Annotated in this window: 799 protein-coding genes, 1 tRNA gene, 3 pseudogenes and 4 riboswitches (2 of these 807 running past the window's edge); of the genes and pseudogenes, 415 read left to right on the top strand and 388 right to left on the bottom strand. The window is 68.5% G+C overall.

Annotation, left to right across the window (positions count from 1 at the left end; genetic code table 11):
- Positions 1–409, top strand: partial view of a PLP-dependent aminotransferase family protein gene (locus AAID08_RS19285; protein WP_395756797.1) — the 3' end only. The gene continues 1,094 nt to the left of window position 1, outside the view; the window shows 409 of its 1,503 coding nt (coding positions 1,095–1,503); its start codon lies off the left edge, out of view; its stop codon occupies positions 407–409.
- 151 nt (positions 410–560) lie between these two features.
- Here the strand turns inward: AAID08_RS19285 and AAID08_RS19280 are convergent, their stop codons facing one another.
- Genes AAID08_RS19280 through AAID08_RS19270 form a run of 3 tightly spaced genes read right to left on the bottom strand, consistent with a single transcriptional unit; the run spans position 561 to position 4,260 of the window.
- Positions 561–1,889 carry an aspartate aminotransferase family protein gene (locus AAID08_RS19280; RefSeq protein WP_395756796.1) on the bottom strand — a complete coding sequence of 443 codons (1,329 nt, stop codon included), beginning with the start codon at positions 1,887–1,889 and terminating at the stop codon, positions 561–563.
- Positions 1,886–2,965 carry a phosphotransferase gene (locus AAID08_RS19275; protein WP_064524347.1) on the bottom strand — a complete coding sequence of 360 codons (1,080 nt, stop codon included), beginning with the start codon at positions 2,963–2,965 and terminating at the stop codon, positions 1,886–1,888. The genes AAID08_RS19280 and AAID08_RS19275 overlap by 4 nt, the downstream gene beginning before the upstream one ends.
- Complete coding sequence (locus AAID08_RS19270) at positions 2,962–4,260, bottom strand: ArgE/DapE family deacylase (protein ID WP_064524349.1); 1,299 nt, start codon at positions 4,258–4,260, stop codon at positions 2,962–2,964. Before AAID08_RS19270 ends, AAID08_RS19275 begins: the two co-directional genes overlap by 4 nt.
- A 32-nt stretch (positions 4,261–4,292) precedes the next feature.
- On the opposite strand from AAID08_RS19270, the gene AAID08_RS19265 reads away from it, so the two are divergent.
- From AAID08_RS19265 to ligD, 3 genes are all read left to right on the top strand, one after another.
- Complete coding sequence (locus tag AAID08_RS19265) at positions 4,293–4,595, top strand: hypothetical protein (RefSeq protein WP_395756795.1); 303 nt, start codon at positions 4,293–4,295, stop codon at positions 4,593–4,595.
- A gap of 63 nt (positions 4,596–4,658) precedes the next feature.
- On the top strand, positions 4,659–5,612 hold the full coding sequence (locus AAID08_RS19260; protein WP_006384468.1) for a Ku protein: 954 nt from the start codon (positions 4,659–4,661) through the stop codon (positions 5,610–5,612).
- 2 nt (positions 5,613–5,614) lie between these two features.
- The gene (gene ligD, locus AAID08_RS19255; RefSeq protein WP_395756794.1) at positions 5,615–8,236 is read left to right on the top strand and encodes a DNA ligase D; all 2,622 of its coding nucleotides are present in this window, start codon (positions 5,615–5,617) and stop codon (positions 8,234–8,236) included.
- Positions 8,237–8,311: 75 nt separating this feature from the next.
- Here ligD and AAID08_RS19250 read toward each other — a convergent pair whose 3' ends face one another.
- From AAID08_RS19250 to AAID08_RS19190, 13 genes are all read right to left on the bottom strand, one after another.
- Entirely contained in the window at positions 8,312–9,667 is a 1,356-nt protein-coding gene (locus tag AAID08_RS19250; RefSeq protein ID WP_395757832.1) for an amino acid permease, read from the bottom strand.
- A 246-nt stretch (positions 9,668–9,913) separates the two neighbouring features.
- Positions 9,914–12,610 (bottom strand): malto-oligosyltrehalose synthase, encoded by a 2,697-nt coding sequence (gene treY / locus AAID08_RS19245; RefSeq protein WP_395756793.1) that lies wholly within the window; start codon positions 12,608–12,610, stop codon positions 9,914–9,916.
- Positions 12,607–14,727, bottom strand: a complete 2,121-nt coding sequence (gene malQ, locus AAID08_RS19240) for a 4-alpha-glucanotransferase (RefSeq protein WP_395756792.1) — start codon at positions 14,725–14,727, stop codon at positions 12,607–12,609. The genes treY and malQ overlap by 4 nt, the downstream gene beginning before the upstream one ends.
- Complete coding sequence (gene treZ / locus AAID08_RS19235; protein ID WP_054502978.1) at positions 14,724–16,505, bottom strand: malto-oligosyltrehalose trehalohydrolase; 1,782 nt, start codon at positions 16,503–16,505, stop codon at positions 14,724–14,726. The genes malQ and treZ overlap by 4 nt, the downstream gene beginning before the upstream one ends.
- Positions 16,502–18,613, bottom strand: a complete 2,112-nt coding sequence (glgX, locus tag AAID08_RS19230) for a glycogen debranching protein GlgX (RefSeq protein WP_395756791.1) — start codon at positions 18,611–18,613, stop codon at positions 16,502–16,504. Before glgX ends, treZ begins: the two co-directional genes overlap by 4 nt.
- Positions 18,614–18,615: 2 nt before the next feature.
- On the bottom strand, positions 18,616–20,856 hold the full coding sequence (gene glgB / locus AAID08_RS19225) for a 1,4-alpha-glucan branching protein GlgB (protein WP_395756790.1): 2,241 nt from the start codon (positions 20,854–20,856) through the stop codon (positions 18,616–18,618).
- Complete coding sequence (gene treS / locus AAID08_RS19220; protein ID WP_395756789.1) at positions 20,853–24,194, bottom strand: maltose alpha-D-glucosyltransferase; 3,342 nt, start codon at positions 24,192–24,194, stop codon at positions 20,853–20,855. The genes glgB and treS overlap by 4 nt, the downstream gene beginning before the upstream one ends.
- 22 nt (positions 24,195–24,216) lie before the next feature.
- Positions 24,217–27,396: an alpha-1,4-glucan--maltose-1-phosphate maltosyltransferase gene (locus tag AAID08_RS19215; RefSeq protein WP_395756788.1), complete on the bottom strand. Its 3,180-nt coding sequence runs from the start codon at positions 27,394–27,396 to the stop codon at positions 24,217–24,219.
- Between the two features lie 9 nt (positions 27,397–27,405).
- The gene (glgA, locus tag AAID08_RS19210) at positions 27,406–28,974 is read right to left on the bottom strand and encodes a glycogen synthase GlgA (protein WP_336235305.1); all 1,569 of its coding nucleotides are present in this window, start codon (positions 28,972–28,974) and stop codon (positions 27,406–27,408) included.
- A gap of 147 nt (positions 28,975–29,121) precedes the next feature.
- Positions 29,122–30,117, bottom strand: a complete 996-nt coding sequence (locus tag AAID08_RS19205) for a lysylphosphatidylglycerol synthase domain-containing protein (RefSeq protein WP_395756787.1) — start codon at positions 30,115–30,117, stop codon at positions 29,122–29,124.
- Positions 30,114–31,316 carry a cardiolipin synthase ClsB gene (gene clsB, locus AAID08_RS19200; protein WP_175143198.1) on the bottom strand — a complete coding sequence of 401 codons (1,203 nt, stop codon included), beginning with the start codon at positions 31,314–31,316 and terminating at the stop codon, positions 30,114–30,116. The genes AAID08_RS19205 and clsB overlap by 4 nt, the downstream gene beginning before the upstream one ends.
- Complete coding sequence (locus AAID08_RS19195) at positions 31,313–32,071, bottom strand: endonuclease/exonuclease/phosphatase family protein (protein ID WP_395756786.1); 759 nt, start codon at positions 32,069–32,071, stop codon at positions 31,313–31,315. Before AAID08_RS19195 ends, clsB begins: the two co-directional genes overlap by 4 nt.
- Positions 32,072–32,134: 63 nt before the next feature.
- Positions 32,135–33,220, bottom strand: coding sequence for a calcium:proton antiporter (locus AAID08_RS19190; protein WP_054502970.1), 1,086 nt, complete (start codon positions 33,218–33,220; stop codon positions 32,135–32,137).
- Between the two features lie 116 nt (positions 33,221–33,336).
- Here AAID08_RS19190 and AAID08_RS19185 point away from each other — a divergent pair, with 116 nt between their 5' ends.
- The 5 genes from AAID08_RS19185 to AAID08_RS19165 are packed head-to-tail and all read left to right on the top strand — an operon-like array spanning position 33,337 to position 37,007.
- A complete protein-coding gene (locus tag AAID08_RS19185) occupies positions 33,337–33,894 on the top strand; it encodes a low affinity iron permease family protein (protein ID WP_395756785.1) in 558 nt (185 codons plus the stop codon).
- Positions 33,891–34,397 (top strand): ferritin-like domain-containing protein, encoded by a 507-nt coding sequence (locus AAID08_RS19180; RefSeq protein ID WP_395756784.1) that lies wholly within the window; start codon positions 33,891–33,893, stop codon positions 34,395–34,397. Before AAID08_RS19185 ends, AAID08_RS19180 begins: the two co-directional genes overlap by 4 nt.
- Before the next feature lie 31 nt (positions 34,398–34,428).
- Complete coding sequence (locus AAID08_RS19175; RefSeq protein ID WP_336235309.1) at positions 34,429–34,686, top strand: hypothetical protein; 258 nt, start codon at positions 34,429–34,431, stop codon at positions 34,684–34,686.
- Positions 34,687–34,695: 9 nt separating this feature from the next.
- A complete protein-coding gene (locus tag AAID08_RS19170; protein WP_336235310.1) occupies positions 34,696–36,603 on the top strand; it encodes a hypothetical protein in 1,908 nt (635 codons plus the stop codon).
- Entirely contained in the window at positions 36,600–37,007 is a 408-nt protein-coding gene (locus AAID08_RS19165) for a hypothetical protein (RefSeq protein ID WP_395756783.1), read from the top strand. The genes AAID08_RS19170 and AAID08_RS19165 overlap by 4 nt, the downstream gene beginning before the upstream one ends.
- A 15-nt stretch (positions 37,008–37,022) precedes the next feature.
- Here AAID08_RS19165 and AAID08_RS19160 read toward each other — a convergent pair whose 3' ends face one another.
- The 7 genes from AAID08_RS19160 to AAID08_RS19130 all read right to left on the bottom strand — a co-directional run bounded on the left by AAID08_RS19160 (position 37,023) and on the right by AAID08_RS19130 (position 40,445).
- Complete coding sequence (locus AAID08_RS19160) at positions 37,023–38,099, bottom strand: mechanosensitive ion channel family protein (RefSeq protein ID WP_175143193.1); 1,077 nt, start codon at positions 38,097–38,099, stop codon at positions 37,023–37,025.
- 60 nt (positions 38,100–38,159) lie between these two features.
- Positions 38,160–38,426, bottom strand: a complete 267-nt coding sequence (locus tag AAID08_RS19155) for a hypothetical protein (RefSeq protein WP_155755503.1) — start codon at positions 38,424–38,426, stop codon at positions 38,160–38,162.
- A gap of 38 nt (positions 38,427–38,464) precedes the next feature.
- Positions 38,465–38,695, bottom strand: coding sequence for a hypothetical protein (locus AAID08_RS19150; RefSeq protein WP_054502948.1), 231 nt, complete (start codon positions 38,693–38,695; stop codon positions 38,465–38,467).
- A 24-nt stretch (positions 38,696–38,719) separates the two neighbouring features.
- Entirely contained in the window at positions 38,720–39,265 is a 546-nt protein-coding gene (locus AAID08_RS19145) for a DUF4142 domain-containing protein (RefSeq protein ID WP_175143192.1), read from the bottom strand.
- Positions 39,266–39,422: 157 nt separating this feature from the next.
- Positions 39,423–39,611: a CrpP-related protein gene (locus tag AAID08_RS19140; RefSeq protein ID WP_372413665.1), complete on the bottom strand. Its 189-nt coding sequence runs from the start codon at positions 39,609–39,611 to the stop codon at positions 39,423–39,425.
- A 94-nt stretch (positions 39,612–39,705) separates the two neighbouring features.
- The gene (locus tag AAID08_RS19135; protein WP_064524391.1) at positions 39,706–39,999 is read right to left on the bottom strand and encodes a hypothetical protein; all 294 of its coding nucleotides are present in this window, start codon (positions 39,997–39,999) and stop codon (positions 39,706–39,708) included.
- A 38-nt stretch (positions 40,000–40,037) separates the two neighbouring features.
- The gene (locus AAID08_RS19130; protein WP_395756782.1) at positions 40,038–40,445 is read right to left on the bottom strand and encodes a hypothetical protein; all 408 of its coding nucleotides are present in this window, start codon (positions 40,443–40,445) and stop codon (positions 40,038–40,040) included.
- A gap of 166 nt (positions 40,446–40,611) precedes the next feature.
- On the opposite strand from AAID08_RS19130, the gene AAID08_RS19125 reads away from it, so the two are divergent.
- Positions 40,612–41,661, top strand: coding sequence for an NAD(P)-dependent alcohol dehydrogenase (locus tag AAID08_RS19125; protein ID WP_064527208.1), 1,050 nt, complete (start codon positions 40,612–40,614; stop codon positions 41,659–41,661).
- A gap of 31 nt (positions 41,662–41,692) precedes the next feature.
- Here the strand turns inward: AAID08_RS19125 and AAID08_RS19120 are convergent, their stop codons facing one another.
- From AAID08_RS19120 to AAID08_RS19100, 5 genes are read right to left on the bottom strand one after another with little or no spacing between them, the layout of a single operon-like run.
- Positions 41,693–43,045, bottom strand: coding sequence for a four-carbon acid sugar kinase family protein (locus AAID08_RS19120; protein ID WP_395756781.1), 1,353 nt, complete (start codon positions 43,043–43,045; stop codon positions 41,693–41,695).
- Positions 43,042–44,319: a ribulose-bisphosphate carboxylase large subunit family protein gene (locus AAID08_RS19115; protein WP_395756780.1), complete on the bottom strand. Its 1,278-nt coding sequence runs from the start codon at positions 44,317–44,319 to the stop codon at positions 43,042–43,044. Before AAID08_RS19115 ends, AAID08_RS19120 begins: the two co-directional genes overlap by 4 nt.
- A gap of 22 nt (positions 44,320–44,341) precedes the next feature.
- Positions 44,342–44,881 (bottom strand): VOC family protein, encoded by a 540-nt coding sequence (locus AAID08_RS19110; RefSeq protein WP_372413660.1) that lies wholly within the window; start codon positions 44,879–44,881, stop codon positions 44,342–44,344.
- A gap of 57 nt (positions 44,882–44,938) precedes the next feature.
- Positions 44,939–46,831, bottom strand: coding sequence for a TRAP transporter large permease subunit (locus AAID08_RS19105; RefSeq protein WP_395756779.1), 1,893 nt, complete (start codon positions 46,829–46,831; stop codon positions 44,939–44,941).
- Positions 46,832–46,841: 10 nt separating this feature from the next.
- Complete coding sequence (locus AAID08_RS19100) at positions 46,842–47,864, bottom strand: TRAP transporter substrate-binding protein (RefSeq protein WP_054502940.1); 1,023 nt, start codon at positions 47,862–47,864, stop codon at positions 46,842–46,844.
- Between the two features lie 111 nt (positions 47,865–47,975).
- Between AAID08_RS19100 and AAID08_RS19095 the strand changes: the two genes are divergently transcribed.
- The 4 genes from AAID08_RS19095 (at position 47,976) to AAID08_RS19080 (ending at position 52,584) form a co-directional block, all read left to right on the top strand.
- Positions 47,976–49,037, top strand: coding sequence for a LacI family DNA-binding transcriptional regulator (locus tag AAID08_RS19095; RefSeq protein ID WP_116791824.1), 1,062 nt, complete (start codon positions 47,976–47,978; stop codon positions 49,035–49,037).
- 78 nt (positions 49,038–49,115) lie between these two features.
- Positions 49,116–49,337, top strand: a complete 222-nt coding sequence (locus AAID08_RS19090) for a helix-turn-helix domain-containing protein (protein WP_240317288.1) — start codon at positions 49,116–49,118, stop codon at positions 49,335–49,337.
- A gap of 136 nt (positions 49,338–49,473) precedes the next feature.
- A complete protein-coding gene (locus tag AAID08_RS19085) occupies positions 49,474–50,064 on the top strand; it encodes a hypothetical protein (protein ID WP_064527191.1) in 591 nt (196 codons plus the stop codon).
- Between the two features lie 135 nt (positions 50,065–50,199).
- On the top strand, positions 50,200–52,584 hold the full coding sequence (locus AAID08_RS19080; protein ID WP_395756778.1) for a catalase: 2,385 nt from the start codon (positions 50,200–50,202) through the stop codon (positions 52,582–52,584).
- On the opposite strand, the gene AAID08_RS19075 is transcribed toward AAID08_RS19080, so the two are convergent.
- From AAID08_RS19075 to AAID08_RS19065, 3 genes are read right to left on the bottom strand one after another with little or no spacing between them, the layout of a single operon-like run.
- Positions 52,523–53,275: a glycosyltransferase family 2 protein gene (locus AAID08_RS19075; protein WP_064527186.1), complete on the bottom strand. Its 753-nt coding sequence runs from the start codon at positions 53,273–53,275 to the stop codon at positions 52,523–52,525. The two genes, AAID08_RS19080 and AAID08_RS19075, sit on opposite strands and share 62 nt — an antisense overlap.
- Positions 53,272–53,877: a bifunctional 2-polyprenyl-6-hydroxyphenol methylase/3-demethylubiquinol 3-O-methyltransferase UbiG gene (locus AAID08_RS19070; protein ID WP_064527185.1), complete on the bottom strand. Its 606-nt coding sequence runs from the start codon at positions 53,875–53,877 to the stop codon at positions 53,272–53,274. The genes AAID08_RS19075 and AAID08_RS19070 overlap by 4 nt, the downstream gene beginning before the upstream one ends.
- Entirely contained in the window at positions 53,865–54,899 is a 1,035-nt protein-coding gene (locus tag AAID08_RS19065) for an acyl-CoA dehydrogenase (RefSeq protein WP_395756777.1), read from the bottom strand. The genes AAID08_RS19070 and AAID08_RS19065 overlap by 13 nt, the downstream gene beginning before the upstream one ends.
- A gap of 237 nt (positions 54,900–55,136) precedes the next feature.
- Here AAID08_RS19065 and AAID08_RS19060 point away from each other — a divergent pair, with 237 nt between their 5' ends.
- The 7 genes from AAID08_RS19060 (at position 55,137) to AAID08_RS19030 (ending at position 59,777) form a co-directional block, all read left to right on the top strand.
- Complete coding sequence (locus tag AAID08_RS19060; RefSeq protein ID WP_395756776.1) at positions 55,137–55,616, top strand: hypothetical protein; 480 nt, start codon at positions 55,137–55,139, stop codon at positions 55,614–55,616.
- 117 nt (positions 55,617–55,733) lie between these two features.
- A complete protein-coding gene (locus AAID08_RS19055) occupies positions 55,734–56,024 on the top strand; it encodes a hypothetical protein (RefSeq protein ID WP_054502933.1) in 291 nt (96 codons plus the stop codon).
- A gap of 275 nt (positions 56,025–56,299) precedes the next feature.
- Positions 56,300–57,262 (top strand): Bug family tripartite tricarboxylate transporter substrate binding protein, encoded by a 963-nt coding sequence (locus AAID08_RS19050; RefSeq protein ID WP_395756775.1) that lies wholly within the window; start codon positions 56,300–56,302, stop codon positions 57,260–57,262.
- 2 nt (positions 57,263–57,264) lie between these two features.
- Positions 57,265–57,900 (top strand): glutathione S-transferase family protein, encoded by a 636-nt coding sequence (locus AAID08_RS19045; RefSeq protein WP_372413646.1) that lies wholly within the window; start codon positions 57,265–57,267, stop codon positions 57,898–57,900.
- Between the two features lie 13 nt (positions 57,901–57,913).
- Positions 57,914–58,696, top strand: a complete 783-nt coding sequence (locus AAID08_RS19040; RefSeq protein WP_054502931.1) for an aldolase — start codon at positions 57,914–57,916, stop codon at positions 58,694–58,696.
- A 144-nt stretch (positions 58,697–58,840) separates the two neighbouring features.
- Positions 58,841–59,395 (top strand): helix-turn-helix domain-containing protein, encoded by a 555-nt coding sequence (locus AAID08_RS19035; RefSeq protein ID WP_064527213.1) that lies wholly within the window; start codon positions 58,841–58,843, stop codon positions 59,393–59,395.
- 16 nt (positions 59,396–59,411) lie between these two features.
- Entirely contained in the window at positions 59,412–59,777 is a 366-nt protein-coding gene (locus AAID08_RS19030) for a cupin domain-containing protein (protein ID WP_054417395.1), read from the top strand.
- 85 nt (positions 59,778–59,862) lie between these two features.
- Here AAID08_RS19030 and AAID08_RS19025 read toward each other — a convergent pair whose 3' ends face one another.
- Positions 59,863–60,258, bottom strand: a complete 396-nt coding sequence (locus AAID08_RS19025) for a hypothetical protein (RefSeq protein ID WP_395756774.1) — start codon at positions 60,256–60,258, stop codon at positions 59,863–59,865.
- 226 nt (positions 60,259–60,484) lie between these two features.
- Between AAID08_RS19025 and AAID08_RS19020 the strand changes: the two genes are divergently transcribed.
- From AAID08_RS19020 to pdxK, 15 genes are all read left to right on the top strand, one after another.
- Positions 60,485–61,180, top strand: a complete 696-nt coding sequence (locus tag AAID08_RS19020; RefSeq protein ID WP_116791818.1) for a secretin and TonB N-terminal domain-containing protein — start codon at positions 60,485–60,487, stop codon at positions 61,178–61,180.
- Between the two features lie 11 nt (positions 61,181–61,191).
- Positions 61,192–61,728 carry an RNA polymerase sigma factor gene (locus AAID08_RS19015; protein WP_231133029.1) on the top strand — a complete coding sequence of 179 codons (537 nt, stop codon included), beginning with the start codon at positions 61,192–61,194 and terminating at the stop codon, positions 61,726–61,728.
- Between the two features lie 4 nt (positions 61,729–61,732).
- A complete protein-coding gene (locus AAID08_RS19010) occupies positions 61,733–62,698 on the top strand; it encodes a FecR family protein (RefSeq protein ID WP_395756773.1) in 966 nt (321 codons plus the stop codon).
- Between the two features lie 183 nt (positions 62,699–62,881).
- Complete coding sequence (locus AAID08_RS19005) at positions 62,882–75,574, top strand: filamentous haemagglutinin family protein (RefSeq protein ID WP_395756772.1); 12,693 nt, start codon at positions 62,882–62,884, stop codon at positions 75,572–75,574.
- Between the two features lie 318 nt (positions 75,575–75,892).
- On the top strand, positions 75,893–77,509 hold the full coding sequence (locus AAID08_RS19000) for a ShlB/FhaC/HecB family hemolysin secretion/activation protein (protein WP_395756771.1): 1,617 nt from the start codon (positions 75,893–75,895) through the stop codon (positions 77,507–77,509).
- A 37-nt stretch (positions 77,510–77,546) separates the two neighbouring features.
- Positions 77,547–79,454 (top strand): DUF2341 domain-containing protein, encoded by a 1,908-nt coding sequence (locus AAID08_RS18995; RefSeq protein WP_395756770.1) that lies wholly within the window; start codon positions 77,547–77,549, stop codon positions 79,452–79,454.
- Positions 79,455–79,466: 12 nt separating this feature from the next.
- The gene (locus AAID08_RS18990) at positions 79,467–79,886 is read left to right on the top strand and encodes a biopolymer transporter ExbD (RefSeq protein ID WP_054417402.1); all 420 of its coding nucleotides are present in this window, start codon (positions 79,467–79,469) and stop codon (positions 79,884–79,886) included.
- Between the two features lie 18 nt (positions 79,887–79,904).
- Positions 79,905–80,618 carry a TonB C-terminal domain-containing protein gene (locus tag AAID08_RS18985; RefSeq protein ID WP_395756769.1) on the top strand — a complete coding sequence of 238 codons (714 nt, stop codon included), beginning with the start codon at positions 79,905–79,907 and terminating at the stop codon, positions 80,616–80,618.
- A gap of 36 nt (positions 80,619–80,654) precedes the next feature.
- Positions 80,655–82,358 (top strand): putative porin, encoded by a 1,704-nt coding sequence (locus AAID08_RS18980; RefSeq protein WP_395756768.1) that lies wholly within the window; start codon positions 80,655–80,657, stop codon positions 82,356–82,358.
- A 10-nt stretch (positions 82,359–82,368) separates the two neighbouring features.
- On the top strand, positions 82,369–83,064 hold the full coding sequence (locus AAID08_RS18975) for a DNA repair protein (protein ID WP_372413636.1): 696 nt from the start codon (positions 82,369–82,371) through the stop codon (positions 83,062–83,064).
- A 108-nt stretch (positions 83,065–83,172) separates the two neighbouring features.
- Positions 83,173–83,658 carry a YbjN domain-containing protein gene (locus AAID08_RS18970; RefSeq protein WP_175143173.1) on the top strand — a complete coding sequence of 162 codons (486 nt, stop codon included), beginning with the start codon at positions 83,173–83,175 and terminating at the stop codon, positions 83,656–83,658.
- A gap of 104 nt (positions 83,659–83,762) precedes the next feature.
- Positions 83,763–84,833, top strand: a complete 1,071-nt coding sequence (locus AAID08_RS18965) for a peptidylprolyl isomerase (RefSeq protein ID WP_395756767.1) — start codon at positions 83,763–83,765, stop codon at positions 84,831–84,833.
- Positions 84,834–84,849: 16 nt separating this feature from the next.
- On the top strand, positions 84,850–85,245 hold the full coding sequence (locus AAID08_RS18960) for an MbcA/ParS/Xre antitoxin family protein (RefSeq protein WP_231133071.1): 396 nt from the start codon (positions 84,850–84,852) through the stop codon (positions 85,243–85,245).
- Positions 85,242–85,724, top strand: a complete 483-nt coding sequence (locus AAID08_RS18955) for an RES family NAD+ phosphorylase (RefSeq protein WP_395756766.1) — start codon at positions 85,242–85,244, stop codon at positions 85,722–85,724. Before AAID08_RS18960 ends, AAID08_RS18955 begins: the two co-directional genes overlap by 4 nt.
- Before the next feature lie 103 nt (positions 85,725–85,827).
- Positions 85,828–86,691, top strand: a complete 864-nt coding sequence (pdxK, locus tag AAID08_RS18950; RefSeq protein ID WP_064528637.1) for a pyridoxine/pyridoxal/pyridoxamine kinase — start codon at positions 85,828–85,830, stop codon at positions 86,689–86,691.
- Positions 86,692–86,724: 33 nt separating this feature from the next.
- Here pdxK and cynS read toward each other — a convergent pair whose 3' ends face one another.
- From cynS to AAID08_RS18920, 6 genes are all read right to left on the bottom strand, one after another.
- Positions 86,725–87,168 (bottom strand): cyanase, encoded by a 444-nt coding sequence (gene cynS / locus AAID08_RS18945; RefSeq protein WP_045953619.1) that lies wholly within the window; start codon positions 87,166–87,168, stop codon positions 86,725–86,727.
- A 9-nt stretch (positions 87,169–87,177) separates the two neighbouring features.
- Complete coding sequence (locus AAID08_RS18940; protein WP_054485296.1) at positions 87,178–87,972, bottom strand: ABC transporter ATP-binding protein; 795 nt, start codon at positions 87,970–87,972, stop codon at positions 87,178–87,180.
- A 5-nt stretch (positions 87,973–87,977) separates the two neighbouring features.
- Complete coding sequence (gene ntrB / locus AAID08_RS18935) at positions 87,978–88,820, bottom strand: nitrate ABC transporter permease (protein ID WP_064527909.1); 843 nt, start codon at positions 88,818–88,820, stop codon at positions 87,978–87,980.
- The gene (locus AAID08_RS18930; protein WP_064527907.1) at positions 88,820–90,205 is read right to left on the bottom strand and encodes a CmpA/NrtA family ABC transporter substrate-binding protein; all 1,386 of its coding nucleotides are present in this window, start codon (positions 90,203–90,205) and stop codon (positions 88,820–88,822) included. Before AAID08_RS18930 ends, ntrB begins: the two co-directional genes overlap by 1 nt.
- 132 nt (positions 90,206–90,337) lie before the next feature.
- Positions 90,338–90,976 (bottom strand): response regulator transcription factor, encoded by a 639-nt coding sequence (locus AAID08_RS18925; protein WP_054513818.1) that lies wholly within the window; start codon positions 90,974–90,976, stop codon positions 90,338–90,340.
- Positions 90,977–90,988: 12 nt separating this feature from the next.
- Positions 90,989–92,131 carry a PAS domain-containing sensor histidine kinase gene (locus AAID08_RS18920; RefSeq protein WP_054502926.1) on the bottom strand — a complete coding sequence of 381 codons (1,143 nt, stop codon included), beginning with the start codon at positions 92,129–92,131 and terminating at the stop codon, positions 90,989–90,991.
- A 192-nt stretch (positions 92,132–92,323) separates the two neighbouring features.
- On the opposite strand from AAID08_RS18920, the gene AAID08_RS18915 reads away from it, so the two are divergent.
- Complete coding sequence (locus tag AAID08_RS18915) at positions 92,324–93,247, top strand: ABC transporter ATP-binding protein (RefSeq protein WP_026383041.1); 924 nt, start codon at positions 92,324–92,326, stop codon at positions 93,245–93,247.
- Positions 93,244–94,005, top strand: coding sequence for an ABC transporter permease (locus AAID08_RS18910; protein ID WP_054417417.1), 762 nt, complete (start codon positions 93,244–93,246; stop codon positions 94,003–94,005). The genes AAID08_RS18915 and AAID08_RS18910 overlap by 4 nt, the downstream gene beginning before the upstream one ends.
- 84 nt (positions 94,006–94,089) lie before the next feature.
- Here AAID08_RS18910 and AAID08_RS18905 read toward each other — a convergent pair whose 3' ends face one another.
- The 4 genes from AAID08_RS18905 to AAID08_RS18890 form a co-directional block, all read right to left on the bottom strand.
- Complete coding sequence (locus AAID08_RS18905; protein ID WP_326339175.1) at positions 94,090–94,788, bottom strand: glutathione S-transferase family protein; 699 nt, start codon at positions 94,786–94,788, stop codon at positions 94,090–94,092.
- A 67-nt stretch (positions 94,789–94,855) separates the two neighbouring features.
- Positions 94,856–95,248: a DUF4168 domain-containing protein gene (locus AAID08_RS18900; RefSeq protein WP_054502923.1), complete on the bottom strand. Its 393-nt coding sequence runs from the start codon at positions 95,246–95,248 to the stop codon at positions 94,856–94,858.
- Positions 95,249–95,482: 234 nt separating this feature from the next.
- A complete protein-coding gene (locus AAID08_RS18895; RefSeq protein WP_395756765.1) occupies positions 95,483–96,127 on the bottom strand; it encodes a 4'-phosphopantetheinyl transferase in 645 nt (214 codons plus the stop codon).
- A gap of 57 nt (positions 96,128–96,184) precedes the next feature.
- Positions 96,185–97,000 carry a sulfite exporter TauE/SafE family protein gene (locus tag AAID08_RS18890; RefSeq protein WP_054502921.1) on the bottom strand — a complete coding sequence of 272 codons (816 nt, stop codon included), beginning with the start codon at positions 96,998–97,000 and terminating at the stop codon, positions 96,185–96,187.
- Positions 97,001–97,100: 100 nt separating this feature from the next.
- Here AAID08_RS18890 and AAID08_RS18885 point away from each other — a divergent pair, with 100 nt between their 5' ends.
- On the top strand, positions 97,101–97,871 hold the full coding sequence (locus AAID08_RS18885) for a helix-turn-helix domain-containing protein (RefSeq protein WP_064527926.1): 771 nt from the start codon (positions 97,101–97,103) through the stop codon (positions 97,869–97,871).
- A 37-nt stretch (positions 97,872–97,908) separates the two neighbouring features.
- Here AAID08_RS18885 and AAID08_RS18880 read toward each other — a convergent pair whose 3' ends face one another.
- The gene (locus tag AAID08_RS18880) at positions 97,909–98,346 is read right to left on the bottom strand and encodes a hypothetical protein (RefSeq protein WP_054502920.1); all 438 of its coding nucleotides are present in this window, start codon (positions 98,344–98,346) and stop codon (positions 97,909–97,911) included.
- A gap of 374 nt (positions 98,347–98,720) precedes the next feature.
- Here AAID08_RS18880 and AAID08_RS18875 point away from each other — a divergent pair, with 374 nt between their 5' ends.
- Together AAID08_RS18875 and AAID08_RS18870 are read left to right on the top strand one after the other, a co-directional pair.
- Positions 98,721–98,924, top strand: a complete 204-nt coding sequence (locus AAID08_RS18875; protein WP_006385404.1) for a cold-shock protein — start codon at positions 98,721–98,723, stop codon at positions 98,922–98,924.
- A 46-nt stretch (positions 98,925–98,970) separates the two neighbouring features.
- Positions 98,971–99,246, top strand: a complete 276-nt coding sequence (locus AAID08_RS18870) for a hypothetical protein (RefSeq protein ID WP_054502919.1) — start codon at positions 98,971–98,973, stop codon at positions 99,244–99,246.
- Positions 99,247–99,280: 34 nt separating this feature from the next.
- Here the strand turns inward: AAID08_RS18870 and AAID08_RS18865 are convergent, their stop codons facing one another.
- Entirely contained in the window at positions 99,281–99,934 is a 654-nt protein-coding gene (locus AAID08_RS18865; RefSeq protein WP_064527895.1) for a hemolysin III family protein, read from the bottom strand.
- A gap of 279 nt (positions 99,935–100,213) precedes the next feature.
- Between AAID08_RS18865 and AAID08_RS18860 the strand changes: the two genes are divergently transcribed.
- The 3 genes from AAID08_RS18860 to AAID08_RS18850 all read left to right on the top strand — a co-directional run bounded on the left by AAID08_RS18860 (position 100,214) and on the right by AAID08_RS18850 (position 102,294).
- On the top strand, positions 100,214–100,396 hold the full coding sequence (locus AAID08_RS18860) for a hypothetical protein (RefSeq protein WP_006396220.1): 183 nt from the start codon (positions 100,214–100,216) through the stop codon (positions 100,394–100,396).
- Between the two features lie 125 nt (positions 100,397–100,521).
- Positions 100,522–101,592, top strand: a complete 1,071-nt coding sequence (locus tag AAID08_RS18855) for a PHB depolymerase family esterase (RefSeq protein WP_054502917.1) — start codon at positions 100,522–100,524, stop codon at positions 101,590–101,592.
- A 189-nt stretch (positions 101,593–101,781) separates the two neighbouring features.
- Positions 101,782–102,294, top strand: coding sequence for a DUF1993 family protein (locus tag AAID08_RS18850; RefSeq protein ID WP_054502916.1), 513 nt, complete (start codon positions 101,782–101,784; stop codon positions 102,292–102,294).
- Positions 102,295–102,407: 113 nt separating this feature from the next.
- Here AAID08_RS18850 and AAID08_RS18845 read toward each other — a convergent pair whose 3' ends face one another.
- Both AAID08_RS18845 and AAID08_RS18840 read right to left on the bottom strand, forming a co-directional pair.
- Entirely contained in the window at positions 102,408–102,911 is a 504-nt protein-coding gene (locus AAID08_RS18845) for a VOC family protein (RefSeq protein WP_395756764.1), read from the bottom strand.
- Positions 102,912–103,042: 131 nt separating this feature from the next.
- Positions 103,043–103,411 carry a DUF1428 domain-containing protein gene (locus AAID08_RS18840; RefSeq protein ID WP_054502914.1) on the bottom strand — a complete coding sequence of 123 codons (369 nt, stop codon included), beginning with the start codon at positions 103,409–103,411 and terminating at the stop codon, positions 103,043–103,045.
- A gap of 169 nt (positions 103,412–103,580) precedes the next feature.
- Between AAID08_RS18840 and AAID08_RS18835 the strand changes: the two genes are divergently transcribed.
- The 3 genes from AAID08_RS18835 to AAID08_RS18825 all read left to right on the top strand — a co-directional run bounded on the left by AAID08_RS18835 (position 103,581) and on the right by AAID08_RS18825 (position 107,312).
- Positions 103,581–104,555, top strand: a complete 975-nt coding sequence (locus AAID08_RS18835) for a GlxA family transcriptional regulator (protein ID WP_064527894.1) — start codon at positions 103,581–103,583, stop codon at positions 104,553–104,555.
- A 279-nt stretch (positions 104,556–104,834) separates the two neighbouring features.
- Positions 104,835–106,304: a dihydropyrimidinase gene (hydA, locus tag AAID08_RS18830; protein ID WP_144654805.1), complete on the top strand. Its 1,470-nt coding sequence runs from the start codon at positions 104,835–104,837 to the stop codon at positions 106,302–106,304.
- Between the two features lie 75 nt (positions 106,305–106,379).
- A complete protein-coding gene (locus AAID08_RS18825) occupies positions 106,380–107,312 on the top strand; it encodes an N-carbamoyl-D-amino-acid hydrolase (RefSeq protein ID WP_155755605.1) in 933 nt (310 codons plus the stop codon).
- On the opposite strand, the gene AAID08_RS18820 is transcribed toward AAID08_RS18825, so the two are convergent.
- Positions 107,309–108,271 (bottom strand): LysR family transcriptional regulator, encoded by a 963-nt coding sequence (locus tag AAID08_RS18820; RefSeq protein WP_054502910.1) that lies wholly within the window; start codon positions 108,269–108,271, stop codon positions 107,309–107,311. The genes AAID08_RS18825 and AAID08_RS18820 overlap by 4 nt on opposite strands.
- A gap of 78 nt (positions 108,272–108,349) precedes the next feature.
- On the opposite strand from AAID08_RS18820, the gene AAID08_RS18815 reads away from it, so the two are divergent.
- Positions 108,350–109,009 (top strand): aspartate/glutamate racemase family protein, encoded by a 660-nt coding sequence (locus tag AAID08_RS18815; protein ID WP_395756763.1) that lies wholly within the window; start codon positions 108,350–108,352, stop codon positions 109,007–109,009.
- Positions 109,010–109,075: 66 nt separating this feature from the next.
- Here the strand turns inward: AAID08_RS18815 and AAID08_RS18810 are convergent, their stop codons facing one another.
- The 5 genes from AAID08_RS18810 to AAID08_RS18790 all read right to left on the bottom strand — a co-directional run bounded on the left by AAID08_RS18810 (position 109,076) and on the right by AAID08_RS18790 (position 115,837).
- On the bottom strand, positions 109,076–110,836 hold the full coding sequence (locus AAID08_RS18810; RefSeq protein WP_175190137.1) for an ABC transporter ATP-binding protein: 1,761 nt from the start codon (positions 110,834–110,836) through the stop codon (positions 109,076–109,078).
- A gap of 12 nt (positions 110,837–110,848) precedes the next feature.
- Complete coding sequence (locus AAID08_RS18805; RefSeq protein ID WP_395756762.1) at positions 110,849–112,303, bottom strand: amidohydrolase family protein; 1,455 nt, start codon at positions 112,301–112,303, stop codon at positions 110,849–110,851.
- Positions 112,304–112,368: 65 nt separating this feature from the next.
- Positions 112,369–113,946: an ABC transporter substrate-binding protein gene (locus tag AAID08_RS18800; RefSeq protein ID WP_395756761.1), complete on the bottom strand. Its 1,578-nt coding sequence runs from the start codon at positions 113,944–113,946 to the stop codon at positions 112,369–112,371.
- A gap of 50 nt (positions 113,947–113,996) precedes the next feature.
- Complete coding sequence (locus AAID08_RS18795; RefSeq protein WP_231133056.1) at positions 113,997–114,902, bottom strand: ABC transporter permease; 906 nt, start codon at positions 114,900–114,902, stop codon at positions 113,997–113,999.
- Complete coding sequence (locus AAID08_RS18790; protein ID WP_054502904.1) at positions 114,899–115,837, bottom strand: ABC transporter permease; 939 nt, start codon at positions 115,835–115,837, stop codon at positions 114,899–114,901. The genes AAID08_RS18795 and AAID08_RS18790 overlap by 4 nt, the downstream gene beginning before the upstream one ends.
- Before the next feature lie 533 nt (positions 115,838–116,370).
- On the opposite strand from AAID08_RS18790, the gene AAID08_RS18785 reads away from it, so the two are divergent.
- Positions 116,371–117,345, top strand: a complete 975-nt coding sequence (locus AAID08_RS18785; RefSeq protein ID WP_395756760.1) for a Bug family tripartite tricarboxylate transporter substrate binding protein — start codon at positions 116,371–116,373, stop codon at positions 117,343–117,345.
- A 27-nt stretch (positions 117,346–117,372) separates the two neighbouring features.
- Complete coding sequence (locus AAID08_RS18780) at positions 117,373–118,107, top strand: alpha/beta fold hydrolase (RefSeq protein ID WP_054502902.1); 735 nt, start codon at positions 117,373–117,375, stop codon at positions 118,105–118,107.
- Positions 118,108–118,172: 65 nt separating this feature from the next.
- On the opposite strand, the gene AAID08_RS18775 is transcribed toward AAID08_RS18780, so the two are convergent.
- Positions 118,173–119,561, bottom strand: a complete 1,389-nt coding sequence (locus tag AAID08_RS18775) for an MFS transporter (RefSeq protein WP_231133055.1) — start codon at positions 119,559–119,561, stop codon at positions 118,173–118,175.
- Positions 119,562–119,709: 148 nt separating this feature from the next.
- Here AAID08_RS18775 and AAID08_RS18770 point away from each other — a divergent pair, with 148 nt between their 5' ends.
- Positions 119,710–120,612: a LysR family transcriptional regulator gene (locus AAID08_RS18770; RefSeq protein WP_240317284.1), complete on the top strand. Its 903-nt coding sequence runs from the start codon at positions 119,710–119,712 to the stop codon at positions 120,610–120,612.
- Between the two features lie 36 nt (positions 120,613–120,648).
- Here AAID08_RS18770 and AAID08_RS18765 read toward each other — a convergent pair whose 3' ends face one another.
- Entirely contained in the window at positions 120,649–120,939 is a 291-nt protein-coding gene (locus AAID08_RS18765; RefSeq protein ID WP_054502899.1) for a hypothetical protein, read from the bottom strand.
- A gap of 192 nt (positions 120,940–121,131) precedes the next feature.
- Between AAID08_RS18765 and AAID08_RS18760 the strand changes: the two genes are divergently transcribed.
- From AAID08_RS18760 to AAID08_RS18715, 10 genes are all read left to right on the top strand, one after another.
- Positions 121,132–121,569: a hypothetical protein gene (locus AAID08_RS18760; RefSeq protein WP_240806380.1), complete on the top strand. Its 438-nt coding sequence runs from the start codon at positions 121,132–121,134 to the stop codon at positions 121,567–121,569.
- 112 nt (positions 121,570–121,681) lie between these two features.
- Complete coding sequence (locus AAID08_RS18755; RefSeq protein ID WP_144654810.1) at positions 121,682–122,269, top strand: TetR/AcrR family transcriptional regulator; 588 nt, start codon at positions 121,682–121,684, stop codon at positions 122,267–122,269.
- Positions 122,270–122,436: 167 nt separating this feature from the next.
- Positions 122,437–122,940, top strand: coding sequence for a hypothetical protein (locus AAID08_RS18750; protein WP_054502897.1), 504 nt, complete (start codon positions 122,437–122,439; stop codon positions 122,938–122,940).
- 44 nt (positions 122,941–122,984) lie between these two features.
- The gene (locus tag AAID08_RS18745) at positions 122,985–123,644 is read left to right on the top strand and encodes a hypothetical protein (RefSeq protein WP_116791799.1); all 660 of its coding nucleotides are present in this window, start codon (positions 122,985–122,987) and stop codon (positions 123,642–123,644) included.
- A 269-nt stretch (positions 123,645–123,913) separates the two neighbouring features.
- Positions 123,914–124,699: an IclR family transcriptional regulator gene (locus AAID08_RS18740; RefSeq protein WP_054502895.1), complete on the top strand. Its 786-nt coding sequence runs from the start codon at positions 123,914–123,916 to the stop codon at positions 124,697–124,699.
- The gene (locus AAID08_RS18735) at positions 124,696–126,306 is read left to right on the top strand and encodes an OPT/YSL family transporter (RefSeq protein WP_116791798.1); all 1,611 of its coding nucleotides are present in this window, start codon (positions 124,696–124,698) and stop codon (positions 126,304–126,306) included. Before AAID08_RS18740 ends, AAID08_RS18735 begins: the two co-directional genes overlap by 4 nt.
- Before the next feature lie 40 nt (positions 126,307–126,346).
- Positions 126,347–127,288: a DUF1177 domain-containing protein gene (locus AAID08_RS18730; RefSeq protein ID WP_054502894.1), complete on the top strand. Its 942-nt coding sequence runs from the start codon at positions 126,347–126,349 to the stop codon at positions 127,286–127,288.
- Positions 127,289–127,306: 18 nt separating this feature from the next.
- On the top strand, positions 127,307–128,002 hold the full coding sequence (locus AAID08_RS18725; RefSeq protein ID WP_054502893.1) for an AroM family protein: 696 nt from the start codon (positions 127,307–127,309) through the stop codon (positions 128,000–128,002).
- Positions 128,003–128,069: 67 nt separating this feature from the next.
- Positions 128,070–128,879, top strand: a complete 810-nt coding sequence (locus AAID08_RS18720) for a DinB family protein (RefSeq protein ID WP_175143157.1) — start codon at positions 128,070–128,072, stop codon at positions 128,877–128,879.
- A gap of 69 nt (positions 128,880–128,948) precedes the next feature.
- A complete protein-coding gene (locus AAID08_RS18715; protein ID WP_395756759.1) occupies positions 128,949–129,896 on the top strand; it encodes a Dyp-type peroxidase in 948 nt (315 codons plus the stop codon).
- Positions 129,897–129,902: 6 nt separating this feature from the next.
- On the opposite strand, the gene AAID08_RS18710 is transcribed toward AAID08_RS18715, so the two are convergent.
- Positions 129,903–130,349, bottom strand: coding sequence for an SRPBCC family protein (locus AAID08_RS18710; protein WP_116791795.1), 447 nt, complete (start codon positions 130,347–130,349; stop codon positions 129,903–129,905).
- An 88-nt stretch (positions 130,350–130,437) separates the two neighbouring features.
- Positions 130,438–132,162 (bottom strand): M24 family metallopeptidase, encoded by a 1,725-nt coding sequence (locus tag AAID08_RS18705; RefSeq protein ID WP_395756758.1) that lies wholly within the window; start codon positions 132,160–132,162, stop codon positions 130,438–130,440.
- A gap of 96 nt (positions 132,163–132,258) precedes the next feature.
- Here AAID08_RS18705 and AAID08_RS18700 point away from each other — a divergent pair, with 96 nt between their 5' ends.
- The 3 genes from AAID08_RS18700 to AAID08_RS18690 all read left to right on the top strand — a co-directional run bounded on the left by AAID08_RS18700 (position 132,259) and on the right by AAID08_RS18690 (position 135,592).
- On the top strand, positions 132,259–133,779 hold the full coding sequence (locus AAID08_RS18700) for a PLP-dependent aminotransferase family protein (protein ID WP_395756757.1): 1,521 nt from the start codon (positions 132,259–132,261) through the stop codon (positions 133,777–133,779).
- A gap of 128 nt (positions 133,780–133,907) precedes the next feature.
- Positions 133,908–134,696, top strand: coding sequence for a PhzF family phenazine biosynthesis protein (locus AAID08_RS18695; RefSeq protein ID WP_054501984.1), 789 nt, complete (start codon positions 133,908–133,910; stop codon positions 134,694–134,696).
- A gap of 152 nt (positions 134,697–134,848) precedes the next feature.
- Positions 134,849–135,592 (top strand): sulfite exporter TauE/SafE family protein, encoded by a 744-nt coding sequence (locus AAID08_RS18690; protein ID WP_054501985.1) that lies wholly within the window; start codon positions 134,849–134,851, stop codon positions 135,590–135,592.
- 137 nt (positions 135,593–135,729) lie between these two features.
- Here AAID08_RS18690 and AAID08_RS18685 read toward each other — a convergent pair whose 3' ends face one another.
- Together AAID08_RS18685 and AAID08_RS18680 are read right to left on the bottom strand one after the other, a co-directional pair.
- Positions 135,730–136,011 (bottom strand): type II toxin-antitoxin system Phd/YefM family antitoxin, encoded by a 282-nt coding sequence (locus tag AAID08_RS18685; protein WP_054501986.1) that lies wholly within the window; start codon positions 136,009–136,011, stop codon positions 135,730–135,732.
- 163 nt (positions 136,012–136,174) lie between these two features.
- Positions 136,175–137,404, bottom strand: coding sequence for a D-amino acid dehydrogenase (locus AAID08_RS18680; protein ID WP_054501987.1), 1,230 nt, complete (start codon positions 137,402–137,404; stop codon positions 136,175–136,177).
- Positions 137,405–137,448: 44 nt separating this feature from the next.
- Positions 137,449–137,535: riboswitch (glycine riboswitch) on the bottom strand.
- Between the two features lies 1 nt (position 137,536).
- Positions 137,537–137,627: riboswitch (glycine riboswitch) on the bottom strand.
- A 136-nt stretch (positions 137,628–137,763) separates the two neighbouring features.
- Between AAID08_RS18680 and ampC the strand changes: the two genes are divergently transcribed.
- The 6 genes from ampC to AAID08_RS18650 all read left to right on the top strand — a co-directional run bounded on the left by ampC (position 137,764) and on the right by AAID08_RS18650 (position 143,607).
- Positions 137,764–139,044: a class C beta-lactamase gene (gene ampC / locus AAID08_RS18675; protein WP_395756756.1), complete on the top strand. Its 1,281-nt coding sequence runs from the start codon at positions 137,764–137,766 to the stop codon at positions 139,042–139,044.
- A gap of 85 nt (positions 139,045–139,129) precedes the next feature.
- A complete protein-coding gene (locus AAID08_RS18670) occupies positions 139,130–139,555 on the top strand; it encodes a CopD family protein (RefSeq protein ID WP_054501989.1) in 426 nt (141 codons plus the stop codon).
- 134 nt (positions 139,556–139,689) lie between these two features.
- Positions 139,690–140,529 (top strand): MetQ/NlpA family ABC transporter substrate-binding protein, encoded by an 840-nt coding sequence (locus AAID08_RS18665; RefSeq protein WP_054501990.1) that lies wholly within the window; start codon positions 139,690–139,692, stop codon positions 140,527–140,529.
- 91 nt (positions 140,530–140,620) lie between these two features.
- Positions 140,621–141,730 carry a methionine ABC transporter ATP-binding protein gene (locus AAID08_RS18660; protein ID WP_395756755.1) on the top strand — a complete coding sequence of 370 codons (1,110 nt, stop codon included), beginning with the start codon at positions 140,621–140,623 and terminating at the stop codon, positions 141,728–141,730.
- Positions 141,708–142,364, top strand: coding sequence for a methionine ABC transporter permease (locus AAID08_RS18655; RefSeq protein ID WP_026383015.1), 657 nt, complete (start codon positions 141,708–141,710; stop codon positions 142,362–142,364). The genes AAID08_RS18660 and AAID08_RS18655 overlap by 23 nt, the downstream gene beginning before the upstream one ends.
- 46 nt (positions 142,365–142,410) lie before the next feature.
- Entirely contained in the window at positions 142,411–143,607 is a 1,197-nt protein-coding gene (locus tag AAID08_RS18650; RefSeq protein ID WP_395756754.1) for a trans-sulfuration enzyme family protein, read from the top strand.
- 50 nt (positions 143,608–143,657) lie between these two features.
- Here the strand turns inward: AAID08_RS18650 and AAID08_RS18645 are convergent, their stop codons facing one another.
- Both AAID08_RS18645 and AAID08_RS18640 read right to left on the bottom strand, forming a co-directional pair.
- Entirely contained in the window at positions 143,658–144,728 is a 1,071-nt protein-coding gene (locus tag AAID08_RS18645) for a hypothetical protein (RefSeq protein WP_395756753.1), read from the bottom strand.
- A 52-nt stretch (positions 144,729–144,780) separates the two neighbouring features.
- Positions 144,781–145,224 (bottom strand): hypothetical protein, encoded by a 444-nt coding sequence (locus AAID08_RS18640; protein WP_064527853.1) that lies wholly within the window; start codon positions 145,222–145,224, stop codon positions 144,781–144,783.
- Positions 145,225–145,418: 194 nt separating this feature from the next.
- Between AAID08_RS18640 and ppk2 the strand changes: the two genes are divergently transcribed.
- On the top strand, positions 145,419–146,696 hold the full coding sequence (ppk2, locus tag AAID08_RS18635; RefSeq protein ID WP_395756752.1) for a polyphosphate kinase 2: 1,278 nt from the start codon (positions 145,419–145,421) through the stop codon (positions 146,694–146,696).
- 60 nt (positions 146,697–146,756) lie between these two features.
- Here the strand turns inward: ppk2 and AAID08_RS18630 are convergent, their stop codons facing one another.
- From AAID08_RS18630 to AAID08_RS18615, 4 genes are all read right to left on the bottom strand, one after another.
- A complete protein-coding gene (locus AAID08_RS18630) occupies positions 146,757–147,137 on the bottom strand; it encodes an RNA-binding S4 domain-containing protein (protein WP_054478886.1) in 381 nt (126 codons plus the stop codon).
- 52 nt (positions 147,138–147,189) lie between these two features.
- Positions 147,190–148,896 carry a bifunctional diguanylate cyclase/phosphodiesterase gene (locus AAID08_RS18625; RefSeq protein ID WP_240806383.1) on the bottom strand — a complete coding sequence of 569 codons (1,707 nt, stop codon included), beginning with the start codon at positions 148,894–148,896 and terminating at the stop codon, positions 147,190–147,192.
- Between the two features lie 139 nt (positions 148,897–149,035).
- Complete coding sequence (locus AAID08_RS18620) at positions 149,036–150,025, bottom strand: tripartite tricarboxylate transporter substrate binding protein (protein ID WP_064527850.1); 990 nt, start codon at positions 150,023–150,025, stop codon at positions 149,036–149,038.
- Positions 150,025–150,858: an amidohydrolase family protein gene (locus AAID08_RS18615; protein ID WP_395756751.1), complete on the bottom strand. Its 834-nt coding sequence runs from the start codon at positions 150,856–150,858 to the stop codon at positions 150,025–150,027. The genes AAID08_RS18620 and AAID08_RS18615 overlap by 1 nt, the downstream gene beginning before the upstream one ends.
- Positions 150,859–150,978: 120 nt before the next feature.
- Here AAID08_RS18615 and AAID08_RS18610 point away from each other — a divergent pair, with 120 nt between their 5' ends.
- The gene (locus AAID08_RS18610; RefSeq protein ID WP_064527846.1) at positions 150,979–151,866 is read left to right on the top strand and encodes a LysR family transcriptional regulator; all 888 of its coding nucleotides are present in this window, start codon (positions 150,979–150,981) and stop codon (positions 151,864–151,866) included.
- Positions 151,867–151,985: 119 nt separating this feature from the next.
- Positions 151,986–153,818, top strand: coding sequence for an ABC transporter ATP-binding protein/permease (locus AAID08_RS18605; protein ID WP_116791780.1), 1,833 nt, complete (start codon positions 151,986–151,988; stop codon positions 153,816–153,818).
- Between the two features lie 91 nt (positions 153,819–153,909).
- Here the strand turns inward: AAID08_RS18605 and AAID08_RS18600 are convergent, their stop codons facing one another.
- The 5 genes from AAID08_RS18600 to AAID08_RS18580 all read right to left on the bottom strand — a co-directional run bounded on the left by AAID08_RS18600 (position 153,910) and on the right by AAID08_RS18580 (position 160,074).
- Positions 153,910–154,713: an aspartate dehydrogenase gene (locus AAID08_RS18600; protein ID WP_054502000.1), complete on the bottom strand. Its 804-nt coding sequence runs from the start codon at positions 154,711–154,713 to the stop codon at positions 153,910–153,912.
- Between the two features lie 175 nt (positions 154,714–154,888).
- Complete coding sequence (locus AAID08_RS18595) at positions 154,889–155,800, bottom strand: BMP family ABC transporter substrate-binding protein (RefSeq protein WP_064527842.1); 912 nt, start codon at positions 155,798–155,800, stop codon at positions 154,889–154,891.
- Positions 155,797–156,774 carry a tripartite tricarboxylate transporter substrate binding protein gene (locus AAID08_RS18590; RefSeq protein WP_064527840.1) on the bottom strand — a complete coding sequence of 326 codons (978 nt, stop codon included), beginning with the start codon at positions 156,772–156,774 and terminating at the stop codon, positions 155,797–155,799. Before AAID08_RS18590 ends, AAID08_RS18595 begins: the two co-directional genes overlap by 4 nt.
- 175 nt (positions 156,775–156,949) lie before the next feature.
- Positions 156,950–158,338 (bottom strand): amidohydrolase, encoded by a 1,389-nt coding sequence (locus tag AAID08_RS18585; RefSeq protein WP_064527838.1) that lies wholly within the window; start codon positions 158,336–158,338, stop codon positions 156,950–156,952.
- A gap of 242 nt (positions 158,339–158,580) precedes the next feature.
- The gene (locus tag AAID08_RS18580) at positions 158,581–160,074 is read right to left on the bottom strand and encodes an MFS transporter (RefSeq protein ID WP_395756750.1); all 1,494 of its coding nucleotides are present in this window, start codon (positions 160,072–160,074) and stop codon (positions 158,581–158,583) included.
- A 137-nt stretch (positions 160,075–160,211) separates the two neighbouring features.
- Between AAID08_RS18580 and AAID08_RS18575 the strand changes: the two genes are divergently transcribed.
- A complete protein-coding gene (locus AAID08_RS18575; RefSeq protein ID WP_343719808.1) occupies positions 160,212–160,970 on the top strand; it encodes a TetR/AcrR family transcriptional regulator in 759 nt (252 codons plus the stop codon).
- Here the strand turns inward: AAID08_RS18575 and AAID08_RS18570 are convergent.
- From AAID08_RS18570 to AAID08_RS18555, 4 genes are all read right to left on the bottom strand, one after another.
- Positions 160,957–161,907 (bottom strand): tripartite tricarboxylate transporter substrate binding protein, encoded by a 951-nt coding sequence (locus AAID08_RS18570; RefSeq protein WP_116791776.1) that lies wholly within the window; start codon positions 161,905–161,907, stop codon positions 160,957–160,959. The two genes, AAID08_RS18575 and AAID08_RS18570, sit on opposite strands and share 14 nt — an antisense overlap.
- Before the next feature lie 55 nt (positions 161,908–161,962).
- On the bottom strand, positions 161,963–163,228 hold the full coding sequence (locus AAID08_RS18565) for a carboxylesterase/lipase family protein (protein ID WP_395756749.1): 1,266 nt from the start codon (positions 163,226–163,228) through the stop codon (positions 161,963–161,965).
- 164 nt (positions 163,229–163,392) lie between these two features.
- Positions 163,393–164,343, bottom strand: coding sequence for an adenosine deaminase (locus AAID08_RS18560; RefSeq protein WP_064527830.1), 951 nt, complete (start codon positions 164,341–164,343; stop codon positions 163,393–163,395).
- Positions 164,344–164,351: 8 nt separating this feature from the next.
- Positions 164,352–165,272, bottom strand: coding sequence for a LysR family transcriptional regulator (locus AAID08_RS18555; RefSeq protein ID WP_175143143.1), 921 nt, complete (start codon positions 165,270–165,272; stop codon positions 164,352–164,354).
- A gap of 112 nt (positions 165,273–165,384) precedes the next feature.
- Here AAID08_RS18555 and AAID08_RS18550 point away from each other — a divergent pair, with 112 nt between their 5' ends.
- The 5 genes from AAID08_RS18550 to AAID08_RS18530 all read left to right on the top strand — a co-directional run bounded on the left by AAID08_RS18550 (position 165,385) and on the right by AAID08_RS18530 (position 169,280).
- A complete protein-coding gene (locus AAID08_RS18550) occupies positions 165,385–166,110 on the top strand; it encodes a hypothetical protein (protein WP_254607633.1) in 726 nt (241 codons plus the stop codon).
- A 99-nt stretch (positions 166,111–166,209) separates the two neighbouring features.
- On the top strand, positions 166,210–167,778 hold the full coding sequence (locus tag AAID08_RS18545; protein ID WP_395756748.1) for a lytic murein transglycosylase: 1,569 nt from the start codon (positions 166,210–166,212) through the stop codon (positions 167,776–167,778).
- Positions 167,775–168,410 (top strand): bifunctional 2-polyprenyl-6-hydroxyphenol methylase/3-demethylubiquinol 3-O-methyltransferase UbiG, encoded by a 636-nt coding sequence (locus AAID08_RS18540; RefSeq protein WP_054502010.1) that lies wholly within the window; start codon positions 167,775–167,777, stop codon positions 168,408–168,410. The genes AAID08_RS18545 and AAID08_RS18540 overlap by 4 nt, the downstream gene beginning before the upstream one ends.
- A gap of 91 nt (positions 168,411–168,501) precedes the next feature.
- On the top strand, positions 168,502–169,077 hold the full coding sequence (locus AAID08_RS18535; protein WP_395756747.1) for a GNAT family N-acetyltransferase: 576 nt from the start codon (positions 168,502–168,504) through the stop codon (positions 169,075–169,077).
- Positions 169,074–169,280 (top strand): oxidoreductase-like domain-containing protein, encoded by a 207-nt coding sequence (locus AAID08_RS18530; protein WP_175143140.1) that lies wholly within the window; start codon positions 169,074–169,076, stop codon positions 169,278–169,280. Before AAID08_RS18535 ends, AAID08_RS18530 begins: the two co-directional genes overlap by 4 nt.
- A 47-nt stretch (positions 169,281–169,327) precedes the next feature.
- Here AAID08_RS18530 and AAID08_RS18525 read toward each other — a convergent pair whose 3' ends face one another.
- The 10 genes from AAID08_RS18525 to AAID08_RS18480 form a co-directional block, all read right to left on the bottom strand.
- Positions 169,328–169,630: a type II toxin-antitoxin system mRNA interferase toxin, RelE/StbE family gene (locus AAID08_RS18525; RefSeq protein WP_054502013.1), complete on the bottom strand. Its 303-nt coding sequence runs from the start codon at positions 169,628–169,630 to the stop codon at positions 169,328–169,330.
- On the bottom strand, positions 169,627–169,914 hold the full coding sequence (locus AAID08_RS18520; RefSeq protein ID WP_054502014.1) for a CopG family ribbon-helix-helix protein: 288 nt from the start codon (positions 169,912–169,914) through the stop codon (positions 169,627–169,629). The genes AAID08_RS18525 and AAID08_RS18520 overlap by 4 nt, the downstream gene beginning before the upstream one ends.
- A gap of 184 nt (positions 169,915–170,098) precedes the next feature.
- Positions 170,099–170,536, bottom strand: coding sequence for an acetyltransferase (locus tag AAID08_RS18515; protein WP_054415951.1), 438 nt, complete (start codon positions 170,534–170,536; stop codon positions 170,099–170,101).
- A gap of 14 nt (positions 170,537–170,550) precedes the next feature.
- Entirely contained in the window at positions 170,551–172,290 is a 1,740-nt protein-coding gene (locus tag AAID08_RS18510; protein WP_395756746.1) for a peptidase M14, read from the bottom strand.
- Between the two features lie 57 nt (positions 172,291–172,347).
- The gene (locus tag AAID08_RS18505; protein ID WP_049054177.1) at positions 172,348–173,214 is read right to left on the bottom strand and encodes an ABC transporter permease; all 867 of its coding nucleotides are present in this window, start codon (positions 173,212–173,214) and stop codon (positions 172,348–172,350) included.
- 5 nt (positions 173,215–173,219) lie between these two features.
- Positions 173,220–174,143, bottom strand: a complete 924-nt coding sequence (locus tag AAID08_RS18500; RefSeq protein ID WP_395756745.1) for an ABC transporter permease — start codon at positions 174,141–174,143, stop codon at positions 173,220–173,222.
- A gap of 190 nt (positions 174,144–174,333) precedes the next feature.
- Positions 174,334–175,866, bottom strand: a complete 1,533-nt coding sequence (locus AAID08_RS18495) for an ABC transporter substrate-binding protein (RefSeq protein ID WP_020928525.1) — start codon at positions 175,864–175,866, stop codon at positions 174,334–174,336.
- Positions 175,867–175,920: 54 nt separating this feature from the next.
- Positions 175,921–177,774 (bottom strand): dipeptide ABC transporter ATP-binding protein, encoded by a 1,854-nt coding sequence (locus tag AAID08_RS18490; protein WP_395756744.1) that lies wholly within the window; start codon positions 177,772–177,774, stop codon positions 175,921–175,923.
- Between the two features lie 9 nt (positions 177,775–177,783).
- Positions 177,784–178,296 (bottom strand): winged helix DNA-binding protein, encoded by a 513-nt coding sequence (locus AAID08_RS18485; RefSeq protein WP_054415947.1) that lies wholly within the window; start codon positions 178,294–178,296, stop codon positions 177,784–177,786.
- A 172-nt stretch (positions 178,297–178,468) separates the two neighbouring features.
- Positions 178,469–178,957 (bottom strand): Lrp/AsnC family transcriptional regulator, encoded by a 489-nt coding sequence (locus AAID08_RS18480; RefSeq protein ID WP_116791767.1) that lies wholly within the window; start codon positions 178,955–178,957, stop codon positions 178,469–178,471.
- Between the two features lie 122 nt (positions 178,958–179,079).
- Between AAID08_RS18480 and AAID08_RS18475 the strand changes: the two genes are divergently transcribed.
- Positions 179,080–180,555, top strand: a complete 1,476-nt coding sequence (locus AAID08_RS18475; protein ID WP_068981138.1) for an aminotransferase class V-fold PLP-dependent enzyme — start codon at positions 179,080–179,082, stop codon at positions 180,553–180,555.
- Positions 180,556–180,609: 54 nt separating this feature from the next.
- Here the strand turns inward: AAID08_RS18475 and AAID08_RS18470 are convergent, their stop codons facing one another.
- On the bottom strand, positions 180,610–180,975 hold the full coding sequence (locus tag AAID08_RS18470) for a hypothetical protein (protein ID WP_175190021.1): 366 nt from the start codon (positions 180,973–180,975) through the stop codon (positions 180,610–180,612).
- 320 nt (positions 180,976–181,295) lie between these two features.
- On the opposite strand from AAID08_RS18470, the gene fmdA reads away from it, so the two are divergent.
- Both fmdA and AAID08_RS18460 read left to right on the top strand, forming a co-directional pair.
- Positions 181,296–182,525, top strand: coding sequence for a formamidase (gene fmdA / locus AAID08_RS18465; RefSeq protein ID WP_395756743.1), 1,230 nt, complete (start codon positions 181,296–181,298; stop codon positions 182,523–182,525).
- A 24-nt stretch (positions 182,526–182,549) separates the two neighbouring features.
- Positions 182,550–182,882: a zinc ribbon domain-containing protein gene (locus AAID08_RS18460; RefSeq protein ID WP_116791763.1), complete on the top strand. Its 333-nt coding sequence runs from the start codon at positions 182,550–182,552 to the stop codon at positions 182,880–182,882.
- A gap of 46 nt (positions 182,883–182,928) precedes the next feature.
- Here AAID08_RS18460 and AAID08_RS18455 read toward each other — a convergent pair whose 3' ends face one another.
- The 11 genes from AAID08_RS18455 to AAID08_RS18405 all read right to left on the bottom strand — a co-directional run bounded on the left by AAID08_RS18455 (position 182,929) and on the right by AAID08_RS18405 (position 193,008).
- Positions 182,929–183,675 carry an ABC transporter substrate-binding protein gene (locus AAID08_RS18455; protein WP_395756742.1) on the bottom strand — a complete coding sequence of 249 codons (747 nt, stop codon included), beginning with the start codon at positions 183,673–183,675 and terminating at the stop codon, positions 182,929–182,931.
- Positions 183,676–183,828: 153 nt separating this feature from the next.
- Positions 183,829–184,248, bottom strand: a complete 420-nt coding sequence (locus tag AAID08_RS18450) for a copper resistance protein NlpE (protein WP_054415938.1) — start codon at positions 184,246–184,248, stop codon at positions 183,829–183,831.
- Positions 184,249–184,381: 133 nt separating this feature from the next.
- Positions 184,382–185,299, bottom strand: a complete 918-nt coding sequence (locus tag AAID08_RS18445) for an SMP-30/gluconolactonase/LRE family protein (protein WP_395756741.1) — start codon at positions 185,297–185,299, stop codon at positions 184,382–184,384.
- Positions 185,300–185,315: 16 nt separating this feature from the next.
- Positions 185,316–186,314: a tripartite tricarboxylate transporter substrate binding protein gene (locus tag AAID08_RS18440; protein WP_054502022.1), complete on the bottom strand. Its 999-nt coding sequence runs from the start codon at positions 186,312–186,314 to the stop codon at positions 185,316–185,318.
- A gap of 59 nt (positions 186,315–186,373) precedes the next feature.
- Positions 186,374–187,324, bottom strand: coding sequence for a tripartite tricarboxylate transporter substrate binding protein (locus tag AAID08_RS18435; protein ID WP_175166709.1), 951 nt, complete (start codon positions 187,322–187,324; stop codon positions 186,374–186,376).
- 70 nt (positions 187,325–187,394) lie between these two features.
- Positions 187,395–188,465 (bottom strand): cyclase family protein, encoded by a 1,071-nt coding sequence (locus AAID08_RS18430; protein ID WP_054502024.1) that lies wholly within the window; start codon positions 188,463–188,465, stop codon positions 187,395–187,397.
- 11 nt (positions 188,466–188,476) lie between these two features.
- Positions 188,477–189,424 (bottom strand): NAD(P)-dependent oxidoreductase, encoded by a 948-nt coding sequence (locus tag AAID08_RS18425; protein WP_395756740.1) that lies wholly within the window; start codon positions 189,422–189,424, stop codon positions 188,477–188,479.
- On the bottom strand, positions 189,421–190,104 hold the full coding sequence (locus tag AAID08_RS18420) for an RraA family protein (protein WP_020928512.1): 684 nt from the start codon (positions 190,102–190,104) through the stop codon (positions 189,421–189,423). The genes AAID08_RS18425 and AAID08_RS18420 overlap by 4 nt, the downstream gene beginning before the upstream one ends.
- A gap of 39 nt (positions 190,105–190,143) precedes the next feature.
- Positions 190,144–191,139 carry a tripartite tricarboxylate transporter substrate binding protein gene (locus tag AAID08_RS18415; RefSeq protein WP_343719379.1) on the bottom strand — a complete coding sequence of 332 codons (996 nt, stop codon included), beginning with the start codon at positions 191,137–191,139 and terminating at the stop codon, positions 190,144–190,146.
- Between the two features lie 26 nt (positions 191,140–191,165).
- The gene (locus tag AAID08_RS18410) at positions 191,166–192,032 is read right to left on the bottom strand and encodes an amidohydrolase family protein (protein ID WP_116791756.1); all 867 of its coding nucleotides are present in this window, start codon (positions 192,030–192,032) and stop codon (positions 191,166–191,168) included.
- A gap of 7 nt (positions 192,033–192,039) precedes the next feature.
- Positions 192,040–193,008, bottom strand: coding sequence for a tripartite tricarboxylate transporter substrate binding protein (locus AAID08_RS18405; RefSeq protein ID WP_020928509.1), 969 nt, complete (start codon positions 193,006–193,008; stop codon positions 192,040–192,042).
- A gap of 84 nt (positions 193,009–193,092) precedes the next feature.
- Here AAID08_RS18405 and AAID08_RS18400 point away from each other — a divergent pair, with 84 nt between their 5' ends.
- From AAID08_RS18400 to AAID08_RS18365, 8 genes are all read left to right on the top strand, one after another.
- Complete coding sequence (locus tag AAID08_RS18400; protein WP_395756739.1) at positions 193,093–193,842, top strand: IclR family transcriptional regulator; 750 nt, start codon at positions 193,093–193,095, stop codon at positions 193,840–193,842.
- Between the two features lie 156 nt (positions 193,843–193,998).
- Entirely contained in the window at positions 193,999–194,394 is a 396-nt protein-coding gene (locus AAID08_RS18395; protein ID WP_395756738.1) for a GFA family protein, read from the top strand.
- 90 nt (positions 194,395–194,484) lie between these two features.
- Entirely contained in the window at positions 194,485–194,958 is a 474-nt protein-coding gene (locus AAID08_RS18390; protein ID WP_020928506.1) for an OsmC family protein, read from the top strand.
- A 22-nt stretch (positions 194,959–194,980) separates the two neighbouring features.
- Complete coding sequence (locus tag AAID08_RS18385) at positions 194,981–195,628, top strand: glutathione S-transferase family protein (RefSeq protein WP_395757831.1); 648 nt, start codon at positions 194,981–194,983, stop codon at positions 195,626–195,628.
- 74 nt (positions 195,629–195,702) lie between these two features.
- Complete coding sequence (locus AAID08_RS18380) at positions 195,703–196,278, top strand: GNAT family N-acetyltransferase (RefSeq protein ID WP_064527790.1); 576 nt, start codon at positions 195,703–195,705, stop codon at positions 196,276–196,278.
- A gap of 61 nt (positions 196,279–196,339) precedes the next feature.
- On the top strand, positions 196,340–196,765 hold the full coding sequence (locus AAID08_RS18375; RefSeq protein WP_395756737.1) for an isochorismatase family protein: 426 nt from the start codon (positions 196,340–196,342) through the stop codon (positions 196,763–196,765).
- A gap of 6 nt (positions 196,766–196,771) precedes the next feature.
- Entirely contained in the window at positions 196,772–196,996 is a 225-nt protein-coding gene (locus AAID08_RS18370) for a DUF3820 family protein (protein WP_006385039.1), read from the top strand.
- A 146-nt stretch (positions 196,997–197,142) separates the two neighbouring features.
- Positions 197,143–197,475 (top strand): hypothetical protein, encoded by a 333-nt coding sequence (locus tag AAID08_RS18365; RefSeq protein ID WP_054502033.1) that lies wholly within the window; start codon positions 197,143–197,145, stop codon positions 197,473–197,475.
- Positions 197,476–197,557: 82 nt separating this feature from the next.
- On the opposite strand, the gene AAID08_RS18360 is transcribed toward AAID08_RS18365, so the two are convergent.
- Entirely contained in the window at positions 197,558–198,784 is a 1,227-nt protein-coding gene (locus AAID08_RS18360; RefSeq protein WP_395756736.1) for an MFS transporter, read from the bottom strand.
- 134 nt (positions 198,785–198,918) lie between these two features.
- Between AAID08_RS18360 and AAID08_RS18355 the strand changes: the two genes are divergently transcribed.
- The 10 genes from AAID08_RS18355 (at position 198,919) to AAID08_RS18310 (ending at position 210,228) form a co-directional block, all read left to right on the top strand.
- The gene (locus AAID08_RS18355; protein ID WP_175166710.1) at positions 198,919–199,884 is read left to right on the top strand and encodes a GlxA family transcriptional regulator; all 966 of its coding nucleotides are present in this window, start codon (positions 198,919–198,921) and stop codon (positions 199,882–199,884) included.
- A 66-nt stretch (positions 199,885–199,950) separates the two neighbouring features.
- Positions 199,951–200,829 (top strand): AraC family transcriptional regulator, encoded by an 879-nt coding sequence (locus tag AAID08_RS18350; protein ID WP_231133050.1) that lies wholly within the window; start codon positions 199,951–199,953, stop codon positions 200,827–200,829.
- A gap of 178 nt (positions 200,830–201,007) precedes the next feature.
- Complete coding sequence (locus tag AAID08_RS18345; RefSeq protein ID WP_395756735.1) at positions 201,008–203,155, top strand: TonB-dependent siderophore receptor; 2,148 nt, start codon at positions 201,008–201,010, stop codon at positions 203,153–203,155.
- A gap of 179 nt (positions 203,156–203,334) precedes the next feature.
- Positions 203,335–205,467 carry a TonB-dependent siderophore receptor gene (locus tag AAID08_RS18340; protein WP_395756734.1) on the top strand — a complete coding sequence of 711 codons (2,133 nt, stop codon included), beginning with the start codon at positions 203,335–203,337 and terminating at the stop codon, positions 205,465–205,467.
- Between the two features lie 72 nt (positions 205,468–205,539).
- Complete coding sequence (locus AAID08_RS18335) at positions 205,540–205,938, top strand: cupin domain-containing protein (protein ID WP_054415903.1); 399 nt, start codon at positions 205,540–205,542, stop codon at positions 205,936–205,938.
- A gap of 44 nt (positions 205,939–205,982) precedes the next feature.
- Positions 205,983–207,155, top strand: a complete 1,173-nt coding sequence (locus AAID08_RS18330) for a RhtX/FptX family siderophore transporter (RefSeq protein WP_144654912.1) — start codon at positions 205,983–205,985, stop codon at positions 207,153–207,155.
- A gap of 64 nt (positions 207,156–207,219) precedes the next feature.
- Positions 207,220–208,473, top strand: a complete 1,254-nt coding sequence (locus AAID08_RS18325) for an Hsp70 family protein (RefSeq protein WP_063587686.1) — start codon at positions 207,220–207,222, stop codon at positions 208,471–208,473.
- A 188-nt stretch (positions 208,474–208,661) separates the two neighbouring features.
- Positions 208,662–209,249, top strand: a complete 588-nt coding sequence (locus AAID08_RS18320; protein WP_054502415.1) for an NUDIX domain-containing protein — start codon at positions 208,662–208,664, stop codon at positions 209,247–209,249.
- Between the two features lie 79 nt (positions 209,250–209,328).
- Positions 209,329–209,664 carry a 2Fe-2S iron-sulfur cluster-binding protein gene (locus AAID08_RS18315; protein ID WP_054502038.1) on the top strand — a complete coding sequence of 112 codons (336 nt, stop codon included), beginning with the start codon at positions 209,329–209,331 and terminating at the stop codon, positions 209,662–209,664.
- A 222-nt stretch (positions 209,665–209,886) separates the two neighbouring features.
- Positions 209,887–210,228 (top strand): carboxymuconolactone decarboxylase family protein, encoded by a 342-nt coding sequence (locus AAID08_RS18310; RefSeq protein ID WP_054502039.1) that lies wholly within the window; start codon positions 209,887–209,889, stop codon positions 210,226–210,228.
- A 96-nt stretch (positions 210,229–210,324) separates the two neighbouring features.
- Here AAID08_RS18310 and AAID08_RS18305 read toward each other — a convergent pair whose 3' ends face one another.
- From AAID08_RS18305 to AAID08_RS18290, 4 genes are all read right to left on the bottom strand, one after another.
- A complete protein-coding gene (locus AAID08_RS18305; protein ID WP_049073052.1) occupies positions 210,325–211,626 on the bottom strand; it encodes an MFS transporter in 1,302 nt (433 codons plus the stop codon).
- Positions 211,627–211,771: 145 nt separating this feature from the next.
- A complete protein-coding gene (locus AAID08_RS18300) occupies positions 211,772–212,974 on the bottom strand; it encodes a hypothetical protein (RefSeq protein WP_372412983.1) in 1,203 nt (400 codons plus the stop codon).
- 14 nt (positions 212,975–212,988) lie between these two features.
- On the bottom strand, positions 212,989–213,717 hold the full coding sequence (locus AAID08_RS18295; RefSeq protein WP_049073054.1) for a helix-turn-helix domain-containing protein: 729 nt from the start codon (positions 213,715–213,717) through the stop codon (positions 212,989–212,991).
- 124 nt (positions 213,718–213,841) lie between these two features.
- A complete protein-coding gene (locus tag AAID08_RS18290) occupies positions 213,842–214,273 on the bottom strand; it encodes a gamma-glutamylcyclotransferase (protein ID WP_175189797.1) in 432 nt (143 codons plus the stop codon).
- Positions 214,274–214,425: 152 nt separating this feature from the next.
- Between AAID08_RS18290 and clpB the strand changes: the two genes are divergently transcribed.
- Positions 214,426–217,032 (top strand): ATP-dependent chaperone ClpB, encoded by a 2,607-nt coding sequence (gene clpB / locus AAID08_RS18285; RefSeq protein ID WP_049073056.1) that lies wholly within the window; start codon positions 214,426–214,428, stop codon positions 217,030–217,032.
- Between the two features lie 111 nt (positions 217,033–217,143).
- On the opposite strand, the gene AAID08_RS18280 is transcribed toward clpB, so the two are convergent.
- The 4 genes from AAID08_RS18280 to AAID08_RS18265 form a co-directional block, all read right to left on the bottom strand.
- Positions 217,144–217,584, bottom strand: a complete 441-nt coding sequence (locus AAID08_RS18280; protein ID WP_082401896.1) for a DUF1641 domain-containing protein — start codon at positions 217,582–217,584, stop codon at positions 217,144–217,146.
- Positions 217,581–218,771: an FAD/NAD(P)-binding oxidoreductase gene (locus AAID08_RS18275; protein ID WP_395756733.1), complete on the bottom strand. Its 1,191-nt coding sequence runs from the start codon at positions 218,769–218,771 to the stop codon at positions 217,581–217,583. Before AAID08_RS18275 ends, AAID08_RS18280 begins: the two co-directional genes overlap by 4 nt.
- Before the next feature lie 172 nt (positions 218,772–218,943).
- Complete coding sequence (locus AAID08_RS18270) at positions 218,944–220,581, bottom strand: S-layer protein (protein WP_054502044.1); 1,638 nt, start codon at positions 220,579–220,581, stop codon at positions 218,944–218,946.
- A 94-nt stretch (positions 220,582–220,675) separates the two neighbouring features.
- On the bottom strand, positions 220,676–221,323 hold the full coding sequence (locus AAID08_RS18265) for a TetR/AcrR family transcriptional regulator (RefSeq protein ID WP_395757830.1): 648 nt from the start codon (positions 221,321–221,323) through the stop codon (positions 220,676–220,678).
- 160 nt (positions 221,324–221,483) lie between these two features.
- On the opposite strand from AAID08_RS18265, the gene AAID08_RS18260 reads away from it, so the two are divergent.
- The 3 genes from AAID08_RS18260 to AAID08_RS18250 are packed head-to-tail and all read left to right on the top strand — an operon-like array spanning position 221,484 to position 224,035.
- Complete coding sequence (locus AAID08_RS18260; RefSeq protein WP_064528453.1) at positions 221,484–222,695, top strand: Tm-1-like ATP-binding domain-containing protein; 1,212 nt, start codon at positions 221,484–221,486, stop codon at positions 222,693–222,695.
- Positions 222,696–222,706: 11 nt separating this feature from the next.
- Positions 222,707–223,537 (top strand): phosphoenolpyruvate hydrolase family protein, encoded by an 831-nt coding sequence (locus tag AAID08_RS18255; protein WP_395756732.1) that lies wholly within the window; start codon positions 222,707–222,709, stop codon positions 223,535–223,537.
- Positions 223,538–223,591: 54 nt separating this feature from the next.
- Positions 223,592–224,035 carry an SRPBCC family protein gene (locus AAID08_RS18250; protein ID WP_064528455.1) on the top strand — a complete coding sequence of 148 codons (444 nt, stop codon included), beginning with the start codon at positions 223,592–223,594 and terminating at the stop codon, positions 224,033–224,035.
- Positions 224,036–224,101: 66 nt separating this feature from the next.
- Here AAID08_RS18250 and AAID08_RS18245 read toward each other — a convergent pair whose 3' ends face one another.
- The gene (locus AAID08_RS18245; protein ID WP_064528457.1) at positions 224,102–225,070 is read right to left on the bottom strand and encodes a LysR family transcriptional regulator; all 969 of its coding nucleotides are present in this window, start codon (positions 225,068–225,070) and stop codon (positions 224,102–224,104) included.
- 148 nt (positions 225,071–225,218) lie between these two features.
- Between AAID08_RS18245 and AAID08_RS18240 the strand changes: the two genes are divergently transcribed.
- From AAID08_RS18240 to AAID08_RS18225, 4 genes are all read left to right on the top strand, one after another.
- The gene (locus tag AAID08_RS18240; protein WP_395756731.1) at positions 225,219–226,685 is read left to right on the top strand and encodes an N-acyl-D-glutamate deacylase; all 1,467 of its coding nucleotides are present in this window, start codon (positions 225,219–225,221) and stop codon (positions 226,683–226,685) included.
- A 34-nt stretch (positions 226,686–226,719) separates the two neighbouring features.
- Positions 226,720–227,679, top strand: coding sequence for a tripartite tricarboxylate transporter substrate binding protein BugE (locus tag AAID08_RS18235; RefSeq protein ID WP_395756730.1), 960 nt, complete (start codon positions 226,720–226,722; stop codon positions 227,677–227,679).
- A 127-nt stretch (positions 227,680–227,806) separates the two neighbouring features.
- Positions 227,807–228,361 (top strand): HdeD family acid-resistance protein, encoded by a 555-nt coding sequence (locus AAID08_RS18230; protein ID WP_395756729.1) that lies wholly within the window; start codon positions 227,807–227,809, stop codon positions 228,359–228,361.
- A 4-nt stretch (positions 228,362–228,365) separates the two neighbouring features.
- On the top strand, positions 228,366–228,758 hold the full coding sequence (locus tag AAID08_RS18225; protein ID WP_064528463.1) for a CrcB family protein: 393 nt from the start codon (positions 228,366–228,368) through the stop codon (positions 228,756–228,758).
- 60 nt (positions 228,759–228,818) lie between these two features.
- On the opposite strand, the gene hpnE is transcribed toward AAID08_RS18225, so the two are convergent.
- The 3 genes from hpnE to hpnC are packed head-to-tail and all read right to left on the bottom strand — an operon-like array spanning position 228,819 to position 231,854.
- Positions 228,819–230,144 (bottom strand): hydroxysqualene dehydroxylase HpnE, encoded by a 1,326-nt coding sequence (gene hpnE, locus AAID08_RS18220; protein ID WP_175142879.1) that lies wholly within the window; start codon positions 230,142–230,144, stop codon positions 228,819–228,821.
- On the bottom strand, positions 230,141–231,004 hold the full coding sequence (gene hpnD, locus AAID08_RS18215) for a presqualene diphosphate synthase HpnD (protein ID WP_006384298.1): 864 nt from the start codon (positions 231,002–231,004) through the stop codon (positions 230,141–230,143). Before hpnD ends, hpnE begins: the two co-directional genes overlap by 4 nt.
- 19 nt (positions 231,005–231,023) lie before the next feature.
- Positions 231,024–231,854, bottom strand: coding sequence for a squalene synthase HpnC (gene hpnC / locus AAID08_RS18210; RefSeq protein ID WP_175142878.1), 831 nt, complete (start codon positions 231,852–231,854; stop codon positions 231,024–231,026).
- Between the two features lie 135 nt (positions 231,855–231,989).
- On the opposite strand from hpnC, the gene alr reads away from it, so the two are divergent.
- The 3 genes from alr to AAID08_RS18195 all read left to right on the top strand — a co-directional run bounded on the left by alr (position 231,990) and on the right by AAID08_RS18195 (position 235,512).
- Positions 231,990–233,117 (top strand): alanine racemase, encoded by a 1,128-nt coding sequence (alr, locus tag AAID08_RS18205; RefSeq protein ID WP_054502050.1) that lies wholly within the window; start codon positions 231,990–231,992, stop codon positions 233,115–233,117.
- Positions 233,118–233,337: 220 nt separating this feature from the next.
- Complete coding sequence (locus tag AAID08_RS18200; protein WP_020928472.1) at positions 233,338–234,057, top strand: SDR family oxidoreductase; 720 nt, start codon at positions 233,338–233,340, stop codon at positions 234,055–234,057.
- 109 nt (positions 234,058–234,166) lie between these two features.
- Positions 234,167–235,512 (top strand): IS3 family transposase gene (locus tag AAID08_RS18195; RefSeq protein WP_374700840.1). Its coding sequence is split into 2 segments (ribosomal slippage): positions 234,167–234,631 and positions 234,634–235,512, totalling 1,344 coding nucleotides; the frame shifts between segments, so codons are not numbered across the junction.
- Between the two features lie 143 nt (positions 235,513–235,655).
- Here AAID08_RS18195 and hpaI read toward each other — a convergent pair.
- From hpaI to AAID08_RS18170, 5 genes and pseudogenes are all read right to left on the bottom strand, one after another.
- On the bottom strand, positions 235,656–236,456 hold the full coding sequence (gene hpaI / locus AAID08_RS18190; protein ID WP_395756728.1) for a 4-hydroxy-2-oxoheptanedioate aldolase: 801 nt from the start codon (positions 236,454–236,456) through the stop codon (positions 235,656–235,658).
- Positions 236,457–236,470: 14 nt separating this feature from the next.
- Entirely contained in the window at positions 236,471–237,274 is an 804-nt protein-coding gene (hpaH, locus tag AAID08_RS18185) for a 2-oxo-hept-4-ene-1,7-dioate hydratase (protein WP_049073070.1), read from the bottom strand.
- A gap of 23 nt (positions 237,275–237,297) precedes the next feature.
- Complete coding sequence (locus AAID08_RS18180; RefSeq protein WP_049073071.1) at positions 237,298–238,047, bottom strand: fumarylacetoacetate hydrolase family protein; 750 nt, start codon at positions 238,045–238,047, stop codon at positions 237,298–237,300.
- Between the two features lie 21 nt (positions 238,048–238,068).
- Positions 238,069–238,728 carry a fumarylacetoacetate hydrolase family protein gene (locus AAID08_RS18175; protein ID WP_231132929.1) on the bottom strand — a complete coding sequence of 220 codons (660 nt, stop codon included), beginning with the start codon at positions 238,726–238,728 and terminating at the stop codon, positions 238,069–238,071.
- Between the two features lie 63 nt (positions 238,729–238,791).
- A pseudogene (locus AAID08_RS18170) lies at positions 238,792–239,040 on the bottom strand (4-hydroxyphenylacetate isomerase); the annotation flags it as partial.
- A 273-nt stretch (positions 239,041–239,313) separates the two neighbouring features.
- Here AAID08_RS18170 and hpaE point away from each other — a divergent pair.
- Together hpaE and hpaD are read left to right on the top strand one after the other, a co-directional pair.
- A complete protein-coding gene (hpaE, locus tag AAID08_RS18165) occupies positions 239,314–240,780 on the top strand; it encodes a 5-carboxymethyl-2-hydroxymuconate semialdehyde dehydrogenase (protein ID WP_395756727.1) in 1,467 nt (488 codons plus the stop codon).
- Between the two features lie 39 nt (positions 240,781–240,819).
- Positions 240,820–241,671 (top strand): 3,4-dihydroxyphenylacetate 2,3-dioxygenase, encoded by an 852-nt coding sequence (gene hpaD / locus AAID08_RS18160; protein WP_054502055.1) that lies wholly within the window; start codon positions 240,820–240,822, stop codon positions 241,669–241,671.
- A gap of 1 nt (position 241,672) precedes the next feature.
- Here hpaD and hpaR read toward each other — a convergent pair whose 3' ends face one another.
- Together hpaR and AAID08_RS18150 are read right to left on the bottom strand one after the other, a co-directional pair.
- Positions 241,673–242,116 (bottom strand): homoprotocatechuate degradation operon regulator HpaR, encoded by a 444-nt coding sequence (hpaR, locus tag AAID08_RS18155; RefSeq protein ID WP_175142916.1) that lies wholly within the window; start codon positions 242,114–242,116, stop codon positions 241,673–241,675.
- A gap of 114 nt (positions 242,117–242,230) precedes the next feature.
- Positions 242,231–242,878, bottom strand: a complete 648-nt coding sequence (locus AAID08_RS18150; RefSeq protein ID WP_175142874.1) for a hypothetical protein — start codon at positions 242,876–242,878, stop codon at positions 242,231–242,233.
- A gap of 432 nt (positions 242,879–243,310) precedes the next feature.
- On the opposite strand from AAID08_RS18150, the gene radA reads away from it, so the two are divergent.
- The 3 genes from radA to AAID08_RS18135 all read left to right on the top strand — a co-directional run bounded on the left by radA (position 243,311) and on the right by AAID08_RS18135 (position 245,925).
- Positions 243,311–244,675 carry a DNA repair protein RadA gene (gene radA / locus AAID08_RS18145; protein ID WP_006396055.1) on the top strand — a complete coding sequence of 455 codons (1,365 nt, stop codon included), beginning with the start codon at positions 243,311–243,313 and terminating at the stop codon, positions 244,673–244,675.
- Between the two features lie 12 nt (positions 244,676–244,687).
- Complete coding sequence (locus AAID08_RS18140; RefSeq protein WP_054502057.1) at positions 244,688–245,485, top strand: sulfite exporter TauE/SafE family protein; 798 nt, start codon at positions 244,688–244,690, stop codon at positions 245,483–245,485.
- Positions 245,486–245,688: 203 nt separating this feature from the next.
- Complete coding sequence (locus AAID08_RS18135; protein ID WP_054502058.1) at positions 245,689–245,925, top strand: hypothetical protein; 237 nt, start codon at positions 245,689–245,691, stop codon at positions 245,923–245,925.
- A gap of 177 nt (positions 245,926–246,102) precedes the next feature.
- Here AAID08_RS18135 and AAID08_RS18130 read toward each other — a convergent pair whose 3' ends face one another.
- The 3 genes from AAID08_RS18130 to AAID08_RS18120 form a co-directional block, all read right to left on the bottom strand.
- The gene (locus AAID08_RS18130; RefSeq protein ID WP_026384457.1) at positions 246,103–247,059 is read right to left on the bottom strand and encodes a 2-hydroxyacid dehydrogenase; all 957 of its coding nucleotides are present in this window, start codon (positions 247,057–247,059) and stop codon (positions 246,103–246,105) included.
- A 166-nt stretch (positions 247,060–247,225) separates the two neighbouring features.
- A complete protein-coding gene (locus AAID08_RS18125) occupies positions 247,226–248,194 on the bottom strand; it encodes a tripartite tricarboxylate transporter substrate binding protein (protein ID WP_144654860.1) in 969 nt (322 codons plus the stop codon).
- 73 nt (positions 248,195–248,267) lie between these two features.
- Positions 248,268–249,266 (bottom strand): tripartite tricarboxylate transporter substrate binding protein, encoded by a 999-nt coding sequence (locus tag AAID08_RS18120; protein WP_054502059.1) that lies wholly within the window; start codon positions 249,264–249,266, stop codon positions 248,268–248,270.
- A gap of 232 nt (positions 249,267–249,498) precedes the next feature.
- Between AAID08_RS18120 and AAID08_RS18115 the strand changes: the two genes are divergently transcribed.
- The 5 genes from AAID08_RS18115 to garL all read left to right on the top strand — a co-directional run bounded on the left by AAID08_RS18115 (position 249,499) and on the right by garL (position 254,370).
- The gene (locus AAID08_RS18115; protein WP_054502060.1) at positions 249,499–250,428 is read left to right on the top strand and encodes a dihydrodipicolinate synthase family protein; all 930 of its coding nucleotides are present in this window, start codon (positions 249,499–249,501) and stop codon (positions 250,426–250,428) included.
- Between the two features lie 120 nt (positions 250,429–250,548).
- Positions 250,549–251,262 (top strand): FadR/GntR family transcriptional regulator, encoded by a 714-nt coding sequence (locus AAID08_RS18110; RefSeq protein ID WP_049073084.1) that lies wholly within the window; start codon positions 250,549–250,551, stop codon positions 251,260–251,262.
- Positions 251,263–251,316: 54 nt separating this feature from the next.
- On the top strand, positions 251,317–252,423 hold the full coding sequence (locus AAID08_RS18105; RefSeq protein ID WP_054502061.1) for an Ldh family oxidoreductase: 1,107 nt from the start codon (positions 251,317–251,319) through the stop codon (positions 252,421–252,423).
- Between the two features lie 114 nt (positions 252,424–252,537).
- On the top strand, positions 252,538–253,533 hold the full coding sequence (locus AAID08_RS18100; protein WP_395756726.1) for a Bug family tripartite tricarboxylate transporter substrate binding protein: 996 nt from the start codon (positions 252,538–252,540) through the stop codon (positions 253,531–253,533).
- Positions 253,534–253,602: 69 nt separating this feature from the next.
- Positions 253,603–254,370, top strand: coding sequence for a 2-dehydro-3-deoxyglucarate aldolase (garL, locus tag AAID08_RS18095; protein WP_054415874.1), 768 nt, complete (start codon positions 253,603–253,605; stop codon positions 254,368–254,370).
- Between the two features lie 48 nt (positions 254,371–254,418).
- On the opposite strand, the gene lysA is transcribed toward garL, so the two are convergent.
- Positions 254,419–255,648, bottom strand: a complete 1,230-nt coding sequence (lysA, locus tag AAID08_RS18090; RefSeq protein ID WP_395756725.1) for a diaminopimelate decarboxylase — start codon at positions 255,646–255,648, stop codon at positions 254,419–254,421.
- Between the two features lie 121 nt (positions 255,649–255,769).
- On the opposite strand from lysA, the gene AAID08_RS18085 reads away from it, so the two are divergent.
- Positions 255,770–256,684 (top strand): LysR family transcriptional regulator, encoded by a 915-nt coding sequence (locus tag AAID08_RS18085; protein WP_054502064.1) that lies wholly within the window; start codon positions 255,770–255,772, stop codon positions 256,682–256,684.
- A 214-nt stretch (positions 256,685–256,898) separates the two neighbouring features.
- Here the strand turns inward: AAID08_RS18085 and rpsT are convergent, their stop codons facing one another.
- The 7 genes from rpsT to AAID08_RS18050 form a co-directional block, all read right to left on the bottom strand.
- On the bottom strand, positions 256,899–257,162 hold the full coding sequence (gene rpsT / locus AAID08_RS18080) for a 30S ribosomal protein S20 (protein WP_006396042.1): 264 nt from the start codon (positions 257,160–257,162) through the stop codon (positions 256,899–256,901).
- Between the two features lie 288 nt (positions 257,163–257,450).
- Complete coding sequence (locus AAID08_RS18075; protein WP_395756724.1) at positions 257,451–258,440, bottom strand: FecR domain-containing protein; 990 nt, start codon at positions 258,438–258,440, stop codon at positions 257,451–257,453.
- A gap of 195 nt (positions 258,441–258,635) precedes the next feature.
- Complete coding sequence (murJ, locus tag AAID08_RS18070) at positions 258,636–260,195, bottom strand: murein biosynthesis integral membrane protein MurJ (RefSeq protein WP_395756723.1); 1,560 nt, start codon at positions 260,193–260,195, stop codon at positions 258,636–258,638.
- Positions 260,196–260,307: 112 nt separating this feature from the next.
- Positions 260,308–261,066: a 3-hydroxyacyl-CoA dehydrogenase gene (locus tag AAID08_RS18065; protein WP_006384004.1), complete on the bottom strand. Its 759-nt coding sequence runs from the start codon at positions 261,064–261,066 to the stop codon at positions 260,308–260,310.
- A 131-nt stretch (positions 261,067–261,197) separates the two neighbouring features.
- Positions 261,198–261,854 carry an adenylate kinase gene (gene adk / locus AAID08_RS18060; protein WP_054502068.1) on the bottom strand — a complete coding sequence of 219 codons (657 nt, stop codon included), beginning with the start codon at positions 261,852–261,854 and terminating at the stop codon, positions 261,198–261,200.
- A gap of 92 nt (positions 261,855–261,946) precedes the next feature.
- Positions 261,947–262,711: a 3-deoxy-manno-octulosonate cytidylyltransferase gene (gene kdsB, locus AAID08_RS18055; RefSeq protein ID WP_064524683.1), complete on the bottom strand. Its 765-nt coding sequence runs from the start codon at positions 262,709–262,711 to the stop codon at positions 261,947–261,949.
- Positions 262,712–262,723: 12 nt separating this feature from the next.
- On the bottom strand, positions 262,724–262,906 hold the full coding sequence (locus AAID08_RS18050) for a Trm112 family protein (RefSeq protein WP_054502070.1): 183 nt from the start codon (positions 262,904–262,906) through the stop codon (positions 262,724–262,726).
- A 193-nt stretch (positions 262,907–263,099) separates the two neighbouring features.
- On the opposite strand from AAID08_RS18050, the gene AAID08_RS18045 reads away from it, so the two are divergent.
- The gene (locus AAID08_RS18045) at positions 263,100–265,337 is read left to right on the top strand and encodes an IgaA/UmoB family intracellular growth attenuator (protein ID WP_395756722.1); all 2,238 of its coding nucleotides are present in this window, start codon (positions 263,100–263,102) and stop codon (positions 265,335–265,337) included.
- On the opposite strand, the gene lpxK is transcribed toward AAID08_RS18045, so the two are convergent.
- Genes lpxK through AAID08_RS18030 form a run of 3 tightly spaced genes read right to left on the bottom strand, consistent with a single transcriptional unit; the run spans position 265,334 to position 267,416 of the window.
- Positions 265,334–266,386 carry a tetraacyldisaccharide 4'-kinase gene (gene lpxK / locus AAID08_RS18040; RefSeq protein WP_144654869.1) on the bottom strand — a complete coding sequence of 351 codons (1,053 nt, stop codon included), beginning with the start codon at positions 266,384–266,386 and terminating at the stop codon, positions 265,334–265,336. The two genes, AAID08_RS18045 and lpxK, sit on opposite strands and share 4 nt — an antisense overlap.
- Positions 266,383–266,796, bottom strand: coding sequence for a biopolymer transporter ExbD (locus AAID08_RS18035; RefSeq protein ID WP_054502073.1), 414 nt, complete (start codon positions 266,794–266,796; stop codon positions 266,383–266,385). Before AAID08_RS18035 ends, lpxK begins: the two co-directional genes overlap by 4 nt.
- The gene (locus AAID08_RS18030; protein ID WP_064524676.1) at positions 266,793–267,416 is read right to left on the bottom strand and encodes a MotA/TolQ/ExbB proton channel family protein; all 624 of its coding nucleotides are present in this window, start codon (positions 267,414–267,416) and stop codon (positions 266,793–266,795) included. Before AAID08_RS18030 ends, AAID08_RS18035 begins: the two co-directional genes overlap by 4 nt.
- Before the next feature lie 352 nt (positions 267,417–267,768).
- Between AAID08_RS18030 and xseA the strand changes: the two genes are divergently transcribed.
- The 6 genes from xseA to pcaF all read left to right on the top strand — a co-directional run bounded on the left by xseA (position 267,769) and on the right by pcaF (position 278,012).
- Positions 267,769–269,133, top strand: coding sequence for an exodeoxyribonuclease VII large subunit (xseA, locus tag AAID08_RS18025; protein WP_054502075.1), 1,365 nt, complete (start codon positions 267,769–267,771; stop codon positions 269,131–269,133).
- A gap of 100 nt (positions 269,134–269,233) precedes the next feature.
- Complete coding sequence (locus AAID08_RS18020; RefSeq protein WP_395756721.1) at positions 269,234–272,443, top strand: ankyrin repeat domain-containing protein; 3,210 nt, start codon at positions 269,234–269,236, stop codon at positions 272,441–272,443.
- 130 nt (positions 272,444–272,573) lie between these two features.
- Positions 272,574–273,152 (top strand): superoxide dismutase [Fe], encoded by a 579-nt coding sequence (sodB, locus tag AAID08_RS18015; protein WP_049073101.1) that lies wholly within the window; start codon positions 272,574–272,576, stop codon positions 273,150–273,152.
- Positions 273,153–273,439: 287 nt separating this feature from the next.
- Positions 273,440–275,167, top strand: coding sequence for a methyl-accepting chemotaxis protein (locus tag AAID08_RS18010; protein WP_175166724.1), 1,728 nt, complete (start codon positions 273,440–273,442; stop codon positions 275,165–275,167).
- 88 nt (positions 275,168–275,255) lie between these two features.
- A complete protein-coding gene (locus AAID08_RS18005) occupies positions 275,256–276,662 on the top strand; it encodes a chloride channel protein (protein ID WP_054502078.1) in 1,407 nt (468 codons plus the stop codon).
- Between the two features lie 144 nt (positions 276,663–276,806).
- Positions 276,807–278,012, top strand: coding sequence for a 3-oxoadipyl-CoA thiolase (pcaF, locus tag AAID08_RS18000; protein WP_054502079.1), 1,206 nt, complete (start codon positions 276,807–276,809; stop codon positions 278,010–278,012).
- 115 nt (positions 278,013–278,127) lie between these two features.
- Here the strand turns inward: pcaF and AAID08_RS17995 are convergent, their stop codons facing one another.
- Complete coding sequence (locus AAID08_RS17995; RefSeq protein WP_231132925.1) at positions 278,128–278,646, bottom strand: DUF192 domain-containing protein; 519 nt, start codon at positions 278,644–278,646, stop codon at positions 278,128–278,130.
- 101 nt (positions 278,647–278,747) lie between these two features.
- Entirely contained in the window at positions 278,748–278,993 is a 246-nt protein-coding gene (locus AAID08_RS17990) for a cold-shock protein (protein WP_006220277.1), read from the bottom strand.
- A gap of 226 nt (positions 278,994–279,219) precedes the next feature.
- Between AAID08_RS17990 and clpS the strand changes: the two genes are divergently transcribed.
- The 13 genes from clpS (at position 279,220) to AAID08_RS17925 (ending at position 302,277) form a co-directional block, all read left to right on the top strand.
- Positions 279,220–279,534 carry an ATP-dependent Clp protease adapter ClpS gene (gene clpS, locus AAID08_RS17985; protein ID WP_025135841.1) on the top strand — a complete coding sequence of 105 codons (315 nt, stop codon included), beginning with the start codon at positions 279,220–279,222 and terminating at the stop codon, positions 279,532–279,534.
- 230 nt (positions 279,535–279,764) lie between these two features.
- Positions 279,765–284,912: an alpha-2-macroglobulin family protein gene (locus AAID08_RS17980; protein WP_395757829.1), complete on the top strand. Its 5,148-nt coding sequence runs from the start codon at positions 279,765–279,767 to the stop codon at positions 284,910–284,912.
- The gene (gene pbpC / locus AAID08_RS17975) at positions 284,909–287,131 is read left to right on the top strand and encodes a penicillin-binding protein 1C (protein WP_144654872.1); all 2,223 of its coding nucleotides are present in this window, start codon (positions 284,909–284,911) and stop codon (positions 287,129–287,131) included. The genes AAID08_RS17980 and pbpC overlap by 4 nt, the downstream gene beginning before the upstream one ends.
- 55 nt (positions 287,132–287,186) lie before the next feature.
- Positions 287,187–289,496: an ATP-dependent Clp protease ATP-binding subunit ClpA gene (gene clpA, locus AAID08_RS17970; protein WP_024069529.1), complete on the top strand. Its 2,310-nt coding sequence runs from the start codon at positions 287,187–287,189 to the stop codon at positions 289,494–289,496.
- A gap of 4 nt (positions 289,497–289,500) precedes the next feature.
- Positions 289,501–290,820, top strand: a complete 1,320-nt coding sequence (locus AAID08_RS17965) for a PqiA/YebS family transporter subunit (RefSeq protein ID WP_175188713.1) — start codon at positions 289,501–289,503, stop codon at positions 290,818–290,820.
- Positions 290,821–290,886: 66 nt separating this feature from the next.
- Positions 290,887–292,551 carry an intermembrane transport protein PqiB gene (locus tag AAID08_RS17960; RefSeq protein WP_054502082.1) on the top strand — a complete coding sequence of 555 codons (1,665 nt, stop codon included), beginning with the start codon at positions 290,887–290,889 and terminating at the stop codon, positions 292,549–292,551.
- Positions 292,552–292,555: 4 nt separating this feature from the next.
- Positions 292,556–293,248 carry a membrane integrity-associated transporter subunit PqiC gene (locus AAID08_RS17955; protein WP_054502083.1) on the top strand — a complete coding sequence of 231 codons (693 nt, stop codon included), beginning with the start codon at positions 292,556–292,558 and terminating at the stop codon, positions 293,246–293,248.
- Positions 293,249–293,415: 167 nt separating this feature from the next.
- Positions 293,416–297,237 carry a trifunctional transcriptional regulator/proline dehydrogenase/L-glutamate gamma-semialdehyde dehydrogenase gene (gene putA, locus AAID08_RS17950; protein WP_054502084.1) on the top strand — a complete coding sequence of 1,274 codons (3,822 nt, stop codon included), beginning with the start codon at positions 293,416–293,418 and terminating at the stop codon, positions 297,235–297,237.
- Between the two features lie 187 nt (positions 297,238–297,424).
- Positions 297,425–298,570, top strand: a complete 1,146-nt coding sequence (locus tag AAID08_RS17945) for a branched-chain amino acid ABC transporter substrate-binding protein (RefSeq protein WP_049073109.1) — start codon at positions 297,425–297,427, stop codon at positions 298,568–298,570.
- Between the two features lie 161 nt (positions 298,571–298,731).
- Complete coding sequence (locus AAID08_RS17940) at positions 298,732–299,661, top strand: branched-chain amino acid ABC transporter permease (RefSeq protein ID WP_049073110.1); 930 nt, start codon at positions 298,732–298,734, stop codon at positions 299,659–299,661.
- A complete protein-coding gene (locus tag AAID08_RS17935) occupies positions 299,658–300,746 on the top strand; it encodes an ABC transporter ATP-binding protein (RefSeq protein WP_144654875.1) in 1,089 nt (362 codons plus the stop codon). The genes AAID08_RS17940 and AAID08_RS17935 overlap by 4 nt, the downstream gene beginning before the upstream one ends.
- Positions 300,743–301,543: an ABC transporter ATP-binding protein gene (locus AAID08_RS17930; RefSeq protein ID WP_006383977.1), complete on the top strand. Its 801-nt coding sequence runs from the start codon at positions 300,743–300,745 to the stop codon at positions 301,541–301,543. Before AAID08_RS17935 ends, AAID08_RS17930 begins: the two co-directional genes overlap by 4 nt.
- Positions 301,540–302,277, top strand: coding sequence for an ABC transporter ATP-binding protein (locus AAID08_RS17925; RefSeq protein WP_006383976.1), 738 nt, complete (start codon positions 301,540–301,542; stop codon positions 302,275–302,277). The genes AAID08_RS17930 and AAID08_RS17925 overlap by 4 nt, the downstream gene beginning before the upstream one ends.
- 62 nt (positions 302,278–302,339) lie before the next feature.
- Here the strand turns inward: AAID08_RS17925 and AAID08_RS17920 are convergent, their stop codons facing one another.
- Complete coding sequence (locus AAID08_RS17920; protein WP_395756720.1) at positions 302,340–303,137, bottom strand: alpha/beta fold hydrolase; 798 nt, start codon at positions 303,135–303,137, stop codon at positions 302,340–302,342.
- Between the two features lie 149 nt (positions 303,138–303,286).
- Positions 303,287–304,570, bottom strand: a complete 1,284-nt coding sequence (locus tag AAID08_RS17915; protein ID WP_395756719.1) for an MFS transporter — start codon at positions 304,568–304,570, stop codon at positions 303,287–303,289.
- A gap of 132 nt (positions 304,571–304,702) precedes the next feature.
- Between AAID08_RS17915 and AAID08_RS17910 the strand changes: the two genes are divergently transcribed.
- Positions 304,703–305,326 (top strand): TetR/AcrR family transcriptional regulator, encoded by a 624-nt coding sequence (locus AAID08_RS17910; protein ID WP_054502088.1) that lies wholly within the window; start codon positions 304,703–304,705, stop codon positions 305,324–305,326.
- 178 nt (positions 305,327–305,504) lie between these two features.
- On the top strand, positions 305,505–305,726 hold the full coding sequence (locus AAID08_RS17905; protein WP_054430075.1) for a hypothetical protein: 222 nt from the start codon (positions 305,505–305,507) through the stop codon (positions 305,724–305,726).
- A gap of 63 nt (positions 305,727–305,789) precedes the next feature.
- Here AAID08_RS17905 and AAID08_RS17900 read toward each other — a convergent pair whose 3' ends face one another.
- Entirely contained in the window at positions 305,790–306,674 is an 885-nt protein-coding gene (locus AAID08_RS17900; protein ID WP_336235112.1) for a LysR substrate-binding domain-containing protein, read from the bottom strand.
- A gap of 177 nt (positions 306,675–306,851) precedes the next feature.
- Here AAID08_RS17900 and AAID08_RS17895 point away from each other — a divergent pair, with 177 nt between their 5' ends.
- Entirely contained in the window at positions 306,852–307,475 is a 624-nt protein-coding gene (locus AAID08_RS17895) for a glutathione S-transferase family protein (protein ID WP_395756718.1), read from the top strand.
- A 25-nt stretch (positions 307,476–307,500) separates the two neighbouring features.
- Complete coding sequence (locus tag AAID08_RS17890; RefSeq protein ID WP_064523572.1) at positions 307,501–308,550, top strand: LLM class oxidoreductase; 1,050 nt, start codon at positions 307,501–307,503, stop codon at positions 308,548–308,550.
- 3 nt (positions 308,551–308,553) lie between these two features.
- Here the strand turns inward: AAID08_RS17890 and AAID08_RS17885 are convergent, their stop codons facing one another.
- Both AAID08_RS17885 and AAID08_RS17880 read right to left on the bottom strand, forming a co-directional pair.
- The gene (locus AAID08_RS17885) at positions 308,554–309,843 is read right to left on the bottom strand and encodes an Nramp family divalent metal transporter (RefSeq protein WP_116791347.1); all 1,290 of its coding nucleotides are present in this window, start codon (positions 309,841–309,843) and stop codon (positions 308,554–308,556) included.
- 121 nt (positions 309,844–309,964) lie between these two features.
- The gene (locus AAID08_RS17880) at positions 309,965–310,390 is read right to left on the bottom strand and encodes an OsmC family protein (protein WP_064523566.1); all 426 of its coding nucleotides are present in this window, start codon (positions 310,388–310,390) and stop codon (positions 309,965–309,967) included.
- 249 nt (positions 310,391–310,639) lie between these two features.
- On the opposite strand from AAID08_RS17880, the gene AAID08_RS17875 reads away from it, so the two are divergent.
- From AAID08_RS17875 to AAID08_RS17845, 7 genes are all read left to right on the top strand, one after another.
- Complete coding sequence (locus AAID08_RS17875) at positions 310,640–311,584, top strand: ornithine cyclodeaminase family protein (RefSeq protein ID WP_054502091.1); 945 nt, start codon at positions 310,640–310,642, stop codon at positions 311,582–311,584.
- A gap of 37 nt (positions 311,585–311,621) precedes the next feature.
- The gene (locus AAID08_RS17870; protein WP_064526383.1) at positions 311,622–312,791 is read left to right on the top strand and encodes an ABC transporter substrate-binding protein; all 1,170 of its coding nucleotides are present in this window, start codon (positions 311,622–311,624) and stop codon (positions 312,789–312,791) included.
- 177 nt (positions 312,792–312,968) lie between these two features.
- A complete protein-coding gene (gene ehuB / locus AAID08_RS17865) occupies positions 312,969–313,880 on the top strand; it encodes an ectoine/hydroxyectoine ABC transporter substrate-binding protein EhuB (RefSeq protein ID WP_064526385.1) in 912 nt (303 codons plus the stop codon).
- Positions 313,881–313,889: 9 nt separating this feature from the next.
- Positions 313,890–314,543, top strand: coding sequence for an ectoine/hydroxyectoine ABC transporter permease subunit EhuC (ehuC, locus tag AAID08_RS17860; protein WP_064526387.1), 654 nt, complete (start codon positions 313,890–313,892; stop codon positions 314,541–314,543).
- A complete protein-coding gene (gene ehuD / locus AAID08_RS17855; protein WP_006383962.1) occupies positions 314,540–315,211 on the top strand; it encodes an ectoine/hydroxyectoine ABC transporter permease subunit EhuD in 672 nt (223 codons plus the stop codon). Before ehuC ends, ehuD begins: the two co-directional genes overlap by 4 nt.
- Positions 315,208–315,978, top strand: a complete 771-nt coding sequence (gene ehuA / locus AAID08_RS17850; protein WP_049073126.1) for an ectoine/hydroxyectoine ABC transporter ATP-binding protein EhuA — start codon at positions 315,208–315,210, stop codon at positions 315,976–315,978. Before ehuD ends, ehuA begins: the two co-directional genes overlap by 4 nt.
- A gap of 136 nt (positions 315,979–316,114) precedes the next feature.
- Positions 316,115–317,227 (top strand): NADH:flavin oxidoreductase/NADH oxidase, encoded by a 1,113-nt coding sequence (locus AAID08_RS17845; RefSeq protein WP_054502095.1) that lies wholly within the window; start codon positions 316,115–316,117, stop codon positions 317,225–317,227.
- Between the two features lie 67 nt (positions 317,228–317,294).
- Here AAID08_RS17845 and AAID08_RS17840 read toward each other — a convergent pair whose 3' ends face one another.
- The 3 genes from AAID08_RS17840 to AAID08_RS17830 all read right to left on the bottom strand — a co-directional run bounded on the left by AAID08_RS17840 (position 317,295) and on the right by AAID08_RS17830 (position 319,226).
- The gene (locus AAID08_RS17840) at positions 317,295–317,921 is read right to left on the bottom strand and encodes a dUTPase (protein ID WP_175142913.1); all 627 of its coding nucleotides are present in this window, start codon (positions 317,919–317,921) and stop codon (positions 317,295–317,297) included.
- Positions 317,922–318,039: 118 nt separating this feature from the next.
- Entirely contained in the window at positions 318,040–318,576 is a 537-nt protein-coding gene (locus AAID08_RS17835) for a hypothetical protein (RefSeq protein WP_064526389.1), read from the bottom strand.
- A gap of 11 nt (positions 318,577–318,587) precedes the next feature.
- Entirely contained in the window at positions 318,588–319,226 is a 639-nt protein-coding gene (locus AAID08_RS17830) for a DedA family protein (RefSeq protein ID WP_054502098.1), read from the bottom strand.
- 104 nt (positions 319,227–319,330) lie between these two features.
- Between AAID08_RS17830 and AAID08_RS17825 the strand changes: the two genes are divergently transcribed.
- The 6 genes from AAID08_RS17825 to AAID08_RS17800 all read left to right on the top strand — a co-directional run bounded on the left by AAID08_RS17825 (position 319,331) and on the right by AAID08_RS17800 (position 324,701).
- Positions 319,331–320,371, top strand: a complete 1,041-nt coding sequence (locus AAID08_RS17825; RefSeq protein WP_064526390.1) for a metal-dependent hydrolase — start codon at positions 319,331–319,333, stop codon at positions 320,369–320,371.
- 168 nt (positions 320,372–320,539) lie between these two features.
- Positions 320,540–321,307 (top strand): IclR family transcriptional regulator, encoded by a 768-nt coding sequence (locus AAID08_RS17820; RefSeq protein ID WP_054502100.1) that lies wholly within the window; start codon positions 320,540–320,542, stop codon positions 321,305–321,307.
- A 75-nt stretch (positions 321,308–321,382) separates the two neighbouring features.
- Positions 321,383–322,087 (top strand): dipeptidase PepE, encoded by a 705-nt coding sequence (gene pepE, locus AAID08_RS17815; RefSeq protein ID WP_054502101.1) that lies wholly within the window; start codon positions 321,383–321,385, stop codon positions 322,085–322,087.
- Positions 322,084–323,013, top strand: a complete 930-nt coding sequence (locus tag AAID08_RS17810; RefSeq protein ID WP_054502102.1) for a DUF1177 domain-containing protein — start codon at positions 322,084–322,086, stop codon at positions 323,011–323,013. Before pepE ends, AAID08_RS17810 begins: the two co-directional genes overlap by 4 nt.
- Positions 323,010–323,699, top strand: coding sequence for an AroM family protein (locus AAID08_RS17805; RefSeq protein ID WP_175188707.1), 690 nt, complete (start codon positions 323,010–323,012; stop codon positions 323,697–323,699). The genes AAID08_RS17810 and AAID08_RS17805 overlap by 4 nt, the downstream gene beginning before the upstream one ends.
- Before the next feature lie 12 nt (positions 323,700–323,711).
- A complete protein-coding gene (locus AAID08_RS17800) occupies positions 323,712–324,701 on the top strand; it encodes a tripartite tricarboxylate transporter substrate binding protein (protein WP_054502104.1) in 990 nt (329 codons plus the stop codon).
- 104 nt (positions 324,702–324,805) lie between these two features.
- Here the strand turns inward: AAID08_RS17800 and coaBC are convergent, their stop codons facing one another.
- The 4 genes from coaBC to AAID08_RS17780 all read right to left on the bottom strand — a co-directional run bounded on the left by coaBC (position 324,806) and on the right by AAID08_RS17780 (position 330,502).
- A complete protein-coding gene (gene coaBC / locus AAID08_RS17795) occupies positions 324,806–326,002 on the bottom strand; it encodes a bifunctional phosphopantothenoylcysteine decarboxylase/phosphopantothenate--cysteine ligase CoaBC (RefSeq protein WP_054502105.1) in 1,197 nt (398 codons plus the stop codon).
- Positions 326,003–326,158: 156 nt separating this feature from the next.
- Entirely contained in the window at positions 326,159–326,683 is a 525-nt protein-coding gene (gene lspA, locus AAID08_RS17790; RefSeq protein WP_054502106.1) for a signal peptidase II, read from the bottom strand.
- 2 nt (positions 326,684–326,685) lie between these two features.
- Positions 326,686–329,547, bottom strand: a complete 2,862-nt coding sequence (gene ileS, locus AAID08_RS17785) for an isoleucine--tRNA ligase (protein WP_395756717.1) — start codon at positions 329,545–329,547, stop codon at positions 326,686–326,688.
- Positions 329,537–330,502: a bifunctional riboflavin kinase/FAD synthetase gene (locus AAID08_RS17780; protein WP_059271438.1), complete on the bottom strand. Its 966-nt coding sequence runs from the start codon at positions 330,500–330,502 to the stop codon at positions 329,537–329,539. The genes ileS and AAID08_RS17780 overlap by 11 nt, the downstream gene beginning before the upstream one ends.
- 63 nt (positions 330,503–330,565) lie before the next feature.
- Here AAID08_RS17780 and purN point away from each other — a divergent pair, with 63 nt between their 5' ends.
- Both purN and AAID08_RS17770 read left to right on the top strand, forming a co-directional pair.
- Positions 330,566–331,231 (top strand): phosphoribosylglycinamide formyltransferase, encoded by a 666-nt coding sequence (purN, locus tag AAID08_RS17775; RefSeq protein ID WP_054502109.1) that lies wholly within the window; start codon positions 330,566–330,568, stop codon positions 331,229–331,231.
- 757 nt (positions 331,232–331,988) lie between these two features.
- A complete protein-coding gene (locus AAID08_RS17770) occupies positions 331,989–333,371 on the top strand; it encodes an RsmB/NOP family class I SAM-dependent RNA methyltransferase (protein ID WP_054502421.1) in 1,383 nt (460 codons plus the stop codon).
- Positions 333,372–333,394: 23 nt separating this feature from the next.
- On the opposite strand, the gene AAID08_RS17765 is transcribed toward AAID08_RS17770, so the two are convergent.
- The gene (locus tag AAID08_RS17765; protein WP_231132998.1) at positions 333,395–333,682 is read right to left on the bottom strand and encodes a hypothetical protein; all 288 of its coding nucleotides are present in this window, start codon (positions 333,680–333,682) and stop codon (positions 333,395–333,397) included.
- Between the two features lie 434 nt (positions 333,683–334,116).
- Between AAID08_RS17765 and AAID08_RS17760 the strand changes: the two genes are divergently transcribed.
- From AAID08_RS17760 to AAID08_RS17750, 3 genes are read left to right on the top strand one after another with little or no spacing between them, the layout of a single operon-like run.
- On the top strand, positions 334,117–335,325 hold the full coding sequence (locus AAID08_RS17760) for a fatty acid desaturase (protein ID WP_049073143.1): 1,209 nt from the start codon (positions 334,117–334,119) through the stop codon (positions 335,323–335,325).
- Positions 335,322–337,613, top strand: coding sequence for a UvrD-helicase domain-containing protein (locus AAID08_RS17755; protein ID WP_054502111.1), 2,292 nt, complete (start codon positions 335,322–335,324; stop codon positions 337,611–337,613). Before AAID08_RS17760 ends, AAID08_RS17755 begins: the two co-directional genes overlap by 4 nt.
- Positions 337,614–337,618: 5 nt before the next feature.
- The gene (locus AAID08_RS17750; protein WP_006384334.1) at positions 337,619–337,924 is read left to right on the top strand and encodes a chorismate mutase; all 306 of its coding nucleotides are present in this window, start codon (positions 337,619–337,621) and stop codon (positions 337,922–337,924) included.
- 117 nt (positions 337,925–338,041) lie between these two features.
- Here AAID08_RS17750 and AAID08_RS17745 read toward each other — a convergent pair whose 3' ends face one another.
- The 11 genes from AAID08_RS17745 to dapC all read right to left on the bottom strand — a co-directional run bounded on the left by AAID08_RS17745 (position 338,042) and on the right by dapC (position 353,708).
- Positions 338,042–339,427: a cytochrome c peroxidase gene (locus tag AAID08_RS17745; protein WP_343719446.1), complete on the bottom strand. Its 1,386-nt coding sequence runs from the start codon at positions 339,425–339,427 to the stop codon at positions 338,042–338,044.
- 183 nt (positions 339,428–339,610) lie between these two features.
- The gene (locus AAID08_RS17740; protein ID WP_054502113.1) at positions 339,611–340,273 is read right to left on the bottom strand and encodes a hypothetical protein; all 663 of its coding nucleotides are present in this window, start codon (positions 340,271–340,273) and stop codon (positions 339,611–339,613) included.
- Positions 340,274–340,401: 128 nt separating this feature from the next.
- Positions 340,402–343,038: a TonB-dependent receptor plug domain-containing protein gene (locus tag AAID08_RS17735; RefSeq protein WP_175166737.1), complete on the bottom strand. Its 2,637-nt coding sequence runs from the start codon at positions 343,036–343,038 to the stop codon at positions 340,402–340,404.
- A 140-nt stretch (positions 343,039–343,178) separates the two neighbouring features.
- Positions 343,179–345,809, bottom strand: coding sequence for a TonB-dependent receptor plug domain-containing protein (locus tag AAID08_RS17730; protein WP_395756716.1), 2,631 nt, complete (start codon positions 345,807–345,809; stop codon positions 343,179–343,181).
- 259 nt (positions 345,810–346,068) lie between these two features.
- Positions 346,069–347,001, bottom strand: coding sequence for a FecR family protein (locus AAID08_RS17725; RefSeq protein ID WP_395756715.1), 933 nt, complete (start codon positions 346,999–347,001; stop codon positions 346,069–346,071).
- Entirely contained in the window at positions 346,998–347,486 is a 489-nt protein-coding gene (locus AAID08_RS17720) for an RNA polymerase sigma factor (RefSeq protein ID WP_064526411.1), read from the bottom strand. Before AAID08_RS17720 ends, AAID08_RS17725 begins: the two co-directional genes overlap by 4 nt.
- 123 nt (positions 347,487–347,609) lie before the next feature.
- Positions 347,610–349,544 (bottom strand): ABC-F family ATP-binding cassette domain-containing protein, encoded by a 1,935-nt coding sequence (locus tag AAID08_RS17715; protein ID WP_116791367.1) that lies wholly within the window; start codon positions 349,542–349,544, stop codon positions 347,610–347,612.
- Positions 349,541–350,437 carry a 50S ribosomal protein L3 N(5)-glutamine methyltransferase gene (prmB, locus tag AAID08_RS17710; RefSeq protein WP_064526414.1) on the bottom strand — a complete coding sequence of 299 codons (897 nt, stop codon included), beginning with the start codon at positions 350,435–350,437 and terminating at the stop codon, positions 349,541–349,543. Before prmB ends, AAID08_RS17715 begins: the two co-directional genes overlap by 4 nt.
- 10 nt (positions 350,438–350,447) lie before the next feature.
- On the bottom strand, positions 350,448–351,662 hold the full coding sequence (gene dapE, locus AAID08_RS17705) for a succinyl-diaminopimelate desuccinylase (protein ID WP_395756714.1): 1,215 nt from the start codon (positions 351,660–351,662) through the stop codon (positions 350,448–350,450).
- Complete coding sequence (dapD, locus tag AAID08_RS17700; RefSeq protein WP_006395964.1) at positions 351,662–352,483, bottom strand: 2,3,4,5-tetrahydropyridine-2,6-dicarboxylate N-succinyltransferase; 822 nt, start codon at positions 352,481–352,483, stop codon at positions 351,662–351,664. Before dapD ends, dapE begins: the two co-directional genes overlap by 1 nt.
- 28 nt (positions 352,484–352,511) lie before the next feature.
- Positions 352,512–353,708, bottom strand: coding sequence for a succinyldiaminopimelate transaminase (dapC, locus tag AAID08_RS17695; protein ID WP_395756713.1), 1,197 nt, complete (start codon positions 353,706–353,708; stop codon positions 352,512–352,514).
- A gap of 47 nt (positions 353,709–353,755) precedes the next feature.
- Between dapC and AAID08_RS17690 the strand changes: the two genes are divergently transcribed.
- From AAID08_RS17690 to AAID08_RS17680, 3 genes are all read left to right on the top strand, one after another.
- Positions 353,756–353,842: transfer RNA gene (locus AAID08_RS17690), tRNA-Leu, on the top strand.
- Positions 353,843–354,267: 425 nt separating this feature from the next.
- Positions 354,268–354,393: a hypothetical protein gene (locus tag AAID08_RS17685; protein ID WP_372412862.1), complete on the top strand. Its 126-nt coding sequence runs from the start codon at positions 354,268–354,270 to the stop codon at positions 354,391–354,393.
- Positions 354,394–354,448: 55 nt separating this feature from the next.
- Positions 354,449–355,180 carry a hypothetical protein gene (locus AAID08_RS17680; protein ID WP_064526425.1) on the top strand — a complete coding sequence of 244 codons (732 nt, stop codon included), beginning with the start codon at positions 354,449–354,451 and terminating at the stop codon, positions 355,178–355,180.
- A gap of 41 nt (positions 355,181–355,221) precedes the next feature.
- Here AAID08_RS17680 and AAID08_RS17675 read toward each other — a convergent pair whose 3' ends face one another.
- From AAID08_RS17675 to AAID08_RS17655, 5 genes are all read right to left on the bottom strand, one after another.
- On the bottom strand, positions 355,222–355,803 hold the full coding sequence (locus AAID08_RS17675) for a hypothetical protein (RefSeq protein WP_395756712.1): 582 nt from the start codon (positions 355,801–355,803) through the stop codon (positions 355,222–355,224).
- 5 nt (positions 355,804–355,808) lie between these two features.
- Positions 355,809–356,390 carry a hypothetical protein gene (locus AAID08_RS17670; RefSeq protein WP_395756711.1) on the bottom strand — a complete coding sequence of 194 codons (582 nt, stop codon included), beginning with the start codon at positions 356,388–356,390 and terminating at the stop codon, positions 355,809–355,811.
- A 44-nt stretch (positions 356,391–356,434) separates the two neighbouring features.
- Positions 356,435–356,947 carry a hypothetical protein gene (locus AAID08_RS17665; protein ID WP_175188697.1) on the bottom strand — a complete coding sequence of 171 codons (513 nt, stop codon included), beginning with the start codon at positions 356,945–356,947 and terminating at the stop codon, positions 356,435–356,437.
- Positions 356,948–356,958: 11 nt separating this feature from the next.
- Entirely contained in the window at positions 356,959–357,318 is a 360-nt protein-coding gene (locus AAID08_RS17660; RefSeq protein ID WP_054502126.1) for a hypothetical protein, read from the bottom strand.
- Between the two features lie 104 nt (positions 357,319–357,422).
- Positions 357,423–357,851 (bottom strand): lysozyme inhibitor LprI family protein, encoded by a 429-nt coding sequence (locus tag AAID08_RS17655; RefSeq protein WP_240806529.1) that lies wholly within the window; start codon positions 357,849–357,851, stop codon positions 357,423–357,425.
- Positions 357,852–358,024: 173 nt separating this feature from the next.
- On the opposite strand from AAID08_RS17655, the gene aqpZ reads away from it, so the two are divergent.
- Positions 358,025–358,735 carry an aquaporin Z gene (gene aqpZ, locus AAID08_RS17650; protein WP_064526437.1) on the top strand — a complete coding sequence of 237 codons (711 nt, stop codon included), beginning with the start codon at positions 358,025–358,027 and terminating at the stop codon, positions 358,733–358,735.
- Positions 358,736–358,758: 23 nt separating this feature from the next.
- Here the strand turns inward: aqpZ and AAID08_RS17645 are convergent, their stop codons facing one another.
- The 3 genes and pseudogenes from AAID08_RS17645 to AAID08_RS17635 all read right to left on the bottom strand — a co-directional run.
- Complete coding sequence (locus tag AAID08_RS17645; protein WP_395756710.1) at positions 358,759–359,976, bottom strand: hypothetical protein; 1,218 nt, start codon at positions 359,974–359,976, stop codon at positions 358,759–358,761.
- A gap of 26 nt (positions 359,977–360,002) precedes the next feature.
- On the bottom strand, positions 360,003–360,302 hold the full coding sequence (locus tag AAID08_RS17640; RefSeq protein ID WP_231133003.1) for a nuclear transport factor 2 family protein: 300 nt from the start codon (positions 360,300–360,302) through the stop codon (positions 360,003–360,005).
- An 87-nt stretch (positions 360,303–360,389) separates the two neighbouring features.
- Positions 360,390–360,959, bottom strand: a pseudogene (locus tag AAID08_RS17635) (HD domain-containing protein); the annotation flags it as partial.
- A gap of 207 nt (positions 360,960–361,166) precedes the next feature.
- On the opposite strand from AAID08_RS17635, the gene kdsA reads away from it, so the two are divergent.
- From kdsA to AAID08_RS17620, 3 genes are all read left to right on the top strand, one after another.
- Positions 361,167–362,024, top strand: a complete 858-nt coding sequence (kdsA, locus tag AAID08_RS17630; protein ID WP_054502130.1) for a 3-deoxy-8-phosphooctulonate synthase — start codon at positions 361,167–361,169, stop codon at positions 362,022–362,024.
- A 68-nt stretch (positions 362,025–362,092) separates the two neighbouring features.
- Positions 362,093–362,401 (top strand): hypothetical protein, encoded by a 309-nt coding sequence (locus AAID08_RS17625; RefSeq protein ID WP_054502131.1) that lies wholly within the window; start codon positions 362,093–362,095, stop codon positions 362,399–362,401.
- Positions 362,402–362,553: 152 nt separating this feature from the next.
- Positions 362,554–362,814 (top strand): hypothetical protein, encoded by a 261-nt coding sequence (locus AAID08_RS17620; RefSeq protein ID WP_231133000.1) that lies wholly within the window; start codon positions 362,554–362,556, stop codon positions 362,812–362,814.
- A gap of 24 nt (positions 362,815–362,838) precedes the next feature.
- Here AAID08_RS17620 and AAID08_RS17615 read toward each other — a convergent pair whose 3' ends face one another.
- The 3 genes from AAID08_RS17615 to AAID08_RS17605 all read right to left on the bottom strand — a co-directional run bounded on the left by AAID08_RS17615 (position 362,839) and on the right by AAID08_RS17605 (position 364,454).
- The gene (locus AAID08_RS17615) at positions 362,839–363,144 is read right to left on the bottom strand and encodes a hypothetical protein (RefSeq protein WP_054502132.1); all 306 of its coding nucleotides are present in this window, start codon (positions 363,142–363,144) and stop codon (positions 362,839–362,841) included.
- A 102-nt stretch (positions 363,145–363,246) separates the two neighbouring features.
- Positions 363,247–363,738: a hypothetical protein gene (locus AAID08_RS17610; protein ID WP_054502133.1), complete on the bottom strand. Its 492-nt coding sequence runs from the start codon at positions 363,736–363,738 to the stop codon at positions 363,247–363,249.
- 134 nt (positions 363,739–363,872) lie between these two features.
- Positions 363,873–364,454, bottom strand: coding sequence for a TetR/AcrR family transcriptional regulator (locus AAID08_RS17605; protein ID WP_372412858.1), 582 nt, complete (start codon positions 364,452–364,454; stop codon positions 363,873–363,875).
- Between the two features lie 134 nt (positions 364,455–364,588).
- On the opposite strand from AAID08_RS17605, the gene AAID08_RS17600 reads away from it, so the two are divergent.
- Positions 364,589–365,779, top strand: a complete 1,191-nt coding sequence (locus tag AAID08_RS17600) for an MFS transporter (protein WP_144657974.1) — start codon at positions 364,589–364,591, stop codon at positions 365,777–365,779.
- 83 nt (positions 365,780–365,862) lie between these two features.
- The gene (locus AAID08_RS17595; protein ID WP_054502136.1) at positions 365,863–366,261 is read left to right on the top strand and encodes a RidA family protein; all 399 of its coding nucleotides are present in this window, start codon (positions 365,863–365,865) and stop codon (positions 366,259–366,261) included.
- 17 nt (positions 366,262–366,278) lie between these two features.
- On the opposite strand, the gene AAID08_RS17590 is transcribed toward AAID08_RS17595, so the two are convergent.
- On the bottom strand, positions 366,279–367,196 hold the full coding sequence (locus tag AAID08_RS17590; RefSeq protein WP_054502137.1) for a LysR family transcriptional regulator: 918 nt from the start codon (positions 367,194–367,196) through the stop codon (positions 366,279–366,281).
- A 145-nt stretch (positions 367,197–367,341) separates the two neighbouring features.
- On the opposite strand from AAID08_RS17590, the gene AAID08_RS17585 reads away from it, so the two are divergent.
- From AAID08_RS17585 to AAID08_RS17575, 3 genes are all read left to right on the top strand, one after another.
- Complete coding sequence (locus AAID08_RS17585) at positions 367,342–368,490, top strand: DSD1 family PLP-dependent enzyme (protein ID WP_372412857.1); 1,149 nt, start codon at positions 367,342–367,344, stop codon at positions 368,488–368,490.
- Between the two features lie 26 nt (positions 368,491–368,516).
- A complete protein-coding gene (locus AAID08_RS17580) occupies positions 368,517–368,912 on the top strand; it encodes a RidA family protein (RefSeq protein ID WP_054502139.1) in 396 nt (131 codons plus the stop codon).
- A 113-nt stretch (positions 368,913–369,025) separates the two neighbouring features.
- A complete protein-coding gene (locus AAID08_RS17575; protein ID WP_175166746.1) occupies positions 369,026–369,298 on the top strand; it encodes a hypothetical protein in 273 nt (90 codons plus the stop codon).
- A 4-nt stretch (positions 369,299–369,302) separates the two neighbouring features.
- Here AAID08_RS17575 and AAID08_RS17570 read toward each other — a convergent pair whose 3' ends face one another.
- The gene (locus AAID08_RS17570; RefSeq protein ID WP_006395879.1) at positions 369,303–369,602 is read right to left on the bottom strand and encodes a DUF2513 domain-containing protein; all 300 of its coding nucleotides are present in this window, start codon (positions 369,600–369,602) and stop codon (positions 369,303–369,305) included.
- A gap of 120 nt (positions 369,603–369,722) precedes the next feature.
- Between AAID08_RS17570 and AAID08_RS17565 the strand changes: the two genes are divergently transcribed.
- The 5 genes from AAID08_RS17565 (at position 369,723) to AAID08_RS17545 (ending at position 372,290) form a co-directional block, all read left to right on the top strand.
- Complete coding sequence (locus AAID08_RS17565) at positions 369,723–370,121, top strand: hypothetical protein (RefSeq protein WP_343719068.1); 399 nt, start codon at positions 369,723–369,725, stop codon at positions 370,119–370,121.
- Positions 370,122–370,211: 90 nt separating this feature from the next.
- On the top strand, positions 370,212–370,532 hold the full coding sequence (locus AAID08_RS17560) for a hypothetical protein (RefSeq protein WP_054502142.1): 321 nt from the start codon (positions 370,212–370,214) through the stop codon (positions 370,530–370,532).
- Between the two features lie 371 nt (positions 370,533–370,903).
- A complete protein-coding gene (locus AAID08_RS17555; RefSeq protein WP_006220190.1) occupies positions 370,904–371,107 on the top strand; it encodes a cold-shock protein in 204 nt (67 codons plus the stop codon).
- 124 nt (positions 371,108–371,231) lie between these two features.
- Entirely contained in the window at positions 371,232–371,795 is a 564-nt protein-coding gene (locus tag AAID08_RS17550; protein WP_054502143.1) for a DUF924 family protein, read from the top strand.
- Between the two features lie 288 nt (positions 371,796–372,083).
- Positions 372,084–372,290 carry a cold-shock protein gene (locus AAID08_RS17545; RefSeq protein WP_006225311.1) on the top strand — a complete coding sequence of 69 codons (207 nt, stop codon included), beginning with the start codon at positions 372,084–372,086 and terminating at the stop codon, positions 372,288–372,290.
- A gap of 99 nt (positions 372,291–372,389) precedes the next feature.
- Here the strand turns inward: AAID08_RS17545 and AAID08_RS17540 are convergent, their stop codons facing one another.
- Positions 372,390–372,935, bottom strand: a complete 546-nt coding sequence (locus tag AAID08_RS17540) for a TIGR00645 family protein (RefSeq protein ID WP_054502144.1) — start codon at positions 372,933–372,935, stop codon at positions 372,390–372,392.
- 258 nt (positions 372,936–373,193) lie between these two features.
- On the opposite strand from AAID08_RS17540, the gene AAID08_RS17535 reads away from it, so the two are divergent.
- The 5 genes from AAID08_RS17535 (at position 373,194) to lon (ending at position 380,187) form a co-directional block, all read left to right on the top strand.
- The gene (locus AAID08_RS17535; protein WP_006386184.1) at positions 373,194–373,949 is read left to right on the top strand and encodes a M48 family metallopeptidase; all 756 of its coding nucleotides are present in this window, start codon (positions 373,194–373,196) and stop codon (positions 373,947–373,949) included.
- Positions 373,950–374,117: 168 nt separating this feature from the next.
- Positions 374,118–375,428 (top strand): trigger factor, encoded by a 1,311-nt coding sequence (gene tig / locus AAID08_RS17530; RefSeq protein ID WP_054502145.1) that lies wholly within the window; start codon positions 374,118–374,120, stop codon positions 375,426–375,428.
- Positions 375,429–375,432: 4 nt separating this feature from the next.
- Complete coding sequence (gene clpP, locus AAID08_RS17525) at positions 375,433–376,086, top strand: ATP-dependent Clp endopeptidase proteolytic subunit ClpP (RefSeq protein WP_054502146.1); 654 nt, start codon at positions 375,433–375,435, stop codon at positions 376,084–376,086.
- Between the two features lie 101 nt (positions 376,087–376,187).
- The gene (gene clpX / locus AAID08_RS17520) at positions 376,188–377,486 is read left to right on the top strand and encodes an ATP-dependent Clp protease ATP-binding subunit ClpX (RefSeq protein ID WP_054502147.1); all 1,299 of its coding nucleotides are present in this window, start codon (positions 376,188–376,190) and stop codon (positions 377,484–377,486) included.
- 250 nt (positions 377,487–377,736) lie between these two features.
- Entirely contained in the window at positions 377,737–380,187 is a 2,451-nt protein-coding gene (lon, locus tag AAID08_RS17515; protein WP_020928331.1) for an endopeptidase La, read from the top strand.
- Positions 380,188–380,291: 104 nt separating this feature from the next.
- Here the strand turns inward: lon and lexA are convergent, their stop codons facing one another.
- Together lexA and AAID08_RS17505 are read right to left on the bottom strand one after the other, a co-directional pair.
- Complete coding sequence (gene lexA / locus AAID08_RS17510; protein WP_064525933.1) at positions 380,292–380,942, bottom strand: transcriptional repressor LexA; 651 nt, start codon at positions 380,940–380,942, stop codon at positions 380,292–380,294.
- A gap of 156 nt (positions 380,943–381,098) precedes the next feature.
- Positions 381,099–382,298 (bottom strand): amino acid aminotransferase, encoded by a 1,200-nt coding sequence (locus tag AAID08_RS17505; RefSeq protein WP_049073186.1) that lies wholly within the window; start codon positions 382,296–382,298, stop codon positions 381,099–381,101.
- A 77-nt stretch (positions 382,299–382,375) separates the two neighbouring features.
- Between AAID08_RS17505 and uvrB the strand changes: the two genes are divergently transcribed.
- The 12 genes from uvrB (at position 382,376) to AAID08_RS17445 (ending at position 394,274) form a co-directional block, all read left to right on the top strand.
- Positions 382,376–384,502 (top strand): excinuclease ABC subunit UvrB, encoded by a 2,127-nt coding sequence (gene uvrB, locus AAID08_RS17500; protein WP_231132971.1) that lies wholly within the window; start codon positions 382,376–382,378, stop codon positions 384,500–384,502.
- A gap of 248 nt (positions 384,503–384,750) precedes the next feature.
- Positions 384,751–385,242, top strand: a complete 492-nt coding sequence (locus AAID08_RS17495) for a low molecular weight protein-tyrosine-phosphatase (protein WP_006386176.1) — start codon at positions 384,751–384,753, stop codon at positions 385,240–385,242.
- Positions 385,243–385,432: 190 nt separating this feature from the next.
- Positions 385,433–385,975, top strand: a complete 543-nt coding sequence (iscR, locus tag AAID08_RS17490; protein WP_026384517.1) for a Fe-S cluster assembly transcriptional regulator IscR — start codon at positions 385,433–385,435, stop codon at positions 385,973–385,975.
- An 18-nt stretch (positions 385,976–385,993) separates the two neighbouring features.
- On the top strand, positions 385,994–387,205 hold the full coding sequence (locus AAID08_RS17485) for an IscS subfamily cysteine desulfurase (protein WP_049073188.1): 1,212 nt from the start codon (positions 385,994–385,996) through the stop codon (positions 387,203–387,205).
- A 33-nt stretch (positions 387,206–387,238) separates the two neighbouring features.
- Positions 387,239–387,643, top strand: coding sequence for a Fe-S cluster assembly scaffold IscU (gene iscU / locus AAID08_RS17480; protein ID WP_006386173.1), 405 nt, complete (start codon positions 387,239–387,241; stop codon positions 387,641–387,643).
- Between the two features lie 2 nt (positions 387,644–387,645).
- On the top strand, positions 387,646–387,969 hold the full coding sequence (gene iscA / locus AAID08_RS17475) for an iron-sulfur cluster assembly protein IscA (protein WP_006386172.1): 324 nt from the start codon (positions 387,646–387,648) through the stop codon (positions 387,967–387,969).
- 3 nt (positions 387,970–387,972) lie between these two features.
- Complete coding sequence (gene hscB, locus AAID08_RS17470; RefSeq protein ID WP_049073189.1) at positions 387,973–388,485, top strand: Fe-S protein assembly co-chaperone HscB; 513 nt, start codon at positions 387,973–387,975, stop codon at positions 388,483–388,485.
- A 64-nt stretch (positions 388,486–388,549) separates the two neighbouring features.
- Positions 388,550–390,412 (top strand): Fe-S protein assembly chaperone HscA, encoded by a 1,863-nt coding sequence (gene hscA, locus AAID08_RS17465; protein WP_175166747.1) that lies wholly within the window; start codon positions 388,550–388,552, stop codon positions 390,410–390,412.
- A 9-nt stretch (positions 390,413–390,421) separates the two neighbouring features.
- Positions 390,422–390,763: an ISC system 2Fe-2S type ferredoxin gene (gene fdx / locus AAID08_RS17460; RefSeq protein ID WP_026384519.1), complete on the top strand. Its 342-nt coding sequence runs from the start codon at positions 390,422–390,424 to the stop codon at positions 390,761–390,763.
- On the top strand, positions 390,763–390,957 hold the full coding sequence (gene iscX, locus AAID08_RS17455; RefSeq protein ID WP_020928322.1) for a Fe-S cluster assembly protein IscX: 195 nt from the start codon (positions 390,763–390,765) through the stop codon (positions 390,955–390,957). Before fdx ends, iscX begins: the two co-directional genes overlap by 1 nt.
- 102 nt (positions 390,958–391,059) lie before the next feature.
- On the top strand, positions 391,060–391,950 hold the full coding sequence (locus tag AAID08_RS17450; protein WP_064525929.1) for a methylglyoxal synthase: 891 nt from the start codon (positions 391,060–391,062) through the stop codon (positions 391,948–391,950).
- Positions 391,951–392,171: 221 nt separating this feature from the next.
- Positions 392,172–394,274 (top strand): TonB-dependent siderophore receptor, encoded by a 2,103-nt coding sequence (locus AAID08_RS17445; protein WP_054502152.1) that lies wholly within the window; start codon positions 392,172–392,174, stop codon positions 394,272–394,274.
- Between the two features lie 21 nt (positions 394,275–394,295).
- On the opposite strand, the gene AAID08_RS17440 is transcribed toward AAID08_RS17445, so the two are convergent.
- Positions 394,296–395,099, bottom strand: coding sequence for an enoyl-CoA hydratase/isomerase family protein (locus AAID08_RS17440; RefSeq protein WP_054502153.1), 804 nt, complete (start codon positions 395,097–395,099; stop codon positions 394,296–394,298).
- Positions 395,100–395,356: 257 nt separating this feature from the next.
- On the opposite strand from AAID08_RS17440, the gene AAID08_RS17435 reads away from it, so the two are divergent.
- Genes AAID08_RS17435 through AAID08_RS17400 form a run of 8 tightly spaced genes read left to right on the top strand, consistent with a single transcriptional unit; the run spans position 395,357 to position 403,781 of the window.
- Entirely contained in the window at positions 395,357–396,154 is a 798-nt protein-coding gene (locus tag AAID08_RS17435; RefSeq protein WP_374700846.1) for an ABC transporter ATP-binding protein, read from the top strand.
- Positions 396,154–397,032: a branched-chain amino acid ABC transporter permease gene (locus AAID08_RS17430; RefSeq protein WP_054502155.1), complete on the top strand. Its 879-nt coding sequence runs from the start codon at positions 396,154–396,156 to the stop codon at positions 397,030–397,032. The genes AAID08_RS17435 and AAID08_RS17430 overlap by 1 nt, the downstream gene beginning before the upstream one ends.
- 2 nt (positions 397,033–397,034) lie before the next feature.
- Positions 397,035–398,072 carry a branched-chain amino acid ABC transporter permease gene (locus AAID08_RS17425; protein WP_054443672.1) on the top strand — a complete coding sequence of 346 codons (1,038 nt, stop codon included), beginning with the start codon at positions 397,035–397,037 and terminating at the stop codon, positions 398,070–398,072.
- A gap of 41 nt (positions 398,073–398,113) precedes the next feature.
- Positions 398,114–399,295 (top strand): ABC transporter substrate-binding protein, encoded by a 1,182-nt coding sequence (locus AAID08_RS17420; RefSeq protein ID WP_064525925.1) that lies wholly within the window; start codon positions 398,114–398,116, stop codon positions 399,293–399,295.
- Positions 399,296–399,335: 40 nt separating this feature from the next.
- On the top strand, positions 399,336–400,130 hold the full coding sequence (locus AAID08_RS17415; protein ID WP_054415813.1) for an ABC transporter ATP-binding protein: 795 nt from the start codon (positions 399,336–399,338) through the stop codon (positions 400,128–400,130).
- Positions 400,127–401,980 (top strand): long-chain fatty acid--CoA ligase, encoded by a 1,854-nt coding sequence (locus AAID08_RS17410; RefSeq protein WP_064525922.1) that lies wholly within the window; start codon positions 400,127–400,129, stop codon positions 401,978–401,980. Before AAID08_RS17415 ends, AAID08_RS17410 begins: the two co-directional genes overlap by 4 nt.
- Positions 401,977–403,131: a thiolase family protein gene (locus AAID08_RS17405; RefSeq protein WP_064525920.1), complete on the top strand. Its 1,155-nt coding sequence runs from the start codon at positions 401,977–401,979 to the stop codon at positions 403,129–403,131. Before AAID08_RS17410 ends, AAID08_RS17405 begins: the two co-directional genes overlap by 4 nt.
- On the top strand, positions 403,128–403,781 hold the full coding sequence (locus AAID08_RS17400) for a TetR/AcrR family transcriptional regulator (RefSeq protein ID WP_054502159.1): 654 nt from the start codon (positions 403,128–403,130) through the stop codon (positions 403,779–403,781). Before AAID08_RS17405 ends, AAID08_RS17400 begins: the two co-directional genes overlap by 4 nt.
- Before the next feature lie 13 nt (positions 403,782–403,794).
- Here the strand turns inward: AAID08_RS17400 and AAID08_RS17395 are convergent, their stop codons facing one another.
- Together AAID08_RS17395 and AAID08_RS17390 are read right to left on the bottom strand one after the other, a co-directional pair.
- Positions 403,795–404,622, bottom strand: coding sequence for a YggS family pyridoxal phosphate-dependent enzyme (locus AAID08_RS17395; protein WP_343720070.1), 828 nt, complete (start codon positions 404,620–404,622; stop codon positions 403,795–403,797).
- Entirely contained in the window at positions 404,619–405,866 is a 1,248-nt protein-coding gene (locus tag AAID08_RS17390) for a benzoate/H(+) symporter BenE family transporter (protein WP_395756709.1), read from the bottom strand. Before AAID08_RS17390 ends, AAID08_RS17395 begins: the two co-directional genes overlap by 4 nt.
- Positions 405,867–406,043: 177 nt before the next feature.
- Between AAID08_RS17390 and AAID08_RS17385 the strand changes: the two genes are divergently transcribed.
- Positions 406,044–407,552, top strand: coding sequence for a PLP-dependent aminotransferase family protein (locus tag AAID08_RS17385; protein ID WP_175188690.1), 1,509 nt, complete (start codon positions 406,044–406,046; stop codon positions 407,550–407,552).
- A gap of 54 nt (positions 407,553–407,606) precedes the next feature.
- On the opposite strand, the gene AAID08_RS17380 is transcribed toward AAID08_RS17385, so the two are convergent.
- The 4 genes from AAID08_RS17380 to prfB form a co-directional block, all read right to left on the bottom strand.
- Positions 407,607–407,930 (bottom strand): hypothetical protein, encoded by a 324-nt coding sequence (locus tag AAID08_RS17380; protein ID WP_049073202.1) that lies wholly within the window; start codon positions 407,928–407,930, stop codon positions 407,607–407,609.
- Between the two features lie 15 nt (positions 407,931–407,945).
- Positions 407,946–409,469, bottom strand: coding sequence for a lysine--tRNA ligase (lysS, locus tag AAID08_RS17375; RefSeq protein ID WP_054445149.1), 1,524 nt, complete (start codon positions 409,467–409,469; stop codon positions 407,946–407,948).
- Positions 409,470–409,479: 10 nt separating this feature from the next.
- The gene (locus tag AAID08_RS17370) at positions 409,480–410,235 is read right to left on the bottom strand and encodes an SDR family oxidoreductase (protein ID WP_064525916.1); all 756 of its coding nucleotides are present in this window, start codon (positions 410,233–410,235) and stop codon (positions 409,480–409,482) included.
- 42 nt (positions 410,236–410,277) lie between these two features.
- Positions 410,278–411,382 (bottom strand): peptide chain release factor 2 gene (gene prfB, locus AAID08_RS17365; protein ID WP_155755545.1). Its coding sequence is split into 2 segments (ribosomal slippage): positions 410,278–411,300 and positions 411,302–411,382, totalling 1,104 coding nucleotides; the frame shifts between segments, so codons are not numbered across the junction.
- A 296-nt stretch (positions 411,383–411,678) separates the two neighbouring features.
- On the opposite strand from prfB, the gene AAID08_RS17360 reads away from it, so the two are divergent.
- The gene (locus AAID08_RS17360; RefSeq protein WP_064525912.1) at positions 411,679–412,989 is read left to right on the top strand and encodes an MFS transporter; all 1,311 of its coding nucleotides are present in this window, start codon (positions 411,679–411,681) and stop codon (positions 412,987–412,989) included.
- Positions 412,990–413,252: 263 nt separating this feature from the next.
- A complete protein-coding gene (locus tag AAID08_RS17355; RefSeq protein ID WP_064525910.1) occupies positions 413,253–418,916 on the top strand; it encodes an autotransporter outer membrane beta-barrel domain-containing protein in 5,664 nt (1,887 codons plus the stop codon).
- 93 nt (positions 418,917–419,009) lie between these two features.
- Here the strand turns inward: AAID08_RS17355 and recJ are convergent, their stop codons facing one another.
- On the bottom strand, positions 419,010–420,710 hold the full coding sequence (gene recJ, locus AAID08_RS17350) for a single-stranded-DNA-specific exonuclease RecJ (RefSeq protein ID WP_054502166.1): 1,701 nt from the start codon (positions 420,708–420,710) through the stop codon (positions 419,010–419,012).
- On the bottom strand, positions 420,692–421,630 hold the full coding sequence (locus AAID08_RS17345; protein ID WP_054502167.1) for a hypothetical protein: 939 nt from the start codon (positions 421,628–421,630) through the stop codon (positions 420,692–420,694). The genes recJ and AAID08_RS17345 overlap by 19 nt, the downstream gene beginning before the upstream one ends.
- Positions 421,631–421,820: 190 nt before the next feature.
- On the opposite strand from AAID08_RS17345, the gene AAID08_RS17340 reads away from it, so the two are divergent.
- The 3 genes from AAID08_RS17340 (at position 421,821) to AAID08_RS17330 (ending at position 424,622) form a co-directional block, all read left to right on the top strand.
- Positions 421,821–423,053 (top strand): lipoprotein-releasing ABC transporter permease subunit, encoded by a 1,233-nt coding sequence (locus tag AAID08_RS17340; protein ID WP_231132972.1) that lies wholly within the window; start codon positions 421,821–421,823, stop codon positions 423,051–423,053.
- Complete coding sequence (locus tag AAID08_RS17335) at positions 423,046–423,735, top strand: ABC transporter ATP-binding protein (RefSeq protein ID WP_054502169.1); 690 nt, start codon at positions 423,046–423,048, stop codon at positions 423,733–423,735. Before AAID08_RS17340 ends, AAID08_RS17335 begins: the two co-directional genes overlap by 8 nt.
- A 71-nt stretch (positions 423,736–423,806) precedes the next feature.
- A complete protein-coding gene (locus tag AAID08_RS17330) occupies positions 423,807–424,622 on the top strand; it encodes a TatD family hydrolase (RefSeq protein ID WP_064525907.1) in 816 nt (271 codons plus the stop codon).
- A gap of 59 nt (positions 424,623–424,681) precedes the next feature.
- Here AAID08_RS17330 and AAID08_RS17325 read toward each other — a convergent pair whose 3' ends face one another.
- The gene (locus tag AAID08_RS17325) at positions 424,682–426,079 is read right to left on the bottom strand and encodes a HAMP domain-containing sensor histidine kinase (protein ID WP_144657955.1); all 1,398 of its coding nucleotides are present in this window, start codon (positions 426,077–426,079) and stop codon (positions 424,682–424,684) included.
- Positions 426,079–426,774, bottom strand: coding sequence for a response regulator transcription factor (locus AAID08_RS17320; protein WP_082401902.1), 696 nt, complete (start codon positions 426,772–426,774; stop codon positions 426,079–426,081). The genes AAID08_RS17325 and AAID08_RS17320 overlap by 1 nt, the downstream gene beginning before the upstream one ends.
- A gap of 224 nt (positions 426,775–426,998) precedes the next feature.
- On the opposite strand from AAID08_RS17320, the gene AAID08_RS17315 reads away from it, so the two are divergent.
- The 6 genes from AAID08_RS17315 (at position 426,999) to AAID08_RS17290 (ending at position 435,164) form a co-directional block, all read left to right on the top strand.
- Positions 426,999–429,020: a ligand-gated channel protein gene (locus AAID08_RS17315; protein ID WP_395756708.1), complete on the top strand. Its 2,022-nt coding sequence runs from the start codon at positions 426,999–427,001 to the stop codon at positions 429,018–429,020.
- 65 nt (positions 429,021–429,085) lie between these two features.
- Complete coding sequence (locus AAID08_RS17310; protein WP_395756707.1) at positions 429,086–430,048, top strand: siderophore ABC transporter substrate-binding protein; 963 nt, start codon at positions 429,086–429,088, stop codon at positions 430,046–430,048.
- 54 nt (positions 430,049–430,102) lie between these two features.
- Positions 430,103–431,074, top strand: a complete 972-nt coding sequence (locus tag AAID08_RS17305; RefSeq protein WP_395757828.1) for an ABC transporter permease — start codon at positions 430,103–430,105, stop codon at positions 431,072–431,074.
- Entirely contained in the window at positions 431,067–432,044 is a 978-nt protein-coding gene (locus AAID08_RS17300; RefSeq protein ID WP_395756706.1) for an iron chelate uptake ABC transporter family permease subunit, read from the top strand. The genes AAID08_RS17305 and AAID08_RS17300 overlap by 8 nt, the downstream gene beginning before the upstream one ends.
- Complete coding sequence (locus AAID08_RS17295; RefSeq protein WP_395756705.1) at positions 432,041–432,799, top strand: ABC transporter ATP-binding protein; 759 nt, start codon at positions 432,041–432,043, stop codon at positions 432,797–432,799. The genes AAID08_RS17300 and AAID08_RS17295 overlap by 4 nt, the downstream gene beginning before the upstream one ends.
- Positions 432,800–433,067: 268 nt before the next feature.
- Positions 433,068–435,164: a TonB-dependent receptor gene (locus tag AAID08_RS17290; RefSeq protein ID WP_395756704.1), complete on the top strand. Its 2,097-nt coding sequence runs from the start codon at positions 433,068–433,070 to the stop codon at positions 435,162–435,164.
- A 43-nt stretch (positions 435,165–435,207) separates the two neighbouring features.
- Here AAID08_RS17290 and thiM read toward each other — a convergent pair whose 3' ends face one another.
- A complete protein-coding gene (gene thiM, locus AAID08_RS17285) occupies positions 435,208–436,029 on the bottom strand; it encodes a hydroxyethylthiazole kinase (protein ID WP_054502176.1) in 822 nt (273 codons plus the stop codon).
- A 62-nt stretch (positions 436,030–436,091) separates the two neighbouring features.
- Positions 436,092–436,225, bottom strand: a riboswitch (TPP riboswitch).
- 122 nt (positions 436,226–436,347) lie between these two features.
- Here thiM and AAID08_RS17280 point away from each other — a divergent pair.
- The 7 genes from AAID08_RS17280 (at position 436,348) to AAID08_RS17250 (ending at position 443,972) form a co-directional block, all read left to right on the top strand.
- A complete protein-coding gene (locus AAID08_RS17280; RefSeq protein ID WP_064527483.1) occupies positions 436,348–436,854 on the top strand; it encodes a sigma-70 family RNA polymerase sigma factor in 507 nt (168 codons plus the stop codon).
- On the top strand, positions 436,851–437,831 hold the full coding sequence (locus tag AAID08_RS17275; protein ID WP_064527485.1) for a FecR domain-containing protein: 981 nt from the start codon (positions 436,851–436,853) through the stop codon (positions 437,829–437,831). The genes AAID08_RS17280 and AAID08_RS17275 overlap by 4 nt, the downstream gene beginning before the upstream one ends.
- Before the next feature lie 131 nt (positions 437,832–437,962).
- Positions 437,963–440,443 (top strand): TonB-dependent siderophore receptor, encoded by a 2,481-nt coding sequence (locus AAID08_RS17270; RefSeq protein ID WP_395756703.1) that lies wholly within the window; start codon positions 437,963–437,965, stop codon positions 440,441–440,443.
- Entirely contained in the window at positions 440,443–442,323 is a 1,881-nt protein-coding gene (locus AAID08_RS17265; RefSeq protein WP_395756702.1) for a PepSY-associated TM helix domain-containing protein, read from the top strand. Before AAID08_RS17270 ends, AAID08_RS17265 begins: the two co-directional genes overlap by 1 nt.
- Before the next feature lie 72 nt (positions 442,324–442,395).
- Positions 442,396–442,827, top strand: a complete 432-nt coding sequence (locus AAID08_RS17260) for a bleomycin resistance protein (RefSeq protein WP_395756701.1) — start codon at positions 442,396–442,398, stop codon at positions 442,825–442,827.
- A 2-nt stretch (positions 442,828–442,829) separates the two neighbouring features.
- Positions 442,830–443,153, top strand: coding sequence for a hypothetical protein (locus AAID08_RS17255; protein WP_175142823.1), 324 nt, complete (start codon positions 442,830–442,832; stop codon positions 443,151–443,153).
- A 204-nt stretch (positions 443,154–443,357) separates the two neighbouring features.
- Complete coding sequence (locus AAID08_RS17250) at positions 443,358–443,972, top strand: ATP-binding cassette domain-containing protein (RefSeq protein WP_054502182.1); 615 nt, start codon at positions 443,358–443,360, stop codon at positions 443,970–443,972.
- 13 nt (positions 443,973–443,985) lie between these two features.
- On the opposite strand, the gene AAID08_RS17245 is transcribed toward AAID08_RS17250, so the two are convergent.
- Complete coding sequence (locus AAID08_RS17245) at positions 443,986–444,747, bottom strand: SDR family oxidoreductase (RefSeq protein ID WP_175142821.1); 762 nt, start codon at positions 444,745–444,747, stop codon at positions 443,986–443,988.
- A 260-nt stretch (positions 444,748–445,007) separates the two neighbouring features.
- Here AAID08_RS17245 and AAID08_RS17240 point away from each other — a divergent pair, with 260 nt between their 5' ends.
- Complete coding sequence (locus tag AAID08_RS17240) at positions 445,008–445,739, top strand: SDR family NAD(P)-dependent oxidoreductase (protein WP_395756700.1); 732 nt, start codon at positions 445,008–445,010, stop codon at positions 445,737–445,739.
- 188 nt (positions 445,740–445,927) lie between these two features.
- Here AAID08_RS17240 and AAID08_RS17235 read toward each other — a convergent pair whose 3' ends face one another.
- Complete coding sequence (locus AAID08_RS17235) at positions 445,928–447,838, bottom strand: tetratricopeptide repeat protein (RefSeq protein ID WP_395756699.1); 1,911 nt, start codon at positions 447,836–447,838, stop codon at positions 445,928–445,930.
- 224 nt (positions 447,839–448,062) lie between these two features.
- Between AAID08_RS17235 and AAID08_RS17230 the strand changes: the two are divergent.
- Both AAID08_RS17230 and AAID08_RS17225 read left to right on the top strand, forming a co-directional pair.
- Positions 448,063–448,146: pseudogene (locus AAID08_RS17230) on the top strand (hypothetical protein); the annotation flags it as partial.
- Positions 448,147–448,383: 237 nt separating this feature from the next.
- The gene (locus tag AAID08_RS17225; protein ID WP_395757827.1) at positions 448,384–451,533 is read left to right on the top strand and encodes an autotransporter domain-containing protein; all 3,150 of its coding nucleotides are present in this window, start codon (positions 448,384–448,386) and stop codon (positions 451,531–451,533) included.
- Between the two features lie 95 nt (positions 451,534–451,628).
- Here AAID08_RS17225 and AAID08_RS17220 read toward each other — a convergent pair whose 3' ends face one another.
- The 5 genes from AAID08_RS17220 to AAID08_RS17200 form a co-directional block, all read right to left on the bottom strand.
- Entirely contained in the window at positions 451,629–452,015 is a 387-nt protein-coding gene (locus AAID08_RS17220; protein WP_116792185.1) for an Hsp20/alpha crystallin family protein, read from the bottom strand.
- A gap of 34 nt (positions 452,016–452,049) precedes the next feature.
- Positions 452,050–452,493, bottom strand: a complete 444-nt coding sequence (locus AAID08_RS17215) for an Hsp20/alpha crystallin family protein (RefSeq protein WP_175142817.1) — start codon at positions 452,491–452,493, stop codon at positions 452,050–452,052.
- 274 nt (positions 452,494–452,767) lie between these two features.
- Complete coding sequence (gene groL / locus AAID08_RS17210; protein WP_049073230.1) at positions 452,768–454,390, bottom strand: chaperonin GroEL; 1,623 nt, start codon at positions 454,388–454,390, stop codon at positions 452,768–452,770.
- A 31-nt stretch (positions 454,391–454,421) separates the two neighbouring features.
- On the bottom strand, positions 454,422–454,739 hold the full coding sequence (locus AAID08_RS17205; protein ID WP_049073231.1) for a co-chaperone GroES: 318 nt from the start codon (positions 454,737–454,739) through the stop codon (positions 454,422–454,424).
- Positions 454,740–454,897: 158 nt separating this feature from the next.
- Complete coding sequence (locus AAID08_RS17200) at positions 454,898–455,518, bottom strand: diguanylate cyclase (RefSeq protein WP_175142816.1); 621 nt, start codon at positions 455,516–455,518, stop codon at positions 454,898–454,900.
- A 216-nt stretch (positions 455,519–455,734) separates the two neighbouring features.
- Between AAID08_RS17200 and AAID08_RS17195 the strand changes: the two genes are divergently transcribed.
- From AAID08_RS17195 to AAID08_RS17170, 6 genes are all read left to right on the top strand, one after another.
- Positions 455,735–456,331 carry an NAD(P)H-dependent oxidoreductase gene (locus AAID08_RS17195; RefSeq protein WP_175142815.1) on the top strand — a complete coding sequence of 199 codons (597 nt, stop codon included), beginning with the start codon at positions 455,735–455,737 and terminating at the stop codon, positions 456,329–456,331.
- A 19-nt stretch (positions 456,332–456,350) separates the two neighbouring features.
- The gene (locus tag AAID08_RS17190; RefSeq protein WP_116792188.1) at positions 456,351–456,950 is read left to right on the top strand and encodes a TetR/AcrR family transcriptional regulator; all 600 of its coding nucleotides are present in this window, start codon (positions 456,351–456,353) and stop codon (positions 456,948–456,950) included.
- A 78-nt stretch (positions 456,951–457,028) separates the two neighbouring features.
- Positions 457,029–457,421, top strand: a complete 393-nt coding sequence (locus AAID08_RS17185; RefSeq protein WP_144657940.1) for a hypothetical protein — start codon at positions 457,029–457,031, stop codon at positions 457,419–457,421.
- Positions 457,422–457,499: 78 nt separating this feature from the next.
- Positions 457,500–458,756 carry a hypothetical protein gene (locus AAID08_RS17180; protein WP_343720385.1) on the top strand — a complete coding sequence of 419 codons (1,257 nt, stop codon included), beginning with the start codon at positions 457,500–457,502 and terminating at the stop codon, positions 458,754–458,756.
- 209 nt (positions 458,757–458,965) lie between these two features.
- Positions 458,966–459,112, top strand: a complete 147-nt coding sequence (locus AAID08_RS17175) for a type II toxin-antitoxin system RelE/ParE family toxin (protein WP_343720386.1) — start codon at positions 458,966–458,968, stop codon at positions 459,110–459,112.
- An 11-nt stretch (positions 459,113–459,123) separates the two neighbouring features.
- On the top strand, positions 459,124–459,414 hold the full coding sequence (locus AAID08_RS17170; RefSeq protein ID WP_200904303.1) for a HigA family addiction module antitoxin: 291 nt from the start codon (positions 459,124–459,126) through the stop codon (positions 459,412–459,414).
- A 100-nt stretch (positions 459,415–459,514) separates the two neighbouring features.
- Here AAID08_RS17170 and AAID08_RS17165 read toward each other — a convergent pair whose 3' ends face one another.
- Together AAID08_RS17165 and AAID08_RS17160 are read right to left on the bottom strand one after the other, a co-directional pair.
- Positions 459,515–459,844 (bottom strand): DUF202 domain-containing protein, encoded by a 330-nt coding sequence (locus AAID08_RS17165; protein ID WP_054502191.1) that lies wholly within the window; start codon positions 459,842–459,844, stop codon positions 459,515–459,517.
- A 36-nt stretch (positions 459,845–459,880) separates the two neighbouring features.
- Complete coding sequence (locus AAID08_RS17160) at positions 459,881–460,234, bottom strand: DUF202 domain-containing protein (protein WP_054502192.1); 354 nt, start codon at positions 460,232–460,234, stop codon at positions 459,881–459,883.
- Positions 460,235–460,426: 192 nt separating this feature from the next.
- Here AAID08_RS17160 and AAID08_RS17155 point away from each other — a divergent pair, with 192 nt between their 5' ends.
- The 8 genes from AAID08_RS17155 (at position 460,427) to dld (ending at position 471,365) form a co-directional block, all read left to right on the top strand.
- A complete protein-coding gene (locus tag AAID08_RS17155; protein ID WP_336235073.1) occupies positions 460,427–461,707 on the top strand; it encodes an MFS transporter in 1,281 nt (426 codons plus the stop codon).
- A 43-nt stretch (positions 461,708–461,750) separates the two neighbouring features.
- Positions 461,751–463,247, top strand: a complete 1,497-nt coding sequence (locus AAID08_RS17150) for an NAD-dependent succinate-semialdehyde dehydrogenase (protein ID WP_082401906.1) — start codon at positions 461,751–461,753, stop codon at positions 463,245–463,247.
- A 27-nt stretch (positions 463,248–463,274) separates the two neighbouring features.
- Positions 463,275–464,699, top strand: coding sequence for a Rieske 2Fe-2S domain-containing protein (locus AAID08_RS17145; RefSeq protein ID WP_175142814.1), 1,425 nt, complete (start codon positions 463,275–463,277; stop codon positions 464,697–464,699).
- A gap of 17 nt (positions 464,700–464,716) precedes the next feature.
- Positions 464,717–465,670 (top strand): PDR/VanB family oxidoreductase, encoded by a 954-nt coding sequence (locus AAID08_RS17140; RefSeq protein ID WP_116792195.1) that lies wholly within the window; start codon positions 464,717–464,719, stop codon positions 465,668–465,670.
- A gap of 12 nt (positions 465,671–465,682) precedes the next feature.
- Complete coding sequence (locus tag AAID08_RS17135) at positions 465,683–467,293, top strand: GMC family oxidoreductase (RefSeq protein WP_395756698.1); 1,611 nt, start codon at positions 465,683–465,685, stop codon at positions 467,291–467,293.
- A complete protein-coding gene (locus AAID08_RS17130; RefSeq protein ID WP_054502196.1) occupies positions 467,290–468,069 on the top strand; it encodes a GntR family transcriptional regulator in 780 nt (259 codons plus the stop codon). Before AAID08_RS17135 ends, AAID08_RS17130 begins: the two co-directional genes overlap by 4 nt.
- A 26-nt stretch (positions 468,070–468,095) precedes the next feature.
- Entirely contained in the window at positions 468,096–469,553 is a 1,458-nt protein-coding gene (locus tag AAID08_RS17125; protein WP_175142811.1) for a sulfatase-like hydrolase/transferase, read from the top strand.
- A gap of 120 nt (positions 469,554–469,673) precedes the next feature.
- The gene (gene dld / locus AAID08_RS17120; RefSeq protein WP_175142810.1) at positions 469,674–471,365 is read left to right on the top strand and encodes a D-lactate dehydrogenase; all 1,692 of its coding nucleotides are present in this window, start codon (positions 469,674–469,676) and stop codon (positions 471,363–471,365) included.
- A 57-nt stretch (positions 471,366–471,422) separates the two neighbouring features.
- Here dld and AAID08_RS17115 read toward each other — a convergent pair whose 3' ends face one another.
- On the bottom strand, positions 471,423–472,943 hold the full coding sequence (locus AAID08_RS17115) for a flagellin (protein WP_395756697.1): 1,521 nt from the start codon (positions 472,941–472,943) through the stop codon (positions 471,423–471,425).
- Between the two features lie 123 nt (positions 472,944–473,066).
- Positions 473,067–473,924, bottom strand: a complete 858-nt coding sequence (locus AAID08_RS17110) for a LysR substrate-binding domain-containing protein (RefSeq protein WP_054502200.1) — start codon at positions 473,922–473,924, stop codon at positions 473,067–473,069.
- A 122-nt stretch (positions 473,925–474,046) separates the two neighbouring features.
- On the opposite strand from AAID08_RS17110, the gene trpB reads away from it, so the two are divergent.
- From trpB to AAID08_RS17095, 3 genes are all read left to right on the top strand, one after another.
- Positions 474,047–475,255, top strand: a complete 1,209-nt coding sequence (trpB, locus tag AAID08_RS17105) for a tryptophan synthase subunit beta (protein WP_054502201.1) — start codon at positions 474,047–474,049, stop codon at positions 475,253–475,255.
- Positions 475,252–476,040 carry a tryptophan synthase subunit alpha gene (trpA, locus tag AAID08_RS17100; protein ID WP_144657927.1) on the top strand — a complete coding sequence of 263 codons (789 nt, stop codon included), beginning with the start codon at positions 475,252–475,254 and terminating at the stop codon, positions 476,038–476,040. The genes trpB and trpA overlap by 4 nt, the downstream gene beginning before the upstream one ends.
- 154 nt (positions 476,041–476,194) lie before the next feature.
- Complete coding sequence (locus AAID08_RS17095; protein ID WP_395756696.1) at positions 476,195–478,654, top strand: DNA internalization-related competence protein ComEC/Rec2; 2,460 nt, start codon at positions 476,195–476,197, stop codon at positions 478,652–478,654.
- A 17-nt stretch (positions 478,655–478,671) separates the two neighbouring features.
- On the opposite strand, the gene AAID08_RS17090 is transcribed toward AAID08_RS17095, so the two are convergent.
- On the bottom strand, positions 478,672–479,988 hold the full coding sequence (locus AAID08_RS17090; protein ID WP_372412812.1) for an ArgE/DapE family deacylase: 1,317 nt from the start codon (positions 479,986–479,988) through the stop codon (positions 478,672–478,674).
- Positions 479,989–480,021: 33 nt separating this feature from the next.
- Positions 480,022–481,338, bottom strand: coding sequence for an MFS transporter (locus AAID08_RS17085; RefSeq protein WP_175166780.1), 1,317 nt, complete (start codon positions 481,336–481,338; stop codon positions 480,022–480,024).
- 137 nt (positions 481,339–481,475) lie between these two features.
- Here AAID08_RS17085 and AAID08_RS17080 point away from each other — a divergent pair, with 137 nt between their 5' ends.
- Positions 481,476–482,456 (top strand): LysR family transcriptional regulator, encoded by a 981-nt coding sequence (locus tag AAID08_RS17080; protein ID WP_054502206.1) that lies wholly within the window; start codon positions 481,476–481,478, stop codon positions 482,454–482,456.
- A gap of 22 nt (positions 482,457–482,478) precedes the next feature.
- Here the strand turns inward: AAID08_RS17080 and AAID08_RS17075 are convergent, their stop codons facing one another.
- Both AAID08_RS17075 and AAID08_RS17070 read right to left on the bottom strand, forming a co-directional pair.
- The gene (locus tag AAID08_RS17075; protein WP_175142806.1) at positions 482,479–483,372 is read right to left on the bottom strand and encodes a TonB family protein; all 894 of its coding nucleotides are present in this window, start codon (positions 483,370–483,372) and stop codon (positions 482,479–482,481) included.
- Between the two features lie 16 nt (positions 483,373–483,388).
- Entirely contained in the window at positions 483,389–484,276 is an 888-nt protein-coding gene (locus tag AAID08_RS17070; RefSeq protein ID WP_054502208.1) for a LysR family transcriptional regulator, read from the bottom strand.
- Between the two features lie 149 nt (positions 484,277–484,425).
- Between AAID08_RS17070 and AAID08_RS17065 the strand changes: the two genes are divergently transcribed.
- Positions 484,426–486,069: a GMC family oxidoreductase gene (locus tag AAID08_RS17065; protein ID WP_395756695.1), complete on the top strand. Its 1,644-nt coding sequence runs from the start codon at positions 484,426–484,428 to the stop codon at positions 486,067–486,069.
- A 137-nt stretch (positions 486,070–486,206) separates the two neighbouring features.
- Here AAID08_RS17065 and cfa read toward each other — a convergent pair whose 3' ends face one another.
- Positions 486,207–487,382 carry a cyclopropane fatty acyl phospholipid synthase gene (gene cfa / locus AAID08_RS17060; RefSeq protein WP_054502210.1) on the bottom strand — a complete coding sequence of 392 codons (1,176 nt, stop codon included), beginning with the start codon at positions 487,380–487,382 and terminating at the stop codon, positions 486,207–486,209.
- Positions 487,383–487,783: 401 nt separating this feature from the next.
- On the opposite strand from cfa, the gene AAID08_RS17055 reads away from it, so the two are divergent.
- The 4 genes from AAID08_RS17055 (at position 487,784) to greB (ending at position 491,008) form a co-directional block, all read left to right on the top strand.
- Positions 487,784–488,356 (top strand): hypothetical protein, encoded by a 573-nt coding sequence (locus tag AAID08_RS17055; protein WP_395756694.1) that lies wholly within the window; start codon positions 487,784–487,786, stop codon positions 488,354–488,356.
- 139 nt (positions 488,357–488,495) lie between these two features.
- Entirely contained in the window at positions 488,496–489,431 is a 936-nt protein-coding gene (locus AAID08_RS17050; RefSeq protein WP_395756693.1) for an alpha/beta fold hydrolase, read from the top strand.
- Positions 489,432–489,521: 90 nt separating this feature from the next.
- Positions 489,522–490,367 (top strand): 3',5'-nucleoside bisphosphate phosphatase, encoded by an 846-nt coding sequence (locus AAID08_RS17045; RefSeq protein ID WP_054502213.1) that lies wholly within the window; start codon positions 489,522–489,524, stop codon positions 490,365–490,367.
- Between the two features lie 89 nt (positions 490,368–490,456).
- Positions 490,457–491,008: a transcription elongation factor GreB gene (gene greB / locus AAID08_RS17040; RefSeq protein WP_049073253.1), complete on the top strand. Its 552-nt coding sequence runs from the start codon at positions 490,457–490,459 to the stop codon at positions 491,006–491,008.
- A 186-nt stretch (positions 491,009–491,194) separates the two neighbouring features.
- Here greB and AAID08_RS17035 read toward each other — a convergent pair whose 3' ends face one another.
- The 3 genes from AAID08_RS17035 to AAID08_RS17025 all read right to left on the bottom strand — a co-directional run bounded on the left by AAID08_RS17035 (position 491,195) and on the right by AAID08_RS17025 (position 494,146).
- Positions 491,195–492,226, bottom strand: a complete 1,032-nt coding sequence (locus AAID08_RS17035; protein WP_395756692.1) for a DctP family TRAP transporter solute-binding subunit — start codon at positions 492,224–492,226, stop codon at positions 491,195–491,197.
- Positions 492,227–492,299: 73 nt separating this feature from the next.
- A complete protein-coding gene (locus AAID08_RS17030; protein ID WP_064526845.1) occupies positions 492,300–493,598 on the bottom strand; it encodes a TRAP transporter large permease in 1,299 nt (432 codons plus the stop codon).
- Positions 493,595–494,146, bottom strand: coding sequence for a TRAP transporter small permease (locus tag AAID08_RS17025; RefSeq protein WP_064526842.1), 552 nt, complete (start codon positions 494,144–494,146; stop codon positions 493,595–493,597). Before AAID08_RS17025 ends, AAID08_RS17030 begins: the two co-directional genes overlap by 4 nt.
- A gap of 367 nt (positions 494,147–494,513) precedes the next feature.
- On the opposite strand from AAID08_RS17025, the gene purL reads away from it, so the two are divergent.
- Together purL and AAID08_RS17015 are read left to right on the top strand one after the other, a co-directional pair.
- Positions 494,514–498,563, top strand: a complete 4,050-nt coding sequence (gene purL, locus AAID08_RS17020) for a phosphoribosylformylglycinamidine synthase (RefSeq protein ID WP_395756691.1) — start codon at positions 494,514–494,516, stop codon at positions 498,561–498,563.
- Positions 498,564–498,835: 272 nt separating this feature from the next.
- A complete protein-coding gene (locus AAID08_RS17015; RefSeq protein WP_395756690.1) occupies positions 498,836–500,461 on the top strand; it encodes a methyl-accepting chemotaxis protein in 1,626 nt (541 codons plus the stop codon).
- Between the two features lie 77 nt (positions 500,462–500,538).
- Here the strand turns inward: AAID08_RS17015 and AAID08_RS17010 are convergent, their stop codons facing one another.
- Together AAID08_RS17010 and AAID08_RS17005 are read right to left on the bottom strand one after the other, a co-directional pair.
- Positions 500,539–501,261, bottom strand: a complete 723-nt coding sequence (locus AAID08_RS17010; RefSeq protein WP_395756689.1) for a substrate binding domain-containing protein — start codon at positions 501,259–501,261, stop codon at positions 500,539–500,541.
- Between the two features lie 36 nt (positions 501,262–501,297).
- A complete protein-coding gene (locus AAID08_RS17005) occupies positions 501,298–502,071 on the bottom strand; it encodes a MipA/OmpV family protein (protein WP_064526836.1) in 774 nt (257 codons plus the stop codon).
- 140 nt (positions 502,072–502,211) lie between these two features.
- Here AAID08_RS17005 and AAID08_RS17000 point away from each other — a divergent pair, with 140 nt between their 5' ends.
- Entirely contained in the window at positions 502,212–502,880 is a 669-nt protein-coding gene (locus AAID08_RS17000) for a response regulator transcription factor (RefSeq protein WP_054502220.1), read from the top strand.
- Entirely contained in the window at positions 502,877–504,235 is a 1,359-nt protein-coding gene (locus AAID08_RS16995; RefSeq protein WP_175166786.1) for an ATP-binding protein, read from the top strand. The genes AAID08_RS17000 and AAID08_RS16995 overlap by 4 nt, the downstream gene beginning before the upstream one ends.
- Before the next feature lie 54 nt (positions 504,236–504,289).
- On the opposite strand, the gene AAID08_RS16990 is transcribed toward AAID08_RS16995, so the two are convergent.
- Positions 504,290–505,276: a Bug family tripartite tricarboxylate transporter substrate binding protein gene (locus tag AAID08_RS16990; RefSeq protein ID WP_395756688.1), complete on the bottom strand. Its 987-nt coding sequence runs from the start codon at positions 505,274–505,276 to the stop codon at positions 504,290–504,292.
- An 18-nt stretch (positions 505,277–505,294) separates the two neighbouring features.
- Entirely contained in the window at positions 505,295–506,248 is a 954-nt protein-coding gene (locus AAID08_RS16985) for an alpha/beta fold hydrolase (protein ID WP_395756687.1), read from the bottom strand.
- 110 nt (positions 506,249–506,358) lie between these two features.
- Between AAID08_RS16985 and AAID08_RS16980 the strand changes: the two genes are divergently transcribed.
- Complete coding sequence (locus AAID08_RS16980; protein WP_144657909.1) at positions 506,359–507,276, top strand: LysR family transcriptional regulator; 918 nt, start codon at positions 506,359–506,361, stop codon at positions 507,274–507,276.
- Between the two features lie 48 nt (positions 507,277–507,324).
- A complete protein-coding gene (locus tag AAID08_RS16975; RefSeq protein ID WP_020928243.1) occupies positions 507,325–508,797 on the top strand; it encodes a M20 family metallopeptidase in 1,473 nt (490 codons plus the stop codon).
- Between the two features lie 45 nt (positions 508,798–508,842).
- Here the strand turns inward: AAID08_RS16975 and AAID08_RS16970 are convergent, their stop codons facing one another.
- On the bottom strand, positions 508,843–509,226 hold the full coding sequence (locus tag AAID08_RS16970) for a hypothetical protein (RefSeq protein WP_064526829.1): 384 nt from the start codon (positions 509,224–509,226) through the stop codon (positions 508,843–508,845).
- A gap of 128 nt (positions 509,227–509,354) precedes the next feature.
- Positions 509,355–509,726 carry a fluoride efflux transporter CrcB gene (crcB, locus tag AAID08_RS16965; protein ID WP_395756686.1) on the bottom strand — a complete coding sequence of 124 codons (372 nt, stop codon included), beginning with the start codon at positions 509,724–509,726 and terminating at the stop codon, positions 509,355–509,357.
- 163 nt (positions 509,727–509,889) lie between these two features.
- Positions 509,890–509,953, bottom strand: a riboswitch (Fluoride riboswitch).
- 104 nt (positions 509,954–510,057) lie between these two features.
- On the opposite strand from crcB, the gene AAID08_RS16960 reads away from it, so the two are divergent.
- The 3 genes from AAID08_RS16960 (at position 510,058) to AAID08_RS16950 (ending at position 513,163) form a co-directional block, all read left to right on the top strand.
- Positions 510,058–510,615, top strand: coding sequence for a DUF1415 domain-containing protein (locus AAID08_RS16960; protein ID WP_054502228.1), 558 nt, complete (start codon positions 510,058–510,060; stop codon positions 510,613–510,615).
- Positions 510,616–510,862: 247 nt separating this feature from the next.
- Positions 510,863–511,855 carry a tripartite tricarboxylate transporter substrate binding protein gene (locus AAID08_RS16955; RefSeq protein WP_054445107.1) on the top strand — a complete coding sequence of 331 codons (993 nt, stop codon included), beginning with the start codon at positions 510,863–510,865 and terminating at the stop codon, positions 511,853–511,855.
- Between the two features lie 9 nt (positions 511,856–511,864).
- Positions 511,865–513,163 carry an alpha/beta fold hydrolase gene (locus tag AAID08_RS16950; RefSeq protein WP_395756685.1) on the top strand — a complete coding sequence of 433 codons (1,299 nt, stop codon included), beginning with the start codon at positions 511,865–511,867 and terminating at the stop codon, positions 513,161–513,163.
- An 83-nt stretch (positions 513,164–513,246) separates the two neighbouring features.
- On the opposite strand, the gene AAID08_RS16945 is transcribed toward AAID08_RS16950, so the two are convergent.
- Genes AAID08_RS16945 through AAID08_RS16935 form a run of 3 tightly spaced genes read right to left on the bottom strand, consistent with a single transcriptional unit; the run spans position 513,247 to position 530,352 of the window.
- Complete coding sequence (locus AAID08_RS16945; protein ID WP_054502231.1) at positions 513,247–514,005, bottom strand: SapC family protein; 759 nt, start codon at positions 514,003–514,005, stop codon at positions 513,247–513,249.
- A gap of 9 nt (positions 514,006–514,014) precedes the next feature.
- Positions 514,015–528,672: a filamentous hemagglutinin N-terminal domain-containing protein gene (locus AAID08_RS16940; RefSeq protein WP_395756684.1), complete on the bottom strand. Its 14,658-nt coding sequence runs from the start codon at positions 528,670–528,672 to the stop codon at positions 514,015–514,017.
- A gap of 24 nt (positions 528,673–528,696) precedes the next feature.
- The gene (locus AAID08_RS16935) at positions 528,697–530,352 is read right to left on the bottom strand and encodes a ShlB/FhaC/HecB family hemolysin secretion/activation protein (RefSeq protein WP_054502233.1); all 1,656 of its coding nucleotides are present in this window, start codon (positions 530,350–530,352) and stop codon (positions 528,697–528,699) included.
- Positions 530,353–530,838: 486 nt separating this feature from the next.
- Between AAID08_RS16935 and AAID08_RS16930 the strand changes: the two genes are divergently transcribed.
- Together AAID08_RS16930 and AAID08_RS16925 are read left to right on the top strand one after the other, a co-directional pair.
- On the top strand, positions 530,839–531,663 hold the full coding sequence (locus tag AAID08_RS16930) for a DNA-binding response regulator (protein WP_175142794.1): 825 nt from the start codon (positions 530,839–530,841) through the stop codon (positions 531,661–531,663).
- Positions 531,656–534,340 carry a hybrid sensor histidine kinase/response regulator gene (locus tag AAID08_RS16925; RefSeq protein WP_175142793.1) on the top strand — a complete coding sequence of 895 codons (2,685 nt, stop codon included), beginning with the start codon at positions 531,656–531,658 and terminating at the stop codon, positions 534,338–534,340. Before AAID08_RS16930 ends, AAID08_RS16925 begins: the two co-directional genes overlap by 8 nt.
- Before the next feature lie 14 nt (positions 534,341–534,354).
- Here the strand turns inward: AAID08_RS16925 and AAID08_RS16920 are convergent, their stop codons facing one another.
- Positions 534,355–535,023, bottom strand: a complete 669-nt coding sequence (locus AAID08_RS16920; RefSeq protein WP_175142792.1) for an O-methyltransferase — start codon at positions 535,021–535,023, stop codon at positions 534,355–534,357.
- 83 nt (positions 535,024–535,106) lie between these two features.
- On the opposite strand from AAID08_RS16920, the gene AAID08_RS16915 reads away from it, so the two are divergent.
- Positions 535,107–535,769 (top strand): TetR family transcriptional regulator, encoded by a 663-nt coding sequence (locus AAID08_RS16915; RefSeq protein ID WP_064527088.1) that lies wholly within the window; start codon positions 535,107–535,109, stop codon positions 535,767–535,769.
- A 61-nt stretch (positions 535,770–535,830) separates the two neighbouring features.
- Here the strand turns inward: AAID08_RS16915 and AAID08_RS16910 are convergent, their stop codons facing one another.
- The 5 genes from AAID08_RS16910 to AAID08_RS16890 all read right to left on the bottom strand — a co-directional run bounded on the left by AAID08_RS16910 (position 535,831) and on the right by AAID08_RS16890 (position 542,207).
- Positions 535,831–536,829: a DUF4105 domain-containing protein gene (locus AAID08_RS16910; protein WP_064527087.1), complete on the bottom strand. Its 999-nt coding sequence runs from the start codon at positions 536,827–536,829 to the stop codon at positions 535,831–535,833.
- A complete protein-coding gene (locus AAID08_RS16905) occupies positions 536,826–538,205 on the bottom strand; it encodes an HdeD family acid-resistance protein (protein WP_064527084.1) in 1,380 nt (459 codons plus the stop codon). The genes AAID08_RS16910 and AAID08_RS16905 overlap by 4 nt, the downstream gene beginning before the upstream one ends.
- 135 nt (positions 538,206–538,340) lie before the next feature.
- Positions 538,341–539,792: an NCS1 family nucleobase:cation symporter-1 gene (locus tag AAID08_RS16900; protein WP_054502434.1), complete on the bottom strand. Its 1,452-nt coding sequence runs from the start codon at positions 539,790–539,792 to the stop codon at positions 538,341–538,343.
- Between the two features lie 243 nt (positions 539,793–540,035).
- Positions 540,036–540,830, bottom strand: a complete 795-nt coding sequence (locus AAID08_RS16895) for an alpha/beta fold hydrolase (RefSeq protein WP_395756683.1) — start codon at positions 540,828–540,830, stop codon at positions 540,036–540,038.
- Positions 540,831–540,905: 75 nt separating this feature from the next.
- Complete coding sequence (locus tag AAID08_RS16890; RefSeq protein WP_395756682.1) at positions 540,906–542,207, bottom strand: UDP-N-acetylglucosamine 1-carboxyvinyltransferase; 1,302 nt, start codon at positions 542,205–542,207, stop codon at positions 540,906–540,908.
- A 238-nt stretch (positions 542,208–542,445) separates the two neighbouring features.
- On the opposite strand from AAID08_RS16890, the gene AAID08_RS16885 reads away from it, so the two are divergent.
- Positions 542,446–542,877: a DUF1801 domain-containing protein gene (locus tag AAID08_RS16885; protein WP_064527078.1), complete on the top strand. Its 432-nt coding sequence runs from the start codon at positions 542,446–542,448 to the stop codon at positions 542,875–542,877.
- A gap of 16 nt (positions 542,878–542,893) precedes the next feature.
- On the opposite strand, the gene AAID08_RS16880 is transcribed toward AAID08_RS16885, so the two are convergent.
- A complete protein-coding gene (locus AAID08_RS16880; protein ID WP_395756681.1) occupies positions 542,894–543,376 on the bottom strand; it encodes a hypothetical protein in 483 nt (160 codons plus the stop codon).
- A 61-nt stretch (positions 543,377–543,437) separates the two neighbouring features.
- On the opposite strand from AAID08_RS16880, the gene AAID08_RS16875 reads away from it, so the two are divergent.
- On the top strand, positions 543,438–544,235 hold the full coding sequence (locus AAID08_RS16875) for a hypothetical protein (RefSeq protein ID WP_054502243.1): 798 nt from the start codon (positions 543,438–543,440) through the stop codon (positions 544,233–544,235).
- 61 nt (positions 544,236–544,296) lie between these two features.
- Here AAID08_RS16875 and AAID08_RS16870 read toward each other — a convergent pair whose 3' ends face one another.
- The 4 genes from AAID08_RS16870 to AAID08_RS16855 form a co-directional block, all read right to left on the bottom strand.
- On the bottom strand, positions 544,297–544,935 hold the full coding sequence (locus tag AAID08_RS16870; RefSeq protein ID WP_336235048.1) for a hypothetical protein: 639 nt from the start codon (positions 544,933–544,935) through the stop codon (positions 544,297–544,299).
- 179 nt (positions 544,936–545,114) lie between these two features.
- Positions 545,115–545,522: an EF-hand domain-containing protein gene (locus AAID08_RS16865; protein ID WP_231133026.1), complete on the bottom strand. Its 408-nt coding sequence runs from the start codon at positions 545,520–545,522 to the stop codon at positions 545,115–545,117.
- 152 nt (positions 545,523–545,674) lie between these two features.
- On the bottom strand, positions 545,675–546,583 hold the full coding sequence (locus AAID08_RS16860) for a DNA/RNA non-specific endonuclease (protein ID WP_395756680.1): 909 nt from the start codon (positions 546,581–546,583) through the stop codon (positions 545,675–545,677).
- A gap of 163 nt (positions 546,584–546,746) precedes the next feature.
- Complete coding sequence (locus tag AAID08_RS16855; protein ID WP_395756679.1) at positions 546,747–547,574, bottom strand: hypothetical protein; 828 nt, start codon at positions 547,572–547,574, stop codon at positions 546,747–546,749.
- A gap of 260 nt (positions 547,575–547,834) precedes the next feature.
- Here AAID08_RS16855 and AAID08_RS16850 point away from each other — a divergent pair, with 260 nt between their 5' ends.
- From AAID08_RS16850 to AAID08_RS16840, 3 genes are all read left to right on the top strand, one after another.
- Complete coding sequence (locus AAID08_RS16850) at positions 547,835–550,000, top strand: TonB-dependent siderophore receptor (RefSeq protein ID WP_343720160.1); 2,166 nt, start codon at positions 547,835–547,837, stop codon at positions 549,998–550,000.
- 142 nt (positions 550,001–550,142) lie between these two features.
- Complete coding sequence (locus AAID08_RS16845; protein WP_175188651.1) at positions 550,143–551,318, top strand: diguanylate cyclase; 1,176 nt, start codon at positions 550,143–550,145, stop codon at positions 551,316–551,318.
- A 120-nt stretch (positions 551,319–551,438) separates the two neighbouring features.
- Positions 551,439–552,236 (top strand): hypothetical protein, encoded by a 798-nt coding sequence (locus AAID08_RS16840; RefSeq protein WP_372412755.1) that lies wholly within the window; start codon positions 551,439–551,441, stop codon positions 552,234–552,236.
- Positions 552,237–552,348: 112 nt separating this feature from the next.
- Here AAID08_RS16840 and AAID08_RS16835 read toward each other — a convergent pair whose 3' ends face one another.
- The gene (locus AAID08_RS16835; RefSeq protein ID WP_175142788.1) at positions 552,349–552,771 is read right to left on the bottom strand and encodes a hypothetical protein; all 423 of its coding nucleotides are present in this window, start codon (positions 552,769–552,771) and stop codon (positions 552,349–552,351) included.
- Between the two features lie 203 nt (positions 552,772–552,974).
- Between AAID08_RS16835 and AAID08_RS16830 the strand changes: the two genes are divergently transcribed.
- The 6 genes from AAID08_RS16830 (at position 552,975) to AAID08_RS16805 (ending at position 557,886) form a co-directional block, all read left to right on the top strand.
- The gene (locus AAID08_RS16830; RefSeq protein WP_395756678.1) at positions 552,975–553,955 is read left to right on the top strand and encodes a Bug family tripartite tricarboxylate transporter substrate binding protein; all 981 of its coding nucleotides are present in this window, start codon (positions 552,975–552,977) and stop codon (positions 553,953–553,955) included.
- A 59-nt stretch (positions 553,956–554,014) separates the two neighbouring features.
- Positions 554,015–554,971: a tripartite tricarboxylate transporter substrate binding protein gene (locus tag AAID08_RS16825; RefSeq protein WP_395757826.1), complete on the top strand. Its 957-nt coding sequence runs from the start codon at positions 554,015–554,017 to the stop codon at positions 554,969–554,971.
- Positions 554,972–555,056: 85 nt separating this feature from the next.
- Positions 555,057–555,701: a flavin reductase family protein gene (locus tag AAID08_RS16820; RefSeq protein WP_020928207.1), complete on the top strand. Its 645-nt coding sequence runs from the start codon at positions 555,057–555,059 to the stop codon at positions 555,699–555,701.
- Positions 555,702–555,738: 37 nt separating this feature from the next.
- The gene (locus AAID08_RS16815; protein ID WP_063581554.1) at positions 555,739–556,353 is read left to right on the top strand and encodes a glutathione S-transferase family protein; all 615 of its coding nucleotides are present in this window, start codon (positions 555,739–555,741) and stop codon (positions 556,351–556,353) included.
- Between the two features lie 13 nt (positions 556,354–556,366).
- Positions 556,367–556,981, top strand: coding sequence for a carboxymuconolactone decarboxylase family protein (locus tag AAID08_RS16810; protein WP_054471937.1), 615 nt, complete (start codon positions 556,367–556,369; stop codon positions 556,979–556,981).
- Positions 556,978–557,886, top strand: coding sequence for an amidohydrolase family protein (locus tag AAID08_RS16805; protein ID WP_326338994.1), 909 nt, complete (start codon positions 556,978–556,980; stop codon positions 557,884–557,886). The genes AAID08_RS16810 and AAID08_RS16805 overlap by 4 nt, the downstream gene beginning before the upstream one ends.
- Positions 557,887–557,899: 13 nt before the next feature.
- Here the strand turns inward: AAID08_RS16805 and AAID08_RS16800 are convergent, their stop codons facing one another.
- From AAID08_RS16800 to AAID08_RS16775, 6 genes are all read right to left on the bottom strand, one after another.
- Entirely contained in the window at positions 557,900–558,862 is a 963-nt protein-coding gene (locus tag AAID08_RS16800; protein WP_049073298.1) for a LysR family transcriptional regulator, read from the bottom strand.
- A 63-nt stretch (positions 558,863–558,925) separates the two neighbouring features.
- Positions 558,926–559,897 (bottom strand): tripartite tricarboxylate transporter substrate binding protein, encoded by a 972-nt coding sequence (locus tag AAID08_RS16795; RefSeq protein ID WP_054502253.1) that lies wholly within the window; start codon positions 559,895–559,897, stop codon positions 558,926–558,928.
- A gap of 44 nt (positions 559,898–559,941) precedes the next feature.
- On the bottom strand, positions 559,942–562,272 hold the full coding sequence (locus tag AAID08_RS16790) for an acyl-CoA dehydrogenase (RefSeq protein WP_395756677.1): 2,331 nt from the start codon (positions 562,270–562,272) through the stop codon (positions 559,942–559,944).
- The gene (locus tag AAID08_RS16785; RefSeq protein ID WP_395756676.1) at positions 562,269–563,492 is read right to left on the bottom strand and encodes a CaiB/BaiF CoA transferase family protein; all 1,224 of its coding nucleotides are present in this window, start codon (positions 563,490–563,492) and stop codon (positions 562,269–562,271) included. The genes AAID08_RS16790 and AAID08_RS16785 overlap by 4 nt, the downstream gene beginning before the upstream one ends.
- 95 nt (positions 563,493–563,587) lie before the next feature.
- Complete coding sequence (locus tag AAID08_RS16780; RefSeq protein WP_020928199.1) at positions 563,588–564,385, bottom strand: enoyl-CoA hydratase/isomerase family protein; 798 nt, start codon at positions 564,383–564,385, stop codon at positions 563,588–563,590.
- Positions 564,386–564,420: 35 nt separating this feature from the next.
- Complete coding sequence (locus AAID08_RS16775; protein ID WP_395756675.1) at positions 564,421–565,641, bottom strand: CaiB/BaiF CoA transferase family protein; 1,221 nt, start codon at positions 565,639–565,641, stop codon at positions 564,421–564,423.
- Between the two features lie 182 nt (positions 565,642–565,823).
- Between AAID08_RS16775 and AAID08_RS16770 the strand changes: the two genes are divergently transcribed.
- From AAID08_RS16770 to fhuE, 4 genes are all read left to right on the top strand, one after another.
- Positions 565,824–566,969 (top strand): alpha-hydroxy acid oxidase, encoded by a 1,146-nt coding sequence (locus AAID08_RS16770; RefSeq protein WP_063583670.1) that lies wholly within the window; start codon positions 565,824–565,826, stop codon positions 566,967–566,969.
- Between the two features lie 155 nt (positions 566,970–567,124).
- Positions 567,125–567,799, top strand: a complete 675-nt coding sequence (locus AAID08_RS16765; RefSeq protein WP_068957622.1) for a hypothetical protein — start codon at positions 567,125–567,127, stop codon at positions 567,797–567,799.
- 64 nt (positions 567,800–567,863) lie between these two features.
- Positions 567,864–568,457 carry a hypothetical protein gene (locus AAID08_RS16760; RefSeq protein WP_395756674.1) on the top strand — a complete coding sequence of 198 codons (594 nt, stop codon included), beginning with the start codon at positions 567,864–567,866 and terminating at the stop codon, positions 568,455–568,457.
- A 200-nt stretch (positions 568,458–568,657) separates the two neighbouring features.
- Entirely contained in the window at positions 568,658–570,853 is a 2,196-nt protein-coding gene (gene fhuE, locus AAID08_RS16755; protein ID WP_343719555.1) for a ferric-rhodotorulic acid/ferric-coprogen receptor FhuE, read from the top strand.
- An 83-nt stretch (positions 570,854–570,936) separates the two neighbouring features.
- On the opposite strand, the gene AAID08_RS16750 is transcribed toward fhuE, so the two are convergent.
- The 4 genes from AAID08_RS16750 to AAID08_RS16735 all read right to left on the bottom strand — a co-directional run bounded on the left by AAID08_RS16750 (position 570,937) and on the right by AAID08_RS16735 (position 573,979).
- Complete coding sequence (locus AAID08_RS16750) at positions 570,937–571,539, bottom strand: hypothetical protein (RefSeq protein ID WP_020928195.1); 603 nt, start codon at positions 571,537–571,539, stop codon at positions 570,937–570,939.
- 57 nt (positions 571,540–571,596) lie between these two features.
- Positions 571,597–572,040: a DUF695 domain-containing protein gene (locus AAID08_RS16745; protein ID WP_054497448.1), complete on the bottom strand. Its 444-nt coding sequence runs from the start codon at positions 572,038–572,040 to the stop codon at positions 571,597–571,599.
- A gap of 170 nt (positions 572,041–572,210) precedes the next feature.
- Positions 572,211–573,074, bottom strand: a complete 864-nt coding sequence (locus AAID08_RS16740; RefSeq protein ID WP_395756673.1) for a prephenate dehydratase — start codon at positions 573,072–573,074, stop codon at positions 572,211–572,213.
- Between the two features lie 23 nt (positions 573,075–573,097).
- Positions 573,098–573,979 (bottom strand): LysR family transcriptional regulator, encoded by an 882-nt coding sequence (locus AAID08_RS16735; RefSeq protein WP_020928192.1) that lies wholly within the window; start codon positions 573,977–573,979, stop codon positions 573,098–573,100.
- 85 nt (positions 573,980–574,064) lie between these two features.
- Here AAID08_RS16735 and AAID08_RS16730 point away from each other — a divergent pair, with 85 nt between their 5' ends.
- The 5 genes from AAID08_RS16730 to AAID08_RS16710 all read left to right on the top strand — a co-directional run bounded on the left by AAID08_RS16730 (position 574,065) and on the right by AAID08_RS16710 (position 578,843).
- Complete coding sequence (locus tag AAID08_RS16730; protein ID WP_395756672.1) at positions 574,065–574,919, top strand: HpcH/HpaI aldolase/citrate lyase family protein; 855 nt, start codon at positions 574,065–574,067, stop codon at positions 574,917–574,919.
- Between the two features lie 7 nt (positions 574,920–574,926).
- On the top strand, positions 574,927–576,219 hold the full coding sequence (locus AAID08_RS16725) for a CoA transferase (protein ID WP_336235038.1): 1,293 nt from the start codon (positions 574,927–574,929) through the stop codon (positions 576,217–576,219).
- Positions 576,220–576,270: 51 nt separating this feature from the next.
- The gene (locus AAID08_RS16720; RefSeq protein WP_395756671.1) at positions 576,271–577,269 is read left to right on the top strand and encodes a cyclase family protein; all 999 of its coding nucleotides are present in this window, start codon (positions 576,271–576,273) and stop codon (positions 577,267–577,269) included.
- Between the two features lie 69 nt (positions 577,270–577,338).
- Entirely contained in the window at positions 577,339–578,325 is a 987-nt protein-coding gene (locus AAID08_RS16715) for a Bug family tripartite tricarboxylate transporter substrate binding protein (RefSeq protein ID WP_395756670.1), read from the top strand.
- Between the two features lie 65 nt (positions 578,326–578,390).
- The gene (locus tag AAID08_RS16710) at positions 578,391–578,843 is read left to right on the top strand and encodes a carboxymuconolactone decarboxylase family protein (RefSeq protein WP_395756669.1); all 453 of its coding nucleotides are present in this window, start codon (positions 578,391–578,393) and stop codon (positions 578,841–578,843) included.
- 714 nt (positions 578,844–579,557) lie between these two features.
- Here AAID08_RS16710 and AAID08_RS16705 read toward each other — a convergent pair.
- The gene (locus AAID08_RS16705) at positions 579,558–579,986 is read right to left on the bottom strand and encodes a VOC family protein (protein WP_395756668.1); all 429 of its coding nucleotides are present in this window, start codon (positions 579,984–579,986) and stop codon (positions 579,558–579,560) included.
- Positions 579,987–580,133: 147 nt separating this feature from the next.
- Between AAID08_RS16705 and AAID08_RS16700 the strand changes: the two genes are divergently transcribed.
- The gene (locus tag AAID08_RS16700) at positions 580,134–582,047 is read left to right on the top strand and encodes a B12-binding domain-containing radical SAM protein (protein WP_395756667.1); all 1,914 of its coding nucleotides are present in this window, start codon (positions 580,134–580,136) and stop codon (positions 582,045–582,047) included.
- On the opposite strand, the gene AAID08_RS16695 is transcribed toward AAID08_RS16700, so the two are convergent.
- The gene (locus AAID08_RS16695; RefSeq protein ID WP_395756666.1) at positions 581,983–583,026 is read right to left on the bottom strand and encodes a helix-turn-helix transcriptional regulator; all 1,044 of its coding nucleotides are present in this window, start codon (positions 583,024–583,026) and stop codon (positions 581,983–581,985) included. The genes AAID08_RS16700 and AAID08_RS16695 overlap by 65 nt on opposite strands.
- Positions 583,027–583,253: 227 nt before the next feature.
- Here AAID08_RS16695 and AAID08_RS16690 point away from each other — a divergent pair, with 227 nt between their 5' ends.
- On the top strand, positions 583,254–585,371 hold the full coding sequence (locus AAID08_RS16690; protein ID WP_395756665.1) for a TonB-dependent siderophore receptor: 2,118 nt from the start codon (positions 583,254–583,256) through the stop codon (positions 585,369–585,371).
- A gap of 92 nt (positions 585,372–585,463) precedes the next feature.
- Here AAID08_RS16690 and AAID08_RS16685 read toward each other — a convergent pair whose 3' ends face one another.
- Both AAID08_RS16685 and AAID08_RS16680 read right to left on the bottom strand, forming a co-directional pair.
- Positions 585,464–586,336: a leucine-rich repeat domain-containing protein gene (locus AAID08_RS16685; protein ID WP_395756664.1), complete on the bottom strand. Its 873-nt coding sequence runs from the start codon at positions 586,334–586,336 to the stop codon at positions 585,464–585,466.
- 168 nt (positions 586,337–586,504) lie between these two features.
- The gene (locus AAID08_RS16680) at positions 586,505–588,598 is read right to left on the bottom strand and encodes a DUF4034 domain-containing protein (RefSeq protein WP_395756663.1); all 2,094 of its coding nucleotides are present in this window, start codon (positions 588,596–588,598) and stop codon (positions 586,505–586,507) included.
- A 214-nt stretch (positions 588,599–588,812) separates the two neighbouring features.
- Between AAID08_RS16680 and AAID08_RS16675 the strand changes: the two genes are divergently transcribed.
- Together AAID08_RS16675 and AAID08_RS16670 are read left to right on the top strand one after the other, a co-directional pair.
- Entirely contained in the window at positions 588,813–593,714 is a 4,902-nt protein-coding gene (locus tag AAID08_RS16675) for a hypothetical protein (protein ID WP_395756662.1), read from the top strand.
- Between the two features lie 328 nt (positions 593,715–594,042).
- On the top strand, positions 594,043–594,255 hold the full coding sequence (locus tag AAID08_RS16670; RefSeq protein WP_054415713.1) for a hypothetical protein: 213 nt from the start codon (positions 594,043–594,045) through the stop codon (positions 594,253–594,255).
- Between the two features lie 113 nt (positions 594,256–594,368).
- Here the strand turns inward: AAID08_RS16670 and AAID08_RS16665 are convergent, their stop codons facing one another.
- The 7 genes from AAID08_RS16665 to AAID08_RS16635 all read right to left on the bottom strand — a co-directional run bounded on the left by AAID08_RS16665 (position 594,369) and on the right by AAID08_RS16635 (position 600,848).
- Positions 594,369–594,680, bottom strand: a complete 312-nt coding sequence (locus AAID08_RS16665) for a hypothetical protein (RefSeq protein WP_395756661.1) — start codon at positions 594,678–594,680, stop codon at positions 594,369–594,371.
- A 351-nt stretch (positions 594,681–595,031) separates the two neighbouring features.
- On the bottom strand, positions 595,032–595,880 hold the full coding sequence (locus AAID08_RS16660) for a class I SAM-dependent methyltransferase (RefSeq protein ID WP_395756660.1): 849 nt from the start codon (positions 595,878–595,880) through the stop codon (positions 595,032–595,034).
- A 150-nt stretch (positions 595,881–596,030) separates the two neighbouring features.
- Positions 596,031–596,825 (bottom strand): transporter substrate-binding domain-containing protein, encoded by a 795-nt coding sequence (locus AAID08_RS16655; protein WP_395756659.1) that lies wholly within the window; start codon positions 596,823–596,825, stop codon positions 596,031–596,033.
- A 174-nt stretch (positions 596,826–596,999) separates the two neighbouring features.
- The gene (locus AAID08_RS16650) at positions 597,000–597,770 is read right to left on the bottom strand and encodes an MBL fold metallo-hydrolase (RefSeq protein WP_395756658.1); all 771 of its coding nucleotides are present in this window, start codon (positions 597,768–597,770) and stop codon (positions 597,000–597,002) included.
- A 4-nt stretch (positions 597,771–597,774) separates the two neighbouring features.
- Positions 597,775–598,746: a Bug family tripartite tricarboxylate transporter substrate binding protein gene (locus AAID08_RS16645; protein WP_395756657.1), complete on the bottom strand. Its 972-nt coding sequence runs from the start codon at positions 598,744–598,746 to the stop codon at positions 597,775–597,777.
- Positions 598,747–598,773: 27 nt separating this feature from the next.
- On the bottom strand, positions 598,774–599,820 hold the full coding sequence (locus tag AAID08_RS16640) for an Ldh family oxidoreductase (protein ID WP_395756656.1): 1,047 nt from the start codon (positions 599,818–599,820) through the stop codon (positions 598,774–598,776).
- A 35-nt stretch (positions 599,821–599,855) separates the two neighbouring features.
- Entirely contained in the window at positions 599,856–600,848 is a 993-nt protein-coding gene (locus AAID08_RS16635) for a tripartite tricarboxylate transporter substrate binding protein (RefSeq protein WP_024069315.1), read from the bottom strand.
- Between the two features lie 108 nt (positions 600,849–600,956).
- On the opposite strand from AAID08_RS16635, the gene AAID08_RS16630 reads away from it, so the two are divergent.
- Positions 600,957–601,856, top strand: a complete 900-nt coding sequence (locus tag AAID08_RS16630; protein WP_006387054.1) for a LysR family transcriptional regulator — start codon at positions 600,957–600,959, stop codon at positions 601,854–601,856.
- 140 nt (positions 601,857–601,996) lie between these two features.
- On the opposite strand, the gene AAID08_RS16625 is transcribed toward AAID08_RS16630, so the two are convergent.
- Genes AAID08_RS16625 through AAID08_RS16585 form a run of 9 tightly spaced genes read right to left on the bottom strand, consistent with a single transcriptional unit; the run spans position 601,997 to position 612,562 of the window.
- Positions 601,997–603,166, bottom strand: a complete 1,170-nt coding sequence (locus AAID08_RS16625; RefSeq protein ID WP_395756655.1) for a CMD domain protein — start codon at positions 603,164–603,166, stop codon at positions 601,997–601,999.
- Between the two features lie 24 nt (positions 603,167–603,190).
- Positions 603,191–604,549, bottom strand: coding sequence for an acyl-CoA thioester hydrolase/BAAT C-terminal domain-containing protein (locus AAID08_RS16620; protein ID WP_395756654.1), 1,359 nt, complete (start codon positions 604,547–604,549; stop codon positions 603,191–603,193).
- A gap of 10 nt (positions 604,550–604,559) precedes the next feature.
- Positions 604,560–606,131: an ABC transporter substrate-binding protein gene (locus tag AAID08_RS16615; protein WP_049054664.1), complete on the bottom strand. Its 1,572-nt coding sequence runs from the start codon at positions 606,129–606,131 to the stop codon at positions 604,560–604,562.
- A gap of 31 nt (positions 606,132–606,162) precedes the next feature.
- Positions 606,163–607,203 (bottom strand): ABC transporter ATP-binding protein, encoded by a 1,041-nt coding sequence (locus AAID08_RS16610; RefSeq protein WP_144657831.1) that lies wholly within the window; start codon positions 607,201–607,203, stop codon positions 606,163–606,165.
- A complete protein-coding gene (locus AAID08_RS16605; RefSeq protein WP_020928177.1) occupies positions 607,200–608,222 on the bottom strand; it encodes an ABC transporter ATP-binding protein in 1,023 nt (340 codons plus the stop codon). The genes AAID08_RS16610 and AAID08_RS16605 overlap by 4 nt, the downstream gene beginning before the upstream one ends.
- Positions 608,219–609,121 carry an ABC transporter permease gene (locus AAID08_RS16600; RefSeq protein WP_395756653.1) on the bottom strand — a complete coding sequence of 301 codons (903 nt, stop codon included), beginning with the start codon at positions 609,119–609,121 and terminating at the stop codon, positions 608,219–608,221. The genes AAID08_RS16605 and AAID08_RS16600 overlap by 4 nt, the downstream gene beginning before the upstream one ends.
- A 29-nt stretch (positions 609,122–609,150) precedes the next feature.
- Positions 609,151–610,125 carry an ABC transporter permease gene (locus AAID08_RS16595; protein ID WP_006387061.1) on the bottom strand — a complete coding sequence of 325 codons (975 nt, stop codon included), beginning with the start codon at positions 610,123–610,125 and terminating at the stop codon, positions 609,151–609,153.
- Positions 610,122–611,597: a SidA/IucD/PvdA family monooxygenase gene (locus AAID08_RS16590; RefSeq protein WP_395756652.1), complete on the bottom strand. Its 1,476-nt coding sequence runs from the start codon at positions 611,595–611,597 to the stop codon at positions 610,122–610,124. The genes AAID08_RS16595 and AAID08_RS16590 overlap by 4 nt, the downstream gene beginning before the upstream one ends.
- Entirely contained in the window at positions 611,594–612,562 is a 969-nt protein-coding gene (locus AAID08_RS16585) for a LysR family transcriptional regulator (RefSeq protein WP_395756651.1), read from the bottom strand. Before AAID08_RS16585 ends, AAID08_RS16590 begins: the two co-directional genes overlap by 4 nt.
- A gap of 636 nt (positions 612,563–613,198) precedes the next feature.
- Here AAID08_RS16585 and AAID08_RS16580 point away from each other — a divergent pair.
- The 3 genes from AAID08_RS16580 (at position 613,199) to AAID08_RS16570 (ending at position 614,528) form a co-directional block, all read left to right on the top strand.
- Positions 613,199–613,702 (top strand): CinA family protein, encoded by a 504-nt coding sequence (locus AAID08_RS16580; protein ID WP_175166848.1) that lies wholly within the window; start codon positions 613,199–613,201, stop codon positions 613,700–613,702.
- A gap of 14 nt (positions 613,703–613,716) precedes the next feature.
- A complete protein-coding gene (locus AAID08_RS16575) occupies positions 613,717–614,226 on the top strand; it encodes a DUF421 domain-containing protein (protein ID WP_395756650.1) in 510 nt (169 codons plus the stop codon).
- 74 nt (positions 614,227–614,300) lie between these two features.
- Positions 614,301–614,528: a hypothetical protein gene (locus AAID08_RS16570; RefSeq protein ID WP_116792470.1), complete on the top strand. Its 228-nt coding sequence runs from the start codon at positions 614,301–614,303 to the stop codon at positions 614,526–614,528.
- A 55-nt stretch (positions 614,529–614,583) separates the two neighbouring features.
- Here the strand turns inward: AAID08_RS16570 and AAID08_RS16565 are convergent, their stop codons facing one another.
- Positions 614,584–615,735 (bottom strand): DJ-1/PfpI family protein, encoded by a 1,152-nt coding sequence (locus AAID08_RS16565; RefSeq protein WP_395756649.1) that lies wholly within the window; start codon positions 615,733–615,735, stop codon positions 614,584–614,586.
- 145 nt (positions 615,736–615,880) lie between these two features.
- On the opposite strand from AAID08_RS16565, the gene AAID08_RS16560 reads away from it, so the two are divergent.
- The 4 genes from AAID08_RS16560 to AAID08_RS16545 all read left to right on the top strand — a co-directional run bounded on the left by AAID08_RS16560 (position 615,881) and on the right by AAID08_RS16545 (position 621,868).
- Positions 615,881–616,888, top strand: a complete 1,008-nt coding sequence (locus AAID08_RS16560) for a GlxA family transcriptional regulator (RefSeq protein WP_395756648.1) — start codon at positions 615,881–615,883, stop codon at positions 616,886–616,888.
- A 106-nt stretch (positions 616,889–616,994) separates the two neighbouring features.
- Entirely contained in the window at positions 616,995–618,230 is a 1,236-nt protein-coding gene (locus AAID08_RS16555) for a sensor domain-containing diguanylate cyclase (protein WP_175142761.1), read from the top strand.
- 71 nt (positions 618,231–618,301) lie between these two features.
- Positions 618,302–621,010 carry an autotransporter outer membrane beta-barrel domain-containing protein gene (locus AAID08_RS16550; protein ID WP_395756647.1) on the top strand — a complete coding sequence of 903 codons (2,709 nt, stop codon included), beginning with the start codon at positions 618,302–618,304 and terminating at the stop codon, positions 621,008–621,010.
- Between the two features lie 162 nt (positions 621,011–621,172).
- Positions 621,173–621,868, top strand: coding sequence for a hypothetical protein (locus tag AAID08_RS16545; RefSeq protein ID WP_395756646.1), 696 nt, complete (start codon positions 621,173–621,175; stop codon positions 621,866–621,868).
- 146 nt (positions 621,869–622,014) lie between these two features.
- Here AAID08_RS16545 and AAID08_RS16540 read toward each other — a convergent pair whose 3' ends face one another.
- Genes AAID08_RS16540 through AAID08_RS16530 form a run of 3 tightly spaced genes read right to left on the bottom strand, consistent with a single transcriptional unit; the run spans position 622,015 to position 625,921 of the window.
- Entirely contained in the window at positions 622,015–623,538 is a 1,524-nt protein-coding gene (locus AAID08_RS16540) for an amidase (protein ID WP_395756645.1), read from the bottom strand.
- Between the two features lie 11 nt (positions 623,539–623,549).
- On the bottom strand, positions 623,550–624,536 hold the full coding sequence (locus AAID08_RS16535; RefSeq protein WP_395756644.1) for a Bug family tripartite tricarboxylate transporter substrate binding protein: 987 nt from the start codon (positions 624,534–624,536) through the stop codon (positions 623,550–623,552).
- The gene (locus tag AAID08_RS16530; RefSeq protein ID WP_395756643.1) at positions 624,533–625,921 is read right to left on the bottom strand and encodes a D-serine ammonia-lyase; all 1,389 of its coding nucleotides are present in this window, start codon (positions 625,919–625,921) and stop codon (positions 624,533–624,535) included. The genes AAID08_RS16535 and AAID08_RS16530 overlap by 4 nt, the downstream gene beginning before the upstream one ends.
- Before the next feature lie 123 nt (positions 625,922–626,044).
- Here AAID08_RS16530 and AAID08_RS16525 point away from each other — a divergent pair, with 123 nt between their 5' ends.
- Entirely contained in the window at positions 626,045–627,004 is a 960-nt protein-coding gene (locus AAID08_RS16525) for a LysR family transcriptional regulator (protein ID WP_116792463.1), read from the top strand.
- A 58-nt stretch (positions 627,005–627,062) separates the two neighbouring features.
- Here the strand turns inward: AAID08_RS16525 and AAID08_RS16520 are convergent, their stop codons facing one another.
- The 3 genes from AAID08_RS16520 to AAID08_RS16510 all read right to left on the bottom strand — a co-directional run bounded on the left by AAID08_RS16520 (position 627,063) and on the right by AAID08_RS16510 (position 628,236).
- A complete protein-coding gene (locus tag AAID08_RS16520) occupies positions 627,063–627,380 on the bottom strand; it encodes a hypothetical protein (RefSeq protein ID WP_395756642.1) in 318 nt (105 codons plus the stop codon).
- Positions 627,381–627,540: 160 nt separating this feature from the next.
- Entirely contained in the window at positions 627,541–627,750 is a 210-nt protein-coding gene (locus tag AAID08_RS16515; RefSeq protein WP_006387073.1) for a hypothetical protein, read from the bottom strand.
- A gap of 57 nt (positions 627,751–627,807) precedes the next feature.
- Positions 627,808–628,236, bottom strand: a complete 429-nt coding sequence (locus tag AAID08_RS16510) for a GNAT family N-acetyltransferase (RefSeq protein ID WP_395756641.1) — start codon at positions 628,234–628,236, stop codon at positions 627,808–627,810.
- A gap of 61 nt (positions 628,237–628,297) precedes the next feature.
- Here AAID08_RS16510 and AAID08_RS16505 point away from each other — a divergent pair, with 61 nt between their 5' ends.
- Entirely contained in the window at positions 628,298–628,540 is a 243-nt protein-coding gene (locus tag AAID08_RS16505) for a hypothetical protein (protein WP_054415695.1), read from the top strand.
- A gap of 261 nt (positions 628,541–628,801) precedes the next feature.
- Here AAID08_RS16505 and AAID08_RS16500 read toward each other — a convergent pair whose 3' ends face one another.
- Both AAID08_RS16500 and AAID08_RS16495 read right to left on the bottom strand, forming a co-directional pair.
- The gene (locus AAID08_RS16500; protein ID WP_054502294.1) at positions 628,802–629,767 is read right to left on the bottom strand and encodes a 2-hydroxyacid dehydrogenase; all 966 of its coding nucleotides are present in this window, start codon (positions 629,765–629,767) and stop codon (positions 628,802–628,804) included.
- A gap of 183 nt (positions 629,768–629,950) precedes the next feature.
- The gene (locus AAID08_RS16495) at positions 629,951–630,946 is read right to left on the bottom strand and encodes a Bug family tripartite tricarboxylate transporter substrate binding protein (RefSeq protein WP_372412673.1); all 996 of its coding nucleotides are present in this window, start codon (positions 630,944–630,946) and stop codon (positions 629,951–629,953) included.
- A 174-nt stretch (positions 630,947–631,120) separates the two neighbouring features.
- Here AAID08_RS16495 and AAID08_RS16490 point away from each other — a divergent pair, with 174 nt between their 5' ends.
- Positions 631,121–632,011 carry a LysR family transcriptional regulator gene (locus AAID08_RS16490; protein WP_049073341.1) on the top strand — a complete coding sequence of 297 codons (891 nt, stop codon included), beginning with the start codon at positions 631,121–631,123 and terminating at the stop codon, positions 632,009–632,011.
- A gap of 124 nt (positions 632,012–632,135) precedes the next feature.
- On the opposite strand, the gene AAID08_RS16485 is transcribed toward AAID08_RS16490, so the two are convergent.
- The 4 genes from AAID08_RS16485 to AAID08_RS16470 all read right to left on the bottom strand — a co-directional run bounded on the left by AAID08_RS16485 (position 632,136) and on the right by AAID08_RS16470 (position 635,525).
- Positions 632,136–632,720, bottom strand: coding sequence for a hypothetical protein (locus tag AAID08_RS16485; protein ID WP_395756640.1), 585 nt, complete (start codon positions 632,718–632,720; stop codon positions 632,136–632,138).
- Positions 632,717–634,021 (bottom strand): YcxB family protein, encoded by a 1,305-nt coding sequence (locus tag AAID08_RS16480; RefSeq protein WP_395756639.1) that lies wholly within the window; start codon positions 634,019–634,021, stop codon positions 632,717–632,719. The genes AAID08_RS16485 and AAID08_RS16480 overlap by 4 nt, the downstream gene beginning before the upstream one ends.
- Positions 634,022–634,270: 249 nt before the next feature.
- Positions 634,271–634,660: a DCC1-like thiol-disulfide oxidoreductase family protein gene (locus tag AAID08_RS16475; RefSeq protein WP_006387081.1), complete on the bottom strand. Its 390-nt coding sequence runs from the start codon at positions 634,658–634,660 to the stop codon at positions 634,271–634,273.
- A gap of 244 nt (positions 634,661–634,904) precedes the next feature.
- Complete coding sequence (locus tag AAID08_RS16470) at positions 634,905–635,525, bottom strand: DUF2239 family protein (RefSeq protein ID WP_395756638.1); 621 nt, start codon at positions 635,523–635,525, stop codon at positions 634,905–634,907.
- 208 nt (positions 635,526–635,733) lie between these two features.
- Between AAID08_RS16470 and guaB the strand changes: the two genes are divergently transcribed.
- The 5 genes from guaB to AAID08_RS16445 all read left to right on the top strand — a co-directional run bounded on the left by guaB (position 635,734) and on the right by AAID08_RS16445 (position 641,329).
- Entirely contained in the window at positions 635,734–637,194 is a 1,461-nt protein-coding gene (gene guaB / locus AAID08_RS16465) for an IMP dehydrogenase (protein WP_049073345.1), read from the top strand.
- 120 nt (positions 637,195–637,314) lie between these two features.
- Positions 637,315–638,907, top strand: coding sequence for a glutamine-hydrolyzing GMP synthase (gene guaA, locus AAID08_RS16460; protein ID WP_395756637.1), 1,593 nt, complete (start codon positions 637,315–637,317; stop codon positions 638,905–638,907).
- Between the two features lie 301 nt (positions 638,908–639,208).
- The gene (locus tag AAID08_RS16455) at positions 639,209–640,465 is read left to right on the top strand and encodes a tyrosine-type recombinase/integrase (RefSeq protein ID WP_395757825.1); all 1,257 of its coding nucleotides are present in this window, start codon (positions 639,209–639,211) and stop codon (positions 640,463–640,465) included.
- Positions 640,466–640,524: 59 nt separating this feature from the next.
- Positions 640,525–640,800, top strand: coding sequence for a hypothetical protein (locus AAID08_RS16450; protein WP_272570007.1), 276 nt, complete (start codon positions 640,525–640,527; stop codon positions 640,798–640,800).
- A 4-nt stretch (positions 640,801–640,804) separates the two neighbouring features.
- Complete coding sequence (locus tag AAID08_RS16445; RefSeq protein WP_272570005.1) at positions 640,805–641,329, top strand: DNA-binding protein; 525 nt, start codon at positions 640,805–640,807, stop codon at positions 641,327–641,329.
- Between the two features lie 234 nt (positions 641,330–641,563).
- Here AAID08_RS16445 and AAID08_RS16440 read toward each other — a convergent pair whose 3' ends face one another.
- Entirely contained in the window at positions 641,564–641,926 is a 363-nt protein-coding gene (locus tag AAID08_RS16440; RefSeq protein ID WP_272570003.1) for an AlpA family phage regulatory protein, read from the bottom strand.
- A gap of 356 nt (positions 641,927–642,282) precedes the next feature.
- Positions 642,283–642,564, bottom strand: coding sequence for a hypothetical protein (locus AAID08_RS16435; RefSeq protein WP_272570001.1), 282 nt, complete (start codon positions 642,562–642,564; stop codon positions 642,283–642,285).
- 106 nt (positions 642,565–642,670) lie between these two features.
- Here AAID08_RS16435 and AAID08_RS16430 point away from each other — a divergent pair, with 106 nt between their 5' ends.
- Both AAID08_RS16430 and AAID08_RS16425 read left to right on the top strand, forming a co-directional pair.
- Positions 642,671–644,773, top strand: coding sequence for an ATP-binding protein (locus tag AAID08_RS16430; RefSeq protein ID WP_272569999.1), 2,103 nt, complete (start codon positions 642,671–642,673; stop codon positions 644,771–644,773).
- A complete protein-coding gene (locus AAID08_RS16425; RefSeq protein ID WP_395756636.1) occupies positions 644,770–646,209 on the top strand; it encodes a DNA cytosine methyltransferase in 1,440 nt (479 codons plus the stop codon). The genes AAID08_RS16430 and AAID08_RS16425 overlap by 4 nt, the downstream gene beginning before the upstream one ends.
- 3 nt (positions 646,210–646,212) lie before the next feature.
- Here AAID08_RS16425 and AAID08_RS16420 read toward each other — a convergent pair whose 3' ends face one another.
- The 12 genes from AAID08_RS16420 to AAID08_RS16365 form a co-directional block, all read right to left on the bottom strand.
- Positions 646,213–646,587 (bottom strand): very short patch repair endonuclease, encoded by a 375-nt coding sequence (locus tag AAID08_RS16420; protein WP_395757824.1) that lies wholly within the window; start codon positions 646,585–646,587, stop codon positions 646,213–646,215.
- Positions 646,588–646,690: 103 nt separating this feature from the next.
- Entirely contained in the window at positions 646,691–648,808 is a 2,118-nt protein-coding gene (locus AAID08_RS16415) for an ATP-binding protein (protein WP_395756635.1), read from the bottom strand.
- Between the two features lie 183 nt (positions 648,809–648,991).
- Positions 648,992–650,242 carry an IS256 family transposase gene (locus AAID08_RS16410; protein WP_395756634.1) on the bottom strand — a complete coding sequence of 417 codons (1,251 nt, stop codon included), beginning with the start codon at positions 650,240–650,242 and terminating at the stop codon, positions 648,992–648,994.
- A gap of 93 nt (positions 650,243–650,335) precedes the next feature.
- Positions 650,336–652,465 carry a TonB-dependent receptor gene (locus tag AAID08_RS16405; protein WP_395756633.1) on the bottom strand — a complete coding sequence of 710 codons (2,130 nt, stop codon included), beginning with the start codon at positions 652,463–652,465 and terminating at the stop codon, positions 650,336–650,338.
- Complete coding sequence (locus tag AAID08_RS16400) at positions 652,462–653,709, bottom strand: MFS transporter (RefSeq protein WP_395756632.1); 1,248 nt, start codon at positions 653,707–653,709, stop codon at positions 652,462–652,464. The genes AAID08_RS16405 and AAID08_RS16400 overlap by 4 nt, the downstream gene beginning before the upstream one ends.
- Positions 653,706–655,628, bottom strand: coding sequence for an IucA/IucC family protein (locus tag AAID08_RS16395; protein ID WP_395756631.1), 1,923 nt, complete (start codon positions 655,626–655,628; stop codon positions 653,706–653,708). The genes AAID08_RS16400 and AAID08_RS16395 overlap by 4 nt, the downstream gene beginning before the upstream one ends.
- Positions 655,629–655,830: 202 nt before the next feature.
- Positions 655,831–656,139, bottom strand: coding sequence for a hypothetical protein (locus tag AAID08_RS16390; protein WP_395756630.1), 309 nt, complete (start codon positions 656,137–656,139; stop codon positions 655,831–655,833).
- Positions 656,140–656,213: 74 nt separating this feature from the next.
- Positions 656,214–656,621 carry a hypothetical protein gene (locus AAID08_RS16385; protein ID WP_395756629.1) on the bottom strand — a complete coding sequence of 136 codons (408 nt, stop codon included), beginning with the start codon at positions 656,619–656,621 and terminating at the stop codon, positions 656,214–656,216.
- The gene (locus tag AAID08_RS16380; RefSeq protein WP_020928153.1) at positions 656,608–657,063 is read right to left on the bottom strand and encodes a hypothetical protein; all 456 of its coding nucleotides are present in this window, start codon (positions 657,061–657,063) and stop codon (positions 656,608–656,610) included. Before AAID08_RS16380 ends, AAID08_RS16385 begins: the two co-directional genes overlap by 14 nt.
- Positions 657,064–657,115: 52 nt before the next feature.
- The gene (locus tag AAID08_RS16375) at positions 657,116–659,419 is read right to left on the bottom strand and encodes a TonB-dependent siderophore receptor (protein WP_395756628.1); all 2,304 of its coding nucleotides are present in this window, start codon (positions 659,417–659,419) and stop codon (positions 657,116–657,118) included.
- A gap of 111 nt (positions 659,420–659,530) precedes the next feature.
- A complete protein-coding gene (locus AAID08_RS16370) occupies positions 659,531–660,370 on the bottom strand; it encodes a helix-turn-helix transcriptional regulator (protein ID WP_054515010.1) in 840 nt (279 codons plus the stop codon).
- A 326-nt stretch (positions 660,371–660,696) separates the two neighbouring features.
- Positions 660,697–661,470 carry a hypothetical protein gene (locus AAID08_RS16365; protein WP_175189500.1) on the bottom strand — a complete coding sequence of 258 codons (774 nt, stop codon included), beginning with the start codon at positions 661,468–661,470 and terminating at the stop codon, positions 660,697–660,699.
- Positions 661,471–661,703: 233 nt separating this feature from the next.
- On the opposite strand from AAID08_RS16365, the gene AAID08_RS16360 reads away from it, so the two are divergent.
- Positions 661,704–662,840, top strand: a complete 1,137-nt coding sequence (locus tag AAID08_RS16360) for a hypothetical protein (protein ID WP_395756627.1) — start codon at positions 661,704–661,706, stop codon at positions 662,838–662,840.
- 30 nt (positions 662,841–662,870) lie between these two features.
- Here AAID08_RS16360 and AAID08_RS16355 read toward each other — a convergent pair whose 3' ends face one another.
- The 6 genes from AAID08_RS16355 to AAID08_RS16330 form a co-directional block, all read right to left on the bottom strand.
- A complete protein-coding gene (locus tag AAID08_RS16355) occupies positions 662,871–663,845 on the bottom strand; it encodes a zinc-dependent alcohol dehydrogenase family protein (protein ID WP_395756626.1) in 975 nt (324 codons plus the stop codon).
- A gap of 78 nt (positions 663,846–663,923) precedes the next feature.
- Entirely contained in the window at positions 663,924–664,226 is a 303-nt protein-coding gene (locus AAID08_RS16350) for a helix-turn-helix transcriptional regulator (RefSeq protein WP_054415662.1), read from the bottom strand.
- A 31-nt stretch (positions 664,227–664,257) separates the two neighbouring features.
- Positions 664,258–665,145: an SMP-30/gluconolactonase/LRE family protein gene (locus AAID08_RS16345; protein WP_116792441.1), complete on the bottom strand. Its 888-nt coding sequence runs from the start codon at positions 665,143–665,145 to the stop codon at positions 664,258–664,260.
- A 13-nt stretch (positions 665,146–665,158) separates the two neighbouring features.
- Positions 665,159–666,127, bottom strand: a complete 969-nt coding sequence (locus AAID08_RS16340) for a zinc-binding alcohol dehydrogenase family protein (RefSeq protein WP_395756625.1) — start codon at positions 666,125–666,127, stop codon at positions 665,159–665,161.
- Between the two features lie 22 nt (positions 666,128–666,149).
- Complete coding sequence (locus AAID08_RS16335; RefSeq protein ID WP_258955733.1) at positions 666,150–666,683, bottom strand: DUF4440 domain-containing protein; 534 nt, start codon at positions 666,681–666,683, stop codon at positions 666,150–666,152.
- Between the two features lie 85 nt (positions 666,684–666,768).
- Positions 666,769–667,215 carry a MarR family winged helix-turn-helix transcriptional regulator gene (locus AAID08_RS16330; protein ID WP_054415657.1) on the bottom strand — a complete coding sequence of 149 codons (447 nt, stop codon included), beginning with the start codon at positions 667,213–667,215 and terminating at the stop codon, positions 666,769–666,771.
- 196 nt (positions 667,216–667,411) lie between these two features.
- On the opposite strand from AAID08_RS16330, the gene AAID08_RS16325 reads away from it, so the two are divergent.
- Genes AAID08_RS16325 through AAID08_RS16315 form a run of 3 tightly spaced genes read left to right on the top strand, consistent with a single transcriptional unit; the run spans position 667,412 to position 670,248 of the window.
- On the top strand, positions 667,412–667,969 hold the full coding sequence (locus tag AAID08_RS16325; RefSeq protein ID WP_231133086.1) for a hypothetical protein: 558 nt from the start codon (positions 667,412–667,414) through the stop codon (positions 667,967–667,969).
- Positions 667,970–667,971: 2 nt separating this feature from the next.
- A complete protein-coding gene (locus tag AAID08_RS16320) occupies positions 667,972–668,985 on the top strand; it encodes a hypothetical protein (RefSeq protein WP_395756624.1) in 1,014 nt (337 codons plus the stop codon).
- A 54-nt stretch (positions 668,986–669,039) separates the two neighbouring features.
- On the top strand, positions 669,040–670,248 hold the full coding sequence (locus AAID08_RS16315) for a hypothetical protein (RefSeq protein WP_064528836.1): 1,209 nt from the start codon (positions 669,040–669,042) through the stop codon (positions 670,246–670,248).
- A 5-nt stretch (positions 670,249–670,253) separates the two neighbouring features.
- On the opposite strand, the gene AAID08_RS16310 is transcribed toward AAID08_RS16315, so the two are convergent.
- Positions 670,254–671,192, bottom strand: coding sequence for an AraC family transcriptional regulator (locus AAID08_RS16310; RefSeq protein WP_054502328.1), 939 nt, complete (start codon positions 671,190–671,192; stop codon positions 670,254–670,256).
- Between the two features lie 169 nt (positions 671,193–671,361).
- On the opposite strand from AAID08_RS16310, the gene AAID08_RS16305 reads away from it, so the two are divergent.
- Positions 671,362–672,216 carry an SDR family oxidoreductase gene (locus AAID08_RS16305; protein ID WP_064528838.1) on the top strand — a complete coding sequence of 285 codons (855 nt, stop codon included), beginning with the start codon at positions 671,362–671,364 and terminating at the stop codon, positions 672,214–672,216.
- Positions 672,217–672,236: 20 nt separating this feature from the next.
- On the opposite strand, the gene AAID08_RS16300 is transcribed toward AAID08_RS16305, so the two are convergent.
- The gene (locus AAID08_RS16300) at positions 672,237–673,073 is read right to left on the bottom strand and encodes an SDR family oxidoreductase (protein ID WP_395756623.1); all 837 of its coding nucleotides are present in this window, start codon (positions 673,071–673,073) and stop codon (positions 672,237–672,239) included.
- A gap of 73 nt (positions 673,074–673,146) precedes the next feature.
- On the opposite strand from AAID08_RS16300, the gene AAID08_RS16295 reads away from it, so the two are divergent.
- Complete coding sequence (locus AAID08_RS16295; RefSeq protein WP_395756622.1) at positions 673,147–674,166, top strand: AraC family transcriptional regulator; 1,020 nt, start codon at positions 673,147–673,149, stop codon at positions 674,164–674,166.
- Here the strand turns inward: AAID08_RS16295 and AAID08_RS16290 are convergent.
- On the bottom strand, positions 674,113–674,550 hold the full coding sequence (locus tag AAID08_RS16290; protein ID WP_144657780.1) for an Rrf2 family transcriptional regulator: 438 nt from the start codon (positions 674,548–674,550) through the stop codon (positions 674,113–674,115). The two genes, AAID08_RS16295 and AAID08_RS16290, sit on opposite strands and share 54 nt — an antisense overlap.
- An 87-nt stretch (positions 674,551–674,637) precedes the next feature.
- Here AAID08_RS16290 and AAID08_RS16285 point away from each other — a divergent pair, with 87 nt between their 5' ends.
- Positions 674,638–675,612, top strand: a complete 975-nt coding sequence (locus AAID08_RS16285) for an alpha/beta fold hydrolase (RefSeq protein WP_054502332.1) — start codon at positions 674,638–674,640, stop codon at positions 675,610–675,612.
- Positions 675,613–675,654: 42 nt separating this feature from the next.
- Here AAID08_RS16285 and AAID08_RS16280 read toward each other — a convergent pair whose 3' ends face one another.
- A complete protein-coding gene (locus AAID08_RS16280) occupies positions 675,655–676,146 on the bottom strand; it encodes a substrate binding domain-containing protein (protein ID WP_395756621.1) in 492 nt (163 codons plus the stop codon).
- A gap of 481 nt (positions 676,147–676,627) precedes the next feature.
- Entirely contained in the window at positions 676,628–677,461 is an 834-nt protein-coding gene (locus AAID08_RS16275; RefSeq protein WP_054502337.1) for a helix-turn-helix domain-containing protein, read from the bottom strand.
- Between the two features lie 134 nt (positions 677,462–677,595).
- Here AAID08_RS16275 and AAID08_RS16270 point away from each other — a divergent pair, with 134 nt between their 5' ends.
- From AAID08_RS16270 to AAID08_RS16260, 3 genes are read left to right on the top strand one after another with little or no spacing between them, the layout of a single operon-like run.
- A complete protein-coding gene (locus AAID08_RS16270) occupies positions 677,596–678,300 on the top strand; it encodes an O-methyltransferase (protein ID WP_064528853.1) in 705 nt (234 codons plus the stop codon).
- Between the two features lie 17 nt (positions 678,301–678,317).
- On the top strand, positions 678,318–679,034 hold the full coding sequence (locus AAID08_RS16265) for a siderophore-interacting protein (protein ID WP_269875519.1): 717 nt from the start codon (positions 678,318–678,320) through the stop codon (positions 679,032–679,034).
- A gap of 50 nt (positions 679,035–679,084) precedes the next feature.
- Positions 679,085–679,831, top strand: coding sequence for a BPL-N domain-containing protein (locus AAID08_RS16260; protein WP_064528857.1), 747 nt, complete (start codon positions 679,085–679,087; stop codon positions 679,829–679,831).
- A gap of 12 nt (positions 679,832–679,843) precedes the next feature.
- Here AAID08_RS16260 and AAID08_RS16255 read toward each other — a convergent pair whose 3' ends face one another.
- Positions 679,844–681,382: an FAD-dependent monooxygenase gene (locus tag AAID08_RS16255; RefSeq protein ID WP_175189489.1), complete on the bottom strand. Its 1,539-nt coding sequence runs from the start codon at positions 681,380–681,382 to the stop codon at positions 679,844–679,846.
- Between the two features lie 66 nt (positions 681,383–681,448).
- Between AAID08_RS16255 and AAID08_RS16250 the strand changes: the two genes are divergently transcribed.
- The 3 genes from AAID08_RS16250 (at position 681,449) to AAID08_RS16240 (ending at position 683,738) form a co-directional block, all read left to right on the top strand.
- Complete coding sequence (locus AAID08_RS16250) at positions 681,449–682,042, top strand: TetR/AcrR family transcriptional regulator C-terminal domain-containing protein (protein ID WP_064528861.1); 594 nt, start codon at positions 681,449–681,451, stop codon at positions 682,040–682,042.
- Between the two features lie 413 nt (positions 682,043–682,455).
- Positions 682,456–683,217 carry a cobalt ABC transporter substrate-binding protein gene (locus AAID08_RS16245; RefSeq protein WP_054502343.1) on the top strand — a complete coding sequence of 254 codons (762 nt, stop codon included), beginning with the start codon at positions 682,456–682,458 and terminating at the stop codon, positions 683,215–683,217.
- A gap of 110 nt (positions 683,218–683,327) precedes the next feature.
- Positions 683,328–683,738, top strand: coding sequence for a MerR family DNA-binding protein (locus AAID08_RS16240; RefSeq protein ID WP_054502344.1), 411 nt, complete (start codon positions 683,328–683,330; stop codon positions 683,736–683,738).
- Positions 683,739–683,764: 26 nt separating this feature from the next.
- Here AAID08_RS16240 and AAID08_RS16235 read toward each other — a convergent pair whose 3' ends face one another.
- Positions 683,765–684,709, bottom strand: a complete 945-nt coding sequence (locus tag AAID08_RS16235) for a LysR family transcriptional regulator (RefSeq protein WP_064528863.1) — start codon at positions 684,707–684,709, stop codon at positions 683,765–683,767.
- A gap of 120 nt (positions 684,710–684,829) precedes the next feature.
- Between AAID08_RS16235 and AAID08_RS16230 the strand changes: the two genes are divergently transcribed.
- On the top strand, positions 684,830–686,047 hold the full coding sequence (locus AAID08_RS16230) for an MFS transporter (protein WP_254603913.1): 1,218 nt from the start codon (positions 684,830–684,832) through the stop codon (positions 686,045–686,047).
- Between the two features lie 20 nt (positions 686,048–686,067).
- Here AAID08_RS16230 and AAID08_RS16225 read toward each other — a convergent pair whose 3' ends face one another.
- A complete protein-coding gene (locus AAID08_RS16225; RefSeq protein ID WP_054502347.1) occupies positions 686,068–686,967 on the bottom strand; it encodes a LysR substrate-binding domain-containing protein in 900 nt (299 codons plus the stop codon).
- Between the two features lie 129 nt (positions 686,968–687,096).
- On the opposite strand from AAID08_RS16225, the gene argH reads away from it, so the two are divergent.
- Both argH and AAID08_RS16215 read left to right on the top strand, forming a co-directional pair.
- Positions 687,097–688,620, top strand: coding sequence for an argininosuccinate lyase (gene argH / locus AAID08_RS16220; RefSeq protein WP_395756620.1), 1,524 nt, complete (start codon positions 687,097–687,099; stop codon positions 688,618–688,620).
- A gap of 38 nt (positions 688,621–688,658) precedes the next feature.
- Positions 688,659–689,636 (top strand): tripartite tricarboxylate transporter substrate binding protein, encoded by a 978-nt coding sequence (locus AAID08_RS16215; protein WP_054502445.1) that lies wholly within the window; start codon positions 688,659–688,661, stop codon positions 689,634–689,636.
- A 59-nt stretch (positions 689,637–689,695) separates the two neighbouring features.
- Here the strand turns inward: AAID08_RS16215 and AAID08_RS16210 are convergent, their stop codons facing one another.
- Positions 689,696–690,187: a GNAT family N-acetyltransferase gene (locus AAID08_RS16210; RefSeq protein ID WP_395756619.1), complete on the bottom strand. Its 492-nt coding sequence runs from the start codon at positions 690,185–690,187 to the stop codon at positions 689,696–689,698.
- A 381-nt stretch (positions 690,188–690,568) separates the two neighbouring features.
- Here AAID08_RS16210 and AAID08_RS16205 point away from each other — a divergent pair, with 381 nt between their 5' ends.
- Positions 690,569–691,564 carry an AraC family transcriptional regulator gene (locus tag AAID08_RS16205; RefSeq protein WP_240317346.1) on the top strand — a complete coding sequence of 332 codons (996 nt, stop codon included), beginning with the start codon at positions 690,569–690,571 and terminating at the stop codon, positions 691,562–691,564.
- Here the strand turns inward: AAID08_RS16205 and AAID08_RS16200 are convergent.
- Entirely contained in the window at positions 691,548–692,453 is a 906-nt protein-coding gene (locus AAID08_RS16200; protein WP_116792425.1) for a LysR family transcriptional regulator, read from the bottom strand. The genes AAID08_RS16205 and AAID08_RS16200 overlap by 17 nt on opposite strands.
- Before the next feature lie 156 nt (positions 692,454–692,609).
- On the opposite strand from AAID08_RS16200, the gene AAID08_RS16195 reads away from it, so the two are divergent.
- Positions 692,610–694,016: an MFS transporter gene (locus tag AAID08_RS16195; protein WP_336234983.1), complete on the top strand. Its 1,407-nt coding sequence runs from the start codon at positions 692,610–692,612 to the stop codon at positions 694,014–694,016.
- 131 nt (positions 694,017–694,147) lie between these two features.
- Here the strand turns inward: AAID08_RS16195 and AAID08_RS16190 are convergent, their stop codons facing one another.
- Positions 694,148–694,723 (bottom strand): hypothetical protein, encoded by a 576-nt coding sequence (locus AAID08_RS16190; protein ID WP_175142733.1) that lies wholly within the window; start codon positions 694,721–694,723, stop codon positions 694,148–694,150.
- Between the two features lie 359 nt (positions 694,724–695,082).
- Here AAID08_RS16190 and AAID08_RS16185 point away from each other — a divergent pair, with 359 nt between their 5' ends.
- The 4 genes from AAID08_RS16185 to AAID08_RS16170 all read left to right on the top strand — a co-directional run bounded on the left by AAID08_RS16185 (position 695,083) and on the right by AAID08_RS16170 (position 699,698).
- Positions 695,083–695,796 (top strand): gluconate 2-dehydrogenase subunit 3 family protein, encoded by a 714-nt coding sequence (locus AAID08_RS16185; protein WP_049073369.1) that lies wholly within the window; start codon positions 695,083–695,085, stop codon positions 695,794–695,796.
- A gap of 3 nt (positions 695,797–695,799) precedes the next feature.
- Positions 695,800–697,575, top strand: coding sequence for a GMC family oxidoreductase (locus AAID08_RS16180; RefSeq protein ID WP_049073370.1), 1,776 nt, complete (start codon positions 695,800–695,802; stop codon positions 697,573–697,575).
- A 10-nt stretch (positions 697,576–697,585) separates the two neighbouring features.
- The gene (locus AAID08_RS16175) at positions 697,586–698,902 is read left to right on the top strand and encodes a cytochrome c (protein WP_116792421.1); all 1,317 of its coding nucleotides are present in this window, start codon (positions 697,586–697,588) and stop codon (positions 698,900–698,902) included.
- Positions 698,903–699,026: 124 nt separating this feature from the next.
- Entirely contained in the window at positions 699,027–699,698 is a 672-nt protein-coding gene (locus tag AAID08_RS16170; RefSeq protein WP_054502355.1) for a lysozyme inhibitor LprI family protein, read from the top strand.
- Positions 699,699–699,820: 122 nt separating this feature from the next.
- Here the strand turns inward: AAID08_RS16170 and AAID08_RS16165 are convergent, their stop codons facing one another.
- A complete protein-coding gene (locus tag AAID08_RS16165; protein ID WP_054502356.1) occupies positions 699,821–700,330 on the bottom strand; it encodes a GNAT family N-acetyltransferase in 510 nt (169 codons plus the stop codon).
- 293 nt (positions 700,331–700,623) lie between these two features.
- Between AAID08_RS16165 and AAID08_RS16160 the strand changes: the two genes are divergently transcribed.
- The 3 genes from AAID08_RS16160 to AAID08_RS16150 all read left to right on the top strand — a co-directional run bounded on the left by AAID08_RS16160 (position 700,624) and on the right by AAID08_RS16150 (position 704,896).
- A complete protein-coding gene (locus tag AAID08_RS16160) occupies positions 700,624–700,791 on the top strand; it encodes a hypothetical protein (protein WP_395756618.1) in 168 nt (55 codons plus the stop codon).
- A gap of 77 nt (positions 700,792–700,868) precedes the next feature.
- On the top strand, positions 700,869–702,629 hold the full coding sequence (locus AAID08_RS16155; protein WP_064528880.1) for a VRR-NUC domain-containing protein: 1,761 nt from the start codon (positions 700,869–700,871) through the stop codon (positions 702,627–702,629).
- Complete coding sequence (locus tag AAID08_RS16150) at positions 702,626–704,896, top strand: ATP-dependent DNA helicase (RefSeq protein WP_395756617.1); 2,271 nt, start codon at positions 702,626–702,628, stop codon at positions 704,894–704,896. Before AAID08_RS16155 ends, AAID08_RS16150 begins: the two co-directional genes overlap by 4 nt.
- Before the next feature lie 102 nt (positions 704,897–704,998).
- Here the strand turns inward: AAID08_RS16150 and AAID08_RS16145 are convergent, their stop codons facing one another.
- A complete protein-coding gene (locus AAID08_RS16145; RefSeq protein WP_395756616.1) occupies positions 704,999–705,418 on the bottom strand; it encodes a group III truncated hemoglobin in 420 nt (139 codons plus the stop codon).
- Between the two features lie 158 nt (positions 705,419–705,576).
- Entirely contained in the window at positions 705,577–707,103 is a 1,527-nt protein-coding gene (locus tag AAID08_RS16140; protein WP_395756615.1) for an MFS transporter, read from the bottom strand.
- Positions 707,104–707,275: 172 nt separating this feature from the next.
- Here AAID08_RS16140 and AAID08_RS16135 point away from each other — a divergent pair, with 172 nt between their 5' ends.
- The 10 genes from AAID08_RS16135 (at position 707,276) to AAID08_RS16090 (ending at position 719,249) form a co-directional block, all read left to right on the top strand.
- Entirely contained in the window at positions 707,276–708,160 is an 885-nt protein-coding gene (locus AAID08_RS16135) for a LysR family transcriptional regulator (RefSeq protein WP_395756614.1), read from the top strand.
- Between the two features lie 223 nt (positions 708,161–708,383).
- Positions 708,384–708,890 carry a PaaI family thioesterase gene (locus AAID08_RS16130; RefSeq protein ID WP_054502362.1) on the top strand — a complete coding sequence of 169 codons (507 nt, stop codon included), beginning with the start codon at positions 708,384–708,386 and terminating at the stop codon, positions 708,888–708,890.
- A gap of 176 nt (positions 708,891–709,066) precedes the next feature.
- The gene (locus tag AAID08_RS16125) at positions 709,067–710,539 is read left to right on the top strand and encodes an amidase (RefSeq protein ID WP_175142725.1); all 1,473 of its coding nucleotides are present in this window, start codon (positions 709,067–709,069) and stop codon (positions 710,537–710,539) included.
- A 197-nt stretch (positions 710,540–710,736) separates the two neighbouring features.
- A complete protein-coding gene (locus AAID08_RS16120) occupies positions 710,737–712,356 on the top strand; it encodes a methyl-accepting chemotaxis protein (RefSeq protein ID WP_054502364.1) in 1,620 nt (539 codons plus the stop codon).
- 6 nt (positions 712,357–712,362) lie between these two features.
- On the top strand, positions 712,363–712,899 hold the full coding sequence (locus tag AAID08_RS16115; RefSeq protein WP_064528890.1) for a chemotaxis protein CheW: 537 nt from the start codon (positions 712,363–712,365) through the stop codon (positions 712,897–712,899).
- Complete coding sequence (locus AAID08_RS16110) at positions 712,896–714,242, top strand: protein-glutamate O-methyltransferase CheR (RefSeq protein ID WP_064528892.1); 1,347 nt, start codon at positions 712,896–712,898, stop codon at positions 714,240–714,242. Before AAID08_RS16115 ends, AAID08_RS16110 begins: the two co-directional genes overlap by 4 nt.
- A complete protein-coding gene (locus AAID08_RS16105; RefSeq protein WP_054502367.1) occupies positions 714,235–714,900 on the top strand; it encodes a chemotaxis protein CheW in 666 nt (221 codons plus the stop codon). The genes AAID08_RS16110 and AAID08_RS16105 overlap by 8 nt, the downstream gene beginning before the upstream one ends.
- Positions 714,897–717,158, top strand: coding sequence for a hybrid sensor histidine kinase/response regulator (locus AAID08_RS16100; protein ID WP_175166881.1), 2,262 nt, complete (start codon positions 714,897–714,899; stop codon positions 717,156–717,158). The genes AAID08_RS16105 and AAID08_RS16100 overlap by 4 nt, the downstream gene beginning before the upstream one ends.
- Positions 717,155–718,171, top strand: a complete 1,017-nt coding sequence (locus AAID08_RS16095) for a chemotaxis response regulator protein-glutamate methylesterase (protein ID WP_054502369.1) — start codon at positions 717,155–717,157, stop codon at positions 718,169–718,171. Before AAID08_RS16100 ends, AAID08_RS16095 begins: the two co-directional genes overlap by 4 nt.
- Before the next feature lie 34 nt (positions 718,172–718,205).
- Positions 718,206–719,249, top strand: coding sequence for a PleD family two-component system response regulator (locus AAID08_RS16090; RefSeq protein WP_054502370.1), 1,044 nt, complete (start codon positions 718,206–718,208; stop codon positions 719,247–719,249).
- A 39-nt stretch (positions 719,250–719,288) separates the two neighbouring features.
- On the opposite strand, the gene AAID08_RS16085 is transcribed toward AAID08_RS16090, so the two are convergent.
- Positions 719,289–719,717, bottom strand: a complete 429-nt coding sequence (locus tag AAID08_RS16085) for an Lrp/AsnC family transcriptional regulator (RefSeq protein WP_054502371.1) — start codon at positions 719,715–719,717, stop codon at positions 719,289–719,291.
- A 232-nt stretch (positions 719,718–719,949) separates the two neighbouring features.
- Here AAID08_RS16085 and AAID08_RS16080 point away from each other — a divergent pair, with 232 nt between their 5' ends.
- Complete coding sequence (locus AAID08_RS16080) at positions 719,950–721,236, top strand: cystathionine gamma-synthase family protein (RefSeq protein WP_395756613.1); 1,287 nt, start codon at positions 719,950–719,952, stop codon at positions 721,234–721,236.
- A 19-nt stretch (positions 721,237–721,255) separates the two neighbouring features.
- Here the strand turns inward: AAID08_RS16080 and AAID08_RS16075 are convergent, their stop codons facing one another.
- Genes AAID08_RS16075 through AAID08_RS16050 form a run of 6 tightly spaced genes read right to left on the bottom strand, consistent with a single transcriptional unit; the run spans position 721,256 to position 727,852 of the window.
- Entirely contained in the window at positions 721,256–721,900 is a 645-nt protein-coding gene (locus AAID08_RS16075; RefSeq protein ID WP_395756612.1) for an NTP transferase domain-containing protein, read from the bottom strand.
- 7 nt (positions 721,901–721,907) lie between these two features.
- The gene (locus AAID08_RS16070; RefSeq protein WP_336236282.1) at positions 721,908–722,942 is read right to left on the bottom strand and encodes an XdhC family protein; all 1,035 of its coding nucleotides are present in this window, start codon (positions 722,940–722,942) and stop codon (positions 721,908–721,910) included.
- A complete protein-coding gene (locus tag AAID08_RS16065) occupies positions 722,939–725,239 on the bottom strand; it encodes a molybdopterin cofactor-binding domain-containing protein (protein ID WP_395756611.1) in 2,301 nt (766 codons plus the stop codon). Before AAID08_RS16065 ends, AAID08_RS16070 begins: the two co-directional genes overlap by 4 nt.
- A gap of 29 nt (positions 725,240–725,268) precedes the next feature.
- On the bottom strand, positions 725,269–725,913 hold the full coding sequence (locus AAID08_RS16060; protein WP_175166885.1) for an N-carbamoylsarcosine amidohydrolase: 645 nt from the start codon (positions 725,911–725,913) through the stop codon (positions 725,269–725,271).
- A complete protein-coding gene (locus AAID08_RS16055; protein WP_175166886.1) occupies positions 725,910–726,983 on the bottom strand; it encodes a 2,5-dihydroxypyridine 5,6-dioxygenase in 1,074 nt (357 codons plus the stop codon). The genes AAID08_RS16060 and AAID08_RS16055 overlap by 4 nt, the downstream gene beginning before the upstream one ends.
- Positions 726,984–727,018: 35 nt before the next feature.
- The gene (locus tag AAID08_RS16050; RefSeq protein ID WP_054502378.1) at positions 727,019–727,852 is read right to left on the bottom strand and encodes an alpha/beta fold hydrolase; all 834 of its coding nucleotides are present in this window, start codon (positions 727,850–727,852) and stop codon (positions 727,019–727,021) included.
- A 314-nt stretch (positions 727,853–728,166) separates the two neighbouring features.
- Here AAID08_RS16050 and AAID08_RS16045 point away from each other — a divergent pair, with 314 nt between their 5' ends.
- The 4 genes from AAID08_RS16045 to AAID08_RS16030 all read left to right on the top strand — a co-directional run bounded on the left by AAID08_RS16045 (position 728,167) and on the right by AAID08_RS16030 (position 734,370).
- A complete protein-coding gene (locus tag AAID08_RS16045) occupies positions 728,167–729,324 on the top strand; it encodes an FAD-dependent monooxygenase (RefSeq protein WP_064528902.1) in 1,158 nt (385 codons plus the stop codon).
- Between the two features lie 44 nt (positions 729,325–729,368).
- Positions 729,369–729,899, top strand: a complete 531-nt coding sequence (locus AAID08_RS16040) for a (2Fe-2S)-binding protein (protein WP_175166887.1) — start codon at positions 729,369–729,371, stop codon at positions 729,897–729,899.
- Positions 729,896–732,844: a c-type cytochrome gene (locus AAID08_RS16035; RefSeq protein ID WP_395756610.1), complete on the top strand. Its 2,949-nt coding sequence runs from the start codon at positions 729,896–729,898 to the stop codon at positions 732,842–732,844. Before AAID08_RS16040 ends, AAID08_RS16035 begins: the two co-directional genes overlap by 4 nt.
- Before the next feature lie 209 nt (positions 732,845–733,053).
- Entirely contained in the window at positions 733,054–734,370 is a 1,317-nt protein-coding gene (locus tag AAID08_RS16030; RefSeq protein WP_006385090.1) for an MFS transporter, read from the top strand.
- Between the two features lie 111 nt (positions 734,371–734,481).
- Here AAID08_RS16030 and AAID08_RS16025 read toward each other — a convergent pair whose 3' ends face one another.
- The 3 genes from AAID08_RS16025 to AAID08_RS16015 form a co-directional block, all read right to left on the bottom strand.
- Positions 734,482–734,949, bottom strand: coding sequence for a MarR family winged helix-turn-helix transcriptional regulator (locus AAID08_RS16025; protein ID WP_026384857.1), 468 nt, complete (start codon positions 734,947–734,949; stop codon positions 734,482–734,484).
- Positions 734,950–735,042: 93 nt separating this feature from the next.
- Entirely contained in the window at positions 735,043–736,233 is a 1,191-nt protein-coding gene (locus AAID08_RS16020; RefSeq protein ID WP_395756609.1) for an MFS transporter, read from the bottom strand.
- Position 736,234: 1 nt separating this feature from the next.
- Positions 736,235–738,481 (bottom strand): TonB-dependent receptor, encoded by a 2,247-nt coding sequence (locus AAID08_RS16015; protein ID WP_395756608.1) that lies wholly within the window; start codon positions 738,479–738,481, stop codon positions 736,235–736,237.
- Positions 738,482–738,607: 126 nt separating this feature from the next.
- Here AAID08_RS16015 and AAID08_RS16010 point away from each other — a divergent pair, with 126 nt between their 5' ends.
- Positions 738,608–739,228, top strand: coding sequence for a TetR/AcrR family transcriptional regulator (locus tag AAID08_RS16010; protein WP_395756607.1), 621 nt, complete (start codon positions 738,608–738,610; stop codon positions 739,226–739,228).
- A 102-nt stretch (positions 739,229–739,330) separates the two neighbouring features.
- Here the strand turns inward: AAID08_RS16010 and AAID08_RS16005 are convergent, their stop codons facing one another.
- Complete coding sequence (locus AAID08_RS16005; protein WP_395756606.1) at positions 739,331–740,875, bottom strand: MFS transporter; 1,545 nt, start codon at positions 740,873–740,875, stop codon at positions 739,331–739,333.
- Between the two features lie 155 nt (positions 740,876–741,030).
- Between AAID08_RS16005 and AAID08_RS16000 the strand changes: the two genes are divergently transcribed.
- On the top strand, positions 741,031–741,906 hold the full coding sequence (locus AAID08_RS16000) for a LysR family transcriptional regulator (RefSeq protein WP_006385087.1): 876 nt from the start codon (positions 741,031–741,033) through the stop codon (positions 741,904–741,906).
- A 77-nt stretch (positions 741,907–741,983) separates the two neighbouring features.
- Here the strand turns inward: AAID08_RS16000 and AAID08_RS15995 are convergent, their stop codons facing one another.
- From AAID08_RS15995 to AAID08_RS15980, 4 genes are all read right to left on the bottom strand, one after another.
- Positions 741,984–742,430, bottom strand: a complete 447-nt coding sequence (locus tag AAID08_RS15995) for a universal stress protein (RefSeq protein WP_054502385.1) — start codon at positions 742,428–742,430, stop codon at positions 741,984–741,986.
- 133 nt (positions 742,431–742,563) lie between these two features.
- A complete protein-coding gene (locus tag AAID08_RS15990) occupies positions 742,564–743,250 on the bottom strand; it encodes a GntR family transcriptional regulator (protein WP_054502386.1) in 687 nt (228 codons plus the stop codon).
- A gap of 108 nt (positions 743,251–743,358) precedes the next feature.
- Positions 743,359–744,762: a dipeptidase gene (locus AAID08_RS15985; protein WP_144657713.1), complete on the bottom strand. Its 1,404-nt coding sequence runs from the start codon at positions 744,760–744,762 to the stop codon at positions 743,359–743,361.
- Between the two features lie 32 nt (positions 744,763–744,794).
- A complete protein-coding gene (locus tag AAID08_RS15980) occupies positions 744,795–745,769 on the bottom strand; it encodes a tripartite tricarboxylate transporter substrate binding protein (protein WP_395756605.1) in 975 nt (324 codons plus the stop codon).
- 133 nt (positions 745,770–745,902) lie between these two features.
- Between AAID08_RS15980 and AAID08_RS15975 the strand changes: the two genes are divergently transcribed.
- Positions 745,903–746,817, top strand: coding sequence for a LysR family transcriptional regulator (locus tag AAID08_RS15975; protein WP_395756604.1), 915 nt, complete (start codon positions 745,903–745,905; stop codon positions 746,815–746,817).
- 212 nt (positions 746,818–747,029) lie between these two features.
- Positions 747,030–748,073 carry a D-cysteine desulfhydrase family protein gene (locus AAID08_RS15970; RefSeq protein ID WP_395756603.1) on the top strand — a complete coding sequence of 348 codons (1,044 nt, stop codon included), beginning with the start codon at positions 747,030–747,032 and terminating at the stop codon, positions 748,071–748,073.
- A 60-nt stretch (positions 748,074–748,133) separates the two neighbouring features.
- Here the strand turns inward: AAID08_RS15970 and AAID08_RS15965 are convergent, their stop codons facing one another.
- Genes AAID08_RS15965 through AAID08_RS15940 form a run of 6 tightly spaced genes read right to left on the bottom strand, consistent with a single transcriptional unit; the run spans position 748,134 to position 756,820 of the window.
- The gene (locus tag AAID08_RS15965; RefSeq protein ID WP_116792396.1) at positions 748,134–749,120 is read right to left on the bottom strand and encodes a tripartite tricarboxylate transporter substrate binding protein; all 987 of its coding nucleotides are present in this window, start codon (positions 749,118–749,120) and stop codon (positions 748,134–748,136) included.
- Positions 749,121–749,180: 60 nt separating this feature from the next.
- Complete coding sequence (locus AAID08_RS15960) at positions 749,181–751,124, bottom strand: acyl-CoA synthetase (protein WP_395756602.1); 1,944 nt, start codon at positions 751,122–751,124, stop codon at positions 749,181–749,183.
- Positions 751,125–751,141: 17 nt separating this feature from the next.
- Positions 751,142–752,275, bottom strand: a complete 1,134-nt coding sequence (locus tag AAID08_RS15955; protein ID WP_038503763.1) for an acyl-CoA dehydrogenase family protein — start codon at positions 752,273–752,275, stop codon at positions 751,142–751,144.
- A 9-nt stretch (positions 752,276–752,284) separates the two neighbouring features.
- On the bottom strand, positions 752,285–753,481 hold the full coding sequence (locus AAID08_RS15950) for an acyl-CoA dehydrogenase family protein (RefSeq protein ID WP_395756601.1): 1,197 nt from the start codon (positions 753,479–753,481) through the stop codon (positions 752,285–752,287).
- Positions 753,482–753,492: 11 nt separating this feature from the next.
- Positions 753,493–754,674, bottom strand: a complete 1,182-nt coding sequence (locus AAID08_RS15945; protein ID WP_054415540.1) for an acetyl-CoA C-acyltransferase — start codon at positions 754,672–754,674, stop codon at positions 753,493–753,495.
- Positions 754,675–754,699: 25 nt separating this feature from the next.
- Positions 754,700–756,820 (bottom strand): 3-hydroxyacyl-CoA dehydrogenase NAD-binding domain-containing protein, encoded by a 2,121-nt coding sequence (locus AAID08_RS15940; protein ID WP_395756600.1) that lies wholly within the window; start codon positions 756,818–756,820, stop codon positions 754,700–754,702.
- Between the two features lie 283 nt (positions 756,821–757,103).
- Between AAID08_RS15940 and AAID08_RS15935 the strand changes: the two genes are divergently transcribed.
- The 4 genes from AAID08_RS15935 to AAID08_RS15920 all read left to right on the top strand — a co-directional run bounded on the left by AAID08_RS15935 (position 757,104) and on the right by AAID08_RS15920 (position 760,984).
- Positions 757,104–758,030 (top strand): LysR family transcriptional regulator, encoded by a 927-nt coding sequence (locus tag AAID08_RS15935; protein WP_054502394.1) that lies wholly within the window; start codon positions 757,104–757,106, stop codon positions 758,028–758,030.
- 248 nt (positions 758,031–758,278) lie between these two features.
- On the top strand, positions 758,279–759,589 hold the full coding sequence (locus tag AAID08_RS15930) for a hypothetical protein (protein ID WP_116792389.1): 1,311 nt from the start codon (positions 758,279–758,281) through the stop codon (positions 759,587–759,589).
- The gene (locus AAID08_RS15925; RefSeq protein WP_395756599.1) at positions 759,571–760,158 is read left to right on the top strand and encodes a hypothetical protein; all 588 of its coding nucleotides are present in this window, start codon (positions 759,571–759,573) and stop codon (positions 760,156–760,158) included. Before AAID08_RS15930 ends, AAID08_RS15925 begins: the two co-directional genes overlap by 19 nt.
- A gap of 94 nt (positions 760,159–760,252) precedes the next feature.
- Positions 760,253–760,984 (top strand): hypothetical protein, encoded by a 732-nt coding sequence (locus AAID08_RS15920; protein WP_395756598.1) that lies wholly within the window; start codon positions 760,253–760,255, stop codon positions 760,982–760,984.
- Between the two features lie 24 nt (positions 760,985–761,008).
- On the opposite strand, the gene AAID08_RS15915 is transcribed toward AAID08_RS15920, so the two are convergent.
- Positions 761,009–761,464 (bottom strand): DUF2000 domain-containing protein, encoded by a 456-nt coding sequence (locus AAID08_RS15915; protein WP_395756597.1) that lies wholly within the window; start codon positions 761,462–761,464, stop codon positions 761,009–761,011.
- An 81-nt stretch (positions 761,465–761,545) separates the two neighbouring features.
- On the bottom strand, positions 761,546–762,826 hold the full coding sequence (gene eno / locus AAID08_RS15910) for a phosphopyruvate hydratase (protein ID WP_395756596.1): 1,281 nt from the start codon (positions 762,824–762,826) through the stop codon (positions 761,546–761,548).
- A 206-nt stretch (positions 762,827–763,032) separates the two neighbouring features.
- Between eno and AAID08_RS15905 the strand changes: the two genes are divergently transcribed.
- The 3 genes from AAID08_RS15905 (at position 763,033) to sodC (ending at position 766,038) form a co-directional block, all read left to right on the top strand.
- Positions 763,033–763,902, top strand: coding sequence for a LysR substrate-binding domain-containing protein (locus tag AAID08_RS15905; RefSeq protein WP_395756595.1), 870 nt, complete (start codon positions 763,033–763,035; stop codon positions 763,900–763,902).
- A gap of 157 nt (positions 763,903–764,059) precedes the next feature.
- Positions 764,060–765,304 (top strand): DUF445 domain-containing protein, encoded by a 1,245-nt coding sequence (locus tag AAID08_RS15900; protein WP_336236288.1) that lies wholly within the window; start codon positions 764,060–764,062, stop codon positions 765,302–765,304.
- 206 nt (positions 765,305–765,510) lie between these two features.
- Positions 765,511–766,038 carry a superoxide dismutase family protein gene (sodC, locus tag AAID08_RS15895; RefSeq protein WP_054502402.1) on the top strand — a complete coding sequence of 176 codons (528 nt, stop codon included), beginning with the start codon at positions 765,511–765,513 and terminating at the stop codon, positions 766,036–766,038.
- Between the two features lie 16 nt (positions 766,039–766,054).
- On the opposite strand, the gene AAID08_RS15890 is transcribed toward sodC, so the two are convergent.
- From AAID08_RS15890 to AAID08_RS15865, 6 genes are all read right to left on the bottom strand, one after another.
- Positions 766,055–766,696 (bottom strand): glutathione S-transferase family protein, encoded by a 642-nt coding sequence (locus AAID08_RS15890; protein WP_054502403.1) that lies wholly within the window; start codon positions 766,694–766,696, stop codon positions 766,055–766,057.
- Between the two features lie 149 nt (positions 766,697–766,845).
- The gene (locus AAID08_RS15885; RefSeq protein WP_336236265.1) at positions 766,846–768,066 is read right to left on the bottom strand and encodes an MFS transporter; all 1,221 of its coding nucleotides are present in this window, start codon (positions 768,064–768,066) and stop codon (positions 766,846–766,848) included.
- 101 nt (positions 768,067–768,167) lie between these two features.
- Positions 768,168–768,959, bottom strand: coding sequence for a type I methionyl aminopeptidase (gene map, locus AAID08_RS15880; protein ID WP_054502405.1), 792 nt, complete (start codon positions 768,957–768,959; stop codon positions 768,168–768,170).
- Positions 768,960–769,205, bottom strand: coding sequence for a ParD-like family protein (locus tag AAID08_RS15875; protein ID WP_054415514.1), 246 nt, complete (start codon positions 769,203–769,205; stop codon positions 768,960–768,962).
- Between the two features lie 89 nt (positions 769,206–769,294).
- Positions 769,295–770,455 carry a PAAR domain-containing protein gene (locus tag AAID08_RS15870; protein WP_336236264.1) on the bottom strand — a complete coding sequence of 387 codons (1,161 nt, stop codon included), beginning with the start codon at positions 770,453–770,455 and terminating at the stop codon, positions 769,295–769,297.
- Between the two features lie 36 nt (positions 770,456–770,491).
- Positions 770,492–770,773 carry a hypothetical protein gene (locus tag AAID08_RS15865; protein ID WP_231132841.1) on the bottom strand — a complete coding sequence of 94 codons (282 nt, stop codon included), beginning with the start codon at positions 770,771–770,773 and terminating at the stop codon, positions 770,492–770,494.
- Positions 770,774–770,919: 146 nt separating this feature from the next.
- On the opposite strand from AAID08_RS15865, the gene tssA reads away from it, so the two are divergent.
- Complete coding sequence (gene tssA / locus AAID08_RS15860; protein ID WP_175166905.1) at positions 770,920–772,032, top strand: type VI secretion system protein TssA; 1,113 nt, start codon at positions 770,920–770,922, stop codon at positions 772,030–772,032.
- 35 nt (positions 772,033–772,067) lie between these two features.
- On the opposite strand, the gene AAID08_RS15855 is transcribed toward tssA, so the two are convergent.
- The 5 genes from AAID08_RS15855 to AAID08_RS15835 all read right to left on the bottom strand — a co-directional run bounded on the left by AAID08_RS15855 (position 772,068) and on the right by AAID08_RS15835 (position 779,976).
- A complete protein-coding gene (locus AAID08_RS15855) occupies positions 772,068–772,862 on the bottom strand; it encodes an OmpA family protein (protein WP_064522811.1) in 795 nt (264 codons plus the stop codon).
- Positions 772,863–772,864: 2 nt separating this feature from the next.
- A complete protein-coding gene (tagF, locus tag AAID08_RS15850) occupies positions 772,865–773,848 on the bottom strand; it encodes a type VI secretion system-associated protein TagF (RefSeq protein ID WP_144657689.1) in 984 nt (327 codons plus the stop codon).
- Positions 773,845–777,549, bottom strand: coding sequence for a type VI secretion system membrane subunit TssM (tssM, locus tag AAID08_RS15845; RefSeq protein ID WP_054502409.1), 3,705 nt, complete (start codon positions 777,547–777,549; stop codon positions 773,845–773,847). The genes tagF and tssM overlap by 4 nt, the downstream gene beginning before the upstream one ends.
- 119 nt (positions 777,550–777,668) lie before the next feature.
- Entirely contained in the window at positions 777,669–779,060 is a 1,392-nt protein-coding gene (locus tag AAID08_RS15840) for a hypothetical protein (RefSeq protein ID WP_395756594.1), read from the bottom strand.
- 64 nt (positions 779,061–779,124) lie between these two features.
- On the bottom strand, positions 779,125–779,976 hold the full coding sequence (locus AAID08_RS15835) for a M15 family metallopeptidase (RefSeq protein ID WP_054504393.1): 852 nt from the start codon (positions 779,974–779,976) through the stop codon (positions 779,125–779,127).
- 190 nt (positions 779,977–780,166) lie between these two features.
- Here AAID08_RS15835 and AAID08_RS15830 point away from each other — a divergent pair, with 190 nt between their 5' ends.
- The 6 genes from AAID08_RS15830 to AAID08_RS15805 are packed head-to-tail and all read left to right on the top strand — an operon-like array spanning position 780,167 to position 788,829.
- Positions 780,167–781,099: a hypothetical protein gene (locus AAID08_RS15830; RefSeq protein ID WP_395756593.1), complete on the top strand. Its 933-nt coding sequence runs from the start codon at positions 780,167–780,169 to the stop codon at positions 781,097–781,099.
- 26 nt (positions 781,100–781,125) lie between these two features.
- A complete protein-coding gene (locus AAID08_RS15825) occupies positions 781,126–784,002 on the top strand; it encodes a type VI secretion system Vgr family protein (protein WP_175166908.1) in 2,877 nt (958 codons plus the stop codon).
- Positions 784,003–784,010: 8 nt separating this feature from the next.
- Complete coding sequence (locus AAID08_RS15820; protein WP_175166909.1) at positions 784,011–784,979, top strand: DUF4123 domain-containing protein; 969 nt, start codon at positions 784,011–784,013, stop codon at positions 784,977–784,979.
- Positions 784,972–785,751: a DUF3304 domain-containing protein gene (locus tag AAID08_RS15815; RefSeq protein WP_063580023.1), complete on the top strand. Its 780-nt coding sequence runs from the start codon at positions 784,972–784,974 to the stop codon at positions 785,749–785,751. The genes AAID08_RS15820 and AAID08_RS15815 overlap by 8 nt, the downstream gene beginning before the upstream one ends.
- Entirely contained in the window at positions 785,744–788,044 is a 2,301-nt protein-coding gene (locus tag AAID08_RS15810; protein WP_064522801.1) for a DUF2235 domain-containing protein, read from the top strand. The genes AAID08_RS15815 and AAID08_RS15810 overlap by 8 nt, the downstream gene beginning before the upstream one ends.
- Before the next feature lie 35 nt (positions 788,045–788,079).
- A complete protein-coding gene (locus AAID08_RS15805; protein WP_395756592.1) occupies positions 788,080–788,829 on the top strand; it encodes a hypothetical protein in 750 nt (249 codons plus the stop codon).
- Positions 788,830–788,865: 36 nt separating this feature from the next.
- On the opposite strand, the gene AAID08_RS15800 is transcribed toward AAID08_RS15805, so the two are convergent.
- The 6 genes from AAID08_RS15800 to tssJ form a co-directional block, all read right to left on the bottom strand.
- On the bottom strand, positions 788,866–789,255 hold the full coding sequence (locus AAID08_RS15800) for a hypothetical protein (protein ID WP_175166911.1): 390 nt from the start codon (positions 789,253–789,255) through the stop codon (positions 788,866–788,868).
- A gap of 32 nt (positions 789,256–789,287) precedes the next feature.
- The gene (locus tag AAID08_RS15795; RefSeq protein ID WP_211485659.1) at positions 789,288–789,782 is read right to left on the bottom strand and encodes a hypothetical protein; all 495 of its coding nucleotides are present in this window, start codon (positions 789,780–789,782) and stop codon (positions 789,288–789,290) included.
- Positions 789,783–789,909: 127 nt separating this feature from the next.
- Positions 789,910–795,018 (bottom strand): type VI secretion system Vgr family protein, encoded by a 5,109-nt coding sequence (locus tag AAID08_RS15790; protein WP_395756591.1) that lies wholly within the window; start codon positions 795,016–795,018, stop codon positions 789,910–789,912.
- A 25-nt stretch (positions 795,019–795,043) separates the two neighbouring features.
- Entirely contained in the window at positions 795,044–795,823 is a 780-nt protein-coding gene (gene icmH / locus AAID08_RS15785) for a type IVB secretion system protein IcmH/DotU (RefSeq protein ID WP_054504401.1), read from the bottom strand.
- Positions 795,824–795,873: 50 nt separating this feature from the next.
- Positions 795,874–797,220 carry a type VI secretion system baseplate subunit TssK gene (tssK, locus tag AAID08_RS15780; protein ID WP_054504402.1) on the bottom strand — a complete coding sequence of 449 codons (1,347 nt, stop codon included), beginning with the start codon at positions 797,218–797,220 and terminating at the stop codon, positions 795,874–795,876.
- A gap of 75 nt (positions 797,221–797,295) precedes the next feature.
- Positions 797,296–797,913: a type VI secretion system lipoprotein TssJ gene (gene tssJ / locus AAID08_RS15775; protein ID WP_231132838.1), complete on the bottom strand. Its 618-nt coding sequence runs from the start codon at positions 797,911–797,913 to the stop codon at positions 797,296–797,298.
- Positions 797,914–798,069: 156 nt separating this feature from the next.
- Between tssJ and AAID08_RS15770 the strand changes: the two genes are divergently transcribed.
- The 16 genes from AAID08_RS15770 (at position 798,070) to AAID08_RS15695 (ending at position 826,216) form a co-directional block, all read left to right on the top strand.
- Complete coding sequence (locus AAID08_RS15770; RefSeq protein ID WP_395756590.1) at positions 798,070–798,837, top strand: hypothetical protein; 768 nt, start codon at positions 798,070–798,072, stop codon at positions 798,835–798,837.
- 66 nt (positions 798,838–798,903) lie between these two features.
- Positions 798,904–799,428, top strand: a complete 525-nt coding sequence (gene tssB / locus AAID08_RS15765; RefSeq protein ID WP_054504404.1) for a type VI secretion system contractile sheath small subunit — start codon at positions 798,904–798,906, stop codon at positions 799,426–799,428.
- Positions 799,421–800,911 (top strand): type VI secretion system contractile sheath large subunit, encoded by a 1,491-nt coding sequence (tssC, locus tag AAID08_RS15760; RefSeq protein ID WP_175166913.1) that lies wholly within the window; start codon positions 799,421–799,423, stop codon positions 800,909–800,911. The genes tssB and tssC overlap by 8 nt, the downstream gene beginning before the upstream one ends.
- A 40-nt stretch (positions 800,912–800,951) precedes the next feature.
- Positions 800,952–801,455 (top strand): type VI secretion system tube protein Hcp, encoded by a 504-nt coding sequence (locus AAID08_RS15755; protein ID WP_006384074.1) that lies wholly within the window; start codon positions 800,952–800,954, stop codon positions 801,453–801,455.
- Positions 801,456–801,525: 70 nt separating this feature from the next.
- Positions 801,526–802,011: a type VI secretion system baseplate subunit TssE gene (tssE, locus tag AAID08_RS15750; RefSeq protein WP_054504406.1), complete on the top strand. Its 486-nt coding sequence runs from the start codon at positions 801,526–801,528 to the stop codon at positions 802,009–802,011.
- A gap of 53 nt (positions 802,012–802,064) precedes the next feature.
- Positions 802,065–803,903 carry a type VI secretion system baseplate subunit TssF gene (gene tssF / locus AAID08_RS15745; protein WP_395756589.1) on the top strand — a complete coding sequence of 613 codons (1,839 nt, stop codon included), beginning with the start codon at positions 802,065–802,067 and terminating at the stop codon, positions 803,901–803,903.
- Positions 803,867–804,967: a type VI secretion system baseplate subunit TssG gene (gene tssG / locus AAID08_RS15740; protein ID WP_054504452.1), complete on the top strand. Its 1,101-nt coding sequence runs from the start codon at positions 803,867–803,869 to the stop codon at positions 804,965–804,967. The genes tssF and tssG overlap by 37 nt, the downstream gene beginning before the upstream one ends.
- 19 nt (positions 804,968–804,986) lie before the next feature.
- Positions 804,987–807,671, top strand: a complete 2,685-nt coding sequence (gene tssH, locus AAID08_RS15735; RefSeq protein WP_395756588.1) for a type VI secretion system ATPase TssH — start codon at positions 804,987–804,989, stop codon at positions 807,669–807,671.
- Positions 807,672–807,687: 16 nt separating this feature from the next.
- Entirely contained in the window at positions 807,688–810,381 is a 2,694-nt protein-coding gene (locus tag AAID08_RS15730; RefSeq protein ID WP_395756587.1) for a type VI secretion system Vgr family protein, read from the top strand.
- Positions 810,374–811,360 (top strand): DUF4123 domain-containing protein, encoded by a 987-nt coding sequence (locus AAID08_RS15725; RefSeq protein ID WP_054504410.1) that lies wholly within the window; start codon positions 810,374–810,376, stop codon positions 811,358–811,360. Before AAID08_RS15730 ends, AAID08_RS15725 begins: the two co-directional genes overlap by 8 nt.
- Positions 811,344–814,517, top strand: a complete 3,174-nt coding sequence (locus AAID08_RS15720) for a toxin VasX (protein WP_395756586.1) — start codon at positions 811,344–811,346, stop codon at positions 814,515–814,517. The genes AAID08_RS15725 and AAID08_RS15720 overlap by 17 nt, the downstream gene beginning before the upstream one ends.
- On the top strand, positions 814,517–815,575 hold the full coding sequence (locus AAID08_RS15715; RefSeq protein ID WP_395756585.1) for a hypothetical protein: 1,059 nt from the start codon (positions 814,517–814,519) through the stop codon (positions 815,573–815,575). Before AAID08_RS15720 ends, AAID08_RS15715 begins: the two co-directional genes overlap by 1 nt.
- Before the next feature lie 122 nt (positions 815,576–815,697).
- The gene (locus AAID08_RS15710) at positions 815,698–816,123 is read left to right on the top strand and encodes a hypothetical protein (RefSeq protein ID WP_395756584.1); all 426 of its coding nucleotides are present in this window, start codon (positions 815,698–815,700) and stop codon (positions 816,121–816,123) included.
- Positions 816,039–816,608 carry a DUF6708 domain-containing protein gene (locus AAID08_RS15705; protein WP_395756583.1) on the top strand — a complete coding sequence of 190 codons (570 nt, stop codon included), beginning with the start codon at positions 816,039–816,041 and terminating at the stop codon, positions 816,606–816,608. Before AAID08_RS15710 ends, AAID08_RS15705 begins: the two co-directional genes overlap by 85 nt.
- A 78-nt stretch (positions 816,609–816,686) precedes the next feature.
- Positions 816,687–818,027 carry a carotenoid oxygenase family protein gene (locus tag AAID08_RS15700; RefSeq protein WP_064522843.1) on the top strand — a complete coding sequence of 447 codons (1,341 nt, stop codon included), beginning with the start codon at positions 816,687–816,689 and terminating at the stop codon, positions 818,025–818,027.
- 413 nt (positions 818,028–818,440) lie between these two features.
- Positions 818,441–826,216 carry an autotransporter-associated beta strand repeat-containing protein gene (locus tag AAID08_RS15695; RefSeq protein WP_395756582.1) on the top strand — a complete coding sequence of 2,592 codons (7,776 nt, stop codon included), beginning with the start codon at positions 818,441–818,443 and terminating at the stop codon, positions 826,214–826,216.
- 64 nt (positions 826,217–826,280) lie between these two features.
- On the opposite strand, the gene AAID08_RS15690 is transcribed toward AAID08_RS15695, so the two are convergent.
- From AAID08_RS15690 to AAID08_RS15665, 6 genes are all read right to left on the bottom strand, one after another.
- Positions 826,281–827,009: a DUF2894 domain-containing protein gene (locus AAID08_RS15690; protein WP_395756581.1), complete on the bottom strand. Its 729-nt coding sequence runs from the start codon at positions 827,007–827,009 to the stop codon at positions 826,281–826,283.
- Entirely contained in the window at positions 826,999–827,655 is a 657-nt protein-coding gene (locus AAID08_RS15685) for an OmpA family protein (RefSeq protein ID WP_054416608.1), read from the bottom strand. Before AAID08_RS15685 ends, AAID08_RS15690 begins: the two co-directional genes overlap by 11 nt.
- Positions 827,652–830,951 (bottom strand): DUF802 domain-containing protein, encoded by a 3,300-nt coding sequence (locus AAID08_RS15680; RefSeq protein ID WP_395756580.1) that lies wholly within the window; start codon positions 830,949–830,951, stop codon positions 827,652–827,654. Before AAID08_RS15680 ends, AAID08_RS15685 begins: the two co-directional genes overlap by 4 nt.
- 10 nt (positions 830,952–830,961) lie before the next feature.
- A complete protein-coding gene (locus AAID08_RS15675; RefSeq protein ID WP_395756579.1) occupies positions 830,962–831,849 on the bottom strand; it encodes a DUF3348 domain-containing protein in 888 nt (295 codons plus the stop codon).
- Positions 831,850–832,002: 153 nt separating this feature from the next.
- The gene (locus AAID08_RS15670; RefSeq protein WP_100505590.1) at positions 832,003–832,644 is read right to left on the bottom strand and encodes a PQQ-binding-like beta-propeller repeat protein; all 642 of its coding nucleotides are present in this window, start codon (positions 832,642–832,644) and stop codon (positions 832,003–832,005) included.
- Between the two features lie 36 nt (positions 832,645–832,680).
- A complete protein-coding gene (locus AAID08_RS15665; RefSeq protein WP_395756578.1) occupies positions 832,681–833,898 on the bottom strand; it encodes a helix-turn-helix domain-containing protein in 1,218 nt (405 codons plus the stop codon).
- Positions 833,899–834,081: 183 nt separating this feature from the next.
- Between AAID08_RS15665 and AAID08_RS15660 the strand changes: the two genes are divergently transcribed.
- Positions 834,082–835,311 carry an SMI1/KNR4 family protein gene (locus AAID08_RS15660; RefSeq protein ID WP_100505588.1) on the top strand — a complete coding sequence of 410 codons (1,230 nt, stop codon included), beginning with the start codon at positions 834,082–834,084 and terminating at the stop codon, positions 835,309–835,311.
- 12 nt (positions 835,312–835,323) lie between these two features.
- Here the strand turns inward: AAID08_RS15660 and AAID08_RS15655 are convergent, their stop codons facing one another.
- Complete coding sequence (locus tag AAID08_RS15655; protein WP_395756577.1) at positions 835,324–836,754, bottom strand: CoA transferase; 1,431 nt, start codon at positions 836,752–836,754, stop codon at positions 835,324–835,326.
- Between the two features lie 109 nt (positions 836,755–836,863).
- On the opposite strand from AAID08_RS15655, the gene AAID08_RS15650 reads away from it, so the two are divergent.
- On the top strand, positions 836,864–838,075 hold the full coding sequence (locus AAID08_RS15650; RefSeq protein ID WP_175166925.1) for a citrate synthase family protein: 1,212 nt from the start codon (positions 836,864–836,866) through the stop codon (positions 838,073–838,075).
- Positions 838,076–838,106: 31 nt separating this feature from the next.
- On the opposite strand, the gene AAID08_RS15645 is transcribed toward AAID08_RS15650, so the two are convergent.
- The 3 genes from AAID08_RS15645 to AAID08_RS15635 all read right to left on the bottom strand — a co-directional run bounded on the left by AAID08_RS15645 (position 838,107) and on the right by AAID08_RS15635 (position 840,039).
- Positions 838,107–838,586, bottom strand: coding sequence for a DUF6882 domain-containing protein (locus AAID08_RS15645; protein ID WP_054504422.1), 480 nt, complete (start codon positions 838,584–838,586; stop codon positions 838,107–838,109).
- A gap of 137 nt (positions 838,587–838,723) precedes the next feature.
- Positions 838,724–839,218, bottom strand: coding sequence for a GNAT family N-acetyltransferase (locus AAID08_RS15640; RefSeq protein ID WP_175166926.1), 495 nt, complete (start codon positions 839,216–839,218; stop codon positions 838,724–838,726).
- Positions 839,219–839,229: 11 nt separating this feature from the next.
- A complete protein-coding gene (locus AAID08_RS15635; protein ID WP_064522758.1) occupies positions 839,230–840,039 on the bottom strand; it encodes a nucleotidyltransferase domain-containing protein in 810 nt (269 codons plus the stop codon).
- A 135-nt stretch (positions 840,040–840,174) separates the two neighbouring features.
- Between AAID08_RS15635 and AAID08_RS15630 the strand changes: the two genes are divergently transcribed.
- Both AAID08_RS15630 and AAID08_RS15625 read left to right on the top strand, forming a co-directional pair.
- Positions 840,175–840,717 carry a MarR family winged helix-turn-helix transcriptional regulator gene (locus AAID08_RS15630; protein ID WP_082889686.1) on the top strand — a complete coding sequence of 181 codons (543 nt, stop codon included), beginning with the start codon at positions 840,175–840,177 and terminating at the stop codon, positions 840,715–840,717.
- Positions 840,714–841,475 carry a DNA alkylation repair protein gene (locus AAID08_RS15625; protein WP_175166927.1) on the top strand — a complete coding sequence of 254 codons (762 nt, stop codon included), beginning with the start codon at positions 840,714–840,716 and terminating at the stop codon, positions 841,473–841,475. The genes AAID08_RS15630 and AAID08_RS15625 overlap by 4 nt, the downstream gene beginning before the upstream one ends.
- Positions 841,476–841,536: 61 nt before the next feature.
- Here the strand turns inward: AAID08_RS15625 and gstA are convergent, their stop codons facing one another.
- Positions 841,537–842,142 carry a glutathione transferase GstA gene (gene gstA / locus AAID08_RS15620; protein ID WP_175166928.1) on the bottom strand — a complete coding sequence of 202 codons (606 nt, stop codon included), beginning with the start codon at positions 842,140–842,142 and terminating at the stop codon, positions 841,537–841,539.
- A 112-nt stretch (positions 842,143–842,254) separates the two neighbouring features.
- Here gstA and AAID08_RS15615 point away from each other — a divergent pair, with 112 nt between their 5' ends.
- The 3 genes from AAID08_RS15615 to AAID08_RS15605 all read left to right on the top strand — a co-directional run bounded on the left by AAID08_RS15615 (position 842,255) and on the right by AAID08_RS15605 (position 844,541).
- Positions 842,255–843,130, top strand: coding sequence for a LysR family transcriptional regulator (locus AAID08_RS15615; protein WP_175166929.1), 876 nt, complete (start codon positions 842,255–842,257; stop codon positions 843,128–843,130).
- A gap of 80 nt (positions 843,131–843,210) precedes the next feature.
- A complete protein-coding gene (locus tag AAID08_RS15610) occupies positions 843,211–843,639 on the top strand; it encodes a GNAT family N-acetyltransferase (RefSeq protein ID WP_054504427.1) in 429 nt (142 codons plus the stop codon).
- A 95-nt stretch (positions 843,640–843,734) separates the two neighbouring features.
- Positions 843,735–844,541 carry a DUF169 domain-containing protein gene (locus tag AAID08_RS15605; RefSeq protein WP_064522749.1) on the top strand — a complete coding sequence of 269 codons (807 nt, stop codon included), beginning with the start codon at positions 843,735–843,737 and terminating at the stop codon, positions 844,539–844,541.
- A gap of 41 nt (positions 844,542–844,582) precedes the next feature.
- On the opposite strand, the gene AAID08_RS15600 is transcribed toward AAID08_RS15605, so the two are convergent.
- Positions 844,583–845,485, bottom strand: coding sequence for a LysR family transcriptional regulator (locus tag AAID08_RS15600; protein WP_175143772.1), 903 nt, complete (start codon positions 845,483–845,485; stop codon positions 844,583–844,585).
- Positions 845,486–845,592: 107 nt separating this feature from the next.
- On the opposite strand from AAID08_RS15600, the gene AAID08_RS15595 reads away from it, so the two are divergent.
- Together AAID08_RS15595 and AAID08_RS15590 are read left to right on the top strand one after the other, a co-directional pair.
- A complete protein-coding gene (locus AAID08_RS15595; RefSeq protein WP_395756576.1) occupies positions 845,593–846,801 on the top strand; it encodes a CynX/NimT family MFS transporter in 1,209 nt (402 codons plus the stop codon).
- A gap of 84 nt (positions 846,802–846,885) precedes the next feature.
- Positions 846,886–847,554, top strand: coding sequence for an HAD family phosphatase (locus AAID08_RS15590; protein WP_175143774.1), 669 nt, complete (start codon positions 846,886–846,888; stop codon positions 847,552–847,554).
- 68 nt (positions 847,555–847,622) lie between these two features.
- On the opposite strand, the gene AAID08_RS15585 is transcribed toward AAID08_RS15590, so the two are convergent.
- The 10 genes from AAID08_RS15585 to AAID08_RS15540 form a co-directional block, all read right to left on the bottom strand.
- Positions 847,623–848,006, bottom strand: coding sequence for a c-type cytochrome (locus tag AAID08_RS15585; protein ID WP_395756575.1), 384 nt, complete (start codon positions 848,004–848,006; stop codon positions 847,623–847,625).
- A 172-nt stretch (positions 848,007–848,178) separates the two neighbouring features.
- Complete coding sequence (locus AAID08_RS15580; RefSeq protein WP_064522740.1) at positions 848,179–849,132, bottom strand: DMT family transporter; 954 nt, start codon at positions 849,130–849,132, stop codon at positions 848,179–848,181.
- Positions 849,133–849,260: 128 nt separating this feature from the next.
- A complete protein-coding gene (locus AAID08_RS15575) occupies positions 849,261–850,151 on the bottom strand; it encodes an AraC family ligand binding domain-containing protein (RefSeq protein ID WP_395756574.1) in 891 nt (296 codons plus the stop codon).
- A gap of 105 nt (positions 850,152–850,256) precedes the next feature.
- Positions 850,257–851,549, bottom strand: a complete 1,293-nt coding sequence (locus AAID08_RS15570) for an RNA polymerase sigma factor (protein ID WP_395756573.1) — start codon at positions 851,547–851,549, stop codon at positions 850,257–850,259.
- Entirely contained in the window at positions 851,546–851,953 is a 408-nt protein-coding gene (locus tag AAID08_RS15565) for a VOC family protein (RefSeq protein ID WP_054504433.1), read from the bottom strand. Before AAID08_RS15565 ends, AAID08_RS15570 begins: the two co-directional genes overlap by 4 nt.
- 42 nt (positions 851,954–851,995) lie before the next feature.
- Positions 851,996–852,409, bottom strand: coding sequence for a YciI family protein (locus tag AAID08_RS15560; RefSeq protein ID WP_054504434.1), 414 nt, complete (start codon positions 852,407–852,409; stop codon positions 851,996–851,998).
- 159 nt (positions 852,410–852,568) lie between these two features.
- Positions 852,569–852,922 (bottom strand): YciI family protein, encoded by a 354-nt coding sequence (locus tag AAID08_RS15555; RefSeq protein WP_054504435.1) that lies wholly within the window; start codon positions 852,920–852,922, stop codon positions 852,569–852,571.
- 127 nt (positions 852,923–853,049) lie between these two features.
- Positions 853,050–854,180, bottom strand: coding sequence for an OmpA family protein (locus tag AAID08_RS15550; protein WP_144657624.1), 1,131 nt, complete (start codon positions 854,178–854,180; stop codon positions 853,050–853,052).
- Positions 854,177–855,040 (bottom strand): motility protein A, encoded by an 864-nt coding sequence (locus AAID08_RS15545; RefSeq protein WP_054504437.1) that lies wholly within the window; start codon positions 855,038–855,040, stop codon positions 854,177–854,179. Before AAID08_RS15545 ends, AAID08_RS15550 begins: the two co-directional genes overlap by 4 nt.
- A gap of 277 nt (positions 855,041–855,317) precedes the next feature.
- Positions 855,318–855,914, bottom strand: a complete 597-nt coding sequence (locus tag AAID08_RS15540; protein WP_175166936.1) for a GNAT family N-acetyltransferase — start codon at positions 855,912–855,914, stop codon at positions 855,318–855,320.
- 107 nt (positions 855,915–856,021) lie between these two features.
- Between AAID08_RS15540 and AAID08_RS15535 the strand changes: the two genes are divergently transcribed.
- Complete coding sequence (locus AAID08_RS15535; protein ID WP_175166937.1) at positions 856,022–857,539, top strand: NYN domain-containing protein; 1,518 nt, start codon at positions 856,022–856,024, stop codon at positions 857,537–857,539.
- Positions 857,540–857,580: 41 nt separating this feature from the next.
- Here the strand turns inward: AAID08_RS15535 and AAID08_RS15530 are convergent, their stop codons facing one another.
- On the bottom strand, positions 857,581–858,411 hold the full coding sequence (locus AAID08_RS15530) for an AraC family transcriptional regulator (protein WP_395756572.1): 831 nt from the start codon (positions 858,409–858,411) through the stop codon (positions 857,581–857,583).
- Positions 858,412–858,517: 106 nt separating this feature from the next.
- Here AAID08_RS15530 and AAID08_RS15525 point away from each other — a divergent pair, with 106 nt between their 5' ends.
- A complete protein-coding gene (locus AAID08_RS15525) occupies positions 858,518–858,814 on the top strand; it encodes a hypothetical protein (RefSeq protein WP_175166969.1) in 297 nt (98 codons plus the stop codon).
- On the opposite strand, the gene AAID08_RS15520 is transcribed toward AAID08_RS15525, so the two are convergent.
- Positions 858,804–859,802, bottom strand: a complete 999-nt coding sequence (locus tag AAID08_RS15520; protein WP_395756571.1) for a YgfZ/GcvT domain-containing protein — start codon at positions 859,800–859,802, stop codon at positions 858,804–858,806. The genes AAID08_RS15525 and AAID08_RS15520 overlap by 11 nt on opposite strands.
- A gap of 157 nt (positions 859,803–859,959) precedes the next feature.
- Between AAID08_RS15520 and mltG the strand changes: the two genes are divergently transcribed.
- The 10 genes from mltG to hutG all read left to right on the top strand — a co-directional run bounded on the left by mltG (position 859,960) and on the right by hutG (position 868,831).
- Positions 859,960–861,090, top strand: a complete 1,131-nt coding sequence (mltG, locus tag AAID08_RS15515; RefSeq protein WP_395756570.1) for an endolytic transglycosylase MltG — start codon at positions 859,960–859,962, stop codon at positions 861,088–861,090.
- The gene (gene tmk / locus AAID08_RS15510) at positions 861,087–861,710 is read left to right on the top strand and encodes a dTMP kinase (RefSeq protein WP_395756569.1); all 624 of its coding nucleotides are present in this window, start codon (positions 861,087–861,089) and stop codon (positions 861,708–861,710) included. The genes mltG and tmk overlap by 4 nt, the downstream gene beginning before the upstream one ends.
- Positions 861,707–862,756: a DNA polymerase III subunit delta' gene (gene holB / locus AAID08_RS15505; protein ID WP_054504443.1), complete on the top strand. Its 1,050-nt coding sequence runs from the start codon at positions 861,707–861,709 to the stop codon at positions 862,754–862,756. Before tmk ends, holB begins: the two co-directional genes overlap by 4 nt.
- 76 nt (positions 862,757–862,832) lie before the next feature.
- Positions 862,833–863,603, top strand: a complete 771-nt coding sequence (locus AAID08_RS15500; protein WP_395756568.1) for a TatD family hydrolase — start codon at positions 862,833–862,835, stop codon at positions 863,601–863,603.
- A 40-nt stretch (positions 863,604–863,643) separates the two neighbouring features.
- On the top strand, positions 863,644–864,576 hold the full coding sequence (locus AAID08_RS15495; protein ID WP_395756567.1) for an ankyrin repeat domain-containing protein: 933 nt from the start codon (positions 863,644–863,646) through the stop codon (positions 864,574–864,576).
- Between the two features lie 264 nt (positions 864,577–864,840).
- A complete protein-coding gene (locus AAID08_RS15490; protein ID WP_064522863.1) occupies positions 864,841–865,578 on the top strand; it encodes an IclR family transcriptional regulator in 738 nt (245 codons plus the stop codon).
- A gap of 118 nt (positions 865,579–865,696) precedes the next feature.
- A complete protein-coding gene (locus AAID08_RS15485; RefSeq protein WP_116793408.1) occupies positions 865,697–866,440 on the top strand; it encodes a transporter substrate-binding domain-containing protein in 744 nt (247 codons plus the stop codon).
- Positions 866,437–867,105, top strand: a complete 669-nt coding sequence (locus tag AAID08_RS15480; RefSeq protein WP_049074183.1) for an amino acid ABC transporter permease — start codon at positions 866,437–866,439, stop codon at positions 867,103–867,105. Before AAID08_RS15485 ends, AAID08_RS15480 begins: the two co-directional genes overlap by 4 nt.
- A complete protein-coding gene (locus tag AAID08_RS15475) occupies positions 867,102–867,884 on the top strand; it encodes an amino acid ABC transporter ATP-binding protein (RefSeq protein WP_100502587.1) in 783 nt (260 codons plus the stop codon). Before AAID08_RS15480 ends, AAID08_RS15475 begins: the two co-directional genes overlap by 4 nt.
- Positions 867,881–868,831, top strand: a complete 951-nt coding sequence (hutG, locus tag AAID08_RS15470; protein WP_054504447.1) for a formimidoylglutamase — start codon at positions 867,881–867,883, stop codon at positions 868,829–868,831. Before AAID08_RS15475 ends, hutG begins: the two co-directional genes overlap by 4 nt.
- A gap of 67 nt (positions 868,832–868,898) precedes the next feature.
- Here the strand turns inward: hutG and AAID08_RS15465 are convergent, their stop codons facing one another.
- Positions 868,899–870,572 carry a BBE domain-containing protein gene (locus tag AAID08_RS15465; protein ID WP_054504448.1) on the bottom strand — a complete coding sequence of 558 codons (1,674 nt, stop codon included), beginning with the start codon at positions 870,570–870,572 and terminating at the stop codon, positions 868,899–868,901.
- Between the two features lie 493 nt (positions 870,573–871,065).
- Between AAID08_RS15465 and AAID08_RS15460 the strand changes: the two genes are divergently transcribed.
- The gene (locus tag AAID08_RS15460; RefSeq protein ID WP_054504449.1) at positions 871,066–872,355 is read left to right on the top strand and encodes a Glu/Leu/Phe/Val dehydrogenase; all 1,290 of its coding nucleotides are present in this window, start codon (positions 871,066–871,068) and stop codon (positions 872,353–872,355) included.
- A 165-nt stretch (positions 872,356–872,520) separates the two neighbouring features.
- On the opposite strand, the gene AAID08_RS15455 is transcribed toward AAID08_RS15460, so the two are convergent.
- The 6 genes from AAID08_RS15455 to AAID08_RS15430 all read right to left on the bottom strand — a co-directional run bounded on the left by AAID08_RS15455 (position 872,521) and on the right by AAID08_RS15430 (position 876,695).
- Entirely contained in the window at positions 872,521–873,339 is an 819-nt protein-coding gene (locus AAID08_RS15455; protein WP_054504309.1) for an RsiV family protein, read from the bottom strand.
- 66 nt (positions 873,340–873,405) lie between these two features.
- Entirely contained in the window at positions 873,406–874,182 is a 777-nt protein-coding gene (locus AAID08_RS15450) for a biotin/lipoate A/B protein ligase family protein (protein ID WP_395756566.1), read from the bottom strand.
- Entirely contained in the window at positions 874,179–874,454 is a 276-nt protein-coding gene (locus AAID08_RS15445) for a lipoate protein ligase C-terminal domain-containing protein (RefSeq protein WP_006385315.1), read from the bottom strand. The genes AAID08_RS15450 and AAID08_RS15445 overlap by 4 nt, the downstream gene beginning before the upstream one ends.
- A gap of 41 nt (positions 874,455–874,495) precedes the next feature.
- Positions 874,496–874,960 (bottom strand): GNAT family N-acetyltransferase, encoded by a 465-nt coding sequence (locus tag AAID08_RS15440; protein WP_116792671.1) that lies wholly within the window; start codon positions 874,958–874,960, stop codon positions 874,496–874,498.
- An 11-nt stretch (positions 874,961–874,971) separates the two neighbouring features.
- A complete protein-coding gene (locus AAID08_RS15435) occupies positions 874,972–875,670 on the bottom strand; it encodes a glutathione S-transferase N-terminal domain-containing protein (protein WP_054504306.1) in 699 nt (232 codons plus the stop codon).
- Between the two features lie 125 nt (positions 875,671–875,795).
- A complete protein-coding gene (locus AAID08_RS15430; protein ID WP_116792670.1) occupies positions 875,796–876,695 on the bottom strand; it encodes a DMT family transporter in 900 nt (299 codons plus the stop codon).
- 122 nt (positions 876,696–876,817) lie between these two features.
- On the opposite strand from AAID08_RS15430, the gene AAID08_RS15425 reads away from it, so the two are divergent.
- The gene (locus AAID08_RS15425; protein WP_054504305.1) at positions 876,818–877,285 is read left to right on the top strand and encodes an Lrp/AsnC family transcriptional regulator; all 468 of its coding nucleotides are present in this window, start codon (positions 876,818–876,820) and stop codon (positions 877,283–877,285) included.
- 100 nt (positions 877,286–877,385) lie between these two features.
- Here the strand turns inward: AAID08_RS15425 and AAID08_RS15420 are convergent, their stop codons facing one another.
- From AAID08_RS15420 to AAID08_RS15405, 4 genes are all read right to left on the bottom strand, one after another.
- On the bottom strand, positions 877,386–877,880 hold the full coding sequence (locus AAID08_RS15420; protein ID WP_049074158.1) for a glutathione peroxidase: 495 nt from the start codon (positions 877,878–877,880) through the stop codon (positions 877,386–877,388).
- A 15-nt stretch (positions 877,881–877,895) separates the two neighbouring features.
- On the bottom strand, positions 877,896–879,098 hold the full coding sequence (locus AAID08_RS15415) for an MFS transporter (protein ID WP_054504304.1): 1,203 nt from the start codon (positions 879,096–879,098) through the stop codon (positions 877,896–877,898).
- 126 nt (positions 879,099–879,224) lie between these two features.
- A complete protein-coding gene (locus AAID08_RS15410; protein WP_054504303.1) occupies positions 879,225–880,427 on the bottom strand; it encodes a DUF1501 domain-containing protein in 1,203 nt (400 codons plus the stop codon).
- Positions 880,428–880,449: 22 nt separating this feature from the next.
- Positions 880,450–882,078: a DUF1800 domain-containing protein gene (locus AAID08_RS15405; RefSeq protein ID WP_395757823.1), complete on the bottom strand. Its 1,629-nt coding sequence runs from the start codon at positions 882,076–882,078 to the stop codon at positions 880,450–880,452.
- 277 nt (positions 882,079–882,355) lie between these two features.
- On the opposite strand from AAID08_RS15405, the gene AAID08_RS15400 reads away from it, so the two are divergent.
- The gene (locus AAID08_RS15400; protein ID WP_081273528.1) at positions 882,356–882,691 is read left to right on the top strand and encodes a hypothetical protein; all 336 of its coding nucleotides are present in this window, start codon (positions 882,356–882,358) and stop codon (positions 882,689–882,691) included.
- 58 nt (positions 882,692–882,749) lie between these two features.
- Here AAID08_RS15400 and AAID08_RS15395 read toward each other — a convergent pair whose 3' ends face one another.
- Both AAID08_RS15395 and phrB read right to left on the bottom strand, forming a co-directional pair.
- Positions 882,750–884,441 (bottom strand): PAS domain-containing methyl-accepting chemotaxis protein, encoded by a 1,692-nt coding sequence (locus tag AAID08_RS15395; protein ID WP_175189587.1) that lies wholly within the window; start codon positions 884,439–884,441, stop codon positions 882,750–882,752.
- Positions 884,442–884,609: 168 nt separating this feature from the next.
- Positions 884,610–886,028, bottom strand: a complete 1,419-nt coding sequence (gene phrB / locus AAID08_RS15390; RefSeq protein ID WP_144657602.1) for a deoxyribodipyrimidine photo-lyase — start codon at positions 886,026–886,028, stop codon at positions 884,610–884,612.
- A gap of 301 nt (positions 886,029–886,329) precedes the next feature.
- Here phrB and AAID08_RS15385 point away from each other — a divergent pair, with 301 nt between their 5' ends.
- The gene (locus AAID08_RS15385) at positions 886,330–887,778 is read left to right on the top strand and encodes a CoA transferase (RefSeq protein WP_395757822.1); all 1,449 of its coding nucleotides are present in this window, start codon (positions 886,330–886,332) and stop codon (positions 887,776–887,778) included.
- A gap of 16 nt (positions 887,779–887,794) precedes the next feature.
- Here the strand turns inward: AAID08_RS15385 and AAID08_RS15380 are convergent, their stop codons facing one another.
- From AAID08_RS15380 to AAID08_RS15355, 6 genes are all read right to left on the bottom strand, one after another.
- Entirely contained in the window at positions 887,795–888,334 is a 540-nt protein-coding gene (locus AAID08_RS15380; protein ID WP_054504300.1) for a peroxiredoxin, read from the bottom strand.
- 123 nt (positions 888,335–888,457) lie between these two features.
- Positions 888,458–889,819 (bottom strand): adenylate cyclase, encoded by a 1,362-nt coding sequence (locus AAID08_RS15375; protein WP_343718933.1) that lies wholly within the window; start codon positions 889,817–889,819, stop codon positions 888,458–888,460.
- A gap of 31 nt (positions 889,820–889,850) precedes the next feature.
- The gene (locus AAID08_RS15370) at positions 889,851–890,009 is read right to left on the bottom strand and encodes a hypothetical protein (RefSeq protein WP_006385045.1); all 159 of its coding nucleotides are present in this window, start codon (positions 890,007–890,009) and stop codon (positions 889,851–889,853) included.
- Between the two features lie 253 nt (positions 890,010–890,262).
- On the bottom strand, positions 890,263–890,670 hold the full coding sequence (locus tag AAID08_RS15365) for a DoxX family protein (RefSeq protein ID WP_049074147.1): 408 nt from the start codon (positions 890,668–890,670) through the stop codon (positions 890,263–890,265).
- Positions 890,671–890,845: 175 nt separating this feature from the next.
- A complete protein-coding gene (dbpA, locus tag AAID08_RS15360) occupies positions 890,846–892,234 on the bottom strand; it encodes an ATP-dependent RNA helicase DbpA (RefSeq protein ID WP_054504299.1) in 1,389 nt (462 codons plus the stop codon).
- A 131-nt stretch (positions 892,235–892,365) separates the two neighbouring features.
- Positions 892,366–893,127, bottom strand: coding sequence for an IclR family transcriptional regulator (locus AAID08_RS15355; RefSeq protein ID WP_054504298.1), 762 nt, complete (start codon positions 893,125–893,127; stop codon positions 892,366–892,368).
- Positions 893,128–893,287: 160 nt separating this feature from the next.
- Between AAID08_RS15355 and xsc the strand changes: the two genes are divergently transcribed.
- The 10 genes from xsc to AAID08_RS15305 all read left to right on the top strand — a co-directional run bounded on the left by xsc (position 893,288) and on the right by AAID08_RS15305 (position 905,947).
- The gene (gene xsc, locus AAID08_RS15350; protein WP_063583568.1) at positions 893,288–895,099 is read left to right on the top strand and encodes a sulfoacetaldehyde acetyltransferase; all 1,812 of its coding nucleotides are present in this window, start codon (positions 893,288–893,290) and stop codon (positions 895,097–895,099) included.
- A 4-nt stretch (positions 895,100–895,103) separates the two neighbouring features.
- Entirely contained in the window at positions 895,104–896,033 is a 930-nt protein-coding gene (locus AAID08_RS15345; RefSeq protein ID WP_144657596.1) for a bifunctional enoyl-CoA hydratase/phosphate acetyltransferase, read from the top strand.
- Between the two features lie 182 nt (positions 896,034–896,215).
- Positions 896,216–897,751 carry an ABC transporter substrate-binding protein gene (locus AAID08_RS15340; RefSeq protein WP_395756565.1) on the top strand — a complete coding sequence of 512 codons (1,536 nt, stop codon included), beginning with the start codon at positions 896,216–896,218 and terminating at the stop codon, positions 897,749–897,751.
- 10 nt (positions 897,752–897,761) lie between these two features.
- Positions 897,762–898,730, top strand: a complete 969-nt coding sequence (locus tag AAID08_RS15335; protein WP_054504295.1) for an ABC transporter permease — start codon at positions 897,762–897,764, stop codon at positions 898,728–898,730.
- On the top strand, positions 898,727–899,629 hold the full coding sequence (locus tag AAID08_RS15330) for an ABC transporter permease (protein WP_049074140.1): 903 nt from the start codon (positions 898,727–898,729) through the stop codon (positions 899,627–899,629). The genes AAID08_RS15335 and AAID08_RS15330 overlap by 4 nt, the downstream gene beginning before the upstream one ends.
- On the top strand, positions 899,629–901,260 hold the full coding sequence (locus AAID08_RS15325; RefSeq protein WP_395756564.1) for a dipeptide ABC transporter ATP-binding protein: 1,632 nt from the start codon (positions 899,629–899,631) through the stop codon (positions 901,258–901,260). Before AAID08_RS15330 ends, AAID08_RS15325 begins: the two co-directional genes overlap by 1 nt.
- Positions 901,253–902,929, top strand: coding sequence for an amidohydrolase (locus AAID08_RS15320; protein WP_395756563.1), 1,677 nt, complete (start codon positions 901,253–901,255; stop codon positions 902,927–902,929). Before AAID08_RS15325 ends, AAID08_RS15320 begins: the two co-directional genes overlap by 8 nt.
- A 1-nt stretch (position 902,930) precedes the next feature.
- The gene (locus tag AAID08_RS15315) at positions 902,931–903,923 is read left to right on the top strand and encodes a GTP-binding protein (protein ID WP_372412463.1); all 993 of its coding nucleotides are present in this window, start codon (positions 902,931–902,933) and stop codon (positions 903,921–903,923) included.
- 149 nt (positions 903,924–904,072) lie between these two features.
- Positions 904,073–904,465 carry a nuclear transport factor 2 family protein gene (locus AAID08_RS15310; protein ID WP_064526043.1) on the top strand — a complete coding sequence of 131 codons (393 nt, stop codon included), beginning with the start codon at positions 904,073–904,075 and terminating at the stop codon, positions 904,463–904,465.
- Positions 904,466–904,555: 90 nt separating this feature from the next.
- A complete protein-coding gene (locus AAID08_RS15305; protein WP_395757821.1) occupies positions 904,556–905,947 on the top strand; it encodes an NAD(P)/FAD-dependent oxidoreductase in 1,392 nt (463 codons plus the stop codon).
- Between the two features lie 84 nt (positions 905,948–906,031).
- Here AAID08_RS15305 and AAID08_RS15300 read toward each other — a convergent pair whose 3' ends face one another.
- Positions 906,032–911,395 (bottom strand): S6 family peptidase, encoded by a 5,364-nt coding sequence (locus tag AAID08_RS15300; protein ID WP_395756562.1) that lies wholly within the window; start codon positions 911,393–911,395, stop codon positions 906,032–906,034.
- Positions 911,396–911,649: 254 nt separating this feature from the next.
- Between AAID08_RS15300 and AAID08_RS15295 the strand changes: the two genes are divergently transcribed.
- A complete protein-coding gene (locus tag AAID08_RS15295) occupies positions 911,650–912,888 on the top strand; it encodes an MFS transporter (protein WP_395756561.1) in 1,239 nt (412 codons plus the stop codon).
- A 56-nt stretch (positions 912,889–912,944) separates the two neighbouring features.
- Here the strand turns inward: AAID08_RS15295 and AAID08_RS15290 are convergent, their stop codons facing one another.
- The 4 genes from AAID08_RS15290 to AAID08_RS15275 form a co-directional block, all read right to left on the bottom strand.
- Positions 912,945–913,664, bottom strand: coding sequence for a class II aldolase/adducin family protein (locus tag AAID08_RS15290; RefSeq protein ID WP_175143798.1), 720 nt, complete (start codon positions 913,662–913,664; stop codon positions 912,945–912,947).
- 28 nt (positions 913,665–913,692) lie between these two features.
- Entirely contained in the window at positions 913,693–914,688 is a 996-nt protein-coding gene (locus AAID08_RS15285) for a tripartite tricarboxylate transporter substrate binding protein (protein ID WP_175189578.1), read from the bottom strand.
- A gap of 190 nt (positions 914,689–914,878) precedes the next feature.
- Positions 914,879–916,402 carry a PLP-dependent aminotransferase family protein gene (locus AAID08_RS15280; RefSeq protein ID WP_372412455.1) on the bottom strand — a complete coding sequence of 508 codons (1,524 nt, stop codon included), beginning with the start codon at positions 916,400–916,402 and terminating at the stop codon, positions 914,879–914,881.
- A gap of 168 nt (positions 916,403–916,570) precedes the next feature.
- Positions 916,571–916,743, bottom strand: partial view of an ABC transporter permease subunit gene (locus tag AAID08_RS15275; protein ID WP_063583226.1) — the 3' end only. The gene runs 655 nt beyond the window's last position; only the last 173 of its 828 coding nucleotides appear in the window; its start codon lies beyond the right edge, outside the window — the gene reads right to left on this strand; it ends in the stop codon at positions 916,571–916,573.

Genomic DNA, 916,743 nt, shown 5'->3' with positions numbered 1-916,743 from the left:
GTTGCATCTGCAGGCGGCGCTGGCGGATTTCATGGCGGACGGCCATTTCTCGCACAACATCAAGCGCATGCGCACCGAGTACGCGCAGCGCCAGATCGTGCTGCGCGATGCGCTGGCGGCGCGGGTCGGCGACCAGGTGCGGTTGTCGCAGGCGCGGGCCGGCCTGCATGTGTATGCGCGGCTCGACCGCAAGGTGTCGGCGCCGCGCCTGGCCGAGGCCGCCCGCGACGAGGGCATCGTGCTGGGGCAGCCGCATTACCTGCCCGATGCCGCCAGAGCTGCGTCGCCCGCGGTGGTGCTGGGGTATGGCGGCGTGCCATGCGAGCGCATCGACGACGGTGTGGCGCGCTTTGCGCGGGCGCTGGGGCGGGCCGGGGAGAACCGGCCCGCGCGCCGGGCGCGTCGTTGATCCCCGTCGTTGCGCCGCGGCGGCAGGTCGCCGCGGTGACGCCCGGTGATGCAACGCGGCGGCGAATCACGGGGATGGCCCGCCGCATCCGGCGGCGCCGTCTTGCTCGTGGGAGCCAGCGGAGAGGACGCGCGCCGCGCCGCTTTGCCGCCTACAGTTGCGCCAGGGTCTCATCCGCCGCCGCCAGCAGCAGGTCGGCGTGTTCCCGCGCGAACGGCAGTTGCGGCCGCAGCTTGAGCACGTTGCCGTGCAGGCCGGTGGCGCTGAGCAGCACGCGGCGCTGGCGCATCAGGTTGACGAAGCGGTGCGTCTCTTCCTTGGCGGGCGTCTTCGCGGCGCGGTCGCGCACCAGTTCGACGCCGATGAAGAGGCCGTCGCCGCGCACGTCGCCGATGAGCGCGTGGCGCCCGGCCAGCGCGCGGAAACCGTCGCGCAGGTACTGGCCGGTGCGGGCGGCGTTGGCCTGCAGGCCTTCGTCCTCGATCACCGAGAGCGTGGCCTGGGCCGCGGCGCAGGCCACCGGATTGCCGCCGAAGGTATTGAAGTAGCGCGCCTCGCGGCCGAAGCGTTCCAGGATGTCGGGGCGCGAGACCATGGCGGCGATGGGGTGGCCGTTGCCCATCGGCTTGCCCATGGTGACGATGTCCGGCACGAGAGCGTGGCGCTGGAAGCCCCACATGCACGAGCCGGTGCGGGCGAAGCCGGCCTGCACTTCGTCGGCGATGAACAGGCCGCCCGCGTCGCGGATGGCCTGCGCCGCCGGGGCCAGGAAGCCGGCCGGGTCGCTGTAGACGCCGTCGCTGGACAGGATCGTGTCCACCAGCAGCGCGGCCGGCTTGATGCCGTGGCGCCGCAGGTCGTCGATGGCGGCCTGCACCTGCTGGCCAAACCATTGCCCGAGGGTGGCCGGGTCGTGGCGGTAGCTGTCGGGCGCGGCCACGGCGCGGGTGTCCAAGCCCAGCGGCACGGCCTGGCCGAGCGAGGGCGACACGGCGGCCACCGCGGCGGTGACGCCGTGGTACGCCAGTTGCGTGACGATGACGCCGGTGCCGCCGGTGTGGCTGCGCGCCACGCGCAGCGCGAGGTCGTTGGCCTCGCTGCCGGTGCAGGTGAAGATGACCTGCGACAGCGGCTGCGGGAACGTCGCCAGCAGGCGCTCGGCGTAGTCCAGCACGCCGTCGTGCAGATAGCGGGTGTGGGTGTTCAGCACCGCCGCCTGCTCGGCGATGGCGCGCACCACGCGCGGATGGCTGTGGCCCACAGAGGCGACGTTGTTGTAGGCGTCCAGGTAGCGCTCGCCGTCGGCGCCGTAGAGCCACACGCCTTCGCCGCGCACGATGTGCAGCGGCTGGTCGTAGAAGAGGCGGTAGGCCGGCCCCAGCACGCGCTGGCGGCGGGCGATAAGCTCGCGTTCGGCCGGCGGCAGCGCGTCGGCCGCGGCGGGGTCGAAGGCGTTGAGCATGGCTTGGTCTCGGCTCATACAAGAGTCTCCATCGGGTTCTGGCTGGCGGCCAGCAGGATGTCGCTGGCCTGCTGCCGGGGCAGGGCGTCCAGGCGCGCCAGGCCGGTCCAGGCCAGGCCGTTGTTGCGCAGGATGTACTGGCGGTTCTCGGGGTGCTGCTGCGCGCGCCAGCCGGTGATGGCCACCGTGATCAACAGGCGCGTGGCGATCAGGTCGGGCAGCAGCGCGATCTCGGTTTCGGTCAGCGGCAGCGTCTGGTGGTAGCTGGCCAGGCACTGGCGCAGGCCGGCCGACAGCGGGTCGGGCGCGTCGTCGAGCAGATAGGCGGCGGCCACGGCCAGGTCCTGCGCCAGCGGCGCGCGCACCATGTCGCCGAAGTCGAGCAGCGCCGCGATCTGTTCGGGATCGTCGCGCGCCACCATTACGTTGTAGGGGTTGAGATCGTTGTGGATGACCTGGCGCCGCAACCCGCCCAGGCGCGGCCGCAGGTCATTGGCGAAGCGTTCGAGCTGGCGCTCGGCCAGCCGGCGGCGGTCCGCCTCGGGAATCTTCGGCAGCAGGTCGGCGATGCGGTCGGCGTGCTGCAGGTCCCACAGCAGTTCGTGGTCGGCCATGGCGTGGTCGAAGCCGGCCAGGGCCAGGTCGAACTGCGCCAGGGCCCGGCCCAGCGCGCGGTACTGCGCCGGGCTGCGCGCCACCTGGTGCAGCGGCACGCCCTGCACGAAGGTCATCAGCCGCAATGCGCGGCGCGCGCCGTCGCCGGCGTCGTGCCAGTGCACGTAGTCGCCGTGCAGGCCAGGGATCAGGCGCGGCACCGGCGGCTCGCCGCCGGCCTGCATGAGGCGCAGTTGCGCCTGGGTGTGGAAGTCGGTGACCGCCGGGTCCTCGGCCGGGTGGGTGGCCTTGAGCACGTAGGCGCCGCCGGCGGCGTCGCGCAGCAGGAAGTTCTGGTCGCGCTCGCTCGACAGCAGCGTGGCCTGGGCCAGCAGGCCGTAGTGGTGTTGCGCCAGGGCCTCGGCCTGTGCCAGGGACAGCTTGGGCGGCTCGGCCGCGAACAGCGCCTGGCCGACGCTGGGGAGGTTGCCGCCGCTCATGCCCGACGCTCTTCCAGGCCGCACCACTCGGCGATGAACAGGGCGATGGTCTGGGTGACCTTGCGCACCGATTCCAGGTTGACCGCTTCGTCGTAGCCGTGCGGCATGCGGCATTCCGGGCCGTAGACGATGGCCGGGGTGTCGGCGTACAGGCCGTAGAAGCGGGCGTCGGTGGCGGCCGACGTGGCGTATTCGCGCAGCGGTTCGCCGAACACCTGCTCGTGCGCGGCGCGCAGCGCGGCCTCGGCCTCGTCGGCGTTCCGCAGTTCGTAGCCCTCGGCCATGAAGCCGTGGTAGATCACCTTGGGCGGATGCTTGGCCAGGAACGGATCGCGCGCCGCGGCCTGGGCCACGAAGGCCTCGATCTCGGCGCGCGCGGCCTCCAGGCTCTGGCCCGGATAGACCGCCACGCGCATGTCGAAGGTGCACCAGGCCGGCACGCTGGACGGCCAGTCGCCGCCGGCGATCTTGCCGAGGTTGAAACGGATGGGGTGGGGATGGTCGCAGAAGTGGCGGTGGTCGCACTTGTTGGCGTTCCAGCGCGTTTCCAGTTCGTCCAGCGCCTGGATCAGGAAGATCGCCTTCTGGATGGCGTTGGCGCCCGCGCCGGTGAAGGCGGCCGAGGCGTGCTGGGGGTCGCCTTCGACCTGCACCTGGAACCACATCGGCCCGACCTGGGCGCGCATCAGCATGGGCAGCAGCGGTTCCGGGATGAAGGCGGCGTCGGCGCGGTAGCCGCGCGCCAGGCAGGCCAGGGCGCCGTTGCCGGTGCATTCTTCTTCCACCACCGACTGCAGGAACACGTCGCCGGCCGGCGCCAGGCCGATGGCGGCGAGCGCATCCATGGCCGACAGGCAGGCGACCAGGCCGGACTTCATGTCGCCCGCGCCGCGGCCGTGCATCCAGCCGTCGACGATGGCGGGGTCGTACGGGTCGCGGCTCCATTGCGCCAACGGGCCGACTGGCACCACGTCGATGTGACCGTTCAGGATCAGCGAGCGGCCTTTCAGGCTGCGGGCGCGGTGCGCGCCGACCACGTTGTAGGCGTTGTCATAGGACACCGCCACCGGCGAAAAGCCCGGCAGGTGGCGGATGGCGTCGACGTCGATGCGCCAGCGGTCCACGGCGTAGCCGCGCTCGGCGTAGCGCGCCGCCATGAAATCCTGCGCGGTGGCTTCCTCGCCGCGCTGCGACGGCAGGCGCACCAGTTGCGCGGTCAATTCGGTCTGGGCCGCGAAGCCCGCGTCCACGGCTTGGAGGATGCGCTGGCGCAGCGCCGGGGTCAGTTCTGGCATGGATGTGCTCGAGGTTGACAGGGAACCCGGCCATGCTAGGGAAAATTGGATCGGTGAAAAATAGCCAATCCGGGTTATTTGATATAGCCACTTTTGGCGCGCCGGGCCTGGCGACCCGGCGCGCCCTGCCGAACAGCGCGATCCTGCAGGCCAGCGGCGAATCCGGCGGGCGCCTGGGCCGCGCCGCCAAATGGCTTGGCATTTCGGCTTGGCATTTCGGCTTGGCATTTCGGCTTGGCATTTCGCGCATCGGCTACCGCGACGCCAGGCACGGCAATTGCTGGCCGGCACGATCATGCCGGCGTTGGCGCGCGCGCCAAGCGCTGCGACAATAGCGTCAGGCGGTCAATCCAACCACTGGACGGGGCGGCAGCGGCGCCCCGAAGGAGAGCGGCATCATGGCGACGCGAACCATCTGGAAAGGGGCGATTTCATTCGGGCTGGTGCATATCCCGGTGGGGCTGCACACGGCGACGACTGAATCGGGCGTGGATTTCGACTGGCTCGACAAGCGTTCGATGGACCCGGTCGGCTACAAGCGCATCAACAAGCGCACCGGCAAGGAGATCGACAAGGACAATATCGTCAAGGGCGTGGAGTATGAGGACGGCCAGTACGTCATCATTTCCCCGGACGAGATCGCCGAGGCCTACCCGCGCACCACGCAGACCATCGAGATCCAGCAGTTCGTGGATGCGGGTGAGGTGTCGTTCGTGTACCTGGAGCGGCCCTATTACGTCGCGCCGATCAACAAGGGCCAGAAGGTGTATGCCTTGCTGCGCGACACGCTGGCCAAGGCCGGCAAGATCGGCATCGCCAAGGTGGTGATCCAGACCAAGCAGCACCTGGCCGCGCTCATTCCGTCGGGCGATGCGCTGGTGCTGAACCTGATGCGCTGGGGCGACGAGGTCAAGTCCACCGAGGACCTGGACCTGCCCAAGGCGGGCGCCAAGGCCTCCGCGCCCAGCGCCAGCGAGCTGAAGATGGCGCGCATGCTGGTGGACGACATGTCGGGCCAGTGGGATCCGGAACAGTACAAGGACGAATTCAAGGCCGCGGTCATGGACCTGGTGGCCCGCAAGGTCAAGGCCGGCAAGACCGAGACGGTGATCGAGCCGCAGGAGGAAACGCCCGCCTATGCCGATAACGTTATCGACCTGACCGAACTGCTGCAACGCAGCCTGAAGGGACGCTCGTCCGGGAAGGCCGCGAACGGGGCGGGGAATGGAACGGGCAATGCGACGGCCAAGGGCAAGGCCGCGGCGAAGAAGACCGCGAAGAAGGCAGCCGCCCGGCCGGCGAAGAAGAAAGCGGCGGGCGCCAAGGCGGCCAAGACCCGCAAGGCGGCGTGACCATGGCCGATACCCTGGCGAAATACCGCGCCAAGCGCAATTTCAATGTGACGTCGGAGCCGGCCGAAGGCGGCCAGGCCAACGAGGCGGCGCGCGCCTTCGTGATCCAGAAGCACTGGGCCAGCCGCCTGCACTACGACTTCCGGCTGGAACTGGATGGCGCCATGAAGAGCTGGGCCGTGCCCAAGGGACCCAGCTATGACCCGTCGGTCAAGCGCATGGCCGTGCAGGTGGAAGACCATCCCATCGCCTACAACCGCTTCGAGGGCGAGATCCCCAAGGGCCAGTACGGCGCCGGCAAGGTGATCATATGGGATCGCGGCACCTGGTCGCCGGTGGGCGATCCGGCCGAGGGCTACAGGCGCGGCCATCTCAAGTTCGACCTGCATGGCGTCAAGATGCGTGGACGCTGGGCGCTGATCCGCATGAAGGGCCGCGAGTCGGAAAAGCAGCCGCCCTGGCTGCTGGTCAAGGACCGCGACGAACACGCCCGCGCCGAAAGCGAATTCAGCGTGGTGGACGAGCAGCCCGACAGCGTGGTGTCGCCGCCGCGGACGGGCGCGCGGGCCGTGCCCGCCGCGGCGCCCGGGGCGCGGCCGGATGCGGCCGCGTCGCCGTCGTCGCCGCCGGCGTCGGGCGCCGGGGCATCGGACCTGCCGGGCGAGGCGGCGCCCTTGCCGGAGTTGCTCAAGCCGCAATTGGCCACGCTGGTGGAAGGCGTGCCGCGCCAGGCAGGCGATGACTGGATCTACGAGATGAAGTTCGACGGTTACCGTCTGCTGGCGCGGCTGCGGGAGGGCCAGGTGCGCCTGTACACGCGCAACGGCCACGACTGGGGGCCGAAGCTGCCGCACCTGGTGCGGGCGTTGCAGCGCCTGCCGCTGCCCGACGCCTGGATCGACGGCGAGATCGTGATGCTGGCCGACAACGGCGCGCCCAGCTTCCAGGCGCTGCAGAATGCCTTCGACGGCGAACGCACCGACGGCATCCTGTTCTACGCGTTCGACCTGCCCTACGTCACCGGACGCGACCTGCGTCAGGAGCCGCTGCGCGTGCGTCGCGCGGTGCTGGCGCGGGTCATGGAGGCCGCCGGCGGCGATCCGCTGCGCTTCAGCGAAGCCTTCGACGCGGCGCCGGCGGACCTGGTGGCCTCGGCCTGCAAGATGGGGCTGGAGGGCATCATCGCCAAGCGCCTGTCCGCGCCCTACGTATCGCGCCGCAGCGATAGCTGGGTCAAGCTCAAGTGCGCCCGCCGGCAGGAATTCGTCATTGCCGGCTATACCGATCCCAAGGGCGCGCGGGTGGGGCTGGGCGCGCTGCTGCTGGCGTACCACGACGAGGACGGCGGGCTGGTCTACGCCGGCAAGGTCGGCACCGGCTTTGACGACATGGGCCTGGCGGCGCTGCAACGCCGCCTGAGCGCCCTGGAAACGGAGCGGCCCGCCGTCAAGGCGGCCGGCATTGGCCGCGGCGTCCATTGGGTGCGGCCCGAGCTGGTGGCGGAAGTGTCGTTCGGCGAATGGACCGCTGCGGGGCATGTGCGCCACCCGGTCTTCCGCGGCTTGCGCACCGACAAGCCGGCGCGGGCGATCACCAGGGAGACGGCGATGGGGGCCGATACGATGCAGTCCGACGATACGGCCGGCAAGACCGGCAAGGCCAAGACCGGCAAAGCCAAGACCGGCAAGGCCAAGGCGGGCAACGCCCAGACTGGCAAGGCCAAGGCGGGCAAGGCCCAGCCAGGCGCCGGCAAGCTGACCCACCCTGAACGCATCATCGATCCGTCCACGGGGCTGACCAAGCTGGACCTGGCGCGCTACGACGGGCTGGTGGCGCCGCTGCTGCTGCGGCATCTGAAGGACCGGCCCGTTTCCTTTCTGCGCGCCCCGTCCGGCCTGAAGGGCGAGTTCTTTTTCCAGAAGCACCTGGAGGCGCCGATGCCGGGCGTGCGGCCGCTGTCGCAGGAACTGGACCCGGATCATCCGCCCTTGATGGAGGTGCCGACGCCGCAGGCGATCATGTCGGCGGCGCAGATGAACGTAGTCGAGTTCCACACCTGGAACGCGGTGAAAAGCGCGATCGACAAGCCCGACCGCATGTTGTTCGACCTGGACCCGGGCGAAGGGGTGGCCTGGCCGTCGATGCAGCAGGCGGCGCGGCTGGTCCACGTGATGCTGAGCGAAATCGGTTTGCGAAGCTGGCTCAAGACCAGCGGCGGCAAGGGCCTGCACGTGGTGGTGCCGCTGCGTCGGCAATACGACTGGGACACGGTCAAGGCGTTCTCGCAGGCCATCGTCCAGCATCTGGCGCGCACGCTGCCGCAGGTGTTCGTGGCCAAGAGCGGTCCGAAGAACCGCGTCGGCCGGATCTTCGCCGATTACCTGCGCAACGGCTTCGGCGCCACCACGGTGGCGGCCTGGTCGGCGCGTGCGCGGCCGGGGATGGGGGTGTCGGTGCCGCTGGCGTGGGACGAGCTGGACGAGGTCCGGGCCAGCGACCAGTGGACCATCGCCAACATCCATGAGCGCCTGGATGTCGGCGACTCGCCGTGGGACGACTACACCCCGCAAGCGCTGGGCGCGGCCATGAAGGCGATGGACTTCAAGCCGGATTCGGGCGGGTAGGACGCCTCGGCGCCCCGATCCAGCCGTTGACCGGCGCCGGGGCCGGTCAACAGGCGGGGGCTTGGGGCCGGCGGCCTACTCGGCGCCCGCCGGCGCCAGTTCCGCTTCGGCCCGGGCGCGCGTGCCGATGCCGAACACCTGCGCCACGATGCCCATGGCGACGATGACGCCGGCCAGGATCGAGGTGTAGACCACTTCGTTGCGATAGGTGCCTTCGATCACCATGGTGACCAGGGCGGCGATGATGCAGACGATCACCGCATACGTCAGCCACGGGAACAGCCACATCCTGAATTCCAGCCGCACCCCGCGCGCCTGCAGGCGTTGGCGCATGCGCAATTGCGAGAAGGCGATGGCCAGGTAGACGAACAGCGCGATGGTGCCGGTGGCCTGCATCAGCACGTCATAGACGTCCATTTTCGAGGTCGCCATCATCCAGACGGCGGCGAAGGCGAACAGGCTGGAGACGATGACGCCGACGTAGGGCGTGCCGGTCTTGCGCCCGGTGATCTGCATGACGCGGTGGGCGTCGCCGCGCCGGGCGAGCGAATAGAGCATGCGCGAGGCGGTGTACAGCGCAGAATTGAAGCAACTGCACACCGAAGTGAGCACGATGAAGTTGACGATCAACTGCGCGTGCGGAATGCCGAGCGCGTCGAGCGCGACGTTGTAGGTGCCCTGGGTCGGCTGCGTCAGCCCGGGCGCGTTGTACGGCACCAGGCAGACCACGATGAAGATCGACCCCACGTAGAACAGGCAGATGCGCCACACGACCGAGCGCGTGGTCTTGATGATCTCGCGTCCCGGGTCGGCCGATTCGGCGGCGGCCACGGTGACGATCTCGGCGCCGATGAAGGCGAACATCACGCCCAGCAGCGCCACCACCACGGCCTTCGGGCCGTTGGGCATGAAGCCCTGGCTGGTCAGGTGATCCCAGCCGTTGGCGGCGCCCCACGGCCACAGGTGCGCCAGCGCCAGGCTGCCCATCACCAGGAACAGCACGATGGCCACCACCTTGATGAGCGCGAACCAGAATTCGAATTCGCCGTAGTTGCGCACGTTCAGGAAGTTGACGATCAGCAGCGACACCGTCACCAGCAGCGCATAGCCCCAGGCCGGGACCATCGGGAACCAGCCGTGCAGGATCTGCCCGGCGACGTAGGCTTCCCAGCCCATCAGGAGGGCCCAGAAGTACCAGTAGAGCCAGCCGATGGTAAAGCCCGCCCAGCGCCCGATGGCGCGGTCGGCGTAGGTCGAGAACGAGCCGGTGTCCGGCTGCGCCACGGCCATCTCGCCCAGCATGCGCATGGCCAGGATGACCAGGATGCCGCCGCCGATGTAGGCCAGGATGACGGCGGGGCCGGCCAGGGCGATCTGCTTGCCGGACCCCACGAACAGCGCGGCGCCGATGACGCCGGCGATGGACATCATCGTGAGGTGGCGGGACTTCAGGCCGCCCTTGAGCTCGGTATTGGGGGTGTTCTCCAACTTCTTCTCCTCTCCAGATGCGCGGGGGCCATGGCGTGTTCGCCATCGGAATGGAAAAGAGGCATGTCCCCTGCCGGTTTATCGCTTTTTGCTATTAAGCGTAGGAGCATACGCCCCATGCCGCGAGGGTTGGCGCGCGTGCCATGTCCTGTTGCAAGTGCCAGGTTTTGTTGCGCGCGAGCGAGATAATCAGACTGATAGCAGGCACAACGCCACCGGCGCGTCATGCAACAGGTCGGCAACGTTCAGCGCCGCGGCCGGATGCCGGCGGTCGGACAGCACGTCATGCAGCTCGCCTCCCACGCCGGCCGGCAGGATCACATGCGTGTCCGCCCAATAGGCGCGGGCGGTCGTGCCATCGCCGCGCGCATAGCCGGCAATGGCGGTGGCGCAATGTTGGGGCGCGAGGACCAGCAGAGCCTGGCCCGCATGGCGGCGCAGGAACGCCAGCAGGCGCGACGCGCGCGGTCCGCGTATCTCGAGGGGCAGCAACGCGCCGTCGCGCAGCAGTTCGGGGTGATGGGCGCGCAGCGCCAGCGACCGCTGGATCAGTGCCTGCTTGATCGCGCCGCTGCGCCACGCGGCGGCGCTGGTGTCGAGGGCGCCGTCGCCGGCCGCCTCGGCCAGCAAGGCCGCGCGGTGTGCGTAGTCCACGGGACGGCGGTTGTCGGGATCGACCAGGCTGAAGTCCCACAGTTCGGCGCCCTGGTACAGATCGGGCATGCCCGGCAGGGTATAGCGCAGCAGCGTCTGGGTCAGGCTGTTGACCAGGCCGGCGGGCGCCAGCCGTTCGGCGAAATCCGCGATCTCCCGCAGCAGGCCGCGGCCACCGGCGGTGTGCGCCAGCGCGTCCAGCGCCTGCCGGGCCGCGTCTTCGTAGGGGATGTCGGGCGCGGTCCAGCGCGTGTGCAGCTTGGCTTCGCGCAGCGCCTTCTGCTGCCATTGCGCCACGCGCTCGATAAGGGCGGCGACGGCGTCGGGGCGGTCGCCAATGTCCTCGGGCGCCAGCTCCAGCGGCCAGGCTCCGACCAGCGTCTGCAGCAGCAGGTAGCGGTCGGCGCGCGACGGCATGCCGTCGCGCGGGGCCAGGCGTTCGATCCAGTCGCTCGCGGCGGCGATCCAGGCCTGCGGGATTTCGCTCAGCGCGGCCAGTCGGCAGCGGCTGTCTTCGCCGCGCTTGTGGTCGTGGGTGGCGGTGGCCAGCATGGCGTCGGGATGGCTGCTGGCGCGCGCGGCGCAGGCGTCGAAAAACGCCTTCGGCGCCAGGGCGAACCGGGTGGGCGATGAACCCACCTCATTGCGCGAGAGCAAAGGGCCATGGCGATAGAACAGCGTGTCTTCCAGGGCCTTGGCGGCCAGGGGCGGGGTGAGTTGCTGGAAGTGGCGCAGCGCCCGCGCCCGCGCGCTGCGCAGGGCGGTGGCGGCGCTTTCCTCCTGGGGCTCTCCGGCCGAGCCGTCCAGCCATTGATCCAGCAGCGCCAGCAGGCGGCCGTCGGCGCTGTCGGCCGGGGCGGGCAGGCTGGCGCGCGCGCCGGCCAGGGCGATCCGCCAATGGTGGCGATCGGTGGCGCCGCGACCGCCATCCTCCGCATAACTGCGATACGCGGGAAACGCCGCCAGCAACGCGCTCAGCACGCGGTCGATGGCGGGCGCGGTCCAGTCGCGGGTGCGCAGGTCGAGCCGGGCGATCCGGGTGAGCGCGCGCACCAGCACCAGCCGCTCGGCGGCGAAGTGGCGCGCCAGCATCAGCTCGCGCGCCCGCAGCAGTTGCGTCGATGGCGGCCGGCGGTCGCCGGTGAGCGTTTGCCAGAAGGCCTCCAGCGGCTCCCGGGCGTCGGCCTCGTGCAGCAGCGCGCCGACCTGGTCCATGAAATCGTAGCCGGTGGTGCCATCGACGGGCCAGCGCGGGTCGAGGGGTTCGTCCTGGGCGAGGATTTTCTCCACGATCAGGTAAGGCGCGCCTGACAGGCCGGCCTGCGCGCGCGCCGGCGCGGCCCGGGACAGGGCCGCGCGCAGCCGCCGCAGGTACGCACCCGGCATGGCCAGGCCGTCGACATGGTCGATGCGCAGGCCGTCCAGCACGCCCTCCTGCACCAGCCGCAGGGGCAGGGCATGCACGGCGTCGAACACGATGTCGTCCTCGACCCGCACGCCGACCAGCTCGGTGATCTCGAAGAAGCGCCGCCAGTTGATCTGATCGGGCGCGGTGCGCCACCAGGCCAGGCGGTAATGCTGGCGCTCCAGCAACTGATGCAGCCGGCGCCGGCCCTGGGGCGTGCCGGGCGCATGCGCGGCGCAGGTCCGCGCGGGGGATTGTTCGGATTGCGGGGCCTGCTCCAGCGGGTAGCGCTGGTCGCCGATGGCGATGGCATAGCCTTGTCCGGGGGCGTATGCCAACGTAATGTCGCCGTTCTCGAGGCAGACGCCGTAGGGTTCCGGCAGCACCGGCAGCAGCACCTTGCCGCGCAGGGCGGGATCGGGCGCGCGCCAGTCGATGTCGAAGCAGCGCGAATGCGGACTGCGCTCGCCATGGCGCAATACGTCCGCCCACCAGGCGTTGGCGACGTCGGTCGCCATGTGGTTGGGCACGATGTCGGCGATCAGCCCCATGCCGCGCGCGCGCGCCTGCGCCGCCAGGCGGCGCAGCGCCGCCTCGCCGCCCAGGTCGACGCTGACCCGCCCGTGGTCGATCACGTCGTAGCCATGGGTGGACCCGGCGCGCGCCTGGGTGATGGGCGACAGGTACAGATGGCTGATGCCGAGGCCGGCGAAGTACGGCAGTTGCGCGCAGGCGTCGTCGAGGGTGAAGCCCGCGTGCAGTTGCAGGCGCAGCGTGGCCCGGGGGCGGCCGGCCCCCGCCGGAAGGACAGGTGCGTGGCTGTTCATGGTTTGCGTCCGCGCAGGGACCGCAGCGGGGCGAGGCGTTCGCGCACCGCCGGGTCCTTCAGGCAATCCGCCGCCGCCAGGGGCTGGCGCTGCCGCCAGTTGGGATGGCGGCTGTCGGCGCCCGGCAGGTTGGGTTGGTCGATCGCGCCGGTGGCATCCTCCAGGGGCACCAGGGCCAGGGGGCACGGCGTGGCCGCGACGAAGGCCAGCAAAGAGGCGCTGGGCGCTTGCGCAGGCGCGGGCGTGTCGGGCGGCAGGCGCGCATGGTCGCGCACCGCCTGCCACAGGCATTCGCGGTCCGCTTGGCGCTGCGCGCGCAGGTCGGTTTCGCGCTCGTCGGCGCCGAGCAGGCCAAGCCCGCTGCGCCAGTCGAGATCGCGGCCGCGCCACCAGCCCGCGAGCGTGGGCAGGTCATGGGTGGTCGTCATGGCGGCGGCCGGGGCCGGCCAGGCCTCGGGCGCGACGAAGTCGGCCGCGCGACGCGGGCCGGCCGCATCCCGCATGAACCACAACACGTCCATGCCCAGCAGTCCGTGGTCGCGCAGCGTGTCGTCAAAGCCCTCGGGCACGGTGCCCAGGTTTTCGCCGATCACCAGCGCCTGGTGGCGCCACGCCTCCAGCGCCGTCAGCCGCAGCAGCGTGCGCAGCGGATAGCGCAGGTAGGCGCCGTCGCTGGCCGGCGCGCCCTTCGGGATCAGCCACAGGCGCGCCATGCCCAGGATGTGGTCGATGCGCAGTCCGCCGGCGTGGGCCAGGCCTGCGCGCAGCAACGCGAGGAAGGCGGCATAGCCGGATTGGCGCAGGGCCTGCGGCGACAGCGCCGTCAGGCCCCAGGCCTGCCCCTGCGGATTGTAGATATCGGGCGGCGCACCCACGCCGGCGTGCCGCACCAGGTCGGCCTGGTGGCTCCAGGCATGGCTGCCGGCGGGGCTGGCGCCGATGGCCAGGTCGGCGATCAGGCCCACGCGCATGCCGGCGCGCCTGGCCGTCTGCTGCGCCTGAGACAGGCTGACCGCGGCCAGCCATTGCGCGAAGATGTGGAAGTCCAGTTCGGGCGCCTGCGCCTGGGCGAAATCGCGGACCTCGGCGGAACGGGGATCGCGCAGGCCGTCCGCCCACGCGGTCCAGGCGCGAGGCGCGCCGGGCATGCGGCCCAGGTGTTCGTGCAGCGCTTCGAACAGCGCATGGTCGTGCAGGGACTGTCCGCCGGCCGCGCGGAACGCCTGCAGCGCCTGGCGCTGCTGTGGCGTCGCCGTGCGCTCGAAATCGCGATGCAGTTCGCGCAGCAGCCGCTGGCGGGCGCGGGCGGTCTGCGGCCAGTCGATCAGGTCCTGCTTGTCCAGGGCATGCAGCGCCTGTTGCGCCAGCGGCCCCATCCGCGCCAGCGCCGCGCGCACCGGCCTGTCGCCGAGCACGGCGGCGGGATCGGCATAGAGCGTGTTGAGGAACAGCCGGCTCGAAGGCGAATAGGGACTGTACTGCTCGGGATCCGCGGCGAACATCGCGTGGACCGGACTGATCGCCAGCGCGTCCGCGCCCGCTGCGCCCGCGCTCGCGGCCAGCTCGCGCAGCGCGCCGAAATCGCCATGGCCCTGGGTCGCGTGAACCGGATCGTCGCTGGCGCGTCGCAGGCTGTAGACCTGTACCGCCAGGCCCCAGGCGCGCGGCCGCGGCTCGCCCAGCAATTGGGAGGGCGTGGGCGCGCTGGCCGGCGCCACCGCCAGGAGGGTGGCGCCGGCGCGCAGCGCCAGGGTGTAGTAGCCGGGAACGGTGGGGAGGGCGATCTCCGGCTGGCCGGCGGCGTCCGGGGTGGTTTCCCCGGCCAGCGGCCTGGCGTGCGCGGCGCTGATCTCGTAGCGCCCCGCGCACGAAGGCGGCACCTTCAGCATGCCGCCGGCGATGCCGACCAGCATGGCCGGCAGTTGCGCCGCGCCGCGGGCGCTGGCCAGCCGTTCGTGGCTGTCGCGGATGTCCGCGTCGCTGTCGGCGGGCAGGTCCATCGCGCGCAGCAGGGCGCGCAGCGTGTCGGGCGCGACGACGCGGGCCCGCTGGTGGGCGTCGGTCCAATGTTCCGCCAGGCCGGCGGCCTTGGCCAGCGCGGACAGCTCGGCGGTCATGGCGTGTTCTCCAGCAGGTAGGTCGCGCTGTTGCCGCACACGCTGCCGGTGCGCAGCGCGTTGAACGCGCCGGGCAGCGACTCGAACAACAGGTCGCAGTCCGCCGGGGGCGGCGACAGATCGGGCGGCAGGGATTCGGGCGCGTCGCCCAGGTTGACGTACAGCGAGAGCACCGCGCCATCGCCCAGCCGCCAGCGGGCGAGCGCGGTGGCGGCGCCCAGCGCCAGGGCGCCCAGGCTGACCGCGCCGCGCAGGCGCGGCGCGATGAGCTGCCGCCGCAGGTGCAGCAGCGCCCGGTAATAGGTGCGCCAGGCCTTGCCCTCGTCGCTGTGTTCGGCGGTCCATGGCTGGCTGCGGGCATAGGTGTCGATGGCGCCGGGGTCGGGCACCGCGGCCGCGTCGAGCGCGAGGGCCGGGAACTCGCGGCGCCTGCCCTCGCGCACCGCCCGCGCCAGCGCCGGATCGGCATGGCTGGTGAAGTAGAGGAAGGGCGCGGTGCTGCCGCATTCCTCGCCCATGAAGATCAGGGGGATCTGCGGGGCCAGCAGTTGCAGGGCGACCGCCGCGCGCAGGCGGTCCGGCGATGGCGTCAGGGTGGTCAGGCGTTCGCCCTGGGCGCGGTTGCCGGTCTGGTCGTGGTTCTGCAGGAACAGCACGAAGGCCGTGGGCGGCAGGTGGGCGCTGGGTTCGCCACGCGGGCGGCCGCCGCGATGGGCGGAGGGCTGGCCCTGGTACAGCCAGCCTTGCTCCAGGCATTGGGCCAGCGCCTGGGCCGGATAGCGCGTGTAATCGGCGTAGTAGCCATGCGATTCGCCGGTCAGCAGGTGGTGCAGCACGTGGTGCGCGTCGTCGTTCCATTGCGCGTCATAACCGGCGCCGAGCAGCGACGCGCGGTTGTCGTCGTTCTCCAGCACCAGGTGCAGGTGGCGTTGCGGCAACTGGCCGCGCAGGTGGCGCGCCAATTCCTCCAGCCAGTCCTGGTCGATGATGGCATGCACGGCGTCAAGCCGCAGGCCGTCGAAACGGTATTCGGTGAGCCAATGAAGCGCGCTTTCCTCGAAATAGCGGCGCACGGCGGCCTGGCGCAGATCGATGGCCGCGCCCCACGGCGTGGGCACGTCGTCGCGGAAGAACGGCGCGGCGTATTGCGACAGGAAATTGCCATCAGGGCCGAAATGGTTGTAGACCACGTCCAGCATCACGCCCATGCCCAGGCCGTGGGCGGTATCGATGAGGTCCTTCAGTTCCTCGGGCGTGCCGTAGGCGGTGTCGGGCGCGTACGGCAGCACGCCGTCGTAGCCCCAGTTGCGCGGCCCGGGGAAATCGGCCAGCGGCATCAGTTCGAGCATCGTGACGCCAAGGTCGGCGAGGGCGGGCAGGCGTTGCCGCAGGCCGGCATAGCCGCCTGCCAGGCCCACGTGCACTTCGTACAGCACGGTCTCCTCCCATGGCCGGCCGCGCCATCCCGGATGCCGCCATGGGTAGGTGTCGAGGCCGGTGACCACGCTGGCGTCCCGCACGTCGCCGGCCTGCAGGCGCGAGGCGGGATCGGGCACCACCAGCGCGTCGCCGATGCGGTAGCGGTAGCGCGTGCCCGGGCCGCAATCCACATCCACCTGCGCGTACCCCTGCGCGTCGCGCCGCAGCGCGATGGGATCGCGGCCCTCGATCAGCAGGGCCAGCCCGGGGGGCGCGGAAGGCGCCCACAGGCGAAAGCGCGTGCGGCCATCGGGCAGCGGCAGGGCGCCGAAGGAAAATGGTTCGGGCCATGCGGTCATTGCGCGTGCTCCGGAATGTGGGCGGCCGCCAGCAGCACCAGGCTCTGCGCCGGGACCACGAGTTCTCCCTGATTGACGGGCGCCGCGGCGGTCGGCGCGGAGGAATCCAGCTCGCGGATCCAGGCCAGCGCCGGCGCTGGCAGCGTGAAGGCGGCCGGCTCGGCGCCGGGATTGAGCAGCAGCAGCGTGATGTCGGCGCTGCCGTCGTCACGCAGCGCGGCGCGGCGCAGGGCGAGGGACTTGGCGGTGACATCTTCCCAGGAGGCCGGTTCGATGGGGCGGCCGTCGGGGTTGAACCAGGCGATGGCGGCCACGCCGGGGCAGACTTCGCGGGCGGCGTCGCCATAGCGCGCGGCCCGCAGGGAAGGATGGCCGCGCCGCAAGGCCAGCGCGCGCGCCACCGCCTGGCTCAACGCGCGGCCTTCATCGCTCTGGGCCTGGGTCCAGTCGAGCCAGGACAGGGGATTGTCCTGGCAGTAGGCGTTGTTATTGCCGTCCTGGGTGTTGCCGAATTCATCCCCGGCCAGCAGCATGGGCGTGCCATCCGACAGGCACAGCGTGGCCAGCAGCGCCCGCTGCACCCGGTCGCGCCGTTCCAGCACCGCCTCGTCCTGGCTGGGACCTTCCTCGCCCCAATTGCTGCTGTAGTTCTCGGGATGGCCGTCGTCGCCGTTCTCGCCATTGGCCTCGTTGTGGCGGCCGTCGTAGCTGACGACGTCGCGCACGGTGAAGCCATCGTGCGAGGCGACGAAGTTGACGCTGGCCCAGGGGCGCCGGTGGCGGCGGTCGAAGACGTCGCGCGAGCCGGTCAGCCGCGCCGCCATGTCGCCGCGCTGCCCCTCGTCGCCGCGCCAGTAGCGCCGCGTCGTGTCGCGGTAGCGGTCGTTCCACTCGGCGAAGCCGGGCGGGTGGTTGCCGAGCTGGTAGCCGTCCGGGCCGATGTCCCACGGTTCGGAAATGAGCTTGATCCCCGCCAGTTCCGGGTCCTGCAGCACGGCGTCGAAAAAGCCCGACCCCGGATCGAAGCCGGTGCCTTCGCGCCCCAGCGTGACCCCCAGGTCGAAGCGGAAGCCATCCACGCCATAGGACCGCACCCAGTGGCGCAGTGAATCGGTCACCATCTGCAGCACTCGCGGATGGGACAGGTTGACCGTGTTGCCGCAGCCGGTGTCGTTGATGTAGTGGCGCTCCTCGCCCGGCACCAGGCGGTAGTAGCTGGCATTGTCCAGCCCGCGCCAGGACAGCGTCGGCCCCAGTTCGTTGCCTTCGCAGGTGTGGTTGTAGACCACGTCGAGGATGACCTCCAGGCCGGCAGCGTGCAGGCGGCGAATGGCCTGGCGCAGGTCGTTGGGGCCGTGCTGCAGGTACGACGGTTCGGGCGCGAAGAACGACAGCGTGTTGTAGCCCCAGTAGTTGCGCAGCCCGCGCTCGAGCAGGAAGCGGTCCTGCAGGAAGGCGTGCACCGGCAGCAGTTCGATCGCGGTCACGCCCAGCCGTTGCAGGTGCTCGATGAAGCGCGGATCGGCCAGCGCCGCGCTGGTGCCCCGCAGCGGTTGACGCAGGTCTTCGCGCAGCATCGAGGCGCCGCGCAGGTGCATCTCGTAGATGACGCTGTCGGCCCAGGCGGTGCGCGGCGGCTTGCTGTTGCCCCAGTTGAACGGCAGATCCTCCACCACGATCGCCTTGGGCATGGCGGGGGCGCTGTCGCGCCGGTCCATCGCCAGGTCGGCGCGGGCGTGGTTGAGGCGGTATCCGAACAGCGCATCGCTCCAGTTGACCGGGCCGGTGAGCTGGCGCGCGTAGGGGTCCAGCAGCAGCTTGTGCGGGTTGAAGCGGTGGCCGTTGCGCGGGTCGTACGGGCCATGGGCGCGCAAGCCGTAGACCAGGCCCGGCTGGGCATCGGGCAGGTAGCCGTGCCAGATCTCGTCGGTGCATTCCGGCAGATCGAAACGGCGCAGTTCCTTGCGGCCGCGGGCATCGAACAGGCAGACCTCGATGCGGGTGGCGTTGGCCGAGAACACGGCGAAGTTCACGCCCAGGCCGTCGCTGACGGCCCCCAGCGGATAGGGGTGGCCGGCGGTCATGCGGGTCAACAGGGAGGGATCCATGGTCATTCGCCTTCATGCCTGAAGTAGAGGGTGGACAGGGCCGGCAGCGTCAGGGCCAGCGATTGGGCATGGCCGTGCGCCGGCTCCGGCGCGGTGCGCGCCAGCCCAAGGTTGCCGCCGCCGGCGCCGCCATAGGCGCCGGCATCGGTATTGAGGACTTCGGCCCAGCGGCCGGGCAGCGGCACGCCGACGCGGTAGCCGTCCCGGGCCACCGGCGTGAAGTTGCTGATCGCCAGCATTTGCGCCGCGCCATCGGTGCGCAGGAAGGCGACCACGCTGTTGTCGGCGTCATCCAGCACCACCCAGGCGAATCCGGCGGGGTCGGCGTCAAGCGCGTGCAGCGCGGGCTGGTCGCGGTACAGCCGGTTCAGGTCGCCGACCAGCCGCTGCACGCCCCTGCGAGGCGGATCGTCCAGCAGGTTCCAATCCAGCGGCGCATCGTGGTTCCATTCGTCGGGCTGGGCGATCTCGCCGCCCATGAACAGCAGCTTCTTGCCCGGATGGGCCCACATGTAGCCCAGGTAGGCGCGCAGGTTGGCCAGGCGCGCGGCGGCGTCTCCGGGCATCTTGTTCAGCAGCGAGCCCTTGCCGTGCACCACCTCGTCGTGCGACAGCGGCAGGACGTAGCGTTCGGCATAGGCGTAGACCATGCTGAAAGTCAGCTCGCCGTGGTGGTGCTTGCGATGCACCGGGTCTTCGCGCAGGTAGCGCAGGGTGTCATGCATCCAGCCCATGTTCCACTTGTAGTGAAAGCCCAGGCCGCCATCGGCCACCGGGGCGGTCACGCCGGGCCAGGCAGTGGACTCCTCGGCGACCATGATCGCGTCGGGCACCTCGTGGCGCACCGCCTGGTTCAGCGCGCGCAGGAAATCGACGGCCTCCAGGTTCTCGCGGCCGCCGTGGCGGTTGGGAATCCATTCGCCGGGCCGCCGGCTGTAGTCGCGGTACAGCATGGACGCCACCGCGTCCACGCGCAGGCCATCGACGTGGAAGCGTTGCAGCCAGTGCAGGGCGCTGGCGATCATGAATCCCCGCACTTCGGTGCGTCCCAGGTTGTAGACCAGCGTGTGCCAGTCGGGGTGGTAGCCCTCGCGCGGGTCGTCGTATTCGTAAAGCGCCGTGCCGTCAAAGCGCGCCAGGCCATGGGCGTCGTCGGGAAAGTGCGCGGGCACCCAGTCCAGGATGACGCCGACGCCGGCGGCGTGGCAGCGGTCGACGAAGTGCGCGAAGGCCGCCGGCGGACCGAAGCGCGCGCTGGGCGCGAACAAGCCCAGCGGCTGGTAGCCCCACGAGCCGCCGAACGGATGTTCCATGATCGGCATCAGTTCGATATGTGAAAACCCCATCGACGCGGCGTAGGCCGGCAGCTTGTCGGCCAATTGCCGCCAGGCGCAGGCATCGTCGCCGGTGGCCAGCCATGAGCCCGCGTGGACTTCATAGATCGCGATGGGCGCGTCCGCGCCATGGCGGTTCCCGCGGCCGCGCATCCAGTCGCCGTCCGTCCACGGATAGGGCGCCGCGTCGTCCACCACCGAGGCGGTTGCCGGCGGCAGTTCGGCGCGGCGCGCGTGCGGGTCGGCCTTGAAACGGATCGCGCCGGTCGCGTCGGTGACGGCGAACTTGTAGGCCGAGCCCGCCGCGACGTCGGGCACGAACAGCTCCCAGACGCCGGCCTCGTGCCGCAGCCGCATGCCGTGGCGGCGGGGATCCCAGCTATTGAAGTCGCCGACCAGCGCCACGCGGCGCGCGTTCGGCGCCCAGACGGCGCAGCGCAGCCCGGCGACGCCATCGACCGTGGCGGGCCGCGCGCCGAGCCAGTCCAGGGCGGCCCGCCAGTCGCCGGCCGCCAACCCGCGCAAGGCGTCGGCCGGCAGCAATGGGCCGAAGGCATATGGGTCGGCGGTGCGCTGCAACGCCTGCGGCCATTCGATCTCCAGCCGGTACGAGGCAGGCTCGCCGGCGCGGGCGCAGTCCGCGGGGCCGCTGAACAGGCCGTCGCCGTCATCGGCCAGCGGGTGGCGCGCCTCATCGGCGCCGATCACGGTGACCGACCGCGCGCCGGGCGCCAGCACCCGCACGTGGCCGTCATGCGGGCCCAGCACGGCGAAGGGGTCGCCATGCAGGCCGGCGACCAGGGCGGCGCGCTGCGCCGCGTCCAGAGGGGGCGTCAGGGAAGGCGCGGCAGGCGGCGGACGGCCGTTCGCGCCGGCGGCGCCGCGGGAAGAGGCGTGGCGTCGGTTCATGAGGTCGGATCCTCGGCATCGATGGCCGCGTTCTGCAGCAGGGTGTGCGCCAGGGCGCCCAGCGCGCACAGGGGAATGGACAGCCAATCGGGCCGGTGGCCGGCCTCGTAGGCGATTTCGTAGGCGGCCTTTTCGAGCTGCGCCAATTGCAGCAGGGTGCGCCATCGCGGGGCGTTGGCCACGGCGGCTTCCTCGTAGCCCTGCAGGAAGGCTTCGGTGGCGCGGGCGCGAAAGCGCGCCAGCAGCGCATCGCGCAATTGCCCCGGCGAGTTCGACGCGGCCGCATTCTCCACCGGCGCGGCATTGGCGTCGGCCGGCGCGCCGCCCAGGGGATCCTGGCGCGCCACGGCGGCCGCGGCATAGTCGAACGAGCGCAGCATGCCGGCCACATCCTTGGCGGGCGAAGCCAATTGCCGGCGCAACGCCAGCGGTTGATCGGGTTCGCCCTCGAAATCGATCAGGTAGGCGTCGGTCTGCGCCACCAGGATCTGGCCCAGGTGCAGGTCGCCGTGGACGCGGATCAGCGGGCTGCCGGCGAGCGCCTGGGCCATGCTTTCGACCCGCGCCGCCAGGCGTTCGTGGTGTTCGAACAGCCATTGGGCGCAGGCGCGCGAGGGGGGCTCCAGCGCGTCCAGGCGCGCGCGCAGCGCCTGCGCGGCGCGGTCCAGTTGCGCGTTGACCTGGGCCGCGAGCGCGTCGCCCGCCTCGCGCGACGCCACCGCGGGCGCGAAGGCCGGATCGTCGCTGGGCCGCGACAGGGCCTGGTGCAATTGCGCCACGCGCCGGCCCATGGTGTTGGCCAGGGTGGCATAGCCTTCCAGGCTGGCCTCGAATTCCTCGGGGCTGTCGCCCCCCAGCAGCGCGGTGCCGAGGGCGCGCTTGAGGAAATCGAGTGTCCAGGTCCAGGCGTCGCCTTCGTTGGGAATGTAGGCATACAGCACGGCCAGCGTGCACGGCGTGTCCTCGGCATCGATCCGCCGGACTTCGCCCAGCAGGGCGGGCATGTTGGCGTAGCCGGCGCGCGTCAGGTGGCGGCTCATTTCCACTTCGGCCGACAGGCCGGGCTGGACATTGCGCAGCAGTTTCAGGATGGCCTGCCCGCCGATCACCACCGAACTGTTGGATTGTTCGCCGCTGATCCATTGCAGCGCCGGTTCGCCGCCGAGGTCGAGCGCCGCCAGGCCGGGCTCGGGCAGGCAGCGGATGACGCCGGGGCGCTCGCCCGGCTTGCCGCCCTGGCGGCCGTCCCATTCCCGGGCGGCGCGCAGGGCCGCGACGATCCCCAGCACGAAGCCGGGCTGCAGGAACGCGTCGGCAAGGATGCCGACCTCCGGTCCGCGCCGCACCCGCGCGATCGGATACTGGATCTGCGCGGCTTCGTCCCATACCAGTGCGAAGGGCACCTGCACCCGTTGCGTGGCGGGGGCATCGGCCGGCTCGGCCTCGGCCCAGTAGTACTCCGCGCCATCGGCGCCGAACGGCGTGGCATAGGCCAACTGTGCGCGCGGCGGCGCGGCGCTGCCGGGGAACCAGCGCTGGCGCGCCAGGTATTCGGGCAGGACTTCGGTTTCGAGCGCGAGACGCGAGGCGTCGGTCAGCACCGCGTTGGCGTGGCCGCGCAGGACCAGCGTAACCAGTTCCGGCATGCGTTCCGGCGGACTGGCATGCCAGCCCGGCGGCGCCGCGTTGGCGCTCAGGTCCATCCAGTAAAAGCCGTAAGGCGGCAGCGTCAACAGGTACGGCAGTTCGCCGATCGCAGGAAACGGCGTGCCGCCCAGCATTTCGACCGGCACCCGGCCATTGAAGGCCTGCAGCGGCAGCTCGACCGGCTGGGCGGCGTTGGACAGGTTGGCCACGCACAGGATGGTGGTGTCGCGCCACTGCCGCAGGTAGGCCAGGATCTTGCGGTTGCCCGCCTGGATGAAACGCAGGGTGCCGCGCCCGAAGGCGTGGGTCTGGCGACGCTGCGCCAGCATGCGGCGGGTCCAGTTCAGCAGCGAATGCGGATCGCGCTGCTGGGCCTCGACATTCACGGCTTCATAGCCGTACAGCGGACCCATCAGCACCGGCAGCGGCAGCCGTTCGGGGTCGGCGCGCGAGAAGCCGCCGTTGCGGTCGGGCGACCACTGCATTGGCGTGCGCACGCCGTCGCGGTCGCCCAGGTGCACGTTGTCGCCCATGCCCAGTTCGTCGCCGTAGTACAGCACCGGCGTGCCGGGCATCGACAAGAGCAGGCTGTTCATCAGTTCGACCCGGCGCCGGTCGCGTTCCAGCAGCGGCGCCAGGCGGCGGCGGATGCCCAGGTTGATGCGCGCGCGCGGATCGGCCGCGTAGACGCTCCAGAGATAGTCGCGCTCGCGGCTGGTGACCATCTCCAGCGTCAGTTCGTCGTGGTTGCGCAGGAAAATGGCCCACTGGCAGGTGGCGGGGATGTCCGGCGTCTGGCGGATGATGTCGGTGATGGGAAAGCGGTCTTCCTGCGCGATGGCCATGTACATGCGCGGCATCAGCGGGAAGTGGAACGACATATGGCATTCGTCGCCATTGCCGAAGTATTCCTGCGCGTCCTCGGGCCACTGGTTGGCCTCGGCCAGCAGCAGGCGCCCGGGATATTCGCTATCGATCACGGCGCGGATGCGCTTGAGCACCTGGTGGGTCTCGGGCAGGTTCTCGTTGTTGGTGCCCTCGCGCTCGACCAGGTAGGGCACCGCGTCCAGCCGCAGGCCGTCCACGCCCATGTCCAGCCAATGGCGCATCACCGCCAGCACTTCCTTGAGCACCTGCGGGTTGTCGTAGTTCAGGTCGGGCTGGTGCGAGTAGAAGCGGTGCCAGAAGTAGGCGTTGGCCACCGGGTCCCAGGTCCAGTTGGATTTTTCGGTGTCGCAGAAGATGACGCGGGTGCCGGCATAGGCCTTGTCGTTGTCCGACCACACGTAGAAGTTGCGCGCGGCCGAACCGGGCCGCGAACTGCGGGCGCGCTGGAACCACGGATGCTGGTCGGACGTGTGGTTGACCACCAGTTCCGTGATCACCCGCAGGCCGCGCGCGTGCGCCGCCCGGATCAGCCGGCGCACGTCGGCCACGGTGCCGTAGTCCGGGTGCACGCCGCGATAGTCGGCGATGTCATAGCCGTCGTCGCGCCGCGGCGAGGGGTAGAACGGCAGCAGCCAGATCGTGTCCACGCCAAGGTTGGCGATGTAGTCCAGCTTGGAGATCAGCCCCGGCAGGTCGCCGACGCCATCGTCGTTGGAGTCGAAGAACGACTTCACGTGCAGTTGGTAGACGACCGCGTCCTTGTACCAAAGGCCGTCGTCCTGGGGCGGGGTATCGCTGTTCATGGTTGCGGGCTCCATGGCGGCGTCAACCATGACGCGACAGCCGCCAGATGCGATAGGGTTGTTCGGGAGACAGCGCCACTTCGCGGGCGCCGCCCCGCCAGGTTTCGCGCCGTTCGGCCAGTAGGTCCTCGGCCACCATCTCGGCGGCCCACGGCGGGCAGAAGAGCGCGTAGGGCGGTTCGATGCGGGCCGTCTGGGCGTGGAACGGGTCCAGGCTGATCGCCGCCAGGATCACGTTGCCCTGTCCGGGCGTGGCCTTGGCGAACGCGATGACGCGCGCATTGCCGCTGGCGGCCAGCGTCAGGCCGCGGTGGCTCTGCAGGGCGGGGTTGGCGCGGCGAAGCTGGTTCAGGCGGGCGATGTCGGCGCGGATGTTGCCGGGTTGGCGCCAGTCGCGCGGGCGCAGTTCGTACTTCTCGGAGTCCAGGTATTCCTCCTTGCCCGGCACCGGCGCGGCCTCGCACAGTTCGAAGCCGCTGTAGACGCCCCACAGCCCCGAGCCCAGCGCGGCCAGCGCCGCGCGGATCAGGAAGCCGGGACGGCCCGAGGTCTGCAGGAACAGGGGGTTGATATCGGGCGTGTTGACGAAGAAATGCGGCCGGAAGAAATCCGCCGCCGGCGGCTGCGAGATCTCGCGCAGGTAGTCTTCCAGCTCGGCCTTGTCGTTGCGCCAGGTGAAGTAGGTGTATGACTGCGTGAATCCCACCTTCGCCAGCCGGTACATCATCTTGGGGCGGGTGAAGGCTTCGGACAGGAACAGCACGTCGGGATGGCGCGCGTGGATTTCGGCGATCAGCCACTGCCAGAACGGCAGCGGCTTGGTGTGCGGGTTGTCGACGCGGAACGTGCGCACGCCCTGTTCCGCCCAGAACAGCACGATGTCGCGCAGGGCGCGCCACAGCCCGAGCTTGCGCGCGCGCTTGGGCGCGGGGCCGTAGAACGACACGTTGACGATGTCCTGGTATTTCTTGGGCGGATTCTCAGCGTAGCGCAGCGATCCGTCGGGCCGCCACGAAAACCAGTCCGGGTGCTGCGCCAGCCAGGGGTGATCGGGCGAGCACTGAATGGCGAAGTCCAGGGCCATTTCCAGGCCGTGGGCGCGCGCCGCGTGTACCAGCCGCAGGAAATCCTCCAGCGTGCCCAGTTGCGGTTCGATGGCGTCGTGGCCGCCGGCGGCCGATCCGATCGCGTAGGGGCTGCCCACGTCGTCCGGCCCGGCCTGCAAACTGTTGTTGCGGCCCTTGCGGTTGGACCGGCCGATGGGGTGGATCGGCGGCAGGTACAGCACGTCGAAGCCCATTTCGCGGATGTCGGGCAGGCGCGCGATCACGTCGTCGAACGTGCCGTGGCGGCCCGCCTCGGTCGCCTGGGAGCGCGGAAACAATTCATACCAGGCGGCGTGGACCGCGCGCGGCCGGTCGACCCAGACGGGATGGGGGGCGGACAGCGACTCGAACGGATGGCTGTCCAGGCCGCGCATGGCCTGCGCCAGCGCCGGGCTGAGCAGCAGCGCAATCTGCTCGGCGTCGGGCTCGTCGCCCTCGCGCCGCGCGGCGCAGGTCTTGATGGCGCGCTTGAGCAGGCCGGCGCCGGACGCGCCGTCCATGCTGGCGCGCTGGTCCGCCTCGCGCAGTAATTGCAGCCCTTCCTCGCGCTCGAGCCGCAGGCTGGCGCCGGCGGCGTGCTTGACCTCGAACTCGTGCTGGAAGGTGGCCCAACTGTCGTACCAGGCGACGATCTGGAAGGTGTGCGGGCCGATCCGGCTTGGGCGGAAGGCGGCCTGCCAGCGGTCGTTGCCGGCCGGAACCATCGGCACGCTGCGCCAGCCGGGTTCGTCGTCGGCGCGCCAGCGAAGTTCGGCGGCGAGCTGGTCGTGGCCGTCCATGAAGATGTCCGCCCGCACCTCGACCTGTTCGTGGACGCTGCATTTGACCGGAAAGCCGCCGCCGTCGACGGCGGGCGCGACCTGCTCGATGGCGATGCGCGCCTGGGCGCCTTCGGCGCGCGCCGGGGCCGCCATCCGTGGCGCCGCGCATATCGGCGGGGCCGGGGACAGCAGATAACGGGCATGGCCTGCGGGCGCCAGGATGCCGTCGGCTGGCGCGCCGTCCTGGGGGGATAGCTCGCCGGGCGGCAGCAGGCCGGCGGCCAGGTCCCGGTCCAGGCGCGCGGGGGCCTGGTCGTCGGGATTGAGCGCGAGCAGATCCGCGCCCTCGGCGGCCGTCTCGCGCAGCACCAGGGTGGCGCCGCCGTCGCGGCCCACGACGATCCGGGGCGGGGCGGTGGCATGGGCCTGCCGCAACCAGGCATTGACCTGGGGGGCGCCGCCGGCCTCGCCGATGTCGTCGGCGAGCCAGCCGCAGCCGCTCAGGGCCGCGGTCCAGGCGCGCCGCGGATCCGCCCGGGGCGCCGCGGCGCCCGCGGGCGGGGCGTCCAGCGCGCACGCGGGGGCGATGATCGGCGCGATGGCGCGCAGGCGATCGTACTCCTCGGCCAGCCAGGGCGCCCGGTAGTCCCACCAGGGCAGCGATGAGAACACGCCGTCAAAGCCAGCGTCGTGCAAGCCCGCCAACGCCGCGGGCGCCAACCCCGGGGTCCAGGCCAGGGCGCGCAGTTCGCCGTCGGCCTCGCGCGAGGGCGCGAACAATGCCCGCCAGGCCTGCGCGTCCAGAACCGGGGGCACGTGCACCACATAGCCGCCCACCCCGGCGCGCGTCCAGCGCCGCAGGCGCTCGGCCCAGGCGGCCACGAAGCCCGCCGGCGGGCCGTCGCGCAGTTGCCTCACGCCGTGCTCGGTGACTGGCAGGCGCGGGTCGCGCGCGGGGGCGTCGACGGGGTCGCGATACCAGGCGGCGGGGGCCGTGGAGTCGCGGGCCTCGCGCGCCACGCGCTGCAGCTCCAGGCGCAGCAGCAACGTCAGGCCGTGGTCGGCGGCGCTGCGCGCGTCGCGCGCCAGCCGCGTTGCGAGCGGCTCGACGCCACCGTCGGCGGCGGCGTGGTCGGCATCGACCGGCGCCAGCGTCCGCGCGCCCGGCGGGCAGAGCCAGGGCACGGGCGCCAGCACCGCGGTGAAACCGGCGCGGCGCACGCTCGCCAGCCACTGCTCGCGCGCCCCGTCGTCCGACGCCGGCGGCAGGCCGGCGCGCGCGTAGTGGATGCGAGGCAGGCCGGCGTTGTCAGGCAGGGCGTGCGGCTTGGCCATGGCGGATTCCTACTGCGGCAGCGGGGCCGTGAGGGAAGCGCCCTGATGCGCGCGACGCACCGGGCGCGCGGCGGCTTGCGCGGGCTGGCGCGCCGGGGCGGCCGCTTGCGCCTGGGTGCCGCTGAGCGCGTGGAACAGCGCCAGGTATTGCGCCACCGCCGGCCGCCAACTGAAGTCCGCGGTCATGGCGTTGCGCTGCATCGCGCGCCAGACGGTCGCGTGGCTCCGCAAATGGACCGCGCGGGCGATGGCGGCGGTCATCTCGGCGGGCGTGCTGCCGTCGAACAGCACCCCGGTGGCGCGGGTCATGGCGGTCAGCGGCTGTTGCGGACCGGGGTCTTCGATCGTATCGGCCATGCCGCCGACCCGCGAGCCGATCGGCAATGTGCCGTAGCGCATGGCATAGAGCGGCGCCAGGCCGAACGGCTCGAAACGGCTGCCATGCAGCAGCAAGTCGCCGGCGGCGTGCAAGCGGTGGGCGCCGGCCTCGTCATAGCCGATGCGCACCGCGCAGCGTCGGGGATAGCGCTGGCCCAGTTCGCGCAGCGCGTTTTCCAGGTGTCGTTCCCCCTGCCCCAGCACCGCCACCTGCAGTTGCGGATGCGCGTCCAGGGCCTGCGGCAGGGATTGGGCGGCGACGTCTGCCATCTTCTGGCCGGTCAAGCGGCTGCACATGATCAGCAGCACCGCCTGGGGGTCTTCCTGCAGACCGTATTCGTGCTGCGTGGCGGCCTTGCACAAGCGCTTGTTGGCCAGGTTGGCGGCGCCGTAGCGCAGCGCGCCGAGATGCGGATCGCGCGTGGGGTTCCACAGTTGGGTGTCGATGCCGTTGGGAATGGCCAGCACGTCGGCCACGCGCTCGCGCAAGAGGCCATCCAGCCCGCAGCCGAATTCGGGGGTCAGGATCTCGCGGGCGTAGCGTTGGCTGACGGTGGTGATGCGATCGGCGTGGCGGATGCCCGCCTTCATGAAATTCAGTTGGCCCCAGGCCTGCGCCCCTTGCTCGCCGCAGAAGGGCGCCGGAATTCCCAGCGCCGGCGCCGCCTCGATCGGCGCCTGGCCCTGGAAGGCCAGGTTGTGGATGGTCAGCACGCTTTTCACGTCCTGCACCCGTGCCGCCCGCAGCAGCAGCGGCGTCAGGGCCGCGTGCCAGTCATGGGCATGCACCACGTTGGGGCGCGGCAGGCCGGGCAGCCCCTGGGCGACGCGCACCGCCGCGTGGGCCAGGGCGGCGTAGCGCAAGGCATTGTCGGCGTAGGGTTGGCCGCCCTCGTCCAGGTACAGGCCGTCGCGGTCATAGAGCGCGTCGTTTTCCAGCAGCAGGAACGACAACCCGGATTGGGGACATTCGCCGGCCAGCAGCCGGGCGTCGCCGCCGGGCAAGCCGGCCAGATGGGCCACCGGGCGCGTCGATTGCAGCCGCCGCGCAACGCCGCGATAGGCGGGCAACAGCAGCGTCGGTTGGGCGTGCGCCTGAACCAGCGCGCGCGCCATGCCGGTGATGGCATCGCCCAGGCCGCCGGTCTTCGCCAGGGGGAAGGCTTCCGCCGCCACGATGAGGATTCTTGGTGTCGTCATGCTCGCTCCGGAGTCGGCGGACGGTCCCGGGAGCCGGGGCCACATCCGCAAGACTCATCGCCAAGCAAGTGCCATGCCCGCGGGCGCCGCGGCGGGCGCGCGGGTCTATGTGGACGGTCGTGCGTCGTTGTTGCCGCTGGTTTGTAATCATGGCGCGCGCGGCTGGCTGGTATCCGCCGGCGGATGGTGCCTGCGCCAACCGAGGCGCGCCTCGACCGCGGCGAACGCCAGCAGCGCCAGGCATAGCGGCGCCAGCGCATACAGCGCCCGGTAGCTCAACGCCGCGCCCAGGATTTCCGCCGCCGGCAGCCGCGATGACAGGGCCGCCACGAAGATCGCCTCGGTGGTGCCGAGTCCGCCCGGCACGCGGGTGACCACCGCCGCGAAGCTGGTGCACAGGAGCACGCCCAGCACCACCGGATAGCTGACTTTGGCCTGTAGCAGCACGTACATGATGGCCCCCATCAGCAACCACGACAGCGCCGCCGTCACGCTCTGCAGGACCGCCATGCGGCCGCCCGGCAGCGTCACGCGCTGCCCCATCCAGCGTGCCACGCGGCGGGTGGCGCGGGCGCAGATCCAGACATAGAGGGGGGCCATGGCGAGCAACCCCAATCCCATCAGGCGCAGCACGCCGCCGCCGATGTCCCAGCCGGCCGGCAACACGATCGCCCCGCTGGCGAACACCGCGCCGGCCACCCAGGCATAGCCGATCCAGTTGGACACCGCCGAGAACACCGCCACGCGGGTGGCGGTGGCCTTGCGGCAGCCCAGCCGGGCATACAGGCGCAGACGCGTGCCCAGGCCGCCCAGCAGCACCCCCAGGTTCAGGTTCAGCGCATAGCTCAGCAACGCCACGCCCAGCACCTTGGGCCAGGGCAGGCGATGGCCGGTGTAGCGGCGGCCCAGCAGGTCCAGGGCGGCGTAGGCGAGGTACGCCGGCACCACCAGGGCGGCCGCGAGGAGCAGCGTCTCGCGGGGGATGCGGCGCACGGCCTGCCACACGCCGGGCCAGTCGACCGAGCCGCCGAAATACCCCAGCAGGCCCAGCGCCAGCGCCAGCACGATCCATGGCAGCACCCGCTTGATGCGTGGCCAGCGGCGCCGGGCCGCGCGCACTAGGGGGGCGCGGCGCAGGTTCATCGCGCGTCGCTCTGGTGATGGCCCGCGCCGTTGACGGTCCGCAGGCGCGGCTTGTGCGCGGGCAGCGCGCCGGCCCAGGCCGGGAAGCGGCGCAGGAAGTGGAACACCACGACCCCGACCCAGAGCCGGCGCAGGCGCCGCCGCGAGTCCGGCCGCATCCGTACCCGTTTGCAGTCCTGGGCGATGAGGCGCTCCAGGCTGTCGCGCAAGGCGGCGTTCAGGGCGCTGTCGCGCGCCACCACATTGGCTTCCAGGTTCAGGGCGAGGCTGAGCGGGTCCAGGTTGCTCGAGCCGATGGTCGACCAGTCATCGTCGACGCAGGCGACCTTGGCGTGCAGCGGGCGCCGGCAGTATTCGAAGATCTCGACGCCGGCGTCGATCAGGTAGTCGTACAGCATGCTGGCGGCCAACTGCGCCACCAGCATGTCGGGTTCGCCTTGCAGCAGCAGCCGCACGCGCACGCCACGGCGGGCGGCGTTGGCCAGGTCGCGCAGCAGGCGATAGCCTGGAAAGAAGTAGGCGTTGGCGATCAGCACGTCATGGCGCGCCGAACGCAGGCCGGCGCGGTAATAGCGTTCGATGTCGGTGCGGTGGGCGTGGTTGTCGCGCACCACCAGCCGGCCGCCGCCGTCGCCCGCGGGCATCGCTTCCAGGGGCGCGGGCCGACGCCGGCGGGGCGGGTCCGCGCCGAGCGCGGCCCGGGCATGGTCGGCGATATCGGCGGCCAGCGGACCGTCCACGCGCACCGCATAGTCCTGCTTGGCTTCGGGGCCGTAGTCCGGCAGATGGTCGGCCGAGAAGTTGATGCCGCCCACGAAGGCGCAGGCGCCGTCCACCGCCACGACCTTGCGATGCATGCGGCGGAACAGATTGGTGCGCACGCCCAGCAGCCGCGGGCGCGGGTCGAACAGGTGCACGCGCGCGCCGGCGCCGGTCAGCGGCGCCAGGAATTCCTCTGACAGAAGGTCCGAGCCGTAGCCGTCGACCAGCACGTCGACGCTGACGCCGCGGCGCGCGGCGGCGATCAGGGTATCCCGCAGATCGCGGCCCACCGCGTCGTCGAAGAGGATGAAAGTCTCGATCAGCACTTCGCGGGTGGCGGCCTCGACGGCGGCGCGCACCGCGGGAAAGTAGGCCTCGCCGTTTTCCAGCAGCGTGTAACGGTTGCCGCTGCGCCAGCCATTCGGGGGCAGCGTCATAGCGCGACTTCCGCGGCGATCGGCACGTGGTCGGACAGCCCCGCCCACACCCGCGAGGCCAGCGGCACGGGCCGCCAGTCGCGCACATTGCGCACGTAGATGCGGTCGAGCCGCAGCAGGGGCCAGCGCGCCGGGAACGTGCGGGCGGGTCGGCCCAGCCGCGAAGTGAAGACTTCCCACACCTGGCAGTCGCGCAGCAGGCCATCGGCCTGCTGCCGCCAGTCGTTGAAATCGCCGGCGATCAACAGCGGATCGCCGGCCGGCACGTCGCGCGCCACCAGGCGGCACAGGCTGGCGATCTGGCGGGCGCGATGCCGGGCGCGCAAACCCAGGTGGACGCAGATCGCATGGACTGCGCCGGCGCGCCCCGGCAGTTCCAGCACGCAGTGCAGCAGGCCGCGGCTTTCGTGTCCGCCGACCGTCACGTCATGGTTCTCGAAGCGCGTGATCGGGTAGCGCGACAGCACCGCATTGCCGTGGTGGCCCGCCGGATAGACGGCATTGCGGCCGTAGGCGAAGTCGCGCCACAGCGTATCGGCCAGGAATTCATACTGCGACGCCGCCGGCCAGCGCGGCGCGGCGCGCGCGGCCATGGCCTGGTGTTCGCCCACCACTTCCTGCAGGAAGACCAGGTCCGGAGCGGCCATGCGCAGGGCGTCGCGCAGCTCATGCAGCATGAAGCGGCGGTTGAAACTGGTGTAGCCCTTGTGGATATTGACGGTCAGGAGCGTCATCGGGACGATCGGTGCGGGCAATGGCCTCTCCGGCGAAACGGGATCCTGGCCGGGGAGCAAGTCCCGTGCCCGGCGCGCTTCGCCCTACAGCCCCAGTCCCAGCAGCATCAGGAACGCGCCGAACAGGACAAAATGGGTCATGCCTTCGATCGCGTTGGTCTGGCCGTCGTTGAGGTTGATGGCGGCCACCAGCAGCGTCACCAGCATCATCAGGGTCTGCAGCGGCGTCATGGCGATATCGATGCGCTGGCCCGATATCAGCGCCAGCGCCTCCATCGCGGGCACGGTCAGGATGACCGTCGAGAGCGAAGCGCCCAGGGCGATGTTGACCACCGATTGCATGCGATTGGCCAGCGCCGCGCGCAGCGCCGTCAGCATTTCCGGGGCGGCCGAGATGCCGGCCACGATCAGCGCCACCAGGCCGGCGGGCACGTCGACGCCAGCCAGGCTGCGGTTCAACGAGTGCGACATCAGTTCGGCCAGCGCGCCCACCGCGATGATGCCGGCCGCCATGACGCCGATGGACTGGCGCCGGGTCGGATAGCCGGAGGCGGGCGGCGGCCGGCGGGTCTTCTTGTCGGGATAGCTGTAGCTGAAGAAATAGCTGTGCGGGCCGGTCTGCATGCGCAGGAAAACCCCGTACAGCAGCAGCATCACCACGATGGTGAAGGCGCTGTAGGCGCGCCAGCTTTCCCCGGGGACGAATTCCGGGATGATCATCGACACCGTGACGGCGGTCAGGATCATGACGCTGTAGGTGCGCGCGGAATCGTCGTTGTAGGCCTGCTCGCCGTGCTTGAAGCCGCCGATCAGGGCGGCCACGCCGAGGATGCCGTTGATGTCCAGCATGACCGCCGAGTAGATGCTGTCGCGCACCAGGGTGGGCGAGCCGGCCTTGGACGAGACGATGGCCAGCACGATGACCTCGACCAGCACCGCCGACAGCGTCAGGATCATGCTGCCGTAGGGATCGCCCAGCTTTTGCGCGATGCGTTCGGCATGGCGCGCCACGCTCAGGGAAGCCGCCAGGATCGCCGCCACCAGTATGGCCGTTTCGAGCAGGCCGGCCGCCCGTCCGTAGTCGGCCAGGCGGGCATCCGCCGCGAACCCCGCCATCGCGATGGCGCAGGCCAGCAGCAGGAATTTCTCGGACTGCAGAATGGATTTCATCGGGTTTCGGCGGACCGCAACAGTGCGAGGCTAGCACGCGTCGGGCCGCGTCGGGGCGGGCAGATGGGCACGCGGCTTGCTGGAAAGAAGCGCCGCGTCCGACAGGAAGGAGTCCCATGACCAGCAATCGCGTGCCTCGGCGCAAGCCGTCGTCGAAACGAGCGCCCCGCCCGCGCGGGGGCGAACGGGGCAATGCCGTTTCCCGCTTCTTCGATCATTTTGCCGCCCGGGTCACGAAGTGGACCGGGTCGCCCGTGGCGTTCGGGACGGCGCTGCTCGCGGTGCTGGTCTGGGGGCTTTCCGGTCCGGCGTTCGGTTATTCCGAAACCTGGCAACTGGTGATCAACACGGGCACCACGATCGTCACCTTCCTGATGGTGTTCCTGATCCAGCAGAGCCAGAACAAGGACAGCGAGGCACTGCATCTGAAGCTTGACGAGCTGTTGATCGCGCTGCACGGCGCCGACGAGGGACTGGTCGATGCCGAGCGCCTGGATGAAGACAAATTATTGGCGCTGGCCGCGGCCTGCACCGCTCGCGCCCGATCGCAACGGCGCCAGCGCACCCGCGATCCCGACGAAGCCGGCCGGCACCGGTCGGCACGGCGATTGCTGGACAGGTCCCGGCGGCCGCGATCGCGGCCCGCCCGCCAACCCGACAGGAGTCAGCAATGACGCAGAAGACCTTGCAGGATCTATTCATCCATGAACTTTCGGACATCTACAGCGCCGAGAAACAACTGACCCGGGCGCTGCCCAAAATGGCGCGCGCCGCCAGCGACGCCAAGCTCGCCGAGGCGTTCACGTCGCACCTGGAGGAGACGCGCGGACAGGTCGAACGCATCGACAAGATCGTCGAGGCCGCCGACTTCAGGCTCAAGCGCGTCAAATGCGCGGCGATGGAGGGCCTGGTGGAAGAGGGCCGCGACGTCATCGAGGACGTCGAGAAGGGCCCGGTGCTGGACGCCGCGCTGATCGCGGCCGCGCAGAAGGTGGAGCACTACGAGATCGCCAGCTACGGCACCTTGTGCACCTTCGCCAAACAACTGGGTCACGACGATGCGCTCGCCTTGCTGAAAGAGACGCTGGCCGAGGAAAAGGCCGCCGACGAAAAACTCAACACGCTGGCCCTGGAGCAGGCAAACGTCAAGGCCGCGCGCGCCGGCAAAGCCGCATAGGCCGGCCGACCCGTCCGACAAGGAGACCGCCATGGCGAACGCCACCAAGCATCCAGACACCGGCGAATCCGGACGACGCCGGCAGCCGGCGCGGCCGGACCAGTCGCCCGCGGAATCACCGGATCCGCCGGTCCGCGAACAGGACGCCGACCGCCATGGACGCTGGCCGCCGGGCGGCCTGCCCAATCCCATGCCGGACGTCGACCCGCAACAGACTCCCGGCATCGACCGGCTCGGCGATGCCGGCCCCGAGCGACGCGCTTGGCTGCGCGGCTGGCGCGCACTTTAGGAATCCACCATGGACATATATGTGCCCGTCGCGCCGTCGCGCGACAGCGCCGCGCGCCGCTTGCGGCCATCCGCGCCGGCCGCGCGCGCCGACGCCTATCCGGAGCGCGGCCCGATCGCGTTGAACGGCTATTCTCAGGTCCTGCCGGCCGCCTTGGCGGACCGGGTCGAGCGGCGCCTGGCCGTGGCGGACCGCGATGCCTGGATGCAGCGGCTGTGGGCCGCCGACGCCACGCTCTGGACCGGCGCCGATGAGGACCGCTGGCTGGGCTGGCTGCAACCGGGCGTGGCGCCGGGCCGGCTCGGCCGCTTCTGCGCCATCTGCCGGCGTCTGTGCGTGGCGGGATTCACCGACGCCGTGATGCTGGGAATGGGCGGCGCCACATTGGGCGCCGAGGCCTTGGCGCGCCTGCTTGGCGCGGCCGTCGGCGGGCTGCGCATGCATGTGCTCGATTCCACCGACACGGCCCAGATCCTGGCGCTGCAGGCGCGGCTGGACCTTGGCCGGACGCTGTTCGTGGTCGCCAGCAAATCGGGGACCACGCTGGAATCCGGCATGCTCGCCGCCTATTTCCAGCAATGCGTGGCGGCCCGGCTGGGCCGCCAGGAAGCGGCCCGTCGCTTCGTCGCCATCACCGATCCGGGCACGCCCCTGCATGCGCATGCCCTGCGCGAAGGCTACGCGGCGGTTTTCCCCGGCAATCCGGCGGTGGGCGGACGCTACTCGGTGCTTTCGTCCTTCGGGCTGGTGGCGGCGGCGCTGCTGGGACACGATCCGGCCCGCCTGCTGCGGGCCGCCCGACCCATGCGGCGCGCCTGCTCGCCGCGCGCCGCCGCGCGGCGCAATCCCGGCCTGCTGCTGGGCTGCGCACTGGGTGAAGCGGCGCTGGCGGGCCATGACAAGGTCACGCTGCTGGCCGACCCCGGCCTGGACGCGCTGGCCGGGTGGCTGGAACAGTTGCTGGCCGAGTCGACCGGCAAGGACGGCAAGGGGTTGATCCCGGTGGCGCAGGAGTGCCTGGCCGGGCCGGGGGAGTATGGGCGCGACCGCCTGTTCGTGCACCTTGCCGACGCGCGGTCGCCCGACGCGCGCATGGCCGCGTTGGCGCGCGACCTGGCCGCCGCCGGCCACCCGGTGCTGACCTGCCGTAATGGGTCCGCCCTGGCGGTGGGTCAGGAGTTCTTCCGCTGGGAATTCGCCACCGCGGTGGCCGCCGCCGTGCTGGGCGTCCATCCCTTCAACCAGCCCGATGTGGAGGCCAGCAAGGCGCGCACCCGCAGTCTGTCCGCCAACCCGGGCGGGGCCGCGCCGGGCGGCGCCGAGCTGCTGCGGGTGGAGGGGCCGCTGGCCTTCCATGGCAAAGCGGCGTCGGCCGATTCGGCGCTGGCGCTGCTGGCGTCGCACATGACGCAGGGAGCCCCCGACGGCTACGTGGCCCTGCTGGCGTATCTGCCGCAAGGCGCGGCCTGCGAAGCCTGGCTGGCGGGCGCGCGCGACTGCGTGCGGCGCGGCACCGGCGCGGCCACGGTGGGCGGCTTCGGGCCGCGCTACCTGCATTCCAGCGGGCAATTGCACAAAGGCGGCACGCCGGGCGGGCGGTTCCTGTTCATCACCGCGGACGCGCCGCGGGTGCTCGAGGCGCCGGGCTACGCGGCCAGCTTCGGCGCGACCCAGGCGGCGCAGGCCCTGGGCGACATGGAGGAACTGATGGCCCGCGGCCGGCCTTGCCTGCGAGTGCATGTCTCGGGGGACCTCGCGGCCGGCCTCGCGCAGCTCGAGCGGCTGCTGCGGCAGGCGCTGACGCCCGCCGCGGCGCGCGCGGGGCTGTCCGCGGTCGGCGCGGCCACCGATTGCATCAACCCTCTCCCCGCCACGCCCGACGCGCGGCGGTCCCCCCTTTCTGGAGTCCTGTCATGAAACAAACCTCGATCCTCGCTGCCGCGTTCGCCCTCAATATGTTGGCCGGCGCGGCCTGCTGGGCCCAGGCACAGCCGCCCGCCGGCGCCACCAATCCGCCCGCCACGCCCGCGCCCGACGCCCGGCCCATGCCCAAGGCGCAGCCGGGGCAGCACCCATCGCGCCCTCAACCCAAGGCGCAGCCGAATCAGGGCGCGCCCCACGCCGTGCCGAAATCGGAGCCGCCCCAGGGCGAGCCGCGTCCCGCCAAGGAAGACCGCCCCGCCAAGCGCCTGGACAGCGAGGGCGGCACCGACAGTCGGGGTGCGTCCGGCGGGCGAGGCGGCACCGGCTCGACCGGCCAGGGCGGCATGCCCGGCTCGGGCGCGTCGGCCGGCTCCGGCGGCACGACCGAGACCCGTTGAGGGCGCAGGCGCGGCTCAGGCCGCGCCGCTGCTGCGCGCGGGTTGCCGGGCCACGTGCAGGATGCGCTCCGGCAGCGCCAGGGCGATTCCGGCGGCCTGCAAGTCGCGCATCACGCCCAGGTAAATCGCCTGTTGCAGGTCCATGTAGCGGTTGTAGTCCGCGCTCATCACGTAGTAGACCGCCTCGAATTCCAGCGAACTCTCGGCCAGGCGCGCCAGGTGCGCGCGGTCGAAGCGGGTGTCGGGTTGCAGCTCGATCTGGGCGCGGATGATCCCGGGAACGGCGGCCACCTGCTCGACCGGGGTCTGGTAGGTGACCCGGATCGAGAACACGATGCGCCGTTGTTGCATGCGCTTGTAGTTCTGGATCGTCTGCTTGAGCAGTTCCGTGTTCGAGCAGACGATCTGCTCGCCGCCCAGGCTGCGGATGCGGGTAGTCTTGAGGCCGACATGCTCGATGCTGCCGGCCACCGCTCCGAAGACGATGAAGTCGCCGGCCTCGAATGGCTTGTCCAGGCCAATGGAAATCGAGGCGAACAGGTCGCTCAGGATGGTCTGCACCGCCAGGGCCACGGCCACGCCGCCGATGCCGAGGCTGGCCACCAGCGCGGTGATGTTGACGCCAACGTTGTCGAGCATCGCCAGCAGCACGATCACCCATACCAGCGCCCGCAACAGAAACGATAGCAGCGTGGCGGTAATGGAGCCGGCGCGTCCCCGCGCCGCGACGGCATGCGTCAGGCCGACCTCGATGCCGCGATCGAGCCACAGCGCCAATTGCAGGGCGATCAGCACGAACCACAGGTGGCCGGGGCCGGCGCGCCCGGGCAGCGGCGCGCCCACCAGGTCGGCCGCCAGCAGCAGCGACGCCAGTGCCAGGATCATCCAACTGGTGCGCAACAGTACGCGCGACGCGGCGCCGGCGGCGCCCTGGCCGGCCGGTCGCGCGAGGCGGTCGAGCCGTGAACGGGCCAGGCGCAGGGCCAGCATCAACAGGAAGCAGAGGGCCGCGCCGACCGCCAGCGCCGCCAGCCACAGCGCGACGGGATGGCCGGCGAGAGCGGCGGGGTCGGAAAACCAGTGGGTGAGCATGTCGTCTCCGATGAGGGCAATGCCGGCGTGCAGCAACCCTTGTGCCGGGTCGCCGTGCCCTCAGGACGTCAGGCGCGCGGCCAGGTTGAGCGTCACCAGCAGCATCGAGCCCATGGCCCACAACAGCAGGGCCAGCCACAGGCCGACCGACAGCCGGGGTCGGCGCCGCGGCGCGGCAAGCGCGTCGCCAGGCGCGGCCGGCGCGGGCCGCGCGAGATCCGCGTTGGCCGCTGCCGAAGGGCAACAGCAAGGAGATTGCGGCGGCGTCAGCGACACCGCCGCGTTGCCGATCATTGTCGAGGACTCCGCCGGTTTGGGAGTGATCATCGCAGCAGCTCCTGTCGTTCGCAACGCGGACCATTCGATCAGGGCGGGGCGCTCCAGACCGATGCCTGGCGGTACTGCTCGGCCCGCGCCAGCGTCCGGTAGAAATCGGCGCCGGCGCGGACCAGCGCCTCCATTTCACGCGGCGACAGCTTGTCGTTCAGCGCGGCCAGGCATCCCGCATAGTCGGAAAGCACTTCGGGCCAATCGCTGAGCGGCCGGTCGGAAACGGAGGCGGCCAGCATGCGCGCCAACAACTCATCGCGGTCCATACGTTAGCCATGGGTCCGTCACGCTCATTGCTTCTCGGTTGCCTGCTTCAGGGTCTTGGCCATCTGCAGATGCTGTTGCAGCGTCGGCAGCGTCTGGATGGCGAACTGCTTCACATCCGGATCCTTGACCTCGTTGGAGGCCTTTTCGAACAGCTTGACGGCATCCTCGTGCGCGTCCACGCCGATTTCCTCGGCATAGGCCTTGTCGAAGCCTTCGTCGCGCAGGCCCAGCGCCTTCAGCCGCGCCTTCTGCACCAGGGACGGCTCGGTGGGCACCTCATAGCCCTTGCCCTTGGCCAGGGTCGCCAACTGCTGCCCGGCCTTGCCGTGGTCGTCGATCATCTTCTGCGCGAACGTCTTCACGTCGGCGCTGTGGCCTTTTTCCAGCGCCATCTTGCTGCCCTCGACCTCCAGGTGGCCGGACTGCGCCGCGCTTTCCAGGAAATCGCGGTCGCCGCTGTCCAGCTTGGTGGTTGCCGGGGCGGCGGGCGCGGCTTGCGCCATGCTGGCGTGCGGGCCGCCCAGCGCGAGAAGCAGCAGGGAAAGGGTGGTGAGATGGCGGATGGTCATGGCGTACTCCCGTTGGGTTGGCGTGCGCGGCGCATCGGATAAGGCCGTGCCGCCATACAGCAATCCATGTTCCCGGGCCGGGAAGGGCCATGCCGTGCACGATCGACCGGCAGGGGTGCGGGAGGAACGGTACTTTTTACCGACCTCCGCCGGACCGCTACAGGCGCGGCCGCGAGCGTTGTCGGTCCTGCCAGCCGCCTTCCCAGGCCCGCACTTTTTCCAGCCACTGGCCGATCGGCTCGCGGGTACGCGAAGGCAGTGACTCCAGTTTGAGATAGGGGCAATCCAGCTTCCAGGCGCCCTGCATCGCGGCGACGGCCCCTAGCCTTCGGATGTCTTCATACATTGAATCTCTCCAAAAGGATGGGTGGGAAGGTCCAGCTTGCGCGCGATGAGGACAGGCGTCGATGGTTATTACCGAACGACACACTGTTACAGCGTTACGGGCCGCGGCGGCCGCTCGACGGCTCCGGCGTGTCGGCCTCGCCGCCATTGCGCACCGCGTCGGGAGGGGAATGCGACACGCCCGCCTCGGCTTCATCGACGACGTCATCGGGGCGGATGTCGGCGCCGGGGTCTTCATCGGGGATGCGCGGATTGGCAGCGGGGCGTGCGCCGGTGCCCTGCGCATCGCTGTCGCGGCCGCGCGAGGACGATGGCAGGTCGCTGGGCGAATCCGAGGAGTCGCTGGGGCCGGCGGGGGGCGAGGTGACGGGGTCGGGATTCGATGACATGGCGTAACTCCTGAAATTGAGGGGAGGGAGGGCCGGCGTCAGCCCAGTCGCCGGACCAGGCGCGCGACGCGGGCGATGCCGCCCGTGCCGCTGGCGGCGCGGCCGACCAGGGTGGTGCCGGCCAGCGTCCACAGCGCGCGGCGCAGCGGCGTCGCGCCGCGCATGCCGCGCAGCATCATCCATGCGCCCAGGCCCAGCACCACCAGGTGCTCGCCTGGCAGATCGGGACGGGCGGCGTCGAGTTCGCGCAGGCGCCGCGGCGGGCGGGCGGCGGTGACGGGGCCGTCATCCGGACGCGGATCGTCGGCGGTCGAATCCGCCGGTTCGATGTCCTCGTCCGGAATCTGGTCGTTGCCCTCCTTGCGCGCGTCGTGGCGGGCGTCGTCGGGTACGGCCGGGTGTTGCGGGCGCGGCGGCGGGGGCGAAGGCGTTGACGGGCTGGACATGGCGGCTCCTTGGGCGAGGGGGAATTTCCCGTCGCCAGCAAGCGCCGCTCCCGGCCGAGCCACCGCGGCCGTGCAGGATTGGGCAGGAATCTCGGCGGATTGCGCTACCGGCGGCGCAAACGATTCCGGACAATGTCCCTTTTGGACAAGCACCAGGGAGTCTTCAATGCTTGTGAAAGCCTATGGCGCCTACGCCGCCGACAAACCGCTCGAATCGCTCGAGATCCGCCGCCGGGCCACCGGCGCCCATGACGTCCAGATCGACATCGCCTACTGCGGCATCTGCCACTCCGACCTGCACCAGGTGCGGTCCGAATGGGAAGGCACGCAATATCCCTGTGTGCCGGGCCATGAGATCGTCGGGCGCGTCGCCGCCGTCGGCGACCACGTGCGGGGATTCAAGCCGGGCGACCTGGTCGGCGTCGGCTGCATCGTCGACAGTTGCAAGCACTGCGCCGAGTGCGCGGACGGCTTCGAGAACTACTGTGATGGCATGGTCGGGACCTACAACGGGGCGACCGCCGACGAGCCGGGCTGGACGCTGGGCGGCTACACCCAGAAGATCGTGGTGCACGAACGCTACGTGCTGCGCGTCAGCCATCCGGCCGAGCAGTTGGCCGCGGTGGCGCCGCTGCTGTGCGCCGGCATCACCACCTATTCGCCGCTGCGCCACTGGAACGCCGGGCCTGGCAAGAAGGTCGGCGTGGTGGGCATCGGCGGGCTCGGCCACATGGGCATCAAGCTGGCCCATGCGATGGGCGCGCACGTGGTGGCCTTCACCACCTCGGAATCCAAGCGCGACGCGGCCCGCGAGCTGGGCGCCGACGACGTGGTGGTGTCGCGCAACCCGGATGAGATGGCCGCGCATCTGCAAAGCTTCGACTTCATTCTCGACACCGTGGCGGCGCCGCATGACCTGGACGCCTTCCTGGCGCTGCTCAAGCGCGACGGGGCCATGACCCTGGTGGGCGCCCCGGCCACGCCGCATCCGTCGCCGAACGTCTTCAACTTCATCATGAAGCGCCGCTCGCTGGCAGGCTCGATGATCGGCGGCATTCCCGAAACGCAGGAGATGCTGGACTTCTGCGCGCGGCACGGCATCGTTGCCGACATCGAGATGGTGCGCGCCGACGAGATCAACGCCGCCTACGAGCGCATGCTCAAGGGCGACGTCAAGTACCGCTTCGTGATCGACAACGCCACGCTGGCGGGCTGACGCGGATGCCGGCGCCGGGCGGCGGATCGCCTCAGGCCCGCCCGGCGCCGAGCACCAGGTCGTCGAACAGCGTCGTTCCGCCCATCTGCCCGCCCTTGAGCATCAGTTCCAGCCCGTCGGTCAGCGGATCGTCGCTGCGCGCCACGCTGACGGTGACGCCGGGTGCGAGCGTGCCGTGAAATCCCAGGCCCCATAACCCCAGCGCCAGCGCGGCGTGGCTGGAGGTGTCGCCGCCGGCGATGCCCAGGCGCGTGAGCCGGCGGCCGGCGGCGGCGCTGGCGCGCACGATGCCGGCCGCCAACTGCCCGGTGGCGCGCGCGGTGGCGGCGGTCCGGTCCGCCGTCAGGGTCTGGTCGGGCGCATCGGTATGCAGCAGCACGTTGTGCCCCGAGGCCAGCGCGCGGGCCGCCTCCTCGATGCGCGCCCGGGCATAGGCCGGGTCGCCCAGCAGGCGTTCGACCCGCAAGGGGTGCCGCGCATAATGCTGGCAGGCGGCGATCTGGCGGGCCGTTACCGGCGACAGGCTGCCGGCCACCACCAGCACCGGCCCCTCGGCGGGCGCCAGCGTGGGCGGGGCGGACGCGGGGGCGAGTCCGGCGGCGCGCGTCAGCGCCTGCTGCACGCTGCTGGGACCCACCGCCAGCAACGGCAGCGCCGCGGCCGCGCGCCACAGCAGCCGGCCGATCAGCGCCAGTTGTTCGTCGTCCACCAGATCCAGCAGCAGCGGGCCGTCGACCGTGTGCACGATGTCGTCGATCCAGTCGTCGGCCGCGCGCAGGTCGGCGGGGCCGCGCAGCGGAGGGTAGGCGGTATGGGGCAGGGATCCGATGCCGGTCAGCCCCTGCCGCGCCAGATGGCGGCGCAGGTCGGCCTCGTGCATGGGCGTGACGGGATGCGCGCGCATCACCGGGTGCCGGTCGATGCGGTGGACCTCGGGGTCGGCGCCGGCGCGCGCGAACAGGGTGGCGAAGCTGCAGTAGCGCCCGATGCCGGGCTGGCCGCCGACGATGGGCACGAGCGGATTGAGCATGTGGCGCCGCAGTTCGGCCACGGCCGCGCCGATGCTTCCCACGTGCGGGGCGCTGTCGAAGGTGGAGCAGCACTTGTAGTGCAGGATGCGGGTGCCGGTGGCGGCCAGGAAGCGCCCGGCCATGCGCAGCTCCGCCGTCATCGCGTCGGGCGCCATGCCGCGCGCCGCGCCGGCGATGCCCAGGGCGTCCAGCGGGCCGGCGCGTTCCAGTTGTCGCGGCGTCGGCACGCCCAGGAACAGCAGGCTGCGCCAGCCGGCCAGCGCCACGTGCGCCAGCGTGTCGGTGGCGCCGGTGAAGTCGTCGCCGTACCAGGCGACGCGCGGCGCGGCGGCGCGGGCGGGACCGTCCGTCATGCGCGCGACCCGAAGTGTGCCAGCGCGCGCCGCAACTCGGGGGCGTCAGCGGCGAAGCTGGCCAGGTCCTGGCCGGCGCGCGCCGCCTGCCAGGCCTGGCGGATGCTCCGCACGCCGGCCGCCGGGCCGTCCGGATGCGCCAGGATGCCGCCGCCGGACATGAACAACAGGTCGTCGGTGCGCACCGCGGCCCAGGTGGCGGGCACCGTGCCGGCCCACTGGCCGGACGAGAACGCCGGCATCACCGCGTCGTCGATGCCGGGCGTGAGCGAGGCCAGGCAGTCGCGCGCGCCCTCGACCACTTCCGCGTCCGGTTGCGAGAACTTGCCCTGCAGGCCGTGCACGTGCATGTGGTCGACGCCGGCCAGCCGCCACAGCGTCTGGTAGGCCTGGAAGCCGATGCCGAGCAAGGGGTGGCGCGACAGCGCGCCGTAGCCGTTGCGATGGCCGTGCAGCGCCAGCGGTGTGTGGCGGCGCAGGGTCTGGATGGCGGAATAGCCGCACCAGTTCAGGCTGGCCATCACGCAGCTGCCTTGCTCGCGCTCGATCAGGTCGGCGTGGCGCCGCATGGCGTCGGTTTCGTCGGTGATGTTGAAGGCCACCATGACCTGGCGCCCCGTGCGTTCGCGGTGCGCCCGCACCACCGCCATGACGGCGGCCACGCGCTGCGCCAGCGGCGCATGGGCGGGGTTGGCGCAGACTTCGTCGTCTTTGATGAAGTCCACGCCCGCCGCGCACAGCCGCGCCACCAGGTGCGCGGTCTGCTCGGGCGAGAGCCCGACGTTGGGCTTGATGATGGTGCCCACCAGCGCGCCGCGGTCCACGCCGGTCAGCTGGCGGGTGCCGGCGACGCCGACGCGGGGCATGTCGAACTGGGCACGGTAGTCGGCGGGCAGTTCCAGCTGTTCCAGCCGCAGGCCGGTCACTTCGCCCAGGTCGTACAGGTTGCCGCCGACCGTGGCGGCCAGGGTCGGCAGGTTGGGGCCGATGTTGGCGACCGGAAAGGCGATGCGCACGCGGGCGCGGCGCAGCGTGGCCGGCAGGCCGCCCGGCTGGCGCGCCAGCCAGGCGTTGGGCAGGCTGGCGTGGCCGGTGGATTCGAGTTCCTGCACCGATTCGACCTGGGCGCGGGCGCGCGCCCGCAGCTCGTCGGTCTCGCCCTCGACGCGGGTGAAGGTGCCGCAGGACTGCTCGCCCGCCATCACCTCGGCGACGCGCGCCGGGTCCAGCGGGGTTTCGATCAGGTAGGTGGCGCGGATGACTTGGGTGTTCATGGATGGGTTCCGGGGCCCGGTTTCAAAGCCGCGTCAGGTCGGGAAAGGGGCGCACCGGATCGCGGCCGTCCCAGTCGCGCGCGCTGTCGCGGATCAGGTCGAACAGGCGGCCCTTGGGGCCGGCCACCTCGGACAGCTCGATGACGGTGCCGGGGTGGTATTCGGTGTCGAAGTAGACGAAGCGGCCGTTCTCGCCGACCTCGCCCTGCATCTTCGGCACGAAGCCTTGCGCCAGCAGGCGCGCCAGGTCGGCGTCGTAGTCCTGGGTCCAGTAGGCCACGTGCTGCAGCCCGCTGCGGCCGGCCCGCAGGAAGTCGCGGTACATCGACGGCACGTCGTTGCGGGTCTGGATCAGTTCGACCTGCACGAAGCCCGAATTGGCCAGCGCCACCGAGTTGTGCGGCTCGTAGGGCGCGCCGTCATAGCGGTAGTTCACGATGGGCACCTTGGGGTTGTAGAACCAGGGGCCCACGCCCAGCGTGCGGCTCCAGTAGTCCATGGCGGCCTCGATGTCGGGCACCACATAACCGAGTTGGCGGATCTCGCCCAGGAAACGACTCATGATGGATTCTTGTGTAGGAAGTGGCGGGGGCGCGGCCCGCGATGGGCCGCGCGGCATTCAGGACGCGGATTTGAGAAAACCGATGGAAATCCAGGGGAAGGCGGCAACGATGACCAGCCCGACCAGCAGCGCGGCGATGTAGCCCCAGATCGGGCGGATGCCCTCGTCGGGATCGACCCGGCTGATGGCGCAGGCGCCGTAGTAGCCGACGCCGAAGGGCGGCGCGAACAGGCCGATGCCCATGGCGAAGATGACCACCATGGCGTAATGCACCTCGTGCACGCCCGCCTGCGCCGCCACCGGGAACAGCAGCGGCCCGAACAGCACGATGGCGGGAATCCCTTCCAGCACGCTGCCCAGGATGATGAAGGCCACGATCGACACGGCCAGGAAACCATGGCTGCCGCCCGGCATGCCGGCCATCAGCCGCGCCAGGTCGCCGGAGAAGCCCGATTGCGTCAGGGCCCAGGCCATGGCGGTGGCGCAGCCGACGATCAGCATGATGGCGCCGGACAGCGAGGCGGTCTCGATCAGCATGGGCTTGAGCCGCGCCAGGTCGAAGCGCCGGTAGATCAGCGCGCCCACCACCGCCGCATAGACGATGCCGATGGTCGAGACCTCGGTGGCGGTGGCCACGCCCTCGACCACCGCGGCGCGGATCACGAAGGGCAGCGCCACGGCCGGCAGGGCGATGACGAAGAAGCGGCCGATCTCGCGCGGCGCGAAGCGCTGCGCCAGGCTCAGGTCTTCCTTGCGGTAGCGCCACCACACCACCGAGCACAGCGCCAGCCCCAGCACCACGGCCGGCAGCAGGCCGCCGGTGAAGAGGGCGGCGATGGACACGCCGGTGACCGAGCCGATGGTGATCAGCACGATCGACGGCGGGATGGTCTCGGTCTGCGCGCCGGTGGCCGACAGCAGCGCCACCAGGTCGCCGGGCCTGGCGCCGCGCTTGCGCATCTCGGGAAACAGCACTGGCGCGATCGCCGCCATGTCGGCGATCTTCGAGCCGGAGATGCCCGACACCAGGTACATCGCCCCGATCAGCACGTACGACAGGCCGCCGCGCACGTGGCCCAGCAGGCTGGCCAGGAACTGGATCATGGCGCGCGCCATGCCGGTCATCTCGATCAGCGAACCCAGGAAAATGAACAGCGGCACCGCCAGCAGCATCAGGTGCGACATCCCTTCGTCCAGGCGGCCCACCATCACCAGCATCGGCGTGTTGGTGGTCAGCGCCAGGTAGGAGAACGTCGCCAGCGCGAACGAGAACGCGATCGGCACGCCCGCGAACACGGTGGCCGCGACGATGCCGACGAAGAAGATCACCAGGTTGAGCTTGCCCAGCCCCGCGAACAGCGGCTGCGCCAGCCAGAACGCCGCGACCATCGCCGCCGCACCGGCCAGCGCCAGCAGCAGGTGCGGCACGGTCTGGGTGCGCAGCAGCCGCAGCAGCGCCACCACCGCCATCAGGCCCATGCCGACCGGAATGGCGGCGGCGCGCCAGGCGTTGCTCAGCTCCAGCGCGGGCGTGATGATGAAGTGTTCTTCGTGCGCGTATTCGATGGCCGGCGCCAGGATCAGGAACAGGAAGGCGAGCGAGGCGGCCAGCGCGCCGGCCTCCAGCCGCGCGCGGCGCGCCGGACCGATATGGTTGACCAGCGCCGTCATGCGCATGTGCTCGCCGCGGCGCAGCGCCACCACGGCGCCCAGCATCGACAGCCACAGGAACAGAATGGACGCCAGCTCATCGGACCACACCAGCGGGCTGTGGAACACGTAGCGCGCCACCACGCCGGCGAACAGCACCAGGATCTCGACCAGCACGATGGCGGCGGCCGCCAGTTCGACCAGGCCGCCCAGCGCCGCGTCCAGCGCATCGCCCGCGCGCCGCAGCGGATGGGCCGGCAGCGCGGGCGCGGCGGCGTGGGAAGAGGAGAGCGAGGACATGGGCGCGGCCTCAGGCGAGCTTGCCGACGGCCTGCTCCAGCAGGCCCCAGGCCTCCTGGCCGAAGCGCTGCCGCCATTCGCTGTAGAAACCGGCCTTGCGCAACTGGTCGCGGAAGCTGTCGGCGGCGGGCTGGTTGAACGTCAGGCCCTTGGCTTCCAGGTCGGCCTGCACCGAGGCGTTGAGTTTCTTGATGTCCTCGCGCTGCGCCAGCCCGGCCTCGTTGATGCCGCGCGCCACCACCGTCTTCAGGTCCTGCGGCAGGCCCTCCCACATGCGGCCGTTGGCGATGAACCAGTAGCCGTCCCAGATGTGGTTGGTCAGCGAGCAGTACTTCTGCACCTCGTACAGCTTGGCCACCTGGATGATGGGCAGCGGGTTTTCCTGCGCGTCCACCACCTTGGTCTGCAGCGAGGAATAGACCTCGCTGAACTGCAGGCTGGCCGGCGCCGCGCCCAGGCCCTTGAACATCGAGATGGGCAGCGGGCTGACCGGCACGCGGATCTTCAGGCCGTCCATGTCGGCGGCGCGGGTCACCGGCGCCTTGCTGCTGGTGGTCTGGCGAAAGCCGTTGTCCCACATCTTCTCGAAGGCATACAGGCGGCGCTGCGCGATGGCGGCGCGTACGTGGGCGCCGAGCGCGCCATCCATGGCGCCCCAGACCTGGCCATAGTCCTTGAAGGCGAAGCCGACGGCGTTGATGGCGGCCACCGGCACCAGCGTGGCGATCACCAGCGCGGAGGGCGTGAAGAAGTCGATGCCGCCCGACCGCACCTGGGCCAGCATGTCGGTGTCGCCGCCCAGCTGGTTGTTGGGGAAGATCTTGATGTCGACGCGGCCGTTGCTTTCCTTGAGGATGCGGTCGGCGGCTTCCTGGGCGCGGATGTTCAGCGGGTGCGAGACGGGCAGGTTGTTGCCGTACTTGAGGGAATAGTCGGCGGCCCGGGCGATCAACGGGAACCCCCCGCCCAGGGCGGCCGCGGCGGGAAGGGCGCACAGGCGGCGCAAGGCACTGCGGCGGGTGAGCAGCTTCATGGTTGTCTCCAGAATCTTGGTTATGATGTTTTTTGAGGTGCCGCAGAAGTCCATCGCGCTGAGGCATGACGGACAATAGTGAACCGGCGCCCGCATCGTCAAACCCCAACAATGATGGTTTTTGATGTGAACAAGCCCACTCGCGAACGCAAGCTGGCGACCCTGGCCGAGGTCGCGGCGCTGGCCGGCGTGTCCACCGCCACGGCCGACCGCGTGCTGAACCGGCGCCCCGGCGTGCGCAACAGCACCGCGCAGCGCGTGCTCAAGGCCGCCGCCGAGCTCGACTACCTGCCCGAGGCGGACCTGTTCGCCGCGATGGCGCCCGAGCCCATGCGGCTGGTGATCCTGCTGCCGCGCGGCAGCAACCGCTTCCTGCGCATGCTGGGCGACAGCGTGAGCTACGCGCACGAGCACTTCGCGCCGCTCAACGCGCGCTGCCAGGTGGATTACGTCGAGAGTTTCAACCCCGAGGCCCTGGCGCAGGCGCTGCTGCATCACGGCCGGCGCGCCGACGGCATCGCCTTCATGGCGCTGGAGCATCCGGTGGTGCGCGAGGCCGTCAACGCGCTGGCCGAACAGGGCGTGCCCACGGTGACGCTGATCTCCGATCTGGCCAACAGCGCGCGCGTGGCCTATGTGGGCCTGGACAATCGCGCCGCCGGCCGCACCGCCGGCTACCTGCTCGCGCGCTTCATCGGCCCGCGCGCCGCGCACGTGGCGCTGATCGCCGGCTCGCGCCACTACCGCGCCCACGAGGAGCGCGAGGGCGGCTTCCTGCAGCTCTACGCCGAGCAGTTCCAGGCCATGCAGGTGGTGGACCTGCGCGAAGGCTACGACGACGCCCAGCGCAACTACGAGCAGACGCGCCAGTTGCTGGAGCAATACCCGCAGCTTGCCGGCATCTACAACATCGGCGGCGCTTCCGACGGCGTGGCGCGGGCGCTCAAGGAGGCCGGGCTGCAGCACCGGGTGGTGTTCATCGGCCACGGCCTGACGCCGGACACGCGCGCGCTGCTGATCGACGGCACCATGGACGCCGTCATCACGCAGAGCCCGGTGGAGGCGCTGATGAGCTGTGTGCGCATCTTCTGCAACGTGCGTGACAAGCGCAGCCCCATGAGCGGGGTGGAGATGAACCGCAGCCAGGTGATTCTGCGCGAGAACCTGCCTTGACGGGCAAGGGCCCGGGCGAGGGCCGGCGCTGCCAGCGGCGCGCGGTCGGCGCGGGTCATGCTTCGGGCCGAGACCGGCATGAGCTTCGGTCGCTTCGGTCGCTGGCGCCAGCGTATCCAGGTCGCATTGTCGATCCTGCGCCTGGCGCAAGGCGCTAGCGTCCAGGCCGTCGCCCTCGAACTGGGCTACGAAAGCGCGGGCAGCTTCGTGACGATGTTCAGGAAGGTCATCGGCACCTCGCCGGCGCGCTTCATGGCCGAGCGACTGGTGCGTGACATCGACGGCGGTTGCTTCTTGTGAGGCCTGTTGCCCTTTGTCATGGGGCATTCTGTTGACTGCCATCGCGCGATTGGTCAACACTGCCCTGGCTTCGCGGCGGCCTGGTACCGGCGCGCCGAAGACCTGTTCGCCCGCTTCCCCAGGAGGTTCTCCCGCCATGCACGCACACCCGATCCGTCACGCCGTCGCCGCGGCCTTGCTGTTGCTGGCGATGCACGCGCAGGCCCAGGAGGGGCTTCCCGCGCCCGTCAACGGCATCACCTTCGAGGAATGGGCCGCGGGCAATGCCCGCCTGGCCAACAATCAGCCCCTGGACGGCGTGCTGAAGATACTGAAGGTGAACGAAGGCCAGTGGAAACAGGCCGACGCCGCCTTCATCGAGGAACTGAAGCGGCGCGATCCGGGCTCGCCCACGTTCATGCGTTACGGCGAAGTGTTTGCCAACCCGGCCGTGGGACGTTTCGCCAACGCCGGCGAACAACCCAGGGTGGAGGGCAAGCTGGCCACCTATGACGATTACGCGCGCCTGCAGGCGGACATGAGCGCGGGCGTGCAGGCGGGCAAGGATCCGCAGGCCATCCTGAAGGAATACGGCTTGAACACCTATCAATACTCACAGGAAAGCGGCAAGTGGGTACGGATGATGGCCACGGTCAATGATCCCGCCGAACTGGAGCGCCTGGCCGCGATCCGGGAAAAGTACCAGCGTGAAGCGCGGGCCAGGTATGGATTGCCCGCGGCCGAATGAGATAGCGCGCCGCAGTGGGACAGGGCGGGGCCGAGAGGCTTGCGGCACCCGGAGCAGGCATGGCGCTTGCTGAATCTCCCGATCGGATCATCGTCGGCCCACACCGATGCCATCGACACGTACAGGGAGATATCCATGCCAGCCAGGAAACCAAGCAAGGCCAGGAAGCCGGGAGCCGTCGACACGGCTTTCAACAATACGGACAGCGGCCCCGCCGAAGCGCCCGCCGAGGGCGTCGGCTCCGCGGCGATGCAGCGGGCGGCCGCGGTGGCGGCGACTGCCCGGGCGCTGCCCCATCATCCCGACAAAGAGAAAGAATACGGGGACGCGGGCGCCCGCTGCCCGTACCGCGGCGTCGCCGTGGCGACGGCCGATGCGTCGGCGAGCGCCAGCTCGTTGTCCGAGAACCAGTACACCGACAAGACGGGCGAGCCGCCCGAGGCTGGCGCCAACGCGGTCGACGGCGGTCTTGCGCGGGTGCGCGTGGATGCGCAGGGGCAGGCACTGACGACGAACCAGGGCGTCGCCGTGAGCGACAACCAGCATTCGCTGAAAGCGGGCCTGCGCGGCCCCGCGCTGCTCAAGGATTTCATCCTGCGTGAAAAAATTACCCACTTCGATCATGAACGCATTCCGGAACGCATCGTGCATGCGCGGGGATCCGCAGCGCACGGCTACTTCGAATGCTACGAATCGCTGGCCGGCCTGACGCGGGCCTCGCTGTTCGCGACGAAGGGCAAGCGCACGCCCGTGTTCGTGCGCTTTTCCACCGTGGCCGGCGAGCGCGGATCGAAGGACACGGCGCGCGACGTGCGCGGCTTCGCGGTCAAGTTCTACACCGACGAAGGCAACTGGGATCTGGTTGGCAACAACATGCCCGTCTTCTTCATCCAGGATGCCATGAAGTTCCCGGACCTGGTGCACGCGGTCAAGCCCGAGCCGCATCACGGCATGCCGCAGGCGGCATCGGCGCACGATACGTTCTGGGACTTCGTGTCGCTGATGCCGGAGTCGACCCATATGCTGATGTGGCTGATGTCGGACCGGGCGATTCCGCGCAGCTATCGCATGATGCAGGGGTTTGGCGTGCACACTTTCCGCTTCGTCAACGACCAGGGCGACGCCAAGCTGGTGAAATTCCATTGGAATCCGGTGGCGGGCACGCATTCGCAGGTCTGGGACGAAGCCGTGAAAGTGTCGGGCGCGGACCCCGATTTCCACCGCCGCGACCTGTGGGAGGCCATCGACGCCGGCCACGGCCCCGCGTGGGAGCTGGGCGTGCAGGTCTTCACCGAGGAAGAGGCCGAGCGCTTCAGCTTCGATGTGCTGGATGCCACCAAGATCGTGCCCGAGGAGCTGGTGCCCGTGCGCCCCATCGGCCGCATGGTGCTGGACCGCAATCCGGACAACTTCTTCGCCGAGACCGAGCAGGTGGCGTTCTGCGCGGCGCACGTGGTGCCGGGCATCGATTTCACCAACGATCCGTTGCTGGCCGGACGCATCCACTCCTATGTGGATACGCAGATCTCGCGGCTGGGCGGACCCAACTTCCACGAGATCCCGATCAATGCGCCGCTGGCGCCGGTCTACAACAACCAGCGCGACGGCATGCATCGGCAGGCGGTGCATCGCGGCCGGGTAGCCTACGAACCCAATTCGCTGGGCGGCGGCTGTCCGTTCCAGGCCGGCATGGAGGGCTACGTGTCCTTCCCCGAGCCGGTGGCGGGCGACGAGTTGCGCGGCCACCCCGAGCGCTTCGCGGAACACTACAACCAGGCGACCCTGTTCTACGACAGCCAGGCGGACTGGGAGCGGCGCCATCTGGCCGATGCCTTCGCCTTCGAGCTGAGCAAGGTCACGGTTGCCGCCATCCGCCAACGCATGGTCGCCTCGCTGCGCAACGTCTCGGATGAACTGGCGCGGATCGTGGCCGACAAGCTGGGCATGGCGCTGCCCGACCCCATGCCCCGCGCCCTGCGCCAGGCCCCGCCCCCGGAAGTGGCGCAGTCACCCTCCCTGTCGCTGACGGCGCGTCCGGGCCAGGCCGGCGTTGTCACGCGCAAGGTCGCCATCCTGGTGGCGCAAGGGGTGGACGGCGCCGCCGTGTCGGCGGTGGCGCAGGCCCTGATACAGGCCGGCGTGGTGGTGCGCCTGGTGGGGCAGCGTATCGGTCCCGTGGAGACGGCCGATGGCGCCCGGCTGGACGCGGATGCCTCGCTGGACAACCAGCCGTCAGTCCTGTTCGACGGCGCCGTGGTGCCGACGGGTGGGGATGCGCTGGCGCGTTGGCGCCAGGACGGGCGGGCGCTGGAATTCATCCGCGACAGCTACCGCCACGGCAAGACGCTGCTGGCGCTGGGCGAGGGCGGCGGCTTGCTGGAGACGGCGGGCCTGGACCTGGCGGCCGGGGACGAAGGCCTCGTCATCGGCGACGCGCCGGAGTCCGCCGTCGCGGCATTCATCGAATCCCTGGCGCGGCACCGCCATCCGGAGCGCGAGACCAGTCCTCCGCGCATTTGACCGGGGCGGCCGGAGGCGGGGCCGCCCCGGCCCCCCTGGCCCCCGCGCGCAAGGCCGTGGCAAAGCCGCCTTCCACGCGCGAGTAGGGGCGGGCGCTGGTGGTGACGCGCGGCAGCGCGGTCCACGCGATGGAGCAGCCCGCCTGCGCCATCCTGTCCACCAGCGTCTGGTCCTCGCTGCAGGCCAGCGGCGCAAAGCCGCCGATGCGGCGATAGGCCTGCGCCGCGATGCCCAGGTTGGCGCCATGTACGTGGCGATGCCCATCGCGGTCCTGGTAATGGGCGGCAAAGTCGCTTCTGGCGGCATCGGCGTGCACGCCGTGCGCCGCCCAGCCGGCCACGCCTACCGTGCCGCACACCACCTCGGCGCCCAGGGACAGTTGGTCCACCAGCCAGCGGGGCGACACGACGGTGTCGGCATCGGTGTGCGACAACCAGCGCGCGCCCGCGTCCAGCAGTAGTTGCGAGCCGGCCGCGCGGGCGGCGCCGACATTGCGGGCCTGGATCGCGAGGCAGTGGACCGGCCAGGCGGCGGCGAGCCGCGCCGTGGCGTCGCGGCAATGGTCCAGCACCACCACGATCCGGACCGGCTCGGCCAGCAGCAGAGGGTGGCGCGCCGCCCGCGTGACCGCACGCAGGCACGCCGCGATGTGGTGTTCCTCGTCATGGGCGGGGATGCAGACGCCGATCATCGGCCGTCTTCCTTGCGGGCGATATCCATGCTCCAGGCATCGAGCTGGAACTCGGGTTCCTGGTGCGTGAACAGCGGCCTGGCGCCGGGCAGCGCGCCCAGGCTGGCATGCAGGGCGTCCGTCTGCTGCCGCCGGTCGTCGAACCCGCCGCGCCAGTGGCAGGCAATCAGTTCCGCGCCCGGCCGCAGGCTGGCCCGGGTGCGGGCCAGAAAGCGAGCCAGCGCGGCGTCCTCCAGGTAGTAGGCCATCTCCGAGATCACCATCAGATCGAAGCCGCCGGGCGGGATGCGCGGCCACGCCCCGGGCAGGCGCAGGGCGACCACCTGCACGCCGTCGGCATGATTCGCCAGCATATGCTCGCGGCAGCGGCGTACGGCGGTCTTGGCCACGTCGACGGCCGTGACCCGCCGGCAGCGCCCGGCCAGCGCCAGTGTCATGTCGCCGTTGCCGCAGCCGACTTCCAAGGCATGCTCGTAGCGGGGCCGTCCCAGGCTGGCCAGCAGCAGTGCGCGCTTGCGGCGCTCGTACCAGGCGACGCGCACGTTCCAGGGGTCGTCGAAGGAGCGATACAGCGTTTCGAAATGGCGGGCTAGAGCGTCCACGTCGACTCCTGCGCGGCAAGCACCTGGGCGCCGTGCGAGGCCTGGTCGCGTTCCGCGTGGCTCTGGCGAATGTAGAGCGGCAGATCGGCCATCACCTGCGCCAGCGCCGGATCCTTGCATAGCGGGCTGGCGCCGAGCGCGCGGGCTGCGCGGCCCACGATATCCTCGGCCGCCGTCTCGACCGCAAGCCGGGCGCGCGCCGTGGCCAGCGCGCAGCCGTCGCGCGGATTCGCGTCGATGGCGGCGGCCGCCGCATGCAGGGCCCCGCGCGCCTGGGACAGCGCCACATCGGCGGCGCCGAGATGCGCCAGGCGGAAGGGATCCGCACGGCCGTCCGAGGCGCCGGCTCGCAGGCGCTGGAAGATGCGGGTCAGGCCCCCGTACCAGCAGGCGGCGACGCCCGCGCCGCCATGCAGGAAACCCGGCCGGTTCACGTACGCGCCCGGCGCGCCGAGCGCGGTTCCCAGCGCGTCCCGGAAGGAAACATCGAGCGTCGCGCTATCGCGCATCGCCGGCGCAAGCCAGGTGTCAGGCAGGCAGGTCACGCCGGGCTGCGCCAAGGCGACCGTCGCCAGCCACGGCGCGCCGGCGGGAGTCCACCCACTGACCACGGCGTGGCTCGCGCCGGCCGCGCCGGAACACCAGGTCTTGATGCCATTGAGCACCACCCGCCCGGCGGCGTCCGGGGTCAATACCAGCCGCTGCCGCGCGGATTCCGCGCACCACACGCCCCAGATGCTCCCTGGCGGCGCAGGCGCGGGGGCGGCGAGCTCCGCCAGGATCGCCAGCGCATCGGTGTGGCCCTCGAAGCGCTTGGCCAGGGACAGGTCCACCGCGGCCACGGCGGCCAGCGCCCGCCAGCGCGTCAGCGTCTCCCCGCTGCCGGGCAAGGGCAGGCCGTCACAGCCCGCATCCACCAACCTGCGCATGATGGCTTCGGAGCCGTGCGCGGCGTTGGATTCGGCCAGCACGGCGTGCAGGCGATCGAGGCTGAACGAGGGCAAGGGTGCACTGCGGGACATGGGGCGGTTCGCGAGGACGGGATTGCTTGTTCAGCAAATGGCATGCCCGGGGCGCCGGCGCGGCGCGCCGCACCGCACGCGAGGTGACTGGGGGCCTGGCGCGTCTTTCATCGCCGTGGCCAAACTTTATCTCCTTGCCCAGGGATTGCGTGGCAGCAATAATGTTCGCCATAACTGACCGATGGCGTGACACGGGGCCAGCAGACGCGCTTTGGATAACCGATCGAGGAAACCGACATGACATCGCTGCCACAACGCTTCCTGGATCATCTTGCCGCTCGCGGCTGGACGGTGCGGCGGACGACGCCCGGCCCGACGCCCGCGGCCGCGCCGGGCGACGCGCACGGTTATGGCGCATTCCTGGCGACCTTCATCGAATTGCACAACGCGACCCAGACACGCTGGTTCCTGAGCGCGGCCGACCATGACTGCACGGCGGACAGCGCTTTTCCTTGGCACGCCCTGCGCGATATCAGCCTGGAGGCGGCGCTGGACGATGGCGGCCGGCAGGCGGTCCTGGACTTCTGGAGCCAGCACACGCCGATCTACATGAGCGTTGCCGGCGACTACGAATTCCTGGCGATAGAACGCGACTCGGGCCGCATCGTGCACGGCATCGAGCCGGAATTCGAGGACACGCGCGACGTCGCCCCGAGCATCGCGGCCCTGTTCGAAGACATGATCGCGGGGCGCGCCATGGCGGCGCTACTGGCGTAACGGCGTACGCGGCGATCCCGCCGCGGCGTTCCTTGAACCGCTGTTTCGGGAGGCATCGTGGCCGCTAACGCGGAGCAACGTAAAATGTCAGGTCTCTAGCCTCAATATGCCTGCCTTATGAACCTTGACCGACTGCGCCGCGAATTTCCCGACTTCGACATTACAACCTTGCCGCCGCTGCCCGAAGGGTACGTCGATGCGTCGAGCTACATCGATGCCGCGCCGTCATTCGAGAACCGGGAACGCGGCCTGAAAGTGTATGTCGACTACGCCAACTACGCCGACCGCGAATCCGGCCGGAGCCAGCGCTTCTGTGTTTCGCGCTACGACGAGGAAGAGGGCGACTTCGACGACGTCGCCCTGTCGACCAATGATTGGGCCGAAGTCGTGCGCTTCCTGACCGCCTGAATGCCCACGCTGGCTGAATCGCCCGGCGTGTGATGGCCGCGCGTCTTGTCCGCCCCGAGGACAAGGAAGAGATGACCATGGTGCGCCTATCCAATGAACCCGCCGCTTTGCTGGCGGGTTTCGTTTTTTGCGGGCTTGAGCGAAGGATCAGGCCGCGAACGTTACTGCCGCCCCTCAGGGATTCCCCCAATCACATTCCCCTTGCGGAAAATCAATGCTCTATAGGACACTTTGTGTCATAGCCGCAATCAAGCGGCGGACACAAGGGGAATTCTATGAAGCGCATCATCATGGCCGCCGCCCTGGCGCTGGCCGCGGGGGCGGGTAGCGGCGCGCAGGCCGCGTTTCCGGATCATCCGATCCGGCTGGTGGTGCCGTTCGGCGCCGGCGGCATCACCGATATCGTGGCGCGCCAGGTCGGCAAGGGCATGGGCGATGCGCTCGGCCAGAGCGTGGTGGTGGAGAACCGTCCCGGCGCGGGCGGCGTGATCGCGGCTCAGGTGGCGGCCACGGCGCCGGCCGACGGTTACACGATCTTCATGGGCACGGTGGGCACGCAGGTGGTGAACCCGCTGATCTACGCCAAGCTCAGTTATGACCCCGACAAGTTCGCGCCGGTCGGGCTGGTGTCCGGCTCGCCCTATCTGCTGGCGGTGCGCGGCGACCTGCCGGCGGCGAACTTTGCCGACTTCGTGACGTACGCCAAGGCGCATCCGGCCAAGCTGAATTTCGGCTCGGCGGGCACGGCCAGTTCGCCGCACCTGGGGCTGGAGCTGCTGAAGCTGACGGCGGGCGTGGACATCGTGCACGTGCCGTTCAAGAGCGGCAGCGAAGCGGTCAACGCGGCCATCGGCGGACAGGTGGACGTGGTGATGGATGCCAGTCCGGTGATCATGCCGCATGTGGCCTCGGGCAAGCTGCGCGCGCTGGCGGTGGCGGCGGACCAGCGCCTGCCGTCGGCGCCGCAGGTGCCGGCCGCGGCCGAGGCCGGCGACGCCGGGCTGCAGATCAGTTCGTGGAATGCGTTCTTCGCGCCGGCCGGCACGCCGCCGGCGGTGCTGGAAAAACTCAACGCGGCGCTGCGCCAGACGCTGGCCTCGCCCGAACTTAAGACGCGGCTGGCGGCGCAGGGCACGCAGCTCCATACCGGCGCGCCGGACGAATACCAGCGCTTCATCGCGGCCGAAAAGAAGAAGTGGGCCGAAATCGTCAAGCGCGCCGACATCAGGATGGATTGAGCATGACGACGCATCCCCTGGCGGGACAGCCGCTGGAACTGGCCGACACGCTGCGTTCGGGCAATGCCTGGAAGATCCGGCTGGCCTGCGGCTACATGGGGCTGGCACTGACGCGCCGCACCTTCGACATCGTGCAGGGCGACCTGGAGACCGAGGCCTTCGGCCGCATCAATCCGTGGCGCCAGGTGCCGGCGCTGCGCACGCCCGAAGGCGTGTGGCTGGCGGAGTCTCAGGCGATCCTGTGGTATCTGGGCCGGGGCACGCCGTGGCTGCCCGAGGGGCGGCTGGCGCAGGCGCAGGTGGCCAGTTGGCTGAGCTTCGAGCAGACCCAGCACATGCACGCCTTCGCGCAGCCGCGCCTGCTGATCCACCTGCGCGGCACGGCGCGGGTGGATGACCCGGCGATGGTCGAGTGGCGCCGCGTCGGCATGCGCGCGGCGGCCTGGATGGAGGCGCATCTGGCGGGCCGCGCCTTCCTGGTGGGCGAGGCGCCGACCATTGCCGACATCGCGCTCTATCCCTACACCAGCATGGCGGAGCAGGGCGGCTACGACCTGTCCGCCCTTACCCACATCAACGCCTGGCTGGCGCGCATGCGCGCCCTGCCCGGCTTTACGCCGTTATTAGAAGCGGCATAGCGAGGAGTCAAAGATGGCCGATACGATGCACTTGGGCAAGGATGAACTGATCGCGCGCGCCAAGGCCGAGATGCAGCGCCAGTTCGACACGCCCGACTGGACGCTGCGCGAGCGCCTGGCGCTGACCTGCCGCATCCTGTTCGACGGCGGGCACGATTCGGGCCTGGCCGGCCAGATCACGGCGCGGGCGCCGGAACCCAACCGCTACTACACGCAGCGGCTGGGGCTGGGGTTCGACGAGATCACGGCCGGCAATCTGCTGCTGGTGGACGAGGACCTGCGGGTGCAGGAGGGCGGCGGCATGCCCAATCCGGCCAACCGTTTCCATTCCTGGATCTACCGGGCGCGGCCGGACGTCAACTGCATCATCCATACGCACCCGCTGCACGCGGCTTCGCTGTCGATGCTGGAGGTGCCGCTGGAGGTCTCGCACATGGACAACTGTCCGCTGTATGGCGACGTGGCTTTCCTGAAGGACTGGCCGGGCGTGCCGGTGGGCAACGAGGAAGGCGAGATCATCTCGGCGGCGCTGGGCGACAAGCGCGCCATCCTGCTGTCGCACCACGGCATGCTGGTGGCCGCGGGCACGGTGGAAGAGGCCTGCGTGCTGGCGCTGCAGTTTGAGCGCGCCGCCCGCATGCAGTTGCTGGCGATGGCGGCCGGCACGATCCAGCCGATTCCGCCGGCGCTGGGACGCGAGGCGCACGACTGGATCCTGACGCCCAAGCGCTCGCAGGTGGGCTTTTCGTATTACGCGCGGCGGGCGCTGCGCCAGCACCCGGACGTGCTGGGCTAGCGTCTGCCGGGGCCGCCGAGGGCGGCCGGGCTTGCTGCGCGGGCCCGCCGCATGGGCGCGGCCAAGGGCGTGTCGGGCGGGCCGGCTCGACGCAACGGCGGCTTTCGGGCATTCTTATCGGTCGTGTCCGCCATTTTCCCGCCCATGATCGACCTGCCTCACCGCCTGCGCGCGCTGCGCCGCCAGCAATCCCTGTCCCTGGAACAACTGGGCGAGCGCACGGGCCTGACCAAAAGCTATCTGTCCAAGCTGGAACGCGGCCTGAGCGAGCCGTCGATCTCCACCGTGCTGCGGCTGGCCGAGGCCTATGGCGTGGGCGTGTCGCAACTGGTGGGCGGCGACGGCGCGGCGCAGGACGAGGTCGTCAGCCTGGTGCGTGTGGCCGATCGCGAGGCGCTGCAACGGCGCGACCTGGGCAGCGAATACCACTACGAGTCGCTGGCCGGGCGCCGCAAGGTCAAGGCCATGGAACCCTTCATCGTGCACCCGCCGCGTGAATTTCCCGACGCCGCCGCGGTCTTTCCGCACCCCGGCGAGGAATTCCTGCTGGTGCTCAAGGGCGCCATCGAGGTCCAGGTGGGCGAACGCGCGTTCCGCCTGGACGCCGGCGATTCCCTCTATTTCGATTCCGAACTGCCGCATCGCATGCGCACGGTCAGCCGCGGCGCGGCCGAGGTGCTGGTGGTGGCGGCGCATTGATTCCAAGGAAAATGCAGTGAAGCATGATCAATCGCGGCTGGTCCGCATCGATGCCGGCCCCATGAAGAACCCGGTGCCGGGCAAGCCCAAGCGTCCCATTTCAGGCGACGCGGCGTTCCGCACCGTGACCGCCTTCGAAGGCAATGGCGGCCGCGCCGAGGCCGGCGTCTGGGAAAGCACCGCCGGCAGTTTCCAGTCCAACACCACCGGCTACATCGAGTTCGGCTACATCGTCGAAGGCGCGGCGCGCCTGGTCGATCCGGACGGCACCGTGCATGAACTGACCGTGGGGGAGGCCTTCGTGATGCCGGAGGGCTATACCGGCCGCTGGGAAGTGGACCAGTTCGTCAAGAAGATCTATTTCATCAGCCGCACCGCCTGAGACCGGCGCGACGCTCGCCCGCCACGGTTCGAACAGGGCCGGGGCATGAACGATTGACGGCAGCCCGCGCGACGGCGCGCGTCCGCTACGGCGTCGGCCGCTGCGGGTAGGCCGAGGTGCCGAAGGTGTTGCCCATGCGGTTGCCGATGGTGGCGGGCGTGGGCAGGCCCATCTGGTTGGGCGGCCGTTGCGTGATGGCTTCCGAGCCGAGCGCGGGCGGCGGCTTGGGCGCGGCGTCGGGCGCCATCTTCTGGTTCAGGCAGTCATACGACAGGGCGCGGTAGCCGTTGACCTCGGTGTCGATGCAGGCGCCGGCCGGGGCGGACCTGCCGGTGGACGATGGCGGCGCGACGGGCGTGGCCCGGGGCGTAGGCGGTGTCTGGGCCGTAGGCGGAGTCTGGGCGCCCGCGGGCAGGGGCGCCATTGCCAGCGCCGCCAGCAGCAGGCTGGCGCGGCGCGAAACGAGGCAGGGGATGCGCATGCGGGTTCCTTGGCATAAAGGCCGGGCGGCGCGCGGCCGCCACCGATGAATCCAGTATAGGGACGCGCCGCTCCGCGTGGGTGACGGGTTTGTTGCGCTGGCGGGCGCGCGGCGGGGCGCGTGTCACGTCTGTTTCACACGGCGCCGCTACCATGCCGCTTCCGCCCTGCGTCCGGCCCGTCGCCGGCACGCAGTCGCCACGCCATCTAAGAGACATCGGGGTGTTATGACAGTCACGCAGGCGCCTGGGGCCGCTTGGGCGTTCGCCTGCTGGTTCGCCTTTGGCCTGTCGGTGCTGCCGCCGGCAGCGCTGGCGCAGCAGCGAGTGGCGGATGGCGCGCCGATCGCGTTCGACATTGCCGCGCAGCCGCTGGATGCCGCCCTGGCCGCCTATACCCAGGCGACCGGCATGGCGGTGCTGGTGACCAGCCGCCTGACGGCCGGCCGCCAAGGCAACGCGGTGCGCGGCCGGCTGGCGCCGCGCGAGGCGCTGGGCCTGTTGCTGGCGGGCACCGGACTGCAGGCCCGCTATAGTAGCGCGTCGGCGTTTACGCTGGTGGAGGCGCCCGCGAGCGCGCCCGCGCCGCGCGCGTCGGCCACGACGCCGTCGGCCGCGCTGACGCGCTATGCCGGCATATTGCAGAACACCGTGACGCGCGCACTGTGCCAGTGGACCGGCGCGCGGTTCGGTCGCTATCGGGCGTCGCTGCAACTGTGGATCGGCCGCAATGGCGTGGTGCGCCAGGCGCGGGTGCTGTCGGGCACCGGCGACGCGCGCCGCGACGCGGCGCTGGCCGGCGTGTTGTCGGGATTGATCATGGACACGCCGCCGCCGGCCGACCTGCCGCAGCCCGTGACCATCGTGCTGGCGCCACGCCCGGATCCGGATGCCGATTGCCGCCTGGCCGGCGCGGCGGGCTGACGCGCATGTCCATGACCGGCGACGCCCTGCGCAACCTGTTCCTGTCCAAGTACCAGGAATTCCGCAAGCGCCTGCGCATCCGGCTGGGGTCGGAAGACCTGGCCAACGACGCCATGCAGGAAGCCTGGCTGCGGGTCGACAGCCTGGCCGAGAGCGCGCCGGTGGAGTATCCGGCCGCCTATCTGTTCAAGATCGCCGCGAACGTCGCCGAGGACCAGCGCCGCGCCAATGCCCGCATCCTGTCGATGGCCGAGATCGAGGAACTGTACGACATGGCCGACGAGGCGGCGGGCCCGGCACAGGTGGCGGAGGGGCGCCAGCAGATCGAGGCGCTGGAGGCGGCGCTGGCCGAGTTGCCACGGCGGCGCCAGGCGATCGTGATCGCGGCGCGGGTCGATGAGGTGCCGCACCGCGAGATCGCCGAGCGTTTCGGCATTTCGGTGCGGACCGTGGAAAAGGAATTGCGCGCGGGGCTGGAGCACTGTTGCGGGAAATTGGAAAAAAAGTATGTCCAGCGCTACGGTCCCCAGGCCCGCGAAACGTCTTAGCTATATGACGATCCTGTTCAGACGCTCCCGCCTTGGTGGCGACCCCGCGGCCGCGCTCAAGCGCGAGGCCCAGGCGTGGGTCGTGCGGCTGGACTCGGGCCAGGCCAGCGTGGCCGATGGCGAAGCCTTTCGCCGCTGGTGCGGGCAGAGCGCCGAGCACGCGCGCATCTTCAAGGAAACGCGTAGCGCCTGGCAGCAATTGGCGCCGGCGGCGCGCCAGGCCCAGGCCGCGCTGGTACGCCGCGCCCGCAGCGCGCGGCCGGCGCGTCGCGCCTTCCTGGGCGGCGCGGTGGCGGCCTGCGGCGCCTGGCTGGCATTCAAGCCGCCATTGGGCCTGTGGCCCGCCGTTGACGAGCTGACCGCCGATGTGCGCAGCGGCACCGGCGAGCAGCGCCGCGTGGCGCTGGCCGGCGACGCCAGCGTGCAGTTGAATACGCAGACCCGCATCAACCTGTCGCGCAGCGGCCTGGCGCCGCAGATCGACCTGCTGGCCGGCGAGGTCGAGCTGGCGACGGCCGGCCAGCCCGTCAGCCTGACGGCGGGCGCCGGTCGGATCGACGCCTCGTCGGGATGCGTCAACGTGCGCTATACCGACGGCCAGGTGCGGGTGACCTGCCTGGAGGGCAGCGCCCGCGTCACGTCGCGGCAGGAGTCATTGGAACTGGCCGCCGCGCAGCAGGTGGTGTTGGGCCCGGGCGGCGCCAGCAGACCGCGGCGGGTGGACCTGGACGCGGTCACGGCGTGGCGCCGGGGCGTGCTGGAATTCAACAATGTGCCCCTGGCGCAGGTGGTCGACGAGATCAACCGCTATCGCCCCGGCCGCATCGTGCTGGTGGGCGACCGGCTGGCGGGCAGCCTGGTGCAGGCGCGCTTCTCGCTGGACCAGTTGGCCGACGCCGCGCTGCTGATTCGCGACGTGTATGGCGCCCAGGTTACGTCGCTGCCCGGCGGCATCGTGCTGCTGAGCTGAGCGCCGTGGCGCGCGTTGTCCCAAACGTGAAATATGAATTTTTTATGAAAAGGCGCAGTCGATGACGCTTTAAGCGGTCTAGGCACCCATGCGCAGAATCGCCCGGCCCGCGTCGCCTTCTTCCAGGCGCACCGGTCCCGGCGCTGCAGATGCCAGATCCGATTCCACGAAGGAAAAGCCGTCATGCCCAGCCGTCGTCACACCCTTGTCCCCTGCCGATCCCCGCGGCGTTCGCGCCGTCCCGCCTGGCGCCTGACGCCGGTGACGCAGGCACTGGCGGTGCTGCTGGTGGCGGGCGGTTGGGGCGGGGCGGCGCAGGCCCAGCCGCGCGCCTTCAGTCCGGGTTGGTTCGCCGACAAGGGCGCGGTGCAATCGACCGCGCAGCGCACCGGCCGCATGCCCGACGGCAGTCTGGCTGGCATCGGCAACAGCGCCCGCCAGCAGGCGCAATCGCGCCAGCAGTTGCAGCGCTCGCTGGACAACCTGAATCGCACGGCGGCGGCGGTGGCCGCGCAGCAGGCGGCGCAGGCGGCGGCGCGCGCTGCCGCGGCGGCCAATGGCTCGGCCGTGCCGGACGGGCTCGCGCCGGGCGGCCTGTGGATCGCCGAGGGCGCGCAGGCCAAATGGGAGGGCGCCAACAAGCCGACCACCGGCACCGACGGCGGCCGAAAGTTGGTGACGATCGAGCAGACGCAATCGCGCGCCATCCTGAACTGGGACACCTTCAACGTGGGCCGCAACACCACGCTGCGGTTCCAGCAGAAGGCCGACGACGCGGTGCTGAACCGGGTGGTGGGCGCATCGGCGCGGCCGAGCCAGATCCAGGGTGCGATCCAGGCCGACGGCACGGTGTTGGTGGTGAACCAGAACGGCGTGATCTTCAGTGGCGCCAGCCAGGTCAACGCGCGCAACCTGGTGGTGGCCGCCGCCACCATGAGCGACGCGCAGTTCCGCGAGCGCGGCATCTACGCCGACGCCGACGGCACCATTCCCACTTTCAAGGACGCGCTCGGCAAGATCGAGGTGCAGGCCGGCGCGCGCCTGGCCACGGCCACGCCCGGCAGCGCCACGCGCGGCGGCGGCTACGTGCTGCTGGCCGGCAAGGAAGTCCGCAACGCCGGCGAGATCAGCACGCCGCAGGGCCAGGCGCTGCTGGCGGCCGGCGACAGCTTCATCATCCGCCGCGGGCAGGGCTCGGACAGCAACATCGCCTCCACCACGCGCGGCAACGAGGCGCAGGCGGCCGGCGCCGGCCTGGTGCGCAACACCGGGCTGATCCAGGCGCCGCAGGGCGATGTGACCCTGACCGCGCAGCGCGTGGAGCAGGCCGGCGTGCTGGTGTCGAGCACCTCGGTGGATGCGCGCGGCACCATTCATCTGGACGCGCGCGGCAACGGCGCGGCGGTGACGCTGGCCGATGGCGCGGTCAGCGCCATCCTGGTGGACGCCAGCCTGACGACCGCGCTGGACGGCCAGCGCGCGAGCCTGCTGCAGCCGGCCGTGGGCGGCAACACCGCGCTGATCCCCGGCGACGAATTCCGCCGCGACCTGTCGCTGCTGCGCATCAGCAGCCAGGGCACGGTGGACTTCCAGGGCGGTTCGCTGTCGCTGGCCACCGGCGGGCAGGTGGCGGTCAAGGCCGATGGCCGCGCGCTGGTGCGCGACGGCGCGCGCATCGACGTGGGCGGCGCGGTCGGCGTGATCGTGTCGATGGAGTCCAACAACCTCAAGATCAACCTGCAGGGCAACGAACAGCGCGACGCCCCGATCAACCGCGACAGCAAGCTGCTGAACAACAGCGAGGTGTGGCTCGATCGCCGCGACCTGGTGCGCCTGGCGGCGGGCAGCGGCGGCAACGATGCCGACCGCTGGTACACGGCCGGCGGGCTGCTGGAAGTGGGCGGTTACCTGGGCACGCTGGGCGTGCCGGTGAGCCACTGGTTGGCGCAGGGCGGCGTGGTGCGCTTCGATGGCGCCGAGGTGGTGACGCAGGCCGGCTCGGCCATCAACCTGTCGGGCGGCACGCTCGACGTGCAGAGCGGCGAGATCCGCCAGAGCTGGCTGCGCGGCGAGGACGGCCGCCTGTACCTGGCCGACCGCGCGCCGGGCGATCTGCTCTACAGCGGCCTGTACCGGGGCTACGAGGCGGTGTCGCGGCGCTGGGGCGAGAACGCCACGCGGCGCTTCTACAACCCGCTGATCGCGCCGCCGACGCGCTACGAATCGGGCTACACCGTGGGCCGCGACGCCGGCGCGCTGGTGGTCTCGACCCGCAACGCGGTGCTCGATGGCGACGTCATCAGCGACACTTACCAGGGCGACCGCCAGACGCGCGCGCCGGTGGCCGGCCAGGACGGCTACAGCCAGTCGCACCGCAACGCGGCGCGCGCGGCGCAGTTCGTGGTGGGCACCTACAAGCCTTATTACGACAACGCCGGCAACTTCCTGCGCTACCAGCTCGGCGCCGGCGGCGCGGCCGCCGAGGTGGTGGTGGGCCGGGATCTGGCGGGCCGCTCCGCCGGCCTCGAACTGGCCGATGCGCTGCCCGCCGAGATGAAGGGCAAGGTGTTCCTGGACGCCGACCGCCTGAACGGGTTCAGCCTGGGCGCCATCCGTCTGGCGGCCACCCGGGCCGTGCGCGTGGATGCCGGCTTGCGCAGCGCCGACGGCGGCGAGATCACGCTCTATGCGCCCACTGTCGACATCAATGCGGATCTGGTCAGCCGCGGCGGCCTGATCCAGGCGGGCAACACGCTGCGCCAGCCGGGCACGGCCGGCCGGCTCGAAGATGTTTCGCTGTTGCCGACCAATAATGCCAAGGCCGCGCTGCGCGTGGCCGGCGGCGTCGTGCTGGATGCGCGCGGCGTGTGGAGCAACCTGAAGGAGGATCCGGCCGCGCAGCGCGGCCTGGCCGTCATCGACGGCGGCCGCGTGTCGCTGCGCGGCACGGGCGACGTGGCGCTGGCGGCGGGCAGCCTGATCGATGTGTCGTCGGGCGCGGCGCTGCTGACCAGTGGCGCGTTGCAGGGCGGGCGCGGCGGCAGCGTGACGCTGGAAGCCAACGCCGTCAGCACGCAGCCGGCCTCCGGCGGCAAGGTGGCGCTGGCCGGCGCGGTGCGCGGTTACGGCGTGAGCGGCGGCGGCGCGTTCAGCCTGGCCAGCGGCGGCGCCCTCGTGCTGGGCGGCCCCGCCGATGGCCAGGCGGCCGATGCGGTGCGGCTGGATCCGTCCTTGTTCCAGGCCGGCTTTGCCAGCTATGACCTCAACGGCCATGGCGGCCTGCGGGTCGCCGATGGCGCGGATATCGCCGTCGCCATGCCGGTATGGCGCATGCGTCGGGAAGGCGGCGCGCTGCCGCTCACGGGCACCGACCCGGCCGAGGCCCTGTCGCTGTGGACCCCGCCGCTGTACACGGAAGATCCCAAGCGCGGCAGGCTGACCCAGCGTGGCGGCGCCAGCCTGGCCCTGCGCTCGGACCGCGACGCCCTTGGCGGCGTGCTGGAGATCGGCGCGGGCGCGCGGGTGGCGGTGGATCCAGGCCAGTCGATCCGCCTTGCCGGCGGCGACCAGATCACGGTGCTGGGCCGCCTGGTGGCGCCCGGCGGCCTGATCTCTATCCTGGACACTCGGGTGGACTCGCAGCAGAACTACACGCCCAAGGCCAACGGCCGCTCGGTGTGGATCGGCGAGAAAGGCGTGCTGGACGTGGCGGGCGACAGCCACGTCGCGCTGGCCACCGACGGCCGCCGCTATGGCGTGGCGCGCGCGGGCGGCAGCATCGAGATCGGCGGCGCGCTGGACTGGGAGGCCGATGCCTACGCCCCGCGCCGGCCGATGGACCGGCACCTGATCCTGCGCCCCGGCTCGCTGCTGGACGCGTCGGGCGCGCAGGCGCTCGTGGACCTGCCCGGGCGCGGCGCCACGCTGCTGGCCTACAACGGCGGCAGCATCGTGCTGGCGTCGGCCAACAGCCTGTACCTGGACGGCGACCTGCGCGCCATGGCGGGCGGGCCGGGCGCGGTGGGCGGAACGCTGGGCGTGGCGCTGGCGCCGGCCTTCTACCAGAGGAACCTGGCCGAGGCCGCGGTGTTGACGCCGCGCGTCCTGACGCTGTCGCGGCAGAAGGGGGCCTCGCTGCTGCCCGCCGGCCTGCGTCCGGGCGAGTCTGGCGCCGACCTGCGCTATGGCGCCGGCGGCCTGGGCGTGGACCAGGTCCAGGCCGGCGGCTTCGGCAGCCTGGCGTTGTTCGCGTCGGTAAGGGCCGACAGCGGCCTGACGCTGGCCATGCCCCAGAGCCTGCGCCTGTCGGGTCCGCTGATGTTGAGCCAGAGCGCGCCCGAGGGCAGCGTGGTGGCCCTGTCGGCCCCGTACCTGTTCCTGAATCACGCGGCCTATGCGCCGCCGCTGGGATCCGACAGCGTGGTGCAGGTCGGCATGGTGGCGCCGGACTGGCTCAAGCGCGGGCATCGCCTGGTGCTGGACGCCGGCATGATGGATCTGCGCGGCATGCGCGACTTGCGCAGCTTCGATGACGTCCAGGTCAACCTGGCCGGCGACCTGCGCCTGACGGGCGTGTCCGTGGGCCAGGACTTCAATGGCAACACGCTGCTGGCCGCGCCCAACCGCCTGACGATCACCGCGGCCCAGATCTATCCCGCCACCGGCGGCGGCGGCGGGATTGCGGCGGGCGAATACTACGGGCAAGGGGGCGGCAATGCGCTGAAGAATCCGGATGCGGTGCTGACCATCCGGCGCGCCACGGATGCAATGCCCGAGGTGCCGTATTCCGCCTTCGGTTCGGTGACGTTGTCGGGGCCCAATATCGTCCAGGGCGGCGTGGTGCGCGCGCCGCTCGGCTCGATTGTCTTCATGGGGCCCGAGGGCGCGCCGTCCAGCGTGCGTTTCCTGGCCGGCAGCGTAACCTCGATCAGCGGCCAGGGGCTGGTAATGCCCTATGGCGGCACCACCGACGGTATCAAGTACCTGTACGGCGGACAGGAGATCCGGGTCGCGGGCGTGGGCGGCAATGACCTGAACGGCGCGCCGTCCCGCATGATCCAGATCAACATGAAGTCCATCGCGGCCGAGGCCGGCTCGCTGCTGGACCTGTCCGGCGGCGGCGAACTGACCGGCGCCGCGTTCGTGCGCGGACGCGGCGGTTCGGTGGACGTGCTCAAGTACGCCATGGCCGACGCCAATCCCGGCTTCGGTTTCAGCAAGTCCGGCAGCGCCGTCTATGCCATCGTGCCCGGCTTCGGCGGCGACTATGCGCCGGCCACCAAGGACGCCGCCATGCCCGCGTACGGCCAGCGCGTCACCATCGGCGCCGGCGTGCCGGGGTTGCCGCCCGGCACCTACACGCTGTTGCCCGCCAATTTCGCCATGCTGCCGGGCGCGTTCCGCGTCGAGGCCGGCGCGCCGGGTGTGTTCGACGCGGCGCGGGCCGCGCCGACCCGTGGCGGTTCCTGGGTGACCACGGGCCGCATGACGGCGCCGGGCGTCGATCCGGGCGCGGTGCCCGCCAGCCAACTGCTGGTGACGCCGGGCGCCGTGGTGCGCCGCCATGCGCAATACAACGAGACCTCGTACAACGCTTTCCTGGTGGCGAACGCGGCCCGCACCGGCACGCCGTTGCCGATGCTGCCGGCTGACGCGGGCATGCTGCGCCTGAAGCTGACGCCGGGGGCGGGCCGCGAGGGCACGCCGGCCCTGGCGTTCGGCGGCGAGGCGCGCTTCGCCGCGGCGCCGGACAGCAGCGGCGCGGGCGGCACGCTGGCCGTGGACGTGCGCGGCGGCGGCCTGGAAATCCTGGGCCCGGGGCAGGCGCCGGCCCTGGCCGGCCCTGGCGTGGCGGTCTCGGCCGACGCGCTCAATGCCTTGCGTCCGGCCCGCATGGTGCTGGGCGGCGTGATAGGCGCCTCCACCCAAGCCGATTCGCTCGGCGCGATCAGCCTGGGCGGCGACTCCCAGCGCGTGCTGGTGCGGGGCGGCGCCCGCCTGTACGCGCCGGAGCTCGTGCTGCTGGCGCCCTCCAACGGCAATATCACCGTTGAGCAGGGGGCCGTCCTGTCCACCGTCGGGCTGGGAGCGGCGCCGCAGGACGCGCGTGGCGGCTATTACTACTCGCTCCAGTCCAACGGCGCGCTGGTCCTGTCCAATGGGCTGGTCAACCTGCGGCCCCCGGCGCAGGATGGCCGCGTGGCCATCGACATCGGCGCCTGCGCCGGCGTTTGCACGGGAACCACGCGCCTGGTATCGGAAGGCACGATTGGCGCGGCCACCAACGGCGCCTTCACCTTGCGCGACAACGTCGAGTACGGCACGCGCAACCTGATGCTGAGCGTGTCCGGCCTGAACCTGGGTTCGCCACAGGCGCTGGCCCAGGCTGCGGCGGCAGGACAACTGCCGCCCGGCCTGGCGCTGGACCAGGAGGCCCTGGCGCGGCTGCTGCGCGGCAATACGGCGCTGGGCGCGCCCGCGCTGGAAAGCCTGATCCTCAATGCGGGAGAGTCCATCAACGTCTATGGCGCGGTGACGCTGGACACGCGCGCCGCGGCCGGACCCTCCGCCTTGCGGCGGCTGGTGCTGGGCGCGCCGGCCGTGTATGGCTACGGCGCGGCCGGCGACACGGCGCGCATCAGCGCGCCGGAAGTCGTCTGGGCGGGTTCCGTCCAGGCCACGCCGGCCGGCAATGTGCCGCTGGGCTACGACACGCCCGCCGCGCCGGGCGGCGCGGTGCTGGACCGCCTGGGCGACGGCAGCCTGACCATCGCGGCCGACGTCATCCGCTTCGACTATTCGCCCTACACCCTGCCGGCCTCGCTGGTGCCGGCCAACCGCCTGGCGCTGGGCTTTGCCGCGGTCAACCTGGAGGCGGCCCGGATGATCACGGGCGGGTCGACCGGCAACCTGCAGGTCTACCACAAGCAGAACGGCTACGTGGCGGGCGAAGGCTGGCGCTACCAGGGCGGCGATCTGACGCTGCGCACGCCGCTGTTGACAGGCGAGGCGGGCGCGACGCTGGCGTTGCGCGCCGGCGGCACGCTGGCGCTGACGGGCACCGGCGCCGTGGCGCCGGCCCGCGATGTGCTGGGCGCCACGCTCGACCTGAAGGCGCGGCGCGTGACGCTCGATTCGACCGTGGCGCTGCCGTCGGGCAAGCTGAGCGTCAAGGCCGACGAGGACATCACGCTGGCGGGCGGCGCGCGCATCGACCTGTCGGGCCGCGCTTTCACGGCCTACGACGCGGTGCGCTATAGCTGGGGCGGCGACCTCGAACTGAACAGCGTGGCCGGCAACATCGTCCAGGCCGCCGGCTCGGTCATCGACCTGTCGGCGCGCAACCAGCGCGGCGGCCGCATGCAGGCCGTGGCGCTGGGCGCGGCGGGCGGCCGCGTGGCGCTGGACGGCGCCGTGCTGGGCGGGGCCAGCGGCGAGCGCGATGCCGGCGGCACGCGCGTACCCTATGACGGCGCCGAGATCACCCTGCGCGCGCAGACGCTGGCGGATTTCGCTGGCCTGAATCAACGTCTGAATCAGGGCGGCGTCACCGGCGCCCGCCGCTTCCAGGTCAAGCAGGGCGATCTGGTGGTGGGCGACGAGGTGCGCGCGCGCATGGTCGAAATCAGCGTCGACGGCGGCAGCCTGACGGTCAATGGACGCATCGACGCCAGCGGGCGGCAGGTCGGCAGCATCCGCCTGGCGGCGCGCGACGACCTGCGCATCAACGGCCTGCTGGACACGCATGGCGAACGCCTGCGCCTGGACAGCTATGGCAAGGTCATCGACGCCGCCAACCGCGCCATCATCGAACTGACCTCGCGCGACGGCACGCTGGCGCTGGACGCCGGCGCGCGCTTCGACCTGCGCGCCGGCACCGACGACCCGAGCCGCCTGGGCGGCCGCCAACTCGGCACGCTCGACCTGAATGCGCGCCGCCTGGGCGGCGGCGCGGAACGCGGCGCGATTGCCGGATCGGGCGATGGCGCCAATGACGTGGCCATCCGCATCACGGGCACGCCGCAGATCCTGGGCGCCAAGACCGTCGCCGTGAACGCCTTCCGCCGCTACGATGACGCGCCGCTGGCGCCCAGGCCCGACGTCAGCGGCAAGACGCCGCAACTGATCACGCAGGCCTACCTGGACGGCATCGATGGCGAGAGCGTGGCCTACATGAACGCCGCGCTCGGCAATGGCGCGCTGACCGCCCGGCTGGCGGCGCTGGGCCCGTATCACCTGCGGCCCGGCGTCGAGATCGTCAGCGCCACGCCCGATGGCAATCTGACGGTATCGGGCGACATCGACCTGTCGAACTACCGCTACGGCCCCAACGCCAACCGCGCGGTGGCCGCGCTGCGCGGCTATGGCGAACCCGGCAAGCTGGTGCTGCGCGCCGGCGGCGACCTGGCCATCCACGGCAGCATCAACGACGGCTTCGCGCCGCCGCCCGAGACCATCGACGACAGCGGCTGGAAGCTGGTCGAAGGGCGTTTCCTGGACAATGGCCAGACGCCGTTCGGTGAAGACCTGGTGGTGCCCACCGATGGCGTCCAACTGGAAACGGGCACCATCTTCCCGGCCGGCCGGGCGCTGAACTACGACCTGCCGGCGCAGGCCGCCACGCTGCCGGCCGGCACCGTGCTGCCGATGGCGGCGACGCTGAACGGCCCGCTGGCGCTGCCCGCCGGCCTGGTGCTGACCGGCGACCTGACGCTGGCCGACGGCCGCGTGCTGCGCGCCGGCACGGTGCTGCAGGAGGCGCTGGCGCTGGGCGCGGGCGCCCGCCTGGGCGCGGGCTTCACGCTGCGCAACGAGGCGGCGCTGCAGGCCTTCACCTGGCCCAAGGGCGTGCCGCTGCCGGCGGCGCTCAAGGCCAGCGCGCGCCTGGACCTGGCGCGCGGCTCGCTGATCCCGTCGCAGACTTTCATCGAACTGCCGGGCCATCAACCCATCAACCTGCGGCCGGTCGGGCCGGATGGCCGCCAGGGCCGCAACTGGGCGCTGGCGCCGATGCTGGGCGAAGGCGCCAGCGCCTGGAGCCTGATGGCGGTGGCGGGCGCGGACCTGACGGCGGCCGACATGGCGGCGCGCCGGGCGGACGGGCAGGGCGACATCATCCTGGCCGACACGCATTACGGCCGGCTGGGCTTTGGCACCAAGACCATCACCAGCGTATTCATCGGCGACCGCGGGCTGACGCAGACCGCCATCGACGAGTTGGGATTGGACCAGTCCCTGCTGGGAACCTCGCCAAAGCCCATTGCCGAAAGCTTCTTCATGAGTGAGGACGACTTCTGCAACGGCACGGGCTACTGCGAGGCGGCTTCGCGCACGCTGACGCTGGAGGGGGCGCTGCTGTACTTCGGCGACCCGGCCTACGTCGGCTATTCGGTCAGGAAGCTGGCGCAGGAATGGTTCATGGATGAGAACGAGGTGTGCTTCGACGTCAGCTATTGCGCAGGCGGCGGCCGCACCGAGACCACGGTGAAGCGCGACTACCGCTACGGCGACCGCGCGCCGCTGTTCAGCGTGCTGCGCACCGGCACCGGCGACCTGTCGCTGCTGGCCGGGCGCGATGTCGGCATGGCGTCGGTCTACGGCGTGTACACGGCCGGCGCGCCCTCGTCGCTGGGGGCGCCGCTGGACGCGCGCTTCAACCTGCCGCGGGGCACCACCGACGATGACGCCGTGCTGGGCACCATCCAGCACGACGGCAAGTACGACGCGGCGCTGGCCGCCTATCGCGCCTGGTACCCGGACCAGGGCGGCAACCTGACCGTGGCGGCGGGGCGTGACATCTACGGCGATGCATGGAGCGCGAATTCCATGAACGCCCAGCGCTATGGCGCTCAGGATGTCGAATACACCAAATACCCCAGCGCCGCGCTCAGCAACTGGCTGTGGCGCCAGGGCAGCGTGGGCATGCCGGGCGTGAACGACATCGCGTCGAGCTGGTGGATCAATTTCGGCACGTACGCGGCCAATGCCTCGACCAACAGCCAGCAGCCGCGGGTCGTGGGTTTCACCGGCTTCGGCACCCTGGGCGGCGGCAATCTCAGCATCAGCGCCGGACGCGATGCCGGCGTGCGCGATGCGCGCGGCGACGCGCTGCTCAACAACAATCTGGCATCCGGCCGTTCGCAGGCCCTGGTGGCTGTGGTGGCCGGCACCGGCCGGGTGGTCGACGGCGACCTGGTGTTGACCGGCGGCGGCGACATGGATCTGCGCATCGGCGGCGCGTACAACCCCAATCTGCGCGCGATGCAGCAGACCGACGGCAGCGCTGGCACCGGCACCGGCCATGCCGGCAACTTCGAGGATGTCGATCTGAACGGGCTGCTGGTCAATCTGCGCGGGCAACTGGCGCTGACGGCGGGCCGCGTCGGCGGCATCTCGCTGTTCTATGGCGACGGCGCTCAGCTACGCGCGCCCGATATGTCCGCGGTGGGCGGCGGCAAGCCCATGGGCGGGCCGCGCCTGCTGCTGGGCGATGCGGTGGCCTCGCTGGATACGCGCGGCGACCTGGTGCTGGCCGATGCGCCGGATCCCGGCCGCGTGCGCCAGATCAACACCAGCCCCTACACCCAGGGCAGCCTGTCCAAGGGCGGCGGCGCCGAAAGCTGGTTCACGTTGTGGACGCCGGCCACGGCCATCGACCTGTTCTCGGCGGGCGGCAACCTGACGCCGCTGACCACCAACAATACCTTCAAGCCGGGCACCGACCTGCTGACCGATGACACGACCCGCGTCGGCGCGCAGCGGCAGGTGAACTACCTCTATCCGTCCAAGCTGGGCGTGACGGCGGCCGGCGGCAATATCATCCTGGCCGCCACCACGCGCGAGGCGGAAAACGTCAATCACGTGCTATTGCTGGCGCCGTCGTCCAGCGGTGAATTGTCGATGCTGGCCGGCGGCTCGATCTTCGCCGCGGGCGCGCATGCGGTGTCGATGTCGGGCACGGATACGCCACTGCCGACACCGTGGCGTCCCGGCTTCATGGCCATCAATGCGGGCGAGAACAACGACCAGACCATCTTCAATGTCTCGGTCGAGGGCAACAAGGTCTGGCAGAACTCGCCCAAGCCGCTTTTCACGTTCGGTCCCAATACGCCATTGGATGCGTCGCCGCGCGAAGGCGGAACGGCAGTGGCGCGTTTCCATGCCGTGGATGGCGATATCGTCGGCCTGCGCGCCGGCGCCGAGACGCGGATCATGACGGATACCTTGCAGGGGCGGCCGCGCACCGTGCTGACCTGGTACGAGGCCGCGCTGCCGGTCTCGGTGCGGGCGGGACGCGACATCCTCGGGATGAGCGCGCTGGGCCTGCACAGCAATGCCAACGACCTGTCGCAGGTGAGCGCCGGGCGCGACATCGTGCGGGCCGACCTGAAGGTGGCCGGTCCTGGCGCGATGCTGGTGCAGGCCGGCCGCAACATCCGCCAGGACGATGTGGCCAGCGTGGTCAGCCTGGGCACGGTCGTGCGCGGCGATGCGCGTCCCGGCGCCGATATCGCGGTGCTGGCGGGCGTCGGGCCGCAGGGCCCGGACTACGCCGGCCTGCTGGCGCGCTACCTGGATCCGGCACGCGCGCTGGCCGCGGGCCAGACCCTGGGGGCCTATCCCGATCGCGTGGCGCAGTCCTATGCCGGCGAGCTGTCGCTGGCCGGCTGGCTGCGCCAGGCGTACGGCTACCAGGGCGACGAGTCGGGCGCGGCGGCCGAACTGGCGCGCCGCCAGGGCATGCTGGATGCCGAGGCGGCGGCCGATCCGGCGCGCAAGCGCCGCGACCTGATGCAGGACTATCGCCAGGAAAGCGAGCTGCACCTGGTCAACTGGCTGCGCCTGCATCATGGCTACGCCGGCGGCGAGGACGGCGCGCGCGCCGCGCTGGATGCGCTGGCGCCCGCGCAGCAGGGCCTCTACGCGCGCCAGTTGTACTTCGCCGAATTGCGCAAGGGCGGCCGCGAGTACAACGAGCAGGGCGGCCCGCGCACCGGCAGCTACCTGCGCGGCCGCCGCGCCATCGCGGCGCTGTTCCCGCAGACCGACGCCGAAGGCGCGCAGCGCCTGTACCAGGGCGACTTCACCATGTATGGCGGCGCCGGCCTGCGCACTCTGTTCGGCGGTAACATCCAGGTGCTGACGCCGGGCGGCCAGCAGGTGCTGGGCATCGAAGGCGCGGCGCCGCCGGCGACGGCGGGCGTGGTGACGCAGGGCCAGGGCGACATCCAGCTCTATGCGCTGGGCAGCGTGCTGCTGGGCCAGAGCCGCATCATGACCACCTTCGGCGGCCACATCCAGGCCTGGTCGGCCGAGGGCGACATCAACGCCGGCCGCGGCGCCAAGACCACCGTGCTCTACACGCCGCCCAAGCGCGTCTACGACGCCCTGGGCAACGTCACCCTGGCGCCCACGGCGCCGTCGACCGGCGCCGGCATCGCCACGCTGGCGCCGATCGCCGAGGTGCCGGCGGGCGACGTCGACCTGATCGCGCCGCTGGGCACCATCGACGCGGGCGAGGCCGGCATCCGCGTGTCGGGCAACGTCAACGTCGCGGCGCTGCATGTGGTCAACGCGGCCAACATCCAGGTGCAGGGCGACAGCAAGGGCATTCCGGTGACGGCGGTGGTCAACACCGGCGCGCTGGCCTCGGCCAGCGCGGCGTCCTCGGCCGCGTCCGGCGCGGCCGAGGATTCGGCGCAGCGCGCCCGCCAGCAGGCGCGGCAGAACCAGCCGTCCGTCATCAGCGTGCAGATCCTGGGCTATGGCGAGGAACCGCTGGCCGGCGCCGGCGCCGCGCCGCAACCGCGCGCGGCCACGCCGTCCTACCGTCCCGACGGCGTGGTGCAGGTGCAGGGCGTGGACAGCGGCGGTTGACGCCGGGGGGCGGGCGGTCGGCAAAAAGCCGGCTGCCAGTCACGCCATCGTCATGAAGATGGCGCGTGAAAAACGGCTCAGGGCCCGGCGAAAACCGGGCCCTGATGCTTTTCCGCGTAGCTTCTCCCCGGGCCCGCGCTGTTTCATGAAATTTTTCTTACAACGCGCAGTCCGCGCCGCCCGAGAACGTCTAGTAACAAGCAGAAGCTGTAGACGCGGGTATGCGGGCAGAAAACCGTAACGGGATTGTCGCAAACGCGCTGCACGGTAGCGGCCGGTGCCAGACCGGCTATCACACAAGGAACTGAGTGCATCGCTATGCATGATTTCGAGAGCAGGGGCGGCGCGCTGCGCGCCATGATGCGCGGCGCGCCGGTGGCGGCGGCGCTGGCGCTGGCCGCGAGCGTGGCCGGGGCGCAGCCGGCGCCGGCCGCGCAGGAGGCGCGCCGCGTCAACGTCAACGAATACATCGTGCGCGGCAACACCGTGCTGGATGCCCGCGACATCGAGAAGGCCGTCTATCCCTACCTGGGACCGGACCGCACGCTGGCCGACATCGAAGCCGCGCGCGAAGCCTTGCAGGCCGTCTACCAGGAACGCGGCTACCAGTCCGTGTACGTTGACCTGCCCGAGCAGCAGGTGACCGACGGCATCGTGTTCCTGCAGGTCGCCGAGACCAAGGTCGGCCGCGTGCGCGTGGTGGGCGCGAAACACTATTCGCCGCTGGCCATCCGCGACGAGGTGCCGGCGCTGAAGGAGGGCGAGGTGCCCAACTTCAACCAGGCGCAGGCCGAGCTGACCAGCCTGAACAAGGGCGCCAGCCGCCAGGTGGTGCCGCTGGTCAAGGAAGGCCGCATCCCCGGCACCATGGACGTGGACCTCAAGGTCGAGGACAAGAACCCGTGGCATGCCAGCCTGGGCCTGAACAACGACTACAGCGCCGACACCACGCGCCTGCGCAGCACGGCGTCGCTGGGCTACGACAACCTGTGGCAACTGGGCCATTCGGTCAGCCTGACGTTCTTCACCGCGCCGCAGGAAACCGACAACGCCAAGGTCTGGTCCGGCTCCTACTCGATGCCGCTGGACAAGCAATGGAGCCTGCAGTTCACCGGCTACAAGAGCGACAGCAACGTGGCCACCATCGGCGGCACCAATGTGCTGGGCAAGGGCTACTCGTTCGGCATGAGCGCCATCTACACCCTGGCGCCGCAGGGCGATTGGTACAACTCGCTGTCGGTCGGCCTGGACTACAAGAAGTTCGACGAGACCACGCGCTTTGGCGGCAACGAAGACCTGATCCCGCTCAAGTACGTGCCGTTCACCTTCTCGTACAACGGCTACCGCTATTCCGAGTCGTCGCAGAGCAGCGTCGGCCTGTCGCTCGTGGGCGCCAGCCGTTCCTTCTTCGGCCTGGGCAGCGACTGGAAGGAATTCGACGACAAGCGCTACCGCGCCAGCCCCAGCTTCGCGCTGCTGCGCGGCGACGGCACCCACACGCAGAACCTGTTCGGCGACTGGCAACTGGGCCTGCGCGCCGGCTTCCAACTGGCCTCGGGCGCGCTGGTCTCGAACGAGCAATTCTCCGCCGGCGGCAGCACCAGCGTGCGCGGCTACCTGGCCGCCGAGCGCACCGGCGACGATGGCTTCCTGGGTTCGGTCGAGTGGCGCACGCCGTCGCTGGCGCGCTGGCTCGGCAGCAATGTCAACGAGTGGCGCTTCTATGCCTTCGCCGATGCGGCCACGCTGCGCCTGCGCGACCCGCTACCCGAACAGGACGCCAGCTACTCGCTGGCCAGCGTCGGCCTGGGCACGCGCCTGCAGGTGCTGGACTGGCTGTCCGGCTCGCTGGACTGGGGCTATCCGCTCAAGGACGGCCCCAACACCAAGAAACACGATCCCCGACTGAACTTCAGCGTCCGCGCCAGTTTCTGAGCGCGCGCGAAACCGTATTTATCCCGGAGTCCTGACCATGCAACGCTTATTGATGCTCCTACTGACCGTGCTGGCCGGCGTGCTGCCGTCCGCCGCCAACGCCTGGTGGCAGTCCGACTGGCAGTACCGCAAGCAGATCACCGTCGACAGCACGCCGCAGGGCGCGCCGCTGGGCGCCGCCGCCGGCCGCGCGCCGTTGCTGGTGCGGCTGCACACCGGCAACTTCACCTTCGACGGCATCAACGAGAAGGGCGCGGACATCCGCTTCGTGGCCGGCGATGACCAGACCGTGCTGAACCACCAGTTGGAAGCGTTCGATCCGCTGCTGGGCATGGCGCTGATCTGGGTGGACCTGCCGGCGCTGGCCGACGGCCAGCGCCAGGACATCTGGATGTACTACGGCAACCAGAAGGCGCCGGCTTCCGCCAACGGCCAGTTGACCTTCGACCCGAACTACACGCTGGTCTACCACTTCGACGGCGCGGCCGGCGCGCCGCCGCGCGACACCACCGGCAACAGCAACAACGCCCAGACGCCCATGGCCGCCGCGGTCGACGGCGTGATCGGCCGCGCCGCCCAATTCGCTGGCGGCGCGCCGCTGATGCTGCCCGCCAGCCCCTCGCTGGCCGTGCCCGCCGCGGGCGCCTTCACCTTCAGCGCCTGGGTGCGCGCCGACCAGCCGGCCGGCGAGCAACTGGTGTACGCGCGCCGCGACGGCGGCAACGCGCTGCTGATCGGCATCAACCAGGGCGTGCCCTTCGTCGAAGTGAACGGCCAGCGCAGCCAGCCCGGCCAGTCGCTCACGCCCGCGACCTGGCAGCACCTGGCCGTGACCGCCGATGGCAGCCAGGTCACGCTGTACGTGAACGGCCGCGCCACCTCATCGCTGGCCGTCAGCCTGCCGCCGCTGAACACGCCCGCCGCCCTGGGCGGTGACGTGCCCGCGCCGGCGGCGGCCACCGCGCCCGCCAATGCCGACGCCGCGCCGGCCGAGGCCGCCGCCGCTCCGGCGCCGCGCGTGTACGCGCCGTTCGTCGGCGCCATCGACGAAGTGCGCCTGTCGCGCGTTGCCCGTCCCGCCGCGCTGATCCTGGCCGACGCGATCTCGCAGGGCGCCGAATCGCGCCTGGTGGCCTACGGCAACGACGAGGAACAGTCGGGCTTCGGCTTCGGCGGCCTGGGCTTTTTGCTCAAGGCGGTGCCGATCGACGCCTGGGTCATCATCGCCATCCTGGCGCTGATGATGGTGCAGTCGTGGATCATCATGATCAAGAAGAGCCGCAACGTCGCCCGCGTGGCGCGCGCCAACGAGGTCTTCCGCGAGTCCTTCGCCAAGGTCGGCCAGCGCCTGGAACTGCTGGCCGACGACAAGGCCCTGGCCCAGCGCCTGGAGCACGCCTCGCTGTGGCGCCTGTACCGCGTGGCGGTCAATGAAATCCGCACCCGCCGCGAGCAGGGCGCCGACACCAGTTCTATCTCGGCCGCCACCATCGAAGCCATCCGCGCCTCGATGGACGCCGTCCGCACCAAGGAAAACCAGTTGCTGGGCGCCAGGCTCGGCTCGCTCTCGAACGCCATTGCCGGCGGCCCGTACATCGGCCTGCTGGGCACGGTGCTGGGGATCATGGTGGTGTTCCTGGGCACCGCCATGGCCGGCGACGTGAACATCAACGCCATCGCCCCGGGCATGGCCGCCGCGCTGCTGGCCACCGCCATGGGCCTGTTCGTCGCCATCCCGGCGCTGTTTGGCTACAACCGCCTGGTCTCGCGCAACAAGGAAGTCGGCGCCGACATGCGCGTGTTCGTCGACGAGTTCGTGACGCGCCTGGCCGAAGTGCATGGCGAAGGCCAGGCCCAGGAAGCCGCCCACCACGGCGGCGCGCGCGCGCCCGTCGCCAGCCGTCCGGCCGTGCGCGATGCGCAGCCGGCCGCCGCCGAAGCATAAGGAGACGACCCCATGGCTTCCGTATCCGCTTCCCAGGACGATGACGACGACGCGCCCGTGGACGGCATCAACATCACGCCGCTGGTCGACGTGCTGATGGTCGTGCTGGTCATGTTCATCCTGACCGCCACGGCGCAGATCGCCGGCATCAAGGTCAACCTGCCCAAGGCCAGCTCGTCCATCGCCCTGTCGCAGCCCAAGACGAAGGCGATTTCCGTCAACGACGCGGGCCAGGTGTTTCTGGACGCCTACCCGGTGACCCTGCCTGAGCTGGAAGACCGGCTGCGCACGGAGAAGGCGCTGAATCCCGACTTTCCGGTGATCGTGCGCGGCGACGCCGCCGTGCAGTACCAGAAGGTGGTGGAAGTGCTGGACCTGCTGCGCCGGCTGGAACTGGCCCAGGTCGGGCTGGTCACCGGCAAGCCGAAATAAGGGGCCGAGGCAACCGTCATGCCGCACCACGCATCCGATTCCCCGCGCACCCCCCATCCCGCGCGCCGCTGGCTCAAGCTGGCGGCGGTGGCGGTGGTGTCGATCGCGGTCGCCTGCGCGCTCTGGCGCTGGGCCAACGACATGGCCGGGGTGCGCCGCGACGCGCCCAAGGTCACCGCGATCATCCCGCTGCCGCCGCCTCCGCCGCCGCCGCCCGAGCCGGAAAAGCCGCCGGAGCCCGAGCCGCCCAAGGAAGAGCCGGTGGCCACGCCCGAACCCGAGCCGCAGCCCACGCCCGAACCGCCCAAGCCGCAGGACGAGGCGCCGCCGCGTCCGGCCGACGACCTGGCCAACCCGATGCAGATCGACGGCGATGCCCAGGCGGGCAGCGACGCCTTCAACATCGGCGCCGGCCAGGGCAAGGGCATGGCCGGCGGCGGCGGCGGCCGCGCCGGCAACGCCACCTACAGCCAGTACCTCGCCTACGCGCTGCAGAAGATCCTGCGCGAAGACGAGCGCACGCGCAATCTGACCTTCCGCCTGCAAGCCAACATCTGGCTCACGGCCAGCGGCCAGATCACGCGTGTCGAACTGACCCGTTCCAGCGGCGATGCCGACGTCGACGCCCGCGTGGTGGCGGCGTTGCGCGCGGTGCCGGGCCTGGATGAACGTCCGCCGGCCTCGGCCAGCATGCCGATCCGGGCATCGCTGACCGGCCGCCGCCCCTCCTGAAGTGCTGAATTGAACCGATCCTGGAGTGCCAAGAGAATGAAGTTCCAATTGAACCGGTTGGCGGCATCGCTGGCCCTGGCCGCGGCGGGCGCCGCCGTGGCGTTGCCGGCCACGGGCAACGCCGCGCCCGCCCCGTCCGAGAACGCCACCATCAACCTGATCCGCCTGCTGGTGCAGCAGGGCGTGCTCAAGCCGGAGCAGGCCGAGGCCCTGGTGGCCCAGGCCGAAGCCGAGGCCAAGGCCGCCCGCGCCGCGCCGCAGGACCGCGGCGCCGCCGTGGCCCAGGCGGGGGACGTGCGCGTGCCCTATATCCCGCAGACCGTGCGCGACCAGATCCGCGACGAGGTCAAGGCGGAAGTGATGGTGCAGGCCAAGGCGGAAAACTGGGCCCAGCCGAATACCTTCCCCGATTGGGTGTCGCGCATCACCATCGACGGCGACGTGCGCGTGCGCGACGAGTCGCGCCTGTACTCGGGCAACAACAGCAACGAAATCGTCGACTTCGCCAAGCTCAATGCCAAGGGCCCGTACGACCTGAACCGCAACACCAACGGCAACTACCCGCCGATGCTGAACACGCGCGAGGACCGCCGCAACCAATTGCGCATCCGCGCCCGGCTGGGCGTGCGCGCCGACATCTCGGAATCCTGGACCGCGGGCATCCGCCTGGCCACCGGCAGCGACGACAGCCCGGTGTCGACCTCGCAGACGCTGGGCGGCGGCATGGGCAAGAAGGACATCTGGCTGGACCAGGCCTACCTGACCTACCGCCCCGCCAAGTGGGCCACGGTCACGGGCGGCCGCATCGCCAACCCGTTCGAGTCGACCGACATGTTGTTCTCGAACGACCTGAACTTCGACGGCATTGCCGCGATCTTCAAGCAGCCGCTGGAAGGCCGCGACGTGACGCTGTTCGGCACCCTGGGCGCCTTCTCGACCGAGTACGGCTCGAACGGCTGGAACTCGTCGTCGTTCTCCGAGGGCAAGAGCGAGGACAAGTGGCTGCTGGCCGCCCAGGCCGGCGCCGACTGGAAGATCGACAGCCGCAACAGCCTGCGCGGCGCGCTGGCCTACTACCATTTCGACAACATCGCCGGCAAGCGCTCCAGCGCCTGCTCGCCCTGGGCCGGCCAGGAGAACTGCGACACCGACTGGTCGCGTCCGGCCTTCATGCAGAAGGGCAACACCCTGTTCCTGCTGCGCAACATCACGTCCAACCCGCTCGACCCCGCCAACACGCCGCAGCCGCAATACGTCGGCCTGGCGTCCAAGTTCGACCTGCTTGACCTGAACCTGCGCTGGGACACGCGCGTGTTCGACGGCCTGGGCCTGCGCCTGAACGCCAATTACCTGCGCAACCTGGCCTATAGCAAGAGCAAGATGGCGAGCCGTTCGCAAGGCCAGCTCGTCAATAACGTCGGCGAGAACGGCGACATCGAAAGCGGCCCCAACGCCTGGATGCTGCAGGCCACGCTGGGCCGTTCGTACGACCTGAAGGAGAAGGGCGACTGGCTGGCCTTCGTCGGCTACAAGTACATCCAGCCGGACGCGCTGCCCGATGCCTTCAACGATTCGTCGTTCCACCAGGGCGGCACCAACGCGCGCGGCTACTACATCGGCGGCGGCTATGCCTTCGACAAGAACGTGTACGGCGTCCTGCGCTGGATGAGCACGCGCGAGATCTACGGCGCGCCGCTGTCCATCGACACCATGCAGTTCGAGATCAACGCCAGGTTCTGAGGCCATGGACATGCATAGCTTATGGGATGAATCGAGCCCGCCCCGGGCATTGGGGCGCGGCCGGCGGCTGGCCGCCGCCGCGGCCCTGTGCGCCGCGGGCCTGAGCGTGGCGCTGCCGGCGCACGCCGAAACCATGGAAGAGCGCCTGCGCGCCCAATTGCGCGGCACCACCCAGCAACTGCAGCAACTACAGAGCGAGCAGGCCCAGGTCAACGCCGCCAAGGCCGCCGCCGAGGCCCAGCGCGACGCCGCCCAGAAAGAGCTGGAGGCGCTGCGCGGCCAATTGGCCAAGGCCAAGGGCCAGGCCGAGAAGCTGGCCGAGCAGCAGGGCGCGGTCATGGAAAGCGCCCAGGCGCAGGTGGCCGCCAGCCACGCGCAGTTGGGCAAATTCAAGGGCGCCTATGACGAACTGCTGACGCTGTCGCGCGCCAAGGAGGCCGAACGCCAGACCCTGGCGCGCGCCCTGGCGCAGCGCGACACCGAGGCCAAGGCCTGCATCGCCAAGAACCGCGAGATGTACGAAGCGGGCAAGGAGATCCTCAATGCCTACGAGCGCATCGGCGCCGGCGGCATCCTGGCCATGAAGCAGCCCTTCGCCGGCAGCGCGCGCGTCAAGTTCGAGGAGCAGGCGCAGGCATATGGCGACAGGCTGTACGACGCGCAGGTCGGCGCCGCCGCGCCGCCGGCGCCGCCGGCCCAACCTTGAGCGCCAGGGGCGCTGTCTTATCTCTTTCATGCAGGGAGACTGTAATGAACGGCTTTGCCTGCGGACCGATCTCTCTGAATTGATCTCTTTTACCTAGGAATGACTGCAATGAACGACTCCAGCCTGATTCTCGACGTGAATGTCGAACGCCTGCAGGAACTGCTGCAATCCGCCGGCTATCGCGTCACCGTGTCCGAGCAGAACGGCATGGTGCAATTGCTGAGCGCCAGCCAGGGCGTGGGCTTCGCCGCGCGCATGGGCAACCCCGCCGTCGAATCCGGCCGCTACCTGGACTACACGCTGAGCTGCGCGTTGCGCGTGCAGGGCGAACTGCCGCCCGGACTGGCCGAGCGCTGGAACGTTGAAAAACGCTTCGCCCGCCTGACGCTGCAGGGGGTGTTCCTGGTGCTGGAACTGGACGTGATCCTGGCCGGCGGCGTGTCCGAGAACTACCTGCGCGCCACCGTCGAGCTGTGGGACCGCCTGTTGCAGGAGTTCCTGCTGTTCCTGCGCGCCAACGCCTCCGCCGAAGCCGGCGCCGATGCCGACGCCGTTGAACCGCGGCAGGACGCCGCCACCGAGGCGCTGAACTGATCCATCCGCCCGGCCCGGCGCCTGGCGTTCGGGACGGCAACGTCCCCAACCCCCCAGGCCGCCGTGGCGGCGAATGGCGCATCCAGGCAAGTGAGGTTCCGACCATGAACATTCTCCCCAATCAGCCCGCGCGGCTGCGCGTGACCGCCGCGGTGCTGCTGATCGCGGTGCTGGCCGGCGCGGTGGCGCTGATGCGCGGCAGCCCGGCGCAGAGCAGCGAATCCAGTCCCGTGCCCGCCAAGGCGGCGGCCGCGCCGGAAAAGGGCGCGGCGCCGGCCGCTGCCGCCGCCGCCCAGCCGGCCCCGGCAAAGGCGCCAGCCGTGGCCACCCTGGGCGCGGTGCAGGTGGACCGCGACGAACTGGCGCGCCAGCTCGAATCGCTGCCGCCCGAGGCCCGGGCCCAGCTCAAGGGCAATCGCGCCGGACTGGACCAGTGGCTGCGCGCGCGCCTGGCCGAAAAGGCGCTGGTCGAACAGGCCCGCGCCCAGGGCTGGCCGGAGCGACCCGAACTCAAGCGCGCCTTCCAGGCGGCGCAGGAGCGCATCGTGCTGCAGACCTACCTGGATTCGGTCAGCCGCGCGCCTGACGACTATCCGGCCGAGGCCGACCTGCGCGCCGCCTACGAGCGCGCCAGGCCGCAACTGGCGCAGCCGGCGCTGTACCGCGTCAGCCAGATCTTCCTGCCGGCGGCGCTGGGCGACGGCGAGGCCGTGGCCGCCGCGCGCAGGCAGGCGCAGGACCTGGCCAGGCGCGCCCAGGCGCCCAAGGCGGATTTCGCGGCGCTGGCCAAGAGCCATTCGCAGGACGCTTCGACCCGCGCCCAGGGCGGCGACATCGGCTACGTGCCGTTGGCGCAGTTGACGCCCGAAATGCGGCCTGTGGTCGAGCCGCTCAAGCCCGGCGAGGTGGCGGCGCCGGTGCAGTCGGCGGCGGGCTTCCATATCCTGAAGCTGGTGGACCTGCGCCCGGCCAGCGTGACGCCCTACGAGCAGGTCAAGGACGAGTTGCGTGCCGCGTTGCGGACCCAACGCCAGGAACTGGCGGCGAGGGCTTACCTGGAGGGGCTGCTGAATGCAGGAACCGTCAGCATTGATGGCGCGGCACTCAATGCCGCGTTCGACCAGAGCGCGGCCGCCGCGTCCGCCCAACCCGCCGTCGCCGCTCGCGCGCCCTGAATCCGGCGGCATCGCCGTGGCGCTGGAGGCTCGGCTCGGCCAGGCCCTGGGGCGGGCCGGGCCGCCCGCCAGCCTGCAGTGCGCGGCCGCGTTGCTGCAAGCGGTGCGTGCCGCCTTTGCCGGCGACCTGCATTGGCTGGCGCTGGTGCCGCAGGTCGAGCCGGGCCGGTCGCGCGACGCGCTGCGCGATCCCGGCCTGGATTTGGCCGACCTGCGCGTGCTGTACCGGGCGTTGCGGGTGGCGTGGCTGGCCGAGCTGGTGTTCGGCGGCGCGGACGGCGCGCGACGCTGGCTCCGCAGCCCCAAGCGGCGCCTGCATGGCCGGGTGCCATTGCTGCTGTGCCAGCACGGCCGCTACGCCGCGCTGATCGAGCAGTGGCTGATAAATATCGACGAAGGAAACGGGCCATGACCGCGCTCTGGCGCTTGAGCAACTGCCAGGACCTCATGCCGCGCGCCCGCCCCGCGGGCCGCTGGCATGCCGCCGGCGCGGCGGTTGTGGTGCTGGACGCCACCCCCGCTGCCGCCGTCTTCGCGCGCCTGGCCCAGGCCGAGGTGGAGCATCCGCGCGCCCTGCCGCGCAGCTATTTCCTGCTGGAGCTGCGGGTGCCCGCGGCGGCCGTGGCCGAACCGCGCCCGCCGGCCGGCTGGCAGAGCGATCTGCAGGCCTCGCGCGCCTTCGGCAACGCCTGGCTGGCGCGGGGCGATACCTTGCTGTTGAAGGTGCCCTCGGCGGCCGGCGGCTGCCAATACCTGCTGAATGCCGACCACCCCCTGCTGGCGCAATGCCAGATCGTGTCGTCGCTCGCCTATCCGTTCGCGCCTCATCTGGCGGGCATCGAGGGCGCCGTGCTGGATGGAGCGGGCTGGCTGGCCTGTGCGCACGACTGACGCGGAGGGCGGCGGCCCTGCCGGCGGCGGGGCCTGCCGCCCGGGACGGCCCCGGCTGGGCATAGAATATGCCGCATCCGTCCCTATTCGCAGGAGCCCGCGTATGACCGCCATTCCCGCTGCCGCCACGTCCGGCGCAGCGCTGCCCGCCGTGACCGCGCGGGTCGACGTCGTTTCCATCCAATCGCAGGTGGTCTATGGCTGCGTCGGCAACAATGCCGCCATGCCCGTGTTCCGCCAGGCCGGGCTGCGCGCCATCGCGCTGCCCACCGTCATCCTGAGCAATACCCCGCACTATCCGACGCTGCACGGCGGCGCGGTGCCGCTGGACTGGTTCGAGGGCCTGCTGCGCGGATTGGACGAGCGCGGCGTGACCGCGGTGGCGCGCGCCGTGGTCTGCGGCTACCTGGGCCAGCCTGGCCAGGCCGACCTGCTGGCGGACTGGCTGCGCGGGCTGCGGGCGGCGCGGCCCGAGGTGCGGGTGCATATCGACCCGGTCATGGGCGACCGCAACGACGGCCTGTACGTGGATGCCGGGCTGGTGGCGCAATACCGCCGCAGGCTGGTGCCGCATGCCCACGGCATGACGCCCAACCATTTCGAGCTGGAGCAGATGGTGGGCCGGCCGCTGGCCTCGATCGACGAAGTGGCGGCGGCCGCGCGCGAACTGATCGCCGAGGGGCCGGAATGGATCGTGGTCACCAGCGCCGCGCCGCAGACGGCGGCGCCCGGCACCCTGCGGCTGGCGGTGGTGACGGCCGCCGACTGCGTGGTGCTGGGCCACCCCGAGATCGCCATCCCGCCCTCGGTGCATGGCACCGGCGACGTGTTCATGGCGGCCATCACCGCGCGGCTGCTGGCCGGTGATTCCCTGGAAAACGCGGCGCGCGACGCGGCCGCCGCCGTGACCGGAGCGCTGGCGCGCACCCGCGATCTCGGCTGGGAAGAACTGGCGGTGGAAGGTTGACGCGGGCGGGCCGCCGCGCCCGCCGTGTCTTGCTCAATACGTCTTGTAGGGCAGGAACTTGCCGCTCATCACGATCTGCACGCGGTCGCCCTTGGGATCGGCCTCGCGCGTCAGGTCCATCTTGAAGTCGATGGCGCTCATGATGCCGTCGCCGAACTCTTCGTTGATGAGCGCCTTGAACGTGGTGCCGTAGACGTTGATCAGCTCATAGAAGCGGTAGATCAGCGGGTCGGTGGGCACCGTGGTGGGCAGCGAGCCCTTGTAGGGCACCACCTGTAGCTGCACCACCGCGTCGGCGGGCAGGTCCAGCAGGCGGGCGGCGGCCTGGGCCTGTTGCTCGGTCAGGGTCATCTGGCCCAGCAGCGCCGCGGTGGTCCATTCCTTGCTCTGGCCGACGGCCTCGGCGATGGCGGCCCAGGACAGCTTCTTTTCCAGGCGGCGGGTGACGATCAGTTCGGTGACTTCGGCGCGGGACATCATGGGGGTTCACTCCTTGTGGGAAGCCTTGTCGACCAGGAAGTCGACGAGATGGTTGCGGATTTCGTAATAGCGCGGCTCGTGGTGCAGGCTGGCGCGGGTGCGGCCGCGCGGCAGGTCCACCTCGACCGACTCGGCGATGCGGGCATGGGGGCCCGCGCTCATCAGCAGGATGCGGTCCGACAGCAGGATGGCCTCGTCCACGTCGTGCGTGATCATGAAGACGGTCTGGCGGGTTTCCTGCACGATGGCGCGCAGTTCGTCCTGGATGGTGCCGCGCGTCAGCGCGTCGAGCGCGCCGAAGGGCTCGTCCAGCAGCAGCATGCGCGGCTGGATGGCGAAGGCGCGGGCGATGCCGACGCGCTGCTTCATGCCGCCCGACAGCTCGCACGGCTTCTTGTCGGCGGCGCGGGCCAGGCCGACCATGTCCAGGTAGCGCAGGCTGTGCTCGCGCACCTGGGCGCGGGAATAGGCCGGCCAGCGCGAGCGCACGCCGAATTCGACGTTCTGCAGCGCGCTCAGCCAGGGCAGCAGGGCGTGCGCCTGGAACACCACGCCGCGCGCCAGCGACGGGCCGGCGATCTCGCGGCCGTCCATGATGACGACGCCTTCGCTGGCCTCGTCGATGCCGGCCAGGATGTTCAGGATGGTGGTCTTGCCGCAGCCCGAATGGCCGATCACGCAGACGAACTGGCCTTGTTCGATGCCGAAGTCGATGTTCTCGAACACCGGCGCCGCCGGCCGGCCGTCGCGGCCCGGGTAGCGCTTGGCCAGCGCCTGCACTTGCAGAAAGGGTGGGCTCATGGCGTTCACTCCCGGTAGCTGACCAGCCGCGCGGCGCGCGCCAGCACGGTGTCCAGCAGCATGCCGATCAACCCGATGAAGAAGATGGCGCAGATGATGTTGGCGATGGACAGGTTGTTCCATTCGTTCCAGACGAAGTAGCCGATGCCGGTGCCGCCGATCAGCATTTCGGCCGCCACGATCACCAGCCAGGCAATGCCGACCGAGATGCGCATGCCGGTCATGATGGTGGGCGCGGCCGCCGGCAGGATCACCAGCAGGGCGGTGCGCAGCCGCGACACTTCCAGCGTGCGCGCCACGTTCAGCCAGTCCTGCCGCACGGCGCCCACGCCGAACGCCGTGTTCACCAGCATCGGCCAGAGCGAGCAGATGAAGATCACGAAGATGGCTGAGGTGTCGGCATCCTTGATGGTGTACAGCGCCAGCGGCATCCAGGCCAGCGGCGAGATCGGCTTGAGCACCTGGATGAACGGGTCGAAGGCGCGGTAGACGGTCCTGGACATGCCGATCAGGAAGCCCAGCGGAATCGCCACCAGCGCCGCCAGCAGGAAGCCGGTCAGCACCCGCGCCACCGAATACGCCAGTTGGATGCCGATGCCCTTGTCGTTGGGGCCGCGGTCGTAGAACGGATCGCGCAGGTGCTGCCACAGCCGGGCGCCGACCTCGGCCGGGCCGGGGAAGGGCGTCTGCGAACCGCTGGCGGCGGCGTTGCCAACCAGCGCCGCATAGGCCGGATCGACCGTCGCCCCGCCGGCGGCGGGGCGGGTGGCGACGTGCCACAGCAGCAGGAACAGCAGGAACAGGATGACGGACAGGAAGGTCGCCCGCCAGGGTTGCACGGCCCGCATCAGCTCCTCCGGATCTTGAAGCTGGCCAGGTAGGCTTCGGGCTGGGCGGGGTCGAAGGGCTTGCCCATCACGCTGAAGGTCTTGGCGGCGTCGGCGGGCGGGGTCAGGCCGGCCTCGCGCATCAGGCGCAGCGCGTCGGTCGCCAGGAACACCTCATTGGCGACTTTCTGATAGTCGACATCGCCTTTTATCTGGCCCCAACGCTTCATCTGCGTCAGGATCCACACCGCGAACGAACCCCACGGCATGGGATCGAAGTCGATGCGCTGCGGGTCCTTGAGCACGTTGCCCAGGCCGTCGGCGTAGGTGCCGGTCAGCACCTGTTCCACCACCGTGACCGGCTGGTTCAGGTAGTTGGGCGCGGCGATGGCTGCGGCAATCTCCTTGCGGTGGGCCGGGTCGCGGGCGTAGGCGGTGGCCTCGATGATGGCCTTGAGCAGGGCCTGGTAGGTATTGGGCTGGGCGGTCACGAATTCGCGGCTGGCCGAGAACGCGCAGCACGGATGGCCGTCCCAGATGGCCTTGGACAGGGTGTGGATGAAGCCCACGCCGTCATAGACCGCGCGCTGGTTGACCGGGTCCGGCGCCAGGAAGCCGTCGATGTTGTCGGCGCGCAGGTTGGCCACCATTTCGGGCGGCGGCACCGAGCGGATCTGCACATCGGTATCCGGATCCAGGCCATGTTCGGCCAGGTAGTAGCGCAACAGGTAGTTGTGCATGGAATAGTCGAACGGCACGGCGAACTTGAAGCCCTTCCAGTCCTTCGGATCGCGCCGGTCCTTGTGCTTCATGGACAGGGTGATGGCCTGGCCATTGATGTTCTCCACGGCGGGCATGGTCCACGGCACCGCGCGGCTGGCGCCCACGCCCAGCGAGATGGCCAGCGGCATGGGCGACAGCATGTGCGCGGCGTCGTACTCGCCGGACATGGCCTTGTCGCGGATCAGCGCCCAGCCGGCGGTCTTGACCACTTCCACGTCCAGTCCCTGCTTGCCATAGAACCCCATCGGGTGCGCCATGATGATGGGCGTGGCGCAGGTGATGGGGATGAAGCCGACCTTCAGCTTCTGCTTCTCCAGCGGGCCGGCGGATTGGGCAAAGGCCTCCTTGGCGGCCGCCAGCGGGAACAGCGCGGCGACGGCGGCCATGGCCGTGCCCCCGCCGACCGCGCGCAGGAAGCGGCGGCGCAGGGCGTCCTGCGGGAACAGGGCGCGCATGACGGCGCCTTCCACCGCGCGGTCAAAGGCGGCGTCGCCGGACGCCGCGCCAGCGCGGGCGTCCTGGCCGTCCGCCGCCGCGCGCGCGTGCTCGGCCTGGGAGGCATGGCGGCCGCAGGCGCAGGCCAGGCGGCTGGCGGGATCGAACGGATTGCTGAACAGGGACATGGAGGCCTCCAGGGTTCGGAATGCCTCCATCTTGGGGCGCGCCGCCGGCGCCCGGTATCGCCGGTTCGACGATATCCATGTAGGGGGCGCACTACACGGTGCGCGGCCGCGCCGGGCCGGTGCGCGCCGCGCTCAGCGCGCACCCAGGTGGTGCGCGCGGGCATAGTCCACCAGCTCGACCAGCGTGCGCACGCCCAGCTTCTCGAAGATGCGGGCGCGGTAGGTGGAAATGGTGTTCACCGACAGCGCCAGTTGCTCGCCGATGGCCGACACCGATTTGCCGGCCGCCAGCAACTGCAGCACCTGGAATTCGCGGTTGGACAGCAGCTCGTGCGGCGGCCGGGTGCTGTCCTGGCGCACGGTGTGCGCCAGCAGTTCGGCAACGGTCGGCGTGACGTACATCCGGCCGGCGGCGGCGTTGACCAGCGCCGCCAGCAGCTCGTCTGGATCGCAGCCTTTGTTCAGATAGGCATGGGCGCCGGCGCGCAGGGCCCGCACCGCGAACTGCGATTCCGGATAGACCGACAGCATCACCACGCCCAGCGCCGGATGGTCGGCGCGCACCGTCTTGAGCACGTCCAGGCCGTCGCGCTCGCCCAGCGCCACGTCCAGCACCATCGCGTCGAAGGGCTCCTGGCGCAGCGCGCGCAGGGCGGCGGGGGCGTCGGCGGCCTCCCGCACCAGGCCCACGCGCGGGTCTTCCTGCAGGATGCGGGCCAGGCCGCGGCGGATGATGAGGTGGTCGTCGACGATCAGCAGGTTCAGAGGCATGGCGTCGTCTCCTCAGGCCGCTTGCGGGTTCAGGCGCAGGCGGGCGCACAGGCCGGCGCCGGGCGCGCTGTCCAGCTCCAGGTCGCCGCCGATGGCGCGGGCCCGTTCGCGCATGCCCAGGATGCCGAAGGTCTGGCGCGTCTCGGGCAACCGCATGCCCACGCCGTCGTCTTCCACTTCCAGCAGCAGGCCATCCTCGCCCCAGACCGCGCTGACGCTGACGCTGCGGGCCCGCGCGTGGCGCTGCACATTGGTCAGCAGTTCCTGCACGATGCGGTAGACGGCGATTTCCGCCTCGGGCGCCAGGCGGCGGCTTTCGGTGTCGGGCGGGCACAGGTAGCGGCAGCGCAGCCCGCTGCGCGCCTGCAGGTCCTGCAGCAGCGTTTCCAGCGCCGCCCACAGGCCCAGGTGGTCCAGCACCACCGGCCGCAGGTCGTTGAGGATGCGGCGGGTGGCGTCCATGGCCGTCTGCGTCACCTCCAGCATGCGGTCCAGGTGGGCCTGCAGGGGCGGCTCGCCCGCCAGTTGCCGGCGCAGCCAGTTCAGGTCCAGTTGCAGCGCGGTGAACGAGGCGCCCAGGTCGTCGTGGATATTGCGGGCGATGTGGGCGCGTTCCTGCTCGCGCAGCGTGCTCAGGTGCGAGGCCAGCCGCCGCAGCGATTCATGGGCGGCGCTGAGTTCGGCGGTGCGCACCTGCACCCGCGCTTCCAGTTGCGCCCGGGTGCCTTGCAGCTCGCGCTCGATGCGCTTGCGCGCGCTGATGTCCGAAAACGTCACCACCGCGCCCACGACTTCCTGGTCGTTGCGGATCGGGTACGAGGCATACTGCGCGTCGAAGCAGGAGCCGTCGCGGCGCCACAGCACCTCGTCGTCGACCCGTTCGCCGCGGCCGTCGCGAAAGGCCTTGAAGATGCGGCAGTCGTGCACCGGCATCAGGCTGCGGTCGGCGTGGGAATGATGGATCAGGTAATGCATGTTGCGGCCCACCACCTCGTCGGGGGTGTAGCCCAGCATGGCGGCGCCGGCGCCGTTGATGAAGATGCAGCGGCCGCGCAGGTCGATGCCGTAGATGCCCTCGCCGGCCGATTCCAGCAGCATTTCCAGCTGGCGGCGCCAGGCCGCGTGGTGTGACAGGTGTTTCAGATCCGCGAACATAGCCTTTCGACGGGCCTGGACGGCCCGATTCCCCTGGTTCGGGCGATTTCCGCCCTGTTTTTCCTTTCCGGGCAGTGTACGGCAGGCCGGCGCGGTTATCGCATTTATCAAACACACCGTTCCACCAGGCCGAACAAGTCGCCCGCGGCAGGCGGGTAAAATCAGGGGTTGTCCACCACGCTGGGAGCCAGAGTGCAGCCGGTCATTTCAGTTCAAGGCCTATCCAAGCGATACGCCTCGGGATTCCAGGCGCTCAAGAGCGTCGACCTGGAGATCCAACGCGGCGAGATCTTCGCCTTGCTCGGCCCCAACGGCGCGGGCAAGACCACGCTCATCAGCATCATCTGCGGCATCGTCAACCCGACCGAAGGCCGGGTGCTGGCCGACGGCCACGACATCCTCACCGACTACCGCGCCGCCCGCAGCGCCATCGGCCTGGTGCCGCAGGAGATCTCCACCGACGCCTTCGAAAGCGTGTGGAACACGGTCACCTTCAGCCGCGGCCTGTTCGGCAAGCCGGCCAATCCCGAATACATCGAGAAGGTGCTGCGCGACCTGTCGTTGTGGGACAAGAAGGACAGCCGCATCATGGCCCTGTCCGGCGGCATGAAGCGGCGCGTGATGATCGCCAAGGCGCTGTCGCACGAACCCAAGATCCTGTTCCTGGATGAACCCACCGCCGGCGTCGACGTCGAATTGCGGCGCGGCATGTGGGACATGGTGCGGCGCCTGCGCGAGAACGGCGTCACCATCATCCTGACCACCCACTACATCGAGGAAGCCCAGGAAATGGCCGACCGCGTCGGCGTGATCCGCAAGGGCGAGATCATCCTGGTCGAGGAAAAGAACGCGCTCATGACCAAGCTGGGCAAGCGCCGCCTGACGTTGACGCTGAAGGCGCCGCTGCCGGGCATCCCGACCGCGCTGGAGCCGTTCCACCTGGAAATGTCGGCCGACGGCCGCCAGCTGGTCTACACCTACGACAACCAGGGCGGCGGCCAGATCTCCGGCCTGCTGCGGCGCCTGACCGAACTGGACATCGAATTCACCGACCTCAACTCCTCGGAAAGCTCGCTCGAAGAGATTTTCGTCAGCCTGGTGCACGGACAATCATGAATTTCTACGCAATCCGCGCCATCTATCGCTTCGAAATGGCCCGCGCCTGGCGCACGCTGATGCAGAGCGTGCTGTCGCCGGTCATCTCCACCTCGCTGTACTTCGTGGTGTTCGGCTCGGCCATCGGTTCGCACATGGTGCAGATCGACGGCGTCAGCTACGGCGCCTTCATCGTGCCGGGCCTGATCATGCTGTCGCTCTTGACCCAGAGCGTGGCCAATGCTTCGTTCGGCATCTACATGCCGCGCTTCTCGGGCACCATCTACGAGATCCACTCGGCGCCCATCTCGTACCTGGAGATCGTCGCCGGCTACGTCGGGGCGGCGGCCAGCAAGTCCATCATCCTGGGGCTGATCATGCTGGCCACGGCGCGCCTGTTCGTGCCGTTCGAGATCGCGCATCCATTCTGGATGCTGGGTTTCCTGCTGCTCACGGCCATCACCTTCAGCCTGTTCGGCTTCATCATCGGCGTGTGGGCCGACGGCTTCGAGAAGCTGCAGATCATCCCGCTGATGATCATCACGCCGCTGACCTTCCTGGGCGGCACCTTCTATTCCATCAAGATGCTGCCGCCGTTCTGGCAGGGCGTGACGCTGTTCAACCCGGTGGTGTACCTGGTCAGCGGCTTTCGCTGGGCGTTCTATGGCGTGGCCGACGTCAACGTCGGCATCAGCGTCGCCATGACGCTGGTATTCCTGGCCGTCTGCCTGGTGGTGGTGCGCTGGATCTTCAAGACCGGCTATCGCCTGAAGACCTGAGCCTGTCCGTCGGCCGCCCGCTGGAGCAGGGGGGCGGCCCGCGCCAGGCGCCCGCGTGTGCGCCTGGCGCCAGCGCCGGACCGGCTACGCCGCCGCCACGGGCGCCTGGCGCGCCAGCCCGCCATGGGCATCGAGCAGCCGCTCGCGCCACGCGGCCACCGGATCGTCGGCCGCCAGCAGTTCCAGCGCGCTGGTGCAGCGCGCCCACATGAAGAAACCGAACACCGCGTAATCAGCGTAGGCTGGCTGCTGACCCGCCAGGTACGGCTGCCGCGCCAGCATCTGGCGCAATGGCAGCAGGGAGGCGCGCAGGGCCGCCAGTTGTTCTTCCCGCAGCGCGGGCAGGTCTTCGAGCGGGCCGAAGCGTTTTTCGCGGGTGTGGCGGAAGTAGTCCTTGTCCTTGGCGTCGATCAGGGCGTGGATCTCCGGCAGCAGCAACCGCGCCAGCGTCGGCACCAGGGTGGTGTCGGCCCAGCTGTTGGCGAACAGGCTGAGCGCCCGGCCGGTATCGCCGCCGAACAGCGAGGGGTGTTCGGGGAACGTGTCTTCCAGGTAGCAGGCGATCTGCCACGAATCGCTGATCACGTGGTCGCCGTGCACCAGCACCGGCACCAGCTTCTGGCCCGAGAATTCGATCGCTTCCTTGTCGGTGAAGCGCCACGGCACGGTGTTGGCGGTCAGGCCCTTGTGGGCCAGCGCCATGTGCGTTTTCCAGCAATGCGGGCTGAAGCGCAGCGTCGGATCGGCGCCGGCCAGGTCGTACAGGGTGAGATCGGGGGTCAAGATGCCGCGCTCCTTGAAGGGTTCCCCGGCAGGATACCCCCAAGGCGCGCTGAGCGGGGAGGGGGGCCTACTGTACGGTCGCGCCGGCCTTGCCCATGTTCATGAGGCGCTGCTTGAGCTGCGGATCCTGCTGCACGGCGCGGCCGATGCCGTTGAATTCCTCGACGGACAGGCCGTCCGCCTGCACCAGCTTGACCATCTTGGCGTCCGCTTCCTGGATCACCTTCTGCTTGGCCGCGTCGGTCTTGGCGGCGTCGACCTTGGGCCGATATTCGTCCACCACGCCCGACACCTTCTGCGAGGCCGAGGCAAAGCGCTGCAACTGCTGGTCGGTGGGTTGCGCGGCGGCGGGCGCCGTCGGCGTCTGGCTGGCGGGCGCGTTCTGCGCCAGGACGGGAGCACCGGACAAGACGGCCGCGGCTAGCACGGCCGACAGGATTGCGGTTTTGGAACGCTGCATGGAAACCTCCTAATTCCGGGTGAATGTCCGACCATGATGACAACCGGCCCCGGGGCGGTTCAAGTTTCGCAATGTGTTTTCCTGTGTCGGCGGACCACGATGGCGCCGGGCCTGCGCGGGAGTGGCGCCCCGGGCGGGCGGCGGAAATGTTTTGCCCGCAACTTCGTGACATTGCGCAAGCGGATCGCAGGCCGGGTGTCGGCGGCGGGGGGCGTCGCTGCCGCGCCGGAGCCGTCAGGGCGCCAACTGCACCGCCGTGTACACGTGTCCCTGGCCCTGCTGGTAACCGCAATGGAACGACTGGCCGCGCCGGAAATCCGGGCCGGCATCGCGCTGCAGCCGCAGCACCAGCCGCTGCGCCGTCACGTCCGCATGCACCACGGCCAGGTCGCTGAATTCCAGCGGGCAGCGCGTCAGCGGGAACTGGCACTTGTAAAGCGCTTCCTTGGCCGAGAACACCAGCGTGGCCCAGACGGCGCGGGGCAGGGCGCCGGCCACCAGGCCGTGCTCATCGGGCAGCATGCAGACGGCTTCGATCGCTTCCAGCGCATCGGCGCCGGCGATCGCTTCCAGGTCGATGCCCAGGCCGCGCGTGTCGGCGAGGCGGCCCACGGCCACGCCCAGCAAGCGCCGGCTGTGGCTGATGGAGCCGACGAAGCCCTCGGGCCAGCGCGGCGCGCGGTCCGCGTCCGCGCCGACCTGCACGGTGCGCGCGCCCAGCCCCGCCAGCAGCGTTGCGGCCAGTTCGCGTCCCGCCTGGTATTCGGCCTGGCGGCGCGCGGCGGGGTCCGGCGCGTCATCGGCCGGCAGGGGTTGCACGCGTTGGGCAATGCGGCCGGTCAGGACAAAAGGCGCGTAGGGGGCGGGCAGCGGAGTCAAGGCAGGGCGCCATCGGGTGGGATGCTCCGATCATAGGCCATCGCCGCGCCGCTGCGCTCAGGCCAGCGCCATGCTCAGCAGCACCAGCGCCAGCAGCGCGACGTAGACGCGGGCGTGCCATTGGTCCGGAATGCGCGGGATCAGCGGCGCCGCCAGCCGGATGCCGGCCAGCGACCCCAGCGCCAGCGCTGCGAAGGCCAGCAGGTCGACATAGCCGATGATCCAAGGCGCCAGCGGCGCCGGCAGCGCCCGCGCCGCCGCCATGTAGGCCAGCGTGCCGACAATCGCCACCGGCAGCGTCAGCGGATTGGCCATGGCCGCGGCCTTGGCCATCGGCAAACCGCGGCGGCGCAGCAGCGGCACCGTCATCACGCTGCCGCCGACGCCCAGAAACGTGGCGATGACGCCGATCGCCACGCCGCCTCCGACCGTCACGCCCTGGCCCAGGGGCCGCGCCGCGCGCGTCTCCCGCTGCGCCATGAAGCCCTGGCGCAGCACGCAGTCGAGAATGGTCACGGCCAGATAGGCGATGAAGGCATGGCGCACCAGGTCGCCGCTGGCGCGGGTGGCGGCCCAGGCGCCCAGCAGCGCGCCCGCCCCGATGAAGGCGGCCAGCGGCCAGACGTAGCTGCGCACGATGTTGCCGGCGCGCTGGTGCCTGCGGGTCGCGGCCACCGAGTTGACGATCATCACGCAGGTCGAGGTCGCCACCGCGATGTGCATGGCCGCCTGGCCGATGGCGTCCTGCGCGCCATGGGTGGCGGTCAGCACGCCATACAGCACCGGCACCACCACGAAGCCGCCGCCAAAACCGAACAACACCGTGGTCACGCCGCTCAACGCGCCGAACAGCGCCAATGTCACGTACAGCATTTCATGCGTCCTTTCCGTGAAACCGCCACGATAGGGCGGCTGGCGCTGGCTTGCTTTCGAGGATTGGACAATAATGTTTGCGTTCCGGCCACGTCCCGTCATGCGAAACAGCCACATCGATCAGCACGATCGCCTCGACCGCGCGGTGGTTGCCATCGGCAACGACTACCCGCCCGGCCACCTGCTGCCGGCGCACACGCACCGCCGCGCGCAACTGCTGTACGGGGCCACCGGCGTCATGCACGTCGTCACCCGCGACGGCAACTGGGTGGTGCCGCCGCAGCGCGCCGTGTGGATCCCCGCGGGCGTGGCGCACCAGGTGCGCATGCAGGACGTCAGTACGCGCAGCGCCTATATCGAGCCGGGCGCGGCCCGCGCCGGCAGCGCCGCCTGCGAGGTGGTCGAGGTGTCGCCGCTGCTGCGTCAGTTGCTGCTGGCGGCGGTCGACATGCCTGCCGACTACGATCCGGCCGGCCGCGACGGGGCGCTGGCGGCGCTGCTGCTGCACGAGGTGACGCGCGCGCCGGTGCTGCCCCTGCACATCCCGCTGCCGCGCGACAAGCGCCTGGCGCCGCTGTGCCGCGCCTTCGTCGCCGCGCCCGACGTGCGCCAGTCGCCCGAGGCCTGGGCCGAGCGCCTGCACATGAGCCCGCGCACCTTCAGCCGCCACTTCCGCCAGCAGACCGGCATGGCGTTCTCGGCCTGGCGCCAGCGCGCCTGCGTGGTGCTGGCGCTGGCGCGGCTGGCCGCCGGCGCGCCGGTGACGGCGATCGCGCTGGACTTCGGCTACCAGAGCCCGGCGGCGTTCTCGACCATGTTCCGGCGCGTGCTGGGCCGTCCGCCCACGAGTTATCTGCACCCGGCCGACTAGGGACGGCTGCGGGCGTGCGGGCACGGCCCTGGGGGATTCAGCGCCGCAGTTTCATCGACACATCGGTATGCGTGCCGCGATCCAGGTCCGCGCCCAGCGGTTGCGTCCACAGCGGCAGCTTGAGCAATTCGTTGCCGACCTCGCCCGATTCGATGCGCTGCGCGATGTCATCGAGCAGCAGCGTGCGGGTCGCGAATCCGCGCCCCTGCAAACCGCGTGCGAACAGGCGGTAGGTCAGGTTGGGTTCGGCGCCCTTCATGACGCCCAGGTCGAGAATGCGGCCATGCTCGTCGCGCAGCAGCAGGTGGCCGGGGCGGGCGTAGATGCGGTAGATGCGCCACGGCGAGGACACCGCGGCGTGTTCGCGCGGGCGCTCGGATCGAGCCGGCGCGTCGGCCGCCGCGGGTGTGGCGGGCGGCAGCAGTTTCACGCAGGCGTTGGCGAATCTGGCAATGGACCTTCCGATGCGACTCACGGTCGTCTTCCTCCGGGATGGCGATACGGCGAGGAGACGCGCGTTCAAGCACCACCGTTGCAGCATACGCGCTTTATCGACCGTAGCGGGCATTTGCGCAGAGAGTTACGTAATTGGCCCGAATGCCGCCTCCCTCGGGTCCGATATATCACAAAAGTGATCAATGGAATCACGTATCGGCCTGTATCGGCCTGGATGTTAATTGGAAACAGCCGTTGACTTTCGCCTGTCGGGCACCCATAGTGGACTTGCAGCTATTCGAGCATCGTGATCAACGTCCGGTATCGCGCCCCTTCTGGCGCCTCATTGTTCGCCATCCCTTTCCTTGATTGGCTCCCTTCCCGGGCGCTGCCCGCCATGCAAGGAGTGAAATGATGGAAACCGGAATTGTGAAGTGGTTCAACGACGCCAAGGGCTTTGGCTTCATCATGCCCGAGAACGGCGGCAAGGACCTGTTCGCGCATTTCTCCGAGATCGTCGGTGACGGCCACAAGGCGCTGGTCGAGAACCAGCGCGTCAGCTACGTCACGGCGCAAGGCGCCAAAGGCCCGCACGCGACGCAGATTCGCGCAATGTGAACGACGGCCCCGCCGTGCGGGGCCATCGGTTCAGACAGGAGGACACATGTTCCATAACAACATGGTCTACAAGGGCTACCGGCTGATCGCCAGCGTATCCCGCATTTCCGTGGCGGGCAGCCCCCGTCCCGCCTTCACCGCGACCGTGGGGGTCGAGCTGGCCGCCGATTGGCACCGCCTGCACGACCCGCACCTGGTGCCGTTGTTCGCGGCCGGCGGCTTCGTGTCGTCGCCAGTCATGGCGGTGGATGCCGCCATCCATCACGGCCGCCAGTTGGTCGACGGCTACGTGCGGCCAGCCGCGCAGGTGCCCGCGCGCTAGCGCGGCGCGTCGACAGGGCGTGGCCTGAACGCGTTCAGGCAGCGCCCGCGCCGTACCACAGCACGGCGAAGAAATGACAGACGGTGCCGGCCAGCACGAACAGGTGCCAGACGAAGTGGCCATAGCGCCAGCGGTTGTCGAACACGAAGAACACCACGCCGCCGGTGTAGGCCAGCCCGCCGGCCAGCAGCCACCACAGGCCGCCGCTGGGCACCAGCTCGAGCATCGGCTTGACGGCGATGACCACCAGCCAGCCCATCGCCAGGTACAGCCCGGTGGACAGGGCGGGGCGGTCGAGCCGCTTGCTCGCCTTCAGCCCCACGCCCAGCAGCGCCATGCCCCACACCAGGCCGAACAGCGTCCAGCCCCAGGGACCGCGCAGCGCGCCCAGCGCGAACGGAGTATAGGTGCCCGCGATCAGCAGGTAGATGGCCGAGTGGTCGAGCACATTGAACAGGCGCTTGGCGCGGTTGTCCGGCAGCGCGTGGTAAATGGCCGACGCCAGGTAAAGCAGGCACATGCTGGCGGCAAAGATCGCCGCGCCGACGATAAACGCGGCATCGCCCTGGCGCGTGGCCGCGACGATCAGGATCGGGGCGGCGGCCAGCGCGCCAGCCGCGCCCAGACCGTGGCTGACGGTGTTGGCGATTTCCTCTCCGAGGGTCTGGCGGCGGTCATTCGGGAACATGGTGTGCGGGGCGAGCGAGAATTGTAGTCAGGGTTTTCACCATAAGGGTTTTGCGTCGCCGCCTCAAGTCGGCCGGAGGCGCAGGGCGGCCCGCCTTGATTTTCTGCAAACCCGGCCGCTGCGGGGGCGCTCGAAAAGCTGCGAGGGCAAGTTACTGTGTGATACATTTCTCTCGCTAAATCAGCCGCCCGCAGAGGCAGCGCTTTGGCTGCGTACCGCGTTATCGAGGGGCTGCGCATCCGGCGGGCCCGCACAGACTCTTCAAGGGGAGGCTCTTCTATGATTCCGGCAATCGGCCTGATGGTTGGGGCATACATCGTCACGCGCATGACCGCGACGCTGACCCGGCCAGGCACCAGCAAGGTCGTCAAGGTGCTTTCCATCATCACGATCGCGGTGGCGCTGGTCTCCTGTCTGGAATTGCTGACGAGCGGCGCGGCAATCCAGTCCGGTCGGTTCTGAGCCGGGCCGGTCCCGGAGCATGAGCGTCCGCCCGCGGCGGATGCGGCAGTCGGCGGGCCGCGCGTTGCGGCCAGGCGGTTTTCAAACGTCGTCGTGGAGTCACACAGCGTTCACAGGCCCGATCAATGGCGCGCAGTCTCACCCATCTGTTTTTCACCGCCGCGAAGAAGCTGAGCCGCATGCAGCGCGCGGCCATGCGCATCGCGGCGCCCAAGCGGGCGCGCAAGCGCGCCGCGCCGGCGCGTCCGGCCGCCGCCCGGCCGGCCGCGCACAGCGCCACCGGCGCCGCGGCCCCCAGCCTGGGCAGCGGTCGCTGGGAAGCCTCGCGACAATTCACCGACGCGCACGGCCGCAGCCTGTCTTTCGCCCGCTACACGCCGCCGGCCGTGCCGCGCCAGGGTATGCCGCTGGTGGTGATGCTGCATGGCTGTCGCCAGACCGCGCTGGCGTTCGCGCGCGGGTCGCGCATGAACCAGTGGGCCGACGCCGGCGGATTCATGGTGCTGTACCCGCAGCAATCGATGACGCGGCAGGTGCAGCGCTGCTGGCGCTGGTTCCAGCCCGACGCGCAGCACGGCGGCGCCGAGGCCGACCTGATCGCCGCCTTGATCCAGGCCGAGGTGGCGCGCCACGGGCTGGACCCTGAACGCGTCTACATCGCCGGCCTGTCGGCCGGCGCCGGCATGGCCGGGCTGGTGGCGCTGCGCCATCCCGCGCTGATCGCCGCGCTGGCGATGCATTCCGGGCCGGTGCTGGGCGACGCGCACAGTGCCGCGGCCGGCCTGAACACGATGCGCCGCGGCTCGGTCAAGCCGTTGCTGCCGCTATTGCAGGGCGTGGCGGATCCCGCCGCGTTCGCGCTCGGCATGCCGGCCATGATCCTGCAGGGGCAGATGGATCCGGCGGTGGCGCCGCGCAATGCCAGGCAATTGTTCGAGCAGTTCCGCGCCCTGAACGGGCTGGCGGCGGACGAGCCGCCGGTCGAGCGGGTGCTGGGCCTTGGCACCGAGAAGGCCTATCGCCGCGTCGATCTGTTGCGGGGCCGCAAGATCGTGCTGCGGTTGTGCGAAATCACCCGCGTCGAGCACGGCTGGAGCGGCGGCGATGCCTCGGTGCGCTATCACGCGCGCAGCGGCCCGGATGCCTCGGCGCTGATCTGGCGGTTCTTCCAGGGGCAGCGGCGCGTGGTCGCGTAGCGCGCCTGCGGGCAAGGGCGGCGGGGTGGCCTGACGGCGGCCAGCGCGTTATTGTTCGGGAAACGGAAACAGACATGTCGTCCCCGGCGCCGGCCGGCCGTCGCGGCGCGGCGCTAACATCGCGCCACGCCCGCGGACCCGGCGCCGTTCCCGCGCCCGGCCGGGCAAGCCTATTCGGAACTCATCATCATGTCCCTGTCCATCTACCAGGCCTCGGTGCCTGTCTTCATCCGCGGTTTGAGCGTGCTGGCCGCGCTGCTGGAAAAGGGCGCCGCCCACGCGGCCGCCAACGGCATCGATCCGGCCGAGCTGGTCAATGCCCGCCTGGCCCCCGACATGTACCCGCTGTCGGGGCAGGTGCAACGCGCCAGCGACGCCTCCAAGTTCGCCACGCAGCGCCTGTCGCAGGTCGAATCGCCCAGGTTTCCCGATGAGGAAACCACATTCGAGCAATTGCAGAAGCGCATCGCCGACACCATCGCCTACCTGCGCTCGGTGCCGGCCGAGGCGCTCGAGGGCGCCGAGGGCCGTAAGATCACGCTCAGCTTCGGCGAGTTCAAGCCCGAATTCCAGGGCGATGCCTACCTGCTGACGTTCGCGCTGCCGAACTTCTATTTCCACGTCACCACCGCCTACGACATCCTGCGCCACGCCGGCGTGCCGATCGGCAAGCTGGACTTCCTGGGGCCGTACACGGCCTGACGCCGCGTCGGGGCGTCCCGCACGCCCTCGCCGGTACGCCCTCGCCGGTACGCCCTCGCCGGTACGCCCGCGCCCTTGCGGACGCGGGCCGGGCGGGCGCTTGAAGCGGCGGGTCAGTCCGGCTGCTTCGAGCGATCGCCGCAGCCTTCCATCTCGCCCATCCGGGCCATGTTGCGCTGGATTTCCTCCGGCGTCAGGTCTTCCTTGTGGGTGGCGATCGACCAGCGGTGGCCGAACGGATCCACCACCTGGCCGTAGCGGTCGCCCCAGAACATGTCGGCCGCCGGCATGGTGACCTGCGCGCCCGCCGCCACCGCCTGCTTGATCGCGGCATCCACATCCTGCACGTACAGGTGCAACGTTACCGGCGAACCCTTGAGCGCCTTTGGGCCCAGGCTGCCCCATTCGGGGAAGTCATCCATCAGCATCACCACCGAATCGCCGATGCGGATCGCGGCATGCATCACCTTGCCGCCGGGGGCCGGCAGGCGCGTCAGTTCCTTGGCATCGAACGCCTTGCGGTAGAAGGCAATGGCATCCGAGGCGCCTTCGCACACGATGTGCGGGGTCAGGGTGTGCATGCCGTCGGGAATCGCTTGCTTTGCGGGGGTGGCCATGATGTGTCTCCGATAACCGTGAAAAAGAGGGGTACTTGGGGGACGGGCGCCGGCGACTGCGCAGTCCGGCCCGTCCTGTTCCCACGACGAATGGGCGGCGCCGGGATCGACATGCCGCCGCGATTTTTTTTTCAACCGCGGGCCGACTTGCCCACCAGGGTGGTGAAGCCGCCCCAGCACATGCGCTTGAAATCGAACACGCCCTCGCAGGACATGCCCGTCAGGCGCGGGTCGGCCATGACCTTGGCGTTGATGCGGTCGCGTTCGGCCTTGCTGGCGAACGCGATCCAGGAGAACACCACCGTCTCGCCCTCGCGCGCGCCGGCGGCGGCGCTGAACGAGCCGAAGCCCTCGCCGTCGATGTCGTCGGCCACGCACTCGCGGAATTCCAGCGCGCCGCATTCCAGCCAGATCGAGCCGGCCAGCTCGGCCATCTTGCGATAAGTCTCGATGTTGGCCTTGGGCACGCTCAGCAGGTAACCATCTATGTACTGTTCCATCCGATGCTCCTTGATTCCGTGTCGTTGTACGCGCCCCCGCAGGCCCGCATCGCCGCGGCGGCCGCGCCGGCAGCCATGCCGGTAGTTGTCACTGTATCGGGATCGGCAGCGCTTTCAGATAGGCGATTGCGACATTCTTGAGGGTGGATTGCGACAGGTCTGTCGGCGTATGCTGGTGGGCATGAAAAACATCGCCTTCCTGCTGCCGGCCGGCGCCAATATCGCGTCGCTGGAAACAGCCCGGCACGGCTTCCTGGTGGCCAATGAGTACCTGGCCGCGCAGGGGCGCGCGCCGCAATTCCAGGTGCGCACGCTGGCCGCCACGCGCCAGGTCAGCCTGGACGACGGCCGCATCACGGTGCAGGCCGACCTGGTGCTGGACGAGGCCCGCGATATCGACATCTGCATCGCGCCGCCGCTGCTGGGCGCGGTGTCGGACGTGGTGCTGTCCAACCGCGAGCTGGTCGATTGGATCGCCCGGCACTATCGCGGCGGCGGCGAGGTCGCCAGCCTGTGCCTGGGGGCGGCGCTGCTGGCCGCCGGCGGCCTGCTCGACGGCCAGCAGGCGGTGGTGCACTGGGCCGCGCGCAACCTGTACGCCAGCCTGTTTCCGGCGGTGGATTGGAGCATCGACCGCGTGGTCCATTCCGGCAACGGCATCTACACCAGCGGCGGCGCATTCTCGGCCGCGCACCTGGTGCTGCACCTGATCGAGAAATACACCGACCGCGACACCGCCATCTGGTGCGCCAAGTACTTCCAGCTCGACTGGAGCCGGCAGAGCCAATTGCCGTTCTCGGTGTTCATGGGGCAGAAGGCGCACGCCGACCAGGTGGTGCGCGCGGTGCAGGACTTCATCGAAAGCCGCTACACCGAAAAGATCACCGTCGAGGACCTGGCCGATCGCCACGCGCTCGGCCGCCGCACGCTCGAACGGCGTTTTCGCCAAGCCACCGGCAACAGCATCGTCGAGTACGTGCAGCGCGTGCGCGTCGAAGCCGCCAAGCGGCGCCTGGAAAGCTCGCGCAAGAGCGTGTCGGAAGTGATGTACGAGGTCGGCTACAACGACACCAAGGCCTTTCGCGACATCTTCAATAAATACTGCGGCATGTCGCCGGTGGGCTACCGCGAACGCTACCAGTAGTCGGCCCGCGTCAGCCCGCGCGCCGGCGCGCCACGGGGAAACCCGATATAAAACTTTGCACAGCCTCCATGATCCAGCGTTATGCGTGGCGGCCGGCTGTTTGCCCCGTCGTGGGGAAATAGTCCATGGAATCAGGGCGTTAGCGTCTCGGTCTGGCGCCCGTCCGTGGCCCGGCGCGGCGGCTTCGCGCCGTTTCCCAATTGCCCGCGGCCATGCATGATGGTGCCTCCTGCCAGGCGCCGCCACGGCGCGCCGGGCCATGCGTTGGGACTTTTCTTGATGACAGACTTCGATCTGACCTTGCACAACGGCCGCATCGTCACGGCCGATGCCGACTTCGTCGGCGACATCGGCATTGTGGACGGCGCCATTGCCGCGATCGCGACCTCGCTGCCGGCGGGCCGCCGCGCCATCGACGCGGCAGGCCGGCTGGTCATGCCGGGCGGCATCGACAGCCACTGCCACGTGGAACAGCTTTCCAGCATGGGCGTGCTGTGCGCCGACGACTGGCACACCGCCTCGATCTCGGCGGCCCACGGGGGCAACACCACCATCGTGCCGTTCGCGGCGCAGCATCGCGGCCAGTCGCTGCGCCAGGTCGCCGAGGCCTACGCCGCCTCGGCCGCCGAGAAATCGGTGATCGACTACAGCTACCACCTGATCATCTCGGACCCCACGCCCGATACCTTGAACCGCGACCTGCCCGAGCTGATCCGCGCCGGCATCACCTCGTTCAAGGTCTTCATGACCTACGACAAGCTCAAGCTGGACGACCGCCAGTTGCTGGACGTGTTCGCCATCGCCGCGCGCGAGGGCGCGCTGCCGATGGTGCACGCCGAGAACAACGACGTCATCAGTTGGATCGCGCGCCACCTGCTGGCGGCGGGCCACACCGCGCCCAAGTACCACGCCGTCAGCCACGATCCGATCGCGGAGAACGAGGCCACGCAGCGCGCCATCAGCCTGGCCGCGGTGCTGGAAGTGCCGGTGCTGATCGTGCACGTCTCGACCCAGGGCGGCGCGCAGGCGATCCACGCCGCGCAGACGCTGGGCGCGCCGGTGTACGGCGAGACCTGCCCGCACTACCTGCTGCTGACCGCCGAGGATATCGACATCCCCGGCGTCGAGGGCGCCAAGTTCTGCTGCAGCCCGCCGCCGCGCGACCCGCTGTCGCAGCAGGCGCTGTGGCAGAGCCTGGACAGCGGCACGCTGGCGCTGCTGTCGTCCGATCACGCGCCGTACCGCTATGACGAATCCGGCAAGCTGCCGGCCGGCGACGCGACCACGTTCAAGCAGATCGCCAACGGCCTGCCGGGCCTGGAAGTGCGCATGCCGCTGCTGTTTTCCGAAGGCGTGCGCAGCGGCCGCCTGACGCTGCAGCAGTTCGTGGCGCTGACCTCGACCAATCACGCCCGCATGTACGGCCTGTACCCGAAGAAGGGCACGCTGGCGGTGGGCGCGGACGCCGACATCGCGATCTGGGATCCGGAGAAGACCGTGACCCTGCGCGCCGCCGACCTGCACGACGCGGTCGGCTACACGCCCTATGAAGGCCGCCAGGTCACCGGCTGGCCCACCACGGTGATCAGCCGCGGCGACGTGATCGTGGACGACGGCGTGCTGCGCGCCGAGCGCGGCCGCGGCCAGTTCATCGCCCGCGGCCTGCCCGCCCCGCTGCAGAAGGCGCGCGAGATCAGCCCGCGCGCCGCCTTGCTGCGCAAGATTTTCCCGGCCGTGATCGCATCCTGAGCGACACGGCCCTCAACGCATAGCGATAGAACCCCGGAGACTGACATCGTGAGCAACGCAACCCATGCGCGCAAAATGGACCTCGCGGTCGCCCAGATGGGCGCCGTCAACCTGGCCGACACCCGCGCGGTGGTGGTCCGCCGCCTCGTCGAGATGATGCGCGAAGCCGCGGCCCGCAAGGCCGAGTTCGTGGTCTTTCCCGAACTGGCGCTGACCACCTTCTTCCCGCGCTACTGGATGGAAGACGCCGAGGCGGTCGATCGCTTCTTTGAAAAGAGCATGCCCAACGCCGACGTGCAGCCGCTGTTCGACACCGCGCGCGAGCTCGGCATCGGCTTCTACCTGGGCTACGCCGAACTGACCCCGGAAGGGCGCCAGTTCAACACCGCCATCCTGGTCGATCGCCAGGCCAAAATCATCGGCAAGTACCGCAAGATCCACCTGCCGGGCCATTCCGACCACAAGCCGGAGGCGCCGTTCCAGCACCTGGAGAAGAAGTTCTTCGAGGTCGGCGACCTGGGCTTCGGCGTCTGGGAGACCAACGACGTCAAGATCGGCATGTGCCTGTGCAATGACCGCCGCTGGCCCGAGACCTACCGCGTGATGTCGCTGCAGAGCGCCGAGCTGATCGTGCTGGGCTACAACACGCCGTCGCTGAACATCCACTGGAACGAGCCGGCGCACCTGCGCACCACCACGCACGAGATCGTGCTGCAGGCCAGCGCCTACCAGAACGCGGTGTGGGTCGCCGCCGCCGCCAAGTGCGGCCACGAGGACGGCCACCACATGATCGGCAGCTCCATGATCGTGGCGCCGTCGGGCGAGATCGTGGCCCGCTCGAGCGGCGAGGAAGACGAAGTCATCACCGCCCGCATCGACCTGGGCATGGGCCAGACCTTCCGCGACCACGTCTTCAACTTCGCCAAGCACCGCAGCCCGCAGCACTACAAGCTGATCGTCGAGCGCACCGGCGCCGGCGAGCCGCTGCCGGTGGCGCAAATCGATTAGGTCCGCTTGAGGATTGCCTGCGTCATCGCGGGCAACTCCTTTTTGACGATCTGGGAAAACTGCGTCAGGAAGGCCTTGGCGATGGACGGGGGCGGCTCGATCCGGGAATGAGACACGTACACGAACAGCGGGATCGCCGGCTCGACGCGGCGCACCGCCAGCCCGTGCATCAGGGCGTCGGTCAGGCCATACGAGTCCACCAGCGCCACGCCGACGCCCTGGCGCACGAACGAGCACGCGGTCTGCGACGAGCGCACTTCGATCGCCGGGGCCAGGATGTCGCGGCCCTGCGGATCGAGATGCGCGTACAGCGTCTCGCCCAGCGGCGTGTCGCGGCTGTAGCCCACCAGCATCTCGCCGGCCAGCATGTCCGGCAGGATCACGCGCTCGCGCGCCAGGCGGTGGCCCGCCGGCAGCACGCAGACGATTTCGCCCTGCGCCAGCTCGGTGGTGATCAGGTTGGGATGCTCCGGCTTGAAGATGGAGATGGCGATGTCGGCGTAGCCCAGCAGCAGTTGCGGCAGCAGCGCGTCCATGCCCAGTGGCCGGTAGCGGATGCGCACGCCGGGGTTGCGGGCGCAGAACTTCGCGGTCGCGGCCGGGATCAGCCACTCGCCGAAGCTGGGGCTGGACACCACGCTGACCAGGCCGCCGCCGTGGCCGGCCAGGCCCGCGGCCATGTCGTTCAGGCGGTTGACGCCGGCCTGGATCGATTCCACTTCCTGGAACAGCTTGCGCGCTTCCTTGGTGGGATGCAGGCGGCCCTTGAAACGCTCGAACAGCGCATAGCCGAGGCGCAGTTCGATCGATGCCAGCACCCGGCTGATGGCCGGCTGGGTCACGTGCAGCAGCCGCCCGGCCGCGCTCAACGAGCCCGTGATCATGATGGCGTGGAATACCTCGATCTGGCGCAGATTCAACGGCGCGGAAGACCGGACCTTTCCGGGTAACTCAGACATGCTGCGTGCTTTCCTCTTGACCCGGGCGGTGCGCCGGCGCTTGCCGGCCCGCCTCTATTGCAAGGATTCTACTCAATCGTGCCCAACGCCCGCATCCTCCTCGTAAACCCGAATTCCCTGGACAAGGTGACCGAGGCCATCGGCCGCGCGGTCGAGCCGTTCCGCCACCTGCCGCTGGATTTCCGCTGCCTGACGTCCGCCGGCGGGCCGGCCGGCATCCAGAACCAGGCCGAGGCCGACGCCAGCATCGCGCCCATGACCGAGCTGGTGCGGCGCGAGGCGGCCGGCGCCGACGCCGTGATCGTGGCCTGCTTCAGCGATCCGGGGCTGCATGGCCTGCGCGACCTGGCGCCGGTGCCCGTGCTGGGCATCGGCGAATGCTCGGTGCTGACGGCAATGAGCATCGGCGCCCGCGTCGGCGTCATCGCCATCGCCGGGGCCGCCATCCCGCGCCACCTGCGCTACTTCCGCGCCATGGGCGTGGCCGACCGCATCTGCGGCGAACTGGCGCTGGACCTGCGCGTGAGCGACCTGGCCGACGCCGAACTGGCGTTCCAGCGCATGGCGACAGTGGGCAGGACCCTGCGCGACGCCCACGGCGCCGACGTGCTCATCATGGGGTGCGCGGGCATGGTGGACCTGCGCGCGCGGCTGCAGGAGGCCTGCGGCCTGCCGGTGGTGGAGCCGACCCAGGCCGCCGTGGCCATGGCGGTCGGGCGGATCTTCGGCGGCGCTTGAACGGCCGCGGGGGCGGCAGCGCATCGGCCATGCCGGCGCCGTGGCGCGCGCATGGCCGATGCGGCGTTACGCCGCCTGCTGCACGTAGTGGCCGGCGGCCACCTGCACCAGTTGGGCCACGACCGGGTTGTCGCCCACCTTGCGGATCGGGCTCGGAATCTCGCGGGCCGCGCGCGCGCTGCGCTGGTGGCGCCGCGCCGGATCCGGCACCGGCACCGCCGACAGCAGCCGCTGCGTATAGGGATGGCGCGGCCGGTGCAGCACCTCCTGGGTCGGGCCGATCTCGACGATCTGGCCCATGTACATGACCGCCACGCGGTGGCTGACCTTCTCCACCACCGCGATGTCGTGCGAGATGAACAGGTACGACAGGCCCATCTCGCCCTGAAGCTCCTTCATCAGCTCGATCACGCGCGCCTGCACCGACACGTCCAGCGCCGACACCGGCTCGTCGGCCACGATGATCCTGGGATTCACGCTCAGCGCGCGGGCGATGCACAGGCGCTGGCGCTGGCCGCCCGAGAACTGATGAGCGTAACGGTCCAGGAAGTCGCGCGGCAGGCTGACCCGTTCCAGCAACTGGGCGGCGCGCTCGCGGCGCTGCTCGCGGCTGTGGCCGCCATGCACCTTGAGCGGTTCGCTGACCAGGTCCCAGGCGTGCAGGCGCGGATTGAGCGACGCATACGGGTCCTGGAAGATCATCTGGATGTGGCGCCGCATCGCGCGCATCTGCTCGGGCGTCATGTGGGTGACGTCCTGGCCGGCCAGGCGGATCGAGCCGGCGCTCGGCTGCACCAGCTTCATCAGCAGGCGCCCGGTGGTCGACTTGCCCGAGCCGGACTCGCCCACCAGCGCCAGCGTCTCGCCGGCGCGCAAGTCGAACGACACGCCCTCGACGGCGTGCACGTTGGCCACCACCTTGCCGAAGGCGCCGGCCTTGACCGGAAAGCGCTTGGCCAGGCCCGACACCTCCAGCACCGCCGGGCGCTCCCGCACCATGGCTTCGTCGGGCGAACCGTCGCCCAGCCGCGGCACCGCGGCCAGCAGGTCGCGCGTGTAGGGCTGCGTGGGCGCCTCGAACAGCGTCGCGGTGGCGCTTTCCTCGATCCTGTCGCCGTGCCGCATCACCACCACGCGATCGGCGATCTCGGCCACCACGCCCATGTCGTGCGTGATGAACAGCACCGCCATGCCGACCTCGCGCTGCAGGTCGCGGATCAGGTCGATGATCTCGGCCTGCACCGTGACGTCGAGCGCGGTGGTCGGTTCGTCGGCGATCAGGAGCTGCGGCCGGCAGGCCAGCGCCATCGCGATCATCACGCGCTGGCGCATGCCGCCGGACAGGTCGCCGGGATACTGCGTCATGCGGCGTTCGGGTTCGGACATCTTCACCGCCACCAGCATCTCCTGGGCGCGCCGCCAGGCCTCCTGGCGCGAGATGTCCTGGTGCAGCAGATAGACTTCGGCCAGTTGGTCGCCCACCGTCATCACCGGGTTGAGCGAGGTCATCGGCTCCTGGAAGATCATCGAGATCTCGTTGCCGCGGATGCGCCGCAATGCCGGTTCCTCCAGCCCGAACAGGTCCACCTCGCGGCCGTCGCGCGGCACGAAGCGGGCGCTGCCGGCGGCGATGCGGCCGCCGGCGCGCTCGATCAGGCGCAGGATCGACAGCGCCGTCACCGATTTGCCGGAGCCGGACTCGCCCACCAGCGCCACCGTTTCGCCGCGGCCGATGGTGAAGTCCAGCGACTTCACCGCCCGATACGGTCGGGCGCGGGCGCCGAACTCGACGCTCAGGCCCCGCACCGCCAGTAAGGTCTCGCTCATGGGGATGCTCCGTCAGGCGCGGCTGGGAAAGACGCGCGGCGACATGGCGTCGATGTCGCGGCCGGCGTAGTCGCGCTGCGCCACGGTGGCGATGGTCCGCGCCTGGGCGCGCTCCACTTCCTGCATGGCGCGTTCGATGTCGATGGTCAGCAGCTTGCCGTCCCTGACCACCTGCTCGCCGTCCACGTATACGTCGCGGATGGCGCGGTCGCCGGCCGAATAGATCAGGCTGCGCAGCGGCTCGCGGCCAGGCCGCATGTACGGATGCGACAGGTCGACCAGCGAGAAGTCGGCCTTGCCGCCGACCGCGATGCGGCCGATGTCGTCGCGGCCCAGCATGCGCGCGCCGTTGATCGTGGCGGCGTTGAACACTTCCTCGGTGGACGCGGCGCGGAAATGGCCGGCCTGCAGCCGGGCCACGTAGCAGGCCAGCCGCATTTCATCGAGCATGTTGTGCGGGAAGGTATCGGTGCCGATGCCGACGTTGATGCCGGCGCGCAGGTAGCGGCCCAGAAAGCTCAGCGCGATGCCGCGCCGCGCGAACACCGTCGGACAGTGCGCGACGTGCGCGCCGGAGCGTTGCAGCAGGCCGAAGTCATCGGCGTGCGGCCAATACAGCGCGCGGTGGTCGTTCAGGAAGATGCCGTGGCCGATGATGAGGCCGCCATCGAGCAGGCCCTGGTCATCGAGCCATTCGATCGGCGTGCGGCCGTGGCGGCGCGTCATCTCCGAGAATTCGACCACGCTCTGCGCGGCGTGGATCTGCATCGGGACGCCCAGGCGGCGCGCGGCGTCCCGTGCCGCCTTGAGCAGTTCGGGCGAACAGGTGTCGACCTGCGAGGGGCACAGCATGGCGCCGAGGCGGCCGCTGGGGTGGTTGATGGCGCTGTCGGCCACCGCCAGGGCGGCCTCGAACGACTTGAGCGCCGCCGCTTCATCCCAGGTGTATTCGACCGAATGGCCGTCGTTGGTGCGCCAGGCGGCCGAGCGGAACATCGGGCCCAGCACCCCACGGATGCCGGCCGCCGCCACCACGTCGGCCCAGCCGGGGCGCGGCAGCGACATGTCCACGAAGGTGGTCACGCCGCTCAGCAGCATCTCGGCCATCGCCACCTGGTTGGAGTACTGCGCCGTCTCGATGCCGGTGCGGAACACCGGCATGTATTCGTACAGCGAGCTCTGGCCCAGCTTGTCGCTGCCCAGTTCTTCCAGCAGCCCGCGGTTGCCCGGCTCGGAAGAGGGATGGCTGTGGACGTTCACCAGGCCTGGCATCGCCATCAGGCCGTTGCCGGCCACGACCCGGTCGGCCGGACCGGCATAGTCCTTGCCGGCATGGATGACGGTGTTGCCGCGCATGACCAGGTCGGCGTTTTCGATATAGACGTGCGAGCCCAGCGCCTCGTCCCAGGCCACCAGGGTGGCAAGCTGCTTGAAATGGGTGATGCGGGTTGGATTGGTGTCGCTCACGGGAGACTCTCTGTGCGGCGGAATCAGGAGAAGGGCGGCGCGGGGGGGACGCCGCCCGGTGCGGTTTACTTCAACTCGATGTCCAGGCCCTTGTAGGCGGCGGCGCCGAAGATGCCGTGCGCACGCATCGGCTTCAAGCGCGGCCCGCCCACCAGGTACAGCGAGTCGTGGTACAGCGGAATCCACGCCACGCCGTCGGAGATCTTGGTCAGCGCCTTGGACAGGATCGCATCGCCGCTCTTGGCGTCCAGCGCCTCGCTGCCCTCGGCCAGCCAGCGGTCGGTGTCGGCGTCCTTCCAGTTCATGCGGTTCGGGGTCGGGATGCTGCTGGACAGGAAGTAGCTGTTGAGCGCCTCGCCCGTGCTCATGTAGCCGAAGCTCATGCTGAATTCATCGAACTCCTGCGTGGCCAGCTTGCCCCAGGCCGAGGTCGAGTCGAACAGTTGCACGCGCAGGTCGGCGCCGACCTTCTTCATGTCGCCCTGCACGGCTTCCATGATGTCTTTCCAGTAGCCGGTGATGCCGTAGTGCAGCAGCGACAGCTTCTGGCCGTCCTTGTAGCGGTAGCCGTCCTTGCCCATCTTCCAGCCGGCTTCGTCCAGCAGCTTGTTGGCGGCGGCCGGGTCGTAGCGGTAGGCGTCGTTGGAGCCGGCGGGGGTGTTGGTGGCCAGCATGCTGGTGGCGGGCACCGCCTCGCCGAAGGTGATGGCCTCGGTCAGCGCCTTGCGGTTGATCGCCAGGTTGAGGGCGCGGCGCACGTTCACGTCCGTCAGCATCGGCTTGTCGATCTTGAAGCCGAGGAAGAAGGTCCAGTAGAACGGGTCGGCCTTGCTGACGAACAGGCGCTTGTCGGCCTTCAGGTCCTTGATGGCCCACTGCGGCAGGTAGCGCGACAGGTCGGCCTGGCCGCTTTGCAGCGCGGTCAGGCGGGTGCTTTCCTCGGGCACGATCTTCCAAACGATCTTGTCGACCTTGGGCGTCGGGTCCTTGTAGATCGCCGGGCCCCACTTGTAGCCGGCATGGCGGGTCAGCACCACTTCATTGCGCGGCGACCAGCTCTGGAAGCAGTACGGACCGGTGCCGTCGAAGGCCTTGACGCCGTAGTCCTGGCCCAGCGCCTTGACCTGGTCGATGTTGATGACCGAGTGCATGTAGTGCGCCATCTGCTGCAGCAGCTCGTTGTAGGGCTTCTTCAGCTTGTAGACCACGGTGACGTCGTCGGGCGCGGTGATGCTGTCGACCGGACCGGCGCGCCAGCGCTCCAGGCCCTTGGTTTCCGGGTCCAGCCAGCGGGTGTAGCTGGCGACCACGTCCTTGGCCGTCATCTTGCGGCCGCTGCAGAACGTCACGTCGTCGCGCAGGCTGAAGGTGTAGGTCAGGCCGTCCGGCGAGATGGTCCAGCTCTTGGCCAGCGCCGGCACCGGCGTCTTCATGTCGTAGTCCAGTCCCACCATGGTGTCGGCGGCCATGAACAGCACTTCGGCCGCGCCGCGCGCGGTGGTGCGGTGCGGGTCGTACTTGTCGGTGTCCAGCTCGCGCAGGATCAGGACGGTCTTTTCGGCCTGCGCCAGCGCCGGCGCGGGCGCGGCCAGCAGGCAGGTCAAGGCCAGCGGCGCGAGGGCCAGTCCCTGGATGGTCTTCATGTTGCGGTTCCCCTGTGTGGTTTGTGGTGTGTGGCCGGGCCTGCCGCGGTTCAGAACCGCAGCTTGGGATCGAGCGCGTCGCGCAGGCTGTCGCCCAGCAGGTTGAAGGCAAGCACGATGAAGAAGATGGTCATCGTGGGAATGGTCGAGATGTGCGGGAAGATCTGCAGGAACTTGCGGCCGTCGGCGGCCATGCTGCCCAGTTCCGCGAACGGCGGCTGCGGTCCCAGCCCCAGGAACGACAGCACGGAGCCCAGCAGGATGGTGTGGCCCAGTTGCAGCGTGGCGTAGATCATCAGCATCGACGAGCAGTTCGGCAGCAGATAACGCGTGATCAGGTAAAAGTTGCCGAAGCCCATCGCGTGGCCGGCCTCCATGTATTCCTGCTTCATCACCACCATCGCCGAGCCGCGCGCGATGCGCGCCATGCCGGGAATCGCCGAGATCCCCAGCGCCAGCACCATGCTGGTGGTGCCGGGGCCCATCAGCGCCGACAGGCTAAGGCCGAACAGGATCGCCGGGAACGACAGCAGCACGTCGACCACGCGCATGATGACGCCTTCCAAAGGTCGGTAGTAGGCGGCCAGGATGCCGAGCAGGGCGCCCAGGCCGGAGCCACCGATCACCGCCAGCACGCTCAGCATCAGCGTGGCGCGGATGCCGTAGATCACGCGCGACAGGATGTCGCGGCCCTGCACGTCGGTGCCCAGCAGATAGTGGACGCCATCGGCCGAGGTCCAGCCCGGCGCCTTGCGGGCGATGGCCATGTTGGTCGAATACGGATCGTGCGGCGCCAGCCAGGGGGCGAACAGCGCCACCAGCACGATCGCGATCACCGCCAGCAGCGACAGCAGCAGGATGGGATCGCGGCGCAGGCGCGACGCGATGCGCGTCAGCGGCGTGGCGATGGCCTGGGGCGGCAGTCCGCCCATCGAGGAAGTGGTGCCTGCGCTCATGATTTGTTGCCCCGTGGATCCAGGTAGCCGTAGAGCAGATCCACGATCAGGTTGATGAGGATGAAGCCCAGCGCGGTCACCAGGATCGCGCCCTGGGCCAGCGGGAAATCGCCGGCGAAGATGGCGCCGACCGCCATGCGGCCCACGCCCGGCCAGGAATAGATCTGTTCGGTGACCACGGCGCCGCCCAGCAGGTTGCCCACCTGCAGGCCCACCAGTGTCACGATCGGCAGCAGCGCGTTGCGCAGCGCGTGGCGCAGCAGGACGCGGCGTTCGCCGGCGCCCTTGGCGCGCGCGGTGCGTACGTAGTCGCCGCTGAGCGTCTCGATCACGGCGGTGCGGGTGATGCGCGCCACCGGTCCGATCAGCACCGACCCCAGCGTGAGCGCGGGCAGCGCCAGCGATTGCAGGCCGGCCAGGGTCCAGATCGGGCCGTTGCGGCCGATGTACGGCAGGATGCCGGCGCCGCCGACGTGCTGCACCAGCAGCAGGCCGACCCAGAACACCGGCAGCGACACGCCCACCACCGACAGCGTCATGACGAAGCGGTCGGTCAGCTTGCCGCGGCGGTAGGCGGCCAGCGTGCCCAGCAGGATCGCCAGCGGGATGGACCAGACCACGCTGGCCAGCATCAGCTCGGCCGTCGCGCCGATCGTGGCGCCGATCTCGTCGATGACCGGCACGTTGGAGATCATCGAGCGGCCCAGGTCCAGATGCAGCAGGCGCCACACGTACAGGGACAACTGCTGAACGATCGATTTGTCCAGGCCGAGCTCCTGGCGCACCTGCGCCAGTTCCTCGGCGGTCGCGGTGGGGCCGGCAATCACGGCGGCGGGGTCCGCCGGCGCGACCTGCAGGAGCACGAAGCACACCACCACCACGCCCAGCAGGACGGGCAGCGAGATCGTGAAGCGATTGAGGATCTGGCGGATCATGCGAGGCCCGCGCAAGTCATACGGGCTGGCTCGGGGACTGGCCCGGTGCGCGGCGCGCCCGCGGCGGGCCGTGGGGGGGAAAGGTGAACTGGTCTCGGCATGACACGACCTCGTCTCTGTGGGCGTCCAGGTGCTGCGGTGGCCAAAGAATGCCAGCGCGTCCTGGCGCCGGGGACCCAGGGAAATCCACTATGGGAAGACCGCGGCGAGATTTCGTATTCCCTGCTCAACCAGTTGAAATGAAAGGATTTTTTTCGGGTTTTCGGCGAATGGCGCGACGCCTGCGATAACGCGGTGTTATGAAGCCTGCCTAAAGATTGATAGACACCGGAGCGATAGGCGGCAGGATCGGGACGCCCGGGCGGCGGATGGGCGGCGACGCCCGCATATCCATAGTTGGAATCCTTCGTTGGCGCCGGCTGGCGCGCCTCTTAGCCTGTTTGCTGTGTAAAGCGGGCGTTCGACACCGAAGGGGTGACCGAAGCCGGCGCCGCGCGGCGCCGGACGCCCGCGGGCTTTGTGGAGCGTGCGGTTTGAAGTTCTCTCGTTTCTGGACCCGGGTGCAAGGCCTGGCGGTGGTGTTCCTGTTGGGCGCGATGGCGCCGGCCGGCGCCGCCTATCCCGATAAACCCGTGCGGCTGGTGCTGCCGCTGGCCCCGGGCGGCGCCATGGACGTGCTCGGGCGCGGCCTGGCCGAGCGGCTCGGGGCGCTATGGAAGGTGCCTGTCATCGTCGAGAACCGCGCCGGCGCCGGTGGCAACATTGCCGCCGATCAGGTGGCGCGCGCGGCTCCCGACGGCTATACGCTGCTGCTGACCGGCGACATGCTGGTGGCCAACCAGACCCTGTTCAAGGGCGCCATCAACTACGACCCTGTCAAGAGCTTCGCGCCCATCAGCATCGTGGCGGCGACGCCGCCGGTGATCGTGGTGCGCGCGGATTCGCCCGTCCGCGATATCGTCGGCCTGCGCGACGCGGCCAGCCGGCACGTCCTGAACGTCGGCACCCCGGGCTACGGCAACAGCAACCACCGCGCGCTCACCCGCCTGCAGCAGCAAGTGCAGGGCACCGTCCAGCACGTGCCGTACAAGGGGGCGGGGCCGGCGGTGGTGGCGCTGCTGGGCGGCGAGATCGACGCCGCCATCGTGGCGTTGCCCGCCGTCTCCACCCTGATCGCCAACGGCCAGGTGCGCGCGCTCGCCGTGCTGCAGGACAACCGCAGCGCCACCGTGCCGCAGGTGCCGACGGCGGCGCAGGTCGGGCTGGCGATGGATGGCGACACCGGCTGGTTCGGCCTGCTGGCGCCGGCCGGCACCCCGCCGCAGGTGGTCGACGACGTCTGGCGCGCGGTGCGCCAGGCCGTCACCGAGCCGGATTTCCGCGCGCGCCTGCTGGCCATCGGCTTCGAGCCGATCGCCGACCAGCCGCGCGCGTTCGCCGACCGCATCGTCAGCGACGCCCTCAAATTCCCGGCGCTGCTGCGTGACAGCGGCGTGGCGCTGCAATAACGCTTCACCGACGCGCAAGAGGCCGCCATGCCCATCCTGACCATCGGCAACGCCGAGCTGCATTTCGACATCCAGGGCCAGGGCGACGCCGTGCTGGCGCTGGCCCCCGGCGGCATGCTGTCGCACCGCGAACTGTGGCGCGTGACGCGCGACGGCCGGCCGCGCGAGTATCCGGATCCGGTCGCCGCGCTCGCCAGCCGCTACCGCGTGATCGCCCCGGACCAGCGCAACGCCGGCCGCTCGCGCGCGCCGGTGCTGGCCAGCGACGGCTGGACCACCTATGCGCGGGATCACCTGGGCCTGCTGGACGCGCTGGGCGTGCAGCGCTTCCACGTGATCGGCTCCTGCATCGGTTCGTCGTTCGCGCTCAAGCTGTGCGAGCTGGCGCCCGAACGCGTGGCGTCGGCGATCCTGCAGCAACCCATCGGCATCGCCGGGCAGGAGGGCAAGCGCGGCGAGTCTTTCGACCAATGGGCCGATACCGTGCGCCAGCGCGATCCCGCCATCGACGAACGGGCCCTGGAGGGCCTGCGGCACAACCTGTTCGGCGGCGATTTCGTCTTCAGCGTCAGCCGCGACTTCGTGCGGCGCAACCCGATTCCGCTGCTGATCCTGGGCGGCAACGACCCGTTGCATCCGCGCGCCGTCTCGCTGGAGCTGGCGCAACTGGCGCCCGCGGCCACCCTGGTGGAAGCGTGGAAGACGCAGCCGCGGCGCTATCTCGACGCCATCCAGGACTTCCTGGCGCGGCACCCGGCCTGAGCGCCGCGGGACTGTCAGCGGCGCTGGACGGTACGCGACGCCGGGCGGTGAGCGTCGCCGGGCCTCTACGAGGCCGCCAGCGGCTGCCGCGAGCGCCGCGCAAGGTGTTCGAGCAGGGCGCTGGCCAGGCTTCCCGCCAGCGCGAACCCGACCGCCACCCACAAGGCCCAGGTGGCGCCGGCGCGGGCGTTGAACACAAAGCACGCCGCCACGAAGGCCGCGCCCATCGTCTGGCCCAGCAGCCGCGCCAGGCCGGACAGGCCGCTGGCCACGCTGGCGCGGTGCGCCGGCACGCTGAACATGATGAAGCGCTGGTTGGGCGACAGGAACAACCCGAACCCCGTGCCGCACAACGCCATTGGCAGCATCACCGCCCACATCGGCGCGCCGGCCGGCAGCGCGCTCACCGCTAGCAGGCCGGCGGCCAGCAGGGCCAGGCCGACCATGCCCAGCAGGCTGGCGGACATCCGGTCCGACCACTTGCCCGAGAACGGCGCCAGGCAGGCCCCCATCACCGGCCAGGGCGCGATCAGCATCCCGACCTCGGCGATGTCGCGCCCCAGCGTCTGGTTCAGCAGGAACGGCAGCGCCACCATGGCCGCGCCCTGCGCCGCGAAAGCCAGCACGCACACCAGCACCGCCAGCGAGAAGGGCGCCAGGCGCAGCAGGTCCAGCGGCACGATGGCGTGCGCGCTCAGGCGTTCGCGGCGCCACAGCAACGCCCAGCTCAGCGCCGCGAGCACCCAGATCAGGGCGGTGTTCCCGTCGGGCTGCGCCACGCGCTCCAGGCCCAGCACCGCGAGCCCGAACGCCAGCGCACACAACACGGCCGCGCCGGCATCGAGCGCCTTGCCGTCGCCAGGCAACCTGGGCAGGTGCCGCCCGGCCAGCGCCAGCGCCACCAGGCAGAAGGGCACGTTCACATAGAACAGCCAGTGCCAGCTCAGCACCGTCAGCATCGCCGACGCCAGCACCGGCCCGCCCGCCAGTGAGGCGGCCGCGATCATGGCGTTCAGGCCCATGCCCCGGCCCAGTTCCTCCTTGCGGTAGATGGCGCTCACCAGCGCCATGTTGCAGCCCATCAGCGCCGCGGCGGCCAGGCCCTGCGCGGCTCGGGCCGCCTCCAGCGACCACAGCGACTGCGCCGCGCCGCACCAGACGGAGGCGGCCAGGAACAGCCACAGCGCCGGCAGGAACACCCGCCGGTGGCCGAGCTTTCCGGCCAGGGCGGCCAGCGGCAGCATCGTCGCCACCATGACGAGCTGATAGATCGTGACCACGCCGATCACGTCGGCGGCGCCAACGCCGAGCTGCGCGGCCATCGACGGCAGCGCCGTGTTCGTCATGGAGGTATCGAGCGTCGCCATCGAGATCGACAGGGACACGGCCAGCATCGCGTAGCGGCGCGCGGCGGGTGTCAGGGGAGCGGGGAGAGAAGCAGCGGGCGTGGACATTGCGGTATACGGGGGGCAGAGAAACGGCTCCCAGTATGAAAGCCGCGATCCTTGCGGTGAATAGCGAAATCCGTAAACCAGCCTTGCAGATATGAAATACTGGAGCCGCATGGCATCCCGGCGGCAAGGGCCGCGAAGCGAGGGCAGGGTGAACCGATCGGAAGGCATGGCGTTGCTGGTGGCGGCCGTGGACCAGGGCAGTCTCAGCGGCGCGTCGCGCGTCAGCGGGGTGTCGTTGGCCTCGGTCAGCCGCCACATCAGCGCGTTGGAGGAGCGCATTGGCACCCGGCTGCTGGTGCGTTCGACCCGGGCGCTGCGTTTGACCGAGGCTGGTCAGCGCTATTACGCCGAGGCCAAGCGCCTGCTGGCGGACATGGACGAACTGGAGAGCAGTATGCGGATCGATGCCGCCGAGCCCTCCGGCCGGCTACGCGTCACGGCGCCGACGCTCTACGGCCGCGTGCATCTGCAGCCGCTGCTGGCCAAGTTCCTGGTGCTGCATCCCAAGGTCACGCTCGACCTGCACCTGCTGGACCGCCCCGTCAACCTGCTGGAAGAGGGCATCGACCTCGCGGTGCTGGTGGGCGAGCAGCCCAGCTCCAGCCTCGTCGCGCGGCGCCTGGGATCCATCCGCTGGGTGCTGAGCGCCTCGCCCGATTACCTGGCGCGGCGCGGCACGCCCCGCAGCCTGCAGGACCTGACCCAACACGACGGCCTGGTGTACAGCCACCTGGCGACCGAGGACATGTGGACGCTGATGGACAAGGGCAAGCCCACCGTCGTGCGGGTGCCGACCCGCATGCGCTCGAACACCGTGGATGGCGTGGTCACCGCCGCCGCGGCCGGCGCCGGCATCGTCTACGCGCCCGCCTGGGCCATCGCCGACCACGTCGCGGCGGGCCGCCTGCGTCCCTTGATGGTGGCTTCGGAAACGCCGCCCCGGCCGGTGTTCGCCCTGATGACGCACCAGCGGCTGATGGCCGGCAAGGTCCGCTCGCTGGTGGAGTTCCTGGTGGAAAAACTGCGGGAGAAATCGCTCAACGAGCTATGACCCGCCAGGGCGTGGCGCGTGCCGGCGGGCCGACGTTCAGAGGCCGTCCAGCAGCGCCTTGCCGGTCTCGTTCGCCGACTTGCCCTGGTTGACGGCATCGGTCAGCGTCGTCACGAACCACGGCAGCACCAGCTTGGTGTCGGGGTCGGACAGGCCGACGCGCAGGCGTTCCTGGGGGGCGGCGGGGGCGGCGTCGGCGCTGGCGGAGAGAGCGCTTTGCGCCGGGGCCGACGTGGCGCTGGCGGGCGCGGCCGGCGGTTGGGCCAGGGCGGCGGCGCTGGTCAGCAGCGTGGCGGCAAGCAGGGGAAGGCGGCGAAGGCAGGGCATGGGGAACAGGCTCCAAAAGGCGGGGCGGTTCGATCATCAGCGCCCCGCGGACATCGGCGGGCGCCTGGGAAACCGTTGCCGCTATTGTGTGACGGCGCCGGGCGCCTGGATACCAGGGAGTTGTGATGGTGTGTGAATTTCTGTCCGCGCGCGGCAATCCGGCACAATCCCTGATTCGTGACGGAGAATCCGATGGCTGAAACCGACCCCGGCGGTCCCGCGCAGGCGGACCTGCTGCCCTATACCCACGACGGCATCCCCGCCCAGGAGACCGGGCTGGCCAATCCCGCGGCGCAGGACGGCCGCCTGCGGGTGGTGCTGCTGGCGCCCGACCCGGCATCCGCCGCCCCGTTGCGCGATCGGGCCCGCGAGATCGCCAGCGACCTGGCCGCCCGATCGGACGCCGGCTTGCGTTTCCTCTGGGACGCCGGCCGCACGCCCGACGATCCCGAGCATCCGCCGGCAGCCTTCCTGCAAGGCTTCACGCCCTCCGACCTGGTGGTCGCCGCGGACGGCAGCTATGTCGTGCACTTCGCGCCGCACGATGCCGCCTGGTTCATGGCGGGGTATTGGCCGGCGCTGCGCTACTCGGCCGGACATCTGCCGGTGGGCTGGACGTGTGAATCCTGACGCGGCGGGGCGCGGATGGAACCCGGCGGCCGGGCCGATCCGTCCGCATCCTGCGCCACTGCCCCGGGTCGATCTCTTGACAGTAAACCAACCAACTAGTAGATTGGTTGCCATGAACCTGGAACTTTCCCCCCGCGCCCTCGAAATCGTCGACCAGACCCGGCAGTTGCTGGCGAGCGGCGGCTATCACGGCTTCAGCTATGCCGACATCTCCGAGCGGGTGCGCATCGGCAAGGCCAGCATCCACCACCATTTCCCGACCAAGGCGGACCTGGTGCTGACCGTGGTCACGCGGCATCGCGAGCAGGCCCGCTCGGGGCTGGCGGCGCTGGACCAGCATGTGACGGATCCGCAGGCGCGCTTGATGGCGTATGCGGACTACTGGGCCAAGTGCATCCGCGATGGTTCGATGCCCATGTGCATCTGCGCCATGCTGGCAGCCGAATTGCCGATGATCCCGCAGGCGGTGGCGGACGAGGTGCGCGCCTATTTCGGCGAGCTGACCGCGTGGATCGGGTCGGTGCTGGGCGCGGGTGTCGCCACGGGGCAGTTCCAGTTGCGCAACGGTGTTCTGGTCGAGGCGCAGGCCTTCATGTCCACGATCCACGGCGCGATGCTGACGGCCCGGGCGCTGGGCGCGCCCGAGGCATTCACGGCGATCTCGCACGCGGCCATCAGGCAGTTGTCGACGCCGGCGTGATGGCCGGCCCGCGCGCGCCTTCGGGTGCGCGTTTTTTTTGAATGACTTAACCAACCAACTAGTTGGTTGTTTTATGAATTTACCGGGCGTCATTGCCCATGTCTGTCCACGTTGTCGGCGCTGTCGCCAATCCCTGGCCGCGCCTGCGCTTTCAAGGAGCCCTGCCCATGCCGCATCCCATTTCGCCTCTCGGGGCCGCACACACCCTCATCAGCCTGGTCCCCGCCTTCGCGGGCCTGTACAGCTTCGTCCGCTACCGCGGCATCGACAGCGCGACGCCGGTCGGCAAGATCTATCTGGGCGGCCTGGTGGTGGCGGTGCTGACGTCGTTCGGCCTGTCCAGCACGGGTGGATTCAACCCCGGGCATGCGCTGGGCATCCTGGCGTTGCTGTCGGTCGCGGGGGCGCTGCTGCTGTCGCGCCTGCCGCCCCAATCGGCGGCGCGGGCTCATCTGTCGCAACTGGGGTTCGCGTTCAGCTTCTTCCTGATGTGGGTGCCGGGGATCGCGGAGACGCTGACCCGGTTGCCGGTGTCGCATCCGTTGGCCGACGGGCCGCAGTCGCCGCTGGTGCGCGGCGCGCTGGCGACGTGGTTCGCGGTCTTCGTGCTGGGCGCCATCACGCAGCAATGGTGGATCCGTTCGCAGCGTCGCCGCGCGCCGTCCCGCTAGCCAGGTGATGCCGCGCGCGCCGGCGCGCGGCCAGGGGACTTGCCATGAGCGCCAACGCCATTGACCCGATCGATCCACCGCGCATCGACGCGGTGCGCGACCCGTACCGTCTCGAACGCCTGCACGCGCAACTGCGGACCGACCGCGCGATGCGCGCGCGGGCCGCGGCGTTCTCGCGCATCCACGCCGCGCAGACGCAGGCGGTGTCGGCAACGGCGGCGGTAGCGGCGTCTCAACCAACGCCGCCGGCCGCGCCTGCCGCGACAGCGTCATCCGCGCCGCGCGCCGCGGCCCCGAAAATGGACGCGCCCGGCATCGCGCTCGAACCCTTGCGCGACCAATACACGGCGCATTGCCTGAAGCTCGCGATCCAGGCGTTCCGTGATGAACAGGCTCGGCTGCAGGCGCGCACCGTCGCGACCAACCGGGCCGAACGCGATGCCCAGGCGGCGTTGCAGGCGCGCGCCGAGGCCGCCAATGACCTGGGCACGATTCAGGGCCTGCTGCCGCAACTGCCATATCGCTTCGTGGCGGGGCTGCCGGCGATCCTGCCGTCGCAGACCGTGGCCGCGCCCGGCCCCGCGCCCATCACGGTGGGGCCGGTGGCGCAGGCCGCGGCCTTGCGCAATGCCATCGACGATGCGCTGGCCGGCGATCCCGCCCAGCGCGCTCGCAACCGCCGCCCGCGCCCGAGCGAGGAATGATGCGCGGCCGGCGCAACGCCGGCGGTACGCGCCGAGCGCAGCCGTAACGGGCGCGGCCACCGCGGTCCGCGTCGCTGGCACATCGCGGACACGCACAGGCGCGGCCGCCAGGGCATGCCGGCCAGCGCGCGCCCCGGCTTCGCATTCAGCGTTCCGTAAATCACCTTTCAAACTCCCTCCAAACCTAGGGTTAGTTCGCGTATCCGGCCGTTTTCGGAAGGACTACATTGACTCATTCATTGGAACCAAGTCTCATTTTTTGGAACTTTATGGCCTCACTCGAAAACGCAGCCATCATTCTTCGCCTGATCAACAAGCTCAATCGCAAGGTCACGGTGACGGACCTGGTCGAGCACCTGGGGATGCCGAAAAGCTCGGCGTCGCGCCTGTTGGCGCAGATGAAGGAACTGGGGCTGCTGGACCGTGAGGAGAGCACCCGCGCCTATGGCCCGGGGGTGATGATCCTGGAGCTGTCGCGGATGGTGCGCGAGACCACCTCGCTGTCCGCGCAGATGCAGGACGCGCTCAAGCGCCTGAGCGCCCAGAGCGGCCACACCGGCTACATCTCGGTGCTCGAGGGCCGCGACGTGATGGTGCTGCACGTGCAGCAGGGCTCGCATCCACTGCGCGTCACGACCTATCCCGGACACCGTTCGCCCAGTTGGGCCACCTCGACCGGCCGCGTGCTGCTGGCGCGCGACAGCGACGACAAGGTGGCCAAGCGGCTGGGCAAGCAACTGCCGTTCATTTCCGACGAAGCGCCGCGCACCGTGCCTGACGTGCTGGCCCGTCTGCGCGATGTGCGCGAGTCCGGCTTCGCCGTGGCGATCAACGAGGCCATCCCGGGGGTGGCCTCGGTCAGTTGCGCCGTGAGCGACCCGGTGTCCATGGAGCGCTTCGCCATGTGCCTTTCCTTTCCGGCGGCCCAGGCCGATGCCGCCAGCGTGCAAGCGCTGGCCGCGGACCTGCTGACGGAAGCCAGAAGCCTCGGCCGCATCGTGTGCGATCCGGCCTGGGGATCCCCCGTTCATGCCCTCCACGAGTCAGCACCATGATTGATTCCACCCCCCGCCACGCCGCCCAAGGCGGCGCCACCGCGCAGGAAGACCCGCATCCAAGAGCGCTCTCGCTGTCCAACCTGGTCCTGTTGGCCGCACTGAGCGTGTTTGGCGCGGTGATCGGCATCCAGTTGATCGTGACCCTGGGCGTGACGCCCAACACCTCCATCATCGGCGCGCTGGTGGCGATGATCCTGGCCCGCGTGCCGATGCGCCTGCTGCGCTCCTACCGCTCGGTCCACACGCAGAACCTGGCGCAGACCGCCATCTCCTCGGCCACCTTCGGCGCGGCCAACAGTCTGCTGCTGCCGCTGGCCATTCCCTATCTGCTGGGCCGCCCCGACATGGTGCTGCCGATGTTCCTGGGCGTGGGGCTGGCGATGCTGCTGGACGCCTACATGCTGTACCGCCTGTTCGGCAGTTCGGTGTTCCCGGCCACCGGCGCCTGGCCGCCCGGGGTGGCCGCGGCCGAAGCCATCAAGGCCGGCGACCAGGGCGGCACGCAGGCCAAGCTGCTGGGCCTGGGCATCGTGGTGGGCGCGGTGGGCTCGTGGTTCAAGATTCCGATGTCGGCGTTCGGCGTGGCCTTCATCGGCAACATCTGGGCGCTCGGCATGTTCGGCCTGGGCCTGCTGCTGCGCGGCTATTCCGAGCCGCTGTTCGGCATGGACATCAACAAGCAGTACATCCCGCACGGGGTGATGATCGGCGCCGGGCTGGTGGCGCTGATCCAGGTGGCGATGGTCATGCGCGGCAAGGCCGGCCCCAAGGCCAGCGGCCCGGCCGGTCCCAGCGTCGGCAGCAGCCTGCGCCTGGGCGGGGTGGGGTACATCCTGCTGTCCGCCGGCATTTCGCTGCTGGCCGGGCTGTATGCCGACATGCCGCTGCCGATGCTGCTGGGCTTCATCCTCTATGCCGCCTTCGCCGCGCTGGTGCACGAGCTCATCGTCGGCATCGCCGCCATGCACTCGGGCTGGTTCCCGGCGTTCGCGGTGGCGCTCATCACCTTGCTGCTGGGCCTGTTGATCGGCTTTCCGCCGCATGCGCTGGCGATCCTGTGCGGTTTCTCGGTGGCGACCGGCCCGGCCTTCGCGGACATGGGCTACGACCTCAAGGCCGGCTTCATGCTGCGCGGCAACGGCGCCGACATGGCTCTCGAACTGGAAGGCCGCAAGCAGCAGTTGATTGCCGCCATGCTGGCCTTCCTGATCGCGATCCCGGTGGTGTACTTCAGCTATGGCGCGCTGTTCGCGGGCGGCCAACTGCCGCCGGTGGCCAAGGTCTACGTGGCCACCATCAACGCCGGCGCCACGCCGGGCATCGCGCAGATGCTGCTGGTATGGGCCATTCCCGGCGCCATCATCCAGTTGATCGGCGGCCCCAAGCGCCAGCTCGGCGTGTTGCTGGCCACCGGCCTGCTGATCGCCAACCCGCTGGCGGGCTGGGCCGTGGCGGCGGGTATCGCGCTGCGCCTGTTGATCGAGAAGGTCGGCGGCGAAAAGCACCGCAACCACATGGAAGTGTTTGCCGGCGGGATCATCGCGGGCGACGCCATCTTCAGCTTCTTCAGCGCCGCCATCACCTCTCATTTTGGCAAGAAGTGATTCCCCCTTCTTGCCGTCTTTGCCCGAAAGGAAATCCATCATGAGTCTTTCCCAGACATTGCAGGCCTTCGAAGCGCTGGACAGCGCGCACGCGTCGGGCCACACCGTGGCCACGCTGCTCGAAGGCCATCCCGGCGTCAGCGTCACCGTCACCAAGATCACCGGCGCCAACGGTTCCACCGATTTCGTGCGCATCGTCATTCCCGGCGCCCAGGGCAAGCGCGCCGGCGGGCCGGCGCCCACGCTCGGCATTGTCGGTCGCCTGGGCGGCATCGGCGCGCGGCCGGGCCGCATTGGCCTGGTGTCCGACGGCGACGGCGCGGTCGCGGCCGTGGCCGCCGCGCTCAAGCTGGCGCACATGCAGGCGCAGGGCGACGTGCTGGCCGGCGACGTGATCATCGGCACGCACATCTGCCCCGATGCGCCGACCCGTCCGCACGAACCGGTGGATTTCATGGATTCGCCGGTCGACATGAAGGCCATGAACGAGCAGGAACTCAGCGCCGAGATGGACGCGGTGCTGTCGATCGACACCACCAAGGGCAACCGCATCATCAACCACAAGGGCTTCGCGCTGTCGCCGACGGTCAAGCAGGGCTACATCCTGCGCATGTCGGAAGACCTGCTGCGCATCATGGAGACGACCACCGGCCGTCCCGCCGCCACCTTCCCGATCTCGCTGCAGGACATCACGCCCTACGACAACGGCGTGTACCACGTGAACAGCATCATGCAGCCGTCGGTCGCCACCGCGGCGCCGGTGGTCGGCGTGGCCATCACCACCGAGAGCGTGGTGCCGGGCTGCGGCACGGGCGCCAGCCACGAGGTCGACATCGCGTCCGCCGCCAAGTTCGCGGTCGAAGTGGCCAAGGAATTCACCCAGGGCAAGTGCCAGTTCTTCGACCGCGACGAGTACGCGCTGCTGCTCAAGCTCTACGGTTCGCTGGCCCATCTGCAGGGCGAGCAGGTCGCCAAACACTGAACGCACGGGAGCGCCATCATGTCCGCCACGGCCAAGCTCGGCACCATCACCATCGGCCAGGCCCCCCGGCCCGACATCACGCCGATTCTCGAACGGCACCTGCCGCCCGGCACCCCCTGCCTGCACGCGGGCCTGCTCGACGGCCTGGCGCGCGATGAGATCGAACGGCGCTACGCGCCGCGGGCCGGCCAGGCCACGCTCATCACGCGGCTGCTGGACGGCTCGTCGGTGGTGGTGGACAAGGCCGCCATGCTGGCGCTGCTCACGCAGAAGATCGCGGCGCTGGAGGCCCAGGGCTGCGCCTTCGTGCTGGTGCTGTGTACCGGCGCGTTCGACGACCTGCGCGCCGCCAGCGCGTGGCTCATCGAGCCGGACCTGATCGTCTCGCCCACCGTCGCCGCCCTGGCGGGCGCGCGGCAGGTGGGCGTGATCGTGCCGCTGGCGTCGCAGGTGGCGTCCGAGGCGCACAAGTGGCGCGCGCTGCAACACGCGCCGCTGTGCGCCGTGGCCTCGCCCTATGCCGATGACAGTGAGTCCCTGGCCGAGGCGGCCCGAGAACTCAAGCGGCAGGGCGCCGACCTGCTGGTGCTCGACTGCATGGGGTTCGTCGAACGCCATCGGACGGCGGCCGCGGCGGCGTCCGGCCTGCCGGTGATGCTGTCGAACGCGGTGATTGCGCGGCTGACGGCGGAGCTGCTGACACAGGCAGACTGATACGCGCGTGTTGACGGCGGCCGGCTAGTAACGTATCGTTTTGCGCAGTTACTATCCGAGCGTCGCCATGCACTCCCGTTTCGACCGATTTCGCGCCACCCCGCTCGGGCAGCAGCTCGAGGCCCTGATCGATGAGCCCGGCCGCTACCTCGAGTACGCGGCGCTGTCGCGGGTGGGCGTGGCCGCCGTCGCCGCCATCAGCGATGACATCGAGAGGTTGTTTCCCGAAGTCGCGGCGGACACCACCGCGCGGCAGTTCTGCGGCGCGCTGGTGGCCGACCTGATGCGGCGCCACGGGCACGACGTGGTGCAGGCGCGCGGCCGGGTGGCGGGCCCGGTCTTCAGCTATGGCGCGGTGTTCAGCCCGCGGCCCGTGGCGCTGCCGTTCGCCGGCGTCATCGACGAGCTGGCGCGCATGCCGGACGCGCTGGCCGGCCTGATGGGGCGGGTGCCCGCGGCGTGGCGCACCCGCCGGCCCGAAGGCACCGGCTTTTCGGCCACCGAACACGTCTGCCACCTGCGCGACCTGGACGCCGTGTTCACCCAGCGCATCGCGGCCATCCTGGCCGCGCCGCTGCCGCGCATCGATTCCGTCGACGGCACGGCCATGGCGGCCGAGCGCGACTACCAGGAACAGGACCCGGACGCCGCGCTGGCGTCGTTCCGCCGCGGCCGGGCGCAGTTGTGCGCCTCGCTGCGCAAGCTGGACGTGGCGGCGCTGGCGCGCTGCGGGCTGCGCGACGGCCTGCACCGCATGACGCTGGAGCAGATCGCGCGCGAGCTGCTCGACCACGACCGCACCCACTGCCAGGAACTGGAGGAACTGCTCGCCGAGCTGGCGCCGCCGGCCGCCCGCGGCAAAGGCGGCGCCGCATGAGCGGGCGCATCGGCTATATTTCCAGCGCCTCCTGTCTCTCGCGGGCCGTTGCCGGCCCCACTGAATCCCATGTCCGAAAAACCCGTCGAACCGCAAGCCGTCCTCAGCCCCAACGCCCGCTACGCGATCTTCATCGTCGCCACGCTGAACCCCGGCGCCGACAACGCCGCCGCCGTGCGCGCCTGGTGCGAAGACGTCGGCAACCTGGTGCGCACCGTCGGCACGCGCGCGGTGGCGGCCGACCTGTCCTGTGTCTGTGGTTTCGGCTCGGCGGCCTGGGACACGCTGTTCGGCGCGCCGCGGCCCGCCGGCCTGCATCCGTTCCGCGAGATCGGCGCGGGCGAGCGCGTCGCCGTCTCGACGCCCGGCGACATCCTGCTGCACATTCGCGCCGAAGCCATGGACGCCTGTTTCGAGCTGGCCACCTTGCTGGTGGCCGCGCTGGGCTCGGCGGCCACCGTGGTCGATGAAGTGCATGGCTTCCGCTACTTCGACCGGCGCGCCATCATCGGCTTCGTCGACGGCACCGAGAACCCGCAGGGCTTCGAGCTGCCCGGCTACACCCTGATCGGCGACGAGGACGAAGCCTTCGCCGGCGGCAGCTACGTGCTGGTGCAGAAGTACCTGCACGACATGGCCGCCTGGGAAAAGCTGTCGACCGAACAGCAGGAGCTCATCATCGGCCGCCGCAAGCTCACCAACGTCGAGCTGGCCGACGACGTCAAGCCGTCGTACTCGCACAGCGCCCTGACCACCCTGGAAGAGGACGGCCAGGAGATCAAGATCCTGCGCGACAACATGCCGTTCGGCCGCGCCGGCGCCGGCGAATTCGGCACCTACTTCATCGGCTACGCGCGTTCGCCCAAGCCGATCGAACAGATGCTCGAGAACATGTTCGTCGGCCGTCCGGCCGGCAACTACGACCGCCTGCTGGACTACAGCCGCGCCGTCACCGGCAGCCTGTTCTTCGTGCCGTCGGCCGAGCTGCTGGACGAGCTGGCCGGACGCGAAGGCTGATCGGTATCAGTCGGGAATCTGCGGCTCCACCAGCCGCATCAACTGCGCCAGCGATTCCTGCCAGCCCAGGTAGCACATCTCCGGCGGAATCACCGCGGGGATGTTCTCCTGCACCACGGTCATCTCCGTGCCGCAGGAGACCTTGCGCAGGGTGATGGTGGTCTGCATCTGTCCCGGCAGGTTCGGATCGTCGAACTGGTCCGTGTAGCGGATCTTCTCGCCCGGCACCAGTTCCAGGTACTCGCCGCCGAAATCGTGGGCGTGGCCGGTGCCGAAATTGCGGAACGACATGCGGTGCCGCCCGCCCACCCGCGCGTCCAGTTCATGGACCTCGCAGGTGAAGCCGTAGGGCGGCAGCCAGCGCACGACCGCGTCGGGTTCGAGGAAGGCGCGGTAGACGCGTTCGGGAGTGGTGCGCAGGACGCGATGCAGGGTCACGGTGCCAGTCGTCATGATGAATCCGCCTTTGAAGGGAAGTTGAGCGTACTGGTTCGACGTTCGAGCATCCCGCGGATCGACATGACTGGCATGGGGACAAACCCTAGGTCGTCGCCCTGTCGGCTTGCGCCGTCGTTTCCCGCAGCAGCACATCCTCATAGAAGGCGCCAATCGGCAGCGCGCGGTCGCGCACCTGGATCTCCAGCACCCAGATGCCGTCGGCGGGCACGAAATCCGCCTGCGCCAGTTGGTGCTTGCCGTAGAGCGCGTGCGGAAAATCCGCCACGCGGTGGCCCGGGATCTCGCGCACCAGTTCGCAGCCGTGCTGGCGGGCGTGCGCCTCGGCGCGGTCGTACAGGGCGGCGCCGGTCAGGCCCTGGAGCCAGTCCTCGCGGGTGCGCTCGAACACCTGGCGCGCGGCCTCGGCGCAGCGCTCATGGTCGGCGTCGGCGCCCAGCACGAAGGTGTCGCCGTAGTCGCCCTCGTAGCCGTCCCAGACCGGACCGATGTCGACCACGAACACGTCCTCTTCCCGCAGGCGGCGCTGGAAGTCGGTGGGCTGCACCGCGGGCGACTGCGAGTCGGGGCCGAAGCGGATGTAGGTGGGGTGCCAGTTGTGCGAGGAGCCCATCTGGCGCAGGTGCGCGTCGGCCGCGTTGACCGCCTCGCGCGTGGTCATCCCGGGCCGCATCAGCGCGGCGATCTCGCGCACCGCGTCGCGCGAGCGGCGGCGCGCCTCGAGGATGCCGGCCAGGGTGAAGTGGCTGCCGACCCGTTCCCAGGGATGGGCGGGGGCGGCCGGCGCGCCGGCGGCGGCCGCGTCCTGCGAGGGCAGGAACGCTTCCGCGTGGAAGCGGTCGCGCGCCAGCCCGGCGGCGCCCAGCCGCTCGCGGGCCGCCCGCACCATCGCCGGGTTGCCGCAGGCGTAGACCACGGCGCGGGCCCAGTCATGGCCGGCGGCGAGGGCGGCGTCCTGTACGTGCCAGGGGGCGGCCTGCGCGGCGGGGGGCTCCGACAGCACGGCGTGCCAGGCGAAGCCGGCGCCCTTGCCCTGCAGCGCATTGAGCAGCGGCCCCGCGTAGCAATCGTCCTCCGTCCGGCCGCCCCAGTAGAGCGTGACGCGCTTGAAGCGCGGGTCCCGCAGCGCTTCCATCAGGATCGGATGGATGCCGGCGTAGCCGGTGCCGGTGGCCAGCAGCACCAGGTGCTCGATGTCCGCGGGCCAGCCGTCGGCCGGCCAGACGCAGGCGCCCTGCGGGCCTTCCAGGGACAGCGTATCGCCGGGCATCAGGCGCGGCAGGATGCGTTCGGTGAAGCCGCCGCCGGGCATGCGGCGGATGTGGAATTCGAGTTGCGCGGGGCCGGCGGCGGCGGGCACGTTGGCGATCGAGAAGGGGCGCTGGCTGCCGTCTTCCAGCAGGAAACGCACGTGCTGGCCGGCCTGCCAGGTGAAGGCGGCTTCGCCGCGCACCGCGATGACCAGCCGGGTGACGTCGGCCGTCAGCGGCGCGCGCGACAGCACGGTGGCCTCGCGCCGCTGCAGCGGCCGGGGCGGGGCCTGCCAATGCGGAAACCGCAGCGTCAGGTCGCTGGCGGCGCGGCACTGGCACATCAGCAGTTCGTCGTCGGCGGTGACGTAGGAACGTTCATTGGGCGGCGTGATGCGTTCGTGGCGGCCGGCGGTGACCACCGCCCGGCAGGCGCCGCATTCGCCGCGCTGACAGGAGAAGGGCACGGCCGCGCCCTGGGCCAGCGCGGCGTCCAGGATCGAGGTGGCGCCATCGCAGGTGAATTGGCCGCTGGCGAGCGTGATGGTGTAGGTGGACATGGCACGGTTCCGAAAGACGGGGCGATGGGCGTAATGTAGGGATAGAATGGCTGGGTGAAATAGGGCCATTTCCACGAATATGAGCAAGCCACTTACATGAGCAAGCCAATGGTGCGCGATGCCCGGCTGGAATCCAGCCTCGACCTGCCGGTCGACCCGCCGCGCGCGGGAGAATCCAAGCAGGCCTGGGTCTACCGGCAGATCCGCGAACGGATCCTGCGCGGCGTGCTGCCCTCGGGCGGGCGGCTGCCGTCCACCCGCGACCTGGCGGCGCGCTGGCACGTGGCCCGCTCCACGGTCGAGGCCGCCTACGACCAGTTGGGCGGCGAGGGCTATACCGCAGGCGCGGTCGGTTCCGGCACCTACGTGGCGGCGGTCATCCCGGACAATTTCTTCCGGCGCGGCCTGCCTGGCGATGACGGCGCGGCCAGCGGACCGGGCGCGGCCGCGGCGCCTGACCGCGCGCGCGCCGCGGCGGGCGGGCAGGCCGCCGGGGCCGCCGATCCGTCGGCCCCGGCCCCGCGCCGTGACGCGTCCTCCTTCATGGCGCGCAGCGCCGACGCCTCGCTGTTCCCCATGGAAACCTGGCGCAAGGGCCTGATGGCCAGCGCCCAGCGCGTCACGCCGGCGCAACTGGCGCACGAGGATCCGCTGGGTTGGTATCCGCTGCGCGAGCAGATCGCCCGCTACCTGGGCGCCGCGCGCGGCATCGCCTGCGACGCCGGCCAGGTGGTGGTGCTGTCCGGCATCCGCGACGGCCTGGACCTGAGCGCGCGCCTGCTGCTGACGCCGCGGGACAAGGTGCTGGTAGAAGACCCCGGCTACCTCAACGCCGAGCCGCTGTTCAGCCAGTACACGCGGCGCATCGTGCCCATCGCCATCGACGAGCACGGCTTCTCGGTCGCGCGCGCCCGGCGCCAGCGCGGCGCCCGGCTGGCGCACGTGACGCCGGCGCATCAATCGCCCACCGGCGTCACCATGCCCGTTTCGCGTCGCCTGGAACTGCTGGATTGGGCCGCGCAGACCGGCTGCTGGATCCTCGACGACGACTACGACAGCGAGTTCAGCTACGACGGCGCGCCGCTGGCGGCGCTGAAAAGCCTGGACAGCGCCGACCGCGTGATCCACTTCGGCAGCTTCAACAAGACGCTCTTCAATGCCTTGCGCATCGGCTACGCGGTGGTGCCGCGGTCGCTGGCGCCGGCCTTCGCCCGCGCGCTCTATGTCACCGGACGTTCGTGCAGCGTGATCGAGCAGATGACGCTGGCCACGTTCCTGGAGGACGGCGGCTTCGCGCGCCACGTGCGCAAGGCGCGCTCGGTCTACGCCGGCCGCCGCGACCGCGTCATGGCCATGCTGCGCGAGACGGCAGGCGCGGCGCCGCTGCGCGTCAGCGGCGAGCAGACCGGCTTTCACCTAGTGTGGTGGCCGCCGTCCGGCTTCGACGTCGCGGCCCTGCTGACCCGCGCCCGTGAATGGGGCGTGGGCATCCAGCCGGTCGCGGACTTCTGCCGGCGGGTGTCCTGGCCGCAAGGCGTGGTCATCGGCTACAGCGCGCGGCAGGACGCCGACCTGGACCGGCTGGAAGCGCTGCTGCGCGCGGCCATGCCTCGCTAGCGCCCTTCAATTCGGGGCTGGCCTGCGCGGGCGGGCGCCTGGCGGCCAGGCGCTCGCCGTTTTCGTAGCAAAATGCCGCATGGCGTGCCTGCGCGCGCCGCCGACTTCATCGCATCCGAGGATCTTCCATGCCGCAACTCGATCTCTACCAGGTAGACGCCTTCTCCGCCGCGCCCTTCGGCGGCAATCCCGCCGCGGTGGTGCCGCTGGACGCCTGGCTCCCGGACGCCACGCTGCAACGCATCGCCGAGGAAAACAACCTGTCCGAAACCGCCTATGTCGTGCGGCGCGGCGACCTGTATGACCTGCGCTGGTTCACGCCCGCGGTCGAGGTCGACCTGTGCGGCCATGCCACGCTGGCGACAGCCTGGGTGCTGTTCGAGCAACTCGGGGCCAGGGACGAGGTGCTGCGGTTCGCCACCCGCAGCGGCGAACTGCAGGTGCGTCGCGCCGGCGACGGCCTGGCGATGGACTTCCCGGCCAAGCAGCCGGTGGCCGAGGCCGTGCCGCCCGGCCTGTTGCAGGCCCTGGGGCTGGCCGAGGCGCGGGCGCTGTACCGCACCGACGACTACCTCGTCGTGATCGACGACGAAGCGCTGATCGACGGCCTCAAGCCGGACTTCGCCGCGCTGGCGGCCTTCGACGTGCGCGGCGTGGCGGTGACCGCGCCGTCCGCGCGCCACGATTTCGTGTCGCGCTGGTTCGGCCCGCGGGTGGGCGTGAACGAAGACCCGGTGACCGGTTCCGCGCATACCTCGCTGGCGCCATACTGGGCGCAGCGCCTGGGCAAGACGGTCCTGAGCGCCGAGCAGGGCGGGGCGCGCAAGGGGCAACTGCGCTGCGAGGTGCGCGACAACGGCCGCGTCATCATCAGCGGTCAGGCGGCGCTGTACCTGCGCGGCGCGATCTTCCTCTGATTGCGCGGGGCCGCGGGCGCCATTACCGAAAACCTATCGCCTCATCAGCACTTCAAATACGCGCCGCGCCGGGGCGCGCCTAGAATCTGCCGTCACAAGACACGGACCGGCCGACACGCGTCGCCGTTCACGACAACGAGGAGAGGCAGGGCATGGATGCGGTGTGGATAGTGGCGATCGGCGCGGCCGCGGCAGGCTTCGTGCAGGGGCTATCGGGCTTTGCCTTCGGCATGGTGGCCATGTCGTTCTGGGCCTGGGTGCTGGACCCGCGGCTGGCGGCGGCGCTGGCGGTGTTCGGCGCGCTGACCGGACAACTGCTGGCGGTGTTCTCGGTGCGCCGAGGCTTCAATTGGCCGCTGCTGTGGCCGTTCCTGCTGGGCGGGCTGGCTGGCATCCCGCTGGGCGTGCTGGTCCTGCCGCACCTGGACATGGACTGGTTCAAGGCGGTGCTGGGCGCGTTGCTGGCGCTATGGTGCCCGGTGATGCTGGTGGCGCAGCGCCTGCCCCGCATTGGCGGCAACCGCTGGGGCGACGGCGCGGTCGGCCTGGCGGGAGGCGTGCTGGGCGGCATCGGCGGTTTCGCCGGTAGCGTGCCGACGCTGTGGTGCACGCTGCGCGGCTTCAACAAGGACACGCAGCGCGCCGTGATCCAGAACTTCAATCTGTCGATGCTGTCGGTGACCATGGCGATCTACCTGGCCACCGGCATCGTTACGCGCGACATGGCGCCGATGTTCGCGGTGGTGGCGCCGGCGATGCTGATCCCCACGCTGCTGGGCACGCGTTTGTATATCGGCATTTCCGACGTGACGTTCCGTCGCGTGGTGCTGGGGCTGCTGACGTGCTCGGGCCTGACGCTGCTGGCGTCGTCGGTGCCGCAACTGCTGGCGCGCTAGCGATGCCGATGACCGGCGTGTGGCGGCATTGCGGGCATGGCTGCGGGAAGAGGCGGGGCATCTTGCCGTCGTCCGACCCGCAGGGCGCTCAAGCTGCAGGTCTTCTTCGGCGCCATCAAGCAAAAGAACTTGATGGTTCACTCTTCGTCTTCGTCATCCAACGCATCTATGCGGGCGAACACGTCTGCGGCAGGCGAGACTCGGCCTTCCTCGATTTCCCGCCGTCCGTGGGCAAGCAGTTGTAGCAGGGCCATCGCTTGCTCCTGCTCCTCGAAACTCTTGACGTCCATGACGACGAGCTTGGCTTCGCCGTTCTGCGTGATGAGCAGGGGTTCGCGTGTTTCGGTCAACGTCGTGACGATCTCGGCGGCGTGGCTCTTGAGGTAGGAGATGGGTTTGACTTGGGTCGAATACTTCATGGCGCGGACTCCCTGTGGTTAGGGTCTGGACTGACTGTAGTCTTTATTTAGTCCGACCATGAATTGGGGTGGGTCTTATTGTCCCGGGAGAACAATGGTCTTTTTTTGGTGCGTTTGTCCATCGCGGTCATGATCTCCCGGCGTGCCATCTCCTGGCATGGGCTTAAGGCAACGCCACCGCCTGCCTGACGCTCGCCGCCAGCATCTGCGCCGTCGCCGCCGACAGCGTCCATCCCAGATGCCCGTGCCCGGTGTTGTAGAACACGCCCGGCCGCTTACCAGGGCCGACGCGCGGCATCATGTCGGGCATCATCGGCCGCAGGCCGCACCACGGCACCACGCGCGCGGTGCGCACGCCGGGGAAATGGCGGCGGGTCCAGTCCACCAGGGGTTGGATGCGTTCGGCGCGGATGTCCAGGTTGAAGCCGTTGAACTCGGCGGTGCCGGCCACGCGGAAGCGGTCGCCCAGGCGGCTGGTGACGATCTTGGCGGCCTCGTCCAGCAGGCTCACGGTGGGCGCGGCGGCCTGGCTCGCGGCGTCGTCCAGATGCACGCTGATCGAGTAGCCCTTGACCGGGTAGATGTTCAGGCGGTCGCCCAGTTGCCGCGCGAACTGGCGGCTGGCGGCGCCGGCGCAGACCACGATGGCGTCGGCTTCGTGCTGTTCGCGCCGCGCGCCCTCTGCACGCGCGATATCCAGCACGTAGGGCAGGCCGTCGCGGCTGATGGCGCGGATGTCGGCATCCTGTTCGAAACGCACCCCGCGCCGCAGGCACGCCTGCGCCAGGCCGCTGGTGAACTTGTGGATGTCGCCGGTGGCGTCGGACGGCGTGTAGAAGCCGCCGTGGCAGGGCGTTTGCAGCGTCGGCTCGATGCCGCGGATTTCCTCGGGCGTGACGGCGTGCCGCTCCAGCCCGCCTTCGCGCAGCAGCGCGTTGGCGCGGCGCGCGGTCTCGAAGCTGGCGGCGTCATGGTAGATGTGCAGGATGCCGCGGCGCTGCAGGTCGAAGTCGATGCCTTCGTCCACCGCCATGGCGTACAGGTGCTCGCGCGCTTCGATCGCCATGCGGGTGGTGGCGATGGTGTTCTGGCGGTAGTTGCGGATCTGCCCCATGAACTGGGCCAGCCACGAATACTTGTGCCAGCTCGGGCGCGGATTGAGCAGCAGCGGCGCGTCGTGGCGGCCCAGCCAGCGCAGGCCCTTCATGATGGTGGCGGCGCTGTTCCACACTTCGGCATTGCTGGCGGACAGTTGGCCGCCGTTGGCAAAGGACGTCTCCATGGCGGGATAGCGCTGGCGGTCGTAGACGGTGACGTCGTAGCCCAGTTTGCTCAAGGCGTAGGCGGACGTGACGCCGGTGATACCGGCGCCGATGATGGCGATGCGGGGCATGATGGCTCCAGAAGGCGTGGCCACGACCCAACGGCCGTGGCACCCCATCTGTCTCTGTACCTGAGAGCTTCACCCGGGCGCGGCGGCGCGGGTTCCCCTTCGGTGGGCGCCAGGCGCCTCTCTCCAGATTGTCTAGACCGCGCAGTCCTGTTGCCTGAGAGTTTCCGGGGCGGTTGCTCCGTCGGCGCCCGCCACGAGGGCGGGACTCTTCTGCGGGGTTTTGAATCGACGCACCGAGAATAGCCAAAATTCGGCGCGGGCGGGACTCAGGGTTAATACCAGGGGGGCGCCGGATTGGCTCTACACTGGGCGCCGAACCGCCGGCACGCGCCGGCCGGAAAACGAAAGGACGATCCCGCATGCGCGCTCCGGCAATGTTCCGTATTTCCCTGCTGTCCATGACGTTGACGCTGGCCCTGGCCGGCGCCGCCTCGGCCGGCCCGGCCGTCGCGCAAGCGCCCGCCGCCAAGGCAACCACGGCATCGACCTCCGTATCCACGCCCGCATCCTCGCCGGCATCCACCGCCAAGGCATCCGCGACGCCGGCACCCGCGTCCGCCGAGGCCGATCGCGCCACCGCCGCCGTCGACGCCGCCGTGGCCGAGGTCATGCGCGAGTACGGCATCGCCGGCATGGCCATCGGCGTCAGCCGCGACGGCGAGCAGCGCTTCTTCAACTACGGCGACGCCTCGCGCGCGCCGCGCCGCGCGGTCTCCAGCGACACCCTGTTCGAACTGGGGTCGATCAGCAAGACCTTCACCGTCACGCTGGCCGCCTACGCCCAGGCCACGGGCCGCCTGTCGCTCACCGACAGCCCGGCCAAGTGGGTGCCCGAGCTGCAAGGCAGCGAATTCGCCAGGCTGACGCTGGTGAACCTGGCCACGCACACCGCCGGCGGCTTCCCCTTGCAGGTGCCGGACGCGGTGCAGAGCATGGCGCAACTGATGGACTACCTGAAGGCCTGGACCCCGCGGTACGCGCCTGGCACGCGCCGCACCTACGCCAACCCCAGCATCGGTATGCTGGGCGTGGTGGCGGCGCGCGCGCTGGGCGAGCCCTACGTGGTGGCGATGGAGCAGCGGCTGTTTCCCAAGCTGGGCCTGCGCGATACCTACCTGGAAGTGCCGCCGGGCAAGATGCCCGACTACGCCCAGGGCTACGACAAGCAGGATGCGCCGGTGCGCGTGAACCCGGGCGTGCTGGCGGACGAGGCCTATGGCGTGAAGTCCAGCGCCCGCGACATGCTGCGCTTCGTCGAGATCAACCTGGGCACCACGCCGGTCGATGCCACGCTGCAGCGCGCCATCGCCGAGACCCATACCGGCTATTACCAGTTGGGCGCGATGACGCAGGACCTGATCTGGGAACAGTACCGTTACCCGGTGTCGGTGGAAGACCTGGTGCACGGCAATTCCGCCCAGGTCGCGTTCGAGACCCTGCCGGTCAAGGCCCTGCAACCGCCGCTGGCGCCGCAGCAGGCAGTGTGGATCAACAAGACCGGCGCCACCAATGGCTTCGGCGCCTACGTGGCGTTCGTGCCGTCGCGCAAGCTCGGCATCGTGATCCTGGCCAACCGCAACTATCCGAATGAGGCGCGGGTGCGGCTGGCGTTGCGGGTGCTCAAGGCGCTGGCGCCGTGAACGCCGGCGTCGGTCTTTGCCGTAGCGCAAACCCGTCGGACCCGATTCCGCCCTGGCGCGCGCCGCTGCGGCGATAATCGCGCGCATGACCTACCAATTACTCAAAATGCTGCATGTCGCCGCCGTGGTCGCATGGCTGGGCGGCTCCCTGTTCGTGTCGCTGTTCCTGCTGTCGTCGCAGCCGCCCGACAGCGACGAGGCGCCCAAGGAACGCAGGATGCTGGGCGCGCTGCGCCGCTGGACGCTGTTCGTGACCACGCCGGCGATGGTGCTGGCCTGGCTGGTCGGCCTGCACCTGGCCGTGACCTTCGGCTGGTTCGCCATGACCTGGATCTGGATCAAGATCGCGCTGGCGCTGGTCCTGTCGGGCCTGCTGGGCGTGCAGAGCGCGGCCTTGCGCCGCCAGTCGCAGGGCAGCGTGAAACGCGCGCCGCTGGTCGACCTGTACGCGCCGCTCACGGTGGTCGCCGCGGCGGTCATCGTGACGCTGGTGGTGGTCAAGCCGTTCTGAGGCGCCACTTATGCGCCGGCGCCATATCCAAACGCCCCTGTAATAACGACTCAACCAACTATTCGTTCGCGCGCGCAGGGGCCATCCCTAGAATCGTCTCCTCATAACCGTATCGACTGAGAGGCGATTTCCATATGACTCCCCGCACTTACACCGCCCGCGCGGGCACGCTGGCCAAGGCCCTGCTGGGCGCCGTGCTGGCCGCGGCCGCCATGTTCCACGGGCCGGCCTTCTCGGCCGATCCCAAGCCGCTCAAGGTCGGCGTGCGCGGCGGCGTCGACGAACAGATCTGGGAAGTGGTGGCGCAGGTCGCCAAGAAGAACGGCCTGGCCGTCGAGCCGGTGGTCATCACCGGCACCGCCAGCCCCAACGAGGCGCTCAACAACGGCGACCTGGACGCCAACGCGTTCCAGCACATCCCGTTCCTGAACGACCAGATCAAGCAGCGCGGCTACAAACTCGTGTCGGTGGCCAATACGCTGATCTCGCCCATCGCCTTCTATTCGAAGAAATACAAGTCGCTGCAGGCCCTGCCCGAAGGCGCCAAGGTCGGCATCCCCAACGATCCCAGCAACCAGACCCGTGCGCTGGTGATCCTGCGCGACCAGGGCCTGATCACGCTCAAGGACGGCTTCGATCCGGCCACGGGCACCGCGACGCTGGCCGACGTGACCTCCAACCCGCGCAAGCTCGACTTCGTCGAAAGCGCCTCGGTGGTGCTGGCGCGTTCGCTGCCCGACGTCGACACCGCCGCCATCGTCAACAGCTTCGCCTACCAGGCTGGGCTGATCGCCACGCGTGACGGCATCGCGGTGGAGAAGAAAGAGAACAACCCCTACGTCAACATCATCGCCGTGCGCGAGAAAGACAGGAACGCGCCCTGGGTGCCCGAGCTGGTCAAGGCCTATCACTCCGAGGAAGTGCGCCAGTTCATCCTGAGCAAGTACGAAGGCTCGGTGATCCCGGTCTTCTGAGCCGGAACGCGCGGCGGCGCCAGCCGGCGCCGCCGCCATCCTCGCTCGCGGAGCGGCACGCGCCGCCGCGCGGGCGGCTCGGGAACACAGCATGATGCAACACGACATCCCCCTGGCGGATCCGGCCCTGCGGCCCGCCGCCGACGCGGCGCAAGACGCCCACATCGTTTTCGACGGCCTGCAGAAACGCTACCAGGGCCCGCGGGGCACGGTAACGGCGCTGGCCGATATCTCCTTTTCCATCGGGCGCGGCGAGGTGTTCGGCATCATCGGCCGCAGCGGCGCCGGCAAGTCGACGCTGCTGCGCTCGATCAACATGCTGGAGCGGCCCAGCGCCGGCCAGGTGCGGGTCGACGGCGTGGACGTCGGCGGCCTGGACGAAAATGCGCTGGTCGGCCTGCGGCGCCGCATCGGCATGATCTTCCAGCACTTCAACCTGCTGTCGGCCAAGACCGTGGCGCAGAACGTGGCCTTGCCGCTGCGTGTCGCGGGCGTCAAGCCGGCCGAGGCGCGCGCCAAGGTCGACGCGCTGCTGGACCTGGTCGGGTTGCGCGACAAGGCCGACACCTATCCTTCCAAGCTGTCCGGCGGCCAGAAGCAGCGCGTGGGCATCGCCCGCGCCCTGGTGCATGACCCGGAGATCCTGCTGTGCGACGAGGCCACCTCGGCGCTCGACCCCGAAACCACTCAGTCGATCCTGGCGCTGCTGCGCGACATCAACCGCAAGCTGGGCCTGACGGTGGTGCTGATCACGCACGATATGGCGGTGATCCGCGAGGTCTGCCACAAGGTGCTGGTGCTGGACGGCGGCCGCAAGGTCGAGCACGGCGAGGTCTGGCGCGTGTTCGGCAATCCCCAGGCCGATGCCACCCGTGCGTTGCTGCGGCCGTTGCAGCATGACCTGCCGGCCGACCTGGCCGCGCGGCTGGTGCCGGACCTGCAAGGCGGCGCGGGCCTGGCAGTGCTGCGGCTGCGCTTCACCGGGCAGGGCCGTCCCGAGGGCGTCTCGCTGCAGGCGTTGGCGGCGCTGGGGCCGGGCGCGACGCTGTTGCATGGCGGGCTGGACCGCCTGCGCGGCCACGCCCAGGGCAGCCTGCTGGTGTCGGTGCCGGCCGCCGTTCTACAGGAAGAGGCCGCGCGCGCCGCGCTGGTGGCCGATCAGATCGAGGTACTGGGCTATGTCGCTGCCGATGCTGGATAAATACCTGCAGGCCTTCCTGCAGACGCTGACCATGGTGGGCGTGTCCGCGCTCATCGCGATCGCCGCCGGCCTGACGCTGGCGGTGGTGCTGACCGTCACCGCGCCGGGCAACCTGTATCCGCGGCCGCGCCTGAACAAAGCGCTGTCGATCACCGTGAACACGTTCCGCGCCATCCCCTTCATCATCCTGCTGGTGGCGATGCTGCCGTTCACGCGCATGCTGGTCGGCACCACGCTCGGCACCTGGGCCGCGATCGTGCCGCTGTCGGCCAATCTGGTGCCGTTCTTCGCGCGCATCGCCCAGGTCAGCCTGAACGATGTCGACCACGGCCTGGTGGAGGCCGCGCGCGCCATGGGCTGCCGCCGCTGGCACATCGTGCGCCACGTGCTGCTGCCCGAGGCGTTGCCCGGCATCATCGGCGGCATGACCGTCAGCGTCATCGCCATGATCAACGCCTCGGCCATGGCCGGCGCGGTGGGCGCCGGCGGCCTGGGCGACCTGGCCATCCGCTATGGCTACGAACGCTACGAGACCCGCGTGATGTTCGAAGTGATCGTGATCCTGATCGCGCTGGTCTCGATCGTGCAATTCACCGGCGAATGGCTGTCGCGCCGCGCCGACCACAAGCGCTGACGGCGCCGCGCCGTCCGCATCCCCGAGCTGATTCCCGGAGGTATCCATGTCCGACTCGCAACACCACGGCTTCGCCACCCGCGCCATCCACCTGGGCTACGACCCGCTGGACGAGCAGGGCGCGCTGTCGCCGCCGCTCTACCTGACCTCCACCTACACCCAGGACAGCATCGAGGCCTTCGACCGCATTCGCCTCGGCGAACAATCGGGCTACGTCTACGGCCGCACCCGCAACCCGACCCAGGCCCTGCTGGAAGAGCGGCTGGCCTCGCTCGAAGGCGCCGAGGCCGGCGTGGTCACCGCGTCGGGCATGGCGGCGATCTCGGCCACGCTGCTGTCGCTGCTGCAAAGCGGCGACGAGATCGTGGTCGACCAGATCGTCTACGGCACCGCCTTCACGCTGTTCGCGCAGGGGCTGCCGCGCCTGGGCATCAACGCCGTGTTCGCCGATTTCACGCGCCCGGAAGCCGTGGCCGCCGCCATCGGCCCCAAGACCCGCGCGGTCTATTTCGAGACGCCGGCCAACCCCAACCTGCGGCTGGTCGACATCGCCGCCATCTCGGCCATCGCGCGCGGCAAAGGGCTCTTGACCATCGTCGACAACACCTTCGCCACGCCCGTGCTGCAACGGCCGCTGCAACACGGCGCCGACATCGTGCTGCACTCGGCCACCAAGTACCTGGGCGGCCACGGCGACCTGCTCGCCGGCGCGGTGGTCGGCCGCAAGCAGCACATCGACGCGATCCGCCTGCAGGGCCTGCGTTACTTCACCGGCGCGACGCTGTCGCCGTTCACCGCCTTCCTGGTGCTGCGCGGCCTGAAGACGCTGGAATTGCGGGTCGAGCGTCACAGCGAATCGGCATTGAAGGTGGCGAAGTTCCTGCGCGAACACGCGGCGGTGGCCGACGTGTTCTATCCGGGCCTGGCGGGCACGGCCGGCGCCGAGATCGCGCAGCGCCAGCAGGCGGCCGGCGGCGGGCTGGTGGCGTTCGAGTTGAAGGGGGGGCTGGCCGCGGGCCGGCGCCTGCTGAACAGCCTGAAGCTGGCGCGCATCGCTGTCAGCCTGGGCGATCCGGAAACGCTGATCCAGCATCCGGCCACCATGACGCACGCCAGCTATACGGCCGAAGACCGCGAAAAGTATGGCCTGTCGGAAGGCCTGCTGCGCTTGTCGGTCGGGCTGGAAACCGCCGCCGACATCCTGGCCGATCTGAAGCAGGGGCTGGATCAGGCGGGGAGCTGACGCTCGATCGCGCCCGGCCCGCCTTCGCGCCCGGGCGCCGACGACCCGCGTCAGCGCAGCACCGAGGTCAGGCTGTCGAACTGCTGCGATTCCAGCCGCGCGCGTTCCTCGGTCAGTTGGCGCACCGCCAGTTGATGGGCGCGGAACCGGTTCAACAGGCTGTCGCGGTCGAACACGATCTCGTTGTGCTCCACGCGCCACGCGCGGCGGTTGTCGTCGAGCAGATTGATCATCTTCTCGAACTCGTCCAGCGTCTGGCGCTCCAGCTCCCAGTTGCGCGCCAGCGTTGCCTTCTGCTGCGGCCGCGCCTTGATCGCGCCTTCGACCATGCGGTCCTTCTGCTGCTCGCTCAGGTCGAGCGAGCGGATGGTGACGGGCACGTCGGCCAGCAGCCGCCGGTTCTGCTGGCTGTATTTCCGCACCACGCGCTGCGATTGTTCCAGGATCAGCCGGCTTTCCACCATGCCGCGGTCGCGCGCCAGACGGTTGGGGATGAAGAGGTCCGACAGCCGCACCTCGTCCAGTTCCTTCATGTAGGCGCGGTACTGCGCCACCCGCTGTCCCAGGATGATCTTGACGCCGCGCTCGATCTCGCCATACACGCCATGCGCCTTGGGGGTGGCGTCGATGTCCGGCACGTCTCCGGGCGGATGGTCGGGCGCGTTGAGCGCGGCGCGCATCCATTCGCCGGTGCGGCGGATCTCGGCCAGCGCGGTGGCCTTCTGCGTTTCGCGATAGGCCGCGAGGCCGGCCAGGACGGCGGCCGCGGCCGCCAGCAGCAGGCCGGTGGCGAAGGCCGCGCGCATGCGGTGCAACGGCGTGCGAAAGCGCTTGAACAGCGACAGGGCCAGGATCACCAGGGCGGCGGGCAGCACCAGCGCGATGGCGCTGCCGACCGCGCTGCCGACGCGGTAGCCCAGCGACTCGGCGGGGTCCGCGACGCCGTCCGCGCCGTCGGACTTGAAGATCAACAGGAGCAGCCACAACCCGATGTACAGGCCCCAGGTCCATGTCCGCAGGGCGCGGCTGGGTCGTGGGGAACCGCGCGCCGCCGATGTCGCGGACGGCAGCGGCGTGTTGGCGCCTTCCGGGCTCAGGGTGGGTTCTCTACGTGTTTCCACGGCGGGCGGCAGCCACGAAATATTTAGCCGCAGATGTTACCGTGAGGGCTTTTCAGGTGCAATGCGGATCGCGCCGCCAGCCGACCCAGTTGCCTTCGCCCTCGAAGTGATGGATACCGCGTTTGGCCACGGCCAATCCCTCGCGCAGCGCCTGCACGTCCAGTCCCGGCATGTGCCGCAGCAGCGCCGGCGGCAGGGCGGCCAGGTCGAGGTGTTCCTGGCCGAATTCGACCGCCATCGGCGAGCCGTCGTCGCGCACCCGGACGTACCATAGGCCTTCCATGTAAGCGCCGGCCCACGGATCGGGAAACAGCGCCTCGGTGAAGCGGAAACCGAATTCGTCGACGGCCTCCCACGGCCAGAACTGGCGCCGACCGCCCGTCGCTTCGGTGCCCATGGCGCGGGTGAAGCCGCTGTCGTCGAAGCGGATGGTTTCGGCGTAGGGGTCGGGCGGCGCGGGCGGGCCGGCGAACAGCCGTTTGAGCAGGGACCACATGGCGGCAGGGGGCAGTCGAAAGAGGGCAGCGGGCAGTGTAGCGGCGCGGATTGCTGCCGCAATGTTACAAGCATTGATCCACGTCAACGCCCCGCCTCGGCACGCCGGTTAGGGTAGATGTTTTTTCCTGACGGGTCGCCGGCGACTGGCCGGCCGCCGCGGCTCTGACCTCACGCGCAGCAAGGATTGCAACGATGACTGACAAGACCCCGCAAGCTTCCGGATCGCCCGCCGAGAACGACGACGGCGCCACGGCCCCGCGCGCCGCCAAGCGCACCGCCCCGCCGCGCAAGGCCACCCGCTCCGCCGCGGCCGGCAAGCGCACGCCGGCCCCGGCGCGGTCCGCCCGCGGCGCCGAGACGCCCAAGTCCACGCGCGCCGTCCGCGCCGACAAGCCGTCCAAGGTCGTCCAGCCGCCGGCGTCCGCGCCGGCAGCCCCGGCCGGGCTGCCCGCCATCGAACCGGCGATCCAGGCGCGCAAGCGCGTCAATGCGCGGGAAGTCGCCGCGCGCCAGGAGACCTCGTCGGTGTTGGCCGACATCGCCCGCCGCTACCAGATCGGCGAATCGGGCGAAGCCCACGCGGCGCTGCGCTCGGTGATCGAGGAACTGTCGCCGGACGACGCGGTGGCGGTGCACCGCGCGCTGCTCGAAGCCAACGCGCAGGCGCCGGCCGCGCGCCGCAATCCCGACGAGGAGCTGGCGACCGACTGGCGCGAGGGCATCTATCCGTACCGCCACCGCATGCTGCGGCGCAATTACGAAAAGCAGAAATACGCGCTGCAGGTCGAGCTGCTCAAGCTGCAGGCCTGGGTCAAGGCCACCGGACAGCGCGTGGTGATCCTGTTCGAGGGCCGCGACGCGGCGGGCAAGGGCGGCACCATCAAGCGCATGATGGAGCACCTGAATCCGCGCGGCGCGCGCGTGGTGGCGCTGGAGAAGCCGTCCGACACCGAACGCGGCCAGTGGTATTTCCAGCGCTATGTGCAGCATCTGCCCACCGCCGGCGAAATCGTGATGTTCGACCGCTCCTGGTACAACCGCGCCGGCGTCGAGCGCGTGATGGGCTTCTGCTCGCAGGAGGAATACCTGCAGTTCCTGCGCCAGGTGCCCGACTTCGAGCGCCACCTGGTCACCAGCGGCATCCACCTGGTCAAGTTCTGGTTCTCGGTCAGCCAGGAAGAGCAGCGCCGCCGCTTCCTGCAGCGCAAGGTGCATCCGCTCAAGCAATGGAAGCTGAGCCCCGTGGACCTGGCCTCGCTCGACAAGTGGGACGACTACACCCGCGCCAAGGAAGCGATGTTCGCGCACACCGACACGGCCGACGCGCCGTGGATCGTGGTGAAGTCGGATTGCAAGAAGCGCGCGCGCCTGAACGCCATGCGCTATGTGCTCAGCCGCCTGCCGTACGAAGGCAAGAGCGGCGCGCCGGAACTGGCGCTGGATCCGTTGATCGTGGGACGGGCGCTGTAGCGCTGTCGCTTTTTCGTGGCCGGTCCGCCGGGCCGGTCCGGGCCCTGTCGCGGTCGCGTCTCACTTGCCCCGCATCTGGTCGATCAGGCGCCGGTCGCGCTTGGTCGGTCGGCCGGCGGCGATGTCCAGCGCCGGCTCGGGCGCCAGCCGCCGCATCTCGGCCGCGCGTTCGCGCGCGGCGGCGCTTTCCGGGGTTTCCTCATATAGCTGGCGCGCCACCGGCGCCGGGCCGCGCGCGCCGCTGACGGCGACCACGCGCACCTGGATGGGCGGGTCTTCCTTGCGGATGCTGATCACGTCGCCGGGGCCGACCTCGCGCGCCGGTTTGGCGGGCTGGCCGTTGACCTGCACCCGGCCCTTGCCGATTTCGTCCACCGCCAGGCTGCGCGTCTTGTAGAAGCGCGCCGCCCAGAGCCATTTGTCGAGCCGTATCCTGTCCATCGTCATTGCCGTCATCAATCGGGTCGTCAGGCGGACATGATAGCGGTTCGCCTCAGCGCGGCACTTCGCGCAGCAGCGCGGCGAAGGCGCTGGCCGGCAGCGCGCGGCTGAACAGGAAGCCCTGCATCGCGTCGCAGCCTTCCTCGATCAGCATCTGGCGCTGCGCCTCGGTCTCGACGCCCTCGGCCAGCGTGCGCATGCCCAGCGAATGCGCCAGCCGCACCACGCCGCGGATCACGGCGGTGGCGGTCGGCACCTTGCCCAGCGCCCAGACGAACGACTGGTCGATCTTGAGCGTGTCGATCGGCAGCCGCGCCAGGTACGCCAGGCTCGAATAACCCGAGCCGAAGTCATCCAGCGACGCCGATATGCCGGCCTCGCGCAGCGCCGCGAGAATGCCGGAGGCCTTCTCGACGTCGCTCATCAGCGAATTCTCGGTGACTTCCACGTCGAGCAGTGTCGGCGGCACGCCATGCACCTGCGCCAGGCGCACGATGGTGTTGGCCAGGTCGGGCGCCACCAACTGGCGCGCCGACAGGTTGAACGAGATGCGCGGCACCGGCAGGCCCTCGCCCAGCCATTCGCTGATGTGCAGGCAGGTGGCGTTGGCCACCCATTCGGTCAGCGCCGACTCCATCGGCGAATCCAGGATCACGTCCAGGAACGCCGCCGGCGCCAGCAGGCCGCGGGTGGGATGGCGCCAGCGCAGCAACGCCTCGGCGCCGCACAGCGAGCCGTCGTGCATGCTGATCTGCGGCTGGAAGTGCAGCTCGAACTGGTTGTTGGCCAGCGCGCCCTGGATGTCGCCGCGCAGCGACAGGCGCGCGCCCAGCCCCTGCATCAGTTCGCGGTGATACACCCGCACCTGGAAACGGCCGGCCGACTTGGCCGCGTACATCGCCGCGTCGGCATAGTTCAGCAGCATCTCGGCCGATTCGCCGGGCGAGTTCATCAGCGCGATGCCGATGCTGGCGCCCAGCGAGACCGAGCGGCCATGGATGTCGCTCGGGATCGACAGCGCGTTCAGGATCGAATTGGCCAGGGCCTCGGCCGCACGCTCGTTGGTGCCGCGCAGCACCAGCAGGAACTCGTCGCCGCCGACCCGGGCGCAGAAAATCGCGGGCGTGAGGAACTTGCGCAGCCGCTCGGCCACATCGCACAGCAGCAGGTCGCCCTCGGCGTGGCCGAAGGCGTCGTTGACTTCCTTGAAGCGGTCCAGGTCCAGGAACAGCACCGCCAGGGTCGGGCCCTGCGCGGCCAGCGTCCGCTCGGCCTCGGCGATGGCGGCGGACAGCGTGTCCATGCATTGGCGCCGGTTCGGCAGGCCGGTCAGGTAGTCATGGGTGGCCTGGTATCTGAGCTGGGCGGTTTCCTCGCGTTCGCGCGAGACGTCGCGCAACAGGACCGCCAGGCCGTCCTCATGCGCAAAGGCGCGCACCTCGAACCAGCTCGCCAGCGGCGCGTAGTAGCCGATGTGTTGGGCCGGGCGGCCGGTCTGCATGGCGCCGCGGCAGGCATCGTAGTAGCCGGTGCCGACCAGGTCCGGACAACTGTCCCACAGGCCGCGCCCCACCAGGTCCAGCCTGTTGCGCCGCAACAGGCGTTCGGCGGCCGGGTTCAGGTAGCGCACGCGCCATTCGCGATCGAGCGACAGGAAGCCGTCGGCCAGACTGTCGAGCGTGGCGCCGTCGGCGCCGGCCGCGAGGCGGGCGTCGGCGGGCGGGGGAAAGGATGAGGGCTCGTGGCTGTCGTGGTTCATCTCGTCGCGGATTTCCCTGAGCGCGCTTGAAGTGCTGTTGTATCGCATCGGGGAGCCGCCGTAAAACCAAAAAAAGACGCCCCGAGGGGCGTCCAAGACCGGCATTCCGGTTGTCGGGCGGCAGGTCGCCCGGCGGTACTCAATCCAGTTTCAGGTCGGCTTCCTTGACCACGCGCTGCCACTTGGCGATCTCGGCGCGGCGGAACGTGTCCAGTTCGGCGGGGGTGGAGCCGATGGGCTCGGCGCCGATGCCTTCGAGCTGTTCGGCGATCTGCGGGTCCTTCAGCACCTTGGCCAGGGCCTGCGACACCTGGTTGACGATTTCCGGCGGCGTGCCGGCCGGGGCGAACACGGCGTTCCACTCATACGTCTCGTAGCCGGGCACGCCGGATTCGGCGATGGTGGGCAGGTCCGGCGCCGCTTTGGAACGCTCCGAGCCGCCCACGGCGACCGCGCGCAGCTTGCCGTTCTTCACGTGCTGCCAGGCCGAGCCCATGCTGGCGAACATCACCGGCACTTGGCCCGACATGACGTCGATCATGGCCGGGCCGCCGCCCTTGTAGGCGACGTGCTGCAGTTGGGTCTTGGCCAGCAGGTTGAACAGTTCGCCGGCCAGATGCTGGGCCGAGCCGGGGCCGGCCGAGGCGAAATAGACGTGTTCCTTGCTGTCGGGCTGGCCCAGGCGGATCAGGTCGGCCACGGTCTTGACCTCGTACGACGGGGTCACCACCAGCACGTTGGGCACGCGCAACAGCAGCGACACCGGCGCGAACGCGGTCAGGGTGTCGAACTGCATCTTGGAATGCAGCGCGGGGTTCTGCGCGTGGTTGGAGGCGTCCAGCATCAGCGTGTAGCCGTCGGGCTGGGCCTTGGCGACCACGGCGCCGCCGATCATGCCGCCGGCGCCGCCGCGGTTTTCGATGACCACCGGCTGGCCCAGTTCAGCCGCCAGCTTGGGGCCGATCAGGCGGGCCACCACGTCGACCGTGCCGCCGGGCGGGTAGGTCACCACCAGCGTAACGGCGCGCTCGGGGTAGGCGGCGGTTGCCGTGCCGGCGGCGCCGGCCAGCAGGCCGGCGGCAGCCAGCAGGCTGGCGCGGCGCGCGAGGCGTTGGATCAGAGGGGTCATCAGAATTCTCCTTGGAATTGGAACAGCCGCAACGGTGTCTCGGCGAGTACGGCGCGCCGTTGCGTGGGGTCGTCGATCCAGTCGGCCAGCCACCGCATGGACGCGGGGTAGGACGCCAGGTGGCGATGCTCGGTGTGGGGCCAGTCGCTGCCCCACATGAGGCGGGCGGGCGTGTAGGCGTCCAGCAGTTGGCGCGCGGCCTCGCGGCCAGCGCTGGCACAGGCCTCGCCGGTCCAGTTGCGGTAAGGGGCGGACAGCTTGACCCATACCCGGCCGCTGTCGGCCTGCCGCAGCAGGTAGCCGAAGCCGGGGTCGGCCACGCCGAGCGCCGGGTCGGGACGGCCGAAGTGGTCCACCACCACGCGGCAGCCGGCCTGCAGCAGCGCCGGCATGATATCGGCCAGGCGCGCGGCCTGCAGGTGGATCTCGACGTGCCAGCCGAGCGCGTTGACGCGAGCCAGCAATGACTGCCACGGTTGCGTGCGCAGGTCGGGCACGGCCAGGCCGATCAGGTTGAGCCGGATGCCGACCACGCCGGCCGCGGCCAGCGCCCGCAGCGCGGCCTCGTCGATGGCCGTGTCCACCACCGCCACGCCGCGCAGCCGCGCCGGCGCGGCGCGCAGCGCCTCCAGCAGGTGGCTGTTGTCAGTGCCCAGGAAACTGGGCTGCACCAGCACGCCATGCGACAGCCCGTGCGCGTCCAGCAGGCCCAGGTATTGGGCCAGCGGGGCGTCGTAGTCCGGGGTGTGGCGGCGGGTGTCCGCCAACGCCAGGCCCTGCAGGAAGACGTGGGCGTGGCTGTCGACGGCGAGGCCGGTGACGGAGGGGGGCAAGGCAGTCTCCTGGGCGGGGTCCATGCCCCGCGCGTTCTGTAAGGTTCTGTAAGCGGCATTCTAGGGAGGCAGGGTATAGTTTTCCATTCTGGAAAATTGCTTTATTTATATTGGATTGATATGGAAACCCGGCATCTGCGCTACTTCCTGGCGGTGGTGGACCACGGCAGCGTCAGCCGCGCCTCCGAATGGCTGGGCATCGCCCAGCCGGCGTTGAGCCAGGCCCTGGGACGCATGGAAAAGGACCTGGGCGTGCGCCTGTTCGAACGCTCGCGCCAGGGCACCACGCCCACGCCCGCGGCCCAGGCCATCCTGGAGGACGTGCGCGCCAGCGTCGCGCGCATCGACGCCGCCGCGCGCCGCGCCCGCGAGATCGGCCGCGGCAGCGCCGGCCAGTTGACGGTGGGGCTGGTGTCGTCGGCGCTGTTCGATACGCTGCCGCGCGCCTTGCGCGAGATGCGTCGGCAGGCGCCCGGCGTGCGCGTGATCCTGCGCGAGATGAGCAATGCCGAGCAGGCCGACGCCCTGCAGACCGGCGAGATCGACATCGGCCTGATGCATACGCCGGTGGCGGTGGGCGGGCGCATGCGCGAGCGGCAACTGCTGCGCGACCGGCTGGTGGCGGCGGTGCCGGACGAGTTCGACGTCGCCGCCGATGGCCGGGTCTCGATGGCGCAGATCGCGCAGGCCGGCCTGGTGATGTACCCGCAGTCACAACTGCCGGCGTTCTACGCCGACATTCTCGATGCCATGCGCAAGGGCGGCCATGACGCCCACGTGGCGCAGGAGGCCAACCGCACCCTGACCGTGCTGGCGTGCGTGGCCGGCGGTTGCGGCGTGGCGCTCTTGCCCAGTTGGATCCGCTCGATGGATTTCCGCGGCGTGCGCTTTTGCGAAGTGCGCGACGGCGAGCGCCTGCCCAGCTTCGACCTGAGCGCGATCTGGCCGGCCCGCTCGGTGCCGACCCTGGCTGATTTGTTCGCCAACCTGGACCTGGGCGGGCATTGACCTTTCACTGCGCATTCAGTTGCGCCGGCGAACGCTTAAGCCACGCTTAAGAAGCCGTTTCCCCCGGAACCGCGACGCCCCGGCCGCTCTAAACAGAAACGACGTTAGAGGGGCTCTTCATGGACCTGAACTGGCAGCAGCAGTTGTGGGAAAGCGCGCTCTGGCTGGCGCGCGCGTTTGGCATCAGCGTGGTCGCGCTGGCAGTGGCGACGCTGGCGCTGGCGCGCTGGACCGACTGGGGGCGCAAGTTCTGGCGCCTGGCCTGGCCCTACCTGACGCCGCGGCGCAGTTGGCGCCCGCTGCTGACGCTGGCCGCGCTGTTGTTCCTGGCGATGTTCGCGGTCCGCATGACCGTGCTGTTTTCGTTCTGGTACAACGGCTTCTACAGCGCGCTGCAGGCGCTCGATCCGAACGCATTCTGGCGCTTGCTGGGCATCTTCGCGGTGCTGGCCACGGTGCACGTGATTCGTACCCTGGTCGACAGCTACGCCGGCCAGGCCTTCGACATCCACTGGCGGGTCTGGCTCAACGACCGCCTGACGCGCGACTGGCTTGGCGCGCGCGCCTACTACCGCGGCCACTTCGTGGGCGAACCGGTGGACAACCCCGACCAGCGCATCGAGCAGGACATCGCCCTGTTCGTGAGCGGCTCGCGCTCGCTGGCGATCGGCGCCTTGAGCGCGGTGGTGTCGCTGGTGGCGTTCACCGGCATCCTGTGGAACCTGTCCGGCGCGCTCGAGGTGGCTGGCGTGGAGATCCCGCGCGCCATGGTATTCATGGTGTACGTGTACGTGCTCATCGCCACCTTGTTCGCGTTCCGCATCGGCCGGCCCCTGATCCTGCTGAACTTCCTGTCCGAACGGCTCACCGCCAACTTCCGCTACGCCTTGCTGCGGCTGCGCGAGAATGCCGAGAACGTGGCCTTCTACCAGGGCGAGGAGGTCGAACGGGCGACGCTGTGGGCGCGCTTTTCGGCCTATATCGCCAACCTGTGGGAGCGGGTATACCGGGGCCTGAAATTCGACGGCTTCAACCTGGTGGTGAGCCAGGTGGCCGTGGTGTTCCCGTTCCTGTTGCAGGCGCAGCGCTTCTTCAGCGGCGCGATCAAGCTGGGCGACGTCATGCAGACCTCTCAGGCCTTCGGCCAGGTGCAGGACTCGCTGTCGTTCTTCCGCACCTCATACGATGCCTTCGCGCAGTACCGCGCCACGCTCAACCGCCTGGCCGGCTTCCTCGACGCCAACGCGGCGGCGCGCGATCTGCCGGCGATCGCGGCGCTGCCCTTGCCGCACGCCATGGAAATCAGCGGACTGGACGTGTCGCGTCCCGATGGCCGCGCGCTGCTGCGGCGGTTGGACCTGGCGCTGCATCCGGGCCAGGCCCTGCTGATCAAGGGGCCTTCGGGCAGCGGCAAGACCACCCTGTTGCGCGCCCTGGCGGGCCTGTGGCCCTACGCGCAGGGCACGGTGCGGCGGCCGCAGGGCGCGGCCGCGCTGTTCCTGTCGCAGCGCCCCTATCTGCCGCTGGGCAAGCTGCGCGATGCCGTGGCTTATCCCGGGCATGCGCAGGCCGGCGATGACGCGCGCCTGGCGTCCGCGCTGCGGGCGGTGAATCTGGGGCACCTGGCCGCGCGGCTGGACCACGAGGCCGATTGGTCGCGCATCCTGTCGATCGGCGAGCAGCAGCGCGTGGCGTTCGCCCGCGTGCTGTTCAACCGGCCGGCGATCGTGTTCCTGGACGAGGCCACATCGGCCACCGACGAAGGGCTGGAACACATGCTCTACGGCCTGCTGCGCGAACAGTTGCCAGACGCCATGCTGGTCAGCGTCGGCCACCGCAGCACGCTGGACGCGTTCCACACCCATCGGCTGGACCTGGACGGAGAGGGGGGCTGGCGCGCCGGACCGCTGGCCGCGGCGCCGGGGCCGGTGCTGACGCGGGCGGCGGCCTGAGGCCGGCGCGAGGCGTTCTGCCGTGCGGCCGGCTCCCAGCGGCCGGCCGCTGGCACGAGCACGGGCGGCGCCCGGCGTGCCCGGGCGCCGGTCAGGTGCCGACCCGCAGCGGGCCGGTCAGCTTGCGCAGCGCCGCGATCACGCTTTGCGCGGTGATGCGGCCGGTCTTGGGATTGGCCGACGGGATGTTCTGGATTTCCATCGAGAAAGAGGCGGAATCCGACACCACCTCGACGCGATGCACATTGCGTTCCAGCGACGGGTCGGCCCAGATCTCCAGCGTGGTGCGGTCCGGACCGATGCCGGCCAGCGAGACGCTCACCGCCACGTTCAGGTTGGCCGGGAAGCCCACCGCCGCCTCGCGCGGCGAACCGCGGAAGATCAGGCGCGGCTCGGTGATGCCGTCGATATCGATGTTGTTGTCGGTCAGGTAGGGCGCGCCCAGCAGGCCGCGCACCGGTTTGCGCGTGATCATCGTGACCGAATGGATCTCGCCCTCGGCGGCGGCGGTGATCGCATCCAGGCCCAGGATGGCGCCGGACGGCACCAGGATCTGGCCGTGGTGGCGGCGCGCCAGCTCGATCAGGTCGTCGTGGCGCAGCAGCGCGCCGGAACTCAGCACCACCAGCTTCTTGCCGGCCGTGAGCACCGGCTCGGCCAGTTCGCGGAACACGGCGGCCGGGGCGCATTCGACCACCACGTCGCAATGTTCGGCCAGCGCGCCGATGGTGGTGAATACCGGCCTGGCGTTCTGCCACGCCACCGCGGGCGCGGCCTGGGGATCGCGCACGGCCACGGCGGCCAGCGTCAGGCCGGGCAGGCCGGCATCCAGGGATTGCGCCACGGCCTGGCCGATGGCGCCGAAGCCGGCGATGCCGACGCGGTAGCTGTTCATGGAAGATTCCGGGGAAGGGGCGCAGGGCGCCGTCAGATTCGCGGGCCGGCCGGCGGCAGCATCGCCGGCCAGGGTCGGCGGTCACTGTAGCGAGGGGGCGGGCGTGCGTCAATCATCGCGGACACCATGCGCTGTCCGTTCCGTTCGTTCATCGCCAGGCGGCAGGGGCATGCGGCTATCGGGCCGGCGGGGCGAATTCCCGTCCCGTGTAGTCGGACGCGACCGCGATCTCGCCGCGAGCCAGCCGCGCAGACCAGTCGTCCAGCACGCGGCGTTCCTCCGCGCCGACGTCCGCGCCCAGCGCCAGCCGCAGCGATGCGCCCGCTTCCAGGCCGAAGTGCGTGACCGCGCCGACCCGCAGCGCGCCGGCGGCGTGATCGGCCGCGGCGCGTTCCACGCACAAGCCAGAATCGGCCAGCGCCGACGCCAGATACACGGCGGGATCGCGCGCCACCCAGTCCAGCACATTGCCGATCTGCCACAGGCCGCGGCGGCGGCAGGCGCGGGTGATGCCGTCGCGGCCGCCATCCATCATCGCGAACACCACGCGCGCGCCGTCGGCGGCCAGCGCGTCGGTCCAGGCCTCGGCCAGCGCCGGGTCGTGCTGGTTGCCGCAGAAGCCGGTCAGCGGATCCTGGCCGACTACGCGGCGCACACCGTCGGCATAGGCGGCGCGACCCTTCAGCCCGGGCCGCACGCGTTCCCCCGACAGATGCGCGGCGCCGCCGCGCAGGCCCGCCAGCACGCCGGCCAGGAAGGCCGTGTGCTCCTGCAGGATTTCATAGGACGCGACATTGGCCGCATGGTGGCTGCCCTGGGTGATGGCGAACTGCGTGCGCGCAAAGCGCGGCGCCACCCGCGCCACCGGCACATCGCCCTGGCCGCCATGCACGATGACGAGGTCGGGGGCGTCCGCGCACAGCGCCGCCAGGCGCTCGGCGCGCGCATCGGGGTCGTTGTTCGCGATCCATTCCACCTGCAGGGCGTGGCCCGCGCGCGCGGCGCGCGCCGCGCCCTGCACGGCGGCTTCGTTGAACCCGCCCCGGCCGGCCTGGCCGAACAGCACCAGCAACCGGCGCACGCTCACAGGCTGGCTCCGGTCGCCCGCACCACCGGGCCCCAGGTATCGGCCTGGCGGCGCACGAAGTCGGCGAATTCGGCGGGCGACTTCTGCGCCAGCACGAAGCCCTGCCCTTCCAGTTTGGCGCGGATATCGGGGGTGCGCAGCACCTGCGTCAAGGCGTCGTACAGGCGTTCGCTGACGGCGTCGGGCAGGCCCGCCGGGCCTGACAGGCCGACGAAATTCTCGGCCACCAGGCCGGGATAGCCCAGCTCGGCCACCGCCGGAATCTCCGGCGCCTGCGGCACGCGCTGCGCGGTGGTCACGGCCAGCAGGCGCAATTGGCCGGTGCGCAGGAACGGCAGGTTCTGCGGCAGCGCGTCGACCGCGAAGCGGATCTGTCCGCCCAGCAGGTCGTTGCGCATCGCGCCCGAGCCCTTGTACGGAATGTGTTCGAGCCGCGCGCCGGTCTGGCGCGCGTACAGTTCGCCGACGATCTGGCCGACCGACGCCAGGCCGCCGCTGCCGTACTGCACCGGCGCCGGCTGCGCCTTGATCCACTCGGTCAGTTGCGCGAAGGTCTCGACCGGCACCGACGGATGCACCACGAACGCGGTCGGCACCGCGCCCAGGTAGGCCACGTGGCGGAAGCTGGCCAGCGGATCGTAGTGGTGCTGGGGCATCAGCGCCGGCGAGATCGACAGCGGCGCCGAGTTCGACATCAGCAGGGTGTAGCCGTCGGCCGGGGCCTGCGCCACCTGCGTCGCGCCGATGGTGGAGCCGGCGCCGGGACGGTTGTCGATCACGATGGACTGGCCGAGCAGTTCGCCCAGCGCCGGCGCGATGACGCGCGCGGCAATGTCGCTGGCGCCGCCCGGCGGGAACGTCACCACCAGGCGGATGGGGCGCTCGGGCCAGGCGGCGGCGCGCGCCCGGCGGGGATGCGCAAGCGGCAGGGCCAGCGTGCTGGCGAGCAGGAATCGGCGGCGGGAGATCGGCATGGCGAGTCGGCGCTTTGGCGGCCAAGGGCCGTACTGTAGGAAACCATGCCTTCCGCCACAAAGACTTTATGGCGGTTTGCTTATGCCCGCCGCCTATCGCGGCGGACGGGGCGCGCGCCTTGCGCTTGCGCCGCCCGTCGCGCCGCCGGCAGAGCGCGGGCGGGGGGGCCCGTTGTCAGCCGCCTTGCCTGGCCTTGGCCATGTAGTCGACCGTCAGGTTGGACAATGCGCGCACGCCGTTGATCAGGCCCGACTCGTCCACATAGAAGCGCGGCGAATGGTTGGGCGCGGCGGTGTCGGGATTGACGTCCTTGGGCGTGACGCCAAGATAGAAGAACATGCCCGGCACCTTCTCCTGGTAGAACGAGAAGTCCTCGGACGCCGTCGACTTGGGCTGCAGGCCGTAGTTGCCTTCACCCGCCACGCGCCGCAGCGTGCCGCCCATCTGCTCGGTCAGGCCGGGATTGTTGACGGTGGCGTTGTACAGTTCCACCACCCGCACGTCGGCCTTGGCGCCGGCGCTCTGCGCGATCTGCGTGGCCGTGCGCTCGATGCGCTGGTGGATGTCCTTCTTCATGCCCTCGTCATACGTGCGGATGGTGCCCGTCATGGCGACGCTGTCCGGCACGATGTTCATGCGGTTGCCGCCGTGGATCGCGCCCACGGTGATGACGGCCGGCTCCAGCATGCTGTTGATCTGGCGGCTGGGAATGGTCTGCAGGCCCAGGATGATCTGCGAGCTGACCACGATCGGGTCGATGCCCGACCACGGCCGCGCGCCGTGCGTCTGCTTGCCGGTGACGTCGATCCAGAACTGGTCGGCCGCGGCCATCGCCGGGCCGCTGCGCCACGACAGCTTGCCCACCGGATAGCTGCTGGAGACATGCAGGCCGAAGATCGCGTCAACCTTGGGATTGTCCAGCACGCCTTCCTGCACCATCATCTTGGCGCCCCAGATCTTCTTGCCGTCCGGCTCGAAGTCGGCGGGACTCTCCTCGGCCGGCTGGAAGATGAACTTGACGCTGCCGGGCAACTGGTCCTTCATGCCGGCCAGCACTTCGGCGGTGGCCATCAGGATGGCGGTGTGGGCATCGTGGCCGCAGGCGTGCATCACGTCCACTTCCTTGCCCAGGTAGGTGCCCTTGGCCTGGGAGGCGAACGGCACGTCCACCTGCTCCTTGACCGGCAGCGCGTCCATGTCGGCGCGCAGCGCCACCACCGGGCCGGGCTTGCCGCCCTTGAGCAGCGCCACCACGCCGGTGCCGGCCACGCCGGTCTTCACTTCCATGCCGAGCGCGCGCAGATGGTCGGCCACCAGCTTGGACGTGCGCGTTTCCTGGTTGCCCAGTTCGGGATGCTGGTGGATGTCACGGCGCCAGGCGATGAGTTTGTCTTCGATGGCCTTGGCGCGCTGGTCGATCTGCGCGGCCAGTTCCGGCATGGGCGCCGGCGCCAGCGGCCCCTGCGTGCCGGGCGCGCTTTGCGCGGCGGCGGCGCCGCTCAGCGCCAGGTGCGCGGCCAGCGCCAGCGGGGCCAGGCGAAACAGGATCTTGCGGTGTTGCATGGCATGTCTCCTCTTGGTTGTTAACCTGTTATTGGGCGGAGATATTACCGGAGCGCATGCGCGGCGGCGCGCTTGTTACGCCTGCTTAAAAACGCCGCTGTTTGATTCCGGGCGCTGGAATTCCGCGCCTTGGAATTGCGCGCCCCGCCTGGGTTTCGGCGACTCGCCGCGAGGCCCGCGCAGCGTCGTCGGACCCACGCGGTGGCGTCCGGCGTCGCCGCGACGATGCGCGCGCCTGTCGCCTACGCGGCCCGCAGCACCGGCCGCGCGCCGCGCGTGACCCGCAGCAGCACCAGCGCCGCCAGCAGCGAGGCCACGCCGGCGCCGGCCATGGCGGCATGGAAACCGCTGGCCAATGCGTCGGCGAACAACGCCGCCACGCCATCGGGTTGCGCCGGCAGCGCGTGCTGGGTGACCGCCACGCGCGCCACCGCCTGCGCATCCGGTTGGCCCAGCCGCGCCAGCGCCGCGGCCAGGTGCTCGACCGCGCGGCTGCTCATCAGCGCGCCGAGCAGCGCGATGCCGATGGTCATGCCGGTCTGGCGCAGCGCATTCATGGTGGCCGAGGCCATGCCCGAGCGCTCGCGCGGCACGGTCGCCATCACCGCCATGCTGGTGGCCGGCACCGACAGTCCCATGCCTAGGCCCAGCAGCACCATCAGCGAACCCGACAGCGCATAAGGCGTGTGGGCGTCGAAGCGCATCATGCCCAGCATGGCCGCGCCGACCATGGCATAGCCCGCGATCATCAGCCCGGGCAGGCCGAAGCGCTGGTTCAACCGGCCGAACACCGTCGACACGATGCCGGTGGCCACGAACTGCGGCGCCAGTTGCCAGCCCGTCTCAAGCGGCGTCAGGCCGCGCACGTGCTGCAGGTAGAGCGAGAAGAAGAACAGGCTGCTGTAGGCGCCGAATCCCATCACGAACGAGGCGAAGTTGGTGCTGGCGAAGCCGGCGTCGCGGAACAGGCCCAGCGGCAGGATGGGGCGCGCCACGGTGTGCTCGACCCAGAGGAAGGCGATCAGTCCGAGTGCGGCAACGGCCAGTGCGGCGAGGGTGGCCGGCGCCTGCCAGCCGTGTTCGCCGGCAGTGATCAGGCCATAGGTCAGCGCGCCCAGCCAGACCACGCTCAGGGCCTGCCCGAGCGGATCGAAGGCGGCATGCTCGGGATGCGCGCTTTCCTGGATGCCCCAGGCGCCCAGCGCGATCGCCAGCGCGCCCACCGGCAGGTTGATCAGGAAGATGCTCTGCCAACTGAAGTGCGCCACCAGCAGGCCGCCCAGCATGGGCCCCACGATCAGCGAGATGGCATTGCACGAGGCCCACAGGCCGATGGCGCGGGCGCGCTCGGCGGGGTCGGGAAAGGCCTGGGTCAGCAGCGACATCGCGCCCGGGATCAGCAGCGCGCCCGCCACGCCTTGCACCGCGCGGCCCGCCAGCAGCAGCGGCAGGTTGTCGGCCAGCCCGCACAAGGCCGAACCCAGCGTGAACAGCGCCACGCCCGCCAGCCACGAGCGCTTGCGGCCATAGCGGTCGCCCAGCGGCCCGGCCGACAGCATGAAGGCAGACAGGAACAGCGCGTAGGCGTCCACCACCCATTGCAGGCCGGCCATGTCGATGCGCAGCGCCGCCTGCATGGTGGGCAGGGCGACATTGACGATGCTGATGTCCAGGATGGTGATGAAACTGCCCAGGTTGACGGCGAACACCAGGGCGCGGCGGCGGGAGGCAAGCATGCGGAAGGGCCGTGAAGGGGAGGGAAAGCCGTATTCTAGTAATCGACTGACCGTCGGTCAATAAATAAAAAGACGCATTCCCGGACGTTTTGCGGGCGGCAGGCGGGGCGCGTCCTCTACACTGCGGATCGTTGAAAATGAAAGGATTCCCGCTCGCGATGGTCCGTTCCGCCAAGTCCCCCGGCAAGCCCGACGCCAAGCCCGACGCCGAGCCTGGCGCCAGGCCGGATACCCGGCCCGCCCGCAAGCCGGACTCCAGGCCCGCCGGCAAGCCGGACACCCGGCGCGGCGCCAATGCCAGCGCCGCCACGCCGCGCACCAAGCCCGCGTCGGTGCGCCTGGACGAACTGATGGCGGCCGCCGAAGATCTGTTCGTGCGCCAGGGCGTCGAGGCCACCACCATCGACCAGATCGTGGCGCAGGCCGGCGTGGCCAAGGGCACCTTCTATCATTACTTTTCATCCAAGGCGGACGTGCTGGCGGCGCTGCGCGTGAAGTTCTCGCAAGGCTTCCTGGACCGCATCGACGCGGCCATGGCGGCCTGCGCGCCGGACGATGGCGTGGCGCGCCTGCAGGCCTGGACGCGCGCCGGCGTGCACGCCTATTTCGACGGCTACGCGCTGCACGACGTCGTGTTCCACGACGTCAACCACCCGCATCGCGGCGCCGCTGAACGCGCGGCGGTGCTGGAGCAGGTCGAGGGCATGCTGCGCGCCGGCCAGGCCGCCGGCTGCTGGCAACTGGCGCAGCCCGGGCTGACCGCGATCCTGCTGTATCACGGCATGCATGGCGCGGTGGACGACAGCATCGCGCGCGGCGCGGCCGACGCCGAGGCGCTGGCCGCCAGCCTGATTCCCTCGTTCCTGCGGCTGGTGGGCGCGGCTACTGCAGCTTGATGCCCAGTTCCTTGATCAGCGGGGCCATCTGCGCGCGATCGGCGGCGATGGTGTCGGCCAGTTCCTGCGCGCTGCCGCCGATGGGTATCATGCCCAGCGCCTCCATCTGCGCCTTCATCGCCGGTTCCTTGAGGATGTCCGCGACCGATTGCTGGATCCGCGCCACGCGGTCGGCCGGCACCCCGGCCGGCGCCATCAGCCCGATCCACGGCTGCGGCGCGTAGTCGCCCATGCCCGATTCGCGCAGCGTGGGCGTGTCCGGCAGGCCGGGAAAACGTTCGGGGCTGGTGATGGCCAGCGCCCGCAGGCGGCCGCTGTCGATCAAGCCCTTCGAACTGGAAGGGGCGTCCAGGCCGACGTCGAGCTGGCCGCCGATCAGATCGTTCTGCGTCTTGCCCGACGAGGACGAGGGGATGTACAGCGCCTTGATGCCGGCGCGTCGCGCCGTCTGTTCCCACACCAGGTGGAAGGCGGTGCCGATCGAGAACGAACCCACCGTCAGGCTGCGGGCCCTGCTCTCGCGCACGAAGTCCTGCCAGGTCCTGATGGGGCTGTCGCTGGGCACGATGAAAAGGAACGGCGTGCGCGCCACCAGCGCCACCGGTTGCAGGTCCTTCTGCGGATCGAACGGCAGGTGGTCGACCGCGAACGGCACGATGGTCACGGACGACGCCACCACCATGCCCAGCGTGTAGCCGTCCGGCGCCGACTTGACCAGCGCCCCGGTGCTGATGATGCCGGACGCGCCGGGCTTGTTTTCGACCACCACCGCCTGGCCCCAGGCGGTGGACAGCTTGCTGGCGAGCACGCGCAGCATCACGTCGACCGGACCGCCCGGCGGATTGGAGACGATGATCTTGACCGGTTTGTCCGGATAGGCCGCGCCGGCGGCGGCGGGCAGCAGCAGCGCGAGCGCGATGGCAAATTGCTTGAGCATTGGTATTCCCCTTGTCGATGTTGGACGCGCCGGGTCATGCGCCCGGCGCGGGACTTCAGGCCAGCCGTTCCAGGTGCGGCGCGGCCGGCCACGCGGGCGTCTCGCCGCGGATGAAGGCAATCCAGGCGCGTTGCGTGGTCCGCGCCAGGGAGGCGGCCTGCGTCGGCGCCAGGCCCCGCAGCATCGGCGCGTCGGCAAAGGCCGCGAGCGTGTCGAAGACGAACGGCAGTTCGATGCAATGGCAGGCCTGAAAGCGCGCCGTGGGCGCCACGTCGAAGCGCGCCAGCCACGCCTGCCGACCCTGGGCCGTGGCGTCGGCGGCCCACTGCCGCGAAGGCGCGCCGAACACGGCCTCGCTGGTCGGCGCGCAGTCGGGGCCGTCGCCGCCGGGAAATGCCGCCATTTCGTCACGCGTGTAGCTGACCAGCACATCGGCGCGGCCAGCCGCCCGCCGTAAGGCAGGCTCGATGTCGACGGGCAGCACCTGGCCATCGAGCACCGGACCGAACAGGCTGCGGCGGCTGCCTTCGGCCTGCAGGGCCGTCGCCACTTCGGGCGCCTGTTGCGCCGCCAGCAGCCGCTCGACGGGCAGGGCGCGGGCCTGTTCCAGCGTATCGGCGCCGGCGGCGGCGAGGAATGTCTGGCCCAGCGCCGCGGCCTGCGCGCTGCTGCGAAAGCCGCGGCCGAGCGCCGCGCTTTGCAGGATGGCGCGGCCAAAGCGCGGCCGCCGCGCCAGCATGGCGCAGATCGACGAGGCGCCAGCCGATTGGCCCATCAGCGTGACGCGGGCCGGGTCGCCGCCCAGGTCCTGGATGTTGTCGAGCACCCAGTCGATGGCGCATTCCTGGTCCAGCAGGCCGACGTTGGCGGTCTCGCCCGGCAGGTGCAGCCAGCCCAGCGCGGCCAGCCGGTAGTTCACCGCCACCACCACCAGGTCGCCGCGCGCCGCCAGGGACGCGCCGTCATACCAGTCGAGCGCGCCGCCGCCGCTTTGCCAGGCGCCGCCGTGCAGCCACACCACCACCGGCCGGCGGCGCGCGTCGGCGGCGGGCGTCCACACCGTCAGGTGCAGGCAGTCTTCCGCCTGCGGCGCCACGAAGTCGCCCATGGCGCCGCGCAGGCGCGAGGGCAGTTGCGGCGCCACGCTGCCGGGGCGGGAGGCATCGCGCGGGCCGCGCCAGCGGGCCGGCTGGGGCGGCGCGAAGCGCAGCGCACCCAAGGGCGGTTCGGCATATGGAATGGCGCTGAAGCGGCAGGCGCCGCCCTCGCGCACACCGGTCAACCTGCCGGCGCGCAGGTTGGCCTGAACGGTGTCAGTCATGGTCTGGTCCCTTGTCGTCCTGGTTTTCGGCGGACGGCGTGCAGGGCCGCCATCCGCTCGGGACTATGGTAGGGACGAATGGGGGCGGGCAGGCATGCCGGTTTCGAACCGGGTCATGCGCAACCCGCATACCTGCGCCGTGGGCGCGGCCGGGCCTGCCGCGCCTACTTCAGGATGCGCGCATCCATGCTGTTGTCGGCCAGCGCCTGGGCCTGCGCCTGGCTCATGCCCAGGTGCTCGTAGAGCGCGTGGAAGTTCTCGGTGACGTAGCCGCCGAAGTAGGCCGGGTCGTCGGAGTTGACCGTGACCTTCACGCCGGCGTCCAGCAGCGACAGGATGTTGTGCTGCGACATGTGGTCGAATACTCGCAGGCGGGTATTCGACAGCGGACACACGGTCAGCGGGATCTGCTCGTCGATCAGACGCGCCATCAGGCGCGGGTCCTCGGCGGCGCGCACGCCGTGGTCGATGCGCAGCACCTTCAGCAGATCCAGCGCCTCCCAGATGTATTCGGGCGGGCCTTCCTCGCCGGCGTGGGCCACGGCCGGCAGGCCCTCGGCGCGGGCGCGGTCGAAGACGCGCTGGAACAGGCGCGGTGGAAAGCCCTTTTCGCTGCTGTCCAGGCCCACGGCGATGAAAGCGTCGCGGTAGGGCAGCGCTTCTTCCAGCGTGCGCATGGCCTGTTCTTCGGGCAGGTGGCGCAGGAAGCTGAGGATCAGGCCGCTGCTGATGCCGAGCTTCTTGCGGCCGTCTTCCAGCGCCTGGCTGATGCCGTCCAGCACCACCTTGAACGGCACGCCGCGGTCGGTGTGGGTCTGCGGATCGAAGAAGGGCTCGGTGTGCACCACGTTCTGCTCGTGGCATTTGACCAGGTAGTCCCAGGTCAGGTCGTAGAAGTCCTGCTCGGTGCGCAGCACGTCGGCGCCGCGGTAGTACAGGTCGAGGAATTCCTGCAGGTTGCCGTAGTTGTAGGCCGCGCGCAGGGCATCCATGTCGGGCCACGGCAACGCCACGCCGTTGCGCCGGGCCAGCCGGAACAGCAGCTCGGGTTCGAGCGTGCCTTCCAGGTGCAGGTGCAGCTCTGCTTTGGGCAGTGCATTGAGCCAGTCGTACATGGGCGCTCCTAAGAAGAGGATTGGATGGCTTCGGCCAGCGTGTCGGCGAAGGCGCGAGCCTGGCGGGTGCTGGGCCGGTCGCGGCGCCAGATGGCCGCCAGCGGCGAGCGCCGCAGGGCGGGGCGAGGCGCCAGCACCGCCACCTCGCCGCGCGCGGCGCGCACCGCCGCGACGCTGCCGGGCAGCATCCACAGATAGGGTCCGACCGTCAGCAGTTCTCGGCCGAATTCCAGGGATAGGGCGCCGATCATATCCGGAATCGGCAGACCTTCCCGTAACAGCAGCATTTCCAGCTCGCCGCGGATGCGGCTGCCGGGCAGCGCCGTGATCCACGGGTAGGCGACGCAATCGGCCAGCGTGACCTCGGGCCGTTCGGCCAGCGGATGGGCGGGCGCGCAGGCCAGCACCACGGCGTCTTCCAGCAGGGTGACCGACCGGTAGATGCGCGGATCCACCGTGGACGAGAAGCGGCTGATCAGCACGTCCAGCGCGCCGGCGTCCAGGTCCTCGATCAGCCGCTCGTGGGTGCCGATCTCCAGCGTCAGGGTGATGCGTGGATGCCGCTCGCGAAAGCGCGAGGCGGCCTGCGCCACCGGCCAGCCGGCGAACATCGAAAAGCAGCCCACCGTCAGGCTGCCCTCGTCGCCGCGCAACAGCGCCGCCAGGTCGATCTCGGCCTTGCGAAAGCCGGTCAGCAACTGGCGCGCGTGGCGGCACATGGCCTCGCCCAGCGGCGTGCAACTGGTGCCGCGCGCGGTGCGCTCGAACAGCCGCGCGCCCACCAGTTCCTCGATCTCGACGATGGCGCGCGACAGGCCGGACTGCGTGCTGTGCAACTGCGCCGCCGCCTTGGACAGATTGCCCAGCTCGGCGACCGTCAGCACGATTTCCAGGTGCCGGGTGCGGAGTTTTCCTTTGAAGGGCGTCATGGCGGGCGGGGCAGTGGCGATGCGCCGATTATTGACCCGCGCCGGGCCCTTGGCAACGCGGCCCTGGCGTTTCGGTATAGTTCGTCGCCAGGGAGGCGGACGCGCGATGCGCATGACGGCAAGGTGGAAATCCGGGCGGCCCCAGGCCGCGCCACGATGGCTGGTGGCGGGGCTGGCGCTGGCCATGCTGGCCGGCTGCGGCGTGTCGACCGTGGACGCCGTGCGCGTGACCTGGCCGCCGTTCAAGGAAGGCACGGCGCTGACGCTGCCGTCCGATCCGGCGCAGTGTCCCGACCTGTCCGGCACCTACCGGGTGGCGGGTGAACCGCGGGGTGAACCGGGCTCGGGCGAGGGCGCCGCCGGCATGGCCGACCTGCGCCACTTCCTGGCCTACACCCTGGACCTGGCGGGCCTGCCGGATACCTCGGAACATGCCTGGCGCCCCACAGCGGCCGCCAGCGTCACCTTCGTGGCGGCGCCGGAAGGCTGGCGGATCCTGGCCGATGACGGCCAGGGCGGCCGCTTCAACGGCCTGCTGCCGCTGCGCGACGGCACGGCGGGCTCCCCCGGTCCGGCGGATGGCCCGCCGCTGGCCCGGACCGACATCCAGCACTTCGGCGGCTGCACCCATGGCCGCTACTGGATCAGCGCCCGGCGCGACTGGCGCCAGTATGAATCCATGGGCGTGTTCCGCACCGTGGCGCTGCTGCGGCCACAGGCGGGCGGATTGCTGGTGAGCGTGCAGCGCGAGTCGCACAGCATCGGCCTGCTGCCGTGGTATTCGTCGGATGAGGTGCGGTCGCAGTATTGGTTCGGGCCGTCGGCCGCGGGCCGGTAGCCCCTCGGGTAACCGCCCGTATCCACGCGCGCTTTCCGGTTCGATTTCGGCGCCCGCTCGCGGTACGATCCGGGCTGACTTCGATTTTTCAGGATAACCATGCGACAGAATGCGCTTCGCACCCGAATCGATCCCCTGGCGCGCGCCGTCCTGGCCGCCACGCTGAGCGTCGCCGCCTTGGGCGCCGCCCAGGCCCAGTCGCCTTCTTCGGCCACCGGTACGCGCAGTCCCGGGGCCCAGCCTTCCTCGTCCGGACCGGTGCTGACGCCCAAGCGCAGCTTCGACGATCCGGCCACGCCGGCCGCGGCCCCTGCCGCCGCGCCCGCGGCCACGCCGGACGATTCGCCGGCCGCTCCGCCGACAAACATGCGTACGCCAGCCGCCGCGCCGGCCGCCACGCCCGCGGCGGCGCCGGCCCATGCGCCTGCCGCCACCGCCGCGCCCGCCGCGCCCGCCACCCCCGCCGCGACCGCCACCCCCGCCGCGCCCACGGTCATCATCCCGACCGAGCTCGACACCAAGGCGTGTATCGCCAAGCTGCGCAAGGGCGCCACCGCCAACGGCCTGACCCTGGCCGACTGGGATAAGTACACCGCCAAGGCCAAGCTGCTGCCCACCACCGTGGCGTCCGCCCAGGGCCAGCCCGAGGGCCGCGAAAGCTGGTGGGACTACATCGCCAAGACGGTTGACGACGAGCGCGTGGCCGATGGCCGCGCGGTGCTCGCCAAGTACGGCAAGCAACTGGGCGACATCAGCCAGCAGTACCAGGTGGATCCGGCCACGCTGGTCGCCATTTTCGGCATCGAGACCAACTACGGCCGCCAGGTCGGCAAGACCGACGTGCTCAACGCGTGGCTGACGCGCGCCTGCACCGAGAACAAGACGCTGTGGGAAAAGAACGCCTACGCCTCCGTGCGCCTGCTGCGCGACGGCGTGGTGCCGGCCGACAACTTCGTCGGCTCCTGGAGCGGCGCCTTCGGCATGACGCAGTTCATCCCCACCTCGTTCTACGAGCTGGCGGCGGACGGCGACGGCGACGGCAAGATCGATCTGTACAACTCGCTGCCCGACGCCCTGGCCTCGACCGCCAACCACCTGCGCAAGCGCCGCGCCAAGTGGACCCACGGCCTGCCGGCGGTGGTGGAGGTGCGCGTGCCGGCCGACGTGGCCGCCGCCATTCCGCCCGCGCCCGACGCCGAATACGTCGGCTCGCAGGACCGCCGCAGCATCGCGCAGTGGGCCCAGGCGGGCCTCAAGCAGGGCGACGGTTCCGCGCTCAAGCTGGCCAGCGGCAACGACCAGCAGGCCTACCTGTTCGCGCCCACCGGCGCCAAGGGCCCGGTGTTCCTGGCCACCGTCAATTTCGATGCGATCCTGCACTACAACCAGTCGCGCCGTTACGGGCTGGCGGTGGCGTTGCTGCTGAACCGCCTGCAGGGCGGCCCGGCGCTGGCCACGGCCTGGCCGACGGACGACCCCGGCCTGTCGCGCGCGCAGATCAAGGAAGTGCAGGAGATGCTCAACGCCCGCGGCTATGACGTCGGCACCGCCGATGGCATCCCCGGCGCCAAGACCCGCGACGCGGTGCGCGCCGAACAGGAAAAGCGCAACCTGCCGCAGGACGGCCGCGTCGGCAAGCGCATCTACGACGCGCTCAAGGCCAAATGAGCGCCGCCGATCCCGCGCAAACCGTCGACGGCAGCGGGGCCGTGGTCTCGGGCACCCAGGGTTACGGCGAAAACGCCGCGGCCCTGGCCGAGCAGTACGAGAGCATCGCTTTCGCGGATGTGCATCGCGACGTGGCGCACCTGATCCCGGCAACGCCGTCTCGCATCGCCGACATCGGCGCCGGTTCGGGCCGCGACGCCGCCGCGCTGGCCCGCATGGGCCATCAGGTGGTGGCGGCCGAGCCCACGCCCGAGCTGCGGCGCGAGGGCCAGCGGCGCCACGCGCTGCCCAACCTGGAATGGGTCGATGACGCCTTGCCCGAACTTGCAGGCCTGCAAGGGCGCGAATTCGACGTCATCATGCTGACCGCCGTCTGGATGCACCTGGACGCGGACGAGCGCGCCCGTGGCATGGCGGCGCTGGCGGCATTGCTGGCGCCCGGCGGCCAGATCCTGATGTCGCTGCGCCACGGCCCGGTGCCGCCCGGCCGCCGTATGTTCGACGTATCGGCCGAGGAGACCATCGCGCTGGCGGCCGGGCATGGCCTGTCGGCGCATCACCTCGTCAGGCGCGAAGACATGCTGGACCGCGCCGACGTGCACTGGAGCTTCCTGGGCCTGCGGCGCGGCTAGCAGGGTGTGTCCACGGTGCGAAAGTGCGATGGCATGCAGGGGCGGGCATGGATATGATGCAAGGCACCGTGTGTGTCCATGCTTCGAGATCATGCCGTCCGCCCTGCTGCCCGAATCCTTCGTCACCCAGCGCTTGCGCGCCGAGCGCATGTCGTCGACCCATCTGCCCTTCATCGCGGCCATGCACGCCGACGCCGCCCTGATGGCAACCATGGGCGGCACCCGAGACGCCACGGCCAGCCGGCGCTACGTCGAGCACAACATGCTGCATTGGGCCGAACATGGCTACGGCATGTACGTGGTGAGCGAGCGCGACAGCGGCGCGCTGGCCGGCCGAGCTGGCCTCAAGCTGGCGCTGTCGGGCAAGATCGAGCGGGTCGAGATCGCCTACGCGTTCATGCCCACCTGTTGGGGCCGGGGCCACGCCTCGGAAATCACCCGCGCCTTGCTGGCGCTGGGATTCGAACGCCTGCCGGTGGACGCGCTGAGCGCCGTGGCGATACAGGCCAACGCCGCGTCGCTGCGCGTGATGGAAAAATGCGGGATGCGCTGGATCGAGACCACCGGCGAAGGCGAGGCGCGCAAGCTGCGCTACGAGATCCGGCGCCAGCAATGGCGGGCGCTAGCGGACGAAGCGGCGCCGATCGGCGCTAACATGCGGCCATGAGTCCCGCGAATACCCCCGATACCCCGAATACCACTCCGCCCGCCGACGACGATCCGCCGCCCGTGCCGCCTGAGGCCCCCGCGCCCGAGGAATGCTGCAACAGCGGCTGTATCCCCTGCGTCTACGACACCTACAACGAAGCCATGGACGAATACCGCGCCGCGCTCAAGGCGTGGCGGGCTCGGCATGGCGTGGTGGGGTAGGGGGCGGGCAACCGCCGTTTGGGCGCGGCTTTGCCGTACCGCGAGATTCAACGATTGCCCGGCGATGAATCCGGCGTTGGCCACTGCCGAGCCGCATGCAGCACACGCAGCATGCGCACCAGATCGTTCGTCACGTCGTAGATCAATAGATAGTTCGGGTGCGCCACCAGCTCCCGGGTGCCAGCGACACGGCCCGGGCGACCCAGGCCGGGATGATCGATCAGGCGTCCCGCCTGCTCTTCAAGCTGTTCATCAAGCGTCAGCGCCGCAACGGGGTTGTCCGCCTCGATGAAATCGTAGATCGCTTCCCGGTCCCGGATCGCTTCGGGCGTCCAGCGCAATGCCCTCACTTGGATGTTGCTATCCGGCGACGGGTCGCGGCGCGACGGGCCGCGAATTTGGTTTCGACCTCGGCGGCCGGCACCAGGCGGCCGGCGTTGGCGGAATCCAGTCCCGCTTGCACCTGGCGGCGGAACCAGGCGTCATGCTGGGCGGCTTCCTGTTGTTGCTGCACGTACTCCCGCATGAAGTCACGCAGAAGCTGTGCGCCGGTGCGGTCTCGGGCCTTGGCGGCCATGGCGAACTCGTTTTTCAAGGCTTCATCCACCCGAAAGGTAAAGGTAGCGTCGCTCATGGTGCGGTTCTCATGTGTTACACGATAAGTGCAGCGTAACACGCCCGTCCCGTGGCGCTTGCTGCGATCATTCGCCACCCCGGCGGGGAAAGCAACAGGGGACGCCATCAATTGGGTGATATATCGAGCACGCATATCGAACAGGCGCCCGTGCAGGCAGCGTAACTGCCTCCTCCCGTCCGCCTCAGCCCGCCAGCTTCATATGAATGATCGGCCGCGGCCGCCCCGCGGCGTCGGTTTCCGAACGGCCTACGTCCTCGAAGCCATAGTGCTTGTAGAAACCGTGCGCCTGCGGATTCTGTTCATTGACGTCGACCCGCAGGCTGCCGTGCAGCGACAGCGCGAAATTCAGCAGGCGCCGCCCGGCGCCCTTGCCGCGCTTGTTGGCGTCGACGAACAGCATCTCGACCTTGTTGCCGTTCAGGCCCATGAAACCGGCGACCTCGCCGGCATCGTCCTCGCAGACCCAGACGCGCACCGACGGCAGGTAGGTGTTGAGCACCTGCGGGTACATGGCCTGGATTTCCTTTTCGGACAGGAACGTATGGGTGGCGCGCACCGAACGAAGCCAGATGTCCACCAGGGCGAGGTCGTCGCCGTGGTTGCGTTCTCGGATGTTCATGTCAGGAAGGGGCGTCAGTGTCCGGCGCGGTGGATGTCGATCGCCGCCAGGACGGTTTCCATTTGCACAGTATGCGCGAAAACGAAGCGGTCCCCGTACACGGTTTCATCCGGAAACTCGGAGATCAGCGCCATCGGCAGCGCTTCCCGGTCGGTCTCCGTGACCTGCACGGGAATGCCGTTCAGCACATCGAATCCGGTTTCGAGCGCGTGCGCGTGGAATAGTTCAAGCTGGCGCGCGTTGAATTCCACCAGGCCGGGCACGTTGCGGGCCAGCCGCGCCGTCACGCCCTCGATCAGGCGGCGGGCGCGCTCGCGCCAGCCGGGGTGGTGGCGCAGCACCAGGAAGAAGCCCTTGGGAATGGTCCACAGCTCGAAATTGCGCGGCAGGTAGCCCGACAGGGGGCGGGTCCACTCATGGGCCGGGTAGCCGTGCAGGTTGATGTGCAACTGCGCGCCGCTGATGGCGTGGGCCTGGTGGCGGCCCTCGCGTTCGAAGAACGGCGCGTGTTCGCGGTAGGCGATGTCGTCGCCCAGCGCACTGTAGCGCGAGGCGTGCAGCATGTGGCGCGGATGCTGTTCGCGCAGGCGGTTAAAGAGCGCGTAGCCGTCTGGATTCTCGGCGGCGATCAGCGCGAAGTGGGCGTCGCCGCGCGCCTTCAGCGCTTGCGCCGCGCGCAGCGCGCCGACCACGCCGGAGGTCTCGTTGGCATGCTGCGCGCCCGAGATGAAGACCGCCGGGCCCGGGCCGCGCAGATAGGTGCCCAGCACCGGGCGGCCCTGGCGCGACACGGCCTGGAAGGCGTCGCCGCCCAGCGCGGCCATGCAGCCGGCGATCTGCCCGGCCGCCAGCGGCTGGCGCAGCTCGGCCAGCGGCGCGTCCAGCGCCACGGGCGCCACCGGCGCCGGCGGCGCGAAGGGTTCCAGCGTCACCAGCACGCGCGCCGCGCCGTCGTGGCGGCGGATGTCGGGAATGATCTGGCCGGGCTGCAGGCCGCGGTCGCCGGAGGGGCGGCCGGAGTGGTGCTGGAAGTGTTCCAGCAGCGTGAAGTACAGGTCTTCGTGCAGCGCCTCGAAGGTGCTGACGATTTCCTCGTCGACCGGCAGTGCGAAGTCCATGCCGGGCAGGTCGACGCGGATCTCCAGCCGGTCGAAGTACGGCTCGTGCGCGCCCCAGGGATGGTTGCGCACCGTGTCGACGATGCTGCGGAAGGCCTGCTGGTATTCGGTGGCCTGGGCCGCGTCGGTCTGCACGGCGCCCTCGGCGTCGCGCACGCGCAGCCAGCCGGTGGGCGACAGTTCGGGCGTGCCGTCCTGCGCCTGGCCGAGCTGGTTGGGCGCGAACACGCGCTCTTCACGGCGTCGGCCGTCGGCATAGACGAGGGTGACGTCGTAGTGCAGGTCGGACGCGCCGGGCTTCATCGTCACGCGCACGCCTTGCAGCAGCGCCACCAGCGGATAGGCTTCGAGCGTGAAGCGCTTGGGCAGCGCGTGCTCATGCCGCGGGTAGCGCAGGTCGACCGCCACCAGGCCGTCGCGTTCGACTTCTTCCAGGAAGTAGTGCAGCAGCGGCTTGTAGGCGCTGCGAAAGCGCGCCGTCACGCCGGCCTGCGCCAGCCGCGCCTCGGCCTCGCGACGCGCGTCGACGCCTTCGAACAGCCAGCCTTCCACCGCCGCGCCACGCCACGCCGGGGCCTTGTAGGCATGGATCCAGGCGTCCAGCGTGCGGTCGAATGTCTTTTCCAGCAATGCCATCGTCAGTAGTCCTCAATTGCCTGCCGGAGCAGGCCGCCCCAGGGCGGGGGCATACATTTACACCTTGCCGGTGGGGTCCAGGCGATCGCGCAGCCAGTCGCCCAGCAGGTTCAGGCCCAGCACGGTCAGCATGATCGCCAGGCCGGGGAACACGCTCACCCACCACGCCGTCTGCATGTAGGTGCGGCCATCGGCCAGCATACCGCCCCAGCTCGGGATCATGGGATCCACGCCCAGGCCCAGGAAGGTCAGGCTGCTTTCCAGCAGGATGTTGTTGGCGACGTTCAGCGTCATCAGGATCACCAGCGGGCCCAGCAGGTTGGGCACGATGTGATGGCGGATCATGGCCAGGTCGCGCACGCCGAAGGCACGCGCCGCCAGCACGAACTCGCGCTCGCGCAGCGCCAGCACCTGGGCCCGCACCAGGCGCGCGTACTGAACCCACTGCGAGATGATCATGAAGAAGATCACGTTGAACAGGCCGCCGCCGAGGATGGCGATGAAGGTGATGGCCACCAGGATGAACGGCAGCGCCAGTTGCACGTCGGCGAAGCGCATCACGATCATGTCCCAGAAGCCGCGGTAGTAGCCGGCGATCAGGCCCATGATGATGCCGAGCAGGGCGCCGCCCAGCACCGACGCGAAGCCCACCAGCAGCGAGATCTTGCCGCCGACGATGACGCGCGCCAGCACGTCGCGGCCCAGCGGGTCGGTGCCGAACAGGTGGGCGGCGCTGGTGAAGGGCGCCATCAGGCGGGCGGTCAGGTCCATGGACTCGCCGCCATCGGGAAACAGCCAGCCCGAGGCCAGCACCAGCACGATCATGACGCCGGTCAGCACGGCGCCCAGCACGAATTCCAGCGAGCGGTAGCGGCTGCGCGGCTTGACGGCCTTGGGAGCGGCGGGGGAAGTAGTCGTCTGCATGGGGCTCACCGCGTGCGGATACGGGGATCGACGATGCCGTAGGCGATGTCGACAATCAGGTTGACCAGGACGATGACGGCGGCCAGCACGGTGACCGTGCCTTGCAGCACCGGGTAGTCGCGGCCGGAGATGGCGTCGAACGCCAGCGTGCCCAGGCCGGGCCAGTTGAACACCATCTCGATGACGACGATGCCGCCGATCAGGCCGCCGAACTGCAGCCCCAGGTAGGTGATGAGGGGAATGGCGCAGTTGCGCAGCGCGTGCTTGTACAGCACGATGCGCTCTTTCAGGCCCTTGCTGCGCGCCACCATGATGTACTGGGCCGACAGCGTCTCCAGCATGGTGGTGCGCACCAGGCGGATGTTGGTGGCCGACAGGATGATGGCCATGGTCAGCGACGGCAGCACCAGGCTGGCCGGACCGCTCCAGCCCGACGGCGGCAGCAGCGGGAAGGTGATCGACAGCAGCAGCACCAGCATCAGCGCCAGCCAGAAGTTGGGGAACGACAGTCCCACCAGCGACAGGATGCGGATCGCCTGGTCGGTGGGCTTGCCGCGCTTGATGGCGGCCTGGATGCCCAGCGGCAGCGAAATCAGGATCGAGGCGATCAGCGACGTGAACGCCAGCATCAGCGTGGCCGGCAGCGCGCCGCCGATCAGCTTGGCGACCGAGGTGCCGCCCATGAAGCTGCGGCCGAAGTCGCCGTGCAGCAGCCCCTGCATGTAGCTCAGGTATTGCTCGTGGAACGGCCGGTTCAGGCCCAGCGCCTGGCGGATGTTGGCCAGGTCCTGCTCGGTGACGCTGCCCGAGCCCTGGCTGAGCATCAGCGCGGGGTCGCCGGTCAGGCGCACGGCATAGGAGACGAGCAGCGTCACGGCCACGATCACGAAGACCGCCTGCAACACGCGTTTAATCAGAAATCCGGTCATGAGGCTCCGCCAGGGCTTTCGCCCCGGCGAATCAGTAGGGTTAATGCGTCAAATACTTCAAGTGCCACACAGACATCACGACGCCCAATCAGGCATCGCCCCCCCCTAGCGGGATGCCGGGGAGCCGGCTTTGCCGGTCCCCTGGCATGCCCCCTCGAGGGGGAAGCGCGCAGCGCTTCGGGGGTGGGCTCTATTCGACGGTCGTGTCGACGAACCGGAAGCGGATGTCGCCCGGCACTTCCAGGTTCTTCACGCGCTTGTTCACGCCGACGATGGTGTTCAGGCTGTACAGCGGCAGTTCCAGCGCTTGGTCGGCCACGTAGCCGGCGATCTCCTGCAGCATGGCTTCGCGCTTCTTCACGTCATAGACGGTGCGCTGCGCTTCCAGCATGGCGTTCAGCTTGGGATCGTTGTCGTACGGATTCCACTTCTGGCCCGAGTGGTACATCAGGTAGGCCGTGTTGTCGTAGTCGTAGGTCCAGCCGCCCCACTGGTTCTGCCACATCTCGCCGGTCTTGCCGCCGGGGATGATGTCGTTGAGCAGCACGCCGGTCTCATACGGCTTGATGGTGGCGCGCACGCCCACCGCCTGCAGATAGCCCGACACCGCCTGGGCCACTTCGCGGAAGTTCGAATCGCTGCCGCGCACGTCGATCTGCACCGTCGCGCCCGGCTTGATGCCGGCGCCGGCCAGCAGCTTCTTGGCTTCGGCGGGGTTGAAGGGCAGGGGCTTCTGCTCGGGGTTGTAGCCGAACGACTGCGGACCCTGGAAGCTGGCGATGGTCTTGGCCTGGCCCAGCAGCAACTGCTTGACGATGGTGTCGCGGTCCACCGCCATGATCAGCGCGCGGCGCACGTCGCGGTTCTGGGTGATGCCGTTCTTGGTGTTGTAGCGCAGCGCGAAGGCCACCGGGCCGCCGGTCGAGATGACGTCGGCGTTGCCGGACTTCTTGACCGTCTCGATCAGGCCCAGCGGGATCAGCGTGGCGATGTCCACGCGCCCGGCCTGCAGTTCGGCGACCTGGGTGCCGGGTTCGCTGATGAAGCGGTAGACCACCTTGTCCAGCTTGGGCTTGCCGCCCCAGTAGTCGTCATTGCGCGCCAGGGTCACGTTGACCTTGGGCTGGTAGCTTTCGAACTTGAACGGGCCGGTGCCGACCGGGTGGGTGTTGAAGTTCTCCTCGCCCTTTTCCTGGATGTACTTGGGCGGCACGATCATGGCGCCGTAGCCGGCCAGCTTGGTCAGCAGCACGGGGTCGGGCTGCTTGAGGATGAAGTCGACGGTGTACTCGTCCACCACCTTGACCTCGCCGATCGAGTCGTAGTTCGACTTCTGCGGGCCCTTGGCGCCTTCCGCGCCCAGCAGGCGCTCGAACGTGAACTTGACGGCCTCGGCGTTGAACGGCTCGCCGTTGTGGAACTTGACGCCCTGGCGCAGCGTGAAGCGCAGGCGCTTGTTGTCGTCCAGGTATTCCCACTTGGTGGCCAGGCCCGGCTGCAGCTTCAGGTCGGCGCCGCGCATGGTCAGCCCGTCGTACAGGTTGCTGCCGACCGAACCCCAAAAGGTCACGAAGGTGTCGATCGGATCCCAACTGCCCGGATCCTGGTTGATGGCGACGTTGAGCGTGCCGGCGGCCTGGGCGGTCGACAGGACCGCGGGCAGCGCGCCGCCCAGCGCCAGGGCCAGGGCGGTGGCGGTGAAGGTTTTGCGTAGGGAGAGCATGTTCAACTCCAGGGACGGGAAATCGGCCGGGCCGACGTGTAGAAAACGGAAGGTTCAGGCGGCGCGGGCCACGCGGTGGCCGGGCGCGAATTCAACCAGGGGAATGATCGCCGGCTCGTCGCCCACGCGCCGCACCGGGCTGGGAATCTCGCCCTCGATCAGCGAGGTGTCGATGTGCCGGCCGGGCTCGGCCACCGGCACGGCGGCCAGCAGCTTGCGGGTGTAGGCGTGCTGCGGCGATTCGAAGATCTGGCGGCGCGTGCCCAGCTCGACGATCTGGCCCAGGTACAGCACCGCCACGCGGTGGCTGACCTTCTCCACCACCGCCATGTCGTGGGTGATGAACAGGTACGACAGGCCGCGGTCTTTCTGCAGATCCATCAGCAGGTTCAGGATCTGCGCCTGGATCGACACGTCCAGCGCCGACACCGATTCGTCGGCGATGATCAGCTTGGGGTCGCTGGCCAGGGCGCGCGCGATGCAGACGCGCTGGCGCTGGCCGCCCGAGAACTCGTGCGGATAGCGGCGCGCGTGCTCGGGTTTCAGGCCCACCTGTTCCAGCAGCTCGCCGACGCGGCGCGCGATGGCGGCCTCGTCGGTCAGCAGGCGGTGGGTGCGGATCGGCTCGGCGATGCTGAAGGCCACGGTCTTGCGCGGGTCCAGCGAGGCATACGGATCCTGGAAGATGTACTGGATCTCCTGGCGCAGGCGCTGGCGGCCGGCGGCGTCCATCGAGAAGATGTCCTGGCCGTTGTAGCGCACCGCGCCCGAGGTCGGCGCCACCAATTGCTGCAGGGTCTTGCCGATGGTCGACTTGCCGCTGCCCGATTCGCCCACCAGCGCCAGCGTCTCGCCGGGGTAGACGTCGAAACTCACTTCCTCGACCGCGTGCACGCGGTGGGTGACGCGGCCGAACAGATTGTGGCCGACGTCAAAGCGCGTGGTCAGTTTTTCGACGCGCAGCACCGGCTCGTCGTAGCGGGCCGTGTCCTGCTCGCGGGTCTCGCCCACTTCGCGCAGCGTGTCGCCTTCCAGCACCGTCTGCGGCGTGCGCAGCGGCAGGTCGCGGCCGGTCAGGCTGCCCAGGCGCGGCACGGCGGCCAGCAGGGCGCGGGTATAGGGATGCTTGGGGGCGCGGAAGATTTCTTCCACCGGGCCCTGCTCGACCTTCCTGCCGCGCAGCATCACCACCACGTCGTCGGCCATCTCGGCCACCACGCCCATGTCGTGCGTGATGAAGATCACGGCGGTGCCCAGGTCGCGCTGCAGTTCGCGGATGGTGTTCAGGATCTGCGCCTGGATGGTCACGTCCAGCGCGGTGGTCGGTTCGTCGGCGATCAGCAGGCGCGGCTGGCACGACAGCGCCATCGCGATCATCACGCGCTGGCGCATGCCGCCCGACAACTGGTGCGGGTAGCGGTCCAGCAGTTGTTCGGCGTCCGGCAGGCGCACCTTTTCCAGCAGCGCGCGCGCCGCCTTGCGGGCGGCCGAGCGCGACAACTGCTGATGCAGCATGATGGCCTCGATGATCTGGTCGCCGATGGTGAACACCGGGTTCAGCGAGGTCATCGGCTCCTGAAAGATCATGGCAATGTCGTTGCCGCGGATCGCGCGCATCTGCTCGTCGGACGCGGCGGTCAGGTCGACCTCGCGGTCGGCGCCGTCGCGGAACAGGATCTTGCCGGTGGCGATGCGGCCGTTGTTGTAGTCCGTCAGCCGCATGATGGCCATGGACGTCACCGACTTGCCCGAGCCGGACTCGCCGACGATGGCCAGCGTCTTGCCCGGCCGCACGTCGAAGTCCAGGTTCTCGACGGCGCGGAACACGCCGTTTTCGGTATTGAAATCCACCGAGACGCCGCGCACGGAGAGCAGCGGCTGGGCGGAGGAGGCGGGAAGGCTAGACAACGTGGATTCTCACAGCGAGGTGGCGGCGCGGGCGGCCTGGTCGTACAGGCCCGACAGGGCGCGCAGGGTATTGGCCAACTGGTGGCTGGCATCGTCCGCGGCGGGGGAGTCGATGAAGGGTTTCACCAGGCATTGCTCGCGCACTTCGGCGTAGCGCTGGATCGCGGCGGCGCCGGCATCGGTGGTGGTGTAGATCACTTCCTTGCCGGTCTTGGCGCTTTGCACCACGCCCAGCCGCTCCAGCTTCTTGAGCGAATAGTTCACCAGGTGGGTGTCTTCGACATTGAGCGTGAAGCAGATGTCCGCCAGTTTCTTGCCGCGGCCGCGATGGAACACGTGGTTCAGCACCAGGATGTCCAGCGAGGTCAGCTCGGGCAGCCCGGCACAGGCCATGCAGCGGACCATCCAGCGATTGAAGGCGTGCGAGGCGATGATCAGGCCGAACTCCACCTCGGACAGCTCCGGGGCGGACGAGGCGAGATGGGAGGAGGAAACAATGGCGTCCCGGACGGAAACAGGCATGGGAGGCAGATGGGGACGGATCGACAACAAAACGTTGGCGAATTATTGACGATTTGTGGATATGCAGGCATCCGGGATAACCCGTGGATATAAGCGGTCCCCGGGGTTCATGACCGCAAGTTATTCCCGCGGCGGCGTCGTGGCCGCCGTCGCGATCTGACGCGAAGCCTCGCTATGCCGCGCCCGCCGATTCCTGCAACAGCCCCAGGTCGGGCGGGCGGTTCTCGATGATGGCTTCCATGCTGAAAAAGCCCGTCACGGTGGACAGTTCGAAGTCGGTGATGAGCTTCTGGTAGAAGCGGTCGTACCCGGCGATGCCGCGGCAGACCACCTGGATCAGGTAGTCCCAGTCGCCGCCGATGCGGTAGAAACCGGTCACTTCGGGCAGGCGTTCCACGTGCTTGCGAAAGCCGTCGGCCCATTCCTTGGCGTGATGGCTGGTGCGGATCATGACGAACACCGTCAGGTCCAGCCCGAGTTCGGCCAGGTTCACCTCGGCGCGGGTGCCGCGGATGATGCCGCAGGCGTTCAGCCGCTGCAGTCGGCGCCAGCAGGCGTTCTGCGACAGGCCGACCCGGTCGGCCAGCTCGCGCTGCGACAGCGAGCCCTCGCGTTGCAGGCAGGAAATAATATTCAGATCAAACTTGTCAATTTTTTCCATGAATTCGATCAAATGATCTGTTTTCAGCGATTTTAAGGAAAATTTAGGTGAGGTTTCAAAATTCCTTCCATCGTATGATATTTCGATAATTTTCCTGCCAGCCGTTTCATCGAATCCGCACCATGTCTACCCAAGCGACCCCGGCCGCCACAGGGCCGTTGCGCCAGTTCCAGCAATCCCTGCAATCCCCCGACATCATCGCCAGCCTGGCCGACGGCCTGATCGGCAAGGACGCCGTCATCGAAGGCCCCTTTGGCCTCAAGCCGCTGGTCTACGCCGACTACGTCGCCTCGGGCCGCGCGCTCATGCAGGTCGAGCGCTTCGTCCTGGAACACGTGCTGCCGTACTACGCCAACTCGCATACCGAGGCCTCCTTCTGCGGCGGCTTCATCACGCGCCTGCGGCGCGAGGCGCGCGCCGTGGTCGGCCGCTGCTGCGGCGCGGGCGACGAGCACGCCGTGATCTTCTCCGGCTCGGGCGCCACCATGGGCATCAACCGCCTGGTGCACCTGTTCGGCGTGCCGGCCGCCCTGGCGGCGGGCCGCAAGGTGCGGGTCGTCATCGGCCCCTACGAGCATCATTCCAACATCCTGCCGTGGCGTGAATGCGGCGCCGACATCGTCGTGCTGGCGGAAAGCCCGCAGGGCGGCCCGGACCTGGGCGAACTCGACGCCGCGCTGCGGGCGCCGGACGGCACGCTGGTCATCTGCGCGCTGTCGGCCGCCTCCAACGTCACCGGCATCGTCGCCGACGTCGAGGCAATCACCCGCCGCGTGAAGCGCGCCGGCGCCCGGATGATCTGGGACTACGCCGGCGGCGCGCCGTACCTGGACATCCGCATGACGCCCGCGGCCGATGCGCCGATCGACGCCATCGTGTTCTCGCCGCACAAGTTCATCGGCGGGCCCGGCGCGTCCGGCATCCTGATCGTGCGTCGCGACGCGGTCGTGCCGACCACGCCCACCTTCCCGGGCGGGGGCACCGTCAAGTTCGTCTCGCCCAGCCACCACGACTACAGCGCCAGCCTGGAAGCGCGCGAAGAGGCGGGCACCCCCAACGTGGTCGGCGACATCCGCGCCGCGCTGGTGCTGCTGGTCAAGGAAGCGCTGGGCGCCGATCTGATGGCGCGGCGCAACGCCGCCTTCGTGCGGCGCGCGCTGGCCCGCTGGCAGGGCGATCCCCGCCTGGAACTGCTGGGCTCGTTGACCGCCCCGCGTCTGCCGATCTTCTCCTTCCGCGTGCGCGACGGCCAGGGCGGCTACGTGCACCAGCAACTGGTCACGCGCATGCTGAGCGACCGCTTCGGCATCCAGGCCCGCGGCGGCTGCGCCTGCGCCGGGCCTTACGTGCACAACCTGCTGGAGATCGACGAGGCCGAATCGGCGCGCATGCGCCAGGCCATCCTCGATGGCCGCGAAATCGAAAAGCCGGGCTTTGTCCGCCTGAATTTCAGCGTGCTGCTGTCCGAGGCCAAGGCCGACTTCATCCTCGATTCGGTGCTGGCGCTGGCCGCCGATGCGACCGAGTTCGAAGACCGCTACGACTTCGATCCCGCTCGCGCCATCTTCTTCCCGCGGCCCGCCTCGGCGGTGGCCTGACGCGGCTGGCGGCCACGCATCGCGGGGGCCCGGCCCCGCTGCGCGGCCGTCCCTTCATTCCTTCATGTAGGGGCCGCAGGTATTGATCCACGCGGTCTTGAGCGCGGCCAGGTCGTCGGGCCGGTCCTTCATTGCGCGCACGGTCTTGTCGGGAAATTCCCCGCCGTCGCGCACGCATTGCTCATAGTCATCGACCAGCTCGAACTCCATGTCCAGCAGGTCCAGCCGACCCTGGCACAGCGGCGCGTTCAGCTCCTGCCAGTTGGCGGTCTCGCGTCCCTTCTGCACGTTCACCGCTTCCTGGTAGCGGGCGGCGCTGGCGTCGAACCGCGCCACGCATTCCTTGGCCGCGTGAGCGGCGCCCGGCGGCAGGACACAGGCGAGCAGGAGCAGGATGGGCAGGGGGCGGATCGGGATCATGGATGGGGGCTTCCGGCGCGGCGGGGCCGCGAAATGCAATGGGCGGATCATAACTGCCGGACGAGTCGTCACTCGCGCCGTATTCTTTTTTCCTGTTTCCCGCTAGTGGGAAACGCGCGTGTCAGCGAGTTCGCCAGCGGCGGGCGCGCACCCTGCGCGGCCGCATGCTGCATGGAAAACCAGTATGGCAATCAATGCAAACGCGTCTACCATCGTTCACACGTCAAGGAATCGAAGATCCAATCCCCACATGCGAAATTGGACGCGCCTTCCAGCTTAAGTTCTGTTTTATCAACACGTTGCGTTGGAGATGAAAGAGAATGACCGATACCCTCATTCAGGTCGACCTGACCCAGTCCCCCTACGAGAACAAGCAGATCCACAACCGCTGGCATCCGGATATCCCGATGGCCGTCTGGGTCAAGCCCGGCGATGATTTCATCCTGGAGACCTACGACTGGACCGGCGGCGCCATCAAGAACGACGACAGCGCCGACGACGTGCGCGACGTCGACCTGTCCACCGTGCATTTCCTGTCCGGCCCCGTCGGCGTCGAAGGCGCCGAGCCCGGCGACCTGCTGGTGGTGGACCTGCTGGACATCGGCGCCAAGCCCGACAGCCTGTGGGGCTTCAATGGCTTTTTCAGCAAGAACAACGGCGGCGGCTTTCTCACCGACCATTTCCCCCATGCGCAGAAATCCATCTGGGATTTCCACGGCATGTTCACCTCGTCGCGCCACATCCCGGGCGTCAGCTTCGCCGGCCTGATCCATCCCGGCCTGATCGGCTGCCTGCCCGACAAGAAGCTGCTGGACACCTGGAACCAGCGCGAGCAGGCGCTGATCGACACCAACCCGAACCGCGTGCCGCCGCTGGCCAATCCGCCCGCGCCCAAGACGGCGCACATGGGCGCGCTGCAAGGGGCCGAGCGCGAGCGCGCGGCGGCCGAGGGCGCGCGCACCGTGCCCCCGCGCGAGCATGGCGGCAATTGCGACATCAAGGACCTGTCGCGCGGCGCGCGGGTGTTCTTCCCGGTCTACGTCAAGGGCGGCGGCCTGTCGGTGGGCGACCTGCATTTCTCGCAGGGCGACGGCGAGATCACCTTCTGCGGCGCCATCGAGATGGCCGGCCGGGTGCACATGCGCGTCACGCTGATCAAGGGCGGCATGGACAAGTACGCCATCCGCAACCCGATCTTCAAGCCCAGCCCGATCACGCCGGCCTACAAGGACTTCCTTATCTTCGAGGGCATCTCGGTGGACGAGGGCGGCAAGCAGCACTACCTGGACGTGAACGTGGCCTACCGCCAGGCCTGCCTGAACGCCATCGAATACCTGAAGAAGTTCGGCTATTCGGGCGCGCAGGCGTACTCGATCCTGGGCACGGCGCCGGTGCAGGGGCACATCAGCGGGGTGGTGGACATTCCCAACTCCTGCGCCACGCTGTGGCTGCCGACCGAGATCTTCGATTTCGACATCCAGCCCTCGGCCTCCGGTCCGGTCAAGCACATCAAGGGCGGCGTCGACATGCCCTTGTCGCGCGACCGCTGAAGCGCCCGCGCCAAGGAGACCGACATGCCCATGTATGACTACGCTTGTGCCGACTGCGGCGAGTTCGCGGCGCTGCGGCCGCTGGCGCAATGGCGCGATCCAGCCGATTGTCCGCGCTGCGGCGCGGCGTCGAACCGCATCGTTGGCGGCGCGCCCGCGATCTCGGCGCTGTCGTCGGCCGTCAACCGCGCCCATGCCGCCAACGAACGCAGCGCCAACGAGCCGCGCAGCTCGCGTTCGGGACACGGCATGAATTGCGGTTGTTGCGCGGGCGGACGCAAGTCCGGCAGGACCCGCGCCACGGCCGACGGCGCCAAGTCCTTCGCCGGCGCGCGGCCCTGGATGATCAGCCACTGACGCCGGCTGCGCGCAATCAAGCGAGGCGGCCGCCTCGCTTTTTTTCTTACTGCGGCGCGGCTTCCAGCGGCGCCACGGCGGCACCCTGGATATTGTGGCGCGCCAGCGCCTCGGCCACGAAACCGCTTTTCTTCATGGCTTCGACAAAGGCGGCCAGGTAGGCGCTGGCCTTGGCGCCACGGCTCTTGGGCACGCCCATGGCCTGGCGGATCAGCATGAAGTGGCCGTCCAGCAGGCGCAGGCCGCCCAGGCGCTGCGCATCGGCTTGCAGTTGCTGTTTGACGCCGGCGGCCACTTCCATGTTTTCCTTGACGAAGGTGTCGACCACCGCGGGCGAGGTGGGCGCGCGGAACAGCTCGGCGTGCTTGATTTCACGCGTCAGGTACAGATCATAGGCGCTGCCCTTGCCGACCACCACGCGCTGGCCGGCGCGGTCCACCTCTTCCATGCGGGTGATGTGCGAATCGTCGCGCACCAGGTAAGCGCCCTCGATCACCACATAGGGCGCGGTGAAGGCGATCTGCTCGCCGCGCAGCGGATCGATCGCGAAAAAGCCCACGTCGGCCTGCTCGGCGGCGACCGCGTTGACCGATTCGCCGGCGGACTTGAACACCACCAGTTCCAGCTTCACATCCAGCCGGTGCGCCAGCTCGGTGGCCAGGTCGACCGACACGCCGCCGGGCGCGCCGGTGTCGGGATGGCTGTTGGCCAGGATCGGGTTGCCCAGGTTGATGGAGGCGCGCAGCGTGCCCGTCGGGGCAAACGCGTCGAGCAGTTCGTGATCGGTCTTCATGGATCTTCCTTCCTCTAGGGACGCCGCCGGTGTCGCGGCGGCGCGGCATGTGCAGCCCAGAGAATAGCCGCAAGCGAGGCGCTTGCGTGCCGCTGGCGGCGCCGACGGCAGGGCGCGGGGCCCGCCGCCGGCGCGCGGCCGATGACGCCGCGCTTATTGCGCGCGGCGCAGCACGTAGTGCGGCGCCAGCGGACCGGTGGGGCGGGTGCCGTCGCGGTACAGCATGATCACCTGGTTCTCGGCGACGAAGTAGCGCTGGCTGTCGCCGGAGGCGTCCAGCCGGATGGTGCTGCCGTCGGATTCCCAACTGAAGGTGCCGGCCACCGCTTCAGGCTGCGGCTGGCGATCCAGGTATTGCGTGGTGCGCTCGTAGCGGCCGTCCTTCATCAGCGTCAGGCGGGTGCGGATGCCGGGGCAGTCGGCGCAGGGCAGGGTGCCCTCGTAGCTGCCGGGCCAGTCCAGCGAGTCGCGCGCCGTGTGGTTGTCCACGGGCACGGCGGCCGTGTGTCGGGAAGGGGCGCAGCCGGCAAGCAGGGCGACTGTCAGGGTGCAGGTCAAGGTGGTTTTCATCATGGCGAGCTCCTGTGTTGCGGTGCGCCCACGATACGGACGCACGCCCATCCTTGCTGAAACGGGATGTAAAGGCAAGCGCGGCGGGCCCGCCGCGCAGGCCCGGGATCCCGCCGGGCCCGGGACCCGGAGCGCGTCAGCGCGGGGCCACGGCCAGCAGGCCCGGATGGGGCGCGCGCGCGGTCAGGATGGTGCCCGTCACCGACTCGGTGCAGAACAGCGTGCGGCCATCCTCGCCGCCAAAGGCCAGGTTGGTGGTCGACATGCCCTTGGGGCTGCGCCAGACGATCAGCGGTTCGGCGCGAGGGTTGAGCAGCCACACGTAGCCCAGCCCCGGATTGCAGACCAGCAGGTTGCCTTCGCGATCCACCGCCAGGCCGTCCGGGCCGCTGGGGCCGTACGAGGTGAAGAACTGGCTCACCTTGCTGACGCTGCCGTCCGCCATCAGCGGCACGCGCCAGACGCAGTTGCCGCGCGTCACCGCCAGGTACAGTACCTTGCCATCCGGCGACAGCGCCACGCCATTGGGGCTGGGGATGTTGTCGAGCAGGCAGTCGAGCTGGCCGCCGGGACGCAAGCGGTACAGTCGGCCGCTGGGATCGTGCAGGCCGCTCTGGCCCTGGTCGGTGAAGTAGATATTGCCCTGCGCATCGAAGGTCAGGTCGTTCACGCCCTTGAAGCGCTCGCTGTTGCGCCGGGCCAGGTAGGGCGTGACCTGGCCGCTGGCCACGTCCAGGACCATCAGGCCATTCTTGTAGTCCGTGATCAGCAGCCGGTCGTCGTCCAGGAACTTCATGCCGTTCGGTTCGCCGTCGTATTCGGTCACCAGGGTCCACTGGCGGTCGGACCCGATGCGGAACACCCGGCCCCAGGGGATGTCGGTGACGTACAGATTGCCGTGGCGGTCGAACACCGGGCCTTCCAGGAACGAATCGACCGGCGCCCCGGCGCGGTTGGCGTCGGCCCAGTCGCTGCGCTGGAGGCGGCGGAAAGCGTCGGGCATGGCGCTCCATGCTTCGAAGGGCGCCACCTCGGGCGGTTGCAGGAAAAACATGGCGTCTCCTCGGTGTCTATTTGGCGTCGTAGCCGATGCTGCGCGCGACGTTGCCCCACATCACGTTGCTGTCGGCCAGGATGCGGCCGAATTCCGCCGCGTCGGCGGCGCGCGGCTCGGCGCCCATCTTGGTGGCGAAGGTCTGCATTTCCTCCGACGCCATGGCCTTGGCGACCTCGCGTTGCAGGCGTTCGGTGACTTCCGGCGGCGTGCCTTTGGGCGCCCACAGGCCGGTCCAGTTGACCACGCCGAAATCCTTCACGCCAGCCTGCGCGAATGTCGGCACGTCGGGAAGCACCGCCAGCCGCTTGGCGCCGCTCACGGCCAGCAGGCGCAACTGCCCGCCCTGCGCCGGCCCCATCAGGCCGGTGGTCGAGGCGAACTGGAAGTCGATCACCTTGCCCAGCACCGCCTGCGTGGCTTCGGCGGCGCCCTTGAACGGCACGTGCATGAATTTCACGCCCGTCGCCCGCGCCAGCCCTTCGGCGGCGAAGTGCGGCGTGGTGCCGGCGCCGCCCGAGCCGTACGTCACCGAGTCGGGCTTGGCGCGCGCCCGCGCCACCAGGTCGTCGAGCGTGCGATACGGGCTGTCGGCCGCCACCGCCAGCGCCATGGGCGCGAAGATGAAGGCCGTGACCGGCTGCAGGTCCGCCGCCGGATCGAAGGGCAGTTTCTTGAAGATGTGCGGCAGCAGCGAATAGGTGGTGTCGTTGGCCACCAGCGTGTAGCCATCGGCCGGCGCGCGGGCCACCTGGCTGACGCCGATGGTGCCGGTCGCGCCGGGCTTGTTCTCCACCACGAAACTCTGGCCGGTCTGCGTCGACAGCATCTGCGCGACCTTGCGCGTGGCCACGTCGACCGCGCCGCCCGGGCCGTAGGGCACCACGATCCGCACCGGGCGGCTGGGCCAGGCGTCCGCGGCATGGGCAACGCCGCCCGCCAGGAGTGTCGCGGCGGCCGCGACGAGCAGCGCGGTGCGCTGGGGGGAGAAGCGGGTGCGATTACGGTGATTCATTTGTCGTCCTCTGTTTTTATGCGGGAATGTCATTCGGCCTTGAGTCCTCGCAGGCCGCGTCACTCCTTGTGGATGCCGGCATCGGCCAGGATACGGGCCGAACGTTCCATCTGGTCGTCGATGAAGGCGCGGAATTCGGTGGCGGTCGAGCCCACCGGCTGCGCGCCGAGTTCCTGCAGGCTGTGGCGCAGCGCCGGGTCCTGCAGCGTGGCGCGCAGCGCCTGCTCGATGCGCGCGGCCACCTCGGGCGGCACGCCGGCCGGCGCCAGCACGCCGTTCCACTCGTACACCGAATACTGCGGCACGCCGCTCTCCGCGACGGTGGGCAGGTCGGGCAGCGCCGCGATGCGCTCGGGCGATGTGACCGCCAGCGCGCGCAGCTTGCCGCTCTTGACCAGCGGGTAGGACGCCGCCATGTTGCTGAACATCATATCGATCTGGCCGCCCATCAGGTCGGTCAGCGCCGGCGCGCCGCCCTTGTAGGGGACGTGGGTGAGTTCCAGCTTGTTGCCCTGCGCGTACCAGGCGGCGGCGATGTGTTGCGCGGTGCCCTGGCCGGGCGTGCCGAACGTCAGGTGGCCCTTGCGCGCGGCGGCCGTGAGGTCCTCGATGCGCTGGTAGGGCGACTGCGCCGGCACCACCAGGAGGTTGGGCGTCAGGCTGATCAGCGAGATCGGCAGGAAATCCCGCCGGCTGTCGTAGCTGAGTTTCTTGTAGAGCGAGGGATTGATGGCGAACGCCGTGGCGTCGTAGAGCAGCGTGTAGCCGTCGGCGGCGGCGTGCGCCACGCTGGCCGCGCCGATGGTGCCGCTGGCGCCGGGCTTGTTCTCGACCACCACGGTCTGGCCCAGGCGCGCGCCCAGCTTCTGGGCAACCAGGCGGGCCTGGGCATCGGCGGCGCCGCCGGCGGAATAGGGCACTACCAGCTTGAGCGCGCGGTCGGGGTAGTCGGCGGCGGCCACGCTGGCGCAGAACGCAAGCGCCAGGGGCAAAAGGCGGAACAGTTTCACGAGATTGTCTCCTTGTGGAAAGCGCGCCGCCTGTGCCGGCGGCTGCGCCTGGTTGGTTTTTTTCAGCGTTTCAGACCGTGGCGATGGGCGTGGCCGGTGAGCCGGCCGCGCCCGGCAGGCGCAGCGGGGGCGCGGTCAGCAGGAAGCGGTGGCGCCCGTTGGCGCGCAGCCAGCGCGCCAGCGGCGTCAGCCACCACAGTTCACCCAGGTGGATGCCGTTCTTGAACAGGCAGTGCTCGTGCAGCGGCAGGCGCGGGCGTCGCAGCGGCGTGGCCGCGCCCCCCAGGGCCACCGGCCGCACCAGCTCGACGGCGGGGTTGTCGGCGATCAGGCAGGCCAGGCGCGCGTCGACGATCCAGCGCAGCAGGCGCGCATCGTCGCCGTCCAGGCCGCTGCCGGTGGCGTGCAGGTGCGCGACATCGGGCTGGCGGTTCATCGACATCAGCGTGTCGCCGAAGCCGGTGTGCAGGCACACCATGTCGCCCGGCTCGATGGCCACGCCGTCGGCCTCCAGGATGCGCATCAGCGCGTCGTAGCCCACGGCGGCGCGCGTGCGGCCGACATGGGCCTCCAGGTCGATCAGCACGGCGCGGCCCTGCACGCCATGTTCGGCCAGTTGCTCGATGCCGAGCGCCCCGGCGCGGGGGCCGGGAAAGCGGGCCCAGTCGGCCACGGCCTGCGGATCCTCCGCGGCCGCGACGATTTCGGCGCCGGCCCGAAAGCCGTTGTAGAACACCGCCTCGGCCTGCCCGTCGCCATCGGCATCGAACCGGCTGCCCATGTGCGCCAGGCTGTCCCACTGCGTGGAATACTGCGTATTCATCAGCAGCACGTCGTCGCACACCACATCGGTGAGCAGCGGATCCTCCGACGCATAGGACCAGCAAAAGCCCTGGGCGCCCGCGCTCTTGCCATCGCGCAGCGTGGCGTAGCGTTGCGGCGGCAGGCGCCGCGGGTTCAGCGCCATGCCGCCCGGCACGTCCAGCGGCAGCGACAGGCAGAACGTCAGGCCCTCACGGACTTCCGCGATGCCCTGCAGCACCTTGGCGCGGTCCACCAGGTTCATGCGGCCGCGCTGGTCGTCGGGGCCGAATTCGCCCCAGTTGCTGTCCGGCGGCGCGTGCTTCCATCGTTGCGGCATGGCGCGGCTCCTCAGGCGGGGGCGGCCGCGCGGGCCAGCACGTCCAGGGCATTGCGCGCGGCGGCCACGCCCATGTTGACGTAGGCGGCGCTGGTCACCCCGCCGACGTGCGGGCTGAGGAGAATGCGCGGCTCCTGCTGGAAGGGGTGGCCGGCCGTCATGGGCTCGACGGCGAAGCTGTCCAGGCCGGCGGCGCGGACCTGGCCCGAGCGCACCGCCTGCAGCAACGCGTCTTCATCGACCAGGCCGCCGCGCGCGGTGTTGACCAGGACCACGCCGGGCTTGCACTGCGCCAGCGTCGCCGCGTTGACCATGCCGCGGTTTTCGTCGGTCAGGGGGCAATGCAGCGATACCACGTCGGCCTCGCGCCAGATCGCGTCCAGCGGCACGCTGGCGATGTACTCGGGCAGATCGCGCGCGTAGGGATCGAAGCCGATCACGCGCATGTTCATGCCGTGCGCCATGGCGGCCATGCGCCGGCCGATGGCGCCCAGGCCCACCAGGCCGATGGTCTTGCCGTCCAGCTCCAGGCTCTTGTGCGTCGACTTGTCCCAGTGTCCGGCGCGCATGCGCCCATCCAGGCCCACGACCGATTTGGCGCAGGCCAGCAGCAGCGCCAGGGCATGCTCGGCCACGGCGGCGGCGTTCACGCCCACGGCGGCCACGACCTGGATGCCGCGCTGGGCGGCGGCGGCCTTGTCGATGGTGTCGGTGCCGCTGCCGTGCTTGGAAATCACGCGCAACGCGGGCGCGGCGTCCATGGCGGCGGCGCCCACCTTGCTGTAGCGCACGATGATGGCGACCGGGTTGTGCTCGCGGCACAAGGCCACGATTTCCTCTTCGGCGGGTGTCTTGCCGGCAAACACCAGATTGAAATCCTGCAGCAGCGCGATGGCTTCCGGGGCCAGGTCGGCCGCGGTCACGACGATGGCGGCCTTGCCTGTGGTGGTCTTGTTCACAGCGATTCCCCTTCCTTGAGCACGCCGGCGGCGCGCAGCGCCGCCGACAGCCACTTGGCCTCGGTGTCGCCGGCCTGGATCGCGGCGATGCGCGCGGCCTCGTCGCGCACCTTCTTTTCGGCGGCCGGCAGCAGGCCTTCGATTTTCTCGCGTTCGACCACCACCACGCCGTCGGCGTCGCCGATGACGAAGTCGCCCGGGTACACGGTCACGCCGCCGACCGACACGGGATGGCCGATGCGGCCGGGCACGTTCTTGGTGGGGCCGTTCGGGTTGGTGCCGGCGGCGAACACCGGATAGTCCATTTCGATGATCTCGACGCTGTCGCGCGCCGCGCCATCCATCACCACGCCGGCGATGCCGAGCTTGCGGCAGGCGTTCATCATGATGGTGCCCATCAGCGCCGAGCTGAGGTCGCCCTTGCCGTCGATCACCAGCACGTCGCCCGGCTTGGCCAGGGAAATCGCGGCGTGGATCATGAGGTTGTCACCGGGGCGCACCTCCACCGTCAGCGCCGTGCCGGCCAGCTTCATGCCCGGATGCAGCGGGCGGATGCGGCCGCTGAGCGCGCCGCGGCGGCCGGCCACGTCGGCCAGGATGGCCGGTTGCAGTGCCGCCGCGCGGCGCACGATGTCGGCGCCGACGCGCGGGAAGTCCTTGATGATGTCCTGGTTTGCCATGAGTGTTCCTGTGAAGAAGGAGAAAGTCGGGAGGGCGGGTCAGGCCGGCTTGATGCCGGCATCGCGGATGACCTTGCCCCATTTGTCGAAGTCCGCCCTGCGGATGGTGTCCAGGGCCTGCGGCGTGCCGCCGGCCAGCGTGATGCCGAGCTGCTCGGCCAGCGTCGTGAGCGCCGGGCTCTGCAAGGCGCGTCCGATCCCGGCGTTGAGTCGGGCGATGACGGGCGCGGGCGTGGCGGCGGGGGCGAACACGGCCTGCCATTGCTCCACCACGAAATCGCTGAAGCCGGCCTCGGCCATGGTTGGCACCTGCGGCAAGGCCGGCAGACGCTGCGCCGACGTGGCGGCGAGCGCGCGCAGCGCGCCGGTCTGCACGTGCGGCAACGCGGCCGCCGCGGGAATGAAGGCGAATTGCACCTGCCCGGCCAGCGTGTCCTGCAGCGCGGGCGTGTCGCCCTTGTAGGGCACGTGCAGGAACCGCGCGCCGCTCTTTTGCTGCAGCAGTTCGCCCTGCATGTGCAGGATCGTGCCCGTGCCGCCCGAGGCATACGCCAGGCTTTGCGGCGCCTTTTTCGCGGCCGTGATCAGGTCGGCGACCGTGTGGAATGGCTGGTCCTTGCCCACCACCAGGAGATGGGGAATGGTGCCGATCATGATGACGGGGGCAAAGTCCTCCACCGGGTCATAGGTCAGCTTGCCGAGCACGTGCGGCGCGATCGCCTGGGGCCCGATCGAGGTGCCCAGCAGCGTCAGGCCGTCCGGCTCGGCGCGCGCCACGCGGGCCGCGCCAATGGTGCCGGTGGCGCCGGGACGGTTGTCGACGATCACGCGCGTGGCCAGCAGCGCATCCAGTTGCTGCGCGATGGCGCGGCCCAGCACGTCGGTGCTGCCGCCGGCCGGATAGGGCACCACCCAGGTGATGGTCTTGCCGGCGGGCCAATCCTGCGCGGCGCGCGCGCTGAAGGCCGCGCCCGCCGCCACGGCCGCGCCAAGCGCGAGGAAGCGCCGGCGCGAGAGCGAATAAGAGGTCTGCATGGGTTGTCTCCGTGTTGTTCTGGTATTCATGCCGCAAAGCCGTACAGGGCCGCCGGGTTGTGCACCAGGACCTGGCGCAGCCGGGCGCTGCCGGCCCAGTCGGCCAGCCGGTCGAGCTGGCGCGCGTCGTCGGGCATGGGCTGCATGCCGGCCGACGCCGAGGCGTGGGGCCAGTCGCTGCCCCAGACGATGCGTTCGGGATTGGCGTCGAGATAGCCGCGGGCCAGCGCATCCAGCGCGGGATCCTCGACGCTGTGGCGCGGGCTGACGAGGTAGCCGCCCGACAGCTTGAGCCAGGCGCGGCCCTGGCCGAGCAGGCGCAGCACCAGGGCATGGGCCGGATGCGCGCCGGCCTGCGCCGGGCTGATGCGGGCCATGTGATCGAACACGACCGGCGCGGGCAGGGCCGACAGCAGATCCTCCAGTTGCGCCAGCCGCTCGGGCGGCATCAGCAACTGCACGTGCCACCCGAGCGGGGCGACCCGCGCCGTCAGCGGCAGCACCTGGTCGATGGTGCTCGTCACCCCCAGCGAAAGGTTGAGCCGGATGCCGCGCACGCCGGCGTCATGCAAGGCTTGCAGTTGCGCATCGCTTTCGCTGCCATCGATCACGGCCACGCCGCGCGCCTGCCCGCCCAGTTGGGCCAACGCATCGAGCATGGCGCGGTTGTCGGCGCCATAGGTGGATGGCGTGACCAGCACCGCGCGCTGGGTGCCAAGGCGGGCCTGGATCGCGCGGTACTGTGCCATGGACGCGTCCGGCGGCAGCAGCCTTGCGCCCTTCACCGCCGGGTAGCGGGCGTCATACGCGTGGATGTGGCAGTCGCACGCCCCGGGCGGGGCGGCGGTGGCCGGCCTGGCGTCGCCGCTGGAGTAGGCGTAAAGGGCAGCCACGGCCGGATCACTCCACCTTCGCGCCCGAGTCCTTGACGATCTTGCCCCAGCGGATGCGGTCGTCGTGGATCAGCTTGGCGAACGCCTCCGGGGTGTCGGTAAGCACGCGCGCGCCCTGTTCCTGGTACTTGACGCGCAGCTCCGGCGTCTGGAGCGCCTTGTTGAACTCGGCATTCAGGCGCTGCACGATGTCCTTGGGCGTGCCGGCCGGCGCGGCCAGGCCGAACCAGGTCACGGCCTCGAAGCCGGGGAAACCGCGCTCGGCGATGGTGGGCACGTCGGGCATGTCGGGCACGCGCTGCGCCGAGGTCACCGCCAGCGCCCGCATCTTGCCGTTGCGCACGTGGCCGATGAGCGTCGGCACGGAAGACAAGTACATGTCGATCTGTCCGCCGATGAGATCGTTGGACGCCTGCGCCGCGCCCTTGTAGGGGATGTGCGTGAGCTGGATGCCCGCCGCGTTCTGCAATTGCACCGCCGCCAGGTGGGCCACCGTGCCGTTGCCGGAGCTGGCGAAGTTCAAGGCCCCCGGCTTGGCCTTGGCCGCCGCGATCATGTCCTCGAAGGTCTTGAGCGGCGAGTTGGCCGGCACCACGATCACCAGCGGCGCGTCGGCCACCAGGCCGATGGCGGTGAGGTCCTTCTCGGGGTCGTAGGGCAGCTTGGCGTACAGCGTCGGGTTGATCGCCAGGTTGCTGGTCTGGCCCAGCACCAGGGAATACCCGTCCGGCGCCGACTTGGCGACGGCGTCCACGCCGATGTTGCCGCCCGAGCCGGGGCGGTTTTCGGTGACGATGTTCCAGCCGGTGTTGCCAGCCACCTTGATCGCCGCTTCGCGGGCCAGCACGTCGGTGCCGCCCCCGGGCGGGAACGGCACGATCAGCCGGATGGGTTTGTCAGGGTAGCCCTGGGCGGCGCCCAGGCTGGTCATGCACATCAGGGCCAGGCCCGACAGCAAGCGTGCGAACGGCTTCATGTTTTGTCTCCGATATTTGTTTTTGATGGAAGGAATTGTCGGAGGATGTTCCGTCCAATACAATACGAGTTCATACAGCGGAACATGTTTCATATGACGAACGATGACCTGCCTTCGGAATCCCCCCACGCGCCGAGCGAAGAGGGCGTCGTGGCCGTGCGCCGCGCGATGCGCATCCTTGAAGCCTTTGGCGTGGAGGATCCGCATCTGTCGCTGGCGGAACTGAGCCGGCGCACCGGCTGCCATCGCTCCACCGTGCTGCGGCTGGCGCGCACCCTGGCCATGGACGACTACCTGGCGCAGCGGCCCGACGGCACCTGGCGCCTGGCGCGCGCCACCGGCTGGCTGGGCGCGTGTTACCAGGCCACCTTCAACATCGTCGAGGTGGTCCAGCCGATCCTGCGCGAGCTGTCGGCGGCGACCGGCGAAAGCGCGACGTTCTACGTGCGCGAAGGCAAGCAGCGCATCTGCATGGCGCGGGTCGAAGGCCCCAGGTCGATCCGGCACCACGTGCGCGTGGGCGCGGCCCTGCCGCTGGAGCTGGGCAGCCCCGGCCGCGTGCTGCTCGCCTTCTCCGGCGAACCGGGCGAACCCTATGAGTCGGTGCGCCGCGCCGGCTACATGGTGTCGCTGGGCGAACGCGATCCCGAGGTCTCCAGCATCTCCGCGCCGGTCTATGGCATCAATTGGGCGCTGCAGGGGGCGGTGTGCATCTCGGGGCCGATTTCGCGCCTGGGCGAAAGCGTGCTGCATGAACTGAAGGAGCCGATCCTCGCCGCGGCCAGTCGCCTGTCGCGCTCGCTGATGGGCGCGCGGCAAGGGCAGGGCGCCTGACGCGGCTGCGGCGGCCGGCCAGGCCTTGCGCCGTGGCCGCGCATGTCCGCCGCCGCCCGCCATCCTGGCCGTATCGGCGCGGCGCGCCATTCAGGCCCGCGTTACGCTCATCGGCAGGCCCGCGGCATCGTGCCGCGGGCGCGAAGGAGCCTCATCATGCAAGGAAGCTGTCTGTGCGGCGCCGTGGCCTACGAGGCGGACCGCCTGGCCGGGCCCATCGTCCATTGCCATTGCGTCACCTGCCGCAAGGCGCATGCGGCCGCGTTCGCCTCGACCGCGCGGGTGGCGCGCGAGGATTTCCGCTGGACCCGCGGCGCGGAAGCGCTGGGCGCTTATGAATCGTCGCCCGGCAAGATCCGCCATTTCTGCACCCGCTGCGGCGCGCACCTGATGGCGCACTGGGTGGCGCAGCCGCAGGTGATCCTGCGCGTGGCGACGCTGGACGACGATCCCGGCGCGCGGCCGCTCGCGCACATCCACACCGCCCACGACGTGCCGTGGCTCGATCATGGGCCGGGCGTTCCGGCCTATCCGGAAACCGTGCCGGGATAGCGCGCGTCGCCGTCCCGTTTCCGACGCGTGGCGCATGCGCTACGCTAGCGATCTTTGCGCGCCGGCGTGGCGCGCCGCAAGGAAGCCGCAATGAAAGGCGAACACCATTACGACGTCGGCGTGACCTGGACCGGCAATACCGGCAAGGGCACCGCCAGTTACACCGCATATGCCCGCGACCACGTGATCCAGTCGCCGGGCAAGCCCGATATCGCCGGTTCGGCCGATCCCGCGTTCCGCGGCGACCCGGCGCGCTGGAATCCCGAGGACCTGTTGGTGGCCTCGCTGTCGGCCTGCCACAAGCTCTGGTATCTGCACCTGTGCGCGGTCGAGAACATCATCGTCACGGCTTACCGCGACGACGCCCACGGCGTCATGCGCGAAGACCCCGAGCGCGGCGGCGCCTTCGCCTCGGTCACGCTGCGGCCCGAGGTCACCATCGCCGCGGGCGGCGATGCCGGACTGGCCGAAGCGCTGCACGCCCGCGCCCATCATTTCTGCTATATCGCCAATTCGGTGAACTTCCCGGTGCTGTGCGAGCCGCGCATCGTCGTGGCCGGCTGACACGGGAGGACAGGCCATGACCCTGCCGACGATCTGGGGCCGGCGCAGTTCGTTCAACGTGCAGAAAGTGCTTTGGCTGGCGGGCGAACTGGGCCTGGCCTACGAACACATTCCCGCCGGCGGACAATTCGGCCTGCTCGATACGCCGGATTTCCTGCGCATGAACCCGCATGGCCGGGTGCCGCTGCTGCGCGATGGCGACACGGTGGTGTGGGAGTCGCACGCGATCCTGCGTTACCTGGCCGCGCGCCATGGCGCCGAGGCCTTCTGGCCGGCCGATCCGGCGCGCCGCGCGCGCGCCGACGGCTGGATGGACTGGGCCCAGACGGCGTTGCAGCCGGCATTCCTGTCGGGCGTGTTCTGGGGCTACTACCGCACCCCCGAGGCGCAGCGCGACCTGCCCGCCATCGCGAGCAGCCTGGCCGCTACCCATGCCTGCCTGCGCCAGCTCGACGCGGTGCTGGCCACGCAACCCTATCTGGGCGGGCAGGCCCTGACGCTGGCCGACATTCCCGCCGCCACCGCGCTCTACCGCTACTACGAGCTGGACATCGCCCGCGAGCCCCTGGCGCACGTGCGGGCCTGGTACGACCGTCTGCGCGAGCGTCCCGCCTATCGCGAGCACATCATGGTGCCTTTCAGCGAATTGAAGGGGCGGCTGGATTTCTGACGGGCGCGGGCCTGTTAATCTGTTCCTGGCCGGCGCGAGCGCACCGGCCCATCCTTTGCCACGTAGCCCTCTTCATGTTCCTGCCTCTTTCCGACTGGCCGCGGCGCGCGCCCGAACTGGGTATCGCCGGTCTGCGCCTGCGCCCGCTGCGCGACACCGACGCGGCCGATTGGCATGCCTACCTGCGCGACGACAACGTAACCCGCCACACCAGTTGGCAACTGGACGGCCCGGATGCGCTGGCGTCGCTGATCCAGGGCTATGCCGACCCCGCCGCCAGCCATTGCGTGCGGCTGGCCATCGTCGAGGCCGACGACCGCCTGATCGGCACCATCGGTTTGAACGAGATCGCGCCGGGCGCGCGCCGCGCCGAAATCGCCTATGACCTGGCGCCTTCGCACTGGCGCCGCGGCATCGCCACGCAGGCCTGCGAAGTCGTATCCACGTGGGCCTTGCAGACGCTGGGCCTGGCGCGGGTGCAGGCCACCGTGCTGGATACCAATACGGCGTCGGCCGGCGTGCTGGAGCGCTGCCGCTTCCACCGCGAAGGGCTGCTGCACCATTACCGGCAGGTGCGCGGCGAGCCTCGCCATTTCTGGATGTACGCGCGCATCTGGCCGCCCCCGCTGGTGGGCGCCGAATGCGGCTAGGCTTGCTTTCCCACGCCGCGCGCCCGGTGGGGCCGGGCCGCCATTTCCTTTCGCGAGAACCATGACTTCCGCTTTGATTGTGATCGACGTGCAACGCGCGCTGTTCGAAACCACGCCCGAGCCGGCCGATGCCGGCGCCGTGCTGGCGCGCATCAATGACCTGGCCGGGCGCGCCCGCGCCGCCGGCGCGCCGGTGATCTACGTGCAGCATGAAGCGCCCGGCGGCAAGCTGGCGCATGGCGAGCCCGGCTGGCAGCTCGACACGCGCCTGCATCCCGCCGATGGCGATGTGCGGGTGCGCAAGACCACGCCCGATTCCTTCCTGCGCACCGGCCTGGACGATGCCTTGTCGCGGGCGGGCGCCACGCATCTGGTGGTGTGCGGCTACGCCAGCGAGTTCTGCGTCGATACCACCGTGCGCCGCGCCGCGGCGCTGGGCTATCCGGTGACGCTGGCGGCCGACATTGGCTTTGGCCAAGCGAGGTAGCGGCCCATGGATCCCGAACTGCTGCAGTTGCTGGTGACGCGCACCATGCCTTTCGGCAAGTACCAGGGGCGCCTCATCGCCGACCTGCCGGGGCCTTACCTGGCCTGGTTCGCGCGCAAGGGTTTTCCGCCGGGCGAACTGGGGCGCCTGCTGGCGCTCATGCACGAGCTGGACCACAACGGCCTGTCGTCCTTGCTGGCGCCCTTGCGCCAGCCGCCGGCGGCGCGCTGAACGGCGCCGGGGAAACCGCAAGAAACAAATCTCGCGGTTGGCGTAGCGTCTTGGCACGCCCTGCGGGCGCGCGTGGGGCTACGATAGACCGGCGCGTCACCGGGCGGGGTATCTGGCCCGGGCGCGACCAACAAAGAGAGGTCGTCATGAAGAAACTCCCGTTCACCGCCGTCCTGCTGGCCCTGGCCTGCCTGGGCGGCGCGGCCCAGGCGCAGAACGCGGCGCCGGTCACGCAGGAATTCCAGTATCCCAGCCAGCGCTCCAAGGACGGCAGCCTGTCGCCGCCGTCCACCTTGCGCATGACCGTCACGCCCGACCCGAATGCGGCGCCGGCCGTGATCCGCGACACGCCCGAGAGCCAGGCGCAATACGTGCGCTGCCGCGAGGTCTCGGACCGCGCCGCCGTCTCCAACGCCCAGATGCAGGCCGGCGTCGCCCAGTGCCTGCGCGAACTGGAGCAGCGTCGCCAGCAGCAGTAGGCGCCGCGCCCGCCGGGCTTGATCTGGCAGGGCAGCGTCAGGTCGGGCTCGGTCAGGCCAACCCGCTTCAGGCAGGGCCTGGTCAGGCCGGGCCGGCTGCCGTGGCGGCCCTGGCCGAGCCGCGCGCCCAGTGCCAGGTCATCAGGCCGGCGGCCAGCACCACCGGCAGCATGGCGGCATTCAGCGCCTCCCAGCCAAACGCGTCCAGCGCCGGACCGGCCGCCAGCGTCGCCACCGCGGTGGCCGCGTAGCGCAGCATTTCGGCCGCGCCCTGGGCGCGGGCCCGCTCGGAGGGACGGTACGACTGCGCCAGCAGCGTGGTGCCGCCGACGAACATGAAATTCCATCCCACGCCCAGGCAGAACAGCGCCGCGTAGAACGCCGGCAGCGATGGCGAGGCCATCGCGATCAGCGCGCAGGCCACGTTCAGCAGCATGCCCGCGCCCAGCACCCTGGGCAGGCCGAAGCGCTGGATCAGCGCGCCGGCGAAGAAGGCGGGCGCATACATGCCGACCAGATGCCACTGCATGATGTTGGCGCCGTCGCCGATGCTGTGGCTGCACGCCACCGCCGCCAGCGGCGCGGCCGTCATGATGAACATCATCGACACCGATCCCACCACGTTGTTGGCCAGCGCGGCGATGAACACCGGCTGGCGCGCCACCGCGCGCAGCGGGCGCGCCGGCAGTCCGCCCTGGACTTCGCCCGGGGCCACGGGCGCCTCGGTATCGCGGTAGAAGCCGAACAACAGGGCGGCGGACAACAGCGCCAGCAGCGCCACCATCAGGTAGGCGCCGGCAAACGTCACCGGCGCGAACAGGTCGCGGCTCCAGGCCGCCAGCGCCGGCCCGGCGATCGCGGCGATGACGCCGCCGGTCATCACCACCGAGATCGCGCGGCTCTTGGCGGCCGGCTCCACCGCGTCCGCCGCCGCCAGCCGGTAGTACTGCGCGAACGCCTGGAACACGCCGACCAGCGCGGTGCCCGCGCAGAACGCCCAGAAATCGGCATGGAACACCGCCCACACCGAGATGCCGCCGCCCGCCGCGCCCGCCAGGGCGCCCAGCGCGAAACCGTTGCGGCGGCCGATGCGCTGCATCAGCAGCGAAGCGAACCAGGTGACCACGGCGCCGGCGACGGTGATCAGCGCGAACGGCAGCGTGGACAGCGCCTTGTCCGGCGCCAGCATGTGGCCGGTCAGCGCGGTCAGGGTCAGGTCGATGGAGATGGCCGCGATGAACAGGCCCTGGCACACGGCCAGGATGCGGGCGTTGCGGCGGCCCGTGGCGGGCGAGGGCGAGGAAGGCATGGGAAGAAAAAGAGAGCGGGGGTTTGACAGACCCCACTGTATCGACGCAGACTTTGGCGTGAATGACATAATTACCTCAAAAAACGCCAAACCCTAACACCAACCCCAGCCCCCACCCTGAACCCCAAGCCGTCATGACCCACCACGTCGCCTTCCTGCTGGTGCCCGATTTTCAGTTGCTGGACATGTCCGGCCCGGCCGCGGTGTTCCAGACCGCCGGCCGTTTCGCGCAGACCGCCGCCGGCCCCGCGTATGCGGTGCACGTCGTCTCCGAACACGGCGGCCCGGTGCGCAGCTCCTGTGGCATCGGCGTACAGACGGTGTCCTGGCACGGCACGCCCGCCGATACCCTGGTGGTGCCTGGCGGGGAGGGCGCGCGCGCCGCCGCCGTCACGCCCGCCCTGCGCGCCCGCCTGCTGGCGCAGCGGCAGGCGGGCCGGCGCCTGGCCAGTGTCTGCACCGGCGCCCTGGTGCTGGCGGGCGCGGGCCTGCTCGACGGCCGCCGCGCCACCACCCATTGGCGCCATGCCGCAATGCTGGCGCGCGAGCATCCGGGCGTGCGGGTCGAGCCCGACCGCATCCATATCCGCGATGGCGATACCTGGACCTCGGCCGGCATCACCGCCGGCATCGACCTGGCGCTGGCGATGGTGGAGGCCGACCTGGGCGCCGAACTGGCGGCCACCACCGCGCGCGAAATGGTGGTGTATCACCGCCGCTCGGGCGGCCAATCGCAGTTCTCGGCCCTGCAGGACCTGGCGCCCGACAGCGAGCGCATGCGCGGGGTGCTCGAACATATCCGCGCCAACCTGGGCGCGGCCCTGACGGTGGAGCATCTGGCCGAGGTGGCCTGCGTCAGTCCGCGCCAGTTCCTGCGCAGCTTCAAGGCCGATACCGGCGAAACCCCCGCCAAGGCGGTCGAGCGCATCCGCGCCGAGGCGGCGCGGGCCTGCATCGAGGCTGGCGACGACAGTATCGACAGCGTGGCGCGGCGCGTCGGTTTCATGGACAGCGAACGGATGCGGCGCGCCTTCCTGCGGGTCTACGGCCAGCCGCCCCAGGCGCTGCGCCGCGCCGCGCGCAACGCCGCGTTGGCATGAGCGAGGCGAAAACGGTAATAATAGTCACTCTCAATAAAGTATCGGGCCCCGGGCGGGCCCGCGACCGTGACCGCTTCTCACCCCGAACTCGATTGGGCCGTTCCGGCCGCCACGCCCGCCATGTCGCTGGCCGGCGGCACGTTGCGCTTCGAGCGCGGCGAACGGGTGCTGGAAGACCTGGCGCCGGGCCTGAAGCTGGTGCTGGTGCTGGACGGCGAGCTGCGCTACCGCGTGCCGGGCGCGCCGGCCGCCCAGGTCAGCGGGCCGTTGCTGCACCTGAGCCTGTGCCGCGATCCGCTGCGCATGGAACACGAATTCGGCGCGCGCCGGTCGCTGCGCTTCGTGTCGCTGCGCACCTCGCTGGAACACCTGCGCGAGTCCTTATCCCTGGAGCCGGCCGACATCGCGGGCCTGTTGCGCGCGCCGCGCGACGGCGCACCCTATGCCGACGCCAATTTGCGGCTGGCCGCGCCGCTGCAGGCCTTGGGCCGGCAGATGCTGGCCTGCCCCATGCAGGGCGCGCTCAAGCGCATGTACCTGTCCGCCAAGGCGCTGGAGCTGACCGCGCTGGCGCTGGGCGCGCTCCAACCGGCGCCGGCCGCATCGACCCCGGGCGGACCGTCGCGCGCCGACGTTGAACGCCTGCACCACGCGCGCGATCTGCTGCTGGCCGATCTTCAGCATCCCCCCACGTTGCCCGAGCTGGCGCGCCGTGTCGGCGTCAACGTCAACAAGCTCACCACGGGCTTTCGCCAGTTGTTCGGATGCAGCGTCTATGCCTGCGTGCGCGAGCAGCGCATGGCGCAGGCGCACGCGCTGCTCGCCGCCGGCGAGATGAGCGTATCGGAGGCCGCCTATGCCTGCGGTTATACGGATTCGCATTTCAGCAAGGCCTTCCAGAGGCGTTACGGCGTGCTGCCGCGCGCGCTGATCCGCGGCCGCTGACCGCGCCGCCGGTTGTCGGCGTTCTGGCCCCACCCGTCGCGCGGGATCGCGCGCATGCCGATGCGCGTTCGCGCCCGCGCGGTTTCCATGGCAAGAGTCTTACAAACGCCTGCGCGTTGCGGTTTCTCCTCGAAATTGTATGAGAATAATTCTCAGTATTAACGAAGGAGAAGTACCCATGCGCTCTAGGTTCGGGAACAACGCGCGGCGCGCGCGGTTGGCGCGTCAATGGCCGCTCTGGCTGGCGGTGGCGACGGGGCCGGCGCTGGCCGAAGGCACCCAGGAGCCCACGGGCGCCGCCACCTTGCCCGCGGTCACCGTCAGCGGCGAGCGCGAGGCCGGCGCCGCGCAACAGCCGACGCTGGGCAAGCTGCCCTTGAGCGTGCGCGAGACGCCCCAATCGATCTCCGTGATCGGCCAGGAACAGATCCGCCAGCAGAACCTGCACACCCTGGACGACGTCATGCGGCACGCCACCGGCATCACGGTGCAGCCGCACCATCACCTCACCACCGGCTACTACGCGCGCGGCTTCCAGATCGAATCCTTCGAGCAGGACGGCGTGCCGGCCATGATGGGCAACCGCGCCGCCGCGCCGGAAGACATGGCCATCTACGAGCGCGTCGAGATCCTGCGCGGCGCCAACGGCCTGTTGCACGGCGCCGGCAATCCCTCTGCCACCGTCAACCTGGTGCGCAAGCGGGGGCAGCGGCAATTCGCCTTCGGCGGAGAACTCAGCGCCGGCAGTTGGGACAACTATCGCGCCGAAGTCGACCTGGGCGGACCGCTGAACGACAGCGGCCGCGTGCGCGGCCGCGTCGTCGGGGTCATGGCCGACCGCGGCTTCTTCTATGAAAGCGCGAACGAGAAGACCGGCCTGTTCTACGGCACTGCCGAGGTCGACCTGGGCCCGGACACCGTGCTGTCGGCGGGCCTGCTGCACAGCCGCGTGCGCTCGCATCCGCCGCCCAGCATGGGCGGACTGCCGCGCTACAAGGACGGCGCGCCGATCGGGCTGCGGCGCTCGGTCAACCTGGAGTCCGCCGGCAGCCGTTCCGACTGGGACACGACGCGCGTGTTCGCGGACCTGGACCACCGCTTCAGCCAGGGCTGGCGTGCGCGGCTCAGCGTCGATCATCTTCGCTCCGATTCCGAGATGAAGTACCTCACCGTCAACGGCGGGATCGACCGCGCGACGGGCCTGGGCGCTAAGCTGTCGGGAGGAGGCATCAAGTACGACAACAGCCAGACCAGCATCGACGCCTACGTCAGCGGCCCGGTCGAACTGTTCGGGCGGCGCCACGAGCTGCTGTTCGGCGCCAATTCACTGCGGACTTCGTACGAGAACCTGAATGCCGATGTCACCAGCCCTCAGTTGAACATGCCGATGGACGTGTTCCACTGGCATCCGCGCGATGTGCCCGACTACGACATCGGCCCCTACAAGTCCGCGAGCATCAATCGCGACCGGGAGCAGGGCGTGTACGGCATGGGCCGCTTCTCGCTGGCCGATCCGCTGACGCTGGTGCTCGGCGCGCGCATGGACTGGAGCCGGCTGGAAACGCCCAAAGCGAGCCAGCGCACCAACGCCAGATTCACGCCCTATGGCGGCCTGATCGTCGACCTGGACCGGCAGTGGTCGCTGTATGGCAGTTACGCGCAGGTATTCATGCCGCAAATCGACCAGCTCGATCGCGACGGCCAGCCGCTCGATCCGGTCACGGGCACCAACACCGAGGCCGGCGTCAAGGGTGAACTGATGGACGGCGCGCTCAACGTGTCGCTGGCGCTGTTCCAGATCCAGCAAAAGAACCGCGCCCAGGCCGACCCGTCGGTGGTGTGCGCGGGCCGACGCTGCCCCTCGGTCGCCGGGGGCGAGGTCCGCAGCCGCGGCTTCGAGGCCGAGGCCGCCGGCGCCATCACGCCTTACTGGACGGTGGCGGCGGGCTACACCTTCAACACCACCAAGTACATGGTGGACACGCGCGCCAGCGGCCAACCCTATGCCAGCTTCACGCCCAGGCACATCTTCCGCCTGTGGACCGAGTACGCCCTGCCGGCGCTGGAGCGGCGCCTGAGCATCGGCGGGGGCGTACAGGTGCAATCGGGCTTTTACAACGTGGCCAAGACCATCACGCTGCGCCAGGGCGGCTACGCGCTGGCCGACATGCGCGTGGCCTATCGCGTCGACAAGCACGTCACGGTGGCGCTCAACGCCAACAACCTGTTCGACCGCGTCTACTACCAGCGCCTGAACGATGCCAACTGGACCAACTACTACGGCGAGCCGCGCAATTTCATGCTGACGGTGCGCGCCGAGTATTGACCGTCGTCATCGCATGAGACGGCCGCGCGCGTCGCATGGCGCGCGCCGGCCGCCTCGGCCCGCCCGGTAAAAAACTTCCGCAATCGCCAGCGAGACTTCCGCAATCGCCAGTGGCGCGCCACGTCGCTCTCTAGAATGGTTTGAGAATAATTCTCAGTAACCAGGAAAGAGGAACGGCGGTGCGATCAAGGTTCAGGAACAGGGCGGCACGGCCGCGCAAGGGCGCGGCGCGCCATTGGCCGGTGTGGCTGGCATTGACGGCGGCGGGGCCGGTGGCGGCGCAAGCGTCCGACGATGCCGCGACCTTGCCGGCGGTCACCGTCAGCGGCGAACGCGACGCGACCGCGCCGGCGCCCACGATGGGCAAGCTGCCCTTGACGGTGCGCGAGACGCCGCAGTCGATCACCGTGATCGGCCAGGAACAGATGCGGCAGCAGAACCTGCAGAGCCTGGATGACGTCATGCTGCACGCCACCGGCATCACGGTGCAGCCGTACCAGTTGCTGACCACGGCCTACTATTCCCGCGGCTTCAAGGTCGATTCGTACGAGCAGGATGGGGTGCCGGTGCTGATGGGCAACATGGCCGCGTCGCCGCAGGACATGGCGGTGTACGAGCGCGTCGAGATCCTGCGCGGCGCCAACGGCCTGCTGCATGGCGCCGGCAATCCCGCCGCCACCGTCAACCTGGTGCGCAAGCGTCCGCAGCGCGAGTTCGCCTTCAGCGGCGCGGTCAGCGCTGGCAACTGGGACCGCTACCGCGCCGAGGCCGACCTGGGCGGCCCGCTCAACGCCAGCGGCAGCGTGCGCGGCCGTCTCGTCACGGCCTTTGAAGACCGCGGCTATTTCTACGACGTGGCGGACCAGAAGTCGGCGCTGTTCTACGGCATCGGCGAGGTCGACCTGGGCCCGGACACGGTACTGTCGGCCGGGCTGCAATACCAGCGCATCCGCTCCACCACCAACATGGCGGGCGTGCCACGCTACAAGGATGGCGGCGACATCGGCCTGAAGCGCTCGACCTACCTGGACGCGGCCTGGGACCGCTTCAACTGGAACACGGCGCGCGTGTTCGCCGACCTGGAACACCGCTTCGGCCAGGGCTGGAGCGCCAAGCTCAGCGCCAACTACCTCACCGCCGACAGCAACCTGAAGTACGCCGGCGCCTATGGCGCGATCGACCGCCAGACTGGCCTGGGCTCGGCGCTGATGGGCGGCGCCTACAAATTCGACAACACCCAGGCCAGCGTCGATGCCTACGTCAGCGGCCCCGTGGAGCTGTTCGGCCGGCGCCACGAGCTGCTGGTCGGCGGCAATGCGCAGCGCACCACGACCGAGCAGTACACCGGCCAGTTGACGCCGGCGCTGCGCGTGCCGGTGAACGTGTTCGACTGGGATCCGCACAGCGTGCCGGAGCCGGGCGTCGGCCCCTATACCTCGCCGGGCGAGACGCGCGCGCGCCAGCAGGGCGTCTACGGCATGGGCCGCTTCTCCCTGGCCGATCCACTGACGCTGGTGCTGGGCGGCCGCATGAGCTGGTGGAACCAGGACGCGCCCGGTTCGCGACAGCGCATCGACCCCGAATTCACGCCCTACGGCGGGCTGATCGTCGATCTGGACCGCCAGTGGTCGCTGTACGGCAGCTATGCCGAGGTGTTCCAGCCGCAGACCCAGCTCACGCGCGACGGCCAGGGGCTGGACCCGGTCACCGGCACCAACTACGAGGCCGGCATCAAGGGCGAACTGATGGACGGCGCGCTGAACGTATCGCTGGCCGCGTTCCAGATCCGCCAGAAGAACCGCGCGCAGCAGGATCCGGCCTGGCCCTGCGTCGGCCAGAACTGCTACTACGTGGCGGGCGGCGAGGTGCGCAGCCGCGGCTTCGAGGCCGAGGCCAGCGGCAGCATCACGCCGAACTGGACGGTGGCGGCCGGCTACACCTTCAACACCAGCAAGTACCTGACCGACACGCAGGCCGGCGGCCAGCCCTTCGCCAGCTTCACGCCCAGGCACATCTTCCGTCTGTGGACGAACTATGCGCTGCCGACGATGCAGCGGCGCCTGAGCGTGGGCGGCGGCCTGCAGGTGCAGTCCAGCTACTCGACCGTGTCGGGCCCGGTCACGCTGCGCCAGGGCGGCTATGCGCTAGTCGACCTGCGTCTGGCCTATCGCGTCGATAAGCACCTGACCGCGGCGCTGAACGTCAACAACGTGTTCGACCGCGGCTACTACCAGAGCCTGTCGGGCACGGCCTGGAACAACCGCTACGGCGAGCCGCGCAACGTCATGCTGACCCTGCGCGCCGAGTACTGAGCGGTGTGCGATCGATGGACGGCGCAGGCGCGCCGTCCATCCGTTTTTTCAAGGAGAGACAACGTGGCTGCAATGACGCCCGTGCCAGTGTTCGACTGGCTCGATCATTTCATGGCGCTGGCTGGCGATGGCGGCATGCGCGACATCGGCAGGCTGCGGCGCCTGGCGCCGCACGAAGGCTGGCTGGTCGGCATCAAGGCCGCGGCCAGCGACGCCGACGTGCACGGCGATGTCTGGGAACGCCATCCCGCCGGCGAGGAAATGCTCTGTGTGCTGGAAGGCAGCGTGGTGCTCACGCTGATGGACGAGGCCGGCGCCGAGACCGATGTGCTGTTGGACGCCCGGCGCGGCGCCGTGGTGCCGCGCGGCATCTGGCACCGCCTGCGCGTGGCCTGTCCGGCCCGCATCCTGTTCGTCACGCCCGGGCAGGGCAGTGAACACCGCCGCGTGGGCGCGGCAACGCAAGCTTGAAGGAAATCGACGTGAAGCAAACCGCGAATGCGCGCCTGTTCGTCATGATCGGCGCGCTGTATTTCTCCCAGGGCATTCCGCTGGGCGTGGCCATGGAGGCATTGCCCACGCTGCTGCGGCGCGACGGCGCGCCCCTGCACGCGCTGGCCTGGCTGCCGCTGGTGGGGCTGCCCTGGGTGCTGAAGTTCCTGTGGGCGCCGCAGGTCGACAACCGCTGGCGCGCCGCGCTCGGCCGGCGCCGTAGCTGGATTCTTCCGATGCAGGCCGTGGTGCTGGCCTGCCTGGCGGCGGTGGCCATGACCGGCATCGCCGCCGCCAGCGCGCCCTGGGTGGTGGGCCTGATGGCCCTGGCCTCGCTGGCCAGCGCCACCCAGGACATCGCCACCGACGGCCTGACCGCCGAGCGCTTCGATGGCCAGGCGCTGGCGCGCGCCAACGCCGTGCAGGTCGGCGGCACCATGGTCGGCTTTTTCGCCGGCGGGCCGGGCTGCCTGGTGCTGGCGGGGTGGCTGGGGCAGGGCGTTGCGCTGACGCTGCTGGCGGCGGTGGTGGCCTTCAGCCTGCTGATGGCGCTGGGGTGGCGTGAAGCCGCCTTGCCCGCGCCCGCCGCCGCGCCGCGGCGCGCCACCCTGGCGCGCTTCGCGCGCCGGCCCGGCGCCTGGGCGCTGGTGCTGGCGGCGTTCCTGGCGGCCATGACGGCGGTGGCGGGCTATGGGCTGTCCAAGCTGTTCCTGGTGGACGCGGGCTGGCCGGTGGAGGCGGTGGGGCGACTTGGCATGGCGGGGGGCGCGGTGACCGTCTTGCTCGGCTGCGGCGGCGGCGCCTGGCTGGTGGGCCGCATGGGCGCACGCGGCGCGCTGGCCCTGGGGCTGGCGGCGTCGGGCGCGGCCGCCGCGGCCTGGCTGGCGCAGGCGCAGGGTTGGGCGGCGCAGCCCACGCCGACGGCCTATCTGGCCCAGGCGCTGGGTTCGTTCGGCGCGGGCGCGGCCTCGGTTGCGCTGATGACGCTGGCGATGCGCTTCGCCGCGCGCGGCACGCAGGCCGGCACCGACATGACGGCGGTGCAGAGCGCGCGCGACCTGGGCGAGATCCTGACCTCGTCGCTGATCACGGCGCTGGCGGCGCGGTTGGGCTATGCCGCCGGTTTCGGCGGCGGGCTGCTGGCGGCCGTTGCCACCCTGGCATTCGTGGCGTTGGCGCTGCGCCGCCGAGGGTGACATGGCGTTTCGGGCGGTTGCGGCTACACTTGTGCGCCGTTTTGCTTTCAAGCCCCGAATTTCCATGATTTCCACCGCATGCGGCGTCGACTTCGGCACCTCCAACTCCACCGTCGGCTGGAGCCGCCCCGACCAGCGCGCGCTCCTGGCCCTCGAAGACGGCAAGACCACCTTGCCCTCGGCCATCTTCTTCCACGATGAAGACGCCGAGGTCAGTTACGGCCGCGCGGCCATCTCCGACTACCTGGCGGGCTACGACGGGCGCCTGATGCGCTCGATGAAAAGCCTGCTGGGCAGTTCGCTGATCGACGGCTCCACCGAGGTGCAGGGCCGCTCGATCCCGTTCCGCGTGCTGCTGACGCGCTTCATCGCCGAACTCAAGCGCCGCGCCGAGACCGCCGCCGGCCGCGACTTCACCCGCGCCGTGCTGGGCCGGCCGGTGTTCTTCGTCGACGACAACCCCGCCGCCGACCAGACCGCCCAGGACACGCTGGGCGAGATCGCGCGCAGCGTCGGCTTCACCGACATCGAATTCCAGTTCGAGCCGCTGGCGGCGGCCTTCGACTACGAGTCGCAGATCGACCGCGAGGAACTGGTGCTGGTCATCGACATCGGCGGGGGCACATCCGACTTCTCGCTGATCCGCCTGGGGCCGGGCCGCGCCGCCAAGCCGGACCGGCGCGACGACATCCTGGCCTACGGCGGCGTGCACATCGGCGGGGTGGACTTCGACAAGCAGCTCAGCCTGGCGCACGTCATGCCGCTGCTGGGGCTGGGCAGCCAGTTGCGCAGCGGCAAGGATGTGCCGTCCACGCAATACGGCAACCTGGCCTGCTGGCACACCATCAACCAGGCCTACACCCGCAAGGCGGCCGAACACTTCGCCTACATCCGCGCCGAAGCCGGCGACCGCGACAAGATCGATCTGTTGCTGAACCTGGTCAAGCAGCGCGCCGGCCACTGGGTGGCGGTGCAGGTGGAAGAGGCCAAGATCGCGCTGTCGGAAGGCCCGGCCGCGCGCATCGACCTGTCGCGCATCGCGCCCGAGCTGGGCGTGGACGTGACGCGGCCGTCGTTTGACGCCAGCGTGGCGCGGCTGATCGAGAAGATCGAACAGACCGTCGGCGTCCTGCTGCGCGACGCGGGCGTTGCCCCCGCCGACGTGGACACGGTGTTCTTCACCGGCGGTTCCAGCCGCGTGCCGCGCCTGCGCGATTGCGTCTCGGCGCTGGTGCCGCAGGCGCGCAGCGTCGAAGGCGACCTGTTCGGCAGCATCGGCGCCGGCCTGGCGCTGGACGCCCGTCGCAAGTTCGACTGATACACGGGGCGGCGAGCCTGCCGCCCCGAGATCCTCGGCGCTTGGTCCTGCGCGGGGGGCATGATGCCCGTCATTCCCATCACGCCCGTCAGCTCCATGACGCGGCCATGGCGGGCGCGATGGTAAGCTGCAAGCTCTTCGCGCCGGCCGCCTTGCGTGGCGGCGCTCGCACCTTCCCACGCCGCGCCATGACCGACAAGTCCGATTCCCATCTGTTCGAAGAACGCGTCTCCACCGAGGCCGCCTACGATGGCCGCTTCCTCAAGATCCGCAACGACACCGTGCGGCTGCCCAACGGCAACACCTCCACGCGCGAATACGTCGTGCACCCGGGCGCGGTGGTGGTGATCCCGTTGCTCGACGACGGCCGCGTGCTGCTCGAGCGCCAGTTCCGCTATCCGATCGGCCGCGTCATGACCGAATTCCCCGCCGGCAAGCTCGATCCGGGTGAAGACCCGCTGGCCTGCGGCAAGCGCGAACTGCTCGAGGAAACCGGCTACACCGCCAGCCAGTGGGCCCGCGCCGGCGCGCTGCACCTGGCCATCGCCTATTCCACCGAGATCATCCACATCTACTTCGCGCGCGGCCTGCGCGCCGGCCCCCGGCAACTGGACCAGGACGAATTCCTCGACGTCTTCAGCGCCCTGCCCGAAGACCTGTACGCGGCCTGCGCCAAGGGCGAAGTCACCGACGCCAAGACCCTGACCTGCACGCTGTGGCTGCAGAACGTGCTGTCCGGCGCCTGGCAACTGGACTGGCAGGACCAGCCCGCCTGAGCGGACAGCGACCTTCCCGGGCCCGCCCTGAAGGCCGGCCCGCGCCGTCGCCCTCACTAGACGAACGATCCCGCCGACCATGCCCGCCTTTCCTGTCCTGGTGCACCCGTCCGGACTGCGTTTCGAGGCCGACGCCGATTCGACCCTGCTGGCGGCCGCGCAGGCCGCCGGCATCAAGCTGCCCAGTTCCTGCCGCAACGGCACCTGCCGCGCCTGCATGTGCCTGATGCTGGAAGGCGAGATCGCCTACCGCATCGAATGGCCGGGCCTGTCGCGCGACGAGAAGGAAGAAGGCTGGATCCTGCCCTGCGTGGCCCAGGCCCGGTCACCGCTGGAAATCCAGTCGTTGCAGGCCGCGCCTCTCGAACCGGCGCCGCCGGCGCCACCGCGGCCGCTGACGGGCGCGCGGCGCTAGGCCGCGGTCCAACAACCTCCGCCCGCTTCCCGTTTCCCGCGGCTCGCTGCCCGCCGCCGGCTGCCAGCCGCCAGCCGCCCGGCACGGCAACCCTCGGATGCGCGGTTGATACGAATCAGCATATAAGCGCGATTTTTCGGCTAAATAATCGCTGCCCGGTCGCGCATACTGCCTCCATGGCGTCAGGCATTCAGCCACGCCGCTTTTTTCAAGGAGCACGACATGCTGGATTGGGTGAACTACCAAAAGGAACTGATGGGCCGCATCGGCGAACTGGGCGCGCTCACGCCCGACACGCTCAAGGGCTACCAGGCGCTGTCGGCCGCCGGCGCCAGGACCGCGCACCTGGATGCCAAGACGCGCGAATTGATCGCGCTGGCGGTGGCGGTCACGACCCGCTGCGACGGCTGCATCACGGTGCATTCGGCGCAGGCGCTCAAGCACGGCGCCACCCGCGAGGAAATCGGCGAGGCGCTGGGCGTGGCGGTGGCCTTGAACGCTGGCGCCGCGATGGTGTATTCGGCCCGTGTGCTGGACGCCGTCAGCGCGCATCAGCCGGGCTGACGGCCCGTGCGACTTTGCACGGTCGCACATCGCCGGCGCGCGCGGCCGGTCGTCGCACGGGCGGCCGCGCGCGCCGGCCATTCCCCGCGTGCGGCGTCAGTCGTGCCGGTGCATGGCCGACTGATGCTTGGTGTCGCGCATGGTCGCGTACACCAGCAGCGAGATGAAGATCACGCCCGCCAGGTAGTAGTAGAACCACTGCTCGTGGCCCTGCTGCTTGAACCAGAGCGCGATGGCGGGCGCCGTGCCGCCGAAGATCGACACGGTGATGGCGTAGGGCACCGCCACGCCGGTGGCGCGGATATTGGTGGGGAACAGCTCGGCCTTCACCACGGCGTTGATCGAGGTGTAGCCGGCCGTGAAGATCCAGGCCGCGCAGATCAGCAGGAAGGCGATGAACGGCGAGCGGGTCTGCGACAGCGTCATCAGCAGCGGCACGGTAAGCAGCGCGCCGGCGATGCCGAAGAACACCAGCAGCGGCTTGCGCCCGATCCTGTCGGACAGCGCGCCATACAGCGGCTGCAGGATCAGCGCGAAGATCAGCGAGGCTGCGATCACGTAGGTGGTGACGATGTCGGAGAACCCGGCGGTCTGCCGCACGAAGGTCTGCATGTAGGTGGTGAAGGTGTAGAACGCCGCCGTGCCGCCGGCCGTCAGGCCCACCACGATGGCGACCTCGCGCGGATAGCGCAGCAGGCCGCGCAGAGAACTGGTCTTGGGCTTGGTCTGGCTGGCCTGCCGGTAGGAGTCGGTTTCCGGCATGTCGCGCCGCATGACGGCGGTGATGATGGCCAGCATGGCGCCGATCACGAAGGGAATGCGCCAGCCCCATTCCACCAGTTGCTCGTGCGTCAGGAATACGTTCTGCAGCAACAGCAGCACCAGGATCGCGCAGAGCTGGCCGCCGATCAGCGTGACGTACTGGAAGCTGGAATAGAAGCCGCGATGATCGGGATCGGCGATCTCGGTGAGGTAGGTGGCGCTGGCGCCGTATTCGCCGCCCAGGCTCAGGCCCTCGATGACCCGCGCCAGTGCCAGCAGCGCCGGCGCCGCCAGGCCGATGGAGGCATAAGTGGGCGTGACCGCGATGATCAGCGACCCCACGCACATCATGCCCACCGAGACCATCAGCGACAATCGGCGCCCGTGCCGGTCGGCCAGGTGGCCGAACAGCCAGCCCCCCAGCGGCCGCACGATGAAGCCGGCGGCGAACAGCGTGGCGGCGTTCAACTGCTGCACGACGGGATCGTGCGAGGGGAAGAAGGCGGGGGCGAAGTACAGGGCGAAGGCGGTATAGGCGTAGAAGTCATACCATTCGACCAGGTTGCCCATGGAGCCGACGAAGATCGCCTTGATGCGGCGTTTGGCGTCGGGCATGTCGAGATACGCTTGGCTCATATCTGTCTTCCACGGAGACGGTTCCCGCCTATGGTGCGCCTGCTGGCGCCAAAATGCACCCCTGCGCCCGTCCGGGTTATTCGTTCAGCTTGGTGTCAATAATCGCCGGCGGGATACTCCGCGCCGCGTTGCGGTCCGGGCGCGTCTACTTGCGCGGCGGTTCGATCACCGTGCAGGCCGCCGCGCCGGCGGGCGCCTGGGCATCGTCGCCGAGCAAGGCGCGCGCGCCGCAGACCGACCCGAACATGCCCTTGTTGTCGTGGCCGATGCCCGTTACTTCGAAGCCGGCGCGATGCAGTGTCACCGGCCGGCTGCCGCGCGCGGCGACGATGCGCTCGTACTGCAGGTAGGCGGTGCCGCGCGCCAGCCGCGTCGCCCCCTGGGCCTCGGCGCCGCAGGTCTTGTCCAGCAGGCGGTGCTCGGGGTTGTTGTCGGCGCCGCCCAGCAGGTAGGTCACGTCGCGCGCCGCGTAGCGGATGAACAGGCGCGTGTCGTCGGTTTCCTGCGCGTACGCGGGCAGCTTGTCGGTGCCGTACTTGTACTGGTTGTAGGTCGGGCAGATGCCGCGCTCGTAGGGCGCGTAGCCCTTGCCGTCGGGGCGCGGGCGTTCGCGGGTCAGATACAGGTACGACGAGGGGTTGGCGATCACGTAGCGCAGCGCGACGCCGTCGCGGCGCAACGGGCCGTCGATCTGGTTCAGCACGGCGTAGCGCTGCACCAGTTGGCCACCGCCGGAATGCCCGGCCAGCACGATGCCGGCCAGGATCGGCAGGCGCTTGCGATCGTCCAGGCTGCGCAGCAGGTCGTCAATCACCTGGAACGAGCTGACCGGCGCGGGCCGGCCGTTGGCCTGCACACTGTCCTCGCCGTCTTCCCAGCCGGCCTTGCGCCACGCGGCCATGCCGGCGAAGCCCGAGTCGATCGAACCGACAAAGCGCGGCGCCAGGATCAGCGTGTCGTTGGCCCGCGCCGGATTGGCGGCCAGCACCGTGGCGACCGTTTCGTAATAGGCGTCCGCGTTGCGCTTGACCCCATGGAACACGATCACGATCTGCTTGATATCGCGCAGGTCGCCGCGCGCCAGGTTCCGGTTAGCATAAACCGGTATCTTGTAGCGATGGCCGGGCTTGCCCAGTTCCAGCGTCTGCCAGCGCGGCACCACCACCCGCTTGGGAGCGGGCGCGGGTTCGTCGTAATCGTAGGGGTCGGGCAGCGGCGTCTGCGCGCGCGCCGCCAGGGGCAGCAGGGCCGCCAGGATCAGCGCCGCCACGCCCCGCGCCCGGCGCGAGCGCGGCACGCGCGTAGCCGGATGGGGCTGCGCGGCGCCGGGTGCGGCTGTGCGGCGCATGGCGCGGGCGGGCGTCAGCAGCCCTCGTGGCCCAGCAGTTGCTTGAGCGCGGGCTGGTCCAGGATGCGGACTTCGCGCTGGTTGATGCGGATCAGGCCGTCGCGCGCGAAGCGCGAGAACAGCCGGCTGACCGTCTCCAGGGTCAGGCCCAGGAAGTTGCCGATTTCCTCGCGGCTCATGCGCAGCACGAACTCGGTCGAGGAGTAGCCCAGCGACGCATAGCGCTGCGACAGGTTCAGCAGGAACGCGGCCAGGCGCTGTTCGGAACGCATCGATCCCAGCGACGCCAGCATCTGGTGCGAGCGCGTGATTTCGCGGCTCATCAGGCGGCGGAACTGCTGCTGCAGCGACGGCAGATGGGTGGCCACGCGGTCGACTTCGTTCAGGCGGATCACGCAGACTTCGGAGTCTTCCAGGGCCACGGCGGCCGAGACGTGCTTGCCATCGAGCATGCCGTCCATGCCGACGATCTCGCCGGGCAGGTGGAAACCGGTGATCTGGATCTGGCCGGTGGCGTCTTCGAGCTGCGTTTTCAGGCTGCCGAAGCGCACGCCGTAGACGGCGTCCAGGGGATGATCCAGCGAATACAGCGTCTTGCCCTTTTCGAGGCGCACGCGTTCTTTCACCAGTTCGTCCAGCTTTTCCACTTCGGCGGCTGCCATCCCGACCGGGACACACACGTGGCCCAACATACACGTGGAACAGTGGGCGGCATCAGGGGCAACGGGAACCCGTTTTTGCATACGATGACCTTTATAGTGCCTAGACCTGGCCGGTAGCCTGGACGGGCTTAAAAGCGTGAAGACAGGTACCCATTGTAGTCCGTTGTTACTACGGGTGTCTTACGCGGCATTTTGTAGCGCATTCCTACGGCTGCGATCGGGCCGGGCGGGCCCGCCGATAGGCGATCCAGTCGTCCCCGTCGATGTCCGCCGCGGCCCCGCGCCAGGCCGGGTCGATGGGGTAGTAGTCGCAGGCCACCGGCGCGGCGCCAGGCGCCAGCGGCCGGGCCAGCACCGGCCGGCGCACGAAGCAGCCGGGGCGGCCGGGGACGTATTCCTCGATCTCATCCATCAGGGCGAGCAGGGCCGGGTCGACCTCGTAGATATCGCCCAGCACCCGCCGGCCATCGGTCACCGGGAGCAATCCGGGCCAGTCGCCGAAATCCACCAGCATGCCGGGCACCGTGGCCGGGCCGACGTGGCGCGCCGGCGGCAGGCCGCGGCGCGCGGCGGCTTGCGCCAGGTCATTGATCTCGCCCGCGCGTAGCGTGCCGTAGACAAAAACGTTTATGCTCATGGGACAGATTGTTGCTGTACGCGGATGCGTTAACCGACCAAATCCATGCGGCCGACGAGGTATTGAAATTCTCGCATCCGGCCGCATATTCAGGTCATCGAGCCCGCCGGCGCGTATCGGTCAGGCTCACCAACAAGCCACCAACGACCATTATGCGATTCGACAAACTGACCACCAAGTTCCAGCAAGCCCTGGCCGACGCTCAGAGTCTGGCCGCCCGCAACGATCACCCCTACATCGAGCCCGTCCACGTGCTGGCGGCGCTGCTGTCCGACCCGGACAGCGGCGCCGGCAGCCTGCTGGCGCGCGCCGGCGTGGCCGTCAACCGGCTGCAGCCGGCCCTGGACGCCGCGCTCAAGGCGCTGCCCCAGGTGCAGGGCGATGACAACGTCCAGGTCGGCCGCGACCTGCAGGGCGTGCTGACCCGCACCGACAAGGAAGCCGCGCGCCGCGGCGACACCTACATCGCCAGCGAACTGTTCCTGCTGGCCCTGGCCGACGACAAGGGCGAGGCCGGCCGCATCCTGCGCGACGCGGGCCTGCAGAAAAAGGCCCTGGAGGCCGCCATCGACGCCGTGCGCGGCGGCGAGAACGTCTCCGGCGCCGAAGGCGAATCCAACCGCGAGGCGCTGTCCAAGTACACCCTCGACCTGACCGAGCGCGCCCGCCAGGGCAAGCTCGACCCGGTAATCGGCCGCGACGACGAAATCCGCCGCACCATCCAGATTCTGCAGCGCCGCACCAAGAACAACCCCGTCTTGATCGGCGAGCCCGGCGTGGGCAAGACCGCCATCGTCGAAGGCCTGGCGCAGCGCATCGTCAACGACGAAGTGCCCGAGACCCTGCGCGGCAAGCGCGTGCTGTCGCTCGACCTGGCCGCGCTGCTGGCCGGCGCCAAGTTCCGCGGCGAATTCGAAGAGCGCCTGAAGGCCGTGCTCAAGGAACTGTCGCAGGACGACGGCAGCAACATCGTCTTCATCGACGAGCTGCACACCATGGTCGGCGCCGGCAAGGCCGAGGGCGCGATGGACGCCGGCAACATGCTCAAACCCGCGCTGGCGCGCGGCGAGCTGCACTGCATCGGCGCCACCACGCTGGACGAATACCGCAAGTATATCGAAAAGGACGCCGCGCTCGAGCGCCGCTTCCAGAAGGTGCTGGTCGACGAACCCGATGTCGAGTCCACCATCGCCATCCTGCGCGGGTTGCAGGAGCGCTATGAGATCCACCACGGCGTCGAGATCACCGACCCGGCCATCGTGGCCGCGGCCGAGCTCTCGCACCGCTACATCACCGACCGCTTCCTGCCCGACAAGGCGATCGACCTGATCGACGAGGCCGGCGCCCGCATCCGCATGGAAATCGACTCCAAGCCGGAAGTGATGGACAAGCTCGACCGCCGCATCATCCAGCTCAAGATCGAGCGCGAGGCCGTCAAGAAGGAAACCGACGACGCCTCCAAACGCCGCCTGGGCGTGATCGAGGACGAGCTCGAGAAGCTGCAACGCGAGTACAACGACTTCGAGGAAATCTGGAAGGCCGAGAAGGCCGCGGTGCAGGGCACCCAGGCCATCAAGGAAGAGATCGACAGCGTGCGCGCCGAAATGGCGGAGCTGCAACGCAAGGGCCAGTTCGACAAGCTGGCCGAGCTGCAGTACGGCAAGCTGCCCGACCTGGAAGCGCGCCTGAAGGCCGCCGAGGTGGGCGCCGCCGAGGCAGCCGAGGAGGCCGAGGGTGGCGAAGGCCGTCCACGCCTCTTGCGCACCCGTGTCGGCGCCGAGGAAATCGCCGAGGTCGTGTCGCGCGCCACCGGCATCCCGGTGTCCAAGATGATGCAGGGCGAACGCGAAAAGCTGCTGCACATGGAGGAATACCTGCACAAGCGCGTGGTCGGCCAGGACGAGGCCGTGCGCCTGGTGTCCGATGCCATCCGCCGTTCGCGCGCGGGCCTGGCGGATCCCTCGCGCCCGTACGGTTCGTTCCTGTTCCTGGGCCCCACAGGCGTGGGCAAGACCGAGCTGACGCGCGCGCTGGCCGAGTTCCTGTTCGACTCCGAAGAGCACATGATCCGCATCGACATGAGCGAATTCATGGAGAAGCACTCGGTGGCGCGGCTGATCGGCGCGCCGCCCGGATACGTGGGCTACGAAGAGGGCGGCTACCTGACCGAGGCCGTGCGCCGCAAGCCGTACAGCGTGGTGCTGCTCGATGAAGTCGAGAAGGCGCACCCGGACGTCTTCAACGTGCTGCTGCAGGTGCTGGACGACGGCCGCCTGACCGATGGCCAGGGCCGCACGGTGGACTTCCGCAACACCGTCATCGTGATGACGTCGAACCTCGGTTCGCAGCATATCCAGACGCTGGCCGGCCAGCCGTACGACGTGGTCAAGGAAGTGGTCTGGGGCGAGCTCAAGCAGACGCTGCGGCCCGAGTTCCTGAACCGCATCGACGAAGTGGTGGTGTTCCACGCACTGGAAGCGCAGCACATCGAGTCCATCGCCCGCATCCAGTTGCGCCGCCTGGCCGAGCGCCTGGAAAAGCAGGAGATGCGGCTGGAAGTGACCGAGCCCGCGCTGGCCGAGCTGGCCCGCGACGGTTTCGATCCGGTGTTCGGGGCGCGTCCGCTCAAGCGCACCATCCAGCAGCAGATCGAGAACCCGGTCGCCCGGCTGATCCTGGAAGGCCAGTTCGGTCCGCGCGACGTAGTGCCGGTGGATTGGCGCGACGGCAAGTTCGTGTTCACGCGTACGTTGCAGTAAGCCCGGTCGCCTCGCCCATCCCGGGCGCGCACCCCAAAAGCCCCGCAGGCAAGCGCTTGCGGGGCTTTGTTTTGGACAACGGGGGCCGCGCGGGCGGCCCCGCCAACGGCATCAGGAAGGGGCGTAGTCCCGCCGTTGATCGCCCACCTGACGGCCCAGGCCTTGCAGCGTCCGCAGCACCAGCGCCAGCCCGCGCCGCGTGTCCTCGTCGCGCGAGAGCTGGAACAGTCCGCCCAGGCCCGGCGGGCGCGCCTCTTGCAACCCTTGCGCGTGGGCCGCGCGCCAGGCGTTGGACAGGGTCCAGGCCGCGCCCGTGGCCTGCTCCGACAGCGCGCCCAGCTTTTCCACCATGGGGGCATCGAGCAGGTCGACCAGGTCGGACGCCAGCGCCAGCAGGTCGACCAGATTGTCCAGCCGGCCGCTGTCGGCCAGCGGTTGCAGCTTGCCGGCGAGCTGCGCCAGCGCATCGTTGCCGGCCGCCGCGGGTGGCGCAGCGAGCAGGGTGTCGCATTGGCCGGCGTTGGACAGGCTGTTGTCGTGCGGTGCGTTCATAGCATTCCCCTGGCGACGGACCAGTACAGGCCCCGGTTGAAACCATGCCGCAGCAGTCCGCCCAGCTTGGTCGGCGGCGTCGGCCGCACGTCGTGGGTGTAGTCGTACCAGAGCGGCATGCCCGCGTTCAGGCCCATCTGCGCCACGGCCTGGACGCGGCCGTCGTAGGCGCTGCAGGGATGGCCCAGCCGGATCTCGCCGGCGATGTTGTTGGCGATGACGGGCGCCTGGTTGTGGCACGAGCCGCCTGCCTTGCTCACCGGCAGGTCCACGGTGTTGCCGATCACGTACACATTGCGCAGGCCATAGACCTGCATGGTTTCGTGATCGGTGGGCAGCCAGCCCTCGTTGTCGGGCGCCTGCGAAGCGCCCGATTCCAGCACCGCGTCGACCGCGCGGATCGGCGGCGTGGCCATGAGGATGTCGAACGGCTGCTCGACGCCTTCCTCCGAGTAGGCAATGCGGCGATCGGGGTCCACCTTCGCCAGCGTGAAGCCGCGCTGGAACCGGATGCCGCGTTGCTCGAAGATGGCCGGCAGCACCTCGCAGGTGGGCTTTTGCAGGAACAGGCAGTTGCGCAGCAGTTGCGAGGTGGTGGGGTAGGTGTAGATGATCTCCACACGGTCGCGCACGCCGCGTCGGCGCAGGTAGTCGTCCAGCATCAGCGTGGTCTCGATCGGCGCGATGCCGCACTGGTGCGGCACGTTCGGTGTCTTGGGAAAGGTGACGCTGACGAACACGCGGCCGCGTTCGATCGTGGAGAGGCGGCTGGCCAGTTGCCGCGCCGGCTCGTACTGGTAGAAATGGTCGCCCGCTTCGCGCAGCCCTTCGATGCGCTCCGGCGCGGGCACGCAGCCGGTGGCGATCACGAGATAGTCGTAGCCGTGGCGCTTGCCGCCGCGGGTGTGCAGTTGCTGGGCATCGAAATCGAAGCGCGTCACCTTGTCGACGCGGAAATCGATCTCGGGCCGCAGCAGGGAACGTTCGGGACGCTTGAGTTCTTCCTGGAAAAACAGGTTGAACGCCACGTACATGAAGGCCGGCTTGTAGTAATGATCCGGCGAATCGGACAGCAACATGATGCTGACCTTGCCGGCCGCCACTTCGGGGTACAGCTTGTGGACCAGTTGGTTGGCCAGCATGGTGCCGCCGACCCCGCCTCCCACGACAACAATTCGCTTGCTCATAAAAATCCTCCGATGAGAATAATCAGGAACCAAGTGCAGTTGCGCCCTCATATGTAGCAATTGAGGGGTTGTCGGTCAACAAAATAACTGTGACTTATAAAAGGGCATCCTTGCCGGTCGCGTCTCGGATCGGGCCGGCGCGGCTCGAAATGCCGCGCCGGCGCAGGCCGTCTTACTGTTTGACGGTGACGAACACCGGGTTCGAGTAGAACCACAGGTCGTTGTAATTGCGCGCGTTGATGGCGTTGAAGCGGGCCGCGTTGTCGGCCAGATCGACCTTGGCGTCTGGCAACGGTTCGCCGTTGGCGGTCTCGCCCGCCACGTCCGGCGCCAGGTTGGTGCCGCGCAGGCGCAGATACTGGCTCTTGTCGGCGGTCAGCTTGACCTTGATGACGTTGTAGCCGTCCTTGTCCACGGTCCAGTCCTTGCTGGTATATCGGCCCAGCACGCGGGTGCTGGGATTGGTCGCGTTGTCGTATGCCGGCGTGCCGGCGGCGGCGCGGGCGCCGATATCGCCCACGATCAGGTCGACGTGGTGCACGGTCGGCTTGACGTAGGTGGGGTTGCCGCTTTCGATCGGATACTCGTAGTGGTTGCTGGCGGGGCTGCGAAAGCGGATGGTGACCTCCACCTGCTCGCCCTTGGCCGCCGTCAGTTCGCCGCCCATCTGTGCCGCGCCCGAGGCGCCCTGCGCCTGGAATTCGAGCGCGTCGATCAGGTCGCCGAAGACGCCGAACATGCGGCCGCTCTTCAGGCCCGCGACCACCGCCGCCATGTCCTTGCCATCCTTCCAGACGTAGGTCTTGGCGTATTCGCCCGGCGCGTAGCCGCTGCTGTACTGGCCGGTGGCGTTGATGCGGAAATGGAAGTCCGAATCGGCCACGGTCCAGATGTGGCGGCCCTCGCCCAGCAGCGCGTCCCAGGTGCCCCCGAGCTTGGCCACCAGGTAGTCGACGCCGCCGTAGGTGCGGTTGGGCAGCTTGTCGGCCGTGTAGGCCTCGGCATAGCCGCCGCGGTCCGGCTCCATCTGGTTGCCGACCATGCCTTCGATGGCGAAGAAGATCGACGGCGCCAGGTCGTGCATCTCGCGCAACTGGCCGATGGTGTACTTGCCGGCGTAGCGCGACGGGTGGTTCAACAGCATGTAGCTGTCGGGGTGCTTGTCGCGCAGCCACTTCAGGGCCGTCAGCGAGTCGGCGTGCGTGGTGTACGCGCGCGTCTGGCCGGCCAGGTCGGCGACCAGTTGCGCGTCGAACAGGTTGGCGGCCTTGTTGGTGTACAGGTATTCGAATTCGGCCACGGCGCGCAGCGACCTGTCGGACAGCGGGTCGTGGGTGCCGATGCCGATGTTGACGTGGTCGTGCGTGGGCATGTCCCACTCGAACGACGAGAAGATGATCTTGCCGGCGTAGCGGCCCGCCGCCTGCGCCTGCTTGATGAACGGCACTTCATAGCGCGCCATGCCCGCCGAGAACGGGATCGAGCCGCCGGGAATGTTGGCACCGGTGTTGTCGCGCGCGGACATGCGCAGGTGGTTCGAAAGCGCGGCCCAGTCCAGTTGGTAGCGGTCGAAGGCCTGGTCCAGCACGCTTTCCAGCGTGGTCTGGGCGTCGTCGGACTGGATCGTGTGCACGTGCAGGTCGCCCGCGCTCCAGGCGCCGGTCTTCACCGGCGGCGTGGGTTCGGTCACGACCGGCGGCGCGCTCGCGTCGTCATCGTCATCGCTGCCGCCGCAGGCGCTCAGCAAGGTTACGCAAGCCAGCGACAACGGCATCAGGGCCCGCCGCAGGCGGGTTACTTCGAACTGCATTCCATACTCCAGCGTCATGCGGCCCGCACCGGCGCGGCGCCGCGAAGGCCCGCACTATGCGGGCCGCGAGTGACGTGGGAATGACAGCTTGCTGTTAGCGAGCGGCTTGCGCCGCGTCGGTCAGCGCCTGGCGGATGATGGCCTGCGCGGTCCAGCGGGCGACCTCGGTGACGGCCGGCAATTCCAGGCCCCATATGTCCTTGAGCACCAGGAACACCTCGGTGCCGTAGACCAGCGACAGCGCCTGCGCCACGCGTTCCTGTTGCGCCGGCGGCAGCAGGTCCGCCAGCGGCGCGATGGCGCGCTTGAGGATGTCGACCCGGTGGCCGCGCACCAGCCGCGGTTCATTGCCGGCGCGGCCGGCGCTGGCTTCGGCGTGCTGCTGCAGCGACACCTGGATGGCCGCGCGCAGCGGCGCCTCGTGGGCGGCCAGGCGCGGGTAGGCGAAGCGCAGCAGTTCGTCGACGCGGGTGGCGGCGTCGGGCGCGGTCGAGTCCCAGGCCAGGATCGGCCCGAGGCTCTCGTCGACCACGGCGGCGATCAGCGCGCTCTGGCTCGGGAAGTAGCGGTAGGCGGTGGCGCGCGACACCTGCGCGTGCTCGGCCAGCTCGGCCACCGACGGGGTGATGCCTTGCGCCATCAGGCGCTGCGCGGCGTCCAGCAGGATCTTGCGCATGCGCGCGCGCGGTCCGTGCGGCGGTTCGCCGCTGGCGGCCGCCTGGCGGCTGGCGGGCGCGATCAGGCGCGCCGGGGCGGCGGCCGGCTTGCGCGCCGTGGTCGCGGTTTGACGTGAGACAGGTGTCTCAGTATGATTCTTTCGTCTCATTTCTTGATTCTACAGGGCCACTAGCCCCGGACATATATCGAGGCGCGCACCGAGTGTAGCCGCCCGCGGAGGAGTCATGACGCATTCGAATCGGCGGGTTTTCGTGGCCGCCACCTACGACACCAAGGGTCACGAGGCCGAGTACGTGGTCGAGCTGCTCAAGCGCGACGGCCTGGACGTGGTCTCGGTGGACGTGTCCACCACCGGCGCGGCCAGCGCGGCGCAAGTGCAGGCGCGGGAAGTGGCGCGCAGCCACCCGCAGGGCGAGCAGGCCGTGTTCACGGGCGACCGGGGCACCGCCATCGCTGCCATGGCGTTGGCATTCGAACACTATGCCGCCGCCAACCCCGACATCGGCGCCTTGCTGGGCCTGGGCGGCTCCGGCGGCACCGCATTGATCACCCCGGCCATGCGCGCGCTGCCCATCGGCGTGCCCAAGCTGATGGTCTCGACCATGGCGTCGGGCAACGTCGCGCCCTATGTCGGGCCGTCGGACATCGCCATGATGTATTCCGTGACCGACGTGGCGGGCCTGAACCGCATCTCGCGCCGCGTGCTGGCCAATGCCGCCGGCGCCATCGGCGGCGCCTTCCGCCAGGCCGCCAGCGCCACCGGCGATGACAGCCGGCCCGCCGTCGGCATCACCATGTTCGGCGTCACCACCGCCTGCGTGCAGCAGGTCACGCCGCTGCTCGAATCGCGCTATGACTGCCTGGTGTTCCACGCCACCGGCACCGGCGGCCAGTCGATGGAAAAGCTGCTCGACAGCCATCTGCTGTCCGGCGTGCTGGACCTGACCACCACCGAGGTCTGCGACTTCCTGTTCGGCGGCGTGCTGGCCTGCACCGAGGACCGCTTTGGCGCCGTGGCCCGCACGCGCGCGCCCTACGTGGGCTCCTGCGGCGCCCTCGACATGGTCAATTTCGGCGCCATGGATTCGGTGCCCGAGCGCTACCGCGGCCGCACCTTCTACCCCCACAACCCGCAGGTGACGCTGATGCGCACCACGGCGGAAGAGAACCGCCGCCAGGGCGAATGGATCGCTGACCGGCTGAACCGCTGCGACGGCCCCGTGCGCTTCCTGATCCCGGAAGGCGGCGTCTCGGCGCTGGACGCGCCGGGCCAGGCGTTCTGGGATCCGCAGGCCGACGCCGCGCTGTTCGAGGCGCTGGAGTCGCGCCTGGTGCAGACCGCAGACCGGCGCCTGGTGCGCGTGCCGTGCCACATCAACGACCCCCTGTTCGCCCGCACCGCGGTCGAGCAGTTCCTAGCTATCGCCAAACATTGAGGATTGCCGCCATGCCGCGCTTTGACCGTAACCAACTGCTGGACAAGTTCCGCGCCATGGTGCGCGACCGCACCCCCATCGTGGGCGGCGGCGCCGGGACCGGACTGTCCGCCAAGTGCGAGGAAGCGGGCGGCATCGACCTGATCGTGATCTACAACTCGGGCCGCTATCGCATGGCCGGGCGCGGCTCGCTGGCCGGCCTGCTGGCCTACGGCAACGCCAACGAGATCGTGGTCGACATGGGCCGCGAAGTGCTGCCCGTGGTCAAGCGCACGCCGGTGCTGGCCGGCGTCAACGGCACCGATCCGTTCTGCGACTTCGACGTGTTCCTGGACGACCTCAAGCGCCAGGGCTTCGCTGGCGTGCAGAACTTCCCCACCGTGGGCCTGATCGACGGCACCTTCCGCGCCAACCTGGAAGAGACCGGCATGGGCTACGCGCTGGAGGTGGACATGATCCGCCTGGCGCACGAAAAGGGCATGCTGACCACGCCGTACGTCTTCAACGAGGACGACGCCGTGGCCATGACGCAGGCCGGCGCCGACATCATCGTGGCGCATATGGGCCTGACCACCGGCGGTTCGATCGGCGCCGAGACCGCGCTGACGCTGGATGACTGCGTCGCCGCCATCGACCGCATCGCGGGGGCCGCCCTGGCCGTGCGTCCCGACGTGATCGTGCTGTGCCACGGCGGCCCCATCGCCACGCCCGAGGACGCCGCCCACATCCTGCGCCATTGCCAGCATTGCCACGGTTTCTACGGCGCCAGCTCGATGGAGCGCCTGCCCACCGAGCAGGCGCTGACCGCCGCCACCCGCGAGTTCAAGCAACTGACGTTCTGAAATTTCCCCTTCCTCCGTTTCCGCCGGGGCGCCGCGCGCCCGTCAGGAGTCCGTATGCCGCATACCGTCTACACCAGCGCCATCGTCCAGGCGCCGCTGGCCAAGGTCTGGCCGCTGTTTCGTGATTTCAACGGCCTGGCGGAGTGGCATCCCGGCATTGCGCACAGCCGCCTGGAAGAGGGCGGCCGCCACGACGCCATCGGCTCGGTGCGCTACCTGTCGCTCAAGCCTTCGGGCTTCGTGCGCGAGCAGTTGCTGATGCTGGACGACCCGGGCACCGCGCTGCGCTATTCCATCATCGAGACCGATCTGCCGATGCGTGACTACGTCGCCGGCATCAACCTGCGCGCCATCACCGAGAGCGGCACGACGCTGGTGGAATGGTGGGCCGATTTCCGGGTCGAGGCGGACGCCGACCTGCAGGCGGTGGCGACCGCCGTGGGCCAGGGCGTGTTCGCCGCGGGACTGGCAGCCCTGGACGCGAAGCTGCGCGCCTGAGCGGCGCGTATCGTCGCGGCGGGGCGGGCGCGTGCCCCGCTGGCGTTGCCGTGGCGATGCGATGCGTCAGGCGCGCCGGCGCGTCGCGCCCGCCGACAGCTTGCAGCCGGCCGGCAGCGCCGCGCTGCGCAGGTAGTCGCGGATGGCGCGGATCAGCGCCTCGGCCGCCGGGCTCAGCGCATGTTCCTTGTGGCGGATGATGCACAGCGTGCGCACCACCGTCGGCCGCGCCAGCAGCGCGAACGCCAATCCCGGTTCCAGCACCCGCTGCGCCGCCAGCGCGGGCAGCAGCGCCACGCCCATGCCGGCCTTCACCAACGCTGCCTGGGAAGTGGTGCTGGAGGCCTCGTAGAAGGGCGCGGCGGCCTCGATCGGCAGGTCCGCGCGGGCCCGCAGCAGGGCCATGATGCCGGTCTCGTCCACCACCCCCACCAGCTTGCGGCCCGCCAGGTCGGACCAGCGCATGGCGCCGTCGCGGCCCGGGCGCAGGCTGGCGTCGTCGCGCCGGTACAGCACGCCGAAGCGGTCTTCCAATAGCGCGTCGAATTGCAGGCCGGGCGCATCGGCCCAACGGCTGGTCAGGCCGAAATCGACTTCGCGCGCGGCCACCTTGCGCTGGATGCGGCCGGAGTTGTCGTCGCTCAGATAGAGGCGGATGGCGGGATATTGCGCCGCGAACAGCGCCGCCGCCGGCGCGATCAGCTCGGTGATGGCCGAGGGCGCGGCCGCCACGCCGACGCGGCCGCGTTCCAGCGCGCCGAAGCGCACCACGTCCTCGATCGCGCCATCGAAATCGGCCAGCAGGCGCATCACGCGCGGCAGGAACTCCTCGCCCGCCGGCGTGAGCAGCACGCGCCGGCTGGTGCGCGCGAACAGGCGCGTGGCCAGCGCCTCTTCCAACTGGCGCACCAGGCTGGTCACCGACGACTGGGTCTGGAACAGGCGCTTGCCGGCATGCGTGAAGCTGGATTCCTGCGCCACCGCGACGAACGCGGTCAGATGCTTGAGGGTGACGTGCTTGGGCAGGCGATTCATTTCAAATCACGATGGATGGATCAATAAAAACAATTTTTCCAGATTGATCGGGCGGACGATACTAGGGGCTTCATCAAGCATCGGAGCCGTCGGTGGACGGCCCGCAAGCGGCCGGCCTCGATGCCGGCCCTATCGAGACGGAAGTGGCATGCAGGAAGAACTGGATCTGGTTATCGAAGGCGGCTGGGTGATCGACGGGACGGGCGCCGCGCGCCGCCGCGCCGACGTCGGCATCCGTGGCGAGCGCATCGCCGCCATTGGCGATCTGTCGGCCACCCCGGCCGCGCGACGCCTCGATGTCGCCGGCAGGATCGTCGCGCCCGGATTCATCGACACCCACGGTCACGACGACCTGATGTTCGTGGAAAGGCCGGGCCTGGAATGGAAGACCAGCCAGGGCATCACCTCGGTGGTGGTTGGCAACTGCGGCATCAGCGGCGCCCCCGCGCCGCTGCCGGGCAACACCGCCGCTGCGCTGGCGCTGCTGGGCGATTCGCCCCTGTTCACGGACATGGCCGCGTATTTCGGCGCGCTGCAGGCGCAGCGGCCGATGATCAACGTGGCCGCCCTGGTGGGCCACGCCAACCTGCGCCTGGCCGCGATGCTTGATCCGGCGGCACAGCCCAGCGCCGAGGAGCAGCGGGCGATGGAGCGCATGCTGGCCGACGCGTTGGAGGCTGGCGCGGTGGGGTTCAGCACGGGCCTGGCCTACCAGCCCGGCGGCGTCGCCGAGGAAGCCGAACTCGACGGCCTGGCGCGCGTCGCGGCCTCGCACGGCGCGCTGCACACCAGCCACATCCGCAACGAGGGCGACGCGGTCGAGGCCGCCGTCGACGAGGTGCTGGGCATCGGTCGCCGCACCGGCTGCGCCACGGTGCTGTCGCACCACAAATGCATGATGCCGGCCAACTGGGGCAAGAGCGCCGCCACGCTGGCCAACATCGACCGTGCCCGCGCCGCCGGCGTCGACGTGGCGCTGGACATCTATCCGTATCCTGGCAGCTCCACCATCCTGATTCCGGAGCGCGCCGACCAGATCGACGACATCCGCATCACCTGGTCGACGCCGCATCCCGAATGCGGCGGCCAGTCGCTGGCCGAGATCGCCGCGCGCTGGGGCTGCGATCCGGTCACGGCGGCGCGCCGCCTGTGCCCGGCGGGCGCGATCTACTTCGCCATGGACGAAAACGAAGTGCGCCGCATCTTCCAGCACGAATGCTGCATGGTGGGCTCCGACGGCCTGCCCAACGACGCCCATCCGCACCCCCGCCTGTGGGGCAGTTTCACGCGCGTGCTGGGACGCTACGTGCGCGAGGCCGAGCTGCTGACGCTGGAGGCCGCCGTGGCCAAGATGACCGCGCTGCCGGCCCGCGTGTTCGGCCTGGCCGATCGCGGCCGGCTGACCGTGGGCGCCTGGGCCGACGTGGTGGTGTTCGACGCCGATACGGTGTGCGACCGCGCCACCTGGGACGCGCCGACGCTGGCCTCGGCCGGCATCGAGCACGTGCTGGTCAACGGCTGCGCCGTGTTCCCGGCGGCGCCCGGCACGCATCGTCCCGGCAGGATATTGCGCCGCGACGCCAGCATCGCCGCCGCGCCCGTTCTTTCCCGATAACAAGCAGAACCGATCCCCACAGGAGACAATCCCGATGATCCGCAAGACTTGCGTCGCCCTGGCGCTGGCCGCCCTGTTGCCGGCCGCCCACGCCGAATTCCCCGACCGCCCCATCACCCTGATCGTGCCGTTCCCGGCCGGCGGCCCCACCGACATCGTCGGCCGGCTGGCCGCGGCCAAGGCGGGCGAGATCCTGGGGCAGCAGGTCGTGGTGGAGAACCGCACCGGCGCCTCCGGCACCATCGGCATGGCCGCCACCGCGCGCGCCAAGCCCGATGGCTACACGGTGGGGCTGGCGACCGTCAGCACCCACGGCACCGCGCCGCACCTGTTCCCCAAGCTGGCCTATGACCCGGTCAAGGACTTCACGCCCATCAGCAACCTGGTGACCAGCCCCAACATCCCCAGCGTCAACCCGCAGTATCCGGCCAGGACGCTGGCGGAATTCGTGTCGCACGTGCGCGCCAATCCCGGCAAGGACGGCTACGCCAACGCAGGCGCCGGCGGCGTCAACGACCTGGGCATGATCTGGTTCCTGCAGATCACCGGCGGCAAGATGAACAGCATCTCGTACCGCGGCTCGGCGCCGGCCCTGACCGACACGGTGGGCGGCGTGGTGCCCGTGATCTTCGACAACTTCCCGTCGTCGCTGCCCTACATCAAGAGCAACCACCTGCGCGCGCTGGCCATCACCGGGACCGCGCGCAATCCGCGCCTGCCGGACGTGCCGACCTTCGCGGAGCAGGGCTACAAGGACTACGACGTCACGGCCTGGTACGGCGTGGTGGGGCCGGCGGGCATGCCGGCCGACGTGCGCGACAAGCTGGCGCAGGCCTTCGCGAAGGCGGTGCGCGACCCCACCACCGCCGCCAAGATGGAAGAGACGGGCGCCTTCCCGCTGGGCAATTCACCGGCCGAGTTCGGTGAGCAGATCCGCGCCGAGCGCGACCGGTGGAAATCGGTGATCGAGCGCGCGCAGATCAAGCTGCAGTAAGGCGGGGAGCCGCCCGTCTCCGGCTGGCTCGGTCTTTCCGGCCAGCCGGGTCACGGCGGCCAGGCGGTCCACGGGCGGGGAAATTCAAATAAGATAGGTCACCCGTTACGTGTTACCGGAGGTCGTCATGCTTGAATCGCAAGTCGTGGATCAGATCGGTCGTCATTGGGGTTGGGTGGCGTTGCGCGGCGTCGTCGCCATTCTGTTCGGCCTGATGGCCGTGTTCATGCCGGCGATCACCTTGTCGGCGCTGGTGCTGGTGTGGGGCGCGTTCGCGCTGGCCGATGGCGTGCTGGCGCTGATCGCCGGCATCCGCATCCGCGACCACGGCAAGCCGCTGTGGGCATTGATCATCGTCGGCCTGCTGGGCGTGGCGGCCGGCATCGTCACTTTCCTGTGGCCGGGGCTGACGGCGCTGATCCTGCTCTACATCATCGCCATCTGGGCGCTGGTGGCCGGCGTGTTCCAGATCATTGCCGCGATCCGTTTCCGCAAGGAAATCCGCAACGAATGGTTCCTGGGGCTGTCCGGATTGGTGTCGGTCCTGTTCGGCGCGACGCTGGTGATGCAGCCGGGGGCCGGCGCGCTGGCGCTGGTGTGGGTCATCGGTATCTATGCCGTGTTCTTTGGCATACTGCTGCTGGTCTTTTCCTTGCGCCTCAAGCAGCACCGCGCGCCCTGAGTCCATGTCCGCCTACCAGACCCTGATTCCCCTGAACTTCCTGGCCGTGGGCCTGGGCGCCATGTTCGGCGCCTGGGCCCGCTGGCTCGTCAGCCTGTGGCTCAACACCGAGTCGTGGCCCTGGGGCACGCTCGCGGTCAACCTGGCCGGGGGCTACCTGGTGGGGCTGGTGCTGGCGCTGGTGGCGGGCCATCCCGAATGGCCGGCCTGGGTGCGGCTGGGGGCCATCACCGGCTTCATGGGCGGTCTGACCACCTTCTCGACATTCTCGGCCGAAACCGTGGCGATGCTCGAGCGCGGCGCGTACGGCGGCGCGCTCGGCTACGCCGGCTTCAGTTTGCTCGGATCCCTGCTGCTGACGGGGTTGGGCCTGGCAACGGCCAGCCTGTTGCGCTGAGGCGCCCGCGTTGCGGCGGCGCGGGGTCGCCATGCGGTGGCGTGGCGCCTTGGCGACGCTTCAGTCGCCGGCCCGCGGATTCAGCACCCGCGCCGCTTCCAGGCCGCTGCGCACCGCGCCTTCCAGCACGCCGGGATAGCCGGTATCGGTCCAGTCGCCGGCCAGCGCCAGCGTCGGCCACGGCGTGCTGTTCAAGGGCCGCGTCAGGCCCGGCACCGCCGCGAAGGTGGCGCGCTTTTCGATGAACAATTCCGCCGCCGCGACTTCCGGCATCGGCGGCAGCCGTTGCGGATGGGCGGCGGCCTGTTCGGCCACCTGGTCGATCAGGGCCTCGATGGCCTGCTGGCGGTTGCGGTCGGCCAGGCTGGTGGCGGCGCTCGCCACCACCGCTAGTTCGCCGGCCAGGGCATCGCCGGCCAGTTGCGCGCGGTCGAACAGCCATTGGCCGACGTGGCCACGGGCCGGCTCTTCGCGCAGCATCATCATGGGCTCGGGCAGGCGCCAGGGGCCGGCCAGCCGCAGGTTGAGCGTGGCGATCGGCAGATAGTCGAAGGCGCGCAGCGCGTCCAGCAGCCCGGTGGCGCCGGCCGCCCGCAGCGGCGCGTCCAGCAGGCGCGCGGCGAACGCCGGCGGCACCGCCAGCACGGCGGCGTCGAAGCGTTCCTGGTTGATGTCGATGCCGTCCTCCGCCGGCCGCAACTGGCGCACCGTGCTGCCGTAGCGCATGGTGACCTGGCGCGCGGCGGCGTCCGGCCACAGCGCCGACAGGTCGGTGCAGGGCAGCAGCAGGTCGCTGTCTTCGCGGCGGCCGGCCAGGCTGTCGCGCAGCACGCGGGCGAACAACCCGGCGCTGGCGCCGGCCACGGGGGTATTCAGCGCGGCCAGGCACAGCGGTTCCCAGACCTGGCGGATCAGGGCGTCGGACTGCGCGTGATAGTGCAGGAGCTGCAGCACGGTCCAGTCGCGCGGCGGCGTCCAGGACATGGCTCGCAGGCCGCGCATCAGGCGCAGCGTGGCAAAGCGGTCGGCCCACGACAGGCCGCGCGCGCCCAGGATCGCCACCGCCATGTGCAGCGGCGCGGGCAGGCGCGGCGCCGACAGCCGGAAGCGGCCGTCCAGGCTCGCCAGCCGCAGCGATCGGCGCATCAACAGGGCATCGGGGTTGCGGCCCACCCGGCGCATCAGCGCCAGCGTGTGCGTGTAGGCGCCTGACAGCAGGTGCTGGCCGTTGTCCAGCGGCGATTCGAAGCCATCGTGGAACACGCGCCGGGCGCGGCCGCCGGGCGTGTGGCCGGCTTCGAACACGGTGACCTTGGCGCCGGCTTCGCGCAGGGCGACGCTGGCCGCCAGGCCCGCCCAGCCGGCGCCGATGACCGCCGCCTTCACCGTGCCAACCGGCGGACCAGTCCGCGCCCGCCGCCTACCCAGGTCTTCCACGCCAGCCACAGCTTGCGCAGCGGCGTCAGCGAGATGCGCTGATGCAGCACCTGCCAGTTGTCGCGCTCGATCTCGTCGAGCAGCGCGTGATAGATCGCCGCCATCATCAGGCCGGGACGCTGCGCGCGCCGATCGGCTTCGGGCAGGCTGCGCATCGCCTCGCGGTACAACTCGCGCGCGCGCTCGGCCTGGAACTTCATCAGGGCCGAGAAGCGTTCGGAATACTCGCCATTCAGGATGTCCGAGGCCTTGACCTCGAACTGCTGCATGTCGTTGACCGGGATGTAGATGCGGCCGCGGCGGGCGTCGTCGCCCACGTCGCGGATGATGTTGGTCATCTGGAACGCCAAGCCGAGTTTCTCGGCGTACACCAGCGTGGCCGGATCGGTGTAGCCGAAGACGCCGGCCGACAATTCGCCGACCACGCCGGCGGCATGCCAGCAATACTTGCGCAGGCCGGGCCAGTCCAGGTAGCGGGTCTGGTCCAGGTCCATTTCCATGCCGTCGACCACGGCCAGCAGGCGCTCGCGGGTGATCGAACAGCTCTGCAGGTGCGGCTGCAGCGCGCGGGTCACGGGATGGTCGGGCTTGCCGTCGAACATCTGGTCGACCTGCGTGCGCCACCAGGCCAGCTTGATGCGCGCCAGCGACGGGTCGGTGCATTCGTCGACCACGTCGTCGACTTCGCGGCAATAGGCGTACAGCGCCGTGATGGCGCGCCGCCGCTCGGGCGGCAGGAACAGGAAGGAATAGTAGAAGCTGGAACCGCTTTTGGCGGCTTTCTCCTGGCAGTACTCGTCAGGGGTCATAGTTGGCAGGGCCGTTTGCTTACTTGATGGAGCGCCAGAGCATGATGGCCCAGTCCTTGGCGCCCAATTCGGGTCGGTTCATGAATACATCGTAGCCGCTCGCCTCGATCCGCTCCAGCACGCGCAGCCCGCCTTGCACCACCAGGCGCAGTTCCAGGCCGATTCGGCCCGGCAGGCGGCGCGCCAGCGGAGCGCCGAAGTGTAGCAGCGCGCGGGTGCGTTCCACCTGGAATGCCATCAGCGCGCGCCAGCTCGGCGTCAGGCGGCAGGCCGCCAGGTCCTCTTCCGAGACGCCGAAGCGGTCCAGGTCTTCCTGCGGCAGGTAGACGCGGTGCTTGTGCCAGTCGACCCGCACGTCCTGCCAGAAGTTCACCAGTTGCAGCCCGGTGCAGATGGCGTCCGACTGCTCCACGTTGTGGGGTTCGGCGGCATCGAACAGATGCAGCATCAGCCGCCCGACCGGATTGGCCGAGCGGGTGCAGTAATCGGCCAGCGTGGCGTAGTCCTCGTAGCGCTTGACGCTGATGTCCTGTTCGAAGGCCGACAGCAGGTCGTAGAACGGCGTGATGGGCAACTGGTGGCGGGCGATGGTGGCCGCCAGCGGCACGAAAATGCCGGCCAGTTGAGGCGCGCCGGGCGCGGGCACGGCGCCCGGTTCGGCGCCGATGCGGTGCAGTTCGGCGCGGAAGGCCGCCAGTTGGGCCAGCCGCTCGTCGTCGCTGGCGCTGCCTTCGTCGGCGATATCGTCCGCCGCCCGGGCAAACCGGTACAGATCGGTCACGGCGCCGCGCAGCCTGCGCGGCAGCAGCAGCGAGGCGACGGGAAAATTCTCGTAGTGATCGATGGGCATGGTCTGGTCCTGCTTTCTGACTGCGGTCTGGCCGCGCGGGCCGGATCCCGGTCATTTTAGAGTACGTGCGGCGCCGCGGCCCCGCGCCGCCGACACGCCGATCAGTTAGACTTAAGCGCCACAGGATCTCATACCATGCCCCGCCCAATTTCAGCCACCGTTTCCGTTTCCGCCCTGGCCCACAACCTGGCCGCCGTGCGCAGCCACCTCGACCAGACCGCCGCCGCGGCCGGCGGCGTGCCGCCGTCGATCTGGGCAGTGATCAAGGCCAACGCCTACGGCCATGGCATCGAACAGGCCGTCGCCGGTTTTTCCAAGGCGCAAGGGCTGGCCATGCTGGACCTGGACGAGGCCGTGCGCTGCCGCGAGGCCGGCTGGGGCGGTCCGATCCTGCTGCTCGAAGGCTTCTTCAATCCGTCCGATCTCGAGATCGTCGACCGCTACCACCTGAGCATCACCGTGCATCAGCGCGAACAGCTCGACATGCTGGCGCGCGCCCGACTGTCGCGCCGCGTGGACGTCATGCTCAAGCTCAACAGCGGCATGAACCGGCTGGGCTTTTCGCCCGCGGCCTATCCCGCCGCCCACGAGCGCGCGCTGCTGCTGCAACAGCAGGGCGTGATCGGCTCGATCGGCAAGATGACCCATTTCGCCTGCGCCGACGGCCCCCAGGGCATCACCGAGCAACTGGCCGTGTTCAATTCGGTGACGCATAAGATGACCGGGCCTGTCAGCGTCTGCAATTCGGCGGCCACCCTGCGCTTCGCCGAGGTCGCCGTCGGTTCCGAGAGCCAGGCGCACTGGGTCCGTCCCGGCATCTGCCTGTATGGCGCCTCGCCCTTCGCCGACGCCGAGGCCGCCGCCTTCGGGCTCAAGCCAGCCATGTCGTTGCGCTCCGAGATCATCGCGGTGCAGGAATTGAAGGCCGGCGACTCGGTCGGCTACGGCGCGCTGTTCCGCGCCGACCGCCCCATGCGCGTCGGCATCGTGGCCTGCGGCTACGCCGACGGCTATCCGCGCCATGCCGCCACCGGCACCCCGGTGGTCGTGGCCGGCGTCCGTACCCGGCTGGTCGGGCGGGTGTCGATGGACATGCTGATCGTCGACCTGGACCCGATTCCGGCCGCCGGCGTCGGCGCCCCGGTGTCGCTGTGGGGCGAGGAGGGGCCGTCGGTGGACGAAGTCGCGCTCGCGGCCGGCACCATCGGCTACGAGCTCCTTTGCGCCTTGGCGCCGCGCGTGCCGGTCACCCGGGACGCCTGATTCCTTTTTGACCAACCCCGGGCACTTTTCCGACTCTTGCCTGTCGCAAGCCTGACGGCGTCCTTTTTCACCGGGTACTTCCGCCCATGGCGGCAGGTGTCCGGCATGCAAGAATTGCTACGCAATTTACAAGACAGGCAACGCCGGATGGTGTCTACTTGAAAACCGGGCGCCCAAGCGCCCGTTTTCGCCCCAGTAACGAACGACGAGGTTTCGATCCATGAAGGACAAATGCGTGCTCATCACGGGCGCCACCAAAGGCATAGGCTGGGCCCTTACTCAGCGGCTGTCCGACATGGGTTGTCATGTGGTCGGTATCGCGCGCAATACCGGCGATGTGGACTTTCCCGGCTACCTCTATGCCTGTGACCTGGCCGACGCCGGCCGCACCGAGGAAGTGCTGCGCGAGATCCGCGAGAAATTCCCGGTCGATGCCGTGGTCAACAACGTCGGCATCGCCTCGCCCCAGCCGCTGGGCGAGATCGATCTGGCCACCCTCTACAACGTGCTGGACCTGAATGTGCGCGTCGCCGTGCAGGTGACGCAGGCCTTCATCGAATCGATGAAAGCGCGCCGCGCCGGCCGTATCGTCAACGTCTGCAGCCGCGCCATCCACGGCGGCCTGGAACGCACCGCCTATTCGGCCGCCAAGAGCGCGCTGGTCGGCTGCACCCGCACGTGGGCGCTGGAACTGGCCGAATACGGCGTGACCGCCAACGCGGTGGCGCCAGGCCCCATTGAAACCGAAATGTTCCGCGCCACCCGTCCGGCGGGCAGCGAAGGCGAAAAGCGCGCGCTGGCCTCGGTGCCGATGAAGCGCCTGGGCACGCCGGCCGAAGTGGCCGCCGCCATCGCCTTCCTGCTGTCGGACGACGCCGGCTTCATCACCGGCCAGGTGCTGGGCGTGGACGGCGGCGGCAGCCTGGGCGGCCGCTCCTGATCGCCCGCCCCACGGCCGGCACGCCGCCCGTGGCACGGGATAAAGAAGGCGCCCCACGTGAACTGACCCCCGAAAGTTGGATATTGATCCGACCTTCGGGGGTTTTTACATGGCGAAGTATGAAGAGCAATTCAAGATCAAAGTGGTGCAGGCGTACCTGCAAGGCACGGACGGCTTCAAATCGGTGGCGCGCCGATACGAAGTGCCGCACTCAATGGTGCGGCGCTGGGTCGGGAGTTTTCGAGCGCATGGCGTTAACGGGTTGCGCAGGCAATCTGGCTCGTACAGCGCGGCCTTCAAACAATCGGTGCTGATCAAGATCCGGCGCGAAGGTCTGTCGGACACGCAGGCAGCGGTGTTGCTGGGGATTCGTCATACAGGGCACATTACGAAATGGCGCGCCCAGTATGATGCTGGGGGTATAGAGGCGCTGGCGCGCAAGCGCCGAGGAGCAAGCATGCCGCATAAGTACCCCCCAGAGCCGGTGTCCAAGGACATGACCAAGGAAGAACTCGAGCAAGAGCTGGCCTATCTGCGCGCGGAGAACGATTACCTAAAAAAAATGAAGGCCTTGATCGAAGCGGAGAAGACCCGGGCGCTGGTTGGAAAGCGCAAGTGGTCCAAGGATTAAGGCCCAAGCATCCGCTGGCACTACTGCTACGCGTCGCCAAGCTGTCGCGCAGCACGTTTTATTACCACCTGAAGTCGTTCGGAGCCGTGGACCCGTACGCCGAGCTCAAGCAGCGCATCAGCGCGGTCTACGCCCGTCACAAGGGCCGCTACGGCTACCGCCGGATTACGGCGGTCTTGCGCCAGGCCGGTGAGCTAGTGAACCACAAGACCGTGCAGAAGCTGATGCAGGCGCTAGGCTTGAAGTCGCTGGTGCGCGCCAAGAAGTACCGGTCCTACCGAGGCCAATCACACCACGTGGCGGCCAACGTGTTGGCGCGCGACTTCGAGGCGGCGCGTCCGAACCAAAAGTGGGTCACCGATGTGACCGAGTTCAACGTACGAGGCGAGAAGCTGTACCTGTCGCCGGTGATGGACCTATACAACGGCGAGATCGTGGCCTACGAGACCAGCCGCCGGCCGGTGTTCAAGCTCGTGGGCAGCATGCTGAAGAAGGCGCTGGCGCGGCTGCTGCCGACGGAGCGTCCAGTGCTGCACTCCGATCAGGGCTGGCAGTACCAGCAGCAGAACTACAGGCGGATGCTGGCAGATAGATCGGTGACGCAAAGCATGTCACGCAAGGGAAACTGCCTGGACAATGCCGCTATGGAAAGCTTCTTCGGCACGCTCAAGGCTGAGTTCTTCCACTTGAATCGCTTCGAAAGCATCGAGCAGTTGCAAGCCGGCATTCGACAGTACATCCGTTACTACAATCACGATCGCATCAAGCTCAAGCTAAAAGGCCTGAGCCCGGTGCAATACCGAGCTCAGGCCTTCGGGCTTTAGCTGACTGTCCAACTTCTGGGGGTCAGTTCAACGGGCGCCTTTTTTTTGCCGCCGGGCCGCCCTCAAAGGCAAAAGCGCGCCCCCGCAGGGGCGGCGACCCGCGTAGCGGCGGAGCGTGGGGTTTTTTCCGTTTGCGGTCCGGCTCAGTACGGTCCGCCGGCCTTGGCGGCCGGCTTGACGTCCTTGAACTCGCCGGCCAGCTTCTCGGCAGCGCGCGCCAGCAGCACCGCGTCCACGCCCACCGCCACGAAGGTCGCGCCCAGCGACAGGTAGTGCCTGGCCTGCGCCACGCCGCTGTGCAGGATGCCGGCGGCCTTGCCCGACTTGACGATGCGGCCGATGGCCGCGTCGATGGTGCGGGTGACTTCGGGATGCTCGGGCTGGCCCAGGTAGCCCATGCTGGCCGACAGGTCGGCCGGGCCGATGAAGGCGCCGTCCACGCCGTCCACCGCCAGGATGGCCTCCAGCGCCTCCACCCCGCGCGGCGTCTCGATCTGCACCAGCACGCACATCTCGTCGTTGGCGCGCTCCAGGTAGTCGGGGATGCGGTTCCAGCGCGACGAACGCGCCAGCGCGCTGCCCACGCCACGGATGCCGGCGGGCGGATAGCGCACCGCGGCCACGGCGGCGGCGGCCTCTTCGGCCGACTGCACCATCGGCACCAGCAGCGTCTGCGCGCCGGTGTCGAGGATCTGCTTGATCTGCACGGGATCGTTCCAGGCCGGGCGTACCACCGGCGCCACCGGATAGGCGGCCACCGATTGCAGTTGCGCCAGCGTGGTTTGCAGCGTGTTGGGGGCGTGCTCGCCGTCGATCAGCAGCCAGTCGAAGCCGGCGCCGGCGATGATCTCGGAGGTGTAGGCGTTGGCCAGGCCGGCCCACAGGCCGATCTGGGGCGTGCCGGCGCGCAGCGCGCGTTTGAACTGATTGGTCAGGATATCCATGGGCCGCGTTGAGGTCAGATGAAGTGGCAGTTGACGGAGCCGAGCACGCCGTAGTCGACGTTGAAGGTGTCGCCGGGGCGCGCGGCCACCGGCCGGGTGAAGGAACCCGACAGGATGATCTCGCCCGCTTCCAGCGCCACCTCGTGCGCGGCCAGCTTGTTCGCCAGCCATACTACGCCATTGGCCGGATGGTTCAAGACGCCGGCGGCCACGCCGGTTTCCTCGATCACCGCGTTGCGCGACAGGATCGCGCCGATCCAGCGCAGGTCCAGCTCGCCGATCTTCACCGGCCTCCCGCCCATCACCACGCCGGCGTTGGCCGCGTTGTCGGCGATGGTGTCGAACACCTTGCGCGGACGCTTGCTGTCGGGGTCGATGCCGTGCGAGCGGGCATCGATGATCTCCAGCGCCGGGATCACGTAGTCGACCGCGTCGTATACCTGGAACAGGGTCACGTTCGGCCCTTGCAGGCGCTTGCCCAGCACGAAGGCCAGCTCCACTTCCAGCCGCGGCAGGATGAAGCGGCCGGCGGGAATGTCGCCGCCGTCCTCGAAGAACATGTCATCGAGCAACATGCCGAAATCGGGTTCGTCGATCTGCGACGACAACTGCATGGCGCGCGAGGTCAGGCCGATCTTGTGGCCACGCTTGACGCGGCCCTCGGCCAGCTTGATGTCCATCCAGGCGCGCTGGATGGCGTAGGCGTCGGCGATGGTGATGTCGGGGTGTTCCAGCGAGATCTGGCGGATCTGCTGGCGGGTGCGTTCGGCGTCGTGCAGGCGCGCGGCCAGCGCGCGCACGGTGGTGGAATCGAGCATGCGGGGTATCCAGGTAGGGGGAATCAGGCGGGGCAGGGCACCAGCGTGTTGACGAGCCGGCCGATGCCGTCGATCTCGGTCACGACCTCGTCGCCCGGCTGAACGTTGACGATGCCGTCCGGGGTGCCGGTCAGGATCAGGTCGCCGGGCGACAGCGTCATGAAGCCGCTGAAGTACGCGATCAGGGCGGGGATGTCGAACACCATGTCGCGGGTGTTGCCGCGCTGGGTCTCGACGCCGTTGACGGTGGTGCGCAGGTCCAGGTTCATCGGGTCGGCCACGTCGTCGCGGTCCACCAGCCATGGCCCCAGCGGGGTGCAGGTGTCGCGGCTCTTGACGCGCAGGTTGGGGCGATACCAGTTCTCCAGGTAGTCGCGCAGCGCGTAGTCGTTGGCCACGGTGTAGCCGGCCACGTAGTCATAGGCCTGCTCGCGCGTGACGTTGCGCGCGGTCTTGCCGATCACCACGGCCAGCTCGCATTCGTAGTGCATGAAGCCCACGTCCGCCGGCCGCAGCGTCTGCGCGCGATGGCCGACAAAGGTATTGGCTGCCTTCAGGAAGCCGAGCGGTTCGGGCGGCGCCTTGAACGCCAGTTCCTTGGCATGGTCGGCATAGTTGATGGCCAGCGTGAAAGTGGTGCGCGGCTCGATCGGCGGCAGCCAGGTCACCGCGTCCTCGGCCAGCAGGCGGCCGTCGGCCAGGCGGATCTGGCCGTGGCCGGCGTCGGTGGCGGCGTGGATGGCGCCTTCGTGGGCGATGCGTGCGTGTTTCATGGCGGGTTCCGTGGGGACGCCTCAGGCGCCGGCGATGAGCGTGTTGCCGAGCGTGCCGACCTGGTCGATGCGGATCTCGTAGCGTTGGCCCGCATGCGCCAGCGGCGCGTCGGCGCGGGCCCCGGCCAGCAGGATGTCGCCCGGTTCGAAGCTCATGAACGCGGTGACGTCGGCGATCAGGCGGGCCACCGGCCGCACCAGGTCGGCGGTGCTGGCGCGCTGCGCCAGTGCGCCGTCGATCCAGACCTCGATGGCGAGCGCGTCCGGATCCGCCACGGACGACACCGGCGCCAGCGCGCGGCCGATCGGGCAGAAGCCGTCGCGGCATTGCTGCTTGAGCGCTGGACGGAAATAGCTGTCGTGCGGCGCCGACAGATCGGCCACCACGCGATAGCCGGCCACGTGGGACAGCGCCTCGGCTTCGCTGACGCGGCTGGCGCGCCGGCCGAACACGATGCCCAGGGTGGCGCCGATGCGCACCTGGGGCACGTCGGCGGGCAGCGTGATCGCGTCGCCGTCGGCGGCATAGGTATTGGCCGGCTTGATGTACAGCACCGGCGCGCGCGGCGCGGCCTGGTAGGGCGGCGCGTTCACCGCCTCGCCCAGCGCGGCCAGCGCCTGGCGCGTATTGAGCGCGGCGCCCGCCACCGTGCGCGGCAGCGCGGCGGCGCGGGCCGCCAGGTATTCGCGATAGTTGCTGTGCTTGTAGTTGAGCACCGCGTCGGCTTCTTCCACCTGCAGCGACAGGCCCAGCGGCCGGCGCGCCATTTCCGGCGCCAGCGCGTCGCACAGGGCCTGGAACGTGCGTTCGCCCAATGCCGCCTGCTGCGCGGCGCTGCGGCCGTGGCCGATGCGCAGGAGCACGTGCACGAAGGCGTTGTCGGGATGGCCGTCCGCGATCAGGTAGTCATCGATCCGCACGGCGCGGGTACGGGCGCCGGCCAGCGGATAGAGGCTGCCGTCGCCGACGGCGGCGTCCTGCACCACGCGCATCAGGGCGCGGGTGTCCAGGTCCAGGTTGGCGGAGTACTCGATCCAGATATGTGGCATGACAGGCGCGGGACCAGCCCCCTCCGGCATATTGTTAGCATGTTAATTATCATAGCGAAAAAAGGGCGTCGGCGGCAATCGTCCGCGCAGCCGCGCGACAGGGGTTTTCCGTCGTTGACAGCGCCATCGCCGACGCATAAAGTTAACGAGTTAACTAAAATGTCGAGCCGCCCGCCGCATTGGCGCCGGCCGTCCGCCCAAGGCGAGGAGACGCACGTGAGCATCAAGCACTGGATCAATGGCAGGCAGGTCGACAGCGCCGACCGCTTCACCACCTTCAACCCGGCCACGGGCGAGGCCATCGACGACGTGGCCGCCGGCGGCCAGGCCGAGATCGACGCCGCCGTGGCCGCCGCGGCCGAGGCCTTTCCCAAGTGGGCCGGCACGCCCGCCAAGGAACGCGCGCGGCTGATGCGCCGCCTGGGCGAACTGATCGACCGCAACGTGCCGCAGTTGGCCGAGCTGGAAACCCGCGATACCGGCCTGCCCATCTCGCAGACGCGCAAACAACTGATCCCGCGCGCCTCCGAGAACTTCACCTTCTTCGCCGAAGTCTGCACCCGCATGAACGGCCACACTTATCCCGTGGACGACCAGATGCTGAACTACACGCTGTACCAGCCGGTCGGGGTGTGCGCGCTGGTGTCGCCGTGGAACGTGCCCTTCATGACCGCGACCTGGAAGACCGCGCCCTGCCTGGCGCTGGGCAATACCGCCGTGCTGAAGATGTCGGAGCTGTCGCCGCTGACCGCCGATCAGCTCGGCCTGCTGGCGCTGGAAGCCGGCATCCCGCCCGGCGTGCTCAACGTGGTGCAGGGGTATGGCGCCAGTGCCGGCGACGCGCTGGTGCGCCATCCCGGGGTGCGCGCGATCTCGTTCACCGGCGGCACCGTCACCGGCAAGAAGATCATGGCGAACGCGGGCGGCATCAAGAAGTTCTCGATGGAGCTGGGCGGCAAGTCGCCAGTGCTGGTGTTCGACGACGCCGACGTCGAGAGGGCGCTGGACGCGGCGCTGTTCACCATCTTCTCGCTCAATGGCGAGCGCTGCACCGCGGGTTCGCGTATCTTCGTGCAGGAATCGATTTACGATGACTTCGTGCGTCGCTTCGCCGAGCGCGCCAATCGCCTGGTGGTGGGCGACCCGACGGATGACAAGACCAATGTGGGCGCGATGATCACCCGCCAGCACTGGGAAAAGGTCACCGGCTACATCCGCCTGGCCAAGGAAGAGGGTGCGCGCATCCTGGCGGGCGGCGCCGACGCGCCGCAGGGCCTGCCGGCGCACCTGGCCGGCGGCAATTTCGTGCGGCCCACGGTGCTGGCCGACGTCGACAACCGCATGCGCTGCGCCCAGGAAGAGATCTTCGGGCCCGTCGCCTGCCTGATTCCGTTCAAGGACGAGGCCCACGGCCTGGCGCTGGCCAACGACGTCAAGTATGGCCTGGCCTCCTACATCTGGACCCGCGATATCGGCCGCGCCCACCGGCTGGCGCGCGGCATCGAGGCCGGCATGGTGTTCATCAACAGCCAGAACGTGCGCGACCTGCGCCAGCCGTTCGGCGGCACCAAGGAATCCGGCACCGGCCGCGAGGGCGGGGAATACAGCTACGAAGTGTTCGCCGAGATCAAGAACGTCTGCGTCTCGATGGGCGACCACCCCATTCCGAAGTGGGGCATCTGACAGGCGCCCGGATACCGAAAACAACAGGAGACACGCATCATGGGCAAGCTCGCGCTGGCGGCCAAGGTAACGCACGTGCCGTCGATGTACTTATCTGAAATGCCCGGCCGCCATCACGGCTGCCGCGAAGCCGCGATCCAGGGCCATCGGATCATCGGCCAGCGCTGCCGCGACCTGGACGTGGATACGCTGGTGGTGCTGGACGTGCATTGGCTGGTGAACGCCGGCTACCACATCAACTGCAATGAACGCTTCGCCGGCCGCTACACCAGCAACGAGCTGCCGCACTTCATCCAGGACATGGATTACGCCTATCGCGGCGACCCGGCGCTGGGCCGGCGCATCGCCGAATGCGCCGGCGCCGCCGGCGTGCCCACCCGCGCGCACGAGATCGCCAGCCTGGAACTGGAATACGGCACGCTGGTGCCGATGCGCTACATGAATGGCGACGACCGCTTCAAGGTGGTGTCGGTGGCGGCCTGGTGCGCCTGGCATTCGCTGGACGACAGCCGTCGTTTCGGCGCGGCCCTGCGCCAGGCCATCGCGCAGAGCGACAGCCGCGTCGCGGTGCTGGCCAGCGGTTCGCTGTCGCACCGCTTCAACGACAACGGCAGCCCCGAGGCCGCCATGCATAACATCAGCCGCGAGTTTTACCGCCAGGTCGACCTGCGGGTGGTGGACCTGTGGCGCCAGGGCGACTGGAAGACGTTCTGCGCCATGCTGCCGGAATACGCCGAGCTGTGCGTGGGCGAGGGCGGCATGCACGACACCGCCATGTTGCTGGGGCTGCTGGGCTGGGATGCCTACGACCGGCCGGCCGAGATCGTCACGGACTACTTCACCAGTTCGGGCACGGGCCAGATCAACGCGATCCTGCCCGTGCCGGACTGATTCATTCGGTCGGGTCGCGCTTGATCAGGTCGACCATCGCGTCGACGTCGGCGTACAGGCGGTCGAGCAATTCCTTGCCGATCCGGCCCTCGATTTCCTGGTACTTGGCATCCACCTGCGGCCGCATGCGGTCGATCAGTTTATTGCTCTTGGGCGTCAGCGAAATCTCCTGGCGCCGTTGATCCGCGTTCGAGCGAACCCGCTTGATGAGGCCCTGTTCTTCCATGCCCGCCAGCATGCGGGTCAGGCTGGGGCTGAGGATCTGGCAACTGCGGGCGATCTGGTTGGGTTCCATCGCGCCGACTTCGCTCAGCGTGCGCAACACCCGCCATTGCTGTTCGGTGACGCCGGCCGCGTGCAGGATCGGGCGGAAATGCGCCATCAGGGTTTCACGCGCGTAAAGCAGCAGGTGGGGAAGGTTGCGGTGGTGGAAGCTCGGACTCATGTTGGCCATGTTAGCAAGAAGCCGATCAGTTTCTGACCGGATCTCGGGGGTATCAACGTCCAGGCCCGCAACGATGGCGGGCCTGGACGGGTAAAACGGAACGCGGAAACGGGGTCAGGACGCGGGGTTCTGCTGCGCCAGTTCCTGCAGGTCGTCGGGCAGGGTCAGGTCGGGGGCGCCCTGCTGCAATTCGCGCAGCGCCGTCACGGCCTCTTCCTGCTGGTCGTCCTGCATCAAGGCGCGGATGTGCGCCACGCGAGTCTCGATGTCCTGTTCGCTGAAGGCGACCGGCTCGCTGCTGGCCGCCTCGGCCGGCTGTTCGGCCGCGGCCGTGGCGGCAGCCGGCGTGGCGTCGACGCTGGCCTGCTGGGCGGGGACGGCGGCGGGGGTGTCGGCGGGCGTCTGCACCGCGGCGCGCTGCACCGGCGCGGACGCCGGCTGCGGCGCGGGCGCTTCGGCGATCTCCGGCCGCGGCGCCGGGCCGCGTTCGATGTTGATGGCCGGTTCGTGCGACACGGCCAGTTGCGGCGTCATGTCGGCCATTTCCGCGTTTTCACGCATGTCGGTCCAGGCGAACAGGCCGGCGACCAGCGCCGCGCAGGCGGCTGCGGCCCAGCCCGGGTGCCAACTGCGGCCGGGATGCCAGGCGCGGCGCACCGCCGCATCCAGTTCGGGGCTGCCGCCGGCCCTGGGCTTGCGATACAGGGCGCGCAAATCCAGTTCGTCGTCTTCGTCGAAGGGGGGGCGATAGGTAATGCTCATGCGCGTACTCCTCGCGCATACGCCTGGTGGCAAGGCGTATCCGCGTCTGACCTTGGCCTGTGCCGCGCCGGTGGTCCGGCGGTCTCGTCCAGGGGCGGGTCTTGTTCCGGTTTAGGTGGCCGCGTTTGCGGCCCAAGCGTCTTGCGATGCGCCGCGATTCCCGTCGTGCCGTCCTGGCGGGCGGCGGCGCCGGGTATGCCGCCAAATAACCGACGGTTCAACATTGCGCATCACCCGGTGATTATGCGCGATTTGCAGAAATCTGCCAGCGAATTTCTTCTGTTTGCATGGTGTAACTATGACGCGTCCCTGTTTGTGCAAGCCAATTGAAAGCTGGCTGCACCAGGGCGGGGCAAAACCTGCCGTGGATGCGCGCCGTGGCGACGCGGCGGCGGCCCCCCGGCACTGTCCAGTGCCGGTAAACTTGCGCCCATGGCCAAAACCCGAACCGTCTATGTGTGCGCCGAATGCGGCGGCACCACTCCGAAATGGCAAGGCAAGTGTCCGCACTGCAATGCCTGGAACACCCTCGAAGAAACCGTGGAGTCGGCCGCGCCGGCCGCCGCGGCCTCGCACCGCTATGCGCCGCTGGCCTCCAGCAGCCCGGTGCGCAGCCTGTCCGAGATCGAGGCGCGTGAAACCCCGCGCACCCCCACCGGGCTGGAGGAATTCGACCGCGTGCTGGGCGGCGGCCTGGTGGCCGGCGCCGTGGTGCTGATCGGCGGCGACCCCGGCATCGGCAAGTCGACCCTGCTGCTGCAGGCGCTGGCCTCGCTGTCCGAAAGCACCAACGTGCTCTACGTCACCGGCGAGGAATCGGCCGAGCAGGTGGCGCTGCGCGCGCGCCGGCTGGGCCTGCAGACCGGCAACGTCAACCTGTTGGCGGAAATCCGCCTGGAGGCGATCCAGGCCGCAGTGTCCGAGCAGAAGCCCAGCGTGGCCGTGATCGACTCGATCCAGACGCTCTACAGCGGCGAGCTGACCGCGGCGCCCGGCTCGGTGTCGCAGGTGCGCGAGTGCGCCGCCCAATTGACGCGCCTGGCCAAGCAGACCGGCATCGCCATCGTCATGATTGGCCACGTCACCAAGGACGGCGCGCTGGCGGGACCACGCGTGCTCGAACACATCGTCGACACGGTGCTGTACTTCGAGGGCGACACGCACTCGTCTTTCCGGCTGGTGCGCGCCTTCAAGAACCGCTTCGGCGCGGTCAACGAGCTGGGCGTGTTCGCCATGACCGACCGCGGCCTGCGCGGCGTGGCCAACCCGTCGGCGCTGTTCCTGTCGCAGCACGAGCAGCAGGTGGCCGGCTCCTGCGTGATGGCCACGCAGGAGGGCACCCGCCCGCTGCTGGTCGAGATCCAGGCGCTGGTGGACAGCTCCCACGCGCCCAATCCGCGCCGCCTGACGGTCGGCCTGGAGGGCAACCGCCTGGCGATGCTGCTGGCCGTGCTGCACCGCCATGCCGGCGTGTCGACCTTCGACCAGGACGTGTTCGTCAACGCCGTCGGCGGGGTGCGCATCACCGAGCCCGCGGCCGACCTGCCGGTGCTGCTGGCCATCATGTCGTCGCTGCGCGACCGGCCCCTGCCGCGCGGCCTGATCGCCTTCGGCGAAGTCGGGCTGGCGGGCGAGATCCGGCCCGCGCCGCGCGGCCAGGAACGCCTGCGCGAAGCCGCCAAGCTGGGCTTCTCGATCGCGCTCATCCCCAAGGCCAACGCCCCGCGCCAGCCCATCGAGGGGCTGGAGATCTGGGCGGTGGACCGGCTCGACGCCGCGCTCGACAAGTTGCGCTGACGGGAGCCCCGAGTGAGTCTTTTGCTGATCGCCCTGTGCCTGGGCGCGGGATGCCTCATTGGCTTCATGGGCGGCGTGCTGGGCATCGGCGGCGGCCTGATCGCGATTCCGGCGCTGGTGCTGCTGCTGGACATGCCGCAGCAACTGGCGCAGGGCACCGCGCTTATCATGGTGTTGCCCACCATCATGATGGCGGTGCGCAAGTACAACCAGCAGACCCGCATCGACCGCCGCGTGGCGCTGGCCGGCGCGGGTGGGGCGGTGGTGTTCACCTGGGTCGGCGCGCGGCTGGCGCTGGGCATCGAGCCGGGCGTGCTGCGCCTGAGCTTCGCCGTGTTCCTGTTCTTCATCGCGCTGTTCTATGCATGGCAGACCTGGCGCGCCGGAAGCGTCCCGCCCGCTGCCCGGCCGGCCACCAGGAAAGGCGGCCTGCCCGCCGGGGAAGCGCCGGCGTTCACGCCGCGTCGCGCGACCGCGCTGGGCGTGCTGTGCGGCACGCTGGGCGGCTTCTTCGGTGTCGGCGGTGCGGTGCTCGCCGTGCCCATCATCACGTCGGTCTTTCGCCTGTCGCAGACCACGGCGCAGGCGCTGGCCCTGTGCATGGTGATTCCCGGCTCGGCCGTGGCGCTGGTGACGTATTCCTGGGCGGGCAAGGCCGACTGGTGGGTGGGCTTGCCCCTGGCGGCGGGCAGCCTGTTGTTCGTGCCGGTGGGCGTGCGCCTGGCTTACCGTCTGCCTGAACGCAAGCTGAGAGCCTGCTTCGCGGCGATGCTGTTTGCCACCGTGGCGCTGCTGGTATTTGAAAGCTGAGCGGCGCGGCGGGGCCGCTCGATTGTCACGATCCCATGACCAAGCGTTAACGTCGGAAAGGGCGCGAAAATTCCGCGCGTCCCGCTGAACCTTCGTGGCGGTGCGGGCTCCAACGGAGTACGGGTTTTGCGGCGATGTTGCCGCCCCGTGTTGGCAAGGCCGGAGGGGCAGCCCTCGGGTCTTCACCATTAGGAGTACATGTAATGACGACTCACTCCCGTATCGCTGCGTTCCTGTCCACGTCGGCCTTGTGCCTCGGTCTCGCTGCCGCGCCTTCGGCGTTCGCGGCGGGCGCCGACGCCACGACCAAGGCAGGCGACACCAAGACCCACGCGCAGCACAAGCATCACAAGTCCGACAAGACGTCCGCCAAGCAGGGCACCGAGAAATCGGGCGCCGCCAAGGTGGATCAATCGGGGGCCACGGCTCCCGCCAAGTAAGTCGGCCGCGCAGTACCGGATCGCGAGATCCGCGCAGTTCCTTTGCACGGCGGACGGGCTTCGGGCCCGGAAGTCGAAAGCCTCTCGGTATGGGCGCCGAGAGGCTTTTTTCATGTGTTCCGCCCGCGGCGTGCGGCCTGCCCCGTGGCGCGGGCGGCGCCACGGGGCAGGCCCGTGTCAATCCACTGGCGTGATCACGCGGCCGGTATCGAAATACGCCGCCAGGTTCTCCAGCATCAGGTCTTCCATGGCCTGGCGCGTTTCCAGCGTGGCGCTGCCGATGTGCGGCAGCAGCACCGCCTGGTCGCTCTTGATCAGGGCCTCGGGCACCTTGGGCTCGTGCTCGAACACGTCGAGCGCGGCGCAGCCGAGCTTGCCGGCCTCCAGCGCGGCCACCAGCGCGGCCTCGTCGATGACCGGGCCGCGCGCGATGTTGACGATGATGCCGCGCGGGCCGAGCGCTTCCAGCACCTCGCGATTGACCAGGTGGCGCGTGGCCGGGCCGCCCACGGTGGCCACGACCAGGAAGTCGGCCCAGGCCGCCAGGTCGGTCAGCGAGGCCTCGTAGCCGTAGTCGACGTCGTCGCGCTTCCTGCGGTTGTGATAACGCACCTGCATATCGAAGCCGATGCCGCGGCGGGCGATGGCCTCGCCGATGCGGCCCAGGCCCACGATGCCTAGCTTCTTGCCGCTGACGCGCTGGCCCAGCGGAATGCTGCCGTGCACCTGGCCCCACTGGCCGGCGCGCACGAAGCGTTCGCCCTGGCCCATGCGGCGGGCGCCTGCGATCATCAGGCCCCAGGCCAGGTCCGCCACACAGTCGGTCAGCACGTCGGGCGTGTTGCTGACCTGCACGCCGCGCGCATGCGCCGCCTGCACGTCGATGGTCTCGTAGCCCACGCCCCAACTGCAGATGGCCTTCAGGTCGGGCAGGGCGTTGATGAGTTCGGCGTTGGCGCCGAAGTTGGCCGAGGTGACGACGGCCGTGACGCCCTTGCCGAGTTCGGCCAGCGCGGCCTTGCGGTCCGGCTGCTTCCAGAGCTCGATGACGTCGTAGCGCTCGGCGAGGCGCTGGTTGGCGGAGGGCGAGCCGGCCAGCGAGCCGACCTGGATGATGCGATGCTTGGTGGTCATGTTGTCGTACAGGTGGGTGGCGAAACCTTCATGCTACTTGATCCGGCCTTGAATCCGGCTGACAGGGCGCGGGCCGCGGGAACCCTCCCGGGCCGCGCCCTTGAGCGGCGGGCTCGAATCAGGCTGCCCAAGGCTGCCTGCCCCAAGCAGCCCATTTCAAGCAGCCTTACTCCAGCTGGATATCGGCCTTCTGGATCACGTCCTTCCAGCGCTTGACCTCGGCCTGCTGGAACGCGCTGAACTGCTGCGGCGTGTTCGCCACCACCTCGAAGCCCAGGCCCTGCAGCGTCTTCTCGGTCTGCGGATCGCGCAGGGCGGTCTGCAGAGCCTTGGTCAACTGCTGCACCACGGCCGGCGGGGTGCCCTTGGGCACCGCGAAGCCCTGCCACGAATACACCACCATGTCCTTGATGCCGGCCTCGGCCAGCGTCGGCACGTCCGGCAGGTCCGCCGCGCGCGCGTCGCCGGTGATGGCCAGCGCCTTGAGCTTGCCGGCCTTGATGTGCGTCTGCACCGCGCCCAGGTTCTGGAACGACACGTTGACCTGGCCGCCGATCAGGTCGGCGATGGCGGCGCCGCCGCCGCGATACGGCACGTCCACGCCCGAGGTCTGGGTGCGCTGGCGGAACATCACCGCCGACAGGTGGTCGGACGAGCCCGTGCCGGACGAAGCGTATGAAACCTTGCCCGGATTCTTGTTCGCATAGTCCACCAGCTCGGCCACCGTGCTGGCCGGGAACGACGGCGAGGCCACCAGCACGTTGGGGTTGCGCACCGCCTGCGTGAGGTACTCGAAGTCCTTGCTCGGGTTGTACGAGAGGTTCTTGTACAGCGCCTCGTTGATGGCGAAGGTGCCGATCGAGCCGACCATCATGGTGTAGCCGTCGGGCGTGGCGCGGGCCAGCGCCTGCGCGCCGATGGCGCTGTTGGCGCCCGGCTTGTTCTCGACCACGAAGGTCTGGCCCAGCGCTTTCGTCAGCCCCGGCGTGACGCTGCGCGCCGTGATGTCGGACGAGCCGCCCGGCACGAACGGCACGATCATCGTGACGGGCTTGGTGGGATAGCCGGCGGCGTGGACCGCCGGCCCGGCAAGCAGGGCGGCGGACAGCGCGACCGCGCCGATCGATCTGTTCATGATGTCTCCTGGTTCGCGTGATGATGAAGAACCCGGCGCCCACGCGTGGCGGCCGGGCCCGGATCGGCGCGGGTCAGTCGACCTTGGCGCCCGATTGCTTCACGACCGCGGCCCATTTGACGGTTTCCCGCGCCATGAACTGGGTGAATTGCGCCGGCGTGTTGCCCGAGGGCGTCGCGCCCTGGGCCTGCAATTGTTCGCGCACCGCCGCCTGCTGCAGCGCCGCGGCGACATCGCGCTGGACCTTGTCGACGATCTGTTGTGGCGTGCCCGCCGGGGCCAGCAGGCCGAACCAACTGGACGCCTCGTAGCCTTGCACGCCGGCCTCGGCCAGCGTCGGCACGTCGGGCAGCGCCGGCGAGCGCGTGGCGGTGGTGACCGCCAGCGGCCGCAGCTTGCCGCCCTTGATGAAGCCCATCGACGATGGCAGGTTGTCGAAGATCAGGTCGGCCGACCCCGCCATCACATCCGTCAGGGCCGGGCTGCTGCCCTTGTAGGGCACGTGCGTCATGCGGGTGCCTGTCATGGTCTGGAATAGTTCCCCCGACAGGTGGGTCGAGGTGCCGTTGCCGGTCGAGGCCATATTGACGCTGCCGGGATTGGCCTTCAGGTATTTGATCAGGTCCGCCACGCTGCGGATGCCGTGCTTGTCGGCAAAGGCCGGATTCAGTTCCAGCACGTTGGGCACCGGGATCACCAGCGTGACCGGCGTGAAGTCCTTGACCGGGTCGTAGGGCAGCTTGGCGTAAACGGACTGGTTGATCGCATGAGTGCTGACGGTGCCCATCAGCAGCGTGTAGCCATCGGGCGTGGCGCGGGCGGCTTCGGCGGTGCCGACGTTGCCGCCCGCGCCCGCCTTGTTGTCCACCACCACCGCCTTGCCCCAGGCCTTGCCCAGTTCGGCCGCGACCACGCGCGCGGCGATGTCGGCGGTGCCGCCGGCGGGGAAGGGCACGATGATCCTGACGTCGCGCGCCGGATAGTCGGCGGCGCGCGCGGCGGCGGGTAACAGGGCTGCCGCCGCCAGACAGGCGGCAAGGGCCAGGCGGCCGCGCAAGGGGGCTGCAAGCATGGAAGTCGTCTCCTCGTGTGCGCGTGGCCGCGCATCGTTTGTGGGGTGTTCCTGCCAGGCCGGGGCCTGGGTCTGAATGCTGCCGGCGTCTGTCGCGCCTTGCCGTCGTGAATGCCGATGACTTGTAAAACGAATATAGGTATTGAGGGTCTACTTGTCAACCAAGTATACTTTTTCCAAGCTACTCATCTAACAACTGGATTCCCCCTCGGAATCCGCGAGGAGACCCGCCATGAAAACCTCCCCGGTCACCGTGCAGGACCTGCAGCGTTCCGTCATCGCGGTCCCGCCGCTGGCGCGCCATGCCGACCTGTCGCTGAACGAAGCCGCCAACCAGGCCCTGCTGCGACATCTGGAGGCGGGCGGGGTGCGCAACGTGATGTACGGCGGCAATGCCAACTTCTACAACGTCGGCGTGGGCGAATACGCGCGCATCGTCGATATGCTGGCCGCGCTGGCCGGGCCGGACACCTGGATCCTGCCGTCGGTCGGCCCCGATTTCGGCAAGATGATGGACCAGGCGGCGATCCTGCGCGGCCGCGCCTTCCCCACGGCCATGCTGCTGCCGATGTCGTTTCCCTACACCGACGCCGGCCTGGCCGACGGCGTGCGCCGCTTCACCGATGCGCTGGGCAAGCCGGCGGTTGTCTACATCAAGTCGGCCGACTACCTGGCCCCGGCCACTGCGGCGCGGCTGGTCGAGGAAGGCCGCATCGTGGCGTTCAAGTATGCGGTGGTGCGCGAGGACCCGGCGCGCGACGCCTACCTGTCGGCGCTGCTGCAAAGCGTGGACGCCAATCGCGTGGTCAGCGGCATCGGCGAGCGCCCGGCCATCGTCCACTATCGCGACTTCGGCCTGAAGAGCTTCACCTCCGGCTCGGTCTGCGTGGCGCCGCGCGGCTCGATGCGCCTGCTGCGCCTGCTCAAGGAAGGCCGCTACGACGAGGCCGAGTCGGTGCGCGCCCAATACCTGGGCCTGGAGGACTGCCGCGACGCGATCAGCCCGATCCGTGTGCTGCACGACGCCGTGACCCTGTCGGGCGTGGCCGACATGGGCCCGATGCTGCCGCTGCTGACCGGCATTTCCAGCGCCGAGCGCGAGCGGGTCGCGCCAGTGGCGCGCGCGCTGGCCGAGTGGGACCGCGAAGCCGTCGCGGCCTGATGGCCGCGCGCGCGGCAACGGCGGTACGATGAGCGCTGCCGATACGCACCAGGAGATTTCGTGGCCCGACCCAAAGCATCGCCTCCCTCCGCGCCGCCCGCGTCCGCCGAGCCGGACGCCATGGGCGCGCTGGTGCTGGAACGCGGCCATCGCGTCCGGCTGGCCGACCAACTTTACGGCCAGATCTTCGAGCAGATCGTCGCCGGCAATCTCAACGTCGGCGACAAGCTGCCTTCCGAGAACGAGATTTCCGAACGCTTCGGCGTGTCGCGGCCGGTGGTGCGCGAAGCGCTGCTGCGCCTGCGCGCCGACGGCCTCATCACCGCGCACCAGGGCCTGGGCACCTTCGTCAGCCACCAGCCGGCGCCGCGCCTGACGGCCTTCAGCGACGTTGGCAACGTCGGCGCCTATCTGCGCGCACAGGAGTTGCGCGTGGCGCTCGAGGGCGATGCCGCGAGGCTGGCGGCGCTGCGCCGCACCGACGAGCAGTTGCACAAGATCGAGGCCGCGCATGCCGCCTTCGCCGACAGCCTGGCGCGCGGCCAGATGTCGGCCGAGGCCGACCTGGCGTTCCACGCCAGCATCACCGAGGCCACCGGCAACGACTTCTATCTCGGGGTGCTGGAAAGCATCCACGAGTCCATCAATGGCTTCATGCGCCTGACGCTCAACCTGACCCGCACCGGGTCGCGCCAGCGCGCCCAGCGCGTCCTCGACGAGCACGCCACCATCCTCGACGCGATCCGCGCCCAGGACGGCGAGCGCGCCCGGGTCGCCATGCAATTCCACCTGGGCCAGGCCCGCCACCGGCTGGTCGACCGCGAACGCGATTGACCGGCCGCTCGCGCCGTCCGGGAGCTTCACACTGACAACAGCAGGAGACATCGCGTGCAAGGCAATGGTTCGGCAGGAACAGCGGCATCGGCGGGGCAGGTGCGTGAACAGATTCTGATCGTGTTGCAGGCCTGGGGCATGGCGCCCGACCTGGCCGCCATCACCGCCGGCCTGATGGCCGAGACGGATCTGCTGGGCATCGATTCGCACGGCATCTCGATGCTGCCGTCATACGAGGAAAAGCTGCGCGCGGGCACGCTCAAGCTCGACGCGCGCCCGCGCGTGGTGCGCGACGGCGGCGCCAGCGCGCTGCTGGACGGCATGGGCGGACTGGGCTATCCGGTATCGGCGCAGGCCATGAACCTGGCCGTCGACAAGGCGCTGGAGCATGGCGTGGGCGCGGTGTCAGTGTGCAATTCGCATCACTTCGGCGCGGCTGGCGTCTATGCGCGCATCGCGGTCGAGCGCGGCGTGGTCGGGCTGGTCACCAGCAGCGCCAACGGCGTCATCATGGTGCCCACGCGCGGCGCCATGCCCATGCTGGGCACCAACCCCATCGCCTTCGGCGCGCCGGCCGCGCATAACGAGCCGTTCGTGCTCGACATGGCCACCACCACCGTTGCGGCCAACAAGGTCAAGGTCTATGACTTCCTTGGCAAGCCGCTGCCGCCGGGCTGGGCGGTGGACGGGCAGGGCGAGCCGGTCACCGCGGCCGACAGCGCCATGCAGTTCATCTTCAAGCATCCCGAGGGCGGGCTGACGCCGCTGGGCGGCACGCCGGCCATGAGCAGCCACAAGGGCTATGGCCTGGCGATGATGGCGCAGATCCTGGGCGGCACGCTCAGCGGCAGCGCGCTGGCGGCGCGCCGCAACGTCACGCGCCGTCCCGGCGAACCCGACGACGTCGGCCACTTCTTCCTGGCGCTCAATCCCGACGCCTTCCGCGCCAGCGGCTCGTTCGAGTCGGACATGGACGACCTGATCGACACGCTGCACGACACCCCGCCGGCGCGGCCCGACGAACCGGTGCTGGTGGCCGGCGAACCCGAGGCCGCCGAGCGCGCGCGCCGCCGCGAGCAGGGCATCCCGATCCCGCCCGCCCTCGCCAAGCGCCTGCGCGAGATCTGCCAGCGGGCCGCGGTGCCGTATCTGCTGGACTGAGCCCTCCGCCCGGTCGCATGAGGTTTTCCCCGCCGCGCGGGCCTGCCCGCGCGTTGATTCACCGACCCGGTCACCGGGCGGCAAGCATTAGAAAAACACGACAAGGAGACAACCATGCAACACAAGACACCGCCGGCGCGCCGCCGGCTGGGACTGGCCGCGCTGGCATTGGGCGCGGCCGCGGCGATCGCACCGGGGCTGCTGCTGGCGCAGGACTGGCCGACACGGCCGGTCAAGCTGATCGTGCCGTTCCCCGCGGGCGGCAGCACCGACGCGGTCGGACGCCTGCTGGCCGCCGAGCTGTCCAAGGAACTGGGACAGAGCGTCGTGGTCGAGAACAAGGGCGGCGCCAACGGCAACATCGGTTCCGATGTGGTCGCCAAGGCCGAGCCCGACGGCTACACGCTGCTGCTGTCGGGGGTGGGCTCGAACGCCATCAGCTATTCGCTCTACCAGAGCATGCCGTACCGCGACAGCGACTTCGCCCACATCTCGCTGCTGGCCACCGGGCCCAACGTGCTGGTGGCCAACATGGATTTCCCGGCCACCAACTTCGCCGACTTCATCAAGCTGGTGCGCGCCAACCCGGGCAAGTACACCCACGCCAGCTCGGGCAATGGATCGTCGGGCCACCTGGCCATGGAGATGCTCAAGCAGGCCGCCAAGATCGACCTGGTGCACGTGCCCTACAAGGGCGGCGCCGCCGCCATCACCGACATGATCGGCGGCCGCGTGTCGGTGATGTTCCTGAACCAGGACACGCTGCTGCCGCAGGTCAAGTCCGGCAAGCTGCGCGCGCTGGCGGTGGCCAGCGCCAAGCGCAATCCCGCCTATCCGGATACGCCCACGGTCGCGGAGTCCGGCTACCCGGGCTTCGCCGCCGAATCATGGTTCGGCCTGTCGGCGCCGGCCAAGACGCCGCCGGCCGTCATTCAGCGGCTGAACCAGGCCACCGTCAAAGCCCTGGCTTCACCGGATATCCGGCAGAAGCTGGAAAGCGTAGGCTTCGTGGTGGTGGGCGACGACCCCAAGGCGTTCTCGGCCTTCGTCCAATCCGAAATCACCAAATGGGGCGCGGCGGCCAAGGCCTCCGGCGCCCGCATGGACTAGCGTTCTGTATCAACACTCCCCGCGCGCCGGGCGGCGCCCGGGGTTCAATACGATGGGAAACACGCAGCGATGACTTCACCCTTGCCCAACCGCTTTCGCCAACGCATCCTGGCGCGCGAGCGCCTGATCGGCTTCTGGATGTGCATGTCCAGCCACATCACCGCGGAAGTCGCGGGCCTGGCCGACTTCGACTGGCTGCTGCTGGACGGCGAGCATTCGCCCAACACCGTGCCGATGTTCCTGCAGCAGTTGCAGGCCCTGCAGGGCAGTGCCAGCGCCGCCATCGGCCGGCCGACCTGGAACGATCCGGTCGAGATCAAGCGCCTGCTGGACATCGGCTTCTACAACCTGCTGATCCCCTTCATCGAATCCGAGGATGACGCGCGCCGCGCCGTGGCCGCCACGCGCTATCCGCCGCAGGGCATCCGCGGCGTGGCCGGCATGCAGCGCAGCAACCGCTACGGCACCGTGCCGGATTACTTGAAGACCATCAACGACAACATCTGCGTGCTGCTGCAGATCGAGAGCCGGCCGGGCATCGAGGCGGTCGACGCGATCGCCGCGGTCGAGGGCGTGGACGGCGTCTTCATCGGCCCGTCGGACCTGGCCGCGGCCCTGGGCCACCTGGGCAATCCGGGCCACCCGGAAGTGCAGGAAGCGATTCGCCACCTGTACCAGCGCGTCACCGCGCAGGGCAAGGCGGTAGGCATCCTGGCGCCGGTGCAGGCCGATGCGCGCCGCTACCTGGACATGGGCATGCACTTCGTCGCGGTCGGCACCGACCTGGGCGTGTTCAAGCAAGCCACCTTCGCGTTGCGCGAAGCCTTCCCCACCTGATCCTGCCTGATCGCGCGGCCGTCGCGTTCGCCACGGCCGCGCCTTGCCTTACTGCTCCAGCGCCAGCAGGTCGGCGACCGTCTGGCGGCGGCGGATCAGGCGCGCCTCGTTGCGCTCCAGCAGCACTTCGGCCGCCAGCGGCCGGGTGTTGTAGTTCGAGGACATCGACGCGCCGTAGGCGCCGGCATTGTGGAACACCAGGAAGTCGCCGATGCGCGGCCGCGGCAGCGACTGGTCCGAGACCACGCCGCCGGCGTCCTGCGTGAACACGTCGCCCGATTCGCACAGCGGGCCGGCCACGGCGATGCGGGTCTCGGCCGTCGGCGGCGTGGCGCCGTCCGGCGCGTGCACCGAGATGCGGTGGTAGCTGCCGTACATGGCCGGGCGCATCAGGTCGTTGAAGCCGGCGTCCACCAGCGCGAAATCGCGCTCGGGGCGGCGGTTGATCGCGTGCACTTCGGCCACCAGCGCGCCGGCCTCGGCCACCAGGAAGCGGCCCGGTTCGATCTCCAGGCGCACCGCGTGGCCCAGGCGCTGCTCGATGCGCTTGCGGGCCGCGTCCCATTGCGCGAAGTAGTGGTCGCAGTCGATGCGCGGCTCGCCCTCGCGATACGGAATCGACAGGCCGCCGCCGGCCGAGATGGCCTCGATGTCGTAGTCCAGCGAGGCGACCACGTCGACCATCGCGTCGCACACGCTGGACAGGTGGCCGTAGTCCACGCCCGAGCCGATGTGCATGTGGATGCCGACCAGCTTCAGGCCGTAGCGGCGCACGATGCCGATGGCGGCCGCGACGTCGTCGATCCAGATGCCGTGCTTGCTTTGCGGGCCGCCGGTGTTGGTCTTGTTGCTGTGGCCGTGGCCGAAGCCCGGGTTGATGCGCAGCCACACGCGGTGGCCCGGCGCGTGCTGGCCGACGCGTTCGAGCATGTCGAGCGAGCCGGCATTGACGGTGATGCCGTGCTTGATGACGGTGGCCAGGGTGGCGTGGTCGATCAGATCGGCCGTGAACACCACGCCGGCCGGCTCGCCCGCGGGCTCGAAGCCGGCGGCCAGGCTGCGCTCGATCTCGCCCAGGGACACCGCGTCCACCATCACGCCCTCGGCGCGCATCAGGCGCAGGATGTGCAGGTTGGAGCAGGCCTTCTGCGCGTAGCGGATGACGTCGAAGCGGCGCAGTTGGGCGATGCGTTCGCGGATGACGGCGGCATCGTAGACCCACAGCGGGGTGCCGTGCTCGGCGGCGAGTCGGGTGAGTTGGCGCGGATCGAAAGCCATTGCGGGGTGAACCTTGTTACGGTGATGGGGTAGGGAATCAGGGCAGCATCATGCCTGCGCCAGGTCATCCAGTAAAATGCTTAGATTTTCCACATCGATTCATTCCTGATATGGGTCAGTCATGCTGACGCACCGACATATCGAAGTCTTCCGCGCCCTCATGATCGCCGGCAGCGTGACCAAGGCTGCCGACCTGCTGTTCACCTCGCAGCCCACCGTCAGCCGCGAGCTGGCGCGCATGGAGCAGACCATCGGCTTCGCCCTGTTCGAGCGGGTGCGCGGCCGCCTGCGGCCCACCATGCCCGCGCTGGCGCTGTACGACGAGGTGCGGCAGTCATACGCCGGGCTGGAGCGGGTGGCGTCCACCGCGGCGCGCCTGCGCGCCTTCCAGGACGGGCAACTGGCGGTAATCGCGTTGCCGGCGTTTTCGCATTCGCTGCTGCCGGGGGCCTTCCGGCGCTTCAGCCAGGACTACCCGGGCGTGAGCCTGGCGCTGGAGGCGCAGGAATCGCCGTTCCTGGAGGAATGGCTCACGGCCCAGCGCTACGACCTGGGCCTGACCGAGCACGAGCTGGAGCCGGCCGGCACCCGGCTGGCGTTATTGCTGGAGGTGGACGAGGTCTGCGTGCTGCCCGATGGTCATCGCCTGTTGGCCCGGCCGGCGCTGGAACTGGCCGATTTCGCTGGCGAACCGTTCGTCAGCCTGTCGTCCAGTGACCCCTACCGCATCCAGATCGACGAGGCCTTCGCGGCCGAAGGCGTGCTGCGGCGCGCGATCATCGAGACGCCGACGGCGGTCTCGGTATGCGCCTTCGTGCGCCAGGGGCTGGGGCTGGCCATCGTCAATCCATTGACGGCGCTGGATTTCATCGGCCGCGGCCTGCATATCCGGCCATTGCGGCGATCGTTCCCGTTCCGGGTCAACTTGGTGTTTCCGGAGCACCGGCCCAAGAACCCGCTGGTGGACGCCTTCACCGCCACCCTGCGCGACGAGGCCGAGCAGATCCGCGCCCGCCTCGCGGCCCGGCAGGACTGACGGGCGCTGCCGCCATCGGGCCATGCGGCTGGGGTCCGTAGACGGCAGTCGGCAATAGGTGGGAACGGGCAGGTGGCAGCAGCCGGCAATAGCGCAACGAGCAACTGGCAACAGGAACAGGCAACAGGAACAAGCAACAAAAAAGGATGCCCGTGGGCATCCTTCTTCATTTGCCGTATTCATGACGCCCTGCAAGGCAGGGCGGCATAATGGCTTAGGCCAGCGCCTTGATGGCGGCAGCCAGGCGGCTCTTGTGGCGAGCGGCCTTGTTCTTGTGGATGATGTTCTTGTCAGCCACGCGATCGATCACGCTCGACGCCTTCTGGAACACTTCGCCAGCCGCAGCCTTATCGCCAGCGGCGATGGATTGGCGAACGCGCTTGATGGCGGTGCGCAGCATCGAGCGCAGGCTGGAATTGTGCTTGTTGCGCTCAACGGATTGGCGAGCGCGCTTGCGGGCTTGGGCGGTATTGGCCATGTTGCTATGTAAGTTGAATTCGGCAAAGTCGAACATTTTAGCAAGTCCCAGAGGGATTGCAAGCTTTAAATGCCGTGTCTGCCGATGGAGCGCCCGTCAACCGGGCGGGGGGCGCTGCGAGGAAAGCCTCGGACTGCAGGACCCGGGTAGCTTGACCTGGGCTTCAGACCGCGCGGGCATCGAAGGAATCAACGCCTGGTGGCCCTGCTGCGCCTACTGGATAAAAACACCGTGCCGAGTATACAACGGAAGCGGCCTTTCGTTACAGCCCCGTTTCAGCGGACGTGGTCAGGCCGCGACGTTGATCGACACGAACCAGGGTGTGTAACGCCGCACGTGGATCGGCATCATGTCTTCGAGCGCGGCCAGCGCCGCGTCCGTGTCGTCGAGCGGGAAATGGCCGGAAACGGGCAGGCCGCCAGCGGCCATGGAGACGCGCAGGGAGCCGCTGCGGTAGGGGCGCAGGGCGGCGATGACCTCGGCCAGCGGGCGACCGCGGGCGTCGATCCAGCCAGCCTCCCAGGCGGCTTCCGCCATCAGTTCGGCACGGGGGGTGTCGATGCGCGAGACATCGAAGCGGGCTCCGGTGCCGGCCCGCACGATGCCGTGGGCGCCCGCCATGGTTTCCACCACCACCTCGTGCTCATGCACCACGACCACCGTGCGCTGGGCTTGCTGGCGCACCATGTAGCGGGTGCCCAGGGCGCGCACGGTGCCCTCGGCGGTCTGCACCAGGAAGGGCCGCCGCGCGTCGGGCGCCACCGACACGGTGACGGCGCCGTCCAGCAGCCGCACCTGGCGGTAGGCGGGGGTGAAGTCCAGGTTGACGCGGCTGCGCGCGTCCAGCAGCAGTTGGCTGCCGTCGGAAAGCAGGTAGCGGCGGCGTTCGCCGGTGGCCGTGGCGGCGTCGGCCGCGACGTTGCTCAACGGGTAGAAGGCGTTGCCCACGTACGCGGCGCAGGCGCCCGCGCTGGCGAGGGCGAGCGAACCCGCCAGGAAGCGCCGGCGCGGCGGCACGACGACGGGCGGCGTGACGGCAGGCGCGGGCGCCGCCTGCGGCGAGGGCGGCGAGGGCGGCGAGGCGGTCGTGGCGTAACCGGCAGGATAGGCGTCGCCCAGCCGGCCAAAGCCCGATCCCGCCAGAGTGCCCGTCAATTGTTGCCAGGCATTCTCATGCAGAGGGTCGGCCGCGCGCCACGCCAGGAAATCGTTGTAGTCCTGCGCCGTCGCTTTACCGGAGCGTAGCAGCAGCAACCAATTGATGACTTGGTCCGCCATGGGTTGTCCTTGGGCGTACTTCACTTCAAGCTGCCGCCTGGGGGCCAGGCGGGAATCCTTTTGATGGCAATTTGTAAATAATAAAGGTTTTTTACCAAAGATTACCGGCCGCTTGTCAATTCTTGACGAATCAAATGCAAAAAAAGCCGGCGGGTAGCCGGCTTTTTGCTGAGATTGAGGCGCGAACCCTGGAAATTAACGGGGGGATCGGCGTCCGAAGTCTCGGGGACGGAACCCAAACAGTAACAACATGCCGAAGTAGGCCGCCGCGCTGGCCGCCAATACGCCGGTCAGCCACAGCGCGCGATGGCCGGCATGGGCCTGCAGGCCGATCCAGTCAATACGACCATCGGCGTATAGCAGCAGCGCGGCCAGGGCCGCCAAGGCCGGCACCAGGCGCAGGCAGAAGCGGCCCCAGCCGTCGCCGGGCCGGTAGACGCCCCGGCGGCGCAGGCCGATCAGCAGCGCCAGCGCATTCAGGCAGGCGCCCAGGCCGATGGCGAGCGCCAGGCCGGCGTGGGCCAGCAGCGGCACCAGCGCCAGGTTCATCAGTTGGGTCAGGATCAGTACGCCGATGGCGATTTTCACGGGCGTGCGGATGTCCTGCTTGGCATAGAAGCCGGGCGCCAGGATCTTCACCGCCAGCAGGCCGATCAGGCCGGCCGAATAGGAAATCACGGCCAGCCGGGTCTGCAGCACGTCTTGCGCCGAGAACGCGCCATAGTGGAAGAGCGTCGCCACCAGGCCGTCCGACAGCAGCGCCATGCCCACCGCCGCCGGCAGTCCCAGCAGCAGCACCAGTCGCAGGCCCCAGTCGAGCAGCGCGCTGTAGCCTCCATGGTCGTCGCGGGCGTGGGCGGCCGACAGGCTCGGCAGCAGCACCGTGCCCAGCGCCACGCCCAGCAGGGCGGTCGGGAATTCCATCAGGCGGTCGGCGAACGACAGCCAGGTGACGCTGCCGGGCGCGAGCCAGGTGGCGATGTTGGTGTTGATCAGCAGCGAAATCTGCGCCACCGACACGCCCAGCGTGGCCGGCGCCATCTGCTTGAGGATGCGCTGCACCGTGGGGTCGGCCCAGGCTTCGCGAAAGCGCAGCGAGAAGCGCGGCGTCAGGCCCAGCCGCGCCAGCGCCACCCATTGCACCGCCAGTTGCGCCACGCCGCCGATCATCACGCCGATGGCCAGGGCATAGACCGGCACGTCCATGCGCGGGGCCAGCCAGAGGCAGGCGGCGATCATGGACAGGTTCAGCAGCACTGGCGTGAAGGCCGGCACGGCAAAGCGCCGCCAGGTGTTGAGCACGCCGGAGGCGAACGCAATCAGCGACATGCAGAAGATATAGGGAAACATCACCCGCGTCATCCAGACGGCGGCGCCAAATTCGGTGTCGCGCGCGGCGCCGCGCAGGCCGCTGGCCATGGCCGACACCACCCAGGGCGCGGCGATGATGCCGGTCAGCGTGATCGCCATCAGGGCCGCGGTCAGCAGCAGCGCCACCCGGTCCAGCAGGGTGCGGACCTCGGCTTCGGAGCGGTTGTTGCGGGCATGGCCCAGGATCGGCACGAAGGCCTGGGCGAAGGCGCCCTCGGCGAACAGCCGGCGCAACAGGTTGGGAATGCGGAAGGCGACCCAGAAGGCGTCGGTGATGGGGCCGGCGCCGAAGGCGCGCGCCACCAGGATGTCGCGCACCAGCCCGGAAATACGGGACAGCAGGGTGAAGCTGCTGACGGTGGCCGCGGAACGGAACAGGCTCATGGGGGTGACTGCGATAGAAAGCGGGCGGGCCTGCCCGGGGTATTGCAAGGAAGCGGCGCCGGCTCGCCGGCGCCCAAAGCATCGCCCCCTCCGGGGAGGGGGCGTCGGGCGATTACTTGGGGGGCATCCGGATGGCGCCATCCAGGCGGATCGTCTCGCCGTTCAGCATGTCGTTGGTGATGATGGCGTGCACCAGCTTGGCGTAGTCCTCCGGACGGCCCAGGCGGGCGGGGAAGGGGATGCTGGCGGCCAGCGAGTCCTGCACTTCCTGCGGCATGCCGAAGATCATCGGCGTGCCGAAGATGCCGGGAGCGATCGTCATGCAGCGGATGCCGGTCTTGGCCAGGTCGCGGGCGATCGGCAGGGTCATGCCAGCCACGCCGGCCTTGGAGGCGGCGTAGGCCGCCTGGCCGATCTGGCCGTCGAACGCGGCGACCGACGCGGTGTTGATCATCACGCCGCGCTCGCCGGTGGGCTCGGGCGTGTTGCCGCTCATGGCCTCGGCGGCCAGCCGCATCATGTTGAAGCTGCCGATCAGGTTGATCGACACGACCTTCTGGAACAGATCCAGCGGGTGCGCGCCGTTCTTGCCGACGATCTTGGCGGCCGGCGCCACGCCGGCGCAGTTGACCAGGCCGAACAGGGTGCCCAGTTCCTTGGCCGCGGCAACGGCGCGCTGGCCGTCGGCCTCTTGCGTCACGTCGCAGTGGACGTAGCGCTGGCCCAGTTCCTTGGCCAGTTCCTCGCCGGGGCCGTCCTGCAGGTCGGCGATGACCACCTTGGCGCCGTTGGCCACCAGCATGCGCACGGTGCCGGCGCCCAGGCCGGATGCGCCGCCGGTAACGATGAATACCTTGTTCGCGATTTCCATGTCTCTACCACCAGATCAATTCAAGGGATGAAAACGGCGCGCCGGGCGCCGGATGCGAAAAGGCCTTCGGGCCGGGGGCGGAACGCGTCGCGTCCGGCCGGCGCCGAAGGCCTGGGCCTGCGAAGCGCCTATCAGCTCTTGACGGCGTCGAACAGGCGCGACTTGATTTCCTCGACCGCGCCGACGCCGGAGATCTTGCGGTACTTCGGCGCCTCGGCCGGGTTCTGCTGGGCCCACGACGAGTAGTAGTCGACCAGCGGACGGGTCTGCTGGCGGTACACGTTCAGGCGATTGCGGACCGTTTCCTCGCGGTCGTCGTCGCGCTGGATCAGGTCTTCGCCGGTGACGTCGTCCTTGCCTTCGACCTTGGGCGGGTTGAAGCGCACGTGGTAGCTGCGGCCGCTGGGCTGGTGCACGCGGCGACCGCTCATGCGTTCGATGATGTCTTCTTCGGGGACTTCGATTTCCACCACGTAGTCCAGCTTGACGCCGGCGCTCTTGAGCGCGTCGGCCTGCGGAATGGTGCGCGGGAAACCGTCGAACAGGTAGCCGTTGGCGCAGTCGGGCTGCTTCAGGCGGTCCTGGACCAGGCCGATGATGATCTCATCCGAGACCAGGCCGCCGGCATCCATGACCTTCTTCGCTTCGATGCCCAGGGGCGTGCCGGCCTTGACCGCGGCGCGCAGCATGTCGCCCGTGGAAATCTGGGGAATGCCGAAATGCTGGGTGAGAAACGCGGCCTGGGTGCCTTTGCCGGCGCCGGGAGGTCCGAGCAAGATGAGACGCATGAGTGCTCCTGAATGGGGTTTAATTTTTGTGATCCGAGCGATTATGCCGCAACGCAGCAGCCTCTGCGGGGCCGCGCCATGCGAAATAACCCTTATATCCGTTTGCTATAGATCAAGCGAACGCGTTCCAGGTCGGCCGGCGTATCTACGCCGGCGGCCGGAGGGTGCGACGCCCGATGGACGACGATGACGTGGCCGTGCTCCATCGCGCGCAACTGTTCCAGCGACTCGAACCGTTCCAGCGCGCCTTGCGGCAGGGTCGGGTAGCGGCGCAGGAACGACACGCGGTAGGCGTACAGGCCGATGTGATGCCAGGCGGGCAGGCCGTCGGCCAGCACGCGCTCGCCGCCGGCCAGAGCGTCGCGCGCCCAGGGGATCGGCGCGCGCGAGAAATACAGCGCGCGGCCGTCGACGGCGCAGACCAGCTTGACCACATTGGGGTTGAACAGCGCCTGGGCGTCCGCCAGCGGACAGGCGCAGGTGGCGATGTCCGCCTGCGGGCTGTCGGCCAGGCGGGCCGCCACGGCGTCGATGAGTTCGGGTTCGATCAGCGGTTCGTCGCCCTGCACGTTGACGACGATGGCGTCGTCGGGCAGGCCCAGTTGTTCCACGGCCTCGGCCAGGCGGTCGGTGCCGGTGGGATGGTCGCCGCGGGTCATCAGGGCGCGCAGGCCGTGGGCCTGGGCGGCGTCCTGGACGCGCGCGTCATCCGTGGCGATGTAGACCTGCGACGCGCCTGATTGCGCCGCGCGTTCGGCCGTGCGCACCACCATCGGCTTGCCGCCGATGTCGGCGAGCGGTTTGTCGGGCAGGCGGGTCGAGGCGGTCCGCGCCGGGATCAGGGCGATGAAGCTCACGATACGAGCGGGTCAGGAGGAAACGGGGGCGTCGTCCAGCGAGCGCGCTTCCGATTCGAGCATGACGGGAATGCCGTCGCGCAGCGGGAATGCCAGGCGGTCGGCGCGGCAGACCAGTTCGGCCCGGGTGCGGTCGTGTTCGAGGCGGCCCTTGCACAGGGGGCAGACGAGGATGTCGAGAAGGCGGGATTCCATGACCGGGATTCTAAAGCAGTTTGGGCGGGCGCAGCCCGCGCCGGGCCGCCTTGCGCGCCGGAAATGAGGGTCGCGGGAGGGTCGAATTACTTGTTTTGTTAATTGTTGTCATGTTTTGACGCTCCGCGCCAGAAATTTCGGGACGGATGATGGCTATGATCCGCCGCGACGTGAGGAAAGAGGAAACACGACAATGGATTCCAACACCATCCGCATCGGACTGATGCTCATCATCCTGGCCTGGACGGTCATCAGCGCCATCACCTACATGGCGCGCCGCAGCGGCAACAAGGACGCACTGCGCCAGCTCAAGCGGGAAGGCCAGCCGTTGCGCCGCCTTGGCGCCGAGGAGCAGGCGCTGGTGCAGCCATTCCTGGTGCGGCCCGCCAAGCCCACGCAAAGCGTCGCGCTGCTCAATGACGGCGTGTTCCCGCTGCGCGGCGCCTTCGTGCGTCACGGGCTGGAATCGAGCCACGGCGCCGCCACGCTGCACGACACGCTGGGCGGCGTCGACGTGGTGCTGCCCTACGACGCGCGCGACTATCTGCGCGAGGACAACCAGGCCGAAGTGGTGCTGACGGAGAAATTCGCCATCGTGGTGGCGCTGAACGGCGGGTTCGACCTGGCCGGCGGCCGCGAGCGCGAGGCGCGCCGGCAGAAGCAGAACCAGCAATGGTCCAGCGGCAAGCTGGGGGCGATGCAGGACGTGGTCGATGCCGACGCGCCCGCCGCGCAGGACGCTGGCAACGCGCCCGACGCCCAGGCCGAACGCGAGTTCGCCGACGCCATGCGGGTCGAGATCCTGAGCCAGCGCGAGGAAACGCCCGCCGAGATCGCCTGGCGCCGTCCGGCCGGCGTCGCCTTCTGGCCCGCCGTGTGGTGGCTGGCGGCGTTCGTCTGCCTGGGCGTGGCCGCGGCGGGCGGCGGCCTGGCGTGGCTGGCCTCGGCCGCCGCGCCGGCGCTGCTGGCCGTCTGGCTGACCTGGCGCCGGCGACCGTTGGGCGCGGCGCAGAAGGTGAACCGGGTGCGAGGCGAACTGAACGCGATCGTGCTGACCAATCCGGCCAACGCGCAGGCGGTGTCGACCCAATTGTTCCTGGGCGACAAGCTGCCGGTGACGCTGCCCGATCATTGGCGCGCCAACCTGGAGCTGCCGGATGACGGCCGCGTCGACGTGGACCTGCGGGTGGAGGACTACACCGTGCTGCGCCTGGGCAACCGGTTTTCCGTGGATGAAGAGCAGCGCCTGTTTCCCCAGGTGGCCTGGGGGCGCCACGTGACACTGGCGCTTGCGGGGCTGATCGCGGGCGCGGCGTTCGGCCTGATCGGTGACGGCGATCTGCGCGGCGACGTCGCGCTGGCGTCGGCGTGGGCGCGTGGCGCCCAGCCGCGGGTCTACGACTCGGCCACGGCGTTGGCCCAGGACCCGCCCGCGCCCGGCGACGTGGTGGCCCTGAAGGGCGCGGGCCGCTGCCAGTTCCAGCCGGACGCTTACCGTCAGGGCGAGGTGCGCTTCGATTGCGAGCGCATCCGTTGGCAGGGCGATGCGATCCAGGCTGGCGAACTGCGGGTCACGCCGGCCGCGCTGGCGTTGTATTCGGGCGGTTTCCTGAAGACCCGGCCCAATCCGATGATGGACATGCTGGTCCGCAACCAGGTGTATGGCAGCGTGGCCGGCAATCCGCTGGCCGCTTACAACGCCCGCAATGTCTCCGCGGTGACCGTGAATCGCGTGACCGATCTGGTGCTGACGATCGAACTGGCCTGCGAGGCCGCCACGGGCCAGGCCATCGCCGAGTGCGACCGCCTCAAGGCCGAGACGGTCGATGGCCTGATGCTGGCGCGCGACGAGCCGGACAGTTGGCTGGCACTGTTGCGGCTGGCGCAGGGCGGGGCCTTCAGGCAGCTGGGCAATGCCGACGAGGGCGTCATCATCGCGCACGTCGCCAACCGGCTGCGCGGTCTGGCCAGGAGCAGCATGGAGCCGCAGTTGCGCGAGGCGTTGGCGCGCGCCGGCAACGACCTGATGGCGCGCCAGCGCGGCGGTGTCGTCCTGCAGGTGTGGCCCGGCCGCTACGCCGATCTGCCGCAATTGCCGCCGCGCGACGAAATGCCCGATCTGCTGCAGTCGTGGAGCCACCAGACCGCGATGCTGGCGGCCGATGGAGCCCGGCCATTCCAGGCTGGCGGCGTGGTCACCGCGGTCGGGCGCGAGGCGTCCGGCACAACGGTCGTCGACGTCGATGCGCGGCTTTCGCTGGACGATCCATGGCCGTCGCTTGCGCGGGTCATCTGGCTGGCGCTGGCGTTGCTGCTGCTGGCGGTGCATGTGCCGCTGGCGGTGCTGCGGTTGCGCGCGGCGGCTGCCCGCAAGCGTGGACTGGCGGAATACGCGCGGCGACCGGTCGCTGCGCGTTCGGCCTTTTTCTAGGAAGGCTGTCCCACAGCGCGCTGGCGCAGCGTCTGCGCCAGCCAGTCGAACAATCGCGGATCGGAAAAGCCGGCCCGCACCGGCACCTCCCACAGGCGCGCGTCATGCAGGGCGGCGCATTTGATGGCGTCCTTGGACGTGACCAGGATGGTCCGAGCGGCCAGCGCCTGGAAGGGCGAGGTGGCGTAGTCGTGGTGGTCAGGCAGGGGCAGCGTGGCCGCCAGCGTGATCCCCTGGGTTCGCAGCGTGGCGAAGAAACGCTCCGGGTTGCCGATGCCGGCGGCCGCCGCCACGTCCGGCTGGCCGGCGAAGGCGGCCAGCGGGCGGCGCGCGCCGCCTTCGATCTGGCGGGCGTCATCGGGTTCCAGCCACATGGCGACCTGGCGCGGCCCCGGGCCGGAGGGCGCCGCCGCGTGTCCGCCGGGCACGCCGATATTGGTGATCACCGCGTCCACCTCGCGCAGCCGGCTGGCCGGTTCGCGCAAGGGGCCTGCCGGCAGCAGGCGGCCATTGCCGACGCCGCGCTGGTCCTGCACGACGATTTCCAGGTCGCGCGCCAATGCCAGGTGTTGCAGGCCGTCGTCGGAAACGATCACGTCCACCTGGGGATGGGCGCGCAGCAGTGCCTGGGCGGCCAGCGCGCGGCGCGGATGCACCGCCACGGGCGCGCCGGTGGCGCGCGCGATCAAAGCGGGCTCGTCGCCGAATTGCGCGGCTTCCAGTTCGCCCTGGCCGACGCGTGCCTGCGGTCCGAGTTTCACGCCGTAGCCGCGGCTGACCACGCCGGGCGTATAGCCGCGGGCGCGCAGCGCGTCGACGGTGGCGATGACCATGGGCGTCTTGCCGGTGCCGCCCACGTAGATGTTGCCGATCACCACCACGGGCACCGGCGCCCGGTAGGCCGTCGCGCGGCCGTCGCGGTAGCGCGCGCGCTTGCGCGCCACCACGCTTGCGGTCAGCGCGGACAGCGGGCGCAGCAGGGTGGAGAGCCAGCCGCCGCGCTGCCATTGGCGCGCAATCAGCGAGGCTTTGGGGCGGGACGAAGTCACCGGGCGGTCTGGGCGGCGAAGTTGACGCGGCCGATGCCGGCCAGGCGCGCCGCTTCCATGACGTTGATCACGGACTGGTGGGTGGCCTGCGCATCGGCGTTGATGACCACCAGCGGTTCGGTCTTGCCGGCGGCGGCCTGGCGCAGCACGTCGGCGATCTCGGGCGGCGTGGAGACGTCGATCAGCGTGCCATTGAGCGCATAGCGCCCATCCTGGCTGATCGCCACTTCCAGCGCCGGCGGGGTTTCCTGCTCGGCCGAGGCCTGCGGCAGCGTGACCTTCAGTTGCGTGAAGCGGGCGAACGAGGTGGTCGCCGCCAGGAAGATGAGGATGACCAGCAGGACGTCGATGAGCGGAATCAGGTTGATGTCCAGCTCGTCGCGGTCGCCCCGGGAGCCCCGGAAATTCATGGACGGTCCTCGCGCGCGGCGGAGGCGGGCGACACCGCGCGCGCCAGCCGCGCGGCCGACAGTTCCATGGCGTTCAGGTAGCCGTCGACCCGGCCGCGCAGATAGCGGTGCGCGATCATGGCGGGGATGGCGATGAGAATGCCGAAGCCGGTGTTGTAAAGCGCGATCGAGATGCCCCGCGCCAACTGGGCGGGGTCGCCGCCGCCAGGCGTGTACGAACCGAAGATTTCGATCATGCCGACCACGGTGCCGAACAGTCCCATCAGCGGCGCGACCACGGCGATGGTGCCGATGGCGGGGATGTAGCGGCTCAGGTCATGGGCCACGGCGCGGCCGGTGTCCTCGACCACGCTGCGCAATTCCTCGCGCGGCAGATGGCGGTGGCGCATGACCTCGGCCAACACGCGGCCGAGCGGCGAATTGCGTTCCAGGCGGCTCAGGGATTCGGGAGAATCCTGGCGGTTGCGCAGCATCTCGGCCACTTGTTCGTTCAGGCCGCGCGGCATGACCTGGCTGCGGCGCAGCGACAGGAAGCGCTCGAAGATCAGCGCAAGACCCAGCACGGAAGTCGCCAGCAGGGGCCAGATCGGCCAGCCGGCCTCGCGCAAGATGGAAAGCAAAGCGGTCAACTCCAGGTGCGCCGGGGGACGGGGAGGGCCACGCGCCGGCATCTGCTCAAGCCGGAACTGTAACGGCGCGGCCGGGATGTGGCAAGGCCGGCCGGACGGCCAAACTATCCACAGAATTTGTGGATAATTCTGTGCAAAACTTCGCCGGAACGCTTGCGGGCACAGGGCTTGCGCTTGGTTGCTTCAAATACGAGCAACCGTGCATGGTCAGAAATTCCATAAAAATCATGTTCTTAGGTCGAATTTGCTAGCTTTCGGGCCTGTCGCGGCAAAAATGCCCGGACGCGGTATCATGGCGGCCCGCTACGTATGCCCTGTGGACAGGTACGCATCGGAAAGCCTTATGACAATTGAACTTGCAGTCACAAACAACGTATTTGCGCGGGATATCCTGACAGTTGCCCAGCTGAACCAAGCGGTGGGGCAGTTGTTGGAGCGCAGCGTCCCGGCACTGTGGGTTCGCGGCGAGATTTCCAACTTCACGCAGGCGGCTTCCGGGCATTGGTACTTCACGCTCAAGGACAGCCGCGCCGCCGTGCGCGCCGTCATGTTCCGGGGCCGCGCCAGCGCGGTCGGCTTCGTGCCGCGCGCCGGCGACCAGGTGGAAATCAGGGCCAGAGTGTCGCTTTACGAACCCCGTGGCGACTATCAACTGCAGGTCGACGCCATGCGCCGCGCCGGCCTGGGCAATCTGTACGAAGCTTTCCTGCGCCTGAAGGAACAGTTGAACGCGGAAGGCCTGTTCGATCCGGCGCGCAAGCGCGAACCCGTGCCGTTGCCGCGCGCCATCGGCGTGATCACCTCGTTGCATGCCGCCGCGCTGCGTGATGTGCTGTCGGCGCTGGCGCGGCGCGCGCCGCAGGTGCCGGTCATCATCTACCCGGCGCCGGTGCAAGGCGCCGACGCGGCCGGCCGGCTGGCGGCGCAGGTCCGCCAGGCGAACGCCCGCGGTGAGGTCGATACGCTGCTGCTGGTGCGCGGCGGCGGCAGCATCGAGGACCTCTGGAGCTTCAACGACGAAGCCCTGGCGCGCGAGATCGATGCAAGCGCCATCACCACCATCAGCGGCGTTGGCCACGAAACCGACTTCACGATCGCCGACTTCGTCGCCGACGTGCGCGCGCCGACGCCGACCGCGGCCGCCGAATTGGCCTGCGTGCCGCGCTCCGAACTGCTGGGCCGCGTCATGTACGCGGCCGAAACCTTGGTGCGCGGCCAGCAGCGCCGCCTGGAACGCGCGGCGCAGCGTCTCGACCGCGCCGCCGCGCAACTGGTGTCGCCGGCCCAGCGGCTGGAACACCAGCGCGAGCGCCTGAACAGCCTGAGCTACCGGCTGGCATCGGCCTGGGCCGGTCCGCAGGCCCGGCGCGGCGCCCGCGTCAACCTGCTGGCGCAGCGTCTGGCGCATCGCGCGCCCGACACGCGCCGCGGCGCGGAACGCCTGGCCGCCGTGACGCGCCAGCTTGGCCAGACACACGCGCGCCTGCTGGCGCGGCGCCGCGACCAGTTGGCCGCGGCCGGCGCGCAACTGCGCGCGCTCGATCCCGGCAACACGCTGGCGCGCGGGTATGCTATCGCGCGGGACGCCGACGGCCGCATCGTGCGCGATGCCGCCACCCTGGCGGCGGGGCAGGGCCTGGACCTGAGCTTCGCGCAGGGCGGCGCCCGGGTCGAGGTCACGCAGGTGCGCGAGACGCGCGACCTCTGAAGCGCCGCGAACAGGCGGTAGTGGGACAACGCGGCCCTCGGGGCCGGCCGTCAGGGATGGAACGATGCGGTTGAACGAACCACGCAAGCCTGAGCGCCGCATGCGCCAGGCCGCTATGCTGGCGGCGCTGTTGGCCGCCATGACGCTGGCCGCGACGACGCCGGCGCGGGCCGGATTTCAGAACGACCCGCCGCCGCCCGCCGCGCCGCTGTCGGTGGCGCCGCCGCCTCCGGCCGCGCCGTCGCCCCGGGCCGAGCCCAAGCCGCCGTCCGATTGCGACTGCGCGTCGCCCTACCGCGAATATCGGGCGGCCGAGACCGCCGAGACCCGCGCCTTGTTCAACGCCGTTGCCGCCGGCGACGAGGCGGCCTTCGCCGCCGCGCTGGCCAAGGTGAAGCAGCCGGGCGACTACGCGCTTGAAGGCGTGCCGCTGCTGCACGCGCTGCTGATGCCGGCGGGCAAGCGCGGCAAGCACGTGTATTGGGACATGCCGACGGACGAGGCGGCGCGCCTGCGCCAGGCCTGCCACGCGGCGCTGCCGGCCCGCACCCGCATGCTGGCGGCCCTGCTGGCCACCAGGCCGGCGCTGGACGACATCACCTACGAATCGCGCCGTCCGTCGCTGCAACTGGCGCTGCTGTATGGCACGCCCGAGATCCTGGACATGCTGCTGGCGGCCGGCGCCCGCCCCGACCAGCGCGGCGACGAGAACAAGACTCCGCTCGAATTCCTGCTCAGCCGCGATTTCGAATTCGCGGTGCGCATGACCTACCTGCCGCGACTGGTTGACCGCCAGCAGACCACGCGCATGGTGCTGGCCCTGCTCAAGGCCGGCGCCGCGCGTCCCTTCGCCTATATCGACGAACACGCCGATGACGCCATGCGCCAGGCCTTCACGGACGCGCAGGGGCAACCGCGCCGGGCCGCGGACTACCTGGCCTGGGGGCCGCTGGTCGAATTGACCGAAGGCGCCGAAGTCGTGCGCGCGCTGGCCGCCACCGGCACCCGGCCCGCGTACGGCGAGGGCGCCAGTCCGCTGGCGCTGGCGGCCTACACCGGCAACGCGGGCGCGGTGACGGCGCTCGCGGAGCTGGGGCCGCGCACCGCGCCCGACACCGGCTACGGCGCCAGCGGCGACCGCGACCTATGGCTGGACGCGGCCCAGGCCGCCGTGGCGGCCGGACACGGCGACATCGCCGTGCCGCTGTTGCGCGCCGACATGCCGTTCAATCAGCGCGGACCGCAGACCGGCACCGACGCGGCGGTCTTCGTGCGCATGGAAGCGGACGAGCGTCCCATCATGAATCTGGCGGCCGGCAAGGGCGACGTCGTCACCTTGCAGCGCTTGCTGGCGCTGGGCGCGACGGTCGAGGGCGACGATACCGAACCGCATGGCGACACGCCCCTGGCGGACGCGGTGCGGGCCCGCCAGGCCGCGGCCGTGCGCGTGCTGCTGGCGGCCGGCGCCAATCCGACCACCACGCGGGAGGGCTACGACCGCAAGTCCGCCCTGCAGCGCGCCATCGAGGCTGATGACGCGCCATTGCTGCACGACCTGCTGGCGGCCACGCCGCCGGCCGCGCTGCAGGCGCTGCTGGCCGACCCCGCGCGCTCGCCATTGGCGCAGGCGCTGCGCCAGCCGGGCAAGCAGGGCGCCGCGATGCTGCGGCACCTGGCCGATGCCGGCCTCGACCTGAGGACGCTCGATGCCAGCGCCATTCGCCAGGCGCTGGAGAACCGCGACGGCGAGATGGCCAGGTATCTGATCGACGCGGGCGTCCCGGTCAATCCGCAGGCCGCCGCGGCGGCGTCGGACGATCCCTATGACAACAAGGGCGTGCCGCCCTTGCTGGTGGCGGTGACTTCGGGCCAGGCGGCCATGGTCGATGCGTTGCTGGCCAAGGGCGCCGATCCGCTCGGCCTGGCCCCGGACGGCCGCAGCGCCCTGTATTGGGCCATCGGCGGCGGCGACGCGGCCATGTTCGAACGCTTGCTGGCCGCCGGCGCGCGGCTCGACGATCCGCGCTTGCCGCGCGCGCCGGCCGCTCATGCCTTGTTGAACGCCGCGCTTGCCTCCGGCGACCTGGCGCTGGTCAAACGTGTGGAGCAGGGCGCCAAGCAGCCGCTGGCCGACGCCTGCCTGCCGTCGGGGGGCGAATACGCGCTGCTCGACCGGCCCGGGTACTTCGCGCAATTGCAGGCGGCGGGCTACACCGGCGCGCGCGCCGAGTGCGTCGGCAAGGACGGCGCCTTGCCGCAGCGCCTGCTGTCGGCGCTGTTGCGCGACCGCCAGTTGGCGATCGCGCGCCGCGACACGGTGATCGATGTGCTCACGCGCTTGAAGGCCGTGGGCGCCGATCTGGACGCGCGCCAGACCGAGAGCGGCGATACGCCGCTGGTCGCCGCCATCCTGCTGGGCCGCGCCGATCTGGCCGATGCCCTGCTGGCGGCCGGCGCGAGCCCGGACGCCGCCGATGCGCAGGGTCGCAGTCCGGCCTGGGTGGCGCTGGCGAGCGGGCAGCCGGACATGCTGGCGCTGCTGGCGCGGCACCACGCGCGCTTTGATGGCGCGGCGGCGCCCTCGGGCCAGTCGTTCAGCCAGACGCTGGCATGCCAGGCCGCGCCCGGCTTTGCCGCCGCGCTGCAGGCGGCCGGCGCGCCGCTCAAGCAGGCCTGCCCCGCCAAGCCGGGCGCCGCCAAGGCCCTGGGCAAAGCGGCCGCGCGCGTCGCCGGCCATTACTACCTGCGCGGCATGCGCGAAGTCGGCAGCGAGCTGCTGCTGTCGCCCGATGGCCGTTTCGATTACCTGATGAGCTACGGCGCCGTGGACATCCAGGCCAGCGGCACCTGGCGCCTGGAGGGTAGGCAGGTGCGCCTGGACACGCCGCCGATCCAGCCGTTCTCGGCGATCGCGAAGGTCGGCGCGGACTCGCGGCCCGCCGAGGGCGACGAGCTCACGGTGCGCGTGTATTACGAAGGCCGGCCGGTCAAGGTCGATGTGGCGATGTCGTCGGCCAGCGCCGATTACGCCGGCACGCCGAAGCAGTCCGAAGGCGCCGATGGCGTCAGCGCGCCGATCGCGCCGGGTGAGCTCAAGGCCCTGGCGGTGTTCGTGCCGCTGCCTTCCGGCGCGCGCTGGCACAGCGTGGATGTGAGCAAGTCCGATATCGCATCGCGGGCGCTGCGCATCGACCTGGAACTGCCGGAATCGGCTAGTCGCACACCGTTGCACATGACATTGGCGTTGCGCGAAGACGGCGCGCTGGTGGCCGCGCAAGGCGGGCGCGAACTGCGCTATGAGAAAGAGTAGCGTTTACGCGCGCAAGGCATAAACACATGCCCGTTAACCCCGCGCCGCCGCGGGGTTAACGCGGTATCCTCGCAGAGTTGCCGATACAATTGAACGGCTTGATCGTGCACTCAACAGAAGGAACCGACACATGGCACATACTCTTCCCCCCCTGCCTTACGAACTGGACGCGCTGGCTCCGCACATCTCGAAAGAGACGCTGGAGTACCACTACGGCAAGCACCACCAGACCTACGTCACGAACCTGAACAACCTGATCCCGGGCACCGAGTTCGAGAACCTGTCGCTGGAAGACATCGTCAAGAAGTCCTCGGGTGGCATCTTCAACAACGCCGCGCAGATCTGGAACCACACCTTCTACTGGAACAGCCTGGCTCCCAAGGCCGGCGGCGCGCCGAGCGGCAAGCTGGCCGACGCCATCAATGCCAAGTGGGGCAGCTTCGACGCCTTCAAGGAAGCCTTCAACAAGTCGGCCGCCGGCAACTTCGGTTCGGGCTGGACCTGGCTGGTCAAGAAGGCCGACGGTTCCGTCGACATCGTCAACACCAGCAACGCCGCCACCCCGCTGACCACGGCCGACAAGCCGCTGCTGACCTGTGATGTCTGGGAACACGCGTACTACATCGACTACCGCAATGCCCGTCCCAAGTACCTGGAAAACTTCTGGGCCCTGGTGAACTGGGACTTCGCCGCCAAGAATTTCGCCTGATTCCGCTGCGCGCCCGGCGCGCACCGCAGGGCCAAGGCCCCTCGCATCGCGAGGGGCCTTTTTGTTTTCGGCGCGCCCCGGGAGCCGACCGAAATTCTAGATTACGGGGTCAAATTTTGTATTTTGTCGAATTCATTTTGTAGAAAATGAGAATAAATCTCCCTCTCTTTACGAATAAAGCGAGGCGAAGGTCCCGCTATCGTTGAAAGCAGTCTGCGGCCGAGCCATGGGGCCAACGATCGCGGCATGCCCGCCACAACACCGTGGCGTTTGACGGGAAGGGAAGCATGTTGCGGTTTTTTTCGGGGTTGCATATCGGCGCGCGCATCGGCGTGCGACTGTCGGGCGCGTTCCTGCTGGTAGCGTTGCTGGGGGGCTGCATCGGCGCGTTCGGGGTGTGGGGGCTCTCCCGCATCAACGACATGAACGACCAGATCGCCGAGGTCGAATTCCGGGGGCTGTCCGACATCAAGGAAGCCAACATCAGCCTGATCGCCGCCGGCCGTGCGCGCAAGAGCTTCCTGGGCGCCACCACCGAGGAAGAAAGGCAGGCGCTGCGCGCCGAGTTCGACCGCGATGTCGCAAACCTGGAGCGCCTGCGCGCCAAGGCGGCGCAGAGCTTCGTCCGCGAGGACGGCAAGCGCCTGCTGGCGCAATTCGTCGAAGCCGAAGAGCTCTGGAAGCGCGAGGCCATCGAGTTCTTCGAGGCCGCCGAAGGGCTGCCGCTGGCCCAGACCGATGCCGCCATCGTCAACATCACCAAACGCGCCGCCGCCTCGTCCGGCAAGGCCGAGGCGCTGATCACCGAATTGGTCCAGGCCAAGGAGCAGGCGGCCGACCGCGCGGTGCGCGAAGTCACCGACCTGTACTCCGGCACCCGCCTCATCATGATCGGCCTGTCGCTGGCCGGCGTGGCCCTGGGCCTGCTGCTGGGCTGGCTGGTGACGCGCGGCATCACCCGGCCGCTGGGGCGGGCGGTGGAGGCCGCGCGCCGGGTCGCCAATGGCGACCTGAGCGGGGACATCCAGGTCACCTCGCGCGACGAGACGGGCGACCTGATGGCCGCGCTCAAGGCCATGAACGAAAACCTGTCGCGCATCGTGCGCGATGTGCGAGACGGCTGCGAAAGCATCGCCTCCGCTTCCTCGCAGATCGCGCAGGGCAATGCCGACCTGTCGCAGCGCACCGAGGAACAGGCGGCATCGCTGGAGCAGACCGCGGCCTCGATGGAACAGCTCACCAGCACCGTGCAGCAGAACGCCAGCAACGCCGGCGAGGCCGAAAAGCTGGTCACCCAGGCCTCGACCGTGGCGGCGCGCGGCGGCGAGGTGGTCGACGTCGTGGTGCAGACCATGAGCGCGATCTCCGAAAGCTCGCGGCGCATCTCCGATATCACCAGCGTGATCGACGGCATCGCGTTCCAGACCAACATCCTGGCGCTGAACGCCGCGGTCGAGGCCGCGCGCGCCGGCGAGCAGGGCCGTGGCTTCGCGGTGGTGGCCGGCGAGGTCCGCACCCTGGCGCAACGCTCCGCGGTCGCGGCCAAGGAGATCAAGGCGCTGATCGACGAATCCGTCCATCGCGTCGAAGGCGGCACGCGTCAGGCCGACGAGGCCGGTAACACCATGCGCGAGGTGGTCGACAGCGTGCGCCAGGCCGCGATCCTGGTCCACGAGATCGCCAGCGCCTCCGCCGAGCAATCCACCGGCATCGGCCAGGTCAACCAGGCCGTGGCGCAGATGGACACCGTGACCCAGCAGAACGCCGCGTTGGTGGAACAGGCCGCGGCCGCGGCCGGCAGCATGCAGGATCAGGCTGGCCGCCTGGCGCAGCAGGTGCGACGCTTCAAGATCGATGCCGGTCCCGTGTCGATGAATGCCGAACCCCGGGCCCGGCTGATCCAGGCCGGCCGGGCCACGCCGCATCAGGCGGCGGACGCGCGCCAGCAACCGGTCGTGGCGCGCCCGGCCCTCATCAAGCACGACGCGGACGAGGACGACTGGTCGTCGTTCTGAATGGCACGCCTGTGGGCTGGCAGTCAGGCGGCAATGGTATGGTTTAGCCACTTCTGGTTTTGCCACTCCTTGCCGCCCGGCCCCGCCCATGTTCCTGCCCACCCCGCTGCGCCGTATCGCCACCGGTTCCCGCCACCTGCTGCGCCGCAAGTTGCGACAGACCAACCGCCTGTCGCGCAAGAGCCTGCAGATGGCCCTGTTGCTGGGAGGCGCGGCGCTGGTTGCCCTGGTGTCGCTGGGGTTTGCCTACCTGGCCGACCTCGCGCTGGAATGGAACCGCGAATGGGTCGGGCATGCCGGCTGGCTGGCGCTGCTGGTGTTGCCGTGCGCACTGGCCATCCTGCGTTGGGCCACGCTGCGGTTCGCGCCCAATGCCGCGGGCAGCGGCATTCCCCAGGTGATCGGCGCGCTGTCGCTGCCGCCCGGCCCGGGACAGCGCAGCCTCGTGTCGCTGGCGCAGGCGCTGTGGAAGATTCCGCTGGCGTTCTTCGGCATGCTGGCCGGCGCCTCGATCGGCCGCGAAGGGCCGTCGGTGCAGGTCGGCGCCGCGGTGATGCTGGCATGGGGCGATTTCTGGAAGCGTCGCGGGCTGCAACTGCGCGGCTTCCATGCCAACGAGCTGATCGCCGCGGGCGCGGCCGGCGGCCTGGCCGCGGCCTTCAACGCTCCCTTGGCGGGCGTCATCTTCGCCATCGAGGAACTGGGTCGCGGCACCGTGCTGCGCTGGCAGCGGCTGGTGCTCATCGGCGTATTGGCGGCCGGTTTTCTGGTGGTGGCGGTGCAGGGCAACAATCCCTATTTCGGCACCTTTGGCGGCGCGGTCCTTACGCATGGCATGCTGTGGTGGGTACTGATCTGCGCCGCGCTCAACGGTGCGCTGGGCGGTCTCTTCGCGCGCCTGCTGGGCAAGGGGGCGGCCGGCATGGCGCCCGCGGCCTGGCGGGCCTGGATCCGCGTCCATCCCATCTGGACCGCCTTCGCCATGGGCGTGGTGCTCGCGCTGATCGGCCTGGCCACGGCCGGCAGCGTCTACGGCACCGGCTACGGCGCGGCCGCCGACCTGCTGTCGGGCGAGACGCAGAACGCCTTGCCCGCCGGTTTCGGCCTGGCCAAGCTGGCCGCCACCGTGGCTTCGTACTGGGCCGGCATTCCCGGCGGCATCTTCACGCCCGCCCTGACCACCGGCGCCGGCATCGGCCATCACATCTGGCAATTGGCGGGCGAGGGCGTGGACCAGCGCGTGCTGGTCCTGGTGTCGATGGCCGCGTTCCTGGCCGCGGCCACCCAGGCGCCGTTGACGGCCAGCGTGGTGGTCATGGAAATGACGGGCAGCCAGCCCATGCTGTTCTGGCTGCTGGTCGGCTCGCTGCTGGCCTCGGGCGTGTCGCGCCAGTTCTGCCCGCAGCCGTTCTACCATCTGGCCGCCGGACGCTTTCGCCGCCAGGCCATCCTCGAGGCCGGGCGCGCCGCGCGGGCGAGCGCGCCGACACCTTGAGGGCAGGCCGGCATGTGTACGGTGAGTGAACAGTAGCTGGACACCGTCCGTTCTGCGGACATCCTCGGGATGCACCATCTTGGCGCGAAACCGCTGCGTTAAGATCGTGCGCATTCGATTCCTCCACTTCAATCCGAGCATCTCATGACCGTGCATGCCTATATCTGTGACGCGATTCGCACCCCCTTCGGCCGCTACGGCGGCGCACTGGCCCCGGTGCGTCCCGACGACCTCGCGGCCGTAGCCATCAAGGCGCTGGTGGCGCGCAATCCTGGCGTGCGCTGGGAAGAAATCGACGATGCCATCCTGGGCTGCGCCAACCAGGCCGGCGAAGACAACCGCAACGTCGCCCGCATGGCCACGTTGCTGGCCGGTCTGCCGGTCGAAGTTCCCGGCGCCACGGTCAACCGTCTGTGCGGTTCGGGCCTGGACGCCATCGGCAGCGCCGCGCGCGCCATCCGCGCCGGCGAAGCCGGCCTGATGCTGGCTGGCGGCGTCGAAAGCATGAGCCGCGCGCCGTTCGTCATGGGCAAGGCCGATAGCGCCTTCTCGCGCAACGCCGCGATCTATGACACCACCATCGGCTGGCGCTTCATCAACAAGTTGATGAAGGCCCAGTACGGCGTCGACTCGATGCCGGAAACCGCCGAAAACGTCGCCGACGATTTCAAGATCAACCGCGAAGACCAGGACCTGTTCGCGCTGGCCAGCCAGCAGAAGACCGCCCGCGCCCAGAAGGAAGGGTTCTTCGACGCCGAGATCGTGCCGGTCTCGATCGCGCAGAAGAAGGGCGATCCTATCGTCGTGTCCAAGGACGAGCATCCGCGCGAGACCAGCCTCGAGGCGCTGGCCAAGCTCAAGGGTGTGGTCCGCGAAGGCGGCACCGTGACCGCCGGCAATGCTTCGGGCGTCAACGACGGCGCCGCCGCGCTGCTGCTGGCCGACGAAAAAGGCGCCGCGCGCCACGGCCTGACGCCGCGCGCCCGCGTGGTCGGCATGGCCACCGCCGGTGTCGCGCCGCGCATCATGGGCATCGGCCCGGCGCCCGCCACCCGCAAGGTGCTGGCCCAGACCGGCCTGACGCTGGACCAGATGGATGTGATCGAGCTGAATGAAGCCTTTGCCGCCCAGGGCCTGGCCGTGTTGCGCCAGCTTGGCATCGCCGACAACGACCCGCGCGTCAACCCCAACGGCGGCGCCATTGCCCTGGGCCACCCGCTGGGCGCCAGCGGCGCGCGTCTTGCCACCACCGCGATCAATCAGTTGCACCGCACCGGCGGCCGCTATGCGCTGTGCACCATGTGCATCGGCGTGGGCCAGGGCATCGCCTTGATCATCGAGCGTGTCTGATTCCGCTACGGCCCCGGGCGACCGGGGCCGGGCCCGCCGCCGCGCGGTGGCGGCACGGCCAAACGAAAAGGGAGCCCATGGGCTCCCTTGTTGCGTGCGCAGGACCGCGGCTGGCTCAGGGCAGTCCGTCGATCTTCCTGCCGGCCTTCATGCCGTGGCTTTCGTACCAACCCTGCGCCATTTCGAGTGCGTAGCGCACCGGTTTCTTGGAGCAGTGGGTGTCGTCGGTCTGGGGCGCCATGTCTTCGATGTTGACGATCGTGCCGTCGTCGGCGATAAAAGCGATCGACAGCGGCAGCAGGGTGTTGCGCATCCAGAAGCACTGCACGTCGGGCTGCTCGAAGACGAAGAGCATGCCGTCATTGCCGGCCAGTTCCTTGCGGAACATGAGGCCGTCGCGGCGGCTGGCTTCCGTGTTGGCGACTTCTGCGCGGATAATATGGATGCCGGCGGCCAGTTGCGCGATCGGCAGCGTCGGTTGCGGGCCGGTCGCCGTCTGGGCCCCGGCCGCCAGGGGCAACGCCAGGGTGGCGGCGCCGAGCAGCGCGGCTACCGCCGCGCGCGCTGCCGATTTAATGAACGCTGTTTTGAGCAACGCACCACCAACATGAAACAAAGCAGCATTCTTCAGCATGACCAAACGCGGTAATCGCGGTAATAAGAAAATAACAAGGCGGGGCCCGAAAGCCCCGCCTGATAATGGCGCAACCTTACCGTTGCGCTGTAAAGAGTAACTCAGGCAGCGGTGATATTGAGCGCCTGTTTGCCTTTGGGCCCCTGGATAATCTCGAAAGCCACTTTCTGGCCTTCTTTCAGGGTTTTAAAACCATTCATCTGGATGGACGAGAAGTGGGCGAACAGATCTTCACCGCCGTCGTCGGGCGTAATGAAGCCGAAACCCTTTGCATCGTTGAACCATTTGACGGTACCCGTCGATTTGGGATTGTCCCCTTGGACGGCGGTTGCGGTCGTATCAGACATGCGGACTGCCTCATTGAATCGTATGTTGACAGAAGGGCATCGCGGCCTAGACCCCTGTCCCCCCTCCGGCCTCCTGGCAGGTTTTCGGTGAATTGAAAACCCCAGAATGCGTGGATAATGCGCCGCTTTTCTTTGCGGAGTCAAGTATGGAAACTACGCATTTCTACGTGTAATTTTGCGTAAGTTACATGCAAGCCGTCCCCTGATTAAATAGAATAGCCGCCCTATGAGTTCTACCTTGGATACCCAGCATGATTTGGCCGTCGAGAAGGCGCCGGCGCGCGTCGCGCCGCCTCCGATGTACCAGGTGCTGTTGTTGAATGACGACTACACCCCGATGGAGTTTGTCGTGAAGGTGCTGCAGAAGTTCTTCAACAAGAACCACGAAGAAGCCACGCGCATCATGCTTCAGGTGCATCACGAAGGCCGTGGGGTTTGCGGCGTCTACCCGCGCGACCTGGCCGCCACCCGGATTGCCCAGGTGGCCCAGTATGCGCGGGCGCGCCAGCATCCATTGCAGTGCGTGATGGAACCGGTCTGAACTCGCAAGAACAGCGCCGCCACCACAGGCGGCGTTCTGCTGTACAGGGTTGCAAAGCAGGAACCGCGCACCGAGAAGCGCGCGGCACTATCAGGTCGGCAGCTCCGCCGCAAAGGAGCATCGCATTCGAGTAGGCGGGGAGGTTTGCCGTGAGTGGAAAGAACAGCAAGACCTGGCTGGCGGTAGCCGGCGCGATCGTGGTGGCCGGCGCCATAGGCGTGGGTTGGTGGATGGGCAAGGGCGGCCAACCGTCCGCGCCGGCGACGCCGCAGACGGTTACGCCGGCGGCAGCCACGACCGCGCCCGCCGCGACGGGTGGCGCCGCCAAGCCGGAGGCCTTGCCGGCCACGGCCACGGTCGGCACCGCTGACGCGTTCGCGGTCCTCAATTGCCAGCCGCGCCAGTACAACGACTCGCTGGCGCTGGCGGTCACTTTCACACAGCCGGTCGAAGCCAAGGCCGATCTGACCAAGTTCCTGCAGGTCACCGACACCGGCGCCGCCTCGGGCAAACCCGACCAGGACACCGAGCGCAGCGCCAACGGCCAGCAGCCGAGCTCCGTCCAGCCTGGCGACGCCGCGCCCAAGGGCAAGATCGTCCAGGGCAACTGGGTGGTCGGCTCCAATCCGCGCATGGTGTATTTCCCCTTCGTCCAGCCGCAACGCACGTATTCCGTCGCGGTGCGCGCGGGCCTGCCGGGCGCTGGCGACAAGGTCGCCCTGGCCGGCGCCTCGCATTGCGACGTGGTGACCGATGCCATGCCGCCTTCGTTCTATTTCGCCAGCCGCGGCGTGGTGCTGCCGGCCGGCCAGAACGGCGGCCTGCCGGTGGCGACGGTCAACATGCCCGAGGTCGACGTGCAATTCCTGCGTGTCGCGCCCGAGCGCGTGCCGGAACTGTTCGAGTCGGTGCTGGGCATCGGCCGCAACACCTCCGCGTCGGACGATGATGAATCCGGCGGCTACGACGACGAAGACGGCTGGCGCTACTCGGGCAACCGCAGTCTGAAGGGTTCGGTCAGCAACTGGGACCTGGACCGCCTGAACACCCTGACGACCAGTGTCTACCAGGGCCGCTTCCTGACGGACGACAAGCCGAACCGCCGCCACGTCACCTTCCTGCCGGTCGAAGGCATCAAGGAACTGCAGGAACCCGGCATCTACGTCGCGGTGATGAGCCAGCCCGGCCGTTTCCGCTACGAATACCAGGTCACCTACTTCTATGTCAGCGACATCGGCCTGCACGCGCGCCGCTACAGCGACCGCATCGAGGCCTACTCGGTGTCGCTCAAGAGCGGTCAGGCGATCTCGGGCGCGCTCTTCGAACTGGTGGATGGCGCCGGCAAGACGCTGGCCAAGGCCCAGGCCGATGGCCAGGGCCACGTGCGCTTTGACGGCAGCTTCACCAACGCCCGCGTGATCCGGGCCTCGCGTGACAAGGAAATGACCGTGCTGGCGCTGGCCGAGCCCGCGCTGGACCTGTCCGAATTCGATACCGGCGGCCATATTTCCCGCCCCAACAGCCTGTTTGTCTATGCCGGCCGCAACCTGTACCGCCCCGGCGAGACCTTCCATGTGTCCGTGCTGCCGCGCGACCTCGACGGCCGCGTCATGCCGCCCGCGCCGCTGACCGCCACGCTCAAGCGCCCTGACGGCCGCGTGGTCTCGACCAACCTGTGGCAGCCCGCCAAGGACCTGCAGGGTTATGTCGAGCGCGCCATCGACCTGCCGCCCGATGCCCAGACCGGCGCCTGGATGCTGGAACTGCGCGTCGACCCCGCGTCGCGCGCGCCGGATGCTTCCTGGAAGTTCCAGGTCGAGGAATTCCTGCCCGAACGCATGAAGATGGCGCTCACGTCCGACCAGGATGTGTTGGCGCCGAACGACACCCTGACCGTCGACGTGCAGGGCGACTATCTGTATGGCGCGCCCGCCGCCGGCAACCGCCTGCTGTCCAGCTTCCAGGTCAAGCGCGACCGCTATGCGCTGCCGCAGCAATGGCCCGGGTTCATCTTCGGCGACGTGGACGACGATTCGCGCCGCCATTTCGAGGAATTGCCGGAGGCCGCGCTGGATTCGACCGGCGCCGCGCAACTGGAAATCGAACCGCGCACCGAAGGCACCCATTCGCCGATGAAGGTGCGGGTCTCGGCCAGCCTGCTGGAATCGGGCGGCCGCCCGGTGGTGCGCTCGATCGAGCGCAGCGTCTGGCCCGCCGACAAGCTGATCGCCGTGCGTCCGCAGTTCGACAGCGACGTCGCGCGCGAAGGCGCGCCGGCCTCGTTCGAAGTGCTGCGCGTGGACGCCCAGGGCAAGATCGCGCCGCTGGCGCAGGCCCAGATGCGCCTGTATCGAGAGGAACGCCAGTACTACTGGCGCTTTGACGACCAGCGCGGCTGGAACAGCGGCTACACCGAAACCGAGGAACTGCTCGATTCGCGCGAGATCGCGCTGAAGGACCGCAGCCAGTTCACGGTGCCCGTCAAATGGGGCCGTTACCGCCTGGAAATCGCCGATCCCGAGACCGGCGAAACCCTGCGCTACCGCTTCTATGCGGGCTGGGACGCCCAGGACGCCGACGCCATGGGCAACCGCCCCGACCGCGTGCAGATGAAGCTGGAAGGCGTGCCGGCCAAGCCGGGCGACAGCGTCAAGCTGACCCTGACGCCGCCGCACGACGGCCAGGCCCTGATCACCGTCGAGGGCGACCGCATGCTGTGGTCGACCTGGGTGGCCGTGAAGGCGACTGGCACGCAAGTGGAAATCCCGATCGACAAGAGCTGGAAGCGCCATGACCTGTACGTGGCCGCGGCGGTGTTCCGTCCCGGCAGCGAGGGTGACCGCGTGACCCCCGCGCGCGCGCTGGGCCTGACCTTCCTGCCGATCGCCAGCGCCGACCGCAAGCTCGACGTCAAGCTGACGGCCGCGGCCAAGACCGAACCCGAAACCAAGACCACGGTCCGCGTGAAGGTCGATGGCGCCCAGGGCAAGCAGGCCGTGGTGACGCTGTCGGCGGTCGACGTCGGCATCCTCAACATCAACCAGTACCGCACGCCCGATCCGCTCGACTTCTTCTTCGGCAAGCATCGCTACGCGGCCGAACTGCTGGACATGTACGGCAAGCTGATCGAGAAAATGGACGGCACCAAGGGCAAGCTGAAATGGGGCGGCGACGCCGCCATGCGCGGCGACAGCAAGAGCCTGCCCAAGAAGGTCAAGCTGGTCGATTTGTTCTCGGGACCGGTCAAGCTCAACGACAAGGGCGAGGCCGACATCCCGCTGAATCTGCCCGACTTCAACGGCACGCTGCGTCTGATGGCCGTCGCGTTCACCGCGGACAACTACGGCAGCACCGACACCGAAATGGTGGTGGCGGCGCCGATCGTGGCCGAGCTGAACACGCCGCGCTTCATCACCCCGGGCGACCAGGCAGCCATCGCGCTGGACGTGACCAACCTGAGCGGCGCCGACCAGAAGGTGACGGTCAAGCTGGAAGCGCTGGATCCGGTCGGCATCGTCGACGGCACCCGCACCGTGACCCTCAAGGACAAGCAACGCACCACGCTGCGCTTTACCGCCACCACCACGGGCTCCTACGGCCTGGGCCTGATGCGCCTGACCGTGGACGGGCAGGGCGGCGCCAAGCCGATCCACATCGTGCGTGAATCGGTGCTGCAGGTGCAGCCGGCCTACGCGGCCGAGCGCCAGGTGCGCCGCCTGCGCCTGAACCCGGGCGAGTCCAACACGCCGCAGGCATCGTGGGTGGCGTCGTACTACCCCGACTCGACCACGGTCAGCATGACGGTCTCGAACCGTCCGCCGATCAACGTCAACCGCGTGGTCGAAGGGCTGCTCAACTACCCCTACGGCTGCACCGAGCAGACCATCAGCGCGACGCTGCCGTGGGTCCTGATCGACGAGGAAGCGGCCAAGCAGTTCGGCCTCAAGCCGCGCACCCAGGCCGAGCGTGAAGCCAAGGTCGCGGGCGCCATCGGCCGCCTGTCGGGCATGCGCAACGCCGTGGGCTCCTACAACCTGTGGAGCAGCTCGTCCTCGCGCGACGTGTGGCTGACGGCCTACGCCGTGGGCTTCCTGCAGGACGCGCGCGACAAGGGCTTCACCATTCCCGAGGCCTCGCTGGATCGTTCGCGCCAGTGGCTGTTGGAACAGGTGCAGCAGAGCAGTGGTTCGTTCGGCACCTGGTCGACCAATCTGAAGCGCGACTTCGAGTCCGGTCGCCTGGACAGCGGCGGCCAGAGCGTGCTGCGCGAAGACCACCGCCGGTTTGCCGGCCTGGCTACGGCCGCCCTGGCGCTGGCGCGCGACAAGAAGGCGCCGCTGTCGACGGTGCGCCAGTTGTTCGACAACTACCAGGACCGCGCGCGTTCGCCGCTGCCCCTGATCCAGTTGGCCGCCGCGTTCAAGCTGATGGGCGACGAAGGGCGCATGAAGAGCGCGCTCGATCTGGCCATGACGCGCGAGTACGGCATCACCCGCCGCGCCAACAGCTACTACGATGACTGGCTCGGCGATTACGGCAGCGCCGTGCGCGACTACGCGCTGGCGTATGCGCTGGCCAACCAGTACGAGCTGCGCCATGACCGCGTCGAGAACCTGATGACGCAACTGGCCGCGCGCCTGGGCAACCGTTCGTACCTGTCGACCCAGGAACAGATGGCCCTGCTGCTGGCCGCGCGCGCCGCAGGCGGCGACAAGTCGACGCCGGGGCAGGCCGCGCTGACGGTCAATGGCGTGCGCAAGGAGCTGGAAGGCGGCAGGTCCGACCGCACCGTGTCGCTGAGCGCGGCCGAGCTGGCCGGCACGCAGTTGCTCAACACCGGCAGCCAGTCGATCTTCGTCGAGTACGACATCCAGGGCAGCCCGACCACGGTGCCGGCGCCGCGCAACGACGTGATTCAGCTCAAGCGCGGCTGGTACCGTCCCGACGGCAAGCCGTGGGATGGCGGCACGCTGCAGACCGGCGACATGCTGGTGGTATGGGTCCAGGCCAGCGCCAACCAGAACATTCCGGACGGCCTGCTGGTGGATCGCGTGCCGGCCGGTTTCGAGGTCGAGAACCTGAACCTGTCGCAAAGCCCCGAAATGCAGGACTGGAGCATTGGCGGGCGCCGCGTGGCCGACGCGATGGCCGACCCCAACATCAAGCACCGCGAGTTCCGCGATGACCGGTATGTTGCGGCGGTCTCGCTGGGTCGCGGCAAGGTGGACGTGTTCTACCTGGTGCGGGTCGTGACGCCGGGCCGCTATGCGGTGCCGTCGACCGTGGCCGAAGACATGTACCGGCCCGAGATCCGTGGCGTAGGCGAGCAATGGAGCACGGTCGAAATCCGCGATCGCAGCGCCAAGCAGCGTCCTTGAACACCGCCGCCACCCCGCCGGCGGGCGCCTCGCGCGCCCGCCGCTGGCGGCGGCGCGGACTCTTCGCGGCCAGCGTGCTACTCGCGCTGGCCGCGTTGTTATTCGTGTTCGACCGCCTCTATCCCCTGCCTCCCATCGATTCCGGCGGCGCGGCCGTGGTGGTCGCCGCCGACGGCACGCCGCTGCGCAACTATCCCAGCCGCGACGGCATCTGGCGCTACCCGGTCAAGCCTGACCAGGTCTCGCCGCACTACCTCGATACGCTGCTGACCTACGAGGACCGCTGGTTCTACTGGCACCCCGGCGTCAACCCGGTGTCGCTGGCGCGCGCCGGCTGGCAATGGGCCACCAACCGCCGCATCGTCTCGGGCGGTTCGACCCTGACGATGCAGGTGGCGCGCCTGATCGACCCGCAACTGGCCGGCAAGCCGTCGCGCTCGATGAGCGCCAAGCTGCGCCAGGCGTGGCGCGCGGTGCAGTTGGAAATGCACTACAGCAAGGACGAGATCCTGTCGCTGTACCTGACCCACGCGCCCATGGGCGGCATCGTCGAAGGCGTCGAAATGGGCTCGCGCCTGTGGCTGGGCAAGCCGGCGCGCGATCTCAGCCCTGCCGAGGCCGCCATGCTGACCGCCTTGCCGCAGGCCCCGTCGCGGCTGCGGCCGGACCGCCATCCCCAGGCCGCGCAGACCGCGCGCGACAAGGTGCTGGACCGCATGGTGGAACTGGGCCGCTGGACCCCGGCCGAGGTGGCCGACGCCAAGATCGAGCAGGTGGTGGCGCCGCCGTTGCGCGCCCGCTGGCTGGCGCCGTTGGCTGCCCAGCGGCTGTTACAGGAGGCCGGCCGTCCCGCAGCCGGTTCGCGCCGCCCCGGCGCCCGCCCGCCGCTGCTGACCTCGACCCTGGATGCGGACATGCAGGCCGCGGTCGAGCGCATGCTGCTGGATCGGGTCGACAACCTGCCGCCCAAGGTCTCGATGGCGGTGCTGGTGATGGACAACGACACGCTTGAAGTCAAGGCCTACGCCGGCTCGGCCGACTTTTCCGATGATTCCCGATACGCCCACGTGGATATGGTGCGCGGCGTGCGTTCGCCCGGCTCGACCCTCAAGCCATTCCTGTATGCGCAGGCGCTGGACGACGGCCTGATCCACTCGGAAAGCCTGCTGATCGACGCGCCGTTGTCGTTCGGCGGCTACGCGCCGGGCAATTTCCAGGCGTCGTTCTCGGGGCCGGTCAGTGTGGCGCAGGCGCTGCAACGCTCGCTCAACGTGCCGGCCGTGGACCTGCTGGACCGCGTCGGGCCCACCCGTTTCGCCTCGGTTATGCTGACGGGCGGGGTCTGGTTACGTTTGCCGGCCGGCGCCGAGCCCAATCTGAGCTTGATTTTGGGCGGGGGCGGCACCACATTGGAAGAACTGGTGGGCGCTTATCGGGCCCTGGCCCGTGGCGGCATCTCCGGGCGTCCGCGCCTGCGGCCGGAGCAACCGCGGGTCGAGTCCCGTATGATGAGTGCTGGCGCGGCCTGGATTGTCCGCGACATCCTGGAGGGCGGCGGCCACCCGGATCGGCCGTTTTACCAATCGGGCAGCCCGGCGAAGCAACTGGCCTGGAAAACCGGGACGAGTTTCGGATTCCGGGACGCCTGGGCCGTCGGGGTGACCGACAGTTGGACGATCGGGGTATGGGTGGGCCGTCCCGACGGCACGCCGAATCCCGGGTTTTTCGGGGCGAATGTGGCGGCGCCGCTACTGCAGGATATCGTGGCGGCGTTGCCGGAAGGCGCCCAGCACGTGCGCGTGCGGCCTGCCTCGGTGCAGGCGGTCGTGACGTGTTGGCCGCTGGGTTACCGGCTCGGCAGCGTGCCGTCGGGGGAATGCCCCGAGCAGCGCGCGGCGTGGGCCTTGAACGACACGGTGCCGCCGTCGTTCGCCGGCTATGCCGATGCCACGCAGGGGCCGTTGCGCCTGGGGGGCGTGGCCACCGGATCGGTGTTGCGGCCGGTGCCTGGCAGTGCGCAGGTGGCGGTGGATGTGGATGTGCAGGGCGCCGAAGGCGAAGTTTGGTGGATGCTCGATGGTCGCGTGGTGGGTCATGCCGCGTCGGGTCGTCCGTTTAATCTGGTGCTGACGCGGGACGGACGGTATACGCTTACCGTCATGGACGCGCAAGGCCGTCATGACAGCGTGGTTTTTGAAATCGCTGGCGTTACGCCCTGATCGGCATAGAATATGAATCGTGTATTTGCCCGCTTCGATGCGTTACGGAGGAAGCGTGATTTCCCAAGAGCTTGAAGTCAGCCTGCATATGGCTTTTGTCGAGGCCCGTTCGGCCCGGCACGAATTTATTACCGTCGAGCACCTGTTGCTCGCGCTGCTCGATAACGCTTCGGCCGTTGAAGTGTTGCGCGCCTGCGCCGCCAACCTGGATGACCTGCGCCGCAACCTGCGTCAGTTCGTTTCGGAAAACACGCCGGTGATCCCCAGCGGCGCGGAAGTCGACACCCAGCCCACGCTGGGTTTCCAGCGCGTCATCCAGCGCGCGATCATGCACGTATCCGCGGGCGGCACCGGCAAGAAGCCGGTCACCGGCGCGAACGTGCTCGTGGCCATTTTCGGCGAAAAGGATTCGCACGCCGTGTACTACCTGCAACAGCAGGGCGTCACGCGGCTGGACGTGGTGAATTTCCTGTCGCATGGCATTACCAAACAGCCACAGGTGGAGTCCGCCGCCGTGCAGAAAGAGCAGCAAACCAATGGTGAAGAACAGGGCGAATCGCGCCAGTCGCCGCTGGACCAGTATGCGACCGACCTGAACGCCGCGGCGTTGGCCGGCCGCATCGATCCGCTGATCGGTCGCGAGCACGAAGTCGAACGCGTGATCCAGGTGTTGTGCCGCCGCCGCAAGAACAACCCGCTGCTGGTCGGCGAGGCAGGCGTGGGCAAGACCGCGATCGCCGAGGGCCTGGCCTGGCGCATCACGCGCGGCGAGGTCCCCGAGATCCTGCAGGCGGCCCAAGTGTTCGCGCTGGACATGGGCGCGCTGCTGGCGGGCACCAAGTACCGCGGCGATTTCGAGCAACGCCTGAAGGGCGTGCTCAAGCAGATCCGCGGCAATCCCGACGCGATCCTGTTCATCGACGAAATCCACACGCTGATCGGCGCCGGGTCGGCTTCGGGCGGCACGCTGGACGCGTCCAACCTGCTCAAGCCGGCCCTGTCCTCGGGTCAGCTCAAGTGCATCGGCGCCACCACGTATACGGAATACCGCGGGGTCTTCGAGAAAGACCACGCGCTGTCGCGCCGCTTCCAGAAGATCGACGTGGCCGAGCCCAGCGTCGAGCAGACCGTGCAGATCCTGCGCGGCCTGAAGAGCCGCTTCGAGGAACACCACAACGTGCGCTACTCGGCCGCGGCGCTGTCGGCCGCCGCCGAGCTGTCGGCGCGTTTCATCAACGACCGCCATCTGCCGGACAAGGCCATCGACGTGATCGACGAGGCCGGCGCCGCCCAGCGTCTGCTGCCGCGTTCGCGCCAGAAGAAGGTGATCGGCAAGGTCGACATCGAGAACATCGTTTCCAAGATCGCGCGCATTCCGCCGCAGTCCGTCTCCAACGACGACCGCAGCAAGCTCGCCACGCTCGACCGCGACCTCAAGACCGTGGTGTTCGGCCAGGACAACGCCATCGAGGCGTTGTCGGCCGCCATCAAGATGGCGCGCTCGGGCCTGGGCAAGCCGGAAAAGCCGATCGGCGCCTTCCTGTTCTCCGGCCCCACCGGCGTCGGCAAGACCGAAGTCGCGCGCCAGTTGGCGTTCACGCTGGGCGTGGAGCTGCTGCGCTTCGACATGTCCGAGTACATGGAACGCCACGCCGTCTCGCGCCTGATCGGCGCGCCGCCGGGATACGTCGGTTTCGACCAGGGCGGTCTCTTGACCGAGGCCATCACCAAGCAGCCGCATTGCGTGCTGCTGCTCGATGAAATCGAAAAGGCCCATCCGGACGTCTTCAACATCCTGCTGCAGGTCATGGACCATGGCACGCTGACGGACAACAACGGCCGCAAGGCGGACTTCCGCAACGTCATCCTCATCATGACGACCAACGCGGGCGCCGAGACCTTGAACCGTCCGTCCATCGGCTTCGCCAATTCGCGCGTGGTGGGCGACGAAATGGCGGAAATCCGCCGCATGTTCACGCCCGAGTTCCGCAACCGGCTGGATGCGATCATCCCGTTCGCGCCGCTGGACCGCGAGATCATCCTGCGCGTGGTCGACAAGTTCCTGATGCAGCTCGAAGACCAACTGCACGAGCGCCGCGTCGAAGCCGTGTTCACCACGGCCCTGCGCGAGCACCTGGCCAAGGAAGGCTTCGACCCGCTGATGGGCGCGCGGCCGATGCAGCGCCTGATCCAGGACACCATCCGGCGCGCGCTGGCCGACGAGCTGCTGTTCGGCAAGCTCGTCGATGGCGGCACCGTCACCGTGGACCTGGACGAGGCCGGCAAGGTCACGCTGGACTTCGACGACCACGGCAAGCCGCCGTCGGCCGCGCCCGACAAGCAGGAAGTCGAGCTCGTCGAATAGGCCCATGAGTAGCGCGGAGAGCCAGCCGCTGATCGAGTGCGAGCACTGCGCAAGCATCTATCGCCGACATCCGCTCGAACCTGGCGAGACCGCCAATTGCGCCCGCTGCGGCACCATTCTATGGCGCTACAGCGGGCTTACTTTGTCCAATTGGCTGGCGCTCGCGATCGCCGCGCTGATCGTCTTCGGCGTGGCCAATGCCTATCCGGTCGCGTCGATGTCGGTGCAGGGCATGGTGCAGCAGGCTTCGCTGCTGGATGCCATCGACATCACCTGGCGCCAGGGACATTACGTGGTGGCGGTCATGACCGGGCTGGCGGGTTTCGTGCTCCCGCTGTTCCAGTTGATCGTGCTGCTGTGGGTGCTGGGGCCCCTGTCGCGCGGCGTCGAGCCGGCGGAATTTCGCGGCGCGATGCGCCTGCTGGGCCTGTTGCGGCCGTGGTGCATGGTGCCGGTTTTCCTGCTGGGGGTGCTGGTCGCCGTGGTGAAGCTGGCGGGCATGGCCGCGGTGGCGCCCGGCGTCGGCCTGTTCGCCTTTGGCGTCCTGACCATTTTCCTGACCATGCTGGGCCGGCTGACCCCGCATGTGTTGTGGCGCTACGCCGAATCCGGCGGCGTGGTGCCCGTGCATGTGCCCGAGGCAGGGCCCGACGCGGTGCTGACGGGCTGTCATGTGTGTGGCCAGGTTCAGGCGGTGCCGCGCGCCGACGACCCCGAAGCGGAGCACCACTGTGTGCGCTGTCACGCGGTGGTGCACTACCGCAAGCCCGACCACCTGGCCCGCACCTGGGCGCTGTTGCTGGCTGCGATGGTGTTCTATATTCCCGCCAATGTCTTGCCGGTGATGAAGGTCAGTTCGGTGCTGGGCGACAGCGCCCACACCATCCTGGGCGGCGTCGTGGAACTGTGGAACATGGGCTCCTGGGACATCGCGCTGATCGTCTTCATCGCCAGTGTGGCGGTGCCCTTGACCAAGTTGCTGGCGCTGATCCTGCTGCTGCTGACCGAGCAATGGCGCAGCACCACCAACCTGCGTCCGCGCACCCGCCTCTACCAGATGGTCGAGTTCATCGGCCAATGGTCGATGCTGGATGTCTTTGTCGTGATCCTGCTGGCAGCCCTGGCCGATTTCCAGGGCCTGATGGAAATCAGTGCCGGCGCGGGGGCCGCTGCGTTCGGCGTGGTCGTCATCCTGACCATGCTGGCCGCCATGAGTTTCGACCTGCGCCGCAGTTGGGACCTCGAGGATGTGAGTGAGTTGGACGAAGCCGCGCCGGCCGGTGGCGGGCGCGGGGCGTCCGCAGCCGGCGCGCAAGCGGGCTGATGCCGGCATGATCGCGGTGGACGGAAACCTCCCCGCGCGCCGTTCAAAGAAGAAAAGGAAATACCAATGTCCGACCAAGCACCTGGATCTGGTGAAGAGAAGTATGCGTCGCCCACGATCTCGCGCAAGCGCAAGAGCCGGATTTCATGGATCTGGCTCGTGCCGGTCGTTGCGGCGTTGATGGGCCTGTCGCTGGTGGTGCGGACCTGGATGCAGGCCGGCCCTGATCTGTCGATCGAGTTCAATACGGCCGAGGGGCTGGAGGTCGGCAAGACCCAGTTGCGCTACAAGGACGTGAACGTCGGCACCGTCAAGTCGATCGGTTTCAACGCCGATCGCAGCAAGGTGGTGGTGCAGGCCGAGCTGTCCAGGGAAGTCGCCGACCTGGCGCGCGAGGGCACCAACTTCTGGGTGGTGCGCCCGCGCCTGGACGTCAGCGGCGTGTCCGGCCTGGGCACCTTGTTGTCCGGCGCCTACATCGGCGTGGACGCGGTCGAGGGCAAGGACTCGTCCAAGAAGGCGACCAAACTGCATTTCGTCGGCCTGGAGACGCCGCCGGCCGTGACGCACGACCGCGCCGGCAAGCGCTTCAAGCTGAAGGCCGCGGACCTGGGGTCGCTGGATATCGGGTCGCCGGTGTATTTCCGCCGCATCAACGTCGGCCGCGTGATCGGTTACGCACTGGACAAGACCGGCAATGCCGTCAACGTCGAGGTATTCGTCGACGCGCCCAACGACAAGTTCGTGACCAACGGCACCCGCTTCTGGAACGCCAGCGGCGTGGATTTCAGCGTCAACGCCGAGGGCCTGAAGGTGCGGACCCAGTCGCTGGTGTCGATGGCCGTGGGCGGCGTGGCGTTCGAGCCGGTCTACAGCGCGCGTGACGCCAACACCCCGGCGGCGGCCGATTCGCACTTCGAGCTATACGCCACCGAGGCGGCCGCCAAGGCCAACCCCGACGGCGAAGCCTTCCCGATCCGCATGCGCTTCGATCAGTCGATCCGCGGCCTGGCGGTGGGCGCGGCGATCGACTTCTCGGGCATCACGCTGGGCAACGTCACGCAGATCAACATGGACTTCGATCCCGTCAGCAAGCGCTTCTTCGCGCTGGTGGATGCGACGCTGTATCCGGAACGCCTGGGCCGCGTGTACGACGAAGTGCGCGAGCACGCCATCAAGGACGGCGACGAGGCCGGCGGGCGCCTGCTGGGCATCATGGTCAAGCACGGCCTGCGCGCCCAGTTGCGCACCGCCAACCTGTTGACCGGCCAGTTGTACGTGGTGCTGGACGAGTTCCCCAACGTCAAGCCGGTGGAATTCAAGATGACCACGCCGGCGATGATCCCGACCGTGCCGGGCCAGCTCGATCAGTTGCAGCAGCAGGTCAGCAATATCGTCGCCAAGATCGACAAGATTCCGTTCGACAAGATCGGCGAGGACCTGCGCACCACGCTGGCCAGCACGTCCAAGCTGATGAACCGCCTGGACAAGCAGGTGGCGCCCGAGGCACAAGGCGTGCTCAAGCAGGCGCGCGAGTCCATGGCCAGCCTCAACGCCCTGGTGGCGTCGGATTCGTCGTTGCCGGTCAATGCCGAGAAGGCCATGCAGGAACTGAGCCGCGCCGCCCGCTCGCTGCGCGCGTTGGCGGACTTCCTGCAGTCCAACCCCGAAGCGCTGTTGCGCGGCCGCGGCCAGGACCCGATTCCGGGCGCCGGCCCCGTCAGGAACTGAACCCATGACCCGACTCGATTTCCGTCCCTTCCCGACCTCCCGCCCCGGCCCGTTTGCGCGCGGCCTGGCGCTGTTGGCGCTGCCGCTGCTGCTGGCCGCCTGCGCCTCGTCGCCGCCCGTGCACTACTACACGCTGCAAGGGCCGGCGCCCCAGCCCCCGGCCGTGCCGCGCGCCGCCGCGCCGTTCCTGCTGGAAGTGCAGGGCGTCAATGTGGCGGCCCAGGCCGACCAGCCTCAATTGATGGTCCGCACCGGCGACGGCAGCGTGGCGGCGATGTATTCCGAGCGCTGGAGTTCGCCCTTGGGGGACGAGATTCGCGGTGCGCTGTCCGACGCGCTCAAGCACGACCTGGGCGCGCTGGACGTGCAGGTGGTCAAGCCCGCGCCCACCGCGCCGGTCTGGCGGGTGCAGACCGACGTGCAGCGGTTCGACCTGGTGTCCGGCAGCATGGCGCAACTGGACGCCACCTGGCGGGTGCGGCCGGTCAATCTCAAGGGTAACGGCCTGCTGTGCCGCAGCGTCGTCACCGAAACCGTGTCGGAGGCCGGCATCCCCGCGCTGGTCGCCGCGCAGCAGCGCGCGGTGGCGGCGCTGGCGGGCGCCATGGCGTCCGCCATCCGCGGGCAGACGCCCGACAGCGGCGGCGCGGTGCGGATGCTGGGCTGCTCGCCGCTGCCCGATGCCGACAAGCCATAAAAAGGGACGGGCAGGGTGCCAAAACCTGCCGCGATCTCAATCGGTTAACCCTAGGGTTAACCTTAATACAAACCCGGTTGCAACCTGACTAGCATACGGTCCTACCGATGCCGGGCCCCCTTGCGGGTCCGGTGTGACCTTTGCCATGCGACAGGAAGCAATCTCTTATGGCCAGCACCACCCTCGGCGTCAAGGTCGATGACGCGCTACGCGATCGCCTGAAGGCCGCCGCGCACAAACTCAACTGCACGCCGCACTGGCTGCACAAGCAGGCGATCCTTGCCTACCTGGACAAGATCGAGCGCGGCCACCTGCCCGCCGAGATGTCCCATCTGGGCGGGGAAGAGGGAGGCGATGACGAGGGGGGCGAACACCAGGCCGCCGCCACGCCGCCGTTCTACGAATTCGGCCAGGACGTGCAGCCGCAATCGGTGCTGCGCGCGGCCATTACCGCCGCCTACCGCCGCCCCGAGCCGGAATGCGTGCCGCTGCTGCTGGGCCAGGCGCGCATGCCGAACCTGGAAAAAGTGCATGCGATGGCCACTGACCTGGTCAAGAAGCTGCGCGGCAAGCGCACCGGCGGCGGGGTCGAAGGCCTGATCCAGGAATTCTCGCTGTCGAGCCAGGAAGGCGTGGCGCTGATGTGCCTGGCCGAGGCGCTGCTGCGCATTCCCGACCGCGCCACGCGCGACGCGCTGATCCGCGACAAGGTCGCGCGCGGCGACTGGAAGTCGCACATGGGCGGCTCGCAGTCGCTGTTCGTCAATGCCGCCACCTGGGGCCTGATGATCACCGGCAAGCTGGTGGCCGTGAGCAGCGAGCAGTCGCTGTCCAAGGCGCTGACGCGCCTGATCGGCAAGGGCGGCGAACCGCTGGTGCGCAAGGGCGTGAACATCGCCATGCGCATGATGGGCGAGCAGTTCGTTTCGGGCCAGACCATTTCCGAAGCGCTGGCCAACAACCGCAAGATGGAAAGCCGCGGCTTCCGCTATTCATACGACATGCTGGGCGAAGCGGCCACCACGGCCGAGGACGCCGACCGCTATTACGCCTCGTACGAACAGGCCATCCACGCCATCGGCAAGGCCGCCGCCGGCCGCGGCATCTACGAAGGCCCCGGCATCTCCATCAAGCTTTCGGCGCTGCATCCGCGCTATTCGCGCGCCCAGCGCGAACGCGTCATGGCCGAGCTGCTGCCGCGCGTGAAGGCGCTGACCATCCTGGCGCGCAGCTACGACATTGGCCTGAACATCGATGCCGAGGAAGCCGACCGCCTCGAGATCTCGCTGGATCTGCTGGAGGCGCTGTGCTTCACGCCCGAGCTGGAGGGCTGGAACGGCATCGGCTTCGTCATCCAGGCCTACCAGAAGCGCGCGCCGTTCGTGATCGACTACGTCATCGACCTGGCCCGCCGCAGCCGTCATCGCGTGATGGTGCGTCTGGTCAAGGGCGCCTACTGGGACAGCGAGATCAAGCGCGCCCAGGTCGACGGCCTGGAGGGCTATCCGGTCTACACCCGCAAGGTCTACACCGACGTGGCCTACCTGGCCTGCGCCCGCAAGCTGCTGGGCGCGCCGGAAGCCGTGTATCCGCAGTTCGCCACCCACAACGCCTACACGCTGTCGGCGATCTACCAACTGGCCGGCCAGAACTACTACCCCGGCCAGTATGAATTCCAGTGCCTGCATGGCATGGGCGAGCCGCTGTACGACGAAGTGGTCGGACCGCTGGCGCAGGGCAAGCTGAACCGCCCCTGCCGCATCTACGCGCCGGTCGGCACGCACGAAACGCTGCTGGCCTACCTGGTGCGCCGCCTGCTGGAAAACGGCGCCAACACCTCGTTCGTCAACCTGATCGGCGACGAGAGCATCCCGGTCGAGACGCTGGTGGCCGATCCGGTCGAGGCCGCCTCGCGCATCGTGCCGTTGGGCGCGCCGCACGAGAAGATCCCGCTGCCGCGCGAACTCTACGGCAATCCGCAGCAGGGCGCGCGCGCCAACTCCGCCGGCCTGGATCTGAGCAACGAACACCGCCTGGGCTCGCTCTCGGCCGCGCTGCTGACCAGCGCCGCCACGCCCTGGCGCGCCGCGCCCATGCTGGGCGAGGGCGATGGCGCCTGGGACACGGCGCGGGCCATCGAGGTGCGCAACCCCGCCAACCTGCACGACGTGGTTGGCCACGTCATCGAAGCCAATGGCGAGGAAGCCGAGGCCGCCCTGCGCGCCGCCGCCAATGCCGCGCCCATCTGGCAGTCGACCCCGGTGGCCGAGCGCGCGCAATGCCTGCGCCGCGCCGCGCAAATGCTGGAAGAGCAGATGCAGACCCTGCTGGGCCTGATCGTGCGCGAGGCCGGCAAGTCGCTGCCCAACGCCATCGCCGAGGTGCGCGAAGCGGTGGACTTCCTGCGCTACTACGCCGACCAGGCCGACCGCGAATTCAGCAACGACACCCATCGTCCGCTCGGGACGGTGCTGTGCATCAGCCCCTGGAATTTCCCGCTGGCCATTTTCACCGGCCAGGTCGCGGCCGCGCTGGCGGCCGGCAATACCGTGCTGGCCAAGCCCGCCGAGCAGACGCCGCTGATCGCGGCGCAGGCGGTGGCGATCCTGCGCGCCGCCGGCGTGCCGCCGGGCGCCGTGCAACTGCTGCCGGGCCGCGGCGAAACCGTGGGCGCGCAACTGGTGGCCAGCCCCGGCGTGCGCGGCGTGATGTTCACCGGCTCGACCGACGTGGCGCGCATCATCGCGCGCACGCTGGCCGACCGCCTGGACGACGACGGCCACACCATCCCGCTGATCGCCGAGACCGGCGGCCAGAACGCCATGGTGGTCGACTCGTCGGCGCTGGCCGAGCAGGTGGTGTTCGATGTGCTCAGCTCCGCATTCGATTCGGCCGGCCAGCGCTGTTCCGCGCTGCGCGTGCTGTGCGTGCAGGAAGACAATGCCGATCACGTCCTGACCATGCTGCGCGGCGCCATGCGCGAGCTCAGCGTGGGCAATCCCGACCGCCTGTCGGTCGACGTCGGACCGGTCATCGATACGGAGGCGCGCAACAATATCCAGCGCCACATCGATGCGATGCGCACGGCGGGCCACCGCGTGGACCAGGTGGAGTTGAATGGCGAATGCCGCCACGGCACGTTCGTGGCGCCCACCATCATCGAGATCGACCACATCAGCGAACTGACCCGCGAGGTGTTCGGTCCGGTGCTGCACGTGGTGCGCTACGCCCGCGACGAGCTGGACGGGCTGCTGGACGCCATCAACGGCACCGGCTATGGCCTGACCTTCGGCGTGCATACCCGCATCGACGAGACCATCGCCCACGTGACCGGCCAGGTCCACGCCGGCAACGTCTACGTCAATCGCAACATCGTCGGCGCGGTGGTCGGCGTGCAGCCGTTCGGCGGCGAGTGCCTGTCGGGCACCGGTCCCAAGGCTGGCGGCCCGCTATATATGTACCGCCTGCTGGGCACGCGCCCCGAGGGGTTGCCGCCGGCGCTGGACGCGGCCGCGCCGTTGCCGCAGCGCATTGCATTGCCGGGTCCCACTGGCGAGACCAACACTTATATGGTCGAGCCGCGCGGCGCGGTCTATTGTGTGGCGGCCACGGAGGCCGGCGCGCGTGCCCAATGGGCGGCGGCGCGTCTGACCGGCAATCACGCGTGGTTCGCCGATACGCCGGCGGCGCAGGCGCTGCTGGCGGGATTGGACGCCGAGCAGCAGGGGCAGGCGGGCATTCTGGCCGATGCCGAGGTCGACCACGCCGATTACCATGCGGTGCTGTTCGAAGGCGATGGCGACACGCTGCGCACGCTGAACCAGCGCATCGCGCAACGCCCCGGCGCCATCCTGGCGGTGCATGGATTGACCTCGGATGCCCTGGCGGCCGGCGCCTCGTATGTGCCCGAGCGCCTGCTGACGGAGCGTTCCATCAGCGTCAATACGGCGGCGGCCGGCGGCAACGCCAGCCTCATGACCATCGGTTGAACGTGACCGAGGGGTAACCCTTGGGAAACCAAGGGTTATCTCCAATATCTAGCGAGGTTGCACTGGAAGCAAAATCCGGTCGCACCTGAAGTTCGATTGTGGCAACCCGGCAATCGCACTCAAATAGATCACCTGGCCCAAAAGCCCAGGTATAACAAAGCCACATCCGACATACCGGAGGATTCCCATGAAGTTTCGCACCACTTTGAAGCTTGTCGCCGCCAGCATCGCCGCCGTCGGCATGGCCGCCGCCGCGCAGGCCGCCGACGTCAAGTTCGGCTTTGCCGCGCCCCTGACCGGTCCCCAGTCGCACTACGGCGAGGACATGCAGAACGGCCTGAACCTGGCCCTGGAAGAAGCCAACAAGAAGGGCATCAAGGTCGACGGCCAGCCCGCCAAGTTCGTGCTGGTGTCGCGCGATGACCAGGCCGATCCGCGCGTCGGCGTGCAGGTGGCGCAGCAACTCGTCGACGAGAACGTGGTCGGCATCCTGGGCCACTTCAATTCGGGCACCACGATCCCCGCCTCGCGCGTCTACCACGAAGCCGGCCTGCCGCAGATCGCCATGGCCACGTCGCCCGAGTACACCAAGCAGGGCTACGAAACCACCTTCCGCATGATGACCAGCGACACCCAGCAGGGCGCCGCGGTCGGCAAGTTCATGGTGCAAAGCCTGAAGGCCAAGAAGGTCGCCATCATCGATGACCGCACCGCCTACGGCCAGGGCCTGGCCGACGAGGTCGAGAAGGCCGTCAAGGCCGCCGGCGGCCAGGTGGTGCGCCGCGAGTACACGACCGACAAGGCCAACGACTTCACGGCCATCCTGACCAACATCAAGGGCTCGGCGCCCGACGCCATCTTCTACGGCGGCCTGGACGCGCAGTCCGGCCCGATGAAGCGCCAGTTGGCCACGTTGGGCCTGAAGTCGCCGCTGGTTTCGGGCGAAATGACCCGCAGCGACACCTTCATCAAGCTGGCCGGCGACGCCGCCGACGGCACCTTCGCCTCGCTGGCCGGCGTGCCGCTGGACAAGATGGCCGCGGGCAAGGACTTCGAAAAGCGCTACCAAGAGCGCTTCAAGAAGGCCCCCGGCGTCTACGCGCCCTACGCCTATGACGGCGCCTGGAACATGATCGCGGCGATCGAAGCGGCCGGCTCGGCCAAGCCCGAGAAGTACCTGCCGGAACTGGCCAAGCTGAACCGCAAGGGCGCGACCAGCGAGCACATCGCCTACGACAAGAACGGCGACCTGAAGGAAATCTCCGTCACCATCTACGAAGTCAAGAATGGCAAGTGGGAGATGGTTGAAACGATGGTCAGCCAGGCCAACTAAGGCCGCCTGACCCGGCCAGGACGCGGCGCCGCCGTGCCTGGCCATCCTGATTGACCCCGCGCGCGCCGCCCGGCGCGGCGGCGATTTGCGCGAAGGCGGCCCCCGGGCCGCGCCGCATCCGATCCTCGCGCGATTTTTCCAGGCTTATTTCCACGGCCCCTATGGATATCTTCATTCAACAACTGATTAACGGCGTCACGCTCGGCAGCGTGTACGCCCTGGTCGCCCTTGGCTACACCATGGTGTACGGCATCATCGGGCTGATCAACTTCGCGCATGGCGACGTCGTCATGATCGGCGCGATGGCGGCCACCACGATCGCCATCTCGCTGGTCGGCGGCGACCCGTCCGCGTCCGCCTTCATGGTGCTGGGCCTGGGCCTGCTGGTGTCCGTGCCGCTGTGCATGGCCGTGGGCTGGACCGCCGAGCGCGTGGCCTACCGGCCGCTGCGCCGCGCGCCGCGCCTGGCCGCCCTGATCACCGCCATCGGCGTGTCCATCATCCTGCAGAACGTGGCGATGATGGGCTGGGGCCGCAACTACCTGAACTTCCCGCAGGTGCTGTCGCCGCGGGTGTTCGAGATCTTCGGCGCGCGCATGAGCACGCTGCAGATCGCCATCGTCGCGATCGCCGCGCTCATCATGGGCGGGTTGCTGGCCGTGGTGCACAAGACGCGCCTGGGCACCGCCATGCGCGCCACCGCGCAGAACCGCGAAGTGGCCGGCCTGATGGGCGTGAACATCAACACCGTGATCTCGGCGGCGTTCCTGATCGGCTCGGCGCTGGCCGCGGTGGCCGGCATGATGGTCGCCACCTACTACGGCGTGTCCCAGTACACGATGGGCTTCATGCTGGGCCTGAAGGCCTTCACGGCCGCGGTGCTGGGCGGCATCGGCAACCTGGTCGGCGCCATGGCGGGCGGCCTGCTGCTGGGCATCATCGAATCGCTGGGCGCCGGCTACATCGGCGACCTGACCGGCGGTTTCCTGGGCAGCCACTACCAGGACGTGTTCGCGTTCTTCGTGCTGGTGCTGGTGCTGATTTTCCGTCCGTCCGGCCTGCTGGGCGAGCGTGTGGGGGACCGCGCATGAGCACCACCCTGAAACACAGCGGGCTGTCGACCCGCAACCTGATCGGCATCGCGCTGATCGGCATCGTGCTGGCGGTGCTGCCGTTCGTGATCGGCATGGCCGGCCAGAGCTGGGTCCGCATCCTGAACTTCGCGCTGCTGTACGTGATGCTGTCGCTGGGCCTGAACATCGTGGTGGGCTTCGCCGGCCTGCTGGACCTGGGCTATATCGCGTTCTACGCGGTGGGCGCCTACACCTGGGCGCTGCTGGCCTCGCCGCATTTCGGGTTGCACCTGCCGTTCTGGGCGATCCTGCCGATCGCGCTGGCGGTGGCGTGCCTGTTCGGGGTGCTGCTGGGGGCGCCGACGCTCAAGTTGCGCGGCGATTACCTGGCCATCGTGACGCTGGGCTTCGGCGAGATCATCCGCATCTTCCTGAACAACCTGAACGCGCCGGTCAACATCACCAACGGCCCGCAGGGCATCAACCGCATCGATACGTTCAAGGTGGGCGAGTTCGCCTTTGGCCGCACCGAGAGCCTGCTGGGCATCCGCGTGACCGGGCCGGAGAAGTACTACTACCTGCTGCTGGCGCTGACGCTGATCATCATCCTGGTGTGCGTGCGGCTGCAGAACTCGCGCATCGGCCGCGCCTGGGAAGCCATCCGCGAAGACGAGATCGCCGCCAAGGCCATGGGCATCAACACCCGCAACATCAAGCTGCTGGCCTTCGCCATGGGCGCCTCGTTCGGCGGCGTGGCGGGCGCGCTGTTCGCGTCGATGCAGGGTTTCGTCAGCCCCGAGAGCTTCTCGCTGATGGAATCCATTTCCATCCTGTGCATGGTGGTGCTGGGCGGCATGGGCCACATCCCGGGCGTGATCCTGGGCGCGCTGATCCTGGCCGCGCTGCCGGAATTCCTGCGCGCGGTGGTCGAGCCGGTGCAGCAGATGGTGTTCGGCGCCGTGGTGCTGGATCCCGAGGGCATCCGCATGCTGCTGTTCGGCCTGGCGATGGTGTGCGTGATGCTGTTCCGTCCCGCCGGCCTGTGGCCGTCGGCCGTGCGCAAGCGCGAACTTTCGACCAAGACCCAGGGAGGCGCGGCATGAGCAAACTGCTGCAAGCCCAGGGACTGGGCAAACGCTTCGGCGGCCTGCAGGCCTTGTCGGATGTCAGCTTCGACATCGAGCAGGGCGAGATCTACGGCCTGATCGGCCCCAACGGCGCCGGCAAGACCACGCTGTTCAACGTGCTTACGGGCCTCTACATCCCGGAAGACGGTAGCTGCACCTTCAACGGCGCCTCGATGTCGGGCAAGAAACCGCACGAGGTGGCGCACGCGGGCCTGGCGCGCACCTTCCAGAACATCCGCCTGTTCGCCAACCTGAGCGCGATCGAGAACGTCATGATCGGCCGCCACATGCGCACCCGCGCCGGCGTGCTGGGCGCGGTGTTCCGTACCCGCGGCACGCGTGCCGAGGAAGCCGCCATCGAGGCCCGCGCCCAGGAGCTGCTGGACTACGTCGGCATCGGCCACCGCGCCAACGACGTGGCGCGTTCGCTGCCCTACGGCGACCAGCGCCGCCTGGAAATCGCGCGCGCCTTGGCCACCGATCCCAAGCTGCTGGCGCTGGACGAGCCGGCCGCCGGCATGAACGCCTCGGAAACCGTGGTGCTGCGCAAGCTGATCGAGAAGATCCGCGACGACGGCGTCACGGTGCTGCTGATCGAGCACGACATGAAGCTGGTCATGGGCCTGTGCGATCGCGTGCTGGTGTTGGAATACGGCAAGGTGCTGGCCATGGGCAAACCCGCCCAGGTGCAGCGCGACCCCAAGGTCATTGAAGCGTATCTGGGCGCGGGCGCCGCCCAGGATCCGCTGATTCATCAGGAGCGCCCGGCATGACGACGGCAAGCAAACCCCTACTGGAACTGCGCGGCCTGCAGGTCGCCTACGGCGGCATCCGCGCGGTGCGTGGCATCGACCTGCGCGTGGACGAAGGCGAACTGGTGTGCCTGATCGGCGCCAACGGCGCCGGCAAGAGCACGACCCTGCGCGCAATCTGCGGCCTGGTGCCGCTGGCCGGCGGCGAAGTGGTCTACGGCGGCCAGTCCATCGGCGGCCAGAAGTCGCACGAGCTGGTGCGCCAGGGCCTGGTGATGGTGCCCGAGGGCCGCGGCATCTTCGGCCAGCTCACCATCGAGGAAAACCTGGCGATGGGCGCCTACATCCGGCGCGACGCCGCGCAGGTGCGGCAGGACACCGACCGCGTGTTCACGCTGTTCCCGCGCCTGGCCGAGCGCCGCAAGCAGGCGGCCGGCACGCTGTCGGGCGGCGAGCAACAGATGGTGGCGATGGGCCGCGCGATGATCGCGCGGCCGAAGCTGCTGTTGCTGGACGAACCCTCGATGGGACTGGCGCCGCTGATGGTCGAGAAGGTCTTCGAAGTGGTGCGCACCATCGCCAGCGAAGGCGTCACGATCCTGCTGATCGAGCAGAACGCCCGCCTGGCGCTGGAGAACAGCCACCGCGGCTACGTGATGGAATCCGGCGAGATCACGCTGTCCGGTCCCGCCGCCGACATGCTGCACGATCCCAAGGTGCGCGCCGCGTACCTGGGGGAAGTGGAAGAGGCGTAGGCCCGTCCATTTGCCGCAATGAAAAAGCCCGGCCATGCCGGGCTTTTTCATGCGCGTCGGGCTCAGCCGGTCTGGCGCTTGAGGAAGCCCTCGATCAGGGCGGCGAAGGCGGGCGGGCATTCCTGCATCGGGTAATGGCCGCAATGCGCAATGACGTGCAGCGTCGCGTTGGGATGCCAGGCCAGGAAGCTGCCTTGCATCGCTTGCGCGTCGATTCCCGGGTCTCGATCGCCGACCACGACCAGGAACGGCGTCTCGATTCCGCGCACGGCGTCGACGAAGTCCGCCGTCACCAGCATGTCGAGGTACTTGCGCCGGCAGGCGGGCGCCACGGTCGCGCGGTTGTGGTGGACCTTGGCGTCGGCCCAGCCGTCGGACAGGCCGCTGGAGACATGCCGGAACAGCCGCCGCAAGGCCTCGTCGTCCTCGGTGGTGCTGGCGAAGAACGCCAGGGCCTCCGGCCCCAGGCGGTTGCCGGTGGCGGAGACGGGGCATACCGCGATGGCGCTGGCGATGCGTGACGGCGCGTCCGCGGCCAGGCGTTGCGTGATCATGCCGGTCATCGAATGGCCGACGATGTGGAACCGCTGCCAGCCGAGCCGGTCGGCGAGCGCCAGGCAGTCGGCGGCGATTTCCTCGACCGTGCAGGCGCCGGTCAGCGCGATGGATTGGCCGTAGCCGCGCAGGTCGGCGAACACGTAGGTGAAGGCCTGGCCGTCGAGCCAGGGCATGACGGCATCGTAGCTGCCGTGGTCGCCGAGCCAGTCGTGCAGGACCAGCACGGGGATCGGGCCGTGGCCCAGGCGCGCATAGCCGAGACCGGCCGGCGAGCCGGGATGGATTTCAAGGGACGTCTTCATTCCAGGTTTCCTTGTGTGAGGGGAACGAAAACGAAACGCCCTCCCGGCGGACCGGGAGGGCGTTTTCAAAGTGCAGCCATCCTATCAAATCGCCGGCGCCAGCGTCAACGGGGCGGCGTCGCCGCCGGCGCGCTGGCGGGAAGGCCGGCTCAGGCAGGCTGCGGCACGATCCGCTCGCGCCCGATCAGCAGGGCGATGACGGCGGCGATCAGGCCAGTGGCGCCGGCTGCGACGAAGGCCATCAGGTAGCTGCCTTGCGACTCGCGCACCACGCCCGCCATCCAGGCCGCGCTGGCCGCGCCCAACTGGTGGCCGGCGACGATCCAGCCGAACACGATGGGCGCCTCCCGGTCGCCGAAGGCTTCGGTGGCCAGGCGCAGCGTGGGCGGCACGGTGGCGATCCAGTCCAGGCCGAAGAACACCGCAAAGATCGCCAGGCTGTAGAACGAGAAGTCGGAGTAGGGCAGGTAGACCAGCGCCAGGCCGCGCAGTCCGTAATAGACGAACAGCAGCTTGCGCGGATCGTAGCGGTCGGTCAGCCAGCCGGAGGCGGTGGTGCCGAACAAGTCGAAGATGCCCATGATCGCCAGCAGGCCGGCCGCCTGCACTTCGGGCATGCCATGGTCGCCGCAGAGCGCGATCAGGTGCGTGCCGACCAGTCCGTTGGTGGTGAAACCGCAGATGAAGAAGGTGGCGAACAGGAACCAGAAGGTGCGGGTCTTGGCGGCGCGGCCCAGGGCGCCGAAGGTGGCGGCGATCATGCCGGTGCGCGGCGCAACGGGCGCGGGCGGCGCATGCGGATCGCTGCCGAACGGCACCAGGCCGACGCTGGCGGGGCGGTCGGGCACCAGCCACCAGGCCAGCGGCACCAGCGCGGCGGCGGCGCCGGCCACGGTCCACACCACCCGGGTCCAGTCGCCCGACGACGCCAGCGCCGCCAGCAGCGGCAGGAAGATCAGCGTGCCGGTGGCGGTGCTGGCCGTCAGCAGGCCCATCATCAGGCCGCGATGCTTACTGAACCAGCGGTTGACCACGGTCGCGCCCATGACCACGGCGACCGCGCCCGAGCCGATGCCCGAGAACACGCCCCACGTCATCAGCAGGTGCCACGGCTGGGTCATATAGGCGCTGATGGCGCTGGAGGCGGCCATCAACGACAAGGCGGCGATCAGCACGCGGCGCAGGCCGAAGCGTTCCATGGCGGCCGCGGCGAACGGCCCGACCAGGCCGTACAGGAAGATGCCGACGGCGGCGGCGAACGAGGTGGTGCCGCGGTTCCAGCCGAAGCTTTCCTCCAGCGGCACCAGCAGCACGCTGGGCGAGGAGCGCAGGCCGGCCGATACCAGCAGGGCCAGGAACACGACCGCGACCACGACGAACGCGTACTTCTGGCCGGCGCGGCGGAAGGGGATGGGGGGGTGGGCTATACTCATGTTACTGACCGGTACGTAATTTGGTTTGCGAATAGTACGTACCGGTTAGTAACATCGTCAAGAGGTATTTTTGACGTCCCTGTTTTCAGGGCGGCCGGCCTTGCCGGCCGGTCTCAGTGAGGAGTTCCAGTCATGGCCAGCAAATCCCCGGCGGGTGGCAAGACCGCCGTCGCCGATACGCCCGCGAAGCCGCTCCTGGCGGCCGATCGCATCCGCAAGACGGCGCGCGAGATGTTCTACCGCGACGGCATCCGGGCGGTGGGCGTGGACGCCATCGTCAACCAGGCCGGCGTCACCAAGCCCAGCCTGTACCGCAGCTTTTCGTCCAAGGACGAACTGGCCGCGGTCTATCTGCGCGACTACGACGCCGAGTTCTGGGGGCGCTTCAACGCCGCCTGCGACGCGCATCCCGGCGATCCCCAGGCGGGGTTGCGGGCCTATCTGTCGGGCCTGAGCGTGCGGGCGGTGCAGAACGGCTATCGCGGCTGCGGCTTGACCAATGCCGCGGTGGAATATCCCGAGGCCGGCCATCCGGCCCGCGTGGTCGCGGTCGAGCACAAGGTCGAGCTGCGCCGGCGCCTGGCCGCCATGGCCGCCGAGATGGGCGCGCCCGATCCCGCCAAGCTGGGGGATGGGTTGTTGCTGCTGATCGAGGGCGCCTTCGTCTCCAGCCAGTTGTTCGGCGAGGGCGGTCCGGCCGCCCGGGTGGCCGACATGGCCGACCTGCTGATTGACGCACATCTGGGGCGGCGATAGGTTTTTGCACTGCACAATACTGGTGCCAGATGTGGTGCCGGATGCACCGTTGTGGTGGTGTTTGTACTTATTTCGCAACGCCAAAAATAATGCTAGGCATTTTTATTGCAACGCAGCATGCGCGGGTCTAAGATGGACTCGTGCTGTTCCCCCATCGCGCTTTCTCAAGGAGAGAATCATGAGCGATACCGCGTTGAAAAATGCCCGCATGTCGGATGCGCTGGAGCGGTCCCTGATCCGCGAGGCCATCAAGGCGGAAACCCTGTCCGGCCCGTTCTCGCGCATGGGCTGGCGTCGGCTGAAGCTGCGCCTGCGCCGCTTGGGCGGGGCCGTCGGCGAAGTGCTGCACGACATGGACGCCGGCCGCCGCCAGCATCCGGTGATCTCCGCCCGCCGCTGAACCCGGGCCATGCGCTAGAAAAACGCCAGCGATTGCTGGCGTTTTTTCATGGGGAGGCCGTTGTCAGGCCGCTCCCGCCGCGGCGTCGATGATCCAGTCCAGGAAAGCCCGTACCTCCGGCCGCTCGGCCGCGCCCGGCACGGTGACCGCGTAGTAGGCGAATCGCGCGGGCCATGGTTTGTCCAGCACCTGCGCCAGCCGGCCGGCGGCGATCTCCTGCTGCGCGTACTGCTGCGGCACCAGGGCCAGCCCCTGGCCGGATTCCGCCGCGCGGATCAGCAGGAAGTCATCCTCGAAGGCATTGCCGCGTTCGGCGCGCGGATCCGCCGGCGCGCCGCAGGCCGCCAGCCACAGGGGCCAGTCGGCGCGGTCCGAGTCATGCAATAGCGGGTAATCTAGGCAGTCGGCGGGTTCGCGGATCGCGCCCGGCGGGACCAGTTGCGGACTGGCCACGGGCACCAGCACCGGCGCCATCAGGCGCACGCTTTCCAGTCCCGGGTAGTCGCCCAGGCCGTGGCGCAGGGCGACGTCGACCCGGTCGCGGCGCAGGTCGGTCAATGCCGAGGTCGCCTCCACGCGGATCTCGATTCCCGGATGCAATTGCTTGAACGCGCCCAGCCGCGGCACCAGCCACGAGGCGGCGAAGGTGGCGACCGTGCTGATGGTCAGCGTGTGTTGCCCCTTGCTGGCCTCCAGCGCCGCCATGGCCTGGTCGATCTGCGCGAAGGCCTGCAGCAGGGCGGGATGCAGCGTGGCGCCGGCCGGCGTCAGGCGCAGGCCCTGGCGTTCGCGGGTGAACAGCGCCAGGCCGACGCGGTCTTCCAGCAGGCGGATCTGCTGGCTGATCGCGCCCGGGGTGACGTGCAGCGCCTGGGCCGCGGCCTTGATGCTGCCGCGTTGGCCGACTTCGACGAAGGTGCGCAGGGTCTGAAGCGGGACGGGGGGCATCGAGTTTAGTTTTTCTAAAGCATGGTGGCAGAAATCATCGCTTCTGATTATAGGAGCTTGTTGCCATCATGGTGCGGTCGGTTTGAATTTTCGACGCCACGAAAACTAAACCGAGAGGATCGCTTTGATGACGCCAGCAACCCGTGTCCGGCAGCCTGTCCAGGTCGGGGCACAGCCATGATCGACCTGTATACCGACAGCTCGCCCAATGGTTTCAAGATCACTATCGCACTGGAGGAACTGGGCCTGCCCTATACCCTCAGGCACGTGCATATCGACGCGGGGGAAAACCGGCGGCCGGCATTCCTGCGGCTCAATCCGCACGGCCGCATACCGGTGCTGGTCGACCATGCCACCGGCATCACCCTGTTCGAGTCGGCGGCGATCCTGCTGTATCTGGCCGACAAGACGCGCCGCCTGCTGCCCGTGGAACCCCGGGCGCGCTGGCAGGCCATCCAGTGGCTGATGTTCCATGCCGCCAGCGTCGGTCCCATCCTCGGTCAACGCGTGCACTTCGAGATTTTCTCGGCCACCGCGCAGCCCGATGCGGTCGACCGCTATCGAGGCCTGTGCGATGCCGCGTTCGGCGTGCTCGATGGGCAACTGTCGCGGCACCCCCATATCGCGGGCGAAGACTATTCGATTGCCGATATCGCGCACTTCGGCTGGACCCATATCGCCCGCATCGTCGGCTTCGATTTCAGCGCCCACGCCCATTTGAGCGCATGGCACGAACGCGTCGCCGCCCGGCCGGCGGTCCAGCGTGGCGTCACCTTGCCCGCGCCGGCCGTCGGCGCCTGAACCCGCTCAATCATGGAAATGCAAAATGCTTGAATCCACCACGACGTCGTCCGTGTCCGTCCCCACTGGCGCTTCCGCGCCGGCGTTCGCCGCGCATCCGGGTTATTGCCGCATGTTCGCGCCCGGCCAGCTCACCCTCGGCATGTTCCTGCCGCTGCGCTTCTACAACGGCGACATGCGGGTGCTGGCGGGGCAGTCGGAGCTCGTGACCGAGATCGACCGGCTCGGCTTTGCCGCCGTCTGGGTACGGGACGTGCCCTTGATGGACGTGGGCTTCGGCGATGCCGGACAGGTTTTCGACCCCTTCACCTACCTGTCGTTCCTGGCGGCCCGGACCCGCTCGGTCGCGCTGGCCACCGGCAGCGCAATTTTTCCGTTGCGCCATCCGATCGATCTGGCCAAGGCCGCCGCCACCATCGACCAGTTGTCGGGCGGCCGGCTGGTGATGGGCATCGCCTCGGGCGACCGGCCGTCGGAGTTTCCGGCCTATGGCATCGAACACGAGCAGCGGGCTGAACGCTTCCGCGACGCGGTGGCGTACTTCCGGCGGCTGCTGGGCAGCGCGGGCGGCGCCATCGAATCGCCGTTGGGTCGCACCCTGAACGGCACGCTGTTGCTGCCCAAGCCGGCAACGGGCGTGATCCCGCTGATGGTGACGGGGGGCTCCGGCCAGTCGCCGGCGTGGATCAGCGAGCATGCGGACGGCTGGTTGAGTTATCCCGGTCCGTCGCACGACAAGAGCGGGCCGGCGCGGCTTGCCGACAAGATCCGTATCTGGCGCCAGGGCATTCCGGACGGCGGTTTCCGGCCGCACATGACCAACGAGTGGCTGGACCTGGTCGACGATCCCGACCATCCGCGCACGCCGCTGCAAGGCGGCTTCGTGCTGCGCACGGGCCGGAACGGCCTGATCGATCTGTTGCGCGACTGGCAGGCAGCAGGGGTGAACCACGCCGCGCTGGGAATCCAGTTCTCGGAGCGGCCGGCGGCCGAAATCATCCACGAGCTGGCCGAGGAAGTGCTGCCGCATTTTCCGTCGCTGCCGGGGCCGGCCCCGCGCGACGGCCGCTGGTGAGGATCACAGCGCCATATCCACCAGCAGGTAGCCGTCCAGCAGGATGATGCCAACGGTGGCGACCACGGCTGCCCAGGCCCAGGCGCCGCGCAGGACGTGGCGGCCCATTACCTGCTTGCGGCAGGCCAATACCACCAGCGGCCCCAGCGCGAACGGCAGGGCCAGGCTCAGGATGACCTGGCTCAGCACCAGCAACTGGTCTGGGTCCTGGCCGCCGGTGAAGGCCAGCAGGGCGGCGGCCACGGTGCCGGCGATCAGCCGCGTGGCCAGCGCGCGGCGGCGATCGGACCAGCCGCTGTTGATCTGGAAGCCTTGCGACAGCATGCGGCCGGCCAGCACGCCGGTGATGGTGGAGCTTTGGCCCGCCGCGTACAGCGCGATCGCGAACACGATGGCCGCGCCGATGCCGAAGGTCTGGCCGATCACGGCGTGGGCGTCGTCCAGGCTGGAGACGATGATGCCGGAGCCGGACAACGAGGCCGCGGCGACGATCATGATGGCCGAATTGATCAACATGGCCACGCCCAGCGACACCACGGTGTCGTTGCGCGCCACGCGCATGGCCAGGTCTCGGGCGTCGGCCGGCAGCACGCGGGCGCGCTGCGCCAGCGACCCGGAATGCAGGTAGAGGTTATGCGGCATCAACGTCGCGCCCAGGATGCCCAGCGCGATCAGGAAGCCTTGCGGGTCGCGCAGCGCGCGGCCGGTCTGCGTCATGCCATGGGCCACGTCGGTCCAGGCCGGGTTGGCCTTGAACAGCAGGAACACGAACGAGGCTGCCACGATCGACAGCAGCACGGCGATGACGCGCTCGTGGCGGTCGGCGTTGCCGCGCGTCAGGGCCAGCACGGCGAAGGTGCCGACGCCGGTGACCGCGACGCCGCCCAGCAGCGGCAGGTTGAACAGCAGGCGCAGCGCGATGGCGCCGCCGATGAGTTCGGCCAGCGCGGTGGCCAGGATGGCGGCCTCGCCGGCCAGCCACGCGGCCTTGGCGGTGCGCGGGGACAGGTGGCGGGCGGTGAGGGTGGCCAGGTCTTCGCCGGTGGCCAGTGCCAGGCGCGACACCAGCACCTGGAAGCCCAGCGCCAGGATGGCCGAGGCGATCACCACCAGCAGCAGGCCGTAGCCGAAGCCGCTGCCCCCGGCGATGTCCGTGGCCCAGTTGCCCGGGTCGATATAGCCCACCGCCACCAGGATGCCTGAGCCGACCACCCGGCGCAGGTTGGCCGAGACCTGGGCGTCCTGAGGGTACGCCGCCTTGCCGCCTGAAATCGCGTAGATGAATCGGGTCATGTTAGTTCCTGAGAATGGTTCTCATTTTCCATATCTCCGGCATGACCGTCAAATTGATTTTCAGCAAGCCCCGGATAGGGCGGGCCAATGGCGTCGCCCCATCCGGGCCTGCCGCGGCCGGTCAGGACTTGAGCTTGGCGTCCATGGTGATCTTGGCGTTGAGCACCTTGGAGACCGGGCAGCCCTTTTCGGCCTTGCGCGCGGCCTCGTCGAAGGCTTCGGCGCTGGCGCCCGGAATCACGGCCTCCACGGTCAGGTGCACGGCCGTGATGGCGAAGCCGCCGTCGACCTTGTCCAGCGTGACCTCGGCCTGCGTGTCCAGCTTTTGCGGGGCCAGGCCGGCCTCGCTCAGGATGTTGGACAGCGCCATGGTGAAGCAGCCCGCGTGGGCAGCGCCCAGCAGTTCCTCGGGATTGGTGCCCGGGGTGTCGCCGAAGCGCGTGTTGAAGCCATAGGGCTGGTTCTTGAGCGCGCCGCTCTGCGTGGAAATCGTACCCTTGCCCGTCTTCAGATCGCCCGACCAGGCGGCGGTTGCGGTTTTCTTCATGCGTGACTCCTGTTGAGGGAACGCGCCCGAAACGGACGCGTCCGGTTGGGGGAGCGCGCGGCCGGCCCGATGGCGGCGCGCGTTGCCGGAAGGGGCATGGACCATGATACGGCGGGCGCGGCGGGGCGTCGCCTGTCGGCCGCCCGCATCCGGCAAGCCGATGTAACCGCCGCTTGCGGCGCCTTGCCAGCGCCGCGCGGCGCCGTCACACTTCGCCCCTGGCTCAACCCGAACAGGCATTGGATACAGATGGTAGTGATCGACACCGAACAAACCCGCCGCGCATTGTCGTTCGACGCGGCGATTCCGGCCTTGCGCGAGGCGTTCCGCCAGGGCGCCCATGTGCCCGCGCGCCATGTCCACGCGATCGAATCGGGCGGCGCGCACGGGACCACGCTGATCATGCCGGCCTGGAACGAGCAGGGTTACTTCGGCGTCAAGGTCATCAACATCTTTCCCGAGAACACGCGCCAGTCGCTGCCGGGCCTGCACGCCACCTACAACCTGTACAGCGCCCGCACCGGCGTGCCGCTGGCGCAGGTGGACGGCGACCTGGTGACGGTGTTCCGCACCGCCGGCGCGGCGGCGCTGGGCGCGTCCTACCTGGCGCGCGAGGATGCGCGGGTGCTGACCATCGTCGGCTCGGGGCGCATCGCCGGGCTGGTGGCGCAGGCCATGCGCACGGTGCGGCCGATCGACAAGGTGTGGGTCTGGAACGTGCGGCCGGCCGGCGCCGAGGCGCTGGCGACGGCGCTGCGCGAGCAGGGCTTTGACGCCAGCAGCACCCTCGATCTGGAGCAGGCCGTGCGCCAGGCCGATATCGTCAGTTGCGCGACGCTGTCCACCGTGCCGCTGGTGCGCGGCGACTGGCTGCGCCCCGGCGCCCACCTGGACCTGATCGGCAGCTTCAAGCCCGACATGATCGAGACCGACACGGCCTGCTTCGACGGCACCACGGTCTACGTGGATACCGACGAGGCGCCGACCAAGGCCGGCGACCTGTTGGCCGCGTTCGAGGCCGGCGTGCTGGCGCGCGAGGACATCCGCGGCAACCTCACCGACCTGGTGCGCGGCCAGGCGCCGGGCCGCACCCGGGCGGATGAAGTGACCGTGTTCAAGGCGGTCGGCAGCGCGCTGGAGGACCTGACGCTGGCCGCGCTCGTCTACGAGGCCTGCGGCGGTCAGGCAAAATAGCGCCATCCGCTGTTTTTTCATCCTGCGAGCTGTCGTCATGTCCCGCTTCTTCGTCCGCTACGCCTGCGCTGTCGCGCTGGCCGTTCCCGCCCTGTCCGTCCATGCCGAGATCGTGATCGGGGTGGATGTCTCCACCACCGGCCCGGCCGCGGCGATCGGCATCCAGACCAACAACGCCATTCGCCTGTGGCCCAATACGCTGGGCGGCGAGCCGGCGCGCTACGTGGTGCTGGACGACGGCACGGACGTCAGCCGCGCGGTCAAGAACCTGCGCAAGCTGACCTCGGAAGACAAGGTCGACGCCATCGTCGGCCCCAACACCACCGCCGCCGCCCTGGCCGGGCTGGACGTGCTGGCCGAGACCGGCACGCCGATGATCGCGCTGGCGGCTTCCAGCGTGATCGTCGAGCCGCTGTCCGATCCCAAGCGCGCCTGGGCCTTCAAGATGCCGCAGAACGATTCGCTGATGGCGACCGTGCTGGTCGAGGACATGAAGAAGAAGGGCTTCAAGAACGTGGCCTTCATCGGCTTCGCCGATTCCTACGGCGACAGTTGGTGGAAGGAGTTCTCCGCGGCCGCCGGCAATGACATCAAGATCGTGGCGCAGGAACGCTTCCAGCGCACCGACGCGTCGGTGGTGGGCCAGGTGCTCAAGGTGATCGCCGCCAAGCCGGACGCGGTGCTGGTGGCCGGCGCCGGCACGCCCTCGGCGCTGCCGCAGAAGACGCTGCTCGAGCGTGGCTACACCGGCACCATCTATCAGACCCACGGCATCGGCACGCTGGAATTCCTGCAGGTCGGCGGGCGCGACGTCGAAGGCACGCTGTTCCCCACCGGCCCCGGCGTGGTGGCGCGCGAGCTGCCGGATTCGAACCCGGTCAAGAAGGTGGCGGTGGAATTCGCCGACAAGTACGAGCGCCAGTATGGGGCCAACACCCTGACGCAGTTCGCCGGCGACGCCTATGGCGCCTGGATGCTGCTGGATTCGGCGGTGGCGCGCGCCCTCAAGACCGGCGCCAAGCCAGGCACCCCCGAATTCCGCATCGCCCTGCGCGACGCGCTGGAGAACACCCGCGACCTGATCGTGCCCAACGGCGTGCTCAACATCTCCAAGGACAACCACCAGGGCTTCGACGAGCGCGCCCGCGTGATGGGCGTGGTGCGCAATGGCAAGTTCTCCTACGCGGACGCGGCGGAGAAAAAATAGGGACGACATAGTCCCGTACGGTTCGTAACGAGTGCTCACCCGCCATAGGGCGGGACGGTGAAAAGCAGGCTTCGGCCTGCTTTTTTTCGTCCATATCATTAGAGGTGAAATGATTTAATGTCGTATCATTTTTAGCGAAGCCATGTACCTAGAAATAAATTCGGGAGAAATAAGACCATGATCGTCCAACGCACCCGCCGCGTCCTGCTGGCCCTGAGCCTGGGCCTGCTGGCCGCCTGCTCCGACTCCGGCTCGGAAAAGCCCGCACAGGGGGCCAGCGCGCCCGCCGCTGGCGGCGACACGCTGGCGGCCGCCAAGGCCGCCGGCAAGATCCGCATCGGCTACGCCAACGAGGCGCCGTTCGCTTTCATGGACAGCAAGGAAGCCAAGGTCACCGGTGAATCGGTGGAAATCGCGCGGGTGGTGCTCAAGCGCATGGGCATCAACGAGGTCGAAGGCGTGCTGACCGAATTCGGCTCGCTGATCCCCGGCCTGCAGGCCAAGCGCTTCGACATCATCGCGGCCGGCATGTACGTCACGCCGGAGCGCTGCGGCCAGGTGGCGTTCTCGAACCCGACCTATGGCGTGGGCCAGGCGTTCCTGGTCAAGCAGGGCAACCCGAAGAACCTGCACAGCTACGAGGACGTGGTCAAGAACCCGGACGCCAGGCTGGGCGTGGTGGTGGGCGCCATCGAAGCCGAATACGCCTCCAAGGTGAAAGTGCCGGCCGGCCAGATCGTGGTGTTCCCGGATGCCGTGAGCGCGCTGTCCGGCGTGCAGGCCGGCCGCGCCGACGCCTACGCGGCCACGGCGTTGACGGTCAACGACCTGATGGGCAAGACCAACGACGGCAGCGGCCTGGAAAAAGCCGAACCATTCACCGATCCGGTGATCGACGGCAAGGGCGTGCGCGGCTATGGCGCCTATGCTTTCCGCACCGACGACAAGGCCTTTGCCGACGCCTTCAATGCCGAGCTGGCCAAGTTCATCGGCACCGAGGAACACAAGAAACTGGTGGCGCCGTTCGGCTTCACGCCCGAGGAACTGCCCAAGGACGTCACGGCCGCCAAGCTCTGCGCCGCTAACTAGGGGGCGCCGATGCAGCTCATATCCGAACATATCGCCGAGCTGGTGCCGCCACTGCTGGAAGGCCTGGCGGTGACGCTGGAGATCATGGCGGGCGCCGTCGTGCTGGCGGTGCCGCTGGCGCTGGCGGCCGGGGTGGGGCGCCTGTCGACCGTGCGCCCCGTGCGCTGGCTGGCGTCGATCTACGTCGAGGTGTTCCGCGGCACGTCGGCGCTGGTGCAACTGTTCTGGTTCTATTTCGTGCTGCCGCTGTTCGGCGTGCAACTGCCGGCCATGCTGGTGGGCATCGTGGTGCTGGCGCTCAATGCCGGCGCCTATGGCGCCGAGGTGGTGCGCGGCGCGATCCGCGCGGTGCCGCCGGGCCAGCGCGAGGCCGGCGTGGCCCTGAACCTGACGCGCGGCCAGATCATGCGCCGCATCGTGGTGCCGCAGGCTATTCCGGCCATGCTGCCGCCGGCCGGCAACCTGCTGATCGAACTGCTCAAGAACACGGCGCTGGTGTCGCTCATCACCATCACCGACCTGACCTTCCGCGGCCAACTGCTGCGCAGCGAAACCCTGCGCACCACCGAGATCTTCACGCTCATGCTGCTGCTGTACTTCGCGGTGGCGCTGCTCATCACCGCCGGCGTGCGCCTGCTTGAACGGAGGGTCCGCGTCCGATGAAACCGATATTCGACTGGTCCTTCGCGCTGGAGATCCTGCCCACGCTGGGTTCGGCGCTGGTCATCACCATCCAGGCCACGGTGCTGGGCATGCTGGTGGCCGTGACGCTTGGCCTGGCGCTGGCGCTGCTGCGGCGTTCGCGCCTGGCGCTGCTGTCCTTGCCCACGGCGTTCGTGATCGAGTTCGTGCGCAGCACGCCGCTGCTGGTGCAGATGTATTTCCTGTTCTACGTGCTGCCCCTGACCGGGGTGCAGATGTCGCCCCTGGCGACCGGCATCGTGGCGCTCGGGCTGCACTACGCCACCTATTGCGCCGAGGTCTACCGCGCCGGCATCGAGGCGGTGCCGCGCGGCCAACTGGAAGCGGCGCGGGCGCTGAACATGTCGCCGTGGCGCACGGCCGTGGGCGTGGTGCTGCCGCAGGCGATCCCGCCGGTGGTGCCGGCGCTGGGCAACTACCTGGTGGCCATGTTCAAGGACACGCCGCTGCTGTCGGCGATCACGGTGGTCGAGCTGCTGCAGCAGAGCAAGATGATCGGCTCCACCACCTTCCGCTACACCGAACCCCTGACGCTGGTCGGCGTGCTGTTCCTGGCGCTGAGCCTGATCGCGGCCTGGGGGGTGCGCGGCCTGGAGGCCCGCCTGCAACGTTATGGAGGAAAGCGATGAGTTCCAGCATCACCATCAAGAACCTGCACAAGCGCTATGGCGAGCTGGAGGTGCTCAAAGGCATCAACCTGGAGATTCCGGCGGGCCAGACGGTGGCCGTGATAGGGCCGTCCGGCTCCGGCAAGTCGACCCTGCTGCGCGTACTGATGACCCTGGACCAGCCCAGCAGCGGCGAGATCGAGATCGACGGCGAGCCGATGTGGACCGACGCCCAGGGCCGCCCGGCCGGCCCCAATTCCGAGCACCTGCGCAAGGTGCGCGGCAAGATCGGCATGGTGTTCCAGCACTTCAACCTGTTCCCGCACATGACCGCGCTGGGCAACGCCATGGAGGCGCCGGTGCACGTGCTGGGGCTGTCGCGCGACCAGGCCCGCGAGCGCGCGGTGGAATACCTGGAGATGGTGGGGCTGGGCGACAAGCTCGACGTCTACCCGGCGCAGTTGTCGGGCGGCCAGAAGCAACGCGTCGGCATCGCCCGCGCGCTGGCGATGTGCCCGGAGATCATGCTGTTCGACGAGGTCACCTCGGCGCTCGACCCGGAGCTGGTGGGCGGCATCCTGCAGATCCTGCGCGACCTGTCGGCGCGCAAGAGCATGACCATGATCATCGTCACCCACCAGATGAAGTTCGCCGAGCGCAGCTCGGACCGCACGCTGTTCTTCGACCAGGGCAACATCGTCGAGGACGCCGAATCGCAGACGCTGTTCAGCGATCCGAAGGAGGCGCGCACCCGGCAATTTCTGGACAGCGTGATCGAGGGGCAATAAGCCGCGGTAATAAGCGGTAGGCCTAAAGGGCGGGCCTCATCCCGCCCTAAATCCCCACGCGGGCGTCGGGATTGGCCGCGCGGGCGGATGCCGGCGCTATGCTGTGCATCCGCGTCCATCGCCCGGAGCCTTACGCATGAGTCATCTTTTCAGTCCCACGTCAGTCGGCAATGTCGAACTGGCCAACCGCATCGTCATCGCGCCCATGTGCGAGTACTCGGCCGACGAGGGCCGCGCCACCGATTGGCACATGATCCACCTGGGCCACCTGGCCCTGTCGGGTGCGGCGCTGCTGTTCACCGAAGCCACCGCGGTCGAGGCCGACGGCCGCATCTCCCCGGGCGATCTGGGCCTCTGGTCCGACGAGACCGAGGCCGCGCTGGGCCGCGTGGTGCAGGCGGTGCGCCGCTATTCGCCCATCAAGCTCGGCATCCAGCTTGGTCACGCCGGCCGCAAGGCGTCGAGCCATGCGCCCTGGGAGGGCGGCCAACTGGTGCCGCCGGAGCAGGGCGGCTGGCAGGGCTGGGCGCCGTCGGCGCTGCCGCACAATGCCTCCGAGCCGGCGCCGCGCGCGCTTGACGCCGCTGGCCTGGCGCGGGTGCGCGACGCCTTCGTCGACAGTGCCCGCCGCGCCATCCGCCTGGGCTTCGATGCCATCGAACTGCACGCGGCCCACGGCTATCTGCTGCATCAGTTCCTGTCGCCGCTGGCCAACCAGCGCGACGACGAATACGGCGGCTCGCTGGAGAACCGCATGCGCTTTCCGCTGGAAGTGTTCCGCGCGGTGCGCGCGGTGACGCCGTCATCGGTGGCGCTGGGCGTGCGGGTGTCGGCCACCGACTGGGTCGAGGGCGGCTGGGACCCGGCGCAGACCGAGGCGTTCGCGCTGCGGCTCAAGGAATTGGGCTGTGAGTTCATCGACGTCTCCAGCGGCGGCGTGTCGCCGCTGCAAAAGATCCCGGTCGGGCCGAACTACCAGGTGCCGTTCGCCGACGCCCTCAAGCGCGCGGTCGGCCTGCCCACCATCACGGTGGGCCTGATCACCGAGGCGCAACAGGCCGAGGACATCCTGGCGCAAGGCCAGGCCGACATGGTGGCGCTGGCGCGTGGCATGTTGTACGACCCGCGCTGGCCCTGGCATGCCGCCGCGCAACTGGGCGGGCAGGTCGCCGCGCCGCGCCAGTACTGGCGGTCGCAGCCGCGCGAGCTGAAGGAACTGTTCGGCGAGACGCGCTTCGGCCAGCGCTAGCGCGCGACCGTCGTCCAAAGAAAAACGCCGCGTGACGCGGCGTTTTTCATGGGCGGACGCTGCGCGCTTACAGGCGCGAATACGCCGCTTCCAGTTCGCGATGCAGGATGTCCGCGAAGTCGGCGCGGGCGGCGTCGTGCTGCGACAGCAGGCGCGCCAGCACCACGTTGTCCTCTTCGCCGTTCCAGATCTTGATGTAGGTGCCTTCCTTGTAGCCATGCTGCTGGCGGAAGATGTTCAGCACGTTCTTGGAAACGTACTGGGTGTAGGCATCGTTCCAGCTCATCTCGCAGGCGCTCATGCTCTGCTCGAGCAGCTTGAAGCTGGCGCGGCCGCACACCGCCAGGCCGCCGATCAGTTCCAGCAGTTCGGGCACGTTCAGGCTGGCCAGCGCGTAGCTCTTGCCGTCCAGCGTGATCGAGGCGGGGCCGGCCAGGTCGGCCACCAGCGCGGCGGCGGCGGCGTTGACGTCGCCCTTGGCCTGCACGATGGTGTGCGACAGGTAGAAATGCAGGATGTCGACCAGTTCCATCTGCACCTGCGGCAGGTCGATGGTCTGCTTCTTCCACCACTTCCAGCCGTAGTGCTCCAGGGCCTCGGCCGATTCGACGAAGGCGGCGCGCAGGAAGCGGGCGCCGCCGTTGATCCAGTCCGGATTGATCATGCTGTTCAGGTCGCCTTGCAGCTTCAGCATCGTGGCCGCCTGGGCCTGGTTCAATCCGACAACGTTATTCACTTTCACTCCGGTATTCGTGGGGTCTGTTCGACAGCGGCGGAAATGTTAGCACCATTGCCGCCGCGGCCGCGTCCGCTCACGCATCCTTGCGGTACGACGAGGTCTTGAGCGGCGGCAGCTTTTCCAGCGGCCGCTTGCGCGGGTCGCGGGCGCCGCTGGCGGCCTTGAACAGCATCAGCGCGAAGAAGCCCAGGAACACCGCCGGCATGAAATCGTCCAGGTCGAAGCGCGGCGCGTGCAGCGCCTTGAAGGCGACATTGACCGCGGCCCAGCCGGCCACCGCGCCGGCGATGGTCAGGAAAATGCCCTGCTTGCGCTGGCGCGCGCGCTTGGCCAGCGAAACCGCCTCGGCGTCCGTCTGGCCGGGCGCGACGGTGGGCGGCACGCTGTCGGCGCGACGCGATTGCAGCGGCGGCGGGGCTGTCTTGCCCCAGGTCAGGTCGTTCAGGGAACCCTGGTCCGGGGCGGGGGAGGGCGTCGGCGCCGGCATGGCGGCCTGGCGCTTGGTCTCGGCTTTGCTCGGCACCCGTCCAGGCGTGGCGCCACCGGCGCGCGAAAGATTTTCGATGTAGCGCGCGAAGTCGCCGTTCTTTGGCTCCATGTCGATAGCCATGCTGTTCTCCGCTAATTGCCGCGACGGATCCGCGCCGGCTGCCGGCGCTTGCGCATCATCGCGACCAGAAGTCCGCATCCTAGCAGCACCGAGAAACCCGCGCCGATCATCATGGCGATCTGCTGGGCGTTTTCCGCGGCGCCCAGGCTGCGCGCGGTGATGTAGCCCGGTGCCAGCATCAGCGGCATCCACAGGATGGCCGAAAGCACATTGGCCATCTGGAAACGGCCATGCGCCATGCCCATGACGCCGGCCACCGTCGGGATGGTCGAGCGGATCGGCCCCAGGAAGCGGCCGATCAGCACCGAGGCGAAGCCATAGCGGTAGAAGAACAGCCGGGCGCGGGCGACGGCGGTGCGCTGCTGCTTGAGCGGCCAGCGCCGCAGCACGCTGGGGCCCGCCCAGCGGCCCAGCCCGTAGGACAGCGCGTCGCCGACGATGGCGCCAGCGACGCCCCAGGCCATGATGCTCCATGGATCCAGCGTGCCGGCCCCGATCAGGCCGCCCGTCAGCAGCATCAGCGCGGTCGCGGGAATGAACAGGCCCAGCAGCACCATCGATTCTCCCAGCGTGAGCAGGAAGGTGATGGGGCCGGCCCAGGCCTGGTTGGTCTCGATCAGCACGCCGATCTTGTCGATGTATTGGTCCATGAGGCAAAAGTTGAAAATTAGCTGAACGCAATCGGGTATCTTAACGCCTGCATTGTGGGCGCCGCGTGAAAGCGGCGTCCACCGAAGGCTATCGTCGGAGTTCTATGGATTCGGTTACACAAGCCGTGCTGGGCGCGGGCATACAGGGGGCGCTGCTGGGGCGCGTGCAGGGACGGCGAGCGCTGATCTACGGCGCGGCGCTGGCCACGGTGCCGGATCTGGACGTGTTGATGCGTTACCCGGACCCGGTGTCACTGATGACCTATCACCGGGGCTTCTCGCATTCGATCTTCGTGCTGACGGGTCTGGCGCTGCTCCTGGCCTGCCTGATACGCCGATACTGGCCACAGGCCCCCTACAGCGGCAGGCGATTGTTCCTGACACTGTGGTTGGTATTGGTGACGCATCCACTGCTGGACGCCTTCACCGTCTACGGCACGCAGTTGTTCTGGCCGCTGGCGTCGATTCCGGAAAGCTGGTCGGCGATTTTCATCATCGATCCGGTCTACACCGTGCCGCTGTTGCTGGCGGCGGTCTACGCGATCATCGCGGGCATGACGCGCAACGCCCGGCGACTGCTGGCGGGGGCGCTGATCTTCAGCACGGCCTACCTGGCGTTCGGCCTGGCGGGCCGCATCGCCGCCGAGCAACGGGTGCGCGATGCGATGCAGGCGCGAGGCATCGTCGTCACCGAGCTGCGGGCCGTTCCCATGCCGCTCAACACGCTGCTGTGGCGCGTTATCGCCAAGACGCCCGATGGCCATTACTACGAGGCCGTCAGCAGTTGGTTCGACCGCGAGCCGCCGGAATGGCTGCGCCAGCCGCTTCACCCGGATCTGGGCCAGGCGCTGGCGGGCGTGCCGCTGCACGAGCGACTGCGCTGGTTCACCGATGACTGGCTGCGCTATGACGCGCTGGGCGATGCGCTGGTGGTGACCGATTTGCGCATGGGCATGGCCGGTCACTACAACTTCCGCTTCAAGATGGCGGAGCGCGCGCCCGATGGCACCTGGCGGCCGGTGACTCCGTCCAGTTGGCCGGGCGAGCGGGGCGGCTGGGCCGAGCTCAAGCTGCTGCTGGCCCGCATCCTGCATGCCCAGCCGCCGCTGCCGCTGGCGCAGTGGGCGGAGAGCGCCACGCGCTGAGCCGGTCCGCATTGGCTCGCCACGCCGCCTGATACGACCCGCCGCGATCTGGCGGGTTTTTCATGTTCCGGCGCTGCCCCGGCGTGGGCCCCGTATTGACCGGCGGTCCGACCCTGCATTATTCTTGTTCGATATAAAGGAACAGTAGTTCCGTTTTATGGAACATCGATGAGTATTCTCGACGGCGTCCAACGCGTGCTTGCGCTTTATGCGGAGGGCGCTGCGGAGCTCAGCTTCACCGACGTGGCGCAGCGGTTATCCATGCCCAAGAGCACGGCATCGCGCCTGCTCAACCAGATGCAGCACTACGGCATGCTCGACCAGGACGCGGCCTCGCGCCGTTATCGTCCCGGCCTGCTGCTATCGCAGGCGGTGCGCGCCGGCCTGGCCGCTACCCCGCTGGATGACGCCTGCCGCAAGGTGCTGGCGCGCCTGTCGGCGGACAGCGGCCTGACCGCCTACCTGTCCACCTTGAACCAGCGCGAAACCGTGGTGCTGCAGCGCCTGAACGGCTCGCACCCGGTGCAGGTGCTGTCGCCGCCCGGCTCGCGTCGCGCCGCCTCGGGCACGGCCATGGGGCGGGCGCTGCTGTCGCGCCTGAGCCAGGCCGAGTTCGACGCGCTCTACGGCGCCGACCCCACGCAGTCGCTGCCGATGGAAGGCAAGGATTGTCCGGCCACCGTCGGCGAACTGGCGCAGCGCGTGGCGCAGACCCGCGCCGACCATTACGGGGTTGCCATCGACCAGGCGATGCCCGGCATCGGCGCCGTGGCGGCGGCGGTGCGCGATCCGTCCAGCGGTGAATTGCGCGGCCTGTGCCTGTCCTTTGTGTCGTTCCAGGTCGATGCCGCCCGCGTCGCCGCGTTGCGCGACGCCCTGACACAGCAGGTCGCCGCGTTGGGGCGCGAACTGAACGACCCCTACTGGCTGGACTGATCCCTGTTACCGATTCCCGCTATCTGGCCGCCCGCATGCGGCGCTCCGACCCAACGACTCCACGGAACTTTGCACATGAACCTTCTGCTCCTCAGCAATTCCAGCAGCGACGCCGGCTACCTGGTGCACGCCTTGCCCGACATCCGCGAACTGATCGCCACGCTGCCAGCCGGCGCGCCGGCGGTGTTCGTGCCGTACGCAGGCGTCACCCGCAACTGGGACGACTACACCGCGATGGTGGTGACGGCGCTGGCCGACACCGGCCTGGACATCGAGCCGCTGCACCGCGCCGCCGATCCGGTGGCCGCGCTGGAAAGGGCCGCGGTCATCATCGTCGGCGGCGGCAATACCTTCAATCTGCTTGGCGAGCTGCGCCGCCGGGGCCTGTTGAGCGTGGTGGCGCGCCGCGTGCGCGAAGGCGCCGCCTACCTGGGCTGGAGCGCCGGCTCCAACCTGGCCTGCCCCAGCATCTGCACCACCAACGACATGCCGATCACCGATCCCGCGGGCTTCGACGCGCTCGGCCTGCTGTCCTTCCAGATCAATCCGCACTACACCAACGCCCATCCTCCCGGCCACCGCGGCGAGACCCGCGCACAGCGCCTGGCTGAGTTCTGCACGCTGAACCCGACGATGCCGGTGCTGGGCCTGCCCGAAGGCGCCGCGCTGCGCGTGCGCGGCGCCGCCATTACGCTGGTCGGTCCGCACGATGCGCCGCTGTTCCTGGGCGGCAACGAGCCGCGCGTGTTCCAGCCCGGGGTGGTGGAGATCCCGGCATGAAACAGGTCATCGACACTATCGAGCTGCTGTCCTCGGCGCATGTCACGGGCGAAGCGGTGGCGCAGGTCCTGCGCGAGGCGGGCCAGTGCGAAGTCGAAGTCACTCGGCTCGAGCGCGACGGCCTGGCCACCGACTTTCTCTCCATTGTCATCCCGGGTTCCGACGCCAACGCGCCGCAACTGGGCATCGTCGGCCGCCTGGGCGGCATCGGCGCGCGTCCGGCCGTCACCGGCCTGGTGTCCGACAGCGATGGCGCCGTGGTCGCCGTGGCCACCGCGCTCAAGCTGATGGCCATGGCGCGCCAGGGCGACGTGCTGACCGGCACCGTGCGCATCCGCACCCACATCTGCCCGCGCGCCGGCACCCGTCCGCACCACCCGGTGCCGATGATGCGCTCGCCGTTCCCGATGCGCGAGATGATGTCGCACGAAGTCGATCCGCGCATGGACGCGATCCTGTCGGTCGACACCACCCGCGGCAACCGCCTGGTGAACCAGCGCGGCGTGGCCCTCACGCCGGTGGCCAAGCAGGGTTACCTGCTGCGCATTCCCGAAACCATGCTGGACGTGATCGGCTGGGTCAGCGGCCAGTTGCCCCTGACGCTGCCGTTGACCACACAGGACATCACGCCCTACGAGAACGGCCTGTGGCACGTCAATTCGCTGATGCAGCCGGCCATCGTCACCGACGCGCCGGTAGTGGGCGTGGCGCTGACCGCGCAGACCGCCGTGCCGGGCTGCGCCACCGGCGTCACCAACGCGGTCGACGCCGACGTCGCCATGCGCTTCTGCATCGAGATCGCCAAGCTGTTCGGGCAGGGCGCGCTGACTTTCTTCGACGACGCCGAATGGCGCGCGCTGCAGGCCCGCTACGGCTCGATGGCGCACCTGCAGACCACCGGCCGGGAACCCGGGGGCGCGCAATGAGCGCGCCCAAGCCGCGTCGCGTGGCGTTCTTCACCATCGGCCAGTCGCCGCGCAGCGACGTGGTGCCCGAGATGGCTCCCTTGCTGGGCGAGCACGTGCGCGTCGACGAATTCGGCGCGCTCGACGGCTTGGACGCCGCGGCGCTGGCCGCGCTGGCGCCGCGTCCGGGCGAATACCGCTTCGCCACGCGCATGCGCGACGGCAGCCAGATCGAACTGGACGCGGCCGCCGCCGAGGCCCGCCTGGCGCAGGTGATGCGTCAGGTCGACGCTGCCGGCTACGACCTGCTGGTGCCGTTGTGCACGGGCACCGCGATCGCGCCGATGCGCACGCTGGTGGTCGAGCCGCAGCAGGTGGTGGACCACCTGGTCGCGGGCCTGTCGCAGCACGGTCGCCATGTCGGGCTGGTGGTGCCGCTGGAAGCCCAGGTCGATGCGTTCCACATGGCCGTGCCGCTGGAATGCCCGGCGACGGTGGTGCATGCCTCGCCCTACGAAACGGACGCGGCGCGCGCGGCCGCCAATTTCACGCAGGCCGGCCGCGCATTGGCTGACTGCGATTTCATCGTCATGCATTGCATGGGCTACGCCGAACGCATGCGCCAGGCGGTGGCGCAGGCATCGGGTCGCCCGGTGCTGCTGTCGAATCGTGTTGTGGCGCAGATGCTTGCGCAAATTCTGGAATAAGGGATCCTCTTCATGTTCAGCCGTAGTTTGCAACGCGCCGTGGGCGCACTGTTCGTCGTCGGCGCCATGTCGGCCGCGCCGGTCCTGGCCGCGGACGCCTGGAAGCCGACCAAGCCGGTGCGCCTGCTGGTCGGTTTCGCGCCCGGCGGTTCCGCCGACACGCTGGCGCGCCTGCTGGCCGAGCCGCTGTCGCAGCGCCTGGGCCAGACGGTGGTGGTCGAGAACCTGGCGGGCGCCGGCGGCAACATCATGGCGTACCGCCTGTCGCAATCGCAGCCCGACGGCTACACCATCGGCATCGCGGCGGCCGGCTCCATGGCCATCACCCACGTGCTCAACGCCAAGGGCACCAGCTACAAGCCGACCGACTTCACGCCCATTACGCTGGCGGCGGTGCAGCCCAACGTGGTCATCGTCAACAAGGACGTGCCGGCCAACAACCTGGCCGAACTGAAGGACTACTTCCAGAAGACGCCGACCGCCACCTACGGCACCGCCGGCGTGGGCATCTCCAACCACCTGATCGCCGAGACCATGCTGTACAAGCTGGGCGTGAAGGTGCCCCACGCGGCCTACCGTGGCGCCGCGCCGGTCATCACCGACCTGCTGGGCGGCCATATCGCGATGACGATGGACAACATCTCCACCGCCGCGCCGCTGGCGCTGCAGGGCAAGGTCAAGGCCATCGGCGTGGCCTCGCTCAAGCGCTCGCCGCAACTGCCCGACGTGCCCACGCTGGACGAGCAGGGCCTGAAGGGCTTCGACATGCCGACCTGGCAGGGCGTGTTCGCGCCGGCCGGGCTGCCGGCCGACGTGCTGGCCGCCTACTACGCGGCGCTGCAGGACGTGCTCAAGCAGCCCGCCGTGAAGGAGAAGATGGCCGGCCTGGGTTCGGAACCGGTCACCGGCATGACGCCCGAGCAGTTCGGCCGGTTCCTGGAGAACGACCGCAAGCAGTGGGCCGACATCGTGCGCGCCGCCAACATCAGCCTGGAGCAATAAGCAGGCTGTCGCGTCCGCCGTTGCCAGCAGGCGCGGCGCGCGCCGCAAACAAAAACGCCAGACTCGCGTCTGGCGTTTTTGTTGGGTCTCGCGGACGGGCGGGATCAGTCCGGCAGCCGCGCCGCGATCTCGGCGATCAGGCGGCGCGCGGCGTCCAGCTTGTCGGCGGCCGGCAGCGGGTGCGCGCCCTGCGCGTCGAACAGCACCAGTTCGGTGGTGTCGGCGTCCATCACCTTGTGCGCCAGGTTGCCCACCAGCAGCGGAATGCCCTTGCGCTGGCGCTTGGCCTCGGCGTGCTCGGCCAGCTTTTCGGTCTCTGCCGCAAAACCCACGCACCACGGCCCGTCCTTCAGTTTGGCCACTTCGGCCAGGATGTCGGGGTTGGGCTCGAACTCCATCTGCGGCGCGCCGCCGCCTTCGCTGGTCTTCTTCAGCTTCTGGTTGCTGACGTTCTTGACGCGCCAGTCGGCCACGGCGGCCACGGCGATGAAGATGTCGGCGTCGGCGGCGCTGGCCATCACGGCGTCGTGCATCTGGCGCGCCGTCATCACCGACAGGGCGGTGACGCCGCGCGGCACGGGCAGGGCGGTGGCGCCGGTGATCAGCGTGACGCGAGCGCCGGCTTCGCGCGCGGCGCGGGCCAGGGCGTAGCCGGTCTTGCCCGACGAGCGGTTGCTCAGCACGCGCACCGGATCGACCGGCTCGGAGGTGGGGCCGGCGGTCAGCAGCACGTGACGGCCGGCCAGCAGCTTGGGCTGGAAGAAGGCGATCAGGTCGGCGAGGATTTCATGGGCTTCGAGCATGCGCCCGTCGCCGGTCTCGCCACAGGCCTGTTCGCCGGCGGCCGGGCCCAGGATGCTGATGCCGTCGGCGCGCAGTTGCGCCACGTTGCGCTGGGTCGCCGGGTTGGCCCACATCTCGCGGTTCATGGCGGGCGCGACGAGCAGCGGGCAGGCGCGCGCCACGCACAGCGTCGACAGCAGGTCGTCGGCCATGCCGTGAGCCAGCTTGGCCATGAAGTCGGTGCTGGCCGGCGCGATCAGCACGGCGTCGGCGCCGCGCGTCAGGTCGATGTGCGCCATGTTGTTGGGCACCCGCGGGTCCCAGGCATCGACGAACACCGGACGGCCGGACAGGGCCTGCATGGTCACCGGCGTGATGAAGTGCGTGGCCGCCTCGGTCATCACTACGTCGACGACGGCGCCTTGTTCGGTCATGCGCCGCACCAGCTCGGCGATTTTGTAGCAGGCGATGCCACCGGTCAGGCCGAGGACGATGCGTTTGCGGGCGAGGTCGAGCATGGGCGTCGGACGGCGTTTGGATGCCGTCGAATCAGGGAACGGACAGTGATTTTATTCCGCATTGCCGCATCGCGCCGTTCGCCATGCGTGCAGGGGGGCTCAAACAGGAAAAAACCCGGCCAGGGGCCGGGTTTCGAAGGGGGGCGGGGGAGGGCGTCAGGCGCGCGGCTTGCGGGCCCGCAGCAGCTCGTCCAGCACCAGCAGTACCGCGCCGCAGGTGATCCCCACGTCCGCCACATTGAAGGCGGGGTAGTACCAGTCGCGCCAATAGAACAGCAGGAAGTCCACCACGTGGCCATACACCACGCGGTCGATCACGTTGCCGATGGCGCCGCCCAGGATCATCGCCAGCGCCAGGCAGAAGCGCGGCTGGCCGCGGGTGCGGCGCAGGATCACGGTGATGACCACGGCGGCGACGAGGCCCAGCGCCGTGAACAGCCAGCGCTGCCAGCCTTCCTCGGATGCCAGGAAGCTGAATGCCGCGCCGCGGTTATACAGCAGCGTGAAGTCGAAGAACGGCAGCAGGTTCAGGCGCTCGCCATACTGGTATGAGGTGTTGAAGTACACCTTGGTCAGTTGGTCCAGCACGACGATGGCCAGCGCGATGCCCAGCCAGCGGCCCACCCTTGCGGGGGGCGCGCCGGCGGATGCCCCGGTGGCCGTGCCTTGAGGGCCGGCCATGCTCAGGCCTTGTCGCGGGCTTCGCCCGAGCCGAACAGGTTGGACACGCAGCGGCCGCAGATCTCGGGGTGATCCGGATCCTGGCCCACGTCCAGGCGCCAGTGCCAGCAGCGCTCGCACTTCTTGTGCTTGGACGGCGTGACCTCGATGCGCGTCTCGCCTTCGCCGGCGTGCACGGCGGCGCGCGAGACGATCAGCACGAAGCGCAGGTCGTCGCCCAGGCTGGCCAGCAATTGCTGGTCTTCGCCGCTGGCGTACAGGTCGACCTCGGCCTGCAGCGACGAACCGATGTCGCCGGCCGTGCGCACCTCTTCCAGCTTGCGCTGGACCTCGGCGCGGATGGCGCGCAGGCGCGTCCACTTGGCCGACAGGGCCTCGGCGTCCGCGAACGGCGGCAGCGCGTGGTAGACCTCGGTGAAGATGGTGACGCGGGCGGCGTCGGCCTGGTGCTTCAGAGCCGAGCCGACCAGTTCCTTCCAGGCTTCTTCGGCCGTGAAAGACAGGATCGGCGCCATCAGCTTGAGCAGCGTCTGGGTGATGTCCAGCAGCGCGGTCTGGGCCGAGCGGCGGGCCACGCTGTCCACCTTCGAGGTGTACAGGCGGTCTTTCAGGATATCCAGGTAGAACGCGCCCAGGTCTTCCGAGCAGAACGTCTGCAGGCGCGAAACCGCCGGGTGGAAGTCGTAGCGTTCGTAGTGACCCTGCACCTCGGCCTGCATCTGCGCCGTCATGGCCAGCGCATAGCGGTCGATCTCGAACAGCTCGCCGTAGGGCACGGATTGCGACACGGCGTCGAAGTCGGCCAGGTTGGCTAGCAGGAAACGCAGCGTGTTGCGGATGCGGCGATAGCCTTCGACCACGCGCTTGAGGATCTCGTCAGAGATCGACAGCTCGCCCGAGTAGTCGGTGGAGGCGACCCACAGGCGCAGGATTTCGGCGCCCAGCGAATCGGACACCTTCTGCGGCGCGATCACGTTGCCGACCGACTTGCTCATCTTGCGGCCCTGGCCGTCCACCACGAAGCCGTGCGTCAGCAGGGCCTTGTAGGGCGGCTGGCCATACAGCATGCAGCCAGTCAGCAGCGACGAATGGAACCAGCCGCGGTGCTGGTCGGAGCCTTCCAGGTAGAGGTCGGCGGGCCAGCCCAGTTCGGCGCCGTGCGAGCCGGCGAAATCGCCGTCCTTGCCGCCCAGCACGGTGGCGTGGGTGCTGCCCGAGTCGAACCACACGTCCAGCGTGTCGCGGTTCTTTTCGTATTGGTCGGCCTCGTCGCCCAGCAGCTCGCGCGGGTCCAGCGTCTGCCAGGCCTCGATGCCGCCTTGCTCCACGCGTTGCGCGACCTGTTCCAGCAATTCGGAGGTGCGCGGATGCAGCGCGCCGGTTTCCTTGTGCACGAAGAAGGCCATCGGCGTGCCCCACTGGCGCTGGCGCGACAGGGTCCAGTCCGGACGGTTGGCGATCATGGCGTGCAGGCGGGCGCGGCCCCAGGCCGGATAGAAGGCAGTGGCGTCGATGCCGGCCAGCGCCGATTCACGCAGGGTCGGGCCGCCGTCCTTGGGCTTGATGTCCATGCCGGCGAACCATTGGCTGGTGGCGCGGTAGATGATGGGCGTCTTGTGGCGCCAGCAGTGCATGTAGCTGTGCTTGTGCTTTTCGACGTGCATCAGCGCGCCGGCTTCCTTCAGGGCCTCGACGATCTTGGGGTTGGCGTCCCAGATCGACAGGCCGCCGAACAGCGCCAGGCTGTCGACGTACTTGCCGTCGCCCATGACCGGGCTGATGAAGTCGGTGTCCTTCATGCCGTGCTCCTTGCACGAGATGAAGTCCTCGATACCGTAGGCGGGGGCCGAGTGCACCACGCCAGTGCCGGAGTCGGCCGTGACGTAGTCGCCCAGGTAGACCGGGGCCTTGCGGTCGTAGGCGGCTTCGAACTGCGCCAGCGGATGGCGGAACTCGATGCCCGACAGCGCCGCGCCCGGGGCGGTGGCGATGACTTCGCCTTCCAGGTTCCAGGCCTTCAGGCAGGCTTCGACGCGCTCGCGCGCGATCAGCAGCAACGGGCCGAACTTGGGCGCGGGCGACACGCGCACCAGCGCGTATTCGATTTCGGGGTGCAGGTTCAGCGCCTGGTTGGACGGGATGGTCCAGGGCGTGGTGGTCCAGATGACGATGGCGCCGTCGTCGACCTTGTCCAGGCCGAAGGCCTTGGCCAGCTTGTCGTGCTCGGCGAACGGGAAGGCCACGTCCACCGCCGGGTCGACGCGGTCGGCGTATTCGACCTCGGCCTCGGCCAGCGCCGAGCCACAGTCGAAACACCAGTTCACGGGCTTGAGGCCGCGGAACACGTAGCCCTTGTCCAGGATGCGGCCCAGGGCGCGGATCTCGTCGGCTTCATTGCTGAAGTTCATCGTCATGTAGGGACGATCCCACTCGCCCAGCACGCCCAGGCGCTTGAAGTCCTTGCGCTGGCGGTCGATCTGCTCGAGCGCGTAGGCGCGGGCCTTGGACTGCACCTCGGCCACGGGCAGGTGCTTGCCGTATTTCTTCTCGATCTGGATCTCGATCGGCATGCCGTGGCAATCCCAGCCCGGCACGTAGTGCGCGTCGTAGCCGGCCATGTTGCGGCTCTTGACGATGATGTCCTTCAGGATCTTGTTGACCGCGTGGCCGATGTGGATGTCGCCGTTGGCGTAGGGCGGGCCGTCGTGCAGCACGAAGCGCGGACGGCCGCGGCTGGCGGCGCGGATCGCCTGGTAGACGTGGTTTTCCTCCCACTGCGCAATCCAGGCGGGCTCGCGCTTGGCGAGGTCGCCCCGCATGGGGAAGGGGGTATCGGGCAGGTTGAGGGTCTTTTTATAGTCCATGAACGGCAAAATAGGCGCGCGCGTTTCGCGCGTCTTCGGCGATGGCGGCAGTCAGGGAAGGGAGATCAGGAAATTTTTCTTCGTCCCGCAGCTTTTGCAGGAATTCGACACGCACGAGTTTACCGTATGCGTTGACGGTCTCGTCGAGCAGGTGCGCTTCCAGCAGCACGCGGCCGCGGTCCTCGACGGTCGGGCGCACGCCAAGGCTGGCCACTGCCGGCAGGGCGCGCTCGGCCAGGCCATACACCTGTACCACGTAGATGCCGGAGCGGGCCGCGCAGCGCTCGGCCACCCGCAGGTTCATGGTCGGATAGCCCAGGGTGCGACCCAGCTTCTGGCCGTGGATCACGTGACCGCTGATATGGAAGGGGTGGCCCAGCAGGTGGCGGGCCCGGTCCAGGTCGCCCACGGCCAGGGCGGTGCGCACTTCCGAGCTGGAAATGCGGTGGCCGTGGCGGTCGGTGACGTCGGCCAGGGTCTGTACCTCGAAGCCATGGCGCAGGCCGGCTTCGCGCAGCAGGTCGATGTCGCCGCTGCGCTTGTGGCCGAAGCGGAAGTCCTCGCCCACCAGCAGCCACTTGGTATCCATCCCCCGCACCAGCAGGTTCTCGATGAAGGCGTTGGCCGACATTTCGGCCAGGCGGGCGTTGAAGCGCTCGACCACGACCTGGGATACGCCATAGCGGGCCAGCGCCGCCAGCTTGTCGCGCAGCCCGGAAATGCGGGTGGGCGCCAGCTCGGGACGCTGGTTCAGCGTGGCGAAGTACTCGCGCGGGTGCGGCTCGAAGGTCATCACGGCGGGCGTCAGGCCGCGGTCGCGCGCGACCTGGCAGACGCGCGCCAGCATGGCCTGGTGTCCTCGGTGGACGCCGTCGAAATTGCCGATGGTCAGCGCGCTGGGAGCGCGCTGGGCGGGCGGCGGAAGGGATCGGTGGATGCGCAGCGGTGGTTTCACGAGCGAGAGTTTACAATTTTGGATTACGGGATTGTTCGTCATCCCCAATTTGGATCGCTCATCTTGCCGGAAACTTCTACACCACCGCGCCGCATCGTCATCCTGATCTCGGGACGAGGCAGCAACATGCAGGCGCTGGTCCAGGCCTGTCGCCAACAGGGCTGGCCCGCCACGATCGCCGCCGTGATCGCCAGCCGGCCGGACGCCGCCGGCCTTGAATGGGCCGCGGCCCAGGGCATCGCCACGGCGGCGCTGTACCACAAGGACTATGCCAGCCGCGAAGCGTTCGACGCCGCGCTGGCCACGGAAATCGACCTGCACGCACCGGACTACGTCATCCTGGCCGGCTTCATGCGGGTGCTGACCCCCGGCTTCGTCAATCGCTACAGCGGCCGCCTGGTCAACATCCATCCGTCGCTGCTGCCGGCGTTCCCGGGGCTGCACACGCACGCCCAGGCGCTGGCCACCGGGGTGCGGGTGCATGGCTGCACCGTGCATTTCGTGACGCCGGTGCTGGACCATGGTCCCATCATTGCCCAGGGCTGCGTGCCGGTCCTGGCTGGCGACACGCCCGAAATGCTGGCCGAACGCGTGCTGGAAGTCGAGCACCAGGCTTTTCCGACCGCCGTGCGCTGGCTCGCCGAAGGCCGGGTTACCCTGACGAATGACCACCGGGTGGACGTGCAGGGAGATCCCGACCGCCTGTTCACCTGGTCCGCGGCGGCCTGAGCCGACGCCAGCCGCGCAGCCGGGCCGCCGACGGCCCTGAATCGCATTTATCGGGCGGCATGTGTCCGCCCCACTGGAATACACCATGAGCAAACCCCAATCCCCGCGTTCCCGCCCGGCAGCCGCCGGAGAGCGTGACGGCCGGTCCTTCTTCTCGCGCCCCAAGGGCGAGGCCCGCGTCGCCCAGGAACGCGCGCCGCGCCCCGAGCGCGCCGCCGGCGGCCGCGAAGGCCGTTCGGACGAGCGCCGCGACAGCCGTCCGACCCCACGTCCGTCCTATGACGCGCCACGCGGCGAAGGCCGCGGCGAACGCGGTTCCTTCGGCGGCGACCGGCGCGAAGGCTCGGGCCGCCCGACGCCGCGCCCTTCCTATGACGCGCCGCGTGGCGAGCGTGGCTCGTACGGCTCGGAGCGCCGTGAGGGCCAAGGCCATGGCGGTGAACGGGGTTCCTTCGGTTCGGACCGCCGCGAAGGCTACGGCCGTCCGGATTCGCGCCCGTCCTACGGCGCTTCGCGCGGCGAAGGCCGTGGCGGCGAGCGCGGCTCCTTCGGTTCGGACCGCCGCGAAGGCCAGGGTCGCCCGGATTCGCGTCCCTCCCATGGCGCTTCGCGCGGCGAAGGCCGCGGCGGTGAGCGCGGCTCCTTCGGTTCGGACCGCCGTGAAGGCCAGGGCCGGCGTGACGCCGCCCCGCAAAAGCCGCAATTCAACCGGCCGCGCCTGTCGTATGCCGCCAGCCGTATCGACCAGGTGCAGCGCGTGCTGGGCGAGATCCTGCAATGGACCTACCCGGCAGACGCCGCCTTGTCGCACTGGCTGCGTGGCCATCCCGGCCTGGGCGCGCGCGACCGTTCGGAAGTGGCCGAAGCCGTCTACGACGTGCTCCGCCACCTGCGCCGCTACCGCCAGTTCGGCGAAAGTGGCGTCGGGCCGGCTTCGCGCCGCCTGGCCATCCTGGGCCTGGCCGCCACCCTCGGCACGGAAGCGCTGCGTGAAGGCCTGGACGCGGCCGAGGCGGAATGGCTGCAACGCGTGCTGCAGATCGACCTGGCGACGTTGCCGCGCGCCGTGCGCGGCAGCATCCCTGACTGGCTCGACGAGCGCCTGGGCGCCATGGAAAGCCCCGAAACCCTGATCGAGGCCCTCAACCGCCAGGCCAGCCTGGACCTGCGGGTCAACCCGCTCAAGGTCGAGCGTGACGCCATGCTGGCGGAACTGCAGCAGAGCGCCGGCCGCTACGAACCCGTGGCGATGCCGTACTCGCCCTGGGGCATCCGCATGGAAGGCCGTCCGGCCATCAACCGCTGGCCGCAGTTCGAGAACGGCAGTATCGAGGTGCAGGACGAAGGCAGCCAGTTGCTGGCCCTGCTGGTGGCGCCGCGCCGCGGCGAAATGATCATCGATTTCTGCGCCGGCGCCGGCGGCAAGACCCTGCTGCTGGGCGCGCTGATGCGCTCGACCGGCCGCCTCTACGCCTTTGACGTCTCGGCCGCCCGCCTGGCGCGAGCCAAGCCGCGCTTTGCACGCAGCGGCCTGTCGAACGTGGTGCCGGTGGCGATCGACAGCGAGAACGACGCCCGCGTCAAGCGCCTGGCCGGCAAGGCCCAGCGCGTGCTGGTCGACGCGCCCTGCAGCGGCATCGGCACCTTGCGCCGCAACCCCGACCTGAAGTGGCGCCAGCACCCCGAGTCGCTGGCTGAACTGGGGCAACTGCAGGAACGCATCCTCAATAGCGCCGCGCGCTGCGTGGCGCCCGGCGGCCGCCTGGTGTACGCCACCTGCAGCCTGCTGGCCGAGGAAAACGAAGTGCAGGCCGACCGCTTCCTGGCCAGCCATCCGGATTTCGAGCGGGTGGACGCGGCCGAGATCCTGGCTGCCCGTTGCGACAACCTGAAGCTGGAGGGGCCCTACGTCCAACTGCGTCCGGACCTGCATGGCACCGACGGCTTCTTCGCCGCCGTGTTCGAGCGCCGCAAGAAGGCTGTCACCGCAGCGGAAGGCGAAGCCGAGGCGCAGTCGGACGCCGAAGCGCCGCACGAAGAGGGTGTCGGCACTGCCGAGGCGCCCGTCGCCCAGGAGGCCCTGGAACCGGTGGCCGCGGAAGCGTCCAGCGAGGCGGATCAGGCCAGGCCGGCTTCCTGAGCGGCGGCTGGCCCCGCGCTGGCTCAGGGAGCCGGCGCGATGCCCAGCGTCGCGCTGTACCGGCGCGTTCCGATGGTCTTATTCTGGTATTTCACTTCCCAAGCCAGCGAATCCGACCCGGGTTGGTTGGCCTGGTAGACCAGTTGCGCCACCGGCACTGTCTTGTACGCGCAACGTCCCGAGTCGCCGGACTGGCCGCGCGTCTGGACGATGCTGGCGACCCCCAGGCGCGGTTGCAGCGTGATGGTGACGCGGGGCGCGCGCAGCGCCAGGCAGTCCGAGCCACGGATCTCGTAATAGGACGCCAGCACGGTAACGTCCCCAATTTTCAGCGACTGGGCATGCGTGGGCGCCGCGGCGGCCAGACCGGCCGCGGTCAGGAGGGCAATAAAATAGGGACAGATTTTTTCGCGGAACATCGTGAGGCGGAAGAGACGGTGATAGCGGACCGAAGTGTGCGCCAGACCCGTGGCGCCCGCAAGACAGCGCGTGCCAGCCTGACAGGAACTTTAATCGCGACGCGTAGCCAAAACGAAGTGTCCGACGTGGGCGCGTCCCGGCCCGGGATGCGTCGTCATCGTCGCCAAGGGTCGCGCCGACTCGGTCGCGCGCCTGGCGTAGTGTGGTCAAAAGCAGGGCTTAGTCCTTGATTTCCCTCAAAAACTATTTTGAAACTCCATTGTCATAACGCGGCAAAGGTAAGCTAAACTTCAGGCACTCTTCAAGCGAGGCTCATTACAGCTTTATGGATTACATCCTCTCCTTCATTGCCGGCGGTCTGACCCAAGCCACTTGGTGGCAGATCGTCGTTTTCACCCTGGTCATGACGCACATCACCATTGTGTCCGTCACCGTCTTCCTGCACCGCAGCCAGGCGCACCGGGGCCTGGACCTGCATCCGGCCGTCATGCACTTCTTCCGCTTCTGGCTCTGGATGACGACCGGCATGGTCACCAAGGAATGGGTTGCCATCCACCGCAAGCACCACGCCAAGTGCGAAAAGGAAGGCGATCCCCATTCGCCCATCCTGTTCGGCATCTGGAAGGTGCTGTTCCGCGGCGCCGAGCTCTACCGCGAAGAATCCAACAACAAGGAAACCATGGCCAAGTTCGGCCACGGCACGCCTGACGACTGGCTCGAACGCAACGTCTACAGCAAGCACAGCCTGTGGGGCGTGCTGACCATGCTCGCCATCGACATCGCCCTGTTCGGCGCGATCGGCGTCACGGTGTGGGCGGTGCAGATGGCCTGGATCCCCTTCTGGGCGGCTGGCGTCGTCAACGGCATCGGCCACTACTGGGGCTACCGCAACTACAACAGCCCGGACACCAGCACCAACGTGTTCCCCTGGGGCATCGTGATCGGCGGCGAAGAGCTGCACAACAACCACCACGCCCACGGCACGTCGGCCAAGTTTTCGGCCAAGTGGTACGAGTTCGACATTGGCTGGTGCTACATCAACATCCTGAAGTTCCTGGGCCTGGCCAAGATCAAGAAGGTCGCGCCCAAGCTCAAGCTGGATGATTCCAAGACCGGCATCGACCTGCGCACGCTGCAGGGCGTGATCACGCACCGCTACGAAGTCATGGCCCGCTACGCGGACGTGATCAAGAGCGCCGCCCGCGAGGAACTCGCCAAGCTGAAGGCCTCGCGCCAGGACGGCAACGCCGATTGCGGCTGGACCAAGCTGCACAAGGTGCGCCGCGCCATCCACCGCAACGAGGACATCCTCCAGCCGGAACAGCTCGAAGCCGTGGACAAGGCCATCGCCCAGAACAAGTCGCTGTCGACGCTGGTGCAGATGCGCCGCGAACTCGGCCGTATCTGGGAAAGCTCCAGCGCCAGCAGCGAACAGCTCCTCCATGACCTGCAGGCCTGGTGCCAGCGCGCCCAGCAAAGCGGCATCGCCGGGCTCGAGCAATTCGCTCAACGTCTGCGCCGCTACGCGGCATGATGCTAGAGAAGCTCAATCCTGAACAACGCGCCGCAGTAACGTTAGAACCGCAGCACGCCCTGGTCCTGGCCGGGGCGGGCAGCGGCAAGACCCGGGTGCTCACCACCCGCATGGCCTGGCTGATTCAAACCGGCCAGGCCTCGCCTTTTGGGCTGCTGGCCGTCACGTTCACCAACAAGGCCGCCCGCGAGATGCTGGCGCGCATGTCGGCCATCCTGCCGATCGATACGCGCGGCCTCTGGATCGGCACCTTCCACGGCCTGTGCAACCGCATGCTGCGCGCGCATCATCGCGACGCCGGCCTGCCGCAGACCTTCCAGATCCTCGACGTCACCGACCAGCTCGCCGCCATCAAGCGGCTGATGAAGGCCAATGGCGTCGACGACGAGAAATATCCGCCGCGCGACGTGCAGCGCTTCATCAACGGCGCCAAGGAAGAGGGCCTGCGCCCCGCCGACGTCGAAGCCTATGACGCGCACCGCCGTCGCCTGATCGAGATCTACCAGCTCTACGAAGCCCAGTGCCAGCGCGAAGGCGTGGTCGACTTCGCCGAGCTGCTGCTGCGCGCCTACGAACTGCTGTCGCGCAACGCGCCGGTGCGCGAGCACTACCAGCGCCGTTTCCGCCACATCCTGGTCGACGAGTTCCAGGACACCAACACGCTGCAGTACAAGTGGCTGCGGCTGCTGGCCGGCGGCGGCGCGGCGATCTTCGCCGTGGGCGACGACGACCAGTCGATCTACGCGTTCCGCGGCGCCAACGTCGGCAACATGTCCGACTTCGAGCGCGACTACGCCCGCGGCACCGTCATCCGCCTGGAGCAGAATTACCGCTCGTACGGCCACATCCTGGATTCGGCCAACGCGCTCATCGGCCACAACAGCGGCCGCCTGGGCAAGAACCTCTGGACCGACCAGGGTGAAGGCGAACCGGTGCGCGTCATCGAACAGCCCTCGGACGGCATGGAAGCGCAATGGATCGTCGACGAGATCCGTTCGCTGATCCACGAAGGCAGCCTGCGCCGCGAGATCGCCGTGCTCTACCGCAGCAACGCGCAGTCGCGCGTGATCGAACACGCCATCTTCTCGGCCGGCATTCCCTACAAGGTCTACGGCGGCCTGCGCTTCTTCGAGCGCCAGGAAATCAAGCACGCGCTTGCCTACTTGCGCCTGATGGCCAACCCGCACGACGACACGTCGTGGATGCGGGTGGTGAATTTCCCCACGCGCGGAATCGGCGCGCGCACGCTGGAACAACTGGCCGACGCGGCGCGCGCGCATGATTCCAGCCTGTACTCGGCGGTGGCGCTGGTGGCCGGCAAGGGCGGCTCCAACCTGGCCCAGTTCGCCCAGTTGATCCATCGTCTCACAGAGGAAACGCGCGACCTGCCGCTGCCAGAAATGGTCGAGCACATGCTCGAGGCCAGCGGCCTGAACGCGCACTACAAGGCCGAGCGCGAAGGCGCCGAGCGCCTCGAAAACCTGAACGAACTGATCACCGCCGCGGCGGTGTTCGCGTCCGAGGAAAACTACGACGGCATGCCCGCCGGCGTGGTGCCCGACCAGGACACCTCCAGCACGCTGATGCCCGGCGTGGTCGATGCGGCGCCGGTGGTGTCCGACGGCCTGACGCCGCTGGCGGCCTTCCTGTCGCATGCCGCGCTCGAAGCCGGCGACAACCAGGCGCAACAGGGCCAGGACGCCGTGCAGCTCATGACCGTGCACGCGGCCAAGGGCCTGGAGTTCGACGCCGTCTTCATCACCGGCCTGGAGGAAGGCCTGTTCCCGCACGAGAACAGCATCCTGGAGCAGTCCGGCCTGGAAGAAGAGCGCCGCCTCATGTACGTGGCGATCACCCGCGCGCGCCAGCGCCTGTACATCAGCCTGGCGCAAAGCCGCATGCTGCATGGCCAGACGCGCTACGCCATGCGGTCGCGCTTTCTCGACGAAATCCCCGAGCAGCACCTGAAGTGGCTGTCGCCCAAGGCCGGCCTGACGCCGTCGCTGAGCGCCGGCGGCGGCTGGAACGGCAACCGCGGCGACGCCTTCGGCCGCAAGCCCACCAACACCATTGCGCCGCGTCAACCGCGCGGCACGGCCTCCGGCGTCACGGTGGGCGACAAGCAGTATCGTGTGGGACAGGGCGTGCACCACGCGCGTTTCGGCGACGGCACCATCGTCAGCCTGAGCGGCGCGGGGCAGGACGCGCAGGCGGAAATCCATTTCCGCGATGTCGGTTCCAAGACGCTGGCTCTCGGCATCGCCAAGCTGGATATCGTTCAAGGTTGATAGACATGGCCAATCAAGACTCCCCGAAAGCCGAACTGGCATCGCTGCGCGCCGAAGTCGACGAGATCGACCAGCAGATCATCCTGCTGCTGGGCGTGCGTTTTCGCTGCACGGACATGATCGGCGAGCTCAAGCAAGCCAACGACATGGACCTGGTGGACCCGGTGCGCGAAGACCAGCAGGTCCAGCGCATCCGGCGCCTGGCCGAAGAGGCCGGCGTGCCCCCGGCCCTGGCCGAAACCATCCTGCGCGAAGTGATCGACACGGTGGTCGATCACCACACCCGGTTGCGCGAGCGTCCCTACTCGTGATGCGTGGGGGTGGCCGGTGGCCTGCTTGGCCGCCTCACCATGCGCAACGGCAGTTCCATGGCCGCGGCTCCAGCCGCGGCCATTCTTTTTTCCGCGGCGCGGGGTCGGCGGCGTCCGCTACAACGTTTTCAGGAACGCCAGCAGGGCGTCGATCTCGGCCGGGCTCAGGTCGAGCGGCTTGATGTGTTCCGACTTGCGCGGCGCATACGGGTCCGGGGGATCGGCCGGCGGCGTCTCTCGGCCCATGCCGGCGTTGTACATCCGCAGCAGCCCCCGCAGATCCGGGAACAGGCCGTTGTGCATCCACGGGCCGGCCTGCGCAACGTTGCGCAGGCTCGGCGTGCGGAACTTGCCCAGGTCGGCGGGATCGCGCGTGGCTTCATAGCGCCCCAGGTCCTGGTTGCGGCGGCCGTAGAACGACAGGCCGATGTTGTGGAACTGATGGTCGGTGAGCAAGGGGCCATTGTGGCAGTTCATGCAGCGCGCCTGCGTGCGGAACAGGTGCAGGCCCAGTAGCTCGGTGTCGTCCAGCGCATCGACGCGGCCAGCGAGGAACTCGTCGAAGCGGGTCTTCCCCGGGCGCAGCGAGGCCACGTAGGCGGCCAGTGCGCGCGCCAGGCGGTCGGCGTCGATGGCGGATGCCGTGGTCGATGCCCCAGGCGCTTGAGCTGTCGGTATCATTGCCGCCGATGCCGATGCCGATGCCGATGCCGATGCCGATGCCGATGCCGTTGAGCCAGCCGCTGATGAAGCCGGCGCAACTGTTGATGAAGCCGATGCAGTCGCTGGAGAAGACGCCGCCGTCGCGCCGCCGAACGCGTCCAGGAAGCGCGCGGGATACATGTCGGTCTCCCGCAGCCGCGCCACTGCCCCGGCGGCGTCATGGTTCATTTCCCGCGGGTCGTGCAGCGGCCCCATCACCTGCTCCTTGAGGCTGGACGCGCGCCCGTCCCAGAACAGCCGGGGCGCGAACGGCGCGGCATACAGCGGTGTGGAGCGGCGCCGACCCATCAGTCTGTCCTCGCCCACCGCGAGGGGCAGGCCGTCGGTGAAGGCGCGCTGCGGTTGGTGGCAGGTGGCACAGGACACCTCGCCCTTGCGCGACAGGCGGGTATCGAAGAACAGCATCTGACCCAGCGCCACGATTGCCGGCCGCGCCACGTCGGCGGCCAGTTCGGCCTGGCCGGAATTGGCGGCGGTCCATTGCAGCGGCGGGTCGGCGACGGGCGGGACCGGCGCCCATTCATGCCATTGCACGCCGGCGTCGATGGTGGGCGCGGGCCAACCGGCCGGGGGTCCGGAATAGCGCGCGCGCAGGCAGGCGATGTTCCAGCCCGCCGGGTCGTGGCAAGCGGCGGCGCTGGGCGCGATGCCGGATGGCGTGGCGGCGCGCTGCTGGCCAGAAGCGGTGGACGGGGTGGCGAGCACGAGGGCCAGCGGAATGGCATGCAGGAAGGCGGCCAGGGCGTTCTGCCGGAGCCGGGATTTGCCACGCAGGGGCATCGATACGTTCCGTGTGGCGTTGGTGTCAGGCGTAGGACGCTGCGACGATTGCAATACCTCAGCACGCAATCGATTAATAATTTATATGGATATCGATTTTTTGATTGGCACATGAGGGCCGATGACCCGTGCCAGGCGCCTTGGTTGGCGCCGCGTCGTGGCTGGCTTTGCCTTGCCGGTCCCTCATTCGCCAAGAAGGCGGAATGCCCCGGCGGGATCCCGCTCGACGATGCCGCGCCGTTCCGCTCGCGACAGCAGGGGTTCCAGGATGTAGTCGATATACGCCACGCCGTTCGGGCCGATCTTGATGCATCCCGCGCTGTCACCCGCCACCGGATAGCCGGTGTAAGCCTCGGCGTCGAGCACGAGCGCGCCGGGGCGGGGGGCGGGATGGGTGGCGGTCAGCAACCGGGTATCGTCGGTGACATGCTTGCGATAGAGATCGCGCGCGGTGTCCTTGAACAAGACCGGTCCGCCCCGCCCGCCGTGGTGCATGACGAAGACGAATTCCCCCAGCGGCATGTCGTCGGGGATATGGCGATTGGTGGCGGGACTGTGGTACCAGGCCGCGTAGGTCGCCAGGTCGGTATAGAAAGCGGCGATCTGGCTGCCCGGGGCGTCCTTTTCGCCCACGGCTTGATGATGCGCGTACCAGGCCTCGTCCGTGTACTGGAACAGGCCCGATGCGCTTGAGCTGGCGTCGGGGCACCGCGGCGAGGCGCCGAACGCCGATTCGATGTAGGCAATGTCCGCCGCGATCTGGATGGTCGGGGGGCTGAAGCCGCGCTGCCGGCCGTGTTCCGCGATGGCGGCTTTGATTTCGGTCTGGGATCGGCTCAATGCCATGCAAATAGCTCCTGCGTGACGGCGCGACTGGCGTCCCGATGGAGAACCCGCGCCATGGCCGGGATGGCCACGGCGCATGTTAGGGACGAAGGCCGCGGCGCTCCATGCCGCATCGTCTGATTTGTCGGTCAGAAGCGATAGCCGACCTGCAACCAGAGCTCGCGTCCGGATTGATAGGTGCGATGGTCCGCCGTGAGTTTGGGTCTATTGCCCGTGACCGCAGGCATGCGATTGAGCAGGTTCAGAACTTCGATGGTCAGGTCCAGGTTGCGTGCGAACGTGGGCTGCCATTTCAACCTGGTGTCCCAGGTCCAGTAGGATGGCAACTTCTCCGATGTGTAGCTGTTGAGAAATTCCGGAGCCGGACCTTTGCCTGTATAGAAAATCGCGTCGCGCGCACTGCGCCAGTTGAATGCGTTGCTCCACGTGAGGCCCGCGCCCGGGTAGGCTCCGGTCAGGGTCAAGGTGGCGACTTGCGGTTGGAAGAACGAATTGGTTGGCAGGTCGAAGGCGCGAATCCGCGCGTCGTTATATAGCACCTGTTCATCAGGATCCCCCGCGTGGTCGTTGTAGCCCTTGGCCAACTCGGTGTTGGCGCGGCGCCGCTGCCAGCCCCAGGTGGCGCGCATGGTCCAGCGGGTCCTTCCCAGGGCAATCGGATGAAGCGTACGCACGGTCATGTTGATGCCGTCGGTCGTGGAATGACCATCACTGTTGTATCGGGAGGTGTTGGCGTTGACGTTGACGTTTGTCCACTGGTCCCGCCCGTTGCGATGCACATAGTTCAGCGCGCCCTCCAGACCCGCCACTCGTTGGCGCAGCGATATCGCCCATTCGTCGTCATACGGCGTGCGTAACCCCTTGTATTCCACCGTATACGGCTTGCGGCCATCCGCGATCGGGTTTCCATTCTTGTCCGTCTCGTGCAGTTTCAGGCGCGCGCGCTCCGCCTCCATGGCGATGCCCAGTATCTGTGCGCCGTAGTAGCGCGACCATCCCATGCTCAGCACGGTGTCGTCCGTTCCGAACATGTCCCAATCCAGGCGCGTGCGGGGCGCCAGATTGTCGTTGCCAAGAAAGCTGTCGCGGTCGTAGCGCAGCCCGGCATCCAGGGCCAGTCGTTGCCATTCGATGCGGTCCGACAGATACAGGCTGGCAGTGTGATGCTTTACCGCGGCCGTCCCGGGAAGGTAGTGGGTTCTATTGCTGTCTTGGACAGTGCCATCGGCGAACTGGCTGCGGCGGTACGCATAGGCATCCTGAAATCGCTTGAATCGAGCGTGGGTCTGCCGCAGCTCTGAACCCGCGTAGACGGTGTGGGCAAACATGCCGGTGCGTAGCGGATCCAGGTCAACGCGGCCCTTGAGAACGCCGGTGTCCTGCAGCGTCTGCTCCTTGCCAAAGCCCACCACCGCGTACTGGACCTTTTTGATCGGCGGAGTGAAATAGGAAACAAACTCTTCACGAACCGATTGCCGGTGGCTGGTGGCGCGATCCCAGCCCGCTTGCAGAGAAAAGCGTCCGCCCTGGAATCGATGTTCCAGATTGCCGTCGACGCCCCGTCCGCTGTGATAATTGTCCCAGGTGGTGTCGCGGAAATAGGCGTCGGCCAGGGCCTGGCGATACTCGCTGTATTTCAGCGTCAGGTCGGCGACGGTGTCCGGGGCGGGACGCACACTGAATTTGCCCAGAAGGTTATCGATCTGGCTGCGGTAGGTTCCCTCGCGCAACTCCGGTTGACCCTTGTCGTCAACGCCCATGGCTGCCCGCGTGATGTCGGATTGGCGACGAGACAATGCCAATACCATGCCGGCCTTTTCGCTGAATGCGACATCGCCCAGCGCCGAATAGAAGTTCTTCTTCCACTTGGGTGAGTAGTCGAAGTGGCCCTGTGACCACTTTTGTTCATCGCCATGCGCCGTGCGCTGTCGGGTCATGTTGGAGCTGTTCCAACGGTAGTCCAGCTTCAGATGGTTCTGCCCGGAGAACCGGCGCAATTTTGCATCCACCACGCCGCCAGTGAAGTGACCGTATTCCACAGGCACGAAGCTGTCATGCACTTGCACCGATTCCAGCAGACTGGTGTCGACGAAGTAGGACTGCGAATTGCTGGGCACGTTGTTGACGACCAGGTTCGGATTCTTGCTAGCCGGGTCTACGCGGTTGGTGGCGTCCATGCCATCGATCTGGAACAGATTCTGGTAGGGGCTGGCGCCATGGAATGAAATCTCCTCGACGTCCAGCGATCCCCGATTCTTCGAACCCGCCGCGCCGGGGTCGGTGCGGACCGCTGGATGCGTCGCCACCAACGTGCTCAGGTCCCGGTTGGACGACGGCGTTTCCGCGATCTCCTCGCGGCTATAGAGGCGCCCGCCAATCTGCTCGCCGTAGACGCGTACCGGCTCAAGCCGCGATGCCGAGAACGGATTGGCCTTGTCCTCGAAGACGATATAGCGTCCCGGCCCGTCGGCGCGCAGCGCCAGGCCGGAGCCTGCCAGCAACTGGTTCAGCGCCGCCAGCGCCGACGTTTCTCCCCGCAGGGCGGACGAGGCCTTATTGGCCACGGCGGCCGGCGGGAACGAGATCTGCAGGCCGGACAGGCGACCCAGTTCCAGCAAGGCGTCGCCCAGCGGTTGCGCTGGAATGTCATAGTCGAAGGTGCGGTTGGGCGACTGGGCCAGGGCGGGGGCGGCCATGGCCAGCGTGGCGCAGAAGATCGCGGCCGACGCGTTGGCGCGGAAACGGCCGTTGAATGAGAGAGGCATGCGAGCGTCCTATGGCTGATTGGAAACCAGCCATAGGACGCGGCGGTCGACGGGGAACCTCAGCGTCAAACCGGCCGGTAAGCCATGCGACGCGTCGAAGTCAGACCGGATGAATGCTTGCGCCCCGTGTCAGGCCCGCTTCAGAACCGATATCCCACCTGCAGCCACAGTTCGCGTCCCGACTGGAACGTGCTGCGGTTGGCCTTCAGGTTGGGATTGCTGGCCGTGACCGCCGGCATGCGGTTCAGCAGGTTCAGCACTTCGACCGTGAATTCCAGGTTGCGCGCGAAGGTCGGCTGCCACGCCAGCTTGGTGTCCCAGGTCCAGTACGATGGCAGCTCGCCGGATTCGTAGCGGTCGAGGTATTGCGGGCGCGGGCCGACGCCAACGTAGATGGTGGCGTCGCGCTTGCTGCGCCAGTTCAGCTTGTTGCTCCAGGTCAGGCCGGCGCGCGGGTAGGCGCCGATCAGCGTGAGCGTAGCGACCTGGGGCTGGTAGAAGGTGCTGGGCGGCAAGTCGATGGCGCGGATCTCCGAGCCGTTGTAGATCACCCGGTCATCCGGATCGCGGGCATCGGCGGTATAGCCCGTGACCAGGTCGCCGTTGGTCTTGCGCTTCTGCCAGCTCCACGATGCCTGCATGTTCCAGCGCGTCGGCCCCAGGCGCCAGGGCTCCAGCGTGCGCAGCGTCAGGCTGACGCCGTCGGTGGTGGAGAAGCCGTCGTTGTTGTAGGTGTAGCCGGTGGCCTGCGTGCCGCTCTTGGTCCATTGGTCGCGGCCGTTGCGATGCACGTAGCTCAGCAAGCCCTCGATGCCTGCCATGCGCTGGCGCAGCGACACCGCCCATTCGTCGTCGTAGGGCATGCGCAGGCCGCGGTAGTCCACGAAGTATTCCTTGCCGCCGTCGGCCACGGGCCTGCCCTTGCTGTCCAGCACCTGGCGGCGCAGGCGGCTGCGCTCGGCCTCCAGCGCCGTCTCCAGCACCTCGCTGCCGTAGTAGCGCGACCAGCCCGCGCTCAGCAGCGTGTCGCCCGAGCCCAGCACATCCCATTCCAGGCGCGTGCGCGGCGACAGATTGGTGTTGCCCAGGAAGGTCTCGCGGTCGTAGCGCACGCCCGCATCCAGCGCCAGCCGTTGCCACTCGATGCGGTCGGACAGGTACACGCTGGCCATGTTGTATTTCACGTTGACCGTGCCGGGCAGGTAGTGGACCTTGCTGAAGTCCTGGTAGGTGCCCTTGTTGTTGTAGGCGCGGCGGAACGAATACGAATCCTGGAAGCGCTTGAAGCCGGCGTCGACCTGTTGCAGATCGGCGCCCGCGTACAGGCTGTGGGTGAAGATGCCGGTGCGCACCGGGTCGAGATCGACGCGGCCCTTGAGGGTCCAGGTGTCCTGCCGCGTCTGCTCCTTGCCAAAGCCACCCGCGGTGTATTGCGGCAGTTTATAGGGTTGGTAGGTCACCAGTTCATCGCCGACCGACTGGCGATCGCTGGTGGCATGGTCCCAGCCGGCCTGCAGCGAGACGCGGCCGTCCTGGAACAGGTGGTCCAGGTTGCCGCTCAGGCCGTAGGCGCCGTGGTTGTTGTCCCAGTGCGTGTCGCGGAACAGGTAGCTCGACAAGGTCTCGCTGCGGTCGCTGTATTTGAGCGTCAGGTCAGCGGTGGTGTCGGCGCTGGCGCGCACGCTGAACTTGCCCAGGAAGTTGTCGACGCGGTCGCGGTAGGTGTCCTGGCCTTGCTGCGGCTGGCCCTTGTCGTCCACGCCCATGTTCCAGCGTGTGATGTCGGATTCCCGGCGCGACATGGCCAGCACCACGCCGGATTTGTCGTTGAAGGCGAAGTCGCCCACGGCCGAATAGAAACGCTTCTTCCATTCGGGGGAATAGCCCGGCTGGCCCTGCGCCCAACTATTCTCCTCGCCCTCGGCTACATGCTGCCGCGTCATCTTCGACGTGTTCCAGCGGTAGTCGAACTTCAGGTGGTTCTCGCCGGAAAAGCGGCGCAGGCGCGCATCGACCACGCCGCCGGTGAAGCGGCCGTATTCGACCGGCACGAAGCTGTCGTACACCCGCACGGCTTCCAGCAGGCTGGTGTCGACGAAGTACGACTGTGGATTGCTGGGCACGTTGCCGACCTGCAGGTTGAGGTTCTTGCTGGCCGGGTCGACGCGGTTGGTGGCGTCGATGCCGTCGATCTGGAACAGGTTCTGGTAGGGGCTGGCGCCGTGAAAGGAGATGTCCTCGACGTTGAGCGAGCCGCGGTTCTGTGAGCCGGCCGCGCCCGGATTCGTGCGCACCGCCGGGTGGTTTGCCACCAGCGTGCTCAGGTCGCGGTTGGAGGAAGGCGTTTCGGCGATCTCCTGCTGGCCATAGGTGCGTTCGCCGGCCTGTTCGCCGTAGACACGCACCGGCTCCAGCCGCGAGGTGGAGAAGGGATGTGCCTTGTCGACGAAGACGATATAGCGGCCCGGACCTTCGGCGCGCAGCGCCAGTCCGGAACCGGCCAGCAGGCGGTCCAGCGCGAGCAGGGCGGAATACTCGCCTTGCAGCGCGGGCGACATCTTGCCGGCCACGGCGGCTGGCGGGAACGAGATCTCCAAGCCCGATTGGCGGCCGAGCGCGAGCAGGGCGTCGCCCAGCGGCTGCGACGGGAGGTCATACGCGATGGTGCGCGCGGGCGGCTGGGCGATGACGGGTGCGGCAATGGCCAGCATGACGCAAAGGAGGGCGGCCGAGGCGCCGGGCCGGCGTTTGCGGTCAAGAGGGAAAGGCATGAAAACGTCCTACGCTGCTGTTGATGTCAGCCGTAGGACGCGGCGTAGGACGCAACCCCTCATTGCAGAATTGATGAATAATTTATATTGATTCTTATTTACCGATTGGCATTGATCGAAACGGGCAGGGCGGCGAATGCGCTTGTCCGTCCCGGTCACTCACGGGACTTCCAGGTCGGGCGACCCGGGCCGCGCCCGATCCGCAAGACTCATCGGGGGAGTCGCCGCCGGACGGGAAGGTCCGCGGCGGGGGGCGTGATCAGCGCAGGATCAGCAGACCCGGCAGGTCGGTGATGCGCACCTTGGTCTGCGCCAGCAGCAGGTCGAGCGCCCGCTTGGGGTCGGCGACGCCGGCCGTGCCCGACACTCGGGTGTCGCGCGCCAGCTCGCCCAGCACCAGGATGTGCTTGCCGGTGTAGCGCGCCAACTGCGCGGCCGCCTCGGGCAATGCGGTGTTGTTGAAGGCCAGCATTCCCTGGCTCCAGGCGGGCGCGGTTTCATGCGGCGCCGCATCCTGGACCATGCCGTCGGCCGAAACCGCGATGCGTTGCCCGGCGTCCAGCGTTTGCGGTTGCCGGTCCGCACAGGCCAGGCATTGCACCGCCACCTGGTGCGTGTAGACGGTGACGCGCGTCGCGTCGCGGTCGCGCGCGACCGCGTAGCGGGTGCCCAGGGCCGTGGCGCTGGCGTCCGCCGTCACCACGCTGAAGGCCGGGCCTGCGGCGCCGCGCGGCGCGGCCTCGAACAGCGCCTGGCCGGCCAGCAGGCGCACCTCGCGCCTGTCGGGGCCGAAGTCCACGGCGATCGCCGAATGCGCGTCCAGGATGGCGCGCGAGCCATCGGGCAGGGCGACGCGCAGCGGCTGCGTGTCGCTTGCGTAGTCGGCGCCAGGCTGGAAGTCGCGCAGCGCGTACGCGGTCGTGCCGGTGGCGGCGACGAGTGCCAGCGCCAGCGCCGTATGGCGCTTGCGCGGCGGGCGGGCAGCCAATTTTCCGCGGTCGATCTCGCCCATGCGGCGCCACACCCGCGCCAGCCTGTCGTAGGCGGCGGCATGGCGGGGATCGGCGTGGTACCAGGCGTCGAACTCGGCCTGCGTCTGTGCATCGAGCGGCTGGCCGCTGTGGCGGATCACCCAGCGCGAGGCCTGCTCGTCCGCGGTGGCGGAATTGCCCGGGGTGCTGGCCTTGCTCATGCCGACAGCGCCTGGTCGCAGGCCAGCAGGATGCGCATCATGTGTTTCTCGACCGCGCTCACCGAAATCGCGAAACGCTCGGCGATGGCGCGGTAGGTCAGTCCTTCGTGGCGATGCAGGACAAAGACGTCGAGGCTGCGGCGCGGCTGGCGCAGCAGGGCGGTTTCGAGCCGCCGCAGCAGTTGGTTGGCCGAAGCCACTTCCAGCGTGTCGGCCTCGAAGGCGGGCGGCTGCGTGGCGGCATAGTCGGCCACCACGTTCAGTTCGCGGCCCCGGCGGCGGTGCCAGTCGGTGGCGATGTTGGCCGCCACGCGGAAGACATAGGCGCGGTGGTTGTCCGGCAGGGTCTTGTCCTGGAACTCGGCCAGCTTGATCCAGGTGTCCTGGGCGCAGTCCTGGGCCACGTCGCGCGAGCCAGTGCGCATGGCCAGAAAGCCCAGCACTTCGCGGTAGTGCCGCAGAAATACATCGGTAAGCGAAGACATGTCGCTGACGCCTCGCGCCAGATAGAGTCAGATTCGCGTCGAATTATAAATGATAATTATTATTGTTATTGGGTGTTGCGCCCCGAGGGAAAGGGCGGACGGCCCATGCCGTCCGCCCGCGGCTCAGGCTTCGCCCTGCTCGATTTCTTCGAGCGAGCCCTGCAATTCCAGCCACTGTTCCTCCAGCGTCTCCATGCGCTTGCCGTGTTCGCCATGTTCGGCCATGACTTTCTGGCGCTCGGCGCGACGCGCATCGGAATACAGGTCCGGGTCGGCGATCACCGCGTCCAGGGCCTGCAGCTTGGCGCGCAGCTTCTCCATTTCGGTCTCGACCTTGGCCAGCCTGGCTTCCAGCGGCTTGCGCAGCGCCGACAGGCGTTGGCGCTGCTCGGCCTCGGCGCGGCGTTGCGCCTTGCGGTCGACCACGGCCTCGCCATTCTCGGCGTTCTCGCGGGCGGCCTCGGCGCGTTCGCCGGCGTTGCGGGCCGCCAGCCAGTCGCGGTAGTCCTCCAGGTCGCCGTCGAATTCGCGCACGGCGCCGTCGGCCACGATCCAGAAGCTGTCCACGGTGGTGCGCAGCAGATGGCGATCGTGCGAGACCAGCAGCATGCTGCCGCCGAACTCGGCCAGCGCGGCGGCCAGGGCCTCGCGCGTCTCGACGTCCAGGTGGTTGCTGGGCTCGTCCAGCAGCAGCAGGTTGGGCTTCTGCCAGACGATCAGCGACAGGGCCAGGCGGGCCTTTTCGCCGCCCGACATTGGCCCGACCTTGCTGTTGACCGTGTCGCCCGAGAAGCCGAAGCCGCCCAGGTAGTTGCGCAATTCCTGCTCGCGCGTTTCCGGCGACAGCCGCGCCAGGTGGGCCAGCGGCGTGCTGTCCACGTCCAGCATGTCGAGCTGGTGCTGGTGGAAATAGCCGATCGCCAGCCCGCGCGAGGCGCGGCGTTCGCCGGCCTGCACCGGCAGTTCCTCGGCCAGGGTCTTGATCAGCGTGCTCTTGCCGGCGCCGTTGGCGCCCAGCACGCCGACGCGGCTGCCGGCGCGCACCATCAGCGTCACGTCGCGCAGGATCGGCACTTCGTTGCCGGCCGCGTCGGTGTAGCCGGCCGACAGGTGTTCCAGCGTCAGCAGCGGATCGGGCACCTGGTCGGGCGAGGGGATGCGGATGTCGATGCCGGCCTCGGCGTGCAGCGGCGCCAACACCTGCATGCGCGCCAGGGCCTTGACCCGGCTCTGGGCCTGCTTGGCCTTGGAGGCCTTGGCCTTGAAGCGGTCGATGAAGCCCTGCAGGCGCGCGGCTTCGCGCGTCTGGCGTTCGTAGGCGATGTTGGTCTGGCGCAGGCGCTCGGCGCGCTGCGTCAGGAAGTCGCCGTAGCCGCCGCGGTAGCGCACCAGCTTGGCGTGATCGAAATGCAGGATGGACTTGGCCACCGCGTCCAGGAACTCGGTGTCGTGGGAGATCAGCATGACGGTGCCGGGATAGGCGGCCAGCCATTTCTCCAGCCACAGCATGGCGTCCAGGTCCAGGTGGTTGGTGGGCTCGTCCAGCAGCAGCAGTTCGGACGGCGCCATCAGCGCGCGCGCCAGCGCCAGGCGCATGCGCCAGCCGCCGGAGAAGCTTGCCACCGGCTGGGTCCATTCGGCCGGCTTGAAGCCCAGGCCGGCCAGCAACTGCTCGGCGCGCGAGGCCGCGCTCCAGGCGCCGGCCTCGACCAGCGCCGCTTCGACCTCGGCGATCTGCGTGCCCTGGTCGTCGGTCAGCTCGGCGCGGCGTGCCTGCAGGGCGCGCAGCGGCGTGTCGCCGTCGATGACGAATTCACGCGCGGGGCGGTCGTCGGCATGCAGTTCCTGCTCGACGCTGGCGATGCGCCAGCCGGCCGGCAGCGCCAGGTTGCCGGCGTCCAGGTCCAGCGCGCCGGTCAGCAGCGCGAACAGCGACGACTTGCCGGCGCCGTTCTTGCCGACGATGCCGACGCGTTCGCCCGGGTGCACCACGAATTCGGCGTCGTCCAGCAGCACCTTGGTGCCGCGACGCAGGGTCAATCCAGAGGCGCGGATCACGTCGTCAACTGCTCGCGGGTCAGCAGCAGCAACTGGTCGGACGCTGCTTCCGTATCCAGCCACACCGGCGACAGCTCAGGGAAGGCGGCTTCGAAGAAATCGCGCTCGTGGCCGATCTCCAGCACCAGCACGCCGTTCTCCGACAGGTAGCGCGGGGCCGCCTGCAGGATGCGGCGCACCAGGTCCATGCCGTCGGCGCCGCCGGCCAGGGCCAGGTGCGGCTCGTGGCGGTATTCCTGCGGCAGCACGTCCATCGAGCCGCTGTTGACGTAGGGCGGGTTGCAGACGATGACGTCGTACTGGCGTTCGGGCAGGCTGTCGAACAGATCGCTCTGGTGCAGCGCGAGGCGATCGCCCAGGCCGTAGTCATCGACGTTGCGGCGGGCGACTTCCAGCGCGTCTGGCGACACGTCGACGGCGTCCACCTGAGCGTAGGGGAAGGCCAGGGCCGACAGGATCGCCAGGCAGCCCGAGCCGGTGCACATGTCCAGCACGCTGTCGACGGCCTGTGCGTCCTGCACCCAGGGCGACAGGCCTTCGTCCAGCAGCTCCGCGATGGGCGAGCGCGGCACGATGACGCGCGCGTCCACGTAGAAGCGATGCCCGCGCAGCCAGGCCTCGTTGGTGAGATACGCGGCCGGCACGCGCTCGGTGACGCGGCGGTCGATCAGCTCCAGCACGCGGTTGCGCTCCTCGCTGAGCACGCGGGCGTCCAGGAAGGGCTCCAGCGTGTCCAGCGGCAGGTGCAGCGCGTGCAGGACCAGATAGACCGTCTCGTCCCAGGCGTTGTCGCTGCCGTGTCCCAGCGCCACCTGGGCGGCGTTCAGGCGCGATACGCCGTAGCGGATCAGGTCGCGCAGGGTCAGCAGTTCTTGGCGGGCGGATTGATACATGAGAGGCTTTTTAAGCGGCGGGCAGGAGGTTTTCCAGCGTGCGCCGATAGATGTTTTTCAGCGGGTCCAGCGAGGCCAGCTCGATACGCTCGTTGACCTTGTGGATCGTGGCGTTGCAGGGGCCGAACTCGATGACTTGCGGGCAGATCTTGGCGATGAAGCGGCCATCGGACGTGCCGCCGGTGGTCGACAGCTCGGCCGTCACGCCGGTCTCGGCCTGGATGGCCTGCACCAGCGCATCGGTCAGCGAACCGCGCGGGGTCAGGAAAGGCTCGCCGCCCAGTTCCCAGTCCAGCGTGTATTCCAGGCCATGGCGGTCCAGCACTTCGTGCACCCGCGCCTTCAGGCCTTCCGGCGTGCTGGCGGTGGAGAAGCGGAAGTTGAACAGCGCCACCGCCTCGCCCGGCACCACGTTGGTGGCGCCCGTGCCCGAGTTCAGGTTCGAGACCTGGAACGTGGTCGGCGGGAAGTACTCGTTGCCCTGATCCCACTCGATCGCGACGATCTCGGCCAGCGCCGGCGCCAACTGGTGCACAGGGTTGCGCGCCAGGTGCGGATAGGCCACGTGGCCCTGGATGCCCTTGACCGTGAGCTTGCCCGACAGTGAGCCGCGGCGGCCGTTCTTGCAGGTGTCGCCGAGCGCGTCGCCCGAGGTGGGTTCGCCGACGATGCAGTAGTCCATCTGCTCGCCGCGCGCCTTGAGCGCGTCACAGACGATGGCGGTGCCGTCGATCGACGGGCCTTCCTCGTCCGAAGTGATCAACAGGGCGATCGAGCCGCCGTGCCGCGGGTTGGCCGCCACGAATTCCTCGGCTGCCACCACGAAGGCCGCGATCGAGCTTTTCATGTCAGCGGCGCCGCGGCCGTACAGGTAGCCGTCGCGCTCGGTGGGCACGAACGGATCGCTTTCCCACTTCTCGCGCGGGCCCGGGGGCACCACGTCGGTGTGGCCGGCGAAGACCACCAGCGGCGCGGTGTTGCCACGGCGCGCCCACAGGTTGGTGACGCCGCCCTGGGCGATGGTTTCGCAGGTGAAGCCGAGCGGCGCCAGGCGCGCGGCCAGCGTCGCCTGGCAATCGGCGTCCGCCGGAGTGACCGACGGACGGGCGATCAGGTCCTTGACCAGATCCAGAACAACCGAGGGAGGTTGGCCCTCCTGCCGCTGCGCGGCTGCCTCCCCAAGGGAGGGTGCACGCCCTTCGGGCGGCCGTGCGGTCGTGCGCATTACGCCCTCAGCAGATCGTTGATGCTGGTCTTGGCGCGGGTCTGCGCGTCGACACGCTTGACGATGACGGCGCAGGCCAGGCTGTGCGAGCCGTCGGCCGAGGGCAGCGAACCCGGCACCACCACCGAACCCGACGGCACGCGGCCGTAGGTAACCTTGCCCGTGGCGCGGTCATAGATCTTGGTGCTTTGCGACAGGTACACGCCCATGGCCAGCACCGAGTTCTCTTCGACGATCACGCCTTCCACGACTTCCGAGCGGGCGCCGATGAAGCAGTTGTCTTCGATGATGGTGGGGTTGGCCTGCAGCGGCTCGAGCACGCCGCCGATACCGACGCCGCCGGACAGGTGGACGTTCTTGCCAATCTGGGCGCACGAGCCGACGGTGGCCCAGGTGTCGACCATGGTGCCTTCATCGACGTAGGCGCCGATGTTGACGTAGGACGGCATCAGCACCACGTTGCGGCCGATGAAGGCGCCGCGGCGGGCGACGGCGGGCGGCACCACGCGGTAGCCGCCTTGCTTGAAGGCGTTGTCGCCGTATTCCGAGAACTTGAGCGGCACCTTGTCGTAGAACTGCAGCGGGGCCTGGCCCATGATGGCGTTGTCGTACAGGCGGAACGACAGCAGCACGGCCTTCTTGATCCACTGGTGCACGACCCAGTCGTCGTTGATTTTCTCGGCCACGCGCAGGCGGCCCAGGTCCAGCCCGTCGATCGTGTGTTCGACGGCTTCGCGCACTTCGGCGCTGGCGTCGGAGGGCGACAGGTTGGCCCGGTCGTCCCAGGCTTTTTCGATGGTGGTCTGGAGGTCGAGAGTCATAGCGGCTCAGCTTTTCAAAAAAGGTTGATCAAACGGAAGTATGTACGAAATGGGCGATGCGTTCGGCCGCCTGCACGCAATCGGCCAACGGCGCCACCAGGGCCAGGCGGATGCGCCCCTGGCCGGGATTCACGCCGTGCGCTTCGCGCGCCAGGAAACTGCCCGGCAGCACGGTAACACCGGTACGGCCGTAAAGGTCACGCGCGAACGCGGTATCCGAACCCGGGGTGGCTGCCCACAGGTAGAACGAGGCCTGCGGACGCTGCACGTCCAGCACGTTCTGCAGGATCGGCAACACCGCCTCGAATTTCTCGCGGTACAGGCGGCGGTTGTCCTTGACGTGGGCCTCGTCGGTCCAGGCGGCGATGCTGGCCGCCGACACCAGCGGGCTCATGGCGCTGCCATGATACGTGCGGTAGCGCAGGAAGCGGCCGATCAACGCGGCGTCGCCCGCCACGAAACCCGAACGCAGGCCCGGCACGTTGGAGCGCTTGGACAGGCTGGAGAAGGCCACCAGGTTGCGGTAGTCGTTGCGGCCCAGGCGGCGCGCCGCCTGCAGGCCGCCCAGCGGCGGATTGCCTTCGTCCAGGTAGATCTCGGAGTAGCACTCGTCGGAGGCGATCACGAAGCCGTGGCGGTCGGACAGGGCGAACAGGTCTTCCCATTCGTCCAGCGTCATGACGTTGCCGGCCGGGTTGCCGGGCGAGCAGACGAACACCATGCGGGTCTTTTTCCAGACCTCGTCCGGCACCTGGTCCCAGTCGCAGGCGAAATTGCGCAGCGCGTCGGCGTTGACGTAATAGGGCGTGGCGCCGGCCAGCAGCGTGGCGCCCTCGTAGATCTGGTAGAACGGGTTGGGGCAGATCACCACCGACCCGGCCGCCGGATCGATCACGGTCTGGGTGAAGGCGAACAGCGCCTCGCGCGAGCCGAGCGCCGGCAGCACCTGGGTCTCGGCGTCAGGCGCGGGGATGCTGTAGCGCTGTGCCAGCCAGTTGGCGATGGCCTGGCGCAGCGCAGGATCGCCCTTGGTCGACGGGTACACCGACAGTCCGCCAAGGTTGTCGCGAATGGCCTGCGCAACGCGTTCCGGCGCGGCGTGTTTGGGCTCGCCGATCGACAGGTTGATGGGCGTCAGGCCGTCCGGTTGCGCAGTGGCCGAGGCCAGCAGGGCGCGCAGTTTTTCGAACGGGTAGGGGTGCAGGGCATCGAGGCGCGGATTCATGACGCAAGATTTTAACAAGCAAGCTACAATAGCGGGCTTGGCCTATTGCGAAGGTGGCGAAATTGGTAGACGCACCAGGTTTAGGTCCTGACGCCGTAACAGGTGTAGGGGTTCGAGTCCCCTCCTTCGCACCAACCCTATTCGGATCGTGACCGGCGCCACGCCGTCACTGTCCCACGACTCCGAGCCATGACCCCGAGACATGTTTGTGTCTCGGGGTCTTTTCATTTTTTCTCCCTTTGGAATGTCCTTATTAATCAAATGGTTGATAATCAAATGGTGGATCAATCCTGATCGAAGCCTCGGCCCGGGCGCCGGGCTCACTTGCCTGTAGCGCGCGCCTGTACCGCATTTGTCTCGCTTGTTATAAAGAGGCCTGAAGCTTTTCTTGTCGAGCGAGGGTAAATTGTTGTCGATTCAATCACTTGGCCGCGGCGCATTGATGGTGTTGCTCGCCGGGCTCGCATCGGGCTGTTCTTCCTCCTCTCCCCTGAATGTCTGGTCGGCGCCGGCGTCGTCATCGGGCCCCGACTCGTCGCGCGTCAGTCTCGAATGCCGGGTGAGCCGCAGCAGTTGCCTGTATGACGGCAAGTACGAAGCGGGCGAGCGCGATTACGCCGAGGACGAGGCCAAGCGCCTGAACCGCGCCGAATTGGACCGGCTGCGCCGCGCCGCCGGCAATTGATCGAACAGTAACGGCCGCCTGACCGCGGGCCGTTTTGTTGGCGGAATCGCTCGCGATGGAATACGGCAAGGCCTTTTTTGACCTGCAACTGCGCTTTGCGCAGGCGGCGCGCGCCCTGGCGGGAATTTCCCTGGAGCGCGCCGTGATGGACTACACCAATGTCTATATCCGGTTTGGACTGGGTCGCGACTTCGATGCCGGTCATGCGGCCTGGCGGGAATACGCCGACGGGCTCGTGGCTGCGCCGGACATTGGCGACTGGACGTATCGACATTACCTGCGGCTGGGCGCGGACCGGCCGGGCGTGGACACGTCCGGTGCCGTTTCTGGCTGTTTTTCCTACGTCATGCAGGATGCCGCCACCGTGCGGCTGCATTTCCGCAATGCCGAGCCGGCGCCGGCATCGCCGCTGAACGGCAGCCGCCTGCCGCTGAGAATCGACGAATTGCGGTCACTGTTTCATGCCATCCGGCGGGATCGGCCAGCAGCCAGGAGGGTGGCGGGAACGTCATGGCTGTACAACCTGCCGGCCTACCGGCGCTGTTTCCCGGCGGATTATGTCGGCAGCCTGCGCCTGGCGGGTGATCGCTTTCGCAACGTGTCGCTCTGGGGACAGTTCCTGCGTCGCGATGGCGCGTTGAGAGCGCAAGCCGTGCGGGAGTTCGAGGCGGGCTGGGCGCGAGCGGGCGATGTCCGCGATCTGGCGGCATGCTTTCCGCTGCGGGCGCTGGCGGCCGAGGCGCCGATCGCGGCGTTCTATCGGCACTACGGCATAGCGCAGGGCTGAACCGGCGGCCCCTCGCTGTCCGCCCGCGGCCCCGCGGCCGCCTAGCGAGTCGCGGCCTGCAGCCGGATGCGGAACGTCGCCCGCGGATCGTTGAACGCGCTGGCGCTGTCGGCGCCGATATCGATGCGTGCAGTGTCGGCGTTGGCGTACGACCTGTTCGAAAAGTGCTTCACCACGTCGCGCCCGGAGACGATGTCGGCCAGGTAGATGGCAGGGCTGAAGTCGACCTGCCCGTGGCGCAGATCGGCGGTCACGGCCACCAGCGCCCAACGACATACCCCTTGGCCGTAATAGTCCTCGTCGCGGAATCGGTCGAGGAGGATTTCGGCGCGATAGCCGCCATCGGCGGCGGGCTCGAATGAGACGGGCGCGCGTTGCTCCGGCACCACCGTGGCGCCGGTGACGGCGGTCAGCGGCACGCAGTCCGGGTTCTCGACCCGGTAGTCGGCATGGCCGTCAATGCGTTCGAAGGGGCCCGGCGCGTCCTCGACGCGCACGCTCAGGTCCACGCGCTGGCGCGCTTGCGGATCGGGGTGCGCAACGACGTTCGCGGCCAGCGCGCAGGCCGAAGCGGACACGGCCGCAAACACCGGCAGGGCAATCGAAACGAGGCGGCGCGTCATGACGTTCAGCGGGCCGGTTTGGCGGGGGCCAGCGTGTCGTACTGGTCGATCTGGCCGACGTCCACCCAGCCGGCCGCGCAGTCGCCCTGGTAGTCGTCATCCTTGGTGCGTTCGCAGGCCTGGCCGCGCTTGGCCCGCTTCCATTGCACCGGCAGGTCGGCGTCCTTGCACAGCGCGTTGCCACGGCATTCGGGCACGCTGGCGGTGGGCACGGCGATCACGTAGTGGCGCTGTTCCTCGCCCTTGCGCACCATGGCCGGAATGCAGACGAACTGGCGGTCCATGACGCGAGCCACCGGTTTGCCCTGGCCGTCGACGCGGTCATTCAGGTCAACGCCGCCGTCGCCGGCGATCGAGCCGAAGGCGGCGCCTTCGCCGCAGTCGCCCAGGTACATCACGGTGTAGCCGTCGGCGCTGCATTGCGCGCTGTTGCCGCCGTCGGCGTGACACTCTATCCGCGAGGCGGGCGTCATGGCGGCCAGCTTGGCCTGCGCGTCGGCGACCGAGGTGACAGGGGCGGCCAGGGCGGCTCCAGCGCAGAGGCTGGCGGCCAGGGTGGCGAACAGGCGGGACAGGGAGATCGTCATGGATGCTTCCATAGGGTGATGGGGAAAACAGCGGGCGGCGGCGCTCACGCGGTGGCGGCAAGGGTGGTTTGCTGCCTGCCGTAGAACACCCGCGCGCAGACCGCGCCGCTTATCAGGCCGGGCACGCCTCCCAGGAACACTGGAAAGCTCATTTCGGGCAGGGTGTATTCGCGCACCGCGAAGCCCAGCAGGAAGGTGAAGGCGTAGAGGCCGCCCAGCAGCCCCGGCCAGCAATACGAGCGCCATGACGGGGTGGCGGGGCGGCAGGCGCCCGCCACCAGGCCGCACAGCAGCGCGGGCACGCCGCCGTACAGGTACGACCAGGGCACCAGGAAGATCGACGTGAACAGCGCCTCGACGCTTATCGAGGAGATGGCCACGAACAGCGCGAAGACCAGGGTGCCAACCGGGGGCCCCAGTGCGGCGAACAGGGCGGCGCCGGCGGCGGCCGAGCGGGCAATGTCGCCACGCGTCTTGCCGGCGGGCCGGCGCGCGAGGCGCCACGTCAGCGCGCCCAGCGACATGGCGGCCAGTACACACACGGATAACAGCAGCACAGCGTGGCTTCTCAGACGTCGGTGGGTTTGTTGGGAAACAGGTTCAGGGAAAGGATCGCGTCGGGATACGTCGCGAGCAGCATGCCGGACAAATGGCCATGCAGCGCGCCGAACAGCGGCCAGGTCAGCGGCTCGCTGCCGGGCAGCAGGTCCAGCAGCATCAGTTGGCCGGTGCGCACGGTGCCGACGAAGTAGGCGCGTTCGTCATGCTGGCCGGTGGGCGTGGCCCGGTAGATCTTCGTGGCGCGGCCGCTGTCGTCCTTGCGCCAACTGTTACCGCTGGTCGTGGTTCGGACGCTGAGGGGGGCGATGTCTGCCTGGATGGTCTCCCAAAGGGTGCGGGCGTTGGCGGCGTATACGACGATGGTCATGGTGGGCGTTGTCCTATTCGAAAAATGGGTAACGCGAGGCCAAGCACGGCAAAGTTACCAACGCCGCCGCGCCGCGGCAAGCGCCGCCGCGTTCCGCCGCATCGTCAGTCGCCCGCCAGTTCCCGCAGTTCGGCGGCGCGGCTGATATTGAGCAGCATGGGGCAGTATTCATACATGGGCGAACCGACGTGCGCCCCGGCCAGGGCGCAATGGCCGTTGCGGTAGGCCAGCCAGGCTTTCTGCGTCTGTTCCAACTTGGTGGCGTCTTCCGGGAAATCGCTGGCCAGGCGCGCCTGGATCCGGGCGTAGAGCGTGTTGATCTCCCGCTTGGCCGCCGCCGAGACGCCTTCGGCGCAGGCGCCCACGGTGCCGTTGTTGGTGACGCCTGCGTCGCGCAGGCAGCGGTCGTACTGGCCCATGTAGTCCGGCGTGGAGGCGCCCAGGACCAGGGCGGGAGACAGCATCAGGGAGAGGGCGAAGGCGTGTCGGATCATGACGGCGTGGATGGGAAACAGGGAAGGGGCGCGCGGCATGGCCGCGCAGGCGAAGCATACCGCCCGCCGCCGCCGTTCGTCCTAGCCGTGTTGCAGCATGGCGGGGGGCGTCATCGTCAAGTACTGTCAAGAACCAGCAGGAATTTTCATTGCTTTGAAGTCGCAATTCCCGGCGCGGGCTACCGTCGGGTTTTCTGTTGCGGAGGCAAGTCATGTATCCCTTATCGAAACGCTGCGGCGCGGAATTCTTCGGCACTTTCTGGCTGGTGCTCGGCGGCTGCGGCGCGGCGGTGCTGGCCGCCGGGTTTCCGCAGTTGGGCATCGGTTTCGCCGGCGTGGCGCTGGCGTTCGGCCTGACGGTGCTGACCATGGCGTTCGCGGTCGGCCATATCTCCGGCGGGCACTTCAATCCCGCCGTCACGGTCGGGCTGGTGGCCGGCGGCCGCTTCCCGGCGCGCGAGATCCTGCCGTACGTGCTGGCGCAGGTGCTGGGCGCCATCGCCGCGGCGGCGGTGCTGGCGGTGATCGCCGATGGCAAGCTGGGCTTCGACCTCAAGGGCAGTCACTTCGCCGCCAACGGCTACGGCGCCTATTCGCCCGGCAAGTATTCGATGGCGGCCGCGCTGGTCACCGAAGTCGTGATGACGGCGGGGTTCCTGTTCGTGATTCTGGGCGCCACCGCCAAGCGGGCGCCTGCCGGTTTCGCCGCCATCCCCATTGGCCTGGCGTTGACGCTGATCCACCTGGTCAGCATTCCCGTCACCAATACGTCGGTGAATCCGGCGCGTTCCACCGGCCCGGCATTGTTCGTGGGCGGCTGGGCGCTGGAGCAACTGTGGCTGTTCTGGGCAGCGCCGATCGCCGGCGCGATCATCGGGGCGCTGGCCTACCGGCTGGTGAGCGAGCCAGCCTCGCAGGCGTAAGGAGCGGGGCGCGCCGACCCGGGTCAGTCCATCGCCTGCAACCGGGCCAACTGCGCATCGCTGGGAAACCCGCGGGTGCGGTAGCGCACCGGATAGAGGTTCTCGCGCTCGAGCAGCGGGGCCAGCATGGCCACCGCCTGCGTCCAGGCGACCACCCGGACTTCGCCGATCTCGTCGGTCGCGTCCGGGCGCACCAGTGCCAGACGGTCGACCTCGGGCAGCGAGGTGTCCACGCCGCGGGTCCAGGTGGCCAGCGAGAACGAGGCGTCGGCGTCGCCGTCCTGCACGAACAGGTTGTAGGTGGCGACAAACACGTCGACGCCATGTTCCTCGTAAAGATGGTCCAGCGCCTCTTTCTGGGCGTCGTAGTCGCCCTTGGCCAGCGTGCGCGCCAGGTGGGCCTGGCGCTGCAGCAATTCGTCGTGCGGCGGCCGGTAGCGTTCGACGCCGGCCTCGCCATAGCGGTACATACAGGGCGAGACGGGCCGGCCGTGCGGGATGACCTGCTGGCACAGCTCGGCCATCCTCATCAGGCCTTCGGTGTCGTTGTCGCCGCTGACCAGCAGCAGGTCGCGGGTCGGCATCATGAAGACCGGCCGGCCGCGCACCGGGACGCGCTCCAGCATGTCGGGCAGCAGCACGCGGCTGATGTCATAGCCGTCTTCCCAGACGCCGCCGTAGACGCCCGGCGCCACCTCCACGAAGTTGTCGGCCGAGTCGCGCAGATTGTCGATGGCGATGGCCAGCGCTTCGTCGAACGTGATGCCCCAGGAGGCTTCGGGCCCGTTGGTGAGGGTGGCGATGGATTCCGGCCGGTCCAGCGCCAGCAGCACCACGCAGTCGTCGCCGAAGGGGCGCACGGCGGGCTGGAACGCCGCGTCGTTGCCGTCGTTGCGCAGGTGGTGCATGCGCACGGCCTCGACGGCGCTGCGGCCACGGATGACGGGACGCAGCAGCGCGCGCGCTTCGGCCAGCGAGTGCGGCATGGCCTGGCCGCTGCTGAGCAGGGTGGAGACATAGCCCTGCAAGGCGCCCTGGCGTTGTCCGCCGCGGGCATCGCAATAGGCGTGGTAGGCGTTGTGCAGGTTGAAGTAGGCGCTGTCACCGTGCAGCAGGCGGAACTCGTCGGCCTTGTAGGTGAGCTCGCCGGTGTAGCCCCGTTGCCGGACGGCGGCGATGAACAGCGTGGCGAACTGATCTTGCGTGGGCTTGCGCCGGAACAGCGAGTCTAGGAATCCCATGCTTGTCTCACCTGGTGGGGGCGTCGCTATGCCGGTCTGGGGTGTAATCGCGGTTGGCCGAGCTTGAACCAGGCCCGGGTGATGTGCTGGCCGCGCACTTCGTAGATCGCGACCACGTCGATCTCGCCGGGGCCGTCGGCGAAGTTGCGGGTGACGATCTCCTGGTCCACCACGATGTCGCCATTGACGATGCGGTTGACCAGCCTGCCGTGCAGGTCGGGTTCCTGGAAGCGCTCGAGGTGGCGCGCGCGGATTTCGGCGCGGCCGCTGGCCAGCAGCGTGTCGGGAAAGGCGTAATACTGGCAGTCCTCTGCCCAGGCCGGCATGAACGCCTCGATATCGCGGGCGTTGTAGGCGTCCAGTTGCCGCTGCACCACGTCGGCGGGGCGGGCGGGGGACGCGTCGCGTGCCGCGGCCTGCTGGCGGATGCGCGCTTCGGTGTCGGCGTCGAGCAGCCGGCGGATCTCCCGGAACAGGGGCAGGGCGTCGGTGTGCTTGCGGCCGTAGTCCAGGTTGAACGCATAGTCGAAGTCCGGGGCATTGGCGCCCTGGTTATGTTGCAGCAGCGTCTCCAGCTTGTCCATCGCCTTCACCGCGCGGGCCTCGGGCGAGCCGGCCTTGTCGTAGTCGTCCCACAGGGCCAGCAGCCGTGCGCGCGCCGGGGCGTCCAGCGCAGCGGCCAGTTGCAGCAGGTCGAGCCGTTCCTGGGCGCCCTTGTCGGCGCCCGTCGCCTGCTGCGTCGCCGGGATGTCGCCATGGATGGCCTCGCCCAGGTCGTGCACTACGCACAGCCGCAGGATGCGGGCGAAATCCAGGTCCGCCAGGCCGTCTTCGAGCATCATCGCCATCAGGCACAGGCGCCAGGTGTGCTCGGCCGTGCTTTCCTGGCGTCCGCCCGAACTGCGGGCGCTGCGCAGGACGTCTTTCAGCTTTTCGGCTTGCCGCAGGAACTCGAGCCGGCCCTGTAGTGTGTCGGTGTCCATGAATCAGGTTGTCGTAAGTCTGTTCTCAATACGCTCGCGCGTATCGCTTCCCGCCAACGAGTGTATCTTGTGACCGCCGCGATGACGCCATCCGCGCCCGCCGGCCCTGAGCAACCGGCCTTGGCCGGCCGCGGCGGGCGGGTCCGGGTCGGGCTGGTTGTACATTACGCACTATCACCCGCTACATCTTTACAGGATCGCTCTCCCATGACCGCCCCGGAAGTCGTCATCTCGCCCTCCATCACCTGCGCCAATGACCAGCCCTTCGTGCTGTTCGGCGGAATCAACGTGCTGGAATCCAAGGATCTCGCGTTGCGCGCCTGCGAGGAATACCAGCGTGTGACCACCAGACTCGGCATTCCCTACGTGTTCAAGGCATCGTTCGACAAGGCCAACCGCTCGTCGATCCATTCCTACCGCGGCCCAGGCCTGGAAGAGGGCATGAAGATCTTCGAGGCGGTCAAGCAGAACTTCGGCGTGCCTGTGATCACCGACGTGCACGAACCCTGGCAGGCGGCTCCCGTGGCCGAAGTGGCCGACATCCTGCAATTGCCGGCGTTCCTGGCGCGCCAGACCGACCTGGTGGTGGCGCTGGCCAAGACCGGCCGCGTCGTCAACATCAAGAAGCCGCAGTTCCTGAGCCCCACCCAGGTGCTCAACATCGTCGAGAAATTCACCGAGGCGGGCAACCAGCAGATCATCCTGTGCGACCGCGGCACCAGCTTCGGCTACGACAACCTGGTGGTGGACATGCTGGGCTTCGGCGTCATGAAGAAGGTGTCCGGCAACCGGCCGGTGATCTTCGACGTCACCCACGCGCTGCAGCAGCGCTCGGCACTGGATACGGCCTCGGGCGGTCGCCGCGAGCAGGTCGCGGAACTGGCGCGGGCGGGCATGGGCGTGGGGCTGGCGGGTCTGTTCCTGGAGGCCCATCCGGACCCCAGGAATGCCAAGTGCGATGGCCCCAGCGCCTTGCCGCTGGACAAGCTGGAGCCGTTCCTGACCCAGCTCAAGCAGTTGGACGATCTGGTGAAATCCTTTGCGCCCATCGATATCGAACCCTGATGCCGCCTGTCACCGCGGATCAGTGAAGTTGTTATACGATCCGGGCCACCAACTTTCGGGAGGCCTGGATGTCGTTTTACGCAATCGTCGCCGTTCGTAAAGAAGCCGTCAGCGGTCACGTCGCCTACGTGCGCTGGGGCCTGGCCGAGCGCGGCGTGCCCGGCTGGGTCAGCGACCCCGTGACGGCGGCGGTCTCCGAGGTCATCGAGGCCATCAAGGCCGGCATCGAGGTCGAGACGGTGATCAGCGTCGACGGCCTCTCCGTGGCCTCGCGCCCGGTGCGGATGCTGACCGACGACGACGGGCGCGAACACCTGGCGTCAGTGCCGATGCCAAGTTCCACCCTGCATACCATCTTCGATTTGCCGGAATTCTAGCGACGGCATGCCCGTACCGGTCCGACCGGTAGTTTTTTCACCCCCGAAGCGCCGATCCCGCGCCCCGCGCCGCGGGCATGGCGCTTGCTGCCGCCCCTGTCGTCATACCGCCGCGAGCCGCGCGGCCGCGGCGGGGCTTCAGGGGAACCAGCATGATGGACCACAGCGAAATGATGGCCCGCATGATCAGCAAGCCTGTCGCGTCCGGCAGGCCCGAAGGTTGGGATGGCATCCTGTCCGCCTATGCCGACTGCCTGATGCGGGTGCAGGGTCAATTGACGGACGACGACATGCAACGCTTTCTGGAAGTGGGCGCGCGGGTGTTCCGCAGTTGTTGCCAGGAGGACGCCCGGCAGCGCTGGACCGCCGAGCAATTGGCGGCCTACCACCGCAAACCGCGGGTTGGCGACTGACGAAGGCGGGCGCGCTCTGGCGCGCTAGAGGCACTGGCGCAGCGCGAACTTGCGGCCGAAGGCGCGTATTACGTCGCCGTCGATCGAGGCGGCAACGTCCCAGTGGTCGCCGCGCGTGATCAGCATCGATTGCGACGACAGCGCATGGCGCAGCGCGAACATCCAGAAGGCCGCTTCCGAGCCGACTGGCGCGAGGTCATGCGGCCCGATGCGCAGTCGCGCCGGCCGGGGCGTGGCGCCCAACGACCAGCGCAACGCGACGCCCAGGAAGGCGAAGCGAGCCATCACCGATGACGGTTGCACGCAAAGCACTCGGATCTTGGGTTGCATGGTCACTGGACCTCCACGAGGGTGACCCAGCGTAGCAAAGAAGATTTCATCCTTCCATACTGCATTTGGATTACCAGCGGATTGCGTCCGGGGCGGCGGGCATCAGTCCGCGGGCAGGCGGGTAAAGAGATTGGTGACGATCATCTGATCGGGACGCTTGGTGCCCGGCGTCGCCGGCGGCATCAGCTTGTCCATTTCCTTGCGGTCCTGCACGCGGGTGAGCGTCAGGTGGTCGCCCTGGATCTTCACGTAGCGGATGGAAGCCTCGCCGATCTCGTATTCGCTGGTGGATTGCTCCAGCGTCTGCTCGATGCGCTTGGCGTCGAGCCAGCGATAGGTGCCGCTGGAAAGCGCGCCCGGCCCCTGCATCGACCAGGTGCCGTCGCTGCGGAATTCGGCCACGCCGGCGCCGCCGGAAGGCTGGGGCGGCAGCGCCTGACCGTCGACGGTGCGCAACATGGTCTGGTGCCGCCATTTACCGACAAGGGCCTGCGCGGCGGCTTGCTGCGTCGGTGGTTGGGCGGGCGCCGCGGCGGGCAATAGCACGGTGCCGCCGAGCAGGGCGGCCAGGGCGTATAGGCGCAGGAGCTTCATTTTGGTGGGGCGAGGGATCCGGGTTGCGGGGGCGGGGGCCGGTCTCCAGGGGCGGCCCATCAAACGCGTTGTTGCATTATGCGCGACGACGGCGTTTGCGGCGAGTGCCGATCCCGCTCGCCGGGGGGACGCGCTCAGGTCCGGCGCAGGCCCGCGAGCAGCAGATCCAGCGCCTGAAGCGCCTGCGCCAGCCGCCCCTGACTGTCGTCTCCGGCGATCCAGAGGGCGCTGTCGGCCAGCCCGCCATGCAGCATCCGCGCCAGCGCGTCGGGCTCGGCCGGGCCGATGACGCCTTGCGTCATCAGAACCTGCAGCAGCGCGCCCAGCGACGCGGTGCACTGTTCCTGCGCGGCGGCGCCGCCATGGCCCAGCACCGCGCGCGCGTCCTGCAGCACGATCCGGCGGATTTCGGGCTCGGCCGCCATCGCCAGATAGGCCCGGCAGCGTTCGCGCAGGGCGGTCCAGGCATCGGGAGCGCCGCGTGCAATGGCCTGCAGGCGCGCCTCCATCTCGCGGTCGATCTGCGCCGCGACCGCCGCCAGCAAGCCCTGCTTGTCACCGAAATGGTGATACAACGCTCCTCGGGTCAGCCCCGCGGCGGCGGTCAGGTCGTCCATCGACGTGCCCGCATAGCCGGCGCGGCGGAACGACTCGCGTGCCGTCGCCAGCAGTTTTCCGCGGGTTTCTTCGATCATCTCGGCGCGCGATCGCGACATGGCTGTCTCCAGTGGCATACGAGTCGTATGTTAATTGACATACGTAATGTATGTGAATACCATCTTGCATACGCTACGTATGTCAATCTGTCCGGCGTCGCTGCCGCCGGCTGCAACATCCCCAGAGGTACCGGGTGTCGAATCCCTATCGCGAATTGTTCCAGGCGCCCGGCGCCGCCGGTTTTGTCGCCGCCTGCGCCGTGGCGCGGTTGGCCCTGCCCATGATCGGCATCGGCATCATCACCATGCTGTCGCAGGTGCGGGGCGCCTACACCCTGGCCGGCGCGGTGGCCGCCACCTTCGCTTTGGCGACCGCGTTGCTGGCGCCGCGAATTTCGCGCTTGGTGGACCGGCACGGCCAGGGCCGCATCCTGCCGCTGGCCGCCGGCGCCAGCGTGGCCGGCCTGGCGGGCCTGGCCGCCTGCGTGCGCTGGCAGGCGCCCGACTGGACGCTGTTCGTGTTCGCCGCGCTGGCGGGCAGCCTGCCAAGCATGCCCGCCATGGCGCGGGCCCGCTGGACCGAGATCTACCGCGACCGGCCGCAGTTGCGCACCGCCTATGCCCTCGAGTCGGTATTCGACGAACTGAGCTTCATCATCGGCCCGCCGCTGGCCGTCGGGCTGTGCGTGATCCTGTTTCCCGAGGCCGGCCCGCTCGGCGCGGCCCTGCTGCTGGGGCTGGGCGTGACCGCCTTCGTGCTGCAACGGGCCACGGCGCCGGTGGTGCAGCCGCGCGAGGCGGGCCGCGAGTCGTCGGTGCTGGGCGTGCCGCTGATGCGCCAGCTAACCGCCATGATGGCCGCCATGGGCGTCATCGTCGGCACTATCGATGTCATGAGCGTGGCCTTCGCCCGCCAGCAGGGAATGCCCGCCGGCGCGAGCCTGGTGCTGTCGGCCTACGCACTGGGGTCCTGCGTCGCCGGGCTGGCGTTCGGCGTGCTGAAATTCCGGGTGCCCCTGGCGCGCATGTTGGCGATTGCCGCCAGCGTGACCGCCCTCACCACCTTGCCGCTGCTGTGGGTGGGTGATCTGCTGACGCTGTCGCTGGGCGTGCTGCTGGCGGGCCTGTCGTTCGCGCCGACCATGATCATCGCCATGGCGATGGTGGAGGCCAGCGTGCCGGGTCGCCGCCTCACCGAAGGGCTGACCTGGCTGGTGACGGGCCTGGGGGCGGGCGTCGCGGCGGGCGCCGCGCTGGCGGGGTGGATCGTCGACCGTCATGGCGTGGGCGCGGGGTTCTGGACCGCGGCGGGCGCGGGAGCGGTGGTGCTGCTGGTCGCGGTTTACGCGGCGCGCGGCGCCCGGCCTGCCGCCGCCGTGGCCTGAGCGCGGCCGGGGCGGCCACCCCGGATGTATAGAATGCCGGCAACGCCGCGCCGCGGGGCGAGGCGTCTACAAGGAGAACCAATATGTCCCGAACCGTCGTCAATCCCGACACCGTCTTCAATACCGTGCAATACGGCTTCAGCCAGGCTGTCATCGTCACGGGCCAGCGCCGCATGCTGTTGTCCGGCCAGGTCGGCGTCGATGCCCGGGAGCGCACTGTCGGCCCTGGCCTGCGCGAGCAGACCGACGCGGCGCTGGACAACATCGGCCGTGTGCTTGCCGCGGCGGGCGGCACGCTGGCGCAGGTCATCATGCTGCGTATCTACATCTGCGAAACGGCGCGCGAGGATCAGGAGGTGATCGCGCAGGCGCTGCGCGACCGCTTCCCGGTCGATCCACCGCCGTCGTCGTGGATCATCGTCAGCGGCCTGTCGCTGCCCGAGTGGCTGGTCGAGATCGAGGCCGAGGCCATGCTGGACTGATCCGTCCGGCGCGCGCCTCAGGCAGGCGTCTTGTCTCGCCACGGCGTGGCCGCGAAAGCCTGGCGCAGGTGGGCGAGAAAGCCAGCGGTGCGGGCCGGCAGCTCCTGGCGCGATTTCACCAGTGCCACCACGTTGGCCTCGGGCAGAGTCCAGCCCGGCAGCAGCGGCACCAGCGCGCGCGTTTTCACATGCTCGGCCACGTCCCACTCCGAGCGGGCCACGATGCCGTGGCCGGCCAGGGCCCAGGCCACGGCGGCGGCGCCGGCGTTGCTGGATAGCACCGGCGCGATGCGCACGCCCACCGCCGGCCCGCGCCCGCGCTTGAAGCGCCACAGGGTCACGTCCTCCTCGTTCTCGCGCAAGGCGATGCAGTCGTGTTCGCGCAGGTCTTCGGGCTTGGCGGGCGCGCCGTGGCGCGCCAGGTAGGCGGGCGAGGCGCACAGGATGCGCCGGTTGGGCGCCAGCGGATAGGCCACCAGGGTCGAATCGCGCAGCTCGCCGATATGGATCATCACGTCCCAGTCGTCGCTGGCCAGGCGGGGAGGCCCGTCCGACAGGATAAGGCTGGCGGTCACGTTCTCGCTTTCCTTGCGAAACCCGGCCACCAGTCCGGCGACGTAGCGCTGGCCGAAGCCCAGCGGCGCCACCACGCGCAGGTGGCCGGCCACCACGCCCCGCCGGCCCGCCAGTTCATCGGCCAGGTCGTTCAGTTCGCCGCAGATCTGGCCGGCTCGCAGCGCCAGCAGCCGGCCCTCGTCGGTCAGCGCGGTGCCGCGTCCCGAGCGATTGACCAACCGCACGCCCAGGCGCTTTTCCAGCGCGTGCAGGCGTTGGGTCACGGCGGGCGGCGTCACGTCCAGGGCGCGCGCCGCCTGCGCCAGCGAGCTGGTGGCCGCCAGGCTCAGGAAGAAACGCAGGTCATCGGTCGTGATCATTCAGAATCACCTTAATGATTGATTAAGAGATGATTAAACACGCAAGCCGCGCGGCGCGCCATACTGCGGGCATGCGGTCGCGCCCCGGGGCGGCGCCCGTGTCGGTTTCCCTTTTTCCGCCCCTTCCTGTTTCGTCGCTACCGCCATGACCACTGCCTCTGCCACCCTCGATACGCTGGAAACGCCCTGCCTGCTGCTGGACGAAACCCGCATGACGCGCAATATCGATCGCCTGAACGCCCTGATGGCCGGCCACGGCGTGCAATTGCGTCCCCATCTGAAAACACCCAAGTCGATCGAGGTGGCACGCCGCGTCATGGCGCGGCCCGAGGGGCCGGCGGCGGTCTCGACGCTGCAGGAGGCCGAACAGTTCGCCGCCGCTGGCGTGACCGACCTGCTGTACGCGGTGGGCGTGGCGCCGGCCAAGCTCGGCCGCGTGCTGGCCATGCGCCGCCAGGGCGTCGACCTGACTGTCGTGGTCGACAGTATTGACGCCGCCCAAGCGCTGGCGGCTCGCGTGCGGCAAGAGGGCGCCGCCATCCCCGCATTGATCGAGATTGATTGCGACGGCCACCGCGCCGGGGTGCAGCCGGGTCACACCGACCAGTTGCTGGCGATTGCGCGGACTCTGCATGCCGCCGACAGCCTGCGCGGCGTCATGACCCACGCGGGTGAATCCTACGGTTGCCGCAGCGTGCAGGCCATCGCCGACATGGCGGGGCAGGAGCGCGCGGCCGCGGTCGGTTGCGCCCAGGCCATCCGCGCGGCGGGCCTGCCGTGTCCGGTGGTCAGCGTGGGGTCTACGCCCACCGCGCATTTCGCCCGCAACCTCGACGGCGTGACGGAGGTGCGCGCCGGCGTGTACGTGTTCTTCGACCTCGTCATGGCTGGCCTCGGCGTCTGCGACGTGGACGACATCGCCGCCACCGTGCTGACCACGGTGATCGGCCACCAGCCCGACAAGGGCTGGATCCTGGTGGACGCGGGCTGGATGGCCATGTCGCGCGATCGCGGCACTGCCAGGCAGCCAGTGGACCAGTTGTACGGGCTGGTTTGCGATGTCGACGGCAAGGTCTATCCCGACCTGCTGCTGGCCGAGACCAACCAGGAGCAGGGCATCATCAAGCTGCGCGCGGGCAGCGGCGCCGCCTTGCCGGAACTGCCGCTAGGCACCAAACTGCGGATCGTGCCGAACCACGCCTGCGCCACCTGCGCCCAGCACGACGCCTATGAGGTCGTGCGCGAGGGCGACCGCCGGGTCGTGGCGCAATGGCAGCGCTTTCGCGGCTGGTAAGTCGGCTGCCCGCAAAAGGACTCGAGATGGACCTGATCCACACCCCCCACGCCACGCCACCGGCGGGCCATTATTCGCAGGCCGTGCGCGCCAACGGCTTCGTGTTCGTTTCCGGGCAACTGGGGTTCCTGCCCGCCGCCAGTCCGGGCGAACGGCCGCAACTGGCGCAGGGCGTCGCGGCGCAGACCGAGGCCGCGCTTCGCAGCGTCGCCGCCATCCTGCAGGCCGCCGGCGCGTCGATGGGTTCGGTGGTCAACGTCACCGTCTACATTCCCGACGTCGGTCTCTGGAACGAAGTGAACAGCGTCTACGAACGCAGCTTCGGCGACCACAAACCGGCCCGCGCGATCGTGCCCACGCGCGAATTGCACTATGGCGCGCTGGTGGAAATCAGCGCCGTCGCCGTCGTTCCCCAGGGTTGAACAAGACCCTGGCGACAGCCCTGTCCGTATGCCGGCCGCCCCCCTCGGGGACGGATTAGACGACCGCCCACCTATAATGCGGGCGCCGCAACATCCCAGGGGAGTCCGTCCGCATGCAGTACGAATACCTGTTCTGGTCCATGGCCGCCATGGTGGCGGTGGCATTGGTGGGCGGGGCGCTCTGCGGCCGCCTGCATTCCCCCGGGCGGACGCTGGCCGGCGTGGCCGTGCTGGCCGCGGCGGTCTGCGCGGGCGTGGTGGCGTTGTCGCGGTCGGCCGGTTTCGGCGACCAGGCGGCGATGCTGGCGATCGCCGCGTTCATGTTCAGCCTGGTGATCGGCGCCGCCGCCGCGCTGCTGACGCGGCGCATCCTGCGGCGCCGTTGAGCGCTCATTCTTCGTCGTCGAAGTCCTCGTCTTCTTCGTCTTCCTCGTCCTGCTCCAGGGCGTCGTAGCCCTTCCAGGTGATGCGCCAGCGCGTGTCGCCGGCGGTCGCCGTCGTTTCGCTGATCTGCTTGACCAGGCCGGCGTCGGCCAGCAGGTCCAGGTGGTGCGCAATCAGTTGCAGGCCTTGCTCCTGCGCGTGGGGCGCCAGGGCAGCCTCCTTGATGTCGTGGGTGCTCAGGTTGGGGCCCGCCGCGTCGCGCAGGGCTCCCAGGATCGTGACGACCAGATCGAAATCGCGTTGCATGATGTCCGCCGTATGGGTTGGGGTGGAACAGCCCACAATAGCAGAGTTCCGTGGCGGCGACGCGACAGCCGGCCGGGTCGGTTACAGTGCGGGATTACCGATCACAGACAGGCTGTATCAATGAAGAAACCCGCCGAGCGCGATTGCCTCGCCCTGGTCCCTGGCTACACCGGCCAAGCCGCCAAGCTGTTCCTGACGCGCACCGAGGAGGGCGCCATCGTCGGCGTCACCGTGTTCGATCTGCTGGGGCACGTCAAGCAACAGGGCGATGCCCAGGCCGCCGCCGACTGGGTGGCCAACTGGCTCGCGCAAGAAGCCGACAACCGCAAGGCGCGCCGCACGCAACTGCAAGCCCAGATGTTCCTGTGCAAGCTGGTCGGCGACGAGAAGGCCGCGTTCCTGGACGCCCAGAAGCCGCTGCTGGCCGCGCTGGCCGCGGCCGGGGTGCGTAGCCGCAACGTGGCGGCCACGTCCGGCGCCGCCCGCCGCTCGCCGGGACCGGCTGTCAGGAAGCCTTAGCGTAAGGCTGTTATAGTCGCGCCTGGACGTGCACGCATCCGTGCGGGCGCGTCCACGCGGGCCTGGCCCGCAAGTCAAGGAAGAGTGATCATGGAAATACTGAGTCGGCATGTTGCCGACGTGGCGGGCGGCGTTGAGCTGCACACAACGCTGGATGGCGAGAGCATCAGCGTCTATGTCGTGACCGATGTGGACGATCTCAATGCGATTGCCGACATCGTGCCCCCCGAAAAAGTCGAAGCCGGCGCGGACATACACGCCGCCAGTGTCGACAATGTTGATAATGCGCAAGAACAAATCGACCAAGTCCTGGAAAATATGAATCCCGGCGACGTGGCGGTTTTCCTTTGCTCGGGCCCCGACGCTTTCGGCGCGGCGCTCGATCTGTTGGGTTTACCTATCGAAGAGTAAGCCTGACGGCAAACCAAAGTGCCCGTCCAAACGGCGTATGCATCCGGGTACGCTCTTTGCCGGCATTTATATAAGCCTTGATTGTTTTTTTATGATGCGTGGGTGTTTACACCTATGCAGGGCTTCTTTTTTCCTATGAAAACGTGCAAATTCTGTTCGCAGTTTCTCTTTGTTGCATTATTGGCACGTATTTTTTAGGATTATGTTGACTTGTGAGGGGAACATAACGATAGTGTCGGCACACGATCACAAGCGTTGCGATTTTCGTTCAGTGCCGTGCCTTTTCCGGCTCAGCGTTATTGTTCTACTGTCCCCTCCTTGATTGATTCGTGACCTCCGGGCATTTGCCCATTATCTCTAGGAAATACAGTATGGAAACCGGCGTCGTTAAGTGGTTCAATTCGGAAAAAGGCTATGGCTTCATCACCCCGGAAGCGGGTGGTAAGGACCTGTTCGCTCACTTCTCCGAAATTCAGGGCTCGGGCTTCAAGTCTCTGGAAGAGAACCAGCGCGTCAGCTTTGTGACGGCCAATGGCCCCAAGGGCCCGCAAGCCACGAAGATCCAGGTCCTGTAAGGTTCTGGCTTTTCGGAAAAGCCCCTTCGGGGGCTTTTTTGCGTTTGGGCTCCCCGCGGTATCCTTGCCCGTGTCTCCCGCCGCCCAGCCTGGCCGGACCCGCCATCGACAGAGGACGATCTCCATGACCCACCCTGGCCAAGCCCCCGCATCCCTGACGCCGCAGGACGTCGTCGCGTTCTGGCGCGACGCCGGGCCGCGGCAATGGTTCACCAAGGACGCGGCCTTCGACGAGCGCTTTCGCCAGCATTGCGGCGCCGCCCACATGGCCGCCGCCGCGCGCCAGTTGGATGCCTGGCTGGATGAGCCGGACGGCGCGCTGGCCCTGATGATCCTGCTGGACCAGTACCCCCGCAACGCCTACCGCGGCACGGCTCACATGTTCGCCACCGATCCGCTGGCGCTGCTGTTCGCCGAACGCGCCATCGCCGCCGGCCACGACCTTGCCGTCGATCCGGCGCTGCGCCAGTTCTTCTACATGCCCTTCGAGCACGCCGAGACCGTGGCCGCACAGAACCGGGCGGTTGCATTGATGGAGCCGCTGGGCGCCGACGCGGTGCGCTGGGCCGTCCTGCACCGCGACATCATCAAGCGCTTCGGCCGCTTTCCCCATCGCAACGCCGCGCTGGGCCGGCAGACCACGCAGCCCGAGCAGGAGTTCCTGGACACCGGCGGCTTCTCCGGCTGAGCCCCGGCGGCATGGCCGTTCGACGCGAGCGTATCTGCTTGTATCGGTGCATGGCGAGTTGAAAGATCCGGGGCCGCGGCTCGGGTGGTGGCGCGGCGCGGGCATGGCGATCACCGCATATTTGACGTTTTTCCGGGTTCGCCAATACACTGGGTTCAGCGAGATTTTCAAGAGACGCGGTCTGCGTTTAACTTGTCGCGGTCAGTGGTGCTGCGGTTGCTTTCCTCTCCCATCCTTGATCATCTGGCGCCCCGCGAGCAATCGCTTCTTTAGGTTCGAGGAAATTCCATGGCAACCGGCATCGTCAAGTGGTTCAACGCCGAAAAAGGGTATGGCTTCATCATGCCCGACGACGGCAGCAAGGATCTGTTCGCCCACTACTCGGAAATCCGCAGCGAAGGCTACAAGTCGCTGCAGGAAAACCAGCGCGTCACGTTCGAGGTCGGTACCGGCCCCAAGGGTCCCAGCGCCAAGAACATCAAGGTGGCGGCCTGAGTACAGGTCCATGGCGGGCCGGATACGGCCCGCCGTAATAAAAAAGCCCCGACACGCCAGTGCCGGGGCTTTTCTTTTCCCGCGCGGCGCGGGGGGCGTTCAGTGCTTCGCGTGCGATGGCGTGGACAGCCTGTCGACCAGGGCGATGCCCAGCGCCGACAGAATGAACAGCGCGTGAATGATGGTCTGCCACATCACGCCCGCTTCCGAGAAGCGCGCGTTGGGCGTGCCCAGCGTGCCGGCCTCGATGAAGGTGCGCAGCAGGTGGATCGACGAGATGCCGATGATGGCCATGGCCAGCTTGACCTTGAGGACGCTGGCGTTGACGTGGCTGAGCCATTCCGGCTGGTCCGGATGCCCCTGCAGCCGCAGGCGCGACACGAAGGTCTCGTAGCCGCCGACGATCACCATCACCAGCAGGTTGGAGATCATGACCACGTCGATCAGTCCCAGCACCAGCAGCATGATTTCCATTTCGCCGAAGCTGGTGGCGTGCGTCAGCAGATGCCAGAGTTCCTTCAGGAACAGCATCACGTAGACGCCCTGGGCGACGATCAGTCCCAGATAGAGCGGCAGTTGCAGCCAGCGCGAACTGAAAATCAGGCTGGGCAGCAAGCCAAGACGGGGTGGGGTGTTGGGGGTCATGATGGGTGCGAGCCGTTATAGGGATACGGAAAAAGTGCGGCGGCAATTCTAACAACGCCGCGCTCTCCCGGGATTTGTTTTTGATGACGAATTTATGGCGGAGCAGGGGTACTTACCACGGTAAGAAGTCTTTCGCCCGCCTTTTGTGTAAGAGAAATTCGCATTTGCGAAACTCTGTGGCGAAACGGTTTGAGCGCTTTTGGCGTATATAGAATTGCCGCCTCACTCGAACAGAGTCAGTCAAGAGGAGTTTTTTCCATGAAGATCCGCTACACCGTTGCCGCGCTGGCCGTTGCCCTTGCCCCTTATTCCGCGTCGCATGCCCTCGATATCGGGGGACTGGTGGGCGCCGGCAGCAAGGTGGTGCAGGCCGCCACCCTGAGCGATGCCGAAATCAAGACCTTGTCGGACAAGGCTTGCGCGCAGAGCGACTCCCAGGAAAAGATCGCCGCCCCGGGCAGCAAGTACGACGTGCGCCTGCAGAAGATCGCCAAGCAACTGGGCGGCACCGTCAACGGCCAGAAGGCCAACTACAAGGTCTACATCACCAAGGACGTCAACGCCTGGGCCATGGCCAACGGCTGCATCCGCGTCTACAGCGGCTTGATGGACATGATGACCGACGACGAAGTGCTGGGCGTCGTGGGCCATGAAATCGGCCACGTGGCGCTGGGCCACAGCAAGAAGGCCATGCAGACCGCCTACACGGTCTCGGCCGCGCGCGACGCCGCCGGCGCCGCCGGTGGCGCCACGGTCGCCGCCCTGAACTCTTCGCAGTTGGGCGACCTGACCGAGAAGTTCATCAACGCGCAGTTCTCGCAATCGCAGGAAAGCGCCGCCGACGACTACTCGTTCGACCAGTTGCAGGCCAAGAAGCTGAACACCCGCGGCCTGGTGACGGCGTTCCAGAAGCTGGCCGAGCTGGACGGCGGCAAGAGCGATATGATGAGCTCGCACCCGTCTTCGGCCAAGCGCGCGCAGCATATCGAAGATCGCATCGCCAAGGCCAAATAAAGCGCCCTGGCGGGCAATTTGCCGCCCTTTCCGGGTGGAAAACGGGGCGCGAGCATCCGGGCTTGTCCGGGTGCTCGCGCCCCTTTGCGTCAGGGGTCCGGAAGTTTCCGGTAAAATGCCGCGTTTATCCGCCCGTCATCCCATATCTTTCGGAAAATAGGTCTTTTAATGCAGCCTGTGGTTGAAACCCTCTCCGGCCTCGAGCGCCGTGTTGATCTGGCCGTCTCGGTGGCCGACGTCGAAAAGGAAGTCCAGGCGCAGTTGAAGCGCGTGGCCCGTACCGCCAAGGTCCCTGGCTTTCGTCCCGGCAAGGCGCCGCTCGCCATGCTCGAGCGCAGCCATGGCCCCGGCATCCGCTACGACGTGATCAACAGCCAGGTCGGCCGCGCATTCGAACAAGCCGTCGACGGCGCCAAGCTGCGCGTCGCTGGCGCCCCGAACCTGGAACCCAAGACGGAAGGCGTCGGCGAAGACACGCTGGCCTTCACCGCCACGTTCGAGGTCTACCCCGAAGTCGCCGTGCCGGACCTGTCGGCCCTGGCCGTGACCCGCTATGAAACCGCCGTCACCGACGCCGAAGTGCAGCAGACCCTGGACGTCCTGCGCAAGCAGCGCGCCACGTTCGAAGCTCGCGAAGGCCGCGCCTCGCAAGACGGCGACCGCGTCACGCTGGACTTCGCCGGCACCATCGACGGCGTGCCGTTCGAAGGCGGCAAGGCCGAAGACTTCCCGTTCGTGCTCGGCCAAGGCCGCATGCTGCCGGAATTCGAAGAAGCCGCCCGCGGCCTGAAGGCTGGCGAAAGCAAGGTCTTCCCGCTCAAGTTCCCCGATGACTACCAAGGCAAGGAAGTCGCCGGCAAGACCGCCGAATTCACCATCACCGTCAAGGAAGTGGCCGAAGGCGTGCTGCCCGAACTGAATGCCGAATTCGCCAAGTCGCTCGGCCAGGCCGAAGGCGACATCGAAAAGCTCAAGGCCGACATCCGCAGCAACATCGAACGCGAAGTCAAGGTTCGCGCGCAAGGCCGCACCAAGTCCAGCGTGATGGACGCCCTCGTCGAAGCCGGCAAGTTCGACGTGCCGAAGGCGCTGGTCGACAACGACGTGCAAAGCCGCATTGCCGCCGCTCGCGAAGAGCTCAAGCAGCGTGGCGTGCCCAACGCCGAGTCCGTGCCGATCCCGGCCGAAGCTTTCTCCACCGAATCCGAGCGCCGCGTGCGCCTGGGCCTGCTGGTGTCCGAACTGGTCAAGCAAGCCCAGCTTCAGGCCAAGCCGGAACAGGTCCGCGCCCGCATCGAAGAGTTCGCGGAAAACTACGAACAACCCGCCCAGGTTGTCAGCTATTACCTGGCCGACCGCCAGCGTCGTGCTGAAATCGAGGCTATCGTGCTCGAAGACAACGTCGTCGCGCATGTTCTGGAAAAGGCCAAGGTCACCGACGAAAAGGTGCCTTTTGATCAGTTGATGGGGATGGCGTAACACTATGCAGAGATTCACCGATTTCTATGCGGCAATGAATGGCGGGTCGTCGGTGACCCCCACCGGCCTGGGCTACATTCCCATGGTGATCGAGCAGTCGGGGCGCGGCGAACGCGCCTACGACATCTATTCGCGTCTGCTCCGCGAGCGGCTCATCTTCCTGGTGGGCCCGGTCAACGACGCGACGGCCAACCTGGTCGTGGCGCAGTTGCTGTTCCTGGAATCGGAGAATCCTGACAAGGACATTTCCCTGTACATCAACTCGCCCGGCGGGTCGGTGTACGCGGGCATGGCCATCTACGACACCATGCAGTTCATCAAGCCGGACGTGTCGACCCTGTGCACGGGCCTGGCGGCCAGCATGGGCGCCTTCCTGCTGGCGGCTGGCAAGAAGGGCAAGCGCTTCACCCTGCCCAACTCGCGCATCATGATCCACCAGCCCTCGGGCGGCGCCCAGGGGCAGGCCTCCGACATCCAGATCCAGGCTCGCGAGATCCTGGACCTGCGCGAGCGTCTCAACCGCATCCTGGCCGACAACACCGGCCAGTCGATCGACCGTATCGCCCTGGACACGGAACGTGACAACTTCATGTCCGCCGAAGATGCGGTATCGTATGGACTGGTGGACAAGGTGATGACCTCCCGTTCGGAAGGCTGACTTCCCGGTTGAGTCCCATCCGCTGCCGCCATGTTTGAGTAAGCGCAGGCGCCGGGCCCTTTACCCGGTCCGGCGCTTCTTTACCTGAGATACGACTACATATGCCTGAAAAAAAGGGATCGGCAGACGCAAAAGTGCTGCATTGCTCGTTTTGCAATAAAAGCCAGCACGAAGTCCGCAAGCTGATCGCGGGTCCGTCGGTATTCATCTGCGATGAATGCATAGACTTGTGCAACGACATCATCCGCGAGGAAGCGCAGGCTACCGCGCGCGCGGCGATTCGTTCCGAACTGCCCACTCCGGCTGAAATCAAGACGTTCCTGGACCAGTACGTGATCGGGCAGACCTCGCCCAAGCGCATGCTGGCGGTGGCCGTCTACAACCACTACAAGCGCATCCGCCACGGCGAGATCAAGGGCGACGAAGTCGAGCTGTCCAAGAGCAACATCATGCTGATCGGCCCCACCGGGTCGGGCAAGACGCTGCTGGCGCAGACCCTCGCGCGCATGCTGAACGTGCCGTTCGTCATGGCAGACGCCACCACGCTGACCGAAGCCGGTTACGTCGGTGAAGACGTCGAGAACATCATTCAGAAGTTGCTGCAGAACTGCAACTACGAAGTCGAGAAGGCGCAGCGCGCCATCATCTACATCGATGAAATCGACAAGATCTCCCGTAAGTCCGACAACCCGTCCATCACCCGCGACGTGTCGGGCGAGGGCGTGCAGCAGGCCCTGCTCAAGCTCATCGAAGGCACCGTGGCCTCGGTGCCGCCGCAGGGCGGGCGCAAGCACCCCAACCAGGACTTCGTCCAGGTCGACACGACCAACATCCTGTTCATCGTCGGCGGCGCCTTCGACGGGCTTGAAAAGGTCATCCGCGACCGCACGGAAAAGTCCGGTATCGGCTTCTCCGCCTCCGTGCGCGCCAAGTCCGAGCGCGGCGTGGGCGAGCTGTTCTCCGAAGTCGAACCCGAAGACTTGATCAAATTCGGCCTGATCCCCGAACTGGTCGGCCGCCTGCCGGTGGTCGCCACGCTGGACGAACTCGACGAGGCTGCCCTGGTGCAGATCCTCACCGAGCCCAAGAACGCCCTGCTCAAGCAATTCCAGAAGCTGTTCGCCATGGAAGGCGCCGAGCTGGACGTGCGTCCCGCCGCCCTCAAGGCCATCGCCCGCAAGGCGCTCAAGCGCAAGACCGGCGCCCGTGGCCTGCGTTCCATCATCGAGCAGGCCCTGCTCGACACCATGTATGACCTGCCGTCGCAAGGCAACGTCAAGCGCGTGGTGCTCGACGAAGGTGCGATCGAAGGCGAGGGCAAGCCCTTGCTGATCTACGCCGACGAAGAGGGGACGACCGAAAAGCCCGAGCGCGGGGAAGTCCGCGACGCCGCGGCCTGACGGATATTTCAAGAAAACCCGTTTCCGTAACGGGTTTTTTTGTCTCAGGGCCCCGATTGAACGCACACTCCCTGGGGGTGTGCAATAAAACTGGATACCGGCCGCCGTTTTTTTTGCGGTTTTGTTTATCCGGCCGCCGGGATCTTGAATTTTCGGCTATTGTTCCCATAACAGACGTAACTGACGGGGCTGTCCGGGTATACCCGGTCATCCTGTCCCCGATACGCCGAGTCATACCGAGGAACCTCCTATGTCTGCCAGCCAGACCCTGCCTTCCGACCCGATCGACCTCCCCCTGCTGCCACTGCGCGACGTCGTGGTGTTCCCGCACATGGTCATCCCGCTGTTCGTCGGCCGTCCGCGCTCTATCCGCGCGCTCGAGGTTGCGATGGAAGCGGGCAAGAGCATCATGCTGGTGGCCCAAAAGTCCGCCGGCAAGGATGATCCCACCCCTGAAGACGTCTACGAGATCGGCTGCGTCGCCGGCATCCTGCAGATGCTCAAGCTGCCCGACGGCACCGTCAAGGTGCTGGTCGAAGGCACCCAGCGCGCCCGCATCAACAGCATCGAAGACGCCGACTCGCACTTCACCTGCCAGGTCACCCCGATCGAGCCGGACGCCGTCCAGGGCTCCGAGACGGAGGCCCTGCGCCGTGCGATCGTCGCCCAGTTCGAGCAATACGTAAAACTCAACAAGAAGATCCCCCCGGAGATCCTGACCTCGCTCGCCGGCATCGATGACGCCGGCCGCCTGGCCGACACGATCGCCGCGCATCTTCCGCTGAAACTCGAGCAGAAGCAGAAGATGCTCGAGATCGTCGGCACCTCCGAGCGCCTCGAAGGCCTGCTCACGCAGTTGGAAACCGAAATCGACATCCTTCAGGTCGAAAAGCGGATCCGCGGCCGCGTGAAGAAGCAGATGGAAAAGAGCCAGCGCGACTACTACCTGAATGAGCAGGTCAAGGCCATTCAGAAGGAGTTGGGCGAGGGCGAAGAGGGCGCCGACATCGAGGAGCTCGAAAAGAAGATCATCGCCGCGCACATGCCCAAGGAGGCGCGCAAGAAGGCCGATGCCGAGCTCAAGAAGCTCAAGCTCATGTCGCCCATGTCGGCCGAAGCCACCGTGGTGCGCAACTACATCGATACGCTCATCAATCTCCCCTGGAGGAAGAAGAGCAAGATCAACAATTCCATCTCCAATGCCGAGACGGTGCTCGACAACGACCACTACGGCCTGGAGAAGGTGAAGGAACGCATCCTCGAATACCTCGCCGTGCAACAGCGCGTGGACAAGGTCAAGGCGCCGATCCTGTGCCTGGTCGGTCCTCCCGGGGTCGGCAAGACCTCGCTGGGCCAGTCCATCGCCAAGGCCACGAACCGCAAGTTCGTGCGCATGGCCCTGGGCGGCGTGCGCGACGAGGCCGAGATCCGTGGCCACCGCCGTACGTACATCGGCTCGATGCCCGGCAAGATCGTCCAGAACATGTCGAAGGTCGGCGTGCGCAATCCCCTGTTCCTGCTCGATGAAATCGACAAGCTGGGCATGGATTTCCGCGGCGATCCCTCGTCGGCGCTGCTCGAAGTGCTGGACCCGGAACAGAACCACACGTTCCAGGACCACTACATCGAAGTCGACTTCGACCTGTCGGACGTCATGTTCGTGGCCACCAGCAACACGCTGAACATTCCGCCGGCCCTGCTGGACCGGATGGAAGTGATCCGCCTGTCGGGCTACACCGAGGAAGAAAAGATCCACATCGCCCGCGACCATCTGCTGCCCAAGCTGATGAAGAACAACGGCGTCAAGGATACCGAGCTGACCGTCGATGACAGCGCGCTGCGCGACATCGTGCGCTACTACACTCGCGAAGCCGGCGTGCGCGCGCTCGAACGCGAAGTGGGCAAGATCTGCCGCAAGGTGATCAAGCAGTTGCTGACCCAGAGCGACCGCGCCAAGGCCGAAGGCAAGACCTTCGAACTCAAGCCGGTCAACGTCACGGGCGAGAACCTCAGCGACTACCTCGGCGTGCGCCGCTACACCTTCGGCATGGCCGAAAAGGAAAACCAGATCGGTCAGGTGACCGGCCTGGCCTGGACGGAAGTCGGTGGCGACCTGCTCACGATCGAAGTGGCGGACATGCCTGGCAAGGGCGTGATCCAACGCACCGGTTCGCTGGGCGACGTGATGAAGGAATCGGTCGAGGCGGCCCGCACGGTGGTGCGCTCGCGGGCGCGTCGCCTGGGCTTTGCCGACAGCGTGTTCGAGAAGCACGACATGCACGTGCACGTGCCGGAAGGCGCGACGCCCAAGGACGGTCCGTCCGCCGGTATCGCGATCACCACGGCCATGGTGTCGGCCCTGTCGCGCATCCCGGTGCGCGCCGACGTCGCCATGACCGGCGAGATCACGCTGCGTGGCGAAGTCCTGCCGATCGGCGGCCTGAAGGAAAAGCTGCTGGCCGCCCATCGCGGTGGTATCAAGACGGTCTTGATCCCGGAAGAAAACGTCAAGGATTTGGCGGAGATCCCGGACAACGTCAAGAACCATCTCGAGATCGTGCCGGTCCGCTGGATCGACAAGGTGCTGGAACTGGCCCTGGAACGCCTGCCGGAGCCGCTGGCTGAAGACGAAGCGGTCAAGGAGCCGCTGGTCGCCAAGCCGGCCGAGCCGGGTTCGACGGATCCGGTGCTCAAGCACTGATGCCTGGCCCGAGGCGCCCCGCGAGGGGTGCTCGCAAAAAGAAACCCCGCGCAAGCGGGGTTTCTTTTTTGGCGCGTCCGTGGCGCCGGATCGGAAGCAGTGGGTCAGTGCAGCGTGTGCGGGCGGATCAACCCGACCGCGATGCCTTCCAGCGCGAATTCCTGGTCGGCCTCGACCACGATGACGCTGAAGTCCGGATTCTCGGGCAGCAGTTCGATGCGGCCGTTCTGGCGTTGCAGGCGCTTGACGGTGACGTCGTCGCCGAGCCGCGCCACCACGATCTGGCCATTGCGAGCTTCCGAAGCCTTCTTGACGGCCAGCAGGTCGCCTTCGAGGATGCCGGCGTCGCGCATGCTCATGCCGCGCACCTTGAGCAGGTAATCGGGCGTCTGCGCGAACAGGCTGGTATCGACGCCGATCTCGCGCTCCACATGTTCCGCGGCCAGGATCGGGCTGCCTGCCGCCACGCGCCCCACCAGCGGCAGCAGTAGCTGCGCCAGGCCGGGCAGGGGCAATGGGGCCTGCGACGGTGTCGGCGAGTTGTCCTTCAGGCGGATGCCGCGCGAGGCGCCGGCGGTGAGCTCGATGGCGCCCTTGCGGGCCAGGGCCTTCAGATGGTCTTCGGCCGCATTGGGCGAGCGGAAACCCAGGGCCTGGGCGATCTCGGCGCGGGTGGGCGGAAAGCCGGTACGCGCGACGGTCTGCCGGATGAGGTCCAGGATTTGCTGTTGACGATCAGTGAGTTTGCTGGCCATGGCGGTGATCCGTTTGTGAGTCGGACTGTACATATATACAGCGGCATTCTGGGGGACATAACGCAAAAATGCAAGCGTTGATCCAACGCGGTTTTGTGACAGGCAATAAAAACGGGACCCGCAGGTCCCGTTTGGAGGTGCCGCTGTCGGCGCGTCTTACAGTACCGCGGCGATGCCCTTGGCCACCTGGTCGATGTTGCCGCTGTTGAGCGCGGCAACGCAGATGCGGCCGCTGGAGACGGCGTAGACGCCGTGCTCTTCGCGCAGGCGGTCGACCTGGGCCGAGGTCAGGCCCGAGTACGAGAACATGCCGCGCTGCTGCAGCACGAAGCTGAAGTCCTGCTTGCCGCCGTGTTCCTTGATCTTCTCGACCAACTGCTTGCGCATCAGGCGGATGCGGTCGCGCATGGCGCCGAGTTCTTCTTCCCACATGGCGAACAGCTCGGGCGAGTTCAGCACGGTGGAGACGATCGTGCCGCCGTGGGTGGGCGGATTGGAGTAATTGGTGCGGATGACGCGCTTGAGCTGGCTCAGCACGCGGGTGGCTTCGTCCTTGCTGCCGGCCACGACCGTCAGGGCGCCGACGCGCTCGCCGTACAGCGAGAACGACTTCGAGAACGACGAGCTGATGAACATGGTCAGGTCGAGGTCGGCGAACAGGCGCACGACCGCGGCGTCTTCACGCAGGCCTTCGCCGAAGCCCTGGTAGGCGATGTCCAGGAACGGCACCAGCTTGTTTTCCTTGACGACCGCGGCGATCTGCTTCCATTGGTCGAAGGTCGGGTCGACGCCGGTGGGGTTGTGGCAGCAGGCGTGCAGCACGACCACGGTGTTGGCCGGCGCGGCCTTCAGGGCGGCCAGCATGCCGTCGAAGTTCAGGCCGCGGGTGGCGGCATCGTAGTAGGCGTAGGTGCCGACTTCGAAACCGGCGCGTTCGAACAGCGCGCGGTGGTTTTCCCAGCTCGGATCGCTGATCAGGACCTTGGAGGTCGGCAGCAACTGGCGCAGGAAGTCGGCGCCGATCTTGAGCGCGCCGGTGCCGCCCAGGGCCTGGGTGGTCAGGACGCGGCCGGCGGCGGCCAGCGGGGAATCCTTGCCGATCAGCAGGGCTTGCGCGCCCTGGTTGTAGCCGGCGATGCCTTCGATCGGCAGGTAGCCGCGGGCGGCGGCGGCCTCGATGCGGGCGATTTCCGCCTTGCGCACGGCGCCCAGCAGGGGAATGCGACCCTGGTCGTCGTAGTACACGCCCACGCCCAGATTGACTTTACCGGGGCGGGTGTCCGCGTTGTATTGTTCGTTCAGACCAAGAATGGGGTCGCGCGGCGCGAGTTCGACGGAATCGAAAAGGGTGCTCATGGGACTCTGCTGAGGGTGAGTGGACGCAGTCGGAAGTGCTGTGGATAATGGGGGGTTTACCCTGGGAACAGTCTAGCATGCCTAAGAGCGCAATAGACCCGAGCGCGGCGGGTGCCGCAGCCGTTGGCTCCGTCACTGACGGGGCGGCCGATGTGGCCCCTGGCGCTGTCGCGGCGGCCCCTGGCCCGGGGTACGTCGATTACCCCGGCAGCCCGTTCCACCTCTACCAACCCTATCCGCCCGCCGGCGACCAGCCGGGCGCCATCGAAGGATTGGTCCAGGGCGTGCAGGACGGCCTGATGTACCAGACCCTGCTGGGCGTGACCGGCTCGGGCAAGACCTACACCATGGCCAACGTCATCGCCCAGTTGGGGCGGCCGGCGCTGGTGCTGGCGCCCAACAAGACGCTGGCCGCGCAGTTGTACGCGGAAATGCGCGAGTTCTTTCCCAAGAACGCGGTGGAGTACTTCGTCTCGTACTACGACTACTACCAGCCCGAGGCCTATGTGCCGACGCGCGACCTGTTCATCGAAAAGGACTCGTCGATCAACGAGCACATCGAGCAGATGCGCCTGTCGGCCACCAAGAGCCTGCTGGAACGGCGCGACACCATCATCGTTGGCACCGTGTCGTGCATCTACGGTATCGGCAACCCCGGCGACTACCACGCGATGGTGCTGATCCTGCGCGCCGGCGACCAGATCTCGCGGCGCGAGATCCTGGCGCGGCTGGTGGCCATGCAGTACACCCGCAACGACGCCGAATTCACGCGCGGCGTGTTCCGCGTGCGCGGCGAGACCATCGACATCTTCCCGGCGGAAAGCGCCGAGCTGGCGCTGCGCCTGACACTGTTCGACGACGAAATCGAAAGCCTCGAGCTGTTCGATCCGCTGACCGGCCGCATCCGCCAGAAGCTGCCGCGCTTCACCGTCTACCCCGGCTCGCACTACGTCACGCCGCGGGATACGGTGCTGCGCGCCATCGAGACCATCAAGGAGGAGTTGCGCGAACGCACCAAGCGCTTCGTCGACGACGGCCACCTGGTCGAGGCCCAGCGGCTTGAGCAACGCACCCGCTTCGACCTGGAAATGCTGCAGGAACTGGGTTTCTGCAAGGGCATCGAGAACTACTCGCGCCACTTGTCCGGCGCCGCGCCGGGGGAGCCGCCGCCCACGCTGATCGACTATCTGCCCGCCGATGCGCTGATGTTCATCGACGAGAGCCACGTCACCATCGGCCAGCTCAGCGCCATGTACCGGGGGGACCGCTCGCGCAAGGAAACCCTGGTGCAGTATGGCTTCCGGCTGCCGTCGGCGCTGGACAACCGGCCGCTCAAGCTCGAGGAATTCGAGGCGCGCATGCGCCAGTGCGTGTTCGTGTCGGCCACGCCCGCGGCGTACGAAAAGGAGCACGCCGACAACGTGGTCGAGCAGGTGGTGCGTCCCACCGGCCTGGTCGATCCGATCGTCGAGGTGTTGCCGGCGCGCACCCAGGTCGATGACCTGCTGGGACAGATCAAGGCGCGCACCAGCCAGGGAGAGCGGGTGCTGGTCACCACGCTGACCAAGCGCATGGCCGAGGACCTGACCGACTTCCTGACCGAGCACGGGGTGCGGGTGCGTTACCTGCACTCGGACATCGACACGGTCGAGCGCGTGGAAATCATCCGCGACCTGCGCCTGGGCACGTTCGACGTGCTGGTGGGCATCAACCTGCTGCGAGAGGGGCTGGACATTCCGGAAGTGTCGCTGGTTGCCATCCTGGATGCGGACAAGGAAGGCTTCCTGCGTTCCGAGCGCAGCCTGATCCAGACGATCGGACGCGCCGCGCGCAACCTGAACGGCCATGCCATCCTGTACGCCGACCGCATCACCGATTCGATGCAGCGCGCCATGGAGGAAACCAGCCGTCGCCGCGCCAAGCAGTTGCAGTTCAATGCCGATCACGGCATCACCGCGCGCGGCGTGCAGAAGGCCGTGCGCGAGCTGATCGACGGCATCGTCGCCCCGGTGCAGCACGACGCGCTGGAAGCCGCAGTTCCGGCTGAGCTGCTCAAGGACGAAAAGGCCCTGGCCCGCGAGATCAAGCGCCTGGAAAAGCTGATGATGGACCATGCGCGCAATCTGGAGTTCGAGCAGGCCGCGGCCGCCCGGGATGCGCTGACGGCGCTCAAGCAGCGCGTGCTGCTGGATGGCGCGGTATGAGGCAAATAGGTATCTAAATGTGTCTCTGCGCTGACAGTGTGCTGAATATTGGGAAAAGTCATCATGTTGTCAGCGGGCGTCCGAAATTTGCGCACGGGATCCGTCTCAGGCCCTCCGGAAAGCCTCAAATATAGTTGTTAACTATATGATTTATAATGATTATTTAAGGCGTTGGTCCGGCGTGTAACGGATGGCGAAAACGCAAAAAAAGCTTGCCTTATCTCGGGTTTTCCCGCACACTTACTCCCATGATGACCAAGGTACTTTTCGTTTGCATGGGCAATATCTGTCGCTCGCCGAGCGCAGAGGGCGTGTTTCGCCATTTGGTGAACGACGCGGGTTTGGGCGATGTGGTTCGCATCGACTCCGCGGGCACGCACGCGTTTCACATCGGCGAGGCGCCTGATGCCCGGGCGCAGGCCGCAGCGCGCAAGCGCGGCTACGAGATCACGCACTGCGAGGCCCGCCAGGTCACCGCGGAAGACTTCCGCGACTTCGACCTCATCCTCGCCATGGATTGGGACAACCTGTCCGCCATGCAGCAGCAGTGCCCCAAGGCGTACCAGCACAAGCTGATGCTGTTGATGCGTTTCGCCAACGAGTTCGAAGAGGCGACCGTGCCCGATCCGTACTACGGCGGCGCCGACGGTTTTGGCAAGGTGCTGGACTACCTCGAAGACGCCTGTCAGGGCGTGCTTGAACTGGTCCGTAAGCGCGCTACCCAATACCAGGCGGCTTGAGTCTCCTGTGCGCCGGGGCGTCCTGTGGGGCGCCTGGCGATTGGCAGTGAAAAAAACCGCGCGACAGCGCGGTTTTTTCTAGCCGGGAGCCATACCAAATTACTCGGGAATTTGCTATACTTGAGCCAATTACTCGGGTATTGACCGTCGGATTCGCCGGCGGCCATTGCCGAATCACAGGGAATTCACCATGCGGCTAACTACCAAAGGGCGTTTCGCCGTGACTGCCATGATCGATCTGGCTATGCGGCAGCATAGCGGCCCGGTCACTCTTGCGGCCATCAGCCAGCGTCAGAATATTTCGCTTTCCTATCTGGAACAGCTGTTCGGGAAACTGCGCCGCCACGAACTCGTGGACAGCGTGCGGGGCCCGGGCGGCGGTTACTCGCTTGCCCGCCTGGCGCGCAACGTGACCGTGGCCGACATCATCTTCGCCGTCGATGAGCCGCTGGACGCCACTAGCTGCGGCGGCAAGCGGGACTGTACGAGCGGCAACGACGGCAAGCCTGGCAAGTGCATGACGCATGAGCTCTGGGCCACGCTGAATCGCAAGATGGTCGATTACCTGGATTCGGTGTCGCTGCAGGATCTGGTCGATCAGCAGCGTGTGCGCCAATTGCAGGAAGCCAACAATCAAGCGCAGGCCTGCGCGGTGCGCGTGAATCGGGTGGGAGGCGCCAATAACGCCGCCAACGCCCCGACCACCACCGTCGCGGCCAATGCCACCGTATAAGCAGTAGGAGTTGTAGAGATGACCACCCGCCCGATCTATCTGGATTACTCGGCCACGACCCCCGTCGACCCGCGCGTCGTCGAAAAAATGATCCCGTGGCTGTACGAGAGCTTCGGCAATCCCGCGTCGCGCAGTCACTCGTTCGGCTGGGAAGCCGAGGAGGCCGTCGAACGCGCCCGCGAGGAAGTCGCCAAGCTGGTGAACGCGGATCCGCGTGAAATCGTCTGGACTTCTGGCGCCACCGAGTCGGATAACCTTGCCATCAAGGGCGCCGCCAACTTCTATGCCGAGCGCGGCAAGCACATCATCACCATCAAGACCGAGCACAAGGCCGTGCTCGACACCTGTCGTGAACTGGAGCGCCAGGGCTTCGAGGTGACCTACCTGGACGTCAAGGACAACGGCCTGATCGACCTGGATGTCTTCAAGGCGGCGCTGCGTCCCGACACCGTGCTGGTGTCGGTGATGATGGTGAACAACGAAATCGGCGTCATCCAGGACATCGAAACCCTGGGCGAGATCTGCCGCGAGAAGGGCATCATCTTCCACGTCGACGCCGCGCAGGCCACCGGCAAGGTCGAGATCGACCTGCAGAAGCTGAAGGTCGACCTGATGTCGTTCTCGGCGCACAAGACTTACGGCCCCAAGGGCATCGGCGCGCTGTACGTGCGCCGCAAGCCGCGCGTGCGCATCGAGGCGCAGATGCACGGTGGCGGCCACGAACGCGGTTTCCGTTCGGGCACGCTGGCCACGCACCAGATCGTCGGCATGGGCGAGGCCTTCCGCCTGGCCCGCGAGGAAATGGGCACCGAGAACGAGCGCATCCGCATGCTGCGTGATCGCCTCTGGGCCGGCCTGTCGCAGATCGAAGAGGTCTATCTCAACGGCGACATGGACCAGCGCGTGCCGCACAACCTGAACGTCAGCTTCAACTATGTCGAAGGCGAGTCCCTGATCATGGCGATCAAGGAACTGGCCGTCTCGAGCGGCTCGGCCTGCACCTCGGCCAGCCTGGAACCTTCCTACGTGCTGCGCGCCCTGGGCCGCAACGACGAGCTGGCGCACAGCTCGATCCGCTTCACGCTGGGCCGTTTCACCACCGAGCAGGAAGTGGACTACACCATCGAACTGCTCAAGAGCCGCGTCGGCAAGCTGCGCGATATGTCGCCGCTGTGGGAAATGGCCAAGGAAGGCATCGATCTGAATACCGTGCAATGGGCCGCGCACTGAGCGCCCGCGCCAAAGAATACGTGGAGAACTAACATGTCTTACAGCACCAAAGTCCTGGATCACTACGAAAACCCGCGCAACGTCGGTTCGTTCGACAAGTCGGACGACTCGGTGGGCACCGGCATGGTCGGCGCGCCGGCCTGTGGCGACGTCATGAAGCTGCAGATCAAGGTGAACGAAGCCGGCGTCATCGAGGACGCGCGCTTCAAGACCTACGGCTGTGGCTCGGCCATCGCCTCCAGCTCGCTCGTGACCGAATGGGTCAAGGGCAAGACGCTGGACGAAGCGATGAACATCCGCAACACGCAGATCGCCGAAGAACTGGCCCTGCCGCCCGTGAAGGTGCACTGCTCGATCCTGGCCGAAGACGCGATCAAGGCCGCCGTGCAGAACTACAAGGAAAAGCATTCGGTGCCCGCCGAAGCTGTTGCGAGCTGAACATGTCCGTTACCCTGACCCAACAGGCTGCCACCCACATCGGCCGCTACTTGCAAAAGCGCGGCAAGGGGATCGGCTTGCGCCTCGGCGTTAGGACGACGGGTTGTTCCGGCATGGCCTACAAGCTGGAGTATGTGGACGACGCGGCGCCCGAGGACCAGGTGTTCGAAAGCTTCGGCGTGAAGGTGTTCGTCGATCCCAAGAGCCTGGCCTACCTGGACGGCACCGAGCTGGACTACGCCCGCGAAGGCCTGAACGAAGGTTTCAAGTTCCGCAACCCCAACGAGAAGGCGACCTGCGGCTGCGGCGAGTCGTTCACGGTGTAAGTCTTGGCTGGAGACGATCACTTCAGCCTGTTCGGCTTGCCGGCACGGTTCGACCTGGACGCCCAGGCGCTGGAATCGGCGTGGCGCACCGTCGCCGCGCAGGTGCATCCCGACCGCTTTGCCACCGCCAGCCCCGCGGAACGCCGCGTGGCCATGCAGTGGGCGGCGCGCGCCAATGAGGCCTACCGCCAGTTGCGCGATCCGCTGTTGCGGGCGCGCTATCTGTGCGAGCAGGCCGGCGTGGATCTGCAGACCGAGAGCAACACGTCGATGGACACGGCTTTCCTGATGCAGCAGATGACCTGGCGCGAAATGATGGACGACGCGCGCAATGACGCCGGCGTGCTGGCCGAGCTGCGGACCGAGCTGGAGGATGCCCGGCAGCAGATGCGCGCCGCGTTGACGCGCCTGCTGGACGAACAGCGCGACTACGCCGCGGCGGGTCTCAAGGTGCGGGAATGGATGTTCGTGGAGAAGCTGGCGCAGGAGCTGGCCCAGGCCCATCCCGATTCCTAGTCCCCAGGATGGCCCGGCCGCGGGGCGCCCGGACTTCGCCGCCTACTGAGTAGAAAAAACAATCATGGCCTTATTGCAGATTTCCGAGCCCGGCGAATCGCCCGCGCCGCACCAGCGCAAGCTGGCGGTGGGGATCGACCTGGGCACCACCAATTCCCTGGTTGCCGCCGTGCGCAGCAGCGTCGCCGAGGTCCTGCCTGATGCGCAGGGGCACGTGCTGCTGCCGTCGGCGGTGCGTTATTTCCCCGGCGGCAAGGTCACCACGGGGCGCGAACCGCTGGCGCAGCAAGCCGAAGACCCGTTGAACACGGTGGTGTCGGTCAAGCGTTTCATGGGCCGTTCGCTGGAAGAGGCGCGCGCCACGCGCGCGCCGTACGAATTCGTGGACGCGCCCGGCATGGTGCGCATCCGCACCGCGCAGGGCGACCTGAGCCCGGTGGAAGTGTCGGCGCAGATCCTGGCGGTGCTGCGCCAGCGCGCCGAGGATGTGCTGGGCGACGACCTGGTGGGCGCCGTCATCACGGTGCCGGCGTATTTCGACGACGCCCAGCGACAGGCGACCCGCGACGCGGCGCGCCTGGCCGGCCTGAACGTGCTGCGCCTCTTGAACGAGCCGACCGCCGCGGCGATCGCCTACGGCCTGGATAACGCCGCCGAAGGCGTGTATGCCGTCTATGACCTGGGCGGCGGCACGTTCGATATTTCCATCCTGAGGTTGACGCAGGGCGTGTTCGAAGTGATCTCGACCGGTGGCGATACCGCGCTGGGCGGCGATGATTTCGATTCGCTCATCGTTGACCACGTGGTGGCGGCCGCGGGTGCCAAGGATCTGACGCACGCCGACCGGCGCGGCCTGCTGATGGCGGCGCGCGCCGCGCGCGAGGCGCTGTCGGATGCGCAGGACGCCAATCTGAATCTGACGCTGGCCAATGGCCAGGTCATCGATCACACGCTGACCCGCGAGCAGTTCGAGGCGCTGGCGCAGCCGCTGGTGCAGCGCACGCTGGAGAGCGCGCGCCGGGCGCTGCGCGACGCCGCGCTGAAACCCGCCGACGTGCGCGGTGTGGTGATGGTGGGTGGCGCCACGCGCATGCCGGTGGTGCGCGCCGCCGTGGGCGAGATGTTCGGCACCGAGCCGCTGACCGATCTGGACCCGGACCAGGTGGTGGCGCTGGGCGCCGCGCTGCAGGCCAATCTGCTGGCCGGCAACCGCGCCCCGGGCGAGGACTGGCTGCTGCTGGACGTGACGCCGCTGTCGCTGGGCCTCGAAACCATGGGCGGCCTGGTTGAGCGCGTGATCCCGCGCAACAGCACCATTCCGGTGGCGCGCGCGCAGGAATTCACGACGTTCAAGGATGGCCAGACGGCCATGAGCATCCACGTGCTGCAGGGCGAGCGCGACCTGGTGTCGGATTGCCGGTCGCTCGCGCGTTTCGAACTGCGCGGCATTCCGCCGATGGTGGCGGGCGCCGCGCGCATCCGCGTGACGTTCCAGGTGGATGCCGACGGGCTGTTGAGCGTGACCGCGCGCGAGCAGAGCACGGGCGTGGAAGCGGCGGTGTCGGTCAAGCCGTCGTACGGCCTGAGCGACGATGAGGTCGCGCGCATGCTGGCCGACAGCGTGGCGCAGGCCGACAACGATGCCCGCGCCCGCATGCTGCGCGAGCAGCAGGTGGAAGCGCGTCAGTTGGTCGAGTCGGTGCAGGCCGCGCTGGCGGTCGACGGCGACCTGCTGAATGCCGAGGAACGCCAACGGGTTGATGAATGCCTGCAGGCAGCCAGTCGCGCCCAGGAGGCGCAGGACGTGGACGCGGTGAAGGCCGCGGTCGAGGCCTTGTCGGCGGCGACCGATGAATTCGCCGCGCGCCGCATGGACCGCAGCATCCGCGCCGCGCTGGCTGGCCGCAAACTTGACGAAATCGCCTGATAAGACGCTATGCCGAAACTGACCGTATTGCCTCATCCCGACTACTGCCCCGAGGGCGCCGTGATCGAGGACGCGCCCAAGGGCGTGTCGATCTGCCGCATCCTGCTGGACAATCACATCGACATCGAGCATGCCTGCGAACTGTCGTGCGCGTGTACGACCTGTCACGTGGTGGTCAAGCAGGGTTATTCGTCGCTGGAAGACGCGACCGATGACGAAGAGGACCTGCTGGACAAGGCCTGGGGCCTGACGCCGACCTCGCGCCTGTCTTGCCAGGCGCGGGTCGAGGATGCCGATCTGACGATCGAGATTCCCAAGTACACCATCAACCACGCGAAAGAGGGCCATTGATGAAGTGGACCGATACCTACCAGATTGCCGAGGCGCTGGCGGACGCCCATCCGGACGTCGACCCCAAGACGCTGCGTTTCACGCAGTTGCGCGAATGGGTGCTGGCCTTGCCCGGTTTCAATGACGACCCGGAACGCAGCGGCGAGAAGATCCTGGAGGCCATCCAGATGGCCTGGATCGACGAGGCCGACTAATCCTCCAGCGAAACGCTCCTTCGGGAGCGTTTTTGCATTGGGGGCGCGGGCGGCGGGGTATCATCAAGACTCTTTCGTTGTCCTTGCCATCCGAGTCTACCGATGCCCGCTGCCCAATTGCGCTTTGGCCTGGCCGCCAACCGACTGCACCATGAATCGCCCGACGCCGCCTTGTTCACCTGGCTGCGGGCCTGTTCGTCCACCATCCGCGAACTGGGCGTGCAGTTGCATACCGTGGGGCGCACCCACGATGCCATCGTGCGCGAGGGCATGCTGCAAGGCTATTCCGGCCTGATCCGCTATCCGTATGGCCGCGAAGGCGGGTTGATGAAGCTGGTGGCGCGCGTCACCGAAGGGCGCGATGGGCAGGAGCCGTTCGATGGCGCGATTTACCTGATCGATCCGGTGGACCCGTCGTCGATCTTTCCGGAGGCGCTGGCGCTCAAGCGCCAGTGCATCACGCATGGCCGGCCGTTCATTTCAACGCTGGCCGGCGCCATCGAGTGGATGGAAGTCGAGCGCGTGCACGCGGGCCTGGCGCCGGACATGGCGGCGTCGCGGCTGTTCAATTACACCGGCCAGACGCTGGCGTTGATCGCGCACGATGCGCTCAAGGACGAGATGGTGGCGTTCGCGGCCGAGCACTTCGACGTGCTGTCGCAGTTTGCGCGACGCGTGGCGACCGGCACCACCGGTGGCCGCCTGAACGAACTGGCGTGGTCGCGCGGCTGGCCCAAGGACACGCCGTGGGTGCACCGCTACCTGAGCGGTCCGCTGGGCGGCGATGCGCAGATCGCGGAACTGGTGCTGGAGCACCAGTGCCAGCGGGTCATCTTCTTCGAGGATCCCCATGTGGCGCGCCAGCATGAGGCGGACATCCAGTTGCTGGAACGGGCGGTGCGCGTGGTGACGGAGTCGGCCACGTGCGCGACCTCGCCGTCGGTGGCGCGGCGCTGGGCCAAGGCGGTGGAATTGCGCGCCGGGCGCGCTTGAGCCGCCAGCGTGCCGTCGGGGCGCCCTTTGGGGCGCCTTTTTTATTGTCGTTTTCCCTGATGGGGCGGAGCGCTTGGGGGGCGTTGCCCGTGGGCGGTCTGTTGTAAACAGGGGAAGTCTTTCTTTTCGTAGAGAAAAGGAACCATTTCAATAACGAGAAACATTAACATCTGGCTCTTCAAAATTCATCAAGGGGAGCCACGTCGATGTTTGATCCTGCCATGTCCCGCCGCGCCAGCCTGGCGGCGGCGTTGAGCCTGCTGCCGGCCGCGCTGGTCGCGCAGTCCGCGCCCGTCGAACCGACCACGTTGCCGTCGGTCAAGGTGGAAGGCAGCGCCGAGACGGCGACCAGCCCGGTGCTGGGCTACGCGGCCACGCGTTCGGCCACGGCCACCAAGACGGATACGCCGCTGAACGAGACGGCGCAGTCGATCACCGTGGTGCCGCGCGACCAGATCGTGGACCAGGGCGCCACCAGCCTGCAGGAGGCGCTCGGCTATGCGGCGGGGGTACGTTCCGATGCGTATGGGCTGGATTCGCGCAGCGACAGCGTGCGGGTGCGCGGGACCGACGTCGACGTCTATCTGGACGGCATGCGCCAGGCGTTCGATTATTACACCAGCACGACCCGCCCCGATCCGTATATGCTGGAACGCATCGAGGTGCTGCGCGGGCCGGCGGCCATGACGTATGGCCAGGGCAGCACGGGCGGCCTGATCAACATGGTCAGCAAGCGCCCGTTGGCCGAGGCGCAGCGCGAGGTCGGCGTGCAGGTGGGCAACCATGGGCGCAAGCAGGCGCAGATCGACCTGACGGGGCCCGTCACCGAGGATGGCCAATGGCTGTACCGCCTGGTGGCGTTGCAGCGCGATGCCGATACCCAGGTGCACCATGTGCCGGACGACCGCACGCTGGTGGCGCCGTCGCTGACCTGGCGACCGAGCGCGGCGACGTCGTTGACGCTGCAGGCGCTGTACCAGAAGGACAAGTCGGGTTCGACCGCGCAGTTCATGCCGTGGTCGGGCATGCGCACGCCGAATCCGAACGGCATGATTCCGACCTATCGCTTCATCGGCGAACCGGACCACGACCGCTACGATTCCGAGCGCCGCAGCTTCGGCTGGCTGTTCGAGCACCAGTTCAACGACAAGTGGTCGTTCAGCCAGGGATTCCGCCACGCCAACAACAAGGTGACGTACTTCACGCACTACGCGGATGCATTTTCGGTGCCCGGCGGCTGGGCGGATGATCCGATCAACCAGCGCATCATCGGCCGCTATGCCGATGACACCATCACCAAGGTGCGCATGGACACGCTGGACCAGCACCTGACGGGCGAGGTGAGCACCGGCGCGGTGACGCACAAGCTGCTGCTGGGGCTGGACTGGTCGCGCTATCGCCGAGACCGCGAGAGCGGCAGCGGCAAGGACACGATCGATGCCTATGATCCGGTGTACGGCAATGGCTATATCCCCGAGCTGACCGGCGAGCCAAGGTTCAACCAGCGCCAGACGGGCATCTACCTGCAGGACCAGATGAAGATCGGTCAGCACTGGATCGTGACGGCGGGCCTGCGGCATGACCGCGCGCGCAGCCAGCTTGAGGGTGGCGAGGCGGACAAGGCTCAGGCCACCACCAAGCGCTTTGGCCTGATGTATGCCGCCAGCAATGGCTGGTCGCCGTACATCAGCTACAGCGAGTCGTTCACGCCGGTGGCCGGCACTACGCGCAACACGCCCGACGGCGCGGTGCCCGAGCTGTACAAGCCGCTGCGCGGCAAGCAGTGGGAGGCGGGCGTCAAGTACCAGTCCGCTGACGGCGGCCACCTGGCCACGGCGTCGGTGTACGACCTGCGCGAGAAAAACCGCCTGGTGCCGGATCCGACGGCGGCGTTGAACAACGTCCAGACCGGCAAGACGCGCACGCGCGGCCTGGAGCTGGAATGGCGCGGCCAGGTGACGTCGTCGTTCGACGTGATCGCGCACTACAACTACATCGACCTGGATCCGAAGCTGGAGGGCATTCCGCGCCACCAGGCCGCGGCGTGGGGGCGTTACCGTTTCGCGCTCGACAACCTGGACGGACGCTTCACGGTGGGCGCGGGCACGCGCTGGATGGCGTCGTTCCGCGATGGCGACGGGCCCAAGCTGGCGCCGGTGTGGCTGGTGGACGCCATGATGGCGTACGAGACCAGTCACTGGCGCTACGCCTTGAACGTCAACAACCTGACCGACAAGACCTATCTGGCGACGTGCCTGTCGCGCGGCGATTGCTGGTACGGCGCGCGCCGCAGCGCGATCGCCAGCGTCACCTACAAGTTCTGACGCGGGCGCCGCGCTCGCGCTTTACCGGCCCTGGAAGCGGGGCGCGCGTTTTTCGCGGAAGGCGCGCACGCCTTCGGCGAAGTCCTCGCGCCGCGCGGTGTCCAGGAAGCACGCGGTCTCTTCGGCCAGTTGCGTTTCCAGCGGGGCGTGCGCGGCGTTGCGCAGCAGGCGCTTGGCGCCGGCGATGCCGTGCGGCGCGTGGCTGGCGAGCTGACTGGCATAGGCCTGCGCCTGTTGCGCGAGCAGGCCGGTGTCGGCGACGCGGTTGAGCAGGCCCCAGCCCAATGCATCGGCGGCGCTGAAGGCGTCGTGGCGCAGCAGCAGGTCGAGCGCGCGGCGCGGGCCGAGCAGGCGGTTCAGGCCATGCGTCATGCCGGCATCGGGCGTGGCGCCGAGCTTCAGGTAGGCCGTCATGAAGCGCGTGTCGGCATCGGCGATGGCGAGGTCGCAGGCCAGCGCCAGCGACAGGCCGGCGCCGGCCGCAACGCCGTGTATCTGCGCCAGCCACAGCTTGTCCATGCGCGCGACGTGCGCGACGAAATCGTTGAGGGGCGTGAACAGGTCGAGCAGTTTGCCGCGCACTGCGTTGACGTCGCCTTCGAACAGCGTGATGTCGCCGCCGGCGCAGAAGGCTTTGCCCGCCCCGCGCAGCAGCACGACCCGGATGTCGGCGCGCGTATCGAGCCATTGGGCGGCGCGCTGCAGGTCCAGCGCCATGGCGACGTCGATGGCGTTGAGCGTGGCGGGCTGGTTCAGCGTGAGCGTGGCGATGCCGTCGCCGGCTTCCAACAGCAGGGTGGGAAAGACCGGAAGGGGTGGGTTCATGGCTTGTCTCCGTTATCGGGTAAATACCAACTTTCGATCCAAAAACCACGATGCTATGTTCGGAACCAAGCGCTTGCTCGGTCGCCGTCCGCCACGCAAGCGTAACGCATAGAACGATTTTCCGGCGCTGTACAGCGTAGGTAAAGACAGGTTCGCCGCATCGCCTGCCTCGGGGCTACGCTGATTCACCGCCAATAGAAAAACAGCTTCGCGACCAAAGCGAGGAGACAAAGGTGGATCAATCCGATAGCCCTCCCTTGCTGGAGGTGGATGGGGTCACGTTGGCGTTCGGCGGGGTCAAGGCGCTCACGGGCGTGGGCTTTCGCGTCGCGCCGGGATCCATCACCACGGTCATCGGCCCCAATGGCGCGGGCAAGACCTCGCTGTTCAACACCATCTCGGGGTTCTACCGGCCGGCCGCGGGCACCATCCGCTTCCTGGACCGCGACATCACGCGCGTGGCGGCGCCCGAGCGCGCCCGCCTGGGGCTGGCGCGCAGCTTCCAGAACATCGCGCTGTTCCGCGGCATGACGGTGCTGGACAACATCAAACTGGGGCGCCACGCCCACCTGCGCACCAATGTGCTCGATGCGTTGCTATACCTGGGCCGGGCGCGGCGCGAGGAGATGGCGCTGCGCGCCGATATCGAAGAACGCATCATCGACTTCCTGGAGATCGACCACATCCGCCATGCGCCGGTGGCGGCGCTGTCGTACGGGCTGCGCAAGCGGGTGGAGCTGGCGCGGGCGCTGGCGATGCAGCCCAGGGTGCTGATGCTGGACGAGCCGGTGGCCGGCATGAACCGCGAGGAGACCGACGACATGGCGCGCTTCATCCTCGATGCGCGCGCCGAGTGGGGCGTGACGGTGCTGATGGTGGAGCACGACATGGGCATGGTGATGGACCTGTCGGACCACGTGGTGGTGCTGAACTTCGGCCAGGTGATCGCCGATGGCACGCCGGCGGCGGTGCAGGCCGATCCCGAGGTCATCAAGGCCTATCTGGGCGCGGGCGACGTCGGCGACCTGCGCCGGCGGCTGCGCGAGGCGGCCTGATGGACGGCCTGTTCTTCCTGGAGGTGACGCTGGCGGGGCTGGGCAGCGGCGGCCTGTACGCGCTGGCGGCGCTGGCGTTCGTGATCGTCTACAAGGCGACGCGGGTGGTGAACATCGCCATCGGCGAATTCCTGATGATGGGCGCCTACGTGTTCTATGCCCTCGCCGCCGGCATGGCCTGGCCGGTGTGGGCGGCGATCGCCGGGGCGGTGGCGCTGTCGGCCGTGCTGGGCGCGCTGGTGGAACGCTTGACGATCCGGCCGATGCTGGGCGAGTCGCCGATCTCGGTGTTCATGATCACCGTGGGACTGGCGTCGATCCTGGTGGGCGTGGTGGAACTGATCTGGACCGCGGACCAGCGCCGCCTGCCGGAGTTCATGCCGCGCGCGCCGGTGATGGTGGGCGAGGCGTTTGTCGCGCCCAAGGTGTTCTACGGCTTCTGGGTGGCGCTGGCGCTGGTGCTGCTGGTGCTGGCGGTGTTCCGCTACTGGCGCGGCGGGGTGGCGTTGCGCGCCACGGCGTCGGACCAGGGGGCGGCGTATGCGATGGGCATCAACGTGCCGCAGGTGTTTTCGCTGTCGTGGGCGGCGGCGGGCGCGATCGCGGCGGTGTCGGGGGTGATCGTGGGGGCGATCGGCGGCATCTCGTCGTCGATGGGCGTCTTCGGTCTGTCGGTGCTGGTGGTGGTGATCGTGGGCGGGCTGGACAGCGTGGCCGGGGCGCTGGTGGGGGGCATCTTCATCGGGCTGCTGGAGGCCTGGGCCGGCGCCTACCTGGGCGGCGAATACAAACTGCTGGCGACCTTCGTGGTGCTGGTGGCGGTGCTGATGATGCGGCCCTACGGGCTGTTCGGCACGCGCGAAATCGAGAGGCTGTAGCCATGCGCATCGCGACCGCGAAAGAGACCTACCAGGCCGACGAGGCGCTGTTCGACACAACAACCCAGCGGCTGTGGCTGGCGTTGCTGGCGGCGTCGCTGGCGCTGTTCCCGTTCGTGGCCGACGCCTACTGGCTGTACCTGGCGTGCCTGGTGGCGATCAACGTGGCCAGCGCCACGGGGTTGAACATCCTGACCGGCTACACCGGGCTGGTGAGCCTGGGGCAGGCCGCCTTCATGGGGCTGGGCGCGTATACGGTGGCGGTGATGGAACTGCGGCTGGGCACGCCGGTGTTGCTCAACCTGCTGGGCGCCGGCGTGGTGGCGATGCTGGGCGGGCTGCTGGTGGGGATTCCGTCGCTGCGGGTCAAGGGGCTGTACCTGGCGATCTCGACCATCGCGGCGTCTTTCATCGCGCACTTCGTGTTCGCGAATTGGGCCTTCACGGGCGGCACGGGCGGGTTGCAGGTGCCGCCGGCGCGGCTGCTGGGGATCGATCTGGACACGTCGTTCAAGATCTATTGGCTGATCGTGCCGTTGACGGCGCTGATGGTGCTGGGCGCGGCCAACCTGTTCCGCACGCGCATCGGCCGCGCGTTCATCGCGATCCGTGACCGCGACATTTCCGCCGAGGTGCTGGGCATCCACCTGCTGCGCTACAAGCTGCTGTCGTTCGGGCTGTCGTCGTTCTATGCGGGCGTGGCGGGCGGCCTGTGGGCGTATTTCTTCCGCGTGGTCACGCCGGAGAGCTTTCCGCTGATCATGTCGATCTTCTTCCTGGCCGCGATCATCGTGGGTGGCATGGGGTCGATCCTGGGATCGATCCTGGGCGCCGTGTTCATGACCATGGTGCCCGAACTGCTCAAGCTGGTGGTGGGCTGGCTGCCGGTGGGGGGCGATGCCCTGCGGCTGATCTCGCCGGTGCGCACCATTGTGTTCGGCCTGCTGATCGTGGGCTTTCTGATCTTCGAGCCGCACGGGCTCGCGGAAATCTGGCGCCGCGTGCGCCGCTACTTCCATCTGTGGCCATTCCGCACCTAGACGGCGGCCGCGTATTCCCAAGAGAACCAGGAGACGAAACCATGAAGCGCATCCGGATAGGCAGCGGTTTATCGAAGTTGCTGGCCCCCTTGGGCGTGGCATTGGCGTTGGCCGCGGCGCCGGCGGCCCAGGCCGAGGAGGACCTGGTGCTGGGCGGCTCGATCCCGCTGAGCGGGGTGTTCGCGTTCGCCGGGCAGGGCATCCATGCCGGCATCACCGACTACGTCAAGATCGTCAACGACCAGGGCGGCATCAAGGGCCGCAAGCTGCGCTACGTGCCGGAGGACACCGCCTACAAGGTGGATGCTTCGGTGGCGGCCTTCAAGAAGATCACCAGCCAGAACAAGGTCAATTTCTACTATGGCGATTCGACCGGGTTCTCCAAGACCATCAATGCCGAACTGAACCGTTCGGGCAACATCCTGATGACAGGCGCGTCGTTCGCCACCGAGCTGAATGACCCGGCCAAGTATCCGGCGCAGTTCATGCTGGGGCCGGACTACACGGAGATGTTCGGCATCCTGCTGCGCTACATCGCCAAGGAGAAGCCGGGCGCCAAGGTGGCGTTCGTGTATTCGGACACGGAGTTCGGGCGCGACCCGATCGCCAGCTCGCGCGCGGTGGCGCAGAAGCTGGGGCTGACGGTGGCCACCGAGATCATGACGCCGCCGGGCAGCGTCGACGTGTCGACCGAGGTCATCAAGCTGCGCCGCGCCGATCCGGACTTCACCATTTTCCACGGCTACGTGCTGGCGCCGATTCCCGAGTTCGTCGGGCAGGGCAAGCGCATGGGACTGAAGACGCGCTACATGGGCACGTTCTGGACCATGGACAACTCCACCGTGATGCAGATGGGCGAGGACGCCGAGGGCTTCATGGGCGTGATGCCGTACCGCTATTACTACGACGAGACGGCCGACGCGCCGATGCTCAAGAAGATCCGCGAGATGCGGCCGCAATACCAGAGCACCGGCTACATGCAGGGCTTCCTGGCGGCGATGCTGTTCACCGAGGTGGCCAAGCGCACGCTGGAGGCGGGCAAGGAACTGACCAGCGCCAACATGAAGGCGGCGCTGGAGGGCATCAAGGACTTCGACACCGGCGGGCTGATCGGCGTGCCGATCAGCATCAAGGGCAATTCGATTCCGGTGGGCCGGATCTATCGCGCCGATGCCAAGCAGAAGCAGATGGTGCCGGCATCCGACTGGATCGTGCTGCAGTGAGGCGCCCGTGAATCCCGGACACGCTGCGTCGCCGCCGACGGTGCTGGACATCAACAACATCGAGGTGGTCTACAACAAGGCGGTGCAGGTGCTGCGCGGCCTGTCGCTGTCGGTGCCGGCCGGCGCCATCGTGGCCCTGCTGGGCAGCAACGGCGCCGGCAAGTCGACCACGCTGAAGGCGGTGTCGCGCCTGCTCGACCTGGAGGACGGCGAGCTGGCGCGCGGGCGCATCCTGTTCGACGGCGGCGACACCGCCGGCGCGCGGCCGCAGAACCTGGTGCGCGCCGGACTGGCGCATGTGATGGAGGGGCGCCGCGTGTTCGAGGACCTGTCGGTCGAGGAGAACCTGGTGGCGGCGACCTACGCGCTGAGCGGCAGGCCGGGCGCCAAGGCCGACTTCGATCTGGTGTATGGCTATTTCCCGCGCCTGTACGAGCGTCGCCGCGGACTGGCGGGCTATCTGTCGGGCGGCGAGCAGCAGATGCTGGCGATCGGGCGGGCGCTGATCGCGCAGCCCAAGCTGATGCTGCTGGACGAGCCGTCGCTGGGCTTGTCGCCGATGCTGGTGGAAACCATTTTTTCCATCATCGCCCGCATCAATCGCGAACAGGGGGTGTCGATGTTGCTGGTCGAGCAGAACGCGTCCGTGGCGCTGGCGGTGGCGCACTACGGCTACATCATGGAGACGGGCAAGGTGGTGATCGACGGCACGGCCGAGAAGCTCGCGGCCGATCCCGACGTGCGCGAGTTCTACCTGGGCGTGGGCGGCGCGGGCGAGGCGCGCGGCTTTCGCGACATCAAGCACTACAAGCGCCGCAAGCGCTGGCTGTCATGAACGGGCCGATCGACCCTGGCTCGGCCGGAGAGGCCTGGCCGGCGCTGACCTTGCCGCAGATGCTGCGCGAACAGGCGCGGCGCCAGCCGGATGGCATCGCGGTGCGGCAGAAGGACTTTGGCATCTGGCAGCCGGTGTCGTGGTCGCAGTATTGGCGCCGCGCCTGCCGCGTGGGGCTGGGGCTGCGGGCCGCCGGACTGTCGCGCGGCGGCCGGGTCGCGATCGTGGCGGACAATCGCCTGGAATGGCTGTTGGCGCAACTGGGCGCGGGCGCGGTCGGCGGCGTGGCGGTGGGTGTTTATGCGACCAGCCCGGCCGAGGAAATGGGCTATGTGCTGGAGCATGCCGACGTCGAACTGGTGGTGTGCGAGGACCAGGAGCAGACCGACAAGGTGCTGCAGGTGGCGCACCGGCTGCCGCTGTTGCGGCGCATCGTGGTGATGGAGACCAAGGGGCTGCGTTCCTACGCGCCGGCCGAACGCGCGCGCATCATCGCATTCGCCGAGCTGGAGGCCGACGGCCAGCGGCTGGAGGCGGAAGGGTTGCAGGCGTTGAATGAGTTGCTGGACACGCAGGGGCTGGATGACCTGGGCCTGATGATCTACACCTCGGGTTCGACCGGCAAGCCCAAGGGCGCGATGCTCAGTTACCGCAACATGCGCGGCGTGGCCCCCGGCATTGCCGAGCGGCTGGGCATGGATGCGCGCAGCGTGCATCTGTCGTACCTGCCGCTGTGCCACGTGGCCGAGCAGATGCTGTCGACCTTCGTGCCGATCTACCTGGGCGCGCAGGTCAATTTCGGTGAATCGATTCGCACCGTGCAGGAGGATCTGCGCGAAGTGGCGCCGACCCTATTCCTGGGCGTGCCGCGCATCTGGGAGAAGCTGCACGCGTCGATCTCGATCAAGATGCAGGAGGCCGGGCGCCTGCAACGCTGGCTGTATCGGCGGGCCATGGCGGCCTGCGCGCCGTTCGCGGAAAAGTCGGCGCGCCAGCGCAATGCGGGCGAACGGCTGACCTACGCCTTGTGGTACTGGCTGGTGTTGCGGGCCCTGCAGAACTTCATCGGCCTGCGGCGTGTGCGGGTGGCGATGACGGGGGCGGCGCCGATCGCGCCCGAGGTGGTGCGCTACTTCCGCAATCTCGGCGTGCCGCTGGTGGAGGTGTATGGCCTGACCGAGTCGACCGGCATGATCTTCGGCCAGCATCCGGACCGCGTGAAGGGGGGCACGGTGGGCGAGCCGATCCTGGGCGTCGAATGGCGCCTGGGCGAGGCGGGTGAATTGCAGGTGCGCGGCGAGATGGTGTTCGCGGGCTACTACAAGAACGACGCCGCCACCGCCGACACGGTGCGCGACGGCTGGCTGCACACGGGCGACGTGGCCGCGGTGCGGGACGGCCAACTGCGCATCGTCGATCGCCTGAAGGACATCATGATCACGGCGGGCGGCAAGAATCTGACGCCATCCGAGATCGAGAATGCGGTCAAGAGCAGTCCGTACGTGAAGGAATGCGTGATCGTCGCCGACGGCCGGCGCTACGTGGCGGCGCTGATCCAGCTTGAGTTCGAGACGGTCGGCAAGTGGGCGGAATCGCAGCGCATCGCCTTCACCCATTTCCGCTCGCTGGCCGAATGCGGGCAGGTGCGCGAGCTGGTGGCGGGCGAGGTGGCGCGCGCCAATGCGGGGTTGGCGCCCGTGGCGCAGATCAAGCGCTTCCATCTGCTGACCAAGGAACTGGACCATGACGATGGCGAGGTGACGGCGACCATGAAGGTGCGGCGCGCCAGCATCTATCGCAGCTATGCGGATGAGATCGAACGGCTGTACGCCGAGGAGACGCCGGCATGAACGAAGCGGTGATCGTGGAAGCGGTGCGCACGCCGTTTGGGCGGCGCGGCGGCTGGTGGGCCGATACCCGGCCCGATGACTTGCTGGCCATTGCCATCCAGGGCGTGCTGGCCCGCGCAGGCCTGCCGGCGGAGCAGGTGGACGACGTGTTGGCGGGCTGCGTCAGCCAGGCGGGCGAGCAGGGCGCCAACATCGGCCGCCTGGCCGCGCTGCTGGCGGGCCTGCCGGACACGGTGCCGGGCGTGGCGTTGAACCGCATGTGCGGATCGAGCCAGCAGGCGGTGCATTTCGGGGCGCAGGCGATTGTCGCGGGCGATATGCGCTACGTGGTGGCCGGTGGCGTCGAGAGCATGAGCCGCGTGCCGATGTTCCTGGACGTGACGCTGGGACAGCGCGAGTTCCGCGGCTTTGAGTCGCTCAACCCCGGACTATTGCGGCGCTATCCGCTGATTCACCAGATCGAGAGCGCCGAGCGCATCGCCGAGCAATGGCAGTTGAGCCGCGAAGAACTGGACGCCTGGTCGATGCAAAGCCATGCCCGCGCCTGGCAGGCGGCCAGCGCGGGGCGCCATGCCGAACTGTTGCCGGCCCCGGCTGGCGCGCCGACGCGCGACGAAGGCATCCGCGAGCACGCCGACCCCGCCAAGATGGCGGCGTTGGCGCCGGCCATGCGCGCGCCCGGCCTGGGCAAGGTGACGGCGGCGCAGGCCAGCCAACTGGCCGATGGCGCCGCGGCGGTGCTGCTGGCGGATCGCGCCGTGGCGCTGGCCGACGGGCTGCGGCCGCAGGCGCGGTTCCGCGCGCGGGTGGCGATCGGCTCGGATCCTGTGTTGCAACTGACCGGTGTCATCCCCGCGACCGAACGCGCCCTGGCGCACGCCGGCCTGCAACTGGCGGATATCGACTGGATCGAGATCAACGAGGCTTTCGCCAGCGTCGTGCTGGCCTGGCTGAAAACGCTGGGCGCCGATCCGTCGAAGGTCAATCCGTGGGGCGGCGCCATCGCCCACGGCCATCCGCTGGGCGCGACCGGCGCGGCGTTGATGGCCAAGATGCTGGCGGGGCTGCGCGCCACCGATGGCCGCTTCGGCCTTCAGGTCATGTGCATCGGACACGGCATGGCGACAGCGACGATCATCGAACGCCTATGAATCGGATCGGCAGGCAAGGGTCGGGCGCGATGCCGGCCGGGCATGAGGACGGCGCGGAATCGCTGCGTCGCGCCGAAGTGATCCTGACCGCGGCCCGCCTGTTTCGCAAGCACGGCTACGAGCGCACCACGGTGCGCGAGCTCGCGCGCGCCGTGGGACTGCAGTCCGGCAGCCTGTTCCACCATTTCCGCAGCAAGGAGGAAATCCTGGTGGCGGTGATGAACAACGGCATTCAGGAAGTGCTGGATGCCGGCCGCCAGGCCCTGGCGTTATACCCGGCGCCAGCCGACCGGCTGGCGGCGCTGTTCCGCGTGCACATGTGGAGCATGTTGCACGGCGCCGGCGGCGACGCGATGAATGCGCTGGTCTACGAGTGGCGCAGCCTGTCGGCGCCCAGCCAGGCCAGCGTCAAGGTGCTGAGCGACCGTTACGAGGCGATGTGGCAGGACGCAGTGGCGGCGGCGGTGGCCGCCGGCCTGCTGCGCGGCGATGCGCGCGTGATCAAGCGTTGCGTGCTGGGCGCGATGAATCTGACGGTGCAGTGGTACAAGCCCGAGGGCCGGCTGCGCCCCGCCGCGTTCATCGATGAGATGCTGCGGGCCAGCCTGCCGACGTTGCCGGAGGGGGCGGGGCGCTGGCCGGTCGGCTGAAGCGCCTGGCGGGTCAGGCGCTGCCCGGCCAGTAGTGGCTGTCCGGCAGCGCGCGCGCGCCGAATATCGCCTGGCCGACGCGCACCAGGGTGGCGCCTTCCTCGATGGCGATCTCGAAGTCGCCGGACATGCCCATCGACAATTCGTCCAGGCAGATGCCGGCGGGCGCCTCCTGGCGCAGACGGTCGCGCAGGCCGCGCAGCAGCACGAAGCACTGGCGCACGCGCTCGGCCTCGCTGGAGAACAGCGCCAGCGTCATGAAGCCGCGCACGCGCAGCGCGGAGTAGGCCGGCAGCGCCTGGAGGAAGGCCGCCACGTCGTCGGGCGCCAGGCCATACTTGCTGGGCTCGCCGGAGGTGTTGACCTGCACGAATACGTCCAGCGCGCGGCCCTCGGCCTGCAGGCGCCGGTCCAGCGCCTCGGCCAGCCGCAGGCTGTCGAGCGCCTGGAATTCGGTCGCGAACTGCGCGACCAGCTTGGCCTTGTTGGTCTGCAGGTGGCCAATGACCGACCAGCGCAGATCGGCCAGGTCGGTGGTGTTCTGCCATTTGCGGTGCGCTTCCTGCACCTTGTTCTCGCCCAGCAGGCGGCAGCCGGCGGCGTAGGCCAGCCGGATGCGGGATTCATCCATGGTCTTGCTGACCGGCAGCAATTGCACGCTGGCCGGATCGCGCCCGACGCGATCGCAGGCGGCCGCCATGCGGGCGCGGATCGTCGCCAGGTTGTGCTGGAAATCCTCGACGCTGAGGGCCTGCGGATAGCGGCCATGCTGGTCGTGCCGGGTCTGGGTGTCGCCGTCGGCTGGCGTGGCCGCGGCGCTGTCGGGGCAAGTCGTCATCATTTCACCAGTTGCTTGTGCGCGGAGTCGGAACGCGTCGATGCAGTGTAACGGGCCGCGCGCCGCGGCAGGCGCCCATTGAGCAGGGCGTGCGCCAGCAGGCCGATCACAAGGCCCCAGAAGGCGCCGCCGATGCCGAACAGCTTGATGTTGGCGGCGGCTGCCAGGAAGGTGATGAGCGAGGCCTCGCGCGATTTGGCGTCGGCCAGCGCGCTGGCCAGGCTGCCGCCGATGGTGCCCAGCAGGGCCAGGCCCGCCAGCGTCGTGATGAAGGTCGCGGGCAGTGCCATGAACACGGCGGCCAGCGTCACGCCGAAGATGCCGACCAGGATGTAGAAGACGCCCGCGGCGATGCCGGCGATCCAGCGCTTGGACGGGTCGTCGTGCGCTTCGCGGCCGGTGCAGATGGCGGCGGTGATGGCGGCCAGGTTGAAGGCGTGCGAGCCGAACGGCGCCATCAGCAGGGAGCCCAGGCCGGTGAGGGTGACGATGGGATTGGCGCTGGTCTTGAAGCCGTCGTTGCGCAGCACCAGCATGCCGGGCATGTACTGGCCCGTCAGCGTGATGAGGAACAGCGGCAGCGCCACGCTCAACAGTCCATTGAGCGAAAACTCGGGCGCCGTGAAGACGGGGGCGGCGAACTCCAGCCGCAGCCCCGACAGGTCGACCCGGTCCTGCGCCAGTAGCAGCGCCAGGCCGGACACCAGGATACCGACCACGGCGTAGCGCGCGGTGTAGCGCTTGAGCGCGACGTAGGCCAGGATCAGCCAGCCCACCAGCAGCGGGTCCAGGCTCATGCCGCCGAAGGCGCCGATGCCGAAGGGCAGCAGGATGCCGGCCAGCAGGCCGGCGGCGACGCCCGGAGGAATCAGGCGGATGGCCTTGTCGAAACAGCCGGACAGCCCGAGCAGGACGAAGGCGGCGGCCGAGACCAGGTAGGAGCCGATGGCCTCGGCATACGGCGTGGTCGCCAGGGCCGTGACCAGGAAGGCGGCGGCGGGCGTGGACCAGGCGGTGATGACCGGTTCGCGGCTGAGCCAGCTCAGCACGATGCCGGTGATGCCCACGCCGATCGACACCGACCAGACCCAGGAGGCCGTGAGCGCCGGACTGAGGCCGGCGACCTTGGCGGCCTGGAACACCAGGATGAAGGTGCCGCCGTAGTTGACGATGACCGAGATCAGGCCGGCGACGATGGGGTGGACGAGGTCGCGCGGGAACAGGGAAGAGGCGCTAGGCGATGACATGGGGGCGGTGGGAAGCGGGAAAGGTTGAATGGCAGACCACTTTGTAGCGCGGCATTGGACTGTCAAGGCAGTACACTTTGGCAATGCGTGCCAGACCACTTTTTCGCTGCGACGACTTCTGCCTCGCCTGGAATGGCAGGCTGCCAGTAACCCTTTCATCGCCCGCGGGCAGACCCCATGAGCAAGACCTTCGCGCTTGAGACGCTGAAAATCCGTATGGGCGACGCCGACCTGGCGCCGCTCGACCTGCACTTGCGCATCCAGCGCGCCTTGCGCGCGCTGGTGCTGGACGGCGACCTGGATCCCGGCGTGAAGCTGCCCGCCACCCGCGCGCTGGCGCAGTTGCTGGGGGTGGCCCGCGACACGGTCGAGAATGCCTACGTGCAGTTGCAGCGCGACGGTTTCATCGCGCGGCGCAAGGGCTCGGGCAGCTATGTGTCCGAGACCATCGGCACCGAACTGCGCGGTTCGGCGCGGCGCCGCGCCCCGCAGCGCGAACGCCGGGCGACGGCGCAACCGGCCGCGCCCGCGGCCGGCCTGAGCCGGCGCGGCCGCGCGATCTTCGACAGCGGCGGCGTGACCGACCAGCAGACGATCCAGGCATTCGCCACCGGGCTGCCCGAGACCCGCACCTTTCCGACGGAGGTGTGGGAGCGCTTGCAGCGGCAGGTGATGAAGGACCATCGCGGCCATGTGCTGCTGCACGGCGATCCCCAGGGCGCCGAGCCCTTGCGCCGCGCGATCGCGACTTATCTGAACCTGGAGCGTGGCGCCCGGATCCGTGCCGAGCAGATCGTGGTGCTCAGCAGCACGCGGCAGGCGCTGTTCCTGTGCGCGCAGTTGCTGGCGGATGCCGGCAAGCCGATCCTGCTGGAGAACCCGGGCTACTTCGGCGCCCGCAAGGCGTTCGAGTTCGCCGAGGCCAGGGTGGTGCCGATCGACGTCGATGCGCACGGGATCCGCACCGACCTGCTGCGGGCCGACCGCAGCGGCGCCAGTTGCGTCTATGTGACGCCGTCGCACCAGTATCCGACCGGGGCGACGCTGTCGCTGGAGCGGCGGTTCGACCTGATCCGCTGGGCGGCCGAAAACGGCAAGTGGATCATCGAGGATGATTACGACAGCGAATTCCACTACGACGGCCTGCCGACCGCGTGCGTACAAGGCCTGGATCGGCACGGCCGCACGATCTACCTGGGCACCTTCAGCAAGACGCTCTATCCGGGGTTGCGGATGGGCTACATGGCGCTGCCGGACGAGCTGGTCGGCGCCTTCAGCCGCGCGCGCAGCATCGTCGACGGCCATACGCCGCAGGTCCTGCAACTGACGCTGGCGCGCTTCATGGCCGATGGCCATTACAACGCCCACGTGCGCGCCATGCGCAAGCTGTACGCGGCGCGGCGCGAGGCCATGCTGGACGCGGTCGGAAAGCATCTGGCGGGCGTGGCGCGCGCGCTGCGTCCCGAAGGTGGACTGCAGGTGCCGTGCCTGCTGGAGCCGGGATGGTCCGAGGCCGACACCATCCGCCGCGCCGCGCAGGCGGGGCTGGTGCTGCCAGGCCTGGCGCGGTTGTATGCGGATACGCCCGCGCTGCAAGGTTGGCTGCTGGGCTATGCCTCGCTCAGCGCGCATGAGATCGACCTGGCCATGCGGCGCCTGGCGGTCGCGATAAGGAAGAAGGGGTAGGGTGGGCATGGCGCCGCGGAGGGCGGTCGCTTGTGGACGGCCCGAGGCGCGGGATCAGCCCTTGCGCTTGAGGAAGGCGCCGACCCCGCAGGCCACGGCGATCGCCAGCAGGGCGCCGGCGATGGTCAGGAGGAAATCGGCTTCGCCATGGTAGCCGCCGCCGGTCACGCCGCCGGCAACGCTGCCCATCCAGATCACCGCGGTGACCAGCGTGCCGGTCAGGGCCAGCGCCGTGGCCAGGCACAGCGCGATGAACAGCGGCGTGCGCCGCGCGGGCGCGGGGCCCGTGGCGTAGCCGCCGCGGCCGCGGCGGGGTTGCATCACCATGAAGAACAGCGCCGCAACCACCGCCGCCAGCATCAGGATCTTGACGATCATGATGCCGCCCGCGTCTTAGTCTTCACGGCGCAGGTGCGGGAAGAGGATGACGTCGCGGATGCTGGGGCTGTCGGTCAGCAGCATGACCAGGCGGTCGATGCCGATGCCGCAGCCGCCCGTCGGGGGCATGCCGTATTCCAGCGCGCGGATGTAGTCGGCGTCGTAGTACATCGCTTCCTCGTCGCCGGCGTCCTTGGCCTCGACCTGCGAGCGGAAACGCTCGGCCTGGTCTTCGGGGTCGTTCAACTCGGAGAAGCCGTTGGCGATCTCGCGGCCGGTCATGAACAGCTCGAAGCGCTCGGTGATGCCCTCGCGGGTGTCGGAGGCGCGCGCCAGCGGCGACACTTCGACCGGGTAGTCGATGATGTAGGTCGGGTTCCACAGCTTGGCTTCAGCCGTTTCCTCGAACAGCGCGAGCTGCAGCGCGCCCAGGCCGGCGCGCGCCAGCACCGGGCCGTCGGCGTCGGCGCCCAGCTTCTTGAGTTCGGCGCGCACGAAGGCCGGGTCGTCCAGTTGCGCCTGGGTGTAGCCCGGGGCGTACTTGAGGATGGCTTCGCAGATGGTCAGGCGGTCGAACGGCTTGGACAGATCCAGCTCGCGTTCCTGGTAGGTCAGCACGGCGCTGCCGGTGGCCGAGATGGCGGCCTGGCGGATCAGTTCCTCGGTGAAGTCCATCAGCCAGCGGTAGTCCGCGAAGGCCGCGTAGAACTCCATCATTGTGAATTCCGGATTGTGGCGCGGGCTCACGCCTTCATTGCGGAAGTTGCGGTTGACCTCGAACACGCGTTCGAAGCCGCCGACGATGAGGCGCTTGAGGTAGAGCTCGGGCGCGATGCGCAGGAACATTTCCATGTCCAGCGCGTTGTGGTGCGTGACGAAGGGCTTGGCCGCCGCGCCGCCCGGGATCGGGTGCAGCATGGGCGTTTCGACTTCGAGGAAGCCGGCGTTCAGCATGAACTGGCGGATGCTGCCCACGGCCTTGCTGCGCGCCTCGAAGGTGCGGCGCGTGGCGTCGGTCATGATGAGGTCGACGTAGCGCTGGCGGTAGCGCAGCTCCTGGTCGGCCACGCCGTGGAACTTGTCCGGCAGCGGGCGCAGCGACTTGGACAACAGGCGCGCCGTGGCGGCGTGCACCGACAGTTCGCCCTTGTTGGTCTTGAAGACCGACCCTTCGACCGCGATGATGTCGCCGATGTCCCATTGCTTGAACGCGGCGTAGCTGTCTTCGCCCAGCGTGCCGCGGTCCAGGTAGATCTGGATGCGGCCGGTGCTGTCCTGCAGCGTGGCGAAGCTGGCCTTGCCCATGACGCGCTTGAGCATCATGCGACCGGCGACCTTGACGGTGACGGGCGCGGCGGCCAGGGCTTCCTGCGTCTGGTCGTCGTACTTGTCGTGCAGGGCCGCGGCGCGGGCGTCGGGGACGAAATCGTTGGGATACGCGACCCCGGTTTCGCGCAGTTTGGCCAGCTTGGCGCGCCGTTCGGCGATCAAGCGGTTTTCATCCTGGGCGGTTGCCGGAGCGGTCGTGTGGTCGGTCATGGTCGGGGGATCAGTCGTAATTGCGGATGTCGTCGATTTCGGTGGCGCCGAAATCGTCGCGATCCAGGTAGGCGAGGATGCGGGAAGCCACGTTGGCGGGCGAAGACAGCTTGCCGGTGGCGTGGAAGTCCTGGAACTTGGCCAGCGCCGGGAAGCTCTTGGGATCGCTGGAACGGATGGCGGCCTGCATGTCGGTGTCGACGATGCCGGGGGCTAGCGAGACGACGCGCGCGCCGTTCTCGCCCTGTTCCTGCTTGACCACGCGCGAGTACATGTCGAGCGCGGCCTTGGTGGCGCAGTACACGCCCCAGCCGGCGTTGGGGTTGCGGCCGGCGCCGGAGGAGATGTTGAGCACGCGGCGGTCGGCCTTGAGGTCTTCGACCGCGGCCAGGAAGCGCGCGGTCAGCAGCATCACGGCCGTGACGTTCAGATTGAAGGCGGCGGCAATCGCCGGACCGTCGATCAGCGCGTCGGTGCCGGACACGGGGTGCACGGTGCCGGCGTTGTTGATCAGCAGGTAACGACGGGCGTCGCGCGGCAGCGCGTCGCAGATGCGGCGCGCGGCCGCTTCGGCCGCGGCCAGGTCCGAGAGGTCCACGGACACCTGTTCAAGCTGCGCGTCCTGCGAGCGGGCGTAGGCGGCCAGTTCGGGGTCTTCGCGGCGCGCCAGGGTGATCAGGCGGGTGCCCGGTTTGGCCAGGCCGCGCGCCATGGCGGCGCCGATGCCGCGCGAAGCGCCGGTGAGAATTGCGATGGTGTCGGACATGCGTGAACCCTCGGGGGACGGTGGACGGAAGTATCGCGGAACTTACACGCCTTGCTTGAGGCTGGCCTGGATGAAAGGATCCAGGTCGCCGTCCAGCACTTTCTGCGTGTTGGAGATTTCGACGTTGGTGCGCAGGTCCTTGATGCGGCTCTGGTCCAGCACGTACGAGCGGATCTGGTGGCCCCAGCCCACGTCGGTCTTGGAGTCTTCCAGCTTCTGCTGTTCGGCCATGCGGTTGCGCATTTCCAGTTCGTACAGCTTGGACTTGAGCATCTGCATCGCTTCGGCGCGGTTGCGGTGCTGCGAGCGGTCGTTCTGGCACTGCACCACGATGCCGGTCGGGATGTGCGTCAGGCGCACGGCCGAGTCGGTCTTGTTGATGTGCTGGCCGCCCGCGCCCGAGGCGCGGTAGGTGTCCACGCGCAGGTCGGCCGGGTTCACTTCGACTTCGAAGGAATCGTCGACCTCGGGGTAGACGAACACGCTGGCGAACGAGGTGTGGCGACCGCCCGACGAGTCGAACGGGCTCTTGCGCACCAGACGGTGCACGCCGGTTTCCGTGCGCAGGTAGCCGAAGGCGTAATCGCCTTCGAGCTTGATGGTGGCGGATTTGATGCCGGCCACTTCGCCCTCGGATTCTTCCAGCACTTCGGCCTTGAAGCCCTTGCGCTCGGCGTACTTGAGGTATTGGCGCAGCAGCATCGAGGCCCAGTCCTGCGCTTCCGTGCCGCCCGCGCCCGCCTGGATGTCCAGGAAGCAGTTCAGGGGATCGGCCGGGTTCGAGAACATGCGGCGGAACTCCAGGCTTTCCAGCTTTTCCTGGAAGCCATTGGCGTCCTGCTCGATGGATTCGAGGGTGGCGTCGTCGTTGTCGGCGGCGGCCAGTTCGAACAGTTCGTTGGCGTCGGCCAGGCCCGTGCCGAGCGCGGTGAGGGTCTCGACCACGTCCTCGAGGGATTTCTTTTCACGGCCCAGGTCCTGGGCGTGCTTGGGGTCGTTCCAGACGGCCGGGTCTTCGAGCTCGGCGTTTACGACCTGCAGGCGTTCGGTTTTGGCATCGTAGTCAAAGATACCTCCGTAGAGCCTGTTCGCGCTCCGCGTAGTCGGCGAGGCGGGCTGCGAGCTGGTTCTGACGTTCGGCTTCCATGATGATTCCTGATGACTTTTGTGCGAAACCGGGCATTTTACCGTGTAAGCCGCCGTCCCGTCGGGTCCGCTCGCATGCAGGGGGACGGGTCGGGCGAAAAAAGGTTTCGCCGAGGTTCCGCCCGATTCTGTCGGATCGTTCTAGGGGTTTGCGCGCAGAGGGCATAGTTGTTCAGTTTTTTGTCAACTACCGGGTTCTAGGCTTGGTCTGCCGGCCCATATGTCCCCGCTGGGGACGCGGGACCGGACAAGCTGCCGGTCCATGACCGGCCTATCCCGTCAGAGGAGGAGACATTGATGGAACACACTATGGCCCCCGGGGTCTCGCCGGCGATCCCGGCGGCTGAGGAGGACCGGATCTACCGCAAAGTGGGGTGGCGGCTGGTGCCGCTGTTGGTCGTCTGCTACGTCGTGGCCTACCTGGACCGCGTCAACGTGGGCTTCGCCAAGCTGCAGATGCTGCAGGAACTCCAGTTCAGCGAGACGGTGTACGGGTTGGGCGCGGGGATATTCTTCATTGGCTATTTCCTGTTCGAGATCCCCAGCAACATCATTCTCCACAAGGTCGGCGCGCGGGTCTGGATCGCGCGCATCATGATCACCTGGGGCATCATCTCGGCCTGCATGATGTTCGTGACCAGCGTGCACATGTTCTATTTCCTGCGCTTCCTGCTGGGCGCGGCCGAGGCGGGTTTCTTTCCGGGCATCATCCTCTATCTGACCTACTGGTATCCGGCCGCCCGGCGCGGGCGCATCACCACCTTCTTCATGACCGCGGTGCCGATGTCCGGCCTGATCGGCGGCCCGATCTCGGGCTGGATCATGAATACGTTCCACGGCGACCATGGCCTGTCGGGCTGGCAATGGCTGTTCCTGCTGGAAGGCATCCCGTCAGTGATCATCGGCGTGCTGGTGCTGATCTACCTGGACGACCGCATCAACAAGGCCAAGTGGCTGACCGCGAACGAGAAGGCGGTGCTGATCCGCAACATCGCGGCCGAGGAGCAGCACAAGGAAGACCCGCCGATCCGCGCCGCGCTGGCGCATCCGCGGGTTTGGGCCATGGCGCTGATCTACTTCTCCTTCGTGATGGGCCTGTACGGCGTGGGGTTCTGGATGCCGACGCTGATCAAGAGCACCGGCGTGCAGAGTCCGCTGGCGATCGGGCTGTTGACGGCCGTGCCGAACCTGTTCGCGGTGATCGGCATGATCCTGATCGCGCGCAACTCCGACCGCAATCGCGAGCGCCGCTGGCACGTGGCGATTCCGGCGCTGTTCGGCGCGCTGGGGCTGCTGTTCTCGGCGATCTGGAGCGGCAACACGGTGCTGGCCATCCTGGCGCTGACGGTGGCCAACATCGGCATCTGCACGGTGCTGCCGCTGTTCTGGAGCCTGCCGACCGCGCTGCTGGGCGGCACCGCCGCCGCCGCCGGGATCGCGCTGATCAACTCGGTGGGCAACCTGGCGGGCTTCGTCAGCCCCTACCTGGTGGGCTGGCTCAAGGACATGACCGGCACCACCAACACCGGCCTGTACATGCTGTCGGCGTGCCTGGTGGTCGGCGCGCTGGTGGCGCTGGCGCAGCCGGCCAGGCTGGTCAACAAATAGCGTAGCCGCGCGCGCCGGCCCTGCTGGATGGGGCCGCGAGCGAAACGGGCGCATCCTCGTGGATGCGCCCGTTTTCTTTTGTGGCGCCGAGCGTCATTTGGTCTTGCTTCGAGGCGGCAGCGAAACTTTCCGCCAGTTTTGTGCCGAAAATGCTGAGGAGTATTGCGTCAATGATTCATTCTCGTTGACGCGTTTTCCCCTGGCAGTTTTGCGGCTCTGCCTCGGTCATTCTGACCGCAGCGGCCGCGGAGTTCAAAACCATCATGACCCTTGCTTCCTCGCGCGCCGCTTTCCGCCTGCAGCCCCGGCCAACCCGCAGCCACGCCAAGTCCAGGCGTTTCATTCCCCGCAAAACCACCACCGCCCTCTACGTCGCTCTGGCGCTCTCGGGGCAGGCGGCCGGCGTGCATGCGGCAGAAGTGGCAGGGGAGACGCCCACGAAAACGGCTGGCACGCAGAGCATCCTGCTGACCAAGGACAACACGCCGTTCTTGGCGGCGCAGCCCGCCGGGCTGGATGGCCACAACGGCAGTGCCAAGGAGCAGCCCTATGCGTCCGCGACCGATGGCGAAACGGCGTATGTCTTCACCACGCAAGACGGTTCGCTGCGCGACAACAACGTGGTGCGGGTAAACAGCGCCCTGGTCGGTGGCGCGGCGGGGACCCCGGCCGTCAAGGTTGGCGAAAATGGCGCCCGCGGCGCGGACGCCATTCATGGCAGCAATCTTCGGATTGTCATCGGCGGTGGTTCAGTCAAGGGGGGCGCAGGCGCCCATGGCATGAATGGCCGCGGCGCTGTCGAAGGCGGAGATCCGCCGGTAAAGGGCGGCAATGGCGGCGATGGCGGTGCGGCCATTGTGGGCAGCGACCTGGACATTGTGTTCACCGATTCCACGCCCGCAGGATCAATCAGCGCTGGAACGCCCGGTTTTGGGCGGCAGGGCATTGGCACGGCAGGAGGCGAGGCCCAGGAAAGCGGGGTCCACGGCCGCTATGGGGAGGCTCTCCACTTCACCGGCGGCAACAACCTGCTCACGCTCGAGCGAGGATCCACCATCAACGGCAGCGTGGTGCTGGATGCGCCTGTCGGCTCGTCCAGCAGTTCGCTGCATATCTTGAATAATGCGGCAGAGTGGATTGATTTGAACGGAACGCACCAAACAGGTTTCGCCGACATCAAGCAAGGGCCACAGCGCAGTAAGCTGGCGGCCACCTTGTTTCCCGCCGATGATTCGGCTGCCGTGATAAATCGCATGCGCATGCCGCAACTCGCCATTGGCGAAGGCGCTACGCTGATGGTGTCGGGAACGGGCTTGACGCGGATCGGCGACCTGGTCTTCAAGGATGGCAGCACCTTCTCCGTCATTGCCCGCAGCGCGCTCAAAGGCGACGGCACGAAATCCAGCAATCCGGAAAGTCTGCGGCTCATCCTCAATAACAGCAAGGCCACCATCAGTAGAACCGGCACGACGTTCAACCTGGCCGGCATCACCGACGGCAGCGCGACCGATCAGTTCCTGTTTGTTACCCAGAATCAACTCAATCCGGAAGTCTTTGTCGATGGCGATTTCGCCAAGACCGCCGTCGGCGGCATTGTCGTCACCGATACGTCGCCGGTCGATTATCTGACGTTCGCATCCGGCATTGCAATGGGCGGCGAGCGGACCCAAGAGGAGGTCGATGATGACAAATTCGGCCTCAACCTGTCTGTGATACCGGCCCACCCCATCGGCTACCAGGCCACCTACAAGCTCAGTTGGCTCGAAGACCCCGCCAAGGCGCACGGTACCTTCACGATTGCCGAAGGCGGCGACTTTACCCTGGGCGCGGCGTTGAGCGATATCAAGGACCTTCCGGCGTCCAACAAGTGGGATGGCAAGAGCCTGACCAAAGCCGGCCCGGGTGTGTTGCAGTTGACGGCGGCGAACCTTTACACCGGCGCCACCACGATCTACGGGGGCGTGCTGAAGACCGGGATCGCGGACGCGTTTGCAAAAAGCAGCGAGCTGACGATTGGCCCAAGTGCCACGTTGAACCTTGGCGGATTCTCCCAGGCCGGGAGCGAAGACAGGGCCATCATCAACAACGGCGTCATCCTGTTCAACAGCATGAATGCCGGCAAGACGGGCACAAATTCGGCGAGCCTGACCGGTAACCTGCTCAATGCCGGCACGCTCGATCTCGACAACGGCGACGATACCGTTGGCAAGACGTTGCGGATCATTGGCAATTGGACTGGCAGTACCGACAGCCTCATCAAATTGGCCGCCGCCCTCGGCAACGGCGACGACAGCGTTGCCGACAAAGTCGAAATCACCGGCGCCGCCACCGGCTCCACCAAAGTCCAGGTGCGCAATATCAATGGCGCGGGGACGACAGGCACGACAAACGGCATCACCCTGATCACCGCCGGCGAAGATAGCGCAAGCGGCGCCTTCATCTTGAGCACCGGAACCCTCACCGCCAACGGCCTGGTCTATTCGCTCCTGAACAAGGCCGATTCGGCCAATCAGAAAGTCTGGTATCTGAGCAGCGCCAAGGATAATGATGGCGATGTGCCGGCCCCTCCTGCTCCCGAGCAGCAGACCCCCCCTTCTGCAGGTGAGCACCAGGACACTGACAACGTCATCCGTCCCACGATCGAGGCCGGCACCACGCTGCCCTTCGATTTCTCAAGGGCGCTGACCGCCGAAGAGAAGGCGCAATATGTCGTCAACGCAGACGGGGACATGATCTTCGCCGAGGGCGTCACGCTGGACATGACGATGCCCGGCATCACCGAGGCAGAGAAAAGCGGCGTCGGGATCGCAAGCGTCACCGGGGCCATCAAGGGCGATTTGCCCAACGTCATCCTCAACGGCGCGGCGCAACCCGATTATTTGACAGCCAACGTGTCCAGATCTCCGGACGGCAAGACCCTGCAAGCCGGCTACAAACTCAGTTGGAACGAAACGGCCGATAAGGCGCACGGCACCTTCACCGTTGGCGGCGGCAGCTTCGAGCTCGGCGCGGCGCTGGCCGACACGGGGGCGAACACCAACGGCGCCACGCCGTGGGACGGCAAGACGCTTACCAAGAACGGCCCGGGCACGCTGGTGCTGGCAGCCAGCAACCGCTACACCGGCGACACCATCATCAACCAGGGCGAACTCAAAACCGGCGCCGAAAATGCTTTCTCCACCAGCGCCAATCTGACGATTGCCGCGGATGCCAAGCTCAACATGGGCGGCTTTGCCCAATCCGTGGGCGGCAACACGCACGGCGCCATCACCAATCGCGGCATCATCGCGTTCAATGACAGAGGCGAGGGCAGCAAAGGCGCCAGCCCGATGAGCCTGGCCGGCAACGTCAGCAATGCCGGCAGGCTCGAGCTCGACACCGGCGACAGCACCGTTGGCAAGACCTTCCAGGTCCAAGGCGACTGGTTCGGCGATGTCGGCAGTTTGATTTCCTTGACCGCGGCACTGGCGGGCGATGACAGCAATACCGACAAAGTCGACATCACTGGCGCCGCCACCGGCACCACCAGAGTCAAGATCCGTAATGTCGGCGGCGCGGGGGGCGAAACCACTGCCGATGGCGGCATTACCCTCATCACCACGGGCAGCAGCGTGGCCAATGCTTTCGTGCTGGACAGCCCGGTCACCGCGGGCGGCTACGTCTATAAGCTCAGGCAAGGCAAAAAAGACGCCACCGGCAAGGTTAACGAGGGCATTTGGGTGTTGAGCAGCTTGGCGGACACGTTCATTTCGACGATTCCGTCAACGAAACCGCTCGTCATCACGACAGGGCAGGCGCCCGGCGTCGACAACCTGAAGGACTACATCAATGAAGATGGAAACCTGAATATCGCCGCCGGCGATCCCATCAAGTTGACCGACGCCCATCCGCCCGCTACCAGCGAAGCGTTGGACACGCCTCGGGTGATCCTGACCTTGCCAAATACCGGGCCCGCTGGCAACGATACCAACGGCATCCATCTCAACGGCACGCCCAGCGTCACCGTCTTCGATACGAGCGCGACCGAGATCGATTACCTGACGCCTCGCCTCCAGGTCGCGACGGGCGACGCCAAGAAGCTGGAACTCAGCTACAAGCTCCGTTGGAATGAGGACGACAAGAATAAATCGAGCGGCAACTTCACCATTGCCGAAAACGGCGCGTTCAAACTGGCGACGGCGCTGGCCGATGTGTCGGGGGTCGACGCGGCCACCAATGATTTCAAGTGGGACGGCAAAACCCTGACCAAAAAGGGCGCGGGCACGCTGGAACTGGCGGCCGCCAGCACCTACACCGGCGCCACCACCGTCGAGGCGGGTACGCTCAAGACCGCGATCGTCAACGCGATTGCCAATACCAGCAATGTGACCATCCGTCCTGGCGCCACGCTCAATTTGGGGGCGACGAACCAGAACTTCGCCGGGATCGAGAACCAGGGGACCCTGGTATTCAACGACGTTCAAGCCAACGGGACGCCCGTATCCACGCCGGTCACCCTCAAACTCGGCGCCGCCGGCACGAGGGGCAAGTTCCTCAACAGCGGCACGCTCAATCTCAAGAACTGCGACTCTTGCGCCGTGCAGACCTTTACCATCGACGGCGATTGGGAAGGCAGGGAGGGCAGCGCGGTGATTCTGGGCGCGGTGCTGGGGGGCGACGGCAGTCCCGCCGACCAGCTCATCATTCAAGGCGTGGCCAGCGGCAAGACCGCGGTGACCGTTGAAAATGAAGGCGGCGCGGGCGGCCAGACCGTGGAAGGCATCACCCTCATCACCGTGGCCGAAGGCGCGAGCGGCACCGATACCTTCGTGCTTGCCAACGACGTCACCGCGGGCGGGTATGTCTATTCGCTCAACAGCAAGGAAAATGCCGACAAGAAAGCCAACGGTATCTGGTATCTGACCAGCGCCAAGCGACCGTCGGCGGGCTCCGACGACATCAGGAATCACAACGTCAGCCCCTTGTTCGGCGCCTACGCCAGCAACCTGCTTGCGGCGAACACGCTGTTCAACACCAGCTTGAGCGATCGCGAAAGCGGCGAATCCGTCGACCCCGTCACCGGCGCGCGCGGCCGCGTCTGGGCCAGGGTCGCAGGGGGAACCACGCACGGCATGATGTTCGACGGTGCAAACCGCTTCAGTGCCGACCGCAGTCTGCTGCAATTGGGGGGCTCGATCATCGCTGGCAGTATCAACGGCCAGGATGCGTGGCGCGTCGGCCTCATGGCGGGCCATGGTCAGCAACGCAGCAAGACCCGCAACGCCGCCACCGGCAACGCCCGGGGTCAGGTGGACGGCTATAGCGCTGGCGTGTATGGCACCTGGTATCAGGACGGCCAAAGCCACCGCGGCGGCTACGTCGATGGCTGGCTGCTCTACAACTACTTCGACAATAGCGCTGAAGGCAGCGGCCTCAAGGAAAAATACAAGGCCGACGGCATGACCGCCTCGATCGAAGCCGGTTATGCCATCGACGTGGCATCCTTCAGCAATGGTGGCGGCCGCGAACACCGCCTGCGCGTGCGGCCGCAAGCGCAGATCATGTACGGCGGCGTCAAGGCCAGGACTTTCGTGCAGCAGGACGCGGGCCCGACCACGGTCAAGGGGGAAGGCGATGGCAATATCCAGACGCGCCTCGGCGCGCGCCTGGCCATGGTCAGCAGCTCGGCCACCGCTGGCGCCAGCGTTGCCGGCCAGGTCGAAACCGCGCTTGAATTGAACTGGTTGCACAACACCAACAAGTACGGGGTCACGATGGGCGCCAATCGCAACTGGATGCTTGGTGCGGAAAACGTCGGCGAAGCCAGGATCGGCGTTTCGGGCAACCTCAGCGACAACCTTGCGCTGTCAGCCAACGTCACCCATCAACAGGGCGACCACGGCTACCGGGACACCCAGGGCGGCCTGAGCCTGAAGTACCGGTTCTGAGCCGGGAAGGGTGCGCCCAGCCAGCCTGGTCGCACCCTCATGGCTGCAAAGGGGGCACAGCCAGTCCGCGCGGCGGGCGCCGGGCGGGCAACATCACCCGGCGTGTTCGATCACCAACTGCACCGACACCATTCCGTTCCACACGTTCTGCTCCAGCCGGTAGGCCGCCTGGATGTGCTCGGGCAAGGACTGGTCGTGGCCGAACCAGATGGCATCGAAGCGCTGGTGGCCGCGTTCGAGCGACAGTTTCAGGTGCTTCTCGCCGACCAGTCGCTGGTTGCGCACCACGAATTCGTCCAGGAACAGCGGCGCGGCGAAACCCGCGCCCCAGACCTGTTGTTGCAGCAGGCCGGCGACCTCGGCGTTGGCGTAACCGGATTCGAGCGAACCGTCGGTCTCGATGACCGGCTCGAAGCTGTCGCGTCCGGTCAGTTCGCGCACGGCGGCGTCGAAGGCGGGGGCGAAGGCGGGGAAGTCCTGGCGGCCCAGCGTCAGGCCGGCCGCCATGGCGTGGCCGCCGAACTTGCGAATCAGGTTGGGGTGGCGCTTGGACACCAGGTCCAGCACGTCGCGCAGGTGCACGTCGGGAATCGAACGGCCCGAGCCGCGGATCTCGTCGTCGCCGGCCGGCGCGAAGGCCAGGGTGGGGCGCCAGAATTTCTCTTTCAGGCGCGAGGCCACCAGGCCGACCACGCCCTGGTGCCAGCCCGGGTCGAACACGCAGACCGTGGCGCCGGGCGCGGCGTCGGGCGCTTCCATGGCCGCCATGGCCTGTTCGCGCATCTCGGCCTCGATGGTGCGGCGCTCGCGGTTGATGTTGTCCAGCTCGCGAGCCATCTCCAGCGCCTGGGCCTCGTCGTCGGTGGTCAGGCAGGCGATGCCCAGGCTCATGTCGGCCAGACGGCCGGCGGCGTTGATGCGCGGGCCCAGCGCGAAGCCCAGGTCGAAGCCATTGGCGGCGCGCGGCTCGCGCCCGGCCACGGCGAACAGGGCGCGCAGGCCGGGCTGCAGGCGGCCGCTGCGCATGCGCTGCAGTCCCTGGGTCACCAGCAGGCGGTTGTTGGCATCGAGCTTGACCACGTCGGCCACCGTGCCCAGCGCCACCAGGTCGGACAGCGCGTCCAGGCGCGGCCCGCCATCGGGGGCGTAGACGCCGCGGCGGCGCAGCTCGGCGCGCAGCGCCAGCATCATGTAGAAGATGACGCCGACGCCGGCCAGGTTCTTGGACGGGAAGCCGCAGCCCGGCTGGTTCGGGTTGACGATAGCCAGGGCGTCCGGCAGCGTGTCGCCGGGCAGGTGGTGGTCGGTGATGACCACGCCAATGCCGGCGGCGTTGGCCGCGGCCACGCCGTCGACGCTGGCGATGCCGTTGTCCACGGTGATGATGATGTCGGGCTTGCCGGCGCGATGGCGGCAGGCCAGCTCGACCACGGCGGGCGACAGGCCGTAGCCGGTCTCGAAGCGGTTCGGCACCAGGAAGTCGACATCGGCGCCCATGGCCGACAGGGCGCGCAGGCCGACGGCGCAGGCGGTGGCGCCGTCGCAGTCGTAGTCGGCCACGATCAGCAGCTTCTTGCCGGCCTGGATGGCGTCGGCCAGCACGCCGGCGGCGTGCGCCGAGTGCGTCAGGCCGGCCGGCGGCAGCAGCGCGGGCCAGGCCAGCTTGGTCTGGTCGGGATGGGTGACGCCGCGCGCGGCCCACAGGCGCGCCAGCAGCGGGTGGATGCCCGAGGCTTCCAGGGCGTGGCAGGCGGCGAGGTCGGCGCGGCGGACGGTTAAGCGGGGTGAGACCACCAGGCGCTCCAGTTTTTCTTGGGCGCGGGCAGCAAGCCGAGCAGGCCCCCGCGCGGTTTCAGGGTGAGGGTGGCGCTGCGATCGTCGCCCAGCAACAGCAGTTCTGCGGGCTGGTCCGGCAGGCCCTTGGGGCCGGCCAGCGCTTGCAGGCGCTGCTCGAGCGCGGCCAGGGCGTCGAGCCAGGCGGCCCAGTCGCCCGCGCGTTGCGCGGCATCCAGTTCAGTCATGACCTGTTCCGGGCCGGCCGGGCGCATGGCCCACGGCGTGCCGCCGCCATACAGCCACAGGGCGTTGACGGGCGGCAGGCCGCGCGCGGCGCGCGATTCGTTGGCGGGATGCTCGTGCCAGGACATCTGGATCTCGTTGAGCAGCCGGCGCCAGGGCCGGGATTCGGCATCCTGGCGCCACCAGTCGTTCAGGCGCTGGCCCGCCACCGCCAGCGGGCTGGCGGTCTGGGGCCGCAGGCCGTCCGGCAGGCGCAGGCGCCAGCGGGCGGCCGTCAACGGTTCGACGGCAAAGCCGGTGTCTTCGAACAGCGGACGGGCGGTCTCCAGCAGCGCGGCGGTCTCGGCGTCGCGCAGGTCCATCTGGGTCGGGTCGAGCAGGGTGGCCTGGTCGGTGCCCAGGGCCAGGTGGACCAGTTCGGCCAGCCAGATGGGGCCGTCGCCGGCCTGGCCGTCGGCCAGCAGCGGGCCCAGTCCGGCGCCCGGCAGCAGGCCGGGTTCCGTGGCGTAGCCGGCGCGGCGCAGTTGCCAGGCTTCGAACGCGGTACAGCCCTGGGTACGGATGTCGTGGGCCTGGACTCGGGCGCTGCCGGCCTGCAGCCAGTGGTGCAGGGTGGGGGCGCGCTCGGGCAGCAGCTTGGCCAGTTCTGCGGCGACGGGAAGGGCGGGCAGGGCGCCCGGGATGACGATCAGCATGGCCAGGATTGTAGTCGCTGGCCGGACCCGGACCCAGGCCGGGAACTAAGCCCGGCCCCGACTGCCATAGCTTGTCACGGCTTGTCTTCCATTCCCGCATTCCGGGGACGGTTTTGCGGCCGGTTAATGCCATAATGCGCTCGTGCTGAAAATACCCTACGAACTCTGGATCGGCGCCCGCTATGCCGGGTTGGCCCGCATCCGCCAGCGACGCGGCCGCCGCGATCGCTTCATCTCTTTCATCGCCGCCAGTTCCATGGCAGGCATCGCGCTGGGCGTCGCCGCCCTGATCGTGGTGCTGTCGGTCATGAACGGCTTCCAGAAAGAGGTCCGTGACCGCATGCTGTCGGTGCTGCCGCACATCGAGCTCTACATCCCGGGCGCCGCGCCCGAGCGGGTGCTGGAGCAGTGGCAGCAGTTCGCCGACGCCGCCAAGCGCAACCCCGAGGTCAAGGCCGGCGCGCCATTCGTGGCGGCGCAGGGCATGCTGGTGCGCGGCCAGGCCTTGCGCGGGGTGCAGGTGCGCGGCATCGACCCGGCCACCGAAGGCAACGTCTCGGACCTGCCGCGGCAGATGGTGGCGGGCAAGCTTGCCGACCTGAAGCCGGGCGGCTTCGGCGTGGTGCTGGGCAACGAGCTGGCCGACGGCATGGGCGTGAAGGTGGGCGACACCTTGCTGATGCTGGCGCCGCAGGGCTCGATCAGCCCGGCCGGCTTCGCGCCGCGCATGCGCCAGTTCACCGTGGTCGGCGTGTTCTCGTCGGGCCACTACGAATACGATTCCTCGCTGGCCTTCGTCGACAACGACGACGCGGCCAAGGTTTTCCGCGACAGCGGCACCGCCGGCGTGCGCCTGCGCATCGCCGACATGCAGAAGGCGCCCGAGGTGGCGGCCGAGCTGCGCAACGTGCTGCCGCCGTACGTCATGGCGAGCGACTGGTCGCGCAACAACCGCACCTGGTTCGCCGCCGTGCAGACCGAAAAGCGCATGATGTTCCTGATCCTGGCGCTGATCGTGGCGGTGGCCGCGTTCAACCTGCTGTCGTCGCTGGTGATGGCGGTCAAGGACAAGCAATCGGACATCGCCATCCTGCGCACGCTGGGCGCGGGGCCGGGCGAAGTGGCGCGCATCTTCCTGGTGCAGGGCGCGCTGATTGGCGTCATCGGCACGCTGCTGGGCGTGGCGGGAGGCATCGTGATCGCCTACAACGTCGACGTGATCGTGCCGTTCATCGAACGCCTGCTGGGCGTGCATTTCCTGCCGCGCGAGATCTATTTCATCAGCGCCTTGCCGTCCGACCCGCAGGTGGGCGACATCGTGACCATCGGCGTGACCTCCCTGGTGCTGTCGCTGCTGGCGACCTTGTATCCCAGTTGGCGCGCCTCGCGCCTGCAACCCGCACAGGTGCTGCGCCATGACTGATACCGTGACTCCCGCGCTGCAGGCGGACAACCTCGTCAAGATCTATGACGAGGGGCCGGCCCGCATCGAGGTGTTGAGCAACGTCAGCCTGAGCGTGGCGCGCGGCGAAATGGTCGCCATCGTCGGCGCGTCCGGCTCCGGCAAGAGCACGCTGCTGCACATCCTGGGCCTGCTGGACGTGCCCACCAGCGGCTCCGTCTCGGTCGACGGCCATTTGGCCGTCGGGTTGTCCGAAGCGAAGAAGAGCCAGGTGCGCAACCGCAGCCTGGGCTTCGTCTACCAGTTCCACCACCTGCTGCCGGAATTTTCTGCGCTGGACAACGTGGCCATGCCGCTGATCGTGCGCCGCGAGAACCGCGACAAGGCCCGCGAGGCGGCGCGCGAGGTTCTGGGCCTGGTTGGCCTGGCGGCGCGCGAAGGGCACTTTCCGGGGCAACTGTCGGGCGGCGAACGCCAGCGCGTGGCGCTGGCGCGCGCGCTGGTGACGCGGCCGGTGTGCGTGCTGGCCGATGAGCCCACCGGCAACCTGGACCGCCATACCGCGCACAACATGTTCGAACTGCTGACGCGGGTCAATCGCGAGTCGGGCACGGCATTTGCGATCGTGACCCACGACCCCGAGCTGGCGGCGCGCGCCGACCGTCAGTTGCTGATGGAAAACGGCCGGCTGGTCTCGGGCTGACGCCCGCGGCCGGTCCGTGGGCCGGGCGGCGCGATGATTGTGCAGGAAACCCGGGCAAGGAGGCCGCGCCCATGCTGATCGACACCCATTGCCACCTGGACGCCGCCGAGTTCGATACCGATCGTAGCGAGGTCATCGGACACGCGCTTGAAGCCGGCGTCCAGGCCATCGTCATTCCCGCCATCGAACGGGCCAATTTTGCCGTCGTGCGGGAGCTTGCCGGGCAGGTGGCCGGCGGCGCCTACGCGCTGGGCATCCATCCTCTTTATGTGCAGCGCGCCGACGATGCCGATCTGGACGCCCTGCGCGACGCCATCCGGCAGTCGCTGGGCGATCCCCGTTTCGTCGCCATCGGCGAGATCGGACTGGATTTCTTCGTGCCGGAAATCGCCTCGGGCGAGCCGCGCGCGCGGCAGGAGCGTTTCTACGCCGCCCAACTGGCCATGGCGGCGGAATTCAAGCTGCCGGTGCTGCTGCACGTGCGCAAATCGCAAGACATCCTGCTGAAGTACCTGCGGCGCCACGAGCGTATCGGCGGCATCGCGCATGCCTTCAATGGCAGCGCGCAGCAGGCCCAGGCCTTCGTCGAACAGGGCTTCGCGCTGGGGCTGGGCGGGGCCATGACCTACGAACGGGCATTGCAGATCCGCCGCCACGCCACCGACGTCGACCTGCGCCATCTGGTGCTGGAGACCGACGCGCCGGATATTCCCCCGGCCTGGCTGCATCCGCCGCAGCGGCGCAACCGGCCCGGCGAGCTGGCCCGCATCGCCCAGGTGCTGGCCGGACTGCGCGGTATCACGCCGGCGCAGGTGGCGCAGGCGACCACGGCCAATGCGCTGCGGGTGTTGCCGCGGCTGTCGGCCGCGATCCTGGCCGACGACTGATCCCTGACTATTGGTGCCCGGCGACTGATTCCTGACGATTGGCGACGCGGCCGCGTGGGTCAGGCGGCCATGCGCGGCAGCTCGATGCGCACGCTCAGCCCGTGCGGGGCGGCGTTGCGCGCCGAGATGCGGCCCTTGTGGGCCGCCACGGCGGCGCGCGCGATGCTCAAACCCAGGCCGGCGCCGCCGGGGGGCGCGTCCGCGGCGGGGGCGCCCTGGTAGAACGGTTCGAACAGATAAGCCAGTTCCTTTTCCGGCACGCCTGGGCCGTTGTCCTCGATTTCCAGGCAGGCTTCGCCGGCGTCGGCCAGCAGGCGCACCTGGATCGCGCCGCCCGCCGGCGCGAAACGCAGGGCGTTGCGCAGGACGTTTTCGATGGCGCTGGCCAGGCTGTCGCGGTCGGCCGCGATGCGCAGCGGCGGCGGACGGTGCCAGCCAATGGCGATCTGGCGTTCGCCGGCCTCGAAGCGCGCATCCTGCACCACGTCGTCGACCACGTCCGTCAGGTCCAGCGTATCGGTGGGCAGGGGCAGGGCGCCCATGCGCGCCAGCCGCAGCGTGCTGCCCACCAGCGTGTCCAGGCGCTCGCATTCGCGTTCCATGCGGTCCAGTTGCAGGTCCTGGCGCTCGTCCTTGCGGCGCGCCAGTTCCACGCCCAGGCGCAGGCGCGCCAGCGGCGAGCGCAGTTCGTGGGCGATGTTGCGCAGCAGTTGCTCGCGCGTATCGACCAGCGCCTGCAGGCGGCCGGCCATGGCGTCGAAGTCGCGCGCCAGCAGGCCCAGTTCGTCCTGGCGCCGCGACAGCGCGCCGGGGGTGCGGGTATCGAGCCGGCCGGCGGCCAGGGCGCGCGCGGCGCCGCGCATTTGGTCCAGCGGCGCGGCCACGTGGCGCGTCAGCGCCCAGCAGAAAGGGGCGGTGATGGCCAGCGCGAACAGCAGCAGGCCCAGCGCCACCGGCGTCAGTCCCAGCACTTCCCAGTGCGAGGAGTCGAACGGCAGGAACAGCATCAGCAGTTCACGGTTGTCCGGCAATGTCAGCAATTGCGGATCCCACCACGATACGCGCAGCGCGGCCGGATCGGCTGGGACTTCGATGGAGGCGGCGATCAGGCCTGGATCGGGCGCGGCGCGGAAGGCCGCCAGCCAGTCGTCCAGGCGGGTCGGCAACCGGCGGCCGAGGATGTCGCGATCGTGCGTGTCGACGATATAAATCTTGAGCGCCGAATAGCGCGCGTCCATGGCCTCGACCCAGCGCCGCAGGCCGTCGGCGCCTTCGCCGCGCGCGATCTGGGCCGCGTCGCGCGTCAGGTTGCCGGGGTTCAGGCCGTCGAGCGAATCGACGCGGTACCAGGCCACCACGGCGGTCAGCATCATGCCGCAGACCGTGATGACGGCCATTGCGCCCCAGAAGGTCAGGAAGGCGCGCCAGAACAGGGAGCGGACGGGCAGCCCGCGCATCAGGCCGCGCCGGCCAGCACGTAGCCCAGACCGCGCAGGTTGCGGATGGCGGGGGCGTCGCCGGCCTGGTCCAGTTGCAGTTTCCGGCGCAGGCTGCTGATGTGGGTGTCGATGCTGCGGTCGTAGCGATCGGCGGCGCGGCCCAGCGCGTACAGGCTGATCTGTTCGCGCGGCACCACTTGGCCCGGGGTGCGCATCAGGACTTCGAGGACGCGTTGCTCGGCGCCGGTCAGCAGCACTTCCTGCTCGCCCAGGCGGGCGCGGCCGCTGGCGGCGTCCAGCGATAGCGCGCCGACGTTCAGCTCGGGCGGGGAGGGATCGGGCTTTTCCTCGAAGCGGCGCAGCACGGCGCCGATGCGGGCCTTGAGTTCGCGCGGACCGAAGGGTTTGGCCAGGTAGTCGTCGGCGCCCAGTTCGAGTCCCAGCACCCTGTCGGTTTCACCGCCGTGGGCGGTGAACATGATGACGGGGCGGCGCGAGTGGCGGCGCAGATGGCGCAGCAGATCGAGGCCGCTGCCGTCCGGCAGCATCAGGTCGAGCAGCACCAGATCGAAGCAATCTTGCATTGCAAGTGGCAGACCTTGGGCGCTGTTGTGCGCCAGGGTCAGTTCGATGTGGCCGGGCTCTAGGTACTCGCGCAGCATCAATGCCAGGTCGACGTCGTCGTCGATCAACAGGATGCGGCGCGTTGCCATGGGGGAGGGTATGGGCATGCGCTTGGGTTCTGTTGCCACGGCAGCATAGCGGGTCGCCGGCGGCAGAAGTGTCAAGAAGTGCGAAGAAAGTAAAAGTTGCGGAAAGCGTGTTGCAGCTCACGGTTTGCCTCAATTCTAATATGAGAATAGTTTTCATTAAAAATTGAAGCGGAGCGGGGCTGCGCGCGGGGCGCGGCCCTTCCGGGACGGGAGAGTCTGAAATCATGAGCTGCAACGATCTGGCCGCGCGCCGCGCATTCGGCCCGCGTACCGGCCTGGCTGTCGCCTTGTGCGCCAGCGGCCTTGCCGCCGGTCATCCGGTGTTGGCGCAATCGGCCCCGCCGGCCGACGCCAGGACGCTGGATACCGTGGTGGTGACGGCCAGCGGCTACGAGCAGCAGATCCAGGACGCGCCGGCCTCGATCAGCGTGATCACGCGCCAGGATCTCGAAAAGAAGTTCTACCGTGACGTCACCGACGCGCTGGTCGAAGTGCCGGGCGTGGTGGTCACCGGCGGCGGCGACCGCCAGGACATCAGCCTGCGCGGCATGGGCCCCAAGTACACGCTGATCCTGATCGATGGCAAGCGCCAGAACTCGCGTGAAACCCGCACCAACTCCGATTCCGGCGGCGTCGAAGGCGGCTGGACGCCGCCGATCTCGGCCATCGAGCGCATCGAGGTGGTGCGCGGGCCGATGTCGTCGCTGTATGGTTCCGACGCCATGGGCGGGGTGATCAACATCATCACCCGCAAGGTGCCCAACGAGTGGGGCGGCGAAATCCGCATGGACACCACCATCCAGGAAAGCAGCAAGTCCGGCGACATCTACCAGGGCAACTTCTACCTGGCGGGCCCGATCAAGAATGACCTGCTGGGCCTGCAGATCTACGGCCAGGCGACCCAGCGCGACGAAGACAGGATCGTCGACGGCTACCGCAAGCGCAATGCCACCAACATCACGGCCAAGCTGGCGCTGACGCCTAACCGCGACCATGACATCGTGCTGGAAGCCACGTCCAGCCGCCAGAAGTACGAGAACACGCTGGGCAAGACCGTCGCGCCGCTGGCTCCCGGCGTGGCGTGCCCGCGCAACGGCTGCCCGGCCTCGTCGGAAACCGATTACCGCAGCAACAAATGGGCGCTGTCGCACACCGGCCGCTGGGGTTGGGGCGTGTCCGACAGCTACGTGCAGCAGGAAGAGTTCGACAACCGCTCGCGCCAGATGAAGATCAAGAACCTGGACCTGCAGACCAGTTGGACGCTGCCGCTGGGTTCGCACATGCTGACTCTGGGCGGCACCTACCTGACGCAGCGCCTGACCGACCAGACCGGCAACCAGCTCGCCGGCGGTCCCAGCAAGGTGGAGCGCTACCAGTGGGCGCTGTTCGCCGAGGACGAATGGCGCCTGGTCGAAAGCTTCGCGCTGACCGGCGGCCTGCGCATGGACCAGGACGAGAACTTCGGCAGCCATTTCAGTCCGCGCCTGTACGGCGTGTGGCACATGGCCGAGCGCTGGACCCTGAAGGGCGGCGTGTCCACCGGTTTCCGCGCGCCCGACCTGCGCCAGACCGTGGCCGGTTGGGGGCAGGTCAGCCGCGGCGGCAACATGTACGGCAACCCCGACCTGACGCCCGAGAAGTCGGTGACCCAGGAACTTGGCCTGCTGTATGACGACGGCGAGGGCTTCAATGCCGGCCTGACCCTGTTCAACAACAACTTCAAGGACAAGATCACCCGCGTCGCCTGCCCGCTGTCGCAATGCACCGACGGCCCCAACCAGTTCGGCTCCAATCCCACCACCTACATGAACGTGGACAAGGCGGTGTCGCGCGGCGTCGAGGCCAACCTGAAGCTGCCGCTGGGCCGCGACTGGTCGCTGACCAGCAGCTACACCTTCACCAAGTCGGAACAGAAGTCCGGCCAGTACCAGGGCCAGCCGCTGAACCAACTGCCCAAGCACCTGTTCACCACCACGGTCAACTGGCAGGCCTCCGACGCGCTGGAAGCGTGGGCCCGCGTCAACTACCGCGGCAAGGAAAGCCAGCCGATCACCGGCCCGTCCTCGACCTCGCTGGTGGCGCCGTCGTACACCTTCGTCGACCTGGGCGGCTCGTATGCCGTGAACAAGAAGGTGTCGGTGTACGCCGGCATCTACAACCTGTTCGACAAGCAGGTCGGGTACGACGACTACGGCTACGTCGAAGACGGCCGCCGTTATTGGCTGGGCGTGGGCGTGAAGTTCTGAGCCCGCGAGCAACGACCGGGACGCGCCGCCGCCTGGCGGCATTCCCGCAACCTGGAGAGACAAGCATGACGATGAAGCAAACCTTGGCAGGGCGCGCCGGCCGCTGGCTGGCGTGTGCCACCACGGCCCTGGCCCTGGGCGCCGCCAGCGCCCCGAGCCTGGCCCAGGACGCGGCCCGGAGCGTGCCGGTCAAGCACGCGCGCGGCGAGACCGCCGTGCCGTCCAACCCGGCCAAGACCGTGGTGCTGGACCTGGCGGTGCTCGACACCCTGCACGCGTTGGGCGTGGACGTAGCCGGCGTGCCCAGCGCCGCCAAGCTGCCGCCGCAGCTCGCCCAGTACGCCGACAAGCGCTACCTCAAGGTTGGCAGCATGTTCGAGCCCAACTACGAGGTGATCCACGCGGCCCAGCCGCAGGTGATCTTCGTGGCCGGCCGTTCGGCGCCCAAGTACGACGAATTGGCCAAACTGGCGCCCACGGTCGACCTGACGGTTGACGCCAAGGACCTGGTCGGCAGCGTCACGCGCAACACCGAAACGCTGGCCGCCATCTATGGCAAACAGACCCAGGCCAGGGAAAAGCTGGACGCGCTGCGCGCCTCGATCGCGGCGCTGCATGGCCAGGCGGGCAAGGCGGGCACCGCGCTGATCGTGCTGACCACCGGCGGCAAGATGAGCGCCTATGGTCCCGGCTCGCGCTTCGGCGTGATCCACGACGCGTTCGGCTTCGCGCCCGCCGCCAAGGACCTGAACGTGTCGAACCACGGCCAGGCGATCTCGTTCGAGTTCATTGCCCAGACCGATCCCGACTGGCTGTTCGTGATCGACCGCGACGCCGCCATCGGCCGCGAAGGCGCCTCGGCCCAGCGGATGCTTGACAACGACCTGATCCGCCCGACCAAGGCCTGGAAGCAGCAGCGCGTGGTCTACCTGAACGGCTACAACTGGTACCTGCTGGGCAGTGCCGGCCTGACGGCCATGCAGCAGAACGTGGACGATATCGCCCGCGCGCTGTCCGCGGCCAAGTAAGCGCGTGGTCCATCGGATGGCAGTGGAGTCGGCCGGGTGAAGCAGGGCGGGATGATGACCGGCTGGGCCGGGCTGGCGGCCTTGTTGCTGCTGTTGCTGTCGTTGTGCGTGGCCAGCGTCAGCCTGGGCGCGGGGTCGTTTTCGTTCGCCGCGCTGGCCGGCGGGCCGGACGCCGAGCGCGCCTGGCGCCTGCTGCTGGTCAGCCGCGTGCCGCGCACGCTGGCCCTGCTGCTGGCCGGCATGGCGCTGGCGGTGGCCGGGCTGATCATGCAGATGCTGGTGCGCAACCGCTACGTCGAGCCGACCACGGCCGGGACCGTCGAGTCGGCCACGCTCGGCATCCTGGTGGTGACGCTGCTGGCGCCGGACACGCCGGTGATCGGCAAGATGCTGACGGCCACCGGCTTCGCGCTGGCGGGCACGTTGCTGTTCCTGGCGCTGCTGCGGCGCGTGCCGCTGCGCACGCCCTTCATCGTGCCGCTGATCGGCCTGATCCTGGGCGGCGTGATCCATGCGGTCACCACCTTCGTCGCCTATCGCTATGACCTGCTGCAATCCCTGCATGCCTGGACCACCGGGGATTTCTCCGGGGTGCTGCGCGGCCGCTACGAACTGCTGTGGATCGGCTTTGCGCTGGCGGCCGCGGCCTATCTGGCGGCGGACCGCTACACCGTGGCCGGCATGGGCCGCGAGTTCGCCGCCAATCTCGGCCTGAACCACGCGCGCCTGACGCTGGTGGGCCTGCTGATCGTGTCGGCGATTTCCGCCGTGGTGGTGGTGACCGCCGGCGGCATTCCATTCCTGGGCCTGATCGTGCCGAACGCGGTCAGCCTGATGCTGGGCGACAACATGCGCCGCGCGATTCCGTGGGTGGCGATGCTGGGGGGCGTGTTCGTGCTGGCCTGTGACATCATCGGCCGGCTGGTGATCCATCCCTACGAGGTGCCGCTGGGCACGGTGGTGGGCGTGGTGGGCAGCGTCCTGTTCCTGTGCCTGTTGCGCAGCCGGGGAGCGCGCCGTGGCTGAATCCGTGTCGCGCCTGTTGCCTTCGCCGCAGGCCTGGCGCCTGGCGCTGCTGGCCACGGCCGCGTTGCTGTGCGTTGTCGGTTTCATGACGCTGGGCGCCAACGGCCAATGGGCTTTCGTGCTGCCGTTCCGGGGCGGCAAGCTGGCGGCGATGCTGCTGGTGGCCTACGCGGTGGCGGTGTCGTCGGTGCTGTTCCAGACCGTGACGCACAACCGCATCCTGACGCCGGCCATCATGGGCTTTGACGCGCTCTACCTGCTGATCCAGTCGGTGGTGGTGTTCGGCTTCGGCCAGGCGGCGGGCGCGGTCAACCATCCGGTGGCGGCCTTCGAGCTGGAAGTGTGCGCGATGACGGCCTTCGCCTGCCTGCTGTTCCGCTGGCTGTTCACGGACGCCGTGCGCAGCCTGCATTTGATGATGCTGGTGGGCATCATCTTCGGGCTGCTGTTTCGCAGCCTGTCCAGCTTCGTGGTGCGCCTGATCGACCCGAACGAATTCCTGGTGCTGCAGGACCGGATGTTCGCCAACTTCAATTCAGTGCGCACCGAACTGCTGCCGATCGCGCTGGCGGCTGTGGCCGCGGCGACGCTGCTGGTCTGGCGCATGCGGCGCCGCTACGACGTGCTGGCGCTGGGCCGCGAGATCGCGCTGAACCTGGGCGTGGACTACCGCCGCACCTTGTTGCTGACGCTGGCCGCCATCGCGGTGCTGGTGTCGGTGTCCACCGCGCTGGTGGGGCCGGTGACGTTCTTCGGGCTGCTGGTGAGCAACCTGGCCTATCAGGCGATGAGGTCGGACCGGCACCGACACACCGTGCCGGCCGCTGTGCTGCTCAGCGTGATCTTCCTGGTCGGCGGGCAGACGCTGCTGGAGCGCGTGCTGCAACTGAGCACCACGGTCAGCGTGGTCATCGAATTCGTGGGCGGAGTGATGTTCCTGGCCCTGATCTTGCGCAGGGGACGCCAATGATCGATATCCAGCAAGTCAGCAAGCAATACGGCGACAGCGTGGTCGTGGACCAGGTGTCGCTGGCCTTGCCGGCCGGCGGCGTGACCGCCATCATCGGCCCCAACGGCGCCGGCAAATCGACGCTGCTGTCGATGATCAGCCGCCTGTTGCCGATGTCCGCCGGCCGCATCCAGGTGGACGGCCTGGACGTGACGCGCAGCGACAGCCGCGAACTGGCGCGGCGCCTGGCCATCCTGCGGCAGGACAACCACCTGCCGCTGCGCCTGACGGTGCGCGACCTGGTGGCATTCGGGCGCTATCCGCATTCGGGCGGCCGCCTGACACTGGACGACAAGGTCCATATCGACCGGGCCATCGCCTACCTGGACCTGGGACCGCTGGCCGGCCGCTACCTGGACGAGATGTCCGGCGGCCAGCGCCAGCGCGCGTTCGTGGCGATGGTGCTGTGCCAGGACACGCGCTATGTGTTGCTGGACGAACCGCTGAACAGCCTCGACATGAAGCACGCCGTGGCCATGATGGGCACGCTGCGGCGCGCCGCCGACGAACTGGGCAAGACCGTGGTGCTGGTGTTGCACGACATCAACTTCGCGTCCAGCTATGCCGACCGCATCGTGGCGATGAAGGCGGGCAGGGTGGCGCATTGCGGCACGCCCGCCGAACTGATCCGTCCCGAGGTGCTGGGCGACCTGTACGAATTGCCGATCGACGTGCACGAAATCGGCGGCAAGCGCATCTGCGTGTATTACCGCTGACGGTCGCGGGGAGCGCGCTGGGTCGCGGGACGACGCCGGCGCCGGCGCGTGGCGGAAAATTTCCGGGGACGGAATACGAGCGGACTGGGACATCCGGCCCGTCGCGCACGCTTCGCACAGACATGCTGAATAACATCTGAATTGGACGCGTGTCTCATTTATCGTGGCCCCCAGGCAACGTAATGATAAAAGCATTGCGAGTGATTCTCGTTGTCAAGAGAATGGCGGTTTCTTCCATTTCAAACGACTTCGAAAAGACCCGCAGGCCATGCACGTCCTCCGCCCCCTCACCGCCGCCCTGTTCGCCGCGGTCCCCTTGGCCGTCCACGCCCAGGCCGCCGCGCCCGCCGCCACCCTGCCCGCGATCAGCGTCGTCGGCGCCGATGACACCGCGCAAAGCTACAACCCGCCCGCGTCCACCAGCGCCACCAAGATCGACGCGCCGCTGCGCGACATTCCCCAGACGGTGAACGTGGTGCCGGCGCAGGTGCTGCGCGACCAGCACGCCATGTCGGTGCAGGACGCGCTCAAGAACGTGCCGGGCGTCAGCTTCTCGACCGGCGACGGCCAGCGCGACCAGGTGTCGATCCGCGGCTTCACCGCCATCGCCGACCAGTTCGTCGACGGCTTCCGCGATGACGCGCTGTACTTCCGCGACCTGTCCAACGTCGAACGCATCGACGTCATCAAGGGGCCGGCGGCGGTGCTGTACGGCCGCGGTTCGTCCGGCGGCCTGATCAACCGCATCACCAAGAAGCCGGGCGAGGACATCTCGCAGGTCGGCCTGAGCTACGGTTCGTGGAACGACCGCCGCCTCGACCTGGACCTGGGCCGCGCCAACGACAGCGGCAGCATGGCCTGGCGCCTGACGGGCGCGGTGGAAAAGGGCGACAGCTACCGCGACAAGCAGTTCATCGATCGCAAGGCGATCGCGCCGTCGGCCCAGTTCAAGCTGGGCGAGAACACCACCTTCCTGCTGCAGACCGAATTCCTGGAAGACCGCCGCCTGACCGACTTCGGCATCCCGGCCTACCATGGCCGGCCGGTGGACGTGGACCCGTCCACCTACTACGGCGCCGAGAACGCGCGCGACACCGACTACACCCAGACCCGCGTGCAGTCGTACGCCGGCACGCTGACGCACCGCTTCAATGACAACTGGTCGCTGCGCAATGCCACGCGCTACTACCACTACACGCTGAACCGCAACAACACGCTGCCGGGTTCGGTCAACGAAGCCGCGCAAACCGTGTCACTGACCCACGGCAACGTGCTGCGCGACGAACACGGCTGGACCAACCAGACCGAGCTGATGCAGCGCGTGCAGTGGGGATCGGTGCGCCACGACATCCTCTACGGCGTCGAGGTGGGCCAGCAGAACAAGGACCTGGTGAGCTATTCCAACCCCAACGTGGCGGTGGTCAACCTGTTCGATCCGCAACTGCCGACGCTGCGGCGGCAGGCCGTGGGCGCGCCTGGCTCCGACAACCTGGGCCGCTTCAGCACGCTCGGCCTGTATGTGCAGGACATGGTGTCGCTGGGCGAGCACTGGAAGGTGCTGGGCGGCGTGCGCCATGACCGCTTCGAGCAGAAGACCGAGGACCGCCGCAGCGGCCAGAACCTGCAGCGCACCGACTCCAACCTGAGCCCGCGCCTGGGCCTGGTGTTCCAGCCGGACAGCGTGCAGTCGTACTACGTGTCGTGGAGCCGTTCCTACCAGCCCTCGGGCGAGGCCTTCGCGCTGGCGGCCAACAACGTCGACCTGGCGCCGGAGAAGACCACCAACTATGAAGTCGGCGCCAAGTACGATTTCCTGGATGGCAAGCTGTCGACCACGGTGTCGGTGTTCCGCCTGGAGCGCACCGACATCAAGGTGACCAACCCGGTGACCAACACGCTGGTGCCGGTGGGCACGCAGCGCACCGACGGCGCCGAGTGGACCCTGTCAGGCGACCTGTCCAACGGCTGGCGCGCGATGCTGGGCTATGCCTATCTGGACGCGCGCGTGACGCAGTCGGTGGCGCGCGACGCCGGCAAGGACGTGGAGGGCAAGCGCGCCACGCTGACGCCGCGCCATGCCGGCAACGTCTGGATCACCAAGGACCTGGGCGACGGCTTCGGCGCTGGCGCCGGTCTGAACCTGGTGGGCGCGCGCTTCGCCAACCCGGGCAACACGGTTACGCTGCCGGGCTACCTCACGGCGGACGCGGCGGCGTGGTGGCGCCAGGGGCCGTACTCGGTGCAGTTGAACGTGTACAACCTGTTCAATGCCGGCTACATCGTCTCGGCGCACGGCACCAGCCCTAACCTGAACATGCCGGGCGCGCCGCGCAACGCCATGCTGAGCCTGCAGTACCGCATGTAAATGGAAAGGCGTCCGCGCGCCGACAGGGCGCGCGGATGTGGTTTCAGCGCAGTGGCGACTCGGCCGTCAGGCTGTCGGTCTCCAGCGCCGCCAGCGCGTCCAGGAAGCGCCACGCGAACGAGCCGGGGCCTTCCGCCAGCGCCCCGGCGCGCCGGCCGGCGATGCCGAAGCAGGACAGCGCCGCCACCGCCGCCGTGTAGGCGTCAGCGCGCGCCACCGCCGCAAAGGCGCCGACCACCGCGGTCAGCGCGCAGCCCGTGGCGGTGACCTGAGGCATCAGCGGCGATCCGCCGGCCACGCGCACCTCGCGCTGGCCGTCGGTCACGAAATCCACTTCTCCCGTCACCGCCACCACCGTTGCGCGGGCCCGCGCCAGCTCGCGCGCCGCCTGCTCGGCCTGCTGCACCGGGTCGCGCGCATCCACGCCCTTGCTGGCGCTCTGGCCGCCTCCCAGCGCGATGATCTCCGACGCGTTGCCGCGGATCACGGCTGGCCGCAGGTCCAGCAGGCGCCGCACCGCGTCGCGGCGGAACGCGGTGGCGTGGTGCGCCACCGGATCCAGCACCCAGGGCGTGTCCGCCTGGCTGGCGGCGGCGGCGGTCCGCAGCATGCTGTCCAGCCAGGGGGCCGAGAGCGTGCCGATATTGATCACCACCGCGCCGCTGATGGCGGCGAATTCGGGCGCTTCCTCCGCCGCGTGCACCATTGCTGGCGAGGCGCCGATGGCCAGCAGCGTATTGGCCGCGGTGTTCATCGACACGAAGTTGGTCAGGCACTGCACCAGCGGCGCGTCGCGGCGCACGGCCGCATACAGGTCGCGCGAAGCCAGCGCCAGGTCGGACAGGGTAGGAGTGAGGGAGGCCATGCCGGCGGGTCCTTGCAAGGGGACAACGGGCGGGGCGGGGCGGCGTGGCGCGGCATGGGGGGCCGGCGGGATGCGCACCTTCCCTACGCCAGGATTGTCTGGATCAGGTTCAACGGGTCTCTCGCGCCGCGTGCCGCGCTGGGCGCGGCCGCCATCGGAATCTCAGCTTCTTGCCGAAGCTCCCCGGGTGGATGGGGCTATGTTCGGAGGGGGGAGGGGGAATGTCAAGCTGCGCGGACTGCGCGCTTGCCGATGCCTGTCTCCTTTCACTACAATGGAGAATGGTTATCATTCATAAGCCCGCAAGGGCGCGCGGCCATGCCCCCCACGACGCAGGATCGAATCGAATCGCTTTATGTGGATCACCACGGCTGGTTGCACGGTTGGCTGCGCCGTCAGTTGGGCAATTCTTTCGAGGCCGCGGACCTGGCGCATGATGTGTTCGTGCGCCTGCTGCGCCGGCCGGCGGCGGCGGATGCGCGCGAGCCGCGGGCTTTCCTGAGCACCATTGCGCGCGGCCTGCTGGTCGACCATTGGCGGCGGCGCGAACTGGAGCGAGCCTGGCTCGACGTGCTGGCCCGCACGCCGGAAGCGCAAGTGCCTTCGCCCGAAAGCCGTTTGCTCATCCTCGAGGCGCTGATCAAGATCGACCAGATGCTCGACACCCTCAAGCCCAAGGTGCGCCAGGCCTTCCTGTGGGCCCAGCTCGAAGGCTTGACCTGCCGGCAGATCGCCGAGCGGCTGGACGTGTCGCTGGCCACCGCCGAGCGCTACGTCGCCAGCGGGCTGCGCCAGTGCTACCTGTTCCGCTTCGAGCCGACATGAGAGCGCCGGGCGCGGCGGCGCCGATTGCCGCCTCCATTGTCGACCAGGCCATCGATTGGTCGGTCAAGCTCAACTTCGGCCAGGCCGACGCGCGCACCCGCGCGGCGTTCGAGCGCTGGCGCCGGGCCGCGCCCGAGCACGAGCTGGCCTGGACCCGGGTGCAATCGCTGAACGCGGATTTCAATGCGGTCCCACAAGGATTGGCGTTGGATACGTTGACCGCCCTGAACGGTGCGCGCCGGCGCCAGCGCCGCGTGGTGCTCAAGAGCCTGCTGCTTGCCGGCGGCGTGTTGGGTACGGGCTGGGCGGCGCGCGAGCAGGTGCCGTGGCAGCGGCTCACGGCCGACGTCAGTACCGGCCTGGGCGAACGCCGGGCCCTGACGCTGGCCGATGGCACCCGCCTGGTGTTGAACACCGACAGCGCCGTGAGCCTGCGGCTGGACGGCGCCGAACGCGTGGTGGTGCTGCATCGCGGCGAGATATCGCTGGACACGGGCAGCGACCCCGGCTCGCCGGCGCGGCGGCCATTCCGGGTGCGCACGCCCTATGGCGTCGTCGAGGCGCTGGGCACTCGCTTCGTCGTGCGGCTGGACGACGATGGCGCCCGGGTCAGCGTGCAGGAGCACGCCGTGGCCCTGACGCCGGCCGAAGGCGGCGAGCGTGTCATCGTGCAGGCGGGCCAGCAGGGCTGGCTCGACCGCTGGCACGCACAGCCCCTGCAGCCGCCGGCCATGGAAAGCGCGGCCTGGGTCGAAGGCGCGATCGCCGGCAAGAACATGCGGCTGGCCGACCTGCTGGCGGAACTGTCGCGCTATCGTCGCGGGCGCATCAACTGTGCCCCCGAGGTGGCGGACCTGCGGGTATCGGGCACCTACCACGTCGACGACACTGACCGGGCGCTGGCCTTCCTGGCGCAGACCCTGCCGGTCCGGGTGCGCTACTGGACGCGCTACTGGGTGACGGTCGGCCCGGCCTGAGGCCGTCATGCCGCGTCACGATCCGGCCTTGAAAAGGGCCGAAAAAAAGTTGCTGAAAAAATGAGGGGATTGGCGTTCTTGTCCGGCCTACAGGGAAAGACACCTTTCAACCTGGCCTTCAAGACTACGCAATGACACTCGCTCGTACCCCGAAGACGGCGCGCCTGGCGCCCGTTCCCACCGTGCTGCGCACGGCCCTGTCCGGCATCCTGTGCTGCGCTTCCCTGGCTGCCTGGCCCGGCGCCGCCGCGTGGGCGCAAGCCGCGCCGGCGGCGCAGGAGGCCGCACACGGCTTCGCGATAGCCGCCGGCCCGCTGGACCAGGCGCTGAACCAGTTCGCGCGCGCCGCCGGAGTGAATGTGTCATTCGATGCATCCCAGGTCGAGCACGCGCAGACGCAAGGCCTGAACGGCCGCTGGGCCACCGCGCAGGGGCTGGCGGCGTTGCTGGCCGGCACCGGCTTCGAAGGCGTGCGCCAACCCAGCGGCGGCTACACGGTGCGGCGCGCCGCGCGCGGCAGCGCCGTCACGCTGGACGCGGTGACGGTGACCGGGCAGGAATACCGCAGCATGTCCGAAGGCACCGGCTCCTACACCGTGCCCTCGGTCATGATCGGCAAGGGCGACCAGCGCCTGCGCGACATCCCGCAGTCTGTCAGCGTCGTGACGCGCCAGCGGCTGGACGAGCAGAACCTGACCTCGGTCTACGACGCGCTGGAAAACACCACCGGCGTGACCCTGCAGCAGAGCCCGCAGGGCGGCAAGTACATCTATTCTCGCGGCTTCGAGGACAGCGTCATCCAGTACGACGGCGTGCCGCTGGAACGCGGCTTCTACGGCCGCGCCAGCAATTACTCGGGCGGCACCGCCATGTATGACCGCGTCGAGGTGCTGCGCGGCGCGGCCGGCCTGCTGCAAGGCTCGGGCTCGCCCGGCGGCGCGGTGAATCTGGTGCGCAAGCGTCCGCTGGCGGAAGACCGCTACATGGTCGAGACCAAGGCCGGCAGTTGGGACCGCTATGGCCTGCAGGTCGATGGCAGCGGCGCGCTCAATGCCGACGGCACCCTGCGCGGCCGCGCGCTGGTGGATCGCCAGGACAACCACTCTTTCGTCGACCGCGTCCACATGAAGAACACGACCTTCTACGGCACGCTCGAGTACGACTTCACGCCATACACCCAACTGAACCTGGGCTACAGCTACGAAGACCTGCGCGGCCGCCCGTCGATTTCCGGCCTGCCGCGCTACAGCGACGGCGAGGAGATCGACTTCAAGCGCTCCACCAGCTACGGCGCCAACTGGAACCGGCAGCAGACCTCGAACCAGGGTTTCTATGCGGACTTCACGCACGCCTTCAACGACGACTGGCGCTTCAAGGCCACGGGCGCCTACGTGCAGGAAAAGCAGTACCTGAAGTACACCGCGTCCAGCCGCGGCGTGAATCCGGTCACGCAGATGGCCCAGGTCAACGTCGCGCGCACGGTCGCCGACCTCGACGCCTCCGGCATGGATGCCAACCTGACCGGCAAGTTCCGGGCCTTCGGCCGCACCCATGAGGTAGTGGTGGGCGCCAACTACGCCCACACCAAGATCGACACGTCGTATTCGTACATCACCAACTACGCCACCTTCAACGCCTTCCAGTTCAATCCGGACCTGCCCGAGCCGACCACGGCCGCGCTGCGCGCGTTCACCGACGAAGTCCGCCTCGGCACGAGCCGCGAGCTGGGCTTCTACGGCGCGACCCGCCTGCAACTGACCGATCCATTGAAACTGGTGCTGGGCGGCCGTTTCAGCCGTTCCACCCGCATCTGGACCACGGACACCACCAGCGCCGGCAGGCTGACCAACGGCCAGACGGTGCAGGCCAATACCCACTTCACGCCGTATGCGGGCCTGATCCTGGACCTGTCGCCGCAGTGGACCACCTACGTCAGCTACACCGACATCTTCCAGCCGCAGAGCGAGGTCAACGCGTCCGGCCAGTCGCTCAAGCCGATCGTTGGCGAGAACTACGAGCTGGGCCTGAAGGGCGAGCTGCTGGACGGCCGCGTCAATACGGCGTTCGCGATCTTCCGCATCGACCAGAGCAACCGCGCCCAGGTGGACTTCAGCTCCAGCCCGACCTGCGCCGAGAACTACTACTGCTACACCGATGCGGGCAAGGTGCGCAGCCAGGGCTTCGACGCGGAAATCAACGGCGAAGTCACCCGCGGCTGGAACGTCTATGCCGGCTATACCTTCAACACCACCCGCTACCTGAAGGACGTCAGCAGCGAGGGGCAGGCGTTCGCCTGGCACACGCCCAAGCACATTTTCCGGCTCTGGACCACGTACCAGTTGCCGGGCGACCTGAACGCCTTCACGCTGGGCGGCGGGGTCAACGTGCAGAGCGGGCAGTCGCGCCAGATCGGCGCGCTCACCGCCAAGGTCAGCGGCCGCGCGGTGTGGAACGCCTACGCCAAGTACCAGATCAACCGCAACTGGGCCGCCACGCTCAACCTCAACAACATCTTCGACAAGACTTACTACAGCGCCATCGGCAACATGGTCAACGGCGTGCACTATGGCGATCCTCGCAATGCCATGCTGACGCTGCGCGGCACGTTCTGATGCGCCAGGGCGGGCTGCGCCAGCGCATGGCCTGGCTGCACACCTGGTGCGGCCTGGTCTGCGCCTGGCTGTTGTGCGTGATCTTCCTGGCCGGCACGCTCAGTGTGTTCCGCGCGCCGATCTCCCATTGGATGGGCGCCGAACCGACCCTGCCGCGCGACGTGCGGGACGTTGGCAAGCCGGCGGTGCTTGCCGCCGCCGGGCGCTTGCTCGACCAGGAGGGAGCGGGCGCGCGCTTCTGGCGCATCGAGCTGCCGCCAGCGGGGGATCGGGCCTTGCGCCTGATCTGGCGCGATGCGAGCGGCGTGACGCGCGAGGCGGCAATGGACCCGCGCAGCGGCGAGCGGCTGCCCCAGCCCTGGGGCCGCAAGACCGAGGGCGGCCGCCACTTCATGGTGCTGCACTACACACTCTATGGCGGCGATTTCGGCTTCTGGCTGGTGGGCTGGCTGTCGGTCGGCATGCTGGTGGCGCTGCTGAGCGGCGTCGTGGTGCACAAGCGCATCTTCAAGGACTTCTTCACCTTCCGGCCGGGCCGGGGCGCGCGTGCCTGGCTGGACGGCCACAACGCCAGCGCGGTGTTGACGCTGCCGTTCCAGTTGATGATCGTCTATACCGGTCTGGCGATCTTCTATACCAGCTACATGCCGGGACCGCTGCGGGTCCTGTACGGCGAACAGGGCATGGCGCGGTGGCGGGCGGAACTGGTGGCGGCAGGGCCGGGCGCCGACGCCGGCGCCGCCAAGGTGGACGCCGGGTTGGCGCCGGGCGTGCCCGCGCGCCTGCAACTGGGCGTCTTTCTGGATGCCGCGCAGGCCGCGATGGGCGGTCCGGCGCGGATGGTCATGGTTGAGCGTCCCGGCCAGCCCAACGAGACGATCCGCGTGTTTGGCCGCGTCGACGAGGACGCCGCCGTGCGGCGTTTCACCGCCCAGGCTGGCCGCGCCGCGTTCCGCGCGGCCACCGGCGAGATGACCGAGCTGCGCCGGGCCGACGCCCCGCCCGGCGCCGACGTGGCGCATGGCGTGATGGAGCGGCTGCATCTGGCGGCCTATGGCGGCTGGCCCCTGCGCTGGCTGTACTTCCTGTTCGGCCTGGCGGGCACGGTGATGATCGCCACCGGCGCGGTGCTGTACGCCGTGAAGCGGCGCGCCCGGCACGATGGCGCATTCGGCGCGGCCACGCCGGTTTTCCAGCGGGTGGTCGAGTCGCTCAATGTCGCGGCCATCGCCGGTAGCGCGGTGGCCTGTATCGCCTATTTCCACGGCAATCGCCTGATCCCGGCGGACTGGCCGGCGCGCGAATCCTGGGAGATCCGGGTGTTCTTCCTGGTGTGGCTGGCGACCTTGCTGCATGCGCTGCTCCGGCCGCCGTCGTGCGCGTGGCGCGAGCAGTTCGGCGCGGCGGCGCTGCTGTGCCTGTCGCTGCCGCTCGTCAATGGCTTGACCACCGGGCAGTCGATTCACACCTATGTCAGGGCGGGCGACGTGATCGCCGCGTCGGTGGAGGGCGTCGTTCTGCTCGCCGGCTTGCTGTTCCTGTGGTTGGCCGGGAAGGTGGGGGGCGCACGCTGGTCGCCGCCGCTGGCGGGCCGCACGCCACCCGCGCCGCCTGGTTATCGCTGGCGCGTCCTGGCGCGCGTTGCGGTGGCGGTGGCGGGCGGCTATGCGCTGGCAGCCCTGGTCGCGATCGCCCTGGCGCAATGGCTGGCATCGGTGGGTTGGGTCGGCCGGCCGGTGGCCGTCGTGGCGGGCACCTTGTGCGCATTCCTGTTCTATGGGTTGGCGGTGATGTGGGTGTTCGCCGTGCGGCGGGCGTGGCTGTATCTGCTGGTGGCGGTGGCGGTGCTGGCGGCGTGGGTCTGGGTGGCAGGGGCGTGACGTTGCCGGGACGGGATGCGGCCGGCGTCGTTTCTGTCATCATGTCGAATAATCAAAAAAGCGGAGACACGCATGACCGAATTACGCCGAGCCCGAATGGTTCCGGAGTTGCTGGTGGCCGACCTGTCGCGCAGCCTGGCTTTCTGGATGGACCTGTGCGGCTTCAAGATTGCCTATCGACGCGAGGCGGAGGGCTTTGCATACCTGGACCTGGACGGCGCGCAGTTCATGCTGGAGGAAGTGCGCGGCGATGACAACTGGATCACGGGCCCGCTGGAGGCGCCGCGCGGGCGGGGCGTCAATTTCGAGATCAAGGTGGCCGCCATCGAGCCCTTGCTGGAGCGGCTGGCGGCCGCCCGCTGGCCGTTGTACCGGGAACCCGAAGCGCGCTGGTATCGCAGCGATGCGATCGAAGTGGGCGTGCGCCAGTTCTTGGTGCAGGACCCCGATGGCTATCTGCTGCGCTTCTCGGCCTGGGTCGGCGGTCGACCGGCGGCGCATTGACGATGCGCGCGCTTATCCTGGCGCTGGCCGCGCTGGCCGTATCGTTCGCGACCACGGCTCATTCGGCGAACACCCCCTGTTCCGGCAAGAAGGGCGGCGTGGAACGCTGTGCCGGGGAGAAGTTCCTCTGCCGTGATGGTTCGATCAGCGCCTCGAAGCGTGTCTGCACGGGCCCGGACGGCGCCGCCCAATCCCTGGTGTCGCCGCCACCCGCGGCCGGTTCCAGCGGCTCGTGCCACTGCCGCGACGGCCAATACTGTAAGGGCCCGCGCGGCGGAACCTTCTGCTATTCGGACAGCGGAAAAAAGTCGTACCTGAGGAAGTGACGCGCTGCCGTCACGTGGCCTCGCGCTTCAGGCGCTTCCAGACCTTCGCCATCGAGGCCAGGCGGGGGCGGGTAGCGGTGGCCGCGCCGTCGTACATGGCCGGGGCCTGGCGTGTCGTCGCGTGGTCGGGGGCGGCCCGGCGGGTTGCGCGGCAGGCACCGCGCGGTCCTGGCGGGGCGGCACGTTCCTGCGTACACTGGCGCCATGCTGCGCATTGACCATCTCACCAAACGCTACGGCGACCATCTCGTCTTCCAGGGGCTGACGCACACCTTCGGCCCCGGCTGCGTGGCGCTGTGCGAAGAGGACAGCACCGGTAAATCCAGCCTGCTCGCCATCATCGCGGGCGTGATCGCGCCGGATGGCGGCGAGGTCTGGATCGAGGGCCATTCGCTGGGCGGGTCGCCCCAACTGGCCAAGTCCCGCCTTGCCTACGTGCCCGACAACTGCCTGGCGTCGCCGCAGCAGACCGGGCGCGGGTTGCTCCAGCAGGTCGCGGCGGAGAAGGGCGTGGCGGTGGATGACGCGGTGCTCGACCTGGCCGCGCGGCTGGGGCTGGAACCGCACCTGGACAAGCGCTTCGAGCAGATGTCCACGGGCACTCGCCGCAAGGTCTACCTGACCGCGGCCGCCCTGGGCGATCCGGCCGTGGTCATCGCCGACGGCCCCAGCAACGGGCTCGATACGCCGGCGCGGCGTGAACTGGCCGAGCTGTTCATGGCCTGGGGCCGGGACCGCGTGGTGCTGTTCGCCAGCCACGATCCCGAACTGGTGCAGGCCTGCGGGGCGACCGTCATGGAGGTGGCCGCGCTGCGCTAGCGCGGCGCTCCGGTTACTTGCCTCCGGTGACGTCGACGAACGTCCCGGTGACGTACGAGGCCTCGGCGCCGGCCAGCCACAGGATGGCGCGCGCCACTTCCTCGGGCTGGCCGCCGCGGCCCATGGGCACGGTGTCCTTGACGCGGTCCACCCGCCCCGGTTCGCCACCGCTGGCGTGCATCTCGGTATAGATGTGGCCGGGACGCACGCAGTTCACGCGGATGCCTTCGCGTGCCACTTCCTTGGAAAAGCCGATCGTGAAACTCTCCAGCGCGCCCTTCGAGGCGGCGTAGTCCACGTATTCATTGGGACTGCCGAGCCGCGCCGCGCCCGATGACACGTTGATGATGGCGCCGCCCCGGCCGTTGTGGCGCTGGGACATGCGCCGGGCCGCCTGTTGCGCGCACAGCATGGGGCCGATGGCGTTGACGGCGAAGATTCGTTGCATCCGTTCGAACGTCAGGTCTTCCACCCGCGATTGCCGCGCGATGATCGCGGCGTTGTTCACCAGCACGTCCAGACGGCCGAATGCCTGGTCGATGGCGGCGAACAGATGGGTGACCTGTTGCGGGTCCGCGCTGTCGGCGCGCACGGCCAGGGCGCGGCGCCCCAGGGCCTGGACGTCGGCGACCACCGCGCGCGCCGCCACTTCGTTCGAGACATAGCTGATCGCCACGTCATAGCCCTGCGCGGCGGCCAGCCGCGCGGTGGCGGCGCCGACGCCGCGGCTGCCGCCGGTGATCAGGATGACGGGGGCTTGGGATTCGGTGGCCATGAAAAGGGGCTCCTGCTGCGAAGTTCGGGATGGGGGGCGTCGGGCGCGCCTGCGCCGCGCCGGTCACTATACTTCGCGCGGATCCGCGCATCCCAGGCTGCTTCACGCGACGGGCGCCGGAATTCCCGGATGCGCCGGCGGGTCAAGGCGTCATCGGGCGCGCGATGCCGATACACTGCAGTCGCCTGCGCATGGCGCGGTGTCGACGGCGGCCGCGCAAGGCTTGCCCGGCCCGCGCCCGGTTTTCAAGGAGTGGATTCATGGCACGCATCTTCATCACCGGTTCGGTCGATGGCCTGGGACTGGCGGCCGCGCGCGCGCTGCTGGCGGACGGCCACATGGTGGTCGTGCACGGGCGCAATCGCGAGCGCCTGGGCGCCGCGCGGGAATTGTTGTCGCAAGGGGCGCTGGCGGTGGTGGGCGACCTGGCCGACCTGGCGCAGACGCGGGAGCTGGCGGACCAGCTCAATGCGCTGGGTCGGATGGACGCGGTCATCCACAATGCCGGCGTCTTCACCGGCCCGGCCATCCTGCCAGTCAATGTCATCGCGCCGTATGTGCTGACCGCCTTGATGGCGCGGCCGCGACGGCTGGTCTACCTGAGCAGTGAAATGCACTACGACGGCAGGCCGGACCTGGACGGCATGGCCTGGGATGGCGGCCGCGAAAGCGGCTCGTATTCGGACAGCAAGCTGTTCGTGACGGTGTTGATGGCGGCCGTGGCGCGCCGCTGGCCGGATGTGATCAGCCAAGCGGTCGATCCCGGCTGGGTGCCCACCAAGATGGGCGGGCCCAACGCGCCGGACGATCTCAGCCTGGGACATGTGACTCAGGCCTGGCTGGCGACGACCGATGACGCGGCGGCGTCGCGCAGCGGCGGTTACTGGCACCACCAGGCGCGTCGCGAGCCACATCCCGCCACGCACGACGAGGCCTTCCAGGCGCGTCTGCTGCAAACCCTGCAAGGCGCCACGGGAATCGGCCTGCCCTGACGCGGTCCGGCGCCTGCGTGACGGCATTGCGGCGGCCGCGGCGCCGCGCGCTGGAGCCGACGCAGTCGCGGTTCGCGGGCGACGCGCGTGGCATTTCCGGCCGCTCCATGTTCGGCGCCAAAGTGCGCGGCTTTGCCGTGGAGCGGGTCGTCAGGTTTTGGAGCGGCCGGCGAGGAAGGGGCGGAACGTCATTCGGCGGCGGAACGGGCCGCCTGCAAGGCGCGCAGCGCGACCGCCACCTCTTCCAACACCGGCTGCCACGCATCCGGGGCCGATTGGCGGAACAGGCGCACCGACGGATACCAGGGACTGTCGCGGCGCTCGCGCAGCCAGCGCCAGTCGGACGCGAAGGGCAATAGCGCCCAGGCCGGGCAGCCCAGCGCGCCGGCCAGATGAACCGGCGATGAATCCACCGACACCAGCACATCCAGCAGGGTCAGGATGGCCGCGGTGTCGTCGAAGTCGTGGATATCCTGGCCCAACGGCACCAGGTTCAGGCCCGGCGGGGGCGAGGCCGCCTGGGCGGACGCCTCGCCGACCTGCAGGCCGATGAAAGTGACGCCAGGCTGTGCCAGCGGCGCCATATCGGCCAGCGCCAGGGAACGCTGCGCGTCGCGCGGATGGGTCGGCCTGCCCGCCCAGGCCAGGCCGACCAGGGGGCGCGGCAGGTCCGCCAGCCGCGCGCGCCAGCGAGCCACGCGGGCCGGGTCGGCGCGCAGGTAGGCGGTGCGCACGGGCAGGTCGTCAAGGCGCAGGCCCAGCGCCAGCGGCAGGCTCATCAGCTCGCAGTGCAGATCGAACGGCGGCGGCGGCGAACCGGCGACGATGACTTCATCAATCCCGTCGCTGCGCCGCGCCAGTGCGTGGCATGGCTCCTTGACCTCCAGGACGATGCGCGCGCCGCTGCGCGCGCGGGCCAGTGCCACCAGTTGCAGGAACTGGAAGGTATCGCCGTAGCCTTGCTCGTCATGCAGCAGCAGCGTCTGGCCGGGGATGGGCCGGCCGTCCCAGCGCGGCTTTTGCACGTGGCGGGCCAGCGCCGCCGTGTGCGCCAGGTGATAGCGGTAGCGGTATTCGCGCCAGCCGGCATCGAAATCGCCCTCCGTCAGCAGCACCTCGGCCAGCTCGAAGCGCGCCCCCGTGTCGCCCGGCTCCGCGCGCAGCACGTGCTCCAGGGCGTCGCGCGCTTCCCGCAGCTTTCCTTGCGGCCGCAGGGCCTGGACCAGCAGGCGCAATAGCGCGACATGACGCCCCGCCTGCGCCAGCGCGTCGCGCAGCAACCTTTCGGCCTGGGCGTAGCGGCCCTCGCGGAGCAGCGCCTCGGCCTCGCCCAGCGCATGTTCATCGGGCGGCGCGGCCGGCGCCGGGGCGCCGCCGGGAATTGCCCGGGCCTGGCCAGGCCGTGGCCGCGCACGTTCCAGCGCGGCCAGATTCAGGTGCGCCTGCGGCAGCAGCGGATCGAGCTCGATGGCGCGCCGGATGGCGGCCAGGGCGGCCTCGTGCCGGCCCTCGTCGCCCAACGCCACCGCCATGTTGCTCAAGGCCTGCGCGTAGTCCGGGTCCAATTCCAGGGCGCGCCGGTAATGCGCCAGCGCCTGCGGGTTGTCGCCCAGGCGCTTGCAGGTGTTGCCCAGGTTGTTGTGGGCCTGCGCGCTATCGGGCAGCAATGCGGCCACGCGCTGCAGGCAATCGAGGCTGGCGGCCAACTGGCCTGCCTCCTGCAGGATGATGCCCAGGTTGTTCCAGCCCTCGGCCAGCCCCGGGTCGGCGGCCACCGCGCGGCGGGCGGCCGCCTCGGCTTCGTCGAGCCGTCCCTGCTGGCGGCACACTTCCGCCAGATTGCTGCAATAGGCGGCCGGCGCCGCAGGCGACTGGCAGGCCGCGCGCAGATGCGCCAGCGCCAGCGCTGGATGGCCGTACGCATGCGCGATCAGGCCGAGCAAATGCCGCGCGTCGGGCTGGTCGGGAACCGCGTCCAGCACGCGCAGGCAAAGGTCTTCGGCTTGCGCGGCCTGACCGGCGTTCCAGTGCGTGTGGGCCAGGGCGATCGCCTCGCGGACGGTCAACGGCGGGGCGGCGCGGTCGGCGGTCGGGCCCAAGAAGGTCGCTCCTTGTAAATCGGCATTGGCGGCAAAAGTGCGATTATCTTCGCGGTGGGCAGGAATTGACCAGTGATTGCGCCTTTTCTTTTCGCTTCAGCCGCCCTGGCGCAGGCTATATTGTGCGCAAATATTCCGCCCATCGGCCAAAAAAGTCGGCTCGTCCTGTCGTGGGTGCGCCGCGCTGATCGCATGCGTTCGTGCCACCTTCACGGTGGGCCAGGATGACGCAGGCCGTCGCAAAAACAAGGGATTCCGCTTTGAACCACATCTACCGTCTGGTATGGAATCGTCGCCTGCGCGTTTGGCAAGCGGCGTCGGAACTGGCATCGCAAGCGCGCGCGGGCGGGATCTCGCCCCGCCCCGTCCTGCCTTGCCGGCCGCGCCGTCATGCGCTGGGCGCCGCGCTGGCGCTCGCGCTGGCCGGGACCGGCGGGGCGGCCCAGGCGGACTGTATCCGCGTCGGCCTTCTCGTCCAATGCGCCTCGCCAGCCAATCCTGTCACGCCGTCCTACGCGGATGCGTCCAATAACCTGGAGGTCACCGTGACTGGCACGGGGTCGTTGGGCGTCATACCGCCCGGCGGCGGCACCGCGCTCAGCCTGACCGGCAGCAACGTGACCGTGTCGAACCACGGCCGGATCGACCCCAACCCGCTTGGCGTGAATTCGGCCGGGTCGACCGGCGTGTTCGTCGGCAACAGTTCGGCCGGCGAAACACGGGTGACCAATGAGACGACGGGGACGATTGTCGGCGTCACCCCTGGCGTCGGCGGCGGCTCCAGCCTGCCGTCGCTCCTGGGCATGGCCGTGGCCGTGCAGAACGGCAGCGGCGGGACGAGCTATCTCACCAACGCTGGCATGATAAGCAGCAGAGATGTGGACGGCACCGTCACCGCGGCGGCGGACAAGGCCGTCATTGCCGCTTACGGCGGCGCGAGGGTGGAATTCGTCAACGACCGTACCGGCACCATCGTCGGCCGCGTCGCGTTCGAAGCCGCCGGCACTCCCGGCGAGGGGCACAGTTTCACCAATGCCGGGACCATCGTCGGCGGCGTATCGCTGGGCCAGGGCGGCAACAACACCTTCACCGCCGTTTCGGGTTCCGTCGTGTTTCGCGGTTCGGGATCCTCGTCGGCCGACCTGCCGGTGGCCGGTCAGCCCGGGCTTGCCTTCGCGCCAGCCGGCACGGTCGATGGCGGCGTGGGCGGGGGCAACACGCTGGTGCTGCAGAACGCGCTGCCGTCCGCGGGCACGGGCAGCGGCACGGGAGGGGCGGTCACCGCCATCTCCGGGCTGACCTACGTCAACTTCCAGAACCTGCGTATCAACAGCGGTTCCTGGATATTGCAGGATTCGCCCCTGGTCTCCGGCGGCAGCGTGACGCTCAACGGCGGCCTGGCGACGCTGCAGCACGGCGCCATGCTAGGACTCGGCCCGATCAGCGCGAATGGGGGCGCGATCGCCGCCGCCGGTGTGCCGGGGGCGTTGAGCATGTCGAATGACTTCGTGCTGGGCCCTGGCGGGCTGACGGTCACCGGCGCCAACGGCATGACGCTATCCGGCACGCTGTCCGGCGCGGGGGGGCTGAGCCTGACTGGCAGCGGCACCGTCATCCTCACCGGCGCCGGCAACCATGCCGGCGGCACTTTCGTGCAAGCCGGCACCCTGCAGATAGGCGACGGCGCCAACTCGGGCAGCCTGGCGGGCGACGCGGACATCGCGGCGGGCGCGGCGCTGGTCTTCAATCGCAGCGATACGATCCGCTTCGACGGGATACTGCGCGGCGCCGGACAGGTGCGCAAGGCCGGCGCCGGCACCCTGGTGCTGGCCGGCGAGAACGCCTTCGCGGGCACCACGGTGGTCGACGCGGGCACGCTGCAAGTGGGCGATGGCGGCAATCGCGGCTCGTTGAGCGGCAATATCGTCAACAACGCCAACCTGCGGTTCGATCGCGCGGACGACTCCGCCTACGGTGGCGCGATTTCCGGCGCGGGCGCAACGACGAAGCTGGGAGCCGGGACGCTCGCGCTGACCGGCGACAGCAGCGCCTACACGGGCGCGACGCAGGTGGCGGCCGGCACGTTGCAGGTGGATGGCAAGCTTGGCGGCCAGGTGCTTGCCGCGAGCGGGTCGACGCTGTCCGGCTCCGGAACGCTGGGCGATGTGACCATCGCGTCCGGCGCCACCCTGGCGCCGGGCAGCGCCAACCTTCCCACGGGCCGCATGAACGTGCAGGGGGACCTGACCTTCCAACCGGGAGCCGTCTACCGCGTCGCCACCACGCCGGATGGCTTGGCCAGCAGTGTGCGGGTGGCCGGCGGCGCCAACCTGGCGGGGTCCGTGCTGCACATCGGTCAGAACGGCAACTACGCGCCCGCCACGGTCTATTCCATCCTGACGGCGGACAACGGGGTGCAGGGACGTTTCGATAGCGTGTCGAGCAACCTGGCGTTCCTGACGCCTTCACTGGCCTACGACAGCCAGCGCGTCGATCTGGTGGTGAGCCTCAAGCAGGTCCCGTCGGATGACGGCGGCTCGCGCCCGATCCAGTTTGTCGACGCCGCGGCCAGCGGTAACCAGCGCGCGGTGGCGCGGGCCCTGCAGAGCCTGGCGCCCGATAGCGCGCTATACCGGCACGTGTTGAACCTGCCGGATGGCATGCCCGCGCAGGCGTTCGATGCGCTCTCCGGCGAAGCCCATGCGAGCGCGATGTCGATCCTGCAGGGCGCCACCGGCGCCATGGCGCAGATGCCGCTGTCGCGGCTGCGCGCCAACCTGGGCGCCGGCTGGGCGCCGGGCGCGCCGACGGCGCAACTGGGCAGGGGCGATGCCGCGTCGCTGCCGCAGCCGAATGCGCAGCCGCTCTGGACTCAGGTGTTCGGCAATTGGACCACCCTGGGCGGCGACGGCAACGCCGCCCGTACCACGCAGACTGACTCGGGCATGATCCTCGGCGGCGACGTGGCGGTCGGCGCGCAATGGCGTCTGGGCGGCGCGCTGGGCTACACCAACAGCCGCAGCCGCACCAGCGACCGGGCCTCCAGCGCCGACGTCGACAGCTACAGCGTCACGCTGTATGGCGGCCGGGCCTTCGAGGCCGGCGCGGGCCGGATCAATCTCAGCCTGGGGGCCGCCTATACCTGGCACGACGTCGACACCCGGCGCAGCACCGCCGCCGCGGGCCTGGACCAGACGCTCGAGGCCAGCTACGGCGCCAGCACCGGCCAGGTCTTCGGTGAACTCGGTTATGCCGTGCCGTTGAATGACCGGGTCACGCTCGAGCCTTTCGTCGGCGCCAACTTCAGCGACCTGCGTACCCACGGCTTTTCCGAATCCGGCGGCGACGCGGCGTTGCGCGGCGAGAGCGGCCGCAGCCGCATCACGACCACCACGTTGGGCCTGCACGCGCGCAGCGATTTCGAGAGCGCCGGCGCGCGCGGCGCGGTGCGGGGCACGCTGGGATGGCGCCACGCCTTCGGCGACCGCAACCCGCTCAGCACGATGTCCTTCGTGCAGGGCGGGGACGCGTTTTCGGTGACGGGCGCCCCTGTGGCGCGCGACGCGGCGGTAGTCGAGCTTGGCGTGGGCATCGACGTCAGCAAGCGCACCACGGTGAGCGCGCTGTACGGCGGGCAATTCGGCGATGGCAACCGGCAGAACACCGGTTCGCTGGAAGTGAGATACCGCTTCTGAATCCTCGGCGGCAGGGGGACGCCGGCCGCGGCAGGTCAGGGGCATGAAGGCGCCGCGCCACGGTGGCCTGGCGGCCCCGCGGCGCGGCGCATCGTTTACGCCACCGTCACCGGAATCTGGCGCGGCTGCGCTTCGCGCACACGCGGCACGCGCAGCGTCAGGACCCCTTGCTTGAGGTTGGCGCTGATCGCGTCCTTGTCGAATTCCGGCCCCAGCCGGAACGAGCGGCGAAACAGCGGCTCGCGCAGTTCGCCGTGGATCAGGCGCAGTTCCTGCGGCACTGGCACGGCGGCTTCGCCTTCGATGACGAGCACGTCGGATTCGACCTTGATGTTCAGGCGCTCCTTGGTGACGCCCGGCAGGTCGGCCAGCACCGTGACGCCGGCCGTGTCCTCGAAAATGTCCACGGCGGGCAGGGTGGCGGGGCGCCGCGGCGCGGCGCGGCCTTCTTGTTCGACAACGAGTTCGTTACGCGTATTCATGATGCTATCTCCTGAATAGTGCGATTGGCGGGCGTTACTGCACCGGGATGAGGCGCGGCTTGGAGGACTCCTTCTTCTTGATGGAGACCAGCAGGCAGCCATCGACATAGCGCGCCTGCACGTTGTCGGCGTCGACGTCGGCCGGCAGTTCGATGGCGCGCGTGAATGAACCGTCGGCGCGTTCACGCGCGTAATAGCGCGCGTTCTCGGGCAGCGCCTGCGTCTCGCGCGTGCCGCTGATCGTCAGCAGGCCCTTTTCGATGGACACTTTCAGGGTGTCCGGGTCGATGCCGGGAATGAATGCCACCACGACCGCGGCATCATCCGACACGCCGATATTGACCGGCGGAAAATGTCCGCGCGGCAGGGCGCGCAGGGTGGCGGGCAGGCCCGCGCCGCGCAGGATGCGGTCCATCTGTTCCTGGACCGCATCGAAGAAGGACTCGACACCGGTATCGGTGAATGGGTAGTTCGCCATGATTACCTCCCAAGATGGTTGGACAGGATCGGGGCCGTTTCATGCGTCGCAATCGCCAGCCGCTCGACCGCTTCAACAGAGATATAAGTGCGGTCCGCGCGGATTCAAGATCCCGCGTTTTTGATTCGTGAAATCGGTTGGCGCGAATGCATAGACGCCATTGAAGAGCGGCCCGCGAGGACCCGGGAGGGTGGCCCGGTCGCGCGCCGCGACGCAAAAAAAAGGCACCGCGCCCGTGGCGCGATGCCTTCACGCTGCCCCGGTCCGAGCCGGATCAGAAGTCCATGGCTTCGGCCGGCGCCGCCTGCGGCTTGGTCTCTTCGGCGGCCTGCGCGACGGTGGCGTCCGTCGTCAGGATCAGGCCGGCGATCGACGCCGCGTTCTGCAGCGCGGTGCGGGTGACCTTGGTCGGGTCGACCACGCCGATCTCCACCAGATCGCCGTACTCGCCGGTGGCCGCGTTATAGCCAAAATTGCCCTTGGCGTCCGCCACCTTGGCCACCACCACCGACGGTTCTTCGCCGGCGTTGGCCACGATGGCGCGCAGCGGCGCCTCCAGCGCGCGCCGCACGATGCGGATGCCGGCATCCTGGTCGGCATTGGCGCCCTTGAGGTCCTGGATGGAGGCGCGGGCGCGCAGCAGCGCCACGCCGCCGCCGGGCACGATGCCTTCCTCGACCGCCGCGCGGGTCGCGTGCAGCGCATCGTCGACGCGGTCCTTCTTTTCCTTCATCTCGACTTCGGTGGCGGCGCCCACCTTGATGACCGCCACGCCGCCCGCCAGCTTGGCCACGCGTTCCTGCAGCTTCTCGCGGTCGTAGTCGCTGGTGGCGTCCTCGATCTGCTTGCGCAGCGTCTTGACGCGGGCGTCGATGGCTTCCTGCTTGCCGGCGCCGTCGATGATGATGGTGTCTTCCTTGCGCACCTCGATGCGCTTGGCGCTGCCCAGGTCCTGCAGCGTGGCCTTGTCGAGCTGCTTGCCGGTTTCTTCGGAGATGACGGTGGCGCCCGTGAGGATGGCGATGTCCTCCAGCATGGCCTTGCGGCGATCGCCGAAGCCCGGCGCCTTGACCGCGGTGACCTTGAGCACGCCGCGCATGGCGTTGACCACCAGCGTGGCAAGCGCCTCGCCTTCGACATCCTCGGCCACGATCAGCAGCGGCTTGCCGGCCTTGGCGGCGCTTTCCAGCACCGGCAGCAGCTCACGCACGTTGGAGATCTTCTTGTCGTACAGCAGCACCAGCGGGTCGTCGAGCTGCGCCACCTGCTTCTCGGGATCGGTGATGAAGTAGGGGCTCAGGTAGCCGCGATCGAACTGCATGCCCTCGACGATATCGAGCTCGTTGTCCAGCGACTTGCCGTCCTCGACGGTGATCACGCCTTCGCGCCCGACCTTGTCCATCGCGTCGGCGATGATCTTGCCGATGGCTTCATCCGCGTTGGCCGACAGCGCCGCCACCTGCGCCGTTTCCTTGCTGGTGGAGATCGGCTTGGACAGCTTGCGCAGCGCCTCGACCACGCCCGATACGGCCTGGTCGATGCCGCGCTTCAGGTCCATCGGATTCATGCCGGAGGCCACGTACTTCATGCCTTCCTGCACGATGGCCTGCGCCAGCACGGTGGCGGTGGTGGTGCCGTCGCCGGCCACGTCGGCCGTCTTCGAGGCCACCTGCTTGACGATCTGCGCGCCCATGTTCTCGAACTTGTCCTTCAGTTCGATTTCCTTGGCGACCGAGACGCCGTCCTTGGTGATGACGGGCGCGCCGAAGCTGCGTTCGAGCAGCACGTTGCGGCCCTTGGGGCCGAGCGTCACCTTGACGGCGTCGGCCAGGATGTTGACGCCCTTGACCACGCGGGTGCGGGCGTTATCGTGGAATTTGACGTCTTTGGCACTCATGTCTTGCTCCTCAGTTCGCGATGGCCGGGCCTCAGGCGGCCTTCTTCAGTTGCTTGTCCCGCGGCGCGAGCACGGCGAAGACATCGTCCTCGCGCATGACCAGCAGTTCTTCGCCGTCGACCTTCACGGTCTGGCCGGCGTACTTGCCGAAAAGGACATGGTCGCCCACCTTGAGTTCGGGCTCGCGCAGGGAGCCGTCGGCGTTGCGCTTGCCCTGCCCGACGGCCAGGACTTCGCCTTGCTCGGGCTTTTCGGCGGCCGCATCGGGGATGACGATCCCGGAAGCCGTCTGGCGCTGTTGTTCGATTCGCTTGACGACAATCCGGTCGTAGAGGGGACGGATCTTCATGACTCTATCTCCTGAAGTCTTGATCATCAAAAAGTGAACGCCGGCGCCTCCTCACGGCATTGCGCCGTCATGCGCCGGGCATCCGCGATCGGGATGCGCAAAAAATCTATGGGCGCGCCAAAGGCGCTTCAAGAGTCAAAAATGCATCAAAATGAAACTTAAGGAATCAAAAATCCCTTCCCCCGCCCGAGCCGGTAGAGCACCTTGCGGCGCAGTTCGCGGCCGTCCGGTTGCAGCGGAACCGGGCAGGGCATGGGGCGTCCGCCGTCGGCGTCCAGCGTGCTGTCGTCGCCGTCCACCAGGCGCCACAGTCCCCCCTTGCGCGGCCTGAACAGCCAACGCACGTAGCCCTTGCGCGCCGCCAGCGCGATCAGGTCCCGCTGGTCCGGGGCTTCCACCACGACCGGGTCGTGCGCGGACGGCAGGTCGGAATAATCGGCGAAGGCGCGGTGGCCGGCCACGGCTTCCGCGACCGGCGCGTTCAGGCGCCACCAGGGCGGGCGCGCCACGCGCTCGACGTCCCAGGCGCCGAGCGCCCATCCGGCGTCGATGATCGCGCGGTCGAGCACGGCGAAATCATGCCAGCGCAGGTTGAGCTGCACCGCCGAACCGGCGACTGAGCGCAGCCGGCGGCCGGGCTCGCCATCACGGTGAAAGCCGTGCCAGTGCAGGGTGAGGATGAGGGGAGTGTCGGCCTTGCGGATGGCGCTGGCCGTCACGGCGTACAGCGGGCGTTGCAGCGCGCGTGTGTGCGCAGCGATCGTCTCGATGATATCCATGCGTGTGACTCCAACGTCGGGCCTGCGGGGCAGGCCGCGGTAACGATTTCGCTGCAGCAAATTTATCGCTTCGGGCGCCCATGCTCAAGATCGCGGCGGGCATGGTCGGCGGACATGTCCGCCGCCGCCATCGCGACCGCGGCCAAAGAATTTTTCACAACCTACTAAAAGTAGGCTACGATTGGTATATAGAAACTCTGATACGGAAGGCCCCGCATGCACGCCCTTATCGTTGTCGCACATCCCGATCCGGCATCCCTGACCCACGCCGTCGCCGCCCGGCTCGCGCAGGGCATTGCCGCCTCCGGTACGGAACACACTTTCGAGATCGCGGATCTGGCCGCGCAGGGGTTCGATCCGACATTCACCCAGGCCGACGTGGCCCTGCACCTGAAGCAGGCGGCGCCGCCGCCGGACGTCCTCGCCGAGCATGCGCGGCTCGACCGCGCGGATGCGTTGGCGCTGGTCTACCCGGTCTACTGGTGGTCATTTCCCGGCTTGTTGAAGGGCTGGATCGACCGCGTGTTCACCAACGGCTGGGCCTATGACGCCAGCGCGGACGGCAAGCTGGTCAAGAAATTGCAGCGCCTGCCGGTGCACCTGGTTGCCATCGGCGGCGCCGATATGCGAACCTACGACAAGCATGGCTATTTCGGCGCCATGAAAACGCAGATCGACCACGGCATCTTTGGCTACTGCGGCGCGCGCGTCGCGACATCGGAATTGCTGCTTCCCTCGGATACCGGCTCTCCGGCGTCCCATCTCGACGCGGCGCACACTATCGGCCAGCGGATCTTTGCCGTGCCGTCCTGATCGATACCCGAGAATACAGATGTCCGCCGCTCCCGCCCCTCCGCCACGCCGCCGCCTGTCGAAAGACGAGCGCTCGCGCCAGTTGTTGGAAGTCTCCTGGAAACTGGTCAGCGAGGAAGGCTCCGACGCCTTGACCCTCGGGCGCCTGGCCGAAGAGGCCGGGATTTCCAAGCCGGTGGTCTACGACCACTTCGGCACGCGCAATGGCCTGCTGGCCGCCTTGTACCAGGACTTCGATGCGCGCCAGACGGCGATCATCGACGACGCCATCGCCGCCAGCAAGCCGACCCTGAAGGACAGGGCCGGCGTCATCGCCGCGAGATACGTCGCGTGCGTATCGGCGCAAGGGCGCGAGATTGCCGGGGTGCTCGCGGCGCTGGACGGCTCGCCGGAGCTGGCCGCCGTGAAAAGGCAGTACCAATATGCCTTCATCGAAAAATGCCGGCGCCTCTTCGCGCCCTTCGCCGGGCCGCAAGGCATCGCCACGGCCAGCCTGTGGGCCATGCTGGGCGCGGCTGACGCGCTCTCGAATGCGGCCGTCGCCGGTGAAATTCCCGAGGCGCAAGCGCGCGACGAACTCTTCCGGACCATCCTGGATATGGTCAAGCGAAATAAGTGACGCCCGGCGCGGCCGGCGCACCGTGCCCGGCCGATGCCCCGTCCGCACACGACCGGCCTGCCCGGGAAAGGAGTTTTCATGGATGTCGCACTCGGCGCAAGAATGGGCGGGCCGGAGGCCGGCCTGCGGTTCCTGCCCGCCGTCGTCGCGTACCGGCCCAGACTGAAGGCGGCATTGGCGCCGGTCGTGGTGCCTGGCGCCGCCACGCTGGATATCGAACTCTTCGTGGGAGGCGGCATCAGCGACTATGCCGAGTCGGGGTTCAGCGCCGTGGCGAAGTACTCGGGCAAGAAAGCGGCTCTTGCGGTTGTCATCCAGGTTCCGCGTCACGAGGCGATGGCGGTGAACGAGGCGGACGCGAATGCGGCGGTGGCGGGCTGGGTGGCCCGCGGGCTGGAATCGATGAAACGGTCCGCCAGCGCCGGCGCGCTGGATCTGGCCGGGGTGCTGGCGGCGCTAAAGAGCGCGTAAGCGCCGGCCCGGCGGCCTCGCTTCAATCGCCGGCTCCGGTATATTCGGCCTACCCCAATTTCCGGCTGCGCCCACTCCATGCCATCGTCCATCTTTCGTCCTCATATTCCTTCCCTCGGGGCCCTGGCGATGGTCTTCCTGTCGCTGCCGGGTGCGCAGGTCGATGCCGCCCAGCGCACCGTCTACAAGGGCACGCTGCAAGGCGCCGGCGAGGTGGTGCTGGAACTGGATGACGCGGCTGGCGCCGACGGGGTCGTAAGCGGACGCTATTTCTATCCCAGGAGCGGCGTCGACATTCCCCTGCGCGGCACGGGCGAAGTCCTGTACGAGCCCAAGCCGAATCCGGCACGGCCGCCCGCCTCGGACACGGCCACGATCGAACCCGCCGATCGCGCCGCCAGTTGGCAAGGCACGCGCGATGAGAAGGGCTATCGCGGCCAGTGGACCGACACGCGCACCGGCAAGCAACGCCGCTTCGACCTGCAGCGGGTGGCCGGCTACGACACCGCCCAACTCGAACGCGACCGCGCCAAGGCGCGGGCCACGCAGGTCGACCTGGGCGACATCGACCTCGAGGCGGGCATAGATGCCACCCGCGCGCCCTACGAAACGTTGAAGCTGGCCGGCCACGCCAAGCCGGTGGGCAAGGAAGCCGGCTCGGCCGCGGTGGCCTACCGCATGTGGGTGGATCCGCGCACCAGGTTCGCCTATCCACGGCTCAGCCGTCACCCCGATCCGCAGGTCATGCGGCGCGTCAATGACCTGCTGGAGCAGCGCCACTGGCGCAAGAGCCTGGGCGCGCTGGAATGCATGGCGTCCGCCTATACCAGCACGAATCCCGGCGCGGGCACCCTGGGCGGCTTCGACGATGAAAACATCAACGTCACCTGGCTGTCGCGCGCGCTGCTGACCGTGACCGAAGCCGGCAGCCTGGATTGCGGCGGGGCACATCCCGCCAATCATTTCGAGCCATACACCTTCGACTTGCTGCGCGGCGAATACCTCGATTGGAACCGCGTGTTCGACGCCTACGCGCCGGGCCAGCGCAGTTTCGGCCGTGAGCCCAGCGCCGCGCTGCGGGGGCTGGTGGAGCAGGTGGTCAAGGCCGGCCCGCCCGAGGACCGCGCCGAGCAGCATCCCAACCTGGAAGATTGCGCCGATCTCTGGCCGCAATACCTGGCCCTGGGCGCCACCGCGCCGGGGGCATTGAGCCTGTCGGTGTCCGGCGTGGGGCACGCCTCGGGCGCCTGCCTGGGCACGCACGGCAGCGTGCCGTTCAAGGCACTGCGGCCCTCCCTCAAGCCGGGGGGGCAGGCGTATCTGGTAACCGACTGAGCGGGCGCGGCGCCGCTGCGGTGGCGCGGCTTGCACACACACGCCATTCAGCTTCTCGCTGCCGCGCCGTGTTGCGCGGTGATGGTCCCGCCTGTCTTTTTGCGTGCGTCCGGACTCAAACTGATAAACGGCGTGTCATCGTTGACGGTCCGGTGTCCGGTGCGCAGGATGGGTCCTTGCAGACGCGATGCCGATTGGGAAGCCGCGCGGTGAACACAATCACCGGCTATAAGCTGCACTCGTTGAAAGGCGAGCTCGCGAACCAATGGTCAGTCTGGGTCAACGGCAATTGGCGCGTGACATTCCGCTTTACCCAGGCGGGTGTCGAGCTGGTCGATTATCGCGACTACCATTAGGAATCATCATGATGCATAACCCTCCGCATCCGGGCGAAGTGTTGCGGGAAGACGTTATTGCCCCCTTGGGCCTGTCGGTGACAGACGCCGCTGATCGCCTGGCGATGTCGCGGGTGGCGCTGTCGCGGGTACTCAACGGCAAGGCCGGTATCAGCCCGGACCTCGCCGTCCGATTGGAGCAGGCGGGCGCGGGCACCGCGCAGGCGTGGGTTGCGATGCAGGCGAACTACGATCTGTGGCAGGCGTTGCAGCACGAGCAACCGCCAGTCAAGCCCCTGGCCTCCGTGGCGGATGCGCATTAGGCCGGCTTGCGTCAGCAGCGTGTGACCGTCTCGAACGAAAAGCGCCACCAAAGGCGGAGCGCGGTGAGAAGGCGGGGAGGGGCAGTGTCGCCCTGAGCGTTCAGGACAGCGCCGCGTGGAAAAGGCGCACGCCGTGCCAGGCGCCCGCCAGGCACAGCAACAGGGCCGCGCAGGTGGCCGCCATGACAACGCGCGGGTCCGGCGCGCTGGCGCGCGCGCCTGGCGAGGTGGACAGGCGCGCCCGGACGCGGGCATACAGCCAGCCGGCCAGCGCCACGACAAGCAGCCCGACGCCGATCGCGGCGGGCTCCCCGTGCAAGGCTCCCCCGCGCATCAGCAGAAAACTGTTCAGCACCAGGCCCAGGCAGGTGCGCCGCCAGGCCAGCAGGGTCCGCTCGGGTTGCAGCCCCGGATCGCGGGGATAGGTCATGGTTGGCGCATCGCCGGCCGGTTAACAGGATGAGGATCAAGCGTGGCTGAGCAGCAGCCAACACACGCCCGCGCCGATGGCAAGCATGGCCAGGCACAGCAGCGCCAGGGCCGGGCTGTGCGGCAGCGCGGCGGCATGGCGCATGGCGATTTCATTGCCGCGCCAGCGCAGATAGGCGCTGGCGCAGGCCAGCACCGCGAGCAGGCACAGGCCGAGCGCGAGCCCCATGCGCACGATCGGGTCGCCCGCCATGCCGGGTTGGTCGAGCAGCAGGCCGGCCGCCAGCAGCGCCAGCGCCGAGCGGATCCAGGCCAGGAAAGTGCGTTCGTTGGCCAGGGAATAACGGTAGTCGGGGTCGCTGCCGTGATGGCGCCAGTGGGGACGTTGCATGGGCTTGGGGCTCGAAAAGAAGCGTGATCGGTCGGACTAGGGTTAGTCCTAGTGGGTCTGAGGATTGAACTTAAGAACTATATAGGACTATAGTTTTGACACGGCGCGGCGTCAACGCGGCGGATCTCGAAAAACAAGGGGCGAGACATGGCAACAGCAGCACCAGCGCAGGTGAATGTACGGGGGTGGGTCGTGACAGCGCTTCTGGCTCTGTTCATGGTCATCAATTTCATGGACAAGGCGATTCTCGGCATCGTGGCCGTGCCGCTGATGCAGGAGCTGAGCATCGAGCCGGCGCAGTTCGGCATGATCGCCAGCAGCTTCTTCCTGTTCTTTTCGGTGTCGGCGATCGGTTTCGGCTTCCTAGCCAACCGGGTGTCGTCCAAGGTCGTTCTGGTGGTGCTGGCCGGCATCTGGGGGGTGTCGCAAATGCCGCTGGCGTTCTTCGCCTCGGTGCCGTTGCTGTATTTCTCGCGCATCCTGCTGGGCATTGGCGAGGGGCCGGCGTATCCGCTGGCGCTGCACTCCTGTTACACCTGGTTCAGCGACGACCAGCGCAATGTGCCGTCGTCGGTCATCTTCCAGGGCGTGACGGTCGGTCTGCTGATTTCCGGGCCGGTGCTCACCTACATCATGCTCAACCATAGCTGGCACGCGGCGTTCCTGCTGCTGGGCATCCTGAGCATCGTCTGGATGGTGCTGTGGCTGCTGTTCGGCGGCGACGGGCAGGTCCGCAACGCCAGTGCCAGCGCCGACGCAACGCAAGCGCGCGTGCCGTACTGGGTGCTGCTCACGGATCGCACCTTCCTGGCCAACATGCTGCTGTACTGGACCACGTACTGGATCTTCTCGGTGATGTTCACCTGGATCCCGGCCTACATGAGCAAGGCGCTGGGCTACTCCACGCAGGAAACCGGCTGGATGTTCATGATCTTCACCGGCATCAACATTCCGCTGGTGCTGGTTGGATCGTGGCTGTCGCAGCGCATGCTCAAGCGCGGCATCGCGTCGATCTACGCCCGCGGCTGGCTTAGCTGTGCGTTCGTGCTGCTGGGCGGGGCCTGCATCCTGCTGTCGCTGTACGTGGCCGAACACCCCACGCTGCGCGTGCTGCTGCTGGCGCTGGGCTGCAACCTGCCGCAACTGACCTTCGTGCTGAGTTCGGCGATCGTCGCCGAGATCTCCTTCGATTCGCAGCGCTCGGCCGCGATGTCGATCAGCAGCGCGCTGGCGACTACCGGCGGCCTGGTGGCGCCGGCCTTGATGGGCCGTTTCATCGGCAGCGGCAACACCGTCGCGGCCGGCTATGAACAGGGCTTCCTGGTATCCGCGGTGCTGGCCATCGGCGTGAGTCTCGTCGGCGTGCTGTTCATCAATCCGCAGGCTAGCCGCCGGCGCATGCAGGCCCGCATGACCGCCGTACCGGGCGCCGTCGCAGGAACCATGCCGGGCGGCGCGCGGCGGTTGTCATGACGGATCTTCTTCCCCCTTCTAGAACCACGATGAGTCACAAGCCATGAAGCAAACGAAACACGAGCCCACCGCGGCGGTCGCGAGCCAGGACGCGGCGGCCTATCCCCGCGACCTCGCCCTTTGCGTGGGCGGACAGTGGCGCGGCGCGCCGGGGCGCGAAACGCTGGCGGTGCGCAATCCCGCTAGCGGCGCCGAGCTGGGCAGGCTGCCGGTGGCCACGGACGAGGACATCGACGACGCGCTGCGCCACGCCGACGCCGCGTTCGCCTCCTGGTCGCGCACCAGCGCCTGGGATCGGGCGGCGATCCTGATGCGCGCGGCGCAGTTGATCGACCAGCGGCGCGGCGAGCTGGCAGTGGTCCTGACGCTGGAAAATGGCAAGCCGCTGGCCGATGCGGACGGCGAGCTGAGCCGGGTGATCGAGGGCATCGTCTACTGCGCGGAGGAATGCAAGCGTGCCTACGGCCGGCAACTGCCGCCGCGCTCGGCGCTGCTGACGCAGACCACCGTCAAGCGTCCGATCGGGCCGGTGGCGGCCTTCGTGCCGTGGAATTTCCCGGCTTTCCTGGCCGCGCGCAAAGTGGCGGCGGCGCTGGCGGCGGGCTGCACCGTGGTGCTCAAGGCGCCCGAGGAGACTCCCGCCATCGGCATGCTGCTGGTGCGGGCGTTTCTGGACGCGGGCGTGCCGGCCGGCGCGATCGGCCTGCTGTATGGCAAGCCGGCGCAGATTTCCGAGCGCCTGATCGCCTCGCCCGTGATCCGCAAGGTCTCGTTCACCGGCTCGGTGCCGGTGGGGCGCTTGCTGGCCATGCTGGCCTCGCGCCATCTCAAGCCGTGCACCATGGAGCTGGGCGGCCACGCGCCGGTGATCGTCTGCGACGACGTCGACGTCGCCCGCACCGCGCACGCGTGCGTGGCGTTCAAGTACCGCAACAGCGGCCAGGTGTGCCTGTCGCCCAGCCGCTTCTTCGTGCAGGACAGCCTGTACGAGCCCTTCGTCGCGCATTTTGTCGAATACGCCAGCCAGTTGCAGGTCGGCGATGGCCTGGCGCAAGGGGTGCGCATGGGGCCGCTGAACAACGAGCGGCGCCTGGCCGCGGCGACCGAACTGGTGGACGATGCGCGGCGGCGCGGCGCCCAGGTCAGGCTGGGCGGGGCCCGCCAGGCGGGCGCGGGCTACTTCTTCCCGCCGACGGTGCTGACCGACGTGCCCGCCAGCGCCCGCATCCTGCGCGAGGAGCCGTTCTGCCCGGTGGCGCCGATCCTGTCCTTCGGCGACCTGGACGCCGCCATCACGCGCGCCAATGCCGTCGAGTACGGGCTGGCGGCCTATCTGTTCACCAACGACCTGCAACGCGCCGCCACTTTTGCCGAGGACATCGATGCGGCGTGGATCGGCATCAACAACTTCACGCCCTCGCTGGCCGATGCGCCGGTCGGCGGCGTCAAGGACAGCGGGCTGGGCTACGAAGGCGGGCCGGAAGGCCTGGACGCATATCAGCAGATCCGCTTCGTCAGCCAATCGAATCTGCGAGTTTGATCCATTCCCATCATCAGGAGACAAGACATGACACAAGCCACGAGTGCTGTGCCCCCGACCCGCAACGAGCATCCGTTGCGGTTCTCCGGCTACCAGCAACGCAACCGCCCCGGCCCGGACCTGGAACTGACCAGCAGCAATCCCGGCACGCCGATGGGCGAATACATGCGCCGCTACTGGCAGCCGGTGTGCCTGTCGCAGGAACTGACGGACGTGCCCAAGGCCATCCGCATCATGGGCGAGGACCTGGTGGCGTTTCGCGACAAGAGCGGCGACGTTGGCGTCATGCACCGCCAGTGCGCGCACCGTGGCGCCTCGCTGGAATTCGGCATCATCGCCGAGCATGGCATCCGCTGCTGTTATCACGGGTGGCACTACGGCGTGGACGGCACGCTGCTGGACGCGCCCTGCGAACCGGATGCCACGCGCCTGAAGGAAACCGTGTGCCAGGGCGCCTATCCCGCGTTCGAGCGCGACGGGCTGGTCTTCGCCTACATGGGGCCGGGCCAGGCGCCGCCGTTCCCGGAATTCGATACCTACAGCCTGCCCGCCGATACCCGGCTGGTGCCGTTCTCGAATATCTATCCGTGCAACTGGCTGCAGGTGTACGAGAACATCATGGACCACATGCATACCGCCGTGTTGCACAACCACATGGTGGTCGAGGGCGTGGATGCGGCGACCTCGGCCGGCGTGTCGCTGGAAGGCTTCGGCGACATGCCGGTCATGCAATGGGAAGCCACGCGCGACGGCAATGGCTGCGTGTTCATCGCCTCGCGCCGCCTGCCCGGCGACAGGATCTGGGTGCGCATCACCGAAATGGTGTTCCCCAACTACCTGCAGATCGGCTCGCTGCTGCCGACCGCCGCGCGCGAGCGCCATGGCACCGCCGGCTGCACCCGCTGGAGCGTGCCGGTCGACGACGAGAACATGATCATCTTCGGCTATCGCCACTTCAACAGCACCGTCGACCCGGACGGCCTGGGCAACGAAGCGGACTGCGGCGTCGACAAGATCGACTTCCTGGAAGGGCAGACCGGCAACCGCAGCTACGACGAAGGCCAGCGCGCGCCGGGCGACTGGGAGGCCATCGTCAGCCAGGGCCGCATCGCCGCGCACGGTGCCGAGCATCCCGGCGTCTCGGACGTGGGCGTGTACCTGTGCCGCAAGCTGTTGCGCAACGCCGTGCAGGAAAAGACCCCGCCCTACGCGCTCTACCAGCAGTTGCAGGAGCAGGGCAGGACGCTGCCGATCTATGCCCAGGATTCGGTGCTGGATATTCCCGAACTGGCCGACAAGCAGGCGGACCGCAAGCAGTTGGCCGCCGCCGGCAAACAGGTGCTCGAAATCATGCGGTCGGCCGACGCGCTGCCGGCCGACCAGCGCGATGCGCACGTGCGCGCCCGGCTCGATGGCATCGACCGCGCCGGCCGGGCGGCCAGCGCCGGCTGAAGGATGCGGAGAAAGCCATGCTGAAGCTGCGAGTCAGTGCGATCCGGTATGAGGCGCAAGGCATCTACGCCTTCGACCTGGTCGATCCGGGCGGCGCGCCGCTGCCTGCGTTCGAGGCCGGCGCGCACCTGGATATCCGTACCCCGGGCGGCGTCAACCGCCGCTATTCCCTGTGCAACGCGCCGGGCAGCACTGACCGCTATTGCATCGCCGTGCTGCGCGTGCCGGACAGCCGCGGCGGTTCGCGCGCCATGCACGAGCAGGTGCGGCCCGGCGATCTGCTGGAGGTGGCGGGCGTGCACAACTACTTCCCGCTGCGCGAGGACGCCGGCCATTCGCTGCTGCTGGCCGGCGGCATCGGCATCACGCCGTTGCTGGCGATGGCCGAGCGGCTGCGCGCGCTGGGCCGGCCGTACACGCTGCACTACTGCACGCAGTCACCCGAGCGCACCGCCTTCGCCCGCTATCTGGCCGACGACCAGTGGCGCGGCCGCGTCTTCCTGCACCACGATGGCGGCAACCCCGCCAACGGGCTGGATCTCGGCCAACTGCTGGCGCGGCGGCCGGACGATGGCCAGCTTTACTTCTGCGGCCCGCCCGGCTTCATGCGGGCGGTGCAGGCGGCCTGCGCCCATTGGCCGGCCGAGGCGGTGCATTCGGAGCATTTCGGCGCCGACCTGGCGCCCGCGCCGCCGCTCGCGGCGGACAGCGCGCCGGCCAGCCTGACGCTGCGCCGCAGCGAGCGGTCGGTGCCGGTGGCGCCGGGGCAGACCATCCTGCAGGCCCTGCGCGGCGCCGGCGTGGCCTGCAATTCATCCTGCGAGGCCGGGCTGTGCGGCGAATGCCGGCTGCATTACCTGTCGGGCCTGATCGAACACAACGACTACCTGTTGAGCGACGAAGAACGCGCCGACAGCGTACTGATCTGCTGCGCGCGTGTCCGCGAGGGCGCCGTGGTACTGGACATCTGAGGGGAAGGGAACGTGGAGACCAGGGAGTTTGACTACATCGTCGTGGGCGCGGGCTCGGCCGGATGCGCCGTGGCCGCCAGGCTGGCGCAGGACCGCAAGACCACGGTGCTGCTGCTGGAGGCCGGTCCGCGGGACCGCAACCTGTGGATCCACATCCCCATCGGTTATGGCAAGACGATGTTCAATCCGCAACTGAACTGGCAATTCGAATCCGAGCCTGAACCCAACCTCGACAACCGCAGGATCTACCTCCCGCGCGGCCGCACCCTGGGCGGGTCCAGCTCGATCAATGGCCTGGTCTACATCCGTGGCCAGAAAGAGGATTTCGAGCGCTGGCGGGCGCTGGGCAACGTCGGCTGGGGCTGGGACGACGTCCTGCCGTACTTCAGGCGGTCCGAGGCCAACGAGCGCGGCGCCGACGCCTGCCATGGCGGCGACGGCCCGCTGGCGGTGTCCGACATCCGCGGCCGCCACCCGCTGATCGAAGCCATCATCGGCGGCGCCAACGAGCTGGGCGTGCCGCGCACCGACGATTTCAACGGCGCGCGGCAGGAAGGCGCCGGCTATTTCCAGTTGACCACCCGCAATGGCCTGCGCTGCTCGGCCGCCAAGGCCTACCTGCGCTCGGGCATCGCCGGCGCCAACCTGTGCGTGCAATCCGATGCGCACGCCACCGGGCTGATCCTGGAGGGCCGCCGCGCCGTGGGGGTGTCGTACCTGCACGGGGGCCAGGCCTGCCAGGTCCGCGCGCGGCGCGAGGTGGTGCTGAGCGCCGGCGCGATCCAGTCGCCGCAATTGCTGATGCTGTCGGGCATCGGCGACGCCGACGCGCTGCGGTCCCTGGGCATTGCGCCGGTGCACCATCTGCCCTCGGTCGGCCGGAACCTGCAGGATCACCTGCAATCGCGGCTGATGTACCGCTGCACCCGGCCGATCACCACCAACGATGCCCTGCGCACCTGGTGGGGCACGGCCCGCATCGGCCTGCAGTGGATCCTGCGCCGTGCCGGGCCGGTGGCGGCCGGCATCCAGTTGGGCGGCATGTTCGCGCGCACCAACGACACCGAGCAGACCCCCAACGTGCAATTTCACTTTGGCACCATCAGCGCCGACATGACGGCCGGCCGGCCGCATGATTTTTCCGGCTTCACCCTGTCGGTGTGCCAGTTGCGGCCGACCAGCCGTGGCCGGCTCGACCTGGCCTCGCCCGATCCGCTGGCCGCCCCGCGCGCGCGCTTCAACTACCTGGATACCGAGTTCGACCGGCGCACCATGATCGAAGGGGTGCGGATGGCGCGGCAACTGGTGCGCACCCGTTCGCTGGCGCCGTACGTGGCCGACGAATACCGCCCCGGCTTCAACGTCGAGTCGGACGATGAAGTCCTGCGTTTCATCCGTGGGTACGCCACCACCATCTTCCACCCCGTGGGCACCTGCCGCATGGGCGCCGACGCCGAATCCGTGGTCGATACCCGGCTGCGGGTCCGCGGGGTGGACCGGCTGCGCGTGGTCGACGCCTCGATCATGCCCCTGCTGCTTTCCGGCAATACCAACGCTGGTAGCATCGTGATCGGCGAGAAAGGCGCCGACATGATCATGCAAGACAGGGAGAAAATCTCATGAGTACCTTGGAACGTCGTCTGGAAATCTTCGAGACGTTGCATGCCCCCGATCCGACCCGCCGGCCCAAGTACCAGCGGCTGGTGGAGGTGTTGATCGACGCGGTCCGGCGCGGCATCTGGCAGCCGGGCGACCAGTTGCCGGCCGAGGAGGAACTGGCGCAGCTCACGCCGTTCAGCCTCGGCACGGTGCAACGGGCATTGCGGGACCTGGTGGAGCAGGGGCTGGTGGTGCGAATGCACGGCCTGGGCAGCTTCATCGCCGAGGCGCCGCGCCAGATCGAGGACCCCTGGCATTGCCGTTTCCTGGACGACGATGGCTCGGTGCTGCCGATCTTCTCGCAGGCGATCCTGCGCGCGCCCGTGACCGGCGCGGGCCCCTGGAATCGCCACCTGGGCACCGAGGCCAACGTCATGCGGCTCGACCGCATCATCATCGTCAACGATGAGTTCCGCATTTCCAGCCGCTTCTACGCCGACCGACAGTTGCTCAAGCGCCTGTGGGACATGCCCATGGACAAGCTCAACGGCGCCAACTTCAAGAAAGTCATCATCCAGCAGTTCAAGTTGCCGATCACCAACATCACCCACCTGGTGAAGCAGGCCGATTTCGACGCGGAATCCTGCGAGCGCATCGGCGTGCCATATCCCTACCGCGGCATCTACATGCAGGCCGTGGCGCGGTCCGGGCGCGGGCAGTGCGTGTACTACCAGGAATTCTTCCTGGGCCCGACCTCGCGCGATCTCGCGTTCCCCGATTCGAATTTATCAAGCGGCTGACATCAGCCATCCAACCTAGTAGAGCCATGACCGTGAAACCGAAGAACCTGTTGATCATCATGTCAGACGAACACTCGCCCAAGGCCCTGGGCTGCTATGGCAGCGAGATCGTCAAGACCCCTCATCTCGATGCCCTGGCCGCGCGCGGCACCCGGTTCAGCTCGGCCTATTGCGCCAGCCCGGTGTGCATTCCCGCCCGGGCCTCGTTCGCGGTGGGCAAGTACATTCATCAGATCGGCTATTGGGACAACGCCGACGCCTACGACGGCGCGGTGCCCAGTTGGCATCATCGGTTGCGCGAACGCGATCACGACGTGGTTTCGATCGGCAAGCTCCACTTCCGCCAGCCCGGCGAGGACCACGGGTTCTCGGAAGAGATCATCCCCATGCACATCATCGAGGGCAAGGGTGACCTGATGGGCCTGGTCCGCAGCGAACTGCCGGTGCGCAAGGGCGCCTACAAGATGGCCCGCTTCGCGGGGCCCGGCGAAAGCTCATACACTTTCTACGACCGTGAGATCACGGCCCGCGCCCAGGTCTGGCTGCGCGAGGCGGCGCGGCGCGAATCGGACAAGCCGTGGGTGCTGTTCGTGTCGCTGGTGGCGCCGCACTTCCCCCTGACCGCGCCGCCGGAACACTATTACCGCTATTTCAACCAGAACCTGCCGCTGCCCAAGCTGTACGACAGGCGCGAGCGGCCGGACCACCCCTATCTGGTGGACTACCGCAACAGCTTCAACTACGACGACTATTTCGAGGGCGACGCGGTCAAGCGCGCCGTCGCCGGCTACTACGGCCTGTGCTCGTTCCTGGACGAGAACATCGGCAAGATCCTGAACGCGCTGGAGGACGCCGGCCTGGCCGATGACACCCGCGTGATGTACACCTCCGACCACGGCGACAACCTGGGCGCGCGCGGCCTGTGGGGCAAGTCCACCATGTTCGAGGAAACCGCGGGCGTGCCGCTGATCATGGCGGGCGACGACATTCCGCGCGGACGGGTGGTCGACGTGCCCGTCACGCATATCGACGCCTATCCGACCGTGCTGGACGCCGTCGGCAACACTGAGCCGGCCTTGCGCGAAGGCTATCCCGGCCATTCGCTGTTCGATATCGCCCGGGGCGAGACGCCGCGGCGCAACGTGCTGGTGGAATACCACGGCATGGGTTCGACCACCGGGGCCTTCATGATTCGCCACGGCAAGTACAAATACATCGAATACGTCGGCTATCCTGCGCAGTTGTTCGACCTGGAAGCCGATCCGGAAGAACTGCAGGACCTGGCCGCGGATCCGCGCCATGCCGACGCCCTGCAGGCCTGCCGCCGGCAGTTGCATCTGATCTGTGACCCGCAGGCGGTCGACCGCCAGGCCAAGGCGCGCCAGCAGACGTTGCTGCGCGAGAACGGCGGGCGCGAAGCGGTGATCGCCCGCGGCGATCTCGGTTTCACGCCGGTGCCGGGTTCGGCCCTGGTGTTCGACTGACGTGGCGTGGGGGCGGGGCGTCCGCGAGGACGCCCGGCCTGCATTTGGCGTGCCCCGTGTCGGCGGCCCTGAGGGTTTGGGCTGCGCGCGGTTTCCAATCCGTTTCTTTCCGAGGACCGCATGAATCCTGATAACCAGCGTCTGCTGGACGAACTGCGCGGCATTGTCGGCGCGGACCATGTCTTGACCGATCCACGGCATACCCAACGGTTCCGGACCGGGTTTCGCTTCGGCTTCGGATCGGCGATCGCGGTTGCGCGGCCGGGCAGTCTTCTGGAGCAATGGCGCCTGGTCCAGGCTTGCGTGGCGCATGACAAGATCGTGATCATGCAGGCGGCCAATACCGGCTTGACCGGGGGATCAACGCCCGACGGCAATGACTACGATCGGGAGATCGTGATCATCAGCACGCTGCGCATGAAGAAAATCCAGTTGATCCGCGATGGGCGTCAGGTGATCTGCTTTCCCGGCGCTACCCTGGATCAACTGGAGAAGGCGCTCAAGCCGCTGGGACGGGAGCCGCACTCCGTCATCGGGTCGTCATGCATTGGCGCGTCGGTGTTCGGCGGGATCTGCAACAACTCCGGTGGATCATTGGTCCAGCGGGGGCCCGCTTTCACCGAGATGGCCGTGTTTGCGCAATTGGGGCAGGACGGCAAACTGTCCCTGGTCAACCATCTGGGCATCTCGTTGGGGCAATCCCCCGAGGATATCCTGCGGCGCCTGGATGACGGCACTTACCGGCCTGACGATATCCACGACGGCGGGCGCGGGTCGGACCAGGATTATGCGCGGCACGTGCGCGATGTCGATGCGGATTCGCCCGCGCGATTCAATGCGGATCCGAAGCGGCTGTTCGAGGCGTCAGGCAGTGCCGGAAAGCTGATTCTCTTTGCCGTGCGCCTGGACACGTTTCCGGCGGAGACGCAGACCGACGTTTTCTATATCGGGACGAACGATCCCGCGGAACTGACGGATATTCGACGATACCTTCTGACGGCCCTGCCGGCATTGCCCATCGCGGGGGAATACATGCACAGGGATGCGTTCGATATCGCCGACGTCTACGGCAAGGACACTTTCCTGGCCATCCGCAGGCTGGGCACCGCAAGGCTTCCCGCCTTTTTCGCCTTGAAAGCGCGCGTGGACAATTTCTGCGCGAGGTTCTCGTTTCTTCCCAGGAACATGAGCGACCGGCTCCTGCAGTTCTTCAGCGCACGCTGTGGCGACCACCTGCCCGCCCGCCTGCGCGACTTTCGCGCCCGGTATGAGCACCACCTGATGATCAAGGTGTCCAGAAAGCTGAGGGAGCCGCTTCAGGCTTTTCTGGACTCCCATTTCAAGAAGGCCACGGGCGCCTACTTCCTGTGTTCTCCGGAAGAAGGCGCGGCCGCGTTCCTGCTGCGATTCGCCGCGGCCGGCGCCGCCGTGCGCTACCGCGCCATGCATCCGGACGCGGTCGAGGATATCGTCGCGCTCGATATCGCCCTGAAGCGCAACGAACGGGACTGGCTGGAGGTTCTGCCCGAGGACATGGAGACCGCCATGGTGGCCAAGCTCTATTACGGGCACTTTCTCTGCCATGTCTTTCATCAGGACTACATCGTGAAGAAGGGCGTGGATTGCCTGGAGCTGGAGCACCGCATGTGGAAGCTGCTGGACGCGCGCGGCGCGCAGTATCCGGCCGAACACAACGTGGGGCATCTGTATCGCGCCGGCCCCGAGCTTCGCAATTTCTATCGCGCCCTGGATCCCTGCAATCAGTTCAACCCAGGAGTCGGGCAGCTTTCGAAGCGCAAAAACTGGGCGTGAGACACCAAAGCCGCGCATCGCGTCGCCGCGCGCGTTCGCACCTGCGCCAATGACGCCTCAATCCTCCTGCAGCAACGCCAACACGTTCTGCGCCAGTTGGTTGGCCTGCGTCAGCGCCACCTTGCTGGCCTGCTGCAGGATCTGTTGCCGGGTCAGGTTGGAGGTTTCGATGGCGTAGTCCGCGTCCTCGATGCGGCTGCGGGCCTGGCTGAGGATGCCGGCGGTGTGGTTCAGGTTGGTGATGACCGAACCCAGGCGGTTCTGCATCGCGCCCAGTTCGCCGCGCAGGCCGTCCACCTGGTCCAGCGCGTTGCTCACCCGCTTCATGGGCATGACCTTCATGTTGACCGTGGGCGGGGCGTCCTTCGGCTTGAATTCCACCTGCCCGGTGGCCGAAATGCTGATGTCGTAGAAATTGCCGTCGCTGCCGCTGATGACATAGTCGCCATTGGCGTTGCCGCTGGCGTCGGTGAGGTAGTGCACTTTGCTGTCGTGATCGAACAAAGGCCGGCCGTCGGCGGTGACGGGCACGGGCGCGAGGCGCTGGAGGAAGTCGAACAGCTTGATCGGCGTGCCCTTGCTGACCGAATCGGCCGTGGCCGCGGCGGGAGGCGTGGTTGGCGCCGGGGCCGTCGCGGGAGGGGGCGTCACCGGCACCGGGACTTGCTGGCCGACGAGGTAGGCGGTGCTGCCGGCTATTTGGGCGCGTTCCGCCGCACTGACTTTCGCCACATCGAAGGGCGTCAAGCCGGCGACGTCGATATCGAGGGTGCCGCCGACGGGGGCCGGCAGCGCGACCCGGTAGGAGTCTCCCAGCGGATTCACCAGTGGACCCACCGTTCGGACCACGTAGTTGCTGGTGCCGTTGAAGTCATATTGGATGAGGAATGCCTGGAACATGGTGAAGGTTCTGCCTCCGTCCCTGATGGCCAGCGTTGCCGGGGTGGTGGCGGGCGGGGGAGCCGCCGGGCCGGGAGCCGCGACGGCGGGGCCGGGTGGCGCGGCGATGTCCAGCATGGTTTTGTCGGTGGCGCCGCCCAGCCGTGGATCGCGCACCACGTCGATCCCGTCCAGGTTCAGGGTCCTGGTATTGACGAGCTTTGTATTGAGGTCGATGGTCTCGCCGTCATGCGCGCCGACCTGGATCGAGATGCCGGCGTCCAGCGCCAGCACGTCCAGGTTGTTGAAACGGGTCTGGTGAGATATCCGCTCGATTTCGCCCAGTTGCTGGTCGATCTCGGCCTGGATGGATTCGAGGTCGCTGAGCGAGTTGGTGGAATTCTGCGCCTGCACCGAGAGTTCGCGGATGCGATGCAGGCTGCGATCCATCTCGCCCAGCGCGCCCTCGATGGTCTGCGCCAGCGAGATACCGTCGTTGGCGTTGCGCGCCGCCTGGCGCTGGCCGCGGATCTGCGCAGTGAAGTGGTTGGCGATGGCTTCGCCGGCGGCGTCATCCGCCGCGTGATTGATGCGCTGGCCGGATGACAGCCGCTCGATGGCCACGCCTTGCGCGGCCTCCGATTTGCCCAGATTGGTGCGAGCCCGCAGCGACAGGGACTGGCTTCTGATCGAGGGCATGTTGTTCTCCAATGCAAGATTGCCCGCCGGCGAGGCCGCGGGCCGATCAAAAATGCTAAGCCGATCCCCCGCCGGCCGTCTCGCCGCGCGCGCGAATCCCAGATTCGTCCTATGGGGCGCGGCTCAGGGAGCGTCGGACAGCGCCTGCGCCTTCAGCCAGCGCCTGAAGTCGGCAACGACTTCACGGGCGTCGGTGCGGGCGTACAGGCTGAATCGGCCGCCGGTATCCTGGAACCCGAGCGGGGCGGCCAGCCGGCCGGCCCGGATGTCGGCCTGCGCTAGTTCCCGCGGCGCGATGCCGATGCCCAGGCCGGCTACCGCGGCCTCGAGCAGATGGCCGAGCTGGTCGAACTGGCGCCGGGGCTGTTGCGCGTCCAGCGTCACGCCGTGGGCCTGCGCCCAGTGCTCCCAGGCGGCGGGGCGCGCCGCGGCATGCAGCAACGGGGAGCCCAGCACGTCGGCCGGCCGCCGGATCCGCCCGGCCAACGCCGGGGCGCAGACGGGTCCGATGCTCTCCCGGAACAGCGGCACCGCCTCGATGTCCGGCGACCGGTGTTCGTCGGCCACGATCAGCACATCGACCACGCGCCGTTCCAGCAATGCGATGTCGGCCGCCGTCTGCAGCCGTACCTGGACGCCGGGATGGGCGCGTTCGAAATCCTCGAGCCGGGGGATGATCCAGTTGGACAGCAGGCTGGCAGGCGCGCCGACGACCACCTCCGCCGAGGTGGCGCGGCCGAGCAGTTCGGCCAGGCGCTGCTCGAGCATGTCGAACGCCGGCAGGCAGACGCGTTGCAGGTCCTGGCCCGCCGCGGTCAGCCGCACGCCGTCGGAATGCCGCTCGAACAGCTTGCCGCCGAGCCAGGTCTCGAGTTGCCGGACCTGCTGGCTGACCGCGCTGTGCGACACGCCGAGCTCTTGCGCGGCGAGCGACAGGTTCAGGTGGCGGGCGGCGCTGTCGAAGACGCGCAGCGAATTCATGGGAGGCAGGTTTCTCATGTTTTGATATTAGAAAATCTGATATCAATGAGCAAGAAATCTATGATTTATCTAGGCATTTCACCTAGATACCATGGCGGACATGTTCCCGAAGGCCTGAAATCATGTCTTTTATCCCACATCCTGAATATCCCGATGCCGCCGGGCAGTTCGGCCGTTATGGCGGCCGCTACATGCCCGAGACGCTGGCCCCGGCGCTCGATGCGCTGGAACACACCTTCCGCGCGGTTCGCGAGGACCCTGCGTTCTGGACCGAGTACCGCGCAATGCTGGCCGACTACGTCGGACGCCCGAGTCCGCTGCTGCATGCCGAGGCGATCAGCGAGGAACTGGGCGGCGCGCGCGTCTTCCTCAAGCGCGAGGACCTTAACCACACCGGCGCCCACAAGATCAACAATTGCCTGGGCCAGGCGCTGCTCGCCCGGCGCATGGGCAAGCGCCGCATCATCGCCGAGACCGGCGCGGGGCAGCACGGAGTGGCCACCGCCACGGTGTGCGCCTTGTTCGGCCTGGAATGCGTGGTCTACATGGGCGAGGTCGACGTGGCGCGGCAGTCCTCCAATGTGGCGCGCATGGAGATGCTGGGCGCGCAGGTCCGGCCCGTGCCGGACGGCAGCGCCACGCTGAAGGACGCAATGAACGCCGCCATCCGCGACTGGATCGCGCATCCGGACGACACCTACTACCTGCTGGGGACGGGCGCGGGGCCGCATCCCTATCCCTGGCTGGTGCGGGAGTTGCAGAAAGTCATCGGCGAGGAGACGCGGGCGCAGATTCTCGCGAAGACCGGGCGGCTGCCGGACGCGATGGTCGCCTGCGTGGGCGGCGGCTCCAACGCCATCGGCTTCTTCCATCCCTTCCTGAACGATGCCGGCGTGCGGCTGTTCGGCATCGAGGCGGGCGGACGCGGCACGCAGACCGCCGAGCACGCCGCCAGCATCGGCGAAGGCTCCCCCGGCGTCCTGCATGGCTGCCGCAGCTACTTCCTGCAGGACGCGGACGGCCAGATCCAGAACGCGCATTCGATTTCGGCCGGTCTCGATTACCCCGGCGTCGGCCCGGAGCATGCCCTGCTGCACGATACCGGGCGGGTCGTCTACGAATCGGTCACCGATGCCGAGGCGGTCGACGCCTTTCTGTGGCTGACGCGGCGGCAGGGCATCATCCCCGCGCTGGAAAGCGCCCATGCCTTGGCCTATGCCAGGAAACTCGCCCCGCTCATGGAGCGTGACCAGGCGCTGGTGGTCTGCCTGAGCGGACGCGGCGACAAGGACCTGAATTCGGTCCTGCAATTCACCGGAGAGGCCGCATGAGCCGTATCGAACAGACCCTGGCGGCGTTGCGCGCCGCCGGCCGGCCGGGCCTGGCCGCCTATTTCACGGCGGGCGATCCGTCCTACGATGACTGCCTGGCCTTGCTGAAAGGCCTGCCCGCCGCCGGGGCAGACGTGATCGAACTGGGCATGCCGTTCAGCGACCCGATCGCCGACGGGCCCGTGCTGCAACAGGCCAATGCGCGCGCGCTGAAGGCGGGGCAGACCCTGCGCCGCACGCTCGACCTGGTCGCCGCCTTCCGCGAAGAGGACGAGCGCACGCCTGTCGTGCTGATGGGCTATCTGAACCCGCTGCTGCGCTATGAGGCGGCCAGCTTCATGGCCGATGCGGCCTGGGCCGGCGTCGACGGGCTGATCGTGGTGGACCTGTCGCCCGAGCACGCCGCCGGCATCGAGCGGTTGGCGCGGCGCCACGGCATTGCGCTCATCAAGATGACCGCGCCGACGACGACCGAAGCGCGCCTGGAGAAAGTGCTGGAAGGCGCCAGCGGCTTCGTGTACCACGTGATGCTGGCGGGCACGACGGGCGCGGCGCTGCCGTCGGACGCCGTGATCGCCGCTGCGCTGGAACGCATCCGGGCGAAGACCTCCCTGCCGATTGCCGCGGGCTTCGGCGTGCGCACCGCCGAACAAATGAAGGCGGTCGGGCGCCATGCGGATCTGGTGGCGGTCGGGACCCGGCTGGTCGAGGTGCTGGCGGCGGGCGGGGTGGGGGCGGCGCTGGCGGAAGTGCGCGGGTTGGGGGCGGCGGCAAGAGGGGAGTGATGGCTGGATGGGACTCCGACGGTTTCCCGAGGTGGGCAAATCCCTTCATACACCGACCGCCTGAGCGCCTGTCGCCCTACGCTGATCCGTTTCCCGGGAGACGGATATCAAGGGGCGCATATTCTGCCTGGCCATCGTGGCGGGCGCGGGGGCGGTGCAGACACTCGCGGCGCTGCCGGGGGCGTGGTTCTACCTGACCGCCGGCGCGGCCTGCGCCTTGTTGCCCTTGGCTGCCCGGCGCTGGCAGGGCTGGCTGGCGGGGATGCTGGCCTGCCTGATCGCGGGGTTGCTGGTGGGCGCGGTCAATGCCGCGCTGCGGGCGCAATGGCGCCTGGATGACGCGCTGGCCGACGCGCACCAGGATGCCGTCGCGCGGCTGGCGTTGCGCGTGGCCGAGCTGCCCGACGATGACGCAGGCGGCTTGCGGTTCGTGGGCGAGCAGGTCGGGCCGCCGCGATCCGGCATTCCCCTGCGCATCCTGGTGTCGTGGCTGGCGCCGCCCGGCGCGCAGCCGGGGCTGCCGGCGGTGGCGCCGGGCCAGGTGTGGCGCATGGCGCTGGTGCTGCGCCGGCCGCATGCGCCGCTCAATCCCGATGCGCCGGATGGCGAGGCGCGCCTGTTCGCGCGCGGGTTGCGCGCCACCGGCACGGTGCGGGGCCAGCCGCGATTGCTGGAAGACCAGCCCTGGGCGTCTGCCGGCATCGCCATCGAGCGTGCCAGGTATCGCGTGCGCGCAGGCATGCGGCGGGCGCTCGGCGGCCATCGCTACGCGCCGGTGCTGATCGCGCTGGCGATCGGTGATCAGGCCGGCGTGGCGCGGGACGACTGGCGAGTCTTCAATCGCAGCGGCATCACGCATCTGGTGTCCATCAGCGGCATGCATGTGACCTCGATCGCGGGCCTGGCGGCCTGGTTGCTGGCGGCGATGTGGCGGCGCGCGCGCTGGCGCGGCATCGGCCTGGCCGAGCGGGTGCCTGCGCGCATCGCCGGCGGCGCGGCGGCGATGGTCGTGGGGCTGGCGTATTGCCTGCTGGCGGGCTGGGGCGTGCCGTCGCGGCGCACGTTCTTCATGCTGCTGGTGGTGTTGGCGGCGGGCTGGTCGCGCCTGCGGATATCGGCGGGGCGGGTGCTGGCGTTCGCGGCGGCGGCTGTGGTGATGCTGGATCCATGGGCGCCGATAACGGCGGGTTTCTGGTTGTCGTTCGGCGCGGTGGCGATCCTGCTGCGCGTGGCGCAGGCGCCGCGCGACGCCGATGCCGGGTGGCGCCAGCGCTGGGCCGCGGCGCTGGCGCAGGCGACGCGGCTGCAGTTGACCGTGACGCTGGGACTGACGCCGCTGCTGGCGTTCCTGGTGCATCAGGTCTCGCTCGGGTCGCCGCTGGCCAATGCGGTGGCGATTCCGGCGGTGACGTTCCTGGTCACGCCGCTGGCGCTGCTGTGCGCCATGTTCTCTGTGGCGCCGGCCACGGCCGGCGTGGCCGCGGTGGCGGGGCAGGCGGGGGCGTGGGTGTTCGACCTGGCGATGACGGTGGTCGCGTGGGTGGGCAACGCGGACTGGGCCAGCTTCACGGTGGCGGCGGCGCCGTGGCCCTGGCTGCTTTGGGCGCTGGCTGGGATGGCGTGGGCCTTGCAGGCACAGGGCTGGCCGGCGCGGCGCCTGGGCTGGCTGTGCATGCTGCCGCTGTTGTGCTGGCGGCCCGAAAGGCCCGAGCCGGGCTACTGGCGCATGAGCGCGATGGACATCGGCCAGGGCAGCGCGATCCTGGTGGAGACCGCGACCCAGGCCCTGTTGTTCGATGCCGGTCCGCGCCATTTCGGCGGCGGCGACGCGGGCGAACGGGTGATCGCGCCGCAGTTGCAGGCGCGCGGCATCGACAAGCTGGACGTGCTGGTGCTGTCGCACGCGGACCTGGATCACGTGGGCGGCACGCGCTCGGTGCTGGCGGCGGTGCCGGTGGCGCGCAGCTATGCGTCGTTCGATGTGGCGGCGTGGCTGCGGCGTGATGTCAGGCTATGGTCCGGGCAGCGTGGGGCATCGACGGCGGCGACATCGTCCCGGGGCAGTTTGCCGGCCGGCGAATCTTCGAATCGCGCACCGGACCGGGGCGCCTCCTACGTTTCTCCGGCCCGGATGCTGCGCTGCGAGCGCGGCGACAGTTGGCGTGTTGACGGCGTGACCTTCACCTTCCTGCATCCCGCGGCGGCAGCGGCCGCGCTGGGGGCCGATCGCAACGCCAACAGTTGCGTGTTGCGCGTCGCGGGCCGCGCCCATTCGCTGCTGCTGACCGGCGACATCGGCGTGGCGCAGGAGCGCGAGCTGGCCGCGCTCGGCCTGCCGCCGACCGATATCGTGCTGGCGCCGCATCACGGGTCGGCATGGTCATCCGGACGGGAGCTGGTGGCCGCCGCGCATGCCGGCCACGCGATTGCCCAGTGCGGCTACCTGAACCGTTTCGGCCACCCGGCCCCGGCGGTGGAACGGCGCTGGCTCCGCGCGGGCGCGGCGTTCTGGCGCAGTGACCGCGATGGGGCGGTGACGGCCGAGTCGCGCGCCGATGGGCTGGCGGTGTGGGCGCAACGCGAGCGGCACCGGCGCTACTGGCATGGGCGCTGAGCCGGCCCGCGCCGGGTTCAGTCCGCCTGGGCGTTCGTTTCGCTGATGCCACACCATTGGGCAATGAAAAGCGCAATGGTCTTGGTGATCAACCGCAGCGACTCGATGTGGACACGTTCATCAAAGCCATGGATGTCGAGCGACTTTGGACCATAGACCAGCGTCGGCATGTCGCCATAGATCACGAAGACACGGGCATCGAGATAGCCCGGGGTCGTGAAGCTTTCGAGCTCGCTCTTGAAGGCCTGCTGGTGGCAATCGCGCAGCGTGTTTTCGGCATCGCTGCCTTCTTCGAGCACGTAGCCTTCGGCATAGAAGCCGGTGTAGGCGACCTGGGGCGGCGTGCCGCCAAGCCGCGGGTCGGCGACGGCGTCGCGCAGGCAGGCGTCGATCTGCGCGCGGGCCTCATCCGCGGTGGTGCCCGGATAGATTGCCGCGCGCACGTCGAATTCACACCAGGGCGGTACCGTCGACGGCCAGTCGCCGCCCTCGATCTTGCCGATGTTGAAATTGATCGGATGGTCGAGATGTTCGAAATGGCGATGGCAGTGGTGCTCCGCGTTCCATTTGGCTTCGATCCCGCGCAACGCCTCGATGGCGGCGTAGGCGGCGTCGATGGCGTTGAAGCCGTTGGCCATCTCGCGGGTATGGGTGGGATGGCCCTGCACGCGGACCTTGAACCACAGCACGCCCACGTTGGCGCGCACCAGCATGTTCTCTTCCGGCTCCGGAATGATCACGGCGTCGGCCTGGTAGCCGCGCAGCAGGGCGGACAGGGCGCCGTTGCCGGTGCATTCCTCTTCGACCACCGACTGGAAATAGATCGGGGCGGCGGGTTCATAGCCGGCGGCGCGCACGGCGTCGTAGGCATACAGGTTGGCGGCCAGGCCCGCCTTCATGTCGGCAGCGCCACGTCCGTACATCCAGCCGTCGATGATCGCGGGGTCCCACGGTGAGCGGGACCACATATCCACGGGGCCGGTGGGCACCACGTCGATATGTCCGTTCAGGATGAGCGAGCGGCCCTGTTGCCGCAAGGGACGATAAGTGCCGACCACGTTGAAGGCGTTTTCATACGAGACGGTCACCGGGCCGAAGCCGGGGTGGGACTCGATGTCCTTGACGTCGATTTTCCAGCGGTCCATCGCGAAGCCGCGCGCGCGCATCGCCTCGTAGAGAAAGTCTTGCGCCGTATGCTCCTGTTCGCGCAGCGAGGGGAAGCGCACCAGATCCTGGGTGAAGGCCAGTTGGGCGTCGAAATGCGCGTCAACGGCTTGCAGGATCCGGCGGGTCTGCGCTTCGGTGAGCGCGGGCGGGGAGGTGGTCTGTGTCATCGGGTTTCCTGAAAGAAGGAGAAGCGGGGCGGCTCAGGCCGCGGCAGCGGGGGTGACTTCCAGCGCCAGGCGGCGCTTGTGGCCGGCCAGGGCCCAGATCGACACGAGCGTGATCGCCGACAGCGTCGAATAGAAGATCGCCAGCGGCAGCCATTGGCCGGGGTAGTGGTAGGTCAGCCAGGTGCCGACCAGCGGCGTCATGCCGCCCGCCACCGCGCCGCACAACTGGTACGACAGCGAGATGCCGGAATAACGCACGTGGGTGGGGAACGCCGAGCTGATGTAGCCGGCCATGGCGGAATAGATCGCGGCCATGAAGACCAGCACGATGGCGATGCCGCCGACGATGCTGTAGGGCGTGCCTTGCGACACGAGCATGAACATGGGATAGGGCGCCAACACCGAGAAGAAGGCCGCCGTAATGAGGACCCGGGTGGGGCCAACGGCGTCGGCCAGCCAGGCCGCCACCGGCTGCACGAAGAACTGGATGATGGCGACCACGAACAGGCAGTCCAGGACCAGCGTGCGGCTCAGGCCCATTGTCTGGGTCGTGTACGACAGCATGAAGGTGTTGGTGAAGTAGATGCCGCCGATCGCCACGGTGCACACCCCCATGCACAGCAGCACGGTGCGCCAGGCGGTGCGCAGCACTTCCTTGGCCGGGATCTCGGCGCGTTCCTGGCGTTCTAGCACTTTCGCGAAATCGGGCGATTCATTGACGCCGACGCGGATGAAATAGCCGACCAGCAACAGGACCGCGCTGATCAGGAAGGGAACGCGCCAGCCCCAGCTCACGAAATCGGCCTCGTCCAGCGTGGTCAGCAGCCGGAACGCGAGTAGCGACAGGATCAGGCCGGCCGGGCTGCCCAATTGCGCGAACGAGGCGGCGAACGTGCGGCGGCGTTGCGAGGCGTGTTCGCCGGCCATCAATACAGCGCCGCCCCACTCGCCGCCAACCGCCAGCCCCTGTGCCAGGCGCAGCAGCAGCAACAGGGCGGGCGCCCAGAGGCCGGCGGTGGCATAACTGGGCAGCAGGCCGATGCCGACCGTGGCCAGCCCCATGATGACCAGGGTCGCCATCAGTGCGTTCTTGCGGCCGACACGGTCGCCCAGGTGGCCGAAGAGGACGCCGCCGAGCGGCCGTGCAAGGAAGCCGGCGGCGAACGTGCCAAACGACGCCATGGTGCTGATGAACGGATCGGCGGTGGGGAAGAACACTTTGCCGAACACCAGCGCGGCGGCCGTGGCGTAGATGTAGAAGTCGTACCACTCGATGGTGGTGCCGACGAATGCGGCGGTCGCGGCCCGGACAGGTTGGCGCGCCGCCGGAGCATGGGCGGGAGCGGTCATGGGGTTTCCTCTTGTGGGTGTTGTCGTTGTTCGAAGGCGTCTTTATCGCGCCCGCCTCGATATAACGTCAATTTATGATTTTTAATTTTTCACTTAAGTTAAATTGATGTCTTGCCGATTCCCTGCAAAGGCCGCCGATGAACAACGCCCACCCCGCCGACGCCCGCAGCGGCGACCGCCTCGACTGGAACCTGCTGCGGACCTTCCTGGTGATCGTGCAGGAGCGCAGCATCAGCGGCGCGGCCGCCAAGCTGCACCTGACGCAATCGGCCGTCAGCCAGGCGCTCAAGCGACTGGAGGAACAGTTGGACCGGCGCCTGATCGAACGGCACAACCAGGCGTTCACCGTCACCAATGCCGGTGAAGAGGTGTGTCGCGCGGCGCAGGCCATCTATGGCAACGTCGCGCAGTTGCTGACCGACGTCTCGCAGACGGAAGTCGAGGCGACCGGCCGCATCCACTTGCTGGTGGCCAGCCGTATTCACTCCCAGGTCTATGACGATTTCTGGGCGGCGTTCCATGCGGCCTATCCGCGCATCGAGGTGCAGATGGATGTGTTGCCCAGCAGCGAGATCGTTACGCTGATGCAGCAACGCGTGGGCACGGCCGGCATCGCGCTTTGCCGGCAGATGCCCAAGCGGCTCGAGAACAAGGTTTTCCTGCACCAGCGCTACGCGCTGTTCTGCGGGCGCAACCACGCATTGTTCGGTCGTCAGGACCTGCGCATCGAAGACCTGATGGGCGAAAACTTCGTCTCTTTCGCCAGCGATGCCCTGGGCGACAGCCTGTCGCCGCTGACGATTTTTCGCGACCAGCGGGGGTTTTCAGGGCGGGTGGTGGCGACGTCCACGCAGCATGACGAAGTCAAGCGCTTGCTCGTCGCCGGCTTCGGCATCGGTTGCCTGCCCGAGCACAGCGTACGGCGCGATCTCGCCGAGGGCCGGTTGTGGCGGCTGCCGCCCGGCGAGGGCGTGTGTTCGGTCGACCTGCACCTGTTGTGGCACCGGGACGTGCAACGCAGTCCGGCCGAGGCGGCTTTCCTCAAGCACTTTCGCGACTACATCGACGGTTTCACCATGGCCGAGCGGCTGGTGCCCGGCAACCTGCCGCCGCCTTGATGCGTCAGGTCCCCCGCCCGGGTCAGCGGGCCCGGGCGGCGATGCCGTCGCGCACTTGCCGGAACATCGTCATCGCGGCGGGCATGGCATCGCGTTGGGTGGCGCAGGCCATGCGGACGCGGCCTTGCGGCAATACGATGTCGGCATAGTAGTGCAGCGTGTCCGGGTGGCTGGGGCCCGGCGCCGCAAGGTAGTCCAGGCCCTGCGCGCCGTCCAGGGTGAAGCGGTCGTACAGCTCGATGGACCCGCCCAACCGGCGCTGCCGGCGTTCGGCGGCGGCGACCTGCGCGCTTGGCGCCGGCGCGGCGGGGGGCTTGGCGCCAGCCCGCGTGGCCTGGAAGCCGATCCGGCACAGGTACCTGGCGTCCCGCGCCCTGGGCGGGAAGTCATCGGGGCTGGAGATCTCGATCTGGGCGTCGTACCTGCCGCGGGTGGGCGCGGGGCCGGCCCGCAGCGGCGAGGGCACGGTGACGCTGAAGCCGGTGGCGGCGTCGACGTAGCGGCGCGGCGGGATGTCGGCGGGCGGCCCCCGGTCGGTGGCGGGCGCCGTGTCGTCTTCCTGCTGGAAGCGCAGCGGCAGCATCAGCTCGGTTTTTTCCTGGGTCATGGCGTCCGGAAAAGCGGGCAGCGGGCCGGCGCGCCGCACCATGGCGACGGCGGCCTGGTCGACGGCGGCGTCGCCGGAGGACCGGCTCACCACGACGTCGTAGATGGCGCCGTTGCGTAGCGCCGTGATCTTCAGGGACAGGCTGATCGGGCCGCTGAGGCGGTGCGCCTCTTTCGGATAATCCAGGCGGCTGATCAGGCGGCGTTGCACGGCCCGGGTCCATTCGGCTTCGTTGCCGGGGGCGGCGGCCATGACGGGGACGGCGGCGCAGGCCAGGGCCAGGCCGATAGCGAGCAAGCGTGAGCGCACGGGGAGTCTCTCCTGGTCAGCCGAATGCCGCCCGCACCGCGTCGAAAGACGCGGCGATCATCGGCTCCTCGCGCCGCGCGGCCAGCGTGATGAAGGCCAGTTCCGCCTCGATCGACAGCCCCGGCGCCAGCGCCAGCCCGTGCGCCTGCGATTCGCGCAGGGCGATGGAGTCGCGCGCCAGGGTCAGGCCGACGCCGGAGCGCACCAGGTCCAGCATCGAGGCCTCCTGGTCGACTTCGGCGACCGCGTTGGGGGCGACGCCCAGTTCGCTGAATTTCGTCGCGAGCAGGCGGTGATGGACCGAGTCGGGCGGCGTCCAGATCCAGGGCAGCGCGGCGATCTCGTGCCAGCCGCGGCCGGCCAGTTGCGGGCCCCAACCCTTGGGAGCGACCACGTAGTAGGAGAACGCCGCCAGCGGCAGGGCATGCAGGGCGGGCTGGCCGCTGGCCTGATCGCGCGGGCCGAGGGAAAAGCCGACGTCCAGCTCGCCGTTGCGCACCTGGCGCGCAACCGAGCCGGACATGCCGTGGCGCAGCGTGGGGCGGATCTTGGGATAGTGCTGGACCAGGTGGCGCAGGGTGGCGCCCAGCCGCAGGAATTCGGGGTCGAGGATGGTGCCCAGGCGCAGTTCGCCCTGCACCGTGACGCGCAGCGCGCCGATGGCGCGCTCGAAGTCCTCGAGCGCGTCCAGCACGCGCTGGGCCGAGGGCAGCAGCGCGCGCCCATCGGCGTTGGGCGCCAGGCCCTGGGCGGTGCGGGTGAACAGCGGCAGGTCCAGGGTTTCCTGGAAGCTCTTGAGCTGCAGGCTGAGCGCAGGTTGCGTCAGGTGCAGGTGTTCGGCCGCGCGCGTCAGGTTGCCGACACGCGCCACCGCGGCGAAGGTGCGGATGTGCTTGAGGTCCATGGCTCCGGTCCCGTCAGGGCGATACCCATTATTAAAGAGTCTTATAAAGCGCTTTTCAACAATTGATTGGACAGGGGCGTCCGGCTGCGCGACAGTGGCGCAGCGACTGGTGACTGACAAGAAGTCGAGACTCAAAAGAAGAAGCGCAAATGGAGACATACGACTACATCATCGTGGGCGCCGGGTCGGCTGGCTGCGTGCTGGCCAACCGCCTGAGCCGTGACCCGGCGGCGCGCGTGCTGCTGCTGGAGGCGGGCGGCCGCGACAACTACCACTGGATCCACATTCCGGTCGGCTACCTGTACTGCATTGGCAACCCGCGCACCGACTGGATGTACCGCACCGGCGCCGAGCCTGGGTTGGGCGGGCGGTCGCTGATCTATCCGCGCGGCCGGGTGCTGGGCGGCTGCTCGTCGATCAACGGCATGATCTACATGCGCGGGCAGCGCCAGGACTACGACGAGTGGGCCGAGGCCACCGGGGACCCGTCATGGCGCTGGGACCAGGTGCTACCGGTGTTCAAGCGCAGCGAAGACCACTATCGCGGGGCCGATGAATTCCATGGCGTCGGCGGCGAATGGCGGGTCGAGGCGCAGCGGCTGCGCTGGGACATCCTCGACGCCTTCGCAGACGCGGCGGAGCAGGCGGGCATCCCCCGCGTGGCGGACTTCAACCGGGGCGACAACTTCGGGGTCGGCTATTTCGATGTGAACCAGCGCCGCGGCTGGCGCTGGAACACCGCCAAGGCGTTCCTGCGGCCGGTGCGCGAGCGGCCCAATCTGCGGGTGATGACGGGCGCGCACGCCGAACGCCTGCTGTTCGAGGGCACGCGCTGCGTCGGCGTGCAGGTGCGCCGCGACGGGCAAACCGTCAGCATCCGCGCGGCGCGCGAGGTGGTGCTGGCGGCGGGCGCCGTCAATACGCCGCAACTGCTGGAACTGTCGGGAATCGGCGAGCCGGCGCGCCTGCGCGAAAGCGGCATTGCGCTGCATCACGCCTTGCCCGGCGTGGGCGAGAACCTGCAGGACCACCTGCAACTGCGCGTCATCCTGAAGGTGCGCGGCGTGAAGACGCTGAACCGCATCGCCTCGACCTGGTGGGGCAAGGCCGGCATCGGCCTGGAATACCTGCTGAACCGCAGCGGGCCGATGAGCATGGCGCCGTCGCAGTTGGGGGCGTTCGCCAAGTCCGATCCGGGCCAGGCGCGCGCCAACCTGGAATTCCACGTGCAGCCTTTGTCGCTGGGCGCCTTTGGCGAGCCGCTGCATGGTTTCGATGCCTTCACGGCCAGCGTCTGCAATCTGCGGCCGGTGTCGCGCGGCAGCGTGCACGCGCAGGGCGCGGACGGTTCGCTGCCGCCGGTGATCACGCCGAACTACCTGAAGGAAGAACAGGACCTGAAGGTGGCGGCCGACGCCATCCGGCTGGTGCGGCGCATCAGCGCGGCGCCGGCCTTGCAGCGCTACCAGCCGGAGGAATGGCTGCCGGGCCCGGCCTGCCAGAGCGAGGCCGAGCTGCGCGAGGCGGCCGGCAAGATCGGCACCACCATCTTCCATCCCGTCGGCACCTGCGCCATGGGCCGCCGCCCCGACGACGGCGCGGTGGTGGACGCGCGCCTGCGCGTGCATGGCCTGCAAGGCTTGCGCGTAGCCGACGCGTCGATCATGCCGACGATCACCTCGGGCAACACCAATTCGCCCACCATCATGATCGCGGAGCGGGCGGCGCAGATGATTCTGGAGGACGCGGTGCGCGTCGGCGCCGAGGCGCGGGCGGCCGAACTGGTCGCGTGACGCGGGGCGGGACGCGACCGTGGCGATCCGGGCGTGGCGCGTTGGAGGGGAGCGGCCAGGCCCGACATTTCCAGCCTGGAGCCCGGGCGGCGCCTTCCAGAGGAGGCGGTCCCCGGAAGGCGCTCCCCGAGTCCGCCTCAGCGCAGCGACCGGTACATCTCCTGGCGCTGCGGATGCGTCAGGATCACCTGCCACAGTTGCCCCTCGCGCGAGCGGAAGAAGCCGGCGCAACACATCAGGTAGTACTGCCACATGCGGTAGAAGCGCGTGCCGTAGCGCTCCTGCAACCGCGGCCAGGCGCGCTGGAAATTGTCCCACCAGGCCATCAGCGTGCGGTCGTAGTCGGCGCCGAAGTTGTGCCAGTCCTCGATGATGAAGCGGCCTTCGACCGCGGTGCTGATCTCGCGGGCCGACGGCAGCTTGCCGTTGGGGAAGACGTAGCGGTCGATCCAGGGATCGGTGCTCTGGCTGGTCGAGGCGATGCCGATGGTGTGCAGCAGGAAGATGCCGCCGGGCGCCATCAGCCGTTGCACATTGGTGAAGTAGGTGTCGTAGTTCTTGGGGCCGACGTGCTCGAACATGCCGACCGACACCACCTTGTCGAAGCTGCCCTGCAGGTCGCGGTAGTCCTGCAGCAGCAGTTCCACCGGCAGGCCGCGCACGCGCTCCTGGGCCAGCGCCAATTGCTCCTTGGAGACGGTGATGCCGGTGACCTTGACGCCATAGCGTTCGGCCGCGAACTTGGCCAGCCCGCCCCAGCCGCAGCCGATGTCCAGCAGCGTCTCGCCGGGCTTGAGCTGCAGCTTGCGGCAGATCATGTCGAGCTTGGCTTCCTGGGCGGCTTCGAGCGTGTCGGCCTGTTCCCAGAAGGCGCAGGAATAGATCATGCGGCTGTCGAGCATGGCCTCGAAGACGTCGTTGCCGGCGTCGTAATGCTGCTCGCCGACTTCGAAGGCGCGGCTTCGGGATTGCAGGTTGAACAGCTTGTGGCGCAGGTGTTCGGCGATCAGCTTGACGCGCGCCAGGCCCAGCGCGGCCGAGCCCATGTCGGCGCGCAGCAGGCGGGTGAAGAGTTCGTCGAGCTGCTCGCAGTCCCATTCGCCGTCCATGTAGGACTCGCCCAACCCCAGCGACCAACTGGCGAAGACGCGCTCGTACATGTGCTTGTCATGGACCTGGATGTCCCAGGGGCGCGAGCCGTTGATCCGGACATCCGCGCGCGCCAGCAGGTCCTGCAGGACCTTGGGCGGTGCGGGGGGGCCGGCGTCGGCGCGGGGTGGCGTTAGCTGAGTAGTCGGACTGCTTTGGTGCATAGTGGCTCCATATCAATTCTGGACTGACTGATCTGGCAATGCTCGAAGCGCATAACTCTCGCCCGGACCGGCGGATGGAATCCAATTTAATGATTGAATCGGCTCGATAGGCAATCGTAATTTCAGCGGGGTGTCAGCGCCGTGACACCGCGGCCGCTGACCCGGGACCCGCCAATCTTAACCAACGTATGCTGCTGCGCAAGGCCCAGACGCATCCTGCCACCAACAGGGCCGGGCCCAGGATAAAGACCATGGGGCCAATGGTGCCGTAGGCGCCCGACAGACGGTCGCACGCCGCTACACTGGTTGCCTGCAACGGCGCCGCCCGGGCCTGTCCGGGCGGCATTCGTGCCTGTCGCCGGCGGATTCCGCCGGGTCGCATCCGTCTCAAGGAGAGTCCCATGGCTGCGCGCATCCATCTTTTCGGCGCGTCCGGCTGCGGCGCCACCACGCTGGGCGCCGCGCTCGGCGCACGCCTGGGCGTGCCCCACCTCGAAGCCGACGACTACTACTGGCTGCCGACCGATCCGCCATTCACCGACAAGTATCCCAAGGAGGAGCGTTGGCGCCGCATCCGCGAACGGCTGCGAGGGCATGACGATTGGGTGCTCAGCGGCGGTTCGGTCTACCACTGGGGCGAGGGCCTGATTCCCGCGTTAACGCTGGTGGTGTTCCTGCGGCTGCCGGCGGCCGAGCGCATGGCGCGGCTGCGCCGCCGCGAGGTTGAACGCTATGGCGCGGCGCTGGAAAACGATCCCGCGGTGCGTGAGAAGAGCCGCCTTTTCCTGGAATGGGCCGCCGGTTACGACACGGGCGCCGAGGGAACGCGCACTTTGGCGCAGCACCGGGAATGGATCCGCCAACTGCATTGCCCGGTGCTGACGCTGGATACGCGCGCCAGCGTGGACGACCTGGCGGACCAGGTGCTGGCCGCATTGCCGCCGGACATGCGCGTATCCAGGAGTCCGGCCTGAGGCATTTAGCGGCCATCCCGCGCCGACTGGGGCGCGGCGGCCGCGCCGGCGTCCGGGCGGCGGCGCGCGCTTCCGATAAGATACCCGCCATGCACGGCGCCGCCATTGCGGCCGCGCGCCGGTTTTTCGGAGCACAACGATGCTGGATGCGAGCCTGGAACCCCGTTTGGAATTCGTCACCTGCGCCAGCCCGGCGGGCCTGCACCGCATGGCGTACTGGGAATGGGGCGATCCGGCCAATGACCGGGTGCTGGTCTGCGTCCATGGCCTGACCCGCAGCGGGCGCGATTTCGATACGCTGGCGCGGCGCCTGGCGGGGCAGTTCCGCGTGGTGTGCCCCGATGTGGTCGGCCGCGGTCGCTCGGACTGGTTGGTCAATCCGGCGTTCTATACCGTGCCGCAGTACGTGTCCGACATGACCACCCTGGTGGCGCGGCTGCGGCCCGCCTCGCTGGCTTGGGTCGGCACCTCGATGGGCGGGCTGATCGGCCTGGGGCTGGCCGGCGCCGCCGCGTTCGCGCGGGCGATGCTGCCGCTGCGCCCGCATGCGGGCATGCTGCCGCCGCAGGACGGCATCCGTTTGTCGAAGCTGGTGCTCAACGACGTCGGCCCGCGCCTGGAGACCGGCGCGCTGGCGCGCATCGGCCAGTACGTGGGCGAACCGGGCGCGTTCGGCTCGTTTGCCGAGGCGGTGGCGGCCATGCGTGCCAATTCCGAGACCTTCGGCCCGCACACGGACGCGCAGTGGGACCACCTGGCGCGCTTTGTCTATCCGGAGCAGGGCGGGCAGTGGGTCAAGCACTACGACCTGGCGCTGGCGCAGCCGATGGCGTTGCAGACCGGCGAGGAACTGGCCGCCGGCGAGCAGATCCTGTGGCGTTCGTATGACGCGGTCGACTGCCCGATCCTGATCGTGCGCGGCGAGCATTCCGATCTGCTGACCCGCGCCACCGTCGACGAAATGCGCCAGCGCAATCCGCGCGCCCGGCTCTACGAGGTGCGGGCCGTGGGCCACGCGCCGACGCTGATGGCCGACGACCAGGTGACAGCGGTGGCGGATTTCCTGTTGGCGTGACGGCCGCCTCGGCGGCCCCGTCGATCAATTGGGGACGCCGCTGGCCGGCGCCGCTACCCAGGGGGGCGGGGCTTCTCTACAATAGGTTCCATGACTACGCCCGTTCTCAACATCGATTTGCATTGCCATTCCACCGTGTCCGATGGCGCCCTGGCGCCGCGCGACGTGGCGCAGCGTGCGCACGCCAACGGTGTCGATGTCTGGGCCCTGACCGACCATGACGAGATCGGCGGCCTGGCCGAGGCCGCGGCCATGGCCGGTGAACTCGGCATGCGCTTTGCCACGGGCGTCGAGATCTCGGTGACCTGGGCCGGCCTGACGGTGCACATCGTCGGCCTGCGTTTCGATCCGTCCAATGTGGCGCTGGCCGACGGCCTGCGCAAGACGCGTTCGGGCCGCGCCGAGCGGGCCCGCCGCATCGGCGAGCGGCTGGCCGAGATGGGCATGCCTGGCGCCTACGAAGGCGCGCTGCCTTTCGCCGGCAACCCGGAATTGATCAGCCGCACGCACTTCGCGCGCTATCTGGTCGAGGCGGGTTACTGTCCCGACGTGCAGACCGTCTTCACCAAGCACCTGGGCGACGACCGCCCCGGCCACGTGCCCATGCAATGGGCCACCTTGGCCGAGGCGGTCGGCTGGATCCGCGGCGCCGGCGGCATTGCCGTCATCGCGCATCCGGGGCGCTACAAGTACACGCCGCTGCAGTTCGCCGCGCTGTTCGACGAATTCCTGCAGTTGGGCGGCGTGGGCATCGAAGTCACGACCGGCAGCCACACTGTTGAAGAGGCGCGCCAGTATGCCGAGGTGGCGCGCCGCTATGGTTTCCTGGCCTCGCGCGGGTCGGACTTCCATAGCCCGAAAGAAAGCCGCATGGACCTGGGCCGGCTGCCCCCGCTGCCGCCGGACCTGAAGCCGGTCTGGCACGACTGGTTCTAGCGCGGGCGGCGCGCCGCCGCCCGGCTCCTGGCATGGCGTGTCCATGCCGCCCTTGAATTGACTGATCGCGCGTCGACCGCGCCGCCGCCATGAACAAAGCATTTGTCAAAGAATCCGACAACGAGGACGACGATGACCTGCCGCAGGCCCAGGCATTGCCGGCCGGCACCAAGAACTACATGACGCCGGAAGGCTACGAGCGCCTGCGCGGCGAGCTGACGCACCTGATGAACGTGGAGCGGCCGGCGGTGGTGCAGGTGGTGTCGTGGGCCGCGTCCAACGGCGACCGTTCCGAGAACGGCGACTATCTCTACGGCAAGAAGCGCCTGCGCGAGATCGACCGCCGCATGCGTTTCCTGACCAAGCGCCTGGACATCGCCGAGGTGGTCGACCCGGCCGCCCAGCCCAACCGCGACCAGGTCTTCTTCGGCGCCACGGTGCTGTATTCCGACAAGGCCGGCGAGGAACATACCGTCACCATCGTCGGCGTGGACGAGGCCGAGCCGCTGGCCGGCAAGATCAGTTGGATCTCGCCGGTGGCGCGGGCGCTGATCAAGGCGCGGGAGGGCGACACAGTGGTGCTGCGCACGCCGGGCGGGATCGAGGAACTGGACATCCTGGAAGTGCGCTACCCGGGGTAGCGCGATGCCACGCGGCGGCGTTGCGGCGCCCGCCGCCGAAACGTACCCTCCAAAAGGCGACGGGCGCCGGCTTGTGGCCGGCGCCCGTCTTTGGTGGGCGGGATCTGACGTCCCTGCCTCGGTTGGCGGCTTGCGCCGCCGTTCCCCTGGGGCTTGCTGCTTGTTCGGTATCGTGTCCTGGCCGGATTACTTCTTGCGCGCCGCGATGGACTTCTCGGCCAGGTTGACCAGGTCCTCGCCGATCTGCTTCTTCCACTTGTCGTAGACGGGCTGGGTGACCTTGGCGAAGGCGTCGTGCTCGGCCTGGCTGAGCGAGGTCACGGTGACGCCGTGGCCCTCGATCTCCTTGAGCAAGGACGGATCTTCCGGCGTGACGCCCTTGCGCGCGATCACGATCTGCTGCTTGCCGGCGTCCAGCGCGGCCTGGCGCACGATGTCGCGGTCCTTCTCCGACCACGAATTCCACACCTCGCGGTTGACCACGAAGATCAGCGGATCGGCCACGTAGTTCCACAGCGTCAGGTACTTCTGGCCGACGGTGTAGAGCTTGGAGCCGGTGTAGATCGACAGCGGGTTCTCCTGGCCGTCGACCGCGCCGCTGGCCAGCGCCGGCTGGGCGTCGGCCCAGCTCATCTGGGTCGGGTTGGCGCCCAGCGCTGTGAACGTGTCGATGTACAGCGGCGAGCCGACCACGCGCAGCTTCATGCCCTTCATGTCCTCGGGCCGCTTGATCTCGCGCTTGGAGTTGCTGAGCTGGCGGTAGCCGTTTTCGCCCCAGGCCAGCGGCACCACGCCGGCCTTCTCGATCAGCTTGAACATCTCCTTGCCCACGTCGCCCTGCACCAGCGCGTCGATGGCGGCGTAGTCCGGCATCAGGAAGGGCAGCGAGAACAGGTTCAGTTGCTTGATCTGCGGCGACCAGTTGATGGTCGAGCCGACGGCCATGTCGATCACGCCCTGGCGGATGGCGGTGAATTCGCGGGTCTGGTCGCCCTGCACCAGCGAGGTGCCGGGGTAGACCTTGATGTTGATGCGGCCCTGCGTGCGCTCGCGCACCAGGTTCGACCAGATCTCGGCGCCCTGGCCCCACGGGAAAGTGGTGCCGACGACGATGGAGAGCTTGTATTCGGGCTTGTAGTTCTGCGCCTGCGCGGCGGCGGGCAGGCCAACCACGGCGGCGGCGCACAGGGTGGCGCCGATCAGCTTGCGGATATTCATGTTGCGTCTCCTCTCTTTGCGGGTCTGTCTGTTGTTGTCATGAATGCATGCCGGACGAGCCGGTCCGGGTCCCTCAATAGCCCAGCTTGTGCGGCAGCCACAGCGCCAACTGCGGGAACACCAGCACCGCCACCAGCACCAGGAACATCGCGCCCAGCAGCCACACCACCCAGCGCACGGTCGATTCCATCGGCACGCGCGCGATGCGGCACGACACCATCAGGTTGACCGCCAGCGGCGGGGTGAACTGGCCCAGCGCCACCTTCAGCGTCAGGATCACGCCGAACCACACCGGATCCCAGTTGTAGGCCTTGGCGATCGGCATCAGGAGCGGCACGAAGATCAGGAAGATGGAGATGCCGTCCAGGAACATGCCGACGGTCATCAGCAGCAGGATCAGCAGCGCCAGCACGCCCCATTCGCCCAGCCCGGAATTGACGATGGCGTGGGTGATCGGGTCGATCACGCTGAGCGTGGACAGGGCCCAGGCGAAGATGCCGGCCAGGGTCACCACCAGCATGATCACGGCCGACAGCTCGGCGGCCTCGCGCAGGATCACGTACAGGTCGCGCAGCTTGATGGTGCGGTGGATGCACATGCCCACGAACAGGCCGTAGAACACCGCGACCACGGCCGCCTCGGTGGGCGTGAACCAGCCCATGCGCATGCCGCCCAAAATCAGCACCGGCGCGGCCAGGCCCCACGAGGCTTCGCGCAGGCTTTTCCAGAACGGCGGACGCGGCAGGTGCGCTTCCAGCATGCCCATCTTGTGCTTGCGCGACAGCCACACGGCCGGCACGATCAGCGCCAGGCCGGCCAGGACGCCCGGCACCATGCCGGCGGCGAACAGCGCCGGCACCGAGGCTTCGGGCACCAGCACCGAATAGATGATGAAGGCCACCGATGGCGGGATCAGAATGTCGGTGGCCGCGCCGGCCGCCACCACCGAGGCCGAGAACGAGCCCGGGTAGCCGGCGCGCGACATGGCCGCGATCATCACCGCGCCCACCGCGGCGGCGCAGGCCGGGCCGGAGCCGGAGATGCCGCCCAGGAACATGGCCACGGCGATCGACACCAGCGGCAGCATGCCCGGGCCGCGCCCGACGATGGCGATGGCGAAATCCACCAGCCGCTTGGCCACGCCGGAGCGGTCGAAGATGGAGCCGACCAGCACGAACATGGGAATCGCCAGCAGCGGGTACTTGGCCAGCCCGGCGTAGAAGTTCTGCGGCACGGTCAGCAGGCCATACCAGGGCGTGTCCAGGTTGGACAGCACGATGGCCACGGTGCCGCCGATGCCCAGCGCCACGCCGACCGGCACGCCGATCAGCATCAGCGCGATGAAGACCGCGAACAGGATGCCGGCGATCATGCCTGGCCCTCGTCGGCCTTGGGTAGCGGCGCCTTCCACAGGCGCCGCAGCGTGCCCAGGGTGCGCAGCGAGATGGCGGCGGCCATCACCGGCAGCCAGATCGAATACCACCAGGTCGGCACGCCGATGGCCGGCGAGGTTTCCTCGTAGATGAATTCATCGGACACCAGCTTGACCGACAGCACCGTCAGCAGCACGAAGAACGCCAGCACGCAGAAGTTGGCGATCAGCGCCATGATGCGCTGGCGCCGCGGCGAGCCGTTGTCGGCCAGGATCTCGATGCGGATGTGGTGGTTGCGCACGAAGGCGACGCTGCCGCCGGCCATGGTCAGCACGATCAGCAGGAACACCGAGATCTCTTCGGTCCAGGCGAACGACTGGTCGGTGAAGTAGCGCACCAGCACGTTCAGGAAGGTAATCAGCGCCAAGGCCGCCAGCAGGATCACGGCCAGCCAGTCCTCGATGGCCAGCGGCACTTTCACGGCGGGGTCTGCTTCGGCGGGGATGATCGGTTCGACGGGCTCGGCGGGGGCTTCGGGGCGTGACATGTGAGGCGACGGCCAGCGCGGCGAGGCGCTTTCTTGGTATGGGGTCGCTGCATCCTACCGTCGGGGCGGAAGGGCGGGTGTTCGTGTTTTCCCGCGCTGCGGTATGGCCGCAACATGGTGCATCGCAATAGCCGGGGTGCTGGGGCGGGCCTTGGGCCCGCCATAATCCGCGCGGGCGGCAAGGCTTTGCGCGCCATATTGCTGTGCAGCAGGCCCCGCGCCTCGTCGCGGAATTCTTTTGTAACAATGACCAAAGCCGGACGAATTCGGGCCGGATCGGGACAGGGCCGTGCTTCCGTCCGGGAAAACCCGCCAAGCGGGGTAAAATCCTGTTTTTGCTTCCCTCCTTATATACGGCGCCCGCATCGTGTCCCTTGTTCAGCATCTGCCTGGTTCCTCCGTCCTGTCCTCCTTTCGTCGTGACCGCCTGCTGGCGCAACTGAAGGAAGCCGGCCTGCCGGTGGCCGACATTTCCGCCCGCTACGAGCACTTCGTCAGCACCGACGCCGCCCTGACGGCCGAGCAGCAGCAGCACCTGGCCCAATTGCTGGACTACGGCACCCCCGCCACCGGCGAGGCGCCGGCCAAGAGCCTGGCGCTGCTGGTGATCCCGCGCCTGGGCACGATCTCGCCGTGGGCCAGCAAGGCCACAGACATCGCCCACAACTGTGGCTTGTCGGCCGTGCACCGCATCGAACGCGGCGTGCGCTACGTCATCACGCCCGAACGCGGCCTGCTGGGCAGCAAGACCTTCGACGCCGACATGCTGGCGCGCGCGGCCGACTGCCTGCACGACCGCATGACCGAAACCGTGGTCGACGCCAGCTTCGACGGCCAGGCGCTGTTCCAGCCGCTGGCCGGCAAGCCGATGCGCACGGTCGACGTGCAGGCGCGCGGCGCCGCCGCCCTGGTCGAGGCCAACAGCACGCTGGGCCTGGCCCTGTCCGATGACGAGATCGAATACCTGGCCAAGTCGTTCAGCGACCTGGGCCGCGATCCCACCGACGTCGAACTGATGATGTTCGCGCAGGCCAACAGCGAACACTGCCGCCACAAGATCTTCAACGCCCAGTGGGTGATCGACGGCCAGGAGCAGCCCAACACGCTGTTCGGCATGATCCGCGCCACCCACAAGGCGCAGCCGGAAGGCACCGTGGTGGCCTACTCGGACAACGCCGCCATCATGGCCGGCGGCCCGGCGCAGCGCTTCCAGGCCGGCGTGCCCGGGGTGACGGGCGAGGGCGTGGATGGCGCCAAGTACATCCGCCGCGACACCACCGTGCACACCCTGATGAAGGTCGAGACGCACAACCACCCGACCGCGATCGCGCCGTTCCCCGGCGCCTCGACCGGCGCCGGCGGCGAAATCCGCGACGAAGGCGCCACCGGCCGCGGCTCCAAGCCCAAGGCCGGCCTGACCGGTTTCACCGTCTCGCACCTGCGCTTCGACGACGCCACGCAGCCCTGGGAAGCCGACCACCACGGCCTGCCGGACCGCATCGCCTCGCCGCTGTCCATCATGATCGACGGCCCCATCGGCGGCGCCGCCTTCAACAACGAATTCGGCCGTCCCAACCTGCTGGGCTATTTCCGTTCGTTCGAGCAGACCGCCGGCGGCACCCGCTGGGGCTACCACAAGCCCATCATGATCGCGGGCGGCCTGGGCAGCATCGACGCCGGCCTGACGCACAAGGACGTGATTCCCCCCGGCGCGCTGCTGATCCAGTTGGGCGGCCCGGGTTTCCGCATCGGCATGGGCGGCGGCGCCGCCTCCAGCATCAGCATGGGCAGCAACTCGGCCGAGCTGGATTTCGACTCGGTCCAGCGCGGCAACCCCGAATTGGAACGCCGCGCCCAGGAGGTCATCGACCGCTGCTGGCAGCAGGCCGAGAACAACCCCATCATCGCCATCCATGACGTCGGCGCGGGCGGCCTGTCCAACGCCTTCCCGGAACTGGTCAACGACGCCGGCCGTGGCGCCATCTTCGATCTGAAGCGCGTGCCGCTGGAAGAATCCGGCCTGTCGCCCGCCGAGATCTGGAGCAATGAATCGCAGGAACGCTACGTCCTGTCGATCCTGCCCAAGGACCTGGAGCGCTTTGACGCCATCGCGCGCCGCGAACGCTGCCCCTACGCGGTGGTCGGCGTGGCCACCGAAGAACGCCAACTGCGCGTGGTCGACGGCGAGGGCCTGCCCGGCCTGGACACGATCCGTCCGCAGGGCGAGGCCGAGGTGCGTCCGGTCGACGTGCCGATCGACGTCATCCTGGGCAAGCCGCCGCGCATGACGCGCGACGTGCGCCGCATGCCGGGCGTGTCCGAGCCGCTCGACCTGGCCGGCATCGACCTGACCGAAGCGGCCTACCGCGTGCTGCGCCACCCCACGGTGGCCAACAAGTCGTTCCTCATCACCATCGGCGACCGCACCGTCGGCGGCCTCTCCAGCCGCGACCAGATGGTCGGCCCGTGGCAGGTGCCGGTGGCCGACTGCGCCGTCACCCTGGCTGACTACCAGGGCTTCCGCGGCGAAGCCATGGCCATGGGCGAACGCACCCCCATCGCCATGCTGAACGCGCCGGCCTCCGGCCGCATGGCCGTGGCCGAGGCCCTGACCAACCTGGCCGCCGCCGACGTGGCGCGCCTGGAAGACATCAAGCTGTCCGCCAACTGGATGGCCGCCTGCGGCGTCGAGGGCCAGGACGCCGCGCTGTACGACACCGTGTCGGCCGTCAGCGAGCTGTGCCAGGCCGCCGGCCTGTCGATCCCGGTGGGCAAGGACTCGCTGTCCATGAAGACCTCCTGGGAACAGGACGGCGAGCAGCGCCAGGTGGTGGCGCCGGTGTCGCTGATCGTCACGGCCTTCGCGCCGGTCGGCGACGTGCGCGCCAGCCTCACGCCGCAACTGCGCACCGACGCCGGCGACAGCGTGCTGATCCTGATCGACCTGGGCCGTGGCCTGCACCGCATGGGCGGCTCGATCCTGGCGCAGACCTACAACCAGGTCGGCGAGACCGTGCCGGACATCGACTCGCCCGAAGCGCTGCGCGCCTTCTTCGTCACCATCCGCACCCTGGCCGAGGCCGGCACCATCCTGGCCTACCACGACCGCTCCGACGGCGGCCTGTTCGCCACTTTGGTGGAAATGGCCTTCGCCGGCCGCACCGGCATCTCGGTCAACCTCGACATGCTGACCTTCGACCCGCAATCGGCCGATTGGGGCGACTACAAGATCCGTCCGGAACAGGTGGCGGTGCAGCGCGACGAACTGACGCTCAAGGCGCTGTTCGCCGAGGAAGCCGGCGCCGTCATCCAGGTGCCGGCCGCCCAGCGCGACGCCGTCATGCAGGTGCTGCGCGGCGCCGGCCTGTCGGCCCACTCGCACGTCATCGGCGGCCTGAACGGCGGCGACGAGGTCGAGTTCTACCGCGACGGCAAGAAGGTCTGGGGCCAGCCGCGCGCCGACCTCGGCCGCGCCTGGAGCGAAGTCTCCTACCGCATCATGGCGCGCCGCGACAACCCGGCCTGCGCCCAGGCCGAGCTGGACGTCTGGAACGACACGCAGGATCCGGGCATGAGCCCGAACGTGGCCTTCGACCCGCAGGAAGACGTGGCCGCGCCGTTCATCAACAGCGGCAAGCGCCCGCGCGTGGCGATCCTGCGCGAGCAGGGCTGCAACAGCCAGGTGGAAATGGGCTGGGCCTTCGACACCGCCGGCTTTGACGCGGTCGACGTGCACATGACCGACCTGCTGTCGGGCCGTGTCGACCTGGCGCAGGTGCAGGGCCTGGTGGCCGTGGGCGGCTTCAGCTACGGCGACGTGCTGGGCGCCGGCGAGGGCTGGGCCCGCACCATCCGCTTCAACAGCAAGCTGTCGGATCAGTTCGCGGCGTATTTCGCCCGCCCCGACACCTTCGCGCTGGGCGTGTGCAACGGCTGCCAGATGATGGCCGCGCTGGCCCCGATGATCCCCGGCGCCGAGCACTGGCCGCGCTTCACCCGCAACCTGTCCGAGAAGTACGAGGCGCGTCTGTCGATGGTCGAGCTGGCCAAGTCGCCGTCGATCTTCTTTGCCGGCATGGAAGGCGCGCGCATCCCGGTCGCGGTGGCGCACGGCGAAGGCTACGCCGACTTCTCGCAGCAGGGCGACGCCGGCCGCGTGCTGGCAGCGGCGCGCTACATCGACAACCGCGGCAACGCCACCGAGGCCTATCCGTTCAACCCGAACGGCAGCCCGGGCGGCCTGACCTCCGTCACCACCGCCGACGGCCGCTTCACCGTGATGATGCCGCACCCGGAACGCGTGACCCGCAACGTCATGATGTCGTGGGCGCCCGAGAAGTGGGGCAACGCCGACAGCGGCGGCCAGTTCAGCCCGTGGATGCGCATTTTCCGCAACGCGCGCGCCTGGCTGAAATAAGAAGCGCCTCAGCCCGCGCGTGTCGCGCGGGCTGCCCCCGAGAGGCCATGCGTCACGCAGGACATGGCCCACCTGGCAAAGCCCCACCGGTTTCGGTGGGGCTTTTTTCATGCGAGCAACGCGCGGCGGCCGGGGAGGCTCGCCGGTATTCGCTCCGTTGCTGTAATCGGTGCTGTAACCCAATGAGATATTTAACTTTTCATTGCAATAAGCCGTAAACAGGAGGACAGCCGCCCGCGGCGGCCTCCTGCAAACCCCGAGTGGCCCTCCCCATGTTCAAGAATCTGAGTATCCGCGCCGTCCTGACGACCGCGCTCTGTATCTTTTTCGCCCTTTTCCTGGTCACCGGCATCGCCGTCTACCAACAACTGACCTCCAACCGCAGCTCGATCGAGGTGATGCTGGACACCAACCTGGTGCGCGCCAACGCGGTCGACTCGGCCGGGGCCGAGCTGCTGCGCGCGCGTCTGGTGCTGCTGGCGGCCCAGACCACCTTGCTGGAAGGCAAGAGCATCGACAGCCTGGCCAGCATGCAGCGCCTGGACGGCTACACCAAGAAGGCCGCCGACCTGATCCAGAGCGCGCGCCAGAATCCCGAAACGTCGCCGGTGGGCAAGCCCTTGTTCGACGAGGCGCTGGCCGCCTATGAGGTCTACCAGCGCGACGCGATCACGCCGATGATCGCCGCGATCCGCGCCGGCAAGGCGCAGGACGCCAGCCGCCTGAACCTGGAAAAGGTCACGCCGCTGGGCATCGCCTTCACCCAGGCGATCCAGAAGTACGTGGACTTCGCCGACGAAATCGGCAAGCGCGTGGCGCGCGAAGCCAACGCCCGCATCAACGGCGCTATCGCCTTCCTGATCGGCCTGCTGGTGGTGGTGGCGGTGCTGGTGGTGGGCCTGTACGCGGTGTTCGCGCGCTCGGTGTTCCGGCCGCTGCACGAGGCCGGCCGCCTGTTCGATCGCATCGCCGGCGGCGACCTGACCAACCGCATCGAGCAGCGCGGCAACAACGAAATCGGCGTGCTGTACGCGGCGGTCAAGCGCATGCAGGACAGCCTGGCGCGCACCGTGGCCGCCGTGCGCCAGGGCGTGGAAGAGATCCACACCGGTTCGCGCGAGATCGCGGCCGGCAACATCGACCTGTCCTCGCGCACCGAGCAGCAGGCCGCTTCGCTGGAAGAAACCGCCGCCAGCATGGACGAGTTGTCGTCCACCGTGAAGAACAACGCCGACAGCTCGCGCAACGCCTCGCAATTGGCGACGGCGGCGTCCGACGTGGCCACCCGCGGCGGCCAGGCGGTGGGCGATGTGGTCGGCACCATGCGCGCCATCGCCGACAGCTCCAACCGCATCGCCGACATCGTCGGCGTGATCGACGGCATCGCCTTCCAGACCAACATCCTGGCGTTGAATGCCGCGGTGGAAGCGGCCCGCGCCGGCGAGCAGGGCAAGGGTTTCGCGGTGGTGGCCAGCGAAGTGCGCGCGCTGGCGCAGCGCAGCGGCCAGGCCGCCAAGGAGATCAAGGGCCTGATCGACGACTCCGTGCAGAAGGTCTCGATCGGCTCCGACCAGGTCGAAGCGGCCGGCGCCACCATGCAGGAGATTGTGACCTCGGTGCGCCGCGTGACGGACATCATCAACGAAATCTCCAGTGCCTCCGAAGAGCAGTCGCAGGGCATCGAGCAGGTGAACCAGGCGGTGTCGCAGATGGACAGCGTGACGCAGCAGAACGCCGCGCTGGTCGAACAGGCCGCCGCGTCGGCCGCCTCGCTCGAAGCGCAGGCGCAACGCCTGCGCGAAGCGGTGGCGGTGTTCAAGCTGCAGACCGGCCGGGTGATCGACGCCGAGGCGCCGGCCTTGGGCCGCGGCGCCGAGCCGGCGCTGATCGCCGCCTGAATCGCCGTCCTTCGGGGCGCGGGACGCCTGTGCGTGCCGCGTCTTGTTGATGAGGTGGCGCCGCGCCGCCGTTGCGGTCAGTCCGCCAGCGCCTGCGTCAGGTGCGCGATCAAGGCGCGGGTGCGCACCGGCAGCCGGGGTGCGCTGGTCAACGCGTACAACGCCACCGGCTCCAGTTCCCAATCCGGCAGCACTGCGACCAGCCCGGGCGCGGCCTCGCGCAGCGGCGCGATGCCGGCGCCGCGCGCGGCCAACTGCCGCGCCATCTCGGGATCATCCACGCAATAGCGTTCGCGCGTCATGACGACGGCGCGGTCCTGGCCGCGCCGCAGTTGCCAGCGCGCGGGCGCGCCGTTGTCGTCGGCATGCACGCCAATGCAGTCGTGCGCCGCCAGATCGGCCGGGCGTTCCGGCGCCGACCGTCGCGCCAGATACTCGGGGGCGGCATACAGGCGGGCGCGCAGGGCGCCCAAGCGATGCGCCAGCCAGGACGGGTCGCAGGGCGGTTCCAGCCGGATCGTCAGATCGGCGCCGTCCGGCGCCGGGGATGCGGCCGGCGTCACGCTCAATTGGAACCGCAGGCCGGGATGGCGTGCCGCGAAGGCCGCCAGCAAGGGCGCCAGCGCCTGCCGGGTGCGGGCGTCGGGCAGGTCCACGCGCAGCAGCCCGGCGTCGCGGCCCGCGCTGGCCGCCTGGCGCGGCGGCGGCGTCAGTGGAATGCCCAGCGCCGCGGCGGCGCGGCCGAAAGCCCCGACGCTGGTGACCTTGGCGAACACTTCCATCCTGGGCAGCGGTGTCATGGCGCGGGTTTCCTTGGAAGGCGCGGCCGGGGCCGCTCAGAAGGCGTAGACCACGCCGACGCTGCCGAACAGGTTGGCGCGGCGCTCGGTCAGCGGGCTGTCGCGTGCGTCGCCCAGCAGCGTGTTCACGCCCAGCGTGGTGATGGTGCTCCAGCTCGGGTTGATGCGGTACGACCAGGTGGTGAACAGCGCCGCCGACTTGAAGCCGGAGGACGGCGAGTAGGTCGACAGCCCGGCGCGGCTGCTGGCGGCCTGCGAGGAGGTGACGCCGTACCAGGTCTGCATGGCGTCGTGGCTGGCCCACTGCGTGCTGGCGCCGATATTGACGCGATGGGCGCCGTCCTGCCAGGCGGCGTAGGTGGCGCGCAGTTCGAGCGTGCCGCCGTAGCCGCTGCGCGCGGCCTGGCGGTAGGCGGCGCCCAGGGACAGTGGGCCGGGCGCCCATTCGACGAAGGCGCCGTAGGTGCCGTGGAAATCGATGTCGTCCAGGCCCTTGGTGCGGTCGGCGTCGCTGGAATCGCGGCCCAGGCCCATGCCGACGAACACGCCCGCCTTCCAGTCGGGCGCCAGTGCGGTCTGCAGGCCCATCGCAGGCAGGCCGGCGCGTGGCGAGATGAAGAAGTTGCCCGAGTGGTAGTTGACCAACGGCACCGGCAGGGCGCGGTATTCGCGCGACCCTTCGTAGACCGGCACGTAGCCGACGCTCAATCCGATGAAATTGGTGCCAGGTTGATCGGCCTGGGCCGGGGCGGCGGCGCAGGCCAGGGTGGCGGCCGTGGCGGCGCCAGTTGCTAACATAGCCAGCTTCATTGCGGGAACTTTCCTTTCTCGTGGGCGGGCGCCCGGCGATGGCCGGAGCGCGGCAAGGCGCCATTGTCGGGGCCGGCTTTTAAAAATTCTTTAAATCCGGGGCGGCACAATGCGACGCCATGGAGAGTCAGGGAGCGTTCTTGCAAGTTCTACTGGTGGAAGACGATGCGATGCTGGGAGACGCCTTGCGCGCCAGCATGGCGCAGGCCGGCATGCGCGTGGACTGGGTGCGCGACGTGCCCGAGGCCCGGCTGGCGCTGGTCGACCACGGCTACGGCGCCGTGCTGCTCGACCTGGGGCTGCCCGGCGGCAGCGGCCTGGCCGTGCTCAAGCACCTGCGCGGGCGCTACGACGCCACGCCGGTGCTCATCATCACCGCGCGCGACCGCCTGAGCGAGCGGGTGCAGGGGCTGGACGCCGGCGCCGACGACTATATCGTCAAGCCGTTCCAGCTCGACGAGCTGCTGGCCCGGCTGCGCGCCGTCGTGCGCCGCAGCAGCAATTCGGTGGTCTCGGTGCTGCGCTGCCGCGATGTGTCGCTGGATCCGGCGCGGCGGGTGGTGACCCGCGCGGGCGCCGAGGTGACGCTCAGCGCCAGCGAATACCGCACCCTGCTGGCGCTGATGGAGCGCGCCGGCCAGACCGTCAGCCGGGAGCAGTTGGAATCCGCCGTCTATGGCGGCAGCGGCACGATCGAAAGCAACACCGTGGCGGTGTACGTGCACCAATTGCGGCGCAAGCTGGGCGAGGACCTGGTTGCCACCGTGCACGGGCTGGGCTATCGCATTGCCGGCGGGGACGCGCCGTGAAGACGCTGCGCAAGCGCCTGACCGTCACGCTGTTGCTGACCCTGCTGCTGACCTGGGCGGCGGTGTTCCTGTTCCAGCAGCACGCGATGACGGAGGCCCGCACCGGCATCCGCGACCAGGCGCTGGTGGACTCGGCCAACCAGACCATCCTGTCGCTGCGCCGCAGCCTGCTCGAGGAACGGCCGGACGAGCGCTTCGAACTGCCGCCGTCCAGCCATTTCCGTGGCGAGCGCGCCTCGGTGCAGATCTGGTCGCTGGCCGACCGGCGCCTGGCGCTGCGTTCGCCGGAATCGCCGGCCCAGCCGCTCAATCCGCATTTCGATGATGGCTTCCGCGACAGTGTGATCGACGGCAGGCGCTGGCGCGTGTATTCGCTCAGCGACGCCTCCGGTCAGGTGCAGGTGCAGTTGGCCCGCGCCGACAGCGTGCTGCGGGCCGAAACGGTGGCCGCCTTCAAGCGCGGCCTGGTCATCGTCACCGCCTTGTTCCTGCTGCTGGCGGCGGCCACCTGGATCGTGGTGCGCCAGGCCTTCCGGCCGGTCAACCAGGCCGGCGAAGCGATCCTGCGGCGCGCGCCGTTCGATCTGGCGCCCCTGCCGCTGGACCGCCTGCCGGGCGAATTGCATCCCTATGTGCAGTCCATCAATGCCCTGTTGCTGCGCCTGCAGGCCGCCATGGACCACGAGCGCCGCTTCCTGGCCGACGCCGCGCACGAACTGCGCACGCCGCTGGCCGCGCTCGGCGCCCAGACCGAAGTGCTGCTGCAACGCATCGCCGACACGCCGGCCGCCGACGCCGCCCTGCAATTGCGCGCGGTGGCGCAGCGCACCGCGCGCCTGGCCGAGCAATTGCTGGACCAGGCCCGCATGGACGCGGCCAGCGAATCCGACGCGGATTCCGGACCGGTGGCGCTGGATACGCTGGTGGTGCTGCTGGTGCGCGATTGCGAGGCGGCCGCGGCGCGCAAGCGCCAGCGCATCCTGCTGGACGTGCAGGCCTGCGGCGCGCGCGGCGACATGGACACGCTGGGGGTGCTGGTGCGCAACCTGCTCGACAACGCCCTGCGCTACACCCCCGAGGGCGGGCAGATCGCGGTGTCCTGCGGGCCGGACGAATCCGGCAGGGCCTGGCTGCGGGTGGCCGACGACGGTCCCGGCATCGCGCCGGCCGAACGCGCGCGGGTGTTCGACCGCTTCTACCGCGCCCCGGGCGCCAATGGCGGCGGCAGCGGCATCGGCCTGTCGCTGGTGGCGCAGATCGCCGCGCGCCATGGCGCCGTGGTGGTTTTCACCCCCGGCCTGAACGGCCGGGGGATCGGCCTGATGGTCACCTTTCCCGCGGCCGCCGCGACATGAAAAAGGCCGGCGCAAATCGCCGGCCCGCGAAACAGGCGCCGTGGCGCGCGGGGCTTACTGATCCAGTTGGATCTTGGCGTCGGCCGCCACGTTCTTCCACTTCTTCACGTCGCTGGCGATCACGTTCTTGAACGCTTCGGACGTGCCGGCCACCACCGTGCCGCCCAGGCTGGCCAGCTTGGCCTTGACCTCGGGGTTGTTGAGCGCCTTGACCGAGGCGTCGTGCAGCTTCTGCGTCACGTCCGCCGGCAGGCCCTTGGGCGCCAGCAGGCCGTTCCAGGCGTTGGCCTCGTAGCGCGGCAGGCCGGCTTCCTTGAAGGTCGGCGTGTCGGGCAGTTCGGGCGAACGGGTGTCGGCGGCGATGGCGATGGGGAGGATCTGGCCGCCCTTGATGTACGGCAGCGAGGCCGGCACCGGCTCCCAGATCATCGAGACCTGACCGCTGATGACGTCGGTGAAGGCCGGGCCGGCGCCACGGTAGGCGATGTGCATGAGCTTGGCGCCCGTCATCGACTTCATCAGTTCCATCGCCAGGTTGCCCAGGCCGCCCGCGCCCGACGAGGCGTAGGTGTACTTGTCCGGGTTGGCCTTGGCGGCGGCGATCAGGCCGTTCAGGTCGGCGGCGGGGAAGTCCTTGGTCACGCTCAGCACGCCCGGCACGGTCACCAGTTGCGTGATGGCGGTGAAGTCCTGCACCGCGTCGTAGGTCAGGTTCTTGTACACCGCCGGGTTGGTGCCGTGGGTGCTGGACGAGGCCAGCAGCAGGATGTAGCCGTCGGGCGCGGCGTCGGCCACGAAGCGGGTGCCGATCGAGCCGCCCGCGCCGGCCTTGTTCTCGACCACCACGGTGGCGCCCAGCTCGGTGCCCAGTTGCGCGGCGAACACGCGGCCGATGATGTCGGCGGTGCCGCCGGGGGCGAACGGCACGATCAGGCGCACGGGCTTGTTGGGGTAGTCGGCCTGCTGCGCCGAGGCCGCGCCCGCGATCAGCGAGGCGCCGCTCAGCAACGCGACGGCGATTGCGGTTTTGGTTAGTTTCATGGTGTCTCCAGGCGAAGGTTAGTCGAGGCCGTTGAGCCAGTCGACGATGAGTTCGGCGATGCGGTCGCTGTTGCGGTCCAGCATGCAGAAATGGGAATTGCCGGCGATGCCCGCTGCGGGCAGGTCCAGCACGTCGGCGCGGCGGCCGGCCCGCCGCAGGGCGTCCCAGTAGGCGTCGGTCTGGGCGCGGTAGCGTTGCCAGGTGTCGTGGTGGTCGAAGTGGTCGCCCCATACCAGCAGGTGCGGGGGCAGGGGGCCGTCGACCAGTCCGGGCGTGCCGGTGGGTTCCACCGCCACCACCGCGCGAATCGGACCGGGGCATGCGCGCGCTAACTGCGTGGCGTAGCCGCCGCCCTGGCTGTGGCCGATGACGATGCAGGGGCCGGCCAGATCGAGCAGTTCGCGATAGGCGTCCAGCGCCATGGCGTCATGCGCCAGCCAGCGCGGCACGAACTGCTTGGCGAAGGTGTCGAAGGCCTCGGTGGGGAATTGCTGCGCCGCATGGATACGGCGCGGCTGGCCGGCGGGCGCGTAGCCGCCGGCCGGGCCGACGCGGAACAGGTGCCAGGCTTCTTCCTTGGAACGGAATATTGGCGCCGCGTCGTAGATCTGCGGGTACATCGCCCACGAGGCGCGGCCGCGCTCGGGCGCGTCGGCCACGAACACGTCATAGCCGGATTGCAGCAGCCGCCATAGCCAGCCCTGGCGGCCGTCCGGGGTGCTCTCCCATTGCGCGCCGGTCATGCCGCCGCCGTGCCACAGCAGCACCGGATGCGGGTGGCGCGGCTCGGCCAGGCGGTATTCCTGCACATAGAGCTGGCCGGCGCAGTAGCTGCCGTTCATGTCGATGGCGCGCGCGGCGCCGTTGCCCACCACCTGCCTGCGCAGCACCGGCAGTCCGCTGGCCGCGACCTCGCGGCCGCCCAGGAAGTGGCTGCGCAGGGATTTCAGCAGGATCGGGGCGTCGGACATCGGCATCTCCAGGGAACGCCGTAATACTAGTTGTAACAAGCGCGGGGTTTGTGCAAAATGTGCAGGGCCTGTGCCGATACGGCACAGCCACACAAGAAGAGGGGAGACGGATGGATATCAAGTGGCTGGAGGACTTCGTGGCGCTGTCGAAGGCGCGCAACCTGTTCCAGGCGGCCGAGGCGCGCAACGTCACGCATCCGGCCTTCGGGCGCCGCATCAAGGCGCTGGAGGACTGGGCCGGCGTGCCGCTGGTCGAGCGCGGCCACCAGGTGTCGACGCTGAACGCGGCCGGACGCAGCATGCTGGCGGCGGCCATCGACGTGCTGGACATCCTGCGCGAGACGCGCCAGGGCCTGCAGAAGCCGGAACAGGAGCGTGTCCGCCGCATCGCCATCGCCTCCGGCAAGACGCTGGCGCATTCGGTGCTGCCGGGGCTGATGGCCAGGGTGCAGCAGGGCATGCAGCCGTTCCAGTTGAAGGTGGTCACCACCACGCTCAACTTTGGCATCGACATGCTGGCCGACGGCGAGGTCGATTTCCTGCTGTGCCACGCGCACGAGCCGCTGTACGCGCAGATCGACAACCCCAACTACCGCTTTCGCCGGGTCGGCGCCGACAAGCTGGTGGCGGTCAGCGCGCCGCTGGCGCCGGGCAGCCGCCATCCGCGCCATGCCGTGCCCAAGCTGGCCTCGGATCCGGCCGTGCCGTTCCTGGCCTACGCCGACAGCATGTCGCTGGGCCGCATCCTGCGCGATCGCCTGCGCGGCCTGTGCGTGCCGGCGCGGTTGCAGGCCATGTATGAATCCGACCTGGCGGACGCGCTGCATGCCATGGCGCGGCAGGGCTTCGGCCTGGCGTGGCTGCCCCACACGCTGGTCGAATCCGACCTGCGCGCCGGCGCCCTGGTGCGCGCCGACAGCGCGCGCAACGACATCCACATGGAGATCCGGCTGTACCAGTCGGTGGCCAACGCCAAGCCGCTGGCGCGCCAGGTATGGGGGCGGATCGAGGCCTACGCGGCGCGCTAGGCATAAAATAGAGGATTATTCCGCTTCCCGACCACAGGATCCCGCGCCATGAACGCACGCATCCCCGACGACGCACTTCCTCCTACCCTCGATCCGAAGGCTCTGCAGGCTTTTGTGGACGACAAGTGGGACAACGAGATCATCCCCGCGCTGACCGACTACATCGCCATCCCGGCCAAGAGCCCGGCGTTCGACGCCGACTGGGAAAAGAACGCGTTCATCGAGCGCGTGGTGCGCGACGCGGCGCAGTGGGTCGAAGCCCAGAAGGTCTCGGGCCTGAAGCTGGAAGTGGTGCGCCTGCCCGGCCGCACGCCGGTGATCTTCTTTGACGCGCCCGCCACCCGCAGCGACAACGGCGACACCGTGCTGCTGTACGGCCACCTGGACAAGCAGCCGGAATTCTCGGGCTGGCGCGCCGGCCTCGGCCCCTGGACCCCCAAGTACGAAGATGGCAAGCTCTACGGCCGCGGCGGCGCCGACGACGGCTACGCCGTGTACGCCTCGCTCACCGCCATCATGGCGCTGGACAAGCAGGGCATCCCGCGGCCGCGCTGCGTGGGCATCGTCGAGACCTGTGAGGAATCCGGCAGCTACGACCTGCTGCCCTATGTCGACGCGCTGCGTGACCGCCTGGGCAACGTGGCCCTGGTGGTGTGCCTGGATTCGGGCGCCGGCAACTACGACCAGTTGTGGATGACCACCTCGCTGCGCGGCATGGTGTCGGGCACGCTGGAAGTGCAGGTGCTGGACGAAGGCGTGCACTCGGGTGACTCCAGCGGCGTGGTGCCGTCGTCGTTCCGCATCCTGCGCCATCTGCTGGACCGCCTCGAAGACAGCGCCACCGGCCGCCTGCTGCCGCAGAGCCTGCACTGCGAAATTCCCGCCGACCGCATCGAACAGGTGCACGCCACCGCCCGCATCCTGGGCGACGAAGTGTGGCGCCGCTTCCCCTGGAGCTGCGGCGCCGACGGCGGCTTCGTGCTGCCCATGACGACCGAGCCGGAACAGGCCCTGTTGAACCGCACCTGGCGCCCGACGCTGTCGGTGACCGGCGCCGAAGGCCTGCCGCCGCTGTCCAGCGCCGGCAACGTGCTGCGCCCGCGCACCGCCTTCAAGCTGTCGCTGCGCCTGCCGCCGCTGGTCGACGCCGTCGCCGCCTCGGAGGAAATCAAGGCCCTGCTGGAAGCCGACGCGCCCTACAACGCCAAGGTCCTCTTCAAGGCCAACGAAGGCGCCGCCACCGGCTGGAACGCGCCGGCCTCGGCGCCGTGGCTGACCCAGGCGCTGGATGCCGCCTCGCAGCAGTACTATGGCGCGCCCTGCGGCTACATCGGCCAGGGCGGCACCATTCCGCTGATGAGCATGCTGCAGAAGGGCTTCCCCAAGGCCCAGTTCATGGTGTGCGGCGTGCTGGGCCCCAAGTCCAACGCCCACGGCCCGAATGAATTCCTGCACGTGCCCTACGGCAAGAAGCTGACCGCCGCGGTCGCGCAGACCATGGCGGCGATGCCGGCGGCCTGATCGGCGTTGGCGGATGAAAGAAAGCCCGGCCTGGCCGGGCTTTTTTCATGGCGTCGGATGCGCTGCCGAGAGCCGCGCCGATGGGCGGAACACGACGCGCATGGCTGTCTCGGACGTCACCCGCAGGAGTACGTCGCAGCGGGGGCGGGTGAATCGTTGCGCGATCCGCCGCAGTAATGCCCATAGGCCGCTCAGGATGAAGACGGTGTCCGTGATCGGGTTGGGAATGAATGAGAGGGGGGCCGTATTTTGGGGCGCGATCTGTACTACGCTGTACAGGCCGTCCGTCGCCAGCAGCGCCTGCATGCGTCGCGTCAGCATATCCATGGCGCTGATGTTCTCGACGTAGAAGTTCTCGCGTTGCCGCAGCAGCATCACCAGTTCATCGTCGGACAGGCGGTTGGCGAAATAGGTGAGCGCGATGGCCATCCGTTTCTCTCGTGGTAGTCGTGGCGCCACTCTAGCGCGGCCCCGTCGCGCGGTGCCACAGGCTCCGGCAATGTCGGACGGAGGGTGGATGGCGAGCGCGGCCGTCAACGGCGCCCCGGCCGCCGCCGTCACAGCGTCCGCGCCAGCGCCATCGCCCCGAACAGCGCCGCCAGCCCCAACCCGAGCGAGAGGCCGGCGTACAGCAGCGCGGTGCCGATGCGACCCTGTTCCACATGCAGCGCGGTCTCCAGCGCGAAGGTCGAAAAGGTGGTGAAGCCGCCGACAATGCCGGTGGTCAGGAACAGCCGGGTCGGCTGCGACACCGAGAACTTCAGCGCCAGCAGTTCGGTGATCAGCCCCATGACGAAGCAGCCGATCACGTTGGTGACCAGGGTGGCGTAGGGGAAGGCGATCCAGCCCAGGCGCAACGCGGCCAGGCTCATGCCGTAGCGGGCGGCCGAGCCGAGGCCGCCACCGATGAAAACCAGCAATAGATTCAAGATTTCTCTCCAGGTGAAACGATGGAGAGCAACAGCCTGGGGCTTGTCCACGGACCGCGCCGGTTGAAGGCGCGGGCGGCCTGCGACGAGGTCGCGGCCCGAAAAACAAGAAACCCGCCGCGGCGGGTTTTGTCCGGACGGCACCCGCTGCGGGCATGTTGCCCGGTCAGCAGGAGCCATCAGCCGAGGGATCGGCGGTTTTGGGAAGCTCCATTCCCATTGCGATCGATTGTATCCCAGGCGCGGCGGCAGGGCGTTGGCCCAGGGTGAACCCGGTCGCGGGGCCTTCCACCGGGTCGCCTATACTCGCGTTTTGCCAGGATGACCCGCCATGATTTCCACTTCCGACGCCTACGCCAACGTGGTTGCCGAAACCCGCCATTGGCTCACCCAGGCCGTGATCGGCCTGAATCTCTGTCCGTTCGCCAAGGCGGTTCAGGTCAAGGACCAGATCCGCTTTGCCGTCAGCGATGCGACCGACGCCGAGGGCGTCCTGACCGACCTGCAGGACGAGCTGGCCTTGCTGGCCGAGGCCGATCCGGAAAAGATCGACACCACGCTGCTGATCATTCCCGACGCGCTCGATGATTTCCTGGAGTTCAACGACTTCGAGGACCTGTCGGACCGCCTGCTCAAGCGCATGCGTCTGGTGGGCGAGCTGCAAGTGGCCACGTTCCACCCCCGGTTCCAGTTCGCCGACACCCAGCCGGACGATATCGAGAACTACACCAACCGCTCGCCATATCCCATCCTGCACCTGCTGCGTGAAGACAGCATCGACCGCGCGGTCGAGTCCTTCCCTGACGCCGCCGAGATTTACGAGAAGAACATCGACACGATGCAGCGGCTGGGCCTGGAAGGCTGGAAGCGGTTGATGAGCAAGTCCTGAGGCGGGCTTTGCTCAGGTTCCAGGCGGGCCTCTCCGGCGCGGGGCCGCGCAGGCGCGCGGCGTGGGGGCGAACCCGGCACCGGGATATCCCTAGATAGCCCCCGCGCCATATTGCATACAAGATACCGTCATTGAGACCCCCCGCCGTTCGGCGGGCGGCCTGTGCTTCCTTCCCCCTTGTTCATCGCATGGCTCGCGCGGCCGCCTGTCGCGCGGTCGTCGTGCGCGCCTGTCTGGAGAGAGCCTTATGCCGTTCACCCGCCGCCACGCCCTGGGCGCGCTTGCCGCGCTGCCGTTGATGCCTCGCCTGGCGCATGCCCAGGCCCAGGCCGATTTCCCCACCCGCCCCGTGCGCCTGCTGGTCGGCTTCGCGCCCGGCGGCCTGACCGACATCGCCGCGCGCGCGCTGGCCGAACGCATGGGCAAGGTCCTGAAGGGCAACGTGGTGGTCGAGAACCGGCCGGGCGGCCAGGCCATCATCGCCACGGTTGCGGTGGCGCGGGCCGAGCCGGACGGCTACACGCTGGGCTTTGCCGGCACCAACGGCATGATCCTGAACCCCTTGCTCTACAACAACCTGCCGTACCAGCAGTCGGACTTCAAGCAGTTGGGGTCGATGGGCAAGTCGCCGATGCTGCTGATCGTGCATCCGGCGCTGGGCGTCAAGAACGTGCAGGAATTCATCGCGCTGGCCAAGAAGAAGCCGGGCGACATCACCTGCGCCCATGCCGGGCGCGGCGTCATCAACCACCTGGCGCTGCTGCACTTCCAGTCCAAGACCGGCACGCAGTTCCAGGACGTGCCCTACAAGGGCAGCGGCCCGGCGCTGCTGGACCTGATGGCCGGCACGGTGCAGAGCACCTTCGATTTCCCGACCTCGGCGCTGCCCAACATCCAGTCGGGCAAGCTGCAGGTGCTGGCGGTGACGGCCGACCGGCGCCTGTCGAGCCTGCCCGACGTGCCGACCATGAAAGAGGCCGGCGTCGATGGCTTCGAGCTGTACACCCGCATGATGATCTCGGGCCCGGCGGCGATGCCGGCGGCGGTCGCCGCGACGCTGGAGAACGCGGTGCGCGAAGGCACGCGCGACCCCAGCCTGGTCAAGCAGTTCGCCGAGCAGGGGGTGACCGTGGAGTTCACCTCGTCGGCCGACCTGGACCGGGTCATCGCCGAAGAGTCCGCCATGTGGGCCGGCGTGATCCGCGCCAACAACGTGCCCAAGACCGACCTGAAAGGCTGAGGACGCGCAATGACCGAACAAGCCCGCATCACCGTCAGCCCCGAATCCGCGCTGATCGACGTGCCGCGCGAGATCCGCATCGACGGCTTTCCCGCCTACGCCTTCGTCACCGTCACGGCCCGCATGTCGATGAGCGGCGTGCCGTGGCGCTCGCAGGCGGTGTTCATGGCCGGCCACGACGGCAGCCTGGACCTGGCGCGCGATTGCCCGGTGTCCGGCAGCTATGCCGAGCCGTCCGCCATGGGACTGGTGTGGTCGATGACCTGCGAGGAGATGGACCGGGTGGTGTTTCCGCCCGATCGCACCGAGCCGCTGGTGATTGACCTGCACGCCACCGACGGCCAGCGTGAGGCCGCCGCGCGGCTGGTGCAGACCTTCGTGGCCGAGGGCGTCACGCACCGCGCGGTGCGCGAGCAGGTCGGCGGCATGACGCTGTCGGGCGAGCTCTACACGCCCGCCGGCCCCGGCCCGCATCCGCTGGTGATCTACATGAACGGCTCGTCCGGCGGCGTCAACGCGCCGCGCGCGGCGCTGTTCGCGGCCCGCGGCTACCAGTGCCTGGCGCTGGCCATCTTCAACCACGATGGCCGGCCCAAGTACCTGAACGACATGCCGCTGGAATATTTCGAGCAGGCGCTGCGCTGGGCCCGCGCCGAGCTCAAGCCGCGCGATGGTTTCGTGGCGCTGTCCGGCATCAGCCGCGGCGGCGAGACCTCATTGCTCGTGGCGTCGCACTATCCCGACCTGGTGAGCGCGGTGGTGGCCTACGTGCCGTCGCCGGTGACGCATGGCGTGGTCAGCGCCGGCGAGCCGGGCACGGGACGCAATGCGCAGGTCTGGCGCAAGGGCGGCGAACCCTTGCCGCACCTGTGGCAGGACAACCCCAGCGCCGATTGGGAGGCGGCCTACGCCTCGGATCCACCCTACCGGCAGACCCATGCGTTCCTGAGCGCCAGCCGCGATGCCGCCGCGTTCGAACGCGCCCGCATCCCGGTGGAACGCTATCCGGGCCCGGTGCTGCTGGTGAGCGCGTCGGACGACGGCTTCTGGCCCAGCACCGCGTATTCCGAGATCGTCATGCGCCAGCGCGAGGCGCACGGGCTGCCCACGTCGCATTACGTCTGCAAGGGGGCGGGGCATCACGTGCACTATCCGTGCCTGCCGGCCACGCTGATCAGCAAGCCGCACGCCATGTCCGGCCTGTTGCTGGACGCGGGCGGCACGCCGCCGGCCAACGCTGCCGGCAATGAGGGATCCTATCGCGCGGTGCTGGCCTTCCTGGCGCGCGCGACCGGGCAAGGCCAGTAACGCGCACGGCCCCGACCGGCGAGGCCGGCGGGGCCGTGGGGCGCGGGCTGGCGCATGCGCCGGCCCGCGGGCGTTCCAGAAGATCATGCCTCGGCGGCGGCTTCCTCGGTCGCGGCGACCGGCTGCACCTGGTCGATCAGGCTGGGCCAGGTGTTGATCGACAGCAGGTGGCAATAGACCAGCGGCAGCCAGCCATTGGCGCGCCAGCGCAGGAATTCCGCTTCCGGCAGCTTGTTGAACTTGGCTTCGTCGATCACCTTGAAGCCGGACATGGCCAGGCGCTGGCCGTCGGCCAGGGTGATGTCGGCGCGGTTCTCGATCAGCAGGTCGGCGTCGGCCAGGGCGCGCGCGAATTCCAGCGTGTAGGCGTGTTGGTTCTGGTAGTCGCGGCAGAATTCCAGGGCGCTGCGGGCCAGCGCGGTCGGCTCGCCGGCCTCGTCGAAGAACGGGTTGTCACGGCCTTCGACCACCGAGGCGGCCTTCTCGTCGACGCACAGCGTGTACTGGCTGCGGTCTTCGTTCTCCATGAAGATGAAGGGATAGCGGCGCACGTAGGCCGGGATGTAGGTGCCGGGGCGCCATTGGCCCTGCGCGTCGACGAACAGGTTTTCCTGGCCGCGCACGCCCAGCACCGCGACCGGCGTGGGCTGTTCGCCATCGGTGAAGACGATGGGGAAGTGGCGGCACGCGGTCGGCAGCTCGGTGGCGACCAGCGGCACCGCGTTGGTCCTGGCGGCGTAGGCGAAGCCGGTGTTGCCGGCCAGCGACAGGTTGGCGTGCGCGCCGGCGGCGAGCGGACGGGGTTGCTCGTAGAAGAGGGGAAGCGAGGTTTGCGTCGTCATGGTGTCTGGTCAGAGAGTACGGGATTGGATGTCGGTGTCGCGGCGCGCGTCGTCGGCGGCGCCTTCGACGGCGGGGCGTTGTGGGTTGCCGCCCGGGGTTTGCAGCACCGGGTGGTTGCCGGTCGGCACGGTCAAGACCGCATTGTCGCCGGAAGGCAGTTGCCAGGAAAAGGCCGAGGCCACCGTCAGCACCTGCGGATCAGCGAAGGCGCCCAGCACGTCGGGGCCGAAGCCCTTGGACGGCACGGTGCCCTGGAACAGCGGGTTGGCGGTGGGCGTGCTGGGGATCACCGAGCGCGGGGCCGTGACCGCCGCCAGGCGGTCGATCACGTCCGTCTGGCCCCAGGCGGCGCCGTTCATGAAGTACGGCGCGCCGGCCAGCGAGCTGCGGATCGTGGTGGCGGCCATGGAACCGGTCTTGCCGCCGATCGTGCCCCACATATCGGCGGAGCCGGCGTTCTGCACGGTCAGCCCGGCCACGTTCAGCTTGTGGCTCGGATCCGCGTCGTTCAGGCCGATGCGCAGCGCGCCCACGCCGGAGGCCAGCGTCAGCGAGGTCTGCGGGCCGCTCAGGCCGATGGCGGTGATGTCGCCGTTGGTCTGGATGACCGCGTTGCCGCCTTGCAGCTTCGCCGGCGCGCCCAGGTTGATGGGGCCCTGCGTCACCAGCAATTGCGCCGGCAGCGTCAGCCCGGCGCCGCCGGTCTGGGTGAAGCCGGTGGCGGCCTTCACGGTGCTGCCCGCGCCAAAGGACGTGGTGCCGGTCGGGCTGGTATTGGCGATGCGGATCGAACCCGTGTCGGCGGTGACGTTCTTGCCAAATGACAGCGTGCCGCCCGAGATGTCGATGCCGTCCGGGCCGGAGGCGCGCACCGCGCCGTTGTAGCTGGCGGACTTGGCCTCCAACTGCTGCACACGGTAGGCGCTGACGTCGCCGTTGAACACGATGGTGTCGACGGCGCGCAGGGTCAGCGAACCCAGGCCGGTGGCATCGCCCGCGACCTGGATGTTCTTGCCGGCGTTGACGTTCAGGTTGTTGCCGTTGCCGCCATCCAGCTTGCTGCCCAGGATCACCGAGCCGGTGTCGGTGGTCAGGTCGCGGTCGCCCTTCAGCGTCACGGCGCCGTTGTAGACCTGGTCGCCCGTGGTGTGCGTCTTGCCGCCGCCCAGGGTGGTGGTGCCGGTGACGGCCACGCTGCGCAGCGGCGTGGTGGCGCCGACGTCGCCCTGGATATCGGCGTTGCCGACGATGACCAGGCCTTGCTGGCCCGGCTGGGTGCCGTCGACGCCGGCCTTGAGCTGCACGTTGGCGCCGGTCAGGGTGGTGTCCACGCCGCTCAGGATGACGTGCTGGCCGTATTGCTGCGTGCCGGTGGTGTCCACCGAGCCGCCGTTGATCAGCACGTCGCCATTGCCGCCGGTCTGCACCGAGGCGGCGCGCACCGGGCCGTCCAGCACGATGTCGCCGGCGGCGCTGACCTTCAGGTCGCCCAGGCGCGAGCCCTGGCCGACCGGGCCGGAGAAGGTCACTTCGCCTTGATTGGCGACGACCGTCAGGCCGTGGCCGCCATCGACCGCGCGGTCGAAGCCGATGTCGCCCTGGCGGCTGGTCACCGAGACGTTGCCGCCCACGGTCACATTGCCCTGGTACGACTGTTCGCCGTCGGTGACGATGCTGCCGGCGCCCAGCGTGGCGTTGCCCGTGACCGTCAGGCTGGCCAGCGGATCATTGGCGCCCAGCGGTCCCTTGAGCACGGCATTGCCGTCGATGGTCAGGTCGTGCTCGCCGTCGCCGCCGCCCAGCAGGCTGACGGTGCTGCCCTTGAGCACGGTGTCGGTGCTGAACACGGCGCGTTCGCCATAGGACTGCGTGCCGGTGGTGTCGATCAGGCCGCCGTTGATGGCCAAGGTGCCGCCCGCGTCGGTGTTGACCGACGCGGCGTACACGGCCTTCTCGAAGGTGGTGGTGCCGTTGCTGTTGACGGCCAGGGCGCCCAGGCGGCCCGTGGCGGCGTCGCCGACCTGTTCGGCAAAGCGCACGTCGCCGCTGCCGCTGCTGACCGTCAGGCCGCTGCCGTTGCCGCTGGTGACCGTATCGTTGAAGGTCACCTTGGCGTCGGCGGTGCTCAGTTGCGCATTGCCGGACAGTTCGACCTTGCCCAGGTAGGACTGTTTGCCCACCGTCTTGAGCGGGCCGCCGCCGAGCGTCGCGTCGCCGTCGACGGTCAGATAGGCCAGGCGGCCATTGGCGCCGGCGCCCACCGGGCCGTTGATCGTGGCCGGACCTTCGATGGTCAGGCCCTGGTCCTCGTCGGTCGAGTTCGCGCCGCCGGCCAGGGTCACGCTGGCGCCCTTGAGCGTGACGTTGCCGCCCAGCGTGACCAGCTCGCCGAATCGCATGACGCCAGTGGTGTCGACGCGCTCTCCCGTGATGGTCACGGCACCCGGGTCGTCGGTCTGCACCGATGCCGCGTAGACCGAACCATTGAAGGCGGTCGTGCCGGCCGTGTCGACCGTCAGGCTGCCCAGGCGTTGCGTGGCGCTGCCGACCGCGTCGAAGCTGACGTCGCCGCCGGCCGTGGACACGACGTGCAGGTCATGCGTGCCGTCCAGCGCGCCGTCGAAGGCCACGCCGCCGGTGGTGGTGCTCAGCGTGTGATCGCCGCTCAGCGTCACGGCGCCCTTGTAGCGCTGGTTGCCGGTGGTGGCGATGCTGCCCGCATTGAGCGTGGCGGCGCCGTCCAGCGTCAGGCTGGCCAGCTTGGTGGTGGCGCCGATGGCGCCGGTCAGCAGGGCCGTGCCGTCGATTTCCAGCGCATGGGCGCCGTCGGCGCCGTTGGCCAGGGTGACGGTGGTGCCGGTCAGCACCGCATCGTCGCCCAGCGTCACGTGGCCGACGTAGGTCTGCGTGCCGCTGGTGGTGACGCTGCCGCCGTTGATGGCCGTGTCGCCGGTGCCCGCCTGGTTGAGCGAGGCGATGTCGACCGCGCCGCCGTAGGCGGTGGTGCCGCTGCTGGTGACGGTCAGCGCGTTGGCGCCCGACACGGCGCCCGTGAAGGCGACCGCGCCGCTGCCGGTGGTCACGCTCACGGTGCTGGCCAGCGTGGTGGCGCCGTCGACGCCGAAGGCGCCGTTGGCGGTGGTGTACGCGCCGCGCAGCGTGGTGGCGCCGTTGTACTGCTGGGCGCCGGTGGTGGCGACCTGGCGCAGGTCGATGTTGTTGCCGGTGATGGTCAGGCTGGCCAGGTTGGAGGCATTGCCGCCCAGCGTGACGTCGCCGTCGTCGGCCACGATCACGGCCTGCTGCGCGCCGCCGTTCAGCGCGCCCGAGAGGGCGACGCCGCCGTTGGCGCCGTTGGCCGTCAGGGTGCGCTTGCCGCCGGCCAGCGTGGCGTTGCCGGTGATGCCGATGGCGCTGCCGGTCAGGTCGCCGTTGAGGGTGACGTTGCCGGTGTAGGTCTGGCTGCCGCTGGTGTTGGCGGCGGCCATGGCGATGGCCGCGCCGCTCACGGACAGGTCATGCACGTCGGCGCTGGCGATATCGTGGCTGACGGTGACGTTGCCGGCGGTGGAGGCCAGCGCGACGTCGCCGCCGTTGCCGGCCGACAGGCCGACCGTGCTCGCCAGGTTGCCGGCGGAGGCGATGCCGATGTTGCCGTCGGCCGTCGCGACGCGGCCCAGCGTCAACGGACCGGAGGCGTCCACATAGATGTCGCCGCTGCCCAGCACGTTGGCCTTGAGATTGCGGGCCGACGTGGTGAAGTGGTCGGCCTGGGTGCCGATGCCGGTCTTGCTGGTCAGGTCCAGGCTGTTGGCCGTGAGGGTGTTGTCCAGCCCCAGCAGCGAGCCCTCGGCGGCGCTCAGGATCACGGTGCCGCTGGCGGCGCCGGCGTTGACGATGCCGATCTCTACATCGCCGTGCTGCGAGGTCAGCGCGACGGTGCGGTTGCTGCCGACGGCGGTGGCCGAGGCGTTCAGCGAGCCGGTGGCCGTGGCGCTGATGTCGCCGTTGGCGGCGCTCAGCGACGCGTCGAGCGCGCCGGTGTTGGTCAGCGTCAGGTTGGCCGGCGTGCTGGTGCCGGTCAGGCTGGCCCCGATGGTGCGGGCTTCGGTCACCAGCGTGGTGTTGCCGCCCGCGGCGCCGCTGCTGAAATTCAGCGTGGTGCCCTTGACGTTGATCGTGCGCGGCGTGGCGCCGGCGGCCACCACGTCCTGCGTGCCCTTGAGCGTGATGGTGCCGTTGGCCTGCACGCCGGCGCTGGCCAGCGTCAGCTTGCCGCCCGAGGACAGCAGCAGGTTGGCGGCGGTGTTCGACATGCCGCCGCTGGCGTCCAGGTCGCCGGCCGTGGTCAGGTAGACCGAGCTGATGGCGCCGCTCTGCTGGATGTTGCCGCTGTTGGCGCTGAGCGCACGCGTGCCGATGTTGTTGACCACGATGACCGCGCCGTCGGCGGCGGTCGACAGGTTGCCCAGGGCGCCGAGGTTGGTGCGCAGCGCGATGCCGCCCGAGCCATTGCCCGGGTAGGCGGCCGAGCCGATGCTGCCGCCGGCGACGGCCGTCAGCGTGTTGCCCAGGACCAGGTTGTTGGCCACCGCGCCCAGGATGGAGCCGGCCGCATTCAGGCTGATGTCGCCGCCCGCCGAGGCGTCGATCGTGTTCACCGACAGGTCGCCGCTGGTGGTGGCGATCGAGATGTTGTTGCTGGCCGAGCCGTTGCGGCTGATGGCGCTGGTGACCAGGGTGGGGCCGGCGGTGGTGATGCCGATCGCGCCGTTCTGGGTGATGACCGACGCCAGCGTGCTGCCGGCCGCGCGGTTGTCGTTCAGGTAGATCGAGCCCGCGCCGGTGACTTCGGCGGTGATGTTGGCGGCGGTCGTCTGCAGGTTGTCGGGCGAGCCGGCGGCGCCGCCGATGCCCGCGCCGGCCTTGAGCACAACGTTGTTGCCGATGATGCGCGTGGAGTCCTCGCGGTCGTCGACGATGGTGCTGCCCGTCTTGCTGAAGTCGATGTTGACGCTGCCGGCGCCGGCGTCGATGTTGCCGGCCACCAACTGGCTGTTGGCGCCGTTGCCGGTGATCTTGATCGCGCCATTGGACGAGATCGCGTTGGCGATCTGCAGATTGCCGGCGGCGGCGATGTCGATGATGTTGCCCGACAGGTAGGAGTGGACGGAGTTGTTGTCCGCCGCCAGGTACATGCCGCCGCTGGTGGTGGCTTCGACGCGCTGGCCGGTCGCGTTGATGCGGCCGTTGCTGGCGCCGATGGCGTTGGCGGCGTTGAGCGCCACGCCGTAGGCCTTGACGGTGGCGCCGGCCGCGTCGGCCAGGATCGAACCGTTCTCGGCGTTGAGCGTGACCTGGCCGTGGTTGGCGCCGGCCTGCACGTTCTTGACCGTGATGTTGCCCGAGGTGGTCTTGACCGAGATGTCGTTGCCGGTGGCGTCGGTGCCAGAGGTGACGCTGGTCAGCGCCAGGCTGCCGTTGCCGGTGATGCGCGTCTCGCCATTGGCGACCGAGGTCGTCAGGCCGCCCAGCAGGTTGCCGCTGCTCTCCAGGTAGAGCGAGCCGTCGCCGGTGACGGTGGCCGACACCGGGCTGTTGGGCGCGGCGATCTTGATGGCCGCGTCGCGCGTGCCGATACCGTTCTGCGCCGTCAGCGTGATGGCGCCGGCGCCCGCGCCCGAGAGCGTGCCGCCGCCGTACAGGATGCTGCCGGTCTGGGCGTTCAGGGTCAGGGCGTTGCCGGTGCCATAGCTGACCGTGCCGACCAGGATGTCGCCGGTGGTGGTGGTGACCGACAGGTCGCCGCCCGCACGCAGGTTGCCCAGGTTGATCGAACCGGTCTGCTTGAGCCAGATGCCGCCCGAGGCGGTGGCGGCGATGTTCTTGACCTGGGTGTTCAGGGCCAGGCTGGACGAGCCGATGGTGTTGGGCGTGTCGCCCGACCCGGTGGACAGCGTCAGGTCGCCGGCGACGATCTTGGAGGACGCGTTCATGCCCTGGATCGAACCGCCGGTGTAGTAGTACGGGTTGGTCGACAGTGTGACCGAGCCATTCTGGGTGACGTCGATGTCGTGCACGTTGATCGCGCCCACGGCCTGGTACGTGAAGTTCAGGCCGGTCGTGTCGCGCACGATGGTCAGCGCGGTGACGTTGCCGGTGTCGGCGCCGCTGAACGTCAGGTTCTGGGCGTCGATGGTCAGGAAGCCGGCGCTGCCCAGGTTCGAGCCCTGCGCGTTGTTGCGGATGATGGTCAGGTCGGACAGGTCGGCCAGGTTGTCGACGTAGATGCTGCCCGGCGTGGCCATCGTCAGCTTGCCGGTGTTCAGGTGCAGGCGCGCCGAGTTGGACGCGCCAATCGTCGCGGCCGTGCCGTAGTTGGCCGTCAGGTTGACGCTCTTGCCGGTGACCAGGTTGCTGTTGTTGATGCCGGTGATGCTGCCGCGCGCGGTCGACAGGGTGACGGCGCCGTCGGTCGACGTGACGGTGCCCACGGTCAGGTTGCGGCCATTGCTGCCGGTGTCGGCGGCCAGCGTGACGTCGCCAGCCGCGGTAACCGAGGTTGCCTGCAGGCCATAGGTCTCGTTCAGCGCGATGCTGCCATCGGCGCGGTCGGTCCTGGTGGCGCTGAGCGTGACCGTGGTGGTGCCGCCGTTCAGGGCATTGGTGCGGATGGCGCTCTTGTTGCCGATCGAGCCGTTGGCCGTCAGGTTGACGGTGGTGGCGTTGTTGATCGTGCCGCTCAGGATCGAGCCGCCCGTGTTGTTGACCGAGAAGGCATTGCCATTGGTGTTGACCGTGCCCAGCTCGATGTCGCCGAGGGTGTTGCCCACCGAGCTGGCGCCGGTCGAGGTCAGGCTCGGCAGGCTGGTGTTGCCTTCCACCGTAATGAACGCGCCGCCGTTGTCGGCGCGGCCGCTCAGCGTGCTGACGCGGGTGTCGATGGCGTTGCCGGTGCCGGCGGCGCCGATGGCGTTGGCCGCCGTCAGGGTCAGGCCGGCCGCGTCGATCTTGGTGTTGGCGTCGCCGTCGCCCAGCAGCGAGCCGCCGCGCGAGTACAGCGCCACGTTGTCGTAGCCGACATTGATCGCGCCCACGGTGATGGTGCGGTCGCTGGTCACGCTCAGGTTCAGGCCGCCCGAGTCCTCGACCTTGGTCAGGACCAGGCCGGCGCTGCTGCCGCTGCCGCCGTCCGTGGCCTGGAACACGATGTTGCCGCCGTCGCGGGTGGGCGAGGTGATGCCGTAGCTGCGGGCGCTGTTGCCGGTGGAATACAGCGTCAGCGCGTCGATGTGGCGGTCGGAGTCGATGTAGACGTCGCCGGCGTTCTGGATGTTCACCAGCGGCGCCGACAAGTTGATCTCGCGGCCCACGGCGCCGATGGCGCCCGAGCCCTGGGTGGTGATCTGCACCGACGCGGCGGTGACGCGCTGGCTGTCGTCGGCGCTGCCCAGGATGCTGTTGTTGCTCGACAGGCGCACCGTGCCGTTCTGGGTGGTGTCGATGATGCCGATGTCCTGGCCGACGTTGCTCGATAGCATCAGGTTCAACCCGGTGTTGTCGCGCACCTCGTTGACCTGCAGGCGGCTGCCATCGTGGGCCACGTCGAACAGCAGTTCGTTGGACAGGATCTGGTAGGTGGCCGCCGACGAGCCGGTGGCGTACAGCGACAGGCTGGCCAGGTCGCGGTCGTTGTCCAGGTAGACGTGGCTGCCGGCGGTCAGGTACAGCTCGCCGGTGGTGGTGTGGATCGAGCCCGAGTTGTCGCCCGACGCCACGCCGATCTGGCCGCTGGCGCCCAGCGTGACCACGTCGCCGGTGATGTGCGAGGTCGGCGTCAGGTTCAGGATGTGGGTGCCCGAGCCAAAGGCGCCCAGGCTCACGGTGTTGGCCGGGCCGACGTCGACGTTGCCGACGTACAGCGTGCGGTCGCCGTTGAACGAGAAGTTCAGGCCGGTCAGGTCGCTGACCTCGGTCATCGTGTAGACGCCGGCGTCGGTGACGTTGAACGTCAGGCCCTTGGCCGCCACCTGCACCACGTTGTCCACGGCGCTGTTGGCGTGGTTGGCGGTGATGTTCAGCGAGAACAGGTCGCTGGCGTTGTTGACGTACAGGTTGCCGCCCGACTGCGTGGTCAGTTGGCGGGTGTCGGTCTGCATCGCGTTGCCGGCGGCGCCGATCGACTGCGTGGCGGTCAGCGTCAGGACCGGCGTGACGAAGCGGCCGGCGCCCTGGGTGATCGAGCCGTTGGTCACGTTGACCTGGGCCGAGCTGGTGGCGCTGTTGTCCAGCAGCGTCAGGTTCTTGTTGTTCGACACCCACAGGCTGCCGCGGACGTTGGACGAGAGCGAGTCGACGCTGACGAACAGCGGCTGGTTGGTGGCGTAGGTGCCCGTGACCGAACCGGCGTTCAGGGTCAGCGCGCCGGTGGTGATGTTGGGCGAGCTGGCGCTGGAGCTGTTGCCATAGATGGTGCCGCTGCTCGCCAGCGTCACCGAGCCGCCGGCGGCGGTGCTGACGTTGTTGACCGTCAGCGAGCGGTCCGACGAGATCGACAGCGCCAGGTTGCCGGTATTGGTGATGTTGTTGAGCGTCAGGCCGGCGACCCCGGTGGAGTCGCTCAGCGAGAACGCCGTCATGCCGCTGGCGCTGATGTTGTACGTGTTATTGATCGAACCGCTGCTGCTGCTGTGGTTGGCCGTCAGCGACAGCGCGGTCAGCGCCTTGTTGTTGGCGACCGACACGTTGCCGGCCGAGGCGATCGACAGGTTGGACGCGCTGGTCTGCGCCGAGACGCTGCCGTTGGTGCCGAGCGCGCTCAGGCTGACGTTGTTGCCGGTGATCAGGCCCGAGCCGCCGATGGTCGGGGCCAGGTCGGTATTGGCGTAGCGCGAGGTCAGCGACACCGAGCCGCTGCCGGTGTTGATGGCGTTGGCGGTGATGGCGGTGTCGGTATTGATCGTCAGCGCGGCGCCGCTCATGCTGGCGCCGATCGACAGATTGGTGCCGCCGCCGATCGTCAGCGACTGGCTGCCCAGGTTGCCGAAGGCGTAGCTGTTGGTGTCGAAGTTGGCGCTGCTGCCGGCGTCGCGGCGCGACAGGTACAGGTTCAGGCTGTTCAGCGCCAGCCCGCCGTTGTTCAGGTTGATGTCGCCGTTGTTGGTGATGGCCAGGTTGCTGGTGCTCAGGCGCAGCGCGCGGCTGCCGGCGCCGATGGCGCCGGTATTGGCGTCGCGCGCGGTGTAGCTGTCCGAGCCGGTGGCGGACAGCGTGACGCTGCCGGCCGTGATACGGCCGGTGCCGCCATCGCTGGTGATGCTGGAATTGAGGCCGCCGCCGGCGGTGGTCAGGCTGACGGAATTGGTGGCGGTGATGGCGCCGACCTGGATGTTCTTGCGGCCGCTGAAGCTGAAGTCGGTCAAGCCGCCCGTGACCTGCTGCAGGTACTGGGTGGTGCCATCGTCGCTGAGGGTGATGACCTGGCCGGCGCCGCCGCCGATGGCGAAGGTGCTGGCGCTGCCGGCGTTCTTCAGGCTGTTGATGGCCAGGCTGCGCAGCACGGTGTCGCTGCCGACGTACATGTTGTTGCCGGCGGTCAGGCTGAGCGCCGAGGTGCCGCTCAGGGCCAGCGTGCCGCCCGTGATGGACGAGCCGATGGAGCCGTTCGAGCCGGCCGTCAGCGCGACGGTCGCGGCGCGGATGACGCCGGGACTGGCCGGATTGTCGTTGCTGATGTTCTGGACCGATGCCAGGCTGACCTTGCCGTTGGCGCCCGCGTCGATGTTGCCGACCAGCAGGTTCTTGTTGTTGGCGGTGAAGCCGAAGTCCAGGTTGGTCGAGCTGGCGATGTCCGTCAGGTGGATGCCGAGGCCGTCGTCCGTGAGCGTGAAGGCCGTCAGGTTGGGCGCGGTGATGCCGTACACGCCATTGGCCGTGCCATTGCGCGTGACATTCAATCGCGTCAGGCCGGTGAGGCTGTCCACGGCGATGTTGCCGCCGCTGGTCAGGCTGACGTCGGGCGCCTGCAGCGTCAGCGCCGCGCCGGCCGCGCCGATCGCGCCGCCCGCCGTCAGGGCGATGTTGCTGGCGCGGATCACGGTGGCGGCATCGCCGTCGTCCAGCAGCGAGCCGCTGTTATTGGTCAGCGTGGCCGCGCCGCCGGCGCTCAGGCTGCCGATGGTGGTGGTGCCCGAGGACTGGGTGTAGCCGATCTGGCCGCTGCCGGCCTGCAGGCGCGTCAGCTTGATGTTGCCGGTGGTGCCGTTCAGGTAGATGTCGGTGCCGGCGGTGGCCTGCACGTTGGCTTGGCCCGCCGCGCCCACGCCGACGTAGCGCAGGGTGCCGCCGTACACGCCGCCGATCGTGCCGGCGGCCGACAGCGTGATGTCGTTGGCGCCCGCATAGACCCCGCCGCCGTTGCCGTACAGCGAGCCGTTGGCCACGTTCAGCGTGACGTTGCCGGCGTTGCTGCGCACCGTGCCGGACAGCAGCGCGTCGCCCTGGCGCAGGTCGATCTGCACGGCGTCGCTGGCGGTGATGTTGTTCAGGGTGACGATGCCGGTGTAATTGGCGTAGCCGGTGGGATTGGGCAACTGGACATAGAAGCCGCCATTGCTCGCCGTGCCGCTCAGGTAGCCGGTCAGCACGTCCAGATAGCCCGTGCCGGTCGCGCCGACCGCCTTGCCGGCGATCAGGCTGACGGAATTGGCCAGCAGGCGGGTCTGCTTGTTGCCGTCGTCGCGCAGGTCGCCCGCGGCGTTCAGCGTGATGCTGCCGCTGTAGCCGGCGTCGATGCTGCCGACCGTGATGTCGCGGTCGCTGTTGAAGCTGAAGTTGACCCAGTTGCTGTCGCGGACTTCATGGATCGTGTGGCCGCCGACGTCGTCGGTGATGTTGAACAGCAGCGACGGCGCGCGCACGTCCAGCGTGTAGCGGTCGTCCACGTCCTTGTGGCGCGCGTACACCGTCAACGAGGTGAGGTCGGCGATGTCGGTGGCGTAGAGGTTGCCGCGCGTGTCCAGCGTCAGGCCCGGCGCGTTGACGGCGACGAAATTGGCGCTGGTGCCGATGTCCTGGGCGGCGCGGAGGCTGACGTTGTTGGCGGTGACGCGCGTGTCGGCGATGCCGTCGTCCAGGATGCTGCCCTGGTTCGATACCAGCGTGATGTTGCTGCCGGCGCGCAGGTTGCCCAGCTTCAGGCTCTGGTCGCCGGTGAACGAGAACTGGCTCAGCAGCGAACTGTAGACCTGGCGCAGCTCATAGGCGTTGCCCAGGTCGTCATTGACGTCGAAATTCAGGAACGGCGCGGCCACCTGGATGGTGTTGCGGCGGGCCGGATCGGCGTGCGAATTGGTGATGGCCAGGTAGGTCAGCGTCTTGGCGGGATTGTCGACGTAGATGTCGCCGCCGCTGCCCAGCGTGAGGCTGGTGGTGGCCGTCGTGAGGTGGTCGCTGGCCGTGCCGATGTGTTGCTGGGCTTGCAGGAGGATGCTGCTGCCCGCCAGCGTGCTGTTGGCATTGGCGCGCACGATGCTGCCGCCCTGCGCGTTGAGCGAGAGCGTGCCGGTGCCGGCATCGAGCATGTTGGCGCTCAGGTTCGCCACGCCGGTGACGAAGATGCCGTTATTGGCCTTCAGGTCGTCCAGCAGCACCGAGCCCTGGGCCTGGTTCAGGTAGATGCTGCCGCCAGTGGCGTTCAGCACGCCGGCGGCGGTGCGCAGGTAGGTGCCCGCGGTGCCGACGGTGTAGCTGGTGTTGGCGGCCGGGGCCAGCAGGGTGACGACGTTGCCGGTGATCAGGGAGGCCGACGTGCCGGTGATGCTGCCGGCGCGCGCGGTCAGCGTGACATTGCCGGCGCCCGCGTTGATCTGGCCGGCGGCGATGCTGTTGCCGGTCAGGTTGATGGCGCCGCCGCCGGAGCTGACGTTGTTGGCCGAAACGCTGCCCGCGCCGGTGATCGTGACGGGTCCGCCGTTGGCCTGCGCCTGTGTGATGTTCAGGTTGGCGCTGGAGCTGTCCAGGTAGACGCCGCCCGCGCCCGCGGTGGCGGACAGGGTGCTGGCGTTGGTCTTGAGGGCGCGCGCGGCGTCGCCGATGATGCCGCGCTCGGCCGACAGCGTCAGCGACGCGGCGGCGATGCTGGTGGCGTCGTTGCCATCGTCGACGATGTTGCCGAGGAACGAGGTCAGTGTGGCCGAGCCCGCCTTGATGTCGCCCAGGGTCAGGTGGCCGCTGGTCTGCGCGACCAGGTTGCCGGTGGTGTCGATCGCTTTCAGGTTCAGCGGGCCGCTGTTTTCCACGTACACACCGCCGCTGCCGCTGGTCGCGATCAGGGTGGCCGTCTGCGTGCGCAGCGCCTGCGTCGACGAACCGATGGCGCCGGCGCGGCCATCGCTGCCAGCGGCGCTCAGGGTGATCTGGCTGGCGCCCACCTGTCCCGTCGAGGTGGCGAGGATATGGCCGGCCGTCGACGTCAGCGCCAGCGTGCCGGTGCCGAGGGCCACGTCGCCGACGGTGATGGTGCGGTCGCCGGTGAACGAGAAGTGCAGGGCCGACTGGTTGACGGTGTTGAGTTGGTAGCCGCCGTTGTCCTGCAGCGCGAAGGCCAAGTCCGGCGAGGTCAGCAGGAAGCTGTTGTTGACGTTCGGTTGCGCGTGGCGGCTGGTGATGTCCAGCGAGGTCAGGGTCTGGCGGTTGGCCACCGCAAGGTTGCCGCCGGTCGCCAGCGACAGCAGCGCCGTCTGGGTGTTGACCGGGGCGGCCAGGTCGCCGATGCTGCCGCCGCTGGCGTCCAGCTTGACGCTGTTGCCGGCCACCACCTGGTTGGCGCCGCCGGTGTTGCGGATCGAGCCGGCGCTGGTGCGGACCAGCGCCGCGCCGGTGCCGGCGTCGATGATGTTGGCCAGGTTGATGTCGCCGGTGGCGTTCAGCGTGATCGCGCCGCCGCGGCTGGTCAGCTTGCCGATGTTGTCCAGCGTGCTGCCCACGCCCAGCGCTTCCAGCGTGATGGAACCGCCCTGGGTGCTGATCTCGGTGTTCGAATTCTCGAAGCGGATGCCGCCCGTCTGCGTCGAGCGCATCGTGAAGCTGTGGCCGGCGGTGGTCTTCAGGTTGATCGCGGCCATGTCCGCGACGGTGATCTGGCCGGTGGCTTCCAGCTTGATGTTGGTGGTGCCGGCCAGGCTTTCGAGCAGGCCGCGCGACACGGTGTTGTTGGCGGTGTTGGCGTCGCCGCCGTTGATGGTGCCGTCGCCGGCCGCGCCGTCCTGCGAGCCGCCGCCGCTGGCGGAGTCGACGATGCGCAGGTCGGTCGGGTCGATCAGCAGCAGGCCGGTCTTGCCCTTGGGCGCGCGCAGGTCGGCCGATCCGGTCAGGCCGATGTTCTTGTTGCTGGAGACTTCGGCGAAGCCGCCATCGCCGCCTTGCGCGCCGCCGCGCGCCGACAGGCTGCCGGCGAATGCGGTGGCGTCGTTGGACCACATGGTGACGTTGCCGCCGTTGCCGCTGACGAGCGCGTCGGCCTTGAGGGTGGCGCCCGCCGCCACCTTCACGGTCGACGACTTGCCGCTGAACGCGGCCGAGCCGTCGTCAGGCGCGACGCCCTGGCTGCCCAGCGCGATCTCGCCGCCGCCGGCCGCGCCGGACACGTCGATCGCGGCGCCGCGCGCCACGTTGACGTGTTCGCCGGTCACCACCACCTTGCCGCCACGCTCGCCGGCGTTGACGCCGGTGGCCTCGACGGTGCCGGCCACATTGACCGTGCCGGCGTCGCCGCCGGACAGCACGATCTTGCCGTTCTGCGTGCCCACCGCCTTGGCGCTGACGATGCCGTCGGTGTTGACCACGTTGTCGATCACGCCCTTGACCGCGCGCGCCGTCATCAGCACCGTGCCGCCGTCGGCGCGGATCACGCCGTTGTTGGCGACGAGGGCCGAGACCGGCTTGCCATCGGCGTCCTTGGGCAGCTCGCTGACGGCCGAGGTGGCGTCAAAGCTCAGCAGGCCGTCGCCGTGGAAGTCGACCGTGACGGTCTTTGCGCCGGCCAGGGCCACGCGGCCCAGCTTGGCCTCGATCACGCCCGAGTTGCGCACCGCCGGCGCCACCAGCACCGCCAGGCCGCTGTCCTTGATGCTGATCGTGCCTTCGTTCACGATCATGGCATTGGCCTTGGACGAGGGCTGGTCGAACTTGTACTTGCCGGCCAGGAAGTCCTTGTCGCTGATGTTGGCGGTGGTGGCGACCAGTCCGCCCACGTCCACGCGCGCGCCCTTGCCGAACAGCACGCCGTTCGGGTTGACCAGGATCACGTTGCCGTTGGCGTTGAGGCGGCCGAAGATGGCCGACGGATCATTGCCGACCACGCGGTTCAGCGTGACGCTGTTGCTGCCCGGCTGACGGAAATTGACCGTCTCGTTGGCGCCGATGCTGAAACCCTTCCAGTTGATGATCGCCTTGCCGGTCGACTGGTTGATGTCCAGCGTGCCGTTGCCGCGGTCATTGATGGTCGCGCCGCCGGCCACGACGTTGCCGCCGGTGGGGTTGGCGTGGGCGCCGCCGGAGACCAGCGAGCCGATCACCATCGCCATGGTGGTGAGCGCGGGCAGGGGCGGGGCCTTCAGGGCCTGGCGGCGGGCGGATTGGGCGAGGATGCGGGATTGACGAGTCATGGTCGGTCGCTTTTCTGTCGCGGATTAGTACTGGGCCGAGAGGCTGAAGAACACGCGGGGATCTTTGTTGCCCTGGGTCAGGACGTCGGAACTCATGGGCTTGGCCACTTCGATCGTGGCGTACAGATTCTTGGTCAGGTTGGCGCGCATGCCGGCGCCGTAGGAGGACAGCTTGGCGCGCGTCAGCGGCGCGCTTTCGCTGCGCGACCAGATGTGGCCGCCGTCCACGAACGTGTAGACGTGCGCGCCGCTGGGCAGGAAGCGGTCGGTGGAGATGGCATAGCGCAGTTCCAGCGACGCGGCCACGCCCGAGTCGGCCGACATTTCGCCGTCGTCGTAGCCGCGGCCGAAGTTGGGGCCGCCCAGGGCGAATTCCTCGCTGGCCAGCAGCGGGCTGGCGCTGTACTGGCCGGCGAAGGTGGCCACCAGGCTGAAGCGGTCGGACAACTGCTGCAGGCGGGTCAGTTCGGCGGTGAGCTTGAGGAAGTCCGGGCGGCCCTTGGCGCGCGAGGCCAGCTCGTTGCCTTCCTTGGAGGCGCCCATCGCGTCCAGGCCCTGGTGCACGGTGCCGCGCACGGCGGTGATGCCATTCCAACTGTCGGTGCGGTCATAGCTCAGGCCGGCGCGCAGCACGCGCAGGCGGTCGCGCGTGAAGGGGGTTTCGACAATGTCGGTGGCGACGTTGCGCACGTCGAGCATGCCGAAGGCGCGCAGGTTCTCCAGGCGCGACCGGATCAGCGGATGGGTGACGGTGGCCGAATAGGCCTGCACGTCGCTGGCGACGTTCAACGGAGCCAGTTCGCGGCCCGGCTCGCTCTTGGCGTAGCTGGCGGCCACGTCGACCGTCGTGCCGCTGTCGGACACCAGCATGTTGTAGTTGGCGCCCACGGCCTTGCTGCGGTAGGCCGGGAAGCCCACGCGGCCGGTCAGGGTGAGACTGTCGGCGCGGCCGCCGAACGAGTTCAGCGTGACCTGGCCGGTCATTTCGCTCCAGCCCAGGTAGGGCGAGGCGCGGTTGTCGATGCCCAGGCGCGCGTCGACCGCCTTGCGTTCGCTGCGCACCACCAGCACCGAGCCGCCCACTTCCGTGGGCGAGGCTTCCAGCGAGGCGCGCACGGTCAGGCCGTTCAGGTCGTTGGCGAGCAGCAACTGGCGCTCGACTTCCGCCACGTTGATGGGACGAACGCCGCGCAGGCGCTGCACCAGCTTCTCGACCGCCGCCTGCGCCGGGCCGATGTCGCCGTCATATTTGACGTCGGCGATGTAGCCCTCGACCACCATGATGCGGAAACGGCCGTCATCGATGGTCTGCGCCGGCACGATCACGCGCGTGGTGACGTAGCCGTCGTTGCGGTAGCGCAGCTCGATCTCGTTGGCCACCTTGAAGGCGTCCGCGACGGTGATCGTCTTGCCGACCAGCCCCTGGTAGAGCGGGCGCAGCGAATCGGCCGGGTAGCGGGTCACGCCTTCCACGCGCATGTCGGTCAGCGTGAAGGTCAGCTTGTCGGCGCCGGCGGGCGCTTCCGTGGCGCCGCCTTGCTGCACCGTCACCGGCGGCGCGGCGGGGGTGCTTTCCGGCAGGACGGGTTGCGGCAACTGGCGGCCGGGTTCGGCGCCTGACGGCAGGCGCAACTGCACGTTCTGGGCGGCAACCGGCCCGGCGGCGAGCGCCAGCACCACGGCGGCAAAGCCGGCGCGTAGGGAGAAAGGGGGCTGGCGGAGGACGGCGGGGCGGGGTTGGGCTGGACGGCGCATGGATACGTAAGTGATGATTCGTTACAATCAGAATTAAACGAAGCTATTTGATATATTTCGTAAACATCAATAAACGGAATTTCTAAAGTTCTTTACAACTCCCCGACACTGCGGGATTCTTGGCCGGGCAATGGCATCCTTGCGGATGCGTCAGAAGAGGGAGCGTGCCGGCGTGGTGTCCAGGTGTCGTCGGGATCTCGTCATCGCGAGGCGTTGCGATGGTTCGGGTCGACGAAGAGCCCAGACTTCCGGCAGATTGCTCGATGTAACAAACACTATCATGTGTGAATAATGATTGCGATTGAGAAGTTTGCCGGAATGCACGGCACGTTTGCCAAAAGGAAAAATATTCACAAACCCGGCACGGTTTCGTCGCTTGTTACCAACGCGCCCCTGCCTCGGCATGAAAGAATGCGCGGCATGAATGACGCCGCTTCCCATCCGCTTATCCCCGGCCAGCTTGCCGGCTTGCGCGTGCTGGTCGTCGAGGACCGGCCCGAGGACCGCATGCTGCTGGTGGATTTCCTGACCAGCCAGGACTGCCGGGTCTACGTGGCCGAGGATGGCAACGACGGCTACCGCAAAGCGCAACTGGTGCAGCCGGACATCATCCTGATGGACGTGAACATGCCGGGCTGCGACGGCTTGGCGGCCTGCCGGCTGCTGAAGGCCGATCAGGCCACGCGCGCCATTCCGATCATTTTCCTGACCGCCGCCGCCCTGCCGGCCGAGCGGGTGGCGGGGCTGTCGGCGGGCGCCGTCGATTACGTCGCCAAGCCGTTCGATTTCGAGGAAGTGCGCCTGCGCCTGCTGATACATCTACGGGTGGCGCCCGTGCCGGCCGCGACGCCGCCCGCCAAGCCGGCCGAGGACGGGGCGTCGTCCGCCGCCACCGGCGCGTCGCTCGACGGCGTGCTGTTCCGCGCCGCGCGCAAGCTGCTGCGCGAACGGCTCGACCACACGCCCGAGCTGGTGGCCCTGGCCCAGGCGCTGGGCACCAACGCCCGTCGGTTGAACCAGGCCTTCCGCCGCTGCGCCGGCACCACCGTGTTCGAGTTCCTGCGCGAAGAGCGCATGCGCGAGGCGCGCCGCCTGCTGTGCGAGACCGGTCTGGACATCCAGGCCATTTCACAGGCGGTGGGCTATGGCAACCGCGGCAATTTTTCCACCGCTTTCCGCGAGCGTTTCGGCATGGCGCCCACCGCCTTGCGCCAGGAGCAGGATCCCCATGCCTGATCGTCGCCTGGGCTGGCTGGCCTGGTTGCTGTGGCTGGCCTTGTCCTGCCTGAGCCTGCCCGCGCGCGGGCAGGATGCCCAGCCCGTGATCGATCTGAGCACCGTGGGCGGCACCCTGCCGCTGGTCGGCGAGCTGCGGGGCATCGAGGACAAGGCCGCCGACCAGCAAGCCAGCCAGGTCCTGGACGGCGCCTGGCAGCCGGTGACCGCCCGCTGGCTCAACCGGGGATATTCCGCCTCGGCGTTCTGGCTCAGGCTGGAGGTCAGCAATACCTCCGACCGCGCCCAGGAGCGCTGGCTTTCGTTCGGCGTGCCGCGGCTGGAGGACGTGCGTTTCTATCTGTTCGCGCCGGGGCAGCGGCAGCCTTCCGGCATTCTGCTGGCGGGCAACCGCGAGCCGCTGGCGCGGCGCGAGGTGCCGGCCACCGTCTCGGTGGTGCCGCTGCGGCTCGAGCCGGGCCAGCGCATGACGGTGCTGGTGCGGGTGCAGAGCCGTTCGGCCATCAGCATGGAGCCCACCCTGAGGACGCCGGCGGCCTTTGTCGGCGTGACCCAGCGCAACACCATGGTGGTGGCGCTGCTGATCGGCGCGCTGATGATGGTCGGCATCTACGCCGCGGTGCTGGGCGCGGCCCAGCGCGATCCGGTCTACCTGCTGCTGTCCGCCGCGATCTTCATCGAGATCCTCTACAGCCTGTCGTTCCAGGGGCTGCTTTACCGCTACGTCCTGACCGGCGGCGGCGAAATGGTGTTGCGCGCGCCGAGCGTCCTGGCGACGCTGGCGGCCTCCCTGTTCGGATTCATGGCGATGCTCTTCGCCGACCTGCACCGCGTGCGGATCTGGCGTGGCGTCTATCAGGCGTTGATCGCCGCCGGCCTGGCCGGCGCGGTCTGGGCCGCGCTGGGCGACTACCGCGAGGCCGCGCAGGCGCTGATCGGACTGATCTTCCTGTGGGCGCTGGTGTGGCTGGTGTCCATGGCCGACGGCTGGCGCCGCGGCCACGCCAATGCGCGCATCTTCCTGCTGTCGTTTGCGATTTATTGTTCCTGCCTGTTCCTGCGGGTGGCCTACATCCAGGGCCTGCTGCCGGGACGCTGGGCGGGCGGGCCGGAAGTCGCCTGGGATCTGCTGTCGGTGTCGCTGATGCTGGCCGTGCTGCTGCATGGCCGTTCGCGCCAGCATCGCCAGGAACGGCTGGCGGCCCAGCGCGAACTGGCGCAGGCGCGCGAACGCGAACACCAGCGGCTGGATCAGGCCGTCACCGAGCGCACCCAGGCGCTGCAGGCGGCATTGATCCTGGCCGACGAGGCCGGCCGCGTGCGCCAGGACTTCCTGGCGCGCATCAGCCACGACCTGCGCACGCCGCTGACCTCGATCATCGGCTTCGCCGACCTGATCCAGGCCGGCGGCCGCGACGACGCGCCGCGCGGCGCCGTCATCCGCCGCAGCGCCGACCACATGCTGGGCATGGTGAACGACCTGATCGACTACGCCGCCGGCGCGGGCGGCCAGGCCTTGCGCCTGGCGCCCGAGTACGTGCACGCCTTGCTCGACACCGTGGCCAAGGAATCCGTGCCGATCGCGGCGCGACAGGACAACCGTTTCGAGCTGCGGGTGGCGGACGCGCTGCCGGCCGTGCTGGAGATGGACGGCAAGCGGGTGCGGCAGGTGCTGTCCAATCTCATCGACAATGCCGCCAAGTTCACGCGCGGCGGCGTGCTGACACTGACGGCGGACTATGCCGCTCCAGGCGCGGGCGAAGCCACGGGCTGGTTGACGCTGTCGGTGCGCGATACCGGGTGCGGCATCGCGCCCGCGGACCGGCAGCACATCTTCGAACCGTTCCAGCGGCTGGGCGCGGCCGAGAGCCAGCCCGGCGTCGGGCTAGGCCTGGCCATCGTCCAGCAATGGGTGCAGCGCATGAATGGCCGCATCCACGTCGACAGCGAAGTGGGCCAGGGCACCACCATCAGCGTGTCGCTGCCGGTCAGGCAGGTGGACGAATCGGGCGTGTCGCATCACTACATCGCCGCCGCGGCGCATGTGCTGCCCCAGCTCGACGGATCCGGGCGTCGCATCTGGCTGGCCGAGGACACGCCGGAAATCCGCGAGTTCCTGGTCGAGGAACTGGCCAGCCTGGGCTTTCAGGTGGAAAGCGAGGCGGACGGCCGCGGCATGGTGGCGCGCATCCAGGCCGATAACGCGCGCCGGCCCGACCTGATCCTGACCGATCACCGCATGGAAGGCGCCGACGGCTCGGCCGTGCTGCGCGCGGCCCGCGCGCGCTGGCCGGACCTGCCGGTGGTGGCGGTATCTGCCACGCCGCAGGAGACCGCGGCCCTGGACGGCGTCGGCTATGACGCCAGCCTGCTCAAGCCCATCAATCTGGTTGAACTGCGCCACTTGCTGGGCCGGCTGCTGCATCTGCCGATGCCTTCGACGGCCGGCGAGCCGGCCCCGGCGCCGTCGCCGATGCCGCGCCTGTCGCGCGCCGAACTGGAACAGGTGCGGCGCCTGCTGGACATCGGCGGCATTTCGGACCTGATGGATTGGGCGCGCGCCGTGCAGGCGCGCGATCCGGCCTTTACGGATTTCAGCCAGCAGGTGCAGCGCCTGGCGCGGCTGGGCGATCTCGCGGCCATCGGCGAGCTGTGCGAGCGCATGCCGGTGGCGTGAGCCGGCGCCGCGTCCTACCCCAGCCGCATCGACAGTTCCACGTCGCTGCCGAAGGGCGTCGACAGGTAGCCCGACGCCGGCGAGCGCACCCGCGCCAGGTATTCCGGGCAATGGTTGGCGTTGTCCGCCACGATCAGCGCGCCCGGCCGCAGGCGGTCCTCCAGCAATGCCAGGACGTCCGAATAGAGCGCCTTGGCGCCATCGAGCAAGACCAGGTCGATGCGGTCCGGCAGGCCGGTGGCGAGCGTTTGCAGCGCGTCGCCCTGGCGCAGTTCCACCAGGTCGGCCAGGCCGGCTTCGGCCAGGTGGCCGCTGGCCAGCGAGACCTTGGAAGGCTCGAATTCGGTAGTGATCAGCCGGCCGCCGCCGTTGTCGCGCAGCGCCGCCGCCAGGTGCAGCGTCGAGATGCCGAACGAGGTGCCGAATTCGATGATGGAACGGGCCTGTGTGCTGCGCGCCAGCATGTACAGCAGCGTGCCGGTCTCGGGAGACACGGCCAGCGGCAGGTCCTTCATGCGGCCGTAGAACTCGCGGTATTCGGTCTTGCTGCGCATCAGCCGCGACTGTTCGGCGTCGGACATGTTCGCCAGGGCGGGGCCGGCATTGGCCCAGGAGGCGTCGGCCTGCGTGAACAGCCGGTCGAGCAGCGAGGCCAGGGGCGCGGAAGTCAGGGTGTTGGTCATGGTGATGGGTTTCCAGTCGGAGGGCTCCGGTTTAGAATACGACGAATTCGTCGCATTTCCCTATTCGCATTTCGCGCGCCGCCATGACCACACGCCGCAGCACCCGGCTTTCCGAGAGAAAACAGCCGCAGCAGGCCCGTTCGGCCGAGCTGGTCGCGGCCATCCTGCAGGCGGGGGCTCAGGTTTTGGCCAAGGAGGGGGCCACGCGCTTCACCACTGCCCGCGTGGCCGAGAAGGCCGGCGTCAGCATCGGTTCGCTCTATCAATACTTCCCCAACAAGGCCGCCATCCTTTACCGCCTGCAGACGCAGGAATGGCAGCAGACGTCCGACCTGCTGCGGCGTTTGCTCGAAGACACGCGCTACGCGCCGCCCCGGCGGCTGCGCAACCTGGTGCATGCCTTCGTGCGCTCGGAATGCGAAGAGGCCGTGATGCGCGTCGCCCTCAACGACGCCGCGCCGCTGTACCGCGATGCGCCCGAGGCGCGCGCCACCAAGGAAGAGGGCGGCCGCGTCGTGCTCGCCTTTCTCGGCGAGGCCTTGCCTCAGGCCAGCGACGCCACCCGCGCGCTGGCCGGCGATCTCATCACCCACACGCTCAGCGCCGTCGGCAAGCAGTTCTCCGAAAGCCCGCGCAGCGAGGCCGAGATCGAGACCTACGCGGACGCGCTGGCCGACATGCTGTGCGCGTATCTCGAGAGCCTGGCGGGCGACAGTCGACAGCCGCGCCGGCGTGCCGCCAAGTAATCTGCAAGGGGGAGGCTGTCTCTCGCGCCATTGCGTACAACTGCCGGGGGGGCGGACGCCATTACTGTTCCACCGACGACGGTTGCGCGACGCCCGGCACGCCGCGCCGGATGTTGCGCGAATACTGCGCCGCGTCCCGCGTGGCGCGGGCGCGGTCGGTGTAGCGGCCGGCGTCGCGGTACGCCTGCAAGCTGTCCGCGCCCGCCAGGGCCCCGAGCCGGTACAGATATTCCGGCAGGTACCCGGACAGCAGCAGGCGGTAGTCCAGCGGCAGGCCCGGCACGATCTTGTCGGCCAGCCGGTACACGATGGTGATGCAGTTGGCCGTCAGCGTGTTGTAGAAGCGCGGCTGGCGCCGCAGGCGCGTGGCCGTGTCCACGTACGACAGCAGCAGTTTGCGCGGCGCGCCGGCCGGCATGCGCACGCGGTAAAGGTAGCCGTCCTCGCCGCGCACGTTGGTGCGCACGCGCAGGCTGTCTTCCTCGGCCGAGGCCAGCACCGACAATTCGTACTGGCGAAAGAATCCGCCGATCTCCGAGAATGTGTCATTGCGCTTGCGCCGGATTTCCACCGAGAACACCACATACTGGCCATCGGTGAACCCGAACGACACCAGCGCATGCGCGATCGCCGGCCGGCCCCAATACGACAGCGCCAGGTCCACCGAGGCCAGCTTCGACAGATCGTAGCGGCGGGTTTCCCAGCGCGCGTCGAAGTCGGTGCGCGAACGCCAGTCGAAGTTGCGCACGTTATGCAGCGTCAGGCGGTCGCCGTCCACCTCGCCGTAGGTGGTGCGGGCCACTTCCGGCATCCAGTCGCGATCGTTGGATGGCCGCATGCCCCAGATCCACCAGGCCAGCAGAATCAGCAGCATTGCCGCGAACACCGCCGCGGGCAACCGATATCCCCAGGCCAATCCGGCCAGCGCGGCGGCGGCCAGTGCCAGCCAGGCCAGCGGCGCCAGCACGCGCACGCGGCCCCCGCCGGGCGACTGGAACCACAGCGCCAGCGCGCCCCACAGCGCGCCCGCGATCACCACGGCCGCCAGCAGCCCCGTCATGACTGGGTCTGGGCGTTGCGGGCGACGGCCTCGCGGTCCTGGCGGCGCCAGCCGGCGCGCAGCGCGGCGATCTGGCGCAGCGCCGCCTGCGACATCTTCCACCAGCCGAACGGGCGCGGGTCGGCCAGCATGCTGAGCGCGCGCGCATAGTCCAGCGTCAGGCCCGGTGTCCAGGCCATGGTCAGGGCGCGCTTGCGGATCTGCGCCGCCACCCATAGCTCGGGCGTGAACAGCAGGCGCCACATCACGCCCCAGCCGGCATCCGGGCCATGCAGGCGGCCGACCACGCCATCCAGCGCCGCTTCCAGCGCGGCCGAGACCGAGCTGGAACAGTTGCGGTGGGTCAGGTTGTAGATCTCGGTCTTGCGGTACTCGTCCCAGAAGGCCGCCAGCTTGGCCGCGTCGTAATTGCGGATGCGCACCTGCATGGTCGACGGGCACCAGGCCTGGGACTCGGTGGCGTAGTCGGGCTGGTACACGCCGGGCACGTTGTTGTCGGCGGTGGCGCGCAGCAGCGTGCCGAACTGTTCGGGCGAGTGGTCGATTTCCACCGCGGGGTACAGGCTGATGTAGATGCCTTCGGGCGATTCGAGCGCGGCATGGCCGGTGGACACGACGCCATTGATGTCCACGGCCGCGATGTAGCGGTCGACCACCGGGTAGTGGCGGGTCTCGGTCCTGGCCGAGCCCGACGGCGTCCATACATGCACGGTCAGGGCGCGCTCGCTGGCCTGGGGCGGGCCATCGAACACTTTCTGCGCCGGGCCGTCGGCGCGCGTCGGCATGAAGGCGGGGTCGGGATTGGCGGCCAGCGCCGGGTTGGCATCGAGGCTGCGCACGCGGCGCGCCAGCCACAGCAGCTTCACACCCGAAATCGCCAGGAACAGGCCGATGCAGTACGGCACCGTGCCGACGTAGTGGGTGGGGTAGGGCTGGAAGAAGAAGATTGCCAGCAGCACCTCGGCCACGCCCGAGGCGAACACCACGCGCCAGCGCTGGTAGCGCACCACGTAGGCGGCGATGCACTGGATCAGCCCGTCCACCAGGAACAGCAGCCCGAAGATCATCGACAGCACGAAATGCCCGTGGTGCTGGCCCGCCAGCACCAGCGTGCCGGCCGCCAGCACGAACACGCCCTTGGTGTAGCGCAGCACACGCTGGCCGCCGACCCCCGACTTGGCGATCGCGAGGGTGGCGATGCCTTCGACCACCAGCAGCGCGGCGAAGAAATTCAGCGGGAAATAGAGCGCGTTATCGAGCGCGTCGATGAAGACGAACGCGCCGGCGGCCAGCATCAGCCACCCGCCGATCATCAGGGCGCGGGCGCGCTTGTGCAGATAGTCGACACCGAGCAGCAGCAAAACCAGGTGGCTCATGGGGGCGCAGTCTCCATGCAAGGGTGCGATGCCACGTAGGGCGGATATCGCATGCAGGGTACCGCGAGCGCGGCCCGGTCGTCGAGTCGCGGCTGCCCGCGCCGGCGCCTGGCGGCCGGCTCGGGCAAGGACGCGTCAGGCCAGGGCCGGGACCGCGCGCGGGCGCAGCGTGGCCAGCACCCAATAAACGCCGCCGCCGATTCCCACGCCGAAGAACCAGCCGTAGGTGGCCCACCAGGCCGGCAGCAGGTCGGTGAAGTTGGGCAGGATGGTCGAGAACACGCTGCCGATGCCGGTGGCGATCAGCGCGTTGATGTTCCAGCCGCCCTGGTAGCGGTATTCGCCGTGCTCGTCGTACAGCGCCGCGACATTGATGCGGCCCTTGGCCACCAGGTAATAGTCCACCAGGATGATGCCGAGCAGCGGCCCCATGGTGGCGCCGATGGCATTGACGAAGTGCGCCGCGCCGCCTTCCCACGGCGCGAACGGATACAGCACCAGCGCGATCAGCGCCGCGATGTAGCCGCCGCGCTTGAAGTCGATGCGCTTGGGGAACACGTTCGAAATATCGAACGCGGCCGACACGAAATTCGCCACCACGTTGATGCCCAGCGTGGCCACCGCGAAGGTCAGGGCGGCCAGCAGCGCCAGCACCCAGCTATCGAACTTGGTGGAGATCTGCTCTGGGTGCAGCAGCACTTCGCCATAGACCTTGTAGGCGGCGATGGTGGTGACGCCCGCCACCAGCGAGAACGCCACCAGGTTCACCGGCAGGCCCCACAGGTTGCCGCGCTTGACGGCCTGCCTGTCGCGGGCATAGCGCGAGAAATCGCAGAAGTTCAGGTACAGCGCCGCGAAGTAGGTGATCCAGGTGGCGCCCACCGCCATCAGCGCCCAGAAGCTGCCCGGCGCGCCGTTCACGCCCGCGTCGCGCGTCTTGTCGAGCAGCACGTCCATCGGGATGCCGTGGTCCAGGCTGAAGCCGCCGGCCTTCACGCACAGCCCCACCGCCAGCACCAGCATGGCGATCCACACCGCCGGGCCGGCCCAGTCCTGGAAGCGGCGCACGGTCTCCATGCCTTTCTGGATGATGAGCAGTTGCAGCGCCCAGATGCCGACGTAACAGATCAGCTCCAGCCCCGAATGCCCCAGCCATTGCGTGTTCTGGTGGAAGGCCAGCAGGCTGTCGTTGCGCACCAGCAGCGCCACGATGGCGCCCGAGGCCGCCGCCGTCTGCGCGCCGTACCAGAAACAGGCCACCACCGCGCGCACCAGCGCCGCCAGGTTGGCGCCCCAGATGCCGAACGAGGCGCGCGCCAGCACCGGGTAGGGCACGCCGGTCTTTTCGCCGGCATAGCCCATCAGGTTCATGAGGAAGAAGATCACCAGCGAGCTCAGGCCGATGGCGATCAGGAAGTTGACGAAGCTGCCGCACAGCAGGAACAGGCTGGCGGCCAGGTAGTAGCCCCACAGGCTGTGCACGTCCGAGGTCCAGACGTTGAAGATGCTGAAGGCGCCCCAGCGGCGCTCCTTGGTGGGGGCCAGGTCCTCGTTGTAGAGACCGGGCGACGGATTTCGGATATCGATGGCGAGCTCCCTGACCCACGTGTGGGCATGGCCGTAAAGGAAGCCGGGCCGACCAATACAGCAGCAACACTTGGACGGAGCCTGGCGCGTACTATGGTGTGCAAAGAGTGTATACAACCTTTGCGCCAAATCGCCCCTGGGGTTTTCCCTTCCGGTGGGCGCGTGCGGGGAGCGGGCGGGAGGCGCGGACGCCGTGGGGGCGGCGCCAGGGCGTGGCGTCGGGACCGGCGAGGGCCGGAGGGATCAGCCCGGCAGCGCGCCCCGCAGCCACTGGCTGGTCAGGTCCAGCACGATGTGCGGTTGCTCGCGGTGCGGCACGTGGCCGCAGTTTTCCAGCAGCGCCTGCCGGCCGCCGGCCAGGCGCGCGATGATGCCGGGATGGGCGGTCGAGCCGTACTCGTCCTCTTCGCCATGCAGCGCCAGCACCGGGCATTGCACCCGGCGCAGCGCGTCATCGAGGTTCCACTGCGCGAAGGCCGGCGACAGCCAGGTGTCGACCCAGGCGCTCAGGACCCAGGCGGCCTTGTCGCCGTGATACTTCTTCAGGCGGTCCAACTGGCCCGGTTCGGCGAAGTTGCGCTGCGCCGTGCGGATGCCGTCGAGCGTGCGGTCCTCGGCGAAGGTCTGGGCCGACTCGGTGATCAGCGCCCGGCAATCGGCCGCATGGGCCGCCGCGCAGCAGATGCCCATGCCGCCGCCGACGCTGTGGCCGAAGGCGATGAAGGGGCCGATGTCGAGCGCCCGCCGCAGGTCCTGGAAGCCGCCGTCGGCCTCGGCTTCGACGAAGCCCGTGGCCAGCGTGGCGGGGTTGGGATCGGAGCGGCCGAAGCCCAACCGGTCATAGGCGATGACGGCGCGGCCGGTGGCCAGGGCCAGGCGCTCGGGAAAGTCGCGCCACAGTTCGACGCAGCCCAGCGAATCATGCAGCAGCACGATCGGCGCCGCGTCCGCATCGCGCCCGGCCGGATCCCAGCGCCGCGCGAACAGGCGGCCTTGCGGGGTGGGCACATGGACATCCTGGCTGGCAATCGACGACATGGAGGGATCCTGGGAAGCAAAAAGGCGCCGTGGCGCCGTTTGGAGGAATCGCGGGATTATAGAAAACCGCCCGCGCTATTCCTCGGCCGTCCATTCGACCTGCACGCCCAGGCTGCGCAGGTTCTCGACAAAGCGCGGATGGGCGCGGCGGATCGGGGTGGCGTTGCGGATCTCGGAGCGTCCCTCGATGCTGCTGGCGATCATGAACAGCGCGATCGCCACGCGGATGATGTAGGGGCTTTCGACCACCGCCGGCGTCAGCGGATTGCCGCCGAAGGTGATGACTCGGTGCGGGTCCGACGAGAACACGTGGGCGCCGAACTTGGACAGCTCGCCGGTCCAGCCCAGCGCGCCGTCGTAGACCTTGTTCCAGAACATCGCGTTGCCCTCGGCGCACACGCCCAGCGCGATGAAAATGGGCAGCAGGTCCACCGGGAAATACGGCCAGGGCGCGGCCTCGACCTTGGTCAGCACGTTGCTGGTGAAGGGCGTCTGCACCTTCAGCGGGCCGTCGCGCAGCGCGCGCGACCAGCCGTTTTCATGCACGATCTTCACGCCGAACTTGGCGAAGGTGCGGTCGATCAGGGGGAAGTTGGCCGGCGTGCTGTTGCGCACCACCACGTCGCCGCCGGTGATTGCGCCCAGCGCCAGGAACGTGGTGATCTCGTGGAAGTCTTCCTCGAAGGTGAACTCGCCGCCGCGCAGGGTGGCGCCGCCGCGCACCGTCAGGCGCGAGGTGCCGATGCCGTCGATGTCGGCGCCCATCATCGTCATGAAGCGGCAGAACTCCTGCACGTGCGGCTCGGACGCGGCATTGGTTAGCGTCGATTCGCCGGCCGCGGCGGCCGCGCACAGCACGAAGTTCTCGGTGGTGGTGACCGAGGCGTAGTCGAGCCAGTGATGGGTCGGCTTGAGCGGACCGGCGCTGCGCACCAGCAGCGAGCCGCTGGCGCGTTCGACCTCGCCGCCGAACGAGCGGAAGATGTCCACGTGCGGATCGATCTCGCGCACGCCCAGCGTGCAGCCCTTGACGTTGTCCTCCAGCCGCGCCACGCCGAAGCGCGCCAGCAGCGGCGACACCAGCATGATGGACGAGCGCATCTCTTCCGGCAGGCGGTGGCGGGCGGCGTCGAAGGTGGTGTCGCGGTGGTGCAGGTCCAGCGTGCGGGTGCTTTCATCCAGCCGCACTTCGCTGCCCAGCGTGCGGAAGATGTCGAGGATCTTGCGCACGTCGGTGATGTCGGGTACGCCATGCAGCCGCAGCGGCTGGTCGGTCAGCAGCGTGGCGCACAGGATCGGCAGCACGGCGTTCTTGTTGGCCGACGGGATGACGCGGCCGCGCAGGGGGGTGCCGCCGTGGACGATGAGATTGGACATGGGTGAGGAGCTTGGACGACAGGTGGGACGGCTAGGGGAAAACGCGGGGGAAATTGTACCGGCATGGCCCGATGGGCGTTGGCCGTGCTCAGGGGAAATGGTGTCAGACTGCAAACCGGGTGACCGGACGTCGCGGCCGCGGGGGAGGGCGTGGCGCGGCGCCGCATGGACGCATGCCGGCGGCTTCGGTATAAAGACCGGCAGGCGCCGCGCCCGGCGCCACCCACAGGGAATCGCCATGCCCAGCGCCAAGTCCGTCACGAACGCGCACGCCCCGTCGCAGTTGATCGATGCCCGCATCCGCGAGCTGCACGACTGGCGCGGCCCGTTGCTGGCGCGGGTGCGCGAGGTGATCCTTGCGGCCGATCCCGGCGTGATCGAAGAGTGGAAGTGGCAGGTGCCGGTGTGGTCGCTGGGCGGCATCCTGTGCACCGGCGAAACCTACCAGCGCGCGGTCAAGCTGACTTTTCCCAAGGGCGCGGCGCTGCCCGACCCCGCCGGCCTGTTCAACGCCAGTCTGCAGGGCAACGCCCGCCGCGCCATCGACATCCGCGAGGGCGAGGCCATCGACGCGCAGGCGCTGACGGCGTTGATTCGCGCCGCCGCGGCGCTCAATGCCGCCGGCGGCAAGGCGCCCGCCGCCGCCCGCAAACACGCCAAGCCGGCCTGAGCGGCGCCTCCCGTTTTCAGGCCAAGGGGCCGCGGTTCGCCGGGGAGCGGAACTTGCGCAGCATGACCGCGCCGCCGATCGTCAGCGCCAGGCCGCCGCCCAGGTAGGGCAGGCCGAAGATCAGCAACCAGAAGAAGAGCGCCGTCTTGGCGTCGCGCGCCTCGGCCGATCCGGCGGCATGCCCGCCCAGGTCCATTCCCGGCAGGGCGGCCAGCAGCGTCAGCAGCAGCGTGACGCCCAGCACCAGGCAGCCCCACGCAATGCGGCGCCGGTTGTCGGCCACGCGCAGCAGCGCCGCCGCCACCACCACCGCCACCACGAGGCACAGCACACTGCCCGTGATCAACATGCGGTCCAGCGCCACCGGGTCGAGCGGCGCGTCGGGCTGGTCCAGCCCGAAGGCCATCTGCAGCAGTGAGTTGAGGACGCCGTAGGCGGCGCGCCCAATGATCAGGCCAAAGCCGACGCTGGTCAGCCACTTGATTACGGTCGGGTTCATTCAAGATATCCTTGCTGTTGCCTGAACGTCAGAGAATACGCTATTACGAGGTTCGCCCCGGATGTCCGAACATCACCAGTTCATCTTTCCCCGTTACCCCCATCTGCCGCCGCCCGACTGGCCGGCGCTGCAGACGCGCCTGCTGGCCGAGGGCTATCTGCTGGAGCCGCGCGGCGATCGCGTGCCGCGCGAGGCCCTGGACGACCTGAGCCATCGGCTGGCGCGCTTGAAGGAAGGCTCGTTCCAGTATCGCCACGGCCTGCGCACCACCGGCGACGTGATCGCGCTCTATCAGTCCGCCGGCCATCTGCCGCCCGATATCCCGGTGCGTCATCACGACACGATGGAAGAGACGCTGGCATTGCTGGCGGCGCACGGCGTCGCGCCTGATGCGTCGCTCGACGATGAGCGCAGCAACTGGCGCGGCCCGTATTGCTGCCTGGGGCCGGCGGCCCGCGCACTGCTCAACCCCGCGCAGCGCGCGCATTACGACGCCGATCCGGCCGGGTTCAGCGTGGTGATGCTGGCCTACGAGGGGGCCGAGCCGTATGTCGGCGTGGGCGAGAACCTGGAAGTGCCGAGCCTGCCGGGCTCGGATGAACGGCTGGAGGAATTGCCGCCGTTCGGCTCGCACGTCGATTTCATCGGCGTGGCGTACGAGGATCCGGCGGTGCGTTGGCGCAACCCGGCGGACGGGCGCGAATACCATCTGTTCGACCTGGACTGGCATTACAGCCTGGCGTTGGGGTTCCGCATGATCCGCGCCAACTGCCTGGAAGAAGGCAGCGCCGAGGCGCTGGCGCGGGCGATCGGCCAGATGGTCGACCAGCCGATGGCATGCAGCCACCGGCATCTGTGAAACGCGGACGCCAGGCCTGCTGTGGCAGGCCGGGGGCGTCGCATCGAGGCCGTCGCGTCGATCAATAGTAGATGTCGACGTAGTCGGTCAGGCCGCCGCACGCTTCCATCTGCTGCAGGCGCCAGTACTTGCGCTTGCCGGTGGCGCGGAACTCGTAGTCGCCGGTGCGTTCGCAGCGGCGGCCCTTGTCCGGCGCGTCCACGATCAGGATGGTGCCGCGGAAGGTGAAGCGGTCGGCCGAGATCGACAGCACCTGGCCCTTGATCGTCACCGAGCCGTTTTCGTTGGCGTGGCCGCCTTCCAGGCGCACCACGTCGTTCTCGTCCACCGCCTTCAGCTTGCCGCGCGCGTCGGTCCACAGCCATTGCACGCTGATGCCGCTGTTATGCAGCAGTCGCTCGTAGGCGGCCTGGTCCTTGATCTCGGTTTTCTGCGCGCCCTGGGCCTGGGGTTGCGCCGGCGCCTGGCTCTGCGTCTGCGCCGAACCGCGCGGCGGCAGGCGGCCGTCGTTCTGCGCGGGCGGCTGCTGGGTCTGCATCTGCGTCTGGCCCTGCGATTGGGCCGCGGCGCCGCCGCGCGGGGGCAGATCGCCCGCCAGCGTGGCGGAGGCCGCGGTGGCGAGGGCCAGGCCCAGCGTCAGCAGGCCGGCTATCCGTTTCTTGCCGGCCAGGGCCGGGGCGCGATCTTGGTTCTTGTGCATGATTGTCGTGAAGAAAGGAAGGGGGAAAGCGCGCTGTCGCCGGCGCGCGGGCGGTGGCGCCGTCAACTGGGGACGTAACTTAGCACGTGGCCGCGACGGGGTAATTGCGATTTCCGTCTTGTGTATCCAATCGTTAACCTGGCAGCGCAGGCGGCGTCGGGAGCCGCCCGCGCGTGCCTTCACGGCTTGGCGTAGTGGTTCTTTTCGTACTTCGGCCGGGCCTGGAAATTCTTCAGGGCATAGGCGAGGAATTCGGCCTTGCTGATGCGGCCGTCGCCATCCGTGTCCATCGCGGTGATCTGCTCGGGCGTGGCTTCCTGCAGCAGCGGGCCGCGGGTCAGATAACCGTCGGCATTGATGTCCTGCTTGTTGAACGCCGCTTCCATGCGGGTCAGGTATTCCTGCTCGCTCATGGGGCCGTGGTTGGCGGGCTCGATGGCGGCGTCGGGCGCGGCCGGTTTGGCGGGGGCGGCTTTCGCGGGCGCGGCCGGGGCGGCGGCGGTATCGGACGCCGCGATCGCGTTGGCCGCAAGGCCGGTCAACAGCATCGCCGCGACCAGCCTGGCCATCAGGGTGGCGTGTTTCATGATTCTCCTTGTTCTCCGAAAGGCGGCCATGCCGTCAGGCGGGGGCGTTGCCGTGGCCGCGCGCGGCTCATTTTGCCTGAAGCGGCGACGCCGGCGCCGGATGCAATCTTTCGGTTACCAATCCGCCGCGCCAGGCCGCGTGCAGGCCGCGATTATTGCGGCAGCAGCCGCAGCCCGGTGCGCTTGACGAACTCGTCGTAGCCGATCGGCGGCCCGGCCTTGGTGCCGGCGCTGTTGGCCTGCCAATGCACCCACGAGCGGTGCGTGGTGGCGTCGTACACGACCTTGTACAGATACGTGGGCACGGCCACGCCGGCGCCGATGGTCTTGGGACGGTCGTCATACACCGGGCCGGTGAAGACGTACACATCGCCGGCCGCCCGCATCACGTACTGGCGCGTGTCCTGCTCGATGCGGCTCCAGGGGCCGGCGTTGTGCTTCTGGTCCTGCGGCACCATGTTGGCCAGCGAAAAGCTCTGCGCCATGGCCTCGGGCGTGGCCATGTCGCCGGCCGGCGCCATGTGGCCGCGCGAGTAGCCCGAGCCGCGGTAGTCATCCAGCTCCGAACGCTCGGCGCGCGGCACCCGCGCCTCGGCGTAGAACTTGTCGGTGCGGTGCAGTCCCTTGGCCTGCGCCAGGTTCTCGCGGTTCAGCCGCTCGGCCACGAACACCGGCGTCTTGGTCGAGCCGTTGTGCAGGATGGCGAACGAGGAGAAACAGACTTCGCGCAAGCGTTGCGCGGCGGGCACCGCGGGCGGCTGGGCATTCGGGAAAAACTGCGGACAGTCGCTGAAGGCGGTCTGCACCAGCGCCGCGTTGGGCGCGGGCAGGGCCACCGGCGCGCTGCGCTGCAGCGACGGCCATTCCAGGCGCGACAGCATGTCGCCAACCGCCGCCGGCATCTTCCATTGCGGATGCAGCACATAGGTGGCGGCGCCGAAACTGGCGAGCGAGGTGACGATCAGCGCGCGCAGGAAGCGCGGCACGCGGCCGGCGGCGCGGCTTTGGGATCGGGAGGGGGAGCTTCTCTTTCTGGGAGCGGGTTTCTTCGCGCGGGTCATGCTACCTGGGGGCTACGGACCGGCCGCCATGCGGGCCGGCCAAGGTGACCCCGGATTGTAGATGAGTGACGGATTTGTCACGCCGCGCCGCGCCCGCGCCGGAAGGGACATGATGTCGCACCCGGCCCGGACCCCTCGGCGGGGCCGGGCAATCCACGGACCATCAGGCCTCTGCTTCGGGTTCCCGCCGCTGCGCTTCGAATTCCGCGCGGTTGTGCAGATCGAAGTACAGCACCTCGCTCCATTCCAGCCCGAGGATGTAATCCACGCGCTGGTTGCCGCCGCCGTCGAAGCCGTCATCCAGGCGCAGGCCATGGAAGGCGTCCAGCGGCGCCGCGCCGCGTTCGCGGGTGGCCGCCAGCAATTGGCGGCCCGCCTCGGCCGGGTCCGCCGGCAAGGCGTCGAGCGCTTCGCCCGCGCGCCGGCAACGCGCCAGCTCCCGTTCCACCTGGGTCTTGAGCGCGGCTTTGTCCGCTGCCGCCATCAGATCCAGTTCGACGGTTTCCAGCAGCAGATAGTCGTTGCGATGCGCCTCCAGGAAGGCGATGGTCTCGTCCAGCGCCGCCAGCAGTCCGGACGGCGCCCGCGCGCCCGTTTCGGTCTTCGCGCGGGCCGGCGCGAACAAGCGCTTCAGGCCCTCCAGCAGTGACGGCTCCGGGTTCTGCGCCACGTCTTGCGCGGCGGGCGCGGGGGCCGATGCGCCGCCCGGCGCCACGGTCGTCCGCACGATGTCGGCAAAGCGCTTGATCCGCGCCAGCCCCGGCTCGAAGCGGCTGCTGATGGCGTGCAGCGGGGTGCGCTGTTCCAGTTCGTCGTTATCCAGGCCGTCGGAGATCAGGGAGGCGCACAACTGTGGATCGCCCGACATCAGCAGGCGGTACGAGAACGGCACCGCGTAGGGCCATTCGGACAGCCCGGTGATGGTCTCGGGCCGGTCGGCGTAGGCGGCGGGTCGATTGCTCAGGCTGTAGAGATAGGATCGGTTGGCCATGGGGGCGCGGCGCGTGGGAAGGAAAACGGGACGCCGGCTCCGGGGAAGGGCGCGGCACGGATGCGGCGCTGGCCGCCGCGAGGCGCTATTGAACCGCGGCGGCCTTGGCGCACGGTTGCAGACTGCCACGATTTTCCACCAGGTATTTCTGGCGCGGACGGCCCGTCCCTGGCATTTAGCTGAAACAGTGTGACTATAATTCCGCCTCATCATGTAATAAGACTGGTTCTTATTGCCATTCACATGCGAGCGGAGTTTCCATGGCTGTAAGCCTTTCGTCCCGCCGGCGCCCGGTGCATTTCCGGGCCCGGCAATTGCCTTTGATCGTATTCGGCCTGGGCCTGCCGGGCGCCGTCCTGGCGCAGTCCGCCCCTGCCGAGGTCCACTTGCCCGCCGTCACCGTCACGGGCAGCGATGTCGAACAGACCGCGGTTGGCCCCGTGCAGGGCTTTGTCGCCAAGCGCGCCGCCACCGCCACCAAGACCGACACGCCGGTGATGGAAACGCCGCAGTCGATCAGCGTCATCACCCAGGATCGCATGACGCTGCAGGGCGCCCAGTCGGTGCAGCAGGCGGCGGGCTATACCGCCGGCGTCACGGCCGGCGCGTTCGGGCCGGACAATCGCGGCGACTCCATCAAGATCCGCGGCACCGATTCCACCCAATACCTCGACGGCCTGCTCAACGCCGTGGGGTCCTACAACAACACCCGGCCCGATCCCTACGCGCTGGAGCGCATCGAGATCCTGCGCGGGCCGTCGGGCATGCTGTACGGGCAGGGCGCCATCGGCGGCATCGTCAACCAGATCAGCAAGCGGCCGCAGCCCGAAGCGATGCGCGAGATCGGCGTCAGCTACGGCAACCACAACCGCAAGCAGATCCAGGCCGACCTCACCGGCCCGATCGACGAAGACGGCAAGTGGCTGTATCGCGTGGTCGCGCTGGGGCGCGACAGCGACAGCTCGGTCAAATACGTCGACGACGATCGCTATTTCATCGCGCCGTCGTTGACCTGGCGGCCCAGCGCCGCCACCTCGTTGACGCTGCTGGCCAATTTCCAGAAAGACAATAGCGGTTCGATGGTCGGCTTCTTCCCCTGGCGCGGCACGCTCACCAGCACGCCGGCCGGCCGCATCCCGCAGGACTTCTTCGTTAGCGAACCCGACTTCGACAAGTACACCGCCAGGCAGAGCGCGGTGGGCTACCAGTTCGAGCACGCCTTCAACGACAACGTCACGGTGCGGCAGAACCTGCGCTACACGCACAGCGAGGTCGACTATCGCAGCATCTACACCGCCGGCTTCAACGGCGCCGGACACGGCTGGGTGCCGGGCAGCGACACGCTGCTGCGCCGCGTGATCTACCAGAACCAGCCGACCCTCAAGCAGTTCGTGGTCGACACCCAGGGCCAGTTCAAGTTCCAGACCGGCCCGATCCGCCACACCCTGCTGACCGGCATCGACTACCAGCGTTCCGTGCTGGATGCGCGCCAGGGGGTGGGCGGCACGGTCGCGCCCATCGACGTGCACAACCCCGTGTACGGCAACTTCACGCCGCCCACCTCGACGGTCAGCGCGCCGACCTCGCGCGGCAACCAGTTGGGCCTCTACATGCAGGACCAGCTCGAATGGGAGCGTTGGCTGCTGATGCTGGGGCTGCGCCATGACCGCTCGCGCGCGTCGGTGGACGATACGCCGTCCGGGTCGCGCGATGACAGCGAGATGAGCAAGCGCTTTGGCCTGATGTATCGCTCCGAGGCCGGCCTCAATCCCTATCTGAGCTACTCGGAATCGTTCCAGGGCCTGGCCGGCTTCAACCGCGCCAACCAGGCGTTCAAGCCGCTGCGCGGCAAGCAATGGGAGGCCGGCCTGAAGTACCAGCCGCCGGGCGAAAACCTGACGGTCACCGCCAGCGTGTTCGACATGACCGAGAAAAACCGCAAGGTCGCCGGCGTGGTCAACGGCATTGCCGACACCGTGCAAGTGGGCGAGGCCCGCACCAAGGGCGCCGAACTGGAAGCGCTGGCGTCGCTGGGCAATGTCGATCTGGTGGCCACCTACACCTTCCTGGACGCCAAGGTGGCCAAGGGCACGCCGGCCGAAGAGGGGCGCCAACTGGCCAGCATTCCCCGACACATGGCGTCGTTCTGGGCCAACTACCGCTTCAGCGTGATGGGAACCCCGGGCTTCCTGGCGGGGGCGGGCGTGCGCTACAACGGCAGCAGCGACGACGGCACCGGCCAGAACGGCGTGCCCGCCGTCACCCTGTATGACGCCGTGCTGGCCTACGATGCGGGTCCCATGCGCCTGGCGCTGAACGTCACCAACCTGTTCGACAAACAGTACGTGGGCACCTGCCTTGCCCGTGGCGATTGCTTCTTCGGCACCCGCCGCACGGTGATCGGGAGCGTGACCTACCGGTTCTGACGTCCCGCCGGGAGCGCGGTCAAATTGGGGACTTATGACCCCGGGCGACCGCTTTCCCGTCACCTATCCGCGGCGGATTTCCCCCTAAAATTGCGAACGCCGCCGCAATTTCCTCCTGGCGTGCCACCTCTTTCCGGCCGAGATGCACGTCGATCTCCTCACCCTGTACTTCATTACCATCGGGACGCTGCTGGCCAGTGCCGGCCTGACGTTCTGGGAGTATCGAACCCACCCCCACCGCAGCCGCTCGCTGGGCATCCTGGCGGTCGGCTTCGGCACGCTGGCGCTGGGCTGTATCTGCGCCTTGTTCCGCGCCGATCTGCCGGCCGCGATCGGCGCGCCGCTGAGCAACCTGGTGATCCTCGGCGGTTACCTGCTGGTGCTGGACAGCGTCGCCTCGCTCAGCGGGCGCCACTACCGCAAGCGTTCGATGGGCTTGCTGGCGGTCATGGCGCTGATCTGGCTGGCGGCCGGCGTGCCGGGGCAGGACGTGGTGTGGAAATACGTCAGCGCCTTGCCCATCGCCCTCGTCAGCGCCCTGACCGCGTGGGAACTGCTGCGCTGCGATTCCATGGGGATGCCGAAAACCCGCAACTTCGCCGTGGCGGTGGCCGGCGTGCATGCGCTGATCTATTTCGGCCGCGCCTTCCTGCTGCCGTGGTGGGTGGCTGCCGAGGGGCCCTGGGTGCAACTGCTGGCCAGCAACATCACCATGTACGAAGGGGTGCTGTATTCGGTGCTGCTGCCGATGACGCTGATCAAGCTGATCCGCGAGGAAACCCACGTGCAACTGGTGCACGAGTCGCAGACCGACTACCTGACGCGGCTGGGCAACCGCCGCTGGTTCTTCGAGCAGGGCGCGCGCCTCATCGCGGCCAGCGCGGGGCGCGAGCCTGTCGCCGTGCTGGCGTTCGACCTGGACCAGTTCAAGGCCATCAACGACCGCTACGGCCACCATACCGGCGACCTGGTGCTGGCGGCGTTCGCCACCGTGGCCCGCGACGCGCTCGGGCCGCAGGTCATCCTGGCGCGCCTTGGCGGCGAGGAATTCGCCGCGCTGCTGGCGGGCGATGACGCGCGCCGCGCCCATCAATTGGGGGCGGCGGCGGCCCGGCGCTTTGCCACCACCATCGCCAACCCGGCCGACGGCCTGGGCATCGCCGCCACGGTCAGCATTGGCCTGGCCTATTTCGACGAGGACGTGCCGCCGCTGGCCGATGCGCTGTCGCGTGCGGACCTGGCGCTGTATCGCGCCAAGTCCCTGGGCGGCAACCGGCTGGAAGCGGCCCTGGCGCCGGAGCGCGCCGCCGCGGACTGAGGCGCCGCCGTCGCGGCCAGTGGCGCGGCCCGCGCGGCGAAACGCCCGGGGCCGTTCAGGGACGGGCCTATGCTTTGCCCTGACGCTTTGCATCGACGCTTTGCATCGATAATGACGGCCATGACGCCTCCCACCCATTCCGCTTCCTCCGACCGCGACGGTTTCTGGTTCGACGCCGCCGATCCCGACATGGCGCTTGAACGCGCCGGCAACCACGTCCGCCTGGCGCGCGCCGAGCCGCCCTGGCTGGTCGTCGATCAATCCATTGCCACCATGACGCTGGGCCGCCGCTGGCCCGGGCAGTTGTGGCGCGTGCGCGTGGCGCAACTGGGCGACATGTCCGGACTGGTGGCGCAACCCGGCTACTGGCGCGCCGCCGCGATCGAACTGCTGCAACCTCTGCCGCTGGGCGCGCTGTTCGGCCCGCACGGCGAGGCGGTGGTCGACATCCTGGCCCGCATTCCCGAACTGACGCGCGAACAGGCGCGGGCGTTGGGCGCCGATCTGCCTGCCGACGGCTGGGACCGCTACGGTCGCGCCTGGGAGCGCTGGTCGAAAGACGAAGAGGGTGTCCCCACGCCTGCCGATGCGCCGCCGCAATCGGAATGGTATGGCGTGCTGGCCGCCGCGAGCCGTCGGGGCGGGGCGCGTTCGCCCGTGCATGGCGGCTTGCTGCAGATCCACGGCCTGCTGCGGCAACGCGCCCAGGCCGTCGATGGCGACGCCGCGTTCATTCGCGAAGTGGACGAGGACGGCGAGGTCGACGAGTCGCTCGCGGCGCCGTGGGACGGGGCCAGCGACGCCTTGCTGTTCGCCGCCATGGCGCGGGGGGCGCCGCAATACCTGTCGACGGCGGACGCCGATGCGCTGTCGCGGCCCTGGCGCGAGGTGTTTGGCGTCCGGGCCGGATCGATGTGAGCCAATTCGGCCGCTTTATCGTTTCACCGCAGCGTTCGGATGATTTCACGCCCGTCGCCATGGTGGCAGCCGTCAGGGCATGCCGCGCGGCGCAAGGGCGCGCCGGCGCGCTTTATTCCTCGCCCCGCCAGGACTTGCGGCGCCGCGCCCGCGGCTTGGGCGCCACGCCCAGGCGCGGATCGCGCGCCAATGCCAGTTCCACCAGTTGTCCGGCCAGCGTCTCGAACGCCTCGTCGGTCTGCGGCAGGTACAGCCACTTGCCCAGTTCCGGGTGCGGCAGCAGGCTCGGCATATCGGCCAGCAGCGCCGCGTGGCGGTCATGCGAGGTGCACACCATCACGCCGTTCCAGGGGATGTCGCGGTCGGCCACCACCAGGTACAGCGCGCCGTCCAGGTAGGCGGCGTCGCAGCCGAACATCTTGCGGCGCAGATAGCCGGGATCACGCTCGAGCGGGTCGAGGATCCACAGCAGTGAATTGGCGCGGGCGGCGCGCTGGCGGGAGGGGGGCGAGAACAGGTCGGGGCGTTGGGGCATTGCGAACGGCGCGGGCGGATGGGCCAGGTTCAGACGATACCCGATCCCGGCCGCACGCCGTTCAGGGGTAGCCGTTGCCCACGCCTGCGGGCGCCGGCCCGCGCGGTGTCCGCACAAAGCAGATATGCGATCCCGCGCATAGCGCCATCGCCGCCCCGCGCCTACCATGCTGCAAACACAAGAACCCCCAGGGTGGAGACAGCATGAGAATGGCAAGTGCGCTGACCGCGGTCAGCCTGTGGCTCGGCGCGGGCCTGATATCGGCGGCCGTGGCGGCCGGGGCCTATCCCGACCGGCCGGTCAAATTGATCGTGCCGTTCCCGGCCGGCGGCGCCACCGACCTGATGGCGCGCTCGCTGGCGCAGGGCCTGGGCGAAAAGCTGGGCCAGACCGTGGTGGTGGAGAACCGCGGCGGGGCGGGGGGCACCATCGGCGCCGAGGCCGTGGCCAGCGCCGCGCCCGATGGCTACACGCTGCTGTACTCCACCATGGGCGTGCTGACCATCAACCCGTCGCTGTACCCCAAGCTGCGCTACGACCCGCAGCGCAGCTTCGCGCCGGTGTCGATGACCAACCTGACCTCCAACCTGCTGGTGGTCAACCCCGACCTGAAGGTCAGCTCGGTCGCCGAACTGGCCGAACTGGCGCGGCAGCGGCCGGGCGAGCTGACCTTCAGCTCCTCGGGCAACGGCACCACCAGCCACCTGGCCGGCGAGATGTTCAAGACGGCGGCGCATGCCGACATCCGCCATATTCCCTACAAGGGCACCTCGGGCGCCATCAACGACTTCCTGGCCGGCCGCATCTCGATGATGATCGACACCTCGTCCAACTTCATCGAGCAGGTCCGGCAGGGCAAGGTGCGGGCGCTGGCCGTGACCAGCCGCCAGCGACTGGCGGCGCTGCCCGACGTGCCGTCGATGTCGGAGACGCCGGGTTTCGAGGATTACGAGGTCAGCCTGTGGTCCGGCGTGCTGGCGCCGGCGGGCACGCCGCGTCCCGTCATCGACCGCCTGAACGCCGACATCAAGGCGGTGATGACGGCGCCGCGGATGGTCGAGCGCATGGCCGGCTACGGCATCCAGACCACCCACAGCACGCCCGAAGCCTTCGCCGAACGCATCCGCGTCGATACGGCGAAATGGGCGCGCATCATCGAACAGTCCGGCGCGCGCGCCGATTGAGGCCCCGGCTCCCGGCCCGCCCGGCGGCCGGGCCCCTGGAAGGAAATCCCATGCGATTGATGCTTCGATCCCTGCTGGCGGCGGTGGCCCTGTCCATCGGCGCCGCGTCCGCGGCGGCGGCCTATCCCGACCGGCCCGTCGTTCTGGTCAATCCCTACGCCGCCGGCGGCCCCGCCGACGTGGTGGCGCGCAGCCTGGCGCGGGCGCTGGAAAAGCGCCTGGGCCAGCCGGTGGTAGTGGAGAACAAACCCGGCGGCGGCGCCTCCATCGGCACCGGCTTCGTGGCGCGCGCCAAGCCGGACGGCTACACGCTGCTGCTGGGCACCTCGGCCGGCCACGTGGTCACGCCGCTGATGCAGAAAACCGTGTACGACGGCGTCAAGGGCTTCGCCTTCTGCTCGGTGGTGGCGGTGCAGCCCATCATGCTGGTGGTCAATCCGTCGCGCGGCATCCGCTCGGTGCCCGAGCTGATCGCCCGCGCCAAGGCCGAACCCGGCAAGTGGAGCTATGGCTCGGCCGGCGTGGGCGGCGCCACGCACCTGGGCGCCGAGCTGTTCCAGCAGGTCGCCGGCGTGCAGTTGAACCACATTCCCTATGCCGGCGCCTCGCCCGCCGTCAACGACGTGGTGGGCGGCCAGACCGACCTGGCCATGCTGAACCTGTCGGCCAGCCTGCCGTTCATCCGCCAGGGGCGCCTGCTGGCGCTGGCCTATGCGTCGGACAAGCGCTCGCCGCTGCTGCCGGACGTGCCGACGCTGGCCGAGGCCGGCGTGGCGGGCGCGGACGCGGCCACCTGGTACAGCCTGGCCGCGCCGGCCGGCACGCCCGCGGACATCGTGCACACCCTGAGCGACGCCGTCCGGGCCGTGAACGACGATCCCGACTACCGCCGCGTCATGCAGGAGCAGGCGATAGCGTTGATGGCGCTGTCGCCGCGGGAAGCGGACGCCTACGTCGCCAAGGACCAGGCCGACATGCGCAGGCTGCTGGGCACGCTGGGCTTGCTGGCCAAATGAAAACACGGCTACTGGACACACGACCCCGCATGCCCACGGCCGCCGGCCAGTCGCGGACGCGGCGCCGGCCACCAGGAACGCATCCATGAACTTCGATTTCAGCGAACTCAGCGCCACCAACGCCTTCAAGCTGCTCTCCAGCGTGGTGGTGCCGCGCCCCATCGCCTGGGTGGTGAGCCAGTCGGCGCAGGGCCAACGCAACGCCGCGCCGTTCTCGTTCTTCAACGTGGTCAGCAGCGACCCGCCCATCGTGGCGCTGGGCATCGGCCCGCGCGGCGGGCAGTTGAAGGACACCTCGCGCAACATCCTGGAGACCGGCGAGTTCGTCATCAACCTGGTGTCGGCCGAACTGGCCGCGCAGATGAACCACACCAGCCTGGACTACGTGGCCGACGTCGATGAGCTGACCCGCGCCGGGCTGGCGACCGCTCCCTCGCGGGTGGTCGCGCCGCCGCGCATCGCGCTCAGCCCGGCGGCGCTGGAATGCCGCGTGTGGCAGGTGCTGGATGCCGCGCCACAGCGCGTCATCGTGCTGGCGCGGGTGGTGGCGCTGTACCTGCGCGACGACGCGCTGCTGGACGCGCAGCGCTTCCATGTGGACACCCCCGCGCTGCGCCTGCTGGGCCGCATGCACGGCGCGGGCTGGTACGCGCACACCAGCGACCTGTTCCAGATGCGCGCGCCGGACGCCGCCAACGATCCGGCGGTGCGGCCCGCGCAGGGCCATTGAACCGCGTCACGATTTCAAATTTCCTGGGAGCCTCTTGATGAAACTGCATTGGTCGCCGCGCTCGCCTTTCGTGCGCAAGGTGATGATCGTCCTGTACGAAGCCGGCATCGCCGACCGCGTGACGCTGGTGCGCACGCCGGTCGCCATGGACAAGCCCAACCTCGACCTGGTGGCCGACAACCCGCTGATCAAGCTGCCGACGCTGGTGCTGGACGACGGCACGCCGGTCTACGACTCGCGCGTCATCTGCGCCTATCTGGACGGCCTGGCCGGCGCCGGCCTGCTGCCGGCGGACCCGGCCGCGCGGCTGCTGGCCGAGCGGCGCCAGGCGCTGGGCGACGGTTTCCTGGACGCGCTGCTGTTGTACCGGCAGGAACGCAACAAGCCGGTCGAGAAGCAGACCCAGGCCTGGCTCGACGCCTTCGCGCTGAAGACCCGCGCGGTGCTGGCCGTGCTGGAGGCCGAGGCGCCAGCCCTGCGCGCCAGCCGCTTCGACCTGGGCCTGATCGCCATCGGTTGCGCGTTGTCGTATCTGGACTATCGTTTCCCGGACCTGGCCTGGCGCGACGGCCATCCGGCGCTGGCCGCCTGGCACCAGGACTTCAGCGCGCGGCCCTCGGTTGCGCGCAGCCAACCCGACGAAACGCCTTGAGCGAAGGACGATGATGAGCCGCATCCCCCTGCCCACGCCCGACAGCATGAGCGACGACCAGAAGCGCGTCTACGAACGCATCGTCTCCGGCCCGCGCGGCCGGCTGGTCGGCCCCTTGCGCGCCGCGCTGCACAACCCCGAACTGGCCGAGCGCTGGCAGGCGCTGGGCGCCTTGCTGCGCTTTGGCACCAGCCTGCCGCCGCGCGTCAGCGAACTGGCCATCGTGGTCACCGCGCGCCGCTGGAACAGCCAGATCGAATGGCACATCCACGCCCAGGCCGCCCGGGCCGCCGGCATTGCCGACGCGGTGCTGGACGCCATCCAGGCGCGGCGCGAACCCGTATTCGACAACCGCGACGACGAGATTGTCTACGCCTACGCCCGCCAACTGCAGGAGACCGGCCAGGTCGAGCCCGCCCTGTACGCCGAGGCGGTGCAGCGCTGGGCCGCCGTCGGCGTGGTCGAACTGACCGCCGTCATCGGCTACTACACCATGGTGTCGATGACGCTGAACGCGCACGAGATCCCGATGCCGGACGACGCGCCCGCGCCGCTGGACCTGCCGCAACAGGACGGCTGGCCGGCGCTGAGCCGGCTGGCGCCGCTGGCCGGGGAGGGCAAGGCATGACCGCGCCCGCCGGCTCCACGCAACCCTACGTGCCCGACAGCGTCGAGACGCCGCGCATGCCACAAGCGCCCACCGAACCGTTGCCGCCTTTTGCCTGCGACACGCATTGCCACGTGTTCGGCCCCTACGAGCGCTTCCCGCTGTGGCATCCGTCCTCTTACGCCGCGCCCGACGCGCCGGCGCAGCGCTACCTGCGCATGCTGGACACCCTGGGCGCCGCGCGCGGCGTGTTGGTGCAGCCCGCGCCCTACGGCACGCATCCCGATGCCTTGCTGGACGCGCTGGCGCAGGGCGGCGACCGCCTGCGCGGCATCGCGGTGGCCGACCCGTCGGCCAGCGACGCGCAACTGCGGGCCCTGTATGACGGCGGCGTGCGCGGGCTGCGCTTCGTCGAGGCGCGCGACCCCGCCGGCAATCTGTTTCCGGGCAGCGTGGGGTTCGACCAGGTCGCCGCGCTGGCCCCGCGCATGAAACACCACGGCCTGCACGCGCAGCTGTGGGCGCCGTGCGATACCTATCTGCGCCATCTGCCGGCGCTGGCGAAGCTGGACCTGCCGCTGGTGATCGACCACCTGGGCAGCCTGGTCCCGGCGCGTGGCGACCAGGACCCGGCGTTCCTGTTGCTGCGCGGCCTGCTGGCCGACGGCCGCCTGTGGATGAAGCTGACGCTGTGCCGCGTCGGCAGCGCGCCGGACTACGAGAATGCGCGCTTCCTCCATGACGCCTTCGTCGCCGCCAACCCCGACCAGGTGCTGTGGGGCTCGGACTGGCCGTTCGTGCGCATGGGCGCGACGGCGCCGTCCGCCGACGCCCTGGTGGCGGTGGCGCAGCGCTGGCTGGGCGATGACGCCACGCGCCGCAAGGTCTGGGTCGACAACCCGGCGCGGCTCTACGGCTTCGATTGAAGCGCCGGCGCCGTCAGGGGCTGGCGTGCCACACGCCTTCGCCGCCGATCTCGCGCACCAGGCTCTGGATCTGCGCGGCCACTTCGGTGACGGTGCGGCCCGGCCCCTTGGCGCGGGCGAACGCCATCGAGATGATGCGGCCCATGGCCGGATCGCGCAGCGCCGCGATGCCCAGGCGGCCTTCCTGCACCTCCTGCCAGACCGCGTGCAGCGGCAGCACCGTGTACATGTGCTCGTGTTCGACGATGGACTTCATCAGCGGCAGCGAATCGGCCTCGATCAGCGGCGCGATGCTGATCTTGCGCGCCCGCGCCAGCCCGTCCAGCGCATTGCGCAGGCCGTTGGGCGCGCCGGGCAAGATGAAGGGCAGGCCGTCCAGCTGTTCGAAGGCGACCTCGCCGCCGCGCGTCAGCGGGTCGCCGGCCGCGCCCACCAGGTACGAATCGACCGAGGCCAGCGCCTGTTCGCCCGGCGGGCATTTGTCGCCATAGCGGTACAGGATGGCGATGTCGACGCGGCTGTCGGTCAGCCATTCCTCGATCTGGCCGCTGGAGCCTTCCAGGATCTTCAGGTGCACCTTGGGAAACTGCTTGCGCAGCCGCGAGAACAGCCGCCGGATCAGCGGATGCGCGGTGGACGGCAGCAGCCCCAGCGTGACCTCGCCGGCCGGCTCGCGCGCCTCGCCGTTCAGCTCCAGTTCCAGCCGCTCGGCGTCGCCCAGCAGCGTGCGCACCAGCGGAAACAGGCGTTCGCCCACTTCCGACAGGTGCACGCCGCGGCCGGTGCGGTTGAACAGCCGCGCGTTGCACTCGCGTTCCAGCGCGTTGATGCGGCGGCTCAGCACCGACTGGTCCTGGTCCAGATAGAGGGCGGCGCGCGAGATGCTGCCCAGTTCCGCGATCGCCAGGAAGGCCCGCCACTTGTGCAGGTCGGCGGTGACGTCCAGGCTCAGGCCCGTGGCTTTGGCAGGCGGCATGATGGATAAGGCGGCAACGAAAGAGACGGCATAAGGGTACGGCAAAAGCGGGCCGGCATGGGACTATTCCAGCCCCAGCTTGCCGCGCCGGATCACCTCGCCCCATTTCTTCGATTCGGCCTGCATCAGCGCCTGGTAGGCCTCGGGCGTGGTGGCCGTGGGAATGGCGCCCTGGTCGATCATCTTCTGCCGCAGGGCCGGTTCGGCCAGCGTCTCGGCGATGGCTTGCGACATCTTCTGCACGATCTCCGGCGGCGTCCCGGTCGGCGCGATGATGCCGTAGTTCGATTCGACGATCACACCGGGAAAACCCGCCTCCTTGGTGGTCGGCACGTCCGGCAGGCCCTCGAAGCGCGTCGGGCTGGCCACCGCCAGCGTGCGCAGCTTGCCGGCCTTGATGAAGCCCAGCACCGCCGAGGCGTCGCCCGGGAACATCTGCACCTCGTTGGACAGCAGCGCCGTCACCGCGGGCGAGGCGCCCTTGTACGGCACGTGCATGATGTCGATGCCGGTCTGCTGCTTGAGCAGCTCGCCGCCCAGGTGCGGCGTGGTGACGTTGCCGGCCGAGCCATAGTTGTACTTGCCGGGCTGGCGCTTGGCGCTGGCGACGAAGTCGGCCAGCGTGGCGTCGGGCAGAGACGGGTTGACCACGATGACCAGCGGGATGCGCGCCACCAGCGACACGTACTGGATCCTGGACACGTCGTACGGCACCTTCATGACGTGCGGCAGGCCGGTGATGGCGCCCGGCACGCCGAAGCCGAAGGTGTTGCCGTCGGGCGTGGCGCGCACCGTGGCGTCCACGCCGATGGTGCCGCTGGCGCCGGCCTTGTTCTCGATCACGATGGTCTGGCCCAGCCGCTGGCCCAGCGCCGGCGCCAGCAGCCGCGCCAGGTTGTCGACCGAGCCGCCGGGCGGGTAGGGCACGATCAGCCGGATCGGCTGGCTCGGCCAGGGCGCGGCGGCCTGGCCCGGGGCGGCAAAGGCGGCGCCCAGCAGCAGGGCGGCTGCCGTCAGTGCGGTAGCGTTTTTCATCTGTCTCTCTCCTGTGGCGCCGGCTCGGGGCCGGCGCGTCGTTGTCATGCGCCTTCCAGCCCCAACTGCTTGGCGTAGATATTGCGCTGGATCTCGTTGGTGCCGCTGAAAATGGTCGCCGCCAGCGCGTTGACGTACGGCGCCAGCGCGTGCACCTGGCCGTTGCCATAGCCCAGCCGCATCGCCGCGCCGCCGTATTCCTCGGCGATCTGGATCAGCAGGGCGGCCAGCCGCTCGTGCGTCTCGGTGGCCCAGACCTTCAGCAGCGACAGCTCGGGCGGCAACGGCCGGCCGGCCTTCGCCAGTTCCGCGAAGACGCTGTACATGGCGGTCAGGTCGGCCGCGTCCAGCCGCAGCTCGGCCAGCCGGTCGGCGAACGCCGGGTCGGCCAGCAGGCCGCGCTGGCGCGCGATGCTGAAGATCTGCTGCAGGGCATGGTTGGCGTGCTTGGGGCTGCCGCTGAACAGGCGCTCGAAGCCCAGCAACGCCTTGGCGATGCCCCAGCCGGCGTTCAGCTCTCCAACGACGTTGGCGCGCGGCACGCGCACCTGGTCGAAGAACACCTCGCAGAACTCCTCGTGCCCCGACAGCGTGCGGATGGGACGGCGGCTCACGCCCGGGCTGGCCAGGTCCACCAGAAGGAAGCTGATGCCGGCCTGCTTCTTGACCGTCTTGTCGGTGCGCACCAGCATGAACATGTGGGTCGCGTCCTGCGCCAGCGTCGACCAGGTCTTCTGGCCGCTCACGATCAGGTCGTCGCCGTCCACCAGCGCCTCGCAGCGCAGTGAAGCCAGGTCCGAGCCGGCGTTCGGCTCCGAATAACCCTGCGCCCACACCGCCTCGCCCGACAGGATGCCCGGCAGGAAGCGCGCGCGCTGTTCCTCGGTGCCGTGGCGGATCAGGATCGGCCCCAGCATCACCAGCCCCTGGTCCGGCGCGCGCGCCACGCCGTGGCGTTCGGCTTCCTCGATGAAGGCGATCTGGCGCGCCGGCGACAGCGCCATGCCGCCGTGCTCGCGCGGCCACGACGGCGCGATCCAGCCCTGGCGCGACAGCGTGAAATACCAGTCCTTGATTTCGTCCCAATGCAGCCGCCACGGCGCGTGGCGCAGGTGCTCGGGGTAGTGGGCGCGGAAGAAGCCACGCACCAGCCGGCGGAAATCGGCTTCCGGCATGCCGTTCCAGTCGGCCTCGCGCGGGAAGTCCGTGATGGGCGTGGCGTCGTCGTCATCGGCGCTGGGCGCGGGCAGCGCCGCCAGCGCGCCGTAGCGCTGGCGATGGGCGGCGGCATTGCCCAGCCAGGCCGCCAGGTGCAGCGCGCTGCGGAAGTACAGGCTGACGTCGCATTCCTCGGTGTAGCCGATGGCGCCGTGCAGTTGGATCGCCAGCCGCGCCGCCTCCAGGCCGGCGCGCGCGGCGCGGGCCTTGGCGCGGCTGGCCAGCGTCTTGCGCAGGGTGGCGTCGTCCGGTTGCGCGGCCAGTGTATCGAGCGCATCCAGCAGGCTGTTGGCTGCCAGCTCGACCTGCATGGCGGCGTCCACCAGCCGGTGCTGCAAGGCCTGGAACGACGCCAGCGGCCGGCCGAACTGCTGGCGCGTGTTCAGATAGGCCACCGAATCGGCCAACACCTGCCGCGCCACGCCCACCAGTTCCGCCGACTGCATCAGGCGGCCCAGGTCCAGCGCCTCGTCGACCGCGTCCAGCACGCCGTCGCGCGCCAGCAGCGCGTCCGCCGGCACCGCGGCCGACTCGATCGCCAGGTGGCAGGCGGCGGCGCCGTCGGCGCGCGGGTGGACCTGCGCGGTCACGCCCGGCGTGCCGGCCGCGACGAAGAAGAGGGCGGTGCCGCGCTCGCCATCGGCCGTGACCAGCCAGCCATCGACGCCGGCCCCCGGCACCACGTGGCGCTTCTCGCCATTGAGCACGTACGCGCCCTCGCGTTCGATCACGCTGACGCCGAAGGCCGTGGCGGCCTCGCCGGCCTCCAACTGGCCCTCGGTTTCCTGCCAGGCCAGCCCCAGCAGCGTTTCGCCGCCGCACACGGCCTGCAGCAGCGCGTCGCGCCGCGCCGCATCGACCGGCGCGATCCGCGCCAGCAGCGCCGCCGGCAGCACGCCGGCGCCGACCAGCGGCTCGGGCAACTGTGCGCGGCCCGCTTCCTCCAGCACCGCCGCCATCGCCCGCCAGCCCAGGCCCAGGCCGCCCAGCGTCTCGGGCACGCTCATGCCGAGCCAGCCGACCCCGGCAATTTCGCGCCAATAGTCGCGGTCCGGCGGCGCCTCGGCGCGCTTGCGCTGGCGCTGGTCGCGCCGCTGCAGGAAGTCGCGCGCGCTGTCGCGGATCTCTTCGATCAGGTCATGGTCGACGCCGCTCATACGATGCCCTCCGCCCGCAGCCGGGCGATTTCGTCGTCGGACAGCCCCAGTTCGGCGCGCAGGATCTCGGCCGTGTGCTCGCCCAGCAGCGGCGGCGGCAGGCCGCCCGTGATCGGCGTGCCGGAAAAATGGATCGGGTTGCGGATGACCGGCAGGGCGCCCAATCGAGGATGCTCGACGCTGCCCAGCACGCCGCGGTGGCGCACCTGCGGATCCTCGAACACCTGGTCCATGGTGTAGATCGGCCCGCAAGGCACGTTGGCCGCCGCCAGCGCCTGATTCCAGTCCCGCACGCCGCGGGCGCGCATCGCCGGCTCGATCAGCCGCGACAGTTCGGGCTGCGCGGCGGCGCGCTTGGGGTTGGTATCGAAGCGCGCATCGCGCCCCAGCTCGGGCAGCCCGATCACCTCGCAGAACGCGCGGAACTGCGAGTCGTTGCCCACCGCCACCATCAGGTGCCCGTCCAGGCATTCGAAGGCGCGGAACGGCGCGGTGATCTGCGAGGCCGAACCCATGCGCGCCGGCAACTGCCCGCTGGCCAGGTAGTTCATGCCGATGTGCGACAGCGCCGCGATCTGCGCGTCCAGCAGCGCCAGGTCGATGTGCTGGCCCGCGCCCGACACCTGGTCGCGGTGCCGCAGCGCCGCCAGGATGGCGCATACCGCATAGAAGCCCGCCGTCAGGTCCGACACCGAGTAGCCCGCCTTGACCGGCCCCGCGCCCGGCTCGCCGTCGGGCACGCCGGTCACGCTCATCAGTCCGCTCATGGACTGGAAGATCGGGTCATAGCCGGGCAGGTGGCTGTAGGGCCCGCTCTGGCCAAAGCCCGTGATCGAGCAATACACCAGGCGCGGATTGAGCGCCGCCAGCGCGGCGTAGTCCAGCCCGTAGCGGCGCAGGTCGCCGGCCTTGAAGTTCTCGATGACGATGTCGGCCTGCTGCGCCAGCCGCCGCACCAGCGCCTGGCCCTCGGGCCGGGAGATGTCGATGGTCAGCGACTTCTTGCCCCGGTTCATGGCCACGAACGACGAGGTCTGCGGGCTCGGCGCGCCGTCGCGGCCGGGCAGCGGATAGCCCTGGTGGCGCACGTCGTCGCCGCGCCCGGGGCGCTCGACCTTGATCACGTCGGCGCCGAAATCGGCCAGCATCTGCGCCGCCCACGGCCCCGAAAACACCCGGCTCAGGTCCAGCACCTTCACGCCGTCCAACGCGCTCGTCATGTCGTCTCCTTGTCTTTTTTTGCGAAGTGTAGGCAGCGCCGGGCCTTGCACCTACGGCGCCGCCGCAATAGCTGTTATGCGCGGGGCCCGTGCCGCTAACGGCCCTGGAACACCGGCGCGCGCTTTTCCAGGAAGGCGCGGCGCGCCTCCATGGCGTCCTCGGTCTTGGCGATGGCCGCCGTCATGTCCTGCTCGTAGCGATAGCCGTCGCGCAGGCTCATGTCCTCGATGGCGTTGAGCGTCTGCTTGGCCAGCATGGTAGCCAGCGGGCTCTTGGACGCCAGCTCGCGCGCCAGTTCCAGCGCGCGCGGCATCAGCGCGTCCGCCGGCAGCGCTTCCTCGACCACGCCGAGCCGGTACAGCTCGTTGCCGTCCACCCGCAGCCCGGTCAGCATCATGCGCCGCAGCCGCGAATGGCCGAACAGCCGCATGCCATGGCGGCCGCCGCCCAGCAGCCCGACGTTGATCTCCGGCAGGCCCACCACCGCGTCGGACGCCGCCAGCAGGATGTCGCACGAGGCCACGATCGCCAGCCCCGCGCCCAGCGCCGCGCCGTTGATGGCGCCCACCACCGGCTTGGCGCATTCGCGGATGGCATGGAAGCACTCGCGCGTCCGGCGCGAGTGCTGCGGCAGGTCGCCCGGCCCCTTGATGGTGGCGGCGCGGTTCTTCAGGTCGGCGCCCGCGCAGAAGGTCTTGCCCTGGCCCGACAGCACCACCGCCCGCACCTCGGGCGTCTCGGAAATGCGGTCCAGCACCCACGACAGCTCGTTCATCATCTCGGTGCTGAGCGCGTTGACGGGGGGATTGGCCAGCAGGATGGTGGCGACGCCGCCGTCGAGGCTGACGTCCAGCGCGGTGTAGGGCCCGGCCAGGTTTTCCGGCATGGTCATGGTGTGTCTCCTTGTGGTCCGGTCTGTGGGGCCGGTCAGATGATCTTGCGGTCGCGGTAGTCCTGGATCTGCGCCGCGTTCAGTCCCAGTTCGGCCAGCACCTCGTCGGTGTGCTGGCCCAGCAGCGCTGGCGCGCGGTCCACTCGCAGCGCCGATTGGCCGAAGCGCAGCGGGTTCATCACCTGCGGCACCTCGCCGGCGGCGGGGTGGGGCAGGCGCCGCAGCATGCCGCGGTGCAGCACCTGCGGGTCCTCGAACACCTCGGGCACCGTGTTGATCGAGCCGGCCGGCACCCCGGCCCGCTTGAGCAGGTCCAGCCAGTGGGCGCGCGGCTCGCGGATGAAAATGGCGTCCAGCAGCGGATCGAGCGTGTCCAGGTTCTTCACGCGCTGGCTGTTGCTGACATAGCGCGGATCGCGCGCCAGGCCGGGCTGGCCCAGCGCCTCGCACAGGGTGGCGAACTGCGCGTCGTTGCCCACCACGATGACGATGTCGCCATCGGCGCAGGCAAAGGTGCGCTGCGGCTGGATATTCGGGTGCGCGGTGCCGGTGCGGCGCGGCACCCGCCCGCCCAGCAGGAAGTTCATGGCCTGGTTGGCCAGGAGGCCCACCTGCACGTCCAGCATGGCCACGTCGATGTACTCGCCCTGGCCGGTCTGCGCGCGCCGCAGCAGGGCGGCCACGATGCCCAGCGCCGCGTACACGCCGGTGGTCAGGTCGACGATCGGCACGCCCACCTTCTGCGGCCCGCCGCCCGGCCGGTCGTCGCGCTCGCCGGTCACGCTCATCAGCCCGCCCATGGCCTGGATCAGGAAGTCGTAGGCCGGCTCGGCCGCGCGCGGCCCGGTCTGGCCGAAGCCCGTCACCGAGCAATACACCAGTCGCGGATTGATCGCCGACAGCGACGCATAGTCCAGCCCCTGCCGCGCCAGCGTGCCGACCTTGTAGTTCTCCAGCACCACGTCCGCGTCGCGGCACAGCTGCTTGACCAGCGCCTGGCCCTCGGCCGTCTGCAGGTCCAGCGTGATCGAGCGCTTGCCCCGGTTGGTGGCCACGAAATAGGCGCCGTCCGCCGTGTCCTGGCCCTGCTCGTCCTTCAGGAAGGGCGGCCCCCAGGACCGGGTGTCGTCGCCCTGGCCGGGCCGCTCGACCTTGATGACATCGGCGCCCAGGTCGGCCAGGATCTGGCTGGCCCAGGGGCCGGCCAGCACGCGGCTCAGGTCGAGCACTTTCAGGTTTGATAACAGCGGCTGCAACGCCTTCTCCTTGACTGCTGTGAAGTGCGGCCAGTCTAGGATTTCCGCGCGGCGGCAGGCTCCACCCGGATGGCAAAGCTGTTATGCGTGATGGGACGCCGTCCCCGGTACAATTCGGCCCATCATGCCCGGGTCGCAAGGGGCATTCCGGTAGTCCGTGCAGCGTAGACAAAGGTCCCCCGATGCGCCTGAGCCAGTGCCAGAATTTCCACGACTTTCGCCGCATGGCGCGCCAGCGGCTGCCCGGCCCGATCTTCAACTACATCGACGGCGCCGCCGACGATGAGACCACCTACCGCCGCAACACCGAGGCCTTCGAGGCCTGCGACCTGGTGCCCGACGTGCTGCGCGGCGTGGCGGATGTGGACATGTCCGTCACCGTCATGGGCCAGAAGCTGGCCATGCCGGTCTATTGCTCGCCCACCGCGTTGCAACGCCTGTTCCACCATGACGGCGAACGCGCCGTGGCCGCCGCCGCCGGCAAGTTCGGCACCCTGTTCGGGGTGTCGTCGCTGGGCACCGTCAGCCTGGAAGAGGCGCGCCAGATCAGCGGCGGCCCGCAGGTCTACCAGTTCTACTTCCACAAGGACCGCGGCCTGAACCGCGACATGATGGCGCGCGCCAAGGCCGCCGGCGTGCAGGTCATGATGCTGACGGTCGACAGCATCACCGGCGGCAACCGCGAGCGAGACAAGCGCACCGGCTTTGCCATCCCGTTCCGCCTGAACCTGGCCGGCATCGCCCAGTTCGCCATCAAGCCGGCCTGGGCCATCAACTACGCCACCCACGAGCGCTTCCGCCTGCCGCAGCTCGACGGCCACGTCGACATGGGCGGCGGCGCCATGTCCATCAGCCGCTATTTCACCGAGATGCTCGATCCCGCCATGACCTGGGACGACGTCGCCGCCATGGTGCGCGAGTGGGGCGGCCAGTTCTGCCTGAAGGGCATCATGTCGGTCGAGGACGCCCAACGCGCCGTCGACATCGGCTGCACCGGCATCGTGCTGTCCAACCACGGCGGCCGCCAGCTCGACGGCTCGCGCAGCGCCTTCGACCAGTTGGCCGAGATCGTCGACGCCGTCGGCGACCGCATCGACGTGATGATGGACGGCGGCGTGCAGCGCGGCACGCACGTGCTCAAGGCGCTGGCGCTGGGCGCCAAGGCCGTGGGGCTGGGCCGCTACTACCTGTTCCCGCTGGCTGCCGCCGGACGGCCCGGCGTGGAACGGGCGCTGGAGCAGATGCGCGTGGAGATCGAGCGCGCGATGAAGCTGATGGGCTGCCGGACGGTGGCGGAGCTGCAGCGCCGGCACCTGCGGTTCCGCTGAAGCGGCCGCTGGCGGCGGGTTTGATACAGTCGCGGAACTGCCCGATTAACAGAAACACCCTGCCGGTGGACCGCCGCCCGTCAGTTGGATAGCAACCCGGCTTGCGGGATGTCGGGGGCCGGCCGGGCCCGGATCGTCGGCGCTTTGGAGTCTTCATGCACATTCGTCCCCGTCTGACCGCTTCGATCGCCGCGCTGACGCTGGCGCTGCTGGCCGCGCCGCCGGTCATCGCCGCCCCTGTCCAAGCCGAAGCCCCCGCGGGCGCGACCGCGTGCGCCTTCAGTGCCTGGGCCAACTACGACAAGCCGTCGATCACCGTGCGCGACGCGCCGTCCGCCGGCGCCAAGGCCCTGGGCCAGATCCCCGCCAGGCCCGCCGCCGGCGAGCCGGAGTATTCCTACAGCGTCACCTTCGACGTGAAGGAAGCGAAGGACGGCTGGCTCAGGATCGCCAATGCCAGCGACGCTTACAACGAGGAAGAATATCCAGAGCGCGCGCCGCGCAAGCTCTACAAGGGCGAAGGCTGGATCCTCGCGGACGATGCGCGGGTCGGCATCCAGTCCGCGCGCGGCTATGCCAGGCCCGACGCCGCCAGCCAGCGGCTGGTGGACCTGGGCAGCGACTGGCTGACCGAAATGGGCAAGATCCAGGGCATCCGCGCCTGCCACGAGGACTGGGTGCTGCTGGATTACCTGGTGGACCGCAAGCGCTCGCCGCAGGACGAGATCGTCGAGCGCGCCAAGGGCGAGCGACTGGCGGGGCGGGCGTGGTTCCGGGGACTGTGCGACGTGCAGGAAACGACCTGCGACATGAAATCGGTGGATCGGTGAGGGCAGGGTTCATGCCGGTGATCCTGGCGCAGGCATCCATTGCGCAACCGGAATAGGGCGACCCGTGGCCGGCTCCAAGATGATTCAACAGTGCTTATTCATGACTTCAGCGGATGAGGCTGAATTCGCCGGCGCGCTCATGAAAGCCCGCCCCTCGATCCGGTTCATCAACATGCAGGAGCAGCCGGACGTCGAGCGGCCGGGATACAAGAATCGAATCGATGTGTGTGGCGGGGGCCACGTGACGATCGTGGATTCCTCCATCATTTCCGAAGCGGATTTTCACAATCGCTATGTGAAACGTCATCCCTCGGGAAAGGGGTGGATCTACGCGCTGGTCGGGTCAGGGCTGGTCAGCCTTTTGAGGTCAAGAGCGGCGGATTTTCTTCCGGATTCCCTTCTCAACGGCGAGCTGCGGGCGTCAATTCCGGCGGATGACGAGGATACCGAGGCATTCGTGGCGATCGTGCTGCGCGAGGCAAAGGCGCGCGCGGAGAAGTTGGTATCCATCGACGCGGCCACCGGTCAGCGCGGAACCAGGGTCGACCGGAAATTCATTGCATGGCCGGACGCGGCACGCAGATTCGACGGCGTGAACGGGGCATACCTGGCCAATGGCGCACACGCATTATTTGTTCCGACAGGTGTTGGGAAGTAGTTCCCGCCAAGCCAGGCCCGACGCGGCCAGGGCAGCGGCACCATAGCCCGGACGCGCGCGTGCCACGCGTCGAAAACCCCTACAAGGCCTGGCCAAATCGGGGCTATCCCTATTGTGCATATTCGCAACACAAATGCACATGATAAGAGTTCGCATTACACTTGCTTGCCAATTATTCACCAACCCTGCAAGGAAGCGTCATGCAAGACCCGCGGCCCGCCAGCCTGATTTTCCCCATTCGTCCACGCCTCGCCCTGCGGCGCACCACCAGCCTGGTGCTGATGGCGCTGGCCAGCGGCACAGCGCTGGCGCAGGAGTCGGGCGTCGCCACCTTGCCCGCCGTGCAGGTCCAGGCCGACGGCGATCCCACCACCACCGAGGGCACCGGCTCCTACACCCCACGCGCCACGGCGGCCAGCACCGGTCTGCCGCTGACGCTGCGCGAAACCCCGCAATCGGTCACCGTCGTCACGCGCCAGCGCATCGAAGACCAGGACATGCGCTCGCTGACCGACATCCTGGGCAACACGCCCGGCATCTCGGTGCAGAACTACGACAGCGAACGCTACACCTTCAGCTCGCGCGGCTTCGCCATCAGCAATTATCTGTACGACGGCGTGCCCACCAGTTTCGATATCGGCTATGCCGGCGGTGAATCTTCGTTGGACTCCATCATCTATGACCGCGTCGAGGTGGTGCGCGGCGCCACCGGCCTGCTGACCGGTACCGGCAACCCGTCCGCCTCAGTCAACCTGGTGCGCAAGCACGCCACCAGCCGCGAATTCACCGCCGACCTGAGCGTCAGCGCCGGCACCTGGGACACCTACCGCGCCAGCGCCGACCTGTCGTCGCCGCTGAACGCCAGCGGCAGCGTGCGCGGCCGCATCGTCTCGGCCTACCAGGACAACCACTCGTACCTGGATGGCTACCAGAACCGCAAGAAGGTCTTCTATGGCGTGGTGGACGCCGACCTGACCGCCCGCACCACCTTGAGCGTCGGCTTCAACTATCAGGACAACGACCCGCAACGCAGCAGTTGGGGCGGTTTCCCGCTGTGGTACGCCGACGGCGGCCGCACCGACTGGAAACGCTCGCTCAACACCGGCGCCGACTGGACCAAGTGGGCCAGCACCACCGAAGGCGCCTTTGCCAGCCTGGAGCACCGCTTCGATAACGGCTGGCGCGTGCAGGCCGTCGGTTCGCACTCCAAGCACGAAATGGACGGCAAGCTGCTCTACCTGTATGGCTGGCCCGACCGCAACACCGGCCTGGGCATGGGCGCCTCGGCCCAGCGCTACTACGGCGACCGCAAGCAGAACAGCCTGGACCTCAAGGCTTCCGGCCCATTCTCATTGTTCGGCCGCCAGCACGAAGCGGTGGTCGGCGCCAGCTTCACCCGCCAATACGCCGATTTCCGCAACCGTGGCGCGGTCTCGCCGGCGCCCATCGGCAATTTCCTGGACTGGGACGGCTCGTATCCCGAACCGCAGTGGAGCGACACCTCCACCCTGGCCAGCCGCTACACCACCAAGCAGGCCGGTTGGTACGGCGCCCTGCGCTTCAGCCTGGCCGACCCGCTCAAGCTGATCGTCGGCGGCCGCTACAGCACGTGGAAGACCGATGCGGTAGGGTGGGGCGGCAGCAGCCGGCAGGCGTTCGACAAGGACGCCTTCGTGCCGTACGCCGGCCTGCTGTACGACATCAACGAGAACTACACGGCGTACGTCAGCTATACCGGGATCTTCAATCCGCAGGACAAGCAGGACCGCAACGGCAACTGGCTCGATCCGCTGGAGGGCAAGGCCTACGAGGCCGGCATCAAGGGTGAATTCCTCGAAGGCCGCCTGAATGCCTCGGCGGCGGTATTCCAGATCAACCAGGACAATCTGGCGCAGGACGACGTCGGCTATCTGGTGCCCGGCACGCTCAACCAGGCCTCGCGCGCCGCCAATGGCACGCGCAGCCGGGGCTTCGACCTGGAAGTGTCGGGGGAAGTCTCGCCCGGTTGGAACGTGGCGGCGGGATGGTCGCACTGGACCGCGCGCGACGGCGACGGCAGCCCCATCCAGACCGACCAGCCGCGCAGCCTGGTGCGCTTGTTCACCACCTACCGATTGCCGGGCGATTGGAACCGGTTGACGGTGGGCGGCGGCGTCAACTGGCAGAGCCACGTCTACACGATCGCCAACGGCCCCAATGGCGAGGAGCGCGTGGGGCAGGGCAGCTATGCGCTGGTCAACCTGATGGCGCGCTACCGGTTCGACAAGAGCCTGTCGGCGCAGTTGAATATCAACAACCTGATGGACCGCAAGTACTACTCGCAGATCGGCTTCTACAGCCAGGGCGCGTGGGCGGCGGGGCGTAGCGCGACGTTGACGATGCGGTATCAGTATTGAGCGCGAGCCCGGCCGGTTCGGCCGGGCTGACTCATCGTCCTGGAGACGGCGCCCGTCATGCCTATCGCGGGCGCCGGGCCCGGTCAGAAGCTCGGCTTGCGGCTGTTCGACTGGTTGATGAACTCGATCCGCGCGTTGGTCCAGGCCGGGTCATACAACTGCACGCTGACGCCGCTGTATTTCAGCACCGCTTGCGTCATGTCGGTCGAGCAACCCATGCCGGGATTGGTGCTGGGCTTCTGGCACCACTCCAGGTTCAACTGGTTGGGAAAGTTCGACTGCTTGCCGTATTTCTGCACCACGGCCTGCGCCATGGCGTCCTTGTTGGCCGGCGTCCACGGCATTTCGTAGCGGACCTGGGACACCGCCAGCGGCCGCTGCTTGTCGACCGGCACGCGCGGCTCGAAATGCACCACCAGCCGAACGCCATCTTTTTCGTAGCTGAAATTCTGCGGCTGCTTGGTATTGGTGACGGGGTTCAGCGTCGGGTAACCCGCCTTGATCTGATTCTTGCCCACGCCGAAATTCTTCGCCGCGGCGGCGACCGCTTCGTCGTAGTCCATGCCCGTCTTGACGCCGGCGATGTCGAAACTCCGGGCATCGACCGAGCGCGGCGGCTCGGCATTCGCGGGGGCGGCAACCACGGCGGTGATGGCGGAGATCAGGAGTGCGGCTTTGAACTTCAAAATAATATCCTCTGCAAGTGGCGACCGGCCTGATCGATGGCGCGGCCGGTTGGCCTTTCAGTGAAGCTGGTCGGAGCCTTCCGGCTGTAGTTCCGCCAGGCCATTCCAATCGGGATCCTTGTATGTGCCCAGTCGGATGGGATAGACCGGATGCCCCGCCAGGCAGGCATTGAACGCATCCAGGAACGCTTCGACGTCGTGCGTGTAGAAACGCCATTCCTTCTGGTGATTGCCGGTCAGGCAGGCCACCTGCACGCCGATGTCGGAGTCGTCGAAAGCCTGTTCGATGGCTTCTTCGAAGCGGTTGGTGCTTTGCTTGTCTTCTTCATTGGGCATGCCGTTTTCGATGCCCGTGTACGGCCAGGAAATGATGACCAGGTTCTCATTGACCTGGCGTGTGGGCGCCGGCGGCAGGCCGGTGCGCAAGCGGACCACGACCAACAGATCGTTGATGCGGGCTTCGCCCACGGACCAGAGGTCGCCTGGAAAAATACGGCTCATTGAACGGGATCCCGGGTTGCTGGCCGGGCCCGCGGGCCCGGCGCTTCTTATTGCCCGGCAACGTTGCGCGCACGCGCTGCCGAGGGAAGGTCCGCATTATCAAGGGCGGATTTGCGTATGTCCCCAATAAAGTGCAACCGGATCTTTCGCCAGATCGGCGAGCGCGGGGATCACTGGCGGGGATACGAGCCCAGCAGCCGTATCCCCGGATGGGCTGCCAGTACCGACGCCAACGGCTCCTGCCGGGCATGGCCGGCCACCTCGATCACGTAGCGATGCGTGTCCAGCGTCTTCTTGCTGGGCCGTTCGTAGATCGTCAGCACCGGCACCTTGGCATCGACCAGCGCCGCCAACGTGTCGTTGAACTTGTCGTCCGACGTGTCGACCAGCAGCGAGCTCTTGTCGCGCCCGGTCGGCGCCGGCATCGCGCGGCCCAGCACCCACCAGCGGGTCACGTTGTGCGGCCCTTGCTCGATGCCATCCACCAGAGATACCAGCGAATAGACCGACGCGCCGACCTTGGGGCCGAACGACGCCTTGTCACGGCCCGGGCTGTCGGCCACCGTCTTGGCGGCGGCGCCGCCGCTGGCGGCCTCGGTGCGCTTGACCTTGGGCATCTCGCGGTCGACCCACGGCTTGACCTCCTCGAACGCCACCGGGTGCGCCAGCACCTCCGTGACGTCCGCCAGTTTGGTGCCCGGCTTGGCCAGCAGGCTGTAGCCCAGCATCTTCGGATACTCGGCCACGATCATCACGTCCGGCAGGTCCAGCACGGCATCCAGGTACGGCGTCACGCCCACTACCGACGTGGTCACGGGCACGCAGGCGCGCTCGATCTTGCCGGACTGGTAGCCCTTGAACAGGTCGTCGCGCGTCAGCGGCACCAGGTCAGCGGGGCCGAACAGATCCAGGCAGGCCTGGTGCGTCCAGGAACCCGCGGGCCCCAGGTAGCCGATCTGGCCGGCCGCGCTGGCGGCCAGCGGCAGTGCGAACATCGAGCAGCCGACGAGCGTCGACAGAATGGTCTTCTTCATGCTTTCCCCTTGTAGAGCGCGGGTCAGGCGCCCGCGTTGGCATACTCTACAACGGCAATGTCGCGAAAGGCGCGGATCAGCGCCAGCCGTGGCGACCCGCGCGACCAGATCAGGCCGAAGCGGCGCGGCTCGCAGGGCTCGGGCAGCGGCAGGGCGAGCAGGCCGAGCCGTTCGATCGCGCCGTTGGTGGAGCGCGGCAGGATCGCCACCCCCAGGTCGCGGCTGACCATCACCGCGATGGATTCGATGGCGTTCAGCTCGAAGCGCTCGCGCGGCGTGATGCCGACGCGCCGCAGGTAATCGTCGATGTGCTGGCCGCCCCAGTCGCTGCGCTGGTAGCGGATGAAGGGCTCGGCCGTCAGCAGGCTGTGCGGGTGCCGACCGGCATGGCGCGGCGCCGCCGCCAGCACGTAGGGTTCTTCGCGCAGCAACTGCCAGCCCAGGCTCTTGGACAGCGGGTAGGGCGCTTGCAGTGCGATGGCGGCGTCCAGTTCGCCGCTTTCGATGGCGGGGTAGAAGCGCGCCGAGTGGCCCGGCTGGATCTCGACGTTGATGAGCGGATGGCGCCGCACCAGGTGTTCCAGGATGGCCGGCACCATCGAATTGAGCGCTGTATTGCCGGCGCCCAGCCGCAGCTCGCCCATCATCTCGTCGGAACGGGCCAGGTAGCGGATCTTCTCGATCCGTTCCAGCACCTCGCGCATCGGCCCGATCAGTTCGGTGGCCTTGGCGGTCAGGTGCACGGTGCGGCCGGCGCGCGCCACCAGCGCCACGCCCAGCTCCTGTTCCAGCTTGCGGATCTGCTGCGCCACGGCGCCGTGGGTCAGCCCCAGGCGGCGGGCGGCTTCGGCCATGGAGCCATGGCGCGCCACGGCGGCCAGCGTGTGCAGGAAGTCGGTGTTCATGATGATAGATATTCTATCGTCTTATCGTAATTCGGCTGTCCCCGATCGCACGTCTCCAGCGCCACAATGCGGCCAGGAGACATCAATGAGAAGCAAGCTTTTCGTTCCCGCCTCGCGCCCGGAACTGTTCGACAAGGCCCTGTACAGCGTGGCCGACGCGCTGTCCTTCGACCTGGAGGACGCGGTCGCGCCGAGCCGCAAGCAGGAAGCCCGCGCCGCCTTGGCGGCCTGGCTGGCCGCGCCCGCGTTCTCCGCCGTCCATAAGCAACATCCCAAGAAAATTATCGTCCGCGTCAACGCCGCCGACACGCCCGACTTTGCCGCCGACCTGGCCGCGCTGCGTGGCCTGCCCATCGACGTGCTGAACCTGCCCAAGGTCGAAAGCGCCGCCGCGCTGCGCGCCGCGATCGACGAGGCCATGGACGCCGGCTTCGCCGGTGAATTCCTGGTCACCATCGAAACCCCGCGGGCGCTGGCCGACGCCGCGCAACTGGCGGCGGCCCATCCATGCGTCGCTGGCCTGCAATTGGGTCTGGCCGACCTGTTCGAGCCGCTCGGTATCGAGCGCTACCAACCTGACACGCTGCGCGCGGTGATGCTGTCCCTGCGCCTGGCCGCCGGCTGCGCCGGCAAGTACGCCATGGACGCGGCCTATGCCCGCGTGCGCGATGCCGAGGGCTTTCGGGCCGAGGCGCAACTGGCGCGCTCGCTCGGGTTCCTGGGCAAGTCCTGCGTGCATCCCAGCCAGATCGCCATCGCCAACGAAGTGTTCGGCTTCAGCGCGGACGAGATCGCCCAGGCCGAGCGCATCGTGTCCGCCAGCCGCGAGCATGACGGCGTCGGCGCCTTCGTGCTCGACGGCAAGATGATCGACGCCCCCTTCGTGCGGCGCGCCCAGGACGTGCTGCTGGCCGCCGGCCGCGCTACCGATTTTGAGTGAATCCGCAATGCAACAAGCATCCCCCGCCGACCTGCCGCTGGCCGGCATCAAGGTCCTGGACCTGAGCGCCTACATCGCCGGCCCCTATGGCTGCGCCCTCTTGGGCGACATGGGCGCCGACGTCATCAAGGTCGAGCCGCCCGAAGGCGACAACCTGCGCAAGTACCCGTCGACGCTGGCCAGCGAAAGCCGCGCCTTCCTGGGCATCAACCGCAACAAGCGCGGCCTGTGCCTGAACCTGAAGGAAGCCGCCGGCCACGAGATCCTGCTGCGCCTGGTGCGCGAGGCCGACGTGCTGGTCCACAACTTCCGGCCGGGCGTGCCCGAGCGCCTGCGTATCGACTTCGCCACGCTGTCGGCGGTCAACCCGCGCCTGGTCTATTGCGCCATGACCGGTTATGGCGCGGTCGGCCCGATGGCGCGCCACGCCGGCTACGACCAGGTGCTGCAATCGATGACCGGCATGTGCGCCGCCCAGGCCAAGGCCGACGGTCCGCCCGAAGTGCTGTACGGCTCCGTGGTCGACTACTACGGCGCCGCCCTGATCTCCAACAGCGTGGCGGCGGCCCTCTACCGCCGCGAGAAGACAGGCCGTGGGCAGGCGATCGAGGTCTCGCTGCTGGGCAGCGCGCTGGCGATGCAGTCGGCCCGCCTGGTCTGGGCCGATGGCGAACCGCGCCACATCGAGCGCGACATGCGCTCGGGCGGCATCACCGGCATCCATCCCACCCGCGACGGCTACCTGTACCTGTCGGCCAACACGCCGCACTTCTGGCGCGCGCTGTGCGGCCACCTGGACCTGCCGGAACTGGCCGAACACCCTGACTACGACTCCGTCAAGAAACGCGCCGCCCAGGCCGCCGTGCTGGTGCCCCTGGTGCGCCAGGCGCTGGCGCGCGCTTCGGCCCGCGAATGGGCCGAGCGCTTCGGGCAGAGCGTGCCTTGCGCCGAAGTGCGCCCGGTCGAGGACATGTTCGACCATCCCCAGGTCGAGGCCATGGGGCTCATGCGGCCGTACCACAACCCGCAGGCCGGCGACTACCTGGGCCTGGCGCAATGGGCCCACTTCGGCGGCGCCGCGCAAGCGCCTGCCGATGAGTCGGGGGAGGGGCGCGGCGAATCTGGAGCAGGGCGCGGTGGGTCCGAGGCAGCGCGCGACGAGTCCCGGGCAGGGTGCAGCGAGTCCCGAGCAGGGCGCGGCGCGCCCGGCCTGGGCGAACACAGCGAAAAAATTCTGTCCACCCTGGGATACACCGCGTCCGAAATTGCCCAATTACGGCAATCCTCGGTGGTGCAATAGCCGCCACAACGATCATAAGACTCGTCCGAGACAGAACGAGGAGACAAGAAAATGCGTCCACGCTACCAGCAGCGTCCCGACGGCTCCAACTGGGGCGACTTCGGCGACGACGACCAGCTCGGCACCCTGAACCACCTGGACCGCCAGGCGCGCCTGGCCGCCGTCGCGGAAATCCGCGAAGGCCTGTCGTTTTCCCTGAGCCTGCCGCTGACGGTGCCGCGCGCGCCCGTGCTCAACCCACGGCGCAAGGGCCCCGTGATCCAGCCCGCCGAAAAGAACGGCGTGCCGGTGTACCGCTATCCGCTGGCGCGCGACGTGCCGGGCGCCACCGACGTCGTCAGCGACGACCGCGTCACGCTGTCGCCGCAGTACTCCACCCAATGGGACGCCCTGGGCCACGTCGGCGCGATGTACGACGCCCATGGCACCGGCCAGCCGCAGCCCACCGGCTACAACGGCTTCACCGTCAGCGAACCGCGCGCCGACGGCTTCACCGGTACCCAGGACCTGTCCATCGCGCCCATGGCGCGGCACGGCATCCAGGGGCGCGGCGTCATGGTCGACCTGCGCGCCCGCTTCGGCGACGCGCATCGCAAGGTCTCGTACCAGGACCTGATGGACGTGATGCACGCCGACGGCGTGCAGGTGCGCCCCGGCGACATCCTGTGCCTGCATACCGGCCTGGCCGACCTCGCGCTCACGCTGGGCGATGACGAGCAGGACCGGCTCAAGACCAGTTGCTGCGTGCTGGACGGCGCCGACGCGCAATTGCTGGCCTGGATCAGAGACAGTCGCATCGCCGCCATCGCCGCCGACAACCACGCGGTGGAATTGCGCAATCATCATCTGGAGAGCGGCAGCGGGCCGCTCCTGCCGCTGCACGAACAATGCCTGTTCAAGCTGGGTTTGCCGCTGGGCGAACTCTGGCACCTGACCCCGCTGGCGCACTGGCTGCGCCAGCAGGACCGCCACGCCTTCTTCCTGACCGCCGCACCGATGTACGTGCCCGGCCTGGTGGGCGCGCCGGTCAACCCCATCGCGACCGTCTGACCTCGGACGGACCGCGCCACGATCCTTGATCCATTCAACATCCCCGCAGGGGAGACGTGAGGAGCACACATGAAGAAAACCCGTCACGCGGCCCTGGCCGCACTGCGCCCCGTGGCCGCCGCATTGGTCCTGGCCTCCACGCTGGGCGCGGCCCAGGCCGCCGGCTACCCCGACCAGCCCATCACCGTGGTGGTGCCGTACTCTGCCGGCGGCGGCGCCGACAACGCCGCGCGTATCATCGCCCAGGGCATGGGTGAAGTCGCCGGCCAGAGCGTCGTCATCGAAAACAAGGGCGGCGCCAGCGGCTCCATCGGCGCCGCCTACGTGGCCCGCGCCAAACCGGACGGCTACACCGTGCTGTACGACGCCTCCGCGTTCTCAATCAACCCCGTGCTGCGCAAGCTGCCCTACGACGCCAAGAAGGACTTCATTCCCGTCTCGCAGGCCGTCAGCGTGCCCAACATCCTGGTCGCCGCCACCGGCTCGGCCTTCAACAGCCTGCCCGACTTCATCAAGGCCGCGCGCGCCAACCCCGGCCGCTACACCTACGCCTCGTACGGTCCGGGCAGCCTGGCGCAGATGGCCGCCGAATTGCTCAAGAAGGATGCCAAGATCGACATCGTGCACGTGCCGTACAAGGGCGGCGCGCCCGCCATCGTCGACGTCATGGGCGGGCAGGTCGACGTGTACTTCGCCAACGCCGCGTCCAGCCTGAACTACGTCAGCACCGGCAAGCTCAAGGCGCTGGCCGTCTCGTCGGCCGCGCGCATGCCCGACCTGCCGAACGTGCCCACCGTCAGCGAAGGCGGCGTCAATGCCTTCGACGTCGTCGAATGGAACGGCTTCTTCCTGCCGGCCGGCGCCGATCCGCAGGTCGTCGCCAAGCTGCAGGAGCTGGTGCAGAAGGCGCTGGCCCGCCCCGAAACCCGCGACAAGCTCGCCAAGCTCGGCCTGACCCCGGTCGGCAGCAGCGCCGCGGACTTCGCCAAGTTCGTCGACGCCGAACAGGTCCGCTGGGCCGAGGTCGTGAAAACCAATAACATCACCGTGAACTGATCGGCCGGGGCGGGCAGCGCCGTTGCCCGCCCCGCCGACGCAAACACCCAAGGGGAGATGCCGCAATGAGCCGGGAAGACGATTTCGAGCGCGGCCTGGCCAACCGCCGCGCCGTGCTGGGAGAAGAATGGGTGCAGCGCTCGCTGGACCGCGCCACCACCTTCACCGCCGATTACCAGAACCTGATCACCCGCTACGCCTGGCACGACATCTGGAGCCGCCCGGGCCTGCCGCACAAGGCGCGGCGGATGATGGTGCTGGCGGTGACCTTGTCCTTAGGGCGGTGGGAGGAATTCGAGCTGCACGTGCGAGCCGCGCTGACGGCGAAGGACGAGTCGCGGCTGAGTCCGGATGAACTGAAGGAAGTGCTGCTGCAGAACGCGATCTACGCGGGCGTGCCGGCGGCCAATACCGCGTTCAATCTGGCGCATGGGATTCTGCGCGAGGTGGCGGGGGAGATTGGGTATGTGTTGGAGCCGGCGGAGGTGCGGGGGGCGGATTTGTTTGGAGGCGGTTAGGCGGTCTGGGGGCGTTTCTGTCGGCGGTCGCCTGCGGGCTCCCTAGTGCATCCTACCCCGGCCCAATTCGTGCGCAACTAGAAAATTGTCTTTCCGGTCCTATAGTCAAGCCTATATGCGGAACTATTGAAGTCCACGGCCTCGATATAGTCAGGCAACAGACGGAAGTCCCCTGTAAATATGTCCGCTCCAGATACTCGCCACATCAGATCTCCGTCGGTTGAAATTCGAGAAATCTCCAGCTCGCCATGAGAGATCAATGCAGACCGGTGGCTATTCCAGTGGATGCCAAAGCATGTCGCCGCATCGGCTCGGACTGACCACAGCAATCGATGTGGTCGATCCAATGACAGGCACACAACATGGTCACCGACTGCCAAATGAAGCTTGTCGTCAATCATCAGGGCCGAATGCTGGTGGACCGTTGAGCGTCCTCCACCCGCGCCAACGACCATTATGCGTTGATGGTTCAGATCAATGCCGTGGATGGAGCTCGGCAACCCGTTCGCAAGACATATTTCTAGCGAGTAACGATGCGGGTTGTCCTGTGAATCGAATGAATACAATGGCTCATCGATAATGTGGAGTGGACCGTAGCGAGTCGTCATCGTAATGGTCATTTGGTCGCCTACCTGTTCTTGCCGTCGGGCTTTGATTCGTATTGTTCCACTGAATTTTCCATGGGCACCTTCATGAATTCATAACTCGAATCGCTCAATACCGAATTACCACCGACTCCGCCGTCCGCACCGCCGAATCCCGGCAGACCGCCTCGATATTATTCCCATCCGGATCGAGCACGAACGCCGCGTAATACCCCTTGTGATACGCCCGTTCTCCCGGCGCGCCATTGTCGCGCCCGCCATGGGCCATCGCGGCCTGGTAGAACGCATCCACCATGTCCCGGTCATGCGCCTGGAACGCCAGATGCAGCCGCCCGGTCAACGGCCCCTGCACTTCATCACTATCCGGCGTGGAAATGAACAACTCATCCGCCCAGAAATTCCTGTCATCGGACCCGCCAATCGGAATTCGCAGCGCTTCGAACACGGCGGTATAGAACTTCTTGCTGGCGGGCAGATCACGCACCACCAACCCGATGTGATCAATCAAACGGCCCTTGTGTCGTTCTCGATTCAGCACGAAACGCTCCTCGTGGTTGAGGGAAAAACAGGGAAACCCGCCGCCCGGGCGCCGCACCCGTATCTCCCGTGCGACGGCGTCCCGGACTCGCCGGTAACTATAATCCCCCCTCGATCCCCGCTTTGACGGCATTTCCCGCCGTGTCTCATGTCCGCCACGCCCCTTCGCGTGCTGTCCGTCATCCCGCCGATGACGCAGCTCAATACGCCATACCCGTCCACCGCCTACCTGACCGGCTTTCTGCGCTCCCGCGGCGTCACGGCCACGCAGGAAGACCTGGCGTTGGCGCTGGTCCTGCGCCTGCTGTCGCCCGACGGCCTACGCGCCGTGGCGGCCAGGGTGGACGCGTTGCCGCTGGACAAGCACACCCCCGCGATCCAGGCCTTCATCGCCATGCAGCCGCGCTACCTGGCCACCATCGGCCCGGTGATCGCCTTCCTGCAGGGACGCGACTCGACGCTGGCGCACCGCATCGTCGGCCGCCACTTCCTGCCCGAGGGTCCGCGCTTTGCCTCGCTGGACGTGTACGTCGATGACGAGGGCGGCGACCCGCTGGGCTGGGCCTTCGGCGCCCTGGGCCTGCAGGACCGCGCCAAGCACCTGGCCACGCTGTACCTGAACGACCTTGCCGACGTGCTGCGCGACGCCATCGATCCGCGTTTTGAATTCGTGCGCTACGCCGAATCGCTGGCTGGCAGCCAGCCGACCTTCGACCCGTTGGCCGAAGCGCTGGCCGCGCCGCTGAACCTGGTCGACGACACCCTGCGCGACCTGACCCTGGAAGCATTGGCGCGCCACCAGCCCACCATGGTGCTGCTGTCGGTGCCGTTCCCCGGCGCCGTCTACGCCGCCTTCCGCATCGCCCAGGCCATCAAGGCGCAAGACCCCAGGATCATCACCGTGCTGGGCGGCGGCTTCGTCAACACCGAACTGCGCGAACTGAAAGACCCGCGCGTCTTCGACTATTTCGACTTCGTCAGCCTCGACGCCGGCGAGCGCCCCTTGCTGGCGCTGATGGAACACGTGCAAGGCAAGCGCTCGCGTCAGCGCCTGGTGCGCACCTTCCTGCGCGACGCCGACAGCGGCGCGGTGCGCTACGTCAACCTGATCGAGCCCGACGTCGCCTTCGCCGAGGTCGGCACGCCCACCTGGGACGGCCTGCCGCTGGACCGCTACCTGTCGCTGCTGGACATGCTCAACCCCATGCACCGCCTGTGGAGCGACGGCCGCTGGAACAAGCTGACCGTGGCCCATGGCTGTTACTGGAAGAAGTGCAGCTTCTGTGATGTCAGCCTGGACTACATCGGCCGCTACGAAGGCGCCTCGGCCACGGTGCTGGCCGACCGCATCGAGACCATCGTGCAGGAAACCGGGCAGACGGGCTTTCACTTCGTCGACGAGGCCGCGCCGCCCAAGTCCCTCAAGGCCCTGGCCACGGAACTGACCGCGCGCAACGCCGGCATCTCGTGGTGGGGCAACATTCGCTTCGAGAAGACCTTCACTCCCGAGCTGTGCGAACTGCTGGCCGACAGCGGCTGCATCGCCGTCTCCGGCGGCCTGGAGGTCGCCTCGGACCGCTTGCTGAACCTGATGAAGAAGGGCGTGTCGGTCGACCAGGTGGCGCGCGTCACGCGCGCTTTCAGCGATGCAGGCATCCTGGTGCACGCCTACCTGATGTACGGCTTTCCCACGCAGACCGTGCAGGATACGGTCGACGCGCTGGAATACGTGCGCCAACTGTTCGAAAACGGCTGTATCCAGAGCGGGTTCTTCCACCGCTTCGCCTGTACGGTGCATTCCCCGGTGGGGTTGAACCCCGAGGAATACGGCGTGACGCTGCGGCCGCTGCCGGACGTGACGTTCGCCAAGAACGACATCGGCTTCGACGACCCGACCGGGGTGGACCACGACGCGCTGGGACGGGCGTTGAAGAAGGCGATCTACAACTACATGCACGGGATCGGGCTGGACGAGGACGTGCGTAGCTGGTTTCCGTTCAAGGTGCCGAAGACGACGGTGGGGCGGCATCGGATTGCCAAGGCGTTGAGCCAGCGGGCGTAAGCGACAGGCCGCGCTTATATTCCCCCGGCCCCACGCCAAACTCCTTCCGGAATGCCGCCGCGAAGTGGCTGGGATTCGAGTACCCCATATCGAACGCCACCTCCATCACCGTCACCTTGCCCGCTTGCAGCCGCTGCTGCGCCTCGCGCATCCGCGCCTGCTGGAACAAGCCATAGACGCTGTGCCCGAACAACTCGCGAAAGCCGCGCTTGATGCGCATGGCGCTCAAACCCGTCTCCGCGGCCATCTGCGCCAGCGTGGGCGGATGGGCGAGGTCGGCCAGCAGATAGTCGCGCGCCGCCATCAGGCGTTGCCGTTGCGGCGTGGCGGCATTGGCGCGGCGCAGGTCCGCGTGGCCGGCTTCTAGAAACAGCCCCGTCAGCATCATGGCCTGCGCTTCGCGGATCAGCCGCGCGCCGGGCGTGTCGCAGACGGGCGTGCGCAGGTGCTTCAACTCGCGGCTGATGGCGAGCGCGGCTCGATGCAGCTTTTCGCCGCGGTAGCCGGCGCGAAAGCAACTGCCGGAGTCCAGTGAGCGCCGCAGCGGCGCGTCCTCTTCGTCCTCGATCCACGTGCGCAGCACGTCCGGCCGCAGCGCAACGGTCAGGCTCTCGCACACCCCATGTTGGGCAAAGTGTCCACGGCGATCTGGCGTGTAGTACAAGCAACCCGACGTTTCCCTGATGGCCTCGCCCTGTCCGGCGACGCCGCCTTCCAGCCAGCAATCGGTCTCGCCGCGCAATTGGTACGACAGCAATACGCGGTTGCCGTCGTCACGCGTGTGCACGGTGAACGGCTGGTCGAATGCGCTTTGCCAATGGCACAGCTCGATGCCCTCTGCCACTTCCGCGTACACCAACCGATGTCGTTGTCCTGACAGGTAGTGCGCCAGGAAGTCCGTGTCGAACATCGAGGACGTGGGCACATCGGGCAGGGAGGAAATGGCGCCGTGGCGCGGCGCGTCGGGATGGGTCTTCATGAAGCGATGCCGGGGGACCCGTTTCGGGGGTGACGACCCGATCCGGGTAGTTAAAGGAATGAGACGCAATATTAAATGGAGCGGCTTCCAAGCAATGCCCATACATCGCGCCCGGCGACACGCGCCGGGTCTCGGGATGCATGCCACCAAACAAACGGACCACGCTCATGATCTTCCAATCCCGCGCCAGATGCGCATCGCCCCGGGTTCTTACCGTCGGATTTCATTTGCTGCTGCTGGCCTGGACCCCGCCCGGCGCGGCGCAGGCGGCCGCAGCGGCCAAGGCGGCGGACGCGCCCACCTTGCCGTCCGTCGAGGTCGTCGGCATCCCGCAGGACGACGGCGTGGTGCCGCGTCGCTCCAGTTCCGCCACGCGCACCGACACGCCCCTGATCGAGACGCCGCAGTCCCTCTCGGTGGTCACCCGCGAACAGATGGACGCGCGCAACGTGCGCTCGGTCAACGAGGCCTTCCGCTACGCGCCCGGCGTCGCCACTGAATCCTGGGGCGCCGTCACCGCCTATGACGACATGAGTATCCGCGGCTTCAGCACGGACAACGGCCCCGTCGACACCTTCCTGGACGGCATGCGCCTGAACCGCGGCGTCGTCTTCGGCGGCCAGCAGGTCGATCCTTTCCTGCTCGAACGCATGGAAGTGCTGCGCGGCCCCGCCTCGGTGCTGTACGGCACCTCCACGCCCGGCGGCGTCATTGCGCTGACCAGCAAGCTGCCGCGCGAAGACGCCGTGCGCCTCATCGAGCTGGAGGGCGGCACCAGCCGCTACCGTCGCGGCTCGTTCGACCTGGGCGGCAAGGCCGACGAACGCGGCACGCTGCTGTTCCGGATCGTCGGCACCGCCATGAACAGCGATGGCCAACTGGACGGCACCTGGCTGCGCCGCCGCGCGGTCGCGCCCTCGCTGACCTGGCAACCCAGCGCTGCCACCCGCTTGACGCTGTACGCGCGCTACCAGGACGATCCCGGCCTGGGCATGATCTCGTCGGTGCCGGGCATCGGCAGCGTACTGTCCAACCCCCATGGCCAACTGCCGCCCCGCTTCAACGTGGGCGAGCCGGGCTACGACACGTTCGCGCGCACCATCCGCGCCGTGGGCTACCAGTTCGACCAGAAGCTGGCGGGCGACTGGTCGATGAGCCTGAACGGCCGCTACACCCGCGTCGACAGCGACTATGACGCCGTGGTCCTGGCCGCCTTGCAACCGGACCTGCGCACCATCGACCGCCAGGTGCTCGGTTCCACCGAGCGCTACGACAGCTTCACCCTGGACAACCAGTTGAAAGGCCGCTTCGCCACCGGCGCCGCGCGCCACGAACTGCTGGCCGGCCTGGTGTGGGAGCAGATGCGCGGCGACGGCGACTACCGCACGACCTACAACGGCACCAAGCTGGATATCTACAGCCCCGTCTACGGCGCGCCGCAGCCCGTCCCGCCCACGGTCATGGACAAGGGCATGCGCTCGACGCTGACCGGCCTTTACGTGCAGGACCAGATCGCGCTGGGCAACTGGCACACCACCGTCGGCGTGCGCCAGGACTGGTCGACCATCGATTCCACCGACAGGCTCTGGCACAGCGGCTTCACCCAGAAGGACCAGGCAACCACCGTGCGCGTCGGCACGCTGTATCGCTTCGGCAATGGCCTGGCGCCGTATGCCACCTACGCGCAGTCCTTCGAGCCCGTGAACAGCCTGTCCGCCAGCGGCGAGCCGTTCAAGCCGACCCGGGGCGAACTGTTCGAGACCGGCCTCAAGTACCAGCCGGAGAACTGGGACGCCCTGTTCTCCGCGGCGATCTACCACCTGACCCAGACCAACGTGCTGAGCGCCGACCCCGCCAACCCGCGCCTATCCGTGCAGTCGGGCGAGGTCCGCTCACGCGGGCTGGAGCTGGAAGCGCATGCGCGGCTGTCGCCGCAGTGGAGCGTGATCGCGGCCTATACGTGGCAGAACGTCGAATACACCAAGGGCAATGCCAACGAAGTGGGCAGGACGCCCTCGCGCGTGCCGACGCGCTTTGGCGGCGTCTGGCTGGCGTGGGATGCGCCCTCCGGCCTGGGCGCGGCGCTGGGGGTGCGGCATAACGGGGGAAGCTGGGGCGGGTACCAGACGTTGCAGGATTTCCGCGTGCCGGGATACACGTTGGTGGATGCGCAACTGCATTACGACTTGGGGCGGCAGGTGCCCAGTTTGAAGGGGACGAAGGTGCAGTTGAATGTGTCGAACTTGACGGACAAGCGGTATAGCGGGGGATGCTATGACCTGGATAACGGCTGCTTCGCGGGGGCGGGAAGGGTGGTCAGTTTGAAGGTGGGGTATCAGTGGTGAGGCGGGTGGATTGATGGCGGGGCGGGCGCGTCGGTGGGCGGCCCGCATCCCCGGCTATCGAAGCCCAGACGCCGGGGAATGCGCTCATGCAGCTACGTCGTTGCCGCGATGTTGGAATGCCGTAGTTTGGCTCGCAGCTTGGCTTCCAATTCACCCAGGCCGATATTGCCACAGCCCACCAGGGTCAGGTCTTGCAGGGCGGGCAGCGCCTCCAGGGTATTGATATCGGTGATCCGCTTGCAATATTGGATATTCAGTTGCTCCAGCGCCGGCAGGGCGGCAATCGGGCCAATGGTTTCCAACAGGCCTTGATTCTTGAGCCGCAATGAACGCAGTCCGGAAAGCTGTTCGATTCCCGCCAGCGTTTTCAACGAGCGCCCCGCCATCAGGCCCAGCGATAACAGGGGCAACGCCGCGATGCGGGGAAACAGCGATTCATCGAACGGGACATTGAACAGATTCAATTCCTGCAGCGGCAGCCGCAAGGCCTGATCGAGCAGTTTGCCGGGTTTGTCCGGCAACATCGACAGCGACTTCAGCGCCGGAAAATCCTCCGCCTTGAACCGCATCGGAACGTTGACCTCCAGCGACTCCAACCGCGGCATCGGCCCCGCCGACCAGGTATATGACCCCGGGCAATCGAAAATCGACAGATGCCGCAGGCTGGCCGGCAGCATCTCGGCGCGCAGGTTCTTGACGACCGAGGCCTGGATATTGCCGGGTCCGATGGACAGATGCGTCATGGATGGTAGTCGGGAGATTAAGTCCGGCAATTCCTGCACCGGGTCCAAAGGTGGCGCCCATAGATGGACGTATTCGATCGTCGCCAGCGTGGCCGGGTCCGGCGGCGCATCGTAGAAAAGGACTTGATCCGAGCCATGCGCCTGCGCGGCCTGGCGGCTGTGCATCAACAGCCATCGCTTGTCGCGGCCGGGTTTGGACGTTGAAAACGAAACTGGCGACATACGGGCTCCGGAGTCATTACGTCTGTCGGCAGTGCGAGCCTGGCGACAGCGGGACAGGCATGGTCGAAGGGTAGAACAATAAAGCAGAACGGCAATGCCGGGCGAGCCGGATTTCCGTTCTGTTTTGGCGGCGCCGTGAAAGGCGCCTCCGTTTTCACGCCAGACGGTTTATTCAGCCAGCTTCGGCGGCAGATCCTCCGCCGTCACGCCGCCCCGTCCCAGATAGGCCCCGAACACCGTGCCGATGGTCTTGACCAGACTATGCGAGTTCATGACCTCGCCATGGATATCGTCGATACCCTCGTCGTCCGGTTGCAGCTTGCTGGCGTGCCCGACCCATTCGATGGCGGCAAAACGGTTCTTCTTGGCGCCATGGCCGCGCGCATAGGCCAGCCCGATCTCGGCGCTGGCGCGGGCGGCGCGCCAGTCGTCGTCTTCGTCGACCAGCGGCCGCAGATACTCGCGCACGCCGCTTTGTTTTTCCGCGTCGGTGCCGTGGTCGCGCAGCAGCACCCCGATGCGCAAGCGCGCCAGGGCGTCGGCGCGCGGTTCTTCGCGCGATTCCTGCAGCAGCCGCAATACCGTCTCGACATTCTCGCGGCGCGAGAAATCCATCTTGCCGTCGAACAGGTGCCGATGCGCCATGTTGTACTTGGCCAGCGGCGAACCATCGTCCACCGCGCGTTGCAGCCATTCGTCGCGCACCGCCTCGTCCAGATAATGGTCCGGCGTGTTGTCGCGGAAGCCGCGGTGAATGTCGTACATGCTGCTGGCCGCGTCGGGCAGGCGCCGGTCCGCCAGCTGGCGCGTCAGGAAATAACCTTCCTCGTGCGCGCCGCCGTCCCACAGCATCGCCGCCGCCGCCAGCACGTTGAAACTGTCGTCCGCCTGATCCTGCCCGAGTTCCGTCGCGCGATCGAGCAATTGCTGCGCCTTGGCTGGATCCTGCTCAAAACCCCACAGCCCGAACTGATGCGCCACCGCCACCAACGCCTGCGGCGTCGCCAACTGGTTCCAATGGCACATGCGTTCCAGCGCGCGCTTGAAGGCGCCATCGTCGTCCGGGAGATGGTGGATCAGCGTCACGTGCGCAAAACTGCGGAACGGCCCGTCCACGTTGGCGAAATACATATTCCCCGGGAACGCCGCCACGCTCTGCGCGTGCAATTGACGGGCGCCCGCGTGGTCGTCCAGCGAATAACTGGTGAAATGCGCGAACCGGCCCAGCGCCTCGCCGCGTTCTTCCGGCCGCAAATCGCGCTGCAGGAACGACTCGAAAGCCTGGCGATGGGCTTGCACCGCCTGCGCTTCTTCCTGTTCCGGAAAATCGCTCAGCTCGTCCCACAGGCCGATCCAGCGGATCGCGTTGCGCTGCGGTTCCGTCAGCGTCTCGCACAGCGGGCCGCTGGCCAGGCCGTCGATATCCTCATAACTGCCGCCCCAACGCGGTTGCAGATACTGCGCATACGCGGTCAGCGTTTCCAGGTGGCCGGGGCGCAATTCCAGTGCGCGCAGCAGCCAGTAATCCTTGCCCTGGTCCATTTCATGCTCGGCGCGCGGCGCGAGCCAGGCCGGCAGGGCCTGCGGCGCCTGATCCGGCTGCAGGCGCGGCACGCCATATTCCGCCAGATGCGCCAGCGCGGCATCCATCAGGCCGGGTTCCTCGATGTCGTCGTGGGTAATGGTTTCCGGGGGATTGCCTTCGAACAGCTGACGCAGCCAATACGGCTCTTTGAAATGCGCGGCCATTTGCATCAGGGTCACGCAGGCCGCGACGGGACGCGGCGAAAGCGTCATGGCTTTCAACAGCGCGGCGGCGGCGGTTTCGCAGGCCAGGGCGGCGCCGATCCAGCGATCCTGCGTCACGCTGTCTGCCCAGCCAAAGCCGCGGATATCCGCGGCGCGGCCGAAGCAGAAGTTACCCAGGACCAGATGGGCGTGGTAGGAGTCGGGGCAGGCGGCGATCCAGGCCTGGAGGAAGTCGGCGGCTTGCGGGTAGGGGACGGTGCTGTAGTCGAAGAGGGTGCCGGAGAGGACGGCTTCGGAGTAGGGCGAGTCCTGGGTTTCGGTGGCGGCCCAATCTTGCTGTTCCAGATCGCTGTAGTAGGCGTCGATTTGGTGGAAGGCGCGGGCTTGGAGCTGGGCTCGGAGATGGCGGCGACTGATGAGGCGGGGCGAGGACAAGGAGTACCTAGCTAGTGAGTTGTTTGGTCGAATTGAAGAGGGCCACTCTGCAGGGCCGCCAGTTGACGAGAGAGACAATAAAAGAACAAAAATTTCAAAATGTTATATAAAGTAGTCAACAGGAAAGGCTCATGTTGCATTGCTATCTCGAGCCATGCCGGAGTGCGGCATCCATTGGAAGGGAGCATAGCTCTGAGTCAATCTCGGTTCCGTCAGGAATAGAGAGAAGTTTAATTCGTATGGTAGGCACAGAGTTGATTTCGTGAATCCTAGAGACTTGGTGAGGAATTCAATGAGTGATGAAGTTGATAGCGTGATTTCGCATGCCCGCAATGCACCCGCGGAGCCAGGATGGCCAATTGGCAGGGATAATGTTCTCGACACAATTGATCGAGCATTTGAATCTAGTCGAATTGTATTTCTCGAAGGAGACCCTCTTTCTGGAAAAACCGAGCTCGCAGCCCAATACATGCGTCGCCATGAGGGATTCGCCGTCGGTGCATTTTTAACGGCGGCGGCACCCATATTTTACTCGGCTACATTCCTAAGGCTGACATTTGCAGAGCAGATTTCCATTGCGGTGTCGGGTAGCAGCAGTCAACAACCGTTAGACGTAGAACTCAGTGAGGCCTTGTATCAAAAATATATCTTACAATTACAGCGCCTGGGTAGGCAGCAGCAGATAACTTTTGTGGTTGATGGGCTGGTCGATAGTGAAAAAGTTGATCGACAGAGCACGTTGGAAATATTCGAACAGCTTCCAGCAATTCAATCTGAATTTCGGTTTTTAATAACAGGTGACGCAAGGCTCTTTAAGGAGCTTGATCTTCATAAAAAGAATGCGCTGCGAGTTCCAATGTTTCCGTTGAGCTTGCCTGAAAGTGCAGAGTATTTGGCCGATTTAAAATTGGATGAAGTTAATGTCCGTGCGCTACATACCTATTCGAGCGGTAATGTTGGCTTGCTCCATAAATTGCGATTGTTGTTGATGCAAGGTGCCTCACTTGATGATTTGCTTACACAAAAGAAAGGAACTCTAAGCGAAATCTTCGAATATGAGTGGGAGTCTCTCCGGCTCAATGATTTGTGTCACCTAGTTATCGGATTTATAGTATTTTCACATGCTCCGTTGGACACGCCTGCACTGTCTGAGCTCGCAAATATAAATTCAACTGAGGTTGACTCAATGCTCGGGAGGTGCAAATTTCTCGTTTGTGATGATTCCAATGGTTGTTGGAGTATTCGTTCGCCGGCTCAACAGCAATTTGTCTCTGAGAAATTAATTGGTATAAAAAAAGATGTTGAGGAGAAGTTAATAAAGTGGCTTATGGGTCGTGAGGGTGATCGACAGGCGACTTTAGCGCTACCCTCTCAATTAGTGGCGGCTGGACAGCATGTTGAAGTGCTACGACGTCTTTCCGGCGATCATTTTTCCCGGCTTTTGTCACAGGAGAATTCGCTCCGTGAATTAAAGAACCATGCTGAATACGGAGTTATATCTGCACGAAAGAACGGAGATATTTACTCGGAGCTGCGATTTTCTTTAATCCAGTCTTCGATTAATGGAACTACCCTTGAGGGTAGTTCGATGCACGAAATTGAGGCACTACTTTCGCTAGGTATGGAGGACGCGGCAGCTGCGTTAGCTCTTAGTGCCACCACTGCTGAAGAACGGCTCAGGCAGTTAGCTTTGGCTGTCGGTTGTTTTGGCCGTATGGGGAAAGAGCCTCCACCTCAAGTGCTTAGCGCAGTGACAGAACTTCTCTCTGACTTGGAAGATGAACTGCCGGAACCAGTCTTGGTTAGTATTGCAGCAGATCTATTTGCCGTTGACATAAAATTATCACTCCAGATATTAGAGCGGTCGGCAAAATCGGCGCGCAAGCATCGGCGTAATTCTGAAGGAGCGACGCAAGGGCCGACTGGGGCTGTCGCTGCACAGGACGAGAATATCAACGAGGCGGGAGGGGGGCAAGAGTATTATTCAAAAGTACGTCCGGTAATAGATGCTGCGACTCGATTCGTCCGTGCGATGAGTGCAGACGATGTTCTTCGTCGCGTAGAGTATCTATCTGAAGCTCATAAACTTTTTGTTTTGCAGCGTTGGCTGGAAGCACATTGCCGTCATGAAGATGCACCAAAGATCGCTCTGCTTGCGCTAGATATTGTTCTTCGGGATACGTCTCGCTCGCCAAGAATTCGAGATGTTCGAGAGATTGCGGTGGTTGCGCCTCACGTCACTGATCCGGAAATATCTGAGCGACTCACGACCCGGTTGGAAGTACAAAGCAAGGAGCTTATCGGGCACGGGACGTCGGAGGAGTCTGTCCGATTAAGGATGACTTTGCTCCGCGCAAAGCACAAGTGGAATCCTTGTGCCGTTGATATAGAGTTGATTGATCTCTTTGTTGAGGTGCATGAAGTCGCGGATGTTGGAATTCGTACTGCGTGCTACGCTTGGATGTTATATCACTTAGGCCACTTTGAAAACAAAGACTCTCTTGATGCGCGCACGGGAATTGTTGCGGAGACAACAAAATATCTGATAGAAGCAATTAATATGCTTTTGCTGCAGACGGCCGATCATTATTTGGCGGCCGTAGATGCGATCCGTGCCCTTTGTATGTTCGAGCCGGCGCATGCTATGGATTTGGTAGATAAAATAAATACCGAAGACCGCAGAGACAAGGGTTATGGTCTGATTGTGAGGCGTATTGCTGTAAATGAGGACTTTAATGAGAATGTTGAGGTTCTGACGGCGTGTTTGGGTCGGATTAGCGATAGAGACGAGCAAGAAAGGCTTATATTATTTGTTCTCTATAGGGTGTCTGCTCATTTGGCAGCGGTTTCAGATGCGTTAGTTGACCCTCGCCTGCTTTTATTGTGGAGGGATATTCTTCCTCCTAGTAGAAAAATGCAGGCACTCATACTGACATTCAAAATTGTCCACCAGTGCGCTTATTTGATTAAGCAGGATGGCCTGCTAGAGGCGGCGGAAAAGGAGTGGACAGGAATACGGATAAGTTGGTTGAAAGTGGACGTGGGCTATTGGGCGGTTAGTGAACTAGCCAGCGTTGATAAGTCGATTGCAAAGAAATGGCTCGAGAATGTGAGGGAGGATGCCCAGAAATCTGGTGCCCCTTCTCGCATGGCGGGGTCTCATCTTTACTTTATAAATTGTTTGGCTGCGCGCATATTTAATCACTACGTAGCTGCTCATCCTCAGGAGTTTGAAACAGCATTGCAGCGACTGAGTGATTATGTTGATTTGCTACCTGGCCTAGAAGACCAAGTGCAAATATGGGCGCAAATAGGTGTGGCGCTTTGGTATAAATCGAAGAAAGACTTCAGTCAGCGGATCGTCGAATTAAAGATTGATCCACTATTGTCTCTTGATTTTTCGGAGGATAGACCACTTCTTGAAGATATCGTATTTGAGGCTGCGCCGTTGCTGTATTTGTGCTCGGCTGCGGCTACTAATTCGAGACTGGAACGGACGTTCTCGCCTAAACGTCGAGATGAGGCACGCGATAATATCTGCGCCACTATTATGCGCAAAATGCTGCAATCGGAGGTTTATCAGGAGCGCGAGCGTGCGGAATTTGATCTCACCCATGCTGAAGCATCAGATGTCTTATCTCAAATCAGCTTGATGTCTAGTGATGCAGTCATATACAAGAATGTGGTTCGGCTTGCCAATAGTTTATGCGCTAAGAAGAATCGTGGAACTATTCGTAGAAATCAGGTGGCAGATCTGCTTGCTGATTTGGAAAATACGGTAATTCAGAAATTACCGGACGTAAATAACATAAAGCACGAAGGATTTTTGATTGCTTGCTTGGCAGAAATTCATCGTTGCAAGATATCGGAAACAAAAAACAAGGACAATGGGTATTGGGCCACGCTATTGGAGCGCGGGCGGGCAATTCCAAATGGCGCTGATCGAGCGATTGTCATCAGTATGATTGCTTCTTGCGCTAGCGGTGGAGGCGTTTTTTCGAATGGCAAGTGGTTTGAAGACGTTCAACAAGATATTCGAACCATCCCTTCGGATAGAGATCGGTTGGAACGTTTCCAGTGGGTGGCAGAAATACTGGAAACCTTTGATAAGAGTAAATGCCGCGCGCTGCTGAAGGAGGCAATGCTGGCATCTACTCATATCTCAGATAGTGGAATAATTGATAAGAGGCAAAAAATACTGGATTTGGCTCATAATATTGATCCGAGTTTCGTTGATGAAATAGTAAATATTCTTGATGATGATGAGGCCAGTAAGCTCCAGAAGAAATTGTTAAAGGATCATTCGAGGTTGTTGGATGCAAAAAAAACAGCTGCTAGCAATGTTGAGGGTCTTAAATTAGAAGATTATTCGCTTGAGGATTTGACGCGGATCGCTTTTAGAAGCGTTGGGGCACTGAATGCGGGTAGGCAGATTCCGCAAAATATGAAAGAGTTTATGCGGCTTGCGGAGGTCGGCAAGCATTACCCCTTTCCTCTTACTTATCCTATTTGGCTTTGGATTTTTGAAAATGGGTTGCGCAAAGCCACACAGCAAAGTGCGGGGAGAGTTCTGCCGTCTATGTTCGAGTGTATTTGTAATGTGGCTGATGTGTCATTGTCATTCTTCCAGAGGAGTGGCGGGGGGATTCGTAAGTCGTTAATGATGGATGGGGATACTATCGGTCCTGGTGGTCGAGAGCAATTATTTTGTCGTATTCGGGAATGGGCAGGGAAGCAGAGTGAAGGGGTTATTCACATTTCAGATCCTTATTTTGGTCCCGATGATTTGGAATTGGTAAAAGCGATTGCTGAGGTTTCGAATAATAAAGAGATTGTTGTAATAACTAGCCGGGAGCAGGTAAATAAGAAAGCAAGGGGACAGCCGCCTGAAGAGCTGTTTCGTGATTCATGGGATAAACTATGTGAGGGGGCTCCACCGCCTACCGATATCGTGGTGATCGGATTCGGTCCGGAGGGCAAGCATCCTATACATGATCGCTGGATTCTTAGTCAGAATAGCGGTCTTCGCCTAGGTACATCTGCTGGTTCTATTGGATTGATTCGAATATCCGAGATTTCAGAGATGGATGAGAAACAAGCGGTAGAAAAAAATCGTGCAATCGATTTGATTTTGCATAGAGAAACGAGAGATTGGGAAGGGCATAAATTGCATAAGAATAAATTTTCGCTATAGGTGAAAGGGCGAAGCCAGGCTCAGCATGCCTGGCTTTTATTCCTCATGCTCTGACCAACTTTCGAAGGTTTGTGCAATCCTTATCTTGCAAAATTGGGGAGCGTCCGGTGTACTCCACCAATCGTAGGTCCGAGAATTTCGTCCATTAGTCTTTTCTGTATTAACCCCATAAGAGGCGTATAGCCGTCAGGGCTGTGGCTGCGCCGTCTATCATTTCCAGCATGCAATCTGAGCTATCTTTGTGCTGAGATGGCTAGGTTGGGCCGATTCCGGGATTCGCTCTTGGTCGTTCCCCTCCCGTACACTACCCCGACAACCAAGGAGCCCCATGTCGATTCAAACCCTAGGCCGTTGCGGTGTCGTTCTGTTTCTCGCCGCGCTGACTTCCGGCTGTTCACTGACCAACGAATGCCGCTGGAATCGCAGCAGTTGCATGTATGACGGCAAGTATGAACCGGGCGAAGAAGATTACGCGGAATCTGAGGCGAAACGCCTGAATAAGGCTTCGACTGATCGGTTGCGTAGAAGCTCGGGGGATTGAGCGATAGCTCAGCGCAGGCGGTGGCGTGGCGGGTGGCCCGGCATCCTTTCGATTGCCCACCCTTGCGACGTGCTGGCATCCCGATGGCGCCAAGCACACCGCAACCGCGCCAATCAATGCAATGACCCTTCCGTCATCGCCACCCCAATATCCAACCGCGCCCCGTCCATAGCCGACTCTGCAAGATCCGCAATGTGATCGCAGAGGCTCTCAATGCCGCCTAGCAAGTTGGCGCTGATCCACGGTTCCAGCGGTTCCGCGCCGGTGCTCTCGGGTTCTGTTGCGCTATTGCCCACGATCCGGGCGATGGCCCAGATGCCCAGGCAAGCCCGTTCTATCTTCCGAAGATCTGCAAATCGAATAGGGACACTCTCCGGATCATCCGGCGTGGCCCAGCGGTCGAGGGTGTGAGAGTGGTCGTTCATCGCGGCTGCCTATGTCGTTAAGCTCGCGCCCCGTCGTCAGTCGGGGCGGGCGAGCGCAAGGCCGGGTTGACAGACCGATGACCATGGGGAAACCGGCGCACGTGAACGTGCCCCAGCCTAGGCTCGCCCATAGGAGGGACGTGCGTCAGCCTACGAACATGAAAACGCCGCTATTGCAGCGGCTGTCCGCCCAAGGTCATTCCGGCTGTCAATCCGGACGATCGTTGTTGCGATCGCAAGATGAGTATGGGCGTGACGCACATTGGCAGCAATGCCAAGGGTGACATTCTCATCCCTATCCGAGACGAGCGTTCAATAAGAAAAGGACCTCGCAAGGTCCTTTTTCAATTCTCAAGCGCCTTCAGGCAGGAAAAACCGATCCTTCAACTCCTGCAACCCGATCCGATCCAGCATCTCCGTCAGCCGTTCCGCCGGCTTCCGACGCGGCAGATCCTTGTACTGCGCGATGATCAGCTCATTCTTCATCGAATGCTCCCACCCCACCAGCTCCGTCACGCTGACCTGATACCCGTGCGCTTCGAGCTGCAAGCACCGCAGCACGTTCGTGATCTGGCTGCCGAACTCCCGCGTATGCAGCGGATGCCGCCAGATTTCCGCCAGCGGATCGGCGAGCGCCTTGGCTTTGTTCTTGCGTAGCACCGACGCCACTTCCGCCTGGCAGCAGGGCACGACCACGATGTACTTGGCCTTTTTCTCCAGCGCGAAATGGATCGCGTCGTCGGTGGCGGTGTTGCAGGCGTGCAGGGCCGTGACCACGTCGATGGTGGCGGGCAGTTTGTCGGAGGTGATGGACTCGGCCACCGACAGGTTCAGGAACGACATGCCGTCAAAGCCCAGGCGCGTGGCCAGTTCTTCCGATGACTTGACCAGTTCCTCGCGGGTTTCGATGCCGTAGATGTGCGAGCCGTTCTTCAGCGCGTCCGGCTGATCCTTGAAGAACAGGTCGTACAGGATGAAGCCCAGGTACGACTTGCCCGCGCCGTGGTCGGCAAGCGTGACGGCGCCGCGCTGTTGCTGGACGTCCTTGAGCAGCGGTTCGATGAACTGGAACAGGTGGTAGACCTGCTTGAGCTTGCGGCGGCTGTCCTGGTTCATCTTGCCGTCGCGGGTCAGGATGTGCAGGGCCTTGAGCAGTTCGATCGACTGGCCGGGGCGGATGTCGTGGGTTTTGTCGGACATGGGGGTAAGGCAATGCGCCCCGCGTGGGGCGGGGCGCATGAATAGGCGGAAAGCGTCATTTTAACGAAACCGGTGACTCCTCGTCCGGCAGCCGACAGGGCGGGCCAGCTTGGCGTTGAGCCGTGCGCGGGTCGGCCGACTAGCCGGCGGCTATCCGCCGGCAGCCGGCGCGACGGCTGCGCCGTCGATGCCGTGGCGGGCCAGGGCCTGGGCCACGAAGCCGCTGCGTTTCATGTCTTCGACGAAGTCGGCCAGGACGCGCGCCGCCGCTTCGCCGCGCCCGCGCGGCAGGCCCATGGCCTGGCGGATGGTCATGAAGCTGCCGGGCAGCAGGCGCAGGCCGCCCAGGCGGCGGGCGTCGGCTTCCAGTTGCTGGCGCACGCCGGCGGCGACGTCGGTGCCGGTCTGCAGGAAGGTGTCGACCACGGTGGGCGAGGTGGCGGCGCGGGTGATGGCGGCGCGTTGCAGTTCGCGCGTCAGGTAGAGGTCGTAGGCGCTGCCCAGGCCGACGGTGACGCGGTGGCGCGGGTCGTCGACCTCGGAGATCTCGCGCAGGGGCGAATCGTTGCGCACCAGGTAGGCGCCTTCGATCAGGACGTAGGCGTCGGTGAAGGCGATGCCGGTGGCGCGCTTGGGGTCGATGGCGAAGAAGCCGATGTCGGCGGCGTCCTGGCTGACGGTGTCGACGGCCTTGCCGGCGCTGTCCAGGACGATGAGTTCCAGGGCCACGCCGAGCCGCTGCGCGAAGGCGCGGGCCAGGTCGACGGAGACGCCGGCGGCCGCGCCGCTGCCGTCGCGGGTGGCCAGGATGGGGTTGCCGAGGTTGATGGTGGCGCGCAGCGCGCCGGTGGGGGTGAAGGCCCTGACGATGTCGGCGGGGATGCTGGTGGCGCCGGAATGGGCGGGGGCGTTGGAAAGGGCGGCGGTACTGGAAAGCGCAGTCATGGTGGTGTTCGCGGAGGGCAGTGGGAGGTTCAAAGGTGGTTGCGGATGGCAGCCTGCCGTGGCGGAAGGCTCACAGGCGGCTGAGGACGGCTCAAGGCCATAGCGGATAGTTCACGAGGCGACAACGACGGCTGAAGGGTGATAGCAGATGGCTCTCTCCGTTTAGCCGCCAACTCACACGCTGTACCGCCCCGCACCCGGCGCACAGCACAGGTCGATCCGTTGCGGCTCCAGGTCATCCCCGAACCACGCATTGATCGCGGCGCGGCGCTCGCCGACATAGACCGGCGCGCCATCGGCGTCGAGCTTCATGCCCAGGTCATGGCCCGGCACCAGCAGCGTGCCGGGCCGCTTGCGCCACCATTCCCAGATGCGTTCCAGGCTGGCATGGCTGGCGGCGGCGTCGGCGGTGTCGACCACCTGGCCCGAGACCAGTTCGGCGCGGTTCTTGGCGGCGTCGCCGGTGAAGAGGATGGGCTGGCGCGGATCGTCGACGTAGAACAGCAGGTGGCCCGGGGTATGGCCGGGCGCGGCGATGGCGGTGATGCCGGGCAGGAAGGCGTCGCCGTCGCCGATACGGCGCACGCGGTCCAGCCGGTCGAGTTCGCGCACGTACAGTTCGGGCAGCGGGTTGAAGCCCGGTGGCTGCGCGGCGGCCCATTCGAGTTCCCGCGCGCCGATCCAGACGGTGGCGTTGGGGAACAGCGTGAAGTTGACGGCGTGGTCGTAGTGGGCGTGCGTGAGGACGACGTCGGTGATGTCGGCGGGCGCGACGCCGCAGGCGTCCAGATGGCGGCTAAGCAGGTGGCGCGCGCCGAACGCGCCGACGTCCACCAGGATCCTGTGGCGGTCCGAGCGCAGCAGGGTGCTGGTGCTCCAGCCCAGGCCGCCATGGCAGACGGCGCGGCCGGGGTAGCCCTGGATCAGGATGTCGATCTGGTACATGGGGTCACTCCGCGGTGATGTGGGCTTCGCTGATCAGTTGGCGGTAGCGTTGCAGGTCGTCGCGCAGCTGGCGCGTGAATTCCTCGGGCGTGCCGGCGATGATTTCGTTGCCGCCTTCGGTGGCCAGCTTGCGCACCACTTCCGGGTCCTTCACCGCCTGGATCACGGCGTCGTGCAGGGTGGCGATGATGCGCGGATCGGTGCCGGCCGGCGCCAGCAGGCCCTGGAACTGGGTGATGACGAAGTCCTTGTAGCCGAGTTCCTGCATGGTGGGCAGGTCGGGCAGGCTGGAGGCGCGGCGCGGGCCGGTGACGGCGTAGGCGCGCAGCTTGCCGGACTGGATGTGCGGGGCGGCGGTGACGGTGGTGTCGAAGGTGAACGACAGTTGCCCGCCCAGCACGTCGGTCAGGGCCTGGGCGTTGCCCTTGTAGGGTACGTGCGTCAGTTGGGTGCCGGTGCGCAGGGCCAGCAGTTCGCCGGCGAGGTGGCCGCCAGCGCCCAGGCCGGCCGAGCCATAGGTGACGGCGCCGGGTTTCTTGCGGGCGGCGGCGAGCAGGTCGTCGATGCTGTGCGCGGGCGATTGCTGCGGCACCACCAGCGCGTACTGGTAGCTGGTGATCTGGCTGATCGGGGCGAAATCCTTCAGCGGGTCATAGGGCGTTTTCTTGTACAGCGACGGGTTGACCACCAGCGGGCCGCTGGCGTCCAGCAGCAGGGTGTAGCCGTCGGGCGCGGCCTTGGCGACGAAGTCGGTGCCGATCATGCCGTTGGCGCCGGGCTTGTTCTCGACCACGATGGTGCCCTTCAGGGTCTTGGCCATGCGGGCGGCGACCACGCGCGCGGTGATGTCGGCCGCGCCGCCGGCCACGTAGGGCACGATCAGGCGGATCGGCTGGCTCGGGTAGTCGGCGGCGCCGGCCAGCGGCGCGGCCAGCGCCGCCGCCAGGACCAGGGTGAGTCGGGCGATGTTCTTCATGTTGTCGGTCTCCTCCGGGATGCCGGCTCAGCCCTGGCCGGCGTGTTGGCGCAGCAGGGCCAGGACGTCCGCGGCCACTTCGATGCCGTGGGTGCGCTGGCGCGCCAGCTTGGCCAGTTCGATCTCGCCGGGCTGGATCACGGGGCGGGCCGGGTCGGCGGCCGGGCTGGCGTGCAGGATGGCGGCGAAGTCGTTCATGCGTTCGGCCAGCCATTGGGTCGAGCCCAGGCGGCGGGTGTCGATCAGCAGGAAGAAGTGGCCCAGGTTCTGCGGTTCGTCGGGCGCGTCGACCCAGGATTTGACGTGGGTGAGGTAGGCGGCGTTGGACAGCAGGCCGGCGAACAGGTCCACCATCAGCGCCAGGCCGTAGCCTTTGTGGCCGCCGATCGGCAGCAGGAAGCCGTCCAGTGCCTGCCTGGGATCGGTGGTCGGTTGGCCCTGGGCGTCGGTGGCCCAGGTGTCGGGGATGGCCTGGCCGGCCTTCAGGGCGTTGCGGATCTTGGCGCGGGCCACCACGCTCATGGCCATGTCGAGCAGGAAGTGCGCGCCGTTCGGATTCGGCACGGCAAAGCCGATGGGGCTGTTGCCGACGCGCGCGTCGGTGCCGCCCCAGGGGGCGATGGTGGTGGTGGCGTTGCTGCCGATGATGCTGGCGTAACCGGCCTCTGCGGCGATCAGGCCGTAGGGCGAGATCGGGCCGAAATGGTTGCTCTGGCGGGCGAACGCCAGGCCCACGCCGCATTCGCTGGCGGCTTGCATGGCGGCGCGCAGCGCGTGCATGCCGACCAGCGGGCCGACGCCGTTGTCGCCGTCGACCAGGCGCAGCGCGGGGGCGGGGCTGTCCACGCGGATGCGGGCCTGGCGGTTGATGCCGCCGACCTGCAGGCGCTCGCCGTACGATTCGATGCGCGACAGGCCGTGGGTGGACAGGCCGAACAGATCGGCCAGCACCAGGATGTCGACCACGTCGACGGCGTCCTGGCGCGGCAGGCCCAGGCCTTCGAAGGCGCGCACGCCAAGCTCGCGCAGTTCGGTTTCCGGGACGAGGGAGGGGGAGCCAGCAGTGGCGGCCATGATCAGCAATCCTTGTGTGAGAAAAGAGGGGGGACTTATTCGGCGGAAAGACGGGCGTCTTTCACCACCTGGCTCCAGCGGCGCTCTTCGGCGTCGATGAAGGCGGCGAATTCGGCCGGGCCGGCGCCGGAAGGCTCGGCGGCGTCATGGGCCAGGCGCTGGCGCACGGCGTCGGTCCGCAGGGCGCGCTGGGCGGCGGCCTGCAGGCGCGAGATCGCTTCCTGCGGCGTGCCGGCCGGGGCCAGCAGGCCGAACCACTGCGAGCTTTCGAAGCCGGGGTAGCCCTGCTCCGCCACGGTGGGCACGTCCGGCAGGATCGGCAGGCGCTGGGCCGAGCCGACGGCCACGATCTTGATCTTGCCGGCCTGCGCATGCGGCAGCAGGCCGGGAATGCCGGCCGCGGCGGCGTCGATGTTGCCGGCCAGCAGGTCGGTGACCTGGGCGCCGGTGCCCTTGTACGGCACATGCACCACGTCGATGGCGGCGGCGGTCTTGAGCATTTCGAAGGCCAGGTGGCCGGCGCTGCCGTTGCCGGCCGAGCCGTAGTTCAGGACGCCCGGCTTGGCGCGCGCCAGCGCCACGAATTCGGGCAGGGTGGCGGCCGGCACCTTGGCGCCCACGGCGAACACCATGGGCAGCTTGGCCAGCAGGATGATCGGGGCGAAGTCGCGGCGCGGGTCATACGACAGGTTGGGCATCATGGTCGGGTTCACCGCCAGGGTGCCGACGTGGCCCAGGATCAGCGTGTAGCCGTCGGGCCGGGCGCGCGCCGCTTCCACCGTGGCGATGCTGCCCTGGCCGCCGCCCTTGTTCTCGACGATGACCTGCTGGCCCAGGTCGCGCGACATTTCCACGGCGACGGCGCGCGCCACCACGTCGGAACTGCCGCCGGGGCCGTAGGGCACCAGCAGGCGGATGGGGCGTTGCGGCCAGGCGTCGGCGTGGGCCGAGAAGGGGGCGGACGACAACAAGGGGGCGGCGGCCAGCGCCAGCGCGGTGCGCAGGCAGGCTCTCCGTAACGGCTTCATGGGCGGGTCTCCTGTTCGGGCCGCTATTGGTTGCGGCTGGGAGACATCGTGCCCCGCCCTCGGAATCGAGTAAAGTGCAAAAATTCGTTCAATTCTTGATGAAAACGCATGAATTTCGATCTTGCCGATCTGCGCGCCTTTCTGGCGGTGGCCGACCTGGGCAGTTTCCGCGCCGCGTCCGAGGCGCTGCACCTGTCGCAGTCGGCGCTGTCGCGTCGCGTGGACAAGCTGGAGGCGGCGCTGGGCGTGCAACTGATGACGCGCACCACGCGCAAGGTCGAGCTGACCACCCTCGGGCGCGGCTTCGTGCCGCGCGCCCGCAGCGTGCTGAATGAGCTGGAGAGCGCGCTGGTCGGCATCCGCGACGTGGCCGAGCGGTTGTCGGGCATGGTGACGATTGCCTGCGTGCCGTCGGCGGTGGCGTATTTCCTGCCGGATGTGATCCGCGAATACCACGCCAGCTATCCGCGCATCCGCATCCGCATCATCGACGAGTCGTCCTCGCAGGTGCTGACGGCGGTGGCGCGCGGCGACGCGGATTTCGGGCTGACCTACATCGGCGCCAATGACGCGGAGATCGAGTTCAAGCCGCTGCTGGAAGAGCCGTTCGTGGCGGCGGTGAGCCGCAAGCATCCGCTGGCCAAACGCAAGTCGGTGGATTGGGCCGACCTGGAGGCGCATCCGTACATCACGCTGGCGCAGGGCAGCGGCAATCGTTTCCTGATGGACCAGGCGCTGGTGCACAGTGGCAGCCGGCCGCGCCATTTCTGCGAGGTGCAGCACGTGCCGGCGCTGGTCAGCATGGTGGAGGCGGGCCTGGGCGTGGGCGTGGTGCCGCGCCTGGCGATGCCGGATGAGGACCACGGCACGCTGGTCAGCGTGCCGCTGCGCAACCCCGCCGTGAGCCGCACGATCGGGCTGATCCATCCGCGCGGCAAGACCTTGAATCCGGTGGCGCGGCTGTTCTACGACCTGCTGTCGCAGCGGGTTGAGGCGCGGCAGAAGTAGGCGGGCGCGCGGTTCAACCGGCACGCCGCTGCGTTGTCGGCCGCCTGCGGATGACGGACATCAACCGCGAGCCGCAAAGCAGACAGGCCGCGAAAACGCGGCCTGTCCAGGTACTGCGCGGCGCGATGCGCGCGCGATCGTCAGACCTGCACGACCACCGGCTCGCCCAGGTTCAACATCAACCGGTTGGCCCACGCGAAGATCGCGTCCGAATGCAGCAGGTCCAGCACTTCGCCGTCGCTCAGGCCCACGTCCTTCAACGCCTGGATGCTGGCCGCATCCACCGAGGCCGGCGCATCGGTGATCTGGATCGAGAACTTGCCGATCGCCAGTTCGCGCGCGGTGGTGCCGGCGGTGGCCGGATTTTCGAACACCTGCGCGATCACGTCATTGCGCTTGGCCAGTTGCTCGAAGCGCTGCGCGTGCACCGAGGCGCAGTAGACGCAGCCGTTGACGCGCGACACCACGGTCGCGCCCAGTTCACGCTCGGCGCGCGACAGGCCGCCGGGCGCGTACATGATGGCGTTGAACGCGGTGGAGCGCTGGCGCAGGATCTCGGGCTGGTGCACCAGGAACAGGTAGTAATCCGAGACCTTGGCCTTGGGGTGGCTTTCTTCCAGGACCGCGATCTGCTCGGGCGTGGCGCTGTCGACCTGGACCACGTCCAGCCACGCCTTCCACTCCAGCACTTCGTTGGTGAAGCCGTGGGCCTTGATGACGTCACCAGGTTCGGTGGCGGCGGTGTTGGCCGGGAAGGGCGCGGGCGGGGTACCGGCCGCAATCGGCTTGGTTTCCAGCGCCAGCATGGCCTGCAGGCCGGCGACCAGGCGCACCTGATACGACAGGAACGCCACCAGTTGCGACAGCGTGACCACGGCGGGCGTGGAGACGCCGGCGGCCGGCAGGGTCTTGAGGGCCGCCTCGTCGCCTTCGACGGGCTTTTCGATCAGCTTGCGGGTGAACTCCAGGATCGCGGCCAGGCGCGGGTCGGCGGCGTCCGCCGGCTTGCCGGACTCGGCCACCTGGATGTCGGCGGCGCTGGCGCCGGCCTCGACCAGGCGCTGGCGGTAGTGCGCGGCCAGCGCCGGCGACGGCGTCAGGCGCGCGGCGTACAGCGCGACCAGCAGGCGCTCTGCCAGCGTCAGGCCGGGCAGGGCCGGGTCGAACAGGGCGTCGTAGCTGCCCTGGGTGGCGGCGGCGACCTTGTCGCGCTGGTGGCGCACGGCGTAGGTGGCGCTGTCGGCCTTCAGGCCGACGAGCTGGTCCACCAGGTCGCGGGCGGCGTCATAGACGATGGGGGGTTGTGCCATTGAGAAAGTCTCCTTGGATGTCGTTCAGCCGGGGTTGCCGGGCGTGGCGGCCGCGCCGGCTTCGGCGCGGCTCGCGGACGGCGCGGCCTGGCCGCGCGCCTTGACCGCGGCGTCCAGGAACTTCAGCACGCCTTCCCACGATTGCTCGTCGGCGCGCGCGTTGTCCTTGGGGTTGCCGCCGCTGGTGCTGATCTTGCCGGACACGGGGTGGGCGTAGACCAGTTGGGTGGTGGGCACGTAGGGGAACAGGATCGAGTGGCCGCCGTTCTCGTAGTCCAGCCATTGGACCGGATACGGATGCTTCACCTCGGCCAGCTTGTCGCGCACCATCTTCGAGTACAGGCTGGACGGCCATGAGCCGTCGTCGGTGGCCGACAGCAGCATCACCGGGCCCTGGATGTCCTCGACCTTGATGCGGGCGCGGGCCACGGCGTCGGGGTCCTGCAGCGCGGTGAGGATGGCCTTTTCGTGGCGATGCGGCGCGGGGCCTTCGTCGAACGGCGCCCAGGTGGCGGTGCGGTTGTTTTCCCAGACGTGCGGCAGGGGCTTGCCGCCCAGCAGCCAGGTCGGGCCTTCGCGGCCGATCTTGGGATCGCAGGCGTTCTGGCCGCTGTGGACCACGGCGCCGGGCACGTAGGCCACGACCGCCGACACTTCCGTGGGGAAGGTGGCGCCCAGCAGCAGCACCAGTTCGCCGCCGCGCGACTGGCCGCTGATGGCGACGAAGTCGTGCTTGGGCTGGACCTTCTTGCGCAGCCAGCGCAGGCCGGTCTGGAAGTACTCCAGCGGCGTGTTGGAGATGTAGTCCGACAGGCCCGGCGCCTTGAAGTAGGCCAGGGCGAAGGCGGCGTAGCCGCGCGACGCATACAGCGCGGCGCGCGGTTCGTTGATGCCGCCGCCCGAGCCGTTCAGGATCAGCACGGCGGGATGCGAGCCGGGCGTGGCGCCGGGCGGCAGGTAGAGCGTGCCGACCAGTCCTTCCTCGCGCACGTCCTGGCGGGTGACGCCGTCGGCCGCCAGGCGCTGGGTGAAGCGCGCCACGCTCTGGGCGCCGGCCACGCGCGCCACCACTTCGGTGACCAGCGGCTCGCTGACCGGGTGGTTGAAGTGCTCGCGGCTGGGCGAGTCCACGGGCGACTGCGACCACACCAGGCCCATGGGCGAGAGGCCGCTGTAGTCGCCCGAGACGGGCGCGTCGCGCGTCAGGTCGACCACGCCGTCCTCGCCCGCGACGAAGGCGGCGTGGCTTTGCCACAGCACGCCGTTGCGGCGGGTGAGGGCGGTGATCTCCACCGTCTGGCCGGGCGCGACGTGCTCCACCCGGATCTGGCGGGGCACGTCGATGAGCGCGTCGGCGGGTTGGATGCTCAGGGTAGGAACCATGATGCGCGCCTTACTTGGCCGAGTCCTTGGTGACCATCATGGCGGCGGTGCGGTCGCTGGTCATGGGGGTGACCTTCAGGCCCTTCTTGGCGGCCCAGATGTTCTTGTAGTGGTACAGCGGGATGATGCCGACGTCGTCGGACACCAGCTTGACCGAGTCGCGCAGGATGGCTTCACGCTTGGCCACGTCGAATTCCGAGGTGGACTGGTCCAGCGCGGCGTCGACCTTGGGGTTGCTGTAGTGGCCCCAGTTGGAGGCGCCCAGGCCCTTCTTGGCGTCGACGGTGGCCAGGATGTTGACCAGCGCGTAGCTGGCTTCGCCCGTGCCGTTGCCCCAGGCCAGCATGCTGACCGCGAATTCGTTCTTGTTGGCGCGGCCCGAGTACACGGCCCATGGCACCACTTCCACTTGCGTCTTGACGCCGATGCGGGTCCAGAACTGCGCCACCGCCTGGGCCGTTTCCGGGCCTTGCGGGTAGCGGTCGTTGGGCACGTGCATGGTCAGCTTGAAGCCGTCGGGGAAACCGGCTTCGGCCAGCAGCTTCTTGGCCTTTTCGACGTCGTTGGGGATGTCCTTGACGTCGGGGTTGTAGCCGAAGGTGCCCTTGGGCATCCACTGGTTGGCTTCGGTGGCGGCGCCCTGCAGGATGCGGTCGGCGATGGCCTTGCGGTTGATCGCCAGGTTCAGCGCCTGGCGCACGCGCACGTCCAGCAGCGGGTTCTTGTCCAGCGGCTTGCCGTTGTTGTCGGTGATGTACTGGTTGGGCGCGGGGTTGAAGCTGGGCTGCAGGATCATGACGCGCAGGCCGTCGTACGGGTAGACCGAGATGTTGGCGGCCTTCTGCAGCTTGGCCAGGTCGGACACCGAGACCTTGTCGATCACGTCGACGTCGCCGGCCAGCAGCGCGGCGGTGCGGGCGGCGGCGTTGTTGATGTAGCGGTAGTTGACCTTGTCCCAGGTGGCCTTCTCGCCCCAGTAGCCATCGTTGCGTTCCATGATGACGCGGTCGCCGGGGGTGTAGGACACGAACTTGTAGGGGCCGGTGCCGATCATGGCCTTGCCCGAGTTGTAGTCTTCGGTGGTGGACTTCTCGCCGACGTGCTTGCTGACCACGTGCACCGACGCCAGGTTCAGGGGCAGGTCGGGGTTGGGCGCCTTGGTCTTGACGATCAGGGTCAGCGGGTCCTTGGCGGTCATCGTGTCGATGGTGCGCAGGTAGCCGGCGTAGGTGGCCACGCTGCCGGGCACGGCGCGGGCGCGGGTGTACGAGTAGATCAGGTCGTCGGCGGTGAACGGCGTGCCGTCCTGCCACTTGACGCCTTCGCGCAGCTTGAATTCCCAGGTGGTGCTGTCCAGCGGCTTCCAGCTCACGGCCAGGCCGGGCTGCAGCTTGTTCCACTTGTTCTCGATCAGCAGATCCCAGAAGTGCAGAGCCACCGAGCGGTCGCCGGCGTGGTTGTTCAGTTGCGGGTCGAGCGAGGACAGCGGATCGGCAAAGCCGATCGACAGGTTGTCGGCCGAGGCCGCGGCGGACGCGCCCAGGATGGCGGCGGTCAGGGTCGAGAGAATCAGGCGTTTCATGTTCGGGGTCCTTGGTGAGGGGGAACTTCTTTCAGGCCATGTCGTTCAGGTGACAGGCGCTCAGGTGGTTGATGGCGATTCCCTTCAGGGTGGGAACCTCGGTTTTGCAGCGCGCCATCGCATGCGGACAGCGCGGGTGGAAGTGGCAGCCGCCGGGCGGATTGAGCGGGCTGGGAATCTCTCCCTTGATGGCGGTGAAGGTCTTGTGGCGCGATTTCAGGTTGGGGATCTCGGCCAGCAGCGCCTGGGTGTAGGGATGGTTGGGGCGGCGGAAGACTTCGTCCACCGGCGCCGTCTCGACCACGCGGCCCAGGTACATGATGACCACGCGGTCCGACAGGTGCTCGACCACGCCCAGGTCATGGCTGATGAACAGGTACGTCAGGTTGAGCTGTTCGCGCAGGTCCATGAACAGATTCAGGATCTGCGCCTGGATCGACACGTCCAGCGCGGCCACGGCCTCGTCGCACACCAGCATCGACGGCTGCACCGCCAGGGCGCGGGCGATGCCGATGCGCTGGCGCTGGCCGCCGCTGAACTGGTGCGGATAGCGCTGGCGCAGGGCCGGGTCGAGGCCGGCGCGTTGCAGTTGCGCGCTGACGTAGTCGTCGAAGTCGCCGTTGCCGACCAGGCCGTGGATGCGCGCGGCCTCGCCGACGATCTCGTCCACGCGCAGGCGCGGGTTCAGGCTCGCGTACGGGTCCTGGAAGATCATCTGCACCTTCAGGCGCGCGGCGTGGGCCTGGGCCGGCGTCATGTCGGCCGGGCGCTGGCCGTTGATCAGCACCTCGCCGCCGGACGGCGTCAGCAGGCCGGCCGCGATGCGGCCCAGCGTGGACTTGCCGCAGCCGGACTCGCCGACCAGGCCGACCACTTCGCCGGGGCGCACCAGCAGGTCCACATGATCGACGGCGCGGGTGATGGCGGGCGGCTTGGACAGGCCCAGGCGCTGCAAGGCCCGGCCGGCGGCGCCGACGGGGCGTTCGCCAAAGCGCTTGCTGACCTGGCGCAGGTCGATGAGCGGGGTGGCGTGGGCGCCGTCGCGGGTATCCGGAATCGTCGTCTGGCTCATGCCGTCACCTCGCCCCGTTGGCGCGACGGATGAAAGCAGCGCACCTGATGGCCGGGCAGCACGTCGGTGATGGCGGGCTGCTGGCCGCATTGCGCCGTGGCGCGCGCGCAGCGCGCCGCGAAGGCACAGCCGGCGGGCAGGGTGAGCAGGTTGGGTGTCATGCCGGGAATCTGGCGCAGGCGTTGGCCGCGCTGGTTGTTGCTGGGCAGGCTGTCGATCAGGCCCACCGTGTAGGGATGTTGCGGACGGTCGAGCACGTCGTCGACCTTGCCGTGTTCGACGATGCGGCCGGCGTACATCACCGCCACGTCGTCGGCCAGGCCCGCCACCACCGACAGGTCGTGGGTGATCCAGATGAGGCTGGTGCCGTGTTGCTGCGCCAGCTTCTGCACTTCGGACAGGATCTGCGCCTGGATGGTGACATCCAGCGCCGTGGTCGGCTCGTCGGCGATGATGAGGTCGGGCCGGTGCAGCATGGCGATGGCGATCGCCACGCGCTGGCGCATGCCGCCGGACAACTGGTGCGGATACGCCAGCAGCCGTTCTTCCGGACTGGGAATGCCCATCATGCCGAGCGTGTCGCGGGCCAGCTCGCGCGCCTGCGCCTTGCTCATGCTGTTGTGGGCGCGCACCGTTTCGATCATCTGCACGTCGACCCGCAGCACCGGGTTCAACGTCATCATCGGATCCTGGAAGATCATGGCGATGCGGTTGCCCTGCAGCTTGCGCAGTTCGCGCGGGGCCAGCTGGGTCAGGTCGCGGCCCTGGAACAGCACCTGGCCGCCGACCACGCGGCCGGGGGCGTCCACCAGGCCCATGATGGAAAAGCCGGTCACGGATTTGCCCGAGCCGGACTCGCCGACCAGGCCCAGGATCTTGCCGCGCTCCAGCGTGAACGACACGTCGTCCACGGCGGGCAGGGTGCCGGCGCGGGTGAAGAAGTGGGTGCGCAGGTTGCGCACTTCCAGGGTCGGCACGTTGGCGGCGGCCGGCGCCGCGACGGGACGGGCGGCGCTCATTTGTGGGTCCTCGGGTTCAGCACGTCGCGCAGACGGTCGCCTACCAGGTTGATGGCGACGATGGTGATCAGCAGCGCGATGCCGGGGTAGAAGCTGATCCAGTATTCGCCGGACAGCATGTATTGGAAGCCGTTGGAGATCAGCAGCCCCAGCGACGGCTCGGTCACGGGCACGCCCAGGCCCAGGAAGCTCAGGGTGGCTTCGAGCGTGATGGCGCGCGCGATCTGCAGGGTGCCGATGACGATCAGCGGCGGCAGGCAGTTGGGCAGGATGTGCTTGAGCATGATCCGCCAGTTGGGGATGTCCAGGCAGCGCGCCGCCTCGACGTACTCGCGGCGGCGCTCGACCAGGGCCTGGCCGCGCGCGGTGCGGGCGTAGTAGGCCCATTCCAGGATCACCAGCGTCAGCACCACGTTGCCCACGCCCTTGCCCAGGTAGGCCAGGATCATCATGGCCACCAGGATAGACGGGAACGACAGGATCAGGTCCACCAGCCGCATGATCAGCGCGTCGACCTTGCCGCCGGCGTACGCCGCCAGCAGGCCCAGCAGCGTGCCGATGATGCCGGCGATCAGCGCCGAGCCCACGCCCACCATCAGGCTGATGCGCAGGCCGTACAGGATGCCCGACAGCAGGTCGCGGCCCTGGCCGTCGGTGCCGAGCCAGTAGTGGAAGGTGTTCAGGCCGTTCATCGTGCCCGGCGCCAGGCGCGCGTCCAGCACGTCGATCTGCAGCAGGTCGTAGGGGTTCTGCGGCGAGATCCACGGCGCCAGGATGGCGGCCAGGATCAGCAGGGTGGCGATCACCAGCCCGAACACCGCCGTCTTGGACGACAGGAATTCCAGCAGGTTGCGGCGCCAGGGCGATTCACGCTTCAGCGCAGGGGCGGCGTTTTGCATGGCATTTGCCTGGGGAGTGTTCGGAGCGCTCATGCCGAGGCCTCCAGCCGCACCCGCGGGTCCAGCACTTTGTACAGAATGTCGACGATCAGGTTGAGCGTCACGAACAGGCACACCACCACGATCAGGTAGGCCACGATCACCGGGCGGTCCAGCGCGTTCAGGCTGTCCAGGATCAGCTTGCCGGCGCCGGGCCAGGCGAAGATGCTTTCGGTGATGACGGCGAAGGCGATGGTCGAGCCCAGCTCCAGGCCCAGCACCGTCACCAGCGGGATCATGGTGTTGCGCAGCACGTGCACACAGACCACCCGGAACGGCGACAGGCCCTTGGCGCGGGCGAACTTGACGAAGTCCAGCGGCATCACGTCGCGCACGCCGGCGCGGGTCAGGCGGATCACCAGCGAGATCTTGAACAGCGACAGGTTCAGCGCCGGGAGGATCAGGTGGCGCCAGCCGTCGGCCGTCAGCCACGACCACTGGAAGCCCAGGAATTCCACCGTCTGGCCGCGGCCGCTGGCCGGCAGCCAGCCCAGCGACACGCTGAAGGTCATGATCAGCATCAGCGCGACCCAGAAGGTCGGCAGCGAAAAGCCGACGATGCTGCCCGCCATCACCAGCTTGGAGAAACGGCTGTCGGGATACAGCCCGGCCAACAGGCCCAGCGGCAGCCCGATGATCACCGCCAGCAGCAGCGCGGCGATGGCCAGTTCCAGGGTCGCCGGCAGGCGCTGGATCACCAGTTCCACGGCGGGGATGTTGTAGACGAAGCTGTTGCCCAGGTTGCCGTGCAGCGCCCCGTTCAGAAAGCCCAGATACTGTTGCCACAGGGGCTTGTCCAGCCCCAGTTCGGCGATGATGCGGGCGCGGTCGACCTGGTCGACGTCCTGGCCGATCAGGATGTCGACGGGGTTGCCGATGGCGTGCAGCCCGACGAAGACGATCAGCGTCATCAGGAACACGACCACCGCGGCTTGCGCCACGCGGCGGAGCAGCCAAGCGGTCATTGCGCGGTCTCCGCCTGCCGGGCCGCGCCGGGCGCCGGGGCCGGCGTCCATTCGTCGCCGAACACCTCGGGTTCCGCGAACGCTTCCATGTTGGCGTAGTGCGTGGCCACGTCCTCGCGGTAGAAGAGGCCCGCGATACCCTGCGCCAGGCGCTTGGCGCCTTCGCTGATGGCGGGGATGTCGCCCGACACGGTGCCGTGCGTCAGCGCGGCCGGGTACGAGAAGCAGTGCACGCGGTCCAGGCCCGGACAGGCGCCCGGGGTCTTCTCCTGCAATTCGAAGGCCGCGCCCAGGTCGGGCGAATCATGCAACTCCTGGTCTTCCTCGCCGGCGGGCGGGGTGTAGCGGTCGCCCCAGGCGCGCACGTGCGGCGCCAGCGCGGCGAATTCCGGCCGCACGGTCCAGTCGATGCGAAAGCCGGTCGAGAACACCAGGAAGTCCAGCGTGAAGACGCCCTTGGGCGTGGTGACGCGGATTTCGTCATTGACCAGCGCCAGGTCCTGCACGCCGCAGCCCAGGTTGAAGCGGGCGTTCGGGTGGCGCGACACGCGCAGCGTGCTGCCGCGTGGCGGCGGCACCTGGGCGGCGTTGATGTAGTGGCGGATCTTCCACTTCCACTCATCGGGCAGGTTCAGGTGGCCGTGGGTCAGGCCGGGGTTGCCGGCGCCCTTGCCCTTGTTGATGCGCGGAATGTCGTCGCGGCGGATCAGCAGGTCGACGCTGGCCGCGCCCGCTTCCAGGGCGGTGGCGGCGCTGTCCATGGCCGACGCGCCCGCGCCCACCACGCCGACGCGCTTGCCGGCCAGGGTGGCGTAGTCCAGCACGTCCGACGAATGCGCCCAGCGGTCGCGCGGCAGCTTGCGCGCGAAGTCCGGCACGTAGGCGCCGCCCAGGCCGTCGCGGCCGGTGGCCAGCACCACGCGGCGCGCCAGTACGGTCTGGCGGCCGGAGGGCGCTTCGATGTCCAGTTGCACCAGCCGGTCGGCGCGCGGCAGCACGGCCAGCACGCGGTGCTGGTTGCGCACGTCCAGGTTCAGCACGCGGCGGTACCAGCGCAGGTAGTCCATCCATTGCAGGCGCGGAATCTTGTCCAGCGCGTCCCAGGCCTCGGCGCCGAACTGCGCCTCGAACCAGGCGCGGAAGGTCAGCGCGGGCAGGCCCAGCGCCGGGCCCGTCAACTGCTTGGGCGAGCGCAGGGTTTCCATGCGCGCGGTGGTGGCCCACGGCCCTTCATAGCCTTCGGGCGACTGGTCGAAGATCGGCGCGACGATGCCCAGGTGCGTCAGCGAGGCGGCCGCGGCCAGGCCGGCCATGCCGCCGCCGATGATGGCCACGTCCAGCACCGGCTGGCCGTCGACCAGGCGCGGCGTGACCCAGGGCTTGGCGGGGATTTCCAGCCAGGACAAATCCTGGCGCAGGCGCGCTTCCAGCGCGGCCAGGCCTTGCGGGGCGGGAGCGAGGGGGTGGTTCATGCGGGGGTATCCGTAAGAGGGGCGTCATCGCCGTAGATCGACTGCAGCAGCGCGCCGTGCTGGCAGGCGTCGTGCAGCACGAAGCCGGGCAGCAGTTGCGCGGCGGCCTGCGCCAGCGCATCGGCCATGGCCTGGCAGGCCGGCGTCAGGGGCTGCGACTGCGAGGTGATGACCCCGAAGAAAAAGGGGATGTCCAGGTCGATCGGGCGGATCGCCACGCCCGCCATCGGCGCGCCGTAGGCGGTAATGGGTTCCAGCACCGACACGCCCAGGCCCGCGCGCACGGCGGCCAGGGCGTTGACGGACGAATTGGTTTCGATGGCGCCGGCGGCATGGCCCAGCGCCGCGTCCAGCCGGCGGCGCAGGCGGTAGGGATTGGCCATGGTGATGACGCGGCGCCCGGCCAGCTCGGCCACCGGCACCACGTCATGGCGCGCGGCGGGATCGTTTTCGGGCAGCGCCACCACACAGGGCGCCTGGCCGATCCAGTGCACGGTCAGGCCGCGATGCTCCAGCGGCAGGCTGGTCGCGCCCAGTTGCGCCGTACCGCTCAGGACGGCGTGCACCACGCGCTCGGGCGAGGCGCTGCGCAGTTCGATGCGGGGGGCGAGGTTGGCGTGCGGCTCGATGCGCTTGAGCGCGTCCGGCACCAGCCCGGCGGCCAGCGCCGAAGTGGCCGCCAGCAGCAGCGGCTGCGCCTGGCCACGGGCGATTTCCTCGGCCCGGTCGCGGATCTGGCGCAGGCTGGACAGGGCGCGTTCGACGTCGTCATAGAGCAGGAAGCCCTGCTCGGTCGGGGTCACGCGCGGCCCGCTGCGGGCGAACAGGGCATAGCCGATCTCGGCCTCCAGTTCCTGCAGCAGGCGGCTGATCGCGGGTTGCGAGCGGCCAAGCAGACGCCCGGCAGCGGTGACGCTGCCCGTGGACATGACGGCCGCGAAGGCCTCGAGTTGACGAAGTTCCATCTGTCTTGCTTTATGCCAAGGACGAATTCTTGCGTATCGAGTATGCGCCCGGCAAATAATTAAAGGGCATAAGCAAATTCCCTAATCGGGATTTCCTTATGCCCTTTCATTACTTCGCGTTATTTCAATGACTTAGGCGTTCATGGCGAGGCTCGCAGCGGTTGCCCTGGCGGAGCGGCGCCCGCTACAGGCGATAACAAAGCCAGCGATAGGCTCGGAAAGGCTCAACCCGTCCCGGTCTGAAGTACACCGTGTAACGCCTGCTTCGCCCTGGTTGCAGGGAGCCGAAATACACTGCCGCATCCTCAACTCGCCGTTACTGACATGAAAATTCTCTGTAGCCTGACCGTCATGGTTGCCCTTCTCGCCGGCTGTGCGGTCTACACGCCCGATGGGGCAGTGGTGGTGGACCCTCACCGCGGCGGCGGCGGCGGTTTCTGTCCGCCGGGCCAGGCAAAGAAAGGGAACTGCTGACCAGGCGCCGCGGGCCCGCCGCGCATTGCGGGCCTGCCTGCATCGCTCCCCCGGGGCTGTCCCGCAAGCTCGGGCGTGTCACGCCGCGCGCGGCCTCGCCGGCGACTTTCTCGGCATGGAAGTTGCTGAAAGCATGAGATCTCGACTACCGGGAGGCGGGAGATGAATGCAATCGAGCGGGTGGCGGCTTTCATGCATAGGGAAGGGCTGACATTGGTCACTGCCGAGTCCTGCACGGCCGGACTCATCGCCGCCACCTTGGCGGACGTGCCCGGCGCCGGGGCGCTGCTGGATTGCGCATTCGTCGTCTATTCGCCCCAGGCCAAAATGCGATGCCTGGGCGTTTCGGCCCGCACGCTCAGAACCCACAACCTGACGAGCGAAGCCGTCGCGGGCGAAATGGCTCTGGGCGCGGCCCGACGCAGCCGAGCGAACGTGGCGATATCGAACACGGGCGTGACCGACGACACCGATGCGGCAATCCCCGCGGGCACGCAGTGTTTTGCCTGGGTGTTCAAAGAAGGGGCGGCGGATTCCGCGCCCGCGGTTTACGCGGAGACCCTGCGCTTCACCGGAGGCCGCAATGCCATCCGAGCGGCGAGCGCGCGGCATGCCTTGGAAAGGATGGTCACCTATTACACCGAGTGGCGCGCGGCGCAACGCTGACAAGGGGCCTGGATATGAGCGAGCTTTCGGAGATCTTCGCGCTGCAGGCCGGCTTTGCCGAGATGTTCATTCGCGGAACCACCGTGTACTGGGTCCTGTATGCCTTGCTCCGGGCGTCGGGCCGGCGCGATCTGGGGTCGCTCGGCGTGGCCGACATGCTCGTCCTGGTGTTGGTCGCGGACGCGGCGGGCAATGCGATGTCCGGCGATTCGTATTCGCTCGGCGACGGGATCATCGTCGTGGCGACCATTGTCGGTTGGAGCTATTTTCTGGATCGCGTCAGCTATTACGTCCCGCCGCTGCGTCGGCTGCTGGAGCCGAAGCGGGTATGCCTGGTTCGAGACGGGCAGTTGATTGTGTCCGGCCTGCGGCGCGAACACATCACCCGGGGTGAATTGATGGAGCAATTGCGGCTGAAAGGGGTGGACCGCCTCTCGCGCGTCAGGCGGGCGTATCTCGAGTCGACGGGCGAGTTCAGTGTGATCGAGTTCGAGGACGGGCGGCGGGAGAGTCCGAAGGCATGAGACGGCCCTTCGGCATGGCAATTGCTGGCCCGTCCCGCACCGGCGCAGCGCGGCCGGTGAAATCGGAGAACACCATGTCGAAGCCAATATTTCATGCAGCGTCGAACAGCGAGCGGCATAACGGCCAACCCGAGGCGGACAAGCCGGGACGCGACGTTCCCAATCCCGACCCGGATACGGGGTCGGGCTACCCCGCCGGCGGGCATCGGCGCGAACAGGGCAAGGACGCATACGGCCGCGGCCCGCTGCAACGTCGTCAGGCTGGCTTGCCGCCCGATCCCGCCACCGACGAGCCGTCGTGAGCGCGGCGGGCAATGCCGATCCGGGTGCGGGACAGATGATGAATGCCCGCACAGGTCAAGGCCGCGGTCCGGGATACTCCAACTGCAGCGCGACGAATTCCGCGGTGTCCTGCCCATAACGCGTCCGCAGCAGTTCGAGGATGTCCGCCAACACGGGTCGGGCAGCCGTGCGGTCTGCGCCTGGTTCCCGCGCCTGCAGTGGCAGGGGATCGCCCGCGCCCCATCCTCCGCCGTCGGAGAGGTAGATCAAGCCGCTTGCCAGCGCGACGGGCGCCGCGTCGATCGTGGCGCCGACCACCGCGGTGCGATAGGTGCGCGCAAATGCGTCGGCGGCGAGCGCCAGGCGCAGGTCATCGGCGCCCGGCGATAGCCGCGCCACCAACGTCTCATGGTTCCAGAGGGCGAGGGCGTTCTTCGCCGCTGTGGCGACATGCCCGGGCCGTAAGCGAAAGGCCGATCCGTCATGCGTATCTTCCCAACCTTGCTCGCTCAGGTCCCGCGCCAATTCGCGGGCTTTCGATTGGCCCGCGATGACTTCCACCAATGCCAGCGACAAGGGGATCGAGGCGCTGACACCCGTGGTGGTCACCACGTTTCGATCCGCCACGTAGCGCCGGTCCTGCCGCCACTGAACCGAGGGGAAGCCGCGCGCCAGGGCGCCTCGGGAATACCAGTGCGAAACCGCCTGGCGCCCGTCCAGCAGACCTGCCCGCGCCAGCACCCACGCGCCGTCGCAAATGCCGATGACCACCGCGCCTTTTTGGGACTGCGAACGTACCCAGGACAAGAGGCGCGGGTCCGCGTCGTCATGCACGGCGGGAACAATGACATAGTCGGCGCCCTGGGGATGGCGTTGATCGAAAGCGGCGACATCGGCATCGGGCCGCGCGCTCAACGCCGGAAAGAAGCGTATTGGTCTCGACTCGATCCCCAGGGCCCACACCTCGGCGGCCCCCGATCGCTTCAGCACCGCGTACGGCACCACGAAATCGACCAGCTCGGTATTGGCGTTGTGCGCGATGACGGCAATCACTGGCTTGCGCTGCGCCACCGGCAGGCGTGGATCGGGTAGCGGGGGCGAGCTTTCGCCGCTCAGGATCGGCGCGGATATGTCGGCGCGATCCCACCCCATCCAAAGCGCGGCGGCAGCCGACGCAACAGCCAACGCACAATAAAAAAAGGCCACGCGATACCGCTTACCGAACATTGACACACCGCTTCCAGACGACGAGGGCTACCTCAATCCCGTTAGCCTACGTGCCGGGCGCAGTTGGCAGCAATGACAAAATCCGGCTGTTTTCTGCCAACCCCGCGTTAAGATCGCCGGTTCCGCATTCACCGCTTCGAACGCCATGCCGTCTGCCGCTGCCTCGCCACGCCTTGTCGCCATTGTGGCGTTTCCGAAAGCACAACATCTGGATATCGCGGGTCCGGCGGACGTCTTTGCGATGGCCTGCGCGTTGGGCGTTGACTCGCCCTACCGTGTTGTCGTGCTGTCCGGCGGCGGCGGCCCCGTCACGCTATCGAACGGGCTGACTTTGCATACCGCAGCCGCGGCGGACATCGATCCGCTCGGCATCGACACGTTGATCATTGCCGGCGGCGAACGCGAAGGGTTGGAGCATGCCGCGGCCGACGCCTCGTTGGCGGCCTGGGTAGGGCGCGCCCGCGCGCCTGTGCGTCGCCTGGCTTCGGTATGCACGGGCGCGTTTCTGTTGGCGCATTGGGGCCTGCTCGGCGGCCGGCGCGTGACGACTCACTGGGAGTCGGCGCGAGTGCTGGGGCAGTACTTCACGGACATGGACGTGGATGCCGATGCCCTGTACCTCCAGGATGGCAAGCTCTGGACTTCGGGCGGCGTGACCGCGGGCATCGACATGTGCCTGGCCATGGTCGAACAGGATGCCGGGCGCTGGCTCGCCGCGCGCGTTGCCCGGCAACTGAATCTGGCACTGAGGCGCCCAGGCAACCAGGCGCAGTACTCCCTGATACTGGAGGGGCAGGCCGGCGCCTATGGCGAGTTGGTCGATTGGCTACGACAACACCTGGCCGAAGCGATCAGTGTCGAGCGCATGGCTCAAGTCGCGGGGCAGGCGCCGCGCACCTTCCACCGCGGATTCACGCGCGCCACCGGATTCACGCCACGCGACTTCCTGGAAGCGCTGCGCCTGGAGGCGGTGCGAACCAGGCTGGAGGCGGATCAATCGCTCAAGATGTTGGCCAGGGCCACGGGGTTCCGTTCGGAGGCGCAGCTTTCCAAGGCATTTCAAAGACGCTTCGGACTCGCGCCTTCGCAGTATCTCGGCCGCGGCGCAAGCGGCGGCAGCCGCCACGGATCCCCTGCGCTTGACAATCCTTGACTGTTGAGTCCTGGCGATACATTACGACACACTGTAATCTTTTCGGCACACATTGTGTCAGTCGGGCAAAGGCCGGACTGGGTGTCATTCCAAGCGTCCCCTGACTATGCCCGTCACCCTCCTTGAGTGGTCCGTGCCGGCGGCGATCCTGATGTGCGCCGCAGGCCTCTGCGCCGCGCGCTTTGCCGGCTTCCACACGCTACGGTGGGGCGGCGCCCTGGGCTGCCTGGGCGCGGGCTACGCCGTCATGCTCGTACAGGCGAGCAACCTTGCCCCGTACAAGCAGGTCGTCGAGGATGCTTTCATCCTGGGCGGCGTCATCCTCGCCTGTCGCGCATTGCTGAGCCGGCGCGGCCGCCAGATTCCGCTCCACTTCGATGTTGCGGTCCTGCTTGCCTCGACGGCGATGGTGGTTGTCTCGGTGGCGCTGTTCGCGAGCGCGAAGCTGGAGACCTTCTTCGTCCTGGCCTGTTGCGCGCTGGTCACCTGGCGGACCACGCTGTCCTTCGCCAAACAGGCCGCGACCACGTCGGACAGGGTGCTTGCCGCCACCTTTCTCTTCATCGCGCTGGTATTGACGGGGCAATGCGTCCTGTACATCGCTGCTCCTGCGCCCATGCTCGCAACGGGAGAATGGCGAGCGTCCGTGTGGGGGATCCTGATCCAGTACACCGGCCTGCTTGGCAGCATTGTGCTGACGCTGGCGGTCTTCATCGCGACGAGCTACGACGCGATAGAGAAATACCGGCGTCACGCTCATACCGACGCCCTCACGGGCCTGTTGAACCGGCAAGGCCTCGACAGCCTGCTCGCCACCGTTTCGGGACGCCCTTTTACCGAAGGCGAGACGCCGACGGCCCTGATCATGGCCGACATCGACAACTTCAAGCGCATCAACGATCGGTACGGCCACCCGTTTGGCGATATGGTGCTGGCGCGATTTGGCGCCTTGCTCCGGCCGCATGCGCAGGCGCGTGCCCATGCCGCGCGCCTGGGAGGAGAAGAGTTCCTGCTGTTGCTGCCCGCTGCGGATCTGGAGCGCGCCGCCGCGATCGCCGAGGAGATCCGTGCGGATTTCGCGGCGCAGCGCTGGGCGCAGCATGCGCCCGATTCACGCTTCACGGCCAGCATGGGCGTGACGCTGATGCAGGCGGGAGAGCCCTTCGCCAGCGCGCTCAAGCGCGTGGATGACCTGCTCTACACGGCCAAGCGGCGAGGACGGAACTGCACGGTCGCGGGTCCGGCGCCAGCCGACGCGGGACCTGGCCGGCGCGCCTTTGGCGCCTCGGGAACAGGTCCGGCGCGGCGACATGGCGTCGAAGGCGCCGTCCAGCATGGGTAAACACCTATAAAAACACGGCGCCGCGTGCCGTAGTGCTCGCGTGTGGCTCGCATCTACTTGGGAGGAATATCGTGGTCGACGAAAAGCGTAATCGTGCCGGGTGGTCAAGTTGGATAATCCTGGCCGCTTCCGCCGCCAGCCTCTCGAATCCCGCTGGCGGGCAAACGGTCTCCAGTACCGGCGACGTGCAGCCCGGGCCGGTGGTATCGCCGGACTGGGACGTCGGCGGCGACCTCATCGTCGGCGATTCCGCCACCGGCACGCTGACCATCAGCAATGGCGGGTCGGTGCGCAACGATTGGGCCTTCATCGGCAATCTCAACGGCGGCGTGGGCACCCTGACCGTGACGGGTATCGACGGCAGCGGCAAGGCGTCCAGTTGGACCAGCCTCAGCGCCGTGTATATCGGCACCGACCCGGGCAGTACCGGCACGCTGCGCATCCTGGACGGCGGCGTGGCGCAAAGCCAGTCGGGCACCCTTGGCGGCAGTGCCGGCAGCGTCGGTACGGTTGTCGTATCCGGTGCGCGATCCACCTGGAATCTCAACACGGTCAGCGCCTTCCTGATCGGTTCGGACGGCAAGGGCACGCTGCAAATCGACAATGGCGGCGCCGTGCATAGCGGCCAGGGGATGATCGGCTGGAACGCCGGCAGCGAAGGGCACGTTACGGTATCGGGGCGCGCATCGGTCTGGGACCCGCTGAACAACATCTACGTCGGTTTCGACGGCACCGGTGAGCTGCTGGTGCAGGATGGCGCCACCGTGCACACCGAGGCGTCGACCCGCCCCAGGGGCGCGGCATCGATCTACATCGGCAGGGGCGTGGGCGGCATCGGCACGGTGACCGTCTCGAGCACGACGGGCGACATCTCGACCCTCTCGTCCACGGACCGCATCGAAGTCGGCTCGGCGGGCACGGGAACGTTCACGGTCGCGAAGGGCGGCTTGGCCATCGCGGCTGTTGATACATGGGTTGCCACCGACGGCACGGCCACCGGCACGCTGAACCTGACCGGCGACGCCAGCGGTCGTGGCGTGCTGGAGACGGGTTCGGTCATCAAGGGCGCGGGCAATGTCACCGTCAACCTGAATGGCGGCGTCCTGCGCGCCAACCGGGACGAGGCCAATTTCCTGAGGGGCTTTGCGACGCAGGCGGTGGGCGCCGGCGGCGCCTGGTTCGACACGAACGGCCATGATGTCGGCGTGCGCACCGCTTTCTCCGGCACATCCAGCCTCAACAAGCTGGGCGCTGGAACGCTGACGTTGTCGGGCAACAGCGCGGCCTTCACCGGCAACACCGAGGTGCAGGCCGGTACGCTGCAGGTCGACGGCGTCCTGGGCGGCCCGGTGGATGTGCAGACCGGCGCGCGGCTGACCGGGACCGGACGCGTCGGCGCGACGAGCAACAAAGGCACCATCGCGCCGGGCCCGCGCACGGGCTTCGGCACCTTGACGATTGCCGGCGACTACGCCGCGCAGGGCGGCAACCTGGAAGTCCGCACCCGACTGGGCGGCGATGACTCGCCGACCGACAAGCTGGTGATCACCGGCGCCACCGCGGGCGCCACGCCGGTCACCGTGAAGAACATCGGCGGCGCCGGCGCGCAGACACAACGCGGCATCCAGGTCGTGCAGGTCAACGGCGTCTCCGCGGGCCAATTCAACCTTGCCAACGGGGACTACGTCATCGGCGGGCGCCCGGCCCTCGTGGCGGGCGCCTATGGCTATGTGCTGCAGCAGGATCCGGCCGACGGCGGTTGGTATCTGCGCTCGTCCCTGGCCGACCTCGGCGCGCCCCAGGTCGGCAGCGGTTCCCCGGCCGCACAACGCCCGTTGTACCAGCCCGGCGCGCCCGTCTATGAAGCCTACGCCAACACGCTGCTTCAATTGAGCCGTCTGCCGACGCTGCGTCAGCGCGTGGGCAATCGCCTTTATGATCCTGCGGACAGCGGCCGCAACGGCGTATGGAGCCGGGTCGAGGGATCCACGGCCAGGCTTGAGCCCTCGGTGTCCACCACGGGCCAGCACCAGAATATCGACAGTTGGAAAGCGCAATTCGGCGTGGATCGCATCCTGTCGGGCGAGCCGGGCGGCTCGCGCCTCGTGGGCGGTCTGGCCTTGCACTATGGCAAGGCCGACACCCGAGTGTCGTCAGTGTATGGCAATGGCACGATCGACACGGCGGCCTACGGCCTGATGCCGACGCTGACCTGGTACGGCAAGGACGGCCTCTATGTTGATACGCAGGCGCAGGCAACCTGGTTCGACAGCGACCTGAAGTCCCGGCTCGCGGGCAAGCTAAAGGATGGCCAGCACGCGCGCAGTCTTGGCCTCGGTATCGAAGCGGGCAAGGCCTTCTCCTTGAACGATCGCCTGGCCCTGATCCCGCAGGCTCAGCTTGCGTACGCATCGACGCACTGGGGCAGTTTCAATGACAGGTTTGGCGCTCGCGTCGACGGCGACAAGGGCAACAGCCTTATGGGTCGCTTCGGTGTGGCGCTGGACTACAAGCGCGATTCTCAGGCCGGCGGGCGCAACGGTGAAGCGAGCGTCTACGGTGTCGTCAACCTCAAGCACGAGTTCCTGGACGGGACCCGCCTGCGGGTTGCCGATGTGCCGTTCAGCAGCCGAATGGCGCGCACCTGGGGCAACCTGGGCGTCGGCGCCAATTACGGTTGGGGCGGGCGCTATGCCATTTACGGTCAGGTCGACGCCGATGCGGATTTCTCCGGCAGCTATGTCGTCACTGCCACCGCAGGGTTCAGGATGTCGTTTTAGCGGCAGGGCCGACTTTGAACGCCAGCCAGTGGCAATCCTTCTCCTGGCGCTTGCCATTGATGGCCTGGTTTCGCATTGCCTGACGACGCTATATAGAATGGGGTCCGAAATCCGGTCGGGCGGCAGATGCGCGTCCCGATTCGTCAACCGTGGGGAGAACCGATGCAAAGACGGATGTGGGGAGCGGGGCGCGCCACGCCGTGGGCCGCCGGCCGGCGCGGCGTCGCGAGTGACCGCGCGCGCCTGTTGCGTCCGCTTGCGGCATTGCTGTGCCTGGGCTTGAGCGCCTGCATCAATGTCCGGCCGATGCAGCCGCCGCCACCGCTGTACGCCCTGTGGGCCAAGCCCGGGGTGGACCGGCAAGGCGTGCGTGACGCGCTGCTCGACTGCGGCTATCCCAGCGCCAGCCATGTCGACGGCACGACCATCACCAACAACGACTATGCACGGGGTGAGCAGTGCATGCTCGGCAAGGGCTTCGCCTACCAGGAGCGCCACACCTACTGCGACACCCATCCCCATCTGGCGGCCTGTCCGGCAACCGACGGCGTCGCGGCGGCGGGGGCACGGCAACGTCCGCCCGCCTATGAACAATGGACCCGGCCGGACGCCGACGCCCAGCGCGTGCAGCAAGCCATGCGGGCGTGCGGCTACGCCTCGGTCATCGAGCCGGGCGACGACATGCTGCTCAACGATATCGCCGCCGCGCAGTTGTGCATGCTCGACGTGGGCTTCCAGTTCACGTTGCCGGCCAGCGCGCTGTTGTGCAGGAATCCCCCCCTGCTGGCGGCCTGCCGCGGCCGCGTGATCGACACCGCCCATTGCTGCGCGCCGCCCCGGGCTGCCGGCCAGCGCTGACGCCGCGGCCCTGCGTCAGTCGGTGCCCGGAAACGCATCCACCCACTTGACCGTCACGTCGGGGAACGCGTCCACGAACTGGATCTTGAAGTCCGGGAAGGCATCGACGATCTTCCATTCGCCGCAGCGGTCGGCGAAGGCGCTGACTATACCGCCGAAACTTCCGCCGCCGACGGTCCCCGTGCCACCCCCGGCGGCGCCGTCACGATCGACGTCAATGCCGGCTCCGCCGCCTTCAACCCCGCCAGATCCGGCCGCGGCCGCCGCAGTTCCTCATTGCCCGCGAACGCGGACTCCATCCCTTGCGCCGCCGCCAGCACCTCGCGATCCCCGCGGAACCTGCCCACGATCTGCAAGCCGAACGGCATCCCCTTGTGATCGCGCCCGCAAGGCAGCGTCAGCGCCGGATGCGTGGTCAGTGTGATCACGTACGTCAGCGCCAGCCAGCGGTAATAGTTCTCCTGCCGCTTGCCGTTGATGGCCTCGGCATACAGCCGCGTCCACGGAAACGGCGACACCGGCGTGGTGGGCGACAGGATCAGGTCGTAGTCGTCGAAGGCGCGCTGGAAGCGCTTGATCAGGCGGGTCTGCTCGGCCTGCGCCCAGGCGCAGTCCTTCAGGCTCATGGCCGCGCCCATCTCGAAATTGGCGCGGGGGTTGGGGCCGAGGCTGGCAGGGTCCTTCTCGTAGGCCTCGCGCATGCCGGCCACGAAGGCTTCGGCGCGCAGCACGTCGAAGCAGCGGTGGGCCTCGCCGAAGTCGATCTCGATGGGATCGCAGGCCGCGAACAGGTGGCGCATGGCGGCGATCTTGGCGCGGAAGGTGGCGCGGATGCCGTCGTCCACGTCGCACAGCCCGAAGTCTTCGCTGTAGGCGACGCGCAGGCGGCCCAGGTCGGCGTTGCCTGGCGCCAGGAACTGCAGCGGATCGAGCGGATAGCTCAGCGGGTCGCCGGCGTCCGGGCCGGCGCTGGCGGCCATCTGCAGGCAGGCGTCGGCCACGGTGCGGCCCATCGGGCCGACCACCGAGATTGGCGTCCAGCCCAGCGGCTTGCGCACGCTCGGCACCACCCCCGGCGACGGCCGGAAGCCGACCACGCCGCACTTGGCGGCGGGGATGCGCAGCGAGCCGCCAGTGTCCGACCCGGTGCACAGTGGGAACAGGTCGCTGGCCAGCGCCGCGGCCGAGCCGCCGGAAGAGCCGCCGGCATTCAGGTTCGGGTTGAAGGGATTGCCCGTCGCGCCCCACACGGTGTTGCGCGAATTGGCGCCCGCGCCCATCTCGGGCACATTGGTCTTGGCGGCCACGATGGCGCCGGCGTGGCGCAGGCGCGCCACCAGCGTGACGTCCTCGGTCGGCACGTGGTCGCGGTAGATCGGCGAACCGAAGGTGGTGAGCAGGCCGGCGGTGGGCTCCAGGTCCTTCACGCCCAGCGGCAGGCCATGCAGCAGGCCCAGCGTGTCGCCGGCCATCACCGCCTGCTCGGCCGCGCGCGCCTCGATGCGGGCGCGCTCGAAGGCCGTGGCGGTGACGGCGTTGATGTACGGGTTGACCGCCTCGATGCGTGCAATGCACACCTCCAGCAGTTCCACCGGCGACAACTGGCGCGCGCCGATCAGGCGCCGCAGTTCCACCGCGGATAACGAGACGAGCGAATCGTCCAGGGTCATGAGTGCTTCCTTCAATCGATCTTGATGTTGGCGCGCTGCGCGACGTCGCGCATCTGCGGCAGTTCCTTCTGGATCAGCGCTTCGCCCTCGGCGGCGCTGGAGAAGGCCGCCTCGAAGCCTTGGGCTTCCAGGCTCTTGCGCACGTCGGGCGATTCGACCGTGGCGCGCAGGGCGGTTTCCAGTTTGGCCTTGACGTCCGCCGGCAGGCCGCGCGGCGCGGTGAACATCAGCCAGGTGTCCATGGCCACCGACGGATAGCCTTGTTCGGCGAAGGTCGGCACGTCGGGCAGGAAGGCCGAACGGGTCGGGGCCGAGACCGCCAGCACGCGCACCTTGCCCAGCTTGCTCTGCGGCAGCGCGGCCGCCACGGTGTCGACCGAGAACGGAATCTGGCCGCCGATCAGGTCGGTCATGGCCGGCGCGCTGCCCTTGTAGGGGACGTGGATCATCTTGATGCCGGCCGCGGCCAGGAACGCCTCGCCGACGAAGTGCGCGGTGGTGCCGGCGCCGAACGAGCCGTAGGCGGGCGGTTCCTTCTCGCGCGCCTTGGCGTAGGCGACCAGTTCCTTCAAGTCCTTGACCGGCACCTGCGGATTGGCCAGCAGCGCCAGCCCGGTGCGGCCCACGATGCCGAGCGGCTCGAAGCTCTTGACCGGGTCATACGGCAGCTTGGCCTGGATCGCGGGGTTGACCGTGAAGGTGGTGCCCGAGCTGACCAGCAGCGTGTAGCCATCGGGCGCGGCCTTGGCGACGTAGCCGGCGCCGATCGCGGTGCCGGCGCCCGCGCGGTTTTCCACCACCACCGTCTGGCCCAGTTCCTGGCCGAGCTTCTGCGCGATGACGCGGCCGAGCACGTCGGTCGCGCCGCCGGGCGGAAATGGCACCACCAGCGTGATGGGGCGGGTCGGATAGCCGGCCTGGGCGCTGGCTGGGGCGGGGGCGGCAAGGGCGCTAGCCAGGGTGACACCAAGGGCAATCAAGGCAGTCTTCATGGTCATGCTCGACGAGAGAGGTGGAAGGACGGCGCGTCGGTCGGCGCCTGGGGGGTGGCCGCGAGTCGTTGCCCGCGGCTCAGGAATCGGTCGTACTCTTCGGCCGGCACATACAGCCCGCCGGTGGTCCAGGCCAGATGCGTGGCGCGCGTCAGATGCGGCAGCAGGCCGCGCTGGCGCAGCCACTGCTGCCCGGCCGGGCTGTGCAGCAAGTGGCGCGGCCCGGAAAACCCGGCCGCCGCCGACGGCTCGATGCGCAGGCCTTCGCTGTCATGCAGCCGCGCCAGATCGCCGTACAGGGTGTCGTCGGCCACGGTGTAGACGCCGGCCAGCGACCGGCCGACGGCGGCATACGCCAGGTCGGAGGCGCGCGGCACCGCCAGGCCGTCGGCCTCGGTCTGGTTGGTCAGGCCGATGTCGTAGACCGACGGCGGCACCGGCACGCCGGGCAACTGGCCATGGCCGGCCATCATGCGCAGCAGAAAGCAGGGCGACTGCACCGGTTCGGCAAAGAAGCAGTGCGCGTGCGCGCCGTACAGCAGCGACAGGCCGAAGGCGATGCCGCCGGGCGCGCCGCCCACGCCGCAGGGCAGGTAGACGAACAGCGGATGCTCGGCATCGACCACGATGCCGGCCTGCGCGATCTGGTCGCGCAGCCGCAGCGCCGCCGCCGCGTAGCCCAGGAACAGCGAGGGCGAGCGCTCGTCGTCGACGAAGTAGCCGCGCGCATCGGCCTGGACCTGGCGGCGGCCGGCGGCCACGGCCTTTTCGTAATCGCCGGGGTGTTCCACCACCTCGACGCCCCGGGCGCGCAGGCGCGCCTTCTTCCATTCCTTGGCGTCGGCCGACATGTGCACGGCGGCGCGAAAACCCAGCGCCGAAGCGATCACGCCGATGGACAGGCCCAGGTTGCCGGTCGATCCGACGGCCACCTGGTATTGCGCGAAACAGGCGCGGGCCGCAGGCGCGGCGAGCTTGCGGTAGTCATCGCCGGGCGCGATCAGGCCTTGCGCCCACGCCAGCTTCTCGGCGAACTCCAGCACCTCATGAATGCCGCCACGCGCCTTGATCGAACCGGCCACCGGCAAAGCGTGGTCGGCCTTGATCCACAGGCGTCCGCCATCCGGCGCCAGGCCCAGCGCCTGCTGCATGGCGGCGGCCTGGCGCAGCGGCGACTCGATCACGCCGGCCGAGGCTTCCAGTTCGGGGAACAACTGCGCCAGCAACGGCGCGAAGCGCGTGAAGCGGTCGTGGGCCGCCTGCACGTCGGCCAGGCCGAAGGGGACGCCGGTGTCGGCCGCGCCGCCATCGGGGCGGGTCCACAGCAGCGGTTGCGCCGCGCGCAACGCCTGCAATGAAAAAGCGGGAACGGAAGCCTGGGACGGGGTCATGCCTGCGTGTTCCATAGAGGGAGCGTCATGCAACGGTCACATCCTAGGCGGCGGCTCCGTATTGCGGCAATATGAATTGCTAGAATCATTCATTGCGTTTTACGCAAACCAAGGGCAAACCCGATGAACCCGCAAATCCTGCAGGAAATGGCCGTGCGCTACTTCCTGGAAGTGGCGCGCTGCGGCTCCGTCAGTGTCGCGGCGGAGCGGCTGGACGTGGCGCCGTCGGCGGTCAGCCGCCAGATCGCCCGGCTCGAACGCGAATTGGGCACCCTGCTGTTCGAGCGCCGCTCGCGCGGCATGGCGCTCAACGCCGCCGGCGAACTGCTGGCCGCCCACGCCAAGCGCGCGCACCAGGACGTGGAGCGCGTTGCCGGCGAGATCATGGGCCTGCGTGGCTTGCGTCAGGGGCTGGTGCGGGTGGTCTGCACCGAAGGCTTCGCGCATGACTTCCTGCCGGCCGCCATCGCCGTTTTCCGCCGGCAATACGCCGGCATCCGTTTTTCGCTGGACGTGTGCTCGCAGCGCGAGGTGCCCGTCCGGGTGCGGGACGGCACGGCCGATATCGGCGTCACGCTCAGCCTGACCTCGCACCATGACGTACGGGTCGAGCTGCGCATGCCGGCGCCGGTGCGCGCGGTGGTGGCGCCCGACCATCCGCTGGCGGGCCGGTCCGAGGTATCGTTGGCCCAGTTGATGGCCTATCCGCTGGCCTTGCCCGATGCCGATTCGACGCTGCGGCAACTGATCGACATCAGTTGCAGCCGCCAGCAGTTGTCATGCGAACCGATGTTCTCCAGCCGCAGCGTCGACGCGCTGGTGGCGTTCGCGGGGGCGGGCGGCGGCGTGGCGTTCTGCGGCGAACTGGCGATCCGTTATCGCCTGCGCGCCGGGCAGGTGGTGGCCCTGCCGCTGCGCGACCGCGAAATGAACGAACGCCACTTCGAGGTGCAGACGCTGGCCGGACGCGTGCTGCCCGAGGCGGCCAAGGCCTTCATCGCCAGCCTGCGCGCGCAACTGCAAGCGGACGGCGGCGCGGTGCTGGCGCGTTGGCGGGAAAGCGGCGCGGCGCCCGCGCCTTAGCGGGAGCGGGGCGCGGCGTCCGCGCCTTTATTGGGAGAGCGTTGCGACGCCCGCGCATTTAGTGCGAAAGCGGCGCGACGCCAGCGCCTTGGCGCGGCGTCGCGATCATGCCGGCCTGGCGCGCGGCCAGCCAGGCGCGGCCCTTTGGCGTCAGCGTGGCCACGGCGGTCCCGGCGTCGCCGGCAGATCGGCGCGCCAGATCCACCAGGCCGTTGCTGGTGGCGTCTTCCCAGGCCGACAGGCGCGGACACGAAGTGCGCCACGCCTCCATGATGTCGGCATAGGTGCGAGGGCGCTCGGCAGCCCAGATCAGGAACTGCGTCAGGTTACCCAATTGCGAGGCGCTGGCCTCGATGGCGGGGGTGTCGTCGGACATGGCGGGCTCCAGGCGCGAAGGGCTGGTTTTCACGATACTCCCGCGCCAGCGCCGCGGCCAGCTCCGAAAAGGCCTGTTCCCTGGCCAGTCCCGCGCGCATCCCGCGCCCACGGCCAGCAACGGCCAGCAACGGCCATTGGCGGCCACCAGCGCCACGCGCTCAGGCGACCCGTGTCACGCTGTCGCCCGGCCGCGCCATCTCGTGATACAGGTCGTCCAGGTACGCCGCCAATTCGTCTTCCGCGACATCCGCCGGAATGACGATCTCGCCAGCGCGCACGCGCTTGCCCGCCACCGACTGGTACACGGCCCATTGGCCAGCTTCGCGCTCGATGTCCAGTTGCAGGCGGCGGTAGATGTCGAATCGCATGATCGGCGTGGCGGGATCTCGATGGTGGCGCGCGTGGCGGCCCGGCTTGTGCCGCGCTCAGGCAGACGCCGGGCCGATGAGCTTCCTCATCGACGGCGCCGCATGCAGCGTGTATTGCTCGCGTTCATAGAATGGAATCGCGTCGGGCCGGGCATCCAGGAACACCGCCCCCATCCCGCGAGCGCGGGCATCCGCCTCGGCGTAGGCCATCAGCGCGCGGCCGGCGCCGCTGCCGCGCACCGCTTCGTCGACCACCAGATCGTCCACATGCAGGTGCGGACCGCGCGCCAGCGTGTGCACGGGCCGCATGCCCATCACGCCGATCAGCCTGCCGTCGCGGTAGGCGCCGACCAGTTCGTAGCCGCCATGCGATTGCCGCCGCACGCGCTGCAGGAATTCGGCTTCATCGAGGGCGGCGCGCAACTGGCTGATCAGGGGAAAGGCCTGGGCCCAGGCGGACGGCTCGATTCTGCTGCAGATCACCATGATGTCTCCGGATCGTTTGGCGGCAGGCTACCATGGCCCGGCCCCAAACAGAGGAGCGGCCATGGAAGAAGCATTGAACGGATTTCAGATCACGCGTGGCGCGTTGCAGGTGCAGGACGGCTACGTGCCGGTCATCGAGGCGCGGGGGCCGGCGCCCGACGGCCGCATCCTGCATGGCGCGGTGGCGGTGACCGAATATGGCGTGTTCGACGATCAGGAAGAGGCCATCAACGCCGGCTGGACGATCCGGGTGCGGTCGATCGCGGCGCGCGCCGATGGGCTATCCATCACGATCGATGCGTGACGCGGGCAATCGCGTCGAATGTGGGGCGATGGCGCCGCAATCGCGGAAAAATGCCAATACGCCTGGGCGGAGATTGCTGGCGTCCCGACTCGTCGCCAGGCGCCAATGCAAAAAAAATCCGGCCCGAAGGCCGGAAAAAACTTACAACAACAAGCACAACGGCTCGCCGGCACGAGCCAGTGCGGTGAGAAATTTATCATGTATGAGATAAATTACAAGATGTAGTGTCCATTAAATGGACGCTTGCTGCGGCGATCCCTCTCAAACCACCCGCGTCACCGTCTTGCCGTCGCGGAACCAGCCGTCCAGGTTGGCCAGCATCAGGTCGGCCATGGCGCGGCGGGTTTCGTGCGTGCCGCTGGCGATGTGCGGCAGCATCACCACGTTGTCCATCGCGTTCAAGGCGGCCGGCGTGGCCGGTTCATGCTCGAACACGTCCAGGCCCGCGCCGGCGATGGCGCCGCTTTGCAGCGCCTGGACCAGCGCGGCTTCGTCGACCACCGTGCCGCGCGCGATATTGATCAGCCAGCCGCGCGGGCCCAGCGCCCGCAACACCTCGCCATTGACCAGGTGGCGCGTGGCGCCGCCGCCCGGCACTGCCAGCACCAGGAAATCGCACTCGGCCGCCAGCGTCGTGATGTCCGGGCAATAACGGTAGTGCGCCGGCGCGTCCGCGCGCGGCTTGCGGTTGGTGTACAGGATGGGCATATCAAATGCTTCGGCGCGCCGCGCGATCTGCAGGCCGATATTGCCCAGCCCGACGATGCCGCAGCGCTTGCCGCTCATGCGCGTGCCCAGGCCGAAGCCTTCCTGCGGCCAGCGGCCGGCGCGCACGAAGCGGTCGGCCTCGGCGATGCGGCGCGACGCCGCCAGCATCAATGCCAGCGCGGTGTCCGCCACGCAGGCATCGAGCACGCCCGGCGTGTTGGTGACCCGCACGTCGCGCGCCTGCGCCGCCGCCAGGTCGATGGTGTCGTAGCCCACGCCGAAACTGAATACGCCTTCCAGCGCCGGCAGCGCGTCGATCAGCTCGCGCGATGCGCCGAAGCGGCCGCTGGTGGCGATGCCGCGGATCGCCGCGCCGTGGTCGCGCAGCAGCGCCGCCTGGTCGGGGCTTTGCCACCAGCGGTGCACGCGGTAGCGCGACTCCAGTTCGGCGGTCAGTTCGGGCAGCAAGGGACCCACCATCAGCAGGTCGGCGAGGGGCTGGGAAGCAGTCGTGGTCATGTCGGGTGTCATGGTTGTTGCAGCGACCCGCGGGCGCGGGATTCGCAAGAAAAGGGGCGGCGGCGGGACGACCGAGGAAAGCCGTCCGCGCCGGGACGGACAGGGGACAAAAAAAGGGCGGTGCGCAATGCAGCGCCCTCGGGGCGCGTCATCGCATCGTGGGCGGTCGCTGCGCCCGCCCGATCATTGGGTCTGGATATGCCGTGTCTTGATGATCTCCCCGTAGCGCGCGCGTTCGCTGGCCGCCAGCGCCTGCAGTTCCTGCGGCGTCGAACCGTGCGCCAGCGCGCCCTGCGATTCGAGCTTGGCCTGCATCGCCGGGTCGCTGGCCACTTCGCGGATCGCGGCCGACAGCTTGTCGATCACCGCCTGCGGCGTGCCCGCCGGCGCCAGCACCGCCGTCCATGAGCCGGTCTGCGCGTTCTTGACGCCGGCCTCGTCGATGGTCGGCACGTCGGGCAGCGCGGGCGAACGCGTCGCGCCGGTCACCGCCAGCGCGCGCAGCTTGCCGGAATTGACGTACGGAATGGTCTCCAGCACCGATGCGAACAGCATGTCGACGCGGCCCGCCATCAGGTCGGTCATGGCCGGGCCGCCGCCCTTGTAGGGCACGTGCATCAGGTCGGTGCCGGTGGCCTGCTGGAAAATCTCGCCCGACAGGTGCGGCGCGCCGCCGGTGCCGGAACTGGCGAAGGTGTGCTTGCCCGGTTGCGCGCGCGCCAGCGTCACCAGGTCCTTCACGTTCTTGGCGGGCAGGGTGGTGGGCACCACCAGCACGAACGGCAGGTCCGAGAACAGCGATACCGGTGCGAACGCGGTGGCCGGATCGGAATGCAGCTTGTAGATCCACGGATTGATCGCCAGCATGCCCGAATTGGCGAACAGCAGCGTGTAGCCGTCGGGGTTGGCGCGCGCCACCAGATCGGCGGCGATCTGCCCGCCGGCGCCGGGGCGGTTGTCCACCACCACCGAGGCCGCCAGCTTGTCGCCCAGCGCCGCCGCCAGCAGGCGCGCGGAAATGTCGGTGCCGCCGCCCGGCGAGAACGGCACGATCAGGTTGATCGGGCGGTCCGGGAACGGCGCGGCCTGCGCCGCGGCGGGCAGGACGCCACAGGCGGCCAGGGCCAGGGCCGCGGCAAGGAAGCGGCGGCGCGGGCGTGCGGAATTGCGTGTCTCCATGGTCTTCTCTTTGTAGTAGTAAGCGGCGCGGGCCGCGGAAAGTCGATGCTGCGATGGCACTCCTTTCGCGGGGCGGAAAAACGCGCCCCGGTGCTGCGGCCGAGTATAGGAACGCCGGCCGATGGATGACTATTCGAGCTATAAATAGCATTGATCAATTCAAGGATTGAATCGATGGAATTCCGCCAGCTCGAATGCTTCATCGCCGTGGCCGAGGAACTGCACTTCGGCCGCGCCGCCCAGCGCCTGTGCATGACGCAGCCGCCGCTGTCGCGCCAGATCCAGTTGCTGGAGCAGGACCTGGGCGTGACGCTGTTCGAGCGCAGCAGCCGCCAGGTCGAACTGAGCGCCGCTGGCCGCCGCTTCCTGCGCGACGCGCGCCACCTGCTGGAGTACTCGGCCCGCGCCACCGCCAGCGCCCGCCGCACCGCCGGCGGCGACGCCGGCCACATCACGCTGGGCTTCACGGCGGTGGCCTCGTACCGCCTGATGCCCTCGCTCATCATGCGGGCCCGCAAGCGGTTGCCGGGCGTGGAGATCCAGTTGCGCGAAACCGTCAGCACCGACCTGTCGCGCCTGCTGCTGGCGCGGGAACTGGACGCGATCCTGGCGCGCAGCGTGCCGCAGCAGGCCGGCATCGAGGCCCGCCTGATCGAGCGCGAGCCGCTGGTGCTGGCGCTGCCGGCGGATTCACCGCTGTGCGAACAGGAGGTGGTGCCGCTGCGGCTGCTGCAGGGCCAGCCCTTCGTGCTGTATTCGCCGCGCGAAGGCAAATACTTCTATGACCGCATCGTCGGCGCGTTCGGCCTGGCCGACGTGCAGCCCGACTACGTGCAGCGCGCCAGCCAGACGCATACCTTGCTGGCGCTGGTGCGGGCCGGACTGGGCGTGGGCATCGTGCCCGATTCGGCGCGCGAGCTGCGCCTGGAGGGGGTGGAGTTCCGGTCGCTGGGCCAGCGCGACCTGTATGCCGATATGTACCTGGCCTGGCATGCGCAGCACGACAACCCGGCGCTGGAGGCCTTCCTGCGGCAGGTGGCCGAGGTGCTGCCCCCCGCGCCCTGAAGGGGGCGACAGCCGGGGGCGCGCCCGGCGTGTCGTCGCCGTTCAACGCGATGGGAAGGGCATTGCGCAGGCGCCCGTGGCGTTCAACGCAACCGGCCAGGGCATTGCATGGCGTTCGCGGCGTTCAACGCGACACGGCGTTCGCATCCGACTTCAGGCTCTCGATGATCCGCAGTCCGTCCCGGTGGCGCTGTTCGCCGGTCTCGCACGACTTGCAGATCGCGCCGACGTACAGGCCGTCGACCACGGTCTCGGCAAACACGCCCGACCGGTACTGGTGCCGCGCATCGGTCTCGACCCGGTACCAATCCCGATCGCCGATCCGCACCCGCTCCAGCGGCTGGCGGATATCGGCGTCGGGACTGGTCGCGCGCAGCACCGCCCGCAACCGGAAATAGCGCTTGAGCGGCGAGGCATAAAGCGCTTGCAAGCGGGCGTCATCGTCGTCGCCTTCGAGCGGCTTGGCCTGCATCAGCAGGGTGCAGGTTTCCTGCGTCTGTTCGCAGGCCTCGCTTTCGCAGACCAGTTGCACGCGCCGCATGCCGCTGCGAGAGACCTCGCCTTGTGGCGAGCCGTCCGCCACCCAGCCCTCTGGCAGCTGCACCGACAGGCCATGCGGCAGATCGAGGGTGCCGGCGGAAGCGGCCGGCGCCAGCGCGCCAAGCGCCGCGCACAGGGCCGCCAGGCGGATCAAGGCCGGCCCGCTCATGGCGTATCCCCGCGCTGGCGATGGTCGCCACCCGCGCCGCCCGTGAGGGTGCGTTCGAACAGCGCCAACTGCTCCGCGTCCAGCGCGCGTCGGGGCAGGATCAGCGGTTCGCCCTCCCGCCGCATCAGGATCAGGTGTTCGCCTTGCCGCTCGACCCGGTCGAAGCCGGCCGTCGCGAAGCTGTTGACCCAACCGTCCTGCCAGACCTCGAGCCGATCGTCATACAGCCGCGCCTCGTGCTCCTCGGCCGGCATGCGTCGGTGCATCTGCCCGGCTAGCTTGTAAGCGTGGCGGCGCCGGGACCAGGGATGCAGCAGGATGATGACGGCCAGTATGGCCCAGAACCCCAGCGTGATCTTCCAGAAACTGTCCGTGAACATCTCGCCGAACAGCGGCCAGGCATAGCGCAGCGGCACCCGCTCGGGGTCCAGCAGCCACAGCAGCACGAATATCAGCGGCACCAGCAGGGCGGTCAGCGCGAAGGCCAGCAGGAAACCGCGCCGGCGGCGCCGCCGCATGCCGGGACGTTCGATCTGCCACGAGATCGCGGCGGCCCGGTCTTCCTGGTTCAGCAGGAAGCGCGTCGTCAGCAGCGGCGGCGCGGCCTCGGGCGCCTGCCGCGCTCGCGGCGGGTGCTGCGTCGCGTCGGGGGCGCCGGCGTGGCAGGATGCGGCCCACGCCTTGATGCGCGCCACCTGCTCGTCGGATAGCGCCTGTCGCGGCAGGGCGTACACGTCCTCGATGTTGCGCAACTGGATGAACAGGTGTTCGGAGGTTTCGGCAAGCCCCTGGATGCGCGAGCACGCCATGGCCGTCTTGCGTCCCGGCAGGGTGACGGTAAGCCCGCCCGGCTGAAAGTAATAGAGCGGGTGGATGGTCTGGTCGAGCCCTTCGTCGCGGCACCAGCGCGCCAGGCGCCCGCGCACGATCGCCGGATGGCGGATGTAGTAGATCAGCACCGGGATGGCCACGACCAGGATGGGCACGCCGTCCAGGCCGAACAGGTCGTGAAAGAAGCGCGAGAGGAACGGGCCGAAGCCCCGCTCGCCGCTATCCCGCCAGGAAGAGAACCCCAGCATCCCCAACAGCGCCAGCACCACCCACGCCAGGAAGTACAGCGCGCGCCGCCGGGCGGCCCCGAACATGTCCGCGTAGCTGAACAGCGCGGCCGCGATGCGGTCCTGCAGCGTGATCGGCGCGGTCAGCGAGAAACCGTCGGCCGGCATCGCGCCGGGCGCTTCGTTCGGGGGCGCAACGGGCGGCGTCAGCGTGCCGTCGGCAGCGGTGCTCGGCTCGGGCATGGGGTCTCCGTCAGGGGGTGATCCGCAATTTAGCATTGCTGCGGGGCGAGACGAGACGGGACGGAACCAGGCTAGGCGGGACGGGGAGAGGCGCGGCGGGGAGAGGCGCGGCGGGGAGAGGCAGGGCGCGATGAGGCAGGACGCGATGAGGCAGGACGCGATGAGGCGGGGCGCGGTGAGGCAAGGCGCGACGAGGCGAGGCAACGCGGCAAGGCAAGGCAAGGCGCGCGACCAAGCGGGCCGCCGCTGTCAGGCCGGCATCTTCTTCTTGCCCAGCAGCGCCAGCGTCAGCGCGCGGCCACGGCTCATGAAGGGATACAGCGCCGCCGACAGGCACGGGCGGCGGAAGATGGCCGCATTGATCTGGTTGAACAGGTCGCTGTCGGAACTGAGCAGCGCCAGCCGGTTGATGCAATCGGCGCCCCAGTAGATGTGCCCCTCCAGCCGCAGCAGCATGCCGTCGTTCAGGTCATAGCCACGGTCGCGGAAATACGCCACCAGTTCGGGATGTTGGCGCATGTCGAGCAATTCGACCGGGCCGACGGCCTTGCGCAACTGCACCATCCGCACGTAGTTGGTGCAGAACGGGCAGTCGCCGTCGTACAGCAGGAAGTTGCGGGGCGCGGTATCCGTATCCATGACGTACAGCTTACCAGCGGCGGGCGTCGCTTGCTTGGGGCGCCGGGATGCTGCCGACGCACGATTGGAAGCGGCGCATGACACTCGCGCCGCCCCGCGCCAGCGGCGCGCGCAGCGATGGGGCGCAGTGGCGGCCCGCAGTCATGGTGGGGGCAGGTAGGGGGCGCAGGTGTGGGGCGCAGGCATGCGCGTAGGGATAGGGCGCAGGGACAGGGACCGCGCCCAGCGATACGCGGTCTGCCGCTCAGGCCTGCTCATCCGCCCACGCCAGCGCCATGGCGTAATCGCGCACGTCCGCCGGCCATGCGGCCACCTGCCGCGTGAAACCCGCGCGATCATCGGCATACAGCGCCCGCGTGGCCTCCTCGAAGCCCGGCAGGTTGCCGCCCATGCTCGACATGAAGTGATACGCCGCTTCCTGTCGTTGCCGCTGCTGGTCGCGCGCCTCGTTGTCGCGGCGCGCCTGTTCCACCAGTTTGCGTAGCGCCACCGACGCGCCGCCCGGCTGCGCCGCCAGCCAGTCCCAGTGGCGCGGCAGCAGCGTCACCTCGCGCGGCACCACGCCCAGCTTGGGCCGTCCGCGGCCGCGCGGGGCGGCGTCGGCGCCGTCCGCTTCCTCGGCGGGCGCGGGGGCGGCATCGGCCGGCGCCTGATAGCGCGCGCGGATGTCGGCGTCAGCGCCGCGCAGGTCCAGGTCGACCTGCTTGCCGGTACGGTCGTCGAACACCAGAATCGCGCCGTCGCCATGACGGTTGGCGTGACTGTCCTGGGCCTGCCTGACGGCCAGGGCGACCTCGGCGAGCGCGCCACGCGCCAGCAGGCGGTGGCCTTCGAAAGCGGTATGGGGAAGGAGAGGTTGGGTCATGGCGTACAGGGGTTTATTTACCCGGATAAATTTAATGTCTGGCATTGTGCGGCTTGCCAAAGCGCTTGTCAATATAATCCGGGTAAAAATGGTGCAATGTCGCAACGCCTATTGAAAAAAGTCGCAAAAATTCCGTCCCGACCTAGGGTCAACACCTAGTCAAAACACGTCAGCGGCGTATAATCTTGCTTTGCGCCCGGAGTTACCCATGCGTCTCGTTCAAAAAGCGCTCACCTTCGACGATGTGTTGTTGGTGCCTGCGTATTCCGAGGTGTTGCCGCGCGACACCTCCCTGGCCACGCGCCTCACCCGCAACATCTCCCTGAACATCCCCCTTGTGTCCGCCGCCATGGACACGGTCACCGAATCCCGCCTGGCGATCGCCATGGCCCAGGAAGGTGGCATCGGGATCATCCACAAGAATCTGTCCGCCGACGCCCAGGCCCGTGAAGTCGCCCGCGTCAAGCGCCACGAATTCGGCATCGTGATCGATCCGGTCACCGTCACCCCCCAGATGAAAGTGCGCGACGCCATTGCGTTGCAGCGCCAGCATGGCATCTCGGGCCTGCCGGTGGTGGAAGGGCGCAAGCTGGTCGGCATCGTCACCAACCGCGACCTGCGCTTCGAAGAGAACCTGGACCAGCCCCTGCGCAACATCATGACGCCGCAGGAACGCCTGGTCACCATGAAGGAAGGCGCCACGCTCGATGAAGCGCAGGCCCTGATGCACAAGCATCGCCTGGAACGCGTGCTCATCGTCAACGACGGTTTCGAGCTGCGCGGCCTGGCTACCGTCAAGGACATCGTCAAGAACACCGAGCACCCGCTGGCCAGCAAGGACGCCCAGGGCCAGTTGCGCGTCGGCGCCGCGGTCGGCGTCGGTGGCAACACCGAAGAGCGCGTTGAAAAGCTGGTCGCCGCCGGCGTCGACGTGCTGATCGTCGACACCGCCCACGGCCACTCCAAGGGCGTGCTGGAAGGCGTGCGCTGGGTCAAGCAGAACTACCCCAAGGTCGAAGTCATCGGCGGCAACATCGCCACCGCCGCCGCCGCGCGTGCGCTGGTCGAGTACGGCGCTGACGGCGTCAAGGTCGGTATCGGCCCCGGCTCGATCTGCACCACCCGCATCGTCGCTGGCGTCGGCGTGCCGCAGATCCACGCGATCTCCGAAGTCGCCAAGGCGCTGGAAGGCACGGGCGTGCCGCTGATCGCCGACGGCGGCATCCGCTACTCGGGCGACGTCGCCAAGGCCCTGGCCGCCGGCGCGTTCTCCTGCATGATGGGCGGCATGTTCGCCGGCACCGAAGAAGCGCCGGGCGAAGTGGTGCTGTTCCAGGGCCGTTCGTACAAGTCGTACCGCGGCATGGGCAGCCTGGGCGCCATGACGGAAGGCTCGGCCGACCGCTACTTCCAGGACCCGGCCAACAACGCCGACAAGCTGGTCCCCGAAGGCATCGAAGGCCGCGTCCCCTACAAGGGCAGCGTGCTGGCCATCATCTACCAACTGGTCGGCGGCATCCGCGCCTCCATGGGCTACTGCGGCGCCGCCACCATCGACGACATGCGCACCAAGGCTGAATTCGTGGAAATCACCTCCGCCGGTGTCCGCGAATCCCACGTGCACGACGTACAGATCACCAAGGAAGCGCCCAACTACCGCGCCGACTGATCCCCGTACAGTCAACTACAATGTCATGCATCACGCACCGGCAGAACCGCAAAATCAGTCAGCGGGTCTGCCGGTGCGGTTTTATTTACAGCGATTTCATTCCTTACCGGTAGAGTCTCCATGCACCAGCGCATCCTCATTCTCGACTACGGTTCGCAAGTCACCCAACTGATCGCCCGCCGCGTCCGCGAAGCCGGCGTCTACTCCGAAGTGCACCCGGGCGACGTCGACGATGCCTTCATCCGCGACCAGATGGCGCAGGGCCTGAAGGGCATCATCCTGTCGGGCAGCCACGCATCGGCCTACGAAGAAGGCTCCATGCGCGTGCCGCACGCCGTGTTCGAGCTGGGCGTGCCCGTGCTGGGCATCTGTTATGGCATGCAGTCCATGGCGCAACAACTGGGCGGCGTGGTCAGCTTCTCCGACCACCGCGAATTCGGCTACGCCGAAGTCCGCGCCCACGGCCACACCAAGCTGCTGGAAGGCCTGGAAGACTTCACCACGGCCGAAGGCCACGGCATGCTCAAGGTCTGGATGAGCCACGGTGACAAGGTCACCGAGCTGCCGCCGGGCTTCAAGCTGATGGCCTCCACGCCGTCCTGCCCCATCGCCGGCATGGCCGACGAAGAACGCCGCTTCTACGCCGTGCAGTTCCACCCCGAAGTCACGCACACCGTGCAAGGCAAGGCCATGCTGGCCCGCTTCGTCAACGAGATCTGCGAATGCCAGGGCGACTGGAACATGCCCGACTACGTCGCCGAAGCCGTCGCCCGCATCCGCGAGCAGGTCGGTGAAGACGAAGTCATCCTCGGCCTGTCCGGCGGCGTCGATTCGTCGGTGGCCGCGGCCCTGATCCACAAGGCCATCGGCGATCAATTGACGTGCGTGTTCGTCGACCACGGCCTGTTGCGCCTGGACGAAGGCAAGCAGGTCATGCAGACCTTCGCCGAGAACATGGGCGTCAAGATCATCCACGTCGACGCCACCGCCCAGTTCATGGGCAAGCTGTCCGGCGTGGCCGACCCCGAAGCCAAGCGCAAGATCATCGGCCGCGAGTTCGTCGAAGTGTTCCAGGAACAAGCCGGCAAGCAGAAGAGCGCCAAGTGGCTGGCCCAGGGCACCATCTACCCCGACGTCATCGAATCGGCCGGCGCCAAGACCGGCAAGGCCACCTCGATCAAGTCGCACCACAACGTCGGCGGCCTGCCGGATACGCTGAACCTGAAGCTGCTGGAACCCCTGCGCGAACTGTTCAAGGACGAAGTCCGCGAACTGGGCGTGGCCCTGGGCCTGCCGCCGCAGATGGTCTACCGCCACCCGTTCCCGGGCCCGGGCCTGGGCGTGCGCATTCTGGGCGAAGTCAAGCATGAATACGCCGAGCTGCTGCGCCGCGCGGATGCGATCTTCATCGAGGAACTGCGCAACACCAAGGACGAGGCCAGCGGCCTGACCTGGTACGAGCTGACCTCGCAGGCGTTCGCCGTGTTCCTGCCGGTGAAGTCGGTGGGGGTGATGGGGGATGGCCGCACCTACGAATATGTCGTGGCGCTGCGGGCTGTGCAGACGTTTGACTTCATGACGGCGGATTGGGCGCCGTTGCCGCATCCGTTGCTGGCTCGGATTTCCTCGCGGATTATTAATGAGGTGCGGGGGATTAACCGGGTGGTGTATGACGTGTCGAGCAAGCCGCCTGCGACGATTGAGTGGGAGTGAAATCAGGTCCTTCGGGGACTATCGTCAGCTATCGAAAAGACGCCGTAACGTGTTGATTTTCAAGTGGATACGTCGCGGCAGCTATCGGTGACTGTCGCCGGCCAGCAGAACAGGTTGGCGGTGGAAGTGGCGGTAAGAACCGGAGGCCGGATTAAGACCCTCCCGTTCACTATTCGGACCAAAGCCGTCTTTGACGGTAAAAGTCTCCTCGGGAAAGCTAGTTTCATGCGGCTTTCCGAGCATCAGCAGGTCTCCTGGCCTCTGACGGTAAAAGCCGTCACGAACAGGAGGAAAAACCTCGATACTTACCGACACCGCACTGCGCAACCTCAAGCCTAAGTCCAAGATTTATAAGGCTTCTGACCGCGATGGAATGTACGTGACGGTATCGCCTACCGGTACCGTCACCTTCCGCTACGATTACCGTCTCAACGGGCGCCGCGAGACGCTGACCATTGGCCGCTACGGTCCGGCGGGCATTTCGTTGGCATTGGCCCGCGAAAAGCTGATCGACGCCAAGAAGGCCGTCGCCCAGGGCAAGTCCCCCGCGCTGGAGAAGCAGCGCGAGAAGCGCCGGCTGACTGCCGCAAAGACCTTCGGCGACGTGACGGCGAAGTGGCTGGAAGGTGCCCGGATGGCCGATAGCACCAAGGCGATGCGCAAGCACATCGTCGATCGGGACATCCTGCCAGTCTTCCAGAACCGACAACTTAGCGAAATCACTGCCGATGACCTACGCGCCCTTTGCAGCAAGGTGAAGGCACGCGGTGCGCCCGCCACTGCGGTACATATCCGCGACATCGTGAAGCAGGTTTATACCTTCGCCATCCTGCATGGCGAGAAGGTGGACAATCCCGCCGACGGCGTCGGCGCGGCGTCGATCGCGACCTTCGTGCCGAAGGATCGCGCGTTATCGCCACTGGAAATCCGGTTGATGGCACGGCAGATGGAATCGGTGGCGACCTATCCGACGATCCGGCTGGCGCTGCGCATGATCCTGCTGACGCTGGTGCGTAAGAGCGAGTTGATCCAGGCCACTTGGGATGAAGTCGATTTCGAGAACGCGACCTGGACGATTCCAAAGCAGCGGATGAAGGGTCGCAACCCGCACGTGGTCTATCTCTCTCGTCAGGCGCTAGACATCTTTGTAGCGCTGCACACTTGCGCTGCCGGTTCCAAGTTCGTGCTGCCATCTCGCTACGACGCCGACCGCTGCATGTCGAACGCGACCTTGAATCGCGTCACGCAGATCGTCGCGGAGCGTGCGAAGGCGGCTGGTCTGCCGCTGGAGCCTTTCACCGTCCACGACCTGCGCCGTACCGGATCGACCCTACTCAACGAAATCGGTTTCAACCGCGATTGGATCGAGAAGTGTCTGGCACACGAAGAGGGGCGCTCCTCACGCTCGATCTACAACAAGGCCGAGTACGCCGAGCAGCGGCGCCACATGCTGCAGGAGTGGGCGAACATGGTTGATGCCTGGATCGACGGGCAGACCTACCTGCCGAAGCTGATGCCAGAAAACGTCGTCGTTCCTACGTTGAGCGCAACGGTCTGAAGGGCGGCCAGGTTGTCATTTGACAACCTGGCCGGTCATCCTCATACTGGAGATCATTGATGACCCGTTCCTCTCATCCGAAGAAAGAGGTCGAGGAAGCTCTCAGGCACGCCGAAGGGCAGGGCTGGCGTGTCGAAGTCGGCGGGAGCCACGCCTGGGGGCGGATTTACTGTCCGTACAACGACGAGGAATGCCGCTGCGGTGAGTTTTGTATCACGTCGATATGGAGTACGCCGAAGAGCCCTAGCAACCACGCCCGCGCTTTGCGGCGTGTCGTGGACAACTGCACCATGCATCGCAAGCAGCGCGAGGCTGATGACGATGTCAAGGAGTAGCGCGATGGAATACACCTTCACCTTGAAATACCAGCTTGCCGACGACGACCACGACCCGGACGTGTTGGTCGAGCGCCTGGGCGAGGCTGGCTGCGACGATGCCCTGGTCGGCATCGGGCAACCAGGTCGCTTGGCGCTGGAGTTCATCCGCGAGGCGGTGGATGCGAACGAAGCGGTTCGCAGCGCGCTGGCAGATGTGCGCCGTGCCGTGCCGTTGGCACGGCTGATCGAGGTGGCGCCGGACTTGGTTGGTCTGACCGATGTGGCGGAGATTGTTGGCGTATCGCGGCAGAACATGCGCAAGCTGATGCTGGCCCATCCCGGCAGCTTCCCCGCACCGGTGCATGAAGGAAGTGCGTCGATCTGGCACCTAGCGGATGTGTTGGCTTGGCTGCAGACCAAGGGCAGCTATTCGCTGGCTAAGGATGTGCTGGAGGTGGCACGGGCAGCCCTGCAGGTCAATGTGGCGAAGGAGGGCCGGAGGCTGCCGCGCGCGGCGTCCAAGGAGCTGGAAGCCCTGGTTGGATGAGCGGCGCTCTCGGCCTGCTGGCTGATCAGGGGCAGAAGGATAGGGACGCTTCACCAGCCTCAGAGGTTTGGTTTTCACGCAGAAGGGTCACCCTGAGTGATCCTCTTGCTGTTTTGATGAACCGTAATCGGTTTTACGCAGACTGGCGCTTTCCTAATCGCTTTTATGCGCCCGTCATCGAATTTGCATGGGCAGTTCGCTTTTTGCACGTGTCCACGGTCAAAGTAGGGCTATTCACCGCACGGGCCGGTATCGGCGCTGCCTGACGTCCGGGCCAGTATGCACATCGGTCTTCGTGGTTCGTGAGGCCTGTTTCCGGGCTTCGACCCAGGCTTCGACTTCTTCCAGATCCCAGACCACGCAGCGTGGAGTCAGTCGGAAACGCCGGGGGAACTCGCCGCGCTGCTCCATTTCATAAATGGTGGTCTCCGCCAGAGGCACGATCTGATGCAATTCGCGGCGACGGATCGTGCGGCGAAAGGGGAGCGGAGAGCCTTTCGAGAATTGCGGAAGCTGGGCATACTGCTCGGTGCTGGGATGGGGCAGGGAAGCGTTGGATTGCGTTGAGATCATGATCGACTCCGAGTCGGCAGCCATCGTCCAGAATCCATGAGGGTCGTGATGAGCCTCATTGTGACTATCGGCGGCGATCGCGACAACTTGTTGCAGCTAGGTCAGGCGTAGGGCGCGAGCATCCTGCCACCGGGCTCGCGGGCTTATGCCCCGCGCCTCTGCGAGTCGCGGTCATTTGGCTTTGATTCCTGATGCCTCCGAGCCGGAACGCTGGACGGGCTCTGCGCGCTGTGGCATAGCCCCTCTTCGACCCTGTGACGGCTTGCGCTGTACCGCGCGGTGTCGTGATGGGAAAGGCCAAGGATGTTCTAGGGCTGGTGGAGGAGCAAGAGTTCCGGCCCTTTTCCGAAAACCTCGCTTCCCGATCCTGGCTGGATTCGTTACAAGGTCGGCGGATCCACTTTTTCGCGCGCCGTGCCAGCTAAGCGTTCCAATTTGGCTGCTTCATCGCACAACTGCTCGTCGGTCATGTCGGCCAGCGCTTGCAGTCCGATCCTTACGACCTCGCTCTGGTTCATGAGCATCCCGTGTGCGGCACAACGAAGTCGGAGTGTCTCTATAAGGCGCGCATCGGATTCTTGCATCGAGAACGCTCGTCTGACCACTGACTTAGCACGACTCTTCTCGTGGGCTTTCTGGCCTTTGCTGGTACGGGTGGACATGGTCGGCTCCTATAGGCGATCATGCGATAATACCGTGTGTGCAGTATGCGCATACAACAAGTATCGTAGCGCAGGCTAAACTGCGTTCACCACTCTGGAGTTGCCGATGGCCACATCTTCTCGTCGCGTTGTGTCAGCCGAACGTGGCAAGTTGGGCCACGCCAAAAAAGTCGCCGCGAAGAAGCCATCAGCAAAGCCGTCTCCGTACCATCTGCGCATTTCGCGTCTGACCGTAGACAAGCTCGGGGTGAAGCTTTACGACAAAGCGAGCGCCGTTGTTGCGGAACTGATTGCCAACGGCTACGACGCGGACGCTGAAACCGTCACGGTTCGGCTACCTCTAAACCTACAGTTGGCATCCAAAGCGGGTGGTACGCTTACCGATCTTGGATACGTCATCGACGTGGAAGACGACGGCCATGGAATGACGCCCGATGAAGCCATTGGCTTCTACTTGCGGGTTGGGGCAGATCGTCGTAGCCGTAAAGGCCAGGACGGAAGTCGCTCGCGTAAAAAGAAACGTCCAGTGATGGGGCGAAAAGGGATAGGAAAACTCGCGCCATTCGGCATTTGCCGGCGGATTGAGGTTTGGTCTGCTGGTGGTGTGAAAACGGCGAAAGGCTACGCCGTTACTCATTTCTTCATGGACTTTGAAAAGATCGTCACGGATGAGGACGAGGCCGTTCCGTTGGAGGTGGGAGGTGACGATCAAACCTGGAGCAAAAAATCTGGAACTCGGATTCGTTTAACCTCATTTTTGGCTAAACGGGTTCCAGACCTAGATACGTTTTTACGACAACTCGCAGTGCGTTTCACATTTGCCAAGCCTGACTTCAAAATTCTCATTGTTGACGCAACCAAGGATAGTGAGAAACCAGTGCAGGTCAATCCACTGGAGATTCCACTTCTTCCAGGATCAAAAATTGATCTGTCCAGCCGACCTGTGGTTGACGATGACGGCTCAATTTTGCCTGTCTCCGGCTGGCTAGGTATGGCTAAAGAGGCGTACAAGAACGAGGAAATGATGGGGGTCCGCATCTATGCTCGTGGCAAAATTGCAGGGGTGACCCGCGATTTTAATCAGCCGGCTGGATTTACCGGCGAGTTTGCCATGCGGTCGTACTTGGTAGGACAAGTGGAAGCAGAGTGGCTTGATCTTGATCAGGGGGATGATCTAGTTCGAACGGACCGGCAAGACATTCTGTGGGATTCTGATTACGGCCAATTGCTCCGCCGATGGGGGGCAGAGCTGATCAAAGAGATTGCCCGTATTTCGCGAGAACCTCGTCGAACACGCGTGCGTGATGAGTTCTTACGGAAATCCAAGATTGAAGATCGCGCGCGTGAGCGCTTTGGCGACAAACAAGTAGCACGCGTCGCCATAGACTTGGCCAAGAAATTTGGTGGATTTGCAGCAGAAGATGAACTCAACGACGACGTTTACGTTGAGGATTTATCGCAAATTATCCTGTCGGTAGCCCCGCATCAGGCGCTAATGGAAGCCTTCCACGAATTCACGAATCAGGTGATGAAAGGAGAGGCCTCGATGGATCAGATGCTCGACATCTTTAGCAAAGCGCAAATTGCAGAGCTTGCATCGTATGCGCAGATTGCCGCTCAGCGAGTGCGTGTCATTAACGAGTTGCAGCAGATCATCGATGTGTCGATGGATGAGAATCAATTCCAAGGGCTTATTGCGAACGCTCCCTGGTTGATCGAGCCTTCATGGACTGTCATAACCAAGAACCAGAGCTTGAAGAATTTTAAGCATGCTTTTGAGAAATTCTGGAAAAGCAAGCATGGTGCGAAAGTGTCTTTGGCAATTGATTATGAAACCAAGCGTCCTGATTTTACGTTGGTGAGTATTGACGGACTTCTACATATAGTAGAAATAAAGAAAGCGGATCACGCGTTCGATGATGCAGACTTTTCTCGCTTGATCAATTATGTCGATGCTTTTGAGCAGTTTTTTGAAGAAAATAAAGAGACTGTGGCTGAATTCTATCGAGAATGGCGAATTGACTTAGTGGCAGATGGATTGAAACTTAAACAAAGCGCCAATTTACGTACTTTTCATGGACTTGAAGAAAAGAATCGAGTCCGGAGGATGTCGTGGCGTGATTTTCTTTCTCGTGCTAAGAAGGTTCATGAGCAGTTTTTGGACGTGCACGATTTGAGCGTGCAAAAACGTCAAGGTAATAGAACATGAAGAAGCTTCGAGCTGTCAGTCTCTTCTCTAACTGCGGTGCGGGCGACGTTGGTTATCGTGAGGCAGGTTTCTGCTTTGAAGTAATGGCGGAGTTAGACCATCGCAGGCTAGAGGTGTGCCTTCTTAATCATCCCGGTGCGGAAGGTGTGCCCGGCGATCTTCGCGAGACCTGGAAGACTGTCGTAAAGAAATATAGAGCTAAAGCAGGGAAAGCACGCCCCGCCTTATTGTGTGCTTGCCCGCCTTGTCAAGGAATGAGTTCAGCGCGCTCGGGGAAGGGTAGTCACGATGACGCTGATGCAGGCTCTAAAGATGAGCGCAATTTGCTGGTTACCGTTGTTGCCAATGTGGCAATGGAGTTGAAGCCCGCATTGTTAGTCGTGGAAAACGTGCCTGCCTTTTTAACTCGAAAGGTGCATCATCCTACGGACAGCAGGCCCGTGTCTGCTGCCAATTATTTAATTACGGCCTTGGCCGATGACTATGTTGCATTTCCCATGGTGGCTGACTTGTGTGACTTCGGTGTCCCACAGTCTCGGAATCGCGCCTTTCTCACGTTCGTAAGAAAGGATCTGCCGGGGCTCAAGCAGTTGCTCCGTATCGGCCGTACGCCATTCCCTCGTGCAACGCATGCTTCCGATGTGGGGAACGCAAAACCAATAACACTGTCTGCTGCGTTGGAACGCTTTGCCTTGCCTGCGCTGGACGCTGCCAGGCCAGAAACGGCATCTGCAGACGAATATGCTGGATTTCATGCCGTTCCCGTATGGAATGAGCGCATGTACGCGATGGTAAAGGCGATACCTCCCACAGGGAAAAGTGCATGGGAAAATAACGTTTGTTACCATTGTGGCCCAGTTGAGGCGTCACCCAATACGGTACTATGCCCGTCTTGCAATCAGCCACTACTTCGGCCCATCGTTCAAGAGGCCGATGGCAGTTATCGCTTGGTTAAAGGATTCAAAAGTAGCTATCGGAGGATGCATGGGGATAAGCCTGCTGCAACCGTGACGACGGCTAGTGGGCACATCGGAAGTGACTATACTATTCATCCTACGCAGCACAGATTGCTCAGTCCGCTTGAGTGTGCGTTAATTCAAACTTTTCCAAGAGATTTCCAGTGGGGTGACGCATTAAAGAAGCTTGGTCACTCGAACGTCAGAGAGATGATTGGTGAAGCAGTTCCTCCTGCTTTTACCAAGATGCATGGTGAAGTTCTGCATGGCATCTTGAAGCGAGAATGGGAGCGTGCACCAATGGCGCAAAGTGACGAGCGATGCCGCAAAGGGTGGGAAAAACTGTCTTCTGCAGCAAAAAAAGATGGGCGCCCAGATCCAGCTACTTACTTCTCGTATTCTAGCGATGTGTTAATTCGTCGACGCGCCAATAGTCATAATTCCACTGCCACTGTTTCAGTCGTGAATGCGGGGAGCTGAACTCTAGTCAGATGGGAGGAACTCTTTGAGACGTTTGACAAGTGCTGCCTGATCTCTTGTCTCGCACTCCCATACCACTAGTATGTCCCATCCCAAGTCGTGCAAGGCAGAAGTATTTCTAAGGTCGCGCGCGTGATTGCTTGCGATCTTGGATCTCCAAGTTTCTGAGTTATTAGCCGGTAGCTTGGAGCGCTTGCAATCCATGTGGCCATGCCAAAAGCACCCATGAATCAGTACGATCTTTTTGTACTTCGGAAGAACAATGTCTGGTGATCCAGGTAGTTTCTTGACGTGCAACCGGAACCGATAACCCATCGCATGCAATAGGCGACGAACCCTCAGCTCCGGTGCCGTATCTTCCCCTCGCACTGCTTGCATGCGGCGACGTGTGGCAGCAGATACGTCAATGTATGACGGTGATTTCGCTTTTGCCATTAGATTAGAGAACTTCTCCTAAAAAACTGGTCTCTTAATAGCAGGCCTAGGGCTGGGAACTCGGCCTTGGCGTCCCTGGCACTGGCTTTAGACGATTAACTAAATCACGGAGTGTCGGTTCGCGCTCACTCATTTGGGTAAGAAAATCTTGAACCGCCTGGCCACCTAGCTCACATACCTGCTGTATACGTGCATCGTCTCCTACAGGATCCGTCCCAACTAAGAGTGCCGTCAGTAGATCCATATGCCCCCGCCTAGACCGCAGTAGTACGTCGCTCCATTTTTCGAAATCTATGGCTTCTGAGCGATAACTCGAAAGGTAGGGTGCATGGCCGCCTGATACGAGCAAGCCATAAACCTTGGCACCTTGGAAGCGTGATGCTAGATATAGCACATAAGAGTGTAGTTGTTGATATTCCTCGTGCTCGGCAATATCGCCAGGTCCTTTAAGTTCGACGACCAGAATCTCCCTGTCTTCAGCTGTTCCGAAAAAGACGAAATCTGGAAGCGTCCGATCTGCTGGGATGGCAGGGAACGGATTGCGTTTAGCAATTAACTCTGCTTCGTCTTTTACAATGTTTGCCAGGCTTTTTCTGTAGACGTATTTCTCATATTTTGAATGCAGTATCCACGGGAAATTTTCGATTAGCTGTTGAAGTTGCGTTTCTTGACCTTTGAGTATGTGACCATGAAGTTGAGTTAAGGCAAAAACACGTAGAGAGAACGCTACGGCTAGCGACAAGCTTTCCGGCACCAATTCATCACTTAGCCTGTTTACGGATGAGACAAAAGCGGACGGTTCGAACGTAGTGACCTGCGTCCAAAGCTCCTTTATCAATTTTCTGGCCGGCTCATGTACCCATGCTTTTGCTGCAGCTTCAATGAGGCGATTCTTTGCATCATTGTCTTTCCCAAGGCGAGGTGTTACGTCACTTATTAGCTCGACCAGATGCCCCTTCTCTGATTCTCTCAGGCGAATGTCCCGGGTGTTATTGAGGAACCCCTCGACTAGTGCTACGTCTTCGATTTTGGAGATTTCTTTTCTGCGTTGCTCGTAGGCTGAAATCCATGTAACTACGGATTGGGCGCCCCAAGAATACAGTGACTCAAGATCAGAGTCCTCCCAGTTGACGCTCGTTCTATCAGTCGAAATAGTGTCTTGTTGTAACTCGTCAATCCAGTCCGCCTCAACTACGGCATACATATATCTTGAGAAAATTTCGCGGCCTTTCACCCCAAAGAAAAATGGCCGATCCTGGGCAATCTTGCCATGAGCATAGACCCCCACTCCAGCTTCCTCTTGAGACCAGCTAGCAGATTTAACGAACCCGACCCAGAATTTAACTGAGCGATTTCCGATAGGTGTATTTAGAACGTGTTCCGACATTCCTTGCTCGGGTATTCGAAGCTCCCACTCTGGGAATACGTCGGCCTCGGTGAGAATTCCGCCATTTACATGAACATTGAAGTCGGGGCGTGCTAGAGTTACAGTGAATCGGCGGCCTAGAGACTCTCGTAGCTGATTCGTTGAGATTTGCTTCTTGATGGTCAATGAGGTTGTATATATCAGCGTCCCCGAGCCGGAGGCTGCAATAGCATCTCTAAACTTTAGAAAAACTCCACTCATGATTGAATCATTTTCAATCAGAACGTCATTAAGTGGGGTTTCGTCAGCTAATATTTCGGGGGCATAAATTGCGGTGGTTGATGCATCCTGCTGCTCTGAAGCGAGCATAGCTGCATAGTCAAATCGGAGCCACATCGCGGTTCCATCATGAACCGTTATTACGTGAACGATCTGGGCAATTCCGAATGGAGCGAGCTTGCCTATCCCTTTTCTTCCCGTAGGATATCGGCCGATTACCTCATGGTTTGCGTCGTTCGGTCTTGGTTTGGGTTGCCCGACCACTAAATAATTTTTAATCAGGCTCTCTTTGCTCATTCCTTGGCCGTCGTCGTAAACGCTGATGGCTGTAGGTGTGCCTTGTTCGGACACGCTTAGATCAATAAAGACGTTGGAAGCCATTGCATCCCACGAATTGGAAACCAATTCTGCTAGGACGTTCGTTGGCTTGTTTTGATAAAGCTTCAGGCCGAGATGCTCGATGACGTTATGTGCAAACCGAAGAGTAAGCTGAGGCGAATTAGGCGCTGACTGATTCATGTGGTCCCCTGCGTCGATGGCTCAATCCATTTAGGCCCAGCTACGACGGTATCAATTGCCGTGAAAGTACTTGCGTTATTGCGTTTTCTTATTGTTACATGATTTGAGTAGGGAGTGTCAGTATTTTTGTGTTTAAGGCATTAAACGCCTGGCCGAGGATCGGTCAGGCTTGTTGATGCTATCTCAGCGATACGGGTCGGTGAAGCGTTCGGCATAAATGATGGCGAACTGGTTCATGGCGGTTTTCCAATCATGAGTGGCACCTCCCCAGGCCTCGGTAATGTTGCGCAGTACCAACCAGAGCAGCTTGGTGGCCGCCTCGTCGCTAGGGAAGTGGCCCCGGGTTTTGACCGCGCGCCGCAACTGCGCATTGATGCTCTCGATGGCGTTGGTGGTATAGATCACCTTGCGGATGGCCGGCGGGAACATAAAGAACGGGATCACGCGGTCCCAGGCCCGGCGCCAGGCATCCACGATCGGCGAGTAGCGTTGCCCCCACGGCCCCCGCTCGAACTCTGCCAGGGCCGCTAGTGCTGCCTCGACGGTCGGTGCGGTGTAAATGGGCTTGAGCGCCGCTGCCACGGTGCGCCGCTCCTTCCAACTGGCATAGTCCAGGCTGGCGCGGATAAGGTGCACGATGCAGGTCTGCAGCGTCGTGGCTGGGAACACCGCGTTCAGCGCCTGCTCCATGCCCTTCAAGCCGTCGGTGACCGCGATCAGGATGTCCTGCGTGCCGCGGGTCTTCAGTTCGTTGAACACCTTCATCCAGAACTTGGCGCCTTCGGTCTGCTCGATCCACAAGCCCAGGATGTCGCGCGTGCCGTCTGGCAGCACACCCAGCGCCAGGTACACCGCCTTGTTGCGCACCACCCCATCCTCGCGGATCTTGACTCGTAGAGCATCGAAGAACACCACCGGATACATCGTCTCCAGCGGCCGGGTCTGCCAGGCGGTGACCTCGTCCATGACTGCGTCGGTCACCGAGCTGATGAACTCCGGCGAGACCTCAGTGCCATACTGCTCGGCCAGGAACCCCTGGATCTCGCGCACCGTCATCCCGCGTGCGTACATCGCGATGATCTTGTCGTCGAACCCGGTAAAGCGACGTTCGTGCTTGGGGATCAGGATCGGGGCGAAGCTGCCGTCGCGGTCCCGGGGAATGTTCACGCGCAGCGGGCCGTCGTCGGTAAGCACCGTCTTGGGGCTCTTGCCATTGCGCTGGTTGGTCGCCTCCTCGGGGCGCTCCTGGCCCTGGGCATAGCCCAGGTGGTGTCCAAGCTCAGCCCCCAGGGCCCGCTCGATCAGCGCCTTCTTGAACGCCATCGACAGGTCCTGCACCGCCTCCGCGGTCATCGGGCCTTTAACGAATTGATCTACCAGGTCTGCCGGAATCGACGGCAACTCGCGCAGGGGAAGTCTCTTCTTTGTGGCCATACACATGCTCCTTGAGCGGTATGTTAGGCCTCAAACACAAAATTTATGACACTCCCCTTTCACTGCGTATGCCGACGCAGGACTATCCGGCCGTCAGTAGTCCAAGCTATAACTAACCGCCACCATCCTCCCCTGCGCCCGCGGCCAAGGCGCCCGTGCATTCGCCTGCATGAACACCGAGTAATAATCCCGATTCGTCAGGTTATAAACCCCCACATCCACCCGCCCTTTGGGCAACTCCACCGAAGCCAACAGATCCAGCAACGTATACCCCACGGTCTCGCGCCCATTCTTATCCCGAGCCGCCGCGTCATACCCGCCCACGCGCACGCCCTGCAACCGCACGCTATACGTCCCAGGCGAATAACTGACATAAGCCGTGAACTTCGGTGGCGCGATCCGGGTCGCCGGCAGCGCGATCCAGCTTCCATTCTGCTTGGTCGCACCCTTGGTATACGCATAACTGCCGCCCACCTTCCAAGCGCGAGCGACATTGACGTCCAGGCTCGCTTCGACCCCGCTCACGCGCTCCTTCTGGTTGATCAGCCGCAGCACCCGATCCTTCGCATCGTAGAACTGCGTCACATCCGAGTTGTTTCGATAGGCCGTGAGGCTGGCCTGCAATGCATCCCACGCACCGCGCCAACCGATCTCATAGCTGTCGACCTTCAACGCCTGCGAGTTCAACTGCTGGATGTCGTAGTCGCTGCGCACGTCGCGCAGGAAGCGCTGGATGTCTGGCAGGGTGAATCCCTGGCTGAAGTTGACGAACACATCCTGGGCGTCGCTCAGGTGGCGGACCACCCCCAGGTTGTAGAGCGTGGCGTTGTACTTGAGCTTGCCGCCCGGCAGGATGTTGCCCACGCCGGTGGCCTGGATGTCGCCATAGGCGACGCTGTCTTTGACGTTGCTGTCGATCCACTGGCGACGAACGCCCGCGCGCAGGGTCCAATGCTCCATTTCCCAGGCGGATTGCAGGAAGAGGGCGCGGGTCTGGGTGGTCATGTCGGGGCCTAGTTCGAGCGTGCGGCCGGTGGGGGTGTAGACCAGTCCCTTCACCGTATATTGCCTGCCATCCTGGGTCAGCAGCTCGCGTTCGTAGTCGCCGCCGTAGGTCAGCGTTCCCTGGATGCCGTTGAAACTGGGTAGCTGGCTCTCCACGGCGAGACGCAATCCGTAGACCGTTGCGCGGCTGTCGGTAGCGGTGATGCCAGCCATCTTTCTGGGACGATCGGGGTAGAACAGGGCTTCGTTATGGCGCCAGTAGCTTTCGGCCTGCAACCGTTGGCCGAAGAAGGCGCGGTCGGTGTAGTTCAGGTTCACGGCGCGATTGAGCGTCTTGGGTTGGTCATCCAGATCCAGACCCGATACGGCGCGCGCTTCTCCGGCGACAGCCTGGAAGCCGTAATCGGAACGCTGCTTGTCCTGGAACTCCTGCAGGCCCAGGGTCAAGCGGCGGTCTGGGGTGAAGTCGAAGCCGAAGCGCGCGGTCAGGTCATGGTTGCGGGTGTCCATTTCGCTGCCTTGCGATGTGTCCTGCGGAATGCGCTGGCCCAGGGCATCGAATTGCCCGTCGCGTTTGACGAAATCTCCGGACAGGTACCAGTCGAATGCGCCCTGGCGCCCCGTGGCGCTCTGGAACAGTTCGTAGGCCATGCCGTCGCCGTGGAAGTCCTTGTCGGCGGTGATGCCGACTCGGCTGCTGAAGGCCAGGCCTTGGCCCTTGTTGCGCTTGGTGATGATGTTGATCATGCCGCCGGTGGCGCCGGCCCCGTAGAGGCTGCTGGCGCCGGAGACTACTTCCACGCGCTCGATGCTCTCGGGCGCGATGCTGTTGAGCTGGCGATAGTTGTCGCGGCTGGCGTTTTGCGGCACGCCGTCGATCAGGACCAGGACGTTGCGTCCGCGCAGGCTCTGGCCGTAGTTGGTCATGGTGCCGCTGCTGGGGGCCATGCCGGGGACCAGCGTCGCCAGGACGTCGGCGACCTTGCGGCCGGCGCCGGATTGCCGCTTTATTTCTTCGGCTTCGATCACCTGTACCGAGCCCGGGATGCTTGCGATGCTGGCTTCGCCGCGAGTGGCGGTGACCGTGACGGCAGGAAGGGTGGTGGCTTCCTCGGCATGGGACGGGCTGATACCCAGGGTCCACATCGAGGCGGAGATGAGCACGAGCGGGAGTCGGTTGGCGCGGACAGGCGCAAGGCCGGCGATAAGGGATTTCATGGTGGGTCCTTGATTTCCGAGGAGGATGGTGTGGCGGGTGGGTCAGGGCGAGTAGGGAGGGGCTGCTGGCAGCCGGGTAATTGGCGCAGGAAGCGCACGCTCAACGCGGCGACGACATACAGCGGTGCGACCAGCCAGAAGCCCCAATGCAGGCTGGCCCATGACATGGCGCCGGCGCCCAAGGCGAGCCCCGCCAGCGCACCCGCTTTGGCGGCGCTGTTGCCCAGCCCCAGGCCGATTGCCCGGTAGGCCTTGGGGGCGGTATGCCCGATCAGGACGTAGGCCAGCGGCAGGAGCGCGCCTTGCCACAGGCCCCACAGCAGGCGGGTGGCGATGAACGTAGTAGTGTCGTGGGCTAGCGCCATCAGGCAGAGCGTGAGCGCGCTGGCCCAGGAGGCGGCCTCCAGGCATCGCCAGCCGCGCTGGACGGGCTGTGGTGAGCACAGGCGCGCCCACCACGGGGCGGACAGGGCCAGCGTCAAGGCGCTTGCGGCGTAGCTTGCGCCGCTGAGCCAGGAGGGCGCGTGCAGCACTTCGTTCAGATACAGCGCGAAGAAAGGCTGCGGCATCATCTTTGCCGCCTGGATGAGGGTGATGACCACTAGCGGGGCCAGCAACCAGGTGTGCGCGGTGGTGTGTCCGGTGGTCCCGGTGCCCGGTGGTGCGACGGGTTCTGGCGTGTCCTTGGGCAGGCTCAGGACGGGAATGACGCAAATCAGACAGATCAGCCCGGCAATCAGGCAGATCCAGGCGAATCCGTAGAGGTCCATCAACAGGCCACCGGCGACGGGACCCAACAAGGAGCCGATGGCGGTGGCCGATTGCAGGCGGGCGAGGATTTGCCCGCGATTCGCGCCGGACGAACCGGTGGTGGCGTAAGCCTGTGCCGCGGCGATGAAGCCAGCCAAGGCGCCTTGCAGCACCCGGATGCCGATCAGCAGCCAGACGTTCGCGGTAATGGCCGCGAGCCACTGGCAGACGCCAAGCGCCAACAGCGCCCGGATCAACATGGGGCGGTGTCCACGACGCGTGCCCAGCGCGCTCCAGAATGGCGTGGCGATAATGGCCGTTAATGCCGGCCCGATGTAGATCAGCGCCGCCAGCCAGGACAATTGATCTTGTCGATCTGGAGGCAACAAGGCCCGCAGGCGCAGCGGCCAGAATGGGCCGCTCATTTCCATCGCGCCCATCGCAAAGGCCTGGATCAGTACCAGCCGGAAGATCTGTCGGCGGTCGAAATTCATGCATTGCCGATCCACGCGCGTAGCGGGTTGTCCATTTGGCCGGCGATGTCGTTCTGGGTCTGGGCCAATCGCATGCGCAGGAAACTCTTGGCGGGCCAGGGGTTTTCGAGAAACGCGGCGCGTTCGGATTGCCAGCGGTCAGGCTCCGTCCGTGGGCGGACATGATCGAAGCGCTCGGCGACCTGCCGGGCGAGCACGGACCAGAGCGCTTGCTCATCCAGTTCCAGCCAATGGCGCTGGCACAGCAGGGCCAGTTCGCCGAGATGGCACATGAAGCCGGCGTGCAGCAGCTTGGCGCGTACGAAGTCGGCGTCGTCAAAGAGCGTCAGCGCGGGATCGTGGATCTCCAGCGTGAGACCCTGCCGGACCAGGCTGGGACGGTGGATGCGCAGATCGCCGAAGTCGCGGATCAGTAGCCGGGAGGGTTGGCCCGCGTCATCCATGACCATGAAGCTGTTCTGTTGATGGGCTTCGAAGGCGATGCCGTAGATCAGGTAGAGGTCGAGCAGGCCGGGTAGGGCCGTGGCGACATAGTCCTGGAAGAACCGCAGTGCGGCCTGATGGTCGCTTGCGCCTTGCGCGATCGCGACCCATTGGCGTAGCAAAGGTTCGTTGTTGTGGTCTTCGACGAACAGGCTGCCGACGGGTATCGCCATCTGGCCCGAATGCAATCGACTTGTCGGGTTGTCCCGATAGAGAACGCCGAGGTGGCGCGCGCGCTCGTCGTTGGCCGGCTCCAGCAAGACATGGATGCCGTGCCGCTCGGGAACGAAGTCCCATGAGTGGGCCAGTTGCGGCTCGCGTTGCCTGATGGTCGCCAGCAAACGGCTGATGCGAGGCCCCATCCTTGCCGATCGGGGAGAGAGCGTACGTTGCACACTGGTGAGGCGCAACGCGACGGGCAACTTCACCATTGGCATATGCTGCGGATCCACGCCCTCAGTCCACAACGTACGGAAGGACATGCCCGGACTGCCTGCGATCGCAGTGTCGTCTGGCAGGATCAACTGACCCTGTGCGATTTCGGCGGCGAATGCTTCCCGCAGGGTAGAGAGCTGAAAGGGATGCACCGGCAAGGGGAGGAAGTCTGCCGGCTCGCGTCCCAGCGCACGCAGCGCCGAATCCCAGGTACGCGCTTCGTGTGGGAAAGCCCCGCGCCACCAGGTCGGATAGGCGGGCTCTGACATCGACTCGGTATGCGCCATCCCCCGATGTAGCGCGACAAGCGGAAGACGCACGTGCGCTTCGAATTCCGGGGCGCAGTCAATGACTTCCCGGGTGTCCATGCCGAGCTTGGCTTTGTAGCCCGGGTGCCAGGGATGGCCGAGGGTTCCCCACTGTTCCAGCAGTTGCGTGGGGTTGCGGGGTGCGTCTGGTGATCGCAACCATTGCAACAGGCTGTGCGTGTGCGCGTCGCCGACACGCTTGAACAATCGCATGTTCCACTTTTCATGAAATGCCAGGCACAGGCTGTCGTTGCGGAAGCTATCGTCGAGTTCGCGTTTCAGTTGTTCGACCTCGTCGCTGCCGGGAAGGGGCTGTAGCAAGGGAACCAATTGTTCGATCAGGTCCGAGGGAAGTTCCAGTTCGTGTGCTGGATTCGGAGAACGGTGAAGTAGGACCGGCCCGCCCAGGCACCAACTGGCCATGGGCCCCGGCCGCAGGCTGCCGAAGGTGAGGTAAGCGCCATCGTTGTCGAGGGGCAGGATGCTTCGCCCATGCGCTTGTTGGACACGCCCGGGCGGTATCAGCTTCTCTCGCAGCAAGGCTTGCATCAGACGCTGAAACGCGCGCTCCCGAACTTTGGGAAGTACGGCAACCAGGTCGGCCTGGTTGATGCCATTACGTTGAAACGCTTCGGTCTGAAGCGCCTGCATCCATACGGAATTCAGGCGTTCGGTGCTGCTGGAAAGCTCCATACACGGCCTCGTTGCAGTTCACGTTGCCGCGGAAGGGAGAACTATGTGATCGGCTCGACAACGTCGGGGGTTACCGTTGCGCGTCGTGCCGACGGGCTATCCGGTTGGAGCTCGATTCTTATTGAGAATGGGAGTCGTTTATGCAAAGAGTCGTCTGACTCTTGTCCCAGGTGCCTTTAAATCGGACGAAATCGACCTGCGGTCAGCAGGTATGGCAACTGAGGTGCATGTTTTGGCGGCGGCACCAGTCTCGGGATCTCGGATCACTCAAGGCGATGTCGCGAATTCGCGGGCGCAGCGCTTTGGTGGCGCGCATGTCTTTTGGCGTGCCAGGGCGACTGTCGCCGCAATGCAGGCCGCGAAAAGCTGATCGACGCCAAAAGGCATCGTGCAGCGCTACTAGTTCACCGAACAGAAAAAACAGTTCGAGAAGCGCCGCCTGACCGTTGCCAAGATGTGCGGCGAGAACGTGTGCTGCTTGCCGGCGCCGTGAGAGGGAGTCGTTGAACAAGAGTCAGGCCCGCATCGCGCCGCGACAGCGCGCCACGATACGGTTGCATCAGCGCTCGGACACTGCGTAGGCCATCAGCCGCCGGGTGACCGCCCATCCTTCGAGAGCAATGCTCTAGCCATCTCCACAGCCTCCTCACGCGAAGCCGCCAGAAGCAGCGGGTAGCCCCAGAACTTGGCGAAAAGGGCCGCGAATGCCTTGTAACCCAGGCGTTTGGCCTGGCTGGGTTCGATCTGAATCATGGCCAGAACCTGCTTTCGCAATTGGGCCTTGTGCTTTTTCATCCAGAGCGCGAGGCGTTTCTTCTCTTCCGGCGAGTGCTGGTGTTCCTCCGCGGGCGGCGCGGTATCGCTCAAGATGACGAAGGGCTCGTCGCGCCGCAAATTGGCTTCGAACGCGTCGAAGTCCTTCTGGTGATCGTGTCCGGGTTCCTGCGCAAGATTCATCCAGACCAAGGGGAAGTCAGAGCTATTCATCGGCATGGCCGTTTTCCTTGTTTTTGATGCGACGCCAGGTGGCCGCGATAGCGAACACGCCGGGCAGCGTAATGAAGAACACAGCCGAAAAGGCCACGTGCCAACCGTCGCGCAACCCGTCGGCGATTCCCCCGAGGGTATTCAGAACGACAAGCAGGCTGCCCAGGACCAGCGCAACCCACTGGGTCTTACGGGTTCCGATCAGCGCGAAGAGCACCGCGACGATCCAGCAACCATAGAACGCGGGAAACATCCACAGTACGTCGGGCTCAAACGTGATCGCCGGTGTTGCTCCTTGCGCTCTCACGAAGTCATTGACGTAAAAGAACAACTGGAAGGTGACGAACAGCACGGCGCCAGCGGCTGTCGTCAACCAGAACAAGGCGACCTTGTCGGGATTGTTCACGGCCAGGGTTTGCGCGGGGGGCAGGGGAGGCTTGAGGGGCATAAGGGCTTTCTCGATGGGTTTGCGACGGCGGAAGCGTTCGCCTGGGTTCAAATCAATACCGATAGTTCAGCGTGACCATCACATTGCGTGGCGCGCCATAACCCACGGTGTCGAAATCGCCTTTTTGCAGCGCGTATTTCTTGTCCAGAACGTTGTTGACGTTGACGGTGACGTTGGTCTGCTTCGTGACGTCGTAACGGCCCATCAGCGATACCAGCGCATAGGAGCCCTGTTCCCCGCCCAGCGAACTGGTGCCGGTATTGGGCGCCTGGTAGAAGCGGCTTTGCCATTTGATGCCTCCGCCCAGCGTCAACTTGCTCCAATCCCCCGGCAACTGGTACGTGGTGAAAAGCTGCGCGGTGGTGCGCGGCAGTTGCGAATTCAAGCGAACGCCATCGCCGTCTTGCGCCGTGAAATGAGCGATACCCGCATAGATGTTCCAGCCGCGCGCCAGCTCGCCCTGCAAGTCCAGCTCGATCCCCCGGGATTTCGTCCCGTCCGCGCCTTTGTAGGCCTGGCCGCCGGCTGGCGTATAGGAGCCGGCGACGATCTGCGCCGCGTTGTCGAGCCGGGTCTCGAACAAGGCCACCGACGCATTCAGGCGCCCGTCCAGGTAAGCGCCCTTGAGGCCGATTTCCTTGGTCTTTCCCTTTGACGGCGTGAGCACGTTGCCATTGCTGTCGCGATAGTCGGTCTGCGGGTTGAAGATGCCCGTATAGCTGACGTAGGCCGAATAGGTGTTGTTGATGTCGTAGATCAGGCCGGCATACGGCGTGAACTCGTTGCGCTTCTTGTAGTGCAGCGAGCTGCCGTTGGCGGTATCGTCGATTTCGTAGTTGCTGAAGCGGCCACCCACGATGAGTTTCAGGGGCTCGGCCAGCGAGAAGCGGGCCGCGCTGTAGACACCGCTCTGCTTGATTCGGGTGCGGGTCGGTATCCAGGGCATGGCTTCGAAGTCGGGGCGGGGCAAGGCCGGAGTCAAGTCATAGATGTTGACCGGCGTAAAGCCCGGATAGAACGGCGCGATGTCCTCCTGGCTGGCCGTGCGGCGCGAACTCGTCGCCCCGACCACTAGGTCATGCTGGCGGCCGAGCAGTTTGAAGGGGCCGCTCGCCATCACGTCGAAGGTGTTTTGACGGCTGCGGGCTTCGGACGCCAGTGCTACCGGATAGGCCCCGGAGGGAAAGAAGCCCAGTCCCGTGGCGCGATCGGGGCGGCCGACCAGGCCGGCCAGTTTGGCATCGGATTCGGTGCGGTATTGGTTGGCGATGGCACGCAGTTTCCAGCCGTTGTCAAAGCGGTGCTCGACCTCGGCAAACGCCGTCTTGAGGGTGTTGTCCCAATGGCTCCAGTCCTGCGCGTAAGTCCTGGAGCGTGAATATTCCGCCTGCGTGCCGTCGCTGAACCATAGTGGCAATCCACCCCAGGTGGCGCCCTTCGGCGTGATGTCCTGGTAGTCATAGCCCAGGCTCACCGTCGTGTCCGGGGTCAGGTCTGCCTCGATGATGCCGTAGAACGACTTCCTTTCCGGTCTGTAGCCGTCAAGGTACGAGTGCCCATCTTGGTAAGTGCCGACGAGGCGGGCGCGGATGCGGCCGTCCTCGGTCAGCGGCGTCGAGATGTCGCCCATGCCCCGGTAGGTGTCCCAGCTCCCCGCGCCAAGCGAAGCGGCGGCCGAGAAATCACGGGTCGGTCGCTTGCGCACCAGATTGATGGCGGCCGACGGGTTGCCGGTGCCGGTCAACAAGCCGGACCCGCCGCGCACGACCTCAACGCGATCATAGAATGCGGTATCGATGGAACCGATTCCGCTCCCGTTGACGGTGTTGCCGACGACGGTGGGGATGCCGTCGTACTGAACGTTGTTGATCAGGAAGCCACGCGAATAGAAACTCGTTCGTTCGCTGTCGGACTGGTAGGAGGCGATGCCCGTCGTGTTATCCAGTACGCTCTGCACCGAATTCAACTGCTGGTCGTCCATGCGCTGACGCGTGATCACCGTGACCGCCTGCGGCGTTTCCCGCAGCGACAGCGGCAGGCGGGTGGCGGCCGTTGTCTCGCCCGTCGTATAAGAGCCCGTACCTTCGGTGGTCGCCGTATCCGTGCGGCCGGTTACGGTTATGGCCGGCAAAGCGATCTCCCCTTGAGATGCTTCCCGCGCCTCGGGTTGGGCCGGCGCGGGTTCCGCGGCAAATACGCCCTGTGCGCTAATGAAAAATACGGCCGCGGCGGCCGAGCCGAGCGCGCTACGGGGCGCAGCCCTCATGGAGTGACCATGCGGACGAGAACGGACGAAGCGCTCGTTCGGCATATTCATCGGCCAACGGGGCTTCCCAGCGGGGGTGAGAGTAGGCATCAACAAGACTCATTTGCATTTGGATGCCAAATTAAACACTGCGCATGGGGCGGCCACATGGCGAAACTGGGCCAGATTGTTATTCAGTTAGGCCAGATCCCGTCAGGGCATTCAATCGGGAAGCGTGATGCCGGGAACGCCAGCCAGCGCTTCGCCGTTCAGGCGATCCGAGAGGTATCGTGCCGGCGGCTTGCCCATTGCCTTGCGGAACATCGTTACGAACCCGCTCGCGTTTTCGTACCCGAGCTCCAAAGCCACCGTTTGCACGCTTTCGCCCTTGGTCAGGCGTTGCAGGGCAAGGATCACATGCAGTTGCCGACGCCAGCGTCCGAAGCTCATGCCAATTTCGTGCAGCAGCAGACGGCTCATGCTTCGCTCGCTCATGCCGATGCGAATAGCCCAGTCGGCCTTCGAGGTCTTGTCCGTGGGATCGGCCAGCATCATTTGCGCCAGGCGGCGCAAGCGCGCGTCGCGCGGCATGGGCAGATGCAGGTCTTCGACGGGCGCTTCCACCAGCTCGTCGAGCAACGCGGCAATCAACCGGTCTTCCCGTCCCCCCAGCGGATATAACTCAGGAAAACCGGCCGCCCGCAGCAGCAATTCGCGCAGAAGTGGCGATACCGAAATCGTGCAACAGTCTTTGGGAAGATCCGGTGTGGCGTCCGGCTCGACAAACAGGCAATAGCATTCCGTTTCACCGGCCCCGCGCGCCGCATGGGGTAAATCTCCCGGTATCCAGATGGCGCACTGTGGCGGCACGATCCAGACGCCGTCTTCAATTTCGCAGTTGAGGATGCCTCGCACGGAGTAGATCAGTTGCGCCTTGCGATGCTGGTGCCTCGCGTTCTCCCAGTCCTTTCTTACCGATGTGGCACTCAAGGCGACAACGGGGCGCGAGACGCTATCGACGTCCCTTGGCACGGTTAGATCGGTGATTGCGACGCGCGACATAGTGTCTCGTAGCGGCTCGACTGGAAAATGAGGCTTTGGCCTGAACGAAAAATATTATGGTCATCTTGCTCAGTTGCGTCCAGTGTCGCCAAAACCAAGGTGCGATTCACCGTGCTGCCCGGCCGTGCAGTACGGGCTGCGGCGGGAGCCGTCGGTTGCTCGGGCAGGGGACTCGCCAGCCACGATGTCCGGGACGCCGGTCATAAGTGAGGAGGTGGTGTCGCATTGCGAACGGTAATTGAAAAAGGCGCCTTGGCGCCTTTTTCATTGCCCGCGTTTGCCGCGTCAGGGCGCGCGGCGTCACATGCGCATGTCGGTGCGGCAGCCTACGGCTTGCTGGACGCAAAGCGCCAGCAGGCCGTGCGCGCCTTGCTGCCGACGCTGATCTGATTCGTGTCGAACGACTCGATCAGGGGCTGCCCGCCGACGCAGGCGACGATGAACGTGGCTTGCGTGTCGTAGCGGTAGGCCAGGCGGTGCGTGGCGCCGGGCGCGAGCCCCAGGTCCTGGGTGACGTAGGTCCGTTTCGTGCGGGAGAACTCGCTGTTGTGCGAGGCGCAGACCGTGCCGTCCTTCTGCCCCTTGGCGGCGTACACATTGCAGTAGCCGACAGCCACTGACGCCTTGCAGGTGTTGGTGTAGGTGATATAGCCGTCGGCCGTCCGCCCTTGCTTGAGACATTCGCTCTGGTTGGGGCCGTAAACCAGCGTCTGGCTTGCCGGCTTCGGCTTGGCGGAGGCATTGGCGGCGGCGCCGGCCGATGCGGTCTTCTTGGCATTCGGACTCGAACTGGCGGCCGCCTGTTTCAGCATCTCATCCCTGGCTTTCTGAAGGGCGCCGAGCTGGCACGTCCGCCAGGTTTTATAAATGCCCGGGGGAATGCGGCCCAATTCATCCCTTGTAATGTCGATGTCGCGGTCTATCGAAGAAGTGCTTTTACTGTCCTGAAAGCTCCGCTGATACCGTTGCAGATCTTCGTTGAGCTGATTTGCATTGGCCGGGCCATACATTTGAATCTGTTCAGCCTCACATGCCGCCAGGGCATATGGGGAGGCCAGGCTGCAGATGACGAGAGCAATGATTCGACTGGCAATTTTCATGGCGGCGGTCCTGCGCGTTGTGCGGTATCGGGATGGGGAACGTGGACGGGGGGGACAATATTCGAAACCCGCCGACGCGCGCATCTCCAAGATTGGGGATGCGCTGCGGCATTTACATCAGCTAATGGCTCGGCACAGATCGCAAGAGTCACGGGTAAGAACGACCCATCCCTGCGGTACGATCTTCGCTCCCGCAGCGTCCCCCAACAGATCAAGAAAACGGAGAAACCCGAATGCGCATGAAGGCCCTTGCACTGTGTTTGATGACTGGGTTCGCCGCCACGGCCGCGGCCCAGGACAGCACCCTGACACTGCGGCAGGCCTTGAAGCAGATGCCGCAGGTGGTGCTGTCCAGTACCGACGCGATGCAGATCGTTTTCCTGGATGTGCAGGCCTGGCGCGGCCTGGAGCCGGCTGCGCCCTCGGCGGACGGCATGCGGCGGCTGAGCATTGCGCGACAGATCCGGCCGCTCGAATCCATCGGGTCTGGCTTGCAGTCCTGGTCAGAGAACGCGAAGGTGCCGTTCGATGAGGTGGCCTTCTTCGCCGGATTTGGCCGCGCGCCCGCCAACATCAGCTATTGGGGCTTGAAGAACAAGGAGGCCGTCGGGAAGCTGGTCGCCAGCCTCAAGCGCATCGATTTTGCCGCGGTGGAGGGCGATGCGCCGGGCCTCATCGCCAATGACAACGAAGGCAAGATGAATCTGCAAAAGGCCAACCAGCAGGATCCCTGGCGCGGCATGATGGGCATGCCGAGTTTTGTCCTGCCGTTGAACCGGGCGCTGATCCAGGCGTCTTCGGCAAAGGGGATGCAGATACTGGCCCAACCCACGCCGTCGGTGGCCGATAGCGAAATCGTGGCCGCCTCGCTTGCCGGGCTGAAGGAAGGCGTGCCCGCGGACCGGGGGCAGATCGTGCAGGCCGCGGTCATCTCTCCCATCATGGGCCTGGCCACGGTGGATCCCGCGAAGGTGCTGTTGTCGACGAGTGTCGATGCGGATATCGCCAAGCAGAATCTCAAGGCAGCCGTCGAAGCGAACCGCAAGGGTATTCCGCCGTACTTCTCGGGGATCCTGGCCGATGCCCAGGTCAATAAGCTGCCGGCGGTCGTGATTTCCCTGGCTTACGCCGATTGCGCCACGGCCAGGCAGGCCGTCGACGGGATCCGCGCCGCCTGGATGCAGAGCATGGCTGGCGCCAAGGATGCCAAGGTGACCGGCACGACGGTGCAGGCCGGCAAGCTGTGCGCCGCGGTCGTGAGGGCGACCGCGCCCAAGGCGGATGATGCCGGCAATCCGGTGCTGGCCGAGGTGATGAATCGGTACATGCGCCGCGAGTTCACTTTGCTGCAGATCGGCACGGCGCCCTGAGCGTAGCCGCGGGGGGCGGGTTGGTGCGGTCTACGCAGCCGCCCGGTCCGCCACCGCAATCGCAATCTTCCCCCGCAACCCATTATTCGCGCTCTCCAGCCGCGCATGCGCCGCCGGAATATCGGCAAGCGAATACACCGCGCCCACGTGCGGCCGCAGTTGACCACGCTCGACCAACGCGCTCAGCTCATCCAGCTTGCCGCGATTCTGGCGCGTGAACACGAAGTGGAAGCTGGCGTTCCTGCCCCAGGCCTGGATCAGATTCTGCGGCTGGGCGATATCGACAATCGAAACGACGCGCCCCAGTTGCGCCAGCACGTCGGGGCTGCGCGATAGCGTGTTGCCGCCGATGGTGTCGAACACGACGTCGACGCCGCTTCCGCCGGTCTCGCGCTGGATCGCGTCGACATAATCTTCCTTCTCGTAGTCGATGACGACGTCGGCGCCCAGGCCGCGCACGAATTCGACATTGCTTTCGCGCACGGTTGTGTAGACCCTGGCGCCGATGGCTTTCGCGAGCTGGATCGCGATATGGCCGACGCCGCCGGCGCCGCCGTGGATCAGGATGCTTTCGCCGACGCGCAGCCCGGCGCGCACCACCAGGGCTTCCCAGGCGGTGCCGCCGACCAGCGTCAGGCTGGCCGCTTCCAGGTGGCTCAACGAGGCGGGCTTCCTGCCGATGATGTTCTCGGCGGCCACGTGATATTCGGCGTAGCTGCCTGGGCCATCGAAGATCTGCGGGGTGTACCAGACTTCATCGCCGGGGGCGAAGGCCGTCACGCCCGGGCCGACGGCTTCGACCACGCCGGAGACGTCGTGGCCGGTGATGGCGGGCAGGGGCACCAGATCGGGGTAATCGCCACGGCGGACCTGGTAGTCGAGCGGGTTGATGGAGGTGGCGTGGACGCGTACCAGGACCTGGCCGGGTTGTGGAACGGGTTTGGGAACGTCGCGCAGTTGCAAGGAGTGGGGGCCGCCAAAGGCGGTGAGTACGATGGCTTTCATGGAGGGGATCCTTATTTCGGTAAAACGGGATATCGCAAAATGTCGATTTGATGGGTCAAAAAAAGCGAAGCCGGAACCCTACAGCTCTTTCCCGATGATCTCGGCCAGGGCGCTGATGGCGGCTTCGTTGCGCTTGTAATACGTCCAGGAGCCGATGCGGGTGGCTTCGACCAGGCCGGCGCGTTGCAGCGTGGCGAGGTAGTCGGACACCGTGGACTGCGACAGCCCGACGCCTTCCTGGATACTGCTGACGCAGACGCCGACCGTATGCACATCTCCCTCGTCCTGCGGGGGGAAGCTGTTCACGGGGTCCTTCAAACCCTTCAGGATTTCAAGGCGCGTGCGGTTGGAGAGGGCTTTGAAGACGTCGAGCAGGTCCATGGGAAGGATGATATCGGAACTTCGCGATATGTCAATATCGCGAGCCACCGCGCGCCAGCCGGTAGATGCGGCCGATCGAACCTGAAAGGGCTGTCACGTAGATGTCTGGCGGTTCCGTCGCAACGGCCAGATTCGAGTGGTGCTCGCCGGGGATGTCCCGCACCTGCAGCAACGCTCCTGTACGGTCCAGCACCCAATAGCCGCCGCCGTTGTACAGGGCGACGTACATCAATCCATCCGGTCCGATGCGAACGCCATCCGGCGTATGCCGCCCCTTGGACGAGGGCGGGGCCAGGGCGTCGAGCCGTGCGAACACACGGGGATGAGTCAAGGTGCCGTCGCCGGCCGTCTGGTATTGCAGGATGCTGTCCGTGCCGCTCTCGCCGACATACAGGGTTTGTTCATCGGCGGCCAGCGCGATGCCGTTCGCATTGTCGAGGCCGCTGGCCACTTCCTCGGCGACGTCGCTTGCTTTGGGCAGGAAAAAGACCTTGCCTTCGCCCGGCCGCTCTCCGGACGCGGTGAAATAGAGGTCGCCCCGCCGGTTGGCGATCAGGTCGTTGGGGCGGTTGAATCGTTCGCCCGATCGCGCCTGGCGGACAGCGCCCAGTCGCTTGCCATCGAGGGAAATGTTCTCGATCACGCCGCCGTCGTAGCAGGCCACCCACAGCGTGCCGTTGGCGGCCGCCAGCCCATTGGCGCCGCAGCCAGGCAGGGCGGCAACCACCTTGTGGCCCGTGGCGTCGAGCTTGTTTACCGTCGAGGCCTGGTAGTCCACGAAATACAGCGTCTGGTTCACGAGAATGGTGCCTTCTGGAAAGCCCAGGCCGTCGGCGACGACATTGATTGCCGTGGATTCGGCGCAGGCGCTGCTCGCCAGGGTCGCGGCGAGCAAGAGGCTGGTGAGAAGTCTGGACATGGAAGGGCTCCGGTCAGGGGATCATGATGACCCGGCCGAAGGCCTGCCGGGTCATCACATGGCGATGCGCCGCGCGGACATCGCTCAAGGGGAATGTCTTGTCGATCGCCACGCGCAGTTCCCCCGCGGCCACGCGCTGCAGCAGCGCCTGGACGCTGGCGTGCACGCGCGCGTGCTCTTGATCCAGGAGCGTCGGGAAGAAAACGCCGTGCAGGCTCTGGTTGCCGCGCCAGAGGCTTACCGGATCGAGTTTTTCCTGGTCGCGCCCGGACACGCCCACTGTCACCAGCCTGCCTTTGTAGGCCAACGCCCGGACCCCGCGCGCCAGGGTGCTGCCCGCGATGCTGTCGACGATGACATCCACGCCACGCCCGGCCGTGAGGCGGGAGATCTGCTCCACAAAGTCGCTGCTGGCATAGTTGATGCCTGCCGTCATGCCATAGGCGCTCAGCCGCGCCAGCCGCGCGTCGTCCGATGCCGTGGCGTACACCGTCGCGCCGGCGCGATGCGCCAGTTGAATGGCGGCCAATCCGAGCGCGCCGGCGCCGGCATGTATCAATACGGTTTCGCCGGCGACCAGGCCGCCTGCCGCAAAGAGGCATTCATGCGCGGTTCCCCAGGCGACGGGTACCGCGGCGGCGGTTACCGTGTCCAGCGTCGCGGGGATCAGCCAGGTGTCCGCGGCCGGCGCGGCGACGCGTTGCGCATGGGAACCCCAGCCCAATACCGCGACGACGCGGTCGCCGGGTTTTCGGTCGCGCACCTGCGCGCCCACGTCCAGGATGGTGCCGGCGCATTGGTATCCCACGATGTGGGGAATCCGCGCCAACGGGCGGATCTCGCGATTGATGAGGTCGCCGCCTTCCACGGAGATCGCCTCGATGCCGATCAGCACGTCATCGGGACCGCAGACCGGTTCGTCGACTGTTTCGTAGCGGAACACGTCAGGCGAGCCGTTTTCATAATAGACCGCTGCTTTCATGGTGAATCTCCTTCCTGGATCGCTATTGCGCGGAAATGGGAACGATCGAGCCGATGCGCCAGCCCGCCGGTGTGCGTACCGCCACTTCGTAGACCAGGTAGGCGGCCGTGCGCGCGTCGGCGGCGGTGCGTCCCAAGGTGATCCGGGTCGGGGCGTAGAGCTGGGCAACATCCGGCGTCAGGGGAACGATGCGCAGCTTTGCCAGGTCGGGCTCGAATTTCCAGATGCCCTTGAACGTCTCGCGGAAGTGTTCGATCAATTCGGCCTTGCCCCAGAACTGGTATGGCCGGGCGATGAACGTCACCGGGTCGCCCTCGGCGCCGGACGGGGCGAAAACAGCGCTGAAGGCGTCGAGGTCGTGGGCTGTCGCCGCCCGGGCCTGTTGTTCAAAGACCGCCTGCACCTGTTGCCGATCGGCGAGCGTGAATGCGGCGCCGGCGTGGGCGGCGAGCGGCATGGCGCTGGCCATGCCGCCGAGCAGCGCCATTGTGAATGCCGTCTTCATTTTGTGCAGCCACAAGGCGGCCTGGGGCATCGCGAGAGAGGGGGTCAACATGATTTGGCCTTATATGCCCATATTTGGAGGCATTGACGGAACCTGGGCGCGTCACGCAATGCGGCTGAAGGGGGCGGGACGGGGATTAGCTTGGAACCGAAAGGTCCAGGGTGGTGATGCGGTGCATGATGCGCCGCATCGCCAGCGCGTCTTCTTTGCCGAATACGGCCTCGAACTGTTGCTGGGCGCGTTGCCAGGCCTTTCTGCCCGCGGTTTCCATCTTCACGCCGGCGTCGGTCAGGGTGATTTCCCTTTCCCGGCGGTCCTGCCTGCCTATGGATATGCGGATGAGCCCGTCGCGCTCGAGAGGGCGCAGGTTATGTCCCATCGTTGCGCGATCGGTGACCAGGTGCTCGGCCAATTCGGCGATCGTGAGCGGCCCCCGCGTGGCGAGCAGATTCAGGATCGCGTATTGCGTGTTGCGCAGGTCGGCCTGGGCCAGGCACTGGTCGTAAAACCGGCCCAGGTGACGGGCGGCCTTGCGGATGGCGGTGCTATTGCAGACCCCGGGAGGGAGGTCTTGTTGGCTCATGGGTCGGATCGGGTCAGATGATGGCGCAATATTACGGGCATATAAGTGTATTTGTAAAGACCATGCGGCAGCGAGACTGCCGCCAGCCCGGCGTGCCTTAGACTATCGCAACATTGCATTGCGGGTCGATGCGTCCGCTCCCCTATCCATACCGCGCCAGATGACACCTTCATTGTTCCGAGCAAGCGTTTTCGCCATGACCCTTCTGGCGTCCACGATCGTCCACGCACAGCAGCCGCAGGTCGGCGCATGGCGCAAGGTCTCCGATTCCCGGCTCGACAAGCAATTCCATTTTTCGATGCTGCCCGCCGCCGCGCCGGTGGCGAGCAAGTGGGCGGCCTTCGACGCCAAGGCCGGCAAGGTGGTGTGCTGCCTGGTGGTGCAGGGCGAAGCGGTCACCGAGGCCGAGCTGGAAAGCACCTACGACATTCCCGGCCCGTGGATCACCGACCTGACCAACGGTTGGAACCTCGACGCCGCGCCGTACCGGCCGCGCGTGCAGTTGCTGCGCGTCGAAGGGGCGCTGGCCGGGCACGAATTCGGCGGCGGCGCGGATGCGCGGGGCGGCTTGCTGGTGCCGGCCGATGCCCGCGCGGCGGCGCGGGATGCACTGGAGATTGGCGACCAGCGCTACACCGTGACGCGCAAAGATGCTTCGCTGGCCGACGACGATGGCGGCGTCACCACCTACAGCCTGCGCCCGGCCTCGGTTGGCGCGGCATTGAAGGTGGAAGTGCCGTTCGCGACGTATTGAGCATGAGCGATGCCCTGCGGATCGAAGAGGCCCCGCTGACGGGCGACGACATCGCGCTGCTGCGCCGATGCACCCGCGGCAAGACGCTGGCCCTGATAGCCTGCCTGCTCGTGTTCCTGCTGCTGGGCAGCACGATCCTGCTGGTCGGCGTCTTGGCCGTGTCCGAATGGCGCTCGCTGCGCGGCGCCGATGGCGTGATGGTGTTGCTGGTGGCCGTCGGCGCGGGCGTGGGCGTGGCGTTCTTCGGGCGGCGGTTGCTGCGGGTGCCGCGCGCCTGGCGCAGCGTCGCGCGCGCGCTCAAGGGGCGGGGGACCAAGCAGATCGTGTCCGGACACCTGACCGGCTTCGGGCCGGGCGAGCGGCCGGGCATCAGCTACGTGTTTGGCGAACAGCGGGTAGAGGTGGCGCTGCCTTTCTGGAACGAGGTCACCAGCGATACCCGCAGCGGCGCCCGGCCGGCCGACGCCGTGGCGTTGACGGATCTGCCGGTGCGGCTGCACGTGCTGCCGTTGCTGCCGGATGCGCCGGGCCTGTTGCTGCGGGTGGATTACCCGATGAGCGGGCAGGCCTGGACGTCGCTCGAGGAGATCAGCGACGCCGATCGCGAGAACGTGAGACGCGAAGAGCGGGGCGTGCGCAAGTTCTTCCTGCTGGCGGCGCTGGCGCCGCTGGCGGTCAGCCTGTTCGTGCCGCCGGTGATCCTGCTGGCGGCGGTCCTGGCGCTGATGGGGCTGGTGCTGGGCATGCGCAGTCCGCGCCTGAAGCGCGCGCGTCACAAGCAGAGCGTGCGCGGGGTGGTGGAAGAGGCCTTGACGTATCGCCTGCGCACGCCGAACTCGCTCACGGTGTCGCTGGCCCACAATTACCGCGTGGGCGGCGTGATGTATCGGGTCGACCATCTCGGGCCCGCCGCCCAGCCGGGGCAGCGCGTGGAATTCGAATACGTGGACGCCGGCGCGCTGGGGCAAAGGGAGCTGTCTTTCCGGATCGAAGAGCAGCCCCCCATGACGTTGTGACCGCTTGCCAGCCCGGCAGGCGTGCTGAATCTTGCTGACGAAAGGGAGTGTGGTGTGTCCGAACCCATCGATGTGTCCGGCGAACCTGCGGGGTCGGTGACCCGTGATGGCCGTTTCCGGCTGGGCCTGACCGGGCCCGACAGCCATGTGCTGGTCAGGGAGGCGGGGCGCGGGGACCTGGTCATCGGGCCGGCCGGCGTGGACCCGAAGGCCGATCTGCGCGTGGCGCTCGATGACGTGATTCACTGGCCGGCGTTCGATCCGTTCGCCACCCCGGCCGGGTCGCCGTGGCCGCGCCACCTCTACTACCACGGCAATGACAGCGGCTTCCTGCGCTGGTCCGAGCGGCGTCCGATCGAACAGTTCACCTGGGCGCCGGCGTTTGCCGACACGCGCCGCATCGACGCCCGCGCGGCCGATATCCAGACGCTGCAGATCCGGCTCGATGCGGTGGCGGGGCATCTGGACATCACGGTGCCAGGCGGGTTGCGGCTGGGCCTGCTGGGCGATCTTTCCCGGATCGCCGTCACGGGGGCGACGCCGGACATGCTGTCGCTGCATCCCGCGTTGGGCCGGCGCGCCAGCCAGGCGCCGTATGAGTTGCCCGACCTGGGCATGCTGCGGTCGGTGACGACGCTGGCGCTGTACGGCGAGCCGTTGGCGCAGCCAATATCGCTGCAGGGGATCGAGCGCTTTGCCGGGTTGGAGCGCCTGTCGTTGTGGGGCGGCTTTTCCGACTGGGACGCGCTGGCCCGGCTGCCGCATCTGAAGAGCCTGGAGATCCGCTTCGCGCCGGACCTGGCGGGCCTGCCGCCGCTGGACACCTGGCCGCTGTTGGAACGGTTCATTGGCTTTAACGTCGATGACGACGCCGGCAAGCGCTTGAAGGCGCAACTGAAGGCGCGGGAAAAGGTCCGGGCGTGGGCGGACTATACGTCGGTCAGCAAGCTGCGCAAGCCGCAGTGGTGGCAAAGCGAATATGGGCGGCCGTTTTCAGGATGGAGCGGCCGCATGGCGAAGTCGGCCAACGCGGCCTATGACATTGCCCTCGATGCCTTGCAGGGCGCCCGTGACGCCGACGCGGCGCAGTCGGCCATCCAGGCGTTCGCCGGCCATTTCAACGGGATGAAGGGCATCGAGACCGCCGAACGCGAAGACATCGGCGAGGCCGTGTGGCAATTCAGCCAGCTCGCGCGGCTGGCCGAGCTGGGCGTGACGGAGGCGCAGGCGCTGCGTTGGTTCGATGCGGTTCGGGACTATTGACGGCGTCAATGCGTGGCCGCCAGCCCCTCCAGCCGCGCGGCCGGCAATAGCGAAAACACGGTCTTCATCTCGCGCGCTTCCTCGCCGGGGCTGCGTCCGAACAGGCGCTTGAACTCGCGGTTGAACTGTGACGCGCTTTCATAGCCGACGCGTCCGGCGGCCGCGGCGGCGGTGAGGTTGTCGCGGATCATCAGCAGGCGGGCCTGGTGCAGCCGGATGGACTTGATGTACTGGATGGGCGAGGTGCCCGCCACGGTCTTGAAATGGGCGTGGAAGGCGGGGGCGCTCAGGCCCGCTTCGCGCGCCAGGGTGGCGACCTCCATGGGCTGCGCATAGTCGTCGTGGATGCGTTGCAGCACCCGCGAGATGCGGCCGAAGTTGCCCTGGCTGGCCAGCGCCGCGCGGATCGCGCCGCCTTGTTCGCCGACCAGCACGCGAAAACACAATTCCCGCACGATGCCCGGGCCGATGATGCGGGCTTCGACCGGCGAGGCCAGCGCCCGCAGCAGCCGCAGCGTGGTGTCCGCCAGCGTATCGTCCAGCGGCGTGGAGGTGATGCCTTCCGGCGCCGGCGGCGTCTGGCCTTCGCGGCCGTCCAGCGAGAGAACCAGGTCGGCGATCGTGGTCGGGTCGAGCCGGATCTGTATGGCCAGCAGCGGTTCCTCGGGCGAGGCGTCGGTTTCGGTGGAGAACGGCAGCGGCACCGACAGCACCAGGTAATGACGGGCGTCGTAGCGGTAGACCTTGTCGCCCAGGTAGCCGCGCTTGCTGCCCTGGCAGACGATGACGATGCAGGGTTCGTACAGCACCGGGGTGCGTCCCAGCGGGTGGTCGGCGCGCATGAAGCGCACGCCGTCGAGCTGGGACCGGGTGTAGCCCTGGTGCGGCGCGAGCTGGGCGAGCAGGGCGGACATGGTGTCACGGGCGGGATGCGGTGCCGTCATGGGGGAATGCCTTGGCTAAGAGTCTTGGGCATCATTTTGCACCGAATCCGCGATAAATAAAGGGCGGAAAAGAGGAATAGGCAATCATCCCATAGCCCTGTGCCTATCCGGACGGGGCCGCCGCGCCTAGCATTTGATCCTGTAATCCAACCCCTCAGGAGATCAGGAAATGCAGACGATCCAAACCAACAAGATCTGGTTCATCACCGGCGCGGCGCGCGGCATCGGGCTGTCGCTGGCCCGCCAGTTGCTGGCGCGCGGCGACTACGTGGCCGCCACTTCGCGCACGCTGGCCGGCCTGCACAAGGCGCTGGGCGAAGAGCATCCGCGCCTCTTGGCGCTGGAGGTGGACCTGGTGTCCGAGGCCAGCGTCCAGGCCGCCATCGACAAGACCATCGCCGCCTTTGGCCGCATCGACTACGTGGTCAACAATGCGGGCTACGGCCAGCAGGGCCCGCTGGAAGCGCTGGACGACGACGAGGTGCGCCGCAACTTCGATGTCAACGTGTTCGCGCCGCTGCACGTGCTGCGCCATGCGCTGCCGCACCTGCGCAGGCAGGGCAGCGGCCACGTCTTCAACGTCGCCTCGATCGCCGGCTTCGCCGGCGGCTACGCGGGCTGGGGCTGCTACGTGGCGACCAAGTTCGCGTTGGCCGGGCTGACCGAGACCCTGGCGGCGGAGACCGCCGAATTCGGCGTCAAGGCCACCGTGGTGTACCCCGGCCCGGTGCGCACGGACTTCCTGAACGACAACAGCCTGGTCATCGCGCGCCGCAAGATCGCCGACTACACCGCGGCCCAGGCCTCGCTGGACCTGCACCGCGAAGGCATGAACGGCCGGCAGGACGGCGATCCCGAGAAGCTGGCCCTGCTGATCCAGGAGGTCGCGGCCCTGGACGCGCCGCCGCTGCATCTGTTCGTGGGCAAGATCGCCAATGACCTGGCCGAGCAGAAGCTGGAGACGGTGCGGGGGGATTTCGATGCGTGGCGCCAGCGGGCGGGGGTGGGAACGGACTTTGCTTGAACGGCGACGCGCCGGCAATGTCAGCGCGCGGGCTGGCGTTGCAGGCGCAGCATTGCCTGCATGCCGGCCAGGAATTCGGCGTCGCTGCTGTGCCAGCGCGCGTTCGCCAGATGCTCGCTGTCGGGACCGGCCGGAAACCGCAGCTGCTCGCTCTCTTCCGTTGCCGCGGCGTGGATGGCCGCGGCAACCTGTTCGGGCGTCGTTACGGCAGCGCCGGGCGCGCCCAGTTGCGCGAACAGTTGGGCCGCATACGCCTCATAAGGGGCGGTGACCAGCCCGCTCATGCGCGGCATGCCGTTCGCGGTGAACGCGGTGCCGGGGCCATAGCCGGGTTCGACCAGGCGCACGCGCACTCCTACGGAATGCAATTCGTAGTACAGGGCCTCCGTGAAGCCTTCGATGGCCCACTTGCTGGCCGCGTACGGGGCCACCAGTGGCATGCCCGCGAAACAGACGCTGGACGTGACGTTGATGATCGTGCCCTGGCCTCGTTCGCGCATCAGCGGGATGACGGCCTGGCTCGTACGCATGACGCCGAAGGTATTGGTTTCGAAGACCTCGCGTATGGTTGCCAGGGGCGTGGATTCCAGCGGCGAGAGCAAACCGATGCCGGCGTTGTTGACCAGGACGTCGATCTGGCCGAATGCTTCCAGCCCCTGAGCGATGGCCTGGTCGATGCTGTCCGCGTCGGTGACGTCCATTCGCACGACGCGCACGGCCCCTGGCCCCGAGGAACGGAACATCTCCGGATCCGGGCGGCGCATGGTCGCGATGACGTTCCATCCGTGCGCGGCGAAATTGTCGGCGGTGGCCTTGCCGTAGCCCGACGAGCAGCCGGTGATCAGTGCGGTCTTCATAGTCGCTCCTTGTTCGATAGGGCCATCGTAGATCGGTTGACCAAGACGATGAATAGCGAATAATCTGTAAACCATGCGAGATCGTCTTGATTCAGACCCGCTGGGCGCCATCGTGGCCTTGCTGCGTCCACAAACCGTTCTGTCCAAGTTCGTCAGTGGCGCGGGGCGGTGGGCAGTGCAATATCCCGACTCCGGGCATCCCAGTTTCGGCTTGATGCTGACCGGCGCGTGCTGGCTCCAGGTCGACGGCGCCGAGCCATTCCTGTTCGAGGCGGGAGACTACCTGCTGTTGCCTTCCACGCCGGGCTTCAGGATGGGCAGTGACCCGGAGTCGTTGAAGACGCCGACGATACGCGTGGCCACGACCGAGCCCGTGGCGGAGGTGCGTCACGGCGAGCCGCGCGACGAGGCTGCCGTCAGGATGTTGGGCGGTTTCTTCATGTTCGATGCCGCGAATGCGCCGTTGCTGTTGGAACGGTTGCCGAGGGTGGTGCATATCAAATCGGGCGATCGCGGCGCGGAGCGGTTGCGCTGGATAGCCGGCGTGATTGGCGAGGAAAGCGTGAACCCGCGGCCTGGCGGCGATGCGATCCTCACCCGCCTGGCCGAAATCATGCTGATCGAGGCGTTGCGCTGGCATCCGTCGCGCGCGGACGGCGCGGTGCCTCCTGGCGGCCTCTTGGCCGGGCTGGCGCATCCGCGCATGGCGGCCGCGTTGCGCCTGATCCATGGCGATGTCGCGCACCGTTGGACCATCGAGGAACTGGCGGGCCGGATCGGCATGTCGCGCGCGGCGTTCGCGGCCCGTTTCATGCAAGTCCTGGGCGTTCCGCCAATGGAGTATGTGCTGCGCTGGCGCATGGCGCTGGCCAAGGACATGTTGCGCCATGACGGCTTGTCCCTGGGAGAGGTCGCGCATGCAATCGGCTATCAGTCCGCGAGCGCCTTCAGCGCGGCGTTCAGCCGCTCGGTGGGGCTATCGCCAAGCGTGTTTGCAAGGAGGGATGCGCCCGAGGGAGCGCCACCGTCGCGACCCGTGTCACCGCGACCGCCCGCGCGCCGCCGGCGCCCTGATTTCCCCCGCGATCTCTGACAGCGGAACCTCCCCGAACGCCGTCATCAGCGCCGCTTCGGCCGCCGCCAGCGCGGCGTTGATGCGCCGGTTCACGGCGGCTTCCACCGGGCAGGCGTCATTGTCCTGCGCCGGGCCGACCGCGAACAGCGTGGTGTGCGCGATGGCCTCGCACACGTCCCGCACCGTCAGGGTGTCCAGATCGCGGGCCAGCGTCCACCCGCCGCCCGGGCCGCCGGTGGAGGTGACGAAGCCCGCGTCGCGCAGCGCGCCCATCGTGCGGCGCACGACCACGGGATTGGTGTGCAGCATCAGCGCGATGGTCTGCGACGTGGTCGTGCCGCCGCGCAGGTGCATGTGGACCAGGACGTGCAGCAGGCGGGCGAGGCGGGTGTCTCGTTGCATGGATTCGGGGTCGTGGAAATGTGCAACTTTTAATGTTACTCTTTTGGCGAACATTTGTGCCATCTCACGCTTTTATCGAGAACCGACATGCCCGCAGCCCGCCAACGCTTCATCGAGACCAACGGTATCCGCCTCCATGTGAGGGAGCAGGGCGAGGGGCCGCTGGTCATCCTCTGCCATGGCTTTCCGGAGACGTCGCATGCGTGGCGCCATCAACTTGACGCGCTGGGACAGGCGGGGTTTCACGCGGTCGCGCCGGATCTGCGCGGCTATGGCGACAGCGACTGTCCGCCGGACATCGCGCACTATTCGGCGCTCGATGTGATCGGCGATCTGGTCGGGCTGGCGGACGCGCTGGGCCAGCGCCAGGCGGTGCTGGTCGGCAACGACTGGGGCGCGTCGATTGCCTGGCAGGCGGCGCAGTTGCGCCCGGATCGGTTCCGGGCCGTGGCGGCGCTCGGGGTGCCGATGATGGGACGCGCGCCGATGGCGCCGAGCCTTCTGTTCCCGCAGAATGAGCAGGCGTGGTTCTACACGCATTACTTTTCCGAACCGGGCCTGGCCGAAACGGCATTCGAGCGGGATGCCGAGGCCACGTTGCGCAAGATCTATGTCTGCGCGTCGGGCGCGTTGGGGCCGCGCGATGCGACGACGCCCAATCCCTTCGGCATGGTGCCGCGCGGCGGCGGGCTGCTGGATGTGTTGCCCGACCCGGCCGCGCTGCCCGCGTGGCTTTCCACGGCAGACCTGGCGCAGTTCGCGCGGGCGTTTGCCAAATCGGGCTTTCGCGGCGGCTTGAATTACTACCGGAACCTGGACCGCAACTGGCGGGACCAGGCCGCTTTCGCAGGGCTGCTTATCGAGGTGCCGGCGCTGTACCTGGCGGGCGAGTACGACACGGGACTGGCCATTCCCGGCATGCGCCAGATCATCGAGGCGATGCCGCGGCTCGTGCCCGATCTGCGCGGCTCCCAGGTGATTGCCGGCGCCGGGCATTGGTTGCCGCAAGAGGCGCCGGATGCCGTCAACGCGGCGTTGATCGGGTTTTTGCGCGGGCTGTGACGCGCCGTCGGTAGACGCCTTGCCGCTGGACCCTCCTGCCGCTTAGAGACCGGCGCAGATATCTGAACAGAAATCCAGGAACGCCTCCATCGCCGCCGGCGCCAGGCGCCGCGACGGCCGGGTGACATACAGCGGATACGTCTCGCCGTTCCATTCCGGAAACAGTTCGACCAGCTTCCTGTCGGCCAGCAGCTCGCGCACGTTCAGCGCCAGCACCTGCGACACGCCGGCGCCGTTCAGGCACGCCTGCACCATCAGGTCCACGTCTGTCGTCGTCAGCGGCCCCCGGGTGTCCACCCGCAACACTTCCCGCCCGCGATGAAACTCCCAGCCGAAAGGTCGGCCGCGGCGCGGGTCGATGTATTGGATGCAATCGTGCTCGGCCAGTTTCTCGGGTCGCTTGGGCCGGCCGTGGCGCGCCAGGTACGCGGGTGACGCCACCGTCAGGACGCGCGTCTGCAGCAGCAGGCGTGAGGTCATGGTGGACGGCGGTTGCGGGCCGAAGCGCACCGCCACGTCAATGCCTTCAGTCACCAGGTCGCCGATATCAGGCGCCTGCACCGCGTTCGTGGCCTTTCTCGATATCGCCTATGGCCTGGCGGGGCCGGCGGCGGGCGTCATCGCCCGCCATTTCGGCTATGCAGCCGTGTACGCGTTCGGCGCCGGATGTGCATTGCTGGGCGCGGCGCTGGCCGCAGGTCTACGCCAACGCCCTGGAGCCGGGGTGGGTGCCGACACGGATGGGAGGTCCGGGCGCGCCGGATGATCTGGACCAGGCGCACCGCACCCAGGCTTGGCTGGCCGCGGGGGAGGACCGCCGGGCCGATGTGACCGGGGCGTACTTCTACCATCTGAAACGCAAGGCGGCGAATCCTCAGGCGCTGGATCTCGCGTTGCAGGACGAGCTTCTGGCGCAATGCGCTGCCTTGTCGGGGGTGGCGTTGCCACCGCCAGACCCCGTCCGGGTTTGATGCATCATTAGCTGGCGTGGCGCGCGCGATCCGTACGCCGGGGCTCAGCCCGCCGCGCGCCGTTGCGCCATGTAGCGTGCGGGCGACGTCCCCAGCGCCTTGCGGAACATCGTGACAAAGCCGCCGGCGCTTTCATAGCCCAGTTCATCGGCCACCTGTTGCACCGACGCGCCGGTGCCGAGCCATTTCACCGCCAGCATCAGATGCAATTGCTGGCGCCAGCGGCCGAAGCTCATGCCGGTCTGCTGCGTGAGCAGCCGCGCCAGGGTGCGCTCGCTCAGGCCCACGCGCCGCGCCCAGCTCTGCATGGTGCCGCGGTCGGCGGGATGCTCCATGATGAGCTGCGCGATCTTGCGCAGGCGGGGATCGGACGGCATCGGCAGGTGCAGGGTGCCCAGCGGGGCGCATGCCAATTCATGCAGCAGCAGGCAGACCAGGTGCATGGCGGGGCCATCTTCCGGGTACAGCAGCGGCAGTTGCGCGGAGCGGATCACCAGTTCGCGCAGCAGCGCCGTGGTCGACACCGCGCAGCAGGTGGCGGGCAGGTCGGCGGCGACCGCGGGTTCGACGAAGGCGACGTAGACCTCGATGGTGCCGGCGGCGGTGATCTTGTGCAGCACATCGCCTGGCACCCACAGCGCGCTTTGCGGGGGGACCAGCCACAGGGCGCCTTCGAGCTCGCACGTGAGCACGCCGCGCAGCAACAGCATCAGTTGCGCCTTGCGATGGCGATGGAAGTCCTTTTCGAGCCGATCCAATCCGTGCAGGTCCAGACTGGCCACGTCGATGCCGGCGGCGCCCATGGTCACGACGGGGCGCGGCACCAGGTCGGGATCGGTCCATTCCGGGGCGTCGTCGAGGTTGGTCAGGACGGGCATGGCGGCGATTGCGCGGGATTGGCAGGAATTCGGAATTTGTTGGCGCAGTTTACCAATGCTGCCAGATCCAGGGCTTCCTACGATGGCGGCACGGCGGTGCGATCCGCCACCGTTCATTGCCAAAGGAAGCAATCATGGATTCACTGAGTAGCGGGCGCGTCGCCCACACCCTGCAACGCCTGTTGGCCGAGGCGGAGATCGCAGACAAGGGCCTGATGGACCAGTTCGAAGGCGGCATGGCCGCGCTGTCCGAGCAGGCCTATGCCGACATCATCGCTGACATGGTGGCCGAGGAGCGGCGCGACCTGCGCGGCGTGTATCGCGGCTACGCCGGCAACTTCCTCAATGTCGCCCCGGCGTACGGCCGGTTCCTGTACCAATGCGCGCGGGCGCGGCGGGCCACGTGCATCGTCGAGTTCGGCACGTCGATGGGAATTTCCACCATCTACCTGGCCGCGGCCTTGCGCGACATGGGGGGCGGCCAGTTGATCGGCACCGAGCTGGAGCCGGCGAAGGCGGCGCGCGCCCGCGCCAACCTGGAGGCCGCCGGCCTGGCGGACCTGGTCGAGATCCGTGTCGGCGACGCCCGCGAGACGCTGGCGCAGGTCGACGGCGAAGTCGACCTGGTGCTGCTCGACGGCGCCTTCAGCCTCTACCTGCCGGTGCTCAAGCTGCTCGAGCCGCACTTGCGCGGCGGAGCCCCGATTCTGGCGGAGAACGCCTGGACGCAGGGCAACGACTACCTGGATTACGTGCGCGACCCCGCCAACGGCTATCTGTCGCAACCGCTGCCGGTCACCGAGGGCCGCGGCAACGAATTCACCATCGTGACGCGATGAACGGGGAGCGCGCAGAAATGACGAATTCCTCGCAGGGCCGCATGAGCCGCGCTTTCACCCGGCTTTTCATGAAGCCGACGCGCATCATGGCGGCTGAAAGCCTGGCGGGCGGCTTGCGCCTGCTGACGCTGCAGAGTCCCGCGTTCCGCGAAGCGCGCTGGGTGCCGGGGCAGAAAGTGCAGATCGCGATGGGGTCGGCCTTCGTCGCGCGGACCTACACGCCGATGGACTGGGACGCCGCAACCGGACGCACCCGCATCGTGGCGTACTCGCATGGCGGCGGCCCCGGCAGCGCCTGGGCCGAACGCGTCGAGCCCGGAGAGGCGTGCGATGTGTTCGGTCCGCGCGCGTCGCTCAATCTCGACCGCTCCGTGGGGGCCTGCGTGCTGTTGGGCGACGAGACCTCGATTGGCGTCGCCTGCGCCCTGCAACGCGCGATGGGGGGCGAGGCGCGCTGCCTGCTCGAGGTCAACGAGGCGGCCGCTGTTCGCGATGCGCTGGCGCGGCTCGGGCTGGACGCGGTCGAACTGTTCGGCCGGCAGGCCGGCGACGCGCATCTCGATGCGATCGAGCATCGCCTGCCGCCACTGGCGGCCGCGGGCGCGGCCTTCATCCTGACCGGCAGGGCGTCGACCATCCAGCGCCTGCGCCAGGCGTTGAAAGCGCTGGGCGTTGCCTCGGGACGCATCATGGCCAAGGCATACTGGGCGCCCGGCAAGACGGGACTGGACTGACGCGGGGGCGTAATCGGACTTGCCTATACTTTGGTTTTTGACGGGTCGATATGGCGTTCCTGCGTTTCCTGCTTCTGGCCTTGGCGCTATCGTTGGCCGCGCCCGCCGCGGCGCTTGCCGGCACCGCGGACAGGTCCGTGCGCGTCGCGGTGTATCGCGGGCCGGCCGCGTGCGACTCCTGCGCGGCCGCGGCCCGGCGCGCCATCGAAAAGACGGACGCGCGTTATCAGGTCGACTTCGTCGGCCCCGACGAGCCGATCGACATCTCCGACGCCACCCTGGCGCGCTACGACGTGTACGTGCAGCCGGGCGGCGGCCAGGATATTCCCGCCGCGCTGAGCAGCCTGGGCGACGAGCGGGTGGACGCGATCCGCCGTTTCGTCGCGCGCGGCGGACGTTATCTTGGGCTGTGCATGGGCGCCTACCTCGCCGACGCGTCCAACCTGGGCCTGATCGCGCAGGACCTGGATTCGGAAGTCGGCCGCCCCGGCTTCCCGATCAAGACCATCGAGGACGCGGCGGTCGCTGTCCGTTGGGCGGGCAGGGACGACAGCGTCTTCTTCCAGGACGGCCCCTACCTGCGGCCGCAACCCGGCGATGCGCGCTTTCATGCGATCGCCACCTACGAGAATGGCGATCTGGCCGCGGCCCGCTATTCGTTCGAGCGCGGCCTGGTGGTCCTGAGCGGCCCGCATCCCGAAGCCGGGAAATCGTGGTTCGTGGACGCGGACATTGCGCTGGACGAGATGCCCGAGCGCGACCTGTTCAAGGACCTGCTGGACCAGCTCGATCTTTGAGGCCGGCCGTCGTCATGCGCCGTCATCCGAGCGACGCAGCACGAAGCCATCGGGCCGCACCAGCACCGTGCCGCTGTCCGCCAGGCCCGTCAGGCTGCCCCAGTCGCCGTCGCTGAAGACGAAGTCGCGGCCCGCGGCAAGCACGCGGGGCGTGGCCGGATCGAGGCTGGCGCGGGTCGATGCCGCGATCGATGCCGCCGGACCGGCAAGCAGGACGAAGCTGTCACCGAACAGGTCGAGCGTCGAGAGCCGCTCGGCGCCGCGCTGGATCCAGGCGTGCGGAAAGCGCGTGCCGGTCTGGGCCTGCAGGACGTCAACGGCGGCCGGCGCCTCGGCGTGTGTGGGCGCCCCGGCTGCCGGATAGCGGTGCCGCAGGATCAGGGCGCCGGGGTCGATCAGTTCCCTGAAACTGTCGCGATTGCGCTCGGTCTCGATGCCGAAGCGGGCGTCGAAGTCGGTGCGCAGCAGCGCCTGGCGGCCATTGCGCAGCGCCAGCGGGCGCCGCTCGGCGTCGTAGCTGTCCAGCAGATCCGGAACTGCCTCGCCACGCATGACCGCGGCGAGTTTCCAGGCCAGGTTGTGGGCGTCGGCGATGCCGGTGGTGGCGTTGAAGCCGCCCCAGGGCGGCATCAGGTGGGCGGCGTCGCCGCACAGGAAAACGCGGCCGGACCGATAGGCATCGGCGACGGATACGCCGGTGTTCCAGGCGCCGTGCTGCAGGATCCGGACCTCGAGATCCCGCAGCCCGATCGCCGCCCGCACCAGCCCCGGCAGGGCGTCGTCGGCGGGCGGCCCCAGGGCCGGATCGTATTCCAGGTGGAACGACCACTTGTCGGTGTTGTTCATCGCCAGGAACAGGCCGCGCACCGTGTCGTTGGCGATTTCGCACTGACTGAAGGTGCGGCCTTCGACGACGCGGGCCAGGTCGGCCTGGAAAAAGATGTTGACCAGGTGTTGAGGGGCGGCCGTGTCCGTCCTGCCGATGCCCAGTTGCCGGCGGATGGCGCCGCGACCGCCGTCGGCGCCGATCAGCCAATCCGCCTCGATGACCGATTCGTGATCGTCCGGGCCGCGCACCCGGGCGCTGACGCAGGCGCCCGAGTCCTCGAACGCCAGCATTTCATGGCCGAAACGCACATCGCCGCCCCGCGTTTGCAGGGCGTGGCGCAGCACCGGTTCGATCCAGGTCTGCGGGCAGGCCACGAAGCCGGTGGGCGAGGCGCCGGCCGCGGCCATTTTTGCGCGCATGGCCGGGATGTTGATGATCGGTTGCGCGTCGACCAGGGTGGCGCCGCGGCGGGCGCCGCCAAACGCGCCTTGCTTCCAGGCGCCGTCGGCCGCCGCGCGCACCGCTTGCTCCACGCCGACCTGGCGGAACAGCTCCATGGTGCGGGTGTGGATGCCGCGGGCGCGGGGCAGGGGCGAGACGCCCTGTTGCCTTTCGACGAGGATGAACGGAACGCCGAGCCGTTGCAGGAAGAGGCCGGCGCTCAGACCGACCAGGCCCCCGCCCACGATCAGGACGGCGGTACGCGAGGGAAATGCAGGCATGTGACACCTTTCTTGGGTAAAATCTATCACTGATAATTTAATCTATCACCGTTAGAGAAATCAACCATGGCAAAAATCCGCAGGGAACAAGTGGTGGACGTGGCGCTCGAGCTGCTGGATGAGGTGGGGCTGGATGGCCTCTCGACCCGGCGACTGGCGCAGCAGCTTGGCGTCGAGTCGGCGACGCTCTACTGGCACTTCCGCGACAAGTCGGTGCTGCTCGGCGAGATGGCGTCGGCCGTGCTGGCGCGGCACCACACACTCGCGGTGCCGGCGAGCGCGGCGCAATGGCCCGCCTGGTTCGCGGACAACATGCGCAGCTTCCGCCGCGCCTTGCTGGCCCATCGGGACGGGGCGCGCCTGCACGCAGGCACGGCCCCGGGGCCGGGCGATCTGGCGGGCATCGCGCGCAAGGTCGCCTACCTGGTCGGCGCCGGCTTCACCCGGGAGCAGGCGGGCATGGCGTTGTTCGCGGCCGGGCAGTACACGCTGGGCTGCGTGCTCGAGGAACAGGCGCGCGCGGCCATGACGCAAGGGGGGGCGGACGAGGCGGTCGGCGGGAACGAGTTGGCCGGGGCCATGGATGCCGAGGCGGCGTTCGAGTTCGGACTTGGCGTGATCGTCGACGGCCTGCGCGGCCGGGTGGGCGCGCAGGCCTGATGACGCGACGGCGGCGCGAGTGCCACCGCCAGGCCGCCGACATTGCCGGGGCCGGGCCGGCCGACGAAGAGTCCGATTTTGATTCTCCGTCCCAGGCGGTTTCGCGTGGGTCCGGCGCGCCGCGCGAGGCCGCTGCGCACGGGACCGACGGTGCATGGCGGCGGTCCGCGCGGGGGCCATTCGGCGGCGGGTCGCTTCCTTGACATGCCCAGGTCGTTTTACATAATCGTGATTGATTGATTCTCCTTTGTGATTTTGGGTTGTCTTCGAATGCCAGGATTCAATGCTCGGACCGAGCGAGCGCCGTCGATCGCCGCGGCGCGGTTTTCCATTCCCCCGGAACGGAGCGAGGCGTGGCCATGCGCCCGGCGCGCCGGCTGTTCACTCCCACGTTTCATTTTCCGGAGCACGCAATGAAGAAAACCCTGTCACTCGCGATCGCGGCGTTGGCGCTGACCGCCACCGCGCAGGCCCACCAGGTCTGGATCGAACAGCCCGCGGGCAAGCCCGCCATCATCCGTTTCGGAGAATTCGCCGAGAACCTGCGCGAGGCCTCGCCGGGATACCTGGACGGCTTTGACAAGATGACGGCGACCTTGCTCACCGCCAAGGGCGAGGTGCCGTTGACGGCGACCAAGGCCGCCGATGGCTTCACGCTGTCGCAGAAGGTGGGTGGCAAGGACGGCGTGGTGGTCGACGGCCCCATGAACACGCTGCGTACGTTCAAGCATGGCGGCGAACCGCTGCAGACCTGGTTCCAGATGAATGCCCGCTACGTGCCCGACGCGGCCGCCGCGACGGCGCCCAAGCTGGTCATGGACATCGTCCCCACGGGGCAGGCCGGCCAGTTCCAGGTGGTGTTCAAGGGCCAGCCGCTGCCCAAGACCAAGCTCGTCGCCATGGTGGACTCGGGCTGGGAACAGACCGCCTACACCGATGAGCAGGGCAAGGCCCACTTCAGCCTGCCGTGGAAAACGCAGTACGTGCTGCGCACCATGCACATCGACCGCACGCCGGGTGATCGTCCGGGCGCAAGCGGACCCGAGCACTACGACGCCATCGGCTATGTGGCCACGCTGACCTTCGTCAAGCCGGATGGCGCCGCGCCGCTGCCCGCCGTGCCGGTGCGTCCGCCCAACAAGGTGCAGGCCGCGCCTGCCGCCGCTGCCAAGTAAGCCCGCGCAGTCCGCGATTCGCCACGGGCCGCGCGCCGTGGCGGATCGTCGCATGGCTCGCGGCCATGCATTTACCGGCGTTTCGCCGGTGTTTTTCTACAAGGTCAGGAATGAATATCGGGGAATTGGCGCAACGCACCGGATTGGCTCCATCGCGGATCCATTCCTACGAGAGCGCCGGTCTGCTCAAGACGGTGACCCGCCCGCACGCCGACAACCGAACCTATCTGCCGGAGGCCATGCTGGCGCTGACGTTCATCACGGCGGCGCAGCAGGCCGGCTTCGGCCTGGACGAAATCCGGCCGCTGTTGCCGCTCGGGCGCGATGGCTGGGATCCGTCCGCGCTGTTGGCGGCGTTGCGGCGCAAAGTGGACAAGATCCAGTCGCTGGAGGCGCGGCTGGCTCATAGCAAGGCGCAACTGGTGGCGTTGATGCGCGATGCCGCGACCCGCCCCGATGGCGCCGACCGCGAGCTCTGCGCGCAGCGCGTGCTGGCGCGGGTGATGGGCAGGACGGCCTAGCGCGTCAATTGCGGGCCGGCCGCCGGTCACGGGGCGGTTCGCGTTGATGCCTGCGCCGGCAGGCCGTCGCTGGCGCGGGCGAAGCGCTCCACCAGGAAATCCAGCAATTGCCGCACGCGCGGCGCCAGGTAGCGGGTGCCGTGGAACACGGCGTGCACGCCGGCTTCAGCCACGCGGTATTCAGGCAACAGGGCTACCAGGCGTCCGGCGCGAATGTCGTCGGCGGCGTCCCAGATGGTCTTGCGGGCGATGCCGCGACCGGCCAGCGCCCAGCGGCGCGCCAGCGCGCCGTCGTTGGTTTCCCAGGCCTGGTCCAGCGGTACGGTGTAGGTCTCGGACCGGCCGTCCCGCGCGAAGTGAAAGGTGTTCAACGGACCGGCCGCGGTGACCAGCACGACGAATGTGTGATGCGCCAGATCGGCGGGCACGCGCGGCATGCCGTGCCGCGCCAGATACTCGGGCGAGGCGCACAGCACGCGCCAGTTGGGGGCGAGCGGGCGGGCGACCAGCGCGCCGTCCTGCGGCCGACCGAAACGGATGGCGAGGTCGATGTCGTCCTGCAACAGGTTCGAGAGCGAGTCCGACAGCGTCAGCGCGATTTTCAACTGCGGGTGCGCGACGCTGAATTCGTCCAGCCACTGGCTCAGCAGGTGGCGGCCGAAATCGGCCGAGGCCGAGATCCGCAGTTTGCCGCGCACTGCGTTCTGGCCCGCGTGCAGCGCGGCCTCGGCGTCCTCGACGGCGCGCAGGGCGATCTCGCAGTGCGACAGGTAGAGACGGCCTTCGTCGGTCAACTGCAGTTGGCGCGTGCTGCGATGGAACAGCCGGGTGCGCAGCGCGGCCTCCAGCTTGATCAGCCGCGCGCTGGCGGCGGCGGGCGACAGCCCCAGCTTGCGCCCGGCCGCCGACAGGCTGCCCAATGCCGCCGCTTCCACGAATAAACGCATATCGCCCAATCGGTCCGTCGCCATTTCAAATCCAGATTTGAAAGTCATTCAATGAATGGGCCAATTATCAAATAAATCCGCAAGAAGCACACTGGCGCCTCTTCAATCGGGGTGTGGCCCCTGAGGGGCAAAGGAGTGCGAACCATGAACGGAATTTCCGGGGCGGCGGCAAGCGCGGAGCGGCAGGCCGCTGCGCCGCGGCTGCCGATGGCGGCGTTGCTGGCGCTGACGATGTGCAGTTTCATCGCGACCGCCAATGAAACCGTGGCCGCCGGCCTGCTGCCGCAGATTGCGCGCGGCTTCGGCGTGTCGCAGGGCTGGGCGGGGCAGTGGGTGACGGCCTGCGCGTTGGGCTCGGGGCTGGCGGCGATGCCGTTGACGATCGCGCTGCACGCGTGGCGGAGGCGCCTCGCGCTGCTGTTGTCGGTGGCCGGATTCATCGTCGGCAATGCGGTGACCGCGCTGTCGCCGTATTTCGAACTGGCGCTGGCGGCGCGCCTGTTGGCCGGTATTGCCACCGGACTGGCCTGGAGCCTGCTGGCCGGCTATGCGCGGCGGATGGTGCCGGGCCCGTTGCAGGGACGCGCGATGGCGGTGGCGATGGTCGGCATTCCCATGGCCCTGGCGTTCGGCGTGCCGCTGAGCGCGTGGCTGGGCGAGCTGGCGGGATGGCGCGCGGTGTTCGGCGCGTTGTCCGGGTTGAGCGTGGCGCTGGCGGCATGGGTGCTGCGTTCGGTGCCCGATTACCCTGGGCAGGCTGCCCGCCGCCGCCTGCCGCTACGGCAGGTCTGGATGACGCCGGGGGTGCGGCCGGTCCTGGCCGTCATCCTGTTCTGGATCCTCGCGCACTACACCCTGTACACCTATATCGCGCCTTTCATGGCGGCGCGCGGCCTGGCCGGGCGCGTGGATGCGGCGCTGCTGGTCTTTGGCGTTGCGGCGCTGTGCGGCATCTGGATGACGGGCCTGCTGGTGGACCGTGGCCTGCGGGCGCTGGTGCTGGCCAGCCTGGGCGTGTTTGCGCTGGTGGCCCTGGCGCTGGGCCTGGGGTGGGCGACGGGGCCGGCGGTATTCGTGGCGATCGCGCTGTGGGGCATGAGTTTTGGCGGCGCGCCGACGTTGCTGCAGACGGCGCTGGCGGATACCGCGGGCGAGGGCGCCGAGGTGGCGCAATCGATGCTGGTGACGGTGTTCAACCTGGCCTTTGCGGCGGGCGGGGCGCTGGGCGGGGTGTTGCTCGAAACGGCAGGCGCGCAGGCGCTGCCGCGTGGCATCCTGGCGCTGCTGGGGGTGGCGATCGCGGTGGCGTGGAGCGCCAGGGGTCACGGCTTCAAGCCCGGCCGGCGGCGGGCGGCGCGTTGAGCGCCGGCGCTGCCGGCGTGCTAGCGCGCCGCCGGCGGTCGTTCCAACGCCGCGAACGTCTCGCGCACGCAATCGGCCATGCGCCGCGCGAGCGTGTTGACCGGGTGGTGCTCGGAGGTGACGGCGTAGCTGTGGAACTCCACTTTTTCCGAGAACGGGATTTCGCTTAGCTCGGCGATGCCGAGCGCGCGCGGGACCACCGGGTTGACGATGGACACGCCCAGCCCCTTGCCGACCATGCTGCAGATGGTGGTGGCGTACGGCGTTTCGATCGACAGCACGCGGGTGTCGTCGGGAAAGTGCCGGTCGATGGCGGCGCGGTTGAAGCTGCCGGCCGGCAGCGAGATGAAGTCCTGGTCGCGGAAGTCGGCGGGCGTCAGCACGGCCCGCGCCGCCAGCGGATGCGCGCGCGGCACGATGGCGGCGCCGTGTGTGGTGTTGATGCGCTCGTAACGCAGTCCCGGCAGGTCGGTGTGCAGCGAGCAGAAGCCGATATCGCAGACGCCGGTGGCCAGCCATTTGGCGACCGCGTCGGAGCCGCCCGTGTTGACCACCACCGGGATGTCCGAATGCTTTTCGCGGAACAGGCGGATTGCGTCGGGCAGGACGCATTGGGTGATCGAGCCGACCGCGCCGACCCGCAGCAGGCCGGTGCCGCGCCGGCGGATCGAGCTGGCGCTGTCGTTGAGCGATTCCAGGCCGATGAAGGCGCGTTCGACGTCGGCGTAGAAGGCCTCGGCCTCGGGCGTCGGAATGATACGGGTGCCGACGCGCTGGAACAGCACGAATCCCAGCGTCTTTTCCAGCAACGCGATCCAGCGGCTGACGTTGGGCTGCGAGGTGTGCAGCAGGCCGGCCGCGGTGGTCATGGAGCGCGTCATCATGACGGCGCGGAAGGCCTCGACTTGTTTGAAATTCATGCGTTTGACGGTCGGGAGACGAGCCGGCAAATCATATCATTTTTGTATGAGAAGCCGTAAAGATCTGATTTGACGTATGAATTGGCGCGGCGGGAGACTACGGCTTTCCTTGTTTCCCTCCGGACCGATATGGAATCCAAAGTCAGCGCCCGTCTCAAGCAACCCCTGGCCAAGGAGGTGCTCGAGCATCTCTTCCTGCCGCGCCTGAACCGCGAGTTCTTCGCCAACTTCGACATGCTCACGCAGATCAACCTGGCGCACCTGCTGATGCTGCGCGAGCGCGGCATCGTCGCTCACGACGCCGCGCGGCGGCTGGCGCGGGCGCTGTTGCAAATGCAGGCCGACGGCCCGCACGCGGTCGAGCTGGACGCGGCGCGCGAAGAGGCCTATTTCAACTACGAGGCGCACCTGATCAAGGCCGTGGGGCAGGAACTGGGCGGCCGGCTGCACACCGCCCGCAGCCGCAACGACATCGGCGCGACCATCGACCGCATGCGGGCGCGGGATTTCACGGCGCGCATCGGCAGCGCGCTGATCGGCGTGTCGCGCGCCGCGCTGGCGCAGGCCGAGCGCCATGCCGATTGCGTGATGCCGGGCTACACCCACATGCAGGCGGCGCAGCCGATCACCTACGGCTATTACCTGTCGGCGCTGGTGGATGCGTGGTCGCGCGATATCGGCCGGCTGGCGCACGTGCTGGAAACGGCGGACGCCTCGCCGCTGGGCGCCTGCGCGCTGGCGGGCACCTCGTTCCCGATCGACCGCGACAGCACCAGCGCCATGCTGGGCTTCAGCGGCCCGCTGGCCAATGCGCTGGACAGCGTGGCCTCGCGCGATTTCGCGCTGGAACTGAGCGCAACGCTGTCGATCATGATGATCACCTGCAGCCGCATGGTGCAGGACTTCTACATCTGGTCGACGCCGGAGTTCGGCTATCTGTCGTTTCCGGACAGCATTGCCAGCACCTCCAGCATCATGCCGCAGAAGAAGAACCCGGCGGTGCTGGAATACCTGCGCGGCAAGACGGGCCACCTGATCGGCCTGACCGGCGCGGCGCTGTCGACGGTCAAGTCGACCCACTTCACCCATTCGGGCGACAGCAGCCGCGAAAGCACCCGCACCTGTTGGGAGGCCTGCGAGGAGGCGCTGAAAGCGCTGGAATTGGTCCACCTGCTGGTCGAGCAGGTGGCGCCGAACCGCGAGCGCATGGCGGCGCGCGCGGCGGATGATTTCTCGACCGTGACCGACCTGGCGGACCTGTTGGTGCGCCAGGCCGACGCGTCGTTTCGCGATGCGCACCACATCATCGGCGCGGTGGTGCGGCAGGCGCTGGAGCAGGGCCTGCCGGCGCGCGCGATTGCGCCGGCGATGATCGTGGCGGCGGCCGAGGAACAGCTTGGCCGGCCGGTGGCGCTGGCGGCCGACGATATCGCCGCCTGCCTCGACCCGGTGCGCAATGTGGCCGCGCGGCTGTCGCCGGGCGGCCCGGCGCCGCAGTCGGTGCGGGCGCGCCTGCGCGAGCAGCACGCGGTCCTTGACTCGCGCCAGGCGGCGATCGACGCCGCGCGCGAACGCGCCGCCGACGCCCGCGAGACGCTGCAACGGCGCGCCCACGCGCTGGTCCATCAGGAAAACGGCATGGCCGCCGCCTGAGGCGCCGCCGTATGAATCAAACCAAGGGGAATTCCGTCATGTTCAAAGCACTGCCCAAACTTGCCGTGGCGCTGGCCGCGGCCCTGAGCCTTAACCCGGCGGCCCACGCGGCGCCGGCCTATCCCGCCAAGCCGATCACGCTGGTGGTGCCGTTCGCGCCGGGCGGCACCGTCAATCTGATGGGGCGCCTGCTGGCCAATCGCATGTCCGAGGCGCTGGGGCAGACGGTGATCGTCGAGAACAAGCCGGGCGGCGGCGGCAGCATCGGCGCCAACTTCGTGGCCAAGGCGGCGCCGGACGGCTACACGCTGCTGCTGGCGACGATGGGGCAGCAGTCGATCCTGCCGCTGATTTCGAAGAACCTGCCCTACAACGCCGACAAGGACTTCGCGCCGGTTGCGCTGTTCTCGACGGTGCCGAACGTGCTGGCGGTGTCCAGGGACGCGCCGGCCGCGACGGTGGCCGAACTGGTGGCGTACGGCAAGGCCAATCCGGGCAAGCTGAACATGGCCTCGGCGGGCATCGGCTCGGTGAACCACCTGACCGGCGAACTGTTCATGTTCCGCTCGGGCGCCCGTTTCGAGCACGTGCCGTACCGGGGCGCGGGGCCGGCCACGTCGGACCTGCTGTCGGGCCAGGTGCAGGTGCTGTTCGCCAACTTGCCCAATGTGCTGCCGTACGTCAAATCGGGGCAGGTACGGGTGCTGGCGGTGGCCAGCGACAAGCGCAGCGCGTCGATTCCCGACATCCCGACGCTGGCCGAGGCCGGCGTCAAGGATGCGGTGGTGGAATCCTGGTACGGCGTGATGGCGCCGGGCGGCACGGACCCGCAGGTCATCCGCAAGCTGCAGGACACGGTGATCGCCATTGCCAATGACAAGGCGCTGCTGGGGCAGTTGGCGGAGCAGGGCGCGGTGCCGTTTCCCGGTGGCAGCGAAGACCTGGCCAAGCTGTCGGCCGAGGAGACGCGGCGCTGGAAGCAGATCATCGACAGCGCCAGGATCCAACTGGATTGAGGCGGGGCGTCCGGGCGCGGCGCCGGCGGCCGGTTGCGCGCGACCGGCCGTTTTGCTTTCTACAGCGCCATCACCATCTCATGCCACGCCATGCCGCCATGATCGGACGGCGACGGCCGCACGTACTGGTAGCCGAGCTTGCGGTACAGCGCGATGTGGCGCTCCTTGCACATCAGGTGGATGGTCCGCTTGCCGAGGCCGCGGGCCTGCTCGACGAAGGCTTCCATCAGACGCGTGGAATATCCCTTGCCCTGATGGGCGGGGTCCACCACGACCGACATGATCACCACGTTGGGGGCGTCGGGATCGTGGCCCACCAGTTCCTTGAAGGCCTCGTCGGCCATTACCACCTGGTGGGCGCAGCCGCTGTTGATGAAGCCGACGATTATGCCGTCCTCCTCGAGCAGCAGGAAGCCCTGCGGATACTGGGCGATGCGGGTGGCGATCTTGGCGTGGGTGGCGGCCTCGTCGCCTTCGTAGGCGGTGTTTTCGATCTCGAAGCAGCGGTCGGTGTCGGCGGGAGTGGGGGCGCGGAAAGTCAGGGAAGGCATGGGCGTGGCGGGAAGGCGGGCCGGTCAGGCTGATGGCAAAAGGGATATGGTAGCGGCTCCATGAAATGCATGCGCCGGAGCAAAAAAACGCGCATTCCCCGCGAGGGGAATGCGCGAAATCGCTGTGCGGCGCGCGTCGGAAGTCCCGGCGCGGGCCCCGCTGGCATGCGGTACTTCGGCCCGAGTCCGCGTACGTCTTGCGGAATCTCCTGGCAAGCTTAGATACTGTTAGTCTCGTGGCTATACCGTGCGTCTCATTTTTTGGTCGGAGACGCCGGATTTACTTTTTGTCATATTTGGCATCCCGCTCCGTCCGCGCCATCCGCGCGGCAACCCGCAAGCATGAACCCGAGTGCTTACCCTGTCGGCCAACCGCCGCGCATGCCACCCGCGATCGCCCACCATCATTTCGATGTGGCGGCGCAGGCGCCTGAGCGCCGGCTTTTGGCCTGGCGCGACCAGGTCGGGCACGTGGTCGACGTGCTGCCCAGCCGCGACGCGCTGCGGCAGCCTTTCAATGCATCCATCGACCGCTATCGCGCCGGCTCGCTGATGTTCACCGAGTGCCGTTCCGACGCCATGCAACTGGAACGTTCGCTGGTGCGCATCTCGCGCGACAACATCCGCGATTTCGCCTTGCACGTATTCCTGGAGGGCGGCGTTGACGAGGTGACGGTGCGCAATGGCTCGCGGCCCGCCGCCGATGGCGGCGCGGCGCGGGTGATGGCGCTGGACCTGGGCCAGCCGATGCGCATGCGGCGCCGGGCCTGCCGGCTGTTGACGCTGTTCGTGCCGGCGGATCTGGTGCAGGAGGTGTTCCCGGATCCGCAGGCGATCCACGGCCGCATGCTGCGTGACGCCATGCCGTTGGCGCGGCTGGCGATCGGGCAGGTCGCGGCGCTGGCGCAGTCGGTGCGGGGTCTGGACCGGGCGCGGGCCGAGGCCGACATCACGGCCTGTGCGCGTCTGCTGCTGGCCGCCTTCGGCAGGGAGGCGCGACTGGCGGGCAATGCCCGCGCCGCCGCACGGGCGGCGATGTTTGCCCAGGTGCGACGCCACATCCAGGCCAATCTGCACCAGGCCGGCCTGACGCCGGACTCGGTGATCCAGGCGCTGTGCCTGCCGCGGCCGACGGTGTACCGCCTGTTCCAGCACGAGGGCGGGCTGGGCGCCTATATCCGCCATCTGCGGTTGCGGCTGGCGGCCGAGGAACTGGTGCGCTACCCACATCTGGGCGTCATGGAAATTGCCTACGGGCTGGGGTTCGGCAGCGCTTCGGACTTTGCCCGCGCGTTCCGGCGCGCCTACGACATGCCGCCGCAGGAATTCCGCGAGCAGTCCTGGCGCTGGCCCGAACGGGTCACGTTGCGGGCGTAGCGAGCGCGCAGACCTGCCGCACGCAGTCGCGCAGCCAGCGGTGCCCGGGGTCGGCATCCATGCGCGGATGCCAGAGCATCGAGATCGTCAGGCCGGGCGCCTGCACCGGCAGCGCGAAAGTGTGCATGCCGGCGCGCAGGTTGGTGGTGTGGCGTTCCGGCACGCTGGCGATCAGGTCGGAGGCGCGCGCCAGGGCCAGCGCGTCGGAAAAGCCGGCGACGATGACCGTGATCTGGCGCGCCAGGCCGAGCGCGTGCAGCGCGTCGTCGATCGGCCCCTTGTCCAGGCCGCGGCGCGAGACCAGCACATGCTGGCCGGCGGCGTAGCGCGCCGCCGTGACCTTGCCTTTGGCCAGCGGATGGCCGGCGCGCACCACGCCGATGAATCGGTCGCGAAACAGCGCCCGTGTGCGGATCTCGGGGCTGCTGGCGGCGCCGATCACGCCGGTTTCCAGATCGGCGCTGCCGTCGCGCAGCGGGGTGCTGTCCTTGTCTGGCTTTTGCACGAAGCGCAGCCGCACGCCTGGCGCCTCGCGTTGGGCCAGGGCGATCAGCGCCGGCCCGAAGTATTCGACGAAGCCGTCGCTGACGCGCAGCGTGAAGCCGCGCGAGAGCTTTGCCGGGTCGAGCAGTTCGGCGGGGCGCAGCACGGCCTGCGCCTCCTGTACCAAGCGGCTGACCTGGTCGCGCAGTTCCTGGGCGCGCGGCGTCGGCACCAGGCCGCGGCCGGCCCGCACCAGCAGCGGATCGCCGGTGGTCTCGCGCAGCCGCGCCAGCGCCCGGCTCATCGCCGAGGGGCTCAGGCGCAGGCGGCGCGCGGCGCGCGCGACATTGCCTTCGGTCAGCAGGACGTCGAGCGTGAGCAGCAGGTTGAGGTCGGGGCGGGACATGGCGCGACGGTATCACGGCGCGGCCATGAGATGGCGTCAAACGCACGAATAAAGTGCAAATGCTGCGTCTTCCGCCATGTGCCTGGCGGTCCTACGCTGGCGGCTGGGCTGTTCCGGCGCGCGCCGGACGGCCGTTTCCAACCGCTACGGACCTTCATGTCGCAATCCCTTCCGCATTCCGTCCCGGCCGCCCGCGCCGTCGCCTGGCCGCTGGCCAGCCTGGCCCTGTCCCTGTTGCTGGCCTCGCTGGGCACCAGTAGCGCCAACGTCGGCCTGCCGACCCTGGCGCGAGTCTTCGATGCGCCGTTTTCCCTGGTGCAGTGGATCGTGCTGGCCTATCTGCTGGCGATCACGCTGTGCGTCGTCGGCGCGGGCCGCCTGGGCGATCTGATCGGACGGCGGCGCCTGTTGCTGGCGGGCATCGCCGTGTTCACGGCGGCCTCGGCGCTGTGCGGACTGGCGTCTTCGTTGTGGCTGCTGCTGGCGGCGCGCGCGCTGCAGGGTGCGGGCGCCGCCGTGATGATGGCGTTGACGATGGCGTTCGTCGGCGATCTGCTGCCCCGGGAGCGGACCGGCAGCGCCATGGGGTTGCTGGGCACGATGTCGGCGGTGGGCACCGCGCTGGGGCCGACCCTGGGCGGCGCGCTGATCGCCGCGCTCGGTTGGCGCTGGATCTTCCTGGTGAACCTGCCGCTGGGCGTGTTGGCGCTGGCGCTGGCGCGCCGCCACCTGCCGGCGGACCGGGGCCGGGCGGGGGGCGGCGCGCGCTTCGATCTCGCGGGCACGTTGCTGCTGGCGCTGACGCTGGCGGCCTACGCCTTGGCGATGACGCTGGGCGGCGGCCATTTCGGCGCGCTCAATGCCGCCCTGCTGCTGGGCGCGGCCGGCGGCGGCTGGCTGTTCCTGCGTGCCGAGGCGCGCACCGCTTCGCCGTTGCTGCATCCGGCGATGCTGCGCCAACCGTTCCTGGCGGCGGGGCTGGCGATGAACGCGCTGGTGTCCACGGTGATGATGGCGACCTTGGTCGTCGGCCCGTTCTACCTGACCCAGGCGCTGGGGTTGAGCCCGGCGCGGGCCGGGCTGGCGATGTCGGCCGGGCCGCTGGTCAGCGCGCTGTGCGGCGTGCCGGCGGGGCGCCTGGTGGACCGCTGCGGCGCCGGGCGCATCACGCGCGCGGCGCTGGTCGCGCTGGCCGTCGGCACGGGCCTGCTGGCGGCCGCGCCGGCGGCGCTGGGCGTGGCGGGCTACATCGGTCCGATCGTGTTGCTGACCGCGGGCTATGCGACGTTCCAGGCCGCCAACAACACCGGCGTGATGGCGGCGATCGACGCGCGCCAGCGCGGCCTGGTGTCGGGCATGCTGAACCTGTCGCGCAATCTGGGACTGGTGACCGGGGCGTCGGTCATGGGCGCGGTGTTCGCGCTGGGGACGGGCGCGACTGACCTTGCGGCGGCGCCGCCAGTGGCGGTGGCGCGGGGCATGGCGCTGGCCTTTGGCGTGGCGGCGGGGCTGGGAACGGCGGGCTGGATGATCGCGTGGCGCGGCCGGGCGCGAAGCGCGTAGCGCGCGGTCGATGACAGGACGATTGCCTAAAAGGCGAAGGTCTGGCGCAAGAGTCCGCCGCCATCCAACCGCTCGCTCCATGACGTGCCGCGGCGCCCGTATGGCCTGCGCGCCGAGTCGATCGCTCGACGCTAGGCCGCGCCCGTCAGCCGCAGGATCCACCAGGCCAGTCCCACCGCCACGGCCGCCAGCACGATGCGACGCAGTCCGCCGCCTTGGCGCGGCACCGCGCCGGGCGCCGAAGCGTCAACCACGGACGGGCCCGGGGCGGCCGTTGGCGCCGCGCTGCGCACGTCCGGGATATCCGTTTCGATGATGAATTCCGGCTTGGCGGCGGCGTGGCGCGCGTCCGGTCCCGCCAGGCCGCCGATGTCCACGCCGGCCTCCCGCAGCGCGTCCCACAGGCCGCTGTCGTTCAGGCCCTTGCGCACCGCCTCGATACGGTCGCGGTCCGCGCGGGGCACCTCGTCCATGCTGTCATAGCGGCGCCCGTTCACGGTGACCGCGCCGTTCTTGATCTCGACCTCGAAGCGACCGTCGCCGTCGGCGCCGACGTAGCGCCATTGCTCGGTGAGGGCTTCTTCGGTGTCGTGTCGCACGCCACGCAGCCCGCCAAAGGCATCCTGCGGATCGCCCGAGGCGCCGCTCGACATCGACCAGCTACGCGTGGTGGTCGAGCTGCGCCAGGTTTTGCTTTTTTCCGTCATCGAATCGTTTCCGTGAGTAACGTTTGTTATTGGGCCGGAAGCGGGTACGCGGTGGCCGCTGGCTGACTGCGCACTATACAGACGCGGTGCAGTCCTGAATTCGTCTGACAGTGTCCTTAATGCAAAAGTAAATCCCAAGTCAAGAAAATCGATCTGATCCGGTCGGAACAGCAGATCAGTTGGTCTGAAAAGCGCATAATGAGGGCCACCTTTCCTTGCGTCCCTTTTCAAGGATCGGTCTGCTTTTCAGTAACGAAGAAGAGCGTGTTGTCACCAGGGCGCGGCCCGGCAGTTCGTGTTTCCAGGAGTGCATGTGCGGCTGTGCGCCAGGACGACTTGGAATTTTCACGGAGATGTCTATGACACAAGATGCAAAGCCGCGCAGGCGGTTTCTGCAGGCGCTGGCCATCGTGCCCGCGTCGACGCTGGCGGTGGGGGTGGCCGCCACGGGCTGTACCAACGCCGCCGACGGCGGCGCGGCCCGCTCGGCCAAGGCCTATGAGCCTACCTACTTCACCAAGCCCGAATGGAACTTCATCGTGGCAGCGGTCGATCACCTGATTCCCGCGGACCAGTACGGCCCCGGCGCCATCGAGGCCGGCGTGCCGGAGTTCATCGACCGCCAGATGGAAACGCCGTATGGCCACGGCAAGCTCTGGTACATGCAGGGGCCGTTCCATCCCGACGTGGCGCCGGAACTCGGCTACCAGTTGAACCAGAATCCGCGCGAGGTCTACCGCCATGGCATCGAGGCCTGTGACGCGTGGTGCAAGAAGACCCACGGCAAGGTCTTCGCCGAACTCGACAAGCCCCTGCAGGAACAGATCCTGAAGGACCTGCAGGCCGGCAAGATCGAGTTCGACGCGGTCCCCGCCAAGACCTTCTTCAGCTTCCTGCTGGGCAACACCAAGGAAGGCTTCTTCGCCGACCCGATGTACGGCGGCAACAAGAACATGGTGGGTTGGAAGATGGTGGGTTTCCCGGGCGCGCGCGGCGACTACATGGACTGGGTCGACCAGCCCAACGTCAAGTATCCCTACGGGCCCGTGTCGATTTCCGGGGAAAAGGGGTAAGCGATGGCGATCAAGAAAGACAAAGTGGACGCCGTGCTGGTGGGCTTCGGCTGGACCGGCGCGATCCTGGGCCAGGAGCTGACCGAAGCCGGCCTGCACGTGCTGGCGCTGGAACGTGGCGCCATGCAGGACACCCCCAAGGACGCGGAATATCCCAAGGTGCTCGACGAGCTGGCGTACTCCGTGCGCGGCAAGCTGTTCCAGGACCTGTCCAAGGAGACGGTGACGATACGGCATGGCGTGGACGACGTGGCCGTGCCGTATCGCCAGAATGGCTCCTTCCTGCTGGGCACGGGCGTGGGCGGCGCGGGCTTTCACTGGAACGGCATGCACTACCGCGTGCTGCCCGAGGAACTGGAACTGCGCACCCGCTACGAAACGCGCTACGGCAAGAACTTCATTCCAGAAGGCATGACGATCCAGGACTTCGGCGTCACCTACGACGAGCTGGAACCGTACTTCACCAAGTTCGAGTACGTCTGCGGCACCTCGGGCAAGGCCGGCAACCTGAACGGCAAGATCGTCGAGGGCGGCAACCCGCTGGAAGGCAAGCGCAGCAAGGAATTCCCGCTGCCGCCGCTGGCCACCACCTACGGCGCGCAACTGTTCGACAAGGCCGCGCGCGAAGTGGGCTTCCATCCGTATCCGGCGCCCGCGGCCAACGCCTCCGGCCCGTACACCAACCCGTACGGCGTGCGCCTGGGTCCCTGTAATTTCTGCGGCTTCTGCGAGAACTACGGCTGCTACATGTATTCGAAGGCCTCGCCGCAGACCACCATCCTGCCGGTGCTGCTGAAAAAGCCCAACTTCGAACTGCGCACCCACTCGCACGTGATCAAGGTCAACCTCGATTCGACCGGCAAGAAGGCCGTCGGCGTGACCTACATCGACGCGCAGGGCCGCGAGATCGAGCAGCCCGCCGACCTGGTGATCCTGTCGGCCTACCAGATGCACAACGTGCGCCTGCTGCTGTTGTCGGGCATCGGCAAGCCCTACGATCCCAAGACCAACGAAGGCGTGGTCGGCAAGAACTACGCCTACCAGATGAACGGCGCGGTCAACGTGCTGCTGCCCAAGGGCACCCAGCTCAACCCGTTCGTCGGCACCGGCGCCGGCGGCGTCGGCATGGATGACCTGAACGGCGACCAGTTCGACCACGGCCCGCTTGGCTTCATCGGCGGCGCCAGCATCCGTCACATCCGCTACGGCGGCCGTCCCATCAAGATGACGCCCACCACGCCCGGCACCCCGTCCTGGGGCACCGCGTGGAAGGCCGGCGTGCAGGACGCCTACCAGCGCTACATGACCATCGGCATCTCCGGCTCGGTGATGTCGTACCGTGACGCCTACCTGTCGCTGGACCCGACCTACAAGGACAGCTTCGGCCAGCCGCTGCTGCGCATGACGTTCGATTGGCACGACAACGAATTCGACATGCTCGGCCACATGGGCAACAAGATGGAGGAAGTGGCCAAGGCCATGAAGCCGGAGAAGCACTTCGTCGCCGTGCGCAAGAAGGGCGCGCGCTACGACACCCGGGTCTACCAGAGCACGCACAACACCGGCGGCGCCATCATGGGGGCCAATCCCAAGGAAAGCGTGGTCAACAAGTACCTGCAAAGCTGGGACGTGCCCAACGTGTTCGTGATGGGCGCCTGCGTGTTCCCGCAGAACATGGGCTACAACCCGACCGGTCTGGTGGGCGCCCTGGCGTACTGGGCCGCGCAGGCGATCCGCGACCAGTACCTGAAGAACCCCGGCCCGCTGGTCCAGGCGTAAGGAGCCGACAATGATGAAGAAAACCATTGTTGCCGCGCTCTCGATCCTGGCTTGCGGCACCGGCTGGGCCGCCGATGGCACGCCCGCCACCGCGGATGCGCAGTTGATCAAGCAGGGCGAATACCTGTCGCGCGCCGGCGACTGTATCGCCTGCCACACCGCCAGGGACGGCAAGCCGTTCGCTGGCGGCCTGGGCATCGAGTCGCCCCTGGGTACGATCTATTCCACCAATATCACGCCCGACAAGGACACGGGCATCGGCAACTATACGTTGGAGGACTTCGACCGTGCCGTGCGCCATGGCGTGGCCAAGGACGGCCATTCGCTGTATCCGGCCATGCCGTATACCGCCTACGCCAAGGTCACGCCGGATGACGTCAAGGCCCTGTACGCCTACTTCATGCACGGCGTCGAGCCGGTCAAGCAGGCCAACAAGGACACCGACATCACCTGGCCGCTGTCGATGCGCTGGCCGCTGGGCGTGTGGCGCTGGATGTTCGCGCCCGACGTGGCCACTGCGCCGGTCACCGCCACCCCCGCCAACGACGCGGACAAGCAGGCGCTGCTGCGCGGCCAGTACCTGGTCGAAGGGCTGGGCCATTGCAGCACCTGCCACACCCCGCGCGGCTTCGCGCTGCAGGAAAAGGCGCTGACCGACGCCGACGGCTCGGCCTTCCTGTCCGGCGGCGTGGTCGAAGGCTGGCTCGCCAAGAACCTGCGCGGCGACATGACCGACGGCCTGGGTAGCTGGAGCAAGGAAGACATCGCCGCCTTCCTCAAGTCCGGCCGCAACGGCCATTCGGCCGCGTTCGGCGGCATGGCGCAGGTGGTGCAGGACAGCACCCAGCACCTGACCGACGCCGACGTCAACGCCATCGCGGTGTATCTGAAGAGCCTGCCGCCGGTGAACAAGAACGCCACCCAGCCGCTCGCCTACAACGACACCGTGGCGCAGGCCCTGCGCAGCGGCAAGGATACGAGCGACGGCGCGATGACGTTCCTGAACAACTGCGCGGCCTGCCACCGCAGCACCGGCAAGGGCTACGCGGAAACCTTCCCGCAGTTGGCGCTGAGCTCGACGGTGAACTCGGCCGATCCCGCGTCGCTGATCCACATCGTGCTCAAGGGCGCGCAGATGCCGGGCACCTCGGCCGCGCCGACGGCGTATGCGATGCCGGGCTTTGACTGGCGCCTGACCGACAAGGAAGTCGCCGACGTGGTGACCTTCGTGCGGTCAAGCTGGGGCAACCAGGGCGCGGCGGTGAGCGCGTCGGACGTGGCCAAGGTGCGCAAGGAAGTGGGCGCGGCCAAGGCGCCGGCGCGATAATCGCGCTGCCGCGGGCTGGCCGGCCCGCGGCGCCCCGATGGGATTCGCCCGCTTCGGCGGGCGAATTTTTCCGATGTCGCCGGGCATGTTGAACACCTTTACACCTTCTGGAGAATTTCCCACCATGATGCGTCCTCTGCTCTTGGCGGCATCGCTGGCCGTGGCCGGCAGCGCGACGGCGGCGCCTTCCTTCAACTGCGCCAAGGCCGCCACGCCGGTCGAGAAAGCGATTTGCGCCAACCCGGCGCTGGCGGACCAGGATGCGGCGATCGCGCGGCAATACAAGGATGTGCGGGACAAGCTGGATGCCGAAGCGGCCAAGTCGCTGACCGCCGATCAACGCTATTTCCTGGGCATGCGGGACAGGGTCTATGAGCAGCCTTTCACGCACAGCACACCTGCCAAGGAAATGGCCACCTTCATGCGGGCGCGCCTGGCTTTGTTGAAGGCCATCAATCCGCATCCGGCCGCCGGCTTCGTCGGCAAGTGGCGCAACATCGAGGGCGAGATCGAGATCACGCGAGGCGCCAACGGCGAGTTGGCCGTGGCGGTCAATTCGTGGATGCCTTACTACGGCAATTGGATCTGCGACCTGAGCGGCAATGCGGTGGTTGATGGCGACAGCCTGAAAGTGACCTACCAGGACGGTCCGCCCTGGGTCGTGACGCTGACGCGGCGCGGCGCCGTGCTGGTGGCGCGCCAAACGGCGCCTGCTGGCACCCCCGACGACGGCTCGGGTCCGCCTTTCTGCGGCCGCAATGGCGGCGTGGCCGGCGACTGGTTCGCGGCGCGCTGACGCGCCCCCGCCAGGCTCACTGGCGATTGATCAGGTTTTGCCTGTCCTGGATGAACCCGGGCAGGTTCGGGCGTTCTCCGTCGCCACGCTGGACGTCCAGGCGCTGGCGGGGGCGCGTGTCGTCACACCGGCCGCTCGTAGCGGCGCGCCTGCACCTCGATGCCGCCGATCCGGTCGGTTTCGGTGCCGGTGTTGCGCCAGCCCTGTCGTTCGTAGAAGGCGATGGCGCGGGCGTTGCCTTCGAGCGCATACAGATATAGGCGCGACGCGCCGCGCGCGCGGGCCCAGGCCTCGGCGCGCGCCACCATGAGCTTGCCGGCGCCGGTGCCTTGCCAGGGCGGCAGCACGTGCAGGTTGTCCAGCAGCACCGCGCCGGGGTGATCGTGTTCCTGCTTGACGCAGACGAAGCCGATCGGCTGGCCGTCCTGCTCGGCGATGAACACGGCCTGCGCGTCGGCGTCGCGCATCCGGTCCTGCCAGTGGACCATGCGGTCGTCGGCCAGGCCGGCGTCGAGAAAGCCATCCGGCAGCAGGCCGCGATAGGTGACGGCCCAACTGGCCGCGTGCATGGCGGCGATGGCGTCGGCGTCGCGGGCGGTGGCCTGGCGCAGGGTGACGGCGGAACGGGACATGGATTCCTTTGGGACGATGACGGACGATCCGGCCTGGCGCGTGGCCAGGGCGAGCATGTTGCCGGATGAGTTTGACAGGTTTGGCGGCGTCCAGCAGCATCGTGCCATGAACCGTCCGCACCGCCCGTCCGCCCTGATTATTCGCCCCGCTGGGACCTCGGTGGGGTAGCGCGCGTCGGATCATCGCTACATCAACCCGCCAATGGCGGGTTTTTTGTTGGCGCGCCTGTTGGTTTTCTCCAGAGGCAGTCCATGCAATCGAACGCGTTTCCGTCCCGTCCCCGGCCGAACCGGTGCTGCATTTCCTGGACTTGCCCGATGCGGTCTGCAAGGCGCGGTTGCGGGCGCGCAATGAATCGGGCGCCCATCCTTACACCACCAGCGAGGCGCAGTACGACGCGATCACCGCATACTTCGTGGCGCCGCAGGACGACGAGGGGTTCGAGATCGTGCGCCACTAGGTACAAGCCGAGGGCGGCGGACGGCGATACGGCCTGCTATGATTACTGGATAAATACCCAGTTACCAAGACCGGCTGATGCTGCCCCCGCACCGCTACTACTACCTGCACAATTTCCAGCGCGCGCTTGCGTGGGTCGGCGAGCGCTACGCGGATCTGCTGGATGCCCGCGAACGCCGCTTCATGTCGGATTTCGCCGCGCTGCCGCAGGCCTCGCAGGCGTTGCTGGTGCGCATGTTGATGCGGCGCGGGCCGTGGTTCCGCGCCAGCCGCCTGGCCTACGAGGAAATCCCCGATACGGTCGAGGCCGCCGCGCCGTTGCTGACGCTGGGGTGGCTGGACGCCGACGCTCCCATGACGCTGGACGAATTGTTCGGGCTGCATACGCGGCCCGAACTCGACCGGTTGTTCGCCGACTCCCGCCCCAAGGGCGCGGCGCGCAAGGCCGACCTGCTGGCGCTCCTGCGTGCCAGCCAGCCCGAGGCGCAGCCCTATGCGAGCTGGAATCCCGCCGCCGGCCCCGACCGCGCAGGCGCGGACGGCACGCGCGTCGTTGCGGCCGGCCGCAACGCGGCGATGCCGTTCGATCCGGCCTGGCGCGTCGCGGTTGCCGACCTGTGCGAACGCCTGCGCCTGATGTTCTTCGGCAACCTGCACCAGGACTGGTCAGAGTTCGTGCTGGCGGACCTGGGCGTGTTCCAGTACGAAACGGTGCCGTTCGAGCCTTCTTCGCGGGCCTTCCAGGCGCGGGAAGACGTCGACCGCTACCTGGCCCTGCATGCCTGTCGCCGGGCGCTGGATGATGGCCCGGACGTCGATGCGCTGTTGCAGGCGGTGGCCGACTGCGCCAGCGGCAACGCCTGGCTGGAAAAGCGCCGCGCCAAGGTGCTGCTGCGCCTGGGCCAGGCCTGCGAGCGGGCCCAGGATTGGGCGGCGGCGCAACGGGTGTACGCGCTGTGCGCCTACCCCGGCGCGAGGCATCGCCGCATCCGCGTGTACGAGCGCATGGCGCGTTTCGACGAGGCGCTGGCGTTGGCGCTGCAAGCCGAGGCCCGGCCCGAAAGCGAGGAGGAATCCCAACGCGTGGCGCGCATGTTGCCGCGCCTGCGTCGCAAGCTGGGGCAGGGCGCGCCGCGCGGCGCGGCCGCGCCGGTGAGCCGTTTCGACCTGGCGCTGGAGCGGCCCGAGCCGACGGTGGCGGTGGAATTCGCGGCGCGCGATCACCTGCACCGCGACGAGGCGCCGGTCCATTATGTCGAGAACACGCTGATCAATTCGCTGTTCGGCCTGCTGTGCTGGCCGGCAGTGTTCGCGCCGTTGCCGGGCGCATTCTTCCATCCGTTCCAGCGCGGGCCGGCCGACCTGGACGCACCTGATTTCCACGCCCGGCGCGAGGCCCTGTTCGCCGCCTGCCTGGCGCAACTGGACACGGGCGAATACCGCGTCACGATCCGCCAGCGCTACGCCGCCAAGCAGGGCGTGCAATCGCCGTTCGTGTTCTGGGGCGCGCTGGACGAAGCGCTGCTGGAGCGGGCGTTGCACCACCTGCCGCCAGCGCACCTGAAACTGTTTTTCCTGCGGCTGCTGCGTGACGTCAAGGCCAACCGGTCGGGGCTGCCCGACCTGATCCGCTTCCAGCCGGACGCGCCCGGCTATGAACTCATCGAGATCAAGGGGCCGGGCGACAAGCTGCAGGACAACCAGATCCGCTGGCTGGCGTACTGCGCCGAGCATGGCATGCCGGTGCGCGTCTGTCATGTCAGTTGGCGCGACGCGGCGTGCGCATCGCAGCCGCCGGCCTCGACGCACCGTGCCGCCCCGGAAGGGCCGGCGCCATGACGTACGCCGTGGCGGTGCGCGCGCTCTGCGAATTCACGGCCCGCGCCGGCGACCTGGATCTGCGCTTCACGCCCGCGCCCAGCGGCCTGGAGGGCATGGCCGGCCACGCCGCCGTGACCGGCCGGCGCGGGCCCGCCTACGAAACCGAGGTGGCGCTGACCGGGCAATACGAAAACCTGCTGGTGCGCGGCCGCGCCGATGGCTACGACCCGCAGGCCAATCAGGTCGAAGAGATCAAGACCTACCGCGGCCGGCTCGACAGCGTGCGCGACAACCACCGCGCCGCCCATTGGGCCCAGGCGCGGGTCTACGGTCACCTGCTGTGCCAGGCGCGCGGCCTGGCGCAGGTCCGCGTGGCGCTGGTGTACTTCAACGTGGCCACCGAAGAAGAAACCCTGCTCGTCGAGACCCGCGACGCGGCCTGGCTGGCGGCCTTCTTCCAGGAGCAGTGCGAACGCTTCCTGGCGTGGTCGCGCACCGAGCTGGCGCACCGCCAGGCGCGTGACGCGGCGCTGGAGAAGCTGGCGTTTCCCTATGGCGAGTTCCGCAGCGGCCAGCGCGAGCTGGCGGTGTCGGTGTACCGCACGGCGCGCGACGGCCGTTGCCTGATGGCGCAGGCGCCCACCGGCATCGGCAAGACGCTGGGCACCTTGTTTCCGCTGCTCAGGGCCGCCCCGGGCGCGGGGTTGGACAAGGTGTTCTTCCTGGCGGCCAAGGGTTCGGGGCGCGGGCTGGCGATGGCCGCGCTGGATACGCTGAACGCGCAGCCGGCGGCGCCCGGCCTGCGGGTGCTGGACCTGCAGGCGCGCGACAAGACCTGCGAGCATCCCGACAAGGCCTGCCATGGCGATTCCTGCCCGCTGGCGCAGGGCTTCTACGACCGCCTGCCCGCCGCGCGCGAGACGGCGCTGTCGCAGCCGCGGCTGGATGCCCCGGCGGTGCGCGCGGCGGCCCGCGCGCATCAGGTCTGCCCGTATTACCTGTCGCAGGAATTGATCCGCTGGAGCGACGTGGTGGTGGGCGACTACAACTATTACTACGACGCCACCGCCATGCTGCACGCGCTGACGCAGGCGCATCAGTGGAAAGTGGCGGTGCTGGTGGACGAGGCGCACAACCTGGTCGACCGCGCGCGCCGCATGTACACCGGCGAATTGAGCCAACTTGGGCTGGCGGCGGCGCGCCAGGCCGCGCCCAAAGCCCTGAAAAAGCCGCTGGACGGCCTGCAGCGTTCCTGGACCGCGCTCAACAGGAAGCAGGCCGAGTCCTACCAGGCCTACGACGAGGCGCCGGCCGGTGTGCTGGCGGCGGTGCAGAAGGCGGTGGCCGCCATCACCGACTACCTGGGCGAGGCGCCGCTGGCGCAGGACGATCCGGTGCTGGCCTTCTATTTCGAGGCGCTGCATTTCATGCGGCTGGCCGAGCAGTTCGGGCCGCACGCGCTATTCGACGTGACGCGGGCCGAAGGCGGGGCGCGCGGCGCCAAGACGCCGCCGTCCACGCTGTGCGTGCGCAACGTGGTGCCGGCGCCGTATCTGGCCGCGCGGCACGCGGCGGCGCACGCCACCGTGCTGTTCTCGGGCACCTTGAGTCCGCAGCAGTTCTATCGCGACACCCTGGGCCTGCCGGCCGAGGCCGCGTGGATCGACGTGGCCGCGCCGTTCCAGGCCGAACAACTGGCGGTCAAGGTGGTCGGTCATGTGTCGACCCGCTACCGCGACCGCGAACGCTCGCTGCAGCCGATCGCCGACCTGATCGCCGACCAGTACGCGCGCCGGCCGGGCAACTATCTGGGCTTTCTGAGCAGCTTCGACTATCTGCGGCAGGTGGCCGATCTGATGCGCGCGCGCCATCCGCAGGTGCCGATCTGGCTGCAGACGCCAGGCATGGACGAGGCCGGCCGCGCCGCCTTCCTGGGACGCTTCACCGAAAGCGGGCAGGGCGTCGGCTTCGCGGTCCTCGGCGGCGCTTTTTCCGAGGGCGTGGACCTGCCCGGCAAGCGGCTGATTGGCGCCTTCATCGCCACGCTGGGGCTGCCGCAGGTCAATGCCGTCAACGAGAACATCAAGCGCGCCATGGAGCGGCGCTACGGCGAGGCGCAGGGCTACGACTACACCTATCTCTATCCCGGCATGCAGAAGGTGGTCCAGGCGGCGGGCCGCGTCATCCGCACCGAGCAGGACGTGGGCACGGTGCACCTGATCGACGATCGCTATCGCCGCGCCAAGGTGCGCAACCTGCTGCCGAGCTGGTGGCGGGTGGATTGAACGAGGATGCCGCCCATTGCTGCTTCGCGCCTGCCGCGGGGCGGGCGTTCAGGGGACAGGCCGCCGCCGGCCGCGCCGACGCGTTGAGCGCGCGGGCCGCGCTCAGGCCGAGCGCAGTTCGGTCAGCGGCTGGTTCGGGTCGCGGCTGAGCTGGTAGCCGTACCACAGGCTGCGCGCCATGCGCTTGGCCATCTCACCGGCGGCATCGGCCAGCGCGCGGTTGGGCAGGGCCGCCAGGGTCTCGCCCCACAGCGCCAGCCAGCGCTCGAACAGCTCGGTGCTCAGGTGCGGCATGGCGGCATGCTTGGGCATGGGCATGCCGGTGAACCGCCGCGTGCCCAGCAGCACGGCCGACCAGAAATCCGAGAGCGTCGCCAGGTGTTCGTCCCAGTCGTGCACCTGGGCCTCGAACACCGGACCCAGCGCGGCATCGGCGCGGGCCTTGGCGTAGAACGTATGCACCAGGCCGCGGATTTCGGCTTCGGTGCAGATGTCGGGTTCGGGCGGGTCGGGTTCGGACAACGGAGGCTCCTGGCGGCGTGAAACGGCAGCACGAATAGTAGGGCGAGGCTGCGCGAGGACGGATTGATCTGGCGCAAGCCGCCGCATGGCCCCGGGCGCGCGCGGGCGCGGGGATCATGCGGCCGGCGATCCATGCGCCCGGGCCCTGCGGCCGGCGATCAATGCGCCTGGGTCCGCACCCGCGTCATCGGCGCCGTCTCGGGCCGCGCCAGCAAGGCGTAGACCAGCACGGCCAGCGCCAGCGCGAATCCGGCCAGCGCGTACAGCACCTGTCCGAAGGCCTGGTCGTAGGCATGGCGCAGCAGGTCGCCGGCGCCGGACAGCAGCGCGCCTGCTTCGTCCAGTTGTCCGAGGGCGGCGCGGTTGGCGGCCTGCAGCAGGGCCGGAGCGCCCGCGTCGGGCAGGGCGGCGGCCTGGGCGTGGATCAGGGTGGCCAGCAGGGCGCTGAGAACGGCAATGGCCACCCCATCCGCGGATACGCGCACGGTATTGAAGATGCCGGTGGCCATGCCGACCCGCTCGTGCTCCACCACGCTGACCGCCATGGCGTCCATCAGCCCCCAGGGCAGCCCGATGCCGATGCCGATCAGGCTCATCGGCAGCCACAGCCGGTCGGCGTTGCTGCCCAGGTCGCGGGCCAGCCAGGCCAGGCCGATGGCCGCCAGCACCAGGCCGGTGCTGGACAGCGCGGCAGGGCTGAAGCGGCGCGTCAGCAGCGCGGCCAGGAACGGCACCACCAGCAGCGGCGTGGCCAGGCCCATCATCAACTGGCCGGCGCGCAGCGCGCTGTGGCCATCGATGCCGATGAAGCGGCTGGGCAGGAGAGCGATCAGCGCAATGAACAGGAACGCCGGGGAGGCCGCCAGCGCCTGCACGCCGACAAAGCGCGGGCGGCGGAACAGCGACAGGTCCAGCATCGGATGCGTGGCGCGGGTTTCCGCGAGGATGAAGGCGATGCCCAGCAGCGCCGAGGCCAGCAGCGAGCCAGCCACCGCGGGATCGGTCCAGCCGTTTTCGGGGGCCAGCAGCATGCCATAGGTGAACAGCCCCAGCGCACCGGTGAAGCTGAGCGCGCCGCGCCAGTCGAAGCGGCCGCCGGCCGCGCCCGGGGTGGCGCGCACGCTGGCCGCGACCAGCGCCAGCCCGCCCAGCCCGACCAGTCCGGTGCCGTGGAACACCCAGCGCCAGCCGGCCGTCTGCACCAGCCAGCCGGAGATCAGCGGTCCGAACGACAGGCCGATGCCGAAAGTGGTGCCCAAGAGGCTGAAGGCGCGGGCGCGAGCGGCGCCATGGAACAGCGGCGCCAGCGACGACATGGCCGCGGCGAACGCCGCGGCGCCGCCCACGCCCTGCATCAGTCGCAGGAAGTCGATCCAGCCGGCCGACGGCGCCCAGGCGATGGGAAAGGTGAAGGCGCAGAACCAGGCCAGTCCGCCCAGCCAGACGCGGCGCGGGCCATACAGGTCGGTGAGGCTGCCGGACACCATGATGACGCTGCCGTAGGCCAGGATGTAGCCGTTGAGGATCCAGTTAAGTTGCACGGAGGTGCCGCCCAGCGCCTGGCTGATCGACGGCAGGACCACCGCCGGGCCGGTGAAGCACAGGGGAATGAGCACGGCTGTGAGGCAGGCCGCCAGCAGTTGCAGCCAGCGATTGGAGGCGGGAGAGGGATGCGATGGGGTCATGTCGGTATAGCGGCGCGAAGCCGGGTGGGCAAACAGAAAACGGGCGAGCGCGGCGCCCGGGCGGGGCGCCATGGAACGCAATGCCGGCAGGATAGGCAGCCTCTGATAAAAGAAAAATAGGCTAGGATTCCGAATATTCCGGACATTCATGTCCGTATTGAAGGAAATTGGCATGGACAGCCTGAGTGGTATCGGCGTTTTCGTGCTGGTGGCGGACACGCGCAGCTTTGCCGAGGCGGGGCGGGTGCTGGGCGTGTCGCCGTCGGCGGTGGGCAAAAGCGTGGCGCGGATGGAGGCGCACCTGAAAGTGCGGCTGTTCCACCTCAGCACGCGCCACATCACCCTGACCCCGGAGGGCGAGAAATTCCTGGAGCGCTGCCGCCGCATCCTGTGCGAGGTCGAGGCCGCCGAGCTCGAACTGTCGGAGGCCGCCGGCACGCCCAGCGGCCGGCTGCGCGTCAGCCTGCCGCGCTACAGCCGGCTGTTCGAGCCCGCCATCGCCACCTTCATGAAGCAGTATCCGCAGGTGCGGCTGGACCTGGATTTCACCGATCGCATGGTCGACGTGATCGGCGAGGGCTACGATGCCGTGGTGCGCTCCGGCGAGATGCAGGATTCCGGCCTGAAGCGCCGCCGCCTGGGGCCGTTCCGCCGCATCCTGGCGGCCTCGCCCGATTACCTGGCGCGGCATGGCACGCCGCGTCGCGCCGCCGACCTGCTGGGCCATTGCTGCCTGCACTATCGCTATCCCAGCACCGGCAAGCTGGAGCAATGGCCGCTGAAGACGGCGGCCGGCGCGCCCGCGCCCGAATTGCCGCTGACGCTGGTCTGCAACAGCGTCGAGACCCGCATCTTCCTGGCGCTGGGCGGGTTGGGGATCGTCTGCCTGCCGGATTTCACCGTCCGGCAAGAGCTGGCCGCGGGCAAGCTGGTGACGGTGCTGGACGAACGCACCCGGGGCAATGCGACCATGTGGGCGGTGTGGCCCGCCAGCCGCCATCCGTCGCCCAAGCTGCGCGTGTTCGTCGATCATCTGGCGCAGCAGTTGTTTCCCTGAGAGGGGCCTGCCAGGCGAGCCCAAGCCCGGAATTCCCGGCGCCAGGCTCGCCCGCCACAACCGGACTGCCGATCGAAGGCCGCCAGCAGTCCAGCCGTCCAGGCACGAACCCTGGCACCCCGGAGGCGGCCCAGCCGCCGGGCAATCCGCCCCGTTCCTGGCTTGATATATGATGTTCGTCATATTCGCCCTCGACGATGTTTCCCCTTCAGGAGAACCGCGCATGACTTCCGCTTCGACTCCCGCCGGCAGCGCCTCACCGCAACGCGAGCCCAGCCTGGTCGACCAGACCGGCGCCGGCCTGGATGGCCTGGCGCAACTGCGCGCCTTGCTGGCCTCGGGCCGCAAGCCGGGCATCCTGGTGTCGCTGGATTTCGATTTCGTCGAGGCCGAGGAAGGCCTGGCGGTGTTCGCCGGCACGCCCGGCCCGCACGCCTACAACCCCATCGGTACGGTGCATGGCGGCTATGCCGCGACCCTGCTGGACTCGGCCTGCGGCTGCGCGGTGCATTCGCGCCTGTCGGCCGAACAGGCCTACACCACGCTGGAGCTAAAGGTGGCCTATCACAAGGCCATCACGCGTCACAGCGGCCGGCTGCGGGCCGAGGGCAGGGTGCTGTCGTTCGGCCAGCGGGTGGCGTACGCCGAGGCCAAGCTGACCGATGCCGAGGGGCGCCTGCTGGCGTCGGCGACCTCGACGCTGCTGGTGTTCGCGCGGCCGGCGGCCTGACGCGGCGCGGCGAGTCGCGGCGCAGACCGGCGCGGTCGCGGCGGTCTGCGCCGTCCTGAAGGGCGCGGGGCAGCGCATGGCCGCTGCCCGCGCGGCATGGCCCGGCTCTTGCCGCGCTTGCGCGCCTGGCTGGCGTAGTATCGTCGGCCTGCAAAGCAAAAAGAGGAGACAACACCATGAATGCAGCCATCCCGGCGGCCGCCGGCAGCCTGGACGATATCGTGGCCATGCCCGCCCACGCGCTGTCGGACGCGATCCGCCAGCGGCGCGTGTCGTGCCGCGAAGTGATGACCGCTTATCTGCGCCATATCGACGCGGTCAACCCCAAGCTCAATGCGCTGGTCGCGCGGCGCGAGCCGCGGGAGCTGCTGCGCGAGGCCGACGAACGCGACGCGCAGTTGGCGGCGGGGCAGTGGCTGGGCTGGCTGCACGGCATGCCGCAGGCGCCCAAGGATCTGACGGCGGTGCGCGGCATGGTGACCTCGATGGGTTCGCTGGTGTTCAAGGACCAGGTGACGGGCCACGACTCCATCGTGGTCGAGCGCATGCGCGCGGCCGGCGCCATTTTCATCGGCCGCACCAACGTGCCGGAGTTCGGGCTGGGCTCGCACACCTACAACCTGGTCTATGGCACCACGGTCAATCCCTATGACGTCTCCAAGAGCGCGGGCGGCAGCAGCGGCGGCGCGGCGGCGGCGCTGGCCGCGCGCATGCTGCCGGTGGCCGATGGCAGCGACTTTGGCGGCTCGCTGCGCAACCCCGCGGCCTTCTGCAACGTGTACGGCATGCGGCCGTCGGCGGGGCGGGTGCCGTTTGGCCCGTCCAGCGAGGTGTTCCTCAAGCAACTGTCGTATGAAGGTCCGATGGGCCGCACGCCGCGCGACGTGGCGCGGATGCTGGCGGTGATGGCGGGGCCCGATGCGCGCGTGCCGCTGTCGCTGGGCGACGATCCGGCCGTATTCGCGCAGCCGCTGGAAGCCGACCTGCGCGGCCGGCGCATCGGCTGGCTGGGCGACTGGAACGACTATCTGGCGATGGAGCCGGGCATCCTGGATCTGTGCGTCCAGGCGCTGGCCGATCTGGGGGCGGCCGGCTGCCAGGTGGACGATTACCGCGTGCCGTTCGACGGCGAGCGGCTTTGGCGCATTTGGCTGGCGCACCGCCATCTGATGGTGGGCGGGCAGTTCCATGCGCTGGTGAACGATCCGCAGACCCGCAAGCTGGTCAAGCCGGCGCTGATCTGGGAGGTCGAGGGGCTGGACGGCATGACCGCGCGACAGGTCTACCAGGCCACCGAGGAGCGCAGCGCCTGGTACCAGGCCGTGCTCGGCATCTTCAAGGAGGTGGACTACCTGGCGGTGCCGTCGGCGCAGGTGTTCCCGTTCGATGCCCAACTGGACTGGCCCCGGCAGATCGCCGGGCGCGCCATGGATACCTACCACCGCTGGATGGAGATCGTCACGCCCTGGACGCTGGCCGGCTGCCCGGTCATCAGCGTGCCCGTGGGGTTCGGCGCCGCCGGGCTGCCGATGGGAATGCAGTTGATCGGGCCGCCGCGCGGCGACCTGGCGGTGCTGCAACTGGCGCGCGCCCATGAGCAGGTGCGCGACTGGGTCCAGGCGCGTCCGCCGCAGGGCTTGTGGGGCTAGGGCGGGCGCCGGCTTGCGGCTGTCCGCTACGCGTTGTCACACGAAAACACAAGCCCGTGTAACCGGGCTTGGCTTTTTCCCGACGAAGCGGGGACGGAATTGCGGGTTTGCCCTGTTTTTCCGTAGCTGACAGGGCTCGCCTTTGCAATAATTGTCGATTATTTCCACATCTGGTCATGAATGGGGCGTCCTCCGGTATGAAGAATCTGACACTACGCGAGCGCATCATCGCCAGCTTCCTGGTGATCCTGGCCATCATGGGCTTGATGGTGGTGGTCGATTACCAGCGGCTGCTGCAGGTCGAGGCCGAGGCCAGGTCGATCAACACCGACGCCGTGCCCGGCATCTACTACAGCACCTCGATCCGCGCCTCCTGGTTCGCCGGGTTCGTGGCGGTGCAGGACGCTTTCAATACCGACACGGAGCAGGAGCGCCGCGCCGCGCTGGCGGCCCTGCCGCGCAGCGACCAGCAGTTGCAGGAGAACATCGACCAGTACCGCCGCACGGTGCTGCGCGGCGAAGACCAGCGCATGTTCGAGGAATTCGAGAAGACGCTGCAGGCCTACATGCGCATCCGGGCGGAGATCCTGGACCCGGCGGTGTCGACCGATCCCGTCCGCGCGCAGGCCAAGATCAAGGCCGACCTGCGTCCGGCGTTCTACCTGGGGCGCGACGTGCTGGCCAACATGGTGGCGGCCAACAAGCAGCAGGCCGATGAATCCGCCATCGGCATCCAGCGGGCGGTGGACAAGGCCGAGGTCGGCATGCTGGCGTCGCTGGGGCTGGCGGTCATCGCCGCGGTGATCTGCGGCATCCTGTTGATGCGCGCCATCGTCAATCCCATGCGCAGCATCGTCAAGACGCTGGAAGCCACCGGCGGCGGCGACCTGACGCGCCGCCTGACGCTGTCGCGCAAGGACGAGTTCAACACGATCGAGAGCGGCTTCAATGGCATGGTCGACGAGCTGACCGGACTGGTCGGCAAGACCCAGCGCTCGGCGGTGCAGGTGGCCACCTCGGTGACCGAGATCGCGGCCACCTCCAAGCAGCAGCAGGCCACCGCGTCGGAAGTGGCGGCTACCACCACCGAGATCGGCGCGACCTCGCGCGAGATATCGGCGACGTCGCGCGAGCTGGTGCGCACCATGACCGAGGTGTCCAACGCCGCCGAGCAGACCGCGTCGCTGGCCGGCAGCGGCCAGGTCGGCCTGGCGCGAATGGAAGATACCATGCGCAACGTGGTCGGCGCGGCCGGCTCGGTCAACGCCAAGCTGGCCATCCTGAACGAGAAGGCCGGCAATATCACGCAAGTGGTCACCACGATCACGAAAGTGGCTGACCAGACCAACCTGCTGTCGCTGAATGCCGCCATCGAAGCCGAAAAGGCCGGCGAATATGGCCGCGGCTTCGTGGTGGTGGCGACCGAGATCCGGCGCCTGGCGGACCAGACCGCCGTGGCCACCTACGACATCGAGCAGATGGTGCGCGAGATCCAGTCGTCGGTGTCGGCCGGCGTGATGGGCATGGACAAGTTCTCGGAGGAGGTGCGGCGCGGCATGGCCGATATGCAGCAGGTGGGAGACCAACTGTCGCAGATCATCCAACAGGTGCAGACGCTGGCGCCGCGGGTGCTGATGGTCAACGAGGGCATGCAGGCGCAGGCCACGGGCGCCGAACAGATCAATCAGGCGCTGCAGCAGTTGAGCGACGCCGCGCAGCAGACGGTGGAATCGCTACGCCAGTCGAGCCTGGCGATCGAGGAACTGACGCTGGTGGCCAACGACCTGCGCAGCGGCGTGTCGCGCTTCAAGGTCTGACGCGCCATGTCCGAGCAGGCCCCGATCCCTTTCGCGGCCGCTGGCGCCACCGCCGGGCGCCGGCTGTACCTGCTGTTCCGCATCGCCGCGGACCGCTATGCGCTGGACGCCGCCGACGTGATCGAGGTGTTGGGCATGCGCACGTTCAAGCAGGTGCCGGGCACGCCGTCCTGGGTGGCCGGCATGTTCGACTGCCGCGGCGTGGCCGTGCCGGCCATCGACCTGAGCGCGCTGGCCGGCGCCGGCGCGGCGACGCTGGTGACCAGCACGCGGCTGGCGCTGGTGCGCTACCGGCCCGCGGGCGCGGCCGATGAACGCCCGCTGGGGCTGATCCTGGAGCAGGCCACCGAGACCGCGCACTATGATCCGGCGGCGTTTCAGCCTTCCGGCCTGGAGACGCCGCAGGCGCGCTACCTGGGGCCGGTGCTGAGCGACGGCCGTGACATGGTGCAGGCGGTGAGGGTGGCCGACCTGTTGCCCGACGCGGTGCGCACGCTGCTGTTCCCGGCGGGAGCGACGTCATACGAAGGAGCCCGGGCATGACAGGGGTGGATGCCTTCAGCGCGGTGCTCAAGCGCAAGATGGGGCTGGACAGCGGCTCCATCGGCAGCGCCGCGATCGAGCGGGCGGTGCGCCACCGCATGCAGGCGGTGGGCAGCGACGACGAGCAGGAATACCTGGCGCGCCTGCAGACCTCGCCGGCCGAGATGCAACAGTTGATCGAGGCGGTGATCGTGCCGGAGACCTGGTTCTTCCGCTATCCGGAATCGCAGGCGGCAATGGCGACGCTGGCGCGCGAGCGCCTGTTCGCCCCGGGGGCCGAGGCGCGCGCGCTGCGCGTGCTGAGCGTGCCCTGTTCCAGCGGCGAAGAGCCGTATTCCATCGCCATGGCGCTGCTCGACGCGGGGGTGCCGCCCGCCCGCTTCCAGATCGACGCGGTGGACATCAGCGAACGCATGGTCGAGTTTGCCCGGCGCGGCTGTTATGGCCGCAATTCGTTCCGGGGCGACAACCTGTCATATCGCGACCGCTACTTCACCGAGACCGCCGACGGCCACCAACTGGCCGACGCGGTGATGGCGCGGGTGCGTTTTCTGTCGGGCAACCTGTTCGACGCGCATCTGCTGCCGAACGTGCCGCCCTACGATTTCGTGTTCTGCCGCAATCTGCTGATCTACTTCGACGCCGCCACGCAGGAGCGGGCGGTGGCGCTGCTCAAGGGCTTCGCGCGCCGCGACGGCGTGCTGTTCGTGGGGCCGGCCGAGACCAGTCTGATGACCGGGCGGCGCCTGCCGGCGGTGCCGCTGGCGCGCGCCTTCGCCTTCCACGCCGAACCGGCGGAACCGGCGGCGGCCTGGACGCCGCCCGCGCCTCGGTCGCTGGCGGGGCAGATGCCTGCCGCTGCATCGGGCCACGCATCCGCCCGCCTGCCGACGCAAATACCGGCTCCAACGCCGCCTCGGATGTCGACCTCATCGCCGGGCGCCCAGGCGCCGGCAGCAGGCGCGCGCGCCGCCGCGCCGTCGCCGTCCGCGTCACGCCCGTCGCCCGCCGGCTTGCCGGCCGGCGCGGATATCAAGGCCGCCTTGCGCGCCATCGCGGTGTTGGCCGACCAGGGGCGGGTGCAGGAAGCCATGGCCCGGTGCCGAGCCCACCTTGCCGAGCATGGCGCCAGCGCCGAAGCGCTGTACCTGCTGGGCCTGCTGCAGGACGCGGGCGGCGACACGCGCCAGGCCCAGGCGGCCTATCGCAAGGCGCTGTACCTGGACCCGACCCATCGCGAGGCGCTGCTGCACCTGGCCGCGCTGGTCGAATCCGAGGGCGACGCGGAAGGCGCCCGCCGACTGCAGGCGCGCGCCGCGCGCCAGGAGGCCCGCCGTGAGTGATTTCCTGGCCAGCCTGGCGCAAGTGGACGACTGCTGGAACCGTATCGGCAGCCGCGGCGACAAGCGCTGCGAGCGCCTGCCCGAGTACGTCCATTGCCGCAATTGTCCGGTGTATGCCGGCGCGGCCAAGCGCATCCTCGACCGCCTGCCGCCGCAGATCGACACGCCGGAGGACGGCGCGGCGCCCAAGGTCCAGGCGCGATTGTCGTCGCTGCTGGTGTTCCGCCTGCAGGGCGAATGGCTGGGCCTGCCGACCAGGACGCTGGATGAGGTGGCCGGCACCCGCGCCATCCTGTCGCTGCCGCACCGGCGCGACCCCGCGGTGCTGGGCGTGACGAACGTGCGCGGCACGCTCACGGTCTGCGTCTCGCTGGTTCGTCTGCTGGGCCTGGACGGCGCGGCGGTCGACAACGGCCGCGAGCGGCCCGCCGCGGCGCGCATGCTGATCTTCGGCGGCGCGGGCCGCGCGGTGGTGCTGCCGGTCGATGAAGTGGAAGGCATCCACAGCGTGGACCTGGAGGCGCTGGAAACGCTGCCGGCCACGCTCGAGGGGGCCAGCCTGAAGTATTCGCGCGGGGTCGTTCGTTGCGGCGCCCGCAGTGTCGGGGTGCTGGACGAGACCCTGTTGATGCAAGCATTGGAACGGAGCCTGGCGTGAACCCGGACCAGATGCGCGATGCCTCCCTGCTGGAGCTGTTCCAGTTGGAAACCCGCAACCAGGTGCAAGTGCTGAACAACGGCCTGTTGGCGTTGGAACACGATCCGACCTCGGCCGCGCAGCTCGAGGCCTGCATGCGCGCGGCCCATTCGCTCAAGGGCGCGGCCCGCATCGTCGATCTGCATCCGGCGGTGCGCATCGCGCACGCCATGGAAGACTGCCTGGTGGCGGCGCAGGAAGGGCGCCTGCGGCTGCAGGCCGCCGACATCGACGCGCTGCTGCAAGGCACGGACCTGCTGCAACGGGTCGCCACGCCCGGCGCCGAGCTGGGCGACGCCATCGACGAGCTGGTGGCGCGGCTGTCCAATGCCCCCAATGCACCGCCGGCCGCGCCGGTGGTCGAGCGCGCGCCCAAGCCTTCGGATTTCCTGCCGCCGATCCACCAGCCCGACGATCCGCCGCCGGCGCCGCCGCCCGGACGCCGCAGTTCCGACCAGGCGCTGGGCGAGGGCGAGCGGGTGCTGCGCGTCACGGCCGACACGCTCAACAGACTGCTCGGCCTGTCCAGCGAGACGCTGGTCGAATCGCACTGGATCGCGCCGTTCAGCGCTTCGATGCTGCGGCTGCGGCGCCTGCAATCGGGCGCCAGCCAGGCCCTGGACAGCCTGCGCGCGGCGCTGGCCGGCGTGCAGGTGGACGCCCGTGGCCAGGCCGCGCTGGACGACGCGCAGCGCATCGTCCAGGCCTGCCAGCAGGAGCTGATCCAGCGCGCCGGCGAGGTCGACGAGTTCGGTTGGCGCATGGGCCATCTGGCGCAGCGCCTGTACGACACCGCGCTGGCCTGCCGCATGCGGCCGTTCGGCGACGGCCTGGGCGGCATGGCGCGCATGGTGCGCGACCTGGGCCGCTCGCTGGGCAAGCAGGTGCGCCTGGAGATCGAGGGCGATTCGACCCAGGTGGACCGCGACATCCTCGACAAGCTGGACGCGCCGCTGATGCACCTGTTGCGCAACGCGGTGGATCACGGCATCGAGATGCCGATGGACCGGCTCGACGCCGGCAAGCCCGCCGAAGGCCGCATCCGGCTGTCGGCGCGCCATGCCGCCGGCATGCTGCTGATCGAATTGAGCGACGACGGCGCGGGCATCTCGCTGGACCGTCTGCGGGTCGAGGTGGTGCAGCGCAAGCTGACCAACGCCGAGACCGCCGCCCGCCTGAGCGAGGCCGAGCTGCTGGAATTCCTGTTCCTGTCCGGCTTCAGCACGCGCGGCGAGGTCACCGAGATCTCGGGCCGTGGGGTCGGGCTGGACGTGGTGCAGACCATGGTGCGGCAACTGCGCGGCGCGGTGCGCATTCACCAGCAGACCGGGCAGGGCACGCGCTTCGTGCTGGAGATGCCGCTGTCGCTGTCGGTGGTGCGCAGCCTGCTGGTCGAGGTGCAGGGCGATATCTACGCGTTTCCGCTGGCCTACGTCAGCCACGCCTTGCAGGTGCGGGCCCAGGACATCGAGCAACTCGAAGGACACCAGCATTTCCGCTTCATGGACCGCCAGATCGGCCTCGTGTCGGCGCGCCAGATCCTGCATTCCGGCGAGCCGGCGCCGGCCGCCGAGACGCTGCCGGTGGTGGTGGTGGGCGACCATGACCGGCTCTACGGGATCGCCGTGGACCGCTACGTGGGCGAGCGCACGCTGGTGGTGCAGCCGCTCGATCCGCGCCTGGGCAAGGTGCAGGACGTGATGGCCGGCTCGCTGATGGACGACGGCACGCCGCTGTTGATCCTGGACGTCGAGGACATGCTGCTGTCGGTGCAGAAGCTGGTCGAGGGCGGCCGCCTTGCCAGGGTGGACGGCGGCGGTCCGGTGGCGCAGGCGCGCCGCCGCAAGCGCGTGCTGGTGGTGGACGATTCGCTGACGGTGCGCGAGCTGGAACGCAAGCTGCTGCTGAACCGGGGGTTCGAGGTGGCGGTGGCGGTGGACGGCATGGACGGCTGGAACATGCTGCGCAACGAGGCCTTCGACCTGGTCGTGACCGACGTCGACATGCCGCGGATGGACGGCATCGAGCTGGTGTCGCGCATCAAGGCAGATCCCAAGTTGCAAAGCCTGCCGGTGATGGTAGTGTCTTACAAGGATCGCGAGGAAGACAGGCGGCGCGGGCTGGATGCGGGCGCCGACTATTATCTGGCCAAGGGTAGTTTCCACGACGACGCCTTGCTGGACGCCGTGGAAGACCTGATCGGAAAGGCGCGGACGTGAGAATCGGAATCGTCAACGATCTTCAGATGGCGGTGGAAACCCTCAGGCGCGTCATCGCGCTGGAACCGGGGCTGGAAGTGGCGTGGGTCGCTTCCAATGGCCAGGAGGCCGTCGAACAGTGCGCCCTGGACCGGCCCGACGTGGTGCTGATGGACCTCATCATGCCGGTCATGGACGGGGTCGAGGCCACCCGCCGCATCATGGCTGAATCGCCCTGCGCCATCGTGGTGGTCACGGTTGACGTGGCGCGCCATACCGCGCGGGTGTTCGACGCCATGGGCTATGGCGCGCTGGACGCCGCCGACACGCCGGTGGTGGGCGGGGCCGACCTGCGCAGCGCGGCCGCGCCGCTGCTGCGCAAGATCCGCAATATCGGCTGGCTGATCGGCCGCTATGGCGCCAATCGCACCGCGCTCAGCCCGGTGCCCCGGGCCGCCGCGCACGCCGACCCGTCGCAGGGCCTGCTGGTGATCGGCGCGTCGGCCGGCGGTCCCTCGACGCTGGCGCAACTGCTGCGCGACATCCCGGTCGGCTTTCCCGCCGGCATCGTGCTGGTGCAGCACGTGGACGCCTCGTTCGCGGCCGGCATGGCGGACTGGCTCAACGACCAGATCGCCCTGCCTGTGCGGCTGGTGCGCGAAGGCGAACGGCCGGCGCCGGGGCAGGTGCTGCTGGCCGGCACCGACGACCATCTGCACCTGCTGGCCGATGGTACGCTGCGTTACACCGAGAATCCTAAAGAAAGCCTGTACCGACCCTCTATTGATGTATTTTTCCATAGCGTCGCGCAGCACTGGCGCGGCCTGGCCGTGGGCGTGCTGCTGACGGGCATGGGGCAGGACGGGGCGCGCGGCCTGAAGGCGCTGCGCGAGCGCGGCTGCCTGACCATCGCCCAGGATCAGGCCACCAGCGCGGTCTATGGCATGCCCAAGGCGGCCGCCGCCATGCAGGCCGCCGTTGAAATCCGTCCGTTGGACACGATCGCACCCCGCTTGATCCAGGCGTTTGCCTGAGCCGGCGGACAAAGTAGAAATCAAGGAAGACGCTATGCACCCTCCCATTGACAGCCCGGCCTCGGCCGACCTGAACTCGCACGCGGCCATGGTGCTGTTGGTGGACGATCAGGTCATGGTTGGCGAGGCCATCCGCCGGGCCCTGGCGATGGAGGGCAACATCGACTTCCACTATTGCTCGGATCCGTACAAGGCGCTGACCGTCGCGGTGCAGACGCGGCCCACCGTGATCCTGCAGGATCTGGTGTTGCCGGGCGTGGACGGCCTGAGCCTGGTGCAGGAATACCGCAACCATCCGGTCACGCGCGACATTCCCATCATCGTGCTGTCGACCAAGGAAGATCCGGCCATCAAGAGCGCGGCGTTCGCCGCCGGCGCCAACGACTACCTGGTGAAGCTGCCCGATTCGATCGAACTGGTCGCGCGCATCCGCTACCACTCGCGCTCGTACCTGGCGCTGGTGCAGCGCGACGAAGCCTACCAGGCGCTGCGCCAGAGCCAGCAGCAGTTGCTGGAAAGCAATATGGAGCTGCGCCGCCTGACCAATTCCGACGGCCTGACCGGGCTGGGCAACCGCCGCTATTTCGACGAATACCTCAACGCCGAATGGCTGCGCGCGCGCCGCGATGGCCGTGAAATCAGCATGCTGATGATCGACGTGGACCATTTCAAGTCCTACAACGACACCTATGGCCACATCGCCGGCGACGAGGCGCTCAAGCGCGTGGCCAACACCATCTTCGCCAGTTGCGACCGCTCCACCGACCTGGCCGCGCGGTTTGGCGGCGAGGAATTCGCGCTCGTGCTGCCGGGCACGCCGGCGGGCAGCGCGCGCCTGGCCGCCGAGAAGCTGCGCCGCGCCGTCGAGGCCATGCAGATTCCGCAGAAGGACACCAACGGCGGCCCCTGGTTGACCGTCAGCATCGGCACCGCCACCGCCGTGCCGGCCGCCGACCAGCCGTGCACCGACCTGATCCAGGTGGCCGATCGCGGCCTCTATCAGGCCAAGAACCAGGGCCGCAACCGCGTGGTGCAGGGACCGATGCCGTCCGCCGCGGATACGCCCGACGCTTCCTGACACGCCTTGCGATTGGGGTTTCTCGACCGCGGATCCGCATCACAGGTGCAGCTTGGTCGACGACTTCACTTCGTGCATCGACAGCGTGCTGAGCAGTTCCTTCACGCCGGGCAGCGTGCGCAGCCGGTTGCGCACGAATTCGGAATAGGCGTCGAAGTCGCGCGCCACGATGTGCAGCAGGTAGTCGTGCTGGCCGGTGGTGTTGTGGCAGGCCAGCACTTCGGGCATGGCGGCCACCGCCGCCTCGAACGCGTGGCAGGTTTTCTCGGTGTGGTTGTCCAGCGAGATGCTGACGAACGCCACCACGCCCATGCCGAGCGCGCGGCGGTCGAGGATGGCCTGGTAGCCGCGGATGACGCCCGAACTTTCCAGGCGCTTGAGGCGCTTCCAGCAGGGCGAGGCCGACAGCGACACGCGCTCGGCCAGTTCGGCGTTGGAGAGGCGGCCATCTTCTTGAAGGATTTTCATGATTTTCCAATCGATCGCGTCAAGTTGATGTAACAAGGCAGTCTCTTTCATGGTTTCAATGCTGTGGGAAACGATATTTCCCATTATCCGATTCCTGAAGCAGAAATGGAAAGAATATTGTGGCCGGACGCGCCCATACTCGCTGCATGCCCTGGCCGGCGGCGCTATCGTGTCCCAATCCGTGATATCGCCGTCAGGTAGGCCGCACTTCCCCCATCGAGAGAGGCACGCCATGAGTTATTCCAGCTATCACAAGAAAGACATCTCCGGCCGTCCGCTGCACGCCGAAACGCAGATGATGTCGTACGGCTTCGATCCGTTCCTGTCCGAGGGCGCGGTCAAGCCGCCGGTGTTCCTCACCTCGACCTTCGCCTTCCGTTCGGCCGAGGACGGCGCCGAGTTCTTCGACCTGGTGTCGGGCCGCAAGCCGCTGCCGCAGGGCGAGTCGGCCGGGCTGGTTTACAGCCGCTTCAATCATCCCAACCTGGAAATCGTCGAAGACCGCTTGTCGCTGCTGGACGGCTCGGAAGATGCCGCGGTGACCTCCAGCGGCATGTCGGCGATCAGCGCGGTGTTCCTGGCGTTCCTGCGCCCGGGCGACCAACTGGTGCAGTCGGTGCCGCTGTATGGCGGCACCGAGACGTTGATCGCGAAGATCTTCCCGGAATGGGGCATCGGCTCGCACCCGATCCACGACGGCCTGTCGGCGCAAAGCATGCGCGAGGCGCTGGAAGCGGCCGCGGCCAAGGGGCCGGTCAAGCTGTTCTATGTGGAAACGCCGGCCAATCCGACCAACGCGCTGATCGACTTCCAGGCCATGAAGGCCGAGCTCGACGCGTTCGCCGCGCGCCACGGCTACCGCCCGATATCGGTGTGCGACAACACGCTGCTGGGCCCGATCTTCCAGAAGCCGGCCGAGCATGGCGTGGACCTGTGCGTGTATTCGCTGACCAAGTACGTGGGCGGCCACAGCGACCTGGTGGCTGGCGCGGTCACTGGCGCCAAGGACCTGATCAAGAAGGTGCGGGCCATTCGCAGCGCCTTCGGCTCGCAGCTCGATCCGCATTCGTGCTGGATGATCACGCGCTCGATGGAGACCGTGGTGCTGCGCATGAAGCAGGCCGCGCGCAGCGCCACCCGCGTGGCGCAGTGGCTGGCCGGCAATCCGCACGAGAAGGTGCGCATCTATCACCCCGAGACCATCGCCGACGAAACCTATCAGGCGGTCTACAAGCGCCAGTGCGCCGGCCCGGGCTCGACCTTCGCCTTCGTGCTCGACGGCGGCCGCGCCAAGGCGTTCCGCTTCATCAATGCGCTGCGGCTGTTCAAGTCGGCGGTGAGCCTGGGCGGCACCGAATCGCTGGTGTGCCATCCGGCCTCGACCACCCACTCGGGCGTGCCGGCGGCCGAGCGCGACGCGGCGGGGGTGTCCGAAGGGCTGATCCGCATTTCCATTGGCCTGGAGCACGAGGAAGACCTCATCGCCGACATGGACCAGGCCATGCGCAGCGTGGCCTGAGGCGCGGCGGCGGGCGGCGTCAGACCGTTTCGGGCGGCCAGTCGACGCGCGCGGGCGCCAGCGCGTCGCGCAGCGCCGCCAGGTCGGCGGGCGTGTCCAGGTCGGTGACGTAGGCGCGGTTGGCGCTGTCGAAGACGGCATGGCGCCCGCTGCGCGGGTCCAGCCATTGGCGCAAGCCGACGCCGGCCGGCAGCGCGTCGGCGGCGCGCGCCGCGGCGGCCGACAGCAGCAGCGGATGGCCGGGCGCGCCGGCGATGCGCGGACGCAGGCTGTCGGTGCCCGGCGCGCAGGCGCGCCATTGCGCCAGCAGGTCGGCGATGGCGCTCGCGTCGAGCAGGGGCAGGTCGGCCAGCACCAGCAGCAGGTCATGGTCGGGATGGGCGCGGGCGTGTTCGCGCAGCGCCAGGCGCTGCGAGTCGGCGAGCGTGGCGTCCGGCCGCGCCTGAGCCAGCGGCGTGATCGCGGCGCGTCGCGCCAGCGGCGCCAGGACGTCCGCGTAGGGGCCGATGACGACGCGCACCGGCGCGACGCCCGCCTCGCGCAGGCTGCGGGCCAGCCGTTCCAGCAGGCTCACCCCGTCGATGCGCAGCGCCGGCTTGGCGCGGCCGCCCAGCCGCGATCCCCGCCCGGCGGCGAGGATGATGGCGGCGATCGGGGCGGGCATGACGCGATCAGGTGGAGCAGGCGCCGGCCAGGTCGACGGGGGCCATCCGGACGCCGTCGCGCGTCTTGCCGGCGGCCACGCTGTCGAGCGCGCCGTGCGCCACGCCGTTCTTGGCGGCGACGATCTCGGCCATGATGGAGAGCGCGATCTCGGCGGGCGTCTTGCTGCCGATGTAAACGCCGGCGGGGCCGCACAATCGCGCCAGGTCGGGGGCGCTCAAGTCGAAATGCTCGCGCAGCCGCGCCCGGCGCGCGTCGCTGTTGCGGCGCGAGCCGATCGCGCCGACGTAGAACGCTTGCGACTGCAGAGCGTCGATCAGCGCCAGGTCGTCGAGCTTGGGATCGTGGCTCAGCGCGATGACGGCGGTGCGGCGGTCGGGCCGCAGGCGCAGGATCAGGTCGTCGGGCATCTCGCGGCTGTGAACCGCGCCCGGCATCGTCCAGGCTGGCGACTGGGTATCGCGCGGATCGCACACGATGACCTCGAAGCCCAGCGTCAGCGCGATCTGGCACAGGTAGGCGCTGGTGTCGCCGGCGCCGATCACGATCAGCCGCACCGACGGGCCGAAATACGAGGTGAAGGTGGCGGCCGTCAGGCGCGGCAGGCCGTCGGCGGGGCCGGGGCGCAGGCTGACGGCGCCGGTGGCCAGGTCCAGTTCGCGCTCGATGCAGTCGCGGCGCAGGCAGTGTTCCAGCAACGCGGGCAACTGGCTGGCGGGGCCGATGGCCTCCATCACCAATTCCAGGGTGCCGCCACAGGGCAGGCCGAACTGGCGCGCCTGGTCGGCGTGCACGCCGTAGCGCAGCACCTCGGGCCGCGCCGCCGGGGCCGCGCCGGCGCGCACCCGCGCCACCAGATCGTCCTCGATGCAGCCGCCGGACACCGAGCCCGCGACCTCGCCGCGGGCGTTCAGGGCCATCAGCGCGCCCGGCGGCCGCGGCGCCGAGCCCCACGTGCGCGCCACGGTGACGAGCCATGCGGGCACGCCGTCACACTGCCATTGCGCGGCCTGCTGCAGGACCAAGGTGTCGATATCAATCATGCGGACCTCGGGGAGCGGTCTGGATGGGCGAGGACGGCGCGCACCACGTCGGGGGTGAAGGGCGCCTGGTGGAAGCGCCTGCCGGTGGCGTCGAACAGGGCGTTGGCGATGGCCGCCGGGCCGGGGACCGAGGCGGATTCGCCGGCGCCCATGGGCGGCTGGTCCTGGCGCGGCATGAGCAGCACGTCGATGGGCGGCAGGTCCTTGAAACCGATGATGGGATAGCCGCCCCATTCGCGGCTGGCCACGCCGGCCGCGTCGAACTGCACGCGCTCGAGCAGGCAGCGGCTCAGGGTCTGGTTGATGTTGCCATGGATCTGGTGGCGCACGCCATCGGGGTTGACGATCATGCCGGTGTCCTGGCCGACGACCACGCGCGAGAGGATGATGCGGCCGCTGACGGGGTCCACGCTCAGATCGATGATCCAGGCGGCCCAGGCGGCGCCGAAGCCGGGGAACTTGCTGTGCACGTAGCGCGCGTAGGCCACGCCACGGCCATGCAGGCGGCCGTCGGCATCGGGCGTGCCGCGGCTGCCGGGCGTTCGTTCACGCCAGCCGGCGCGCGCCGCGGTCGCCTCCAGCAGCGCGATGGCGCGCGTGTCGTCCAGGTGCCTGAGCCGGAACGCGACCGGGTCGGCCCCGGCCGCCTCGGCCAGCTCGTCGATCATGCAGTCGTGCGCGAACGAGCTGGGCAGCGCCGAGACGCCGCGCAGCCACGAGGCGCGCACCAGCGGCGCGGTGTCGTGGCAGACGATGCGCCGGCTGGCATAGCGGTAGGGCGGCACCGCGGTGCGGTCGCCCATTTCCAGCACGCGCGGCTCGCCCGGCACGGCGCCGGTCAGCAGCAGCGCCAGCAGCGGCGCGTCGTTGGACGGATAGCGCACCTCGAAGTCATAGGCCAGCAACTGGCCCTCGTCGTCCAGCGCGGCGGCCACGTCCATGAGTTGGCCCGTGCCCTTGGGTTCCCACTGGTGTTCCTGGTCGCGCATCAGTTGCACCCGCACCGGCGTACCGACGGCGGCCGACAGCAGCGCGGCGTCGGCGCAGACGTCGTCGGCGCAGTTGCGGCCGTAGCAGCCGGCGGCCTCCATGCGGATGATCTCGATGCGGTCCTCGCCCAGCTTGAGCAGGCGGTTCAGGTCGGCGCGCAGCATGTGCGGATTCTGCGTGCCGGCCCACACGGTGAGGCGGCCGTCGCGATGGTCGGCCACCGCGCATGAGGGCCCGATGGACGCGTGCATCTGGTAGGGCCAGACGTAGGTGCGGCGCAGGTGCACGGGGGCGGCGGCACAGGCGGCCTCGACGTCGCCTTCCTCCAGCAGCAGGCGGCGGCGCGCGGGGTTGGCGCGGATGGCGCTGGCCAGGTCGTCGAGCGCGGGCGCGGGCGGCACCGGCTTCCAGCGCACCTTGAGCGCGCGCATGGCGGCTTCGGCCTGTTCCTCGCGGTCGGCCACCACGCCGATGAAATCGCCTTGCACCACCACCTGGATGCGGCCTGGCAGGTGCGCGACGGAATCGCTGTCGACGCTGATCAGGCAGCGGCCGATGAAGTCGCCGGCGTCGCGGCCGGGGTGCGGCGGGCGCACCACGCGGCCGTGGCGCATGCCGGGCACGCGCACGTCGTGCACGAAGCTCAGTTCGCCGGTGGCCTTGGCCGGAATGTCGACGCGCGCGACCGCGCTGCCGACCACGGTGTAGTCGCGGGCCGGCTTGAGCCGCACCTGGGAATCATCGGTGGCCAGCTCGAGCCGGGTGTGCTGGCCCTGCACCAGTTGACCGTAGTGCAGGGCGCGTTCGTCGCCCGCATCGGCGGGACGCACGACGCCGTCGCGCAGGCGCAGCGTGTCCGCCGCCACGCCCCATTGCCGCGCGGCCCGCGCCAGCAGGCGCTCGCGCGCCTGGGCGGCGGCGCGGCGCAACGGCGCGGCCGAGATCTGGATGCTGGCGCTGGCGATGGTGGGCCCCTGGTTGGGGGTGGCGTTGGTGTGGCCCAGCACCATTTCCAGCCGCGCCATCGGCACGTGCAGTTCCTCGGCCACGATCTGCGCCAGCGCGGTGCGGATGCCGGTGCCCAGGTCGACGTGACCGTTGAAGGCCAGCGCGCGCCAGCCGTCCGGCGCGGCATCATCGGCCAGCACCGCCACGAAGACCTCGGGCGTGTCCTGCACGTAATCCGAAACGACACCCGGCTGCCCGGGCGCCGGACGAGGCGGCGCGGTCGGCGCGCGCACGACCAGCAGCGCGCTGGGGTGGGTCAGCAGCGCGTCGTGCAGCGCGCGGGGATGGGGCAGGTTCATGGGCGAAGGCGATGCGGGCCGATCGAGGATTATGCCGCCAGCGCGCCGATGTCGGCCAGCGCCTGATCCAGCGGCATGACGGCGGCGTACTTCTGCGCCATGTCGAACAGGTTGGCCTCGTGCGGCGCGAGCGCGCGGTCGCCGCAGCAGTCGGACACCACCAGCGGCCGGAAACCGGCCTGCATGGCGTCGACCACGCTGGCGCGCACGCAGCCGCTGGTGACGCAGCCGGCCACCACCAGCGTCTGCACGCCGCGCTGCGCCAGCCACGGCGCCAGCATGGTGCCGTAGAACGCCGACGGCGTGCTTTTGCGCACCACGTACTCGCCGGGCGCGGGCGCCAGTTGCGGCACGATGGCGCTGTTGTGGCTGTCTTCCTTCAGGGTCAGCATGCCCGGCACCTTCAGGCAGAAGATGTTGCTGTCGGCGTCGTCGTCCGAGAACACGATGCGGCTGTGGGCCACGGGCCACCCTTGTTCGCGCGCATGCGCCAGCAACGTCCGGGTGCGCTCGATGGCCTGCGGGATGTTGCCGCCGCCGAACACGCCGGGGTCGGCAAAGCCGTTGACGAAATCGATGATGAGCAGGCCGAACGGCGCCTTCAGCGGCAGCGGCGTGCCGAAGCCCTGGCGGGCATAGGCCGAGATATCCCCGGCGGGAACGGTGGTGGTCATGCCAGCTCCTTGCGGCGGGCGGCGCGCGCCAGCCCGGGTTCGTCCTGCACCACGCCGTCGATGACGACGGCGCGATCATCCAGCGTCACGGTGCAATGGCGCATCGGGATGTCGATGTGGCAGGCGGTGGTGCGTTGGCCGCCGGCCTCGTTGTTGGGCCCCATGGACCAGAGGAAGTTGCCCTCGAAGGCGCGGGCGTCCATGCCGATGTGGGTCTCCTTGCCGTAGTGGCCCAGCATCGACCAGTGCGCGCGCGGCTGCAGGCCCCAGCCGATGTGCGAGACGGCGTACGCTTCCGGGTCTTCATACGAAGCCATGTAGTCGCGCAGCACCTCGGCTTGCAGGCCGCCCTGGATGCGGGTGACGTAGCCGCGTTCCATGGTGAGGGTGATCGGGTCGGTGACGTAGTCCTTCATCGGCAGCAGGATGTCGCCGCGGTCCAGCACCACCTGGCCGTTGCTGTGGCCCTCGTCGGGCCAGGTCAGCACGAAGCCGCTGGGCCAGTGGTCCCAGCGCCCCGGTTCGTCGACGAAGCCGTATTCGGATATCGCCGGAAAGCTGCCCAGGCGGCATTGCAGGTCGGTGCCGGCCCGGGAGGTGATGCGCATCTGGCTTGCCTCGGCGATTTGCGCGGCGGCCGCGCGCACGCGGGCGCGGTCGGCCTCGGTCGGCACCAGGCGGCACAGGATCTCGGGCGGCTCGACCGCCAGCAGGATCTTGGTGCCGCCCTGCAGGATCTCGTGCTGCTCGGGCGAGAACAGCAGCGTCATCAGGTCCAGCACCAGGTCGCTGGCCTTGAGCGCGGCGATGGCGGCGGGGTTGCCGGTCAGCGGCGTGGTGCCCAGGTAGGCCAGCGAGTCGCGGCTGAGGGATTTTTCGCCGTTGACCGGCGGCAGATCCAGGCGGTTGACGCGCGCGCCCATGTCGCCGGCGGCGGCGATGGCGCAGCGCAGCGTCTGCGGATGGGTGTCGGCGCCGGTGAGCACGGTCACGGTCTGGCCGGCTTCGAGGCGGGAAAGCGTGAGCACCTGTTTCCAGGCGCGGATCAGGTCGATGTCGCTGACGGGCATGGCGGACTCCTGTCCGGTAAGGGGGAAAAGGGGATTCAGCCGCGCGGCTCGAGAAAGTCGCCCAGCGCCTCGTGGAAGCCGGCCTCGTTATCCCACGGGATCATGTGGCCGGCGGCGGGCACGCGCCGGTGCAGGGTGTCGGGCGCCAGGCCCTGCCATTCGGCCACGTCCTCGTCGCCGACCACGCCGCCGTTCTCGGCGGTCATCAGCAACTGCGGCACGCGCACCCGCGGCAAGTCGGCATGGATGTCGTCGCGGCCGAAGTCCTCGAAGCTGCGCACGATGGCGGGCTCGTGGCAGGTGTGCAGCCATTGCGCGCGCAGGCGCCGCTGTTCCTCGGTCCAGGTGGGGCAGAAGGCGCGCATGGCCTCGGCATCCATGCCGTGCGTGGCCTGGCGGATCGAGTCGACGTACCAGGCCAGCTTGGCGGGGTAGGGGCGGCGGCCCGGGCCGGAGACGGGCGGGTCGACGATGACCAGCCGCGTCAGGCCGGCCGGCTGGCTGCGTGCCGCGCGCACCGCGATGCGTCCGCCCATGGAATGGCCCATCAGGGCGTAGCGCTGCAGGCCCAGCGCCTGCGCCAGGGCAAGCACGTCGGCGGCCTGCGCGTCCAGGCTGTAGTCCAGGCCGGGGTCGGCGCTGGACAGGCCGCGGCCGCGCACGTCCAGCACATAGGTGTCGTAGCGCCGGCCCAGGCGCTCGGCCACGAAGCCCCAGGTGACCGCCGGGCTGGTGATGCCAGGGATCAGGATGAGCGCGTCGCGTTCGGCGCGCGCGCCGTCCGCGCCGCCGTAGCGCAGGTAGTGCTGGCGGATGCCGTTGGCGTGGACGTTGGCGCCGTACAGGAAGGTGCTGGATGGTTGGCTCATGCCGTGCTCCGGGTGGGTCGATGCCAGGACGGGATCCGACGGTCATTGCTTGCCCCGCGCAGGGCGCGGATCGAGCGTGATGACGTGAAGCGCGGATCCATCTTAGGGTTTTCGATAAATTAAAAAAACAGTGTAGACGCTCTATTCTTGCAAACAGCGAGGTGAATCGCAAAGCCGATGTTCATAGTGGTTTTTACCTATATGTGCATAAAAATGCACTGTTTTGGACGCAGGCGAACAGTTTCGGATCCACGATGGTGCGGTTTTCCATCTGGAAAAAATAGAGTGTATGCATAGAAAAGTAGGAGAGCCTCTTGTCTAAATCCCCCCGCATCGCCGTGATCGGCGCCGGCCTCGGTGGCGCCGCCACCGCCTCGCTCCTGCTGCAGGAAGGCTTCGACGTGCGCGTGTACGAACAGGCGCCGAGTTTTTCGCGGCTGGGCGCCGGTATCCACGTCGGTCCCAACGTCATGAAGATCCTGCGCCGCATCGGCATCGAGGACGCGCTCAACGCCCAAGGGTCGCACCCCGACTACTGGTACAGCCGCCACGGCCTGACCGGCGACGTGCTGGCGCAGATTCCGCTGGGCGACTACGCCGTCAAGACCTACGGCGCGTCGTACCTGACGGTGCACCGCGGCGACTTCCACGCACTGCTGATCGAGGCGCTGCCCGAGCGCGTGATGGCGTATTCCAAGCACCTGGTCGGCGTTACCGACCGCGGCAACGACGTCGAGATGCGCTTTGCCGACGGCAGCGTCGAGCATGCCGACATCGTGATCGGCGCCGATGGCGTCAATTCCCACATCCGCGAGGCGCTGCTGGGGCCCGAGCCTCCCAAGTACGCCGGCTACCTGGCCCACCGCGCGGTGTTCCCCACGCCCGAGGTCAAGGCCGGCATGCTGCCGTTCGACGCCTGCGTGAAGTGGTGGACCGATGACCGCCACATGATGACGTACTTCGTCACCAGCAAGGCCGACGAGCTCTACTACGTGACCGGCGTGCCGGTCGAGCAATGGGACCTGAACGACCGCTGGCTGCCCAGCAGCAAGGACGAAATGCGCGAAGCCTTCCAGGGCTGGCATCCCACGGTGCAGGCGCTGATCGACGCCACCGTCGAGGTCACCAAGTGGTCGCTGCTGGAGCGCGACCCGCTGCCGCTGTGGAGCCGCGGCCGCCTGGTGCTGCTGGGCGACGCCTGCCACCCCATGAAACCGCACATGGCGCAGGGCGCGGCCATGGCCATCGAGGACGGCGCGATGCTGGTGCGTTGCTTCAAGGAAGTCGGGGCGCATAATCACGAACTGGCTTTCGCGCTGTACGAAGCCAACCGCGCCGAGCGCGCCAGCAAGGTGCAGCGCATTTCGCACGACAACACCTGGCTGCGGACCAATGAGGACCCGAGCTGGTGTTTCGGCTACGACGTGTTCAGCGAGCCGCTGGTCGAACCGAAGGCCAAGGCGGCGGCCTGACGCGCCCGCCGTCCTTCATCCACCAGACCTTCGCCACGCACACCATGGGACATCCCGCCAACACCCCGCCCGCCGCCGAGCCGATCGGCCTGAAGGTCAACGGCAGCGTCGTGCGCGTGGCGGCGCCGCCGGCGACCTCGCTGCTGCTGGTGTTGCGCAACGATCTGGCCCTGAACGGGCCCAAGTACGGCTGCGGCCTGGGCGAGTGCGGCGCCTGCACGGTGCTGATCGACGGCGTGGCGGCGCGGTCCTGTGTGATTCCGGTGAGGGCGGCGCAAGGGCGCGAGATCACCACGCTTGAAGGCCTGGGTTCGCGCGAGCGGCCCGGGCCGACGCAGCGCGCCTTCATCGAATGCCAGGCGGCGCAGTGCGGCTATTGCCTGAACGGCATGATCATGACGGTCGAGGCGCTGCTGCGCCGCGACCCGGCGCCGTCCGAGCAGGCGCTGCGCAGCGAGCTGCATCACAACCTGTGCCGCTGCGGGACGCATGTCGAGATCATGCAGGCGGCGTTGCGCGCGGTGCAATTGCGGGCCGAGGCGGCGCCGCGCGGGTGCGAAGGGGCTGGCGCATGAGCGCGTTGCTGCCCGAGGCCTCGGCGGGCGCCATCGCGCCGCCGTCCGATCTGCTGCATGGACTGGCTCTGTGCCCGCCCGCGGCCCGCTGGGACGGCACGCGCTATCGCGGCAGCGCGCTCGAGAGCGTGAGCCTGGAGCAAGCGCGGGCCCAGGCGGGCGTGGTGGCCGTAGTGCGGCGGGAGCACTTTGTCGGCGTGGTGGCGGTGACGCCGGCGCATGCGCGGCAGGCGCTGGCCTGCATGGCGCCCGTGTGGCGCGGCGATGGCCCGCCTGCGCGCGAGGCAACCGTGATCCGTTCGGAAGTGGATCCGGACGACCAGCGTGAGTATCTATGGCGATCTACTGAAACGGCGTCCGGCGCGCGTGTCGCGGCCTGGTACCTGGACGGCCGACTGACGCTGTGGCTGCCGCCGCCGGCGCCCGCCTCGCAGGCCTGGCTGCGGCGCGAGCTGGCGGCGCTGATGGATTGTCCCGGGCACGCGGTGCGCCTGGCCGACTGGCCGCAGGGCGCGGCCGAGGCCGGCCTGCCGCCGCACGCGCTCGATCTGCTGGACGCCGCCGCGGACGCCGCGCTGCTGTCCGAGGCGGTGGGGCGGCCTGTATGCGTGGCCTGCCGGCCGGCGGCCGCGACCACGCTGGCGTTGCGCGAGGCGGACCTGGCGGCGGGGCCGGCGCTGCGTTCGCGCCACCCCTGGGCCGTGCGCCCCAGCCTGGCGCGCCTGCTGGCGCGGCCCGGTCACGCCCAGGCCTGCGGCCAGGCCACGGTGCAGGGCGACAGCCCGGTGCTGGCGCCTGCGGCATCGCGGGATCTGCCGCACGCCAGCATCGACGAATTGAACGCGGCCCAGGTGTTCGCCGGCGAAAGCCTGTGGCACGAGCGGGCGCTGGCGGCGGGCGAGGATCCGGTGGGCTGGCGGCTGCGGCACATGGCCGATGATCGCGGCCGCGAACTGGCGCGCCAGGTGGTGGAACAGGCGCAGGCGGCCACGGCGCAGGAGGCCACGTCGGCCGCCGACGGCCTGCTGCGCGGCACCGGCCTGGCCACGGCGCAGGTCCGCTGCGAGGCCGAGGATGGTTCGGCGCAGATGGTCTGGAGCGCCTGGGTGGCCGACGTGGCGATCCAGCCCGCCACCGGGCGCATCGAGGTGACGCGCGTCGTCGCCGGCCACGACAGCCAGGACCTGCGCGCGGCGCAAGGCGCGACCACGCGGCTGGCCATCACGCGCCAGCAACCCGAGCGGCTGGCCGATGCCCGCCGCCTCATTGCCGGCCCGGCGGCGTTCGACGATTGGCGCGGCGCCGAACCGATGCCCTCGACCGCGGGCCTGGATGCGGTCGCCATCGCGGCGCCGGACGTGCCCGGCCCGTTGCGCGAAGGACGGCTGGACGTGGATGGCGTGCTGACGCTGCCCGCCGCCGCCGCCATCGCCAACGCCATCCAGGACGCCACCGGCGTGCGCCTGCGGCAGGCGCCGTTTGACGCCGGCCAGTTGCGCCTGGCGCTGGCGGACCGGCGCACGGCCGGCGGGAAGGGCGCATTGCGCCGGGGCTGGGGCTGGCTGGCGGCCGGCGCGGCCGGACTGGCGGCCATGGCCACCGCGTTGTGGCCGCTGAAGCCGGCGCTGCCGCTGACGGCCGGGCCCGACGCTTCTTTGTATTCGGCGCAGGCGATCGAGCGCGGCCGGCTGGTGGCGGCGGCCGGGGACTGCGTGGCCTGCCACACCGCGCCGGGCGGCGCCCGCAACGCCGGCGGCCTGGCGCTGGAGACCCCGTTCGGCGTGATCTATTCCACCAACATCACTCCCGATGCGCAGACCGGCATCGGCCGCTGGTCATACGCGGCCTTCGAACGCGCGATGCGCCAGGGCATCCACCAGGACGGCCGCCAGTTGTATCCGGCGTTTCCCTACACGGCCTATGCCAAACTCAGCGACGCCGACCTGCAGGCGCTGTACGGCTACCTGATGTCGCAGCCCGCGGTGGCGGCGACGCCGCCGCGCACCGAGCTGGGCTTTCCGTTCAACCTGCGGCCGCTGCTGGCCGGCTGGAACCTGCTGTTCCACGATCCCAAGCCATTCACGCCGGATCCCTCGCAGGACGCCGAATGGAATCGCGGCGCGTATCTGGTGGAAGGCGTGGGCCATTGCGCCGCCTGCCATTCGCCGCGCAACGCGCTGGGCGCGGAGAAGGGCGGCCTGGCCTACCTGGCCGGCGGCCAGGCCGAGGGCTGGAACGCGCCGGCGCTGAACCGTCTGGCCACGGGCGAGCGGGCCTGGTCGGGCGAGGAACTGTTCCAGTACCTGCGCACCGGCTATTCGCCGCGCCATGGCGTGGCCGCGGGCCCCATGGCACCCGTGATCCATGGCCTGGCCGAACTCCCGGCCAGCGACCTGAAGGCCATCGTCACCTATCTGATGGCGGTGCCGGGGCGGACGCCGTCGTCGGCGCGCGCGACGGCGACTGCCACGGCCACGACCACGGCCACGGCAAGCGCCGCCGCGTCGGCCAGCGTTGTGTCCGCCCCGGCGGCCACGACCGCTACCGCCGCCGCCACCAACACCGCGGTCCCCGCGCCCGCGGCTGTCAGCGAGGCCATCACGCTGCGCCGCGCCAGCGGCGAACGCATCTACCAGAACGCCTGCGCCGTCTGCCATGAGGCCGGCAGCGGGCCGACCCTGTTCGGGGTCAAGCCCCTGCTGGGCCAGAACACCAATCTGCACGCCGCATCGCCGGACAACCTGATCCAGGTGATCCTCCATGGCATCCAGGCCCCGGCCGACGATGCCCTGGGCTACATGCCGGCGTTCGGCAACAGCCTGGACGACAGGCAGATCGGCGATTTGATCGACTATTTGCGCGCGCGGTTCGCGCCGGAGGAAGAGGCTTGGCCAGTTGACACGACGACCATAGGCAGGCTGCGCCAGCACGCGCAGCAGCAGTAAGGGGAAGACGGGGCAGCGGATCGGCCCATGGCGGGTCCGGCCGCGCCTCGCGACACAACATCGCGCGCATCGGTTTTCCATCGACGCTTGTCCGGCGCCGAGGGGCGCGGTCGACCTTCGCATCCGCGAAGCCGGCCATGCGCCGAACCGGGGCCCGACGCCTTTCCAGGCGCGGATCCCGCGCGCGGCACACAAAGGGAATCACGCATATGTCAGCTTCATTCATCACGGTGGAACAAGGCATCAAGACCGCCGGCGTCGGCAAGTTCCAGTACCGGCTGTTCATGATTTTCGGGCTGGTCTGGCTGGCCGACGCCATGCAGGTGCTGTCGATCGGCTTCAGCGCGCCTTCGATCGCCCGCACCTTCGGCATTCCGGTGCCCGAGGCCTTGCAGACCGGCACCGCGTTCTTCGTCGGCATGCTGATCGGCGCCTTCGCGTTTGGCCGGCTGGCCGACCGCATCGGCCGCCGCCCGGTGCTGATGATGGCCGTGGTCATCGACGCCTGCGCCGGCGTGGCCTCGGCCTTCGCGCCGGACTTCGCCTGGCTGCTGTTGCTGCGCTTTGTCACCGGCATCGGTGTCGGCGGCACGCTGCCGGTGGACTACACCATGATGGCCGAGTTCCTGCCGAGCGAACGCCGCGGCCGCTGGCTGGTGCTGCTGGAATCGTTCTGGGCCCTGGGCACCATCTGCCTGGCGCTGCTGGCCCTGGCCGCGCTGTCGTGGGGCGACGATGCCTGGCGCGTGATCTTCTTCGTCACCGGCCTGCCGGCGCTGATCGGCGTGGTGCTGCGCTTCTACATCCCCGAGTCGCCGATGTACCTGAACCGCAACGGCAAGTCGGGGCAGGCGCGCAAGGTGCTCGAACGCGTGGCCCGCGTCAACGGACGTCCGACCGACATCCCCGAGCTCAAGCCGGAACTGCATGAGCGCAAGCCGCTGTCAGCGCTGTTCTCGAACGCGCTGCGCCGCCGCAGCATCGCGCTGTGCCTGGCCTGGGCGCTGATCTCCATCGCCTACTACGGCGTGTTCGTCTACCTGCCGATCAAGCTCAGCAGCCAGGGCTTCGCCTTCATGCGCGGCCAGGAATTCCTGGTGCTGCTGGCGCTGGTGCAGTTGCCGGGCTTCGCGCTGTCGGCCTACGGGGTGGAGCGCTGGGGCCGCAAGCCCACGCTGGTCGGCTTCCTGATCCTGAGCGCGGTGGGCTGCATGCTGTACAGCCTGGGCACCTCCAGCTTCCTGGTGGTCGGCTCGACGCTGCTCATGAGCTTCGCGCTGCTGGGCACCTGGGGCGCGCTGTATGCGTTCACGCCCGAGGTCTATCCGACCGACCTGCGCGCCAGCGGCATGGGGCTGGCGGGCGCGGTGGCGCGCTTTGGCGGCCTGTTCGCGCCGGCCATCATCGCGCCCATCATGGCCACCCACTTCACGCTGGCGCTTGCGGTGCTGGCGGCCATGCTGCTGGCCGCGGCGCTGTCGATCCGGGCGGTCGACGTCGAGTCGCGCAACCGCGCGCTGGACTGATCCGTCAGAAGGGCGGCGCGCATCCGGGAGGACGCGTGCCGCTCGCACGCCGGAAGCCCGGACGCCGGAAGCCCGGACGCCGGACGCCCGGACGCCGGAAGCCCGGACGCCTCATTCCCCGGCGTCGCCCTCGATCATCTTGCGCAGCAGGAATTCCAGCGCCACGCGCTCGGCGGGATTGAGCGTGCCATAGGTGCTTTCGGTGATCTGCAGGGCGAAGGGTTCCATTTTTCGCACCAGCTCCTGGCCCACCGGGGTCAGGTTGATCACCACCTTGCGGCGGTCGTGCGGGTCGTGGTCGACCCGCACCAGCTCGCGCTGCTTGAGCCGGTCCACCACGCCGCGCACCGTGGCCTGGTCGATGACCGTGGCCTTGACGATATCCGCCAGCGAACTGCCCTGGTTGTCGCGCACCGAGCACAGCACGACGAACTGCGCCGCGGTCAACTGCGAGTCGGGGATGTACTGCTGGAACAGGGCGGTATGCCGTTGGTACACGCGCCGCAGCAGGTGTCCAATCTGGTCGGAGAACAAATAGCTGTCCTTGTCGGGGGCGGACTTGTTTTTCACATTTCGCATAAGCCTATCCGAAGCCATACCCTGGGTACGATGATCTATCTCAATGGGATGTCCGGAAGTTTACGGGGCTTGCCGCCTTTGTGCCGACAGGGATCAGGTTTTTCGCAGCGCCGCCATGAAGCAGGCCACGGCCAGCACCGCGCAGGCGGCCGCCAGCGCATAGAACGCAGGCCAGCCGACGAGGGCGATCAATGCCGGCATGCCCAGCAGCGCCAGCGTGCCGACGAAGCGGCCCAGGCCGTACAGCAGCGCGTAGTCGGTGGCGGCCTGGCCGCCCGCCGCCCAGCCCAGGATCAGGCCGCCCATGACGATGTACAGGCCGCTGACGCAGGCGCTGATCGCGATCGAGGCCGCGATGGCCAGGTCGGCGTGGCCGATGTACAAGGCCATGACGATGGCCAGCGCGCCGGCCACGGTGGCCGCCAGCAAGGCCCACAGCAAGGGCCGCGGGGCGCAGCGCCGCAGCGCCGCCGGCAGCGCCAGGGCCATCGCCAGGTTGGCCAGCGGCGCGGCCACGCCCAACACCCAGCCGATGCGGGCCAGCGGCACGCCCAGGTCCACCAGCATCAGCCGGTTCAGGTTGAACAGCGCCATCAGCGCGCAGGTGACCAGGCTGATGCGCAGCAGGCGCCCGGCCATGGCCGGTTGCCGCAGGGCGGCCCGCAGGCCCGGCCTTGCCTGCCGCGCCGCCGCTGGCGCGGCGTGGTCGGGCAGGCGCCAGGCCGGCAGCGTCGCGAACGCCATCAGGGCGGCCAGCAACAGCAGCGCGCCTTCCCAACCCAGTCGGGGAAACAGGCCGACCAGCACGCCGCCGCCCAGCACCGCGCCCAGCGACAGGCCGCCGACCTTGGCCGCCGATGCCGCGCCGCGATGGGCGTCGGCAATGTGCTCGACCGTCCAGGCGTCCAGCGCCACGTCCATGGTCGCCACCGCCAGCGTCGCGGCCAGGCCCAGCCCGAACAGCGCTGCCAGCGGCAACGCGCCGCCCAGCGCGATCGCGGCCACCAGCAGCACCGCCAGGCCCTGCGCCGCCACGATCCAGCCGCTGCGCCGGCCCAGCCAGGGCAGGCGCCAGCGATCCACCAGCGGGGCCCACAGGAAGGTCACGCCGAACGGCAGGTACAGCGCGAATACCGGCGCCATCGAGGTCAGCGCATGGCCCTTGCCGCGCATGATCGGGCCGACGCCGCCCTGCACGAAGCCGAGCACCGCGCCAAGCGACACGTACAGGGCCGCGATGGCGGCCAGGCGCGCCCAGGGCGCGGCGGGTTGGCCGGTCCGCATGTCAGAACTTCCAGCTCATGCCGACGCCCGCCAGTCGTTCCTGTCCCAACCGCACAGAACTGACCGTGGGTCCCCAGCTCTGGCCCGCCACCAGATATCGCTTGTCGAACAGGTTGTAGACGAAGCCATAGATTTCCAGCGGCCCGTCGCGCCAGCCAGCGCGCAGGTTGACCACGTCGTAGGCGGGCAGGGTGAAGCTTTCCTTGACGTCGGCCGCGCGCGCGCCGACGTGCTGCCAGACGATCTGGCCGTTGAGCTGGCCGGGCAGGCCGAGCGGTCGCGCCGGCGCCTCGACTTCCACGCCCAGATTGGCGGTCAGGCGCGGCACATTGGGCACACGGTTGCCCGACTGGGCGCCAGTGGCGCTGCCGGCGGGCACCGAGACCAGTTCGGCATGGGTGTAGCCGGCGCCGCCGATCAGCTTGACGTTGGGATGCACGCGCGCCGCGAATTCCAGTTCGGCGCCCTTGCTGCGGTAGTCGAGCGAGGCGGGCGTGAACAGCAGGGCGGACGGGTTGAACACGATCAGGTGGCCGCGCTTGACCTCGTTCAGGAATACCGAGCCGTTCAGGTCCAGGCGGCGGTCGAACCATTGCGACTTGAAGCCCAGTTCGTAGGTCCAACTGGTCGAGGCCTCGAACGGCGTTTCCGGCTTGCCGGTCGGCGTGTTGACGGACACGCCGGCAAAGCCGCCCGAGACATAGCCGCGCGACACGGTGGCGTACGTCATCAGCGCGTCGCTCCAGTCATACGACAGGCCGGTGCGGCCGGTGACGAAATTGTCGGACAGCGTGTCGTGCTGGCGGAAGTTGGCCACCACCGCGGGGTTGCCGTTGCCGGTGTAGCGGTAGCGCGCGTCCTTGGCCTCGTGCGTGTAGCGCAGGCCAGCCAGGGCCTTCAGTTTCGGCGTCAGCGGCACGCTGGCCTCGCCGAACAGCGAGGCGCTGTCGGTCTTGATGCGGTTGGCCTGGGTGCCGTTCTGGGTCTGGAAGTTGAACGCCGCTGGCGAGGCCTTGGCGGTGGTGTCGTTGCGGAAGCTGGAGTGGAAGTAGTTGGCGCCCACGGTCCAGCCCAGTGCGCTGGTTTCCGGCGAACTCAGGCGCAATTCCTGTTGCCAGCTCTGTTCCTGGAAGCGGATGTCGGCGTAGTCGGCGTAGGGCACGTTGTACACGGACGCGGGCCGGCCGGTCATCGCCGAATAGATCAGGCCGTCGGTCAGGTCGAAGGCCTGGCGCGAGCGCGAATCCAGGTAGCTGGTCAGCGAGGTCAGGGTGAAGTGCTCGAACTCGTGCTCGACCTTGACGCTGGCGCTACTGTCCTTCCAGTCGATCTTGTTCTCGGGATCCGAGGCGGTCTGCGGAAAGCGCGGGTTCTGCAGCCATACGAAGCGCGGCGCGGCGGCCTTCTGCTGGTCGTGCGATCCGGTGACCGTCACCACGGTGTTGGCGCCGGGCGTCCACAGCACCGTGGCGCGCGCCGCGCCCACGTCGGCCCAGCCGTCCTTGCCGCCTGATGCCAGGTTGGGGGTGGTCCCGTCCACCGTGGTGTAGCGCAGCGCCAGGCGCGCGGCCACGGTGTCCGACAGGGCCTCGTTGGCGATCAGTTCGCCCAGCCGGTGACCGTGCGAGCCGATCTCGCCGCGTATGGTGTATTCGCGGTCGAACACCGGCTGGTTGGCGATCACGTTGATGGCGCCGCCCTGCGTGTTGCGGCCGAACAGCGTGCCTTGCGGCCCGCGCAGCACCTCGACCCGGTTCACGTCCAGCAGCGTCGGCGGCGCGCCGTAGACGGAGCGCGGCACGTCGTTGGCGTACATCACCACCGAGGTGTCGTCCGGCGACAGCGGCGCGAACGAGCCCACGCCCCGGATGGTGAAGACGTTGGAATTCTGGCCGCCCGTGTCGGTGAACGCCAGGTTGGGCGCCGAGCGCGCCAGGCCGGCGTTGCCGGCCTGCGGCGCGGCGTCGGCGCGCAATTGCTCGCCGTTCAGCACGGTCATGCCGATGGGCACGTCCTGCGCGCTTTCCTCGCGCCGGCGCGCGGTCACGGTGACGGCGGGCAGTTCGGTGGCGCCGGCCCGGGGCGGGTTGGAAGCGGCCTCCGACGCCGTCGTCGACGCCCACGCAGCGTCGGAGGCGGCTGCGGGAGGCGTTTGCGCCCGCGTTGAGAACGGGGCCAGGGTCAGCGACAACGCCAGCAGCAGGGGACGGCACAGGCGGCAGCGCGGGAGCGCGGGTGACGGGGGCAAGACAAACTCCAGGGTGGTTAATGAGAATTTGTCGCAATTCTATTGACTAAACGTTTGGTCAGTCAATTGATCAATGCGTTTCGCGCCCGTAACATGCCGGTTGCCGCAACGATGGAGACCCTCGGCATGACAGAGCTGCGCTCGCAATACACGACGCCCGACGCCCGCGACGTGATCCTGGAATCGGCGCTGACGCTGTTCGCCCGCCTGGGTTTCGACGGTTCGACCATGCGGCTGATCGCGCAGGAAGCCAAGGTCTCGCCCGGGCTGATCCACCATCATTTCAAGGACAAGGAAAGCCTCTGGTCCAAGGTGGGGGAATGCATCACCGAGGATTTCCTGGCCGCGATCGAGCCGATCACGCGCCAGCCCGTCACGGCGCGCACGGTGCCTGACATGGTGGGCAGCTATCTGCGCTACTGGAAGATGCACCCGGCCGCTTTGCGCTTCCAGCTTTGGCGCGTGATGGGGGCGCAGGAAGCCGAGCGCCGGGCGCGCTCCGAACGCCTGAACCGGCTGTTCGTGCCGGTCTTCGCGCAGGCCCAGAAAGCCGGCTTCGTGCGCGCCGACATCCCGGCGGGGCAGGCCATGATCACCACCGGCGCGCTGATCCAGTACTGGCTGCACAGCCACCTGGAAGTGGCCGACGCCATCGCGGCGGGCGGCGGCGCCATGCCGGACGAGGCCGCGTTCCTGGAGTACGTGTTGAGCCTGGTGGGGGCGCGGCGCCCGGGCGATGCGGCCTAGTGGCCGTTTCTTTTCGTGATTGACAGGCCCGGGGTGCAGCGACCTTCCAACGCGTTTCGCACTGGTGCATGACCGCCCGCAGGCCGGGCCTGCAACGGCGGCTCAGCGCGGCGCGGGGGCGGACACCTTGGCGCCGCCACGCCAGCGGTTCACCAGCACCAGCAACGCGGTGGCCAGCAGCAGCACGGTGGCGGTGGCGATGACCGCCGCGTAGCCCGCGTCGAACGCGTCGCGGGCCAGCCGCGCCAGCGCGGCGCCTGTGTCGCTGGACAGGCCCTCGGCCACCACCAGCGCTTCGTCCAGGCTGTCGCGCGCCGCACCCGCCCCGGCTGCCGGCAGGCCGGCGGGCACGTTGAGCGTGTGCGCGTAGACGCCCGACAGGATCGAGCCCATCAGCGTCACGCCCAGCGCGCCGCCCAGTTCATACGACACTTCCTCGATCGACGCGGCCATGCCGGCGCGCTCGGGCGTGGCGCTCTGCATGATGGTGCTGGACGCGGCGGTCATGGTGGCGCCGATGCCCACACCCAGCACGCACAGGCTGGCGATCTGCGCCGCCAGCGCGCCGTCGTAGCTGAACAGGTAGCCGCCCATGCCCAGGCCGGACACCAGCAGCGAGACGAACAGCAGGCGCGCGCTGCCCACCCTCGGCAGCAGCCAGCCGGCCAGCGGGCCGGCGATGAACGCGGCCAGCGGCAGCGGCAGGATATAGAGCGCGGCCTGGATCGGCGACATGCCCAGCACCAGTTGCAGGCGCTGGCTGAACACCAACTCCATGCCGAGCAGCGCCGCCGCCGCGAACAGCGCCGAGGCCACCGCCGAACTGAAGCTGCGGTTGCGGAAGATGGCGAAGTCGATCAGCGGATGGGGCCGCGCGCGCTGGCGCCGGGCGAAGATGAACAGCATCGCGGCGCCGCCGGCGCAGGCCAGCGCGGCGTCCAGCCAGGACGGCTGGGCGCGGCCCAGTTCCTTGAGCGCATAGGCGGTCAGGATCAGGCCGACCATCACCTGCAGCGAGCCGACCAGGTCCCAGGGGCGCTGGCGGTCCGGCTGGCCGGTCGGGATGTAGCGGCGCGCCAGCGGCAGCGCCAGCAGCACGATCGGCAGGTTGATCAGGAACACCGAGCCCCACCAGAAGTGCTCCAGCAGGATGCCGCCGATGACCGGGCCGAGCGCCGCGCCGCCCGAGGCCACCGAGGCCCAGACGCCGATGGCGATGGCGCGCTCGCGCTCGTCGGCGAAGGTCAGGCGCAGGATCGACAGCGTCGCCGGCATCATCATGGCCGCGCCCACCGCCAGCACCGCGCGCGCCGCGATCAGCGCCGCGGGGTTGGGCGAATAGGCCGCCGCCAGCGAGGCCGCGCCGAACACGGCCAGGCCCATCATGAACAGGCGCTTGTGGCCCAGGCGGTCGCCCAGCGTGCCCATGCCCAGCAGCAGGCCGGACACCACCAGCGCGTAGATGTTGACGATCCAGAGCTTGGACGAGGCCGTCACGCCCAGTTCGTGCGTGAGCCGAGGCAGGGCGGTGTACAGCACGGTCATGTCGACCACGATCAGCAATAGGGCGCTGGAAACGATGGCCAGCACCAGCCAGCGACCCGGCGCGGGCGCGGCGACAGCGGGGGAGGGATTGCGCTGCGTCATGCATTGACTCCTGTAACGCCGGACATTTTCAATCTATGAAGCATGGATAAGAAGTTGGGATCCATCTATAAAATAGATGTATAGGTGGCGGCTCCATCGCCCCGTGCGGCCGGCAACCGTTTTGAAGGCTTGCTTGGCCACCCCTGGAGACAACCATGCACTGGACCCTGGAACAACTGCGGCACTTCGTGGCGGCGGCGGACGCCGGCTCGTTTTCGGCGGCGGCGCGCCAGGTGGGCCGGGCGCAATCGGCCGTCAGCACCTCGCTGGGGTTGCTGGAAGCGGACCTGGGGGTGGAGCTGTTCGACCGCTCGCGCCGCAATGCCACGCTGACCCGGGCCGGTGAAGTGCTGTTGCAGGAGGCGCGCGAGCTGTTGCGCCAGGCGGCGGGACTGGAGCAGCGGGCGCTGTCATTCGCGGCCGGGCAGGACGCGCACCTCAGCCTGGCGCTGGACGAGGCCTTGCCTGATCGGGTGCTGGGCGCGCTGGTGAAGGAGGTCTCGGCGCGCTTTCCCGCGCTGGAGCTGACCCAGTTGAACGGCACGGCCACCGAAGTGGCGGACTATGTCTCGCAGGGGCGCGCCAGCGTGGCGTTCCATTACGATCGCGGCGATCCGGGCGCGGCCTTCGCCCATCGCTACCTGGGCGACGTGGGACAGGGCATCTTCGTGGCGCGCGACCATCCGCTGGCCGCGTTGCCCGAAGTCACGCGCAACGACCTGGCGCGCCATCGTCAACTGGTGATGCGGATGGAGGGGGTGGAGGATGTGGTGATGAGTCCGTCGGCGTGGCGTTCAGACAGTTTCTACAGCATCGCCGCCATGGCCGTGGATGGCTTGGGCTGGGCCATTCTGCCGCTGAACATCGCCGAGTACGAGGGCTACCGCGAGGACCTGGCCAATGTGCCGTGCGTCGGCCTGTCGCTGCCGCCGCTGTCGGTGCGCACGCTCTGGCTGCAGGGCCGGACGCCGACGGCCACCGAGCGCTGGATCCAGGATCGCATGGAGCAACTGCTGCATCCGGCGGCCTGAGCGGGCCGGAGCGGCCGGGCGGCCGGCGCTGGCGGCCTGCGGAAGGCGACCGCCGCGGCGGCCCGAGCCCGGACGTGTCAGGCCTTCTTGCGATACACCAGCACCGGCGTGGTGGAGTGCGCCAGCACCTTCTGCGTCTGGCTGCCCAGCACCACGGCGGCCATGCCGCGCCGGCCGTGCGAGGCCATGGCGATCAGGTCGCAATGGCGTTCGCGGGCGGTGTCGATGATGGCCTGGTAGGGATCCTCGTGGGTGGCGCGCAGCGTTTCGCAGGGCACGCCGGCCTCGCGCGCCTGGGTGGCGGCGGCGCTCAAGAGGCGTTCGGCCTGGGCGCGGATCTGGTCCTGGTAGTCGCTCAGGCTGTGGGCCACTTGCGCCGCGCCCATGGCGAAGACGTGGAAGGGCTCCTCGACGGTGAGGATGGTGGCCTTGGCGCCCAGCGACTTGGCCAGATCAAGGCTTTCGACCAGCGCTTCCGAGGACAATTGCGAGCCGTCCGTGGGAATGAGAATGTGCTTGTACATGGTGTCTCCCGTGTTTGTGCAGCGGCCGTCGCGACTTGCGACGGTTACGTAACACTGTATCGGCCGGGAGAGGGCGGCTACTTGAGCGGGATCAAACCTTGCGCAGGGTCAAACCGCCCCGCGCGGCCCCGCGTCAGCTCAACAGCGCCGCGACCAGGTCGCCGCCCGCGCGGTCGCTTTCGCTGAAATCGAGCGCCGTCTGCACGTGTTCCAGGTGCTCGTCCATCAGCGCGCAGGCGCGGTCGACGTCGCCGGCGCGGGCCGCTTCGATGAAGGCGTGATGCTCGCGCGATGAGCAACTGGCATCGTGCGAGCTCTGGTACAGCACGGTGATCACGGCGCTGCGCGCCGACAGCTCGCGCAGCATGCCGGTCAGCACCGAATTGCCGACGGCCTCGGCCAGCAGGATGTGGAAGTCGCCCAGCAGGCGGTTGCGGGCCTGCACGTCGCCGCTTTCGACCGCGGCGCGCTCCTGGGCCAGGTGGGCGTCGATGCGGCGGTAGTCGGCCGCCGTGGCGCGGGCGACGAACTCGCGCGCCAGCGCGGCCTCGAGGATGCGGCGCACCGCGTAGACCTCGCGCGCCTCGTTGGCGTCGGGCTTGCTGACGAAGGCGCCCTTGTCGGGCACGATGTTGATGAGCTTGTCCTTGGACAGCATCAGCAGGGCCGCGCGGATCTTGGTGCGGCTGACCTTGTAGACGCGCGCCAGCGCCTCTTCGCGCAGGCGGGTGCCGGGCGGCAGCCGGTGCGCCACGATGGCGGCGGCGATGGCCTTGGCGATATCGTCGGCGCTGGGATCGGCGGGAACTTCCTGGGTCATGAAGCGCGGGGCGGAAAGACTGTATGGGCAGCCAGTCTATCAAAATCCCGGGCTGGCAACATTTATTGCATACGAAAATTGTTGGAGCCGCTGCCTCGTCCGCCGCGCTCAGGCGCGGAACGCCGCCGGCTGGTACTGGCCGAGCGCGTCGAGCAGCCGCGTCCAGGCCTGCACGCCCTCGCGGATCGAGCCGATGCGGAAGAACTCGTTGGGCGCGTGCACGTCCTCGTCGGGCAGGTTGAAGCCGAACATCAGCGTGTCGATGCCGAGGGTTTCCTTGAACACCGACGTGATCGGCACGGAGGCCCCCAGCCGCACATGGATCGGATCGCGGCCGTCTTCGGTCCGCAGCACCGCCTGGGCCGCGCGCACCAGCGGATGGTCCGGCGCCAGCGTCGAGGCCGGCGAGCCGTCGTGCATCGCCACCACCTCCAGCGCGGCGCCGGGCGGGCAGTGCGCCCGCAGGTGCGCCAGGACCGCGCGGATCACCCGCGCCGGGTCCTGGCCTTCGACCACGCGCACGGTCAGCTTGGCCGAGGCCTCGCAGGCGATGATGGTCTTGGTGCCGGCGCCGGTATAGCCGCCCCACATGCCGTTCACGTCCAGGGCCGGGCGCAGCGTGATGCGCTCGCGCGGGCTGTAGCCGGGCTCGCCATGGCTGGTCGCGCCCACGTCGTCGAAGAACGCCGCCTCGTCATAAGGAAAGGCGGCGGTGTCCTGGCGCTGGCGCGGCGTGGGCGGCGCGGCGTCGTCGTCGAAGCCGGCCACCGCGACGCGGCCATCGGCCGCATGCAGTGTGGCCAGCAGCGCGGCCATGTCGTGCAGCGCATTGCGCACGCCGCCGCCATAGCGCCCCGAATGCAGATCCTTGGCGGCCGTGCGCAACCGCACCTCCAGCGCCGCGTTGCCGCGCGCGCCGGTGTTGATGGTCGGCACCTGGGCGCTGGCGCGGCCGCCGTCGGCCGACAGCACCGCGTCGGCGGCCAGCAGGGCGCCGTGGCGCTGGATCAGCGCGCGCAGCGTGGGGCTGCCGGTTTCCTCTTCGCCCTCGATGAACACCTTGATGTTGACCGGGCAACTGCGCAGCGTGGCCAGGAAGGCGAACACCACCTCCAGCGCCACCGTGGTCGACCCCTTGACGTCGGAGGCGCCGCGCGCATAGAGCCGGTCCCCGACCTGGGTCGGCTCGAAAGGCGGGGTGCGCCACAGTTCCAGCGGGTCGGCCGGCTGCACATCGTAGTGGCCGTAGATCAGCAGCGTGGGCTTGCCGGGCGCGCCCAGCCACTCGCCGTAGACGGCCGGCTCGCCGCCGCCCTCCAGCAATTGCACGTTGTGCAGCCCGTCGCGGCGCAGCCGCTCGCACAGGAAGTCGCGCGCCCGCGCCATGTGCGGGGCAAAGGCCGGGTCGGCGCTGACGCTGGGGATGCGCAGGAATGCCTTGAGCCAATGCGCGATCAGCGGCTGGCGCGCGTCGAGGTGCGCCAGCACCGGCTGGATGAGAGTGTCGGACATGCAGACTCCGTGGGAAGGAAGAGGGCGGCCGCTCATTCGGCCTGGAAACCGCTGCTGCGTACCAGTTCGGTCAGGCGCGCGGTCTGTTCGGCATAGAAGGCTTCGCTGGCGGCCAGGGTCTGCGGCTCGAACAGGATCTTGCCCTGGGCCAGCAGCGTCTTGCGCGCGGCGGGGTCGGCCAGCGCCGCCTCGACCGCCGCGTGCAGCTTCTGCGCCACCGCATCGGGCGTGCCTTGCTTGACCATGTAGGCGGTCCAGATGGTGTAGTTGAAGTCCTTCAGGCTGGCGCTTTCCTGCACGCTCGGCACGTCGGGCAGCATCGGCAGGCGATCGCGGTTGAGGGTGCCGATGATGCGGATGCGGCCTTCGCGCCGCAGGTCCTCGTAATTGGCCTGATAGGGCACGATGGCGAAGTCGATCTGGCCGCCCGCCATGTCGGTCAGCATCGGCGAGGCGCCGCGATAGGGGATGTGCGTCAGCGTCAGGCCGGCGCGCTTGGAAAGCGCCTCGGTGATGAGGTGGATCATCGAACCCGCGCCGCCCGAGCCGTACGTCAGCGGCGCGCCGCCGCGCCGGGCCAGCGCCACCAGTTCATCGACGTTGGCCACGCCCAGCCCGGCGCGCGTCATCACCACGTAGGGCGAGGTGGCGACCGGCGCGATCATGCGGAAGGCCTCGGGCCGGTAGTGGACCGACTTGTTGGTCAGGCCGGCCAGGATCAGTTCGTTGGGCGAGCCCTGGAACACGTAGTAGCCGTCGGCCTTGGCGCCCAGCACGCGATTGGCGCCGAGCACGCCGTTGGCCCCGCCCAGGTTCTCGACGATGACCTGGCCGCCCAGCGCCTGGGTCATCGGCCCCTGCAGCGCGCGCGCCGTGATGTCGCTGGCGCCGCCGGCCGGATACGGCACCATCAGGGATACCGGCCGGGCGGGGTAGTCTTCGGCGGCGGCGGCGCCCGTGGCCAGCAGGGCGAGCGCGGCGACGGTGGATAACAGCAGTGTCTTCATCGGAGTCCCTTGGGTGTTGTGTGTTTTCCGGAATGCTAGAAGCGCTGTTTTCATCTGTCCAATCGATTGATTAGCTGATTACAATGCGTTTTATGCATGATTTTTCGCGGCGCGGCCGCGTCCCGGAGATTTCATGAATCTGTCGCAACTGGCTCATCTGGTGGCGCTGCTGGAGACCGGCTCGTTCACCCGCGCCGCGGAATCGCTGCACCTGTCGCAGCCCGCGTTCAGCCGCAGCATCCAGTTGCTGGAGGCCGAGCTGGGGGCGCCGCTGGTGGACCGCATCGGCAAGCGCAACGAGGCCACGCCGCTGGGTCGGCAGGTGGCCGCGCGCGCCCGCCGGGTGCTGGCCGAGGTGCACGAGATCCGGCGCGAGGCCGAGCTGCTGGCGCAGGGCGAGGCCGGCGCGGTGGCGCTGGGCCTGGGCGCCGCGCCCGGCGCGCTGTTGAGCGTGCCGCTGATGCGCCATGTGATGGACGCCTATCCGCGGCTGCGCGTGCGCCTGTCGCGCGGGCCGACCGACGCGCTGCTCGCCGGCCTGCGTGAACGCGCCCTGGACGCGCTGGTCGTGCACGTGCGCACGCTGGACGACGACGCGGACTTGGACGTGGCCGCCATGCCCAGCCTGGCGTCGGGCTTTGTCTGCCGCCCGGACCATCCGCTGCTGGCGGGCCCCGCGCCGTCGCTGTCGCAGGTGCTGGCGTATCCCGTGGTGTCCACCGGCCTGTCGCCGGAGATCCGGCGGCGCGTCGCGGCGGCGCGGCCGGACGGCTTCGAATTGCACATGGAAAGCGAGGACATCGCCGGCCTGCTCGATATCGCCGCGCGCTCCGACGCGCTCTATCTGGGCGTGCTGGCGTCGGCCGCCGGGCCGGTTGCCGAGGGCCGCCTGGCGCGCCTGCTGCCGCCGCCGGATTTCGACATCGCGGCGCATTTCGCCTTTGTCACGCTGCGCGGACGCAGCGAAAGCCCGGCCACCCGCATCGCGCGGGAGTTCTGCTTCGAGCAGATGGGGCGGGCCGCGCAGGGGGCGGCCGCCGAGGGCTAGGGCCGGCTCACACGGCAAGCAGCCTCGCGCAGGTCCGGGGAGGCGCCTCGCCGCGTCGACGACCCCTGGCGCGACGGATTCATGCCGCTTTGTGCACAATCGGCACGCCAGCCCTGATCAATCGCGCGGCCGTCTTGGCGTATCCTGCTGCGGTCGGCGCCTCGCGCCAGCGGCGCGCGCCGCCGGCCATGCCTTTCTCCCTGGAATTCCCCATGCCCACTGGCCTTTCGTCCGCGTTGCAGCGCTTTCCCCGTCATGCCTTGCTCGACGGCCCCACGCCGATCCAGCGCCTGGCCGGGCTGGAGGCGGCCCTGGGCGCCGCGGCCAACGGCGTGCGCCTGTACGTCAAGCGCGACGACCATATGTCGCTGGGCGGCGGCGGCAACAAGCTGCGCAAGCTGGAGTTCCTGCTGGGCGAGGCGCGCGCGCAGGGCGCCGATACCGTGGTGACGGTCGGCGGCCTGCAATCGAACCACGCGCGCCTGACGGCGGCGGCCGCGGCCCGCGCGGGCATGGCCTGCGAGCTGGTGCTGGGCCGGGTGGTGCCGCGCGACGACGTCGATTACGAGGAAAACGGCAACATGCTGCTGAACCGCCTGTTCGGGGCGACGGTGCATGCGCTGCCGGTGGGCGCCGATGCCATGGCGGCGGCGCTGGAGCGGGTGCGCGCGCTGGAGCTGGCCGGGCGCCGCGTCTACCTGGCGCCGCTGGGCGGGTCGACGCCCGTCGGCGCGCTCGGTTACGCCGCCTGCGCGCTGGAGATCCTGGCGCAGTCGCGTGAATTGGGCGTGGATTTCGACCGCATCGTGGTGGCCAACGGCAGCGCCGGCACCCATGCCGGCCTGGCGGCCGGGGTGGTCGCGGCGGGCCTGCCCGCCAGCCGCGTGCAGTCGTTCACCACGCTGGCCGACGCGGAGGTCGCGCATGCCAAGACGGTAGACCTGACCGCCGCCACGCTGGCGCTGCTGGCGCAGGGCCAGGCGGACGACGTTGCGGCGCCGGCGCCCAACGACATCCTGGTCGATGGCAGCCAGCGCGGCCTGGCCTATGGGGTGCCCACGCCTGCCATGCTGGAGGCGGTCGGCCTGCTGGCGCGCAGCGAAGGGCTGCTGCTCGATCCGGTGTATTCCGGCAAGGCCTTTGCCGGCCTCCTGGCCGACGTGCGCGCCGGCCGCCACGCGCCGGGCAGCGACGTGCTGTTCGTGATGACCGGCGGCGCGCCCGGCCTGTACGCCTACAAGTCCGCGTTCCAATGAAAAAACGGGCCGGCCGCCGCGAGGCGCCCGGCCCGTCCAGGACGGAGCCTGGGGGCGGTGTCAGTCCTTGGCCATCAGCCCCAGGTACTCGATCAGCCCCTTTTCCTTGACGTAGGTCGCCTGGGCCCAGGCCTTGTAGTCGGCGCTGTCGCGGTAGGCGGGTTCCTGGTTAAGCTGTTTCATGACCTCGATGCTGGCCGGGTCGAACAGCGCCTTCTTGAAGGCGTCATGCAGCGTCTTGACCACCGCCGGGTCCATGCCCTTGGGACCGGCCAGGCCGTAGGGCGAGGTCGATACGACCTTGTAGCCCAGCTCCTGCGCGGTCGGCACGTCGGGCCAGCGGGTGGTGCGCTTTTCGCCGAACGTCACCAGCAGCCGCATCTTGCCCGAATCGACGAACTGGTCCCAGCCGGTGGCGTCGCTTTGCGCCATCACGTGGCCGCCCAACAGCGCCTGCTGCATGTCGGCGTTGCCCTTGTAGGGCACGTGGTTCAGCTTGACCTTGGCGTTGATGGCCACTTCCTCGATCAGCAGGTGGGGCGACGAGCCCACGCCGGTCGAGCCGTAGTCGATGGTGCCCGGGTGCTGGCGCGCGGCCTCGATGTACTCATTGAAAGTCTTGTAGGGCGAGTCGGCGCGCACCGTGAAGCCGAAGGTGTAGCCGGACAGGCCGATGATGAAGGTGAAGTCGTTGATCGGGTCCCACGAGGTCTTCTGCATGTATGGCATGCGCAGCATGGCCAGCGTGTACAGCGCGACGGTGTAGCCGTCGGGCTTGGCGGTGCGCGACATGGTCGCGGTGCCCAGCGTGCCACCCGCGCCCGGGCGGTTCTCGACGATGACGGGCTGGCCCAGGTATTTGGATGCGTCCTGCGCGACGATGCGCAGGTGGCGGTCGGTGGAGCCGCCGGCCGGGAACGGCACGATCAGCGTGATGGGCTTGGTGGGAAAGGCGCTTTGCGCCGACGCCGCGGGCGCCAGCGCGCCGCCGGCCAGCGCCAGCAGCAGGGCGCCGAGGCAGGCGCGGCGCAGGGGTTGGTGGGCCATGGGGCTTGTCTCCGATGTGATTATGGTTTTGTGTGTCGTGGCTGTGTTGTGAGGCGCCGGTCAGCCGCGCAGGGCGACCTTGACCGGCAGTCGTTGCAGCGCCTCGCGCAACTGCTCCTTCAGCGGCGCGGGGGTGGCGGCGTCGGCTTCTACGGCGACGTCGGGCTGCGCGTCGGACAGCACGCGCAGCAGGGGACTGTCCGGCGGCAGGCCGGCCTGTTCGAGGACGCGCTCGACCACGGCGCGCGCCGAGACCGCCGTGGCCAGGCGGCGCAGGTCGGGCTTGTAGATCTTGCCGACGTTGGTCATGGGCATCTGCTCGAGCACGATCACGCGCTTGGGCCGTGCCGGCGCCTCGTCGACGTGGGCGGCGGCGTAGGCGACCAGTTCGGCCTCGGAGACCTCGGCATCGTCGGCCAGGGTCACGAAGGCGATCGGCAGCTCGCCCGCGTACGGATCGGGCGCGCCGACCGCGGCGCAGATGCGCACCGCCGGGTGCGAGGCCAGCGCATCCTCGATGGTCTTGGGATCGATGTTGTGGCCGCCGCGGATGATCAGGTCCTTGGCGCGGCCCTGCAGGTGCAGGCGGCCCTCGCTGTCCAGGAAACCGACATCCCCGCTGATGAGCCAGCCGTCCTCGGTGAAGGCGCGCGCCGTGTCCTCGGGGTCGAGAAAGCCGGGGATGACGTTGGGCGACTTGAACAGCAGCATGCCGGCCTGCCCGGGCGGCAGGTCGCGCGCCGGCTGCCCGGCGGGCGCATCCAGGCCGACCACGCGCACCTGCACATAGGGCAGCGGAAAGCCCACGCAGTTGACCGGAAAGCGCGAGCCGGGCGGCGTGATCGAGGTGATGCCGGCCATCTCCGTCATGCCCAGGCTTTCGTTCACGTGCAGGCCGAACAGGCGCTCGAAGCGCGCCGCCAGCTCCGCCGGCAACGGCGCGGCGCCGGTGCGGCAGTAGCGCAGCGACGAGATGTCGGCGCCGTCCAGCGGGATCTCGGCCAGCGCCGCCAGGATGGTGGGCACGCCCTGCAGCGAGGTGGCGCGGTGGCGCTCGACCAGCCGCCAGTAATTGCGCAGCACCTCGCGGTTGCGCAGCAGCAGCGTGGTCGGGATCACGGTCTGCACGCCGGCCGACAGCGCCGCCAGCGAGGCCGGCAGCACGCCCGCCACGTGGAACAGCGGATAGCCGTTGATGACCACGTCGCCGGGTCCCGCGCCCTGCAACTGCACCGCCGCCCAGGCCGTGAAGACCTGGTTGGCGTGGGTGTGGATGGCTAGCTTGGGCGCGCCCGTGGTGCCGCCGGTGTGGAAGTAGGCGGCCACGTCGTCGGCGCGGATCACGCGGCCGCTGACCAGCCGGTCCGAGGGCTGGGCAGCGCGCGCGCTGTTGAAGTCGAGCGCGAAGTCGGGCAGCGCCGGGCGTTGCGACGGCGGCTCGTCGTGCGGCGCGACGCGCAGCAGCGTGCGCAATGTTGGCACCCGCTCGCGCAGGCGCAGGGCCTTGGACCAGGACTCGCATTCGGTGTCCGAGCCGTAGGCGATCAGCACCTTGGCGCCGGCGGTGGTCAGCAGCGAGGCCAGCTTGTCGTCGGTCAGCAGCGGGTTGAGCGGTTGCACGATGCCGGCGGCCTCGCCGCCCCACAGCGCCAGGTGGTATTCGAGGCAGCCGGGCAACAGCACGCCGACGGCGTCCGTCGGGCCCAGCCCCAGGCTGTGCAGCAGGTTGGCGGTCTGGTGGATGCCGGCCAGCAGGTCGTCGTAGCGCCAACTGATGGCCGGCTCGTCGGGATCGGCGTTGCGCAGGAAGGTCAGCGCGGTGCGGTCGCCAAAGGCGGCGGCCGAGTTGCGGAAGATCTCGTAGGTGCTTTGCACCGTCAGCGTCTCGGCCAGCGGCCGGGCCGCCAGGCGGCGCACGTCGTCGATGGAACGCACCGGGAACGGCGCGGCGAAAGGCGGGGCGACGGGAGGGGCGGTGGGGGAGGCTATGGGGGCCTGCGTCATGATGCCGTCCTCGCCGCTTACGCGCGCCCCAGCGCGATGTAGCGCCGCAGGTGGTGGTCCTCGTCGCCGAGCTGGTGGTCGATCATGACCAGCCGCTTGGCGTAGTGCGCCAGGGGCAGCTCCCAGGTCATGCCGATGCCGCCGTGCAGTTGGATGCTTTCCTCGGCCACCAGCGTGCCGATGCGGCCGATGGTGTACTTGGCGGCCGACAGCGCCCGTTCGCGCGTGGCGCGGTCGGGGTGGTCGAGCGCGGCGGCGGCGTTGATGACCGCCGAGCGCGCCTGCTCGATCTCCAGCAGCACGTCGGCCATGCGGTGCTGCAGCGCCTGGAAGCTGCCGATCGGCACGCCGAACTGGCGCCGGGTGCGCAGGTATTCCAGCGTGGCGTCGCGGGCGCAGTCCATCGCGCCCACGGCCTCGGCGCACAGCGCCAGGATGCCGCGGCCGGTGGCGTGTTCCAGCAACGCATGGCCGGCGCCGGCCTCGCCCAGCAGGCTGTCGGCGCCCAGCGCCACGTTCTCGAACGTGAGTTCCGCGGCGCGGCCGCCGTCGATCAGGTCGTAGCCGCGCGCCGTCACGCCCGGCGTGCCGGCGCTGACCAGGAACAGGCTGATGCCGGATTCGTCGTCCTCGGCGCCGCCGGTGCGCGCCGACACCAGGAACAGGTCGGCATGCTCGCCCCCCATCACCACGGCCTTGGCGCCGTTCAGCGCCCAGCCGTCGCCGCTGCGCTCGGCGCGGGTGCGCACGTCGTTCAGGGCGTAGCCGGAGGTGGGCTCGGCCGCGGCCAGCGCGGCGGTGATGCCGCCCGCGATCAGGCCGTCCAGCGCCTCGCGCTGCGCCGGGCTGCCGGCGCGGGCGATGGCGCTGCCGACCATCAGCGCGTCAAGGAAGGGTTCCAGCACCAGGCCGCGGCCCAGTGCCTCGAACACCACGCTGATGTCAAAGCCCGCGCCGCCCAGCCCGCCGTGTTCCTCGGCGAACAGCGCGCCGATGGCGCCCAGTTCGGCATACCGGCGCCAGAACTCGGGGTTGTAGCCCTGCGCCATCCTGGCGTGGCGTTCGCGCGTGGCGAAGTCGTATTGTTCGGCGACAAAGCGGCGCAGCATGTCGGACAGCATGCGCCGGTCTTCGGTGTGTTCAAAGTTCATGGCCGGCCTTTACAGTCCCAGGATCATCTTGGAGATGATGTTCTTCTGGATTTCGTTGGAGCCGCCGAAGATCGACAGCTTGCGGTTGTTGAAGTACTGCGCCGCGGCGCTGTCGGCGCCTTCCGGGCCGATGGGCGCGGCGTCGTAGCCGTCGTGCAGGGCCTCGGCCACGAACGGGCGGGCGTAGGGACCCATGGCGCGGCGGTTCAGCGCGGTGATCTCCTGGCGGATCTGGGTGCCGCGTATCTTCAGCATCGAGCTTTCGGCGCCGGGCGCGCCGCCGCCGGCCACCGCCGCCACCACGCGCAGGTTGGTGGTGCGCATGTTGGCCAGTTCGATCTCCACCCGCGCCAGGCGCGCGGCGAAGTCGGGATCCTCGGCCAGCGGGCGGCCGTTCTTCTTCTGGCTGGCGGCCACCGCCTTCAGGCGTTCCAGCGCGGCGGTCGACTGGCCGACGCCGGCGATGTTGGTGCGTTCATAGGTCAGCAGGTATTTTGCGCAGGTCCAGCCGCGGTTTTCCTCGCCCACCAGGTTCTCGACCGGCACCCGCACGTCCGAGAAGAACACCTCGTTGACTTCATGCTCGCCGTCCAGCGTGATGATGGGGCGCACCTGCACGCCCGGGCTGGCCATGTCGATCAGCAGGAAGCTGATGCCTTCCTGGCGCCGGCCCTCGTTCGAGGTGCGCACCAGGCAGAAGATCATGTTGGCGTACTGGCCCAGCGTGGTCCAGGTCTTCTGGCCGTTGACGACGTAGTGGTCGCCGTCGCGCACGGCGGTGGTCTTGACCGAGGCCAGGTCCGAGCCGGCGCCGGGTTCGGAGTAGCCCTGGCACCACCAGTCCGAGCCGTCCAGGATGCGCGGCAGCCAGTGGCGCTTCTGCGCCTCGTTGCCGTACTTGATCAGCACCGGCCCCAGCATGCTCAGGCCGAACGGCACGATGCGCGGCGCGCCGGCCAGCGCGCACTCGTTGTCGAAGATGAACTTCTGCGTGGCGCTCCAGCCGGTGCCGCCGTATTCCACCGGCCAGTGGCTGGCCAGCCAGCCCTGGCGGTTGAGGATGGCGTGCCATTCGACCATGTCGGCGCGCGCCAGCAGCTTGCCCTGCGTGACCTTGGCCGACAGGCGCGGCGGCAGGTTGGCGGCCAGGAAGGCGCGGACCTCGTCGCGGAAGGCGTTTTCTTCGGGGGTGAATTCCAGATCCATCGGGCGATTCCTCAGTAGATTTCGAACAGGCCGGCCGCGCCCATGCCGCCGCCCACGCACATGGTGACGACGGCGTAGCGCGCGCCGCGGCGGCGGCCTTCCAGCAGCACGTGGCCGGCCAGGCGGGCGCCGGTGACGCCGAACGGGTGGCCCAGCGCGATCGAGCCGCCGTTCACGTTCAGCCGCTCCATCGGGATGCCCAGGCGTTCCTGGCAATACAGCGCCTGCGAGGCGAAGGCCTCGTTCAGTTCCCACAGGTCGATGTCGTCGACCTTCAGGCCGTGGCGCGCCAGCAGCTTGGGCACGGCGTAGACCGGGCCGATGCCCATTTCGTCGGGCTCGCAGCCGGCGATCGCCAGGCCGCGGAACGCGCCCAGCGGGCGGATGCCGGCGCGTTGCGCCTCGGCCGCTTCCATCAGCACGCAGGCGGCGGCGCCGTCCGACAGCTGCGAGGCGTTGCCGGCGGTCACGAACTGGTCCGGGCCGCGCACCGGGGCCAGCTTGGCCAGCGCCTCGTAGGTGGTGCCGGGGCGGTTGCAGGTGTCGTGGTCCACCGTGACCTCGCGTTCCGACACGGCGCCGGTGGCTCGGTCGGTGACGGCCATGGTGGTGGTGACGGGGATGATCTCCTCGCGGTAGCGGCCGGCGGCCTGGGCGGCCTCGGTGCGCGCCTGGCTCTGCGCGGCGAAGCGGTCCTGCGCCTCGCGGCTGATGCCGTAGCGCGCGGCGACGATGTCGGCGGTCTCGATCATGGGCAGGTACAGCTCGGGCTTGTTGGCCACGATCCACGGGTCCATGCCGCTGACGCCGTCGTCGCGGGTGCGGATCTGCGACACCAGCTCGACGCCGCCGGCGAGCATGGCGGGCGCGCCGTCCATGACAATGCGCGCCGCGGCCGAGGCGATGGCCTGCAGGCCCGAGGCGCAATAGCGGTTGACGGTGGCGCCGCCGACGCTGACCGGCAGGCCGGCGCGGATCACCGCCTGGCGGCCGATGTTGCGGCCGGTGGCGCCCTCGGGGTAGCCGCAGCCGATGAAGGCGTCCTCGATCAGGGCGGGGTCGATGCCGCTGCGTTCGACCGCGGCGCGCACCGCGTGGGCGGCCAGGGTCGGCCCGGCGATCAGGTTGAATTCGCCGCGCTGCGCCTTGGTGATGGGCGTGCGGGCGGTGGAGACGATGACGGCTTCGCGCATATCGGTTTCCGTTGGGTGAGTGGGGTCAGGCGGCCTGGTTCAGGCTGGCGAAATCGCGGCCGGATTCGGCCAGTTCCTCCAGCAGCGGCGACGGCTTCCAGAACGCGGGGTCTTCCTTGGCAAAGGCGCGGATGTCGGCCAGCACGTTGGCCAGCCCGACGCGGTCGGCGTAGTGCATCGGCCCGCCGCGATAACGCGGAAAGCCATAGCCCGACAGGAACACCATGTCGATGTCCGAGGGCCGCAGCGCGATGCCCTGGTGCAGCACGTTGGCGGCCTCGTTGATCATGGCCGCCAGGTAGCGGCGCTGAATGTCCTCGGCGCTGAACGGACGGGGCGTCACGCCCGCGCGCTGGCGCTCGGCGTCGATGATCGCCAGCACTTCCGGATCGGGCGTGCCCTGGCGGGCGCCATCCGGATACAGGTAGAAGCCGCGGCCGGTCTTCTGGCCGAACCAGCCGCGCTCGCACAGACGGTCGGGAATCTGCACGTAGCGCAGCGCCGGGTCGCGGGTGGCGGCGCGGCGCTTGCGCGTGGCCCAGCCGATGTCGCCGCCGGCCAGGTCCACCATCTGGTACGGACCCATGGGATAGCCAAAGTCGCGCACCGCCGCGTCGATCTCGTAGGGCGAGGCGCCGTCCTCCATCATCATGTCGGCCGCCTGGCGATGCACCGCCAGGATGCGGTTGCCGATGAAGCCGTCGCAGACGCCGGCGCGCACCGGGATCTTGCGCAGGCGGCGCGCCAGCTCGAAGCCGGTGGCGACGGTGTCGGCGGCGGTCTGGCGGCCCACCACCACCTCCAGCAGCTTCATGATGTTGGCGGGCGAGAAGAAGTGCAGGCCCAACACATCGGCGGGGCCGCGCGTGGCCTGGGCGATGCGGTCCACGTCCAGGTAAGAGGTATTGGTGGCCAGCACCGCGCCCGGCTTGGCGACGCGGTCAAGCTGCGCGAACACCGCCCGCTTGACGTCCATGTCCTCGAACACGGCCTCGATGATCAGGTCGGCCTCGCCCAGCGCGGCATAGTCGGTGGCGCCGGTGAAGCGCGCCAGCCGGGCGGCGCGCTCGTCGGCGCTCATGCGGCCCTTGCCGACCAGCAGGTCGTAGACGTGTTCGACGCGCTGGCGGCCGCGCGCCAGCGCGGCATCGTCCTGTTCCACCATGACCACCGGCAGGCCGGCGTCCAGCACCGCCACGGCGATGCCCGCGCCCATGGTGCCGCCGCCGATCACGCCGACGCTGTCGAGCCGGCGCGGCTTGGCCTGCTTCAATTCAGGGATCTTGGCGGTCTCGCGTTCGGCGAAAAAGGCGTGGATCAGGCCGGCGCGCTGCGGGCTGTCCAGGCATTGCAGGAACAACGCGCGCTCGGCGCGCAGGCCCTCGTCGAAAGGTTGTTCGACGGCGGCGCGCACGGCGTCCAGGATCTTCGCGGGCGAGAACAGGCCGCGTGTGCTGGCGGCGATGCGCTGGTCGGCGGCGTCGATCGCGGCCAGCGACGCGGCCTTGTCGGCCAGCGCCTGGCCGTCGCGGCTGCGGCGCGGCTTGGCGCCCTGCGCCAGCAGGCGCCGGGTGTAGTCCAGGCCGGCGGCCAGCGGGTCGGCGCCGCTGGCCAGTTCATCGGCCAGCCCGGCCGCGACGGCGGCCTGCGCCGTCATCGGCTTGCCCGACAGCATCAGGTCCAAGGCTGCGGCCGCGCCGATCAGGCGCGGCGTGCGCTGCGTGCCGCCGGCGCCGGGCAGCAGCCCCAGCGTCACTTCGGGCAGGCCCAGCCTGGCGTTTGGCAAGGCCACGCGGTAATGCGCCGCCAGCGCCACCTCCAGGCCGCCGCCCAGCGCGGCGCCGTGCAGCGCGGCCACCACCGGCTTGGCGCAGGCTTCGATCTGATTGCACACGTCGGGCAGGGCGGGCGGACGCGGCGGCTTGCCGAATTCGCGGATGTCGGCGCCAGCGATGAAGTTGTTGCCGGCGCCGGTGAGCAGCACGGCCCGCACCTGCGGGTCGCCGCCGGCCTGATCGATGGCGCGCGCCAGGCCCGCGCGCACCTCGGCGCTCAGGGCATTGACGGGGGGATGATCGATGGTGACGACGAGGACGTCGCCGTCGCGGCGCGTGTGAACGGCGCCGGCGGGTGCGCTGGCTGTCATGGGACAGTGTCTCCGGTAGGGTCGCCGCCCGCGCCGGCCCTGGCCGGCACGGCGGCATCGCAGAGCGGGGCTCTGGCGAGGCCGGCGCGCCCGGGGCGGACGCGGCGCAGTCGCGGCGCCTGGCGGGCCAGGAACGGCCCGTCTTGTATCCGTCTATTCTTTCCCAGCAAAGAAGTCTTGACAATGGCATCCATAATTGACAACGACGATAAAGGAATTTGACAATAGGCACGGACCGCCGCGATGCAACGGGCAAAGCCAGTACCGGTCCGGGAGAGTCGACATGGATACAAAGGCGCTGACGTTGCTGGTGGAGATCGTGGATGCGGGCAACCTGAGCGAAGCGGCGCGTCGGCTGAAGATGACACGGGCCAACGTCAGCTATCACCTGACGCAGTTGGAGCGCGCCGTTGGCATGCAGCTATTGCGGCGCACCACGCGCCACGTCGAGCCCACCGAAATCGGACTCAAGCTGTACCACCACGGCCGCAGCATCCAGGACGAACTGGCGGCGGCGCGCGAGGCCGTCGAAACGCTGGGCAAGACGCCGCAGGGCAAGGTGCGCCTGAGCGTGCCGAGCGGCTACGGGCAGTTCGTGATGATGCCGTGGCTGATCGAGTTCAAGCAGGCCTATCCCGACATCGTGCTGGACGTGCTGTTCGAGAACAGCGTCGATGATCTGCTGCGCGACGAGGTCGACATCGCCGTGCGCATCATGTCCGAGCCGCCGCACAATCTGGTGGCGCGCGAACTGGGCCAGGTGCGCTACGTGGCCTGCGCTTCGCCCGCCTTCGTGCGCGAGCGCGGCCTGCCGGACAAGCCGGCCGATCTGGCGCGCCTGCCCATCATCAGCGCCGCCGTGATCGGCCGGCCGCTGCGGCTGTCGGCCTACTACGGCGGCCAGCCGCGCCAGCACGTGGTGCTGGAGCCCACCGTCATTTCGCGCAACTACGCCTTCCTGCGCGAGGCGACGCTGGCCGGGCTGGGGATCGGCGTGGTGCCCGATTATGTCGTGCACGACGATATCGCGCGCGGCGACCTGCTGCCCGCCTTGCCGCAGTGGCGCTTGAGCATCTTCGGCCGCGCCATGTACATGCTGTACATGCCCAATCGCCACCATCCACGCGCCATTTCCATGATGATCGAGTTCATCCAGCAGCGCGCCCAGGCCGCGCACGAAGGACGGCCCGGGTTGCTGGGCGCGGCATAGGACCGGCTTTCGGCGGCGCCCGCTCGGCGCGAGACGCGGGCGGCCACGCGAGCCCGGCGCCCCGGGCTTGGTATTCTCTCGAAAGTTTGACAAAAAGAAACATAATGATAAAAATGCCGACCATTCCCGCGCCGGCTGGCGGCGGGAGTCCCCGGCCGCGGCCAGGGCGGCCTTGACCGTCTCTTGCCCATCGCGCCTGGCGTAGGCGTTGTTCCGATCCATTGCGGGCCTTTTCTTGCGGAGCAAGTATGGCTTTCGTGTTCATGCGCCGGGCATGGTCCGGCCTGCGGCGTCCGGACGGCGCCGCGTTGCGGTGGGGCATGTTGGGACTGGCGGCGATGTTGGCGGCGATGTTGGCGGGGTGTGCGGGCAGCGAGCCGCGCATCGGCGACGCCTACACGGTGCACACCCCGATCTACGCCGACAACCGCATCTTCTATCTCAAGCCCGGCGGCGATGAGCGCGCGCGCGTGCTGGAGCAGGCCGGCGCGCCGGCTTCTTCCGACGCGGAACGGCAACTGGCGGTGCCCGCCAACGCGCCGCTCTCGATCATGATGCGGTCGGTCGAGATCCCGGCGCTGAAGGACGCGGCCGGCGCCAAGACCGCCGGCATCGACGGCCCGGCGGACTACGCGGTCATCCTCGACGTCGCCGCCAGGGACGATGGCAGCAACCAGTCCATCGTGGTCTGGTACCAGCGCGGCGTGCAGCCGGATCAATCCCTGAACTTCTCCAATCTGCTGGTGTATTACGTGCAGCGCTGGGACGAGCGCGTGGCGCCGTCGTTCCGGCTGCGCGTGATGGACGTCACCACCGAACGCAACGCCGAGACCCTGCGCGCGCTGCAACGGGCGCAGGGCGTGGCCAACGGCGCGGCCAGCCTGGCCAACAATCCGCTGGTCTCGCCGCTGGTGGGGGTGGCCTTCACCGCCGCCGAGCTGGTGCTGGCGAACCAGCGCAACCGCATGGTGCTGGACTACAGCGTGCAGCTCTATTCGCAGTCGGCGGTGAGCCAGTCGGCCGGCTCCAACCTCGGCCTGCTCAAGCAGGGCACCTATGTGGTGGTGGGGCGTCCGGTGGCCGGCACGCGCGCGTTCTGGGAAAAGGCGCTCACCTACAACACCCGCACCAACCAGGTGATGGACGGCGCCGAGCCGCTGAACGTGCCGACCGCGCTGGTGTCGGTGGGCACTTTCGAGAGCATCGTGCCCAAGTCGGTGCTGGAAAAGTCGGTGGCGCTGACGGCGCTGCTGAGCAAGGTCGGCGCCAGCGCCTCGGTCGAGCAGGTCAGCGACGCGCAGGGCCGGCTGCAGGCCGCGCTGACCGCCTACACGCTGGGCGAGCGGCTGGCGCGCTATCGCGACCAGAAGACGCTGGACGAGATTTCGACCAAGCTGGCCGACGATGATTTCTCCAAGTCCCTCGGCAGCGAGGAAGCCTTTCTGCTGCTGCGCGGCCTGAACGCCTGCTATCGGTTGAAAAAGCCGCTGGCGGATCTGGAGGAATTCCGCACCTATCACGACAAGCCGGAGGGCCAGGCATGCGCGGCCAGATCCTAGCGCCGCGCGCCAACGAGGGCGGCGGCTTCCTGCGCTGGTTGCCCCGGTTGCTGTTGCCGGCCCTGGCCGCGGTGCTGTTCGGTGGCTGTGCGTCGACCGCCGGACAGGCCCGGCTCACGGCGCCGGCGCCGGCGGGCATCGCGGGTCCCGGACCGGTCACGGTGCCGGCTTCGTGGACGGCCGCCGCGACGCCGATGCCACGGCTGTTCTCGCATCGGCTGCTGGTGCCGCCGCTGCAACTGGTGCAGATCGCCTTCTCCGCCGAGACCCCGACCGTGCTGGCGGCCATGCAGCGGTTCGCCGCCGCCGCGCCGTCGGCGCTGGAGGCGCGCGGCCTGTTGCGGGCCCGGACCCTGATCGAGCCGGACTCCGGCTGGCTGACGCTGATCGCCCGCGCGCAAGGCGTGGACTGGGTGTTCGGCCTGCAGTTCAGCGCCGACGGCGGCGGGCTGCTGACGTTGCGGCTGCGCACCGCGGGCGCCGGCAATATCGACAATCCGCGGCCGCAGGAAATGGACGCGCACATCGCCACCCTGGCGGCGCTGGCGCCGGGCCTGCTGGCCGATTGAACGCGGCGCGGCGGGCGCGCGTCTCTGGTATAAGGCCTGGAGTCGCCATCGGCCGCGAGGTCGATGGTCCGGACCTGACCGAGAGAGGTACCCCTTGCCGCATCCGCCCACCGCGAGCCGCCTGCTGGCATTGACGGCCCGCCAGTTCACCGCTCAGGTGCCCGCCATGGTCGCCGCCGCGCCGTGGGCCTGCGTGCTGTTCGCGCTGTCGCTGCCGGGCGCGCTGCTGCTGAACCAGGCGGGCGCTCCGCGCGAAATGTGGTTCCTGCTGGCGGCGGTGGTCAATCTGCTGGCCCTGGCGCGCGTGGCGCTGGCCTGGCAGCGCCAACTGGCGGGCGTGCCGCGCCACGCGCCGAGTCTGGATGGCGCCCAGGCCCGGGTGCTGGCCCTGGTGTTCGCGGCGATCGTCGCGATCGCCGCCCTGAAGTCGGTCAGCGGCAGCCTGACGCTCTCCCTGTATTTCCAGATGCCGAACACGCCCGGCACGGTGTTCCTGGCCATCGCGTTGCTGTTGCTGCTGATCCTGTGGCTGCCCATGACGCACTTGCTGGGATCCTGGTCCCTGGCCCTGCCGCAGGCCGCCCTGACGGACGGCTATGGCTGGCGGCGGTCGCGCCAGGCGCTGCGCGGCGCGGTCTGGCCGTTCGCCGCCGTGCTGCTGTTGCTGACGGGCCTGACCGAGGTGACGGGCGCCGCGTTGCGCCAGGCGCTGGTGTTGTGGCGCGCCGACGCCATCATCACGGCGGCGGGCGGCCTGTTGCTGACGCTGGCGCTGCTGCTGTTCCTGTCGATCCTGTGCGCCACCGCGTACCGCGAGCGCGCCTGAGCGGTGGCGCCGGCGCGCGGGCGTTCAACGCAGCATCGGCAGGCTGCCGGTCAGCGCGTTGATCCAGCGCTTGGCGCCGGCCAGGCCGACGCCGAGCAGCGGCTGGTCGCGGTGCGAGGTCTCGCGGTGCCGCGCCCAATAGTGGCCGGCGTCGTGGATCTCGCGGGCGTAGGCCGGAAACACGGCCAGTCGCGCGTCCTCGGGCGGCGGCTGCGTCAGCCGCTGACGCAATTGCGCCATCCGCACCGCATCGGCCGCCAGCACGATGATGGGCAGGTGCGAGATGGCCGACGAGGCCATGCCATCGGGGTCGCGCAGCGGCGCGCCGGCCCAGCCGGGCAGGGCGGCCGCGAGGCCCGCGGCCAGGCAGGCCGAGACGTTGGCGGCCGGGCCCACGCCGAGCGTTGCCGCCAGCACGATCACGATTTTCTCCGGCACGGCGGGCGCGGACGGGACGACAGGGGCGATGGGGACGGACATGCGCGTTTCCTCGGCAAAAGCCGCCATCGTCGGCGGCGGCGGTTGTCCCGTCTTGAACGCCAGTGAACGCGTCGCGGACCCTCAGCCGCGCCGCGCCAGCGCGCCGGCGCCGGCATAGACGGCGGCCGCGCCCAATTCGCGCTCGATGCGCAGCAGGCGGTTGTACTTGGCGGTGCGGTCGGCGCGCGACAGCGAGCCGGTCTTGATCATGCCGCAGTTGGCCGCCACGGCCAGGTCGGCGATGCTGGTGTCCTCGGTTTCGCCGGAGCGGTGCGACATCACCACGCCGTAGCCGGCGCGGCGCGCCAGCGCCAGCACGCGCCAGGTTTCGCTGAGCGTGCCGATCTGGTTGATCTTGACCAGGATGGCGTTGCCGATGCCCTGGTCGATGCCGGCGCGGAACAGCCGCGGGTTGGTGCAGAACACGTCATCGCCCACCAACTGGCAGGCGCCGCCGAGCGTCGCGCCCAGTGTCTTCCAGCCGATGATGTCGTCCTCGGCCATCCCGTCCTCGATCGAGACGATGGGGTAGTCGCGCACCAGCCCGGCCAGGTATTGCACCTGCTGTTCGGCGTCGCGCAGCAGGTTCTCGCCGTGGTAGCGGTAGCCGTCCGGGCCGTGGAATTCACTGGCGGCCGGGTCCAGCGCCAGCGCGATGTCGGCGCCGGGGCGCAGGCCGGCGCGCTTGATCGCGGCCATGATGAAGTCCAGCGCCTCGGGCGCATTGCGCAGGGCTGGCGCGAAGCCGCCTTCATCGCCCACGTTGACGCTGTGGCCGGCCGCCTTGAGGGCGTGGCGCAGCGTGTGGAACACCTCCGCGCCCATGCGCAGGGCTTCGCGGAAGCTGTCCGCGCCCACCGGCAGGATCATGAATTCCTGGAAATCCAGCGGGTTGTCGGCATGCGCGCCGCCGTTGATGATGTTGATCATCGGCACCGGCAGGGTCTGCGCCTGCACGCCGCCGATGTGGCGCCACAGCGGCAGCCCCTGGCTGGCGGCGGCCGCGTGCGCCACCGCCAGCGACACGCCCAGCAGGGCGTTGGCGCCCAGCCGGCTTTTGTCGGGCGTGCCGTCCAGTTCGATCATGATCTGGTCGATCCGGGCCTGCTGGTCGGCGGGCAGGCCCAGCAGGGCGGCGCGCAGCTCGGTGTTGACCGCGCCGACCGCGCCCAGCACGCCCTTGCCCAGGTAGCGGGCGGCGTCGCCGTCGCGCCGCTCCAGCGCCTCGCGCTTGCCGGTCGAGGCGCCCGACGGCACCAGGGCCAGGCCACGGGCGCCGTCGTCCAGCCGGATCTCGACTTCGACGGTGGGATTGCCGCGGCTGTCCAGCGCTTCGTGGGCGGCCAGGTGGGTGATGTTCATGGTGGGCTCCGGAAAGGACTTGGGGAAAGGGTAATCGTCAGCTAATTCAAACAAGCAGGAATCGAGTCAGCCACGCCGGCAGGTCGTCGGTGCGGCGATGAATCGGGCAATCAGCCATTTCAATGCCGGCATGCTAAAAATGGACCTTGAATCCGACAATGCAGTTTTTCTGCCTCTTCGTCAGTTTTCCTGACAGATGATCCGCCATGCGCCAGTTGCCGCCCCTGTCCGCCGTCCGCGCCTTCGAAGCCATCGCCCGCAGTGGTTCGGTCACCCGAGCGGCCGAGGAACTGTGCCGCAGCCATGGCGCCGTCAGCCGCCATCTGCGCCTGCTGCAGGAGCACGCCGGCGTGGCGCTGTTCGAGAAAGACGGCACCGGCCTGCGCCTGACCCAGGGTGGCGCCACGTTCTATGCCTCGGTGCGGGCGGCCTTCGACCAGCTTGAAAACGCCTACGAACGCCTGGCGCGCGAATCCCAGGCGCCGGGGCTGCACGTGGCCTGCAGCGCCACCTTCGCCATGCGCTGGCTGGTGCCGAACCTGGCCGTGTTCTATCGCAAGCATCCCGAGATCCGCATCCGCCTGTCGATGACCTCGGCGCGTGAAATGCGCAACGAGGGCGCCGACCTGATCCTGGCTTGGGACCTGTCCGGCTACGCCGAGACCGACCGGCGCCAGGCCCTGGCGCTGGCGCCGGTGCGTTTCGGCGCGGTCTGCACGCCGGCCTATGCGCGCAGGAAGCCGGCCACGCGCGCGCGCATCGCCCATGAATACACCTCCAGCGCCTGGAACCAGTGGGAGGCCATCACCGGGCAGCCGGCGGCGGAAGGCGACACGCTGGCGTTTCCCCACACCCACCTGTGCATCGAGGCCGCGCTGTCGGGCCTGGGGGTGGCGCTGGTCGAACGGCGGCTGATCTCGCGCGAGTTGCAGGACGGGCAACTGGTGGCGCCCTACGGCTTCGTGCCGTTCGACGGCGGCCTGCGCGCGGTGCCGGCCGCCGGCCGCGCCCGCACCGCCCATGCCGATGCCTTCATCGCCTGGCTGCGCGGCGCGCTGGCCGGGCCCGAGGACTGATGGCCGCGCGGCGGGGCCGGCTGGCTTGGTATGCTGGACGGGCATTCCCGCCGGAGACTCCATGACCGATACGCCGCCTTCCGCCAGCCCGTCCTCGCCAGCCTTCGCCACCCGTTCGGCGCTGGCGTCGCAGGCGCGCCGTGCCCAGTTGCGGCGCATGAAGATCGCCGCGCTGGCCCTGCTGGTGGCGATGATCAGCGGCTTCATCACGAGCCACGTCATGGGCGGCCAGGGCGTGTGGGCATGGGTGCGGGCCTTCTGCGAGGCCGCCACCGTGGGGGCGCTGGCCGACTGGTTCGCGGTGGTGGCGCTGTTCCGCCGGCCGATGGGCTTGCCGATTCCGCACACCGCCATCATCCCCAGCAACAAGGACCGCATCGGCGACAACCTGGCGGTGTTCGTGCGCGACCACTTCCTCGACCCGGATACGCTGATGGCGAAGCTGCGCGGCTTCGACCCGGCCGCGCGCCTGTCGCGCTGGCTGGCGCGGCCGAAGCAGGCGCACGCGCTCAGCGACGGCGCGCGGCGGGTCGCGCTGCAGACGCTGGACCTGCTGGACGACCGCGCGGTGCGCGGCGTGATCCAGGCGTTCGTGGTCAAGACCCTGCGGCGCTGGGACGCGGCCGGCAGCGCCGGCGAGGTGCTGGGCCTGCTGACCCGCGACGGCCGCCACCAGGAGCTGCTGGACGCCGCCATGGAGCGGCTGGGCGGCTACCTGGGCGACGAGGACGTCAAGGAACGCGCCTCGGCGCTGCTGGTGAAATTCGCGCGCAAGGAATGGCCGCGCATCATCAAGGCGGTGGACGTGATCGCGTCGGTCGAGGGCATCGCCGACAACCTCGCGGACAGGCTGGCGCGGGCGCTGGTGCAGGAACTGCGCGATGTGCTGTCGGAACCGGATCACCCGGTGCGGCGCGACTACGAGGCCTGGGTGCTGGACTACATCGCGCGCCTGGGCAGCGATCCGGCGCTTGCCGCGCAGGTCGAGGCCATGAAGCAGCGCGCCATCGACCACCCCAAGGTGCAGGAGTACGTGCAGGGCCTGTGGGACGACATCCATGCCGCGTTGCGGCGCGACCTGAGCGACGAGCATTCGGCCCTGGCCGGGCACCTGGAAAGCGCCTTGCTGGCGCTGGCGCGCAAGCTGGGCGAGGACCCGGACCTGCGCGAGGCCATCAACGGCCACGTGCTGGGCGCGGCGCGGCGGCTGACCGGGCGGTTGCGCATCGGCGTGACCGAGCACATCGCGCGCACCGTCAAGTTGTGGGACGAGCGCCACCTGGTCGATGAACTGGAGCTGAGCGTGGGGCGCGACCTGCAGTACATCCGCTTCAATGGCACCCTGGTGGGCGGCCTGATCGGCGTGCTGTTGCATGCGGCGGTGCTGCTGGCGACGGGCTAGCGCGGCGCCCGCGGGGAGGGCGCCGGTCAACCATCGCGGATTTGCGGACATGTCCGATGTATCAGGAAGGAAGATTGCTGGCGAAGCGCCAGGGCGCGGTGCTATTGTCTTTGCCAGTCGCCGGGCCTGCCGTCAGATCCCCGGGACGACCGCCGCCCGGCCGGGCGGCCCGTATCACGCGCATCTCTCCCCAGGAGGCAAGTCCCATGAAGAAATTCTCGATTCTCGTTGCAACGCTGGCGCTGGCCGGCGCCTCGGCCGCCGCCCAGGCCGAGAGCGTCACGATGTCGGTCCTGAACGACGACGGCAGCGTGGGCAAGAGCGCGGGCACCATCACGCTCGAACAGACCAAGGAAGGCCTGAAATTCACGCCCAAGCTCACCGGCCTGCCGCCGGGCGAGCATGGCTTCCACGTCCATGAAAACGGTTCGTGCGCGTCGACCACGGTCGATGGCAAGGTGATGCCGGGCGGCGCCGCCGGCGGCCACCTGGATCCGCAGGGCACCAAGGCGCACAAGGGGCCGCTGGCCACCGACGGCCACCTGGGCGACCTGCCGTTCATCACCGTGGGCGCCGATGGCAACGCCAAGACGGCCGTGGTGGCGCCGCGCCTGAAGCTGGCCGACGTCAAGCAGCACGCGCTGATGATCCACGTCGGCGGCGACAACTACAGCGACACGCCCAAGCCGCTGGGCGGCGGGGGCGGCCGCATGGTCTGCGGCGTGGTGAAGTGACGCCCCGGGCCGCCTGCTAGGCGGTGCCGTTGCGGCCGTGGGCGCGGTAGCCCGGCCGCTCGGCCAGCCGGTCGTAGTAGGCGGCCACCGCCGGCAGCGCCGGCCGCAGGGCGCTGTCCAGCGGCGTGGCGAACCAGCGGTTGACCGACAGGCCGATGGCAATGTCGGCCAGCGTGAAGGCCTCGCCGGCCACGTAGGCGCCGGTGTCCCGCAGCCGCCGTTCCAGGATTCCCATGAAGTGCGCCCAGTCGCGGCTCGAAGCCTCGATGGCGGCGGCATCCCGGTGCGCCGGCGACTGCCGCGCCAGCGCCATGAAGGCATAGCTCCACGACCGGTTCAGGTCGGTCGCCTGCCAGTCCATCCACTGGTCGACCCGGGCGCGCAGCCTGGCATTGGCCGGATAGAGCGGATTCGCCGCGTCGCCGCCATATTGGTTGGCCAGATAGCGGATGATGCTGTTCGATTCCCACAGCACGAAGTCGCCGTCGCGCAGCACCGGCACCATGGCGTTCGGGTTGAGGGCCAGGAAGGCCGCGTCGGTCGTCGGACGAAAGCCCGAGCCCCAGTCCTCGCGCGTGAACGGCAGGTCGAGTTCGACGCAGGTCCAGAGGACCTTGCGGACGTTGATGGAAGAGGCTTTTCCCAGGATGTTCAGCATGATCGCGGCGGGGCGGGGTGTTTGGCGAGGCGCCGCGCGCGGCGGCCTCGATGGCAGGCCAGTCTAGCGGCCGCCGCCGGCCGCCGCCAGATACAGATCGGGCCGGGCGGGACCACAACAGAAAGCCCGCCGGGGCGGCTGGGCGCCGTTCAGTCCGCCACGGCTTGCGGCTGGCGGCGCAGCCGCGCCACGGGCGAGGCCAGCAGCACCGCGAACTGGGCGGCAAAGCCGACGCTGGACAACCACAGGCAGGCTTCCATGCCCAGCCGCGCCGCCAGGGTCGCGCCGATCAAGGCGCCCACGGGCCGCGCGCCGAACGTCGCCGTGACGATCACGGCCGAGACGCGGCCCAGCAGCGCGTTGGGCGTGACCGCCTGGCGCAGCGTGGTGGTGGCGATGGTCCATAGAATCGGTCCGGCGCCGAACAGGAACAGGCCGACCCCGGCCCAGGCGCCCGCCGGCCACGCCAGCGTCGACAGCAGGATCAGGCTGGCGGCCAGCGCGCAGGTGGGGCCGGCCGCGATCAGCGCGCCGAACGACAGGCGCGCCGCCAGCCACGGCGCGGCCAGGGCCCCGGCCAGCATGCCGGCGCCGTAGATGCCCAGCGTCATGCCCACGCCGGCGGCGGTCAGGCCCAGGCGCTCCACCGCGTAGACCACGTAGACGGCCTGCAGCACGAACCAGGCGGTGTTGAAGCACACCGCCGTGACCAGCACCGGCCGCAGCAGGGGATGCGCCGCCACGAACGCGGCGCCTTCGCGCAACTCGCGCCACAGGTGGCGTCGCGTCGCCGTGCGTGGCGGCTCGGGCGGCAGGCCCGCCAGCAGCCCCGCCGCCAGCAGCGACAGCAGGGTGGCCAGGCCGTAGGCGACGGCGGCGCCGATGCCGCCGACCAGCGCGCCGCCCAGCGCCGGCCCGGCCGAGAACGCCGCGCTGCGCGCCAGTTCCAGCCAGCGGTTGGCCTGCGCCAGTTGGGTTGCCGGCAACAGCGTCGGCACCAGCGCGGGCGCGGCGACGTTGTAGGCCACCGTGCCGACCGCGCCCAGGAAGCCCAGCACCGCCAGCGCGGCCAGGCTCAGGCCGTCCATCGCCAGCAGCGCCAGCAGGCCCAGCAGGCTGGCGGCGCGCGCGCACTCGGCGGCGGTCATCAGGGTACGGCGCGCGATCCGGTCGGCCAGCACCCCGGCGGGCAATGACAGCAGCAGGAAAGGGAGGGTCTGGGCGGTCTGCAGATAGCCGGTCTGGGCGGCGTTGGCGCCCAACGCCAGCACCGCCACCAGCGGCGCCGCCGCCAGGGCGATCTGTTCGGAACATTGGGCGGCCAGGTTGGAGGCGGCCAGGCGGCGGAATGCCGCGGGCAGGACGGGCATGGAGGCGACGGCCGGCGCGGCCGCGAAAACGACGAGGGCCCGATCATGACCGGGCCCCGTGGGCGTCGCACTCCGTTAATTGCCGTCGCCGGCCGGCGGCGTCAGGGAATCGGCGGGTAGTCGCCGAAGCCGTCCGGCCAGGACGTCAGCACCTCGTAGCCGGTGTCGGTGACGACCACCATGTGTTCCCACTGGGCCGACAGCGAGCGGTCCTTGGTGACCACGGTCCAGCCGTCAGGCAACTGCTTGGTCTGCGGCTTGCCGGCGTTGATCATGGGTTCGATCGTGAACATCATGCCGGGCTGCAGCACCAGGCCTTCGCCGGGGCGGCCATAGTGCAGCACCTGCGGTTCGTCGTGGTAGATCTGGCCGATGCCGTGGCCACAGTATTCGCGCACGATGCTGAAGTGCTCGCGGTGCGCGACGGTCTGGATGGCGTGGCCGATGTCGCCCAGCGTGGCGCCCGGCTTGACTGCCATGATGCCGGCGCGCATGGCCTCGTAGGTCGTGTTCACCAGGCGGCGCGCCAGCGGGCTCGGCTGGCCGACAAAGTACATGCGGCTGGTGTCGCCGAACCAGCCGTCCTTGATGACGGCCACGTCGATGTTGAGGATGTCGCCGTTCTTGAGCACCTTGGCCGACGGGATGCCGTGGCAGATTACGTGGTTGGCCGACGCGCAGATGGTCTTGGGAAAGCCGTGGTAGCCGACGTTGGCCGGGATGGCCTTCTGCACGTTGACGATGTAGTCGTGGCAGATGCGGTCGAGCTCGTCGGTGGTGACGCCGGGCCGCACGTGCTCGGCGATCATGTGCAGCACTTCCGCCGCCAGGGCGCCGGCGCGCCGGGCCATGGCGATGTCGGCGGCGGATTTGATGGAGACCTTGCGCGCCATTTACGCGGCCTCCTGCTGGCCGGCGGTTGCCTGTCCGTGGGACAGGGCGGCGATGCTGAAGCCCTCGGCCTGCTCGATGCGGATCAGCAACTGGCAGATGTCGGCGTGGCGCAGCTCGGGGTAGAGCTCGGACAGCATGCCGATGCGCATCCAGTGTTCGGCCTGCGAGTTGATCGAGCGGCTCAGCGCGCTGCTGGCCACGCGCAGATTCTCGTGCATCTGCTCGGAAATCTTGACGATGCCCATGGTGAGTGTTCCATATATGGTTTGTATATGGAACGTATGTTATCCCACCGTCGGGACCGGACGCAAACCGCCGCGGGGCGCACCCGGCGTCAGGCGCGCCCCTGGGCGGGGGCCTTTTCCAGCAGGTCCATGGCGTCCAATTGACGGTAGCGCGCCGGATAGATCGAGCGCGCGTAGTCCTCGCACGGCGTGCCCTGGGTGGCGATGGCCATCACCACGAATTCGGCAAAGTCCTCGGGCGGACCGGCCTTGGCGTAGTCCGACGGGAAATTGCCGTCGGATCGGGCGGCGGCGCCCCAGGCCTTCATGTCGACGCGGGCGTTGTTGGCGTAGCTGTGGGCCAGTTCGTGCAGCACGGCGTGATCGATCATGGCCTGTTCGCCCGACATGCTGTAGAGCGTGATGCGCGAAAACATGGTCTCGCCCACCGTGTGCGTCTCGCGTGTCGGGTCGGCCCAGGGCGGGCCCTTCACCACTTGCGCGTTGAGGCGCGTGATGCGGTCTTCCAGCGCCATCCCCTTGGCCAGGCGGATCTGCAGATCGCGCCCTTGCAGCATCGCCTTGGGGGCGATGCCCAGGCTCTTGGCGACCTGTTCCGGTTGCGGCTGCGGTTCCTCGGTCAGGCGCTCGGTGAATTCATGCGGCCGGCGCTGCATCAGGTCGCCGGTCCAGAGGGGATCGCGCGGTTCCAGCACCACCGGCACGCGCTGTCCGGCGGGCCAGGCTTCGTACATGACGCACTTGTCGTCCCCCGCGCGCGCCAGGTTGGCGGGCGGCTGGTAGGCCGACGGCCCGGTCAGCTTCACCGGAACCCGTTTGGCGTCGAACATGGCCTCGGTGAGCTTGAGCGTGTCCTGCACCTGGGCGCATTTCACCGGCGCGTCCTGCGCCGCGATGGGTTCGATCGCGGCCAGCGCCGCCGGCGCGCCGGCCTGCAGAGCCTGGGGCGCGTCGTTCACGCCCGCGCCGCCGCCATCACCGCCGCCATGTTCGAGCTGGTAGAACTGCTGGCTGGCGATCAGGGTGGCGCCGCAGGAGGTCTTCATGCCCTCCAGCGCGGTGCGGCGGTCGGAACTGACGCTCTGCACGCCCTCGACGATGGTGTGCTGGCCGGGGCACTTGGGGCAGGTGACGCGGTCGCCGACGCGGGCCATGGGCCGGCCGAAGATCTGTACGGATTCATCCCCCGTCACCACCACGCCGCCGTGCGAGGTGCGGTCACCCTTGCGTATTACGGATCGCTGCGCCATGGCCGCCCGTTGCTCCCGAATGAAGGTTAAGTCTGCTTACAGATAGGTGCCGTCCGGCGCCATGCGCGGGGTGCCCACGACGAAGGTGCCGTCGGGCGCCATGCGCACCGGGCCGCCGCCGCCGAGGTAGCGGCCATCGGGCGCGCGCTGGGGCGTGCCCGCGACGTACGTGCCGTCCGGCGCGCGGGTGATGGGCCCACCGTCGCCGACGTAAGTGCCATCGGGGCAGCGTCGCGGCGTGCCGTTGATGAAGCGGCCGTTGGGCATCATGTGGAATGACTTGTTCATCGCGACTTCCTGGGTTTGGAGAGCTTGCATGATAGCGATGGTCCCTGATGCGTTTTGTAATAGGGCGTGTCATGTTCCAACGTAACGCGGTTACAGATATGGGATCATCGCTGCTTTCGCCGCCGGGCCATGCGCCGCTTGCGCATGGCTCGCCACCCGCAACGACACAAGACACTATGAGCGATATCGACGCACTGCTGCAGCCCATTCCGGGCGAGGCGCCTTGTGGCGCCGACATGGTCTTTTCCGCCGAATTCGACGCCATCCGCGAGGCCCGCCGCCAGGATGACCCGCACCTGGACCAGGGCGACTGGGTCATCGACATCAAAGAAGCCGACTGGCCGCAGGTGATCCGCATCTGCACCGAGGTGCTGACCCAGCGCAGCAAGGACGTGCGCGTGGCCGCCTGGCTGGCCGAGGCCTGGGCCAAGACGCGCGGCTTCGCCGGCCTGCGCGACGGCTTCCTGCTGGTGGACGGGCTGTGCCGGCGCTATTGGGATGGCCTGCATCCGGTGCCGGACGAGGGCGACGTGCAGCAGCGCGTGGGCAACCTGGCGTGGTTGTTGTCGCGTTCGCAGCAACTGGTGCGCGAACTTCCCTTGACGCAGTCCGAGGGCGGGCGCTTCGGCGCGGTGCTGTGGGACAGCGCCTCGCAACTGGCCAACGCCATCAAGCGTTCGCCGCAGAACGCCGCCGACATGTCGCGTGGCAAAGTCACCCTGGAGCAGTTCGACGCCGCGCGCCGCGACACGCCGCCGGCGTTCTACGCCGAGCTGGAAAGCCAATTGCAGAGCTGCTTCGGCGCGGTCGACGTGCTGGAATCGACGTTGACCGAGCGTCTGGGCGACGAAGGCCCGGCCTTCACGCCGGTGCGCGCCGCGCTGAAGGACGTGACCGAGCTGGTGCATCGTTTCGCCCGCGAGGCCGGCCTGCTGGTGCGCGCCGACCTGGCGCCGGCGCCGTCCGCTCAGGCCGTGCCGTCCACCGGCGCGCCCGTTACCCGCATGGAGCCCACCTTGACCGCTGCCGACCTTCCGCCCACGGCCTCCACGGCCACGCGCGGCCCGCTGCAAACGCGCGACCAGGCCCTGGCGCAACTGCGCGAAGTGGCCGAGTTCTTCCGCCGCACCGAGCCGCACAGTCCCGTCGCCTATCTGGCCGACAAGGCTGCAAGCTGGGGCGAGATGTCGCTGCACCTGTGGCTGCGTACCGTGGTCAAGAATGGCGAAGCGCTCTCGGGCCTGGAAGAGCTGCTGGGCGTGCCCAAGCCGCCCGAGAACAACGGCTGAAATCCCGCCCGTGGCGCTGGCCGCGTGGCCGCCGCTCAGCGGCTGGCGCGGAATTCGATGCGGCGGTTCTTGGCGCGGCCCTCGGCGGTGGCATTGGTCGCCACCGGCTGGTCCGGCCCCGCGCCCAGCGTCTCGAAGCGGCCGGGCGGCAGCCCCTTGTCGACCAGATAGGCCCTGACCGCGTCGGCGCGGGCCTGGCTCAAGGCCAGGTTGGTGCTGCGGCTGCCGGAGCTGTCGGTGTGGCCAATGATCTGCACCTTGTCGCTGTGCAGCTTCGGGATCACGTCGGCCACCTGGTCGAGCAGTTCGCGCCCGCGCGCCGTCAGCGTGGCGCTGCCGGTCTCGAATTCCACCACGCGGTTGGTGAGCACCTTGTCCAGCAGTCCCTGTTCGTCCTTGCCGGCGGCCACGCGCAGGCCGTTGACGATCTTGTAGGTCGGGTTGAGCGAGGTGGCGAAGGCGCTGGCGATCTGCTGGCGCGAGGCCTCGTTCTGCACTTCGCCCTGCAGGCGGATCTGGGTGCCGTCCACTTCCAGTTGGCCGCGGTTGATCTGCTTGAGCGGCTGGCCGATCAGCTTGCCGACGTGTTCCGACCAGTTGGGGGGCGCGACCACGCCGCCGACCTCGATCTGGTCGATGACGTTGCCCACGCCATAGACCTGTTGCAGCCGAGCCAGCACGTCGGCCTTGGTGGCCTCGTCGGGCACGGCGCCGCTGGCCACCACCTGGCCGGGCTGCGGAATCACGTTGGCGGGGACGACGGTGGCGGCGTCCTGCGCCGCCGCGGCGCACGAGAACAGCGCCGCCAGGATCAGGAGAGAGACGCGCATGGTCAGGCTCCGGTGAAGACTTCGAGATAGGTGTCGAGCGCCATGCGCAGCGACAGCCTGGGTTGGTCCAGGTAGCTGGAGAGCTTGGCCAGGCCGTGGCTGGCCGACACGTGGTTGCGCACCCAGGGCGCGTCTTCCAGCACGATGTAATGCTCGGCGAAGGCCTGCGGCGTGGACAGCAGGCTGGCCAGCGTCTGCGGAGAGGCGCCGCGAAAACCCGCCACCAGCCGGTGCTTGCCGCCGATGCGGCCGATGAACACGGCGATCTCGAAATCCGCGCGCGCCAGGAACGGCGCGATCAGCGTCATCCAGTACGAGGCCACCAGATTGATGTAGAGCGGATCGTCCGGCAGCGGCAGCGCCAGCCCGCGGTCGAGCTGCGAGGAGCCGCTGGACATGACCGGTTCGAGCAGGATGCCCAGCGCCAGGACGATGTCGTGCACGTTGGCCGCGTGGCCGTTGCCGCGCAGCATGGCCTGCAGGCGCTCGACGGTCTGCAGGTCGACGAAGGCATCGAAGCCGTCGTCGGCCTCGGTGCGGATTTCGCCTTCGAGTTCGTTCAGGCTCTGCAGCGCCGGGCCGGGGTCGGCGTCGGTCATCAGCAGCGCGGCGGCGCCGCTCATGCGGTTCCACAGCCGGCTGAAGGCCATCGGGCTGCGGGCGATGAAGGCCAGCGGCCGCTGCACCTCGACCGAAGTCGCCGACAGGAACGGAAAGCGACGGCCCGACTGGTCGCGGCTGGGCTGCAGGTGGCCGGCGATGGCCAGCTTGCCGCGCGAGCCGAGGATGGCGAACGGCATCGGCTCGGCCTCGTCGTACAGCGTCTTCCAGTGCGGGTCCTGGGCCAGCAGCTCCATGGTGTTGGCGACCCAGCCGTCCAGCGTGCTCATCAGTTGCGGATGCGAGGTGTTCTTGACGAAGTCGCCGCGGGCCGGGATCTTGCCAAAGTAGGCCGTGCGGAACAGGGGGGACTGCAGGTTGCTCATTGCGGCGCTCCGGGTCGCGTCTGGGCGGAGGAGGATTCGGAAGTGGCGCCCACCACGGAGGAGGGCAGGCGCAGGTTGCGCAGGCCCTGGCTGCCGCCGGGCTCGCTGCCGCCGGCGCCGGGCGCCTGGGCGTTGCTGATGATGCGCAGCTTGACCGGCACCGTCACGTTCGACTTGCCCCAGCTCATGTTGAAGCTGCCGTCGGCGTTGGAGGTGCGCTGGGCGGTCGCGATCAGGCGTTCCAGGCCGAAGCGGCCGGGTTCGTTGACGATCTCGACCACGCTGCCGTCGAAGGTGGTGGCGGTGATGCGCGCGCCGGGCGCGCCCTGCGCATTGGGCCAGACGAAGTTGACCCATTGCGGCGGCGTGTTGCGGTAGCGAAGTTGCTGGCCGTCGATCTCGATGGTGTATTCGGTCACCCCGGCGGCAGGCTTGGGCTGGATCTGGAACAGCGTCTGCGGCTGGCTGGCCGAACCGGCGCCCGCGCCGCCGGACAGCGGCGCCACCCACTGCGCGAAGTTGGCGGTGAAGGTCGGCTGCAGGCTGATGCCCATGTCGCCCCAGGTGCGCGCCGTCAGGATGTCGCCGCGGCGCACGGTCAGCGGGCCGAGGGTGTCGTTGACGTATTTGGCGATGCTGCCCTGCGGGCCGAACACCTGGCCGATTTCGTCGCTGCTGGCCTCGACGCTGGCGCGCGAGGCGAACGGATACTTCTCGGCCAGGGTCTGGTTGAACGGCTGATAGACCTGCGCGTTCCAGACCTTGTTCAGTTCGCGCTCGGCCGGTTGCATGGCCACGGCGTAGGCCTGGATCAGCGGCCGCACCAGCAGCGGGCGCAGCGTCTCGCGCTGCGTCGCCGACAGGCCGGCCAGCATCTGCTCGTCGACCAGCTTGAGCGCGTCGGCCAGCTCCGAGTCCTTGCCTTCCAGCGTCTGGCGCAGCAGCACCAGCGAGCCGGGGCCGGGGTCGCCCTGGTTGTTGAGCAGGTTGAAGCGCGTGCGGATCTTGGACAGCGCGCCCATGTAGTTGCCCAGCAGCGACTGGTTCTCGCGCGTCACCACCAGGCGCGCCACGTCCGAGAACTCGCGGCCCACCGGACCCATCGGGATGGCCTCGCCGTTGGCGGCGGTGGCGGGCGCCGGCGGCGTCTGCCGCAGGATCACGCGCTTGAACCAGCCCACCACGCCGCTTTGCGCCTGCTGCAGGCCGGCGTTGACCAGCGACGGGTTGTCCCACGAGGTCTGCTCATAGGCGGTGTTGATCAGCTTGGCGATGGGCGAGGTCTGCGGGTCGCCCAGGCGGTTCATCGCGCCCACCGACTGCTCGAAGCTGGTGAAGGGCTTGATGGTCACGCCGCGCAGGAACTTCTGCCATTCCTGGGCGTACTCCGTCTTGTACATCGTCGCCAGGCTCTTCTGGATCTGCTCGGGGCTGCCGTCCAGCGTCAGGTCGTCGCGCGCGTTCACGCCCAGCACCCAGTCGCTGGTCTGCACTTCCTTCTTGGCGGCCTCGTTGATGGCGGGCTGGATGTATTGTTCCCAGGCCTCGCGGGTGAAGGTGCCGGGGATGGCGTAGCTGCCGGCCACCACGCCGGCGTCGTTCTCGCCGACGATGCGCGCCACCGTCATGGTCTGGAAGCGCGTGGCGGCGCGCGCCTTGAGCGTGGCGTAGGCGCGTTCGCGCGCCGGCATGCCCTGCATCACGGCGCGCAGGCTGGCGCGGGTCTTTTCCACCAGCGCCAGGTTGGTGTCGATCTGCGGCCAGCCGGCGTCGGGGGCGCGGCTGACGTAGAACGAGATCAGGCGCTCGGCGCTGCGGATCAACTGGTCGCGCGGCATGGCGCCGCGGTTGGTCTCCAGCCAGCCGCGCCAGAAACGCGTGATCTGGTCGGACAGGTGGGTCGGGTCGACGTGCTGGCGATTGGCCATCATCAGGTACGTCTTGAGCGCGTTGTAGGCGTCGTCGGCATTGGTCGGCGAGGCGTCCTGGAACAGCGTGTCGCCGCCCGCGGCATTCGCGCCGCGCAGCGCCTGCGGCGCAGGCTTCGGCGCGCCGCCGGCGGCCGCCGCATTGCCGGACATGTCGACCTTGGCCAGGAAGTCCTCCAGGCTCACCTTGACCGGGCTCAGCATGAACTGGCGTGCGCCGTTGTAGTACTCGGCCAACAGGCGTTCCTTGAGCACGTCGCCCTGGTACAGCCCCAGGCCCAGCGACCACGGGCGGCTGGACGAATAGCGGTCCAGTTGTTCGATGCGGTCCTGCAGGATCTCCATGGCCTCCAGGCGGCTCTGCAGGTCGGTGCGCTCGCTTTGCAGGCGCACCACCTTGTCCAGGTCGGCCTGCACGTTCTGCGCCAGTTGGCGGTTGCCCAGGTACGACCAGCTCCAGCCGCCCAGCACCAGGCCCAGCGCCAGCACCAGGCCGAAGAAGGTCAGGTAGCGCACGCGGGTCTTGGCCGGGCTGGCGTGCTGGCGCACCAGCTTCTTGTCGGCGAAGATCACGCTGGAGAACAGGTCGCGCAGGAAGAAGCCGTTGTGCGAGGACACGCTGCGCGCCTGGCCGCGCGGGGCCGGGCGCAGGTCGAAGCGCTCGGCCAGCCGTTCGGTCGAGGTGCTTTGCGACACGCCTTCCTGCAGCGCGCTGGTGAAGTAAAAGCCGCGGAACACGGGCTTGTACTGGAACGGGTTGGTCTCGAACAGCGTCGACAGGAAGGTGCGCAGGGCGGGCTTGATGCCGGCGAATTCCAGCGGGAACGTCAGCAGTCCCGGCGGCAGGTCGCGGTTGTTGCGCAGCGAGATCTGCGCCGTGCCCATTTCCTTGAGGCCTTCGTACAGTTCGTCGAAGCGTTCATCGAACAGGGCCAGCACGTCGCGGTTCTCTTCCGCGCCGTAGGGCAGGGTGGCGCCCCAGACGCGGTCGCGTTCGCGCTGGTCGCTGTCGGAGAAGAACTCGTTGAAGCCGGAAATCAGGTCGGCCTTCGTGAAGATGATGTAGACCGGCGCGAACACTTCCAGCCGGTCGGTCAGTTCCTGCACCCGCTGGCGCAGGTTCTTGGCCAGGTTGATGGCGAACTCGGGGCCGGCGCCGGTCAGCTCGTCGATACTGGCGGCCACGATGATGCCGTTGATCGGCGCCTTGGGGCGATGGCGCTTGAGCAGGTCGAGAAAGCCCATCCATTCGTTGCGGTCTTCCTCGTGCACCGAGTAGCGGCCGGCCGTGTCCAGCAGGATGCCCTCGGTGGTGAAGAACCAGTCGCAGTTGCGGGTGCCGCCCACGCCGCGCACCGCCGCCCCGTTCTTGTCGGCGAAGGGAAACTGCAGGCCCGAGTTGATTACCGCGCTGCTCTTGCCCGCGGCCGGGTTGCCGATCACGATGTACCAGGGCAGTTCGTACAGGGCTTCGTTGCCCGAGACCTGGCCGATCTTGGAGGTCTTGATGGTGCGCACGGCCTGCACCAGCCGGGTGCGCAGCGCGTCCACGTCGCCGCGGTTGGCGGCGGCCGCGCCGGCCTGCACCTGCTGCTCGAGCATGTCGCCCAGGTTCTTGTTGGCGCGCCGCGCGCGGCGCCGGCGCCACAGGTAGGCGCACAGCCAGATGAACAGGAAGATCCCCAGCGCGATGGCGGCCCAGACCAGGCCGATCTCGACCGTGTCGGCGAACAGGAACAGGAACACGACCAGGGCGATCAGGCCGATCGCCATGAACAGGCGCGGGTTGCCGAGGGCGCGCGATGTCCAATGTCGGCCTTCGCTCAGGGCGCTGGAGATACCGGAGAAGAAACCTGAAGGGCTACGCATGATTCTGGCTATTTTTATGTGGGTCAGGCGGAGAGGGACGGAGACAGCAGGGCGAGTGTGCGCAAAGCGGGGTCCTGGGTCATGACGGCGATGACGGGGGCTTCGGCCTGCGCGCAGGCCTCGCCGGCGACCGCCAGCGTCAGCAGGTGCGCGGCCGCGCCGGTGTAGCCGCAGGCGCCGCCCACGGCCAGGCAATCCTCATTCGGATCGAGTGTGGTGAACAGCGTGCTGGCCAGTCCCGCGGTTTCGAGCGGACGGCTGCCACGATGGTCGGCGTCGCTGACCAGCGCTCGGATGTCGTCCGCGCGCCGGTCCTGCTGCTGCAGGAAGTGGCTGGCCAACTCGGCCAGCATCGGTTCGCTGGCGGCGCCACGGGCGTCGGCGCCGGTGGCGCGGTGCGCCATGGGCGACAGGGCCAGCTCGAAGGCGCCGTCCGGCGGCGCGGCGCCGGCGTTGTCGCCGGCCCCGGCCTGGTTCAGGTCGAGCAGCAGGCCGGCGGCCGCTTCGCCGGGCACGCGTCCCTGCGGATTGGCGCTGTCGACCAGCATGCCGTCCGCGTCCCAGTCCTGCACCACCGCGGAGTCGATATAGGAATCGGCCGAGGCCACGATGCGCAGCGGCGCGCGCGCTGGCGTGACGGGCTCCAGCGCCAGTTGCCGCAGCAGGCCGTCGCTGGCCAGGGCGTCGCGCGCCTCGTGTGGCCGCAGCGTCAGGCGGGCGGCGGGCCAGGCCGCGATGAGGCGGGCCTGGGCCAGCGCGTGCTCGCGCGCCGCCGGCGGCCATTGGGCTGGCAGCAGCAGTTCGACCTGCAGCAGCGGCCAATCGTCGTCGCGCTCCGGCGTGCCGTGATCCAGCACGTGGGCGCGGGCCTCGCGCGCCAGGCTCTCGACCACTTCGCACAGCAGGGCGGTGGCGCGCAGGCAGTTCTCGGCCTGCGCGGCGGCGGGCGCGGCTTGGGTTTCCGCGGCCTCGCGCAGCATGTGGTTGTCCAGGTGCGCGGCGCGCGCGCTGAAGATGGGAAAGCCGCGGGCGTTCTTGAGCGTGTCGTCCAGGTCGGGCCGCTGCTGTTTCGCCAATGCCTCGTGGATCGCGGCCGCATCGCTGCCGGGCGCGGCGCGCGCGGCGCTTGCCAACACCGCCAGCCGCGTGGCGGCCGGCGCCGCCTGGGGCGCCTGGTCGCCGGGCTCCGCGGCCGGCGCCGCCGCGGCCGCGGCACGGGCTTCGCGGCGGGCGCGCGCGATGCGCAGGCCGGCCCAGCCGGCCGCGATCAGCGCCAGCGGCAGCGCGAACAGATACAGGCCGATGTCCAGCCCGGTGGGCAGCGTGCGTGATTCCTGCCACCAGATAATGACGGCCAGCCAGACCGCCCCGAAGACCAGGGCCAGCAGCAGGCCGGTTTTGAGAAAGCGGGTCATGTGGATTCGTAGCGGTAATCGGTTGTCGGGGCAGGGGGCAGGGTAGTCGCGCGAGATGATCGGCTCATTGCGCGGCCCCCGCGTCGCGTCGCATGACGCCGGGGCGCCGCAATTCGGTGTGGCCGAAGTCCATCAGCTTCCAGCGGCCGCCCCACGTCAGGCCGACACGCTCGGCGGTCTCGCCAAACAGCTCGTAGCCGCGCATGGCCCAGGGGTCCTTCTCCGACACCACCACCTTGCCGTCGCGCAGGAACGCGCTGTCGGCGGCCAGGCCGTATTGGTGATAGCTCTGGTAGGCGCCGGCGTTGGTTACGTGGGAACCCTTGCTGGCCAGTTCTTCCTGGCGCTCGGGGCTGCGGTAGCCCTCGATCAGCACCATTTCATAACCATGCTCTTCGCGCATGATGCGATAGGCGGCCAGCAGGCGCTGGCGGTAATCGGCGTCCAGCAGGTTCCAGTCGCGGCTCGCGCCGCCCAGGTTCGGGCGCACCAATTCCACTTCGCGCGTGGTGAAGACTTCGGGCGGCAAGGGCGGCGGCGGAACCAGTCTTTCTCCGGTCAGAAGGGCCTGGATGCGAGGGTCCGGACCGGCCATCCGATCCTCGTAAATAAATGTGTGATTGTGTCGCATGACGAAAGCGAAAAGGGACGGAAGCAACACGACAGCGAGGCCCGCGGCGATCTGCCAGCGGTACGCGGAAAACGTGCTGCCGGCGCGGCCCACGCCCGCGCGCACCACCTGCGCGGAGCCGCCGACCATCCCGCCCGCATGTCCCGCGCCGCGCGCCACGCGGCGCCGCATTCCCTGCGCGAACGCACGCAGGCTCCGCGCGGTTCCCGTCCGGAATGACGGAAAGACCAGCAGCGCGGAGACGCCAATCGCAAGCAGAAAATATAGGGGCAGTAGAACTAGCAACGGTATCCCTCAATCACGAAGGCGTAATCTTTTGTTCTATTCGGGATTGAGGCAAGCGCTTGGGCGTTGCAGACAGCGTCGATGCTTTAGAAATCGTAACAAGAAGCCGTGATCTAAAAGATGTCATCAGGTATTCTCGGACACCTTGGTTAAAGGAGCTTCGTGCGCCCTTGCCGACACGGGATCTCGCATGGCAGAAGACGAAAAAAGATCGCGACCACCGCCTCCTATTCCCAGCTTGCTAGCCGGACGCTCATCCTCCGCGGATGCGCAGCAGTCGTCGCGCATTCTCGCCACGCTCGAGGGCCGCGTGCCCGAAGCCGAGGCGGGGCACTTGCCGCCCAGGCAACGTTCGAGGGCGCCGCTGCGGGTGCTGCTGGTGCTGCTCCTGGTATGTCTCGGCGCGGGGCTGTGGGCGGTCTATGACACGGCGGAATTGCCGGCCGTCGTGGCGCGCATCGAGCCGGATGCCCGGCCCGCGGGCAACCCGTCCGCCGGTGGCGCCGCCGCGGTCGCGACGCAAGCCAACCCGCAGGGCAGTGCTCCCGCGAGCGCGCAGGCGCGCATGCCGGCGGACGCGCCTGCGCCGCCGCCCAGCGCGGCCGCCATCATCGACGATCATCCGTTGGCGCAATTGACGCAGCCCGCCGACGAGGGCGAACCCGCCAATCCGCTGGCGGCGCTGGCCGTCACGGCCGCCGCGCCCAAGCCCGCCACCGCGCCGCGCGCCGCAACGCCGAAGGCCCCCGGCCCGACCACGCAGCGCGCCGAGCGCTCGCGCGAAGCCACCGTGATCGCCGCGGCAACGCCCGGCGCGGCGGCGTCGACGTCGAAGAGCGCGCCGGCGCGCGGCAAGGCGACGCCACGCAATGACAGCGACGCGGCCTTGCTGGCGACGCTGATGGCCTACGGCTTGCCGCCGGCGTCGCCGCCCGGCACCAAGGTCTACAAGACCGACGGTATCTTCGTGCGCGAGTTGCCGGGATCGTCGCTCGCCACCCGCCTCGGGGAATGCCGCAAGCTCGGTTTTCTCGAAAGCGAACAATGCCGCCTGCGCGTCTGCGCGGGCCACTGGGGCACGGCCCCTGAATGTCCCAACGCGCAATCCCACATCGAACCGTGATCGCGCCTGACCAAGGTTTTTCCTCGATGGATCCGACCGCAACCGCTGGCTTGTTCAATGCAGATGCCCGACTCTACCGTTTGCAAGGCGAGGGCGCGCTTGCGTCCCTGCAGGTGGAGGGTTGGATCGCGCGCGAGGCGCTTTCGAGCGTGGGCCAGTTGCGCGTGGTGGCGCTGTCGGATGACGCTGGCCTCTCGTTGCAGGACATGATTTCTCGCCCGGTCACGCTGTGGACCGCGCGCGCCGACGGCAGTCGCGCGGCGCGCAGCGGCGTGATTCGGGAAGCCGAGCTGCTGTCGGGCGACGCCGGCCTGGCGCGCTACCGGCTGACCGTGGCGCCGTGGCTGTGGCTGGCCACGCAGCGGCGCGCCAGCCGCGTGTTCGAAGGCAAGGCGGTGCTGGACATCGTGCGCCACGTGCTCGATGGCTATGAAGGTTATGTCTACCGGTTGGCGGCCGACGTCGAACCGGCGTTGGCGGGCCTGAAGCCGCGTCCCTACACCACGCAATATCGCGAGACCGACTACGACTTCCTGGCGCGCCTGCTGGCCGAGGCCGGCCTGGGCTGGACCGTGCTGGAAGACGAAAGCGTGCCCGCTCGCCACGTCGTGCAGTTGTTCGCCGACAGCCGCAACCTGGCCGAGGACGCCGAGTCCGCGAACGGCGGCATCCGCTTCCAGCGCGCCGCCGCGACCGAATCGCGCGACACCGTACAGGCGCTGGCGCGCCAGCGACGCCGCACGCCGGACAGCATCACCGTGCTGGGCTGGCATGACAGCGGCAAGCGCGCGGTGGCCGCGCAGTCGCTGGTCAATCCGGCCAGCGGCAACGGCGACGAGCATGGGCTGGATTGGTACGAGGTCGCCGGCCACGGCGGCTTTGCGGATGAAGCCCAGGCCCGCCGCCAGGCGGACCTGGCGACCGAAGCCGTGCGCGCCCGCGCGGAAACCTTCGTCGGGCGCGGGGTGGTGCGCACGTTCCGCTCGGGCACGCGCTTCACGCTGCAGGACCTCTCGTCGCTGGGGCCGGCGGGCGAAGCCGGCTTCGAACCGGTCTTTGCGCTGGACCGAGTCGAGCACGTGGGCATCAACAACCTGCCGCCCGAAACGCGCGCCTCGCTGGCGCAGCGGCTGGGCGGGCTGGATCAGTACCTGGCGCTGGATGGCGACGCCTTGGCCGGGCCGGGCGCGCAACCGCATGACGCCATCGCCTTGCGCGCGGATGCGGCCGTGCTGGCCAGGGCGCGCGAGGTCGGTTACGCCAACCGCTTCGAGGCGGTGCGCTGTGACCGTCCCTGGCGGCCCGCGCTGCCGCAACCACGTGGCGCGCGCCTGACGGGCGCGCCGTCGGTGCACGGCGTGCACACCGCTGTCGTCACCGATGCCGAGGGCGGCACGCAACCGAAAGAGCAGGACGAGATCCTGCGCAACAAGCGCGGCGACGTTCGCATCCGTTTTCATTGGCAGGCCAACGCCGCCGAGGGCGAGGCCGCCAGCCGCTGGGTTCGGGTGGCGCAGCGCCAGTCAGGCGCGGGCATGGGCATCAGCTTCGTGCCGCGCATCGGCCAGGAGGTGCTGGTGCGCTTCCTGGATGACGACATCGACCAACCCATCGTGGTGGGCGCGCTGTACAACGGCCGAGGTGAAGGCGGCACGCCCGCCACGCCCGGCGGGCGCCAGGGCGCCAAGGCCGACACGCAGGTCTATGCCGCCGCGCGCGATGGCGCGCCCAGCGCCCAGGCCAACCTGGCCTCGGGCAACGCGCCGGCCTGGCACGGCGCGGCCGGCGGCGACGAAAACCATCGCAACGCGGCCGCCTTGAGCGGCTTCAAGAGCAAGGAGTTCGGCGGCGCTGGCTACAACCAGATCGTGTTCGATGACACCGATGGCCAGTTGCGCATGCAGGTCAAGAGCAGCGCGCAGGCCAGCGAGCTGAACCTGGGACACCTGATCCACCAGGCTGGCAACTACCGCGGCGGCCTGCGTGGCCTGGGCGCCGAGCTGCGCACGGATGGCTACGGCGCGGTGCGCGGCGGCGCGGGCGTGCTGCTGAGCACGTATACGGCGACCGGCGGCCTGGCCAGCGCCATCGGCGATGCGGCCGGGGTGCAGGCGCTGGCGGGCCAGACTGAGCAGATGGCGCGTTCGCTCGACGGCGTGGCGGGCGCGCATCAGGGGCTGCGGCTGGCGACTGTGCAGGGCACGCGCGGGCCGGGCGCCAGCGTGCTCGATGGCGACAAGGCGCCGCTGGCGGCCATGCATCGCGCGGTTTCGGGCACGGTGGCCGGTGACAGCGTGGAAGGCGCGCGCGGTGACGCCTCGTCCAAGCATACCGACGCGGCGCAAGGCAAGGTGCCGCACGCCACCGATCCCGTGGTGCTGATGGCGGCGCGCGCCGGGCTGGCGCAGGTGGCCGGCCAGCACCTGCAATACACCGCCGGCGAGGCGCTGCACTGGTCGGCGGGCAAGGACCAGAACCTGGCGGTGATGGGCGCGCTGCGCCTGCACACGGGTCAGGGGCTGGGCATCGTGGCGGGACTGCAGCAGGGCGGATCGGAGTCCGGGCTGGACCTGATCTCGGCCAAGGGCAATGTCGACGTGCAGGCGCAGCACGACATCCTGCGGGTGCAGGCGCAGCAGGACATCACCATCGGCAGCGCCCAGACGGCGGTGGAATACGCCGCGCCCAAGCGCATCCGCATTGCGACGGCGGCGGGCGCCAGCATCGTGCTCGAGGGCGGCAACATCACCGTCACCGCGCCGGGCCGCATCGACGTCAAGACCGGCAACAAGCAGTTCGCCGGGCCGGACCGCCTGCCGTATGCCTTCCCCCAGTTCACCGTCTGCAAGCAGTGCGTGCTGGACGCGCAGGATGGCGTGCAGTCGATCACCGACAAAGCATGAGGGGCGGCATGATGGATTGGGAGTCGCGCCTGAACGACACGCTGGCCCAGGCCGTTGATCTGGCCGCCGATGTCGGCGCAGGATTGAATACCTTTCTGCTGGTGGATTTTCGCGGCCACGCCGAACTGTCCGCTCCGCTTCGGGCCAGCGCGGATCTGAGCCATGGCTCCATCTGGGTTGGCACCGAACTGGCGATCTACGAAGACATCGCGCCGTTGCTGATCGAGGTCGATGACCTGACCCGTTTCGAACTGTCGCGCGACCCGGGCGAGCCGCGTACCTCGGAATTGCTGCGCCTGCTGAAGCGGCTGCACCAAAGCGATAGCGGCGCGTATGCGCTGATCCATCTGGTGTCGCCCTTGCCGCTGGCCGAACTGATGGCGCACTTCGCCTATTACGGGGAGTACGGCCTGCCCGATGGCCGCGAGTACTACCTGCACCTTTACGACAGCCGCATCCTGGACCGCGCCTTCCAGGTGTGGACGCCGGCCGAGCGCGCGCGTTTCCTGGCGCCGTTCAATCTGCTGCGCTACCCGCGCCGCGACGGCACCCTGGCGCAGTGGACCGGCCCCGGCCAGCGGCCGGCCGACGATGCGCCCCGGCAGCAACCGTTCACGCTGGCGCAGCACCAGGCGCTGCTGGAGCTGGACTATCCGGACAAGCTGGCGGTGCAGATCCGCCGCATCTACCTCGGCGTGCTGGGCGAACTGCGGCAGGATGAACTGGTCGAGCGCGTGACCGAACAGATGGCGCGGGCGCGCTCATACGGCATCGCCAGCGAGCGCGACATGCTGGACTACGTGGCGTGGGGCATCACGATTTCCCCGCGCTTTGACGAACACGAGGCGATCTCGCCGGCGCTGCGCGCCTTCCAGGGCGAGGGGCTGTCGCAGGCGCTGGCACATGTGCCCGACGCGGTGTGGGATGGGCTGCTGCGGGCGGAGCAGGAACGGGAACAGGGGGTTTTGAATGCGTAAGGGCTTGGTCATTCTGTTGATGTGGCTGGGGATGCTGGCGGGATGCAATGGCGAGCCTAGCTACAAGGGACTCTCGTTCGTAACTTACAACTACACGCCTTGGGATTTGGATCGTGTCGAGGTCACGGATAAAGAGGGAAACTCGGCCACTACAGGTGCCATCATCGCGGGTGGCGGGGAAGGTTCGGTGACCTGCTGCTATCACCTCAAGGGCACCGATTTCAAGGTGCAATGGCGTGGGGCGGACGCGGAGGAGGCCCGCCAACACATGTTTGACGGCAAGTTGGAGGAGGTGATCTTCAACAAGGAGACGCCCGTCCGTTTCCCAGCGGCCGAAATTCCGCCGGGTGATGGGCCGCTATATCTGGAGTTGCACATCTACCCCGACGAGCATATGGAGCTGGCGCTGAGCCGCAAGTTGCTGGGGCAGGTACGCATTCCGATCGTCGAGGTTACGCGTTGGCTCTATGCCCAGCATCGTGACGCTCTGGGCGACTATCGCAGTAGTGCCGAGGTTCGCAGGGTTGTCGCCAAGGTGACCAAAACGGCCTGGACGAAATACCGTCTCGAGGATAAGCAGGACCTGCAGGAATACATGCTGCTGTATTTCACCGTGGCATCGAACTTCAACACCGACCCGGACATCGCGGCGCTGCTGGCCAAATCTGGTCGCCAGCCGGGCGACTTTGCCAAGGCCGTGCAGGCCTTGCCTGCGGACAAGATCGCGCATCTGAAAGCTACGGGAACCGCCCCGGGAGACAAGAATGGCTGACCGCCTACCGCCGGTGGATCGCACCCCCGCCACCGTGCTCAAGAAAATGGCCGAGAACGAGGCTGCCTATCCCAAGCAGGACTGCCAGGAATGTGGCGCCGTGATCCGCATCGGGTTCTTCTTCGACGGGTTCGGCCGCAGCCGCGATGTCGATAACAAGCATCCCACGTTCTACTCGAATATCTGTCGGCTCTGGGAAGCGCACTATGCTCATGACGACGAAGATCGTCCCGTGAATCAGTATTGGTTCCGGTTCTACTATTCAGGACTGGGCACGGAGTTGAATGCGGACGCCAAGAATGACGATTTGATCTACGGAGCGACCACCGCCGGAAAAAAAATCCTGAGCGAAGCCGCGAAGAACGCCAAGAACGCTGCCAAGAACATCACCCGCACCGACGAGATTCCGGAGACGGATGCGCTCAAGCGCTTGCGCAGCGCTACCCAGAAGATGATCAAAGAGGGCTCGTTTCAGCCGGTGGTCAAGGCGTACAAGGATGTGGTGAAGGACGTCAAGACGCTTCCCGACAAGGTGGTGCGGATCTGGAATGCCTGGGACCCGGAACGCCTGGTCAATCGAGCCAAGGGTACGGTGCGTGGTTTCTGGGCAGGCTTCAAGAAAAATCCCTTGAAAGTTGGTTGGACCGCGGCCAAGGAAGTCGCCAAGACCACGGCGCTGGAAGGCGTGCCCGTCATTCGTGACAACGAAACCGTGGCCTACCTGATGGGAACCGGTGTTGACGTGCGGGTCGATGCGGCGCTGCGCCAGTTGCGTGCGGTGCATGAGGCGGTAAGCGCCGAAATGAATAACGTGCGGCGGATCGAGATTTCGGTGTTTGGCGGCGATCGGGGAGGCGTCATGGCACGCCAGTTCATCAACGACGTGGTCAAGAAGTACCGCCGTCGCCATGACAAGGATCTCGTCTTTCCGGGCGTGAATGGCGCGCGCGAGGCTGAAATCCGCATCCGCTTCCTGGGGTTGCTCGATTCCGTCTCGTCGATCATGGATGAGAATACCTTCCTGGGTTTTCTGCCATTTACGGATCTGATCAAACAGACTCACAAGGATCGTACGCTGACGGTGCCGGGCGCAGTCGAAAAATGCGTCCACTTTGCCGCCGCGCAGGAGCTGCGTGCCAACCAGCGTGTGGATAGCCTTGAGAAAACCCGGGGTGAGCAGTATCTCTACCCCGGGTCGAGCGGGGATGTCACGGGTGTCAGTCCTGAGGGGTCGCTTGGATCACGCGGCGAGCTGTCGCGGGTGCCGTTGCGCGACATGCTGAATCTTGGCCTCTGCCACGGAGTGGGCTTCTACAGCATGGAGCAACTATTCGACAAGCGGGCGCTGACTTATGCCAAGTTCAGCATGGCTGCGTCTATCCAGGATGGCGGCCAGACATACCATATCAACGAGTTGGTTGATGCCTATCGCAGCGTAGTGAAATACGAGCCAGGCATCGACTTTATGCCCCACATGGAAGTCTTCCTGCGCTGGCTCGCCGTCCGCTACCAGGACCCCGTCTTCAAGAGCGAGCTGTCAGATCCCGCGGAAAAGTGGATCAAGGATCGCGATTTCTTCACGCCCGAACAGGAATACAACGAAGAACTCCGCCGCGTGTCGGGGCTGTCGCGCGAAGAGCGGGCAAAGCCCGAAAACACGGCTCGCCTGAAAGAACTGGAGGCGCTGAAGGACGAACGCTGGGAGCGCGCAGCGGCCAGCCGTGGCGAGTTGCCGCCCAAGCGGTTCAAGCCGTTGTGGCAGCGGCTTGAGGAGGAATACCGGGCGCTGGAAGACGCCGAGCGCAAGGATGCCGAGAACGAGCGGCGCAAAGACGAACTCCGCCGCACTAATCCTGAGCTGGTGCGCCGCATCGAACAGGTGAACCAGGGTCCGCGCGATATGCAAAAGATGCGCAACGACATCATCGTGCGCAATGGCGGCAAGTTGACCGACGAAGACCAGCCCAAGGACCCCTTCGCCGACATGAAGGCAAGGCGGGCCACCGAACAGCGCCTGCTGAACGTATGGCGCGAAGCCAGTGCCGGCAAGAATCCGCTGCCGCCCAAGGTCATGGCCCTGTTCGACTTCCTGGTGCACGACGCCATGCTGAGCAGTTGGCCGGATCACCTGCTGGCCAGCACCACGCTGTACTTCCGCACGCGCGACAAGGACATTTTCGGCAAGACCGATTTCAAGGCCGAGGAGGCGAAGTTGAAGACCGATACCGCCGCTGCGGCGCGCGTGGACCAGATGCGGGCGAACCTGGATAGTATGGCGCCGGCCCGGCCATGAAGGGGCGGCACGCAAGCCGGGTTTTCGCAATCGCATTGCTGGCCGCATCGGCCGCTTGTGGCGGCGAGCCCGAGTATCGTGGTCTGAACCTGATCGCCTACAACTACACGCCGTGGGACATCGACACCATCCTCATTTCCGACAAAGCGGGGCGGACCGCCAGCAGCGGCGCCATGGGTGTTGGCGGCGGCGAGGGATCAGTGACCTGTTGCTACACCTTGAAGGGCACGGAGTTCACGGTTCGATGGTCAGGTCTGGATGGTGAAGAGGCGATCAAGCATCTCTATGACGGTACGATGGACAGCTTGCTGTTTCGCAAGGAAACCAAGGTCCATCTCGGCCCGACGCCCATACCCGCAGGCGATGGGCCTTTGTACCTGGAACTGCACATCTACCCCGATGAGCATATGGAGCTGGCCCTGAGCCGCAAACTGCTCGGCCAGACACGCTTCCCGTTGGTCGACACGACGGACTGGCTTTACCGGGAATACCGCGGCGCATTCGAAGATTATCGGGATCGCCATGAGGTCCTGCGTGTGCTTGGCAAAGTCGCCAGGACGGCCTGGATCAAGTATCGCATCGTGGAGGAGCAAGACATGCGCCAATACATGCGCCTGTATTTCACCGTCGCCTCCGACTTCGACACCGACCCGGAAATCGCCGCGCTGCTGTCGCAACCCGGCCGCCAGCCCGGCGATTTCGCCAAGGCCGTCGCCGCATTGCCGGTGGCGACCATCGCACGCTTGAAAGCCCAGGGTACGCCGCCGGGCGACAAGAATGGTTGACGCCGACGCGGTCGCAACGCCCAGGCTACCGCGTATTCACGATTCGGACCGCGCCCCTGAGCGCCGCAGCCATCGCCGCAACCTGTTCCACAGCCAGTGCTTGATCCTGCCTCCATAGGCCCAGGACAGCACCATCAACCCCAGCATCGCCACCATGTAATACTCCGTCGCCCAGGGGGGCACCGGATTCAGCTCATGGATCCGGTCGAAGATCGGGTGAAACGGCAGGATTTCGCTGGCGGCCAGCAGGCTGAACACCAGGGCCAGCAGCGGGCCGGTGAAATGGGGCCGCTCGCCGTGGGTCGCATCGTCGGCCCAGTACCCCCAGTGGATGAAGCGCAGGACCTGGATCGCCACCACCAGCGCGGCGATGCCGACGGCCAGCGCCATGCCGCCGATGAGCAGAAGGATTTCGAGCGGAAACATGGCCGGCCGGCGTGGGCGGCGTCGCGCCGGGCCTAGGGCGCCGCCTGTACTTCGATCGTGACGGTATTGGACCGCACGCCATTGGACTCGATATAGACCTCGTACTTCGCCGGCTCCGTGGGCAGTCCCACCTGCGCCGCCAGGTCGGTGCTGAACTGCGTGCCGACGCTGATGCCCGGGCTGATCGGGATGCCCTTGGGCGGGCGCGAGCCCGGGATCTCGTCGACCTCGACGCCGGCGCGGGGCGGACGGCGCTTGTATTCGTAGGCCACGCCTTCGTAGGTCTTGCCGGTCTGGGTGTTGACCGCCACGAAGCGCGGCAACTTCTGATTTTGCGAGACGGGGATGATGCCTTGCGCGCATACCGGGATCACCAAGGCGCCGGTGGCCTGCGGCCGCACGCGCGTGGGCGCGGCGATGTTCAGTTGGTCATCGCTGCCGTGGTTGGGCGGGATGCAGGCGTGGTCCAACACGGTGCCGATGGGGGCGGTGGCGAAGGCGGGCGGGTCAATCCAGTCGGTGGTCATGGAAGCGGTCTGGGTAGCGGGTTGAGAGGGGGCGCGCGGACCGCCGACGGTCCGCGCCGACGCGGGCAGGGCGCAGAGCGCGGCCGCGAGCAGCAAAACCAGGGCCGGCGCCGCGCGGCGCCAGCCGTCAGAACGTGGGCCAGCCACCGGACATATCCACTTTGCGGACGGCCTTGGCGCAATGGACGCAGAAGCGGATGCTCATGCAGTCGGCGCCGAACATGACGCAGGCGCCGGTGTCGGCATCGCTGAACCGGTTCGCGGGCAGGCCCTGATGGCAGTGGTTGCCCCACTTGGAATAGAAAAACGGCCCCTTGTCGAGTTTGGACGAGTCCATGTCGGCTTCGTCCGGATGCGCCTGGACCCATTCCGGGCCGCTGGGCGTCATGCCGATCAGGTGGCCGATTTCATGGACGAAGGTCTCCTGCTGGTAGTTCATCGTCACCGGGTCCCAGGGGGACATCGCGGCCACGCACAGCAGGTTGGTGTTGTAGAACGCGAGACCGGCCGCCGCGCTTTCCATGAGTCGCACGCGCAATACGATCTTGCCGGCCGTGGGCACGGGCAGCAGCCCCTCCAGGCGTACGTTCACCGCATGGCAGGCCTTGGGCTGGGCCGGATCGTAGGGGACCGGCGTGACCCGATCGCGTGGCACCACCGCGCGCCGCACGCCGGCGGCCGGGTCGGTGTACTCGAACAGGCATTCCAGGAACCAGTCCTGGGCCGGATCGATGTTGTACCAGAGGAAGCTGACGTCGCCGGCGGCGTCGGCGAACTGGACCTGTGTGCTGCCGGCGCCCGGGCCCGCGTTGGCGCGGATGTAAAAGGGCTGCACCGGCTTCGGCGTGGCGAGCCGGTCCACGTGGCAGGCCACGATGGTGTACGGCTCGCGCTCGGCGCCCTGCGATTGGGCGTAGACCGACCGTGCCGCGCTGCGCAGGCGGGCATCGTCAGCGCTGTTGTCATAGATCACATCGTAATTGGCCTGGCCGCGCGTGGTCAGCGGCGGCAACTGCACAACGTCCACGCCGTGCCGCGCGTACTCGGTCGCGGTCGGCTGGAAGCCGTGGGGGCGCTGCATCGGCTCGGGGCCGGGCAGCATGATTTCCTGGATGTACAGGCGCCTGACCGTTTCCACGACCTCGGTGGAGATGATCTGGTTCTTGTCGTTGACCACCTCGAACAGATAGGTGTTCAGTCCGGCGGCTGGCAGCGCGATATCGTCGACGATCTTGGTGCCGTCCGGATCGGTGACGTAACTGTAGGAGCGCTGGTTCGGCTCGCGGTAGAGCGGCTGGCGGCTCAGTTCGCGCGCCGAGTACACCGCATTGCCCGGCCGCGGGCTGACCTTGACCGTGAAGCGGTGTTGGCCGGCCTTGTCGAAGCGCACCCGGATCTTGGGCTTGTTGGTCTGGCGGTCCAGGCTGGTGAGCGCCTGGCCGTCGTTCCAGCGTTCCTCGGCCTGCGGCAGGTTGACGTATTGCAGCTTGGCGCCGCTACGCGCCTGGTAGGCCGAGGCCACCGTGGTGGCCGGCCTTGGCGTGTCGCCCGCCGGTTCGCCGGTGGCGCCGCCGGGCACCCGCGCGGCGCCGGGCAGGTTGATGCCGGCCGCTTCCATCACGCGCCGGGCCAGGCCCGGATAGGGCGAGTTGGCCACCGCGGGGATGTTCATGATGGCTTGCGCCACCTTGGGCAGCGTCACGCTGGAAATGCTGGGCGATTGCAGGATGGCGCCCACCACCGCCGGGACCGCGGAGTGCGTCAGCCCCGGCGTGCTGAGAATGGCGCCGGCCACGGCGGGCAGGTTGCCCTGGGTGACGTCCGGCATCGACAGCAGCGTGTTCACGGTGGAGCCGAGCGCCGCGCCGCGGTCGCCCATGACGCCCATGGCCTGGGTCATCATCGGGCCGATGGCTGCGCCCACGCCGCCAGCGGATGCCGCCGCGCCCGCCGCGCCACCCGCGGCTGCCGAGGCACCCGCCGCGCCAGCGGCACCGTCCGAGGCGCCGGACAACATGCCGCCGGCTTTCGAACCCAGCGCGGCGGCCTGCGATGCCATCGCCGTGGCCTGGCCGGCCATGGCGCCGGCCTGGGAGACCGCGTCGGCGGCGTTGGCCAGGCCGGCAGGGATGGGCACGGCGCTGGCGAGCGCGCCGCCGGCGCCTTGCGTCAGGGACGCGGCGTTTTCACTTACCAGCGATTGCGTGGCATTGCCGGCGGCCGAAGCGGCGCGCCCCATCAGCGACGGGGTGGCGCCGCTCATCAGCGACGGCGTGACCGCGCTCACCGCGGACTGCGCCATGCCGCCGGCCTTGGCCGCGACGCCCGAGACCAGGCCGGAGCCGGCTTCGGTGACGGCGCCCATGGCTTTGCCGGCCATCGCGCCCAGGTCCTGCACCGGCTTGAGCACGGCGCCGGCCATTGACTTGGCTTTGTCCAGCATGCCGGAAGCGGCTGTCAGGCCGCTCGAAAGCGCGCTGGCGCCACCGGCCAGGGCCGAGCCGGGCCCGCCCGCGGCGGCCGCATCGGCTGCGGCCGGCGCGGCGGCCAGGGCGTCCGAAGCGCCCGCGGCATTGAGCGCCTTGCCTGAACCGCTCAGGGCCTGGAGCAGCGCGTTGGGCCGGTGCACCAGTTCGGCCGTCACCAGCATCGGATCGCCGACCTGGCTGGAGGGCAGCGCGGGCAGGGCGGCCGCGTCGCTGGCCGGCCCGATCAGGTTGTGCGAAGCGCCCTTGACCGAGAACATGCCCGGGCCCTTGAAGAGGATGTCGCCGCCGTCCATGACGATGCTGCCCCCGGCCGCCTGCAAGGTGATGCGCGTGTTCGCCAGGATCTCGATGCTGTCGGTGGTGGAGGTGATGGTGATGTCCTGGCCCGCCAGCATTTCCAGCATGTCGGTGTGCGCGTGGATCGACACCGGCGCGTTGGCGGCGATGGCGCGCAGGCCGCCGTCCTGCACGAACAGGCTGGTGGAACGGCCCGAGGCGCTGGCGAAGGTCTGGCGCGCCGCGACGTGGCCGTCGGCCTGGGTGGTGGCGTGCAGGTTTTCGCTGGCATGCAGGATCGCGCTGGCGGGGGTCGCCAGGTTCAGCGACGAGGGCGCGTCGACCAGCATGCGGGCGCCATCGATGCGTTCGACCGGGTCGGTGCCGCTGCGCTCGTTGGCGCTGGCCTTCACCGCCTGCTGGCCGCCGACGCTGCCGGCATAGCGGCCGTCGGCCTTCGGGTCCAGCGCCTGGATCAGCGGGTTGAATTGTTCGTTGGCCGCCAGCGCGCGCGCCTGGCTCTGCGTGGCAACGTTGTCGATACGCTGCGCGGCATGTTGCGCGCCACGCAGCAACAGCAGCGCTTCCTGCGCATCGGCCTGGGTGGAGCGGGCGCTTTCGCGGGCGTTTGCCGACAGCAGCATGCCCTGGCCCGAACGCACCACGGTCCAGGCGTCGGAACGCAGCTCGAAGCCCGTGCCGCGCCATTGGCCGCGCGAGGATTCGTCGGCGCCTTGCTGCACCAGATAGCCCAGTCCCAATTGCGACGCGGCGATGGAGCTGGACAGGCGCGTGCGCACCTGTCCGGCGGTGTCGTCGAACAGCCACTGGCTGTAGCCGCTGCCGTCCAGGGCCTGGCTGTGCCAGCCGCTGAGCGTGCCGGGATGGTTGGCATCGGCGTCCACGCCCGCGCTCCAGGGCGGCAGGTCGCTGTCGTTGTACAACTGCGCCACCACCACGGGCTGGTCGATGTCGCCGTCGAGGAATTCCACCACGACTTCGGTGCCCTGGCGCGGCAGGTGGTGCGCGCCCCAGTTCGGACCCGCTTGCGCGCCGGCCACGCGCAGCCAGGTGCCGGAGCGGTCGTCGCCGGGCGCGTTGCCGGCGTCGTCGCCGTGGCTGCGGTGGCGCAGCCCGCCCGGCAGCGGCCGTTCGCCGCGTTGCCACGGGAACTGCACCTTGACGCGCAGGTCGCGGCCGGTGGTGACGCTGGCGTCCTGCGCCGTCACCACCAGCGCGGTCACGCCCTCGGGGGCCGTGGGCCGGGCGCGCCAGGCCGGCAGCAGCGCGGCGGCGGCCGGCTGCGCGCCGAAGTTGTTGCGATAGGCGCCGTGCTCCAGATCGGGCGTGTCCAGCGCCTGGGCGGCCTGGCTGCCCAGGTTGTTGGCGGCCTCGTGTTCCACCCACAGCAGGGTGTATTGGTTGCCGCCCAGCTCGTCGCCGGGGGCGGCATCGCCCTGCGCGTAGCGGTCGTGCTGGGTCAGCGCGAAGACGTGGCCCGGCATCATCTGGCGGGCCGTGCCGCCGCCCTCGAATTGCAGCGCGCGCGCTTCGTGCGCCTGCAGGCCGCGGCTGGCCAATTGCTCGGCCGTGGCATCGTCGGGATGGCGGCCGTGGCCGTCGTAGTCGTAGTCTTCCAGTGGCGGCAGCGCGCCGGCGTCCAGGGCCGATTCGGCATGAGCGCCGTGCGCCAGCAACGCGCGGTCGTTCCAGGCGACGCGGGTGACGGTGTTGGCGCGCAGCGCGCGCGCCGCGCCAAAGCGCGTGACGCTGTCTTCGGATTCGGTGGCGTCGCTGCGATGAAAACGCAGCGAGGCGGCGGGGTTGGCCGGCCGCGCCGCGCGGGCGTCGAACACCACCAGGCGGTGGCGCGCGCCGCCGCCGTCGGCCTGGCCTTCGCCCTGCTGGTGGTCGAAGCGAAAGCTCAGGCCGGCCTCGGCCATCAACCGCAGCACGAAGTCCAGGTCGGTCTCCCGGTACTGGGTGCGCACCGGGCGCGGCGCCAGCGGTTCGGTGATCTCGAAGGCGAACGCGGCCAGCGGGTAGTCCGCGAACACGTCGGTCAGGATGTCGGTGACCGACTTGTCCTGGAACACGAAGCTGTCGCGCCGCAGCCGCAGCGTGGCCAGCCAGGGCGCGGCGTGCAGGCGGTAGTGCGCCAGCCCGCCGTCGGCGCCCAGCGCATCCACGCCTTCCACCACCGCGTGCCAGCGGCGCTGTCCGCCATCGGCCAGCAGCAGGCCGACGCTGATCTCCTTGCCCAGCAGGGATTCGATATCCAGTTCGGCGGACGAGGACAGGCAGTCCAGCGTCAGCGCGAACAGCTCGGACACGCCTTCGCGCAGATGCATGCGTTCGACGGCGAGCGCCTCGCCCAGCGGGGTGTCGACGCGCAGCAGGCGGGCGTTCTGGGACAGCGAGGCAACATTCAGGCTGCTATAGCCCGCGGGCGGGGAGGAGCGATCGATCATGGTGCGTGGCGGTGTGCGTGAACCTTCAGGGCAGCGAGATGGTCAGGTGGGCGGCGCGCGGCCCGAGCTTGACGATGTCGTGATAGGGCGCCATGGCGGTCTGCATGTCGCCGTTCAGGAAGTGGGCCATGCCCAGGTAGGCCAGCAGGCCCAGCAGGGCGAACAGCGCGCCGATGCTCCACAGCGGCACGTCGCGCTTGAGCGTGTGGGCGATCTTGTCGGGCAGCGGCCAGTGCGGCGCGAAGCCGGCGCGCTTGCCGCGCAGCAGCGCGATCTCGTCGCCCAGGCGCGCGGTCAGGTAGCCGAGTTTTTCCTGGCCCTCGATCATGTATTTGCCCTGGAAGCCCAGCAGCAGGCACATGTAGAACACTTCCAGCGACTGCAGCCGCGGCGCGCCCTGGGCGCGCAGGTCCTCCAGGCGTGTGAAGAAGTTCTCGCCGGCCAGTTGCTCGCCGAACAGCGTCAGTTGCAGCGGTTGCAGCATCCAGGCATCGCGGATCGAGAAGCCGGAGTTCAGCACGGTTTCGTCAACCGCGGCGCAGAACGCGTACTTGGTGGCGTAGACGTCCTCGGCCGGGATGTCGAGCTTCTTGGCGCTGCGTTCGAAGTCCGCGAGGAACTGCTGCACCCGGGCCGAGAACGACGCGGCGCTGGCCGGCTCCTGCCCGCTCTTGAGCAGGAACAGCATCAGGAAACCGTCGTACAGCAGGTCCAGCAGTGACTTGGCGGGACGCGAGCCGTAGAAGTCGGCGGCGTGGGGCGGGAGCGAGGTTGCAGGCATCAGAGAGGGCGCGGCGGTGTTCATGGCGGCTCTTTCAGTGGGCGTCGGGTTGCGTCGGGTCGTACGGGCGCCGGTCAGCGGGTGACGGCGATCAGGTCCAGTTTCAGTTCGGGTATGCCGGCAGGCGCATAGATGGCGATGCTGCGGGCCTGCAGCATGCGGTCGTACAGCGAACCGCGCGTCTGCAAGGCGAAATAGCACGCGCCGGGCTTGACCGGCACCGCCGGCGGCACCTGCGGGGTGTAGGCCAGTTGCACGCCCGGCATGGCCGACAGCACCAGCTTCTCGACGTCGTCGGGCGCGCCGACCTTGAAGCGCAGCGGCACGGTCTCGGCCAGTTCGCTGGCGGGCGTTGCGGCCGACACCGACAGGTACAGCGCGGTGGTTTCGTCGAGCTTGTCGGAATCGAGCCGGCCGACGTGGAACGACGGCCGCAGTTCTTCCAGCACGATCGAGAAGTAGCGGGTCGAGATGACGGTGTCGAGCAGGTCGCGCAGGATCGTGTCGAGCTGCGCGAAGGCCGCGCCGGGCTGCTCGTGGCGATACACCGGCAGGTCGGCCAGCGTGTGCACTTTCGAGAACGTCATCAGCGCGCCGGCCAGCCGCAGCATTTCCTGGAACAGGCGCTCCGGATGCAGTTGCGGGTTGTGGAACAGGTGCGACAGCGCCGAATAGGCTTCGTTGGCGGTGTGCAGCAGCCAGAACGAGGCCACGTCGCCCGAGCGGAACTCGATGATGTTCTTGTTGGGTTCGCGGTGAAAGCCGTACAGCGCGTTGACCTTGGCCTGCAGCGCGTCCAGCAGGCGGCGCAACTGCTCGAACAGCGCGCCGCAGGCCTGCACCGTGAGGCTGGGGGCGATGAAGCTGGTGTCCAGTTCGTAACCGGCGCTGGCGGTGCGGCGCACGCGCGCCACCGGCAGGGTCAGCAGCGCGTCGCGCGGTTCGTGCTCGGACAGCAGCCGCACGTTCTTGCGCAGGAACGCCAGGTCGGCGGTGCTGGCGTTGGTGTAGAGGTCCGGCGCCGGGCTGTCCTGGTGCGCGTAGCGGGCATCGAAGCCTTGCGATTGCTGCGCGTCGCGGTAGTTGCCGCCGATGTCCTTCATCGGATGCAGGGCCAGGTAGAACACGGCCTCGCTGGCGCCGTCGAGCCCGTCCAGCGCCACGGCCGGCGGCAGGTCGTCGTTGTGCGGCGCGTTGTAGATCTCGCCGTCGGGAAAGATCGCCGACAGCTCGGTGGCGCGCAGCATGCCGTTGGCGAGCGCGGCGGCATCGAAGCGCGCCGCGCGCAGGCCCCAGGAATAGGGATGCAGCGCCCGGCTCATCTCCGCCAGGCGGGCCTCATGGTAGGCGTCCTGGCGCTGAAAATGCTGGGGCCGCAGGAACAGCCCCTCTCCCCACAGAATCTTCGCTGAATAACTCACGTTGGCGGGCTCTCGTTATTGACTATCTATATATAAAGAGGACGTTTCGGTGAACGCATCCGGCTCGCGCCGGATTCAGTTCGGGCATTGCAACGAACCGAGCCGGGACGGATCGAACGCGGGCATGCCTGGCGGCACCACGATCTTGCCGGTGGCGACCGTCATGGCGCAGGCATGCGCGCCCAGGACGATGCCGGTGTCCTCGACCTCTTTGACCTCGAACACATATTTCCAGCGCTGCGGCGCGGGCGCGTAAAACAAGGCGGCAACGGCGATATACGCGGCGCCTTTCGGCACCTTCTCGACGTTTTCGAAACGCTGGCCTGGAGTCAGGGTGATTTCGCGCGACGCGATCAGACTGTCGCCCAATGCCGCCTTTTCCTGCGCAGTATCAACCAATTGCGTGAGCGGTGCGCGCTGAAATGCCTCGGCATTCTTCAAATAGTATGCTTTCGTAACGACGGCGGTTGGCTGGCCGCTGCTCGCATTCAAATTTTCTCCGGCGTGTATCGCCAATTTCACGTCCGTGGGCGCATTTGGGTCCTTTTTCAGGCCCGCCGCATCGAGCGCCGTGCCGGTGATTCCGGCCACCGCGCCAAGGGCGGAAACCGCCGCACAACCAGTAATGACGGGGGCTGCCGCGATAAGCATCGTGGCGGCCAGGCATCGCGATAAATTGAGATGTTTTGACATGGCTCTTTATACCGGATCATTGCGACGGCATACAGATGACGGCACGTTGAGCGACATTTCGGCGTGAGTTACATGACGTAATGCCCTGTAGTGGTGTACTAACAAAAAGTTGTTGAAATACGCGGCCCTTGGTTACATCAGACACGTGCCCAAAAAATGCAACTTTCCCGGTATTTCCTCATAGGTGGCATGGTGGCGTTAATGGCCGGTTGCGCCACCACCAGCAAGCCCCAGACGGACGCTGAATACAAGCAGTCGATCACCCAGGCCACGGAGACGCTGGCCAACAAGGGCGGCGACGAGGCCGTGGCCCAATTCCAGGAAATCGCACAACGCAACCCCTCGCGCGGCGAGCCCTGGTCGTATATCGCCAAGATCCGCTTTGACGAGCAGAAGTACGGGGAAGCCATCGTCGCCGCCGACGAGGCGCTGAACCGCGATTCGAACGATTTCACCGCCAAGACGGTGCGCGCCGTGGGCGGCCTGCGGGTCGCGATGCAGTCGCTGGCGGACCTGCGCGCCGACGCGCTGCTGGCCGGCAATGCCCGCAGCGACGCGGTGGCCCTGGCCGCCGCCATGCGCGAGACGCTGGGCCAGGACGTGTTGTTCCCCGAGGGCCGCAAGCCGCCGCGCGGCGGCGGCGCGCGTCCGCCCAAGCCGCGCAACGAAGGCGCCGCCGGCACGGGCACGCCCGCAGCTGGTACGCCCGCAGCCGGTACGCCCGCAGCCGGTACGCCCGCAACCGGTACGCCCGCAGCCGGTACGCCCGCCACGAGCGGCGCGCCGGCCTCGGCCGCCAACACCCCCGCGACGCCCGCGGCCAGGCCGGCGCAGTCTGGCGGCGCCGCCTCGTCCGCCCAGACGCCTCCGCCCGCATCGGGCCGCGCGCCGGATCCGTTCGGCAACCTCCTCAACAAACCCTGATCGGCCGCCGGACCCGGCTGGCCGGGTCCGCTTGCCATCGTCAATACGCACCCGCTTGGAGCCCCCATGGCTAAGAAAGAAAGCGTTCAGAAAAGACTCCAGAAAGTACGCCCGCCGCGCGTCCAGTTGACCTATGACGTCGAGAAGGGCGACGCGATCGAGCAAAAGGAACTGCCCTTCGTCGTGGGTGTGGTGGGCGACTTCAGCGCCCAGTCGGAAGCCGAGCTGCCGCGCCTGAAGGACCGCAAGTTCGTCAACATCGACGTCGACAACTTCGACGACGTGATGCGCGGCCTGGAGCCGCGCGCCGCCTATCGCGTCAAGAACCGCCTGACGGAAGAGGGCGGCACCTTCGGCGTCGACCTGAAGTTCCGCTCGATCGAGGACTTCCGGCCCGAGGCGGTGGTGCAGCAGATCGAACCGCTCAAGGAATTGCTGGAGATCCGCACCAAGCTGGCCGACCTGCGCAACAAGCTGGCCGGCAACGACAAGCTGGAAGACCTGCTGGGCGAGGTGCTCAGCAGCACGGAAAAACTGCAGCAACTGACCAGCGAAGCCGGCAAGGACGGCAAGGGAGGCAGCAATGAGTAATTCCGCCGCCGCGCAGAACGCGGCCGCCCCGGCCGCCGCCGACTCGGGCCTGCTCGACCAGATCGTCGAGCAGAGCCGGGTGGCCAAATCCACTGCCGAACACGATCGCGCCAAGGACCTGATCGGCGAACTGGCGCGCGAAGTCATGAAGGGCACCGTGGTGGTGTCGGACAATCTGTCGGCCATGCTCGACGCCCGCGTGGCCGAGCTGGACCGCCTGATCTCGGCCCAGCTCAGCGAAGTCATGCACGGCGCCGAGTTCCAGAAGCTCGAAAGCACCTGGCGCGGCCTGCATTACCTGTGCCAGGAAAGCAATACCGGGCCGATGCTCAAGATCAAGGTGCTCAACGTCACCAAGCGCGACCTGGTGCGCGACTTCCAGACCGCCATCGACTTCGACCAGAGCCTGATGTTCAAGAAGGTCTACGAGGAAGAATTCGGCACCTTCGGCGGCTCGCCATTTGGCGCGCTGCTGGGCAACTTCGAGATCACCCGCCAGCCCGAGGACATGTACTTCATCGAGCAGATGTCGCACGTGGCCGCGGCCTCGCACGCCCCGTTCATCGCCTCGGCCTCGCCCGAACTGCTTGGCCTGGACAGCTTCGCCGACCTGGGCCGGCCGCGCGACCTGGCCAAGGTGTTCGACACCGTCGAATACACCAAGTGGCGCAGCTTCCGCGATTCCGAGGACTCGCGCTACGTCGGCCTGACCATGCCGCGCTTCCTGGGCCGCCTGCCGTACGACCCGAAAGAGGGCACCTCGGTGGAAGGCTTCAACTTCGTCGAGGACGTCGACGGCACCGACCATTCCAAGTACCTGTGGTGCAACGCCGCCTGGGCCTTCGGCGCGCGCCTGACCGCGGCCTTTGCCGACTTCGGCTGGTGCGCGGCAATCCGCGGCGTCGAAGGCGGCGGCCTGGTCGAGAACCTGCCGACGCACACCTTCAAGACCGACGACGGCGAGATCGCGCTGAAGTGCCCGACCGAAATCGCCATCACCGACCGGCGCGAGAAGGAACTGAGCGACCTCGGCCTGATCCCGCTGGTGCACTGCAAGAACTCCGACTACGCCGCGTTCTTCGGCGCCCAGTCGGTGCAGAAGGCCAAGAAGTACAACACCGACAGCGCCAACGCCAACGCGGTGCTGTCGGCGCAGTTGCAATACATCTTCTCCGTGTCGCGCGTGGCCCACTACCTGAAGGCGATGATGCGCGACAAGATCGGCAGTTTTGCGTCCGCGCAATCGGTCGAGAGCTTCCTGAACCGCTGGGTCTCGCAGTACGTGCTGCTGGACGACAACGCCAACCAGGAGCAGAAAGCGCAATTCCCCCTGCGGGAAGCATCGGTGCAAGTAGCCGAAGTGCCGGGTCGTCCTGGCGTGTTCCGGGCCGTGGCGTTCCTGCGGCCGCATTTCCAACTCGACGAGCTGTCGATTTCCCTGCGCCTGGTTGCGGAACTGCCCGCCCAGGCCCAGAAATCGTGATGACCGTCTGATTCAAAGCTTTTAACCGGAGAGTACTTTAATGAAGGACATCTACGTCAAATTCGGCAATCCCGCGCTCAAGGGCGAGTCCCAGGACAAGGACCACCCGGACTGGATCGAAGTGGGCTCGTGGCGCCACGAGATCATCCAGCCGCGTTCGGCCACCGCCTCGACCTCGGGCGGCCATACCGCCGAACGCACCGAGCACGGCGAAATGGTCTTCACCAAGGATCTGGACGTGGTCAGCCCGCTGCTCTACCAGCACGCCTCGGGCGGCACGACGTTTGACGAAGTGACCATCGACTTCCTGCGCGCCGACGGCGAAGGCAACCGCGTCAAGTACCTGGAAATCAAGCTCAAGTACGTGATCATCTCGCGCGTGGCGCCGGAAGTGGTCAGCGAAGGCCTGCCGCACGAATCGTTCTCGCTCAAGTACGCCGCGGTGCAGTGGAAGTACACGCAGCAGAAGGTGGGCGGCAACCAGGGCGGCAATTCCCAGGGCGCCTGGAGCCTGACCAAGAACGACAAGACCTACTCGGTCTGATCCCGACCGCGCGGCAAGGCGAAGGCCGCGGCTCGTCCCCGGGCCGCGGTTTTCCTGAAAGAGGTCCGTGATGAAGGGATTCGAACCCAGCCTGTTCGACAAGCTGTTCGAGGCGGACGGCCCGGCGCCGCACGCGCTGCGCCGCCTGTCGGTCGAGGAAATCAAGGAAACCGTCGCGCGCGACATCGAGGCCCTGCTCAATACCCGCATGGTCTTCACCGAGGCGTCGCTCAAGCGCTATCCGAACTGCCAGCGGTCGATCCTGACCTATGGCCTGTCGGATTTCTCCGGGCTCAGCCTGGCCAGCCACTACGACCGGGAATTCATCTGCCGGTCGCTGGAGCAGGCCATCGCCCGCCATGAGCCGCGGTTGACGCACGTGCGGGTGGTGCTGCAGGTCGACGGCCGCGCCACGTCGGTGCTGTATTTCGCGATCACCGCGATGCTGGACGTCGGCCCGGCCCACGAGCCGGTGACGTTCGACGCGACCCTGCAGCCGTCGACGCTGCAGTATTCGGTCAGCAAGGGCTGGGCCAAGGCCGCGGCGGCCGCCTGACAACATAAACGCACGCGGGCGCCGGCGGCCAGCCGCCGGCGAGGAAGGGAAAGATGGAAGAACTGCTGCCGTACTACGAACGCGAGCTGGGGTTCCTGCGCGGTTCGTCGCGGGATTTCGCCCAGCGCTATCCGAAGATCGCCGCGCGCCTGGGGCTATCGGGCGAGACCTGCGAGGATCCGCACGTCGAACGCATGATCGAGTCGTTCGCCCTGTTGGGCGCGCGCATCAACAAGAAGCTGGACGACGACTATCCGGAGTTCACGGAAGCGTTGTTCGAAGTGATGTACCCGCATTACCTGCGGCCGTTTCCGTCATGCTCGATCGCGCAGTTCGACATGGGCGGGGTGGCGGCGCAATTGACCGCGCCGGTGCGCGTGGCGCGGGGCACCGAATTGAAATCGCACGCCGTGCGCGGCGTGGCCTGCCGCTTCCGCACGGCCTATGACGTGACCCTGGCGCCGGTGGCCATCCGCCAGGCCACGTTCGCCTCGACCGCCAACGCGCCATCGGCCACGCAGTTGCCGCCGGGCGTGACCGGCCGGCTGTCGCTGACGCTGGCCTGCCTGGCCGAGACGCAAAGCTTCGCCACGCTGGCCGTGGACCGCCTGCGGGTCTATCTGCATGGCGAGCCGTCGTTCGTGGCGGCGCTGCGCGACTGCCTGTTCCTGCGCACCGCGGCGGCTTACATCGAAACCCAGCCCGGCCGCTGGAACCGGCTGCCTGACGTGCCGCTGGCGCAAGTGGGGCTGGCCGAGGACGACGCGCTGATCGACTTTCCGGCCAGCTCGCATCCGGCCTATCGGCTGCTGGCCGAGTACTTCGTCTTCTCCGAAAAATTCAATTTCGTCGACATCGACCTAGCGGCGCTGCGGCGCGCGGTCGGCCCGGCGCGCGAATTCACGCTGCACCTGCCGGTCAAGGGGCTGCGCGCCGATTCGAATACCGCGCGCCTGCTGGAGTCGGCGTCGGCGGATAACTTCCGGCTGGGCTGCACGCCGGTGATCAACCTGTTCGAGCAGCGCGCCGATCCCATCCGCGTCACGCATGCGGCGGCCTCCTATCCGGTGGTGGCCGACGCCCGCCGTGCCTACGGCTACGAGGTCTATTCCATCGACCGCGTGCGGCTGGTGCGGCAGAACGCGCAGGGCGATTCGGTGGTGGAGTTCCGGCCGTTCTATTCGCTGCATCACGGCGAAACGCCCGAGGGCGCCAGCCATTACTGGACCGCGCGGCGCGATGCGATGGTGGCCGAGCGCAGCCCGGGCTACGAAATGGAGATGTCCATCGTCGACATCGACTTCAACCCGGCCTTGCCACAGACCGAAACACTGAGCCTGGAACTGACCTGCACCAACCGCGACCTGCCGTCGCACCTGGCGGTGGGCCAGCCGGGCGGCGACCTGTTCCTGGAGGGCGGCTCGGTGGCGCGCGAGATCCGCATGCTGCGCCGCCCGACCCACACGCACCGCTTCCAGCAGGGCCGCGCGGCGCACTGGCGGCTGATCTCGCACCTGGCGCTGAACCACCTGTCGCTGGTGCACAGCGGCCTTCCTGCCCTGAAGGAGACGCTGCGCCTGTACGACCTGTCGCACGCGGCGGTGGCGGCGCGCCAGATCGAAGGACTGGTGGGGCTGGACTACAAGCCCGCGACCCACTGGATGCCGGGCGAGCCGTTCGCGACCTTCGTGCGCGGCATCGAGATCCGGCTGACGATCAATGAAGAAAACTTCGTGGGCACCAGCCTGCATGCCTTCGTGGCGGTGCTCAACCGCTTCTTCGGCCTTTACGTGCACGCCAACAGCTTCGTGCAGTTGGTGGTGCTGTCGCGCCGCGGCGCGGAAGAGATCCTACGGTGTGCTCCATGCAACGGCGACGCGATCCTAGCGTAATCGAATCGCTGCTGGCCGAGCCGCAGCGCTTCAAGTTCTTCCAGGCCGTGCGGGTGCTGGAACTGTGGTTCGCGCGCCAGGAAGGCACGCGCGCCAAGAATGCCGTGCCGGCGCACCTGCGCTTCGTCAACTCGTCATCGCTGGGCTTTCCGGCCAGCGAGATCGCGGGGTTGACGGCCTTCGACAAGAACGGCCAGGCCCTGCATGACGCCGACGCGCGCCTGGCGGCGCTGGCGGCCGGCACGCTGGGGCGGGTGGAGATCGAGCCGGCCTTCTTCGGCCTCTTGGGCGGGCAGGGCGCCTTGCCGCTGCATTACTCCGAGATCCTCAGCCACCGCGAAAGCGCCACGCGCGATCGCGGCGCGCGCGCTTTCTTCGACATCTTCTCGAACCGGGCCGCGGCGCTGTTCTACGCGGCCTGGAAGAAGTACCGCATGCCGTTGCGGCACGAGACCGAGCAGGACCATCACTACCTGCCGCTGCTGCTGGCGCTGGGCGGGGTCGGCCATCCGGCGCTGCGCGACCGCCTGCATGCGGGCGAGGGCCGCGTGTTCGACGAATCGCTGGCGCACTACGCGGCGGCGGCGCGGCAGCGGCCGGTGTCGGCCGCGTACCTGCAGCGGGTGCTGGCCGACTATTTCCAGGTGGCCTTGCGGGTCGAACAGTTCGTCGGCCGCTGGTATCACGTGCCGCCCGAGAACCGCACCCAGTTGGGCCGTCCCGGCGCGGTGCTGGGCGTGTCCGCCATGGCGGGCGACCGCATCTGGCAGCGCGACTTGCGCATCCGGCTGTGGATCGGCCCGTTGTCCAAGTCGGCGTTCGCCGACTTCCTGCCCGGCGGCGCCCGCGCCCAGGCGCTGGAAAAGCTGCTGACGATGTTCGGCGGGCTGAGCTTCGAATACGAGGTGCGCCTGGTGATGGCCAAGGAGGACGTCGCCGGCAGCGCGCTGGGCGGCGACGCCGAGGGCGGCGGCGCGCGCCTGGGCTGGAATTCCTTTCTCTGCACCGAACCGTCGGCGTCGGACCGCGACGACGCCAGCTACGAACTGCACACCATCCACTAAGAACAAGACAACCGAGAACATGGCCACTCCCCTGAAAACCCTGATCGGGAAACTGAACCAGACCTGCCGCCAGGCCGCCGAGCGCGCCGCCAGCCTGTGCATGGCGCAAGGCCACTACGAGGTGGACCTGGAGCACCTGTTCCTGGCGCTGCTGGAAAAGCCCGCCAGCGATTTCAGCATCGTGGCGCGCCGCAGCGGCATCGAGGCCTCGGTGCTGGAGGCCGACCTGAACGCCGAGATCCGCGGCTTCAAGAACGGCAATACCCGCACCCCGGTGTTTTCGCCGCACCTGCCGCGCCTGTTCGAGCATGCCTGGCTGATCGCCTCGCTGGACACGCAGACCACCCGCATCCGTTCCGGCCACCTGTTGCTGGCGCTGCTGACCGAGCCCGATCTGGCGGCGCTGGCGCGGCGCGGCTCGCGCCTGTTCGAGTCGTTCCGGCTGGAAGAGCTGAAGCACGATTTCGCGGCCCTGACGGCCGGCTCGGAAGAGGCCGGCCAGTCCGTCGCATTGGGCGATGACGCCGCGCAGGGCGAGGCCGCCACGCCCGCCGCCGGCCTGTCCAAGACGCCGGCGCTGGACCAATACACCACCAACCTGACCGAGCGCGCCCGCGAAGGCAAGATCGATCCGGTGATCGGCCGCGATGCCGAGATCCGGCAGATGATCGACATCCTGACGCGGCGTCGCCAGAACAATCCCATCCTGACCGGCGAGGCCGGCGTCGGCAAGACCGCGGTGGTCGAAGGCCTGGCGCTGCGCATCGTGGCCGGCGACGTGCCGCCGGCGCTGGCCGGCGTGGCGCTGCGCACGCTGGACATGGGCCTCTTGCAGGCCGGCGCCAGCGTCAAGGGCGAGTTCGAGAACCGCCTGAAAAGCGTGATCGACGAGGTCAAGCAAAGCCCCACGCCCATCATCCTGTTCATCGACGAGGCCCACACCATGATCGGCGCAGGCGGGCAGGCCGGCCAGAACGATGCGGCCAACCTGCTCAAGCCGGCGCTGGCGCGCGGCGAACTGCGCACCATCGCCGCCACCACCTGGAGCGAATACAAGAAGTATTTCGAGAAGGACGCCGCGCTGGCGCGGCGCTTCCAGGTGGTCAAGGTGGAAGAGCCCAGCGAGACGCTTGCCGCCAGCATGCTGCGCGGCATGGCGCCGCTGATGGAACAGCATTTCGGCGTGCGCATCCTGGACGAAGCGATTGTGGCCGCCGCCCGCCTGTCGCACCGCTACATCAGCGGCCGCCAATTGCCGGACAAGGCGGTCGGTGTGCTGGACACCGCCTGCGCCCGGGTGGCATTGGGCCGTAGCGCCACGCCGGCCCTGATCGACGACGCCCGCCACCGCCTGGCGCGCCAGGAAACCGAGCGCGCCGCCCTGCGCCGCGAGGCCGCCGCCGGCGCCGCGCAGTCGGCCCGCCTGCGCGAACTGGACGAGGAAATGGCCGCCACCCGCCAGCAACTGGCCGACGCCGAAGCGCGCCTGGCCCAGGAAAGCGAGCTGGTGCGGCAGATCCACGCGCTGCGCGAGGAGCTGGAAGCCGCGGGCCAGGAGCCCGACGCCGAAGCGGGCGCCAAGCGCCGCGGCGGCAAGGCCGCCGAGCCGACGCCCGCCCAGGCGCAACTGGCCGAGTTGCAGCAGCAACTGCGCGCCCTGCAGGGCGATGCGCCGCTGGTGCCGGCCTACGTGGATGCGCAGGTGATCGCCGAGATCGTCTCGGCCTGGACCGGCATCCCGCTGGGCCGCATGGTCAATGACGAGATCCGCACCGTGCTGGAACTGCAGCCGCTGCTGGCCGAACGCGTGATCGGCCAGGACCACGCGCTGCACGCCATCGCCCAGCGCGTGCGCACCGCGCGCGCCGGCCTGGAAGACCCGAACAAGCCCAAGGGCGTGTTCCTGTTCGTCGGCCCCTCCGGCGTGGGCAAGACCGAGACCGCGCTGGCGGTGGCCGACATCCTGTACGGCGGCGAGCGCAAGCTGGTCACGATCAACATGAGCGAATACCAGGAGGCCCACAGCGTCTCGGGTCTGAAGGGTTCGCCGCCCGGCTACGTCGGCTACGGCGAAGGCGGGGTGTTGACCGAAGCCGTGCGCCGCCAGCCCTACAGCGTGGTGCTGCTGGACGAAATCGAGAAGGCCCATCCCGACGTGCTGGAATTGTTCTTCCAGGTGTTCGACAAGGGCGTGATGGACGACGCCGAAGGGCGCGAGATCGACTTCCGCAACACGCTCATCATCCTGACCTCCAACGTCGGCTCGTCGACCATCATGCAGGCCTGCCTGAACAAGACCGCCGAGGAACGGCCGGACCCGGACGCCTTGCAGGAACTGCTGGCGCCGCAACTGTACAAGGCCTTCAAGCCGGCCTTCCTGGGCCGCATGAAGACCATCGCCTACTACCCGGTGGACGACGACGCCCTGGCGCGCATCATCGGCCTGAAGCTGGCCCGCATCGCCGAGCGGGTGCAGGCCAACCACCGCGCCGTGTTCGATTGGGACGACGCGCTGGTCGAGGCCGTGCTGGCGCGCTGCACCGAGGTGGACACGGGCGCGCGCAACGTCGACCACATCCTGAACGGCACGCTGTTGCCGCAGATCGCCGAGCAGGTGCTGGGCCGCATGGCGCAGGGCGAGGCGATCGCGCGCATCCGCGTCACGGCCGGCAAGAACGGCGACTTCCGCTACCGCCTGACCTGAGCCCGGAGCCAAGACCATGCCCCAGGATGCTTCCGGACTGTCCCGCCTGTCGACCGCCGGCATCGCGCAGGCCAACCGCCTGCTGGACCTGCGCACGCCGCTGGGCGATAACCGCCTGGTGGCCGAGACCCTGTCGGCCACCGAACAATTGAGCGGCGGCGCCTATCGCCTGGAGATCACTGCGCTGTCCGATGACGCGCATATCCCGTTGAAGGCCCTGATGGGCCAGCCCGTCACCCTGCGCCTGCAGACCGCGCTGGACCGCGAGCAGCCGCGCCTGTGGCACGGCCACGCCACGGCGGTGCGTTACCTGGGCGCCAACGGCGGGCTGGCGCGCTATGGGCTGACCGTGGAGCCGTGGCTGGCGTTCCTGCGGGCGCGGCGCGACAGTTTCGCCTATCAGGACAAGACGGTGATCGACATCGTCGACAGCATCTTCGGCGACTACAAGGGCCAGGGCACGCTGGCGCCGCAATGGCGCTGGGAGGTCAAGGACCGCGCCGTCTACGCCAAGCGCAGCCTGACCATCCAGTACCGCGAAACCGACTACGCCTTCATCGAACGCCTGCTGGCCGAAGAGGGCCTGTTCTACTGGGTCGAGCATGCCGACGACGGCCACACCCTGGTCATTGCCGACCACAACGATGCCTTCAAGGCCGGTCCGCAGGCCAGCGTGCGCTTTGCGCGCGCCGACGTGACCGAGACCGAAGACAGCATCCAGCGTTGGAGCCCGCGCCAGCGCTGGCAGACCAACGCCGTGCGCATGGCCAGTTGGGACTACCGCAGCGCCCAGGCGCGGCCGGTGTCGGCGCAGGCGGACGCCGGCAAGCTGGCGAACCCGTTGGAGCTGGTCAGCGACGACTACCCCGGCCAGTACGCCTACGAAGACAGCGCGCAGGGCGAGCGGCTGGCGCACAACGCGCTGGCGGCCCTGCGCGTGCGCCAGCAGAGCGTCGAGGGCGCCGGCACGGTGCGCACGCTGGCGCCAGGCCAGCGCTTCACGCTGACCGGCCACTATCAGCAGGGCGGTCCGTCCGCGTTCGTGGTGATCGCGATCACGCACCAGGCCCGCAACAACTTCGACGCCGACATGGGGCGCGCCGTCAGCGAGGCTTTGGGGGGCGACGACGGCGACGACGCCGATTTCTATCGCAACACCTTCACCTGCATCGGCAGCGACACCGAATTCCGTCCCGCGACGCAGGATGGCCACGGCGAGCGCCTGCATCCCCGTCCCACGGTGTTCGGCGCGCAGACCGCCCTGGTGATCGGCGCCGAGGAACCGGTGCACACCGACCGAGACCACCGCATCAAGGTGCAGTTCCATTGGCAGCGCGGCAAGGCTTCCAGCAGCCGGATGGCGCATCCATCAGGCGATGAGAACGCGCCCGCCAAGGATGAGCTGGGCACCTGGGTGCGGGTGGCCGAGCCGGTCGCCGGCGGCGACTGGGGCGGCCATTTCGTGCCGCGCGTGGGCCAGGAAGTGCTGGTGGAATTCCTGCACGGCGATATCGACCGTCCGGTGGTGGTGGGCGCGCTCTACAACGGCGAGGGCGCCGAGGATGCCGCGCACAACAAGGTGCAGGCGGGCGGCGCCAACGCCACCGGCAATGCGCCGGCCTGGTTCGCGGGCGCCAGCGAGGGCCACGCCCACAACGCGGTCATGTCGGGCTTCAAGACCCAGGCGCTGGCGACCAGCGGCGCGGGCACCGGCGGCTACAACCAACTGGTGCACGACGACACGCCGGGCCAGTCGCGCCTGACTGCATCGACCACGCAGGCCGATTCGCGCCTGAACCTGGGCCACGTCAAACAACAGCGCGACAACGAACGCCTGCAGGACCTGGGCCACGGCGCCGAGCTGTCGACCAAGGAGGCCGTGGCGCTGCGTGGCGGCCAGGGCCTGTTGATCAGCGCCGACCTGCGCGAGAACGCCGACGGCGCGCTGCTGGACAGCGCGGAGGCGGCCAAGCAGATCGAGGCCGCGCTCGAGTCAGCCAGGGAACTGGGCGACATCGCGGTCAAGCAGAAGGCTTTCCTGGAGGGGGATCCGCAGGCGCTGCCGGCGCACGAGGCGCTGGAGCATGTGCGGGACGTGGTCGAGGCGACCCAGGACGACCCCCGCGCGCAGGGGGGCGGGGCCAAGGTCGCGGCCTATAGCGAACCGCATATCCAGGTCAGCGCGCCCAGCGGCATCGGCCAATACACCCCGGGCAACGCCTTCCTGGTGGCCGGCGGCACGCTGGCACAGGTGGCGCCGGACGTGAACTGGGTCAGCAGCGCCAACCTGGCGGTGGGCGTGGCGGCCGGCGTGGTGCTGTTCACGGCGGGCCACGAGGCGGGCGGTAGCCGCCCGGTGAAGGACCGTGGCCTGCGGTTGCACGCGGCGGGCGGCAAGCTGCGCCTGCACAGCCAGGGCGCCAAGATGACCCTGACGGCAGAGAAGGCGGTGACCTTTGCCTCGGCCAGCGCGGCCGTGATGGTGCAGGCCAGGCAGCGCGTGCTCGCCACCGCCGGCGGCGCCTATCTGCGCCTGGAGGGCGGCGGTATCCAGTTGCACGCGCCGGGCAAGGTCGAGCTCAAGGCGAGCGCGCATAGCTGGGTGGGGCCGCAGACCGCCAGTGGCGACTTGGCGCTGCCCTCGGGGGAATTCAAGGATTGCCCGAGCAAGGTGAATAGCGCCGCGGCGGGAGGGTCGGCCTTTGTTTGATGGCGACTTTCTCCACGACGCGGACCGGGCCGCCTGCGCGCGGCTCTATCAGCAACTGCTGGCCGCGGCTTCACGCCCGCAGCACAGCCGGCTCTATGTGCTGATCGACCCCACTATCGAGGATCCGCTGGCCCATGCCGCGCACCGCGGGCAGGCTGTGGCATTGCCGCTCGATCGCAGCCGCTTCCTGCCCGAGCACTGCCCCTATCTGCTCGAATTGGGCGAGTTCGGTCGCGATGACGCCATCGAGCTGTCTGTCCAGGCGGCTTGCGCGGCAGCCGGTCCTGGACAGACGCATCGGCCGGTCTGTGGCTGGATCGCCAGTCCCTTGGTAGCCTCCGTGCTGGCCCGGCATCTGGCCCGCATGGCGCGTTGCCTCGTGCCGGATCGCGTCGACCCGGTGACGCTGCGCCATTGGGATCCGCGCGTCGCTGAAGTCCTGGCGCAAGTGCTGTCCAGCGACCAGATGGCCCAATGGCTGGCACCGGTCCAGGCCTGCTGGCGGCCGGGCCGCGCCGCCGGCGAACTGGAACTCCAGTACGAACGGCCAGCGACGGCCGGCGTGGCGCAAGCCGGCCCGGCCGCGCCGCTGGTGCTCGATCACGCGCAGTGCGCCGTGCTTGAACGTGCCGGCTGGGTCAACCAGGCGCTCGACGCCTTGGCCGAGGCCGGCCACCACATGGCCGAGGCCGGTCTGCGCGCGCGCGCAGACCGGCTGGTGGCGCGCGCCCAGGCGCGTTGGGGGCTGGAGACGGATACCGACATCGTCGACTACACGCTGCATGGTTTGTTGGTGCACCCGCACTTCGACCAGCACCCGGATATCCGCCACGCCATGGCGACGGTGCAGGCCAACGGCATCGCGGCGGTGGCGGCCCTGAACGACATCACGCAAGAACAATGGAACCGCGTGCGGCAATGGACCGGCGAGGCATCCGAATCGGAGCAGACAGAGGTGAGGGATGGCGGAGCTTTCTAACGCGCGCTGCGCCGCGGCGGCGAATACCTGCGGCGAAACCAAGGGCAAGTGCATCAACTGCGACAAGCAGGGCGGCGTGGCGATCATGCCGCTGGTGCCGGCGCCGTTGCCGCGCCCCATGGTGCGCGAAGCCTGGGCCAATAGCGAGCATGGCGGCGCCAGCAATACGCAATGGGAGATTCCTGCCCATCGCATGTACAGCACCTGGCTGGAAAAAAAACTGAACGCGCACGCCAAGGTGCGGCTGTTCGATCCGCGCTTCGACCCCGCCGGGCTGCCGGTGGAAACCTATTTCGTGCGCGTGCCCGCCGCCGGCTACCTGTACGTGCTCAAGCAGGACAAGACCTGGGACGGCTACCTGCTCGACAAGAAGGGCTACTACCGCAAGATCCCGGTCGCCAAGATGCCGGAGGACGCCGAAACCACCAAGCCGCTGTCCGAGGCCTGCTCGTCGGAGGGGCACAACAACACCACCACGCAGTTCATCACCATCGATCACGTGCGCAGCCCCAAGGTCTGGATCGCCTACAGCCGCTACGTCTGGGACAGGGAGACCCGCAAGGATTACGAAGACGACAAGGACGGCTGCCGCACGGCGCGGATGACCGAGCTGAACGTCAAGGACATTGCCGACGGCAAGGTGGGGCCGGGCAGCACCGCGCCCAACACCTGCAAGCTGACCATGCCAGACATCACGGAGATCGTCGCCGACTACGCGCCGGCGGACGTGCAGCGCTGCCTGAACGCGGGGCTGCACAACCCGCTGCAGCTGCGCGCCGAGCCGGAACCGCAGTTGCTGACGTCGTTCATGTGGGCGGTGAATTCGAAGCTGCCAGCGTTGCAGTGGGGGGTGGGGCTGGTGCTGCCCGATCCGGTGGGGATCGTGCAGGAGTTGAATCTGCGGCGCAATATCGCGGCGGCGCGGGCGTCGGAACTGGAGGGGGCGCTCGACCCGGAGCGTGCTCGCAAGCGTGTCATCGCCGATATCATCCAAGGGATGTGCTTGAGCGCCAAGGCCAATCCGGGGCCGTTCTGGGCGCCTAATTATGGGCCGGAGCGCTACCAGCGCAATATCGACACCGGCGCATGGCAGAGTTCGCTTGCCGACAGCGAGGGCAGGGTTTCGCTGATGAACCAGATCGAGAGCGTCAGTGCCCTGTTCTGCACATGGATGGGAAGTCCATGCTGGAAGCAGCAGCAGCGTTCGGATTTTCACGACAAAGACGAAATGGCCGGCGTGCGGCGTGAGTTCATGGCTGCATCGTGCGTGGCCGGGTCCGGTCATACGGAACGGGAACGAAACCAGATCTGGGGCGAACTCTGGAAGTTGCCTATCGAATCCCCTGACAATTGGTACTACCGTAGTCTGGCTGCCGGGAACCCTGATTTCCTGAAATTGCTGGCTGACACTTCGTCGGTTGACGAAGCGATCACCACGATCAAGGCTGCGGTCGACATGAGCAAGGAGTTCAGCCAGGAGTACGCGAAAAAAATCGACACTTTGCGTGAAGTCTTGAGGGCCAAGCGCCGTTACAACGAGGCGACTGCGGCGCTGGTGGAAACGGTTTCGGGGCAGTTGGCCAGGCTGCTGGTTAAAGACATCAAGACCTATAACCGGTTGATGCGTGGAGTCGCCATGACCTTGGTGACGCGCGAAGACTTGCTGGTGAAACCAACAATCCTCAGCGGTCCGCTGGAGGAGATCAAACGTTTGGTCGAAGAGGCTGCCACCAAGCCCTTGAAAGGTGCTGCGCCCGTTACCTTGGGAGATGCGCTGCCTGCCGGTCGCGGCTATTTGTCCCAACCGGGCAACCTAGGGCAGAAAGGACTCAGCCTATCGGAGTCTGTTGGAAGAGGCGTCTATCTCGATCTCCCCTCGGAGAAGACGACCATCGCAAGCGTAGTCGCGTTCACGGTCCAGAAGCTGGAACAGGGCCAGACCTTGAGCAGGGCGTTGGCAGGGGGTACGCCACTGCAGGAGCTGGAGTTGCCCACGCGCAATCCGGCCCAGGTCAATCCTTATCTGGAGACGCGAGTGGCCCTGGCTGGTTCCATGGCGGGAACGGTGTTGGGGGCGGGCATTATGTTCTTCCAGGTTCAAGGCGCAATGAATGCGTTGAACGCGATGCTCAAGGAGGACGCGGGCCTCGACGACAGGATGGTGAGCGGCGCGGGAGTCGCGGCCAATGTCCTGGCGCTGGTCAGTGTGGGTATGGACATGTCCACCACGATAGTGGCGTTGGTGTCGCAGACCGCCGCCAAGAAGGTAACCACAATGGGCGCGAGGCTTGGCCTGTTCGCCGGCGTCCTCGAAGGAGGGGCGACGCTGATCGGCGCTTCGTACAAGATATATCAGGGGAAGAATACCCGCTCCGCGTATTGGAGCAGCGCGTCCGGGTTGGCCACGATCATCGCTGGCGGGGCGTCTTATGGGCTGACCATGGCGTCGGTTTCGACCGTTGGGGGGGCGGGCGTGGCCACGGTGTTGGGCGTTACGCTGGGCCCGGTAGGGTGGACATTGTTGCTGGTCGCCGCGCTGGGCGTGGCGATCTGGACCGCCATCAATGCGGCGGGTACCGACGAGGGCAACCGTCTCCCGGTGGAGTATTGGCTCGATAGTGGGGTTTTTGGAAAAAAGGAGCAGCTTTCCAACACTCAGGCCAACCCGTTCGCGATCAAGGCATCAGGGGGCCAGAAAGCGGCGCCAGCTATTCCCTTCGCCAATCTTCGCGATGAATTGCAGGCGCTGGAGCGCATTTTGTTGGTGGCGGCAGGCTATCTGATGCCGGGGGCCCGGGGCGGCGGGTATGCTTATATCCATTTTCACGTCTCCGTTCCGCGGTATATCTCGCAGAGCCGAATCAGTATCGAGTTTTTCCGCAACGAGCGCGCTGGTGCCAATACATTCCGCAAGCTGGTGGCAGCCAGGAATGCGCAACAACCCACGGTCACCGATACCCCTTCTTTTATCCCGGCGCCGACGTTCCGGTCTACGGAAATGGAAGTGGATGGATCCAGCAAGAGTGTCAAGATCGTAGGGCTGTTTCAGGTTTTCCAGGGGCAGGGCGGATTCTATTGCATGCGGGTCAAGTATTGGCCGGATGAGCACAGCCGTCCCGAGCTGGAAACGGGCTTTGAGTCTTGGGTATACATTTGATGAATCGAGCCAGCAAGAAGCAATCAGTGGGCAATGAAATTCCGGAAAAAAGCGGCGCGTGGGGCTGGCTGCTGCCCGTGGGAAAAGAGCGTGGAACGTCGACGCCTTCTGGCCATGATCATGTCGTCGAAATATCCCCGGCATGCCTGCGGCTCGTACCGCCCCGGGATTCCATGCGTGGGTATGGGGCGGCGGTAGCCTATCTGTTCGGATTGCTGATGAGTTTCACGGCGATCAATTTCATCGTGAAATTCGATCCCACCGGCCGAGGCTACGGCCAGGATTTCTTCATATTTGCAACGTTGTACGTTGTCCTTGCCTTGGTCGGCCTGATTACCGCATTGAAGCTGACGTTCGCGCTCGTGCCGGATACGGTGATCATCAGTCGCCGTCTGCGCCGCCTGTACGCGTGGGAAAAGAAGGCGGGCTGGATCGCGGTCGACTATGACCAGGCTGTTCCCTATGTTGCCAACCGCATGGTTGTCACCACGACCGGCGCGGGTGCGCTGTATCCGTTGCGTGTGGCGCAGCTGTGGCCGGGGAGCCGTCGTGTCAAGACGGGCGTGACGCCCACCAGTCCGTTCGCCAGTCCGCAGTTGGCGGGGGAGGTCTGGGAATTCATTCGATGCTACATGGACGGGGAACCGGCACAGGTGCCGCCGGTGGCGCTGATTCCCGATCATCGCGCCAATGCGTATGCGTGGATGGACCGTGAATTGTTCTCGGACTCGGTCGATCGGCGGCACCGCTTGAAGGGAGGACTGCAGTCGGTGGCGTTCTGGTTCTTCGGGAGCATGTATTACGTGCCCAATTGGCTGGAATACTGGATCCGTTGCCACGGCCGCCGTCCGGCGCTGCCGGCGGAGTTGGCCGAGTCGATGAAGTGGGAGGGCGAGAATCCTTATTCCATTATCCCGCCCACGCCTGAAGAGCGCTTGGCGATTGAAGGCAAGCTGCCGCATATGCTGGGCCGGTGGCGCTTGGTAAGCGTTTTCGGGCTATTGATCTGGGTGGCGCTGCCCATCGGGTTCGTGTCGGTATTTGCGTTTTTCCTGTAGTTGGCGCGTTGACGCCGACTCGCTTGCGCCTGACGCGAGAGTATTCCCCGCTCGGTGCCGGGGGCGTCTTGCCGCCGTTTTTCCTTGACCCAGGGAGGGTCCCGATGGATTTCAACGGACTCATGTCCAAGTTTCCCAACGACCGTCCACTGACGGAATTCGACCGTGAGCACCGACTGCTGCAGAAAAAGCGGCTGGATGTTCCGCTGCTGGCGCAACTGTGCGTGGTGAGGATGAATTCCAACAGTCTGCTGTCGGTCGACCGTTGGTATGCCTGGCGTGGCTTCGTGGCGCTGCTGGGGGCGATCGGCCTGGCCTTCGGCGTCGGCGGCGTCCTGATGCTGGCCTGGATCCTGGTGGTGGACCGGCTGCCCAATGAAAACGGCCTGTGGGAAGCCGTCTTCTTCGGCATGGCCATTTGCGCGGCGCTGGGCGCGGCGAGCGCCTGGGTCGCCCAAAAGGAATGTTCCGCTGGACCTACTATCCCATCGCGCTGGATCGCAAGCGCCGCCTGGTGCATGTGTTCCGGCTGGACGGCACCGTGCTGACCGCAGCGTGGGACAAGATCCATTTCACGCTGGGACGGGGCAGGGGCAGCTTCGGTTTGCTCAACCGGGATATCCGCAGACTGATCCTCGATCAGGACGGGGTCACGGTCAAGGAGACCTTTGCGTTCTGCATCGCCACCAGCCGCGTCGAGAATGCCTACTCGCACTGGGAATTCCTGCGCCGCTACATGGAAGAGGGGCCGCAGGCCGTGCTGGACGCGGTGCTGTTCTGCATGCCGGTCGACGGCAAGCGCGAGAGCTTTGCCTTCGGCAAGGAGCGCATCTTCGCCAACGACGCGCAGCAGCCAGGCCTGGCCTACCTGATCTTGGCGCCCTTCAACTACCTGCACGCGATCATGCGCTGGGCCGTCATGCGCACCAGCAACATCCCGGCGTTTCCGCCCGAGATCGAGGCGACACTGCGGCCCGAACCGGGCGATCCGTATGTCCGCGACGCGTCGATGAATCCCGAAGACTTGCGCTAATTAAATCCGGATAATATTGACAGCGTAATTTAATCCGGGTAAAAATTGCATCCTTCTCTCACCCGAAGGATGCAAGGCATGACCCTATTCGACCTGAACACCGGCGCCACCGCGCCGCTTGCCGATGAAACCGACCTGACCGACCTGCCCGTGGAAGGCGCGCTGCCGCCCGAACTGGACGGCGCGCTGGTGCGCAACGGTCCCAACCCCCTGCGCGGCCGCTTCGAGGGCAACGACGTGCTGTCCTGGTGGCCGCAACCGGCGATGCTGCACGCCATCGTTTTCCGCGACGGCCGCGCCACCGGCTACCGCAACCGCTGGGCCCGCACCCGCCTGTGGGCGCGCGAATACGCGCCGACGCTGGCCGCCGACCTGCCCGACACCAATCCCAACGTCAATGTGCTGCGCCATGCCGGCGAGACCCTGGCGCTGGCCGAAGGCGGCGCGCCGCTGGCGATGACGGCGGGGCTGGACTTCCTGGGCGCCAGCCGCCGCCATCCCGGCCTGGCCGGCGGCATGACCGCGCATCCCAAGATCGATCCCGCCACAGGCGAGCTGATAAGCTTTCGCGCCCATTGGGAGCGCCCCTGGCTGCGCTACGGCGTGACGGGCGCCGACGGCCAGCCGCTGCTGGACCAGCTGATCGAGGTGCCGGGGCCGTCGATGATGCACGACATGGCCATCACCGCCCGCCACAGCATCCTGCTCGACCTGAACGTGGCCTACGACTTCTCGATGCTGTCGCGCGGCCACCGCATGCCGCTGCGCTGGCACGACGAGCGCCAATCGCGCCTGGGCGTGATCCCGCGCCACGGCGGGCCGGTGCGCTGGTTCGAGGTGGCGCCGTGTTTCATCCAGCACGTGGTCAACGCCCATGAGGCCGATGACGCCACGCTGGTGCTGGACGTGGTGCGCTATCCGCATTACCTGCGGCTGGCGCGCGACGGCGCCGCGTTCGAGGAAAACCCGCTGGGCGTGCTGTGGCGCTACGTGATCGACCTGGCCGGCGGCCGCGTCAGCGAACGCGCGCTCGATGATGCCGGCATCGAATTGCCGCGCATCAACGAAAGCCGCACCGGCCACGCCTACCGCTACGCCTACGCGGTGCATCAGCCTAATAATCGCGAGATGCGCGGGGTGCTGCGCTATGACCTGGAGACGGGCGCGCGGCAGAGGTATTCGGTGCCGCCGGGCGACCAGAACAGCGAACCGGTGTTCGTGCCGCGCCCCGGCGCGCGGGACGAGGATGACGGTTGGGTGCTGGTGTGTGTCTACCGGCAGGAGGGCGACCGCAGCGATGTGGTGGTGCTGGATGGGCGCGACATCGGCGCCGGACCGGTGGCCACGGTGCGCCTGCCGCGCCGGATTCCGGCGGGTTTTCATGGCGCGTGGTTGCCGCGGGAGGCGGGCGGCGCGTGAGGGCAGCGGCCGGGCGCCCGTCCCGGCCGGCGTCCGCGCCAGTCCCTATAATCGCGTGCAGCGGTCGGCCCTCGCGGCGGTCGGCCGCTTCGTGGCGTGTGCGCCGCGCAGATACGTTGGCGGTTCCGCCAAACGTATAAATAACTCCTGGCCGCTTCCTCGTTTTATCCCACCCCCCCTACCTAGAATTCTTGAGGCGCCTGCCCGTCGGCACCGCGTCCGTTTTTCATTCCCGGAAGAATCGCGCCAGCCGCCGTAGGTCGCGGCGGCCGGCGCACGTACAGGTAGTAGTCATGACCCTATTTCGAAAGGGGCCCTCGTCCCGCCGCATCTTGAACAAAAACAAGCGCGGAACACAAAAATCGGCTGCGGGCGCGACGGAACGGGGGGCGGACTCGGCCGCATTGACCGGCATGCCCGGTCATGCCGCGTGTACTCCGTTCCGCCTGCACGCGACGACCGCCGCGCTGTGCGCCGTCCTGGCGTTCGCCGGAGCGGTTCCGGATGTGCTGGCCGCCGGCCCCGAGGAAGAGGGGGCACCGGCCGATGTCCCGATGGCGGAAGACGGCACCGACGGGGTCGCCATCCGCCTGACCGGCGGCGCCAGGCAAGTCAAGCTCGAGCCTGGCGGCGGCATCGAAGGCGATATCGTACTGTCGCATGACGACAAGACGCTCACTCCGCCAAAATTGTCCATTCTCAACAGCGGCGACCAATCCGTCCGGGTAACCGGCGGCCTGGACGTCGGGACGGGGGCCGAAGTCGGATTCGCGGGCGATCCCCTCGGGCTGGATGGAAATGTCACGCTGCATGACGGTTCGGCCTTGGTCCTGCGCGGTGCGCTGCAAAGAGAGACGCCCGCCGCCAGCTTCAGCGCCGGCAAGGTGTTCCTCGGCCAGGACGTCACGCTCTCGCTGTCCGGCATCGCTCATCGGATCGTGCGCGACGCGCCGCTATTCAGCGCGGCCGGCGGCATCGAGGGCGACTTCGCCCGGCTGATGTCGGACGGATATGAAAAACGGGTCGATTACCTGACCTTGACCACCAGGAAGTCCGAGGACCAGACGCGTTATCTGGCGGACTATGACCTGACCTGGCTGGACACCGGCGGCCGGTCCCATGGCACGTTCACCATCGGTGCCGACCTGTCTGACACCATTGGCGCCGACCTGCATGACATGGCCGCCAATGGCGCCAGCGGCTGGGACGGCAGGAGCCTGACCAAGCGGGGAACGGGCGCGCTGACGCTGACGGGCGACAGCACCTACACCGGCGGCACCACGGTTGCGGCCGGCACGCTTCGGATCGGCGACGGCGGCCTGACCGGTTCCGTCACAGGAAACATCCGCAACAATGCCGCGCTGGTCTTCGATCGCGGCAATGAAGTGATCCACGCGGGGGTCATTTCCGGCGTGGGCACCGTCACCAAGCAAGGCGCCGGCACGTTGACGCTGACCGGCAACAACACCTACACCGGCCTGACCTCCGTCGACGCCGGCATGCTGCGTATCGGCGGTGGCGGCACGACCGGCGTTGTGGCGGGCGATATCGCCAACCAGGCCACGCTGGTCTTCGATCGCGGCGACACGGCGACCTACGCCGGCGTCATCTCCGGCGAGGGGGCGATGATCAAGAAGGGCACCAGCACGCTGATCCTGACCGGCGACAACACCTATACCGGCCCGACCACGATCGAGGGCGGCGAGCTGCGCATCGGCAACGGCGGCGCGACAGGCTCGCTGGCCGGCGATATCGCCAATGCCGGCACGCTGACCTTCGACCGCGGCAACGCGCTGACGTACACGGGCGTCATTTCCGGCCCCGGGGCGGTCAGCAAGATCGGCGCCGACGCGGTGAATCTGGCCGGCGCCAATACGTACGACGGCGACACCACGGTCGGCGCCGGCACGCTGGAATTCGGCAGGGCCCTCGGCGCCGCCAATACGCTGGGCGGCGGCATCACCGTGGCTGGCGGAGCCACGCTGGCCATCCATACGCCGGCAACGGTCGACATGGCCGGGGCCGCCGTCCTGAACGACGGCGCGTCCCTGTCCATCACAACGGCGCGCGCAGCGGAAGGCGAGCTGCCGGAAAGCTGGCGGGTCAAGGCCGTGACCATCGGCAATGGGGTCACCTTCAATCTGTCCGGCGTCGCGGCCGCGAGCGCGACCGACACCGCGCTGTTCAGCGCCACCGACGGCGTGATCGAGGGCGATTTCGCCCGCGTCTTCATTGGGGGCAAGGCCGACGACGGTGACGCCGCGGCCCCCGGCGTGCGTATCACGGATTTCCTGACGCTGCGCACCCGCAAATCCGACGACGGCAGAAGCTACCTGGCGAGTTACCAGCTCTCCTGGTTCGATACGCCGGCCAGGGCGCACGGCACGTTCCTGCTCGGGGCGGACGAGGAATTCGACGTCGGCGCGACCTTGAGGCGGATGCGAGCCAACGGCGACTGGGATGGCAACAGCCTGACCAAGCGCGGGGCGGGCACCTTGATCCTGAGCGGCGACAACAGCTATTTTGGCCTGACCACCGTCGAAGCAGGCACGCTGCGCGTGGGTTATGGCGGCGGCACCGGCTCGGTGAATGGCGACATCGTCAATCGCGGCGAGGTGGTTTTCGACCGCGGCAATGGGCTGACGTACCCGGGCGTCATCTCCGGCGACGGCGTCGTGACGCAGGCCGGCAGCGGCACGCTGACCTTGACCGGCGCGAATACCTATAGCGGCGGCACCAGGATCCTGGGCAGCACGCTGCGGATCGGCGACGGCGGCGCAACCGGTTCGGTGGCGGGCGATATCTTCAACGATGGCGGCCAGTTGTTCTTCGCCCGCGGCGACGACGTCACCTATGACGGCGTGATTTCCGGCACGGGCAGCGTTTTCAAGGGCTATACCTTCGATGACGGGGTGCAGTATGGGGCCGGCACGCTGACGCTGACCGGCGATCACACCTACACCGGCAGAACCACCGTCATCGCCGGCACGCTGCGGATCGGTGATGGCGGCGCCACCGGTTCCCTGGCGGGCAACGTCCTCAACAGCGCCGCGCTGGTCTTCGACCGCGCCGATGCGGCATCCTACGCGGGCATCATTTCCGGCGTGGGCACGGTCACCAAGCGAGGGACCAACACGCTGACCCTGACCGGCGAGAACACCCACTCGGGCCAGACCCTCGTCGAAGGGGGCGTGCTGCGCCTGGGCGACGGCGGCCTCACCGGTTCCGTGGCCGGTCCGGTCCTGTTGTCCGGTGACGCCGCGCTGCATTTCGACCACGGTCGCACCTGGCGGGGCACCTACGACAACGTGATTTCGGGTTCGGGTTCGGTCACGCTCACGAACGGCATGCTGATCCTGACCGGCGACAACACCTACACCGGCGGCACGCGCATCAGCAACCCCGACAGCACGCTGTTCGTGGGCTACAACGGCACCTCCGGTTCCGTGGCGGGCGATATTGTCAACGATGGCGGCAAGCTGTTCTTCGTGCGCAGCGATGATGCGACGTATGACGGCGTGATTTCCGGCACGGGGGAGGTCTACAAGGGCTATACCGTGAACGCCAGCCCCCGCGGGGATGGCACGTTGACCCTGACTGGCGACCATACCTACACCGGCAGGACCGCCCTGGTCGCTGGCACGCTGCGGCTGGGCGACGGCGGCGTCACCGGCTCCATCGCGGGCAATATCCTCAACAACGCCGCGCTGGCCTTCGATCGCAGCGATCCAGTGACCTACGCGGGCGTCATCTCCGGCGGGGGCAGGGTCGCCAAGGACGGCGACAATGTCCTCACCCTGACCGGGGGCAACACCTACACGGGCGTGACGACGATCAACGCCGGCACGCTGCGCATCGGTGACGGCGGCGCGACCGGCGCGGTAAGAGGCGATATCGTCAACCATGCCGAGCTGGTCTACGACCGCAGCGGCGCGGTGACCTACGCGGGCGCCATTTCCGGCGAGGGCACGGTTACCAAGAAGGGGACCAACACGCTGACCCTGACGGGCAACAACACCTATACCGGCCTGACCACGCTCGAAGGCGGCACGCTGCGCATCGGCAACGGCGGCACGACCGGGTTCGTGACCGGCGATATCGCCAGCGCCGCGACGGTGATCTTCGATCGCAGCGACGCGGTGACCTACTCCAGCGCCATGTCCGGCACGGGGGCGCTCGTCAAGAACGGCGCCGAGGTCCTGACCCTGACGGGTGCCAATACGTATGGCGGCGACACCAGGGTCACCGCCGGAACCCTGAAATTCGGCGACGGCGCGTCCGCCGCGGCCAACACGCTGGGCGGCGGCATGACCGTGGCCAGCGGGGCGACGCTGGACATTCATACGCCCGTCGCGGTGAATCTGGCCGGAACGGCATCCCTGCGGGACGGCTCGGCGCTGATGCTGCGCGACGCGCTGCGCAACCCGGCGTCCGCCGTCAGCCTGACCGCGGGCAAGGTGACCCTCGGCGCCGACGTCACTCTCCTGGTGTCCGGCATCGCCGACCAGATCCGGCGCAGCGTGTCGTTGTTCGAAACAGACGGCGGCATCGAGGGCGACTTTGCGCGGGTGATCTTCGACGGCTACGAAAGAAAGGTCGATTACCTGACTCTGGCCGCCAGCAAGTCCGAGGACCTGATGCGCTATCTGGCCACCTATGACCTGAGCTGGCTGGACGAGAGCGGCCAGGCGCATGGCACGTTCACGCTCGATCCGGGCGTGGCGGACACCGTCGGCGCCGACTTGCATGACATGGCCGCCAATGGCGCCACGGGCTGGGATGGCCGGAGCCTGACCAAGCAGGGTTCGGGCACGCTGACGCTGACGGGCGCTGGCACTTACACCGGCGGCACCACGATCGCCGCCGGCACGCTGCGTATCGGCGACGGCGGCGTCAGCGGCTCCGTCACGGGCGATATCCTCAACCATGCCACGCTGGTGTTCGACCGCGGCGACGCGGCAGCGCACGCGGGTGTCATTGCTGGCGCGGGCTCGGTCACCAAGCGCGGCGCCGGCACGCTGACCCTGACCGGCAACAACGTCTACACGGGCCGGACCTTCATCGAAGCCGGCACGCTGCGCGTGGGCGACGGCGGCACGACCGGGGCCGTGGCGGGCGACATCGCCAACGACGCCGTGCTGGTCTTCGAGCGTGGCGACGCGATGAGCTACGCGGGCGTCATTTCCGGCAGCGGCACGGTCATCAACAAGGGAACCGGCACGCTGACCCTGACCGGCAACAGCACCTATGGCGGCCCGACCCGCATCGAAGCCGGCACGCTGCGCATTGGCGACGGCGGCACGGCCGGGGCCGTGGCGGGCGACATCGCCAACGACGCCACGCTGGTCTTCGAGCGTGGCGATGCGGTGAGCTACGCGGGCGTCATTTCCGGCGTGGGCACGGTCACCAAGAAGGGGAGCAACACGCTGACCCTGACCGGCAACAGCACCTACAGCGGCCCGACCCGCATCGAAGCCGGCACGCTGCGCGTCGGCAACGGCGGCACGGCCGGGGCCGTGGCGGGCGACATCGCCAACGACGCCACGCTGGTCTTCGAGCGTGGCGACGCGGTGAGCTACGCGGGCGTCATTTCCGGCAGCGGCACAGTCATCAACAAGGGAACCGGCACGCTGACCCTGACCGGCAACAGCACCTACAGCGGCCCGACCCGCGTCGAAGCCGGCACACTGCGCATTGGCGACGGCGGCACGACCGGGGCCGTGGCGGGCGACATCGCCAACGACGCCACGCTGGTCTTCGAGCGTGGCGACGCGGTGAGCTACGCGGGCGTCATTTCCGGCAGCGGCACAGTCATCAACAAGGGAACCGGCACGCTGACCCTGACCGGCAACAGCACCTACAGCGGCCCGACCCGCGTCGAAGCCGGCACACTGCGCATTGGCGACGGCGGCACGACCGGGGCCGTGGCGGGCGACATCGCCAACGACGCCACGCTGGTCTTCGAGCGTGGCGACGCGGCGACCTACGCGGGTGTCATTTCAGGCAGCGGCGCGGTCACCAACAAGGGTACCGGCACGCTGACCCTGACCGGCAACAGCAGCTACACCGGCCTGACAACCGTCGAAGCAGGCACGCTGCGCATTGGCGACGGCGGCAATACCGGTTCCCTGGTCGGCGACATCGTCAATCATGGCATCCTGGCGTTTGAGCGCGGCGATGATGTGACATATGGAAGGCTGGTCTCCGGCACGGGGGCCCTGGTCAAGAATGGCACCAATACGCTGACCCTGGGCGGCGCGAATACCTATTCCGGCGCCACCCGCATCGAGGCCGGGACGCTGAAAACCGGCGTGGTCAACGCATTCGCGCGAACCGCGGGCGTGATGATCGCGCGCGACGCCAGCCTGAATCTGGGCGGCTACAGCCAGATCATCTCGCAACTGGATAACAGCGGCGTCATCCTGTTCAACGACCTGGGCGCGCCCGTGTCGATGGCCGGCCTGACGGTTGCCGGAAACATGAAGCACAGCGGCATGCTGGTGCTCAATACATGTGCCGATTGCGCGGGTCAGGTCTATACCCAGGCTGGCGATTGGGTGGGGGATGGCGGCACCGTTTCGTTCGGCGCGGTGCTGGGTGGCGATGACAGCGTCACGGACAAACTGATCATCGGCGGCGCGGCGAGCGGCACCACGTACGTCACCGTGGCCAACGAGGGCGGCGCTGGCGCGCAAACGGTGGAAGGGATCGAACTGATCCGCACGGCCGGGTCCACCGAAGACGCCTTCGTGCAACGCGGCCGCATCGCGGCCGGCGCCTACGATTATTTCCTGAGAAAGGGATCGGCTTCCGGAAATAGCCCGAACAGTTGGTATCTGACCAGCCTGGACATGACGCCCGAACCTCCCACGGAGAATCCCGAACCTCCCACGGAGAACCCCGAAGTTCCTCCGGCCGACGACGGCGCGCAGGTTCCCGAGGAGCCCCCGAGCGACGATGGTGCGCAGAATCCGGAGCTCCCCCCGGTTGACGATGGCGCGCAGGATCCCGAGGTTCCCCAGGTCGATGGCGGCGCCCAGGATCCGGAGGTTCCCCCGGTTGACGATGGCGCGGACCCCGCCGATCCCCCGCCTGGCGCGGACACGGCCGAACCCGCTGATCCTCCGGTCGATGACAAGGCCGACCTTCCCGATGGCCCCGCCGATACGCCGCCAGGGGGCAATTCCGAAGGCAATGCCAACGCGGTCCGTGTCTTCCGCCCCGAAATCGGCAGCTATGCCAGCAACCTCGCTGCCGCGAGCGTGTTGTTCAACACGAGTCTGAGCGATCGTGAAAGTGGCGAAGCGGTCGATCCCGTGACGGGGGCGCGCCGGCACGCGTGGGCCAGAACGGCCGCCGGGCGCAGCCATGGGAACATGTCGGATGGGCAGAATCAGTTCTCGGCCGACCGTAGCGTGCTGCAGATGGGCAGCGCCATCGCAGGCGGCACGTTCACGGGCAAGGACGGTTGGCGCCTGGGCGTCATGGCTGGCTATGGCAATCAGCACAGCAAGACCCGCAGCCGCCTCTCGGGCTATCAGTCGCGCGGCGCGGTGGAGGGCTACAGCGCCGGTCTGTACGGCACCTGGTATCAAGACGCGCTGACGCATCGCGGCCTGTACGTGGACGGCTGGGCGCTCTATAACCGGTTCGACAATACGGTCAAGGGCGATGGGTTGGCCAAGGAGACGTACCAAAGCCAGGGTGTCACCGCGTCCCTGGAGTCGGGTCTGCTGCTGGAAGCCGGTTCATACACAACGTACGGTGGCATGGAAAACCGCTTCCGCTTCCAGCCGCAGGTGCAGGTGCTGTGGTCCGGCGTGAAAGCCGCCGATCACACCGAGCGCACCGGCACGCGCGTGCAAGGCATGGGCGCCAACAACGTGCAGACGCGCCTGGGCGCGCGGTTGTCGATCAGCAGTGGCCATCGGTCGCGGGGGCCTGGCAAAGCGGGCACGTTCGAGACCTTCCTGGAAGCGAATTGGCTGCATGCGTCCAAACAATACGGCGTGATGCTGGACGGCGTCGGCGCCACGATCCTGGGCAACAGGAACGTGGCCGAATTGAAGGCGGGCGTGGAAGGCCAATTGACCGAGCGCCTTGGCGTCTCGGCGAGTCTGACGCGGCGGCAGGGTGGCCAGGGCCTGCGCGCCACCCAGGGGGCGCTGACCCTGACGCTGCGCTTCTGAGCGCGAGCAGCCGGGGCGCTTGCGTGGGGCCCGCGGCCTGGGTGGCCGCGGCAAGCACCGCGTATCAACGACTCTTGGCGCGGCCCCGCTTCTTGGTGGGCGCCGCGCTGGGCGCTTCCTTGGCGGGGGGCGTGGCCGCGATCACTTGTTCCATCCAGGCCAGCGTCTCGGTGTAGGTCACGAACTGCTGCAGATAGCCCGGCGACAGCTCGCGCATCAGCGACAGCGCGCGGTGCACGAGCTGGTTGGAATTGAGCGGGCCGGCGTTCTTGTGCACCTGCTCCTGCGACTGGCGCACCTGGCGGTCGGCGCTCAGGCCGGACCAGATCTCGCGCAGGCCATCCAGCACCGGCATGTCCGGATAGGCATCGCGGCGCGCTTGCGCGGCGATGGCGTCGGGGTCTTCGCCGGGCGCGCCGGGGTAGGCGAGATACGCCGCCAGCTCGGCCAGCGGCCCGCGCGCGGGCTTGGGAACCGGCGTGGCCGGCGCGGGGCTGGCATCGGGCGTGGCGGCATCGTCCAGCCCTTCGGCGGCGTTGGCCGCGCGGGCCGCGGCGACGCGCGCCGCATACGCCCGCAGCAACTGCGCCAGCCGCTCGTCCAGCCGGGCGCGGGCCGCGCCGGCGTGGGCGGCCGCGCGCCGGGCCAGCGCCTCGATGAAATGGAAGGCGACCGGATCGAGCCGGTCGTCGCCGCGCTCGCGCCAGGCCTGCAAGGTGGCGAGCGTGGCGTCGGCGGGCGCGGTATCCGCGCCGGCCGTCAGCGCCGGGCCCAGGCCGCCATCACTGGCCACGCGCTGGCTCCGCACTGTTGGACGGCTTGGGAATGGGGGTGATCTCGACCCGGCGGTTCTTCGCGCGGCCGTCTTCATCGGCGTTCGAGGCCACGGGCTGCTCGGCGCCGAAGGCGGCGGCGAACACCAGCGACGACGGCACGCCTTCGTCGATCAGGGCGCGGGTCACCGTCAGCGCGCGCTGCGCCGACAGGTCCCAGTTGTCGGCAAAGCGCCGGTTGCCCTCGCGCACCTGCTGGTCATCGGTGAAGCCGCTGACCATCAGGATCTCGTCATTGGCCTTCAGGTAGGCCGACAGCGGCTCGATCAGGCTTTTCAGCACCTCGCGGCCCTCCGGCTGCAACTGGTCGGAATTGAGCGCGAACAGCACGCTGCCGCTGATGCCGATGCGGCCGTTGATGAGCGTCACGCGGCCGGCCGCCAGCGGCGCGGCCAGGGCCTGCTCCAGCGTCTGGCGGCGCTGGGTCTCTTCCTGGCGCTGCTTGACTTCGCGTTCCAGCTGGGTCGACAGCTCCAGCTGCACGGCCACCACGCTCACCAGGATCAGCACGAAGGCGCCCAGCAGCACCGACATCAGGTCGCCGAAGACGGCCCAGGTCGGCACCGCGGGTTCCACGCCGCCGTCGATGTCCTCGCCCGCGCTCATGCCGCCTGCGCTCCGGCCGTGGCGGCGCGCTGGCTGGCCAGTTCGCGCAGGTTCTCGACGATCTGCTTTTGCGACATGGTGCTCAGGTCGACCACTTCACGCGCCTGTGCCACGTAGTAGGCCAGTTGTTCGTCGCCACGGGCGATGGACTTGTCCAGCGCCGCCTCGATGCGTTCCAGGTGCGCCACCAGCTTGTCGTTGGACTCGCCGAACAGGCGCACCGCGGCGCCGAAGGCTTCGCCCAGGCTGGCCACTTCGGCCGCGCCGCTGGTCACCTGCGCCGCCACGTCGTCCAGGCGGGCGGTTTCGGATTCGACCTGCTCGGTGAACTGCGCGCCGACCCGGTCCAGCAGGTCGGTCGACGACGACACCAGCGCGTCCACCGCGCTGCGCTGTTCGCTGGAGGCGTGGTTGACGGCATCCAGCAGCGTCGCCAGCGTGTCCAGCAGGCGGTTGCGTTCTTCCAGCATGGCGTTGTCGTAGGCCAGGCTGTCCGACAGTTTCTGGCGCAATTCGCCGATGACCTCGGCGGCCGCGCGCGGCGCTTCGGAGGCGGCCTGCACCAGTTGGCCGATCTCGGCGATGGTGCCGTTGGCGTGGGCCTCGGTCTGGGTGGCGATGTCCTGTGCGGTCTGGGCCAGGGTGGCGCAGATTTCCTGCTGCAGGGCGGCGCTGCGGGCGCCGGCCTGTTCCCATTCCTGGCGCAGCGCTTCGGCCATGCGGCCCAGCTCGCCGGTCCAGGCGGCCAGGCGTTCCTGGTCGCGCGCGGCCAGCTCGGCCTGCAGGCCGGCCTGCGATTGGCCCAGGGTCTGCAGCAGCGATGCCGAATGCTGTTCGAAGGCGGACGCCGCCGTGGTCAGGGCCTGCTGGTTGTCGCTGGCCAGTTTCTCGTTGGCCAGTTCCTGGCGTATCTGCGCCTCGGTCCAGGCCTGCGTCACGCCGCCGGCCGCCGTTTCCAGGCGGGCCGACAGGTTTTCCAGCAGCGCGGCCTGCGCCTGGGTCTGGGTGGTCAGGTCCTGCGCGGTGCGGGTCAGCAGTTGTTCCAGTGCCTGGTGGCGGGCGGCGGTCTGCTCGCCGGCCTGGCGCCATTCGCGGCCCAGGTCGGCGGCCATGGCGCCGAGCGAGGCGTGCCAGGCGGCCAGGCGCGCTTCGTCGCGCGAGGCCAGGGCGGCCTGCAGCTCGGCATGCGACTGGTCCAGCGTGCGCAGCAGCGACGCGGAATGTTGTTCGAACGCGGCGGCGGCCGTGGCCAGGGCCTGCTGCGTGTCGCCGGCCAGCTTCTCGCTGGTCAGTTCCTGGCGCACCTGCGCCTCGGTCCAGGCCTGGGTCACGCCGGTGGCGGCCGTTTCGATGCGGGCGGCGACCGTGTCCAGCAGCGCGGCCTGCGCGTCGGCGCGGGAGGCCAGGTCCTGCGCGGTGCGCGCCAGCGTCTGGCTGACTTCCTGCTGGCGGGCGGCGGCTTGCGCGCCGGCCTGTTCCCATTCGCGGCCGAGCTTGTCGGTCAGGGCGCCGAGCGTGCTGGCCCACGTGGCCAGGCGCTGCTCGTCGCGCGAGGCCAGGGCGGCCTGCAGGTCGGCGTGCGACTGGTCCAGCGTGCGCAGCAGCGTCGCGGCGTGTTGTTCGAAGGTGGCGGCGGCGGCGGCCAGGGCTTCGCGGTTGTCGCCGGCCAGCTTGTCGCTGACCTGCGACTGGCGCTCCAGCGCCTCGTGCCATTGCGCCGAGACGTTGCCGGCGGCGCTTTCCAGGCGCGCCGACACGTTCTCCAGCAGGCCGGCCTGGGTCTGCGCGCGCTCGGTCAGTTCCTGGGCGCTGCGCGCCAGGGCCTGGTTGATTTCGAGCTGGCGCTCGGCGGCCTGCGCGCCGGCCTGCTGCCATTCCTGGCGCAGGGTGGCGGACAGCGCGCCCAGGGTTTCGGTCCACGCCGCCAGGCGTTGCTGGTCGCGCGAGGCCAGTTCGGATTGCAGGGCGGTGTGCGACTGGTTCAGCGTGCGCAGCAGCGACGCCGAGTGCTGCTCGAAGCTGGCGGCGGCGGCTGTCAGCGCCTGCAGATTGTCGCCGGCCAGTTTCTCGCTGGCCCGCTCCTGGCGGTTCAGCGCCACGTTCCAGGCTTCGGACATGCTGCCCGAGGACGCCTCCAGCCGTTCGGACACGCTGTCCAGCAGCGCGGCCGAGCGCTGCTCGAAGGTCTGCGCGAAGCGGTCCAGCGAATCGCGCAGGTCCTGCGCCAATGCTTCGCTGGCGCGCTGCTGGCCGGCCAGCGCCTGGTTCCAGATGCCGGCCACGTTGCTGGTGGCGGCCTGCAGGCCGGCGGTCATGCCGTCGAGCTGGCGCTGCACCGCCTGGGTCACGCTTTCGTGCAGCGAGGCGGTCTCGCGCGACAGGCCGGCCATGGTGGCCTCGACGGCGGGCTGCAGCGCCGCGCCGGCCGAACGGGCGCTTTCGGCCACGCTTTCCTTCATCGATTGTTCCATCACGGCGGCCAGGCGCGCGTAGGCGGCCTCGGCCTTGCCCTGGAACGCATCCTGGCTGGCGAGCTGGCGCTCGTTCAGCGTGTGGTTCTGCTGCTCCAGGTTGCGCATCATGGCGTCCAGGCGGTCGACCAGCGCGGGCATGGCCTCGGCCTGCCGTTGCAGCACTTCGGCCTGGCGCTGCAGCAGCTTGAAGCTTTCTTCGCGCTGGTGCGCCTGGCTGTACAGGCGCAGCGTGGTGGCCGCCTTGGCGTCCAGCAGTTGCGCCGCCTGGATGCGGTCGCGCCGGCACAGCGCGGCCAGCAGGCCCAGCATGGCGGAGGTGGCCACGCCCGCGATCGAGGTGCCGAAGGCGAAGCCCAGGCCCTTGACCGGCGCGGCCAGCGAGGCGCGGATGGCGGCCAGGTCGGTGGCGCTTTCCAGGGCGGTGCCGGTGCCGCGCAGCGTCACCACCATGCCCAGGAAGGTGCCCAGCATGCCCAGCAGCACCAGCAGGCCGACCAGGTAGGGCGCCAATGCCGGGCCGGGCAGGCCCACGCGTTCGCCTTCGATGCGCAGCCGCACGGCGTTGCGCAGGCCGGCCGGCAATTGGTCGAGCCAACCGCCCAGGCTGGCGGGCGCTTCCGACAGGTTGCCGACCGCGCGTCTGAGCGACGCGGTGGCCTGTTGGTAGCGCAGCAATTCAAGCGCGCCCGCCACGTAGCAGGCGCAGATCAGCAGCGTGACGGCCAGCGCCAGGGGGTTGGTGCCCGCGTAGCCCGCGCCGATCCAGCCGGCCACGGCCAGGCCGCAAATGAAAACAACGATATTGATCAGATACTTGGACATAGTGTCCCGGTTAGCTGGCGCGAAGGGTGGCAAGCAGCCCTTCCACCGGTTGTAAACGAACATCCAATTCGGCCAGCAGCACGCTGCGCATATCCTTGCGGAACGTCTCCAGCCACGCGCCCGGCGTGGGCGCGGATAAAGCGGGTTGCGGCGCCGTGCAGGCCGCCGCCTGCGCGGGCGCGGCGGCGGGAGCGTCGTCCGTTGCGCTGCCCCCCGGCGCGGCCGGCGCCTGGGCATCGGCCGCCGGCTCGTCCGCGGTTCCGGCCGGCACCCCGGTCTCGGCTTGCGCTTGCGCCGCCGCTTCCAGCGCGGCCTGTTCGGCCAGCCGCAGCCGGTCGAAATGCCCCTGCAGCAACTTCGGAATCGCGCCCAGCAGCGTCCGCTCGCGCGGCAGCAGGGCGCGGTCCATGATGGCGTCCACCACCGCCAGACGCGTCATCTCCGGCGTTTTGGCCGCGAGCATGCCGCGCAGGCGGCTGCGCAGGTTGCCGATGCTGGTTTCCATCGTGTGCTGCAACGACAGATAACGCTGACGAAAATTCGAGTAATCGGCGTCGTCGGCCTGCAGCGCCGCCACCTTGGCGGACACCTGTCCCGGCATCTGCCGCTTGGCGGCCGTGGCCGCGGTGTCGCTGGCAATGGCATCGGCCAGCGTGGTGCGGACGCGCTCGCACTCGCGCTCCTCGGCGCTGCTGAACTGGCGCGCGCCCGGCGCGATCGCCGGCGGTCGGTTGTTCAGGGCGGCGGACAGGGCAATCGCGTCAGTCCAGCCGAGCCACTGGCTCAGATGATCCGACAACGGTTGCCGGGATTCCGGCACGTCGACATCCGTCAGGCGAGTCAGCAAGCGAATGAGCGTCGGGCCGCTTAAACCTGTGCGCTGTGGGGCTTGCAACATACCACCAGAGTCAAAAAGGGGGGAGTTTACACGCTGGCGGGGGCTCGCTGGGTCGGAAAAGGGCCGCCGCGCCAATGCCTGCAACAATTTGTCAGGACGGCGCGGCGGCGCGGGACACCGCGGATCAGCGGGATCAGGGCGGATCGGGGCGGATCAGGCGCTGGCGCGTGGCCGGCGCACCGCGCGCACCCGGCCGCTGCTGGCGCCGCCGCAATAGAGCACGTCGCCGCCGTCCGACTCCAGGCCGGAGACGTACACGCCGGGCGGCATCGCCAGTCGTTCCAACACCTCGCCACTGGCCGGGTCCACCCGCCGCAGCTCGCTGGCGTCGTCCTCCCAGGTGCCGTGCCACAGGTCGCCATCGACCCAGGTGACGCCGGTCACGTAGCGGTCGGACGCGATGGTGCGCAGGACGGCGCCGGTGGCGGGATCGACCTGGTGGATCCTGCGGTCCTTGTAGCGCGCGATCCAGAGCATGCCTTCGGCCCAGGTCATGCCCGAATTGCCGCCGCCTTCGGGCGCCGGCACGGTGGCCAGCACGCGGCCCGATGCCGGGTCGATTTTCTGGATGATGCTGTCGGCCAACTGGTAGAGATGCTTGCCGTCGAAGGCGGTGCCGGCGCGGGCGATGACGTCGATGGTACGAACCACATCGCCGCTGGCCGGATCCAGCGCGTGCAGCTTGTCGCCGACCGCGATCCAGATGCGGCCGCCGTCGTACGAGACGCCGTGCACGTCCGTGACGCCGGGGAAGGGGCCGTATTCACGGAGAATTTCTGCGGGCTTGGTTTTCATGACGCTTTCCTTGTTGGGAGGGGTGACGTCTCCATGCTAGGCATTCGGCAGCGGGACCGGGAGTAACAATGTCGTCGCGAAACCGGGCAGGGGCGGCGTGATCCAGCGCCGCGCCCGGCCCTGGCCGAACGGATGCGCCTGGCCGGAAGCCGCCAGCGCCTCCAGGGCGCGCTGCACCTGGCGCTGACTGGCGCCGGTGGCCAGCGCCAGCGCCGAACTGGACCAGGCTTGGCCGTCGGCCAGCAGCGCCAGCACGGCGGCGTGGCGGTCCCGCACCGGCGGCGTCAACACGGCAACGGTGTGCGCGGCCGGCATTAATGCAAAGCCTTGCCGCGTTGCCCGGATTTCTGCCCACGGCGCCAGGGCCGCCCGCAACCGGCCGATTTCCACCCGCAGCCGCGCGCGGTGCGAGTCATCGGGATGGCGGGTGCGGAACGTCTGTGCAATCAACGCGTCGCGCGGCGCGTCGTCCGGCCACGCCTGGCCCAGCGCCTGCGCCAGGGTGAAGAGCACGGGCCGGCTGGCCAGGGGCAGGGTGCGGCCCGCGCCATGCACGGCATAACGGCACGCGTCGATCACCAGCGTATCGGACTCGAGCAGCGCTTGCACCTGCTCCAGGCGCAGCACCTGCGTGTCGCCGGCGCGGTGCAGGTGCGCGGCCGGCGCTTCCAGTACGAGCGACGCCTGGCGCACCTCGGCCTGCAGCGCCGGGATGCCGGCCGCTTGCGCGGCGCGCGCGGCCAGGTCCAGCGCGGCGCGTGCCGCCGTGGCTTGGAGGCGCCGCAGCGCAATGCCGGCCAGGGCCAGCTCGTGCACCGCTCGCAAGGCCGGTGGAAAAGGGGCGGGATTCAGTTCCGACAGCACCTGCTCGGCCTGCTCCAGCCGTCCCATCAGGATCAGGCGGCGGCCGGCCAGATAGCCGGCGTAGGCCGCATTGCGCCGGTCGCCATGTTGCTCGAGCGTGGCGCGGGCGGCGTCGAGCGCCGTCTGTGGCCAGCCCAGGTCGCGCGCGGCCAGCGCGATCTCGGCCTCGGCCACCACGCAACGGGCGCGCGCCACCGGATCCTTGGCGCCGAACGCGCGGGCGGCGCGGCGCACCAGCGGCCGGGCGCGTTCGAAGTCGCCCAACTGCGCCAGCGCGATGCCGCGCAATGCCAGCGCCGGCGCATCGTCGCGCAGCGCCACCCGGCTCAACGCGCCCAGCGGATCGCCGCTGGCCAGCGCCCGCGCCGAGGCCATGATCAGCCCGTCCATGACGCTCCCGCCATCGTCCCCGCGCCCCGTTGCCACGTCCATTCGTGGATGCCGCCAATCTACCACCGCGCCGCGGGCGCGGGGAGTTCGTCGGCGATGCGGCAGGGCGCCTGCGTCTGCCGTGGCGTCGTCCCCATCCCCCACGGGTAGAATCCGAACCGGCATCTCCCAGGAAACCTGAACATGAGCGAGCATCATTTTTCCGCCGACGACATCCAGTCGCTGCGCCAACACGGCATTGCCCTGTTCGCCGATCGCGTCCTGATCGCGGTCCAGCCGCCCCTGGACGAGGCGCGCATCGACGAGATCGAAGCGGCCTGTGCCGGCCCCTTGCCCGATGCGCTGCGCGACTTGTGGCGCCTGACCGCCGGCGGCGAACTGGCCTACGACCTGCATGCGCGCATGGACGGCAACGAAGAGGCCCTCAGTTGGTCCGAGCTGTTCTATGACGGCAGTGACCAATACCGCGACCTGGCGGGCTGGATCGAGCACGAGCAGGAATGCGCCGAAGAGGCCGCCGCGGAACGCGGCGAGGCCTGGGACGGCAAGCTGCGCTATCTGCCGATCGGCGGCTTCGAATACTGCGACCGGATCTATGTGTGCGTGGAACGCGGCCCGCGGGCCGGCAGCATCGTGGCCTGGAAGCAGGGGCTGCCGGGCTGGACGCATGCGTTGCAGCAGGACGCCATCGCGACCGTCGCGGCGGACCTGCACGCGGCCTTTGCCGCGCTCTACCTGGAACAGGATATCGACGACCCCGACAGCACCGGCATACGGGTGCTGGAATACCTGGACGAGCGCGTGGCCGATCACGGCATGCCGCAGGCCCTGGCGGACAAGCTGGCGGCGTTCTATCGGCGCGCGCTGGTGGACTGGCGCGCGCCGTTGGCGGTCGGCACGCTGGGCCAGTCGCCCACGCTGGCCAGGCTGGCCTTGCGGCATGCGTTGGCGCATGACGACGGCGCGCTGGTGGCGCAATTGGCGGCACAGGGCGTGGGCTTTGACCAGCCGTTGCGCGGCAGCGCGCTGGCGCTGGACGTGGCGCTGACGCAGCATGCCTATGCGGCGGCTCGGGCGCTGTTGCGGGCCGGCACGCCGGTCAGCGCGGAGGCGATCCATCGATTCGATCGCAAGCCGCCCGCCGACCTGGTGGCGCAGTTGCTGGCGCGCGGGGCGCGGGCCGACGGCCTGGGCGTGGCGCGCTGCGTGGCTTGCGGGTCGCCCGAGGCCGCGCGCGTGATCGCCGCTGCCGCGGGCGAGGGGATCGCGGCGGCGTATGCCGAGGCGCGCGACGCGATGGCGGCCCGCTACGAGGAAGACCTGCGCCGCGTGCGGGCGGGCAAGCTGGGCCATTACCTGGGCGTGGACGGCCTGGCCGAACGGGTGGCCAACTTGCGCGCGTTTGTGCTTTGAGGCGGCCCCGGGCTAACGCGAGCCATCGCGCCAGGCCGCCTCGGAGGATCCCAAGGCGCCTGCCGGGTAATCCCAAGATTGCGGCGTGTCCGCGATCCGCAGCGGCGGCTTGACGCGCCGGACCGGGCCCCACGCGGTTGCCTCGATTTGTTCGGACCAGTCGGCTGCGCTTTCCGGCGCCAATGCCGGCCCGCCTTCCAGCAAGCCGCCATGCGCGACCAGTAGCTGCGCGCTGCGGGCCAGCGACGCGCGCGTGGTGCTGCCCGCGCCGGTGGCCAGCCGTTCGGTCAAGCCCCGGATCGCCGCTGCCGCCATCAGATAGCCGGTGCCATGGTCCAGCGCCTGGCACGGCAACGGCACCGGGCGGTCGCCACCCTTGGCGCGCATGCCGGACTCGGCGATGCCGGTGCTCATCTGCACCAGGCTGTCGAAGCCGCGGCGGCCCCGCCACGCACCGCTCCAGCCATAGGCGTCCAGCGATACGTCGACCAGCGTCGGGTTGAGCTGCCGGCGGCGCTCGGCGTCCAGGCCCAGGCGAGCGAGGGCGTCGGCGCGATAGCCGTGGATCAGCACGTCGGCCTGGGACAGCAGGCGTTGCAGCGTGGCCAACCCCTCGGCGGACTTGAGGTCCAGGCGCGCGCAACGCTTGCCCAGCACGACCTCGGGCACCGTGCCGGGCTCTTCCCAGCCGGGCGGGTCGATGCGCAATACGTCCGCGCCAAAGCCGGCAAGGAAGCGCGTGGCCACGGGGCCGGCCAGGATGCGAGTCAGATCCAGCACCCGCAGGCCCTGCAACGGGCGCTGGCGCGAAATGCGCCAGGCAGGGCGGGCGCCGCCGCCGCTGGCGGCGCGGTGCAGCAGGGGTTCGGCGGCAACGCTTTGGCCTTGCGGATGCTGGCGCCAGGCGTCCAGGCCGCGCATGGCGGCGGCGCAACCGTTGTGTTCGACCACCGCCGCTTCCAGTTCGTCGGCGCGCCAGCGCGCCACGGCGCGGGCGACGGCGTCGCGGTCGGCGGCCACGCCCAGGACCGCCAGGGCGGCGTCGCGATGATGGGGCGCGTTGGTGTGCAGCCGGATCCAGCCGTCCGCCGCGCGGTAGTCGCCGGCGACGGCGTCCCACAGCGGCGGCATGCTCCAGCCGATGGGGCGCAGGCTGGCGCCGAACCAGAAAGAGGCCAGGCGTTGGTCGACCTCGACCGCCGGCACGGCGGGCGCACCGGCCGCGCCTGCGCCGGCCGCAACGAATTCCGCCATGGCCAGGCCGGCGGCGCCGATCGCGGCGGTGGCGAATTCCGTGACGGCGAAGGCCGAGGGCAAGGCGCCCTGGCCGGTGATGGCGACCTGGCTCAGCAGGGCGGGATCGCCGCCCGCCGCGAGCCAGAACTGGCGCAGGTAGTCGGCGGTGGCGGGCGAGGGGGGGAGGGGGCGATGGATGGCGGACATGTTGCTTGCGGGTCGTTGAGGGATGACGCCAGGATTCATCTTGCCGCATTAATTGTCAATATTGATTAATATAATCAACCCATTGCCCTCGTTCCCCGTCTCGGAACCCATGCCCAATTACCTGACCTCCGCCGCCGCGGCCACCCGCCTGGGGGTGTCGCGCCAGACCCTGTACGCCTACGTCAGCCGGGGATTGCTGCACGCCGAGACCGGCGCCACGCCGCGCGAAAGCCGCTACCTGGCCGAGGAGGTCGAACGGCTGGCGGCGCAGCGCACCCGTGGCCGCAAGCCGAAAGAGGTGGCCAAGGCGACGCTGAACTGGGGTCTGCCGGTGCTGGAGTCGGCCATCACCCTGATCGAGGATGGCCAGTTGTTCTATCGCGGTGAAAACGCCGTGGCGCTGGCGCAATCGTCCTCGGTGGAAGCGGTGGCCGCGCATCTGTGGCAATGCGACCAGGCCATGGCGTTCGGCGCGGCCGCGCCGGGGTTGCCCGAGGATCTGGCGGCGCTGTTCGCGCGCCATCGCGGCCAGCGCGCCGAGGCCGCGCTGTTGCCGCTGTTCACGGCGGCCAGCGATGACGATGCGACCGCGTTGTGGCAGCGCTCGCCCGAGCGCCAGGCGCAGGGCTGCGGCGCGCTGGTGCGCATGCTGGCGGCCTGCCTGCTGCAGACCGCGCCGGACGACGCGCCGATCCACGCGCAGTGCGCCCGCGCCTGGGGCGTGGACGCGGCGGGCGCGGATCTTATCCGCATGGCGCTGGTGCTGTGCGCCGACCACGAACTGAACGCCTCCAGTTTTACCGCGCGCTGCATCGCGTCCACGGGCGCCAGCCTGCGCGCCGGTATTGTCGGCGGGCTGGCGGCGTTGACGGGCGGCCGCCACGGCGCCACCACGGCGCGCGTCGAGGCGATGTGGGAGGAACTGGAACGTGGCGGTGGCGGCGCGGACGCCGGCCAGCGGCTGGCGCGGGGCTTGCGCGAGCGGCTGGCGCGGGGCGAAGACATGCCGGGTTTTGGCCACCACCTTTACCCCGCGGGCGATCCGCGCGCCAGCGCCTTGCTGGCGCGGATACTGCCGCGGCGCCCCGAGTGGGAGACATTGATCGAGCAGGCGTTCGAGCTGTCGGGGCAGCGGCCCTCGGTGGACTTCTCGCTGGTGGCGGTGCGGCGCCATCTGGGCCTGCCGCCGGGCGCGGCCTTCGGCCTGTTCGCGCTGGGACGCTCGATCGGCTGGCTGGCGCATGGCCTGGAGCAGCGCGGCAGCCCCGATGTGATCCGGCCGCGCGCGGCTTATACCGGGATTCATCCGGACGCGGCCTGACGGCGGCGCGGTGGCGCACGCCGCCGGCGCGTCAGGCCTTGGACAAGGTCACCTGGCCGAACGTCATCCAGACGTGGGCGGTCTCCGAGGCCTGCGCGCGGTACGAGCCGCTGGCCTCGCCCAGCCGCATCGCCACGGCGGTGAATTCCCAGGCCAGGGCGTCATCGCATGGCACCTTGCGGTGGGTGTATGCCTCCAGGCCGTGGGCCTTGCCGAAGGCCAGCGCCAGTTGGGCGTGTTCGGCCAGTTCGGCGGGCACCGACGGGTGATCCCAGCCCCACAGGAAGCTGCCGTCCTCGCTGTTGGAGGTGCCGACGATCTGCACCGGCGCTTGGGCGGTGATGCCGCCGGGCAGTTGGAACACGATCAGGCCGCTGTCCATGTCCACGGACCATTGCTCGGCCTCGTCCAGGTGCCAGGTGGCGCAGTGCGCCGAGGTGGCGGCCCGCATGCCTTCCAGGCTCTGGGCGATGTAGTTGGAAACGTCGAAGGGCTGGGTGGTGTCGGACATGCGGGGCTTTGCGGGGGATGGAAAGGCCATAGGGTACCCGCAAAGCGCTGGCCGCCGCATCGCTCATGCGCGACCGGGCCGCCGCGATCGCGCGGCGCCATGCCAAAGCGGGTGAACGGCGGCGTTCAGGTCGGCGATCAGTGACCCGGACGCGCCAGCACGTAGACGCGAGTGTCGCGGCCATAATGCGTTTCAATGGCGCGGAAGGCGAAGCCCAGCTTGTCCAGCACGCGCTGTGAGCCCAGGTTGTCGGGCCAGGTGACGGCCACCAGTTCCGTGGCGTCCAGCGCGTGCCAGGCGTAATCGCACAGTTGGCGCGCGGCTTGCGTGGCATAGCCGCGACCCCACGCCGCCCGCTGCAGCCGGTAGGCCAACTGCAACGCGCCCGTGTCCTCCAGCCGCGTCAGGCTGATCCAGCCCACCGCGACATCGTGGGGATCGACCACCGCCCAATGGCCGATGTCATCCGGCGGCGTCCGCAACCATTCCAGCAGTTCCTGGCGGCGCGCCTGCGTGGCGGGTTTGACGCCGGTGCTGTGGCGCATGACCTCGGGGTCGGATTCCAGCGCCAGGATCATGGGTACGTCGTCCGTGCGCAGGCGGCGCAGGGTGATGGTCGGGGTGGGCGGCATTGCGGCGGCGCTCAATACGTCAGCGGCGCGCCGGTCACGACTTCGTACAGGAACCGGTCCAGCCGCTCGGTCTGGCCGTCCGGCCGGTCGAAGAAGGGCGCCTTTTCCAGGGTCGGCAACGTGGTTTCCAGATAGGCGTGGATCAGCGGGAAGCGCGGGCCGTGCTCGGCCTCGCCGGCCTGCATCTTGATGGCCAGCAGCGCGTTGATCTCGTCGCGCAGCGCGGGGTCGGTGACCATGGCGTCGGCCAGGTCCGCGAAACGCATCGGCGGGATGCCGCGGCCGCTGTCGATCCATTGCGCGGCCAGCACCGGACGCAGCACGTACAGGTATTTCTTGAGCCGCACCGTGTCGCCCTGCAGCGATTCGCGGAAGTTGCGGCCGGCCATGGCCACGTAATGCCAGCGGCCCTTGATGTGCGAGAAATACTCGCTGCGGAAGTGCCGCAGCCAGGCGCTGGTGGCGTCGTCCTGGCGATACAGCACGGGCGAATCCAGCCATTCGAACAAGGTCGGGTTGGAGCCGCGCAGCAGTTGCAGCGCCTTGCGCAATTCCCAGCCGGACACGTCCAGCTCGTCGTCGATGGGCAGCTCGATCACGTCGCGCTGGGGCACCACGCGCAGGTACCAGTCCAGCTTGTGCACGTACAGGAAGCGCACGTCGTAGTCGCTGTCTGGCGAGGCGAACCCCCAGCCCCGGCTGCCGGATTCGCAGGCGAGCAGGACGCGGACATCGTGGCGCTGTTCGATGTGTTCCAGGGTCGCCATGACGCGCTCGCGGATGGCCGGGTCGATGGGGTGGGCATGCAGGATCGAAGTCATGCTTCGGATGCTAGCACTTCGCCAGGCGGGCGCCGCGCGGGGCGATTGATCGGCGGAATGTCGCCATGGCCCGCCGGGTTGCCTCATATGGTTAGGCGCCTTATCATATGCTGCCGTATCAAATGCCGAAACCCCATGCCACCCGCCATTTCCCTTATTTCCGCCATGCTGGAACCCAAGCACCACGCGCTGCTGGACGAGGCTGCCCGCCGCGGGCTGCAATCCGCGGACGGCATGCGGTTGTGCCTGCAGGTGCTGGCCCTGGCCGGCGCCATCGACCGCGATTGCGCCGCGCGCCTGGCGCCGCGGCAGTTATCGGAAGGCAAGTTCGTGCTGCTGTTCCTGCTGCACGGGCAGGCGGGCGGCCTGTCGCCGCACGAACTCGCGGCGCGCGCGGGCGTGACGCGCGCCACCGTCACCGGCCTGCTCGATGGACTGGAGCGCGACGGCTTCGTTTCGCGCCAGCCGGGCCAGGACGATCGGCGCCGGATCGCGGTGGTCCTGACGCCCAAGGGCAGGACGGCGGCGGCCAGGTTGTTCAAGGAGCACACGCAGTGGATCGGCTCGTTGTTCGACCCGCTTTCGCCCACCGAGCGGCGCCAGCTCGGCGAACTGCTGGCGAAGGTATGGCGCGGCACCGACAGCGGGCGCGCGGCGTTGGCGAAGGACGCGCCATGAGCGCCGCCCGTCGAGGCGTCAAGGACATCGGTGCCGACCGCCTGGGGCGGCTGAACGCGGGCGCGCCGGCCACGCACCTGACCGAGTGCCTGGCGGTGGACTTTGCCGTGTTGATGCAGGCGCTGGCGCCCGAGGTGGGCGCCGATGGCATCGCCGCCATGCGGGCCGCGGCGGCGCTGGGCATCTCCAGGCGCATGGCGGTGGCGGCGCGCATCCTGCATGAACGCCTGGACCCGGCCGGCTGCGCGCGGATGGCGGCGCAGGCGTCCGACACCGCGCGCGGCTGGGCCTGCTTCATGATCGGGGCGGCGCCGGACGTGCCGCTGGCGCAGCGCCTGGCGCGCATCCGGCCGTTGGCCGACGACGCGCACTTCGGCGTGCGCGAATGGGCCTGGCTGGCGCTGCGGCCGGCGTTGACGGCCGAGCTGGACGCGGCCATCACGCAACTGCAACCCTGGACGGCGCTGCCGTCCGAGCGCCTGCGCCGCTTTGCCAGCGAAGCGCTGCGGCCGCGCGGCGTCTGGTGCGCGCACATCGCCGCGCTCAAGGCGGATCCGGGGAGGGCGCTGCCGCTGCTGGAGCCGCTGCGCGCCGATCCGGCGGTCTACGTGCAGGATTCGGTGGCGAACTGGTTGAACGACGCCAGCAAGGACCAGCCCGACTGGGCCCGGCGGGTGTGTGCGCGCTGGCTGACGCACAGCCCGGTCGCGGCGACGCAGCGCATCTGCCAGCGGGCGCTGCGCACCATCGGACCGTAGCGCCGATCGTTGCGCCGCAAGCGCGGCCATCGGTGTCGATAATGCGTTGGCCGCGTGCGGCTCAACCCTGCGCTTCGGCCGCCAACGCGGCCTGCACGGCGGGGCGGGATTCGATGCGGCGCTGGAATTGCACCAGGGCAGGCCAGCGTGTCAGGTCCACGCCGAGTTGCGGCGCCCAGCACAGCACCGCGTACAGGTAGATATCGGCCACGCCATAGCGGTCCTGCACCAGGGCGTGCCGCGCGTGCAGCGCGGAGGCCACGTAATCGAGGCGTTTTTCCAGCCGCGCCTGCCACCACGTGCGCGCAGCCTCGGGCAGGTCGCGATTGAACAGCGGGCCGAATCCGCCGTGGATCTCCGCGGAGATGAAATTCAGCCATTCATGCAGCCGGTTGCGGGCCCAACTGCCGGCGGGCGGGACCAGGCCGGAATTGGGACGCAGGTCGGCCAGGTACAGGCTGATGGCGGGGCCTTCAGTCAGCACCTCACCCCCCTCGACCTCCAGCGCGGCAACGTAGCCCTTGGGGTTGATGGCCAGGAAATCGCGGCCGTCCGCGGTGCGCTTGGCGCGGTTATCGACGCGGATCAAGTCGAATCGCAGGTCCAGTTCGCGCAGCAGGATGTGGGGCGACAGCGAGCAGGTGCCGGGGGCGTAGTAGAGCTTCATGGAATCGTTTCGGGGGTGGCCCGATCTGGGGGAAAGGACACCCAGGATCGCTCGGCCTGGAGTATTCGTAAAATTACTTCTTCAGAAACAAGGAATAAGTTGAGCTACTTCCATGATGAATCTGATCCATTGGCGGCTGCTGCTGGCGGTGGTGGACGCCGGCAATATCACCCATGCCGCGCGGCAGGTGGGCATGACGCAGTCGGGCGCGAGCCAGGCCATCGCCCAGCTTGAACATCATCTGGGCGCGCCCCTGTTCACGCGCGAGCGGCGCCAGAGCGTGCCGACCGCGCTGGGACTGCGGGTGGCGCATGAGGCCCGCGCCATGCTGGCCTCGCTGGGCCGCATCCAGGCGCTGGCGCGCGAAAGCGCCGGCGTAGCCGGCGGCGTCCTGCGGCTGGCCAGCTTTCCGATGGTGTTCTCGACCATCCTGCCGCCGGTGCTGCGACGCTTCCGGCAGTTGCATCCCGCCGTCGAGGTGGTGCCGTTGGAAGCCAGCGACAGCGAGATCGAGACCTTGCTGGCCGCCGGCACCGTGGACGTGGGCGTGGTGCTCAATCCGCCCGCGCGGCGCGGCGCCTGTCCGCTGGGCGAGGACGACTGGGTGGCGGTGCTGCCGGCCTCGCATCCGCTGGCGCGCGGCGCGTCGGTGACGCTGGCGCAACTGGCGGCGCAGCCGTTCGTGCTGGCCACGGGAGGTTGCAGCGTGCACGCGGCCAGCGTCGCGGCGGATGCCGGCCTGGCGCTGGCCGACGTGCGCGCCACGGTCATGGAATGGTCCAGTGCCTACGCGCTGGTGCGCGATAACGTCGGCGTGGCCCTGGTGCCCGAACTGACGCTGCCCGAGAACCGCCGGGGCCTGCGGGTGCTGCCCCTGGCCACGCCGGTGCGGCGGCGTTTCGCGCTGGCGGCGTCGCCGCAGGCCGCCAGCGCGCCGGCGGTGCTGGCCTTGTTTGAGATGTTGCGGCAGGATGACAGCAAGGCCTGAGGGCCGGGCGCGGGCCGTTGCGCGCCGTCATCGTGGCGACATCGGGGCGGCCTACGATCGCGGTTTTTGGCCGAGGCGACATGATCATCCGCAACGCAGAAGCCGGCGACAGCGCCGATATCGTCGAATTGCTGGCCCAACTGGGCTATCCGGGCACCGCGGCTTTCCTGCCCGGGAAGATCGAACGCCTGCTGGGGCACCGCGACGCCGAGCTGCTGGTGGCCGAGGACGGCGACCGGCTGCTGGGCTTCATCGGCCTGCACTTCATGGTGCAACTGGCGCTGCCGGGGGACTTCTGCCGCATCACCTATTTCTGTGTCAGCGACGCGGCGCGCGGCAGCGGGGTCGGCCGGGCGCTGGAAGAGGCGGCCGAGGCGCTGGCGCGGGCGCGCGGCTGTGACCGCATCGAGGTGCACTGCCACCAGCGGCGCACTGACGCGCACCGCTTCTATTACCGCCAGGGCTATGAGGAATCGCCGAAGTACCTGATGAAGTCCTGCCGCCCCTGAGCGCGGGCGGCGCGGTTGCGGCCACACAGGGTTGGCGCGCGCGCGCCGCGCTCGTGTAGTCTTGCCCGTTCCAACGACAAGTCCAAAGGACGGGCATGGAAGAGACAACCCAAGTGACCACGCAGGATGCGCCGCGCGACTGGGCGGCGCTGGTCGACGACCTGAACCGCCTGCTGCGGCTCAAGACCACGGTCATCGGCATGAAGCTGTACGAGGACGAGGCGGCGCTGGCGGGCGTGAAGGGGCTGCGCCGGCCCAGGGCCACCCATACCACCGACCAGATCGTCGGCATGGCGGCGCGGCTGGGCTGGACCGTTGGCATCACCGGCGACGACCTGGTCGGCGCGCAGTGCCGCGCGGTGATCGGCCTGGGGCCGCAGGACGAGGCCTGGCGCAGCGGCAAGGAGTACGTCGGCGTGTGGCACGCCACCGAGGCCGACGCCCGCGCGCGCCAGGAGGCCCTGTCCTGCGTGCCGGCGGGCAGGTACCGGGCGATGGTGGTGTCGCCGCTGGCCTCGGGCCGGCTCGATCCGCCCGACATCTGCCTGATCTATGCGACGCCCGGGCAGATGATCATCCTGATCAATGGCCTGCAATGGAAAAACTACCGGCGCTTCGACTGGAGCGTGGTGGGCGAGACCGCCTGTGCCGATTCGTGGGGGCGGGCGCTGGCCACCGGCGAGCCCAGCCTGTCCTTGCCCTGTTATGCCGAGCGCCGCTACGGCGGCGTGCCGGACGAGGAAATGCTGATGGCGCTGCCGCCGCGCTACCTGCCCCTGGCGATCGAAGGGATGAAGGCGCTGTCGGCCAATGGCCTGCGTTATCCCATCCCGCCATACGGCATCCAGAACGACGTGCGCGCCGGCATGGGCGTGAGCTACGCGCAGCCGCCGCGCGGCTGAGACGGGCGGGCCTGGGATGGGCCTGGGATGGGCGGGGCTGTTCAGTCCCCGGCCAGCGCCGCCGCCAGCGTGCGCGCCGCCGGGCCCAGCGGCTGGTCGATGCGGTGCGCCAGGTAGACCTCCGTGGCCACCTGGCTGCCGCGCCCGAGGCTGCCGGTGGGCAGGCGCAGCAGCCGGCCTTCGGCCAGGTCGCGCTCGACCAGCCACAGCGGCAGGCGGCCCCAGCCAAGGCCTGCCAGGATCAGCGCATGTTTGGTGTCCTGGCCGCTGACGCGGCAGGTCTGCGGCGACAGCACCGCGAAGTCGCGGCCGGCGCTGAGCGTGGACGGATCGATCTGCACCACCTGCAGGTGATCGGCCAGGTCGGGCGCGGTCAGCGCCGCGCCGTCGGCCACGCGCGCGGCCAGGGGATGGTTGGCGCCGACCACCGCCACCATCTGTACCGACGACAACGCCTGCATGGCGATGCGCGGATGGCGGAAATGTTCGCCGGCGATGATGCCCAACTGGTGGCTGCCATCGAGCAGCGCGGCGATCGGTCCGCCCAACGGCAGCACCGCGACGCGCGTGGCGACCGACGGATAGGCCGCCCGCAGGCGGTTCAGCGCGGCGCCGACCTGGGCGATCGGATACAGGGTGTCCACCACCAGCGACAGTTCCAGCTCGACTCCTTCGCCCAATCCCTGGGCGCGGGCCCGCATGGCGTCGACCCGCAGCAGGATGTCGCGCGCATTGGCCAGCAGCGCCTGGCCTTCCGGCGTCATGACAGGGCGGTGGCCGCCCCGGTCGAACAGCTTCACGCCCAACTGCGTTTCCATGTTGGCGATGGCGTGGCTGACCGCCGACTGCACCCGCGCGAGCTGCCTGGCGGCGGCGCGGAAACTGCCGGTGTCGGCCACGGCCGCGAACACGCGTAGCTGGTCCAGGGTGAGGGCGTCTATCATCGTGCGTCCTGATCTATTTTCAAGATCGGTTCCATCAAAAGATTATCACTTATCAGAATCGGTTCCGGCCGGCATGCTGGCGGCATTGCAAGCGAGGAGAGGCAGGGATGGACAAGGTGGAAGGCGCGGCGCGGGCCGGCCAGCCGGCGGCGACCCGTTGGGGGGCGGTGCTGGCGATCGTGGGCGCCGGCGTGGTGGCGTCGTTGCAGGTCGGCAAGGTGATCATCGCGGCGCCCTTGCTGCGGCGCGACCTGGGGCTGGACCTGGCGTCGATCGGCACGCTGACGGCGGTGTTCTCGATCCTGGGCGTGCTGGGCGGCATCGCGGCGGGCGGCGTGATCGCGCGTTTCGGCGCGCGCCGCATGCTGCTGTCGGGCCTGGCGACGGTCGCGGCGGGCACGGCGGTGGGCGCGCTGGCGCCAGGTTATGGCGCGCTGCTGGCCTCGCGCGTGGTCGAGGGCCTGGGTTTCCTCCTGATCACGGTGGCAGGGCCGGCGGCCTTGCAGCGCCTGGTGCTGCCCGCCAGCCGCGACCTGGCTTTCGCGCTGTGGAGCTGCTACATGCCGGCGGGCATGGCGATCGCGATGCTGGCCTCGCAGGCCTTCGGCGACTGGCATGCCTACTGGTGGTGCGCCGGCGCGGCCGCCGTGATCGCGCTGGCCTGCGTCGCCGCGCTGGCGCCGCCCACGCCCGCCGGCGCCGGCCTGTCCTGGCGCGGGCTGCGGCAGGACACAACCGATACGCTGGGCGCGGCCGGCCCGATGCTGCTGGCGGCTTCGTTCACGCTCTACAGCCTGATGTTCTTCGCGCTGTTCACCTTCCTGCCGGTGCTGCTGATGGACAAGCTCGGCCTGCCGCTGGCCACCGCCGGGCTGTACAGCGCGGCCGCCAGCGCCGCCAACATCATCGGCAACCTGGGCGCCGGCGTGCTGTTGTCGCGCGGCTGGCGGCGCTCGACCCTGATCGCCTGCGCCAGCGTGGCGATGGGCGGGGTGGCGCTGCTGATTTTCCGCTCGGTGTTCCCGGCGATGCCGACCTTCCTGCTGTGCGTGCTGTTCTCGGCCGTGGGCGGCCTGATCCCGGCGACGCTGCTGGGCACCGCGCCGCGGGTGGCGCCGCGGCCCGCGCTGACGGCGGCCACGGTGGGCCTGGTGATGATGGGCAGCAACCTGGGGCAGGTGATCGGGCCGGTGACGGTGGGCGGGGTGATCGACCGCTATGGCTGGGCGCAGGCCTCGCTGGTGGTGGCGGCGGCGGCGCTGGGCGGCGTGGCCATCGCCTGGCGCCTGCGGCGGCTGCACGGCGCCCGCTTGTAGGCACGGGATCCGGCCGCGGCGCGCCGATGCGGCGGCTGTCATGCGAACGGCCTATCATGGGGCATTGTTCCCGCTGGAGTCCCCATGCCTACGCCCGCCCCGCGCCTGGTCATCTTCGATTGCGATGGCGTCCTGATCGATAGCGAAATCATCGCGGCCCGCGCCCAGTCGCGCGCGCTGGCCGAACACGGCATCGCCATCACGCCGCAGGAAGCGGCGCGGCGATTCGCCGGCATTCCCGACGCCGATATGTGGCAGACTCTGCAGGACGAGAACGCGCGCGCCTTGCCGGCGGATTTTGCGCGCCAGTACGCAGATCGGCTGCAGGACACCTTCCGCCAGGAGCTGCGCGCGTTGCCCGGGGTGCGCGAGACCCTGGCCGCCCTGCGCCAGCGCGGCATGGCGTATTGCGTGGCCTCCAGCAGCACGCCGCCCAAGCTGGAGGCGGCGCTCAAGCTGGTCGGGCTGTGGGAGGAATTCGCGCCCAACGTATTCAGCACCGCGCAGGTGGCGCATGGCAAGCCGGCGCCGGACGTGTTCCTGTTCGCCGCGCGGCAGATGCGCACCGCGATCCTGGAGTGCGTGGTGGTCGAGGACAGCGTGCCCGGCGTGCGCGCCGCCCGCGCCGCGCGCATGCGCGCGGTGGGCTACATCGGCGCCTCGCACAACGGGCCGGACCAGCGCAAGCGCCTGCTGGACGAAGGCGCGTTCGAGGTGATCGACGACCTGCGGCGGCTGTCGGAGATCATCTAGCCGCGGTCGTGCGCGCGCCGCCATGGCATTGCCACCGGCGCGCGTCGGCGAGGGCGGCGGGCCATGCGTCAGCGGCTCTTGGCTATCACGCCGGTCATGTATTCGTTCAGGTCGCGGAAATCCTTGACCGTCCAGGCGTGCGGCGGCACCTTCACGCCGTTTTCGCGCAAGGTCCTGGGAATCAGGTCGTCGTTGGGACGCAGGATCACCGAGGACACGATGACGCCCGGATAGTCGATCAGCCGCTTCCTGAAGGCGGCGGTGGTCAGATCCGGGGTGGGCGGGTTGCTTTTCCTGGCCAGCGGCCCGGTTCCCTTGATGTCCGCGCCATGGCACATGGCGCAGCGCTGCTGGAACAGATTCCTGCCGTTGATGTTCTCGGCATGGGAAGGCGAAGTTTGAACCAGCGCGGAAAATCCCAGCGCGGCCAGGGCAATCGTTGTTGTTTTCATGAAGGCGTGTGGTATCGATCGGCGTCCCGCTCGGCCGACCTGGCGGCGCCAGGCCATGGTCCCGAGCCGGGTGATGGCATCCAGGTCCTGGATCGCGCGAAAAAAGCGCCTCGCATTCCAGGGCCTGGCGGCCTTGTCCGCTTGCCGTCGCGCGCTTGAGCGCCGACGCCGTCTAAGCGGGCAGCGGCTCGGGCTTGACCCGCACCGCGCTGAGCACGCCGATCATCAGCAGGGCGATGCCGGCCAGCGTCAACGGCTGCGGCATGCTGCCGCGCAGGATGAAGGCGTAGGCCAGCGCCGCCAGCGTCTCGAACACGATCAACTGCCCGGCCAGCGCGGTCGGCAGGCGCTGGCTGGCTTCGTTCCAGCACAGCGTGCCCAGCCACGAGGCGAACAGGCCGATGATGATCATCAGACCCAGGAACACCTGCGGGCGCGGCCCCAGCGGCATGTCGAAACCGCTGCCGGTGGCGGCCATGCCGCCCCACAGCAGGCCGTAGCCGGCCAGCGCCAGCGGCAGGGTGGCCACGCCCTGGGCGGTGGCCCAGGTGCGCGGACTGCGGCCCGGATGGTCGCGCAGCCAATCGGCGTTGCGCAGCGGATACCAGGTCCAGCACGCCACCGCGCACAGCGCCAGCACGGCGCCGATGGCGTAGCGCGACAGGTCGGCGTCGGCCTCCTGGCGCAGCGCCTGCAATTCGACCTGGTTGACGCAGGCGATGCCCAGCGCGATCAGCGCCAGCGGGGGCGCCAGCCGCTTCCAGGGCAGGCGGCCGTCGCGGCGCGCGTTGCGCAGGTTGGCGCAGATGGCGATCACCACTGGCAGCGTGCCGATGATCATGGTGGGCACCGGGCCGCCGGCGCGCTGGATGGCGCTGGCCAGGCACAGGTAGTACAGCAGGTTGCCGATGGCGGCCAGCTTCAGGGCCTCGATCCAGTCGGCGCGGCTGAGCTGGCGCAGCGCCTTGCGGTCGAGCCAGGCCAGCGGGATGGCGATCAGGCCGAAAGCCAGATAGCGCGCCACCGATTGCAGGGCGGCGGGGTATTCCGGCAGCAGCAACGGGCCGACGAACACCAGCCCCCACATCAATCCGGCCGCCAGCGCGTACAAGGTTCCTGCCCACATGAAGATTCCCAACGGGTATTTGATAGACGGGGCAGTCTAGCGGCGGCTGGCGCGGCCGGTCTTGTACCAGATTGCTGCGGGCCGCCAGCCCGGCGCGGCAGCCGATTCGCGGCCCGGCGCCGGGCGGCTCAGGCGCGCACCTGCCTCTGGTAGCGGGCGGGCGTGACGCCGTAGCGGCGGGTGAAGGCGCGGGTCAGGTGGGCCTGGTCGGTCAGGCCGGCGGCCAGCGCGGCCTGGGCGGGAGGCTCGCCGGCGGCCAGCAGGCGCTTGGCCTCGAACAGGCGCAGCGCCATCAGCGTCTGCTGCGGCGTGGCGTGGTACTGGGCCTGGAAGCTGCGCAGGAAATGGAATGGACTGAGGCCGGCCACGGCGGCCAGCTCCTCCAGCGTCAGGCGGCGCGCCAGATTGGCGCGCAGATAGTCGATGACCGGCGCGAAGCGCGGCGCGCCTTCGGGCCGCGGCGGCGCCGGCACGCGCGCATGGCGCCGGAACTTGGCCAGCAACGCGTGCAGCGCGCTATCGAACGCCAGGGGTTCGCGCGCCCCCCACAGGGCGTCGAGCAGGGCGGTGACGCGCTGCGCGCTGGCGGCGTCATGGCCCACCGCGCAATCGAACCACCAGCCGGCCTCGCCGGCCACTTCGGCGACCACGTCCGGGTCGATATAGGCCATGCGATAGCGCCAGCCGCCCGCGGTCTCGGCGCGGCCGGTGTGCAGTTCGTCCGGGTTCATCAGCACCACCGAGCCGGGCGGCGCCAGATGTTCGGCGCCGCGGTAGCGGAAGCGTTCCACGCCGGTTTCGATGGCGCCCAGGCCATAGGCCTCGTGGGTGTGCGGCTCGAAGGCGTGGCGAATGATGTGGGCGCGGTACAGCTCGATGCCGGGGCGGTGCGCCGGGCGGCGGAATTCGGCGCGGTCGTAGGGATGGTCGAAGGCCTGCGGCACCCCCGCGAGCGGCGGCTCGGGGCGCGCGTCGGAGGCGGCGGGCAGGCCGCCGGCGGAGGGCAGGAGGGAAGCCATGGCGGGATTTAAGCACGTCCGGCGCCGGCGTGTCCGGTGGCGTGGGAAGCCTGCCGGGCGGGCGCGGCGCGCGGCCGTCGGGATGGGGGAGGGGCGCGGCGGCGCTCAGTCCGCCGCCGGCAGCCCCCGCGCCCGGGCCAGCAGCATCTCGCGTTCACGCGCGTTGCGCGTCATGGCGGCGGCGCGTTCGAATTCCGTGCGCGCCTCGGCGTGGCGCCCGAGCCTGGCCAGCAGGTCGCCGCGCACGCTGGGCAGCCAGTGGTAGTTGGCCAGCGCCGGATCGCGCGCCAGTTCGTCGGCCAGGTCCAGCCCGGCCTGCGGGCCGAAGGCCATCCCCACGGCGACGGCGCGGTTCAGTTCCACCACCGGCGACGGCATGGCCTGCGCCAGCGCGTCGTACAGCGCCACGATGCGCGGCCAGTCGGTCTCTTCCGGCCGGCGCGCACGCGCGTGGCAGGCCGCCAGCCCTGCCTGCAGCGCATACGGCCCGCTGGCCCCGCCCAGGCTTTCGGCGCGTTCCAGCGCGGCCAGGCCGCGGCGGATCAGCAGGGTGTCCCAGCGGCCGCGGTCCTGCTCCAGCAGCAGCACGGGCCGGCCCTGGGCGTCGCTGCGGGCAGGCAGCCGCGAGGCCTGCAGTTCCATCAGCGCCACCAGCCCATGCACCTCGCTGTCGCCGGGCGTCAATTCGGCCAGGATGCGGCCCAGCCGCAGCGCTTCGTCGCACAGCGCCGGCCGCATCCAGTCCTCGCCCGAGGTGGCGGCGTAGCCTTCGTTGAAGATGAGGTAGATCACTTCCAGCACCGAGGCCAGCCGCTGCGTCCGTTCCCGCGGCCCGGGCACTTCGAAAGGCACGCGCGCCGCCGACAGGCTGCGCTTGGCCCGCACGATGCGCTGGGCGATGGTGGACTCCGAGGCCAGGAAGGCGCGCGCGATCTCGGCGGTGGACAGCCCGCCCAGCAGCCTGAGCGTCAGCGCCACGCGCGCCTCGGTCGAGAGCAGCGGATGGCAGGCGGTGAACACCAGGCGCAGCAGGTCGTCGCCGATGTCGTCCTGGCGCGCGGCGTCCAGCGCCTCGACGAAATCGGGCTCGACGTCGGCCTGCAGCGCCTCCAGTTCGTGGCCGATCTGCTCGTGCTTGCGGCGGTGGATGGCGTCCAGCCGCAAGCGGTCGCGAGCGCGGTTCTTGGCGGTGGTCATGAGCCAGGCTCCCGGGTTGTCCGGCACGCCGGTGGCCGGCCAGCGCTCCAGCGCGGCCACCAGCGCGTCCTGGGCCAGTTCCTCGGCCAGGCCGACATCGCGCACCAGGCGCGCGACGCCGGCAATGACGCTGGCGGCCTCGATGCGCCAGACGGCCTCGATGGCGCGGTGGGTTGCCGCCGATCCGGCCGGGGCGGTCATGCCTGCGGCGTCGCGCCGGGTTCCATGTAGAACACTTCCCAGATGTGGCCATCCAGGTCATCGAAGCCGTGTCCGTACATGAACCCGTGGTCCTGCGGCGGGCGCGGCGCCGTGCCGCCGGCCGCCTTGGCGCGCGCGACCAGGTCGTCGACCTCGGCGCGGCTTTCGCAGGACAGCGCGATCAGGGCTTCGGTGCCGCCCTTGGCGTCGACGACGGGCTTGTTGGTGAAACCCTGGAAGAAATCCTTCACCAGCAGCATGACATAGATGTTGTCGCTGACGACCATGCAGGCGCCCTGGTCATTGGTGAATTGCGGATTGAAGCTGAACCCCAGGCTCCTGAAGAAGGCCTGCGATTTCGCCATGTCGGCGATGGGAAGGTTGACGAAGATCTGCTTGTGCATGATGGGTCTCGCGGCGGGCGTCGTTGACAGGGATGGAGCGGTTCACTGGCCGTTGCCGGGCAGGTCGCGGAAGCGATCGATTTCCTGGCCGGGGCCGAAGTCTTCCAGCTCATACATCTGCCGCACTTCGATTTCGCAGGGCTGGCCGGGGAAGGGGTCGGGAAAGCGCAGCGTCCATTGCAGGGCTTCTTCGCGCGAGCGGGCCTGGATCACCGTGTAGCCGGCGATCAGTTCCTTGGTGTCGGCGAACGGGCCGTCGATGACCTTGCGCTGTCCCTGCGCGTCGTAGTGCACCCGCCAGCCCTTGGACGACGGCTGCAGGCCGCTGGCGTCGAGCAGCACGCCGGCCTTGGCCAGGCCTTCATGGTAGGTCGCCATGGCGTCGAGCAGGCTGGCTTCGGGCAGCCTGCCGGATTCGCTGTCGGCGTTGGCGCGGACGATGATCATGAATCGCATCGGGAATCTCCTGGTATCGATGGGCCCGGCCGCACGGCGCGGCTGGGTCGGTACTGGCACGACGCATGGGACGCGCGCGAATCGACAGGGAATTGGGCGAATCAGGGTAAACACCTATCCGGGTCCGTCCTCGTCATCGCCCGCGGCGATGACCCGGCGCTACATGAAACAGGGCCCGAGTTCGCGCACCTCGACCGTGGCCCACTGCGCCGCCGGGCATTCGGCGGCCAGCGCCAGCGCCTGTTCGCGATCGTCGCAATTGAGCAGGAAGAAGCCGCCGATCATTTCCTTGGCCTCCGCGAACGGGCCGTCGACCAGCGTGCGCTGGCCGTCGCGTACCCGCAGGCGCACGCCTTCCTGGTCGGACTTGAGGGATTCGGCGCGCGCCAGCAGGCCGCGCGCCTGCAGGCCTTCGGCGTAGCGCAGCATCTGCGCGTAGGCGTCGCGCCCCTGTTCGGGCGTGCGCTCGGCGCGCTGGCCGATGGGTTCGACGATGAGCAGCATGTACGGCATGGCGGATTCCTGTTGGCGCCGGTCCGGGCGCGGGGCCGGCAGCCGCCAGATTACCGCCGTTTGGCCTGGCCCGGCCCCGCCGCGGCGCGAAAAAAAACCGGCCGGGGCCGGTTGGGATCGGGAGCGATCAGGACTGGGTGGCGGCCATGGCCTCGGTTGGCGTCAGGGTCGAGGGCGGCGCGGCTTCCAGCGGGGAGACGGCGGAAGCGGCTTCGGGGCGGGCGGCCACGGGCGCCGGCGCGGCCGCGGCCGGCTTGGCGTCGGCGGTCTTGGCATCCGTGGGCTTGGCGTTGCCGTTCGCGGCGGCGGCCGCCGGCTTGCCGTCGGCGCCCTTGGCGTCGGCCCGGGCCGGCTTGGCGGGGGCGGTGATGTCCATGATGAGTTCGACCCGGCGGTTGGCGGCGCGGCCGGCCGGCGTGTCGTTGGACTCGATCGGACGCGTTTCGGCGTAGCCCACGGCGCGCAGGCGGCTGCCGGCCACGCCGTCGCGCACCAGTTCGCGCAGCACGCTGGTGGCGCGGCTGCTGGACAGTTCCCAGTTGGAGGCGAACTGGCGGGTCTGGATCGGCACCGGGTCGCTGTGGCCTTCGACCGACACCTGGTACTCGTTCTTGTTCAGGATCGCGGCCAGGCGCTTGATCACGTCCAGGCCCGACGGACTGAGCGTGGCCTGGCCCGACGGGAACAGCAGCTCGTTGCTGATGCGGAAGCTGACCGATTGCTCGTTGATGATGACGTCGACCGACTTGCCCAGGTCGCCCAGGCCCAGCGACTCCTTGGACGGGGCCTTCAGGGGCGGGGCGGCCTGCGCAACCACCTCGCCGCCGTCGGGCGTGGCGTCGGCTGCGGCGGCGGTGGCGGTGGCGGCGGGCGCCGCCGGCTCGCCCCAACTGGCCGGGATCGCGGGCGTGTCGAATTCGGCGTATTCGCCGTCGTAGGCCGGCAGGCCCTTGGCCGCCAGGCTGCCGACGATGTCGACCTGCTTCTCGCCGGATTCGTGGAAGTCGCCATGCAGGCGCGACACGGCCAGCATCACCACCAGCATGGCCAGCAGCAGCGTGATCAGGTCCAGGTAGCTGAGCAGCCAGTTCTCGGCGTCGCTTTCAACCGTTTCATCGACGTGCCAGCGGGCGTAGCGGTCCTTGCGGTCGCTCTTGCTGGGGCGCCAGCCGCTGTTGGCCGCCGCCTTCTGCGCGCGCAACTGGGCCTGGCGGGCCTGCTCGATCCGCTGCGCCAGGGAGGGGGAAATCAGGCTCATTGGCGCGCGGCGGCGGGGCGGGTGATGGACACGGGCTTGGCGGCGGAGGGCACCTGGCCCTCGGTCTTGCCGCGCGCGGCGGAGGCGCCGCCGTCGTAGATTTCGTCCTCGACGTGCATGACGAACGAGTTCAGGGTCTCGCGCACCACGGCCGGTCCGCGCTTCTCGCACATCATCGAGATGCCCTGCAGCACCATGTTCATGGACTCGACGCGGCGCGCGGTGCGGCGCTCGAGCTTGACCGCGATCGGCTTGCACACCAGGTTGGCCAGCAGGATGCCGTAGAAGGTGGTCATCAGGCCGATGGCCAACTGCTGGCCGATGGTGGTCATGCTGCCGTCGCCCAGCACCGCCATCAGGTTGATCAGGCCGACCAGCGTGCCCAGCATGCCGAAGGCCGGCGCGAACGTGGCCATGACGCGGAACATCTGCGCCTCGGCCATTTCACGGGCCTTGAGCCGCGCCACGCGCCATTGCAGCAGTTCGATGATCTGGTCTTCGGGGGTGTTGTCGATGATCAGTTGCACGCCGGTGCGCAGGAACGGATTGGTGACTTTCTTGAGTTCCTGTTCGACCTTGTGGACGTCGGTGTTCATCCACAATTGCGCCATGTTGACCAGTTCCTCGATGTCGCGCTGCTGGTCGTGCTGGTCGTGGCGGAACACCGTGCCGACCAGCTTGAAGACCCGCATCACTTCGGACAGCGGATAGGCGATGAACAGCGCGGCGCAGGTGCCGCCCAGCACGATGGCCAGTCCCGGCAGGTTGAAGTACATGCCGGGGTTGGTGGCGGCCAGCGCGATGACGATGACCAGGGTGAGCAGGCCGACAACGGCGCCGATGACGGTAGACGGATTCATGGATCTTGCCCGATTGCGAGGGAGCATCCCGTGCACGGAATGCGGGATGGTGGCAAATTCTAGCCACGCAAGCAGCCGGCCAATCCGTCGGAAAACGGGGCGAAAGGGGCGGTAAGCGCCGGCTTGAACCGGCGCCGGGGCGCGGCCGCTGGCGGAATAAATAGGGTCGGATTTATTTCGCGATCACGGGTTCAAGGCGGGCCAGGATGGGGGAGGCGTCGCTTCCTCCTAATGCGTCGGCAAGAACGCCGCGAGATCCGGCGGCCGCCGGCTGCGCTCAGGCCGGGCTGCCGTCCGTGCGGTCCGGCGTGGTCGACAGGCACCGCCCCCGCCATTCGTCGCGCGTGATCTCCCAGATCTCGGCCATCTGCCGTCCCGAAACGAAACCGCGTTCCTCGGTGGCCACCAGCCGCATGCCGGTGCGCTCGGACAGGCGGCGCGAGCCGTCGTTGGCCGCCGCCTTGGGCGCGCGCAGCACTGGCTCGTCCAACACCTCGAACCAGAAGGCCGTGACCGCCTCGCTCGCCTCGGTCATGAAACCCTGGCCGCGATAGTCCGGGTCGAGCCAGAAACCGCGGTGGTTGCCCGGATCGTCGCGCATCAGGCTGATCAGCCCGATCAGGCGGCCAGGCTCGGCGCGCGGGCGCAGCGACCAATGCCACTGCGCGCCACGCCGCATGGCCGGCAGCGCCACCTGTTCCACATAGGTGCGCGCGCCGTCCTCGGGGTAGGGCCAGGGCACCTGTTCGGCCAGGTAGCGCACCACGTCCCACTGCGGGAAGATGCGCTGGATGGCGGGCGCGTCGTCCAGCGACAACGGTTGCAGCAGCAGGCGTTCGGTGCTCAACGGGGGATGGAGAAGGTCGTCAGGCATCGCGGTCGCGGAAAGGGGGCGGACGGAAATGTATATCATGGGCGGCAAATCGCGGCCAATCGCCCCGGCCAGGCGGCCGGGATGACCGCCGCAACGGAGAAACACTTATGAATGCCAACGAAAACGTCAGCATGGCGCTTTTTTGCGACTTCGAGAACGTGGCGCTTGGCGTGCGCGACACCAAGTACCAGAAGTTCGACATCCGCCCGGTGCTGGAGCGCCTGCTGCTCAAGGGCAGCATCGTGGTCAAGAAGGCCTATTGCGACTGGGAGCGCTACAAGGAATTCAAGGCGCCGATGCACGAGGCCAATTTCGAGCTGATCGAAATCCCGCACGTGCGCCAGTCGGGCAAGAACTCCGCCGACATCCGGCTGGTGGTGGACGCGCTGGACTTCTGCTACACCAAGTCGCACGTCAATACCTTCGTCATCATCAGCGGCGATTCCGACTTCTCGCCGCTGGTGTCCAAGCTGCGCGAGAACAACAAGAAGGTGATCGGGGTGGGGGTCAAGCAATCCACCTCGGACCTCCTGATCGCCAATTGCGACGAATTCATCTTCTATGACGACCTGGCCCGCGAAGGCCAGCGCGCCGCCGACGCCCGCCGCGACAACCGTGGCGGCGGCAACGCCGGACAGCGCCGCTCGCCCGACGAGGAGCGCCGCCGCAAGGAAGAACTGGAAGCCCGCAAGACGCAGGCCGTGGACATGGTGGTCGAGACTTTCGAGGCGCTGATGGCCGAGCGCGGCGACAGCGGCAAGATCTGGGCCTCGGCCCTGAAGGACGCCCTCAAGCGCCGCCGGCCCGATTTCAACGAGTCCTATTACGGTTTCCGCGCCTTCGGCAACCTGCTGGACGAGGCGCAGTCGCGCGGCTTCCTGGACGTCGGGCGCGAGGAGAAATCGGGCACCTACGTGTACCGCGACAGCGCGGGCGGCACGCCTGCCAGGAGCGGCGGCAAGCCGGCGCTGCGCGCTATGGCGGCGGCGGTCGAGACGCCCGAGGGCGCGGCCGATGCGGCCGTGACCCCGGGTTCTCAGGCCGACGAAACCGATGCCAAGCCCGCGCGCGGCGCGCGCGGAGGCCGCAAGAATGCGTCGGGCGGGCGGGGCGGCCGCCCGGGCGCGGGCCAGGCGTCTGGCCGCCAGGGCGCGCCCGCGGACCGGGAGGGGGACGAACCGGTAGAGCGAGAGGATCGCGAGGCCTGGCCGCGACCTGGCCAGCCGGCCGCAGTCGAGACCGCATCGGTGGCGCCGCAAGCGGCGCCCGTCCTGGCCCCCGTGCCGGCCCCGGAGCCGGCCGCGCTGTCCGTCACGGACGACCCTCCGTCCTCCACTGAGGCGCCGGCCGAACCGAAGAGCCGGCGCGGCGCGCGCAGCGGCCGTGGCGCGGCCAAGACCGCGCGGGCGGCCAAGACGCCGGCGCCGCAAGCCAGTCACGCGGACGGCGCCGCCGAGGCGCCCGCCCGCGCCAAGGCCACGCCGCGGGACACGCCGGCCCCCGACGCCGGAACCCCGGGCAATGCGGCCGCCGATAGCGCCACGGCCGACGCCGCCCCGGCCAAGCCGGCGCGCAAGACCGCCACGCGCGCACGCCGTCCGCGCAAGGTCGCCGACGCCGAGTAAACCGGCGCGTTGGCACGGGCCGGCGCCATGCCGCCGGCCGTTCAATCTCCCACCGGACCCCGGCCGTCGTAGCGGCCGGGCGTCACGCCGTATTCCCGCTTGAACATCGCGATGAAGGCGCTGACGTTGTCATAGCCCGATTCCAGCGCGGCGGCCGTCACGCCCCGGCCGGCCGCCAATATTTCCTGCGCCCGCATCAATCGGGCGCGCTGACGCCACGCCCCCAGCGACAGGCCGGTCTCGGCCAGGAAGCGGCGCGCCAGCGTGCGCGGCGCCATGCCGATCGCGTCGGCCCAGGCGGCCAGCGGCCGGGTATCGGCCGGCGCGTCCGACAGCGCCAGCGCCAGGCGCTGCAGCCGCGGGTCGCGCGGCAGCGTCAGGCCATCGCCGGCGCGCGGCAGGGTGCGGATCTCGTCGCGCACCACGTCGGCGATGCGGATACGGACAGCGTCCCAGGCCGCATCCGGCCAGCCGGCGGCGCGCTCGACCGCCGCCAGCAGCAGCGCCGACGCCCGCAGGGCGCAGGGCGCCGCCGGCAGGTCGGCGCAGGCCGCGGGGCTGAGGTAGACGCTGTAGCCCGCGTACGGGCCATGCGAACGCAGCCCGTGCGGGCAGTCGGGCGGAATCCAGATCGCGTGCGCGGGCGGCGCGACCCATTGGCGGTCGCCCGCCACCACCGTCAGCAGCCCGCGATAGGCGCCGAACAACTGGCCGCGCGCATGCCGGTGCGTGGCGGTGTGGCGCAGCGCCGCGTCCTGGCGCCGCACGGCCAGCAGGGGCGGCCCATCGGGCGCGGCGGCCAGGTCGGGGGCGATCAGGGGCGGCGCGGCCTCGGCGGGTGCGGGGGGCGGGCAGGGGCGGCGCGTGGACAAGGGGGCTCCGGATTGGCACAAATGCGGTATTGATTGTCAAAATTACCGCAGATTTGCCGCGCGAGGGCGACTATCGTGAGTCTCTGCTCATCGACAGGAGAACATGATGCAAGCACAGGACCTATTGCCGGACGACCGCGACGCCGCCCAATTCGGGGGCGTGACCGTGCGCAAAGGCACGGTCGGCGCCTTTCTGCTGAACGCGCGGGTATGGTGCGATGCCGAGGCGGCGCCGGCCGCGCGCGAGGTCGCCGCCCGCGACATGCGGGAGGCCCTGCCGGCGCTGCGCGCGCTGGGGTTGTTCGAGGTGCTGGAGGTGCGCGATCCGGCGCTGCGGCGCTGGCTGGACGCGGCCGGGGCCGGGGCCGGGGCCGCGTCCGCGGGCGGCGAGGTTACGGCGTGATGGAATAGGGCAGCGGCGCGGCGGCGATGCGCGGACCGTCGGCCGCGCCCAGCCGCAGGTCGCCCTCGGGCAGCGCGGCCAGCGTGGTCTCGAACAGCACCGACACGCCGGCGTCACCGCGGGCCGCGTCGACGATGCGGCCGGTCGGCTCGCCCGGCTGGGTGGCGTCGAACACGTCCTGGCCGGCCAGCCCGGCATCGGCCACGCCGGCATCGGCGATGGTGCCGAACGCCATGCGGCGCTTGACGGTGCCGCGGTAGTGGCTGCGCGCCACCACTTCCTGGCCCGGATAACAGCCTTTGGTGAAGCTGACGCCCTGGATCAGGTCCAGGTTGACGGTCTGCGGAATGAAGACGTCCTGGGTCGCCGTGGTGATCCAGGGAATGCCGGCGGCCAGGTCGGCCGCGTGCCATTGCGCGGCCGGGGCCTGCCCGAGCACGGCGGCCAGCGGCGCGGCCGCGGCCAGTTGCTCGTCGGACGCGATCCACCACCAGCGCGCCACGGCGCCGGCCGAGGGCGCGGCGATCCAGGTGCCGGAAGGCAGCTCGGCGCGTTGCCAGGGCGTGCGCGGCAGGGCGCCGGCGGCGGCTTCGAGGGCGGGCAGTTGCGCCGGGTCGGCCTGCACGCCGGCCACGTGCAGCGCGGCGGGGGCCAGCTTGACCTTGGCGCGCAGCACGAACATGGACAGGCGCTTGATCAGCGCCGCGGCCAGGTCCTGGCGCACCAGGGCGTACAGTTGCGGGGCATCTTCGGCCGGGGCGGCGCCGCGCCACATCACCAGGGTCGCCAGCAGGCGGCCCTTGGCTGTGCAATAGCCGGCCAGGCGGGCGGCGTCGGCGGGCAGTCCGGTGACGTCCTGGGTCAACTGACCGTGCAGGAAGGTCAGCGCATCGGCGCCGCTGGCGCTGAAAACGGCGAAATCGTCCAACGGCGCCAATTGCGCGCAACCTTCGGCGCGCGCCGGGATCGAAGAATGGAAAGCATGCATGGCTGCGTGGGCCCGTGACTCGTCATCAAAGGCTTGATGATAGCCGTGTTCTCATCGCCGCAGGCCGATGCCCGCGCAGGGCAAAGGGGCGCGTGACGCGCTCCGGCCCTCGTTTTGCTCCGACAGGTCCGCGCGATCCATTAAACTTCCCAGACTTATGAAGAAGCGACTCCGTTTTTACGTCCTGTGGTCATTCGTGCTCATCGTGCTGGCCGTCGCCGCGACCGTCGGCGCGGCCTGGCATTGGATGCATCGACCCATTCCCCTGTCGGCCGACAGGATCGATTTCGTGGTGGACCCGGGCAGCAGCCCGCGCACCGTCGCGCGCGCGCTGAACGCAGCCGGCGTGCCGGTCTGGGAGCCGGGTTTCGTCTGGATGGCGCGCCTGACCGAACAGGACAAGCTGATCAAGGCCGGCGGCTACCAGGCCATCAACGGCGACACGCCCTGGCTGCTGCTGCAACGCATGGCGCGCGGCGACATGACCCAGCGCCAGATCACCTTCCTGGAGGGCTGGACCTTCCGCCAGATCCGCCAGGCGTTGCGCGAGAATCCCGACGTCAAGCAGACGCTGGGGGACATCAGCGACGAGGCCCTGATGGAACGCCTGGGCTCGGACATCAAGCATCCGGAGGGCATGTTCTTCCCCGACACCTACATCTTCACGCCGGGCAGCACCGACTATGACCTGCTGCGCCGCGCGTACCAGGAAGGCCAGCGCATCCTCGACGACACCTGGGCCAAGCGCCAGCCCGACCTGCCGCTGTCCACGCCGTATGAAGCGCTGGTGCTGGCGTCCATCATCGAAAAGGAAACCGGCCATGGCCCGGATCGCCGCCGGGTCGCGGGCGTGTTTGCCAACCGCCTGAAGATCGGCATGCTGCTGCAGACCGACCCCACCGTCATCTACGGCATGGGCGACGCCTACCAGGGCCGCATCCGCAAGCGCGACCTGCAGACCGACACGCCCTGGAACACCTACACGCGCCCGGGCCTGCCGCCCACGCCGATCGCCGCGGCCGGCCGCGCAGCGCTCCTGGCCGCGGTGCAGCCTGAGCAGCACAAGTTCCTGTTTTTCGTCTCGCGCGGCAATGGCACCAGCGAGTTCTCGGTGAACCTGTCCGAGCACAACCGCAACGTTTCCCGCTATATCCTGGGCCAGACGCCGGCGCCCCGCCCGGCGCCTGCGGGCAGGCCCGCCGCGCCCGCCGCCGCGCCGACGCCCGAGACGGCAGCCACTTCCACGCCGGGCGACGATCCGGCGCCAGCACAAGGACAAGAACAATGACCTCACGCGGACGCTTCATTACGCTGGAGGGGGTCGACGGCGCCGGCAAGAGCACGCATACCGAGTGGATCGCCGAGTTCCTGCGCGGCCAGGGCCTGGAGGTCGTCTCCACCCGCGAGCCCGGCGGCACGCCGCTGGGCGAAAAGCTGCGGGCCCTGGTGCTGACCGACCAGATGGGCCTGGATACCGAAACCCTGCTGATGTTCGCCGCCCGCTGCGAGCACCTGCACCAGGTGATCGAGCCGGCCCTGGCGCGCGGCGCCTGGGTGGTGTGCGACCGCTACACCGACGCCACCTACGCCTACCAGGGCGGCGGCCGCGGCCTGGGGGCGGCGCGCGTGGCCTCGCTGGAAACCTGGATGCAGGCCGGCCGTCCGGACCGCACCTGGCTGTTCGACGTGCCGCTGGCGGTGGCGCGCGCGCGCCTGGCCGACGCCCGCGAGCCCGACCGCTTCGAACGCGAAGGGGCCGCCTTCTTCGAACGCACGCGCGCGGCCTACCAGGCGCGCGCCGCGGCCGAGCCCGACCGTATCCACGTGATCGATTCGACCCGCGCGATTCCCGAGATCCGCGCCGAGCTGGAAGCCGGCCTGCGCCAACTGGTGGCGGCCCGGCCATGAGCGCGCCCCAGTTCCTGCCCTGGCAGATGGAGACGGCGCGGGCCTGGCTCGGCAACCGCGAGCGCTTCGCCCACGCCTGGCTGGTGCACGGCCTGGCCGGCATCGGCAAGCTTGATTTCGCCAATGCCGCCGCCGCCAGCCTGCTGTGCGAGACGCCGCAGGACGGCCTGGCTTGCGGCCATTGCGCCGCCTGTGCCTGGTTCGCCAGCGGCAACCATCCCGACCTGCGCCGCATCCGGCCCGAGGCCGTGGCGGTCGAGGAGGGCGCCGACGCCGCCGAGGGCGCGGAAGAGGCCGAGCCGGCCACGGGCGCGGCCAAGAAAGCGCCGTCCAAGGAAATCCGCATCGACCAGATCCGTTCGCTGGAATCCTGGTTCAACACCGCCACTCACCGCGGCGGCTGGCGCGTGGCCCTGCTGTACCCCGCGCACACGCTGAACGTGGTGTCATCCAACGCCTTGCTCAAGGTGCTGGAAGAACCGCCGCCGCATACCGTGTTCCTCCTGGTGGCCGACGCGCCCGACCGGCTGCTGCCGACGCTGGTGTCGCGCTGCCGCCGCCTGCCGCTGCCGGCGCCCGATGCCGATACCGCCTTGCAATGGCTGCGCGACCAGAATGTCGAGCCGGCGCGCGAATGGCTGGCCGCGGCCGGCGGCGCGCCGCTGGCCGCGTTGCGCCTGGCGCAGAATGCCGAGACCGCCTGCCCGCCGTGGCTGTCCCAATTGGTGGGCCCGCTGGCCAAGGGCCAGACGCCCGACGTCGGCACCCTGGCCGAAACCCTGGAAAAGGCCCCGCCGCTCGAGTGGATCGACGCGCTGCAGCGCCTCTATACCGACCTGATGCTGGCCGCCGCCGGCGCGCCGGTGCGTTATTTCCCGGCGCTGGCCGCCGCCGTGGCCGAGGTCGCCGCGCGCATGAACACGGCGCGCGCGGCCGAGGCCGCGCGCTGGCTGACGCGCCAGCGGGCGCTGGCCACGCATCCCTTGAATGCCAAGCTTTTCGCCCACGCGACCTTGCAGCGCGTGGTGCTATCCTGCCAGGCGTAACCTGCCGCGGGGCGGCGGCGGATCCGGCCAGTCCGGGTCGTCGTCCGGACGCCGCGCCTTTCCTCATCCCCGTCTCATGTACGTCGATTCCCACTGCCATTTGAATTTCCCCGAGCTGGCGGCCGACCTGCCCGCCATCCTTGAGCGGATGGCCGCCAACCAGGTGACCCACGCGCTGGTCGTCAGCGTCAACATGCCTGAATGGCCGGGCCTGATGTCGCTGGTCGAGCCGCAGCCGAACCTGTGGGCCTCGGTCGGCGTGCACCCCGACTACGAGGACACGCCCGACCCCGAGCCCGAGGAGCTGGCGCGCCTGGCGGCCCACCCGAAGGTGGTGGCCATCGGCGAGACCGGACTGGACTACTACCGCCTGTCCGAGCCGCTGGACTGGCAGCGCGAGCGTTTCCGCCGTCATATCCGCGCCGCCCGCGACACCGGCCTGCCGCTGATCGTGCACACGCGCTCGTCGGCCGAGGACACGGTGCGGATGCTGCGCGAGGAGCGCGCCGCCGAGGTCGGCGGGGTGATGCACTGTTTCACCGAGACCTGGGAAGTGGCCCAGGCCGCGCTCGACCAGAATTTCCACATCTCGCTGTCCGGCATCGTGACGTTCAAGAACGCGCATGTGGTGCACGAGGTGGCCGCCAAGGTGCCGCTGGACCGCCTGCTGATCGAGACCGATTCGCCGTACCTGGCGCCGGTGCCGTACCGGGGCAAGCTCAACGACCCATCCAGGGTGATCCACGTGGCCGAGAAGATCGCGGACCTGAAGGGCATCAGCGTGGCCGAGGTGGCAAGAGCTTCAACGGAAAATTTCTTTAATCTTTTCAAAAAGATAAAGAAATAATCTAACGTCAATTATTTAAAGTAATTTATCAGGATTACCCATGGCTGCCAGCGCTGCGTTCTCCCGTCACCGCCTCGTTTCACACTGCCGCAGCGCGCTGCTGGCGCTGTGCGTCGCCGTTTCGACGCCAGCGCTGGCCCAGGCCGCCAATCCGTCGGACTGGTGGGTCTACGTCGCCAACGACTATCCGGACGAAATCAAGGATCTGCTGGCGCAGGGCGCCGACCCCAACGTGCGCTACCGCAACGGCCAGCCGGCCCTGATGCGGGCGGTGGTCGACGGGGCCTGGAAGGTGTTCGACGTGCTGGCGGCCAACCCGCGCACGGACGTCAATGCCGAGAACCCGGCCGGCGAGACGCCGCTGATGTACCTGGCCATCGCCGGCCAGACCGAGCGGGCGCGGGCGCTGATGGCGCGCGGCGCCCAGGTCAACCGGCTGGGCTGGACGCCGCTGCACTATGCGGCCTCCAAGGGCCAGTTGGCCATGGCCAGCCTGCTGCTGGAACGCAAGGCGATGGTGAACGCGCCGGCCCCCAACGGCGAAACCCCGTTGATGATGGCGGCGTTGTCGGGCAACAAGGCGATGGTCGAGCTGCTGCTGAAGGCGGGAGCCGACGTCACCACCCGCGATACCAAGGACCAGAATGCCGCGGACTGGGCCCGCACCGGCAAATCGACCAGCCTGGCCGCCGAGCTGCAAACGCTGATCGCCCAGCAGGAGGCGGCCAAGCGCGCCCGCCGCGCCAGCGGCCCGGCGGAGCCGGAAACCGATCCGGCCGAGGCCGTCGAGGCGGCGACCGGCGTGGCTCCGGCCGATACGGCGGCGGCGCCGCCCGCCGTCCAGCCCGCGCCGCTAGACGCGCCGCCGCCGCTGGCCCAGCCGGCCGCGCCCGCCAAGCCCGCCAACGCGCCCAATGTGGGCGGCGTGTCCGGGGTGCGCCTGAACAACTACGACAAGCCCGCGACGCCCTGACCGAGGGCCGCGCCCCGCTGGTTCCAAAACCCGCCTTCTGGCGGGTTTTTTTATTGCCGGTCGCCGGCGGACCCGCGGCGCGGCTCGGGTGTGCCGGCGCCGAGGGGCGGCGGCCAGGCAAGGCTTCGGCGGTCCGGGGAGGGCGGATTCGTGATCGGGTGTTTCGGGGTTTTCCCTGTAATTTCTCAATCAGTGGGAAAAATTTCCATCGTTACCACCATAAATTGATAATCTCGCTGCCATCACCACCAGGAGTGCTTGTTGATGGATCAGTCGGTAGGACCGGGCGCGGACCGGGTGCTTTACGTGTTGGCCACGCTGGCCCGACACGATGGCCCGCTGAGCATTGCCGCGCTGGCTGAGAAGACCGGCCTGGCGCAGAGCACGCTCTACCGCCAGGTGGCGCTGCTCAAGCGCTGGGGCTTCGTCGCCGAGCACGAGGGCGAGTACGGCCCCGGTCCGCTGTGCGTGCAACTGGCCTGGGGCTTTGACCAGTCGTCGTTCCTGATCCACGAGGCGCAGCCGGACATGGCGGCGCTGGCGGCCGCGTCGGGCGAGACCATCGGCCTGCTGGTGGCGGTCAAGGACCAGGCCGTTTGCCTGGACATGGTCGAGAGCCAGCATCCGCTGCGCTGCTCCTTTACCAAGGGCCGCGGCCTGCCGCTGGCGCGCGGCGCCTCGGCCAAGTCGCTGCTGGCCTTCATGCCGGCGCCGCGCCTGCAGGCCGCGCTGGCCATCCTGGCCCGGGAGTCGGGCGTGGATCCGGCGCGGCTGGCCGACGAACTCGAAGCCATCCGCGCCCAGGGCTACGCCGTGACCGACAGCGAAGTCGACGCCGGCGTCTGGGGCGTGAGCGTGCCGATCTTCCAGCGCGCCAACCAGGCGGTTGCCTCCATCACGCTGATGGCCCCGTCCACCCGCGCCGCCCAGCGGCCGCAGGCCTTCATCGACCTGACCGTCGCGGCCGCCCGCCGCATCTCGGGCAGGCTGCAGGCGCACTGACGCCGCCCGTTTCCGGATTCCATGTTGTCCCCGATATTCCTGCCGCCTCTCTAGACGCCATACCCCACGCCGTACCGATCGCCGTATCCGTATCCACTTTCTCCTATCAGGATTTGCCATGACCACTCGCCGCACCCTGCTGACCGCCGCCCTGACCCTGGGCCTGGCCTGGAGCATGGGCACCGCCCACGCCCAGGAAACCATCCGCGCCGTGACCGACGCCACCTTCCCGCCCATGGAGTTCGTCAAGGACGGCAAGCGCACCGGCTTTGACATCGAACTGGTCGAGGCCCTGGCCGCCGCCATGGGCAAGAAGGTCGAATGGATCGACATCGACTTCAAGGGCCTGATTCCCGCCCTGCAGGCCGGCCGCGCCGACATCGCCGTGTCCGCCATCTACATCACGCCCGAGCGCAGCAAGGTGGTGGATTTCACCGACCCGTACTACGCCGGCGGCCTGGTCGTGCTGACCAAGAAGGATGGCCCGGTCAAGACCCTGAAGGACCTGGACGGCCGCAAGGTGTCGGTGCAGGTCGGCACCAAGTCGGTCAACTACCTGAAGGAACACTATCCGTCGGTGCAGCGCGTCGAGGTCGAGAAGAACCAGGAGATGTTCAACCTGGTACAGATCGGCCGCGCCGATGCCGCCGTGACCGGCAAGCCGGCCGCCAAGCTGTTCGCCCAGAGCACCACCGACCTGACCGTGCTGGCCGACCAGGTCACCACCGAAGACTACGGCATCGCCGTGCCCAAGAACAAGCCGGAGCTGACTCGCGGCCTGAATGAGGCGCTGCGGAAGATCAAGGCCGATGGCAGCTACCAGGCCATCGTCAACAAGTGGTTCGAGGCGCCCGCGAAATGAACCTGGATTTTGCTCCCGTCTTCGCCGACTTCGACGCCCTGCTGCGCGGCGCGGTGGTCACCATCGAGGTGACCGCCGGCGCCTTGCTGCTGGGCTGTGTCATCGGCCTGCTGGTCGGCGTCGGCCGGCTCAACCCGCAGCGCAGCATCATCTACAACCTGTGCAGCGTCTACCTGCTGTTCTTTCGCGGCACGCCGCTGCTGGTGCAGTTGTTCATCTGGTTCTTCGGCCTGCCGCAGTTCGGCGTGACGCTGCCGGCGTTCGCCTGCGGCGTGCTGGGGCTGGGCATGTATTCCGGCGCCTACGTGTCGGAAATCGTGCGCGGCGCGATCCAGTCGGTCGACCGCGGCCAGACCGAGGCGGCCCGCTCGCTGGGCATGTCGTCGGGCCAGGCCATGCGCATCATCATCCTGCCGCAGGCGGTGGTGCGCATGATCCCGCCGCTGGGCAACGAGTTCATCGCGCTGATCAAGAATTCGGCGCTGGTATCGCTGCTGACCATCCATGACCTGATGCACGAAGGGCAGAAGATCATCAGCGTGTCGTACCGCTCGCTGGAAACCTATCTGGTGGTGGCGCTGATCTACCTGGTCCTGACCACGGCCGCCATGTTGATACTGCGCAGGATCGAGCAACGCCTGCGCGCGGGGGGGATGGTGCAATGAACGCCGCGAATCCGAAAGAAATGATCCGCATCCGCGGCCTGCAGAAATCCTACGGCGACCACGCCGTGCTGCGCGGCATCGACTTCGATGTGCTGCCGTCGCAGGTGGTGGTGGTGATCGGCCCCAGCGGTTCGGGCAAAAGCACCTTGCTGCGCTGCTGCAACGGGCTGGAAGTGGCCCAGGGCGGCACTGTGGAAATCTGCGGCCAGACGCTGCAGAACGAAGGCGAGCTTTTGCCCGAGGCGGCGCTGAACCGACTGCGCATGCAGGTCGGCATGGTGTTCCAGGGCTTCAACCTGTTCCCGCACCTGTCGGTGCTGGACAACGTCACCGTCGGGCCGCGCACGCTGCGCGGCATGGGGCGTGACGAGGCCAACGCGCTGGCCGAGGACCTGTTGCGCAAGGTCGGCCTGGCGCAGAAGATGTCGGCCATGCCGGCCAGCCTGTCGGGCGGCCAGAAGCAGCGCGTGGCGATCGCCCGCGCGCTGGCGATGCAGCCCAAGGTCATGCTGTTCGACGAACCGACCTCGGCGCTGGATCCGGAGCTGGTGGGCGAAGTGCTGCAGGTCATGAAGCTGCTGGCGCGCGAAGGCATGACCATGATGGTCGTGACCCACGAAATGGGCTTTGCCCGCGACGTGGCCGACGTGGTCGCGGTGATGGACGGCGGCGTGATCCTGGAATCGGGCGCGCCCGAGGTCATCTTCAGCCAGCCGCGCGAGGCCCGCACCCGCGAGTTCCTGCAGGCCGTGCTGAGCACGGGGCAGGGGGCGGCATGACGGCGGCGCAACTCGACCGGAGCCTGTGGACCGCGCGCGACGACAGCGCCGAGCGCGGCGACACGCGCCGCCTGGCGCACATCGTCGAGCCGGCCGCGGGCCAGGCGCCGGTGGCGGGCGAGCCGGTGCTGCTGGGCTTTGCCTGCGATGCCGGCGTGGCCCGCAATCAAGGCCGCGTCGGCGCGGCCGCCGGCCCGGCCGGCATCCGCAAGTACATGGCCGGCCTGCCGGCGCATGGCCTGACGCGCCTGCTGGACGCGGGCGACGTGGCCTGCGAGGGCGACCAGTTGGAGGACGCGCAGGAGCGCCTGGGGCTGGCGGTGGCCGACCTGTTGCGCCAGGGCGCGCGCCCGGTGGTGCTGGGCGGCGGCCACGAGATCGCCTGGGGCAGCTTCCAGGGCCTGGCGCGCTGGCTGGCGGACCGGGGCGATGAGGGCCCGGTGCTGGTGCTGAACCTGGACGCGCATTTCGATCTGCGCACCGGCCGGCCGGGCAGTTCCGGCACGCCGTTCGACCAGATCGCGCATTACTGCGAGGCGCAGGGGCTGGCGCTGCAATACGCCTGCCTGGGCGTGTCGCGGCTGGCCAATACGCCGGCGCTGTACGCGCGGGCGGCCGAAGTGGGCGCGGTGTGGGTCGAGGATCGCGACATGCAGGAACGCCACCTGGCGGCGCGTCTGGCGAACGTCGACGCCTTGCTGGCGCGGGCCCGCCACGTCTACCTGACCATCGACCTGGACGTGCTGCCGGCGGCGGTGATGCCGGGCGTGTCGGCGCCGGCGCCCTATGGCGTGCCGATGGCGGTGATCGAGGAGATCGTGCTGCGCGTCAAGGCCAGCGGCAAGCTGCGCCTGGCCGACATGGCCGAGTACAGCCCGCGCTTCGACATCGACGGCCATGGCGCCCGCGCGGCGGCGCGCCTGGCCTGGCAACTGCTGTCCGCCTGACACGGTCCGCGGCGGACTTCCGGCCCGCCGTCATGGCCGCTCGCGCGGCGCATGGCGGCGGGCTTTTTCACGCCTGCGGCGCGGCCAGCGGGATCGACATCTCGTGGTGGAAGAGATTGTCGGGATCGACGCTGCGCTTGGTGGCGATCAGCGCGGCGGTCTTGTTGCCGTAGTACAGGTCGAGCCACTGCGGATCGACGTGGCTGTGGCTGGCGTCGGTGTACTTCATGTCGGTGTCGGGGTAATTGATGTAGCACCCCTCGAACGGCGAGCCCGGCTGGTTGCTGGGCTTGCCGCCGTACTGCGCGAAGTACTCGTCGTACAGGTCGGCGATCCACTTGATGTGGAAGGCGTCCTGCGCCGGATCGGTCCAGTACACCTGGAACTGCGACTTCAGCAGCGACGAGCGCTGGCATACGCTGGTCGGGTTGGCCGTCTCGTCGTTGCGGTTGATGCGGCCGCCGTACGAGTCGATCTGCACCAGCGCCTGGTTCAGGCGCGGATCGTCCGAGCCGTTCAGGTATTCCCACAGGGCCATGATCTCGACGTCGCTGAAATTGGCCTTGTGATAGGCGGACTTGTACTTGCCGCGCTGGTTGCTGCCCGAGCCGTTGATGCTCTGCGTCAGCCACAGCCAGTCCATCTTCTGCGCATCGTTGACCGCATGGGCCAGCATCCGCGGCGCCGGATGGACCACGCGGTGCGACGGGCCGTGCCAATGCGTGGACAGGTTGACGGCGGGGGCGGCGCTGGCCGCCGCGTTCATGGTGGCGACGAAGTCCAGGAACGGCTGGTCGCGCGCGCCGCCGACCTTGCCGTCCTTGCCGGTGTACTGGATGCTCAGCACCACGTCGCCGGTCGAGCGATGCTGCACCTTCAGCAGCGTGAACAGGCCGCCGTTGGCCTTGGCCGGGTCGGGGCTGTTCCAGTCGGCGTCGTGGTCGGCGAACCACTGCCAGTAGGTGCGCATGAAGCGCGCGAAGTTGGCGCGGCCCGTGGCGCCGGCGCCGAAGCTGGCCCAGGGGTAGGACAGCGACAGCCAGTAGGCTTCCTGGGGCGCGGCGGGCAGGTCGGCGTAGTAGTAGGTCAGGATGATGCCGTAGTTGCCGCCGCCGCCGCCGCGGCAGGCGATGAAGAGGTCGCGGTCGGCGCCGGCGCTGTGCAGGTTGACGTGCTTGGCGACCAGCTTGCGCGAACCCGGGCCCTGCGGCACCAGGATGTCCACGCCCGAGAGCCAGTCCACCGTCAGCCCTTGCAGGCGCGACAGCAGGCCGTAGCCGCCGCCGACGATGTGCCCGCCCGAACCGACCGAATAGCACGAGCCGCCGGGCAGGGTGCGGTTGGCGGTCTTGTACAGGTCCAGGTAGCCGTCCCAGTTCTGGTTGCCGGACGCGGCCGCGAAGCGGTAGCGCGCGGCGGGGTTCCAGGGCGAGGGGATGTCGCCAGCCTCGCGGTAGCGCAGGCCGGTCATCAGGCTCAGGTCGATGATGGCCAGCGGCTGGCCGTGGTCCTCGGGCAGTTTGTTGGCCACGAAGCCCTCGTAGCAGTGGCCGCCGCTGCGTACCGTGATGCGGCAGCCCTTGGCCAGCGCGGCGTTGGCCGCGTCGAGCACGTCCTGCGGGGTCTTGCAGACGTAGATGGCGTTGGCGCCCTGGCCCGTGGTGGGGAAGCGCAGGTTGAAACCCTTTTGCAGGGTCGCGTAACGCGGGTCATTGCTGTCAATCAGGGAAAAATCCGACATGCGCACCTCTATGGTTGATTTTCATGAGTGCAGTGATGCCAGCGGGAGTCGCCCGCCGGCAACGCGGGATGACAAGCTTTGGAACGCCGCCGGTGCCGGGTACCGCTAAAACCGGGGCCGGTTGATTCTGATTTAACTGGATGACGCTTTCAAGCAAGGTGCGACAGGCGCCCCGGGTCGGACTGACACGCGAATGTGATGTGGCGTCGGGGGGCGCAGGCAAGAGGGCGGGAGGGGGCGACCGGCGCCCGGTACGCAGGGCCTTGCTGGCGCCGGTGACTGGCCTGGGGCGAGTCGAGTGCTCGGGGCGGGCGCGCACAGGGTGGACGCTGCCGACGAGCGGGGCTAGGATAGGCGCAGCGTTTCGGCAGGCTCGGCAACGCTCGCGGTCTCCGTTTCCATATTGTGTCCCTAATTAATATTTTTTCATAAAATATGGGGACACAATAAGGATATGGATAAAATGGCGCAACTTTGTCAGGAGAGCATGTCCATGTCTCAAACTCCCACCCATGCCTTGCCGTCTTATCTGAATGCCGACGATCTCGGCCCCTGGGGTAATTACCTGCAACAAGTCGACCGGGTCACGCCGTACCTCGGTTCGCTGGCGCGCTGGGTCGAGACCCTGAAGCGCCCGAAGCGCTCGCTGATCGTCGACGTGCCGATCGAGCTGGACAATGGCAGCGTGGCCCACTTCGAGGGCTATCGCGTGCAGCACAACACCTCGCGCGGCCCGGGCAAGGGCGGCGTGCGTTTCCACCAGGACGTGACGCTGTCGGAAGTGATGGCGCTGGCCGCCTGGATGTCGGTCAAGAACGCCGCGGTCAACCTGCCGTACGGCGGCGCCAAGGGCGGCATCCGCGTCGACCCGCGCAAGCTGTCGCAGTCCGAGATCGAGCGCATGACGCGCCGCTACACCTCGGAAATCGGCGTCATCATCGGCCCGTCCAAGGACATTCCCGCCCCTGACGTGAACACCAACGCCCAGACCATGGCCTGGATGATGGACACGTACTCCATGAACGAAGGCTCGACCGCCACCGGCGTCGTGACCGGCAAGCCGATCGCGCTGGGCGGCAGCCTGGGCCGCGTCGAGGCCACCGGCCGCGGCGTGTTCGTGGTCGGCTGCGAAGCCGCGCGCGACCTGAACATCGACGTGTCCAAGGCGCGCGTGGTGGTGCAGGGCTTCGGCAACGTGGGCGGCACCGCCGCCCGCCTGTTCCATGAGGCCGGCGCCAAGGTCATCGCGGCGCAGGACCATACCGGCACGGTGCACAACGCCGCCGGCCTGGACGTCCACAAGCTGCTGTCGCACGTGTCGCAGCATGGCGGCGTGGGCGGCTTCTCCGGCGGCCAGGCGATGGACAAGAACGAGTTCTGGACGCTCGAAACCGAATTCCTGATCCCGGCCGCCCTGGAAAGTCAGATCACCGCCGACAACGCCGCCAAGGTGCGCGCCAAGATCGTGGTGGAAGGCGCCAACGGCCCGACCACCCCGGAAGCCGACGACATCCTGTTTGAGCACGGCGTGTACGTGGTGCCGGACGTGCTGGCCAACGCCGGCGGCGTGACGGTGTCGTACTTCGAATGGGTGCAGGACTTCTCCAGCTTCTTCTGGAGCGAGGACGAAATCAACCAGCGCCTGGAGCGCATCATGCGCGAGGCCTACGCCTCGATCGCGCTGGTGGCCAAGGAGCACAAGGTGACGCTGCGCACCGCCGCCTTCATCGTGGCTTGCACGCGCATCCTGCAGGCCCGCCAGGTGCGCGGCCTGTACCCGTAAGTCCTTCTGGGCGCCGGGCCCGGCCCGGCGCGCGGAGGAGCCAGAGGAAGACAGGAAAACCGCCCCGACAGGGGCGGTTTCCATTTCGGGCCGCGGAGTGGGCGGGCCGCGTCGCTTACGGCCGGATGGCGGCCACCGGCGCCGCCGGCCGGAACGCGCGGGTCCTCAGGACTTGGGCAGCAGTTCCGGCTTGAGGATGCCGCGCAGGTCCGAGTACGGAATGCTCAGTTCCGGCTCGCCATGCGAGTAGGGGGCGATCGAGTAGGCGTCGTACTTGACCACGATGCCGTCGCGCGTGAGCGCGAAGTTGTCGCTTTCCTGGAACGGCCACATCTTGTTATAGGCGGCCGGGTCGCGCTTGGCGTCGCTGTTTCCGGCCAGCCACTTGGCGTGGGCCTGCCGCAACGCGGCGACGTATTCGGCGCGGCGCCCGGGAATCAGCGCTTCGTCCAGCGCCATGACGCGGCCGCGGCTGCGTTCCCAGTTCAGGTACTGGGTGGCGGGAATGCCGTGCGCGGCGCCGGTCAGGAACTGCTCGGTGTGCAGCTCGATCGAGACGATGTCGCCCACGGTGTCCTTGACGCTGGCCTTGAAGTAGGTGGCGTCGCGCGGCCGCGCGGTGGACCAGAAATATTGCGTGTATTCCGACAGCGTCTCGTACGGGCCGCGGCGATTGGCGTCGGTGCCGGTCATGTAGGCCAGCACGTGGTCAACCAGCGCGGTCAGCTTGGGGATGCCGGGAAAGGCCACGCTGTCGATTTCGATGCGCGGGCAGTCGCCCTTGCAATCGGGCTTGTTGGACGCCCACTTGATGCGCTCGGTGGCCAGGTCGCCGATCTTCTCGGGCGTGGCCGTGCTGGCGGCCGCCGTCGGCGAGTCCAGCGTGATGTTGGCGGGGGGCGAACTGCCGCAGCCGGCCAGGGCCAGCAGGACGGCTCCCAAACCCGCGGCGGACAGGCCGCGCGGCTTGCGGGGAAGACGCATTGAACTACCTCCAGAAAACCCGGCCGCGCCCGCGGGCGCGACCTTCCGACTCAAACCCGCGGCGCCTCAGGGGACGACCGCGGTCCATTCGGGCGTGGAGAACTTCTCGGCGGCCTGGGCCTCGGCCTGCGCCAGCGTGGCCGCGCCCACTTGGCCCGGCGTCAGCCGGTGCAGGCTGGCGAAAGTGTCCACCATGCGCTGGATGATGACCTCGCGCGCCAACCCGGTCTGGGTGCGCAGCGGGTCGACCCGCTTCTTGGCGCTGGTGGTGCCTTTGTCCGACAGCTTCTCGCGCCCGATGCGCAAGACTTCCACCATTTTATCGGCGTCGATGTCGTACGACATGGTGACGTGGTGCAGCACTGCCCCTGCGCGGCGGGCCTGGGCGGCGCCGCCGATCTTGCCGATGTCCGAGGCGATGTCGTTGAGCGGCTGGTACCAGGCCTTGATGCCCAGCCCCTGCAGGGCCTGGAGCACCCACGCGTCCAGGAAGGCGTAGCTTTCCTGGAAGCTCATGCCGTGCACCAGCGCCTGCGGCGCGCTCAGCGAATAGGTGATGCTGTTGCCCGGCTCGATGAACATGGCGCCGCCGCCGCTGACGCGGCGCACGACCTCGATGCCGTGGCGCCGGGCGCCCTCGGGATCGACTTCGTTTTTGAGCGATTGGAAGCGGCCGATCACGACCGCGGGCGCCGACCATTCCCAGATGCGCAGCGTGGGCGGGCGGGTGCCGGCGCCGACTTCGTCGGTGATGACGGCATCCAGCGCCATGTGCAGCCCGGGGCGTTGCGGCGCTTCGTGGATCAGTTGCCAGTCGTAGTCGTTCCAGTCGGTGCGGGTCATGCCAGCGCCCTCCGCAGCACCACCGCCACGGCCTCGGCCGAGAAGCCGAACATTTCGGTGTCGGGCGGCAGCGCCGACTGCACCGCCAGCGCCAGTTCCAGTTCGCCGGCGTCGGCCGGCAAGCCGTTCAGGCCGCGGTTGATGGCTTCCAGCGCCTCGGGCGGCTCCAGGAAGAAATCACCGCTGATGCGGACATCGGCCAGGCGGCCGTCGCGGACTTCCAGGTCCGCGACCACCAGCTTGCCGCCGGGGACTTTGTATTCGCCGTGCATGGGCGCTCCTTTGTGTATCAGGCCTGGCGCCGGAGGCGGCGCTACAGGCTCAGTTTCATGCCGTCATGGCTGGCCACGAAGCCGAGGCTTTCGTAGAAGCGGCGGGCGTCGGGCCGGGCGCGGTCGGTGGTCAGTTGCACCATGGCGCATCCCTGCGCCCGGCACTGCTCGATGGCCCACTCGAACATGGCGCGTCCCAGGCCCTGGCCGCGCGCCGACGAGGCGATGCGCACGCTTTCGATCTGTCCGCGCCATTGGCCCAGCCGCGACAGGCCGGGTATGAACGATAACTGCAAACAGCCGATCAGGCGCGCGTCGCGTTCGACCACCGCGAAGAACTGGTTCGGGTCCTGCTCGATGGCGGCAAAAGCCGCAGTGTAGCGGGGGTTGAGCGGAACCGAGGGATCTTCGCGCCTGGCGCCCAGTTCGTCGTCGGCCAGCATGGCCACGATCTCGGGCAGGTCGCCCAGGCGCGCGCGGCGGAACCGCAGCGGGGAATCGGTCATGGCGGCCTCGCTCAGCGCACGTTCTGGGCGGTCTGGCCGAACAGGATGCGGCGCGACTCGTCGTCGCTGACCGAGGGCGCGGTGTTGACCTTGTCGGCCAGCGCGTAGGCGCGCTGCACGGCCGGGCGCGCGGCGATGGCGTCGAACCAGCGCTTCAGGTGCGGGAAGTCGTTCAGGTCCTGGCCCTGCTTGGCGTGCGGCACGATCCAGGGGTAGGACGCCATGTCGGCGATGGAGTAGTCGCCGGCGACGAACTCGCGGTCGGCCAGGCGCTTGTTCAGCACGCCGTAGAGGCGGTTGGTTTCCTTGACGTAGCGCTCGATGGCGTAGGGGATGCGCTCGGGCGCGTAACCCGAGAAGTGGTGGTTCTGGCCGGCCATGGGGCCCAGGCCACCCATCTGCCAGAACAGCCATTGCGAGACCTCGGCGCGGCCGCGCAGGTCGGCGGGCAGGAAGCGGCCGGTCTTTTCGGCCAGGTACTGCAGGATCGCGCCGGACTCGAACAGCGACAGCGGCGCCCCGCCGTCGGCGGGCTGCTGGTCGACGATGGCCGGAATGCGGTTGTTGGGCGCGATGGCCAGGAATTCGGGCTTGAACTGGTCGCCCTTGCTGATGTTGACCGGGTGGATCTCGTAAGGCAGTCCGGCTTCTTCCAGGAAAATCGTGATCTTGTGGCCGTTCGGGGTGGTCCAGTAATAGAGATCGATCATGGGGATTCCTCAGCGTCTTGGCGCCGCCGGCCACTGCCGGCGGATCGGAAGGTCCATGATAGCGGCGCCCCGGGCGGGCGGCCGAATACCCGGGGGCGCGGTGCGGGTTTGGCGCCGGGCCCCGTTCAGGCGGCGCCGGGCCGGGCGCCGCCGCGCAGGCGCCACTGCCAGTTCAGGCTGACGCCGGCGGCCGCCAGGAAGATCATGGCCACGCCCAGCACCTGAGTGGCGTCCATGCGGTGGCCGTACACCACCAGGTCCAGCAGGATCGCCACGGCCGGATAGATGAAGCTGAGCGCGGCGGTCGAGGTGGTCGGCAGCTTCTGGATCGCCGAATACATCAGGATGTACATCAGGCAGGTGTGGATCAGGCCCAGCGCCACCAGGTAGCCCCATTGCAGCGGGGCCGCGGGCAGCGCCTGGAAGTCGGCCATCGGCAGCAGCATCACCGCGCCCAGCGTCACCTGCACCAGCGCCAGCACCTGCGGCGGGATGCCCTTCAGGCGCTTGACGATGACGGCAGTGACGCCGTAGAGCGCCGCCGCGCCCAGCCCCAGCAGCAGGCCCGACAGATAGGCGTCGCCGCCGCTGTGGTCGGTGAGCTTGAGCACCAGCAGCAGGCCGGCGAAGGCGATCACCGACCAGGCCAGCTTGCCGCGCGTGGGCCGTTCGCCCAGGAACAGCGCGCCCAGGCCGATCAGGAAGAAGGGCTGCACGTTGTAGACGGCGGTGGCCAGCGAGATCGAGGCCAGGCGGTAGGCCGAGAACAGCAGCACCCAGTTCAGCACCAGCGCGGCGCCGGCGGCCAGGGCCAGCGCCAGAGTGCGGGCCGTGAACAGGCCGGGCTTGAGCAGGCCGCGCGCCCAGCAATACAGGAACAGCGACAGGGCGCCGAAGACGCAGCGGAAGAACACCACGTTCCAGGCGCTCTGGCCGGATTCCAGGACGAACACGCCCAGGGTGCCGGACAGGGTCATGGCGGCGGCCATCTGGGCCAGGCCAATGCGATCGGATGAGGGGGACATGGAAGGCTCCAGGGGACCATGCGGTCCGTGATTCGATGGAGAAATTATCCCAGGCCGATCAGCACGGTTATATGATGTTGCTGCGGCAGTTTTGTGTTTGAACCTTCGTTCGGGTGGAATTTATGCAGAATGACCTAAAAAATGAAAGTCCGGTCCTGGACGGCATCGACCGCCGCCTGGTGGAGATGCTGACGGCCAATGCGCGCACCACCACCGCCGACCTGGCGCGCCAGGTCGGGATGTCCGCGCCGAGCGTGGCCGACCGCCTGCGGCGGCTGGAGGAATCAGGGGTGATCCGCGCCTACACGCTGGACGTCGATCCGGTGGCGCTGGGCTACACGCTGGAGGCCATCGTGCGCATCCGGCCGCTGCCCGGGCAGTTGCGGCGGGTCGAGGGCCTGATCCAGGAAATTCCGGAATTCGTCGAATGCGACAAGGTCACCGGCGATGACTGCTTCATCGCGCGGGTGGTGCTGCGTTCGATCACGCATCTGGACGGCATCCTGGAACGCGTGACCGAGTTCGCCGAGACCAACACCGCCATCGTCAAGGCGCACACCGTGCGCCGCCGGCTGCCGCCGTTGCGTTGAACAGGCACGGCGGAATCGGGCGCGTCGCCGGCGCGAAGGCCAGCGCGGCACGTCCTGTGGCGGCGCCAGGATCCGGGCGCGGCTGCCGGCTTGGCAGCCGTCAGGCGGCCGGCGCGGCCAACGCGCGGACGATGTCGTCCTTCAGCCCGGCCGGCGTGTCGGTGGGGGCGTAGCGCTTGATCACCTGGCCGTCGCGGCCCACCAGGAACTTGGTGAAGTTCCACTTGATGCCCTCGGTGCCGAAGACGCCGGGCTTCTCGCCCTTGAGCCAGCGGTACAGCGGGTCGGCGTTGGCGCCGTTGACGTCGATCTTGGCGAACAGCGGGAAGGTGATGTCGTACTGCGTGGTGCAGAAGTCGAGGATCTCGGCCTCGTTGCCCGGCTCCTGGCGGCCGAACTGGTCGCACGGGAAGCCCAGCACCGTCAGGCCGTCGTCGCGCAGGGCGCGGTACAGCTCTTCCAGGCCCGAATACTGCGGCGTAAAGCCGCATTTCGAGGCCACGTTCACCACCAGCAGCACCCGGCCGCGGTAGGCGGCCAGCGGCTGGTCGGCGCCGTGGATGTCGCGGGCCGAGAAATCGTAGATCGTGCTCATGCGGGCTCCTTGGGGTCAGGCGTCGGAACGGGACGAGGCCAGCGCGCCGGTTTGCGGCGGCTGCGCCATCCCGGCGTGGCGCCCATAGTAGCGCGTGCCCCACAGGGTCAGCAGCAACACCGCCGCGGTGATGGCCGCCGACATCCACGGCAGGTCGGTCAGCGGCAGCCCGTGGCCCAGCGCCAGGCTGCCGAGCCAGGCGCCGCCGGCGTTGCCCAGGTTGAAGGCGCCCTGGTTCAGCGTCGAGGCCAGGTTGGGGGCCTCGGCCGCCTGGTCCACGATCAACGTCTGCAGCAGCGGCACCACGGCAAAGCCGAGGGTGCCCCAGATGAAGGTCATCACCAGCATTGGCGCCAGCGCGTGGATGGCCTGGCTGAGCGCCAGGAACACCAGCAGCAGGCCCAGGAAGATGCGGCGCAGCGACACTTCCAGATTGCGGTCGCCCAGCTTGCCGCCGAGCGTGCTGCCCACCGTGAGCGCCACGCCGAACAGCAGCAGCACGCCGGTCACGCCGCGTTCTGACACGCCGGTGATGTCGCGCAGGATCGGCGCGATGTAGGTCAGCACGCAGAACAGCGCGGCCGAGGCCAGCACGCTGGCGACCAGCGGCCACAGCACGCGCACGTCGCGCAGCACGCGGAATTCGCGCAGGATGTTGCCGGGCTGCATCGGGATGCGGCCCGGCAGCCACGCCGCCAGCGCCGCCACCGCGACCAGCCCGATGCCGCTGACCACCCAGAAGGTCGAGCGCCAGCCCGCCACCTGGCCCAGCGCGGTGCCCAGCGGCACGCCCAGCACGTTGGCCAGCGTCAGGCCGGTGAACATCAGCGCGATGGCGCTGGAGCGCTGGTGGCGCGGCACCAGGTCGGCCGCCACCACCGCGCCGATGCCGAAAAAGGCGCCATGGCAGAAGGCGGTGAAGACGCGCGCGGCCATCAGCGTGCCGTAGCCGGGCGCCAGCGCACAGAGCAGGTTGCCCAGCACGAAGGTGCTGGCCAGGCCGATCAGCGTGGCCTTGCGCGGTAGCCGCGCGGTGATGATGGCCATGATGGGCGCGCCGATCACCACGCCCATGGCGTAGCCCGTGATCAGCAGGCCGGCGATGTCGATGCTGACGTCGAGGTCGGCGGCCACGTTGGGCAGCAGGCCCATGATGACGAATTCGCTGGTGCCGATGCCGAAGGCGGCGGCGGCGAGCGCGATGAGATGCAGGGGCATGTAAAAGCGGGGAGAGGGCCGGAGACGCACGGGGCCGCGGCGGCAGGGAAGGGAGCGTGGATTTTAGAGCAGCGGCCCGCGCGCGCCGGCGCAAATCCCTGTTGCCGATACGGGTATACCCTTGGTTCAGGCCAGTTTCAGGTCCAGCGGCGTGATGCCCGGGAACACCTGCGCCAGCCGCGCCGGACTCAGGCCGTACAGGCGCGAGAACAGGCCGGCGAATAGCGCGCGGTATTCGTTGAGCACCGGATAGTCGCGGTCCTGGAACAGGGTGTCGCGCCTGACCGCGACCTGGCGGCCGGCAATGCGCCCGCCCCGCACGTTGCCGCCCATCACCCAGTAGACCGTGCCGTGGCCGTGGTCGGTGCCCTTGTTGCCGTTCTCGCGGAAGGTGCGGCCGAATTCGCTGATGACCACCACCGTGGCCTGCTTCCAGGCCGGACCCATCGCATCGGCGTAGCCGGCCAGCGCCCGCCCCAACTGGCCGAGCCGGTTGGCCAGCATGCCGCTGGCGCCGCCCTGGCCGACGTGCGTATCCCAGCCGCCGACGTCGACGAAGCCGAGGTTGTAGCGGTCGCGCATGAAGCGGCCGATACGGCGCGCTTCCTGTTCCAGCCTGTCGGCCGATACGGCGTTGCCGCTGGCGGCCTCCATCTCGGCGTCGAGTTCGGCGCGCGTGGCGCCCATGATGCGCTGGCCCTCGGCGACCGAGGCGCCCAGGTCGGTGTGCTGGTACATGGCGGCGATGGCGCGGTTGTCGGCCTCGGACAGGCGCGACTTGCGGGCCGCGCCGCCCAGGTCGATGTTGGGCACGCGTTCGGCGCCGCGGAAGATCTGCGGCACCTCGGAGGTGAAGGCCGCCGCCTGTTCGTCCTTGCCGCCAAGCGTCGCGGCCAGGCGGTTCAGGAAGCCCGAGCGGAAGTCGCCGTTCCTGTCGCGGGCCGCGCCCTGGCCGAGTTCGATGCGGTTCTGGGTCTCGAAGTGGCTGCGGCTGGTGTCGTCGGTGCCGGCGAACGGCACGAAGGCCAACTGGCGCTTCTGGTAGAAGGGCATCAGGCTGTCGGCCAGCGCCGGGTGCAGGGCCCAGCCGTCGGCCAGGGGCAGCGCGGCGCCGGCGCCGCTGCCGGGCCTGGCGATGGCGATGCTCGGGCGCGACTCGTAGTAGAAGTCGCTGCCGGCCGGCACCAGCAGGCTGGCGGCGTCGTAGGCGCCGCGCATGAAGACGACCAGCAGCTTGTTGCCGGCGGCGGCCGGCGCGGCGTACAGGCGGTTGGCGCCGAAGACGAGCGGCGCCGAGGCCAGGAGTTGCAGGATGCGGCGGCGGTCCATGATGGGTTTCTCCCGCGGCGCCTCAGCGCCGCATGAATTCGGGCGAGGCCAGCAGATAGGTGTTGGCGTCCCTGGGGTTCTTCGCCTGCGCGATGGCGTCGCGGGTGGCGGGCGACAGGCGCGCGAACAGGCCGTCGCCGGCGTTCTCGCGCAACAGTTCGGGCAGGCGCGGCAGTTCCACCGGCCCTTTGTCGTCGCCTTCGCGATAGAAGGCCTGCGGCGCGGCGGCGATGGCGCGCGCCACTTCGAAGCGCGCGGTCATCTGGCCCGAGCCGGCCCAGTCCGACTGCGCCTGCGGGTAGCCGTCGGGCGTCAGGCGCTGGTTCAACGGCTGACCCAGTTGCCGCAGCATGGCCAGGCCCGGCCGCGGGTTGACGATGGGCGGCAGGTCGGCATAGGTCAGGCGCAGTGCCGAGTAAACGTAATGCACCGGGTCCTTGAACACGCCCGTCTTGAGCGACCGCGTGAATTCCGGCGAGCCATACAGCGTCTGCAAGGTGGCGGCGATGTCGCCGTCGCTGGCCTGGAAGGTCTTGGCCATCTTGTCGATCACGGAGGCCGGCGGCGCGTCGCCCATGAAGTAGGCGGCCAGCTTGGCGCTGATGAAGCGCGCGGTGGCGGGATGGCGCGCCAGCAGGTCCACGGCCTCGTCGACCTCGGCCAGGCCGGCGCCGCGGATGGTGTGCCCCAGGAAGCGCTTGTCGCCGTAATCGTGGCGCGCCGGGTTGAACAGGAACAGGCCGTCCAGCGCCACCTGATCGCGCAGCGCCGGCCGGACCTTGGGCGGCCCGTCCTGGTTGTGGATGCCCAGGCCGGTGAGGATGCGCGCCAGTTCCTGCACGTCGGCCTGCGTGTAGCCGCCCTTGACGCCCAGCGTGTGCAGCTCCATCAGTTCGCGCGCGTAGTTTTCATTGATGTGCCCGGCGGCGTTCTGGGTGTTGTCCAGGTACGCCAGCATCGCCGGCGAACGCAGCGTGGCCGCCAGCAGGTCGCGGAACTTGCCAAGCGCGTGCGGGCGGATGGCGCGTTCCTCGTACTGGTCGATGTAGGTGCCGATGTCGTTCTTGGCCGCGTAGACGTTGAAGTGGTTCATCCAGAACCAGGTCATCTGTTCCTGCAACTGGTTGGGCGAGTACAGCGCGCGGTAGAACGCGCGGCTGGCGGTGTCGTCGGCGCGCTGGCGCGAGATGGCGCGGGCGTCGCGCTGGGCCTGCTGGCTGGCGTCGGGGGAGGCGTTCTTGGCGCCCTGGCGCAGGCTGCGCTGTTCGGCGTGCGCGTCCTCGGCGCTTTGGCGCGAGATCGACAGCGCGTCGATGCGCTGCTGCACGGCGGCGGGCAGGCGCGCCTTCGGGTCGGGATGCAACTGCGCCTGCAGGTAGCGCTGCGGGCCGAGTTGGCGCATGCGCGCCAGCTCGGCGGGGGTGGCGCCCCAGGTGATGCGGTTGACCAGCGCGGCCTCGAGCGCCTGGGCCTCGGAGCCGGTGGCGGGTATGGATGCGGTGGGCGGCGCGGCCGTCGCAGGGGCCGCGGCCAGCAGGGGGGCGGCGAGCAGGGGCGCGGCGAGCGCCAGGGCCGCCAATGGCGGCCGCCGGGCCGCGAGGCGACGCAGGAAGAGGCGGCGCGGGAAAAAGAGACGCGGGAAAAGGCGCATGTTCGGCATGAAGCGGCACCTTGCGGGTTGACGGTTGCGGCCTGCCTTCAGCAGGCGGTCAGGGTCGGCTGCGCGCGCTGCGGCCGATCCTGAGCATGTGACAGGATAGTCGCACCGCCATTCCCGTCGCGGCGCTGCTTGAAACGCAAGGAAACCGATGCTTGTGCAGTGCGCCGCCGCTTTCCCTGCGCGGCGCGGGGCCATTGCCGCCGATGGGCGGTCCGCGGCCTATCATGTGCCATCGCAGTCAGCGCAAGCGGCGCAAAGGAGGCCGGGCATGCGGGAAATGATCGATCGTCTGGAAACCATGTTGGCCAAAGGCACCGACAATATGTTGTTGCGATTCTCGCTGGGCAAGGCCTACGCCGAGCAGGAATGCTACGGCGACGCCGAGACGCATCTGCGCGCCTCGCTGGTGTTCGATCCGGCCTACTCGGTGGCCTGGAAGTGGCTGGGCAAGGCCTGCCTCGGCCGCGGCGACAAGGCTGGCGCCCGCGCCGCCTGGGAGTCGGGCCTGAAGGCCGCGCAGGCGCGCGGCGACAAGCAGGTCGAGAAGGAATTGCTGGTATTCATCAAGCGGCTCGACAAGGAGGCCGCCGCGCCGCAAGAGTGACCCGCTATTGCCGCTTGGCCGGCCCGGGTCCGCGCCCGAATCCACGCCGGCGCCGGGGCTATGAGGGGCGCCGTTCCAGCAATGGTTGTCCTTGCCGGGGCGCGGTGATCAACGCCGCTGTCACGGGCGCGGCGGCGCGCTTGGGCAACACGGTCTGGGCGCCGGCGATGCGGAACACCTCGATGGCGTGGCGCAGTTGGGCCCCGCGTGTGCGCAGGTTGTCGACCGCCAGGCTGGCCTGCTCCACCCGCGCCGCGTTGCTTTGCGCGGCGCTGTCGGTTTCCGAGATGGTGCGGCTGACGTTGTCGATGCCGGTGTGCTGCTCGTTGGACGTGGCGGCAATCTCGTTGACGATCTGGGTCACCTGCTGCACCGAGCCGACGATGTCGAGCATGGCCTCGCCGGCGCGCTCGACGTGGCGCACGCCGTCCTCGACCTTGTGGTTCGACGCCTCGATCAGTTCCTTGATCTCGCGCGCTGCCGTGGCGCTTTTCTGCGCCAGGCTGCGCACTTCGGAGGCCACCACCGCGAAACCCTTGCCGGCCTCGCCGGCGCGGGCCGCTTCCACTGCGGCATTGAGCGCCAGGATGTTGGTCTGGAAGGCGATGCCGTCGATGATGCCGACGATCTCGCGGATGCGCGCGGTGCTTTGCACGATGCCCTGCATCGCCCGCACCGCGTCGTCCACAACCTCGCCGCCGCGCTTGGCCACGTCGGACGCCTGGTTGGCCATCTGGTCGGCGCCGTGCGCGTTGGTGGCGGTCTGTTTCACCGTGGACGCCAGTTGTTCCATGCTGGCCGCGGCTTCCTCCAGCGAGGCTGCCTGGCGCTGCGTGTGGGCCGAGAGGTCGGCATTGCCATCGGCGATTTCGGCGGCCGAGGTCAGCGCGCTTTCGATGCCGCTGTGGACGTCGCGGGTGATGCTGACCAGGCTCTTGCGCATCACTTCCAACGAGAATTTCAGGGCCCCGATCTCGTCGCGGATGCTGGCGGGGGGCAGCGGCGTGCTGAGGTTGCCAGCGGCGATCTGGCGCGTGAAGTCGGTGGCGGTGACCAGCAGGCCGGTGATCGAGCGGGCAAAGCCCCAGCCCGAGGCGAAGATCAGGATCACGCCGCCGGCCAGCATGGCCGCCGCCAGCGCGATCTCCTCGGTGCTCATGCGGTCGAGCATGCCGTATAGCGCCACGCCGGCCGCGCCCAGGAACAGCGTCGAAGCCAGCATGGCCCAGGCCAGCATGCGCGAGCGCACGCCGGTCAGGCGCCAAATCTTGAGACGCGCCAGTACGCCGCGCAGGCCGGTCGGCTTGACCTGGCCGCGGCTGAGCCTGAAGCCGCGCGCGGTGCCGGCGCGCAGTTGCCGGTAGGCCGCGTCCGCGGCGTCGATCTGGGCCCGGGTCGGCTTGACCCGCACCGAGGCATAACAGACCGTCTCGCCGCGCTCGATGATGGGGGTGACGTTGGCCAGCACCCAGTAGAAGCCGCCATCCTTGCGGCGATTCTTGACCACGCCGGTCCAGGATTCGCCGCGCTGGATGGTACGCCACAGGTCTTCGAACGCCTCTTCCGGCATGTCGGGGTGGCGCACGATGTTGTGGGCCGCGCCCACCAGTTCCTCGCGGGCGAAGCCGCTGACCTCCACGAACGCGGGATTGGCGTAGATGATGCGGCCGCGGGCGTCGGTGCGCGAGATCAGGTACTGCTCGTCGTGAAGCGTGTATTCCTTGTCGTAGACCGGCTGGTTGTTGCGCATGCGTCTTTCGTCCTCTGATGGGCGGGGGCGTGTTGCTGCTGCCGGATCATCGGGGACGGGCGATATCGCCGGGTTGATCTACATCAAAATATTTTGAAACGATGCGAAACGTAAACGGCCGCAAGCGGGCGGGGCCGTGATGTGATGGACGATTTTTGGCCGGCCGGCTCAGGCCTTGGGCAGGTTGCCGAAGGCCTCCAGCGCGCGCAGGCGGCTCTGCGCCAGGTCGACGATGGGCAGGGGATAGCCGGCCGCCGCGCGTTCCATCGGGCTGGGATCGTGGATGGCGCTGTCGTCCAGGTGGGCCAGCTCGGGCAGCCATTCGCGCAGGAACACGCCGCGGGGATCGAACTTGCGCGATTGCGACAGCGGATTGAAAACGCGGAAGTAGGGCACGGAATCCGCGCCGGTGGACGCGCTCCATTGCCAGCCGCCGTTGTTGGCGGCCAGGTCGCCGTCGACCAGGTGCGCCATGAACCAGGCTTCGCCCAGGCGCCAGTCGATCAGCAGGTTCTTGGACAGGAACATGGCCGTGACCATGCGCAGCCGGTTGTGCATCCAGCCCAGCGCCAGCAATTGCCGCATGGCGGCGTCGACGATCGGCAGGCCGGTGCGGCCCTGCTGCCAGGCCGCGAGGTCGTCGGGCGCGTCGCGCCACGGCACCGCGGCGGTTTCCGGCTTCATCGGCCGGTGCATCGACAATTCGGGGCAGGCCGCCAGCAGATGCTGGTAGAACTCGCGCCACAGCAGTTCGTTGATCCAGGTGGCGGCGCCGGCATTGCCGCTCTCCAGCTCGCCGTGGTTGGCCGCCTGCGCCGCGCGCAGGGCCTGGCCCGGCGACAGCACGCCGGCGGCCAGGTACGGGGACAGGCAACTGGTGGCCGGCAGGCTGGGGAAGTCGCGTTCGTCGCGATAGGCGTCGATGACTCCATCGACGAAGGCGTCCAGTCGTTCGCCCGCCGCGCTCTCGCCGGCCGGCCACAGCGCGCGGATGGCGTCGCTGGCGGGCGGGTAGCCGTCGAACGCGTCGGGCAGCGGGTCGGCCTGCCAGGCCGGCGCGGCCTGCGGCCTGGGCGCCGGCGTCGCGCGCAGCGGGGCGCTGCGCAGGCGTTCGCGGCAGGCGCGCGCATATGGGGTGTAGACACGGTAGCAGTCGCCCTTGCCGGTCACCACGGTGCCCGGACGCAGCAGCGAGGCGCCGTGGTGCAGGTGCCAGTCGATGTCGGCCTCGGCCAGCCGCTGCGCCACGGCGTCGTCGCGGCGGCGCTCGTTGACGGCCCATTCGGTGTTGGCGTGCACCTGCGCGATGCCGTGTTCACGGCAGAAGCCGGCCAGCGCTTCGGGCACCTGGTCCCAGGTGTCCAGCGTCAGCAGCTTCAGCGGAATGCCGAGGCGGCCCAGGTCCCGCGACAGCTCGCGCAGGTTGCGCAGCCAGAAGTCGACCTTGGCCGGCGCCTCGCCGTGGCGGCGCCATTGGCCCGGCGCGGCAATGAACAGGGCAGTGACCGTGCCCGCCTGCGCCGCGGCTGCCAGGGCGGGGTTATCGTGCAGGCGCAGGTCGGTGCGCAGCCAGATCAGGGTATGCATGAGGGCGGTCGTTCCGGAAAGGGGCGGCGGGAAGGGCGCGGCAAAGGCAGGCATTCTATCGCGCCCCGGCGGCGCCTCCGCGAGCCGGGCGGCTGCCCACACCATGTAAAAACTACGAGTAGATGTGACGGCGGTGACGGCGCGTGCGCCGCCAGCGGGCGCAGGGGGGGACGGCGGATGCCCGGGCGATGCCGGCCGGCCGGCGGTCAAACCATGAAACACGCTGGCGCCGCCGCCTTATTGACGCCGCCGCGGCCCGCGCCATGTAATCCAATTACCGACAAAGCAAAAAATGAACGCCATGGGACATCTGATGGATTTCCGCGCGTCCTTCCTGAGGGGACGCGCACCCGCCGCCAAGACGCCAGGCGATGTATTGCAGGATCTGTGGCGTTCCTTCGACCTGCCCGGCGAATCGCTCGAGCACGTGGTGCTGATCGGTAACGAGCCGGTGCTGCCGTCCTCATTCGCGGTGGGGACGGCGGCCCAGGTCAGCATGGCGGCGGCGGCGCTGGCCGCGGCCGAGTTGTGGCATCTGCGCGGCGGCGAGCGGCAGCAGGTTGGCGTGGACATGCTGCACGCGGCGCAGGAATGCCGCAGCCACTTCCTCATCAACGGCGCCTCGCCGGATCCGCGCGATCCGATCACTGGCGTGTATCGCTGCGGCGATGGCGGCTGGGTCCGCATCCATGCCAATTTTCCGCACCATCGCGACGGCGCCCTGGCCTTGCTGGGCTGTCCGACCGGCGACGGCGCCACCCGCGAAGCGGTCGAGCAGGCGCTGGGCCGCTGGCGCGCGCAGGATTTCGAGCAGGTGGCGGCGGACGCAGGCATGGTGGTCACCGCCATGCGCAGTTTCGATGAATGGGACCGCCACCCCCAAGGGCAGGCGATCGCGGCTCAGCCGCTGCTGACGGTCGAGCGCATCGGCGAGGCCGACCCGCGGCCCCTGCCCAAGTATGGGCACGATCCGCGCCCGCTACAGGGCATCCGCGTGCTGGACCTGACCCGCATCATCGCCGGCCCGGTCTGTGGCCGGGCGTTGGCGGCCTACGGCGCCGACGTGATGCTGGTGAATTCGCCGCACCTGCCCAATATCGCCAACCTGATCGACACCAGCCGCGGCAAGCTGTCGGTACACGCCGACCTGGACACCGCCGACGGCCGCATCGCGCTGGCCAATCTGCTGCGCAGCGCGCATGTGTTGGTGCAGGGCTATCGGCCCGGCGGCATGGCCGCGCTGGGGTTCGGTCCGCAGGACGCGGCGCGCCTGCGGCCGGGCATCGTCTACGTGTCCCTGTCCGCCTACGGCGCCTCCGGCCCATGGGCGGGCCGGCGCGGCTTCGATTCGCTGGTGCAGACCGCCGCCGGCTTCAACCATGCCGAGGCCGAGGCCGCTGGCCAGGACGCGCCCAGGGCGCTGCCGATGCAGATCCTGGATCACGCCTCGGGCTACCTGATGGCGTTCGGCGCACAGGTGGCGCTGGCGCGCCAGGCCACCGAGGGCGGCAGTTGGCATGTACAGGTGTCGCTGGCGCAGACCGCGCATTGGTTGCGCACGCTGGGCCGCATCGACGGCGGCCTGAACCGCGCCATGCCAGGCTTCGAGGGCATGATGGAAACGGAGGCATCGGGGTTCGGCGAATTGATCGCGATGCGCCATGCCGCGCAGTTCTCGCTCACGCCGGCTCGCTGGACCCGGCCTTCCAGCCCGCCTGGCACGCATCCGACGGTGTGGCCGTTCAATTGACGGCATCGCGGCCGCGTTATTTCTTGCCGGCCTTCCAGTCGCGCAGCGCCTTCATGGTGTTAGTGACGTGGGCCTCGGGGTTCATGTTGGTGTATTCGTACAGGATCCTGCCTTCGGGCGAGATCACGTAGGACACGCGCTGGGCGCGCTCGGGCCGCGCGTCCAGCACCGCGTCGTAGGCCTTCATGATCTTGCCGTCGCCGTCGGCCGCCACCGCGAACTTGCTGCGGCATTCGCTGACCGAGAATTTGTTCAGGGTGTCGATGTCGTCGGCCGAGACGCCGATGACGGTGGCGCCCAGCGACTTGTATTCGTCGGTGGCCTCGGCGAAGTCATGGGCCTCGATGGTGCAGCCCGCCGTGAAGGCGGCGGGGTAGAAATACAGGACGACCGGACCCTTCTTGAGCGCCTCGGCCAGCTTGAAGGTGAACACATTGCCGCCGAGCGAGGCCTGGGCGCTGAAGTCGGGCGCGGGCGCGCCGACGTTGAGGGCGGCCTGGGCGGCGGGGCCGGCCAGCAGGCCGCAGGCGAGGAACAGGGGGGCAAGGCGCTTCATAGGGGTCTCCGCGAATCGATGGGCCGTGGGCCGCGTGGACATCGACGGGGCCGGGCCTGACCACTGTAGCCGCGTCGTCCGCAGGAATCCAGCCCGGCGGACGACGCGGCCTTAGTTGCGAGGTCAGTCGCGGCCGCCACGTTCATGCGGCGCGCCGCGCTCGCCGCCACCGCCGCGTTGCGGTTCCTGGCCGCCGGATGGCCGCCCGCCGCCGTGTTGCGGATTGCCCTGGGGCCGGGCCTCGGGGCGGTTGGCGGGAACCGCATGCGACTCGCGTGGCGCGCGTGGCGCCAGGTTGTCCGGGGCCTGGCCGGGACGCGGCCCTTGCTGCGGCCGAGCCTGGGGCTGGGCTTGCGGCGGTCGCGATTGCATCTGACTGGGCGGCTGGGCCTGTGGCGGCCTCGATTGCGCTTGACTCGGCGGCTGGGCCTGCGGCGCGTTTTGCGGTTGCCGCGCTTGCGGTTGGCCGGGCGTCTGTGCCTGCGGCGGGCGGGCCTGCTGCCCCGGCGCCTGCGCAGCAGGCGGGCCGCCGGCACCGCCACGATTGAAATCCGCGCGCGGGCCGCCGGGCGTCGCGGCGCCCGGTCCACGGTCCGGGCCATTGCCCGGTCGATTCTGCGCGCCGCTTCCCGGACCGTTTCCTGGGCCATATCCTGGCCCATTTCCAGGCCCGTTGCCCTGGCCCGCGCCGGGGCGCGGTCCCGCAGCCGGCCCGCCGCGGCCCGGCGCATGGTCCACGAACGCCTGCGGCGGCCGCCCCTGGTTGTGGTCGAAGAACTGGGCGCGGTTGCCGCCGGCCTCGCGCACGAAGCCGCGTTGCACGTCGGTGGGCGGATGGTGTGGTTCGTTGCGCGCGGCGACCTCGCGCGGGTCGGGCCGGCGCTGGATGCCGGCCGGGCCGCCGTTGTAGCTGATGCGGCGGTTGTCGATATTGTTGTTGACCACCACCGTGTGGTTGTAGACGTTGGTGACGCGGGTGACGTTCACGTTGGTCACGGCGCGGTTGTAGAAGAAGCGGTCGTGATCCCAGTAACCGCCGACGTAGCCGATGCCGATATAACCAAAGCCGTAGTTGACGCCGCCGTAGAAGCCGATGTGCGGCCCCCAGTAACCCGCATGCCACAGGTAGACGCCGTCGACGAAGCCCCAGTAGCCCGGGGTCCACAGCGCGCCGGTGTAGGGCGCCAGCACCCAGGCGCCAGGCACCCAGAAGTAGCCGTAGCGATTCAGGCTCCAGTAACCCGGCACCCACATGTAGCCGTCGCCGGGGGCGGGCGGTTGCGTGTAGACCGGCAGGGGCGGAGGCGGTTGCGGGCTGCGGTCGATCGGCGCCAGGTTGGCATTGGCGGGATCGCCGTTGTCGTAGGCGGGGGCGGCTGGAGCGGCGGGCGGCGCGTACGTCTGCGCCATTGCGCCGGCGCAGACGGTCATCAGCACGACGGCGGCCAGGGGGCGCAGGCGGGGAAGCGGGGCGAGGGCATTCATGGCGTTTCCTTTGCGCGGCGCGGCGCGCGGATCAATAGCCGTGGTAGTAGCCACCGTGATAGTAATAGTGCGGCGCGGGGTAATAGTAATAAGCAGGCGCCGGCCGGTAATAAGCCGGGCGCGCCGGCACCACCACACAGCCGGTCAGGGCGCTGGCCATCGCCAGCATCAACAGAATCGTCTTCTTCATTTGGGATCTCCTGCCGAGCGCCTGGCGTGCGTCACGCCTTCCTTGGGCTCGTAGGGATTAGGCCATGACCGCGGGGGCGAGTTCTGGGTCTGTAATGGATCCGAAACAGCTTTCAGGTGACGGATGTTTGCGCCGGCGTGACCGTTGATGTCGTTCGTAGCAATTGTTCCGGCCCGCGGCCCAGCGGCCGGCCGTCCATGAAAAAGGCCGCCTCGCGGCGGCCTTGAGAGGGTGGCGCGAGGCGCCGGGGCGGTCAGTTCCAGCGGCCGCCGTTGCCGGCCAGGCTGAAGCGGCCGGCGCCCATGAAGGCGATGGCCAGGGCCGTGAACAGGAACATGCCTTGCAGTTCCAGCGCCCAGCCGCCGTTGTTGGTCAGGCTGCCGATCTGGCCGGTATGGGCCAGCAGGATCGCGACCACCATGTTGATGGCGATGATCAGGCCGCCCAGGCGGGTGTAGACGCCGATGATCAGCAGCACCGGCGCGATGATTTCGCCGATGTAGACGCCGTAGGCCAGGAAGCCGGGCAGGCCGTGCGAGGACAGCATGCCGGCGATGCCGCCGACGCCGCCGCCGGTGATCTTGAACAGGCCATGGAGCAGAATCAGGATGCCGAGGGTCAGGCGCAGGATCAGCTTGCCGGTGTCGTCGGATTTGATCATGGTGGATTTCTCTTATGGTGGTTAAGGGGGATGCGATGCGCCGGTTGGAGCGCACGCCGAGCCTTTGGTTCCCGCTCCCGCGCCGGCTGGCGCGGGGTTGGCCATTATTACAAATCCGGAATGTGACCAGCAAGCGTTTTGCCGGGGGGGACGGCCAGTCGGTGCTGACGAATGCTTACAGTTCCTCGAGATAGCGCATGCGGAAGCGCCGGCCCTTGATGTTGCTGTTGGACAGGCGCGAGAAAGCCTGCTTGGCGATCTTGCGGTCCAGCGCCACGTAGGCGTTGAACTCGGTGATGTTGATCTTGCCGACCTGCTCGAAGGCCAGGCCGCCGTCGCCGGTCAGGGCGCCCAGCAGGTCGCCGGGGCGCAGCTTGTCCTTCTTGCCGCCCTGGATGCACAGCGTCACCATGGGCGCGCGCAGGGGGCGGTCGGCCTTGGGGCGCAGCGATTTCAGGTCGCCCCAGGTCAGCGGCGCGCCCTGGTATTGCTCGATCAGGTTGGCCCAGCGCATTTCGTCGGGCGAGCACAGGCTCAGGGCCAGGCCCTTCTGGTCGCCGCGGCCGCTGCGGCCGATGCGGTGCACGTGGACTTCGGTGTCCTTGGTGACGTCGACGTTGATGACCGCGCCCAGGTTCTGGATGTCCAGGCCGCGCGCGGCCACGTCGGTGGCCACCAGCACGGCGCAGCTCTGGTTGGCGAACTGGATCAGGATCTCGTCGCGCTCGCGCTGTTCCAGGTCGCCGTTCAGCGCCAGGGCGCTGATGCCGTCGGCCTGCAAGCGTTCGACCAGATCGTGGCTGCGGATCTTGGTGTTGCAGAAGGCCAGCGTCGAGACCGGGCGGAAATGCGCCAGCAGCCTGGCCACCGCGTCCAGGCGTTCGGCCGGGTCGATCTCGTAGAAGATCTGTTCGATGCGGCTGGCGTCATGCTGCGCCTCGACCTTGACCTCGGCCGGGTTGCGCAGGAAGCGCGCGCTCAGCTTGCGGATGTTGTCGGGGTAGGTGGCCGAGAACAGCAGGGTCTGGCGCTTGGCGGGGCAATGCGAGGCGATCGCCACGATGTCGTCGTAGAAGCCCATGTCGACCATGCGGTCGGCTTCGTCCAGCACCAGCGTGGTCAGGCCGGACAGGTCCAGGCTGCCGCGTTCCAGGTGGTCCTGGATGCGGCCGGGCGTGCCGACCACGATGTGGGTGCCGCGCGCCAGCGATTCGGCCTGCGGGCGGGCCGCGGCGCCGCCGCACAGCGTCAGGATCTTGACGTTGGCGATCTGGCGCGCCAGCCGGCGCAGCTCCTGCGCCACCTGGTCGGCCAGCTCGCGGGTCGGACAGAGCAGCAGCGCCTGCGGCGTCAGGCGGGTGGGATCGAGCTTTTGCAGCACGCCCAGGCCAAAGGCCGCGGTCTTGCCGCTGCCGGTCTTGGCCTGCGCGATCAGGTCGCGGCCTTCCAGGATCAGCGGCAGGCTTTGCGCCTGGATCGGCGTCATCTGCTCGAACCCCAGGCTTTGCAGGTTATCGAGCAGGGCGGGCAAAAGGGGCAGGGAAGTAAAGGGCGTCTGGGTCACGGCAGGGGCTCTCGCAGGAACTGCGATAAATACGGATTCGGCCGACAGTGTAAGGCCTGCGGGTCCCGAGGGCGCCCGGACCGGCGCACGCACCGGCCGCCGGGCGCGCGCCAATTCGGGGGCGCGTGGCGCTATCCGGCCGACGGTTCGTAGGTGCCCGCCAGCGCCCGCGCCGCTTCCTGCATGCGCGGCAGCCAGGCGCGCGCGCCGTCGATCGACAGCCGCGCCATCGGCGCGTGCAGCGCCACGGCGGCGATGGCGCGGCGCCCGCGCATGATCGGCACCGCCATGCAGACGATGCCGAGCAGGAATTCCTCGCGGTCGAAACTGGCGCCTTCCTTGCGGATCGCCAATAGCTCGCGTTCCAGCGCCGCCGCGTCGCATAGCGTGTTGGGCGTGTAGCGCGGCAGCGGCGCCGCCGCCAGCAGCCGCGCGCGCGCCTCGCGCCGCATGTGCGCCAGGAACAGCTTGCCGCTGGCGCTGCAATGCAGCGGCACGCGCGAGCCGGGCTGCAGGTTGACGCGCAGCGGCCAGGCGGTCTCGACCCGGTCCAGGTAGATGACCTCGTCGCCGTCCAGCATGGTGCAGTTGCAGGTTTCGCCGATCTCGTCGACCAGGCTGTCGAGGATGCGGTGGCGCTCGGCCCGCAGGGGCGAATTGAGCAGGGTGTCGCGCGCCAGCAGCGCCAGCCGCGGGCCGGTGATGTAGCTCTTGCCTGCGGGCTCGCGCAGCAGCATGCCGGCGTCCACCAGCCGCGACACGATGCGCAGCACGGATGGCTTGGGCAGGCCGGTGGCCTCGGTCAGCGCCGCCAGCGATACCGGCGTCTCGGAACCGGCGACCTGTTCCAGCAGGGATAGCGCGCGCAGCGCCGCGGAGGATTCGTCTTTCATCTTTCAATATTTGAAGATTTGGCGAAAGGCCGCCAGGTTGATGCGGATTCTGCAGAAAATGGAACGCTGCAGGGTGGGAAATGCTGGAGTTCTGCTGCAGTATCGGTTCACCCCGGCCAATATGCAATCCAAGCCGCGCCGGTCCGCCAGGAGAGAGACCATGAGCAGCAAACAACACATGACCCCCAGCGAAGCGTTCGTCGAGACGCTGGTGGCGCAGGGCGTCAAGGACGTTTTCGGCATCGTCGGCTCGGCCTTCATGGACGCGCTGGACCTGTTCCCGGCCGCCGGCATCCGCTTCGTGCCGACGGTGCACGAGCAGGGCGCCGCCCACATGGCCGACGGCTATTCGCGCGTCACCGGCCGCCACGGCGTCTGCATCGCGCAGAACGGCCCGGGCATCACCAACTTCGTCACCGGCGTGGCCGCGGCCTACTGGGCTCACAGCCCGGTGGTGGCGATCACGCCCGAGACCGGCACGTCCGGGATGGGCCTGGGCGGCTTCCAGGAAACCGAGCAGTTGCCGATCTTCTCGCGCATCACCAAGTACCAGGCGCACGTCAACCGCCCCGACCGCATGGCCGAATTCACCGCCAAGGCCTTCGACAACGCGCTGGCCGAGCGCGGCCCGACCCAGTTGAACATCCCGCGCGATTATTTCTATGGCGAGATCGACGTGGCGATTCCGGAGCCGCGCCGCATCCGCCGCGGCCCGGGGTCCGACGAGGACCTGGAAGCGGCCGCGCGCCTCCTGGCCAGCGCCAGATTCCCGGTGATCGTCGCCGGCGGCGGCGTGCTGTTCTCGGCCGGCCAGGCCGAATGCGTGGCGCTGGCCGAATTGCTGGGCGCGCCGGTGGTCACCAGCTACCTGCACAACGACGCCTTCCCGGCCAGCCATCCGCTGTGGTGCGGACCGCTGGGCTACCAGGGCTCCAAGGCCGGCATGAAGCTGCTGTCCCAGGCCGACGTGGTGCTGGCGCTGGGCACGCGCCTGGGACCCTTCGGCACCTTGCCGCAGCACGGGCTGGACTACTGGCCGCAGAACGCGCGCATCATCCAGGTCGACGCCGACCACCGCATGCTGGGCCTGGTGCGGCCGGTGTCGGTGGGCATCTGCGGCGACGCCAAGCCGGCGGCGGCGGCGCTCGCCGCGAAACTGCGCGATCGCGAGGTCGCCTGCGTGGCCACCAAGGCGGCGCGCGGCGAAGAGATCGCGGCGCAGAAAAGCGCCTGGGAAAAGGAACTGGACGGCTGGTCGCACGAGCGCGACGACTGGAGCCTGGACATCATCGAGCACGGCGGCGGCCGCATGCATCCGCGCCGCATGCTGCGCGAACTGGAGCGCGCCATGCCCAAGCATGTGATGGTGTCCACCGACATCGGCAACATCTGCTCGGTGTCCAACAGCTACCTGCGCTTCGACGAACCGGATTCGATGCTGGCGGCCATGAGCTTCGGCAACTGCGGCTACGCGCTGCCCGCGCTGATCGGCGCCAAGCTTGGGCGCCCGGACCGGCCGGCGGTGGCCTACGTTGGCGATGGCGCCTGGTGCATGAGCTTCCAGGAACTGCTGACCTGCGTGCGCGAACGCATCCCGGTGACGGCGGTGGTGTTCCACAACGGCCAGTGGGGCGCGGAAAAGAAGAACCAGGTGGATTTCTACGGCCGCCGTTTCGTCGGCAGCAACCTGCAGAATCCCAACTTCGCGGAACTGGCGCGGGCCATGGGCGCCGAGGGCATCCGGGTCGAGCATGCCGACCAGGTCGGCGCGGCGCTGCAGGCCGCGTGCAAGGCGCAGTCCGAGGGCAAGACCACCGTGCTGGAGATGATGGTGAGCCAGGAGCTGGGCGATCCGTTCCGCCGCGACGCGCTCAAGCAGCCGCTGCGCCTGCTGGACAAGTACAAGCGCTACGTCAACCAGCCGTTCCAGCCGGGCGAGGTGCCGCTGCCGATCGACCCGGTGCGCGGCTGACGCCATGGCCAGCGACCGCTTGTTCGAGCCGCTGCGGGCCGCGGCGCTGTCGGCGGGGCGGGTGCGCACGGCGGTGGCCTATCCGCTGTGCGCGTCCAGCCTGGGCGCCGCGGTGCAGGCGCGAGAAGCCGGCTACATCGAGCCGCTGCTGGTCGGGCCGGCGGCCCGGCTGGCGGCCTTGATGGCCGAACTGGGCCTGCGTGCCGGCTCGCTGGAGATCGTCGACACGCCCGACGACGAGGTGGCCGCCGCGCGCGCCGCCGCCGGCCTGGCGCGCGACGGCGCCGTCGGCATGCTGATGAAAGGCAGTCTGCACACCGACCACTTCATGTCGGCGGTGGTGGCGCGCGAATCGGGCCTGCGCACCGGCCGGCGCATCAGCCATGCCTTCGTGATGGCGGCGGCCGCGTATCCCAAGCTGTTCATCCTGACCGACGCCGCCGTCAACATCGCCCCGACCCTGCAGGAGAAGGCCGACATCGCGCAGAACGCCATCGACCTCGCGCGCGCGCTGGGCGTGGCGCGGCCCAAGGTGGCGGTGCTGTGCGCCACCGAATCGGTCAACCCGGCGATGCCGGCCACGCTGGACGCGGCGGCCCTGTCGAAGATGGCCGACCGCCAGCAGATCCGCGGCGGCCAGATCGACGGTCCGCTGGCGTTCGACAACGCCATCTCGCGCCAGGCGGCCGAGCAGAAGGGCATCGTCTCGCCGGTGGCGGGCGATGCCGACATCCTGCTGGTGCCCGATATCGAGGCCGGCAACATGCTCTACAAGGAACTGACCTGGCTGGCTGGCGCGGCCACCGCCGGGCTGGTGCTGGGCACGCGCGTGCCGGTGCTGCTGACCAGCCGCTCGGACGCGGTGCAGGCGCGGGTCGACAGCTGCGCGGTGGCGGCGCTGTATGCGCGGGCGCTGGCGGCCGGCGCGCGTTGAATCGGGTCGCCCGCCGGCCTGGCACCATCAAGTCCGGCGGTTTGGTACTAAGCCGGACCCCCCGGGTTGACTAGGCTAGCGCCATAGCCATCGTTTGAATGGCTCATGCCAACAATGCCAAGGGGTGGATGATGCGCAGCGCGACACGCGGCTTTGCCGCAATACTGACAGCATGGGCCTTGATGGCCGGCACGCACGCGGCGCGGGCCGCCGACGCGCCCAAGCCGGGCGGCACGCTGGTGATCGGCTCGACCCAGGTGCCGCGGCACCTGAATGGCGCGGTGCAATCGGGCATCGCCACGGCGCTGCCCAGCGCCCAGCTTTTCGCCAGCCCGCTGCGCTACGACGCCAACTGGAAGCCGCAACCCTACCTGGCGCAGTCGTGGGAGCTGGCGCCGGACGCCAAATCGCTGACCCTGCACCTGCGCCACGACGCGCTGTTCCACGACGGCAAGCCGGTCACGTCCGAGGACGTGGCGTTCTCGGTGATGGCGGTCAAGCAGAATCATCCGTTCCAAAGCATGCTGGCGCCCGTCGAAAGCGTCGACACGCCCGATCCCTACACCGCCGTGCTGCGCATGAGCAAACCGCATCCGGCGATCCTGCTGGCGCTGTCGCCGGCGTTGATGCCGGTGCTGCCCAAGCACATCTATGGCGACGGGCAGGACCTGAAGAACCATCCGCGCAATTCGGCCAACGTGGTCGGCTCGGGCCCCTTTACGCTCAAGGACTTCAAGCCGGGCCAGGAGATCGTGCTGGAGCGCTTCGACAAGTTCTTCGAAAAGGGCAAGCCCTACCTGGACCGGGTGGTGGTGAAGATCAATCCCGACGCCACCAACCTGCTGATCGGGCTGGAGCGCGGCGACATCGGCGTGCTGCCGTACATGACCGAGCCGACCATCCTGCGCCGCGCCAAGGACAATCCGCAGATCGTCATGACCGATCGCGGCTACGAAGGCATCGGCGCGCTTGGCTGGCTGGCGTTCAATACCGCGCGCAAGCCGCTGGACGACGTGCGCGTGCGGCAGGCCATCGCCTACGCCACCGACAAGGGGTTCATCACCAAGGCGCTGAACGCCGGCTTCGCCAAGCCGGCGGACGGGCCGATCGTGGCGTCCAGTCCCTACGCGACCCAGGACCTGAAAAAGTATCCGCTGGACCTGAAGAAGGCCGAGCAGTTGCTGGATGAAGCCGGCTTCAAGAAGGATGGCAAGGGCGAGCGCATGGCGCTGACGGTCGACTACATGCCGGGCAGCGACGTGCAGGGCAAGAACGTCGCCGAATACCTGCGCAGCCAGTTGAAGAAGATCGGCATCGCGGTGCAGGTGCGCGCCTCGCCCGACTTCCCGACCTGGGCCAAGCGCATCGCCAGCCATGACTTCGACATGACCACCGACATCGTCTTCAACTGGGGCGATCCGGTGATCGGCGTGCACCGCACCTATCTGTCGAGCAATATCCGCGACATCATCTGGACCAACACGCAGTCCTACAGGAATCCTAAGGTCGACGAACTGCTGGCGCAGGCCGGCACCGAAACCGACGAGGCCCGGCGCCGCGCGCTGTATGCGCAGTTCCAGCAGATCGTGACTGAGGACCTGCCGATCGATTTCCTGACGGTCATCCCGTACCACACGCTGTCCTCCAGGAAGGTGCATGGCCTGCCCGATGGCATCTGGGGCCTGCTGTCGCCGCTGGACGACACCTGGCTGCAATAGGAGAGCGGCCATGTTGCGCTATCTCGCGCGTCGCATCGGCTATGCCGTGGTGCTGCTGCTGGCGGTGGTGACGCTTAACTTCCTGTTGATCCACATCTCGCCGGGCGATCCGGTCGAGACCATCGCCGGCTCCATGGGCGGCATCAGCGAGGAACTGCGGGCCCAGTTGCGCACCCAGTACGGGCTGGACCGGCCGTTCCTGGTTCAACTGGGGCTGTATCTGTCGCAGGTGGCGCGCGGCGACCTGGGCTATTCCTACTTCTTCAACCTGCCGGTGGCGCAGTTGATCTGGGAGCGGGTGCCGGCCACGCTGCTGCTGGTGCTGACGTCGGTGTCCAGCGCCTTCCTGGCGGGCACCGCGCTGGGCGCGCTGGCGGCGCGCAAGCCCAACGGGCCGCTTTCGCAGGGCATTACGCTGCTGTCGATCGTGGGCTATTCCGCGCCGGTGTTCTGGACCGGCATCATCCTGATCATCCTGTTCGCGTCGCTGCTGCCGTGGTTCCCGGTGTCGGACATGCGCTCGGCGGGCGGGCCCGAGGGCGGCTGGGCCGGCGCGCTGGACGTGCTGCACCACCTGGTGCTGCCGGCCTTCACGCTGGCCTTCGTGTACCTGGCGCAGTACAGCCGGCTGGCGCGCGCCAGCGTCATGGATGCGCTGGCGGCCGACTACATCCGCACCGCGCGCGCCAAGGGCCTGCCCGAGCGCACCGTGCTGTACCGGCACGCGCTGCGCAACGGCGTGCTGCCCGTGGTGACCATGCTCGGCCTGCAATTCGGCAACGTGCTGGCCGGCGCCATCCTGGTGGAAACGGTCTTCAACTGGCCGGGGCTGGGCCGGCTGGCGTTCGATTCCGTGCTGCGGCGCGACTATCCGACCCTGCTCGGCATCCTGCTGTTCGCGTCCCTGCTGGTGGTGGTGATGAACCAGCTTACCGACCTGGCCTACCGGCTGATCGATCCCAGGATAAAGACCTCATGAGCCACGTTCCTCCCGCCTTGTCCGGCGCGCCCGCGCCGGCGGCCGCCCGTGCGGCGCGGCCATCGTACGAAGCGCTGCGCGCGTTCGCCCGCAATCCGGGCGCGCTGATCGGCTTGCTGTTGCTGGCCGCCATCCTGGCGGTGGTGCTGATCGGCCCCCTGGTGATGCCGGCCGATCCCTTCGAGATCGCCAGCGCGCCGATGGAGCCGCCCGGCGGCGAGCTGCTGCTGGGCTCGGACTATATGGGCCGGGACGTGCTGACCGGCATCATCCATGGCGGGCGCGCCACCTTGCTGGTCGGCGTGGTGGCGGCGGTGCTGTCGATGGCCATCGGCATCACCGTGGGCGCGCTGGCCGGCTACTACGGCGGCTGGGTCGATGAAACGCTGATGCGCATCACCGAGTTCTTCCAGGTGCTGCCGGCGCTGTTGTTCGCCATGGTGCTGGTGACGCTGTTCTCGCCGTCGCTCGGCACCATCGCCGTGGCCATCGGCGTGGTTAGCTGGACCGCCACCGCGCGCCTGGCGCGCGGGGAATTCCTGAGCCTGAAGCGGCGCGAATACGTGCTGGCCGAAAGAGTGATCGGCTCCAGCAACGCGCGCATCATCTGGCGCGTGATCCTGCCCAACGCGCTGGCGCCGCTGATCGTCTCGGCCACGCTGGCCATCGGCACCGCCATCCTGTTCGAGGCGGGCCTGTCGTTCCTGGGGCTGGGCGATCCCAACGTGATGAGCTGGGGCCTGATGATCGGCAGCAACCGCCCCTACATCCTGACTGCCTGGTGGGCGGTGACGTTGCCGGGCGCGGCCATTTTCCTGACGGTGCTGGCGGTCAGCCTGATCGGCGACGGCCTGAACGATGCCCTCAATCCCAAGCTGGCCAGCAAACGGAGAAGCTGATGAGCGCCTTGCTTGAAGTCCGCGATCTCGGCGTGTCCGCCGCCCACGGCGGCCCGGTGGTGGTGCGCGGCGTGTCCTACACCGTCAACCGCAACGAAATCCTGTGCGTGGTGGGGGAGTCGGGATCGGGCAAGTCGGTCACCGCGCAGGCCATCATGGGCCTGCTGCCGCCGGATCAGTTGCGCGTGACCCAGGGCCGTATCCTGTACGACGGGCGCGACCTGGTCGGCCTGTCGGCGGCCGAATGGCAGGGGCTGCGCGGCCGCAGGTTCGGCATGGTGTTCCAGGAGCCCATGACCGCGCTCAATCCCGTCATGCGCGTGGGCCGGCAGGTGGAGGAGGTGCTGGCCTGGCACACGGACATGGACGCCGACGCGCGCAGGCAGCGGGTCCTGGAGCTGTTCGGCCAGGTGCTGCTGCCCGATCCCCGCGCCATGTACGCGGCCTTTCCATTCCAGTTGTCCGGCGGTCAGCGCCAGCGCGTGGTGATCGCGATGGCGCTGGCGCTGGAGCCGGACGTGTTGATCGCCGATGAGCCCACCACCGCGCTGGACGTGACCACGCAGGCGCAGATCCTGGCGCTTATCAAGGACATCCAGCGGCGCATGGGGATCGGCGTCATTTTCATTACCCATGATTTTGGCGTGGTGGCCGACATTGCCGACCGCATCGTGGTGATGCGTCACGGCGCGGTGGTGGAGGCGGGCGCGGCCGCCGAGATCCTGAACCGGCCGCAACATCCCTACACCCGTCAATTGATCGCGGCGGTGCCGCACAAGCCCGAGGGCAAGGAAGAGGCCGCCGCCACGCCGCCGCTGATGACCGTGGCCAAGCTGTGCAAGACCTACGTCACCGGAGGCCGCCGGGTCGAGGCATTGCGGGATATTTCGCTGGAGATCCGCCAGGGCGAGACCCTGGGACTGGTGGGCGAATCGGGCTCGGGCAAGTCCACGCTGGGCAGCGCGCTGATCGGCCTGGTGGCGCCAGACAGCGGCAGTGTGCGCCTGGACGGCCGCGAACTGGTCGGCATGACGCCAAGGGATTTCCGGCCCTACCGGCGTCAGATCCAGATGGTGTTCCAGGACCCTTACGCTTCGCTCAACCCACGCCAGCGCGTGGTCGATTCGGTTGCGCAGGGGCCCATCGGTTTCGGCGAAAGCCGCCAGACCGCGCTGCGCGAGGCGCGCGAACTGCTGGCCCTGGTGGGGCTGGGCGGCGACGCGGGCGAGCGCTATCCGCACCAGTTCTCGGGCGGCCAGCGCCAGCGGGTCGGCATCGCCCGCGCGCTGGCGCTCAAGCCGCGGCTGCTGGTGGCCGACGAGGCGGTCTCGGCGCTGGATGTGTCGATCCAGGCGCAGGTGCTGGACCTGCTCAAGACCATCAGCGGCCAGTTCGACCTGTCGGTGCTGTTCATCACGCACGACCTGCGCGTCGCGGCGCAGATCTGCGACCGCATCGCCGTGATGCGGCACGGGCAACTGGTGGAGCTGGACCGCGCCGCCACGATTTTCTATCACCCGCGACACGAATACACGCGCCGCCTGATCGATTCGGTGCCGGGCAAGGCCTGGAACAAGCCCGACCTTCAGGCGCTGGCGGACATCACGAACAGGAGCAAGCAGCATGCATGACGCCCCGCATCCGGGACCGGCGCAAGCCGCCCGCACCACCATCTTCGCCGCCCGCGCCATCCTGACGATGAACCCGGCCCAGCCGCGCGCCACGCACGTGGCGGTGCGCGATGGCCGCATCCTGGGCGTGGGCAGCCGCGAAGACCTGGCCGGTTGGGGACCCGCCGACCTGGACGAGCGCTACGCCGACCACGTCCTGATGCCGGGGCTGGTGGAGGGGCACTGCCATCTGCCGGAAGGGGGCATGTGGCAGTTCGCCTACGTCGGCTACTACGACCGCCGCGGGCCCGACGGCCGCGTGTGGCCGGGCCTGCGAAGCTTCGAGGCGGTGGCCGCGCGCCTGCGGGAATTCGCCGCCAGCCTGGCGCCGGAACAGACACTGATCGGCTGGGGCTTCGATCCCATTTTCTTCGGCGGCCAGCGCATGAGCGTGCGCGACCTGGACGCGGTGTCGGCCGAGCGGCCCGTGGTGGTGATGCATGCCAGCATGCATCTGATGAATGTGAACACGCCGATGCTGTCCCGCGCCGGCATCGACCGCGATACGGATATCGAAGGCATCAGCCGCTTCGCCGACGGCCAGCCCAGCGGCGAGCTGTGCGAATTCGCCGCCATGTTTCCGGTAATGCGGTTGATCGGCAATCCGTTCCGCACCGTGGGCCTGTCGGAAAACGGCCTGCGCATGTTCGGCAAGGTGGCGCAGTGGGCCGGCGTCACCACCGCCACGGATCTCGTCAACGAACTGGGCGACGAGGGCCTGGCGACGCTGGCGCGGGTCACGGCCGAGCCCGACTATCCGGTGCGCATCGTGCCAGCGGCGTCGGCGCTGACCTACGCCGGCGACCCGGCCGCCTGCCTGGCGAAGCTGCGCGAGGCGGGCCGGCTCAATCATGGCAAGCTGCGCCTGGGCATGGTCAAGCTGGTGGTGGACGGCTCCATCCAGGGCTTTACCGCCAGGGTGCGCTGGCCGGGCTATTACAACGGCGCGCCCAACGGTATCTGGGTGATCGCGCCGGGCGAGCTGGACGGGCTGGTGCAGGCCTATCACGAGGCCGGCGCGCAGTTGCACATCCACACCAATGGCGACGAGGCCACCGAGCTGGCGATCGACGCCATCGACCGCGCCTTGCGCCGCAGCCCGAGGCGCGATCACCGCCACACGCTGCAGCATTGCCAGATGGCCGATGCCGCCCAGTTCCGCCGCATGGCCAGCCTGGGCATGTGCGTGAACCTGTTCGCCAACCACATCTTCTACTGGGGCGACGCCCATTACGCGCTGACCATGGGACCGGATCGCGCCAACCGCATGGATGCCTGCGCCTCGGCGGCGCGCGCGGGAGTCCCGTTCGCCATCCACTCGGATGCGCCCATCACGCCGCTGGGGCCGCTGTTCACCGCCTGGTGCGCCGTCAACCGCCAGACCGCCTCGGGCCGGGTGCTGGGCGAGTCCGAGCGCATCAGCGTCGAGGCGGCGTTGCATGCCATCACCCTGGGCGCGGCCTACACACTGCACATGGACCACCTGGTCGGCTCGATCGAGGTCGGCAAGCACGCCGATTTCTGCGTGCTGCGCGACGATCCGCTGGACGTGCCGCGGTCACGGCTCAAGGACATCGAGGTGCTGGGCACGGTCATCGGCGGCCGGCCGCTGGCGCCCCAGGCAGCCTGACATGGCGCGCATCCCGCTGACGGTGGTGGGCGGTTTCCTGGGCGCCGGCAAGACCACCCTGCTGAACCACGTGCTGGCGACCGGCCGCCGCCGCGCCGCGGTGCTGGTCAACGATTTCGGGCCGGTCGATATCGACGCCGGCCTGCTGGCCGAGCGCGCCGACAACGTGATCCGGCTGGCCAACGGTTGCGTCTGTTGTTCGATGGCGGGCGGCCTGGACGACGCGCTGGCGCGGGTGCTGGCGCTGGATCCGGCGCCCGGGTGGATCGTGATCGAGGCCAGCGGCGTGTCCGACCCGGGGCGCATCGCGCAGGTGGGGCTGTCGGATCCGCTGCTGCAACTGGAGGCGGTGGTGGTGCTGGTGGACGCGGGCGCCATCCGCGAGACGCTTGCCGAACCGCTGCTGGCCGACACGGCGCAACGCCAATTGCACGCCGCCGACCTGCTGGTGCTGAACAAGACGGACCTGTTGCCCGCCGCCGCGTTGCCGGCGCTGCGCGACTGGCTGCGGACGCAGGCGGGCGGGGCGCCGATCGTAACGGCGCGCGAGGCGCGGGTGGACCTAGGCGCATTGCTTGGCGCGGACGATCGCGGCCATGAAAACTGCGCGGCGCATTGCTGCGATCCGGCGCACCGCCACGCGGCGGCCGGACAGGCGCATGCCCTGGACGCCGACGAGCCGCAACATCCATTCCAGAGCTGGCTCTGGTCCGCGCCCGCCATGCTGCATGCCGACCGCCTGGCCGATGCGCTGCGGCAGTTGCCGCGCCATTGGCTGCGGGCCAAGGGCTGGGTGCGCACCGAACGCCATGGCTGGGTGCTGGTGCAACTGGCCGGACGCCGGGTGCGCTTCGATACGCGGGCGGCGCGCCCCGCCGGGGTGCGTTCGCCGTCGCTGGTCTTCATCGGCATGCGCGGCACGGCGCAAGTCGATGAATTGGACGCGCGGCTGGCGCCCGCCGCCGAGTCAGGCGCCACGTCAGGCGCTACGTGAGGCGTCGTGAAGGCAGGCGCCGCGCCGGCGGGGCCGTTCTGGTGCAAGCGATTTGCCGCGTCTGGTTCTAGACCCTGCCCAGGCCCCCCGCGTACCTTGGGCATGGAGCCTGGGCGCACGTCGCGCCCGGCGATCGAGGAGGGTAGGCAATGCAAAAGACCGTCACCGTGGACATGCTGGCCGAATTCGCGGCCGCATGGAACCGCCACGATATCGACGCCCTGATGTCCTTCATGAGCGAGGACTGCGTCTTTGAAACGGTGGGGGGCCCCGAGCGCTGGGGCGCCCGGCACAGCGGCCGCGAGGCGGTCCGCGCCGCTTTCGAAGCGGCCTGGAAGAACTTCCCGGATGCGCAGTGGAACAACGGCCGCCACTGGGTGGCGGGCGAGCGCGGCGTGTCGGAATGCACCTTCACCGGCACGGCCGCGGACGGCTCGCGGGTCGAGGCCGACATGGTCGACGTGTTCACCTTCCAGGACGGCAAGATCCGCGTCAAGAACGCCTTCCGCAAGCAACGCCCGGCCTTGCCGGCCCGCGCCTGAGCCGACGCCGCCACCGGACACCGCCCCATGGATGCCGCTATGTCTTCCGATCCGTCGAATACCGCCGGTACCCTCATCGACCCCGACGGCATGCCGGCCGCGCCGCCCGCCGCCAGCCCGGCCGCCAACGCCTACGATCCGCTCTACGATCCGCTGGTGTCGGGGCCGGGACGCGGGCAGGAATACGCGCCAACCTACTGGGTCGACACGGCCGGGCCGCCGCCTGCGGACGACGGCCCGATCCAGGGCGACATCGAGGCCGACGTGGTCATCGTCGGCTCGGGGTTCACCGGCCTGTCGGCGGCGCTGGCGCTGGCGCGCGACTACGGCGTGCGCGCGGTGGTGCTGGAGGCCAACCGCGCCGTGTGGGGCTGCACCAGCCGCAACGGCGGGCAAGGGCAGAACGCGTCGGGGCGGCTGTACCGCTCGCAATGGATCGAACGCTGGGGGCTGGATGTCGCGCGGCGCCTGGACGCCGAGATCCACGAGGGCTTCGATTACTGGAAGAGCCTGGTGGCGCAGATCGATTGCGACGCGCAGCCCGGCGGCCACCTGTACACCGCGCACCGCGAGAAGAAGATGGCCTTCCTGCGCAACGAGGCGCGCGTGATGCGCGAACTTTTCGGCTACGACACGCACATGCTGACCAAGGCGGAACTGCGCGAGCGCTACGTCGACGACCACGAGGCGGTCGGGGCCTTGCACGAGCCGGACGGCATCGGCGTGCATCCGTTGAAACTGGCCTATGGCTACATGCGCCAGGCCCGCGCGCTGGGCGCGCGCGTCCATCCCGGCAGCCCGGTGTCGGGATGGAGCGAGGAGGGCGGCGGCTACCGGCTGCATACGCCGGGCGGCACGGTGCGCGCCAGGCGGGTGGCCTTCGCCACCGGGGGCTACACGGCGCAAGGGGTGAACGGCCTGCTCGACAACCGCATCATGCCGATCCTGTCCAATTCCATGGTGACCCGGGTGCTGACGCCGGACGAACGCGCCCGCGCCGGCCTCAAGAGCACGGTATTCATCACCGACACGCGCACGCTGCGCTTCTATTACCGGCTGCTGCCGGACGGCCGCATGCAGATCGGCAGCCGCAGCGCGTTGCGCGGCGCCGACGCGCAGCATCCAAGCCACCTGGCGCTGCTGCGGGAAGGGCTGGCGCGCAAGTTCCCGTCGCTGCGCGGCATCGAACTGGACTATGCATGGACGGGCTGGGTCGACGTCAGCCACGACATGATGCCGCGCATCACCCAGCCGGACCCGGCGCGGCAGGTTTATTACGCCTTCGGCTATGGCGGCAACGGCGTGTCGTTCTCGGCCCATGCGGGGCGCCGCCTGGCGCAGCGCATGATGGGCCAGGACGGCCTGTCGTGGAACCTGCCGATCTACGACTCGCCGCTGCCCGGGCACCTGTTCGCGCCGTTTCGCCGGCTGGGACAGGCGTTGCTGTATCGCTGGTATTACCTGCGCGACGAAGTGCTGTAGCGGCGGGGGCGTGGCGCGGAACGCGCCCGGACCATCGGCGAAGCGGGGCCGGGCGCGGTGGGCCGCGTTCAGAAAGGGGCGCGCTCAGAACTGATAACGCACGCCGATCTGGCCGTTGTAGTCGTGCTTGAGCTTGCCGGCGAAACTGCTTTCCACCTGGCTGTAGAGGCGCCAGTTGGCGGACAGCCTGGCGTTCAGCGACAGGTTCACCAGATAGCGGCTGTCGTCCGCCATCGGCTTGCGCAGCACGTCGTCCGGATTGCCGTTGTTCACGATGTCGACGCTGCCGCCGCGCCGCAGGTTCTGCAGCCGGAACAATCCGGCGGACACGGCCAGCGCCTGTTGCTCATCGGACTGCAGGTTCAGGCCGACGGCCGCGCCGATCTTGGCGTAGACCGGCCGGCTGGCATTGACGCGCACATCGACGCTGTCTTTGCCGCCATGCAGGGTGTAGCCGCTGGTGGCGCCCGCGACGACTTCGGCCGATGGCTCGATGAAGGCGCTCCCGTTGAACAGGTTCTGCCGCCATCCCGCCTGCACGCTGGCCAGCAGCGAGGTCGAGCGCGCACTCCGCGCGCCAATGTCCAGTTGGCCCGGGAACTGGTAGGTCTGGTTGGTTTTCAGGTACTTGGCGACGACGTCGATGAACGGGCCGTCCTCGTGGATCAGGGCGTAGTAGAGACCGATGCCGCCCGTGGTGTGCCGCTCCGACAACTGGCCTTCGCCCTGGCCGGAACCCTGTGTGTAGCTGCCCATGATGCCGTATAGCTGCCTGCCCTGCTTGCGGTCGAGGCCGAATTGCAGCGTGGTGTGCTTCAGGCGGATCTGCTGGTAGTCGGCCCGTCCATGGCTGGTCTTGATCCAGAGTCCGGCTTCTTCATTGAGCTGGCGCACGTCGCCCAGGCGCTTGTCGAGCTGGTTGGTTTCGAGCACGAAGGCGACGCGCGGCAGGCTGGCCAACGCGCCGGTGCGGTCGATCTGCCGGCGCACCTCGGTGATCTGTCGGATGGTGCTTTCGTCCGCCGCGACGCCCGCCTGTCCCAGGCGCTTGATGATTTCCTCGCGCGACCGCAGGCTGTCCAGCTCGGTCAGCCTCAACGACACGGCCGTGAACAGCGACAGGCCGGGCCTGGCCTGCGCGCCGCCGCCGGCATCCGGGGTGACGACAAGGACGGGATCGTCGGCGGGCTGTGGCGCGGGTTCGGTTGCGGCGGTATCGCCGGGGGCTTCAGGTGAGCCGGAGGAATCGCCCGTTTGCGGCGTGTCGGTGGCGCCGGGGTTGGTGGCGGGGCCGGGATCGCCATCGGGCGCGGCCCCGTCGCCGGGACTGGCGCCGCCGCCCTGCGGCGTCTCGATATCCGGCATTTCGGCGGGCTTTTCTACCGGCGGTTCCGCAGGTTTTTCGACTGGCGGGTCAGCGGGCTTTTCGGCCGGCGGGTCGGCGGGCTTTTCGACCGGCGTGTCGGCAGGTTTTTCGACTGGCGGGTCAGCAGGTTTTTCGACCGGCGGGTCAGCGGGCCTTTCAACCGCCCTGTACGCCAACTGCCATTTTTTCTCCGTGTCGGTGCTGACGATTTCAAGGTTGGGTACGTAGACGGTCAGGCCCTGCGTGACCGAACCGGTCTTGAAATAGCTGTCGGCCGTGCCCACGGGCGCGGACGCCAGCAGCAGACTGCCGCTGGCGTTGTCCGGCACCTCGCCACGAACCAGGAGCGTGAGGTCCAGGCTGTTGTCATCGCCCAGCGCCTCGGTAGCGACGTGGATGCTGTCGCTTGCGCCGTCCTGGGGCCGCGCGGTCAGGGCGAAATGCACGCCGCTGGCGTTCAGGGTGTCGGTTTGCAGGGTGCGCGGCGTCCAGTCGGCCGCCTGGGGCCGGGACAGCTCCACGCGGCCGCCCGTCGGCAAATGCAGCGCGTCGAACTGGCGATCCTGGCTCAAACGCCAGGGGGCGTCGCCGCGCATACTGATGAACCACCATTGCCGCTGGTCGCCGTCATGGCTGACCGCGAGGCCGCCGAGCCACGGGTTGGTGTCCTCGCTGGCGCCGGCCGTGCCATGGATGTCGGCCCGCTCCAGTTGAAACAGGTCAGCCGGCGCAGAGGAGGGGGCGCTCAGCAACAGGTCTTCGCGCGCGACTGGCGCGGCGCTGGCGGGGCGGTCGCCGAAGTCGGTGATCCGCAAGCGGTTGCCGCTGCCGCTCAGCCCGGTGGTGATAATTAGGCGGTCATGATCGCCGCCATTCGGATCGACCCGCAAGGCAAACGTGCTGTCCGTCGCGGCGACGGTGTCGGCTGTGAGGGTGTAGGCGGACGGGCTTGCCGCCGTTGGCGACAAAATGCCGGCCACGTCGGGGCCGGACTGCGCCCGCGCCATGAATCCATTCCGGGTCTGGGTCATGTCGTCGAAGCTCAACAGCGCCTGGGTCGCCTGGAGTTGTTTCAGCGTGGAATCGCCCGTGACGATCCAGTGGGCCTTTTCCTGGATCCGCATGCTGGCCTGCGCCGCGTTCACGCTTCCCGCGTAGATCGTTTCCGGCGCGTCGGCCGTGGCCGAGGCGCCCAGCGTGATGCGGCTGGCGGCCGGGCTGGACAGGTCGCTGAACGAATGGCTGCCCGGCGCCAGATACAGGTTCGCATTGTCGCCCTGCAACGCGATGGCCTGGGTGAAGTAATGGGCCGGGCCCGCGGACGCGCCGGACAACGTCAGCGCCGCGCCGTCCGCCAGCGTGACGGCGCCGTCGTCGTACCAGCCGCCCGAGGCCTTGAGATGCGCGCCGCGTTCCAGCGTCAAGGGACTGCCGGCGAACCGGCTGTGACCTGTCAGCGCCGCCTGATCGGAAAGCACGCTGACGGCGCTGCCGCTGGCGTCGATGGCGCCGTTGAATCTCTCGCGGATTTCCAGCGTGGAACTGTCCTGCAAGGTGACCTTTCCGTGGTAGCTGCTCTTGTCGGCATCCGTGGCGGCGATGGAGGTGCCCCGTTCCGGTTCCTGCGCCAATGGGCCGCCGTCGTTCTTGTTGATGTACAGCGACGGGCTGCCCAGGATGACCCGCGCGCGGCGCGCGTCGATGTCGCCCTGCAGCGTGGCGTTGCGCGCCAGGCGGAAAGTGGTGTCCGTCAGCGCCAGTTTGCCGAGGGTGAAATGGCGCGTTTCCCAATCCGGCTGGTCGAACGATACGGATTGGGTCAGCACCGAGTCATCGCAGATATCCCGCAGCATCTGGGCGACATCCGGCGTATTGGTGGCATGGATGACGGGATGCCCCTGGAAAACCACTTCGCCCTGGCGCGCGCTGACGGCGTTGTCGCCAATGGCAATGTCGCCGTCGGCGATGAAGGCCGTGTTCGCCTGGTTGACGATGTCGACGTCGAGATTGTCTTTCAGGGATCCGGCAAAAATGAATGCCGTGCGAGGGGGAAAGTACTCCCGCTTGCGCGCATTCGCGATTTCCAGCGCGGGATCCAGGAATTGTCCGGCGTATTCCCAATAATCGTCGCTGGCTTGGGAACCCGTGGAGGGAACGGTGGCGAAGCTGTTCTGCTTCAAGACAAAAAAGCTGAGGCCGCGCTTGTACAGGTCGCCCCGCGATCCGGTGCCCGCGCGCGACGGCATGAGGATGTAGTCGGTGACGGCAGCGGGGCCGACCGGGCTCAGGTTGACCGTCACGCCGGCCTTTCGGGCGGCGTGGTTGGCGATCGTGGCGCCATGGTCCAGGGCGTTGTCGGCGAGCTGGTTGAACGTGATGTCGTTGCCGTTGATGTCCAGCACGCCGCCGCGCGCGCCCCACTGGATGCGGTCGGGATTGACCTGCCTGGCGTCGCCCAGCACGACTTCGGCGCGGCCGCTGGCAATGGTGATGCCGGCGAATGCCTGGACCTTGTCGTCAGCGCCTGGCTGTTGCGCGAGGATGACCTTGCCCTCACCCACGCGCAGGCCGCCCGGGTTGACGCCGGTGCCGCCGATGGCCAGGGTGCCGGCGCCGATCTTGTGCAGGTTGTCGCCGGCTACGCCATTGACGTTCCACGCGACCGTGACGTCCTGCTTCACGTCGATGCCCGCGCCCATCCAGGTCTGGTTCGTGTCGGGGGAAACGGTGTAGTCGTTGTGGAAAGTCAGCGCGCCGGCGCCCTGGTTGACCGAGTCTTTCAGGCGGATCTGGCCCGCGCCCGTGCCGCTCGCGGTGCGAAAGGCGAGGTTCTTTCCCGCATCCAGGCCAGGGAAGTCCAGCGCGCTGTTGGCCAGCGCAAACGTCGGCGACTTCTTGTAGCCGTGCATGGCGTAGGCGGGGCCGGCGGTCTGTTGCAGGGCGCCCGTGCCTTGCGTACTGTCGAAGGTCCAGGCCAGCGCCCCGTTGCCGGCCGTGTGGATGACGTCCGGATCGTTGTCCTTCTTGAGAATGCCGTCGATGAAGTCATCGGGCAGGTGCGACCAATAGACGTAGCTGCCCTGTTCGGACATTTTCAGGTCCGCCGCCGTGCCGGCGACCACCCATTGTGCCTTCGCGGCGTCCCAGGCAAACAGGGGGGAGCCGCTGTCGCCTTGCTCCACGTATGACGGCAGCAGGCCCTTGTCTCCCTGGGCGATGACGAAAGTCTCATTCGACCAGGTCGGCGTCACCATGCCGCCCGTCGCCCATCGGTAGGCATAGCCGAGATAGTGCTCGCCGTCCTTGAGGGGCTTATTGGCAGGGTTGGGATCTTCCCCCGCCATGTTGACGCCCAGGTCTGGATTCGGGCCGACGAACTGGATACCCATGCCGACGCGGTAGAACAACGGAAACTGCTGGCGCTGCGCCTCTGTCCAGCGGTCCTTGTCGTTGCCGTCCAGCGCCGGCACCGGCGCCCGCGCCACCACGGACCTGGCGATGGGCGCGACGTCGGTCACCAGTTTGCTCATGCGGGTAAGGTCGAAATCCCATTCCTGGGTGTAATCGCGGATCGCATGATAGTTGGGATGCAAGTCTCTCCTGACCTGCGAGTACACCGTGCCGCCGAAGCGGGCCTCGTCGTGATCGACGTTGTGCGCCACGCCCACGGCGTATTGGGGCGCGATCAGGGTTTCAATGGCGCGGTCGTTGCTGACGCTGGAAAAATCGATGAACGGGATGGCGGCGCTTGTATTGCCGCGCAGCGTGCCATCCTTGTTGAGGATGGGAATGCCCAGGGCGCCGGGCTGGAAGGCCCCCTTGTTCTCGGCGAAATCGCGGTAGGTCTGGTAGGGAATGTCGATGCTGACGTAGCTGGCGCAGGCCGCGCCCGGCAAGAGGGCGGCGGCCAGCAGGGGCAGGCAGGCCGCGAGCGCCGCGCGCCGGCCTTGCCCGCGAGCGCGCCGGGTGGCGCCAATGGTCGAGCCCCGCTTGCGCGCGCCGCAGACTTCGGAGACCGGGACCAGCAGGTTTTGATGGTTGTACTTGAGCGAGTGGATCTTGTTCATGAGGGAGGGTGGCATGCGCCAATGGAAAGCGCAGGGGCGGGCATCGGGGGGGCGGTCGGCATCGCCTCGAGCAGGCGAAGGGTGTTTGCCGGGCCGCGCATCGTGGGATGGGATTGAACTTGAGTTTGGCGAGCCTGGCGTCGCAATCGTCGATAAATCAGACGGCTTCAACCTCACGGCATCGGACCAGCGGATGCGACCGAATTCCTGGTAATGTTCTGCAACCCTGGAACCTCCCGTTTGCAGAGATGCGTCGCCCGCCGCTTGCCATGCCGTCGCCCCGCGCCAATCCGCCATGCCTCGCGCCGCACGCGGCCGCCGCCCTGTTGGGCGACCGATTGCCCGCGCGGCTGCTGGTGCCTTATCTATTGGCGGCGCTGGCGCTGGCGATCGCCTATGGCGCCAGCTTCCTGCTGGTCGATGCCTTGCGCGCGGCCGGCTTTGACGCGGCCGATGCCGGCACCGTCATCAGCATTGGCACGGTGGCGACACTGATCGGGGCCGGCGGGGCCGGCAGGCTTGCGCAGCGCGCCGGCATCCTGCCCGTGATCGCGGCGGCCGCGGCGGTCATGGCGCTGGCGATGGCCTGCTTTGCCGTGGTTGGCACGGCCGGCATCGGGATGGCCTATGCCGGCGGCGTGCTGCTGGGGCTGGGATGGGCGCTGTTCTACATGCTGGCGCCGATCCAGTTGATCCATTGCCTGAAGCCGGCGGCCCGGCTGGAGGCCCTGACCCTGTTGTCCGGTTCGCAGATGCTGGGTCTGGGGCTGGCCGCGCCGCTCGGCCATTTCCTGGCGGACAGGTTCGGCGGCGCCGCGTTCGCCTTTGCCGTCTATGCGGCGCTCTGCGCCGTGGCGGCCGCATTGGCGTGGCGGCTGCGGCGCCCGCTGGCGCGCCTGCCGCAACTGCCGCTGGACGCCGTGGCGCTGACGCCGCCGGCGATGGCGCGGGTGCTGGGATCCCGGGCCGCGTTGCCGGTCCTGATGATGGCCTTGTCCGCCTGTACGTTTGCCGGTTTGTCCACTTTCCAGAGCCTGTACGCGCGCCCCTTGCGGTTGACGCCGGATACGTTCTTCCTGACCTTCACGCTGACTACGGTGGCGCTGCGCTTTTCGGTGGCTTCGCTCATCGGCAAGCTGCCGTTGCGGCCGCTGGCGCTGTGCCTGTTCCTGTTGACCCTGGCGGGCATCGCGCTGCTGGCGCTGAACCCCGGCAGCGTCTGGCTCTATGTCGGCGCCACCGTGCTGTTCGCCACTGGCTATGGCCTGACGTATTCGACCCTGAACGCGATGGTCGTCAACCTGGCCGGCGAGTCGAACCTGTCCATTCCGGTGGCGTCGCAGGTATTCACCCTGGGCTACTTCGCCGGGGCGTTCGGCTTTCCGTACGTCGCGGGCAGGCTGATCGCCGGCCACGGCATCGGCTTCGCGTTGGCCGCGATGATGGCGCTGATCGCGGTCAACATCGCGATCATCGGCGTGGTGCTGCTGCGGGGCCGCCAGGGCTGACCGTCGCGGCGTTCGCGCCGGGCGGCGTCATGGCGACGCCCGGCGCACGGAGGCCATCAGGGCTGCCCGGATGCCTGCTTCTTCCACAGCTCCCAGGGGCGGTTCATGACGCCCGCCATCATGTCGTCGGCCATGGCGGCTTCCTCGTCGGACAGGTAGGTGATCTCGCCGTTCAGGCCGATGGCCTTCTGCTGGAGCGCCGCATTCATCTCGGTGTAGATGGCGCGGTAGACCGCCACGGGGATGTCGCCGCCCACCGCGACGAAGCCATGTCCGCGCATCAGCGAGACCTTGCTCTGGCCCAGGGTCCGCGCCAGTTCGCGGCCATGGTCGCGATTCCTGACGAGCATGTCGGTGTGGCCGAAGCAGCAACGGATGTCGAACACCGGGGCGCCGGCGCCGAGAAACCCCGCCATGTGATAGATCGGGCGCAGGCGCACATTCGATCCGGCATAGGGGATCACCGACGGCGAATGGCTGTGGACGACGGCCTGCACGTCGGGCCGCGCGCGATAGATCTCGCCGTGGATGTAGCGCTCCAGATAGGGCTTGCGCGCGTCCGCGCCGGCCGGCTCGGAGGTCTCGTCGAATTCCATGATGTCCTGCGCGGTCACCAGTTCCGGCGCGAGCGAGCGCGACAGCAGGAAGTGCGCGGGATTGCCCGGGTGGCGGACGCTGACATGGCCGAAGCCGTCAAGGACGCCGAAACGCGCCAGGATGCGGTTGGCGGTGACCAGGTCGTCGATGACCTGTTGGTGTTGCGTGGGGGTGCTCACGTGATTTTTCCCTTGTCGTTCGTGGCGGCTATTGGGCGTCCAGCGAAATGCCGGATCTGCTGGCCAGCGCGCTGTACAGGCCGAGATCGCCGTCAAGCTGCCGCGCCATCGCGGCCGGGCCGGTCTCGACTGCCTCGTAATAGCGGTCGCGGAATTCCTGCTGCACCGCCGGGTCCTTCATCGTCGCGGCTACGGCCTCTTCGAATTTCGCTTTCACGCCCGCCGGCAGATCGCGCGGACCGAGGATGCCGAACCAGACGGAGATGTCGAGGTCGCTGAAGGGCGCGGTCTCGGCGATGGCGGGCACGTTCGGCAGGAACGAGACCCGCTGCCTGGATGCCACCGCGATCATCCGCAGCTTGCCGGCGTCGGCGTGGGGCGCCAGGTTGGGAATGGTGCTGAACAGCACCGGCACCTGGTTGCCCAGTCCGTCGTTGATGGCGGGCGCGCAGCCCTTGTACGGCACGTGGACGATGTCCAGCTTGGCCATCTGCTTGACCGACTCGCCCACGAAATGCTGGGGCGTGCCGTTGCCGCAGGACGAATAGCTCAGCTTGTCCTTGTTCTGCTGGATATAAGCGACCAGTTCCGGCACTGTCCTGGCGGGAATGGCGGGGTTCACGCCCAGCGCGACCGGCGCCGAAACCAGCAGCGAGATCGGCGCCAGGCCTTTCTTTACGTCCGGCGTGCCGCGCATCTGCAGCGCGGCGTTGATTGTCAGCGTGCTGTTGGTCAAGAGGAAGGTATAGCCGTCAGGCGCCGCGCGCGCCACCTGCTGCGCGCCGATGTTGCCCGAGGCGCCCGGCTTGTTATCGACAATGACGGTCTGGCCGCCCAGCCGCTGCGGCAGTTTCGCCGCCACCAGGCGGGCCACGACGTCAGCGCCGCCGCCCGCGGCGAAGGGCACGATCAATGTGATGGGCTTGGCGGGATAGGGGGCCTGGGCCCACGCGGGCGCACCTCCCAGCGCGAGCGCGATGGCGGCGCCCAGCCGCCAGCGCCTCGCCATGCGTGGCTTGGTCATGTTGATGTCTCCGTATGGTGTTTTTATGTGGAGCCATTATCTGGACCCGGCCATGCGAGTTCCAATGAAAAAATATTATTTTCCATACGATGTCGCGTATGGCTGTATGGGCCCGCAGGGCTATGGCGCCGTCATCGGTGGCAGTCAGGCGAGGCGTGGCCTCACCGTGATGGCGCGGCGAACGGCGTCCTCACGCGGCGGCCCGCAGGCGGAAGCGGTGCACCACCTGTGCGAGTTTCTCTATGCCCGGGCCGATATGCTCGGCGCGGATGGAGGTGAAGCCGACGCGCAGGAAGTTGCGCGGCGCGCCGGCGGCGTCCATGAAGAACACCTGGCCCGGCTCCACCACCACGCCTTCGGCCTGCGCCGCCTGCGCCAACGCGGTGGCGTCCAGCCATTGCGGGCCCTTGAGCCAGCACGATGACGAGCCGGTGATGGGCACGGCGGTGAAGTCGGGCAGCCAGCGCGCCAGCGCATCGGCGAGCTCGGCGCCGCGCTTCTGGTACGCCTGCGACTGGCGCCGCAGCAGCGAATGGTGGTGCCCCAGCGAGATGAACAGCGAGAACGCGCGCTGGATATAGGCCGATGGGTGGCGCAGCATCAGGCGGCGCAGCGCGCGCAGTTCGGCGGTGAGTTCGCGCGGCGCGACGATGTAGCCGATGCGCAGCCCCGGCGCGAACGACTTGGCCAGGCTGCCGACGTAGATGACGCGGCCGTCGCGGTCCAGGCTCTTGAGCGCCGGGATGGCGCCGTCGCCCCAGCGGCTTTCGCTTTCGAAGTCGTCTTCGATGATGAGGCTGTCGGCCCGGCGCGCCAGCGTCAGCAGTTCCTCGCGTCGCGCCGGCGACAGGGTCACGGTGGTGGGGCACTGGTGGCCCGGGGTGACGAACACGTAGTCGCAGCCCAGCAGTTGGGTGCCGGTGCGCAGGCCCTGGTCGTCCACCGGCAGCGGCAGCAGGTGGCGGGTATGGCTGGCGAAGATGTTGCGCGCGTCCGGGTAGCCGGGGTCTTCCATGCCGACCACGGTGTCCTCGTTGACCAGCAGGTCGGCCAGCAGGTAGAGCGCGTGCTGGGCGCCGACGGTGATGACGATCTCCTCGGCATCGGCCCACACGCCGCGGCGCGGCAGCACCTGGGTGCGGATCTGTTCGATCAGCGCGGGATCGTCATGGGTGATGAGGTCGGGCGCCCAACTGCGGATGTCCAGCACCGACAGCGCCTTGATGCAGCATTCGCGCCAGTCGGCGGTGGGGAACAGGTCCTGGTCGAACTGGCCATAGACGAAAGGGTAGGGCTGCTTTTGCCAGTCGCGCGGCTTGACGATGTTGCGCTGGCGGCTGGGACGAAAGCGCAGCCGCTCGTCCCAGCGAACGTGGTCGACCGACGAGGCGGGCCCGCTGTCCATGCTGGGAGGCGCGGCGCGCCCTTCGAGCACGCCGTCGTGGACGAAATGACCGCTGCGTTCGCGCGATTCGAGGTAGCCTTCGCTGACCAGTTGCTGATAGGCGAACACCACGGTGTTGCGGGCAATGCGCAACTGGTCGGCCAAGTAGCGGCTGGATGGCACCGGCGCGCCGGGCGGCAGGTGCCCGCTGAGGATCGCCGACACCAGCATCTGCCGCACGCGGCCCTGCAGGCTGAGGTTGGGGGCGCTTTCCCGTTCGAACAGGCGTTCCCACAACACAGGCTTGAGCATCGAGGCCTGGCTGGACATGGCGGCTCCTTGTAGGGGGCGCGTCTGGCCCGGTCGGCACGCTGGAGCGGCCGACACCGGGGACGCGCTCCCAGGATAGAGTAGCCGTGCGAAAAAAAGGAATGCGGGATTGCCCTGTCGATGGGCAGGGTTTGGGCGTATCGGCGCAAAAATGGAACGGTGAGCGTCTTAGACCCGTCCCTTCCAAGGAATCGCGAACCTCTCCAGATACCGCACCAGCAGATCGAACGCGAAGGCGAACACGCCGATCACGATGATGCCCATGATGACCGTGTCGCTGGCCAGGAACTGCGCGGCGTTCAGCACCATGAAGCCCAGCCCGCGATCGGCCGCCACCATCT

The organism is Achromobacter sp. EB05 (genome assembly GCF_044232075.1).
GTDB classification, from domain to species: domain Bacteria; phylum Pseudomonadota; class Gammaproteobacteria; order Burkholderiales; family Burkholderiaceae_B; genus Achromobacter; species Achromobacter dolens.
This window is presented reverse-complemented; position numbering and strand designations above follow the sequence as displayed.

Coding starts and splice junctions, on each gene's coding strand:
- AAID08_RS19280 (WP_395756796.1), bottom strand. CDS start 1,889: ATGAGCCGAGACCAAGCCATGCTCAACGCCTTCGACCCCGCCGCGGCC.
- AAID08_RS19275 (WP_064524347.1), bottom strand. CDS start 2,965: ATGAGCGGCGGCAACCTCCCCAGCGTCGGCCAGGCGCTGTTCGCGGCC.
- AAID08_RS19270 (WP_064524349.1), bottom strand. CDS start 4,260: ATGCCAGAACTGACCCCGGCGCTGCGCCAGCGCATCCTCCAAGCCGTG.
- AAID08_RS19265 (WP_395756795.1), top strand. CDS start 4,293: ATGCTAGGGAAAATTGGATCGGTGAAAAATAGCCAATCCGGGTTATTT.
- AAID08_RS19260 (WP_006384468.1), top strand. CDS start 4,659: ATGGCGACGCGAACCATCTGGAAAGGGGCGATTTCATTCGGGCTGGTG.
- ligD (WP_395756794.1), top strand. CDS start 5,615: ATGGCCGATACCCTGGCGAAATACCGCGCCAAGCGCAATTTCAATGTG.
- AAID08_RS19250 (WP_395757832.1), bottom strand. CDS start 9,667: ATGATGTCCATCGCCGGCGTCATCGGCGCCGCGCTGTTCGTGGGGTCC.
- treY (WP_395756793.1), bottom strand. CDS start 12,610: ATGAACAGCCACGCACCTGTCCTTCCGGCGGGGGCCGGCCGCCCCCGG.
- malQ (WP_395756792.1), bottom strand. CDS start 14,727: ATGACCGCCGAGCTGTCCGCGCTGGCCAAGGCCGCCGGCCTGGCGGAA.
- treZ (WP_054502978.1), bottom strand. CDS start 16,505: ATGACCGCATGGCCCGAACCATTTTCCTTCGGCGCCCTGCCGCTGCCC.
- glgX (WP_395756791.1), bottom strand. CDS start 18,613: ATGGATCCCTCCCTGTTGACCCGCATGACCGCCGGCCACCCCTATCCG.
- glgB (WP_395756790.1), bottom strand. CDS start 20,856: ATGAACCGACGCCACGCCTCTTCCCGCGGCGCCGCCGGCGCGAACGGC.
- treS (WP_395756789.1), bottom strand. CDS start 24,194: ATGAACAGCGATACCCCGCCCCAGGACGACGGCCTTTGGTACAAGGAC.
- AAID08_RS19215 (WP_395756788.1), bottom strand. CDS start 27,396: ATGGCCAAGCCGCACGCCCTGCCTGACAACGCCGGCCTGCCTCGCATC.
- glgA (WP_336235305.1), bottom strand. CDS start 28,974: ATGACGACACCAAGAATCCTCATCGTGGCGGCGGAAGCCTTCCCCCTG.
- AAID08_RS19205 (WP_395756787.1), bottom strand. CDS start 30,117: ATGAACCTGCGCCGCGCCCCCCTAGTGCGCGCGGCCCGGCGCCGCTGG.
- clsB (WP_175143198.1), bottom strand. CDS start 31,316: ATGACGCTGCCCCCGAATGGCTGGCGCAGCGGCAACCGTTACACGCTG.
- AAID08_RS19190 (WP_054502970.1), bottom strand. CDS start 33,220: ATGAAATCCATTCTGCAGTCCGAGAAATTCCTGCTGCTGGCCTGCGCC.
- AAID08_RS19185 (WP_395756785.1), top strand. CDS start 33,337: ATGACCAGCAATCGCGTGCCTCGGCGCAAGCCGTCGTCGAAACGAGCG.
- AAID08_RS19180 (WP_395756784.1), top strand. CDS start 33,891: ATGACGCAGAAGACCTTGCAGGATCTATTCATCCATGAACTTTCGGAC.
- AAID08_RS19175 (WP_336235309.1), top strand. CDS start 34,429: ATGGCGAACGCCACCAAGCATCCAGACACCGGCGAATCCGGACGACGC.
- AAID08_RS19170 (WP_336235310.1), top strand. CDS start 34,696: ATGGACATATATGTGCCCGTCGCGCCGTCGCGCGACAGCGCCGCGCGC.
- AAID08_RS19165 (WP_395756783.1), top strand. CDS start 36,600: ATGAAACAAACCTCGATCCTCGCTGCCGCGTTCGCCCTCAATATGTTG.
- AAID08_RS19160 (WP_175143193.1), bottom strand. CDS start 38,099: ATGCTCACCCACTGGTTTTCCGACCCCGCCGCTCTCGCCGGCCATCCC.
- AAID08_RS19155 (WP_155755503.1), bottom strand. CDS start 38,426: ATGATCACTCCCAAACCGGCGGAGTCCTCGACAATGATCGGCAACGCG.
- AAID08_RS19150 (WP_054502948.1), bottom strand. CDS start 38,695: ATGGACCGCGATGAGTTGTTGGCGCGCATGCTGGCCGCCTCCGTTTCC.
- AAID08_RS19145 (WP_175143192.1), bottom strand. CDS start 39,265: ATGACCATCCGCCATCTCACCACCCTTTCCCTGCTGCTTCTCGCGCTG.
- AAID08_RS19140 (WP_372413665.1), bottom strand. CDS start 39,611: ATGTATGAAGACATCCGAAGGCTAGGGGCCGTCGCCGCGATGCAGGGC.
- AAID08_RS19135 (WP_064524391.1), bottom strand. CDS start 39,999: ATGTCATCGAATCCCGACCCCGTCACCTCGCCCCCCGCCGGCCCCAGC.
- AAID08_RS19130 (WP_395756782.1), bottom strand. CDS start 40,445: ATGTCCAGCCCGTCAACGCCTTCGCCCCCGCCGCCGCGCCCGCAACAC.
- AAID08_RS19125 (WP_064527208.1), top strand. CDS start 40,612: ATGCTTGTGAAAGCCTATGGCGCCTACGCCGCCGACAAACCGCTCGAA.
- AAID08_RS19120 (WP_395756781.1), bottom strand. CDS start 43,045: ATGACGGACGGTCCCGCCCGCGCCGCCGCGCCGCGCGTCGCCTGGTAC.
- AAID08_RS19115 (WP_395756780.1), bottom strand. CDS start 44,319: ATGAACACCCAAGTCATCCGCGCCACCTACCTGATCGAAACCCCGCTG.
- AAID08_RS19110 (WP_372413660.1), bottom strand. CDS start 44,881: ATGAGTCGTTTCCTGGGCGAGATCCGCCAACTCGGTTATGTGGTGCCC.
- AAID08_RS19105 (WP_395756779.1), bottom strand. CDS start 46,831: ATGTCCTCGCTCTCCTCTTCCCACGCCGCCGCGCCCGCGCTGCCGGCC.
- AAID08_RS19100 (WP_054502940.1), bottom strand. CDS start 47,864: ATGAAGCTGCTCACCCGCCGCAGTGCCTTGCGCCGCCTGTGCGCCCTT.
- AAID08_RS19095 (WP_116791824.1), top strand. CDS start 47,976: ATGATGGTTTTTGATGTGAACAAGCCCACTCGCGAACGCAAGCTGGCG.
- AAID08_RS19090 (WP_240317288.1), top strand. CDS start 49,116: ATGAGCTTCGGTCGCTTCGGTCGCTGGCGCCAGCGTATCCAGGTCGCA.
- AAID08_RS19085 (WP_064527191.1), top strand. CDS start 49,474: ATGCACGCACACCCGATCCGTCACGCCGTCGCCGCGGCCTTGCTGTTG.
- AAID08_RS19080 (WP_395756778.1), top strand. CDS start 50,200: ATGCCAGCCAGGAAACCAAGCAAGGCCAGGAAGCCGGGAGCCGTCGAC.
- AAID08_RS19075 (WP_064527186.1), bottom strand. CDS start 53,275: ATGATCGGCGTCTGCATCCCCGCCCATGACGAGGAACACCACATCGCG.
- AAID08_RS19065 (WP_395756777.1), bottom strand. CDS start 54,899: ATGTCCCGCAGTGCACCCTTGCCCTCGTTCAGCCTCGATCGCCTGCAC.
- AAID08_RS19060 (WP_395756776.1), top strand. CDS start 55,137: ATGACATCGCTGCCACAACGCTTCCTGGATCATCTTGCCGCTCGCGGC.
- AAID08_RS19055 (WP_054502933.1), top strand. CDS start 55,734: ATGAACCTTGACCGACTGCGCCGCGAATTTCCCGACTTCGACATTACA.
- AAID08_RS19050 (WP_395756775.1), top strand. CDS start 56,300: ATGAAGCGCATCATCATGGCCGCCGCCCTGGCGCTGGCCGCGGGGGCG.
- AAID08_RS19045 (WP_372413646.1), top strand. CDS start 57,265: ATGACGACGCATCCCCTGGCGGGACAGCCGCTGGAACTGGCCGACACG.
- AAID08_RS19040 (WP_054502931.1), top strand. CDS start 57,914: ATGGCCGATACGATGCACTTGGGCAAGGATGAACTGATCGCGCGCGCC.
- AAID08_RS19035 (WP_064527213.1), top strand. CDS start 58,841: ATGATCGACCTGCCTCACCGCCTGCGCGCGCTGCGCCGCCAGCAATCC.
- AAID08_RS19025 (WP_395756774.1), bottom strand. CDS start 60,258: ATGCGCATCCCCTGCCTCGTTTCGCGCCGCGCCAGCCTGCTGCTGGCG.
- AAID08_RS19020 (WP_116791818.1), top strand. CDS start 60,485: ATGACAGTCACGCAGGCGCCTGGGGCCGCTTGGGCGTTCGCCTGCTGG.
- AAID08_RS19015 (WP_231133029.1), top strand. CDS start 61,192: ATGACCGGCGACGCCCTGCGCAACCTGTTCCTGTCCAAGTACCAGGAA.
- AAID08_RS19010 (WP_395756773.1), top strand. CDS start 61,733: ATGACGATCCTGTTCAGACGCTCCCGCCTTGGTGGCGACCCCGCGGCC.
- AAID08_RS19005 (WP_395756772.1), top strand. CDS start 62,882: ATGCCCAGCCGTCGTCACACCCTTGTCCCCTGCCGATCCCCGCGGCGT.
- AAID08_RS19000 (WP_395756771.1), top strand. CDS start 75,893: ATGCATGATTTCGAGAGCAGGGGCGGCGCGCTGCGCGCCATGATGCGC.
- AAID08_RS18995 (WP_395756770.1), top strand. CDS start 77,547: ATGCAACGCTTATTGATGCTCCTACTGACCGTGCTGGCCGGCGTGCTG.
- AAID08_RS18990 (WP_054417402.1), top strand. CDS start 79,467: ATGGCTTCCGTATCCGCTTCCCAGGACGATGACGACGACGCGCCCGTG.
- AAID08_RS18985 (WP_395756769.1), top strand. CDS start 79,905: ATGCCGCACCACGCATCCGATTCCCCGCGCACCCCCCATCCCGCGCGC.
- AAID08_RS18980 (WP_395756768.1), top strand. CDS start 80,655: ATGAAGTTCCAATTGAACCGGTTGGCGGCATCGCTGGCCCTGGCCGCG.
- AAID08_RS18975 (WP_372413636.1), top strand. CDS start 82,369: ATGCATAGCTTATGGGATGAATCGAGCCCGCCCCGGGCATTGGGGCGC.
- AAID08_RS18970 (WP_175143173.1), top strand. CDS start 83,173: ATGAACGACTCCAGCCTGATTCTCGACGTGAATGTCGAACGCCTGCAG.
- AAID08_RS18965 (WP_395756767.1), top strand. CDS start 83,763: ATGAACATTCTCCCCAATCAGCCCGCGCGGCTGCGCGTGACCGCCGCG.
- AAID08_RS18955 (WP_395756766.1), top strand. CDS start 85,242: ATGACCGCGCTCTGGCGCTTGAGCAACTGCCAGGACCTCATGCCGCGC.
- pdxK (WP_064528637.1), top strand. CDS start 85,828: ATGACCGCCATTCCCGCTGCCGCCACGTCCGGCGCAGCGCTGCCCGCC.
- cynS (WP_045953619.1), bottom strand. CDS start 87,168: ATGTCCCGCGCCGAAGTCACCGAACTGATCGTCACCCGCCGCCTGGAA.
- AAID08_RS18940 (WP_054485296.1), bottom strand. CDS start 87,972: ATGAGCCCACCCTTTCTGCAAGTGCAGGCGCTGGCCAAGCGCTACCCG.
- ntrB (WP_064527909.1), bottom strand. CDS start 88,820: ATGCGGGCCGTGCAACCCTGGCGGGCGACCTTCCTGTCCGTCATCCTG.
- AAID08_RS18930 (WP_064527907.1), bottom strand. CDS start 90,205: ATGTCCCTGTTCAGCAATCCGTTCGATCCCGCCAGCCGCCTGGCCTGC.
- AAID08_RS18925 (WP_054513818.1), bottom strand. CDS start 90,976: ATGCCTCTGAACCTGCTGATCGTCGACGACCACCTCATCATCCGCCGC.
- AAID08_RS18920 (WP_054502926.1), bottom strand. CDS start 92,131: ATGTTCGCGGATCTGAAACACCTGTCACACCACGCGGCCTGGCGCCGC.
- AAID08_RS18910 (WP_054417417.1), top strand. CDS start 93,244: ATGAATTTCTACGCAATCCGCGCCATCTATCGCTTCGAAATGGCCCGC.
- AAID08_RS18900 (WP_054502923.1), bottom strand. CDS start 95,248: ATGCAGCGTTCCAAAACCGCAATCCTGTCGGCCGTGCTAGCCGCGGCC.
- AAID08_RS18890 (WP_054502921.1), bottom strand. CDS start 97,000: ATGCTGTACGTGACATTGGCGCTGTTCGGCGCGTTGAGCGGCGTGACC.
- AAID08_RS18885 (WP_064527926.1), top strand. CDS start 97,101: ATGCGAAACAGCCACATCGATCAGCACGATCGCCTCGACCGCGCGGTG.
- AAID08_RS18875 (WP_006385404.1), top strand. CDS start 98,721: ATGGAAACCGGAATTGTGAAGTGGTTCAACGACGCCAAGGGCTTTGGC.
- AAID08_RS18870 (WP_054502919.1), top strand. CDS start 98,971: ATGTTCCATAACAACATGGTCTACAAGGGCTACCGGCTGATCGCCAGC.
- AAID08_RS18865 (WP_064527895.1), bottom strand. CDS start 99,934: ATGTTCCCGAATGACCGCCGCCAGACCCTCGGAGAGGAAATCGCCAAC.
- AAID08_RS18860 (WP_006396220.1), top strand. CDS start 100,214: ATGATTCCGGCAATCGGCCTGATGGTTGGGGCATACATCGTCACGCGC.
- AAID08_RS18855 (WP_054502917.1), top strand. CDS start 100,522: ATGGCGCGCAGTCTCACCCATCTGTTTTTCACCGCCGCGAAGAAGCTG.
- AAID08_RS18850 (WP_054502916.1), top strand. CDS start 101,782: ATGTCCCTGTCCATCTACCAGGCCTCGGTGCCTGTCTTCATCCGCGGT.
- AAID08_RS18845 (WP_395756764.1), bottom strand. CDS start 102,911: ATGGCCACCCCCGCAAAGCAAGCGATTCCCGACGGCATGCACACCCTG.
- AAID08_RS18840 (WP_054502914.1), bottom strand. CDS start 103,411: ATGGAACAGTACATAGATGGTTACCTGCTGAGCGTGCCCAAGGCCAAC.
- AAID08_RS18835 (WP_064527894.1), top strand. CDS start 103,581: ATGCTGGTGGGCATGAAAAACATCGCCTTCCTGCTGCCGGCCGGCGCC.
- hydA (WP_144654805.1), top strand. CDS start 104,835: ATGACAGACTTCGATCTGACCTTGCACAACGGCCGCATCGTCACGGCC.
- AAID08_RS18825 (WP_155755605.1), top strand. CDS start 106,380: ATGGACCTCGCGGTCGCCCAGATGGGCGCCGTCAACCTGGCCGACACC.
- AAID08_RS18820 (WP_054502910.1), bottom strand. CDS start 108,271: ATGTCTGAGTTACCCGGAAAGGTCCGGTCTTCCGCGCCGTTGAATCTG.
- AAID08_RS18810 (WP_175190137.1), bottom strand. CDS start 110,836: ATGAGCGAGACCTTACTGGCGGTGCGGGGCCTGAGCGTCGAGTTCGGC.
- AAID08_RS18800 (WP_395756761.1), bottom strand. CDS start 113,946: ATGAAGACCATCCAGGGACTGGCCCTCGCGCCGCTGGCCTTGACCTGC.
- AAID08_RS18795 (WP_231133056.1), bottom strand. CDS start 114,902: ATGAGCGCAGGCACCACTTCCTCGATGGGCGGACTGCCGCCCCAGGCC.
- AAID08_RS18790 (WP_054502904.1), bottom strand. CDS start 115,837: ATGATCCGCCAGATCCTCAATCGCTTCACGATCTCGCTGCCCGTCCTG.
- AAID08_RS18780 (WP_054502902.1), top strand. CDS start 117,373: ATGCCCATCCTGACCATCGGCAACGCCGAGCTGCATTTCGACATCCAG.
- AAID08_RS18775 (WP_231133055.1), bottom strand. CDS start 119,561: ATGTCCACGCCCGCTGCTTCTCTCCCCGCTCCCCTGACACCCGCCGCG.
- AAID08_RS18765 (WP_054502899.1), bottom strand. CDS start 120,939: ATGCCCTGCCTTCGCCGCCTTCCCCTGCTTGCCGCCACGCTGCTGACC.
- AAID08_RS18760 (WP_240806380.1), top strand. CDS start 121,132: ATGGCTGAAACCGACCCCGGCGGTCCCGCGCAGGCGGACCTGCTGCCC.
- AAID08_RS18755 (WP_144654810.1), top strand. CDS start 121,682: ATGAACCTGGAACTTTCCCCCCGCGCCCTCGAAATCGTCGACCAGACC.
- AAID08_RS18750 (WP_054502897.1), top strand. CDS start 122,437: ATGCCGCATCCCATTTCGCCTCTCGGGGCCGCACACACCCTCATCAGC.
- AAID08_RS18745 (WP_116791799.1), top strand. CDS start 122,985: ATGAGCGCCAACGCCATTGACCCGATCGATCCACCGCGCATCGACGCG.
- AAID08_RS18740 (WP_054502895.1), top strand. CDS start 123,914: ATGGCCTCACTCGAAAACGCAGCCATCATTCTTCGCCTGATCAACAAG.
- AAID08_RS18735 (WP_116791798.1), top strand. CDS start 124,696: ATGATTGATTCCACCCCCCGCCACGCCGCCCAAGGCGGCGCCACCGCG.
- AAID08_RS18730 (WP_054502894.1), top strand. CDS start 126,347: ATGAGTCTTTCCCAGACATTGCAGGCCTTCGAAGCGCTGGACAGCGCG.
- AAID08_RS18725 (WP_054502893.1), top strand. CDS start 127,307: ATGTCCGCCACGGCCAAGCTCGGCACCATCACCATCGGCCAGGCCCCC.
- AAID08_RS18720 (WP_175143157.1), top strand. CDS start 128,070: ATGCACTCCCGTTTCGACCGATTTCGCGCCACCCCGCTCGGGCAGCAG.
- AAID08_RS18715 (WP_395756759.1), top strand. CDS start 128,949: ATGTCCGAAAAACCCGTCGAACCGCAAGCCGTCCTCAGCCCCAACGCC.
- AAID08_RS18710 (WP_116791795.1), bottom strand. CDS start 130,349: ATGACGACTGGCACCGTGACCCTGCATCGCGTCCTGCGCACCACTCCC.
- AAID08_RS18705 (WP_395756758.1), bottom strand. CDS start 132,162: ATGTCCACCTACACCATCACGCTCGCCAGCGGCCAATTCACCTGCGAT.
- AAID08_RS18700 (WP_395756757.1), top strand. CDS start 132,259: ATGAGCAAGCCAATGGTGCGCGATGCCCGGCTGGAATCCAGCCTCGAC.
- AAID08_RS18695 (WP_054501984.1), top strand. CDS start 133,908: ATGCCGCAACTCGATCTCTACCAGGTAGACGCCTTCTCCGCCGCGCCC.
- AAID08_RS18690 (WP_054501985.1), top strand. CDS start 134,849: ATGGATGCGGTGTGGATAGTGGCGATCGGCGCGGCCGCGGCAGGCTTC.
- AAID08_RS18685 (WP_054501986.1), bottom strand. CDS start 136,011: ATGAAGTATTCGACCCAAGTCAAACCCATCTCCTACCTCAAGAGCCAC.
- AAID08_RS18680 (WP_054501987.1), bottom strand. CDS start 137,404: ATGCCCCGCATCGCCATCATCGGCGCCGGTATCACCGGCGTCACGTCC.
- ampC (WP_395756756.1), top strand. CDS start 137,764: ATGCGCGCTCCGGCAATGTTCCGTATTTCCCTGCTGTCCATGACGTTG.
- AAID08_RS18670 (WP_054501989.1), top strand. CDS start 139,130: ATGACCTACCAATTACTCAAAATGCTGCATGTCGCCGCCGTGGTCGCA.
- AAID08_RS18665 (WP_054501990.1), top strand. CDS start 139,690: ATGACTCCCCGCACTTACACCGCCCGCGCGGGCACGCTGGCCAAGGCC.
- AAID08_RS18660 (WP_395756755.1), top strand. CDS start 140,621: ATGATGCAACACGACATCCCCCTGGCGGATCCGGCCCTGCGGCCCGCC.
- AAID08_RS18655 (WP_026383015.1), top strand. CDS start 141,708: ATGTCGCTGCCGATGCTGGATAAATACCTGCAGGCCTTCCTGCAGACG.
- AAID08_RS18650 (WP_395756754.1), top strand. CDS start 142,411: ATGTCCGACTCGCAACACCACGGCTTCGCCACCCGCGCCATCCACCTG.
- AAID08_RS18640 (WP_064527853.1), bottom strand. CDS start 145,224: ATGTGGTCCCTGCTCAAACGGCTGTTCGCCGGCCCGCCCGCGCCGCCC.
- ppk2 (WP_395756752.1), top strand. CDS start 145,419: ATGACTGACAAGACCCCGCAAGCTTCCGGATCGCCCGCCGAGAACGAC.
- AAID08_RS18630 (WP_054478886.1), bottom strand. CDS start 147,137: ATGGACAGGATACGGCTCGACAAATGGCTCTGGGCGGCGCGCTTCTAC.
- AAID08_RS18625 (WP_240806383.1), bottom strand. CDS start 148,896: ATGAACCACGACAGCCACGAGCCCTCATCCTTTCCCCCGCCCGCCGAC.
- AAID08_RS18620 (WP_064527850.1), bottom strand. CDS start 150,025: ATGACCCCTCTGATCCAACGCCTCGCGCGCCGCGCCAGCCTGCTGGCT.
- AAID08_RS18610 (WP_064527846.1), top strand. CDS start 150,979: ATGGAAACCCGGCATCTGCGCTACTTCCTGGCGGTGGTGGACCACGGC.
- AAID08_RS18605 (WP_116791780.1), top strand. CDS start 151,986: ATGGACCTGAACTGGCAGCAGCAGTTGTGGGAAAGCGCGCTCTGGCTG.
- AAID08_RS18600 (WP_054502000.1), bottom strand. CDS start 154,713: ATGAACAGCTACCGCGTCGGCATCGCCGGCTTCGGCGCCATCGGCCAG.
- AAID08_RS18590 (WP_064527840.1), bottom strand. CDS start 156,774: ATGCCGATCTCCCGCCGCCGATTCCTGCTCGCCAGCACGCTGGCCCTG.
- AAID08_RS18585 (WP_064527838.1), bottom strand. CDS start 158,338: ATGCAACACCGCAAGATCCTGTTTCGCCTGGCCCCGCTGGCGCTGGCC.
- AAID08_RS18580 (WP_395756750.1), bottom strand. CDS start 160,074: ATGCTTGCCTCCCGCCGCCGCGCCCTGGTGTTCGCCGTCAACCTGGGC.
- AAID08_RS18575 (WP_343719808.1), top strand. CDS start 160,212: ATGAAAGGATTCCCGCTCGCGATGGTCCGTTCCGCCAAGTCCCCCGGC.
- AAID08_RS18570 (WP_116791776.1), bottom strand. CDS start 161,907: ATGCTCAAGCAATTTGCCATCGCGCTCGCGCTGCTGCTGCCCGCCGCC.
- AAID08_RS18565 (WP_395756749.1), bottom strand. CDS start 163,228: ATGACTGACACCGTTCAGGCCAACCTGCGCGCCGGCAGGTTGACCGGT.
- AAID08_RS18560 (WP_064527830.1), bottom strand. CDS start 164,343: ATGTACGACTGGCTCAATGCACTGCCCAAAGCAGAGCTGCACCTGCAC.
- AAID08_RS18555 (WP_175143143.1), bottom strand. CDS start 165,272: ATGACGCCCTTCAAAGGAAAACTCCGCACCCGGCACCTGGAAATCGTG.
- AAID08_RS18550 (WP_254607633.1), top strand. CDS start 165,385: ATGACGGCAAGGTGGAAATCCGGGCGGCCCCAGGCCGCGCCACGATGG.
- AAID08_RS18545 (WP_395756748.1), top strand. CDS start 166,210: ATGCGACAGAATGCGCTTCGCACCCGAATCGATCCCCTGGCGCGCGCC.
- AAID08_RS18540 (WP_054502010.1), top strand. CDS start 167,775: ATGAGCGCCGCCGATCCCGCGCAAACCGTCGACGGCAGCGGGGCCGTG.
- AAID08_RS18535 (WP_395756747.1), top strand. CDS start 168,502: ATGCCGTCCGCCCTGCTGCCCGAATCCTTCGTCACCCAGCGCTTGCGC.
- AAID08_RS18530 (WP_175143140.1), top strand. CDS start 169,074: ATGAGTCCCGCGAATACCCCCGATACCCCGAATACCACTCCGCCCGCC.
- AAID08_RS18520 (WP_054502014.1), bottom strand. CDS start 169,914: ATGAGCGACGCTACCTTTACCTTTCGGGTGGATGAAGCCTTGAAAAAC.
- AAID08_RS18515 (WP_054415951.1), bottom strand. CDS start 170,536: ATGAACATCCGAGAACGCAACCACGGCGACGACCTCGCCCTGGTGGAC.
- AAID08_RS18510 (WP_395756746.1), bottom strand. CDS start 172,290: ATGGCATTGCTGGAAAAGACATTCGACCGCACGCTGGACGCCTGGATC.
- AAID08_RS18505 (WP_049054177.1), bottom strand. CDS start 173,214: ATGCAGACGACTACTTCCCCCGCCGCTCCCAAGGCCGTCAAGCCGCGC.
- AAID08_RS18500 (WP_395756745.1), bottom strand. CDS start 174,143: ATGACCGGATTTCTGATTAAACGCGTGTTGCAGGCGGTCTTCGTGATC.
- AAID08_RS18495 (WP_020928525.1), bottom strand. CDS start 175,866: ATGCTCTCCCTACGCAAAACCTTCACCGCCACCGCCCTGGCCCTGGCG.
- AAID08_RS18485 (WP_054415947.1), bottom strand. CDS start 178,296: ATGCCTGTTTCCGTCCGGGACGCCATTGTTTCCTCCTCCCATCTCGCC.
- AAID08_RS18480 (WP_116791767.1), bottom strand. CDS start 178,957: ATGGAAAAAATTGACAAGTTTGATCTGAATATTATTTCCTGCCTGCAA.
- AAID08_RS18475 (WP_068981138.1), top strand. CDS start 179,080: ATGTCTACCCAAGCGACCCCGGCCGCCACAGGGCCGTTGCGCCAGTTC.
- AAID08_RS18470 (WP_175190021.1), bottom strand. CDS start 180,975: ATGATCCCGATCCGCCCCCTGCCCATCCTGCTCCTGCTCGCCTGTGTC.
- fmdA (WP_395756743.1), top strand. CDS start 181,296: ATGACCGATACCCTCATTCAGGTCGACCTGACCCAGTCCCCCTACGAG.
- AAID08_RS18460 (WP_116791763.1), top strand. CDS start 182,550: ATGCCCATGTATGACTACGCTTGTGCCGACTGCGGCGAGTTCGCGGCG.
- AAID08_RS18455 (WP_395756742.1), bottom strand. CDS start 183,675: ATGAAGACCGATCACGAACTGCTCGACGCGTTTGCCCCGACGGGCACG.
- AAID08_RS18450 (WP_054415938.1), bottom strand. CDS start 184,248: ATGATGAAAACCACCTTGACCTGCACCCTGACAGTCGCCCTGCTTGCC.
- AAID08_RS18445 (WP_395756741.1), bottom strand. CDS start 185,299: ATGTTTTTCCTGCAACCGCCCGAGGTGGCGCCCTTCGAAGCATGGAGC.
- AAID08_RS18440 (WP_054502022.1), bottom strand. CDS start 186,314: ATGAATCACCGTAATCGCACCCGCTTCTCCCCCCAGCGCACCGCGCTG.
- AAID08_RS18430 (WP_054502024.1), bottom strand. CDS start 188,465: ATGCCGCAACGATGGAAGCACGCGCCGCCGGACAGCAACTGGGGCGAA.
- AAID08_RS18420 (WP_020928512.1), bottom strand. CDS start 190,104: ATGGCAAACCAGGACATCATCAAGGACTTCCCGCGCGTCGGCGCCGAC.
- AAID08_RS18415 (WP_343719379.1), bottom strand. CDS start 191,139: ATGCAGACCTCTTATTCGCTCTCGCGCCGGCGCTTCCTCGCGCTTGGC.
- AAID08_RS18405 (WP_020928509.1), bottom strand. CDS start 193,008: ATGAAGCCGTTCGCACGCTTGCTGTCGGGCCTGGCCCTGATGTGCATG.
- AAID08_RS18400 (WP_395756739.1), top strand. CDS start 193,093: ATGTTTCATATGACGAACGATGACCTGCCTTCGGAATCCCCCCACGCG.
- AAID08_RS18395 (WP_395756738.1), top strand. CDS start 193,999: ATGCAAGGAAGCTGTCTGTGCGGCGCCGTGGCCTACGAGGCGGACCGC.
- AAID08_RS18390 (WP_020928506.1), top strand. CDS start 194,485: ATGAAAGGCGAACACCATTACGACGTCGGCGTGACCTGGACCGGCAAT.
- AAID08_RS18380 (WP_064527790.1), top strand. CDS start 195,703: ATGTTCCTGCCTCTTTCCGACTGGCCGCGGCGCGCGCCCGAACTGGGT.
- AAID08_RS18375 (WP_395756737.1), top strand. CDS start 196,340: ATGACTTCCGCTTTGATTGTGATCGACGTGCAACGCGCGCTGTTCGAA.
- AAID08_RS18370 (WP_006385039.1), top strand. CDS start 196,772: ATGGATCCCGAACTGCTGCAGTTGCTGGTGACGCGCACCATGCCTTTC.
- AAID08_RS18365 (WP_054502033.1), top strand. CDS start 197,143: ATGAAGAAACTCCCGTTCACCGCCGTCCTGCTGGCCCTGGCCTGCCTG.
- AAID08_RS18360 (WP_395756736.1), bottom strand. CDS start 198,784: ATGCCTTCCTCGCCCTCGCCCGCCACGGGCCGCCGCAACGCCCGCATC.
- AAID08_RS18355 (WP_175166710.1), top strand. CDS start 198,919: ATGACCCACCACGTCGCCTTCCTGCTGGTGCCCGATTTTCAGTTGCTG.
- AAID08_RS18345 (WP_395756735.1), top strand. CDS start 201,008: ATGCGCTCTAGGTTCGGGAACAACGCGCGGCGCGCGCGGTTGGCGCGT.
- AAID08_RS18335 (WP_054415903.1), top strand. CDS start 205,540: ATGACGCCCGTGCCAGTGTTCGACTGGCTCGATCATTTCATGGCGCTG.
- AAID08_RS18330 (WP_144654912.1), top strand. CDS start 205,983: ATGATCGGCGCGCTGTATTTCTCCCAGGGCATTCCGCTGGGCGTGGCC.
- AAID08_RS18325 (WP_063587686.1), top strand. CDS start 207,220: ATGATTTCCACCGCATGCGGCGTCGACTTCGGCACCTCCAACTCCACC.
- AAID08_RS18320 (WP_054502415.1), top strand. CDS start 208,662: ATGACCGACAAGTCCGATTCCCATCTGTTCGAAGAACGCGTCTCCACC.
- AAID08_RS18315 (WP_054502038.1), top strand. CDS start 209,329: ATGCCCGCCTTTCCTGTCCTGGTGCACCCGTCCGGACTGCGTTTCGAG.
- AAID08_RS18310 (WP_054502039.1), top strand. CDS start 209,887: ATGCTGGATTGGGTGAACTACCAAAAGGAACTGATGGGCCGCATCGGC.
- AAID08_RS18305 (WP_049073052.1), bottom strand. CDS start 211,626: ATGAGCCAAGCGTATCTCGACATGCCCGACGCCAAACGCCGCATCAAG.
- AAID08_RS18300 (WP_372412983.1), bottom strand. CDS start 212,974: ATGCGCCGCACAGCCGCACCCGGCGCCGCGCAGCCCCATCCGGCTACG.
- AAID08_RS18295 (WP_049073054.1), bottom strand. CDS start 213,717: ATGCAAAAACGGGTTCCCGTTGCCCCTGATGCCGCCCACTGTTCCACG.
- AAID08_RS18290 (WP_175189797.1), bottom strand. CDS start 214,273: ATGAGCATAAACGTTTTTGTCTACGGCACGCTACGCGCGGGCGAGATC.
- clpB (WP_049073056.1), top strand. CDS start 214,426: ATGCGATTCGACAAACTGACCACCAAGTTCCAGCAAGCCCTGGCCGAC.
- AAID08_RS18280 (WP_082401896.1), bottom strand. CDS start 217,584: ATGAACGCACCGCACGACAACAGCCTGTCCAACGCCGGCCAATGCGAC.
- AAID08_RS18275 (WP_395756733.1), bottom strand. CDS start 218,771: ATGAGCAAGCGAATTGTTGTCGTGGGAGGCGGGGTCGGCGGCACCATG.
- AAID08_RS18270 (WP_054502044.1), bottom strand. CDS start 220,581: ATGCAGTTCGAAGTAACCCGCCTGCGGCGGGCCCTGATGCCGTTGTCG.
- AAID08_RS18260 (WP_064528453.1), top strand. CDS start 221,484: ATGACGCATTCGAATCGGCGGGTTTTCGTGGCCGCCACCTACGACACC.
- AAID08_RS18255 (WP_395756732.1), top strand. CDS start 222,707: ATGCCGCGCTTTGACCGTAACCAACTGCTGGACAAGTTCCGCGCCATG.
- AAID08_RS18250 (WP_064528455.1), top strand. CDS start 223,592: ATGCCGCATACCGTCTACACCAGCGCCATCGTCCAGGCGCCGCTGGCC.
- AAID08_RS18245 (WP_064528457.1), bottom strand. CDS start 225,070: ATGAATCGCCTGCCCAAGCACGTCACCCTCAAGCATCTGACCGCGTTC.
- AAID08_RS18240 (WP_395756731.1), top strand. CDS start 225,219: ATGCAGGAAGAACTGGATCTGGTTATCGAAGGCGGCTGGGTGATCGAC.
- AAID08_RS18235 (WP_395756730.1), top strand. CDS start 226,720: ATGATCCGCAAGACTTGCGTCGCCCTGGCGCTGGCCGCCCTGTTGCCG.
- AAID08_RS18230 (WP_395756729.1), top strand. CDS start 227,807: ATGCTTGAATCGCAAGTCGTGGATCAGATCGGTCGTCATTGGGGTTGG.
- AAID08_RS18225 (WP_064528463.1), top strand. CDS start 228,366: ATGTCCGCCTACCAGACCCTGATTCCCCTGAACTTCCTGGCCGTGGGC.
- hpnD (WP_006384298.1), bottom strand. CDS start 231,004: ATGACCCCTGACGAGTACTGCCAGGAGAAAGCCGCCAAAAGCGGTTCC.
- hpnC (WP_175142878.1), bottom strand. CDS start 231,854: ATGCCCATCGATCACTACGAGAATTTTCCCGTCGCCTCGCTGCTGCTG.
- alr (WP_054502050.1), top strand. CDS start 231,990: ATGCCCCGCCCAATTTCAGCCACCGTTTCCGTTTCCGCCCTGGCCCAC.
- AAID08_RS18200 (WP_020928472.1), top strand. CDS start 233,338: ATGAAGGACAAATGCGTGCTCATCACGGGCGCCACCAAAGGCATAGGC.
- hpaI (WP_395756728.1), bottom strand. CDS start 236,456: ATGGATATCCTGACCAATCAGTTCAAACGCGCGCTGCGCGCCGGCACG.
- hpaH (WP_049073070.1), bottom strand. CDS start 237,274: ATGCTCGATTCCACCACCGTGCGCGCGCTGGCCGCGCGCCTGCACGAC.
- AAID08_RS18180 (WP_049073071.1), bottom strand. CDS start 238,047: ATGAAACACGCACGCATCGCCCACGAAGGCGCCATCCACGCCGCCACC.
- hpaD (WP_054502055.1), top strand. CDS start 240,820: ATGGGCAAGCTCGCGCTGGCGGCCAAGGTAACGCACGTGCCGTCGATG.
- hpaR (WP_175142916.1), bottom strand. CDS start 242,116: ATGAGTCCGAGCTTCCACCACCGCAACCTTCCCCACCTGCTGCTTTAC.
- AAID08_RS18150 (WP_175142874.1), bottom strand. CDS start 242,878: ATGAGCATTACCTATCGCCCCCCCTTCGACGAAGACGACGAACTGGAT.
- radA (WP_006396055.1), top strand. CDS start 243,311: ATGGCCAAAACCCGAACCGTCTATGTGTGCGCCGAATGCGGCGGCACC.
- AAID08_RS18135 (WP_054502058.1), top strand. CDS start 245,689: ATGACGACTCACTCCCGTATCGCTGCGTTCCTGTCCACGTCGGCCTTG.
- AAID08_RS18130 (WP_026384457.1), bottom strand. CDS start 247,059: ATGACCACCAAGCATCGCATCATCCAGGTCGGCTCGCTGGCCGGCTCG.
- AAID08_RS18125 (WP_144654860.1), bottom strand. CDS start 248,194: ATGAACAGATCGATCGGCGCGGTCGCGCTGTCCGCCGCCCTGCTTGCC.
- AAID08_RS18120 (WP_054502059.1), bottom strand. CDS start 249,266: ATGCTTGCAGCCCCCTTGCGCGGCCGCCTGGCCCTTGCCGCCTGTCTG.
- AAID08_RS18115 (WP_054502060.1), top strand. CDS start 249,499: ATGAAAACCTCCCCGGTCACCGTGCAGGACCTGCAGCGTTCCGTCATC.
- AAID08_RS18110 (WP_049073084.1), top strand. CDS start 250,549: ATGGGCGCGCTGGTGCTGGAACGCGGCCATCGCGTCCGGCTGGCCGAC.
- AAID08_RS18100 (WP_395756726.1), top strand. CDS start 252,538: ATGCAACACAAGACACCGCCGGCGCGCCGCCGGCTGGGACTGGCCGCG.
- garL (WP_054415874.1), top strand. CDS start 253,603: ATGACTTCACCCTTGCCCAACCGCTTTCGCCAACGCATCCTGGCGCGC.
- lysA (WP_395756725.1), bottom strand. CDS start 255,648: ATGGCTTTCGATCCGCGCCAACTCACCCGACTCGCCGCCGAGCACGGC.
- AAID08_RS18085 (WP_054502064.1), top strand. CDS start 255,770: ATGCTGACGCACCGACATATCGAAGTCTTCCGCGCCCTCATGATCGCC.
- rpsT (WP_006396042.1), bottom strand. CDS start 257,162: ATGGCCAATACCGCCCAAGCCCGCAAGCGCGCTCGCCAATCCGTTGAG.
- AAID08_RS18075 (WP_395756724.1), bottom strand. CDS start 258,440: ATGGCGGACCAAGTCATCAATTGGTTGCTGCTGCTACGCTCCGGTAAA.
- murJ (WP_395756723.1), bottom strand. CDS start 260,195: ATGAGCCTGTTCCGTTCCGCGGCCACCGTCAGCAGCTTCACCCTGCTG.
- AAID08_RS18065 (WP_006384004.1), bottom strand. CDS start 261,066: ATGGAAATCGCGAACAAGGTATTCATCGTTACCGGCGGCGCATCCGGC.
- adk (WP_054502068.1), bottom strand. CDS start 261,854: ATGCGTCTCATCTTGCTCGGACCTCCCGGCGCCGGCAAAGGCACCCAG.
- AAID08_RS18050 (WP_054502070.1), bottom strand. CDS start 262,906: ATGGAATCCCGCCTTCTCGACATCCTCGTCTGCCCCCTGTGCAAGGGC.
- AAID08_RS18045 (WP_395756722.1), top strand. CDS start 263,100: ATGGATTCCAACACCATCCGCATCGGACTGATGCTCATCATCCTGGCC.
- AAID08_RS18035 (WP_054502073.1), bottom strand. CDS start 266,796: ATGAATTTCCGGGGCTCCCGGGGCGACCGCGACGAGCTGGACATCAAC.
- xseA (WP_054502075.1), top strand. CDS start 267,769: ATGACAATTGAACTTGCAGTCACAAACAACGTATTTGCGCGGGATATC.
- AAID08_RS18020 (WP_395756721.1), top strand. CDS start 269,234: ATGCGCCAGGCCGCTATGCTGGCGGCGCTGTTGGCCGCCATGACGCTG.
- sodB (WP_049073101.1), top strand. CDS start 272,574: ATGGCACATACTCTTCCCCCCCTGCCTTACGAACTGGACGCGCTGGCT.
- AAID08_RS18010 (WP_175166724.1), top strand. CDS start 273,440: ATGTTGCGGTTTTTTTCGGGGTTGCATATCGGCGCGCGCATCGGCGTG.
- AAID08_RS18005 (WP_054502078.1), top strand. CDS start 275,256: ATGTTCCTGCCCACCCCGCTGCGCCGTATCGCCACCGGTTCCCGCCAC.
- pcaF (WP_054502079.1), top strand. CDS start 276,807: ATGACCGTGCATGCCTATATCTGTGACGCGATTCGCACCCCCTTCGGC.
- AAID08_RS17995 (WP_231132925.1), bottom strand. CDS start 278,646: ATGCTGAAGAATGCTGCTTTGTTTCATGTTGGTGGTGCGTTGCTCAAA.
- AAID08_RS17990 (WP_006220277.1), bottom strand. CDS start 278,993: ATGTCTGATACGACCGCAACCGCCGTCCAAGGGGACAATCCCAAATCG.
- clpS (WP_025135841.1), top strand. CDS start 279,220: ATGAGTTCTACCTTGGATACCCAGCATGATTTGGCCGTCGAGAAGGCG.
- AAID08_RS17980 (WP_395757829.1), top strand. CDS start 279,765: ATGGGCAAGGGCGGCCAACCGTCCGCGCCGGCGACGCCGCAGACGGTT.
- AAID08_RS17965 (WP_175188713.1), top strand. CDS start 289,501: ATGAGTAGCGCGGAGAGCCAGCCGCTGATCGAGTGCGAGCACTGCGCA.
- AAID08_RS17960 (WP_054502082.1), top strand. CDS start 290,887: ATGTCCGACCAAGCACCTGGATCTGGTGAAGAGAAGTATGCGTCGCCC.
- AAID08_RS17955 (WP_054502083.1), top strand. CDS start 292,556: ATGACCCGACTCGATTTCCGTCCCTTCCCGACCTCCCGCCCCGGCCCG.
- putA (WP_054502084.1), top strand. CDS start 293,416: ATGGCCAGCACCACCCTCGGCGTCAAGGTCGATGACGCGCTACGCGAT.
- AAID08_RS17945 (WP_049073109.1), top strand. CDS start 297,425: ATGAAGTTTCGCACCACTTTGAAGCTTGTCGCCGCCAGCATCGCCGCC.
- AAID08_RS17940 (WP_049073110.1), top strand. CDS start 298,732: ATGGATATCTTCATTCAACAACTGATTAACGGCGTCACGCTCGGCAGC.
- AAID08_RS17935 (WP_144654875.1), top strand. CDS start 299,658: ATGAGCACCACCCTGAAACACAGCGGGCTGTCGACCCGCAACCTGATC.
- AAID08_RS17930 (WP_006383977.1), top strand. CDS start 300,743: ATGAGCAAACTGCTGCAAGCCCAGGGACTGGGCAAACGCTTCGGCGGC.
- AAID08_RS17925 (WP_006383976.1), top strand. CDS start 301,540: ATGACGACGGCAAGCAAACCCCTACTGGAACTGCGCGGCCTGCAGGTC.
- AAID08_RS17920 (WP_395756720.1), bottom strand. CDS start 303,137: ATGAAGACGTCCCTTGAAATCCATCCCGGCTCGCCGGCCGGTCTCGGC.
- AAID08_RS17915 (WP_395756719.1), bottom strand. CDS start 304,570: ATGAGTATAGCCCACCCCCCCATCCCCTTCCGCCGCGCCGGCCAGAAG.
- AAID08_RS17910 (WP_054502088.1), top strand. CDS start 304,703: ATGGCCAGCAAATCCCCGGCGGGTGGCAAGACCGCCGTCGCCGATACG.
- AAID08_RS17905 (WP_054430075.1), top strand. CDS start 305,505: ATGAGCGATACCGCGTTGAAAAATGCCCGCATGTCGGATGCGCTGGAG.
- AAID08_RS17900 (WP_336235112.1), bottom strand. CDS start 306,674: ATGCCCCCCGTCCCGCTTCAGACCCTGCGCACCTTCGTCGAAGTCGGC.
- AAID08_RS17895 (WP_395756718.1), top strand. CDS start 306,852: ATGATCGACCTGTATACCGACAGCTCGCCCAATGGTTTCAAGATCACT.
- AAID08_RS17890 (WP_064523572.1), top strand. CDS start 307,501: ATGCTTGAATCCACCACGACGTCGTCCGTGTCCGTCCCCACTGGCGCT.
- AAID08_RS17885 (WP_116791347.1), bottom strand. CDS start 309,843: ATGACCCGATTCATCTACGCGATTTCAGGCGGCAAGGCGGCGTACCCT.
- AAID08_RS17880 (WP_064523566.1), bottom strand. CDS start 310,390: ATGAAGAAAACCGCAACCGCCGCCTGGTCGGGCGATCTGAAGACGGGC.
- AAID08_RS17875 (WP_054502091.1), top strand. CDS start 310,640: ATGGTAGTGATCGACACCGAACAAACCCGCCGCGCATTGTCGTTCGAC.
- AAID08_RS17870 (WP_064526383.1), top strand. CDS start 311,622: ATGTCCCGCTTCTTCGTCCGCTACGCCTGCGCTGTCGCGCTGGCCGTT.
- ehuB (WP_064526385.1), top strand. CDS start 312,969: ATGATCGTCCAACGCACCCGCCGCGTCCTGCTGGCCCTGAGCCTGGGC.
- ehuC (WP_064526387.1), top strand. CDS start 313,890: ATGCAGCTCATATCCGAACATATCGCCGAGCTGGTGCCGCCACTGCTG.
- ehuD (WP_006383962.1), top strand. CDS start 314,540: ATGAAACCGATATTCGACTGGTCCTTCGCGCTGGAGATCCTGCCCACG.
- ehuA (WP_049073126.1), top strand. CDS start 315,208: ATGAGTTCCAGCATCACCATCAAGAACCTGCACAAGCGCTATGGCGAG.
- AAID08_RS17845 (WP_054502095.1), top strand. CDS start 316,115: ATGAGTCATCTTTTCAGTCCCACGTCAGTCGGCAATGTCGAACTGGCC.
- AAID08_RS17840 (WP_175142913.1), bottom strand. CDS start 317,921: ATGCTGAAGCTGCAAGGCGACCTGAACAGCATGATCAATCCGGACTGG.
- AAID08_RS17835 (WP_064526389.1), bottom strand. CDS start 318,576: ATGGCTATCGACATGGAGCCAAAGAACGGCGACTTCGCGCGCTACATC.
- AAID08_RS17830 (WP_054502098.1), bottom strand. CDS start 319,226: ATGGACCAATACATCGACAAGATCGGCGTGCTGATCGAGACCAACCAG.
- AAID08_RS17825 (WP_064526390.1), top strand. CDS start 319,331: ATGGATTCGGTTACACAAGCCGTGCTGGGCGCGGGCATACAGGGGGCG.
- AAID08_RS17820 (WP_054502100.1), top strand. CDS start 320,540: ATGAGTATTCTCGACGGCGTCCAACGCGTGCTTGCGCTTTATGCGGAG.
- pepE (WP_054502101.1), top strand. CDS start 321,383: ATGAACCTTCTGCTCCTCAGCAATTCCAGCAGCGACGCCGGCTACCTG.
- AAID08_RS17810 (WP_054502102.1), top strand. CDS start 322,084: ATGAAACAGGTCATCGACACTATCGAGCTGCTGTCCTCGGCGCATGTC.
- AAID08_RS17805 (WP_175188707.1), top strand. CDS start 323,010: ATGAGCGCGCCCAAGCCGCGTCGCGTGGCGTTCTTCACCATCGGCCAG.
- AAID08_RS17800 (WP_054502104.1), top strand. CDS start 323,712: ATGTTCAGCCGTAGTTTGCAACGCGCCGTGGGCGCACTGTTCGTCGTC.
- coaBC (WP_054502105.1), bottom strand. CDS start 326,002: ATGCTCGACCTCGCCCGCAAACGCATCGTCCTCGGCCTGACCGGTGGC.
- lspA (WP_054502106.1), bottom strand. CDS start 326,683: ATGGCCGGCCCTCAAGGCACGGCCACCGGGGCATCCGCCGGCGCGCCC.
- ileS (WP_395756717.1), bottom strand. CDS start 329,547: ATGGACTATAAAAAGACCCTCAACCTGCCCGATACCCCCTTCCCCATG.
- AAID08_RS17760 (WP_049073143.1), top strand. CDS start 334,117: ATGGATTACATCCTCTCCTTCATTGCCGGCGGTCTGACCCAAGCCACT.
- AAID08_RS17755 (WP_054502111.1), top strand. CDS start 335,322: ATGATGCTAGAGAAGCTCAATCCTGAACAACGCGCCGCAGTAACGTTA.
- AAID08_RS17750 (WP_006384334.1), top strand. CDS start 337,619: ATGGCCAATCAAGACTCCCCGAAAGCCGAACTGGCATCGCTGCGCGCC.
- AAID08_RS17745 (WP_343719446.1), bottom strand. CDS start 339,427: ATGCCCCTGCGTGGCAAATCCCGGCTCCGGCAGAACGCCCTGGCCGCC.
- AAID08_RS17740 (WP_054502113.1), bottom strand. CDS start 340,273: ATGGCATTGAGCCGATCCCAGACCGAAATCAAAGCCGCCATCGCGGAA.
- AAID08_RS17735 (WP_175166737.1), bottom strand. CDS start 343,038: ATGCCTCTCTCATTCAACGGCCGTTTCCGCGCCAACGCGTCGGCCGCG.
- AAID08_RS17730 (WP_395756716.1), bottom strand. CDS start 345,809: ATGCCTTTCCCTCTTGACCGCAAACGCCGGCCCGGCGCCTCGGCCGCC.
- AAID08_RS17725 (WP_395756715.1), bottom strand. CDS start 347,001: ATGAGCAAGGCCAGCACCCCGGGCAATTCCGCCACCGCGGACGAGCAG.
- AAID08_RS17720 (WP_064526411.1), bottom strand. CDS start 347,486: ATGTCTTCGCTTACCGATGTATTTCTGCGGCACTACCGCGAAGTGCTG.
- prmB (WP_064526414.1), bottom strand. CDS start 350,437: ATGTATCAATCCGCCCGCCAAGAACTGCTGACCCTGCGCGACCTGATC.
- dapE (WP_395756714.1), bottom strand. CDS start 351,662: ATGCGCACGACCGCACGGCCGCCCGAAGGGCGTGCACCCTCCCTTGGG.
- dapD (WP_006395964.1), bottom strand. CDS start 352,483: ATGACTCTCGACCTCCAGACCACCATCGAAAAAGCCTGGGACGACCGG.
- dapC (WP_395756713.1), bottom strand. CDS start 353,708: ATGAATCCGCGCCTCGATGCCCTGCACCCCTACCCGTTCGAAAAACTG.
- AAID08_RS17680 (WP_064526425.1), top strand. CDS start 354,449: ATGGAATACGGCAAGGCCTTTTTTGACCTGCAACTGCGCTTTGCGCAG.
- AAID08_RS17675 (WP_395756712.1), bottom strand. CDS start 355,803: ATGACGCGCCGCCTCGTTTCGATTGCCCTGCCGGTGTTTGCGGCCGTG.
- AAID08_RS17670 (WP_395756711.1), bottom strand. CDS start 356,390: ATGACGATCTCCCTGTCCCGCCTGTTCGCCACCCTGGCCGCCAGCCTC.
- AAID08_RS17660 (WP_054502126.1), bottom strand. CDS start 357,318: ATGACCATCGTCGTATACGCCGCCAACGCCCGCACCCTTTGGGAGACC.
- AAID08_RS17655 (WP_240806529.1), bottom strand. CDS start 357,851: ATGCCGCGCGCCCCTTCCCTGTTTCCCATCCACGCCGTCATGATCCGA.
- aqpZ (WP_064526437.1), top strand. CDS start 358,025: ATGTATCCCTTATCGAAACGCTGCGGCGCGGAATTCTTCGGCACTTTC.
- AAID08_RS17645 (WP_395756710.1), bottom strand. CDS start 359,976: ATGGGATTCCTAGACTCGCTGTTCCGGCGCAAGCCCACGCAAGATCAG.
- AAID08_RS17640 (WP_231133003.1), bottom strand. CDS start 360,302: ATGCCGGCCTGGGCAGAGGACTGCCAGTATTACGCCTTTCCCGACACG.
- kdsA (WP_054502130.1), top strand. CDS start 361,167: ATGACCGCCCCGGAAGTCGTCATCTCGCCCTCCATCACCTGCGCCAAT.
- AAID08_RS17625 (WP_054502131.1), top strand. CDS start 362,093: ATGTCGTTTTACGCAATCGTCGCCGTTCGTAAAGAAGCCGTCAGCGGT.
- AAID08_RS17620 (WP_231133000.1), top strand. CDS start 362,554: ATGATGGACCACAGCGAAATGATGGCCCGCATGATCAGCAAGCCTGTC.
- AAID08_RS17615 (WP_054502132.1), bottom strand. CDS start 363,144: ATGCAACCCAAGATCCGAGTGCTTTGCGTGCAACCGTCATCGGTGATG.
- AAID08_RS17610 (WP_054502133.1), bottom strand. CDS start 363,738: ATGAAGCTCCTGCGCCTATACGCCCTGGCCGCCCTGCTCGGCGGCACC.
- AAID08_RS17605 (WP_372412858.1), bottom strand. CDS start 364,454: ATGTCGCGATCGCGCGCCGAGATGATCGAAGAAACCCGCGGAAAACTG.
- AAID08_RS17595 (WP_054502136.1), top strand. CDS start 365,863: ATGTCCCGAACCGTCGTCAATCCCGACACCGTCTTCAATACCGTGCAA.
- AAID08_RS17590 (WP_054502137.1), bottom strand. CDS start 367,196: ATGATCACGACCGATGACCTGCGTTTCTTCCTGAGCCTGGCGGCCACC.
- AAID08_RS17585 (WP_372412857.1), top strand. CDS start 367,342: ATGACCACTGCCTCTGCCACCCTCGATACGCTGGAAACGCCCTGCCTG.
- AAID08_RS17580 (WP_054502139.1), top strand. CDS start 368,517: ATGGACCTGATCCACACCCCCCACGCCACGCCACCGGCGGGCCATTAT.
- AAID08_RS17575 (WP_175166746.1), top strand. CDS start 369,026: ATGCAGTACGAATACCTGTTCTGGTCCATGGCCGCCATGGTGGCGGTG.
- AAID08_RS17570 (WP_006395879.1), bottom strand. CDS start 369,602: ATGCAACGCGATTTCGATCTGGTCGTCACGATCCTGGGAGCCCTGCGC.
- AAID08_RS17565 (WP_343719068.1), top strand. CDS start 369,723: ATGAAGAAACCCGCCGAGCGCGATTGCCTCGCCCTGGTCCCTGGCTAC.
- AAID08_RS17560 (WP_054502142.1), top strand. CDS start 370,212: ATGGAAATACTGAGTCGGCATGTTGCCGACGTGGCGGGCGGCGTTGAG.
- AAID08_RS17555 (WP_006220190.1), top strand. CDS start 370,904: ATGGAAACCGGCGTCGTTAAGTGGTTCAATTCGGAAAAAGGCTATGGC.
- AAID08_RS17550 (WP_054502143.1), top strand. CDS start 371,232: ATGACCCACCCTGGCCAAGCCCCCGCATCCCTGACGCCGCAGGACGTC.
- AAID08_RS17545 (WP_006225311.1), top strand. CDS start 372,084: ATGGCAACCGGCATCGTCAAGTGGTTCAACGCCGAAAAAGGGTATGGC.
- AAID08_RS17540 (WP_054502144.1), bottom strand. CDS start 372,935: ATGACCCCCAACACCCCACCCCGTCTTGGCTTGCTGCCCAGCCTGATT.
- AAID08_RS17535 (WP_006386184.1), top strand. CDS start 373,194: ATGAAGATCCGCTACACCGTTGCCGCGCTGGCCGTTGCCCTTGCCCCT.
- tig (WP_054502145.1), top strand. CDS start 374,118: ATGCAGCCTGTGGTTGAAACCCTCTCCGGCCTCGAGCGCCGTGTTGAT.
- clpP (WP_054502146.1), top strand. CDS start 375,433: ATGCAGAGATTCACCGATTTCTATGCGGCAATGAATGGCGGGTCGTCG.
- clpX (WP_054502147.1), top strand. CDS start 376,188: ATGCCTGAAAAAAAGGGATCGGCAGACGCAAAAGTGCTGCATTGCTCG.
- lon (WP_020928331.1), top strand. CDS start 377,737: ATGTCTGCCAGCCAGACCCTGCCTTCCGACCCGATCGACCTCCCCCTG.
- lexA (WP_064525933.1), bottom strand. CDS start 380,942: ATGGCCAGCAAACTCACTGATCGTCAACAGCAAATCCTGGACCTCATC.
- AAID08_RS17505 (WP_049073186.1), bottom strand. CDS start 382,298: ATGAGCACCCTTTTCGATTCCGTCGAACTCGCGCCGCGCGACCCCATT.
- uvrB (WP_231132971.1), top strand. CDS start 382,376: ATGCCTAAGAGCGCAATAGACCCGAGCGCGGCGGGTGCCGCAGCCGTT.
- AAID08_RS17495 (WP_006386176.1), top strand. CDS start 384,751: ATGATGACCAAGGTACTTTTCGTTTGCATGGGCAATATCTGTCGCTCG.
- iscR (WP_026384517.1), top strand. CDS start 385,433: ATGCGGCTAACTACCAAAGGGCGTTTCGCCGTGACTGCCATGATCGAT.
- AAID08_RS17485 (WP_049073188.1), top strand. CDS start 385,994: ATGACCACCCGCCCGATCTATCTGGATTACTCGGCCACGACCCCCGTC.
- iscU (WP_006386173.1), top strand. CDS start 387,239: ATGTCTTACAGCACCAAAGTCCTGGATCACTACGAAAACCCGCGCAAC.
- iscA (WP_006386172.1), top strand. CDS start 387,646: ATGTCCGTTACCCTGACCCAACAGGCTGCCACCCACATCGGCCGCTAC.
- hscA (WP_175166747.1), top strand. CDS start 388,550: ATGGCCTTATTGCAGATTTCCGAGCCCGGCGAATCGCCCGCGCCGCAC.
- fdx (WP_026384519.1), top strand. CDS start 390,422: ATGCCGAAACTGACCGTATTGCCTCATCCCGACTACTGCCCCGAGGGC.
- iscX (WP_020928322.1), top strand. CDS start 390,763: ATGAAGTGGACCGATACCTACCAGATTGCCGAGGCGCTGGCGGACGCC.
- AAID08_RS17450 (WP_064525929.1), top strand. CDS start 391,060: ATGCCCGCTGCCCAATTGCGCTTTGGCCTGGCCGCCAACCGACTGCAC.
- AAID08_RS17445 (WP_054502152.1), top strand. CDS start 392,172: ATGTCCCGCCGCGCCAGCCTGGCGGCGGCGTTGAGCCTGCTGCCGGCC.
- AAID08_RS17440 (WP_054502153.1), bottom strand. CDS start 395,099: ATGAACCCACCCCTTCCGGTCTTTCCCACCCTGCTGTTGGAAGCCGGC.
- AAID08_RS17430 (WP_054502155.1), top strand. CDS start 396,154: ATGGACGGCCTGTTCTTCCTGGAGGTGACGCTGGCGGGGCTGGGCAGC.
- AAID08_RS17425 (WP_054443672.1), top strand. CDS start 397,035: ATGCGCATCGCGACCGCGAAAGAGACCTACCAGGCCGACGAGGCGCTG.
- AAID08_RS17420 (WP_064525925.1), top strand. CDS start 398,114: ATGAAGCGCATCCGGATAGGCAGCGGTTTATCGAAGTTGCTGGCCCCC.
- AAID08_RS17410 (WP_064525922.1), top strand. CDS start 400,127: ATGAACGGGCCGATCGACCCTGGCTCGGCCGGAGAGGCCTGGCCGGCG.
- AAID08_RS17405 (WP_064525920.1), top strand. CDS start 401,977: ATGAACGAAGCGGTGATCGTGGAAGCGGTGCGCACGCCGTTTGGGCGG.
- AAID08_RS17400 (WP_054502159.1), top strand. CDS start 403,128: ATGAATCGGATCGGCAGGCAAGGGTCGGGCGCGATGCCGGCCGGGCAT.
- AAID08_RS17395 (WP_343720070.1), bottom strand. CDS start 404,622: ATGATGACGACTTGCCCCGACAGCGCCGCGGCCACGCCAGCCGACGGC.
- AAID08_RS17390 (WP_395756709.1), bottom strand. CDS start 405,866: ATGTCATCGCCTAGCGCCTCTTCCCTGTTCCCGCGCGACCTCGTCCAC.
- AAID08_RS17385 (WP_175188690.1), top strand. CDS start 406,044: ATGAGCAAGACCTTCGCGCTTGAGACGCTGAAAATCCGTATGGGCGAC.
- AAID08_RS17380 (WP_049073202.1), bottom strand. CDS start 407,930: ATGATCGTCAAGATCCTGATGCTGGCGGCGGTGGTTGCGGCGCTGTTC.
- lysS (WP_054445149.1), bottom strand. CDS start 409,469: ATGACCGACCACACGACCGCTCCGGCAACCGCCCAGGATGAAAACCGC.
- AAID08_RS17370 (WP_064525916.1), bottom strand. CDS start 410,235: ATGTCCGACACCATCGCAATTCTCACCGGCGCTTCGCGCGGCATCGGC.
- AAID08_RS17360 (WP_064525912.1), top strand. CDS start 411,679: ATGGAACACACTATGGCCCCCGGGGTCTCGCCGGCGATCCCGGCGGCT.
- AAID08_RS17355 (WP_064525910.1), top strand. CDS start 413,253: ATGACCCTTGCTTCCTCGCGCGCCGCTTTCCGCCTGCAGCCCCGGCCA.
- AAID08_RS17345 (WP_054502167.1), bottom strand. CDS start 421,630: ATGCTGATCGTCATCCCGGGCGCCCTGCCCGCCCTTCCCGTCGCCGCA.
- AAID08_RS17335 (WP_054502169.1), top strand. CDS start 423,046: ATGACTGATACCGTGACTCCCGCGCTGCAGGCGGACAACCTCGTCAAG.
- AAID08_RS17330 (WP_064525907.1), top strand. CDS start 423,807: ATGCTGATCGACACCCATTGCCACCTGGACGCCGCCGAGTTCGATACC.
- AAID08_RS17325 (WP_144657955.1), bottom strand. CDS start 426,079: ATGCGCGGGCTGCCCGTCCGCTCCCTGTTCTGGCGCGCCTTCCTGACC.
- AAID08_RS17320 (WP_082401902.1), bottom strand. CDS start 426,774: ATGGCAACGCGCCGCATCCTGTTGATCGACGACGACGTCGACCTGGCA.
- AAID08_RS17315 (WP_395756708.1), top strand. CDS start 426,999: ATGAGCTGCAACGATCTGGCCGCGCGCCGCGCATTCGGCCCGCGTACC.
- AAID08_RS17310 (WP_395756707.1), top strand. CDS start 429,086: ATGACGATGAAGCAAACCTTGGCAGGGCGCGCCGGCCGCTGGCTGGCG.
- AAID08_RS17305 (WP_395757828.1), top strand. CDS start 430,103: ATGACCGGCTGGGCCGGGCTGGCGGCCTTGTTGCTGCTGTTGCTGTCG.
- AAID08_RS17295 (WP_395756705.1), top strand. CDS start 432,041: ATGATCGATATCCAGCAAGTCAGCAAGCAATACGGCGACAGCGTGGTC.
- AAID08_RS17290 (WP_395756704.1), top strand. CDS start 433,068: ATGCACGTCCTCCGCCCCCTCACCGCCGCCCTGTTCGCCGCGGTCCCC.
- thiM (WP_054502176.1), bottom strand. CDS start 436,029: ATGGCCTCCCTCACTCCTACCCTGTCCGACCTGGCGCTGGCTTCGCGC.
- AAID08_RS17280 (WP_064527483.1), top strand. CDS start 436,348: ATGCCCCCCACGACGCAGGATCGAATCGAATCGCTTTATGTGGATCAC.
- AAID08_RS17275 (WP_064527485.1), top strand. CDS start 436,851: ATGAGAGCGCCGGGCGCGGCGGCGCCGATTGCCGCCTCCATTGTCGAC.
- AAID08_RS17270 (WP_395756703.1), top strand. CDS start 437,963: ATGACACTCGCTCGTACCCCGAAGACGGCGCGCCTGGCGCCCGTTCCC.
- AAID08_RS17265 (WP_395756702.1), top strand. CDS start 440,443: ATGCGCCAGGGCGGGCTGCGCCAGCGCATGGCCTGGCTGCACACCTGG.
- AAID08_RS17260 (WP_395756701.1), top strand. CDS start 442,396: ATGACCGAATTACGCCGAGCCCGAATGGTTCCGGAGTTGCTGGTGGCC.
- AAID08_RS17255 (WP_175142823.1), top strand. CDS start 442,830: ATGCGCGCGCTTATCCTGGCGCTGGCCGCGCTGGCCGTATCGTTCGCG.
- AAID08_RS17250 (WP_054502182.1), top strand. CDS start 443,358: ATGCTGCGCATTGACCATCTCACCAAACGCTACGGCGACCATCTCGTC.
- AAID08_RS17245 (WP_175142821.1), bottom strand. CDS start 444,747: ATGGCCACCGAATCCCAAGCCCCCGTCATCCTGATCACCGGCGGCAGC.
- AAID08_RS17240 (WP_395756700.1), top strand. CDS start 445,008: ATGGCACGCATCTTCATCACCGGTTCGGTCGATGGCCTGGGACTGGCG.
- AAID08_RS17220 (WP_116792185.1), bottom strand. CDS start 452,015: ATGAATACGCGTAACGAACTCGTTGTCGAACAAGAAGGCCGCGCCGCG.
- AAID08_RS17215 (WP_175142817.1), bottom strand. CDS start 452,493: ATGGCGAACTACCCATTCACCGATACCGGTGTCGAGTCCTTCTTCGAT.
- groL (WP_049073230.1), bottom strand. CDS start 454,390: ATGAGTGCCAAAGACGTCAAATTCCACGATAACGCCCGCACCCGCGTG.
- AAID08_RS17205 (WP_049073231.1), bottom strand. CDS start 454,739: ATGAAGATCCGTCCCCTCTACGACCGGATTGTCGTCAAGCGAATCGAA.
- AAID08_RS17200 (WP_175142816.1), bottom strand. CDS start 455,518: ATGGATATCATCGAGACGATCGCTGCGCACACACGCGCGCTGCAACGC.
- AAID08_RS17195 (WP_175142815.1), top strand. CDS start 455,735: ATGCACGCCCTTATCGTTGTCGCACATCCCGATCCGGCATCCCTGACC.
- AAID08_RS17190 (WP_116792188.1), top strand. CDS start 456,351: ATGTCCGCCGCTCCCGCCCCTCCGCCACGCCGCCGCCTGTCGAAAGAC.
- AAID08_RS17185 (WP_144657940.1), top strand. CDS start 457,029: ATGGATGTCGCACTCGGCGCAAGAATGGGCGGGCCGGAGGCCGGCCTG.
- AAID08_RS17180 (WP_343720385.1), top strand. CDS start 457,500: ATGCCATCGTCCATCTTTCGTCCTCATATTCCTTCCCTCGGGGCCCTG.
- AAID08_RS17170 (WP_200904303.1), top strand. CDS start 459,124: ATGCATAACCCTCCGCATCCGGGCGAAGTGTTGCGGGAAGACGTTATT.
- AAID08_RS17165 (WP_054502191.1), bottom strand. CDS start 459,844: ATGACCTATCCCCGCGATCCGGGGCTGCAACCCGAGCGGACCCTGCTG.
- AAID08_RS17160 (WP_054502192.1), bottom strand. CDS start 460,234: ATGCAACGTCCCCACTGGCGCCATCACGGCAGCGACCCCGACTACCGT.
- AAID08_RS17150 (WP_082401906.1), top strand. CDS start 461,751: ATGAAGCAAACGAAACACGAGCCCACCGCGGCGGTCGCGAGCCAGGAC.
- AAID08_RS17145 (WP_175142814.1), top strand. CDS start 463,275: ATGACACAAGCCACGAGTGCTGTGCCCCCGACCCGCAACGAGCATCCG.
- AAID08_RS17140 (WP_116792195.1), top strand. CDS start 464,717: ATGCTGAAGCTGCGAGTCAGTGCGATCCGGTATGAGGCGCAAGGCATC.
- AAID08_RS17130 (WP_054502196.1), top strand. CDS start 467,290: ATGAGTACCTTGGAACGTCGTCTGGAAATCTTCGAGACGTTGCATGCC.
- AAID08_RS17125 (WP_175142811.1), top strand. CDS start 468,096: ATGACCGTGAAACCGAAGAACCTGTTGATCATCATGTCAGACGAACAC.
- dld (WP_175142810.1), top strand. CDS start 469,674: ATGAATCCTGATAACCAGCGTCTGCTGGACGAACTGCGCGGCATTGTC.
- AAID08_RS17115 (WP_395756697.1), bottom strand. CDS start 472,943: ATGCCCTCGATCAGAAGCCAGTCCCTGTCGCTGCGGGCTCGCACCAAT.
- AAID08_RS17110 (WP_054502200.1), bottom strand. CDS start 473,924: ATGAATTCGCTGCGCGTCTTCGACAGCGCCGCCCGCCACCTGAACCTG.
- trpB (WP_054502201.1), top strand. CDS start 474,047: ATGTCTTTTATCCCACATCCTGAATATCCCGATGCCGCCGGGCAGTTC.
- trpA (WP_144657927.1), top strand. CDS start 475,252: ATGAGCCGTATCGAACAGACCCTGGCGGCGTTGCGCGCCGCCGGCCGG.
- AAID08_RS17090 (WP_372412812.1), bottom strand. CDS start 479,988: ATGACACAGACCACCTCCCCGCCCGCGCTCACCGAAGCGCAGACCCGC.
- AAID08_RS17085 (WP_175166780.1), bottom strand. CDS start 481,338: ATGACCGCTCCCGCCCATGCTCCGGCGGCGCGCCAACCTGTCCGGGCC.
- AAID08_RS17080 (WP_054502206.1), top strand. CDS start 481,476: ATGAACAACGCCCACCCCGCCGACGCCCGCAGCGGCGACCGCCTCGAC.
- AAID08_RS17070 (WP_054502208.1), bottom strand. CDS start 484,276: ATGGACCTCAAGCACATCCGCACCTTCGCCGCGGTGGCGCGTGTCGGC.
- AAID08_RS17065 (WP_395756695.1), top strand. CDS start 484,426: ATGGAGACATACGACTACATCATCGTGGGCGCCGGGTCGGCTGGCTGC.
- cfa (WP_054502210.1), bottom strand. CDS start 487,382: ATGCACCAAAGCAGTCCGACTACTCAGCTAACGCCACCCCGCGCCGAC.
- AAID08_RS17055 (WP_395756694.1), top strand. CDS start 487,784: ATGGCTGCGCGCATCCATCTTTTCGGCGCGTCCGGCTGCGGCGCCACC.
- AAID08_RS17050 (WP_395756693.1), top strand. CDS start 488,496: ATGCTGGATGCGAGCCTGGAACCCCGTTTGGAATTCGTCACCTGCGCC.
- AAID08_RS17045 (WP_054502213.1), top strand. CDS start 489,522: ATGACTACGCCCGTTCTCAACATCGATTTGCATTGCCATTCCACCGTG.
- greB (WP_049073253.1), top strand. CDS start 490,457: ATGAACAAAGCATTTGTCAAAGAATCCGACAACGAGGACGACGATGAC.
- AAID08_RS17035 (WP_395756692.1), bottom strand. CDS start 492,226: ATGAATATCCGCAAGCTGATCGGCGCCACCCTGTGCGCCGCCGCCGTG.
- AAID08_RS17030 (WP_064526845.1), bottom strand. CDS start 493,598: ATGATCGCCGGCATCCTGTTCGCGGTCTTCATCGCGCTGATGCTGATC.
- AAID08_RS17025 (WP_064526842.1), bottom strand. CDS start 494,146: ATGTCACGCCCCGAAGCCCCCGCCGAGCCCGTCGAACCGATCATCCCC.
- AAID08_RS17015 (WP_395756690.1), top strand. CDS start 498,836: ATGTTCAAGAATCTGAGTATCCGCGCCGTCCTGACGACCGCGCTCTGT.
- AAID08_RS17010 (WP_395756689.1), bottom strand. CDS start 501,261: ATGACACCGCTGCCCAGGATGGAAGTGTTCGCCAAGGTCACCAGCGTC.
- AAID08_RS17005 (WP_064526836.1), bottom strand. CDS start 502,071: ATGAAGCTGGCTATGTTAGCAACTGGCGCCGCCACGGCCGCCACCCTG.
- AAID08_RS16990 (WP_395756688.1), bottom strand. CDS start 505,276: ATGAAACTAACCAAAACCGCAATCGCCGTCGCGTTGCTGAGCGGCGCC.
- AAID08_RS16985 (WP_395756687.1), bottom strand. CDS start 506,248: ATGTCCGACGCCCCGATCCTGCTGAAATCCCTGCGCAGCCACTTCCTG.
- AAID08_RS16980 (WP_144657909.1), top strand. CDS start 506,359: ATGGATATCAAGTGGCTGGAGGACTTCGTGGCGCTGTCGAAGGCGCGC.
- AAID08_RS16975 (WP_020928243.1), top strand. CDS start 507,325: ATGAACGCACGCATCCCCGACGACGCACTTCCTCCTACCCTCGATCCG.
- AAID08_RS16970 (WP_064526829.1), bottom strand. CDS start 509,226: ATGGCCATCGCGCTCACCTATTTCGCCAACCGCCTGTCCGACGATGAA.
- AAID08_RS16960 (WP_054502228.1), top strand. CDS start 510,058: ATGATTTCCACTTCCGACGCCTACGCCAACGTGGTTGCCGAAACCCGC.
- AAID08_RS16955 (WP_054445107.1), top strand. CDS start 510,863: ATGCCGTTCACCCGCCGCCACGCCCTGGGCGCGCTTGCCGCGCTGCCG.
- AAID08_RS16950 (WP_395756685.1), top strand. CDS start 511,865: ATGACCGAACAAGCCCGCATCACCGTCAGCCCCGAATCCGCGCTGATC.
- AAID08_RS16945 (WP_054502231.1), bottom strand. CDS start 514,005: ATGACGACGCAAACCTCGCTTCCCCTCTTCTACGAGCAACCCCGTCCG.
- AAID08_RS16940 (WP_395756684.1), bottom strand. CDS start 528,672: ATGACTCGTCAATCCCGCATCCTCGCCCAATCCGCCCGCCGCCAGGCC.
- AAID08_RS16930 (WP_175142794.1), top strand. CDS start 530,839: ATGCGCGGCATGAATGACGCCGCTTCCCATCCGCTTATCCCCGGCCAG.
- AAID08_RS16925 (WP_175142793.1), top strand. CDS start 531,656: ATGCCTGATCGTCGCCTGGGCTGGCTGGCCTGGTTGCTGTGGCTGGCC.
- AAID08_RS16920 (WP_175142792.1), bottom strand. CDS start 535,023: ATGACCAACACCCTGACTTCCGCGCCCCTGGCCTCGCTGCTCGACCGG.
- AAID08_RS16915 (WP_064527088.1), top strand. CDS start 535,107: ATGACCACACGCCGCAGCACCCGGCTTTCCGAGAGAAAACAGCCGCAG.
- AAID08_RS16910 (WP_064527087.1), bottom strand. CDS start 536,829: ATGACGGGGCTGCTGGCGGCCGTGGTGATCGCGGGCGCGCTGTGGGGC.
- AAID08_RS16905 (WP_064527084.1), bottom strand. CDS start 538,205: ATGAGCCACCTGGTTTTGCTGCTGCTCGGTGTCGACTATCTGCACAAG.
- AAID08_RS16895 (WP_395756683.1), bottom strand. CDS start 540,830: ATGTCGTCGATTGCCAGCCAGGATGTCCATGTGCCCACCCCGCAAGGC.
- AAID08_RS16890 (WP_395756682.1), bottom strand. CDS start 542,207: ATGTCCAATCTCATCGTCCACGGCGGCACCCCCCTGCGCGGCCGCGTC.
- AAID08_RS16885 (WP_064527078.1), top strand. CDS start 542,446: ATGCCCAGCGCCAAGTCCGTCACGAACGCGCACGCCCCGTCGCAGTTG.
- AAID08_RS16880 (WP_395756681.1), bottom strand. CDS start 543,376: ATGAACCCGACCGTAATCAAGTGGCTGACCAGCGTCGGCTTTGGCCTG.
- AAID08_RS16875 (WP_054502243.1), top strand. CDS start 543,438: ATGTCCGAACATCACCAGTTCATCTTTCCCCGTTACCCCCATCTGCCG.
- AAID08_RS16870 (WP_336235048.1), bottom strand. CDS start 544,935: ATGCACAAGAACCAAGATCGCGCCCCGGCCCTGGCCGGCAAGAAACGG.
- AAID08_RS16865 (WP_231133026.1), bottom strand. CDS start 545,522: ATGAAACACGCCACCCTGATGGCCAGGCTGGTCGCGGCGATGCTGTTG.
- AAID08_RS16860 (WP_395756680.1), bottom strand. CDS start 546,583: ATGACCCGCGCGAAGAAACCCGCTCCCAGAAAGAGAAGCTCCCCCTCC.
- AAID08_RS16855 (WP_395756679.1), bottom strand. CDS start 547,574: ATGGCCAACCGATCCTATCTCTACAGCCTGAGCAATCGACCCGCCGCC.
- AAID08_RS16850 (WP_343720160.1), top strand. CDS start 547,835: ATGGCTGTAAGCCTTTCGTCCCGCCGGCGCCCGGTGCATTTCCGGGCC.
- AAID08_RS16845 (WP_175188651.1), top strand. CDS start 550,143: ATGCACGTCGATCTCCTCACCCTGTACTTCATTACCATCGGGACGCTG.
- AAID08_RS16840 (WP_372412755.1), top strand. CDS start 551,439: ATGACGCCTCCCACCCATTCCGCTTCCTCCGACCGCGACGGTTTCTGG.
- AAID08_RS16835 (WP_175142788.1), bottom strand. CDS start 552,771: ATGCCCCAACGCCCCGACCTGTTCTCGCCCCCCTCCCGCCAGCGCGCC.
- AAID08_RS16830 (WP_395756678.1), top strand. CDS start 552,975: ATGAGAATGGCAAGTGCGCTGACCGCGGTCAGCCTGTGGCTCGGCGCG.
- AAID08_RS16825 (WP_395757826.1), top strand. CDS start 554,015: ATGCTTCGATCCCTGCTGGCGGCGGTGGCCCTGTCCATCGGCGCCGCG.
- AAID08_RS16820 (WP_020928207.1), top strand. CDS start 555,057: ATGAACTTCGATTTCAGCGAACTCAGCGCCACCAACGCCTTCAAGCTG.
- AAID08_RS16815 (WP_063581554.1), top strand. CDS start 555,739: ATGAAACTGCATTGGTCGCCGCGCTCGCCTTTCGTGCGCAAGGTGATG.
- AAID08_RS16810 (WP_054471937.1), top strand. CDS start 556,367: ATGAGCCGCATCCCCCTGCCCACGCCCGACAGCATGAGCGACGACCAG.
- AAID08_RS16805 (WP_326338994.1), top strand. CDS start 556,978: ATGACCGCGCCCGCCGGCTCCACGCAACCCTACGTGCCCGACAGCGTC.
- AAID08_RS16800 (WP_049073298.1), bottom strand. CDS start 558,862: ATGCCGCCTGCCAAAGCCACGGGCCTGAGCCTGGACGTCACCGCCGAC.
- AAID08_RS16795 (WP_054502253.1), bottom strand. CDS start 559,897: ATGAAAAACGCTACCGCACTGACGGCAGCCGCCCTGCTGCTGGGCGCC.
- AAID08_RS16790 (WP_395756677.1), bottom strand. CDS start 562,272: ATGAGCGGCGTCGACCATGACCTGATCGAAGAGATCCGCGACAGCGCG.
- AAID08_RS16785 (WP_395756676.1), bottom strand. CDS start 563,492: ATGACGAGCGCGTTGGACGGCGTGAAGGTGCTGGACCTGAGCCGGGTG.
- AAID08_RS16780 (WP_020928199.1), bottom strand. CDS start 564,385: ATGACCATGCCGGAAAACCTGGCCGGGCCCTACACCGCGCTGGACGTC.
- AAID08_RS16770 (WP_063583670.1), top strand. CDS start 565,824: ATGCGCCTGAGCCAGTGCCAGAATTTCCACGACTTTCGCCGCATGGCG.
- AAID08_RS16765 (WP_068957622.1), top strand. CDS start 567,125: ATGCACATTCGTCCCCGTCTGACCGCTTCGATCGCCGCGCTGACGCTG.
- fhuE (WP_343719555.1), top strand. CDS start 568,658: ATGCAAGACCCGCGGCCCGCCAGCCTGATTTTCCCCATTCGTCCACGC.
- AAID08_RS16745 (WP_054497448.1), bottom strand. CDS start 572,040: ATGAGCCGTATTTTTCCAGGCGACCTCTGGTCCGTGGGCGAAGCCCGC.
- AAID08_RS16740 (WP_395756673.1), bottom strand. CDS start 573,074: ATGAAGAAGACCATTCTGTCGACGCTCGTCGGCTGCTCGATGTTCGCA.
- AAID08_RS16735 (WP_020928192.1), bottom strand. CDS start 573,979: ATGAACACCGACTTCCTGCACACGCTGGCCGCCGTGGCGCGCCATGGC.
- AAID08_RS16730 (WP_395756672.1), top strand. CDS start 574,065: ATGAGAAGCAAGCTTTTCGTTCCCGCCTCGCGCCCGGAACTGTTCGAC.
- AAID08_RS16725 (WP_336235038.1), top strand. CDS start 574,927: ATGCAACAAGCATCCCCCGCCGACCTGCCGCTGGCCGGCATCAAGGTC.
- AAID08_RS16720 (WP_395756671.1), top strand. CDS start 576,271: ATGCGTCCACGCTACCAGCAGCGTCCCGACGGCTCCAACTGGGGCGAC.
- AAID08_RS16715 (WP_395756670.1), top strand. CDS start 577,339: ATGAAGAAAACCCGTCACGCGGCCCTGGCCGCACTGCGCCCCGTGGCC.
- AAID08_RS16710 (WP_395756669.1), top strand. CDS start 578,391: ATGAGCCGGGAAGACGATTTCGAGCGCGGCCTGGCCAACCGCCGCGCC.
- AAID08_RS16700 (WP_395756667.1), top strand. CDS start 580,134: ATGTCCGCCACGCCCCTTCGCGTGCTGTCCGTCATCCCGCCGATGACG.
- AAID08_RS16695 (WP_395756666.1), bottom strand. CDS start 583,026: ATGAAGACCCATCCCGACGCGCCGCGCCACGGCGCCATTTCCTCCCTG.
- AAID08_RS16685 (WP_395756664.1), bottom strand. CDS start 586,336: ATGTCGCCAGTTTCGTTTTCAACGTCCAAACCCGGCCGCGACAAGCGA.
- AAID08_RS16675 (WP_395756662.1), top strand. CDS start 588,813: ATGAGTGATGAAGTTGATAGCGTGATTTCGCATGCCCGCAATGCACCC.
- AAID08_RS16670 (WP_054415713.1), top strand. CDS start 594,043: ATGTCGATTCAAACCCTAGGCCGTTGCGGTGTCGTTCTGTTTCTCGCC.
- AAID08_RS16665 (WP_395756661.1), bottom strand. CDS start 594,680: ATGAACGACCACTCTCACACCCTCGACCGCTGGGCCACGCCGGATGAT.
- AAID08_RS16660 (WP_395756660.1), bottom strand. CDS start 595,880: ATGTCCGACAAAACCCACGACATCCGCCCCGGCCAGTCGATCGAACTG.
- AAID08_RS16655 (WP_395756659.1), bottom strand. CDS start 596,825: ATGACTGCGCTTTCCAGTACCGCCGCCCTTTCCAACGCCCCCGCCCAT.
- AAID08_RS16650 (WP_395756658.1), bottom strand. CDS start 597,770: ATGTACCAGATCGACATCCTGATCCAGGGCTACCCCGGCCGCGCCGTC.
- AAID08_RS16645 (WP_395756657.1), bottom strand. CDS start 598,746: ATGAAGAACATCGCCCGACTCACCCTGGTCCTGGCGGCGGCGCTGGCC.
- AAID08_RS16640 (WP_395756656.1), bottom strand. CDS start 599,820: ATGGCCGCCACTGCTGGCTCCCCCTCCCTCGTCCCGGAAACCGAACTG.
- AAID08_RS16635 (WP_024069315.1), bottom strand. CDS start 600,848: ATGAAGCCGTTACGGAGAGCCTGCCTGCGCACCGCGCTGGCGCTGGCC.
- AAID08_RS16630 (WP_006387054.1), top strand. CDS start 600,957: ATGAATTTCGATCTTGCCGATCTGCGCGCCTTTCTGGCGGTGGCCGAC.
- AAID08_RS16625 (WP_395756655.1), bottom strand. CDS start 603,166: ATGGCACAACCCCCCATCGTCTATGACGCCGCCCGCGACCTGGTGGAC.
- AAID08_RS16620 (WP_395756654.1), bottom strand. CDS start 604,549: ATGGTTCCTACCCTGAGCATCCAACCCGCCGACGCGCTCATCGACGTG.
- AAID08_RS16615 (WP_049054664.1), bottom strand. CDS start 606,131: ATGAAACGCCTGATTCTCTCGACCCTGACCGCCGCCATCCTGGGCGCG.
- AAID08_RS16610 (WP_144657831.1), bottom strand. CDS start 607,203: ATGAGCCAGACGACGATTCCGGATACCCGCGACGGCGCCCACGCCACC.
- AAID08_RS16605 (WP_020928177.1), bottom strand. CDS start 608,222: ATGAGCGCCGCCCGTCCCGTCGCGGCGCCGGCCGCCGCCAACGTGCCG.
- AAID08_RS16600 (WP_395756653.1), bottom strand. CDS start 609,121: ATGCAAAACGCCGCCCCTGCGCTGAAGCGTGAATCGCCCTGGCGCCGC.
- AAID08_RS16595 (WP_006387061.1), bottom strand. CDS start 610,125: ATGACCGCTTGGCTGCTCCGCCGCGTGGCGCAAGCCGCGGTGGTCGTG.
- AAID08_RS16590 (WP_395756652.1), bottom strand. CDS start 611,597: ATGAACCACCCCCTCGCTCCCGCCCCGCAAGGCCTGGCCGCGCTGGAA.
- AAID08_RS16585 (WP_395756651.1), bottom strand. CDS start 612,562: ATGGAACTTCGTCAACTCGAGGCCTTCGCGGCCGTCATGTCCACGGGC.
- AAID08_RS16580 (WP_175166848.1), top strand. CDS start 613,199: ATGAATGCAATCGAGCGGGTGGCGGCTTTCATGCATAGGGAAGGGCTG.
- AAID08_RS16575 (WP_395756650.1), top strand. CDS start 613,717: ATGAGCGAGCTTTCGGAGATCTTCGCGCTGCAGGCCGGCTTTGCCGAG.
- AAID08_RS16570 (WP_116792470.1), top strand. CDS start 614,301: ATGTCGAAGCCAATATTTCATGCAGCGTCGAACAGCGAGCGGCATAAC.
- AAID08_RS16565 (WP_395756649.1), bottom strand. CDS start 615,735: ATGTTCGGTAAGCGGTATCGCGTGGCCTTTTTTTATTGTGCGTTGGCT.
- AAID08_RS16560 (WP_395756648.1), top strand. CDS start 615,881: ATGCCGTCTGCCGCTGCCTCGCCACGCCTTGTCGCCATTGTGGCGTTT.
- AAID08_RS16555 (WP_175142761.1), top strand. CDS start 616,995: ATGCCCGTCACCCTCCTTGAGTGGTCCGTGCCGGCGGCGATCCTGATG.
- AAID08_RS16545 (WP_395756646.1), top strand. CDS start 621,173: ATGCAAAGACGGATGTGGGGAGCGGGGCGCGCCACGCCGTGGGCCGCC.
- AAID08_RS16540 (WP_395756645.1), bottom strand. CDS start 623,538: ATGACCCTGGACGATTCGCTCGTCTCGTTATCCGCGGTGGAACTGCGG.
- AAID08_RS16535 (WP_395756644.1), bottom strand. CDS start 624,536: ATGACCATGAAGACTGCCTTGATTGCCCTTGGTGTCACCCTGGCTAGC.
- AAID08_RS16530 (WP_395756643.1), bottom strand. CDS start 625,921: ATGACCCCGTCCCAGGCTTCCGTTCCCGCTTTTTCATTGCAGGCGTTG.
- AAID08_RS16525 (WP_116792463.1), top strand. CDS start 626,045: ATGAACCCGCAAATCCTGCAGGAAATGGCCGTGCGCTACTTCCTGGAA.
- AAID08_RS16520 (WP_395756642.1), bottom strand. CDS start 627,380: ATGTCCGACGACACCCCCGCCATCGAGGCCAGCGCCTCGCAATTGGGT.
- AAID08_RS16515 (WP_006387073.1), bottom strand. CDS start 627,750: ATGCGATTCGACATCTACCGCCGCCTGCAACTGGACATCGAGCGCGAA.
- AAID08_RS16510 (WP_395756641.1), bottom strand. CDS start 628,236: ATGGTGATCTGCAGCAGAATCGAGCCGTCCGCCTGGGCCCAGGCCTTT.
- AAID08_RS16505 (WP_054415695.1), top strand. CDS start 628,298: ATGGAAGAAGCATTGAACGGATTTCAGATCACGCGTGGCGCGTTGCAG.
- AAID08_RS16500 (WP_054502294.1), bottom strand. CDS start 629,767: ATGACCACGACTGCTTCCCAGCCCCTCGCCGACCTGCTGATGGTGGGT.
- AAID08_RS16495 (WP_372412673.1), bottom strand. CDS start 630,946: ATGGAGACACGCAATTCCGCACGCCCGCGCCGCCGCTTCCTTGCCGCG.
- AAID08_RS16490 (WP_049073341.1), top strand. CDS start 631,121: ATGGAATTCCGCCAGCTCGAATGCTTCATCGCCGTGGCCGAGGAACTG.
- AAID08_RS16485 (WP_395756640.1), bottom strand. CDS start 632,720: ATGAGCGGGCCGGCCTTGATCCGCCTGGCGGCCCTGTGCGCGGCGCTT.
- AAID08_RS16480 (WP_395756639.1), bottom strand. CDS start 634,021: ATGCCCGAGCCGAGCACCGCTGCCGACGGCACGCTGACGCCGCCCGTT.
- AAID08_RS16475 (WP_006387081.1), bottom strand. CDS start 634,660: ATGGATACGGATACCGCGCCCCGCAACTTCCTGCTGTACGACGGCGAC.
- AAID08_RS16470 (WP_395756638.1), bottom strand. CDS start 635,525: ATGACCCAACCTCTCCTTCCCCATACCGCTTTCGAAGGCCACCGCCTG.
- guaB (WP_049073345.1), top strand. CDS start 635,734: ATGCGTCTCGTTCAAAAAGCGCTCACCTTCGACGATGTGTTGTTGGTG.
- guaA (WP_395756637.1), top strand. CDS start 637,315: ATGCACCAGCGCATCCTCATTCTCGACTACGGTTCGCAAGTCACCCAA.
- AAID08_RS16450 (WP_272570007.1), top strand. CDS start 640,525: ATGACCCGTTCCTCTCATCCGAAGAAAGAGGTCGAGGAAGCTCTCAGG.
- AAID08_RS16445 (WP_272570005.1), top strand. CDS start 640,805: ATGGAATACACCTTCACCTTGAAATACCAGCTTGCCGACGACGACCAC.
- AAID08_RS16440 (WP_272570003.1), bottom strand. CDS start 641,926: ATGGCTGCCGACTCGGAGTCGATCATGATCTCAACGCAATCCAACGCT.
- AAID08_RS16435 (WP_272570001.1), bottom strand. CDS start 642,564: ATGTCCACCCGTACCAGCAAAGGCCAGAAAGCCCACGAGAAGAGTCGT.
- AAID08_RS16430 (WP_272569999.1), top strand. CDS start 642,671: ATGGCCACATCTTCTCGTCGCGTTGTGTCAGCCGAACGTGGCAAGTTG.
- AAID08_RS16425 (WP_395756636.1), top strand. CDS start 644,770: ATGAAGAAGCTTCGAGCTGTCAGTCTCTTCTCTAACTGCGGTGCGGGC.
- AAID08_RS16420 (WP_395757824.1), bottom strand. CDS start 646,587: ATGCAAGCAGTGCGAGGGGAAGATACGGCACCGGAGCTGAGGGTTCGT.
- AAID08_RS16415 (WP_395756635.1), bottom strand. CDS start 648,808: ATGAATCAGTCAGCGCCTAATTCGCCTCAGCTTACTCTTCGGTTTGCA.
- AAID08_RS16410 (WP_395756634.1), bottom strand. CDS start 650,242: ATGGCCACAAAGAAGAGACTTCCCCTGCGCGAGTTGCCGTCGATTCCG.
- AAID08_RS16405 (WP_395756633.1), bottom strand. CDS start 652,465: ATGAAATCCCTTATCGCCGGCCTTGCGCCTGTCCGCGCCAACCGACTC.
- AAID08_RS16400 (WP_395756632.1), bottom strand. CDS start 653,709: ATGAATTTCGACCGCCGACAGATCTTCCGGCTGGTACTGATCCAGGCC.
- AAID08_RS16395 (WP_395756631.1), bottom strand. CDS start 655,628: ATGGAGCTTTCCAGCAGCACCGAACGCCTGAATTCCGTATGGATGCAG.
- AAID08_RS16385 (WP_395756629.1), bottom strand. CDS start 656,621: ATGCCGATGAATAGCTCTGACTTCCCCTTGGTCTGGATGAATCTTGCG.
- AAID08_RS16380 (WP_020928153.1), bottom strand. CDS start 657,063: ATGCCCCTCAAGCCTCCCCTGCCCCCCGCGCAAACCCTGGCCGTGAAC.
- AAID08_RS16375 (WP_395756628.1), bottom strand. CDS start 659,419: ATGCCTACTCTCACCCCCGCTGGGAAGCCCCGTTGGCCGATGAATATG.
- AAID08_RS16370 (WP_054515010.1), bottom strand. CDS start 660,370: ATGTCGCGCGTCGCAATCACCGATCTAACCGTGCCAAGGGACGTCGAT.
- AAID08_RS16365 (WP_175189500.1), bottom strand. CDS start 661,470: ATGAAAATTGCCAGTCGAATCATTGCTCTCGTCATCTGCAGCCTGGCC.
- AAID08_RS16360 (WP_395756627.1), top strand. CDS start 661,704: ATGCGCATGAAGGCCCTTGCACTGTGTTTGATGACTGGGTTCGCCGCC.
- AAID08_RS16355 (WP_395756626.1), bottom strand. CDS start 663,845: ATGAAAGCCATCGTACTCACCGCCTTTGGCGGCCCCCACTCCTTGCAA.
- AAID08_RS16350 (WP_054415662.1), bottom strand. CDS start 664,226: ATGGACCTGCTCGACGTCTTCAAAGCCCTCTCCAACCGCACGCGCCTT.
- AAID08_RS16345 (WP_116792441.1), bottom strand. CDS start 665,145: ATGTCCAGACTTCTCACCAGCCTCTTGCTCGCCGCGACCCTGGCGAGC.
- AAID08_RS16340 (WP_395756625.1), bottom strand. CDS start 666,127: ATGAAAGCAGCGGTCTATTATGAAAACGGCTCGCCTGACGTGTTCCGC.
- AAID08_RS16335 (WP_258955733.1), bottom strand. CDS start 666,683: ATGTTGACCCCCTCTCTCGCGATGCCCCAGGCCGCCTTGTGGCTGCAC.
- AAID08_RS16330 (WP_054415657.1), bottom strand. CDS start 667,215: ATGAGCCAACAAGACCTCCCTCCCGGGGTCTGCAATAGCACCGCCATC.
- AAID08_RS16325 (WP_231133086.1), top strand. CDS start 667,412: ATGACCCTTCTGGCGTCCACGATCGTCCACGCACAGCAGCCGCAGGTC.
- AAID08_RS16320 (WP_395756624.1), top strand. CDS start 667,972: ATGAGCGATGCCCTGCGGATCGAAGAGGCCCCGCTGACGGGCGACGAC.
- AAID08_RS16310 (WP_054502328.1), bottom strand. CDS start 671,192: ATGACGGCACCGCATCCCGCCCGTGACACCATGTCCGCCCTGCTCGCC.
- AAID08_RS16305 (WP_064528838.1), top strand. CDS start 671,362: ATGCAGACGATCCAAACCAACAAGATCTGGTTCATCACCGGCGCGGCG.
- AAID08_RS16300 (WP_395756623.1), bottom strand. CDS start 673,073: ATGAAGACCGCACTGATCACCGGCTGCTCGTCGGGCTACGGCAAGGCC.
- AAID08_RS16295 (WP_395756622.1), top strand. CDS start 673,147: ATGCGAGATCGTCTTGATTCAGACCCGCTGGGCGCCATCGTGGCCTTG.
- AAID08_RS16290 (WP_144657780.1), bottom strand. CDS start 674,550: ATGCAACGAGACACCCGCCTCGCCCGCCTGCTGCACGTCCTGGTCCAC.
- AAID08_RS16285 (WP_054502332.1), top strand. CDS start 674,638: ATGCCCGCAGCCCGCCAACGCTTCATCGAGACCAACGGTATCCGCCTC.
- AAID08_RS16275 (WP_054502337.1), bottom strand. CDS start 677,461: ATGCCCGTCCTGACCAACCTCGACGACGCCCCGGAATGGACCGATCCC.
- AAID08_RS16270 (WP_064528853.1), top strand. CDS start 677,596: ATGGATTCACTGAGTAGCGGGCGCGTCGCCCACACCCTGCAACGCCTG.
- AAID08_RS16265 (WP_269875519.1), top strand. CDS start 678,318: ATGACGAATTCCTCGCAGGGCCGCATGAGCCGCGCTTTCACCCGGCTT.
- AAID08_RS16260 (WP_064528857.1), top strand. CDS start 679,085: ATGGCGTTCCTGCGTTTCCTGCTTCTGGCCTTGGCGCTATCGTTGGCC.
- AAID08_RS16255 (WP_175189489.1), bottom strand. CDS start 681,382: ATGCCTGCATTTCCCTCGCGTACCGCCGTCCTGATCGTGGGCGGGGGC.
- AAID08_RS16250 (WP_064528861.1), top strand. CDS start 681,449: ATGGCAAAAATCCGCAGGGAACAAGTGGTGGACGTGGCGCTCGAGCTG.
- AAID08_RS16245 (WP_054502343.1), top strand. CDS start 682,456: ATGAAGAAAACCCTGTCACTCGCGATCGCGGCGTTGGCGCTGACCGCC.
- AAID08_RS16240 (WP_054502344.1), top strand. CDS start 683,328: ATGAATATCGGGGAATTGGCGCAACGCACCGGATTGGCTCCATCGCGG.
- AAID08_RS16235 (WP_064528863.1), bottom strand. CDS start 684,709: ATGGCGACGGACCGATTGGGCGATATGCGTTTATTCGTGGAAGCGGCG.
- AAID08_RS16230 (WP_254603913.1), top strand. CDS start 684,830: ATGAACGGAATTTCCGGGGCGGCGGCAAGCGCGGAGCGGCAGGCCGCT.
- AAID08_RS16225 (WP_054502347.1), bottom strand. CDS start 686,967: ATGAATTTCAAACAAGTCGAGGCCTTCCGCGCCGTCATGATGACGCGC.
- argH (WP_395756620.1), top strand. CDS start 687,097: ATGGAATCCAAAGTCAGCGCCCGTCTCAAGCAACCCCTGGCCAAGGAG.
- AAID08_RS16215 (WP_054502445.1), top strand. CDS start 688,659: ATGTTCAAAGCACTGCCCAAACTTGCCGTGGCGCTGGCCGCGGCCCTG.
- AAID08_RS16210 (WP_395756619.1), bottom strand. CDS start 690,187: ATGCCTTCCCTGACTTTCCGCGCCCCCACTCCCGCCGACACCGACCGC.
- AAID08_RS16205 (WP_240317346.1), top strand. CDS start 690,569: ATGCCACCCGCGATCGCCCACCATCATTTCGATGTGGCGGCGCAGGCG.
- AAID08_RS16200 (WP_116792425.1), bottom strand. CDS start 692,453: ATGTCCCGCCCCGACCTCAACCTGCTGCTCACGCTCGACGTCCTGCTG.
- AAID08_RS16195 (WP_336234983.1), top strand. CDS start 692,610: ATGTCGCAATCCCTTCCGCATTCCGTCCCGGCCGCCCGCGCCGTCGCC.
- AAID08_RS16190 (WP_175142733.1), bottom strand. CDS start 694,723: ATGACGGAAAAAAGCAAAACCTGGCGCAGCTCGACCACCACGCGTAGC.
- AAID08_RS16185 (WP_049073369.1), top strand. CDS start 695,083: ATGACACAAGATGCAAAGCCGCGCAGGCGGTTTCTGCAGGCGCTGGCC.
- AAID08_RS16180 (WP_049073370.1), top strand. CDS start 695,800: ATGGCGATCAAGAAAGACAAAGTGGACGCCGTGCTGGTGGGCTTCGGC.
- AAID08_RS16175 (WP_116792421.1), top strand. CDS start 697,586: ATGATGAAGAAAACCATTGTTGCCGCGCTCTCGATCCTGGCTTGCGGC.
- AAID08_RS16170 (WP_054502355.1), top strand. CDS start 699,027: ATGATGCGTCCTCTGCTCTTGGCGGCATCGCTGGCCGTGGCCGGCAGC.
- AAID08_RS16165 (WP_054502356.1), bottom strand. CDS start 700,330: ATGTCCCGTTCCGCCGTCACCCTGCGCCAGGCCACCGCCCGCGACGCC.
- AAID08_RS16155 (WP_064528880.1), top strand. CDS start 700,869: ATGCTGCCCCCGCACCGCTACTACTACCTGCACAATTTCCAGCGCGCG.
- AAID08_RS16150 (WP_395756617.1), top strand. CDS start 702,626: ATGACGTACGCCGTGGCGGTGCGCGCGCTCTGCGAATTCACGGCCCGC.
- AAID08_RS16140 (WP_395756615.1), bottom strand. CDS start 707,103: ATGACCCCATCGCATCCCTCTCCCGCCTCCAATCGCTGGCTGCAACTG.
- AAID08_RS16135 (WP_395756614.1), top strand. CDS start 707,276: ATGGACAGCCTGAGTGGTATCGGCGTTTTCGTGCTGGTGGCGGACACG.
- AAID08_RS16130 (WP_054502362.1), top strand. CDS start 708,384: ATGACTTCCGCTTCGACTCCCGCCGGCAGCGCCTCACCGCAACGCGAG.
- AAID08_RS16125 (WP_175142725.1), top strand. CDS start 709,067: ATGAATGCAGCCATCCCGGCGGCCGCCGGCAGCCTGGACGATATCGTG.
- AAID08_RS16120 (WP_054502364.1), top strand. CDS start 710,737: ATGAAGAATCTGACACTACGCGAGCGCATCATCGCCAGCTTCCTGGTG.
- AAID08_RS16115 (WP_064528890.1), top strand. CDS start 712,363: ATGTCCGAGCAGGCCCCGATCCCTTTCGCGGCCGCTGGCGCCACCGCC.
- AAID08_RS16110 (WP_064528892.1), top strand. CDS start 712,896: ATGACAGGGGTGGATGCCTTCAGCGCGGTGCTCAAGCGCAAGATGGGG.
- AAID08_RS16090 (WP_054502370.1), top strand. CDS start 718,206: ATGCACCCTCCCATTGACAGCCCGGCCTCGGCCGACCTGAACTCGCAC.
- AAID08_RS16085 (WP_054502371.1), bottom strand. CDS start 719,717: ATGAAAATCCTTCAAGAAGATGGCCGCCTCTCCAACGCCGAACTGGCC.
- AAID08_RS16080 (WP_395756613.1), top strand. CDS start 719,950: ATGAGTTATTCCAGCTATCACAAGAAAGACATCTCCGGCCGTCCGCTG.
- AAID08_RS16075 (WP_395756612.1), bottom strand. CDS start 721,900: ATGCCCGCCCCGATCGCCGCCATCATCCTCGCCGCCGGGCGGGGATCG.
- AAID08_RS16070 (WP_336236282.1), bottom strand. CDS start 722,942: ATGATTGATATCGACACCTTGGTCCTGCAGCAGGCCGCGCAATGGCAG.
- AAID08_RS16065 (WP_395756611.1), bottom strand. CDS start 725,239: ATGAACCTGCCCCATCCCCGCGCGCTGCACGACGCGCTGCTGACCCAC.
- AAID08_RS16060 (WP_175166885.1), bottom strand. CDS start 725,913: ATGACCACCACCGTTCCCGCCGGGGATATCTCGGCCTATGCCCGCCAG.
- AAID08_RS16055 (WP_175166886.1), bottom strand. CDS start 726,983: ATGCCCGTCAGCGACATCGACCTGATCCGCGCCTGGAAACAGGTGCTC.
- AAID08_RS16050 (WP_054502378.1), bottom strand. CDS start 727,852: ATGAGCCAACCATCCAGCACCTTCCTGTACGGCGCCAACGTCCACGCC.
- AAID08_RS16040 (WP_175166887.1), top strand. CDS start 729,369: ATGGGACATCCCGCCAACACCCCGCCCGCCGCCGAGCCGATCGGCCTG.
- AAID08_RS16035 (WP_395756610.1), top strand. CDS start 729,896: ATGAGCGCGTTGCTGCCCGAGGCCTCGGCGGGCGCCATCGCGCCGCCG.
- AAID08_RS16030 (WP_006385090.1), top strand. CDS start 733,054: ATGTCAGCTTCATTCATCACGGTGGAACAAGGCATCAAGACCGCCGGC.
- AAID08_RS16025 (WP_026384857.1), bottom strand. CDS start 734,949: ATGCGAAATGTGAAAAACAAGTCCGCCCCCGACAAGGACAGCTATTTG.
- AAID08_RS16020 (WP_395756609.1), bottom strand. CDS start 736,233: ATGCGGACCGGCCAACCCGCCGCGCCCTGGGCGCGCCTGGCCGCCATC.
- AAID08_RS16010 (WP_395756607.1), top strand. CDS start 738,608: ATGACAGAGCTGCGCTCGCAATACACGACGCCCGACGCCCGCGACGTG.
- AAID08_RS16005 (WP_395756606.1), bottom strand. CDS start 740,875: ATGACGCAGCGCAATCCCTCCCCCGCTGTCGCCGCGCCCGCGCCGGGT.
- AAID08_RS16000 (WP_006385087.1), top strand. CDS start 741,031: ATGCACTGGACCCTGGAACAACTGCGGCACTTCGTGGCGGCGGCGGAC.
- AAID08_RS15995 (WP_054502385.1), bottom strand. CDS start 742,430: ATGTACAAGCACATTCTCATTCCCACGGACGGCTCGCAATTGTCCTCG.
- AAID08_RS15990 (WP_054502386.1), bottom strand. CDS start 743,250: ATGACCCAGGAAGTTCCCGCCGATCCCAGCGCCGACGATATCGCCAAG.
- AAID08_RS15985 (WP_144657713.1), bottom strand. CDS start 744,762: ATGTCCGACACTCTCATCCAGCCGGTGCTGGCGCACCTCGACGCGCGC.
- AAID08_RS15980 (WP_395756605.1), bottom strand. CDS start 745,769: ATGAAGACACTGCTGTTATCCACCGTCGCCGCGCTCGCCCTGCTGGCC.
- AAID08_RS15975 (WP_395756604.1), top strand. CDS start 745,903: ATGAATCTGTCGCAACTGGCTCATCTGGTGGCGCTGCTGGAGACCGGC.
- AAID08_RS15970 (WP_395756603.1), top strand. CDS start 747,030: ATGCCCACTGGCCTTTCGTCCGCGTTGCAGCGCTTTCCCCGTCATGCC.
- AAID08_RS15965 (WP_116792396.1), bottom strand. CDS start 749,120: ATGGCCCACCAACCCCTGCGCCGCGCCTGCCTCGGCGCCCTGCTGCTG.
- AAID08_RS15960 (WP_395756602.1), bottom strand. CDS start 751,124: ATGACGCAGGCCCCCATAGCCTCCCCCACCGCCCCTCCCGTCGCCCCG.
- AAID08_RS15955 (WP_038503763.1), bottom strand. CDS start 752,275: ATGAACTTTGAACACACCGAAGACCGGCGCATGCTGTCCGACATGCTG.
- AAID08_RS15950 (WP_395756601.1), bottom strand. CDS start 753,481: ATGGATCTGGAATTCACCCCCGAAGAAAACGCCTTCCGCGACGAGGTC.
- AAID08_RS15945 (WP_054415540.1), bottom strand. CDS start 754,674: ATGCGCGAAGCCGTCATCGTCTCCACCGCCCGCACGCCCATCACCAAG.
- AAID08_RS15940 (WP_395756600.1), bottom strand. CDS start 756,820: ATGACAGCCAGCGCACCCGCCGGCGCCGTTCACACGCGCCGCGACGGC.
- AAID08_RS15935 (WP_054502394.1), top strand. CDS start 757,104: ATGGATACAAAGGCGCTGACGTTGCTGGTGGAGATCGTGGATGCGGGC.
- AAID08_RS15930 (WP_116792389.1), top strand. CDS start 758,279: ATGGCTTTCGTGTTCATGCGCCGGGCATGGTCCGGCCTGCGGCGTCCG.
- AAID08_RS15925 (WP_395756599.1), top strand. CDS start 759,571: ATGCGCGGCCAGATCCTAGCGCCGCGCGCCAACGAGGGCGGCGGCTTC.
- AAID08_RS15915 (WP_395756597.1), bottom strand. CDS start 761,464: ATGTCCGTCCCCATCGCCCCTGTCGTCCCGTCCGCGCCCGCCGTGCCG.
- eno (WP_395756596.1), bottom strand. CDS start 762,826: ATGAACATCACCCACCTGGCCGCCCACGAAGCGCTGGACAGCCGCGGC.
- AAID08_RS15905 (WP_395756595.1), top strand. CDS start 763,033: ATGCGCCAGTTGCCGCCCCTGTCCGCCGTCCGCGCCTTCGAAGCCATC.
- AAID08_RS15900 (WP_336236288.1), top strand. CDS start 764,060: ATGAAGATCGCCGCGCTGGCCCTGCTGGTGGCGATGATCAGCGGCTTC.
- sodC (WP_054502402.1), top strand. CDS start 765,511: ATGAAGAAATTCTCGATTCTCGTTGCAACGCTGGCGCTGGCCGGCGCC.
- AAID08_RS15890 (WP_054502403.1), bottom strand. CDS start 766,696: ATGCTGAACATCCTGGGAAAAGCCTCTTCCATCAACGTCCGCAAGGTC.
- AAID08_RS15885 (WP_336236265.1), bottom strand. CDS start 768,066: ATGCCCGTCCTGCCCGCGGCATTCCGCCGCCTGGCCGCCTCCAACCTG.
- map (WP_054502405.1), bottom strand. CDS start 768,959: ATGGCGCGCAAGGTCTCCATCAAATCCGCCGCCGACATCGCCATGGCC.
- AAID08_RS15875 (WP_054415514.1), bottom strand. CDS start 769,205: ATGGGCATCGTCAAGATTTCCGAGCAGATGCACGAGAATCTGCGCGTG.
- AAID08_RS15870 (WP_336236264.1), bottom strand. CDS start 770,455: ATGGCGCAGCGATCCGTAATACGCAAGGGTGACCGCACCTCGCACGGC.
- AAID08_RS15865 (WP_231132841.1), bottom strand. CDS start 770,773: ATGCAAGCTCTCCAAACCCAGGAAGTCGCGATGAACAAGTCATTCCAC.
- tssA (WP_175166905.1), top strand. CDS start 770,920: ATGAGCGATATCGACGCACTGCTGCAGCCCATTCCGGGCGAGGCGCCT.
- AAID08_RS15855 (WP_064522811.1), bottom strand. CDS start 772,862: ATGCGCGTCTCTCTCCTGATCCTGGCGGCGCTGTTCTCGTGCGCCGCG.
- tagF (WP_144657689.1), bottom strand. CDS start 773,848: ATGAGCAACCTGCAGTCCCCCCTGTTCCGCACGGCCTACTTTGGCAAG.
- tssM (WP_054502409.1), bottom strand. CDS start 777,549: ATGGCGATCGGCCTGATCGCCCTGGTCGTGTTCCTGTTCCTGTTCGCC.
- AAID08_RS15840 (WP_395756594.1), bottom strand. CDS start 779,060: ATGACCCGCTTTCTCAAAACCGGCCTGCTGCTGGCCCTGGTCTTCGGG.
- AAID08_RS15830 (WP_395756593.1), top strand. CDS start 780,167: ATGGCAGAAGACGAAAAAAGATCGCGACCACCGCCTCCTATTCCCAGC.
- AAID08_RS15825 (WP_175166908.1), top strand. CDS start 781,126: ATGGATCCGACCGCAACCGCTGGCTTGTTCAATGCAGATGCCCGACTC.
- AAID08_RS15820 (WP_175166909.1), top strand. CDS start 784,011: ATGATGGATTGGGAGTCGCGCCTGAACGACACGCTGGCCCAGGCCGTT.
- AAID08_RS15815 (WP_063580023.1), top strand. CDS start 784,972: ATGCGTAAGGGCTTGGTCATTCTGTTGATGTGGCTGGGGATGCTGGCG.
- AAID08_RS15810 (WP_064522801.1), top strand. CDS start 785,744: ATGGCTGACCGCCTACCGCCGGTGGATCGCACCCCCGCCACCGTGCTC.
- AAID08_RS15800 (WP_175166911.1), bottom strand. CDS start 789,255: ATGTTTCCGCTCGAAATCCTTCTGCTCATCGGCGGCATGGCGCTGGCC.
- AAID08_RS15795 (WP_211485659.1), bottom strand. CDS start 789,782: ATGACCACCGACTGGATTGACCCGCCCGCCTTCGCCACCGCCCCCATC.
- AAID08_RS15790 (WP_395756591.1), bottom strand. CDS start 795,018: ATGATCGATCGCTCCTCCCCGCCCGCGGGCTATAGCAGCCTGAATGTT.
- icmH (WP_054504401.1), bottom strand. CDS start 795,823: ATGAACACCGCCGCGCCCTCTCTGATGCCTGCAACCTCGCTCCCGCCC.
- tssJ (WP_231132838.1), bottom strand. CDS start 797,913: ATGTCAAAACATCTCAATTTATCGCGATGCCTGGCCGCCACGATGCTT.
- AAID08_RS15770 (WP_395756590.1), top strand. CDS start 798,070: ATGCAACTTTCCCGGTATTTCCTCATAGGTGGCATGGTGGCGTTAATG.
- tssB (WP_054504404.1), top strand. CDS start 798,904: ATGGCTAAGAAAGAAAGCGTTCAGAAAAGACTCCAGAAAGTACGCCCG.
- tssC (WP_175166913.1), top strand. CDS start 799,421: ATGAGTAATTCCGCCGCCGCGCAGAACGCGGCCGCCCCGGCCGCCGCC.
- AAID08_RS15755 (WP_006384074.1), top strand. CDS start 800,952: ATGAAGGACATCTACGTCAAATTCGGCAATCCCGCGCTCAAGGGCGAG.
- tssE (WP_054504406.1), top strand. CDS start 801,526: ATGAAGGGATTCGAACCCAGCCTGTTCGACAAGCTGTTCGAGGCGGAC.
- tssF (WP_395756589.1), top strand. CDS start 802,065: ATGGAAGAACTGCTGCCGTACTACGAACGCGAGCTGGGGTTCCTGCGC.
- tssH (WP_395756588.1), top strand. CDS start 804,987: ATGGCCACTCCCCTGAAAACCCTGATCGGGAAACTGAACCAGACCTGC.
- AAID08_RS15730 (WP_395756587.1), top strand. CDS start 807,688: ATGCCCCAGGATGCTTCCGGACTGTCCCGCCTGTCGACCGCCGGCATC.
- AAID08_RS15720 (WP_395756586.1), top strand. CDS start 811,344: ATGGCGGAGCTTTCTAACGCGCGCTGCGCCGCGGCGGCGAATACCTGC.
- AAID08_RS15715 (WP_395756585.1), top strand. CDS start 814,517: ATGAATCGAGCCAGCAAGAAGCAATCAGTGGGCAATGAAATTCCGGAA.
- AAID08_RS15710 (WP_395756584.1), top strand. CDS start 815,698: ATGTCCAAGTTTCCCAACGACCGTCCACTGACGGAATTCGACCGTGAG.
- AAID08_RS15705 (WP_395756583.1), top strand. CDS start 816,039: ATGTTCCGCTGGACCTACTATCCCATCGCGCTGGATCGCAAGCGCCGC.
- AAID08_RS15700 (WP_064522843.1), top strand. CDS start 816,687: ATGACCCTATTCGACCTGAACACCGGCGCCACCGCGCCGCTTGCCGAT.
- AAID08_RS15695 (WP_395756582.1), top strand. CDS start 818,441: ATGCCCGGTCATGCCGCGTGTACTCCGTTCCGCCTGCACGCGACGACC.
- AAID08_RS15685 (WP_054416608.1), bottom strand. CDS start 827,655: ATGAGCGCGGGCGAGGACATCGACGGCGGCGTGGAACCCGCGGTGCCG.
- AAID08_RS15680 (WP_395756580.1), bottom strand. CDS start 830,951: ATGTCCAAGTATCTGATCAATATCGTTGTTTTCATTTGCGGCCTGGCC.
- AAID08_RS15675 (WP_395756579.1), bottom strand. CDS start 831,849: ATGTTGCAAGCCCCACAGCGCACAGGTTTAAGCGGCCCGACGCTCATT.
- AAID08_RS15670 (WP_100505590.1), bottom strand. CDS start 832,644: ATGAAAACCAAGCCCGCAGAAATTCTCCGTGAATACGGCCCCTTCCCC.
- AAID08_RS15665 (WP_395756578.1), bottom strand. CDS start 833,898: ATGGACGGGCTGATCATGGCCTCGGCGCGGGCGCTGGCCAGCGGCGAT.
- AAID08_RS15660 (WP_100505588.1), top strand. CDS start 834,082: ATGAGCGAGCATCATTTTTCCGCCGACGACATCCAGTCGCTGCGCCAA.
- AAID08_RS15655 (WP_395756577.1), bottom strand. CDS start 836,754: ATGTCCGCCATCCATCGCCCCCTCCCCCCCTCGCCCGCCACCGCCGAC.
- AAID08_RS15650 (WP_175166925.1), top strand. CDS start 836,864: ATGCCCAATTACCTGACCTCCGCCGCCGCGGCCACCCGCCTGGGGGTG.
- AAID08_RS15645 (WP_054504422.1), bottom strand. CDS start 838,586: ATGTCCGACACCACCCAGCCCTTCGACGTTTCCAACTACATCGCCCAG.
- AAID08_RS15640 (WP_175166926.1), bottom strand. CDS start 839,218: ATGCCGCCCACCCCGACCATCACCCTGCGCCGCCTGCGCACGGACGAC.
- AAID08_RS15635 (WP_064522758.1), bottom strand. CDS start 840,039: ATGACTTCGATCCTGCATGCCCACCCCATCGACCCGGCCATCCGCGAG.
- AAID08_RS15630 (WP_082889686.1), top strand. CDS start 840,175: ATGCCACCCGCCATTTCCCTTATTTCCGCCATGCTGGAACCCAAGCAC.
- AAID08_RS15625 (WP_175166927.1), top strand. CDS start 840,714: ATGAGCGCCGCCCGTCGAGGCGTCAAGGACATCGGTGCCGACCGCCTG.
- gstA (WP_175166928.1), bottom strand. CDS start 842,142: ATGAAGCTCTACTACGCCCCCGGCACCTGCTCGCTGTCGCCCCACATC.
- AAID08_RS15615 (WP_175166929.1), top strand. CDS start 842,255: ATGATGAATCTGATCCATTGGCGGCTGCTGCTGGCGGTGGTGGACGCC.
- AAID08_RS15610 (WP_054504427.1), top strand. CDS start 843,211: ATGATCATCCGCAACGCAGAAGCCGGCGACAGCGCCGATATCGTCGAA.
- AAID08_RS15605 (WP_064522749.1), top strand. CDS start 843,735: ATGGAAGAGACAACCCAAGTGACCACGCAGGATGCGCCGCGCGACTGG.
- AAID08_RS15600 (WP_175143772.1), bottom strand. CDS start 845,485: ATGATAGACGCCCTCACCCTGGACCAGCTACGCGTGTTCGCGGCCGTG.
- AAID08_RS15595 (WP_395756576.1), top strand. CDS start 845,593: ATGGACAAGGTGGAAGGCGCGGCGCGGGCCGGCCAGCCGGCGGCGACC.
- AAID08_RS15590 (WP_175143774.1), top strand. CDS start 846,886: ATGCCTACGCCCGCCCCGCGCCTGGTCATCTTCGATTGCGATGGCGTC.
- AAID08_RS15585 (WP_395756575.1), bottom strand. CDS start 848,006: ATGAAAACAACAACGATTGCCCTGGCCGCGCTGGGATTTTCCGCGCTG.
- AAID08_RS15580 (WP_064522740.1), bottom strand. CDS start 849,132: ATGTGGGCAGGAACCTTGTACGCGCTGGCGGCCGGATTGATGTGGGGG.
- AAID08_RS15575 (WP_395756574.1), bottom strand. CDS start 850,151: ATGGCTTCCCTCCTGCCCTCCGCCGGCGGCCTGCCCGCCGCCTCCGAC.
- AAID08_RS15570 (WP_395756573.1), bottom strand. CDS start 851,549: ATGACCGCCCCGGCCGGATCGGCGGCAACCCACCGCGCCATCGAGGCC.
- AAID08_RS15565 (WP_054504433.1), bottom strand. CDS start 851,953: ATGCACAAGCAGATCTTCGTCAACCTTCCCATCGCCGACATGGCGAAA.
- AAID08_RS15560 (WP_054504434.1), bottom strand. CDS start 852,409: ATGCGATTCATGATCATCGTCCGCGCCAACGCCGACAGCGAATCCGGC.
- AAID08_RS15555 (WP_054504435.1), bottom strand. CDS start 852,922: ATGCCGTACATGCTGCTCATCGTCGAACCCATCGGCCAGCGCGCCGAG.
- AAID08_RS15550 (WP_144657624.1), bottom strand. CDS start 854,180: ATGAGCCTGATTTCCCCCTCCCTGGCGCAGCGGATCGAGCAGGCCCGC.
- AAID08_RS15545 (WP_054504437.1), bottom strand. CDS start 855,040: ATGAATCCGTCTACCGTCATCGGCGCCGTTGTCGGCCTGCTCACCCTG.
- AAID08_RS15540 (WP_175166936.1), bottom strand. CDS start 855,914: ATGCCTGACGACCTTCTCCATCCCCCGTTGAGCACCGAACGCCTGCTG.
- AAID08_RS15535 (WP_175166937.1), top strand. CDS start 856,022: ATGAATGCCAACGAAAACGTCAGCATGGCGCTTTTTTGCGACTTCGAG.
- AAID08_RS15525 (WP_175166969.1), top strand. CDS start 858,518: ATGCAAGCACAGGACCTATTGCCGGACGACCGCGACGCCGCCCAATTC.
- AAID08_RS15520 (WP_395756571.1), bottom strand. CDS start 859,802: ATGCATGCTTTCCATTCTTCGATCCCGGCGCGCGCCGAAGGTTGCGCG.
- mltG (WP_395756570.1), top strand. CDS start 859,960: ATGAAGAAGCGACTCCGTTTTTACGTCCTGTGGTCATTCGTGCTCATC.
- tmk (WP_395756569.1), top strand. CDS start 861,087: ATGACCTCACGCGGACGCTTCATTACGCTGGAGGGGGTCGACGGCGCC.
- holB (WP_054504443.1), top strand. CDS start 861,707: ATGAGCGCGCCCCAGTTCCTGCCCTGGCAGATGGAGACGGCGCGGGCC.
- AAID08_RS15500 (WP_395756568.1), top strand. CDS start 862,833: ATGTACGTCGATTCCCACTGCCATTTGAATTTCCCCGAGCTGGCGGCC.
- AAID08_RS15495 (WP_395756567.1), top strand. CDS start 863,644: ATGGCTGCCAGCGCTGCGTTCTCCCGTCACCGCCTCGTTTCACACTGC.
- AAID08_RS15490 (WP_064522863.1), top strand. CDS start 864,841: ATGGATCAGTCGGTAGGACCGGGCGCGGACCGGGTGCTTTACGTGTTG.
- AAID08_RS15485 (WP_116793408.1), top strand. CDS start 865,697: ATGACCACTCGCCGCACCCTGCTGACCGCCGCCCTGACCCTGGGCCTG.
- AAID08_RS15480 (WP_049074183.1), top strand. CDS start 866,437: ATGAACCTGGATTTTGCTCCCGTCTTCGCCGACTTCGACGCCCTGCTG.
- AAID08_RS15475 (WP_100502587.1), top strand. CDS start 867,102: ATGAACGCCGCGAATCCGAAAGAAATGATCCGCATCCGCGGCCTGCAG.
- hutG (WP_054504447.1), top strand. CDS start 867,881: ATGACGGCGGCGCAACTCGACCGGAGCCTGTGGACCGCGCGCGACGAC.
- AAID08_RS15465 (WP_054504448.1), bottom strand. CDS start 870,572: ATGTCGGATTTTTCCCTGATTGACAGCAATGACCCGCGTTACGCGACC.
- AAID08_RS15460 (WP_054504449.1), top strand. CDS start 871,066: ATGTCTCAAACTCCCACCCATGCCTTGCCGTCTTATCTGAATGCCGAC.
- AAID08_RS15455 (WP_054504309.1), bottom strand. CDS start 873,339: ATGCGTCTTCCCCGCAAGCCGCGCGGCCTGTCCGCCGCGGGTTTGGGA.
- AAID08_RS15450 (WP_395756566.1), bottom strand. CDS start 874,182: ATGACCCGCACCGACTGGAACGACTACGACTGGCAACTGATCCACGAA.
- AAID08_RS15445 (WP_006385315.1), bottom strand. CDS start 874,454: ATGCACGGCGAATACAAAGTCCCCGGCGGCAAGCTGGTGGTCGCGGAC.
- AAID08_RS15440 (WP_116792671.1), bottom strand. CDS start 874,960: ATGACCGATTCCCCGCTGCGGTTCCGCCGCGCGCGCCTGGGCGACCTG.
- AAID08_RS15435 (WP_054504306.1), bottom strand. CDS start 875,670: ATGATCGATCTCTATTACTGGACCACCCCGAACGGCCACAAGATCACG.
- AAID08_RS15430 (WP_116792670.1), bottom strand. CDS start 876,695: ATGTCCCCCTCATCCGATCGCATTGGCCTGGCCCAGATGGCCGCCGCC.
- AAID08_RS15425 (WP_054504305.1), top strand. CDS start 876,818: ATGCAGAATGACCTAAAAAATGAAAGTCCGGTCCTGGACGGCATCGAC.
- AAID08_RS15420 (WP_049074158.1), bottom strand. CDS start 877,880: ATGAGCACGATCTACGATTTCTCGGCCCGCGACATCCACGGCGCCGAC.
- AAID08_RS15415 (WP_054504304.1), bottom strand. CDS start 879,098: ATGCCCCTGCATCTCATCGCGCTCGCCGCCGCCGCCTTCGGCATCGGC.
- AAID08_RS15410 (WP_054504303.1), bottom strand. CDS start 880,427: ATGGACCGCCGCCGCATCCTGCAACTCCTGGCCTCGGCGCCGCTCGTC.
- AAID08_RS15405 (WP_395757823.1), bottom strand. CDS start 882,078: ATGCGCCTTTTCCCGCGTCTCTTTTTCCCGCGCCGCCTCTTCCTGCGT.
- AAID08_RS15400 (WP_081273528.1), top strand. CDS start 882,356: ATGCGGGAAATGATCGATCGTCTGGAAACCATGTTGGCCAAAGGCACC.
- AAID08_RS15395 (WP_175189587.1), bottom strand. CDS start 884,441: ATGCGCAACAACCAGCCGGTCTACGACAAGGAATACACGCTTCACGAC.
- phrB (WP_144657602.1), bottom strand. CDS start 886,028: ATGCATACCCTGATCTGGCTGCGCACCGACCTGCGCCTGCACGATAAC.
- AAID08_RS15385 (WP_395757822.1), top strand. CDS start 886,330: ATGGGACATCTGATGGATTTCCGCGCGTCCTTCCTGAGGGGACGCGCA.
- AAID08_RS15380 (WP_054504300.1), bottom strand. CDS start 888,334: ATGAAGCGCCTTGCCCCCCTGTTCCTCGCCTGCGGCCTGCTGGCCGGC.
- AAID08_RS15375 (WP_343718933.1), bottom strand. CDS start 889,819: ATGAATGCCCTCGCCCCGCTTCCCCGCCTGCGCCCCCTGGCCGCCGTC.
- AAID08_RS15370 (WP_006385045.1), bottom strand. CDS start 890,009: ATGAAGAAGACGATTCTGTTGATGCTGGCGATGGCCAGCGCCCTGACC.
- AAID08_RS15365 (WP_049074147.1), bottom strand. CDS start 890,670: ATGATCAAATCCGACGACACCGGCAAGCTGATCCTGCGCCTGACCCTC.
- AAID08_RS15355 (WP_054504298.1), bottom strand. CDS start 893,127: ATGAAAGACGAATCCTCCGCGGCGCTGCGCGCGCTATCCCTGCTGGAA.
- xsc (WP_063583568.1), top strand. CDS start 893,288: ATGAGCAGCAAACAACACATGACCCCCAGCGAAGCGTTCGTCGAGACG.
- AAID08_RS15345 (WP_144657596.1), top strand. CDS start 895,104: ATGGCCAGCGACCGCTTGTTCGAGCCGCTGCGGGCCGCGGCGCTGTCG.
- AAID08_RS15340 (WP_395756565.1), top strand. CDS start 896,216: ATGGCCGGCACGCACGCGGCGCGGGCCGCCGACGCGCCCAAGCCGGGC.
- AAID08_RS15335 (WP_054504295.1), top strand. CDS start 897,762: ATGTTGCGCTATCTCGCGCGTCGCATCGGCTATGCCGTGGTGCTGCTG.
- AAID08_RS15330 (WP_049074140.1), top strand. CDS start 898,727: ATGAGCCACGTTCCTCCCGCCTTGTCCGGCGCGCCCGCGCCGGCGGCC.
- AAID08_RS15325 (WP_395756564.1), top strand. CDS start 899,629: ATGAGCGCCTTGCTTGAAGTCCGCGATCTCGGCGTGTCCGCCGCCCAC.
- AAID08_RS15320 (WP_395756563.1), top strand. CDS start 901,253: ATGCATGACGCCCCGCATCCGGGACCGGCGCAAGCCGCCCGCACCACC.
- AAID08_RS15315 (WP_372412463.1), top strand. CDS start 902,931: ATGGCGCGCATCCCGCTGACGGTGGTGGGCGGTTTCCTGGGCGCCGGC.
- AAID08_RS15310 (WP_064526043.1), top strand. CDS start 904,073: ATGCAAAAGACCGTCACCGTGGACATGCTGGCCGAATTCGCGGCCGCA.
- AAID08_RS15305 (WP_395757821.1), top strand. CDS start 904,556: ATGCCGGCCGCGCCGCCCGCCGCCAGCCCGGCCGCCAACGCCTACGAT.
- AAID08_RS15300 (WP_395756562.1), bottom strand. CDS start 911,395: ATGCCACCCTCCCTCATGAACAAGATCCACTCGCTCAAGTACAACCAT.
- AAID08_RS15295 (WP_395756561.1), top strand. CDS start 911,650: ATGCCGTCGCCCCGCGCCAATCCGCCATGCCTCGCGCCGCACGCGGCC.
- AAID08_RS15285 (WP_175189578.1), bottom strand. CDS start 914,688: ATGACCAAGCCACGCATGGCGAGGCGCTGGCGGCTGGGCGCCGCCATC.
- AAID08_RS15280 (WP_372412455.1), bottom strand. CDS start 916,402: ATGTCCAGCCAGGCCTCGATGCTCAAGCCTGTGTTGTGGGAACGCCTG.